Origin of the sequence: Niallia sp. Man26, from assembly GCF_022049065.2 — a bacterium.
In the GTDB taxonomy this organism is placed as follows: Bacteria; Bacillota; Bacilli; order Bacillales; family Cytobacillaceae; genus Niallia.
The window spans coordinates 1,514,461-2,437,206 of record NZ_CP095743.1; the positions used below are offsets into that span (position 1 = coordinate 1,514,461).

943 protein-coding genes, 14 tRNA genes, 1 other RNA gene, 12 pseudogenes, 10 riboswitches and 4 other annotated features (2 of these 984 cut by a window edge) are annotated in these 922,746 nt (G+C 38.4%); of the genes and pseudogenes, 477 read left to right on the forward strand and 493 right to left on the reverse strand.

What is annotated here, in order from left to right; all coding sequences use genetic code 11:
- Window positions 1-196: pseudogene (locus L8T27_RS07525) on the forward strand (IS3 family transposase) (its annotated part extends 158 nt beyond the left edge of the window); the annotation flags it as partial.
- A 63-nt stretch (window positions 197-259) separates the two neighbouring features.
- On the opposite strand, the gene L8T27_RS07530 reads toward L8T27_RS07525, so the two are convergent.
- From L8T27_RS07530 to L8T27_RS07545, 4 genes are all read right to left on the reverse strand, one after another.
- Entirely contained in the window at window positions 260-604 is a 345-nt protein-coding gene (locus L8T27_RS07530; protein WP_233314325.1) for a hypothetical protein, read from the reverse strand.
- 107 nt (window positions 605-711) lie between these two features.
- Window positions 712-981 carry a hypothetical protein gene (locus L8T27_RS07535; protein ID WP_185766892.1) on the reverse strand — a complete coding sequence of 90 codons (270 nt, stop codon included), beginning with the start codon at window positions 979-981 and terminating at the stop codon, window positions 712-714.
- A gap of 38 nt (window positions 982-1,019) precedes the next feature.
- A complete protein-coding gene (locus tag L8T27_RS07540; RefSeq protein ID WP_233314324.1) occupies window positions 1,020-1,400 on the reverse strand; it encodes a hypothetical protein in 381 nt (126 codons plus the stop codon).
- Window positions 1,401-1,462: 62 nt separating this feature from the next.
- The gene (locus L8T27_RS07545) at window positions 1,463-1,615 is read right to left on the reverse strand and encodes a hypothetical protein (RefSeq protein ID WP_248574476.1); all 153 of its coding nucleotides are present in this window, start codon (window positions 1,613-1,615) and stop codon (window positions 1,463-1,465) included.
- A gap of 425 nt (window positions 1,616-2,040) precedes the next feature.
- Here L8T27_RS07545 and L8T27_RS07550 point away from each other — a divergent pair, with 425 nt between their 5' ends.
- Window positions 2,041-2,565 carry an SRPBCC family protein gene (locus tag L8T27_RS07550; RefSeq protein WP_237941203.1) on the forward strand — a complete coding sequence of 175 codons (525 nt, stop codon included), beginning with the start codon at window positions 2,041-2,043 and terminating at the stop codon, window positions 2,563-2,565.
- Window positions 2,566-2,617: 52 nt separating this feature from the next.
- Here the strand turns inward: L8T27_RS07550 and L8T27_RS07555 are convergent, their stop codons facing one another.
- Window positions 2,618-3,391: a class I SAM-dependent methyltransferase gene (locus L8T27_RS07555; RefSeq protein ID WP_233314322.1), complete on the reverse strand. Its 774-nt coding sequence runs from the start codon at window positions 3,389-3,391 to the stop codon at window positions 2,618-2,620.
- 125 nt (window positions 3,392-3,516) lie between these two features.
- On the opposite strand from L8T27_RS07555, the gene L8T27_RS07560 reads away from it, so the two are divergent.
- Window positions 3,517-4,380: a LysR family transcriptional regulator gene (locus L8T27_RS07560; RefSeq protein ID WP_237941204.1), complete on the forward strand. Its 864-nt coding sequence runs from the start codon at window positions 3,517-3,519 to the stop codon at window positions 4,378-4,380.
- Window positions 4,381-4,388: 8 nt separating this feature from the next.
- Here L8T27_RS07560 and L8T27_RS07565 read toward each other — a convergent pair whose 3' ends face one another.
- Window positions 4,389-4,649 carry a hypothetical protein gene (locus tag L8T27_RS07565; protein WP_233314320.1) on the reverse strand — a complete coding sequence of 87 codons (261 nt, stop codon included), beginning with the start codon at window positions 4,647-4,649 and terminating at the stop codon, window positions 4,389-4,391.
- Window positions 4,650-4,811: 162 nt separating this feature from the next.
- Here L8T27_RS07565 and L8T27_RS07570 point away from each other — a divergent pair, with 162 nt between their 5' ends.
- Both L8T27_RS07570 and L8T27_RS07575 read left to right on the forward strand, forming a co-directional pair.
- Window positions 4,812-5,552 (forward strand): MurR/RpiR family transcriptional regulator, encoded by a 741-nt coding sequence (locus tag L8T27_RS07570; RefSeq protein ID WP_237941206.1) that lies wholly within the window; start codon window positions 4,812-4,814, stop codon window positions 5,550-5,552.
- Between the two features lie 179 nt (window positions 5,553-5,731).
- On the forward strand, window positions 5,732-7,186 hold the full coding sequence (locus L8T27_RS07575) for a glycoside hydrolase family 1 protein (RefSeq protein ID WP_237941207.1): 1,455 nt from the start codon (window positions 5,732-5,734) through the stop codon (window positions 7,184-7,186).
- A 33-nt stretch (window positions 7,187-7,219) separates the two neighbouring features.
- Here L8T27_RS07575 and L8T27_RS07580 read toward each other — a convergent pair whose 3' ends face one another.
- Window positions 7,220-8,338, reverse strand: coding sequence for a GerAB/ArcD/ProY family transporter (locus tag L8T27_RS07580; RefSeq protein WP_233314317.1), 1,119 nt, complete (start codon window positions 8,336-8,338; stop codon window positions 7,220-7,222).
- A gap of 330 nt (window positions 8,339-8,668) precedes the next feature.
- On the opposite strand from L8T27_RS07580, the gene L8T27_RS07585 reads away from it, so the two are divergent.
- From L8T27_RS07585 to L8T27_RS07750, 34 genes are all read left to right on the forward strand, one after another.
- Window positions 8,669-10,123: a diadenylate cyclase gene (locus L8T27_RS07585; protein WP_237941208.1), complete on the forward strand. Its 1,455-nt coding sequence runs from the start codon at window positions 8,669-8,671 to the stop codon at window positions 10,121-10,123.
- Window positions 10,124-10,201: 78 nt separating this feature from the next.
- Window positions 10,202-10,864 (forward strand): hypothetical protein, encoded by a 663-nt coding sequence (locus tag L8T27_RS07590; protein WP_237941209.1) that lies wholly within the window; start codon window positions 10,202-10,204, stop codon window positions 10,862-10,864.
- A gap of 203 nt (window positions 10,865-11,067) precedes the next feature.
- Complete coding sequence (locus tag L8T27_RS07595) at window positions 11,068-12,681, forward strand: DUF1593 domain-containing protein (RefSeq protein WP_237941210.1); 1,614 nt, start codon at window positions 11,068-11,070, stop codon at window positions 12,679-12,681.
- A 192-nt stretch (window positions 12,682-12,873) separates the two neighbouring features.
- A complete protein-coding gene (locus L8T27_RS07600; protein WP_233314313.1) occupies window positions 12,874-14,571 on the forward strand; it encodes a methyl-accepting chemotaxis protein in 1,698 nt (565 codons plus the stop codon).
- A 113-nt stretch (window positions 14,572-14,684) separates the two neighbouring features.
- Window positions 14,685-15,746 carry a C45 family autoproteolytic acyltransferase/hydrolase gene (locus tag L8T27_RS07605; RefSeq protein ID WP_233314312.1) on the forward strand — a complete coding sequence of 354 codons (1,062 nt, stop codon included), beginning with the start codon at window positions 14,685-14,687 and terminating at the stop codon, window positions 15,744-15,746.
- 87 nt (window positions 15,747-15,833) lie between these two features.
- Window positions 15,834-16,379: a Rossmann-fold NAD(P)-binding domain-containing protein gene (locus L8T27_RS07610; protein WP_237941211.1), complete on the forward strand. Its 546-nt coding sequence runs from the start codon at window positions 15,834-15,836 to the stop codon at window positions 16,377-16,379.
- 116 nt (window positions 16,380-16,495) lie between these two features.
- A complete protein-coding gene (locus L8T27_RS07615; protein WP_237941212.1) occupies window positions 16,496-17,491 on the forward strand; it encodes an AraC family transcriptional regulator in 996 nt (331 codons plus the stop codon).
- Between the two features lie 137 nt (window positions 17,492-17,628).
- Window positions 17,629-18,897, forward strand: coding sequence for a glycoside hydrolase family 1 protein (locus L8T27_RS07620; protein WP_237941213.1), 1,269 nt, complete (start codon window positions 17,629-17,631; stop codon window positions 18,895-18,897).
- Window positions 18,898-19,062: 165 nt separating this feature from the next.
- Window positions 19,063-20,361, forward strand: coding sequence for an MFS transporter (locus tag L8T27_RS07625; protein ID WP_237941214.1), 1,299 nt, complete (start codon window positions 19,063-19,065; stop codon window positions 20,359-20,361).
- 76 nt (window positions 20,362-20,437) lie between these two features.
- Entirely contained in the window at window positions 20,438-21,340 is a 903-nt protein-coding gene (locus tag L8T27_RS07630) for an alpha/beta hydrolase (RefSeq protein WP_237941215.1), read from the forward strand.
- A gap of 34 nt (window positions 21,341-21,374) precedes the next feature.
- Window positions 21,375-24,284 (forward strand): alpha-L-rhamnosidase, encoded by a 2,910-nt coding sequence (locus tag L8T27_RS07635; protein WP_237941216.1) that lies wholly within the window; start codon window positions 21,375-21,377, stop codon window positions 24,282-24,284.
- 251 nt (window positions 24,285-24,535) lie between these two features.
- Entirely contained in the window at window positions 24,536-24,964 is a 429-nt protein-coding gene (locus L8T27_RS07640; RefSeq protein ID WP_237941217.1) for a GNAT family N-acetyltransferase, read from the forward strand.
- Window positions 24,965-24,997: 33 nt separating this feature from the next.
- Complete coding sequence (locus L8T27_RS07645; protein ID WP_233314304.1) at window positions 24,998-25,309, forward strand: putative quinol monooxygenase; 312 nt, start codon at window positions 24,998-25,000, stop codon at window positions 25,307-25,309.
- Window positions 25,310-25,356: 47 nt separating this feature from the next.
- Window positions 25,357-25,917 carry a DEAD/DEAH box helicase family protein gene (locus L8T27_RS07650; RefSeq protein ID WP_233314303.1) on the forward strand — a complete coding sequence of 187 codons (561 nt, stop codon included), beginning with the start codon at window positions 25,357-25,359 and terminating at the stop codon, window positions 25,915-25,917.
- A 149-nt stretch (window positions 25,918-26,066) separates the two neighbouring features.
- The gene (locus L8T27_RS07655; RefSeq protein WP_233314777.1) at window positions 26,067-26,870 is read left to right on the forward strand and encodes a helix-turn-helix domain-containing protein; all 804 of its coding nucleotides are present in this window, start codon (window positions 26,067-26,069) and stop codon (window positions 26,868-26,870) included.
- A gap of 21 nt (window positions 26,871-26,891) precedes the next feature.
- Window positions 26,892-27,812 (forward strand): DMT family transporter, encoded by a 921-nt coding sequence (locus tag L8T27_RS07660; protein ID WP_237941218.1) that lies wholly within the window; start codon window positions 26,892-26,894, stop codon window positions 27,810-27,812.
- A 282-nt stretch (window positions 27,813-28,094) separates the two neighbouring features.
- Window positions 28,095-28,736 (forward strand): hypothetical protein, encoded by a 642-nt coding sequence (locus tag L8T27_RS07665; RefSeq protein WP_237941219.1) that lies wholly within the window; start codon window positions 28,095-28,097, stop codon window positions 28,734-28,736.
- Between the two features lies 1 nt (window position 28,737).
- Window positions 28,738-30,438, forward strand: a complete 1,701-nt coding sequence (locus L8T27_RS07670) for a GMC family oxidoreductase N-terminal domain-containing protein (RefSeq protein WP_237941220.1) — start codon at window positions 28,738-28,740, stop codon at window positions 30,436-30,438.
- 64 nt (window positions 30,439-30,502) lie between these two features.
- Window positions 30,503-31,030, forward strand: coding sequence for a DUF3231 family protein (locus tag L8T27_RS07675; RefSeq protein ID WP_233314299.1), 528 nt, complete (start codon window positions 30,503-30,505; stop codon window positions 31,028-31,030).
- Window positions 31,031-31,246: 216 nt separating this feature from the next.
- Window positions 31,247-31,321: transfer RNA gene (locus L8T27_RS07680), tRNA-Glu, on the forward strand.
- 7 nt (window positions 31,322-31,328) lie between these two features.
- Window positions 31,329-31,404: transfer RNA gene (locus tag L8T27_RS07685), tRNA-Val, on the forward strand.
- Between the two features lie 6 nt (window positions 31,405-31,410).
- Window positions 31,411-31,486, forward strand: a tRNA-Thr gene (locus L8T27_RS07690).
- Between the two features lie 9 nt (window positions 31,487-31,495).
- A tRNA-Leu gene (locus tag L8T27_RS07695) sits at window positions 31,496-31,580 on the forward strand.
- Window positions 31,581-31,599: 19 nt separating this feature from the next.
- A tRNA-Gly gene (locus L8T27_RS07700) sits at window positions 31,600-31,674 on the forward strand.
- Between the two features lie 7 nt (window positions 31,675-31,681).
- Window positions 31,682-31,758, forward strand: a tRNA-Arg gene (locus L8T27_RS07705).
- Window positions 31,759-31,776: 18 nt separating this feature from the next.
- Window positions 31,777-31,852: transfer RNA gene (locus L8T27_RS07710), tRNA-Ala, on the forward strand.
- A gap of 4 nt (window positions 31,853-31,856) precedes the next feature.
- Window positions 31,857-31,949 (forward strand) — tRNA-Ser (locus tag L8T27_RS07715).
- Window positions 31,950-31,964: 15 nt separating this feature from the next.
- Window positions 31,965-32,041, forward strand: a tRNA-Asp gene (locus L8T27_RS07720).
- A gap of 9 nt (window positions 32,042-32,050) precedes the next feature.
- A tRNA-Gly gene (locus L8T27_RS07725) sits at window positions 32,051-32,124 on the forward strand.
- Between the two features lie 5 nt (window positions 32,125-32,129).
- A tRNA-Leu gene (locus L8T27_RS07730) sits at window positions 32,130-32,210 on the forward strand.
- Window positions 32,211-32,338: 128 nt separating this feature from the next.
- Complete coding sequence (locus tag L8T27_RS07735) at window positions 32,339-33,316, forward strand: tRNA dihydrouridine synthase (RefSeq protein ID WP_233314776.1); 978 nt, start codon at window positions 32,339-32,341, stop codon at window positions 33,314-33,316.
- Window positions 33,317-33,491: 175 nt separating this feature from the next.
- On the forward strand, window positions 33,492-33,989 hold the full coding sequence (locus L8T27_RS07740) for a YehS family protein (protein ID WP_233314298.1): 498 nt from the start codon (window positions 33,492-33,494) through the stop codon (window positions 33,987-33,989).
- Window positions 33,990-33,999: 10 nt separating this feature from the next.
- Window positions 34,000-34,707 (forward strand): M48 family metallopeptidase, encoded by a 708-nt coding sequence (locus tag L8T27_RS07745; protein ID WP_233314297.1) that lies wholly within the window; start codon window positions 34,000-34,002, stop codon window positions 34,705-34,707.
- A gap of 160 nt (window positions 34,708-34,867) precedes the next feature.
- Window positions 34,868-35,314, forward strand: a complete 447-nt coding sequence (locus tag L8T27_RS07750) for a CBO0543 family protein (protein WP_237941221.1) — start codon at window positions 34,868-34,870, stop codon at window positions 35,312-35,314.
- A 51-nt stretch (window positions 35,315-35,365) separates the two neighbouring features.
- On the opposite strand, the gene L8T27_RS07755 is transcribed toward L8T27_RS07750, so the two are convergent.
- A complete protein-coding gene (locus L8T27_RS07755) occupies window positions 35,366-36,379 on the reverse strand; it encodes a helix-turn-helix transcriptional regulator (protein ID WP_237941222.1) in 1,014 nt (337 codons plus the stop codon).
- A 157-nt stretch (window positions 36,380-36,536) separates the two neighbouring features.
- Between L8T27_RS07755 and L8T27_RS07760 the strand changes: the two genes are divergently transcribed.
- Window positions 36,537-37,055 carry a class I SAM-dependent methyltransferase gene (locus L8T27_RS07760; RefSeq protein WP_237941223.1) on the forward strand — a complete coding sequence of 173 codons (519 nt, stop codon included), beginning with the start codon at window positions 36,537-36,539 and terminating at the stop codon, window positions 37,053-37,055.
- A complete protein-coding gene (locus tag L8T27_RS07765) occupies window positions 37,056-37,250 on the forward strand; it encodes a hypothetical protein (protein ID WP_237941224.1) in 195 nt (64 codons plus the stop codon). It abuts the gene before it with no gap.
- 19 nt (window positions 37,251-37,269) lie between these two features.
- Here the strand turns inward: L8T27_RS07765 and L8T27_RS07770 are convergent, their stop codons facing one another.
- Together L8T27_RS07770 and L8T27_RS07775 are read right to left on the reverse strand one after the other, a co-directional pair.
- Complete coding sequence (locus L8T27_RS07770; protein WP_237941225.1) at window positions 37,270-37,728, reverse strand: CBO0543 family protein; 459 nt, start codon at window positions 37,726-37,728, stop codon at window positions 37,270-37,272.
- A gap of 45 nt (window positions 37,729-37,773) precedes the next feature.
- Window positions 37,774-38,229 (reverse strand): hypothetical protein, encoded by a 456-nt coding sequence (locus tag L8T27_RS07775; protein ID WP_233314292.1) that lies wholly within the window; start codon window positions 38,227-38,229, stop codon window positions 37,774-37,776.
- Window positions 38,230-38,367: 138 nt separating this feature from the next.
- Between L8T27_RS07775 and lepB (L8T27_RS07780) the strand changes: the two genes are divergently transcribed.
- The 5 genes from lepB (L8T27_RS07780) (at window position 38,368) to L8T27_RS07800 (ending at window position 42,024) form a co-directional block, all read left to right on the forward strand.
- Window positions 38,368-38,925, forward strand: a complete 558-nt coding sequence (lepB, locus tag L8T27_RS07780; protein ID WP_237941226.1) for a signal peptidase I — start codon at window positions 38,368-38,370, stop codon at window positions 38,923-38,925.
- A 23-nt stretch (window positions 38,926-38,948) separates the two neighbouring features.
- Window positions 38,949-39,287 carry an HIT domain-containing protein gene (locus L8T27_RS07785; RefSeq protein ID WP_233314290.1) on the forward strand — a complete coding sequence of 113 codons (339 nt, stop codon included), beginning with the start codon at window positions 38,949-38,951 and terminating at the stop codon, window positions 39,285-39,287.
- A gap of 12 nt (window positions 39,288-39,299) precedes the next feature.
- Entirely contained in the window at window positions 39,300-39,959 is a 660-nt protein-coding gene (locus L8T27_RS07790; protein WP_237941227.1) for an HAD family hydrolase, read from the forward strand.
- 103 nt (window positions 39,960-40,062) lie between these two features.
- Complete coding sequence (locus L8T27_RS07795; protein WP_237941228.1) at window positions 40,063-41,064, forward strand: GerAB/ArcD/ProY family transporter; 1,002 nt, start codon at window positions 40,063-40,065, stop codon at window positions 41,062-41,064.
- Window positions 41,065-41,154: 90 nt separating this feature from the next.
- Complete coding sequence (locus L8T27_RS07800; RefSeq protein ID WP_233314286.1) at window positions 41,155-42,024, forward strand: cation diffusion facilitator family transporter; 870 nt, start codon at window positions 41,155-41,157, stop codon at window positions 42,022-42,024.
- Between the two features lie 13 nt (window positions 42,025-42,037).
- Here L8T27_RS07800 and L8T27_RS07805 read toward each other — a convergent pair whose 3' ends face one another.
- Window positions 42,038-42,787 carry a sulfotransferase family 2 domain-containing protein gene (locus L8T27_RS07805; RefSeq protein ID WP_237941229.1) on the reverse strand — a complete coding sequence of 250 codons (750 nt, stop codon included), beginning with the start codon at window positions 42,785-42,787 and terminating at the stop codon, window positions 42,038-42,040.
- A gap of 133 nt (window positions 42,788-42,920) precedes the next feature.
- Here L8T27_RS07805 and L8T27_RS07810 point away from each other — a divergent pair, with 133 nt between their 5' ends.
- The 8 genes from L8T27_RS07810 (at window position 42,921) to L8T27_RS07845 (ending at window position 48,924) form a co-directional block, all read left to right on the forward strand.
- A complete protein-coding gene (locus L8T27_RS07810; protein ID WP_233314284.1) occupies window positions 42,921-43,436 on the forward strand; it encodes a hypothetical protein in 516 nt (171 codons plus the stop codon).
- Window positions 43,433-43,936, forward strand: a complete 504-nt coding sequence (locus L8T27_RS07815; RefSeq protein WP_233314283.1) for a hypothetical protein — start codon at window positions 43,433-43,435, stop codon at window positions 43,934-43,936. Before L8T27_RS07810 ends, L8T27_RS07815 begins: the two co-directional genes overlap by 4 nt.
- A gap of 245 nt (window positions 43,937-44,181) precedes the next feature.
- The gene (locus L8T27_RS07820; RefSeq protein WP_237941230.1) at window positions 44,182-45,384 is read left to right on the forward strand and encodes a threonine synthase; all 1,203 of its coding nucleotides are present in this window, start codon (window positions 44,182-44,184) and stop codon (window positions 45,382-45,384) included.
- A gap of 76 nt (window positions 45,385-45,460) precedes the next feature.
- Complete coding sequence (locus tag L8T27_RS07825) at window positions 45,461-45,622, forward strand: Fur-regulated basic protein FbpA (RefSeq protein ID WP_233314281.1); 162 nt, start codon at window positions 45,461-45,463, stop codon at window positions 45,620-45,622.
- An 84-nt stretch (window positions 45,623-45,706) separates the two neighbouring features.
- Window positions 45,707-45,859 (forward strand): YezD family protein, encoded by a 153-nt coding sequence (locus L8T27_RS07830; protein WP_233314280.1) that lies wholly within the window; start codon window positions 45,707-45,709, stop codon window positions 45,857-45,859.
- A gap of 119 nt (window positions 45,860-45,978) precedes the next feature.
- Window positions 45,979-46,746 (forward strand): ABC transporter ATP-binding protein, encoded by a 768-nt coding sequence (locus L8T27_RS07835; protein ID WP_237941231.1) that lies wholly within the window; start codon window positions 45,979-45,981, stop codon window positions 46,744-46,746.
- On the forward strand, window positions 46,743-47,588 hold the full coding sequence (locus L8T27_RS07840) for an ABC transporter permease (RefSeq protein WP_245399858.1): 846 nt from the start codon (window positions 46,743-46,745) through the stop codon (window positions 47,586-47,588). The genes L8T27_RS07835 and L8T27_RS07840 overlap by 4 nt, the downstream gene beginning before the upstream one ends.
- Before the next feature lie 22 nt (window positions 47,589-47,610).
- Window positions 47,611-48,924, forward strand: a complete 1,314-nt coding sequence (locus L8T27_RS07845) for an LLM class flavin-dependent oxidoreductase (RefSeq protein ID WP_237941232.1) — start codon at window positions 47,611-47,613, stop codon at window positions 48,922-48,924.
- Window positions 48,925-49,009: 85 nt separating this feature from the next.
- Here L8T27_RS07845 and L8T27_RS07850 read toward each other — a convergent pair whose 3' ends face one another.
- Window positions 49,010-50,020: an aliphatic sulfonate ABC transporter substrate-binding protein gene (locus tag L8T27_RS07850; RefSeq protein ID WP_233314277.1), complete on the reverse strand. Its 1,011-nt coding sequence runs from the start codon at window positions 50,018-50,020 to the stop codon at window positions 49,010-49,012.
- A 211-nt stretch (window positions 50,021-50,231) separates the two neighbouring features.
- Complete coding sequence (locus tag L8T27_RS07855; RefSeq protein ID WP_233314276.1) at window positions 50,232-50,417, reverse strand: hypothetical protein; 186 nt, start codon at window positions 50,415-50,417, stop codon at window positions 50,232-50,234.
- Window positions 50,418-50,655: 238 nt separating this feature from the next.
- Here L8T27_RS07855 and L8T27_RS07860 point away from each other — a divergent pair, with 238 nt between their 5' ends.
- On the forward strand, window positions 50,656-51,141 hold the full coding sequence (locus tag L8T27_RS07860; RefSeq protein ID WP_233314275.1) for a tetratricopeptide repeat protein: 486 nt from the start codon (window positions 50,656-50,658) through the stop codon (window positions 51,139-51,141).
- 38 nt (window positions 51,142-51,179) lie between these two features.
- Window positions 51,180-51,926, forward strand: coding sequence for a phosphorylase family protein (locus L8T27_RS07865; protein ID WP_237941233.1), 747 nt, complete (start codon window positions 51,180-51,182; stop codon window positions 51,924-51,926).
- 18 nt (window positions 51,927-51,944) lie between these two features.
- Here L8T27_RS07865 and L8T27_RS07870 read toward each other — a convergent pair whose 3' ends face one another.
- From L8T27_RS07870 to L8T27_RS07880, 3 genes are read right to left on the reverse strand one after another with little or no spacing between them, the layout of a single operon-like run.
- Window positions 51,945-52,292 (reverse strand): DMT family transporter, encoded by a 348-nt coding sequence (locus L8T27_RS07870; RefSeq protein ID WP_282581426.1) that lies wholly within the window; start codon window positions 52,290-52,292, stop codon window positions 51,945-51,947.
- 19 nt (window positions 52,293-52,311) lie between these two features.
- The gene (locus L8T27_RS07875) at window positions 52,312-52,635 is read right to left on the reverse strand and encodes a DMT family transporter (RefSeq protein WP_233314273.1); all 324 of its coding nucleotides are present in this window, start codon (window positions 52,633-52,635) and stop codon (window positions 52,312-52,314) included.
- Window positions 52,635-53,186 (reverse strand): TetR/AcrR family transcriptional regulator, encoded by a 552-nt coding sequence (locus L8T27_RS07880; protein ID WP_233314272.1) that lies wholly within the window; start codon window positions 53,184-53,186, stop codon window positions 52,635-52,637. Before L8T27_RS07880 ends, L8T27_RS07875 begins: the two co-directional genes overlap by 1 nt.
- Window positions 53,187-53,321: 135 nt before the next feature.
- On the opposite strand from L8T27_RS07880, the gene L8T27_RS07885 reads away from it, so the two are divergent.
- The 7 genes from L8T27_RS07885 to L8T27_RS07915 all read left to right on the forward strand — a co-directional run bounded on the left by L8T27_RS07885 (window position 53,322) and on the right by L8T27_RS07915 (window position 59,805).
- Window positions 53,322-53,765 (forward strand): hypothetical protein, encoded by a 444-nt coding sequence (locus L8T27_RS07885; RefSeq protein WP_233314271.1) that lies wholly within the window; start codon window positions 53,322-53,324, stop codon window positions 53,763-53,765.
- Between the two features lie 85 nt (window positions 53,766-53,850).
- Complete coding sequence (locus tag L8T27_RS07890) at window positions 53,851-54,240, forward strand: hypothetical protein (protein WP_233314270.1); 390 nt, start codon at window positions 53,851-53,853, stop codon at window positions 54,238-54,240.
- Window positions 54,241-54,323: 83 nt separating this feature from the next.
- On the forward strand, window positions 54,324-54,665 hold the full coding sequence (locus L8T27_RS07895) for an ArsR/SmtB family transcription factor (protein WP_233314269.1): 342 nt from the start codon (window positions 54,324-54,326) through the stop codon (window positions 54,663-54,665).
- Window positions 54,666-54,760: 95 nt separating this feature from the next.
- Window positions 54,761-55,876: a DUF418 domain-containing protein gene (locus L8T27_RS07900; RefSeq protein WP_237941234.1), complete on the forward strand. Its 1,116-nt coding sequence runs from the start codon at window positions 54,761-54,763 to the stop codon at window positions 55,874-55,876.
- A 317-nt stretch (window positions 55,877-56,193) separates the two neighbouring features.
- Entirely contained in the window at window positions 56,194-57,132 is a 939-nt protein-coding gene (locus L8T27_RS07905) for a magnesium transporter CorA family protein (protein WP_233314267.1), read from the forward strand.
- A 318-nt stretch (window positions 57,133-57,450) separates the two neighbouring features.
- The gene (locus L8T27_RS07910) at window positions 57,451-58,761 is read left to right on the forward strand and encodes an MFS transporter (RefSeq protein ID WP_233314266.1); all 1,311 of its coding nucleotides are present in this window, start codon (window positions 57,451-57,453) and stop codon (window positions 58,759-58,761) included.
- A 57-nt stretch (window positions 58,762-58,818) separates the two neighbouring features.
- The gene (locus L8T27_RS07915; RefSeq protein WP_237941235.1) at window positions 58,819-59,805 is read left to right on the forward strand and encodes an ornithine cyclodeaminase family protein; all 987 of its coding nucleotides are present in this window, start codon (window positions 58,819-58,821) and stop codon (window positions 59,803-59,805) included.
- Between the two features lie 29 nt (window positions 59,806-59,834).
- Here L8T27_RS07915 and L8T27_RS07920 read toward each other — a convergent pair whose 3' ends face one another.
- Entirely contained in the window at window positions 59,835-60,377 is a 543-nt protein-coding gene (locus tag L8T27_RS07920; RefSeq protein WP_233314264.1) for a helix-turn-helix domain-containing protein, read from the reverse strand.
- A gap of 169 nt (window positions 60,378-60,546) precedes the next feature.
- Between L8T27_RS07920 and L8T27_RS07925 the strand changes: the two genes are divergently transcribed.
- From L8T27_RS07925 to L8T27_RS07955, 7 genes and pseudogenes are all read left to right on the forward strand, one after another.
- Window positions 60,547-61,533, forward strand: a complete 987-nt coding sequence (locus tag L8T27_RS07925) for a DUF3231 family protein (protein WP_237941236.1) — start codon at window positions 60,547-60,549, stop codon at window positions 61,531-61,533.
- Between the two features lie 145 nt (window positions 61,534-61,678).
- Entirely contained in the window at window positions 61,679-62,122 is a 444-nt protein-coding gene (locus L8T27_RS07930) for an SRPBCC domain-containing protein (RefSeq protein WP_237941237.1), read from the forward strand.
- Between the two features lie 135 nt (window positions 62,123-62,257).
- Window positions 62,258-62,875 (forward strand): annotated as a pseudogene (locus L8T27_RS07935) (HAD hydrolase-like protein); the annotation flags it as partial.
- Between the two features lie 57 nt (window positions 62,876-62,932).
- Complete coding sequence (locus L8T27_RS07940) at window positions 62,933-63,472, forward strand: GNAT family N-acetyltransferase (RefSeq protein WP_237942273.1); 540 nt, start codon at window positions 62,933-62,935, stop codon at window positions 63,470-63,472.
- Window positions 63,473-63,788: 316 nt separating this feature from the next.
- The gene (gene abc-f, locus L8T27_RS07945; protein ID WP_237941238.1) at window positions 63,789-65,417 is read left to right on the forward strand and encodes a ribosomal protection-like ABC-F family protein; all 1,629 of its coding nucleotides are present in this window, start codon (window positions 63,789-63,791) and stop codon (window positions 65,415-65,417) included.
- Window positions 65,418-65,519: 102 nt separating this feature from the next.
- A complete protein-coding gene (locus L8T27_RS07950) occupies window positions 65,520-65,825 on the forward strand; it encodes a YciI family protein (RefSeq protein WP_237941239.1) in 306 nt (101 codons plus the stop codon).
- A gap of 14 nt (window positions 65,826-65,839) precedes the next feature.
- Window positions 65,840-66,397 (forward strand): GNAT family N-acetyltransferase, encoded by a 558-nt coding sequence (locus tag L8T27_RS07955; protein WP_233314259.1) that lies wholly within the window; start codon window positions 65,840-65,842, stop codon window positions 66,395-66,397.
- Between the two features lie 167 nt (window positions 66,398-66,564).
- Here the strand turns inward: L8T27_RS07955 and L8T27_RS07960 are convergent, their stop codons facing one another.
- Window positions 66,565-66,684 (reverse strand): hypothetical protein, encoded by a 120-nt coding sequence (locus L8T27_RS07960; protein WP_233314258.1) that lies wholly within the window; start codon window positions 66,682-66,684, stop codon window positions 66,565-66,567.
- A 28-nt stretch (window positions 66,685-66,712) separates the two neighbouring features.
- A complete protein-coding gene (locus L8T27_RS07965) occupies window positions 66,713-67,726 on the reverse strand; it encodes a DUF3231 family protein (RefSeq protein ID WP_237941240.1) in 1,014 nt (337 codons plus the stop codon).
- Window positions 67,727-67,939: 213 nt separating this feature from the next.
- Between L8T27_RS07965 and L8T27_RS07970 the strand changes: the two genes are divergently transcribed.
- Both L8T27_RS07970 and L8T27_RS07975 read left to right on the forward strand, forming a co-directional pair.
- Entirely contained in the window at window positions 67,940-68,158 is a 219-nt protein-coding gene (locus L8T27_RS07970) for an RtcB family protein (protein WP_233314256.1), read from the forward strand.
- A 269-nt stretch (window positions 68,159-68,427) separates the two neighbouring features.
- Window positions 68,428-69,390: an RtcB family protein gene (locus L8T27_RS07975; RefSeq protein WP_233314255.1), complete on the forward strand. Its 963-nt coding sequence runs from the start codon at window positions 68,428-68,430 to the stop codon at window positions 69,388-69,390.
- Window positions 69,391-69,755: 365 nt separating this feature from the next.
- Here the strand turns inward: L8T27_RS07975 and L8T27_RS07980 are convergent, their stop codons facing one another.
- Entirely contained in the window at window positions 69,756-70,001 is a 246-nt protein-coding gene (locus L8T27_RS07980) for a YkuS family protein (protein ID WP_233314254.1), read from the reverse strand.
- Between the two features lie 158 nt (window positions 70,002-70,159).
- Here L8T27_RS07980 and L8T27_RS07985 point away from each other — a divergent pair, with 158 nt between their 5' ends.
- Window positions 70,160-70,663 (forward strand): GNAT family N-acetyltransferase, encoded by a 504-nt coding sequence (locus tag L8T27_RS07985; protein WP_233314253.1) that lies wholly within the window; start codon window positions 70,160-70,162, stop codon window positions 70,661-70,663.
- Between the two features lie 36 nt (window positions 70,664-70,699).
- Here L8T27_RS07985 and L8T27_RS07990 read toward each other — a convergent pair whose 3' ends face one another.
- Window positions 70,700-71,617, reverse strand: a complete 918-nt coding sequence (locus L8T27_RS07990) for a DMT family transporter (protein WP_233314772.1) — start codon at window positions 71,615-71,617, stop codon at window positions 70,700-70,702.
- A 96-nt stretch (window positions 71,618-71,713) separates the two neighbouring features.
- Between L8T27_RS07990 and L8T27_RS07995 the strand changes: the two genes are divergently transcribed.
- The 3 genes from L8T27_RS07995 to L8T27_RS08005 all read left to right on the forward strand — a co-directional run bounded on the left by L8T27_RS07995 (window position 71,714) and on the right by L8T27_RS08005 (window position 73,798).
- Complete coding sequence (locus L8T27_RS07995; RefSeq protein WP_233314252.1) at window positions 71,714-72,595, forward strand: AraC family transcriptional regulator; 882 nt, start codon at window positions 71,714-71,716, stop codon at window positions 72,593-72,595.
- Between the two features lie 66 nt (window positions 72,596-72,661).
- Window positions 72,662-73,000 carry a cupin domain-containing protein gene (locus tag L8T27_RS08000; RefSeq protein ID WP_233314251.1) on the forward strand — a complete coding sequence of 113 codons (339 nt, stop codon included), beginning with the start codon at window positions 72,662-72,664 and terminating at the stop codon, window positions 72,998-73,000.
- A 15-nt stretch (window positions 73,001-73,015) separates the two neighbouring features.
- Window positions 73,016-73,798 carry an arylamine N-acetyltransferase family protein gene (locus tag L8T27_RS08005; RefSeq protein WP_233314250.1) on the forward strand — a complete coding sequence of 261 codons (783 nt, stop codon included), beginning with the start codon at window positions 73,016-73,018 and terminating at the stop codon, window positions 73,796-73,798.
- Window positions 73,799-73,825: 27 nt separating this feature from the next.
- Here the strand turns inward: L8T27_RS08005 and L8T27_RS08010 are convergent, their stop codons facing one another.
- Complete coding sequence (locus tag L8T27_RS08010; protein ID WP_233314249.1) at window positions 73,826-74,038, reverse strand: hypothetical protein; 213 nt, start codon at window positions 74,036-74,038, stop codon at window positions 73,826-73,828.
- Window positions 74,039-74,273: 235 nt separating this feature from the next.
- Here L8T27_RS08010 and L8T27_RS08015 point away from each other — a divergent pair, with 235 nt between their 5' ends.
- Together L8T27_RS08015 and L8T27_RS08020 are read left to right on the forward strand one after the other, a co-directional pair.
- Window positions 74,274-75,056, forward strand: a complete 783-nt coding sequence (locus L8T27_RS08015) for a D-alanyl-D-alanine carboxypeptidase family protein (protein ID WP_233314248.1) — start codon at window positions 74,274-74,276, stop codon at window positions 75,054-75,056.
- Between the two features lie 157 nt (window positions 75,057-75,213).
- A pseudogene (locus L8T27_RS08020) lies at window positions 75,214-75,423 on the forward strand (RsfA family transcriptional regulator); the annotation flags it as partial.
- 74 nt (window positions 75,424-75,497) lie between these two features.
- Here L8T27_RS08020 and L8T27_RS08025 read toward each other — a convergent pair.
- From L8T27_RS08025 to brnQ, 3 genes are all read right to left on the reverse strand, one after another.
- Entirely contained in the window at window positions 75,498-75,635 is a 138-nt protein-coding gene (locus tag L8T27_RS08025) for a hypothetical protein (protein WP_237941242.1), read from the reverse strand.
- 103 nt (window positions 75,636-75,738) lie between these two features.
- Entirely contained in the window at window positions 75,739-75,984 is a 246-nt protein-coding gene (locus L8T27_RS08030; protein WP_237941243.1) for a DUF2164 domain-containing protein, read from the reverse strand.
- Window positions 75,985-76,132: 148 nt separating this feature from the next.
- Window positions 76,133-77,467 carry a branched-chain amino acid transport system II carrier protein gene (gene brnQ / locus L8T27_RS08035; RefSeq protein ID WP_233314245.1) on the reverse strand — a complete coding sequence of 445 codons (1,335 nt, stop codon included), beginning with the start codon at window positions 77,465-77,467 and terminating at the stop codon, window positions 76,133-76,135.
- Window positions 77,468-78,060: 593 nt separating this feature from the next.
- Here brnQ and L8T27_RS08040 point away from each other — a divergent pair.
- Window positions 78,061-78,393, forward strand: a complete 333-nt coding sequence (locus tag L8T27_RS08040) for a YisL family protein (protein ID WP_233314244.1) — start codon at window positions 78,061-78,063, stop codon at window positions 78,391-78,393.
- A gap of 51 nt (window positions 78,394-78,444) precedes the next feature.
- Here the strand turns inward: L8T27_RS08040 and L8T27_RS08045 are convergent, their stop codons facing one another.
- Entirely contained in the window at window positions 78,445-79,146 is a 702-nt protein-coding gene (locus L8T27_RS08045; RefSeq protein ID WP_233314243.1) for a YoaK family protein, read from the reverse strand.
- A gap of 407 nt (window positions 79,147-79,553) precedes the next feature.
- Here L8T27_RS08045 and L8T27_RS08050 point away from each other — a divergent pair, with 407 nt between their 5' ends.
- The 3 genes from L8T27_RS08050 (at window position 79,554) to L8T27_RS08060 (ending at window position 82,872) form a co-directional block, all read left to right on the forward strand.
- On the forward strand, window positions 79,554-80,840 hold the full coding sequence (locus L8T27_RS08050) for an MFS transporter (RefSeq protein WP_233314242.1): 1,287 nt from the start codon (window positions 79,554-79,556) through the stop codon (window positions 80,838-80,840).
- Window positions 80,841-80,984: 144 nt separating this feature from the next.
- On the forward strand, window positions 80,985-81,764 hold the full coding sequence (locus L8T27_RS08055; RefSeq protein ID WP_233314241.1) for a Cof-type HAD-IIB family hydrolase: 780 nt from the start codon (window positions 80,985-80,987) through the stop codon (window positions 81,762-81,764).
- 73 nt (window positions 81,765-81,837) lie between these two features.
- Entirely contained in the window at window positions 81,838-82,872 is a 1,035-nt protein-coding gene (locus tag L8T27_RS08060; RefSeq protein ID WP_233314240.1) for a DUF3231 family protein, read from the forward strand.
- Window positions 82,873-82,918: 46 nt separating this feature from the next.
- Here the strand turns inward: L8T27_RS08060 and L8T27_RS08065 are convergent, their stop codons facing one another.
- Window positions 82,919-83,281, reverse strand: a complete 363-nt coding sequence (locus tag L8T27_RS08065; protein WP_233314239.1) for a group I truncated hemoglobin — start codon at window positions 83,279-83,281, stop codon at window positions 82,919-82,921.
- A 176-nt stretch (window positions 83,282-83,457) separates the two neighbouring features.
- Between L8T27_RS08065 and L8T27_RS08070 the strand changes: the two genes are divergently transcribed.
- The 8 genes from L8T27_RS08070 to mutL all read left to right on the forward strand — a co-directional run bounded on the left by L8T27_RS08070 (window position 83,458) and on the right by mutL (window position 92,060).
- Window positions 83,458-83,754: a cupin domain-containing protein gene (locus tag L8T27_RS08070; RefSeq protein WP_237941244.1), complete on the forward strand. Its 297-nt coding sequence runs from the start codon at window positions 83,458-83,460 to the stop codon at window positions 83,752-83,754.
- Between the two features lie 68 nt (window positions 83,755-83,822).
- Complete coding sequence (locus tag L8T27_RS08075; protein WP_237941245.1) at window positions 83,823-84,392, forward strand: histidine phosphatase family protein; 570 nt, start codon at window positions 83,823-83,825, stop codon at window positions 84,390-84,392.
- A 132-nt stretch (window positions 84,393-84,524) separates the two neighbouring features.
- A riboswitch (cyclic di-GMP riboswitch) is annotated at window positions 84,525-84,615 on the forward strand.
- A gap of 71 nt (window positions 84,616-84,686) precedes the next feature.
- The gene (locus L8T27_RS08080) at window positions 84,687-85,682 is read left to right on the forward strand and encodes a ketoacyl-ACP synthase III (protein ID WP_237941246.1); all 996 of its coding nucleotides are present in this window, start codon (window positions 84,687-84,689) and stop codon (window positions 85,680-85,682) included.
- 12 nt (window positions 85,683-85,694) lie between these two features.
- Window positions 85,695-86,045: a hypothetical protein gene (locus L8T27_RS08085; protein WP_233314237.1), complete on the forward strand. Its 351-nt coding sequence runs from the start codon at window positions 85,695-85,697 to the stop codon at window positions 86,043-86,045.
- Between the two features lie 103 nt (window positions 86,046-86,148).
- Window positions 86,149-86,598, forward strand: a complete 450-nt coding sequence (locus L8T27_RS08090) for a GNAT family N-acetyltransferase (protein ID WP_237941247.1) — start codon at window positions 86,149-86,151, stop codon at window positions 86,596-86,598.
- 190 nt (window positions 86,599-86,788) lie between these two features.
- The gene (locus L8T27_RS08095) at window positions 86,789-87,337 is read left to right on the forward strand and encodes an outer spore coat protein CotE (RefSeq protein WP_233314235.1); all 549 of its coding nucleotides are present in this window, start codon (window positions 86,789-86,791) and stop codon (window positions 87,335-87,337) included.
- A 178-nt stretch (window positions 87,338-87,515) separates the two neighbouring features.
- Window positions 87,516-90,131 (forward strand): DNA mismatch repair protein MutS, encoded by a 2,616-nt coding sequence (mutS, locus tag L8T27_RS08100; protein ID WP_237941248.1) that lies wholly within the window; start codon window positions 87,516-87,518, stop codon window positions 90,129-90,131.
- Between the two features lie 27 nt (window positions 90,132-90,158).
- Complete coding sequence (gene mutL / locus L8T27_RS08105) at window positions 90,159-92,060, forward strand: DNA mismatch repair endonuclease MutL (protein WP_237941249.1); 1,902 nt, start codon at window positions 90,159-90,161, stop codon at window positions 92,058-92,060.
- Between the two features lie 671 nt (window positions 92,061-92,731).
- On the opposite strand, the gene L8T27_RS08110 is transcribed toward mutL, so the two are convergent.
- Window positions 92,732-94,090, reverse strand: a complete 1,359-nt coding sequence (locus L8T27_RS08110) for an MATE family efflux transporter (RefSeq protein ID WP_233314232.1) — start codon at window positions 94,088-94,090, stop codon at window positions 92,732-92,734.
- 203 nt (window positions 94,091-94,293) lie between these two features.
- Between L8T27_RS08110 and L8T27_RS08115 the strand changes: the two genes are divergently transcribed.
- Window positions 94,294-94,974, forward strand: a complete 681-nt coding sequence (locus tag L8T27_RS08115) for a TetR family transcriptional regulator (protein WP_233314770.1) — start codon at window positions 94,294-94,296, stop codon at window positions 94,972-94,974.
- A 130-nt stretch (window positions 94,975-95,104) separates the two neighbouring features.
- On the opposite strand, the gene L8T27_RS08120 is transcribed toward L8T27_RS08115, so the two are convergent.
- Window positions 95,105-96,316: an MFS transporter gene (locus L8T27_RS08120; RefSeq protein ID WP_237941250.1), complete on the reverse strand. Its 1,212-nt coding sequence runs from the start codon at window positions 96,314-96,316 to the stop codon at window positions 95,105-95,107.
- 62 nt (window positions 96,317-96,378) lie between these two features.
- Window positions 96,379-96,658, reverse strand: a binding site (T-box leader).
- A 192-nt stretch (window positions 96,659-96,850) separates the two neighbouring features.
- Entirely contained in the window at window positions 96,851-97,045 is a 195-nt protein-coding gene (locus tag L8T27_RS08125) for a CsbD family protein (protein ID WP_237941251.1), read from the reverse strand.
- Window positions 97,046-97,373: 328 nt separating this feature from the next.
- Here L8T27_RS08125 and L8T27_RS08130 point away from each other — a divergent pair, with 328 nt between their 5' ends.
- The 5 genes from L8T27_RS08130 (at window position 97,374) to L8T27_RS08150 (ending at window position 103,789) form a co-directional block, all read left to right on the forward strand.
- Window positions 97,374-97,829: a VOC family protein gene (locus tag L8T27_RS08130; RefSeq protein WP_233314229.1), complete on the forward strand. Its 456-nt coding sequence runs from the start codon at window positions 97,374-97,376 to the stop codon at window positions 97,827-97,829.
- A 472-nt stretch (window positions 97,830-98,301) separates the two neighbouring features.
- Window positions 98,302-99,117: a Cof-type HAD-IIB family hydrolase gene (locus L8T27_RS08135; RefSeq protein ID WP_233314228.1), complete on the forward strand. Its 816-nt coding sequence runs from the start codon at window positions 98,302-98,304 to the stop codon at window positions 99,115-99,117.
- A 409-nt stretch (window positions 99,118-99,526) separates the two neighbouring features.
- The gene (gene licT / locus L8T27_RS08140; RefSeq protein WP_237941252.1) at window positions 99,527-100,363 is read left to right on the forward strand and encodes a BglG family transcription antiterminator LicT; all 837 of its coding nucleotides are present in this window, start codon (window positions 99,527-99,529) and stop codon (window positions 100,361-100,363) included.
- 103 nt (window positions 100,364-100,466) lie between these two features.
- Window positions 100,467-102,347, forward strand: coding sequence for a beta-glucoside-specific PTS transporter subunit IIABC (locus L8T27_RS08145; protein ID WP_233314226.1), 1,881 nt, complete (start codon window positions 100,467-100,469; stop codon window positions 102,345-102,347).
- A gap of 11 nt (window positions 102,348-102,358) precedes the next feature.
- Window positions 102,359-103,789 (forward strand): 6-phospho-beta-glucosidase, encoded by a 1,431-nt coding sequence (locus L8T27_RS08150; RefSeq protein WP_237941253.1) that lies wholly within the window; start codon window positions 102,359-102,361, stop codon window positions 103,787-103,789.
- Window positions 103,790-103,915: 126 nt separating this feature from the next.
- On the opposite strand, the gene L8T27_RS28635 is transcribed toward L8T27_RS08150, so the two are convergent.
- Window positions 103,916-104,470, reverse strand: a complete 555-nt coding sequence (locus L8T27_RS28635; protein ID WP_282581427.1) for a TetR/AcrR family transcriptional regulator C-terminal domain-containing protein — start codon at window positions 104,468-104,470, stop codon at window positions 103,916-103,918.
- Window positions 104,471-104,602: 132 nt separating this feature from the next.
- Here L8T27_RS28635 and L8T27_RS08165 point away from each other — a divergent pair, with 132 nt between their 5' ends.
- Window positions 104,603-105,868: an acyl-CoA dehydrogenase family protein gene (locus L8T27_RS08165; RefSeq protein ID WP_248574477.1), complete on the forward strand. Its 1,266-nt coding sequence runs from the start codon at window positions 104,603-104,605 to the stop codon at window positions 105,866-105,868.
- Window positions 105,869-105,913: 45 nt separating this feature from the next.
- Window positions 105,914-106,384 carry a flavin reductase family protein gene (locus L8T27_RS08170; RefSeq protein ID WP_237941255.1) on the forward strand — a complete coding sequence of 157 codons (471 nt, stop codon included), beginning with the start codon at window positions 105,914-105,916 and terminating at the stop codon, window positions 106,382-106,384.
- A gap of 128 nt (window positions 106,385-106,512) precedes the next feature.
- Here L8T27_RS08170 and L8T27_RS08175 read toward each other — a convergent pair whose 3' ends face one another.
- Complete coding sequence (locus L8T27_RS08175) at window positions 106,513-107,211, reverse strand: DUF2711 family protein (protein WP_311315941.1); 699 nt, start codon at window positions 107,209-107,211, stop codon at window positions 106,513-106,515.
- Window positions 107,212-107,417: 206 nt separating this feature from the next.
- Between L8T27_RS08175 and vanR the strand changes: the two genes are divergently transcribed.
- The 5 genes from vanR (at window position 107,418) to L8T27_RS08200 (ending at window position 112,935) form a co-directional block, all read left to right on the forward strand.
- On the forward strand, window positions 107,418-108,113 hold the full coding sequence (gene vanR / locus L8T27_RS08180; RefSeq protein ID WP_237941257.1) for a VanR-ABDEGLN family response regulator transcription factor: 696 nt from the start codon (window positions 107,418-107,420) through the stop codon (window positions 108,111-108,113).
- Complete coding sequence (locus L8T27_RS08185) at window positions 108,106-109,182, forward strand: sensor histidine kinase (RefSeq protein WP_237941258.1); 1,077 nt, start codon at window positions 108,106-108,108, stop codon at window positions 109,180-109,182. The genes vanR and L8T27_RS08185 overlap by 8 nt, the downstream gene beginning before the upstream one ends.
- A 130-nt stretch (window positions 109,183-109,312) precedes the next feature.
- On the forward strand, window positions 109,313-110,074 hold the full coding sequence (locus L8T27_RS08190) for an ABC transporter ATP-binding protein (RefSeq protein ID WP_233314219.1): 762 nt from the start codon (window positions 109,313-109,315) through the stop codon (window positions 110,072-110,074).
- Window positions 110,071-111,990, forward strand: coding sequence for an FtsX-like permease family protein (locus tag L8T27_RS08195; protein WP_237941259.1), 1,920 nt, complete (start codon window positions 110,071-110,073; stop codon window positions 111,988-111,990). The genes L8T27_RS08190 and L8T27_RS08195 overlap by 4 nt, the downstream gene beginning before the upstream one ends.
- A 12-nt stretch (window positions 111,991-112,002) precedes the next feature.
- On the forward strand, window positions 112,003-112,935 hold the full coding sequence (locus L8T27_RS08200) for a metallophosphoesterase (RefSeq protein ID WP_233314217.1): 933 nt from the start codon (window positions 112,003-112,005) through the stop codon (window positions 112,933-112,935).
- A gap of 78 nt (window positions 112,936-113,013) precedes the next feature.
- On the opposite strand, the gene L8T27_RS08205 is transcribed toward L8T27_RS08200, so the two are convergent.
- Window positions 113,014-113,304: a hypothetical protein gene (locus tag L8T27_RS08205; RefSeq protein ID WP_248574478.1), complete on the reverse strand. Its 291-nt coding sequence runs from the start codon at window positions 113,302-113,304 to the stop codon at window positions 113,014-113,016.
- A 206-nt stretch (window positions 113,305-113,510) separates the two neighbouring features.
- Here L8T27_RS08205 and L8T27_RS08210 point away from each other — a divergent pair, with 206 nt between their 5' ends.
- Window positions 113,511-114,053 carry a GNAT family N-acetyltransferase gene (locus L8T27_RS08210; protein WP_237941260.1) on the forward strand — a complete coding sequence of 181 codons (543 nt, stop codon included), beginning with the start codon at window positions 113,511-113,513 and terminating at the stop codon, window positions 114,051-114,053.
- 49 nt (window positions 114,054-114,102) lie between these two features.
- On the forward strand, window positions 114,103-114,477 hold the full coding sequence (locus tag L8T27_RS08215) for a MurR/RpiR family transcriptional regulator (RefSeq protein ID WP_237941261.1): 375 nt from the start codon (window positions 114,103-114,105) through the stop codon (window positions 114,475-114,477).
- A 442-nt stretch (window positions 114,478-114,919) separates the two neighbouring features.
- Here L8T27_RS08215 and L8T27_RS08220 read toward each other — a convergent pair.
- Window positions 114,920-115,009, reverse strand: a tRNA-OTHER gene (locus L8T27_RS08220).
- Between the two features lie 76 nt (window positions 115,010-115,085).
- Window positions 115,086-115,274, reverse strand: a complete 189-nt coding sequence (sda, locus tag L8T27_RS08225; protein ID WP_248574479.1) for a sporulation histidine kinase inhibitor Sda — start codon at window positions 115,272-115,274, stop codon at window positions 115,086-115,088.
- Between the two features lie 428 nt (window positions 115,275-115,702).
- Here sda (L8T27_RS08225) and L8T27_RS08230 point away from each other — a divergent pair, with 428 nt between their 5' ends.
- Window positions 115,703-115,933 (forward strand): hypothetical protein, encoded by a 231-nt coding sequence (locus tag L8T27_RS08230; RefSeq protein WP_233314210.1) that lies wholly within the window; start codon window positions 115,703-115,705, stop codon window positions 115,931-115,933.
- Window positions 115,934-116,291: 358 nt separating this feature from the next.
- A riboswitch (cyclic di-GMP riboswitch) is annotated at window positions 116,292-116,374 on the reverse strand.
- Window positions 116,375-116,500: 126 nt separating this feature from the next.
- Here L8T27_RS08230 and L8T27_RS08235 read toward each other — a convergent pair.
- The 4 genes from L8T27_RS08235 to L8T27_RS08250 all read right to left on the reverse strand — a co-directional run bounded on the left by L8T27_RS08235 (window position 116,501) and on the right by L8T27_RS08250 (window position 119,476).
- A complete protein-coding gene (locus L8T27_RS08235; protein WP_237941263.1) occupies window positions 116,501-116,980 on the reverse strand; it encodes a hypothetical protein in 480 nt (159 codons plus the stop codon).
- Between the two features lie 77 nt (window positions 116,981-117,057).
- The gene (locus tag L8T27_RS08240; RefSeq protein WP_237942275.1) at window positions 117,058-117,795 is read right to left on the reverse strand and encodes an AAA family ATPase; all 738 of its coding nucleotides are present in this window, start codon (window positions 117,793-117,795) and stop codon (window positions 117,058-117,060) included.
- 67 nt (window positions 117,796-117,862) lie between these two features.
- Window positions 117,863-119,080: a Y-family DNA polymerase gene (locus L8T27_RS08245; protein WP_245399960.1), complete on the reverse strand. Its 1,218-nt coding sequence runs from the start codon at window positions 119,078-119,080 to the stop codon at window positions 117,863-117,865.
- A 66-nt stretch (window positions 119,081-119,146) separates the two neighbouring features.
- Window positions 119,147-119,476 carry a YolD-like family protein gene (locus L8T27_RS08250; RefSeq protein ID WP_233314206.1) on the reverse strand — a complete coding sequence of 110 codons (330 nt, stop codon included), beginning with the start codon at window positions 119,474-119,476 and terminating at the stop codon, window positions 119,147-119,149.
- A 452-nt stretch (window positions 119,477-119,928) separates the two neighbouring features.
- On the opposite strand from L8T27_RS08250, the gene L8T27_RS08255 reads away from it, so the two are divergent.
- The 8 genes from L8T27_RS08255 to L8T27_RS08290 all read left to right on the forward strand — a co-directional run bounded on the left by L8T27_RS08255 (window position 119,929) and on the right by L8T27_RS08290 (window position 128,552).
- On the forward strand, window positions 119,929-120,507 hold the full coding sequence (locus L8T27_RS08255) for a TetR/AcrR family transcriptional regulator (protein ID WP_233314205.1): 579 nt from the start codon (window positions 119,929-119,931) through the stop codon (window positions 120,505-120,507).
- 82 nt (window positions 120,508-120,589) lie between these two features.
- Window positions 120,590-121,525 carry an NAD(P)H-binding protein gene (locus L8T27_RS08260; protein WP_233314204.1) on the forward strand — a complete coding sequence of 312 codons (936 nt, stop codon included), beginning with the start codon at window positions 120,590-120,592 and terminating at the stop codon, window positions 121,523-121,525.
- Window positions 121,526-122,078: 553 nt separating this feature from the next.
- Window positions 122,079-123,686, forward strand: a complete 1,608-nt coding sequence (locus L8T27_RS08265; RefSeq protein WP_233314203.1) for an extracellular solute-binding protein — start codon at window positions 122,079-122,081, stop codon at window positions 123,684-123,686.
- A gap of 168 nt (window positions 123,687-123,854) precedes the next feature.
- On the forward strand, window positions 123,855-124,709 hold the full coding sequence (locus tag L8T27_RS08270) for an ABC transporter permease (RefSeq protein ID WP_233314768.1): 855 nt from the start codon (window positions 123,855-123,857) through the stop codon (window positions 124,707-124,709).
- Between the two features lie 10 nt (window positions 124,710-124,719).
- Window positions 124,720-125,622, forward strand: a complete 903-nt coding sequence (locus L8T27_RS08275) for a carbohydrate ABC transporter permease (protein ID WP_237941265.1) — start codon at window positions 124,720-124,722, stop codon at window positions 125,620-125,622.
- 170 nt (window positions 125,623-125,792) lie between these two features.
- Window positions 125,793-126,785: a LacI family DNA-binding transcriptional regulator gene (locus L8T27_RS08280; RefSeq protein ID WP_233314201.1), complete on the forward strand. Its 993-nt coding sequence runs from the start codon at window positions 125,793-125,795 to the stop codon at window positions 126,783-126,785.
- A 30-nt stretch (window positions 126,786-126,815) separates the two neighbouring features.
- Window positions 126,816-127,421: a YesL family protein gene (locus L8T27_RS08285; protein WP_233314200.1), complete on the forward strand. Its 606-nt coding sequence runs from the start codon at window positions 126,816-126,818 to the stop codon at window positions 127,419-127,421.
- Window positions 127,422-127,550: 129 nt separating this feature from the next.
- On the forward strand, window positions 127,551-128,552 hold the full coding sequence (locus L8T27_RS08290; RefSeq protein ID WP_233314199.1) for an LLM class flavin-dependent oxidoreductase: 1,002 nt from the start codon (window positions 127,551-127,553) through the stop codon (window positions 128,550-128,552).
- 42 nt (window positions 128,553-128,594) lie between these two features.
- Here L8T27_RS08290 and L8T27_RS08295 read toward each other — a convergent pair whose 3' ends face one another.
- Window positions 128,595-128,969 (reverse strand): SET domain-containing protein, encoded by a 375-nt coding sequence (locus L8T27_RS08295; protein ID WP_233314198.1) that lies wholly within the window; start codon window positions 128,967-128,969, stop codon window positions 128,595-128,597.
- Between the two features lie 287 nt (window positions 128,970-129,256).
- On the opposite strand from L8T27_RS08295, the gene L8T27_RS08300 reads away from it, so the two are divergent.
- A complete protein-coding gene (locus tag L8T27_RS08300; protein ID WP_237941266.1) occupies window positions 129,257-129,976 on the forward strand; it encodes a YebC/PmpR family DNA-binding transcriptional regulator in 720 nt (239 codons plus the stop codon).
- A gap of 157 nt (window positions 129,977-130,133) precedes the next feature.
- Window positions 130,134-130,790, forward strand: a complete 657-nt coding sequence (locus tag L8T27_RS08305) for a Type 1 glutamine amidotransferase-like domain-containing protein (RefSeq protein ID WP_233314192.1) — start codon at window positions 130,134-130,136, stop codon at window positions 130,788-130,790.
- A gap of 36 nt (window positions 130,791-130,826) precedes the next feature.
- On the opposite strand, the gene L8T27_RS08310 is transcribed toward L8T27_RS08305, so the two are convergent.
- The 6 genes from L8T27_RS08310 to L8T27_RS08335 all read right to left on the reverse strand — a co-directional run bounded on the left by L8T27_RS08310 (window position 130,827) and on the right by L8T27_RS08335 (window position 134,349).
- Window positions 130,827-131,516 carry a DsbA family protein gene (locus L8T27_RS08310; protein ID WP_237941267.1) on the reverse strand — a complete coding sequence of 230 codons (690 nt, stop codon included), beginning with the start codon at window positions 131,514-131,516 and terminating at the stop codon, window positions 130,827-130,829.
- A gap of 30 nt (window positions 131,517-131,546) precedes the next feature.
- Complete coding sequence (locus L8T27_RS08315; protein WP_233314190.1) at window positions 131,547-131,948, reverse strand: DoxX family protein; 402 nt, start codon at window positions 131,946-131,948, stop codon at window positions 131,547-131,549.
- 107 nt (window positions 131,949-132,055) lie between these two features.
- On the reverse strand, window positions 132,056-132,895 hold the full coding sequence (locus L8T27_RS08320) for a M56 family metallopeptidase (RefSeq protein WP_237941268.1): 840 nt from the start codon (window positions 132,893-132,895) through the stop codon (window positions 132,056-132,058).
- A 1-nt stretch (window position 132,896) separates the two neighbouring features.
- Window positions 132,897-133,313 carry a BlaI/MecI/CopY family transcriptional regulator gene (locus L8T27_RS08325; RefSeq protein WP_233314188.1) on the reverse strand — a complete coding sequence of 139 codons (417 nt, stop codon included), beginning with the start codon at window positions 133,311-133,313 and terminating at the stop codon, window positions 132,897-132,899.
- Between the two features lie 166 nt (window positions 133,314-133,479).
- Window positions 133,480-133,983, reverse strand: a complete 504-nt coding sequence (locus L8T27_RS08330; RefSeq protein ID WP_233314187.1) for a GNAT family N-acetyltransferase — start codon at window positions 133,981-133,983, stop codon at window positions 133,480-133,482.
- A 126-nt stretch (window positions 133,984-134,109) separates the two neighbouring features.
- Window positions 134,110-134,349, reverse strand: coding sequence for a YueH family protein (locus L8T27_RS08335; RefSeq protein WP_233314186.1), 240 nt, complete (start codon window positions 134,347-134,349; stop codon window positions 134,110-134,112).
- A gap of 327 nt (window positions 134,350-134,676) precedes the next feature.
- Here L8T27_RS08335 and L8T27_RS08340 point away from each other — a divergent pair, with 327 nt between their 5' ends.
- From L8T27_RS08340 to L8T27_RS08360, 5 genes are all read left to right on the forward strand, one after another.
- Window positions 134,677-135,282, forward strand: coding sequence for a TVP38/TMEM64 family protein (locus L8T27_RS08340; RefSeq protein ID WP_248574480.1), 606 nt, complete (start codon window positions 134,677-134,679; stop codon window positions 135,280-135,282).
- Between the two features lie 106 nt (window positions 135,283-135,388).
- On the forward strand, window positions 135,389-135,619 hold the full coding sequence (locus L8T27_RS08345; RefSeq protein WP_233314184.1) for a hypothetical protein: 231 nt from the start codon (window positions 135,389-135,391) through the stop codon (window positions 135,617-135,619).
- Window positions 135,620-135,806: 187 nt separating this feature from the next.
- On the forward strand, window positions 135,807-136,670 hold the full coding sequence (locus L8T27_RS08350) for an AraC family transcriptional regulator (protein WP_237941269.1): 864 nt from the start codon (window positions 135,807-135,809) through the stop codon (window positions 136,668-136,670).
- 27 nt (window positions 136,671-136,697) lie between these two features.
- Complete coding sequence (locus L8T27_RS08355) at window positions 136,698-137,159, forward strand: DinB family protein (protein ID WP_233314182.1); 462 nt, start codon at window positions 136,698-136,700, stop codon at window positions 137,157-137,159.
- 73 nt (window positions 137,160-137,232) lie between these two features.
- A complete protein-coding gene (locus L8T27_RS08360; RefSeq protein ID WP_233314181.1) occupies window positions 137,233-137,664 on the forward strand; it encodes a hypothetical protein in 432 nt (143 codons plus the stop codon).
- Between the two features lie 48 nt (window positions 137,665-137,712).
- Here L8T27_RS08360 and L8T27_RS08365 read toward each other — a convergent pair whose 3' ends face one another.
- Entirely contained in the window at window positions 137,713-137,949 is a 237-nt protein-coding gene (locus tag L8T27_RS08365; protein ID WP_233314180.1) for a hypothetical protein, read from the reverse strand.
- A 91-nt stretch (window positions 137,950-138,040) separates the two neighbouring features.
- Here L8T27_RS08365 and L8T27_RS08370 point away from each other — a divergent pair, with 91 nt between their 5' ends.
- Window positions 138,041-138,799, forward strand: coding sequence for a class I SAM-dependent DNA methyltransferase (locus L8T27_RS08370; RefSeq protein WP_237941270.1), 759 nt, complete (start codon window positions 138,041-138,043; stop codon window positions 138,797-138,799).
- Window positions 138,800-138,831: 32 nt separating this feature from the next.
- Here L8T27_RS08370 and L8T27_RS08375 read toward each other — a convergent pair whose 3' ends face one another.
- Entirely contained in the window at window positions 138,832-139,593 is a 762-nt protein-coding gene (locus L8T27_RS08375) for an SDR family oxidoreductase (RefSeq protein ID WP_237941271.1), read from the reverse strand.
- 547 nt (window positions 139,594-140,140) lie between these two features.
- On the opposite strand from L8T27_RS08375, the gene L8T27_RS08380 reads away from it, so the two are divergent.
- The gene (locus L8T27_RS08380; protein ID WP_233314177.1) at window positions 140,141-140,788 is read left to right on the forward strand and encodes a YcnI family copper-binding membrane protein; all 648 of its coding nucleotides are present in this window, start codon (window positions 140,141-140,143) and stop codon (window positions 140,786-140,788) included.
- A 43-nt stretch (window positions 140,789-140,831) separates the two neighbouring features.
- Here L8T27_RS08380 and L8T27_RS08385 read toward each other — a convergent pair whose 3' ends face one another.
- Window positions 140,832-142,091, reverse strand: coding sequence for an erythromycin esterase family protein (locus L8T27_RS08385; protein WP_237942277.1), 1,260 nt, complete (start codon window positions 142,089-142,091; stop codon window positions 140,832-140,834).
- A 247-nt stretch (window positions 142,092-142,338) separates the two neighbouring features.
- Here L8T27_RS08385 and abnA point away from each other — a divergent pair, with 247 nt between their 5' ends.
- The 4 genes from abnA (at window position 142,339) to L8T27_RS08405 (ending at window position 144,745) form a co-directional block, all read left to right on the forward strand.
- Window positions 142,339-143,301, forward strand: a complete 963-nt coding sequence (abnA, locus tag L8T27_RS08390) for an arabinan endo-1,5-alpha-L-arabinosidase AbnA (protein WP_237941272.1) — start codon at window positions 142,339-142,341, stop codon at window positions 143,299-143,301.
- A gap of 185 nt (window positions 143,302-143,486) precedes the next feature.
- Entirely contained in the window at window positions 143,487-143,828 is a 342-nt protein-coding gene (locus L8T27_RS08395) for a DMT family transporter (protein ID WP_233314175.1), read from the forward strand.
- Window positions 143,828-144,139, forward strand: coding sequence for a DMT family transporter (locus L8T27_RS08400; protein WP_245399861.1), 312 nt, complete (start codon window positions 143,828-143,830; stop codon window positions 144,137-144,139). The genes L8T27_RS08395 and L8T27_RS08400 overlap by 1 nt, the downstream gene beginning before the upstream one ends.
- A gap of 12 nt (window positions 144,140-144,151) precedes the next feature.
- On the forward strand, window positions 144,152-144,745 hold the full coding sequence (locus L8T27_RS08405; protein ID WP_237941273.1) for a TetR/AcrR family transcriptional regulator: 594 nt from the start codon (window positions 144,152-144,154) through the stop codon (window positions 144,743-144,745).
- A 19-nt stretch (window positions 144,746-144,764) separates the two neighbouring features.
- Here L8T27_RS08405 and L8T27_RS08410 read toward each other — a convergent pair whose 3' ends face one another.
- Complete coding sequence (locus tag L8T27_RS08410; protein WP_237941274.1) at window positions 144,765-145,883, reverse strand: IscS subfamily cysteine desulfurase; 1,119 nt, start codon at window positions 145,881-145,883, stop codon at window positions 144,765-144,767.
- A 101-nt stretch (window positions 145,884-145,984) separates the two neighbouring features.
- Between L8T27_RS08410 and nadB the strand changes: the two genes are divergently transcribed.
- The 11 genes from nadB (at window position 145,985) to glnA (ending at window position 158,398) form a co-directional block, all read left to right on the forward strand.
- Complete coding sequence (gene nadB / locus L8T27_RS08415; protein WP_237941275.1) at window positions 145,985-147,553, forward strand: L-aspartate oxidase; 1,569 nt, start codon at window positions 145,985-145,987, stop codon at window positions 147,551-147,553.
- Window positions 147,522-148,358 (forward strand): carboxylating nicotinate-nucleotide diphosphorylase, encoded by an 837-nt coding sequence (gene nadC / locus L8T27_RS08420; RefSeq protein ID WP_233314171.1) that lies wholly within the window; start codon window positions 147,522-147,524, stop codon window positions 148,356-148,358. Before nadB ends, nadC begins: the two co-directional genes overlap by 32 nt.
- A 27-nt stretch (window positions 148,359-148,385) precedes the next feature.
- Window positions 148,386-149,489: a quinolinate synthase NadA gene (gene nadA / locus L8T27_RS08425; RefSeq protein WP_233314170.1), complete on the forward strand. Its 1,104-nt coding sequence runs from the start codon at window positions 148,386-148,388 to the stop codon at window positions 149,487-149,489.
- Between the two features lie 174 nt (window positions 149,490-149,663).
- Window positions 149,664-151,094, forward strand: coding sequence for a hypothetical protein (locus tag L8T27_RS08430; RefSeq protein WP_248574481.1), 1,431 nt, complete (start codon window positions 149,664-149,666; stop codon window positions 151,092-151,094).
- A 134-nt stretch (window positions 151,095-151,228) separates the two neighbouring features.
- A complete protein-coding gene (gene miaA / locus L8T27_RS08435) occupies window positions 151,229-152,179 on the forward strand; it encodes a tRNA (adenosine(37)-N6)-dimethylallyltransferase MiaA (RefSeq protein WP_233314168.1) in 951 nt (316 codons plus the stop codon).
- Window positions 152,180-152,218: 39 nt separating this feature from the next.
- Window positions 152,219-152,455 carry an RNA chaperone Hfq gene (gene hfq, locus L8T27_RS08440; RefSeq protein ID WP_127742850.1) on the forward strand — a complete coding sequence of 79 codons (237 nt, stop codon included), beginning with the start codon at window positions 152,219-152,221 and terminating at the stop codon, window positions 152,453-152,455.
- A 256-nt stretch (window positions 152,456-152,711) separates the two neighbouring features.
- Window positions 152,712-153,701: a stage V sporulation protein K gene (spoVK, locus tag L8T27_RS08445; RefSeq protein ID WP_233314167.1), complete on the forward strand. Its 990-nt coding sequence runs from the start codon at window positions 152,712-152,714 to the stop codon at window positions 153,699-153,701.
- 262 nt (window positions 153,702-153,963) lie between these two features.
- Window positions 153,964-155,229 carry a GTPase HflX gene (gene hflX / locus L8T27_RS08450; protein ID WP_237941277.1) on the forward strand — a complete coding sequence of 422 codons (1,266 nt, stop codon included), beginning with the start codon at window positions 153,964-153,966 and terminating at the stop codon, window positions 155,227-155,229.
- A 10-nt stretch (window positions 155,230-155,239) separates the two neighbouring features.
- Entirely contained in the window at window positions 155,240-156,508 is a 1,269-nt protein-coding gene (locus tag L8T27_RS08455) for a methionine gamma-lyase family protein (RefSeq protein ID WP_233314165.1), read from the forward strand.
- Window positions 156,509-156,615: 107 nt separating this feature from the next.
- Window positions 156,616-157,029, forward strand: a complete 414-nt coding sequence (locus L8T27_RS08460; RefSeq protein WP_233314164.1) for a MerR family transcriptional regulator — start codon at window positions 156,616-156,618, stop codon at window positions 157,027-157,029.
- Window positions 157,030-157,060: 31 nt separating this feature from the next.
- Window positions 157,061-158,398, forward strand: a complete 1,338-nt coding sequence (gene glnA / locus L8T27_RS08465; protein ID WP_233314163.1) for a type I glutamate--ammonia ligase — start codon at window positions 157,061-157,063, stop codon at window positions 158,396-158,398.
- 152 nt (window positions 158,399-158,550) lie between these two features.
- On the opposite strand, the gene L8T27_RS08470 is transcribed toward glnA, so the two are convergent.
- The 3 genes from L8T27_RS08470 to L8T27_RS08480 form a co-directional block, all read right to left on the reverse strand.
- Window positions 158,551-159,621: a hypothetical protein gene (locus tag L8T27_RS08470; protein ID WP_237941278.1), complete on the reverse strand. Its 1,071-nt coding sequence runs from the start codon at window positions 159,619-159,621 to the stop codon at window positions 158,551-158,553.
- Window positions 159,622-159,680: 59 nt separating this feature from the next.
- Entirely contained in the window at window positions 159,681-160,250 is a 570-nt protein-coding gene (locus L8T27_RS08475) for a YiiX/YebB-like N1pC/P60 family cysteine hydrolase (RefSeq protein WP_349238810.1), read from the reverse strand.
- A 729-nt stretch (window positions 160,251-160,979) separates the two neighbouring features.
- A complete protein-coding gene (locus L8T27_RS08480) occupies window positions 160,980-161,372 on the reverse strand; it encodes a site-specific integrase (protein WP_237941279.1) in 393 nt (130 codons plus the stop codon).
- Window positions 161,373-161,559: 187 nt separating this feature from the next.
- Here L8T27_RS08480 and L8T27_RS08485 point away from each other — a divergent pair, with 187 nt between their 5' ends.
- From L8T27_RS08485 to L8T27_RS28910, 3 genes are all read left to right on the forward strand, one after another.
- Window positions 161,560-162,735 carry an SH3 domain-containing protein gene (locus L8T27_RS08485; RefSeq protein ID WP_237941280.1) on the forward strand — a complete coding sequence of 392 codons (1,176 nt, stop codon included), beginning with the start codon at window positions 161,560-161,562 and terminating at the stop codon, window positions 162,733-162,735.
- Between the two features lie 91 nt (window positions 162,736-162,826).
- Window positions 162,827-164,179 carry an SH3 domain-containing protein gene (locus L8T27_RS08490; protein WP_237941281.1) on the forward strand — a complete coding sequence of 451 codons (1,353 nt, stop codon included), beginning with the start codon at window positions 162,827-162,829 and terminating at the stop codon, window positions 164,177-164,179.
- 17 nt (window positions 164,180-164,196) lie between these two features.
- The gene (locus tag L8T27_RS28910) at window positions 164,197-164,334 is read left to right on the forward strand and encodes an SOS response-associated peptidase family protein (protein WP_350494198.1); all 138 of its coding nucleotides are present in this window, start codon (window positions 164,197-164,199) and stop codon (window positions 164,332-164,334) included.
- A gap of 226 nt (window positions 164,335-164,560) precedes the next feature.
- On the opposite strand, the gene L8T27_RS28640 is transcribed toward L8T27_RS28910, so the two are convergent.
- Window positions 164,561-164,686, reverse strand: a complete 126-nt coding sequence (locus tag L8T27_RS28640; RefSeq protein ID WP_282581428.1) for a hypothetical protein — start codon at window positions 164,684-164,686, stop codon at window positions 164,561-164,563.
- 1,147 nt (window positions 164,687-165,833) lie between these two features.
- Between L8T27_RS28640 and L8T27_RS08495 the strand changes: the two genes are divergently transcribed.
- The 5 genes and pseudogenes from L8T27_RS08495 to L8T27_RS08515 all read left to right on the forward strand — a co-directional run bounded on the left by L8T27_RS08495 (window position 165,834) and on the right by L8T27_RS08515 (window position 170,398).
- Window positions 165,834-166,984, forward strand: a protein-coding gene (locus tag L8T27_RS08495; protein ID WP_237941282.1) for an IS3 family transposase whose coding sequence is annotated in 2 segments (ribosomal slippage) — window positions 165,834-166,083 and window positions 166,083-166,984 — 1,152 coding nt in all. Because the reading frame shifts where the segments join, the coding sequence is not laid out codon by codon here.
- Between the two features lie 306 nt (window positions 166,985-167,290).
- On the forward strand, window positions 167,291-168,217 hold the full coding sequence (locus L8T27_RS08500) for a hypothetical protein (protein ID WP_237941283.1): 927 nt from the start codon (window positions 167,291-167,293) through the stop codon (window positions 168,215-168,217).
- Between the two features lie 243 nt (window positions 168,218-168,460).
- A pseudogene (locus L8T27_RS08505) lies at window positions 168,461-168,541 on the forward strand (M23 family metallopeptidase); the annotation flags it as partial.
- Window positions 168,542-168,900: 359 nt separating this feature from the next.
- The gene (locus L8T27_RS08510; RefSeq protein ID WP_237941284.1) at window positions 168,901-169,827 is read left to right on the forward strand and encodes a DNA/RNA non-specific endonuclease; all 927 of its coding nucleotides are present in this window, start codon (window positions 168,901-168,903) and stop codon (window positions 169,825-169,827) included.
- A gap of 289 nt (window positions 169,828-170,116) precedes the next feature.
- Window positions 170,117-170,398 (forward strand): hypothetical protein, encoded by a 282-nt coding sequence (locus tag L8T27_RS08515; RefSeq protein ID WP_237941285.1) that lies wholly within the window; start codon window positions 170,117-170,119, stop codon window positions 170,396-170,398.
- Window positions 170,399-170,605: 207 nt separating this feature from the next.
- Here the strand turns inward: L8T27_RS08515 and L8T27_RS08520 are convergent, their stop codons facing one another.
- Window positions 170,606-170,779, reverse strand: a complete 174-nt coding sequence (locus L8T27_RS08520; protein ID WP_233314103.1) for a YjfB family protein — start codon at window positions 170,777-170,779, stop codon at window positions 170,606-170,608.
- Between the two features lie 273 nt (window positions 170,780-171,052).
- Here L8T27_RS08520 and L8T27_RS08525 point away from each other — a divergent pair, with 273 nt between their 5' ends.
- A complete protein-coding gene (locus L8T27_RS08525; protein WP_237941286.1) occupies window positions 171,053-171,397 on the forward strand; it encodes a hypothetical protein in 345 nt (114 codons plus the stop codon).
- Between the two features lie 337 nt (window positions 171,398-171,734).
- On the opposite strand, the gene L8T27_RS08530 is transcribed toward L8T27_RS08525, so the two are convergent.
- A complete protein-coding gene (locus L8T27_RS08530; RefSeq protein WP_233314101.1) occupies window positions 171,735-173,096 on the reverse strand; it encodes an arsenic transporter in 1,362 nt (453 codons plus the stop codon).
- Window positions 173,097-173,954: 858 nt separating this feature from the next.
- On the opposite strand from L8T27_RS08530, the gene L8T27_RS08535 reads away from it, so the two are divergent.
- The 7 genes from L8T27_RS08535 to L8T27_RS08565 all read left to right on the forward strand — a co-directional run bounded on the left by L8T27_RS08535 (window position 173,955) and on the right by L8T27_RS08565 (window position 181,346).
- Window positions 173,955-174,275 carry a hypothetical protein gene (locus L8T27_RS08535; protein WP_233314100.1) on the forward strand — a complete coding sequence of 107 codons (321 nt, stop codon included), beginning with the start codon at window positions 173,955-173,957 and terminating at the stop codon, window positions 174,273-174,275.
- A gap of 278 nt (window positions 174,276-174,553) precedes the next feature.
- Window positions 174,554-174,823 (forward strand): hypothetical protein, encoded by a 270-nt coding sequence (locus tag L8T27_RS08540; RefSeq protein WP_237941287.1) that lies wholly within the window; start codon window positions 174,554-174,556, stop codon window positions 174,821-174,823.
- A gap of 147 nt (window positions 174,824-174,970) precedes the next feature.
- The gene (locus L8T27_RS08545) at window positions 174,971-175,888 is read left to right on the forward strand and encodes an ATP-binding cassette domain-containing protein (RefSeq protein WP_233314099.1); all 918 of its coding nucleotides are present in this window, start codon (window positions 174,971-174,973) and stop codon (window positions 175,886-175,888) included.
- Window positions 175,881-176,660, forward strand: a complete 780-nt coding sequence (locus L8T27_RS08550; protein ID WP_237941288.1) for an ABC transporter permease — start codon at window positions 175,881-175,883, stop codon at window positions 176,658-176,660. Before L8T27_RS08545 ends, L8T27_RS08550 begins: the two co-directional genes overlap by 8 nt.
- Window positions 176,661-176,670: 10 nt before the next feature.
- Window positions 176,671-177,342 carry a response regulator transcription factor gene (locus tag L8T27_RS08555; protein ID WP_237941289.1) on the forward strand — a complete coding sequence of 224 codons (672 nt, stop codon included), beginning with the start codon at window positions 176,671-176,673 and terminating at the stop codon, window positions 177,340-177,342.
- An 18-nt stretch (window positions 177,343-177,360) separates the two neighbouring features.
- Window positions 177,361-178,275: a sensor histidine kinase gene (locus L8T27_RS08560; RefSeq protein ID WP_237941290.1), complete on the forward strand. Its 915-nt coding sequence runs from the start codon at window positions 177,361-177,363 to the stop codon at window positions 178,273-178,275.
- 269 nt (window positions 178,276-178,544) lie between these two features.
- Entirely contained in the window at window positions 178,545-181,346 is a 2,802-nt protein-coding gene (locus L8T27_RS08565; protein WP_237941291.1) for an NTTRR-F1 domain, read from the forward strand.
- A 106-nt stretch (window positions 181,347-181,452) separates the two neighbouring features.
- Here the strand turns inward: L8T27_RS08565 and L8T27_RS08570 are convergent, their stop codons facing one another.
- A complete protein-coding gene (locus L8T27_RS08570; protein WP_237941292.1) occupies window positions 181,453-182,079 on the reverse strand; it encodes a DUF1796 family putative cysteine peptidase in 627 nt (208 codons plus the stop codon).
- Between the two features lie 192 nt (window positions 182,080-182,271).
- Between L8T27_RS08570 and L8T27_RS08575 the strand changes: the two genes are divergently transcribed.
- On the forward strand, window positions 182,272-182,496 hold the full coding sequence (locus tag L8T27_RS08575; RefSeq protein WP_237941293.1) for a hypothetical protein: 225 nt from the start codon (window positions 182,272-182,274) through the stop codon (window positions 182,494-182,496).
- Between the two features lie 98 nt (window positions 182,497-182,594).
- Here L8T27_RS08575 and L8T27_RS08580 read toward each other — a convergent pair whose 3' ends face one another.
- Window positions 182,595-183,737 carry a zinc-dependent alcohol dehydrogenase gene (locus L8T27_RS08580; protein ID WP_237941294.1) on the reverse strand — a complete coding sequence of 381 codons (1,143 nt, stop codon included), beginning with the start codon at window positions 183,735-183,737 and terminating at the stop codon, window positions 182,595-182,597.
- A gap of 133 nt (window positions 183,738-183,870) precedes the next feature.
- Window positions 183,871-184,782, reverse strand: coding sequence for a glutamate biosynthesis transcriptional regulator GltC (gene gltC, locus L8T27_RS08585; RefSeq protein WP_233314091.1), 912 nt, complete (start codon window positions 184,780-184,782; stop codon window positions 183,871-183,873).
- A 145-nt stretch (window positions 184,783-184,927) separates the two neighbouring features.
- Between gltC (L8T27_RS08585) and gdhA the strand changes: the two genes are divergently transcribed.
- The 7 genes from gdhA (at window position 184,928) to L8T27_RS08620 (ending at window position 191,727) form a co-directional block, all read left to right on the forward strand.
- Entirely contained in the window at window positions 184,928-186,319 is a 1,392-nt protein-coding gene (gene gdhA, locus L8T27_RS08590; protein ID WP_237941295.1) for an NADP-specific glutamate dehydrogenase, read from the forward strand.
- 595 nt (window positions 186,320-186,914) lie between these two features.
- Complete coding sequence (locus L8T27_RS08595; protein WP_233314089.1) at window positions 186,915-188,414, forward strand: malate:quinone oxidoreductase; 1,500 nt, start codon at window positions 186,915-186,917, stop codon at window positions 188,412-188,414.
- 171 nt (window positions 188,415-188,585) lie between these two features.
- Window positions 188,586-189,428 carry an alpha/beta fold hydrolase gene (locus tag L8T27_RS08600; RefSeq protein WP_233314088.1) on the forward strand — a complete coding sequence of 281 codons (843 nt, stop codon included), beginning with the start codon at window positions 188,586-188,588 and terminating at the stop codon, window positions 189,426-189,428.
- Between the two features lie 464 nt (window positions 189,429-189,892).
- Window positions 189,893-190,039 (forward strand): hypothetical protein, encoded by a 147-nt coding sequence (locus L8T27_RS08605; protein WP_233314087.1) that lies wholly within the window; start codon window positions 189,893-189,895, stop codon window positions 190,037-190,039.
- A gap of 212 nt (window positions 190,040-190,251) precedes the next feature.
- The gene (locus tag L8T27_RS08610) at window positions 190,252-190,500 is read left to right on the forward strand and encodes a hypothetical protein (protein ID WP_233314086.1); all 249 of its coding nucleotides are present in this window, start codon (window positions 190,252-190,254) and stop codon (window positions 190,498-190,500) included.
- An 88-nt stretch (window positions 190,501-190,588) separates the two neighbouring features.
- Window positions 190,589-190,963 carry a hypothetical protein gene (locus L8T27_RS08615; protein ID WP_233314085.1) on the forward strand — a complete coding sequence of 125 codons (375 nt, stop codon included), beginning with the start codon at window positions 190,589-190,591 and terminating at the stop codon, window positions 190,961-190,963.
- A 92-nt stretch (window positions 190,964-191,055) separates the two neighbouring features.
- Window positions 191,056-191,727, forward strand: a complete 672-nt coding sequence (locus L8T27_RS08620; protein ID WP_237941296.1) for a hypothetical protein — start codon at window positions 191,056-191,058, stop codon at window positions 191,725-191,727.
- Window positions 191,728-191,779: 52 nt separating this feature from the next.
- Here L8T27_RS08620 and L8T27_RS08625 read toward each other — a convergent pair whose 3' ends face one another.
- The gene (locus L8T27_RS08625; RefSeq protein ID WP_233314083.1) at window positions 191,780-191,887 is read right to left on the reverse strand and encodes a YjcZ family sporulation protein; all 108 of its coding nucleotides are present in this window, start codon (window positions 191,885-191,887) and stop codon (window positions 191,780-191,782) included.
- Between the two features lie 150 nt (window positions 191,888-192,037).
- Between L8T27_RS08625 and L8T27_RS08630 the strand changes: the two genes are divergently transcribed.
- A complete protein-coding gene (locus tag L8T27_RS08630) occupies window positions 192,038-192,469 on the forward strand; it encodes a DUF2383 domain-containing protein (RefSeq protein ID WP_233314082.1) in 432 nt (143 codons plus the stop codon).
- Window positions 192,470-192,507: 38 nt separating this feature from the next.
- Here the strand turns inward: L8T27_RS08630 and L8T27_RS08635 are convergent, their stop codons facing one another.
- Window positions 192,508-192,978, reverse strand: a complete 471-nt coding sequence (locus L8T27_RS08635) for a hypothetical protein (protein WP_237941298.1) — start codon at window positions 192,976-192,978, stop codon at window positions 192,508-192,510.
- Window positions 192,979-193,182: 204 nt separating this feature from the next.
- On the opposite strand from L8T27_RS08635, the gene L8T27_RS08640 reads away from it, so the two are divergent.
- Both L8T27_RS08640 and L8T27_RS08645 read left to right on the forward strand, forming a co-directional pair.
- Complete coding sequence (locus tag L8T27_RS08640; protein ID WP_233314763.1) at window positions 193,183-193,764, forward strand: LOG family protein; 582 nt, start codon at window positions 193,183-193,185, stop codon at window positions 193,762-193,764.
- A gap of 24 nt (window positions 193,765-193,788) precedes the next feature.
- On the forward strand, window positions 193,789-194,310 hold the full coding sequence (locus L8T27_RS08645) for a YfiT family bacillithiol transferase (protein WP_237941299.1): 522 nt from the start codon (window positions 193,789-193,791) through the stop codon (window positions 194,308-194,310).
- Window positions 194,311-194,361: 51 nt separating this feature from the next.
- Here the strand turns inward: L8T27_RS08645 and queF are convergent.
- Window positions 194,362-194,691, reverse strand: a pseudogene (gene queF, locus L8T27_RS08650) (preQ(1) synthase); the annotation flags it as partial.
- A 264-nt stretch (window positions 194,692-194,955) separates the two neighbouring features.
- Window positions 194,956-195,126 (reverse strand): annotated as a pseudogene (locus L8T27_RS08655) (preQ(1) synthase); the annotation flags it as partial.
- 345 nt (window positions 195,127-195,471) lie between these two features.
- On the opposite strand from L8T27_RS08655, the gene L8T27_RS08660 reads away from it, so the two are divergent.
- From L8T27_RS08660 to L8T27_RS08670, 3 genes are read left to right on the forward strand one after another with little or no spacing between them, the layout of a single operon-like run.
- Window positions 195,472-197,802, forward strand: coding sequence for a xanthine dehydrogenase family protein molybdopterin-binding subunit (locus L8T27_RS08660; RefSeq protein ID WP_237941300.1), 2,331 nt, complete (start codon window positions 195,472-195,474; stop codon window positions 197,800-197,802).
- Window positions 197,792-198,616: an FAD binding domain-containing protein gene (locus tag L8T27_RS08665; RefSeq protein ID WP_237941301.1), complete on the forward strand. Its 825-nt coding sequence runs from the start codon at window positions 197,792-197,794 to the stop codon at window positions 198,614-198,616. The genes L8T27_RS08660 and L8T27_RS08665 overlap by 11 nt, the downstream gene beginning before the upstream one ends.
- 1 nt (window position 198,617) lies before the next feature.
- A complete protein-coding gene (locus L8T27_RS08670) occupies window positions 198,618-199,094 on the forward strand; it encodes a (2Fe-2S)-binding protein (RefSeq protein WP_233314077.1) in 477 nt (158 codons plus the stop codon).
- 13 nt (window positions 199,095-199,107) lie between these two features.
- Here L8T27_RS08670 and lepB (L8T27_RS08675) read toward each other — a convergent pair whose 3' ends face one another.
- Window positions 199,108-199,650 carry a signal peptidase I gene (lepB, locus tag L8T27_RS08675; RefSeq protein ID WP_237941302.1) on the reverse strand — a complete coding sequence of 181 codons (543 nt, stop codon included), beginning with the start codon at window positions 199,648-199,650 and terminating at the stop codon, window positions 199,108-199,110.
- Between the two features lie 107 nt (window positions 199,651-199,757).
- On the opposite strand from lepB (L8T27_RS08675), the gene L8T27_RS08680 reads away from it, so the two are divergent.
- Window positions 199,758-200,378, forward strand: a complete 621-nt coding sequence (locus L8T27_RS08680; RefSeq protein ID WP_233314075.1) for an NUDIX hydrolase — start codon at window positions 199,758-199,760, stop codon at window positions 200,376-200,378.
- 37 nt (window positions 200,379-200,415) lie between these two features.
- Here L8T27_RS08680 and L8T27_RS08685 read toward each other — a convergent pair whose 3' ends face one another.
- The 3 genes from L8T27_RS08685 to L8T27_RS08695 form a co-directional block, all read right to left on the reverse strand.
- Complete coding sequence (locus L8T27_RS08685) at window positions 200,416-201,048, reverse strand: histidine phosphatase family protein (protein ID WP_233314074.1); 633 nt, start codon at window positions 201,046-201,048, stop codon at window positions 200,416-200,418.
- Between the two features lie 157 nt (window positions 201,049-201,205).
- Window positions 201,206-201,364: a DUF4021 domain-containing protein gene (locus L8T27_RS08690; protein ID WP_233314073.1), complete on the reverse strand. Its 159-nt coding sequence runs from the start codon at window positions 201,362-201,364 to the stop codon at window positions 201,206-201,208.
- A gap of 53 nt (window positions 201,365-201,417) precedes the next feature.
- Window positions 201,418-201,999 carry a CBO0543 family protein gene (locus L8T27_RS08695; protein WP_237941303.1) on the reverse strand — a complete coding sequence of 194 codons (582 nt, stop codon included), beginning with the start codon at window positions 201,997-201,999 and terminating at the stop codon, window positions 201,418-201,420.
- Between the two features lie 206 nt (window positions 202,000-202,205).
- Here L8T27_RS08695 and L8T27_RS28645 point away from each other — a divergent pair, with 206 nt between their 5' ends.
- From L8T27_RS28645 to L8T27_RS08705, 3 genes are all read left to right on the forward strand, one after another.
- Window positions 202,206-202,331, forward strand: coding sequence for a hypothetical protein (locus tag L8T27_RS28645; RefSeq protein ID WP_267913293.1), 126 nt, complete (start codon window positions 202,206-202,208; stop codon window positions 202,329-202,331).
- A gap of 301 nt (window positions 202,332-202,632) precedes the next feature.
- Window positions 202,633-203,109, forward strand: coding sequence for a YbaK/EbsC family protein (locus L8T27_RS08700; protein WP_237942282.1), 477 nt, complete (start codon window positions 202,633-202,635; stop codon window positions 203,107-203,109).
- The gene (locus L8T27_RS08705) at window positions 203,106-203,879 is read left to right on the forward strand and encodes a nucleotidyltransferase domain-containing protein (protein WP_237941304.1); all 774 of its coding nucleotides are present in this window, start codon (window positions 203,106-203,108) and stop codon (window positions 203,877-203,879) included. The genes L8T27_RS08700 and L8T27_RS08705 overlap by 4 nt, the downstream gene beginning before the upstream one ends.
- 165 nt (window positions 203,880-204,044) lie before the next feature.
- On the opposite strand, the gene L8T27_RS08710 is transcribed toward L8T27_RS08705, so the two are convergent.
- Both L8T27_RS08710 and lexA read right to left on the reverse strand, forming a co-directional pair.
- Window positions 204,045-204,188, reverse strand: coding sequence for a hypothetical protein (locus L8T27_RS08710; RefSeq protein ID WP_233314069.1), 144 nt, complete (start codon window positions 204,186-204,188; stop codon window positions 204,045-204,047).
- A 119-nt stretch (window positions 204,189-204,307) separates the two neighbouring features.
- Window positions 204,308-204,928: a transcriptional repressor LexA gene (gene lexA, locus L8T27_RS08715; RefSeq protein ID WP_233314068.1), complete on the reverse strand. Its 621-nt coding sequence runs from the start codon at window positions 204,926-204,928 to the stop codon at window positions 204,308-204,310.
- Window positions 204,929-205,084: 156 nt separating this feature from the next.
- Between lexA and yneA the strand changes: the two genes are divergently transcribed.
- The 11 genes from yneA to L8T27_RS08770 all read left to right on the forward strand — a co-directional run bounded on the left by yneA (window position 205,085) and on the right by L8T27_RS08770 (window position 213,169).
- Entirely contained in the window at window positions 205,085-205,399 is a 315-nt protein-coding gene (gene yneA / locus L8T27_RS08720) for a cell division suppressor protein YneA (protein ID WP_233314067.1), read from the forward strand.
- 104 nt (window positions 205,400-205,503) lie between these two features.
- Complete coding sequence (locus L8T27_RS08725) at window positions 205,504-206,160, forward strand: YneB family resolvase-like protein (protein ID WP_233314066.1); 657 nt, start codon at window positions 205,504-205,506, stop codon at window positions 206,158-206,160.
- Between the two features lie 122 nt (window positions 206,161-206,282).
- Window positions 206,283-206,516, forward strand: a complete 234-nt coding sequence (locus L8T27_RS08730; RefSeq protein WP_233314065.1) for a DUF896 domain-containing protein — start codon at window positions 206,283-206,285, stop codon at window positions 206,514-206,516.
- A 123-nt stretch (window positions 206,517-206,639) separates the two neighbouring features.
- A complete protein-coding gene (locus L8T27_RS08735; protein ID WP_233314064.1) occupies window positions 206,640-207,059 on the forward strand; it encodes a DUF4279 domain-containing protein in 420 nt (139 codons plus the stop codon).
- A 240-nt stretch (window positions 207,060-207,299) separates the two neighbouring features.
- On the forward strand, window positions 207,300-209,309 hold the full coding sequence (gene tkt / locus L8T27_RS08740) for a transketolase (protein ID WP_233314063.1): 2,010 nt from the start codon (window positions 207,300-207,302) through the stop codon (window positions 209,307-209,309).
- Between the two features lie 182 nt (window positions 209,310-209,491).
- The gene (sirA, locus tag L8T27_RS08745) at window positions 209,492-209,935 is read left to right on the forward strand and encodes a sporulation inhibitor of replication protein SirA (RefSeq protein ID WP_233314062.1); all 444 of its coding nucleotides are present in this window, start codon (window positions 209,492-209,494) and stop codon (window positions 209,933-209,935) included.
- A gap of 86 nt (window positions 209,936-210,021) precedes the next feature.
- The gene (locus L8T27_RS08750) at window positions 210,022-210,240 is read left to right on the forward strand and encodes a YneF family protein (protein WP_127741347.1); all 219 of its coding nucleotides are present in this window, start codon (window positions 210,022-210,024) and stop codon (window positions 210,238-210,240) included.
- A 265-nt stretch (window positions 210,241-210,505) separates the two neighbouring features.
- A complete protein-coding gene (locus L8T27_RS08755; RefSeq protein WP_237941306.1) occupies window positions 210,506-211,000 on the forward strand; it encodes a tyrosine-type recombinase/integrase in 495 nt (164 codons plus the stop codon).
- Window positions 211,001-211,431: 431 nt separating this feature from the next.
- Window positions 211,432-212,097, forward strand: coding sequence for a 3'-5' exonuclease (locus tag L8T27_RS08760; protein ID WP_237941307.1), 666 nt, complete (start codon window positions 211,432-211,434; stop codon window positions 212,095-212,097).
- 78 nt (window positions 212,098-212,175) lie between these two features.
- Window positions 212,176-212,388, forward strand: a complete 213-nt coding sequence (locus tag L8T27_RS08765) for a hypothetical protein (protein WP_237941308.1) — start codon at window positions 212,176-212,178, stop codon at window positions 212,386-212,388.
- Window positions 212,389-212,959: 571 nt separating this feature from the next.
- Window positions 212,960-213,169, forward strand: a complete 210-nt coding sequence (locus L8T27_RS08770; RefSeq protein ID WP_233314058.1) for a hypothetical protein — start codon at window positions 212,960-212,962, stop codon at window positions 213,167-213,169.
- 170 nt (window positions 213,170-213,339) lie between these two features.
- On the opposite strand, the gene L8T27_RS08775 is transcribed toward L8T27_RS08770, so the two are convergent.
- Window positions 213,340-213,513 (reverse strand): aspartyl-phosphate phosphatase Spo0E family protein, encoded by a 174-nt coding sequence (locus tag L8T27_RS08775; protein ID WP_233314057.1) that lies wholly within the window; start codon window positions 213,511-213,513, stop codon window positions 213,340-213,342.
- Window positions 213,514-213,757: 244 nt separating this feature from the next.
- On the opposite strand from L8T27_RS08775, the gene L8T27_RS08780 reads away from it, so the two are divergent.
- The 4 genes from L8T27_RS08780 (at window position 213,758) to L8T27_RS08795 (ending at window position 216,281) form a co-directional block, all read left to right on the forward strand.
- Entirely contained in the window at window positions 213,758-214,465 is a 708-nt protein-coding gene (locus tag L8T27_RS08780) for a cytochrome c biogenesis CcdA family protein (RefSeq protein WP_233314056.1), read from the forward strand.
- A 157-nt stretch (window positions 214,466-214,622) separates the two neighbouring features.
- Window positions 214,623-214,982 (forward strand): response regulator, encoded by a 360-nt coding sequence (locus L8T27_RS08785; RefSeq protein ID WP_233314055.1) that lies wholly within the window; start codon window positions 214,623-214,625, stop codon window positions 214,980-214,982.
- Between the two features lie 141 nt (window positions 214,983-215,123).
- Window positions 215,124-215,594 (forward strand): CcdC family protein, encoded by a 471-nt coding sequence (locus L8T27_RS08790; protein WP_233314054.1) that lies wholly within the window; start codon window positions 215,124-215,126, stop codon window positions 215,592-215,594.
- A 135-nt stretch (window positions 215,595-215,729) separates the two neighbouring features.
- Window positions 215,730-216,281, forward strand: coding sequence for a DUF2441 domain-containing protein (locus tag L8T27_RS08795; protein ID WP_237942284.1), 552 nt, complete (start codon window positions 215,730-215,732; stop codon window positions 216,279-216,281).
- A gap of 106 nt (window positions 216,282-216,387) precedes the next feature.
- Here L8T27_RS08795 and L8T27_RS08800 read toward each other — a convergent pair whose 3' ends face one another.
- The gene (locus L8T27_RS08800) at window positions 216,388-216,567 is read right to left on the reverse strand and encodes a hypothetical protein (RefSeq protein WP_233314053.1); all 180 of its coding nucleotides are present in this window, start codon (window positions 216,565-216,567) and stop codon (window positions 216,388-216,390) included.
- Between the two features lie 174 nt (window positions 216,568-216,741).
- Here L8T27_RS08800 and L8T27_RS08805 point away from each other — a divergent pair, with 174 nt between their 5' ends.
- Window positions 216,742-217,377, forward strand: coding sequence for a DUF1349 domain-containing protein (locus tag L8T27_RS08805; RefSeq protein WP_237941310.1), 636 nt, complete (start codon window positions 216,742-216,744; stop codon window positions 217,375-217,377).
- Window positions 217,378-217,505: 128 nt separating this feature from the next.
- Here L8T27_RS08805 and L8T27_RS08810 read toward each other — a convergent pair whose 3' ends face one another.
- On the reverse strand, window positions 217,506-217,814 hold the full coding sequence (locus L8T27_RS08810) for a hypothetical protein (protein ID WP_237941311.1): 309 nt from the start codon (window positions 217,812-217,814) through the stop codon (window positions 217,506-217,508).
- 129 nt (window positions 217,815-217,943) lie between these two features.
- Between L8T27_RS08810 and L8T27_RS08815 the strand changes: the two genes are divergently transcribed.
- The 9 genes from L8T27_RS08815 to L8T27_RS08850 all read left to right on the forward strand — a co-directional run bounded on the left by L8T27_RS08815 (window position 217,944) and on the right by L8T27_RS08850 (window position 223,217).
- Window positions 217,944-218,549, forward strand: coding sequence for a hypothetical protein (locus L8T27_RS08815; protein WP_237941312.1), 606 nt, complete (start codon window positions 217,944-217,946; stop codon window positions 218,547-218,549).
- A 228-nt stretch (window positions 218,550-218,777) separates the two neighbouring features.
- Entirely contained in the window at window positions 218,778-219,017 is a 240-nt protein-coding gene (locus L8T27_RS08820) for a hypothetical protein (protein WP_233314049.1), read from the forward strand.
- Between the two features lie 138 nt (window positions 219,018-219,155).
- Window positions 219,156-219,689, forward strand: coding sequence for a GrpB family protein (locus tag L8T27_RS08825; RefSeq protein WP_237941313.1), 534 nt, complete (start codon window positions 219,156-219,158; stop codon window positions 219,687-219,689).
- A 32-nt stretch (window positions 219,690-219,721) separates the two neighbouring features.
- A complete protein-coding gene (locus L8T27_RS08830) occupies window positions 219,722-220,264 on the forward strand; it encodes a GrpB family protein (RefSeq protein WP_237941314.1) in 543 nt (180 codons plus the stop codon).
- A gap of 119 nt (window positions 220,265-220,383) precedes the next feature.
- Window positions 220,384-221,265, forward strand: coding sequence for a M23 family metallopeptidase (locus L8T27_RS08835; protein ID WP_237941315.1), 882 nt, complete (start codon window positions 220,384-220,386; stop codon window positions 221,263-221,265).
- A gap of 77 nt (window positions 221,266-221,342) precedes the next feature.
- Window positions 221,343-222,098, forward strand: coding sequence for a phosphotransferase family protein (locus tag L8T27_RS08840; RefSeq protein ID WP_237941316.1), 756 nt, complete (start codon window positions 221,343-221,345; stop codon window positions 222,096-222,098).
- Window positions 222,099-222,152: 54 nt separating this feature from the next.
- Window positions 222,153-222,554, forward strand: a complete 402-nt coding sequence (locus tag L8T27_RS08845) for a VOC family protein (protein ID WP_237942286.1) — start codon at window positions 222,153-222,155, stop codon at window positions 222,552-222,554.
- A 128-nt stretch (window positions 222,555-222,682) separates the two neighbouring features.
- On the forward strand, window positions 222,683-222,955 hold the full coding sequence (locus tag L8T27_RS28915) for an HIT family protein (RefSeq protein WP_411411068.1): 273 nt from the start codon (window positions 222,683-222,685) through the stop codon (window positions 222,953-222,955).
- A 79-nt stretch (window positions 222,956-223,034) separates the two neighbouring features.
- On the forward strand, window positions 223,035-223,217 hold the full coding sequence (locus L8T27_RS08850) for a hypothetical protein (protein ID WP_237941317.1): 183 nt from the start codon (window positions 223,035-223,037) through the stop codon (window positions 223,215-223,217).
- Window positions 223,218-223,602: 385 nt separating this feature from the next.
- On the opposite strand, the gene L8T27_RS08855 is transcribed toward L8T27_RS08850, so the two are convergent.
- The gene (locus tag L8T27_RS08855) at window positions 223,603-223,860 is read right to left on the reverse strand and encodes a phage holin family protein (protein ID WP_233314042.1); all 258 of its coding nucleotides are present in this window, start codon (window positions 223,858-223,860) and stop codon (window positions 223,603-223,605) included.
- 168 nt (window positions 223,861-224,028) lie between these two features.
- Between L8T27_RS08855 and L8T27_RS08860 the strand changes: the two genes are divergently transcribed.
- The 9 genes from L8T27_RS08860 to L8T27_RS08900 all read left to right on the forward strand — a co-directional run bounded on the left by L8T27_RS08860 (window position 224,029) and on the right by L8T27_RS08900 (window position 232,725).
- The gene (locus L8T27_RS08860) at window positions 224,029-224,247 is read left to right on the forward strand and encodes a DUF1659 domain-containing protein (protein WP_233314041.1); all 219 of its coding nucleotides are present in this window, start codon (window positions 224,029-224,031) and stop codon (window positions 224,245-224,247) included.
- Between the two features lie 31 nt (window positions 224,248-224,278).
- The gene (locus L8T27_RS08865) at window positions 224,279-224,494 is read left to right on the forward strand and encodes a DUF2922 domain-containing protein (RefSeq protein WP_237941318.1); all 216 of its coding nucleotides are present in this window, start codon (window positions 224,279-224,281) and stop codon (window positions 224,492-224,494) included.
- A 58-nt stretch (window positions 224,495-224,552) separates the two neighbouring features.
- The gene (locus tag L8T27_RS08870; protein ID WP_233314039.1) at window positions 224,553-224,687 is read left to right on the forward strand and encodes a YvrJ family protein; all 135 of its coding nucleotides are present in this window, start codon (window positions 224,553-224,555) and stop codon (window positions 224,685-224,687) included.
- 216 nt (window positions 224,688-224,903) lie between these two features.
- Window positions 224,904-225,104 (forward strand): cold-shock protein, encoded by a 201-nt coding sequence (locus L8T27_RS08875; protein ID WP_233314038.1) that lies wholly within the window; start codon window positions 224,904-224,906, stop codon window positions 225,102-225,104.
- A gap of 173 nt (window positions 225,105-225,277) precedes the next feature.
- Window positions 225,278-226,423 carry an exonuclease SbcCD subunit D gene (locus tag L8T27_RS08880; protein ID WP_237941319.1) on the forward strand — a complete coding sequence of 382 codons (1,146 nt, stop codon included), beginning with the start codon at window positions 225,278-225,280 and terminating at the stop codon, window positions 226,421-226,423.
- On the forward strand, window positions 226,420-229,554 hold the full coding sequence (locus L8T27_RS08885) for an AAA family ATPase (RefSeq protein ID WP_237941320.1): 3,135 nt from the start codon (window positions 226,420-226,422) through the stop codon (window positions 229,552-229,554). The genes L8T27_RS08880 and L8T27_RS08885 overlap by 4 nt, the downstream gene beginning before the upstream one ends.
- Window positions 229,555-229,835: 281 nt before the next feature.
- The gene (locus tag L8T27_RS08890; RefSeq protein WP_237941321.1) at window positions 229,836-230,780 is read left to right on the forward strand and encodes a C40 family peptidase; all 945 of its coding nucleotides are present in this window, start codon (window positions 229,836-229,838) and stop codon (window positions 230,778-230,780) included.
- A gap of 389 nt (window positions 230,781-231,169) precedes the next feature.
- On the forward strand, window positions 231,170-232,108 hold the full coding sequence (locus tag L8T27_RS08895; protein WP_233314034.1) for a response regulator: 939 nt from the start codon (window positions 231,170-231,172) through the stop codon (window positions 232,106-232,108).
- Between the two features lie 65 nt (window positions 232,109-232,173).
- Window positions 232,174-232,725, forward strand: a complete 552-nt coding sequence (locus L8T27_RS08900; RefSeq protein ID WP_233314033.1) for a M15 family metallopeptidase — start codon at window positions 232,174-232,176, stop codon at window positions 232,723-232,725.
- Between the two features lie 52 nt (window positions 232,726-232,777).
- Here L8T27_RS08900 and L8T27_RS08905 read toward each other — a convergent pair whose 3' ends face one another.
- Complete coding sequence (locus L8T27_RS08905; protein WP_237941322.1) at window positions 232,778-233,827, reverse strand: M42 family metallopeptidase; 1,050 nt, start codon at window positions 233,825-233,827, stop codon at window positions 232,778-232,780.
- Window positions 233,828-234,302: 475 nt separating this feature from the next.
- On the opposite strand from L8T27_RS08905, the gene ltaS reads away from it, so the two are divergent.
- From ltaS to L8T27_RS08935, 6 genes are all read left to right on the forward strand, one after another.
- Window positions 234,303-236,264 (forward strand): lipoteichoic acid synthase, encoded by a 1,962-nt coding sequence (gene ltaS, locus L8T27_RS08910; RefSeq protein WP_233314760.1) that lies wholly within the window; start codon window positions 234,303-234,305, stop codon window positions 236,262-236,264.
- Window positions 236,265-236,479: 215 nt separating this feature from the next.
- Window positions 236,480-236,932 (forward strand): MFS transporter, encoded by a 453-nt coding sequence (locus L8T27_RS08915; protein ID WP_237941323.1) that lies wholly within the window; start codon window positions 236,480-236,482, stop codon window positions 236,930-236,932.
- On the forward strand, window positions 236,929-237,732 hold the full coding sequence (locus tag L8T27_RS08920) for an MFS transporter (RefSeq protein WP_237941324.1): 804 nt from the start codon (window positions 236,929-236,931) through the stop codon (window positions 237,730-237,732). Before L8T27_RS08915 ends, L8T27_RS08920 begins: the two co-directional genes overlap by 4 nt.
- Window positions 237,733-237,923: 191 nt before the next feature.
- A complete protein-coding gene (helD, locus tag L8T27_RS08925; protein ID WP_233314030.1) occupies window positions 237,924-240,248 on the forward strand; it encodes an RNA polymerase recycling motor HelD in 2,325 nt (774 codons plus the stop codon).
- Between the two features lie 128 nt (window positions 240,249-240,376).
- Window positions 240,377-243,727, forward strand: coding sequence for a hypothetical protein (locus L8T27_RS08930; RefSeq protein ID WP_237941325.1), 3,351 nt, complete (start codon window positions 240,377-240,379; stop codon window positions 243,725-243,727).
- Window positions 243,728-243,824: 97 nt separating this feature from the next.
- Window positions 243,825-244,532, forward strand: coding sequence for a class I SAM-dependent methyltransferase (locus tag L8T27_RS08935; RefSeq protein WP_237941326.1), 708 nt, complete (start codon window positions 243,825-243,827; stop codon window positions 244,530-244,532).
- Window positions 244,533-244,558: 26 nt separating this feature from the next.
- On the opposite strand, the gene L8T27_RS08940 is transcribed toward L8T27_RS08935, so the two are convergent.
- Together L8T27_RS08940 and L8T27_RS08945 are read right to left on the reverse strand one after the other, a co-directional pair.
- Window positions 244,559-245,137, reverse strand: coding sequence for a class D sortase (locus tag L8T27_RS08940; RefSeq protein WP_237941327.1), 579 nt, complete (start codon window positions 245,135-245,137; stop codon window positions 244,559-244,561).
- A complete protein-coding gene (locus L8T27_RS08945) occupies window positions 245,127-246,089 on the reverse strand; it encodes a processed acidic surface protein (protein WP_233314026.1) in 963 nt (320 codons plus the stop codon). Before L8T27_RS08945 ends, L8T27_RS08940 begins: the two co-directional genes overlap by 11 nt.
- Window positions 246,090-246,291: 202 nt before the next feature.
- Here L8T27_RS08945 and L8T27_RS08950 point away from each other — a divergent pair, with 202 nt between their 5' ends.
- Complete coding sequence (locus L8T27_RS08950) at window positions 246,292-246,627, forward strand: antibiotic biosynthesis monooxygenase (RefSeq protein ID WP_237941328.1); 336 nt, start codon at window positions 246,292-246,294, stop codon at window positions 246,625-246,627.
- Here the strand turns inward: L8T27_RS08950 and L8T27_RS08955 are convergent.
- The 3 genes from L8T27_RS08955 to L8T27_RS08965 form a co-directional block, all read right to left on the reverse strand.
- Window positions 246,583-247,701, reverse strand: a complete 1,119-nt coding sequence (locus tag L8T27_RS08955; protein WP_237941329.1) for a potassium channel family protein — start codon at window positions 247,699-247,701, stop codon at window positions 246,583-246,585. The genes L8T27_RS08950 and L8T27_RS08955 overlap by 45 nt on opposite strands.
- Window positions 247,702-247,814: 113 nt before the next feature.
- Window positions 247,815-249,362 carry an ABC-F family ATP-binding cassette domain-containing protein gene (locus L8T27_RS08960; protein ID WP_233314023.1) on the reverse strand — a complete coding sequence of 516 codons (1,548 nt, stop codon included), beginning with the start codon at window positions 249,360-249,362 and terminating at the stop codon, window positions 247,815-247,817.
- A gap of 143 nt (window positions 249,363-249,505) precedes the next feature.
- Window positions 249,506-250,054 (reverse strand): pyridoxamine 5'-phosphate oxidase family protein, encoded by a 549-nt coding sequence (locus L8T27_RS08965; protein WP_237941330.1) that lies wholly within the window; start codon window positions 250,052-250,054, stop codon window positions 249,506-249,508.
- A gap of 107 nt (window positions 250,055-250,161) precedes the next feature.
- Here L8T27_RS08965 and pdxR point away from each other — a divergent pair, with 107 nt between their 5' ends.
- Window positions 250,162-251,553, forward strand: coding sequence for a MocR-like pyridoxine biosynthesis transcription factor PdxR (gene pdxR / locus L8T27_RS08970; protein ID WP_248574482.1), 1,392 nt, complete (start codon window positions 250,162-250,164; stop codon window positions 251,551-251,553).
- A 21-nt stretch (window positions 251,554-251,574) separates the two neighbouring features.
- A complete protein-coding gene (locus L8T27_RS08975) occupies window positions 251,575-252,129 on the forward strand; it encodes a hypothetical protein (protein WP_237941332.1) in 555 nt (184 codons plus the stop codon).
- Here L8T27_RS08975 and L8T27_RS08980 read toward each other — a convergent pair.
- Together L8T27_RS08980 and L8T27_RS08985 are read right to left on the reverse strand one after the other, a co-directional pair.
- Window positions 252,126-252,434: an Hsp20/alpha crystallin family protein gene (locus tag L8T27_RS08980; RefSeq protein ID WP_237941333.1), complete on the reverse strand. Its 309-nt coding sequence runs from the start codon at window positions 252,432-252,434 to the stop codon at window positions 252,126-252,128. The two genes, L8T27_RS08975 and L8T27_RS08980, sit on opposite strands and share 4 nt — an antisense overlap.
- 109 nt (window positions 252,435-252,543) lie before the next feature.
- Window positions 252,544-252,687, reverse strand: a complete 144-nt coding sequence (locus L8T27_RS08985; RefSeq protein WP_442780416.1) for a small acid-soluble spore protein P — start codon at window positions 252,685-252,687, stop codon at window positions 252,544-252,546.
- Between the two features lie 174 nt (window positions 252,688-252,861).
- On the opposite strand from L8T27_RS08985, the gene L8T27_RS08990 reads away from it, so the two are divergent.
- The 3 genes from L8T27_RS08990 to L8T27_RS09000 all read left to right on the forward strand — a co-directional run bounded on the left by L8T27_RS08990 (window position 252,862) and on the right by L8T27_RS09000 (window position 256,567).
- Window positions 252,862-253,122: a hypothetical protein gene (locus L8T27_RS08990; RefSeq protein WP_233314018.1), complete on the forward strand. Its 261-nt coding sequence runs from the start codon at window positions 252,862-252,864 to the stop codon at window positions 253,120-253,122.
- Between the two features lie 213 nt (window positions 253,123-253,335).
- Entirely contained in the window at window positions 253,336-256,041 is a 2,706-nt protein-coding gene (gene acnA / locus L8T27_RS08995; RefSeq protein ID WP_233314017.1) for an aconitate hydratase AcnA, read from the forward strand.
- A gap of 136 nt (window positions 256,042-256,177) precedes the next feature.
- Window positions 256,178-256,567: a rhodanese-like domain-containing protein gene (locus tag L8T27_RS09000; protein WP_233314016.1), complete on the forward strand. Its 390-nt coding sequence runs from the start codon at window positions 256,178-256,180 to the stop codon at window positions 256,565-256,567.
- 46 nt (window positions 256,568-256,613) lie between these two features.
- Here L8T27_RS09000 and L8T27_RS09005 read toward each other — a convergent pair whose 3' ends face one another.
- Both L8T27_RS09005 and L8T27_RS09010 read right to left on the reverse strand, forming a co-directional pair.
- Window positions 256,614-257,591 (reverse strand): D-2-hydroxyacid dehydrogenase, encoded by a 978-nt coding sequence (locus L8T27_RS09005; RefSeq protein WP_237941334.1) that lies wholly within the window; start codon window positions 257,589-257,591, stop codon window positions 256,614-256,616.
- On the reverse strand, window positions 257,591-258,808 hold the full coding sequence (locus L8T27_RS09010; RefSeq protein ID WP_237941335.1) for an aminotransferase-like domain-containing protein: 1,218 nt from the start codon (window positions 258,806-258,808) through the stop codon (window positions 257,591-257,593). The genes L8T27_RS09005 and L8T27_RS09010 overlap by 1 nt, the downstream gene beginning before the upstream one ends.
- Window positions 258,809-259,408: 600 nt before the next feature.
- Here L8T27_RS09010 and L8T27_RS09015 point away from each other — a divergent pair.
- The 10 genes from L8T27_RS09015 (at window position 259,409) to L8T27_RS09060 (ending at window position 269,318) form a co-directional block, all read left to right on the forward strand.
- Window positions 259,409-260,743: a glutamine synthetase family protein gene (locus L8T27_RS09015; RefSeq protein WP_237941336.1), complete on the forward strand. Its 1,335-nt coding sequence runs from the start codon at window positions 259,409-259,411 to the stop codon at window positions 260,741-260,743.
- A gap of 228 nt (window positions 260,744-260,971) precedes the next feature.
- Entirely contained in the window at window positions 260,972-261,901 is a 930-nt protein-coding gene (locus L8T27_RS09020) for a manganese-dependent inorganic pyrophosphatase (protein WP_233314012.1), read from the forward strand.
- A 158-nt stretch (window positions 261,902-262,059) separates the two neighbouring features.
- Complete coding sequence (locus tag L8T27_RS09025; protein WP_237941337.1) at window positions 262,060-262,758, forward strand: response regulator transcription factor; 699 nt, start codon at window positions 262,060-262,062, stop codon at window positions 262,756-262,758.
- Window positions 262,755-264,119 carry a sensor histidine kinase gene (locus L8T27_RS09030; RefSeq protein WP_233314010.1) on the forward strand — a complete coding sequence of 455 codons (1,365 nt, stop codon included), beginning with the start codon at window positions 262,755-262,757 and terminating at the stop codon, window positions 264,117-264,119. The genes L8T27_RS09025 and L8T27_RS09030 overlap by 4 nt, the downstream gene beginning before the upstream one ends.
- The gene (locus tag L8T27_RS09035; RefSeq protein ID WP_237941338.1) at window positions 264,116-264,820 is read left to right on the forward strand and encodes a PepSY domain-containing protein; all 705 of its coding nucleotides are present in this window, start codon (window positions 264,116-264,118) and stop codon (window positions 264,818-264,820) included. Before L8T27_RS09030 ends, L8T27_RS09035 begins: the two co-directional genes overlap by 4 nt.
- 99 nt (window positions 264,821-264,919) lie before the next feature.
- Window positions 264,920-265,477, forward strand: coding sequence for a PepSY domain-containing protein (locus L8T27_RS09040; protein ID WP_237941339.1), 558 nt, complete (start codon window positions 264,920-264,922; stop codon window positions 265,475-265,477).
- Window positions 265,478-265,774: 297 nt separating this feature from the next.
- A complete protein-coding gene (locus tag L8T27_RS09045; RefSeq protein ID WP_233314007.1) occupies window positions 265,775-266,290 on the forward strand; it encodes a TlpA disulfide reductase family protein in 516 nt (171 codons plus the stop codon).
- A gap of 188 nt (window positions 266,291-266,478) precedes the next feature.
- Window positions 266,479-266,610 (forward strand): FbpB family small basic protein, encoded by a 132-nt coding sequence (locus L8T27_RS09050; protein ID WP_233314006.1) that lies wholly within the window; start codon window positions 266,479-266,481, stop codon window positions 266,608-266,610.
- Window positions 266,611-266,686: 76 nt separating this feature from the next.
- Window positions 266,687-266,830 carry an acid-soluble spore protein N gene (locus L8T27_RS09055; protein WP_127741263.1) on the forward strand — a complete coding sequence of 48 codons (144 nt, stop codon included), beginning with the start codon at window positions 266,687-266,689 and terminating at the stop codon, window positions 266,828-266,830.
- Window positions 266,831-266,975: 145 nt separating this feature from the next.
- Complete coding sequence (locus L8T27_RS09060) at window positions 266,976-269,318, forward strand: AAA family ATPase (RefSeq protein WP_237941340.1); 2,343 nt, start codon at window positions 266,976-266,978, stop codon at window positions 269,316-269,318.
- A gap of 282 nt (window positions 269,319-269,600) precedes the next feature.
- On the opposite strand, the gene L8T27_RS09065 is transcribed toward L8T27_RS09060, so the two are convergent.
- Window positions 269,601-269,747, reverse strand: a complete 147-nt coding sequence (locus tag L8T27_RS09065) for a hypothetical protein (RefSeq protein WP_233314004.1) — start codon at window positions 269,745-269,747, stop codon at window positions 269,601-269,603.
- Between the two features lie 122 nt (window positions 269,748-269,869).
- On the opposite strand from L8T27_RS09065, the gene L8T27_RS28650 reads away from it, so the two are divergent.
- The 5 genes from L8T27_RS28650 to L8T27_RS09085 all read left to right on the forward strand — a co-directional run bounded on the left by L8T27_RS28650 (window position 269,870) and on the right by L8T27_RS09085 (window position 272,109).
- Window positions 269,870-269,998, forward strand: coding sequence for a hypothetical protein (locus L8T27_RS28650; protein ID WP_267913291.1), 129 nt, complete (start codon window positions 269,870-269,872; stop codon window positions 269,996-269,998).
- 284 nt (window positions 269,999-270,282) lie between these two features.
- Window positions 270,283-271,020: a hypothetical protein gene (locus L8T27_RS09070; RefSeq protein WP_237941341.1), complete on the forward strand. Its 738-nt coding sequence runs from the start codon at window positions 270,283-270,285 to the stop codon at window positions 271,018-271,020.
- 92 nt (window positions 271,021-271,112) lie between these two features.
- Entirely contained in the window at window positions 271,113-271,283 is a 171-nt protein-coding gene (locus L8T27_RS09075) for a hypothetical protein (RefSeq protein WP_233314001.1), read from the forward strand.
- Window positions 271,284-271,371: 88 nt separating this feature from the next.
- Window positions 271,372-271,794 (forward strand): acyl-CoA thioesterase, encoded by a 423-nt coding sequence (locus tag L8T27_RS09080; RefSeq protein ID WP_267913290.1) that lies wholly within the window; start codon window positions 271,372-271,374, stop codon window positions 271,792-271,794.
- A 24-nt stretch (window positions 271,795-271,818) separates the two neighbouring features.
- Window positions 271,819-272,109 carry a hypothetical protein gene (locus L8T27_RS09085; RefSeq protein WP_233314000.1) on the forward strand — a complete coding sequence of 97 codons (291 nt, stop codon included), beginning with the start codon at window positions 271,819-271,821 and terminating at the stop codon, window positions 272,107-272,109.
- 12 nt (window positions 272,110-272,121) lie between these two features.
- Here L8T27_RS09085 and L8T27_RS09090 read toward each other — a convergent pair whose 3' ends face one another.
- From L8T27_RS09090 to plsY, 4 genes are all read right to left on the reverse strand, one after another.
- A complete protein-coding gene (locus tag L8T27_RS09090) occupies window positions 272,122-272,421 on the reverse strand; it encodes a HesB/YadR/YfhF family protein (protein ID WP_233313999.1) in 300 nt (99 codons plus the stop codon).
- A 92-nt stretch (window positions 272,422-272,513) separates the two neighbouring features.
- The gene (locus tag L8T27_RS09095; RefSeq protein ID WP_237941342.1) at window positions 272,514-273,665 is read right to left on the reverse strand and encodes a CapA family protein; all 1,152 of its coding nucleotides are present in this window, start codon (window positions 273,663-273,665) and stop codon (window positions 272,514-272,516) included.
- Between the two features lie 137 nt (window positions 273,666-273,802).
- Window positions 273,803-274,468 carry a two-component system sensor histidine kinase NtrB gene (locus L8T27_RS09100; protein WP_237941343.1) on the reverse strand — a complete coding sequence of 222 codons (666 nt, stop codon included), beginning with the start codon at window positions 274,466-274,468 and terminating at the stop codon, window positions 273,803-273,805.
- Window positions 274,469-274,572: 104 nt separating this feature from the next.
- Entirely contained in the window at window positions 274,573-275,175 is a 603-nt protein-coding gene (gene plsY / locus L8T27_RS09105; protein ID WP_233313996.1) for a glycerol-3-phosphate 1-O-acyltransferase PlsY, read from the reverse strand.
- 158 nt (window positions 275,176-275,333) lie between these two features.
- On the opposite strand from plsY, the gene L8T27_RS09110 reads away from it, so the two are divergent.
- The 7 genes from L8T27_RS09110 to L8T27_RS09140 all read left to right on the forward strand — a co-directional run bounded on the left by L8T27_RS09110 (window position 275,334) and on the right by L8T27_RS09140 (window position 282,606).
- Window positions 275,334-276,761, forward strand: coding sequence for a phospholipase D family protein (locus L8T27_RS09110; protein ID WP_237941344.1), 1,428 nt, complete (start codon window positions 275,334-275,336; stop codon window positions 276,759-276,761).
- A gap of 113 nt (window positions 276,762-276,874) precedes the next feature.
- Window positions 276,875-278,023, forward strand: a complete 1,149-nt coding sequence (locus tag L8T27_RS09115) for an acyl-CoA dehydrogenase family protein (RefSeq protein WP_237941345.1) — start codon at window positions 276,875-276,877, stop codon at window positions 278,021-278,023.
- Between the two features lie 501 nt (window positions 278,024-278,524).
- Complete coding sequence (locus L8T27_RS09120; RefSeq protein WP_233313994.1) at window positions 278,525-279,391, forward strand: carbon-nitrogen hydrolase family protein; 867 nt, start codon at window positions 278,525-278,527, stop codon at window positions 279,389-279,391.
- Window position 279,392: 1 nt separating this feature from the next.
- The gene (locus L8T27_RS09125; protein WP_237941346.1) at window positions 279,393-280,064 is read left to right on the forward strand and encodes a GNAT family N-acetyltransferase; all 672 of its coding nucleotides are present in this window, start codon (window positions 279,393-279,395) and stop codon (window positions 280,062-280,064) included.
- A gap of 142 nt (window positions 280,065-280,206) precedes the next feature.
- Window positions 280,207-281,031: an aldo/keto reductase gene (locus L8T27_RS09130; protein ID WP_237941347.1), complete on the forward strand. Its 825-nt coding sequence runs from the start codon at window positions 280,207-280,209 to the stop codon at window positions 281,029-281,031.
- Between the two features lie 179 nt (window positions 281,032-281,210).
- Window positions 281,211-281,909 (forward strand): SGNH/GDSL hydrolase family protein, encoded by a 699-nt coding sequence (locus tag L8T27_RS09135; RefSeq protein WP_237941348.1) that lies wholly within the window; start codon window positions 281,211-281,213, stop codon window positions 281,907-281,909.
- A 115-nt stretch (window positions 281,910-282,024) separates the two neighbouring features.
- Entirely contained in the window at window positions 282,025-282,606 is a 582-nt protein-coding gene (locus tag L8T27_RS09140) for a hypothetical protein (RefSeq protein ID WP_233313990.1), read from the forward strand.
- A 49-nt stretch (window positions 282,607-282,655) separates the two neighbouring features.
- Here L8T27_RS09140 and L8T27_RS09145 read toward each other — a convergent pair whose 3' ends face one another.
- The 4 genes from L8T27_RS09145 to L8T27_RS09160 form a co-directional block, all read right to left on the reverse strand.
- Window positions 282,656-283,441, reverse strand: coding sequence for a GNAT family N-acetyltransferase (locus L8T27_RS09145; RefSeq protein WP_237941349.1), 786 nt, complete (start codon window positions 283,439-283,441; stop codon window positions 282,656-282,658).
- A gap of 69 nt (window positions 283,442-283,510) precedes the next feature.
- Entirely contained in the window at window positions 283,511-284,680 is a 1,170-nt protein-coding gene (metC, locus tag L8T27_RS09150) for a cystathionine beta-lyase (protein ID WP_233313988.1), read from the reverse strand.
- Window positions 284,677-285,786 carry a methionine biosynthesis PLP-dependent protein gene (locus tag L8T27_RS09155; protein WP_233313987.1) on the reverse strand — a complete coding sequence of 370 codons (1,110 nt, stop codon included), beginning with the start codon at window positions 285,784-285,786 and terminating at the stop codon, window positions 284,677-284,679. The genes metC and L8T27_RS09155 overlap by 4 nt, the downstream gene beginning before the upstream one ends.
- A gap of 184 nt (window positions 285,787-285,970) precedes the next feature.
- A riboswitch (SAM riboswitch) is annotated at window positions 285,971-286,087 on the reverse strand.
- Window positions 286,088-286,180: 93 nt separating this feature from the next.
- A complete protein-coding gene (locus L8T27_RS09160; protein WP_233313986.1) occupies window positions 286,181-286,363 on the reverse strand; it encodes an H-type small acid-soluble spore protein in 183 nt (60 codons plus the stop codon).
- Between the two features lie 238 nt (window positions 286,364-286,601).
- On the opposite strand from L8T27_RS09160, the gene L8T27_RS28655 reads away from it, so the two are divergent.
- From L8T27_RS28655 to odhB, 5 genes are all read left to right on the forward strand, one after another.
- Window positions 286,602-286,724 carry a hypothetical protein gene (locus L8T27_RS28655; RefSeq protein WP_267913289.1) on the forward strand — a complete coding sequence of 41 codons (123 nt, stop codon included), beginning with the start codon at window positions 286,602-286,604 and terminating at the stop codon, window positions 286,722-286,724.
- Window positions 286,725-286,858: 134 nt separating this feature from the next.
- The gene (locus L8T27_RS09165; RefSeq protein WP_233313985.1) at window positions 286,859-287,551 is read left to right on the forward strand and encodes a response regulator transcription factor; all 693 of its coding nucleotides are present in this window, start codon (window positions 286,859-286,861) and stop codon (window positions 287,549-287,551) included.
- Window positions 287,548-288,975, forward strand: coding sequence for a HAMP domain-containing sensor histidine kinase (locus L8T27_RS09170; RefSeq protein WP_237941350.1), 1,428 nt, complete (start codon window positions 287,548-287,550; stop codon window positions 288,973-288,975). The genes L8T27_RS09165 and L8T27_RS09170 overlap by 4 nt, the downstream gene beginning before the upstream one ends.
- 370 nt (window positions 288,976-289,345) lie before the next feature.
- Window positions 289,346-292,168: a 2-oxoglutarate dehydrogenase E1 component gene (locus tag L8T27_RS09175; protein ID WP_237941351.1), complete on the forward strand. Its 2,823-nt coding sequence runs from the start codon at window positions 289,346-289,348 to the stop codon at window positions 292,166-292,168.
- 15 nt (window positions 292,169-292,183) lie between these two features.
- Window positions 292,184-293,434: a 2-oxoglutarate dehydrogenase complex dihydrolipoyllysine-residue succinyltransferase gene (gene odhB, locus L8T27_RS09180; RefSeq protein ID WP_237941352.1), complete on the forward strand. Its 1,251-nt coding sequence runs from the start codon at window positions 292,184-292,186 to the stop codon at window positions 293,432-293,434.
- 40 nt (window positions 293,435-293,474) lie between these two features.
- Here the strand turns inward: odhB and sda (L8T27_RS09185) are convergent, their stop codons facing one another.
- Window positions 293,475-293,612, reverse strand: a complete 138-nt coding sequence (sda, locus tag L8T27_RS09185; RefSeq protein ID WP_233313981.1) for a sporulation histidine kinase inhibitor Sda — start codon at window positions 293,610-293,612, stop codon at window positions 293,475-293,477.
- Between the two features lie 194 nt (window positions 293,613-293,806).
- Here sda (L8T27_RS09185) and L8T27_RS09190 point away from each other — a divergent pair, with 194 nt between their 5' ends.
- The 6 genes from L8T27_RS09190 (at window position 293,807) to crcB (L8T27_RS09215) (ending at window position 295,986) form a co-directional block, all read left to right on the forward strand.
- Complete coding sequence (locus L8T27_RS09190; RefSeq protein WP_237941353.1) at window positions 293,807-294,205, forward strand: secondary thiamine-phosphate synthase enzyme YjbQ; 399 nt, start codon at window positions 293,807-293,809, stop codon at window positions 294,203-294,205.
- A gap of 24 nt (window positions 294,206-294,229) precedes the next feature.
- A complete protein-coding gene (locus L8T27_RS09195) occupies window positions 294,230-294,622 on the forward strand; it encodes a gamma-glutamylcyclotransferase family protein (protein WP_237941354.1) in 393 nt (130 codons plus the stop codon).
- Window positions 294,623-294,703: 81 nt separating this feature from the next.
- Window positions 294,704-294,907 (forward strand): hypothetical protein, encoded by a 204-nt coding sequence (locus L8T27_RS09200; protein ID WP_233313978.1) that lies wholly within the window; start codon window positions 294,704-294,706, stop codon window positions 294,905-294,907.
- A gap of 75 nt (window positions 294,908-294,982) precedes the next feature.
- Window positions 294,983-295,186 (forward strand): DUF6501 family protein, encoded by a 204-nt coding sequence (locus tag L8T27_RS09205; RefSeq protein ID WP_233313977.1) that lies wholly within the window; start codon window positions 294,983-294,985, stop codon window positions 295,184-295,186.
- Window positions 295,187-295,250: 64 nt separating this feature from the next.
- The gene (crcB, locus tag L8T27_RS09210; protein ID WP_233313976.1) at window positions 295,251-295,631 is read left to right on the forward strand and encodes a fluoride efflux transporter CrcB; all 381 of its coding nucleotides are present in this window, start codon (window positions 295,251-295,253) and stop codon (window positions 295,629-295,631) included.
- Window positions 295,624-295,986 carry a fluoride efflux transporter CrcB gene (gene crcB, locus L8T27_RS09215; protein ID WP_237941356.1) on the forward strand — a complete coding sequence of 121 codons (363 nt, stop codon included), beginning with the start codon at window positions 295,624-295,626 and terminating at the stop codon, window positions 295,984-295,986. The genes crcB (L8T27_RS09210) and crcB (L8T27_RS09215) overlap by 8 nt, the downstream gene beginning before the upstream one ends.
- Window positions 295,987-296,027: 41 nt before the next feature.
- Here the strand turns inward: crcB (L8T27_RS09215) and yidC are convergent, their stop codons facing one another.
- Window positions 296,028-296,825 (reverse strand): membrane protein insertase YidC, encoded by a 798-nt coding sequence (yidC, locus tag L8T27_RS09220; protein WP_237941357.1) that lies wholly within the window; start codon window positions 296,823-296,825, stop codon window positions 296,028-296,030.
- Between the two features lie 34 nt (window positions 296,826-296,859).
- A complete protein-coding gene (locus L8T27_RS09225; RefSeq protein ID WP_233313973.1) occupies window positions 296,860-297,150 on the reverse strand; it encodes a hypothetical protein in 291 nt (96 codons plus the stop codon).
- A 323-nt stretch (window positions 297,151-297,473) separates the two neighbouring features.
- On the opposite strand from L8T27_RS09225, the gene L8T27_RS09230 reads away from it, so the two are divergent.
- From L8T27_RS09230 to L8T27_RS28660, 4 genes are all read left to right on the forward strand, one after another.
- The gene (locus tag L8T27_RS09230; RefSeq protein WP_233313972.1) at window positions 297,474-298,013 is read left to right on the forward strand and encodes a cysteine hydrolase family protein; all 540 of its coding nucleotides are present in this window, start codon (window positions 297,474-297,476) and stop codon (window positions 298,011-298,013) included.
- Window positions 298,014-298,044: 31 nt separating this feature from the next.
- Window positions 298,045-299,505, forward strand: a complete 1,461-nt coding sequence (locus tag L8T27_RS09235) for a nicotinate phosphoribosyltransferase (protein WP_233313971.1) — start codon at window positions 298,045-298,047, stop codon at window positions 299,503-299,505.
- Window positions 299,506-299,521: 16 nt separating this feature from the next.
- Entirely contained in the window at window positions 299,522-300,343 is an 822-nt protein-coding gene (gene nadE, locus L8T27_RS09240; protein WP_233313970.1) for an NAD(+) synthase, read from the forward strand.
- Between the two features lie 174 nt (window positions 300,344-300,517).
- On the forward strand, window positions 300,518-300,652 hold the full coding sequence (locus L8T27_RS28660; protein ID WP_267913287.1) for a hypothetical protein: 135 nt from the start codon (window positions 300,518-300,520) through the stop codon (window positions 300,650-300,652).
- 94 nt (window positions 300,653-300,746) lie between these two features.
- Here the strand turns inward: L8T27_RS28660 and pflA are convergent, their stop codons facing one another.
- Both pflA and pflB read right to left on the reverse strand, forming a co-directional pair.
- Window positions 300,747-301,487: a pyruvate formate-lyase-activating protein gene (gene pflA / locus L8T27_RS09245; RefSeq protein WP_237941358.1), complete on the reverse strand. Its 741-nt coding sequence runs from the start codon at window positions 301,485-301,487 to the stop codon at window positions 300,747-300,749.
- Window positions 301,488-301,633: 146 nt separating this feature from the next.
- Entirely contained in the window at window positions 301,634-303,874 is a 2,241-nt protein-coding gene (pflB, locus tag L8T27_RS09250) for a formate C-acetyltransferase (RefSeq protein WP_237941359.1), read from the reverse strand.
- Between the two features lie 539 nt (window positions 303,875-304,413).
- On the opposite strand from pflB, the gene mprF reads away from it, so the two are divergent.
- The 3 genes from mprF to L8T27_RS09265 all read left to right on the forward strand — a co-directional run bounded on the left by mprF (window position 304,414) and on the right by L8T27_RS09265 (window position 310,078).
- The gene (gene mprF / locus L8T27_RS09255) at window positions 304,414-306,948 is read left to right on the forward strand and encodes a bifunctional lysylphosphatidylglycerol flippase/synthetase MprF (protein WP_237941360.1); all 2,535 of its coding nucleotides are present in this window, start codon (window positions 304,414-304,416) and stop codon (window positions 306,946-306,948) included.
- 138 nt (window positions 306,949-307,086) lie between these two features.
- Window positions 307,087-308,715 carry a MutS-related protein gene (locus L8T27_RS09260; protein ID WP_237941361.1) on the forward strand — a complete coding sequence of 543 codons (1,629 nt, stop codon included), beginning with the start codon at window positions 307,087-307,089 and terminating at the stop codon, window positions 308,713-308,715.
- A gap of 196 nt (window positions 308,716-308,911) precedes the next feature.
- Entirely contained in the window at window positions 308,912-310,078 is a 1,167-nt protein-coding gene (locus L8T27_RS09265) for a D-alanyl-D-alanine carboxypeptidase family protein (RefSeq protein WP_237941362.1), read from the forward strand.
- A gap of 274 nt (window positions 310,079-310,352) precedes the next feature.
- On the opposite strand, the gene L8T27_RS09270 is transcribed toward L8T27_RS09265, so the two are convergent.
- A complete protein-coding gene (locus tag L8T27_RS09270) occupies window positions 310,353-311,972 on the reverse strand; it encodes an ABC-F family ATP-binding cassette domain-containing protein (protein WP_233313964.1) in 1,620 nt (539 codons plus the stop codon).
- Between the two features lie 314 nt (window positions 311,973-312,286).
- Between L8T27_RS09270 and L8T27_RS09275 the strand changes: the two genes are divergently transcribed.
- Window positions 312,287-312,424, forward strand: coding sequence for a hypothetical protein (locus L8T27_RS09275; RefSeq protein ID WP_233313963.1), 138 nt, complete (start codon window positions 312,287-312,289; stop codon window positions 312,422-312,424).
- A 192-nt stretch (window positions 312,425-312,616) separates the two neighbouring features.
- A complete protein-coding gene (locus tag L8T27_RS09280; RefSeq protein ID WP_237941363.1) occupies window positions 312,617-313,441 on the forward strand; it encodes a formate/nitrite transporter family protein in 825 nt (274 codons plus the stop codon).
- 12 nt (window positions 313,442-313,453) lie between these two features.
- Here the strand turns inward: L8T27_RS09280 and L8T27_RS09285 are convergent, their stop codons facing one another.
- Window positions 313,454-314,173 carry a ZIP family metal transporter gene (locus L8T27_RS09285; protein ID WP_233313961.1) on the reverse strand — a complete coding sequence of 240 codons (720 nt, stop codon included), beginning with the start codon at window positions 314,171-314,173 and terminating at the stop codon, window positions 313,454-313,456.
- A 94-nt stretch (window positions 314,174-314,267) separates the two neighbouring features.
- On the opposite strand from L8T27_RS09285, the gene L8T27_RS09290 reads away from it, so the two are divergent.
- From L8T27_RS09290 to L8T27_RS28920, 4 genes and pseudogenes are all read left to right on the forward strand, one after another.
- Complete coding sequence (locus L8T27_RS09290) at window positions 314,268-315,422, forward strand: MFS transporter (RefSeq protein ID WP_237941364.1); 1,155 nt, start codon at window positions 314,268-314,270, stop codon at window positions 315,420-315,422.
- 199 nt (window positions 315,423-315,621) lie between these two features.
- A complete protein-coding gene (locus tag L8T27_RS09295) occupies window positions 315,622-315,894 on the forward strand; it encodes a hypothetical protein (protein ID WP_233313959.1) in 273 nt (90 codons plus the stop codon).
- Window positions 315,895-316,050: 156 nt separating this feature from the next.
- Window positions 316,051-316,158: a YjcZ family sporulation protein gene (locus tag L8T27_RS09300; protein WP_233313958.1), complete on the forward strand. Its 108-nt coding sequence runs from the start codon at window positions 316,051-316,053 to the stop codon at window positions 316,156-316,158.
- A 100-nt stretch (window positions 316,159-316,258) separates the two neighbouring features.
- A pseudogene (locus tag L8T27_RS28920) lies at window positions 316,259-316,342 on the forward strand (YjcZ family sporulation protein); the annotation flags it as partial.
- A gap of 51 nt (window positions 316,343-316,393) precedes the next feature.
- Here L8T27_RS28920 and L8T27_RS09310 read toward each other — a convergent pair.
- On the reverse strand, window positions 316,394-317,239 hold the full coding sequence (locus tag L8T27_RS09310) for a P-loop NTPase family protein (RefSeq protein WP_237941365.1): 846 nt from the start codon (window positions 317,237-317,239) through the stop codon (window positions 316,394-316,396).
- Between the two features lie 258 nt (window positions 317,240-317,497).
- On the opposite strand from L8T27_RS09310, the gene recQ reads away from it, so the two are divergent.
- Window positions 317,498-319,645, forward strand: a complete 2,148-nt coding sequence (gene recQ / locus L8T27_RS09315) for a DNA helicase RecQ (RefSeq protein WP_237941366.1) — start codon at window positions 317,498-317,500, stop codon at window positions 319,643-319,645.
- 36 nt (window positions 319,646-319,681) lie between these two features.
- On the opposite strand, the gene L8T27_RS09320 is transcribed toward recQ, so the two are convergent.
- Window positions 319,682-320,851: an alanyl-tRNA editing protein gene (locus tag L8T27_RS09320; protein ID WP_237941367.1), complete on the reverse strand. Its 1,170-nt coding sequence runs from the start codon at window positions 320,849-320,851 to the stop codon at window positions 319,682-319,684.
- Window positions 320,852-321,043: 192 nt separating this feature from the next.
- Between L8T27_RS09320 and L8T27_RS09325 the strand changes: the two genes are divergently transcribed.
- Window positions 321,044-321,229: a cold-inducible protein YdjO-related protein gene (locus L8T27_RS09325; protein WP_233313953.1), complete on the forward strand. Its 186-nt coding sequence runs from the start codon at window positions 321,044-321,046 to the stop codon at window positions 321,227-321,229.
- A gap of 34 nt (window positions 321,230-321,263) precedes the next feature.
- Here L8T27_RS09325 and L8T27_RS09330 read toward each other — a convergent pair whose 3' ends face one another.
- From L8T27_RS09330 to pepF (L8T27_RS09340), 3 genes are all read right to left on the reverse strand, one after another.
- Entirely contained in the window at window positions 321,264-321,521 is a 258-nt protein-coding gene (locus L8T27_RS09330) for a transcriptional regulator SplA domain-containing protein (RefSeq protein ID WP_233313952.1), read from the reverse strand.
- A 19-nt stretch (window positions 321,522-321,540) separates the two neighbouring features.
- On the reverse strand, window positions 321,541-321,690 hold the full coding sequence (locus L8T27_RS09335; protein ID WP_233314797.1) for a hypothetical protein: 150 nt from the start codon (window positions 321,688-321,690) through the stop codon (window positions 321,541-321,543).
- A 98-nt stretch (window positions 321,691-321,788) separates the two neighbouring features.
- Window positions 321,789-323,603: an oligoendopeptidase F gene (gene pepF, locus L8T27_RS09340; protein WP_237941368.1), complete on the reverse strand. Its 1,815-nt coding sequence runs from the start codon at window positions 323,601-323,603 to the stop codon at window positions 321,789-321,791.
- Between the two features lie 256 nt (window positions 323,604-323,859).
- Here pepF (L8T27_RS09340) and L8T27_RS09345 point away from each other — a divergent pair, with 256 nt between their 5' ends.
- Window positions 323,860-326,001 carry a PAS domain S-box protein gene (locus L8T27_RS09345; protein WP_237941369.1) on the forward strand — a complete coding sequence of 714 codons (2,142 nt, stop codon included), beginning with the start codon at window positions 323,860-323,862 and terminating at the stop codon, window positions 325,999-326,001.
- A gap of 204 nt (window positions 326,002-326,205) precedes the next feature.
- Window positions 326,206-326,928, forward strand: a complete 723-nt coding sequence (locus L8T27_RS09350; RefSeq protein ID WP_233313949.1) for a LysM peptidoglycan-binding and 3D domain-containing protein — start codon at window positions 326,206-326,208, stop codon at window positions 326,926-326,928.
- A gap of 50 nt (window positions 326,929-326,978) precedes the next feature.
- Here L8T27_RS09350 and L8T27_RS09355 read toward each other — a convergent pair whose 3' ends face one another.
- Window positions 326,979-327,710 carry a hypothetical protein gene (locus tag L8T27_RS09355; RefSeq protein WP_233313948.1) on the reverse strand — a complete coding sequence of 244 codons (732 nt, stop codon included), beginning with the start codon at window positions 327,708-327,710 and terminating at the stop codon, window positions 326,979-326,981.
- Between the two features lie 152 nt (window positions 327,711-327,862).
- Here L8T27_RS09355 and L8T27_RS09360 point away from each other — a divergent pair, with 152 nt between their 5' ends.
- Window positions 327,863-329,917: a methyl-accepting chemotaxis protein gene (locus L8T27_RS09360; protein ID WP_237941370.1), complete on the forward strand. Its 2,055-nt coding sequence runs from the start codon at window positions 327,863-327,865 to the stop codon at window positions 329,915-329,917.
- Between the two features lie 262 nt (window positions 329,918-330,179).
- On the opposite strand, the gene L8T27_RS09365 is transcribed toward L8T27_RS09360, so the two are convergent.
- Window positions 330,180-330,416, reverse strand: coding sequence for a helix-turn-helix transcriptional regulator (locus L8T27_RS09365; protein WP_233313946.1), 237 nt, complete (start codon window positions 330,414-330,416; stop codon window positions 330,180-330,182).
- Between the two features lie 290 nt (window positions 330,417-330,706).
- Here L8T27_RS09365 and L8T27_RS09370 point away from each other — a divergent pair, with 290 nt between their 5' ends.
- From L8T27_RS09370 to L8T27_RS09430, 13 genes are all read left to right on the forward strand, one after another.
- A complete protein-coding gene (locus tag L8T27_RS09370) occupies window positions 330,707-331,276 on the forward strand; it encodes a glycerol-3-phosphate acyltransferase (protein ID WP_237941371.1) in 570 nt (189 codons plus the stop codon).
- A gap of 32 nt (window positions 331,277-331,308) precedes the next feature.
- The gene (locus L8T27_RS09375; protein ID WP_237941372.1) at window positions 331,309-332,925 is read left to right on the forward strand and encodes an aminotransferase class V-fold PLP-dependent enzyme; all 1,617 of its coding nucleotides are present in this window, start codon (window positions 331,309-331,311) and stop codon (window positions 332,923-332,925) included.
- A 222-nt stretch (window positions 332,926-333,147) separates the two neighbouring features.
- Window positions 333,148-334,173, forward strand: coding sequence for an XdhC family protein (locus L8T27_RS09380; RefSeq protein ID WP_237941373.1), 1,026 nt, complete (start codon window positions 333,148-333,150; stop codon window positions 334,171-334,173).
- Entirely contained in the window at window positions 334,170-334,811 is a 642-nt protein-coding gene (locus tag L8T27_RS09385; RefSeq protein ID WP_237941374.1) for an NTP transferase domain-containing protein, read from the forward strand. The genes L8T27_RS09380 and L8T27_RS09385 overlap by 4 nt, the downstream gene beginning before the upstream one ends.
- The gene (locus L8T27_RS09390) at window positions 334,786-335,670 is read left to right on the forward strand and encodes an FAD binding domain-containing protein (RefSeq protein ID WP_237941375.1); all 885 of its coding nucleotides are present in this window, start codon (window positions 334,786-334,788) and stop codon (window positions 335,668-335,670) included. The genes L8T27_RS09385 and L8T27_RS09390 overlap by 26 nt, the downstream gene beginning before the upstream one ends.
- Entirely contained in the window at window positions 335,661-337,967 is a 2,307-nt protein-coding gene (gene pucD / locus L8T27_RS09395; RefSeq protein ID WP_237941376.1) for a xanthine dehydrogenase subunit D, read from the forward strand. The genes L8T27_RS09390 and pucD overlap by 10 nt, the downstream gene beginning before the upstream one ends.
- The gene (locus tag L8T27_RS09400) at window positions 337,964-338,446 is read left to right on the forward strand and encodes a (2Fe-2S)-binding protein (protein WP_237941377.1); all 483 of its coding nucleotides are present in this window, start codon (window positions 337,964-337,966) and stop codon (window positions 338,444-338,446) included. Before pucD ends, L8T27_RS09400 begins: the two co-directional genes overlap by 4 nt.
- A 27-nt stretch (window positions 338,447-338,473) precedes the next feature.
- A complete protein-coding gene (uraD, locus tag L8T27_RS09405) occupies window positions 338,474-338,986 on the forward strand; it encodes a 2-oxo-4-hydroxy-4-carboxy-5-ureidoimidazoline decarboxylase (protein ID WP_233313938.1) in 513 nt (170 codons plus the stop codon).
- Between the two features lie 22 nt (window positions 338,987-339,008).
- Window positions 339,009-339,353 (forward strand): hydroxyisourate hydrolase, encoded by a 345-nt coding sequence (uraH, locus tag L8T27_RS09410; RefSeq protein WP_237941378.1) that lies wholly within the window; start codon window positions 339,009-339,011, stop codon window positions 339,351-339,353.
- A 26-nt stretch (window positions 339,354-339,379) separates the two neighbouring features.
- The gene (locus L8T27_RS09415; protein WP_237941379.1) at window positions 339,380-340,681 is read left to right on the forward strand and encodes an allantoinase; all 1,302 of its coding nucleotides are present in this window, start codon (window positions 339,380-339,382) and stop codon (window positions 340,679-340,681) included.
- A 247-nt stretch (window positions 340,682-340,928) separates the two neighbouring features.
- Entirely contained in the window at window positions 340,929-342,119 is a 1,191-nt protein-coding gene (gene purT / locus L8T27_RS09420) for a formate-dependent phosphoribosylglycinamide formyltransferase (protein WP_237941380.1), read from the forward strand.
- 49 nt (window positions 342,120-342,168) lie between these two features.
- Window positions 342,169-343,431 carry an L-lactate MFS transporter gene (locus L8T27_RS09425; protein ID WP_237941381.1) on the forward strand — a complete coding sequence of 421 codons (1,263 nt, stop codon included), beginning with the start codon at window positions 342,169-342,171 and terminating at the stop codon, window positions 343,429-343,431.
- Between the two features lie 63 nt (window positions 343,432-343,494).
- Window positions 343,495-344,406, forward strand: a complete 912-nt coding sequence (locus tag L8T27_RS09430; protein ID WP_237941382.1) for an AEC family transporter — start codon at window positions 343,495-343,497, stop codon at window positions 344,404-344,406.
- A gap of 38 nt (window positions 344,407-344,444) precedes the next feature.
- On the opposite strand, the gene L8T27_RS09435 is transcribed toward L8T27_RS09430, so the two are convergent.
- Entirely contained in the window at window positions 344,445-345,575 is a 1,131-nt protein-coding gene (locus tag L8T27_RS09435; RefSeq protein WP_237941383.1) for a CAP domain-containing protein, read from the reverse strand.
- Window positions 345,576-345,992: 417 nt separating this feature from the next.
- Between L8T27_RS09435 and L8T27_RS28665 the strand changes: the two genes are divergently transcribed.
- From L8T27_RS28665 to L8T27_RS09445, 3 genes are all read left to right on the forward strand, one after another.
- Window positions 345,993-346,124 (forward strand): hypothetical protein, encoded by a 132-nt coding sequence (locus L8T27_RS28665; RefSeq protein ID WP_267913281.1) that lies wholly within the window; start codon window positions 345,993-345,995, stop codon window positions 346,122-346,124.
- A gap of 187 nt (window positions 346,125-346,311) precedes the next feature.
- Complete coding sequence (locus L8T27_RS09440) at window positions 346,312-347,706, forward strand: M20/M25/M40 family metallo-hydrolase (protein WP_233314756.1); 1,395 nt, start codon at window positions 346,312-346,314, stop codon at window positions 347,704-347,706.
- A 190-nt stretch (window positions 347,707-347,896) separates the two neighbouring features.
- Window positions 347,897-348,967 (forward strand): branched-chain amino acid aminotransferase, encoded by a 1,071-nt coding sequence (locus L8T27_RS09445; RefSeq protein WP_233313931.1) that lies wholly within the window; start codon window positions 347,897-347,899, stop codon window positions 348,965-348,967.
- Between the two features lie 41 nt (window positions 348,968-349,008).
- Here the strand turns inward: L8T27_RS09445 and L8T27_RS09450 are convergent, their stop codons facing one another.
- Both L8T27_RS09450 and L8T27_RS09455 read right to left on the reverse strand, forming a co-directional pair.
- Window positions 349,009-349,866, reverse strand: a complete 858-nt coding sequence (locus L8T27_RS09450) for a dimethylarginine dimethylaminohydrolase family protein (protein WP_233313930.1) — start codon at window positions 349,864-349,866, stop codon at window positions 349,009-349,011.
- Between the two features lie 59 nt (window positions 349,867-349,925).
- The gene (locus L8T27_RS09455; RefSeq protein WP_233313929.1) at window positions 349,926-350,735 is read right to left on the reverse strand and encodes a Cof-type HAD-IIB family hydrolase; all 810 of its coding nucleotides are present in this window, start codon (window positions 350,733-350,735) and stop codon (window positions 349,926-349,928) included.
- Between the two features lie 177 nt (window positions 350,736-350,912).
- On the opposite strand from L8T27_RS09455, the gene L8T27_RS09460 reads away from it, so the two are divergent.
- From L8T27_RS09460 to pepF (L8T27_RS09475), 4 genes are all read left to right on the forward strand, one after another.
- Entirely contained in the window at window positions 350,913-351,113 is a 201-nt protein-coding gene (locus L8T27_RS09460; protein WP_233313928.1) for an IDEAL domain-containing protein, read from the forward strand.
- 336 nt (window positions 351,114-351,449) lie between these two features.
- Entirely contained in the window at window positions 351,450-352,265 is an 816-nt protein-coding gene (locus L8T27_RS09465) for an STAS domain-containing protein (RefSeq protein ID WP_237941384.1), read from the forward strand.
- Window positions 352,266-352,484: 219 nt separating this feature from the next.
- On the forward strand, window positions 352,485-353,600 hold the full coding sequence (locus L8T27_RS09470) for an NADH-dependent flavin oxidoreductase (RefSeq protein ID WP_233314755.1): 1,116 nt from the start codon (window positions 352,485-352,487) through the stop codon (window positions 353,598-353,600).
- A gap of 198 nt (window positions 353,601-353,798) precedes the next feature.
- Entirely contained in the window at window positions 353,799-355,592 is a 1,794-nt protein-coding gene (gene pepF, locus L8T27_RS09475) for an oligoendopeptidase F (protein ID WP_237941385.1), read from the forward strand.
- A gap of 89 nt (window positions 355,593-355,681) precedes the next feature.
- Here pepF (L8T27_RS09475) and gltC (L8T27_RS09480) read toward each other — a convergent pair whose 3' ends face one another.
- Entirely contained in the window at window positions 355,682-356,584 is a 903-nt protein-coding gene (gene gltC / locus L8T27_RS09480; protein WP_233313925.1) for a glutamate biosynthesis transcriptional regulator GltC, read from the reverse strand.
- A gap of 139 nt (window positions 356,585-356,723) precedes the next feature.
- Between gltC (L8T27_RS09480) and gltB the strand changes: the two genes are divergently transcribed.
- From gltB to L8T27_RS09520, 8 genes are all read left to right on the forward strand, one after another.
- Window positions 356,724-361,277 (forward strand): glutamate synthase large subunit, encoded by a 4,554-nt coding sequence (gltB, locus tag L8T27_RS09485; RefSeq protein WP_237941386.1) that lies wholly within the window; start codon window positions 356,724-356,726, stop codon window positions 361,275-361,277.
- Window positions 361,278-361,294: 17 nt separating this feature from the next.
- A complete protein-coding gene (gltD, locus tag L8T27_RS09490) occupies window positions 361,295-362,785 on the forward strand; it encodes a glutamate synthase small subunit (protein WP_233313923.1) in 1,491 nt (496 codons plus the stop codon).
- A gap of 220 nt (window positions 362,786-363,005) precedes the next feature.
- A complete protein-coding gene (locus tag L8T27_RS09495) occupies window positions 363,006-363,545 on the forward strand; it encodes an HD domain-containing protein (protein WP_233313922.1) in 540 nt (179 codons plus the stop codon).
- Window positions 363,546-363,642: 97 nt separating this feature from the next.
- A complete protein-coding gene (locus tag L8T27_RS09500) occupies window positions 363,643-364,107 on the forward strand; it encodes a hypothetical protein (RefSeq protein WP_237941387.1) in 465 nt (154 codons plus the stop codon).
- A 75-nt stretch (window positions 364,108-364,182) separates the two neighbouring features.
- The gene (locus L8T27_RS09505; protein ID WP_248574483.1) at window positions 364,183-366,417 is read left to right on the forward strand and encodes a DEAD/DEAH box helicase; all 2,235 of its coding nucleotides are present in this window, start codon (window positions 364,183-364,185) and stop codon (window positions 366,415-366,417) included.
- A gap of 84 nt (window positions 366,418-366,501) precedes the next feature.
- Window positions 366,502-366,708 carry a hypothetical protein gene (locus L8T27_RS09510; RefSeq protein ID WP_233313919.1) on the forward strand — a complete coding sequence of 69 codons (207 nt, stop codon included), beginning with the start codon at window positions 366,502-366,504 and terminating at the stop codon, window positions 366,706-366,708.
- A 79-nt stretch (window positions 366,709-366,787) separates the two neighbouring features.
- Window positions 366,788-367,447: a peptidylprolyl isomerase gene (locus L8T27_RS09515; RefSeq protein WP_233313918.1), complete on the forward strand. Its 660-nt coding sequence runs from the start codon at window positions 366,788-366,790 to the stop codon at window positions 367,445-367,447.
- Between the two features lie 117 nt (window positions 367,448-367,564).
- Entirely contained in the window at window positions 367,565-367,999 is a 435-nt protein-coding gene (locus L8T27_RS09520; protein WP_233313917.1) for a peptidylprolyl isomerase, read from the forward strand.
- Between the two features lie 111 nt (window positions 368,000-368,110).
- On the opposite strand, the gene L8T27_RS09525 is transcribed toward L8T27_RS09520, so the two are convergent.
- Window positions 368,111-368,833, reverse strand: coding sequence for a glycosyltransferase (locus L8T27_RS09525; RefSeq protein WP_233313916.1), 723 nt, complete (start codon window positions 368,831-368,833; stop codon window positions 368,111-368,113).
- A gap of 231 nt (window positions 368,834-369,064) precedes the next feature.
- On the opposite strand from L8T27_RS09525, the gene L8T27_RS09530 reads away from it, so the two are divergent.
- On the forward strand, window positions 369,065-370,147 hold the full coding sequence (locus L8T27_RS09530; RefSeq protein ID WP_233313915.1) for a glycosyltransferase family 4 protein: 1,083 nt from the start codon (window positions 369,065-369,067) through the stop codon (window positions 370,145-370,147).
- Between the two features lie 56 nt (window positions 370,148-370,203).
- Here the strand turns inward: L8T27_RS09530 and L8T27_RS09535 are convergent, their stop codons facing one another.
- From L8T27_RS09535 to L8T27_RS09560, 6 genes are all read right to left on the reverse strand, one after another.
- Window positions 370,204-371,094: an NAD-dependent epimerase/dehydratase family protein gene (locus L8T27_RS09535; RefSeq protein ID WP_237941389.1), complete on the reverse strand. Its 891-nt coding sequence runs from the start codon at window positions 371,092-371,094 to the stop codon at window positions 370,204-370,206.
- A complete protein-coding gene (locus tag L8T27_RS09540; RefSeq protein WP_233313913.1) occupies window positions 371,087-371,917 on the reverse strand; it encodes a dTDP-4-dehydrorhamnose reductase family protein in 831 nt (276 codons plus the stop codon). The genes L8T27_RS09535 and L8T27_RS09540 overlap by 8 nt, the downstream gene beginning before the upstream one ends.
- Window positions 371,918-372,904 carry a polysaccharide biosynthesis protein gene (locus L8T27_RS09545; RefSeq protein WP_233313912.1) on the reverse strand — a complete coding sequence of 329 codons (987 nt, stop codon included), beginning with the start codon at window positions 372,902-372,904 and terminating at the stop codon, window positions 371,918-371,920. It lies immediately after the preceding gene.
- Window positions 372,897-373,988, reverse strand: a complete 1,092-nt coding sequence (gene wecB, locus L8T27_RS09550) for a non-hydrolyzing UDP-N-acetylglucosamine 2-epimerase (RefSeq protein ID WP_233313911.1) — start codon at window positions 373,986-373,988, stop codon at window positions 372,897-372,899. The genes L8T27_RS09545 and wecB overlap by 8 nt, the downstream gene beginning before the upstream one ends.
- A gap of 170 nt (window positions 373,989-374,158) precedes the next feature.
- A complete protein-coding gene (locus L8T27_RS09555) occupies window positions 374,159-374,677 on the reverse strand; it encodes a hypothetical protein (protein ID WP_233313910.1) in 519 nt (172 codons plus the stop codon).
- A 60-nt stretch (window positions 374,678-374,737) separates the two neighbouring features.
- Window positions 374,738-375,256: a hypothetical protein gene (locus L8T27_RS09560; protein ID WP_237941390.1), complete on the reverse strand. Its 519-nt coding sequence runs from the start codon at window positions 375,254-375,256 to the stop codon at window positions 374,738-374,740.
- A 192-nt stretch (window positions 375,257-375,448) separates the two neighbouring features.
- Between L8T27_RS09560 and L8T27_RS09565 the strand changes: the two genes are divergently transcribed.
- The 9 genes from L8T27_RS09565 (at window position 375,449) to L8T27_RS09605 (ending at window position 384,673) form a co-directional block, all read left to right on the forward strand.
- A complete protein-coding gene (locus L8T27_RS09565; RefSeq protein WP_237941391.1) occupies window positions 375,449-376,663 on the forward strand; it encodes a glycosyltransferase family 4 protein in 1,215 nt (404 codons plus the stop codon).
- Window positions 376,664-376,700: 37 nt separating this feature from the next.
- The gene (locus tag L8T27_RS09570) at window positions 376,701-377,933 is read left to right on the forward strand and encodes a glycosyltransferase family 4 protein (protein WP_237941392.1); all 1,233 of its coding nucleotides are present in this window, start codon (window positions 376,701-376,703) and stop codon (window positions 377,931-377,933) included.
- Entirely contained in the window at window positions 377,933-379,090 is a 1,158-nt protein-coding gene (locus tag L8T27_RS09575) for a hypothetical protein (protein ID WP_237941393.1), read from the forward strand. The genes L8T27_RS09570 and L8T27_RS09575 overlap by 1 nt, the downstream gene beginning before the upstream one ends.
- 139 nt (window positions 379,091-379,229) lie before the next feature.
- Complete coding sequence (locus L8T27_RS09580) at window positions 379,230-380,141, forward strand: NAD-dependent epimerase/dehydratase family protein (RefSeq protein WP_237941394.1); 912 nt, start codon at window positions 379,230-379,232, stop codon at window positions 380,139-380,141.
- 146 nt (window positions 380,142-380,287) lie between these two features.
- Complete coding sequence (locus L8T27_RS09585) at window positions 380,288-380,917, forward strand: DUF1796 family putative cysteine peptidase (RefSeq protein ID WP_233313904.1); 630 nt, start codon at window positions 380,288-380,290, stop codon at window positions 380,915-380,917.
- Between the two features lie 28 nt (window positions 380,918-380,945).
- The gene (locus L8T27_RS09590; protein WP_233313903.1) at window positions 380,946-381,599 is read left to right on the forward strand and encodes a DUF1796 family putative cysteine peptidase; all 654 of its coding nucleotides are present in this window, start codon (window positions 380,946-380,948) and stop codon (window positions 381,597-381,599) included.
- A gap of 210 nt (window positions 381,600-381,809) precedes the next feature.
- Window positions 381,810-382,559 carry a glucose 1-dehydrogenase gene (locus L8T27_RS09595; RefSeq protein ID WP_237941395.1) on the forward strand — a complete coding sequence of 250 codons (750 nt, stop codon included), beginning with the start codon at window positions 381,810-381,812 and terminating at the stop codon, window positions 382,557-382,559.
- Between the two features lie 29 nt (window positions 382,560-382,588).
- Window positions 382,589-383,776, forward strand: a complete 1,188-nt coding sequence (locus L8T27_RS09600) for a MalY/PatB family protein (protein WP_237941396.1) — start codon at window positions 382,589-382,591, stop codon at window positions 383,774-383,776.
- A 126-nt stretch (window positions 383,777-383,902) separates the two neighbouring features.
- Window positions 383,903-384,673, forward strand: a complete 771-nt coding sequence (locus L8T27_RS09605; RefSeq protein ID WP_233313900.1) for a TerC family protein — start codon at window positions 383,903-383,905, stop codon at window positions 384,671-384,673.
- 49 nt (window positions 384,674-384,722) lie between these two features.
- Here the strand turns inward: L8T27_RS09605 and L8T27_RS09610 are convergent, their stop codons facing one another.
- A complete protein-coding gene (locus L8T27_RS09610; protein ID WP_233313899.1) occupies window positions 384,723-385,259 on the reverse strand; it encodes a ribonuclease H-like YkuK family protein in 537 nt (178 codons plus the stop codon).
- 392 nt (window positions 385,260-385,651) lie between these two features.
- Here L8T27_RS09610 and L8T27_RS09615 point away from each other — a divergent pair, with 392 nt between their 5' ends.
- The gene (locus L8T27_RS09615) at window positions 385,652-386,668 is read left to right on the forward strand and encodes an STAS domain-containing protein (protein ID WP_237942288.1); all 1,017 of its coding nucleotides are present in this window, start codon (window positions 385,652-385,654) and stop codon (window positions 386,666-386,668) included.
- Between the two features lie 15 nt (window positions 386,669-386,683).
- On the opposite strand, the gene L8T27_RS09620 is transcribed toward L8T27_RS09615, so the two are convergent.
- Window positions 386,684-386,950: a DUF2533 family protein gene (locus L8T27_RS09620; protein WP_237941397.1), complete on the reverse strand. Its 267-nt coding sequence runs from the start codon at window positions 386,948-386,950 to the stop codon at window positions 386,684-386,686.
- A 68-nt stretch (window positions 386,951-387,018) separates the two neighbouring features.
- A complete protein-coding gene (locus L8T27_RS09625; RefSeq protein WP_237941398.1) occupies window positions 387,019-387,339 on the reverse strand; it encodes a DUF5658 family protein in 321 nt (106 codons plus the stop codon).
- Window positions 387,340-387,561: 222 nt separating this feature from the next.
- Between L8T27_RS09625 and L8T27_RS09630 the strand changes: the two genes are divergently transcribed.
- The 3 genes from L8T27_RS09630 (at window position 387,562) to L8T27_RS09640 (ending at window position 390,240) form a co-directional block, all read left to right on the forward strand.
- Complete coding sequence (locus tag L8T27_RS09630) at window positions 387,562-388,518, forward strand: tyrosine-type recombinase/integrase (RefSeq protein ID WP_233313895.1); 957 nt, start codon at window positions 387,562-387,564, stop codon at window positions 388,516-388,518.
- 112 nt (window positions 388,519-388,630) lie between these two features.
- On the forward strand, window positions 388,631-389,071 hold the full coding sequence (locus L8T27_RS09635) for an SRPBCC family protein (RefSeq protein WP_237941399.1): 441 nt from the start codon (window positions 388,631-388,633) through the stop codon (window positions 389,069-389,071).
- Between the two features lie 159 nt (window positions 389,072-389,230).
- Window positions 389,231-389,319, forward strand: a riboswitch (cyclic di-GMP riboswitch).
- A 48-nt stretch (window positions 389,320-389,367) separates the two neighbouring features.
- Window positions 389,368-390,240, forward strand: coding sequence for an amidase (locus L8T27_RS09640; protein ID WP_237941400.1), 873 nt, complete (start codon window positions 389,368-389,370; stop codon window positions 390,238-390,240).
- A gap of 25 nt (window positions 390,241-390,265) precedes the next feature.
- Here L8T27_RS09640 and L8T27_RS09645 read toward each other — a convergent pair whose 3' ends face one another.
- Together L8T27_RS09645 and L8T27_RS09650 are read right to left on the reverse strand one after the other, a co-directional pair.
- Window positions 390,266-391,264, reverse strand: coding sequence for an NADPH:quinone oxidoreductase family protein (locus tag L8T27_RS09645; RefSeq protein WP_237941401.1), 999 nt, complete (start codon window positions 391,262-391,264; stop codon window positions 390,266-390,268).
- 102 nt (window positions 391,265-391,366) lie between these two features.
- Window positions 391,367-391,948, reverse strand: coding sequence for a CBO0543 family protein (locus tag L8T27_RS09650; protein ID WP_237941402.1), 582 nt, complete (start codon window positions 391,946-391,948; stop codon window positions 391,367-391,369).
- A gap of 138 nt (window positions 391,949-392,086) precedes the next feature.
- On the opposite strand from L8T27_RS09650, the gene L8T27_RS09655 reads away from it, so the two are divergent.
- The 10 genes from L8T27_RS09655 to dacB all read left to right on the forward strand — a co-directional run bounded on the left by L8T27_RS09655 (window position 392,087) and on the right by dacB (window position 401,969).
- On the forward strand, window positions 392,087-392,860 hold the full coding sequence (locus L8T27_RS09655) for an MBL fold metallo-hydrolase (protein WP_233313890.1): 774 nt from the start codon (window positions 392,087-392,089) through the stop codon (window positions 392,858-392,860).
- A gap of 146 nt (window positions 392,861-393,006) precedes the next feature.
- Window positions 393,007-393,762 carry an exodeoxyribonuclease III gene (locus tag L8T27_RS09660; RefSeq protein WP_237941403.1) on the forward strand — a complete coding sequence of 252 codons (756 nt, stop codon included), beginning with the start codon at window positions 393,007-393,009 and terminating at the stop codon, window positions 393,760-393,762.
- Between the two features lie 214 nt (window positions 393,763-393,976).
- Window positions 393,977-394,399, forward strand: coding sequence for a MarR family winged helix-turn-helix transcriptional regulator (locus L8T27_RS09665; protein ID WP_237941404.1), 423 nt, complete (start codon window positions 393,977-393,979; stop codon window positions 394,397-394,399).
- Between the two features lie 15 nt (window positions 394,400-394,414).
- Entirely contained in the window at window positions 394,415-395,401 is a 987-nt protein-coding gene (locus tag L8T27_RS09670; RefSeq protein WP_233313887.1) for a ring-cleaving dioxygenase, read from the forward strand.
- Between the two features lie 101 nt (window positions 395,402-395,502).
- The gene (locus L8T27_RS09675; protein ID WP_233313886.1) at window positions 395,503-396,303 is read left to right on the forward strand and encodes an HAD family hydrolase; all 801 of its coding nucleotides are present in this window, start codon (window positions 395,503-395,505) and stop codon (window positions 396,301-396,303) included.
- Between the two features lie 176 nt (window positions 396,304-396,479).
- Complete coding sequence (locus tag L8T27_RS09680) at window positions 396,480-397,844, forward strand: DEAD/DEAH box helicase (protein WP_237941405.1); 1,365 nt, start codon at window positions 396,480-396,482, stop codon at window positions 397,842-397,844.
- A 24-nt stretch (window positions 397,845-397,868) separates the two neighbouring features.
- The gene (locus L8T27_RS09685) at window positions 397,869-398,456 is read left to right on the forward strand and encodes a branched-chain amino acid aminotransferase (protein ID WP_248574484.1); all 588 of its coding nucleotides are present in this window, start codon (window positions 397,869-397,871) and stop codon (window positions 398,454-398,456) included.
- 18 nt (window positions 398,457-398,474) lie between these two features.
- Window positions 398,475-399,494 (forward strand): STAS domain-containing protein, encoded by a 1,020-nt coding sequence (locus L8T27_RS09690; protein WP_237941407.1) that lies wholly within the window; start codon window positions 398,475-398,477, stop codon window positions 399,492-399,494.
- A 108-nt stretch (window positions 399,495-399,602) separates the two neighbouring features.
- Window positions 399,603-400,412: an Fpg/Nei family DNA glycosylase gene (locus tag L8T27_RS09695; RefSeq protein ID WP_237941408.1), complete on the forward strand. Its 810-nt coding sequence runs from the start codon at window positions 399,603-399,605 to the stop codon at window positions 400,410-400,412.
- 69 nt (window positions 400,413-400,481) lie between these two features.
- Window positions 400,482-401,969: a D-alanyl-D-alanine carboxypeptidase/D-alanyl-D-alanine endopeptidase gene (dacB, locus tag L8T27_RS09700; RefSeq protein ID WP_237941409.1), complete on the forward strand. Its 1,488-nt coding sequence runs from the start codon at window positions 400,482-400,484 to the stop codon at window positions 401,967-401,969.
- Between the two features lie 60 nt (window positions 401,970-402,029).
- On the opposite strand, the gene L8T27_RS09705 is transcribed toward dacB, so the two are convergent.
- The 3 genes from L8T27_RS09705 to L8T27_RS09715 all read right to left on the reverse strand — a co-directional run bounded on the left by L8T27_RS09705 (window position 402,030) and on the right by L8T27_RS09715 (window position 404,759).
- The gene (locus tag L8T27_RS09705) at window positions 402,030-402,653 is read right to left on the reverse strand and encodes a ribonuclease H1 domain-containing protein (protein WP_237941410.1); all 624 of its coding nucleotides are present in this window, start codon (window positions 402,651-402,653) and stop codon (window positions 402,030-402,032) included.
- 100 nt (window positions 402,654-402,753) lie between these two features.
- Window positions 402,754-403,704, reverse strand: a complete 951-nt coding sequence (locus L8T27_RS09710; RefSeq protein WP_237941411.1) for an ATP-grasp domain-containing protein — start codon at window positions 403,702-403,704, stop codon at window positions 402,754-402,756.
- Window positions 403,704-404,759 (reverse strand): LLM class flavin-dependent oxidoreductase, encoded by a 1,056-nt coding sequence (locus tag L8T27_RS09715; protein WP_233313878.1) that lies wholly within the window; start codon window positions 404,757-404,759, stop codon window positions 403,704-403,706. The genes L8T27_RS09710 and L8T27_RS09715 overlap by 1 nt, the downstream gene beginning before the upstream one ends.
- 253 nt (window positions 404,760-405,012) lie before the next feature.
- Here L8T27_RS09715 and L8T27_RS09720 point away from each other — a divergent pair, with 253 nt between their 5' ends.
- The 5 genes from L8T27_RS09720 to L8T27_RS09740 all read left to right on the forward strand — a co-directional run bounded on the left by L8T27_RS09720 (window position 405,013) and on the right by L8T27_RS09740 (window position 411,166).
- Window positions 405,013-405,438, forward strand: coding sequence for an EamA family transporter (locus L8T27_RS09720; protein WP_233313877.1), 426 nt, complete (start codon window positions 405,013-405,015; stop codon window positions 405,436-405,438).
- Between the two features lie 140 nt (window positions 405,439-405,578).
- Window positions 405,579-407,738: a sensor domain-containing protein gene (locus L8T27_RS09725; protein WP_237941412.1), complete on the forward strand. Its 2,160-nt coding sequence runs from the start codon at window positions 405,579-405,581 to the stop codon at window positions 407,736-407,738.
- 257 nt (window positions 407,739-407,995) lie between these two features.
- Window positions 407,996-408,925 carry a glutaminase A gene (gene glsA, locus L8T27_RS09730; protein ID WP_237941413.1) on the forward strand — a complete coding sequence of 310 codons (930 nt, stop codon included), beginning with the start codon at window positions 407,996-407,998 and terminating at the stop codon, window positions 408,923-408,925.
- Between the two features lie 130 nt (window positions 408,926-409,055).
- Window positions 409,056-409,865: an adenosylmethionine decarboxylase gene (gene speD, locus L8T27_RS09735; protein WP_237941414.1), complete on the forward strand. Its 810-nt coding sequence runs from the start codon at window positions 409,056-409,058 to the stop codon at window positions 409,863-409,865.
- Window positions 409,866-409,999: 134 nt separating this feature from the next.
- Complete coding sequence (locus tag L8T27_RS09740; protein ID WP_233313873.1) at window positions 410,000-411,166, forward strand: M20 family metallopeptidase; 1,167 nt, start codon at window positions 410,000-410,002, stop codon at window positions 411,164-411,166.
- Window positions 411,167-411,202: 36 nt separating this feature from the next.
- Here L8T27_RS09740 and L8T27_RS09745 read toward each other — a convergent pair whose 3' ends face one another.
- Window positions 411,203-412,423 (reverse strand): MFS transporter, encoded by a 1,221-nt coding sequence (locus L8T27_RS09745; protein ID WP_237941415.1) that lies wholly within the window; start codon window positions 412,421-412,423, stop codon window positions 411,203-411,205.
- A 179-nt stretch (window positions 412,424-412,602) separates the two neighbouring features.
- On the opposite strand from L8T27_RS09745, the gene L8T27_RS09750 reads away from it, so the two are divergent.
- On the forward strand, window positions 412,603-414,057 hold the full coding sequence (locus L8T27_RS09750) for an alpha-amylase (RefSeq protein ID WP_237942290.1): 1,455 nt from the start codon (window positions 412,603-412,605) through the stop codon (window positions 414,055-414,057).
- Window positions 414,058-414,991: 934 nt separating this feature from the next.
- On the opposite strand, the gene L8T27_RS09755 is transcribed toward L8T27_RS09750, so the two are convergent.
- Entirely contained in the window at window positions 414,992-415,621 is a 630-nt protein-coding gene (locus L8T27_RS09755) for a LysE family transporter (protein WP_237941416.1), read from the reverse strand.
- A 176-nt stretch (window positions 415,622-415,797) separates the two neighbouring features.
- Between L8T27_RS09755 and L8T27_RS09760 the strand changes: the two genes are divergently transcribed.
- The 4 genes from L8T27_RS09760 (at window position 415,798) to L8T27_RS09775 (ending at window position 419,892) form a co-directional block, all read left to right on the forward strand.
- Entirely contained in the window at window positions 415,798-416,781 is a 984-nt protein-coding gene (locus L8T27_RS09760; protein WP_237941417.1) for a Gfo/Idh/MocA family protein, read from the forward strand.
- Window positions 416,782-416,799: 18 nt separating this feature from the next.
- The gene (locus L8T27_RS09765) at window positions 416,800-417,222 is read left to right on the forward strand and encodes a DUF1801 domain-containing protein (RefSeq protein WP_233313868.1); all 423 of its coding nucleotides are present in this window, start codon (window positions 416,800-416,802) and stop codon (window positions 417,220-417,222) included.
- Between the two features lie 121 nt (window positions 417,223-417,343).
- Window positions 417,344-418,087: a type I methionyl aminopeptidase gene (gene map / locus L8T27_RS09770; protein ID WP_233313867.1), complete on the forward strand. Its 744-nt coding sequence runs from the start codon at window positions 417,344-417,346 to the stop codon at window positions 418,085-418,087.
- Window positions 418,088-418,485: 398 nt separating this feature from the next.
- On the forward strand, window positions 418,486-419,892 hold the full coding sequence (locus L8T27_RS09775; protein ID WP_233313866.1) for an amino acid permease: 1,407 nt from the start codon (window positions 418,486-418,488) through the stop codon (window positions 419,890-419,892).
- Window positions 419,893-419,930: 38 nt separating this feature from the next.
- Here L8T27_RS09775 and L8T27_RS09780 read toward each other — a convergent pair whose 3' ends face one another.
- Window positions 419,931-420,437, reverse strand: a complete 507-nt coding sequence (locus L8T27_RS09780) for a hypothetical protein (RefSeq protein WP_233313865.1) — start codon at window positions 420,435-420,437, stop codon at window positions 419,931-419,933.
- Between the two features lie 195 nt (window positions 420,438-420,632).
- Between L8T27_RS09780 and L8T27_RS09785 the strand changes: the two genes are divergently transcribed.
- The 6 genes from L8T27_RS09785 to L8T27_RS09810 all read left to right on the forward strand — a co-directional run bounded on the left by L8T27_RS09785 (window position 420,633) and on the right by L8T27_RS09810 (window position 426,939).
- A complete protein-coding gene (locus L8T27_RS09785; protein WP_237941418.1) occupies window positions 420,633-420,953 on the forward strand; it encodes a PadR family transcriptional regulator in 321 nt (106 codons plus the stop codon).
- Between the two features lie 16 nt (window positions 420,954-420,969).
- A complete protein-coding gene (locus L8T27_RS09790; RefSeq protein ID WP_237941419.1) occupies window positions 420,970-421,731 on the forward strand; it encodes a DUF1129 family protein in 762 nt (253 codons plus the stop codon).
- Between the two features lie 225 nt (window positions 421,732-421,956).
- The gene (locus L8T27_RS09795) at window positions 421,957-422,370 is read left to right on the forward strand and encodes a GNAT family N-acetyltransferase (RefSeq protein ID WP_233313862.1); all 414 of its coding nucleotides are present in this window, start codon (window positions 421,957-421,959) and stop codon (window positions 422,368-422,370) included.
- A 95-nt stretch (window positions 422,371-422,465) separates the two neighbouring features.
- Entirely contained in the window at window positions 422,466-424,028 is a 1,563-nt protein-coding gene (locus L8T27_RS09800) for a catalase (RefSeq protein WP_237941420.1), read from the forward strand.
- A 160-nt stretch (window positions 424,029-424,188) separates the two neighbouring features.
- Window positions 424,189-426,066 carry a molecular chaperone HtpG gene (gene htpG, locus L8T27_RS09805; RefSeq protein WP_237941421.1) on the forward strand — a complete coding sequence of 626 codons (1,878 nt, stop codon included), beginning with the start codon at window positions 424,189-424,191 and terminating at the stop codon, window positions 426,064-426,066.
- A 159-nt stretch (window positions 426,067-426,225) separates the two neighbouring features.
- Complete coding sequence (locus L8T27_RS09810; protein ID WP_237941422.1) at window positions 426,226-426,939, forward strand: MBL fold metallo-hydrolase; 714 nt, start codon at window positions 426,226-426,228, stop codon at window positions 426,937-426,939.
- A 43-nt stretch (window positions 426,940-426,982) separates the two neighbouring features.
- Here L8T27_RS09810 and L8T27_RS09815 read toward each other — a convergent pair whose 3' ends face one another.
- Window positions 426,983-428,479, reverse strand: coding sequence for an FAD-dependent oxidoreductase (locus tag L8T27_RS09815; RefSeq protein WP_237941423.1), 1,497 nt, complete (start codon window positions 428,477-428,479; stop codon window positions 426,983-426,985).
- A gap of 215 nt (window positions 428,480-428,694) precedes the next feature.
- Between L8T27_RS09815 and L8T27_RS09820 the strand changes: the two genes are divergently transcribed.
- The 9 genes from L8T27_RS09820 (at window position 428,695) to L8T27_RS09860 (ending at window position 434,298) form a co-directional block, all read left to right on the forward strand.
- Window positions 428,695-429,768: an EAL domain-containing protein gene (locus tag L8T27_RS09820; protein ID WP_237941424.1), complete on the forward strand. Its 1,074-nt coding sequence runs from the start codon at window positions 428,695-428,697 to the stop codon at window positions 429,766-429,768.
- Window positions 429,769-429,802: 34 nt separating this feature from the next.
- Window positions 429,803-429,920: riboswitch (SAM riboswitch) on the forward strand.
- 124 nt (window positions 429,921-430,044) lie between these two features.
- Window positions 430,045-430,206 carry a Fur-regulated basic protein FbpA gene (locus L8T27_RS09825; protein ID WP_233313856.1) on the forward strand — a complete coding sequence of 54 codons (162 nt, stop codon included), beginning with the start codon at window positions 430,045-430,047 and terminating at the stop codon, window positions 430,204-430,206.
- Between the two features lie 82 nt (window positions 430,207-430,288).
- Entirely contained in the window at window positions 430,289-430,672 is a 384-nt protein-coding gene (locus tag L8T27_RS09830) for a ribosomal maturation YjgA family protein (RefSeq protein WP_237941425.1), read from the forward strand.
- Window positions 430,673-430,908: 236 nt separating this feature from the next.
- Window positions 430,909-431,577, forward strand: coding sequence for a 7-cyano-7-deazaguanine synthase QueC (gene queC, locus L8T27_RS09835; RefSeq protein WP_233313854.1), 669 nt, complete (start codon window positions 430,909-430,911; stop codon window positions 431,575-431,577).
- Window positions 431,577-432,059: a 6-carboxytetrahydropterin synthase QueD gene (gene queD / locus L8T27_RS09840; protein WP_233313853.1), complete on the forward strand. Its 483-nt coding sequence runs from the start codon at window positions 431,577-431,579 to the stop codon at window positions 432,057-432,059. The genes queC and queD overlap by 1 nt, the downstream gene beginning before the upstream one ends.
- The gene (gene queE, locus L8T27_RS09845; protein WP_237941426.1) at window positions 432,056-432,778 is read left to right on the forward strand and encodes a 7-carboxy-7-deazaguanine synthase QueE; all 723 of its coding nucleotides are present in this window, start codon (window positions 432,056-432,058) and stop codon (window positions 432,776-432,778) included. The genes queD and queE overlap by 4 nt, the downstream gene beginning before the upstream one ends.
- 194 nt (window positions 432,779-432,972) lie before the next feature.
- Entirely contained in the window at window positions 432,973-433,353 is a 381-nt protein-coding gene (locus L8T27_RS09850; protein WP_233313851.1) for a hypothetical protein, read from the forward strand.
- Window positions 433,343-433,870, forward strand: coding sequence for an endolytic transglycosylase MltG (locus L8T27_RS09855; RefSeq protein ID WP_233313850.1), 528 nt, complete (start codon window positions 433,343-433,345; stop codon window positions 433,868-433,870). The genes L8T27_RS09850 and L8T27_RS09855 overlap by 11 nt, the downstream gene beginning before the upstream one ends.
- Window positions 433,871-433,980: 110 nt before the next feature.
- Window positions 433,981-434,298, forward strand: a complete 318-nt coding sequence (locus tag L8T27_RS09860; protein ID WP_233313849.1) for a phospholipase A2 family protein — start codon at window positions 433,981-433,983, stop codon at window positions 434,296-434,298.
- 10 nt (window positions 434,299-434,308) lie between these two features.
- On the opposite strand, the gene L8T27_RS09865 is transcribed toward L8T27_RS09860, so the two are convergent.
- From L8T27_RS09865 to L8T27_RS09875, 3 genes are all read right to left on the reverse strand, one after another.
- The gene (locus L8T27_RS09865; RefSeq protein ID WP_237941427.1) at window positions 434,309-434,653 is read right to left on the reverse strand and encodes a hypothetical protein; all 345 of its coding nucleotides are present in this window, start codon (window positions 434,651-434,653) and stop codon (window positions 434,309-434,311) included.
- A gap of 115 nt (window positions 434,654-434,768) precedes the next feature.
- Window positions 434,769-435,053, reverse strand: a complete 285-nt coding sequence (locus L8T27_RS09870; protein WP_233313847.1) for a hypothetical protein — start codon at window positions 435,051-435,053, stop codon at window positions 434,769-434,771.
- Window positions 435,054-435,487: 434 nt separating this feature from the next.
- The gene (locus L8T27_RS09875) at window positions 435,488-436,747 is read right to left on the reverse strand and encodes a glycoside hydrolase domain-containing protein (protein ID WP_237941428.1); all 1,260 of its coding nucleotides are present in this window, start codon (window positions 436,745-436,747) and stop codon (window positions 435,488-435,490) included.
- A 160-nt stretch (window positions 436,748-436,907) separates the two neighbouring features.
- Here L8T27_RS09875 and L8T27_RS09880 point away from each other — a divergent pair, with 160 nt between their 5' ends.
- The 5 genes from L8T27_RS09880 (at window position 436,908) to L8T27_RS09900 (ending at window position 439,949) form a co-directional block, all read left to right on the forward strand.
- Window positions 436,908-437,381, forward strand: a complete 474-nt coding sequence (locus L8T27_RS09880) for a hypothetical protein (protein ID WP_248574436.1) — start codon at window positions 436,908-436,910, stop codon at window positions 437,379-437,381.
- Window positions 437,378-437,887, forward strand: a complete 510-nt coding sequence (locus L8T27_RS09885; RefSeq protein WP_233313844.1) for a hypothetical protein — start codon at window positions 437,378-437,380, stop codon at window positions 437,885-437,887. Before L8T27_RS09880 ends, L8T27_RS09885 begins: the two co-directional genes overlap by 4 nt.
- 287 nt (window positions 437,888-438,174) lie before the next feature.
- A complete protein-coding gene (locus L8T27_RS09890) occupies window positions 438,175-438,876 on the forward strand; it encodes an N-acetylmuramoyl-L-alanine amidase (RefSeq protein ID WP_233313843.1) in 702 nt (233 codons plus the stop codon).
- Window positions 438,877-438,992: 116 nt separating this feature from the next.
- The gene (locus tag L8T27_RS09895; RefSeq protein WP_282581433.1) at window positions 438,993-439,463 is read left to right on the forward strand and encodes a CBO0543 family protein; all 471 of its coding nucleotides are present in this window, start codon (window positions 438,993-438,995) and stop codon (window positions 439,461-439,463) included.
- Window positions 439,464-439,469: 6 nt separating this feature from the next.
- Window positions 439,470-439,949: a CBO0543 family protein gene (locus L8T27_RS09900; RefSeq protein ID WP_237941430.1), complete on the forward strand. Its 480-nt coding sequence runs from the start codon at window positions 439,470-439,472 to the stop codon at window positions 439,947-439,949.
- A 57-nt stretch (window positions 439,950-440,006) separates the two neighbouring features.
- On the opposite strand, the gene L8T27_RS09905 is transcribed toward L8T27_RS09900, so the two are convergent.
- The gene (locus L8T27_RS09905; protein ID WP_237941431.1) at window positions 440,007-440,696 is read right to left on the reverse strand and encodes a DUF1796 family putative cysteine peptidase; all 690 of its coding nucleotides are present in this window, start codon (window positions 440,694-440,696) and stop codon (window positions 440,007-440,009) included.
- 160 nt (window positions 440,697-440,856) lie between these two features.
- Here L8T27_RS09905 and L8T27_RS09910 point away from each other — a divergent pair, with 160 nt between their 5' ends.
- The 14 genes from L8T27_RS09910 to L8T27_RS09980 all read left to right on the forward strand — a co-directional run bounded on the left by L8T27_RS09910 (window position 440,857) and on the right by L8T27_RS09980 (window position 459,082).
- A complete protein-coding gene (locus L8T27_RS09910) occupies window positions 440,857-441,513 on the forward strand; it encodes a M50 family metallopeptidase (protein ID WP_233313839.1) in 657 nt (218 codons plus the stop codon).
- Between the two features lie 113 nt (window positions 441,514-441,626).
- Entirely contained in the window at window positions 441,627-442,583 is a 957-nt protein-coding gene (gene corA / locus L8T27_RS09915; protein WP_233313838.1) for a magnesium/cobalt transporter CorA, read from the forward strand.
- A 318-nt stretch (window positions 442,584-442,901) separates the two neighbouring features.
- On the forward strand, window positions 442,902-443,534 hold the full coding sequence (locus L8T27_RS09920) for a YesL family protein (protein WP_233313837.1): 633 nt from the start codon (window positions 442,902-442,904) through the stop codon (window positions 443,532-443,534).
- Between the two features lie 34 nt (window positions 443,535-443,568).
- A complete protein-coding gene (locus tag L8T27_RS09925) occupies window positions 443,569-445,335 on the forward strand; it encodes a sensor histidine kinase (RefSeq protein ID WP_237941433.1) in 1,767 nt (588 codons plus the stop codon).
- Window positions 445,332-446,882, forward strand: coding sequence for a response regulator (locus L8T27_RS28670; RefSeq protein WP_282581387.1), 1,551 nt, complete (start codon window positions 445,332-445,334; stop codon window positions 446,880-446,882). Before L8T27_RS09925 ends, L8T27_RS28670 begins: the two co-directional genes overlap by 4 nt.
- Before the next feature lie 115 nt (window positions 446,883-446,997).
- Window positions 446,998-448,287 carry an ABC transporter substrate-binding protein gene (locus L8T27_RS09940; protein ID WP_233313835.1) on the forward strand — a complete coding sequence of 430 codons (1,290 nt, stop codon included), beginning with the start codon at window positions 446,998-447,000 and terminating at the stop codon, window positions 448,285-448,287.
- A gap of 66 nt (window positions 448,288-448,353) precedes the next feature.
- Window positions 448,354-449,253: a carbohydrate ABC transporter permease gene (locus tag L8T27_RS09945; RefSeq protein WP_233313834.1), complete on the forward strand. Its 900-nt coding sequence runs from the start codon at window positions 448,354-448,356 to the stop codon at window positions 449,251-449,253.
- A 128-nt stretch (window positions 449,254-449,381) separates the two neighbouring features.
- Complete coding sequence (locus L8T27_RS09950) at window positions 449,382-450,155, forward strand: carbohydrate ABC transporter permease (protein WP_396953809.1); 774 nt, start codon at window positions 449,382-449,384, stop codon at window positions 450,153-450,155.
- Window positions 450,156-450,171: 16 nt separating this feature from the next.
- Window positions 450,172-451,209, forward strand: coding sequence for a glycoside hydrolase family 88/105 protein (locus L8T27_RS09955; RefSeq protein ID WP_237941434.1), 1,038 nt, complete (start codon window positions 450,172-450,174; stop codon window positions 451,207-451,209).
- A gap of 44 nt (window positions 451,210-451,253) precedes the next feature.
- Window positions 451,254-451,952 carry a rhamnogalacturonan acetylesterase gene (locus L8T27_RS09960; RefSeq protein WP_233313832.1) on the forward strand — a complete coding sequence of 233 codons (699 nt, stop codon included), beginning with the start codon at window positions 451,254-451,256 and terminating at the stop codon, window positions 451,950-451,952.
- 5 nt (window positions 451,953-451,957) lie between these two features.
- The gene (locus L8T27_RS09965; protein WP_237941435.1) at window positions 451,958-453,943 is read left to right on the forward strand and encodes a beta-galactosidase; all 1,986 of its coding nucleotides are present in this window, start codon (window positions 451,958-451,960) and stop codon (window positions 453,941-453,943) included.
- A 14-nt stretch (window positions 453,944-453,957) separates the two neighbouring features.
- A complete protein-coding gene (locus L8T27_RS09970; protein WP_282581388.1) occupies window positions 453,958-455,322 on the forward strand; it encodes a family 4 glycosyl hydrolase in 1,365 nt (454 codons plus the stop codon).
- 13 nt (window positions 455,323-455,335) lie between these two features.
- A complete protein-coding gene (bglB, locus tag L8T27_RS09975) occupies window positions 455,336-456,436 on the forward strand; it encodes a beta-galactosidase BglB (protein ID WP_233313830.1) in 1,101 nt (366 codons plus the stop codon).
- 93 nt (window positions 456,437-456,529) lie between these two features.
- On the forward strand, window positions 456,530-459,082 hold the full coding sequence (locus tag L8T27_RS09980; RefSeq protein WP_237941436.1) for a rhamnogalacturonan lyase: 2,553 nt from the start codon (window positions 456,530-456,532) through the stop codon (window positions 459,080-459,082).
- Between the two features lie 26 nt (window positions 459,083-459,108).
- On the opposite strand, the gene L8T27_RS09985 is transcribed toward L8T27_RS09980, so the two are convergent.
- The 8 genes from L8T27_RS09985 to L8T27_RS10020 form a co-directional block, all read right to left on the reverse strand.
- On the reverse strand, window positions 459,109-459,858 hold the full coding sequence (locus L8T27_RS09985) for a hypothetical protein (protein WP_237941437.1): 750 nt from the start codon (window positions 459,856-459,858) through the stop codon (window positions 459,109-459,111).
- Between the two features lie 476 nt (window positions 459,859-460,334).
- The gene (locus tag L8T27_RS09990) at window positions 460,335-461,396 is read right to left on the reverse strand and encodes an AbrB family transcriptional regulator (protein ID WP_237941438.1); all 1,062 of its coding nucleotides are present in this window, start codon (window positions 461,394-461,396) and stop codon (window positions 460,335-460,337) included.
- A gap of 137 nt (window positions 461,397-461,533) precedes the next feature.
- On the reverse strand, window positions 461,534-462,286 hold the full coding sequence (locus tag L8T27_RS09995; RefSeq protein ID WP_237941439.1) for a hypothetical protein: 753 nt from the start codon (window positions 462,284-462,286) through the stop codon (window positions 461,534-461,536).
- A gap of 111 nt (window positions 462,287-462,397) precedes the next feature.
- Window positions 462,398-464,833, reverse strand: coding sequence for a DNA topoisomerase IV subunit A (gene parC, locus L8T27_RS10000; RefSeq protein ID WP_237941440.1), 2,436 nt, complete (start codon window positions 464,831-464,833; stop codon window positions 462,398-462,400).
- Window positions 464,830-466,809, reverse strand: coding sequence for a DNA topoisomerase IV subunit B (gene parE, locus L8T27_RS10005; protein WP_237942292.1), 1,980 nt, complete (start codon window positions 466,807-466,809; stop codon window positions 464,830-464,832). The genes parC and parE overlap by 4 nt, the downstream gene beginning before the upstream one ends.
- Window positions 466,810-467,320: 511 nt before the next feature.
- A complete protein-coding gene (locus tag L8T27_RS10010) occupies window positions 467,321-467,734 on the reverse strand; it encodes a CoA-binding protein (RefSeq protein WP_233313823.1) in 414 nt (137 codons plus the stop codon).
- Between the two features lie 91 nt (window positions 467,735-467,825).
- The gene (locus L8T27_RS10015; RefSeq protein ID WP_233313822.1) at window positions 467,826-468,173 is read right to left on the reverse strand and encodes a hypothetical protein; all 348 of its coding nucleotides are present in this window, start codon (window positions 468,171-468,173) and stop codon (window positions 467,826-467,828) included.
- A gap of 109 nt (window positions 468,174-468,282) precedes the next feature.
- Entirely contained in the window at window positions 468,283-468,591 is a 309-nt protein-coding gene (locus tag L8T27_RS10020; protein ID WP_233313821.1) for a hypothetical protein, read from the reverse strand.
- 175 nt (window positions 468,592-468,766) lie between these two features.
- Between L8T27_RS10020 and L8T27_RS10025 the strand changes: the two genes are divergently transcribed.
- The gene (locus tag L8T27_RS10025) at window positions 468,767-469,261 is read left to right on the forward strand and encodes a L,D-transpeptidase family protein (protein ID WP_233313820.1); all 495 of its coding nucleotides are present in this window, start codon (window positions 468,767-468,769) and stop codon (window positions 469,259-469,261) included.
- A 6-nt stretch (window positions 469,262-469,267) separates the two neighbouring features.
- Here the strand turns inward: L8T27_RS10025 and L8T27_RS10030 are convergent, their stop codons facing one another.
- Both L8T27_RS10030 and solA read right to left on the reverse strand, forming a co-directional pair.
- Window positions 469,268-469,888 (reverse strand): nitroreductase family protein, encoded by a 621-nt coding sequence (locus L8T27_RS10030; protein WP_237941441.1) that lies wholly within the window; start codon window positions 469,886-469,888, stop codon window positions 469,268-469,270.
- A 131-nt stretch (window positions 469,889-470,019) separates the two neighbouring features.
- Window positions 470,020-471,153: an N-methyl-L-tryptophan oxidase gene (gene solA / locus L8T27_RS10035; protein WP_233313818.1), complete on the reverse strand. Its 1,134-nt coding sequence runs from the start codon at window positions 471,151-471,153 to the stop codon at window positions 470,020-470,022.
- A gap of 198 nt (window positions 471,154-471,351) precedes the next feature.
- Here solA and L8T27_RS10040 point away from each other — a divergent pair, with 198 nt between their 5' ends.
- Complete coding sequence (locus L8T27_RS10040; RefSeq protein ID WP_233313817.1) at window positions 471,352-471,663, forward strand: hypothetical protein; 312 nt, start codon at window positions 471,352-471,354, stop codon at window positions 471,661-471,663.
- 79 nt (window positions 471,664-471,742) lie between these two features.
- Entirely contained in the window at window positions 471,743-472,246 is a 504-nt protein-coding gene (locus tag L8T27_RS10045) for a spore coat protein (protein WP_282581389.1), read from the forward strand.
- 62 nt (window positions 472,247-472,308) lie between these two features.
- Here the strand turns inward: L8T27_RS10045 and L8T27_RS10050 are convergent, their stop codons facing one another.
- The 7 genes from L8T27_RS10050 to L8T27_RS10080 all read right to left on the reverse strand — a co-directional run bounded on the left by L8T27_RS10050 (window position 472,309) and on the right by L8T27_RS10080 (window position 481,469).
- On the reverse strand, window positions 472,309-473,781 hold the full coding sequence (locus L8T27_RS10050) for a sodium:solute symporter family protein (protein ID WP_233313815.1): 1,473 nt from the start codon (window positions 473,779-473,781) through the stop codon (window positions 472,309-472,311).
- Window positions 473,778-473,972: a DUF3311 domain-containing protein gene (locus L8T27_RS10055; protein ID WP_233313814.1), complete on the reverse strand. Its 195-nt coding sequence runs from the start codon at window positions 473,970-473,972 to the stop codon at window positions 473,778-473,780. The genes L8T27_RS10050 and L8T27_RS10055 overlap by 4 nt, the downstream gene beginning before the upstream one ends.
- Complete coding sequence (locus L8T27_RS10060) at window positions 473,965-475,173, reverse strand: M20 family metallopeptidase (protein WP_237941443.1); 1,209 nt, start codon at window positions 475,171-475,173, stop codon at window positions 473,965-473,967. Before L8T27_RS10060 ends, L8T27_RS10055 begins: the two co-directional genes overlap by 8 nt.
- A 15-nt stretch (window positions 475,174-475,188) precedes the next feature.
- Window positions 475,189-476,493, reverse strand: coding sequence for a Zn-dependent hydrolase (locus L8T27_RS10065; protein ID WP_237941444.1), 1,305 nt, complete (start codon window positions 476,491-476,493; stop codon window positions 475,189-475,191).
- Between the two features lie 152 nt (window positions 476,494-476,645).
- Window positions 476,646-478,415, reverse strand: a complete 1,770-nt coding sequence (locus L8T27_RS10070; protein ID WP_237941445.1) for a helix-turn-helix domain-containing protein — start codon at window positions 478,413-478,415, stop codon at window positions 476,646-476,648.
- A 142-nt stretch (window positions 478,416-478,557) separates the two neighbouring features.
- Complete coding sequence (locus L8T27_RS10075; protein ID WP_237941446.1) at window positions 478,558-480,207, reverse strand: alkyl sulfatase dimerization domain-containing protein; 1,650 nt, start codon at window positions 480,205-480,207, stop codon at window positions 478,558-478,560.
- A gap of 11 nt (window positions 480,208-480,218) precedes the next feature.
- Window positions 480,219-481,469, reverse strand: a complete 1,251-nt coding sequence (locus L8T27_RS10080; protein WP_237941447.1) for an MFS transporter — start codon at window positions 481,467-481,469, stop codon at window positions 480,219-480,221.
- Window positions 481,470-481,641: 172 nt separating this feature from the next.
- Between L8T27_RS10080 and L8T27_RS10085 the strand changes: the two genes are divergently transcribed.
- Window positions 481,642-482,547: a LysR family transcriptional regulator gene (locus L8T27_RS10085; RefSeq protein WP_233313808.1), complete on the forward strand. Its 906-nt coding sequence runs from the start codon at window positions 481,642-481,644 to the stop codon at window positions 482,545-482,547.
- Window positions 482,548-482,585: 38 nt separating this feature from the next.
- Here L8T27_RS10085 and L8T27_RS10090 read toward each other — a convergent pair whose 3' ends face one another.
- The 3 genes from L8T27_RS10090 to L8T27_RS10100 form a co-directional block, all read right to left on the reverse strand.
- Entirely contained in the window at window positions 482,586-483,179 is a 594-nt protein-coding gene (locus L8T27_RS10090; protein ID WP_233313807.1) for a cell wall hydrolase, read from the reverse strand.
- Between the two features lie 230 nt (window positions 483,180-483,409).
- Window positions 483,410-483,709 carry an antibiotic biosynthesis monooxygenase family protein gene (locus L8T27_RS10095; protein ID WP_233313806.1) on the reverse strand — a complete coding sequence of 100 codons (300 nt, stop codon included), beginning with the start codon at window positions 483,707-483,709 and terminating at the stop codon, window positions 483,410-483,412.
- A 169-nt stretch (window positions 483,710-483,878) separates the two neighbouring features.
- On the reverse strand, window positions 483,879-485,030 hold the full coding sequence (locus L8T27_RS10100) for a tetratricopeptide repeat-containing glycosyltransferase (RefSeq protein ID WP_233314751.1): 1,152 nt from the start codon (window positions 485,028-485,030) through the stop codon (window positions 483,879-483,881).
- Window positions 485,031-485,216: 186 nt separating this feature from the next.
- On the opposite strand from L8T27_RS10100, the gene L8T27_RS10105 reads away from it, so the two are divergent.
- On the forward strand, window positions 485,217-486,134 hold the full coding sequence (locus L8T27_RS10105; RefSeq protein ID WP_233313805.1) for an aldo/keto reductase: 918 nt from the start codon (window positions 485,217-485,219) through the stop codon (window positions 486,132-486,134).
- Between the two features lie 36 nt (window positions 486,135-486,170).
- Here the strand turns inward: L8T27_RS10105 and L8T27_RS10110 are convergent, their stop codons facing one another.
- From L8T27_RS10110 to L8T27_RS10125, 5 genes are all read right to left on the reverse strand, one after another.
- Window positions 486,171-486,497 carry a YnfA family protein gene (locus L8T27_RS10110; RefSeq protein WP_237941448.1) on the reverse strand — a complete coding sequence of 109 codons (327 nt, stop codon included), beginning with the start codon at window positions 486,495-486,497 and terminating at the stop codon, window positions 486,171-486,173.
- Between the two features lie 201 nt (window positions 486,498-486,698).
- Complete coding sequence (locus tag L8T27_RS28675; RefSeq protein WP_267913278.1) at window positions 486,699-486,833, reverse strand: hypothetical protein; 135 nt, start codon at window positions 486,831-486,833, stop codon at window positions 486,699-486,701.
- 233 nt (window positions 486,834-487,066) lie between these two features.
- Window positions 487,067-487,663 (reverse strand): dienelactone hydrolase family protein, encoded by a 597-nt coding sequence (locus L8T27_RS10115; protein WP_233313803.1) that lies wholly within the window; start codon window positions 487,661-487,663, stop codon window positions 487,067-487,069.
- Window positions 487,664-487,678: 15 nt separating this feature from the next.
- Entirely contained in the window at window positions 487,679-488,554 is an 876-nt protein-coding gene (locus L8T27_RS10120; RefSeq protein WP_233313802.1) for a DMT family transporter, read from the reverse strand.
- A gap of 177 nt (window positions 488,555-488,731) precedes the next feature.
- On the reverse strand, window positions 488,732-489,394 hold the full coding sequence (locus tag L8T27_RS10125) for a DUF4272 domain-containing protein (protein ID WP_233313801.1): 663 nt from the start codon (window positions 489,392-489,394) through the stop codon (window positions 488,732-488,734).
- A gap of 186 nt (window positions 489,395-489,580) precedes the next feature.
- Here L8T27_RS10125 and L8T27_RS10130 point away from each other — a divergent pair, with 186 nt between their 5' ends.
- Window positions 489,581-490,090, forward strand: coding sequence for a CBO0543 family protein (locus L8T27_RS10130; protein WP_233313800.1), 510 nt, complete (start codon window positions 489,581-489,583; stop codon window positions 490,088-490,090).
- Between the two features lie 91 nt (window positions 490,091-490,181).
- Window positions 490,182-490,406 (forward strand): alpha/beta-type small acid-soluble spore protein, encoded by a 225-nt coding sequence (locus L8T27_RS10135; RefSeq protein WP_233313799.1) that lies wholly within the window; start codon window positions 490,182-490,184, stop codon window positions 490,404-490,406.
- 67 nt (window positions 490,407-490,473) lie between these two features.
- On the opposite strand, the gene L8T27_RS10140 is transcribed toward L8T27_RS10135, so the two are convergent.
- The 4 genes from L8T27_RS10140 to L8T27_RS10155 form a co-directional block, all read right to left on the reverse strand.
- Window positions 490,474-491,454 carry a DUF3231 family protein gene (locus L8T27_RS10140; protein WP_233313798.1) on the reverse strand — a complete coding sequence of 327 codons (981 nt, stop codon included), beginning with the start codon at window positions 491,452-491,454 and terminating at the stop codon, window positions 490,474-490,476.
- Between the two features lie 111 nt (window positions 491,455-491,565).
- Window positions 491,566-492,024, reverse strand: coding sequence for an NUDIX domain-containing protein (locus L8T27_RS10145; RefSeq protein ID WP_233313797.1), 459 nt, complete (start codon window positions 492,022-492,024; stop codon window positions 491,566-491,568).
- Window positions 492,025-492,046: 22 nt separating this feature from the next.
- Entirely contained in the window at window positions 492,047-492,601 is a 555-nt protein-coding gene (locus L8T27_RS10150; protein WP_237941449.1) for a GNAT family N-acetyltransferase, read from the reverse strand.
- Between the two features lie 219 nt (window positions 492,602-492,820).
- Window positions 492,821-493,150 (reverse strand): hypothetical protein, encoded by a 330-nt coding sequence (locus tag L8T27_RS10155; protein ID WP_233313795.1) that lies wholly within the window; start codon window positions 493,148-493,150, stop codon window positions 492,821-492,823.
- A gap of 160 nt (window positions 493,151-493,310) precedes the next feature.
- Here L8T27_RS10155 and L8T27_RS10160 point away from each other — a divergent pair, with 160 nt between their 5' ends.
- The gene (locus L8T27_RS10160; protein ID WP_248574437.1) at window positions 493,311-494,327 is read left to right on the forward strand and encodes a Gfo/Idh/MocA family protein; all 1,017 of its coding nucleotides are present in this window, start codon (window positions 493,311-493,313) and stop codon (window positions 494,325-494,327) included.
- Window positions 494,328-494,357: 30 nt separating this feature from the next.
- On the opposite strand, the gene L8T27_RS10165 is transcribed toward L8T27_RS10160, so the two are convergent.
- Window positions 494,358-494,996 (reverse strand): C40 family peptidase, encoded by a 639-nt coding sequence (locus tag L8T27_RS10165; protein WP_237941451.1) that lies wholly within the window; start codon window positions 494,994-494,996, stop codon window positions 494,358-494,360.
- Window positions 494,997-495,073: 77 nt separating this feature from the next.
- Here L8T27_RS10165 and L8T27_RS10170 point away from each other — a divergent pair, with 77 nt between their 5' ends.
- Window positions 495,074-497,257, forward strand: a complete 2,184-nt coding sequence (locus tag L8T27_RS10170) for a diguanylate cyclase (protein ID WP_233313792.1) — start codon at window positions 495,074-495,076, stop codon at window positions 497,255-497,257.
- Between the two features lie 135 nt (window positions 497,258-497,392).
- Window positions 497,393-497,962 (forward strand): GNAT family N-acetyltransferase, encoded by a 570-nt coding sequence (locus L8T27_RS10175; protein ID WP_237941452.1) that lies wholly within the window; start codon window positions 497,393-497,395, stop codon window positions 497,960-497,962.
- Window positions 497,963-498,022: 60 nt separating this feature from the next.
- On the opposite strand, the gene L8T27_RS10180 is transcribed toward L8T27_RS10175, so the two are convergent.
- Both L8T27_RS10180 and L8T27_RS10185 read right to left on the reverse strand, forming a co-directional pair.
- On the reverse strand, window positions 498,023-498,304 hold the full coding sequence (locus L8T27_RS10180; protein ID WP_237941453.1) for a hypothetical protein: 282 nt from the start codon (window positions 498,302-498,304) through the stop codon (window positions 498,023-498,025).
- 739 nt (window positions 498,305-499,043) lie between these two features.
- A complete protein-coding gene (locus L8T27_RS10185; RefSeq protein WP_248574438.1) occupies window positions 499,044-500,495 on the reverse strand; it encodes an MFS transporter in 1,452 nt (483 codons plus the stop codon).
- A 103-nt stretch (window positions 500,496-500,598) separates the two neighbouring features.
- On the opposite strand from L8T27_RS10185, the gene L8T27_RS10190 reads away from it, so the two are divergent.
- From L8T27_RS10190 to wrbA, 3 genes are all read left to right on the forward strand, one after another.
- Complete coding sequence (locus L8T27_RS10190; protein WP_233313787.1) at window positions 500,599-501,015, forward strand: MarR family winged helix-turn-helix transcriptional regulator; 417 nt, start codon at window positions 500,599-500,601, stop codon at window positions 501,013-501,015.
- Between the two features lie 171 nt (window positions 501,016-501,186).
- Window positions 501,187-502,647, forward strand: a complete 1,461-nt coding sequence (locus L8T27_RS10195; protein WP_237941455.1) for an aldehyde dehydrogenase family protein — start codon at window positions 501,187-501,189, stop codon at window positions 502,645-502,647.
- Window positions 502,648-502,676: 29 nt separating this feature from the next.
- Window positions 502,677-503,294, forward strand: coding sequence for an NAD(P)H:quinone oxidoreductase (gene wrbA, locus L8T27_RS10200; protein ID WP_237941456.1), 618 nt, complete (start codon window positions 502,677-502,679; stop codon window positions 503,292-503,294).
- Window positions 503,295-503,334: 40 nt separating this feature from the next.
- On the opposite strand, the gene L8T27_RS10205 is transcribed toward wrbA, so the two are convergent.
- The 5 genes from L8T27_RS10205 to fni form a co-directional block, all read right to left on the reverse strand.
- Entirely contained in the window at window positions 503,335-504,012 is a 678-nt protein-coding gene (locus L8T27_RS10205) for a glycoside hydrolase family 25 protein (RefSeq protein ID WP_481858859.1), read from the reverse strand.
- Window positions 504,013-504,067: 55 nt separating this feature from the next.
- A complete protein-coding gene (locus L8T27_RS10210) occupies window positions 504,068-504,673 on the reverse strand; it encodes a GNAT family N-acetyltransferase (protein ID WP_282581390.1) in 606 nt (201 codons plus the stop codon).
- Between the two features lie 268 nt (window positions 504,674-504,941).
- The gene (locus L8T27_RS10215) at window positions 504,942-505,499 is read right to left on the reverse strand and encodes a DUF6434 domain-containing protein (RefSeq protein ID WP_237941458.1); all 558 of its coding nucleotides are present in this window, start codon (window positions 505,497-505,499) and stop codon (window positions 504,942-504,944) included.
- Between the two features lie 103 nt (window positions 505,500-505,602).
- Complete coding sequence (locus L8T27_RS10220; protein ID WP_233313783.1) at window positions 505,603-505,953, reverse strand: hypothetical protein; 351 nt, start codon at window positions 505,951-505,953, stop codon at window positions 505,603-505,605.
- A 140-nt stretch (window positions 505,954-506,093) separates the two neighbouring features.
- Window positions 506,094-507,164, reverse strand: a complete 1,071-nt coding sequence (gene fni, locus L8T27_RS10225) for a type 2 isopentenyl-diphosphate Delta-isomerase (protein WP_237941459.1) — start codon at window positions 507,162-507,164, stop codon at window positions 506,094-506,096.
- Window positions 507,165-507,363: 199 nt separating this feature from the next.
- On the opposite strand from fni, the gene L8T27_RS10230 reads away from it, so the two are divergent.
- Window positions 507,364-507,903, forward strand: coding sequence for a GNAT family N-acetyltransferase (locus tag L8T27_RS10230; protein WP_237941460.1), 540 nt, complete (start codon window positions 507,364-507,366; stop codon window positions 507,901-507,903).
- 37 nt (window positions 507,904-507,940) lie between these two features.
- On the opposite strand, the gene L8T27_RS10235 is transcribed toward L8T27_RS10230, so the two are convergent.
- The 4 genes from L8T27_RS10235 to L8T27_RS10250 form a co-directional block, all read right to left on the reverse strand.
- A complete protein-coding gene (locus tag L8T27_RS10235) occupies window positions 507,941-508,687 on the reverse strand; it encodes an MBL fold metallo-hydrolase (RefSeq protein WP_237941461.1) in 747 nt (248 codons plus the stop codon).
- A 329-nt stretch (window positions 508,688-509,016) separates the two neighbouring features.
- A complete protein-coding gene (locus L8T27_RS10240; RefSeq protein WP_237941462.1) occupies window positions 509,017-510,732 on the reverse strand; it encodes a glycosyl hydrolase family 18 protein in 1,716 nt (571 codons plus the stop codon).
- A 401-nt stretch (window positions 510,733-511,133) separates the two neighbouring features.
- Window positions 511,134-511,742, reverse strand: a complete 609-nt coding sequence (thiT, locus tag L8T27_RS10245; protein ID WP_233313778.1) for an energy-coupled thiamine transporter ThiT — start codon at window positions 511,740-511,742, stop codon at window positions 511,134-511,136.
- A gap of 104 nt (window positions 511,743-511,846) precedes the next feature.
- A riboswitch (TPP riboswitch) is annotated at window positions 511,847-511,949 on the reverse strand.
- Window positions 511,950-512,000: 51 nt separating this feature from the next.
- Window positions 512,001-513,497 carry an aminotransferase class V-fold PLP-dependent enzyme gene (locus L8T27_RS10250; RefSeq protein ID WP_237941463.1) on the reverse strand — a complete coding sequence of 499 codons (1,497 nt, stop codon included), beginning with the start codon at window positions 513,495-513,497 and terminating at the stop codon, window positions 512,001-512,003.
- 104 nt (window positions 513,498-513,601) lie between these two features.
- Between L8T27_RS10250 and L8T27_RS10255 the strand changes: the two genes are divergently transcribed.
- A complete protein-coding gene (locus L8T27_RS10255; protein WP_233313776.1) occupies window positions 513,602-514,561 on the forward strand; it encodes a tyrosine-type recombinase/integrase in 960 nt (319 codons plus the stop codon).
- A 135-nt stretch (window positions 514,562-514,696) separates the two neighbouring features.
- Here L8T27_RS10255 and L8T27_RS10260 read toward each other — a convergent pair.
- From L8T27_RS10260 to L8T27_RS10275, 4 genes and pseudogenes are all read right to left on the reverse strand, one after another.
- Window positions 514,697-514,954, reverse strand: a pseudogene (locus L8T27_RS10260) (hypothetical protein); the annotation flags it as partial.
- A gap of 122 nt (window positions 514,955-515,076) precedes the next feature.
- Window positions 515,077-516,033, reverse strand: coding sequence for a LacI family DNA-binding transcriptional regulator (locus L8T27_RS10265; protein ID WP_237941464.1), 957 nt, complete (start codon window positions 516,031-516,033; stop codon window positions 515,077-515,079).
- Window positions 516,034-516,239: 206 nt separating this feature from the next.
- Window positions 516,240-518,399, reverse strand: coding sequence for a beta-glucosidase BglX (bglX, locus tag L8T27_RS10270; protein WP_237941465.1), 2,160 nt, complete (start codon window positions 518,397-518,399; stop codon window positions 516,240-516,242).
- Window positions 518,400-518,511: 112 nt separating this feature from the next.
- Window positions 518,512-519,258, reverse strand: a complete 747-nt coding sequence (locus L8T27_RS10275) for a sugar phosphate isomerase/epimerase family protein (protein ID WP_237941466.1) — start codon at window positions 519,256-519,258, stop codon at window positions 518,512-518,514.
- Between the two features lie 212 nt (window positions 519,259-519,470).
- Here L8T27_RS10275 and L8T27_RS10280 point away from each other — a divergent pair, with 212 nt between their 5' ends.
- Window positions 519,471-519,668, forward strand: coding sequence for an aspartyl-phosphate phosphatase Spo0E family protein (locus L8T27_RS10280; protein ID WP_237941467.1), 198 nt, complete (start codon window positions 519,471-519,473; stop codon window positions 519,666-519,668).
- Between the two features lie 38 nt (window positions 519,669-519,706).
- Here the strand turns inward: L8T27_RS10280 and spoIIP are convergent, their stop codons facing one another.
- The 6 genes from spoIIP to L8T27_RS10310 all read right to left on the reverse strand — a co-directional run bounded on the left by spoIIP (window position 519,707) and on the right by L8T27_RS10310 (window position 525,960).
- A complete protein-coding gene (gene spoIIP / locus L8T27_RS10285; protein ID WP_233313771.1) occupies window positions 519,707-520,846 on the reverse strand; it encodes a stage II sporulation protein P in 1,140 nt (379 codons plus the stop codon).
- A gap of 176 nt (window positions 520,847-521,022) precedes the next feature.
- On the reverse strand, window positions 521,023-521,442 hold the full coding sequence (fabZ, locus tag L8T27_RS10290) for a 3-hydroxyacyl-ACP dehydratase FabZ (protein WP_233313770.1): 420 nt from the start codon (window positions 521,440-521,442) through the stop codon (window positions 521,023-521,025).
- Complete coding sequence (locus L8T27_RS10295) at window positions 521,439-522,044, reverse strand: lysophospholipid acyltransferase family protein (protein WP_233313769.1); 606 nt, start codon at window positions 522,042-522,044, stop codon at window positions 521,439-521,441. Before L8T27_RS10295 ends, fabZ begins: the two co-directional genes overlap by 4 nt.
- 170 nt (window positions 522,045-522,214) lie before the next feature.
- Window positions 522,215-523,255 (reverse strand): sugar ABC transporter substrate-binding protein, encoded by a 1,041-nt coding sequence (locus L8T27_RS10300; RefSeq protein WP_237941468.1) that lies wholly within the window; start codon window positions 523,253-523,255, stop codon window positions 522,215-522,217.
- A complete protein-coding gene (locus tag L8T27_RS10305) occupies window positions 523,248-524,981 on the reverse strand; it encodes a methyl-accepting chemotaxis protein (RefSeq protein ID WP_237941469.1) in 1,734 nt (577 codons plus the stop codon). The genes L8T27_RS10300 and L8T27_RS10305 overlap by 8 nt, the downstream gene beginning before the upstream one ends.
- Before the next feature lie 202 nt (window positions 524,982-525,183).
- The gene (locus L8T27_RS10310) at window positions 525,184-525,960 is read right to left on the reverse strand and encodes an alpha/beta hydrolase family protein (RefSeq protein ID WP_237941470.1); all 777 of its coding nucleotides are present in this window, start codon (window positions 525,958-525,960) and stop codon (window positions 525,184-525,186) included.
- 188 nt (window positions 525,961-526,148) lie between these two features.
- On the opposite strand from L8T27_RS10310, the gene L8T27_RS10315 reads away from it, so the two are divergent.
- Window positions 526,149-526,946 (forward strand): histidinol-phosphatase HisJ family protein, encoded by a 798-nt coding sequence (locus tag L8T27_RS10315; protein ID WP_233313765.1) that lies wholly within the window; start codon window positions 526,149-526,151, stop codon window positions 526,944-526,946.
- Between the two features lie 144 nt (window positions 526,947-527,090).
- Here the strand turns inward: L8T27_RS10315 and manA are convergent, their stop codons facing one another.
- The 26 genes from manA to L8T27_RS10445 form a co-directional block, all read right to left on the reverse strand.
- Window positions 527,091-528,038, reverse strand: a complete 948-nt coding sequence (gene manA / locus L8T27_RS10320) for a mannose-6-phosphate isomerase, class I (RefSeq protein ID WP_237941471.1) — start codon at window positions 528,036-528,038, stop codon at window positions 527,091-527,093.
- Window positions 528,039-528,141: 103 nt separating this feature from the next.
- Complete coding sequence (locus L8T27_RS10325; RefSeq protein ID WP_233313763.1) at window positions 528,142-528,477, reverse strand: hypothetical protein; 336 nt, start codon at window positions 528,475-528,477, stop codon at window positions 528,142-528,144.
- A gap of 28 nt (window positions 528,478-528,505) precedes the next feature.
- Complete coding sequence (locus tag L8T27_RS10330) at window positions 528,506-530,470, reverse strand: DUF6449 domain-containing protein (protein WP_237941472.1); 1,965 nt, start codon at window positions 530,468-530,470, stop codon at window positions 528,506-528,508.
- Window positions 530,442-531,347, reverse strand: coding sequence for an ABC transporter ATP-binding protein (locus tag L8T27_RS10335; RefSeq protein WP_237942295.1), 906 nt, complete (start codon window positions 531,345-531,347; stop codon window positions 530,442-530,444). Before L8T27_RS10335 ends, L8T27_RS10330 begins: the two co-directional genes overlap by 29 nt.
- Before the next feature lie 19 nt (window positions 531,348-531,366).
- A complete protein-coding gene (locus L8T27_RS10340) occupies window positions 531,367-531,729 on the reverse strand; it encodes a GntR family transcriptional regulator (protein WP_233313761.1) in 363 nt (120 codons plus the stop codon).
- A gap of 399 nt (window positions 531,730-532,128) precedes the next feature.
- Complete coding sequence (locus tag L8T27_RS10345; RefSeq protein WP_233313760.1) at window positions 532,129-532,464, reverse strand: bh protein; 336 nt, start codon at window positions 532,462-532,464, stop codon at window positions 532,129-532,131.
- Between the two features lie 127 nt (window positions 532,465-532,591).
- Window positions 532,592-533,497: a sugar-binding transcriptional regulator gene (locus tag L8T27_RS10350; RefSeq protein WP_245399977.1), complete on the reverse strand. Its 906-nt coding sequence runs from the start codon at window positions 533,495-533,497 to the stop codon at window positions 532,592-532,594.
- A 179-nt stretch (window positions 533,498-533,676) separates the two neighbouring features.
- The gene (locus L8T27_RS10355) at window positions 533,677-534,414 is read right to left on the reverse strand and encodes an SDR family NAD(P)-dependent oxidoreductase (RefSeq protein ID WP_237941473.1); all 738 of its coding nucleotides are present in this window, start codon (window positions 534,412-534,414) and stop codon (window positions 533,677-533,679) included.
- Between the two features lie 22 nt (window positions 534,415-534,436).
- Complete coding sequence (locus tag L8T27_RS10360) at window positions 534,437-535,090, reverse strand: SDR family NAD(P)-dependent oxidoreductase (RefSeq protein WP_237941474.1); 654 nt, start codon at window positions 535,088-535,090, stop codon at window positions 534,437-534,439.
- 14 nt (window positions 535,091-535,104) lie between these two features.
- Window positions 535,105-536,172 carry an alcohol dehydrogenase catalytic domain-containing protein gene (locus tag L8T27_RS10365; protein ID WP_237941475.1) on the reverse strand — a complete coding sequence of 356 codons (1,068 nt, stop codon included), beginning with the start codon at window positions 536,170-536,172 and terminating at the stop codon, window positions 535,105-535,107.
- Entirely contained in the window at window positions 536,144-536,602 is a 459-nt protein-coding gene (locus tag L8T27_RS10370) for a hypothetical protein (RefSeq protein ID WP_233313755.1), read from the reverse strand. Before L8T27_RS10370 ends, L8T27_RS10365 begins: the two co-directional genes overlap by 29 nt.
- A 59-nt stretch (window positions 536,603-536,661) precedes the next feature.
- Window positions 536,662-536,940, reverse strand: coding sequence for a PTS sugar transporter subunit IIB (locus tag L8T27_RS10375; protein ID WP_233313754.1), 279 nt, complete (start codon window positions 536,938-536,940; stop codon window positions 536,662-536,664).
- A 24-nt stretch (window positions 536,941-536,964) separates the two neighbouring features.
- The gene (locus L8T27_RS10380; protein ID WP_233313753.1) at window positions 536,965-538,380 is read right to left on the reverse strand and encodes a PTS galactitol transporter subunit IIC; all 1,416 of its coding nucleotides are present in this window, start codon (window positions 538,378-538,380) and stop codon (window positions 536,965-536,967) included.
- Between the two features lie 54 nt (window positions 538,381-538,434).
- A complete protein-coding gene (locus L8T27_RS10385; protein WP_237941476.1) occupies window positions 538,435-538,911 on the reverse strand; it encodes a PTS sugar transporter subunit IIA in 477 nt (158 codons plus the stop codon).
- A 198-nt stretch (window positions 538,912-539,109) separates the two neighbouring features.
- Complete coding sequence (gene lpdA / locus L8T27_RS10390; protein ID WP_237941477.1) at window positions 539,110-540,516, reverse strand: dihydrolipoyl dehydrogenase; 1,407 nt, start codon at window positions 540,514-540,516, stop codon at window positions 539,110-539,112.
- Between the two features lie 8 nt (window positions 540,517-540,524).
- The gene (locus L8T27_RS10395) at window positions 540,525-541,856 is read right to left on the reverse strand and encodes a dihydrolipoamide acetyltransferase family protein (protein WP_237941478.1); all 1,332 of its coding nucleotides are present in this window, start codon (window positions 541,854-541,856) and stop codon (window positions 540,525-540,527) included.
- A gap of 15 nt (window positions 541,857-541,871) precedes the next feature.
- The gene (locus L8T27_RS10400) at window positions 541,872-542,861 is read right to left on the reverse strand and encodes an alpha-ketoacid dehydrogenase subunit beta (protein WP_237941479.1); all 990 of its coding nucleotides are present in this window, start codon (window positions 542,859-542,861) and stop codon (window positions 541,872-541,874) included.
- A gap of 17 nt (window positions 542,862-542,878) precedes the next feature.
- Window positions 542,879-543,865 (reverse strand): thiamine pyrophosphate-dependent dehydrogenase E1 component subunit alpha, encoded by a 987-nt coding sequence (locus L8T27_RS10405; RefSeq protein WP_233313748.1) that lies wholly within the window; start codon window positions 543,863-543,865, stop codon window positions 542,879-542,881.
- Between the two features lie 191 nt (window positions 543,866-544,056).
- On the reverse strand, window positions 544,057-544,413 hold the full coding sequence (locus L8T27_RS10410) for a PTS glucitol/sorbitol transporter subunit IIA (protein ID WP_233313747.1): 357 nt from the start codon (window positions 544,411-544,413) through the stop codon (window positions 544,057-544,059).
- Window positions 544,414-544,439: 26 nt separating this feature from the next.
- Entirely contained in the window at window positions 544,440-545,717 is a 1,278-nt protein-coding gene (locus L8T27_RS10415; protein WP_237941480.1) for an NAD(P)H-dependent oxidoreductase, read from the reverse strand.
- Window positions 545,718-545,926: 209 nt separating this feature from the next.
- Window positions 545,927-546,865 (reverse strand): sugar-binding transcriptional regulator, encoded by a 939-nt coding sequence (locus L8T27_RS10420; protein ID WP_233313745.1) that lies wholly within the window; start codon window positions 546,863-546,865, stop codon window positions 545,927-545,929.
- Between the two features lie 23 nt (window positions 546,866-546,888).
- The gene (srlE, locus tag L8T27_RS10425; protein WP_237941482.1) at window positions 546,889-547,908 is read right to left on the reverse strand and encodes a PTS glucitol/sorbitol transporter subunit IIB; all 1,020 of its coding nucleotides are present in this window, start codon (window positions 547,906-547,908) and stop codon (window positions 546,889-546,891) included.
- A gap of 18 nt (window positions 547,909-547,926) precedes the next feature.
- The gene (gene srlA, locus L8T27_RS10430; RefSeq protein ID WP_233313743.1) at window positions 547,927-548,457 is read right to left on the reverse strand and encodes a PTS glucitol/sorbitol transporter subunit IIC; all 531 of its coding nucleotides are present in this window, start codon (window positions 548,455-548,457) and stop codon (window positions 547,927-547,929) included.
- Between the two features lie 16 nt (window positions 548,458-548,473).
- Entirely contained in the window at window positions 548,474-548,899 is a 426-nt protein-coding gene (locus L8T27_RS10435) for a transcriptional regulator GutM (RefSeq protein WP_233313742.1), read from the reverse strand.
- A 295-nt stretch (window positions 548,900-549,194) separates the two neighbouring features.
- Window positions 549,195-550,403 (reverse strand): MFS transporter, encoded by a 1,209-nt coding sequence (locus tag L8T27_RS10440; protein WP_233313741.1) that lies wholly within the window; start codon window positions 550,401-550,403, stop codon window positions 549,195-549,197.
- Window positions 550,396-550,833, reverse strand: a complete 438-nt coding sequence (locus L8T27_RS10445; protein WP_237941483.1) for a MarR family winged helix-turn-helix transcriptional regulator — start codon at window positions 550,831-550,833, stop codon at window positions 550,396-550,398. Before L8T27_RS10445 ends, L8T27_RS10440 begins: the two co-directional genes overlap by 8 nt.
- A 187-nt stretch (window positions 550,834-551,020) precedes the next feature.
- Between L8T27_RS10445 and L8T27_RS10450 the strand changes: the two genes are divergently transcribed.
- Entirely contained in the window at window positions 551,021-551,458 is a 438-nt protein-coding gene (locus L8T27_RS10450) for a VanZ family protein (RefSeq protein WP_233313739.1), read from the forward strand.
- Between the two features lie 289 nt (window positions 551,459-551,747).
- Here L8T27_RS10450 and L8T27_RS10455 read toward each other — a convergent pair whose 3' ends face one another.
- The 10 genes from L8T27_RS10455 to L8T27_RS10500 all read right to left on the reverse strand — a co-directional run bounded on the left by L8T27_RS10455 (window position 551,748) and on the right by L8T27_RS10500 (window position 564,675).
- Window positions 551,748-552,899 carry an iron-containing alcohol dehydrogenase gene (locus tag L8T27_RS10455; RefSeq protein WP_237941484.1) on the reverse strand — a complete coding sequence of 384 codons (1,152 nt, stop codon included), beginning with the start codon at window positions 552,897-552,899 and terminating at the stop codon, window positions 551,748-551,750.
- A 64-nt stretch (window positions 552,900-552,963) separates the two neighbouring features.
- Window positions 552,964-553,800, reverse strand: a complete 837-nt coding sequence (gene rhaD, locus L8T27_RS10460; protein WP_237941485.1) for a rhamnulose-1-phosphate aldolase — start codon at window positions 553,798-553,800, stop codon at window positions 552,964-552,966.
- Window positions 553,801-553,993: 193 nt separating this feature from the next.
- A complete protein-coding gene (locus tag L8T27_RS10465; protein ID WP_237941486.1) occupies window positions 553,994-554,755 on the reverse strand; it encodes a DeoR/GlpR family DNA-binding transcription regulator in 762 nt (253 codons plus the stop codon).
- Between the two features lie 165 nt (window positions 554,756-554,920).
- Window positions 554,921-556,243, reverse strand: a complete 1,323-nt coding sequence (locus tag L8T27_RS10470; protein ID WP_233313735.1) for an MFS transporter — start codon at window positions 556,241-556,243, stop codon at window positions 554,921-554,923.
- 41 nt (window positions 556,244-556,284) lie between these two features.
- Window positions 556,285-556,599: an L-rhamnose mutarotase gene (rhaM, locus tag L8T27_RS10475; protein ID WP_233313734.1), complete on the reverse strand. Its 315-nt coding sequence runs from the start codon at window positions 556,597-556,599 to the stop codon at window positions 556,285-556,287.
- A 79-nt stretch (window positions 556,600-556,678) separates the two neighbouring features.
- Window positions 556,679-557,932, reverse strand: coding sequence for an L-rhamnose isomerase (gene rhaA, locus L8T27_RS10480; RefSeq protein WP_233314748.1), 1,254 nt, complete (start codon window positions 557,930-557,932; stop codon window positions 556,679-556,681).
- A 12-nt stretch (window positions 557,933-557,944) separates the two neighbouring features.
- Window positions 557,945-559,357 carry a rhamnulokinase gene (gene rhaB, locus L8T27_RS10485; RefSeq protein ID WP_237941487.1) on the reverse strand — a complete coding sequence of 471 codons (1,413 nt, stop codon included), beginning with the start codon at window positions 559,355-559,357 and terminating at the stop codon, window positions 557,945-557,947.
- Between the two features lie 151 nt (window positions 559,358-559,508).
- Window positions 559,509-560,474, reverse strand: a complete 966-nt coding sequence (locus L8T27_RS10490) for an AraC family transcriptional regulator (RefSeq protein ID WP_233313732.1) — start codon at window positions 560,472-560,474, stop codon at window positions 559,509-559,511.
- A 144-nt stretch (window positions 560,475-560,618) separates the two neighbouring features.
- Complete coding sequence (locus tag L8T27_RS10495) at window positions 560,619-563,273, reverse strand: glycosylhydrolase-like jelly roll fold domain-containing protein (RefSeq protein ID WP_237941488.1); 2,655 nt, start codon at window positions 563,271-563,273, stop codon at window positions 560,619-560,621.
- Window positions 563,257-564,675, reverse strand: coding sequence for a PTS transporter subunit EIIC (locus L8T27_RS10500; RefSeq protein ID WP_237941489.1), 1,419 nt, complete (start codon window positions 564,673-564,675; stop codon window positions 563,257-563,259). The genes L8T27_RS10495 and L8T27_RS10500 overlap by 17 nt, the downstream gene beginning before the upstream one ends.
- 182 nt (window positions 564,676-564,857) lie before the next feature.
- Between L8T27_RS10500 and L8T27_RS10505 the strand changes: the two genes are divergently transcribed.
- Complete coding sequence (locus L8T27_RS10505) at window positions 564,858-565,892, forward strand: AraC family transcriptional regulator (protein ID WP_237941490.1); 1,035 nt, start codon at window positions 564,858-564,860, stop codon at window positions 565,890-565,892.
- A gap of 32 nt (window positions 565,893-565,924) precedes the next feature.
- On the opposite strand, the gene L8T27_RS10510 is transcribed toward L8T27_RS10505, so the two are convergent.
- From L8T27_RS10510 to L8T27_RS10550, 9 genes are all read right to left on the reverse strand, one after another.
- On the reverse strand, window positions 565,925-568,261 hold the full coding sequence (locus L8T27_RS10510) for a putative bifunctional diguanylate cyclase/phosphodiesterase (RefSeq protein WP_237941491.1): 2,337 nt from the start codon (window positions 568,259-568,261) through the stop codon (window positions 565,925-565,927).
- A gap of 14 nt (window positions 568,262-568,275) precedes the next feature.
- Window positions 568,276-568,842 (reverse strand): hypothetical protein, encoded by a 567-nt coding sequence (locus L8T27_RS10515; RefSeq protein ID WP_233313727.1) that lies wholly within the window; start codon window positions 568,840-568,842, stop codon window positions 568,276-568,278.
- 255 nt (window positions 568,843-569,097) lie between these two features.
- Window positions 569,098-569,457 (reverse strand): DUF4181 domain-containing protein, encoded by a 360-nt coding sequence (locus tag L8T27_RS10520; RefSeq protein ID WP_237941492.1) that lies wholly within the window; start codon window positions 569,455-569,457, stop codon window positions 569,098-569,100.
- A 447-nt stretch (window positions 569,458-569,904) separates the two neighbouring features.
- Complete coding sequence (locus L8T27_RS10525) at window positions 569,905-571,146, reverse strand: SH3 domain-containing protein (protein ID WP_237941493.1); 1,242 nt, start codon at window positions 571,144-571,146, stop codon at window positions 569,905-569,907.
- A 352-nt stretch (window positions 571,147-571,498) separates the two neighbouring features.
- Entirely contained in the window at window positions 571,499-573,589 is a 2,091-nt protein-coding gene (locus tag L8T27_RS10530) for a bifunctional aldolase/short-chain dehydrogenase (protein ID WP_282581434.1), read from the reverse strand.
- Window positions 573,590-573,678: 89 nt separating this feature from the next.
- Window positions 573,679-574,398, reverse strand: coding sequence for a LutC/YkgG family protein (locus L8T27_RS10535; protein WP_233314747.1), 720 nt, complete (start codon window positions 574,396-574,398; stop codon window positions 573,679-573,681).
- A complete protein-coding gene (locus L8T27_RS10540) occupies window positions 574,385-575,824 on the reverse strand; it encodes a LutB/LldF family L-lactate oxidation iron-sulfur protein (RefSeq protein WP_237941495.1) in 1,440 nt (479 codons plus the stop codon). Before L8T27_RS10540 ends, L8T27_RS10535 begins: the two co-directional genes overlap by 14 nt.
- Window position 575,825: 1 nt before the next feature.
- Entirely contained in the window at window positions 575,826-576,548 is a 723-nt protein-coding gene (locus L8T27_RS10545) for a (Fe-S)-binding protein (RefSeq protein ID WP_233314746.1), read from the reverse strand.
- A 270-nt stretch (window positions 576,549-576,818) separates the two neighbouring features.
- Complete coding sequence (locus L8T27_RS10550; RefSeq protein WP_237941496.1) at window positions 576,819-577,868, reverse strand: LLM class flavin-dependent oxidoreductase; 1,050 nt, start codon at window positions 577,866-577,868, stop codon at window positions 576,819-576,821.
- A gap of 240 nt (window positions 577,869-578,108) precedes the next feature.
- Between L8T27_RS10550 and L8T27_RS10555 the strand changes: the two genes are divergently transcribed.
- The 3 genes from L8T27_RS10555 (at window position 578,109) to L8T27_RS10565 (ending at window position 581,968) form a co-directional block, all read left to right on the forward strand.
- Window positions 578,109-578,909, forward strand: coding sequence for a MurR/RpiR family transcriptional regulator (locus tag L8T27_RS10555; RefSeq protein WP_233313721.1), 801 nt, complete (start codon window positions 578,109-578,111; stop codon window positions 578,907-578,909).
- Window positions 578,910-579,045: 136 nt separating this feature from the next.
- Window positions 579,046-580,611 carry a PTS transporter subunit EIIC gene (locus L8T27_RS10560; protein WP_237941497.1) on the forward strand — a complete coding sequence of 522 codons (1,566 nt, stop codon included), beginning with the start codon at window positions 579,046-579,048 and terminating at the stop codon, window positions 580,609-580,611.
- Window position 580,612: 1 nt separating this feature from the next.
- On the forward strand, window positions 580,613-581,968 hold the full coding sequence (locus L8T27_RS10565; RefSeq protein ID WP_233313719.1) for a 6-phospho-alpha-glucosidase: 1,356 nt from the start codon (window positions 580,613-580,615) through the stop codon (window positions 581,966-581,968).
- 56 nt (window positions 581,969-582,024) lie between these two features.
- Here L8T27_RS10565 and L8T27_RS10570 read toward each other — a convergent pair whose 3' ends face one another.
- A complete protein-coding gene (locus tag L8T27_RS10570) occupies window positions 582,025-582,354 on the reverse strand; it encodes a DUF3889 domain-containing protein (RefSeq protein ID WP_233313718.1) in 330 nt (109 codons plus the stop codon).
- A 173-nt stretch (window positions 582,355-582,527) separates the two neighbouring features.
- On the opposite strand from L8T27_RS10570, the gene L8T27_RS10575 reads away from it, so the two are divergent.
- Complete coding sequence (locus L8T27_RS10575) at window positions 582,528-583,100, forward strand: biotin transporter BioY (protein WP_237941498.1); 573 nt, start codon at window positions 582,528-582,530, stop codon at window positions 583,098-583,100.
- Window positions 583,101-583,255: 155 nt separating this feature from the next.
- Here L8T27_RS10575 and L8T27_RS10580 read toward each other — a convergent pair whose 3' ends face one another.
- Window positions 583,256-584,899, reverse strand: coding sequence for a copper resistance protein CopC (locus L8T27_RS10580; protein WP_237941499.1), 1,644 nt, complete (start codon window positions 584,897-584,899; stop codon window positions 583,256-583,258).
- Between the two features lie 249 nt (window positions 584,900-585,148).
- Between L8T27_RS10580 and L8T27_RS10585 the strand changes: the two genes are divergently transcribed.
- A complete protein-coding gene (locus L8T27_RS10585; RefSeq protein WP_233313715.1) occupies window positions 585,149-585,316 on the forward strand; it encodes a hypothetical protein in 168 nt (55 codons plus the stop codon).
- A gap of 228 nt (window positions 585,317-585,544) precedes the next feature.
- Complete coding sequence (locus L8T27_RS10590; RefSeq protein ID WP_233313714.1) at window positions 585,545-586,522, forward strand: cation diffusion facilitator family transporter; 978 nt, start codon at window positions 585,545-585,547, stop codon at window positions 586,520-586,522.
- Window positions 586,523-586,548: 26 nt separating this feature from the next.
- Here the strand turns inward: L8T27_RS10590 and L8T27_RS10595 are convergent, their stop codons facing one another.
- From L8T27_RS10595 to L8T27_RS10605, 3 genes are all read right to left on the reverse strand, one after another.
- Window positions 586,549-586,962, reverse strand: a complete 414-nt coding sequence (locus L8T27_RS10595; protein ID WP_233313713.1) for a hypothetical protein — start codon at window positions 586,960-586,962, stop codon at window positions 586,549-586,551.
- An 85-nt stretch (window positions 586,963-587,047) separates the two neighbouring features.
- On the reverse strand, window positions 587,048-588,052 hold the full coding sequence (locus L8T27_RS10600) for an LLM class flavin-dependent oxidoreductase (protein WP_237941500.1): 1,005 nt from the start codon (window positions 588,050-588,052) through the stop codon (window positions 587,048-587,050).
- Window positions 588,053-588,131: 79 nt separating this feature from the next.
- The gene (locus L8T27_RS10605) at window positions 588,132-589,259 is read right to left on the reverse strand and encodes a metallophosphoesterase (RefSeq protein ID WP_233313711.1); all 1,128 of its coding nucleotides are present in this window, start codon (window positions 589,257-589,259) and stop codon (window positions 588,132-588,134) included.
- A 244-nt stretch (window positions 589,260-589,503) separates the two neighbouring features.
- On the opposite strand from L8T27_RS10605, the gene L8T27_RS10610 reads away from it, so the two are divergent.
- Window positions 589,504-590,463, forward strand: a complete 960-nt coding sequence (locus L8T27_RS10610) for a MerR family transcriptional regulator (RefSeq protein ID WP_237941501.1) — start codon at window positions 589,504-589,506, stop codon at window positions 590,461-590,463.
- A gap of 112 nt (window positions 590,464-590,575) precedes the next feature.
- Window positions 590,576-591,367, forward strand: a complete 792-nt coding sequence (locus L8T27_RS10615; RefSeq protein WP_233313709.1) for an HAD family hydrolase — start codon at window positions 590,576-590,578, stop codon at window positions 591,365-591,367.
- Window positions 591,368-591,409: 42 nt separating this feature from the next.
- Here L8T27_RS10615 and L8T27_RS10620 read toward each other — a convergent pair whose 3' ends face one another.
- Window positions 591,410-591,844: a hypothetical protein gene (locus L8T27_RS10620; protein WP_237941502.1), complete on the reverse strand. Its 435-nt coding sequence runs from the start codon at window positions 591,842-591,844 to the stop codon at window positions 591,410-591,412.
- Between the two features lie 217 nt (window positions 591,845-592,061).
- Complete coding sequence (locus tag L8T27_RS10625) at window positions 592,062-592,844, reverse strand: CAP domain-containing protein (protein WP_233313707.1); 783 nt, start codon at window positions 592,842-592,844, stop codon at window positions 592,062-592,064.
- A 169-nt stretch (window positions 592,845-593,013) separates the two neighbouring features.
- Here L8T27_RS10625 and L8T27_RS10630 point away from each other — a divergent pair, with 169 nt between their 5' ends.
- The gene (locus L8T27_RS10630; RefSeq protein ID WP_233313706.1) at window positions 593,014-593,334 is read left to right on the forward strand and encodes a thioredoxin family protein; all 321 of its coding nucleotides are present in this window, start codon (window positions 593,014-593,016) and stop codon (window positions 593,332-593,334) included.
- A gap of 240 nt (window positions 593,335-593,574) precedes the next feature.
- Complete coding sequence (locus L8T27_RS10635; protein WP_233313705.1) at window positions 593,575-594,354, forward strand: alpha/beta fold hydrolase; 780 nt, start codon at window positions 593,575-593,577, stop codon at window positions 594,352-594,354.
- Between the two features lie 54 nt (window positions 594,355-594,408).
- Here L8T27_RS10635 and ppc read toward each other — a convergent pair whose 3' ends face one another.
- Window positions 594,409-597,168 carry a phosphoenolpyruvate carboxylase gene (gene ppc, locus L8T27_RS10640; protein ID WP_237941503.1) on the reverse strand — a complete coding sequence of 920 codons (2,760 nt, stop codon included), beginning with the start codon at window positions 597,166-597,168 and terminating at the stop codon, window positions 594,409-594,411.
- A 413-nt stretch (window positions 597,169-597,581) separates the two neighbouring features.
- Between ppc and L8T27_RS10645 the strand changes: the two genes are divergently transcribed.
- Entirely contained in the window at window positions 597,582-598,151 is a 570-nt protein-coding gene (locus tag L8T27_RS10645) for a thioredoxin family protein (RefSeq protein ID WP_237941504.1), read from the forward strand.
- 25 nt (window positions 598,152-598,176) lie between these two features.
- On the opposite strand, the gene L8T27_RS10650 is transcribed toward L8T27_RS10645, so the two are convergent.
- The 8 genes from L8T27_RS10650 to L8T27_RS10685 all read right to left on the reverse strand — a co-directional run bounded on the left by L8T27_RS10650 (window position 598,177) and on the right by L8T27_RS10685 (window position 606,401).
- Window positions 598,177-598,476 carry an iron-sulfur cluster assembly accessory protein gene (locus tag L8T27_RS10650; RefSeq protein WP_233313702.1) on the reverse strand — a complete coding sequence of 100 codons (300 nt, stop codon included), beginning with the start codon at window positions 598,474-598,476 and terminating at the stop codon, window positions 598,177-598,179.
- Between the two features lie 127 nt (window positions 598,477-598,603).
- Window positions 598,604-598,984: a hypothetical protein gene (locus L8T27_RS10655; protein WP_233313701.1), complete on the reverse strand. Its 381-nt coding sequence runs from the start codon at window positions 598,982-598,984 to the stop codon at window positions 598,604-598,606.
- A gap of 213 nt (window positions 598,985-599,197) precedes the next feature.
- Window positions 599,198-601,024, reverse strand: coding sequence for a glycoside hydrolase family 2 protein (locus L8T27_RS10660; RefSeq protein ID WP_237941505.1), 1,827 nt, complete (start codon window positions 601,022-601,024; stop codon window positions 599,198-599,200).
- A gap of 8 nt (window positions 601,025-601,032) precedes the next feature.
- Window positions 601,033-602,781, reverse strand: a complete 1,749-nt coding sequence (locus tag L8T27_RS10665; RefSeq protein ID WP_237941506.1) for a glycoside hydrolase family 2 protein — start codon at window positions 602,779-602,781, stop codon at window positions 601,033-601,035.
- Window positions 602,781-603,218, reverse strand: a complete 438-nt coding sequence (locus L8T27_RS10670) for a hypothetical protein (protein ID WP_233313698.1) — start codon at window positions 603,216-603,218, stop codon at window positions 602,781-602,783. Before L8T27_RS10670 ends, L8T27_RS10665 begins: the two co-directional genes overlap by 1 nt.
- Window positions 603,218-604,063, reverse strand: coding sequence for a carbohydrate ABC transporter permease (locus L8T27_RS10675; protein WP_237941507.1), 846 nt, complete (start codon window positions 604,061-604,063; stop codon window positions 603,218-603,220). Before L8T27_RS10675 ends, L8T27_RS10670 begins: the two co-directional genes overlap by 1 nt.
- Window positions 604,064-604,081: 18 nt before the next feature.
- Entirely contained in the window at window positions 604,082-605,005 is a 924-nt protein-coding gene (locus tag L8T27_RS10680; protein WP_237941508.1) for a carbohydrate ABC transporter permease, read from the reverse strand.
- Between the two features lie 127 nt (window positions 605,006-605,132).
- A complete protein-coding gene (locus L8T27_RS10685; RefSeq protein ID WP_233313695.1) occupies window positions 605,133-606,401 on the reverse strand; it encodes an extracellular solute-binding protein in 1,269 nt (422 codons plus the stop codon).
- Window positions 606,402-606,617: 216 nt separating this feature from the next.
- Between L8T27_RS10685 and L8T27_RS10690 the strand changes: the two genes are divergently transcribed.
- A complete protein-coding gene (locus L8T27_RS10690) occupies window positions 606,618-607,553 on the forward strand; it encodes an ArsR/SmtB family transcription factor (protein ID WP_233313694.1) in 936 nt (311 codons plus the stop codon).
- A 171-nt stretch (window positions 607,554-607,724) separates the two neighbouring features.
- Here the strand turns inward: L8T27_RS10690 and L8T27_RS10695 are convergent, their stop codons facing one another.
- Entirely contained in the window at window positions 607,725-608,354 is a 630-nt protein-coding gene (locus L8T27_RS10695) for a YitT family protein (RefSeq protein WP_233313693.1), read from the reverse strand.
- A gap of 217 nt (window positions 608,355-608,571) precedes the next feature.
- On the opposite strand from L8T27_RS10695, the gene L8T27_RS10700 reads away from it, so the two are divergent.
- Window positions 608,572-609,018 (forward strand): Lrp/AsnC family transcriptional regulator, encoded by a 447-nt coding sequence (locus tag L8T27_RS10700; RefSeq protein WP_233313692.1) that lies wholly within the window; start codon window positions 608,572-608,574, stop codon window positions 609,016-609,018.
- Window positions 609,019-609,062: 44 nt separating this feature from the next.
- On the opposite strand, the gene L8T27_RS10705 is transcribed toward L8T27_RS10700, so the two are convergent.
- The 4 genes from L8T27_RS10705 to L8T27_RS10720 all read right to left on the reverse strand — a co-directional run bounded on the left by L8T27_RS10705 (window position 609,063) and on the right by L8T27_RS10720 (window position 612,521).
- Window positions 609,063-609,845 carry an HAD family hydrolase gene (locus L8T27_RS10705; protein ID WP_233313691.1) on the reverse strand — a complete coding sequence of 261 codons (783 nt, stop codon included), beginning with the start codon at window positions 609,843-609,845 and terminating at the stop codon, window positions 609,063-609,065.
- 131 nt (window positions 609,846-609,976) lie between these two features.
- The gene (locus L8T27_RS10710) at window positions 609,977-611,170 is read right to left on the reverse strand and encodes a class I SAM-dependent rRNA methyltransferase (protein ID WP_396953802.1); all 1,194 of its coding nucleotides are present in this window, start codon (window positions 611,168-611,170) and stop codon (window positions 609,977-609,979) included.
- 119 nt (window positions 611,171-611,289) lie between these two features.
- Window positions 611,290-611,898, reverse strand: a complete 609-nt coding sequence (gene clpP, locus L8T27_RS10715) for an ATP-dependent Clp endopeptidase proteolytic subunit ClpP (protein WP_282581435.1) — start codon at window positions 611,896-611,898, stop codon at window positions 611,290-611,292.
- Window positions 611,895-612,521, reverse strand: a complete 627-nt coding sequence (locus tag L8T27_RS10720; protein WP_237941510.1) for a sigma-70 family RNA polymerase sigma factor — start codon at window positions 612,519-612,521, stop codon at window positions 611,895-611,897. Before L8T27_RS10720 ends, clpP begins: the two co-directional genes overlap by 4 nt.
- Before the next feature lie 210 nt (window positions 612,522-612,731).
- Between L8T27_RS10720 and L8T27_RS10725 the strand changes: the two genes are divergently transcribed.
- Window positions 612,732-613,391, forward strand: coding sequence for a DUF3885 domain-containing protein (locus L8T27_RS10725; RefSeq protein WP_237941511.1), 660 nt, complete (start codon window positions 612,732-612,734; stop codon window positions 613,389-613,391).
- A 36-nt stretch (window positions 613,392-613,427) separates the two neighbouring features.
- Here the strand turns inward: L8T27_RS10725 and L8T27_RS10730 are convergent, their stop codons facing one another.
- Together L8T27_RS10730 and L8T27_RS10735 are read right to left on the reverse strand one after the other, a co-directional pair.
- Complete coding sequence (locus tag L8T27_RS10730; protein WP_237941512.1) at window positions 613,428-614,069, reverse strand: HAAS signaling domain-containing protein; 642 nt, start codon at window positions 614,067-614,069, stop codon at window positions 613,428-613,430.
- Window positions 614,066-614,398, reverse strand: coding sequence for a PadR family transcriptional regulator (locus L8T27_RS10735; RefSeq protein WP_233313685.1), 333 nt, complete (start codon window positions 614,396-614,398; stop codon window positions 614,066-614,068). Before L8T27_RS10735 ends, L8T27_RS10730 begins: the two co-directional genes overlap by 4 nt.
- A 198-nt stretch (window positions 614,399-614,596) precedes the next feature.
- Here L8T27_RS10735 and L8T27_RS10740 point away from each other — a divergent pair, with 198 nt between their 5' ends.
- Window positions 614,597-615,460, forward strand: coding sequence for a YitT family protein (locus tag L8T27_RS10740; protein ID WP_237941513.1), 864 nt, complete (start codon window positions 614,597-614,599; stop codon window positions 615,458-615,460).
- 90 nt (window positions 615,461-615,550) lie between these two features.
- On the opposite strand, the gene L8T27_RS10745 is transcribed toward L8T27_RS10740, so the two are convergent.
- The 6 genes from L8T27_RS10745 to L8T27_RS10770 form a co-directional block, all read right to left on the reverse strand.
- Window positions 615,551-616,450 (reverse strand): AEC family transporter, encoded by a 900-nt coding sequence (locus L8T27_RS10745; RefSeq protein ID WP_237941514.1) that lies wholly within the window; start codon window positions 616,448-616,450, stop codon window positions 615,551-615,553.
- Window positions 616,451-616,484: 34 nt separating this feature from the next.
- A complete protein-coding gene (locus L8T27_RS10750) occupies window positions 616,485-617,732 on the reverse strand; it encodes a glutamate-5-semialdehyde dehydrogenase (RefSeq protein WP_237941515.1) in 1,248 nt (415 codons plus the stop codon).
- A gap of 14 nt (window positions 617,733-617,746) precedes the next feature.
- The gene (proB, locus tag L8T27_RS10755; protein ID WP_237941516.1) at window positions 617,747-618,835 is read right to left on the reverse strand and encodes a glutamate 5-kinase; all 1,089 of its coding nucleotides are present in this window, start codon (window positions 618,833-618,835) and stop codon (window positions 617,747-617,749) included.
- A 71-nt stretch (window positions 618,836-618,906) separates the two neighbouring features.
- Window positions 618,907-619,123 (reverse strand) — a binding site (T-box leader).
- A 57-nt stretch (window positions 619,124-619,180) separates the two neighbouring features.
- Window positions 619,181-619,957 (reverse strand): Cof-type HAD-IIB family hydrolase, encoded by a 777-nt coding sequence (locus L8T27_RS10760; protein WP_245399869.1) that lies wholly within the window; start codon window positions 619,955-619,957, stop codon window positions 619,181-619,183.
- A 154-nt stretch (window positions 619,958-620,111) separates the two neighbouring features.
- On the reverse strand, window positions 620,112-621,092 hold the full coding sequence (locus L8T27_RS10765) for a DMT family transporter (protein WP_233313680.1): 981 nt from the start codon (window positions 621,090-621,092) through the stop codon (window positions 620,112-620,114).
- A 117-nt stretch (window positions 621,093-621,209) separates the two neighbouring features.
- Entirely contained in the window at window positions 621,210-622,922 is a 1,713-nt protein-coding gene (locus L8T27_RS10770) for an ABC transporter ATP-binding protein (protein WP_233314744.1), read from the reverse strand.
- Between the two features lie 274 nt (window positions 622,923-623,196).
- On the opposite strand from L8T27_RS10770, the gene L8T27_RS10775 reads away from it, so the two are divergent.
- Entirely contained in the window at window positions 623,197-624,108 is a 912-nt protein-coding gene (locus tag L8T27_RS10775; protein WP_233313679.1) for a LysR family transcriptional regulator, read from the forward strand.
- A 44-nt stretch (window positions 624,109-624,152) separates the two neighbouring features.
- On the opposite strand, the gene L8T27_RS10780 is transcribed toward L8T27_RS10775, so the two are convergent.
- Complete coding sequence (locus L8T27_RS10780) at window positions 624,153-624,749, reverse strand: DJ-1/PfpI family protein (RefSeq protein ID WP_237941517.1); 597 nt, start codon at window positions 624,747-624,749, stop codon at window positions 624,153-624,155.
- Between the two features lie 19 nt (window positions 624,750-624,768).
- Window positions 624,769-625,278 (reverse strand): GNAT family N-acetyltransferase, encoded by a 510-nt coding sequence (locus tag L8T27_RS10785; RefSeq protein ID WP_237941518.1) that lies wholly within the window; start codon window positions 625,276-625,278, stop codon window positions 624,769-624,771.
- 173 nt (window positions 625,279-625,451) lie between these two features.
- Here L8T27_RS10785 and L8T27_RS10790 point away from each other — a divergent pair, with 173 nt between their 5' ends.
- Window positions 625,452-625,757, forward strand: coding sequence for an antibiotic biosynthesis monooxygenase family protein (locus L8T27_RS10790; protein ID WP_233313676.1), 306 nt, complete (start codon window positions 625,452-625,454; stop codon window positions 625,755-625,757).
- 52 nt (window positions 625,758-625,809) lie between these two features.
- Here L8T27_RS10790 and L8T27_RS10795 read toward each other — a convergent pair whose 3' ends face one another.
- The 3 genes from L8T27_RS10795 to L8T27_RS10805 are packed head-to-tail and all read right to left on the reverse strand — an operon-like array spanning window position 625,810 to window position 628,041.
- Complete coding sequence (locus tag L8T27_RS10795) at window positions 625,810-627,069, reverse strand: FtsW/RodA/SpoVE family cell cycle protein (RefSeq protein WP_237941519.1); 1,260 nt, start codon at window positions 627,067-627,069, stop codon at window positions 625,810-625,812.
- Between the two features lie 4 nt (window positions 627,070-627,073).
- On the reverse strand, window positions 627,074-627,481 hold the full coding sequence (locus L8T27_RS10800) for a PadR family transcriptional regulator (protein WP_237941520.1): 408 nt from the start codon (window positions 627,479-627,481) through the stop codon (window positions 627,074-627,076).
- 2 nt (window positions 627,482-627,483) lie between these two features.
- Window positions 627,484-628,041, reverse strand: a complete 558-nt coding sequence (locus L8T27_RS10805; RefSeq protein ID WP_396953799.1) for a sigma-70 family RNA polymerase sigma factor — start codon at window positions 628,039-628,041, stop codon at window positions 627,484-627,486.
- 183 nt (window positions 628,042-628,224) lie between these two features.
- On the opposite strand from L8T27_RS10805, the gene L8T27_RS10810 reads away from it, so the two are divergent.
- On the forward strand, window positions 628,225-628,479 hold the full coding sequence (locus L8T27_RS10810; RefSeq protein ID WP_233313675.1) for a type B 50S ribosomal protein L31: 255 nt from the start codon (window positions 628,225-628,227) through the stop codon (window positions 628,477-628,479).
- A 94-nt stretch (window positions 628,480-628,573) separates the two neighbouring features.
- Complete coding sequence (locus L8T27_RS10815) at window positions 628,574-628,933, forward strand: hypothetical protein (RefSeq protein WP_233313674.1); 360 nt, start codon at window positions 628,574-628,576, stop codon at window positions 628,931-628,933.
- 53 nt (window positions 628,934-628,986) lie between these two features.
- On the opposite strand, the gene L8T27_RS10820 is transcribed toward L8T27_RS10815, so the two are convergent.
- The 3 genes from L8T27_RS10820 to L8T27_RS10830 form a co-directional block, all read right to left on the reverse strand.
- Complete coding sequence (locus L8T27_RS10820; protein ID WP_237941522.1) at window positions 628,987-630,318, reverse strand: metal-dependent hydrolase family protein; 1,332 nt, start codon at window positions 630,316-630,318, stop codon at window positions 628,987-628,989.
- Window positions 630,319-630,419: 101 nt separating this feature from the next.
- The gene (locus L8T27_RS10825; RefSeq protein WP_237941523.1) at window positions 630,420-631,037 is read right to left on the reverse strand and encodes a TetR/AcrR family transcriptional regulator; all 618 of its coding nucleotides are present in this window, start codon (window positions 631,035-631,037) and stop codon (window positions 630,420-630,422) included.
- 83 nt (window positions 631,038-631,120) lie between these two features.
- Entirely contained in the window at window positions 631,121-631,561 is a 441-nt protein-coding gene (locus L8T27_RS10830) for an Lrp/AsnC family transcriptional regulator (RefSeq protein ID WP_237941524.1), read from the reverse strand.
- Between the two features lie 167 nt (window positions 631,562-631,728).
- On the opposite strand from L8T27_RS10830, the gene L8T27_RS10835 reads away from it, so the two are divergent.
- Together L8T27_RS10835 and L8T27_RS10840 are read left to right on the forward strand one after the other, a co-directional pair.
- On the forward strand, window positions 631,729-632,493 hold the full coding sequence (locus L8T27_RS10835) for an SDR family oxidoreductase (protein WP_233313670.1): 765 nt from the start codon (window positions 631,729-631,731) through the stop codon (window positions 632,491-632,493).
- Window positions 632,494-632,633: 140 nt separating this feature from the next.
- Window positions 632,634-633,347, forward strand: a complete 714-nt coding sequence (locus L8T27_RS10840; RefSeq protein ID WP_233313669.1) for a DUF554 domain-containing protein — start codon at window positions 632,634-632,636, stop codon at window positions 633,345-633,347.
- A 67-nt stretch (window positions 633,348-633,414) separates the two neighbouring features.
- Here the strand turns inward: L8T27_RS10840 and trpA are convergent, their stop codons facing one another.
- From trpA to L8T27_RS10880, 8 genes are all read right to left on the reverse strand, one after another.
- Entirely contained in the window at window positions 633,415-634,194 is a 780-nt protein-coding gene (gene trpA / locus L8T27_RS10845; protein WP_233313668.1) for a tryptophan synthase subunit alpha, read from the reverse strand.
- A gap of 1 nt (window position 634,195) precedes the next feature.
- Window positions 634,196-635,398, reverse strand: coding sequence for a tryptophan synthase subunit beta (trpB, locus tag L8T27_RS10850; protein ID WP_233313667.1), 1,203 nt, complete (start codon window positions 635,396-635,398; stop codon window positions 634,196-634,198).
- Between the two features lie 14 nt (window positions 635,399-635,412).
- On the reverse strand, window positions 635,413-636,027 hold the full coding sequence (locus L8T27_RS10855) for a phosphoribosylanthranilate isomerase (protein WP_237941525.1): 615 nt from the start codon (window positions 636,025-636,027) through the stop codon (window positions 635,413-635,415).
- A gap of 14 nt (window positions 636,028-636,041) precedes the next feature.
- Window positions 636,042-636,818, reverse strand: a complete 777-nt coding sequence (gene trpC / locus L8T27_RS10860; protein WP_237941526.1) for an indole-3-glycerol phosphate synthase TrpC — start codon at window positions 636,816-636,818, stop codon at window positions 636,042-636,044.
- 1 nt (window position 636,819) lies between these two features.
- Window positions 636,820-637,842: an anthranilate phosphoribosyltransferase gene (gene trpD / locus L8T27_RS10865; protein WP_233313664.1), complete on the reverse strand. Its 1,023-nt coding sequence runs from the start codon at window positions 637,840-637,842 to the stop codon at window positions 636,820-636,822.
- A complete protein-coding gene (locus L8T27_RS10870; RefSeq protein WP_237941527.1) occupies window positions 637,839-638,429 on the reverse strand; it encodes an anthranilate synthase component II in 591 nt (196 codons plus the stop codon). Before L8T27_RS10870 ends, trpD begins: the two co-directional genes overlap by 4 nt.
- Window positions 638,426-639,817: an anthranilate synthase component I gene (gene trpE / locus L8T27_RS10875; RefSeq protein WP_237941528.1), complete on the reverse strand. Its 1,392-nt coding sequence runs from the start codon at window positions 639,815-639,817 to the stop codon at window positions 638,426-638,428. The genes L8T27_RS10870 and trpE overlap by 4 nt, the downstream gene beginning before the upstream one ends.
- A 79-nt stretch (window positions 639,818-639,896) precedes the next feature.
- Window positions 639,897-640,131 (reverse strand) — a binding site (T-box leader).
- Between the two features lie 45 nt (window positions 640,132-640,176).
- Window positions 640,177-640,439: a binding site (T-box leader), on the reverse strand.
- 59 nt (window positions 640,440-640,498) lie between these two features.
- Entirely contained in the window at window positions 640,499-641,137 is a 639-nt protein-coding gene (locus L8T27_RS10880) for an MOSC domain-containing protein (protein WP_233313661.1), read from the reverse strand.
- Window positions 641,138-641,304: 167 nt separating this feature from the next.
- On the opposite strand from L8T27_RS10880, the gene L8T27_RS10885 reads away from it, so the two are divergent.
- Window positions 641,305-642,600, forward strand: a complete 1,296-nt coding sequence (locus tag L8T27_RS10885; protein ID WP_267913275.1) for an MFS transporter — start codon at window positions 641,305-641,307, stop codon at window positions 642,598-642,600.
- 82 nt (window positions 642,601-642,682) lie between these two features.
- Here L8T27_RS10885 and L8T27_RS10890 read toward each other — a convergent pair whose 3' ends face one another.
- The 3 genes from L8T27_RS10890 to L8T27_RS10900 form a co-directional block, all read right to left on the reverse strand.
- Entirely contained in the window at window positions 642,683-644,557 is a 1,875-nt protein-coding gene (locus L8T27_RS10890) for a PTS fructose transporter subunit IIABC (protein ID WP_237941529.1), read from the reverse strand.
- A 78-nt stretch (window positions 644,558-644,635) separates the two neighbouring features.
- Window positions 644,636-645,541 carry a 1-phosphofructokinase gene (gene pfkB / locus L8T27_RS10895; protein ID WP_237941530.1) on the reverse strand — a complete coding sequence of 302 codons (906 nt, stop codon included), beginning with the start codon at window positions 645,539-645,541 and terminating at the stop codon, window positions 644,636-644,638.
- A complete protein-coding gene (locus L8T27_RS10900) occupies window positions 645,538-646,290 on the reverse strand; it encodes a DeoR/GlpR family DNA-binding transcription regulator (RefSeq protein WP_233313658.1) in 753 nt (250 codons plus the stop codon). The genes pfkB and L8T27_RS10900 overlap by 4 nt, the downstream gene beginning before the upstream one ends.
- Before the next feature lie 273 nt (window positions 646,291-646,563).
- On the opposite strand from L8T27_RS10900, the gene L8T27_RS10905 reads away from it, so the two are divergent.
- Entirely contained in the window at window positions 646,564-646,914 is a 351-nt protein-coding gene (locus tag L8T27_RS10905; RefSeq protein ID WP_233313657.1) for a hypothetical protein, read from the forward strand.
- Window positions 646,915-647,081: 167 nt separating this feature from the next.
- Here the strand turns inward: L8T27_RS10905 and L8T27_RS10910 are convergent, their stop codons facing one another.
- The 13 genes and pseudogenes from L8T27_RS10910 to L8T27_RS10970 form a co-directional block, all read right to left on the reverse strand.
- Entirely contained in the window at window positions 647,082-647,633 is a 552-nt protein-coding gene (locus L8T27_RS10910; protein WP_237941531.1) for a GNAT family N-acetyltransferase, read from the reverse strand.
- Window positions 647,634-647,669: 36 nt separating this feature from the next.
- Window positions 647,670-648,398 carry an exonuclease domain-containing protein gene (locus tag L8T27_RS10915; protein WP_237942299.1) on the reverse strand — a complete coding sequence of 243 codons (729 nt, stop codon included), beginning with the start codon at window positions 648,396-648,398 and terminating at the stop codon, window positions 647,670-647,672.
- A gap of 4 nt (window positions 648,399-648,402) precedes the next feature.
- Window positions 648,403-649,383: a DUF294 nucleotidyltransferase-like domain-containing protein gene (locus L8T27_RS10920; RefSeq protein WP_237941532.1), complete on the reverse strand. Its 981-nt coding sequence runs from the start codon at window positions 649,381-649,383 to the stop codon at window positions 648,403-648,405.
- A 118-nt stretch (window positions 649,384-649,501) separates the two neighbouring features.
- Window positions 649,502-650,767 carry an ammonium transporter gene (locus L8T27_RS10925; protein WP_233313653.1) on the reverse strand — a complete coding sequence of 422 codons (1,266 nt, stop codon included), beginning with the start codon at window positions 650,765-650,767 and terminating at the stop codon, window positions 649,502-649,504.
- A 328-nt stretch (window positions 650,768-651,095) separates the two neighbouring features.
- Window positions 651,096-651,176 (reverse strand): annotated as a pseudogene (locus L8T27_RS28925) (YjcZ family sporulation protein); the annotation flags it as partial.
- A gap of 154 nt (window positions 651,177-651,330) precedes the next feature.
- Window positions 651,331-652,017, reverse strand: a complete 687-nt coding sequence (thiE, locus tag L8T27_RS10935) for a thiamine phosphate synthase (RefSeq protein ID WP_237941533.1) — start codon at window positions 652,015-652,017, stop codon at window positions 651,331-651,333.
- 17 nt (window positions 652,018-652,034) lie between these two features.
- Complete coding sequence (gene thiD / locus L8T27_RS10940) at window positions 652,035-652,847, reverse strand: bifunctional hydroxymethylpyrimidine kinase/phosphomethylpyrimidine kinase (RefSeq protein ID WP_237941534.1); 813 nt, start codon at window positions 652,845-652,847, stop codon at window positions 652,035-652,037.
- A 1-nt stretch (window position 652,848) separates the two neighbouring features.
- Complete coding sequence (thiM, locus tag L8T27_RS10945) at window positions 652,849-653,676, reverse strand: hydroxyethylthiazole kinase (protein ID WP_237941535.1); 828 nt, start codon at window positions 653,674-653,676, stop codon at window positions 652,849-652,851.
- A 138-nt stretch (window positions 653,677-653,814) separates the two neighbouring features.
- A riboswitch (TPP riboswitch) is annotated at window positions 653,815-653,924 on the reverse strand.
- 48 nt (window positions 653,925-653,972) lie between these two features.
- Window positions 653,973-654,761: a TIGR03943 family putative permease subunit gene (locus L8T27_RS10950; RefSeq protein WP_237941536.1), complete on the reverse strand. Its 789-nt coding sequence runs from the start codon at window positions 654,759-654,761 to the stop codon at window positions 653,973-653,975.
- Between the two features lie 40 nt (window positions 654,762-654,801).
- On the reverse strand, window positions 654,802-655,806 hold the full coding sequence (locus tag L8T27_RS10955; RefSeq protein ID WP_237941537.1) for a permease: 1,005 nt from the start codon (window positions 655,804-655,806) through the stop codon (window positions 654,802-654,804).
- A 132-nt stretch (window positions 655,807-655,938) separates the two neighbouring features.
- Window positions 655,939-656,859 carry a CobW family GTP-binding protein gene (locus tag L8T27_RS10960; protein WP_237941538.1) on the reverse strand — a complete coding sequence of 307 codons (921 nt, stop codon included), beginning with the start codon at window positions 656,857-656,859 and terminating at the stop codon, window positions 655,939-655,941.
- A gap of 130 nt (window positions 656,860-656,989) precedes the next feature.
- Entirely contained in the window at window positions 656,990-657,169 is a 180-nt protein-coding gene (locus L8T27_RS10965) for an H-type small acid-soluble spore protein (RefSeq protein WP_233313645.1), read from the reverse strand.
- A 133-nt stretch (window positions 657,170-657,302) separates the two neighbouring features.
- Window positions 657,303-657,959, reverse strand: a complete 657-nt coding sequence (locus L8T27_RS10970; RefSeq protein WP_237941539.1) for a hypothetical protein — start codon at window positions 657,957-657,959, stop codon at window positions 657,303-657,305.
- A gap of 209 nt (window positions 657,960-658,168) precedes the next feature.
- Between L8T27_RS10970 and L8T27_RS10975 the strand changes: the two genes are divergently transcribed.
- Both L8T27_RS10975 and L8T27_RS10980 read left to right on the forward strand, forming a co-directional pair.
- Window positions 658,169-659,041 carry an SH3 domain-containing protein gene (locus tag L8T27_RS10975; RefSeq protein ID WP_237941540.1) on the forward strand — a complete coding sequence of 291 codons (873 nt, stop codon included), beginning with the start codon at window positions 658,169-658,171 and terminating at the stop codon, window positions 659,039-659,041.
- Window positions 659,042-659,169: 128 nt separating this feature from the next.
- On the forward strand, window positions 659,170-659,403 hold the full coding sequence (locus L8T27_RS10980; RefSeq protein WP_233313642.1) for a DUF378 domain-containing protein: 234 nt from the start codon (window positions 659,170-659,172) through the stop codon (window positions 659,401-659,403).
- Window positions 659,404-659,435: 32 nt separating this feature from the next.
- On the opposite strand, the gene L8T27_RS10985 is transcribed toward L8T27_RS10980, so the two are convergent.
- The 3 genes from L8T27_RS10985 to L8T27_RS10995 all read right to left on the reverse strand — a co-directional run bounded on the left by L8T27_RS10985 (window position 659,436) and on the right by L8T27_RS10995 (window position 663,070).
- Entirely contained in the window at window positions 659,436-660,731 is a 1,296-nt protein-coding gene (locus L8T27_RS10985) for a globin-coupled sensor protein (protein ID WP_237941541.1), read from the reverse strand.
- A gap of 171 nt (window positions 660,732-660,902) precedes the next feature.
- Window positions 660,903-662,225 (reverse strand): sensor domain-containing diguanylate cyclase, encoded by a 1,323-nt coding sequence (locus L8T27_RS10990; protein ID WP_248574439.1) that lies wholly within the window; start codon window positions 662,223-662,225, stop codon window positions 660,903-660,905.
- Between the two features lie 167 nt (window positions 662,226-662,392).
- Complete coding sequence (locus tag L8T27_RS10995) at window positions 662,393-663,070, reverse strand: polysaccharide deacetylase family protein (protein ID WP_481858860.1); 678 nt, start codon at window positions 663,068-663,070, stop codon at window positions 662,393-662,395.
- 213 nt (window positions 663,071-663,283) lie between these two features.
- Here L8T27_RS10995 and L8T27_RS11000 point away from each other — a divergent pair, with 213 nt between their 5' ends.
- The 3 genes from L8T27_RS11000 (at window position 663,284) to L8T27_RS11010 (ending at window position 665,867) form a co-directional block, all read left to right on the forward strand.
- Window positions 663,284-664,045 (forward strand): YqcI/YcgG family protein, encoded by a 762-nt coding sequence (locus L8T27_RS11000; RefSeq protein ID WP_233314742.1) that lies wholly within the window; start codon window positions 663,284-663,286, stop codon window positions 664,043-664,045.
- Window positions 664,046-664,350: 305 nt separating this feature from the next.
- Window positions 664,351-665,535: an MFS transporter gene (locus tag L8T27_RS11005; RefSeq protein ID WP_237941544.1), complete on the forward strand. Its 1,185-nt coding sequence runs from the start codon at window positions 664,351-664,353 to the stop codon at window positions 665,533-665,535.
- Between the two features lie 89 nt (window positions 665,536-665,624).
- The gene (locus L8T27_RS11010; protein ID WP_237941545.1) at window positions 665,625-665,867 is read left to right on the forward strand and encodes a hypothetical protein; all 243 of its coding nucleotides are present in this window, start codon (window positions 665,625-665,627) and stop codon (window positions 665,865-665,867) included.
- A gap of 166 nt (window positions 665,868-666,033) precedes the next feature.
- Here the strand turns inward: L8T27_RS11010 and L8T27_RS11015 are convergent, their stop codons facing one another.
- The 10 genes from L8T27_RS11015 to L8T27_RS11060 form a co-directional block, all read right to left on the reverse strand.
- Entirely contained in the window at window positions 666,034-666,576 is a 543-nt protein-coding gene (locus L8T27_RS11015; RefSeq protein WP_237941546.1) for a DUF1697 domain-containing protein, read from the reverse strand.
- Between the two features lie 281 nt (window positions 666,577-666,857).
- Window positions 666,858-668,141 (reverse strand): SLC13 family permease, encoded by a 1,284-nt coding sequence (locus L8T27_RS11020; RefSeq protein WP_237941547.1) that lies wholly within the window; start codon window positions 668,139-668,141, stop codon window positions 666,858-666,860.
- A 520-nt stretch (window positions 668,142-668,661) separates the two neighbouring features.
- Window positions 668,662-669,828: a sialidase family protein gene (locus tag L8T27_RS11025; RefSeq protein WP_237941549.1), complete on the reverse strand. Its 1,167-nt coding sequence runs from the start codon at window positions 669,826-669,828 to the stop codon at window positions 668,662-668,664.
- A 279-nt stretch (window positions 669,829-670,107) separates the two neighbouring features.
- On the reverse strand, window positions 670,108-671,112 hold the full coding sequence (gene pdxA / locus L8T27_RS11030; RefSeq protein WP_233314741.1) for a 4-hydroxythreonine-4-phosphate dehydrogenase PdxA: 1,005 nt from the start codon (window positions 671,110-671,112) through the stop codon (window positions 670,108-670,110).
- Entirely contained in the window at window positions 671,060-672,394 is a 1,335-nt protein-coding gene (locus L8T27_RS11035; RefSeq protein ID WP_237941550.1) for a four-carbon acid sugar kinase family protein, read from the reverse strand. Before L8T27_RS11035 ends, pdxA begins: the two co-directional genes overlap by 53 nt.
- Before the next feature lie 9 nt (window positions 672,395-672,403).
- The gene (locus L8T27_RS11040) at window positions 672,404-673,567 is read right to left on the reverse strand and encodes an iron-containing alcohol dehydrogenase (RefSeq protein ID WP_237941551.1); all 1,164 of its coding nucleotides are present in this window, start codon (window positions 673,565-673,567) and stop codon (window positions 672,404-672,406) included.
- A gap of 45 nt (window positions 673,568-673,612) precedes the next feature.
- Window positions 673,613-674,512, reverse strand: a complete 900-nt coding sequence (gene dapA / locus L8T27_RS11045; RefSeq protein ID WP_233313631.1) for a 4-hydroxy-tetrahydrodipicolinate synthase — start codon at window positions 674,510-674,512, stop codon at window positions 673,613-673,615.
- 162 nt (window positions 674,513-674,674) lie between these two features.
- On the reverse strand, window positions 674,675-676,432 hold the full coding sequence (locus L8T27_RS11050) for a sigma-54-dependent Fis family transcriptional regulator (protein ID WP_237941552.1): 1,758 nt from the start codon (window positions 676,430-676,432) through the stop codon (window positions 674,675-674,677).
- Between the two features lie 255 nt (window positions 676,433-676,687).
- Complete coding sequence (locus L8T27_RS11055; protein WP_237941553.1) at window positions 676,688-678,076, reverse strand: MFS transporter; 1,389 nt, start codon at window positions 678,074-678,076, stop codon at window positions 676,688-676,690.
- A 75-nt stretch (window positions 678,077-678,151) separates the two neighbouring features.
- A complete protein-coding gene (locus L8T27_RS11060; RefSeq protein WP_233313628.1) occupies window positions 678,152-679,351 on the reverse strand; it encodes an FAD-dependent oxidoreductase in 1,200 nt (399 codons plus the stop codon).
- A gap of 185 nt (window positions 679,352-679,536) precedes the next feature.
- Between L8T27_RS11060 and L8T27_RS11065 the strand changes: the two genes are divergently transcribed.
- On the forward strand, window positions 679,537-680,136 hold the full coding sequence (locus tag L8T27_RS11065) for a TetR/AcrR family transcriptional regulator (protein WP_233313627.1): 600 nt from the start codon (window positions 679,537-679,539) through the stop codon (window positions 680,134-680,136).
- Window positions 680,137-680,290: 154 nt separating this feature from the next.
- Here L8T27_RS11065 and L8T27_RS11070 read toward each other — a convergent pair.
- From L8T27_RS11070 to L8T27_RS11080, 3 genes are all read right to left on the reverse strand, one after another.
- Window positions 680,291-680,362, reverse strand: a tRNA-Val gene (locus tag L8T27_RS11070).
- Between the two features lie 154 nt (window positions 680,363-680,516).
- Window positions 680,517-681,866, reverse strand: a complete 1,350-nt coding sequence (locus tag L8T27_RS11075; RefSeq protein WP_233313626.1) for an amino acid permease — start codon at window positions 681,864-681,866, stop codon at window positions 680,517-680,519.
- A gap of 272 nt (window positions 681,867-682,138) precedes the next feature.
- On the reverse strand, window positions 682,139-682,435 hold the full coding sequence (locus L8T27_RS11080) for a hypothetical protein (protein ID WP_233313625.1): 297 nt from the start codon (window positions 682,433-682,435) through the stop codon (window positions 682,139-682,141).
- 155 nt (window positions 682,436-682,590) lie between these two features.
- On the opposite strand from L8T27_RS11080, the gene L8T27_RS11085 reads away from it, so the two are divergent.
- Window positions 682,591-683,361 (forward strand): serine/threonine protein kinase, encoded by a 771-nt coding sequence (locus L8T27_RS11085; protein ID WP_237941554.1) that lies wholly within the window; start codon window positions 682,591-682,593, stop codon window positions 683,359-683,361.
- Window positions 683,362-683,375: 14 nt separating this feature from the next.
- On the opposite strand, the gene L8T27_RS11090 is transcribed toward L8T27_RS11085, so the two are convergent.
- The 7 genes from L8T27_RS11090 to L8T27_RS11120 form a co-directional block, all read right to left on the reverse strand.
- Window positions 683,376-683,516 carry a hypothetical protein gene (locus L8T27_RS11090; protein ID WP_233313623.1) on the reverse strand — a complete coding sequence of 47 codons (141 nt, stop codon included), beginning with the start codon at window positions 683,514-683,516 and terminating at the stop codon, window positions 683,376-683,378.
- Window positions 683,517-683,666: 150 nt separating this feature from the next.
- A complete protein-coding gene (locus L8T27_RS11095; protein ID WP_233313622.1) occupies window positions 683,667-684,326 on the reverse strand; it encodes an MtnX-like HAD-IB family phosphatase in 660 nt (219 codons plus the stop codon).
- Between the two features lie 202 nt (window positions 684,327-684,528).
- The gene (gene fosM / locus L8T27_RS11100) at window positions 684,529-684,951 is read right to left on the reverse strand and encodes a FosM family fosfomycin resistance protein (protein ID WP_233313621.1); all 423 of its coding nucleotides are present in this window, start codon (window positions 684,949-684,951) and stop codon (window positions 684,529-684,531) included.
- A 186-nt stretch (window positions 684,952-685,137) separates the two neighbouring features.
- Window positions 685,138-685,920: a 2-dehydro-3-deoxy-D-gluconate 5-dehydrogenase KduD gene (gene kduD / locus L8T27_RS11105; protein ID WP_233313620.1), complete on the reverse strand. Its 783-nt coding sequence runs from the start codon at window positions 685,918-685,920 to the stop codon at window positions 685,138-685,140.
- A gap of 38 nt (window positions 685,921-685,958) precedes the next feature.
- Window positions 685,959-686,798 carry a 5-dehydro-4-deoxy-D-glucuronate isomerase gene (gene kduI, locus L8T27_RS11110; RefSeq protein WP_233313619.1) on the reverse strand — a complete coding sequence of 280 codons (840 nt, stop codon included), beginning with the start codon at window positions 686,796-686,798 and terminating at the stop codon, window positions 685,959-685,961.
- Window positions 686,799-686,848: 50 nt separating this feature from the next.
- Entirely contained in the window at window positions 686,849-687,862 is a 1,014-nt protein-coding gene (locus tag L8T27_RS11115; RefSeq protein ID WP_237941555.1) for a sugar kinase, read from the reverse strand.
- Complete coding sequence (locus L8T27_RS11120) at window positions 687,859-688,512, reverse strand: bifunctional 4-hydroxy-2-oxoglutarate aldolase/2-dehydro-3-deoxy-phosphogluconate aldolase (RefSeq protein ID WP_233313617.1); 654 nt, start codon at window positions 688,510-688,512, stop codon at window positions 687,859-687,861. The genes L8T27_RS11115 and L8T27_RS11120 overlap by 4 nt, the downstream gene beginning before the upstream one ends.
- A 161-nt stretch (window positions 688,513-688,673) precedes the next feature.
- Here L8T27_RS11120 and L8T27_RS11125 point away from each other — a divergent pair, with 161 nt between their 5' ends.
- Window positions 688,674-689,516, forward strand: a complete 843-nt coding sequence (locus L8T27_RS11125; protein ID WP_349238801.1) for a sugar phosphate isomerase/epimerase family protein — start codon at window positions 688,674-688,676, stop codon at window positions 689,514-689,516.
- A gap of 66 nt (window positions 689,517-689,582) precedes the next feature.
- Window positions 689,583-690,347: an IclR family transcriptional regulator gene (locus L8T27_RS11130; protein ID WP_233313616.1), complete on the forward strand. Its 765-nt coding sequence runs from the start codon at window positions 689,583-689,585 to the stop codon at window positions 690,345-690,347.
- Between the two features lie 56 nt (window positions 690,348-690,403).
- On the opposite strand, the gene uxaC is transcribed toward L8T27_RS11130, so the two are convergent.
- From uxaC to L8T27_RS11160, 6 genes are all read right to left on the reverse strand, one after another.
- The gene (gene uxaC, locus L8T27_RS11135) at window positions 690,404-691,828 is read right to left on the reverse strand and encodes a glucuronate isomerase (RefSeq protein ID WP_233313615.1); all 1,425 of its coding nucleotides are present in this window, start codon (window positions 691,826-691,828) and stop codon (window positions 690,404-690,406) included.
- 9 nt (window positions 691,829-691,837) lie between these two features.
- On the reverse strand, window positions 691,838-692,974 hold the full coding sequence (locus L8T27_RS11140; protein WP_282581391.1) for a glycoside hydrolase family 88/105 protein: 1,137 nt from the start codon (window positions 692,972-692,974) through the stop codon (window positions 691,838-691,840).
- Between the two features lie 107 nt (window positions 692,975-693,081).
- Window positions 693,082-694,581, reverse strand: a complete 1,500-nt coding sequence (locus L8T27_RS11145; RefSeq protein ID WP_237941556.1) for an MFS transporter — start codon at window positions 694,579-694,581, stop codon at window positions 693,082-693,084.
- Window positions 694,582-694,737: 156 nt separating this feature from the next.
- On the reverse strand, window positions 694,738-696,228 hold the full coding sequence (locus tag L8T27_RS11150) for a UxaA family hydrolase (protein WP_237941557.1): 1,491 nt from the start codon (window positions 696,226-696,228) through the stop codon (window positions 694,738-694,740).
- 50 nt (window positions 696,229-696,278) lie between these two features.
- The gene (locus L8T27_RS11155; protein WP_233313612.1) at window positions 696,279-697,751 is read right to left on the reverse strand and encodes a tagaturonate reductase; all 1,473 of its coding nucleotides are present in this window, start codon (window positions 697,749-697,751) and stop codon (window positions 696,279-696,281) included.
- A 161-nt stretch (window positions 697,752-697,912) separates the two neighbouring features.
- A complete protein-coding gene (locus L8T27_RS11160; protein ID WP_233313611.1) occupies window positions 697,913-698,911 on the reverse strand; it encodes a LacI family DNA-binding transcriptional regulator in 999 nt (332 codons plus the stop codon).
- Window positions 698,912-699,135: 224 nt separating this feature from the next.
- Between L8T27_RS11160 and L8T27_RS11165 the strand changes: the two genes are divergently transcribed.
- Entirely contained in the window at window positions 699,136-700,446 is a 1,311-nt protein-coding gene (locus L8T27_RS11165) for a prolyl oligopeptidase family serine peptidase (protein ID WP_237941558.1), read from the forward strand.
- 50 nt (window positions 700,447-700,496) lie between these two features.
- Here the strand turns inward: L8T27_RS11165 and L8T27_RS11170 are convergent, their stop codons facing one another.
- The gene (locus tag L8T27_RS11170; RefSeq protein WP_237941559.1) at window positions 700,497-700,784 is read right to left on the reverse strand and encodes a hypothetical protein; all 288 of its coding nucleotides are present in this window, start codon (window positions 700,782-700,784) and stop codon (window positions 700,497-700,499) included.
- 350 nt (window positions 700,785-701,134) lie between these two features.
- On the opposite strand from L8T27_RS11170, the gene L8T27_RS11175 reads away from it, so the two are divergent.
- The 3 genes from L8T27_RS11175 to L8T27_RS28680 all read left to right on the forward strand — a co-directional run bounded on the left by L8T27_RS11175 (window position 701,135) and on the right by L8T27_RS28680 (window position 702,909).
- On the forward strand, window positions 701,135-701,479 hold the full coding sequence (locus L8T27_RS11175) for a hypothetical protein (RefSeq protein ID WP_233313608.1): 345 nt from the start codon (window positions 701,135-701,137) through the stop codon (window positions 701,477-701,479).
- A 78-nt stretch (window positions 701,480-701,557) separates the two neighbouring features.
- The gene (locus L8T27_RS11180; RefSeq protein ID WP_233313607.1) at window positions 701,558-702,496 is read left to right on the forward strand and encodes an acetamidase/formamidase family protein; all 939 of its coding nucleotides are present in this window, start codon (window positions 701,558-701,560) and stop codon (window positions 702,494-702,496) included.
- Window positions 702,497-702,780: 284 nt separating this feature from the next.
- Window positions 702,781-702,909, forward strand: coding sequence for a hypothetical protein (locus tag L8T27_RS28680; RefSeq protein WP_282581392.1), 129 nt, complete (start codon window positions 702,781-702,783; stop codon window positions 702,907-702,909).
- Between the two features lie 10 nt (window positions 702,910-702,919).
- Here L8T27_RS28680 and L8T27_RS11185 read toward each other — a convergent pair whose 3' ends face one another.
- Entirely contained in the window at window positions 702,920-703,234 is a 315-nt protein-coding gene (locus L8T27_RS11185; protein WP_233313606.1) for a CHY zinc finger protein, read from the reverse strand.
- Window positions 703,235-703,391: 157 nt separating this feature from the next.
- Here L8T27_RS11185 and L8T27_RS11190 point away from each other — a divergent pair, with 157 nt between their 5' ends.
- Window positions 703,392-704,162, forward strand: coding sequence for a YhfC family intramembrane metalloprotease (locus L8T27_RS11190; protein ID WP_237941560.1), 771 nt, complete (start codon window positions 703,392-703,394; stop codon window positions 704,160-704,162).
- A 47-nt stretch (window positions 704,163-704,209) separates the two neighbouring features.
- On the opposite strand, the gene L8T27_RS11195 is transcribed toward L8T27_RS11190, so the two are convergent.
- From L8T27_RS11195 to L8T27_RS11220, 6 genes are all read right to left on the reverse strand, one after another.
- A complete protein-coding gene (locus L8T27_RS11195) occupies window positions 704,210-704,800 on the reverse strand; it encodes a restriction endonuclease (protein WP_237941561.1) in 591 nt (196 codons plus the stop codon).
- A gap of 92 nt (window positions 704,801-704,892) precedes the next feature.
- The gene (locus tag L8T27_RS11200) at window positions 704,893-706,575 is read right to left on the reverse strand and encodes an ATP-binding protein (protein WP_233313603.1); all 1,683 of its coding nucleotides are present in this window, start codon (window positions 706,573-706,575) and stop codon (window positions 704,893-704,895) included.
- A 172-nt stretch (window positions 706,576-706,747) separates the two neighbouring features.
- Window positions 706,748-707,068 carry an ArsR/SmtB family transcription factor gene (locus L8T27_RS11205; protein WP_233313602.1) on the reverse strand — a complete coding sequence of 107 codons (321 nt, stop codon included), beginning with the start codon at window positions 707,066-707,068 and terminating at the stop codon, window positions 706,748-706,750.
- Complete coding sequence (locus tag L8T27_RS11210) at window positions 707,069-707,503, reverse strand: SRPBCC family protein (protein WP_237941562.1); 435 nt, start codon at window positions 707,501-707,503, stop codon at window positions 707,069-707,071.
- 120 nt (window positions 707,504-707,623) lie between these two features.
- Complete coding sequence (locus L8T27_RS11215; RefSeq protein ID WP_233313600.1) at window positions 707,624-707,932, reverse strand: antibiotic biosynthesis monooxygenase family protein; 309 nt, start codon at window positions 707,930-707,932, stop codon at window positions 707,624-707,626.
- Between the two features lie 98 nt (window positions 707,933-708,030).
- The gene (locus L8T27_RS11220; RefSeq protein ID WP_237942303.1) at window positions 708,031-708,276 is read right to left on the reverse strand and encodes a hypothetical protein; all 246 of its coding nucleotides are present in this window, start codon (window positions 708,274-708,276) and stop codon (window positions 708,031-708,033) included.
- A 161-nt stretch (window positions 708,277-708,437) separates the two neighbouring features.
- On the opposite strand from L8T27_RS11220, the gene L8T27_RS11225 reads away from it, so the two are divergent.
- From L8T27_RS11225 to L8T27_RS11235, 3 genes are all read left to right on the forward strand, one after another.
- The gene (locus L8T27_RS11225) at window positions 708,438-708,788 is read left to right on the forward strand and encodes a hypothetical protein (RefSeq protein ID WP_233313598.1); all 351 of its coding nucleotides are present in this window, start codon (window positions 708,438-708,440) and stop codon (window positions 708,786-708,788) included.
- A gap of 273 nt (window positions 708,789-709,061) precedes the next feature.
- Entirely contained in the window at window positions 709,062-710,033 is a 972-nt protein-coding gene (locus L8T27_RS11230; RefSeq protein WP_233313597.1) for a bile acid:sodium symporter family protein, read from the forward strand.
- Window positions 710,034-710,209: 176 nt separating this feature from the next.
- Complete coding sequence (locus L8T27_RS11235) at window positions 710,210-710,665, forward strand: GNAT family N-acetyltransferase (RefSeq protein ID WP_233313596.1); 456 nt, start codon at window positions 710,210-710,212, stop codon at window positions 710,663-710,665.
- 52 nt (window positions 710,666-710,717) lie between these two features.
- Here L8T27_RS11235 and L8T27_RS11240 read toward each other — a convergent pair whose 3' ends face one another.
- From L8T27_RS11240 to fumC, 3 genes are all read right to left on the reverse strand, one after another.
- Entirely contained in the window at window positions 710,718-711,275 is a 558-nt protein-coding gene (locus L8T27_RS11240; protein ID WP_233313595.1) for a nucleotidyltransferase family protein, read from the reverse strand.
- A gap of 117 nt (window positions 711,276-711,392) precedes the next feature.
- Window positions 711,393-713,756: a sensor domain-containing protein gene (locus tag L8T27_RS11245; protein WP_237941563.1), complete on the reverse strand. Its 2,364-nt coding sequence runs from the start codon at window positions 713,754-713,756 to the stop codon at window positions 711,393-711,395.
- A 186-nt stretch (window positions 713,757-713,942) separates the two neighbouring features.
- Window positions 713,943-715,328, reverse strand: coding sequence for a class II fumarate hydratase (fumC, locus tag L8T27_RS11250; RefSeq protein WP_233314738.1), 1,386 nt, complete (start codon window positions 715,326-715,328; stop codon window positions 713,943-713,945).
- A gap of 179 nt (window positions 715,329-715,507) precedes the next feature.
- On the opposite strand from fumC, the gene L8T27_RS11255 reads away from it, so the two are divergent.
- Window positions 715,508-715,927 (forward strand): hypothetical protein, encoded by a 420-nt coding sequence (locus L8T27_RS11255; protein WP_233313593.1) that lies wholly within the window; start codon window positions 715,508-715,510, stop codon window positions 715,925-715,927.
- 3 nt (window positions 715,928-715,930) lie between these two features.
- On the opposite strand, the gene L8T27_RS11260 is transcribed toward L8T27_RS11255, so the two are convergent.
- From L8T27_RS11260 to L8T27_RS11375, 24 genes are all read right to left on the reverse strand, one after another.
- A complete protein-coding gene (locus tag L8T27_RS11260; RefSeq protein WP_237941564.1) occupies window positions 715,931-716,704 on the reverse strand; it encodes a DUF4097 family beta strand repeat-containing protein in 774 nt (257 codons plus the stop codon).
- A 160-nt stretch (window positions 716,705-716,864) separates the two neighbouring features.
- On the reverse strand, window positions 716,865-717,284 hold the full coding sequence (locus L8T27_RS11265; protein ID WP_233313591.1) for a MarR family winged helix-turn-helix transcriptional regulator: 420 nt from the start codon (window positions 717,282-717,284) through the stop codon (window positions 716,865-716,867).
- A gap of 211 nt (window positions 717,285-717,495) precedes the next feature.
- Window positions 717,496-720,525: a beta-galactosidase, LacZ type gene (lacZ, locus tag L8T27_RS11270; RefSeq protein WP_237941565.1), complete on the reverse strand. Its 3,030-nt coding sequence runs from the start codon at window positions 720,523-720,525 to the stop codon at window positions 717,496-717,498.
- Between the two features lie 20 nt (window positions 720,526-720,545).
- Window positions 720,546-721,364 (reverse strand): carbohydrate ABC transporter permease, encoded by an 819-nt coding sequence (locus L8T27_RS11275; protein ID WP_233313589.1) that lies wholly within the window; start codon window positions 721,362-721,364, stop codon window positions 720,546-720,548.
- A complete protein-coding gene (locus L8T27_RS11280; protein WP_245399982.1) occupies window positions 721,357-722,226 on the reverse strand; it encodes a carbohydrate ABC transporter permease in 870 nt (289 codons plus the stop codon). The genes L8T27_RS11275 and L8T27_RS11280 overlap by 8 nt, the downstream gene beginning before the upstream one ends.
- A 135-nt stretch (window positions 722,227-722,361) precedes the next feature.
- On the reverse strand, window positions 722,362-723,651 hold the full coding sequence (locus L8T27_RS11285; protein WP_237941567.1) for an ABC transporter substrate-binding protein: 1,290 nt from the start codon (window positions 723,649-723,651) through the stop codon (window positions 722,362-722,364).
- A gap of 167 nt (window positions 723,652-723,818) precedes the next feature.
- Complete coding sequence (locus tag L8T27_RS11290; RefSeq protein ID WP_237941568.1) at window positions 723,819-725,582, reverse strand: cache domain-containing sensor histidine kinase; 1,764 nt, start codon at window positions 725,580-725,582, stop codon at window positions 723,819-723,821.
- Between the two features lie 7 nt (window positions 725,583-725,589).
- Complete coding sequence (locus L8T27_RS11295; protein ID WP_237941569.1) at window positions 725,590-727,104, reverse strand: response regulator transcription factor; 1,515 nt, start codon at window positions 727,102-727,104, stop codon at window positions 725,590-725,592.
- 355 nt (window positions 727,105-727,459) lie between these two features.
- Window positions 727,460-728,872, reverse strand: coding sequence for an MDR family MFS transporter (locus L8T27_RS11300; RefSeq protein WP_237941570.1), 1,413 nt, complete (start codon window positions 728,870-728,872; stop codon window positions 727,460-727,462).
- A 260-nt stretch (window positions 728,873-729,132) separates the two neighbouring features.
- Window positions 729,133-730,566 (reverse strand): MFS transporter, encoded by a 1,434-nt coding sequence (locus L8T27_RS11305; RefSeq protein WP_233313583.1) that lies wholly within the window; start codon window positions 730,564-730,566, stop codon window positions 729,133-729,135.
- Window positions 730,567-730,851: 285 nt separating this feature from the next.
- Window positions 730,852-731,829, reverse strand: a complete 978-nt coding sequence (locus L8T27_RS11310) for a sugar phosphate isomerase/epimerase family protein (RefSeq protein ID WP_237941571.1) — start codon at window positions 731,827-731,829, stop codon at window positions 730,852-730,854.
- The gene (locus tag L8T27_RS11315; RefSeq protein ID WP_237941572.1) at window positions 731,822-732,289 is read right to left on the reverse strand and encodes a C-glycoside deglycosidase beta subunit domain-containing protein; all 468 of its coding nucleotides are present in this window, start codon (window positions 732,287-732,289) and stop codon (window positions 731,822-731,824) included. Before L8T27_RS11315 ends, L8T27_RS11310 begins: the two co-directional genes overlap by 8 nt.
- A gap of 4 nt (window positions 732,290-732,293) precedes the next feature.
- A complete protein-coding gene (locus tag L8T27_RS11320) occupies window positions 732,294-733,406 on the reverse strand; it encodes a Gfo/Idh/MocA family protein (RefSeq protein WP_233313580.1) in 1,113 nt (370 codons plus the stop codon).
- Between the two features lie 302 nt (window positions 733,407-733,708).
- Window positions 733,709-736,216, reverse strand: coding sequence for a GH39 family glycosyl hydrolase (locus tag L8T27_RS11325; RefSeq protein ID WP_237941573.1), 2,508 nt, complete (start codon window positions 736,214-736,216; stop codon window positions 733,709-733,711).
- 103 nt (window positions 736,217-736,319) lie between these two features.
- Window positions 736,320-737,309 carry a sugar phosphate isomerase/epimerase family protein gene (locus L8T27_RS11330; RefSeq protein ID WP_237941574.1) on the reverse strand — a complete coding sequence of 330 codons (990 nt, stop codon included), beginning with the start codon at window positions 737,307-737,309 and terminating at the stop codon, window positions 736,320-736,322.
- A gap of 25 nt (window positions 737,310-737,334) precedes the next feature.
- The gene (locus L8T27_RS11335) at window positions 737,335-737,736 is read right to left on the reverse strand and encodes a C-glycoside deglycosidase beta subunit domain-containing protein (RefSeq protein ID WP_233313577.1); all 402 of its coding nucleotides are present in this window, start codon (window positions 737,734-737,736) and stop codon (window positions 737,335-737,337) included.
- Window positions 737,737-737,882: 146 nt separating this feature from the next.
- Window positions 737,883-738,788 (reverse strand): sugar phosphate isomerase/epimerase family protein, encoded by a 906-nt coding sequence (locus tag L8T27_RS11340; RefSeq protein ID WP_248574440.1) that lies wholly within the window; start codon window positions 738,786-738,788, stop codon window positions 737,883-737,885.
- Window positions 738,789-738,825: 37 nt separating this feature from the next.
- On the reverse strand, window positions 738,826-739,908 hold the full coding sequence (locus L8T27_RS11345) for a Gfo/Idh/MocA family protein (RefSeq protein ID WP_237941576.1): 1,083 nt from the start codon (window positions 739,906-739,908) through the stop codon (window positions 738,826-738,828).
- A gap of 17 nt (window positions 739,909-739,925) precedes the next feature.
- Window positions 739,926-740,711, reverse strand: a complete 786-nt coding sequence (locus tag L8T27_RS11350) for a sugar phosphate isomerase/epimerase family protein (protein ID WP_237941577.1) — start codon at window positions 740,709-740,711, stop codon at window positions 739,926-739,928.
- Window positions 740,712-740,912: 201 nt separating this feature from the next.
- On the reverse strand, window positions 740,913-741,458 hold the full coding sequence (locus tag L8T27_RS11355) for a hypothetical protein (RefSeq protein ID WP_233313573.1): 546 nt from the start codon (window positions 741,456-741,458) through the stop codon (window positions 740,913-740,915).
- A 116-nt stretch (window positions 741,459-741,574) separates the two neighbouring features.
- The gene (locus tag L8T27_RS11360; RefSeq protein ID WP_237941578.1) at window positions 741,575-743,140 is read right to left on the reverse strand and encodes an alpha-L-rhamnosidase-related protein; all 1,566 of its coding nucleotides are present in this window, start codon (window positions 743,138-743,140) and stop codon (window positions 741,575-741,577) included.
- Window positions 743,137-744,492, reverse strand: coding sequence for a glycoside-pentoside-hexuronide (GPH):cation symporter (locus L8T27_RS11365; RefSeq protein WP_237941579.1), 1,356 nt, complete (start codon window positions 744,490-744,492; stop codon window positions 743,137-743,139). The genes L8T27_RS11360 and L8T27_RS11365 overlap by 4 nt, the downstream gene beginning before the upstream one ends.
- 130 nt (window positions 744,493-744,622) lie before the next feature.
- Window positions 744,623-745,618, reverse strand: a complete 996-nt coding sequence (locus tag L8T27_RS11370) for an AraC family transcriptional regulator (RefSeq protein ID WP_233313570.1) — start codon at window positions 745,616-745,618, stop codon at window positions 744,623-744,625.
- A gap of 27 nt (window positions 745,619-745,645) precedes the next feature.
- Window positions 745,646-746,095 (reverse strand): GNAT family N-acetyltransferase, encoded by a 450-nt coding sequence (locus tag L8T27_RS11375; protein WP_237942304.1) that lies wholly within the window; start codon window positions 746,093-746,095, stop codon window positions 745,646-745,648.
- Window positions 746,096-746,383: 288 nt separating this feature from the next.
- A riboswitch (cyclic di-GMP riboswitch) is annotated at window positions 746,384-746,469 on the forward strand.
- Window positions 746,470-746,561: 92 nt separating this feature from the next.
- Between L8T27_RS11375 and L8T27_RS11380 the strand changes: the two genes are divergently transcribed.
- Window positions 746,562-748,211, forward strand: a complete 1,650-nt coding sequence (locus L8T27_RS11380) for a pyridoxal phosphate-dependent decarboxylase family protein (RefSeq protein ID WP_237941580.1) — start codon at window positions 746,562-746,564, stop codon at window positions 748,209-748,211.
- Window positions 748,195-749,889 carry a methyl-accepting chemotaxis protein gene (locus tag L8T27_RS11385; RefSeq protein WP_237941581.1) on the forward strand — a complete coding sequence of 565 codons (1,695 nt, stop codon included), beginning with the start codon at window positions 748,195-748,197 and terminating at the stop codon, window positions 749,887-749,889. Before L8T27_RS11380 ends, L8T27_RS11385 begins: the two co-directional genes overlap by 17 nt.
- A 110-nt stretch (window positions 749,890-749,999) precedes the next feature.
- Here L8T27_RS11385 and L8T27_RS11390 read toward each other — a convergent pair whose 3' ends face one another.
- The 7 genes from L8T27_RS11390 to L8T27_RS11420 all read right to left on the reverse strand — a co-directional run bounded on the left by L8T27_RS11390 (window position 750,000) and on the right by L8T27_RS11420 (window position 757,783).
- Window positions 750,000-751,547, reverse strand: coding sequence for a CehA/McbA family metallohydrolase (locus L8T27_RS11390; RefSeq protein ID WP_237941582.1), 1,548 nt, complete (start codon window positions 751,545-751,547; stop codon window positions 750,000-750,002).
- Window positions 751,548-751,567: 20 nt separating this feature from the next.
- Window positions 751,568-752,836 (reverse strand): hypothetical protein, encoded by a 1,269-nt coding sequence (locus L8T27_RS11395; protein ID WP_237941583.1) that lies wholly within the window; start codon window positions 752,834-752,836, stop codon window positions 751,568-751,570.
- A 24-nt stretch (window positions 752,837-752,860) separates the two neighbouring features.
- A complete protein-coding gene (locus L8T27_RS11400; RefSeq protein WP_248574441.1) occupies window positions 752,861-753,733 on the reverse strand; it encodes an ABC transporter permease in 873 nt (290 codons plus the stop codon).
- On the reverse strand, window positions 753,730-754,887 hold the full coding sequence (locus tag L8T27_RS11405) for an extracellular solute-binding protein (RefSeq protein ID WP_233313564.1): 1,158 nt from the start codon (window positions 754,885-754,887) through the stop codon (window positions 753,730-753,732). The genes L8T27_RS11400 and L8T27_RS11405 overlap by 4 nt, the downstream gene beginning before the upstream one ends.
- Window positions 754,874-755,977, reverse strand: coding sequence for an ABC transporter ATP-binding protein (locus tag L8T27_RS11410; RefSeq protein WP_237941585.1), 1,104 nt, complete (start codon window positions 755,975-755,977; stop codon window positions 754,874-754,876). The genes L8T27_RS11405 and L8T27_RS11410 overlap by 14 nt, the downstream gene beginning before the upstream one ends.
- A 39-nt stretch (window positions 755,978-756,016) precedes the next feature.
- Window positions 756,017-756,841, reverse strand: coding sequence for an ABC transporter permease (locus tag L8T27_RS11415; RefSeq protein WP_233314736.1), 825 nt, complete (start codon window positions 756,839-756,841; stop codon window positions 756,017-756,019).
- A gap of 228 nt (window positions 756,842-757,069) precedes the next feature.
- Window positions 757,070-757,783 (reverse strand): GntR family transcriptional regulator, encoded by a 714-nt coding sequence (locus L8T27_RS11420; protein ID WP_237941586.1) that lies wholly within the window; start codon window positions 757,781-757,783, stop codon window positions 757,070-757,072.
- Window positions 757,784-758,112: 329 nt separating this feature from the next.
- Here L8T27_RS11420 and L8T27_RS11425 point away from each other — a divergent pair.
- The 5 genes from L8T27_RS11425 (at window position 758,113) to L8T27_RS11445 (ending at window position 762,700) form a co-directional block, all read left to right on the forward strand.
- Window positions 758,113-758,186 (forward strand) — tRNA-Arg (locus tag L8T27_RS11425).
- Window positions 758,187-758,449: 263 nt separating this feature from the next.
- Window positions 758,450-759,460, forward strand: a complete 1,011-nt coding sequence (locus L8T27_RS11430) for an AraC family transcriptional regulator (RefSeq protein ID WP_248574442.1) — start codon at window positions 758,450-758,452, stop codon at window positions 759,458-759,460.
- A gap of 173 nt (window positions 759,461-759,633) precedes the next feature.
- Window positions 759,634-760,209 carry a TetR/AcrR family transcriptional regulator gene (locus L8T27_RS11435; RefSeq protein WP_233314735.1) on the forward strand — a complete coding sequence of 192 codons (576 nt, stop codon included), beginning with the start codon at window positions 759,634-759,636 and terminating at the stop codon, window positions 760,207-760,209.
- A gap of 68 nt (window positions 760,210-760,277) precedes the next feature.
- On the forward strand, window positions 760,278-761,291 hold the full coding sequence (locus L8T27_RS11440; RefSeq protein ID WP_237941588.1) for a quercetin 2,3-dioxygenase: 1,014 nt from the start codon (window positions 760,278-760,280) through the stop codon (window positions 761,289-761,291).
- A gap of 32 nt (window positions 761,292-761,323) precedes the next feature.
- On the forward strand, window positions 761,324-762,700 hold the full coding sequence (locus L8T27_RS11445) for an MFS transporter (protein WP_237941589.1): 1,377 nt from the start codon (window positions 761,324-761,326) through the stop codon (window positions 762,698-762,700).
- A 45-nt stretch (window positions 762,701-762,745) separates the two neighbouring features.
- On the opposite strand, the gene licT (L8T27_RS11450) is transcribed toward L8T27_RS11445, so the two are convergent.
- The 3 genes from licT (L8T27_RS11450) to L8T27_RS11460 form a co-directional block, all read right to left on the reverse strand.
- On the reverse strand, window positions 762,746-763,576 hold the full coding sequence (gene licT, locus L8T27_RS11450; protein WP_233313558.1) for a BglG family transcription antiterminator LicT: 831 nt from the start codon (window positions 763,574-763,576) through the stop codon (window positions 762,746-762,748).
- A 127-nt stretch (window positions 763,577-763,703) separates the two neighbouring features.
- Window positions 763,704-765,125 carry a 6-phospho-beta-glucosidase gene (locus L8T27_RS11455; protein WP_245399873.1) on the reverse strand — a complete coding sequence of 474 codons (1,422 nt, stop codon included), beginning with the start codon at window positions 765,123-765,125 and terminating at the stop codon, window positions 763,704-763,706.
- A 77-nt stretch (window positions 765,126-765,202) separates the two neighbouring features.
- On the reverse strand, window positions 765,203-767,119 hold the full coding sequence (locus tag L8T27_RS11460; RefSeq protein ID WP_237941590.1) for a beta-glucoside-specific PTS transporter subunit IIABC: 1,917 nt from the start codon (window positions 767,117-767,119) through the stop codon (window positions 765,203-765,205).
- A gap of 396 nt (window positions 767,120-767,515) precedes the next feature.
- Here L8T27_RS11460 and L8T27_RS11465 point away from each other — a divergent pair, with 396 nt between their 5' ends.
- Complete coding sequence (locus tag L8T27_RS11465) at window positions 767,516-768,205, forward strand: DUF421 domain-containing protein (RefSeq protein WP_233313556.1); 690 nt, start codon at window positions 767,516-767,518, stop codon at window positions 768,203-768,205.
- A gap of 23 nt (window positions 768,206-768,228) precedes the next feature.
- On the forward strand, window positions 768,229-768,657 hold the full coding sequence (locus L8T27_RS11470; RefSeq protein WP_233313555.1) for a hypothetical protein: 429 nt from the start codon (window positions 768,229-768,231) through the stop codon (window positions 768,655-768,657).
- Between the two features lie 27 nt (window positions 768,658-768,684).
- Here L8T27_RS11470 and L8T27_RS11475 read toward each other — a convergent pair whose 3' ends face one another.
- From L8T27_RS11475 to L8T27_RS11485, 3 genes are read right to left on the reverse strand one after another with little or no spacing between them, the layout of a single operon-like run.
- Window positions 768,685-769,263, reverse strand: a complete 579-nt coding sequence (locus L8T27_RS11475; RefSeq protein ID WP_237941591.1) for a helix-turn-helix domain-containing protein — start codon at window positions 769,261-769,263, stop codon at window positions 768,685-768,687.
- A gap of 22 nt (window positions 769,264-769,285) precedes the next feature.
- The gene (locus L8T27_RS11480; RefSeq protein ID WP_237941592.1) at window positions 769,286-771,004 is read right to left on the reverse strand and encodes a methyl-accepting chemotaxis protein; all 1,719 of its coding nucleotides are present in this window, start codon (window positions 771,002-771,004) and stop codon (window positions 769,286-769,288) included.
- Complete coding sequence (locus L8T27_RS11485; RefSeq protein ID WP_237941593.1) at window positions 771,001-771,525, reverse strand: hypothetical protein; 525 nt, start codon at window positions 771,523-771,525, stop codon at window positions 771,001-771,003. Before L8T27_RS11485 ends, L8T27_RS11480 begins: the two co-directional genes overlap by 4 nt.
- A 714-nt stretch (window positions 771,526-772,239) precedes the next feature.
- Here L8T27_RS11485 and L8T27_RS11490 point away from each other — a divergent pair.
- A complete protein-coding gene (locus L8T27_RS11490; RefSeq protein WP_237941594.1) occupies window positions 772,240-773,166 on the forward strand; it encodes a LysR family transcriptional regulator in 927 nt (308 codons plus the stop codon).
- Window positions 773,167-773,209: 43 nt separating this feature from the next.
- Here the strand turns inward: L8T27_RS11490 and L8T27_RS11495 are convergent, their stop codons facing one another.
- Window positions 773,210-774,607, reverse strand: a complete 1,398-nt coding sequence (locus L8T27_RS11495) for a PTS transporter subunit EIIC (protein WP_237941595.1) — start codon at window positions 774,605-774,607, stop codon at window positions 773,210-773,212.
- 309 nt (window positions 774,608-774,916) lie between these two features.
- Here L8T27_RS11495 and L8T27_RS11500 point away from each other — a divergent pair, with 309 nt between their 5' ends.
- Complete coding sequence (locus L8T27_RS11500; RefSeq protein WP_233313549.1) at window positions 774,917-776,116, forward strand: enolase C-terminal domain-like protein; 1,200 nt, start codon at window positions 774,917-774,919, stop codon at window positions 776,114-776,116.
- A 65-nt stretch (window positions 776,117-776,181) separates the two neighbouring features.
- Window positions 776,182-776,901, forward strand: a complete 720-nt coding sequence (locus L8T27_RS11505) for a GntR family transcriptional regulator (protein ID WP_233313548.1) — start codon at window positions 776,182-776,184, stop codon at window positions 776,899-776,901.
- Window positions 776,902-776,952: 51 nt separating this feature from the next.
- Here the strand turns inward: L8T27_RS11505 and L8T27_RS11510 are convergent, their stop codons facing one another.
- Window positions 776,953-777,567 (reverse strand): lysozyme family protein, encoded by a 615-nt coding sequence (locus tag L8T27_RS11510; RefSeq protein WP_282581393.1) that lies wholly within the window; start codon window positions 777,565-777,567, stop codon window positions 776,953-776,955.
- A gap of 340 nt (window positions 777,568-777,907) precedes the next feature.
- Window positions 777,908-778,444 carry a cysteine hydrolase family protein gene (locus L8T27_RS11515; protein ID WP_233313547.1) on the reverse strand — a complete coding sequence of 179 codons (537 nt, stop codon included), beginning with the start codon at window positions 778,442-778,444 and terminating at the stop codon, window positions 777,908-777,910.
- A gap of 413 nt (window positions 778,445-778,857) precedes the next feature.
- Between L8T27_RS11515 and L8T27_RS11520 the strand changes: the two genes are divergently transcribed.
- The gene (locus tag L8T27_RS11520; RefSeq protein ID WP_237941596.1) at window positions 778,858-779,445 is read left to right on the forward strand and encodes a nitroreductase family protein; all 588 of its coding nucleotides are present in this window, start codon (window positions 778,858-778,860) and stop codon (window positions 779,443-779,445) included.
- A 52-nt stretch (window positions 779,446-779,497) separates the two neighbouring features.
- Here the strand turns inward: L8T27_RS11520 and L8T27_RS11525 are convergent, their stop codons facing one another.
- The 7 genes from L8T27_RS11525 to L8T27_RS28685 all read right to left on the reverse strand — a co-directional run bounded on the left by L8T27_RS11525 (window position 779,498) and on the right by L8T27_RS28685 (window position 785,383).
- Complete coding sequence (locus L8T27_RS11525) at window positions 779,498-780,304, reverse strand: glycosyltransferase family 2 protein (RefSeq protein ID WP_237941597.1); 807 nt, start codon at window positions 780,302-780,304, stop codon at window positions 779,498-779,500.
- A gap of 352 nt (window positions 780,305-780,656) precedes the next feature.
- Window positions 780,657-781,142, reverse strand: coding sequence for a GNAT family N-acetyltransferase (locus tag L8T27_RS11530; RefSeq protein ID WP_233313544.1), 486 nt, complete (start codon window positions 781,140-781,142; stop codon window positions 780,657-780,659).
- A gap of 172 nt (window positions 781,143-781,314) precedes the next feature.
- Complete coding sequence (locus L8T27_RS11535; RefSeq protein ID WP_237941598.1) at window positions 781,315-782,304, reverse strand: ketoacyl-ACP synthase III; 990 nt, start codon at window positions 782,302-782,304, stop codon at window positions 781,315-781,317.
- Between the two features lie 248 nt (window positions 782,305-782,552).
- Complete coding sequence (locus L8T27_RS11540) at window positions 782,553-784,031, reverse strand: sugar porter family MFS transporter (RefSeq protein WP_233313542.1); 1,479 nt, start codon at window positions 784,029-784,031, stop codon at window positions 782,553-782,555.
- A 165-nt stretch (window positions 784,032-784,196) separates the two neighbouring features.
- Window positions 784,197-784,640 (reverse strand): disulfide oxidoreductase, encoded by a 444-nt coding sequence (locus tag L8T27_RS11545; protein WP_233313541.1) that lies wholly within the window; start codon window positions 784,638-784,640, stop codon window positions 784,197-784,199.
- 256 nt (window positions 784,641-784,896) lie between these two features.
- The gene (locus L8T27_RS11550) at window positions 784,897-785,079 is read right to left on the reverse strand and encodes a hypothetical protein (protein WP_233313540.1); all 183 of its coding nucleotides are present in this window, start codon (window positions 785,077-785,079) and stop codon (window positions 784,897-784,899) included.
- Between the two features lie 175 nt (window positions 785,080-785,254).
- Window positions 785,255-785,383: a hypothetical protein gene (locus L8T27_RS28685; protein ID WP_282581394.1), complete on the reverse strand. Its 129-nt coding sequence runs from the start codon at window positions 785,381-785,383 to the stop codon at window positions 785,255-785,257.
- A gap of 172 nt (window positions 785,384-785,555) precedes the next feature.
- Here L8T27_RS28685 and hpaB point away from each other — a divergent pair, with 172 nt between their 5' ends.
- On the forward strand, window positions 785,556-787,013 hold the full coding sequence (gene hpaB, locus L8T27_RS11555; protein WP_233313539.1) for a 4-hydroxyphenylacetate 3-monooxygenase, oxygenase component: 1,458 nt from the start codon (window positions 785,556-785,558) through the stop codon (window positions 787,011-787,013).
- 154 nt (window positions 787,014-787,167) lie between these two features.
- Entirely contained in the window at window positions 787,168-787,674 is a 507-nt protein-coding gene (locus tag L8T27_RS11560) for a YhcN/YlaJ family sporulation lipoprotein (RefSeq protein ID WP_233313538.1), read from the forward strand.
- Window positions 787,675-787,718: 44 nt separating this feature from the next.
- Here L8T27_RS11560 and L8T27_RS11565 read toward each other — a convergent pair whose 3' ends face one another.
- A complete protein-coding gene (locus L8T27_RS11565; protein ID WP_233313537.1) occupies window positions 787,719-787,964 on the reverse strand; it encodes a spore coat protein in 246 nt (81 codons plus the stop codon).
- 104 nt (window positions 787,965-788,068) lie between these two features.
- Entirely contained in the window at window positions 788,069-788,539 is a 471-nt protein-coding gene (locus tag L8T27_RS11570) for a hypothetical protein (protein ID WP_233313536.1), read from the reverse strand.
- A gap of 132 nt (window positions 788,540-788,671) precedes the next feature.
- Between L8T27_RS11570 and L8T27_RS11575 the strand changes: the two genes are divergently transcribed.
- Window positions 788,672-788,956 (forward strand): late competence development ComFB family protein, encoded by a 285-nt coding sequence (locus L8T27_RS11575; RefSeq protein ID WP_233313535.1) that lies wholly within the window; start codon window positions 788,672-788,674, stop codon window positions 788,954-788,956.
- Between the two features lie 64 nt (window positions 788,957-789,020).
- Here the strand turns inward: L8T27_RS11575 and L8T27_RS11580 are convergent, their stop codons facing one another.
- The 4 genes from L8T27_RS11580 to L8T27_RS11590 all read right to left on the reverse strand — a co-directional run bounded on the left by L8T27_RS11580 (window position 789,021) and on the right by L8T27_RS11590 (window position 792,129).
- Window positions 789,021-790,532: a DHA2 family efflux MFS transporter permease subunit gene (locus L8T27_RS11580; RefSeq protein WP_237941599.1), complete on the reverse strand. Its 1,512-nt coding sequence runs from the start codon at window positions 790,530-790,532 to the stop codon at window positions 789,021-789,023.
- A gap of 29 nt (window positions 790,533-790,561) precedes the next feature.
- Entirely contained in the window at window positions 790,562-790,696 is a 135-nt protein-coding gene (locus L8T27_RS28690; protein WP_267913270.1) for a hypothetical protein, read from the reverse strand.
- Window positions 790,693-791,313, reverse strand: a complete 621-nt coding sequence (locus L8T27_RS11585) for a TetR/AcrR family transcriptional regulator (protein WP_233313533.1) — start codon at window positions 791,311-791,313, stop codon at window positions 790,693-790,695. Before L8T27_RS11585 ends, L8T27_RS28690 begins: the two co-directional genes overlap by 4 nt.
- A gap of 285 nt (window positions 791,314-791,598) precedes the next feature.
- Window positions 791,599-792,129 carry a pyrophosphohydrolase domain-containing protein gene (locus tag L8T27_RS11590; protein ID WP_233313532.1) on the reverse strand — a complete coding sequence of 177 codons (531 nt, stop codon included), beginning with the start codon at window positions 792,127-792,129 and terminating at the stop codon, window positions 791,599-791,601.
- Window positions 792,130-792,358: 229 nt separating this feature from the next.
- On the opposite strand from L8T27_RS11590, the gene L8T27_RS11595 reads away from it, so the two are divergent.
- From L8T27_RS11595 to L8T27_RS11610, 4 genes are all read left to right on the forward strand, one after another.
- A complete protein-coding gene (locus L8T27_RS11595; RefSeq protein WP_233313531.1) occupies window positions 792,359-792,685 on the forward strand; it encodes a hypothetical protein in 327 nt (108 codons plus the stop codon).
- A 384-nt stretch (window positions 792,686-793,069) separates the two neighbouring features.
- A complete protein-coding gene (locus L8T27_RS11600) occupies window positions 793,070-793,945 on the forward strand; it encodes a LysR family transcriptional regulator (protein WP_233313530.1) in 876 nt (291 codons plus the stop codon).
- 184 nt (window positions 793,946-794,129) lie between these two features.
- On the forward strand, window positions 794,130-794,507 hold the full coding sequence (locus L8T27_RS11605) for a CidA/LrgA family protein (protein WP_233313529.1): 378 nt from the start codon (window positions 794,130-794,132) through the stop codon (window positions 794,505-794,507).
- Window positions 794,504-795,193 carry an LrgB family protein gene (locus L8T27_RS11610; protein ID WP_233313528.1) on the forward strand — a complete coding sequence of 230 codons (690 nt, stop codon included), beginning with the start codon at window positions 794,504-794,506 and terminating at the stop codon, window positions 795,191-795,193. Before L8T27_RS11605 ends, L8T27_RS11610 begins: the two co-directional genes overlap by 4 nt.
- A 31-nt stretch (window positions 795,194-795,224) precedes the next feature.
- Here the strand turns inward: L8T27_RS11610 and L8T27_RS11615 are convergent, their stop codons facing one another.
- The gene (locus L8T27_RS11615) at window positions 795,225-795,428 is read right to left on the reverse strand and encodes a cold-inducible protein YdjO-related protein (RefSeq protein WP_233314732.1); all 204 of its coding nucleotides are present in this window, start codon (window positions 795,426-795,428) and stop codon (window positions 795,225-795,227) included.
- 341 nt (window positions 795,429-795,769) lie between these two features.
- Here L8T27_RS11615 and L8T27_RS11620 point away from each other — a divergent pair, with 341 nt between their 5' ends.
- Entirely contained in the window at window positions 795,770-796,057 is a 288-nt protein-coding gene (locus L8T27_RS11620; protein ID WP_237941600.1) for a DUF6509 family protein, read from the forward strand.
- A gap of 42 nt (window positions 796,058-796,099) precedes the next feature.
- On the opposite strand, the gene L8T27_RS11625 is transcribed toward L8T27_RS11620, so the two are convergent.
- From L8T27_RS11625 to ku, 11 genes are all read right to left on the reverse strand, one after another.
- Window positions 796,100-796,498 carry a cytosolic protein gene (locus tag L8T27_RS11625; RefSeq protein WP_233313526.1) on the reverse strand — a complete coding sequence of 133 codons (399 nt, stop codon included), beginning with the start codon at window positions 796,496-796,498 and terminating at the stop codon, window positions 796,100-796,102.
- 127 nt (window positions 796,499-796,625) lie between these two features.
- On the reverse strand, window positions 796,626-796,826 hold the full coding sequence (locus L8T27_RS11630; protein ID WP_233313525.1) for a cold-shock protein: 201 nt from the start codon (window positions 796,824-796,826) through the stop codon (window positions 796,626-796,628).
- Between the two features lie 106 nt (window positions 796,827-796,932).
- Window positions 796,933-798,387: a degradosome RNA helicase CshA gene (gene cshA / locus L8T27_RS11635; RefSeq protein ID WP_233313524.1), complete on the reverse strand. Its 1,455-nt coding sequence runs from the start codon at window positions 798,385-798,387 to the stop codon at window positions 796,933-796,935.
- A 357-nt stretch (window positions 798,388-798,744) separates the two neighbouring features.
- Window positions 798,745-798,945: a cold-shock protein gene (locus L8T27_RS11640; RefSeq protein WP_233313523.1), complete on the reverse strand. Its 201-nt coding sequence runs from the start codon at window positions 798,943-798,945 to the stop codon at window positions 798,745-798,747.
- Between the two features lie 200 nt (window positions 798,946-799,145).
- Window positions 799,146-799,982, reverse strand: coding sequence for a bifunctional 5,10-methylenetetrahydrofolate dehydrogenase/5,10-methenyltetrahydrofolate cyclohydrolase (locus tag L8T27_RS11645; RefSeq protein WP_233313522.1), 837 nt, complete (start codon window positions 799,980-799,982; stop codon window positions 799,146-799,148).
- 38 nt (window positions 799,983-800,020) lie between these two features.
- Window positions 800,021-800,105: riboswitch (ZMP/ZTP riboswitch) on the reverse strand.
- 581 nt (window positions 800,106-800,686) lie between these two features.
- A complete protein-coding gene (locus tag L8T27_RS11650) occupies window positions 800,687-802,363 on the reverse strand; it encodes a glycerol-3-phosphate dehydrogenase/oxidase (protein ID WP_233313521.1) in 1,677 nt (558 codons plus the stop codon).
- Window positions 802,364-802,538: 175 nt separating this feature from the next.
- The gene (gene glpK / locus L8T27_RS11655) at window positions 802,539-804,032 is read right to left on the reverse strand and encodes a glycerol kinase GlpK (protein WP_233313520.1); all 1,494 of its coding nucleotides are present in this window, start codon (window positions 804,030-804,032) and stop codon (window positions 802,539-802,541) included.
- Window positions 804,033-804,085: 53 nt separating this feature from the next.
- Complete coding sequence (locus L8T27_RS11660; protein ID WP_233313519.1) at window positions 804,086-804,904, reverse strand: MIP/aquaporin family protein; 819 nt, start codon at window positions 804,902-804,904, stop codon at window positions 804,086-804,088.
- A gap of 211 nt (window positions 804,905-805,115) precedes the next feature.
- On the reverse strand, window positions 805,116-805,655 hold the full coding sequence (locus tag L8T27_RS11665; protein ID WP_233313518.1) for a glycerol-3-phosphate responsive antiterminator: 540 nt from the start codon (window positions 805,653-805,655) through the stop codon (window positions 805,116-805,118).
- A gap of 14 nt (window positions 805,656-805,669) precedes the next feature.
- On the reverse strand, window positions 805,670-806,323 hold the full coding sequence (locus L8T27_RS11670) for a phosphatase PAP2 family protein (protein ID WP_237941601.1): 654 nt from the start codon (window positions 806,321-806,323) through the stop codon (window positions 805,670-805,672).
- Between the two features lie 114 nt (window positions 806,324-806,437).
- Window positions 806,438-807,286, reverse strand: coding sequence for a non-homologous end joining protein Ku (gene ku / locus L8T27_RS11675; RefSeq protein WP_237941602.1), 849 nt, complete (start codon window positions 807,284-807,286; stop codon window positions 806,438-806,440).
- Window positions 807,287-807,449: 163 nt separating this feature from the next.
- Here ku and ligD point away from each other — a divergent pair, with 163 nt between their 5' ends.
- The gene (gene ligD / locus L8T27_RS11680; protein ID WP_233313515.1) at window positions 807,450-808,658 is read left to right on the forward strand and encodes a DNA ligase D; all 1,209 of its coding nucleotides are present in this window, start codon (window positions 807,450-807,452) and stop codon (window positions 808,656-808,658) included.
- Window positions 808,659-808,722: 64 nt separating this feature from the next.
- On the opposite strand, the gene L8T27_RS11685 is transcribed toward ligD, so the two are convergent.
- Both L8T27_RS11685 and L8T27_RS11690 read right to left on the reverse strand, forming a co-directional pair.
- The gene (locus tag L8T27_RS11685; RefSeq protein WP_237941603.1) at window positions 808,723-810,225 is read right to left on the reverse strand and encodes an AcpB/EbpR/MafR family transcriptional regulator; all 1,503 of its coding nucleotides are present in this window, start codon (window positions 810,223-810,225) and stop codon (window positions 808,723-808,725) included.
- A 112-nt stretch (window positions 810,226-810,337) separates the two neighbouring features.
- The gene (locus tag L8T27_RS11690; RefSeq protein ID WP_233313513.1) at window positions 810,338-810,988 is read right to left on the reverse strand and encodes a LuxR C-terminal-related transcriptional regulator; all 651 of its coding nucleotides are present in this window, start codon (window positions 810,986-810,988) and stop codon (window positions 810,338-810,340) included.
- Between the two features lie 466 nt (window positions 810,989-811,454).
- On the opposite strand from L8T27_RS11690, the gene L8T27_RS11695 reads away from it, so the two are divergent.
- Window positions 811,455-812,036, forward strand: coding sequence for an HD-GYP domain-containing protein (locus tag L8T27_RS11695; protein WP_233313512.1), 582 nt, complete (start codon window positions 811,455-811,457; stop codon window positions 812,034-812,036).
- A gap of 37 nt (window positions 812,037-812,073) precedes the next feature.
- On the opposite strand, the gene L8T27_RS11700 is transcribed toward L8T27_RS11695, so the two are convergent.
- The 10 genes and pseudogenes from L8T27_RS11700 to ribE form a co-directional block, all read right to left on the reverse strand.
- Window positions 812,074-813,006 (reverse strand): ATP-dependent DNA ligase, encoded by a 933-nt coding sequence (locus L8T27_RS11700; RefSeq protein WP_237941604.1) that lies wholly within the window; start codon window positions 813,004-813,006, stop codon window positions 812,074-812,076.
- A gap of 137 nt (window positions 813,007-813,143) precedes the next feature.
- Window positions 813,144-813,332 carry a hypothetical protein gene (locus L8T27_RS11705; protein ID WP_233313510.1) on the reverse strand — a complete coding sequence of 63 codons (189 nt, stop codon included), beginning with the start codon at window positions 813,330-813,332 and terminating at the stop codon, window positions 813,144-813,146.
- An 86-nt stretch (window positions 813,333-813,418) separates the two neighbouring features.
- Window positions 813,419-814,057 (reverse strand): FMN-dependent NADH-azoreductase, encoded by a 639-nt coding sequence (locus tag L8T27_RS11710; protein WP_233313509.1) that lies wholly within the window; start codon window positions 814,055-814,057, stop codon window positions 813,419-813,421.
- A 149-nt stretch (window positions 814,058-814,206) separates the two neighbouring features.
- Window positions 814,207-815,196 (reverse strand): diaminopimelate epimerase, encoded by a 990-nt coding sequence (dapF, locus tag L8T27_RS11715; RefSeq protein WP_233313508.1) that lies wholly within the window; start codon window positions 815,194-815,196, stop codon window positions 814,207-814,209.
- A gap of 146 nt (window positions 815,197-815,342) precedes the next feature.
- Window positions 815,343-816,221 carry an EAL and HDOD domain-containing protein gene (locus L8T27_RS11720; RefSeq protein ID WP_248574443.1) on the reverse strand — a complete coding sequence of 293 codons (879 nt, stop codon included), beginning with the start codon at window positions 816,219-816,221 and terminating at the stop codon, window positions 815,343-815,345.
- Window positions 816,166-816,579 carry an EAL and HDOD domain-containing protein gene (locus L8T27_RS11725; RefSeq protein ID WP_237941606.1) on the reverse strand — a complete coding sequence of 138 codons (414 nt, stop codon included), beginning with the start codon at window positions 816,577-816,579 and terminating at the stop codon, window positions 816,166-816,168. The genes L8T27_RS11720 and L8T27_RS11725 overlap by 56 nt, the downstream gene beginning before the upstream one ends.
- A gap of 227 nt (window positions 816,580-816,806) precedes the next feature.
- A complete protein-coding gene (locus L8T27_RS11730; RefSeq protein WP_233313506.1) occupies window positions 816,807-818,102 on the reverse strand; it encodes an NCS2 family permease in 1,296 nt (431 codons plus the stop codon).
- A gap of 234 nt (window positions 818,103-818,336) precedes the next feature.
- On the reverse strand, window positions 818,337-818,804 hold the full coding sequence (gene ribH, locus L8T27_RS11735; protein ID WP_233313505.1) for a 6,7-dimethyl-8-ribityllumazine synthase: 468 nt from the start codon (window positions 818,802-818,804) through the stop codon (window positions 818,337-818,339).
- Window positions 818,805-818,824: 20 nt separating this feature from the next.
- A pseudogene (gene ribB, locus L8T27_RS11740) lies at window positions 818,825-819,427 on the reverse strand (3,4-dihydroxy-2-butanone-4-phosphate synthase); the annotation flags it as partial.
- Between the two features lie 37 nt (window positions 819,428-819,464).
- A complete protein-coding gene (ribE, locus tag L8T27_RS11745; RefSeq protein ID WP_237942306.1) occupies window positions 819,465-820,118 on the reverse strand; it encodes a riboflavin synthase in 654 nt (217 codons plus the stop codon).
- Window positions 820,119-820,521: 403 nt separating this feature from the next.
- Window positions 820,522-820,669, reverse strand: a riboswitch (FMN riboswitch).
- Window positions 820,670-820,852: 183 nt separating this feature from the next.
- Between ribE and L8T27_RS11750 the strand changes: the two genes are divergently transcribed.
- Window positions 820,853-821,668 (forward strand): EcsC family protein, encoded by an 816-nt coding sequence (locus tag L8T27_RS11750; RefSeq protein WP_233313504.1) that lies wholly within the window; start codon window positions 820,853-820,855, stop codon window positions 821,666-821,668.
- Window positions 821,669-821,696: 28 nt separating this feature from the next.
- Here L8T27_RS11750 and L8T27_RS11755 read toward each other — a convergent pair whose 3' ends face one another.
- Both L8T27_RS11755 and L8T27_RS11760 read right to left on the reverse strand, forming a co-directional pair.
- Window positions 821,697-822,974 carry a sensor histidine kinase gene (locus L8T27_RS11755; RefSeq protein WP_233313503.1) on the reverse strand — a complete coding sequence of 426 codons (1,278 nt, stop codon included), beginning with the start codon at window positions 822,972-822,974 and terminating at the stop codon, window positions 821,697-821,699.
- A gap of 64 nt (window positions 822,975-823,038) precedes the next feature.
- Window positions 823,039-823,884: a helix-turn-helix transcriptional regulator gene (locus L8T27_RS11760; RefSeq protein ID WP_237941607.1), complete on the reverse strand. Its 846-nt coding sequence runs from the start codon at window positions 823,882-823,884 to the stop codon at window positions 823,039-823,041.
- A gap of 113 nt (window positions 823,885-823,997) precedes the next feature.
- Here L8T27_RS11760 and fabF point away from each other — a divergent pair, with 113 nt between their 5' ends.
- A complete protein-coding gene (gene fabF, locus L8T27_RS11765; RefSeq protein ID WP_237941608.1) occupies window positions 823,998-825,233 on the forward strand; it encodes a beta-ketoacyl-ACP synthase II in 1,236 nt (411 codons plus the stop codon).
- 84 nt (window positions 825,234-825,317) lie between these two features.
- Here the strand turns inward: fabF and L8T27_RS11770 are convergent, their stop codons facing one another.
- The gene (locus tag L8T27_RS11770) at window positions 825,318-826,106 is read right to left on the reverse strand and encodes a hypothetical protein (protein ID WP_237941609.1); all 789 of its coding nucleotides are present in this window, start codon (window positions 826,104-826,106) and stop codon (window positions 825,318-825,320) included.
- 103 nt (window positions 826,107-826,209) lie between these two features.
- Between L8T27_RS11770 and L8T27_RS11775 the strand changes: the two genes are divergently transcribed.
- Window positions 826,210-826,764 carry a YdcF family protein gene (locus L8T27_RS11775; RefSeq protein ID WP_233314730.1) on the forward strand — a complete coding sequence of 185 codons (555 nt, stop codon included), beginning with the start codon at window positions 826,210-826,212 and terminating at the stop codon, window positions 826,762-826,764.
- Between the two features lie 55 nt (window positions 826,765-826,819).
- Here the strand turns inward: L8T27_RS11775 and L8T27_RS11780 are convergent, their stop codons facing one another.
- Window positions 826,820-827,674: a patatin-like phospholipase family protein gene (locus tag L8T27_RS11780; RefSeq protein ID WP_237941610.1), complete on the reverse strand. Its 855-nt coding sequence runs from the start codon at window positions 827,672-827,674 to the stop codon at window positions 826,820-826,822.
- Between the two features lie 202 nt (window positions 827,675-827,876).
- A complete protein-coding gene (locus L8T27_RS11785) occupies window positions 827,877-828,212 on the reverse strand; it encodes a DUF4870 domain-containing protein (RefSeq protein WP_233313498.1) in 336 nt (111 codons plus the stop codon).
- Between the two features lie 265 nt (window positions 828,213-828,477).
- Between L8T27_RS11785 and uptA the strand changes: the two genes are divergently transcribed.
- Together uptA and L8T27_RS11795 are read left to right on the forward strand one after the other, a co-directional pair.
- On the forward strand, window positions 828,478-829,071 hold the full coding sequence (gene uptA / locus L8T27_RS11790; RefSeq protein WP_233313497.1) for an undecaprenyl phosphate transporter UptA: 594 nt from the start codon (window positions 828,478-828,480) through the stop codon (window positions 829,069-829,071).
- 262 nt (window positions 829,072-829,333) lie between these two features.
- A complete protein-coding gene (locus L8T27_RS11795; RefSeq protein WP_233313496.1) occupies window positions 829,334-829,891 on the forward strand; it encodes a GNAT family N-acetyltransferase in 558 nt (185 codons plus the stop codon).
- Between the two features lie 42 nt (window positions 829,892-829,933).
- Here the strand turns inward: L8T27_RS11795 and L8T27_RS11800 are convergent, their stop codons facing one another.
- Entirely contained in the window at window positions 829,934-830,341 is a 408-nt protein-coding gene (locus L8T27_RS11800) for a DUF4362 domain-containing protein (RefSeq protein ID WP_233313495.1), read from the reverse strand.
- A gap of 154 nt (window positions 830,342-830,495) precedes the next feature.
- On the opposite strand from L8T27_RS11800, the gene L8T27_RS11805 reads away from it, so the two are divergent.
- Together L8T27_RS11805 and L8T27_RS11810 are read left to right on the forward strand one after the other, a co-directional pair.
- The gene (locus L8T27_RS11805; protein WP_233313494.1) at window positions 830,496-831,578 is read left to right on the forward strand and encodes a mechanosensitive ion channel family protein; all 1,083 of its coding nucleotides are present in this window, start codon (window positions 830,496-830,498) and stop codon (window positions 831,576-831,578) included.
- Between the two features lie 91 nt (window positions 831,579-831,669).
- A complete protein-coding gene (locus tag L8T27_RS11810; protein ID WP_233314729.1) occupies window positions 831,670-833,025 on the forward strand; it encodes an MATE family efflux transporter in 1,356 nt (451 codons plus the stop codon).
- Between the two features lie 68 nt (window positions 833,026-833,093).
- On the opposite strand, the pseudogene L8T27_RS28930 reads toward L8T27_RS11810, so the two are convergent.
- The 4 genes and pseudogenes from L8T27_RS28930 to L8T27_RS11830 all read right to left on the reverse strand — a co-directional run bounded on the left by L8T27_RS28930 (window position 833,094) and on the right by L8T27_RS11830 (window position 834,099).
- A pseudogene (locus tag L8T27_RS28930) lies at window positions 833,094-833,319 on the reverse strand (HD-GYP domain-containing protein).
- 55 nt (window positions 833,320-833,374) lie between these two features.
- Window positions 833,375-833,518 carry an HD domain-containing protein gene (locus tag L8T27_RS11820; protein WP_349238811.1) on the reverse strand — a complete coding sequence of 48 codons (144 nt, stop codon included), beginning with the start codon at window positions 833,516-833,518 and terminating at the stop codon, window positions 833,375-833,377.
- Window positions 833,518-833,748: a hypothetical protein gene (locus L8T27_RS11825; protein WP_237941611.1), complete on the reverse strand. Its 231-nt coding sequence runs from the start codon at window positions 833,746-833,748 to the stop codon at window positions 833,518-833,520. Before L8T27_RS11825 ends, L8T27_RS11820 begins: the two co-directional genes overlap by 1 nt.
- A gap of 66 nt (window positions 833,749-833,814) precedes the next feature.
- Complete coding sequence (locus tag L8T27_RS11830) at window positions 833,815-834,099, reverse strand: hypothetical protein (RefSeq protein WP_237941612.1); 285 nt, start codon at window positions 834,097-834,099, stop codon at window positions 833,815-833,817.
- A gap of 202 nt (window positions 834,100-834,301) precedes the next feature.
- On the opposite strand from L8T27_RS11830, the gene L8T27_RS11835 reads away from it, so the two are divergent.
- Window positions 834,302-834,778, forward strand: a complete 477-nt coding sequence (locus L8T27_RS11835; RefSeq protein WP_233313491.1) for an Hsp20/alpha crystallin family protein — start codon at window positions 834,302-834,304, stop codon at window positions 834,776-834,778.
- A gap of 28 nt (window positions 834,779-834,806) precedes the next feature.
- Window positions 834,807-835,232, forward strand: a complete 426-nt coding sequence (locus tag L8T27_RS11840) for an Hsp20/alpha crystallin family protein (protein WP_233313490.1) — start codon at window positions 834,807-834,809, stop codon at window positions 835,230-835,232.
- 47 nt (window positions 835,233-835,279) lie between these two features.
- Here the strand turns inward: L8T27_RS11840 and L8T27_RS11845 are convergent, their stop codons facing one another.
- On the reverse strand, window positions 835,280-835,783 hold the full coding sequence (locus tag L8T27_RS11845) for a GNAT family N-acetyltransferase (protein ID WP_233313489.1): 504 nt from the start codon (window positions 835,781-835,783) through the stop codon (window positions 835,280-835,282).
- A gap of 223 nt (window positions 835,784-836,006) precedes the next feature.
- Complete coding sequence (locus L8T27_RS11850) at window positions 836,007-836,759, reverse strand: CAP domain-containing protein (RefSeq protein WP_237941614.1); 753 nt, start codon at window positions 836,757-836,759, stop codon at window positions 836,007-836,009.
- A 423-nt stretch (window positions 836,760-837,182) separates the two neighbouring features.
- Between L8T27_RS11850 and L8T27_RS11855 the strand changes: the two genes are divergently transcribed.
- Window positions 837,183-837,425: a DNA alkylation repair protein gene (locus L8T27_RS11855; RefSeq protein WP_233313487.1), complete on the forward strand. Its 243-nt coding sequence runs from the start codon at window positions 837,183-837,185 to the stop codon at window positions 837,423-837,425.
- Window positions 837,426-837,471: 46 nt separating this feature from the next.
- On the opposite strand, the gene L8T27_RS11860 is transcribed toward L8T27_RS11855, so the two are convergent.
- From L8T27_RS11860 to deoD, 5 genes are all read right to left on the reverse strand, one after another.
- On the reverse strand, window positions 837,472-838,299 hold the full coding sequence (locus L8T27_RS11860) for a hypothetical protein (RefSeq protein WP_233313486.1): 828 nt from the start codon (window positions 838,297-838,299) through the stop codon (window positions 837,472-837,474).
- Window positions 838,300-838,384: 85 nt separating this feature from the next.
- Window positions 838,385-839,290, reverse strand: coding sequence for a CobW family GTP-binding protein (locus L8T27_RS11865; protein WP_237941615.1), 906 nt, complete (start codon window positions 839,288-839,290; stop codon window positions 838,385-838,387).
- Window positions 839,291-839,364: 74 nt separating this feature from the next.
- A complete protein-coding gene (locus L8T27_RS11870) occupies window positions 839,365-840,855 on the reverse strand; it encodes a lmo1851 family serine protease (RefSeq protein WP_282581396.1) in 1,491 nt (496 codons plus the stop codon).
- A 108-nt stretch (window positions 840,856-840,963) separates the two neighbouring features.
- Window positions 840,964-841,830: a M15 family metallopeptidase gene (locus L8T27_RS11875; protein WP_233313484.1), complete on the reverse strand. Its 867-nt coding sequence runs from the start codon at window positions 841,828-841,830 to the stop codon at window positions 840,964-840,966.
- Between the two features lie 35 nt (window positions 841,831-841,865).
- Window positions 841,866-842,570: a purine-nucleoside phosphorylase gene (gene deoD, locus L8T27_RS11880; protein WP_233313483.1), complete on the reverse strand. Its 705-nt coding sequence runs from the start codon at window positions 842,568-842,570 to the stop codon at window positions 841,866-841,868.
- Between the two features lie 240 nt (window positions 842,571-842,810).
- Between deoD and L8T27_RS28700 the strand changes: the two genes are divergently transcribed.
- Window positions 842,811-842,936 (forward strand): hypothetical protein, encoded by a 126-nt coding sequence (locus tag L8T27_RS28700; RefSeq protein WP_282581397.1) that lies wholly within the window; start codon window positions 842,811-842,813, stop codon window positions 842,934-842,936.
- A 39-nt stretch (window positions 842,937-842,975) separates the two neighbouring features.
- Here the strand turns inward: L8T27_RS28700 and L8T27_RS11885 are convergent, their stop codons facing one another.
- The gene (locus L8T27_RS11885; protein WP_233313482.1) at window positions 842,976-843,749 is read right to left on the reverse strand and encodes a sporulation protein; all 774 of its coding nucleotides are present in this window, start codon (window positions 843,747-843,749) and stop codon (window positions 842,976-842,978) included.
- A 180-nt stretch (window positions 843,750-843,929) separates the two neighbouring features.
- Window positions 843,930-844,100: a YozD family protein gene (locus tag L8T27_RS11890; RefSeq protein ID WP_233313481.1), complete on the reverse strand. Its 171-nt coding sequence runs from the start codon at window positions 844,098-844,100 to the stop codon at window positions 843,930-843,932.
- A 186-nt stretch (window positions 844,101-844,286) separates the two neighbouring features.
- Here L8T27_RS11890 and L8T27_RS11895 point away from each other — a divergent pair, with 186 nt between their 5' ends.
- Window positions 844,287-844,439 carry a hypothetical protein gene (locus L8T27_RS11895; RefSeq protein WP_233313480.1) on the forward strand — a complete coding sequence of 51 codons (153 nt, stop codon included), beginning with the start codon at window positions 844,287-844,289 and terminating at the stop codon, window positions 844,437-844,439.
- A gap of 17 nt (window positions 844,440-844,456) precedes the next feature.
- On the opposite strand, the gene L8T27_RS11900 is transcribed toward L8T27_RS11895, so the two are convergent.
- Together L8T27_RS11900 and L8T27_RS11905 are read right to left on the reverse strand one after the other, a co-directional pair.
- A complete protein-coding gene (locus tag L8T27_RS11900) occupies window positions 844,457-845,152 on the reverse strand; it encodes a hypothetical protein (RefSeq protein ID WP_233313479.1) in 696 nt (231 codons plus the stop codon).
- A 390-nt stretch (window positions 845,153-845,542) separates the two neighbouring features.
- Window positions 845,543-845,779 (reverse strand): YozE family protein, encoded by a 237-nt coding sequence (locus tag L8T27_RS11905; RefSeq protein WP_237941616.1) that lies wholly within the window; start codon window positions 845,777-845,779, stop codon window positions 845,543-845,545.
- A gap of 203 nt (window positions 845,780-845,982) precedes the next feature.
- Here L8T27_RS11905 and L8T27_RS11910 point away from each other — a divergent pair, with 203 nt between their 5' ends.
- Window positions 845,983-847,071, forward strand: a complete 1,089-nt coding sequence (locus tag L8T27_RS11910) for an SGNH/GDSL hydrolase family protein (protein ID WP_237941617.1) — start codon at window positions 845,983-845,985, stop codon at window positions 847,069-847,071.
- Window positions 847,072-847,131: 60 nt separating this feature from the next.
- Here L8T27_RS11910 and msrB read toward each other — a convergent pair whose 3' ends face one another.
- From msrB to rsgA, 3 genes are all read right to left on the reverse strand, one after another.
- On the reverse strand, window positions 847,132-847,557 hold the full coding sequence (gene msrB / locus L8T27_RS11915; RefSeq protein ID WP_233313476.1) for a peptide-methionine (R)-S-oxide reductase MsrB: 426 nt from the start codon (window positions 847,555-847,557) through the stop codon (window positions 847,132-847,134).
- Entirely contained in the window at window positions 847,550-848,089 is a 540-nt protein-coding gene (msrA, locus tag L8T27_RS11920; protein WP_233313475.1) for a peptide-methionine (S)-S-oxide reductase MsrA, read from the reverse strand. Before msrA ends, msrB begins: the two co-directional genes overlap by 8 nt.
- A 161-nt stretch (window positions 848,090-848,250) precedes the next feature.
- The gene (gene rsgA / locus L8T27_RS11925; RefSeq protein ID WP_237941618.1) at window positions 848,251-849,309 is read right to left on the reverse strand and encodes a ribosome small subunit-dependent GTPase A; all 1,059 of its coding nucleotides are present in this window, start codon (window positions 849,307-849,309) and stop codon (window positions 848,251-848,253) included.
- A 316-nt stretch (window positions 849,310-849,625) separates the two neighbouring features.
- On the opposite strand from rsgA, the gene L8T27_RS11930 reads away from it, so the two are divergent.
- Complete coding sequence (locus L8T27_RS11930) at window positions 849,626-850,381, forward strand: DUF4397 domain-containing protein (protein WP_233313473.1); 756 nt, start codon at window positions 849,626-849,628, stop codon at window positions 850,379-850,381.
- A gap of 37 nt (window positions 850,382-850,418) precedes the next feature.
- On the opposite strand, the gene L8T27_RS11935 is transcribed toward L8T27_RS11930, so the two are convergent.
- The 7 genes from L8T27_RS11935 to L8T27_RS11965 form a co-directional block, all read right to left on the reverse strand.
- Window positions 850,419-850,997 carry a YpmS family protein gene (locus L8T27_RS11935; RefSeq protein WP_233313472.1) on the reverse strand — a complete coding sequence of 193 codons (579 nt, stop codon included), beginning with the start codon at window positions 850,995-850,997 and terminating at the stop codon, window positions 850,419-850,421.
- Window positions 850,998-850,999: 2 nt separating this feature from the next.
- Entirely contained in the window at window positions 851,000-851,830 is an 831-nt protein-coding gene (locus L8T27_RS11940; protein WP_233313471.1) for an SGNH/GDSL hydrolase family protein, read from the reverse strand.
- Between the two features lie 232 nt (window positions 851,831-852,062).
- Window positions 852,063-853,622 carry an ATP-binding protein gene (locus tag L8T27_RS11945; RefSeq protein WP_233313470.1) on the reverse strand — a complete coding sequence of 520 codons (1,560 nt, stop codon included), beginning with the start codon at window positions 853,620-853,622 and terminating at the stop codon, window positions 852,063-852,065.
- Between the two features lie 115 nt (window positions 853,623-853,737).
- Entirely contained in the window at window positions 853,738-853,896 is a 159-nt protein-coding gene (locus tag L8T27_RS11950; RefSeq protein ID WP_233313469.1) for a YflJ family protein, read from the reverse strand.
- A 117-nt stretch (window positions 853,897-854,013) separates the two neighbouring features.
- Complete coding sequence (locus L8T27_RS11955) at window positions 854,014-854,856, reverse strand: DegV family protein (protein ID WP_233313468.1); 843 nt, start codon at window positions 854,854-854,856, stop codon at window positions 854,014-854,016.
- A 186-nt stretch (window positions 854,857-855,042) separates the two neighbouring features.
- The gene (gene ilvA / locus L8T27_RS11960) at window positions 855,043-856,308 is read right to left on the reverse strand and encodes a threonine ammonia-lyase IlvA (protein ID WP_233313467.1); all 1,266 of its coding nucleotides are present in this window, start codon (window positions 856,306-856,308) and stop codon (window positions 855,043-855,045) included.
- Window positions 856,309-856,433: 125 nt separating this feature from the next.
- The gene (locus L8T27_RS11965) at window positions 856,434-857,135 is read right to left on the reverse strand and encodes a hypothetical protein (protein ID WP_237941620.1); all 702 of its coding nucleotides are present in this window, start codon (window positions 857,133-857,135) and stop codon (window positions 856,434-856,436) included.
- A gap of 121 nt (window positions 857,136-857,256) precedes the next feature.
- On the opposite strand from L8T27_RS11965, the gene trhA reads away from it, so the two are divergent.
- Window positions 857,257-857,880 (forward strand): PAQR family membrane homeostasis protein TrhA, encoded by a 624-nt coding sequence (gene trhA, locus L8T27_RS11970; RefSeq protein WP_233313465.1) that lies wholly within the window; start codon window positions 857,257-857,259, stop codon window positions 857,878-857,880.
- A gap of 34 nt (window positions 857,881-857,914) precedes the next feature.
- Here the strand turns inward: trhA and L8T27_RS11975 are convergent, their stop codons facing one another.
- The 7 genes from L8T27_RS11975 to L8T27_RS12005 all read right to left on the reverse strand — a co-directional run bounded on the left by L8T27_RS11975 (window position 857,915) and on the right by L8T27_RS12005 (window position 864,199).
- Entirely contained in the window at window positions 857,915-858,403 is a 489-nt protein-coding gene (locus L8T27_RS11975) for a dihydrofolate reductase (protein ID WP_237941621.1), read from the reverse strand.
- Complete coding sequence (locus L8T27_RS11980) at window positions 858,400-859,194, reverse strand: thymidylate synthase (RefSeq protein ID WP_237941622.1); 795 nt, start codon at window positions 859,192-859,194, stop codon at window positions 858,400-858,402. Before L8T27_RS11980 ends, L8T27_RS11975 begins: the two co-directional genes overlap by 4 nt.
- Before the next feature lie 78 nt (window positions 859,195-859,272).
- A complete protein-coding gene (locus L8T27_RS11985) occupies window positions 859,273-859,932 on the reverse strand; it encodes an anthrax toxin lethal factor-related metalloendopeptidase (RefSeq protein ID WP_237941623.1) in 660 nt (219 codons plus the stop codon).
- Between the two features lie 218 nt (window positions 859,933-860,150).
- Window positions 860,151-860,729: a TerD family protein gene (locus tag L8T27_RS11990; protein ID WP_233313461.1), complete on the reverse strand. Its 579-nt coding sequence runs from the start codon at window positions 860,727-860,729 to the stop codon at window positions 860,151-860,153.
- 42 nt (window positions 860,730-860,771) lie between these two features.
- The gene (locus tag L8T27_RS11995) at window positions 860,772-861,386 is read right to left on the reverse strand and encodes a TerD family protein (RefSeq protein WP_233313460.1); all 615 of its coding nucleotides are present in this window, start codon (window positions 861,384-861,386) and stop codon (window positions 860,772-860,774) included.
- 63 nt (window positions 861,387-861,449) lie between these two features.
- Window positions 861,450-862,547, reverse strand: a complete 1,098-nt coding sequence (locus L8T27_RS12000) for a toxic anion resistance protein (RefSeq protein ID WP_233314726.1) — start codon at window positions 862,545-862,547, stop codon at window positions 861,450-861,452.
- A gap of 8 nt (window positions 862,548-862,555) precedes the next feature.
- Window positions 862,556-864,199: a YceG family protein gene (locus L8T27_RS12005; RefSeq protein ID WP_237941624.1), complete on the reverse strand. Its 1,644-nt coding sequence runs from the start codon at window positions 864,197-864,199 to the stop codon at window positions 862,556-862,558.
- A 291-nt stretch (window positions 864,200-864,490) separates the two neighbouring features.
- Between L8T27_RS12005 and L8T27_RS12010 the strand changes: the two genes are divergently transcribed.
- On the forward strand, window positions 864,491-864,745 hold the full coding sequence (locus L8T27_RS12010; RefSeq protein ID WP_233313458.1) for a hypothetical protein: 255 nt from the start codon (window positions 864,491-864,493) through the stop codon (window positions 864,743-864,745).
- Here the strand turns inward: L8T27_RS12010 and L8T27_RS12015 are convergent.
- The 13 genes from L8T27_RS12015 to L8T27_RS12075 all read right to left on the reverse strand — a co-directional run bounded on the left by L8T27_RS12015 (window position 864,720) and on the right by L8T27_RS12075 (window position 877,154).
- Entirely contained in the window at window positions 864,720-865,544 is an 825-nt protein-coding gene (locus tag L8T27_RS12015) for an HAD family hydrolase (protein WP_237941625.1), read from the reverse strand. The genes L8T27_RS12010 and L8T27_RS12015 overlap by 26 nt on opposite strands.
- Window positions 865,541-866,653, reverse strand: coding sequence for a cysteine protease StiP family protein (locus tag L8T27_RS12020; protein ID WP_237941626.1), 1,113 nt, complete (start codon window positions 866,651-866,653; stop codon window positions 865,541-865,543). Before L8T27_RS12020 ends, L8T27_RS12015 begins: the two co-directional genes overlap by 4 nt.
- 5 nt (window positions 866,654-866,658) lie before the next feature.
- A complete protein-coding gene (locus L8T27_RS12025; RefSeq protein ID WP_237941627.1) occupies window positions 866,659-868,014 on the reverse strand; it encodes a phosphoribosyltransferase family protein in 1,356 nt (451 codons plus the stop codon).
- Complete coding sequence (locus L8T27_RS12030) at window positions 867,953-869,152, reverse strand: HpcH/HpaI aldolase/citrate lyase family protein (RefSeq protein WP_237941628.1); 1,200 nt, start codon at window positions 869,150-869,152, stop codon at window positions 867,953-867,955. The genes L8T27_RS12025 and L8T27_RS12030 overlap by 62 nt, the downstream gene beginning before the upstream one ends.
- Before the next feature lie 223 nt (window positions 869,153-869,375).
- Window positions 869,376-870,155 (reverse strand): TerC family protein, encoded by a 780-nt coding sequence (locus tag L8T27_RS12035; RefSeq protein WP_233313453.1) that lies wholly within the window; start codon window positions 870,153-870,155, stop codon window positions 869,376-869,378.
- 109 nt (window positions 870,156-870,264) lie between these two features.
- Window positions 870,265-870,846 carry a TerD family protein gene (locus L8T27_RS12040; RefSeq protein WP_233313452.1) on the reverse strand — a complete coding sequence of 194 codons (582 nt, stop codon included), beginning with the start codon at window positions 870,844-870,846 and terminating at the stop codon, window positions 870,265-870,267.
- A gap of 89 nt (window positions 870,847-870,935) precedes the next feature.
- Window positions 870,936-871,526 carry a YpjP family protein gene (locus L8T27_RS12045; protein WP_233313451.1) on the reverse strand — a complete coding sequence of 197 codons (591 nt, stop codon included), beginning with the start codon at window positions 871,524-871,526 and terminating at the stop codon, window positions 870,936-870,938.
- A gap of 177 nt (window positions 871,527-871,703) precedes the next feature.
- Window positions 871,704-872,474 carry a class I SAM-dependent methyltransferase gene (locus L8T27_RS12050; protein WP_233313450.1) on the reverse strand — a complete coding sequence of 257 codons (771 nt, stop codon included), beginning with the start codon at window positions 872,472-872,474 and terminating at the stop codon, window positions 871,704-871,706.
- Between the two features lie 100 nt (window positions 872,475-872,574).
- Window positions 872,575-873,009: a BrxA/BrxB family bacilliredoxin gene (locus tag L8T27_RS12055; protein WP_237941629.1), complete on the reverse strand. Its 435-nt coding sequence runs from the start codon at window positions 873,007-873,009 to the stop codon at window positions 872,575-872,577.
- A 79-nt stretch (window positions 873,010-873,088) separates the two neighbouring features.
- Window positions 873,089-873,373: a YrhK family protein gene (locus L8T27_RS12060; RefSeq protein ID WP_233313448.1), complete on the reverse strand. Its 285-nt coding sequence runs from the start codon at window positions 873,371-873,373 to the stop codon at window positions 873,089-873,091.
- A gap of 96 nt (window positions 873,374-873,469) precedes the next feature.
- Window positions 873,470-874,600 (reverse strand): conserved virulence factor C family protein, encoded by a 1,131-nt coding sequence (locus tag L8T27_RS12065; RefSeq protein WP_237942310.1) that lies wholly within the window; start codon window positions 874,598-874,600, stop codon window positions 873,470-873,472.
- Between the two features lie 33 nt (window positions 874,601-874,633).
- Complete coding sequence (locus tag L8T27_RS12070) at window positions 874,634-876,517, reverse strand: ABC-F family ATP-binding cassette domain-containing protein (RefSeq protein ID WP_237941630.1); 1,884 nt, start codon at window positions 876,515-876,517, stop codon at window positions 874,634-874,636.
- A complete protein-coding gene (locus tag L8T27_RS12075) occupies window positions 876,498-877,154 on the reverse strand; it encodes an HD domain-containing protein (protein WP_237941631.1) in 657 nt (218 codons plus the stop codon). Before L8T27_RS12075 ends, L8T27_RS12070 begins: the two co-directional genes overlap by 20 nt.
- 358 nt (window positions 877,155-877,512) lie before the next feature.
- On the opposite strand from L8T27_RS12075, the pseudogene L8T27_RS12080 reads away from it, so the two are divergent.
- Window positions 877,513-877,783, forward strand: a pseudogene (locus L8T27_RS12080) (IS1595-like element ISSpps1 family transposase); the annotation flags it as partial.
- 452 nt (window positions 877,784-878,235) lie between these two features.
- On the opposite strand, the gene L8T27_RS12085 reads toward L8T27_RS12080, so the two are convergent.
- From L8T27_RS12085 to L8T27_RS12095, 3 genes are all read right to left on the reverse strand, one after another.
- Window positions 878,236-878,826 (reverse strand): hypothetical protein, encoded by a 591-nt coding sequence (locus L8T27_RS12085; RefSeq protein ID WP_237941632.1) that lies wholly within the window; start codon window positions 878,824-878,826, stop codon window positions 878,236-878,238.
- Between the two features lie 107 nt (window positions 878,827-878,933).
- Window positions 878,934-879,791 carry an amidohydrolase family protein gene (locus tag L8T27_RS12090; RefSeq protein WP_237941633.1) on the reverse strand — a complete coding sequence of 286 codons (858 nt, stop codon included), beginning with the start codon at window positions 879,789-879,791 and terminating at the stop codon, window positions 878,934-878,936.
- Window positions 879,792-879,812: 21 nt separating this feature from the next.
- Complete coding sequence (locus tag L8T27_RS12095) at window positions 879,813-882,875, reverse strand: GNAT family N-acetyltransferase (RefSeq protein ID WP_237941634.1); 3,063 nt, start codon at window positions 882,873-882,875, stop codon at window positions 879,813-879,815.
- 280 nt (window positions 882,876-883,155) lie between these two features.
- On the opposite strand from L8T27_RS12095, the gene L8T27_RS12100 reads away from it, so the two are divergent.
- On the forward strand, window positions 883,156-883,740 hold the full coding sequence (locus L8T27_RS12100) for a MerR family transcriptional regulator (protein ID WP_233313436.1): 585 nt from the start codon (window positions 883,156-883,158) through the stop codon (window positions 883,738-883,740).
- A gap of 80 nt (window positions 883,741-883,820) precedes the next feature.
- Here the strand turns inward: L8T27_RS12100 and L8T27_RS12105 are convergent, their stop codons facing one another.
- The 4 genes from L8T27_RS12105 to L8T27_RS12120 form a co-directional block, all read right to left on the reverse strand.
- Window positions 883,821-884,615 carry an acetate and sugar kinases/Hsc70/actin family protein gene (locus tag L8T27_RS12105; RefSeq protein ID WP_237941635.1) on the reverse strand — a complete coding sequence of 265 codons (795 nt, stop codon included), beginning with the start codon at window positions 884,613-884,615 and terminating at the stop codon, window positions 883,821-883,823.
- Between the two features lie 63 nt (window positions 884,616-884,678).
- Window positions 884,679-885,155 (reverse strand): glutathione peroxidase, encoded by a 477-nt coding sequence (locus L8T27_RS12110; RefSeq protein ID WP_237941636.1) that lies wholly within the window; start codon window positions 885,153-885,155, stop codon window positions 884,679-884,681.
- Window positions 885,152-885,709, reverse strand: coding sequence for a hypothetical protein (locus tag L8T27_RS12115; RefSeq protein WP_237941637.1), 558 nt, complete (start codon window positions 885,707-885,709; stop codon window positions 885,152-885,154). The genes L8T27_RS12110 and L8T27_RS12115 overlap by 4 nt, the downstream gene beginning before the upstream one ends.
- Window positions 885,710-885,724: 15 nt before the next feature.
- Entirely contained in the window at window positions 885,725-887,395 is a 1,671-nt protein-coding gene (locus L8T27_RS12120) for a formate--tetrahydrofolate ligase (RefSeq protein ID WP_233313430.1), read from the reverse strand.
- Between the two features lie 424 nt (window positions 887,396-887,819).
- On the opposite strand from L8T27_RS12120, the gene metA reads away from it, so the two are divergent.
- Window positions 887,820-888,728: a homoserine O-acetyltransferase MetA gene (metA, locus tag L8T27_RS12125; RefSeq protein ID WP_237941638.1), complete on the forward strand. Its 909-nt coding sequence runs from the start codon at window positions 887,820-887,822 to the stop codon at window positions 888,726-888,728.
- Window positions 888,729-888,804: 76 nt separating this feature from the next.
- Here metA and L8T27_RS12130 read toward each other — a convergent pair whose 3' ends face one another.
- Window positions 888,805-889,500, reverse strand: a complete 696-nt coding sequence (locus tag L8T27_RS12130) for an AIM24 family protein (RefSeq protein ID WP_233313428.1) — start codon at window positions 889,498-889,500, stop codon at window positions 888,805-888,807.
- Window positions 889,501-889,643: 143 nt separating this feature from the next.
- On the opposite strand from L8T27_RS12130, the gene L8T27_RS12135 reads away from it, so the two are divergent.
- Window positions 889,644-889,850: a hypothetical protein gene (locus L8T27_RS12135; RefSeq protein ID WP_237941639.1), complete on the forward strand. Its 207-nt coding sequence runs from the start codon at window positions 889,644-889,646 to the stop codon at window positions 889,848-889,850.
- Window positions 889,851-889,934: 84 nt separating this feature from the next.
- Here the strand turns inward: L8T27_RS12135 and mntR are convergent, their stop codons facing one another.
- The 5 genes from mntR to L8T27_RS12160 all read right to left on the reverse strand — a co-directional run bounded on the left by mntR (window position 889,935) and on the right by L8T27_RS12160 (window position 894,807).
- Window positions 889,935-890,360: a transcriptional regulator MntR gene (gene mntR / locus L8T27_RS12140; protein ID WP_233313426.1), complete on the reverse strand. Its 426-nt coding sequence runs from the start codon at window positions 890,358-890,360 to the stop codon at window positions 889,935-889,937.
- A gap of 226 nt (window positions 890,361-890,586) precedes the next feature.
- Window positions 890,587-892,746: a type IA DNA topoisomerase gene (locus L8T27_RS12145; RefSeq protein WP_237941640.1), complete on the reverse strand. Its 2,160-nt coding sequence runs from the start codon at window positions 892,744-892,746 to the stop codon at window positions 890,587-890,589.
- Between the two features lie 126 nt (window positions 892,747-892,872).
- A complete protein-coding gene (locus L8T27_RS12150) occupies window positions 892,873-893,850 on the reverse strand; it encodes an aromatic acid exporter family protein (RefSeq protein WP_233313422.1) in 978 nt (325 codons plus the stop codon).
- Window positions 893,851-893,853: 3 nt separating this feature from the next.
- Window positions 893,854-894,153, reverse strand: coding sequence for a hypothetical protein (locus L8T27_RS12155; RefSeq protein ID WP_233313421.1), 300 nt, complete (start codon window positions 894,151-894,153; stop codon window positions 893,854-893,856).
- Between the two features lie 342 nt (window positions 894,154-894,495).
- A complete protein-coding gene (locus tag L8T27_RS12160; RefSeq protein WP_233313419.1) occupies window positions 894,496-894,807 on the reverse strand; it encodes a hypothetical protein in 312 nt (103 codons plus the stop codon).
- 383 nt (window positions 894,808-895,190) lie between these two features.
- Between L8T27_RS12160 and cspD the strand changes: the two genes are divergently transcribed.
- Entirely contained in the window at window positions 895,191-895,391 is a 201-nt protein-coding gene (cspD, locus tag L8T27_RS12165; RefSeq protein WP_009791749.1) for a cold-shock protein CspD, read from the forward strand.
- Between the two features lie 40 nt (window positions 895,392-895,431).
- On the opposite strand, the gene L8T27_RS12170 is transcribed toward cspD, so the two are convergent.
- Together L8T27_RS12170 and L8T27_RS12175 are read right to left on the reverse strand one after the other, a co-directional pair.
- Window positions 895,432-895,641 (reverse strand): zinc-finger domain-containing protein, encoded by a 210-nt coding sequence (locus tag L8T27_RS12170; protein ID WP_233313417.1) that lies wholly within the window; start codon window positions 895,639-895,641, stop codon window positions 895,432-895,434.
- Window positions 895,642-895,688: 47 nt separating this feature from the next.
- On the reverse strand, window positions 895,689-896,342 hold the full coding sequence (locus L8T27_RS12175) for a reverse transcriptase-like protein (RefSeq protein ID WP_233313415.1): 654 nt from the start codon (window positions 896,340-896,342) through the stop codon (window positions 895,689-895,691).
- Window positions 896,343-896,518: 176 nt separating this feature from the next.
- Between L8T27_RS12175 and L8T27_RS12180 the strand changes: the two genes are divergently transcribed.
- A complete protein-coding gene (locus tag L8T27_RS12180; RefSeq protein WP_233313414.1) occupies window positions 896,519-896,929 on the forward strand; it encodes a reverse transcriptase-like protein in 411 nt (136 codons plus the stop codon).
- An 89-nt stretch (window positions 896,930-897,018) separates the two neighbouring features.
- Here the strand turns inward: L8T27_RS12180 and L8T27_RS12185 are convergent, their stop codons facing one another.
- Window positions 897,019-897,288, reverse strand: coding sequence for a DUF6123 family protein (locus L8T27_RS12185; RefSeq protein WP_233313413.1), 270 nt, complete (start codon window positions 897,286-897,288; stop codon window positions 897,019-897,021).
- A 28-nt stretch (window positions 897,289-897,316) separates the two neighbouring features.
- Window positions 897,317-897,811, reverse strand: coding sequence for a divergent PAP2 family protein (locus L8T27_RS12190; RefSeq protein ID WP_233313412.1), 495 nt, complete (start codon window positions 897,809-897,811; stop codon window positions 897,317-897,319).
- A gap of 119 nt (window positions 897,812-897,930) precedes the next feature.
- Here L8T27_RS12190 and sspL point away from each other — a divergent pair, with 119 nt between their 5' ends.
- Window positions 897,931-898,062, forward strand: a complete 132-nt coding sequence (gene sspL, locus L8T27_RS12195; protein WP_233313411.1) for a small, acid-soluble spore protein L — start codon at window positions 897,931-897,933, stop codon at window positions 898,060-898,062.
- 38 nt (window positions 898,063-898,100) lie between these two features.
- Here the strand turns inward: sspL and L8T27_RS12200 are convergent, their stop codons facing one another.
- The 3 genes from L8T27_RS12200 to L8T27_RS12210 all read right to left on the reverse strand — a co-directional run bounded on the left by L8T27_RS12200 (window position 898,101) and on the right by L8T27_RS12210 (window position 903,594).
- Window positions 898,101-898,955 carry a 5'-3' exonuclease gene (locus L8T27_RS12200; protein ID WP_233314725.1) on the reverse strand — a complete coding sequence of 285 codons (855 nt, stop codon included), beginning with the start codon at window positions 898,953-898,955 and terminating at the stop codon, window positions 898,101-898,103.
- A 176-nt stretch (window positions 898,956-899,131) separates the two neighbouring features.
- The gene (locus L8T27_RS12205) at window positions 899,132-899,968 is read right to left on the reverse strand and encodes a sulfurtransferase (protein WP_233313409.1); all 837 of its coding nucleotides are present in this window, start codon (window positions 899,966-899,968) and stop codon (window positions 899,132-899,134) included.
- 14 nt (window positions 899,969-899,982) lie between these two features.
- Window positions 899,983-903,594, reverse strand: coding sequence for a dynamin family protein (locus tag L8T27_RS12210; protein WP_237941641.1), 3,612 nt, complete (start codon window positions 903,592-903,594; stop codon window positions 899,983-899,985).
- 615 nt (window positions 903,595-904,209) lie between these two features.
- Between L8T27_RS12210 and L8T27_RS12215 the strand changes: the two genes are divergently transcribed.
- Complete coding sequence (locus tag L8T27_RS12215) at window positions 904,210-904,662, forward strand: chemotaxis protein CheX (protein ID WP_237941642.1); 453 nt, start codon at window positions 904,210-904,212, stop codon at window positions 904,660-904,662.
- 307 nt (window positions 904,663-904,969) lie between these two features.
- Here L8T27_RS12215 and L8T27_RS12220 read toward each other — a convergent pair whose 3' ends face one another.
- From L8T27_RS12220 to L8T27_RS12230, 3 genes are all read right to left on the reverse strand, one after another.
- The gene (locus tag L8T27_RS12220; protein ID WP_237941643.1) at window positions 904,970-906,484 is read right to left on the reverse strand and encodes a carboxypeptidase M32; all 1,515 of its coding nucleotides are present in this window, start codon (window positions 906,482-906,484) and stop codon (window positions 904,970-904,972) included.
- Window positions 906,485-906,635: 151 nt separating this feature from the next.
- Window positions 906,636-908,555, reverse strand: coding sequence for an ATP-dependent DNA helicase (locus L8T27_RS12225; RefSeq protein WP_233313404.1), 1,920 nt, complete (start codon window positions 908,553-908,555; stop codon window positions 906,636-906,638).
- A 266-nt stretch (window positions 908,556-908,821) separates the two neighbouring features.
- Window positions 908,822-908,989 (reverse strand): hypothetical protein, encoded by a 168-nt coding sequence (locus L8T27_RS12230; protein WP_237941644.1) that lies wholly within the window; start codon window positions 908,987-908,989, stop codon window positions 908,822-908,824.
- Window positions 908,990-909,488: 499 nt separating this feature from the next.
- On the opposite strand from L8T27_RS12230, the gene L8T27_RS12235 reads away from it, so the two are divergent.
- Window positions 909,489-909,782: a hypothetical protein gene (locus L8T27_RS12235; RefSeq protein WP_233313402.1), complete on the forward strand. Its 294-nt coding sequence runs from the start codon at window positions 909,489-909,491 to the stop codon at window positions 909,780-909,782.
- A 338-nt stretch (window positions 909,783-910,120) separates the two neighbouring features.
- Here L8T27_RS12235 and L8T27_RS12240 read toward each other — a convergent pair whose 3' ends face one another.
- The 8 genes from L8T27_RS12240 to L8T27_RS12275 form a co-directional block, all read right to left on the reverse strand.
- A complete protein-coding gene (locus L8T27_RS12240; RefSeq protein ID WP_233313401.1) occupies window positions 910,121-911,254 on the reverse strand; it encodes a THUMP domain-containing class I SAM-dependent RNA methyltransferase in 1,134 nt (377 codons plus the stop codon).
- Between the two features lie 182 nt (window positions 911,255-911,436).
- Window positions 911,437-911,820, reverse strand: an RNA gene (gene rnpB, locus L8T27_RS12245) — RNase P RNA component class B.
- An 81-nt stretch (window positions 911,821-911,901) separates the two neighbouring features.
- Window positions 911,902-912,207 (reverse strand): cell division regulator GpsB, encoded by a 306-nt coding sequence (gpsB, locus tag L8T27_RS12250; RefSeq protein ID WP_233314724.1) that lies wholly within the window; start codon window positions 912,205-912,207, stop codon window positions 911,902-911,904.
- Between the two features lie 73 nt (window positions 912,208-912,280).
- Window positions 912,281-912,841 carry an SLOG family protein gene (locus L8T27_RS12255; protein WP_233313400.1) on the reverse strand — a complete coding sequence of 187 codons (561 nt, stop codon included), beginning with the start codon at window positions 912,839-912,841 and terminating at the stop codon, window positions 912,281-912,283.
- A 240-nt stretch (window positions 912,842-913,081) separates the two neighbouring features.
- A complete protein-coding gene (locus L8T27_RS28705; RefSeq protein ID WP_267913266.1) occupies window positions 913,082-913,465 on the reverse strand; it encodes a CotD family spore coat protein in 384 nt (127 codons plus the stop codon).
- Window positions 913,466-913,783: 318 nt separating this feature from the next.
- Complete coding sequence (locus L8T27_RS12265) at window positions 913,784-915,043, reverse strand: ribonuclease H-like domain-containing protein (protein ID WP_233313399.1); 1,260 nt, start codon at window positions 915,041-915,043, stop codon at window positions 913,784-913,786.
- 55 nt (window positions 915,044-915,098) lie between these two features.
- Entirely contained in the window at window positions 915,099-917,345 is a 2,247-nt protein-coding gene (locus L8T27_RS12270; protein ID WP_233314723.1) for a DEAD/DEAH box helicase, read from the reverse strand.
- Window positions 917,346-917,566: 221 nt separating this feature from the next.
- Entirely contained in the window at window positions 917,567-918,361 is a 795-nt protein-coding gene (locus L8T27_RS12275; protein ID WP_237941645.1) for an alpha/beta fold hydrolase, read from the reverse strand.
- 170 nt (window positions 918,362-918,531) lie between these two features.
- Here L8T27_RS12275 and L8T27_RS12280 point away from each other — a divergent pair, with 170 nt between their 5' ends.
- Together L8T27_RS12280 and L8T27_RS12285 are read left to right on the forward strand one after the other, a co-directional pair.
- Window positions 918,532-919,011, forward strand: coding sequence for an Hsp20/alpha crystallin family protein (locus tag L8T27_RS12280; RefSeq protein WP_237941646.1), 480 nt, complete (start codon window positions 918,532-918,534; stop codon window positions 919,009-919,011).
- A 116-nt stretch (window positions 919,012-919,127) separates the two neighbouring features.
- On the forward strand, window positions 919,128-919,280 hold the full coding sequence (locus tag L8T27_RS12285; protein WP_233313396.1) for a YpzG family protein: 153 nt from the start codon (window positions 919,128-919,130) through the stop codon (window positions 919,278-919,280).
- 60 nt (window positions 919,281-919,340) lie between these two features.
- On the opposite strand, the gene L8T27_RS12290 is transcribed toward L8T27_RS12285, so the two are convergent.
- From L8T27_RS12290 to L8T27_RS12305, 4 genes are all read right to left on the reverse strand, one after another.
- Window positions 919,341-919,868: a YppG family protein gene (locus L8T27_RS12290; protein WP_233313395.1), complete on the reverse strand. Its 528-nt coding sequence runs from the start codon at window positions 919,866-919,868 to the stop codon at window positions 919,341-919,343.
- A gap of 167 nt (window positions 919,869-920,035) precedes the next feature.
- A complete protein-coding gene (locus L8T27_RS12295; RefSeq protein WP_233313394.1) occupies window positions 920,036-920,392 on the reverse strand; it encodes a YppE family protein in 357 nt (118 codons plus the stop codon).
- 50 nt (window positions 920,393-920,442) lie between these two features.
- Window positions 920,443-920,703 (reverse strand): hypothetical protein, encoded by a 261-nt coding sequence (locus L8T27_RS12300; protein WP_233313393.1) that lies wholly within the window; start codon window positions 920,701-920,703, stop codon window positions 920,443-920,445.
- A 147-nt stretch (window positions 920,704-920,850) separates the two neighbouring features.
- Window positions 920,851-921,834 (reverse strand): DUF2515 family protein, encoded by a 984-nt coding sequence (locus L8T27_RS12305; RefSeq protein ID WP_237941647.1) that lies wholly within the window; start codon window positions 921,832-921,834, stop codon window positions 920,851-920,853.
- 92 nt (window positions 921,835-921,926) lie between these two features.
- Between L8T27_RS12305 and recU the strand changes: the two genes are divergently transcribed.
- Window positions 921,927-922,532, forward strand: coding sequence for a Holliday junction resolvase RecU (gene recU / locus L8T27_RS12310; protein WP_233313391.1), 606 nt, complete (start codon window positions 921,927-921,929; stop codon window positions 922,530-922,532).
- A 47-nt stretch (window positions 922,533-922,579) separates the two neighbouring features.
- Window positions 922,580-922,746 carry the start of a PBP1A family penicillin-binding protein gene (locus tag L8T27_RS12315; RefSeq protein WP_237941648.1) on the forward strand. Its footprint extends 2,557 nt past the window's final position, so only the first 167 of its 2,724 coding nucleotides appear in the window; its start codon is at window positions 922,580-922,582; its stop codon lies beyond the right edge, outside the window.

Here is a 922,746-nt window from a genome sequence, read left to right on the forward strand (position 1 = left end):
GTTACGATAGCTCAGTGATGGAGAATTTCTTCGGGATGATGAAATCAGAATTCCTTTAATATAAGGAATTCGAATATGTAGAACATCTTAAATAAGAACCTTGAAAAATATATGGAATATTATAATGCCAAACGGATAAGGCAAATTCAAAATGAGTCCGGTACAATACCGAACTCATTTTGAGCAAGCTGTCTGATGAAATAACCGTACATAACTTTTAGGGGTCACTTCCATGTTGTTGGCTTTTTATCTTTTACAGTTATTTATTATTAAGAATGTTGATTGCTTGCAGGAATGCTTTCCTGTATTCCTGCTGTTCCTTCATCGCAGTCTCGAGAGTAGTCAGCAAGGATTTGTTTAGCTGTCTTGTTTCTCTATCTCGATTGTTACTTTGCTGAATAGTATTTAAAAGAAAGGTGTAAACAAGCATTAAGCTCGAATAATTGTCCACATAGGTTAAACTGACTGCACTGCCGCCATTTCCTCCTTCTGCGTGTGTGTTGACAGAAGGTGCTCCTGATTCAAGGATTTTGTCAACAAGCTCCTCTGGCACGCCTAATTCCTGCAGCTTTTCCTTCGTTAAGCCAATGTTCTTTTCCGCCATGTTCCCACTTCCTTTCGTTTATGTAATATATATAAGATAAGAAGGGCAGTCATGCCCATAATTGACGAATCAATCACGGAAATGCTGCCCGGAAATTTTGATTAGTATTAAGCTTCGTTCACCTGTTCAGGGTTGTTCTCGTTGAAAGAAACAGCAGTAGCATCACCAGCACTGTTTGCATTTACAAGAATTCCGCCAATGAAGAAGTTCAACAAGTTTACACCTACAGCAGCTCCTCCAGCAGCACCAGCAGCAGAAAATTGGTTAGCTAGGTTACCGTTACCTTGAGTAGCGTTTGTAAATGCACGAAGTTCTGTACCGTTACCAGAGCCAGAACGGCTTCTTTTGTGAGAATCAGATGTGCATCCAGACAACATATGATTTCACCTCCTTTCAAGCAACATTTCTTTTTTTGTTATTTCTTTATGAAATTAGAAAGGTCTAATGAGAAAAGTGATTTTCCATTTACATTTACTTTTAAATTTCCTTCCTCATTTGAAGCGTCAATGACAGGTAGCTTTTCTTTCAGCTTGCTGAGGTTATCCTCATTCAGCAAGTCTTTAATGGAATTAATATTTAGTGTATTGACTGCTTTTTCCTTTATCGCATCCACACTTTTATTCGCAACAGTGTCTGTGACCTTGCTGCTGAGCTTTTTTGCCAAGCCGCCCATTTCTTCTGTCATCTTGTTCATGAACTGCTCGACATATGCTGCTCTTTCTTCATTTGAAACTTCTTTTCCATTTACATTAAACTTTAAATCGAATTGATCTTTTATATTGAATTTCCCTGCCAACTCCCTCACCCCCTTGCCGTATAGTACAGTATATAAAAACGAGACCAAGCTGTATCCGCGAATTAATCAGTGCAAACGCATATTTTTAAGACAACAATACAAATAAGCCTTGGAAAGCGTTCTTGAACCTTAAAAAACAACAAAAGGGTTAGAGTTTTCAGCATTTGCTGCTTAACATCACTGCTTTTTTCTTTATTTTTATTTTTATCATTCATTTTTATTGAGCCACTTGCCTTTGCAGTCAGACTGTCAGGTGCAAGTTGTTCGACAGGGAAGAGTATGAAGAAGGGCGAAGAGGAGCAGCAGTCATTTACTGCAAGCCTCATAAATAAAGCGCCGAATATAGAAGACACTTGAGTATGTGAAAAAGCAGGAACAAAGTGATGATCCATTTATCAGCAGAGAGGGGCACTCATCTATATGAAGAAGTTTGTAGTGTTCATCCTTGTGCCGAAGATGCCTTAACATAAAGAATCACAGTTGAATGGTTATCCGTACACAGCTCCTGTTCAACCCTCGTGCCGCATACTAAGTTCATCGTGTGACACAGCAGGATTTCAATGAGTATTGCTAGAATGTAAACGATAGGAAACTTATCTTTGCTGCTAGAAAAACAGGATCAAATATTTGGAGGTATGTTATGTCTGAAAAGCAAACTTTTGAGCATATAGTCTATTACACGGAAGGTAATAATCTTGTAATAGAGAGAAAGTTTAAGGCACCTAGAGCAGCGGTTTTTAAGGCCTATTCCGACTCAGCACTGATAGAGGCTTGGTGGGGACCAGAGGGCTGGAAAACTAAAAATACAAGCTTTGAATTCAAGCAAAATGGCGTATGGCATTATTGCATGACTTGTACAGATGAAAATCAGGGAGATTTTTTTGGGCAGGAATCTTGGGGACTTGCAGTGTATAAGAAAATGGTTGCACCAGAAGTCATACTCTATACAGATGCGTTCTCAGATAAGGACGGAAATGTTGCTCCTGACATGCCGGAAATGCAGATCAGCGTCTTTTTCAAGGAAGAAAGCCAGCAAACACTTCTTGAAATTAAGAGCGCCTTTGCTTCAGAGGAAGCGCTGATGCAAGTGTTGGAAATGGGTGTTGTCCAAGGCATGGAATCCCAATTCTGCCGTCTGGACGAATTGCTTGCTAATGGCTTATAAACTAAACAAACAGAATGCCTTTAATAACAGCATTCTGTTTTTTATTTATTGTTTATTCCTTCATACCGATGACTCGAATTCGTTTATAGTCGGCTATCCATGTGCCATCCACATATAAATCTGCTCTTAATTTAGCTTCTACACTTTTAATAATCTTATTTTTTGTGCTCTCTGCCATTCCTGCAAAAAATGCTCCACCAAACATCTCCAGCCAGTTATACAGACCGTTTTCACCAATAAAAGGTGTTGGCCTGTCAAAATGCTGTGCATAAATACAGCGGAATCCTATTTGCTCCATTTTGGTTGTATACTCAGCAATACTCGGGAAATACCAGGGATACTTATCCCAGTCAAAGGTCAACCCGCAAGCAGCGATTTCTGATAGAACTGCTTCTGAAATCTTTTGCACATTGCCTTTTCCACCGAATTCGGCAACAAACCTTCCTCCTTGCTTTAAACTTGTATAAATGGAAGCTAATGCTTGCTCAGGAGGCTTAACCCAATGAAGTGTCGCATTGGAAAAAACAGCATCAAATTCCTCGGTATATGGAAGGTTTGTCGCATCGCCTACAAGGAAGTTCAGATGAGGGTACTTCTTTTTTGCGGTAGCAATCATATTCGGCGAGTTATCCATGCCAAGAACTTCACAGTTGCTCGCAGATAACTTGTTTGCCAAATCTCCTGTGCCGCAGCCAAGATCCAATATTTTTTCCCCAGCTTTCGGAGCAAGGAGGCTGACTAAATCACCTCCGTAGTTTGATACGAATGAATGTTTTTCATCGTATAAGCCTGCATTCCACATGTCTTGCTTACTTATGCTGTTCATCGTCTTTCCCCTTTCTTTCGTATATGTATATTTCTGTAATTAGATTATAATGGGAATAACATTGTTTGGAAATTAACAAAAAACGAAGAAATTAATAACGGATAGTTATTAGAGAGTAGGTTAACATGGATATTAAATGGCTTAAAACGTTTATTGTTGCTGCAAAGCATGAGAATTTTCGCATCGCATCAGAGGAGCTGTTTTTGACACAGCCTGCTGTCACAAAGCATATTAAAAGATTGGAAGAAACATTGCATACAGAATTGTTTGATAGAATCGGCAAAAGTATTTCGCTCACATCAGCTGGTCATCATTTTCTGCCCCTTGCTATGGAAATGATGGATAAATATGAGCAAGGCTTGGAGAGTTTTGAATCGTGGAAGCAAGGTTATGTAAAAAAACTGACTATCGCAGCAGCACCGCAAATCGCTTCAAGCATTTTGCCGTCGATTTTACGCAGCTTTATGGACCAATACCCGGATATTGAGGTACTTGTCCGCGTGGTGAGCTCCTATGAAATGGGGGAAGAAATCAGCCTATTAAAAGCAGATATCGGATTATCACGTTTAAAGCCTATCCAAGCTAGTCTACATGTCGAAACCCTTCATGAAGATAAAGTAATGCTTATAGCGCCTCCTCAAAAGCAAAAGGAGGAAGGGGAGGTGCTAAAAAAATATAGGTTAATTACGCATAATCATCCAGAATATTGGGAGGATCTGCTACATGTCATTAAAAGAAATTATCCTGCTGTCAGGACGATGATGGTAAATCAAATGGAAATAACGAAGCGATTTATAGGAATTGGACTCGGTGTATCTTATCTGCCTTACACGACTGTTATGGAAGAAATAAAGGAAGCCAGGCTAATGGAAGTAAAGGCGGATAAAATATCGCCCCCAGCATCAACTACCTATTTATTGTCGAAGGTGATAACAAAGGAGGCAAATTTATTCATTTCGTTTTTAAAAAGACAGATTGCGACCATGTAGGAGAACTGCTATAAGTTCTCTGCTAGAATAATTTTTTCTAGTTCTCTATGAAAATGCAGCTTTTGAACATGGTCAGCTAGAATCTTGTTTACATCCGTTTCTTTTATGAATGCACGAACAGCACTATTCATTTGCAGCATTGTTCCATATTTGTTTAAAAGCTGCATATACATTGTCTCTTTTTGAAGCAGCTTGTATTTTTTATAAAGTGATCGAGAGGGCGAAGCGGAAAAAATACCTATTATCAGGCTGAACAATAAATCTAACAATTTCATGCAACTCCGTTTATATTAAAGTTTTTTGTCTTTGTTACTATCTACGTGCAAGCAGTCAAAGAAGTTTCTTTATTAAAAGAAAATAATAGTTTTGCTTACTCCAAAAGTTTCAGCAAGTGTGAATAGTATGGTAGAATTGCATTCGAGGTGGTAAAAATGGAGCAGCTGATTTATACGCTGTTGGCATATATCAACAATTCCTTGAACAAGGATATTAATTATCATGTAGCAAGAGGTCTTCTTGAACATATTCATGAGATTGAAAGCTTCTCACTCGAAAGCGCTGCAGATGCTTGTCATGTGGCACCATCTACGATTAACCGCTTTTGTAAGAGAATTGGATTCCGGAATTTTTCTAGCATGCGCAACAGTGTCAATATCCCAATTGATGCATCACTTAACGAAACGAATCATACTCCACTACATACACATGAACTGTTTCAGCAATTAAACGAAAATCTTGCCATGATTGATCAAATACCGCTAGAGCAGATTGATCGCATTGCAACACGTATCAAAAAATCAAAAAGAATCATCATACTAGGTTTTGAGAAATATCAAGTCCAAGCGATGGAACTGCAGAAGAAGTTGCTTCTTTTAGGTAAGCTGAGTGAGTGCGGCACCAATTTCTTTAAACAAATGGATGCATTAGCAGAGCTCGGCGAGGATGACCTCATTATTACGATTTCCATTCAAGGGAATATATTTTCTGCCTATTTTCCATTTATTGAAAAATTCAAGGCTGCACAAGGTCAAAAGCTCCTTATAACGTTTTCGGACGAGCTTGGTAAATTAGGCGTTTTCGATGAAATCATCCAATGTGGCAAAATAGAAAACTCAAGCGTGAGCAGTTATACACTTCTGAGGCTGTTTGATGTGCTCTTTTCCCGTTATTAACTGGTCTCATTCAGACCAGTTCCCCCCGTTGACAGCAGATAGGTGTTGGTCTATCAGCTTTAATTCTTAGTGACGTGAATAATAGTTTTTATAAAGCCAATAAGCTGGTCTTAATCAGACCAGTTTTTCTTGTGGAATACTAGTATCATAGATTTATAAACATACTAGGAGGCATTGATATGAAAAAAAGTCATTTTCCTGAAGGATTTTTATGGGGCGGAGCAACAGCAGCTAATCAGCTCGAAGGGGCTTATAATGAAGGCGGAAAAGGATTATCTATTTTCGATATGGTAGCATTCGTGCCGAAGGAAGAAAGAAATCATGAAATTGAAATGGATGTAAGAAGTGAAGAGGAATTAGAAGAGCTGCTTGCTGGAAAAGGCGGAGATAACTTCCCAAAACGCCGCGGCATTGATTTCTATCATCGTTATAAGGAAGATATTGCGCTTTTTGCGGAAATGGGCTTCAAAACATTCCGTATGTCGATTTCTTGGCCGCGTATTTTTCCAAATGGAGATGAAACGGTACCGAATGAAGAGGGCCTAGCATTTTATGACAGAGTGTTTGATGAACTGCAAAAATACGGAATTGAGCCATTAGTAACATTGTCTCATTATGAGCTTCCACTGAATCTTGTGCAGAAGTATAATGGCTGGACTGACCGCAGATTAGTAGACTATTTTGTGCATTATGCTGAAACCGTCTTCAACCGTTATAAAGATAAAGTGAAATACTGGCTGACATTTAATGAGATCAATGTTTCCACAATTTCACCGTATATCGGCAGCGGTATCCTCGTAGACCGTGTTGAAAACCGTGAACAGGCTGTTTACCAAGCACTTCACCATCAATTTGTGGCAAGTGCAAGAGCAGTTAAAGCTTGTCACGAAATCATTCCAGGTGCGCAGATAGGCTGTATGCTTGCCCGCATGGAAACATATGCTGAAACATGCAATCCAGATGATGTGCTTGCAGCATTGGATGAAGACCAAAAAAATCTTTTCTTCACAGACGTACAAGTGCGCGGTTATTATCCTAGCTATATGAACCGTTATTTCGAGGAAAATGATATCAAGATTGAAATGCTTCCAGGTGATGAAGAAATTCTGCTTCAGCATCCAGTTGATTTCTTGTCCTTCAGCTATTACATGACAATGGTATCAAGTGGTTCACCTGATAAAATGAAAGAAAAAGGTAACTTCTTTAGCGGCATTCCAAATCCTTATTTAGAAGCATCTGATTGGGGCTGGCAAATCGATCCGAAAGGATTGCGCATTACGTTGAAGAAAATGTATGACCGTTACCAAGTACCATTGTTCATTGTTGAGAATGGACTGGGTGCTTATGATAAAGTAGAGGAAGACGGCACTATTCAGGATGACTACCGAATTGATTACTTGCGTGCTCATATCGAACAAATGGGCGAAGCGATTAAAGATGGCGTAGATGTAATGGGCTACACTAGCTGGGGCTGTATTGATTTAATCAGTGCAGGTACGTCTGAAATGTCTAAGCGCTACGGCTTTATCTATGTAGATCAAGACGATTATGGCAATGGTACATTGGAAAGAAAGAAGAAAAAATCGTTTGACTGGTACAAAAATGTTATTTCCACAAACGGGGCAGAACTATAATTAAAATTAACGCCTTCTCACATGGAGAAGGCGTTAATTTTTGCTAGCAGGAATTTTATCCCTTTTGCTTGGTGCTTTTTTTACTAACAGGATGAACAATATAATTATGGGGATAAAAAATTGCAGCGGCAAGTTTAGAAAATAAGGAATAACCTGAAATCCCTCGAGGACATGATCCGCAATTCCCCGTGCAATAAATACCGTAAATAGCGTAATAATGCACATAATCGGCATAGTAAAATATCGATACGGAATTTTACATACATATTCTAGTCCCTTTAATCCAGCAAACATAAACACAGAGCTTTTCACCAATATGCCGAGCAAGATAATAAATGCTGTTATCGCATCAATTCTTTCGATAAATTCCCCAATTGCAACTAAGCGGGTTGCGCTTAACAGCGGAAAAGTCGCTCTTGATGCGATATTGCTTCCTAATGCAAGGGTAACGATTAATGTCGCCACAGTCAGAAAAAAGCCTGACATAATAACACCAAAGATTAACACATTATTGCTTTTTTTGAAGTTAGCAAGCAAAGGAAATATACAAGTAAATGCAATTATTTGACCGTATGGGCGCACAAGCTCATATGGAAATATTACTTTCAAAAGCGGCTTAACTCCACCTTCGAGTATAGGTGTTATGTTTTCAACAGAGAAATTTCTGCTTGCATACAGAAAAACGGCCAGTAAGATGAAAAAAATAATCGAATACGGCGTGAATATTTCAGTGGTTCTTCCAAGTACTTCAATTCCTGAATATAGGATATAGGCAATTGTCAGCATAAGTGCTAATGTCTGAACTTCGATAGGTGTGTTTGGCAGAATAACCGTCGATGTCATTTCAATAAAATCTCTGATGACACGGGCAGCCATATAAAAAAAATAAACGATGTATACAAAGCTAATCAAGACAGCAAGCGGTCTCTTAAAACAATACTCCATCAGTTCATATAAGTTCTTTTCTGGTAAAAACGAATGCATATAGTGATAGGCTAGTACAATCGCTATCCCAATAATGCAAGAGATTAATACAACAATCCAAGCGTCCTGCTTCCCTTTTAAACCGATACCAAGCACGACAGAGCTTCCCAAATTAAAGCAAATGACTAGGGCAAGCAGCTGATTTAATGAGATATTTTCCTTCATCATATGGGAAGTTTTCCCTCTTTCTTGGCCGATTTAGCCTTCTTGCACAAGAGTAGTATGTGTTAAAAATTTGTGATTATACTAATTGTTTCCATTCATCTATCTCGCTTATTAAAAGAGTAAAAAAGGCAGTAAAATCCTTCATTGTGAAAAGTATCAATATTTTTACTTTTCTGGTAAAATGAAATCATAAAAAATTTCCAAAAGAGAAAGCTCTAATGGTTGGCAAGTTTCCAATTACCGTTGTTGCAGCAAAAGTTTAACTTGTGTCTATTTTTAGTTTGAATCAAGTAATCTATCACTCACACAAAAACACTAATATCGGAGGCTTTTATGAGACAATACCAAACGCTCCAAGAGACTTATTCTTTTTCGGAAAGTTATCAAGAACAGTTAGCTGACACGATGCGAGAAACATTTGATATAGTATCGATTAAAGACAAACCGATTGTCAGTTTATTTAAATTAGATTATTCCCTTAATACTAAAAATAAAAAGCCGAGTTATAATACGCTGCAAGTAAATAACATAGCCATTATCTTCGACCCGGAGTATAACTATAAAATAGAGATGAATCAGAAGCATCGTTTTCCGCTTCGGTCCACTTCATATTATTCGGAGGATGTGTCCTCTGATAATAAAGTAAAAGAATTCTTTAAGGATTATATCGACGACACGCTTACTGCGTTGTTTGCGAAAAGAAAGTCGGAAATAATAGACATCTTCTGCAGTTTCATAGAAAGTGAGAATACGGTTGTTATAGAAGTAGTGGAAATGAAAACAGGAGAGTTTAAAAAGTACAGAAACAGTGGATTTTTTCATCAATTAGTTTCAGATTCTATCGTATATGCGAGCAAGCCTCTTATTCATGAAGGAATGGAACATTATATTAGCACAAATAACATCGTCCGAAATGTTGCTGAGAAATATATTAGCAATACATTTTTATCCATTCTTGAAGTATTTGATTTAGCAATCTATCAAAAGTTAAATGAGATTGCGACGAGTTACTACGAAGGAGCTGAATGCTGCGGCAAGATCCTCTTTTGCAAGGAGAATGATATAGTTAACAGTGCTGTAATGTTTGTTGATAGAATGCCGCTCACTAATTATAAAGGCGTTCGTAAATTACTAGAGATAGCCCAAGAAAATATATATCTCCTATCTAATGGCAAGGAAATAATCGGCTTCATTGAATGGACTAATGAGCTGAATAATCGCATAAACGGCTACTCTGTGACTTTTGTAAGTCATGCTAATTGGGATTTAGAAGAAACAGGAAATAGAAAGAAAAAGATATTTCATGTTAGTTATGGCATTCCCCAATTCCCAAAAGCGCCTTTAGAAGAAGCGGAATTTGCAGCATGCTTCAATCAAGCCTTTTCGAATCGGTATCATTACCGAGCGATTTGGGATTTGTGTACACAAGCTAAAAATCAACAAAAAGGTACGATGCTCGTTATTTCAGAACAAGCTGCAGCAGAGGCTAGCCGCCTGTCGAATCAATGCATACGCTTAGAATATAAAGCAGATAACAAAAATTTCTTCAGCTCTATCAAACATATTTCCGCTATTGATGGAGCGGTGCTGCTTCATCCAGATGGGAATTGTCATGCTATCGGTGTTATACTAGATGGCACTGCAGATACACGTTTCGGTGATCGATCAAGAGGTGCAAGATATAATTCTGCATATCGCTATTTACATAGTACTAAGTATAAAAATTGTCTTATTCTTGTAGTTTCAGAGGATGGAATGATTGATTTGATACATACGAACAAATTATAAGGAACAGCCTTGGGATAAGAACCCAAGGCTTTCCTTTTTAGGATGATAAATAGTATAGAACGAATAGGGAGGCAACAAATGGAAATAACTACATTGTTTGTTGGAATTGATACAAATATTTCCTTACAAAGAAATTTAGATAAAAGAAAAAAACGGCAAATTAAGAGGACAGATTTAATAGAACTAACTCCGAATGTTTCTTATGCCTCGTACAGAAAAGACGAGACGATAATCCGTACCTATTTTTTAAAAAAAGAAGTTATTTTATTTGTTGAAGTAACACCCTTTATAAAGGAAATGGAAGAAATCTTTGGAATATGCAGTTCTGACTTGGATGTGATCACTACAGATCTATCACATGAAGCCCTTATACCAAAATTTGAGCATGTGTTAAAAGAGTATGAAAACCAAACGAGGCACTTTCCTATACTTCATGCATACGGGCAAAAATCCTGGCATGATGAAGCCTTGATTGTTGCTAATAAGGAGGCATTAATAAAGCTGAAAAATGCCATTGATGTTGCCTTAAAGTATGGAGAAGGACGCCTCTCTGCATCAACAAGTGATGGTGAAGGATATGACCTATACGTAAAATGTCTTAATGGGGATGCAGAAACGAATGAAGTTTGGAGAAATTTGGAGCTGCCTTATCATGACAGAGAGATGTATGCTCCACAGGAGGAAGAAGTCGATCCATACTCTATAAATTCTGTTTACAGCCAACTTTTGAACAGGCAGTAAACCAGCAAAAATAGGCTAATAGTAAGATGAAAACGCTATATTGATAAGGTAGAATATCGTTGTAAACGCTTAAAATACATATGGACATTAGGAATGTTACCTAACGGGCATAACCTAAACAAATGCATGGCTAAATCCGTGTGTTTGTTTAGGTTTTTTGTTTTTCTCCCGTTAGGTAATCTTCTAAAATCCAAAAAGAGGGGATGAAAAGGATGAAAGGAAAAGGGTTAATTACTTTGTTGCTGATATTTGCTATCATTGCAGCGGGCTGTTCAAACAGCAAAGAGGAAACTAATTCATCTAACGAAACAAAAACAGAAAACAGCAGTGACAGCAAACCAGCTGAAAAGCAAAAAGCCAGAACGGTTATTACAACAGATGGCGAAGTGGATGATATGAACTCTGTACTCCGCTACTTAGTGTATGCCAATGAGATGGATTTAGAAGGAATTGTGCTGACAAGCTCTGTCTACCATTATGCAGGTGATAAAGCAAAAGGAATTGAACCTTTTAGATGGACAGGGACCCAATGGCTTACAGATATGATTAATGCGTACGAAGAGGGTTATCCTAATTTGGTGAAGCATGCTGACGGCTATCCTGAACCAGATTACTTACGCAGCATTACAAAAATCGGTAATATTTCTAATGTAGGGGAAATGGAAGAAGAGACAGAGGGATCTGAGTTCTTGAAGGAACTGTTCCTCCATGATGATGACAGTGATTTATATGTGCAAACATGGGGTGGAACAAATACAACGGCCCGTGCATTGAAATCGATTGAAGAAGAATATAGCAAAACAGATGATTGGGAGAAGATTAAATCGAAAGTAAGCGATAAGCTTGTTTTATATATCATTTTGGACCAGGATGACAGCTACAGTAAATATATTGCTAAAAACTGGCCAGATATCCGCATCATTAATGATACCTCGAATTTCTGGCATTTTGCATACGCGTGGAAATTACATTCTGAGGAATTAAACACAAAGCTTACTGGTGATTGGCATAAAGAAAATATTGTCGGTCATGGTCCGTTAATGGATATGTATGCATTAATGGGTGACGGCAAGATGATAGAGGGAGAGCTTTTCGAAGAGCAGCGCGGTACGGAAGAATACTTACAGAAAAATCCTCAATATCAAAAGTATGATTTTATTTCAGAAGGTGATTCTCCATCCTTCTTCTACTTAATCGACAATGGACTAAGAAGCTTGGAGGACCCGACATATGGAGGCTGGGGCGGCCGCTTTGACGCTGTGAGCAGCAAGGTGTATAAAAACACTGTTACAGACTTTAATGTGTACGCAAACCGCTATGAAGCAGAGTATTCTTTAACACGCTGGTTTGATGATATACAAAGCGATTTTGCAGCAAGGGCAGATTGGCTGACTGCAGAAAGCTATGAGGATGCAAACCATAATCCAACAGTTGAGGTAGAAGAAGGTTTGGATTTGGCGGTTGAAAAGGGAGAGGAAGTGACGTTGCATGCTAATGGCAGCGATCCAGACGGTGATGAAATCTCCTATAAATGGTGGAGATATTTTGAAGCAGATACGTACGAAGAGTCAAAGGTAGCTAAGAACGACACAGTTTCAGATGTAACAGATGGTCTTCAGCTTGGCCTTCATCGTGAATTGGCAGAAGGAGAAGCAACGGATACGATTGAATTAACAGGCAAGGACACAAAAACAGTGAGCTTCACTGTGCCAAAAGATGCGAAATCTGGAGATACACTTCATATTATCGTAGAGGTGCAGGATGACGGTGCACATAAGCTTAAATACTATCAGCGTGTTATTCTAACTGTAAAATAAACAATTGTCTAAAGGCGGTGGAAGCTATTCTGCCGTCTTTTTTCCTATTGTATAGAAGTTATGGAAACTCCTTCCTCTGTTGTACAACAATATTTTCAAATGAAGATGAAAAGTGATTAATTTTCACAAATTTGGACCGATACAACCATTAGCATCATTAAATTGCTAATTTTTTAAGGGATGGGAAAGTGTATGAAATTACAGCTTAAGATGAAATTAGGCACAAAGATTAACTTAATTGTTGTTGCCATTATTATTGTTTTATCCGTGGTAGTCGGGTATGTGGCAAATAGTGAGATTACAAGGGGAATAAAGGAGTTTGCAACAGAAAAAGCAAAAGGTGATCTTGCGCTTAGTTATAACTATGTAAATAGTGAATACCCTGGCGAGTGGAAAGCGGACGGAGATAAGCTTTTAAAAGGCGAGACAATAATCAATGATAATAATGAATTAGTCGACATAATTGGCAAGGACACGCACGATACAGTTACATTCTTCTTAGGTGATACAAGAATTGCGACGAATGTAATGACAGACGGCAAGCGGGCAACAGGTACACAAGCATCACAAGAAGTAATTGACACCGTTATTAATAATGGAGAAACATACTACGGCGAAGCAAATGTAGTCGGGAAAAACTATCAGACAGCCTATATGCCTCTGAAAAATGCAGCAGGGGAAGTTGTAGGTATCATGTATGTTGGTGCCTCAGAAGAAATGATTGATAATATCCTGTCTTCTTTCTTAACGAAATTTGTGATTGTATTAATCATTATGGTTGTTATTGCAGTGGCAGTCGTTCTTTTATTTACAAATTCAATAAGAAAAAGACTGAAAAAGCTTACTGCAGCCTTGGAGTTGGCAGGCAACGGCGATTTTACTTCAAAAGTGGAGGATAAATCGACTGATGAGCTGAGCCTATTATCTGTAAGCTATAATAAAATGACAGACAGTTTAAAATCGATGATGAATGAAGTTATCTCAACATCTGAACAGTTAGCTTCTTCTTCAGAACAGCTGACGGCAAGCTCAGAAGAAACAAGCAAAGCGACAGAAGTAATTACAGAATCAATCCAGCAGGTCGCAAATGGTGCAGACCAATCAGCATCAAATGTACAAGACAGTGCTGCTGCTCTTGTTGAAGTAACAGAAGGCATTCAATCAATTGCTGATAATGCTCAAGCAGTTTCCGATGTCGGCTTGAAGGCGACTGAAAAAGCGAAGAATGGCGGACTGTATGTGGATAAAACGGTTCAGAAAATCACTGAAATCAATCATTCTGTTGCCAAAACAGGGGAAGCGATTAAAAATTTGGACTCCCGTTCACAAGAAATCGAGAAAATTACTAATGTGATTACAGATATCGCTAATCAGACAAATTTACTAGCGTTGAATGCTGCAATTGAGGCTGCCAGAGCAGGGGAAAACGGAAAAGGCTTTGCTGTTGTTGCAGATGAAGTCAGAAAGCTTGCCGAACAGTCTCAAGCATCTTCTGCTCAAATATCAGCACTTATTAAGACAATCCAAGCAGATATGGTCCAATCTAATGCGTCAATGGAACAAGTGACATTGGATGTAAAAGAGGGCTTGGAAATCGTCGAGCAGACGAAAGCGAACTTTACAGAAATTATGGACTTTATGCAAAATCTTACAGAGCAAATTGAAGGAATGGCTCATACTTCGGAAATACTTGCTGCAGGCACACAAGAAGTGGCGACAACTGTTTCAGAGATACAAAATATTTCTGGACAAACATCGATGCATTCACAAAATGTTGCCGCCTCAGCAGAGGAGCAGCTAGCATCCATGGAAGAAATTGCTGCATCTGCTCAAGCTTTGTCTCATTTAGCAGAGGACTTAAAAGAAGTAATCAGCAAGTTCAAAGTATAATTGATTGCCAGTCTCCAATAATTGGGGACTGGTTTTTCAGGTTAAAAGTATATCTCTTCCATTTCCCTCCTTTTCCAAGTATGCTAAAGAATAGCAGAGATGGGGGATATGAGATGAAAAAAGTTTATGCAGATGTCATGCAATTTCGTGGAACACATTATGACTTTGGTTATAAGCAAGGAGAATATTTTAAAGAATCAATCCTTGTAAAGAACAGGGAAAGGCAATGGAAGGTAAGAAAGCCGAAATTCAAGATAGATATCGAGGAAACCCGACTTATCTTTGCTAAATTCGCCCCGTTAATCTGGGAGGAATTTGAAGGCTTTCGTGATGCATTAGGATGGCCGATGGACAAGGTGCTCCTTGAATTTTGCGGCTATCGTCTTGATATTGACAAGTCAGGCTGTTCAATTTATGTCGGCGGTGATTATTTAATCCGAAACTATGATTATCATCCAAAAACATATGATGGCCGCTATACCATTTTTAAGCCGACTGACGGAGGATATGCCATCATCGGTCCAAGCCAAAGAGGCACAGGCAGAATGGATGGCATGAATGAACAAGGCTTGACGATGGGCTATAATTTCATGAACAGGAAGAAACCGGGCACGGGCTTTGTGTGCAATATGATCGGCAGGCTCATCTTAGAGCTTTGCAGTACGGCAGAAGAGGCGGCCGCTTTGCTCAAAGAAATTCCCCACCGTCATTCCTTTAGCTATGTATTGTTTGACAGAAGCTGTGAAACACCATTTATAGTGGAAACCTCTCCAAGAAGAGTGGAAGTGAGAAGAGGCTTTTCTTGTACAAACCATTTTAATATTATGACAGAAGAAAACCGCCATGTTCTAGATGATTCGAAAAGACGCCTCGAAATTATCGAGACCCATCAAACCAGTTTGATAGGTGGAAAGGAAGCCTTCAGTTTGTTGAATGACTCCAATGCAGGCATATTCTCCAATTTGTATGGAGCTTGGGCTGGAACCATTCATACTTCTGCTTATTTCCCTAAGGAAGGAAAAGCTTGGTTTGCACTTGGCGGTGACCAAGACCCAATTGAATTCAATTTTTCAAACTGGCTTAAAGGAGAAGACTTGCCGATTGAAAAGGTCGAAGGCTTGATTGATACAGATATCCCATTTGTTCATATGGAGCAAGCTGACTGGTATAAATAAACATGTGCACCTGCAATTAAAAAGACCATGGTTCTTTTAATTTGCAGGTGCCTTTTTTACAAACAAAATAATAAGGAGCGGGAATGAATGAAGCATGCATTAGTAGTAGGCGGGAAAGGAATGCTTTCGGAAGTAACGATTTGGCTGGCAAAACAGGGTTATATCGTCTCTGTAATCGGAAGAAATAAACATAGAATGGACGAGATCAGAACCATTTGTCCAAATTCTATCATTCATCCAATTTTGGTTGATTACAGCAAGCTAGAAGATCTAGAGTCAGAATTGCGAAATACTATTCGTATTCATACCAATATTGAGTTAGTGGTTGCTTGGATTCATTCTTATGCAGAAGAAGCTGTTAACCTTATTATAGATACAGTTTCTAAGGATTCAAGCACTTGGCAGTTATTTCATGTGCTAGGAAGTAATGCAGATTTGCAAGTCTTGCAAAGCAGGCTTACAGACAAGCGAAATATGATATATCATCAAATTCAGCTAGGCTTTATGATGGATGATGGTCATTCACGCTGGCTGACGAATAAGGAGATAGCAAGTGGTGTAATCCAAGCTATGATAAACAAGAAGTCTATTCATATAGTTGGAGTAACAGAGCCAAGGGAGCAAAGGCCATAAAAATATTTTTATTTGTGAGTGTTTTAGAGGTTTATATGATATATTTGAAGGAAAAACAAAAGAAAATAAAAACAAACAAAGAAATATGTCTAAATCTACTAAAAAGGAGCCTGCCTGTGAATAGTGCTGAATTAAGAGCAAAGCTTGAAAGCTATAATAAGATGGACCCTCCAGACTGGAATTTTATCAAAACTACTTATCAGGTTGAACCGATTGCGACAATTAATGGCGAGCCGTTGTATGAATTTAATATGATATTTGATCCATCACATAATCCGATTGAAGATAATATCTTCCTGTCCCAATGTCCTGCAAATGCATATGTTCCCATGCATATTCATCAATATATTGAGCTGATATATGTGTATCAGGGCAAATGCAAAATCATTCTTCAAGATGATGCCATCGATATTCTGGAAGGAGGTATGATTATGATAGACAAAAATACTCCTCATACGGTACAGGCGACGACAAGCTATGATATTGTGATTGAAATTAAGCTGAAGCATGATTACTTGTCGACGAATTTCTTGAGCAGATTTACAAATAAAAGTATTATCTCACAGTTTTTAGTCGACTCTCTCATCGGCAGCAGAAGTGCTAATAAATATCTTTTTTTTCCGTTTGAAGCTAGCTCCAACTTTAATAACATTATGGAGCATATTATGTGTGAGTATTTTGATGAAGATGCTTTTACATCAGGCTTGATAGATGCCTATTTGTTTATTATGTTTACGGAGTTGATCCGGCACAGCAACAGCTATACAAGCATGAAGATGAACCATCGAACAGAAAGAGACGTAATTATTGTTGATTTTTTGAAGTATATCGAAAACCATTGGAAGGACTGCAGCCTTGCTTTAATGGCAGAGCAATTTAAATATCACCCTAACTATATTTCTGCTATTCTAAAAAAAGCTACTGGCAAGTCGTTCACTGATTTGCTGCAAATTCAGCGGATTAATAAGGCTGCGCTTTATTTGACGAATTCGGATATGCCGATTCCAGACATTGCCGAAGAGGTTGGTTATTCAAGCGTTTCTTTTTTTTATAAAAAATTCAACGAAATTTTCCTTCAGACACCAAAGGAGTACAGAGAGCAAAACCGTTAATGATAACTTAAGTCTCTTAACTACCTAATATCTTTGAATCGAGCAAACATTTCCTTTGTATTTGCCATTAAATCAATTGAAAACGCTTGCTACAATAAAAGACATAAGAGTAAGCAAAAGATATTAGGGGTGTATACATGATGAGTTTTTCATTTCCAAAGCAATTCCTCTGGGGCTCAGCAACGGCAGGCCATCAGGTGGAGGGCAATAACGATAACAGTGATTTTTGGGCAGAGGAGCAAGTCGAAGGCTCGCCGTATCAAGAAAAATCGGGGGATGCAATCGACCATTACAATCTTTATAAAGAAGATATCGCCCTAATGGCAAGCCTTGGCTTAAAAGTGTTCCGCTTTTCTATAGAATGGTCGAGAATTGAGCCAGAGCCAGGACAGTATTCACAAGCTGCCTTGGATCATTATCGGGACGTTCTTGAAACATGCTATGCCAATAATATGACACCTTTTGTCGCGATGCATCACTTTACATCACCAAAATGGCTGATGCAATTTGGCGGCTGGGCAAGCCCAGATGTACCTGAACGCTTTGCCAACTACTGTGAAACAGTATTCCGTGAGCTCGGTCATTTAATTCCGTATGTTTTGACGATGAATGAGGTGAATCTGCCTGTCATGCTTCGTGAGCTGTTTACGGGCATTGGGTTTATTCCGCCGGTCGGAATTGATCAAGATGCATGGACAGCGCCTAAATGGCGCGAGGCTGCAGCTGAACGTTGTGGTACGACAACAGACAAGTATTTTACTTTCCATATGATATCTGATGAGAAATCGATGAAGCTTCTCCACAAAGCTCATGTTAAAGCGCGCCAAGTGATCAAGGATATTTCTCCTGACACATTAGTTGGCTTTTCCATGGCGCTGTCTGATGTACAATCCATCACAGGGGGCGAGAAAATAGCTGCGGAAAAATGGCATAGCTATTTTGAACAATACTTGCCGATGATGGCAGGTGATGACTTTTTTGGTCTGCAAAACTACACGAGAGAAGTGTACGGTCCAAATGGTCAAGTGCTGACAGAGCATGCAGAACGAACACAAATGGGCTATGAATATTATCCGGAAGGCTTGGCAAATGTCATTCGCAAAGTATCAGCTGCCATCACCATTCCAATCATTATTACAGAGCATGGCATTGCTACAGACAATGATGAAAGACGTGTAGAATTTATCCGCAGAGGATTAGAGGGTGTTCAGGCTTGTATAGAGGATGGTATTGATATAAGAGGTTATTTGCATTGGTCCACTTTTGATAATTATGAGTGGAATTCAGGTTACTCCAAAAAATTCGGATTAATTGAGGTAGACCGCACTACACAAAAAAGGACGGTAAAAGAAAGCGCCAAATACCTTGGCCAAATCGCTCAAACCTGCTCCCTTGTTAACAATTGACCTTACCACTTGCTCCCAAGCTTTTAGGGAGCAAGCTTCTTATTATAGTTATTATTCGATAATCTTTGAATCAAGCAAAAATATTCTTTGATTATCTCATTCATTCGTTTGAAAGCGCTTGCTATAATGTGAAAAAACAATACTAAGGACAAAGTTGGAGGGAAAATGATGGAGACAGTTGGCTGGAAAAGGACACCGTTTAAGAGGTTGATAGTAGCGGCAATGCTTGGTGTCGGTACTGCTATCGCACCACTAGTATTATTAGGATTTGGTCTTTCTACTTTTATTGTAATAAGAATTGTAGGTTCAGAGGATGCGACTGCTGTTTATGGAACGGCATCAGGGATTACAGGAATTGCCATTGTTATTTTTGGATTGTTTGGAGGGGTGATTGCTGATAAGACAAGGCTCAAAATGGGGAGAAGAAGATTTTGGATGGTAGCAGGAAGCATTCTTGGTGCGATTTCCATGCTGATGCTTACCTTTGCATCATCCATTCCTATATTCATTATTTCTTTATGCTTGGTGAATTTCTTTTACGGCATGGTTTCCCTTTCCAGTTATGCAATAGTTCCAGAGCAGGTAGATCCGGATAAATTCGGCCGTGTGTCAGGTTTGATTGGAGCCGCTGGACCTGCGTTAGTTATGTCTGGTCAAATGCTGATGGGGGTGCTCGCCAATTCAACGATTGAACAAAAGATGATTGCATTGATTATTGTCCAGCTGATCGGCGGAATAACGGCGGCACTTTTAATTAAGGATAATTATTTGGCGAAAACAGCCACAATCAGCAAAAAAAACCTTGGTATTCGCGGCTTTTATCCGAGCTATAAACAGTATCCTGCATATACTTGGGCCCTTTTAACAAAGCTGTTCATCAATTTCTCCAATGCAGGATTGAATATGCTCACTTTGTTTTATATTGCCAGATTTCATTTAAGCGAAGCGGAAATTTTTCAAATTATGGGGCTGACTGCGCCTACGATTATCATGATGGTTGGAGCCGGCATTCTCGGCGGGTTTTTATCAGATAAAGTGAAAAAGCAAAAGCCGTTTGTAATGGGAGCGGCCCTAGTTACCGCACTGTGCCTTGTTGCCTTTGCATTCTCCACAAGCGTGGCATGGGTTATTATCGGTAATTTCATCTTTAACTTTGGGTTCGGTATGTACAATGCTGTCGATAATGCCCTTGTAAACCGCATCCTGCCTTCTAAGGAAAATGCGGCGAAAGATATTTCTATCATGAATACAACAACAAATATGGCCTCCACATTAGTCAGCTTTGCAGCTCCAGCTCTGATTGCTTTTGGTGCAAGTACATTTGGCGGTGATGGATACACGCTGTTTTTCCTAGTGCTCGCTGTGTTTTCCATTCTCTCTGCTATCGCTGTTCTTCCGATTCCAGAAATGGAAGGAAAAGGGGATGTTGATGACGAACCTATGGATGAAATCGTCGTTTCCTAAATGTTGATTGGGATGAATATCTATTCATCCCTTTAAGGAAAGTGACGCATAAAGCTGCCAAAGGGGAGAAGCATGTATGAAAATCGAAAAGATTCAGTTATGGGAAGATAATGCTCATGTTACCTTGACTGCCTATCTGCTAGAGAATTCTCAAGAATTTCAAACAGATAAAAAGCGTCCTGCTGTTATTATTTGCCCAGGAGGGGGTTATTTAAATACATCTGACAGAGAGGCAGAACCGATTGCTTTACGGTTTGCTTCAAAAGGCTACCATACATTTGTGTTGCGCTACAATACGTACTTTCGTGAGTGGGTGAAAGATTTCAAACAGCTACCGGAGGTAAATGAGCGCTCTCTCTATCCCAATCCATTACTTGATTTAGCGAAAGCGATATCTTTAGTAAGAAGAAATGCGAAAGAATGGCTTGTAAATCCAGATGCCATTGCTTTATGCGGCTTTTCTGCTGGTGGTCATTTGGCAGCAAGCATGGCTGTTCATTGGCAAGACAGCTTCCTCCAAGAGTCTATTAAAGCAAGCAGCGATTTATTTAAGCCAAATGCTGTTATATTAGGATATCCGCTCCTTGATTATGAATGGATGAAAGCAAAAGTAGAGCGTGATGCGGATGAGAATAAAAAAAGCTTTTGGGAAATATCAAGCAAGGCAGTTTTCGATACAACCACACCTACTGACCAACAGCTAAGAGAAGCAAGTCCTGCCCGTTATGTCACTATAAATACACCGCCTGTCTTCCTATGGCATACAGCCGATGATGATTTAGTTTACGCAGAAAATGCTTTAGTTTTTGCTGTAGAACTAACAAAGCATCATATTCCCTATGAATTACATGTATTTGAAAGTGGTGTACATGGATTGTCGCTAAGTGATGAAACGACAGCAGGCAACGCTGAACACATAAACGAAGCATGCCAGCCATGGTTTGATTTAGCGGCCGCATGGCTGAAAAGGCAGTTCTAATAATGACAGAAATTTTACTAGAAAGGAAGTTACTATGACACACTTAAAAGCAGCATCCTTAACAACTGAGTACCGAACAAATCCACTCGGCATTGATTGTAAAAAACCACGGTTAAGCTGGAAAATCATTTCCGATGAAAGAGGAACATTGCAGCAATCCTACCAAATTCAAGTTTCTGAACATCCTACTTTTGATACATTACTGTGGAATACAGGCATCATTCACTCACAAGCGTCCTTGCATCTTCCATATGAAGGTCCAGATCTAAAAGAAAGAACTAGATATTTTTACAGAGTGAAAGTCTGGGATAATAAAAGCCGCGAATCCGCTTGGAGTGAAACAGCTTGGTGGGAGACTGCTTTGTTTGCCGAATATGACTGGAAAGCACAATGGATTACACCAGATGAAGAAGTGATAGACCGTTTGAGTGAGCCGGCTTTTTGTCTAAGAAAAGAATTTCAGCTGCAAAACGACATTGTATCTGCCCGCATATATGGCACAGGCTTAGGTCTGTATGAGCTGTATGTAAATGGAGAGCGTGTCGGTGATGAGCTGTTTGCTCCCGGCTGGACCAGCTATCACAAACGTCTTCAATATCAGACATATGATATCACATCCCAACTTCAATCGGGACCGAACGCCTTTGGCATCATGCTTGCAGACGGCTGGTATAAAGGGAATATGACATGGGAAAACAAGCGTCATATATACGGCGACAGGCGAGCAGCATTTTTTGAGCTGCATGTAAGATACAATGATGGCACGGAAGATATTATTGTGACAGATCCATCATGGAAAGCAGCATTAGGGCCTGTTGTATATTCAGAGATTTATCAAGGAGAAAAATATGATGCAAGACTTGAGGAGGGTTTCAGTCTGCCTGACTTTGATGACAGCAGCTGGTCTTTAGTGCAAGAACAACAAATGCCTGTAGGTCAGCTGATTGCACAAGAAAATTGGCAGACAAAAGTGACCGAGGTTATTAAGCCTATTGCGGTATTTACGACTCCTTCAGGAGAGACGGTAATCGATATGGGGCAGAACATGGTCGGCAGAATTCGCTTTTTTGTTAAGGCTGATAAAGGAACGAAGATTATTTTAAAGCATGCAGAGGTGCTGGATAAGGACGGAAACATATACTTCGGCAATTTGCGCAAGGCAGACCAGCAAGTAGAATATATTGCAAAAGGAATCGGGCTGGAAAACTATGCTCCGCACTTTTCTTTCCAAGGTTTTCGATATGTGAGGGTGGAAGGGTATCCGAACCAGGAAAACGGGCTTTCTCTCGAGCACTTTGTAGGCGAAGTCATCCATACAGATATGGAGCCGACTGGAGAGTTTGAATGCTCCAACCCGCTTGTAAACAAGCTTCAGGAAAATATTAAATGGGGGCAAAGAGGCAATTTTCTTGATGTGCCGACAGACTGCCCGCAGCGTGACGAGCGCCTTGGCTGGACTGGTGATGCACAAGTATTTATACAGACGGCTTTGTTCAATTATCATGGAGGTCCTTTTTTCACAAAGTGGCTTCGTGACCTCAAGGCAGAGCAGCATCCAGATGGAGGAGTTCCCTTTGTTATTCCAGCTGTAGTCGGCGGTGCCAATGCGGCAGCCTGGGGTGATGCAGCAACAATTATTCCATGGGAGGTTTACAAAGCATACGGAGATAAGCGGTTGTTAGCAGAGCAATATGACAGCATGAAGGCATGGGTTGAGTATATGCGCAGACAAGGGGAAAATGAGTACCTCTGGATTGTCGGCTTCAATTTCGGTGATTGGCTTGCCCTTGATGCACCGTCAGGCAGCTACAGCGGTGCCACACCAAAGGACTTTATTGCAACAGCTTTTTATGCACACTCCACGAGAATTCTGCGTGATGCTGCTAAAGTGCTTGGCAAATGGGAAGATGCTAAAAGTTATGGTTTGCTGCTTGAAAATATAATAGAAGCATTCAATCATGAATTTGTCTCTAAATCTGGCAGGCTAGTGTCACCGACGCAAACCGCCCATGTTCTGGCATTGACTTTCGATCTCGTCGATGGAGGCGTAAAAAAGCGCACAGCACATGAATTAAACGAGCTCATTATTAACAATAATTATCATTTGACAACAGGGTTTGTCGGAACTCCGTATTTATGCTTTGCTCTTTCAAAAGCAGGTCATCACGAAACAGCTGTTAAACTATTGCTGCAAGAGGGCTATCCTTCCTGGCTTTATTCTGTCAAAAAAGGGGCTACAACCATATGGGAGCACTGGGATGGAATTAAAGAGGATGGTTCGTTTTGGAGCGATGATATGAATTCCTTTAATCATTATGCTTACGGCGCAATCGGGGATTGGATGTACAGAAAAGTTGCAGGCCTTGATATGGATGAAGAGCTGCCAGCCTACAAACGAATCCGCATACAGCCAGCATTTGCCGGAATTCACTTAACCTATGCAAAAGCTGCTTTTGAGTCGATGTATGGCAGAATCCAATCCGCTTGGAGCATAACAGCAGACAAGATTGAACTGAAAGTAGAGATCCCAGCAAATACAACAGCAGAAATTGTCTTGCCGTTTGCACAAACAGCGAATGTGTCAGAAGGCGGCAACCCGCTTGCACAAGCAAATGGAATTTATACGTATAAGGAAAAGGATGATACAGTCACGTTAACCATCGGATCTGGCAGCTATCATTTCCAATATGATAACAAGAACGGATTAATGGTTGAATTTACGAAGAACTCACGATTGATTGATGTGCTAGCACATCAATCATCAGCAGCTATTCTCGATAAGCATGCACCATGGATTGCTAAGCCGCCAGGCATTTTTGCGATGAGAACAAAAACATTGCAGGAATTAGCAGAGTTTCCAGAAGCGAACCTGACAAAAAATCAAGTGGATGCTTTAATAGAAGAGCTTAACACCATTGAGTGGAAAGCAGAGTTAGTGAAATAAAGCATTATAAGTCATTCATCAATTGATGAATGACTTATTTCTATTTTAGTAGAAGGGATATAGCCATCTGGTGGAGAATTATTCCAACAAAGACTATGGCCACTTGCAAAAATTACGAGCCTGTGAAGAAAGTAAGGGAAAAATTTTTTCGGATGATATGAATATATTTGGTAACAGCAATATGGATAGGATGCATGATGCACTGAAAACTTTGTCGGACAAATAGAAAGATCGATGGGGTGAAAAGGAGAATGAAAATTTGCAGAGAATCTTATCAAGAAAATAGTGATTTTCTCCGAAAGAGGGTAATAGAATACAATCTTTCCCGCTTGCCAGATGCGGTAAAGCATCCAGTTAACAAACTCTGCTTTACTGCCAGAGATGATAACGAAAAAATCGTTGGCGGTATTTCGGGAGTGATTTTTTGGCATCATTTGCAAATCGAATCATTATGGGTGGATGAGAAAAAAAGAGGGGAGGGATATGGCAGCAGCCTGCTCAAAACAATCGAGGAAAGTGCTATTGAATGCAAATGCACCCATATTCAACTGGATACCTTCAGCTTCCAAGCCCCAGAATTTTACCGGAAACATGGCTATGAGATTGCTGGACTCATTAGTGAACATCCTACAAAGGAAAGCAGCCAGTATATTTTAGTAAAACGTTTAAAAAGATCTTAAGCGAAAAAATAGCATAGAGAAGAGGGATAAACTATGGAGAATTTTGGATTATTAGGAAAGTTTACGGCTAGGGAAGAGAATCGTGATATGCTTGCAGCCATTCTAATTGAAGCCGCATCGCAAATGGAGGCAGTTGAAGGCTGTCAACTGTATACGATTAATCTGCCAGAAACTGAACTTGATAGTGTGTATGTTTATGAGGTATGGAGCAGTAAAGCCGCCCACGAAGCTTCTTTATCCCTTGAAGGAGTGCAAACGCTAATTAATCAGGCGAAACCATTGATTACAGGGATGGAGAGAATGGAAAGCTTTAAGCAGGTGTGGGGCAAGGGAACATTCCGGTGAGTCTGTCTTATTCCCGATAAGTATCAGGTAGGAAGGAAGAATACATCATGAAGTTTGTTCTTATATTTGGACCGCAGGCTGTTGGAAAGATGACGGTTGGCCAGGAGTTAGCCGCCATTACAGGTTTAAAGCTTTTTCACAATCATATGAGCATTGATTTAGTCAGTAATTTTTTCGGATATGGAACGAAAGAAGGAAGCAGGCTTGTAAATCTTTTTCGGCAGGAAATCTTTGAAACAGTCGCCAAAAGCGATTTACCTGGATTAATTTTCACCTATGTGTGGGCATTTAATTTGAAAGAAGATTGGAATTATGTTGAAAAAATCTCTAATATTTTTAAACAACAAGGCGGAACAGTCTATTACGTCGAATTAGAAGCAGATCTCGACGAACGGCTATACAGAAATAAAACTCCGAACAGATTAGAACATAAGCCAACAAAAAGAAATATTGAATGGTCGGAATCAGAGCTAAAAAGCTCTCTGGAAAAATATCGATTAAACTCCCGTGAAGGAGAGATACAAAAAGAAGAATATTTAAAAATAAACAATACAGATAAAAGCCCTAAAGACGTTGCTGCGTTGATTAAAGACAAATTCAAGCTGTAAATTCATTGCTTTGCTTCTTGAATCAGAAGCATGGCTTTTTTTTTTGGCTTTTAGTCAATATCATACAAGAGCAGCTATAAAGTCTTATGCTACACTAATTTTAAGAAAATGAACGAAAAAGGAGGCACGACTCATTGAAGGAAAAAAGAATGGTGAAATTTGATTCTCAGCTGCAGGTGGAAGCATACCATTTTGATGGGATCATGCAGAAATTCCCAAACCATTTCCATGAATATTATGTTATCGGCTTTATCGAAAATGGGCAAAGGAAACTCACTTGCAAAAATAAGGAATTTATTATTAACAAAGGAGATATGGTCATCTTTAATCCTCTTGATAATCATGCATGTGAACAAGTTGATCTTAATGCGTTAGATTACCGCTGCTTGAATATTAATGCTGATATTATGAAGAAAGTAGCTAAGGAAATTATGGGAGTAGATTATCTTCCTTACTTTACTTCACCTGTTCTGGTGCAAACAAGCTTTGCACCACTGTTAAAGGAAGTGCATGAGATGATTATGTCTACCAATGAAGAGCTGGAAAAGGAAGAAAGCTTTTATTTTTTAATGGAACATTTAATCAAAGAATGCAGCATTAAGTATGAAGAAAGTACATCAACAGATGAGCGTCTGCATGCAGTATGCCGCTATATGGAAAAAAACTATACAGAACATTTAACATTAACTGACTTAGCAGAGGTTTGTGATATGAACAAATATACGCTCTTGCGGTCGTTTACACGCAATTTTGGCATTACTCCATATAGATACTTACAAACTATTAGGATTAATGAGGCAAAAAAACTGCTTGAGAGCGGGCGTAAGCCAATAGATGTTTCAATGGAGACAGGGTTTGCAGACCAAAGCCACTTCAGCAATTTTTTCACTGAATTTATTGGTCTGACACCGGGCCAGTATCGGGAGATTTATCAACATAAGAAACAAGCATGACGAAAAGGGCGAGGACAAAAAATGAGAAATCAAACTACAAATGGTCATATAGCAGCACTAGTGACTATTTTTATCTGGGGCATTACCTTTATTTCGACTAAAGTTTTACTGACAGGTTTTACACCGACTGAAATTTTGTTTTTTCGGTTTGCTATTGGCTTTATCATGCTGCTGATTATATTTCCAGCGAGGATGAAAGTAGCAGACAGAAAGCATGAGCTGTTATTTATCTGTGCCGGGTTATGTGGCGTTACCTTATATTATTTGTTGGAAAATATCGCTTTAACGATGACAATGGCCTCTAATGTGGGAGTTATCAGCGGAATTGTCCCGTTTTCAACAGCAGTTCTGACGATGCTGTTTTTGAAAGATGAACGTTTAAAAGGAAACTTTTTTGTTGGTTTTGCAATGGCGATGATTGGCATCTTTTTAATCAGCTATAATGGAAAGGCCAATTTTCAGCTAAATCCACTTGGAGATATGCTGGCAGCTGTCGCAACATTTGCGTGGGCAGCCTACTCCGTGCTGACAAAAAAGATCTCAAGCTATGGCTATCATCCAATCCAGACAACAAAAAGAGTATTCTTTTACGGACTGCTTCTTATGGTGCCAACATTGTTTTTCTTTGATTTCAAGCTTGAGCTTGCCAGGTTTGCTAATCCAATCTATCTATTCAATATTCTATTTCTTGGAATAGGAGCTTCTGCCGTCTGCTTCGTAACATGGAATACAGCTGTCAACATTCTTGGGGCAATAAAAACGAGTGTTTATATTTATATGGTACCTGTCATTACAGTCGTAGTGTCTATGCTTGTGCTGCACGAACAGCTGACAAAGCTGTCAGCATTGGGAATACTACTTACATTAGCAGGACTGGTTGTTTCAGAGGTGAAAATTACGATTAAGAAAAAAAGAGCATTGGGAAGCAGTGCAGTGAAATAAGTTGCTTGTTTAAGGAAGTCTTGCTGATAAATAGCCAGACTTCCTTTTTATATATAAAGAAGGGTGAGATATTGATTACCGCTGGATTACGAGATTTCGGTAAAAGATTTATGGGAAGGAAAGGGGAAGTGCTTGTTTAAGAGATGATAAGAATGAACCTTATTGGCCGAAAACACAATTTTTCCTATCTTTTACTATTGGCAATGACATAGCCAAGCCTTGAGGTGAATAATATTAAGGATAGTAAACTATTTGATAAACATGAGAAACAGGGGTTAGCGAATGGTTAGTATAGAAATTAGTGATGCTCATACTAAATCCACTTTTCAAGCATTTGTACAGGCAGTTATTCCTCCTCAAGCATATTACCTTCCCAACAGCACTTCGTTTATCAAGCCAGGTGCCTTTGAACTGCAGGTTTACGAATATCTAATGCAGATACTAAATCAGTCCATGCCCCTAAAGGTCAAAAAACAGTTGATGATTGCATCAATGGCTAAGTCTACAGCAGAACTGCTAGATAGTGGAGCAGTTTATCTGGTCCAATCTCAGAAAAATATATATCCGCTCTGCTGTAATACATTCCCTGAAGGTGGTCCTTACACGTTATTAGCACCATTAGACAGGCTTAACGCAATCTTATATATAGAAAGGCTAGAAATAAATCCGGTAAATTTAAAACCGCCTTATGACAATAATCCAGGACTTATTCAAAATATCGTTGATGTGTTGCATCAGCTGACTTTTTTCGGGTTTTATTCCGAATGGACGGGATATGGCAGTACTGCTTTTTTGCCTCCGGAAAACCGGCAAATGGAATATTTCCCTATTGGCTGGCATCGGGCAGGCTATCCAGGACCAGCTTATGCTTATCGGGATTTTCGCGGTTTTTTAGCTCTTATGCCACATAAAAAGGAGGGATAGTATGAAGTTGCAGGATGTCATCGTAATTGGGTCTGGCGGAGGAGGGGCTGTCATGGCGAAAGAGCTTGGAGAAAAAGGATTAAAGGTGCTTGTTTTGGAGGCTGGTCCTTGGTATGGCAATAAAAAATGGCCACAACCCAATACGGAGTCGAACAGCGAAAGCAGTTCCTCTTTATCTGATCTCGACATTGATCTATACAAGCAGTTAATGGATAAGAAGGAAATGAACATGAATGATTTAGTGACAGGAAGGTATCGCTTTGGACCGGCAGACCGAAGCAAGGCGCAATGGTTCCGGAATATTAAACAAAAGGCAATGATATGGCAGTGTGCCGGCGTTGGCGGCACTACGCAAGTTTATACAGCCAACTGTCCGCGAGCTTATCCGCAATCAGTGGATGGTAAATGGCCGTTTTCGTATAAGGAGCTTATCCCGTATTATGAAAAGGTAGAGGAAACCTTACCAGTGAACTTTGCGCCAGTTACGGCAAAGGAAGAACTATTTTATTTCGGTGCCAAAAAACTCGGGCTGCATTTAAATCCATCGCTTGATATTTATTCGCCTGGATATCGACCGCAGCCTAATGCCATTCTTCCACCAAACGAAGCAATCATTAACCCCAATATTACTGATGTCGAGCTATCCTGGATGGAGGGCTGTACATTGTCAGGACATTGTATTAACGGTTGTGCTCATGGACCTTCCATTGAAAAAATGGCTAAACGCTCTACGAATGTAAGTTATATTCCACTCGCTTTAAGGACAGGTAATGTAAGCATAAGGCCAAATGCGTTCGCTGTGAAAATCCTAACCGAAAAGGAGGGTACTGAATTCCGTGCAATCGGTGTAAGAATAAGAGATACATGGACAGGACAAGAAGAAGAATTAACCGCATCCGTAGTTGTGTTAGCTTGCGGCAGTATAGAAACTCCGCGACTTTGGCTGAATTCATCCCTGCCAGAAAATGAGTTTGTTGGCAAAGGATTAGTCACACATTATATGGACTGGATTACAGGAATCTTTGAAAAGAAAGATTTATTGTCTGTTATAGGAGCAACGCAAATAAGACCATATGTAGGAAACACTTGTGGAGCAAGGCTAGACTATCCAGGACTTGGTGCACTACAGACAGCTGGAATGAGTCCAGGATTGACCGCTTCCTTTTATGGCTTGAGTACAGATGGGTATGCTGTTAGAAAAGAGCGAAGCAATCACAGACCATGGGATATGGAGGGACGGCCAGTTGGACAAACTTTACATTACTTGATGGATAATTATGCTCGATCTTTAAGTATATTGGTAACAACAGACGATGAAGTGGATGACAGAAACGGTGTCGCACTAGATCCGCGTATTTCCGATGAGAATGGTTTTGTGCCAGTTATCCGGTATAGAGCTACAAAAAAATCAGCCGAGCGGCGCAGAAAACTTGCTGTACTGGCTGCAGACCTATTACGCAAGGCGGGAGCGAAAAAAATTTTGCGCTCCAATTGGCCGGAGGGTATGATGATTCATATGGAAAGCACGATGAGAATCGGCTCTGTTGTGGATGAAAACTGTGAGGCCTATCAAGTAAAACGGCTTTATATTGCTGACAACAGCGTGCATGCTAATGGTCTCGGTGGTGCTAATCCAACCCTTACAACTCAAGCCTTAGCTGTTAGGACAGCAGAAAAGGTGATAGAGACTTATTTTTCTTAGTATGTTTTTAAAATTTATAGACAAACTAACTCAAAAACATACTTAAGAACGGTGGGATTTACTTATGAAATTGTTTGAAGTCATGTACGATGCGTTTGAGCCATTTTTGGACGGTGAAAAAAGACCATTAAATGTCTTAGAAGTCAGCAATCTGTGGTTTTATTTGTTGGCAACGGAAACAACCCTTCGTAATGAAGAGCTTGCTGTTAACATCGTTCAAGATCCAAAATTAAAAGCAATCATTAAGGATACTACCGATTCTGTGCATATTCCGATGCGTGATGAGTTAAAAGAATTTTTGACAAAAGAAGGAGTTCCGCTCCCACAGACTACCCCAGAAAAACCAGTCGGAGATTTTCGCGACATCCCGGAAGGAGCAAAACTGAATGATGAAGAGACCGCCAACCTCCTTTCTTATAATCTTGCAGCAGGAGTAAATTATGCAGCAAGAGGTCTTACAGAATCTATCCGTGCAGATGTCGGTTTGCTTTTTTCTAAATATATTATGAAGAAGACCATTGCCGGTCTAACTGTTAAGCAATACTTAGATGAGCATGGGTGGCTGCGGGTGCCGCCGTTTTACAACAAATAGTTATTCACTTTAAGTGAAAATATATATAAGTAGAAGGGAGAAGTTGAATGTAAGGAATTCAGCTTCTTTTTTTGGTATAATAATTTGTGCTAAAGACAGTCTGAGTCAAAAGTTGATACAAAAAAATAAAAAATATTAAAAAATGTATTGACGCTCATTTAAATACTAGATATAATAATCCTTGTCGCTGATACATGACAGCGAAGAAAATGAAACGGCCCATTGGTCAAGCGGTTAAGACACCGCCCTTTCACGGCGGTAACACGGGTTCGAATCCCGTATGGGTCACCAATATAATGGAGGATTAGCTCAGCTGGGAGAGCATCTGCCTTACAAGCAGAGGGTCGGCGGTTCGATCCCGTCATCCTCCACCATAATGCGCCGATGTAGCTCAATTGGTAGAGCAACTGACTTGTAATCAGTAGGTTGGGGGTTCAAGTCCTCTCGTCGGCACCATTAGATTTTGCGGGTGTGGCGGAATTGGCAGACGCACTAGACTTAGGATCTAGCGCCGCAAGGCGTGGGGGTTCGACTCCCTTCACCCGCACCATTTAATTTAAATACTCTAAGCGGAAGTAGTTCAGTGGTAGAACACCACCTTGCCAAGGTGGGGGTCGCGAGTTCGAACCTCGTCTTCCGCTCCAAAAATATGCGCCCGTAGCTCAATTGGATAGAGCGTCTGACTACGGATCAGAAGGTTATGGGTTCGACTCCTTTCGGGCGCGCCATATACATTTGCATTTTACGGGGCCTTAGCTCAGCTGGGAGAGCGCCTGCCTTGCACGCAGGAGGTCAGCGGTTCGATCCCGCTAGGCTCCACCAATACGGAGGAATACCCAAGTCCGGCTGAAGGGATCGGTCTTGAAAACCGACAGGCGGGTCAAACCGCGCAGGGGTTCGAATCCCCTTTCCTCCTCCATTAATTTAATAGTTTGGTCCGGTAGTTCAGTTGGTTAGAATGCCTGCCTGTCACGCAGGAGGTCGCGGGTTCGAGTCCCGTCCGGACCGCCATTATATTTCGCGGGTGTAGTTTAATGGTAAAACCTCAGCCTTCCAAGCTGATGTCGTGGGTTCGATTCCCATCACCCGCTCCAATTATGCCGGTGTGGCGGAATTGGCAGACGCGCACGACTCAAAATCGTGTTCCTTTGGAGTGCCGGTTCGACCCCGGCCACCGGTATTATGATGCTGCTTATGCAGTAAAATCAACGTTTCTTACACTCTGTAAGGGGCGTTTTTTATTTTAAAAAGAAAACCACCATTTGATCATAAAAAATTAATCCATAATGAGAGGATTTGATTGTAATGATGAAAGATAATTTCTGGCGTGAACTGCCACGACCGTTTTTTGTACTTGCACCAATGGAAGAGGTAACGGATGTAGTATTTCGCCATGTAGTGAGCAAAGCAGCAAGACCTGATGTGTTTTTTACAGAGTTTACGAACACAGAGAGCTACTGTCACCCAGATGGGAAGCAAAGTGTACGCGGGCGTTTGACTTTTACAGAAGATGAGCAGCCAATGGTTGCACATATATGGGGAGATAGACCTGAAAATTTCCGCCAAATGAGTATTGGAATGGCAGAACTCGGGTTTCGTGGCGTCGATATTAATATGGGCTGTCCTGTGCCTAATGTGGCATCTAAGGGGAAGGGGAGCGGCCTTATCCTCCGTCCAGATGTCGCTGCAGAGATAATCCAAGCAGCAAAAGCAGGCGGATTGCCTGTAAGTGTGAAAACAAGACTTGGCTACACAGAAGTAGAAGAGTGGAAGGAATGGCTAGCACATATATTGAAACAAGATATTGCTAACCTTTCAATTCATTTGCGTACACGTAAGGAAATGAGCCAAGTGGATGCTCACTGGGAGCTGATTCCAGAGATTAAGAAGCTCCGTGATGAAATAGCGCCAGATACATTGTTGACGATTAACGGAGATATTCCTGACTATCAAACTGGCTTGGAGCTTGCTGAAAAATATGGTATTGATGGGGTAATGATTGGGCGCGGTATTTTTAAAAACCCATTTGCATTTGAAAAAGAGCCAAAAGAACATAGCAGTAAAGAATTGCTTGATCTCTTGCGATTGCATCTTGATCTACATGACAAATATTCACAAGAATTAGAGACACGCTCATTCCGAGCTCTGCATCGCTTTTTCAAGATATATGTTAAAGGATTTAGAGGAGCAAGTGAACTAAGAAATCAATTGATGAGCACAAATTCATCGGATGAAGTGCGTGAAATGCTTGATCTCTTTGAGAAAAATGCTGACATAGTTGAGTAAGAATATGTGATTAATTGGCTGATGTGAGTACATTTACCTTGACTCCCATCAGCCAATTTTTTCTTTTATCAATTGTATATGGCTAGACTGTTGCGAAGTATTATTAGTTATACTAAAATTAAGTGCCTGTTGCTTTATAAAAAGGTACTATTATTTAATATAAGGAGTTACATAAATGGAAATTAAAGATATGCTTATTCGCTTGAGATATGCGCTAGAAATAAAAAATAAAGAAATGGTGGAGATTTTTAATCTTGGCGGTGTCGAGGTAACGGTACCTGAAGTGGTGCAAATCCTGAAAAAGACAGATGACGAAGAAGAGGAAAATGACGATCAAATTAAATGTACAACTAGTATGTTCGATTCCTTTTTAAATGGTCTCATTATTTATAAAAGGGGAGTACAAGAGCCTAAACCAGGGATGCCTAATGCTCCAGCTCAACCCTCTCAAAAAGGGGAACATATTAATAACCTCCTTCTAAAAAGAGTGAAGATAGCACTGTCTTTAACTACGGAGGATATGCTGGATATTTTTGCAAACGCAGGGTTAACAGTGACAAAAGGTGAGTTGGGTGCTTTATTGCGAAAAGAGGGACATAAAAATTATAAAGAGTGTGGAGATAAATTCGCCAGAAACTTCTTAAAAGGACTCGCAGTCCGATACAGAGGATAAGGTGATGTAAATGATTCATACGTACTCAGGTTCGACAATTAGCTATGAAGTAAAGTACAAAAATAGAACCTCCATCGGAATATCAATAAATAGCTATGGAGAAATTGAAGTACAAGCTCCGAAAAAGATAGCAGATGAAAAGGTGCTTCAGGCTTTAGAAGACAGATGGGAACTCATACAGGAAAAATTAGCAGAAATGAAGGATAGGTGGAATGGTCCACAAGAAAAGGTCTATGATAATGATGAAAGCTTTCTGTATTTAGGGAAAGCATATCCTATTAAAATATTCCAAGACCGTAAAATTAAGCAGGACTATGTTGTATTTGAAGAAGAAACACTGTATATATATGTGAAGCAGCTTGACGATGAAAAGAGTAAACAAGCATTAAGACGTTTTTATTATCAGCAGTGTAAGGACTTAGTACAAAAAAGTATCTCTGTTTATCAAGGCAACTTTAAAACAAAACCCCGTTCTGTACGGATATCAGATAGTAAAACGAACTGGGGTACATGTGATTCCAATTTGCAATTAACCTTCAATTGGAGACTGGCAATGGCACCACGTGAGGTCATTGACTATGTAGTTGTACATGAGATGTGTCACATGGTCCATTTAAACCACGACCGCTCGTTTTGGCGTCTTGTTGGGAAAATAATGCCTGATTATAAGGAAAAAGAAAATTGGCTAAGCTTTTCAAACTGGAAAATGACTGTTTAGAATACAGGGCTGGAAACAATTCATTGAGCTCTCACGATTGTGAGAGCTCTTTTTTACGTATTTTAGAATTGTTGTAAAGCAATTGCACCAAAAATGTATATAACTTGGTTAGCATTCAAACAATAATAGTTGCCATATTTAAGTTATAGGTGGGATTGATATGTATATCTTATGGAGTACAGTAGGTTTGCTTGTTATCATGCTCTTTTTTATGCCGAAGCAATTAACATGGCGAGAAAATGTCATTGTTGTGCCGATTGTAAGCTATTGTGCTTGGCTTGCTCATTTCTTCATTGCTGTGAAGCTTGATTATGTAGATTTTGGCCCATCCAAGGAGGTAGAATTTACGGATTTCGCTCTCGTTTCATTAGTTCCTCCGTTGCTAACAGTATTATATTTAAACTTTCAAAAAAATAATCATTATCTTCTCTATGTAATCATTTGGACAGCCATCTCTTTTTTGATTGAGTATCTTTTGCATAAAGCAGGATTCATGAAGCATTTCGAGTGGAAGCTTTGGTACTCTATCCCTGTATATTTTATATCTTATCTAGGTTTGTATTGGTTTTATCGGAAGGTGATCAAATGCCCTCCAGAAAACGGCTAAACTAAAGCAATCCCAAAACTCTCCCACCATCAGGAGAGTTTTGTTAATGCCTCAAGAAAAACTATATTTATTAAGCAGCACCCACACCAATTCTCCTCTCGTTGTACTGTTCGTTTTTGTGAAAATCGATTTTAAATGGTCCTGTACTGTATGTGGCGAAATATATAATGCTGCTGCAATCTCTTTAGTGGTATTTCCGAGAAATATATAGTTTACTAGCTGTTTTTCCCGGTCTGACAGTCTGTATAGGGAAGCTGTATTATGTAAAATTTCTTGTGGTGCTGTTTTTTGGCAGGTGACGGCAAAGTGCTGGTCCTGTGATTGCATTAAAGTCGCATGGATTGTGAAAAATTCTCCTGCAGAGGGGTGAATACAAATTTTTGCTTCTGTCTGCACTAGATCATTCGCCTTTGCTTTTGTACATACTGCCCTAACCGGCCGCGGTAAAATGGTGCTGTCTATCTGTTCTAGCTTACGCAGAAAGTCAAGCAAGCTCTGCCCGCCTTTATTGGCTGCGGTTATTTGCATATCTTCATTAAGCAGTATCACACTTTTATCCCAATCTGCTGTATTGCCTGGTGGCAATGGAGCAGCAAAAAAGTCATACAGCTTTATGGAGATCGGCTGCAACAACGAAATTATCTCGTCCATATCTTTTTGGGTAAACATCTGCTGTTTATTAGAACGAAACAATGTCAAAAATCCGCAGCATTTTCCTTTATACATAACAGCTGCACGCAGCTCATCTGAAAAACCAGCAGGCTGAAGAATTTCTTTACTGCGGGTACTCAACGCAAGATTTCCATTTGTAGAGTGACTTAAAACACCAACTGGAACAGGAAGCTTTATGAGATTTTCAAACCGGTTAAAGTCCTTCTGTAAATATTCATTTTCAAATAAAAGAGGATGTATTTTTTCAATCCGAGCATCCGTGAAGGCACCTGTTGATAGAAGTGTTAATGAGTCGACTGTCGTAAAACACCCTGCCTCATAACAAATAGACTTTTTTATATGTATTAAACAGTTATTCAAAAAATCAGTTATAAACGCTGTGTCTTTCTTCAATTTTTGTTCGCCTCTTTCCAGGGTGATAACTATCCCATAAATATGGGATTTTGCTTGTTGTAATTTTTAAATAGAATGATAATGATTATTAATATCATTAATTTAATGATAACAAATGGGAATTACAATTGCATTCATTAAAAAAGGAGGCATTCATATGCCGGAAAGCAAACGAGCGAAGAGCTGGGAGGATCCTAGTGTTAATTCCTATGCTACAACAATAAGGAAAAAGATTGCAGGTTACCCACTATTATATGAGCTGACAGGGAACTTGATGGAAGGTTTTTTAATTGGTGACAGTAATCATACAGTATTAATTGTCGGAGCTGGCGGCGGGCAAGAACTCGTCACATTCAGCAATAATTCGCTCTGGTCATATGTGGCTGTCGATTCCTCAAAGGAGATGCTTAAACTTGCGAAAAGCAGAACAAAGAATATAGCAGATCGAATCTGTTTTCACCACTCAGAATGGGATATGTTTTCTACCGAAAAACAATTTGATGGAGCTACATGCCTGCTTGTTCTTCATTTTATAAAAGGGTTAGAAAATAAACGGAAATTTCTGTTGAATATTGCTAAACACCTTAAACCAGGTGCACCGCTTTTACTTGCTGCCATTCAAGGAGAACAGGTCAGTGAATCTTTCGAAATGCAAATGGCGGGTTGGAGAAATTAAATGATCTCAAACGGCATATCACCTGAAGAGTTCGCAGAATTTGCTGCAACAATTGGGCAGGGGACAGAGGTTAATAGTGAAGAAGAATGGAAAGAATTATTGTATGACTGCGGCTTTACTAATGTCAGCTGTTATTTTGGATCATTTCTTATTAGAGGCTTCATCTGCACAAGAGATAAGGCTCAAGCTACTTAAGAACCAATAAGGGGGTATATTATTCGGCTTCCCCCCTCATTAATTTCCTAAAGATAGCAATATTGATTAGTTGAAAAATCAACAGCAGCGGATAAGCAGCGGCAGAATACCAATAGTTCCAGCCATTATGATAAAAGTAACCTGATTTAACGGAGGCAAACTCATAAATTATACAGAAAATACTCCAATAAATGACATATAAGGATTTATGAAGCACTGATTTTTTATATGGGAAAAAATTTACAAATAATATTCCGGATGCAGGAAAGAGAATGATGATTGGCAAGTACCCGGCAAATTGAATGCCTTGGGAAAAATAGCCATATAGATGGAGCTTAAGATCAAGCAGTACGTCAACAAAAAATCCAATAAACATGGAATATAGGATAACGGCATATTGCTCTGCTTGTGAAATTCTCTTCGGAATTATCCAAGCGATAACAATAAATAGGAGGCAGGAGATAATTAAAAAGGTCATAATACGCATCAGTTCCTTTAGTGTAATAATCCATAAAAAATATCGTTATCCTTTTCTTTCCTTTTCTACAACAAAACGATGAAAGAAATAGTTGCATCCTGCGACAGACAGACTTAAGCAGAAGAGCTGCAGCCTCTTAAGGTTGACCAGCTTATAGATTTTGAACTTTTCAGCGAGTGTACTTAATGGGTAGGCAAACAGAAAATCGGCAAAAATATTCGAGATAATATAAAGCCAAACTTTTTCATATGTAAGTTTAAAAATCCATAAATTTAAGGTGAAAAAAAGGCCGAATACAAAGGTGATGTCTGTAGAGAGTCCTGGAATAATCGGTTTTTTTACTTTCCACCATGTGTAGCTTTTAGAAAGCTCACTGATTAAAGTAATTAGAAGTGAACTAAAAATGCCTGTAGGTAAAAAGCGTCTAAAGGATTTCGCGCCAAATAGTAAAAAAGTGAACCATGGTCCAATCAGCAGCACATACATTTTCCAGTTTCTCATCTTTTTTCCTCCTAAAAATTATCAACATCAAATATAGTATTTCCGTCCTAACCGCATTTAATTAGTTCAAAATAATGCCATAAAATGGTACGATAATAGGGAGAAAAATGTCCGCAAACAAGAAAAGGTAGTGATAGCTTGAAAAATCTGCTGAACAATGAAAATTTTGAATGGCTGAAATCTGCCTTTATAGCGATTATTGCAGTGCTTGTCATTCGCCTATTTATTTTTGTCCCAATCATTGTGGACGGTGAATCAATGGAATCTTCGTTAGATAATGGCGACAGAATGATTGTTACAAAGGTAGGGAAGATTCAAAGATTTGATATTGTCGTGTTCCACGCTAATGAAAAGGAGGATTATATCAAGAGGGTAATCGGCTTGCCGGGCGACAAGATAGAATATAAGGATGATACACTCTACATAAATGGCGAGGCTTATGAAGAGCCTTACTTGGATAAAAACAAGCAAGAATTACGGCAATTATTCGGAAGCGGGGCATTGTTAACAGAAAACTTTACATTAAAGAGCCTGCTAGGGTTGGACCGAGTTCCGAAGGATTCCCTGTTTGTGCTCGGTGATAACAGAAGAAACAGCAAGGACAGCCGTTATATCGGAGTAATCCCGACAAGCAAAGTAGTTGGGACGACAAATATTATTTATTGGCCAATCAAGAATATTCATCTCGTAGACTAACAAAAAAGTGAAAAGGGGAATAAATGTTGGGAAACGATTTTTACTGTGAGGAAGTTCTGAGTAATAAGACAAAGGTGAAAAGAATAATCGAAACAGATAATGTTTTAGCTTATTATCACACTAAACCATTTTATCCGGTACATATCGTGGCCATACCAAAAAAGCATATTTCGTCGTTATTGACACTTGAGGAAAGTGATCAAAAACTGCTGCTTGAGCTTTTAGGTGTCATTCAAAAGCTTGCAGCGAGTGTGACGGAGGAATATGGTGCATGCCGTGTAATTACAAATTTAGGAAATTATCAGGATTCCAAACATCTTCATTGGCATATAGTATTTGGCAATCCTCTAACGAATCAGTAAAAGGAGCGCATAATGTTACGAGCAATCATTTTTGACATGGATGGTACGTTATTTCAAACAAATTCTATTTTAGAATTGGCCTTAGAAGATGCTTTTAAACGTTTAAGGGATCAGCAGTTATGGAATAGTGCCACACCAATTGAAAAATACAGAGAAATTATGGGGGTGCCGCTTCCGCAAGTATGGGAAACTTTACTGCCCTTACACAGCCAAGAGGTACGTGCGGCAATAGATGCTTATTTTTTAGAAAGATTAATAGAAAATATCAACAATGGCAAAGGGGCATTATATCCTCACACACAAGCAGTGCTTGCAGAATTAAAAAACAGGAACTTTGCAATTTTTATTGCCAGCAATGGCCTGCCTGCCTATTTAAAAGCAATTGTCGAGTATTACGAGTTAGATAAATGGGTAACCGAAACCTTTAGCATTGCTCAAATACATTCACTAAATAAAGCCGATTTAGTAAGAGCTGTCATCCAGAAATATGAGATAGTGTCTGGCGCTGTAGTCGGTGACCGCTTGTCAGATATTCAAGCAGCGAGTCGAAATGGCTTCCTTTCAGTCGGATGTAATTTTGATTTTGCTAAACTAGAGGAGTTATCCGAGGCAGATATAGTAATAGATGACTTGCGTGATTTGCCTGCAATTTTTACTAAGTCATTAAAGTGACTCTTTCAAACTATTTGAAAGGGTCTTTTTTTGTTTATACATATATGGAGAGGCTTATGGGAATTATAGGTACATCGGTAATGGGAAAGAGGCTGCTGCTGTTATGTTAACGGAAAAAGTTTCGCTCACACAATTATTTACATTAATATTAGGCTTTAATCTAGGAAGCTCCCTTGTTTTTGGTATAGGCCTTGAGGCGAGGGAAGACAGCTGGCTTGTTATTTTATTTTCTACATTTATCGGTGTTATTATTGCCTATTTATATTATCATATGATTATGTTACAGCCGAACAAGAACTTATATCAAATCCTGGAGTTCTGCTTTAACAGACCAGTTGCAATCATAATAGGTTTTATTTATGCTGTCTATTTTTTTTATATTGCAGCAAGGATTGTCAGAGACTTTAGTGTGTTGACTTCTGCTGCTATCTTGCCGTTAACATCGATAGAATTCATCGCGTTAACCTTTACGCTTCTGCTCGGTTATATTTTATATCTTGGAATAGAAGTGCTCGGTCGAACAACGGAGGTGCTGACACCATACTCTATCGTTTTTTTACTATTGCTGACGATTTTTTTGTATGGTAGCAGAAGTCTCAACCTTGAAAACATTCAGCCTGTATTAGGGAGAGGGATTGGACCATTTGTAAAAAGCATGTTTCCATACGAAGTAGCAAGGCCATATGGAGAAATGATTGTTTTTATGTGCATTCTGCCTTTAGTAGGGAATATACACAAAAGCAGAATCATCTACTTATTTTCCATTATTTTTTCAGGGCTGTTTTTAACATTAACTAGTTTGCTGATAACAGCATCCCTTGGAAGCAGGATTGCCTTAAGAGCAAACTTCCCCCTCTTATCTGCAACCCGTCTTGTATCAAATGGGGAAATTATTGAAAGAATGGATGTTATTACAGTGTTTATGATCATGCTTTTGAGTGTTGGTAAAAAGCTCGGTGTTTATATACGGAGGACTAAAAGGGCTGGTGCTTTCACTTTTTTTATATTTAATTATTTTGATAAAAACGGCAGTCAAACAACGAGGGATCGCGAAGTAAAAATATGGATAAGTTTTGCATGGCGGAAAAACAATTACGCAAAGTGAATTTTTTAATTTTTGTGCAAGAAGATTGCTCTAGACCCACCCGAAATATGCTTGTTATCATATGATTATTATTAAGTAGGGAGAGATTTCATGGAGGAGCAAAAATTTAAGGACTTAAAATTAGGAGAACGAGGAGCATTAATCAGTATTGCTGCCTATATTTTCCTTTCGATTATAAAGCTGTCGGTAGGTTTTATGACGGATTCACAAGCATTGCGGGCAGATGGTCTGAATAACGCAACAGATATTATTGCTTCGGTTGCAGTCCTAATAGGATTAAGACTATCACAAAAGCCTGCAGATAAGAATCATCGCTATGGTCATTGGAAAAGCGAAGGCATCTCTTCTATGGTAGCTTCATTCATTATGATGGTTGTCGGCATTGAGGTGTTAATTGATTCTGTTTCTTCCTTCATGCACAAGGATAGTCAGTCACCTGATATGATGGCAGGGTTTGTCGGTTTATTTGCTGCAGCAGTAATGTATGGTGTATATCGCTACAACAGCACTTTGGCTAAGAAAATTAACAGCAGTGCTGTTATGTCTGCGGCAAAGGATAATATTTCAGATGCGTGGGTAAGTATCGGTACGGCTGTCGGCATATTCGGGTCACAGTTGAATATGCCGTGGCTTGATTCTGTTACTGCACTGGTTGTCGGAATGCTGATCTGTAAAACAGCTATTGAGATATTCAGGCAAGCATCCCATGAGCTGTCAGACGGCTTTGATGTGGACAGGCTGCAAAAGTTAAAGAATGCTATTTTGATTATGGAAGGGGTAAAGGGCATTAAAGAAATAAAAGGGAGAAACTACGGCAATAACGAAGTGGTCGATGTTTCTATTCTCGTTGATTCTACATTGGATATTAAAAAAGCCCATGGGATAGCTGATGATGTGGAGGCAGAGCTGCAGCGTGAATACGGAGTTTACCAAGTGCATGTCCATGTAGAGCCCCAATAAAAAAGCAAGCTTTTTAAGGCTTTGCTTTTTTATTTTGTTTGTTTAAGGCTCTTTGGGCTTGAATAAATTTTTTCATTTCCTTTTTTTCCTTTTTTGACAAGCCATTCAATCGTTTTTGCAAAAGCTCTTTAGCAAACTGATACAGTTCCATATCAAGCTTATTATAGTCTTCTATCAGCTTGATCGTTTCCTTCGGGACATCTGCCCGTCTAAGCTTTTTCTTTGTAATATTGACCTTGTTATAATGAATGTCGTTCCAATTATACACAGATTTAAGTAAATATAAGGATTCATCGAATCTTTCCGTTATCCCCACAGCATCAAATGACTCTAATCTTTCTTTGGCTAAGTTAAGATCATACTGGACAGGATATCCGCATAAAAGCAGTGTCTGACAGTTATTAGCTTCTGGTTCTGTCCTCACAAACTCCTCTAACGTCATATCTTTTAATCTTTCATAGCCTGGATAGTTTCTCAAATAAGAATACAGGGATAAAACCCGATCGACAGGATGGCGAAGCATAGTGAAGTAGTGGTGCTGCTTTTGAAAATGCTCATGAACTCCATACAAATGATGGCCGGCAAATGCATTAATATCGTTTTTTTGCCGTTCTGTCAGCTGATCCAATGGAATAACTTCATTTTGAAAAAGCTCATGATCATAAATTTCCTCCACCGAAAATTGCCGTTTGAAAATAGTATTAAGAGTGGACCCGCCTGTTTTAGGTATGTGGAGAAAAATAATCAAGTCTTGTTCTGTCATTACAAACATCTCCTTTTTATTAGTAAATGAAATTTATAAAAAAAAGGGAATGGCGCAAGCATCATCAGCTAAAAAAGGGCGAAGCTTTTAACATGTATCTATTAGCAAACATTCATAATTCTTTGGAGTTCAGGTGACAATATGGAAAAAGCAGTTGGAGGTTATGATGGCATTTGCAATTTATTTTTTTATAGGGTGGCTGACCATTATTTGTTTTTTTGTTCAAAAGAAGAAGTACAGCATTGTAGAAAATACGGTTTTAATTTTAAGTGTTTTAATTATAAATCTTAATTGGACTTGGCTTGTTTATGAGGAGTTTGAGTTGATTACCTATTCTCGTGAACCGTGGGATTTTGTTGCTTATTTGATTAAGAGAAGCATTGTTATTCCGGTGATTGTGTTAATTTGTTTGAATTTTGGTCGCAAACAATCTTCCCTAGTGAAAAAGCTAATGCATATCCTCGTGTCATCATTAGTGATATTAGGTATAACAATTATCAGTCATTTATTAAAGGTCACTACAGTCAAACACTGGTCGATATTTTATGATTTGGTTTACTATCTTCTTCTCCATCTTGTAGTGTTAGGGATTCATAAATGGTATCAAACATATATGGTGGATAAAGAGAAAGAGGTGCTGACAAAATGATTTGGATTGGAAAATTTGATATTAATGAGATATCCTTATTGATTTTGACGGTTGCCGCCTATTTGTTCGTTATGTTCACACCGAAAAAGCTGAGCAGGGAAATAACCTGTATGAGTATATTATGGGGAATAACTACGGGAATATTATATGACTTTACAATAGGGGGAGGATTACTCGATTTATATCGTGAAAATGATACGAACCACTACGAGCTTTTTGACCTGTTTTATTATGCTTTATATGGACCTTTTGGCTATGCCTTTATATATTTTTACGAAGTATTAAAAATACGTAAAAAAACGTTTGCGTTTTATGTAGGAGGATGGGCTCTATTTGGGGTTATTGCACAATGGCTTTTCACCTTGTTGCATATCATCACCTATCAGAATAATTACAGCTTGCCTTATTCCTTCCCGATATTTTTGTTAACCCAGACGATTACTGGGTTGTTTTATCACTATGTTACAACAGTCTACCCTAGCGGAGATTCCGTCCAATAAGAGCGAATGTAGGAGGATTAATAGGACTAAACTATTATTCCAAGTAAATCAATCAGAATACCCTAAAAAATGATTGACAACGACTTTTAGATGCTGTTAACATAGGTTTAACAGATATTTGTAAATATTTTAAAGGAATCGACTAGATCACTAGAGATTCAGCGAAATACATGTCAAGACTTGTATTTTGTTGGTCTCTTTTTTTATCAACTTAAATTACATAATACTTATACAGGAGGATGGCCATGAGATTTAGCTACATACACCATCTGGAATGCCCAAAATGCAGTAAATATTATTCTGCCGAAGAAATACAGCAATTATGTAGCTGTGGTTCCCCACTACTCGCTCGATATGAATTGGATAAATTAAAACATGACTTATCGAAAGAGGATTTGCAAGGCAGGGAAAACACTTTATGGAGATATCATGAGGTGCTTCCAGTATTGAACCAAGAGAATGTAAAAACTTTAGGCGAAGGGATGACACCGCTGCTTCCATTAGAAAGGGCAGGAGCAGAGTTAGGCTTTCAGCATCTTTATTTAAAGGATGAAGGACTTGTTCCAACAGGTTCATTCAAAGCAAGAGGCGCTGCAGTCGGTGTTTCAAAAGCTTCAGAGCTTGGGGTGAGGGAGCTTGCGATGCCTACAAATGGGAATGCAGGTGCTGCATGGTCCCTTTATTCTGCAAAAGCGGGAATTCGCGCACATATCGTCATGCCTCTTGATGCTCCAGAAATTACGCGCAAAGAAGTGAGCGTTTCTGGAGGAGAGCTATATTTAGTTGACGGCGTTATAAGTGATGCAGGCAAAATCACGGCACAGCTGGTAAAGGATAATGGCTATTTTGATGCATCAACCTTGAAGGAACCATATCGGATTGAAGGGAAAAAGACGATGGGCTATGAAATTGCTGAGCAATTTGGCTGGGAACTACCAGATGTCATTCTCTATCCAACTGGAGGCGGTGTCGGTTTAATTGGTATTTACAAGGCATTTCTGGAAATGCAAGAGCTTGGCTGGATCAGCGGTCGACTTCCCCGTTTAGTCGCCGTACAAGCAGAAGGCTGTGCGCCTATTGTCAAAGCGTATTTAGAGGGGAAAGAAGAGTCTGATTTTTGGGAGAATTCAGAAACGAAAGCATTTGGAATTAATGTACCGAAAGCTTTAGGAGATTTTTTGGTTTTAAAGGCGATATATGAGACAAATGGCTGTGCAGTGGCAGTATCAGAAGAAGAATTAACGAAAGCTCAGCAGCTTGTCGCAAAGTCAGAAGGTCAGTTTATATGTCCAGAGGGTGCCGCAACAATTGCAGCAGCTGATAAACTTCGGGAAGCAGGCTGGCTTGGCAAGGAAGAAAAAGTCGTTTGTTTAAATACAGGAGTTGGTATTAAGTATCCAGATACAGTGGAATATACCGCAAAATATATAGAAAAAATTCGTCCATAATTTTTTTGTGATTTAATACCCAGTAAAGAGATTAAAATAATTAGTATTTAAAGAGATTACTAAGGAGCGATGAAAAATGTCTGGAAAATTAAGAGAGTTGGTAGACAGAAGAAAAAGTTATTTAATCCATTCCTTGATAGCTGCAGGCATTTATAAAAAAGAGGGACAGCATCTGTTTGAATGGACACTAACAGATCTGGAAAAGGAATATTCACGCATAAAGAATACAAAAGAATAAGCAAGGTGCTGATCAGACAACTGAAGGCCGCTTCCCAATATTGGAGTAAGCGGCTTTTTTAAATTTATATAGGGGGTTATTTAAATGGCCGAAGTAACTTACGAAAATGAAAAATATATCATCTCCATATTAAAGGAAATTGAGTATGGTTCTGTCACCATTACCCTTCATGCCGGGAGAATAGCACAAATTGAGAGAGAAGAAAAAATCCGTATACAAACAGACACAAAAAAATAAAAGATGCTCTTGCTACCGGACCACCGGAGAAGACACGGTTGCTGATTTTTTTGCTTCGTGTCTTTTTTTTATCCATATTCCAATCGTAAATAGGAAGATTGAAAGGAGAGGAGAAGTTTATGACATTATTAGCAATCAATCAATTAAATAAAAAATTCAGCTCGAAAAATGGTGATACACATGCATTAAAGGATATTGACTTAGCAGTAGAAAAAGGTGAACTGATTACCATTATCGGCCCGAGCGGCTGCGGGAAAAGCACCTTGCTGAAAATCATAGCAGGCCTTGATACGGAAGTGTCCGGCTCTGTATCGATTGAGGGGGTGGAAGTAACCGGGCCCAGCGCCGATAAGGGCTTTATTTTCCAAGAACCACGCCTCTTTCCTTGGCACACGGTAGAAAAAAATATCGCCGCAAACTTCTCCCTAAAAAACAAAAAAGTTCAAGAAAAGGTCGCAGAGCTGATTAAGCTCGTTAAGCTTGACGGCTTTGCAAAATCATACCCAAGGGAGCTATCAGGAGGAATGGCACAAAGAGCAGCAATTGCAAGAGCTCTGCTCCGCAATCCGAAAGTCTTGCTATTAGATGAACCATTCGGTGCGTTAGACGCATTCACAAGGACACATATGCAGGATGCTTTGTTGAATATCTGGCAAGTAAACAAAACGACCATGCTGCTAGTAACACATGATTTAGATGAAGCCATCTATTTAGGAGGCAAAGTTGTCATTATGAATGCAAGACCAGGATCGATACAAAAGGTTGTAGATATTCAACTTCCGTACCCGCGGAAGAAAGCGGATAATGCATTTCAAGCATACCGTCAAGCGATTTTGCAGGAGTTTGAGAAATCAGAGCATGCAGTGATGGGAGGGAGGTCACATTGAGTAATAATAGTGAACTGTTATACGGAGACTCAGTTGTAAAAGCTAAGCGTAAAAAAAAGATAAAAGGAAAACAGCTGCCTTCTAAAACGGTTATTTTTTTGCGGGGAATGATTTTCCCTGTTCTATTAATAGCAGTATGGGAAGCAGCGGGAATATATGGGTTTGTATCAGAGACACTGCTTCCAAGACCGAGTGAGATTTTCATGGCTTTCATTGATTTATGGACAACAGGGAATTTGCTCTACCATTTCCAAGTCAGTTTTCTTAGGGCAATCGGAGGGTTTATAATTGGAGGTTCTCTTGGTCTATTAGCTGGATTAGCTGTTGGATTTTCTAGCAAAATAGAGCATACCCTTGACCCGACTATGCAGATGCTACGCACAATTCCGACATTAGCTGTCATACCGCTATTTATCCTATGGTTTGGTTTTGGAGAGGTTTCAAAGGTTCTTTTGATTGCCAAAGGTGCTTTCTTTCCGCTATATGTGAATGCTTTTTTAGGCATACGCAGTGTTGATGGGAAAATGTATGAGGTTGCGAAAGTTTTACAGTACAGCAAATGGAAACAAATAACTAACTTAATTATCCCATCAGCACTTCCTAATATTCTGCTCGGCCTGCGTCTTGCCTTAGGAGCAGCCTGGCTTGCGTTAGTGGCAGCAGAGCTGATGGGATCATCTGAAGGTATCGGCTATTTAATTACAGATGCGCGGCAATTTTCACAAACAACAGTCGTTTTTGTAGGAATTATTATCTTTGCAGTGTTTGGGAAGGCTTCAGATTCGTTTATAAGGATATTTGAAAGAAGATTGTTGAAATGGCAGGACAGCTTTAAAGGCTAATGAACAAAGGGAGTGAAATCAAATGACATACCGTACAAAAGGGGAAAAAATGCGCTTAAACTTGTTTTTAACAAGCATGGGTCATCATGAAGGAGCTTGGAGGCATCCAGCCTCTGCAGTAGAAAGTGTGCAGGATTTCAGGCTTTATCAAGAAATTGCTGCTAAAGCAGAAAGGGCAAAATTTGATTCTATCTTTATGGCAAACAGGTACTCTGTTTCGACTAAAGCAGTTACATACGGAGAACTCGGTGGAGGGGGGATGGAACCGCTCATCCTCTTGTCCGCGCTGGCAGCTGTTACGAAGGAAATCGGCTTAATTGGAACAGTATCAACCTCCTTTACAGAGCCTTTCAATGTTGCCAGAAGTTTTTCCTCCCTTGATCATTTGAGTAAAGGAAGAGCAGGCTGGAATGTTATCACGTCTGGAACAGATGAAGAAGCGAAAAACTTTAATTTAGAAGAAATACCAGATCATGAACAGAGGTATGTGCGGGCACAGGAATTTTTAGAAGTGACCAATAAGCTTTGGGACAGCTGGGAAGCAGATGCACTTGTCAAGGATAAGGCAACAGGGGTTTATGCGTTAAGCGAAAAAGTCCATGAAATTAACCATAAAGGTAGCTATTTTTCTGTTAAAGGCCCATTAAACAGCCCAAGATCACCGCAAGGCAAGCCAGTAATTGTTCAAGCTGGCTCCTCTAAAGACGGCATTGACTTTGCGGCACAATATGCAGAAATTGTTTTTACAGCACAGCAAACACTGGAAGACGCACAAATCTTCTATAAAAAACTAAAGTCCAGAGTTCAAGATTTTGGACGTGATCCAAGCAAGGTCATTGTTCTTCCGGGAATTTGCCCTGTAATCGCAAATACGGATGAAGAAGCAAAAGCAAAAGAGACAGAGCTGCATAAGCTTACAAATCCAGCGTACAGTTTGCTTCAGCTGTCCAACAGAGTCGGGTTTGATTTGACTTCTTACCCGTTAGACGGTCCTTTCCCAGAACTGCCTGATATAAAAGAAATAAAGGGGCATCAGAGCAGAACAAAACTAATCAGCGACCTAGCTAAAAAAGAAAATCTCACATTAAGACAGCTGCTGCTCCGCTTAGCCGGCGGTCGCGGGCATTTCACTATTGCCGGAACACCAGAAAGAATTGCAGACGAACTGCAGGTCTGGTTTGAAAATGGTGCTGCTGACGGTTTTAACATCATGCCCCAGCAGATGAGTGAAGGCTTGACGGAGTTTATCGAGTCCGTTATCCCGGAACTACAAAACAGAGGCTTGTTTAAAACAGAATACACTGACGGCACGCTTCGAGATAAACTGGGCATATAAGAAGACACCTCTCATAAAAAGAGAGGTGTCTTTCATTAGCTTGATAGAATGTAAGAGACAAGCATTCAGAAGGAAATCTATTAGCTTATTCGTATTCTTTTAAAACTTTTTCAATGTAACGGTTATTAACAACCTCTGCCACATCCAATTTTTTTGTCAATCCACCTTGTTCCAAAAGCAAATCAGCAGTTATTTGTTGTTCCTTGATAATGTCAGCGCTAATAGGTGTGTTTTCAGGAACAGAATTTTCAAGGACTCTGCTGATTATTTCTTCGTCCGTATTCTTTAAGTCTGCATAAATTTTAATTGCTTCTTCTTTATGTTCATTTTGCCATCTAGTTGCTTTTTCCGTAACTTTTAAGTACAGCTCAACAAGTTCAGGGTGTTCTTTTGCAAATTCAGATCGAACAATTTGGAAGCCTGGGCTGTAGCTGCCGATATCTTTTCCTGTTGCGATTACTTTCGCCTTCTTGTTAATCACCTGAATGGACTGATAAGGTTCCCAGATGGCCCATGCATCAACAGAACCAGTTTCAAATGCAGGCTGAGCTTCATCTGGCTGAAGCTGGATAATTTCCAGTTCAGATGGTTTAATGCCTTCTTTTTCAAGCAGTCTGTATAAAAGACCATATGCACTGCTGCCTTTAGCAACAGCAATTTTTTTGCCTTTCAAATCATCTGCTGTTTTAATCGGGCTGTCTTTGGGAACGATAATGGCATCACCAAGCTCCCCGGTGCTTGCTGTTGCGATTTCCTCGAATTTTATTCCCCCGCCTTGGCCAGCTAAAACGGGGATATTGCCGACACGGCCAAAGTCAAGGCGGTTAGAAGCAATTGCTTCAAAGTAAGAAGGCCCGCTCTGAAATTCTACCCAGTTAACTTTAGCACCAGCCTTTTCAAACTCACTTTCAAACCAGCCTTTCTCTTTCGCAAGCAGAATTGGCCAAATGCTTTGCTGTACCCCGATATTTACAGTTATTTCGCCAGCCTTTTCGTCAGACGAACTGTTTGATGCAGAGGGCGCACCGCAGGCGGCACTCACAAAGATTAACAGTAAAACAGATAGTAAGAAACTTGCTTTCTTAAAATAAACCATTATGTATCCTCCCATACGATTTTTATAAACAAACAAATCAGAGCCTATACAGTTCTCACCACCTTTCAAGCTGAAAATAAAAAGGCCCTAAGTATAGCAAACACTATACATTAGGGCCTTCAGGCTGACTGATCGGCATATTCATTTAGATTAGCAGATTATATTTATATCCAATTATTCTTACTTGTTAGGTTGGTTTTCGAGTAAAAAATTATCTTTGCTTTTTCCACTTAATAGAGCCTGTTCCATCATGAGGATGCACTGCTGCCATACACTCATGGTATCTTTTATTCAGTTCAGGAAGAGAAAAGCTATTTAAGGCATCAAACGAGTAATTGCCATACACTGCTAATTTTTGAATCATTAATCTTCTTTTTGCATCATTAAGATTTACCATGGTATTCCCTCCTATGGATATTCTATATCAATATGTGTCTATTACTGTATAACTCTGATTTTGTTTGTTCGTATTATCATATATTCATTATACAACAAAAAAATACACTAATCCAAGTGGTTTAGATGGATTTTAATAAAAATAATAAAAAAATCTAAGTTCCTATATTAAAAACAAGCAGGGGAAGCGGGGGATTAAGCGAACTTAATAAGTTAATAGCAGTATTTAGGAGGGAAACATGAGAAACGAACTTGCAGCAGCATTAAAGTGGAGAGAGGACGGGGAGTATTATAAATCAAGCGGTGTGCTGATGGAATTAGTCCAAAGCTATCCGGAGGATTCGTTTATCCTTTATCAATACGCCTGGAGTCTAGATTTATTAGGAGAAGAAAGGAAGGCAGTGTTATTTTATGAAAAAGCTATTCAGTTAGGACTTCCCGAAGCGGAATTGGAAGGAGCCTTATTGGGGCTTGGCAGCACATACCGAACATTAGGAGATTATGAGAAGGCAAGCGACATTTTTTCACAGGCAATTCAGAAGTATCCGGCCAACAGAGCACTCCAAGTGTTTTACGCGATGACTTTATACAATCTGGAGAATCACGCAAAGGCGATGGAGTTCCTGCTTACTGCCTTAGTGGAGACAACAATGGATGAAAGTATATTACAGTACAAGAAAGCAATTACCTTTTATTCAGATAAATTGAACGAAACGTGGAAGTAGGGATTTATTAGCTAACTTTTAAGAGGTGTTACTAATATATGAAACTATATGGAGACTTTACGGAAGAAGATTGGCTTCATGCTGTTGGCATCCAAAAACACCATGTTCCTGATGCTTTAATTGTTCATGGGGAATGGAATCATGCAGATAATATCAATAAGTGGAAGGGAATCTTGAGCCAGGAAATGCTTTTGCCAAAGTGGAATACAGTCATTGGGAGAAATAAGGCTGTCTTAACAGGATTTGCTAATGTATACGGAGGAGCAATGGCTGCAGCAGTTTCCCACCAGTTCGCAGCAATGGGCACTGACATATTTATCCAAACAGGCTATTTTGGCGGTTTGTCAGCTAAAGTCAACTATGGTGATATTTTGATAGTGACTGAGGCAAAAATGGACGATGGAGTTTCAGCTGCTTATTTGCCAGGCTGTGAAACGGTAACATCCGATGAGGAACTGGCAATGAGGGCCATTGAATTTTGCCAGAAAAAAAACTACAAGTATGTTACAGGCAGTGTTTTGTCTGTGAGCACTCCGTATTTAGAGACAGAAAAGATGGTTCTAGCCTGGTCAACAGCTGGGCATTTAGGTGTTGATATGGAGTCAGCCGTTACACTTGCTGTTGCGAACAAATTTAACAAAAAAGCAGTCAGTTTATTAAATTTATCGGACCATTTGCTTAAAGGTGATACTTTTTATTCCTATAGTAAGGAAAGGGAAGCAAAAGAAGCGGAAATAGATGAAAGGATACGAGACATTGCCTTATATTTAGGGAGATCTTTTTAAGAAAAACGAAGAAGCTCATTAGTTAGCAGGCTTCTTCGCTGTTTCTGTCTTTTCTGACCCGTTCAGAAGAAAAACACCGCCAATAATAAGCACAATTCCGCACAGCATGACTGTGTTCATCAGCTCATCCCATAAAATGACGCCTATTATCGCAGTCGCAGCGGTCCCAACACCTGACCATATTGCATAGGCTAAGCTTAGCGGCAGTGTTTGGAGCGCTTTTGAAATGAAATAAAAGGCAAGTACATAGCCGATAATTACACCGACAGACGGGAGCATAACGGTAAAGCCTTCTGACAATTTAAGCATTGTTGTGGCAAATACTTCAGCTATAATCGAGATTGTTAAATAAATATATCCTTTCACAATGGAAGTCTCCTTTCAATTAATGAGCTCCGCCAAAATTCAATAAGATTACCCCGCCGATGACAAGTAAGAGGCCGATTACTTTTTTGCTGTTGAAGCTTTCTTTATAAAGTACGGCTCCAGCCACCGCCGTCAGTGCTGTGCCAACACCTGCCCAAATTGCATAGGCTGTTCCAATCGGCATGGTCTTTAATGTCAACGATAAAGCATAAAAGGCAATTCCATATCCTAAAGCGACACCAACAGACGGTAGCAGCCTTTTGAAGCCCTCTGTTGCTTTCAGCATCGAGCTTGCAAACACTTCACTTATAATGGAAACTACAAGTAGTAAATATGGATTCATTACACATCCTCCTTCCTTGTCATGAGTGTGAGCTGATCAAGCACTGCTGTTTGCATTTTTTTATCCAATGGAGCAACATGGAGCATTTGCGAGTAGTACAGTCCATCAAGGGCGAGACGGATAACTGAAGCTGTCACAGGAGAAATGCCGTCGTTTTCCAATTTTGTTAAAGCTCTTTGATAGCTGTTTGAAATACCTTCAGCTACATCCTTATCCAATAACGAGGAAGCCATCACTGCAACATTTAGCTCGGCACGGTTGTATAAATCATCCTTTGTCACTTCAATCATTGCCCTTGTCCACTTGCCTGTTTCAACGGGGTCTTTTTTTGCGTATTCCGTTAAAGCTGTATCCAAGTCTTCAAATATAGACAAAGCAATCCCCTTTATTAAAGCCTCTTTGCTCGAATAATGATACAAAAGACCGCCTTTGCTGATATTAGCTTGTTTGGCAACAGCATCCAGGGTTAAGGAGGTAATGCCACTCTCATGAATAATTTGTTTCGCTGTATCAATAATAAGCCGGCGTTTAACATCAGCTTTTGAATCCATTGTAATGTCTCCTTCCTGTTTTTTTATTATTGTACCGTCTGGACGGTTTTTTGGTCAATAAAAGAATTTGTTGACACTGCTAAGAAAACCTTTTATGTTTTTCCATATATATCTATTCTTATAGGAGGGAAGGATATGAAAATACGGACATATAATGGCTGGATATTGGAAATAGATGTGGAAAAAACAAATAAATTTTACAAAACAGATATAGAGGTGTGTGATTGTCTCTATTGCTGTAATTATGCAGAGGCGGTCAAAAGTGCCGATGCTTCTGTCACCTCATTTTTTGCTGAGCTTGGCATCATACCAGAAAAACCGGCAGAAGTTTCAGAGTTTGCAATGGAAAACGCAGAGCTGCATCATTATATAGGCTTTTATCATATTGTCGGCAAGGTTTTGAAGGGCAACACATGTACAATGTCTGATTGGCAGGATCATCATACATACCAGCTCGGCCCTTTTGAGTTTTGTCTAGCACAGGAAGCAGAACAGGTACAAGCAAATTTTCCTGAGCCCATTCTTCAGCTGAATTTTGAAGTTTTTCTTCCATGGGTGTTGGAGGAATATCCAGATTGACTGGAAAAATACAAAAAAGTTTACAAATAATGTATAGTTTGAGATAGTGGATTAGCAGTTTAATGAATGTTTTTGGTGGTGTACGATGGTAAAAAATTATGTTTGGTTTAACTGGCTCATGCTTGCAGTGTTCGGATTATCTACCGTTTTAGCTATTTTTATTGTTTATTTTCATAATGGTCTTGCCTTTGCAGAAAATTTTATTTATGGATATATAGTATTTATTTTGCTGTATGCTTTGTACCTCGGTGGTAGTGCTTTAAAATATTGGAGAAAGGCAAATCGGACAGAAATTAAAAAGAGAATGCTAAAATTCCTCTCTTGGTTTGTTGTGCTTGCCATTATTTCTTTTTTTATTAATAATGTTCTCAAGCAAGATAATAACGGTGCATACTCTTATTTATTTATCCCGTTGGGCTGCTCATTCGGTATAGTATTTTTGGATGTTCTATTTATGAAGAATAAAGCAAAATAGGTAATTAGAAGTAGCATATCCTTGCAGACATTAGAAAACGGCATTATTATATAATTATAATTTAATGGAAATGGATGATTATAATGTCTAATGAAGAGTTGGAAGAAACAGCAGCCATTTTAAAGTTATTAGGTGATAAGACTAGGTTGTCCATAATCGGGATGCTGAATATCCATGATTGCTGTGTATGTGAATTTGTTGACATTTTTCAAATGTCTCAACCGGCAGTCAGTCAGCATTTAAGAAAGTTAAAGGATGCAGGACTTGTGAAGGAACAAAGACGAGGGCAATGGATGATATACTCTCTTGAACGCAATACGAAGTATTTTCCGATGATTGAAGATGTGCTCCGGTATATCCCTGACCAAACGGAAAGATTTACTTGGCTAGAGGAAAATGGACTGAGAATTTCATGTGATGCATAACTTCATTAAAAAATATAGGTAGCGGGGCTCACCGCATATAGCAGAATTTGCAATTGTTATATGCGGTGAGTCTTTTTTATGAAAGAAGGGATGATATGAATAGCTTAGAGAGAATTCATGAAATAGATATAGTAAGAGGTTTTGCTGTTTTAGGGCTTGCTTTTGCGAATATTGTGCCGTTAAGCAGTCCCGTATTATATGACAGCTTTCCAAGCAGTCTTTGGACAGGACAAGTTGATTTATTAATACAACAATTATTATTTATTTTCGTACAAGGAAATTTTTATCCTTTATTTGCTCTTCTGTTCGGATTCAGTTTTATGCTGTTTATGGACAAGGCAGCGGCAAGGGGAAAAAATCCGTACATACTATTTTCCAGAAGGCAATTCGTTCTACTTTGCATTGGGGCAGTGCATGCTATTTTCATTTGGTACGGAGACATCCTAACCACCTATGCTCTGTTTGGCTTTTTGTTGCTGCCACTCTATAAGGCGTCTAGTAAGACAATTAGCATTCTGCTAATACTGTTATATTTGCCAAATATGTTGCTGCTTTTTTTATTTATTCATTTTCCGTATAATCCGGCTGAGTACTTTGATTACGATTACTTACTAACCGTTATTGAAAATTATCAGACAAGTGGAATCACAGCTTTTTTACAAAATTTTTATGATTGGCTGTCAACCTTTGAGTTTTTTTCTATTGTATATTTATTTCTAAGCATTTTTCCGATGTTTTTAATCGGGGTTTTACTAGCGAAAAATAAATCAACTATTATACATATAACGAAGAAGCATGTGTTTGTATGGATTTTGTTTGGAGGACTAGGGTTAGGCTTGAAAATATTGGCTGTGCTGCACCCTGATTCCTTGCTGTTTATTCAAGCATCTGATGCATTTGGTAATCCGCTTATGTCATTGTTTTATGGGTTAAGTATTTTACTGTTTTTGCAGCTAAGCAAAATGAGTCTAATCTATTTCCGTTATGTTGGCAGATTGGCGATTACTAATTATTTAATGCAAAACATTATTGGGTTACTCATTTTTAGAATTTTTTCTTTGTATGCAACAATACCGCCGTCAAAGTTAATACTCATCTCTTTTGTACTTGCTGTCTGCCAAATTGGCTTAAGCTATCTTTGGTTACAACGTTTTAAACAAGGCCCAGTTGAATTTTTGTGGAGAAAGTTAACCTACTTTAAAATTTATTAAAATCTATAGGAAATTCGAATTTGTAGCATTGAATTACACAATAGTCGAAAAGTTTGATTTTTTGGATTTTTATTTAATATTTTACTAGTTTAGTTGCAAAACCATAGGAAATAAGTACAATGAAGTAGTTGATAAAAATTAGATTATAAAAGGAGTTGAATTTTTATGAGTAGTCATTATTGCAGTGAACCAGAGCCCGAGTCGACCAAGGGGGAAGTCAATAAGGAGTCATTCCTTCAAATATTGAATGCAAGTAAAATTCAACTTGTTTATGGCTAAGTTTTGGCTTCCTCATAATTTTTAGAGGAGGTTTTATCATGTTAAACATTTATCTTTCTAACGAAGAAGGAGTACTTAAAGAAACGAATACGATTACGAGCGGGTGCTGGATCAACATGGTTGCCCCAACGGAACAAGAGATACAGTTTATTGCCCAGAAGCTTGAACTACCGAATGGATTTTTGAAAGACTCTTTGGATGAGGGGGAGCGTTCAAGAATTGAAAAAGACGGTGAAGATATTTTGATCATTGTCAACGTTCCAAATGTTACGATGAATGAAAAAAAGAAACCGGAGTATGATACGATTCCATTAGGAATTATCATTGCGAAAAACTGTTTCGTCACCATTTGTTTACAGGATAATCCGATTTTTCAAGCTTTTTCTCAAGGGAAAGTCAAGGATTTCTTTACATATAAAAGAACGAGATTCGCTTTTCAAATCCTGTATTCTATGTCTAATGCGTATTTAAAGTATTTAAAACAAATCAGCAAAAAGATAGATACGATTGAGGGTCAACTTCTGCAGTCGATGCGAAACAAGGAGTTATTTTCTCTGCTGCATCTTCAGAAGAGCCTTGTTTATTTTACAACATCACTCAAAACAAATGATATTGTTATGCATAAAATGATGAAAAGCAGATTTTTAAAAATGTATGAAGACGATCAGGATCTCCTTGAGGATGTTATTATAGAGAACCAGCAAGCGATTGAGATGGCTGAAACACATGCATCTATTTTAAGCAGCATGATGGATGCATTTGCTTCAATTATTTCTAACAATGTAAGCATGGTAATGAAGTTCTTAACTTCCTTTACGATTGTTCTTTCCTTTCCGACAATGGTTGCGAGCTTTTATGGAATGAATGTAGACATTCCTTATCAAGAATATAAATATGCCTTTTTTGTCGCTATTTTAATTTCAACAATCTTATCTAGTATTACAGCGGTTGTTTTTTGGCGAAAGAGGTTCTTTTAAAGTAGACAGAGTGCATAATAAGATGCACTCTTTTTTATTTTATCCAATAAATTCAAGTAGAGTTACGGATATTTTTAAGGAGAGATTTTCTTACAAAACACATTGACTGAAAAATCTGAATATAATATACTCCAATTATCGGAAAATTTTTTTTGCTTAAATATTTAAGTGTCACTTCAATTTTTTAAACGGATATGAAGTGGTAACAAAATATTTGATATTAGGTTAAAAGGGGAGTGGGGAGGAGAAAACATATGATTACCTCATCTAGGGCAGGCAGAGCAGATAAAAAAATGTGAAGATGGAGTGATATGGATAATGGAGACACAGCCAATACAAGTTCAGCCGGCAGTGACAAAAAAGATTGCCAGTAAAGCATTAATTGCTAGTTTAATAGGCAGTTCCATTGAATGGTTTGATTATTTTCTATATGGCACAGTTGCTTCCTTAGTATTTACAACCTTGTTTTTTCCAAATCATGATCCTGTTGTCGGATTGCTGTTATCTTATGTGTCCTTTGCATTGCCTTTTTTCATTCGACCTCTTGGAGGAATTATCTTTAGCCATATTGGTGATAGAGTCGGGCGAAAAACAACGCTAGTAATGACATTGTCGCTGATGGGCGGCGCAACAGTCTTAATCGGCTGTTTGCCAGATTATGATGCAATTGGTGTTTGGGCACCAATCCTGCTTATTACATTAAGATGTATTCAAGGCCTTGGCATTGGCGGGGAATGGGGCGGTGCTTTGCTGCTAGCAGTCGAGTATTCAAACAAAAACAGCCGCGGTTTTTTTGGAAGTATCCCGCAAATCGGCGTAACAATTGGGATGCTGTTAGGAACATTATCCATTACTATTTTGACTACTGTGTTAAGTGATGCTCAATTTATGTCATGGGGCTGGAGAATACCGTTTATTTTAAGCGCTTTATTAGTATTTCTAGGCCTTTGGATTAGAAAGGGGCTTGATGAAACACCTGCATTTAAAGAAGCTAAAGAAAGTGGAAACGTTGCAAAGGTGCCGATTATTGAGACAGTGCGCTATCACTGGAGAGCAGTGTTAATAGCTGTCGGCGCAAAAGTGGTGGAAACAGGACCATTTTATATTTTTGGAACCTTCATCATTGCCTATGCCACTGAATACCAAGGTTATGAGCGGACTGTTGCTTTGAATGCAGTTACAATCTCGGTCTTAGTTGCAACTGTCATGATTCCCTTGATGGGAAAATTATCAGACAAGGTAGGGAGAAAACCGCTCTACATTGGCGGAACGGTTGCGATTCTTCTTTATGCCTTTCCGTACTTCTATCTTGTATCCTTACAATCAGATTTCTTGCTGATTATAGCAACTGTTATTGGCCTTGGCATTCTGTGGGCACCAGTTACAGCTGTACTTGGCACGATGTTTACTGAAATATTCACTACAAATGTCCGTTATACAGGTGTCACACTAGGCTATCAGCTTGGAGCTGCACTTGCCGGCGGGACAGCACCGCTCATTGCAACAGCATTGTTAAGCGCATACAGTAATTCGTGGATTCCTGTTGCATTATATATTGTTGCTACAAGTGTCATATCTTTAATTGCCATTTACTTTGCGAAAGATAAAAGCAACGAAGAACTGGATTGATGGGGATGGGGGCTATAGATCTGCTCCCAGAAAAATTTTTTAAGGGGAGGTAAAAAGATGCTGATATTATCACAGAAGCAGATTCGCGCCATTTATCCTATGGAAGATTGTTTAGAAGATGTGCGCAAAGCCTTTTTATATGATGCACAAGGAGAGACAATTACTCCTGTCAGGACAGCAGTGGAGCATGAAAAGGCAGGTGGAACTTCCCTTATAATGCCTTCATATTTAAAGCCGCTCGACTATGCAGCGGTTAAGGTTATCACAATTTTTCCGAATAACGAACAAGGCAATCCTGCCTTAAAAAGCGTCATTTTGTTAACTGAAACACAAACCGGCAAGCAAACAGCCCTTATGGATGCCAGTTTCTTAACTGTATTACGAACAGGTGCGGCAAGTGGTGTCGCAACAGACCATCTCGCAAGGAAGAATGCTAGGAGTGCTGCCATACTGGGTTGCGGAGCTCAAGCTCTCGGACAAGTACAAGCTGTGATGGCAGTTCGTAATCTAGAACAGCTGGTTTTGTATAACCGGACGACGGAAAAAGCAGTCGAGTTTGCTGAAGTAATCTCCTCCCTCTATCCAGACTGGAATGGTGAGATAAAGATTGCAAAAACAGGCAATGATGCGGTGAAAGAAGCAGACATTATTGTCTGTAGCACTAAATCGACTGAGCCGCTTTTTGATGGCAGCCATATACGGCCTGGCACACATATTAATGCAATCGGCGCCTTTAAGCCGCAGATGAGGGAAGTTGATTTAGTGACATTAAAACGCTGCAGCAAGATTGTTGTCGATACAATCGAAGGTGCTCGTGATGAAGCAGGAGACTTACTCATACCAGAAAAAGCAGGGCAGTGGAGCTTTGACATGCTTTACGGGGAATTAGGAGAGCTTGTAGCTGGCAGAAAGGCCGGCCGTACTTCGGAGGATGAAATCACTCTATATAAATCTGTCGGTGTTGCTTATTTAGATACTGCCGTTGCAGCTGCAGTCTTTATGAAGGCAGTTGAAAATGGGGTGGGTTACGAAGTTGCATTATAAAAAAATCCCCATCTTATGATGGAGATACTTTAAGTTACGCTTGAGCGCACATATAGTATTTTAACTAATTTATCCGTTCTGTTATACCAGTTATGAGGATTGGTAGATTCTACATGAAAGCTGTCTCCAGGATGAAGCTCGTATTCATCCTCCTCATAGAGGACCGTAAGTATTCCTTCTAGTACATACAGAAACTCCTGTCCTGAATGAGTGAATGTTGTTACTTTTTGATTGCGCGGCAACAATGTGACAATCATCGGTTCAAACACAGGGTTGTTTACATCACCTGTGATGCTTTCATAAATGAATTGGGACGCTTGAATGGTTACCGCATCTTTAACACTGCGATGAACAAATTTTTTCTCTTTGTTTTTATCTGTGAAAAAATAGCTTGGGCTGACATTAAGAGCTTCAGCAATTTTTGTGAGCGACTCAATCGTAATGGAAGACTTAGATCGTTCCACCTGAGATATAAAACTGATAGATAAGCCAGTTTTTTCTGCAATCTGTTTCAATGTTTGTTTTTTGCCGCGCCGAAGCTCATAAATTAATCTGCCGATGTTTTGCTCCATAACTGCTCCTTTATAGACAAAAAGAATAATAATTTTTAAAGCTGTATGTACTGGTCATTTTATTATATACAAGTATTAGAATATTGCAAAAGGTTTGCGTTTTTAAGGAACATACATGAAATCCTCCGGTAATGGGCAAACTCATAAAAAAATACGTGGAGGACTTACTGTGTCAAAAAAAGACTCACATCTATTATCTTCAGCAGAAGTGTCCCAGCTATGGGGATCTTATATGGGAGAAAGCTCTCAAGTATGCATGTTCAGTTATTTTTTGAAAATTGCCGAAGATAAGCAAACAAAGGATATTGTGGAGTTTGCTTATCACACATCGGTTCGCCAGCTGGATGAAATAAAAAAGATCTTTAAGTCTGAGGGTAGGGCAATACCTCATGGTTTTCATGTAGAAGAGGATATATCTCCAACAGCAAAAAAGGTGTATACAGACGATTTTATACTGGAGTATATTCACCAGTTTGCCAGAATGGGTTTACGGGCGCATGGGATAAATTTATCTGTTGTTCAAAGACAAGATTGTATGGACTATTATAAGAAGTGTCTAACAGATGCTATGAAGCTTTATGAAATGCTGGTGGAACTTCTTACACTTAAAGGAAAATACCAGAGCTTACCGGAGGTTCCGCCAGCAAAGGAAGTCGATTATATCCAGCGCCAGAGCTTTCTGTCTGGATTCCTAGGAGATAAGAGACCGCTCACTGCTCCAGAGATTACAAATTTATATGCCAATTTCCACCGAAATGCTTTAGGTGCTGGATTAATGATTGGCTTCCTTCCATCAACACGTTCAGAGGAAGTAAAAAAATATTTAATTCGCGGAAAAGAAATTGCTGAGAAGCATTGCGAGATTTTCCAAGCATATTTGAAAGATAATGATTTGTACGCTAGCCTTCATTGGGATAAAGAGGTCATACCACAGGATTTGAAAGTATTCTCTGAAAAGCTGATGATGTTCATTGCAAGCGCACTTACATCAGCAGGCATAGGCTTTTACGGATTAGGGTTAGGCACAAGCTATCGTCGGGATTTAGGCGTCTCTTATAACCGTCTGTTAGGAGAAATTGAACTGTATGCAGAGGACGGAACTAATATTATGATTGATAAAGGCTGGCTGGAGTCACCACCGAAAATGAGAGTTTAGCTGTACAAGAAGGTGGATACTGATAGAACAGTATCCACCTTCTTTGTTAAAGATAAGCTAATTATGTAAACTATCGCATTGCTCCGTTTAGGTACCGTATCCTCCTATGATAGAATAGAATAATATAAAAAAGGGGGCATTATAGTTGGTAACAGAAGTAACTGTTAAACTGCAAATAAACAAGCCTGTTGAAAATGTATTCGCAGCGATTGTAGAGCGAGAAAAAATCGGCAATTTTTGGTTTTCATCCAGTTCAGAAAATTGGGCGCAAGGTCATACTGTCATCCTTAAATATAACGAGTATAAGGCAGAAGCAGCAATTCGTCTGCTGGAAATTCTGAATAACGAAAAAATTGTGTTTGCTTGGGGCGCTGAACGGGAGGAAACAATCGTTACCATTAAATTAAGGGAGCACGAACAAACAAATACAATAATGGAAGTGCGGGAATCGGGCTTCAAGCCCGAAGATCCCCTGCTTGTTGAAAAACTGCTCGGCCAAAAGGAAGGCTGGGTTTACACCCTTACCTGCTTAAAAGGTTACTTAGAACATAACATCTGTGATTTGAGGGCGGCGCTAGTGTTTGATTAAGAAGGTGCAATATTGTTTTTATTCAGGAAGACTGCTGCTTAACTAGCAGTTTTTTCTTTTTTAGGACAATGTGGGTATTCATTGAATTTGAATATGGTAAAATGAGGTAGTTTACAAGCAGAAAGGGATGTTGGAATGAAAACATATAAAGTCATACTATTTGATTTGGATGGAACACTTTCAGATCCTAAGGAAGGAATCACGAAATCTGTTCAACATGCTTTCGCAAAGCTTAATAAACAAGTACCAACATTGGATGAATTAGAATGCTATATCGGACCGCCATTGCATGTTTCTTTTGCAGAATATGCTGGATTTGATGAGGAAACAATTCCAAAGGCAATTGGATTTTATCGGGAGAGATTTAAAAAATACGGAATGTATGAAAATGAACTCTTTGAAGAGATACCAAAATTGTTAAGCCGGTTAAAAGCGAACGGCTGTATTTTGGCAATCGCAACCTCAAAACTGACGGTTTTTGCTGAAAAAATTGCCGAGCATTTTGCAATTGATTCTTATTTTGATATGATTGTCGGCAGCAATCTCGATGGAACTAGATCAGCGAAAACAGACATCATTCAATATTTGCTTGATTATTACAAAGAATATGAACCTAGTGATTTTATCATGATTGGGGATAGAAAATATGACTTAATTGGAGCAAATAATACTGGCATAGACTCTGTCGGTGTTACATATGGATATGGGTCCCGGGAAGAGCTGGCTTTATCCAAGCCTACCTATCTAGCAGACACTATTCAAGAGGTTGAGAATATTTTCTTTGGCGGACAAAGCTCGATTATTCCAAGCATGTATGCAGAAGATAACATCATCATTAGACCGTTGATAGAGGCTGATCTTTATCCGCTTTGGGAACAGGCATATAAAGAAGAGGCACCTGAATGGAAAAACTGGGATGCGCCTTATTATGAACATAAGGCTGTTCCGTGGGCCGAATTTATGAAGCGCAAGAATGAAATAATCGGTCAAGGCGATTATTGGGGGATTGAGGTAGACGGAAAGCTTATTGGTACGGTTAGCTACTACTGGGAGCATAAACCTTCCAATTGGTTGGAAATGGGTATCGTTATTTTCAATCCTCAGTATTGGAGCGGAGGATACGGAACAAAAGTACTAAAGCTGTGGACAAGTCATTTGTTTCAAACACTCCCGCTAGTAAGAGTTGGCTTTACAACATGGTCTGGCAATCATCGCATGATGAAGGTAGGAGAAAAGCTCGGGATGCAGCTAGAAGCACGGCTTAGGAAATGCCGTTATTATAATGGTGTTTATTATGATTCCATCCGCATGGGAATATTGCGGGAGGAATGGGAAACGAGCGCGATTTAGCATATAAGCCGATTCCTTTTTTTGTCATTTATAGTTTGTAAACCATTGCATTGAAAAAAGAGTTTTGTTACACTGTTAGTAACAAAGCAGAAAGGGATGATGGGTGGACGATGATTATCTAATCTTATTTTATTTAGCCTGAAATGCATATTTGCAAATCAAACTAAAATAGGATTAGTCTGCCCATTTTCTATCTATACGTATCAATAAGTCTTACAAGGCTTATTTGGTCATGCTTAAAATGTTCGGCTAATCCTTCCAAAATTACTTTTGGGAGGATTTTTTTGTCCTCCCTATTTAAGAGAGGGATTAATTAATGAAAGAATTATTGAAATTGCATCATATTAGTTATGAAATCAAGGACCATCTTGTATTCGAAGAAGTGACAGCATCGGTGCAGCAAGGGGATATAATCGGCATTATCGGTAATAATGGTGCTGGCAAATCGACACTTTTGCATCTGTTGAATGAAGACATAACTCCTTCTAACGGTGAGCTCCAATGGCTTGTTCCCTTAACTTCTTGGCTTGTTGTTCAGGAATCAGCGACGCATCTGTCTGCAGATAAATCAGTCGCTGAAGTAAAGCTATTAGAAAAATGGCAAGTGCCTGACTCTCCATATGAATACTTAAGCGGTGGCGAAAAACTAAAGGCCAGACTTGCTGAAGGATTCGCACAAGATGCTGATATGTTATTGCTGGATGAGCCGACAAATCATCTTGATGACAAGGGTCTACAGATGCTTCAAAAGCAGGTAAAGGAATATAAAGGCACCATTGTGTTAGTGTCACATGACCGCTATTTTCTTGATGAAGTGGCCACAAAAATTTGGGCTATTGAAGGCAAGAAGCTTGTGGAGCATAAGGGGAACTATACTGCTTATATGGAGGCTCGCAAACAAAAAAGACTTGTGCAGCAGAGGGAATATGAAAAACAGCAAAAGCTGACAGAACGAATAGAAGGTCAGATTAAGGAATTGAATTCCTGGTCAAAAAAAGCTCACGCCGAATCCACGAAAAAGGAAGGGGTAAAGGAGTACTACCGAGTTAAAGCAAAGCGCATGGATGCCCAAGTAAAATCAAAACAAAAGCGGCTTGAAAAGGAGCTGGAGAAGAATAAGGTGGAACCTGTTGAAGGCGAGCACTCCGTTTATTTTTCCCTTCAATCCAACAGTAAGGTCGGCAAACGGTTTCTCGAAGTGAAGGGTTTGGCGAAAGCATATGGAAAGCGGACATTGTTTAAGGATGTGCATTTTACCATTAAACACGGCGAAAGAGTAGCTCTAACAGGTCCAAATGGATCCGGCAAAACGACTCTTTTGAAAATGATTGTTGGTAGTGAGCAAGGAATTGGCGAGATATGGGTATCTCCTACAGCTAAGATTGGCTATTTATCGCAGGAGGTTTTTGATCTTCCCCTTGAACAGACACCCTCACAGCTTTTTCATCGCGAGACGTTTGCAGAACGAGGCAATGTACAAACTTTAATGAAGCAGTTAGGTTTTATTGCGTCTCAATGGAGGGAACCAATCGGCTCGATGAGTATGGGCGAGCGCGTTAAATGCAAGCTGATGGCATATATATTAGAGGATAAAGATGTGCTTTTACTAGATGAACCAACCAACCATCTGGACCTTGCATCCCGTGAGCAGCTGGAGGAAACACTGGCACAATATAATGGAACATTAATTGTTGTTTCACATGACCGCTATTTCCTGGAGAAAACGACAACAAGCTCGCTTTTAATCACGAATAATGGAGTTCGCAAACAATGGCAATCACCTGCTGCAGCTAGAGATGATGTGGAAGAACTGCGGCTGAAGCTTGAAACAGAAAGGCAGGAAATACTAGGAAGGTTAAGTTTCATGATGCCGCATGATAAGGAATATTCTAAGCTTGATGCGGAATTCAACGAGCTAACGAAAAAGCTGAAAGAGCTGTCATAAGGATTACAAGAATAAGCACTTTTCTGTGAAGGAAAAGTGCTGTTTGCTGTAGAAAGAATATTAATGGCAATGATATCTACAAATACAAAGGGGACATGATTAATGCAATTTGTTGTTACGGCATATGATGGTACGGATGAGCAGGCATTGGAACGGAGAATGTTTGCAAGAAAAGAGCATTTAAGTTCCGTAGAAATGCGGTTTAAGGAAGGAAAGCATTTATATGGTGCAGCCTTATTGGATGATCACGGAAAAATGATTGGTTCGATGATGGTCGTTGAATATCCGACAAGAGAAGCTGTTGACGAATGGTTAAAGGTAGAACCCTATGTAACAGGCAATGTGTGGCAAAAAATTGATGTTAAGCCATGTATGGTGGCAGGGACGTTTATGGAATTGTATAAATAAATGGAGGTAAATACATGTGCCTCAAGCATAAAGATTTCCCACTGCTTGCAACAGATCGCTTACATTTAAGAAAAATAACGAAGGAAGATGCAGCAGATATTTATCGTTATCTTTCTGACAAAGCTGTAATGAAATATTATGGAATGGAGCCTTTTCAGTCAGTGGAGGAAACAGTCGAGGAGATCGATTGGTATAGCAAAATCCACATGCAGCAGACTGGAATAAGATGGGGCATTACATTAAAAGGCGAAGACAAAGTAATTGGCAGCTGCGGTTTTTTAAATTGGGAGAAGCGCCATTTTCGCTCAGAAGTTGGCTTTGAGCTTCATCAACAGTATTGGGGACAAGGACTTGTCAGTGAGGCTCTTCACGCTGTCGTTGATTATGGCTTTGACCAAATGAAACTAGTGCGGATTCAAGCACTTGTAGAGCCTCCAAACCGCCAATCACAAAGAGTGCTGGAAAAGAATAACTTTTTACAGGAGGGACTGTTAAGAAGCTATGAATACAGCTGCGGAAAAATGGATGATCTTTATATGTATTCCCTATTAAAGACTGATTTTAAGAGCTAATACTATTTACTCCTATAAAAAATTTATTAAAATGGTAAAAAGCACGAGACATTCTCTATAAAGAACGTTACAATAGAAATGTAATGCTATCACCAATGCCTAGAGTAGTAGCACTTACATTTTTAAAAGCCATGAAAAATGGGGACTAACATTTTTCATGGCTATTTTTAACCTCTATTTTCTTCTTCATTACTGTCTTTTTTATCATCCCATCCATATATTTCATTAATTTCCTCGACGAGATGATCTAAAAATTCATCTGAGATAACTTCTTGCTCTTTTTTCATCTATCAAGGCTCCTTTAAGCAAAATATATTATTTTTGTTTTTTTGCAAGTAAATTACGGTCGATGTTATGCGGTGGCTTGTCCATCCAATTGTGCTCGATTAATAGATTTCCGCCGTCCTCTGCATAGTTTGAAGTTTCCACCATTAGCCGAAGATAGATAGAACCAAGGTCATGGCGCGGACTAACTGCAATAGAATCACCAAAATTTCGTAATTTTGCAGAAGACAGATTGCTGATATGAAAAAGCATCAGTTTTTCAGAGTAGGGCGCTGTTTGGGATGTGGTGATATTAAATTGACTTGGCATTGTCAATGGCAAGTCTTCTGACTTTAGTACATTGGAAAATACGGAATTTTGTTTAATATTTATATGCTTGCCTCTTATAAAATAGTTGCTGATATCCTCTGATTTTGCGACTTGGCTGAAACCGAGCAGCAGCACGGTTTTCATCGTGTTGAACTGGATATTAGCAAATAATTGTGAAATTTCAATACCTGTTAATGGCCTTTTATCACCAAAAAAGCCATTAAAAAAGCTTTGCCGTTGAACCATTTCAGCAGCATCCATCGCAGGTATATTCGGAGGCCGCACATGAATCCCCATTTCGTGCATTAACTCTGTCACCTGATTGGAAAGAGTAGCAGCGTCCCTCATGATTTCGACAATAAATTGACGTATATCTAATCTTGATGTATTAGGCAAGGTAATGCTGTAAAAGATAATTCCCAACTTATACATCATGTCTATGTACTCAAGATAAAACTCATCAGAAAACAGCCGTGGTGCGGAAAGATTTACATCTTTTTCTGCTGAAAAACCGACAGGAAGAGGGATATTATCTGCTTGGAATAAAATGGTAACACGATTAATGATTCTTTGGCTTAAAACATCACTGTCTTTAATAATTGCCTTGATTCTTTTATCCTCCACATTTGTTAAAAAAGGCTGGAACATACAGTGAGACATCGTGTTTGCTATATAAAAGTTCCATAAATTTCCCTGTTCAGCACTTGTTAGCGGTGGTTTGTTAAGTTTCGTCATATATGATTTGCTCCCATCAGAACGATAACGGTCTATATTGTCTAAAAAAAAGTTTTCCCATATGTCTGATTTTCATTCATTGCTGGCTGTAATTGTTTTCTATTATTTTACAAAATAAGCAGGATTATATACACTATTAAGCGAACTGGACTAAAAACGGCAGCACATTCCCAGTTGTGAAACTGCTGTTATAAGTGTAAGAGGAGGGATTTTATGATTGAAGTGCAAGGGAGATTTAACAGCGCCAAAGTTTTTACAGATAAAGTCGAAGAAACAGCATTGTCGCAAATTCAAGAGCTTTGCGATCAGGACTTTACAGAAGGAACCAAAATCCGGATTATGCCTGATACTCATGCAGGCGCAGGCTGTACAATCGGAACAACGATGACTATAACAGATAAAATTGTTCCAAACTTAGTCGGGGTTGCTTGATGTTGGCCCAGACGTTAAACCACTCGCTCAATTGCTGGAACCCCTATTAGGGCAATCAGCAGCCAGAGGCTGTGGCAACATAGTCAAATGGTTCAGAGACTTGCACGCTAGTGGCAGATTTACGTGCAGAATTATTACCAAACCTTATAAATGATGGGATAATTAATACGGCGAGCCTGCGATAGGAGCTGCCTAACTCCGATAACCGCAGAGAAGGTATAGTCCAAACTCTTAAGTAATTAGGAGAAAAATGTGATATCGGCTGCGGCATGGAAGTTGCCGTTATAAATAAAAATAAAACAGAAGTTAATTTCGATAAGCTCGATGAAATAATCCGCAAACATATTCCAAGCGGCTTTGCCACAAGGGAAAGCAGTCAATTCCATCCGTATTCCAAAAAAATTGATTTTCGTAATGTGGTCGCGCCTTTTAACTTGAAAAGAGCTAAATCATCAGTTGGAACTTTAGGTGGAGGTAACCATTTTGTTGAGTTGAACGAATTAGACGATAAAATTGTGATTGTCATCCACTCTGGTTCAAGAAATTTAGGCAAGGTAATTGCAGAGCATTATCAAAACTTAGCATATAATGAGCTGTTAAGTTTGCAGGAAGAACGCCAAACGCTGATTAATGAATTGAAAGCAGAAGGCAGGGAAAGGGAAATTGAAGAAGCGTTAAAAAGCCTTAAAAGTCCTTTCATTAAAAAGGATCTTGCTTATCTTCAAGGAAAAAGCTTTGATCATTATATGAATGATATGAAAATCGCGCAGCATTATGCACTTTTGAATCGTAAAGCAATGGCAGAAGAAATTGTCTCCCGTATGGGCTGGGAAATAGCGGACAGCTTTACAACGATTCACAATTATATTGATATGGAACAAATGATTCTCAGAAAAGGGGCAATCTCTGCCAAAAAAGGGGAAAAAGTAATCATTCCAATCAATATGCGTGATGGCAGCTTAATTGCAATCGGTAAAGGTAATGCAGAATGGAATGAATCGGCTCCTCATGGTGCAGGCAGATTAATGTCAAGAACGAAAGCAAAAGAGATGGTGTCATTGACAGAATTCCAGGATTCAATGAAGGAAGTATGGACGACTTCTGTTAATGAAAGCACATTAGATGAGAGCCCGATGGCATACAAGCCAATGGAGGATATTATTAGACATAGTGTTGATACCATTGAAATTATGAAGGTTATTAAGCCTTTGTATAATTTTAAGGCCAATTAAAACCAAAGAAAAAGAAGGATTGCGCTTGTAATCCTTCCTTTTCTTTGGAGAAGATGACCTTCAAAAAAACACATCTACAAGCAATATGCCTAACCCGATCAAAAAGATAATCATTTAATCAGCTCCCCTCTTTAAAAGGAATACTACATCATATGACAAAAGGGAAAAAACTAATGTAACGAGAGTGGAAATTTTACTAAAAATACATAATTCTTTTGATAAAAAAGCAAAGTGTCCCTTATGTTTATCGCCATGATTTAAGCTCTTCATACATAAGGGGAAGGAAAAAGGGGAGTCTAGCTGGATTCATAGGAGGTTACGCTTAAGCATGCACCCCAAAAAAGGTGCTTGCTTAAGCATGTTTTTTATTTGTTTGTTCTTTGTGCTACTTGCTGACATACTTCATCAGCAGAAAGGCCGTTTGCCTCAATAACAGAGCCTTGTATTTGTGTGTCCTGCATGCCCATTACGTTAGAATCAATTCCTGAGACAACACAGCAATCACAGTTTTGTGCATCAGACTCTTGCTTTAAATCAATCACCTCATGCCCTTGTTCACGGAGAGCCTCTGAAATATTTGTTAGTGATTGTTCTACACCAATTCTTGCCATATGTATCACCTCCTCCAAAAAGTAAGTTGTCCTAAAACAACAGAATTATTCTAAGTGAAACTAAACTGAAAAATCTGATATTTAAAAGGAGGAATTTAACAGGATAAACAGAATAAAGAGATATTGGCATGAAAAATAATTTTTGGTGGTGGCAATAGTTGAACAAACCAATTGTGGAACTATTTCGGCAAAAGCATCAAGCTGAAGTGGTTGACTTGATATTAACGATTCAGCAAACAGAATATAATATCCCTATTACAAAAGAAGACCAGCCTGATTTATTGATGATAGAAACATTTTATCAAAGAGGAAAAGGCAACTTTTGGGTTGCTCGTAGTGAGGAGAAGGTAGTTGGTACCATTGCTTTACTTGATATCGGCAACAGCCAAGCTGCCTTAAGAAAAATGTTCGTGCATAAAGATTATCGCGGCGCAGGCTATAATACAGCGAGACTTTTGTTGGAAAATGCCCTTGCTTGGGCAAAGGAAGTCGATATTTTAGAAGTTTACCTTGGCACTACGCCTCAGTTTTTAGCAGCTCATCGCTTTTATGAGAAAAACCAGTTTACAAGTATTGAGCTGGCCGAACTGCCTAAGGCCTTTCCGCTTATGGAGGTTGATAAGAAGTTTTATAAGTATAAGGTAGAAGAGCACGCAATATAAGAAGCTGCCGATTTTTTGACGGCAGCTTCTCTTTTTTTATAGTTGGACAGATTGAGCGTTCTGCCGTTTAAAAGCAGATAGAAGCAGAATGACACCGATAATGCAGGCTGCGCCAAGCCATTGAAATAAGCCAAATGGCATGTTGAGCCAAAAGACCGTCGTCAACACAGCCGCAAGCGGCTCAATGCTGCCTAACAAGCTGGATTCTTTCGGCAATAGTGACTCTAAACTTTTTATATAAAACCAAAAGGCTATCATTGTGCCAAACACAATCACAAACAATAAATAACCAATGGCTGCACTAGGCAGTTCAGCAGGTGCTGTCTTCCACACAGGTTCTAACGTATTTAAGCAAAGTCCCCCGATTATCATCGCCCAGCCGACAATTACCATAGAATCAAACTTTTCCAGCAAGCGTCCAGCACTTAAAGTATAAAAAGCAGCCGCTATTCCAGAAAGCACACCCCATACAACAGCTTGAACAGGAACAGAAAGCTCGGAAAAAGAACCATTTGTCAGCAGAAGAAAGCAGCCGCCTAATGCAAGTGCGGCAGAATATCCGTCTAGTTTAGACAGCCGCGCTTTTTTGGTTAAAAGATAATATATCATAATCATGATTGGTGCTAAATACTGCAGCAACGTAGCAACAGCTGCATTGCCATGATTGATGGCTGCCATATAAGTATACTGAACGGCCAGCATCCCAAAAAGGGAAAAGGCAATCAATCGGAAAGCGGATTGAGGACTCTTCCAAACAGCAATAATTTGACTGCGCTTTTTGCTAAAGGCTGTCAGCAAAAGCAGCATTAAGCCAGAAAGCAGCAGCCTTACGACAACTAGCCAATTTACATCGATTTGATAGGTTTGAAAGAGCTTCTGGGCAACTGTGCCGCCGACTCCCCAAAAAGCAGCACCTGTAATTACAAAAAACAAACCTCTATTTCTAGTCATTATGTCTCCGCCTTTTATAAAGATATTGTTATAATAAAGGAATAATCAGCGGAAAAATACGATAATAGACGGAAAAAATATAAATATATGGAGGTTGTTATGCAAAACCGTCCTTTTCCTATCGGTGATGATCTAAAAGAGCTGACAGAGCATTATACTGTATTATTGCCTGTAGCCTGCTACGAAACAACCATTAATAAAAACATGTATGGGCACATCCCGCTGCATTGGCATGATGAACTGCAGTTTGTGTACATGCATAAAGGAGAAGCGAATTTCTCGGTAAATGGAGACGATATTTTACTGAAAGAAGACAGCGGCCTATTTATAAACAGCGGTTTACTGCATATGGCAGCGGAGGTCACAAAGGACGCATCCTATATTTGCCTTAACGTCGCACCTTCCTTTATGCTCACACAAGAACTTTTTTCTCAGTATGTTTATCCATATATGCAAGCAAGCAATCTTCCATATGTTCCTCTTGATGGTCATAAAGAATGGGGCAGAATTATATTGGACGCTATCCTAGCCATTAACGAACTCCTTCAAAAAAAGGAGCCGTATTTTGAAATTGATATTAGCATACAGCTTTCCTTATTATGGAAAAGCTTTATGAAAAATGGACTTCCACCTGCCTTTAACAAAGCAGAGTCAGTTAAAAATGAAAGAATGAAACAGATGCTCGACTGGATTCATCATCATTATGAGGAGAAAATAAAGCTTGTCGATATTGCTGCAGCAGGCCATTTGAGTCGATCGGAATGCTGCCGCTATTTTCAAAGGATCTTAAACCGTTCGCCCTTTAATTATTTGGAGCATTATCGCATTCAGAAAAGCTTAATTTTGCTTCAAGAAGAGGATGCCAATATTACGGAGGTCGCTTATCGGGTTGGCTTCAGCAGCACAAGCTACTTTATTCAAAAGTTTCGTAAGGAAATGAAGATAACGCCTTTAGCCTACAAAAAACAGAAGCAGTTGTAACAGCTTTTCCTAGAGACCTTAAATAAATGTATGCGATAATAAGATGGCGAACAAGGAGGTATTTAAATGAAGGAAATAATGTCATTTAATAAGCTTACAGGCAAGGCCATCAGCAATTATAATTCCGTAGCTGCTTATTACACGAATTTAATGCGAACAAATGAACCTGTTAGTATCGGTATAATTCATGTCGAGCCTGGGGGAATGGTAGGTTATCATGATGCTCCGGTTAAACAGGCCTTCATCATAATGGAAGGGCAAGGCTGGATTAAAGGAGCGGACGGACAAATACAGACACTGCAAACAGGTGAGGGAGTGCTGTGGGACAAGGGAGAAGGCCATGAATCAGGCAGTGAGCAAGGCATGACAGTCCTTGTCCTTCAAGGAGAGAATCTTTTTATATAGTTAGGAGGATGACAAATGCATGAATTAAATGAACGCTTTCGGCAGCGAATTGGCTTCCCTCTTGCAGAAGCAATAACGTTGCAAAATCTAGAAATTGTATTGGAAAAGGTGGCAAAAACAGTCCCTTTTGAAAATATGGCTATAATCGGAGGGAAAACGGGCGAGATATCTCCCGCTTATTTACAAGATAAGATCATTGAGCGAAAAGAAGGCGGGCTTTGCTATGATATAAATTCCCTTCTTTACTTGTTTTTACGTGAAAACGGGTTAAATGTCGCCCTAATTAAGGGGATTACCTATGATCCTGCCAATCAAGCTTGGAGCAAGACAGGAGCTACCCACGCTTGTATATTGCTTGAGGATAATGGACGCCAATATGTGGTGGATTCAGGATATGGCGCCAATCTGCCATTAAAGCCTGTGCCCCTTGATGGAGAGCTAATAGTTTCAGATAATGGAGAATTTAAGATAGAGCAGAAGCCGAGTGAGTATGGAGATTATATGTTATATGTCAAGCTGAAGGATAAAGATGAGGACTGGAGGATTGGTTATGCCTTTTGCTCAACTAAAGTTTTCGATGATGTCAAAGAGTTAAATGAAATGCAAGGAATTATCGTTAATCATCCTGCGTCGCGTTTTAATAAAGATCCTCTGCTTAGCTTGTTAACAGATAAGGGAAGTATAGTTTTGACTAATCATTCATTTACAGAATGGTCGGACGGAACTAAACAAAAGGAAGACATAGATTCGCAAGAATTTATATTAAAGGCGAAAGAAAGATTTGGTATTAGGAGCTAAACAGGATGCTTTTGCATCCTGTTTTTTTTATTTAGGAAAGGCATTATCTATCGTATCGCTGAATTGCTGCATATCAGCATCTGCTTTCAGTGATTGAACATGGAAGGCATTTGCCTTTTTATGTCCAGCTTCTGTTCTAATCCCCATCTGATTACTGTTTCCACTTGGGATGACTCCTTCTCTTGGACCATCCTTATGAGATTCTGTTTCCACATGAATATTGTCTGCATCTCTAGGCATTTTGTGATTCCCTCCCATTGCTTGATGTATCTCTTCCTTATTGTTAGATGAAAAAGCGGTTTTTATGTTGCCATTCGTATTCGGAACGTAATAGATATTTTTTTGTTTTGTCATTTTTTTGTAATGGTATTGTCGACAAACACTTCTATAATGTTAATATTCCCTTATAATAATGAAGGTAGAAGGAAAGAAATACATAAAATGGACTACTGAGCAAGAGAAGAAAGGTGACAACATGAAAAAAATAATTACGACTGCAGCTATTGCTTTTATTTTGAGCGGCTGCAGTACGACACAACAAGAGAGTCAGCCAAAAGAGGAAAACACGAACCAAACTTCCCAGCAGCAGGCAGAAAATCAAGAAACAAAGGAATGGACCATACCAAGTGAAAATCTAAATAAAGTAAAGGAAGAAGACGGACATAATGTCATTTTGAATCCTGAAAATATATTAGCGTTAGTTAATAAAGAATATTATTTGCCAAGTGATTATGAACCAAAGGATCTTATCAGACCAGAAGTTTCCTTTTCCTTTGGGAATGAGGATATTGAGAAAAGCTATATGAGGAAGGAAGCAGGAGAAGCGCTTGCTGAAATGTTTAATGGAGCTAAATCAGAAGGTATGATTCTTTATGCCTCTTCAGGATACAGGTCATATGAACGACAATCTGCAGTTTTTGACCAAGAGGTTGCAAATGTAGGGGAAGAACAAGCAGAGCAGGCAGTAGCTATTCCCGGCTCTAGTGAACATCAAAGCGGGTTAGCAATGGATATCACTTCAGAGGGTCAGAATTTCTTATTAACGGAAGAGTTCGGAGAAGATAAAGAAGGCAAATGGTTAATGGACAATGCTTATAAATATGGATTTATTCTGCGCTATCCGAAAGATAAGGTTGACATAACCCAATATGAATATGAACCATGGCATTATCGCTATGTTGGCAAGGAAGCAGCTAAATTAATAAAAGAGAAGAATTGGACATTGGAAGAGTTTTTTGCCAATGTAGAGGATAATTAAGCGGGTTCCAACGCTGTTTTCATTCCTTCCTTTTGGGTATAAACGAAAAAGGGTACAACGATGATATAACAGATTTGCTAGAAATGTAAAATGGCACTAAAACTAAACTGTTTCGTGTCGATATTAAGGATAATCAAGACGAACAAAAGGTGATAAAATGCCACATACATTTACGAGAGAACAAGATGCTTTACTGGCAGAAACGGTATTGAATCATATTCGTGAGGGCAGTACAGCAATTGCTGCCTTTGAAGAGGTTGCCGTTGTATTAAATAAAACGGCGGCAACCTGCGGGTATCGCTGGAACAATACAGTCAGGCACAATTATCGCGGCGCTTTCAGGCTTGCAAAAAAAGAGAGATATGAACTGAAATACGCAAATAATGAGGATTGAGGAAAGCTTGAATTACTTTTTAGAAAGGCATCGAAAACTCGATGCCTTTATTCTTCGTCATTAATTTCATTATCGCCGATTTCATCTTCTCCTGGCTGGTCTGTGCCTGGATTAATTTCATCACAGCCAGTCATCGTTGAGCCAAGAAATACAGCGAGGAGCAGTGCAAGCATTGTTTTACGCATAGCTAGAAAACCTCCTATAAAAGAAATGAAGTCTAGTATAGCATGTTACTTTGGCAGCTCCTATATGTACATTGAATAATGGTATATGCAGGAAAAAGGGATTCTATTTTCTGATTGGTTTTTCCAATATTAAAATTTCATCTTCAATAGCAGAGAATTGCTCTTCCACTAAATTTTTGACATCCATAACGCCAGCATTATAAAAATGAGGAGCAATCGTGTCCTTAAAGAACTCAAGCACGCTTTCCGCTGCGAATTCTGATATTTCCTCGTCCCGTTCAGCTGCAAAAAACGTTTGTATTTCCGAAACCATTAGCTGCTGCTGTTCTTTTGTTAATTTATAAAACAAGTAAAACATTCCTTTCATAAGAAGATAGTTGTACTATACATGGAACTAGAACGATTTACCAGTCTTGCTTTTTTTATAAATTTTTGTCAAATAGCATGAAAAAAGGAGACTGACAATTGCGTCAGTCTCCTTTTTTCTTTAGTTTGATCTATTTATTTAAAGTAGCAACACTCTCTTTGTTAAGCTGCACTACATAGCCGATTATAGCGCCGACTATAGCAGGAAAAATCCATCCTAAACCAATGCCGTACATTGGCAGGAAACTTGCAAAGAACGAATCAAGTGCTGAAATTTTTAATACAGTTCCTTGCAAACTGTCCACTAGGCTGACGATAAATGTAAACAATAGGCTTATTTGATATACTGCTGGTCTTCCTTTAAAAAGTGGATGAAGGAAAGTCAGGAATATAAGCACAATCGCCAGTGGATAAATAATAGTCAACACAGGCACAGAAATCGTAATTAACTCAGTCAAACCGACATTGGCAATTACTGCACTAAATACGGATAAACTGATTGCAATTGCTTTATACGAAATAGACGGGAACAGCTTATGGAAGTAGGAAGAACAAGATGTGATTAGTCCGACGCTAGTTGTTAAACAAGCGACTGTAATCATCAAGCCAAGCAATACTCCGCCGTATGTTCCAAAATAGTAGTCAGAAACACGAGCTAAAACTTCTCCGCCATTGTCTAAATAACCGAGCTTTTCCACACTAGATGCACCCATAAAGGAAAGTGCTGAATAAATAGCAGCAAGGATGACAGCCGCAATTGCTGTTGCCATTAAACAAACCTTCATGATTTGGCCTCTAGTAGTAGCACCTTTTTCACGAATAGCATTGATAATAATTATTCCAAACACAAAGGACGCAAGTGTGTCCATTGTTAAATATCCTTCTTGGAACCCGTTGAAAAACGAGTTTGTCATATAATGCTCTGTTGGAGCTTGAAACTTACCAATAGGGAAAATGACGGAAACAACAACCAAAATCCCGATAAATGTTAACTTGATTGGCGTTAAGAATCTGCCGACTATGTCTACTATTTTAGCTGGGTTAAGAGACAAGAAACAAGTAATAGCAAAAAAGATAATAGTGAAAATAAGAAGGGCAATACCGGCAGAACTTTCTGTCACAAATGGCTTAACACCAATCTCAAAAGATACATTGCCTGTACGCGGTATAGCGAATAATGGGCCAATTGCTAAATAAAGAACCGTTGTAAAGATAATCCCGAAAAGTGGGTGTACACGGCTCGCTAATGACTGCAAGTCTTCTTTCCCGGAAAAGCCGAAAGCTAGTACACCGAGAAGTGGCAAGCCAACACCAGTAACAAGGAACCCAGCATTAGCTGACCAGATTTCACTGCCTGCTGATTGGCCAAGCATGGCCGGGAAAATAAGGTTTCCTGCACCAAAAAACAGTGCAAATAACATCAGGCCAATAATAATAATAAAGGAAAATGGTACTTTAGTTGACACGATAAAACCTCCAGAACTTAGATCAAATATAAAAGTTAACTACTTTTCGAAAATACTCTTCACGATTATTGAATGGCGAAATCGTAAAGATAGCAATTTTCAAAAAATAATAGCCAAATGAAAAAATCACCAGATGCTGCCACTTCGTAAGTCTCAATGCTGTTCATTAACAAATGTCTAACTTTTAAAGAATGATTTGTCTTTAGGGGCCTTGCCGGTCCTTATTAGTATTTCTAAAAATTTCTGAAAATAATCGGAGACATCAAATCTATAAATCATACATTAAGCAGTGGAACATCATGCTGACTAAGTAAGGCTAAAAAAGCCAAAGATTTTGTTTTTTCTGTTAACTATCTATTGTATTTTTTATAAACAACGTTCACTATGTTATAATATTAAAATTAAAATTTCAAGCATTTCTATAGAACTTTCGGTTCTCGGAAGAATCCAGTTAGAGGGGCTGAAAGCAGTTCTGCCCATATTGCAAGGCGTTTGGACAGTTATAAAATAAGTAGTTGGAAATTGATAGTTTTATTGGATATTTTTTTTTATTCTATGATAAGATTTGAGAGAGTGAAAGGAGGGGGAAAAGTTTGGGACATATACATATAACGGCATGGTCGGTTGCCTTGATTCTTTTTGTGGTATCTTTGCTTCTGCATAAGAGCGGCAAAGACAAAGGAAGTAAAATTGTGCATATGGTTTTAAGACTGATGTACTTAGCCATCATTGGCACAGGTGTGACGATGCTTACCTACACTGGCCTTGATGTTATGCATACATTAAAAACATTAGTAGGATTATGGGTAATTGCAATGCTTGAGATGATTGTAATTCGCACTAAAAAGGGAAGAAAAACATCTATTTTATGGATTCAGTTTGTTGTCGCCCTTATTATCGTACTATATTTAGGTTTTACGCTATAAGACAGAACAAAGCCTGCAGCAAAGATTTGCTGCAGGCTTTGTTCTGTCTTATTAATTTTGTGCCCCTTTCCTATAATATCCTTTATCACGGTGATACAAAATAATAGCAATCATTAATATGCCTGCAGCAATCCAAATCGAAGTTTTTCCAAAATAAGTTGTAGAAAACGTTCCAAGCAAAGCACCAGCAAAAAAAGATAGAATGATTACACCGAAATCAATAAACTGCCGCTTAGCTTCCTCATCGTGTCCGACAATAGCCGCATAGGCAGCCTGTGTTGCTGTTCGCAAGTTTCCTGTCGTAATAGTCGAGTTATAGGCCCATTTGTCCACTTTATTGAATGTGGAAATCTGTAAGGAAGAGACAAAAGCGATGCTGACAGTCACAAGCATGTTTGGCACACTTAATGGCAAAAAGCCGACAAACACAAGAACAAAAAACTCCAATATTAGAATAGAGCGTCGGTAGCTGTATAAAACATGCCGTACATGCGGTATTTTCACTATTTCAGAAACAAGTACACCTAATATAAAGGCAATGATTGGCGGGATATACAAAAGAGCCCCTTTCCATTCGCCGTTTGCTGCCTTAACAGCTAAAAGCACCATATTTCCTGTTTGGGCATTAGCAAACACTCCGTCTCTGCTGACAAAAGTATAAGCATCAAGAAAGCCCCCCACAATGGCGAGTATAAGACCCATATAAATAGAATTCGAAGAAAGGGAGGGAATGGTTTTTAGTTTTTCATGCATGTAAATTTCTCCTTCTCCATTAAAAATAATTTCTTGCCATAATAATAAAAAGCATGAATTGCAAATTATAGTTTATCATAATCAGTTTGTTACAACCGAAAAACATCCGAAAACTTTGTGTCTGTTTATTCTTTTTCTTTACAAAGCTTAGGCAGGAAAAGAGCAAACCATCAAGAATTTAATATTCTAGATGTGTTTAACTGATTCTAGGGAGAGTTGGTCATATTTTTAGGTGCTGACTAATATAAAAACATTATCTAAATTCAGCAAACAGGAGGGAAAAGGACAATAATCGAATTGGAATTAATCGATAAAACTTTGCTTTTTAGCATAGACCTCTAGTAGTTGACACAAGAGTTCTTTGCAAAATACATATTGAACAGAACCGACTAAAGAAAGGAAAGTCTATGGCTAATTTAAATTACAAACAAGACGATACAGCAAGCGCTGTGCTGCAAAAAAATCCGTTGGATCGTAAATGGAATCACTATCTGCTCATAAGTATAGTTTTCGGCGGTTTTTTGATTTTTGGTTTTTCGGAAAATATAAAAGGTCCGGCTATTCCGCTTATTCAACAAGACTTTCGTGCTAGTCAGACGCAGATTGGTTTGCTTTTAGCCTTAAACTCATTCGGCTATCTTCTTGCATGCTCCTATACATCCTGGATGTCTGACAGAATCGGAGTGAAATGGACAGGAATCTCTGCATTCCTACTTATGACCTTTTCAGGAGTATTCATTTATCTGTCAGCAAGTTTTCCTTCGCTGTCTGCTGCCTTTTTTGTTTTATATTTAGGGAATGGCATGCTAGAGATTGCCCTTGGCATTATGGCAGCCAGAATTTTTACAAAAAATACAGGTACCATGCTGAATATCTCTCATTTCTTTTATGGATTAAGCTCCACTGTCGCACCAATTTTCGCTGCCTCTGTGATGGATTGGCATTGGGGAGAAGGAGATGTCGGATGGCGCGGCATGTATTTTTTGTTTTTAGCTTTATCCTTACTGCCGATTCTACCGTCTCTTTTTAGTAAATTTCCGGCTGAAAGTAAAAGTGACGGCGACGGTGCTTCCTTTAAGTCTTTGATTAAGGACAGGGTTGCATGGCTGATTGTCGCTGTTCTTTCGTTAGGAGTCGTCTCAGAAATGGCAGTAGGCGGCTGGCTGATCAATTTCTTAGTGCAGGCATATAGCTGGGATATAAAGGAAGCATCCAATATGCTGTCATTATTCTTTCTGTTTTTTATGCTTGCACGGCTTTTGCTAGGTCCTGTAACAGACAAGATTGGCTTTGCTCGGTCCATCATGTACTTTTCGGCTTTTTCTGGTATTTGCACCATTGCAGGAATTCTTATCGGAGAAAAAGGCGCCATCTTCTTTTGCATTTCTGGCATAGGCATAGCCCTGGTATATCCAACGATTATGGCATTGCTCGCCAAAAGATACCCGATTGGAACGGGAGCTGCGATCACTTTTACCGTTACTTTAATGGGAATAGCGAGTGTGATCGGAAATTTCTTAATTGGCTTTATCATTGATACAGCTCGTATAGCTGCAAATAGCCTTGGTGCAGCGAACAGTGAAATCATTGGTTTGAAATTTGGTTATGGATTTATAGGACTGCTTGCTCTCTTATGCTCGGTATGCTGTTATTTTCTGTATAGGTCAACAGAAAAAAACAAAGAAATAATATGATTTAATGCGTTTACACAATTAATAATTGACCTGAAATGCGTTTCATACCGTAAACTAAATGAAAATTAAGCTGTTACTTCAAGTAATAGACATAACAGCGGAGTATTTTTACAGCAGGATTACTAATAGAAAGCAGGGAATGAAATGAACGAGAAAAGCATTATATTTTTTGATATAGATGGGACTTTGCTTACACATGAAAAGCAATTGCCTCAGTCTGCCAAAGAAGCAATTTTCCAATTAAAAGAAAAAGGCCATGAGGTAGCGATTGCTACAGGAAGAGCGCCGTTTATGTTCGAAGATTTACGCAAGGAGCTTGAAATCGATTCGTATGTCAGCTACAACGGACAGTATGTCGTGTTAAATGGCGAGGTTATATATAAGAACCCATTAAATATTCAATCATTGGAAAAGCTTGCCGAAGCCGCATTGCTAAATGACCATCCGGTAGTGTATATGGACCATGAGGATATGAGAGCAAATGTTCCGGAGCATATCTTTATACAAGAAAGCATCCAAACACTGAAAATAGCCCATTTTCCAACACATGATCCTCTTTATTATAAAGACAGAGACCTGTTCCAGTCGCTATTATTCTGCCAGGAGGGGGAAGAAAAGCAGTATGAACAAGTCTCTGAAGACTTCGACTTTGTCAGATGGCATCCTGTATCTGTCGATATTTTGCCTAAAGGCGGCTCAAAAGCTCGAGGTATTGCCAAAATGACCGAAAAGCTCGGCATTGCTAAAGAGAACCAATATGCCTTTGGCGATGGTGAAAACGATTTGGAAATGCTGACAGCTATTGTTAACAGTGTTGCAATGGGCAATGCAGAGGAGCATATAAAGGCTTGTGCCAAATATGTAACGAAATCGGTGGAAGAAGACGGAATTGTTCATGGTCTTCAGTTGGTAGGTCTGCTGTAAGAGTAACTAATCCTTTGTATAATCTGATTCCTTCACGGAAAAAATAAGCAAAACCGACGTGGAGGAATATGCCTTGAATACAATCAAACCGATTAAAATAGGCTCACATAAATCAAGTCCGAATGAACCACTTACTTCGGCAGAAGTGGCAAAGCTGTGGGCAACCTATATGGGAAACAGCATGTCGAGATGCATACTGAGCTATTATTTACAGCATGTGGAGGATGAGGATATTAAAGCATTATTAAAGAATGCTTTACACTTATCGGATGTTTTCCTGGAAACGACGAAGGAAATATTTAAAAAAGATAAGATTCCATTTCCTGTCGGCTTCACAGAAAAGGATGTTAATTTAAATGCTCCTAAGCTATTTGAAGATGAATTCTATGTTCATTATTTAAAATACGCAGCCAAAGCAGGTTTGAGCATCTATCAAATAGCCATTCCCCTCGTCTATCGTGAGGATGTTCGTGATTTTTTCGTTTATTGTATGGATGCAACGATGCAATTGATGGAGCAAATTAAAATGATTCTATTAAGGAAGGGCTTTATTAAGAAGCCGCCGCTTATTCCAGTGCAAGACAGGCCTGAATTTGCCAACGAAAATTTTCTGAATGGATATATTGGGAAAGTTCGCCCTCTTCATGCGATGGAGATTACCCATCTTTACGACAATATCGAAAACAATGTCACAAGCAAAGCGCTAATACTGGCTTTCGGTCAAGTTGCAAGACAGGAAAAAGTGAAAAGCTTATTTATAAGAGGGAAAGAGATGACGCATAAGAATGTGGAACGGTACAAGCTTTTACTTCATGAGGAAAACTTGCCGTCTCCCGAATACTTAGACCATTTAATAACAACTTCGACGTTTGCGCCCTTTTCTGATAAGCTGATGCTTTTTCATAAAGTTGACATGTTTTCCATGAAAATAAGAGCGTTCGGAAATTCTCTTGCTGTAAATGGCAGACATGATATCGGAGTTATGTATACGAAATCGCTTATGAATATTATGATGTTTGTGACAAACGGGGCAAAAATAATGATGGAAAACGGCTGGATGGAAGAACCGCCGCATGCAGTTAACCGGGATGATCTTGCCAAACCTTAAATAGTAAGTGGAAAGAGCAAAAGAAGGGTAAACCTTCTTTTGCTCTTTATTTGTACAAAATATCGTCCTTTAAGCCGCCAACCTTTTCTAAAGCGGTCTGGATATCGTTCTCCTCTACACCGTAATGAGCAAGTGCATCATGCAAATGCTTGACGATTGCATTAAAGTGTTCCGGCTGGATATTCATTCCTTCATGCGCTTTTGCCATTGCCTTTCCTGTATATTGCTTCGGTCCGCCTAATGCAAAACTGATAAATTTAGTCTGATGACTGCGTTGTTTTTCCATATTTGTATGCTCAAAAAAATGACTTACTGATTCATCCTTTAATACTAACTCATTATAGAAATAATCAACTACTTTAGAAATTGCTTCTTCTCCGCCAACTTTTTCATATAAAGATTGCTCCATAACTATTCCTCCTTTTATTCACTATGTATAGATTAACCATTCTTACTACTTTTATCCTTTTTATAAAAAAAACAGGAGATTAGAAATAAGCACAGAAATATTAAATGAAAATGAAAGGCAGGATGTGAGCAGGTTGGTTAAAAAGGGGACAGTTAGAGTTAATTCATTTATTAGAGTTGACAAAGGGTAAGGCAGAATACAGTAATTTTATAGTAAGTGAGGTAAATGATCACGCTCTTCGGATAGCTGTCATTGAAGGAGAATATCATTGGCATAAGCATGAGGATTGTGATGAGCTGTTTATTGTGATCGAAGGGGAGCTGTTTATTGATTTGGAAAATAACCAAACAGTAAGCTTAAAGCCAGGTGACATGTATACTGTGCCGGCAAATGTGATGCATCGAACCCGCTCATTAGAACGAACGGTTAATTTGTGCTTTGAAAAGGCAAGTAATGATATATCTGGCACATGAGCTGCATAGACATAGCTAAAAATGCTTTCCTAGTGGAAAGCATTTTTTATAGGAGGGAGAAAAACAAGATGAAACTGGGATTAATTCGCCATGGCAGTACAGCTTGGAATAGAGAGGGAAGGGCACAAGGGAGCAGCAATATTCCTTTAGATAAAGAGGGAGTAGATGGAGCTCGTTTGCTTGCAGACCGTCTTTGCCAAGATAATTGGGATGTAATCTACACAAGTGACTTAATGAGAGCGAAACAAACCGCTGAAATCATGGCAGAAAGACTGCAAATAAAGGTTATTTTTGATTCAAGGCTGCGCGAAACAGGCGGAGGAATGATAGAAGGAACAACAGAACGAGAAAGAATAGCAAGATGGGGCGAGGATTGGCGTGAGCTAGACTTAGGGATAGAGTCTGTTGAAAGTGTCAAAGCACGCACACAAGCCTTTAGAAGTGAAAGATTAGACAAAGCAATACATCAAAATATATTGATAGTCAGTCATGGTGCACTTCTAACTATGCTTATAGCTGAGCTTGACCCGCAAGTTAGTGTGGAACATCCGCTGAAAAATACATCCTTTACAAATTTTTCATTTATTGATAACAGCTGGAAATGCAGCTTGTATAATTGTACAACACATCTAACTTGATGAGGGTTTATAGGTATATAAAACTAGGTAAATACAAATAATTGGTTATATTTACCTTTCTTTAATAGTTCTAAAATACTAGACGGAGGGAAAAAAATATACTAAAATAATCTCGTACATGAGAAGATAAGCCTTCGATACTAGCAAACTTATTGAAAAATAAGGACGCAAAGCTATGGGTCTAAAGCAGTGGTTAAGCTGCAATGATTGCCAGGTTGCCGAAAAGGAGACAGATACCAATCCATCCTTTTTCGGGTGGATTTTTTTTATGAAATTTGGGGGAGTGTGAGCAAGTTGGCTAATCAAGTCAAAATTAAGGGTGTTAGCATTGCCCACCCAGAAACAAAATATGATAATCAGTTTTTTATAGACCATTTTCACGCATTAGGCCTAGAAGCAGAAGGATTGATGAACCATCTTGGCAGGAAAGAACGATATTTAGTTAATCCGGAGAAAGAAAACACCATTACGATGGCAAGCGAAGCAGCAGTAAAAGCACTTGATAGTACTAATACTAAAGCAGAAGAACTGGATATGATTGTTTTTGTCTCTGACACACCTGAATACACTTATCCAAGCAACGCACTTCTCCTTAATCGTATATTAGGGGCGAAAAATGCTCATATTGTCTATGATATGAATGCTAACTGTATTGGAATGCTGTCAGCTATTGATCAAGTGAATGCATTTTTGAAGAGCCGTGCAGACCTTCAGAGAGCACTTATTATCGGCAGTGTGTATGTAAGCAATATCGCCAGAAAAGATGATACTGTTATGTATCCTAACTTTGCAGACGGCGCATGTGCTGTAGTTCTGGAAAAAACAGAAGAGCCTATTGGACTTATAGCAAGCAATTATCACACAGATGCAAGTCTTGCAGACTTCGTCATGTATCCAGCTGTAGGATTTTCTCAACTGTTTAATGAGAACATCCCTGCTGCAAGTAAAAAACTTCGGTTTGATCCCCATGATGTCAGCTTTTTCTCTGACGAATGGAAAAAGCTGATTACTGCCATGCTCTCTCGGCATAATGTGCAGCCAGCGGAGATTGACCACTGGATTTTTTCTCAGTTTTCCAGACCAGAAGTGGAAGAAGCATTGCAGAAACTTAAGGTTGGTCTAGACAACTATACATTTGTAGGTGAAAAGTTTGGTTATACAGGCGTAACCAGCCCGATATTTGCGCTCCATGATGCTCTTGAACGAAAAAGAATAAAAGACGGAGATAAGGTAGTTTTTTGCTCTGTAGCTGTCGGCTATAGTATGTCATCACTTTTATATCAATTTTAGGAGGAAATTATTATGTTTACATTTGAAAAAAAGGAAGCAACAAAGGAATTATTTATTACTGTCAGCGGATTTATGAAAGAAGAAGATGGTCAGTCGTTTCTTGCTGAGTATAATAAGCATGTTAAATCAATCGTTCCAGCAACATATACATTAGTTATTGATTCAACCAATCTTGCTGCATCTAAGCCTGATATGCTCCCAGTTTTAGAAGGATGCTTCAAGCTGTATATGTCTAACGGCTTCAAAAAAATCATCATGATTAATCCATCATCTGCTATTTCCAAAATGCAAATGAAGAAGCTTGCAGCAAGCATCAACTATACAGGAATTTTTGTTGATAAATTAGAAGAAGCAGTAAGATAAATGAATGTAAGCCTGATAAGCCTTTGCTTATCAGGCTTTTTTTGTTAGGAAGGTTTTTTTAAAGTTTAGAAAGAATTATTTATGGATAAAGGAGAGATTTGAGATGAATATACGTAAACTGTCAGTAAATGAAACACCTCCGTTAACACTGCTGCTGTCTGCAGATCCTTCTTCTAGTCATATCCATGATTATTTAAGCAGAGGACAATGTTTTGTGGCAGACAGTAATAACACAATAGCAGGTGTATATGTTCTTCTGCCAACACGACCTAAAGTTGTGGAATTAGTGAATATTGCAGTCGCTGAAGCGATGCAAGGACGCGGTATCGGAAAGCTGCTTGTGCATGATGCCATTAATTGGGCAAGACAGCAAGGATTCAGGCAGATAGACGTTGGCACAGGCAACTCGAGTATCGGTCAGCTGGCATTTTATCAGAAATGCAGGTTCCGTATTGTTGGTATCGATTTTGATTTCTTTAAAGATTATGAGGAAGAAATCATTGAAAACGGGATTATATGCAGAGACATGATTCGGCTTTCGCTGGAACTGTAGCAAAAACATACTTGCAAGAAAATTAAGTTGTTCGTCTAGAAAATCTCCTGTTGTTCGGCACATTTGCCCTCCATTTTCATACAATGAATTAGGCTTAAGCTTTAATTTATCAGCTTCAAAAATTATCGCACACTAGTCTCCTATCCCGCATAGGATGAAATGAAAATGAATGAGGAGGTTTCGCTCGAAAATGGGAGAATATAGAGAGATTATTACAAAGGCAGTCGTTGCGAAAGGACGTAAATTTACAAAATCCAACCATACGATCTGCCCAGACAACAGCCCTTCCAGCATTTTAGGGTGCTGGATCATCAACCATACGTACGAAGCGGAAAAGAATGGCAAGACAGTAGAAATAAGCGGTTACTACGATATCAACGTTTGGTATTCCTATAACGACAACACACAAACAGAAGTCGTAACTGAACGGGTTGAATATACAGATATCGTGAAATTAAAATATCGTGATCCAGATTGCCTTGATGATCATGATGTGATTGCACGTGTGCTTCAGCAACCGAACTGCATTGAAGCAGTTATCTCACCAAACGGCAACAAAATCATCGTTCATGTGGAAAGAGAATTTTTAGTGGAAGTAATCGGGGAAACAAAAGTAGTTGTTGAAGTGTTCCCAGAGCATAAAGAACATGATGGCGATGATGTATGGGGCTTGGATGTTGAGGATGAAGAGTTTGAAGATTTGAACCCTGATTTCCTTGTAGGCTCAGAAGAAGAATAGAACTAGGAGGTTCTCCTAGTTCTTATTTTTTAAAAAACAGTCTGCTTTAAGCAATTGCTTAAAGCAGACTGCTTTTTTTCTGGCAGAAGGAACCACCTGAAACAAAGTGTCCCGATATGCTATAATGGTAGAATAATAAATTTGAATTAATGTGAGCAACATCTTTTTGGAGGATTTTATGACAACGTACACGCCCATGATACAACAATATTTACAAGTAAAGGCAGATTATCAGGATGCCTTTTTATTTTTCCGTTTAGGCGATTTTTACGAAATGTTTTTTGATGATGCAATTAAAGCATCACAAGAATTGGAAATCACGCTGACGAGCAGGGAAGGCGGGGGAAATGAACGGATTCCAATGTGCGGAGTTCCCCACCATTCAGCGAAGAACTATATCGAGCAGCTCGTTGAGCGCGGCTATAAGGTGGCAATATGCGAGCAGACAGAAGACCCGAAGCAGGCAAAGGGAGTTGTCCGCAGGGAAGTTGTTCAGCTGATTACACCTGGAACGATGATGGAAGGGCGAAACCTTTCCGATAAGGAAAATAACTATATTGCCACAATCACGGTATTGGATAACCATACATATGGTTTTGCCTATAGTGATCTGTCAACAGGTGAGTGTAAAGCGACTAAAACAACGGGTTTTGATGCAGCTTTAAATGAATTGTCCTTGTCAGGAGCAAAGGAGGTCATCATCAGCCCAGATTTTCCAGAAGACAGCAAAAAACGCATGCAGGAGCGTGCTCATTTAACTTTGTCCTATGAAAACGATGCTGCTGTTTTCGAGCAGTATGGTGTGTTGTTGGCTGAAGTCCATGATGAAGCACTGCAATCTACTGTGAGCCGATTGTTTGCTTATCTTTACCGTACACAAAAACGAAGCCTTGATCACTTGCAGCCCGTGTCTGTATATGTGATTGATGACTTTATGAAAATTGATTATTTCTCAAAACGCAATCTTGAACTGACAGAAACAATCCGCTCGAAAGGGAAAAAAGGCTCTTTGCTGTGGCTGTTGGATGAGACGAAAACAGCAATGGGAGGCAGGCTCTTAAAGCAATGGATTGACCGTCCGCTCTTGAACAGAGATAAAATCGCTGAAAGACAAAACATGGTAGAGGTCATGATCAGCCATTATTTCGAAAGAATGGACTTGCGCGAAAAGCTGAAGGAAGTGTACGACCTAGAAAGACTTGCCGGAAGAGTTGCTTTCGGGAATGTGAATGCACGGGATCTTGTGCAGTTGAAGAAATCGCTGCAGCAAATTCCGGCAATTCAAGAGCTTGTCGCTCAATTCGGCACTAATGAAGCAAACTTGCTTGCAAGTGAACTGGACCCTTGTGAAGAGGTTACAGATTTGCTGGAAACAGCGATTGTGGAAAATCCGCCGCTATCTGTCAAGGAAGGCAATATCATTCTTGATGGTTATAATGAAGAGCTTGACAAATACAGAGATGCGAGCCGCAACGGTAAAACCTGGATTGCCCAGCTAGAACGGCAAGAGCGGGAAAAAACAGGGATTAAGTCGTTAAAAATCGGTTATAACCGTGTGTTTGGCTACTATATAGAAGTGACGAGAGCAAATGTGCATTTGCTGCAGGAAGGCCAATACGAGCGAAAACAAACATTGGCAAATGCAGAACGTTATATAACACCAGAGCTGAAGGAAAAAGAGAGCCTGATTTTACAGGCAGAAGAAAAAATAGTAGAGCTGGAATACGACTTGTTCACAATCATCCGTGAAACGGTGAAAGACTATATTCCAAGACTGCAGATGTTAGCGAAAACCGTCAGCGCACTAGATGTGCTCCAATGCTTCGCAACCGTCAGCGAAGACCGCCGTTATGTGAAACCTGCTTTTTCTTCTGAAAGAGTGCTGCACATTCAAAATGGACGCCATCCTGTTGTCGAGAAGGTGATGAATTCACAAAGCTATGTGGCTAATGGCTGTTTAATGGATGCTGACAGAGAGCTGCTGCTCATTACAGGTCCGAATATGTCTGGTAAAAGCACGTATATGAGGCAAGTGGCTTTAACTAGCATTCTTGCACAAATCGGCTGCTTTGTCCCGGCAGAGGAAGCGACATTGCCAATCTTTGACCAAGTATTCACTAGAATCGGGGCAGCAGATGATTTGATTTCTGGACAAAGTACCTTTATGGTAGAAATGCTAGAAGCTCGCAATGCCTTGCTGCATGCAACAAAGGACAGTTTGATTTTATTTGATGAAATTGGCCGGGGGACAAGCACCTATGATGGCATGGCCCTTGCTCAAGCAATAATTGAGCATATTCATGATATAGTCGGTGCGAAAACATTATTCTCTACCCATTATCATGAGCTCACAGTGCTCGATCAAGAGCTTGCCCGCCTAAGCAATGTTCATGTAAGTGCCATGGAGCAAAACGGCAAAGTCGTCTTCCTTCATAAGATTAAAGAAGGAGCGGCAGACAAGAGCTACGGAATTCATGTCGCACAATTGGCAGAGCTTCCGCCAGAGCTGATTGACAGGGCACAGGAGCTTCTGTTGTCACTTGAGCAGAAAGAAGATGGCAAGCAAGCTGCTGCACAAGTGATTGTGAAGGAGGAAACTCCAGCAGTTGAGAGTAATGGAGATGCCCAGCTGTCATTCTTTGATGAAATGCAAAACCAAAAACCTGCTGCTAAATTGGCAGGAAAGGAAAAACAAATTCTTCAGAAAATCAAATCACTCGATATTTTAGATATGACACCAATGCAGGCATTAAACACATTATATGAACTGCATAAAAAGATAAAAAACGATTAAGTTCACATAAAAGAAGAGGTGAAGACAGTGGCAAAGATATTTCAACTCGATGATGCACTTTCCAATAAAATCGCTGCAGGAGAAGTAGTCGAAAGGCCAGCCTCTGTTGTTAAAGAATTAGTAGAGAACAGCATTGATGCAAACAGCACCAATATCGAAATCTTTATCGAGGAAGCAGGCCTGCAAAGCATCCGCATTCTCGATAATGGCGCAGGCATTGAGGAAGAGGATGTGCTGACTGCCTTCTCCCGTCATGCTACAAGTAAAATTAAGGATGAAAACGATCTTTTCCGCATCCGCACATTAGGTTTCAGAGGCGAGGCTTTGCCAAGTATCGCTTCTGTCTCCCATGTAGTACTGACAACATCAACTGGAGAAAAAGGTACAATGGTCGAGCTTGAAGGCGGTCATCTTAAGAAGCAAGAGAGCGCTCCAGGGCGAAAAGGCACGGAAATCACTGTTTCTAATCTGTTCTTTAATACACCGGCACGTTTGAAATACATGAAATCCATTCATACAGAGCTTGGCAATATCACAGATATCGTTAACAGGCTTGCATTATCGCACCCTGAGATCAGCTTCCGCCTTGTTCATAATGACAGGAAGCTGCTTCATACGAACGGAAACGGCGATGTTAGGCAAGTTTTGGCAAGTATTTATGGGTTAAATATAGCGAAAAAGATGATTCCGATAACAGGAAAGTCACTGGACTTTACCCTTTCAGGCTTTATGGCGCTCCCTGAAATAACGAGAGCCTCCCGCAATTATATTTCAACGATGATTAACGGCAGGTTTATTAAGAACTACTCCCTTGTGCGCAGTATTCAAGAAGGCTATCATACATTGCTGCCAATTGGCCGATTTCCAATCGTTCTTTTGAATGTGGAAATGGACCCGATGCTAGTCGATGTTAACGTCCATCCATCTAAAATGGAGGTTCGCTTCAGCAAGGAGCAAGAGCTCAATGAACTGGTGAGTGAGAGTATTAAAGCAGCGTTCAAGAAGAAGGAATTAATTCCAGCCGGCTTTATCCGTGAAAAAGCGAAAGCACCGAAGGACGAGCAAACAGCGTTCTCCTTTGACCAAGCCAGGGAAAATCGTCAGGAAATGCCGAAACAGCAGGCACAGCCATTTGCTTTCTCCAATACAAGCATTGATTATGCACCAGTAGACACAGCTCCGCTCCTAAATGCAGAGCTGCCAGAACTGTTTTCAATGAAAGAGCCTCCGGTTGAGGAGCCACTATACACAGAAGAAACTGCTTTTCCAAATGTTCCAGAACCAGTAGTGGATACCAGCGAAGACACGTGGGAAGAGGAAGTGCTCGAAGATGTGGCAGCGGAAAACCGCGTTCCGCCATTATACCCAATTGGGCAAATGCATGGCACCTATATTTTCGCTCAAAACGAAAGAGGCTTGTACATTATCGACCAGCATGCCGCCCAAGAGCGCATCAAATACGAATTTTACCGCGAAAAAGTCGGTGAAGTTCATAACGAGCTGCAAGAGCTGCTGATTCCACTTACATTGGAATACTCATTAGATGAATGGATGAAGATAGAGGAAAACAAAGCAGAACTAGAAAAAGTCGGCGTTTTCCTCGAGCCATTCGGCCAGCAAAGCTATCTCGTCCGCTCCCATCCGCAATGGTTTCCAAAGGACGAAGAAATAGAAACAATTGAAGAAATGATCGAACAAGTCCTTGCCATGAAAAAAGTCGACATCAAGCTGCTCCGGGAAGAAGCAGCCATCATGATGAGCTGCAAAGGCTCCATCAAAGCAAACCGCCATCTCCGCAATGACGAGATTGAAAGTTTGCTTGAAGAGCTCCGCCACACATCAGATCCTTTCACTTGCCCACATGGCAGGCCGATTATTGTTCATTATTCTTCTTATGAGATGGAGAAGATGTTTAAGAGGGTGATGTAGGAGAACCCCTTGTTAAATATTTAAAAAAAGCCTTTAGTAAAATTCTATTTATAGGTCTTTTTACTTGGAATTAGGAATTTTTTACTATATAATAAATATTGCTGATTAAGTTCAAGTATTATTGCAGACCTTATTCTTATGTAAACTTTACGGGTAAGGTCTTTTTTTTACTTAGTATGTTAAAAGCCCCTAATTAGAGGGGCTTTTTGCAATTACATATCCTATTGATTTAAGGGGAAATACTCAGGCGGAGTTGGCCGGGACTTCGTTATCAAGTGATGGCTAAACCTTGCTGTAAGTAGGGGGTTATATTTCTTTTTTATAAGGGGATATCTTTAAAAAGGAAAGCCAGTTATAGCTTTCTTTACTATTTAATAGAAATAATCTTTATGTGAGTAATAAGATATTAATTTCTGTGTGTTATTCTTCAGATTAGCAAAAAAATTGATGAGCTTTATAACCTTCATTTTCATCCTTCTTTATTCATCACTTATCTTCTTCAAATCTATCGGGACTTTTAGCATAGCGTGCTCCATTAAATTTAAATATCTTTAATGCAGTTACTTCAGTAATTTTCCGGTCATATTCCAGTACAGATAGTAAAAATAAACTCAAAGAAGAATCTATATAGATTCTTCTTTTGAATACAGCTGTTAATGAGATTACTTTGGTTATATGTTTTCTACTAAACTATCCAATTCCGGCTGCAATTTATTACGCAGAACATACAGCATAAAGGCACCAACAAGAAATGCGACGGCATCTGCAATGACAATCGACCAAACGACCCCTTCAAATCCATATAAATGATTGGCAATAAACAATACAGGAATCAGCGTAATTCCTTGAATAATGGACATAATAAATGCGGCAGTTCCTTGTGCTGTTGCTTGGAAGATGCCTGTAAATAGTGTGGTCATTCCTGTAATGAACAAGGATAGAAACGTTACATGTAAAATATAGCTGCCCATTTCAATTAATTGCGGGTCAGTTGTAAATAAACCGATTAAGTGGTCGGATACAAAGTAAACTGCGATGCCGAACACGACTGCTAACGTCACAATTGCTTTAATCGTAAATCCAATCGTAGTTTTCATACGTAATTTATTTGCTGTGAAAGCGAAGGCAATTAATGGCACGACTCCTTCACATAAGCCCATTACAATAAACTCAGGAAATTGCAATAAACGAGATGAAATTCCGTATGCCGCTACAGCCTGTTCCCCGTAATCGACAAGAAAATGGTTAAAGATAAGCGACATTGCACCTAAAAAGATGCTCATGATAAAGATTGGAATTCCAACTTTACTTACATTGCTCAAAATCTCTTTGGAGGCTTTAAACCATTTTAAAGAGATCGTTAAAAATGGGCTCTTTTTTCCTATATGGTAGGCGAAATAGGCACTCGCAGCCAAGTTAGAAATAACTGTAGCAGTTGCAACACCAATCACGTCCCAATGGAATACGAAGATGACTAAAGCATCAAGAATAATATTTAAAACAACACTGAGAATCATCCCAATCATCGATGTAATTGCTGCACCCTCTGAGCGTACGATATTCTCCAGTGTGAAAAACAATATAACGAATGGGGAACCAATAATCATAACTGTTACATATTCTTTTGTGAATATAAAGGAGTCTGACATTGCTCCCAAGCCATGAACAATTGAATCAATCAACGGAAGACCTACGACTATCATAATAAGACCGAGAATTAAACTGCTGTAAAAGGCAAATGAAGACACATGCAAGACATCATTATATTTTTTCTCTCCTAGCAAACGGGAAATAAATGTACCGCTGCCCATGCCCACTAAATTGCCAAATGCCATTATGATTGCGAATAACGGCAATGTTAATGCGAGTGCAGTTAACATGGCAGTATTATGGAGTGTTCCAAGGAAATAAGCATTAAGAAGGGAATATATAACATTCATTGATGAACCAATCATCATTGGTACTGCAAAGTGAGCTACAGCTTTTGCGACAGGTGCTTTTTCAAAATAATAGAGGTTTTCTGCATCCATGTTTAATCACTACTTTCTTTATAATTAATAAAAAAATTTAAATACTATACAATGACAACTTTTATCCAACAATTTAATAAACGCGTTTTAGTAGGGTTTCTATCTAACAGTGTAAGGTTGCCTCTTACAGTGTTAGATGATATCATCCTTTTATGAACCTGTAAAGCATAAACTTACACTGTTAGATAAAAGGGTGGATAATGATGAAAAAGCAGCAGCCTCAGATTTCAGAGGATAAAATTATAGAAACGTCGTGGGAGCTTCTTGGAGAGGATGGGATAGAAAAATTTAGTATGAGACGCTTGGCCAACCGGCTTGGGATACAGGCTCCATCACTGTATTGGTATTTTAAAAGCAAGCAGAAACTCTATCAACGGCTAGCAAACCATGTATCGAAGGTAATTATGGAAGAGTTCCACTCCGATGGAGACTGGAAGGAGCAACTGACAGCACTTGCGGTAACAACACGGAGCGTGCTCAGCAGATATCCATGTTCCACACAGATGATGATGATGACACTGCCCCATGAACCGGATATCATTCGCTTCACTAACCGCATGCTGCTCTGTGTTGAATCGACGCCACTTGAGCAAGGGCAGAAAATGCAAGTCGTTACGACGCTTGTAAACTATGTTTTTTACTTTGTCCTAGATGATTATCAGCATGAGCGGAATGTTTCCGTTGCCCTTAAGGAACAGGAAACACTTCCAGGTGATGAGCTGATACAACTTCTGGACAGTATGAGCGAAACAGACGCTGGATTGTTTAAGAGAATGTTCACTGGCGGGCTGTTCGAGTTGATGGGAACCGACGGAGCTTTTGAGTTCGGCGTGAAGGTGATAATATTGGGAATTGAGCAAGTAATAAAGGAACAGGAAAAATAATAGGCAAAACCCGCTCATCAGTTATCACGATGGGCGGGTTTAGTTAGGTTTACCATTTATGGGGGAGAAGAATAGCCTTGTTCTTTTCTGTCTAAGACAAGGACTTGCTTTGTCTTAAACTTTGTTGTTATTAATCTAACACTCGTTCATAATAATGTCTTTTTGACTTCACAGTTACAATAAAATGTATGATGATCCCCAATACTAAAAAACTGAAGGATCCTATTATATATACACCACGAAGTTCAAATATTTCAGCAAATAAGCCGATTGTTATCGTAAATAATAGGATTAAACCAGCTTCGAAAATCCTTAAGATACTAGAGAATCTTCCCATAATATCTACGGGTACATTGTTTTGATAGAAAGATAAAAATCCTATATTGGCGAATGATAAGAAAAAAGTTAATGTAAAGAACCCAATAGATGCCCATATGAAATTAGGTGAAAAAGCAAAGATTATGTAGCCAATAGGGGTAAAGATGGCACCAAGTCCAATTAGAATGTTTAGATTCAATTTGTTGGCAAATAACGCATTTACTAGTGAACCACCAATAATCCCAACTCCTGCAATACTGACTAGAAATCCATATTTGCTTTCAGATAGCGCTAATACTTCTGTGGCAAAAGCTGCTTCTAAGGAATCTAAGGCAGTCATAAACACTGTAATCATACTAAATAGAACATAAACTAGCGTCACATAAATATTTTTTCTACTGAAATTAATGATATTTTTCCAGTCATTTAAGATTAATGTTATATTAATCCGCTGAATTATGATTTCCTCATTCTTTATCTCCACATTTGGAAGTAGCAAAATGACGATTGCTGATAAGGCTAATGCAAAGGAATTCGCAAATATAGCTAGGTAAGGTGACCCAACAATAAAAAGGAACCCAGCAACAGATGGCCCGATTATAAATCCACATGAATGGATGAAGTTTCTCATTGCATTAAATTTCTGCCTACTTGTTTTAGGAATTAACTTTGTCATGTAAACCATTGAAGTAGGTTCAAAGATTGAACTGGCTATATTAATCATAAAGACTGCCACATAAATCAGAAAAAGAGAATCTACAAAAGGCAAGGTGAAAATTAATATGGCTCTAATTAAGTCTAAAATAATCATTAGATTCCTTTTGTTAAAGCGGTCAATGACAGTTCCAGACCAAAAATTTGTAACTAAGGTGGCAAGAGGTAGAAGTATATATAGTATTGATACGGCTAACGGTGACTTCGTCATATTTAAAATAATTAAGTTTAAAGCGATTAAATAAACCCATGCACCTATATTAGAAATTCCAATACCAAATAACAGTAAACTCGGGTTTTTCCATTTCATTTCAGTAACTCCTAAATATAAGATTAATAAATAAAAAAAATCTCACCTCCAAGGATAATATCCTTGGGGACGAGACTCCTTACAAGTTTAGAAGTTCGTGGTACCACCCCAGTTTATTTCTGTGTTACCACAGAAACCTTTCAAGTACAACACAGCCATTAAATGGAATGTTTATACTATTCTCTTTAACGGGAGAAAACCGGCACATAATCAATATCAGAACGAAATATCCTATATGCTGCTCTAAGGCTTGTTTCAGTGTACCATTACATCCTCCATTTCCAGCAACTGGAGTTCTCTGTTATGCTTTTGCACACTTACTCTTCTCTTCAATGCATTTATTAATGGAGATTATACATTAATTAACAGTATAAAAAAAGTAATTCTTGAAAACAATGGAATTTTTTTTGTTTGAATAAGGAAAGAGTATTTCTAGTAACAAACCGTGCTGGATAGCTAGCGGTAAAAACTTATTGGAGATCCTGCGGAGAGTTTGGCATAAAAATAGCTGCCAAAGGGCAGCCAAAATTGGTATTAATACTTACTGTCGTCATCTTCTTTTAATTTACCTGTTGTTTCCTGTAATTTACCTTTGACTTTATCTTTTTTACCATCAGCTTGCATACTCTTATCGCCTTTCGCGTTACCTATCTGATCCTTCGCTTCCCCTTTAACTTTAGATACACCACTTTTTACTTTATCTGCTATACTTTGTTTATTTTCTGCCATGATTATGCACTCCTTTTTAGTACTTTTTAGTTATATTATTTAGTACCCAGTTCATATTTTTGTTAAACGTTACTATAATCGAATGAGCTATAACGGGTAGTTTACATAGAATTTCTTACTATGTATAACTTATATTAAAATATTGATGCATTCTAATAAGGCGATGAAAGATAGTTTTACCGCTCTGGTACAATAGTAGTAGCTTTCATAGAATAGATTTAAAATAAATGGATAAGGAACAAATCGGGCAGGATTGTCCAAGAAGGTTTTTATCTAATTGGTGAAGAATTCTTTTATTCATATAGTGCAATATATGGGAGGACTAATCATGATTAAAGGAATATATGAAGCACATTTACCTGTCAGTAATTTAATAACATCTATTGAGTTTTATAAAAAATTAGACTTAGAAATAGCCTATCAAAAAGAAAAATTAGCATTTTTTTGGATTGAGAAGGGAAGAAGCTGGTTAGGATTATGGGAAACAGATATGGTAAATACACCTTACCATCCTTCTTTAAGGCATATTGCTTTCCAAATTGATAGAGATAATATGCAGGATATTAAAGAATGGTTAAAAGAAAGAAACATAGATGTCTCAACAAATTTTGGCTTTCCACCTGAAAAACAGCCATTAGTATTACCAAATAATCCACAAGCACATGCCGCAATCTATTTTAAAGATCCAGATGGAAATAGTATTGAATTGATTTCTCCGTTAAGATTGGATTATGAAGAAGAGTTTAAAATGATGACATTAGAAGAATGGTATAAATTCAAATAAATTATCCTTTTTTAATAGTCGAATCTAATAACAGAGATTAAAGCTGAGATTGAATAATAAATTGAGAAGATGTGGAATAATTCTAATAGATATAAACAGAAAGTTAGTAGGATAAACGATTTATGAATGAATACCTCGCTTTTAATAATGAAATACGCAGCAATACTTAATTTTCACTTAGTTATTGCTACGTATTTTTTTGAAGATTGAGGAGAAATTTATTTCTCAAATTCGCAAATAGCATTATTAACTTGTACTAAAAGACGTATAAGATTGTATGTGTTCTAGAATGTTTGAGCGAATAGAAAATAGGAATTTAAAATGATTATTACCCTCATCTGAAAAGATATGGTATATTAAGAACAAAACTTATTAAACATGTTTAATAAGTTTTGTTCTTAATAGAGAGATTTAACTTCTACAAGGACCCGTACTTTAATGGTGGAAGGATAAAACTACTGGAGGTCAAAGTATGACTATTAAGCTCATAGCAGTTGATATGGATGGTACTTTTCTAAATAATCAAATGGAATATGATAAAGAGCGATTTTTTAAGCAATATAAAAAGATGAAAGAGCTAGGAATACGATTTGTTGTTGCAAGTGGAAATCAATATTACCAGTTGAAATCATTTTTTGATGATATACAAGATGAAATTAGTTATGTTTCCGAAAATGGTGCTTTTATAGTCGATCAAGGTGAAGAAGTATTCTCTGTTGACATTCCAAAAAGCCACGTGAAGGTAATCCTAGAAGAATTGGGGTCACATAATAAATTTACAACTGTGTTATGTGGCAAAGAAAGTGCCTATGTTCTAGAAGAGGTTTCTGATACGTTTTTTAATACGATGAATAAGTATTATCACCGCTTGAAGAGGATTCCAAGTTTTGATAATGTAAATGATCAAATTTTAAAATTTGCCTTATCTTGTCCAGAGGATGAGACGCTTCCGTTAAGAGACTTGCTTCATAGTAGCATTGGGAATTTAGTATCACCTGTTTCTAGTGGGCATGGAAGCATTGACTTAATTGTGCCTGCTTTTCATAAAGCCTCTGGAATTCAATTGTTACAAGAAAAGTGGAATATAAAAGACAATGAAACGATGGCTTTTGGTGATGGTGGAAATGATATGGAAATGTTAAAGCATGTAGAGTATGGGTTTGCTATGGAAAACGGAAGCGCTGAGGTAAAACATATAGCAAAATATTTAGCGCCATCTAATAATAATAATGGGGTATTGGATATCATAGATCAATACTTCGCTAAGCAAGGGCCATTTACATCATAAATATTGTATCGACACTATAGTGGAGCACTTTCTTTAGAAGGAATGCTCTTTTTTGTCTCAACTGTAGTATATTCAGTTTCAATTATTCCATTTAACCATCCAATTTCATATAACGTGTCTTTTTCTGATAAGCCTGAAAGGATTTGTAGATTTGAAAATAAAACTAATCATCGTGAAGAATCGACGATTTTGATAGAATAATATCCAATTTTTATGGAATCTACTAGTACTAAGCTATACAATTTTAATAGGCAAGTAATACTGGTAAATATTAAATTGACAACAAGAAATTACCTATGCTAGACTTACCTCAAGGATTGTTACCGCTTTATTGTGGGCTATACCTAATGTTTGCTTTGATTAATGAATGGCTTTAATTAATGAATTTTAAGATGAATAGGGACTATCGATGAATGTTTATAAAGTAATTAATAATAATATCGTATTGTCAAGAAATCATGATAATCATGAAATTGTCGTAATGGGAAGCGGTATCGGCTTTAAGAAAAAAGTCGGCGACGGTATTGATGAAACTCGAATTGAGAATATCTATCTCAGTTCAAAGGAGTGGAGTGTCAATAAGTTAACCCAGTTGCTTTCTTCCATCCCACTCGAACATATTCAGGTTGCCAATGAAATCATTAGCTTTGCGAAGGTTTCACTTGGAAAAAAATTAAGTGAAAACATCTTCTTAACATTGACTGATCATATTAGTTATGCAATTGAGCGCTATGAGAATGGGATGGAAATTAAAAATGCTCTTCTTTGGGAGATTAAGAGGTTTTATAACCATGAGTTCTTAATTGGTAAAGAAGCGTTATCAATTGTAAGAAACCGGCTTGGGGTTGATTTACCGGAAGATGAAGCTGGATTTATTGCCTTACATATTGTAAATGCAGAACTGGATATGGGACAAATAAGTCGCGTTTCAGAAATAGCGAAGGTTATCCAAAATATTCTAAGTATTATAAAGTTTCACTTCAAAATTGAGTTGGACGAGTATTCCCTTTATTACGAACGATTTATCACGCACTTGAAATTTTTCTTTCAACGTTTGTATAGTGATGTGAAATTGGATGATGCAGGGACAACGAGTTTTATTTTTATGTTGAAGGAAAAATATACAAACGAGTATGCCTGTGCATTGAAAATTAGGGAATATATAAAAAAGGAACTTGGGAAAGATTTAGAAGAAGATGAGTTAATCTATTTAACGATACACATAAAAAGAATAACAAATGACTAGGATTGTTACTGTTTGCAGGCTATACCTAAATGGACCCTCTTGTTTTGAGGAATTCATTTAGGTATTTTTTTATTCATTTTTTCTAAAACGGAGGATGATAGAGATGAACTATCAAGAGTTAGCGAAATTAATCATCGACAAAGTTGGTGGTGAAGGAAATGTTAAAAGTTTGAATCACTGTGCTACACGCTTGCGTTTCAATTTAAAAGACGACACAAAAACGGATGAACAAGCGTTAAAAAACACATCCGGTATAATGGGAGTAGTAAACAAAGGTGGTCAGTACCAAGTTATTATTGGAAGCGATGTAGGAAATGTTTATAAAGAGATAACTAAGCAAACCAATATTTCAAATGAAGGGGAAGAGGCTAAAGGAGAAGATAAACGTTCTACTTTTGCAAAAGTGATTGATACAATTACAGGTATCTTCACACCGATTCTTCCAGCCATAACAGCGGCAGGGATGCTAAAAGCAGTTTTATCTGTTTTAGTTGTATTTAAGGTTTTAACAACGGAAAGCCAAAGTTATCAAGTTATTAATTTCATGGCAGATGCTGCATTCTACTTTTTGCCTATTTTGCTAGCAGCATCTTCTGCACAAAAATTTAAGACAAATATGTATTTAGCTATAATGGTTGGAGGAATCTTACTACATCCATCTTTTGTTACGATGGTAAATACAGTAAAAGAGTCTGGAGGTAGCATTCATCTTTTGGGACTGCCGATTTCAGCAGTATCTTATTCTTCTTCTGTAATACCAATTATTCTTTCTGTATGGTTTATGTCTTATATTGAACCTATTGCAGATAAACTTTCTCCAAAGGCAATTAAGTTTTTTAGTAAACCATTGATTACGATTTTTATTGTAGGAACAGTTAGTCTTGTGGTATTAGGACCTATTGGTTATTTGATTAGTGATGCTATATCAAATGGAATAACAGCTTTAGAATCTGTTAGTCCATGGATCGTGCCATTGTTGGTTGGTACATTCACTCCATTACTTGTAGCAACAGGTACTCATTATGGTCTAGTTCCAATTGGAATTAACAATCGGATGACAACAGGTTATGATACAGTGATTTATCCTGGAATGCTTGCTTCCAATGTAAGCCAAGGTGCTGCTGCTATTGGGGTTGGTATTAAATCGAAGGATACTAAGATTAAACAATTAGCTTATTCTGCTGGTTTGACTGGTCTATTTGGTATTACAGAACCTGCTTTATATGGTGTTAATTTACGCTTTAAAACACCACTTTACGCGGCAATGATTGGCGGTGGAGTAGGTGGGTTATTCATGGGGATTTTTAGAGTAAGAAACTTTTCTGGTGGCTCACCAGGTCTGCTAACATTACCTAGTTATATTGGAGACAACACATTAAGTTTCTTCTATTTTGCATGTATAGGGGCAGTTATCAGTATTGTAGTAACGTTTATTGCAACATTAATACTTTATAAAGATCCAGTAGAATCAGTAGTTGATGGAGCATCTGAACCAAAAAAACCGGCAGCAAAGGAGAAGCAGCATATAAATGGTGCAACAGTTTTATCTCCGATGCAAGGCACTTTACACGGTTTAAAGCACGTAGATGATGGCATGTTTTCAGAAGAAATATTAGGGCAAGGTGTTGCAATTGAACCATCAGAAGGTACGGTTGTTTCACCGATAAATGGTACAGTAAGCGCCGTGTTTGATTCAAAACATGCAATAGGTCTTACGAGTGAAGATGGTATAGAACTTTTAATCCATATTGGAATAGATACAGTTCAACTAAACGGCGAAGGATATGAGTATCTTATTCAGAAAGGACAAGAAGTTCGAATAGGAGATAAGTTGATTCAGTTTGACCTTGAGGGAATTAAATCAAAAGGATATAAGACAATTACTCCGATTGTGATTACAAATTCGGCAGAAGTTGGAGAAATACTAACAGCAAATGATAACGCAATTAAGTTTGGAGAAGAAATAATTAAAATAATGAAATAGGAGGAAGAATAATGGGATTTAGAAAAGATTTTTTATGGGGCGGAGCTACGGCTGCAAATCAATGTGAAGGCGGATTCGATCAAGGTGGAAGAGGTTTAGCAAATGTAGATGTTATTCCAACAGGTAGTGATCGTAGAAGTATTATTACAGGTAAAAAGAGAATGTTTGAATTTGAAGAAGGGTATTATTATCCTGCTAAAGAAGCGATTGATATGTACCATCATTTCAAAGAAGACATTAGGTTATTCGGTGAAATGGGCTTTAAAACGTATCGTTTATCGATTGCATGGAGTCGCATTTTTCCAAAGGGCGATGAACTGGAGCCAAATGAAGAAGGTTTAAAATTTTATGAAGACCTATTTAAAGAATGCCATAAATATGGAATTGAGCCTTTAGTGACAATCACCCACTTCGATTGTCCAATGCATTTGATTGAAAATTATGGTGGTTGGCGAAATCGGCAGTTGATAGAATTTTATAAACGCTTATGTACTGTATTGTTTACTCGATATAAGGGTCTAGTAAAATACTGGCTTACTTTCAATGAAATTAATATGATTCTACATGCACCATTTCTTGGAGCAGGAATCTGTTTTGAAGAAGGCGAAAATGAGGAGCAAGTAAAATATCAAGCAGCACATCATGAACTTGTTGCAAGTGCAGAAGCAACTAGAATTGCTCACGAGATTGATCCTGAAAATAAAGTAGGATGCATGTTAGCAGCTGCTAGTTATTATCCTTACAGCTGTCGACCAGAAGATGTGTGGGAAGCAAAGAAAAACGATCGAGGGAATTACTTTTTCATTGACGTGCAATCAAAAGGAGCCTATCCAGCGTATGCGCTAAAAGAATTAGCTAGGAACAATATATCCATTGATATGAAGCCTGAGGATCTTGAAATCCTAAAGAAACACACTGTGGACTTTATTTCGTTTTCTTATTATGCTTCCCGTGTAGCAGCAGCTGAAGATTCTAATGTTGAAAAAACGGCAGGTAATCTATTCCCTACTATAAAAAATCCGTACCTCCATGCAAGTGAATGGGGATGGCAGATTGATCCTTTAGGTTTACGTATTACTATGAATGATTTATATGATCGTTACGAAAAACCTTTATTTATCGTTGAAAATGGCCTTGGTGCTGTAGATATACCAGATGAATCGGGGTATGTAGAAGATGATTATCGAATCGAATATCTAGCGGCACATATTCAGGCTATGAAAGAAGCTGTAGACGAGGATGGAGTGGACCTTCTTGGTTATACTAGCTGGGGGTGCATTGATTTAGTGTCAGCAGGTACTGGTGAAATGAAAAAAAGATATGGTTTTATCTATGTAGACCGCGACAATAATGGTAATGGTACCTTAAACAGAACGAAGAAAAAGTCATTTAACTGGTATAAGAAGGTAATTCAAACAAATGGCGAAGACTTATCGAATTAAAAGTATGATTAAATGGTAAATGAGAATAGATAGTAATATTTGCAGAAGGAGCTACTTAAAAAGTACCTCCTTCTTTATGTTTCCATCAAAAATACTCCGAATTAATCCATACTAACAGCATATTTATTATCCAAAAAAATCCCACTCATTAACAATACCCAATTTGCTCATTAAAGTCTCTAAATCAATAGACATATTGTTTTCTAGCCACCAATTTAACACCCCGAGTATGGCTCCAATATAGGCTTCTGTTCTAATGTGAAGTTCAATCGAATTTTCTTCCATAGCATAGTTTTCAACCAAGTATTTTCTTATCCCTTCTCCCATATCTCTTCGTAAAATATTGCTTAGAGAATCCCTCTCTTTATTTAAAAGTTGCGAAAATAACTTATGATGTTTAGTTGCTACCGACAATATCTCTTGAAAGCTTTCAGATGGGGAAAGAGTTTTACCAGCAAGAGGTAACTCTTCTTCGGCAATCTGTCTTATAGTACTGGAAAGTAAATCATATTTATCCTGAAAATGAGTATAGAAAGTGGTTCGATGAACCATGGCTAAATCACATATCTGCTTAACTGAAATAGTTTCAAAGGCTTGTTTTTCCATAAGCTCTAATAAAGCATGGAACAGTAGCTTGCGGGTTCTTCTTATTCGGAGGTCATCTTGTTTCATTTTATCCATACAATTTCCTCTTTCTGTATAGTTATTCAACAGAACGATCATTTCATCGGTTGATGTCTTTAATTATACAACTTAACATATAAACTACAAACGGAAATTAAATATACATGTGTAGAAAAAGGGGAGATATTAATGGTCCATTTAATGACAAATAAAAAGCTCACAGCAATGGAACAGCAGCTATTGGAGAATGCAACGGAGTTAGTTCCGTATCTTCAGCAATTTGGCAGAAGAATCGATGAGGAGAGACATATTCCGGATGAGGTCATTAAAAAAGTATCAGATGCTGGATTATTTAAGCTAGGGACACTAAAAAAATACGGAGGTTATGAAGTTAGTATCCGTGCCATGGTGGAAATTATCTCTGAAGTGGCTAAGGGGAATGGTTCAGTCGGCTGGGTGGTTCAAATAATAAACGGAAATAATTATACAGCTTCTCTGTCTTTACCCACTGAAGTATTAAATACAGTCTTTAATCAAGAAGAGGAAGTGCGTTTTTGTTCTGTCTTGCAAGCAAGAAAGGCAGATGTAAAAAAAGTAGAGGGAGGCTATTTAGTAGAGAACGGATTTTGGGGATTTGGTTCAGGATCTAAGCATGCCACTCATGCATTATTAAATTTAAACGACATTAGGACCATACAGCAAGGCAAGGCAATGCAAATGAAGTTGGCAGTTGTTCCGATGAATGACATTAAAATAGTAGATGATTGGTATACGATGAGCCTAAAAGGTTCAGCAAGTAATAGTTTAGAGATGAAAAATGTATTCATACCTGAAAAATACGTCACCGTCCAGGATATGTCCCAAATTATTTCTATAGAAAACCTAGAAGGACGCGACAAATATAGACCTTATGTACAAGTTATCACTAGTATAACTACAGGAATCAGCGCAATCCTTGGACTTGCAAGAGGGGCTATTGAATATTTTGTTGAAAAAGCGCCTAATAAGCCAATTACCATGACAGTTCACACTTCTCAGGCAGAAGTAGGCCATATTCAGTATAAAGTAGGGCTTGCAGCTATGAAGGTTGAATCTGCTCATCTTCATATCAGTCGTACGATTGATAATTTAGAGAATAAAGTACAAACAGGAGAAAAATTCAGTATAAAAGAATTGGCACAACTTCAAACAGATATGACATATGCTTCGATGTTGTGCTGGGAGGCAGTGGATATGCTAATGGCAGAAAGCGGTGGTGGAGTCATAGCTGATTCGAATCGACTGTCGCAGATATTCCGAGATATCCGAGGCGGTTCTAATCATGCGCTTACTACTGCATCCACTGGTCTTGAACTTTACGGAAGGGTCCTTATGGGTTTACCTCCACAGCATATCATGACATTAGGTGCAGCATCCATTTTAAAAAAAGATGAATTGATTGGAAATCATTCGTAAAAGGTAGCAAGAATATATCATAAAAAAGAGGGAGCAATGTTTAAAATGGATGATAAACAATTTCGCACAGCAATGGGGAAATTTGCTACAGGGGTAACAGTTATTGCTACAGAAGTAGAGGGCGAAGTACACGGAATGACAGCTAATGCTTTTATGTCAGTATCTCTTGATCAAAAATTGATTGTTATTTCTGTACGGAAACAAGCAAGTATTCTAGCAAAATTGCAATCGAGTCAAACCTTTTCAGTGAATATTTTGGGCGAAGATCAGCAGGAAGTATCCATGATTTTTGCAGGACAACTAAAGGACAAACAAGTTGATTTTAACCGTCTTGATGGGAAACCAGTAATTCCAGGATCAATTGCGCAGATTGCCTGTGAAGTCAGTGGAGAGCATATCGAGGGAGATCATATATTATTCATTGGTAAAGTAACCGATATTTATGTAGAAGATAAGGCGCCGCTTATTTACTATAACGGGAAGTACGGTTCTTTGAAAGAAGAGATGATAGATTAACGGAAAATTGATATACGGATATCATTTAACTTTTTTATTCTAATCACATAAGAAATGCTCTCCCTCTATTAAAGGGAGAGCATTTCTTATGTGATGAACATGGCAGCTTTTTTATTCAAAAAGAATATTTAAAAATACCAGTTAATAAACGTTTTTTGGTCACATATAACAGCTTCACCATTCATCGTTTGAACAATTTGTTCGATATTTTTATCTTTCGTAAAGAACAAGGTTGTAAAGGATTCATACAAGCTCATAAAAGCGAAATCCATATTTTCATCCGTCACAATTAACTCTTTATCACATAGATTGCATATATCTAAAGGGGTAGCATCATTTATATTTAATATCCCCCTGTTTTCTAAGATTGGGTCTAAATAATATAGTTTGCTAGCACCTCTTGAGCCAAGAACTTTCAGTAAGCTATGTAACAAGAATACAGATGTACTATCATCTGTTGGAAAATAAAGATCTGATTTTAGGTTTGAATTTAACTTGTTAGATAAGTCCACTTCTTTATATTCTTTTTTAAGAGCATAAATAGAGGTTAACAAAGCTAAGGCTAAAGCATTATAAGAATCTAGCCCGCTATAAGACATAATTTCCCGCCAAGAAACAGGCTTTCCAATAGTAAGGGCGTCATTATTACTTGGATAGATGTGTTCGCAAGGGGTTTTTCTCATAGATTCCTCCCACCCTAAAGGCATTTGGACAAAAGGGTGTAGTAATATGGCAGCAGATTTAAAGTTGCTTGGAAGTTGTTTTAGAACAGGTGATTGGTCATCAAACCAAATATAATCTAACAAGTATTCTCCTCCTTTAAGCACTAAATTTAGACAAACATTGTCTTTTTACAGAATATATTTACACAGCTGCAGATGATGATAATAAAAGGTAGAATCAATCCTTACTTCAAGGATTTTCATAGAGTATATATAACTATTAGTTTAAAGTTAATGTATACTATTGGAAAGTAATTCATTCTAAAAAAACATTTTTAGAAATTACATAAACAGTAAAAGGGGATTTTGCAGTGAATCAAAAAGTATTGCTTGTTGAAGATGAAGAGGATATTTCTAATTTATTGGAAATTTATTTGAAGGATCAAGGATATGCAGTAGATACTTTTCATAATGGGCAGGATGCGTTAGAGCGTATAAAAACAACAGAATATGATTTAGCGATCTTGGATGTTATGTTACCGGGCATAAATGGATTTGAATTATGCAAAAAAATTCGGGAGCAATATTTTTATCCAATTATTATGGTAACAGCTAAGATTGAGGATATTGATAAAATTACTGGATTAACAATTGGAGCAGATGATTATATAACAAAGCCTTTTAATCCACTTGAGGTAGTGGCAAGAGTGAAAACTCAATTGCGCAGATATAAACGTTACAACGAACAGGCAGGAAGTGTAAAGGATGTAGAGGAGTACGATATTAGAGGATTAAAAATTAATAAATCCACACATCGCTGTTCCTTATTTGAGGAACCAATCGAGTTAACGCCGATCGAGTTCTCTATTTTATGGCACTTATCTGAAAACCAAGGAAAAGTTATTTCAGCTGAGGAGCTATTTGAGAAGGTATGGGGAGAAAAATATATTGAGAATAACAATACAGTGATGGCTCATATTGCTAGATTGCGTGAAAAGCTGAAGGAACCTGTGAAAAAGCCGAGGTTTATTAAAACTGTTTGGGGAGTGGGGTATAAGATTGAATAAGAAAGCTAAGCAAATCTCCAACTATTTAGCACTGCGCTTTTTCATCATGACCTTATCTTGTTTTGTTATTATTTTTCTTTTGTCTTTTATTCTAGTAAGTGTTAATGATTCACAAGCGTTATCGGGTGTTATAGGAGATGCTGTTAAATGGACAAGTAACCGTTTATTGTTGCTGGCACCAAGTGTATTTATTGCTTGCGTATTTATTATTTTAATCATTCAACGAAGACAGCTGATAACGTATTTAGCTGCATTATCAGCAAACCTAGAAACGATCACGATTGAAGAGAAACACGACTTACAGCTTCCGCCTATCTTAAAGGATGCAGAGGAGGGGATGGAAAGACTGCGGTATGAGCTGAAGGAAAAAGAGCGTGCAGCAAAGGAAGCGGAGCAGCGGAAAAATGATTTAATTGTGTATTTGGCACATGATTTGAAAACACCGATTTCCTCGATTATCGGTTACTTAACATTACTGCGAGATGAGAAAAATCTCTCAGACGAGATGTATCAAAAATTTATCCATGTAACAATGTCTAATGCAGAGCGCTTAGATGATTTAATTAATGAGTTTTTTGAGATAACGCGCTTTAATTTATCGGCCATCTCCTTACATTACAGCAAAGTGAATCTGTCATTTATGCTGGAGCAGCTCTTGTTTGAGTTTCAGCCCATATTAAAAGCTAAAAATTTAACATATCGTATCGAAGACTCGCAACATATCGAAATTGCTTGTGATGCAGAGAAAATTCAAAGAGTATTTGATAACTTAGTTAGCAATGCTGTGCATTATAGCTTTGAGGATAGTGAAATTGTTATTTCTATTACGCAGGATGAGGACAGTGCGGTGATTCAATTCAGTAATGAAGGATATCCGATTGAACGTGACAAGCTGGATCGCCTGTTTGAACAATTTTATCGCTTAGATGCAGCGAGATCGACTCGAAGCGGCGGTGCTGGAATTGGATTGGCTATTGCTAAGCAAATTATGGAACAGCATCATGGCACGATAACAGCGAGTTCAAATGGGCAAAAGATTAACTTTACTGTGAAGCTGCCGTTATCGTAAGAATTTCGTAAGATTTTACGCAGAAAAAAAGCAGATAATTGTTATAGAACGCAAATAAAGAAAGCTTTTGGTTTCAGTATGATTAAAGTACTGAAAGCAAAGGCTTTTTTTATTTTTCGGAGGGATAAGTATGGAAATTTTAAAGGTGCAAAATGTAAAAAAGGTTTATCAGTCTCACAAAGGTGCAAAGGTTGAGGCATTGGTTGATATTAACTTCACTGTAAATAAAGGAGAATATATTGCCATTATGGGAGAGTCAGGCTCAGGCAAATCAACACTCTTAAATATTTTAGCTTCTTTAGATGACGTTACAAGAGGGGAAGTACTGCTGGAGGGTGTGAACTACAAACAAATTCAAAATGATGAATTGGCAGCATTTCGCCGGCAGCATTTAGGGTTTGTGTTTCAGGATTTTAACTTATTAGATCAATTCACCTTAAAGGATAATATTTTTTTACCGCTAGTCCTTGCTGATCACTCTGTAAAAGAGATGAATGCAAAAATAAAGGATTTAGCAAGCATATTGGAAATTGATCATCTTTTAGAAAAATATCCGTACGAAGTTTCAGGAGGCCAGCAGCAGCGAGCTGCAGTTGCACGGGCGTTAATCACAGCCCCGAGCTTAATTTTAGCTGATGAACCGACTGGCGCACTCGATTCTCGTTCTGCACAGGAGCTGTTGAATTTGTTTGCAAGATTTCATCAAGCGGGCCAAACCATCATTATGGTGACACATAGTGTGTATGCAGCAAGTAAAGCAAGCCGTGTGCTGTTTATTAAAGACGGAAAAATCAACAGTGAGATCCATAAAAGAGATAAGAATGAAGATATAACCCAACAAATTTTTGACATGCAATCAGCAGCAATTGCACAAAGGAGCCGCAGCCTATGAATAAAAAATGGTATGTGAAATTAGCGGTAACGAACATCAAAACCAATGGCTTAATGTTTCGGCCCTATCTATTTACTTGCATGGTCATTATAGCCCTGTTTTATACCATTAACAGCCTGGTCAATGCTCATGCGCTGAAATCCATTTCAGGCGGGAACTTTACCATCGACGTGATGAAGTTTGGCAGTTTATTGTTTACCGTACTATCTCTGTTCTTTTTGATGTATGCCAACAGCTTTATATTTAAGAAACGAAAGAAGGAAATGGGTTTATATAATTTATTAGGTTTGGAGAAAAAGCATATTCGAAAAATATTAATACTAGAAACTGCGCTTATTGCACTATTCACAATGATAGGTGGTATTGCAGTTGGTCTAGTATTAAATCAAGCTGTCGGCATAGCTATGTCCGCCATGATGAAGGTCCCGTTAACAGTCAGTATGATTTCTATACCTGCCTTATTAAAAACGATTGGCATATTTATAATGGTCTTTTCCATTATCCTGGTCTTTAACTTAAAGCAGATTCACTCTGTTTCAGTGATTGAATTAATGAAAGGGGCCCAAATAGGGGAGCGGGAACCGAAGGCGAAGCTTGTGCTGGCAGTGCTTGGTGGTGTCCTCTTATTCTCAGGATATCTTCTATCATTTACTGTTAAAGACCCAAAATTAGATATAAGTGCGATGATTACAGCAATAGTCCTTGTTGTGGCAGCAACGTACTTGCTTTTTATTGCGGCAAGTATTGTTCTCCTTAAAATGCTGCGCAAAAAGAATAGCATTTATTATAACAAAAACAATTTTACCCTCATTTCAACCATGATTTTTCGGATGAAACAAAATGCGGTCGGATTAGCAAATATTGCTGTGTTAAGCACGGCGACCTTAATTGTTATGACAACTACCATTTCCTTATATTTAGGTGTTAATACGATGCTGAACAATAGCTTTCAGTTCGATGTATCCATTACAAATCCGGCAGAAAACATCCCTGAGCAGCAGCAGCTGCAAACATTTATCGATAACAATAAAAATCGTTATGATGTTGACACTACATCTGCTGCATCATACCGCGGAGGACAGTTTGCTGCTGATTTAACAGGAGATGGAAAGGAAGACTTCTTTCTTATTTTGCCGTTAGAAGATTTTAATACACTAACAAACGAGGATATTTCGCTAGCTGCAGATGAAGTAATGCTTTTAAAAGATAAAGAGACTGCAGGATTACAAAGCATCAACCTAAACGAAGAATCATTTAAAGTGAAAAGTATGGTTGAAGATTTGCCAATTGATACAGCCCTTGCTGACAGTGTTGATCGCAATTGGATTTACGTCATTGCTCCGTTAACTGGTGAATTTGCGCAAACACTAGATTTGGAAAACTCACTTACTATGTATCAAGACTTTAACTTACAGGGGGATGCAGACGCAGTGAATGATTTTTCCCATGCGATTGCAGAGGAGGCCGACAAAATTGGCTATTTGGATGTAGAAGCAAAGTCAATTTACAAAGAATCACTGTTAGTTCGTTTTGGCGGATTGCTGTTTTTAGGAATTTTTATTAGTGCGATTTTAGTTGCCGAGACAGCGTTAATGATTTTCTATAAGCAAATTTCAGAAGGCTATGACGATCGAAATCGCTTTGCCATTATGAAAAAAGTAGGCATGAGTGAAGCAGAAATTATGAAAACCATTAGAAAGCAAACACTGATTATGTTTTTTGCCCCACTCACCGTAGCACTACTTCATTTAGGAGCCGGTTTGCCGCTTGTAACAAAAATCATTGGTATCGCTGCAATGGATAATTGGCTTGTTGTGTTAGGCAGCGGATTATTTGCAGCAATCATTTTTACAGTCATTTATGGTGCAACCTATCTATTCACCGAAAAAAGCTATAAAAAAATCATTAAGCACTAAAGGAGAATGAAAGTGAAAAAAATAAAAACAGCTTGGATTATTATTGGTGTAATTATTCTATTCCTACTTGGCACTATCTGGAGCAATTCACATGTAACTGTAGACAAAGTGACAATTGCTCATAATCGTTTACCAGCAGCATTTGATAACTTTAAAATTTTGCAGATTTCTGATTTAAAAGGAAAGGAATTTGGAAACAATCAAAAAAAACTAGTGAATGTAATAAAAAAACAGCAATATGATGCAGTTGTTTTCACAGGAGACTATATTTCCGAAGAAGAAGAGAATTTGCAGCCGCTTGAAAGCTTATTAAAGGGAATGCCGAAAAATAACGACATGTATTATATTTTAGGTGATAAGGATGGAGATAACAGTACGGCTGCATTGAAAAAGGGTGACCGTTTTTATGATTTGTTTACAAAATATAATGTCAAGCCACTCTATCCAGGGATGGAGATTAAGAAGGGAGGAGACTCGATTTGGTTAAAAACAAATCCGTATGTTGGCATGAATGAAGTAGGAGCAGGTGATATTTCAAGTCAATTGTTAGAAGAAAAAGAAGCGTTTGAAGCTCGACTTAAGGAGCAGCAAGACCCCTTTACGGTTGAAATATCCCACCGTGCCACAGAAATTGATTATGAAGATCCGTATCTGCATGAATATCGGACAACAACATTAAATGATGCAGACAAAGAATGGAGACAATGGGATGTCAGTCTTAACGGTCATACGCTTGGAGGACAATTCAAATTGCCGATTATCGGTCCGCTGTATGCTCCGAATTTTGGCTTATTTCCTGGTAAAGTGAACGTAACAGGTGTGCATACGGTTGATAATCATACCCAATATATAAATAACGGATTAGGTGTAAGTGGACCTTGGTTTGCACAATTTCGTCTGTTTAATACACCGAGCATTGGGTTAATCACTTTAAAAGCAAAGTAACCTATAAAAGCTGGTAATTTGGAGTGCAAAGTCCATCTTTTCATTAAAAAAAATAAGAGGGAAACTCCTCTTATTTTTTTATTTTTTCCAGGGCTTAAATATGAGTGCCAGGATGATAATAAGCAAAATCAAAAAATACAGCAAGTTTGGCAGGAATTTTAACAGCCAAATACTAACCATTAATGTCGAAAATGTTAACAGCTCTAAGTACCGTTTTCTGCCTAATTTTTTCTTATTAGCCATTACAATGAAATAGGCAATTGGCGGTAATATAAAGCACAGCACAAACAATACTTTTTCTTTCAGATACCAAGGCAGTTTATTATCAGTCATCTTTGTATGATTAGTTTCTTTTCCATTTTTCCTCATAATGTGCCCAAGCACTCATCGCAATAGCTGCGATGATCTCCCCCACAAACCGAAACAAACTGAGTGCTAATTCCATTAATATCCACTCCTTTGATTTTAATATTACAAAAAATAGGAACTTATCACAAGTTATATTATTGTCCTATTTATATGCATGAAGAAAAGGATTACACTAGAAAAAACAGGCATAATGGGGAGGAATAAAGATGCATTTAATAGAAATAAGACGGCCGCTCGAGACAGACCGAAAAGAACTGCAGCATTTTTTTGATATCATGCTCAAAAGCACGTTTGATAAGAATGGTATTGCCAATCTTGTCGAGGACAGACAAATGGAGCTTCAGGAAAAGCAGGACCAGCTTAACGAAGATTTTGCGAGCGGCGGAAAGAAGCGATATTTTTTATTGGCAACTGATAAAGCTACTGGAGACTTGCTCGGCTGCATTGCATATGGCCCTGTAAGTGCATTAATAGTAAGAGAAACAAAGGGAGAATTCACTGATATGTTGGAGGTGGGCACAGCGTTTGTTCATCCAGACCATCAGAACAAAGGGATTGGCACACTGCTTTTGCAGGCAATCCTCGAAGTCTTAAAAAGCAAGGGAATAAAAGAATATTGCTTGGACAGCGGCTATCAGCTCGCTCAAAAAGTATGGACGAAAAAACTTGGCAGTCCATACTTATTGTTAGAAGATTATTGGGGAGAGGGAGCGCATCATATGATTTGGCGCAGGCAAATGGATAAGTGAATGGTCTTTTCTTTCTATTTACTAAAATTATCATTAGGTGTGAGTTTAGATGAACTTTGAAGAGCGAGTACATATGTTTGAGTATAAGCTTAATGATACGGATGACCAAATAATAGAGTATATTCTTCAGCATAAAAAAGATTTTATCCATCATTCAATTCAAACCTCTGCAGCTGCTTTGTACACTGTTCCTAATACGATTACACGGTTATCTAAAAAGCTTGGCTATGACAGCTTTTCTCATATGAAAAACAGCATGAAGGATGAGCTGCAAGCGGCACAGTCAGAGGAGCATCTTTCATTCGCTTTTATAAAAAAGACATATGATCTTCTTGATGCAGAGTTGCTTGGAAAACTGGCGCGGAATAGTTTCTCTCTCTCTATCCGTTCTAACCAAGCTAAAACTGTATTAATAGAAAAATAATCTGAAAAGTCTTGCAGATTTCCCGGGCAATGGCGCAATCGTAGGAAATACACAAAAAAAACGCCTCGTTTAGGAGGCGTTTTCTTTCCGTTCTTTCACCTTGCCATCTTTGGTAAAGATAAATTAGAACAGCGACTACAGTCGTCATGACATGTACACCAAATGAAAGAATATTCACCAATTGATAAAGTGTTCATACCTTTTGCTTAAAGCAAAAAAAGTCCAGCACCGACAATTAAGTTTGTCACTAAGTAAAGAGACAATTTTTATATGTAAAATAGAAGGTAAAAACTGTGCCGACAAGGATAGCCAGTCAAAATGGCGATATTTTCTTTAATTATCCACCACTGACAGCGCTTTGTTGTTTGGAAAATACTGGTTAGTACTAAGGAATAGACATTGTATCACCTATAGGAGTGTGGAGAGTATATTGGAGGGAAATAGGACTTGGCGGGATTTGAACCCGCAAAATACGCTAAGCTGTTCTCATGTTAGAACAACCTGGTCGCTCTATCCGTTGAGCTACAAGTCCTGTTTATAGTATGGGCTGATTTTCGTAATTTTATTCTTTTTTTAAAAGCTTGATTCATTTCACCAATTCCTGCTTCTTAGATTTTCCCTTTTTTAGGTTGCTCAGAGAGAAATTTCTCGTTTTCTTTATAGACGATACGGATAAGTCTTCGCCTTTTTATTTCCTGTTTAAGCATTATTGTAAATGCTGGATCAAGCTGTAAACGAAGGGCATGCCGATAGGCGAGAAGCAAGGATTGATTACTTAAGAGTCTCAAGGAAGACATATTAACACCTCTCATAAGTATCATTTATCCCATTTTTCCCTAGCGCCGGCCCCACTAAACATTGTTTTCTACTAATTTTTTGTAAAAAAAAAGAGCTTATAAAGGCTCTGTATTTTTAAGGATGCTTTCTAAGTTTTCCGCAAGTTTTGCATCTATCATTATAATAGTCGAATTTGTGATACCTGCGCATATAGCAAATAAAAGATTTAATCATAGAAATCCTCCTTAAAAATATTTTAAGCATGTCTATGTTTGTATTTTTATTGTAGCTCTTATGAAAGTAGTTGCTAAGGTATTTTTTTCCTGTATTACAAAAAAATGTTATGGGTTTAAAGTACTAAAAAATGATGGAAGAAAAAAAGATACTTTTGCGAAAAAAAAAGGAAATGAATAGCAAATGTCGAAGTGAATATATAGGAGGTGTTTAAATGTTAAAAGAAGACTCTTTTATCAACGAAATGAAGTTATTGGCTAAAGCCCAATTTGAAACAAAGGCCAAGTCGATTTTAATTATAAAACAGCTCCAGCATGATTCAACCAACAAGAGCCTGCAGCAAGAATTAGCCAAACTGAGATTGGAAAGTTATGAACTGCACAATGAGGAAAAGGATTTACGCGTTTTTTTTAGAGAGTATATAAGCGTTATGGGCATTCGTTAAGATGCTCTTTTTTTTTGCATAAATTAGGAAAAGGGAGCTGACATCAGCTCCCTTTTTACACTTAATGAGACATTCTTTTACAGCTAGGGCAAGAAATTTCATGCTCCTGCTTAAATTCAATCCGTTTAAAATCACGTTTTTCAAGTGTTGCATATGGATTATACTTAGAACCGCACATGCAATACTGCCTATCTTTCACGATATGTCGAAGGCTGGTTTTTTCATTAAGAACAGTTGGATAAAACATACTTCTCCTCTTTTCTAATTTATTAAGGCAAATTAGACAGGAAGTGTCGTTCTTTAATAGGCTGCGTAATCAGGGATTTCTATCCTTAATTTTCGCGGCCTCACATTCTTTATCTGCAACCCGGCTGCCATTGCTTTTGCTTTAGGCCCGTGGCTTTGCGTCTTTTACTTTCGTAAAATTTGCCCAAGTCGATTCTATCATTATACGAAGAAATGTCAAGGAAAACGCATGCAGCTCCTGGATTCCTAAGGGGTGACTTTTATCACATATTAATTTTTTGTAAATGTTTTTTTTCTTCAACTGAGAAATTATACTCATTTTTAAGTTGGTGCATGTTTTTCTGCTTTTGCTTCCAAACGGCAAATAAATTTGTAGTATTTGACTACGATGATGAGCAGAAAAGGATCTAACAAAATGGAGTACCATATCTTCCACCAGCCATAATGAAAATAGCCCCAAGGCTCTGGCAGCAATGTCATTAGTTCATACAAGACTATGGCACAAACCCAAACTGCAATGTAAACAGCTTTTGATTTTAGCTTTTTTTTGAATGGATAATAATTCAAAAAAATAATATTAACAGGAGGCACCAATAAAAATAGCTGGGGAATTGCCAGCCAGTCAATCCCTTTTGACAAATACCAATAGGCATGGTATTTCAAATCAATATATACATCAAAAATCAACTGGAACACGATGGTAAACATCCATATATGCAAAATTTGGTTCCAGGTTAAACGCTTTTTTATAAAATAGACGACAGCATTAAAAAGAATAATGGCAGCTAGCATACCAATCATAAATGACTCCTTGTGTAGATGAAGATATTCTTATATTTTCCTATTTCTAGAAGAATATCCATTAGAGGTTTTGATGATTATTCATCGTCTTTGAGCAGTTCACTTAGCATCCTTTCTCTGTGCTGTAAAAAATACTTTGTTAACTGGTAATGGTCTGTGTCTTCATACTGTATTTCTTTTATTTCGCCATCGTCGAAGCTTAGGATGGATGCGTTTGGGTATCCAAGCAGGATAGGGGAGTGTGTAGCAATGATAAACTGACAATCTTCATACTCAGCCAAATCATAAAGAATACGGATAAAGGCTAATTGTCTTTGCGGTGAAAGCGCAGCTTCGGGCTCATCGAGTAAATAGATGGCCTGCCCGTTAAAGCGGTTTTGAAAAAGAGCTAAAAAGGATTCGCCATGTGATTGCTCAAGCAAAGATTTGCCGCCGTAAGCCCGGTAGTTAGTACGCGTTAATTTGTCACTTTCCAGTTCATCTTGATATGTCGCGAAATGGTAAAAGGATTCAGCGCGCAGAAAAAAGCCGTTTGTAATTTTAGGCATCCAAGATAACCGAATATAGTCACCTAAATCAGAGTTAGCAGAATGCACTTCATAATAATTGTTTTTCCCGCCTCCTGCTGTATGAAAGCCGCATTTATCGGCGATCGCTTCGAGCAATGTCGATTTGCCTGAGCCATTCTCGCCGATAAAGAAGGTTACTTTATTGGTTAATTCCAATTCCCGTAAATTTTTAAGGGCTGGGATGGAAAAGGGATAGCTGCTTTTTGGCATGCTGTCTGCCAGAAGTGAGATTTTTTTTAGGAACATAGCAAGGGTACCTCCTTTTAAAGACTTTGCCATTTTGTTATTTTCGCTAAGCGAACAGGCAATTCCTTTATTTTATATGGCCGCCAAGAAGCTTGGCTCGATGTTTGGCAGTCCCGCCAGAGGTGTAGGAAACAGCACGCAGCAGGGAGGCAGGACCGTAACGGTTGCGGATACTGTCAACCACATAGCCGATTTTTCTCTTTTTCCAGCTGTTTGTATCAAATAAATCGAGCTGAACCTCTGTATCCTTCTCGAGCTTTCCGAGAGAAAGGGAGATTTGCCGCACAGTCTGGCCATTATAGTTCTCCCGCATCAGCTCCAAGCAGACACGGTATATATCCATCGTGATATTAGTCGGCTTGTCAATTGTCCGCGACCGATGGAATCCGCCGCCGAACTCCTCTTTGCTGTAGGCCAGGCTAAAGCTGATAGTTCTTCCTGCATGGTGGTGTGCCCTCGCTCTTTTTGCCACCTCTTCACATATTTCCAGAATGACCGATTTAATTTCGCTCTCATCCTTATAGTCGCGCAGCAGAACTTGGCTTTTTCCGTAGCTGATCTGGCCCTGCATAATCGGTGCACCGACTTCGGATAAATCAATTCCCCAAGCATGGTGGTAGAGCTGATTGCCCATTATGCCAAATTTTTTCTCCAACAAGGCCAAATCATAGCGGGCAAGCTGACCGACAGAAAATATCCCCATACTGTGCAGTGTTTTTTCCACACGGCTGCCAATGCCCCACATTTCCCGGAGCGGGGAAACAGGCCACAGCTTTTCTGGAATGTCTTCATACGTCCAGCTTGCAATGCCGTTCGCTGTCTTTTTTGCAGACAAATCAAGGCAAAGCTTTGCCATCAGCATGTTAGGGCCGATGCCAATCGTTGACGGCAAGCCGAAATCTAAAAGGATATCCTGCTGGATTTGCCTCGCTATTTCCTCTGGTGTGCCCCAAATTTTCTCAAGGCCGGTTACATCCAGAAAGCTTTCGTCCACAGAGTATGTATGAACGGCTGATGGCGGAACATATCGGAAGAACAGCTTCGTAATCTCTGTTGATACACGGACAAACAAGCCCATGCGCGGATTAAAAATTTTAATTTTTGGATCGTCAGGTATCTCGAAAAGCCTGGAGCCGGTTTTAATTTTGAAATCTCGTTTCATGGCAGGAGATGCTGCGAGGACGACACTGCCTGTGCGATCTGTATTGCCGACAACTGCAAGATGGCAGGTGAGGGGGTCCAAGCCTTCATGAACGGCGATAATGCTTGCGTAAAAGCTTTTCATATCCACGCACAGAATCGAGCGGTTTGGAAATTGAGTATAATCAAACACACGAAAGCATCTCCTTTTTTAATCTTTTTGAATGTTTACTAAGCTGCGGAAAGGAATCGGATGAATATTGTCTGAATCATCCTGTATGCGAATTTCCTGTTTCAGATGATCAATATATACGACATGGCCGCTGACATGCCGGATTTCACCATTTTTGAAAACCTCACAATGAAGGCTCCAGCCGTGTTCCATGCTTTCAAGGATAAGCAGCTCCATTTCGCGGATCTGGTCCTCGTCAAGGATAGGCTGGGTTAGTTTCTTATCTTCTGCCAGCGCTTCTTTAACGCTTTGGACATGCTCTGGCAGCATCATTGCTGTCCATTTAATCGCCCCTCTGTCTCGTATCATGAAAATCATCTCCTTATAGTGTTTAATATATCAGAACAAACGTTCGTAATCAAGAAGGCTTCTAAAAAAGTCTTACATGTAATATTAGGAAAGCAGCAGAAATCATGCTGGAAAAGGAAGGAAGCAGCTTGAAAATAATTTTACGCATTCAATGACTAATAAAAGACAGCATCAAAAAAGTTTGCAGCAAAGGTTTCAAAAAAGGAAGTTAACTTCTATAAATAAGCAATTGTTTGTCAAATGGAAAACGAAGGAATGGATAAGCCAGTAATTCACGCCAATTGCTATTAGAAAAGCTGAAGCGTGCTTTCCGTGCCGCTTCCGATGTTAAACAGGTGGAAATTCGTACAGCAGAGGTGAAAAGCCAGCAATATATTTTTTTACCGATTATTGTAAAAACAGGAAGATGTGTTATAATCTTATTAACCGATGGTCAATAAAAGGAGCAGCATATGTCGCCCAGAAAAGCAGGAACACAAGAATTAACGAGGGATATTATCGTGCAAAAGGCAAGGAGTCTGTTTGTGGAAAAAGGTTATCAAGAAGTTTCCATGCGCAGCATTGCAAAGGAGCTTGCCTGCAGTCACGGTGCTATCTACTATCATTTTAAAAATAAGGCAGCGCTTTTTTATGCAATAGTCGATGAAGGGTTTGCTGTATTAAATCAGCTTATTGAGGAAACGTTACATGGAAAGGAACAAGATATGAAAAAGCTGCACAAGCTGATGCTCAGATTTATTGAATTTGGCCTCGACAATCAAAGTCAATATGAAATGATGTTTATGCAGCGGGAGAGGGAAGTGGACAGTTTATCACGGGAAGCTGCCAATCTTTCTTATGAAAAGTTTGCTAAGGCTATTCAAGCTCTTTCAGCCAACAGGCTAAAGTTGAGCGGGATCTGGTCTGCATTTTTGTCACTTCATGGCTTTGTTTCCCATTATCACGGTGTTGTCGGTGGATTTGCAGAAGCAAAAACGGCTGCAGAATATCATGTGCAATTCCTTATACAAGGATTGGAAAGTCATGCATAGTTTTAGCTCTTCCATGAGCTAAAACAATTTTTTTACTTTTAATTGACCAGTGGTTAATAAAACGGTTAAGGGAGAGAAGGGCATGAAAAAAGCGTTAGTAGCAGGAGCAACAGGTGGAATGGGGTATGCACTCGTACAAGAGCTTAGACGCAGAAATATTGAAGTAATTGCCTTTGCCAGAGGCGAGCAAAAGCTTAAAGAACTATTTAACAATATGCCAGGTGTAGCGGTGCGAGCAGGGGATGCTTTATTGGAGAAAGATATCATTCATGCAGCAGACGGTGCTGATGTGTTGTTCCATGCTATTAGCTTCCCTTATCAAGAATGGGAGACGACACATCCGCTCGCACTAAAAAACATGCTGAGAGCAGCAAAAGGTCAAGAAGCTAAATTTGCACTTGTTGATAACATCTACGCTTACGGCAGGCAAACAGACAGTCCGATAGATGAGGCTGCGAAAAAAGAACCGCATACGAAAAAAGGCAGTATTCGTCTGGAGATGGAGAATGTAATCAAGACGAGCGGTGTGCCATATCTGATCGTTCATATGCCGGATTTCTACGGACCAAATGCGGGAAATACAGTGCTTAATGAAACATTAAAAAACGTTGCCTTAAATAAAACCGCCAATTTTATCGGCTCTCCTTCACTAGCAAAGGAATTTCTGTTTACAGAAGACGGGGCAAAGGCAATGATAGAGCTTGCCTTACGGGAGAATGCTTACAATCAGAATTGGAATATTCCCGGCGTGTCCCCAATAACAGGCAATGAAATGAAAGAACTCCTACAAACGGAATGGAATTACAGCAAAAATTTTAGAACTGTATCAAAAACAATGATTAAGTTCATGGCTTTGTTTAATCCGTTCATGAAGGAATTGATTGAAATGATGTATCTGTACGAACAGCCAGTACTATTAAGCGGTAAAAAATATGAAGAACAAATTGGCCCGCTTGCGAGAACCTCTTACAAACAGGGCATAAAAATAACGTTGGACTACATGAAAAGCAATCGTTAACAAGCTAGAAAGGGGCTAAAAAGAGTTTTTCGCACAGCTTTTTTTGCAGTCCCTTTTTTATAAGTTTAATACCACAAAAAATGGCTCTTTCTTTGAAACTTCGACAAGAAATAAAGGCAGAGCACCAGATAATTGTAAACATTTAGTAGCAAGTCAGTGTTTTTTTGCCAGATTTGCTGGGAAAATGGCGGAAAGATTGCGATAAAAGCATATTGACGCTCAAAAAAGAAAGCGTTATCATTAACTCAACATAAAGCCCTTACCCACAAGAAATTACTCATCTTAGTCTCATGTAAGTTCATGCCTCTTCTCTTTTTTCAATTCGTGTACGTTCACAATTTTAACCTTCACTTTATTCACGTTCTCTGTTACCTATCATTTTTTTTGAAAGTATGTTATTAGCACTGGTGATTGTATATGTAGAATGGACATGGTTTTTCGTGTACGTTCACATTTTACATATAAATATTAATCTTAAAAAAGGAGGTAAAACATAGAACCGCTTTAGCTGTTTGTTCAAACGCCAAAAAATTTATTAGTGGGGGAAAACAAGATGAAAAGATTAGGGTATGGTTTTCTTGCAGCATCACTTGCCGCTCTTGTTTTAGCAGGCTGTTCAAACAAAGAGGAAGAAGCAGCCGTCACAAAGGATGGGAAGCCGCAGCTTACAGCACTTATAACAAAGCATCCATTAACACAGGATGTGAATAAAATTGAATGGCTTCAAGATGTTGAAGAACGCCTCGGTATTGATATTAAATGGCAGGAAGTAACAGCAGATTGGGATCAGAAGAAGGGCGCACTGCTTGCCGGCGGTGATGTACCCGACTTGATCATCGGTCCTAATGCAATTACAGACGCTGATTATGTTCAATTTCCAGGATTGTTTGAGGACTTATCTGATGACGTTGACTCCAGTCTGCCGAACGTAAAGGCAATGTTTGATGCAAAGCCGGAAACAAAAGCGATAGCGACACAGCTTGACGGGCAAATTTACGGACTTCCAAAATATCAGCGATTCTGGCCGGGAACTGCGACAAGGCAATTCATCAACCAAGATTGGCTCGATAATCTCGGCTTGGAAATGCCGACAAATTGGGATGAATTATATATAGTCCTAAAAGCATTCAAAGATGAAGATGCGAACGGTAATGGCGACAAAAACGATGAAATCCCGTTAGACTTTTCACCTACAGGTACAACTGGATTTGGATTCTTTCAGCCGACAGTCCTCTTAGGAAGCTTTGGCATTACACTGACAGATGCCAGCGGTGCAGGCTACTATGCAGAAGACGGCAAAGTGAAGAACTTCCTGACAGACGAGCGCTATAGGGAGCTTGTTGAGTTTTTGCATAAATGCTATGCAGAAGGCTTAATCAACAAAGAAGTATTCACACAAGACTATACGAAATACCAATCTGTTGCCCGAGGCGATAAAGAGACAGCTAGAGTTGGATATACGTTTGGCTGGGAAGTGACAGACAGATTCGGAAATGAGCTGGCACCACAGTATGCTTCTATGGCGCCATTGCAGGTAACAGCAGATGCTAATGAGCAAGTGTCATGGGATTACGACTATAACGGTCTTAATTACGGTGTTAACATGATTACTTTATCTTCCCAGTCGAAGAATAAAGAAGCTGCATTGAAATTTATTAATGAGCTGTACGATCCTAAAGTGAGCATGCAGGTTCTGTTCGGTTCACTCGGAACTAATATTGAGGAAAATGCAGACGGAAGCTACAAAGTTTTGCCGCCTAAGGATGCGAACATGGATCCAGGCACTTGGAAATGGACAACAACATGGGCAGACAACGGACCAATGTATGTGGCAGATGATATTAAGCTGGAGCTTGGCACAGATATGCAGTCAGTCGGCAAGCAAACAGAGCCTCTGCAGCCGGCACTTGATGCTATTGATGTGGAAAATGATGTTCTTCCTAGCATGTTTATTAAATACAGCAAAGAAGACAACTCCAAGCTAAGTCTTAACAATACAAACCTAATGAATCTAGCGATGGCGAAATATTCGCAATGGATTACAAAAGGCGGAATTGAAAAAGAGTGGGACGCTTATTTAGAAAATGTGGAAAAAACAGGCTTGCCGGAAAATCTTGAAATCATGCAGAAATATTATGATGACTACAAAAAGAATCAATAATCACCTATAAAAGAGGAAGGATGCAGACTGCATCCTTCTATAAAGGAGGTACAGCTTGTGGCCGTAGTTAATCCGGAAGCAAAAAAAGCAGCGCCAGGCTTCCAATCGAAGCCGACAAAAAAACGGAATATCTTGCAGAGCTTGAAGCGAGATTACCAATTGTGGATTATGATTCTGCCTGCTATAGTCATCATTTTCATCTTTAATTATATCCCTATGTACGGCGTGCAATTGGCATTCAGAGAATATGACTTTACGAAGGGAATCACTGGCGGTGAGTGGGTCGGTCTTCATTACTTCAAGGAATTTATCAACAGTTACATGTTTGCTGACTTGATGAAAAACACTGTTGTAATCAGTCTTGCGACCATCATCCTTGGATTTCCTGCACCGATTATTCTTGCTCTTATTATCAATCAAGTAATTTGGAAAAGATGGAAGAAAGCAATTCAAACGACCGTTTATTTGCCTCACTTCATTTCCCTTGTAGTTATGGTCGGCCTGCTTAATGTGCTATTGTCGCCAAACTCTGGAGTGGTCGGCCATATTTTGGCGACCTTCGGCTGGGACATTAACCTCCTCGCTTCTGAAAAGGCGTTCGTGCCTGTATATGTTCTTTCTGATATTTGGCAGCATGCAGGCTGGAACAGCATCATTTACTTAGCAGCCCTGGCAAGTGTTGATCCGCAGCTCTATGATTCTGCTAAAATCGACGGAGCCAGCAGATGGCAGACAATCAGATATGTAGATTTGCCGGCGATTGTGCCAACCATGATTATCTTGTTCATCTTAAGTATGGGGAATATTCTTAACACCGGATTTGAGAAAATATTTTTAATGCAGAACCCTCTTAACCTCCCAGTCTCGGAAGTTATTGCGACATATGTATACAAAATCGGGATTATCTCGAATCAGTTCAGCTATTCAGCAGCGATTGGGCTTTTTAATACGCTCATCAATTTCGTATTCTTGATCGCCATGAACTATATCGCCAAGAGATTTTCCAATATAAGCTTATGGTAGGAGGGAAGTCATGAAGTTATTCAGCACAAAAGGCAAAACGAAGAGTGATATCGCTTTTGATACGATCATTTTGATTTTATGTGTATTTATCTTCTTACTTGTCGCTTATCCATTGTATTTTGTTGTCATCGCCTCTGTGAGTGATTCAACCTTAGTTGCCACAGGACAAGTGACTCTATATCCGAAAGGCTTCAGCTTATTCGGTTATCAAGAGATATTTAATGATTCAAGAATATGGATCGGCTATAAAAATACGATTATCTATACGGTTGTAGGAACATTTGTAAATCTCCTGTTTACATTGCCTGCAGCATACGTGCTCTCACGGCAGGATTTCAAGGCAAGACGTTTTTTAATGTTTGTGTTTGTTGTGACGATGTTCTTTAATGGCGGACTTATCCCAACATACTTATTGATGAAGGAGCTAAGTTTAATCAACAATATGTGGGTATTCATCCTGCCGTTTTCAGTCAATGTGTTCAACCTGATTATTACAAGAACCTTCTTTGAAAGCTCACTGCCGAAAGAACTGTTTGAAGCAGCACAAATGGATGGCTGTACACATTTTCAGTTTTTCGGGAAGATAGCGCTGCCGCTTTCAAAAGCAGTTATTTCTGTTGTAGGTCTTTACTATTTGGTTGGCCATTGGAATGATTTCTTCACAGGCTTAATTTATATAAGAGATTATAGTCTGCAGCCGCTCCAAATCGTCTTAAGAGATATTCTCCTATCAAATCAGGTCTTTGCCGAAGGAGCAGGCTCAGGCGGTGCTGCCGGCGGCTATGCACAGAAATATGCAGATCAGATTAAATATGGTGTCATAATCGTGTCCACACTGCCAATCTTAATTATCTACCCATTTATTCAAAAATATTTTGAAAAAGGGGTTATGATTGGTTCTGTGAAAGGCTGATAGAGGCAGTTGTTCATGACGATCACTAATAATAAAGATAAGGAGAAATGTAATGGAATTATATGTATAATAGAATGATATAAAAGACAATTATTTGCATAGTTTCCGAGTATGCCAGGCATTCCTTCTAACAGAATGCCTAGGCTGCAAGGAGATAAAATGGAGGCATTATGAGGGTTACTATCAAGGATATCGCCAAGCATTGCGGGGTGTCTTCAGGCACTGTGGACCGGGCATTAAACAATCGTCCGGGTATAAAAGAGAAAACAAAGCAAAAGGTGTTACAGGCAGCAAAGGAATTGAAATATCGTCCAGACTTCACGGCGCGAAGCCTTGTAAAGGGGCGGACAATGACACTTGGGATAGTGCTGTTTGATTTGTACAACCGCTCGTTTGCACAGCTGTTAAACGCAGTCGAACTGAGGGCAAGGCAATACGGTTATTTTTTATACATAGCACTCACAGATAAGGATATGGAAAATGAAAAGCAATGCATTGAGTATTTGGCCAATCATAAAGTCGACGGTATCATCCTTTTCTCGGTCAATAAAGGTAAGGAGTTCGAGGAGTATCTGCAGGGACTGTCGATTCCGATTGTTACGATTTTTAATTACCTGTCGGCAGATTGGGAATATATCGGCATACCAGAGCGGGCAGCGATGAGAAATGGTGTCAGTCACATTATCAGTAAAGGCTATAAGCAGTTTATGTATATCTCGCCTCCTTTAAAATACGCAGGGCTGACTAATATTTACACACAAGAAGAGCGCCTCCAAGGCTTCCTTGAGGCATTGTCTGCGGAAAATCTGACAGAAGCAGAAATTATTAGACATAATGATTATCTTGCAGACTTAGATACAATTGATTTTCGCAGTCAGGCCAAGACAGCGATCGTTTGCTCCTGTGATTTATACGCGCTAGAAGTGATGCGTTTCTTAAAAAAGAAAGGCTACCAGATTCCTGAAGATGTAGGAGTAATGGGCTTTGATAATATTGATGTGCTCAAATATATTACACCGTCGCTCACGACGATTGAATATCCTGTGGAGGATATCGGTTATAAAGCAGTCGAGAGCATTGTTCATAAAATCGAAAATGGCAGTTACATAGGCACAGAGACAACAGAGCTATCGTACAGATTTATCGCCGGAGAATCAACCTAAAGCAAAATTCAAAGAAAAGAGGCTGTTGCTATGAATATTATCGACAGTAAATTTTATGGTGTAATTGATAAACTATCGAATCTCTTCATCCTCAATCTTTTCTGGCTTTTGTCCTGCATCCCGATCATTACAATCGCACCGGCTACGAGCGCTATGTACAGTGTCGTCAGGCAGTGGAAAGTCAACGAAGATAATAGTGTTGTCCGCAATTATTTTCATTATTTTAAAGAGAACTTCAAGCAAAGCATCTCGATTGGTGCCATTATGGCCGTTTTGCTAAGCATTTTGTTTTTTAACTTCTTTTATTTAAACCAAGATGCTACCTTTATGAAAATAGTAATGACCGTTCCAGTATTATTGGTCAGCTTCCTCTTTTTAGCGACATTTTTCTATATCTTTCCGCTGATTTCTCATTATCGCTTGCCGATAAAGGCGGCTTTAAGAAATTCCTTGCTGCTGTCGATGATGAATATTCATATAACTGTCTTGATTCTGGCGATGTTCGGTTTATGCAGTGTTATTCTCTTTTATATTCCGTTTACAGGCATCATCCTCTTCAGCACCGCCGCACTCTTGCATTACAGCTTATGCCACAAAGTGTTTGCGAGGATGGATGAAACGAAAATATTATCATAACATAATGTTTATTTGGGGAGAGGTGACTCTCTCTTTTTTGCATTTTAAGCGTTATAAGCAAATAAGTTTTTTTCAGTTGGGGAAATTGTTACTATAATATAGAATCTATTGTCAGAAAGGATTATTACAATGTCTAACATAAATATACCAGTCTCTGTCTTGAACTTGGCGCCAATTCGCCTTGGGCAGGGAGAAAAAGAAGCAATTGACGCAATGGTTGATTTAGCACAAGCAACAGAAGAAATGGGCTATTCACGCTACTGGATCGCAGAGCATCATAACTCGCCAACATTAGTGAGCTCTGCCACGTCTCTTTTAATTAAACATACATTAGAACACACGAAGAAAATCAGAGTTGGGTCTGGGGGCATTATGCTACCAAACCATTCTCCGCTCGTTGTTGCAGAGCAGTTTGGCACAATGGCTGTTCTTTACCCAGACAGACTGGACTTAGGTCTTGGCCGGGCACCGGGCACTGATATGAAAACAGCCAGTGCATTAAGAAGGTCCGCTCATGATTCTGTCTATACCTTCCCAGATGATGTGCAGGCATTGCTGACATATTTTGGTCCTGAAGAAGAGCAAGGCTATGTGCGCGCATACCCAGGAGCAAATAAAAATATTCCAATTTACATTCTTGGTTCATCCACTGATTCTGCCTACCTTGCTGCACAATTAGGATTGCCATATGTATTTGCATCCCATTTTGCACCAAGACAGATGGAAGAAGCGATTTCCATTTACAGAAGAAGATTCCAGCCATCTGCCTATTTAGCTGAACCATATATGATGGTTTGTTTAAATGTTATTGCTGCAGAAACAGACGAGGAAGCAAAAAAAGAAGCAACAACGATGCAGCAATTTTTCTTAAATGTTGTCAGAGGAACACGGACACCGTTAAGCCCGCCTGTGGAAAGCATGGACGCAATCTGGAGCCAAATGGAAAGAGAAATGGCAACCTCCATGTCCAGCATGGCATTTATCGGCAGCAAAGAATCCGTCAAGGAACAGCTTGAAAGCTTCCAAGAGAAGTATAATGTTAATGAGATTATGGCCGTTTCTTACATGTATGATCTTAAAAAGCAAATCCGCTCCTACGAAATCTTTAAAGAAATCGTGGACGGACGCTAATAAAAAAAAGCAGACCTTCAAGTTAATGAAGGTTTGCTTTTTTTACTTGTTAAACCAAAGCGGTTCTTTATCATCCACATCGCCATTATAATTAATTAATATTTCTTCTCCTGCTGTAATATCCTTATAAGCAAAGAAATCAAATGTATGCTCGTCAAAATTAATTTCATAAATAGCATTTGGTTCATAAGAATGGTTAAACAGCATGCCATAGCCAAGTAATATCGCAGTATGATTTATTCCATATTCAAAGGCATAATCGGCAAGCAGTGTTTTTTCAATATGCTCATGCTGTTCATTCGGATAAGAAATGACGGGAGCCTTATGGATTAGCTCACCTTTTTTGATGTTTTCCGTAGCGAAAACACCTCTGTTGAATTCCCCATCACTTAATGGAGATACTTTTACTTCAATCATAATTGTCTATTGCTCCTTTACAGTTGTCACTTAACTGTACCATTTATTGCTGCTAAAAGAAATCAAGAACGCAAGTAGTGGAGTAATTTTATTCAAAAATGAACAATCCTAGTCCAGATAGATGAACAAATTCTATAATTGCGGTATAATATTATTCGTCTTAGCAATGATTTAGCATTGCTTGAAAGAAGAAATTTACTAAAAAAACGCTTATAGGCATTGATGTGCCGCCCAGAAGTTATCTATAATAGATAATGGATGGAAAAACCAGAAAGAGAGTGTTCAAAATGGGTCGTAAATGGAATAACATTAAAGAGAAAAAAGCATCAAAAGATGCAAATACTAGCCGTATATATGCAAAGTTCGGCCGTGAAATTTATGTAGCAGCAAAACAAGGCGAGCCAGATCCAGAATCAAACCAAGCGTTAAAGGTAGTTCTAGAGCGCGCAAAAACATATAGTGTACCAAAAAACATCATTGATCGTGCCATTGAAAAAGCGAAGGGCGGATCAGAAGAAACATATGATGAGCTTCGCTATGAAGGATTTGGTCCGAACGGATCGATGGTAATCGTTGATGCTCTTACAAACAATGTAAACAGAACAGCTTCAGATGTTCGTGCCGCATTCGGTAAAAACGGCGGAAACATGGGTGTGAGCGGATCTGTTGCTTATATGTTTGACGCAACAGCGGTTATTGGTGTTGAGGACAAAACAGAAGAAGAAGTATTAGAGTTATTGATGGAAGCTGATGTAGATGTTCGTGACATTATTGCAGAAGAAGACTCTGTTATCGTTTATGCAGAGCCAGACCAATTCCATGCTGTGCAAGAAGCATTTAAGACTGCAGGTGTAACAGAGTTTACTGTAGCAGAATTAACAATGCTTGCGCAAAGTGATGTAACGCTTGATGAAGAAGCACAGGCAAAATTTGAAAAAATGATAGATGCTCTAGAAGATTTAGAGGATGTTCGCCAAGTTTATCACAATGTTGACTTAGGAGAATAACAACTTAAGCCTTTCTCGTTATAAGAGAAAGGCTTTTTTATTGCTGCGGCATGCAGCAGTAGTGCATGTAACAATTTGAACTTTCTGGCATTATCGCTAAAGAGATACAAAAAATTTAAGACCATTAAGCAGGCTTTTAAGAGGGAGAGTGAAAATAGTGAACCGTCATTTTTTTGCTTTCGGAAGCGGACCGCCTTTTACAGACAAATTGGCTGAAAAGTATATCGAGCTGACTAGCGGGGGACCGATTGCTATTATTTTAGTAGAACGGGAAGATTGGCAATCTTTTATGCCTAACTATACGAAGCGACTAATAGCAAGTGGTCATGACAGATTTTCCTATATTCCGCTGCCAACTATTCAAGAGAAACAAGCAGTAGCAGAAATCAAAAAAAGCGGAGGTATCATTCTGTGCGGCGGAGAGACTGACCGTTATGCAGACTATATTGTCGATACAGCAATAGGTGCCGCTATTAAAGCAGTGTATGACCAAGGAGTACCAGTTGCGGGATTTTCAGCAGGAGCTTTAATCAGTCCACAACAAACAAGCATATCAGCTAAAGACAATAGAGAGAATGCCTTTGTCGAAAGAAAGGGCATCGGACTATTAGAAAATATTTTTTTAGCAGTTCATTTTTCAGAGTGGGATGAGGAAAGCCATTTACAGCAACTAGCAGCAAAGCATCCATCCTCTATTCATTACGGAATCGATGAAAACACAGGGGTGTATTTTCATAATGGCAGATTGGCGACAACCGAAGGCAGGGGAGTTTATCAAATGGTAGACGGCAAATGCAGGAAGCTGCCTGGATAAAAAAATAGAGAGTACGAATGTACTCTCTAACGATTCTTACTTTTCAGCTGCTTCATTGACCATTTCCAATAATTCATCATAGCTGTTGCCTTCAAATTTTACTCCATTAACATAAATGGATGGCGTGCCAGTAATGTTCAAGCTTTTCACATCATCCATATCATCTTGGAGAGAACTTTTGTATGTTTCATTTTGGAAGGCCTCTGTTACTTTCGTAGCGTCTTCATCAGATACACCAGCATCCTTCAAACGGTCTGTTAAGAATTCTTCCGTATACGTTTCGACTGTTTCATTGTCAGGCTGATTAGCGTAGACAGAATCATGGAATTTCCAGAATATCTCATCACCAAGTTCATTAAAAACAGTTTCGCCGTACAAGGCAGCAGTCGTAGAATCTGCATGAATAAACGGATAGTTCATGTAATAGAATTTAGCTTTTCCAGTGTCGATCAAGTTTTCCTTTAAAACTGGGAAAAAGGACTCGTTAAAGTTTTTGCAGACAGGACAGCGGTAGTCCCCAAATTCAACGATGCTCACGCTCGCTGATTCTTCACCTATAACAGGCTGATTGTCATAATCAAAATCAAAGCCTTCTTCAGGCAAATTTGCTAAGATGATAAGCCCTGCGATACATGCGACAACGATGCCGATGATCCAATAAATGAAACTAGAAGGCTTGTTTTTTTTAGATTGCATGTTATTTTGTTTTTTCTTCGTTTTTGCCACAATGACTTCTCCTTTTATTTACCAAGCTTTTTAAACATTCTGTTCTTTCCTCTTACTAGATAGTATAACATTTTCTACAGCATATGCCTGTTCTTTATTTAAAACTAATAGCAGAGACATTGCAAGCAAAGCCAAATCGAATTCATATCCGCCGACAAATCCATTTTGCAGATTAACTGTTGCAATTGCGACTACCATGATAGCAGCAAATAATGCAGCAATGATTCTTGTAGCAAGACCAAGAATAATAAGAGCACCGCCGATTAATTCTATACCAGCGACAATGTAAGCAGAGAAGCCTGGTAAACCTAAACTGCTGAAGAAGCCAGCTGTATTTTCCAGTCCTCCTTGGAATTTAGACAGTCCATGAGCGAAAAATATCGCACCTAAAACTACTCGAATAATAGCGATTCCGATATTTGCGTTTTTCATTTTTATTTGCCTCCTTATAATTATTGTATATAAAACACCACAACAGCAGTGTGTATATTAAATAGATTAGATACACTACATTGTGTAGTGTAATAACTTAAAAAAAATTAGTAGCGCAGCAATTGTGCGAAGATTGCATTAAGCAGGACGAAAATAGATAGGGATGCAGCAGCATTTAATAGCGGCCATTTAATTCGATTGCTAGTATTTGGCTCAATCATGTTTTGAATACGGTAGTTTACAGAGCCATCTGCAAAGGAAACAAAACTTGCCGGTTTTAGTTGAGTACTGTTAATCATTTTCAAAAGGGCGCTTGATATATGCAGGCGCTGTCCGCTTTTTTCAATAGCATAATTATCTGCGAGTACTTCTCGAACAATTGAAAATTGCTGTGCCAGCCATTTCAAGATAGGAAGGAACCAAAGCACCTTCGCAAAAAGCTCCATAATAAAGGTTTTTCCTGGGTCTAACTGATTTAAGTGATGAAATTCATGATAAATCACAGACTCAATCTCTTCATCAGATAGAATTTTCCATAAGCCGGTTGACAAGACAATCTTTGGCTTAAAAAACCCAATTGTAATCGCAAAAGGCTGTTCAGATTGGATGACTTGAATACGGTCTGTCTCATACCGATTATTCCATTTACGGCTTAACTCTTCTATTGCCAATCCACTCATTTTCTTTTTAAGGTTGTGCAGCTTTTTTATCTGTATGGTGCAGAACCACAGAGAATGCAGGATGGTAAATAAGACAAATGCAAGGAGAATATACTCTAGAAATGGAACGCCAAACATTTCAAACAGCGCTTGGCAAGCTTGGAACAAGTTAAAACCAACGTCAAAATTACTTGTGAGCGAATAAATATACCAAATCATCTGAATAAGAATACTGCTGCTAATCATTATGCTGATCAGCAGCAGGCCAATAGCATAATTTCTCGTCATCTTATCGATCCTTTTTTAAATCTTTTATTTTTTGTTCCAGTTTTGCTACTAAACCTTCATCGACATTTTGCAGTGCATCAAGCATATGGTTGACAACGACACTAGATCCGAACTCATCCATCAGCTCATGTGTAAGCTCCTTTGATTGCTTATTTAAGAAGTCATCTCTAGTGAGAATCGGCGAATAAAGGGATGTTCTCCCTTCATGGCGCTTTTGCAAAAATCCTTTGTCTGTTAAACGGTTCATGACCGTCATGACGGTATTAAAGCTTACAGTCTTGTCAGGTTCTAAGTATAATTGCACCTTTTTTATGGAAAGCTCATCTTTTTCCCAAAGCAATTCCATAATTTTGGCTTCTAAAGGGCCAAAAAAACGATTTAATCCTTTTTCATGCACTTTGAATTTATTAATTCTCATGATAGTTGCACCTCACACTACATATTGTAGTGCAGTAAATTATGCATAGTCAAGGAATCAGGTGCAGTGTAACAAAACAGTAAATAAATCGTAATAACTAAAAACCTTAAAAGAGCACACCATCAGCAGTGTTTAACAAGATGTGTGCTCATCCTATAGAAGTGATTTACAAAACAAGCTGGAAAAGTGCCTCATCTTGTTCGATGTCTTCTGAATAATTAATTCCTAAGTAAGAGAAGCCAATTCTGCCTAGAACATTTAAAGCATGTCTATTTTCAACACTTGCTTTGGCGATGATACTTTTTGGTTCATACACTTCTGCTGCATATTGAATACAAGCAACAGCTGCTTCAGCTCCGTATCCTTGCCCCCAAACATCTTTAATAAAATGGAAGATAAGCTCGATGTCCTCTGATTTTGCTTCTAAATCAAAACCTGCTGCACCGATGATTCGTCCTGTCGCTAATTCTTCTACAGCATATACAGAAACACCAAAATCCTGGTGTGTTTGTTCATAGAAATGAATAACTTGCGGCAGTAAGGCTGCCTCAATGCTTCCACCTGTATAAGCCATAACTTCTTCACTGCCCCAAAATGACTCGCATGCTTTTAGGTCCTCATCAGTCAAAAAGCGGAAGCCAAGCCTTTCACTTGTAAATAGATAACTCATATTTAATACTCCTTCAAACAATAAATGGGATATACATAGAGTAGCAGAAGTCGAACCATTCGTCCAAAGGAAAAGGGCAACCTTAAAGTCAGTAATTTTGGAGGTGGTGAAAAAGGAAAAAATATGTTAGCATTTTGCAGTATGCTCAAGTATCTTATCAGCCAATTCGGTTATGTCGCCTTCATACATGTGAAATTGAAGAGAGGCTTGAATATATTCATTTTGTTTCACTTCGTCATCGCTTAGCTGTAACTCTGCAGACCAATGGATGGTTGGAATTGCTACTATAACTCGTCCATCTTCCGTACGGGTTATATAAAGCTCCGTATCTTTCTGGCCTAAATTTGTGTCTAATACAATAGCCATAGGATTACCTCCTTTTGGGATTACAGACAATTATACGCTTCTTTAAATACCATATCTTGCATATTTGGCAAATTTAATCAAATTGTAAAGGAATTTGCCGAAATATAATAAAACCGATATATTATCCATGTTTATTTTTGCCTGTTTAACAGGTAAAGAGGGAGCAGACAATAAAGTGCTAAAAGATTTGGCCGAAACACCATAACCTAGGCGTTTAGCGGTATCCGGTTGGCGGAGCCGGCCATATAAATATGAAAAAGGTGATAGCTTATAAAAAATTTATGGAAGTTACTTTCTTTTGCCGGAACGGTGTTACTGGTCGGTTTCTTGTTATATGAACTCGAAATTTTTCATGCAATCAGAAACGGGAAGCTGGAGGAATTTACAGCTTATTATCGAAATAACGAGATTTATGCACTTATTTTAAGTTTAATTATCATGATTGTACAAAATAGCTTTACAATCATACCGTTAATTCTTGTCATTACCATTAATTACTATGCCTTTGGCTTTTTTTATGGATTTCTTTGGAGCTGGGTATCAAGTATTATTGCGGCAGTTGTTGTATTTATAGCTGTTCGCTATTGGTTTCAGGATTTTGTCCAAAAAAAAGCGCATGGCGAAGCACTTAAGAAGATCGAGGATAAAGGTGGTCATTATGTGTTTTATGCACGGATATTTCCGCTTTTCCCTACAAGCATATTAAATATATTGGCTGCAGTAACAACTATCTCTCTTAAAGGGTTTGTAACAGGAACAGCTATCGGTAACTTTTTGTACTTTTTTGTTTTGTCTTTAATACCATACGGCTTTTTGTCAACCGATATTAATCCGATTTTAATCGTACTGATCATCGTAGTAATTACAGCCGGCCTTTATTTCGTGCAAAAGCAAAGGAAAAATAAAGTAAAAACTTCATCTAATCCAAAATAAGTAAAAGCTGCCGGGAAATTTTCAGGCAGCTTTTGACATTTTTGGTGAAAAAGTTGAAACTATATGAACAGTTAATCCGTATAACAATAAAAGGAGGCTGAAAATTATGTATATTGTTATCTTGTTAGTCATTATTCTGTCAGTTATATCTCTATTTACGAACAGCTCAAAGGCATCCAAGCGTTCCCGATCTTCTCATGCAAGCTATACGCCTTGGGACTTACCTAATAATGGTTTCCATGATGGAGGACATAGCTTTCATTCTTCCAATGATTGTGGTCCATCTTTCGGAGATGGTGGCAGCTGTGGCGGTGACGGCGGCGGAGGAAGCTCGTAATTTACGAAAAAGTCCAGTTTTTACTGGGCTTTTTTTGTTTTTATAAATCCTGTTATTAAATAAGGGGAGGAAAAAGGAACAGCAATAAAGAAGTGTAGTAGGATTACAATCTGTTAGCGGAAAGCAAGAAAAAACAGGCAGGGAAATACCAGAAAAAGCTAATATAAAATAAAAGGATGTGATGTAAGTGACATGGCTGGAAGGATTGCAAAAGGCGCTTGATTATATCGAGGATCATCTTGATGAAGAGCTTTCGACAGCAGAAATTGCTAAGCAGGCTTGTCTGTCTTCATTCCACTTTCAGCGGACGTTCTCTGTACTGACAGACACAACTGTCGGAGAGTATATCCGGAGAAGGCGGTTGTCTGCTGCCGGGCAGGAGTTGATGAATAAAGATTTAAGAGTGATTGATGCAGCAATCAAATATGGTTATGAGTCTCCTGAGGCATTTACGAAGGCTTTTCGCAAGCAGCACGGAATAACACCAAGCGCTATCCGCAGCGGAAAGGGGAAGCTTACGATTTACAATCCTTTTGCTATACAAATCGTTTTGAAGGGAGCAGAACCAATGAATGTAAAGATTGTCCATATGGATGAGTTTCAAGCAATTGGGAAAAAGCAGTCCTATTCGTATAAAGAGGGAGAGAACCTAAAGGGAATTCCGCTTTTTTGGGAGGAAGCTAATCGTGATGGCACGATTGATTCCCTTGCAGAATGGAATGATGGTTGTGTTAAAGGGATACTGGGAATTTGTGCGGAGATTACTAGCTCAACTAAAGATATGGATTACTGGATTGCAGTAGCCACAACGAAAGACAAGGCAGAAGGATTTGAAACCATCACTATTCCACAATCAAAGTGGGCTGTGTTTGAGGTACATGGACCAATGCCTCATAGTATGCAAAACACGTGGAAGCAAATATATGCAGAGTGGTTCCCGAAAAGCGGCTATATCCAAACAAACTCCCCACAGCTTGAAGTGTATGGAGAAGGAAAGCCGGATAGTGAAGATTATTATTCAGAAATATGGATTCCAGTTGACAGATCATAAACTTTAGAGGAAAAGAAAGGAGAACAGATGTATTCATTATTCCAATATAATTGGCAAGTGCGAGATGAATGGCTGAAGTGGTGTGAAACCTTGCCGGAAGCAGAGCTCCTCCAGAAAAGAACGGGAGGAGTGCAAGGAATTCTCGTAACACTCGTTCATATTATCGATGTAGAATATAGCTGGATAGCAGCTCTTAGCGGCAAGAATGCAGATGAGTTTACGCTGGTTGACTATAACAGTCTTTTGAAGGTAAAGACATTATCGGATAGAATGAAGCAGGAGATAGAGGAGATACTGACAGCACAGCTTGCTAAAGACCTGCATGAGCATATTAAAGTACCATGGAATAAGGAGACATTTACAAGAGGCGAAATTATTAACCATTGTATCGCCCACGAGATTCATCATATCGGCCAGTTGTCTGTGTGGGCCCGTGAACTAGGAATAGCGCCAGTTAATCCTAATTTTATCGGCAGAGGATTATTCTAAAATAAAAAGTTAAGTAAAAGTTAAGACTCTTAACTCATAATGAACCTACATTATGAATTAGGAGAGAAAATAAATGAAAAAACTACAACATTTCGCCGTAATTGCCGCTATGCTATTATTGCTTGCACAATCAGTACTAGGAATCACATCTTACTTCAGCTCAGGATCTGTTCCAGATGGAGCACAGATGGGAGGACAAGCACCAAGTATGCAAATGAATGGAAGCAGTACCGACACGTCAAGTACTAATACAGTACAAAGCACAGATACAAGCACAACAGATACAGAAGCTTCTACTGACAGCACAACTTCTGGTTTTGATCCAAGTCAGGGAGGAAATATGCCTGCCATGAATGGCACAAATGGTCCTGGAGCAGCAGGTGAGAAGAATATCGGAGAATTAGTACTGAGTATTGCCGGAATAATCTTTTCTGTCGGCGGCTTAAGCATAACTGTGCTTGGGTGGAGAAAGCCGAAAAATACAGCACAAGCACCAATTGTCTAAACAAAAAAAGCATTTCGTTCTATATACGAAATGCTTTTTTGTTATGGATTAATGGCGATAATACGGTGGATAGTAAGGATAATAATGGTAAAATGGGTTTGGACTCATATAGGCAGGAAACTGCTTATATGGATAGATAATAGTTGGATTACCTGCACCGAAGCCTGAGGTTGGTGCCACAAAGCCAGTCAATGCTCCAGGCATGTGTGCGGCTACAGGTGCAACATGTACACCTGCTACTACAGGTGCGCCCCCATGCAATCTTGTTGTACGATACACTGTCATTTTCCCCTCCTTTACCGATACTTTATGAAGGTGGTGGATAATGGGTGATAGGTTATCAGATAGAAACTTATACTAAGGGAGGGGAAGCCGGATGAGCAATTTTGAAGAATATGAAAACCCTGAACGATACGACGCGGAAAATGAAGCATATAAACCAGAGCTGCCGTTATTATCGGAATATGCCAAGCTTGTCTGTGGCCCAATAACTGATCTTGCATGCGGAACAGGACGAACTGCCATTCCTCTGGCAGAATTAGGGTTTTCGGTGACAGGCATTGATATCCAAAAGAATATGCTAAACCGCGCCAAGGAGAAAGGCGCTCAGCGGAATGTATCAATTAATTGGCTGCATGCAGATTTAACGGACTTTAAACTAGCAGAAAAAAGCAAGCTTCTGTACATGGTCGGCAATTCCTTTCAGCATTTTTTGACAAATGAAGATCAGGATAACTTGCTCAAATGTGTCACAGCTTCCCTCCAAGAAGGAGGCTATTTCATCTTTGATACCAGATTTCCATGCAAAGAAGAATTGCTTCAGCCTGTTACAGAGGAATATTGGAAAACATATAAAGAACACAAAAGCGGTCTGTCCGTTCAGCTTTCTACCATCAGCCATTATGATGGTGTAAGACAAATTCAGCATTATGTAACAATCCGTAAATTTATCAAGGAAAACGGGGAAGTGCAAAAAGAAAGCAGAACGAATATTAAGCTACGCTATGTGTACCCGCAGGAGCTGAAACGACTGTTAGCTAGTCATCAGCTTGAAATGGTTGCTATATATGAGGATTGGAACAAAACCCCTTTAAAAAACGGCAGCCAGAACATGATTTGTATTTGCAGGAAATAACAAGAGGACAGCAACACTGCTGTCCGCCCCTTTTAAAAGTCAGGATTGTTTTGCTTAAAACCAGCCCAAACTTTCGCTGTTTGTTCATCATTTTCTTTAATGGTTGCATGAAGGCGATCAGCAGCTCCTCCGTAAGCAATTTCAGTTAAGCCCAATTCTAATCCTTCAAAAATTCCATTCGCAAAATCGTCAAGCGGAGCACCGAATGTATGAAGTCCCGCCCCTCCTAAAGCTGTATTGACAGCTGGCGGCAGCACTTCGATTACTTCAACACCAGCGTCTTCGAATTGAAGGCGCAACGACTTTGTGAAGGACCGTAAACCTGCTTTTGTAGCACTGTATATCGGCACCCATACACCTGGAGTAAGAGACAGTCCAGAAGTGACATTCATGATTGCTGCATTGTCTTTTCTGATTAAATGGTCTGCAAGCAGCAGTGTCAAATGAATCGGAGCGTTTAAATTAGAAGTGATTTCTTTTTCATAATAGCTCCATGACTCTGCTGCATTTTTTAAATTTACTCGCTGCTGGATACCCGCATTGTTCACTAAAACATTCAAAGACGGGTATTCTGTAAGAACCCATTGAGCCAAATCAATCCGGGACTGCTCATCCGTCAAGTCGCAGGATTTCGTTATAAGTCCTGGATACGCTTTTTTTGCTTCCTCTAATTTTGCTTCATTTCTGCCCACAATAATGACTGTATTGTCTCGCTTCAGAAAGCGCTCGGCAAAGGCAAGTCCTATACCTGAGCCTCCACCTGTAAGCAGGATTGTATTACCAGTCAGCTTCATATCCCCCAGACTCCTTTTACAAAAAAATGTTTTCAAAATATACTATACAGCTTTTCCTATATACAGCAAAAATAATTGCTTAGAAGAACTTTTATTTGATCCGATGAATGATAGCATCGCATGTTACAAGAATAATCGATTTTGTCACGATATCTTGTATTTCCCACAAGCCATTGCCGTGATCATAAAAAAAGTAATGAATTTTATGTTTGTATATTACTTTTTGCCCTAGTTGCATATCCATCACCTGATTCTAAAGAATGTAGTTACTACAAGCTTACTGCAAATATTGGCTATTTTTTAAGGGAGGAAATTACTAATTTGTGACAGTTATGTGACTGTTAATACAAAAAATAGATGTTATTTAAATCTGCGTTTTAAAAATAAACTTTTTGGCAAAAATGGTCATGATGAATTTTTCACAAAACAGACACATTTTTAATGTGAAGCGCTTTATAATTCTGTTAAGATAAAAAGGACTTATTACTATTCGCATAGTGTTTAGTTACCGGCACTTATGAAAAAAAGAACAAAAGGAGTTAAAAGCATGATACATACGAAAAGAAAGCTAACGGCGTTTTTAGTCGCGTTTGCGGCAGTTTTCTTCATTGCACTTCCAGCGAGCGCACATGTTACCGTAAAACCTACTTCTTCTACAACAGAGGCATGGGAAACGTATACGGTTAAAATACCTGTTGAAAAGGATATTAATACAAATAAAGTTGCTATCAAGATTCCTGAGACTGTAGATTTCAAAATGTATGAGCCTGTTGAGGGTTGGAATGTAACTACAGAGACTAATGATGATGATAAAGTAACTACTGTTACATGGGAAGCTGCAAATGATGATGCAGCGATTAAACCGGGCGAATACCGCCAATTCAGCTTTACTGCGCAAAACCCTGCTGAAGCAGGGGACGTTGCATGGGATGCATTCCAATACTATACAGATGGAAGCATCGTTGAATGGACTGGGGATGAGGATGCAGACCTACCGCACTCTGTGACAGAAATTGCTGCTTCAACAGCAACAACAGACAGCCACGGACACACACATGAAGATGAAGCTGAAACGGATGAAGCAGATGCAGGTGATGAGGACCAAGCTGGCTCTTCGACTAGCACAATCTTATCCATTGCTGCGATTGTTATATCAGTGATCGCCATTATCATGACATTTATGAGAAGAAAATAAGCCATCACTTTAAGGGAGCAGACAACTGCTCCCTTTTCTTTAGTTACTCTTCTTTTACTTCAACAGGCAAAGGGGAGAGAGCCTGCGTTTTATCTACATGAATAAAGCTGTCGTAACGTTCGGAAATGCTGGAGGGCACATAGTTGCCGTATTTTTCATATTCAGGATGATACACGACACCAACTGCTCGATGTCCTACTCGTTCTTCAAAAAGATGCTTGTTTTCATCTGTGAAAATTAGGAATTTATCATGCGCACCTGCCCGATGCAGCAGCTCTTCCCAGCTGCCGCGCATTGCTTTTGGCAACGGCATGATTTCAAAGGGCGCTCCCCATTTTTCGGCAGCAATCACCGTTCCAGTATATGTCCCAAACCCGACTGAAAAGATGTTTTCCTTGCCAAATTTTTCACGAGTGATTTGACCGACATTTTCTAAGCCTTCTAACTCCATGGTTGTTGCCCGGGCATCACCAATATGGGTATTATGCTCCCAGATGATTCCTTTTGCTTCACTGCCATGAAATTTGCTGATGTTTGATAATGCTTCAACCATATGATGATCTCGGATATTCCATGATTCCTGGTCATCTGTAATCATTGTTTTATAATAGTTTTCGGCATTTTTGGAAACTAATGAATTGATTTCAAGACTTAGCTGCTCCTCTGAATTTGACTCACTGTGCTTGCGGATGGATTGCAGCACGTCAAGCACTTCCTGTCGGCAGCTTTCCCCTAAAAGAGCAGCTGACATTCCGTATGTTTGTGGTTTCCGATTATACGGCTCAAAGCATTCAATCGCTTTTAAAGCTTTATCAATATGTGGCGAATTTGTTTTTTGCAGATATTGAATAATGGCCTCCATAGATTCCCACAGACTGTAGACATCCAAGCCATAAAAACCTGCCATTTTGTCTGAATCTTGCTTGCTATTGTAGTTTTTGAGCCATTCAAGGAGTGGGATGATTTCTTGATTGGCCCACATCCAAGTCGGCCAGCGGTTAAAATGGCCTAGCACATCTTCTGCCCGATCGGCTGTTGAACGATTCTTAATATAACTATTAGCCTCAAAGCAAGAGGGCCAGTCTCCTTCAACAGCAACAAAAGAAAAACCGTGGTCTTCAATCAGTTTTTTCGTAATTTCAGCTCGAAGGGAATAAAACTCTGACGTGCCGTGTGTTGCTTCCCCAAGCAAGACATATTTTGCTTTTCCTGCTTTTTTAATTAGTGGGGCGAGATCATCAATAGTGTGAAAAGGTTTACTATGCTTTTGAATATTTTCAATCTGCTTGTTGATTTTTATCAGCATTTCTAACTCCTCCGTATAAGTAATGGTATAGAAATAGCTTGTTCTTTCCTATCAGATGTATGCAATAGGATAGAAACCGAAAATAAAAATAGAAAAAACGAAAAAAAACTGCAAAATTCGCGAAAAAATGAAAGGGTTTTCACTGCGTGAAAGAGAATAATACCATTGTTTGGCATTAAAAAGGGAGGGAGGATGTCCGTACAGATTTACAACGCTTTTCATTTTGAGAAAAGAGGGGATAACGATGAAAAGGAAAGGGAAAAAATTTTTGTTTAAAATTGCTTTACTTGTCCTTGTTGCTTGCTTCTCTATCACTAGCTCAGCGTCAGCCAGCTTTTGGAATTTAACAGGAGATTTGCAAATACATGATCCGTCTATCATAAAAGAAGGCAACACATGGTATACATTTGGAACTGGAAGCCCAAATGGCATTAGAGTGCTTCGTTCAGATAACGGCACAAACTGGTATCAAGCGCCGACGATTTTCCCGACTGCTCCAGCATGGTGGGCTAATTATGTGCCTAACTATGAGAAAAACCAATGGGCACCAGATATCAGCTACTATAATGGAAGATACTGGCTGTATTATTCTGTATCTTCCTTTGGTTCTAACACATCGTTAATCGGATTGCTTTCCACACCAAGTATCTCGTCCGGACAATGGCGCGATGATGGTCTTGTTATCCGTTCCACTTCGTCGAATAATTATAACGCAATCGACGGCGATCTTGTCATTGACAAAGATGGAAATCCATGGATGTCATTCGGATCATTTTGGAGTGGCATCAAGCTGACTCGTCTTGACAAGACAACGATGAAGCCGACAGGCAGTTTGTATTCCATTGCATCAAGGCCGAATAATAATGGTGCAGTTGAAGCGCCAAATATCGTTTACCGTAACGGTTATTACTATTTATTTGTATCCTTTGACAGCTGCTGTCAAGGTGTGAACAGCACATATAAAATGGCGGTTGGCCGTTCTACATCAATTACTGGACCTTATGTAGATAAGAATGGTGTCAATATGTTAAATGGTGGCGGTACGATTTTTGATACAGGCAATGACCGTTGGAAAGGGCCGGGTCATTCTGATATTTTGAACAATAACATCATTGTCCGTCATTCCTATGATGCACTGAACAATGGTATGCCGACAATGCTGATCAATGATTTGTATTGGGATTCAAGCGGTTGGCCAACCTATTAGCGATAATATAACAATATAAAAAGCAGCGGGTTTTGGACAATTGTTTGAAAACCGCTGCTTTTTATAGTATGTTTCCTATTATTGTTGTTGTTTTTAGAGTGAGCATAAAGTATTGACTTATAATTATTGATGTGAAATAATACTAACGAACGGTCGGTAGGTGATTTTGTGAAGGAGGAACAGCAATGAATCGACATTGGATAATGGTGCTTGCCGCAGGCTTAATGGAGGTTGTGTGGGTGTCCGGCTTAAAGCATGCCAACAGCGTAATAGAGTGGGCAGGCACTATCGCTGCAATTATCATCAGCTTTGTCGTGCTAATATATGCGACAAGATATCTGCCAGTAGGAACGGTATATGCTGTATTTACAGGCCTAGGCACAATGGGGACGGTCATTGCGGAAATGGTCTTTTTCGGTGAACCATTCCGCATCATAAAGCTCGTGCTTGTTGTTGTATTACTTGTAGGAGTCGTCGGCTTAAAGCTAGTCACAGACGAAAACAGCACAGAAGGGGAAGGATCATAATGGCTTGGTTAGCATTGGTTGGAGCAGGATTATTTGAAGTGTTCGGTGTCGTGAACATGAAAAGGGCAGCCATGAAAAAATGGGATGCAGTGGTTTTGCTGATTATCGGTTTTGCATGCAGCTTTTCTCTGCTATCATATGCTATGAACACTATTCCGATGGGAACTGCCTACGGTGTTTGGACAGGAATCGGCACAGTCGGTTCAGCACTGCTCGGCATGTTCCTGTACGGAGAACCGCGCGAAGCAAAAAGGCTGTTATTCATCGGACTTATTTTAGCAGCGGCAATCGGCTTAAAGTTAATTGGCTAAAGGAGGAGTACGGTGAAAAAAGACGATTTAAAGGTAGCAGCCCTTAAGCATTTCACACAGTCTGGCTATGAAGGAGCTTCCCTTTCGAAAATTGCCGAAGAGGTCGGTATAAAAAAATCTTCCATTTATTCACACTTCAGCAGTAAAGACGCTTTGTTTCTTGAGGTACTTAGAGAGGCGAAAGCAGCTGAAATTGAGATGAAGCAAGCTTATTTCAGCGAGACGGAAAATAGTAGTCCGAAAACATTTTTATATAGCTATTTAGTAGCAGTTAAGCAAATGTTTGAAGAAAACCAAAGCTTGAAGTTTTGGCTGCGCATGAGCTTCTTTCCGCCAAGCCATCTATATGAAACGATTTTAGATGAGGTGCTTGAGGTAGAAGTACTCCAAGAAAACATGCTTGAGCAATCTTTCAGAAAATGGCTGGACGAAGATTTAATTACAGGACCTGACGCAAGGTCGTTGACTATTGCTTATACAGGTATTCTAATGAGTATTATGGTTGAGCTCGTTTATGACCATACAGAAAAAAAAGCAGAAGAAAAGCTCGAGGCTTGCTGGAAGATTTATTGGCAGGCATTGGACAAGAGAGAGGGAATCGCCTGAAAAAGCGACCCTCTCTTTTTTATTTTACTGCAAGTGCTTCAACTGTTTCCATAAAGGCTTCCACATGAGCAGGTTTTGTTTGTCTGCCGAATGAAATGCGAATAAATTCTTTTGCACTTCCATCACATAGCCCCATTGCCTTCATTGTTTTGGAAGGAGCTTGTTGTCCTGTTTGACATGCGCTTCCTGTTGAAATCGCAAATCCCCTCCTGTTGCATTCAAGCATTGTCCATTGGCCTTCTAATCCATGAATCCTCATCCCAATAATCGACGGAAGCTGGTGTTCACACTGAAATACAGTTAATGAAACATTGTGTTTTGCCCGTTTTTGCACCATCTCTCTTAATCCTTGATAATGCGCCCTTTCTGCTGCTAATGTACGTACAGATTTTTGTGCGGCTGTCGTCATTGCAGCAATCCCGGCAATGTTCACCGTTCCTGCCCTAAAGCCCTTTTCATGAGTAGAGCCAGGAAGAAAGCCAGTCCATGGAATCAAGGGGGAGACATACGCTAAACCAATTCCCTTTGGTCCGTAAAACTTATGGCTTGAAATCGACAAGGCATCCACTGTATTAGAAATGGAGCTTATATCTAATTTCCCAAAGCTTTGAACCATATCACTATGAAAATAGATATCTTTTTCTTTTAAGATTTTGCCGATTGCTGCGATCGGCTGAATTGCCCCAATCTCTGCATTAACATGCTGAATCGACACGAGCACTGTTTCCGGCTTAATAGCAGCTTGCAGCAAATCGGCATCAACCATCCCTTGAGGTGATAGTGGCAAATACGTAATCTCGTACCCTTGCTTTTCCAGCCATTTCATCGTTCCGTGAATAGAAGAATGTTCACTTTCTGTTGTAATAATATGATTGCCTGCCTTTTTTTTCACAGACAAAAGGGCATGGATTGCGAGAAAATTACTTTCTGTTCCGCCGCTTGTAAAGTATATGCCTACTCTTTCTACGCTAAGCAAGCGTGCCATTTCCTCCCGGCAGCTTTCCAATAAATCAGTTGCTTTTCCGCCGATAGAGTGGAGGCTGCTGCTGTTTCCAAAATAGTCGCTTGCTGCCTCGATATAGGTCTTGCCAGCATCTGCATCAAGGGGACATGTTGCTGCATAATCCAAGTAAATCATTTCCTCACCCTTCCAAGACTTTTCTAAAAAAACTCTTGTCAATAGTGTAAATCTATGTAAATATATGTGTCAAGACACCTGTTAAAACAGGAGGGTTAAAGATGAAGGTAAATGTATTAATAATTGGCAGTGGAATGGCTAGCTTACAGCTGGCACGGAAGCTTTCTCCACATTTAAATGTGATGATTCTCACAAAAGGCACCATTTTCAGCAGCAATTCTTACTTAGCGCAAGGTGGAATTGCCGCAAGCATAAGTGCTGACGATAGTTTTCAGCTGCACGCCCTTGACACCTTGGAAGCAGGCAGATTCCACAACCATGCCGATGCTGTCAAAAAGGTAACCAGCGCGGCACCAATTCTTCTCCATGATTTGGCGGCAGCGGGCTGTCAATTTGATCAAGATGTCATAGGGAGCTGGAATCTCGGCATGGAAGGAGCTCATTCGAAAAAACGAATTGTCCATAGCGGAGGAGATGAGACAGGGAAAAAGGTAATGGAGTTCCTCGCAGCAACGATGCCGCTGCATGTAAAGGTGACGGAAAACGTGTTAGTTCATGAGCTGATTCTGTCAGAATGCGGCAGCTGCATCGGTGCAAAAGGCATTCTGGATGATGGTACAGAGAAAAGCTTTTATGCAGACCAGACAATTATTGCCACGGGAGGCTGCGGCCAGGTTTATGAATATACCTCAAATGCCCAAACTATTACAGGCGACGGAATAGCGCTCGCTTATTTGGCAGGAGCGAATATCGCAGACATGGAGTTTATTCAATTCCATCCGACCTTGCTGTATTTGAATGGCAAAACCGCAGGGCTTGTCTCTGAAGCGGTCAGAGGAGAAGGTGCGGTGCTTGTAAATGAAAAGGGAGTACGGATTATGGAGGGAGTCCATCCTTTAGGCGACTTAGCTCCAAGACATATCGTTTCACAGGAGATTTATCGATACTTACAAGCAGGGAAATCTGTTTATTTAGATATTTCGACTGTACCAAACTTTACAGCCCGTTTCCCCGCCATCTCCTCTTTATGTCAGCAGCATGGCGTTGATTTGCGACGAAACAGAATTCCGGTTGCTCCAGGCTGCCATTTCCTAATGGGCGGAATTGAAACAGATTTAGGGGGCAGAACATCGATTAACGGCCTTTATGCAATTGGCGAAGCAGCCTGCACTGGCTTGCACGGTGCTAACCGTTTAGCCAGCAATTCTTTGCTTGAAGGACTGTATATGGGCAGCGAGCTGGCGAACCGGCTGAATGAACAGCCCTGTATAACTTCTGCCTGGAAGGAAGCGGCTTCCCGCCAGCACTATGTGACTAAGCTTCCCAGCAGAAAGGAACTGCAAAAAAGAACGATGGAAGCAGTCGGGATTGTGAGGACAGAGCAAAAACTGCAAGACCATTTATTTTGGTTAGAGTCTTTGCTGCGCGGGGAAAAAGGAGAAGAGCATACAACCAATTACACCAAGGAAGAGTATGAGACATACTTCATGGTGCTGACAGCACAGTTAATCACAAAGGCATCTTTGCAAAGGACAGAAAGCAGAGGCGGTCACTATCGCAGTGATTATCCACAAGAATCAGACAGCTGGAGAAAGAAAACAATCATTTTAAATCGATACGAAGAAAAGGGTGTGGCAAATGAATCAGCTAAAATTGCGACAGCAACTTGAACAATTTTTTATGGAGGATATTGGCGATCGGGACTTAACAACAGACATCATTTTTCCAAAGAAACAAACAGGAGAAATTATATTCCTGTCCAAAGCAAGTGGCATTTTTTGCGGAAAAGACATAATTGAACAAGGTTTTCTTATTCTTGATAACTCAATCAAGATCCAACTGCATGTAGAAGACGGTCAAAAACTGGAGCCTGGTCAGCCAATTGCAACCGTTAGTGGCGCTGTTGTCCATTTGCTGAAAGGAGAGCGAGTTATTCTTAATCTGATTCAGAGAATGAGCGGTATAGCTACCATTACAAACAAGGCAGTTGAAGCACTTAACAGCGGCTATACAAAAATATGCGATACAAGAAAAACGACACCAGGCCTAAGAATGCTTGAAAAATACGCCGTCACAGTCGGTGGCGGATTTAATCACCGGTTTGGTTTATACGATGCCGTCATGATAAAGGATAACCATATTGCTTTTGCTGGCAGTATTACGGAGGCCGTTCGGGCAGTCAAAAATTCTATTGGCCATATGGTTAAGGTGGAAGTAGAGACAGAATCATTTGCACAAATGACAGAGGCACTTGCAGCAGGAGCAGATGTAATCATGTTTGACAACCGCACACCTGCTGAAATAGCAGATTGGATTACACATGTTCCGGAAACAGTGACAACAGAAGCATCTGGCGGCATAACATTAGCCAATTTAGCTTCCTATAAAGATTGTGGTGTTGATTATATTTCACTAGGCTTTTTAACACATTCTGCACAAGCACTAGATATTAGCGTCCAAGTAAAACTGGACTAGAGAAGAAATAGGAGGGGGAGATAGCTTATGAACTTACTAGAGAGCCTTCAGGCAAACAAAAGACAAATACCAGAACATTATTTAACCATGAACGTGACAGAACTGGAAGAAAGAGCCTGGGCTGTAAAACGGAAGCTTGGTGACCGATTGTTTGTTCCAGGACATCATTATCAGAAAGATGAGGTTATCCAGTTTTCCGACGCAACAGGAGACAGTCTCCAACTAGCTCAAGTGGCTGCCGCAAACCGAAAGGCTGAGTTTATCGTCTTTTGCGGTGTCCACTTTATGGCAGAAACAGCCGATATTTTGACAACGAATGAGCAAAAGGTGTATTTGCCTGACATGAGAGCAGGCTGCTCAATGGCTGATATGGCAGACATCCATCAAACAAATCGGGCGTGGGAGGCGCTACAGGCCCAATTTGGCGATACGATTATCCCATTAACATACGTCAATTCAACAGCCGCCATTAAAGCATTTGTCGGAGAACACGGCGGTGCGACAGTAACCTCCTCCAATGCCGAAAAGATGGTAGAGTGGGCTCTAACCCAAAAGGAAAGGCTCTTGTTTTTGCCAGACCAGCATTTAGGCAGAAACACAGCATATAAGCTCGGCATCCCCCTTGATAGCATGGCTGTTTGGGACCCGATTCAAAGCAGCTTACAATATGAGGGCGACATAGAAAAAGTAAAGGTAATCCTGTGGAAAGGGCATTGCTCTGTGCATGAAAACTTCACGACAAAAAATATCGAGCAAGTAAGAAAACAGCATCCTGACATGAAAATAATTGTTCATCCAGAATGCAGCCGTGAAGTCGTTGCCCTTTCCGATATGGCAGGCTCAACCAATTACATTATCACCGAAATAGAAAAAGCTGCACCAGGCAGCTCCTTTGCGGTTGGCACAGAAATGAACCTAGTGAACAGAATCATGCACCAACATCCTGACAAGCATATTATCAGCTTAAATCCATATATGTGCGCATGCCTGACCATGAATCGTATTGACTTGCCGCATTTTGTGTGGTGTCTTGAGTCAGTTGAGGACGGATTTGAGAGCAATCGTATTGTTGTGGAAGAAGGGGTTGCAAAACTGGCAAAGCTAGCATTAGACAGAATGCTGAAAATCTAAAAATATCATTCTTCCTAACTGTTTTCCTTCATGCGCGAGGAAAACAGTTTTTTATTTAAAATGTCACAATTTAATGACTTTTCTTTAACCTCCCTATAAAATGGTAATGATGGAATTCTATACAAAACAATCGTTTTAAGAGTTGGAATTGTTTAATAGAAAGGGAGTAGTGGATTGGCGAGTATGAATAAAAAGCAGGCAGAGATCACTTTCCTATATCAAGAGCTTGAAATAATTGCAAGAATGGTGGCGGATGAGGAAGCGGAAGCTGCCTTTTTAATAGAAGAAACAAAAAAGGAAGCAAGAAACGCTCTTTTTCCCATCACGTCTGAACTAACACTGCTAAAACTGTTCTGCAAACAATTAGAAAATACACCATATAAACAGAAAGACCATGATAGGGAATATAGAAAAAACAAGCCTTTGTCCCTGAGTTTGCAGAAAGTGGACAAACCAGCAAGATTGCTGCTCGTGCTGTATTATTATAAAGGTTTTAATATCCGGCAACTTGCGAAAATTATGGGTTGCTCTGAAAAAGAAGGGAAGCAGCAACTAATGACTGTGCTGCCAATTTGGAAGTCTTCTTCGTTTGCAATTGAAAATTCTCAAAATTTGCAGCAGCAGTGGCGAAATGAATGGAGAGATATAGAGATATCCTCTTTAAATAATGACGAACAAAAGCATGCTTTCAAGAAAAAACGGCTGCTGTCAGTGGCTGCTGTGCTTTTGTTTCTGTTTCTTGGTGGGACAGTTAATGAGACGCTTAAAGCGGAAGCAGAGGTTAAGCCTGGTCTCGATTTAATGAAGTTATATAACGAGTCAAGCAGAATAACAGAAATAGAAAATGAAATTGCTGAGATAATTAGTGAAGCTGGTTATGAAAATGTGAGTTTTTACATAGATAGTCAGGTCGAATATGCTTATTTGGACATAGAAGGGAAAGAAAACGAAGCGAAGCAAAAGGATATTATCACAATGGTTGAAAATGAAATGAAAGAAAGAAACCTTTCCTATTATTTAGAACCACAATTTTACGTAATGGAGGAAGCGGACATAGAGGAGGTTGACGCAGAGGCAGACGAAGAAACAGACATTTCATCTGAAATAACGGACAAGCTATTAAATAAAATCGATGTAGAAATGGGGGGCTATGGTTCTTGGGTCTTTTGGACAGCTGACGCCTGGTATATCCATATTCCGACGGAACTAGAAGCAGACAAAAAACAAAAAGTTAAAAATATTGCTGAAACTGTGCTGGAGGAGTACGAAGATAAGCGGAAACTAATTTTCGAAGAATACAGCTATAAGGAACAAGAAAAACAAGGCCGCTGGAATAATGTCGGATACTTTATAAACACAGCTTTTCTTATGGAAGAAGAATACTTATTCCAAAATATCAACATATATTCTACTGGCGGAATAATGAAAATAGAAATAAATCTGCAATTGACTAATGCTGACAAGGACAGAGAGAAAATTGCCCGAGAAGTAAAAAGAAGTATTGCTATATTTTTGGAAAACAAAAAAATAAAAGAAGTCACTGGTGATGACCCTTATAAAATTGTTATTCTTGGAACAAATAATAAAGAAATTATCACAGATTAAGCCTCAAATCTTGGTATATTTCCGCAAAACCCAGGCAATAATGGTTAGATGTTAAACTATGGCAAGCATTTATGGTACAATAAACAAAGTCAAGATTACTTGTGCTAAAAAGTTAAAAAAGGCAGTTGAATGGTTTGACAGATAAGGAAAAAATAATCGTATTAATTGGTCCAACAGCTGTTGGGAAAACGAACTTAAGCATTGAATTGGCTAAAAGATTCAATGGAGAAATCATCAGCGGCGATTCGATGCAAATCTATAAAGGAATGGATATCGGAACAGCCAAGATTACAGAGGAAGAAATGGAAGGTATTCCTCACCATCTGATTGATATTGTCAATCCAGATGAAGCCTTTTCTGTAGCTGAGTTTCAAACACTAGTCCGCAGCAAGATTGAGGAAATTAAAAGCCGCGGAAAGCTTCCCTTTATTGTCGGCGGCACAGGCCTATATATTCAATCAGTGCTGTATGACTATCAATTTCAAGAAGCGCCTACAGATTTAGACTATCGGAAATCATTAGAAGCACTTGCCGAACAAAAAGGCACTTTAGAGGTACATAATATGCTCGAACAGGTCGATCCGGCAACAGCAGCAAGCATCCATCATCATAATGTCCGCAGGGTCATTAGAGCGCTGGAAGTTTATCATGTTACAGGCAAACCTGTCTCAGAGCTTCAAGAAAACCAAAGCCCGGAAATGCTTTATGATGCAGCCATTATTGGCTTAACGATGGACAGAGAGCTCCTATACGAAAGAATTAACAGCCGTGTTGATAAAATGATGGCTGAAGGGCTGCTCGCTGAGGTGAAGCATTTTTATGATGCAGGCCTTAAAGATTGCCAATCCATCCAAGCGATCGGGTATAAGGAAATATATAAGTACTTAGAAGATAGATCAACATTGGAAGATGCAATCGCTGAATTAAAGCAAAATTCGCGAAGATATGCCAAAAGGCAATTGACTTGGTTTCGCAATAAAATGAGTGTAAAATGGTTTGATATGACAGATAGTGTCATTTCAAATGACATTTCTAAAAAAATAATGGAAATTTCGCACTATGTAGAAGGAATGCTAAAAAAATAAGCGAATACATAATAACAGAGAGAAAAGAGGAGGATTTTCATGAAGCAATCAGTAAATATCCAAGATCAATTTTTAAATCAATTACGTAAAGATGGTACTAGTGTAACAGTATTCTTACTAAACGGTTTTCAAATTCGCGGACTTATAAAAGGCTTCGACAACTTCACTGTTTTATTTGAATCTGAAGGAAAGCAACAGTTAGTATACAAGCATGCTATTTCAACTTTTGCACCGCAAAAGAACGTCCAGATTGATTTGGAAGGCACACAAGCATAAGAAAATTCCAGGCGTAAAGCCTGGAATTTTTTTTTAAAAAAGCTTGCAGTAATTGTCTTCACGCTGTCTCATTTGTGTAAATAGGAGTCTCACTATCCCTTCCCTTCACTCGTCTTTTTCCCCTTAACTTTAGTAAATATCTAAAATTTCACTAATGAATGAGTCAACTCATGAATATATATTACTTATGGAGTAAAAGAAACAGGCGAACATGCCTTATGCCAATTAGGCATATCCACGTTAGGAGGTGTGGCTTTTGGAGCATCCGATCCGGATGAAGAATAATGGACAGATAAGTGTTGTGATCAATTCGCAGAAAAAGAAGGTTCTTCCAAAGGAATTGCCAGAAGCTGAATCGATACCGAAAAAAATGACTAGTGAGCATAGCGCACTTAAGGAAATAGAAGAAGAGTTAAGCAGTCTTGTCGGCATGGACGAAATGAAAAAAATGATTAAAGAAATATATGCCTGGATTTATGTAAATAAAAAAAGAGAGGAGCATGGTCTGAAGGCGGGCAAGCAAGCTCTTCATATGATGTTCAAAGGAAACCCCGGCACCGGCAAAACGACAGTCGCCCGCTTGATTGGCAAGTTGTTTCAAAAAATGAATGTTCTGTCTAAGGGACATTTAATTGAAGCAGAACGAGCCGATCTTGTCGGAGAATACATTGGTCATACCGCCCAAAAAACAAGAGATCTTGTAAAAAAGGCCCTTGGCGGCATCTTGTTTATTGATGAAGCGTACTCCTTAGGCAGGGGTGGGGAAAAAGATTTTGGCAAGGAAGCAATCGATACACTTGTTAAGCATATGGAAGATAAACAGCATGACTTTATTTTAATTCTGGCAGGATACTCACGGGAAATGGACTTCTTTTTATCATTGAACCCGGGACTTCACTCTCGTTTTCCTTTAGTCATCGATTTCCCAGATTACTCGACAGACCAGCTGATGGAAATCGGCAAAAGAATGCTGGTTGAGCGGGAGTATACATTGAGCCATGAAGCAGAAAAATCATTAAAAACACACTTGACCTATGTACGAACTGTGCAAAATGGACGGAGCTTCTCAAACGGCAGGTATATCCGCAATGTTTTAGAAAAGTCTATCCGTGCTCAAAGCATGCGCTTGCTTATGCAGGGCAACTATGACAAGCATGAGCTGATGACATTGAGAAGCAATGATCTTATTTACGAAGGAGCGGCCATTCAAAAAGAAGAGATGCCCTTCATGAATAACGGCTTCTAAACAAGGCTAAAAACAGGAACAGGAAACTTAATGTTCCTGTTTTTCTTATATATATTCGTATTTTTATGTCTGTTTTAATAGGAATAGTTAGGCTGTGAAAAAATGCTGTTTTTCTGACAAGTAATATGCTACTGTAAAGGAATGCGAGTGGCGAAGCGTGTTTATTAAAGGAGAAATAATCGCATACTACTAGTTGCAGGAACAGGAAAGTAAGCGTTATTTTTGCTATAATAATCTTAAAAGGTAGAAAGAGGGTTTTCTTTTGAACGAAACAAAAGAATCGACAGAAAAAGTTATTCTTGTTGGCTGTCAAACGACAGATGACACAGCAAGATTTGAATATTCAATGGAAGAACTCGCTTCCTTGACGGAAACCGCACACGGTGAAGTTGTCGCTTCCTTGACACAAAATCGAGACAGGATTCATCCTTCAACATACATAGGTAAAGGGAAAGTCGAAGAATTGGAGACATTGGCTGAAGAGTTGGATGCAGATATTATTATTTTTAATGATGAACTGTCCCCAAGCCAAGTCCGCAATCTTTCAAAAAACATTGAAGCACGTATCATAGACAGAACCCAATTAATTTTGGACATTTTCGCAGGCAGAGCCCGTTCAAAGGAAGGTAAGCTGCAAGTCGAGCTTGCGCAGCTGCAATATTTGCTGCCGCGCCTTGGCGGACAAGGACTCCAGCTTTCCAGACTCGGTGCCGGTATCGGTACGAGAGGTCCTGGTGAAACAAAACTCGAATCAGACAGACGGCATATCCGCCGCAGAATTGATGATATTAAAAGCCAATTAAATGTCATTGTTGAACATCGTGACAGATACCGGGAAAGAAGAAAACGCAACAGAACCTTCCAAATTGCGCTTGTCGGCTATACAAACGCTGGTAAATCAACACTGTTTAACCGCGTGGCAGAAGCTGATTCCTTTGAAGAGAATATTCTGTTTGCGACACTTGATCCAATGACAAGGAAGCTGATCTTGCCGAGCGGCTTCAGCGCGCTTATTACTGATACAGTTGGTTTTATTCAAGACTTGCCAACAACGCTTGTCGCTGCCTTCCGTTCCACATTAGAGGAAGTAAGAGAAGCAGATTTGCTACTGCATGTTGTAGACATGTCGAATGAAGAATATTATCAGCATGAAGAAACAGTGCATAAACTGCTTGCAGACTTGGAAATTCCGGCAATTCCGCAAATTACTGTTTACAACAAGCGTGATCTTGTTCATTCAGATTTCGTGCCAAGCTCTAAGCTCGACAGCATTGAAATCAGCGCTTTGAATGCTGACGACAGAATGAGTCTGAAACAGAGAATTGAAGACACGATGATCAAGAATATGGAATATTATGAAGTTGTCGTTCCAGCAAGCAACGGCAAGCTGCTGGCACAGCTGAAAAATGAGACTATCCTAAGAAGCCTTGCCTTTGAAGAAGAGGAGCAGCAATACTCATGTAAAGGCTATTGTTTACATGACAGCAGCTTGTCAGGACAGTTAAAAGCTTATAAAGCAACACGATAGGAGAACAGAAATGTACGATCAATTAACATTTGGCGATAAACTCCGAGTACTTGTCGGAGAGGTAGAGGAACAAGTTAAAGAGGTTCATAAAAAAATCGATGAGCGCATTGATGAAAATCAATTTAGAGTTCTGCAAAGCTTCCAAAATAACAGAGTGAGTGAATCTCATTTCATCCCGTCTACAGGCTACGGCTATGATGATCTTGGCAGAGACACACTTGAAAGAATCTATGCAGAAGTGTTCGGCGGTGAAGCAGGACTTGTCCGTCCTCAAATTATCTCGGGCACTCATGCAATCAGCATTGCCTTGTTCGGTGTGCTTCGTCCTGGGGATGAACTGCTTTATATTACAGGAAAACCTTATGATACTTTAGAGGAAATCGTCGGAATCAGAGGAAATGGCACAGGGTCATTAAAGGAATTCGGCATTTCGTATAACAGCGTTGACTTGAAAGAGGACGGCCGCCCGGATTTTGAGAGTATTGCAGCAAGCATTAAAAGCAATACGAAGATGATCGGCATCCAGCGTTCAAAAGGCTATGCAACAAGACCGTCATTCACGATTGCAGAAATTAAGGAAATGATTGCTTTTGTTAAAGAGCTTAAATCAGATGTAGTCGTATTCGTGGACAATTGCTACGGTGAATTCGTAGAAGCTCTTGAGCCTTGCCATGTTGGCGCTGATTTGATGGCAGGATCGTTAATTAAGAACCCAGGTGGCGGCATTGCCAAAACAGGCGGTTATATCGTCGGGAAAGAGAAGTTTGTAGAAGCCTGCTCTTACCGTATGACATCACCGGGAATCGGAGCGGAGGCAGGAGCCTCTCTATACAGCCTGCAGGAAATGTACCAAGGATTCTTCCTTGCGCCCCATGTTGTCGGCCAAAGCTTAAAGGGTGCCGTGTTTACAGCGGCAATCTTAGAAAAACTCGGCATGAATTCATCGCCGAAATGGAATGTACCGCGCACAGATTTAATTCAAGCTGTGCAATTTGATGATAAGGATAAAATGGTCGCATTCTGCCAGGCCGTGCAGTTCGCATCTCCTGTAAACTCCCATGTTACGCCATATCCTAACTATATGCCAGGATATGAAGACGATGTAATCATGGCAGCAGGAACATTCATTCAAGGTGCGAGCATTGAGCTTACTGCTGATGGTCCAATCAGACCACCATATGTTGCTTATGTGCAGGGTGGATTGACATATTCGCATGTGAAAATCGCTGTTTGTATGGCAGTAAACAGACTGCTTGAACAAAAGCTAATAACAATTTAAAAAAAGAGCTGCATCCAGAGGTTAGAAATTGTAACATTTGTTGACAATAAATCTCTCGAAAACTATAATGAAATTGGGTAAATTTAATCTAAAGGAGCCGAATCGCTATGTCTGGTAGTCAAATTCGTCGGTCGATGCCTCTATTCCCAATTAGTATTGTCATGCAGTTAACGGAGCTGTCCGCTCGACAAATTCGCTACTACGAAGAACACGAATTAATTGCTCCAGCAAGAACGGATGGCAACAGAAGACTTTTTTCCTTAACGGATATTGACAAACTATTGGAAATTAAGGATCTAATCGATCAAGGTGTTAACCTCGCTGGAATTAAACAAATATTCTCAGTGAAGGAAAAGCAAGTACTTACAGAAGATGTAAAGAAAGAAGCTGAAAAGGCTCGCAGAGAGCTTACAGATGAAGACTTGCGTAAACTTTTGCGCAAGGAGCTGTTGAATGCTGGACGTTTTAATAATGGCGGCAATTCAATGGGACAGGGAGGATCTCGATTTTTTCAGAGATAGATATTAAAGGGACTAAGAGGAGGAAATAGCCGTGGCAAAGAACTATACGAAAGAGGATATCAAACGTTTTGCACAAGAAAGCAATGTAAAATTCATTCGACTTCAATTTACGGATATTTTAGGAACTATCAAGAATGTTGAGATTCCAATCAGCCAGCTTGATAAAGCCCTTGATAACAAAATGATGTTTGATGGCTCTTCCATCGAAGGATTTGTAAGAATCGAAGAATCAGACATGTATCTGTATCCAGATTTGAACACATGGGTAGTTTTCCCATGGACAGCAGAAAAAGGAAAAGTTGCACGACTAATCTGTGATATTTACAATCCAGACGGTACACCATTCGAAGGGGACCCGCGCAACAACTTGCGCCGCGTACTTAAAGAAATGGAAGACCTCGGCTTTACTGATTTCAACTTAGGGCCTGAACCAGAATTCTTCCTGTTTAAATTGGATGAAAAAGGGCAACCATCCCTTGAATTAAACGATAACGGAGGCTATTTCGACCTTGCGCCAACAGACCTTGGTGAAAACTGCCGCCGCGATATCGTGCTTGAGCTTGAAGAAATGGGCTTCGAAATTGAAGCATCTCACCATGAAGTAGCTCCAGGACAACACGAAATCGATTTCAAATACGCGGATGCCATCACAGCATGTGACCAAATCCAAACATTTAAATTGGTTGTAAAAACAATCGCACGCAAACACGGATTGCATGCAACATTCATGCCAAAACCATTGTTCGGTGTAAACGGATCAGGAATGCACTGTAACCTTTCCCTATTCAAGAACGGTCAAAACGCATTCTACGATCCAAACACAGAATTAGAAATGAGCGAAACAGCTCTTCAATTCATCGCTGGAATCAATAAGCATGCAACAAGCTTCACAGCTATCACCAACCCCACAGTAAACTCTTACAAGCGTTTGGTGCCAGGCTACGAAGCACCATGCTATGTTGCATGGTCAGCACGCAACCGTTCACCATTAATGCGTATTCCAGCATCACGCGGTCTAAGCACACGCGTAGAAGTGCGCAGCGTAGACCCAGCAGCAAACCCATACCTAGCTATGGCAGCATTGCTGACAGCAGGCCTTGACGGAATCAAAAACGAATTGACTCCGCCAGCACCAGTAGACCGCAACATTTACATCATGAGCAAAGAAGAACGCCTTGCAGAAGGCATCGTTGATTTGCCATCAACACTTGCAGACGCATTAACAGAACTAAAGCAAAATCCAACAATGATTGACGCTTTAGGAGAGCATATTTTCGTACACTTTGTAGAAGCTAAAGAGATTGAGTGGGATATGTTCCGCACACAAGTGCATCCATGGGAGAGAGATCAATACATGGAAATGTATTAAAAGGAAGAAGCCTTGACACTGTTGGTGTCAGGGCTTTTCTTATTTATAAAGTTGTTTTTTGAGCAATTGCTAATATCCTAACCCTGAATATCCAATAAACTAGTGGTCATGAGATGAATACATTTTCAAATCTGTTGAATTTTATCACTTTATTATTCAATATTATCTACAAAATAAATTGGATCGTCACTTTCTAGTAGGATAGTTTTTATTACTTTCAGAGTAGTAATATCTCTTACTGTAATTATTGTTTTATCATTTACGTATGAACGTGTATATACTTCGGGTTTTGAGTCATCAACATTTAATATTTGTTCATCTGTATTACTAGAAATGATTTGCATCGTAGGTGTAGCTTTATCAAAGTTTAATTTAGCTAGATAGGACTTATCTTCATCATTTAGTTTAAAGTTTATTAGTATTGTGTTATTGTCTATGCTAACATTTTTATTATAAGTTATAATCTTAGGGTTACCAGAAAAGGGAGCGAAAGAATAGAATGGAAATTTTTTGATATTTAAGTCGCTGTCTATACTAACTATATCTCCATTGAACATAAATAAATAAAGTTTTTCATCTGGACTAGTATAAGTAAAATAATTAGGCATATTATCCAAGTGTATTTCTTCTAAAGGTTTAAAGTTACTATCCATTTTTTTAATTTGTAAGATACCTTTTTGATCATTAATTGCAGATTTGTTTATACCTACCGCAATTACATAATTTTCTAGTACGGTTATATCATGTGTTCTGAATGCTTCTGATAAGTAATTGCATTTTTTTAAAGTAATATCGCAATATTCATTCTGATTATTGGAATCAAGAATAGTTATTATATATTCAGAATTACTTTTTTTAAAATACTTTTCTATATATTTTTTTTGTTTTGTTTCTATCAAACTCATTTTCTTTGTTTGGGGATTATAATTAATAACTTTATTGTCATTTGAATATGCACCGCTGGCAAAATAAAAATTGTTATCAAATTTAAATACATCTGAAGGAGCGAAGAGTGAATCTTCTATATTGTACTTTTGAATTTCATTTCCATTTAAGTCAATCTGTTTTATATATCCATCTTGGGTAAAAGGTGTATGGAAATGAAATAGCAAATAACCGTTATTTTTTTCTAAAGAAAACTTTCTTATATCAGTTACAGGTTTTTCTAATTGGATACAACTACTTAGTGTAAATACAAGTGAAATTACTAGGAAAAACTTCATATCATTCTCCTTCCGTCAGGATAATATAGAAAAGCATTTAAACAGATAATCGTGTACAGTTATTGCACACGATTATCAAGGTTACTTAGTATGGATTTTTTTTTATATGAAACGGTGTCATAATCTGCAGCTATATCATAAGGTAAAACAGTTATTAATTTTGGTTTACCACCTCCAATACTGTATCCAGCAGACTTCCAAGCTTTATAAACTAATTTAGAGCAATACCACTGTGATTCATTACCTATCGTAGTTTTCAGTTTATAAGGGTCACCTACTTGTTTCATCGCATAATTTACAGCATTGATATATGCTTTATCAGGTGCATTTTTTACATAATATTGTTGTTCATCAGGAACAGTTGACCAATACTTTGAGGCAGATTGATGTACCACTCCTGGTTTAGGGAGAGCTTCAATTACTTTATCTTTCGTAGTACTTAAGATACCAGCATGTCCAAGAGCAAAACCACCTGTTTTAGCCCTAAAACTTATCAGGATATCTCCTTTCCCACTCCAACCGCTTATGGCTCTTGAAGCACCTACTTTAGATTCATTAACGAACTCAGTATTTCCTTTTTGGTTTGCAACATCATATAAAAGACTGTCAATTTCATTTAAACTATTAATTTAGAAGAGGTTTTGTCAGCAACCAAGTCTGGATCATTTGCTAAAAATTCTTCGACAATATCTGTCCCTTGCAAACTAAAGTGCTGTTTTTCGTCCTCTGTCATGTTTTTATCGTTCTTTATCTGCTCCTTAATTGAATTAAGTTGTAATATCACTTGATTATAGAATAGCTGCTTATTGAGTTAAAACTGACTCCAATTATAAAGACAGCTCAGGCAAAAGTAGATATTTTCTTAAACAAATTATTTCCCTTCCGACTTTTAAAACAGATTAATGAACCGGTACGTGATATATTATCATATTTTTCAGTCAATTTATTTAGTTTTAGAATTCTGTAATAAAGTATTAGAAAATAGTTTCATAATACTATTTACATAAAATTTTATTACAATTTAGTGAATTTAATAGTTTTATCTCCGCTAGAAAGACGAAGGGAAAGAGATCTAGGGATTATAGTAGAGTATTAGCAGTACTTCTGGGTTTGGAATTCGTTGCATATAAGTGGGTTTTGAGTTCTAATAATAGGGGGTTTTAAGAGTTGCTTTTTGCAGACGAACAAACGCCCCAAAAATGCCCCCCGAAATATCTAATGACCTAAAACATTACCCATATGGTTTTCATATTTTTCAAAGGTGTCTTTCTCGATTTTCTTAGAAATATGTATATATATCAACAGTGACTTGGTAGTTTTTATGACCAAGTCTTTTTTCTATATAGTTAATGCTTGCCTTAATCAGGTAGTAATAAAGCATGAGAAACGCGAAGTGCACGTATCGGTATTTGATCTAAGTCTCCCTTTTTTAAAATCCTTTCCATCGCATTAAATAAGCTTGATTTTGGCATGAAGTTTCCGTTATTTCTGCATAAGACTAAATCAAGTTCATGTATATAATTATCCTTTAATATTAATTTATTTTGATTTTGATATTCTCTATGGAATGTTAAATCCTTTATTAAGCCTTTTCTAATTGATATTGTACGGAAAGAGTGATAGGTTTTAGTATCTCCAAACAGCACTTCATTATTTTTAGCTTGGAAATCTAGAGTTTTAGTAATACTTATCGTTCCTTCTTCTAAGTCGATATCATCCCAAGTTAAAGCAGCTGCTTCGCCTTTTCTCATTCCAGTTTCTAAAAGTACCTTAAAGAAAATCCAGTATATATATCCATATCTTGCAAGGAAAGGAAGTGACACATGGTGAAAGATGGTGCTGTAAATCTTACAAATTTGCGAACATTGTAGAATTATGCATTTTTAGTGAGAAAAAGTTGTTAGAATGATAGAGACAAATAGAAAGGAAGTGAATTAATTGAAAAAATGGAAAAAGCCAATTGCGGTTTTGGTTACATCCATAGTAATAAGTTCGGGCTTTATTACAGGAGAGAGATTGTTTACAAAACCATTAACCGTTGAAGCAACGAGTACAACAACCTATACTGTAACTGCAAGCACGTTAAATGTCCGAAGCGGTAAAAGTACAAAAAACAAAGTAATTGGTACAGTGAAAAAAGGAACGAAGTTAAGTGTTCAAAAGAAAGAATCTAATGGCTGGTATAAGATTAAGTTTAAAAATAAAACAGGTTATGTCAGCGGAACGTATGTTAAAAAAACCACTTCAACTAGTAACTCTACTTCAAAAGCCTCAACCTCAAGTAAAACAACCTATACAGTGACAGCAAGTACCCTTAACGTCCGAAGTGGTAAAAGTACAAAGTTTAAGGTAATTGGTTCAATCAAGAAAAATACAAAACTAACTGTACAAAAGAAAGAATCTAATGGTTGGTACAAAATTACCTTTAAAGGTAAGACAGGTTATGTCAGTGGTTCTTACGTAAAGGTATCCTCATCAACAACAAAAACTCAAGCAAAAAAGTCTATAGTAGATCAAGTGAATAGTATGAAGACACTTGGGAAATCCCAACAAGTAATTTTAGTAACAGCTGCAAATTCTAGTACGAAATCAGCAACTATCCGTACATTTGAAAAAGCTAATGGAAAGTGGAAACAAGTGCATTCTATTTCTGGAGTGGTTGGCAAGGATGGAATGACAGATAAGATGTCAGAAAGCTCGAAAGCTTCTCCAACTGGTAAGTACACAATAGGAACAGCATTTGGGCGTGGAGCTAATCCCGGTACTAAACTACCTTATCGGAAAATAACCAGTGATGATGTATGGGTAGATGATCCGAAGTCTTCTCTTTATAACACTTGGCAGAAAGCTTCAAAAAACAAAGGAAGATGGAAGAGTGCGGAGAAAATGAATATCGCAGAATATGACCTGGGCTTTGTTATTAATTACAATACAAATAAACCAGTTGCGGGCAAAGGTAGTGCTATATTCTTTCATGTAGCAGGAAAGTCTGGATACACGCTTGGATGTACTGCTACATCCAAAACAAATGTATCAAATATATTAAAATGGCTAAAACCTGATAAGAACCCTGTTATTATTCAAACACCTGAATCTGGATTAGGAAAATATTAATTGAGGACATAAATAATGAGAAAAATAATTTGAATTAGATTATGTCCTTTTAATTGTAAAAATTACAAATTGAGAAAGGAAGTGAGATGTATTGAAAAAATGGAAAAAACCTATTGTAATTCTAGTAACAGTCTTGGTAATAAGTTCTGGGTTTGTTACAGGAGAGGAATTCATTGCAAAACCATTAACAGTTGAAGCAGCGAGTATAACAACCTATACTGTAACAGCAAGCACGTTAAATGTCCGTAGCGGAAAAAGTACGAAAAATAAAATAATTGGTTCAGTAAAAAAAGGAACAAAATTAAGTGTCCAAAAGAAAGAGTCTAATGGCTGGTATAAAATTAAATACAAAAATAAAACAGGTTATGTCAGCGGCTCATACGTTAAAAAAACCACTTCATCAAGTAGCTCTACTTCAAAAGCCTCAACCTCAAGCAAAACTACATATACGGTGACAGCAAGCACCCTAAATGTCCGAAGTGGTAAAAGTACGAAAAATAAAGTGATTGGTTCCGTTAAGAAAAATACGAAACTCACTGTACAGAAAAAGGAATCAAATGGTTGGTACAAAATCACTTATAAGGGTAAAACCGGATACGTTAGTGGTAGCTATGTAAAAGTAAACAAGCCTTCTAGCAATTCAACATCAAATAAATCTTCTGGATCAACATCAAGCAAAAGTTCCACATCAAGTAAAACTTCTTATATTGTAATGGCAAGCTCCTTAAATGTTAGAAATGGAGCGGGAACTAATTACAAATCTATTGGAACTGTAAAAAAGGGAACAAAAATTACAGTCATAAGTAAAACATCCGGCGGATGGTATAAGATTAATTTTAATAAGAAGACAGGATATGTAAGTAATAAATATGTTATGCAAAAATCAAATCAGAAAAGTTCAGAATTTACTAATGTGAAAAATTTAGATAAGAGTATTATAGTAGATTTAAAATATAATACGAAAAGTAACTTTACTGGTAAAAGAATATATAATTTCAATCAAGCAATTTTAAGAAAAAGTTCGGCAGAAAAATTAGCTAAAGCTAATGCAATATTAAAAAAGAAAGGTTATACAATCAAGATTTGGGATGCATATCGTCCTTATGCGGCACAAGAAACATTATGGAAAGCGTATCCTAATTCTAAGTTTGTGGCAAAGCCTGATCCAACAAATATTAGGGGGCATCAACTGGGTGCTACAATTGATATGACTATATGTTTCTTGAAAAATGGAAAAGAAGTACCTATGCAAAGTAAATTCGATGAATTTTCATCAAAAGCTTATAGAAATTATAAGCGTAATAGTGAGCAAGAAAAATATTATAAGATAATGGATAAGGCTATGAAAGAGGCGGGCTTTGTTGGCTATGATAAAGAATGGTGGGAATATCGAGATACAAAGCAGAATTTTAGCCTTTTAGAGATAAGTCCTTCTTTATATTAATTTAAAGAAAAGATAAAATACCTTTTACTTTTGCTAGTTTTTTATGGTGTGTGGAAGGAAGATGGGAATCCACTGCAACCTGCACGATTATAACGACAAAACTAAACGATGTTACATTAGATGTTCACGATAGAATGCCAGTGCCTAAACGTTGATACAGCTGAAGGGTTCACTTAAACCCTAGGAAGCAGCAGAAATAATGAGGTATAAGCTTTCTGCATTAGTTAATTCGCCGATTTATGAAGGGGAAGTTTTATTATACGCTTTTTAATAGTAAATAAGACAATACGTTGCGTTTTCGAAAGATAAAAGTGATTAGCTTTTTGTAATTCTTAGTTTAATATCAATTGATTATTGTTGCTAGTGGAAGTTAAGATTCTTCTATACTAATATATTTATCTTCGTGACTACCTTATAGTTGATGTCGCTATTTTTGCCTTTATCTTTTACCCATAGGCTAGCATCGAACTTGTCATCTTTATCAAATTTTTCTTTTAATTTTTCCATACTAGTTATATCACCTGTGAATTCTGTATTATGATCAATTAAAACCTCATAAGATTCATATGAAGCTTCAAGATTAACAAATAAACATAGACAAGCCTGATTAGTATCCGACAGAAAACGAAAGCCTTTTTGATAAATTTGAAAGTGAACAAACCGTTGATGCAATTCCAATGGAGTATGTAAAAGAGGAATGGCGCGAAAAAAAAGCGAAGCTTGATAGTAAAAGCACCTCTTCGAGTGAAAAGAAATATAAAACCGGTATGTAATATGTGCGGAAACAGCTGTGAGAATCAAAGCAGCTGTTTTTTTGTACTCATTTGGTAAAGAAATTATATCTATTATTAAGTAGAGAATTTTCCTTAATTACCATCTCAGCGAGATCTTTTACGGAAAATTAAGATTACTGCAACCAAAGCTGATAGTGGGCGGTACCTACTCAAAATATTATTAGTTTTAATAAAAGCTTCCGTTGTTTGTGCTAAATTAATTCTCTTTTAGCAAGAGACTGTAAAGCGAGGAATACATCGGTAAACTGAAGCAAGACATAGGATATTCTATTACAATTATACTATCGGAGCAATAATCGAAATGGTTACATTTAATTCTAATTTTCTGTGAGATATTACCCGTAAATTAAAGAGAGTATTGAGTATAGGTAATGTAATTGACTTAAATGTTTATGTATTTTTTGTGAACATACAGGATAAAAAGAGTTAAAAGAAGAAACAAATTGACATAGTGGAATTGTTGCTAAAAAAATGTGATTAATGTAATGGAGTGATAGAAATAAAGGTAATAATTATTAGGGTTGAGAACAACCTTACGTACAATAAGTATTTGGAAATTAAGATTTTTAGGAAGTGAGAATGGAGCTATTTATGCCCAAAAATTATGTGGGATACAAGAAGACGAAATGACCTATTTGGAAGGAGGATGGTCAAGTAGTCATTTGGTAAGAATATGAAAAGTATTGCTTAAAAGAGGTAGTTCGAATGCTTTGGATCATGGAGGTCTAACATTGGCACTCATTCGTTTAACAACCAATTACTATTAAATTAACTAGCTTATAGTACTTGTGGAGTTAGTATAGTTTCATGGACACAATTTAATTAAGTCCTTACAATTATTTTGAGAGGATGTGTCCGAATTGGAACGTAAACCTGCAGGCAAAAAATATAACGATGATTTTAAGAAAACGATTGTGGATTTGTATCATTCCGGCAGCCCGGTTAAAGAATTAAGCAGCGAATATGGCGTATCAGAAGTAACGATTTATAAATGGGTGAAAGACTTTACCCCTATTGGTTCAGAAAAAGAGGCGCTGACACCAAAAGAGTTAGCCGAGATTCAGAAAGAAAACCTTCGGTTAAAACAGGAGGTAGAAATCCTAAAAAAGGCTATGGCCATATTCGCGAAAAAGTAACCGAATCAGAGCTCATCGATTTTATCGAGGAACACAAGGATCAATATCCCGTCCAGAAAATGTGCGAAGTACTGGCCGTGCCAAGAAGCAGTTACTATGGCTCCCTTGAAAAAACGACGTCAAAACGTGAACTGGAAAACCAGGAACTCACGCAGGAAATCCAACGGATTCACCTGGAAAGTAAGGCGCGTTATGGCGCACCGAAAATCCATAAGACCTTATCAAACAACGGGGTTTGTTTAAGCCTGAAACGTGTCCAGCGCTTGATGAGAAAGGCAGGCATCCGTTCGATTACCAGGAAAAAATACCGTCCTTTCCCCTCAAAGGAAAAGGTTGTGCAGCTGGGTAATCTTTTAAAAAGAGACTTCTCTACCTGCACGATTAATGAGAAATGGGTGGCAGATATTACGTATATTCCTACGGTAAAAGACGGCTGGTGCTATCTGGCCTCTGTATTGGATCTGCATTCGAAAAAAATTGTTGGCTATTCTTTTTCTCGTTTTATGACTTCGGAATTAGTGATCGAAGCACTTCAAAACGCCTGTTTTTCTCAAAAGCCCCGAAAGGGCTTAATTCTTCATACCGATCTTGGCTCACAATATACCAGCAGTGAGTTTACTCAGCATGTCCAAAAATACGGAATCAGGCAGTCTTTCAGTCAGAAAGGCTGTCCTTATGACAATGCCTGTATAGAGTCATTTCACGCCATATTAAAGAAAGAAGAAGTCTATCATACCCAGTACACTGACTACCGGGCAGCGAAGCTGGCCATGTTTCAGTTTATAGAGGGCTGGTACAACAGAAAAAGAATTCACAGCAGCATCGACTATCAAACACCTCAAGCTATGGAGGATCAGATTAGAAGAACCGCTTAATACTTAACTTTTTTGTGTCCAAATTATTGACTCAAATCCACTTGGTTGTTTTCATTTATAGTGAATGTTAAAACTTAAATTATTTGAAGTAGGAGTGATAAAATGTTCAAAATTTCGAGATTCATTATCTTCCTATATATAAATTTAGTTTATTTCTCACTTGTCTTTTTATATCAATACAACGATGGTTTTCAAAATATTACTCTAAAAGCAATTATTGTAACATATGTTGTAACAATGATCTCATATTTCTTTATAGTAATCTGGTATGAATTCATATGTAATTTAGGAAGGTTTTTATACTGGATGAAAAATAAAAAACCACCTATTGCTCTAGTCTTTTACCCATTTCTTATAAATTTTAGTACGTCATTTAAATTAAACTTAATTTGGGATCCTTTTGATTGCTATAAAAGTTTTTTTCCCATGGATATATATTCTCGAATCCAAACAGAAAAACAACTAAAGGAATTTGATACGCAATTAATAGATTCTGAAAAAACAGGATTCATATTTAGAATAGTGTTTTCTGTTATTTTATGCATTATTCTGTTAATCTGCCATCAGCCTTATTATGCAATTTTTATTTGTCTCAATATGCTTAACCATTACATTCTTGAGAATATTAACGAAAATTATTATCACGGTACTTTAACAAGAATTAAATATATTAAGAAGGGTTACTCCATCTTTTATATTGCCAATCAAGCTATTCTCTATGAAGGGGATAAGTCATTTGTTTATAAAATATTTCAAAAGCAACTTCTCCATTTTGATAATCCTAAATTTGAGTTTTCCATTATTAAAACATTGAAACATATTTTTATGGAAAGAATTTTCGATAATAGTATTAAAATAATGCCAAATGCCAATGAGTTTATATTTACACAGATACTTGAACCAGAGGATTTTGTTTTTGGTTCAATGAATGGAGCTGAATCATGGGATTTTGTCAAGATATATATGAGTCATGCAATGTTGATGAAAGATGAAAATCAACTGGCAAAAATTATTTATACTATGCATTTAATTCGGGATTCTACCTATCCACGACTCCGTGATCTGGTAGATTGGTATATCAGTATAGGACAATACAACAGAATTCTTCCCCAAGAATCCCTTTATAAAAATAAAGTTATTCGAAAGGATGGATTCAATGTATTTTTTCCAGCTTATCGAAAGCAGTACGAATGGATAAAAAGGGAAGTGGAGTTACAGTGTACGAAATACTAGTAAAGACAGAAAGGTGTATTAATATATGGTTATTTTTAATGCCTTTAATCTGTACAAAAAGACTCAGACTATTAGTGAAGGTACCTCCAATTGTTAGACATATTCTAACAATTGGAGGTGCTTTTTTTATGGGAGATTAACAGCAGATTAAAGACTTAGGGAAATGCATGTGGAGAAAGATTTTGTAAAACGCTAAACAAAATATCCAGTTCCCTTTAACTAGAAGTATAAAAAGTTGGGCAGAAAGTTAAACAAGGAGAGGTTATAAGTGAGGTGGGGAATACAGGCGACAGTACAGGTCCTCACTTGCATTTTTTATATTAGTAAAAGGTACTAGGTGGACAAATACATCCTGCACCTTTTATGAGATATTGTAATGAATAACGAAGTTTTAAATATGAACATTAACATTAGAAAACGGATGGACATGTAGAACTATAGTATAAGCTAAAGAATATTATATTGTGATGTAATACTATTAATCTGTATAATAAAAAAGAAGAGCCATTTTTTCTTATTGTGATGGTGCAAATAGGATATAAATAAAGTTTATCGTAAATACATTATTATATCTCGATATTTAAATCATTTCGTTTCATGAAAAATTGAACGAAAACCCAGCATTAATCTCTGTTAACATCCCGAGTTTAATAGAATTATTATAGGAGAGTACTAAAATAAAAATGAACTATTTAATCTTACTTTTAACGACTATCTTTCTTGTTGGATGTACCAACGTAGAAGATGTGTCCATTACAGATGAAAAGACAGATTCACAAGAAGTAACCACAGTTAATACAGATAAAACTAGTGAAAAAGAAGAAGCTGATACTGCGTTGGTTAATGAATCAGTGGAAGAGGAAACACCAACCGAAACAAATAAGGAACTGTTCTCAGGGTACAAACTTATTGAAGTGGATGGTGGAGATTTGTCTGGATATCGTGAACCTAATGTCGTCGTTGACATTGGTTATGGGGACCGTAAATATTGGGCATTTACTAATGAATACGGGCAGCTAGTTCGTGTTATTGCTGGTGAAATCACTCTTCAAGATGACCAGAACGAACCTGTATTATCGTCTGGCAGATATTACTCTGATGAGGCAAAGGTTCCTGGTGTCGAAAGTGACGTTTTAGATGAAGGACATATCATTGCTGATTCTCTGGGAGGGGTATCGAATGCTTACAATATTACTCCACAAGATAGTACGCTTAACCGACATGGTGATCAAGCTTATATGGAAGACGCAATCCGTAGCGCAGGTGGAGCCACTAATTTTGAAGCAATAATCACATATCCGGATACGAAAACGCAGATTCCTTCAAGTTATCAGTATAGCTATACTTTAATGGGGAACGAGATTGTAGATACATTTGACAATGTGAACCCTGATGAAGTGAACGCATCTCTCGGTTTAACAGGAAGTAAGCCTTCTGATTCAACTAGTTCAAACACAGATGGTGATATTTCTAGTGTTGATACAGACGGTAATGGACAGGTGACGATTAAAGAAGCAAAAGCAGCAGGGTTCAGTATGCCAATAACGAGTGACCATTGGTTATACCCCTATATGCACGATGCTGATAAGGACGGTTTGGTAGGAGAGTAAGCCCTAGAATTATGAGGCAAAATAATATAGGAATGAGAGAACATTTAACTCGTTGGGAGTTTAATAACAATTTGCGAATGGATGTTTGTAAATGAACAACTGAAATCAATGGTTGTATCATCTAGATTTGTATGGTTATTATTTTTCGTTAACAAGAGCATCTATCCAAAAAGGATGAATGCTCTTGTTTCTTATGTCTAATATCTCAAAAATAGAAAATAAATGAAACGTTGTTTTGGAATTTATGGTAAAATGTGGATGTTGACTAATTTTGAGGATGGGTGACGTAATGGAATTAGCGGTTTTTAGACCTGTTTTTATTACCATGATTTCGGTTTTGTTATTGTTACTGATTTTAATTCTATTTAAAAAGAAATGGAAGCAACTCAATGGATTTACTGTTATAAGTATTTCATTAGTATGTCTAATAGTGGGTGCTATTAATATCTGGCAAGAAGGTATCGTTGTAGATGAATTTAATTTAGTAGGAGATGCTGTATCATTTGTAATGTTTCTTGTTATTGTAGTTCTATCTTTCCTTAATCCTGTATTGTTTAGTATTAAGAGATAATAATTTTTATTGCTGTTTCTAGATAAGGTGAAAACAGAGTTTAAAAAATCGAAACGAAAAAATCCAACTATTATATACAGAGGTGGATTTTCAACAGCATATAATTTACACCCAACAAAATACAGGTAAAAAGCGTAAAAAATTGTAAGGGTAGTTTTGAAGAAAGAAAAAAATGCATCCCATTAAGAATACATTTTTTATGTAGATTTATCCTTTTAGGTCAATAGAATTACCTAATGTTGGATGTGGAGCTTGAAGCATTTCCATCATTTGTGTTGCAGTTTGCTGAGTATTATCCATAGACATTTTAGTTAATGCTAAGCTTACACTTTGACTAAGTGAAGCTTGGTGCATGCTAACTGATAAAGCTGGAATATCCAAGAAACTCACCTCCCTTATTATTATCGGCAAAATATAAAAAATCTAAATTACTGTATAGAATGAAATGCAGATTGATGTGGAAGGGAAGAGCTAAAAAATGTAATGGATGATTAGCATTTGTCCAGTTAGACTTAAAAAATGCTACAGATTCACATCTCCTTTAAAGCTAAATTTCAGCGAAGGGAGGTGGAGATTTAGGTAGAGTAATGTGGACAATGAGTATGTTGAATGAGATACAATTCCTACAGATTTAAGCCATTTGCAGTAAAGTGAATGGCTTTAAATCAAGAAGAAAGGGTTTTGGTCAATGGGGCGGAAATTTCTGCAAATATACTAAATATGTTAAAATTGTTAAAAAAAGGTGGTGTTAAAGTGAAGAGATATTCTGCTGCACTTTCTATTGTCTTTACGTTAATAGGCATTAGCCCGTTATTTATCTATGACATTAGCGAATGGTTTTTACAAATATTAATCGTCTCCATGGCAATATCCTTAATATTTGCATTGTATGCTGAGAAAAATATCTGGAGAAAGATAGCTCTTTGGTTTCTTGGCTTAGTATTTCTTGTACTCGTACTATTTTTTCTTGCAATGACTATACTTTGGGATGAACCTTAATTTATATAGTAAGATATCTGTTTTAAACAGGTGTTTTTTTATTTTTGAGATATAAAGGAGTAGGAAAGGGGAATTGATTGTTAAACTAAATTAGCTTATTTAAACGATAATAAAATAGTAAGTACATAAACTGACTATTATAGAAGTATGTAAAAATTCTCCCCCAATGGTGAACATAACTTATTTTGTCTGTCTGCCTTAGGGGGGAATATACTATTAGTTGTTATTGGTATTTCGAGAGTAATCTAACCTTGGGGTAATCTTTATGGAGGATTACTCTTTTGTTTATCTGCATGTTTAAAGGATGGGTATTGTATGTGTCTCAATCGATATTTTTCTATTGTTGAAGTACACCAGCAAAAAGGGAAGAAACCCAGTAATATAGAATAATTAAGGTGAAAATTGTAGCAGGAGGAATTACTACGGCTGTTATTTTGATATAATCCCACCAACTAATGAAAACTTTACCTTTTCTGACGATATGCATCCACATTAAAGTGGCTAGTGTTCCCATCGGCAGCAGTAATGCTCCCATGTCGCTGCCTATTACGTTAGCCAAGTAAGCAACCTTCAATTCAAGCAAACTAAGATCCATATGTGTCAAGGTAAGGGTACCCACCATTAAGGCAGGGTGGTTATTGAAAATATTGGAAAGAACTGTTAGCAGTGTACCCATTAATACACTCGCTTGAAGCAGACTTCCTGAAACGACAGGCTCCATAAAACCAATCAGCCAGTTAGTCAAGCCAATATTATTGAGGCCGTAGATGATGGTATACATACTAAAGGCGAAGACGATGATATACCACGGGGTTTTCTTTAGCATATCAGCAGGGGATATTTTTAAATATATCCATCTCCAGGCTAAAAGAACGAGTGATCCGATGACAGCCATCACAGAAATCGGAATGTGAAGATAGGAGGCAAGAAACAAGCTACAGCGGACAGCAAGAACAAATAATAAAATATTTCTCATAAATTTTGAACGAGCTTTTTCTGATTCGTGTTGGATGACGGATTTTAATGGGTGATAGGAAGATCTAGACAGACCGGAAACTTGTACTGGAATTTTTTCGGGCAGGACTTTTTTAAACCGCAGAAACAGCAGGAAGGTCAAAAATAATAATCCAATACTTGATGGTACAAACATCATCGCTGTATGGAGCCATAAGTCCATATGGACAATTTTTAATGCAATTAGATTGACGATATTGCTTACACCAATTGGAGCACTTGAAGCAGTTGCAATTAGCGCCCCAGATAGTAAATAGGGGATTTTTTGATGATTTTTTAAGCGCATGTTGTTTAACAGCATGAGGAGAATCGGTGTTGTAATGAGTATGCTACCATCATTATTAAAAAATAGTGTCATTAGGAAACATAATAAATTGACATACCAGAATAAACGAATTCCTGATCCTTTTGCCATAGCTGCCAGTTTTTCTGCCACCCAATTAAAAAAACCAAAGCTTTCTAAAACAATTGCCATAACAATTGTTGCCATGATTGTAATAGCGGCGCCGCTGATTGTGTTCAATATGATGCCTAAATCGGAGAATGATACACTGCCGCAAAGCACAACAATAACTGCACCAACAGCTGCAGGCACTGCTTCATTCAATCCTTTAGGTCTCCAAAGTATTAACCCGAGGGTAACCAAAAAAGTGGCAATGGTTATCCAAACGGTGAAGTCGGCCATAAAAATACTCCTTTCATGTGATGAATAGTATGAATCTTTTTTGAAACGAAAGGGCATTTTCTCCGTTTGTAAGTAAATCCACTAATGTCTCTCCGTTTCATTTATCCCTCATGTGGTGCTGTACTATATCTATATGTATCACGATTAAGACAGGCCTTAGGTTTGTACCCTTTTTTCAATAAATCCACTAGAGTCTAAAAAATTCTACTCAATTACACAGAAGTTAACTGATACAAATGTAAAGGATGGAGTTGATGGGTGGTTTTGTCTGTGATTTCATTATGGAGAGATTTTTCTTAGATAAAGAAAAATCAGAAAGAGCATATATGATTGCTTCCTTCATGCTTTAATCTTTTATCTTGAAATTATAAAAGGTAGAATTGGCTCAATGAGTTGGACAGAAAGTATTAGGTCTTGGAAATGGTAAGTCTATCTTGTTGATATATAATTAAAATCTTATTGGATTTATCTATCACGGATTATATAAATAAGAGTTTCCTTATGTAGTAAATATAGGCTTACAAATAGCAATCTAAATAAGCATGTTAGATGAGAAGGCGAATGGAAGAAAGAATATTTTTTTATCACAACAAATATTGGCCGAGTACTAGTTTTAGCAAAAGGCAGTATTGATGCGATTAATTTATGGAGTGATTATAGAAAGAAGCAAGCTGAAGAGGAGGGAATTTTTTTGAAGATATCCAATAGTTGTTGGCTGATGAAATATGAACTTTTAAAACCAAATTAATGCAAACATTCGAATAATCTGGTGTTTTTGTTTTAGAAAAAATTTTCAGTCTCACCTTTTTTATGCTCCTGAATAATATGCCTTGAGTTTAAAAAAAGGGGAGATTGGGTATGGAAAACGTTAGAGATTTTGATGAGTCCTCAAGTCAACAGCACCATAAAATGAGTCATCATCATGAGCATCATAAACACAAGCATCATCAAAAATGCCATAAACTTTTATTTCAGTTTGTTCAAATTGAGACAAGAGACGATGAGATTCACCAAGGTATTCTTCACAGTTATGATGATGAGAATGTTTATATATTAGTATCAAACCAAAGTGGGAATGATAACAATCGCTTATTTATTCCATTTGGAGGGTTTGGTCTGTTTGGATTCCCGTTTTATGGTATCAGAAGATTTGGACCTTTTTATCCTATTTGGTGGTAAAAGCTTGCTCACATAGAATAGAGTGAAGCTAATACATTTAATGAAAAAGCCGGATATCTATTTTTAAGATAAAGCATGGCTATATAGAAATTGAAAAATCCCTGATGCAGAATCAGGGGTTTTTTCAATTTCTAGAAAGGTTTATGACCATAACTGAATTTACTTAAATTCAAATTTCCTATAAAAAATCTCCACCCCAATATCCTTTTGCAAATAGAAATGATATCATAAACAAATGGAAGAGAGGTGTCTATAGATTTGGTTAAATAGAAGTTAATATGGAATTGTGGGCATATATATACAGTATTTTTAACTTTTGCCAAGTCTATTTAGTTATGCAATTTATGGATAAATACTCTGACTTAGTGTTTTTCATTATAGCTGTTTTTTACTTTTATATGCGTGTTGTAAGAGATATAACATTTAACAGCTGGATACAAGTTTTTGTAGATGTAATTATGATTATTGGTGCTGTTATGTTTGCTATTTCTGTGTCTCTTACTATCCTCAGACGATTAAGGGAACGGAAAAACAATAAGGTAGGCTGAACAATTACTAGAAACTGAAGCATTCCACAACAACTGTGGATGCTTTTTCTTTTGCTGAATTCTTTATACTTTTTTTATACTTTTCTAGTCTAATTATTTATACCTCTCACTTATTCTAATAACATCTACAATGAAGGGATGAAATTTATGGCAGAAACAATTCTTAAAGCTGCAAATGTTTCGAAGGTATATGGCAAGCATAAAGCGCTTGATAAAGTATCAATTGAAATTAAGCGCGGGATGATCTATGGCTTGATTGGCGAAAATGGTGCAGGTAAATCGACTTTTATGCGGACGGTAATGGGATTGATATCTATTGATAGTGGGGAAATGGAACTATTTGGGCAATCAGGTGTAAAAGGCTTGCAGCGGGCACGAAGGAAGATGGGGCAATCTATTGAAACGCCGGCACTTTATCCTGAGTTAACCGCACGGGAGAACTTGCGTGTTCAAGCGGCAAATGGCGGTGTGAGTGAACGTGAAATGGATGCTTTGCTGCAGTTAATGAATTTAAGTAATACAGGCAAGAAAAGAGCAAAAAATTTCTCATTGGGAATGCGCCAGCGTTTGGCGATTGCGTCAACACTTATTACTAATCCTGAGTTTCTCATTTTAGATGAACCGACAAATGGATTAGATCCGTCAGGAATTGTGGAAATGCGTGAGATTATTCAACGGTTGGTAACAGAACGAGGGATTACTGTGTTGCTTTCTAGTCATTTGCTTGATGAGCTTTCCCAAGTTGCGACCCATTACGGTATCTTGCATGATGGCAAACTGATTAGTGAATTTTCGCGGGAAGAGCTTGCGAAAGAAACTCGTCAATATATTGAATTAGAAACAACAGAGGTCGAAAAAGCTATTGTCGTTTTAGATGAATTAGGAATAAAGGATTATACAGTTATGAATAGGACAGAGATTAATATTTATGAACAGCTCGATGAAGTTGCTACTATAAATCGTTCATTAGTGCTGGCAAATGTAAATGTTTCACGAATTGGCACAACGAGACAAAAGCTCGAAGATTATTTCTTGCAGTTAACGGGAGGAAATAAAAATGCTTAATCTCTTAACAGCAGAAAAGATAAAATTAGTACGCAGTAAAAAGCTATGGATTGTTCTAGGCATACTTTCCATACTTCCTGTCATGCAAGCTATAAATAGTAAAATGATGGTCCATTATGGTACTGAACTCGTTCAAGCGATTGATACTGTAGTAAATGGTGCATCCAGTGTTTTGATGATCGAGAAAAATGCTTTAACTATTTTGCTTGTTATGAGTGCCTTTATCAGCTTCTTTATCGGCGAAGAATTTCAAAATGGTACGATTCGAAATGCATTATCTTTAGGGCGCAGCCGGACGCATTATTATTTGTCTAAGTTAATTGTAGCAGCACTGCTAGGCGTTATTGGAGTGCTGGCAATGACTGGGTTTGGCATAATCAGCTTTTCAGCTGTATTTGGCTTTGGTGAGCTTGGAGGTATTAGCAATTACAGCGAATACGCCTTTAAGGCTTTTAGTATACTGTACTTATTAATTCTGGCTAATGTGTCTATTTATGTTATGATTACGTTTATGACAAAAAACAGTGGGATTTCCTTGATTTGGAGTTTCCTTTATACGATGGCTACAGGTTTTGGTGCAGGGATTTTTCAGCAAACAACGCACTTTAAACAAGTAACGTTTTGGTTTACAGAATCCTTTCTGTTTTATTCAGATTTCGCCAGCAAAACAGATATCGCAAAATTTCCTGAGATGATATTGGTGAGTCTTATTACAATCATGTTATCATCAGCTATAGGAATCCTTCTGTTTAATCGAACAGATATAAAGTAGGTAGATTAGTGTGGCAGTAATATTAATTATAGAAGATGACACCGCCGTTCATTCTTTGATAAAAGAAACGATGGAAATAAATGGATTTAATACACTAAGTGCTTATTCAGGCACAGAAGGTAAAATGTTAGTCGAAAATAACCAAGCAGATGTCATTCTTTTAGATTTGATGCTTCCTGGTATGAATGGTGAGGAATTTCTACAACATATTAGAAGTACTTCTAGCATTCCTGTCATTGTCATTTCTGCAAAGATTGACCAGCCTTCTAAGTTGCAATTGTTAACGAACGGTGCAGATGATTACATCACGAAGCCCTTTGATGTAAAAGAGCTGCTTGCCCGAATTGATATTCAACTGCGCCATGCAGCAAAGGTTACAGCTGAGCATCGGCAAGAAATTCATTATAAAAATATCAGCCTTAATTTAGATACCCGTGAAGTAAAGCTAAGTGATCGGGCACTCCACCTTACTGGTCGTGAATTTGCAATCCTTCAATTACTTATGGAGAATCCCCAAAAAGTTTTCAGTCGTGCTAATATATATGAAAGTGTCTGGAATGAACCTTTTTTCGATAATGATAAAACGATTAACATGCACATAAGTAATTTACGAAATAAGCTTAATAGTAATGGGACCAACTATATTAAAACTGTCTGGGGCATCGGCTTTAAATTTGATTAATGAAAGGGCGTGAATGTTATGTGGATATTGTTCTTCTTCTTAGCATTGGCGCTGCTTGTTTATATATTTTTCTTAAAACGAGAACTGCGAAAATTAACAAGGGAAGTAAAAGAACTATCAACCCGCGCGAGCTTCGGAAGCAGGCTGTATCTTGATTTCCGCGAGAAGGCATTAATTCAATTAGTTGATGAACTAAACCAAATGATAGATGAATTTGAGCATAGGAATCACCAAGCTAAACAGATGGAAGAGAATGTGAAGTTATCAATTGCCGGGCTTTCCCATGATTTGCGAACACCGCTTACTTCCATCAATGGCTATGTGCAACTCTTAAATGTAGCTGCAGATGAAGCTAAGAAAGCCCAATATATTAGTATTATCGAACATTCCGTTCAGCGTTTAATTGAAATGACAGATCAATTTTATGACTTAGCACGAATGGAAACAAACCAAAAAGACATAGAATTAACTTCGCTTTCGCTTGTCACTATAGTCGAGGACATCTTTTTGTCTTTTTATGAGCAGCTAGAAGAAAGGAAGATTGAACTTCAATTCTCTGAACATAAACAGGATAATAGAATAATTGCAGATAAATTAATGTTAATACGTGTCATTCAAAATATTGTGCAAAATATCCTTCGTTATGCCAGTAGTCATGCAGCGATTAGCTATCGAATGGAAAAGGAGTATTTTCTATTAACGGTGAAAAATGATATAAAACCAGATAGTAAAATAGCGATTGATAAAGTATTTTCGCGTTTTTATACTGAGGTCTCTAGTCGAACAAATACAGAATCAAGCGGGCTAGGTCTTTATTTTTCGAAAAAGCTCGTGGAAAAAATGAATGGGAAAATGGAGGCGGAGCTTAAAGGGAATTGGTTTATTCTTACCATACAGCTTCCAGTACATAGAACGAATATTAATACTGTTTAGTAGTTTATTATGGAAAAAAGCAAACGATTCTTCTTTTAGGAGAATCGTTTTTTGTATTCTATAATACCTAATTCTTATAATCGTTAACCAAACTTAGGGGTTGTGCCTTCTCATAGATTTAATAACTTGAGTTAGTAGACCTAAATATTATAGGTTTATCCATTATTTTGAAAATGTACTATCAAAGCAGAGGTATGCGCATAAACGGTTTTTTGATTGCTTCATACAATACCTTTGTATTCTAGTTTTTTACAGAAAGGAGAATGAGAATGAGTTTACTAAATTTAATTGGGAACAGTGGTTTTGAAACAGGCGATCTAAGCAGGTGGATTTCAGAGAATGCCTCTGTGACTACCCAGTATTCCCATTCAGGTGCATACTCAGCACTTCTTGAACAAGGAGAAGGATCGACTTATTTAGGGCAGTTTGTTTCAGCATCTGCAGGAGAAAATCTTGAGCTAATTATATCGTTAGCTAAGCTTGATGATCTTCCAGCACCAGCAATGCTGTTACAATTGTTCTTTTTTGATGAGAATTTCCAGCTTCTTAATACAGGATTGTCCAACTATATCCCTCCCGGTAGATTACCAGATGCGGGAGTCAGTATTTGGAAGGAAGTCTACTTGACTGCAAGCAGTGCACCGAGTGAAACACGCCAAGCATATTTATTAATCAGCGTTATTCCTTCGGAGGGAACTTCAAATGTGCTAGTAGATGATGTAGCGCTTCTAACAGCAACCGGCATTATAGGCCCAACCGGACCGACTGGACCGACTGGACCAGCGGGAGCAACAGGAGCAACAGGCCCAACAGGTCCAGTGGGAGCAACAGGAGCGACAGGCCCAATCGGTCCAGCGGGAGAAGTAGGTCCAACAGGCCCAGCCGGTCCAGCAGGAGAAGTAGGTCCGACAGGAGCAACGGGTCCAGCGGGAGAAGCCGGTCCAACAGGAGCAACAGGTCCAGCGGGAGAAGCCGGTCCGACAGGAGCAACGGGCCCAGCGGGAGAAGTAGGCCCGACAGGAGCAACAGGCCCAGCCGGTCCAGCAGGAGAAGTAGGTCCAACAGGCCCAGCTGGCCCAACAGGAGAAGTAGGCCCGACAGGAGCAACGGGCCCAACAGGAGAAGCCGGTCCAACAGGAGCAACAGGCCCAGCAGGAGAAGCCGGTCCAACAGGAGCAACAGGCCCAGCGGGAGAAGCCGGTCCAACAGGAGCAACAGGCCCAGCAGGAGAAGTAGGTCCAACAGGAGCAACAGGCCCAGCAGGAGAAGTAGGTCCAACAGGCCCAGCCGGTCCAGTGGGAGAAGCCGGTCCAACAGGAGCAACGGGCCCAGCGGGAGAAACAGGCCCAACAGGTCCAGCTGGCCCAGCGGGAGAAGTAGGTCCGACAGGAGCAACAGGCCCAGCCGGTCCAGCAGGAGAAGTAGGTCCAACAGGAGCAACAGGCCCAGCAGGAGAAGCCGGTCCAACAGGTCCAACAGGTCCAGCGGGAGAAATAGGCCCGACAGGAGCAACGGGTCCAGCAGGAGAAGTAGGCCCAACAGGTCCAACAGGTCCAGCTGGCCCAGCGGGAGAAGTAGGCCCAACAGGAGCAACGGGTCCAGCAGGAGAAGTAGGTCCGACAGGAGCAACAGGCCCAGCGGGAGAAGCGGGTCCAACGGGTCCAGCCGGTCCAGCAGGAGAAGTAGGCCCAACAGGAGCAACGGGTCCAGCGGGAGAAGTAGGCCCAACAGGAGCCACTGGCCCAGCGGGAGAAGCCGGTCCAACAGGTCCAGCTGGCCCAGCGGGAGAAGTAGGCCCAACAGGAGCAACAGGCCCAGCGGGAGAAGTAGGTCCAACAGGAGCAACAGGCCCAGCGGGAGCAACAGGCCCAACAGGTCCAGCTGGCCCAGCGGGAGAAGTAGGCCCAACAGGAGCAACGGGTCCAGCAGGAGAAGTAGGCCCAACAGGAGCAACGGGTCCAGCGGGAGAAGTAGGCCCAACAGGAGCAACAGGCCCAGCGGGAGAAGCCGGTCCAACAGGAGCAACAGGTCCAGCGGGAGAAGCCGGTCCAACAGGAGCAACAGGCCCAGCGGGAGAAACAGGCCCAACAGGTCCAGCTGGCCCAGCGGGAGAAGTAGGCCCAACAGGAGCAACGGGTCCAGCAGGAGAAGTAGGCCCAACAGGAGCAACGGGTCCAGCGGGAGAAGCCGGTCCAACAGGAGCAACAGGCCCAGCAGGAGAAGCCGGTCCAACAGGTCCAACAGGAGCAACAGGTCCAGCGGGAGAAATAGGCCCGACAGGAGCAACAGGCCCAGCGGGAGAAGTAGGCCCAACAGGAGCAACAGGTCCAGCGGGAGAAATAGGCCCGACAGGAGCAACGGGTCCAGCAGGAGAAGTAGGCCCAACAGGAGCAACGGGTCCAGCGGGAGAAGCTGGTCCAACAGGTCCAACAGGAGCAACAGGCCCAACAGGAGCAACAGGCCCGACAGGAGCAACAGGCCCAGCGGGAGAAGCCGGTCCGACAGGAGCAACAGGCCCAGCCGGTCCAGCAGGAGAAGTAGGTCCGACAGGAGCAACGGGTCCAGCCGGTCCAGCGGGAGAAGTAGGTCCGACAGGAGCAACAGGCCCAGCGGGAGAAGCGGGTCCAACGGGTCCAGCCGGTCCAACAGGACCGACAGGCCCAAGCGGTGATCCTTCTGTTTCTGCATTGTTCTTCGACCAAGCTGCCGCAGCATTGGCTTTACCTTTAGATGCGGCAACTGTTGTGAATACTGTTGCTGTTCCTGTCACTGCTGGTAATGAGGTGAAAATTGATACGTCACAGCAGCTGGATTTTGTTACTGCTGCGGATTGGGGTATAGATTTTAATGTAAACATCAGCAGAGATGGAACGGTGATTGATACGCAAGGAATTAGCCGGGACGGAGCAGCTGCCGGGACGCAGCGGTTTATTGCTTCTGTTACTGTTGTCGATGTTCCAGCGGAAACGGGGACAGCTACGTATACGGTAACGATTGAACCAATTACAGCTACAAATGTTACTGCAGCCACTTCGGAAAATCGAAAGACAAATATCATTCGCTTTGTATAAGGATATGTATTTGAAAAAGGAGTAGGTTCGCCTACTCCTTTTTTTATTTGGGCAAGAAAAAGGATGCACTGTTTTGGATTGCATCCTTAAAAGTCTTACTATACATTTATTTTACTAATGTGATGCCTTCAAATATTGACTGCCATAGATGATCGTTTCCGTCCCAAATTTCATCATTTGGTAATTCAAGTACACAGACATTGCTGATGCCCCAGTCCTGCTCGATGATTTCTTTTACTGGTGCATGGTTGACGATTAACAGGCGATAAGAGTTTTTAACTAGTTGGGATAATTCATTATTTAACTCAGTCGCTCCTTCTAATGTTGCTTCTGTTCTAATAAATAATAGGTTTGGGGATGCGGACAAAGCTTCCATGAAACGATTGATTCGTTTTTGATATTTTTCTTGAACTTGCGGCAAACTTCCCAGGTGCTCCAATGTGTTAACATCTTTTTTAAAATCATGATTAAAGCCAATATTATATAGTTTATCATGTACAAGTATGTCATCCTCATTAACATACTGCAGCGGCTCTAGGTTTTCTTCTTTAAGAAAATCGGCGAAATTTGATTGAAATAAGATGATAATCTTAAATAAATTCGGTGTGCCTACCCAATCGAATGGTCCAGCTTGTTGTCTCAAATTAAATTTCCTCAATTTCAAAGCAGGAATGCAGTTTTCTCCTAAACTAAAAATTTGATTATATTCTCCTTTAATATCAGCAAGTTTCATTCGTTTTTCCCCTACGTTCAAATTTTTATAGTTTGTAAACATTTACTTTATACTATATTAAATGGTTATTTTTACAAAAGGCTAAGCTATATGTGGATAATTTTTAAAAAGGGCAATCATCACTAACAACTGGATAAATATGGACAGTTTTTTCTTCTTAAATAGGGGAATGTTTATAAGGAGGTGATAGTGATGGATGAAAAGAAAAAGTCAGGCCTAAATAATGCTCATACAAATATGGACAACCCTGAACAATATCCTACCGAAAACGAAAGCCTATTTGATAAGTTTGAAAGTGAACAAACAGTGGATTCATTGCCGATGGAAGATATAAAAGAAGAATATCGGGAAGAAAAAGCAAAGCATGATACGAAGAATACATCTTCTAGTGAAAAGAAATATAAAACAGGAATGTAATGAAGATAGCAATAGCAGCTGTATGTTTTAACAGCTGTTTTTTTTATTAATAGGAATATAAAAAAGACTCGGCATAATATTGCCGAGTCTAAAGTACGTTATGGCTTAAGTATGACTTTAATTACTTCATCCTGATGATCATTAAACATTTGATAGGCATTGCTGGCGTCATCAAGGGAAATTCGATGTGTAATGATTTCTGTCGGGTCAATTTCTCCTGTTGTTATCTTATCAAACAGCATTGGCATATAGTGAATAACAGGGGCTTGACCAGTTTTTATGTTAATATTTCGTTCAAATATTTGTCCTAATGGGAACATATTGTATTTAGAGCCGTAAACACCTGTTAATTGCATCGTTCCGAATTTACGAACAGCATTTAGTCCGATTTCTATAGCGCTTAATGTCCCGCCCTGGATTTTCAATTTTTGTCCGATTGCTTCCATTGTTGATTTTTTTCCATCCATTCCAACACAGTCAATCACGACATCTGCTCCACCGGCGGTTATTTCTTTGATGAAATTTCCTGCATCCTCATGTTCGTCAAAATTAATTGTTTCGACTTTATTCATGTTTTTGGCATGGTTTAAGCGGTAGGGGATATTATCAACAGCAATGACGCGCTTTGCACCTTTCATCCAGGCGAATTTTTGGGTCATTAAGCCGATAGGTCCGCAACCTAATACGACCACTGTGTCTCCTTTTTTTACTCCAGAGTTTTCGATACTCCAGTACGCTGTTGGCAGTACGTCAGACATAAACAGCAATGCTTCGTCTTCCAATTCGCAGTTTTCAGGAATTACAAATGGCATAAAGTTTCCGTATGGCACACGCAATAATTCTGCTTGGCCGCCTTGATAATCGCCGTAACGTTCTGTGAAGCCAAAGTATGCACCAGTATCGGTAATTTGCTTGTTTGGGTTAGAGTTATCACATTGACTTTCCATATCATGTTCACAATAATAACAGTGGCCGCATGAAATATTAAATGGAAGTACAACGCGGTCTCCTTTTTTGACTTTTGTTACCTCAGATCCTACTTCTTCGACTATTCCCATTGGTTCATGCCCAATTACATAGTCCTTCTCAGCAGGAATAGCGCCTTGATAGATATGCAAATCAGATCCGCAAATCGCTGTCGAAGTAATTCTGACAATAATATCGTCCTTTTTATGAAGCTTCGGATCTGCGACCTGCTTTACTTGTACATCTTTTGTTCCTTGAAACGTCACTGCTTTCATGTCAAAGTATCCTCCTCTTTAGTAGGTGTTACTTACTACTTACCCAAACTTTTATATGGCAAACTATTTTACTATAGAAATAGTCTTTATCAAGGAGGACGAAAAAACTGTCCTGTATGCAGGACAGTTTAAATCATTGTTTAAATTCATTCAATCTTTCATATGTTTCCAGCAAAAAGTCATAAAATAATTCCTCTGTTGGCAAAAGCTTTCTTTGCGTCGGATAGATGACACCAACCGTTCTGGTCAGATTGCTGTCTGCAATCGGAATAATAACGGTAGAGCGGGGCGTATTGTCGACCAGCGTCATCTCAGGCATTAATGCAACCCCTAAACCAGCGGACACTAACCCTTTTAATGCATCAATATCCTTGCCTTCAAAGGCAATACTCGGTGAGAAGTGAGCGTCCTTGCATGCTTGTACGACTTGTTCTCGAAAGACGAAACCTTCTGGCAGCACACAAAAGGGCTCATCCTTTAAGTCACGAAGTCTTATAGAGGCTCTGTTTGCTAATGGATGATGGTTTGGAACTAATGCAACAATATTTTCCGTGAAGAGGGTAGCTCCTTTAATCTTCGGCTCTTTTTCCTGATTTGGCATTGGCGCCATCATGGCTAAATTGAAATCACCTTTGATAACACCGTCGATTAAATCATAATAAAGAGCATTGCTCATTTGAAATTTAGCCTCAGGGTATCTTGTCCTAAATGCATAGATGATCGATGGCAATGTGTGTGCTGCCATACTGATTGGAAAGGCAATTCTGACGGTTCCTTTTTCAGGGTCTAAATATTCCTTTACCTCTCTTTTGGCATCCTCCATCATGTTCCACACCTGTTTCATTCGTTCAAAAAAGATTTTTCCTAAAGGTGTCAGCTTTACACGGCGGCCTTCGCGGATGAACAACTCGATTCCTAATTCCTCTTCTAAATTGAATATTTGCCTGCTGACAGAGGATTGCGCAATATGCAAAGCATCTGCTGCTTCTGTTACATGTTCCCGTTTTGCGACTTCTAAAAAGTATTGAATTTGCCTTGTTTCCATGTTTTCAACTCTCCTAATGCGTTTAACGCATGAATCTCATCCGAAATTAGTATTGGAACTATCAATTATAAAATTATAAAATGAAACCACATTTAAGAAAAGGGAATTTTCTAAAACTTAAAACATCTTTAGGAGCTGAGTTCGAATGAAAGTGGTGGAATATATGGAAGTAGCACAAACAAATGAAATTGAAATCGCAAAAGACTATGTTAATCATTTATATAAACAGGTAGTGGAGCGTAATCCCCATGAAATAGAATTCCACCAAGCGGTAAAGGAAGTACTGGACTCTTTAATTCCTGTTCTTGCGAAAAACCCTGAATATATAAAAAAATCTGTGCTGGACAGAATCGCAGAACCTGAACGGATGATTAGCTTTAGAGTGCCGTGGGTTGATGATAATGGTAATATCATGGTGAACAGAGGATTCCGCGTACAGTTTAACAGTGCGATTGGTCCTTACAAAGGCGGACTGCGTTTCCATCCGTCTGTTAATGCAAGTATTATTAAATTTCTAGGGTTTGAGCAAATTTTCAAAAACTCTCTAACTGGCCAGCCAATCGGCGGGGGGAAGGGCGGCTCTGATTTTGATCCAAAAGGAAAATCAGATATGGAAATTATGCGCTTTTGCCAAAGCTTTATGACAGAGCTAGCAAGACATATTGGCCCAGATACAGATGTGCCTGCTGGAGATATTGGTGTCGGAGCAAGAGAAATTGGTTATATGTTCGGCCAATATAAAAAACTGAAAGGCAGCTTTGAAGCAGGAGTGCTGACAGGAAAAGGCATCGGTTATGGAGGAAGTCTTGGCAGGAAAGAAGCAACTGGTTACGGTCTAGTTTATTTTGTCGAAGAGATGCTTAACAATAAAGGCTTAGGTTTTAAAGACAGCACTGTAGTCGTATCTGGTTCTGGAAATGTAAGCATATATGCAATGGAAAAGGCCATGCAGCTAGGCGCAAAAGTTGTAGCTTGCAGTGATTCAAGCGGCTATATTTACGACCCAAACGGAATTGACTTAAATACAGTAAAGCAATTAAAAGAAGCAGAATCTAAACGGATTTCAGAATATGTTAACGAGCATCCAAGCGCTACCTATTCTGAAGGCTGTGCAGGAATTTGGCAAGTCCCTTGTGATATTGCTTTGCCAAGTGCTACGCAAAATGAGCTGGACAAGGAAGCTGCCAATATCTTACTAAGTAATGGAGTAAAGGCAGTCGGTGAAGGTGCCAATATGCCGTCCACACAAGAGGCAGTCGATCTTTTTATTGAAAACAATGTTTTATTTGGACCAGCAAAAGCAGCGAATGCTGGCGGAGTTGCTGTGTCAGCATTGGAAATGGCACAAAATAGTGCAAGGCTTTCTTGGACACAGGAAGAAGTCGATCAAAAGCTCCAAGTAATTATGAAAGATATCTATAGTAAGAGTATGCAAGCTTCTGAAGAATATGATGTACCAGGCAATCTTGTAGCAGGTGCTAATATTGCAGGCTTTAAAAAAGTGGCTGATGCTATGCTCGAACAAGGTGTTATTTAAGTAAAAGTACAGAGATAAAAAAAGCAGGTCACTTTAAAAATGACCTGCTTTTAGTTATAGGAGGAGAATAACCTGTTCATTGAATTACTGGGAAATTACGGTTCCTCATTAATGTGGAAGAGCAGCTTATAAAGCTTTATTTAAGTTAATAACAGGAGTTTAAATATTAAGATTGAATCAAATAATAACCTTTTAACTTACGAAAAATAATATATTAGAATAGTATTTTTTTAAAGGGTTATGTTTGTTTAGATAGGTTATGGTGTATGCGGTTTTAATAAAATATATTCTTTTTGCATAGAATGTAAGGAAGGAACGTACAAATTGCATTTTTTATGAACGAAGCATATTGACTGATAGAGGAAGGAAAGAGTGCTTTATATAGGGATTTTTTCTTAAATGGCAGGTAGAATTAGAACTTATCCTTTTTAAAATGATGTAAATAGTATATAATTATCAGATAAAAGAAGATATTTTTATCTGTAAATAATTATAATAGATAACAAGAGTGTCATAATGAAAGACAGAAATGGTGTGTTCATATCGAGCGCCAGCATCCTTTCTGCGAATACAATAATGTAAAGGGAAGGTTAATATGAGCGAAAGAGAAACTAACACAGATGTTTTCTTAATTGGTACTGGAATTATGAGCGCAACATTGGGGACACTTCTGAAAGAATTAGTACCTGACTGGAAGATTACAGTATTTGAGAAGCTTGCTAACACTGGAGAGGAAAGTTCAAACGAATGGAACAACGCGGGAACAGGGCATGCGGCACTTTGTGAGCTGAACTATACGGTTGAAAAGCCAGATGGCTCCATCGATATTAGCAAAGCAATTAACATTAACGAACAGTTCCAATTATCCATGCAGTTTTGGTCTTATTTAGTAAACAGTAAGCGCATACATAACCCGAAAGACTTTATTATGCCATTACCGCATATGAGCTTAGTGGAAGGGAAAGAGAATGTAGAATTCTTAAGGAAAAGATTTAAAGCGCTGTCAAACAATCCCTTATTTCAAGGCATGGAGTATTCTGAAGATCCGCAAAAACTGAAAGAGTGGATTCCCCTCATCATGCAGGGAAGGAATATAGAAGAACCGATAGCAGCAACTAAAATTGATTCTGGAACAGATGTTAACTTCGGGGCATTAACAAGGATGTTATTTGATCATTTAGGCAGCAATGGTGTAAAGATTAAATACAAACATAGTGTTAATGATATAAAAAGGACTCGTGATGGCTTATGGGAGCTAACAGTCAGAAATCTTGAGCGAGGAACGGTCGAACGCCATAAGGCTAAGTTTGTCTTTATCGGAGGCGGAGGCGGAAGCTTGCATCTTCTTCAAAAAACCGGTATCCCTGAAAGCAAGCATATTGGAGGATTCCCGGTAAGCGGAATTTTTATGGTGTGCAACAATCCAGCTATCGTTGAGCAGCATCATGCAAAAGTTTACGGCAAGGCAAAGGTTGGCGCACCGCCAATGTCTGTTCCTCATCTAGATACAAGATTTATTGATAATAAAAAATCGTTGTTATTCGGACCTTTTGCCGGCTTTTCACCAAAGTTTTTGAAAACTGGTTCTATGTTTGATTTAATCACCTCTGTGAAGCCAGACAACATTATCACAATGTTATCAGCAGGTGCAAAAAATATGGGATTGACTAAATACTTAATTCAGCAAGTTATGTTATCAAAAGAGCAGCGCATGGAAGAACTGCGAGAATTTATTCCGAATGCAAAACTAGAAGATTGGGATTTAGTAGTAGCAGGGCAGCGTGTTCAAGTGATTAAAGATACCGAGGATGGCGGCAAAGGAACACTGCAATTCGGCACAGAAGTTATCACAGCCTCCGATGGTTCGATTGCAGCATTGCTCGGTGCATCACCAGGTGCTTCAACAGCTGTTCATGTCATGCTTGAAGTAATCCAAAAATGCTTTCCGCAGCATTTTAACGAGTGGGAGTCAAAAATTAAGGAAATGATCCCATCCTACGGTCTATCCTTAATGGAAAACCCTATCCTTTTAGAAGAGGTACATCATGCAACAGCAGAGGCACTTCTATCGAGTGCAAAAGAACCTATTCTTTAGTTGAAAAGCTAGTAGAGATGCTTTCTATCAGGAAAGCATCTTTTTAGTGGAGTTAAGTACTATTCTGGTATATAATGGAATTCTGATATCAGAAAAGATTATGCCAAGGGAAGTTTGGGTAAAGGATTATAAGCTGCAAAGAAACAAAACATTTCATTGGAGGTTAGAGAGATGCCAAAACTTACAGTTGATACAGTCAATAATGCACCAGTTGTTTTAAATTATGAAGACCATGGAAGCGGAAAACCGATTATTTTAATCCATGGCTGGCCGCTGAGTCTCCGTTCATGGGAACTGCAAGTGCCTGCCCTGATTGAAGCAGGGTATCGTGTTATTGCATATGACCGCAGAGGTTTCGGAGGGTCATCTCAACCTTATGAAGGCTATGACTATGATACTTTTGCTAAAGATTTGCATAAATTAATTGAACATCTAGATCTTCAGGATGTTACACTTGTCGGCTTTTCAATGGGCGGCGGGGAAGTGGTCCGCTATATTAGTACATACGGCGTGGAACGTGTGAAAAAGGCTGTATTAGCAGGTGCGGTGCCTCCTTATCTGTATAAAACAGAAGGTAATCCAGAGGGTGCTCTTGATGATGCAACAATTGAAGAGTTTTTGAATGGTGTGCAAAAAGACCGTATCGCTTTCCTTGATAACTTTACACATAACTTCTTTTCTGCAGGAGAAAGAGATGGCCTTGTTAGTGAACCATTCCGTCTTTATAATCGTGATATTGCCGCGTTCGCATCACCGAAAGGTACGCTTGAATGCATTAAAGCATTCTCCTATACCGATTTCCGTGAGGATGTAGCAAAAATCAACATCCCGACTTTAATCATTCATGGCGATTCAGACAATGTCGTTCCATTCGAAGCAAGCGGAAAGCTGTCCCATGATATGATTGAAGGCTCTGAACTTGCCGTCATTGAAGGTGCCCCGCACGGTTTTAATGCGACACATGCAGAGCAGTTTAATAAAGAATTACTTCAGTTCCTTGCTAAATATAATTAATAGTTAAGACAGCAGATACGTTTATCTGCTGTCTTTTTTTTGCCGCTAGTTAGAAAGCATTCCTGAGCTTTAAGAAATAAACTACAGCAAAAATAAGCTGTGCAAAAGGAGTTTATATATAAAAATATCTAATCAAAAACAAAGATAAAGCGGCAATATCCTTTTAACAACCTACTACTTATCAAGGATATTCAAGAGCTGATAAAGATACAAACATCCTTAATAAAAAGCAGCTAAAATGTTCAGCAATCAGATTAGAGCAGATTATCACCAACTTTGCTAGTGAAAGAAGAATTGGATCATCAAATTAGCATCTTGCTAAAAGAAATGAAAAGTTAACTTACATAATATAAGACGAAAGAGAGGCATATACTTAAAAATCTGCCTCTCTTTCGTCTTGTTTACCAAATAATCTTGATTTTTTATGTAATTGGAAAAAGAGAATTCTTTCCTAGCAGGATGTAGTGTTTAATTTATTTGCTGTGATGTGTGGGGCAATTGTTAGAGCGGGCTGGTCAGTGATGCTGTTTTTCTTTTCCACATCTTACACATCTGTCGGAGTAATAGCTGTATTTATGGTTTCTTTTAAAAAAGCAAATAATGGACATTAGCTTCACATTAATCACCTGCCCTTTAGCTAGTTTAGTTTCATTCTATGCGGAGAATATGAACAACTTGTTAATGATTCGTTAATAAATTATAAAAAGACAAGAACTAAAAATAGAGCAATATATTGCAATAAGGTTGCTTTGTTCCTTTGTGCATATATCGAGGGTTTTGAGAGCATGTTAAAAGATAATATGTTTATCGGGAGGGACCATGGATGTTAAAGGGAGAGAAATGTGAAGGCCTTGCATGTAAAGTGCGTGGCGCTGATAAGCTTTTCCCCTTTACTTCATGGGATAAGCCAGATAAAGTTTATTGGTTTTGCAGTGAACATCTTAAAGCAGCTGCAGCATTTAGTAATAAAGAGAAACAGGCATTTATGCACTATTACTCCGATCCAGAAAAACGAAAATGGCTTCCGGAAAAGTCACGGCAGCTTTATGAAAAATATAGTAAAAATATGTAATCGTCGCGCCTTTTGTTCCTTAAAAATACTCAAAACTGTTTAGTACGATACTTTACGGGTATTTAATGAACAAAAAGGAGTTTTAAGGATGAAACTGAAAAGCAATCGTTCCTATTACGCAGTAGCTGGTATTTCTACGGCCATCGTTATAATAGCTGTATTAACTTTATCCTCTAACTCTACTCCAAAAACAACGGCAGAGTCAGTTTATAAAGAGCCGGAAATTATTACAGAAAATAATAGGAAAGTAATAGAAGATAATGATGAAGCAAAACAAACAATCTCTGCAACAATTATCAGCAAAACACAGGATGGGCAACATTTTTCAGCAGTAAATAATTATGATGAAAAGGATATTGTTCTTATTGATAAAACAGAAGCCTTCCAACAAGGTGATAAAGTATACATCACATTTAAGGAAGAGAAGGTGGATAATATAAAGCTCATTAAACGAGCACCTTAAAATCAGTTCAGCCGATGAGCTGATTTTTCTTTTTACTCTCAAACAAAAAGCATCTTGATATAATAGGAAATATCCACTTAAAGGAGATTAGTATGATGGAAAAGTCTATTATTATTGCAAGAGGCGGAGAACAGCAAAGCAGGCTGGAGACTTACTTTCAGAAGCTAGGAGCAAAGACAATGTCCTTCCCTATTTTGAAAAGCACGGAGCAAGAGTTACCTATTGAGCTATTTTCATTGATTGCGAAGAAACATCGGTTGATTTTTTTAAATCCAACAAGCATCCAAATCTTTTTCAGGCAATATACAAAGAGCGGCATAACAGCAAACCTTCCAGAGCAAATCGAATATTTATCAGAGAAATCAAGAAAGGTATTAGAGGCAAGAGGAATAAAAGCAAATCTTGCTTCCTATCAGAAGGAGCAACCCGCTGTTCTCCTTGGGCATGATTATCAGCACAGCAATGTATACTCCGAAGATGATTTACTTATACATACACATCATATCGGACTAGACTTCTCTTTTGAAAAAGAAATGAGTAAAACGCTGAACGAAACAGATTGGCAAACAGTCATTTTCCCTAATATGCTGTCTATTGATTTCTTTGTAAAATATTGTAAGACGGTAGCAGATTTTGATTATACGCAGCTTGCACTTGCTACAGTTGGGAAAAAGGTGCAGGAGTATGCTTTTGTGCACGGTTTTAGCAAAATTGATTCAGAAATACAGGCTGAACTCTTAAAAGGTGACTGGAAAAATCTATAACAAAAAATGCCCTAGTCTTAAATAGACCGGGGCATTTTTCGCTTACTTCTAATTAGCCTAGATAAGATACACCGATGATGATCAAAAGAATAAATAGAACAACGATTAGTGCAAAGCTGTTGTTATACCCTCCACCATTTTCTTCATAACCTCTTGACATGCCTCTCACCTCCGAACATCAGGTATACAACATCATATGAAGTTCTGTAAAAGAGGAAATGGACAAGAATACAGATTAGGATGAAAAGGAGAAAAATGAGCATTCTAACTAGTAGAACAAAGAGAAATGTGGAATAGAGGTGAACATACTTTGAATACGGAGCAATCGATAAAAACATTAAATAAGTTTCTACAAGGACAATTCATGGGAATTCATGCATATGAGCATTTTATTGAGAACTTAGAAGATACGTCCTTAAAGCAGTCCTTTTCAGACATATTAACAGAACATACGAAAAATGCCCATATCATTTCAGACAGAATTCACCAACTAGGAGGAGAACCAGTCACGAATGAAGGGGTAGTCGGCAAGGCAGAAAGCTTTATCGGCAATTTATTTGATCCAGACAATGGGGATGAAGTGATTATTAAACATGCCATTAAGGGTGAAAATTTGTACGGAATAAAAATGTCTGAACAGCTTGTTCGCAATAAACTTGATGAGGACAGCCTTCAAATAGTTCATCAAGTTTTAAATAAGGACCGTGAACATGTTGATTATTTAAAATCATTAATACATTAAGCTCTTAAAGAAACACTAGAAGGCAGCGAAACTGCATTTTAGTGTTTCTCCTGTTTTACAGTGAAATTTTTATCAAGGAATATTTGGAAGCCATAGTTCAGCATAGAATAAGCAAAGGCCGTATAAAACAAAAATATTGGTTTCACTTTTTTTAGTTTATATAATCCGATTTTATCCAGAAAATAATGTAAAGGAAAAGCAAACAGTAAATCAAACACTAAGTTGAAAATGGTATAGATCCAAAACCTTCCGTAAGTAAAATGAAACGTCCATAAATTTGCTGCGAAAAATGGACCGAGAATAAACGTCAAGGCATTGTTCGTTGCTGATTTTTTCCCGCCTTTTACCTTCCACAATTTATATGTTCGGCCAATCATGTCTTCAATTAACAGGACGGCAGTAGAAAAAATCGTTACTGGCAAAAATTTAAGAAAAGATTTTCTTGGCAAAAAAAAGATTGTTGACCATGACAAGAGTATCATGCCGCATCTTATAAATAGCGTGACCATATGAAAGACTCCTTTTTTCACAAAAAATGTATAATTAATTTGGTAAAAAATCCATCTTCTAAGCATTAGCTTTTGTCAGCACGTCCTTCTTTATGTAAATTATGAAGGTTTTTTGTAAAAATAGTGATAGCTGTTCCTAATCACCTCATAACATTTTATAATAAGAGAGGAAGAGTCCGTTTATTAAGTAAGGGGGAATTTATGATGAAAAGAGTAGCAGTGTTTTGTGGTTCAAGCAATGGCAGTTCTCCTATTTACGTACAAGCAGCAAAAGAATTAGGAATGGAGCTAGCCAAAAGAAAGATAGAGCTAGTTTATGGAGGTTCAAGCATCGGATTAATGGGCAGTGTTGCTGACGCTGTATTAGAAGCAGGAGGTACAGTGATTGGCGTGCTTCCTGAGTTTCTTGAAAACAGAGAAATTGCACATAAAGGATTAACCGAATTGATTACTGTGCAATCGATGCATGAGAGAAAAGCAAAAATGACCGAGCTGGCGGATGGATTTATCACATTGCCAGGCGGTGCTGGAACAATGGAGGAGTTTTTTGAAATTTTCACATGGGCACAGCTTGGATTGCACCAAAAACCATGCGGCATTTTGAATACGAATCATTATTATGATCCATTAGTCAAGCTTATTAACCATATGGCTGATGCGGAGTTTCTGCAGGAGAAATACAGAAGTATCACTATTGTCGAAGAGGACCCTGCTGTAATAATTGACAGGTTTCTTACATATAATCCCCCTAGTATTAAGACATATATTACGGAAAAACAAACTTGAATTCAGCAGTTAAGAGGTGAAATAATGACAGATTTACGATATCCAATTGGACAATTTACTTGGAATGATGAATACACAGAAGATGTGATTGCCTCCTGGCTTGATGATATCGAGCAGTTGCCTGCACAATTGCATCAAGCTGTAATTGACCTTACTGATGAGCAATTAAATACACCGTATCGTGAAGGAGGCTGGACAATACGGCAAGTTGTCCATCATGTTGCAGACAGTCATTTAAACGCATATACTCGCTTTAAGCTTGCTGTAACAGAGGATAGACCGGTCATTAAACCGTATGCCGAGGATAAATGGGCTGAAACGCCTGATTCATTTTTGCCGGTTGATGTTTCCTTACAATTACTAGCTTCCTTGCATTTGCGGTTAATACAATTACTTCGGTCTTTATCACAAGATCAGTTAGACAGAGCCTTTCTTCATCCAGAGTCTGGCGAAGTAACATTAAAAAGAATTATCGGAATTTATGCATGGCACGGTAAGCACCATCTTGCCCATATCACAAGCCTAAAGAAGCGGCTAGGCTGGTAAATGAAAAAAGGATGCAAAAGCCATGAGCTTTTGCATCCTTTCTATATTTTTTTATCTGTTGTCCACTTTTTCTGGATACAGATCGTGGTTCATAAGACGGTGTGTAGCCATTTCTTCAAACTTCGTGCCAGGCTTGCCGTAATTGCAGTATGGATCGATTGACAATCCACCTCTTGGTGTGAATTTGCCCCATACTTCGATATATCTAGGATCTAATAATTTAATTAGATCGTTCATAATAATATTAACACAGTCTTCGTGGAAGTCACCATGATTGCGGAAGCTGAACAAATACAGCTTCAATGATTTACTTTCCACGATTTTTTTGTCCGGAATATAGCTGATATACATTGTAGCGAAATCCGGCTGTCCAGTAATTGGCTCTGCGATAAAACGCAGGTGGACTATATCATATACATATATTCTTACGGTCGAATATAAGCATCCTCGCGCTTCCATCCTGATTGGATGTACTCTACTTCCTTCTTCAAGCAGTACTTTTACCCGATTCCTGTTTGAATGGTTTCGATAGTCTCTGCACCTTCCTCTAGTTTTTAGAGGCTTGGCTCAGGATTAGAATTTCCTTCCTTCCCTGAGTTCACGAGGTTTAAGCGACAGTGTTTCCACTGAAGTGTGCCCTTATTGACACAAGCTAGTAAATTCTGGACAGTTGAACTTAACGAAATAATCTCTGTTGACATGCAAGTTGTCTACAGACTCTAATATTTCTGGATTGTATTCGTAAAGATAGGTTGTTCCTTGGTTACCAAGTAAAGTTAAATCCTCAAGACCTTCTTCATGTTTTCTGCCTGACATTTTTCATCTCTCCATTTCATTTATGCGTTACACTCGAGAATAGCAATCTATAGATATGGCCGGTTTTTTAAGCAAAATAAAAGCCACATCCTTATGGACATGGCAAGCTCACCTGTATCCATAGTTTTTTATAGAGGGTATCTGCTATGAACCTCTTGGATTATCATGTACAGCCATATATTATAGCAAAATCACAATAACGTCAATATAACTGCCGAAACACTGCATGAAGCAAAATCAAACTCCATTTTATTAATTTTTTCAGTAAATTGTTCATATACATTAGTGACTAGATGGGTAGAGACGTACAAATTACTGCCTTTTCTTAAAGGAGGTATAAAATACTTGCATATAATTGGAAAGAGCATATTGCGTAAGGAATCGAAAAGCAAAGTCACCGGTTATGCCCACTATACTGCTGATACAACAACAGGAGAAGCGTTGTTCGTAAAGCTTGTCAAAAGTAAATATGCACATGCCAATATATTAAAAATAGATGAAACGAAAGCGCTGCAGCAAAAAGGAGTGCGTGCAATAGTCTTGGGAAAAGGCTTGCCTTATGTCGGAGAGGAAGTCCGAGACAGGCCGCCGCTTGCGTACAGCAAGGTTCGTTACGCTGGTGAAGTGGTTGCCCTAATTGTTGCTGATTCGTATGACGCAGCAAATAATGCTGAGGTGCTGCTTGATATTAAGTATGAGCCGCTTACAGTCGTAAATTCGCCGCTCACAGCCATTCAAGCAGATGCTCCGCTCATTCATGAGGGCATAGATAAATACGATAAAGATCCAGGAATATATCCAATTACAGGGACAAATATCATTAATAAAACGAAAATCCGCAAAGGCAATATGGAAAAAGGCTGGGCCGATTGTAGTGAAATAGTGGAAGCGTCTTTTTCTATCCCAATTTCAGACCATAGTGCGATGGAAACAAGAAGCGCCACTTGTGAAATTATGCCTGACGGAGACGTGCGGATTATGACGAGTTCCCAGGCACCGTATATGGTCAAAAAAATCCTCAGCAGAGACTTTCATATCCCAACAGGAAAAATTGTTGTGCAAACTCCATTTGTCGGGGGCGGCTATGGGGGCAAGGCCTCGGTGCAGCTTGAAATATTTGCTTATCTTGCAAGCAAAGCAGTTGGTGGCAGGCTCGTTAAGTTAGTTAATACAAGAGAAGATGATTTTCTTGTATCTCCTGTTCATATCGGTTTAGAAGCAAAAGTAAAACTTGGCTGTTCTGCAGACGGGAAGCTGCAAGCGGCCGAGCTTGAATATATTTTTGATGGCGGAGCTTACGGAGATAAATCTCCTCATTTGACAACGGCAGGGGCAGTTGACTGCACTGGGCCGTATAAAATAGACAATATATTTTGTGACAGCTTATGTGTGTACACAAACCATCCATATGCAGCACCATTTCGCGGTTTTTCACATGGTGAGGTTCATTTTGCCTTCGAGCGGGGAATGGAATTACTGGCGAAAAAGCTGAAGATGGACCCACTGATGTTCAGGCAGATTAATGCGATTCGCCCAGGAGATCAAACGCCAACAAGAGTGGTGTTAAACAGAAGTACTGTCGGCAATGTGGAAGCATGTATTAGTCGCTTGAGACCATTGATTGGCTGGGAAAAGGGGCAGGTTGAACGAATAGGGGAGCATGTGCTTAGAGTAAAAGGAATCAGCTGCAGCTGGAAAAACTCCACTATTGGTCCTGATGCAGCATCAGGTGTTGTGCTTACCTTTAACTCTGACGGCAGCATTAACCTTATGTCAGGTATAGTAGAGATTGGCACAGGCACGAAAACGGTGCTGGCACAAATACTGGCAGAAGTGATGAAGATGGATATAAATGATATATATGTGCGAATGACAATTGATACACAAACAGAACCTGAGCATTGGAAGACAGTGGCAAGCAGAGGAACATTGATGGCAGGCAGAGCAGTGCTAGCTGCTGCAAATGATGCTATTCAACAGTTGAAATCCATTGCTGCAACAGTAATGCGTGTGCCTGCAGATGATCTCGAGGTCGGTTATAAAAAGGTGTATCTGCGAGATAATCCTGATTCCTTCTTGGATTTCAAAGATATTGTGTACGGTTATGTTTATCCGAATGGCAATGCAATCGGCGGGCAAATTGTAGCAAGAGGAAAATATATTTTGAGAGGCTTAACAAATTTAGATCCAGAGACTGGGGCAGGAAACCCGGGCCCTGAATGGGCAGTTGCAGCTCATGGAGTCGAAGTGGATTTTAATACGAGAGAGTGTACATATCGAATTCGCAAGGCTGTAACTGTAATGGATATTGGTGAAGTTCTAAATTTCAAGGCCGCAGTCGGCCAAGTAAAGGGAGCCATGAGTATGGGGCTGTCATGGGCGGCCAGGGAGGCATTTTATTTTGACAAAAACGGCAGGATTCTTAATCCCCAATTGCGGACATATCGGCCCATCCGGTTTGGTGAACATCCAGAATATATCGCTGACTTTGTCAAAACTCCTCATTTAGAAGCACCATTTGGAGCAAGGGGAGCAGGCGAGCATGGACTTATTGGCATTCCTGCAGCTTTAGCTAATGCGCTGTCATTGGCTGCAGGAGTAGAGCTAGTTAGACTTCCGCTCATTCCTGAGGAAATTTGGAGAACAAAAAGGGAGACTGCCAAAAATGATCTTTGATTATTTCAGACCAGAGCGATTGCTGGAGGCGACGGAATATTTCACAGAAAGGCGGAAGGAAGGACGAATTCCGCTGTTTTTTGGGGGCGGCACAGAAATAATAACGATGCAGCGCCTGCATGAGATAACACTTGACACAGCGATAGATATTAAAGCTATAGATGCTGTCAACATCCATGATATAGTGGAAGGCTATGTTGCGATTGGGGCGGCAGTGACACTGACAGAAATTCAGAACAAAAACCTTTTCCCTCTGCTGACAGAGGTCAGCAAAGAGGTTGCAGACAGAACAGCACGCAATAAAATTACGCTCGGCGGCAATATTTGCGGCAATATCTTTTATCGGGAAGCTGTACTTCCCCTTCTTTTAGCAGACAGTCTGATTGTAACAGCAAAAGAGCGGGACATTAGGATGGAATATATTTCGGCAAAATTTAAGCAGAAAATGCTATTAGAGGAAGGGGAAGTCTTTGTCCAAGCCTTTGTGGAAGAAAAGTATCGAAAGCAGCCGTTTTATACTAGAAAGAAACGACAGCAATGGGAAACTGGTTATCCGCTGATTACAGCTGCAGCATTAAAGGTCGACCAAAAAATACGGGTTGCTTTCAGTGGATTATGTGCATTTCCATTTCGTTCAAATGAAATGGAGGCTGCACTAAATGAAGCAGAATTAAGTGCTGAGCAAAAAATAAATAAAGCAATTCAAACTGTGCCAGGCGAAATTCTCGATGATGTGGAAGGTTCTCGTGAATACCGGTTATTTGTGCTTAGAAATCTGCTCGAGGAAATCTTACAAAGCTTGGAGAGGATGTAGCATGCATATACCAGCAAAAAAAACATTAATAAAGCTGTTTGTTAATGGGGAGGAAAAACAGGTCGCTATTGTTCCAAATAAAACACTTTTGATGGTGATCAGAGAGGAGCTTCATTTAACAGGCAGCAAACCAGGCTGTTTAAATGGTGATTGTGGTGCATGTACGATGCTTGTCGACAATGAGCCTATGAAATCATGTCTTATGCTTGGAGTTGAAGCAATCGGCAAGGAAGTTGTAACAGTAGAGGGTCTGCATGAAGCTCCTATCCAAAAAACCTTTATGGAGCAATTCGCCTTTCAATGCGGTTATTGCACCACAGGGTTTATTATGAATGCCCATGCCCTGACACTTGTGCCTGATCCTTCAAAAGAGCAGATACGTGAATGGCTGTCATCCAATATTTGCCGTTGTACGAGCTACGAGGAAATAGAGCAGGCAGTTATTCAAGCGATGAACATAACAAGGGGAGGGCAGTAGCCCTCCCTTGCTTTTATGGAAGTCCGATCTCATTTAGCGGATATATGCGCAAAACAACCTTGCCAATAACAGATTTGTCACTTATAAAGCCGAAATCTCTGCTGTCTTTACTTTTAAGCCGGTTATCTCCGAGCACAAACAGACTGTTGTTCGGAACAGTTTTCTCACCAGTTTCCTCTTCAAGTGTAGGGTCGCCAGTCAGCTTTGCTGTGGTTGCTCCTAGCTTATTTTCCTTTAAATAGAATTTTGTGTATGCCTTGCCGTTAATGTATAAAACGTCGTCTTTCATTGACACCGTGTCTCCTGGAAGGCCGATAACCCTTTTGATGTAATTTGCATCCTGGTCAGGTGCATGAAATACTATCATATCAAAATGCTCAATATCACTGATTTTGCTCAGGATAACTTTATTGCCGTCCTCGAAAGTCGGAGACATGCTTTCACCATGAACTACACTTGGACTAAACAGAAAGTTCCTGCAAATTACTACAATAATAATGGCAAAAACAAAGCACTTTAGCAAAGAATAGAGTTCTTGCTGCCATCGTTTTTTCATCTGTATTCTCCTAATATTTGTTATATATATATTCTAACTAGAAAAGAATTGGAAATCAATGATATGATAAAGAGTAATGATAACAATAAAGATTGGACGAGCGTGTTATGACAGAAGAATGGTTGAAAGTATTTGACGAGAACTATGCAGCAAAGGGGGTAGCAACAAGAACAGATATTCATACGCAAGGACTTTGGCATGAAACGGTTCATTTCTGGCTGATGACGAAAATCAACAGCAAACATTATGTATTTCTGCAAAAGAGAAGCAAAAGCAAAAAGGATTATCCTAATCTTTATGATATTACAGCTGCTGGACATTTATTAGCAACAGAAAGCCCGGCAAATGGAGTGCGCGAGCTTCAAGAGGAATTAGGCTTTTTCAGTGTAAATAAGGATCAGTTACATAAGCTCGGAATTGTCAAGAATATCATTCATACAGACCGATTAACAGATAATGAATTTAGTCATATTTATGTATATTTCGTGAATGATAATATTTCTTTCCATTTACAAGAAGAGGAAGTTTCAGAAATGGTAATAACCGAGTTTGAATGCTTTTATAATTTTTGTACAGGTACAAGAGCAGAAATGGAAATTTACCCTTGGCAAGCTGGAGCAACTAAAAGCAAGGAGAGTTTAAAAATAGGGAAAGACAAGTTTGTTCCCCACCAAGATTCTTATTTTAAGGAAATTGCAGCATTGCTTAAGGGGTATTTACACAAATAAAAGGTCAGCTTACAAGCTGACCTAAAGGGAAGAATTGTTAAGATTGCAGCATTTCTCTACCTTTATCACGGAAGGAAGGATCTGCAGTATGTTCCACTGTAAACTTCCCATTTTCATAGGAAACTACAGACACACAGCAATTATCATGATGTGGGAAGGTTTCTAATTTTGCAACAGACATGATAAAGTAACCAATTGTCACACCATGAGAAAATAGCAGGATGTTACCGCCTGTGTCCTTATGTTTTGCAATGATTTCTTCTACCGCGGCTTTTGTTCTTGTTAATAAATCGGTAAATGATTCTCCTTTTGGTACTCTGAAGTCAATGTCAGACATAGAGAATATTCTCTCTAATATATTGCCGTGCTCTGAAATGATCTCTTCCTCTAACAATGATTCGAGAACACCGAAATTCATTTCCTTCAGACGTGCATCTGTTGATACAGAAAGCTCTCTTTCACCTAATGCAAATTTAGCTGTGTCAAGCACTCGCTGGCTTTCACTTGCATAGACCGCTTTAAAATCAATGGAAGCAAGACCGGCACCTACTGCTTTCGCCTGCTGTATACCTTTGTCGGTTAAAGGGGAATCACAAAACCCTTGCATTCTTTTTTCGATATTGTATTGTGTTTCTCCGTGACGTACGAAGTACAGAGTTAATTTAGTCATTTAGTATGTATTCTCCTATCATTATATTTCAAACATAATCTTACTGTTCATATATTCTTTATATCAGAGCAGAATACCTTCCATTACCGAAATATTTGCAGCAAAAAAACAAGAGTTCTATAAAAAATGGAGATAGAACTCTTGTTTTTAACAGGTCTTATTTGTCTTTTTTATGAAGCATATCCTCTTCTTTTGTTTCCAGCATACCCCATAAGCCATTTATTTCTTGCTCATCCATATCAACGCCTAATTCTGCTTGCTGTCTCGCCAGTTTTTGTTTTAATTCTTCATTTTGACTGTTATTGTTGTTTTCCAAAACAAATCACCTCGATTGTAGGATGCCAGCTTTTTATCATTTATATGCACTCGCTATGTGCTGTCTTTTAAGCTCTGGATTAGCTCCTTTTTTATCCCTAAAAATAATAGTCGTAAAAATATGCCGAGGAAGATAAAGCCGAAAAAAGAATAGCTATGTTTCCAGACAGGTCCAAGCATAAACATTTTCCAAGCAACAAATAACGGTTCAAATATGTATGAAAACAAGACAGCCCAAATGATGGTACCCGCAATAAACGTTTTCCATTTATTTGTATACTGATATACAAGCATAGCAGTAATCGGAATCATCACAAGATCCGCTGGTATTAATGGCGGTATCCATGGGAGTAGCTTGTCCGGATAGCTCCAAAGCATCATTTCAGTCCCAATAATATCTAAGACAATAGAAAAGCACCCGCATAAAAGCCCATATGTGAAAATCTCGTAAAAACGGTTTTTATTCACTAATTTCCACCAAATAAAATAGGGAAGTATGGTGGCACAAACAAGTATCCACCACTGAATAGAAAATAGATCATGGTGAAGCCAATGGTTTAATGTCATATCGGCGAGATTTTTTTTCGCCTCATTAATCTCTGTATGTGTCGGCATGTCATGAATAAGGAATATCATGTTCACTCACCACTCATATAGTTTAGTAAGCCAGCTTATCAGTTACCAGGAAAATTAAATTAGGCGTGTTAAGCCAATTTACAGCGTGAATATTTTTTTATTATTGCTCTTACCTCTGTAAATTATGATTCCAATTGGGAAAAACCTTTTTACTGCATATTAGAATATGTCATTGGAAAAGATATGCAAAAAAGGGAGTGAACGAAATGAAACTTGGAAAACAGATGAAGACCTATCTGCAAGGTGCATTTTTTCTAATGTTTATGGGCTCCATTGTTATTCTTAGCTACGTAATCGGTTTTAAAGATTTTAAGGAAGTGCTTGGTTTATAGACTAAGCACTGATATCTCTAGTCTGTAATGAGATAAGTCACCTGCTAATAGGATGGAATATAGGAGGTGAGAGTCATGGGTGTCATTAAAGCGACATCTGCAGATATTGATTTGCTTGCAAGACTTCTCAGGGCAAAAAGCAGAATGCGAAAATATCTACAATACTTTTGTTTGAAATAGAAAGAGCGGAGCCAATTGCCGGCTGCGCTTTTTTTATATAGAAGTTTGACGTTTGAAAAAAAGGGGCACAGAATGGTATATTTGAATTTATTGATAAATGAAAAAACTTTGGGGGATTTATATGTCATTAGAGAATGTTGTAACACACTTTGCAAAGTGGGAGAAAGAAAAGGAAATCATGGAATTTCAAACATCAAGCGCAACCGTGCAAGAGGCAGCAGATACTTTAAATGTAGAGCCTGCCAGAATTGCTAAAACACTTTCCTTTCGAAAAGGAGAAGAGGGTGTGCTTATTGTAGCTGCAGGTGACGCTAAAATTGATAATAAAAAATTCAAGGCTGCTTTTTTAGAAAAACCTCGCATGCTCACAGCTGATGAAGTGTTCCAAAAAACAGGCCATATGATTGGCGGTGTCTGTCCGTTTGGACTGACAACAAACATGGACGTTTACTTAGATGAATCATTACAGCGTTTCTCTTCCGTATTCCCTGCGTGTGGCAGCAGCAATTCGGCAATTGAACTGACATGTGATGAGTTGTTCCTGTATGGAAACGGGAAAGGCTGGGTAGATGTCTGCAAAGGTTGGAGAGAAGAATGAGAGAGACAATAATGAACAAGCTGAAAGAGCTCGAACAAGAGCATGCTATTAAAATTTTGTACGCCGTGGAAGCTGGCAGCAGAACACAGGGTTCATTTTCTTCTGACAGCGATTATGATGTTCGGTTTATCTATATGCACAAGAAGGAATGGTACTTGTCATTAGACAAAAAAAGGGACAGTCTGGAAGATAAGACTGGAAATTTGGATATAAGCGGCTGGGAGCTGGCTAAAACTTTAAGACTTTTGCGCAAATCAAATATATCACTTGCTGAGTGGCTTCAATCGGATATCGTGTATATAAGAGATAATCAATTTGAAAGCGAGCTGCTGGATCTATACAAAAAGGCATTTAATACAAAAACAGCCTTTTATCATTATCTCCAGCTCGCAAAGAATAACTGGAAAGACCTTGAACAAAAGCCGGGGATAATAAAGCTTTATTATTATTGCTTGAAATCAATTCTTGCATGCAAGTGGATTGACAGAAATAAAGAAATGCCTCCAAATGATATCCAGCAACTGCTCTTTGAGGTTAACGACAATGGCGTACTTCATTCTGAAATCACTAAGCTGATTAATAAGAAAGCCAGTGGAGATAAGCAAGAAGTTATTTATCCCATTCTTAATCATTTTATAGCAGAAGAATTAAAGCTTCTTCAATTAACAGCAGATACAATGCCTGTAAGCATCTATAATGAAAGAGAAATCACTTTAACACTGGACAGCTTCTTTCGAAAAATACTCAACATCCATGATTGGCATCAATAAAAATTAAAGGAGACTATTCATAAATTAGTAATTAGAAATAGTCTCCCAAATAATATCCTTGTGCCTGCTAAACAAGGCTCAGTATTACAGGCAGCTCTATTTTTACAGCCTTTTAACACACTATGGAAAAAAGATTGAGGGTCTTAACAGTCACTTTAGACTAGTTTATATAACAGCAGGCAGGACAGAAATCAACAAGAGGATATCGGACAGTATCAGCTTTTTGACTGTGGGGTTATTACAGACAAGATATTCGCGGTTCAAATGCTGCAGCTCTTTAACGAACATCCTAATCTCTAAATCATGCATTACATCACCTTTTATCATTTGATAGTAGAAATTTACCCCCATTTACAGAGAGTAAACACTAATCAGCGGGAACATATCCAATAAAAAGAGATGTCGACCACTAAGGACGACATCTCTTTTTATTGGATATGGCGGTATACGCCAATAACTTTTCCAAGGATGCTTACATGACGAAGGACAATTGGCTCCATCGTAGAGTTTTCCGGCTGAAGACGAATCGAATCTTTTTCTTTAAAGAAGCGCTTGACTGTCGCCTCGTCATCTTCTGTCATTGCGACAACAATTTCTCCGTTATTAGCGGAATTCTGTTGCCTTACAATTACATAGTCACCGTCAAGTATCCCTGCTTCAATCATACTTTCTCCCATAATTTCCAACATAAATACTTGTTCATCACTTGGAGCAAGTCTTTCAGGAAGAGGAAAATACTCTTCTACATTCTCAATCGCTGTGATTGGTAAACCTGCAGTTACCTTACCGACAACAGGAACATTGATAATGTTGTATTTTGGTATATTGTTTTCTTCCAAGTCTAGTATTTCAATTGCACGTGGCTTTGTAGGGTCTCTTCTGATTAGGCCTTTGCTTTCCAATCTTGCCAAGTGCCCGTGTACAGTTGAACTTGAAGCAAGTCCGACAGCTTCCGCAATTTCTCTTACGGATGGCGGATAGCCTTTGAGGCGGACTTCTTCTTTTATGTATTCCAATATATCTAGTTGTCTTTTAGATAGCTTTTGCATTGTATGCACCTCGACTATTATTTCTTACAGCTAGTATAACATGGAATAAATATCGATACAAACATAAGTTCTGATTTTTTTGTTGACACAAAACATCTGTTCGTATTAAAATGCAAATATAAGCGAACGTACATTCTAAATAAAGGGTGATTTACAATGGTCGAAAAAATTTGGAGAAAACATTCATACTCTATCATACTTATAATATTCAGCTTAGTGACATGCTTTATCATCGCATTAAAGTCCAGTCATGCAGATACAGATAAATACATAAAGGTAACGGTTAGCAAAGGGGATTCCCTATGGGAGATTTCTGATCAATATGAGGGTTTATACAGCATGCCAAAAAAACAGTTTATCAAATGGGTGGAAGACCATAATGACATTGCCAGTAATCAGATTCAAACAGGAGAAGAGCTGGTTATTCCAGTCCTGCTAGAAAAGCAGAACACAATGCTTGCAGCAGACTAAAGCAGTAATAAACAATATTATGTTAATATGGATTGCAGATGCCGCTTGCTTATAAATTGCAGGCGGCATCTGTGTATTAAAAACTTGTTAATGGTGGTTATAAAATGGACGTTGTAATATATTGCAGAGTATCTACAGACAAAGAGGAACAGGCAACCTCTTTAGTAAGACAGGAAGAAGAGCTCCTCCAGCTCGCCAAAGAAAAGAATTTTCGTGTCTGTCATATCATTAAAGAACAGGCAAGCGGTTTCGACCTCGAAAGAGATGGCCTGCTAGAGCTGCTTGAAATCATAAAGGAAGAGAATATCGCAGCCGTCTTGATACAGGATGAGACAAGACTGGGGAGGGGGAATGCAAAGATTGCTATACTGCACTGCATCTTGCGTGAAAAGGTAAAGCTTTACAGCATATCACATGCAGGTGAGCTGGTTTTATCTGATGCAGACTCCATGGTGCTGCAAATCGTTAGTCTTGTGGAAGAATACCAAAGAAAGATACATAATATTAAGATTAAAAGAGGTATGAACAGAGCGATTGAAAACGGCTATAAGCCAGCAGAAAACCTGAGGAATCAAGGTGTTCATTCAGGAAGAAGCCGCTTGGAAGTTCCAGTAGAAGAAGTGGTTAAGTTGAAGAAGAACGGACTAACCTTCGCAGAGATTGCGTCTACCCTTCGTGGTTTAGGCTATGAATTTTCGAAAGCGACGATTCATAGAAGATATCAAGAGTTTATGGATGAGAACAAAGACGCTGCCAAATAATGCTGATAAATGTAAAGCTGCACTTCTTTATGTTATAATGAATTTTTCATAAATAACTTAACTATGTTTCCATATATATTTCGGGGATTTCCGTAATGGAAGAAGGAAAGGAGAAAATGCAGATGATTTCAAATGAAAAGCTTAATCGCATAAACGAGTTGGCAAAAAAGAAAAAAGAACAAGGCTTAACTGAAGCAGAAGCAAAAGAACAAACTGCATTAAGAGCTGAATACTTAAAAACATTCCGTTCTAACATGCTTACAACACTAGAAGGTGTTAAAATCTATGACCCGAATGGTGATGATGTAACTCCTCAAAAAATTAAAGACATTCAAGAAAAGAAAAAATTGCACTAAAAAATCATGGCTTAGTTTGCCATGATTTTTTTTATTTCTGACGATTAACGGAATTTGTTAAAAAGTTGAAGATTTCACTTTCAATAAAAGATGGTTAATGGAATCACAAGAGGTGAGAATGGAATGGATCAAACAGAAATCAAGGTGTACTTTAAAATCTACGCAGATGATTTTCCATTGGAGCAGGTTACAAAACGCTTGGATATATACCCAACAAAAATTTATAAAAAAGGTGACTTCATTAGAAAGATAAATGAAACGAAAAACTTAACTAGAAGCTATACATCTTGGGAACTCAGTACCGGGTATCAAGAATCTCTTGATACAGGAGAACTGATATCGCAAATTATAAGACAATTACAGGGGAAAACTACTGTTATAAATGATCTTAGAGAGGAATTTGGCTTAGAATGCAGTTTCGTTATCGTGATAAAAATTAATGATGGATATTCACCAAGTTTGCATTTAGATAGCCATTTAGTAGAATTCGCTTCCAAAATTGAAGCAGATTTTGATATCGATTTATATGCCAATCCTTACTAGAAAACATAAAATTTCTTTGTATGAAATTCAAAAAAATTTTAGGATTTTTTGTGAATTTGGTTAAGATATAATGAAAGAATTGGTATACAGGGAGATTAAATAGTCATCATGGTATTTTTTTTTACCGAAATTGGGTTTATACTATAAAAGTCAGACATCTTATAATCTAATGAGTTGTGTTATAAAGCCGAGACATTTATTATAAGTATGTACGATTTATAAATGAGAGGATGTTAGTGAATGACAGAAACAATTGATAACTTAGCTATTAGTTCAATCCGCACATTAGCGATTGATAGTATTGAAAAAGCTAATTCCGGCCATCCTGGAATGCCAATGGGTGCAGCTCCGATGGCATATAAATTATGGACTTCTTTCATGAACCATAATCCAAAAAATCCAACTTGGTTTAACCGCGATCGCTTTGTTCTTTCTGCAGGCCACGGTTCTGCATTGCTATACAGCATGCTGCATTTATCCGGTTATGATTTATCAATCGAAGATTTAAAGCAATTCCGCCAATGGGGAAGCAAAACTCCTGGACATCCAGAATACAAGCACACAGCTGGTGTTGATGCAACAACAGGTCCACTAGGTCAAGGTATTGCAATGGCTGTTGGTATGGCAATGGCTGAAAGACATTTGGCTTCTGTTTATAACAGAGATTCATATCAAGTGGTAGATCACTTTACATACGGCATTTGCGGCGACGGCGACTTAATGGAAGGTGTTTCTGCAGAAGCAGCTTCACTTGCAGGTCACTTAAAGCTTGGAAGACTAGTTGTTCTTTATGATTCAAACGATATCTCATTGGACGGAGACTTGGACAAGTCCTTCTCTGAAAGTGTAGAACAACGCTTTAAGTCTTATGGATGGCAATACTTGCGTGTTGAAGATGGAAACGATCTTGCAGAATTGACAACTGCTTTGGAAGCAGCTAAATCAGATGAAAACCATCCAACATTGATTGAAGTGAAAACAGTTATCGGATTCGGTTCTCCAAACAAATCTGGTAAATCTGCTTCACATGGTGCTCCACTTGGTGCAGACGAAATCAAATTGACGAAAGAAGCATACAAATGGACTTTCGAAGAGGATTTCTATGTTCCTGAAGAGGTTTACGAGCATTTCAAAAAAACAATCGCTGAAAATGGTGCGAAAAAAGAGCAAGAGTGGACAGAACTTCTTAAACAATATGAAGGTGAATATCCGGAGCTTGCTAAACAATTCAAGCTTGCAATCGATGATAAATTGCCAGAAGGCTGGGATAAAGATATTCCTGTTTATGAAGAAGGCAAGAGCCTTGCAAGCCGTGCTTCTTCTGGAGAAGTGCTTAACGGTATCGCTAAAAACGTTCCTTCCTTCATTGGCGGTTCTGCTGACTTGGCAGGAAGCAACAACACAATGATTAAAGGAGAAAAAGATTTCACTCCTGAAAACTTTGCAGGCAGAAACATCTGGTTCGGAGTAAGGGAATTCGCAATGGGTGCTGCTATGAATGGTATCGCTCTTCACGGCGGATTAAGAATATTTGGAGGAACGTTCTTCGTATTCTCTGATTACCTTAAACCAGCAATCAGACTTGCAGCAATCATGGGCTTGCCTGTAACTTATGTCTTTACACATGACAGTATTGCAGTAGGTGAGGATGGTCCTACACATGAGCCGGTTGAACAGCTTGCTGGTTTGCGTGCATTGCCAAACCTTTCTGTAATTCGTCCAGCTGATGGTAATGAGACAGCAGCTGCTTGGAAGCTTTCTTTAGAATCAACGGACAAACCAACTGCTTTAGTATTGACTCGTCAAAACTTGCCGACTATTAAAGGGACGGATGTTAACGCATACGAAGGCGTTTCTAAAGGTGCATATGTCATTTCACCTGCAAGCAAAGAAACTCCAGATGCACTTCTAGTAGCAGCTGGTTCAGAGGTAGGACTTGCGGTTGAAGCACAAAAGGCATTAGAAACAGAAGGTATTTCTGTATCTGTTGTCAGCATGCCATCATGGGATCGCTTCGAACAGCAATCTGCTGAGTATAAAAACAGCGTTCTTCCAAAAACAGTGAAAAAACGTCTTGCAATTGAGATGGGAAGCTCACTAGGCTGGCATAGATATGCTGGAGACGAAGGCGAAGTATTGGCAATCGATACTTTCGGAGCTTCTGCACCAGGAAATAAAATTCTAGCAGAGTATGGCTTTACAGTAGAAAATGTTGTAGCACGTCTTAAAGCAGTGCTTGATAACAACTAATATATACAGAAAAAAGAAGAGCAGATTGCTCTTCTTTTTTTTGAACATAATCTCTCGAATATGCCAATAAATTTCGAATTCGACAAAACTAGTCTGTTTTTTTAACAGCTTGAGACACAACTTGTATATTTGCTTCCTTATAATAGAAGAAAAGAATGCAAATAGGCGGGTGTGCAAAGGGTATGAGAAAATATTATTTGTATTTGATTAAAGAGGATATAGCAACTGATTATCTTGGGAAAGAAAGAATGTTTTACAAATTATTTTCTGAGCATACTAAAACAGATGATTCCTTGCTTAAATTAGAGACGGCAAAGCAAATCGACTATATCACACTTCCTATATCTGTGTGGAGACTCCAGAAGCTATTGTTTGGCGATCTGCAAAAAAACAAAAGCTTCAAGCAGCAGGACAGCCATACATATTACATAGAAAACGGCAATTTAAGCAGTGCGCAGCTGAGGCTCACCAAACAATACATAGTTATTGAAGCAGAAGGATATTATGATGCTGAGTCGATTTTCTTTGAAATTTTGCGAAAAAATGAACCGTCCTTTTTGGCGATTGACGTGGAAAATGCCCGATTTGGCTGGTTAAAACCAATAAAAGAAAGAAATTTGATATGAACATGAGAAATTATTGGACAAATATTGTATAATATTCTTTGGTCTAGTACACTAAGTAATAGACAACATGAAGGAGGAAAAGATATATGCTATGGCTTTATATTCTAATTGGTGTTTTGGCACTGATTGCTGGACTAGCTATTGGGTTCTTCATCGCGCGTAGATACATGATGACTTACTTGAAGAACAACCCGCCAATTAACGAGCAAATGCTTAAAATGATGATGATGCAAATGGGAATGAAACCATCCCAAAAGAAAATCAATCAAATGATGGCTGCAATGAACAAACAACAAGGGAAATAAACCTTTGTGGTTGTAGGTTCTACGCTGTTACATAGCGTTTAATAGATAAAGGTTTCCCTAAAAATGCCTTGTAGAGTGAATCTTTCATCTAGAATTTACATCGCATTTGGTTTAACCTTCTGGTGTAACTTTCATCAAACTAATTTAAAACCACTTTTCCTGTGAAAACATAATCATAGGGAAGGTGGTTTTTTCATTGGAATTTGAAGATGTATTAAACGAGTATTTATATCATTGTGAAGCAATGGGTTTTACCCCATAGACCATGGTAAATAAACGTCAAGAGTACGAACAACTCAAACAGTACCTAAATGAAAAGCTTGGAATTGAACAATTAGAAAACATAACAATATTTGATTTAAAGTCCTATGTACGGCTAAAACAGAAGGATGGATTAAAGCCACAGAGTATAGTGTCTATGTTTAAGATGGTATCAGCTTTCTTTAGTTGGTGTGAGAAAGAAGGTTATATAAAGGAGAATATTGCGAAAAAAGTCGCTACTCCTAAAGTACCTAAAAAGTTAATACAAGGGTTTTCTGTAACTGAAGTACAAGCAATGATAGATGCTTTCAGTTATAATAACAATCTTGAGACGAGAAATAAGGCAATTGTGGCTATGCTTGCAGATTGTGGTTTGAGATCAATTGAGATACGTGGATTATTAAGTAAAAATGTAAATGGCGTTACTATCTTGGTCAATGGTAAAGGGAATAGAGAGGAATGTTTTCATATCCCCAGCACTGAAAAGGATATAAAATGACTTTTCAAATGTTGCACAATCAAAAATAGATAAATTTAATGTTGTTCCTAGTAAGTATCATATTCACCATGGAATTACAGAATTTATTGAGTATATCGATACGCTTCAGGCTAAAACTTTAGAAGAGTGCATTACTTTATATCATACTAATAGGAGACATAGAGAAAGAATAGAAGCAATGTTATGATGTACAAGATTCAGTTGCTGATATGCACGACGATATGAGATCAATGAGCAATGAAATGCGTGATATTGAAAGAAACTCCAGATATTAAATAAATACATAAAATACAACCTTCAATTTTAATTGGGTGTTTTATTGATAAATGCAGACTTTTTATTAGTAATAATATAAGTGAAATTGAACACTAATAATAGGAATGGTATAATTTTTACTTGTACAGCATTAAGAGGGAGATGTAATAACCATCATGGATGTCATAATTGTTGATCTAGAAAATCAAATTACTTTCAACAAAGGGGAAAAACAATACATTATAGAGATTGGAGCTGCAAAAGTTAGAAACTCCAAAGTCATTTCTACTTTCAGGCGCATTGTTTTACCAAAGACAGGACACATAAGAAAATCATCTAGAAAAATGATCGGTATTACAGAGGCTGAAATGCGCAAGGGAATCCCTTTGGCTATAGCGATGAAGGAGTTTGAAAAGTGGATAGGTGAAGATTATTACTATATATGTACGTGGAGTCCATCTGACCTCAATATATTAATTAATAATTATTCAATTGACGCATATCCTATTTCCTGGTTAAAAAACTACACTGACATACAAAAACCAATTTCTAAAGTATTAGGAAGTCATCATCCTGTTAGCTTAAAAAAGGCTTTAGAATTTGCAAATATTAATCATGAAGGAAAGTTACATTCTGGACTGGATGATTCTATAAATACTGCACACTTATTTATTAAGTATGAAAATAAGATTCACTTATTTGAAAATAATATCAATGAATTATTAGTAAGTAATCTATATAAGAAGTGTCGAGAATGTGGGGAAATCGTATACCATAACGAAATTGAAAAAGGCAAATGTAAGCAATGTAGTAGTAAAGTAAGAAAAAAGGTGACTTTATAAAACAGGGAATTTAAAATGAAATTAGCCCATTATAGGGCTTTTTATTTTATAATAATCTAAAAGTAAATGGGGATTATTATGATTACAGAAAAGTATAACTTAAATCAATCAACGTTGGATTTTTTAATGGAATACACTAAGTTGGTTAAATCAGGTGTAGTTATTAGTAATCAGGAACTTATAGATATATTCAAATTGTCTAAGTTTTATGTGAAGAAGTGGAAACATATTATCCAACTGCAATTAGTAAGTCATTATGGTATGCAATACATAGAAGTGACCAGTGGTTAAAGTTAGGGAAAGGTAAATACAAGCGAATGGAAGTACAGTAATGGGCTTTTTATTTTGGATAAGCGTATAAAATAAAAAGCCTTCACTTGTCCTTAGTGAAGGTTAGATCGGTGTATAACTTACTTCGCTTAATTATGTAAGTTACAGTAAAGTATATTATGAGATTTTATGGAATGTAAACGAAGAACAAACACTATTTTTATTAATTCTTTTGTAAATAAACAGAGATTTAAAAAAAGGGACATCGTTAGCTATTGAAACTGTTTATACATGACAGAAGGTGAGAAGTTTATCTACTATTGGTGGCTTTGGCTTTCTATTATTTTTGTTGGTGTGATTATAGTGGGAATATTTGAGTTTAAAAAAGAGAGACGATGAATAGTGAGTATGAATGAAATGGTTTGTGAACTATTGGCTAAAAAGATTTAAGCTTGTAATTGAAGATATAGCTAATCTACTTAATAAGGCGAGAATACCGCCAAGTTATAAAATTTTTAGTAAGGTGTTCGTTATTAAGAAGGAATTGTTTGTTATATCACCGAATACTAATAATAGTGGAGGTGTATTCAATATGAAAGAATATATTGTTTATTTTACTTATGGAAATGATGAAAAAAGAAGCTTGGTTATTCGGCACAATCATTTAAGCAATGCTACAGGCTTTATTTTAAAGAATCAGTGGATTCAGGATTCAGTTACAGGAGAATATTTTAATTTTGATAAAGTGTTAAGCTTCTCTGTTGAAGAAGCACCTAATGATTTTACGAGAGAGATGTATTGAGATAGAAAATTAGTACAAGGCATCCTGTTGGATGTCTTTTTTATATATAAGTCGATTATTAGCAATGGTGAAAAACCAATAAATTTGTCGTTTTTTGCGATTGCCGGGGGAATAATTGAATATATTATTCCTCAAGAAAATCCCCCTCTTTTCATAAAGTGGGGGATTTTTTATTTAGAAACTTTTTTGGGATTAGCGGTAGTTTCCATTAATTTATTTATAAGTATATCTAGTTCCTGACTGCAGCTGATTACAATGGGTGAAGCAAAACCATGTTCTTTTGCAGCTTCAACTAATTTTTGTCTTTTTATTTCTATTAAGTAAACCAATTGCTGATTTGACATGGTATTAGTCCTTTCTAGCTTTATGATTCGTCGAACATCCTTGTTACTTAAATCATGTACATGCCGCCGAAATCTTATGCATCAAAAGTGTTATCTATTTCTTAAGCTATTAAAAAACTTTTACTATGCATGTCTATATCTTGATTATAGCGATTTATGGAATTTAATGCAAAAAATCTGTAAATATCATATTAAGGAAAGCTTGTCATATAGTATATGGATGGACATAAACAGGAGGGATTTGATGAGTGATATTAATTTGTTTATATCCTTAGGAGCAGGCTTCTTAAGCTTTCTATCTCCATGCTGTCTTCCGCTTTATCCGGCATTTCTCTCCTATATTACAGGAATGTCTGTTGGCAGTATGAAAAATAATGCTGTACTTCTACAAAGAACAAGCATTTTGCATACAATCTTTTTCCTGATAGGGTTTTCTTCGATTTTTTTTGCTTTAGCATTTAGCACTACGTTAATAGGGACATTATTTGAAGAGCATATGGAGTTGTTGAGAAAGGCAGGATCGATTATTATCATTGTTTTTGGTTTGTTTATATTAGAAATAATCAGACCGAAATTTTTAATGAAGGAACGGAGAATCACATTCCGTGAAAGGCCAGCTGGTTTTTTTGGTTCCTTTTTAATCGGAATAAGTTTTGCAGCAGGCTGGACACCATGCTCTGGACCAATTATAGGTGCTGTTCTTTACTTAGCGAGCACAAATCCAGCCTCGAGCATTCTCTATATGTTTGCCTATATTTTAGGGTTTGCGATTCCCTTTTTGCTGCTTTCCTTTTTCATTGGGAGTATGCCTGTCATTCAACGATACAGCAGGTCTTTTATGAGAATAGGAGGAGTTTTTATGATAATTATGGGAATTATTTTGTATTTTAATGGGCTAAATGTCATAATTCGAGCTCTTTCGCCAATCTTTGGAGGCTTCAAAGGCTTTTAAATTTTTTACTTTCCTGTATAATAATAGGTAAGGGAAATGCCCGCAAACTTATCAAAAAATAGTGATTGAAAAGATCACAAAGATTCGATATATTGTTTAAGGTGCTAATTTATAGATGGAAAAGTATTTGTCCGTTTTTTGTTGAGGAGGAACAACTATGGCAAGAATATTAATAGTAGACGATGCAAAATTTATGAGATTGACACTCTTTAACATACTAACCAAAGCAAACCATGAAGTGGTTGGTGAAGGAGAAAACGGGAAAGATGCTATTCGCCTGTATAGGGAATTAGATCCAGATCTAGTCACTATGGACATTACAATGCCAGAAATGAGTGGACTTGAAGCAGTCAAAGAAATAAAAAAAGAATTCCCAAATGCTAAAGTTGTTATGTGTTCAGCAATGGGACAGCAAAAAATGGTAGTAGAAGCAATTGAAGCAGGAGCAAAGGATTTTATTGTTAAGCCGTTTGATGAAAACAGAGTTTTAGATGCTGTCAATAGAGTATTGAGCTAATGTATAATGGAGTTTTTAGGGTATGATGCAAATCATATCCGTTTTTTAATTCTTTTAAAAAAAGCTAAATTTTGTTACTATATAATAGGATTAAATGATAATAGCCAATCGGCTGGCTTAAATAAAAAGGAGAGATGAGCAATGACATCAGTCATTCTATCATCAATTGTAGCTATTTTCATGGGGACATTTTTTATGGTCGTCCGAATGAAAGCGGCAAAAAAACCAGTATCAGCAAAAAAAATTATCTTGCCTCCTGTCATGATGAGCACAGGCGCGCTCATGTTCGTTTTTCCGATGTTTGCGGTAACGACAACGGAGATATTGGAATCTTGTATTATAGGTATGCTTTTTTCTATCTTGTTGATTAAAACCTCAAGTTTTGAGATAAAGGAAAATGATATATACTTGAAAAAGTCGAAAGCCTTTATTTTTATTTTATTTGGACTTCTTGCTGTTCGGATTGTCGCTAAATTAATCTTAAGCAGCTCCATAGATGTGGGAGCACTAAGCGGAATGTTCTGGATTCTTGCTTTTTCGATGATTGTACCTTGGAGAATAGCGATGTTAGTTAACTATAAAAAACTAGAAGCACAGCTTAAAGCTAGTTAAAGCCTTATCCTTTCTGGATAAGGTTTTTTATTATAGCAGGCTTTTCAAAAAAAGACGAGAACTAATACTGGGAAAGGGAGGGCGATGCAGGTGGATGGAGTATATTATGTTTATCATCTAGTTACAAGAAAGAAAATGGCGCTTGGCCAGGTTCTGAACTTTGATAAGAATGAAGCTAATAATCTTTATCGATTCTTTTTCGAAAGAGACTGGAAAAATTCTCAAGGAGAAGACTTTATGAGAATTTTCTATAATAACTTTTCAGCAGATGAACTGAACTTAAAGGACGAAGATGCAAAAGTTGCCTTTGAATATGTTGGCCAAACCGTTCGCGCTATTAGAGAAGTAATTGTAGAAATGGTAAGGCTTCAAGAATTTTCCGAATATCCTTCACGATTGTCTTGTTTGTATGCTGCCAAAAGCTATGAAGATGCATTAAAGTGGAAAGTATTATTTGATTCTTTTAACCGCAATGTTTTGCAAATTGTTAAATTAAAGGTTATAGGCTGTTGTTTTGAAGGTGATGGCAGTCTTCTGCCAAAAGAAGATGGGGCAACATTTGCACATAAGATCAAGGAAGCAAGAGAGTATTGGAAAGAAAATATAGGAAATGAGCTTCCAGAACTTTTAATAAACGGCAGGATAGAAGTGGTAGAAATAGTAGATGATTATACATCTGAAGCTTAGCTGCATAAAAATTTTTATAGTAGCAAATTACATGTTTTCCTCTATGGTTTGTGTGTTAGTAAAAACACCTCCCATTTCTGCAAAACAGGAGGTGTATTAAATCCTTCTAGTGAGGATAGTTATTCCGATTTTTCCAATCTTCATAGAAATTCTTCAATGTGCCGTGGATGCCATGTAAAGCTAATAATATTAAGTACAGCATCATAACAGTAGCAATCTCTCTTGTGATAAATGCAATCGCAGCAATTAACAGAGTGGAAAAAGTAAATAGCAATTTGTTATTCATCGTTTACCTCAAAAAGTATATGTATTTGAACACTAAGCGTAATCTAATTCATTTTAACATAATATTTACCATATAAGTCTAAGATTCTCATGACTTTTTTATATCTTATAGAAGTAAGCTGAAGTATAATGAAAGCGTATACTTATAATTGGGAAAATAGGAGGTAAATGGAATATGGGTAATTTGCTTCTCGATGAAAAGTTTGAAAATACAAAGTTGAACAGCTTGCTTCAGTGGCGGTGTGAGCCGCGAAAATGGTACGTCGATGAAAAAAGCTCGCAATTAGTGTTAGAAACAGATCAGGAAACAGATTATTGGCAAAAAACACATTATGGCTTTCAAGCAGACAATGGGCACTTTCTGTTTATAGAAACAGATAAGAACTTCAGGATGACAACAAAGGTAAAAACATACCCAAAATCAAAGTATGATCATGCAGGTTTGATGATTCGCTATTCACAAGATGTCTGGGTTAAAACTTCTTTAGAATATATCACAGATGAGCTCAGTAAATTAGGAGCTGTCGTTACTAATCAAGGATACTCGGACTGGTCGACTCAAAAAGCGGAATCTAATGAGACAAATCTGTACTTCCGAATATCGAGAATAGCTCAAAACTGCTATGTTGACTTTTCGTGGAATGGTAATGACTGGTCGCAAATACGTTTAGCTCATTTGGATATTCCAAATGACGCACCAATTTCTGCTGGAGTATTCGCATGCAGTCCTCAAGGAAAGGAACAAATTGTGCAATTTGAATTTTTGACAATAGAAGAGCTTTCAGCAGATCCGAACGAAGCTTACCTTTAAAAGTTGCCAATAGGCAGCTCTTTTTTTTTACTTACATCCAGTCTGCTATTAGACTTTTACCTCCATCGCTTTTCTTTTTTCTATGAATCTTATTCCTTCATCTATTACAAAAAATAAAATAGAGCTGATTAATGAAAATAACGTAAAAAACCATAATAGAAAGAAGGGAAGGAAACCAAATAAAACATGTAATCCAAAGGTAAATGCCATCTTCCTTCAGGAAGTTTGTTAGCTATTTTTTCGATAAGGATGGAAACAGGGAGACCGTAAATCAATAATCCTAACCCTATATAAACGGAATACATAAATAAATCACCAATAAAGTCTGATTGCATTTCCATTTCAGAAAACCATAAATTTGCAGGCAATAATATTGTAATGAATGAAAGAGATAAAAGGAAGGTAAACATGCAAGCAAGTAATTTTCTTTTTAACATAGTTTCTGCTCCTTATATTTCTGAAAAGATATTTCTATTGTATTTGTTTTAGAAAATTATACCATATCCATATACACTTTATTCCACTTTCTGTTAAAGTAACAATAAATACAAAAGGAGGAGGTCTATATGAAACAAGTTCCCCGCTTTACAGATTATTATGATAATCAACTTCTCGAAATTGATGAACAAATTTGTTCTTTATTACAACAACGTAAAATCCTTTCCAACGATAATCCAGGTGTACCACCTGAAGAAATTCTTTCTAGCTGGGCAAATCAGTACGAACTTTATCCGAACTTTTTATATCAATTATTTGGAGCAATGAATTATGATCACATATTTAAATCGACAATAGAACCAGTTGGTTTCAGAAAACAGATTGCTGTGCAAAAAGTAAAGGAGATAGCTGGCCGTTTTTATTCCTTAACCGTTATTCGCCAGTATGAGAATACTAGTGTCATAAAGCTTCATGTTGACTGGGAAGAGTCTGAAGAGACGCCAATTATGACCAGAATCAAGAAACAAAATCCTACCTACGCTTTAAATATTACCGACAAGCAATATGAGTGCCGAAACAATCGATCAGGCGGTTCAACAGGACATTATACATATAGTTTTATTGTTTCTCCAGCCCTACCAGATGATGTTTCAGGCATTCGTTTAATATTTAAAGAATATAGAGATTTTTTAATGGATGAACCAACAGGGCTTGAAATAAAAATGAATCTATAGAACTGTGAAGGTGCTTATCAGCAGAGCCTTACTGTATCTTCGTTTATCAAAATTAGGAGAGGCAGAGCTTGTATCAAGTGTGATATGGAAATATCAGATAGCGGTAAGGCGATGAAATACTATAAGTTGTATTTCTTGCGTTTCACCATTAATGAACAAATAATAAGCTCACTAGTTCCTTTCTTCACCAATAACAAGAAAAAAGAAAACCAGTAAAGGGGTTTAATAATGGCTAATAATACGCTCATAATTTCCATGATTGTTAATTTATTTCTGCAATTAATACCTATTATCATTATAGGAGCTATCGCTTGGATTAGTCTTTCCCGAATAGCCAAAAGACTCGAACAAAAAGCGGAGGAAAGACTAATGCTAGAAAGGGAAAATTCAGCAAGAATAAACCAAAGATTAGATGAATTGAATCAAAGATTAGTAGTTATAGAGAAGATGCTTAAAGAAGTTGAATAACTTAAGAAATGATGACAAACAGCTTCCTAATCCTGGGAAGTTGTTTTTCATCATATTTTACAAGGTAAGAAGAGGGATTTATTGGATATATCCCGAATGGTTCTCCTATATACCATGATAGATTATTGAGGTGCGCTTATGAAACTCGGGTTGAGAAGAAATGAAGTGAAACTAAGTCAGTATTCGATGCAATGGGATAAAGAATACATAAAAATAAAGCAGTCTATTCTGCATGTGCTTCCACAATTAAGGAATAGAGTGGAGCATATTGGCAGTACAGCAATCAAAGGAATGACAGCTAAACCAGTACTGGATTTAGCAGTAGGAATAGATGATTTAACAAAAGTTGACCAAAAGTTTTTTTATGCATTAAAAAAATTAGGTTTTTTCAGGCTGCGTGTTGAAAGGCCGGAGGAAATCGTACTAGCAAAATTTACAGACGATACCTTTGAAGAAAAAACTCATTATCTCCATCTTGTTGAATATAATAAAGACCTTTGGAATAATTTCATCTTTTTTAGGGATTATTTAAATTCAAATAAAACAGCACGAGACATGTATACAAATCTTAAGACTAGTTTTATAGAGAAATATCCTACTGCCGGTATTGATAAATATACGGACTATAAGGCGCAATTTGTAGAAGATATTTATAAACGGAGAAAGGATTAATCGGTGCATGAACAATATTGTTGGAGGCGATTATGTCAAAAAATAATAAAGCTCAAAGCGGCATTGAAATTAAGGATTATGATGAAAAATGGGAAGAGAGTTTTGGTCTTATTAAGCAGGTTATAAAATCAGCTCTTGGTGACCTTATACTCTGTGTGGAGCATGTCGGAAGTACAGCAGTAAGAGGGCTTGGAGCGAAACCGATTTTAGATATTGATATCGTCATCGAAGATTATCGTATTCTTCCTGCTGTAGTCAAAGGACTGGAGGTAATAGGCTATTATCATCAGCAAGAATGGAGCTTTGAAGGCAGAGAAGCGTTTGGGAGAAGAGATTGTTTCGTTCCATGGGATAATCATTGTACAGATTGGCTGGAACATCATTTGTATGTATGTGATAAAGGAAGTGAAGAATTAGCTAGGCATCTTGCCTTTCGCAACTACCTTCGTAAGAATGCAGAAGCAGCAGCCGAATATACTAAATTAAAAAAAGACCTTGCAAGAACGGCAAAAGACAGGCAAGCATATACAAATGGCAAAACGGAATTTATCAGAGACATATTAAATAAAGAATGAAAATGGAAAGGACTGTAAAAAAGGTCTAGTAGTAGTTTTTACAGTAAATTAATTACGTTTTAGAAACTTTTCCCAAATGAGTCCGTAAAGATACATGTAATAATTCAGGAGGTGTCTATATGAAAGAAAATAGAAGGGTCACACCAGAAGAATTCGCACATAAATTTTTAAATGGAGATTTTTTAAGCATTTATTCTCAAACAACAGAAGAATTTAAACAGGAAGTATCATTTGAACAATTAAAGGAACTCGGAGAATCCTTCAATAGCGGAGTAGACTGCTTTTCCTTAGAAATGAAAACAAATTTGAATAGAGATTTAACACAATATTTGTGGTTAGACAGCAGCCGGGACAAGGCTATGGTGGTTTTCTTTGCCCCGGATAATGTCATACATGGAATAAGACTTGCCCCCTTTATTTCCTATCCAGAAAGTGACCGTCAATTTAGCCGAAATGCTTATATAATGCCAATTAAAGAAGAATGGTTTGTTTTTTGGGGCGGCACTAATCAATTTATTAACTATCATTATCCTTATGAAAATCAAAGATATGCATATGATTTAGTCATTATGAAGGATGGTCTATCCTACCATGATTCTAGAAACAATCTGAGTAATTATTATGCCTTTAATAAAGAAATAACTGCACCAGCAGATGGCAAGATTGTAAAAATTGTAGATGGTATGAAAGACAATGCTATAGGTGAATTGAATTCGGAATATCCTGAAGGAAATTGCGTAATCATGGAACACCGCAATAATGAGTTTAGTATGCTTGCCCATTTAAAACAGGATTCCATTGTTGTAAAAGAAGGAGATTCAATAACGAAAGGTCAATTAATTGCTTTATGCGGTAATTCAGGTAATTCAACAGAACCTCATTTGCATTTTCAAGTTATGAATTCATCAAACTACCGAGAGGGTTCATCCATTCGTATTCGGTTTGAGAAAGGGTTAGATCCTATCCAAGGAGATTTTATTAGTCCTGCTGTCTTTTCCTAAAATAGAAAATGTTAGTTGCTGCAATACAGCCATTTTTGTATTACGCCTAGTACGTTATTCGGTCGGAGGAGAAAATAATGAATTTAGGGAATCCAATAGCTACAGGCAATACAGCCAATCTATATTTATTGGACAGTAAAATAATGAAAGTTTTTAAAGATTTTTTACCGCAGGGTGAAGCTTATTATGAAGCTAAAAAACAACAGTATGCTTATTCTAAAGGGCTTAATGCTCCTAAAGTACTGGAAGTGAAAAATATAAATGACAGTCAGGCAATCGTTATGGAGTATATTTACGGGGAAACATTGGGGCAGCAATTATTAAATGATTTAGAGCATGCGGAGCGATACATGAAGCTTTTAATTAACGTACAAACATCCATTCATGCAGTTATAGTTGAAGCCGATGCATTAGAGCCTCTGCCAGAAAGACTCAAATCTAAGCTTCAAGCGGTTTCTTGTTTAAATGACATACAAAAGCAAGCCTTGCTTCTAAAATTGAAGAGTTTAAAGCATGAACACAGACTTTGTCATGGAGATCTTCATCCGTTTAATCTAATTGCAACAGACAAGGAAGTTTATATCATTGATTGGGTGGATGCTAGTGCTGGTGATAGGCAGGCAGATATATGCCGAACTTATTTATTGTTTTTGTCATTTTCTATAGAGTTAGCCGAGCTTTATATAGATATGTATTGTAAACATACAACCATTCTTAAAGGTGAAATACTCGAGTGGTTGCCAATAATCGCAGGCGCAAGGTTATATGAAAATGTATCTGCGGAAGAAAACAAACTATTGATGAAAATGGTAAACGAATACTGCAGCAGATAAAGCTGATTTTTACAGGATATACGTAAAAAATAAACTTAGAAATGGAGGATAATGGTGAGTGAAAAACTAATAAGAGTAGGCACAACTTATATCCCAGTTACTAATGTAGACCTTTCTGCAGAATGTTATGTACGGAATTTAGGTGCGGAGTTGAGTTATAAGGATGCTGATAAGGCTATCCTAAACCTGGCAAACCAAAGCTTATTTTTAGTTGCATCCCAACCTAACCAAACTGCAAACTTTTTGGATATATATGGTCAAGAACATTTCTCCATGACATTCGAAGTTAATGGATTACGCGAATTAGAAGCATTACATAACGAGTTTGTTTATAAAAAAATCCAAGTTGGTGACATAGAAGATAGAGGACACTCAGGACGTAACTTTGTATTTTCAGATATTGATGGCAATAAATTTGATGTTTGGAGTGAATGTAGTCCCAGTTTTAATATTTAGGTGAGTAGTTGAAATGTTAAGGCTGCAGTCTAGCAAATAAGAGATTAACAGCGCATATCGTTTATGATAATGAGTATATTTGTGGTCTATTAGATGATGGTCTTTTTAATGAAGGGCATGTTGAGGATATCGATGAGCTTAATACAAATACAGCAAATTCTGTCATACAAGCTTCTAGATTATTTGCACAAGCTCTTAAAAAGCTTTACCAGCCGGATTGTATAACGAGATGCCAAAATCGCGGCATCTTTAGCGAGTTATCTCATTTTCATATGCATGTTGTACCACGCTATAAGCATCAATCTTTTGCAGATTTTTACTTGGATACCTATCACAATAGCCATTTACAGAGAAGATTAGCAGAAACAAAGGAGAAACTAAAAGAAACCATTAAAAAATAGAGAAGGAAGATTTATGGCCCAATACTTTATAGATAGAAAATGCGAAGCAGAGAACTGTGATTCAAGGGGAAATCGTCCATTGAAAAATTGGGAAGGAACAGCATTAAACTGGTATTGTGAGGAGCACTTAAAAGTATATTGGCTGCGAAGAAACACTATGTTAGAAGCATTCATTCAATTAAATAGAGATATCGAGAAACGGAAAACGCTCAGTGAGAGGCATTTAAAACTATATAAATTATATACAGAGGAAAAGTCTTAAAAGTTGCTAGAAGGACAGATAATTAAATAGGTCGGTACCTTTCTATCCCAGTTGGATACTCCGATCAAAAATCAATAAATATTAGTCTAACTATATGAAGGGTGATTAACATAAAACGGATAGCTAAAAAGGGTCACTGGCTTTTGTTCATATATGTTTGTTTTTCTTTTTTGAAAGATATTACTTCTGCTGTAAACATATCGGTAAAAATACTTTCAGGTCTATGTTTATTGGCAGGATTATTTGTTGTATTAGTTATAGAAAAAAGGATAGTTAAGGAATAAAAAATTTGTTGTGCTTAAAACGCAAAATGAAAGGCAGGTGCGCAGCTCCCCTTAAGGGATGCTTTGCACCAGCCTTTTTTATATATAAAAGATGTTTAATATCATCTGAATGGGTTGTGTTGAATGATTTGATGTCCTAATACAGCTACACCTGTTACTAATACTCCATTTATGATGGCTGAAAGGTTAAATCCATAAGCAAAAGTTCCAAGAATGATGGAGAATGCTAGTAAAATCCAAATAATTAGCCAATTAGGGATTTTGGGTGTTTGTTTAAGTGCATATCCAATCACCCATAGAACTGGTATGAAAACATAATAATTTTCGTTTATAAATGCCTTTAGTAGCTCCAATTCCATGTAGGTTCCCTCCTTTAATCCTCTTATGCTTCCATTCTATGAAAAAATCCTTTCTTTCGTTTGTTTGCATACCTATGAATAAAATATTTATAAAAATAACGGTGCATTCCCCCTGTCCTTTTTAGCACCATATGTCTATATAGAAAGGGAAAGGAGGTGATGTTAATCATGGCACAAATTGTGTTGAAAGAAACTAGTATTAAGCTGCATTTTCAAAACGGTGTTAAGGAAAATGGTGACCCCCAGTTAATCAGCAAAACCTTTAATCTCGTCAAGCCAACTGCTTCTGCTGATCAGATTCTGCAGGCAGCCGACTCTATTGAAACGATTGTGAGTTTCCCTGTTTATTCTGTAACAAAGCATGAAAGCTATGATATTTCAAGATAAAGAATTCTTGCATAGAAAGGTGGTGAAAAGAATGGCGAAAACACTTGAATTGACCTTTAGCGCCGCAAATGGCAAACAGTCTAAACTAACTTTAGGTGAGCCGCAGGAGCCAATAGATTTGGAAGCTATGAAAACGGCAATGGACAGCATTATTGCAGCCGGCGTTTTTACTACAGCTAATGGTGATTTAATTTCCCCGAAAGGTGCACGGGTAATTGAACGAAATGTTACCGAGTATGAACTGTAGCAGAAGAAGGGGCAGTTTTTTTTCTGTCCCTTTTTAACTAAAAGTAGAGGTGAAGGCAATGACTGAATGGATGGCAGTAATCAGTGAAGCTGGCTTTCCGATCGCTGTCAGTATGTATTTACTGTACAGGATTGAAATAAGATTAGACTCGATGATTCAGTCAATTGATAGTCTGCCAGATAGGATGAAATAATAGTAATAAAATTTCTGGGGTAATTATCTGAAAAATGAAAGGGTTTTCTATTGACAATAATAACTAAAAATGTTAAATTTACATTAACCGTTAGTTAACGTATTTACGTGTTACAGCCTTTTTTTTCATAGTTTTAAAGATTGGCATTCGTAATAAAAATGCGGGATAAAATGGTAATTTTAAGGGAAGCTTTTTAGCTAATAGGAGGATATTTTCATGAACAACGGCAAAGTAAAATGGTTTAATGCAGAAAAAGGTTTCGGATTTATTGAACAAGAAAACGGAAACGACGTATTTGTACACTATTCTGCTATTCAAACAGAAGGCTTCAAGTCTTTAGAAGAAGGACAAGAAGTTGAATTTGAAGTAGTAGAAGGCGCACGTGGCCCTCAAGCTGCTAATGTTAATAAAAAATAATATACTAACATAAATATATTAGGGGATGCTTCCACAAGAAGCATCCCCTAATTTGTATTGTCAAAAAATCTCATAAACTGCAAAACTCAATTGTTTGCTATAATGAAGGATAGTCTCCATAGTAATACTAGATAACGAAATTTTAATATATATAGTTTTTTGAGGTGATAGATTTGAAATTCATTCATACTGCAGATTGGCATTTAGGAAAGCTTGTTCATGGTTTGTATATGACAGAGGACCAAAGGCATATGCTTAATCAATTTGTTGAGCTTGCGAAGGAAGAACAGCCGGATGGCATTATTATTGCCGGGGATTTATATGATCGCTCCATACCTCCTACAGAAGCAGTGAACCTGCTTGATGAGGTGTTATATACCATTAACGTTGAATTGAATATTCCGATTCTAGCTGTTTCTGGCAATCATGACAGTGCAGAACGATTGTCTTTCGGAAGCTCATGGTATAAACAAAACAAATTTTTCTTAAACGGCAAAATCGAAAATAGCCTTGCGCCAATTCATATGAAAGGCGTTAACTTTTATTTAGTGCCTTATTGTGAGCCGGTAACTGTAAGAGAATTTCTCGGAGATTCTTCCATCGTTAATCACCATGATGCAATGAAAGCAATCGTCGGCAAAATAGAAGCTCAATTGAATGCGAGCGAACCGAATATCCTTATAGGACATAGCTTCGTTCTAGGCGGGAAAACAACAGACTCAGAAAGAGTCCTGTCTGTTGGTGGTTCAGGCTGTGTCGGTGCAGAAGTGTTCGCGCCTTTTTCGTACACTGCTTTAGGCCATCTTCACAGTCCAGATGCTTTAAATCATCAATCAGTTAAATATTCAGGCAGTTTAATGAAGTATTCCTTTTCAGAAGCAAAACAGCGTAAATCTGTATCTATTATCGAAATGGATGATAAAGGCAACTTCACAGAGCGCTTCCATACCTTTACACCAAAAAAAGACATGCGAGAATTAGAGGGATATATGGAAGAATTGCTCGATCCAAGCTTTTATGGGCAGCAAAAAATAGATGATTATTTAAAAATAACGATTTTAGATGAAGGAGCCATTTTGGATCCTATTCAAAAGCTGAGACAGGTGTACCCAAACGTTCTTCATCTTGAACGTAAATTAGAAAATATTGATAAAAAGAAAAAGTCATCTTTAACAGAAAAAGACCAGAAGCGAAAAACAGAGCTTGATTTATTTATGTCCTTTTATGAAGAGATGACAACAGCTGAGTTTACAGAAGAAAAGCGCCAGATGATTAGTGATGTCATCAATCAGGTCAGAAGGGAGGAAGCGTTGAAATGAGGCCTCTAAAATTGACAATGCAGGCCTTTGGGCCGTATGCAAAAACAGAAGTAATCGATTTTACTAAGCTTGGAACTCGGACCATGTTCGTTATTTCAGGCAAAACAGGAGCAGGGAAAACGACGATTTTTGATGGCATAAGCTATGCTATCTATGGAAAAGCAAGCGGAGAAGACCGGAATGGCCCTGAATTGCGAAGCCAATTTGCAAGTGACTCTTTACCAACAGAAGTGAGCCTTGATTTTAAATTAAGGGATAAACGGTATCTTATCACAAGGTCACCACAGCAGGAGAAGAAGAAAGAAAGAGGCGACGGCTTCACAACAATTGGCGCAAAAGCAGAGTTATATGTGTATGACGAAAATGGGGAATTAAAGAATATTGCGTCTTCCATTCGTGATGTTGAGGAAAAAATTAAAGAGATAATGCAAATTGACAGCAATCAATTTCGCCAAATTCTTATGATACCACAAGGAGAGTTCAGAAAGCTTCTCACTTCAGACAGCAAGGAGAAGGAAGCGATTCTTCAGCGTCTCTTCCATACCGAAATATATAAATATATGGAGGAAAAGCTGAAGGAAAAATCCTCTCATCTAAAGAAGAATGTGGAGCAGCAGCTGTTAATGCGCGCATCTGCTCTTTCGAATATTACTAGCCTATTTGTAGATGAATTGAAAGAATTGCTTCTGCAAGGTAATGATAATGATGTTGTCCTAATGCCGCTTCTTCAAAAGGAATTACAAGCAATGGCGCAAACAGCAGTTCAGTTAAAAACAGAATTGGAAGCAAAGCATAAAGAACGGGATGACCTTAACAATAAAGTGTTTGAGGCAGAAGCTGTTTTAAAGCAAATGAAGCTAAGGGAAGAATTGAAAGAGCAAAAAGATAAGCTCGAACAACAGCGCGAAGCTGTCGAAACGAACGAAAAGACAGCATTATTGGCCCAAAAGGCTGCATTGCTTACCCAACAGGAGGAAATTTGCCATCATTTAAAAAGACAGCTGGACAGATGTGAGCAACAAAAAAATGATTTGACTGCTATTCTTGAAAAAATTTCCGAAAATATAATCCAAGCAGAAAAAGCTTTTCACCAGGAAGTGGATAAAGAGCCGGAACGAAAAAAGCTGTCTGAATATATTGCTTATCTAAAAACAATCCAGCATGATGTGGAGCAGTTTTCTAAATTAGAAGAAGCCGTAGTCAAGGCGTCTGCGCAAATAAGCCAGCAAGAAGCAAACAAGCAGTTTCTAGTAAAAGAAAAAGCCCAGCACGAAAAAGACGTTCAAGCATTAAAAGCAAACAAGCAAGAACTTGAAAAAAATAAACTTACCCTTTTGGAAAACAAAGGAATATTAGCAGATAAAAGATACTTATTGGAAAAGCTTGAAAAGCTTATATCCGTTGAAAATAAAATTGCAGAACGCACAGTAGAAGTCCAAAACAAAACGAAATTGGCAGCCCATAATACGGCCCGCTTCGAGGATGCTAAAGCGCTTGTTGAGAAACTAGAGGAGAACTGGCTTGCAGCACAAAGCTACCATTTAGCTCAAACACTTGAACAAGACAAGCCATGTCCTGTCTGTGGCAGCACGCATCACCCTAACCCTAAAAACAACCATGGAACAATGCCGACACAGGAAGATATTAAAAGTGCGAAAGCAGATTTAGCTGTCATTGAGAAGGAAAAGATTGCTGCAGAAAATGACTTGCTGCAGACAAATTCGCAAATTAGCTTCCTAGAAGAGCAGAAGACGGCAACAAGAGTGGAACTAGAAGAGGTTAGACAGGATGCTGTAAGTAAATCTGCTGCAGACATGAAGCAAATAGTACTACAGGAAACAGAAGAATTAGAGCGTGAGCAGCGCAAGTTAGAGCTTTCTGCAAGCAAGCTCGAAAAGCTTAATAGTACGATTACAGAGCTGGAAAAGGCAATGGATGTAAATACTGCTCGTATGGAAAAGACAACAGAGCAAATTCATCAGTTAACCTTAAAAAAGACAGAATCAGAATCAGCCCTTAATACAATGAGGAATGCAGTCCCAGAAAATCTTCGGAACAGTGCTAGCTTTAAACAGGAGCTCTCAGCCTCTGAGTCTAAGCTTGCTCTTCTGGAGGAAGCATACAGCAAATCACAGGCTGCCTTGCAGGAAATGAAAACGAAACAGCAAAAAGAACTTGGCATTATGGAAAGCTTGGACAAGCAGCATAAGGATATTGCTGCGAACCTGCAAACAGAACGGAAAATTTTCTTGGATAAGATGACAGGAGAAGGTTTTTCCACATACGGACAATTTCATCAAGCGAAGCTGCCTGCAAGTGAGATTGAAGCATTGCTGGCTAGCATACAGCAATATAAGGAACAATACCGTTCAATTAGGGATCGCTATCATGATTTGGACGAAATACTTCGGGATGTGAAAACACCTGATATGGAATCACTGTTGGCAAGACGGAAAGACTTGGATGAAGTCATCAGCCAGAAGCAGCAGGAGCATACAAATCTGCTCATAAAAGAAAATGATAATAAAGAAATTATGAGCAAGGTGGAGAAAATCAATCAAGAAATTAAAGAACTAGAAGAGAGCTATAAGCTTATCGGTCATTTATATGATATTACAAGAGGGCAGAACACATACAGAATGACGTTTGAGCGTTATGTATTGGCGGCATTCCTTGATGATATATTAAAAGAGGCCAACAGCAGGCTTGTGAAGATGACAAGCGGAAGATATCAGCTCATGAGAAAGAAGGACAGATCGAAAGGAAATGTTCAAAGTGGGCTTGAGCTGCTTGTCTTTGACCAATATACTGGACAAGAACGGCATGTTAAAACTTTATCAGGCGGAGAAAGCTTTAAAGCTGCCCTGTCGTTAGCATTGGGACTTGCAGATGTTGTTCAAGCATATGCTGGCGGTGTTTCTTTGGAAACCATGTTCATTGATGAAGGATTTGGAACATTAGATCCTGAATCATTAGATCAAGCAATTGAAACATTGATGGAAATTCAAAGCTCCGGCAGATTGGTTGGAATTATTTCTCATGTGCCTGAGTTAAAGGAAAGAATTGATGTACAATTAGAAGTTATTGCAGGACAAAGTGGAAGCACCACACAGTTCCATCATTTGTTTTAATAGACAGATAAAGTAGCAATACACTAGGGATATACTCCTAGTGTATTGCTTTTTTTGCTTTGCGCTTTCTTTCTTTTATATGGTAATACAGTAATCATCCGGAAAAATACTAGGCTTAATATACTGTTTTCTGTGAACGTTTATAGTATTTTTATACTTGCTGCTGCAAAAAAGGAAATGAACACCAAAACATCCAGCTTTTACGCATAGGAATCTAGCAGGTTAGTTATTAGAATAAAAGTCAGATAGACAACAACACACCAAAAGGAGAATGCTGCTACATGAAAAAACAGCTGCTAACTGTTTGTGCAACAGCGACTATATTTTTTGCCGGATTTCAAACAAATGCAAGTGCTCATGAAAAGAAGTATGTAGTAAAATCAGGAGATACATTATGGAAGATTTCTGCTGCCAATAATGTTTCTGTTGCGAATCTTACTGCTTATAATAATTTAAATGGTTCTATTATTAAGGTAGGACAAGAGCTGACATTGCTTCCGACTCATATTCATTACACGGTGAAAAGCGGTGATTCATTGTCTAAAATTGCTGTCACGTATAATACGACAGCAGCAAAGATTAAAGAATGGAACGGTTTGACAAGCGATATTATTAAAGTTGGTCAATCATTAATGATCGTCACGTCTCAAGGTACAGCTACGAATACTACTGAAACAGCTTCAACAGTGACAACGTACAAGGTTGCCAGCGGAGACTCGTTATGGTCGATCGCAACAAAGTTTAAGATTACAGTCGATCAATTAAAAACGTGGAATAAGTTAAGCACAGACACCATTTATGTTGGACAAGCCTTAAATGTTAAGGCACCTGCATCTGGCGAGTCAACTGCTCCCACTCAAAACACAGCTAGTAAAGCTGATGCATTAATTGCTGAAGCACAAAAATATATTGGTGTTCCGTACGTATGGGGCGGAAGTACACCATCTGGTTTTGACTGCAGCGGGTTCATTAATTATGTTTTCTCAAAAGTAGGTCTTTCTATTCCTAGAACAGTTGCAACAATTTGGAATGCTGGAACTCAAGTTTCAACACCTGAAGTAGGCGATATCGTGTTTTATGAGACAACTTCTGGTCCATCACATGCTGGTATTTATATGGGGAATAATAAATTTATTCATGCTGGATCTTCAACAGGTGTTACAATTACAGATATGAGCAATTCATACTGGAAACCACGTTATTTAGGCGTAAAATCATATTTCTAATAAATAGAGAACTCCTTTCTATATCAGTATTGCTCGGAAATCTCGAGGAGCTTTAATTGCTAATAAAGAAAGAGGCTTTCTAAGATAATTAGGGCATGGCTTTTTATCACAAAAGTGATTTTTAGCACATGTCCTTTTTGGTTGTCCTGCTATAATGGACGGTGAATAAGCGTCCTATATTTTTTTATTATTTGACTTCTGAATAATAAGAAAAATAAAAAAATACAACGAAATGGAAAATTTGTAGTACTATTTTGATAAAAAGCGACTTAAACATAGTTTCAAAATAGATTTTTAGTTAGTACACATGTTTAATTAGTATATAGGACAGTTGCGAATAGCTGCAAAATCTGGCCATTATTAGTAAAATGGAAAAAGGGGCATAATGCATGAGATTTTTTTTAGTAGATGATGATGGAGCAATCCGATCTGTAATGAGGCATATCATTGAGGGTGAAAAGCTTGGCTCTGTTATTGGAGAAGCGGAAACAGGCTGTAAAGTGACAAGCAATGTATTGCAATTTAATGATATCGACATTGTCATCATGGATTTACTGATGCCAGAGCGTGATGGTATTGAAACAATAAAGTCCTGGAACAGAGAGTTTAAAGGCAAAGTTATCATGCTTTCTCAAGTTGAAACAAAAGAATTAATCGGCGATGCCTATGCTGAAGGCGTTGATTATTATGTGACAAAACCAATTAACAAAAAGGAATTAGTTGCTGTTATAAATAAAGTGATTCAATCCATTCAGCTGGAGAAAACCGTTAATGATATTCGCTGTTCACTTAACAGTTTATTGACTTCAAATGGGAAAAACACCGCAGACGGTACAGCAGTTGCTCAAGCAAGTGTAAAAATTGTCGAATCAGCAGAGTTTTTGCTGTCAGAACTTGGTATCATCGGGGAAAACGGCAGCAAAGATTTACTGGAAATGGTTCAATATTTATATGAACATGAAATAAATGATGGGTTTGATCTTCATTTTCCTTCTTTAAAGGAGCTGTTTGAAAAGCTGTCATTTATGAGACTTGGCGAAGCAGCATCACCACTTGAGCTGAACAGAGAGACGAAAGCTAGTGAACAGCGAGTACGGAGGGCCATTTATCAATCGATTACCCATTGGGCGAACATTGGTTTAAGTGCGTCAACTAATGCAAAATTTGAAAATTACGCGACAAAGTTTTTTGATTTTTCAACTATAAGGTGTAAGATGACAGAACTCAGCAATGAACAGGAAGTTTCACCAAAGCAAGTGAAAATTCACACGAAAAAGTTTATTCAAGTGCTTTATTTTGAGGCGAAAAAGTTAAGCAGCAGCAGGTGATATAAATATGTGTTGCTATTTGTTAACTAAGCAATAATATTATAGAAGAAACAAGGAGAGAATTATTGAAAAAAACAAATAAAAGAAAGAGCAGGAATATTGCCAGCTTCCTTTTAGTTTGTCTGATTTTATGTCTATTTGTTGTTGTGTACTGGCAGGAAAAGCAGCCTGTAAAAAAAGAAAATGTTCCAATGCCGACAGAACTAAATGAGACCGTTGCTAAAAAAAGAGATGAGCTAATAAGCTTAGCAGCAGACAAAGGAATCAATGTGGTTATAACGGCAGATTTCAGAAGCGCAGAGGAACAGGATGAACTGTATGCCCAAGGCAGGACTGCAGATGGAGATATTGTGACAAATGCTAAGGGCGGCGAATCCTATCATAACTATGGATTGGCAATCGATTTTGCCTTAATGAATATAAATGGGGAAGTCATTTGGGATATGGAATATGACGGAAACGGCAATTCAAAAGATGACTGGTCGGAGGTTGTCGAAATAGCTAAATCCTTAGGATTTGAGTGGGGCGGCGATTGGATCAGCTTTAAGGATTATCCACATTTTCAAATGGACTTCGGTTTATCGATTGAAGACTTGCAAAATGGGGAACGTCCATAAAAAAACAGCAGCAAAATGACATTGCCGCTGTTTTTTTTATGAATAATTTAAGTTATTTAACCATTTCACTCCATACATAAGCATAAATTAAGCTTGCCGTTGCCTCAATCGAGGAAAAATGCGTTCTTTCATACGCATGAGATGAATCAATTCCAGGACCAATTAATCCATGTATAATATCATGTCCTGATCGGATGGCAGCAGAAGCATCGGAGCCGTAATAGGGGTAAATATCAAGCTGGTATGGAATACTGTTATCTTCTGCGAGCTTCACCAGCTTTTTACGGAGCCCTAAATGATAAGGACCGCTTGCATCTTTTACGCAAATGGAAACAGTATACTCATCTGTTGATTGGCCATCACCCATTGCACCCATATCAACAGCCAAATACTCAACCGTTTCTGCTGGTATATTGGAATTTCCGCCATAGCCAATTTCTTCGTTATTGGAAATAAGGAAATGAGTTGTATAGGGTAGAGTATCTGTTGCAGCTTGCAGTTTCTTTATAATATGCAAAAGAATTGCAACACTAGCTTTATCGTCTAAGTGACGAGATTTAATAAAGCCTGATTTAGTCATTTCTACCCTTGGATAAAACGATACAAAATCACCTACAGCAATTCCTAATTTTTTAACATCCTCTGCAGTAGAGACACGTTCGTCGATTCTGACTTCCATGTTTGCCTGGTTTCTTTCGGCCTTGGCTGCATCTTTATATACATGAACAGATGCTTGATGAAGCAGAATGGTTCCTGTGTATACATCGCCTGTTGCCGTTTCGATGCGGCAGTTTTCACCTTCAATGCTGTTGTAGGTGAAGCCGCCTATTAAGTCAAGACGAAGCCTTCCATTTGCTTTAATTTCCTTCACCATTGCTCCTAGTGTATCGACATGTGCAGTCAGCATCCTATGTTTGTCAGAGCTTTTACCACCAATGGTTGCAATCAAGCCGCCTTTATTATTTCTTTTCGTGCTGATTCCGTCAGCTTGCAGCTGATGTTCTATGTATTCAATAATGGTATCGGTATTGCCAGAAGGGCTGCTTATATTTAATAAGCCCTCTAGTGTCTCAAAGAACTCCTCTTTGTTCCAGTTATTCATGCTAAATTCCTCCTGCTAAAGTATCTATTTTATTATACTTGAAAAATTCTGGAAGATATAGTTTAAAGAAATCCCTGAAATAGGAGGGAAAAATTAATTTGATTAACGAAGTATTTTGATTCTTTTTACTTATAGTATTTCACTAGCATTTTTTTTGTAATTAATGTAAGATGGGTTTAATTTGAAGAATTTATATGCTTTTTGTAAACACTATGTGAAGGATATTAGTGGAAAAGAAGGCATATTTATTTATTTCTCTTTGAATCATCCTGTGTTATAATTTTAAACGGTATTTTGATGTAAAGGCAAAACACATCTCGATTAAGGCTGAACATAGGCTTTTACTAATTGTATTAGGATTAGACAATAAAATTTACAAAAAAAAGGCTAAGTAAGAAGCCGATGAAATCAGTATTGGATTTTTTGCTACAAACTTGAATTGAGGTGAATATGATTGAAAGGTACAGCGGAATTAATGAAGAAATTTTTCTCTAAACATTCTTCTTTCTTTTTAATCGCCATTATTTTATTTTGGATGAAAACGTATATTGCTTATAAGGTTGAGTTCAGCCTTGGAGTCGAAGGTGCACTGCAGCAATTCCTTCTGTTCTTAAACCCGTTAAGCTCTGCTTTATTCTTTATAGGACTTGCTTTGTTTATTAAAGGAAAAGCACAATCAATCATGATAGTTGTCATAAGTGGAATCATGTCTGCATTGCTTTATGCAAATATCGTGTACTACCGATTCTTTACAGACTTTATCACCGTTCCTGTTGTTATGCAGGTGAAGGTGAACGGTGGCCAGCTCAGCGACAGCATCAACTCGCTGATGAGCATATTTGATATCCTGTACTTCCTGGATGTGATTATACTAATAGTATTGCTGGCAACGAAAGTTTATAAACCTAAAGTTCAAAAAAATAGAAGAGCTGCCAAATCTGTGTTTGCTCTTGCAATCTTGGTGTTTATCATCAACTTAGGTCTTGCAGAAGCAGATCGTCCACAGCTTTTAAGCAGATCATTTGACCGAAACTATTTGGTGAAATATTTGGGCGCATATAACTTTACGATTTATGATGTCGTGCAGAATGCCCGCTCAGAAAGCCAAAGAGCTCTTGCTGACAGCAGTGATATAACGGAAGTGCAAAACTATATCAACGCTAACTTCGCAGAGCCGAATTCCGTTTATTATGGAAAAGCGGAAGGCAAAAACGTCGTTTATATTTCTCTTGAATCACTGCAAAGCTTTATTATTAACTACAAGCTTAACGGAGAAGAAGTTACGCCGTTCTTGAATTCTCTTGTTGGTAACCAAAACACATTCTATTTCGAAAACTTCTTCCATCAAACAGGCCAGGGGAAAACCTCTGACGCTGAGTTCATGATGGATAACTCTTTGTATGGAATGAGCCAAGGCTCAGTGTTCGTGAACAAAGCGCAAAACACATTGCAGTCTGCTCCAGCTATCCTGAAGACAAAAGGCTATGTTTCTGCGGCGTTCCACGGTAACTACAAGACTTTCTGGAACAGAAATGAAATGTACAAATCAATTGGTTATGATTATTTCTTTGATGCAGAATACTATGATATGTCCGAAGAAAATACAAAGAACTACGGTATGAAGGATATTCCTTTCTTTAAGGAAAGCATGCCGCTCTTAAAATCATTGCAACAGCCGTTCTATACAAAATTCATCACATTGTCTAACCACCATCCTTTTGAAATGGATGAAGGAGATACGGACTTCCCTGCTGGTGATTTTGGCGATTCTGTTGTAAACGACTATTTCCAATCTGCTCATTATCTTGATGAGTCGATTAAAGAATTCTTCAGCTACTTGAAAGAAGAAGGTTTATATGACGACACAATGGTTGTCATGTACGGAGACCATTATGGTATTTCTGAAAACCATAATACTGCAATGGCAAAGGTTATGGGTGTTGATGAAATTACACCGTTAATGAATGCGCAGCTGCAACGTGTCCCATTATTCATTCACGTTCCTGGTGCTGAAGGAAAAGTTGTCAGCGAGTATGGCGGCGACGTTGATGTTATGCCGACAGTGCTTCATTTATTAGGCGTAGACACAAAGGATTATCTGCAAATCGGATCTGATTTGCTGTCAAAAGATCATCGTGAAACAATACCGTTCCGTAACGGAGACTATGTGTCACCGACCGTAACAAAAATCGGAGACAATTGTTATGATACGAATAGCGGTGATTTATTAGACAGCAAAGAATGTGCACAGCAAGCAGAAAGTGCAGCAGCAGAGCTGCAAACATCTGATGCTATCGTAAATAAAGATCTGCTGCGTTTCTATACGCCAAAAGGGTTCACGCCAATTAATCGAGATGATTACAGCTATGTAAAAAATGGTGAAGATTCAACAGAGTCTGAAACAGAAACAAATGCAACAACAGATAGTGGCGAATAAAAGTAAAGCCGTTTATCCAATTGGATAAACGGCTTTTTTATTTGCAAACAACAGCTTTTATTCCTTTTATATAAGCTTTATAAAAATTGTACTTTTATTTCTCAAAAAGTACTTGTAACAGCGATAGGATGGGAGTATTATTACTAGTGGAAAAGTTCAGAATTCGAAATAAATTTTGATAGGAAAAACTATTCGATAAAAGGATGGATTCAATAATGGATGAGCATGAACAGGTGAATAGCGCTAATGAAAAATGGAGTATTAAAAACGGGATTTATACTACTCTCATTCTTAATATCTCTAATAATTATTTTCCTCTTTTCGCTATTAGTGTTCTTGGTGTTAGTAACTATGAGCTTGGACTGATCGGCTCATTGCCGCAATTTGTTGGAATGTTTGCGATGATTATAGGTTCCGTCATCATGAACAGGCTGCAAAGTAAAAAAATGTTTACAGTATATTCCTTTATGATGGCGCGTATCTTTCTAATTGGGATGGCATTAGTTGTTTTCCTGCCAGAGACAATGCAAAGCTGGACATTTATTCTCCTTGTCGCTTTGATGAATCTGCCTTTTTCCTTTGCTAATTTATCATGGCAGGCTTTAATTGCTGATATGTTTCAGAAACGAGGCGAAATATATTTTTTAGCACGCGCAATAAGGTTATGACAATTGTAGCAATGATATCAACTTTCCTTGTCGGTTTGTTTCTGCAGCTGTTTGATTCAAGCAATCCGTTGCCATACCAGCTGTTATTTATCGCTGCCTTCCTTTGCGGAATAGTTGAAATTATCTATTTAAAAAGACATGTCGAACCGATAAAAGAAAAACCAAAAACAGCTGTTAAAAAATCATTGTTTGGTTTAACAGTTTTTAAGCATAAACCTTTTTTATATTTTCTGCTATGCAGTTTGTTTTTTAATTTTGCATGGCAAATGTGCTGGTCATTATTCAGCATCTATCAAATAAAGTACGCTGGAGCTACTGGTTTATGGATCAGTTTGTTTGCTGTCGCCAACTCCATCGGACAAATTGTCAGCTTTAAATGGTGGGGCAGGATGGCTGAAAAGCATTCCCATTCTAAAATGCTTGTCCTTGTATCGTTAGGGATGGCAACAACTCCATTTATGACGGTGCTATCCACTAATTTACCTTATATAGTTGCTGTTAATCTCCTTGCTGGACTATTCGTGTCAGGAACGGTTCTGCTATTGTTTAATCAGCTGCTGGACAGCACCAATGAAGAAACAAGAAGTCAAAGTATATCAAATTATAATATCCTTTTGGCACTTGTTGCATTTGTAGCACCCCAAGCAGGTGTAGTGCTGCTGGAAATGACGAATATATACAGTGCGATGAATATATCATCTGTTTTGAGAGCGTTAAGCGGTGTATTTTTCTTTGCTTATTACGTATACTTAAAGAGAAAAGATACGCTTCTTTTGAAAAGAACCGCGGCGAAGATTTAAAAAATGAAAACGCAAAAAATCCCATGCTTCTTATTAGCATGGGATGATTTCTATAGATATGTAAAGAAAATTATGATATACTTGAAAAGTTATAAATAACAACATATAAAAATATTTATAACTATCTAATATTATATTATCATAAAAAATCCTGCTTGTCAAATAGTAAAGTACAAGGAGTGGTAGAAAAAATGAGCAAAAAGGATATAGAAGAAATCTCAACAGAGCAACAAAGAGCAGATATGGTAATACAGGAAATCGGCAAAAAAATAAATAAATTAGAAGCAAACAGAAAAGAAGTTGGCGGTGATGCAGGACACCTTCGTGAAACTTTTTGGGAAGATGTCACGGTTAACCTTGACGAGCCTGATGACGTCTTAGAGACGCATATCAGTCTTAGACAGCAGGCAGAACTGTTGGGTGAAAGAGAGCGAAGCATCGGCCAAATACATAAGCAGCTAAAGACATTAGAGAAACTGCAGTACTCACCATACTTTGGCCGAATTGATTTTAAGGAAGAAGGCGAAGAAGCAGAAGCCATTTATATTGGCATTACTTCCTTGATGGACCAAAACGAAGAAAATTTCTTAATATATGATTGGAGAGCGCCTATTTCCAGTGTCTATTATGATTATTCGCCAGGTGCGGCTGCATATATGACACCAGAAGGAGAAATTGGTGGAGAGCTTTTATTAAAAAGGCAATTTCTGATTCGTGATGGAAAAATTCTAAATCTTTTTGATACTGGCGTAACGATCGGTGACGAATTGCTCCTTGAGGTGCTCGGCACTAATGCAAGCTCGATGATGAAAAGCATTGTCGCCACCATTCAAAAGGAGCAGAACAAAATCATCCGCAATGAAACGAGCAAATATTTAATCGTTCAAGGCGTCGCAGGCAGCGGCAAAACTTCGGCTGCACTGCAGCGTGTCGCATTTCTCCTTTACAGGCACCGTAAGACACTTAAATCGGATAATATCATGCTGTTTTCACCCAATCCGTTATTTAACAGCTATGTCTCCACCGTTCTTCCTGAATTAGGAGAGGAGAATATGCAGCAGACAACTTGGCATGAGTATATTGTCAATCGTGTTGGAAAATCATTAGAAGTGGAAGATCCCTTTTCCCAGCTGGAAGCTCTTCTTTCCGATGAGGATGTGCAAAGCCATAAGCTCCGTCTTGCAGGGATTCAATATAAGAGCAGTCTTTCCTTTAAAAATGAGCTTGATAAATATGTAGAAGGATTAATGCAGGAAGGGATTGTTTTTAAAGATATCTCTTTCCGAAAGAAAGTCCTGATTTCTAAGGAAGAATTAGAACGGAAATTTTATGAGTCCGAAGAGCATATCACTATACCTAATAGAATGCAGCTTCTAAAGGACTGGGCACAAGCAGAAATGCGCAAGCATGCGAAAACAGAAAGAAAACAGAGCTGGGTCGATGAGGAAATGATGCTTCTGGATAAAGAAGATTATTTAAATGCCTTTAAAGAAGCACAGAAAAAAAATAATGACTTAGATGAGTTTACTTATTTTGACAAAGAAGAAGTTGTTCTTCGCAGGGTAATTGTGAACAAACGGTTTAAATCAATTTATAAAAGGATAAAAAATCTCCGGTTTATCGATTACAGCCAAATATACAAAAACGCATTAAGGGAGATTACGCCAACGCCAGCAGAGCTGTCAAACACAGACTGGGACAAAATTATCACTGATACATCGGAGAATCTAGAAAAGAGATTGCTTTGGAATGAAGATGGAACACCTTACTCCTATTTGAAGGATAAGCTTGAAGGGAAAAAAGCAAGCACAAGCATCAGGCAAGTGTTTATCGATGAGGCACAAGACTATTCCGCTTTCCAAATCAGCTATATAAAAGAGCTTTTCCCGTACAGTAAAATGACATTTTTAGGTGACTTAAACCAGGCTATCTTTGCACATGGAAATGATGAATTTATACGGGATGGCAATGAAGACGTCGAGAAAATTACTCTAACGAAAAGTTATCGTTCCACGAAAGAAATCATCGAGTTTACTAGAAGTTTAACTCATAATGGGGATGACATTGAGCCATTTAACCGTCATGGAAATAAGCCAGTCGTTAAGGAAGCTGCTGATAAAGCAGTAATCTTGGCTAATTTGCAAGGAGATTTGCAGACCTTAAAAGAGGCGGGTCATAAAACAATTGCAGTCATCTGTAAAACACAAAAGGAAAGTACAGAAGTATATGACTCCTTAAAAGGATTAGGCGGTGTCCGCTTATTAGAAAAGGGAACTATTTCTTACGAAAAGGGTATTTCTGTTGTTCCTGCCTACTTGGCAAAAGGAATTGAATTTGACGCTGTTATCCTTTATAACAGCTCAGCATATGTGAATGAGCTCGAAAAAGAACTTTTTTATACTGCCTGCACAAGAGCAATGCATGAATTGTATGTTTATAAAGAAAAAGATAAACCTAGTCCATTCCTAAATAATATTGCGGAAGATACTTACACATATATAAAAATTTCAAATTAATCTTAATCGCTGCTTAGACATAAACCTAAGCGGCTTTTTTATTACTTTTGTGCATAATATTGAAATTTCGTATTAAATAATGTAAAATTACACATTATGTACAAAATGATCATAAGGGGTTAATAGAAATGACAGAAAATCCATTTTTGACTAAGCTTGCACTGCTTAAATCGCGTGGATACATACGGGAACAAACGTATGATGAAGTGTTAGGCGGCTATACCAGCTATGTTGATGATGAAAAATTAGCAGCAGCAGAAAAGGCTAAAACGGCTGTTTCAACCTATACAGAGAAACAAGTAAACTCCAAGCCGGTTCAACCGAAAAAACCAAAAAAAATCCGCAGCAAAGAAGAAATACGCGAAAGAAATATTTCGTATCTTTTGTATATCGGCGTCTTTCTGCTTATAATTGGCGGGCTATTTGTTGCTACAAGCAATTGGAGCACAATGGCAGATTGGATGAAGGCTGCGAGCATCTTCTTTGTGTCTATTTTGTTTTTCGGCTTTGGCTATGTAGCCAAAGTATTTGTGAAGATTGAAAAAACTGCTTTTGCCTTTACTGTGCTAGGCGGTTTGTTTTTACCAATTGGATTTCTGTCAGTCAGCTATTTTCGCTTGGCAGGCCTGTATCTTTCAGTCCCCGGGGATGGCAAATATTTATTTGGTGTCATGGCAGGAATTATCCTTGTTCCTGTCTATCATAAATGTGCACAAATAACAGAATCGCTCATTTTTCGCATATTAGTATTAATCGCTGTCTCAGCAGCTTTTGCCTTTGCGTTTGCAGCATTGTATGTGCCGCTTGATGTATTTGTCTTGCTGATGGTTATTTTTAATTTAGCAGTCATTCTGTTTATGGGAATAAAGAAGAAATACAAATGGGCTTCAAGCTACTATCGTTTGCTTCCAGTATATTTGCTTGTTCATATGGCAGTTACAACCCTTTTTCTAAGCTTTTTCTATGAATCTGCTGTTTTTCAAGGTTGGAACTTTTTGTTAATGAGTGCAGTTTATTTCTTATTTTTATTACAAACGAAAAAAAAGGACTATCATTTTTTTGTTACAGTGACCGCTGTTGCCGGGACATATCAGCTTTTTTCAAATGATCTTATTTTCAATTTCCAGCCATTAGCCTTTGCTGCTTTAGGAGCTGTATTCCTTTTGCTCAAATTGGTGAGGAATGACTTGTACTTAGGGAAAACATGGGAATACACAAGTATTGCTGTCGGCTTGGCGTCACTGCTGTATAGTGCTGTTTTTCATTTAGAACTATTTTGGTATGGTTCTCTTATAGTTTCCTGTACGTTTTTACTGCTTGGAGCACAATTTGTTTATTTATCTCGATTCTATCATGGCATCATTGCCTATTTCCCAGCAGTACTTTGGGGAAGCAGTCTGTGGCAGCTTGCAGTAAAATGGGATTTTGTCACCAATTTAAACAGTTTTTTAGTGACTTGCTATGTCATTGCCTTTTTCCTTTTGCTAGTTTTAGGGATATTTAATAAGTTTTCCATGCTTCAGTTAATTAAAAGAAGTTCAACAAATATCTCCATTTGGGCACTTGCTGTTTGCGCATATGGAAGCGGGATGTTTTTCTTTGGAGGATGGGAAGTAGTATTTATGCTTATCCTTCTTGGAGTAATATTATTGTATATCCAATATAAAAAGGTAGATATGATTGGTTTTTCATTACTGGACATTGTTATTCCTATTGTCGGATATTTTGCGTTTGCAGCATTATACACAGCTGTCCCAGTCATTAGAGAGCTTGGGATAGCATGTCCAACTGCACTTGGCAGTATCACATTATTATCGGTGTGCAAATGGTATTCTAATAAAAATCAAAAACTAGGCATAAATGGTTTTTATATTAGCCAAATCATGTATATGGTCTCAATCTTGCTGACTGTTACATCACCATCTACTCATGATTTCGCACGAACAGCAGTATATGCTGCAGGCATCTTTGTCTTTTACCTGTTTTATAGGAAAAAACGGGAAAAACCATTGGCTTGGCTTGTATCAGCAGTAGCTTGTTTTACTTATTTTTCGGCCATTGACCTATTATTTGATTCATCTGACTGGTTATTTGAAAAAGCAGCACTATATGGCTGGATATTTCTAATGACTGCCGCCGTGCTTATAAAAAACAAAGACTTTAAAATGCCTTTAAGTTTTATTGGTCATTTGTATTTGCCATTTGCATTACTATTGGATGTTTGGTTTAACTATAGTGACGCAAGCATTCATTTTGTTTTTAGCTTTTTTGCTTATGCGGCAAGTGCTTATTTTGTTAAACAGAAGTATTTTAACGTGCTGCTGCAATATGGGGCTTATCTATCTTTCTTTTTATTTTTTACTTTAGAAAAGCTGCTTGTAATTGACAGTGTCCCTGCCGTATCACAAGCCTTTATATTTACAAGTATACTTTTGCTCCTGCACAGAGTTGTTTTAAGCGCGAGCAGCAGATCATTGCTCCTGTTTTTTATCCCATTTAGCATCATTGGAATCATTTCGTGGCAAGTGCTTACAGTATTTTCTTATTCAGTCTTTTTTGCCACACTGTTTTATCTGATTATATACTTAGTTATTACGCATCTGGACAGGAAGCATTTTCTTGTCGCACCTGCAATGCTGCTCCTGTTCATTAGTGCAGAACGGTTAATATACGCAAAAGGGTTTCTGCCAACAGACCGCTTTATTCTCTACACTTTAATTGGTGTCGCACTTGTCTGTATTGGTATGTATCTTTATAAAAAAATCCTTCTCATTGAAAATGGAAAAGTGTTATCCATTGATTTCTACACTATCAGTGGCTTTATAGCCTTCCTTTTCTTGGTGTTTTCGCACGTGGATGTATGGTGGATGAAGGCAGTGCCTGGATTGCTTATGGCATTAACTGCATACATCCAGAAGGGAAGAGTTAGCATTAAATTTACGTGGACAGTAAAAATGCTTGCTTTGCTGTTGTTGCTGCAGCCATATTATATATTGCTCCATGAATGGCAGATATCAGTTTATTATCGAATGGAGCTTCTGCTTTTCCCATGGTTTTTGCTATTTTGGGCAAGCAAAAAAATCATGGCGCCATTTAAGCAATTCATCATACGAGCAGAATGGGGCTTCCTGCTTATTGCTGCCGTAAGTTTATGTGTTGACGGATTGAGAACCTCTGCTATAACAGATGCTATCATTTTAGGGACACTTTCCTTACTGTCTGTTATCGGCGGATTTTATTTCCGGTATAAATCCTACTTTTTCATCGGCATAGGGGTGCTTCTATTAAATGTACTTCTGCAAACAAGACCATTTTGGGGTGTTATGCCATGGTGGGCGTACTTGCTTATCGCAGGCACAATCTTAATTGCGTCTGCCAGCCTGTATGAAATGCAAAAGCAAAAAAGCGGAAGAAATATTAGTTTATATTTAAAAGAATGGAAAAATAAACTAGCGGCCATTTTAACGAAATGGAATTAAAAACCATGCATTTGCATGGTTTTTTGCTTGGATAAAGGATATTTTGCTTATATCAAGAATATAAACAAAGGATAAAAAAGGTGAGGGAGGCTTAAGGATGAAAACAGAATTACGGAAGGTATTCGATGCTTTATCCACTATTTATGAAACACAAGTGGATAGTTCTAGTTATTATAATGCAGAATACGAAAGACCGGGAATGCTTGCTGAAATCGCGGAGAACCTAAGCGATAAGAGCATACTGGATGCCGGTTGTGCAGCAGGCTGGTATACAAATGAACTGCTTGTTAGAGGCGCTAGCGTAACTGCGATTGACATCAGCCCGCAAATGGTTGAAGTGGCACGAAGGAGAATTGGTGAAAGGGGTAAAATTTACTGTGTGGATTTAGAGCAAGCACTGCCATTTGCGGATGCTTCCTTTGATATCATTGTCAGCTCTTTAACCCTCCATTATATCCGAGATTGGAGCAGCACATTTAAAGAGTTTAACAGGATATTAAAAAAGGGTGGTGAGATAATCTATTCTGTTCATCATCCATTTATGGATATAAAGAATGCAGGCGAACAAGGCTATTTTGAAACGGAAGCTTATGTAGATTCTTGGCATAAAGACGGACAAAAATTTGAGGTTCCGATGTACCGCAGGCCGCTGCATGCTATTATTAATGAAACAACAAAAGCATTCAAGCTAAATGCAGTAAAAGAGCTAAAGCCTACAGAGCAGCTAAAAGAATTGGCTAGGGGAAGTTATGATTACTTGATGAGTCATCCGCATTTTCTTGTTGTAAAAGGAACGAAAGAATAGCCAAGATAGGTAGCATCTTGGCTTATTTATTTATTTATTTCCTGTTTTATTAAATCTGCCGTTAAAATATACCGATCAGGCGCATCGCCTATATAGGAAAAAGGGAAACAAGTCGTTAACGTTAAAATCGGTCTGCTTTTAGGTGTTAATATATTATCAGCCGAAGCAGAAACAATATCGGTTTTTCGGATACGGTAGGTGAAAATCCCTTTTTTTGTTTGGATAATAATTTTATCATTTTTTGATACATCCTTCAAAAAACGGAAGTACGTATCACGATGTCCTGATATAATCGTATTATCACTGTCTTCAGGAGAAGCGCTGGCTGAATAATGACCAGCCCCTTTCGATAAAATATCGCTGCTTGTGCCTTCATAAATGGGCACCTTTTTATTTTGGCTCGGTGCAATTAAAACACCGAACCATTCGCCTTCTTTTAATGGTAGATCCTTTTTATCGAAAGAGGGATTGTCTGTGCTGTCCTGTACAGGTATCTGCTCATGTGTTCTTAACAGAATAATGGAATTAAACACGATGAATGTCATTCCAATAATCACTAGGAAGTACGCAAGCAAAGATAGGCTATTGACAGCTTTACTTTTCATAAAGCTTTTTGCTCTTTTTACCAAGAAGGATAAAGCAGCCGATTAATACAAGCAAATAGCCGATAAATAAGTATAACGGGACTTTTGACGCTGTGTTTGGCAGCTGAGACTCATAAAGTGTTGTTAAGTTACCGCTTAATTCAGCAAGATTTACGACTTTGTCAGCAGCAGCAACAGCAAAGTTGCTTGTTAATTTCTCTGGAGAAATGACAGTATCGACAAGCAAGTCGTTATTGTTGTCGAATACTTCAAGTGCGACAGTGTCATACTGCGGTGCTTGGAGAAACTCATCTAAAACAATTTTTTCCCGCTTGCCATTGTCATCAACAGAGTAGAAAACAGGTGTCAATTCGAGCTGTTCACTGACACTTTTCCACATCGACAGCAATGTCTCTTTGCTAGAAGCAGATAATTGCTCTTCCTGATCCATCGCAGCGAATCCTTGCAGTAATTCCTTCCAGGCTGAAATATTTTCGGCAAGTGTTTGTTTATCCAGCTTTTTAAAATGGTGGTAAAGATTTGCCGTTTCTTCTTCCGTCATTCCTGCATTGAGAAGGAATACCTCTAGACTTTGCATTTGCTCTTCGTGATTCTGGTAAAAATCAATCGCAACGTCTAAATCCTCAATAAACCAGTAATCTTGAACATTTTCATTAAATCCTGTCAGAAGAATATCAAGTTCTTCCCTTGTCATATTATAGTTTTTTAATAAGGCATCTAAGTTATTTGGCGTAATTGGTGTGCCGAGATAATCCTTCAATTCCTTAATGGAATCAAACTCCTCTACAGAGAGCTCTTTATCGCTTAAGTAGTTTTCTAAATCATCAACTGTCCAGCCGAGGGAGTCGGCAAGCTGACTGACTTCTTCACCAGTAGGAGCAGCAAACGCATCGAGCGGGTACATAACAAACAAACAGCAGGCAAGCAGTGCAAGAGTATAACCTTTAAACATAGGAAAGACCTCCAATAAATCTAATTATTGGTATTATTTGTCGTTACGAGAAAAAAATACAGTCTTTCCAAAAAAAGTGCTTAAAGTTGATTTTTTCCTTGTATTTATTCAGACAGGAAGATGAAGAGAAGGGTTTTAATTGACAATGATAATCTTTATCAATAAAATATATGTATATATAATTTGGAAAGGGGATAGAGTTATGTTTGTTATTACACGAAATATGGTCGTAAAGGAAGGAACATCACATCTTGTTGTGGACAGGTTCAGTAAAGGGGGAATAATTGAGGAGCAGGAAGGCTTTGTCGACATTAGCGTATATGTAAAAAAAGTCCGCCGCGGTGACGAAGAAGTGCTGATATTAATCAGATGGGAATCAGAAGAAGCATGGAAAAATTGGGAAAAGAGCCCGGCACATATTGAAGGACACCGCAAAAATCTTGGTAAGCCAAAGCCGGATCATATAATCTCTGTGACTGTCGGCAAATATGAATTAAAAGCAGTTAAAAAAGGGAAGCAATCTACAGAAGCAAATTAATAAAAAATGGGGCTGATTGGTTTTAAACACACAAAGAGCCCAAATTATGTCCAGGTAAAAATTAGTGATAGAACTGTCGGTGCAAACAATCGTTAGTGTCGCATTTTTCGGGAGGGGCTCTGCTGCTCTCGTGGCGACATCAAGATCATTATTCACTGCTAGTAATGTTGCACCTAAAGAAAACACACCAAGTGCAGCGTCTTTATATGTAATCCATTCTGGCTTGGCTTTTATTTGATGCCAGTCAGAGCCTCTTTCATTTGACAGAAGATCATTAAACAGAGTCGCACTTCCAGAATGCAGACATTCTCTGGCAAATAGCAGCCCGACAGATTCATAGGAATAAATGAAACGTTCTACATTCGCATGTTTAAAACGCTCCTTATGTGCTGCTTTACGAATTTCAACAGTAGTATGCATATTTACATGATAAGCACTGGATAAATCCTCAACGCCTAATGCAATCAGCGCAGTTGTTCCATCCGCTGCTAAATCATCCTCTATCCTTTCATCTGAGAAGATAAACACCCGTTCAGCCACAGGCAAATTTGCTTTCAGTAATGTTTTATCTTCGGCTGGATTTCCACTTATAAAGAAAACATAATCATTATCATATGGGTTTTTGGCAAGCTTGCTGTCAATCAGCACAATTGCCATCTCAGGGCTGGCGTTTTTTATCTCTTTCAGCGCTATCATTGTCTTTTTTCCATAACCAATAAAAATAATATGACCTGATTTTTTGTAGTCCAGCTTTCCTTCCTCCTTTAATCTTTTATAGTCAGAAAGCATTTGCTGCATTTTTCCGATAAAAACAGTCAATGTCATAATACCGTATAAGAAAAAGACCATTGCAAATAAGCGGCCTGGCACACTTTGAGGATAATAGTCTCCATAACCAACGGTTGTAGAAGTGACCATTGTAAACCACAAGCTATCAAAATAGGTTGGGAATGTAGCAGGCTCTAAAAAGTGAAACACCCATGCAGCACTTATTAGAACAATAATGGTAACGAGCAGTATCGCTGAAAAGCTGAAGCTGATGATCACTTTCCAAATTCGGCCAAAGAAATACATGCAAAGCCTCCTTTCTTCAAATAAAAAACTATCAAATAATGAATATTCCCGCGAATGGACGTTTATCCATTCCTTGCGAAAAATATATCATTAATGATAGTTTTTTAAATTAATTAGTTTTGATTAGACCATTCTTCTACATTCCAAACCTTTGTAACCCAATCTTCATAGAAATCAGGTTCATGGCAAACAAGAACAACAGTGCCTTTATAAGCTTTCAGCGCTCGTTTTAATTCTTCTTTTGCCGTCACATCTAAGTGATTCGTAGGCTCGTCAAACAATAGCCAGTTGCTTTCTTCCATCAATAGCTTGCATAGGCGCACCTTTGCTTGCTCGCCTCCGCTCAGCTGGTTTAATGGTCTTGAGATATGCTCGTTTTTCAACCCGCAACGTGCAAGGGCAGCACGTACTTGGTGCTGATCCATGCTTGGAAATGCATTCCAAACATCCTCGATTGGTGTTAAGTTTCCTGCTTTAACCTCTTGTTCAAAGTAAGAAGGGTACAGGAAGTCACCTCGTTCAATTTTTCCGCTTAACGGCTGTATTTTACCAAGCATTGTTTTCAGCAACGTAGATTTTCCGACACCATTACAGCCGACTACAGCAATCTTTTCGCCGCGCTCAATTGTAATGGACATTTTCGGCAATAGCGGAGATCCATAGCCAATTTCAAAATCTGACCCTTCAAAAACATAACGGCTGCTGCCGCGTGATTCTTTAAAGTCAAATGTCGGCTTTAAGGCAGTTTCCGGACGGTCAATGCGCTCCATGCGGTCCAATTGCTTTTGACGGCTTTTTGCACGTCCTGTTGTTGAGTATCTCGCTTTGTTTTTCGCGATGAAATCCTCTTGTTTTTTAATAAATTCCTTTTGCTTTTCGTAAGCATTCAAATGCTGGTTTTTATTAATTTCAGCAAGCTCAAGGAATTTATCATAGCTTGCAGTATATCTCGTCAGCTTCGAGAATTCGAGATGGAAGATAACATTTGATACTTGGTTCATAAACTCTGTATCATGAGAAATCAAGATAAAAGCATATGGATATTCTTTTAAATAAGAAGCAAGCCATTTAATATGCTCTACATCCAGATAGTTCGTTGGCTCATCAAGCAATAGCACTTGCGGCTGTTCAAGGAGCAATTTTGCGAGTAAAACTTTTGTTCTCTGTCCACCGCTTAGTGCTGTTACGTCACGGTCTAGTCCGATTGCATCAAGACCAAGCCCGCGCGCTGCTTCTTCAATTTTTATATCAAGTGTATAAAAGCCGCCGGCATCAAGTTTATCTTGAATAACTCCCATTTCATCAAGCAGAGCTTCCAGCTCTTCTGGAGTGGCATCGCCCATTTTCGCCGTTACTTCATTCAGCTTCTCTTCTTCCTTAAATAGAGGAAGGAATGCGTCCTTTAATGCATCGCGAATTGTTTTTCCAGGTGTAAGAACTGTATGCTGATCTAAATAGCCGTAATGAACAGAAGGAATCCACTCTACTTTGCCTGAGTCATGAATCAGCTGTCCTGTAATAATATTCATCAGTGTTGATTTTCCAACCCCGTTTGCACCAACAAGACCGACATGATCTTCCGCTAATAAACGGAAAGACACATCTTTAAATAGGGTGCGGTCTCCAAATGTATGGCTTAAATTTTCCACATTCAATAACATATTTTTGTATCCTCACTTCATTATAAAGTACATGTAAGATGACAGTTTGCTATTTCTAAAATCAATAAATAGCAGTATCCATTTCTTCATAATACTAAAATAATGAACAGAAAACTAGACTAGTTCCTTCATTTCTATTATTTTCATCTTAAATCCATTGAAATCGTTCGTCCTAGCGAGAATTTTGTCTTTGCATCAAGTGGATTTTCCTTGCCCGTTATCGTTGTTGGGCAAAGTTTATAAATGGCTGTTTTGCTGCCTAAAGAAGACCGATATTTTTCTAAATGAGACGAAGCAAGAGGTTTGTTATAGTAATCTGGTACATATTTGTTCAGCATTTCCTGCATGATATTCCTAGCTTCCTTCATTTCACTTACCTTCCTTATTTCTCCGAATGCCATGATACTCCAATAAGCAGTATCCGTTTTTGCAGGAACAGGATTGCTCATTGTGCCAAGCTCTTCGCAAATGGTGAAGCAGCCTGCGGGGTTTACTTCGATAATGCGCACCTTTCTGCCTTCATCAGCACCGTGAAAGTAAATGGCCTTGTTATACCAAACATAATTAAGGGGAATAACATAAGGTTCAGTGCCATCACTCAAGCCAAGATAACCGGTGCGGCAACTTGTTAAACAGCTGTTGATTTGTTCATCATCGGTCCATTCCATTTTTTTCTGTCTCATTTGTTCCATCCTATCCATCTCCTTCAGTGTTATGTTAGAATCATTGTAAAAAAATAGTGTCATAGAAAAAAGTGCCAGTTTGCGAAAAAAACATTGGGACAGAATGGAGAGGGAAGATGGTTTCCTGTTTTATTGAAAAAGACAAAAAAACACCAATTTATAAACAGCTGTACGATTTCTACAAAGAAGAAATGCTCAATGGGAACATAAAAGAAGGCACAAAACTTCCTTCTGTCAGATCCCTTTCTCAAACGTTAAGCATAAGTAAAAATACAGTAAATGAAGCATATCAGCAGCTTTTGGCAGAAGGATTTATTGAAAGCAGAGTCAAAAAAGGGTATTGGGTTGTCCCTAATCTTGAATATTTACCTGATACAAAGCAGGAAGTACTTCAAGAGGAGAATAAAACTATTGCAGCGAAGGAATTTACCATTGACTTTCAATACGGAGATATTGATCTAGAGCATTTCCCAATGAAAACCTGGAAAAAATGCTTACAAGACAGCTTACAGGAAAATGATAAAGAAATCCTGCTATACGGAAATAAATTAGGCAGCATTTTATTGCGAAAACAGATAGCCACATATCTTTACAAATCGCGGGGAATTCATTGCACATATGAAGATATCGTAATATCAGCAGGAACAAATCAGCTTGTCAGAACAGTTATTTCCCTTCTTCAAAAGGATAAACTAGCTGTTGCCATGGAGAGCCCTGGCTATGATGGGGTAAAAAATACTTTCTTAACAGAAGGCTGTATGATTGTTGACATACCTGTTACAGCAGACGATGGGTACGATGTCCAAGTATTAAAAAGCAGTGGCTGCAATGCCGCGTATATCACACCATCCCATCAATTTCCCCTCGGATGTATCATGCCAGCTGCCAAAAGGTTGGAGCTGTTAAAATGGGCTGAAGAGACAAATGCTTATATTATTGAAGATGATTATGACAGTGAGTTTCGTTATGAAGGGGCACCGGTTGCAAGTTTAAAAGGCTTAGACCGGCAGGACAGAGTTATTTATGCAGGGACTTTCTCAAAATCATTTTTGCCTTCTGTTCGGATTAGCTATATGGTATTGCCAAAAAAATTATTGGAGAATCTGCATGAAGGGTTCATTGATTCCCAAAATGCTTCACCCATTTTTCAGCATGCATTAGCACTATTTATGGAAAGAGAACACTATGAGAGGCATCTAAGAAAAATGAGGAAAATCTATAAAGAAAAACATGAGATGCTGCTGTCATCCCTAAATGAGTATATGGGGGGATTTGTTAACATAATCGGTGAAAAGGCCGGATTGCATCTGCTTATAAATGTTGAAAATAAGCAGCATTCCCAATTGATTGAGGCAGCAGCACACCAGTCTATTGGCATATATTCTACTGCAAGCTATTATTCCAATAAATCAGTAGATGATTGTCCAATCATATTAGGGTTTGGAGGATTAACACTGCATAAAATAGACGAATACATAAAGCAGCTTGCGAAAGTTTGGTTTAATTAGAAGAGAAGAGGGTGGGTGCTTTTGACAGTTATATATGTAACAGCAATCATTATGCTTACAGCGATTCTATTTTTACGATTACTTGCTTATCATTTCGAAAAAAAATCACGGAGCAGCAAGTGGATAGAAACGTATTTGCGGCTTAGAAAACATAACCCGTATTATGGCTATATTTATGCCCTTGCTAATAAGGATGACAAAGCTGTTATTGCCAATTATCGCAGAGCTGTGAAACGCCCTAATCTCAGAAAGTATTATCCGCTTTTGACCATTCTATTTTGCTTTTATTTTCACAGTACGAAAGGAGTGAATGAAGAAATAGCAAAACTTAGCAGTGATAACAATAAAAAATTTTTTATGCAGTGGTTAAAAATCAGACAAAACAAAGATGAATTTAATGATTCAAGCTTAGCGTCCGATCATAAATGGATGGAATATACGATCGCTGCATTAGATTATCAAGAGCAGGGGAAATGTGATTCAGCAAATAAGCAGTTGATGAAGGCGTGCAACCATTCAAACGGAATCATATACTATATATTAGAGAAAGAACGATTAACACTGAAGTATTCCTAATTTTTAAAGATTTTTACTTCTAAAATATTGTCGGTAAAGGCGGAAGTAATAGCATTATTTTCAATCTTTTGAGGGAAATAAACTGTCCTTGATTTAATGTGATTGTCTAAAGTACGAACCCTTACAGTCAGGTAGTTGTCTTTTACAAAAATCTCCATACTATTAGGAGAGATGTATGGCAGAAGGCTTTCAGCTAAATAGTAAGAATCTGCTTCATATAAATCGACAGGAAATTCTGTTTCATCTAAATAGCTGCTAATAGAGTTATATCCTTCCATCAAGGGAAATAATTGCTCATCACTCATTGTGAATTGCTCCTTTTTGATGACAAGATATTCGCAGCTGCCGTAACCTGTGCATAGAAAATTTTTTAGCAGGCTGATGATATATCATCAGCCTGTGTTTAACTATTTATTAAAAGTCGTGTCCGCTGTTGTGCTTCTGTCTAGTATGGTTGCGGTTTTTCACTTTTTTGCTCCCGCTGAGAGGCTCAGGCTGTCCGCCGTGATGGCCTTTCGGTGAATTTTTGCGCATATCTTTACCGTCGTTTTTATTCAAGACCTTCATCTCCTTTGCCATTTGAAAAGCAGTTTGCTCTTCACTGTTTAGAATGGGAGAAATATCTCTTGTTTATACAGAATATTTTTTTGTGTCTTTGAGCAATTTAACTGTAGGATTTCTTTCCTGCTTACAACCACGATTCTTATGCAAAAATAGATAGGAGGAAATACAGTGTTTTATCACAGCAATAAACAAGAAGCTTTCCAAGCTGCCCAAAATAACATGCGTGAAACGCAGACATTATATGAAGATATTGTAAAGGATTCTGCAAGCTACGGTCATCAGCTGAAGCATCTGAAACAAGAAATTAACGAAACATATGAACAAATCGAAAATGCTTTAGAAACTGCGTCTGAACATCAGCGCAAACAGCTAGAGACATTCCAGCAAGATTTAAAAACGATTGTCAGTGAGGTAAATGATCTTTCGTAACTTTAATAGTTGCACCTTTTCTTTTGGAAAGGGTGCTTTTTTAATTAGGTCATAAGTAGCGCTTATTATAAATGATAACTTTCTTATTATTTACTTATCAAAGCTACTGTATTAAAATGAATGAGGAAATAAAAGACTAAAAAGATAGAAAGTACGAAATATTCGACTATTTTTCTATTTTTGGTATATGATTACATGGAGGGGGTAATACATATGGCAAAAGATACTTACAATGCACGTAAATCATTCGAGGTTGATGGGAAGCGTTATCATTATTATCAATTGGATGCATTGGAAAAAGCGGGAATCGGCAATGTTTCCAAATTGCCGTACTCTATCAAAGTTCTATTGGAATCTGTATTAAGACAAATGGATGGTTTTGTCATTAAAGACGAACATGTGGAAAACCTTGCAAAATGGGGAACAGATGAACTGAAAGAAATTGATGTGCCATTTAAGCCTTCAAGGGTTATCCTACAGGACTTCACAGGAGTTCCTGCAGTTGTTGACTTGGCTTCTTTAAGAAAAGCCATGGCTGATCTTGGCGGAGATCCAAGCAAAATTAACCCGGAAAAACCGGTCGATCTTGTTATTGACCACAGTGTGCAGGTTGACAAATATGGTACGCCAGATGCGTTGACTGCAAATATGGATCTTGAGTTTGAACGAAACGCAGAGCGTTACCAATTTTTGAGCTGGGCTCAAAAAGCTTTTGATAATTATCGTGCCGTTCCGCCTGCTACAGGAATCGTACACCAAGTAAATTTAGAATATTTAGCAAATGTTGTGCAAGTAGTCGAAAATGAAGATGGAGAGTTAGAAACTTTCCCTGATACATTAGTAGGAACAGACTCACATACGACGATGATCAACGGAATCGGCGTACTTGGATGGGGTGTCGGCGGTATCGAGGCAGAGGCTGGCATGCTTGGACAACCATCATATTTCCCAGTTCCAGAAGTTGTGGGTGTGAAGCTTATTGGTGATATGCCTAACGGTTCAACAGCAACAGACCTTGCTTTAAAAGTTACACAAGTGTTGAGAGGTGAAGGGGTAGTAGGCAAGTTCGTTGAATTCTTCGGACCTGGTATCTCCCAATTGCCGCTAGCTGACCGTGCGACAATCGCTAACATGGCTCCAGAATACGGAGCAACTTGCGGATTCTTCCCAGTTGATGAGGAATCATTGGCTTATATGAGATTAACAGGCAGATCAGAAGAGCAAATCAAAGTGGTAGAAGAATATTCTAAACTTAATGGACTGTTCTTTGATCCTAGTATTGAGCCAGTTTATACAAAAGTAATTGAAATTAATCTTTCAGATATTGAAGCAAACCTGTCTGGACCAAAACGTCCGCAAGACTTGATTCCATTATCGCAGCTGCAAAAAGCATTTGTTGATTCTGTGACTGCACCTGAAGGAAATCAAGGCTTCGGCTTGAAGAAAGATGAGTTTGATAAATCAGTAGATATCAAGTTTGCTAACGGGGACTCAACGACAATGAGGACAGGTTCTGTTGCAATCGCTGCTATCACTAGCTGTACAAATACATCCAACCCGTATGTGCTTGTTGGTGCTGGCCTTGTTGCCAAAAAAGCAGTGGAACTTGGCATGGAAGTGCCTAAATTCGTTAAAACTTCTTTGGCGCCAGGTTCAAAAGTAGTAACTGGTTATTTAAGAGATTCCGGCTTGCTGCCATACTTGGAACAAATCGGCTTTAACCTTGTTGGTTACGGCTGTACGACTTGTATCGGAAACTCTGGTCCATTGCGTGATGAAATCGAAATGGCAGTTGCTGATTCTGATTTGCTTGTTACTAGTGTGCTTTCCGGTAACAGAAACTTTGAAGGTCGTATTCATCCGCTTGTAAAAGCAAACTACTTGGCATCACCGCCGTTAGTTGTGGCTTATGCACTTGCGGGAACTGTTGATATTGACCTGCAAAACGAGTCAATCGGCAAAGATAAGGATGGCAACGATGTATTCTTCAAGGATATTTGGCCATCAACTGAAGAGGTTAATGAAGTGGTAAACCGCACTGTAACTCCTGAACTGTTTAAGAAGGAGTATGAGCGTGTGTTCGACGACAACGAGCGCTGGAATGAAATTCAGACTAGCAGCGATTCATTATACACATTCGATGATTCAAGCACTTATATTCAAAACCCTCCATTCTTTGAAGGGCTGAAGCCTGATCCTGAGAAGGTACTTCCGATTAAAGGGCTTAAAATTGTCGGCAAGTTTGGCGACTCTGTTACAACAGACCATATTTCACCAGCCGGAGCAATCGGTGTCAACACTCCTGCAGGTAAATATTTAAAAGCAAACGGAGTAGAGGTTCGCGATTTCAACTCTTACGGTTCTCGCCGCGGTAACCACGAGGTCATGATGAGAGGAACATTTGCGAATATCCGTATCCGTAATCAGATTGCTCCTGGTACAGAGGGCGGGTTTACGACATACTGGCCGACAGGTGAAGTGACATCCATTTATGATGCTTGTATGCAATATAAACAAGATGGAACTGGCCTAATGGTTCTTGCCGGCAAAGATTATGGCATGGGATCTTCTCGTGACTGGGCAGCAAAAGGTACGAATCTCCTTGGAATTAAAACAGTTCTTGCTGAAAGCTTTGAGAGAATCCACCGCTCTAACCTTGTGTTAATGGGTGTGCTTCCATTGCAATTCAAGGATGGAGACAGCGCAGAGTCTCTTGGTTTAACAGGTAAAGAGACGTTTAACATATATGTCGATGAAACAGTTAAACCTCGTGATTTCATTGAAGTTACTGCGACAGATGAGGATGGAAACAAGAAGACATTTGAAGTGCTTGTACGCTTTGATTCTGAAGTAGAGATAGACTACTACCGTCACGGTGGAATCTTACCGATGGTGCTTCGAGATAAATTGAAGAACTAATGATAGAAAGAGACTAATGAGTGACTAATGACTCATTAGTCTCTTTTTCTTTTAGTGGGCGTACATTCTGCTAGGTAATTAAGGAAAAGTTTGCTACTATAGATATGTAGGAAATTACCATGAAGGAGTGATTGGAATGGCGTTGACATTCGGAAAATTATTAGAAGAAGCAAGAAGCAATGTGAAAGGCATCTCATCAATTGAAGCAAAAAAACAAATGGAAGACAAACCTAATACATATGTAATTGATGTGCAGGATGCTGAGGATGCAGGAGCTTGCGGTTTAATTCCAAGCAGTGTAAACATTTCACTAGGCATGCTGCCGATTCGTGCTGATTTGGAGCTTCCTGAAGAGCTTCGCAATCCAGAATTAGCTGATCGCAACAGACCGATTCTAGTAACATGCGGTTTAGGCGGACAAGCTGCTCTTGGCGCTTATTTGCTTAAACAAATGGGATTTGCTGATGTAGCTTTCATTGAAGGCGGAACAACAGCTTGGAAACAAGAAGGCTACGAAACAGTTTAATACCGAAGGAAAAGAGGAGCGCTAAATGGTCGCTCCTCTTTATATTTTAATAGCCAAGCTCTTTATTAACCAAATTAAGTAGCTCTTTGCCTTCTTTAAATCTAGTGACATTCTCTAAAAATATATCCATATAACGATCCATGCTTTTCGGAGAATAATAGGCATTATGGGGAGATATTATGACATTCTCCAATGCCCAGAAGGGGGACTCGCTTGGTAACGGCTCCACCTCAAATACATCAAGAGCAGCACCTTTAATTCGCTGAGCTGTTAACACTTCCAGCAAATCAGCTTCTGCAATTGTATTGCCTCTGCCGATATTAATCAAGTAAGCAGATGGTTTCATAAGCTTTAGCTTCTCTTTATTTATGAATTGGTACGTTTCCTTTGTTGAAGGCAAAGCGAGAACAAGAAAATCAGCATTTTCAATGACATCATCGACTTGTTCAAGTCCAACCACCTCATCTGCAGGATCATTACTTGTTGTAATGGAAGGTCTCTTTCGGCAGCCGACTACATGCATGCCAAGAACTTTGCATCTTTTCGCAATCTCTTTGCCAATCTCTCCATATCCGATAATTCCTATAGTGGCGCCGTCTAAGTCTTGAATATCCGTATTGCTCCAGATTCGCTTGTTTTGATTACGCAGCATGGTTGGCAGCCCTCTTGCAAACCCAGAAATCATGGCAACAGTATGTTCGGCAATCGGTATAGAAGTGCAGCCCTTTGTATTAGTAATCAGTAGATTACTTTTAATTGTTTCCTCATGAAGCAGAGCATCCAGTCCAACACTTAATGATTGTACCCATTTAAGCTTTGGGGCGTTGTTCCTAATGGTAAGAGGGTCCATTAAACCTAAGGTAAGGATAATATCACACTCACTTAAATCGAAGTTCACTGCTGGTTCTTCTTTACCAAATTGCCAAGGATCAAACAAAACGGTTGCACCTAAGGCTTTTATTTTTTCGATATACTTTTTTGGTATATTGTACCTAACATAAATGACAGGGGATGATGAATCCATCAGTTAGCTTCCTCCATCGGCAAGGTGCGGATATATTGGAAGTAAGTTTCCGCAAGCCGTTTAATCGCCTCTTTAATTTTCTCCTCACTACAGTATGTGAAACAAAGTCTCATTGTGTTAAAGCCTTCGTCTTCAAGGAAGAAATGCTGTCCATCCAAATAGGAGACACCAGCAGTCATTGCAGCTTCCACAAAGTCGCTTGTATTTATGCCAGCAGGGAATGTGAGCCACAGAAAGAAGCCTCCTTCTGGTGAAACAAAGCTGACCTCGTCGCCGAAATGCTCGTTAATGGCTTCAACCATTGCCTCTTTTCTTGATTTATACGTATTGCTTAAATACTTGATATGTTCTTCGATATCCAGCTGGTCTAACACATTGTGAACAACTTCCTGTACATATACGCTAGTCAGCCCGTCTGTTTTCAAAATACGCATCTTAGTGATAATCTCACTTAATCCAATTGCCCAGCCTAAACGGATACCAGGTGCAATTACTTTAGAAAAGGTGCTTAAATAGATGACGCGCTCAGGACCGAAGGAGTGGATTGAAGGGAGATAAGTGCCTTCAAAGGAAAGCTCCACATAAGCATCATCTTCCAAAATGAAGAAATTATATTCATAAGCAAGCTCTGCGAGTTTCCTTCGTCTGTCTACAGAGAGATTGACACCGCCTGGATTATGGTAATTGGGCATGATGTACAGAAGCTTCGGAATTGGCTTTTGCTGAAGAGTGGCTTCTAATAACGCTTTTTCCACATAGTCAACCATTATTCCATTCTCATCAATCGGAAATGACCGTAATTTTACCTGCGCCAAATTAAATGTCCGAATTGCACCAAAAAAACAAGGAGCTTCAATCCAAATTTCGTCACCTGGGTCAGTGAGTGTTCGTGCCACTAAATCGATTGCCTGCATGCTCCCGGCAGTTACAAGGATTTGGTCCTCTTTTGCATGTACGTCACGGAGCTTTGATCGTTCGAGAATCCAGTTAACAATATGACTTGTGCCTGTTCCGCCGCTATAAGACATAGCACCAAACCCTTGCGTTTTCATGGCAGCTTGTGTTGCAGCAACCATCGTTTCTAATGGAAAAGACTCTGGAGCAGGAAAACCATAAGACAATGGAATAACATGGTCTAGTGAACCGGCGAAGGAGGAGCCGATAATCGGCATGTTCGGAAATCTTTTACTAAATGTAAATTGCTTTAATGAATTCATACTTTAAACACCATCCTCTTAAAAAATAATTTATTTTAAAAATTAACACTATTCAAATAATTTATAAAGTAATTTATTTCAAAAACTGCTTTTAGTAGAAAAGGATTGCTTGTTAAAGGCTAATCATAAATCCTTGATTCACTACCTCCATGTACTGTTTTGTAAATTCCTGATTTATCTTCCATGAATTGCTAATAAGCGAAGAAAATCTGACAAGATTAATGGTGCAGACATTCCTAATGGGAAAAGAAGCTGCCGATAGCAAAACTGCATGAAGCCAAGCCAGTTTGCTCCTTTCGTCAGTAAAACGTTTGGAGAATTACTGAATATAGAGCCAACTATATGCTATTTATTTCGAATATGGAAATATTAAAAGACGGCGAAAAAACGAGCATTCAAAAGAAAATAAGCAGTTAGTTTCATTTTTTGCAGAATTTTCGGATTTTTATAAAAAATAAATCAAACATAAAAACAAAAGAATGTAAACGCTATCTTATAAAATATTTAAAAAATTTTAAAAAAGATATTGTATAACTATAAATAATTTCTTATAATGAATTCAAGTTAGATAATAGAACATGAATTGTGAGGTAAATTGACATGGCTGAAATTACATTAGAACAGATTCAAAGTATCATTAAAGAAAAAAATGTAGAATTATTGCATATGCAATTTGTAGATATTGAAGGGATTTTGAAAAATATCACAATTACAGCAGCTCAATTAGATGATGCAGTAGAAGGGAAAATCATGATTGATGGTTCTTCCATCAAAGGTTTCTCACCTATCAATAAATCAGATTCTTATTTAGCCCCAGATTTAAACACATTTGTTGTGTTGCCTTGGACAGAAGAAGAAGGATATTCAGAAGCACGCTTCCTTTGCTCTGTAACAAATCCAGATGGTACATTATTTGAAGGTGACACACGTAATGTTCTTAAGAAGACAGTGGCACGTGCAGCAGAACAAGGATATACGATTTCTGTAGGTCCTGAATTGGAATTCTTCTTGTTTGAAACAGATGCACAAGGTTACCCAACGACAGTCCTAGGTGACAGAGGCGGATACTTTGAGCCATCTCCTAAAGACTTAGGTGAAAAGGTTCGTGTTGAAATCTTCAAAACTTTGCGAGCAATGGGCTTTACAATTGAAGCATTGCACCATGAAGTAGCAGAAGGCCAGCATGAAATTAACTTTAAATATGCAGATGCTCTAGGAGCTGCAGACCTTGCGACTACTTACAAATGGGTAGTTAAAACAATCGCAGCACAATATGGCTTGCATGCAACATTTATGCCAAAGCCAGTATTCGGCATCAACGGTTCAGGAATGCATGTTAACATGTCGTTCTTCAAGGATGGCGAAAACATTTTCTTCGATCCGTCTGATGAACTGCAGCTTTCAAGTGAAGCTTACTCTTTCATCGCTGGTATCCTTGATAATGTTAAGAGTTTCGTAGCTGTTACAAACCCGCTAGTAAACTCTTACAAACGTCTAGTACCTGGCTATGAAGCACCAGTATATCTTGCTTGGTCTGCTTCAAACCGTTCAGCTTTAATCCGTATTCCAGCTAAAAAAGGCATGGCAACTCGCGTAGAATTGCGTTGTCCAGATCCAGCATCAAATCCATATTTGACATTTGCAGTAATAGCATCTGCTGGTCTTGATGGAGTGGAAAAAGGATTGCAAGCTCCAGCACCTGTTAACGAAGATATCTTCCACATGACAGATGCACGCCGCGAAGAGTTGGGCATCGACAGCCTACCAGGTGGCCTAGAAGCAGCTATCGCTGAACTAGAAGCAGGAGAAATCGGTCTTAAAACACTTGGAGAGCACGTATTCTATGAGTATGTTGCAGCGAAAAAAGAAGAGTGGGATAACTACCGTACACAAATCCATGCTTGGGAAATTGAAAACTACCAATTTAAATTCTAATAGTTTGATAGATAAGAGAGGGCATCAGCCCTCTTTTTTTTGTTGTGCTATCTTAGTAGTTTATGTCAAATGCTTCTTCGCAAAAATACAATTCCGATAAAATAAGAAGGAGATTTTGTCTATCGATTATTTATTTTTGCTAGCGATATGATACAATAAATACATTGGATAACAAGTGCATCCTTGTTTATCTATGTCAATAATTTCAGTTACAAGGAGAATTAAAGAATGGGAAAAGTTTTAGTTTTTGGTCACAAAAATCCTGATACGGATACGATTTGTTCTGCTATCGCTTATGCAGAATTGAAAAAAGCTTTAGGTGTAGAAGCGGAAGCTGTACGCCTGGGAGAAATCAATGGCGAAACAAAGTTCGCTCTAGATTACTTCAAAGCTGAAGCTCCAAGATACATACAAAAGGCGTCAGAGGAAACAGATTCTGTAATTCTTGTAGATCACAACGAATTCCAGCAAAGTGTGGAAGATATTAAAGAGGTTTCTATCCTGGAAGTTATCGACCACCACCGTATTGCTAACTTTGAAACAAGCGATCCTTTATATTATCGCGCTGAGCCTGTTGGCTGTACTGCTACAATTCTTAACAAGCTTTACAAAGAGAACAATGTTGAAATCAAAAAAGACATTGCAGGTTTAATGGTTTCTGCAATTATTTCCGATTCATTATTGTTTAAATCTCCAACTTGCACAGATCAGGATGTTAAAGCAGCACAAGAGCTTGCTGAAATTGCTGGCATTAATTTGGACCAATATGGTTTGGACATGCTTAAAGCTGGTGCAGATTTAAGCGACAAAACAGTAGAGCAACTAATCAGCCTTGATGCAAAAGAATTTCCAATGGGGTCATATAAAGTGGAAGTTGCTCAAGTTAATGCAGTGGACACAAATGATGTACTTGCTAAACAAGGCGAACTGGAAGATGCATTAAATAAAGTGATTGCTGACAAAGGGCTTGATTTATTCTTGCTTGTTGTAACAGATATCTTAAACAATGATTCTGTTGCCCTCGCACTTGGAACGAAAACTAGTGCAGTGGAAGCGGCATTTGGCGTAAAACTTGAAAATAACACAGCCTTGCTTAAAGGTGTTGTATCACGCAAAAAACAAATCGTTCCTGTATTAACAGAGGAATTATCAAAATAATCCATAATAGTAAAAAGAACTTGCTTGTGTAAGTTGATCATAAAGATCACTTATTCAAAGGCAAGTTCTTTTTTTATGTGCGTGTTTACGATAATATCAAAGTAAAGATATGACTAAAAAACATTTCCCCCAGAGATGTAATAGGGAGCTGAGGAAGTTTGCCAAAGGATAAAATTCTTGTTATTGAAGATGAACAAAAAATCGCAAGAATCATTACGATGGAGCTCGAATACGAAGGTTATGAAGTTCACGCAGAGCATTCCGGTGTTAAAGGTTTAGAGAAAGTGCTTGAGGGAGGCTGGAGTCTTGTCTTGCTTGATGTAATGCTGCCAGAATTAAGCGGTTTAGAGGTCTTAAGAAGAATCCGCAATGCAGCTGTGCATGTTCCGGTTATTCTTTTGACTGCAAGAGATTCTATTCCAGACAAAGTAGCAGGCCTTGATTTAGGGGCAAACGACTATATGACAAAGCCATTCCAAATAGAGGAGCTGCTTGCCCGAATTCGGGCAAGCCTTCGCGTCAGCAAGATGCAATGGAAACAAGAGCAGGAAAAAGTGCTAGAAGTGGATGATTTAAAAGTATTTGTCAAATCTTATTCCGTAAAGCGTGCAGACATCGATATTGAACTGACACCAAGGGAATTTGAGCTGCTTCTTTATTTAATGGAAAATAAAAATATTGTGTTAAGCAGAGAACAAATTATGAATCATGTTTGGGGTTATGATTTTATGGCAGATACAAATGTGGTGGATGTTTATATAAGATATTTACGCAAGAAAATCGATTATCAATTTGATAGACAGCTGATTCAAACAATTCGCGGGGTTGGCTATGTCATTAAGGAATCTTCTATATGAGAGTCAGAACGCGCATCCAAGTTTTTTCAACATTGCTGCTAATCATAATGATGGTTTGTCTTAATACGACCATTTACTTCGTTTTTCAAAAGGAAATCCTTAAAAATGAAGTGAACGAAACAGCAGGCAAGTTGATGCAGGCAGCAGGAAATCTTGACAGTGCAACAACAGAAATGACGAGAAATTCCCTCCTGCGTGCCTTCGTCCCGGCAAATGGAATGATTCGTGCAATTGACGAAAATAATGCAGTGATTTTTACAAGCACGAAAGAATCAAGCTATGCTGATATAGACCATTCCTTTTCAGCTGGCCAATCGGAAAACGTTCTAAAACAAGATGGAAGCTCGTTTGCCGTTGCTTCACTGCCAGTCATCTGGAATGACGGCAGTGTAGTAAAGCTGGAGATGGCTGAAAATATCGACAGCTCACTGCGTATATTGGATGTATTAAGACTGATTCTGATAATCGGGACTGTTCTCGTTATATTGCCGACTTTTTTGGCTGGAAGATTGCTATCAAGTTTCATATTGACACCAATTCAGTCTCTTATAAAAACAATGGAGGAGATCCAGTCAAAGGGCAGTTTTCAAAAGCTTGAATTGCAAGACAGAAGTAAGGATGAATTGTATCAGCTTGGGAACACCTTTAACAAAATGATATCTATATTAGAATTGCAATATGATAAGCAAAAACAATTTGTCTATGATGCCTCGCATGAATTGAAAACTCCGCTTACTGTAATTGAAAGCTATGCCAGCATGCTGAAGCGCTGGGGAAAGAATAAGCCTGATGCTTTAGAGGAAGGAATAGATGCCATTTTATCAGAGGCGGTGCGTATGAAGGAAATGACAAATGAAATGCTTGAGCTGGCAAAAGCCGATGATCATCTTGTCTTGCATTTGGAAGACTTTGAGCTGAATAAGCTTTGCATCAAGACTGCGAAGAATATGGAAATGGCGACAGGACGGATCGTGTTAGTTGAAAAGGCAAGCACGCCAGTCATTCTGTATGGTGATAAGCAAAAAATAAAGCAGCTTCTTCTTATTCTCCTTGATAATGCCTTTAAGTATGGAGCAAATACAGTGAAATTGGCAGTGAACACTACACAAGAGAATATTATTTTAAAGGTTGAAGATGATGGCATCGGTATTGATAAAAAAAAGCAGCCGTTAATATTTGACCGCTTTTACCGTGCTGATATGTCGAGAAATCGGGAAAACGGCGGTGTTGGGCTAGGACTGTCGATCGCAAAACTTATCATGACTGCTCATGATGGTATGATTGAAGTGGAAAGTGAGTTAGATAAAGGAACAACGTTTACATGTATGTTCCCTGCAGGACAAAAGGCGGTGGACAAATGATGAACAAGAAGAAACTTCTCCTCATTAGCAGCTTCCTCCTGATTATTGTCCTATTGGTTTTAGGGTATTTTATCTTCTTCGCCGATGAAAGCAGTACTTTAACAGAGGATGCGGCAAAAGATTTTGTCTTGTCTAATTATGGAGGCACAGTAAGTAGTGTTTCACAAAGGGATGGAGAATCAGGACCTTCTTATCAAATCATTTTTGAAACAGACAGTGGTGTATACAATATAGTGCTTAACAAAAAGACAGGCAAAGTGGAGACCTTAATTCAACAATCTGTGAAGGATACTACCGACAAAGCTAGTCTCATCCAAGAAGAAGAGGCAAAAACGTTGATACAAGAGCAGATAAAAGGTGATTTATTGACAATTGAAGAAACAAACCAAGATAGTATTTCCTATTATTCTTTTATTATCAAAACAGAAGCTAAAGACACAGCCTATTTGCTAGACAGGGAAACTGGAGAAATTAAAGAAGATGCGGCAGACGGAACTACAGAATATATCTCAAAGGAAAAAGCAGAGGAAATAGCTTTACAGGAAATCGCAGGAACTGTTTCAGAAATCGATATGGAAGAGGATGAAGATTTCGGTCTCGTTTATGAATTGGAAATAGAAGCGGAAGGCGATAAAGAAGTAAAAATGTATATTAATGCCTATACAGGTGCCATTGAATCAATTAATTGGGACAATGATTAAAACGCTCCGATGAATTCTCATCAATTTCTCATATTTCTGCTAAAGTCTTATCATTTTCTCAGGATAGGATAGAAGTATAAGAAAAAGGAGGAATTTAAAATGAATACAATAAAAAAAGCGTGGAGCAAATTTATACAAACTAAATGGTTAAAATACGGTATCGGTGCAGCAATCATCGGTTTTGGCGGAGCAGCTGCATATGACCTGATTGATGACAGAGATGTCTATGCAAACGGTGGTATTGTAAAAAGCTTTACAGCAGAAACGGCGGCTGTATCAAAACAAGAGGCTGCTGAAATTGCTTCAAAAGAAAAGAATAGTGCTGTAGAAGAGGTAGAGCAAGAGTATACGGAAACTGGAGCGGGTGTATACCAAGTAGAATTCGCTGATGACCAAGATGATATATATGTCGATTCAGAAGACGGCACCATCATTACAAAGGAAATGCTTGCTGATAAAATTAAAGTAACAGAAGAGCAAGCGAAAGAAATAGCATTAAAAGAAGCAGATGGCACCATTACAGAATTTGAGTTAGATGATGATAACGCTCAATTCATTTATGACCTAGAAGTAACAGCAAAGGATGGCATGGAAACAGAGCTGAGCATTTCAGCAGAAACAGGAAAAATATTAAGTAAAGAGCAAGACAGGTTTTAATCTGACTATAAGAAGCAGCCTCATTTAGGCTGTTTTTTTATTTTAATCCTAATTTATGACAATATTCGCAACATTTATTATATCCTATATATTTTTCTGTCTATACCTGATAAGGTGTAAGGGACAGGAAACAAATGAGTTTTAAATGACGACGTGTCAGGCATGAAATATGCTGATTTTACTCATTCCTATAACCTTGTAATTTTACGCATTCAAAGTCCCTTCCAAAAATAAACATCGTAATTAAAATAAAAATGGAAAACTTAAATGTAAGAAATGATTATAGGAGTGGTCTTGATGAAAAAAATAATCGTATTTTTATGTATCCTTGTTAGTGTAAGCCTTTTACTGGTTGATATACAAAAAGCTTCTGCCGAAGGCACTGGAAAAAATATTGGAGTGAATATTGGAAATATCGCGCCTGACTTTATTTTGAAGGATATGAAAGGGCAAAAAGTGCGGCTTTCTGATTTAAAAGGTAAAAAAGTAATGATCAATTTCTGGGCAACATGGTGTCCGCCATGCAGGCAGGAAATGCCGGAAATCGAGAAGTTTTTTCAAGAACAAAAGGGAGATATAGAGATACTGGCAATAAATATTGATGGCGGAGCTCCCAAAAACGTTGCTGATTATATAAAAAAAATGAAGCTTACTTTTCCTGTCGTGCTGGATGAACAAGATAAGGTAAATGAAATGTATAAGGTAATCACTATTCCCACTACTTTTTTAATTGACGAGAAAGGAGTTATTGTCAATAAATACTATTCTGTCATGTCATTAGAGATAATGAGGGAGTTAATAAGGAAGAAATAATTTCTGAAAGCGCTTTACAACTATATGGACATCACGTATAATGAGAGCGTATCAAAAGTATACATATGAGCATTGTTTTCAGAAAACAATGACTTTTCAAACTTTTAAAAGAATTTCTTCAAATGCGTATTAAAAACAGGCAATTTTGGGAATTATGAAAATATAAAAGGATAAAGGAGATAAAAGAGATGAGAAAACCTCGTAAACGGTCATTTCAGGAACTAGTGTCAGAAAATAAACTGCAATTGCTTCGAGACAGAGAAGCAATTGAGAAAATTGAAGAGCGCATTGAAAAAAAACATTTGAAAAAAGCAAGATAATCAATTAGTGAAAAATTTTGCCACACATCATCCATTCCTTTATAGTGCAAACTTTATATAAAGGAGGGGATGAATGATGAGCAATCCAAAAAAAGACAGCAAGCATTTTGTGCCTAGCCATATTGGAACTAAATCGAGAGGTTTCGGCGGCAATAAAGGCAAAAAAATGCAGGATACTTCAGGTCAGCATGCCCAAGTGATCCAAACAAAAGGTGAATAAACTTTTTAGCTTCTGTACATATGTGCAGAAGCTTTTTGTATGTATAAACGAAGGAAAACAGCTTAAATCATTAACGAATATTCACGATTATGATACTATAAGAAGATGTAAATAAACTTATATGTAAGTGAAGTGAAAGTAGATAATGGAAAAGAAATTCGAAAATACAGTCAGTCAAACAATTGCTTCTCTTGAAGAGGAATTTAAGAATACAGGTACTATTAACAACGAAAAAGCAGTTTTGTCTGCGATACAATCATTAAATGAAGCCGAGAAGCCAGAGATTGTCTCCCGATTGCTAACAATGGCGGCAATCTCCCGATTAAAAGCAAATGAAAAGGATTCAATTGCAACAGCATGGCTTAAAAAGGCGAAAGATTTAGATTCAAGTAATAAAGAGGCAAATAAATACCTTTCCCAAAACGACTGGAAAAACTATGAAGGCCTGTTGGACATGCTTAATTTCCCTGCGATTAGAGAGACAGATAACCGGACAGCGAAAAGGAAAATTGCTGAACAGTATATTAATAACTGCCGGAAGTTTCTTGATATGATTGATGATGAAAACGATAAATTAACAGAAAACAGTGCAGCAGCATCTATTTTTAATAATACACTTGCTGTGACTAAGTACAAAGAAATTATTACATTGCTGGATGAAGTAACGCAAAAAACATCTCAGCTTCTGCAATCATCTGAAGAATATGAAGAATCCATAAGCGGTGTTTTTCATACATCTATTTATTATGACAGTGTTAAAAAGCTGATTGAAGAGCTTAATGAGTTAAAGGCTGCTTGGTTGAACATTTTTAAAGAGGAAGACTCAAGCGAGGCAAAAGCGGAAACAACCTCAGCCTTAGAACAGCTTCAACAAATGATTGGCTTAGAGAAAGTTAAAAATAGAGTAAAGGATTTTTATCAATTCTTAAAGTATCAAAACTCAAGGAAAAAGCTCGGTTTCACCATTCAGGATGAATTAAGTCTTAATATGATTTTTACAGGAAATCCTGGTACAGGAAAAACGACATTGGCACGGTTAATGGCTAAAATTTATTATGAATTAGGTGTGCTGCCTAGTCAGGAGGTTGTTGAAACAGACCGATCCCAGCTAGTCGGAGGCTATATGGGGCAGACAGAGGAAAATGTGCGCAATGTTGTAAAGCAATCTCTTGGCGGTGTGCTGTTTATTGATGAAGCCTACAGCTTAAACAGAGATGGACAAGGCAATGATTACGGACAAACAGCGATTGACACATTGGTTTCCTTAATGACTAGTTCTGAATTCGGCGGGAAGTTTGCTGTTATATTAGCAGGCTATCCGGAAGAGATGAGACAGTTCCTTGACGGCAATCATGGATTAAGCAGCCGTTTTCCATCATCTAACTTTATTCATTTACCTAATTATTCTGCAGAGGAACTTGTTGCTATCGGAGAAAAAATTGCCAATGACAATGATTATGTCATCAGTGAAGAAGGCAAACAGCAATTAGAGCTGCGCCTTGAAAAGGAACAGGTTGATGAAAGCTTCGGCAATGCCCGTGCAGTTAAAAATATTGTCCTAGATGCGATTTTTAACAAAGGTTCTCAAGCACAATCAAACAAGCAGTTCCTCACATATACCTTGCTTGACGGCAATGATTTTGCTGCGTCAGAGGAGGAGGCTTCAGAAAATCCAGCGGAAGAACTTGATTCTATGATTGGTCTGACAAAGGTAAAGGATGAAATGAAAAAAATTATTTCATTCGTTAAAGTTCAGCAAGTCAGACGAACGAATTCTAAAAAGAACTTGCCTATCCAGCTTCATGCAGTATTTACGGGAAATCCAGGTACAGGAAAAACGACAGTTGCTAAGCTTTATGCCCAGTTCTTAAAGGATTGCGGGATTTTAAAGCGTGGGCATCTCGTAGTAGCAAGCAGAGCGGATTTTATAGCAGGATTTGTGGGCCAAACGGCGATTAAAACGAAAAAGAAGATCAGAGAAGCATTAGGCGGCGTTCTATTCATTGATGAAGCATATTCTCTATTGTCAGGATCTAATCAAGATTTCGGCAAAGAAGCTATCGACACACTTGTGATGGAAATGACAAAGCATAATGAAAATCTTGTTGTCGTCTTGGCCGGTTATCCTGATGAAACAAAGGCATTGCTTGAAAGCAATCCAGGTTTAACATCACGCTTCAAAAAGTTTATCCATTTCGAGGATTATAATAGTGAAGAATTGATTCAAATAATGGAAGGTTATGCGGCAAAATATGACTATCAGTTAGAAAATAATGCGAAGCTTGCCCTTCAGACAAAGCTTGCGTCATTTAACTCAAATGGAAATGGGCGATTTGCGACTAATCTTGTAGATGAAGCTGTCCAGATGCAGGCATTGCGAATCATGGAAGCTAATGATGATAGCCTTGATTATTCTATTCTTACAGAAGCAGATATGCTTCATGCACTAGATTCCTTCAGCAACAGTGCAAATACAAAGCAATCATAATAGTAAACAAAAGCGGCTGTCTTTACAGCCGCTTTTTTATATAAAAAAGGACTATCCCATAAGGATAGTCAAAATCAGCAGTTTTTATCTCAGGTGTGTAGTTTATGTGAAAAACTGCAGACTTTATTGTACTTTTTTTAAAAGCAAATAACAAAGGTAATTTAAACCAACAACTGTTGGTGGTGTGGGGATTAGCGTTGTTTATATCATGTTTTGAGAGGTTAAAAATGCACTGTATGAGGTCTGACTAATAGTGAATGCTAACATTTTCACAAATTCAGCTTATTTTTGCTCCAATAGTTCACCGAAGAAATAAATCTCATCTGTTATTTTGCTTTTCATCTCGTAATCTTCACATTTTTTACACTCATTCACTAGAAAATATATATGTCTAATGAATAAAAGCATTTCATCATCTTTAATCATCATTCTAACTCCTTGTAGATAGATAGTACCAAAAATAACGATATAACCTATAAAATATTGTTTTTTATTTCCATTAAGTGGGTATTTATAATTATAACAAAATAAACTACTAGGAGTAAAGAATTATGGGTCTCATTGAAAAGCTGCAGAAGAAAATAGTAGAAACAGATTGGACAGAGCTAGTTGCAGAAGGGAAAGTGGAAGATGAGAAAAGAGAGGAAAACAGCAAAGAAAAAAGTGGAGAAGCTCCCTAATACTTAAAGCTTTACATAATAGTGCGAGCTAAGGTATATTCGGGAAATAAAAAACACCATTTTGGTGTTTTTTATTTCGAATTATTAAGGTAATATTAATAAGTAAAAATGTCAAACGTATCTACATAAAAATCGTATGAAGCTTATAAAAAAAATAGGTGAAAGAAATCATTACAGCTGTCTAAGAGAACTTAAAACTATCTAAGTTCGATGGACTTCTCTCCATTAAAATATGGTAAAATGGATAAATATAACATTTGTCCATGGGGAAAGAGTTCGTTTTTTTGAGAAAAAGATTGACGCTATGTATCGTATTTAGCTGTACATTATTATTATTATATGGAAACAGCGTAAAGGATAGTAATAGTAATGTCGAACGGCGAGAACTGGATACTGTTAATGTTTCTGACACTGAATTATTGTCTGTTGCTGAAATAAAAGATATTAGCGAGAAATCGTATAAGCTGGCAGAATTGGCCAAAGACTATGCAGAACAGAATCAGCACCTTAATATGGAACCCTTTAAACAGGCATTGCAGCCTTACTTTACGGAAGCTTTCATAAGTAAGCTTAATTCAGTAGAATTTACTGTCCCTACAGGTGGTAATTTCCCAGCAGATTTTGATTATCAGCAGCATTTCATCGTGAAAGATCATTCAAAAAATAAGATTATCGTGGAGACGGCACAAACGTCATACAATAATATGCCCCTAATCTATACAATAGAGGCAGAAAAAGAGCAAGGTCAATGGAAGATTAACAATCTTGACTATATGGAACATACAGATTCTTCTAGTAAGGCAATGAATACTGCAAAAATCACAGAGAAAGAAGCAGGTAAATTAGTTGGCGGTTATTTGCTGGGAGACGAATATATAATTGAATCAGTCAAGCGGGGAAAAGAGAATGTTTTTTACATTAATGCATTTGTAGAAGTAAGTTCTACACAAATGATTGGGGTTTCACTGAAAATGGATAGACTTACTGGAAAGATAACAAGCTTGATGGCAGTAAATTCATAACACGCTATGCTGTTTAAAACGCTTAACATGAATACATATTAATAACTGTAGAAACAAGGTAGATAGATTTGATTAGTTATATGGAGGGGAATATGACTGATTTAGATACAGAGTATAAGCTCTTGCAAATGGAGATTAAAAAGCTTTCCATTCAGATGGAGAACATGCCTGTAATGGCAAAAGGATATAAAGAGCTGTTGCGGAAAGAAGTAAATTTGACAAAAAAAATGCAAGAGCTCATTAATAGGATGGTTGCGGAGTAATGTTGAAGGTGGCACTTTCCTTGATTAGTTGCTGAATTAACCATAATATTAATAAGGAAGAAATAATACAAAGGAAGTGCAAGCAGATTTGGAATACGTACATAAACTAGATTTAAAGATCGATTATGCAGATACCGACATGATGGGTGTCGTGTATCATGCGAATTACTTAAAGTTTTTTGAGCGCGGCAGAACAGCGCTGATAGAAGATATTGGCTATAGCTATGTAGCGATGGAGGATGCTGGGTACTTCGCTCCTGTCTATGATGTACAGGCTACGTATAAGAAGCCGTTAAGATACGGAGAAAAAGCGTATGTGAAAACATGGATAGACTTAAATGATGGCATTAAAACGGTTTATGGATATCAGATTGTAAATGAGCAAGGAGATCTTTGTGTAGAGGGTACGACTACCCATATCATTGTCAGTAAAGATAGCTTCCGCCCTAAATCATTTAAAAAGACCTTTCCGGAATGGTTCCAAAAGTATGAGGAGCTAAAAAAGAAATAACCGTTTTTTAAGGAGACTAATACTATGGCGTTTGGCATCAACCGAAAGGAATTGGCAGACTGGAAAAGAAAAATAGATGAAGGCCAGATTGCTTTTTTGACTCATTATTGGCTTGATGACCGCTTTCCAGGCTGCAAGACAGTCACGAAGGTTGGCTGTTCGGATTTGAAAAGGCTCGAGCAATGGGGAGCGAAGTATGGATTAAAAAAAGAGTGGATACATAAAAGGAAAGATGGCTACTCTCATTTTGATCTTCTTGGCGATACCCAAAAAAATATTTTGGAGAAGGAAGGAATCGATATTCTTCTCAAGTAAAAAGCAGGCTAATTAAGCCTGCTTTTCTGTGTAATGATATTCCGGTTCCTGTGCAGCTTCATTGAAGTTTGCGTATAAATCATTGTTATCAAAATACCAAAGATCTTTTTCTTCAATATAATAACGGATGCCGTCTTTTTCTGTGCTAACTGCTGAGTTCACAGGCTTTTCGTTAGAAATTCCTAGTGAAAATCCCTGTTGGACAGTGCTGCATCCTCCGTATCGGGCGAAAAATCGTACATAATCTCCTTCGTTTAGAAGCATTTCATCTTTATACCATTCTGCTGCTTTATCGCTAACTACTATTTTCATTTCAAGCACCTCTTTTTTGAGATTAGATTAACCCTCACTTTTATTATAAAGGATAAACATATACTATGCACATAATTAAACTGTCTGTAAGTTTATTTAGGCTGCACATTTTTCAGCATATGTGTCATGATCTCCTTATAGCTTTCCTCACTGTCAGGCATTCCAAGACTACCAGCTTCTTCTAGAGGAACCATTTTATAGTCTTTATCATTTTTACTGTAGACATATGTTGGGTAAAAGGATGGAACCTCTATTTTTTTCGTCACTTTACCGCCCAGTTCAGTTTTTGTCACTTTGACAGTGGCCATTCCACCAATATCTCGATAATCATCTGCTTGTCCTGACAGGAAATTGCCGAGAGAATAGACGACTAAGGACTTTTCTCCGTTTTTGTCATACATCCATTCCATTGGCTGCAGAACATGTGGATGTCCTCCGAAAATAATGTCGACACCTTCATTAACGAGATATTGGGCGAGAGTTTTTTGTTCCACATTTGGCTTCCGTTCATATTCTGTGCCCCAATGTATGCCCATTACCACAAAGTCAGCTTGTTTTTTTGTCTGCGCTATCTCTTTTTGCATTTTTTCCTTATCAATAAGATTGACGATATAGTCGTCCTTTTTGGGAACAGTAATACCATTCAAACCATATGTGTAAGAAAGATAAGCAATTTTTATGCCGTCATGCTCCATTATGCGGAGCTTTTGTTGGTCTTCTTTATTTTCAAATGTACCAACATAAGGAAGCTTGATTTTTTTTAAGTACGCAAGAGACTGCTTTTGGGCATCAACACCTCTGTCTAAAGAATGATTATTAGCAGTTGTCACAATGTCGACACCTGCATCAATTAGCGCATCTGCGACTTCATGTGGACTATTGAAAGCAGGATAGCTGGATAAACCAATTTTCTCGCCTGCCACAATGGTTTCCTGATTAGCCAGAAGGATGTCCGGCTTTTGTAAGATTGGCTTCACTTCTTCAAGCATAGGCCTAAAGTCAAAACCGTCTTTTACTTTTGCTTCATTATATACCCTATCGTGAATTAGAATATCCCCGACAGCACCTAAAGTGACTTCTTTGCCAATGCTTTTTGTGCTGAGTTGTGTTTTTTTTGAGGGCTGATTGCTGCTTGTATTGCTGTTTTGCTTGATTAATGTTGCTTCATCAAGCTTAAAAATAAAAAAGGCTGTGATCGAAATACCGATAAAAGCAAGCAATAGATAGAGCTGGATTTTTTTCATTATTCATTCCTGCCTTTAATTGCGTTTTCCTAAAAAAGATAAGTTCCTTTATAGGATAACAAAAAAGCACGGTCGATTCGACTAATTTCGCAAAATGGAAAAATAATGAAATTTCTGATAAAGGATGACAGAATTGCTTAACAGATAGGCAGTTTTACAATAAATTCTGTTCCTGCGTCAAATTCGGAGTGAACAGTGATTTGACCGTTAGCTTCATGAATAATTGATTGACATATGCTCAAACCTAGTCCTGTTCCAGTCCGTTTTGTTGTGAAATAAGGTGTAAATAGCATGTCTAAAGCTTCTGGCGGAATACCAGGTCCATTATCCTTAATGGAAATAATGCCAAATTGTCTTTCTGTGTAGGCACTAATAGTAATCCTGCCTTTTGCTCTGCTTGCTTCAATGGCATTTTTTAAAATGTTTGCAAGCACCTGTGCCAGCTGCTGTTTTGGTATTTGTACATTAAAGTTGCCCGCAAAAAATGTTTCAAGCTGAAGGTTTTTAGATTGAATGGCTTGCTCAAAAAGAAGGGTAGTTTTCGTAATCGCTTCCTTCATATTAGTTGTTTCCTGCCTGTTAGCTGGTGGATTGTTGTGCACCATTTCATAGAGCAGACCATTTGCTCTGTCGAGTTCTTCTATGGCGATTTCTGTATATAGAGATCTTTTTAATGCAGGTAAATCTGGATTGGCAAGAAGCTGAAGAAGGCCGCGGACTGCGGTTATTGGATTTTTGATTTCATGAGCATAGCCAGCCGCTGTTTTGTGAGGATTGTTTAGAAGTTTGTGGTTATCTGACATAAAGTTCAACCGTCCTTTTCGCATTAGTTAGTAAACTTTATGACGAAATTAAGCTATATATGTCAAAAAAACAAAAAAACCATCGCAAGGATGGTTTTAATTATTTACAGCCAAGTAATTTTCGGCTCTGTCTTATTTATGATTCGTTTAATATTTGCCCGATGTCTATATACAACAAATATAGTTAGAATAGCAAGGATGGCAATCAGAAGCTTGTCATCCCAAAGGATAATTGAATAAACCAACCCGGCAGCTCCTGCAATCATGGATGACAGAGAAACATACTTTGATAAGTATAGTGCCAGGAAAAAGACAGCAATAATTATAATAAATAACAGCGGTTCATGCCCTAGCAGAATACCGGCAGATGTTGCGACTGCTTTACCGCCTTTAAAGCCTGCAAATATTGGATACATATGGCCGATTACCGCAACTACTCCGAAAATTAAGGGACTTACACTGACATCTATATCTGTGAACAGACCAAGCAAAACAGGCAGGCATGTTGCCAGCGTTCCTTTTAAAATATCAGAAAATGTCACGACAAAGCCCGCTTTTTTGCCAAGCACCCGAAACGAATTCGTTCCGCCTAAGTTTCCGCTTCCGTGTTCTCTTATATCTATTTTATAAAAAGCCTTACCAATAATTAACCCGGAAGGAATGGATCCTATCAGGTAGGCTAAAATAATTAAAATGGCAATGATCAATGCTAACTCTCCTTCGTTCTATGTATATGGATATTGTACCACGTATTTATAAATTCTCACTCTTTTTTCGAAAAAATCTTCTAGTCATTAAGTTTATCGCTTCCTGCATAAAGGGAAAAAGATTATTATTATTTTTTTGTAAACTTGGGGGAAATGAAATGAGAATAACAAAAAAGTTAGCAGCAAATATACTTGTCGTATATTTCGCCGTCTACATAAGCGTAATAGTATATCATACACTTAAACCATTGCCTCAAGGGCTGTCATATGAAGGTGAGATACATTTAGTAGAGGATAAAGATATTGAGTTTGTGGAGGATACAACCTATAAGGATAAGAAGGGCAACCAACATTTGAATCAGGAAATAATTGCCCGAATGCTTGATGAGGTAGACAAAGCAGAGCAATTTATTGTGATAGACATGTTTTTATTTAACAGCGATACGAACGATGATCAAACATATCCAAAAATTACAGAAAAGTTCTTGGACAAGCTTGTGAAGAAGAAACAAAAGAATCCTGATTTAAAGCTTATCTTTATAACAGATCCTGTAAATACCACGTATCATTCCTACCCGTCTCCTGAGCTCGAAAAACTTAAATCTATCGGCGCGCAAGTGGTGGAAACGAATATGGAAAGCCTGCGTGATTCGAACCCACTGTATTCTGCTTTCTGGAGGATGTCGATGAAATGGTTCGGACACGGTAAGGATGGTCATCTTCCTAATCTTTTAGCTGATAGCGGACCAGATGTGACATTGAGGTCTTATTTAGATTTGCTGAATGTTAAGGCAAATCATCGCAAGGTGTTAATTACGGAAAAATCAGCCATCGTTTCATCAGGTAATATTCATGATGCGAGCGGATATCATTCTAATATTGCCTATACAGTTAAAGGAAATATTATTAACGATTTGTTAGAAACGGAGGAGAGTGTTTATCAATTAATGGATAAGACTACTTTTCCTGTCGCCAAAAAAACAGAGGAAAAAGGCGATATTAAACTACAGCTTTTGACAGAAGGAAAAATAGCCAAACATGTTATACAAGAGATTCACAATACAGCTGCCGGTGATACTATTTGGATTGGTATGCTTTATCTTGCCGACAGACCAGTAATGGAAGAGCTGATAGCTGCATCAGCAAGGGATGTTAATATCCGGCTGATTCTTGACCCTAATCAAAACTCCTTCGGAAATAAGAAGGCAGGCCTTCCCAATGTTCCAACTTCTGCTGAGTTGATGAAAAAAGGCAATGGTCATATTGCGATAAGATGGTATAACACTGGGATGGAGCAGTACCATTCTAAGCTGATGCTTATAGAAAGAGATAAGGAAAATGTCATAATAGCAGGATCTGCCAACTATACGAGAAGAAATCTTCATGATTTAAATTTAGAAACAAATATAAAAATAGCAGCTGCTCCAGACAAAGATATAATGAAAGAAACAAAAAGTTATTTTGATAAACTTTGGTCTAATAAAGACGGAGAATATACAAAAAATTACAGCACAGAAGCGGAACTTCCTGCATTTCGTTATTTGCTGTACCGCCTGCAGCGCCTGCTTTGGTTTACAACTTATTGAAAGGTTCTTCGGTCGGGCAGTTTCATATACAAGTAACAAAGAGTCCTTTATAATAAAAAGGAGAGAGTCAGACAGTATATAACAAGAACTTTTAGTGCGGGAGATGAAAAAAGGTGACTGCGAATTTTTCACAGATGAAGGAACTTGGCGAAAGACTGGTAGCAATGGAAAGGTTGGCAGTTAAGTTTTCAGAAAGAGCAAGGGAAGTGGATGAAAATGGAACTTTCCCATATGAAAATATTAGCGAACTTCAAAAGAGCGGTTATACATATTTAACAGTGCCAAGTGAATATGGCGGCAAGGAGATATCTGTTTATGAAATGGTACGGCTGCAGGAGGCAATTGCCATCGGTGATGGCTCAACAGCCTTATCCATTGGCTGGCATATGGGCGTTATCCGCAATATGTACGAAAATAACTGGGAGCCGTCGCTTCTTGAAGAAATGTATACAGCAATTAAGGGTGGAGCACTTATTAATAGTGCTGCTACCGAGCCTCAGACTGGGAGTCCAACTAGGGGAGGGAAACCTCAAACGACAGCAGAGCAAAACGGAGATACTTGGGTAATTAATGGACGCAAATCCTTTACATCCATGTCACCGATGCTTGATTACTTCATTGTCAGTGCATCTATTAAGGATTCAGACGAGGTAGCCAACTTTTTAATTGCAAAGGATAACCCAGGCTTAAAAATTGAAGAAACTTGGGACAGCATCGCTTTAAGAGGAACAGGCAGTCATGATGTGTACTTCGAAAATGCAATCATAGAGAAGCGTTTTTTAGTGGAGAAACTAGGGGGAGCAAGAAAGATTAATCCATGGCTGCTTCATATCCCTGCTTGTTATTTAGGGATTGCTGGGGCAGCTCAAAAAGAAGCGGTCAGATTTGCAAAAAGCCACTCGCCCAACAGCATAACAGGAACAATCAGCGACCTTCCGAATGTGCGCACGAAAATCGGCGAAATGGAGTTGAAAATGCAGACTGCCAAGCATTTCCTTTATTCCGTCAGCAAAAAATGGGATGCTGCACCAAAGGAGGAGCAACAAGCTTTAGTTCCTGAAATGAGCGCTGCCAAGCATTTTGTAACAAACACAGCGATTGAAGTAGTCGACTTGGCTATGCGTATTGCAGGAGCACGAAGTCTGTCAGCAAGCAGCTCGCTGCAACGATATTACCGCGATGTGCGGGCAGGACTTCATAATCCTCCGATGGATGATATGACAATTTCTCAGCTAGCAGAGAAATCATTAAGAGAGATTTAACATAAAAAAAGACCCAAGATTTTCTTGGGTTTATTTGTATTAGACTTAGGCTGCATGGTTCTCTGGCCGTTTTTTTCTGCGTAGAAGAGACATTCTCTGTTTCAGAAACAACTCCCATCTTGCTGGTCCATGTAAATAGCGCTTTACACTAAAAATAATGGTTTCCTCCAATAAAAAGAAAAAAAGCAATCCCCAAAGCAAATATTTAATGATAAGCCCTCCCTTGTTGGCTACATAAATCACCTAAGCTTAGTAAATATGTTATTTATTTAATTATCTGTAATATATATCCATTGTATCATGAAATGGTAAATTTATGTTTAAAAGAACCTAAACCTAAATTTACCATTTCAATTATTTTAGGAACGATTTATGCTAAATTAGATAAAATATAAAAAACTGATGCAAAACTATTGAAAACAGACAAAAAATGACGCATAATCTATTCTTGTAACTTTCAATGAAGTACCAAAAAATTTTTTTGTTAAAGGGAGATGGAAGATGAAAATAAGAGTTTCTGCCGTGCAGTATATGCTGAAAAACATTAAGTCATTTGAAGATTTTGCAAAGCAATGTGAACACTATGTCCGAACGGCACAAGAATTTGGCGCTGAGTTTGTTTTGTTTCCTGAATTTTTTACAACACAATTATTGTCAATGGGCGATGGTCAAAATCCGTTAACCATTAATGAGTTGCCTGGGTTTACAGAACAGTACCAAAATCTGTTCCGCACATTTGCTGTACAAACTGGCATGCATATTATCGGTGGAACTCATGTTATCCGCAGGGATGACAAATTATTTAACGTCGCCCATTTATTTTATCCAGATGGAAAAATAGAGGAGCAGGCTAAGCTTCATATTACTCCAACAGAAATTGATGAGTGGAATATGGAAAAAGGCGACAGCTTCCGTATTTTTGAAACAGATAAAGGGAAAATTGCAATTTTGACATGCTATGATATAGAATTTCCGGAAATTGTCCGGATGGCAAAAGCAAAAGGTGCTGATGTTATCTTTTGTCCTTCTTGTACAGATGACCGTCACGGTTTTCATCGTGTTCGTTACACTTGCCATGCAAGAGCAATTGAAAACCAAGTGTATGTAGTCGTAACAGGAACGGTCGGCTCCTTAACTAATGTTGACTTCATGCGTGCGAATTTTGGCCAGGCGGCTGTCATTACTCCAAATGATATCCCATTTCCTCCAAAAGGGATCATGGCAGAAGGCGAGCTTAATGATGATATGATCATCACAGCAGATCTTGATCTATCTCTATTATACGAGGTGCGTGCTAAAGGTTCTGTGACAACTTGGAGAGACAGACGTACTGATATGTATACAGATTGGGAAACAATAGAGGGCTGATATGTATTACAGCAGCAGCTTTTATATATATGAAGGAAATAAATTAAAAAAATGCAAGGTCCGTAATTATCAGGAAGCAGATTTTGCTGAATTGATCAAAATTCAGGAAGAATGCTTCCCACCTCCGTTTCCGTCAGAGCTTTGGTGGACGAAGGAGCAATTGGCGAGTCATATAGCTATTTTTTCTGATGGAGCCATTTGTGTGGAAGTTGACGGAATATTAGCTGGTTCCATTACCTCTTTATGTGTGGATTATGACGAAAAGCATCCGCATCATACTTGGAGTGAACTGACAGATGACGGAAATATTACTACACATAATCCAAATGGGAATGCTATTTATATTGTGGATATAAGTATCAGGCCAGCTTTTCGCTCTCTAGGATTAGGGAAAATTATGATGCAAAGCATGTACCAGATAGTTATTGAAAAAAATCTCGATCGACTTCTTGGCGGCGGCAGAATGCCAGGTTATCGAAAATGGGCAGATCAGCTTACTCCTGAAGCTTATATAAAGGATGTTATTGCAGGTGAAAAGAAGGACCCTGTCATTTCCTTTTTGCTGAGATGTGAAAGGACTCCTGTAGCTGTATTGCAGGACTATTTGGAAGATGAGGATTCTTTAAACTATGCTTTGCTGATGGAATGGAGAAATCCGTTTAAACATAATTAGCTAAACCTCTGTTAAGTATACAGAGGTTTTTTTTTGGCATGATAACAAAGGGAAAATGCACTTGTATTTCGCAAAGCAAAATACTTTATTCCCAGGACATATTATGAGAAAATAGCAGCGTACATATTAGGAGGGATTAGGGATGAATTTACAGTCAACGGTAAAGTTAAATAATGGTGTGGAAATGCCTAGATTCGGTTTAGGTGTTTTTAAAGTGGAAGAAGGTCAAGAGGTTATCGATTCTGTAAAATCAGCCATTAAAGCAGGTTACATAAGCATTGATACAGCGGCTGTATATAAGAACGAAGAAGGTGTTGGCCAAGGCATTAAAGAGTCTGGCGCCAACAGAGAAGATTTGTTTATTACGACAAAAGTATGGAATGCAGACCAAGGCTATGAGTCTACATTAGCAGCATTTGAAACGAGTATTCAAAAGCTTGGCCTTGATTATATTGATTTATATCTTGTGCACTGGCCAGTAAAGGGCAAGTACAAGGAAACGTGGAAAGCACTTGAGAAATTATATAAAGATGGAAAAGTGAAAGCAATCGGTGTCAGCAACTTCCATCAACATCATTTAGAGGATCTGTTGGAAGAGGCAGAAATCGTGCCAATGGTGAACCAAATTGAGCTTCATCCATTGTTAAGCCAAGTAGAGCTACGTGATTTCTGTAAGGAAAAAGGCATTGTTGTAGAAGCATGGTCTCCGCTTGCACAAGGAAAGCTGCTTGATAATCCTGTTCTTGCTGAAATTGCTGGGAAATACAATAAGTCTACAGCGCAAATTATCTTAAGATGGGATCTGCAAAATGATATTGTGACAATACCGAAATCCATTAAAGAACACAGAATCATTGAAAATGCTGACATTTTTGATTTTGAATTAACGAATGAGGACATCGACAAGATCAATGCCCTTAACAAGAATGAACGAGTAGGTCCAGATCCTGATAACTTCAACTTTTAATTTTTAAAACAGGGAGTATTGCTCCCTGTTTTTTGCTGTTTGAAAGGATAAATGCATCATTTTACTAAAATTAGGCGAATGCATTTAGCTCTTTTAGTTGTACTTGCTATAATAAATAGTATACTTTTTAAAATTTAACCGCATCAGCAGCAGTGATGGACAGAAAGCAGGGGTAATAAATGAAAATCATCTGTTTTGGGGACAGTCTGACTAGAGGCGTGACCTTTGTAAAAGGAAGACCGCGCATACTCAAGGATAATTATCCTTCCATCCTCAACAGTCTCTTACAGGCAAATGGTCATACTGCAGAGGAGCTGCTTGTTCTTAATAAAGGGGTCTTTAATGACGACTCCACTTCTCTGATGAACCGTCTCGATAAAGATGTTCTTTATGAAAAACCGGACATTTGTATAATTGGAGTAGGCGGAAATGATTGCAACTTTAAATGGGAAGAGGTTGCTGAGTTTCCTGAACTCGAACATATACCAATTGTACCACTTCACGATTACACGGAAAATGTAAAAGCAATTGTCCTTAAAGTGAAAGAATACAATATCATACCTGTAATCTTGACATTGCCGCCATTGGAACCAGTTAAATACTATAAGTTTCTTGCAAGCAAATATGGAAACTCCATTGGCCATTGGATAAGCCTGTGCGGCGGAATTGAACATTGGCATGGACTGTATAACAATCAGCTTCAGAAACTGGCGAAGAAACTTGACGTTTTTACAATTGATGTCCGGACTAATTTAGAAAAGGCAGGGGATGTTTCTGATTTTATGAGTGACGACGGTATCCATTTGAACGCAGATGGCTATAAGGAGATGGCAGCCACTGTGTTCTTAGAGTTGAACAAGCTAATAAACGGTGAGTAGGCAGAGATAAATAAATGTATGAATTTTAATGTTGGCAACTACCATACTTTTGTTATACTAGAAAGAGAGTTTTCCCAGAAGGAATATGTCATAAAAATCTAGCGAGGAATTAGTAATGGGCAATATGTATGAAAAAATCATTGAGGTTTTGGAAGAGAATGGTCCAATACCAATCAGCACCATTTATGAAAAGATGGTGTCATCAACTAATATTTCAGCTGATAACAATAAGGAAATTCAACTTTCTTCTGTTAAATCAGTGATCAGCCGCAAAAAAGACTTATTTTCCGTCCATAATAATATTGTTTCCATCCATCCTGAGAAAGAAATAAGCCAAATTACATTGGATGTAAAAAAAGGAAATCATTTTTATCGGCTGAAGGTAGACTTTCTTTTTGAAATTTATCATATTCAGTCATGGACGTTATTTTCTGATAATCAAGGCTTTACTCCTAAGGATGTCTTATTTCCGTATTTCTCTTATTCAGATTTGAAAAAGGATCTCTATAAATTAAAAATTTGGGATTGGGAAAGCGACGAGGGAGCGTATGGCAGAGAGAGCCTCTATACGATTCAGCTTAAAACAACGAACAAAAGCTATGTATACAGTTTTATTGATATAAAGGCAAAAGAATGGAAGCAAATGACGAAGACTTTATCGAAATACATGGATCTAAGTAACATCTTTCTAGACTAAAAAGACGATCTCCTTATGCTTTACTGGAGGTCGTCTTTATTTATTGAAGTTACCGATGCATCGCCCATAAACCTATCTCATTAAACCCGATTTTTGTATAAATTCTGCCTGCATCAGGATTATCATAAAAAAGACAGACACTCTGCTTTTCCTGAAGTAAAATGTTAATCATTTCCGACAGCAATCCAGTAGCATAACCTTTGCCCCGATAATCCTTATGTGTGCAAACAGCAACAATCATAGCAGAATCAGAGGTTTCTGCTGTGGTAGAAGCCGAGCAGACGATTTCTCCAAAATTATTCTCGAGATAAAAGCTGCGGCCAGTATTTGTTGCGATCGCTTTATAAAGCATGTCACGGCTGTTCTTATTTTGCTTAAATTCGGATATGCCGTAACGCAAGTCCATAATTCTGTCTACGTCTGCTGTTGTTGCTTGTTTAATCGGCAATGTGTTTGTCTTCATCTTAACTGAGTTCGTACATTCTGCAAAAAATTGTACGTTTTTGGATGCAAGTCTGCCTCCAAGCTTGTCTTCAAGCTTAGCGACAATATTCGCCTTGCCAGACAGCTTGATGATGCTATCAGTGGATGTTAACAAGCTAGCAAAAGCATCCGCATCATAAGCTTCATCTTGAGCGGTGATTATATAGCTGTCATAGAACTTCAGTAGAATAGCTTTAAGGCTTGAATTAGTAAATTCGCCCCATAAAGATTGAAAGGAAGTCTCATATCCGAACCCTTCTATATCACCAATAATGAAAAGGTTTAGAGAAGGGTCTTGGTTTAAAAACTTCATCACTTGTTGGTGGTCTTTAACCGTAAGCTGCCGAAGCATCAGCATACCCTCCTTTACAGGTTTGTAGATGGCAAAAAATTCAGGACATGTAAGTCCTGAATTTTTTTATTAAATATAATGAAGTTCTGCTGTTTTCTTTAATGCAGCTTCAAAGTCTGCAATTAAATCCTGTGGATTTTCTAAGCCTACTGACAGGCGAAGTAAGGCGTCGCTTATTCCTCTTTCTTGACGGGCTACTGGATCCATTGCCGCATGCGACATTTTAGCAGGGTAGGAGAGGATGGACTCGACAGCTCCTAAGCTTACTGCAAACACTGGAAGCTCTACATTTTTTACAAAAGTTCGCATCGCTTCTTCACTGTGAAGCTCAAACGAGAATACCGCGCCAGGGCTTGTAGCCTGCTCTTGTTGGATATCATATTGCGGATGATCTGCAAACCCTGGATAATAGACTTTTTTAATGGCCGGATGATTGTTAAGATAGGTAGCAATCGTTTCGGCAGCCTCACTAGAATGCTTCATGCGCACATGTAGCGTTTTAAGTCCTCTCATTAACAGCCAGCAATCTTGAACTCCAAGTACTGCTCCAAAGGAATTTTGGATGGAGCCGAGCAGTTTGCCAAGCTCTTCATCTTTGACAACTGCAAGACCGGCAATAACATCACTATGGCCAGACAAGAATTTAGTGGCGCTGTGCAGAACAATATCTGCACCAAGATTTAACGGTTTTTGCAAAGCAGGTGTTAAGAAGGTATTATCAACAAACGTCCAAGCATCGTTTTGTTTTGCCAATGTGCTGACTGCCTTGATATCCGTAACCTTCATAAGCGGATTAGATGGAGTCTCGATATAAAAAACCTTCGTATTAGGCTTCACGGCATTTTGAACTGCAGCAAGATCGGTCATATCGACAAAAGTATGTTCAATACCGAATCTATTGAGCACTGTTGTTACCATGCGATAAGTTCCGCCATAGACATCCTCAGAAATTAACACATGATCTCCTTGGGAAAGGAGGAGGAAGGCGCTAGAGATAGCGGCCATTCCTGATGCAAATGCAAAGCCTTTTGTACCATCCTCTAAATCTGCAATAATCTCTTCCAGTGCTTCTCTTGTAGGATTAAGACTTCTTGCATAATCATATTTTCCAAAACTATCAATCTCCTGTTGATGGAAAGTGGAAGCATGCTGAATCGGCACACTTACTGCACCTGTGGCAGGATCGAATTTATGTTTGTTGTGAAGCAGTTTCGTTTCAAAGGAATATCGTTCGCTCATTTTATTACCTCCTTGGCAATCGTAAAGGCTTTATCCAAATCTTTAATTAAGTCTTCAATGTTTTCAATGCCGACAGAGAAGCGAAGCAGACGGTTGCAGACACCTGTTTCCAGTCTGATTTTTTCTGGAATATCTGCATGTGTTTGAGTAGCAGGGTATGTAATAAAGCTCTCAACACCGCCTAAGCTTTCAGCAAATGAAATTAATGTAAGGTTTTGCAAGAATGGATTTACCCATGCTTCATCATGGACTCTAAATGAAATCATTCCACCTCTGCCTGGATACAGGACATCAAGCACTGCATCATGACCTTGCAGGAATGTTTGAAGTGCTTTCGCATTTTCTTCATGCTTTTCCATTCTAAGGGCTAATGTTTTCATTCCACGCATTAACAGCCAAGAATCAAATGGGCTCAAGACAGCTCCTGCAGCATTATGATGCAGAGCAAGCTCCTGGCAGATTTCCGCGCCTTTCGCTACGATCAGCCCTGCAAGCACATCATTATGACCACCAAGATACTTAGTGGCACTATGAATGACAATGTCTGCGCCAAGGCGTATCGGCTGCTGGATAAGAGGAGTATAGAAAGTGTTATCCACAATCAGCAAAATATTATGCTTTTTAGCAAGCTCTGCTGCTTTGGCAATATCTGCTGTTTCCATTAGAGGATTAGTAGGTGTTTCGATGAAAATAGCTTTTGTGTTTTCCGTAATGGCTGCTTCAATGTCCTCAATGTTTGAAGTATTTACATAACAACATCGAAGGCCCCATTTTTTAAACCCTTGTTCAAGCAAACGATAAGTTCCGCCGTACAAATCTTTCGATATAATCCATTCATCGCCGCTTTGGAATAAAGCTAAAATCGTTTGAATAGCAGCCATACCTGAGCTGCAGGCAAAACCGCGGTCGCCCTCTTCCAAGTCAGCAATTGCCTGCTCAAGGATTTCTCTAGTCGGGTTGCCTGTGCGTGTATAATCATATCCAGTAGATTCGCCGATTCCTGTATGTCTGAAAGCCGTTGAAAAATATACGGGCGGGTTGACTGTTCCTGTTGTTTTTTCACTTCTGTTGCCGATTTGGGCTAATTTAGTTTCTACATCATACATATTGATACACTCCTTCTTGTTTCACGGACAATTTGAAATATATAGTCTATTTTTAATAGTTTGATATTGTCCGAGAGTATTATCTTTCAAGGAATAGAAGGAAGGCGAAGTGAATTTTTGCAATAAAAAAGTCCTCTTCCTAAAAATAAGAAGAAGACGTAATGTGTTATCATTATGGCCATTCTTCTTATCTTTCAAGCATTCATTGCTTGATGGAATTAGCACCTTTTCAGTCTTGGTATACAAGCTGAAGGTTGCTGAGGTTTCTTCGGGCCATTCCCTCTACCTCTCTTGATAAGAAAATACTTATGTAATTTGAATTTAATTTACTATACCTTTCCATAAATTGCAACAATTTTTTTGGTTTTTCACTATTTTTTGAATAAAAAGGTATTTATTGCTCTTCAATAAGTTGCAGCACATCTACTTCTAATTCTTGGTCTGGATTGTTCTTCGTATAAATTCTTGCTGTTCTTGCATCCTCATCGACATTTTGAATGAAAATCTGTTCTCCTTTATAGCTTACATGCACTATTTCACCAGCATTCATAATTTCAATAGCTCTTCCAACATTCATCTTATATCCTCCTAATCCTTGCTAGCTTATCCTTTTTTAGCTCACCCCAATTGGTTCGATTAGTAGCTTTCGTAGTTTTAAAAAAAATATTCAGCTGAAAACGCGTTCTAATGTTTTTTTAATGTTTCTCTCATTGGATTTTTTGAATAGGGGTGTAATTTAACATTAAGAAAAACAAATGCAACTTGGAAATAGGGTTAATCATTAACCTACACTACGGATTAAAGGAGGAAAAGTGATGGTATTTCGATATGCGATGATTATTTTTTCATCCTTAACTGCTGCTTCATTGTTCGGAGTTCAAATTGTGGGCATAACACACGCTATAAAAGACACATTTATGTATAGAAAAAACAAATGATAATATAATGAATGAGGCGGGGTGGGACACATCCCGCTCCTTCTTTTTGTATACAATAGATCTGCACACTTTTTGTCTTTATACATTGCATGATAAACTAGAAGTATGCTTAATTTGGGATGTGAGTGGTGTAAATGAAGAGAATTCTTATTATTGAAGATGAAAAAAATCTTGCTCGGTTTATTGAGCTGGAATTAAATTATGAAGGCTATCATACAGAAGTTTGTGCAGATGGAAGAAGCGGCTTGAATAAAGCGATCGCAGAGCAATGGGATGTTATTCTTCTTGACCTAATGCTGCCAGAACTGAACGGGATGGAAGTTTGCAGAAGAATTAGGCAAGTGAAAAATACGCCGATTTTAATGATTACAGCAAGAGATAATGTTCTTGACAGAGTATCAGGTTTGGATAGCGGAGCAGATGATTATTTGGTTAAACCGTTTGCAATTGAAGAGCTTTTGGCAAGATTGCGAGCATTGTTCAGAAGAATAGATACTATATCGAGTGAACAAGCAGAGCCGGCACCAAAAATGACTGTTCTTACATATAAGGACATAGTACTTGAGCTAGAATCACATATAGCCAAAAAAGGAAATGAGGTTATTGCTTTAACAAAAAGAGAATATGATCTTCTCAGCATGTTTATGAGCAATATCAATATTGTACTGACTAGGGATGTGCTCTTAAATAAAATTTGGGGTTATGAGTCAGAAGTCGAAACGAATGTTATTGACGTTTATGTTCGCTATTTACGCAATAAATTGGATCCGACGGGGCAGGAGCAATATATTGAAACAGTAAGAGGAATAGGGTATGTGATGAGATGAATATCGTAAAAAGACTATCTCTCCTTCCTTGGAAATGGAAGCTAACACTCGGGTTGTCAACCAGCATTTTTTTGACTTACAGTATTTTTACCTTTTTTGAATTCCATACTGTCTCTACTTGGCTGATGAACCAGGAGGAAAATGACGTCAGACAAACGATGGATGAGTTTGTTGCCTATTTGGAATCAGAAGATAAGTCAATTACGGAAAAGGATGTTAAAAACAGTCTTTCGACATTAGAAAAGCTGAACACGAAGAATCAGCTCATTCGTGTCGTTGACGATAACGGAAATGTGATTATATCTCATCTTAACGGCGATTTTCCCATACTTGAACCTGACATAATCGACAGTAAACAAGAGCTGAAATACATTTCCATTGGCGAGGAGCAATCATTAGTATACAGTTACCCGATAAAGGGAAAGGCATTTTCGGGAGAAATAGAAATTATCAGGCTGCTTGATTCCTATAAACTCGTAATGAAGCATCTGGCCTTTGCGATGATGCTTTTTGCAATTGCGGCCATCTTAATCAGCGCGATTATCGGCTACTTATTATCAAGAGAACTGTTAAAGCCACTGAGCATTATGACAAACACAATGAAGAAAATAAAAAGTGCAGGCTTTAAAGAAAGAATGCCTGTGTACCCGCAAAAGGACGAAATTTCCGAACTGTCGACGATATTTAATCATATGATGGATCGGATAGAGCTATCCTTTCAAGCACAAAAGCAATTTGTAGAGGATGCTTCTCATGAACTGCGCACCCCGATTTCTATATTGGAAGGTCATCTTTCCATGCTGAACAGATGGGGTAAGCATAACCCGGAAATATTAGAAGAATCTTTAAAGGCATCCCTTGATGAAACAGAAAAACTAAAAAAACTTGTTCTCAATTTGCTGGATTTGACAAGATTGGATCAGCAGCGGCTTGAAAATGATATGTCACCAGACAAGGTGGAGGAGATTATTAGCGGGGCCGTTAAGGACTTCCAAATGCTTCACCGTGAGTTTAAGTTTCATGTTAATCTGCAGTCTAATGAGCTTTACGGTGTAGCTGAACAGCATTTCCAACAAATACTGACAATATTAATAGACAATGCTATTAAATACTCAGGAGCTGTTAAAGAAATTTCCATTTCCACAGCAAAAAAGGACAAGCATTTCTGCTTAGAAATAAGTGATAAAGGGATAGGAATTCCCCATGATGAGCTCGATAAAGTTTTTGACCGCTTTTACAGAGTAGATAAAGCACGCAGCAGAGAGCGGGGCGGCACAGGACTCGGTTTGGCCATCGCTAAAAAAATCGTTGATTATTATTCTGGAACAATCGAAATTAAAAGCAAGCTTGGCGAGGGTACAAAAGTAATAATTACATTGCCTGATCCAAAGACTTTAATAGAAAAATCTGCTGCCCCCTTTTAAAAAGAGGAGTGGCAATGAATTAAGGAAAACCCAAAATATCATATGCATGATTACATTCTAAACTGCTTTTATAAGGCAGTTTTTTTTTATAATTTAATCCATTTTTCAATAATAAAATTAATGTACATTATCCGAAAATCCCTGGCATATTTATTAATATAAAAGGTTTTTAGCCCAATTAAAAACAATGTGAAAAAAATTTACAATATTTTTACTATTAAAACGGGGAAATCTTTTGTAACGAAGACAATACCATGTTAAAATAGAAATGTAAACGTTTTATTTTTTATCAGACAAGCGCCTAGAAAAGTGTAAAAGGCGAGCATATGGGGAATATAGTTGTTACTAATTATGGTGGAGGGAAATTTTCATGGGAAAGCCAGCTAGTGGTAAAAGCTCCTATCAGCCAGCATTTTATGGACCAAATCTCGGGGTCGCAATGGAGCTGTACGACAAATACTTAGAAAATCCTGATTCTGTTGATGAGGAAATGCGAGATTTTTTCGCAACATGGGGTTCACCAATAGAGCAGGAAGTCACAGAACGAAAACCAGCAGTAACCTCAACTAACCAAATGGACATTGAAAAAGTCATTGCAGCAGTCACATTAGTGAATAAAATCAGAGCTTATGGCCATTTAGCTGCAGATATTTACCCTTTGGGAGATGTACATAGGCAAGAGGAATTGTTCGATTTGTCCCGCTATCAGCTAACAAAAGAAGATCTAGAAAAAATGGATGCATCATTGCTTTGTCAAGATGCACCAAGCACAGTTAAAAACGCCTATGAAGTTGTTAATTACTTAAAGGATGTTTACATGAAGAAAATCGCTTTTGAATTTTATCATGTAAACGATATTAACGAAAAAAATTGGCTCCAAAAAAAGGTAGAATCAGGAAGCCTCAAACCTGCTTGCAATAAAGAGCTGAAAAAGAAGCTGTTAAAGCGAGTGGTTGAGGTTGAAGAGTTTGAAAATTACTTACATAAAACTTTTGTCGGCCAAAAGCGTTTCTCGATTGAAGGACTAGATACAATGGTGCCATTGCTTGATGAGATTATTTCCCAGTCTGTTGTTAATGGTGCAAAAAATGTACATATCGGGATGGCGCATAGAGGAAGGCTGAACGTATTGGCGCATGTCCTTGAAAAGCCATATGAGATGATTTTTGCTGAATTTCAGCATGCTCCAAATAAGAATCTTGTTCCATCAGAAGGATCAATCGGAATCAGCTTCGGCTGGACTGGTGATGTGAAATATCATTTAGGCTTGAACAGGCAAATAAAGAAAAGCAGCACGTCAAATGTACGATTGACACTAGCCAATAATCCAAGTCATCTTGAGTTTGTCGGCTCGGTTGTCGAAGGATTTACACGTGCATCTCAAGATGATAGAACGGCACCAGGCTTTCCAGAAGAAAACCATCAATCAGCACAGGCCATTCTCATCCATGGCGATGCAGCATTCCCAGGCCAAGGAATTGTTGCAGAAACACTTAATCTGACTGGGCTGAAAGGCTACCGGACAGGTGGAACAATTCATATCATTGCCAATAATACAATTGGCTTTACGACTGAATCAAGCGATTCTAGATCAACAAGATATGCAAGTGACCTGGCTAAAGGCTTTGAAATACCGATTATACATGTAAATGCAGATGATCCAGAGTCTGTCATCCAGGCTGCTAAGCTAGCTTGTGAATACAGAGCAGCTTTTAACAAGGATTTCTTGATTGATTTAATCGGCTATAGAAGATACGGTCATAATGAAATGGATGAGCCGATGACAACCAATCCATTAATGTATAAGAATATTAAAGAGCATCCTACGATTACAGCAAGCTATTTCCGCCAATTACAAGCAGAAGGAGTATTGTCTGAAATAGAATTCCATGGGTTCAAAAACGAAGTAGTTGCCAAGTTGAAGCAGGCGTATGAAAAGGTGCCAACAAAAGAGGAAATGGACGAAGAAGCACTGCCGCCAAACTCTGTGGAAAGAGATTTGCCATTGATTGATACAACTATTTCAGCTGAAAGACTGAAAGAAATCAATCATGAACTTATTTCGTTCCCAGACAACTTTCAAATTTTCGATAAACTCGGGAAAATTTTAAAACGGCGTGAAGCTGCAATTGAAGATGGCAAAATTGACTGGGGAATGGCAGAAACCTTAGCATTTGCCAGCATAATTCAAGATGGAACGCCAATTCGCTTGTCAGGACAGGATTCAGAACGAGGCACGTTTGCTCACAGAAATATTGTCCTTCATGATAGTGAAACAGGAAGGGTTTATTCACCGCTTCATTTGCTGTCAACTGCCCAAGCATCATTCGCTGTCCATAACAGCCCCCTTTCTGAAGGTGCCGTTCTTGGCTTTGAATACGGATATAATGTGTTTGCACCAGAAACACTCGTTCTGTGGGAGGCACAGTTTGGTGATTTCGCGAATGCTGCACAAGTAATTTTTGACCAATTCATCTCTGCTGGTAGAGCAAAATGGGGTCAAAAATCCGGTTTGGTTATGCTGTTGCCTCATGCATATGAGGGGCAAGGTCCAGAGCATTCCAGCGGCCGAATGGAGCGTTTCTTGTCTTCTGCTGCCGAGAACAACTGGACGGTTGCAAATCTTACGACATCTGCACAATATTTCCATATTCTGCGCAGGCAGGCAGCTATCCTGAATAAGGAAGAAGTCAGACCGTTAGTAATCATGACACCTAAGAGTCTACTGCGAAATGCTGATGTGGCATCTAGCACTACTGCATTTAGCAATGAAACATTTCAATCAGTGGTAGAGGATGAACTTACTGGCAAAAATCCGCAAGCCGTTAAAAGGATTGTTTTATCTACAGGTAAAATAGCGATTGACCTTCATCAAGGAATTAAGCAGCTCGAGGATTCTGATTGGGTGCATAGTGTGCGCATAGAAGAACTTTATCCTTTCCCTGCGAATAAATTGAAGGAAATCATAATAAAATATCCTAATTTAGAAGAAATCAGATGGGTGCAAGAAGAACCGCAAAATATGGGAGCATGGAGCTTTATGGAACCACGTGTGAAAAAGCTGCTCCAAGATTCTGTGTCCTTCGATTATATCGGACGCCGAAGAAGATCGAGTCCTGCAGAAGGGGATCCAATTGTTCACCGCAAAAATCAAGCAAAAATTATTAATAAAGCATTGACATGGACTGAATAGAGGGGGATTTTTAAGATGGGTGAGATTAAAATACCAGAACTAGCAGAATCAATCACAGAAGGAACCGTGGCACAGTGGCTTAAGAAAACAGGTGAATATGTAGAAAAAGGCGACTACATAGTAGAATTGGAAACAGATAAAGTAAATGTTGAAATCATCTCTGAAGAAAGCGGCATCCTGCAGGAACTCAAGGCAAATGAAGGCGATACAGTTCAGGTAGGGGAAACAATCGCAATCGTTTCTGAAAATGCTGCACCAAGCAGCAAACCAGCTGAAGGTCCAGCAGCTGTAATCGAAACAGAAGCAACAAAGGAAGCACCGCCTGTTAAAGAACAGCCGCAAGTAAAACCAGAAGCAAAAGGCTATCCAATTGCTTCACCATCTGCCAGAAAGCTGGCTAGAGAAAAAGGCATTGATTTGAATCAAGTTTCTTCCATTGATCCTTTAGGAAGATTGCGTGCACATGATGTTATCGAGCATGACCGTAAGAAAGACCAGCCTGTCCAAAAGGCTCCAATTGAAAAAGAAGCACCGCAGCAGGCTAAACAAGCAGCAGACCCAGGAAAACCGACTGAGCGCGTTAGAATGACGCGCAGACGGCAAACAATTGCTTCAAGGCTTGTTGAGGTACAGCAAAATACGGCAATGCTTACAACCTTTAATGAAGTGGATATGACTAATATTATGAACCTTCGCAAAAAACGGAAGGATCAATTCCAAAAAGAAAATGATGTAAAGCTTGGATTTATGTCCTTTTTCACAAAAGCAGTTGTAGCATGCTTAAAGAAATCACCGCTTTTAAATGCTGAAATCCAAGGGGATGAAATTGTCCTTAAGAAGTTTTATGACATTGGTATTGCGGTGTCAACAGATGAAGGGCTAGTTGTACCAGTTCTTCGCGATGCAGATCGCAAAAATTTTGCAGAGATCGAAAGTGATATTTTAACGTTCGCTGATAAAGCACGTAATAATAAACTGTCGTTATCAGACCTGCAAGGAGGCACATTTACAATAACTAATGGCGGTGTGTTTGGTTCGCTACTGTCAACACCTATCTTAAATGGACCTCAAGTCGGGATATTGGGAATGCATAAAATCCAAATGCGCCCTGTTGCGATCGATAATGAAAGAATGGAAAACAGGCCGATGATGTATTTAGCACTTTCTTATGATCACCGTATCATTGACGGCAAAGAAGCAGTAACCTTCCTAGCAAGAGTTAAGCAATTGCTGGAAGATCCAGAATCCTTACTGTTTGAAGCATAATAATTAAGGGGATGCTTAAAAATAAGCATCCCCTTTTTGTTTATTCAGACATTATATTTGGCTTAAGTCCTCGTTTGTCCATTTCTTCCTTTAAAATAAGAATCCATTCCTCTTCATTTCCGGCCTTTAATGCATCTCGATAAGAAAAAATCAGCTGTTCATTGCTCATAATCTTCATTTTGCATCCTCCTTAAATAAATGGATTGAATATTCTTACAATGTTTATACTAACGCAATGCTTGGACAATGAAAAGCGATAAGGTGGAGCTGGATAAATTTAACGATATAGGAGTGGTATGGAATGAGACATGTTATAGTTATGGATAAAAAGGATATAAGTTATATAAAGAATTAGGAGAGGAGTAGCAGGCTATGATTCACAAAAGATTGGAAACAAAAGAGCACACGATGTTGTATGAAATAACAAATGATATTCAACAAGCAGTCACTGAATATGGAATGAAGGAAGGAATAGTCATTGTGTACTGTCCGCATACGACTGCTGGAATTACCATAAATGAAAATGCAGATCCAGATGTAGTACGTGATATGATTCGTCGTTTTGACGAAGTATATCCTTGGACTGTCAACGAAGACAGGCATATGGAAGGGAATACAGCAGCACATATGAAAGCAAGTACTGTCGGAGCATCTGAGCTTGTTATAGTAGAAAGTGGGCGTTTATGCTTAGGAACATGGCAGGGGATTTATTTTTGTGAATTTGACGGACCAAGACACAGAAGCTATTCACTTAAATTTATGCCGAGCTAAAAGCTTTAAGGAGAAGAGATAAAAATGAAGATTTATCTATTTGTTTACGGCACTTTAAGGAAGCAGCAAATCAATCACAATATGATGAGAAATTATCCTTGTATTGCTGAAAATATGTGGATTTATGGCAAGCTGTATGATGCAGGGGTAGGCTATCCTTTTTTAAGTTTAGATAAAGGTAACGAAAGGGTGCGTGGTGAAGTATTTGAAGTCCCAGCTGCAGATTTGCATCTATTAGACGAGTTTGAAGATTATACACCAGGAGACCAAAACAGCCTCTATATAAGAGTTGAGGTAGAGGTTTATGGACAAGAAAAACCTTTAATGGCTTTTACATATGCTTGCAATAAAGAGGAAATGCTTTTGGAGGAAATTGAAGGCCATGATTGGACTGCTTTTTCAAGATTCAGCCAATAAAAAATAGGCTTAATCATGTTTAACGGACAATTTGCCAGTGGTATATATATTCTATACGACATCATAGAAAGAAGGTCATATATGATGAATATACAGGCAAATAACATATTATATTCGATTAAACAGGAAAATCAGACATATGAAGCAATGGAATTTAAAAGGATGGACTGGATAAATAAACAATGCTATATCACTTTTCAACAAGCTTCGACAGGAAAATGGTATACGTTCAACCGAAGCAGCATTAATTTTCTTTTCGATAATGAAAAGAATTTAGTGTCTTAAGCTAAGGATTTGTTGCGTTGAAGGGCTTACTGGCTATATACTAAAGTAGTATATAAGTGAAAGGGGCTTTATCAATTGATACATGAAATTTGGAATGACAAAAACACTGTCAAAAAAGTAAAGTGCATACATACAGATGCAAGCAAGTATATTGTTAATAGAGTATTGACTGTCGGTCAAACATATGAAGTTAAAAATGAAACAGAAGAGTTTTACTTCATTGTTGATAACTCAGGAAAAGTCGGCGGTTTTTATAAGGATTATTTTCAAGATTTATAAAAGCGGGAACGGGAGAAAGCAGCTGATGTTTTCTCCTTTTTGAATGGAAAGAAGGGATTACTTCATGATTTATTTGTATGTAGGAATAGGCGGCATAATTGGCAGTGTCGCCAGATTTTTATGCAGCATAGGGCAGGGAAGCTTTCCGTTACATACATTATGTATTAATATAGCAGGCTCTTTTCTTCTCGGTGCTTTAACAAAATATGCTGCTGGCCGAGTCAGCTTTCCGCCAGAACTTGCAACAGCGGTCGGCACAGGCATTCTCGGTTCATTCACGACCCTTTCGACCTTCAGTCTCGACACACTGAACCTTTTGCAATCAGGTAAAATACTGCAGGCATTTATGTATATGGCAGCAAGTGCATCTCTCGGCCTAGCAGCTGCCTATATCGGAATGAAGACAGGATCAAAGCTTGCAGAAAGAGGGCAGAACGATGGTTAACATGATTGGTGCAGTCGCCATCGGCGGATTTATCGGCGCAATCAGCCGATTTTGGTTAATACAATACATAAAGTCAAAAATCACTACTGTTTTGCCAGTTGCCACTCTGATAGTTAATTTAGTTGGTTCTTTTTTATTAGGATTACTTTCAGGACTGCATGTGAGTGAAATGGTACATTTGTTGTTTGCAGTCGGGTTTTTAGGGGCATTTACGACCTTTTCTACATTGGCTGTTGAGGCAGTTCAGTTGTGGAAGGAAAACAACAAAATAACCTTTTATAGGTATATAGTGCTCTCGTTTGGCGGAGGACTTGCTTTTGTGTGGTTTGGTTATTTAACTGCGAATATTGGGTAAATAAAAAAGCAGACGGACTAAGGTCCGTTCTGCTTTTTTCCTTATTGTTTAACTTCTTTCGTGCTTTCAGCCACTTTGGCAGGCGGATACAGCTTTCTTCCAAGCATAGACTGGAAGATAAGGAAGATTCCGCCGACTGTCCAATATAACGGCAGGGCAGCTGGAGCATTAAGAGAAACCATAACAATCATGATTGGGGAAATTAATCCCATAAATTTCATTTGTTTTTGTTGTTCAGCAGTCATCGTGTTTTGAGTAACACGGAATTGTAAATAATAAACAATACCAGCGATAGCTGTTAAAATAAGGTCTGAATGGCCAAGATTAAACCATAGGAATGAATGGCTGGCAATTTCCTGTGAGCCTCTTATCGCGTAATAGAAGCCCATGAGAATCGGCATCTGAATAAGCATAGGCAGACAGCCCATTGATAATGGATTGACACCGTGTGTCTTATAAAGATCCATCATTTCCCGTTGTAGGTTTTGCTGTTCTTTCTGGTCTTTCGTCGCTTTTATTTTCTTTTGGATTCTGTCCATTTCCGGCTTGATAATTTCCATCTTTTCTTTCATCTGCTGCTGCTTTTTGTATTGTCTTAACATAAGCGGCATCAATAGAAGGCGAATAATAAGGGTAATCAAGATGATGGCAAGACCGAAGTTGCCGTTAAACATCATTGCCATTCCATGTATTAAAGAAGCGAAAGGCTCTACGACCGTGTTATGGAACCAGCCACCGCTGTTCCCGCTTCCGTTTCCTGCTGTTGAACATGCGCTAAGCATAACGGCAGTTAATATTGTCATAAATACTAATAAAAGTTTTTTTGCTGATTTTGTCATTTCGACTCCTCCTAGTTCGTTGAAAAAATTTTGTTTAATTCAGGAGGAGAAGCGGTTTTTCCGGATCATCAGCGGAACTTTCCATTCTTTTGCGGATATTCTTGCATATCCATTGCAAAATAGGAGTATTGTATTTTTGAACATTAAAATTTACCGTCGTGACGACTCTTTGCAAGTAAAGGCCGTCTGATGCGATAAAATCATCATTAACAGTGATTTGCAGGTTGATATCCCAAAAATATTTAACCATTAATCCAATCATTACGGTAATGTAGATGGTTTGATAGCTTGGAATGTTTGTCAAATCTATTAAGAATTCGAACATTTATACACCTCAGGTTCGTTATCAACAAATAAATTATATCGAAAATAAGCCTAAATGGCAATCGTGTTCTATTACCAGTCATACTTTGTACATAATTTACTCAAATGATTGAAACGGTGATTGACAGGGGGAAATACCTAATTTTTATTAAAAATTTGTCTCAATCTAAAAACTTTCCTTAATAATTGTCATAATTAGGTGTATGATAGAGTTAAAAATACATCACTTACAAAATGGAACAAGTTTAGTTTATGGTAAAATGAAACGAAGTTCGGTATAATGTGTTCACATATTTTGGCGTAACCTTAGGAGGCTGCTCATAAGTGAAAGCACTAATAAATATAGATTATACTTTCGATTTTATTGAGGGAGCTCTGCCTTGCGGAGAATCTGGAATGAAAATAGAAAGCACTATTTCTGCTATTACCAAACAATTTATTGAAGAAGGTCATTTTACTGTTTTTGCTATTGATTTACATACGGAAAAGGATCAATATCATCCTGAGACAAAGCTGTTTCCGCCTCATAACATTAAAGGAACAAAAGGCAGAAACCTTTATGGTTCATTAAAGGAAGTGTATGAGAAAAACAAGGAACTGGAGCATGTATACTGGATGGACAAAACTAGATATAGTGCCTTTGCCGGTACTGATCTTGAATTAAAGCTGAATGAAAGAAACATAAAGGACGTGCATTTAGTAGGTGTCTGTACAGATATTTGTGTACTTCATACAGCTGTAGATTGTTACAATAAAGGATTCAACCTTTTCATTCATGAGAATGCGACCGCATCCTTTAATGAACCAGGTCATATTTGGGCCATTGATCATTTTAAAAGCACATTAGGTGCAGTCATTTTGTAAGGCGAATTGGTTAAACCGCAGGAGGAAAAGCATGAGTTTTAATTTTCGTGATGACAGCTTAATGCTGCATACAGATTTATATCAAATTAATATGGCAGAAACATACTGGGAGGATGGCGTTTCGGAAAGAAATGCTGTATTTGAGGTGTACTTTCGCAAGCTTCCTTTCAATAATGGATACGCTGTTTTTGCAGGATTAGAAAGAATAATTCAGTACATAAAAGAATTGCATTTCACAAGCAGTGATATTGAATATTTGAGAGAGAGCGGCTTTAAAGAGGACTTTCTGGAGTATTTAAAGGATTTTCGTTTTACCGGGAACTTGCGTTCAGTAGAGGAAGGAGAAATCGTTTTTGCTAATGAACCATTGTTAAGAGTGGAGGCTCCGCTTGCTCAAGCCCAAATAATTGAGACGGCATTGCTAAATATTGTGAATTACCAAACATTGATTGCGACAAAAGCATCTCGCATCAAGCATGCTATCGGTGAGGGAGTCGTAATGGAATTCGGCAGCAGACGCGCCCATGAACTGGATGCGGCACTTTGGGGTACAAGAGCAGCGTTTATCGGCGGATTTAGCTCCACGTCCAATGTTAGAGCAGGCAAGCTGTTTGGCATCCCTGTATCTGGAACGCATGCTCATAGTATGATTCAGGCTTACAGAGATGAATATACGGCATTTCATAAGTATGCACGACGTCATAAAGACTGTGTCTTTTTGGTTGATACGTATGATACTTTGCGTTCAGGAGTTCCCAATGCCATTAAAGTGGCAAAGGAACTTGGTGATGCTATTAATTTTGTCGGCATCAGATTAGACAGCGGCGACCTTGCTTATCTTTCCAAAGCTGCGCGAAAAATGCTTGATGAAGCAGGTTTTACAGATACGAAAATTGTAGCAAGCAATGATTTGGATGAATATACGATTATCAACTTGAAGGCTCAAGGAGCTCAGATTGATGTATGGGGCATTGGCACGAAGCTGATTACTGCTTTTGACCAGCCTGCTTTAGGCGGAGTATACAAGCTTGTTTCAATTGAGGATGAAGAGGGTAATATGCAAGATACAATCAAAATCAGCGGAAACCCAGAAAAGGTGACAACACCTGGCATTAAAAGGGTATACCGCATCATCAACAGCATCAACCATAAATCCGAAGGTGACTATATTTGTTTGGAAACGGAGCATCCAGAAGAAGAGGAGCGCTTAAAGATGTTTCATCCAACACATACTTATATCAGTAAATTTGTTACTAATTTCCATGCGAAGGATATTCATAAGGATATTTTCCAAAATGGAGAGCTTATCTATAAGTCACCGACAATTTTTGAATCACAAAAATATGCGGAGGATAACTTGGATGTGCTGTGGGATGAATACAAGCGTTCACTCAATCCGGAGGAATATCCAGTTGATTTAAGCCCGCTTTGTTGGGAAAACAAGATGAATCATTTAGAAAAAGTAAAAAGCAACATTAAAAATAAGGAATAACAGGAGGAATGCTGACATGAGCATACAAAATCAAATTATCGCTGAACTAAACGTGAAACCTGAAATTGATGCTAAAGAAGAAATAAGACTGCGCATTAACTTTCTGAAAGAATACTTGAAAAAGACAAAAGCAAAAGGATTTGTATTAGGAATAAGCGGGGGCCAGGATTCATCTCTTGCAGGCAGATTGGCTCAGCTTTCTGTGGAAGAGCTTCGCAGTGAAGGTTATGATGCTACATTTGTTGCAGTAAGATTGCCATATGGTGTGCAAGCAGATGAAGACGACGCTAACAAAGCACTGAAGTTTATTGCAGCAGATAAAGAGCTTGAATTCAATGTTCGTGGTCCTGTTGACGAATTTAAGAGAGTTTATGATGAAATGGCCGATACTCCACTAGCTGATTATCATAAAGGAAATATCAAGGCTAGAGCGAGAATGATTGCGCAGTATGCAATTGGCGGTCAGTTAAATTTACTAGTAATTGGTACAGATCATGCTGCAGAGGCAGTTACAGGCTTCTTCACAAAATATGGAGATGGCGGAGCAGATGTACTGCCGTTAACTGGTCTTACAAAGCGCCAAGGGAAACAGCTGTTAAAGGAACTTGGAGCAGAAGAAAGAATTTACTTAAAAGTACCGACTGCTGACTTGCTTGATGAGAAACCAGGTCAAGCAGATGAAACAGAGCTTGGAATTTCTTATGATCAGTTGGATGACTACTTAGAAGGTAAGGAAGTCCCACAAGAAGCAGCTGAAAAAATTGAAGCTCGTTACTTAATTACAGAACATAAACGACAAGTGCCTGCATCTATGTTTGATGATTGGTGGAAGAAATAAATGGATTAACCTCTCGTTATAAAACGGGAGGTTTTTTGGTGAGAATAACCAAAACTGGTTATTCACACAGGCATGTCCTAGATGTTTTACATAAGTTAGCAGTGTAAGTAAAAAAGATGCTCACTTTTTAAGTGAAGAAATAGGCAGGAAAAATAGTAAGAGGGAGGGAAAACTATGACACTATTTGGTGTGAACTTAAGCATGCTGCTGCTGAACGTACCAGTTAACTTTACATGGGGATTATCAGTAGGAAAAGGTAAAGTTGAAGATTCTAAAGAAGACGAAGAATATGGAGAAGACGAAGAATAATCACATTAGCTGTCTTTTGGCAGCTGTCATAAATATAAAGCCTCGAGCTAATGATTCTTTTTTGCTTGAGGCTTTTCTCTGTCAAAAAATCATCTTAATTATTTATTTGAGAGCCTGTAAGCATGTTATATGCGAACTGGACAGAGGCTTCACTTGGAGGTTCAATTCCTTTTAATGGGTATTCTAGACCAAGCGATTCCCATTTATAAACACCTAGTTTATGGTAAGGAAGGATTTCAACTTTTTCGATATTAGACAATGTCGCAATAAAATCTCCAAGCATACTCAAGTCTTCTCGACTGTCATTAATAGTTGGTACGAGAACATGCCGTATCCAAACAGGTATCTGTTTTTCAGACAGAAAGGTAGCAAAGGCAAGGATATGGTCATTTCCCATTCCTGTTAATTTAATATGTTTTTTACGGTTGATATGCTTTAAATCTAGTAAAATTAAATCTGTAAAGGAAAATAGCTCTAGTAGCTGTTCTTGAAAATGAGGTGCTGTTGAATAGCAGCCTCCTGATGTGTCAATTGCTGTATGAATACCTATTTTTTTACATTCTTTAAACAGTTCGATTAGAAAGGGGAGCTGCAGCAGCGGTTCACCTCCGCTTACTGTTATTCCTCCTCCTGATGCATGAATAAAAGGGAGGTAGGCTGTTAAATCGTCGATGATTTCCTTTACTTCAACTTCTTTGCCAACATTCATTTCCCAAGTATCTGCATTGTGGCAAAATTGGCAGCGCAACAAACAGCCTTGCATAAATAATACATATCGTATGCCTGGTCCATCAACGGTTCCAAATGTTTCAATGGAATGGATATTGCCTTGCATGATTATGCTCCTTTCTGTGTGTGGGGCAATTTATTAGGCATACAAGGGAAAGAAGGGGTCTCACTTTTCCTTGTATGCCGGTTTTTTATAAAAGCAATCTTCTCAGGCTAGCAGCAATTCTTACTGCAAGCCTGAGAGGGGATAAATTACATAGATTCGTGGAATGTTCTGTTAATGACATCCAATTGCTGTTCACGTGTCAGTTTAATAAAGTTGACGGCATAACCTGAGACACGAATAGTCAACTGCGGATATGATTCTGGATGCTTCATTGCATCTAGAAGTGTTTCTCTGTTAAATACGTTTACATTTAAATGATGACCGGCCTTTACTCCGTAACCGTCTAATATAGATACAAGATTGGATGCACGGTCTTCTTCCTCTTTGCCGAGTGCTTTAGGAACAATAGAGAAAGTATTAGATATACCGTCCAAAGATGAATCATAAGGAAGTTTAGCAACAGATGACAGAGAGGCTAATGTGCCTTTTGTATCCCGGCCATGCATTGGATTTGCTCCAGGTGCGAACGGTTCGCCGGCACGGCGCCCATCCGGTGTGTTTCCTGTCTTTTTACCATACACAACATTCGAAGTAATCGTCAGGATGGACATTGTGTGCATAGAGTTGCGGTAAGTCACATGTTTCCGCAGCTTTTTCATAAAACTTTCGACAATAGAAACGGCAATGCTGTCAACTTTATCATCGTTGTTTCCGTATTTCGGATAATCTCCTTCTGTGGCAAAATCAACGGCAATGCCGTTTTCATCCCTGATTGCTTTCACTTTTGCATATTTGATAGCGCTCAATGAGTCTGCCACTACGCTTAGTCCAGCAATTCCAGTTGCCATCGTCCGTAATATTTCTGTATCATGCAAGGCCATTTCTATTCTTTCATAGCTGTATTTGTCATGCATATAATGGATGACGTTTAATGTATTGATATAAAGACCTGCCAGCCATTCCATCATTTGATCGAATTTCTCCATCACTTCGTCATAATCCAAATACTCAGAAGCAACAGGGCTGTAGTCAGGGCCGACCTGTACTTTCAATTTTTCATCTTTGCCTCCGTTAATTGCATATAGAAGACATTTTGCAAGATTCGCACGAGCGCCGAAGAACTGCATTTGCTTGCCTATTTCCATCGCAGAAACACAGCAGGCAATTCCGTAATCATCACCCCAGTGAGGTTTCATAATGTCATCATTCTCATATTGAATCGAGCTTGTTTGAATGGACATTTGAGCACAGTACTTTTTAAAATTCTCCGGTAACTGGGTGGACCAAAGAACTGTTAAGTTCGGTTCAGGCGCAGGTCCGAGATTATCAAGTGTATGGAGAAAGCGGAATGAGTTCTTTGTCACAAGCGGCCGTCCGTCATTAGCCATACCCCCAATTGACTCAGTTACCCATGTAGGATCGCCGCTGAACAGTTCGTTATAGTCTGGCGTTCTGGCGAACTTAACAAGGCGCAGCTTCATGATGAAATGATCGACAATCTCTTGGACTTGTTTCTCTGTTAGTAATCCCAGCTCTAAATCTCGTTCAATATAAATATCAAGAAAAGTGGAAACACGTCCAAGACTCATTGCTGCCCCGTTTTGCTCTTTAATTGCTGCCAGATAAGCTAAATACAGCCATTGAAACGCTTCTTGTGTATTAGCAGCTGGTCTGGACAAATCGAAGCCGTAGCTTTCTCCCAGCTCCTTCAGTTCAGCTAAAGCACGGATTTGCTCTGAAACTTCCTCTCTAAGACGCATAACATCTTCTGTCATAATTGAGCTTGTTGCTTTTTTGTCTTTTTGTTTTTCTTTTATTAAGAAGTCAATACCGTATAAAGCTACACGGCGATAATCGCCGATAATCCGGCCCCGTCCATATGCATCAGGGAGCCCTGTGATAATTGCTGCTTTTCGTGCAAGGCGCATTTCATCTGTGTATGCATCAAAGACGCCGGCATTATGTGTTTTTCGGTGTTTAGTAAAGAACTCTTCTAATTTTTCGTCTGCTTTATAACCGTAAGACTCACACGCTTGCACTGCCATTCTGATGCCGCCGTTAGGCTGGAAGGATCTTTTGAATGGCTCATCTGTTTGAACACCGACAATCTTTTCCTTTGTTTTGTCCAAATAACCAGGACCATGCGATGTAATTGTAGAAGGGATGTCAGTGTCGAGATCATAAACACCGCCTCTGTCTCTTTCTTTCTTAGAAAGCTCAAGAACTTGTTCCCACAGCTGCGTTGTCCCCACAGTCGGACCGCTTAAAAAAGAAGAGTCGCCGTGATACGGTTTGAAATTCTTTAAGATAAAGTCGCGCACATTCACTTCCTTTTCCCAACCGCCGCTTTTAAATCCATTCCAATAATTTGTTTCCAGCTTTTCCATTACTAGTCACCTCTTTTTTTGTATAACAGATATTAAAAATATTTCTAAATTAAATATAACAGATAATAATGTGATGTATTTCACAAAATTATGTATAAGTTAAGGCAATTCTGTGACTAATCTGTGAACTGTTGATATGACAAGACTTGGGGAGGGGGGAGAAAAGTGAAATAGCATAAAATCTTTGTATTTTAAAGTGTATAACAAAATTGCTTTTTGTTAACTGTTATATAATAGAAAAGCAAAATAGTAAATCTGTTTTAATGGGATTTTAAATTACCAGTGAACTATAGGATTAGCAGTAATGTGACTTGTGCATAATTTTACTAATGGAAAATGCATGTAAAAAAGTTAATTTTTATTTTCCGCACAGCCGATTTAAGATATGATAGGGGAGTATGTATTTTTTTCTCCTGGTTTGTATTCTTATTTTTATCTGCCATTCATTGGTCTTTCATGTAAGTCAAAGGCAATGATGGACATGCTTTAATGATTACTAAATATCAATTGAAGCGCAAAAAATTTTTTGAGGTGTTTTAATGTCGTTTATAACAAAAGACCGAATAATGCTGCTGCTGAAAATACTATTTCCAGTAACCTTGCTGCTGCTTGTTTCATTGGAATTCAGGGATATGTTCCTTACCATCGATTTCGGGCTGTTAATGAAATATATTGATAAATTGGACTTTTTGGAGCTAGTCCTCATCGTTGTTTTTGGATTTATAGCGTTATCGCCAATGTATTTTTATGATCATTTTTTAAGCAAATATTTAAATGCACAAATATCAGTGAAACAGCTGACCAAGTATTCTCTTATCAGCAATTCCTTTTCTAATCTGCTTGGATTTGGCGGATTAATTGGTATCGCCTTAAGAACTTATTTTTATAAAGAATATGAGCAAGACAAGAAGAGGCTGATGAAGGGTATTGCTTTTATCACGATGTTTTACTTAACTGGAGTTAGTTTTTTAACTTGGGTGATTTTATTTGACAGCTGGAAGATGCCGCTCATACAGAATCATCATTGGCTGATGGTGACAACCTTAGTCGTTTCGGCCATACTGCCAATCCTTATCATCAGCTATTTCATAAAGAAAACCAATTTACATAAGATTATTAAATCCCGTACAATGGCAGCTTCGCTGCTCGGTGCATCTATTTTAGAGTGGAGCTTCATTTATTTCTACTTATATTGGCTCGCATGCCTTGTTGACCTCCCTGTAGGAGGCTGGGACTTTCTGAAGATTTTCCTTATTGCTGTCGGTGCTGGGATTGTCAGCATGATTCCTGGTGGAATCGGAGCATTTGACCTTGTATTTCTATGGGGCCTTGAATATATAGGTGTCTCTACAGAAAAACTGCTTGTTGTGCTTCTCCTGTACAGAATAGGCTATTATTTTATACCGTTCTTCACTGGTTTGATTTTGCTTATTCGCGATTTATGGAAAAAGTGGAATAAATATTGGAACAATATCCCGCGTGCAGTTGTGCAGAATATCAGTCATTTCTTTCTGACAATTCTTGTGTTTCTTTCAGGAATTTTGCTGTTAATCTCAGGTGCAGTACCAGGGATTTTAGAAAGACTGCGCCTTACAGAGCAATTTATCAGTTTGCCTGTCATGAACATTTCCCATCACGTATCCGTCGGAGCAGGTCTTGTCCTTTTAGGTCTTGCTAGAGGGATAGAATACAGGGAAAAGAGGACCTATCATCTCACTTTATTCGTTTTGGCAATTGCGGCTGTTACGACATTTTTAAAAGGGCTTGATTATGAAGAAGCAACAATCATCGTTGTTGTGTTAATCCTTCTGCTGCTCTCAAGGGGCAAGTTCTACCGGGAGAGCTTTGTCCTAACCTGGGGGAAAATTTGCTTTGACATAATTGTTATATCCTTTTTTTCATTTGGTTATTTGACGCTTGGTTATTTAAATTTGCCAACAAGCATTGCAAGTGTCCCTAAATTTGTGAAGCCCTATATTATTTCAGATGCAAAAAGTCTGTTTTGGAGTGCATTTGTTTCTTTATTTATTGCTCTTATCATCATCCTTGTAGGCTATTGGATTAAGAAGCCGAAGAGCTTAACAAAATTGCCATCTAGAGAAATGGAAGCAGAGATAATGGAACATTTGGAAAAGTATAATGGCACCACTTTAGCACATCTTATCTTTTTGCATGATAAATATATCTTTTGGAATAAAGAGCGGAATGTGCTGTTTGCATATGAAACATATGCAGACAAACTGATTGTTTTAGGAGACCCTATCGGTGAAGAGAAAGACTTTGTAAAAGCCGTGGAGGAGCTTTATGAAAAAGCTGATATTTATGGATTTACGCCCGTCTTTTACCAAACGAGCCGAAATATGCTGCCGATTCTACATGCTAACGGATATGATTTTTTTAAGCTTGGTGAAGAAGGGCATGTAGACTTGAACAGCTTTTCACTGACAGGTAAAAAAATGAAAAATTATCGAGCGATAAAAAATAAATTTGAAAGAGAAGGCTATACTGTGCAAGTTTCTTTGCCAGAACATGATCTAAAACTTTTAAATGAACTGGAGAATATAAGCTACAGATGGCTTGGAGGAAGAAGAGAAAAAGGCTTTTCATTAGGTTTTTTTGAAAGGGATTATATAAATACATGTAAAATAATCTACGTAAAAGATCCTGATGGTAAAATAATTTCATTTTTAACACTGATTCCTTCCTATCAACAAAAACAAATGTGGTCGATAGATTTAATGAGAAGTTTGCCTGGCGCTCCATCTGGATCGATGGATTTTCTGTATTTGCATACCTTTGAGTATTTGAAGGAAGCAGGGACGGAAAGCTGTAATTTAGGAATGGCTCCATTATCCAATCTTGGGATTTCTCGCTTTTCCTTCTTAAGTGAAAAGGTGGCCGCGCAAATCTTTAAGCACGGACATGTTTTTTATCATTTTCAAGGATTGCGGAATTTTAAAAACAAATATTGTGACATATGGGAGCCAAAGTATTTAGGGTATAGAAGGAAGTCATCCCTGCCGTTTACATCAGCACAAGTAACAATGCTTGTTGCTAAGGGTAAAAGGAGCTGAAATATTATTCAGCTCTTTTTTCTATTGTAAATTAAATAATTCTACGCATTCAAATAAGATATTAAAAAACAAATTTGGTAATAAATTGGATTTTAAGTTAAAATAAAGTATATTCAAATGCTAGAATAGGAGGAAATTATGTTTTATGTTTTTATAATCGTAATAGTAAGCGGAATAGCTGTACTTGTTAATATGTATTATTCGCGGAAAAGGAAAAAGCTTATTTTAAGTTTATGGGACAAGAATGAGAAATTAGATCATACAGAAAATTTCCATGAAACATTTACATATCTCTATGAAAATGTGAACTTAAATAAAGAAAAGAATGCTGTCGTCGATCATATTACCTGGCATGATCTAAATTTGACTAAAATTTTTAAGACGATTAATTTCACCTTTACATCAATCGGTGAGGAATTGCTGTACTATCGATTAAAAGCACCACATGAAACGCATTTGTTTGAAGAAAAAAAGATAGAAAAAATAAGTTTAAACAAAGAATACCGCACGAAGTTATCACTGATTTTATCAGCATTAGGAAAAGCACCGTATGCTAACTCTTCCAAATATATTTATGCAAAACCTGATAGTAGTTTCAATAAAATATATATATTGCTAGGTTTGCTTCCGATTATAGGATTAGCAATCATTGGATTATCCCTTCAAATTGGTTTAGGGTTATTTTTTATTAGCATATTAGTGAACAGTTTTTTATTCTACATAAACCGTTCTAAAAACGAAGCTGAATATGAAAGCTTGTTTTATTGCCTAACTATCCTGCTTACCTCCAGAAATATCGCGAAGCTAAATCAGGACACTGACTTTTTAAAAAAGACAAGTAAACTAAAAAGTGCTCCTTTTATCAGTGTTTTTTTATTGAAAGATGATCCGACGGGTACAAATTTAATACTGCAACTATTTACGATATTGAAATCAATTTTTCTTATAGATTATTTTGTTTTTCATTACATCGTATATCTTATAAACAATAACAGTCAAACATACGAGTTGGCATGGAGAAAAACAGCGGAAATTGATTTGTATTATTCGATTGCTTTGTGGAGAAAAACATTGCCATATTATTGTTTGCCAGAATACACTGATAATGATTCTTTGACAATTGTTAATGGCTATCATCCCTTAGTAAGCAACCCTGTTGGCAATGACTTTGAATTCACGCAAAATAGTTTGCTGACAGGTTCGAATGCTTCAGGAAAATCAACCTTCATCAAAACTATTGCTGTAAATATTATATTTTCACAAGCATTAAATACAAGTACTAGCCATAAAATCAGACTTACAAGAGGGGAGGTTTACTCCTCCATGGCAATGTCTGATGATATCGAAAAGGGACAAAGCTATTTTTTAAGTGAAATTAAGGCATTGAAAAGAATCTTTGACAGAAGAAACAATAGCAGTGATATGTTATTGTATGTATTTATGGATGAGATTTTTAAAGGCACTAATACAATGGAGAGGGTTGCTGCCGCCGAATCAGTACTGGAATATTTAAATCATTGCAGCAATACAAAAATCATGGCGGCAACTCATGATATAGAATTAACAGAGATGCTTAATGATAAATACAAAAATTATCATTTCAGAGAACAGATAGTAGACGATGAAATCATCTTTGATTTTTTAATAAAAGAAGGTGCGTCCAACACAAGAAACGCAATCGAACTGCTGAGGATTACGGGTTTTCCAGAGAAAGTGTATCTTCATGCCGTTAATAAAGCAAAGGAATTAAATAACAGCTTAATCTAATGACAGGAAACACCGCTGACTTGGTCAACGGTGTTTGCTGTCATTTAAACGTTAGTTTGAAAAAATTTTCTAATAAATTATCCAAATATAGAAAATGATAATGAATTGAAACATATGATCGCTGTGCAATCAAGAGTAAAATCTGGTAAAATAGTCATGGTAATTGAAAAGAGACGAAAAATTAGGTGATTTACAGATGAAGATTAGTATTGCCGCACTTGTTCTTTTGAGCTTTCTTTTTGCGTCAACTGCATCAGCTGCAGGAAAAGAGGAGAAAGAACTCGAGTTAAAGAGCGAGTCGGCACTTTTGCTTGATGAAAAAACAGGTGCAGTACTATTCCAAAAAAACGGCTATAAAAAAATGTATCCAGCGAGCTTGACGAAAATCGCTACGGCCATATACGCATTAGAAAAAGGTTCTATAGACGATATGGTAATGGTAAGCAAACATGCAGCAGAAGAAGAGGGAACCAGTGTTTATTTAGAGACTGGTGAAAAAGTCAGTCTGGAAAAACTGCTGAATGGTATGCTTGTCAATTCAGGCAATGATGCTGCAGATGCAGTTGCAGAATATCTAGATGGAAGTCCTGCGCAATTTGAACAAAACTTTAATGACTATTTGAAAACAGAAATAAAAGTAAAGTCGACTCATTTTACGAATCCAAGTGGTTTGTTCAATGAAAACCATTATACGACTGCTTATGATATGGCGCTTATCACAAAGTATGCGTTAAGAAATGAAGCCTTCCGAGCTATTTTCGGTACGAAAGAGTTGAACTGGGATGGATTATCTTGGGATACGACGCTTGTTACCCACCATCTTATGTTAAAGGGAGAACTGCCGTATGAAGGTGTCAACGGTGGGAAAACCGGCTATGTAGATCAATCCAAACAAACATTAGCAACGTCTGCTGCCAATGACGGGCTAAACTTAATTGCAATTGTCCTGAAAGGTGATTGGAAAGAGGATGTTTATGAAGATACAGAAGCAATGTTTGATTATGGCTTCAAAAATTTTATAAATGACACGTTTCCGCCAGGTATGCAATATCCAGTTGCAGGTAAAGTCTTTCAAACAGAAAAGACCGAGCTTGTCACTGTTCCGAAGGATAACAGCACACCAGTTATCACACCGACTGGAGAGCTGTTGATGCAGACAAAAGCTGGCGATACTATTCAATCACTTCAGCTGAAGGAAAAGGTGCCTCTCGATGTGCTTCAAGCTGGTGACACTTTAAGTAATAAGGAAGAAAGCGATAGTTCTTATCTTTCTATTAAGGTCATAGCTGGTGTCCTTGTTATTGGTATCATAGCAGCTGCTGTTATATACAAAAAGAAAAGATGGCAAAAGAAGACTGTTTGATAATAAGCTTGATAAATTTATTGGTAAACTAGGGATGTTGATTAGCACTGCTGTGGTTCGCTTTCCAGTGGGAGAAGGCTGGTTCGCTATTTTTGTAGGAGTCTCACCACTTCCGTTCATTTTTTGAATAAAGACTTCTATTACTCCTATAAACGTATTTTGGATATTTTGTATCACTTTAACAAATAAGTTAAAAATACCTACTACCCCATTATCAATATTATAGTGCAATAAAAAATGGGCCCTGCAACAAGCAGGGCCCATTTTTTTGTACTTATTTATACATTTCAGCTACTTGCTTTTGCAGCTGTGCATCTTCCAAGTACTCATCATAAGTTACTTGTTTGTCTACTAGGCCGCTTGGTGTAATCTCAAAGATTCTGTTTGCGATTGTAGAAACAAACTGATGGTCATGTGATGCGAACAGCAAGGAGCCTTTAAAGTTAATAAGGCCGTTGTTTAATGCTGTAATGGATTCAAGATCCAAGTGGTTTGTTGGTTCATCCATAAGCAGCACGTTGGAACCGCTAAGCATCATTTTGGAAAGCATGCAGCGGACTTTTTCTCCTCCGGAAAGAACGCTAGGTTTTTTCATTACTTCTTCACCAGAGAACAGCATTCTGCCAAGGAAACCTCTCAAGAAGCTTTCTGTCTGATCATTTGGTGAGTATTGGCGCAGCCAATCAACTAGGCTTTGCTCGTCACGTGCGAAGTATTCAGAGTTATCTGCAGGGAAGTAGCTTTGTGTTGTCGTAATTCCCCATTTGAAGGAACCGCTGTCTGGCTCAATTTCTCCCATTAAAATGCGGAATAGAGTAGTTTTTGCCAGTTCATTTTTTCCAACAAGAGCAATTTTGTCATCTTTGTTCATGATAAAGTTGATGTTATCTAGAACTTTAACGCCATCAATTGTTTTTGACAGATTCTCTACACGCAATAGGTCATTTCCTATTTCTCTTTCAGGTGTAAATGCAACATATGGATATTTTCTAGAAGATGGTTTAATATCGTCCAGAGAAATTTTATCAAGCAATTTTTTTCTTGATGTTGCCTGCTTGGATTTTGATGCATTTGCACTGAATCGTGCGATAAAGTTTTGCAGCTCTTTAATTTTTTCTTCTTTTTTCTTGTTTGCATCATTTGCCATTTTAGAAGCTAATTGGCTTGACTCATACCAGAAATCGTAGTTACCAACATAAATCTGAATTTTGCTGTAATCCAAATCAGCAATATGAGTACATACTTTGTTCAAGAAATGTCTGTCATGGGAAACAACAATAACAGTATTCTCGAAGTTGATTAAGAATTCTTCTAGCCACTGGATTGCGCCGATGTCAAGATGGTTTGTAGGCTCATCAAGCAAAAGAACGTCTGGCTGACCAAATAGTGCTTGTGCAAGAAGTACCTTAACTTTTTCTGATCCGCTGATGTCTGCCATTTTTTTATTGTGCAGATCTTCATTGATTCCTAATCCTTTTAATAGGATTGCCGCCTCTGATTCAGCTTCCCAACCATTTAATTCAGCAAATTCACCTTCAAGTTCAGCAGCTTTCATACCGTCCTCGTCAGAGAAGTTTTCTTTCATATAAATAGCATCTTTTTCCTTCATTACTTCATACAGTCTTGTATGACCCATGATGACTACTTGCAGCACTTCATGCTCCTCGTACTCAAAATGGTTCTGTTTCAGGATAGCAAGCCTTTCTCCAGGGCCTAATGAAACATGACCGGATTGAGCTTCCAGTTCACCGGAAAGAATTTTAAGGAAAGTTGATTTACCGGCACCATTTGCCCCGATTAAACCATAACAATTCCCAGGTGTGAATTTAATATTAACATCTTCAAATAATTTACGATCACCATATCGAAGACCAACATTGCTAACTGTTATCATTTATATTTTTTCCTCCAAAATACAATATCCATAAAATTATACCATCATTAACAGGGAAGAGCGAATTTTTCTTAGAAAAACTTACTCAATCTCCGCGTTTTCCTTATGTAAGATTTGAGATTTTTTATAAAAAAAGGAGGAATTGTTTAATCTTAAGCGAATATGATTTGTAAGCGTTAAAATGACTAAAACGAGTTTTAGGTGCTTGGATTGGGGAATACGTAAAATATCAATAAAATTTTATTAAATGTTCATATTTTTTTCATATATTTTCTGTACACTACATATAACAGGACATAAAGGAGTAGATATAAATGGCTAGAAAACAGCTTGTTGATTTAGTAAATAAGATGAAAAAATCAGGGATCAAAATAAGCTTCACTAAACCTAGATCACATTTAATCGTTCCCATCCGCCAACCTAATAAATTGACTTCCTCTACAACACATTAAATTACACTGCTAAAAACATGTTCCGTTGTACATTATATGCTGTTTCCATCGTATGAATAGGAAAAAAGGCAATAAATGCTACAATTTTGTGAAACATGTTTTTTCTTTGTCATTCTCTCAAAAAAATAAGATATAATGTCATTGATTGTTCAATAGTGAGCAAACTGTTGATTGAGAGAGGGTGAACACAAAATGGAACAGGAACCAATTAAGAAGGCGGTTGCCTATGCTTTAAAAAAGAAAGAGCTGATTGATTGCTCCTTTCTCCGGTATTTTACAAAAGCAATTTTAGCAGGTATGTATATTGGCTTTGCCCTTGTGATTTGTTATAAGCTGGCACAGCCTTTTTATGATGTACATTCGCCCGGAACTTATATGATGACAGCTATGTTTTTCGGCCTGGCACTAGTGCTTATCATGTTTGGGGGTGGGGAGCTTTTTACCGGAAATACAATGGCCTTTACAATGAGCACAATTGCCGGCAGAACAACCTGGAGTGATACGTTTTATAACTGGGTTACCGTATATTTAGGCAATTTTGCCGGCGCTGTACTTTTTGCGGTTCTTATTTACTATTCCGGGTTGTTTCATTTGGAGGAAAAAACAACTTGGCTGATGGAGGTCGCAAACAGCAAAATGAGCGCAACAACATTAGAGCTGTTTATACGGGCTATACTGTGTAACTGGCTTGTTTGTTTGGCAATTTGGATTCCAATGAATATGAAAGAAGATGTGGGAAAAGTATTAGCTACCATGCTTATTGTTTTCGGCTTTATGGTCTCAGGCTATGAACACAGTATTGCCAATATGGGACTGTTTTCCATTGCATTAATTGTTCCCCATCCTGAATTTATTACAATAGGAAACGCGCTTCATAATCTTATTCCGGTGACTATTGGCAATATTATTGGCGGAGGCTTGTTTGTCGGAGCAGTAAATATGTACATCCTTTCCGGAAAAAAAGGGAAGCTAAAAGACGTAAATGTAACTAGCAGTCAAAAGAAGATCGCTAAATAAGATAGCAGAATCTTAGGTCAGTCCAAGAGCAATCATTAAGCCGATACAGCTGATAAACCCAACAACCGGACCAGCCTTTTGGTAAGCTTCAGGCAGCATAGTGGAACAAACCATTGCAATTAGTCCTCCAGCACCAAAAGCTTCAATACTCGCAATAACTATTTCGGAGGCATTTGCCATAAATGAGTAGCCGATTAAGCTGCTTAGTGCGGATATACCTACAACACTTGCCCATAGAAATAAAATCTTTCTTTTTTTGTAGCCATCTTTTTTTAAGCCGACAGTAGAAGAAAGGGCCTCCGGAAAATTGCTGATTAAGATGGCGACAATAAACAGAATGTCGACATGGTTGGTTGCGATCAAGCTTAAACCGATAATTAACGATTCGGGAATAGCATCCATTAAAGTTCCGATGAATATGGCTATGCCGGAATGGGAAGCAATATTTCCGGTTGACCGTTTTCTGTTTGTACCGCCTTTCATATACAAGAAAACTTCAATTAAAGTAAACAGAAGGGCCCCTCCAAGAAAAGAGACAGAAGTCATCAAAAGCCCGCTCTTTTCCATTGATTCGACAAGCAGGTCAAAGGCAGAAGCACCGATAAGCACTCCTGTCCCCAGTGCCATCAAATAGGCATTCACTTTTGCAGGTACCTCAAAACAAAGGCCGATTATACTTCCGATAAACAAAGACAGACTAGCGATAGCTCCCCATATTGCAGCCTCCAGCATAAATATAAGCTCCTTATTGGTTTTTTTCTGTAAATTTATTTCATGTATTCAGATGCTGATATATAATGGTAAAAGCAAAGGAGACCGGACTTAAATGAAAACACAAAAACAACTTTTTATCCTGCAATGCTTTTATTTTTTTGCCTTTTTTGGCAGCGGCAGCATAGCTCCGCTGCTTAGTGTCTATTTAAACAATTCGATTGGTTTATCTGGTTTTGAAATTGGCATTATTATGTCGATTGGCCCTGTTGTCACCATATTTTTTCAACCCTTTTGGGGAATTCTTTCTGATAAGACAAATGCGCCCACATCTATCCTTAAATTATGCGCATTTTTTGCTGGATTATGTGGTCTAGGGTATTTGTTTATGGACCAGTTTATCTGGATTTTTGTGATTGCGACATTGATTGCCGTATTCCAAAGTGCAATCGTCCCGATTTCTGACAGCATCACGATAAAATACACGAGTGAACATAATCTTGATTACGGAAATGTGCGGATGTACGGAGCTTTAGGTTTTGGGATTGCTGTCTTTGTAATGGGCAGGATTTCAGAAGTTTCCCCGAGCATTATTTTTATTTCCTTTTTCGCTGCATTGCTGATTTGCTCGCTTACAACAGTTAAGATGCCCCGTGAAAAAGCTGCTGCAAACAGCAATCCCCTTAAAGGAGCAAGCAAGCTGTTAGCCCATAAAAAGTACATGCTGTTTTTAATCATCACGTTTATGATTTTTAGTCCGAATCTGGCTAACAACACTTTTTTTGGTTTGTTTGTGGAAGGAAGCGGAGGTACATATACCGGAATAGGGATAGCCTTTTTAATAGCGGTCCTGTCAGAAGTCCCTTTTATGCGAATTGCAGGGGCATGGATAAAAAAATTCGGCCTGTTAGAAATTACATTATTTTCGGGAATACTCTCCTTAATCAGATGGATTTTTTATTTTACAGAACCGAATTTAACACTCGTTTATGCCACTGCTTTTCTGCAAGGATTTGGTGTGGGGCTGTTCATTCCGGCAGGTCTACAATATATTAGAAGAATAGCGCCAGTCCATTTAATTGCAACATCAATCACCTTCTATTCGGCGATTGGCAATGGGCTTGGCAACTGGTTCAATACTTTTATCGGCGGCATTATTTTTGATCATTACAGCATCTTTCATGTGTATTTATTTTTCAGTGTCTTAACAGTGATTGGTCTAGGGCTGAATATATTCTTGCTTCGTCTGGAAAAACAGGAGGCTGTTTAAAAAAAACAATGGAATGAAAGTCCGTCATAACTCTATAAAGTCAGCACTTGCTAAAAATAAATTAACTTATAAGCAGGGCTGACTTTTTGCTGTTTTTAAGGGAGCTTTTTATTTTCCGCTAATGTCATAGGAAGGCTGTCCATACTTTTTTATAGCTTGGACATAAGATATAAGGAAATAAGTGGAGGTGGAAAGCGCGATGAACAATTATTATAATCAATGTTCGAAAGGTGTTGGAAAATGTGTCCGTATTCGTACACATAACGGCACAGTTCATACAGGAATCATTGATCGAGTTACTCCTAACAAAGTTTACATTAGGCCATTAGGCGGCGGCAGAAGAGGTTATGGCGGATTTGGATTTGGTTATTACCGCGGCTATGGTGGCTATGGCGGCTGGGGCTGGGGTGCAGCAGCAGTTGGTTTTTCTTTTGGCTTGATTGCAGCACTTGCATTCATTCCTTTTTTCTAGTTCGGACGATAGGCAATTTTCCTTTTCAAAGGAAGATTGCCTATTTTTATGATAATTAATAAAAATGGACAAAAATAAAAAAAAAATAAAAATGTGCCCATTCGAGACAACCTGTATCTACATATGATGCTTATGTGCATGAGGGAGGTGGATTAAATGGGTGGTGAACAAACAGCAGGATTCGGCGGAGGCTTTGCTCTGCTTGTAGTGCTATTCATTTTATTAATCATTGTAGGATCTAGCTACGTTGGTTATGGTTATTAATTAAATTAATATAAAAAGAGGGAGTGTTTTATAAATGGCATACGGTTATGGTGGTTACGGTTCTTGTGGTTGTGGAGGATACAGCTATGCAGCTCCAGTATCTGGTGGATATGGTAGTGGCGGATTCGTATTGATTGTTGTTCTATTCATTCTATTGATCATTGTTGGAGCAGCTTGGCTGTAAAAACAGCATCAAAGGCATAAGCGATATCGCTTATGCCTTTTTGTTATTGTTTTAGATTAGATGAAATGAAGCTAATGTGTCGGTAATTTGTGCACGTGCTGATGATTTATCATATAGAGAATTGTTTAGCATGTACTTCTTGATTGTCAGCTGTTCATAAATTTCCAATTCTAGTTCTTTCCTTCTTTTTAGAACTTCCACTGTACCATTTAGACCAGTATGATGATGTTTTTTTCCGTAGCCTTGCTTTGTATAATACTCAATAAATCCGTTTCTCCATTCCTCTTGTCTTTCGTTGTATGCTTTACGGAATGACTTTGGAAGATTATCTTGGTCTACATAAAGTAACACTGGGTTGAGCTTGCGAATTATTTTTTCTAAAGAAAGTACATGCTCTACCACGATTTCCTGCGGGATTCCCCATTTTATCATGCCGATTGTTAATGGATTTTGGAGGAAGCAGCATTCGAATATATAAAGCTTATCATCTTGCAGCGCTTTTTCTGTAAATTCAGCCCATTTTTCAGCAGCTAGCATAGCATGCTGTTCAAATGGCAATTCATAAATGTCATGCTTATAAATATCGTTCAGCTGTTCTTTAGAAAAAAACATGCTGTCTTGATTGATTATTTTTCTGTAAGGCAAAAGGATATTGTCTCCTTTTTGCTGACCATACGAAACTAATGCATCCCATTGTTGATTGGTGTTCAAAAGCTGTTCCCATTCAGAAAGAGAAAAGCTGGCGACACCGTCATAATCAGCTGGATGGTCAAGGTTACCCTCAAGATATAGCTCGCTATTTATGTTGTTATTTCTTACTATTTCGTGTAATGCAGAAGCGGTTGTCGTTTTGCCGCTTCCAGGCAAGCCTTCTACTATAACAAGTTTTGTTCGCATATCATCAAGCCTTTCCATAATAGGCTAAAATCTAAACCTTCTAGTTTACATTAATAGACTACTCCATCGTACTCACCCTAATATGTTGATAATAGGAAGTTCTCTAAAAGAATAGGTAATTCCTTCATAAGTTTTGGTTAGTGCAAAAAAAGAATCTCTGAAGGCTTGAAGTCCTATAAAATTGTCGACTTTTTACATGCAAAAAAAATGTTACAATGGAAAGGACTAAGTTTCGGTTTATTAGGAGGATTAATATAAATGTTTGACAAAGCTTTATCTATTTTAAAAGAATATTTTGGCTATGATACTTTCAGAAATGGTCAGGAGGAGGTAATCCGCCAAATCCTCCAAGGCGAAAACGTTGCGTGCATTATGCCAACAGGAGGAGGAAAATCAATTTGTTATCAAGTTCCGGCGATGATTTTTCCTGGTGTAACGCTTGTTGTCTCACCGCTGATTTCCTTAATGAAGGATCAGGTCGATGCTTTGACAGAAGCGGGCATACCGGCAACTTTTCTAAACAGCACGCTTGACTCTTATGAAGCTTCTAAAAGAATGGAAGACTTAAAATCAGGCAAATACAAGATTTTATATGTTGCACCTGAAAGACTTGATGGAGAGTTCTTTATTGACATGCTTAATGACTTGGAAATTCCGTTTATCGCAATCGACGAGGCTCATTGTATTTCCCAATGGGGACATGATTTCCGTCCGAGTTATTCGAGATTAGGCCAATTAATTAGACGGCTGGAGAAAAAGCCGATTGTTGCTGCCCTTACGGCTACAGCAACCCCAGTAGTTAAGGAGGATATTTGCGCTCAATTGGATATCTCTGTAGATAACACGGTTATTACCGGGTTTGAAAGAAGTAATCTGTCCTTTTCTGTCGTCAAAGGAGAGGACAGGCATCGGTATATTGAGAGATTTCTTAACAAAAATAAAGAAGAATCAGGAATTATCTATGCTGCCACAAGACAAGATGTGGAACGGCTATATGAACGATTAACAAACAGAGGCTATTCATTGGCAAAATATCACGGCGGCATGACAGACAAGGCAAGAGAAGAGGAGCAGCAGAAATTTATCACCGATGATTGTCAGCTTATGGTGGCAACAACTGCCTTTGGGATGGGTATTGATAAAAGCAATATAAGATTTGTGATTCATTACCAGCTCCCGAAAAACATGGAAGGTTATTATCAGGAAGCCGGCCGTGCTGGGAGAGATGGCCTGCCGAGTGAGTGCATCCTCTTATATTCTGCACAAGATATTCGGATTCAACGGTTTTTGATTGATCAGACTACACATGATCCTGATAAACAAGCACAGGATATATCAAAGCTGCAAGCAATGATTAATTATTGTCATACAGAGGATTGCCTTCAGAAATACATCCTTCATTACTTCGGGGAGGAAACAACGGAAACTTGTGAACGCTGCGGAAATTGTAAGGATGAAAGGCATGTTGTAGATGTAACGGTTGAAGCACAAAAGGTGCTTTCCTGCATGATGCGCATGGGAGAGCGGTTTGGAAAAACAATGGTTGCCCAAGTGTTGACTGGCTCTAAAAATAAGAAAATAATTGATTTTTCATTAGATAAGGTAAAAACATACGGAATTATGAAGGAGCAGTCAGCGAAGGCTGTAAGTGACTTCATTGAATTTCTAATCTCAGAAAATTATATAGCTGTCAGCAGCGGTTCCCTGCCTGTTTTGAAGGTCACAGCAACAGGAAAAGAAGTGTTGCTTCAGCGCAAACAGGTGCTGAGAAAAGAGCAGGTGCAAACAAAGGCACTTACAGAAGATAACGGATTGTTCCAGCGTTTAAGAGCAATGCGAAAAAGTCTGGCTGATAGTGAAGGTGTCCCTCCGTTTGTTATCTTCTCCGATCAAACGCTCAAATTAATTTCCAGTCATAAACCGGAAAACGTAGATGAGCTGTCGGCGATAAAAGGGATAGGAGAGCATAAGCTCAACAAATACGGCGGCATTATCCTGGAGACACTGATTTCTTATAAACAAGAAAATCCGCAGGACTGGGAAATAGAGCAAGAGGTAGGAGGAACAGAATCTAGTTCATTGCCAAAGAAAAAAGGCAAAACAGAAAACTCTCACTTAATTACACTCGAAATGTTGAATACTGGCTTAAATCTTAAAGAAATCGCAGAGAAAAGAGACATGACAACTATAACCATCGAAAACCATTTGCTTAAATGTGAGGAAGAGGGGCACTCCATTGATTGGAGCCAATTTTTATCACAGGAAGAGCAGCAAAAAATTGAGGCAGTAATCGAAAAGGTTGGGGGAGAGAAGCTAAAGCCAATTAAAGAAGAACTGGACCCCCATATCAGCTATTTTCAAATAAAGATTGCTCTTGCCCTGTATGTAAGAAAGCAGACAATATAACAAAGGAGAAGCTGTTTAGGCTTCTCCTTTCTTTTTTTATATTGAGCTGATTAAGCTGTCCATTGCTTTTTTCAGGTCTTGTTCACTGTCAAAGGTTGCTTGGGCTTGAGTGTTATTGCCGCCCCCTTTGCCGTTTATTTCGGCAAGCACTTCCTTCAGCAGTGCTCCACAGGAAATAGACTGACTGCCATTATGCTGAATTAATAATTTCTTATCTGATTCAGAAGCCAGGATTGCTATATAATCCTTTTCTTTAATAATGGTCTTAGCAAGAAGCTGTAAGTCCTTTAGTGGTTTATGTGCAAATGAAGCAGAAATGACAATGCTGTCCGTATTGCTTGTCAGCTTTTCAGCTAAAAAAGCGGCATTTTCTAATTTGGCTGCTTCCAGCTCACTATTTAATATTTTCTTTTCCTTCTCCAGCTTGTCAATTCTGTCTGCCAGCATTTCCTTATTAGTTCGGAATTTGTCGCTGAGCGCCGTTAAGATTGTTTGGGAAACTTGGTAATCCTTCATTGCCCTGTGACCGCATAAGAAGAACAGCCTGGTTTGATTGCGATGCTTTTCTGTTTTAAGCAGTTTAATAAAACCTAATTCACCAGTCCTGAAAACATGTGTGCCTGCACATGCTGAATAATCAATTTGATCAATTTCCACTATTCTAAGCTTGCCTGTAACACTTGGAAGCTTCCGCAAAGGCAATGCTGCAGCCTCTGCTTCTGTTACAAAATATGTTTTTATTTCTTTATTTGCAAATATGTATTTACTGCATAATGCTTCAATTTCCAGTAAATCTGATGCTGTAAGCTCTTCTATGTCTATATCTATTGTTGTGTAATCTGTTCCAAGGTGGAAGCTTACTGTTGCAATATCTTTCCACTCATGCAATACAGCTGACAGCAAATGCTGGCCAGTATGCTGCTGCATATGGTCATATCGTTTCTCCCAGTCAACTATGCACTCTGCAGTTTGCCCGGTTATCTCTTGCTCGACTAAGTGTAAAATGGTGCCGTCATCTTCCTTTTGAACATCCAATACAGTAATGCCGTTGATGGTACCTGTATCGCTTGGCTGTCCGCCTCCTTCAGGATAAAAAGCTGTTTCTGCTAATACAACATATTCTTTACCATCTTTATGAAGTGTTTTTACGATATTTGTTGTCCAAGAAGACATGTAGGGGGACGAGTAATACAATTGGTTTGTCATGTTTGATTTCTCCTAAGGATACGTATTTGTTAGACAATCATCATAGCATAATTTCAACCCTTATCGCGATTCAGTGAACTATAGAATAAGCATTTCATTTTATGTGACGGAAAGAAAATTCTAAAAAATCGTCAAAATACCTATAAAAACGAGTCTTTATGTTCATAATAAACAAAAAAGGGGGCTAACAGCATGTTTTTTAACAGAAAAGGAATGGATGATAAGCCTGAGGAAGTTTTATTGAATTTGGAAGTGTATGCTTGCAATTCCTGCAACGGTTGGATGAGGAAGGATTTTGCAACTGATGATTTGAAATGTCCGTTATGTGGAAATGAGACAACGATGGAAATGAGAGAATTGCCACAAATAAATAACTAATAAAACAAGACCCCATATTCGGGGTCTTGTTTTATTAAAAATAATTGTCTATTTCATCTTGATACATTTGGTTATAGGCATTTTCAGCATCTGATTCCGAGTGAAAGAGGGCATCATCATCTTCAATTGTATGGAATGTGTCGTTCAAAAAAAGTGCTAATGCATTTGGATCTTTTGGATGCTGAACGATTTCTGCCGGTTTTACATTAGATACAGATGGTGTATGGGGATTATGGTAAATGACATATACTTCATCACCTAATTGCAGATCTTTTGGATCAAGTGTGTCCATTGGGTTGTTCTCCTTTCTATTATAAATTTTCGTTCTGCTGACCAATTTCCTTTTCCGCTATCATGCTGTTGGCAGCTTCTAATTTTTGAAGCTGGTCGATAGAGTCTCCTCGGTCATCTGCTGAACGCTGCTTGTTGTTCATTTTAGTGTCTTTTGAGTTCTTCATCATACTCTCTCCTTTAAAAACAGTGTTTGCTTGTGCGCAAAAAAATATGATGGAAAATAAAGCAAAAAAGGCATCTATCAAAGGATAGATACCTTCTTTATTTAAGCAAAGCTGTCTGTTAATTCATCGACAAGTGTGCCGACATATGCGACGGCCTGTTTTATTGCATTTGGATTAGACATATCCACTCCTGCGTACTTCAATAACTCAAGCGGAGTTTTTGTTCCGCCAGCGCGAAGGACATCAAGCCATTTATCGACTGTTTCTTGACCATTTTCACGAATACTAGCCGCAACGGCTGTCGAAGCTGTTAACCCTGCTGAATAGGTGTAAGGATATAATCCCATATAGTAATGAGGCTGACGCATCCATGTCAGATAATCCTGTTCTGTAATCTCGACAGAATCTCCCCAAAATTCCTTCAATACGTTTCCTTTTACTTCATTAAAAACCCTGGCTGTTAAAGGTGTTCCTTCTTCAGCCAGCTTATAAACACGGCGTTGAAATTCTCCTTCAAGCAAATGTGTAACAAAATTATGATAGTAAGTGCCAAGGAGCTGAAGGATAGTCCAGCGTCTCATTCGGTTGTCATTTGTTTTGGCCAGCAAATAGTCAGCAAGCAGCATTTCATTCATTGTAGAAGGTGCCTCAATAAAATAGGTTGACGGTCTTGTATTGACAATACGTTGATTTTTATTTGCCAAATAGAAGTGACCGGCATGTCCTAGCTCATGTGCTAACATAAAGGCGCTTCGCATCGTATTACCCCAAGTAATTAAGATAAATGGATGAGAGCCATACGGACTAGAACAGAAAGCACCAGTTGATTTTCCAACATTATCAGCTATATCAACCCATCTTTCTGTTAAAGCTTTTTTCATGATTTCAGAGTATTCAGGTCCCATCACCTTTAATGCCTCTAAAATAATATCGCTTGCTTCTTCAAATGTTGTTTCAGGATTGAATTCATGATCAAGAGGTGCCTTTAAATCACAGAAAAGCATCTTTTCTAAACCTAACTGTTCTTTTTTCAAGCTTGCAAACTTTCTCATATGTGGGGCTAGTTCATTGAAAATAACGCTTAGCTGGTTATGATACATTTCGGTAGTTACTTCTTGTGACTCTAACAGCATGTCTGTAACAGAAGCATATCCGCGAATATTAGCTAAAGTTACTTGTTTTTTTACTTCGGTGCTGTAAGCTGCAGCAATTGTATTGTTGTAACTTGCTAAAGTGTCTGTAAACGATTTATAAGCATTTCTTCTTATTTCCGGATCTGGTGAAAACTCATAAACATCTTCAAATAATGCAAAAGATACAGGAAGTTCTGCTCCGTTATTATCTTCAATGGAAGCAAAGCTCATATCAGCCAGTTTGCTGCTTTGGTACACTAAATAAGGAGAAGCATGAATTTGGCCTAATGATGCCAGTACTTTTTCTGTTTCACTCGATAATGCATATTTTTTTGCAGCTAAGATTTTCTGAATGTTGCGGCTGTAAACGGCAAGCTTCTGTTCTTCTTTCAAGAACTGAGCAATCAGCTCCTCTGGCATTTCTAAAATTTCTGATTGAATAAAGGACATTGTGCCGGCTGCCTTAGCATTAAAAGCTGCAAACAGGGAAGAGTTTGCTTGGTTTTCAGGATTAGTGCCATCTTCAGACTGCTTTAAGGAGGCATATGTACTGATAAGTACGATACTCTCAAGCAACGCTTCCTGTGCTTGCAAGCATTCCAATAATACAGAACTGCTTGTAGCAAGTTTTCCTTTATATTGATCAAAAGCTGCCAAGCTGTTTTCTGCTTGTACTAATGCAGCTTTCCACGCATTGCTATCTGCAAACAGGTCTTCCACCTTCCATTTTAATTCTTCTGGCACCTCATGGCGGTAGGGCCTTGTTTGTTTAGTTATTTGCAATCTGATTCCTCCCCTTATTAAAGGTATTTAGTGATACGAAATGATTATATCATATTATTTTGAATAGTAAGTATATTTTTGCTTCAAAAATATATGACTAATAGAGGATAGCTTATTAATGAGAAAGAATCATTTCCATGACATAAATAAGAAAAATACTTTCATCTATATTACATTTCCATTACAATCATAAGTGTTGTTATTTTGTCATAAAATTTTCATTTTTGTTTTTTAAAATGGTATGGGAGGATCTATTTTGTATAACTCCATTCTAGTCATTATCAGTATTATTTTAATTTATATGGCCAGCTACACTTCTTTTGATTTATTTCAGCTTGTTAAAGCCTCTGAAAAGAACAGCCGCTTTTTATTTTTAGCTAGCACCTTCTCTCTTGGCTTTGGGTTTTGGGTAATGAGTTTTGTTGCATTAATGGCCGATAATATATACGCAACTTCGAGCTACGATATTCCCATTGCGACATTATCCATGCTGATCGGAATTTGCTTTGCCGGAATGGCGTTTTATTCTATGCTGGATAAGGAGAATAATAAGCATCGGATATATGTAAGCAGCTTGTTTTTCAGTTTTTCCATGCTGGCAGTATTCATATTAGGGCTTTATTCAATCGGTAATTCGGTGCAAGCTGAGAATATGCCTGCTCTATTTTTCAGCTTTCTGTTGCTGTTCAGCGGTTTTTCCTTTTCCGTGAAGCTGTCTTTTTATCCTGCTAAAAAGACAAGAATAGCTAAAGGCATCGTTAGACCGTTATGCAGCTTCATCATTACAGGTGTATGTTTTTTAAGTCATTTCATTCTTTTGCACAGCATGACACCGATTGAATATGAACCGAGCCACTATGATGACAGCTTTATTGTTTATGTCGTTTTATTCATTACTATATTAATCTTGGGCGGCCTTATTGGGACTAGTACATTGATAAGGGAGAAGCTTGCTGTCAATGATATAAATGTTCGCGATATGCAGTATGCGCTGGATGAGTCCTCGATTGTCGCCTTTACAGACAAAAATGGGATGATTACATATGTGAATGATAAATTTGTGGAAATATCGAAATACAGCCGTTCTGAATTAATTGGCCAAAATCACCGCATAATTAATTCCGGCTATCATTCGTCAGAGTTTTTTAAACAATTGTGGAAGACTATCAGTTCAGGGAATATATGGAAAGGTGAAATCCGCAATAAAGCAAAGGATGGTAGCTTCTACTGGGTGGATACGGTTATTGTTCCTTTCGTTAACAAAAAAGGAGAACCATATCAGTATGTTTCCATAAGAAGAGACATTACAGATCAGAAGCAAGACCAAATAAAGATGCAGGAAATGGTGCAAGAGGTGAGCGATATAAAGTTTGCCCTCGACCAGTCAAGCATTATTGCGTTTACAGATAAGCAAGGAGTCATCACCAATGTAAATGATAAGTTTTGCCGGATTTCAGGTTATTCGGAAGAAGAGTTAATCGGTCAGACACATCGAATCGTTAATTCCGGCTATCATTCGGCCGCCTTTTTTCAAGAATTATGGCATTCTATTGCCAACGGAGAGGTGTGGAAGGGAGAGATTCGCAACAAAGCGAAGAACGGATCGTACTATTGGGTAGATACCACTATTATTCCTTTCTTGGACAGTCAGAACAAACCATATAAATATTTAGCCATTAGAAATGATATAACGGAAAGAAAACGAACAGAAGAAATACTGCACAGACAGGACAAACTAGCGGCAGTTGGTCAGCTTGCTGCAGGTATAGCCCATGAAATTCGCAATCCGCTCACCTCTATAAAAGGATATACAGAATTCTTGAGTATGGATGAAACAGAAACAGACAGGCAGGAATTGTTTTCCATTGTATTAGAAGAGATTGAACGGGTTAATTCCATTGTCGAAGAGTTTATGCTATTGTCCAAGCCGACTTCTGCCAGCCTGGAGAAGAAGGAAATCATACCAATCATCGCAAATGTTCTTTCCATATTAGACTACCAGTTAAGAAAGAGCAAAGTGCAAGTAGACTTTACTTTTGATGACAGTGAGGCTCGTCTAGAATGTGATGAAAACAAGCTAAAGCAAGTCTTTCTTAATTTTATTAAAAATGCAGTAGAAGCAATGCCGAGTGGAGGCAGCTTAAAAATAGCAGTGAAAACTACTGCCAAGAGTATTGATGTGCTGCTTCAAGATACGGGGATTGGGATGGACAAGGACCAGCTTCAAAAACTGGGAGAGCCGTTTTTCACTACAAAAAAAGAAGGAACAGGGTTAGGATTATTGGTGAGTTTTAAGATTATTGAGAACTTTAAAGGGAAAGTATATATAGAAAGTGAAAAAAACAAAGGAACATCTTTCCATATAACTTTTCCGAAAGCAGGAAATGATTTAGGTTAAAAGACTTAGTTATTTCCAATATAGTCCTAAAATACTAAGAGCAAGGATATAACAATACGTACTATTCTGACAATTAGACTTTTAACTGTTAAAGGTTTGTCATATTAGTAACGGAATTGCTATCTCCTTGTTCTTTTTATTTGCGCTTTTCATGTTAAGATAATACCCGTTAGCTTGTTTAAGCTAGTTAGGAGGTAAAGATAAATGAAAAAACTATTATCATTTATTGCATGCGCAACAATTGCCACTTCCATAGGGACAGAAGCGAAGGCGGCAGAAGTCACTGTAAAAAAAGGAGACACACTTTGGAGCATTTCCCAAGACTATAATGTTTCCACAGGTGACATTAAAGATTGGAATGACCTTGATTCTGACATAATTAAAGTTAACGATACATTAGATCTCCAAGTGGAGAAAAAATATAAAGTCAAATCTGGCGACACTCTTTGGAGCATCGCAAGGGAAAATGACAATTCAGTAGAGGATTTAATGGAGTGGAATGATCTATCTTCAGAAAAAATCTATGCTGGTGAAAAAATAATCGTCGATAACGGAATCGACAAAAAAGATTCCGGTAAGAAGGAAAAAACAAAAGAGTCAGCTGCAAAAACAGTTAATAAGGATGATTCAGGAAATGCCGAGACATTGACTGTTTCTGCAACTGCCTACACAGCAGATTGTAAAGGCTGCTCTGGTGTTACTGCGACAGGGATTGATTTGAATGAAAATCCAAATCAAAAGGTCATCGCAGTTGATCCGAAAGTTATTCCGCTAGGCTCTACCGTTTATGTGGAAGGTTACGGTAAGGCTATTGCTGGAGATACAGGCGGAGCTATTAAAGGGAATAAAATAGACTTGTTTATGTCTTCAGAGAAGCAAGCACTGAAATGGGGAAGACAGCAAGTCGAGGTTAAAATCATTGATTAATCATGTCAGAGATGGAAGGATAGCATTTTGCTATCCTTTTTTTTGCTTTCTTATTTATTTTCCTTATCATTCGCCTTCACAAAAAATTGGTGTACAGGCATAACAAGTGATTTCATATTGTCCTCTAGCTTAGTTGCTAGAAATTGAATTCTTTCAAAAACGATGCCTTTAAGCTGATCCATTTGTCTTGTTAGTTTACCGACTTTCGCATCTGTATCTTCCATTTTCTCTAGGATTGTTTGCTGGAAAACCTCTTGAAGGTCTAATTTTTCTTCGATTTTTTGCTGCGTTTCTTCATTCGCACTTATTTTTGCTGTTAAGGAGTCAGAGCTCTGCTTAAATGTTTCTAATGTTTTAGTAAGTGTATGAAGCGCAGTTTCTTGGATGGTGAACTGATCGAGTATGGCTGTATGAACGAGCTGCTCTTCAATGAGCTTTTGTTCGGTGTCTGCAGCCAATCTTTCTGTTTGCTGGGTGGTCTGGAGAATCGTTTTTATGTCATCTTGGTTTCGTTTTGCTTCTTCAAGAATATCTTTAGACAAAGCTTCCTGCACAAAAAGTAATTCCTCCAAATGCTGTATTTTTTCTCCTTGCGCATTGCTGTTTCTATTTCCTTGAAGTAAAAGCTCCTCTAATTGCAATGCAAGCTGCTCGTTTTTTATCTGCTGGTTTGCTAAAACAGATTGCAGATAGTTATGATGATATACCGATTGGCACGTATCTGCGGTTATATTTGTCTCTGGCAAATACACAGATGTATTTCGATTATCATATTCAGGCAATTTACTTCCTCCTTTTTTATCTATTCCTTACAGCTTATGTGCTTCTTTGCAAAAAGGTTGCTATTGCTAAACAGCATTCTATCCGAGATAAAATTTAACATTTCTCGAGATTGTCCGATAAAAATATGTATTAATATTTTTGGAGGTTACTTATGTCATTAAAAAACAAAATGATTGGCATTACGAGCTTAATCATTATTGTGCTCATAGCAGCATCAAGTCTTGTGCAATTTGTGGAAACAAATCGCATGAAAAAGGATACAAAGGCAGTAATGGAAGAATTGGATGCCAACTCAACAAAAGATGTGGAAGAAAAGCTAACAGAATTATCAACGCAAATTTCACAGCATGTAGTAGTTTTAGAGGAGCAGTTAGACCAAGCAATGGCAAATGCTGCTTATACGCTTCAACAAATAGATGCGCAAAAAAATATCTCTAATCAAGATTTAAAGGAGATAGCAGAACAAACAGGGATGAATGATTTCTTAATTACGGATGAAAAAGGGGTTTTTACTCATTCAACAGATAAAGCATCCATTGGCTTTGATTTGCTTGCCATAGATCCAACCGTTAAGGGACTTCTGTCAGGTGAACTTAAAATCATGGAAGGTCCGCTGACAATAAAAAAAGAAAGTGGTGAGATCTTTAAATTTACCTCTATTCCAAGACTAGATGGAAAGGGGATAGTAGAGGTCGGTCAAAATGCCGAAGTTTTTGAAGAGTCTCTTTCTAAATTTATTCAAGATGGAAACGGTGTTCAGTCACTGTACTTAATTAGCAGCAGTGGTATTGTTTTGACGGAAACCTTGAGAGAAGGACAAGAGCAAGTGTTTGAAAAGGGTTCAACGATTAAGGATGAAACAATTCAATCAGTTATAGATTCAAAAAAACCGGCCTTATCCATAAAAGATGGAAAAGCTGAAACATATTATCCAGTTATCGTTAATGATGAAGCGAGATATGTGCTAATGGCGCAAGTGGATACAGCCTCTTATTTTGAGAATGCAAATATCGCAAGTGCGGCTTTGACGGATGTTCAAGACAGCTTGACAAAAACGAATATGACTTCCCTTATTTTGTCACTAATCCTGTCAATTGGCTTGATTGCCGCATTGGTTTATATTATTAGAAAAAGCTTACAGCCATTGGATCATATTAGATTGCATGCTCAAAAAATAGCAGAAGGCGACCTGCAAAGTGATGATGTGATTACGAACTCTAAGGACGAAATTGGCGAACTTGCCGCTTCCTTTCGTGTAATGACCGACAACCTTAGGGAGGTTATCCAAAAGGTGAGAATCAGCTCAGAACAAGTCGCAGCCTCAGCTGAAGAGCTGACAGCAGGCACAGAAGAAATGAATGCCGCATCAGAGCATATTTCAACAACTGTCCATGAAGTGAGTGCAGCAATGGATAACCAAGTTGTTGAATTGACAAAAACAGATCAGTCTGTAGCTAATATGCTTAATTATGTACAGAAAATTTCAGTCAGCTCTGATGGAGTTGCAAAACGGTCTGTGGATGCATCTGCAAAGGCAGCAGACGGAAACAAAGCAATTGATACTGTTGAAGCCCAGATGGATACGATTAACACTAGTGTTAGAGAGACATCAAAGGTTATTAAAGAGCTTGGCAGCTATTCAAGTGAAATTGGAGAGATATCGAAAGTTATTACTGGCATTGCTGACCAAACGAATCTTCTTGCCTTAAATGCAGCGATTGAAGCAGCAAGAGCTGGCGAACAGGGTAAAGGCTTTGCGGTTGTGGCAGAAGAAGTCCGCCAATTGGCAGAGCAATCCTCTGAATCAGCAGGCAAGATAAGTAATCTTATCGGCAGAATCCAAACAGAAACAATAAAAGCAGTTGAATCGATGAATAATGCGACTGCAGAGGTGGATGGCGGTATTAAAGTAGTCCATCAAACAGGAGAAATATTTGGTGAAATAAAATCTGCGGTAGATGAAGTCAGTGGTCAAATTACGCATGTTTCTCATTCTGTTAAAGAATTGAACAATGGCATGGAACAAATGGTTCTAGCAATCAATCTTGTCAAACAAATGGCAGAGCAAACAGATCAAGGAACACAGAATGTTTCGGCAGCTACAGAAGAACAAATTGCATCCATGCAGGAAATTTCTGCATCTGCACTCTCTTTAAGTAAAATGGCGGAAGAATTAATGACATTAATTAGCAGATTTAAGCTGTAAATAACAACAAAGCCCTCGAGCGTACTCGAGGGCTTTGTTTAGGAAATAATCAGATTTTTCGTAAGAAAATGAGAGAAAAGAGGGAGATATAAGATTTATTTTCACTAAAAAAACTTATGTAAATAATAAATAAGCATTTTGTTAACTGGAAATTAATAAAAGAATGGAGAAGGCATTTTTAATTAGCAATAGAAGGAAAAAAGAAGGGGAGAGCAAAGTTGATAAGAAGAGCAAATTATTTGCCCCTCTTGTTTTGCTCGTTTTACATGAATGGAGGGATGCCTTTACTAAATTCAGAGATAATAGTAGTGATGGACTGTATGTCTTGATCATCTATGTTAAATGCCGTCTTCACCTTGTTCTCAAGCTCCTTGCTGACATTTCTTTTACCTACTTCCACAAGTGCAATTAACGCAAAGCTGCAATTGACAACCTTAGCAAAGTCTCTCTGTGTCATCTCATAGTTTTTTCGAATAAATTTAATAATTTCTTTGTTCATTTCGTTCACCTCGGTTTTACAAGCAAATACATCTGAACCTGGACATAAATATCCCCAGATTCTAAACATTTCTTCTCAACTATCTATATATCGGATAGATTGCTACATTCATAATAAAAAAACTAAAGAAATTATTCAACAGGTATTTCGCATCTGTAAATAAAATATCTTCATTTTGGTCTTATCTTAAAGAAAAATTAATAATAATTGTGTAAATTTATTCTAATCATGTATAATTTACTTGGTTGAAAATTACAGTTAAATAGTAAAAACAGACAGAGGGTGTAAATTTGCTAGTTTTGTATTTCATTTCCGCTTATCTACTCGGAAATCTTTTATTTGGTGTCATCATTGGGAGAATTCTTTCAGGGACAGATATACGTTCAGAAGGCAGCCAAAATGCTGGGGCAAGGAATGCTGGCAGGCTGTATGGTAAAAAAGCTTTTGTACTTACGTTTTTAGGAGATGCCTTAAAAGGTGCGGCTGTTATTATAACAGGAAGATTACTTGGTTGCTCGACTGCAGTGTTGCTTGCCGGCTTGCTGTTTGTTTGTATCGGGCATATTAAGCCGCTTGTTTTTCGGTTTAAAGGCGGAAAAGGAATCTCCACATTAATCGGCGGACTAATCGCGATTCATTGGCTGTTTGTCCCGATCATCATTGTCAGCTTCTTTGTTTTTTATCTTCTATACCGAGGTTTTACTGTACCAGGTTTGCTGAGTTTAACTGTTTGTGCCTTCGCTTTTTTCTTAATGGAAAAGGACGTTTGGTCAGGCTGCCTTGCTCTGCTGCTGGTAGCTGTGATTATACTCGCCCATCGTGTCAGCTGGAGGGAGTTTCTAGTTAGAAAAACTAAATAATAAGCTTATATTTCTTGGAGAGGGGTATTTTAATGGCGAAAAAAACTTCCTATTTATTCAAAATTGCTTCACATCCACAGGAATTCGAACAGATTTTTCGGTTAAATCATGAAACCTTTGCTGAGGAAATTCCCCAGCATGACAGAAATGAGCAAGGAGTGCTAATTGATTCTTTTCATGACCAAAATACATATATCATTGCCTTAAAGGATCATCAAGTAATTGGCATGATTTCTCTGGCAGATAAGCGGCCTTTTTCCTTAGATAAAAAGCTGGGAGATATTGGTTTTTACTTGTCTGACATAGTGAATGTAAATAAGCTTTGCGAAATCAGGCTGCTCTCTATTAGGAAGGAGTACCGGAAAACAAAGGTTTTCGTTGGCTTATTGCGCATGCTTCACCATGTCTTTATCGAGAAAGGCTACGATGGAGCTGTTATTAGCGGCATTCTCCGTGAGGAAAAACTGTATAAGCATATCGGGTTTATTCCGTTTGCCCATCAAGTTGGCAGTCATGGAGCAATCTATCAGCCTATGTATCTGTTAAAGGATAGAATTTTGCTTTCAGAAAAAGTATTGCCGGCAACGGTTTCTTTTTTGCCAGGCCCTGTTTTAGTAACAGACAATGTCCTTGATGCGTTTTGTCGCCAAGGTTTCTCCCATCGTGACAACTTATTTATGGAGATGATGGAACGAGTGCAGACAAGGCTGACAGATCTTACGAAAGCTAAATATGTTCAAGTAATGCTCGGAACAGGAACGCTCGCAAACGACGCTGTCGCCGCCCAGCTGTCTCTATTAAACGGTAAAGGGCTAATCTTAAGCAACGGAGAATTTGGAGAGCGTTTGGCGCAAAGGGCAGCAAGATTCCAGCTTCATTGCCAAGTTTTAAAGAAAGAGTGGGGCGAGCCGTTCTCAGAGGAGGAATTGAGAACAGCACTCAATGGAGGAGTGGAATGGATATGGTATGTTCATTGTGAAACCTCTACGGGCACTGTCATTCCGATTGAACATATAACCAAGTTAATAGGTGACAAGCCGATTAAACAGGCAGTAGACTGTATCAGCACGATAGGAGCACTGCCAGTCAGCCTTAAAAATGTATATTTAGCAACAGCTGTGAGTGGAAAAGGAATTGAATCAGTCTCAGGATTAGCTCTCGTATTTCATAATCATGCTGTTAAGCCGAATGAACAGCTTCCACCGTATTTAGATTTAGGACTGTACCATTCCCATAACAGTGTCCCATATACCCATTCTTCCCCATTGCTTGCTGCATTAGAGCAAGCGCTCACAAAAGATTTTACAAAAAAGTTTAGCGATGTTGCCGACTGGTTTGCATACACATATAAAAGACTGACAGATGCTAAGTTTTATGTGTTGCCGGCAGCAAATTTGCACTGTTCCCCAATCCTGACAGTATGTCTTGATCCCGCTCTTTCCTCTGTTATGATTGGTGATTGGATGAAAAAGCAAGGTTTTCATCTCCATTATCAAAGCAGCTACTTGCAAGAGAGAAACTGGATTCAAATATCAATGTTAGCAAATGTGTCAATTGAAAATACCGAGGCAATGCTGCAAATATTTTTTAGCATTTGTTCTTATCTGCAACAATTACTAGACGACAACAGAGAAGCGCTGGCAAACTGATTTTTTACAATATATTAGCAGGTTAAATAGTTGTGCAATTTAGCTAATTCTAAATATTTTTATTATATAAATTCAACAATGACATTTTTTATGGAGAAAGATAATATTTTTTAATAACAAATGATGTTATATTTATTAACATGAGGGCGGTTATAAGCCCTCTTTCTTTAAATAGTTAGAGTTGTTTCTATCCCAGAATAGCCACCCATTTAGGAGGTTAACATGATGTCTTCAGATGAGTATGCTGTTATACACGCTGTTGCAGCTAGTTGCTCTGGCGGTTTTTTAACGACAATCATTGATGTAACAGGTTCTGCATACCGCAGAGAAGGAACGATGATGTTCTTTTCAGAGGATAACTGGGAAATGGGTTTGTTGAGCGGCGGCTGCGTCGAGCAAGATATTTTAGCAAGAATGGAAATCGAGGAGCATGATAGAAGATCATCCTTTTCCCTTATATATGATTTGCGTTCAGAGGATGATTTATCTTGGGGACAGGGCGCAGGATGCGACGGCAGCATAACTGTATTGATGGAATATGTGAGCAGTGAGCTTAAGAATAATCTCACCTTGGTGAGGCAATGGCTCGAAAATGGCGATACAGTAGAGCATATTAAGGTGCTTGATGATGATTTAAACGTCATTTCAAGTGTGTTTATCAGTGAAACAGGAGAGAATGCTGGCAATTTTGACACTCATTTTGTGCACTCTGTTCCAGTGAATAAGCTGTATGCTGACGAAAAGACAGGCAGATATTATTTTCGCCAAACCTTCTTACCACAGCCAAGATTGATTATATATGGTGCAGGAGCTGATGCACGGCCAGTTTGTGAAATAGCCAAACAGGCAGGTTTCCAAGTAATTGTTGCTGATTGGCGCCAAAGCTATTGCACAAAAGAGCATTTCCCCCATGCTGACCTGCTTGTTAATGGCAATCCTTTGTCTGTGCTGGAGGAAGTTCATGTTAGAAGCAGCGATTTTATTGTTATCATGACACATAACTTTACGAAGGATAAAGAGCTGATGAACTATTTACTTCGTGGAGAGTATGCTTTTGTCGGTATGCTCGGCTCGAAAAAACGAGCAGATCGGCTGTTGGGCAATAAAGGCAAACCAGACTGGTTTTATTCTCCTGTGGGCCTGAGCATAAATGCAGACGGTCCTGAACAAATAGCAATCAGCATTGCAGCACAATTAATTGCAGTCAAAAACAGCAATACGGAAAGCTCGAAAGTGGTGAAAAGTTGAAGGTAATTTACCTCGCTGCTGGGCAAAGCAAAAGGATGGGCTGTAAAAAAATGGCACTTCACTTTGGAGGAGAAGCGCTGGGAATGAGGGCGTTAAAAACAATCCTTCATAATCCAAAAACCTATGTGTATGTTGTCGTGCATCCACAAGATAACTTAGATTGGATTTCTGCAGATGTGCAGCAACAGCTATCAGCTGGAAGAGGGGAATTAGTTGTCTCTGAAAAAGCCCATTTAGGGCAATCCTGCTCCTTAATTGCAGGCGTAAAAAAAGCAGAAGAGCATAAGGTAGACAAAGTGCTGATTTGCTTGGCAGATCAGCCTTTCATCCCTAAATCTATGCTGCAAACCTTGCTGTGCCAGTCATTGGAGAAAGACGAAAAATATATTGCTTGCTTAAATAACGGAGTCATTAAACCGCCAGTAGTGTTATCCTCTTTATTGTTTGATCGAATTTATGAATTGACTGGAGACACAGGAGCAAGAACTATTCTAAAAGACTCAAGTTTAAAAGGGAAGTTGCTTGAATTTATTGATGATGACTTTTTCGCAGATATCGATACAATGGCTGACTATCGAAATTATTGCCGTGTTTTAGAAGATAGGGGGGCAGATGATGAAAAGTTCACTACAAAATGATGATACAGCTGTTGATGCACCTGCGGGCTTAGGAGAGGTTTTTTCATTAAGACAGGAAGGTTCTATGTTTATTGCCGGAGGCACTCTTTTACAATTGAACTGGGAAGCTGGTCAGCAAAAACCACATCATTTGATCAGCTCCCACCGGTTAGAAAGCTTACAAGGTATAGAAGAAGAAGCAAATTTTTTGCGAATCGGTGCATCAGCTTTATTGTCTGATTGTATCCTCGACTCAAATATTCAGAAAAGAGCGAAAATTTTAGCGGAGGCCTGTACAAAAATTGCTGCACCTGCTGTTCGGAACAGGGGTACATTAGGCGGAAATATTTGCAGCAGAGTAGGAGATTCTATCCCTGCTTTACTTGTTTTAGATGCACAGCTGCATTTTTTTAATGGCGTTTCAACGTATGTTGTTCCATTATCACAATGGATTAAAGCTGGTCCGCTAACAGAGCCTGATTTGCTGGTTTCGGTAAATATCCCGCTATCCACCGAAAGCCGGAGCATATCCTTTTTTCAGAAGATAGGACGCAGAGAAAGCTTCACTGCTGCCATTATTTCTTCAGCAGGCAGGATAGAGATGGAAAATGGCGTCATTACAGATGCAAAAATGGCCATCGGCGGCGGTGCTCACCAGCCGCAAAGACTGTCAGACGCGGAAAGCTATGTACTGCAGAAAAGCTTAAAAACGATGGAGTGGCAAGTGTTACGCTCTATGATTGAACATGGCTTCCATTCTTATTCTGACCCTTTTGTTACAGACAGCTACAGAAGAAAAGCGGCTGCCAATATTATTGTTGCCAATCTTTATAACCTGCTAAATTCGGAGTATGTAAAGGAGGATGAAGGATGCGATTGACTAGAGCAGGCTCTCGAAACAGGTGGAAGGCAAGAAGAGATGGGATTCAAAAAGTAACGGGTGAATTGAAGTATCTTTCGGATATGTCCTTCCCGAACATGCTTTATGGAACTGTGCTCCGCAGTGAATATGCCTTTGCAAAAATAAACAGTATTGATACTTCAGAAGCTGAAAAACTTCCAGGTGTTAGTGCGGTTCTGACATCAAAAGATATTCCTGGCTTAAATGGCTTTGGCATTGTTATTCAAGACCAGCCTGTTTTTTGTGAGGATACAGTCAGATATGTGGGAGATGCCATTGCTGCAGTTGCTGCAGAAACACAGGAAATTGCCGAAAAGGCGGCAGCGCTTATTAAGGTCGAATACACTCCTTTGCAGCCCATTACAGATCCGGAAGTCAGCCTGTTAGCAAAAACGCCTAAGCTCCATGAAAATGGCAATCTTCTGCATAATGCCTTTTACAAACAAGGAGCTGATGTAGAAGAAGCGTTTGCAAACTGTGCTTGTATCGTGGAAGAGGTCTACTATACACCAAGGCAAATGCATGCATATATGGAAACAGAAGGTGGAGTTGCTGTTCCTCATGAAGATGGCTTAACGTTATATGCTCCAACCCAGCATGGCTTTAAAGATCAGCTGCAGCTATCCAGAATACTAAATATGCCAGAGAGCGATATAAGAGTCATTTCAAGTCCGATTGGCGGATCTTTTGGCGGAAAAGATGAATTAAATATCCAGCCCTTTATTTGTTTGCTTGCAAGAGCAACTGGAAAACCAGTTAAAATCCATCAATCGAGAAGAACGTCTGTTAAAGCAGGCCTAAAAAGACATCCGATGAAAATAACCATGAAAACTGGCGCAGATAAGGATGGCAACCTGCTTGCACATAAGGTGAGGATATTGGCTGATACAGGTGCATATGCCACATTGGGACCTGCTGTACTTGACTTTGCTGTTGAGCATAGTACCGGACCTTATAGGATAAAGCATGTTGAGGTAGAAGGCTATTCTGTGTACACAAATAACGGTGTTGCTGGAGAATTTAGAGGTTTTGGCGGTAATCAAGTCACCTTTGCACTAGAAAGCCAAATCGAAAAGCTGGCTGAGATGTTAAACATAAGCAGCACAGCACTGCGCCGTAAGAACTTGCGGAAAACAGCAGATCCTGGGCCAGTGAATCAGCAAATCGTTCCAACCGCCGGAGCGGAGCAAGTATTAGATGAAATACTGAAATCACCGATTCTTCAAGACAAACCTCCTAACAATGAAAGTCAGCCATTTATTTTAAAAGGGAAAGGCTACAGCATAACCATGCATGGTGGAGGGCTTGGTTATGGCCGCTCCGATCCTTCAGGAGCTAGATTGTCCTTAAATGAAAAAGGTAAATTAGAGATTTCGTTTGGTTTTGAAGAATGTGGTCAAGGTCTGCTGTCAACGATTGAAATGATTATGACAGAGTCTTTTGCTTGTTCTGCAGATGATGTTGAAATAACAATCGGCGATACTGCAAAAGTACCTCACTCCGGTTCTTCGACTGCCTCTAGGGCTACAAATATGGTTTGGACCGGTATCAACAAAATGAAAGGTTCGTGGTGTGATAAGGTTTATTCTTTTGTTTCCCAACAGTCAGGAGTGCCCCTTGAAGTCTTAAAGACGGGACATGGAGGGATTTGGGAATATCAAGAAAATGGTAACTCAGCCCTCGTTATGACTTATAAAGAAGTAGCAGACAAAATTTCCGAGCTCCCAGTTGTTACGGCAAGCTATCACTTTCCGACAACTCCAGAAAGCATCGATGGCGGACATTTTTTATATTCCTTTGCTGGAGCAGCTGCAGAAGTAGAAATAGATGCACTGACAGGAAGAGTATATGTCAGTAAACTCGATCATGCCATTGCTGCCGGACCTGTCGTCAACCCGATGGGCTACTTAGGGCAGATTGAAGGTGGCGGGAGTATGGCACTCGGCTTTACATTGATGGAAGATGCCGTTATGGATAATGGCAAGTATATGACGGAAAACTTTGATTCTTACTTAATTCCAACCATTCTGGATATCCCCAAATCCACGAATGTGTCAGCTATCGAAGAGTTAGAGGACGGCGACGAGTATGGACCGCGCGGCGTTGGGGAAATTGGGACAGTAGCAGTAGCTCCTGCTATTGTTGCTGCCATTCATGATGCTACAGGCCACTGGGTTAACAAGCTGCCTATCTGTCCAGAAGAGATTATGGAGTTTGCCTTTACAAAAATCAGCAAAGAAAATCAAAACGGATGGTTAGGAGGGGACAAAGGATGAAGGAGCAGCTGCAAGCTGGAAAGACAATCCGCTTTAATGTGAATGGCAGCTCAGTAGATTTATCTGTCCCTGCCACTTATAGATTAGTAGATATCCTTCGCAAGGAATTAAACCTGACAGGCACAAAAATATCTTGTGAAGTCGGCAGATGCGGAGCATGTTCCGTTATCTTGAACGGAAAGCTTGTCAATTCCTGTTTAGTCATGGCCTACCAGCTGGAAGATGCAGTGGTGCAGACAATTGAGAGTGTTAGTGCAGATGCATTACATCCGATCCAGGAAGCCTTTTTGCAAGGAGGCGCCTTGCAATGCGGATATTGCACACCAGGGATGATTATGGCACTAAAAAGCTTATTGGAACGTGAAAGCCAGCCGACGAAAGAAGAAGTTCTGCAAGGACTTTCAGGGAACTTGTGCAGATGCACAGGATACGAAGGGATTTTACGGGCGGTGGACATCTTGGCAAATAAAGCAGAGTAACTAGCATAGTAAGGAAGGGTCGATGAAATGTATACAATAGCAGCAATAAATGCGATGTCAAAAAATGAGTTTATTGAAAAAATAGGCTGGGTTTTTGAACACAGTCCGTGGGTCGCAGACAGAACTTGGGAAAGACAGTCAACTTTTGAGTCCCTGCAAACATTGCACCACGAAATGGTCAAGGTCGTTAGAGAAGCGGCAAGAGAAGAGCAGCTAGATTTAATTCGGGCCCATCCTGATTTAGGAGGAAAAATAAAGATGACACAGTCCTCGGTGAATGAACAAAAGGGGGCAGGACTAGATACGTTATCGAAAGTGGAATATGAAAGCTTTCTCCAATTAAATAACGAATATCGCACTAAATTTCATTTCCCATTCATTCTGGCAGTGAAAGGACATACGAAGGATTCTATTTACGAGGCGATGAAAGGGCGTATCCATCATACAATGGAGGAAGAGTTCGAAACAGCATTATCTGAAATATTCACTATCACTTTTTTTAGACTGGAAGGAGTCGTCCAAAAAGTGCTCGAAGCATAATTGATAGAAAGGAGATTGTGAAATGAAGACAGGAATAACGACACATGTATTGGACCTGGTAAAGGGAGTGCCAGCAAGTAATATCCTTGTAGAACTGTGGAAATACAGCGGAGCGAATCAATCTGAGCTCATATCCAGCGGTTATACAAACGATGATGGCAGAGTTGAAACGCCGCTTTTGACGGAGCTTGTGCATGGAGAATATGAACTAGTTTTTTATGTAGAGGATTATTTTAAAAACGGAGAGATGCAAAACTTTTTTTTTCGAAGAATACCGATACGGTTTTTAGTGGCTGAAGGAGAGTCCCATTACCATGTGCCACTTCTTTTATCGGCATGGGGTTATCAGACATACCGAGGCAGTTAACGGTTTTTAATAAAGGAGGCAAGCGAATGGGTCAATATGATGTCGTCATAAAGGGTGGAATGATCGTATTAGAGACAGGTGAGATTCAAGCGGATATTGCCATTAAGGATGGTAAAATCGCAAATATCGCCACTGATATTGATATCGACAACGATGCTCAAATAATTTCCGCTTCTGGTTTGCATGTGTTTCCAGGTCTGATAGACACACATGTTCATTTCAATGAACCAGGACGAACAGAGTGGGAGGGGTTTGCAACAGGCAGTAAAAGCTTGGCAGCAGGAGGAGTGACGACATTTTTTGATATGCCATTAAACAGTCATCCACCTACTGTCAATAAATATGGATTCGAAGCAAAGGACATGTTGGCAAACGAAAAATCATTAGTTGATTATAAACTTTGGGGCGGACTTGTTCCGCAAAATCTTAGCGAGCTAGAAGAGCTGCATGCTTGCGGTGTCATTGGCTTTAAGGCATTTATGTCAAACAGCGGCATTGAAGATTTCGAAGCAGCAGATGACAAGACCTTATTTGCTGGTATGAAAAAGATAGCAGCCCTTGACAGTATTCTTGCTGTTCATGCTGAAAGTGATGTTATTACAGAAGAGCTAAGCAAGGTGCTCGGAGCAGAGGATGGCGGGGCATTTTCTGCATCAAGACCAATCTATTCTGAATTAGAAGCAGTAAATCGCATTCTTTCTTATGCTGAAGCTACAAATTGCAAAGTTCATATTGTACATATTAGCAGCAGTGAGGTGCTGCAGCCGATATTAGCTGCCAGAAGAAAAGGGATTAACGTATCTGTTGAGACATGCCCTCATTATTTATCATTGACTGTCGATGATTTGAATCAGCTAGGCGCTGTTGCCAAATGTGCGCCGCCATTACGAAATAACCAAGAAATAGAGGGGCTGTGGAAGGCGATTGAGGAAGGAGCAATTGATATAATCGGCTCCGACCATTCCCCATCTTTAGTGGAGATGAAGCAAGGAAGTCTTAAAGAGGCATGGGGAGGCATTTCTGGCTGTCAGTCGACATTGTCTATTCTGCTGGAGGAAGGTTATTGGAAACGAGGTATACCGCTCTCCGTGATTGCGAGGATAACAAGCACCAACCCTGCAAAGCGGTTTGGATTATATCCTAATAAAGGGAATATAACAGTTGGCAGTGCTGCAGACCTTTGTTTAGTTAATATAAGTGAGAAATATACATTAACAAAAGAAGATCTTTATTATCGAAATACTCAAAGTCCTTATATTGGAAAAACATTTCGTGGAAAGGTGAAGCAGACAATGCTAAGAGGAAGAACTGTTTTTCAAGATAAGTGAATGGTTAAGAAACACTTTTGAAGACTTCTATTTGATTGATTTGAAAGCAACTAAACTAATTAAATCGCTATCCTCCAAAGAGTGCCGATAAGCACTCTTTTTTATTTTTCTTCTAATCGGAAAAACCGAACTATATTTATATAACTTTATAAAATGTTCGTTATTTTTATAAAAAAACCTTGAAATTGATAGGTGAAGTACGTTATTATGCTCAATAAAGGAACGAACAATAGAGGGGGTTGTTTATATGTTCGGTGCAATAAATTCCAAACATACGAAAAAGATAATGCTTCTAGGAGCAGGAGAGTTAGGAAAAGAAGTGATTATTGAGGCACAGAGACTAGGAATTAACACGATTGCTGTTGACCGCTATGCAAATGCACCAGCAACGCAGGTAGCACATAAATCGTATGTGGTCGATATGCTTGATGGCCAAGCACTTAAAGAAATCATTATCAGAGAAAGGCCTGATTTCATTGTGCCTGAGATTGAAGCCATTGCAACTGAAATGCTCGTTGAATTAGAAGGAGAAGGCTTTAATATTATTCCGACTGCAAATGCTGTCCATTTGACGATGGACCGGGAAGGAATTAGACGACTTGCAAGTGAGAAACTGAATTTGCCTACAGCGAAGTATGAATGTGCAGACAGTTTAGCAGAATTGCAGAATGCCGTTGTTACTATCGGTGTACCGTGTGTAATTAAGCCAATAATGAGTTCTTCTGGTAAAGGGCAAAGCATCTGCCGCAGTCTTGATGATGTAAAGAAATCATGGGAAGAAGCGGTAGGGGGAGGCAGAGGGAAAAAAACACGAGTAATTGTAGAGGAATTCATCTCCTTTAATTCAGAAATAACATTGTTAACGGTCCGCTCTATCAGTGGCACGCACTTTTGTCCGCCGATTGGTCATATCCAAAAGGATGGGGATTATATCGAGTCATGGCAGCCTCATCAGATGACCGCCGAACAGCTTGAACAGTCAGAGCAAATTGCCGCACAAATAACAGACGCTTTAGGAGGCTACGGACTTTTTGGTGTAGAGCTTTTCCTAACAGATAATGGTGTGTATTTCAGTGAAGTGTCGCCAAGACCTCATGACACTGGAATGGTAACATTAGCAACACAGGATTTATCAGAATTTGCCTTGCACATCCGTGCTGTATTGGGCTTGCCTATACCGCAAATCAGGCTGAACTCGCCTGGTGCAAGTAAGACTTTAAAGGCATCACGAGAAAGTGCGGATTATGAAATCCATGGCGTTCAAGAAGCATTAGCATCTAAAGACAGCCAGATCCGAATTTTTGGAAAACCGAATGCAGTTGTCGGCAGACGCTTAGCTGTTCTTTTGCAAAGAGGAGAAACAGCAGAAGCAGCACTTGCTGATGCAAGAGAGGCTCACGCTAAGCTGTCGATTACTTATGGGAAGTCCGAACAATAGATTTTATTTAAGCCCAGAAAAACTAGACTAAGAAGCAAGGGAGACTGTTATGAAAACAAAAAATCGCTGGTTAATTGCCCTTTCAGCAGTTGGCATTCATATTTCTATTGGCTCTGTTTATGCGTGGAGTGTTTTTACAAAACCATTGGAAGAAACGTACAATTGGAGTTTAACAAGCATTTCCTGGACATTCAGTATCGCTATATTATTTTTAGGTCTCTCTGCAGCCTTTTTAGGACATTTCGTGGAGAAATTCGGTCCCCGTGCTGCTGGAACACTCTGCGCCACTCTATTTGGATTAGGAATGGCAGGGTCAGGGTTTGCGGTAAGTATTGAATCCTTGCCTCTTTTGTATATCACTTATGGAGTATTTGGCGGAATTGGTCTTGGAGTAGGCTATATTACGCCAGTATCAACATTGGTGAAATGGTTCCCTGATAAACGAGGGCTGGCAACAGGGCTGGCTATAATGGGGTTCGGCTTTGCTTCCATGATCAGCAGTCCGATTATGAATAAGTTGATTAGCTCTGTTGGTATACCTTCTACATTTTATATTTTGGCAATCATCTATTTTATAATAATACTAGCTTCAGCTCAATATTTGGCTCCGCCTCCAAAAGGCTATGTACCTGCTGGCTACAAGAAGGCATTGGAGACAGGGGCTGCTGCTCCGAAAGCTGATTTAGCTCAATCGACAGCCAATGAAGCAATAAAAACAAAAAGATTCTGGGCTTTATGGACAATGCTTTTCATTAATATTACGTGTGGAATTGCCATATTGGCTGTTGCATCTCCAATGGGACAAGAGCTTGCTGGAATGTCCGTTACAGGAGCCGCCGTATTAGTCGGTATTATGGGTGTATTTAACGGATTAGGAAGAATTGCATGGGCATCTGTTTCCGATTATATTGGTCGTCCTAATGTATACACATTGTTTTTTGCGATTCAAATTGCTGCCTTTTTTGTATTGCCTCATTTACAAGACGCTATTACTTTCTCTATAATAGTATGTATCATAATGTCTTGTTACGGGGGAGGATTTGCATCGATCCCTGCGTATATTGGAGATATGTTCGGAACGAAACAGCTTGGTGCCATTCATGGCTATATACTGACAGCGTGGTCTGCAGCAGGGATTGCTGGTCCTAGGTTTGTCTCATGGATCAGAGACACGACAGGAAGCTATCAGGAGACGTTGATTGTCTTTTCCTGTATGTTCATCGTTTCACTGACAATTTCCTTATTAATCCGTTTGGATATTAAAAAGATTAAGTTGATGAATAAAGAAATTAGTAGAGGCAACAGCATTTAATAGGTTGGGGGTAAACCCCTGACCTTTTTTTGAGTTTTCCTCTTATGATTGGAGATTAGCAATATGGAAAACTTTAATAATCAGTTTATCATTTCCTTCATTATAATTGCCCTAGGCTATTGTTTGAAGAAGTGGCAGATCCTCAAGGAAAAAGACGGGGAAGCGATGGCACGCCTTATTTTTAATGTTACGTTGCCAAGTTTAATCATCGTAACATTTCATCGTATAACAATCGATTCCTCCCTGATGATGCTGATGGTCCTAGGCTTTGTATATGGTATCATTGTCGCAATATTAGGCTTGTTTTTATTCAGGAAGGAAGAGCGGAGAGATAAAGGGATGCTTGGCATGCTGATCCCTGGGTTTAACATAGGCTTGTTTGCTTATCCTTTAGTTCAAGGTATCTGGGGAGAAGCAGGATTAAAGTATTTCGGCATGTTCGATATTGGTAATGCTATTATTACATTTGGAGTCAGTTATTTAATTGGAAGCTATTATGCAAAGGAAGGCGTTGTGCTGAACTTCAAGCATGTTGCCGGCAAAATGGGCAAATCAATCCCGTTAATGACATATGTGGTCATATTTATCATTAATATTACCGGCTTGCCACTGCCGACTGCTGTTATAGACATCAGTTCTGTCATCTCTCAGGCTAATATGCCTCTGTCTTTACTGCTTCTAGGAATCTATTTGAATTTTTCATTTGAAAAAAGCCACTGGAAGGGCATTGGAAGGGTATTGGGGTTGCGCTATGGTGTCGGTTTACTTGTTGGAACATTAGGGTTCTTCCTTCTGCCAGTCGATGATATGTTCCGCTATACAGTCCTGATTGGACTTATTCTGCCGATGGCCTCCTCTGTATTACCTTACAGTGTAGAGTTTAAGTATAATCAGAGATTTGTCGGCACAGCAGCAAACCTGTCTATCCTTATCAGCTTTGTCTTGTTATGGGTAATAGGAAATATGATTGTGTAAACAAACAAGGCTATTCCTTTTGCAGGATAGCCTTGTTTTTATTTTGTAATAAAGTTTTCCGTATAATACGGCTGTGATTTTTCATTGAAAGCAACACCGACACCTAGGTAAGTAAAGCCTTCCTGCAGAATATTCTCCCGATGTCCTAAAGAGTTCATTAAACCTTCATGTGCAAAAATACTGCTGTATTGCCCGTAAGCAAGATTTTCACCAGCCATTGTATACTTAATGCCGTCAGAGAGCATCCGGTCAAATGGGGACTCACCATCGAGGTTTGTATGGTCGAAATAGTTGTTTTTCGCCATATCCTCACTGTGCTTCCTTGCGGTTACCTTTACATTATCTTCCCATGTCAATACGCCAAGACCGTTGTTAACCCTGCTGGCGTTCGTTAAATCAAACAGCTGGAATTCAAAGCCCTCTTCCAGTTGGGCGCTTCCGTCTGTATAGAAATCACTTCTGTCCTCTTCAAGCTCAGTTGTCACAATCTGCATTGCCGTTACTGTATTGTTTTCATGCTTATCAAAAAATACGGTGACATAACTGCCGTCCATCTCAAAAACTTCATAATCTCTGTCTTCTGGAAATTTATAACGGACAAAGCCTTTTGTCAGTTCATCGAGGGGATTTCCTAACGTCTTCAAGACACTGTCTTTACTGCTGCCTTTTTTCACTCCGTTTGTAGAGGAAATCAAATCTTGATTTGTATACAGCGCTGCTACCTTTTTATTGGAATCAAATCCTACCATAACAAAATTTTGATAGTTTTCGTGGTACGTATTCCATGATATGCCGTACTCATTCATAGATGTACGCTGCGGTTTACCTAATTCCTGCTCAACTGCTTCCTCCGAATCACCCATTTGAATATTATAAATGGAAAAGGTCTGATGAGCTGGTGTCTCTAATTCCGGTTTTTCTGCCTGCTTCGTCTGTTCCGTTTCCGCACCAGTATCCCAGTCTGGAAGGATATCTTGTGTATCTTGGAAAATCTGTTTACTTTGCTCAATAAATTTTTCAATAAAATTAGCAGCTTCCTGCTCGTTCACTTCGGCTTTTGCATAATCAATCGCATTCGGTATCGTTTCCGTGCCAAATTTATGCTGTATATATTGCACTCCGACGTAGACAATTAAAATGAGCAACGCCAGTTTTATAAGCCTTCTCAAAATTAAATCCCTCCATTTCCTCTCCATGATTGCCTGAATCAGGAAAAAACATAAGCAAATGATAAATTTTTGCTAGAAATTAACGAATATAGACAGACGTTTGAAGGGAATATATAGTTTCAAGTATACCATCTTCCAATAAGTGAAACATCTTTTGAGTAAGAGGAAAAACTTGCTAATCTATTGGCGAAAGACAGTATTACAGGCTGTAATGTTCATGTAATTTGGGCGTAATGGGCTAATTGATAAAAACATGCTATAATGAGCATGTAAAACAACAGCATGGATATAGTTTCCAAGCTATAAAGTGCTACATACTTGTAATGCAGCAATTGTAATAACTAGAGAAATAGTCGTTTAAGAATTGTTTCAAGGGGGCATTACTAAGCATGATTAGGCACTAAAGGAGGCTACAAAATGCAATTAATTAGAGCCGATATAGACCAGCTTCTGCAAGACACGCTGGATCTGGCTAGCTGTGTCAGTGAATGGAACATCAAAACTATTGAGATTGATGATCTGCTCGAAGATACGAAAAACTGGAATTAAACTTATCTAATAAAGTCTAAATCACTTTTGAAAAGACGATCTTTCTTTTCCGAACTGATTTAGATTTTTTTTGTGACTAAAATTATTTTTTTAATTTATAAAATATTTTGAAAAATAGCAGGTTTTTTTCTTCGGTTGGCGAAACAATAGAGTATCTAAATATAAAGGAGCTGGCAATATGGAAAAAATGGATTTACAAGCAATTGAAACGAAGACAAAGGAAAATTTAGAACAATCCTTTGCTATTTTAGAACAATATTTACAGTTAGAAACAGTATCTGCGCAAAACAAGTTCATTCCAGAAACAGTGGAGTATATTTCTGGTGTGATAAAGGATTTCGGCGGTGACGTTCAGGTGCTAGATGATCTTGGTGGAAACCCAGTTGTTTATGGATTTTTCCCAGCAGGAGAGAAGGGGGATTCGACTAGTACGCTTCTTTATTATAACCATTATGATGTGCAGCCTGCCGATCCTCTTGATGAATGGGTGACTGAACCGTTTGTACCTACCGTGCGCGACGGAAAACTGTTTGCAAGGGGAGTTTCTGATAATAAAGGGGACACAATCGCGAGACTTACAGCCATTAAAGTGCTACAGGAAACAGAAGGCGGTCTTCCCTGTAATATTAAGTTCCTTATTGAAGGAGAAGAAGAGATAGGAAGCCCTAACTTGACTCCTTATTTAGAAAAGTATGCTGAATTGTTTCAAGCTGATGCCTGTATTTGGGAATTTGGCGGAAAGGATGAACAAGAGCGGATCAGCATGGTAGCAGGCATTAAAGGGATGGCTTATATGGAGCTAACAGCAGTAGGTGCTGACATCGATATGCACTCCTCGGTAGGAGCGTATGTCGACAATGCAGCGTGGAGACTTGTTCATGCCTTAGCCTCTATGCGCAATGAACACAATGAAATTATTGTCGAAGGTTTTTATGATGGAATAACACCACCAACTCCTGCAGAGGAGGAGGTCGTTCAGTCATTGCCGTTCAATGAAGAAGCAGTTCAGGAGCTGTATGGGTTAAAAAGGCCTTTAATAACAGAGGCTTTAGGAAAGGACCCTCGTTATGCAATGGTTTTTGAACCGACAATGACAATTTGCGGGATCGAAAGCGGCTATACAGGGGAAGGAGCAAAAACAGTTCTGCCAAAAAGCGCAAAAATGAAGCTGGATTGCCGCCTTGTGCCTGGTCAAGATCCGAACCATATTTTTGAATGTGTTGTGAATCATTTGAAAAAGCATGGTTTCGATGATGTGTCTGTAAAGTTGATTAACGGTCAGAAAGCGTACCGCTCGGATTTCAGTCATCCGTTTATCAGTCATGTACAGCAGTCAGCTAAAGAGGTTTACAATAGTGATGTTGTGCTCGCACCAAACTCGGCAGGAACAGGACCGATGTTTGATTTTGGCAGAATTTTGAATTTGCCGATTGTCAGCACAGGAGTTGGCTGGGTCGGCAGCAAGGCTCACGCACCGAATGAGAGCATCCGCACATCAGATTATGAACAAGGAATTGTTTATATGGCCCATATGCTTAAAGGTTTTCCGGCAGCACTAAAGCAAGAGAAAATAGAACTGTAAGCAAATATTTTTTGGAAAGAAATATAGCGCCAGTCCATTTTGTGGCGCGTATTTCTTTTTATTTGTGCTATAACAATAAGATGGTTAAGCAAAAAAAGTTTTTAAAAAAATATATATTCCTCTTTTCCTCCAGAAAAGTTACGTTATAATAGATAGAAATAATAATTTACATATGAAGGAGTTTTTCAACGTGAGTGAACAAACAATCACAGTAACATTAGCTGCAGAAAAGAAACCGAAGCCAGATCCGTCTAAATTGGAATTCGGTAAAGTATTTACGGATCATATGTTCATGATGGACTATACAGTAGAGAACGGCTGGCATAATGCTCAAATTCTACCATATCAGCCAATCACGTTAGATCCTGCTTCAGTTATTTTCCACTACGGGCAAGCAGTTTTTGAAGGTATGAAAGCATATTTGACAAAAGAAGAAAAAGTATTGCTTTTCAGACCGGAAAAAAATATGGAACGTCTGAACAAATCAAATGAGCGTCTTTGCATTCCAGAAATTGATGAGGATTTCGCTCTTGATGCTTTAAAGCAGCTGATTAATATTGATAAAGATTGGATTCCATCAGGAGAAGGAACTTCCCTGTATATCCGTCCTTTCGTTATTTCTACACAACCATTTTTAGGTGTTGCGGCTTCTATCAGCTATAAATTCATGATCATCTTGTCACCGGTTGGTTCATACTACAAAGAAGGTGTTAAACCTGTAAAAATCTTTGTTGAAAATGAGTATGTCCGTGCCGTTGCTGGCGGAACTGGCTCTGCAAAAACAGCTGGTAACTACGCAGCAAGCTTAAAAGCGCAGCAAATCGCTACACAAAAAGGCTATTCTCAAGTATTATGGCTTGATGGAGTCGAAAAGAAATATGTAGAAGAAGTAGGCGCGATGAACGTATTCTTCAAGATTGGTGATGAAGTTATTACACCAGCATTAAACGGAAGCATCCTTGAAGGTGTGACAAGAAGAAGCGTCATGGATCTTCTTAAACATTGGGACATCCCTGTAGTTGAACGCAGAATTTCTGTTGAAGAGATTTTTGAAGCTCATAAAAATGGTGAGTTGAAAGAAGCATTCGGTACAGGAACAGCAGCGGTTATTTCTCCAATTGGTGAGTTCTTATGGAATGAAACATCCATTACTCTTAATAACGGAGAAACTGGCGAGCTTGCGAAAAAAGTCTATGATACATTGACAGACATCCAAAACGGAAGAGCAGAAGATCCGTTTGGCTGGACAGTCGAAGTATAAAATAAAAGAGCCGCTGTCAATCATGGCAGCGGCTCTTTTAATTATGTTGTCTGTGTTTCCCTGTACAAAGGAAGTGTGCAGCAGCGGAAGGCTCCGCCTGACTTAATGATTTCCGTTATATCAACCTCAATCACTGTAAAACCGCGTTTGCGCAGCTCACTATTTACACCTTTATTAATGGGAAGACTGATGACTTTTTTATGACCGATAGATAGTACATTTGTTCCGAGTGTTGCTTGCTCTTCCTTTGTCACCTCAATGAGAGAATACCGCTTCTTTAACAATTCCAATTTATCTTTATCAATTTCCCCAGGATAAATCAGCGCATCATGCGGCGAAAGAATATTGAATACACAATCAAGATGTAAAAAGCTGTCTGTGAATGGAACAGCAATCACTTCATAGTTAGGCAGCAAGCTTTGAAGATGATTAATGGCTTGTTCATTTGTGCGATTGCTGACACCGACATAAATGGTCGAGCCGTCAATCAGCACATCACCGCCTTCAATCTTGTCACTGTTTAATTTCGTAAAAGAAATTTCCTGCTCGTTCAGCCAGTTTAACAGAACATGCTCTTCTCCTTTACGGACATCATGCCCCATTTTCGCAACGAACATTTGATCACCAAGTGTAAAGCCGATATCCCTAGTAAATACCTGTTCAGGGAATTGCTTCTCAGCAGGAAGGAGCACAACTTCAATGCCTTCAGCTTTCAAAGCTTCAACAAAGCCTTGATGCTGTTTAACAGCTAATTCTGTATCAATATTTTCTTTCATATACTGCTTTTGGATCGCATTTATTGGTTCTTTAATAGTCATATATAATGGAGATGTTAAAATCACTTTTTTTAATGGGGCATATTCGCTGTGGCTCCCAATCAACAATTGATCATTCTTCATATTAATCCTCCATTTTTTAAGTTTTGGGCAATCCATTCACAAGCTGACAAAATAAGCTTTTAAGCGTTTAAAATAAATTTTTCGACCGCTTTGGCAACTCCGTCATTATTGTTTGTATCTGTTACATAATCGGCTATAAGCTTAATGTCGTCAGGAGCGTTGCCCATTGCAATGCCAAGACCTGCAAATTCAATCATTGCGGCATCATTATAGCTGTCTCCCATTGCGATAACTTCTTCTCTTGTGATGCCAAGGCGATCAATCAATAATGATAGGCTTGTGCCTTTAGTAACACCTTTCTCCGTGAATTCAAGGAAAAACGGTTTGGAGCGCATAACACTCAGTTGCTCTGAAAGTTCTGTCTGTAATACTTTCTCCACATTTTTCAGAATATCCTCTTCTTTAACCATTAATACCTTTACAACAGGGTCTTTTATGTAATCAACAAAGTTAGGCACAGCTTTGATTGGCAGCCCAGTTATTTGTGCTTCAATCTCCGTAAATGGATTGTTTTCTTCTGTCACAATAGTATCGCCAACATATGTATGAAGCCAAACCTTTTCTCTTTTACTCAATTCAAACAGCTGGTGTACAACCTCTGGTAAAAGCGTACTGCTGAAAATCTCTTCATTTGTTCGGCAATTGGTGATTTTTGCGCCGTTAAATGAAAGGATATAGCTGCCATAATCAGACAGATGTAGTTCTCTTGCAGTATCCCACATCGCAAACGTAGGTCTGCCTGAAGCAAGAACTACCTTAACCCCTTGTTCCTGTGCTTTAATCAATGCTGCCTTTGTCGCTTCTGAGACCGTATGGTCATCCTGAAGCAATGTGTCATCCATGTCTAGTACAATCATTTTATATTTCATTTGTATCTCCTTAAAAAAATTTATTCTACATCTTAAGAATACATGAATATCAGTTGAGATTATAGCGGAAAGGGAGATTTTTTTCTTATTAGAAAAAGGGAGAAATTACCTCGAAAAAGTATTTGAATTATCAGAAAATTGTTGCTATAATATAAAAAAGCAAAGGGGTTGATTCAAATGGAAAAGTATTTATTAAATGCACCACAACAGTCTGAAGGAAATGTAGTTGATTCTTTATTAGCTGAAATGGTCTTGGAGAAAGCCCTTTATAATTTCAAGAAACAGAGTCTAAAAAAGCAGATTGATGCAACATTAATCGCTGGTGATAAGCCTGAGTTTCTTCGTTTAACAGAAGAACTAAACAAGTTGATCTCCTAAATAGTTTTTAATAATAGTCGTTATATATCAAAGCATGGAGATGCAAATCTTCATGCTTTTTGTTGTTCGTTTGAAAAAAATGAAAAAGGACACCAAAAATGGTGTCCTTACGTTATTGAGGCAATAAACTGTGCTCCACATAGCACATTAGCGTTTATTGACTTATTCAATAGAGCTCATCGCAGAAATAAATATACCATATCTATTAATTTGTTGCAAGCTATTATTTTTTTATAGTCAAATTAGCTGCAATAAAGACGGAATATTTCTCCCAAAACCGCCCTTTTTTGCGTTATAATCTAGTTATACTATTGGGGTAAAGGGTGGGAATGATATATGACAACAATGTGTAAAGTGGCTGAGTACATAGAGGAAAATACAGAAGTCCTTGCTCATAGAATAGTAGAGGGAGTTCTCAGCAGTTTAGATTTAAGCATCCCTGATGACGAGAGAAATAACGCATTTCTCATGTATAAAGAGTTTTTAGGGTTTTTAGGCAAGTCACTTAATACAGGAGTGTCAGGAGTGCCAGCGGATTTAATTGCTTGGAGTAAGCACAATGCTGAACAGCAATTGAACGCAGGTGGAAGAATTTCAGAAATCGTTATCCGCTACCAGCCGACAAGGAAGATTTTTAATGAGCTGCTGACAGAGTTAAGCATTAAGTTTGGACTAGCTCTTAGTGAGAATGCTTTTTTAATAAAAATGGTTGACGATATACTCGACACTAGCTTAAGTGAAACAGTCTCCACTTATGAATGTTTATCAGAAAGTTACCGAAAGAAAGCCCAGCAGGAATTGGCGGAGCTGTCTGCCCCAGTTGTGCTTGTAAAAGAAGGTGTAGCTGTTCTGCCGCTTGTTGGCTTAATCGATGCCTACAGAGCTTCGTATATAATGGAAAAAGTTGTCCCCCATATAGCTGGGCTTCAGCTTGAATATCTTATTACAGATTACTCTGGCATTAAAAATATAGATTCGGAAATCGCTTCTTATCTGTACCAATTAGGCGAGGTGCTTCAGCTCCTTGGCATCAAGGTCATTGTAACCGGCTTGCGCCCGCAGCTTGCTCAAACAGTTGTGGAAACAAGATTAAATATGGCGGCAATCAAGGTTTATGCTAATCTTAAGCAGGCACTGGAGTCTTTGAAGTAACCGATTTAAAGTTATTTTTATATAAGTACAGCACCGCTTGGTAACACCAAGGGTGCTTTTTTGTTTTTTGCCGAGTTCAATCGTTTGACTATTTAAGTGCGAGAATATTAAGATGACATTACTTCAATAATTCACCCTGATAAAGGCATACTACAGGAGTGAAGCAGAAGTTCATTTAATCAAGAAACATTATGTAAATATAATTTAAAAGGAGTGTTAATTTTGAGCAATCAATCCGAAAAGCTTTTCCAACCATTGAACTTGGCAAATAAGCTGGAACTGAGAAATCGTTTAGTAATGGCGCCAATGACTAATTTCTCATCAAACGAGGACGGCACAGTTACCAAAGCTGAGGTTGACTATTATGCTAGACGTTCTAAAGGTGTCAGCATGGTTATTACTGCATGTACATATGTAACAGAAAACGGCAAAGGCTTCCCGGGAGAATTTGCTGCATATTCTGATGAATTCATTCCGTCTTTAAGAGAACTTGCATCTGCAATAAAAAAAGAAGGGGCGAAAGCAATTCTGCAAATCTTCCATGGCGGCAGATCTTGTCCTCCAAATCTAGTGCCTAATGGTGAGCTTGTAAGTGCCAGCGATGTTGCACAAGACAATAATCCAGCTCCTAGACCTTTAAAAGAAGAAGAGATTCTTGAGATTATCACAGCATTCGGTGAAACAACAAGACGTGCTGTGGAAGCAGGGTTTGATGGTGTTGAAATCCATGGCGCAAACGGATATTTGCTTCAGCAGTTTTATTCACCGCACACAAATAGACGCAACGACAAATGGGGCGGTACTCTAGAGAATAGAATGGCATTCCCGCTTGCTGTTGTTGATGCTGTGAAAAAAGAAGCAGAAAAAGCAACAGAGCCATTTATTGTTGGTTATCGTTTCTCTCCAGAAGAACCGGAAACTCCAGGTTTAACGATGGAGGAAACATTTGCCTTGATTGATGCACTTGCAGACAAAAACCTAGATTATTTGCATGCTTCCTTACAAGAGTTCTGGTCAGCACCAAGACGTGGCGCTGATGATAGCAAATCCAGAATTGAATGGATTATCGAGCGTGTCAATGGACGTGTGCCAGTGATTGGTGTCGGCAGCGTGTATACAGCAGATGATGCAAAAAAAGCCTTTGAAACAGATATTGATCTTTTAGCTATTGGCCGTGAGCTCATTATCGATCCTGATTTTGTTCAAAAAATCGAGGAAGGCAGAGAAAGTGAAATTGTTTCTGTATTAGATAAAAGCAAGCAGAAGGAACTGGTAGTGCCAGATCCGCTTTGGAATGCAATTATCAACTCTCCTGGCTGGTTCCCGGGAGTATAAGCAATTCTTGCCCCCCGGCGATTATCTCCGGGGGCCTTTCTTTAACAGCGCAAAAGATTCATGACATATTAGTTTCCTGCATAAACTAATCATCTAAAGCAGAAAATTTTTCTGCTAAAACAATAGTGTTAATTTTTGGACAGGAGTAAATGCTATCCATTATGATGGAATAAACTTAATCAAATGAGGAGGCTGCAGATGATTTCTTATAAAGACAGAAATGAAGTAAAAGACATAGAGAAATGGAATCTTAGTGATCTGTACGAAACAGAGCAAGCTTGGAAAGCAGATTTGGACATAGTCAGTGAAAAGGTTGGCGAGATTGCTACCTACAATGATAATATAAACGATGCCAAAAGCTTGCTTGCCTATCTAAAGCTATCTGAAGAAATCGGTTACATATATAGGAAGGTTTTCGCTTACAGCATGCTGCTGCTTGATACAGATACCAGAAATAACAGCGCTCAAAGCCTTGTAGACCAAGCGAGAAGTGCAGGACAAAAATGGAGCAGCGCAAGCTCGTTTTTTATGCCGTATCTTTTAAGCCTGGAAGAGAGCCAATTAAAAGCATATATTGCGCAAGAAGAAGGCTTGAAATATTTTGAAAAGGATTTGCTGGAGTCGTTTGCCTATAAAAAGCATGTTTTAAGCAAAGAAAAGGAAGAAATCTTATCAGAATTAGGGGAGTCCCTGTCTGTTCCAAGCCAAGTGTTCGGGATGATTAATAATGCAGATATTAAGTTTGGTGAGGTGACAGATGAGAACGGAAACAAAGTAGAGCTGACAAGAGGTATGTATTCAAAGCTGATGGAAAGCGATGATAGAGAAAAAAGAATCGAGGCCTACAAGGCATACTATCAACCTTATCTCGGACTCAAGAATACAATTGCAGCAACTTTTTCATCTGCAGTCAAAAATAATGTTAAAACATCCAAACTGCGCAATTATCCTTCAGCCCTTGAAAAAAGTTTGTTTGGTGATCGGGTTCCAAAGAAAGTTTACGAGAACCTGATAGAATCAACTAGAAATAATTTAAAATATATGGATGAATATATGCAATATCGCAAGCAAAAATTAGGTGTCGATGAGCTGCGTGCATATGACTTAAGTGTTCCCCTTGCAGGCGAGGCAGCGAAGCAGGAAATCTCATTTGATGAAGCCTATGATATTATGCTGAAAAGCTTAGAGCCGCTTGGGTCTGAGTATATTGATGTTTTGAAAAGCTTTAAGGAAAAACGTTATTTTGATGTGAGAGAGACACCGGGGAAAAGGTCGGGAGCTTATAATCTAGGAGTATACGGGGTACACCCATTCATCCTGTTGAATCACCGAGATGACCTTGACAGTCTTTTTACATTGGCGCATGAGTGCGGCCATGGGATGCATTCTTATCTCAGCAATAAGCATCAGCCGGCAATCAGTGCAGGATACAGCATCTTTGTAGCTGAAGTTGCATCAACAGTCAATGAAGTCTTGCTGATTCGGTATCTGTTAAAAACAGAAACAGATCCGAAAAAACGGGAGCATTTATTGAACCACTTTATCGACAGCTTTAAAGGGACTTTCTTCACGCAAGTAATGTTTAGCGAGTTCGAAAAAGAGGTACATGAGAAAGCAGAAAAGGGAGAACCGCTAACACTTGATTTTTTCAATGAGACTTATGAGACTCTTTTTAAAGCTTACAATGGCAGCGAGCTAGTCCTTGATGATGAAGTGAAGCACGGGTGGTCAAGAATTCCGCATTTTTATCGTCCGTTCTATGTTTATAAGTATGCAACAGGCTTTGCTTCTGCTATTACAATTGCTGATAAGCTTTTGGAAGGCAAACAGGAAGACTTGGATAGCTATTTAGAATTCTTAAAGAGCGGCAGCTCAGATTTCCCATTAGAATTGCTGAAAAAAACTGGTGTTGACTTAACTACTCCAGAACCAATAGAACATGCAATGTCTATTTTCCACTCTCTTGTAGAAGAGATGACAAAAAAGGGTTAAAAATTGGTTAAAGCCGTATACTTTGTATACGGCTTTCTTGAACCGTTAGGAACAAGTTGCATAAAAATTAATTATTTTGCATAAAATTTTTATTGGTATTTTTCTAGAATGGAGAAAAACTCAATCACGTAATGATAGAAAGTTTGTACAGACGGCGGCAGCTCTCGGTTTTTGGGAATGATAATACCGACCGTACGGCTGATTGCAGGATTCTCAATTGGCACCCTTGCTGTGAATTTTGGAACATTATCATAAAAGGTGCTTTCAGGAAGCAATGTCACTCCCATTCCAGCTGAAACTAACCCTTTAATAGCATCTAAATCCTCTCCCTCAGAACTTATATTCGGCAAAAAACCTTCTTGTTTACAAGCATCATAAGCTATTTTTTGCAAAATATAACCTTTCGGAAACAATACAAATGATTCATTTCGTAAATCCCTTAGCCGAAGTGTACGTCTTTCGGACAACGGATGATTGCTTGGGAGAAGGGCAAAGATTTTTTCTGTAAATAATATATTCCCTTTTAAATCAAAATCATCTGTCGGTACAGGGCCTAATAACGCTAAATCCAGATCTCGATTTTTTACCGCATCGATTAAGAAACTGTATGAGCCTTGTCGCAATTGAAAGGCTATGTTTGGATGCCTTTCTTTAAATGCGGAAATTATCGTCGGCAGCAAATGACTGGCAAGGCTTGTCGGAAACCCGATTTTAATGGAGCCTCTTTCTGGATCTAAATAAGCATCAATTTGTTCTTTAGCACGATCTACTGCTTTCATAATCGCAAGGGAATGAGTTAAAAATATTTTACCAATTGATGTCAATTTGACATTTCGTCCTTCTCTTTCAAATAGAGGGACACCTAGCTCATCTTCCAAATTAGCAATTTGTCTGCTTATAGCGGATTGCGCAACATGTAGGCGTTCAGCAGCTTCTGATACATGTTCTCTTTCTGCAACTTCGATGAAATATTTCAGTTGTCTTAATTCCATTTTTTAGGTTAATCCTCCTATTCATCTCAATATTAGATTACTTCTATCCAAATAATATATTGTATATATGAATTTGCATAGTATAATTGGGTTATCTGAACAAAAAAAAGTGTTAGAAAATCTGACAGGGGTGGTTGAAATGACGTACAACCAATTAGCTAAAGCACAAGGTCTATACCGACCTGAATTTGAACATGATGCGTGTGGAATCGGGTTATTTGCTCATATTAAGGGGATGGCAACTCACGACATCGTTTCAAAGGGACTAAGCATGCTATGTAAATTGGATCATCGCGGTGGTCAAGGCAGCGATCCGTTGACAGGAGATGGATCCGGATTAATGGTTCAAATTCCAGATGCATTTTTCCGCAAGGAGATTACGGATTTTGAATTGCCAGAGCGCGGACAATATGGTGTCGGAATGGTTTTCTTTTCAAAGGACGATCCAAACAGACATGAAATCGAAAATAAGATAAATGAATATATCGAGCTTGAGGGCCAAGAGCTACTCGGCTGGCGTACTGTACCTACAGATGTCAGAAAAATCGGAAAAGTCGCTCAAAAGAGCTGTCCTGTAATTCGACAAGTGTTTATTAAAAATAATAATGGTTTAGAGAAGCTTGGTTTCGAACGCAAGCTTTATATTATCCGTAAATTATCTGAAAATTGGGGCAAGGCAGAAGAAAGAGAATTTTACTTTGCGAGTCTGTCTACGAGCACCATTGTATATAAAGGGCTGTTAACTTCCGATCAAGTAGAAACATTCTATCTTGATGTGCAAGACCCAGAATTCGTGTCCGCATTTTCTATTGTGCATTCACGTTTCAGCACAAATACTTTTCCAAGCTGGGAAAGAGCCCATCCAAACCGTTATTTGATCCATAACGGAGAAATTAACACATTGCGCGGAAACTTCAATTGGATGAAGGCAAGAGAACAGCAATTTGTGTCAGAAGCTTTCGGTGATGACCTGCAAAAGGTTCTGCCAATTCTTGATGCAAATGGAAGTGATTCATCTGTTTTCGATAACGCCTTGGAATTCTTCATTCTTGCAGGCCGTAAGCCGGCTCATGCAGCAATGATGCTTATCCCGGAGCCTTGGACAGAGAACCCTCACGTGACTGGCGAGAAAAGAGCATTTTATGAGTTTCATAGTGCAATGATGGAGCCATGGGATGGTCCGATGGCCATCACATTTACAGATGGTAAGCAAATCGGGGCAATATTAGACCGAAACGGTTTACGTCCTGCTCGTTATTATGTGACAAAAGATGATTATATTGTGTTCTCCTCCGAAGTAGGTGTTGTACCGGTAGAAGAAGAAAACATTCTATATAAAGACCGTTTAAGCCCAGGAAAAATGCTGTTAATAGACTTAGAGGAAGGCAGAATCGTTTCTGACGATGAGCTGAAAAGCGAAATTTCATCACAAGAGCCGTATGCAGAATGGCTGGAGGAAGTTGTTAAGCTAGAGCAATCGGAAAACGATGAAGCAGAGTCTTTCCAAGATTTACTGACACGCCAGCGTGCTTTTGGATACACGTATGAAGATATCCAAAAAAACTTGCTGCCTGTTGTAACAGAAGGCAAGGATCCAATCGGTTCAATGGGGAATGACACGCCGCTTGCTGTATTGTCTGAAAAGTCCCAATCATTATTCAACTACTTCAAGCAGCTGTTCGCCCAAGTAACCAATCCTCCTATTGATGCAATCAGGGAGCATGTGGTCACATCAACATTGACTTGGTTAGGAGCTGAAAGCAACCTGCTTCACCCGACAGCTGAGAATTGTCGCCGCATTCAGTTGGAAGGTCCAATCCTTTCTAATGCTGAAATCAATCAGCTGAAAGCAAATGAGCTGTACGGATTTACAGCACAAAGCTTTGCAGCGACTTTCACAGATAACTTGGAGATGAGTCTTCAAAGCCTGTTGAAGCAAGCAGAAAATGCCATTGCTGAAGGTGTTAGCCTGTTAATTGTAACGGATAGAGGAATGAATCAAGAACAAAAAGCTATACCTGTCCTGTTAGCAGTCAGCGCACTGCACCAGCATTTAATTGAAAAAGGACTTCGATCAAAGGTTAGTATCATCGTAGAATCAGGTGAAACAAGAGAGGTTCATCATTTCGCGAGCTTAATCGGTTTTGGTGCAGATGCTATCAACCCGTATTTAGTGTATGCGACTTATCAGAAGACAATTGAAGATGAATTGCTGAACATTTCCTATGAGGAAGCTGTAGCACGCTATAATCTTGTAATTACTGAAGGTGTCGTTAAAGTAATGTCCAAAATGGGTATCTCTACCGTGCAAAGTTACCGCGGAGCCCAAATCTTTGAAGCAGTCGGCATTGGCCAAGAGGTTATCGATAAATACTTCGCTGGAACTGTATCACAATTAGGCGGAATAGGTATAGAAACGATTGCAAAAGAAGCTGCTGACAGACATGATGCAGCATATGCAAATATTCTGGATGAGACTTTAGATTCTGGAAGTGAGTTCCAATGGAGAAAAGGCGGAGAACATCACGCGTTCAATCCAAAGACAATTCATACATTGCAATGGGCATGCCGAAAAGCTGATTACAGCTTATTTAAGCAATATTCAGATGCAGCCAATGAAGAGAGATTAAACTTCTTGAGAAATTTGTTTGCCTTTAATGCTAACCAGAATCCAATTGATCTAGAAGAAGTCGAATCAGTTGAATCCATTGTAAAAAGGTTTAAAACAGGAGCTATGTCCTTTGGATCGCTTAGTAAGGAAGCGCATGAAACATTGGCAATTGCAATGAACCGTCTAGGCGGCAGCTCAAACAGCGGGGAAGGCGGAGAGGATCCAGCCCGTTACGAGCTTGATGTGAATGGCGACAATCGAATCAGCGCCATTAAACAGATTGCATCAGGACGTTTTGGTGTAAAAAGTCATTATTTAATAAATGCCCGCGAATTGCAAATCAAGATGGCGCAGGGTGCAAAGCCTGGGGAAGGTGGACAGCTGCCAGGAAACAAAGTATATCCTTGGGTTGCAGACGTAAGGGGCTCTACTCCGGGAGTTGGCTTAATTTCACCTCCGCCGCATCATGATATTTATTCTATTGAAGATTTGGCACAGCTTATTCACGATTTGAAAAATGCGAACCGTGATGCTCGAATCAGTGTGAAGCTTGTTTCAAAAGGCGGAATCGGCACGATTGCTGCAGGTGTGGCAAAAGGTGCGGCAGATGTTATTGTTGTTAGCGGCTATGATGGCGGTACGGGTGCATCACCAAAAACAAGTATTAAACATACTGGTCTTCCGTGGGAGCTTGGATTAGCTGAAGCACATCAAACATTAATGCTTAACGGTTTGAGAAGCAGAGTTGTCCTAGAAACAGACGGAAAGCTGATGACAGGTAAAGATGTTGTGCTGGCAGCATTGCTTGGCGCAGAAGAATTTGGCTTCGCAACAGCACCGCTCATCGTCTTAGGATGTGTAATGATGCGTGCTTGCCACTTGGACACATGTCCAGTCGGGATTGCCACACAAAATCCAGATCTTCGTTATAAATTTGCTGGAGATCCAGATCATGTTGTCAACTTCATGCGTTTTGTCGCAGAAGAAGTAAGAGAGATTATGGCACAATTAGGCTTCCGCACTGTTGATGAGATGATTGGAAGAACAGATGTATTAACTGTCGGTGAGAATGCTAAAAACCACTGGAAAGCAAAAGACCTTGATTTAACTAAGCTTCTTTACCAAGTGGATGGAATTAGAACATTCCAAACGCCGCAAAACCATAAAATTGCAGAAAGCATTGATATGAGAAAAATCCTGCCTGCAGTAGAAAAAGCGATTCAAAATGGCGAAAACATTGACCTGCACTACCATGTACGCAATACAGATCGTGTTATCGGTACAATTGTCGGCAGTGAAATTTCTAAAAAGTATGGAGAGCAGGGATTGCCTGAAGATACAATCAATCTGCATTTATCAGGATCTGCAGGCCAAAGCTTAGGTGCATTTATTCCAAAAGGATTGACAATCCGCTTGAACGGCGATGTGAATGACTATGTTGGAAAAGGTTTATCCGGCGGTAAAATCGTCATTAAGACTCCATCAGTTGAATCGTTTTCTGCTCAAGATAATGTTATTGCAGGAAATGTTGCATTCTATGGTGCAACTAGCGGTGAAGCCTTCATTAACGGTAAAGCAGGAGAGCGTTTTGCAGTCCGAAACAGCGGAGCTAGCATTGTAGTTGAGGGTATTGGTGATCATGGTCTGGAATATATGACAGGCGGGGAAGTAGTCATCCTTGGTGAAGTCGGCAAAAACTTCGGTGCAGGTATGTCTGGAGGAATTGCTTATGTATTGCCAAGCGACAAGGACAGCTTTAAGGATCTTTGCAATATGGAAATGATTCTGCTTGAAGAATTGACAGATAAGGCAGAGTTGGAGAGAGTAAGGACTTTAATCAGTAAACATGCGGAACAAACAGACAGCTTCTCAGCACAGCAAGTGTTAAACAGCTGGGAGAAAAATGCTGCTAAATTCGTAAAAATAATCCCTAAAGATTACAAACGGATGATCAGCCAAATCCAAGAAGGCATTGACCATGGATTAACGCAAGAAGAAGCGGAAATGAAAGCTTTTGAGAGCAACTCAAACCAAGGCAAAAAAAAACAGCAAACTACTAAGATGACTTTAGCAGTTCGGTAAGAAAGGAGAGAAAACAATTGGGCAAAGCGACGGGTTTCATGGAATATAAAAGAGAGGAAGCGGAAGAAAGGTCTCCCCTCTCCCGCATTAACGATTTTAAGAAGTATTCTGCTCCTTTCTCTGACGAGGTGCTAAGCAGACAAGGTGCACGATGTATGGATTGCGCCACACCATTTTGCCATATCGGGATGGAAATCGGAGGAAGCACCTCCGGTTGCCCGATTCATAACTTGATTCCTGAATGGAATGATTTAGTTTATAAAGGAAGATGGAAGGATGCACTTGAAAGATTGCTGAAAACAAACAACTTCCCTGAATTTACAGGAGCAGCATGTCCTGCCCCTTGTGAAGGGTCTTGTGTCCTTGGCATTTCCGATCCAGCTGTAGCGATTAAGAATATTGAGAAAACTATTATCGATAAAGGGTTTGAAAACGGCTGGATTTCACCAAGAATACCATCACACCGTACAGGCAAGAAAGTAGCGATTGTCGGTAGCGGTCCTGCTGGCCTTGCCAGCGCTGATCAGCTTAACCAGGCGGGGCACTCTGTCACTGTATTTGAGCGCTCTGATCGTCCTGGCGGGCTGTTGATGTACGGTATCCCTAACATGAAGCTGGAGAAAAAGGATGTTGAAAGAAGAGTTAACCTCCTGACACAGGAAGGAATTGATTTTGTCACAAATACGGAAATCGGTAAAGACATTACGGCTGAAGAGCTAAAAGCTCAGTTTGATGCAGTTATCCTTTGTACTGGAGCGCAAAAGCAAAGAGATTTAAATATCGAAGGCAGAGAAGCAAATGGCGTTCATTTTGCAATGGATTATTTGACACAATCAACGAAGAGCCTGCTTGATCCAAGTCTAGGTAAACCGAGCATTGATGCAGAGGGCAAGGATGTTATCGTGATCGGCGGCGGTGATACTGGGGCAGACTGTGTTGCAACAGCACTTCGTCAAAAATGCAAAACAGTTGTTCAGTTCGGAAAACACCCACAGCTAGGATTAGCTCGTGCTACTGATAATATGTGGCCTGCTTTCCCTCATGTTTTCACACTTGATTATGCGTATGAAGAAGCACAAAAGCAATTTGGTAAAGATCCTCGTGAGTACAGCATCCAAACAACGAAAATGGTGCATGACGAAGAGGGGAACCTGAAGGAGCTTCATACAGTGCAAATGGAGAAAATCAGACAAGAGGACGGCAGATTTTTATTTAAAGAGATTCCTGGCTCAGAAAAGGTTTGGCCTGCTCAGCTAGTGTTTATTGCAATTGGATTTGAAGGTCCAGAACAATCTGTTCTTTCTCAGTTTGGTGTAGATACACGCAATAACAAAATTGCCGCTAAATATGGCGAATTTGAAACAAATGTAGATGGCGTTTTTGCAGCAGGTGATGCAAGAAGAGGCCAAAGCTTAATTGTATGGGCAATAAATGAAGGCCGAGAAGTTGCGTATAAAGTAGATCAATATTTGATGGGTGTAACTTGTTTGCCAACCGTTAATGCATAATTATTTTCTGGTATCCTAAAGGATGCCAGTTTTTTTTATGGAAGAAGAATAAATCATACATAAAATGGGTAAAAAAATGAAAATGTGTTTACCCTTTTTATTATCTTTTTTCATCTAATAGTATATAATGGGTAAAAATCAAGGGCTGTCCTCGTAATAGAGCAATTAATATTTAAGTTTTTTGGACATTGCCTGCAACAATTCAAGGGGAGTGTCGGAGATGAGAGATGTAAGACTGACAGATATTTTTAAACACCATATTGCGCAGAAGTATATTACTCGATCAGGATTAGCTCATGCTCTGGCCGTAGCTTATCATGCTTTTGAGTTGGCTAAAGAAAGAAATATAGATGTGGATAATGCCGCTAAAGCAGGATTTCTTCATGATATGGGACATTATACGTGGTATAAGGACGGTAAATGGGATTATCAGCTGTATAAAAAAAATGATATTCATCCTATTAAAGGGGCAGAAAGAGCACATAAACTCCTTATCAGACTCGGTGAAAATCCGGTTAAAGCAAAAGAAATTGCATTAGCTGTTTTGTTTCATACAGACAGTTTCATTCCTGGAGGAAATGTCATCCTAACACCGCTGCAGGAAATTGTTAAAGCAGCAGACGAAAAGGATGAGGAGCCAGGCGGGCATCACCATTACCGGACGATAAGTATTAAAAGAGCAATAGAGAGCTTGGAAAGACTAGACGAAAAAATTGATAAATATATCACCCAAGACGAAGATAAAACGGAAGGAAAGTAGGCAATTATGCCCCTTTTCCTTCCGTTTTTTTGCATTATTGCATAATTGCAAAGAGCGGAAAAATAATAAAGGGAAATTAACGAATAGGAGTATTATCATGACAGCTAAAATGATACTTTATATAAGTTTGCTTCTCCCGTGGTTTTCCTTGCTGTTTGCTAATAAGAAGCGCATTAAAAAGTATATACCTGTAATAATTTTAACGGTTTTTTTAATGACAATCATTTTTCAAATAGCGTTTCATTATAAATGGTGGATTATTCATACATATATTGTTCCATGGGGATATATGATTGATGTTAGCTTCGCATATGGGCTATTTCCGGTAGGAACGTTTTGGATATTTTATTTCACAAGCAGCCGCTTTATTATTTTTACGATTACGAACATCATCATGGATACATTAATGGCATTTGCAGTGCTGCCAGGCTTAAGTAAGCTTCATATTGCTGAATATAAAGGGATTGCTCCATGGCAGTATTTTTTAATCATGTACGGACTTTCGTTTATCATATATGGTTATTATGTTTGGCAGCAGAGGATATACAAGGAAGACCCTTGAGTCTTCCTTTTTTCATTCATGATGACAATTTGGTGCTATAATAAAAAAATCATTAAGAAGTTAGAAGGGAATACAATGATAAGCACCTCTAGATATATAAAAGAATGGCAGCTTGCTCTTCAGCAGGAAATAAATCATTTAAAAAGGTTCTCCGGTACGAAAATAGCGTTATTTAATGGCCAACATCTTCAAACAGAGGAGAACTATACATATTATTTTGAAAGCATTTCTTTCGTTAAAATACCTATCGGTTCATCGGTTGTCCTTACTTGGGGGAAAGCCAAGATTAACGGCCGCATTCTGTCTTCAGATGGTAAAAGCTTAATCCTCCAGATTGACAAATCAATCGGCGATTATGTGTCAGAAGCTTTTGTCAGCCACGATCCTTGGGAGCTTTTGGAGCAGCTGATGATCCGGTTTGATGCGATTAAGGAAAATAAGACGAAAAGAATGCGAATTAAAAGGCTGATGAATCCTTCCATGCCTGCGAAGCATCCCCAGGATATGATTAAAAACCATGTTCATAATCTTTCCTTGAGAAGCAAGTATAATCCCATCACCTTTGTATGGGGACCGCCGGGAACAGGTAAAACATATACATTAGCAAGAGTTGCCCTCCAAAAATATTGGAAGGGAAAAAGGATTCTTCTCCTGTCTCAAAGCAACCAAGCAGTAGATGTGCTCATGAAGGAAATAACGAAAACAGCACAAAGCAAAGAAAGATTTAAAATTGGCGATATTCTCCGGTATGGAGGCAATGCAGCAGAAATGGATATGCACGATGAAAAAATAACAACAAGTGCACTTCTTGACGAGAAGGACAAAGCTTTAGCTGTTCAAAAACAAGAATTGTTAGATGAAAAGATTAAATTAAAAAGAGATTTAGCGAGATCCTTCAGTAGCAGAGATTCACAAGCTCTACTTAAAATGGAGGAACAGATTGCAAGAGTATTAGAAAAAATACGAAAAAAAGAATTGCAGTTTATTAAAAAGGCGATGGTAGTTGGCACTACACTTGCTAAAGCTGCGACAGACCCAGCTATTTATGAGGATGAATATGATCTTATTCTCCTTGATGAAGCAAGTATGGCCTATGTGCCGCAAACAGCCTTTGCAGCTTCACTTGGAAAGCGATTGATCGTATGCGGCGACTTTAAACAATTGCCTCCGATTGCAGCAAGCAGAAGCGAAGCAGTGAATAAATGGCTGAAAGAGGATATTTTCCATGCGTCAGGCGTTGCCGACAGTGTAGCATCCGGGTCCCTTCATCAGCATTTGCTGTTACTGAATGAACAGAGAAGGATGCATCCAAGCATATCGTCTTTTACTAATAAGCATATATATCACTCACTTGTTTCCGATCATCCAACCGTTTCATCATCGCGAAAAGCGATCACAGAAAAAGGTCCTTTTCCGAAAGAAGCCAATATCCTCTTGGATACAAGTAATTTTGGCTATTATGGCGGCTTTGAAAAAGGCACAAAATCACGTATTAATCTCATGCATATGCTGCTCTCCTTACAGCTGATTGTAGAAGCATGGAAAAGCGGAATAAGAAGCATTGGCTATGTGACGCCATATAGAGCTCAAAGTGAACTGATGGACGCTGTTACCGCTGAACTGTTCCCTAAGCAGCTTGCTGATAGCAGTATTCAGATAGCGACAGTCCATCGTTTCCAAGGCAGTGAAAAGGATATGATTATATTTGACAGCACAGAAGGGTACCCTCATGAGCGGCCGGGAATGCTGCTGCTTGGAAAAGACAGTGACAGATTATTGAACGTGGCAATTACGAGGTCTAAGGGTAAGTTTATTCATATTGCTAACTGTGATTTCATCAAAAGAAGAGTAGGCAGAGATAAGGCTGTAAGAAAGCTTGTGGAGCATCAATGGAGTGAGAATTTACTAGTTGAACAGCAGAAAATCGGCACATGGATTAATTCCAGCCACCCGTATCTTAAATGGCAGCATGCAAAAAACACGAAAGATATATGGGAAGATATGAAGAATGGAAAAACCGTTGTTGCTGCAATGCCGGATATAGTTCAAGTTCCACAAGACTGGCTGCAGCTTTTAGAAGCAATTGCTGCAAACACAATATGCAAAGTATATGGTCCATTAAAGAGTTTTAAAAATAAACGTGTCGATAGTATGGAATATGACGCTCCCTTTCCGTTTGTCATTGTAGATGAACACATCGTATGGATTGGTCATCCACTGCAGCTCGTGCCAGGAGCAAAGCCACCTTCCATAGCAGTCAGAATAGAATCGAAACAGCTTGCCGCCTATTTGCTTAAACAGCTGTCGTAAAATTTACGATGGTTGTTTACAGCCTTAAAGGAAACAGGGTATCATTTAATAGTAGTTTGTAAATTTTTCTGGAGGGATTGCTAAATGACTTTAAAAGAAACGGTTGGGCAAGTGCTCACAACAGAAGATGCTGTAAATAAAGCACTCGAAACATACGATAGTGAAGGGTATATTACTGTCACTGACAAGGAAGCACAAGAGCAAATCCTTGCTAAGCTTGAAGATAATGGATTTTATGTGTATGATGAACAATTTATTGATGGAGTTTACCGTATCTATATTGAACTGTAAGTACATTTGACTGTTTTAGATTTGTTTATTTTTATCTCTTTATGTACAATTAATTCGTCAAGTATATAGGGGGTGTAATATGGAACAGAAGAAGAAATTCCGACAAAACAGATTATTGCTTGCATGTTTGTTGTTGCTAACGATGGGACTTGCAGCATGCGGCAGTACGAATGAAGCGGAGGATTCAAAAAGCTCTACATCTAATTCTCCAACTATTGAGGTAAATCCAATTGTGACCATTACCATGGAAGATGATTCAAAGATTGAAATCGAATTATATCCGAAAAAAGCGCCGAATACTGTCAACAACTTTGTTACACTTGTAGAAAAGGGTTACTATGATGGATTAACATTTCATCGAGTTATTCCTGACTTCATGATCCAAGGCGGAGATCCGGCGGGGAATGGCACAGGTGGTCCTGGCTATGCGATAAATGGGGAGTTCTCAGACAATGGATTTGACAATGATCTGAAGCATGAACGAGGCGTAATCAGCATGGCAAGATCAGGCGATCCAGATTCAGCAGGCTCTCAGTTTTTCATTATGACTAAAACGACAGAAAGCTTGGATGGCCAATATGCAGCATTTGGTAAAGTCATTAGCGGCATGGAAGTAGTCGACAAAATCGTTGCCGTTGACAGAGATGCTAATGATAAACCGAAGGAAGATGTTATCATGAAGAAAGTAAGTGTGGATACGAAGGGCGTTAATTTTCCAGAGCCGCAAAAGGTAGAATAGCACTAGCTTTTTTTAAGGACAAGCAATACATTTTATTTCTTGATAGAATGTATGGTATGATAAGTTGAAACATTTGTCCCAACAAAATAGGGACAAAGATTAAAGGAGATGTAAATAATGGCAGAAAATGGATACATACTAATGCAAAACGGTGAAAAGATCGAATTCGAACTTTATCCGAACGAAGCACCAGGAACAGTAGAAAACTTCACAAAACTTGCTAAAGAAGGCTTTTATGATGGATTGACTTTCCATCGCGTTATCCCAGGCTTCGTAAGCCAAGGTGGAGACCCTAACGGCAACGGTACAGGCGGTCCTGGTTACACAATCAAATGTGAAACACAAGGCAATCCTCATACACACCAAGAAGGCTCATTATCAATGGCTCATGCTGGTAAAGACACTGGCGGTAGCCAATTCTTTATCGTACATGATCCTCAACCGCATTTAAACGGAGTACATACAGTATTCGGTAAAGTAACATCTGGAATCTCTGCTGTTAAAGCAATGAGAAACGGCGATGTTATGGAGAAAGTTGTAATCGGAGAATAATTATAGCAATACTTAGACAAACCCCTATCGAACAAAAGCATCGATGGGGGTTTGTCCTATTCTAACTGTAATTATAGATTTTACGCATCCAAAAAACCACTTTTTTATTACTTAAAGAAGTAAATAATGATCAACAATATACTGAACTATAAGCGGTCTGTACATTGCCTCAATGACCTGCATTTCTGCAAGCATCTGCTGTTGGTATTTAGTTGTACCAGATTCAGAATGGGAGCGGAACTGTGTCAATGACTCTTCCAAGTAAACAATATGCACCCCTTTAGACAGTAAACGAAACCACATTTCATAATCATGTGTATATACCATTGCAGGGTTAAAGTCTCCATATTTTTCAAAAATGGTTTTTTTGATTAAAATAGTACATCCGTTTATTGGGTTAGAGTATAAATAACCTTCATATACTGCCTTCATAGTTGAATAGTTGGCACCATTAGATGGGATTCGTACATTATTGTTACTGTCGATAATATCATAGTTTGTAAAGCTTGCGTCTAATCCTCTTTCCAACATAAATTCCATTTGCCGCTTAAGTTTTTCGGGCTTGAAAAGATCATCTGAGCTAAGCCATGCTATATACTCACCGGTCGCTTCTGCAATGCCCCTGTTCAAAGCTGTTGCAGTACCACCATTTTCTTTTCGAATATACTTTATTCGTGACCTATATGGCATAATTTTTTCTCTGTATTTAACGGAGCCATCGTCAACTAGAACTATTTCTACATTCGGATAGGTTTGATTCAAGGCACTCCTGATGGCTTGATCTACATAAGCGCAATTATAAAAAGGGATGATGATTGATATTTTCGGATACAACTTACTTCCTCCTTCTTTTTATTCCTCTGTTTGTGTAGAAATTCTTTTCAGTAATAGTAATATATGTATATCTCCTGCTTGCTGTATAGGTATGTGCTTGACTGAATTACATCATTCATCAAAGTTTTTTCTCCTTAATAGACAAAAAAGAGGTCAAATTGGAGCACTTTTCCATATCCTATTAGAAGCATGTTAAAAAATAATGATATGAAGGGATGCTGGAAAACAACAATGAATATTCTATTTGTCTATTATGTGCCGAGCGGCGGGGTGGAAACATTAAATCGCCAACGTTCAGCTGCCCTTAAACAGGCTGGTATTAACAGCCATTTCCTATATTTCCGCAAAGCAAGAGATTTAGTTAATGACCATGAAGGACCAACATTTATCACAGATGATGATACAGAAATTAAAGCAATTTTAGATAAAGGCAATTATCAATGGATGGTAATCATTTCAGACTATAAATCGATTCCGCGCTTTCGGAATTTCGGATACACTGGCCCTATTATTTTGGAAATACAAGGGTATGGACCAAAGCATGTGGCCAAAACCGAAATGACGAACGCAGTACCATATGTGACAACACCAAAAGTTGGGTTACTCAATCCTAAGACACCCCATATTTCTCAAATTTTCAGTGAATTATTTCCGTCCCTACCAACCTACCAATTTAATAATTGTTTCGACAGCAAAAAATTCGCATATAAGCGCCTGCCAAAATCGGAGAAACCGATTGTAGCTTGGATTGGACGATTGGAGGACAATAAAAACTGGAGAGAGTTTCTGCAGATAGGAAAACAGCTCTTAAATGGTGTTAATAATGGTATTCAGCTTTATATGTTTGAGGATCCTACATTATCGACACAAGAGGAGAGAGCAGCCTTTCAACTTTTAGTGGAACAGCTCCAGCTAGCTGAACATTTGACAGTATTGCCGAATATCCCGAATGAACAAATGGCAGATTATTATTCGGTGATTGGAGATTCGGGCGGTTTTCTATGCTCTACATCTAAAGTGGAAGGTGCACCTTATTCTGTGCTCGAAGCATTCAGCTGCAAATGTCCTGTACTTACAACAGACTCTGATGGGGTGAGAAGTTCTATTATCCATAATGTAACTGGAAAGTATTATCCGCTAGGAGATATTGAAGCCGCGTGTAAGGAAGCGAAGGAGTTGATGTTCTCCGTACCCTTGAGGGAACATATCCGAACAAGTGCTTACTTGCATTTGAGACGTGAATTCAGTCCAGAGCAGTACTGCCAGAACTTTGTTTCCATGATGAGTGATTTTGGTGTAAAACCACAGAACTAGAGAAATCAACTGGTAACTACTAAAGAGAGTCGCGCATTTCATGCACGACTCATTTTTTATCCTTGATAATAATTGATCATATCAACTAAAGAAGATGTCAGTGACCTTTCCTGCTGCCAGCCTAACCCTTTCAGTTTAACAGGGTATATCACAGGAGCAGTATCGGAAGCATCAGAACAAACTGATTTTATATCAATAGTTCTTCCTGTTAATTGTTCCAGATGCGCTAAAACATTTCCTAACGACTGGCTAACACCTGTTGTAATATCATACACTTCGTTTTTGCTTCCTTTAAGCAAGATATATTCATATGCAGACACAACATCGCGAACGTCGATAAAATCCCTTGTTGCATTTATATTTTGAACCTTGATAACTGGTGTTTTTCCATCTTTTGAAGCCTCGAGAATTTTTTTAATAAAAATTGCACAAACGCCGTTAGAATTACCAGGGCCAATCAAGTTTGTTGGTTTTGCGACTCTAATGTCCATATCATACAGATTAGCCCAAGATAGAGCAATCATTGTTTGGATTGTTTTGCTTAAACTGTAAGGGTGCGGGATAGCGGATATATCCTGTGGATTGGTCTGCAAGGCTGAACCGACAATTAGAATTTTACAGTCTGGCCTGTGATTAGCTGCTGCCTGAAGCAAATAGGCTGTTGATAGCGCATTTATTTCCAGTGTTTTAACAGGATTATCCCAGGAGTCTCCGACATGATTTTGTCCTGCAAGATGCAGCAAGTAATCCGGCTTGCATGTTTCAATTAATTTATCCACATCCTGTTCGTTAGCTAAATCACATAGTAGGAGCTGTTTAATGCCAGGAATGAGGGAATTTGGATTTTTAGCTGCTCCATAAACATGGTAGCCTTTTTCTGCAAAAAATCTGCAAGCGTGGATTCCTGTAAAGCCGCTAGCACCGGTAATTAAGATTGTTTTATTCATTTGCTTTCATCCAAGTTTTCATTTCCTTTAGCATATCCAAGTATGAGGGGGGAGTGTAGACATAATCTGTCCTCGTATTTACGATTGTCCTGTCAAGTTTATTTTCCTTATCAGGAAGGATTTTCACATCCTTTTTGTCAAACACTGTTTGGAACAGCTTTAGCAATTCGTACTTTGAAATTTTTTCTTTTACACATAAATGATAAAGACCTGTTACATTATTTTCAATCATCTTTTCAGTTGCTTTCGCCAGCTCTATGGTTGTTACACCATTCCAGTATACGTGCTCATATCCATTAATTTCACCAGTCTGCTTCATAAACCACAAGAAGAGGCCAATTCCGTGTTCTTTTTGTTCAGGGCCAATTATCGAAGTTCGAATAGTCAGGTTTTCATCATCTTTAATTTCCCCGTATTGCTTTGTTTTGGAATATTGGGTAGTACCATCTGGAATACTGTCCTCTGTATAATCTCCTTCATCGCCGGAAAACACACAATCTGTACTAATATGAATCAATTTTCCGCCGTTTCTTTTCGCTAGTTTGACGAGCTGATGCGGTAAAAAGCTGTTTACTTGCATGGCAATAAAAGGATTTTTCTCGGCATCTTCGTTTAAGATGCCGATACAGTTAATGATTATATCTGGTTTTATAGATTCAATGATTTTCTCCAAAGAAATCAGATCGGTCACGTCCAGATAAATACTATCTTTATCCTGCTTATCCCTTGATGTGTAATAGACTTTAAATTTCGGATTTTTTCTGAAATAAGCTACCATTACATGTCCTGCCATCCCTTTGCCACCAAGGACTAAGAGCTTCATTTAGATAAGACCGCCTTTCGATAGCATCTCCTTGATTTCCTCTTTGCTGATTAAGCCGATGCCAGAATTATACTCATCCAGGTCAACAGGAGAGCAATTTTCATAATGCTCTTTTAACCCATCAATATGAATGGATGGCAAGATAACATAATATTCCTCATCATAAATGCATGTTGTAGTACACTCATATTTGGACAGCAGCAGCTCATGAATTTTCTCACCTGGGCGGATTCCGAGTATTTCGGTTTTTACATTTTCTACTTGTGAAAGTTCGACTATTACATCAGCTAAGTCTATAATTCGGCATGCAGGCATTTTCATGACAAAAATCTCGCCGCCAAAGCTTTCAAATGTTGCTTTAAATACTAGTTTGATTGCCTCTTGTACGGTCAAAAAGAATCTTGTCATTTTTAAATCTGTGATGCCGACCGTTTGCTTATCACGAATTTGCTTTTTGAAGACATGGATAACACTTCCGTTTGTTCCGAGAACATTACCACCGCGAATGCAGACGAATTTCGTATCTGTATTAAGTGTGTTCGCATGAATGATTAATTTTTCTCCCATCGCTTTTGATAAACCATAGAAATTAGACGGATCAGAGGCTTTGTCTGTTGAAATATAGACGACCTTGTGGACATTTTGTGCAATCGCAGCATCTATGACATTCTGGGTGCCGATGACGTTTGTTTTTAATGCTTCAAGAGGCTGGTGTTCACAAATTGGCACGTGCTTTAAGGCTGCTAAATGGAATAAATAATCGATATTTTGGCATGCATCCATCAAGGTTTCTTTTTCTTTAATGTCACCAATAATAAAATGCAGCTTAGGATGATTGTCAAACTCTTGTTTCATCATGAATTGCACAGATTCATTTCTGGAAAAAATGCGAATTTCCTCTGGATTTTCATTGAGCAGCTGCTTCACCAGCTCATGTCCCCATGAACCAGTTCCACCAGTAATTAAAATCTTTTTATTTTCAAACAACTTTCATTCCTCCCAATACAATTTTTACTATTTTATCTGATACATTCACATGATCATAGCCTTCAGGAAAAGACCATTTTCTTGATTGATTAACCATTGCCTGCACACAGCTTGTGATGTGTTTGCCATTCAGCCCGGACAGGATATTACTTCCGCATTCAATTGTTTCCATCCGTTCTGTAGTCTTGCGGATTGTTACAGTCGGAACATGGAATAAGCAGCATTCCTCCTGGACAGTTCCACTGTCAGTAAGCACACATAGGGCGTTTTGTTCTAGCTTCACAAAATCAAAAAATCCAAATGGCTCATAAAATTCAATTAAAGGATCAATCTTCAGCTCTTTGTTTTGTTCTATACGAGCTCTTGTGCGGGGATGTATGCTGCAAATAATCCTTTTTTTATACAATTTTGCTATCGAATTGATGCCAGTAATGATTTCCTTTAACCGATCTTTATAATCGACATTTTCTGCTCTATGTGTGGTAACAAGGAAATAATCTTGTTCTTTAAGGGAAAGTTTTTCTAATATCCGACTAGAATCAATTTGTTCGCCATAATGAAGCAGTACCTCGTAAATGGGGTTTCCAGTCACAAGTATTCTGCTCGATGGGAATCCTTCCTGCATAAGATTCTGCTTGCTTTGTGGTGTGTATGGGAGATTAAAGCTAGAGACACTGTCAATTAGCTTTCTATTTTTTTCTTCTGGAACTTCCAAATCAAAGCATCGGTTTCCAGCTTCCATATGATAGACTGGAATGCCCATTCTTTCTGCTAAAATGGAGCTTAAACCACTGTTTGTATCACCAAGTACCAACACTTTATCCGGCTTTTCTCTATTTAATATCAATTCTAATTCTTTGAATATGACGGCAAGCTGTTCTCCCAACGACTGATGCTTTTCACTAAGCACATAATCTGGCTTTCTTATTCCCATTTCCTGAAAAAATATTTCACTTAATGACGAAGTGAAGTTTTGTCCTGTATGCACAAGGATATGTTTATCTGCCAATTGATCGAGTTTGCCAATTATCAAACTAAGACGTATAATCTCTGGCCTTGTCCCCAATATTGTCAATACTTTCATTTCTCACCTCTCGTAAAGCCTTTAATGAAGAATCTCTATAACATATGCATGTCCGTACCGCATGTTCTAGGCAGCAAACCTTTTTTAATAGAAAATTATGTTAATAAATGCTCTTAAGTAACAAAAAAACTCCCCGCTAATAAAGTGGGAAGCATAAACAGTTATTTTAGTTAAAGTGCAATTACTTCGTTAACCGTAACCTGTCCTAAATAATTTCCAGTGCCTGCTGCGCCTGATGTTACTGTTGAAGTAATAGTCAAAACTGCGTTAGTGCCGAGAAGCTGCAATGCAAGAAGGGCATCGCCGGATGCGATTTCTACACTTAAAGGTCCACCTGCATTCACAACATTCGTAAATACCGGTATTGTCGCAATAACAATGCCTAATAGGTTGACGACTTCTAATATTCCGCTAACGATGACTGTTTCCGTTCCAGAAAAGGCATAGTTGACACTGACTGGCAAAGCAACATTTAAAAGACCTAACGGAAAAGTGAATCTGCTTACGAAGGTTACTGTTTGGTTCGTTGCACTATTAGGGGCCCAAATATAAGCATTGCTCCCGTCAATGAATGGGGCAGTGGCAGATGGTGTTACCACAACTGGTATTTGTGGAAATGTTCCGCCAGCAGTATTTGCGACAATAGTTGTATTGGCCGGAGTAGTATAACTTTGTAAAACGATTGGCATTTTTTCACCTCCTAGTTTTAATCTATCAGTTAGTTTTAATCTATCAGTTAGTTTTTAGGTTTAGACAATTGTTTGAACAGTGATTTCTCCTAGATAACGGCCAGTGTTGACTGGTTCGTAAGGAGTCGTGATAGGTGCAGTCACAACAGCATCAATGGTAATGTTTATCGTGCCGCCTAGTATACTAGCCGCCAATAGAGTATCAGCTGCAATTGTGCTTACGTTTAACGGATTTCCTAAATTCGTATCACCTGAGAATAAAGGAACTGTAAGAACAATGATTCCTAATACATCCAGTACCTGTAATGTTCCTGTAACAGACACAGTTTGATTTCCAGCATATGCATAAAATACTGTTAATGGCAAAGCTAGACCCAACAGCGGAGCACCTAATGAAAAGACACTGCGGAATGTTACTGTTTGGCCAGAAACACTGACTGGAGACCAAATGTAGGAGCTGTTTCCATCAATTAACGGAGTTTGTGGGCCTACAGTAACAACAGGACCAGGTGCTGTAGCAGAGTCTGCAATTCGGACAGTGTTTGTTGGATTTGTAAAGGCTTGTAATGCAACAGGCATTTATTTCACCTCCTTTCAATTTCTCGGAAGTTACAAAATAGCTTATGTGCAAAATACTAAGAAGCTTGGACAAATATTATGGGTAAAATATGGATTTTTTTAGAAAGTCCACCCGTTTTACAGGCAACAGCCTATACTAGTTTTATTTATTTAAATATGAATAAAGAGACAAAGCGGAAAGGGGCTGTATATATGAAAATCCTGCTTGCGACATACTGGATCGTTCCACATGTCGGAGGAGTATGGAATTATATGAACCAATTAAAAAAACGACTTGAGGTATTAGGTCATGAAGTAGATTTATTAGGGTACGGAGAATTGCATAAGTACACATATTTTGTATCAGAAGAAAAAAAGATTTTTAATGATGATTTACAAGTAGAAATAAACAGCCGTTTAGCAAGCATCCAGCATAAACCGTATATGGCAGATCCAGTTGTCACTTATTGTGAAAAACACCGGATTGGATATGAAATTGCCATTTCCAGTCTCGATTTGCTTAAGTACGATATCATTCATACACAGGATGTGTTTTCAACAACTAGCTTTGGGAAGCTGCAGTTGAATGGACCTAAGTTAATTGCAACCTTGCATGGTTCAGTTGCACACGAAATGAAAGATCATCTTCTCTATGAACATGTTACAGCAACATCCCAAATAGGCTGTACGTATTTCGATGAATTGGAGTATTTAGGAGCAACTTCTGCTGATGTAACAATTGTTGCAAACAATTGGCTTAAGGATATTCTCATCAATGAATTTCATGTACCAGCAGAGCAAATGACTGTCCTTCATTATGGATTTGATATAGAAGATTTTTTGAACAGAATCGATCCGCAGGATAGGAGCATAACAAAACCAATTGGGAAACAAGTAATTCTTTTTACTGGAAGACTAGTTGCATTGAAAGGTGTGCACGTATTAATTGAAGCATTAAAACAGCTCAGAGGTTCTTTATCGAATTGGGTATGCTGGATTGTAGGAGAAGGTGAAAAGCTGAATGAACTTAAGCTTCAAGCAGCAGAAGCTGGTTTGGGAGATATGATTGTATTCTTTGGAAAACGAGAAGACATCCCGCAGTTTCTATCTAGGGCAGATGTCTATGTTTTGCCAAGCATGATCGAAAACCAGCCATTATCTGTTATTGAAGCACAGATTGTCGGCAAAGCATGTATTGTGAGCGATGCAGGGGGACTCCCTGAAATGATTACACATGGGTTAACAGGATTGATTGTTCCAAAAGGGAATGTCGAAGAGCTTCGGAACAGTCTTTATATGCTTTTAGTAAATAAGCAATACCAAACGTTTCTTGGAGCTAACGCCAAGCAATGGGGACTAAAGCATTGGTCCTTAGAAACTGGAGTGGAGAATATTATGGCGATTTATCGCCAAGCAACCACCCCTTAAGACTTAGAAATATTACAGTAAAGGAGAATCGAAAAATATGAAAATACTATTAGCAACCTATTGGCCCATTCCCCATGTCGGAGGAGTCTGGCATTATATGGAACAACAAAAAAGAGAATTAGAAAAACTCGGGCATGAAGTAGACCTGCTCGGGTTTAATGAAGATACAAGTGTTGTATATATCTACAATAAAGATATCTCCATTGAGAAAGAAAAAATCATGCCATTGCTCGAAGCGAAGCTGACAGAAGAAGCATATCCAGAGATCCATGCTAATGCACTAGTGAAATACACTGAATTTCAGCGCTATGTTTTTGAACTTTCAGCGGCTTATCTTGGACTTGCAGAATACGATGTCATCCACACACAGGATGTCATTGCAACTGCAAGCCTTGCAAGAGTGTTGCCAGAGGGAACCGTGTTAGTTGCGACACTCCATGGTTCAGTGGCGCATGAAATTAGACACCAGCTGAAAGGAATGCATAAATCATCTACCGGTTATATGGCTCGAGCCTATTATGATGAAATGGAAAAGGTTGGTGCTACTGCTGCGGCGTATACAATTGTAGCAAACAACTGGATGAAAAAAATTCTAACAGAGGAGTTCCAAGTGCCAGAAGAGCAAATAAAGGTGCTGCACTATGGTTTTGACACTGATACATTCCTTTTGGAAACACAAAAGGTAAATGAATCACTGTTACTTCCTGAAGATAAAACAATTATTACCTATACGGGGCGCCTTATTGAAATGAAAGGTGTACATCATTTAATTGCTGCCTTAGGTAAGCTTAAGGAAGACAGAGACGATTGGGTTTGTTGGATTATTGGGGAAGGCGATAAACAGAAGGAATTGGAAAAACAAGTAATAGAACTAGGATTGGAGGATGATGTATTTTTCTTTGGGAATCGGAGTGATGTCCCGTATCTAGTTTCCCAGTCCGATATTTATGTATTTCCTAGTCTATTGGAAAATCAGCCACTGTCACTGGTAGAAGCACAAATTGCCGGAAAGCCTGCCATTGTAAGTGATGCAGGAGGACTTCCTGAAATGGTTGAGGACGGGGTGACAGGTTTGATCTATCCGGCTGAAGATGTAGATGCATTATACGGTTTGTTGCAGCTGCTGTTAAGTACGCCTGAATTTCAATCCATTATTGGAAATAATGCAAGAGTATGGGGACTAGAGCATTGGTCATTATCTAAAGGAGCTAAAAGTATTCTGGAAGTGTATGAGCTTGCGTTAGCAAAAGGGAGGGAGGAAGGAAGGTAATGAAGTTTCCTTGGAAACAGAACATCCATAAAATTCTCCCCTTTTCTGTAAAAAAGGAAGATGTGGACAAGACGAATGATCTTAATAAAGAAGAAAACACAAATAATCATACAGATGAAAAGAAGGCTAAAAAAACACAAAGACCGCTGCAATGGCGTCAACATCAACAGTGGCAGAATTATCAAAAATGGTTCGAACAGCAGCGAGAGCAGGAAAAGCAACGAAAATTAGAACAGCAAAAAAGATTAGAACAGTACCAGAGAGTAGTAGAGCAACAAAGACTTGAAACACAACAAAGATTAGAGGCACAACAAAGTCGTAAGAACCAGCAGAAGCTCGAAACACAACAAAAGCTTGAAACACAGCAGAAGCTCGAAACACAACAAAGGCTTGAGGCACAGCAGAAGCTGGATACACAACAAAAGCTTGAGAAACAGCATATGCTCGAAACACAGCAGAAGCTTGAGGCACAGCGGAAGCTGGAAACACAACAAAAGCTCGAGACACAGCAAAGACTCGAAGCGCAGAAAAAGCTTGAAGAGCAGCAAAAACTCGAAGCGCAGAAAAAGCTAGAGGAGCAGAAAAGGCAGGAAGAACGGCAAAGAGTGTGGGAAAAAATCAATTCTGTTCTTCCTTCGGATTACAACATGCCAAACGAAAAATCGATATCTGTTTTTCAGCCGATGAAGGCAGATGCGTATCAACATTTATTTATTAGGAACTCCCCTGCTAATACCGCAGCAAAGCCGTTATTTATTGATAATCATATTATGGACCGACTTGGTGAAGTGCTACCTCAAGACTATCTTCTTCCTAATATCGGAACATTAGAGGTTTTCTCTAAGATGTCAAGTGACGTCTATAAATCTCTTTTTGTTAAAAAGCCGGGAGCAAAGCCGTTCTTTGTGGACCGGACAATATTTGATAAAATCGTAGCAGCTTTACCAGCTGATTATCACCTTCCTAACTCCCGCATGATAAAAATATTTGATGAGATGTCTAGTGACAACTATGATGATTTGTTTGAAAAAAGGGGACATACAAAAAAAGCCTTCGTGGATAGACGTTATGTAGATGAAATAACTTCGGCATTACCAATTAATTATAGAATCCCTGACACAACGGCAATCAACAAGATACCATCAGAAAAATTATGAGTTTTTTAGCGGATGGTTTGTCGCCATTCGCTTTTTTCTTATAAGGAGATGTCCATTTTTGGCTCAGTATGGTCACCCGCCATATACACGGAACACTCGAATATCATAAGCTATTAAAAATGAGTAGAGGAGCAGAAGGATGAAAGTAGCAGTTACTGGTGGAGCAGGTTTTATCGGCTCTCATTTAACAGATTATTTATTAAAAGAGGGATATGAAGTTCATATACTGGATAATTATTCGTCAGGCCATTATTTCCCTGAACATCCCAATGTGGTATTGCATGAAGTGGATATCCGCAGTGAAAGGGCGCAAGCAATAATCGAAGCCGAAAAACCTGCATTCGTATTCCATCTAGCAGCACAGGCAGATGTTACAAGATCGATTAACAATCCATGTGAAGATGCAGATATCAATATCAACGGCACTATTAATATATTGGAAGGATGCCGGAAAGCAAATGTGAAAAAAATTATTTTTTCCTCTACATCTGCAGTGTATGGCAATCTTCAAAAAGAAACGATTGAAGAACACGATCGTACATCACCAATTTCCTATTATGGATTATCTAAATTATCTGCTGAACAGTATATTCAACTTTACCAAGTATTATATGGACTGGATTTCACCATCCTGCGCTATGGAAATGTATACGGTCCAAGACAAACTGCCAAAGGAGAAGGCGGTGTTATTGCCGTTTTTATGGACAGGATTAAAGAAGGAAGCTGTTTAAAAATCCATGGAGATGGAAAACAGACACGAGATTTCGTATTTGTTGAGGATGTTGTGAAAGCAAACATCGCAGCAATGACAAGCGGCAGCAATAATATTTTTCATGTAAGTACAAATAAGCCAACAAGCATTAATCAACTTGCTGAGATTCTATTAGAACTTCATCCAGACAGTCTAGAAACCATTCATGTTACCAGCCGGACAGGTGATATTAAACACAGCTGTCTTTTAAATGAAAAATGCTGTGAACAGCTTGGATGGAAACCGGAGTACAGCATAAGTGAAGGTTTACAAAAAACCTATCATTATTATAATAATTAATAACCATTCTCCATATTGTGTTTCCTTTTCCTTGTAAAATTCAGTTTATAGTCGTATGCTGCTAGCCCCCTCTTCCATCACCTGTTTGCCTCTATGAGTTTTCATTTTGATAATGGCACACTAGTGTTATTAAAAGGAGTATGTACATGAAGCTTCATGAAATTAAAGGTGAATATGATGCTATTTATAGTTTAGGTGAAAACTGCCTGCCAGCCATGAAAATGAGACAGTTTCATCTCAGGCCATTTGCCGGTCCGCTAGATTGGGTAGGGATAAGGTATGTGCACAATGTAGCCAAGCTGATTCGCACTTATTTTACCGGTTTTCTTGCAGAAGAGAACCTAGTCACTACTGGATATGCTTCAGACTCCGATTTGCTTGTATATGATATTGATAATATCATCAGCTTTAACCATGATTTTAAAACAGACAGGAATACGATTGATAATCTGATGGATTTGCCGTTTGTTAAGGAGAAGTACTACAGAAGAATCACCAGATTCATTCAGAGTGTACAGACTGATAAACGTATCTTATTCATTCGGTCAGTAGCATCCATTGAAGAAATTATTGAACTCCAATCCGCACTTCGTGAGGTTGTCAAAGGTGACTTTACACTATTAGTCGTTAATCACTATCCAGTTTCTGATCTTATTGTGCAAGAATGCAATATTGATAATGTTTGTTCTATATGGCTGCCAAATGAAGATATATGGGATGGAAATAATCATCACTGGCAACAAATTTTCGATGGAATTTCTATTCGTCCGAAATGAAGGCATGTATAAAGGAGACTTAGAGTATATGAGTGTACAAGATATGAAAGGAACATATGACGCTATTTTCAGTTTAGGAGATTTGTGCTTGGCAAGCATCCAATTGCGTAAATTTAATTTGCGTCCATTTGCAGGGCCGCTGGACTGGATGGCTTCAAATAACCTGCCAGATGTTACTAGACTGCTGGCTAACAGATTTTCAGGATATATGGAACTTCATAACCTAAAAGCAACTGGAGAGTACTCGACAGGCATCAACTCTACAGATCCACATTTAGTCATTACAGATACCGCTTACAATATTGTTTCCAGCCATGATTTTCGAGCAGACAGCAATACATTTACAAACTTTCCGGAATATTCAAAGGTAAAACAGAAGGTAGATAGACGTGTGGAAAGAATGTTAAAATTCTTTGATGAAGGAGAACGCTTGTTATTTGTTAGGACAGAAGCATCATTTTCAGATACACTTCAGCTGCAAGCTGTCTTGTCTGATATTGTGAAAAATCAGTTTCATATACTGGTCGTCAATCATAATGACAGAGAGGATATGGAAGTGAAAAGCTGGCCAATCAAAAATGTTACAGTAGTGGAAATGCCTGTATACGAAAAGTGGACAAACAATGATGATTATTGGGAAGCTTTGTTTGAAAACATTAGTGTTAAAGAACTAGATGAATAAAAAACGCTCCATTAAATGGAGCGTTTTTGCTTACTTTTTTTAATCTCTTGCAGGTAATTGCCCTTATTAGTACGATAAATCTAAGTATCTAATCGCAGGTAATTTAATTTTAAAGTGTTAATTTTTGAAATGTCTGGATTCCTTTATTACAATAATAATGAAATGTAAAAACTAAAATGGATGGGAACAAAAAGGATAAAGGAGACAGCGATGAAATTTTCAAATCAAGTCGTCATCGTAACAGGCGCAAGCAACGGAATCGGTCAAAGCATTGCAGAGCACTATTTAAAGGAAGGTGCTAAGGTTGTTTTTGCAGATGTGGATGAAGCTGCGTCTAATAAAATAATTGAAGCGTCAGCTTATTCTGAAAATGCAGCTTTCATTAAAACAGACGTAAGGCAGGAACAGGATATTATTCGGCTGATGGAAGAAACGAAACAGAGGTTTGGCAGGATTGATATTTTAGTCAATAATGCAGGCAAGTCTCTGTTTAAATCTTTTTATGATCTAACTGTGGAGGAATGGGATGACATTATAAATACAAATTTGCGGAGTGTATTTTTATGCTCCCGCGAGGCAGCTAAGATAATGAGGCACAATACAAACGGCGGCGCAATTGTGAACATGTCATCGACAAGGGCATATATGTCTGAACCGAATACAGAAAGCTATAGTGCAAGCAAAGGCGGAATTATGGCAATTACCCATGCTTTGGCGAACAGTCTTGCAGATGACCGGATTGCTGTTAACAGCATTGCTCCTGGCTGGATTGAAACGAAGCATTATAATTCATTAAGGGATGTGGATCATGAGCAGCATTTATCCAAAAGAGTTGGTAAACCTTCTGATATCGCTAGAGCATGTCTATTTTTGACAGACAGAGAGAATAATTTCATCACAGGAACAAATCTTACAATAGACGGCGGGATGACGGTTAAGATGATTTATGAAGAAGATTGATTTCTAAAAAAAGCAAGGAGGGTGCAATAATGCTTAATAATTTTGATGAAGTAGTAAACAGGCGCAATACATATTCGGTTAAATGGGATGGCGGCAAGCTCATTAAGGAGATGGGTCTCACTGAGCGCTATGATGAAGAGACGATTCCCTTATTCACTGCTGACATGGACTTGCCAGTACCACAGGCTCTTGTTGATGCCTTGCATAAGACAGTTGAAAACAGAATTTACGGCTACTCCATTTTTCCAGATGAATATTATAAAGCCATCCAGCATTGGTTCAAAAAAAGACATGATTGGGACATCGATAAAGATCATATTGTGTATAGCCCTGGCACTGTTCATGCAATTAATATGGCAATCCGTGCCTATACAGAGCCTAACGACGGCATTATTATTCAGCGTCCTGCTTATCCGCCCTTCACAACAGCAATTGAGGGGAACGGCAGAACAGTTTTGAACAACGCTCTTCTATATGATGAGCAGAGCTATTATACGATTGATTTTGCAGATTTTGAGGAAAAGGCAAGTCAAGACAGCACAAAAATGTTTATATTATGCAACCCTCATAATCCAACAGGCAGGATTTTCCGCGAAGATGAACTGAAAAGATTAGCGGAGATTTGCAAAAAGCATCAAGTATTGATCGTTGCTGATGAAATTCACGGTGATTTGATCAGAAAAAATGAAAAGTTCATTCCAATGGCGAAAATCGCTGATAATGAGATGTTAATTACTTGTACAGCCATCAACAAGACCTTCAATGTTGCTGGTCTTCATTGCACAAATATGGTCATTCCGAATTTAAAGCTGCGCAAACAATTTATAAAAACAATGGGTCACCAAATGGCATCACCGTTTACCATATCTGCGCTTATTGCTGTTTATAACGATGGAGAAGAATGGCTCGAAGATTTGAAAACATATATTGACGGCACGATGGAAATGGTGAAAGAATTTATCGACAAAAAAATGCCGAAGGTGAAAGTGGTCATACCAGAAGGCACATATATTATGTGGATGGATTTTTCCGCCTATAATATTACACCTGAAGAAGTCCATGATCGCATCTATAACAGAGCGAATGTCCTGTTAGAGGATGGAAGTATGTTCGGAGAAGAAGGCACAGCCTTTCAGAGAATTTGTATTCCATCACCGCGTTCACTCATTCAAACAGCGTTAGATCGAATAGCAAAGGAATTCGAAGATTTACAATAGTATACACCGGCATCATTACAAGGGCTAAGCTTCCAAATACTGTTTAAAGGTTTGCAGTTGTGTATTTTTAGGAGTATAATATTTTCATTATCGAAATTACATTACTTATATTTGGGGGCTTTTTCATTGGACATACTACATCAAATACTTTCCACTTATGCTTCCTTTTTTGATTGGGACATGTGGGTAGAAGTATTATCAGATCCAGTTTCGTGGGGATTGATTGGTTCATTAATCATCCTTGAAGGACTACTTTCTGCAGATAACGCGTTAGTACTTGCCATTATGGTCAAGGATTTACCGAAGGACAAGCAAAAAAAAGCACTCACTTACGGATTGTTTGGAGCGTATTTCTTCCGCTTTCTATTTATCGGACTTGGGGTATATTTAATTAAGTTCACATGGATTAAAGTCCTTGGTGCCGCTTATCTTGCGTGGATTGTTATTAAACATTTCTGGCTTGACAACAAGGATGAGGACGCTAAGGGAATTAAAAAAGACAGCTGGACTGTCCGGATGTTTGGTTCATTTTGGGCTACGGTCATTTCTGTTGAATTGTTGGACTTAGCATTTTCAGTTGACAGTATTCTCGCATCATTAGCTGTTTCTGAAGAAATTTGGATTCTGCTTCTCGGTGGAATGCTTGGAATCTTAATGATGAGAACAGTAGCGAAGCTATTCCTTGTATTAATTGATAAAGTGCCTGAATTGGAAAACACTGCATTTGTGCTAATTGGCATTATTGCTCTTAAAATGTTTGCAAGTATCTTTGGCTTTGAATTAGATCATTATATCTTCTTTGCTATATTGATTCTTGCGTTCATTATTACGTTTATCATCCACTTCATCAACAAAAACAAAAAGATGTCAGAAGAAGTGGCATCAACAAAAGAATAACAAATTAAGCCTTGTTCCAGTTTGGGACAGGCTTTTTTTATGTAAAAAATTATTTCGTATATTTATTAGCATAACTAGAGGCTACAAACGAATCAGGCTTAATCTTCGGTTCAACTCCAATTGATTCAATTCTTGCAACCATTTCATTAACAAACTCACTCGTTTTATTTCTTGAGCCGCTGCCAATATCTATATGTCCTTCCATTGAAAATGTCGCTCCACTATATATAAATGGCAGAACAATATCAATCAGTTCGTTTTTCCGTTCTTCTGTAAACAGAGACACCACTTCCTCTGTTAAGGTTGTTTCATAAGAAATTTTTTCGTGCAACGCCAGCATTTTGCGGGGAACGATTATTTTTCTAATGCATGCCCAAGCTCCTTTACCCTTGTTCTGGATTACAATGCCCGTTATAAAGGTAGTATGCTTAGGGTGAACCTGAGAATCAGTGCCAATCATCAAGCGATAATTTCCCCGTGGATTTCTTCTCATAAAATTGGAAATGCGCTGAAAAACAACATCAAATGTCATCGACTTTTCTTGAAGATTCTGAAATGCCATCTCTGACCATCTTTTCGCCGCCATTCATTAGCTCCTCCTTCAAACGTCTAAACACAAGCAATGAAGTACTTACCATTAACTATTGTATGAGCACCCCTGAAAAATAGCACCAAGCATAACCATGTCATATTGTATGCAATGCTTTACATTTGGAGTTGGCGGAGGCCTAGTAAAACTAAGAGGAAAGGAAAAATAAATGAATGGAGTGTTAATAACAGCTATTTTAAAAATAATCAACTAGAGAAGTAATATAAGTAGATAAAGCACCGTTCCTAAACGAAGGAGATTAATAAACTATTATTTCCACTTAAAAATTTTCACGAAACAGGTTTAAAAAAATGAAAAACAGTGTATATAAGCTAGGTGAATATAACAATAATAGAGAAAAGAAAACTGAACGGAAAAAGGGGATTTACATGAGCAATAATTCTATTCATATTGGTGGTTTACACTTTGAGTGGGAATTAGAAAAGGGCAGGTTTTTGTTTGAAGAGCAAGATGCTGTTCTTTTTTGGATTTCTAGTGCGATGAAAACTTTTTTTGATACGATTGAAGAAATATCTGGTGAAGAGGCTTCAAACTTAGTGTTTGAGGCAACCGGTTATCGTCAAGGTCTAGTCGTTGGCGAGTATTTTGAAAAAATGAAGGATGTAGATGTGAAGGAGGCGGCGAATCTTATTACCGCTACATATGCATCGGCAGGCTGGGGTGTGGCTGAAATTTTTGATTTGAATTATCAAACGAAAACTTTAACCGCTCATATTAAAGACAGCTGGGAATATAAAATAAATGTAGAGCAAGGAAAAAAGAAGGGCGGATGTTATTTAGCTGCCCATTATGCTGGTATATTTACCAGATTACTCGGCACAAATATTTGGTACAAAATTATTCAAGAGCAGCTTGAAGGCAATGAGTGCAGCATTATTGAATACTTCCCATCAGAAATTACTGTTACGAATAATATCCATGAGCTCGCGAGGAAAAAAGAATCCGAACAGATTGCTCGATTAGAACAGGTTGTTGAGGAAAAAACGAAAGAGCTGAAGGAATTAGTCAAAAGAATTTCTTCTCCGATTATTCCCGTTCATGATGACATCGTAATTGTTCCGCTCCTTGGAAAGTATGATGAAGACCGTTCTGAACTGCTTGTTACTAATACACTAAATAATTTACCTCAATATAAGGCAAGCTATTTAGTATTAGACTTAACTGGTTTGGACCGGGATATCAGTCAGCATACTGCAAGTCTTTTGGAGAAAATCGGTTCGGCTGCAAATCTTATTGGCATTCAAACGATTTTAGTAGGAATTTCCCCAGAACTGAGTATTGTCGTATCACAGGCAAATATTAATTTATCTCAATTTGATTGTTTCCAAACGTTAAAGCATGGCATTCATTATGCATTGGGACAGCTAGGCAGGAAAATAATATAAGAAAACTCCTTATCGTTAAGATAAGGAGTTTTCTTTCTTTACAAAATCCTGAACCATTTTAATTGTAACGATTTTTCGTGTTGGAATAGTTCCTTGTTTTGCTAATTCATTAATTTGCTCTGTGACTGCATTAATATTATCGACAGTGAAGGGATATTCGTTTTTGCAGAGAGCAATTGCTTCTTCAATAATGAATTCTCGCTGCTGATCTAATGCTTGGAACTTTATTACACGAACATTCACTTTATTAACATGTTTGGTAATGGCTTTATGTACATTCATGATTAAAACACCTTTAACAGTAATTTAGTTTTTTTTATATACTCAGATAAAGAGTGAAAAATACTAGTTTACATAATATTATTATCTTCTACTTTAATTACGTATGAAATCCAAGTTAGATGGACAGCGAAAATACTTGCATATAATAACAGGGGAACAATGAGAATAATCGTCCATGTTTTTACATGTTTTGTTGAAAAAGTATAAGCGAAAATAAAGAGTAAGATTGATAAGAAGAATTTCAAAGCTAAAAACAAAAAAGGAGATATCTCCCAGACAGAACTCATTAACGGGTTTGCTTCATCTATTAGCTCAAGCTGTATCCCAATATAGGTTAATAACCCATCTGCTAAATTTAAAAAACTGATTATTAAAAAGAGTATTTTCACAAAAAAACACCTCTAGTTCTAGTAGTTAACAGCTAGTTATTCTTACTAATTATCCCAATAAATAGCAACAAATTAAATAGGTCATAACACGGAGAAGATAATTTCATTCTTTTGTAGCAGTTTTGACTGCATTACCGCGCATAATATCTCTTATGTGCGGTTTATTAAGGAATATAGTATAATAAATAATAGATAAAAGTCGAAGATTGGTGGAATATAGAGATGGATAATAATTTATTAGCAAGTTGGTATGAGGATGAAATTACTATCTTTCAAACAGAGATGGACAATAAAGATTACAGCAAATTTACAATAGAAAACTACATACGTGATATTTTCTTATTTTTAGAATTTATAACAAGAAAAAAGGCAGCAAAAGTAGAATTAGGGGATGTAAAAAAACTTCATATAACTCTATTTATGAATGAGCTTAAAACGAAAAGAGGCAACAGTGCTGCATCAAGAAATAGACGGCTGACAGCATTGCGCTCTTTCTTCAAATGTTTAATGGACTATGAACTTCTCGATAAAAACATTGCTGCTGAACTGGTAAGTGCAAAAGAACAAAAAGGAAAGCTGCCGAGTTATTTAGAAAAAGATGAGTTGAAAGCATATTTTGAAATGGTCGGCATTGTTTCCCAAAAGCAGCATCAGCGCAGAAATAAAATCATGATGGGCTTGATGGCTTTTGCTGGTTTGCGGGTTTCTGAGATTCATATTCTGAACATATCCTCGATTCAATCTGGCAAAAGAGGGTTGCACGTCTTAGGTAAAGGTAATAAAAATAGATATATTCCTTTGCCAGCAAAGCTTTATGATGAGCTGGCGGCCTATATTAAGGAAGATAGAATTCTGCCAATGAAAGGCTATGAAGATGCATTATTCATTTCCAGAAGAGGGAAAAGGATCTCAAGAAGAAGGATTCAGGAAATAACAGAGCGTATATGTGCTTCGATTGAAAGCGAATATCCAGAATATAACTGGAAACAAAAATCTATCTCCAGCCATAAGCTTCGCCACAGCTTTGCAACACATCTTGTCAGGGACGGCAGAGATATCAGAACAATTCAAGAGTTGTTAGGACATACAAATTTAAATACAACTCAAAAATATACACATGTCTCTGATGCGCAAAAAGAAAAAGCGATGGAGATGGAGCTGTCAGATTACTTTAATTAATTTTACGATAATAATATTATGTAAACTAATAAAATTATTGTCAGTATACATACTTTCTTCCTATATGAATATGCATAATAATAGACATATGGAGAAGGAAGTGTTCATGTAAATGCCAAGCAGAAAACATAGCGTTATAGTAAAAGCACCAATGGAGAAAGTATGGGATTTTGTTCGCTCAATGGATAATTGGGCTCCGCTTGTGCCAGGGTATATACAGCATCAACTTATCTCAGAAATGGTGTCAACATGGGAATTCAAGACAGATCTAGGCATTCTAAAGAAGAAGATCTCGTTAAGAGTTGATATTCTTAAATGGGAAGAACCTTCTGAGGTTTCTTTTAAATTAACTGGTATAAATGAAAAGTTTATGGGAAACGGGTATTTTTCAGCCGAGCAAAGCGGAGTGAATGAGACGAGGATGACTGGCTACTTGGAAATCAATGCGTTTGGAACGTTTGCACCAATGGTAAATAGTGTTCTCCAGCCGAAGCTCGATGAAATCACTCAAGAATTAACGATTGAAGTGTGTAAGGCAATTGAAAATGGTTAAATATAATATTATTATGTTAACTAGATAAAGATGTGTTGTAACTAAACACATCTTTTTTTGTTGTTTCTTCCTTTATAACCATATTTTACATTTAACAACTATGATAATAGTAGTAGGAAAATAGATTGAGAAAAGCTATAATATAGGTAACTAAATTACATCTGAAAAGGGCAAACTTGTTGAAAAGCAAGGACGCAAAGCTATGGGCCTAACCGTTAGTAAAAACGAATGGCTGCCAGGCTGCCAGACTTCTCCTTTGGATTAGTCTAGGCTTTTCTAAAAGGAGAAGTATATATATGAAGAAACTAGTCATTCTTTTTCTGGTGGTGGGATTAATGCTGCCTGCTATTAATGCAAATGCTGCAGAAAGCAGTAAAACAAATGCTACTTGGATTTGGAATCCATGGTCATTAACATCAGCAGCTGGTCAAAATAAAATCATTAGTTTCCTAGTGAAAAATCAGGTAACGGATGTTTATTTGCAGGTTGACCAAGATGTTGCACGGAAGGTATATCAACAATTTATTACTAAAGCGACTAATAATAAAATCAGTGTTCATGCATTAGATGGTGCACCGAAATGGGCGTTGGACGGCGGTCAAAGTTATGCTGACAGCTTGTTTCAATGGGTGAAAAGCTATCAAAAAAACAGTACGGAAAATCAACGTTTTACAGGTGTTCATCTAGATGTAGAACCATATATTTTGAAAGAATGGAATACAGACAGAGCTGACGTTGTATTAGCATATCAAAAATTAATCAAACGCAGCGGACAACTAAGCAATAACTTAAACCTTGAGTTTAGTATAGACATTCCTTTTTGGTTTGATGAAATAACATTTGCCAATACGTATGGGAAAAGCAATCTTGCAAAATGGGCTATTAAAAACAGTGATTTTGCCACAATTATGGCATACAGAAATGCAGCAGCAGGAATCAATGGTATTAATGCTCTTGTAAAAACAGAAGTGCAATATGCGAAAGACTTTGGCAAAGCAATCAATATTGGTGTTGAAACAGGAGAGTCTTCTGAGGGAGCAAATATAAGCTTTTATGAAAAGAGTAAGTCTTATATGAAAGGTGAGCTTGCGAAGGTAGCTAAAGCGTATCCACAAGAAAATATAAACTTTGCAGTCCATTATATTGAAACATGGATGCAAATGAAATGAGAAAAGGACCTTGAAGGTCCTTTTTTTATCCTTTAATGTTAACAATTATTCTTCCGCGTACAGAGCCTTCCAAGATGGTTGGCAAGACAGAAGGAAGCTCTTCGAGCGTTACTTCACTTGAAATAAATTGGGTTAAATCAGCTGGTTTTAAGTCTGTAGCGATTCGGTTCCAAACCTTTTTTCTTGTTTCCATCGGGCAGTAGACAGAATCTATCCCCAGTATATTAACACCTCTTAAAATAAAAGGATATACTGTTGCCGGGACATCACCGCCGCCTGTTAAGCCGCTCACAGCTACCGAGCCGTTATAAAGAAGCTTGCTTGTGATCGCAGCTAATGTGCTTCCACCAACAGGGTCGATGGCAGCAGCCCACTGTTGTTTATCAAGGGCTTTCAACTTGCCGTCATAAATATCTGTGCGGGAAATGATGCTGTCAGCACCTATAGTTTGTAAATATGTATGCTCCGATTGCTTGCCTGTACTTGCATCGACCTTATAGCCCAGCTTTGCAAGCATTGCCAGACCAAAGCTTCCGACACCACCTGTTGCACCTGTTACGAGTACTTTGCCATTTTCAGGAGTCAAGCCGTTTTCTTCAAGTCGTTGAATGCTTAAGCCTGCAGTGAAGCCTGCTGTCCCAACAATCATTGCTTCTTTTAATGTAAGGCCATCTGGAAGGGGCACAATCCAATCTGCAGGGATATTTGCATATTGACTGTATCCGCCGCTGTGCGATACGCCAATCTCATAGCTTGTGGCAATAACTTTATCGCCTTTTTGATAGCGTTCATCATCAGATGAGACTACAATGCCTGCTAGATCAATGCCTGGAATATGTGGAAAGGAACGGACGATTTTGCCGTTTGGTACACTTGCAAGTCCATCTTTATAGTTTATTCCAGAATAATGAACCTCAATAAGAACATTTCCTTCTGATAAGTTATCTAGGCTGACTTGGTCCACTTTTAAAGAAAAATCCTCGTCTTTTTTATCTACAACTACTGCTTTAAATGAATCTATCATTGTCGTTTCACCTCGTTGCCATCTTAACACTTTTTCTCCAGATTGGTCAAAACATCCATTTTGAATAAGTGAACCTGTGCTAGAATAGCTTGGTTTGATTAATTAGGAATGCTGAACTTTGGCTTTTTTTTCAAAATACAAGAACAGATTTGTCATCCATTTTGCTGTTAAGGCAACAATAACATAGCCAATAAATAGATGAAGGTAATTTGCACCTTTGCCAAACTCGAACATGCCAATAGCAACAAACAAAGGTTTTAAAACAAATGCGAAAACAGCAGATAATATTATTGACCATACATAATAATTCTTTTGTTTTGCTTGAGACCACTGATATATGAAGCTAAAAAACACCGGTACAAATGAGACGTCCAATGCAAAGCTGGATGGAAGGATTGGCAGCACCTTATATGGATAAAACCAATAACCATTATTAGCGCCATATAAATCGATATAGGTAAAGAACACATGAACATTGTATCCATAGAAGCCGAGCTGGAGGGCATTACGCTTATTTATCAATAGAAAAAAAGCAATTAACGGCACTATTAAAAGAGCAAGTCCAATCCAAAACTGCCAGTGATCTGGTCCTGAATAGCCGAGCCAATATTCAAACCACTCTTTAGAGTGACTCCATTCATCTTTTTTTAATTCTTCAAGCAGACTTTTTTGCTGTGTATTCATTTAAAGCATCTCCATTAAGTGTTTAAGTTTAGTGTTCGCTTTAACGGAAAATTACATGTATCCCTGAAAAAAATAAATCGAATTACAGTGTCAGAACAAAAATATTGGCAACAATAATAGGAAAAAGGAGAATCGAACATGAAAATAGCCACAGATGTATATGGATACAGAACAGCTATCGCAAATATCGCATTCATTTCTGGACTGGGCAAAAATAAAGATGAATGGGTACTGGTTGATGCAGGGGTGCCGTATTCTGCTAAATTTATCTTGAAATATGCTTCCACGTTATTTGGCAGCAAGAAGCCAAAAGCAATCGTATTAACACATGGCCACTTTGATCATATCGGGGCATTGCCGGTTTTGCTTAAAGAGTGGGATGTACCAATATATGCCCATCACGAGGAGATGCCATATTTAACAGGAGAGAAGGAGTATCCAAGACCAACACCATTTATTGTTAAAGGACTAATGTCGTTTTTATCGCCGTTTTATCCCCGTGATGGTATTGGGCTTCACTCTAATTTACGTGAAATAGAAACTGGCACAGAGTTAGAATTCATGCAGGGCTGGGAGGGCATTCATACACCAGGGCATACGAAAGGACATATATCGTTATACAGAAAAGAAGATGGACTGATGCTGGCAGGAGATGCTTTTGTTACCGTTAAACAAGAGTCATTACTTGCTGTATTAACGCAAAAAGAAGAGATACATGGACCTCCTGCTTACTTTACACCAAACCGTGCAGAAAGCAGAGAATCAATCATTAAACTGGCAAAACTAGAGCCAAGCACCATTTATACAGGTCATGGAAAACCGCTATACGGTAAAGAGCAAATTGCTAAAGGTCTTTATCAGCTTATTCGCCATTATGATGTTGGTTTTGCTGAATCGCCAACCGTTGTATAAACGGCAATCTTATCCCATGCTCATATCAGCAACAGGGATAAGATTTTTTTGTGTTTAAATTGGAAAAAGGATATTACTTTATTGATTGCTAGTTTCATGGTAATCTATTAATTTAGAATGATTATTATTAATAAGGAGCATTACAGATGAAATTAGTAACATGGAATGTGAACGGCATAAGAGCATGTGTAAAAAAGGGCTTCTTAGACTTTTTTCATGAAATAGATGCAGATATATTTTGTATACAAGAATCAAAGCTGCAGGAAGGCCAAATACAGTTAGACTTAGAAGGCTATCATCAGTTTTGGAATTATGCGGAGCGAAAAGGCTACTCCGGCACAGCTGTATTTACAAAACAGGAGCCAATCAGTGTCACTTACGGCATTGGGGAAGACTTTGAGGAATTAGAAGGAAGAGCTATTACACTAGAATTCCCTGAATTTTTTTTGCTGAACGTGTATACACCCAACTCGAAAAGAGACTTAAGCCGACTTGGATATAGAATCGAATGGGAAAAACAGCTAAAAACCTATATAAAAGAACTTGATGCCGTTAAACCGGTTATCTACTGTGGGGACTTAAATGTGGCCCATCAGGCCATCGATTTAAAAAACCCAAAATCAAATCTCGGCAATTCCGGCTTCACAGTGGAGGAGCGGGGAGAAATGACGAGCCTGCTTGATTCAGGCTATATTGACAGCTTCCGCTATCTGTATCCAGACAGAGGTGATGTTTATACTTGGTGGTCTTATATGGCAAAAGTGAGAGAGCGGAATATCGGCTGGAGAATCGATTATTTTATCCTGTCTGAACGTTTAAAAGATAGACTGATAGATACAGAAATTCATTGTGATGTCATGGGCAGTGATCATTGTCCGGTAATGTTGCAAATAAATATTTGATGAAAGCCCAAGCTGAATGCTTGGGCTTTTCGCTGGCCATTTTTCCTGCTCGAATATATGTATGTCTGCAGAAATCGAGAAGATAATAGTTTAAGACATACAATAAATTCATAAATAATCCAATTTTTAAGGTAAAAGTATTTGACGAAATATCAGTTTAGTTATAAACTAAGATTATAAGTTTACCGCTAAACTCATAATTAGGTGAATAAAAATGACGAATACAAACAGAAATGTAAAGCTAGGCGTATTGTTATGGTTCCGGCTTTCCCGGTTTTATAACAAAAGCAACAGAAAAAGCAACCAGCACTTGAAAGAATTCGGACTGAACGTTGCACAGCTGGATTTGCTGGCGCAAATTGGTCATAATAAATCTATTTCCCAGCAAGAGCTTGCAGATAAATTACTTGTTTCAAAAGGGAATATTGCTCAGCTTTTAAAGAAGATGGAGGAGCAGAACCTGATTGAAAGAAAACAGGAATGGAAAACGAAATACGTATCGCTCACAGAAAAAGGAACTAAGCTGTACAGCGAAGTGATTCCTCAACAAGAGATGTTTCAAGCGGCTCAATTTGATGCATTAACAGATACGGAAAAAAAGCAGCTGCTTCATCTGTTAAAAAAAATTCAGAAATAGAAAGAAGGAGTTAAGATGAACTTTAAAGGCATTCATCACGTGTCAGCCATGACAGCAAAAGCAGCGCAGAACTATGATTTTTACACAAAAACTTTAGGCATGCGCCTTATTAAAAAAACAGTAAATCAAGATGATCCATCTGTTTATCATCTTTTTTATGGTGATGAAAAGGGCAATCCAGGGACAGAGCTTACCTTCTTTGAAATTCCAAATCTTGCTCCGAACAAAGAAGGTGTCAGCAGTATCTCTGCACTTTCTTTACGTGTGCCGAGTGATGCATCCTTACAATATTGGGTGAACCGTTTTGATGAGTTGCAAGTCACTCATGGGGACATTCTCGAAAGAGCGGGACGGAAAACACTTGAGTTCAGAGATTATGAAAACCAGCGTTTCTTCCTTGTTTCTGATGAACAAAACAGTGGGGTAGCAGGAGGAATACCATGGAAGAACGGACCAATTCCGCTAGAGCATGCAATTATCGGCCTTGGACCAGTTCAGCTGACCGTCCGCCGAACAGAATCAACCGTACGTGTGCTTACAGAGCTAATGGGGTTCCGTTTAAAAGGACAATTTCCTTCCACTATTAAAGATCAGCCTGATGTATTAGTGTTTGAAACGGGAGAAGGGGGAACTGGCGCAGAAGTTCATATTGAGGAAAGAACCGATTTGCCTGTGCAGCGGCTAGGCAGAGGCGGAGTCCATCATGTTGCCTTCCGTGTCGATGATGAAGAAGAGCTGTATGCATGGATCAATAAAGTCAATGAATCAAGATTCCAAAACTCAGGCTTCGTAGACCGTTTCTATTTCAAATCTCTCTATTTCAGAGAACCAAACGGTATCTTGTTTGAACTGGCAACAGATGGTCCTGGCTTTGATACAGATGAGCATATTGATCATCTTGGAGAGTCATTGGCACTTCCGCCGTTTTTAGAGCCGCAGCGTGAACAGATTGAAGCAAGATTAAAACCCCTTGATACAAAGCTAGATGCAAATAAGGAGTGAGCTTTAGCTCTCTCCTTATTTTTTGTGAGGCAAAAAGGCTGTCTATTAGAGAAACGAAAAGTTATAATACTAAGAGTATAGTACTTAAGGGGGCAAACAGAATGAAATGTGTATCCATTGATCTAGACGGAACTCTGTTAGATGACCAGCATCTGATTTCCGAGAATAATAGAAATGTTATTAAACAAATGAAGGACAATAATATAGAAGTAATTCTAAATACAGGCAGACAGTATGCAGACGTTATTAAAGTTGCTGGTGTCGCTGAATTGGAGCTGCCAATTTTCTGTTTGAACGGAAGTATGATGTATTCAGAAACAGGGGAGCTGCTTTATGAAACTACTCTTTCCAAAGAATTGTACTTTGAACTTTTAGAAAAACTAAAGCCGTTAAACGTCGGTATTCTTGTTTATACAAATAGAGGAGGATTCCCAGGTACTTTACCTTCCTTAAGAGGGAAATCATGGGACCAAATTGAAGAAATGTTCAGCAGCCAGGATTATGAAGGCATTGTTGACATGGAAGATATTAAGATATATAAATTGATAGCTGTAGTAAATGAAACGGAAATTGAGCGAATTGATACAGTTAAAAATAGTTTAAAAGAGATTTCCAGCGTATCCTTTTCATCCTCTTTCCCAAATAACTGTGAAATCACTTCAAGTGCTGCTCAAAAAGGCAAAGCAATTAGAAGATATGAAAACATGAAGAAAATGGTATTCGATGAAATTTACTCATTTGGAGATGGCGGCAATGATTTAACACAGTTCGAAGTGTCTACAAGATCATTTGCAATGGAAAATGCTCCTGATGAAATAAAAAGAAGAGCAAGTGATATAACTAAGAGCAACAATGATGATGGTGTAGCTTATGCAGTCACCGAAATTCTAAAGTTGGTCTAAGCAATGCCAGGAGCATAGACTAAGGTCTATTGCTCCTTTTCTTTTGAGAAGTTTACAAAGAAACAGAGGTTTTCAGTCAAGAATTCTTCACATATACTTGCTATTTTCATCATAAAAAGCCAAAATAAAGAATGGTTGGCTACATTAAGTCAGCCAGTAGAAAGTAGGGATATGAATTGACAGATTTTAAAAGCTTAGGAATCAATGATAATGCAATAAACCTTTTGCGAAATAGAGGTATAATAGAACCTTCTCCTATTCAAAAAATGGTTATTCCATCCATTTTAGAAGGAAAAGATGTGATAGCACAAGCCCAGACTGGTACAGGTAAAACATATGCATTTGCTTTGCCAATCGTACAAAAGCTAAAAAAAGACGCAGACTATATTCAAGCATTGATTGTCAGCCCAACAAGAGAGCTAGCGATCCAAATTGCTGCCGAAATAGAGAAAGTGAAACCAGATTATGCAGAGGTGCTCACTGCTTACGGCGGGCAGGATGTAGAGAAGCAGCTGCATCGGATGAAGGATAATATCTCCATTGTTGTTGCAACACCAGGCAGATTAATCGATTATATGAAACGCGGCCACATTAAGCTCGACCGCTTGAAAGTGCTAGTGTTAGATGAGGCAGACCAGATGCTTCATATCGGCTTCTTAGAGGAAGTCAAATACATAATGCGTAAATCAGCAGCAAACAGACAAACTTTAATGTTCTCTGCAACGATATCAGATAATATTAAAATGCTTGCCAAGAAATATATGAAAGAAGCTGAATATATAACAGCAGAGAAAAAACAAGGTCCTGCTGTAACGGTAAAACAGTTTTCGATGCACTCAACAGACAGAGCGAAACAAGGAACATTAATGAGTCTAATTACATCCTTTAATCCTTATATGGCTGTTGTCTTTTGCCGTACGAAACGACGTGTAAGCAAATTGTATGAAGTTCTCCGAAACAATGGCTTTGAGTGCCGTGAATTACACGGTGACCTTTCCCAAGCGAAACGTGAACAAGTGATGAAAGATTTCCGTAATGTAAAGTTTCCAATTTTAATTGCTACAGATGTTGCAGCAAGAGGGTTGGATATTGACGGGATTTCACATGTATTCAATTATGACATCCCAGCAGATGCAGAAAGCTATGTGCACAGAATCGGACGTACAGGAAGAGCTGGCTTAGAAGGATTTGCGATTACTTTATATACTTCTGATGACAGACAAACATTGGATATGATAGAAGATGAGCTTGGCATTCGCATTGAAAAAATGCAGCAATTAAAAAAGACGGATGATAAAAAAGTTCAGGAGAAAAAGGCCCCAGACAGTAAACGGAAAACTGGCTTCCGTGCTGCGCAAAAAGCAAAAGCTGTTCAAGGAAGAAAAAAACAGTCTTCGAATGAAGATAATAAAAAGCAAGATAGTGGAAAAAGAAACAGCAATAGTGGAACAAGACAGGAAAAAGGGCGTACGAATGGTTCAAATGCAAGCAGGCATACAGGCAGTGCTGTCTATAAACCAAAAAGATCTAAAAAGAAATAATAAGGTAAAGGAGCTATCAGGAACGTGATTAAAGCAAATATGATGAAATACATTGAAAAAAATGCAACTAACAGTAAAATCTCCGTTCTTCCATTAGAAAGAGCATACGTACTTGAAAATGAATTGGCAAAGGAAGAAAATATCGCTGTAAGCGAGTTAACTGACCGACTTGGTCAAACTTATATGGAGCTTGCCAATAAAGAGAGTGATGAAGTTGTTAAGGACAACTTGCCTGCCTCTTTTTTGAATGACAAGATTTCACTATTAAAAGCAAATCTTGAGGAATACTTATACATCGAGTCTGATTTATTTGACATTATTCAAGTGGAAGGACTGACATTGGAAGTAGATTCTGTATTTCGCAAGTATGATGCATTGTTCGGCTTCAAGGCACCTAAAAAACAGGAAGCCGTAATCCGTGCCTATTTTGCTGAACAGCTGGGAGAAGAGAATTCTTACAGCTTGATGTTTAACGGACAGGACGGACTTTGGGATGTAAACCTTCCGATTGAAAATGTAGCTGGTTTTACAGAGGATTTAACAATCGCACAAGCGTTAGAGCTGTTTTACCAATTCATGTTTGGGTTAGGAAAAAAGCTGGAAGAGAAATAAAAAGGGGAGAGAGTAGCGATGGGTGACTCTATTATACGTACACAGGTTGATTCAACTGTGTTTACTTGGGATAAAGAAAAAGGTGTATTTACATTTGACGGAGCCCCATCTATGCTGTTTTGGGACTCCGCGATAGAATTATTCATCAGCACGATCATTGAGATATCAGGGGAAGATGTGTCTAATACCGTTTTAGAGGCAACTGGATTCCGAATGGGCGAGCTGGTGAGCAGTTATTACAAAGATAGAATTGATACACGAAATGTACTTACGCAATATATCGATATTTATCGGAATGCAGGCTGGGGGAAAATTAATGTCCGCCATTTTTGTCTGGAGGAGAAACGAATGATCCTGCAGCTTGAAAACAGCTGGGAGCATCGCATCTATCAATCTCTCAAAAAAGAGCAGGCGCTCGTTCTTTTACCAAGCCATTGGGCCGGAGTGTTTACAGGCTTATTGAAGGAAAACATGTGGTATAAAGTCAATAAATCGCAGCTGTCTGGCAGTGAATATGATGAGATTGAAATTTTCCCATCCTCTATTACACCTAATGATAATATCCATGAGCTTGCACGACAAAAAGAACAAGCATATATCAGTGAGCTGGAACAAAAAGTAGCGGACAGAACGCATGAGCTGACAGATCTTGTCAAACATTTGTCTACACCGATTATGCCTGTGTTAAAAGGGATATTAGCAGTCTCCCTTGTCGGGAAATTTAATGATGAGCGATTTGAAGGACTGCTCCAAACAACCTTATTTGAGTTTTCCAAAAAAAGAGCTAGTTATTTGTTGCTGGATATGACGGCAATCAGTGAATTTGACGAGTATATTGTTTTTCGCCTGCAGGGCTTAGTAAAGGCAGTGTCCCTTTTAGGCGGGGAATGTATCCTTGTTGGCATCAGTCCGACATTAGGTGTGCAAATTGTTAACTCAGGAGTAGATTTAAGTACTATTCCAACCTTCTCAACATTAGAACAAGGTATTGAGCATGCAGTCGACTTGCTTGGCTATGAAATCGTAAAAAAACGGTAAGCATTCTGCTCCATCTTTGCAAAGTCAAAGATGGAGCTTTTTTTGTGCATGAAAAGAGCAGCAGAGTCAGATGATAACAAGCAAATACTAATTTAGGAGGCTCCATAAATGCCTGAATTACCAGAAATGGAAAACTATAAGCGCAATCTAAATCAGTTGATTCAAGGTAAAGTCATATCTAATGTAATAGTTAACAGAGAAAAATCTATTAACGTTGATCCGCAAAATTTCATACAAGCAGTTCAGGGAAATACTGTTAGTCTTGTTCAGAGAAGAGCTAAGCATCTGCTGTTTCGGTTAAGCAACGGTAAAGTACTGCTGCTGCATTTAATGCTGGGAGGCTGGATGTTTTATTCAGAGGAAAAAGACAAGCCAAAGCGAACGGTTCAAATCCAGCTTTCATTCGGAAATATGCATCTGTATATTATTGGACTTCGGTTAGGCTATCTTCACCTATATACAAACGCTGAAGCAGAAGCCGAGCTTGCTGATTTAGGACCGGAACCACTTGACTTAAGCTTTACTAAAGAGGATTTTCTGGCATATATAGAAAAAAAGCGCGGCACATTAAAGCTCAAGCTAGTCGATCAGCATTTCTTATCAGGCATCGGAAACTGCTATTCAGACGAAATCTGTTATCATGCAAAGCTGCTTCCTGAAAGAAAGCTGGAGGACTTAACTTCTGAAGAAAAAACAGCATTATATACGGCTATTCAGACTGTACTTAAAGAAGCGACTGATATTGGTGGCTATATGGAACATCCTCTATTCATTAACGATAACAAAACAGGCGCATATAATGACCTTTGCTGTGTTTATGATTGCGAAGGCCAACCATGCCAAAGATGCGGTACAAAGATTGTTCAAACAGAGATTTCCTCTAAAAAAACCTTCTATTGCCCTAACTGTCAGCACTAAGTGTCTAAACAGCTGCTCTTGTGGTCATAATAGTCTTTTATAAATGCATCTGCCAAGGAGTGAAGTTGGATGTTGAAAAGACGTAAATTCGTACTGCTTCCTGTTATGATTGGAATGATTGTGTTACAACTGAGCGGAACCATTTCCTTTCATGTGGAAGCAAATGCTAAAGGAAATGAGGGCGAGCTGAACAGTCAAATGAACAGCTTGCTCAACACCATCCCTGAATTAAAGGGAAGTCTCACTGGTATCAGCATTCGTGATCAAAACAGCGGCCAAGTGTTGTTTGAACAAATGGCTGTAACGAGATTAGCTCCTGCTTCGAATTTAAAGCTGTTAACAGCAGCTGCTGCTCTTTCGGTTTTAGGTCCTGACTACCGTTTTCAGACAGAGATTTACACAGACGGAAAGCTGGAAGATGGGGTGTTGAGTGGGAATGTCTATCTGAAAGGAAAAGGAGATACAACATTACTGGCAAGTGATTTAGATAAAATTGCTGAACATTTGCATGCTAAAGGGATTAATCAAATTAATGGCAGTATTATTGGAGATGCGAGCTGGTATGATGATGTGCCGTACTCAGTTGATTTAGCCTGGAGTGATGAATCCACCTATTATGGAGCACCAGTTTCTGCTTTGACTATGTCACCAGATAAAGAATATGATGCAGGCACTATAATGATGAAGGTGAAACCTGGGGCAAAAGCTGGAAGCAGGGCACTCGTCAGTGTTTTGCCTTCTTCACTTAAGCTTGAAATAAACAATAAAACCACAACTGCCGCACAAGGAGCAAAAGAGGATATAGAGGCAGAAAGGGAGCATGGCGGGGAATCTATCAGCTTAAAGGGAAATATCCCAAAAGGTGCAGAGGAAACAAAGGTTTGGGTAGCAGTAGAAAGTCCTCCGGATATGGTGCTGGATGTCTTTACGCAAGCATTGGCAAAACAGAACATTACTTGGACAGGTCAAGTTAAGGAAGGGAAAACTCCAGATTTGTCCACTCCAATTATTGTGCATAAATCCATGCCGCTGTCAGAACTGCTTATTCCATTTATGAAGCTCAGTAATAATACGATAGGAGAAACACTCTTAAAGGAAATGGGCAGAGTGGAAAAAGGGGAAGGCAGCTTTGATGAGGGAATTGCTGTTTTGCGGGACCAATTGACACAATTTGGTCTAGATAAAAACAAAATACTTCTGCGCGATGGTTCTGGCATTTCGCCAATTGATTTAATAACAGCAAACGATTTGTCAACATTGCTTTTCAACGTGCAAAAGCATGCTTGGTTTCCGATTTATGAAAAGGCACTGCCTGTCTCCGGCAATAAAGATAGAATGATTGGCGGCACACTGCGCAACCGTCTTTTTTCTGAAAATACAAAAGGGGCAGTTAAAGCAAAAACAGGTACATTATCTGCAGTCAGCTCCCTGTCAGGCTATGTTAGAAGTAAAAGCGGCAAAACATACATATTCTCGATTTTGTTGAATCACTTAATGGATGAAAAGCAGGGCAAGGCCATAGAAGATCAAATTGTGGAATTGTTAGCATCCCAATAAAAAGAAGCCAGGAAGGGGAAGCCTTCCTGGCAATTCATGTTTACGTAAATACTATCCCATCTATTTCCGGCCAAAATCAGCTTTAATCTCGCCGTGAAAATGGGTTTCCCACTTGATAATTTTGTTTTCATAGCTGTTTTCCTTCAGCCATGCTTCTGCACGTTCAATCATTTGCCAAAGCTGTTCTGTACGGCTGTCTCGAGTGAGACTTGTATTGGCTTTTTTATTGCGCACCCATGACAGTGCAGTCATGCTGTCACTGTATATGGTTGTGTTTTTTCCTTGTTTTTTAAGCATCACAAGGGCATGGACAATTCCTAGAAATTCGCCAATATTATTTGTGCCAAACACAGGACCGTAATGGAAGATTCTTTCACCAGTTTTTGTGTCGACACCTTGATACTCCATCATGCCAGGATTTCCGCTGCATGCTGCATCTACTGAAATGCTGTTTTCGTCAATCGGCAGAGAAGAACTGCTACTAGCTGCATTGCTGCTTTTTCCTGCTGCGGAAGACGAACTGAATCCGCCTTGCTTATATGCTTGCTCTGCTTCTGCCAATGTCGGAAACGATTTAAAGGACGCACCTTGAAAGCCCTTTGTCTGCCTTTCGCATTCAGCCCAGGTTTTATAAATCCCCGGCTTACGACCTTTCCACACGACATAATATTTTTGTTTTGCCATAAAGAAGTTGCCTCCTCAAACTAAAGTCATTTCCTAATCATAACACAGCTTGTCACAAAAAGAACTTGCTAAAAGTATTAGCAAGTCCTAAAATAAAGCTTTAGTTTGGAACTCCGTATTGTTTTTGCAGTAACCCCTGCAAATATTCAGCAAGCTGCAGCATCCCGAATATACCAGCTTCTTTTTCAGCATCCGCATTATAATTAGTGTTTGTGTTGATATCGTACGTATACAAGTTTCCATCTTTATCTTTCATAAATTCAATTCCTGCTACTTTAATGTTTTGTGCTTGCAGAAACTGTTCATACTTTTCAATGATAGGCTCATTAAACTCTGTTTGGATGGTGAAGCTTGGCTTGTCTTCCACCCGTTCGCCGACAGGGCAGAAGAGATCATTGATCTGGCACGCATCTGCCGGGCACAGTTCAAAGCCGCCTGCTGTGTCAACCTTCACTGCATACACAAACTTGCCGCCGACAAACTCGCAGCGTGTAATGCTTTGGTCAGGTGTTTCAATATATTGTTGAATGAGCGTGATTCCATCAACAGGCTCTTCAAATTCAGGGCCATACACATATCTTTCCAGCTCTTCGATTGAATGGAACAGGCGGACACCTAAGCCTTTTCCTGCTCTGTTATGTTTCGTAATAAAAGAAGGATCGCCTAGTTTTCTAGCAGCTTGGATAATTTGCTCACTTCCTGTAGCCACAAGCGTTCTAGGTGTTTTAATACCATGTTTGAACAAGGCCGCGTATTGGGCCGCTTTGCTCACTTCAAGTCGAAGTGCGCCCGTTCCATTTATCACAGTTCTGCCGTATGATTCCAGCCATTCGAGCACAGCAGAAGTATATTCTGCCGCATAGCGGTGGCCTCGCGTATGGGAGGAAGCGCTCATACGGCTGTAGAAAATTCCTTCAGGCGGTTCTTCAGTTAAGTCAAAATTGCCTTCTGACAAATCCCATTCCTCAAATGGAATATTAAGCTCCTCCAAACGTCTCGTTAAATGAACAGTCCATTCACTGTTTTCATGGATAACATAAACTTTACTCATCACTTCGTCACTTCTCTTTCTTTTTTTAATGATGCGACAAGGGGCATAACTTGTTCTGAAAATCGTTGCATTTCTTCGAGCTGAGGAGAGAATTGCAGCAAGAGCAGCGTAATGCCGGCATCTTCATATTCAACAATTTTTTTAGCAATTTGCTCTGGAGTGCCGATAAGTCCTGGTCTCAAGCCTCTGTTAGAAACAGAATAATCTTGCAATTTAATTTGCTGTTCTAGCTGTGATTTATTTACAAAATCATCAAAGCCTGCATAGGCAGAGGATTCTTTCACATCTGTAATTCTAGCAAGCTCTTCTTGTGCTTCTTCCTCTGTATCACGGCAAATAACATAGGCAGCCATTCCAAAGGACGTAAACAAATCTTTTCCAAACTCTTTCCTTTTCTTCTGCATATCTTGAATTTTTAGAGAAATCTCATCGACTGTACCGCCATGCATCACATAAGCATCGCAGGTTTCAGCAATGACTGCTTTGCCTTTCGGGCTTTCTCCGCCTGCATAAAGGATTGGATTAGGCTTCTGCACAGGTTTAGGAGAAAGCTTTGCTTCTTTAATGTCGTAGAATTTCCCTTTATAACTGAATGTTTCTTCTGTCCATAATCCTTTTAAAACAGCTAAGAATTCCTCTGTACGCTCATATCTCTCATCGTGCTCTGTGAAGATCCCGCCATACTGCCTAGCTTCTTCCTCCCACCATGCAGACACAACGTTTAAGGTGAATCGGCCGTTGCTAATATGATCGATATTGGCGGCCATCTTAGCAGCAACTGCAGGATTGTGAAACCCAGGACGGATCGCTGTCATAATTTCTATTTTATCGGTAACTGCTGCAAGTGCAGCGGCAGTTGACCAGGCTTCTAATGAATCTCTTTCAGGGCCTTTAATATCATTTAAGTATAGTTCTGCAATCAACGTTGTATCAAAGCCCCAACTTTCTGCACTTTGAATGACCTTTTTTGCATAATCGAATGTAGGCGGCATGTTTTCATTTTCTACATTTCTAAGCCATCCGCCAAAAATAGGCAGCCAAAATCCATATTTCATGTTGATTCTCCTTTTTATGTAATCTGATATTTTAGGACGCTAAAGTTTTTAGAATATTTATAATGTTATTATAGAGATATACTAACTGTCAATAGAGTGGACACTTTAAATCCTATATAAATACTCAGATTGCTTTGAAACTCGTATAAATCCACAAAAAAAGCATTTTCTTATGCATGGAAATACAGATATTTTCAGGAAGGAAGAGTAAATCAAGATTAAACAACCAAACTATAAAAAAGGGGGAATTTGTTTGTCTTGGTTAATTTATGCTATTCTTTCAGCCGTTTGTGCAGCATTAGTTGGTATCTTTGGGAAAATTGGCTTGCAAAATGTTGATGCTAATACAGCAACAGCTGTCAGAGCAATGATTATGACAGTTTTTCTCTTCATCATTGTAGCGATAGAAGGCAACCTGCATAAAATTCCGAGCATTATTTCTGATAAAAAGAATTTCATGTTTATTGTATTGAGCGGCATCGCAGGGGCTACTTCGTGGCTGTTCTACTTTCTAGCATTAAAAACAGGAAAGGTCACACAAGTAGCGCCAATTGATAAATTGAGTGTCGTTTTGGCTGCACTTATCGCTATCATTTTCTTAGGAGAAAAGATTAGTCTTCTGAACGGTGTAGGGATTGGATTAATTACAATAGGTGTTATTTTAGCAGCACTTCATTAATTTATTTTCAGGAAGGATATCCTTCCTGATTTTTTTATTGTTATCGTAGTGAAATCCTCTCAACAAAATACGGAATTGTACCGATATAAGAGTGTAAATAGGGTGCAAAATCCTTATTTTCCTTCTTATTAAGGAGGTACATGAGACGATTGGAGAGAGCAACAATGATCTATAAAAACAGTCAAACGAAATGGATCATTACCCTTTGTTTATGTGTTGTTCTATCAATGCTTGTAAATATCTTTTATCACTTTCTAAATCATGTTGTATTCATTTTACTGCATCTTCTTTTCAGCCTTATTTCCATCTTTTCCTTGATGGTGCTGTTAAAGAACATTTCTGCCCTTATAATGGAGCTGAAAAACAGCAGCACTAAATTGCAGACTATTTTTGAAACGATGGATATGGCAATTTGGTTTCACGATTATAAGATAGGAACATTATTTATCACTTCGGGAATGGAAAGAATTTATGGTCGATCAACAGCAGAATTTTACCAAAATATTGATTTATGGAAAGAAGTAGTTCATGAAGACGACCGAGGTCTGATAACGGAAAGACTGGAAGCATTAAAGACCGAAAAAGAAGTCACAAGCATATACCGAATTATACGGCCAGACGGTCAAATCCGCTGGATTAAAGACAAGGGCATTCCCTTATATGACGGTAATGGCAAAATGATAGAATTCACTAGCATTTTTTTTGATATAACGGAAAGCAAAGAAAATGAAGACCGTTTTAGTACACTTGTGGAAATGTCGCCTGACATAATTGCTGTTGTCAGTAACTACGAAATGCTTTATATCAACTTTGCAGGCAGTAAGCTCATTGGTGCATCCAATCCATTAGAGCTCGTTGGCAACACCGTGTATGAGTTGCTGTCAACGGAAGACTATGAAAAGATTAATCACGAGTTTTCCATTAACGGCGCTAAAAATTTGAGAGTAGAAGTGCAAATTAAAACATTACAGCAAAAAGTAATGGATGTTGAGTTGTCCTGCATGCCAATTTTATTCGCGGGAAGTCATGCCGTGCTTGTTGTTGGGCGAGACATTACAGAACGAAAGAAATCTGATACTTTAATTAAGCGTTTGGCATATAATGACACGTTAACCGATTTGCCGAATAGAAACAGCTGTATGGTCTATTTGCATGATCGTATCCACTGTCTTGCTGTTGAAAGCTTGTATGTGCTGTTTTTGGATCTTGACCAATTTAAGCGGATAAATGACACGAGGGGACATTCAACAGGAGATATGATTCTAAAGGAGGTAGCTAATCGCTTGAAATCTTCTCTTGAAGAAGGTGATTTCGTTGCAAGGCTTGGCGGAGATGAATTTGTCATAATCCTCGAAAATGCAGACTTACAGGAAATAAAAAGTAAAGCAGACAAAATTCTGGAGGCTTTCACGCAGCCGCTTTTCATTAAGATGGAAGAGTTTTTCGTCACACCAAGCATAGGCATCAGCCATTATCCATCTGATGGTAAAGACCAGGAAACATTAATTAAAAATGCAGATGCGGCAATGTATCTGGCTAAGGATAATGGCAAAAACAATTATCAGTTTTATTCCCACGCACTGGAGGAAAGCAGTTCGAGAAAAATGGTGCTGGAAATGGCTTTAAGAAAAGCGATTAAGCTTAATGAGCTTTCTTTAGTTTATCAGCCTCAATTTAACATTATTACAGGTGAGATTTTTGGGGTGGAAGCATTATTGCGCTGGAAGCATCCCCAATTTGGATTTGTTTCTCCAGCCGAATTTATTCCAATCGCTGAGGAAACAAACTTAATTATTCCAATTGGAGACTGGGTTATAAAAGAAGCATCCAGGCAGATGATGGAATGGAACAAGCAAGGCTTAAATGATATTAAAATGTCGATTAATATATCGCCAAGACAATTTCATTGTCAAGATTTTGCAGAGATTATCAGTAATTTTGCAGAAGAGTACAGCTTGAACACAAAAATGTTTGAATTAGAAATTACAGAAAGCACGCTGCAAAATATTGATTTATCTTTGAATATCCTGCATAAGCTGAAAAGTTTAGGTTTTAATATTTCAATTGATGATTTTGGCAAAGGCTATTCTTCTTTAAGCTATTTAAAGTATTTGCCGATTGATACGATTAAAATAGACAAAACATTTGTCGATGATATAACAGATCCAGTTCATAAAGGGTCGTTAGTAAAAGCAATTATTGATATGGGTCATAATATGAATTTTTCTGTTATTGCCGAGGGGATAGAGAACGAAGAACAGCTAGATTTCTTAAAAGTTAATCATTGTGTACTTGGATAAGGCTTTTATTACAGCAAGCCGTTGCCGAGACAGGAAATAGAACAACTGCTGTTTGCGCAGGCTTCAGCAGGAAAATCAGAAAGGACTTGAATAAACTCAAGTCCTTTTTGTTAGGATAATAACCAAACTTGGCGATTGTTTCCATTCATATTGTATAGTATAAGTATATAGAAGTCCGCTATATTTAAGTGGAAGTTTATTTCTTTTCGATAAGGAAATAAATAAGGAAATGAAATGAAAGAAGTTGGTGATGATGTATGCCATGTAAAACAGTAGATGAATTGAAAGCAGTTCTAGAGGAAGCAAGGGTATATACGAAAGATGGAAAAGTCGCTGACTACATACCAGCATTGAGCCGAGCAAATGGCGATGATTTGTCGATTGCGGTCTATTATCCGAACGGTACATGTTATTCAGCAGGGTGTATTAAGGAAAAAATCACCTTGCAAAGTATCTCAAAGGTGCTTACTTTAGCACTTGCATTAATGGAGTCCGGAGAAGACACTGTTTTCCAAAAGGTAGGCTATGAACCGACAGGAGACCCCTTTAATTCCATTGTTAAATTGGAAATGAGCAATCCGTCGAAGCCGCTTAACCCTATGATAAATGCAGGTGCATTAGCGGTCACAAGCATGATTAAAGGAAATTCTGTCGAGGAGCGTTTAACACGTATTGTAGATTTTGTGAAAAAACTGGCAGGCAATGATGACATCAGCTATTCAGAAGAGGTTGCCCGCTCTGAGTTTGAAACATCTCATCTAAACAGAGCTTTATGCCACTTTATGAAACAGCACGGCATCATCAATGAAGATGTGGAAGAACTGCTGGACCTTTACACGAAGCAATGTGCCATTGAGGTTAATTGCCTGGATCTTGCAAGAATAGGGATTATTTTTGCAATGGATGGTGTAGAGCCAGTAACGAATAACCGGATAATGCCAGCGCATGTGGCCCGAATCTGCAAAACCTTTATGGTAACATGCGGAATGTATAATGCATCTGGGGAGTTTGCAGTTCGTGTCGGCATTCCGGCAAAAAGTGGTGTTTCCGGCGGAATTCTAGGCGCTGTTCCTAATCGTTTTGGTATCGGCATTTCCGGTCCTGCCCTTGATGACAAAGGAAATAGTGTGGCAGGAGTCAAGCTGCTTGAAATCTTAGCGAAGAAATATTCTTTAAGTATGTTTTGAGTGAGTTGTCGCCATCTGACTAAATGAGATGATCCATTCTATTTCTGCTTTTGGTTATTTTCAAATAGATAGGGGTAACATAAAACTATTTGAGAGACTAGTTTAAAGCAGAAATAGGGGGAATACAAACATGAGCTTAACACCTGAGCAGCGTATAGAATTGCATGGCTTTAATAACCTGACAAAATCGCTGAGCTTTAATATGTATGATATTTGTTATACAAGAACAAAGGAAGAACGAGAAAGCTATCTGCAATACATTGATGAGCAATATAATGCCGATAGGTTAACGAGTATTTTAAAAAATGTCTCCGATATTATTGGGGCATATGTTCTAAATGTCGCAAAGCAGGATTATGAACCGCAAGGAGCAAGTGTCACCTTATTAGTTTCAGAAGGCCCTGTGGCGGAAGCTCCTAAAGAGGTATTTGAAGAATCACCAGGGCCGCTGCCTGGTTCTGTTGTAATGCATCTTGATAAAAGCCATATAACTGTTCATACTTATCCTGAATACCATCCTGATGAAGGAATCAGCACATTCCGCGCTGATATAGATGTCTCCACCTGTGGAGAAATCTCTCCATTGAAGGCACTCAACTATTTACTTCATTCTTTTGATACAGATATCATGATTATTGATTACCGCGTCAGAGGCTTCACCCGTGATATTCATGGACATAAGCTGTTTATAGATCATGACATTAACTCAATTCAGAATTATATTCCCGATGAAGCGAAAAAAACCTTTGATATGATTGATGTGAATATTTACCAAGAAAATATTTTTCATACAAAATGTAAGCTGAAGCAGTTTGATTTAAACAATTACTTGTTTGGATATACAGCTGATGAATTAAGTGAAAAAGAGCAGGCAGACATAACAGAAAAGCTGACAGTAGAAATGAACGAGATTTTCTATGGAAAAAATATCAACAACTAATACAGGGACAGGCGTTTAGCCTGTTCTTTTTTTGTATAAATATGCTTGAAATATAATTTTTAATCATTTTATAATGTTAATAGCCAAAAATTTTGGTAAGATAGTATCATAATAGGGAGAAGGGAAAGGTTTACTTGAAACAAACAATCATCGATGCAATTGATCAGCATAAAAAAACATTTGAAGAAATCAGCATATATATCGGCGAAAACCCTGAGCTTGGCCATGAGGAATTCAAGGCAAGTGCAGTCTTAATAAAAACATTATTAGAACATGATTTCAAAGTAGAAAGAGATTTTTGCGGACTGCCAACTGCGTTCCGTGCCGTTTTTGACAGCGGGAAGGAAGGTCCAGTCATTGGCTTTATGTCAGAATATGATGCATTGCCAGAAGTTGGCCATGCATGCGGCCATAATTTAATCGGCACGATGGGAATTGCGGCAGGTATTGGCCTGAGCAAAGTCCTGGCTGAGACTGGCGGTAAAGTTATCGTTTATGGAACGCCTGCAGAGGAAACAAAGGGCGGCAAGGTTACCATGGCAGAACAAGATATCTTTTCTGAACTGGATGTAGCCATGATGGTCCATCCTCTTGATAATAATATGAAAAGCGGATCTTCCTTAGCGATGGATGCGATCCAATTTGAGTTCTTCGGGAAAGCAGCCCACGCTGCTGCAAGCCCTCATATGGGAATTAACGCATTAGATGCAGTACTGCAAACATTTAACAGCATCAATGCCCTTCGCCAGCATGTTACTTCAGATGCACGCATTCATGGCATCATTCCAGAAGGCGGCAAGGCAGCCAATGTTGTCCCTGATTATGCAGTTGCCCAATTCTATGTACGTGCAGCCAGACGAGACTATGTGAACGAGCTTGTTGAGAAGGTGAAAAAATGCGCAGAAGGTGCTGCATTGCAGACTGGTGCAACATTAACAGTGTCTAACTATGAATTCTCTTATGATGATATGATTACAAACGATACGCTTTCTGAAGCATTTAATAAGGAATTAGTTTCACTTGGCATACCTGCACAGGAAATCTATGAGCAAAGAGACGGATCTGGTTCCCTTGATATGGGTAATGTCAGCCAAGCTGTGCCTTCAATTCACCCATATATTAAAATTTGCAATGAAGCATATGCATGCCACACACATGAATTTAGAGAGGCTGCAATGACAGATCAGGCGAGAGAAGCAATGATTGTTGGGGCAAAATCGATGGCGTTAACAGGCTATGAAGTATTAACAAACAAAGAGCTGCTTCAACAAATTAAAGATGAATTTAACCGCAATAAATAACAGAAACCTCCTGGTGCGCTTGCCAGGAGGTTTTTTTTAAGAAACGCTTTTCCATAGTTTTCGTTTTTTGCTTGTGTTTAAGGCTATAAAAATAATACACACTGTTGAAGCAATCAATGACCCATGAAATATCCAAACCATCTGCTTTAGTGAGGTTGCTTTGAGGATGAGTGGAGCTATAACGAAACCTAATGCAAATCCAAGAGATTTGAGGAGCATGCCAACACCAAAGATTCTTCCTCTAATATGATTGTCTGTTTTTTGAAGCAATACAGCATGCAGAGTAGTAAAGGTTGCATCAAAAATTCCTGTGACAAATGCAAATATTAAGATAATCCAGCTGTTTGTGTTAGAAAAGAATGTAATAAAACCTGCTGACATCAACATAGCAGACACGAAACAGGCATAATAAATGCTTCTTTCCGTCTGGAATTTAATTTTCGGCATAATCATTGTTGCAAAAACAGAACCAATTCCCCAAGCACCCCAAATCAACCCATAATAAAGACTTTGTTTTTCTCCATTAATCACCTCAGCAAGCAAGGGAATTCCTAAATTATGAGAAGCACCTGCAAAGGAGCCGATTAAGAAAACAAGATTAACTAAAAGCAGCATTGGTGCTAATAAAATGAACGCATTGACTTCTCTCAGGTCATTGCCAAGACTTGTTAATACGCTTTTCATACTGCTAGCAGCAAGAGGAGTTTTCGTTTGTGCGGAAGTTTGCCACTTCATCCGCATTAAGATAAAGGCAGACAATATATACGTTGCCCCATCAATAATTAGTGTGGCTTGATAACCGATAAGCTCCGTGATTATACCTGCGCCAATAAATCCAAACACAAGACTTACAGAAGTAAGCCGTGCGATTAAGGCGTTTGTATTAATCACTTTATCCTCCCCGAAAATTTGCGGGATTTCCGCACTGTAGCTGACAGCAAACAGGCTGGTCGTTAATCCGATCAGAAAGCATACAGTCACAATCATAACTGGATTTGGGTAAATCAACAGCAAAAGAATAATAGCTGCCCGCAAAACATCTGCTGTTATCATGATTTTCCGCCTGTCAAAACGGTCAGCAAGTACCCCTGAAAATAGGCTCGAAAGCACGCCGCCGAGTGTGCGGAACGCCATTGTCGCTGCTAGCCAACCAGTAGATCCTGTAGCAGCATACATTAAGACATTTATAGCGATTAAATCCATAAAGGTCCCTAAGTCGGAGAATGCCTTCACATATAAAAAAACTTTCTTATTCATCGCTGCTCCTTTAATATCAGTTATTTTAGACTATTCAGTTTTATTGTATAAGCAATACACTTATTTCGCAATGCGAAATTCATTCGCGAAAAAAATTTTCTTAATAACCTGCTAAGTGCTTTAAAAAAACAAAAATTGGGGTACTTATTACTCATAATCTTAAACTTTAAAGGAGTGTTATTATGGAAAATAAAACGATTATGCAGTTTTTTGAATGGCATTTAGAAGCAGATGGGAACCATTGGAAAAGATTAAAGGAAAGAGCTGGTGAACTTAAGGAAGCAGGAATTGATGCTGTCTGGATTCCTCCAGTAACAAAAGGAATCACTGGTGATGATAACGGATATGGAATTTATGATTTGTATGACCTTGGTGAATTCGACCAAAAAGGAAGTGTCCGGACAAAATACGGAACTAAAGACGAATTAGTGGAGGCTATCCAGGCATGTCATAATGTTGGAATCGCTGTTTATGTTGATATAGTAATGAACCATAAGGCAGGCGCTGATGAAGCGGAAACCTTTAAAGTGGTTGAAGTGAATCCAGAGAACAGAGAAGAAGATATTTCTGAACCATATGATATCGAAGGCTGGACAAAGTTCACCTTCCCAGGAAGAAATGGTAAATACTCTGATTTCCAGTGGAATTACAACCACTTTAATGGAACAGATTATGATGCGAAAGAAGAGAAGGAAGGCGTCTTCCGCATTCTTGGTGAGAATAAATATTGGAATAAGAATGTCGATAAGGAACTAGGAAACTATGATTTCTTAATGTTTTCTAATATAGATTTTAATAATGAGACTGTCAGGGAAGAGATGTTTAAGTGGGGGAAATGGATCAGTGAAACATTATCGTGCAACGGCTTCCGTCTTGATGCGATAAAACATATAAATCATGAATTTATTAAAGATTTCGCCCTTGAGTTAAAGAAAGAACGAGGCGACGAATTTTATTTTGTCGGTGAGTTTTGGAAAGGTGATATTGAAGAGTGTCAGCAGTTTTTAGAAGAAATGGATTTCACTATTGATTTATTTGATGTTCCGCTTCACTATAAATTACATACTGCTTCCATCCAAGGCAGTGAGTTTGATCTATCCACCATTTTTGAGGATACTCTTGTAAACCTCCATCCAACACATAGTGTTACATTTGTCGATAATCACGACACACAACCGAATGAATCGCTAGAATCATGGGTAGAGGATTGGTTTAAACAGATTGCATACAGCTTAATTTTGCTTCGTAAAGATGGGTATCCATGTGTGTTCTACGGCGATTATTACGGTATCAACGGTCCAGTGCCTGTTGATGGCAAAAAAATAGCAATTGATCCACTGTTATATGCTAGAAAAAGAAAAGCATACGGAAAACAAGACGATTATTTTGATGATAAAAATGTCATCGGTTGGGTTCGCCATGGCGATGAGAACATCGAAAAATCCGGCTGTGCTGTAGTTATATCCAATAATGTAGAAGGCAGCAAAAGAATGTTTGTCGGTCAAGAGCGTGCTGGAGAAACTTGGATAGACTTAACGAATACAAGAGAAGAGCAAATTGTCATTGAAGAGGATGGTTTTGCCGATTTCCCTGTTAATGGGCAAAGCGTGTCTGTTTGGGGATTGGCGGATTAAGTTTAAATTGATAAGTCGATGGATAATCGGATTCAACTGTTGATTTATAAGATTACTAAAAATTTTCTAGCTGTTGTGTAGGAAGGAGGCGAACTTGTTTAGTTCGTCTTCTTCTATTTTCAGTGATATTCAAATAGTACCTGCGGTTGTTTTTATTGTTTTGTGTCTAATTGTGGCTGGAGTAGTTTCCTAAGTAATGAAAAGATAATAACCTCTTCATTTTGCTTAACACGAACATTTTTTTATGTATGTGACAAGTTTTGCTCAGTATTATTGCCCGCTTAAATGTAAGCGCTCTATAATAAAAGTATACAGTTGAATCTTTTGCAAACTATTGGAGTCCTATTAGTAAAGAGGGTTAGTACTACGGTTTGTGGGTGAAAGGTGCTTCAAATACAAAATGATATAGATTCAAGCCTACTTATTAACAATACTTAAAGATATTGAGGTGGCTTTAAGTATGAAAAGTTTTCCTGTATGCGGAGTTTTAATTTTATGTTGTACCATTTTACTAACCTCTTACTCAAGTGATGATAGTACTATCGATAATTTTAATAAAATAGATGAAGCGGAATACTCAGTATCTTTTTCAAATTTATTTTAGACTGAAGGGTATTTGGCAACATTTAATAAAATAGCTAGAATTTACTCAATACAGGAGTCAAGTAAGTTTTTAAGTAAACTAGAAAGTTCAGAAGGCTTATTGGTGATATCCAAATTGAACAAAATAAAATATATTATCTTTATCAATATCAAGTAGGTAAAAAAAATCAAGGAGAAATTCAAAGCTAAGCATTAGAAGATGGTGAAAAATAGGGGAGACAGTTCTAGAAATAGATAAGGATTGGGAGGATATGACGTTTGTTCTAGTGGATGGAGATGGAATGCTACTAGTAAGAAAGGAATGGCTTCATACGCCATTCCTTTTTATCGTTTAAAAAAGACTGTCAATTCCTTGATAAGCAAAGTAGGCACCGAATAATAATAAGGTGATGCCAGAAATGATAGAAATCATTCTTAATGTTGTGAGATTTAGGAATCTCCTAAAACTTGAGGTTAGTGCAGCGACAATAACATCCCAAATTATCAGCCCTAAAAATATCATACTGCTGTACACTAGCAGCATACCTGTACCGTTTTCACTTGCTGTTTTCGCTAAAATAGACCCATAAATTCCAAGCCAAAACAATATAGATAACGGGCTAGTCGCAGACATAATGAAGCCAGTAATAAAGCATTTGAACAAGGAATCTCTTCCTCTTAACGAATCAAGGGTAATGGAATTGGAGCCTTTAATACTTTCTATGCCTGTATAAATGAGGATAAATCCGCCGAAGAGCCAAAGAAATACTTGAATGAATGGTATTTCCAGAAAATTGACCATGCCAATATAGACCATTAACATAAAAAGCCCATCAGCAACCATTGATCCAAAACCAACAATATAGGCATGCCAAAACCCATTTTTAATACCTTTATCAAGACGAGCAGAATTAACTGGTCCTATTGGGGCAGCTAATGTTAACCCTAAAAGAATATAGCTGAATAAAATACTTAGGCTCAATCCTTTTCCTCCCATCACAACTGCTTGTACATCCATTATTATGTTTTATTGGAGACAAATATGTTTCATGCGAGCATTTATCTGAATCTGCTTTTTTACAGAAAAGTTTAATCAGCATATGCTTTTGTCTGGCAGTCTGCTATTCTATAAATAATAAAATAGAAAGCGGTGACAAAATGATACGTTTTGGAATTGTTGGGTCTAATTGGATAACGGAGAGATTCATTAAAGCAGGTAGACAGCATGCAGATTTTACAGTAACGGCTGTTTACTCACGGACAGAAAAAAAAGCAAAAGAGTTTGCTTGGAAGCATCAAATAGAAAATGCATTCAATAGTTTAGAGGAGATGGCGCAATCTAGTGAGATTGACGCAGTATATATTGCAACACCGAACAGCCTTCATTGTGAGCAAGCAGTGCTGTTTATGAACAACAGCAAGCATGTGCTTTGCGAAAAACCATTTGCTGCAAATAAGCTGGAAGCAGAAATAATGATTACAGCTGCAAAGGATAATGGGGTTACGCTAATGGAAGCAATGAAATCAACGCTCATGCCAAATTTTCTTGCGGTGAAGGAAAATTTACATAAAATCGGTAAGATTCAATCGTATTTCTCAACGAATTGCAGATTATCGCCTTTTTATGAGCAATATAAACAGGGAGAGCTGCCGAATCTTTTCAACCCTAAGCTTGCTGGCGGATCTCTAATGGATTTAGGTGTATACACAATAGCCCCAATCGTAGATTTATTTGGTGTTCCAAAAGCGGTGGATGCAAGCGGTAACGTGCTAGATTCGGGTGTGGACGGAAATGGGCAAATTACCCTTCACTACAGTAATTTTAAAGCGAATGTTATGTTTTCTTGTATTTCAGAATCTACGTTGCCGACAGAAATTCAAGGCGAGGACGGAACAATCCTTGTTCATCATATTTCTAGTCCTAAAAAAGCAGAAATCCTTTTTTCAAGTGGGGTAGCAGAGGATATAAGCGAACAGGAGCAACTTGATCCAATGTACTATGAAATCGAGGAGTTTATTGATCTAATCAAGTCTGAGTGTCTCGAATCACCACGCAATACATGGACGAACACGATGGCTGTGATGGAAATTCTAGATGATGCAAGAAGACAAATGGGTGTCGATACGGTAACGACTGACTAGAAAGGAGCTTCTTAAAAAGTGTATGAATTGAAGACAAAAGAAACAGATAACAGTGTTATTGAATTTATTGAAACTGTGGAAAATCCGAAGAAAAAAGAGGATGCCTATAAATTGCTGGATATCTTTACTGAAACAACTGGTTTTCCAGCCAAGATGTGGGGACCAAGCATCATTGGCTTTGGATCGTATCATTATAAATACGCTTCAGGTCACGAAGGGGATGCACCGTTAGTAGGATTCTCACCTCGCAAGGCCAAAACGAGCCTTTATTTTGCGCCTGGAGAATCAAAGCGGGCTGAAATGTTAGAACGGTTTGGCAAACATACAACTGGCAAGGCATGTGTCTACATAAACAAAATTGCAGACATTGATATAGCTGTTTTACAAGAGCTGATTATTGCTTCTGTTGATTTTTTGAAAGAAACGTATCCAGAGAAGTAACAGCAGGATAGAAACCTAATCCTTATTAGGGGATATATTTTACTAAAAAAATTTGTTAAACTATAATAATAACGTTTAAATGGAATAAAATGCGTTAGAAGAAACAAAGAGGAGTAAGTATATGATTGTTAAAAATGAACAAGACATCAATGGTCTAAAGGAAATTGGAAAAATAGTAAGCTTAATTAGGGAAGAATTATATAGAAAAACTGTTCCTGGCATTACAACAAAGGAACTGGATGAGCTTGCAGGAAAGCTATTTGCTGAACATGGTGCTGTATCTGCACCACAGGATATGTATGATTTTCCAGGATATACATGCATTTCTGTAAATGATGAAGTAGCTCACGGCATTCCAGGCAGCCGCATTATTCAAGAAGGCGACTTAGTAAATATTGACGTTTCTGCCAGCAAAAACGGCTATTTTGCTGATACAGGCAAATCTTTTGTTGTCGGCAATGGTGATCCAAACTTAGTGAAGCTGTGTGAAGTTGCGAAGGAAGCTTTTGAAGAAGGACTAAAATGCTTTAAACCAGGCGGCAAAAAGAACAGAATCGGAAAATTTGTTTATAATACCGCTAAAAAACATGGATTTACAGTAATCAAAAACCTTACTGGCCATGGAATCGGTACATCTCTGCATGAGGAGCCTGAGCATATTCTCAACTATTTTGATGCATGGGATAATGACCTTTTGAAAGAAGGAATGGTTATTGCATTTGAACCATTTATTTCGACAAGTGCTGAAGAAGTATATGAAAAATCCGATGGCTGGACTTTCTCAACGAAAAACAAAAGCTTCGTAGCACAGTATGAGCATACAGTAATCATTACAAAAGATAAGCCAATTATTACAACACTATAAATAGTACAGCCAGCAGATTTTCCATTTCTGCTGGCTGTATTTTTTTGTGTGTAAACAACTTTTTTTAACTGTTTTTTTCAGAATATTTTAGTACTTTAGCAGAGTAAACTTTATGGTTGACATCACTAGTAACCTTCCCGTATTGTATATATATACCGCCCGACGTATTTTGATTTATGGGGGAAATGGCTGTCGTATTAATACAGCCATTAGTGCTGCTTTTCGGATATTACTATTGAATCGGCTGGTTTTTAAATTAGTCTACACCAAACTATAACAGGTGTTTTTTTTATGCGTTTATCGTCAAACATCAGCTGTATTCACAGCTTATACAAGCTATAAGTAATCTCCCAACTTCAACTAGACAATTAACTTTTAAAGGAGAGAACACTTACATCATGAGCAATGGTAATAAGCTCGGACTAGCCATATTGACATCACTTGTTGTCGGCAATATGGTCGGTTCTGGAATTTTTATGCTTCCTCGCACATTAGCAGAGGTAGCAAGCCCTGCTGGGGTTATACTTGCATGGGTTTTAACTGGTTTAGGAGTATTAGTCACAGCCCTTGTCTTTGGGAATTTAGCAATCAGGAAGCCAGAGCTGACTGGCGGGCCGCAAATATATGCAAAGCAGCTGTTTAAAGAAGGATCAAATCTATCCTTGCTTTCCGGTTTTATGTCGTCATGGGGATACTGGATTGGTAATCTTGCAGGAAATGTTGCAATCATCACGACATTTGCTGGTTATTTATCCACGTTTTTCCCTATTTTAACGAGTGAAGCTGTTCTCTTTACAGCAGGATCCTTTACGTTAAAAGTCGGCAATGCATTTACATTCGCAGTTTGTACGCTTTTATTATGGGGAACACATTTTATTATTTTGCGTGGGCTTGAAAATGCAGGGAAACTGAATTTCCTTGCGACTGCAGCGAAAGTGGTCGGTTTCTTGCTGTTCATTATTATTGCACTGTTTGCTTTTGAATCAAGCAATATATTGCCATTTGCAGAAGCAAAAACAGATGCTGCCGGCAATTCAGTAGGTCTACTTGGGCAAGTTAATAATGCAGCTGTAACTACACTGTGGGCATTTCTCGGTGTTGAATCTGCGGTCGTGTTTGCAGGCAGAGCGAAAAGGAAAATAGATGTGAAGCGTGCTACGATTTTAGGATTGTTGCTTGCACTTGCGATTTACATTGGGATAAGCACATTGGTTATGGGACTGTTAAATCAGGAAGCACTTATTTCCTCGCAGAAACCATTGATTGATGCTATCGAGGTCGTGCTTGGACCAATTGGCGGAAAAGTTCTAGCAGCTATTGGATTGATCAGCTTGTTCGGTTCAACAATCGGTTGGGTCATGCTAAGTGCAGAGATACCATACCAAGCTGCAAAGCAAGGTATCTTCCTGACACCTTTTAAGAAAGAAAACAAACAGGGCATTCCTGTGTTTTCCTTAGTGCTGACAAATATCCTTGGACAGCTATTTATATTTTCAACCGTGTCTAACAGCATTTCACAAGCATTTGATTTTGTCATTTACATTGCGACACTAGCATATCTTGTTCCATATTTAATTGCCTCGTTGTTCCAAGTGAAACTTACTTTCACTGGAGAAACATATGGTCAAAGAAAAGGACGAGTTACAGACATGATCATCGGTTTGCTTGCCTCTGTTTACTCTATTTGGGTAATAATTGCCGGGACAGCAGATATTAAGACATTTATGTTCGGAATCATTCTCCTTGCTAGCGGAATCTTGTTTTATGCAAAAGTACCCCGCAATCAGAGTTTGTCTGATAAATAAAAAGAGCGAAGCAGCTATTAAGCTGCTTCGCCTTTTTTTTATAAAGAAGAAGAGGGATTATCCTTTTCCTCCCACTCGACATTATGTTCCTCTGCAAGTTTATCAATTTCATTTTGATATTCACGAAGTAAAGACCGAGCTTCCTCCAGCATACCATTCGCTTCTTCTATTAATAATGGGTCTTGGGTTTCAAGGGCCCTTACAATTTTCACGAACGCATTATACTGAAGATCTGCTCCTTCTATATATTTTTCATGAACAGCTCGTAACTCCTCTGTATCAATCGGAACGGAATTCAATTCTTTAATGAATTCATTATAAGTGGGGATGACAGTAATCACTAACGCATCATACATTGTCACGTCATCCGTATAGTTAATGCCAGATACTTGGTCATATGCACTAACAGCTGTTGCTTCAAGCTCAAATGCTGTTGTCATTTCACTGTTCACATAATTCATTAGATCATCTTGAATTGGATCATTAAAGCATGCAGATAAAACGAAGATAATGGGTAAAATGGTGCAAAAAATAACTTTTTTCACTTAATAACCTCCTTTACCTCAATTTATGAAAGAGTGGAAGTCCACTATGTATAGCAGAAAAGCCCATTTATTCTAATTCAGGAAAATAATTACCAGAACTATCTTGTAAAGCAAAATAGTGTATGATATCCTCTAAATATAAGCTATATTGCAATGCAAAATAGCGATTAAGGTTACGTGAAGGGAAAGAAACAAATGTCTTCAAGTCAAATGCTTAAAGGAGTGCTGGAAGGGTGCTTATTGGCAGTCATTTCAAAAGGAGAAGTATACGGATATGAAATGATTGAAAAGCTCGAAGCGTATGGCTTTACTATGATAAGCGAAGGCAGTATTTATCCAGTACTGTTGCGTATGAAAAAAGAAAAGCTCGTCCATGTAGAAACAAAAGCATCCCCATCAGGTCCTAAACGAAAGTATTATACATTGACAGAGGAAGGACACCACCAATTACAGCAATTTGAAGAAAGGTGGCTGCTGCTTTCCAACAGTGTCAACGAACTATTAAAAAAAACATAAAGGAGGACATAAAAAAGTGGAACTGTCGGCAAAAAGTCAGGAATTCATTGATAACCTTCATTTATACCTTATGACAAGCGGTAAAAAGGATGAGGAAATAAAAGAAATAGTAGAGGAACTGACAGATCATTTATTAGAAGCAGAAAAGGATGGCAAAGACATATCTGAAATCACAGGTGCTTCCCCGAAAAGCTATATGGAAAGCCTTGCACAGGAGATGAAAACAGATTATGGGGAGTGGCTTAAGTATATTCCGTTGCTTTTTTTAAGCATCATCTCCTACCAGGTTATTGGTGATGCCTTATTAGGTGAGTTAAGTTATACGTTAACAGTCATTATCGGTCAGCCAATTGTCGTTGCTTTTATGCTTCTGTTATATGTTTTAACCTTTAAAACCTTTGCATCCCGTACGAAAGCATTGTCAAAAAGAATGGCCATTGTTATATTCGTACTCAATGTACTGTCTACCGCAGCGTTTTTCTTCATATTGTATTTCGGTAATAAAGGCACACCTGTCCTTATCATCGACAGTTTACTTGGGAAGCTGGGAATAGCTGCAATTGCGTTCGTTTTTCTGGCATCGTTTGCATGGTGGTCTAAATCATGGGCACCATTCATCCCATTAGTCGTCTATGTTCCAACATTTGCTGTCAATTTTTTACCCCTTTCCATGGAGGAAAAAGCATTATATTCATCCATTATATTCGTTTTGCTTGCTGTAACGTATTTTCTGATTGTCTTTCTAAAAAGCAGAAAAGAAAAAGCAAAGACAGCATAAATTTAAACTGTAAAATGAGATGGATAGGTAAGACGATCTAGCAGTGAAGCGACTTGACACTGCTTCCGCCATTAAAGCGGATAGTAATAATATTCCTTTTTTATCCCGAGAAAAAATTAAACTGTAAACACCTTTAAAAAGGTGTTTTTTTAAAAACAACAATTGAATATTTATTAATAATATTGTATAAATATTATATAAAGAAACGTACTAAGGAGAATAACGATGGAATTCCATATATCCAATGAACTTCCGACATTTGAACAGTTTGCACAGCTCCATGAAGACAGCGGACTGCTTCAAAATAAAAAAGGAAATTATACACGAGAACAATTATTTGAAGCAGCGAAAGGCAGCTGGTTTTATACAGCGATTTATCATAATAATACATTGACAGCTTTCGGCAGAATGATTTCAGACGGAGTATATCAGGCACTTATATGTGATGTGATGGTAAGTCCTGATATGCAAGGACAAGGTTTGGGCAAAAAAGTCATAGAAGAGCTTTTACAAAAATGTAAGGACAGCGGGATTCAAACTGTTCAGCTTTTTTCGGCAAAAGGCAAGCATTCTTTTTATAAAAAATTAGGCTTTCAAGAACGAGATACAGATGCGCCTGGAATGACGATGTTAATTTAAAATCATATGAAAATATTGTAAAGTTTAACTAAATTATGCATATCAATCCTTAAATTGGTAACGATAGGGTTATACATATTAAGGAGTTGAAATGGATGGAAGAGAAGATGAATGAACCGACTGGCGAAGACTTGTTAACAAATCGCCAAGGTCATCCTGTAACAGACAACCAAAATGTAAGAACCGTTGGCAACCGAGGGCCAACCACATTGGAGAACTATGATTTTTTAGAAAAGATTACGCATTTTGACCGCGAAAAAATCCCTGAAAGGGTTGTTCATGCAAGAGGTGCTGGTGCACATGGTTATTTTGAGTCATACGGCACTGTTGGTGATGAACCTATTTCTAAATACACACGTGCAAAGATTTTCCAAGAAAAAGGCAAGCAGACACCGCTGTTTATCCGTTTTTCCACTGTAGTTCATGGAGTCCATTCTCCAGAGACATTGAGAGATCCACGTGGGTTTGCCATTAAGTTTTATACAGAAGATGGCAACTGGGATTTAGTCGGGAATAATTTAAAGATTTTCTTTATCCGCGATCCGCTTAAATTCCCAGATATGGTTCATTCCTTCCGACCAGATCCTGTTTCAGGATTGTCTGATCCTGAAAGAATGTTTGACTTCCTTGCATTGACACCAGAATCGATGCATATGATTACCTTTGTATTTTCACCATGGGGCATTCCTGCCAATTACCGGCAAATGCAAGGCTCTGGAGTGCATGCTTATAAATGGGTGAATGCAGAAGGCAAAGCTGTGCTTGTAAAATATCATTGGGAGCCTAAACAAGGTATCAGAAACTTAACGCAAAAAGAAGCAGATGAAGTTCAAGCGAAAAATTACAGCCATGCAACACAGGATTTATATGAAGCAATTGAAAAAGGCGATTATCCTGAATGGGAGCTTTATGTGCAAATCATGGAGGATGGAGAGCACCCAGAATTGGATTTTGATCCGCTTGATCCTACAAAGCTTTGGTATAAAGAGGACTACCCTTGGCTTCCAGTCGGCAAAATGGTCTTGAACAAAAATCCAGAGAACTACTTCACAGAAGTGGAACAGGCGGCTTTTGGAACAGGCGTAATCGTCGACGGAATGGACTTTTCCGATGATAAGCTCCTGCAAGGCAGAACTTTCTCTTACTCCGATACACAGCGACACAGAGTGGGAACAAATTATCTGCAATTACCTATCAAGAGACCGAAAAAACATGTTGCTACTAATCAAGAAGGCGGACAAATGGACTTCCGAACAGAATTCGGCAAACACCAAAATCCGCATATTAATTATGAGCCTTCTGTAATCGGCGGCTTAAAAGAAGCAGAAAATCCAGGCAAAGAGCATGAACCATATGTGGAAGGCAATGTAAAAAGGGAAAAAATCTCTCGTGAAAATAACTTTGGACAAGCTGGCGAAACTTACCGAAGATTTACGGATTTTGAAAGAGATGAGCTTATAAGCAACTTATCCTCCGCACTTGCAGCTTGCCGTACAGAAATTCAAGAGAAAATGATCGACATGTGTACAAAGTGTGATGAAGATTACGGAAAACGGATTGCAGAAGCAATCCAAAAAATAACAGAAACAAGAGTTGATCAAATGGAAGATGCTGTGCAAACAGCAGAAGATGTGTCACATCCTTCTGATCCTTATTAATATCATTGCCTGCTGTGTTTATGACAGCAGGCTTTTTCAATGTGTTGTTTTGTTGACATAATTCCAAATATATGGTATTAAATAATCGTTAGCACTCTGAAGCTTAAAGTGCTAAACTGGACTACATATTATTCTTACTTTTGAAAGGAGCTATTATTTAATGGTCGAAACAAAAGAATTTAAAGCCGAATCGAAAAGGCTGCTCGAAATGATGATTAACTCTATCTACTCACAAAGAGAGGTTTTCTTAAGAGAGCTGATTTCCAATGCCAGTGATGCAATTGATAAAATCTATTACAGAGCATTGTCAGATGAAGCCATTACCTTCCATAAAGAAGATTATTATATAAAGATAAAAGCAGATAAGCAAAATCGGACATTGACGATTACGGATACAGGCATCGGGATGACGAAGGAAGAATTGGAGAATAACTTAGGAACAATTGCTAAAAGCGGTTCTCTGGCCTTTAAAAATGCAAATGAGCTGAAAGACGGCCATGATATTATCGGCCAATTTGGAGTAGGTTTTTATGCGGCGTTTATGGTAGCAGATGTTGTCACAGTTACATCAAAATCCCTTGACAGTGACACTGCCTACAAGTGGCAATCAAAGGGAGCGGATGGCTACACAATCGAGGAAACGGCAAAAGAACAGGTTGGAACGGAAATTGTCTTATCATTGAAGGAAAACAGTGAAGATGACCAATACGACGAATTTTTAGAAGATTACCGTTTAAAGCAAATCATCAAAAAATATTCAGACTTTATCCGCTATCCAATAAAAATGGATGTGACTACATCTGCTCCAAAAGAAGGAACAGAGGATGAGTTCGATGAGTTTGTCGAAGAGCAAACTATCAACAGCATGGTGCCAATTTGGAGAAAAAACAAAAGTGAGCTTACAGACGAGGATTACCAGCGTTTCTATGAGGACAAACGTTATGGTTTTGACGAGCCTTTGTCACATCTGCATGTAAGTGTAGATGGATCGATTCGCTATAATGCTATTTTGTATATTCCAGAAAAGACTCCGTTTGACTATTACTCTAAAGAGTACGAAAAAGGACTTGAACTATATTCCAATGGCGTCTTAATCATGGAGAAGTGTGCCGATCTGCTCCCTGATTATTTCAGCTTTGTGAAAGGACTCGTAGATTCTGAGGATTTATCCTTGAATATATCACGAGAAATGCTGCAGCATGACAGACAGCTGAAAAAAATCGAAAAAAATATTACTAAAAAAATTAAAAGTCAATTAAAAGCGCTGCTAAAGGATGAGAGAGAACAATACGAAGCATTTTTCGAATCATTCGGAAGACAGCTTAAATATGGCGTGTACAGTGACTTTGGTGCCAACAAAGAAATGCTGCAGGATTTACTGCTGTTCTATTCTTCCACAGAGAAGAAGCTCGTATCCTTAGATGAATATCTATCGAGAATGCCAGAGGAGCAAAAATACATTTACTATGCAACGGGAGATTCTATCGACAGAATAAGCAAGCTTCCACAAACAGAAGCAGTAGCGGAAAAAGGCTATGAAATACTTTACTTCACAGATGATATTGATGAATTTTCCATCAAGATGCTGCGTGTTTTTAATGACAAAGAATTTAAATCCGTTTCTGCAAGTGATCTTGGGATTGATGAGGATAATAAAGACACAGCAGATGCTGAGGAAGAAAACAAACCATTGTTAGACTTTATGAAGGAAGCTCTTAGCGGCAAGGTCAAGGATGTTAAAATATCTACACGCCTTAAGTCTCATCCAGTCTGTTTATCAACAAGCGGCGAATTGACGATTGAAATGGAAAAGGTTCTTAACTTGATGCCTGACAGCCAAGGCGTCCAGGCAGAAAAGGTGCTTGAAATTAACAAGAACCACACTGTCTTTCAATCATTAAAAACAGCGTTAGAAGCAGATAAAGAGAAGCTTAGCCTTTATACGAATCTGCTGTATAATCAAGCATTGCTGATTGAAGGACTTCCAATTGAAGACCCAGTTGACTTCACTAATAATATTTGCAAAATCATGGATTAATATAAAGTTAAAAGCAGCCTGTCTTGCAGGCTGTTTTTAACTGCATTAAATATTGACAAAATATTATTTTTGTGATATGATTAAATATTTTATATTTGACTGAATTCCCTGAATATACCATAATGAAATAGTAAAATAACGGTAAAGGGGAGAAAACAAGTGACTGTAAATTGGAATTTAAGAGCATTAGAGATTAATCTTGGCGGCTTTACTATTTTTCCTACACTGATTTGGAATGAAAAGACGGCGATATTAGTCGATACTGGGATGCCAGGCTTGCTTCCTGTATTTAAAAATGAAATGTCAAAACTAGATGTTCCTTTTGAAAGGCTGTCAGCAATTATCCTAACACATCAAGACCTAGACCATATCGGCAGTCTGCCTGAATTGACAACAGTAAACCCTAATTTGTCTGTATTTGCTCATGAAGTGGAAAAACCTTATATAGAAGGAGAACTCCCCCTTATTAAGATGAACGGTGAAAATATGACAGCAGAAAAATGGGCGGCTATTCCAGATGCTTTGAAGCCGCTTTATGAAAACCCGCCATCAGCGAAAGTGACAAATACTCTTGAAGACGGTGCTGAGGTAGAGGGATTTCCTGGCATTGAAGTCATTGCTACACCTGGTCATACACCTGGCCATGTGAGCCTTTATGTTAAACAAACAAAAACATTGATTGCTGGTGATGCACTGACTTGTTCGGACGGCAACTTACTAGGACCAGCACCTCAGCATACATTGAATATGGATGAAGCACTAGCATCTGTTGCAAAACTTTTAAACTATGATATTGAAACAGTCATCTGCTATCATGGCGGTATCGTATCAGGAAAAATACTGCAACAATTAACAGAAATTATAGGTAAGTAAAAAAACAGGACAGGAAAACATGTTTTCCTGTCCTGTTTTTATGTTATTGATATTTTTGCAGCGGTTTATCGGCAGGGCCTTCCAGCACTTCGCCATCATAAGAGAATCTCGAGCCGTGACACGGGCAATCCCATGATTTTTCCCCATTATTCCAAGCGACCTCACAGCCAAGATGGGTGCAGGTTGTATCAACCATATGAACATTGCCATCAGTGTCTTTATAACAGCCAATTTTTTTTCCGTTTATGCGGAGAATGGATGCTTCATCTGGAGACAATTCCTCCTCATCGCTGGCAGGTTTCAGCTTTCCGCCAATAAGATGCTTTGCAACATCTAAATTTATGCTGATGAATTTTCGCAAAGATGGGTCAGAATAAAAACGGGAAGGAGCATACAACTCCTCGTATGGATTTTGTTTACCTTCAACCATATCAACAAGCAACAAAGCTGCTGCTATCCCGTTTGTAATGCCCCATTTCCGATAGCCTGTGGCTACATAAATCGAGTCATGCCCCTTTTTAATAAGTCCTACATATGGGATCTTATCAAGTGTAATCAAGTCTTGTGCCGACCATTCATAATATACCTTTTCACTGTTAAGAACCTCTCGTCCAAACGCTTTAAGTGCTTCATAATGCTTAGTAGTATCTTCATCCTGTCCCGTTTTATGGCTGTCTCCGCTAATTAAAATTAATCTTTTGCCGTCATGTGAAACCGGACGGAGCGATCTTGAAGGAGTATCAGCACTGTAGTACATACCGCCAGGATATTTATCTGCTTCCTCCACAGCAACGACATAAGATCTTTTTGGATACATACGGGCAAAATAAAAGCCATTTGCATCATAAAAAGGAAAGTGAGAGGCGCTGATTACCTTATCTGCATGTACCTTGTAGCCGTCCCTAGTAACTACTGCTTTTTTCTCCTGTTGTTCCTCCACATCTGTTGCTGTTGTCTGTTCAAATATTGTTACATTATCCATTTTATCTAGTAATTCTTTGAAAAACAGAAGTGGGTGGAATTGATACTGATTTTTCATTACTAATGCGGCCTTCACTTCAATTGGAAAAGGTATGGACTCACGCAGTTCACAATCTATGCCAATTTCTTTGTAGGCAGCATGCTCTTTCATTACCTTATTTTCATATTCATCAGATACTGCATAAAGGATAGCATCATGTTTCTCTAGTCCACAGTCGATATTTAATTGTTCAGCTGCTGTTTTTATAAATTCCATGGCGTTATGATTTGCTTCATAATAGAGCTTCGCTTTTTTTAATCCCATGTTTTGCTTCAATTCATCATAAATAAGTCCATGCTGCGCCGTAATTTTTGCTGTCGTGTATCCTGTTGTTCCACTCATCAAGCTATCAGCTTCCAGCAGTGTGACACGACGTCCTTTTTTTCCAAGTAAATAGGCGGCAGTTAAACCAGTAATACCTCCGCCGACAATACAAATCTCTGTTTCATGATCGTTAGTGAGCTTAGGAAAGGAAGGAAGTTTAATTGTATCCCTCCATAATGATTCATGCTTGTCCATAACCATCCATCTCCTTACTATGTCTTTTCCTTCTATGTTTCCCAAAACAGGAAATAAAAAACATTAATATCCTACCAGGAAATAAGTCGTATTCCTTGAAAGCTATACTGCTCCAAGTTATAGTAAAATAGCACTATTTTAGATTTATTATTTAAAGTTGATTAAATTAGAACGATAAACGACTAGACAAAGAGATGAACAGGAGGAAATGAATCGTGGTTTGTGATGTTTGTAAACCGAGTACTAAAGGCTATAGTGTCTTCTTTCCAGATGCTCACTCAATGAACGTGCTCCTTAAATATTTAAAGGGCAGCTCGCCTGATGCATTCAAAATCGTGAATACTTGCACAGTCTGGCTACTAGAACCAGTCTTTTTTTCTTTTGTCGATTACGCAGCTGTACACCTCGGCGAATACGGAATAACAGCTGCAGAAGCTGATATATGGAATCCGGATAAAAATAAGAGCAGAAAAAAACCAATTCATCTATTCACAGAAGAAAGGGAGGCTGCTTGGATAGATCAGGTTATAGAAGAAAACAGGATTATCACACATTATCAGCCAATTGTCCGGATAGAAGACAGCAAACCGATAATTTATGGACATGAGCTGTTATCAAGAGGACTTGATGAATACGGGGCAATAATCCCTCCTAATAAACTGTTTGAGGCAGCGAGCTTGCGCAACCGCGTATTTTCATTAGATCGAGCTTGCCGTCTCCAATCTGTCCGCAATGCAGGCGTTGTAAAAGATAAGCTTGTTTTTATTAACTTTATCCCGACAGCTATTTATGTACCGGAGCACTGTCTTGCAAGTACATTTGCTTTAATTAAGGAACTTGGTGTGAAGCCATCACAAGTAGTATTTGAAGTAGTTGAAACAGATGACGTGCAAAATCTCGATCATTTAAAGTCTATTCTTGCTTATTATCGAAAACATGGTTTTAAGTATGCACTTGACGATGTGGGAACAGGCTATAACCAGATAGACAAATTGGAAAAAATGGAACCTGACGTTGTGAAGCTTGCGATTGAATATGTAAATGGTGTGAGCAAAGATTCACAGAAGCAACAGTTAGCACAAGAGGTGCTAATTCGCAGCAAAAGAATTGGTGCGCTCGCGCTCGCTGAAGGTGTTGAGCATATGGAAGACTTTCACTTTCTACAGGAAATGGGTTATGATCTGTTTCAAGGTTATTTATTTTCAAAACCTGCACAAAAACCGATGAGTGACACAGAGCTGATAGAAACGTTAAAGGAACATGAGAATATATTGACATTAACTTCATAATATGATTAAATAAAATCCAAATATTATATTTCAAAACTTATCCAGAGAGGTGGAGGGAACTGGCCCTATGAAACCTCGGCAGCGGGTTCATCTTACGAGATGAATACTGTGCCAATTCCAAGGACGCGATTATTCGGTCTTACAGATAAGAGGAAGAAATGCATGGTTGCACGAACTAAGTGTATGAATGATACAGTCCTCTTCTGTCAAGAAGAGGACTTTTTTATTTCCTTCCTATAAAAGACGAAAATCGAATAGTAACAGGAGGCAGAAATAATGGGGTTTGACAACGCTCAATATAGTGACGAAAAAGACTTGCTGATTGAAAAGCTGATTGCACTCGGTATATATAAGAAGGAATCACTGCACCTTTTTGAATTATCGGTCTCAGAGCTAGAAGAAGTGTATGAGAAAGCAGCTTGTGACAATCAGTGTTAAATATGCCAGGCATATCTGTTTCAACTTGTGCCTATAAAATAGTAGAATGGAACAGGATTAATAAAAAGGCTGGTGCCCAAAAATGAACAGGCTGGCAAAATATATAACAGCAATCCTAATATGCATATTGATCGGATTATCTTCCAGATATACAGCCTTTTATCCGCAAGTGATTCAATCCCATCTTGGTGATGTAATCTGGGCTAGTATGATTTATTTTGGTTTAAGGCTCTTTGTTAAGAAAAATCATTATCTATTTTCCATCCTGCTCGCACTGTTATTTTGCTGGCTGATTGAATTTAGTCAATTATATCAAGGAGATTGGCTGGTTGAAATCCGTAATACATTGCTTGGTGGACTTATCCTTGGCAAGGGTTTTCTGTGGATTGATTTACTTCGTTACACAGTCGGAGTAGCACTGGCATATTGGGTAGATCGGAATCTTTTGCATAAGCAAGCTGCCTAGTTGATCTTTTAAAAATTTGGCAGTTATTTTCTGATTTGTGTTTTCATTATTTTACGATATAATAGTGATTGAGTTTTTTAACAGTCAAAGGCATTATGCCGCTTAATATTAGATCGGAGAGGTTGTAGCCCCCCTCTTAAAAAAAACTAAGAAGAAGCAGCACTTCTATCTTGGAGTGCTGTTTTTTTTTGTAATTGGGCATTAGTTGTAATGGTAGAAAGGGAGTATTTTTATTTATGTTAAGAGATGAAAAAGCAGTTGTTGTATTCAGCGGAGGCCAGGACAGCACTACATGCCTGTTTTGGGCTTTGGAAACATTCAAAGAGGTAGAAGCTGTTACCTTTAATTATAATCAAAGACACAAAGCAGAAATTCAATGTGCAATTGATATTGCTGCAGAGGTTGGTGTGAAACATCATATTCTAGATATGGAATTATTAAATCAGCTGGCACCGAACGCATTGACTCGAAGTGATATTGAAGTGAAAGAAGGCGAAAATGGGGAGCTTCCTTCTACATTTGTTCCAGGCAGAAATCTTGTCTTCTTGTCTTTTGCGGCTATTTTAGCAAGCCAAATTGGTGCAAAGCATATCATTACAGGCGTTTGTGAAACAGATTTCAGCGGATATCCTGATTGCCGTGATTCCTTCATTAAATCCCTTAATGTAACACTTAATCTTTCCATGGACACATCCTTTGTCATTCATACACCTTTAATGTGGCTGGATAAGGCGGAAACGTGGAAGCTTGCAGACGATTTAGGCAGACTGGACTATGTGAGAGAAAAGACGTTGACATGCTATGAAGGAGTAATCGGCGACGGCTGTGGAGAATGTCCTTCATGCTTGCTTAGAAAAGCAGGACTAGATAAATATCTTGAAGGAAAGAAAGAGGCACATGTATAATGGACACTAATTTCTTCGGCTTTCGAATTGTGGAGAACCTGCAGAAAATCGGCCAGGACATAAAAAAAGAAGAGTTGAATTATCATCAGAAAAGAGTGCTAATCTCCAAGGAATTTACTTTCGATGCTGCACACCATCTTCACTGTTATGAAGGAAAATGCAAAAATCTACATGGGCACACATATAAAGTTATTCTAGCAGTGAGCGGTTTAACAAATGATATCGGACTTGTCATTGACTTTGGTGATCTGAAAAACATTTGGAAGGAAAAAATAGAAGTATATCTCGACCACCGCTATCTAAATGAAACACTGCCGCATATGAATACAACTGCAGAAAACATGGTTGTGTGGATGTATGAAAAATTAAATGAAGAATTAAAACAATACAATAATGACAGCCAAAAGCTGAGAGTAGAGTATATCAAGCTATATGAGACACCTACGAGTTTTGCAGAAGCAAGAAGGGAATGGATGGGATGAGCAAAATACCGGTGCTAGAGATTTTCGGGCCGACAATCCAAGGAGAAGGGATGGTTGTGGGCAGGAAAACAATGTTTATCCGCACTGCCGGGTGCGATTATCGCTGTTCGTGGTGCGATTCTGCTTTCACATGGGATGGCACAGGAAAAGATGATATTATCCAAATGACAGCAGAGGAAATTTGGGAACGATTATCTGAATTAGGCGGAGATCGCTTCGACCATGTCACTATTTCAGGGGGAAATCCAGCCCTGCTGACAAACCTTCGCCATTTCATTGAGCTGGCAAAGCAAAAAAATATCCAGTTGGCTTTAGAAACACAGGGAAGCAAATGGCAAGACTGGTTTGAGCAAATTGATGATCTGACCATTTCGCCTAAGCCGCCAAGCTCTGGAATGAAAACAAATTTTTCCATTTTAGATGACATCATCACGAAATTGTCAGATGCAAACAGCTTGTTCAGTTTGAAGGTGGTTGTTTTTGATGAAGCAGACTATGAATATGCTATTCATGTTCATCAACGCTACCCAAATGTGCCTTTTTATTTGCAAGTAGGCAATGATGACATTACAAATGGCAATAATGAAGAATTGCTGCAAAAGCTGTTAACGAAATATGAATGGCTGATTGACCTCACTATGAACACGAGTGAAATGAATGACGTTCGCGTTCTTCCGCAGCTTCATGCATTGGTTTGGGGAAATAAAAGAGGCGTTTAGACTATAAATATCTAGTTTTACTGATAAATATAAGGTTCAATATAACTATTAATATGGACAAATTTCCTTTTTTGGACACAATATTATCTTACTATCGGAGGAATTTGTAGAATATAATCGAAAAAAAGCGGGAAACGATGTATAATAAATTATTAGAATAGTAGATTCTAACAAGAGGGAGGATCTGATAAGTAATGGAATGGACTTTAGCCATTTTATTTATTGCTGCAGTGGTGCTGTTATTTGCTTCCACAATCAGAAGCCGTAAAACAGCAAAAGCAGAACAAAGGGAAATCGATATGATTCACCTTTCTGTTACGGAAGAGCTGACACAGCTGCAGACACAAGTTCGCAATCTAGAGCTCGATATAGAGATCATTGAAAAAGAATCTGGCGTTCGATTAGCATTAGCTGATCGCGTTAAATTAAGAGAAGTTTTAGACTTGCACCGTCGCAAATATTCCATTGAAACAATTGCCGGCCAAAAAAAGCTGTCAGTTGAACAAGTGGAAAAAATGCTTGCTCCTTATATTATGGAGAAAGAAGAAAGGAGATCTGTTGTAAATGAAGCCTAGTACCATAAGCAGTTTTGCAGCAGGTTTACTTTTAGCGGCAGCCATTAGCAGTGTTGCCTATTATGTGACTAAGGAAGATACACCAAAAGCAGCAGAACCTGCAACAACTGCTGTGACAGAGGATACAAATACAGAAGCGGTTAAAACACCGACTGTTGAAGAGATGGAAGAACTACTCGCTTCTTCCGGCTATGTTGTACAAACAAAAGAAGAAGCTGAAAAGACAGAAACGCAATGGCAGGAAAAAGTCGATGCTGCTAAAAAATCAGCAAGTGAAGATACAGAGAGCAATGGTGATGTTGTCTATCGCACTAGCATTTATGTATCAAACGGGATGACAAGTATTGATGTTGGAAACGCCTTGAAAGATGCTGATATCATTAAAATGAGCGGCTTCGAATTTTCTAAAGAAGTAGAAAAAAAAGGTGTCGAAAAATACTTGAAGCCTGGCTCATATAAAATCGACAGCTCCATGTCTACAAATAAAATTATATCTACTATTTTCCAAAAACAATAAAAGCAAAAAAATCACTTATGCATACAGCATAAGTGATTTTTTTATTGCCATAGGTGGGAAGCCAAACCGTTTTCGTTCCATTCCATAAAATGCTAGGAGGAAGCTTTATTATGGAAGGTGAAAAGATGAAAAGAAATAAAAGGAGCAGGGGATTTTGCCTGCCAGGCGGTTATCGATACTGTGGCCCAGGCTGCAGCGGCCCAGGAGCGCCAATCAACTACGTAGATTCATGCTGTAAAAAACATGATGATTGTGTAGCAAGATACGGCTCAAGCTGCAGATGTGACGAGCTGTTAATTGAATGCGTGCAAAGAAAAACGAATGAAAGAACACACGAAGGAAGCACTGCCAGACTTATCTCCGGCTTCATGAAACTGCGCACTGATTTGAATTGTGCAAAGCCAAGACGGACACAACGCCGAAGATAACGGCGTTGTGTTATTTTTGGATTGGAAAAGAAAACATTTCCTGTAAATGCTGCTTATCCCGGTAAGAGCGATAAGCAACAAGGATTTGGTCATCCATCGAAGCATCCAACTGAAGAATATAGTCACTTTTTTTCTCTAAATAATAATGTATTCCCTCTGCCTCTAAAACATAGAAATGATAAAAATCTCCTAATAAGAATTGAGTGGCTTTTTTTGTATCTTGATGTGTTTCAATATAGTCTGCTAAGCCGATGACAGATATAGTTGCACCTTCTTTGTTTGCAAGCATGCTGTTGCGTACCGTTCCTGCTGTCTGCGTCAATGTATTTTTAGCTTTAGCTAAAATATTACTCATTGTCTGCCTCCAAAAATAATAGTAGTAAGGATAGTATGCACGCTATAAATTACTGTTATCCTTGCAGCAAGCAGTTTAAAGCGGAAACAAAAAAAGGGCCTTACATAGCCCTTTTTTAAGAAAAATTAAATGTAAATAAAACGAAAGCAAATGCTGCGACCCAAATAATAGGAATTAAGTTAATAATAATGGCAGTTTTTTTTCGTTTGTTTCTGAATATCCACGAAAGAATCGTACAGACAATAAAGGCAACTGGATACAAGCTGACAATTAAGACAAATAGAATATTATAAAAGCTGAATCCTCCATCAAAGCTCATAAAAGAAAGTCCCCATATCGGCAGCCAAGGTATGAGACATAGTAAATAAATAACTTGTAAAATGACCAAATAAATTTTCATATTTCCCCCTGTGTTTTTATGTCTATTACTCCTCATTATAGGAAGGAGCGCGGTGTTTCACATCATTCAAAAGGCTCGTGTTTCAAACAGCCCTAACATGCCTTAAGACTCTAGTATGATTACGATTTGTTGATAGGCTTGATGGGTGGAACGCACACCTTCTGAGAAGACTTTTTATTTTTTTCATCTAGTGCAACATACTGCTTGAGCTGCATTTGTTTTGCGTGCTCGTTTTAGATGGATCAAGATATCCTCTTGAGTGCCTTTTTTTAGAAATGGCCAAAAATTTTTAGCAGCTAAAGCTAGCTGTTGGAAGTACTCACTATATGCTGTATCTATCGTAGCTTATAATAATTAGGTAAAATAGTCTATATAATTCCATGAAAAATTGGTATGTTACAGGTAAGTAAGTCCTGTAACATACCAGTATTTGATTATGCGCTCCACAATACTTCTGTTAATTTGCTGTCAAACAGGTTTGTGTCAATATTACAGGTTTCAGCATTTATTCCATACTGCCAGCCGTATGCCAACGATCCTTCAGGTGCGTCGACATCAAAATCAGGTGCTTCTTGTTCTGTGGTGATACCGATGCTTGGCGATGCTGACCAAATAAAGGTATCATCCTTTACTTCTTGTTTATTTTGAGCAGCTTCGTTGAAGGAATCTACTAAATCACTGCCATTGTCAAACACGCCATATATGGCTGGCTCGAAATTAGAAGCAGTTATTTCATCATACCACCCTTCAATAAAGGCAGCATCGACTGGGTAAGTCGGTTCAATATCTGCAAATATTGCTACTCCATCTGGTGTTCCTAATTCATTTGCAAGATCAATCGCTTCCTTCGCTTCATTGACTCCATTATCATATCCTGTTGCATCAGTAAAGCCGTTGTGTATAAGCAAAACGTCTGCATCCTTTTCATGAATTAAGTCGATTTGCTCATTTGTTAAACCAGCAGAAACACCTTCATTGTGGCCCAAATAGCGGGCTACCACTTTAGGATTACCGAAGTTCTCATTCACACAAGCATAGAATTCATCTGTAGATGCACTGGCAGAGTCTATGCCCCAAATATAGGCAGGTTTTTCCTTTGAAGAACTTGCATTATTATTAGCTGATTCTTCCTCGCTTCCTGCATTTTCGTTATCGTTATTCTCCTTGCTGTCGTTTTCTGCGTTTGTCTCTTTGCCTGATGTTGTAATACCATTTGTAACTTCGACATTAACATGAAGCTGAATATTGTTTATCAGATTATTTTCAATGGTTGTTGGCCCAGTACTGTTTACCTCATTGTTGATTGTATTATTTAAAGTACCTGTTAAACTGCCGTTTAAGAGACTCTCCAGTTTATTTGTCAGTTTCACTTCTGCTTCATCGCTGATAGAGTTAGTTATATTGTTTTTAATATTTGCGTCTTTATTTTCCACTTCATTCTGAATCGAACTCTCAATTTCCGCTTTAGCTTGGCCGCTTACATTGTTTTCAATATTATTAGAAACTGAAAGACTAGAGCTGCTTTCTGCTTCGTTTTGTTGCTCTGACTCAGTTGCAGAGCTATTATTAGCCTTTGTTTCAGAGCTATCAGCCACTGCAGCACTATTAGAATTTTCATATATAAATGCACCGATGCCCATTAACAAAATCAATAAAGCTGAAGCTGTAATGATTAAATATCTTTTCCAATTCATCGTATCACACCTTCCTTTATCCCTCTTAACTACAATATGTTGAATTACAACCATTTGTTCGGGCTTGTCCAGGAAGAAAGTTATCGATTATTCACAAAGCCTCTCGTATAGGATAAAGCGAAAGGGGGAAGCTAAAAAAAATATCTAGTAGGTGAAAAAAATGCTGTTTTCTATTTTTTTCTTTTTTGCATGGCTAATCACGGCCATCTTTTATCTGCAAAAAAAGGTGATATCAAAAGGGGAAAATATGATTATTTTTCTAATCATGCTTGTTGTCAGCATCCATTGGAATTGGATTATTTACGAGGAGCTTGTTTTAGTGAAAATTGCGGATACAACACAAGCATATACGGCTTTTTTGTTGTTTCGGACGATAATTACACCAGTAGCGGCAATTATTTATATAAACATCATCCTGACAAAAACGACTAGATTAAAAACCATTTTCGTTACATTAGGAGGAGCGCTGTGTTTATTCGCTTTTATTTTGTTGGCACTCGCAGGTAATTTGATTGAAACAAAGCAGTGGAATCTAAGTCTTGATTATATTTATTTTGTCCTTTATTTTTGCGGTGCTTTAGTAATTCATTATTTCTACCAGTCCATTATTCAAAAAGAAGGTAAAACGGTATGAAATTAATCGGAACATTTGATATGAATGAAATTGCTTTGCTGATTTTCGTCGGAGTCACATACGCGATTATGGTTATCTTGCCAAAGGTGCTGTCAACAGAACTGACTATATTAAGTATTGTTTGGGGGTTCACAATCGGGGTGGTGTTCGATTTCACCATCGGTGGCGGCCGGCTTGATTATTATAGAGTGAATGATATTAATCATTATGAGCTGTTTGACTTTGTGTACTATATGCTGTTTGTACCGTTCGGTTATTGCTTTAATTACTTCTATGAAGTGCTGCGGATACGGGGTCTATTTAGCATTTTGTATATTGTCGTTTGGGCAGGTATTGGTATTGGAGCACAATTTGTATTTAGCCTGCTGCATATTATCACCTTGCAAAATGGCTATAAACTTGTCCATTCTCTTCCCGTTTTTCTGATTATCCAAACTGTCACCGCATTTATTTATGCTTATATAAAAAAGGAAGAGCAGAAAAGCAAAAGCAAGGAAAATGAATAGGGGGTAGTTTGTTAAACTTTTCGAAGATATCCAATTGGATATCTTTTTTTTTATAAAAACAATAATTTAAACAGTAAATATGCCGTTAGCAACTGTTCTTTTCTTGTCTAGAAGCCCTTCATCACTAATTTTCACAAAAATTTCAAATAATCATATATTAATATTAGTCGATCGGTAAAAGAAAAGAGTCGTTATAACTATATTACTTATTTTATTATTTGGAAACATGAATGCCTTTTCTTCTGTGCTGATCCATACTCGCTAATTCTAAAAAGGAGATGGTTAGTATGACAAAAATATTTATTGATCCAGGGCATGGCGGATCTGATCCTGGTGCCGTCGGTAATGGGCTGCAGGAAAAGGACTTAACGTTAAAGATTGCTAAAAAGATACAAGCTTTGTTGAAGGACTACGAAGATGTTGAGGTGAAAATGAGCCGCACAACAGACAAATTTTTGAGTCTTGATCAGCGGACAGATGCTGCTAACAGCTGGAATGCTGACTTTTTTCTGTCTGTGCATATCAATGCGGGCGGCGGAACAGGCTATGAAGATTACCGCTACAACACACTTGCAATCTCAAGCAGAACCGGTAAGGTTCATGCAGCCATTCATAATGCAATCATGGATGAACTTGAATCTTATAATGTAGTCGACAGGGGGACAAAAGCATCCGATCTGCATGTATTGAGAGAATCTGATATGGCTGCAATTTTGACAGAAAGCTTATTCATCGACACTCGCAAGGATGCTAACCTTTTAAAGAATGATGACTTCCTTGATGCAGTTGCATTAGGACATGTTAAAGGGCTTGAGCGAGCCTTTAACTTAAAGAAAAAAGCCGCTTCCACAACGTATAAAATTAAAGCAGGAGACACGTTTTGGGATATAGAAGAACGTTTAAATATCAAGCATGGAACATTAAAAAATCTTAATCCTAATGTTAATGCGACTGAACTGAAGGTTGGTCAAAGTATCCGTATTAAATAAAAAAGGAAAACCCTGCTGTTAAGCAGGGTTTCTTAATAAAAAGCAATCACATAGTATGTTATCAACTGGGTATAATATGGGAATACCTAACCCTTTTGAGGTGATTGTTTTTGGTGATGGAACGCTTGATTTTAGCAGGCATACTTATTATCAGCTTTGTGATTGCATGGCGATTCATCCCAGCTGAGAAAGCAAGGGATGCTTTTATTCTTTTTTTGTCTATTCAATTCTTTTCATGGCCGATTGGATTATTTGTCGTAGAAATGAAGTGGATTGAATATCCGGTGCAATTGTTTCCTAATGATAATAATGATTACAGATCAAGTTTATATTTTGAATTCTTCTTGTTTCCAATAACAGCTATTTTGTTTAATTTGTATTATCCATCATCAAGAAGAGTTATTCCTAAGTTGTTCTATTATTTGTTGATTGCCGGCTTTTTTACCTGCATAGAGTTCATACTCGAAAGATTTACAAAGTTGGTGGATTATCATAAATGGCAATGGTATTGGAGTTATTTTAGTGTCATGCTCATATTATATTTGAGCCATAAGTATTATAAATGGTTTAAAAGAGGATTAAGGTGAGACACCATGCATAAAGAATTTTGGATATTAATGATTATATGGGCTGCTGTACCGATTATTATATTTCTGAACATACGTAATAGCAATAAACGGGTGGCACAAATCACATTCTTGTTTTCCCAGTCCATTGCATGGCTTTATGAATTTGTACAAATAAAAATGCAATTAGTCGCATTTCCGTATCGTGAATTTCCGTACGCGACGAAATTAAGCTTTACCCTTCATTACTTGCTTTTTCCAACGATCGGGATGCTGTTTATCTTGTATTATCCAAAAAAGGGCCGGTATGTAAAAACTCTGTTTTATTTTCTTCTGTTTGGAACGATTGCCCCAACTTACAGTGTTATTGTAGAAAGAACTACTTCTCTTGTCGAGTACCATCATTGGAATTGGGCACTTGGATTTGTATCAAGCATCATCATGCTCTCACTCTTAAAAGTATTTGTATTTTGGTTCGAAAAGGGAATGCTGATGCGAGAAGAATAAGCAGCTATATGAGATAAAAAAGCCATTCAGCACGGAGTGCTGTATGGCTTTTAGTGCTTATGGCCAAAAATTTGTCAATGACAGTCCGTTATAGACCTCGTCCCAAATAGAATCATTATTCGGCTCTTCAATTGGCACCTGAACAGCGCATATTCCCGGATATGGCCAGTACATTTCCTGCATTCCTTTTATTCCGTTTACTGGCAGCATGAGCAGTAAATTGAAATCCCCTTTTACTAATGTTGAGAGGGCAGCATGAAGGGCGAGCGCTTCTTCTTGGGTAGCAAAACCCCATCTCACAAATAAAATTTTCGGGCTGTATTCTAGCTTTTCAAACAGATTAGCAATCCGTTTTTGCAGCTTTTCCTTGTAAGCAGGATACGTTACAGTCCAATCTTGTCCAGGGACGATTGGGAAATCATGCACAGATGTTATATTATATACTGTATCGTAAATGAAATGGGCATTAACTGGTTCTGTTCCGCCTTGTGCTGGCATGACAGCTACTCCATCATCAAGGGAACTGGAGGTTCCTTCTGTAAGTACGAGATTTGGAAAATCCATAAATCCTTGAAAGCGGTTGTTGATTAATCTTGTCACATCAGCAACGGAGTTGGAAACCATCCAATCAAGGGGAAAGGCAAATCTGCGCAAATTATGTCTTCTTAAATTCAAGGAAGGACCACACCAGCTGCCGATTCCGAGCATTAAATCATAAGGGCCTTTTATTTCTTGTAAATTCACCATAATCATTCCTTTGCTCTGGCATTATAGTATATTGAATGATGAGTGACAGGTAATTGCTTGGACAAACGGCATTTTTTTTAACATAGTTGCATGTAATGTTTAGGCTTTTTTAAGATTTCTCCCTTAATATATAAGCATCAAATGACAGGAGGACACGACTTTGACTTTAACGAGCTTTTTATTATATCTAATTGTGGCGGTAATTTTTCTGCATATTCCCGTGCTCGGAAGATATGTTGCTGTTATTCAAACATTAATTCATGAAGTCGGCCATGGGCTTGCGGCGATAATATGTGGCGGAAAGGTAAGAAAAATTCATTTATTCGCAAATACTGAAGGACTGGCTTTCACCGCACATGCCAACTGGTTCAGCAGGTTTGTAACAACACTGTCTGGCTATCTATTTGCTTCTGCCTTTTCCTTCTTTTCAATCTGGCTGATAACAATTGGGGCATTTGAGCTCTTGCTGTACATTTATGCAGGTATTTGTTTAACAGCACTTGTATTGTGGATACGCAATTTATATGGTATCTTGTGGATTATTTGTGCGAGCAGCTTTTTTCTTTGGCTGACCGTTTACGGCAGCATGTTACTGAAAGTACATACATTACAGCTGTTAACATGTATTATTTTTGTACAGTCAATAAAAAGCGCCTTTATTGTGCTTCATTTAAGCTTTAAAAAACCGATGACTGCAGGAGATGCTACAAGTCTTGCCAAGATGACAAAAATCATTCCCGCCTTTATCTGGGGCATTTTATTTTTCGGTCAGGCCCTTTATTTCGGCTATTTAGGTGTAAGTTTTGTCATCCAGTAAAACAGGCTACCGGCCTGTTTTTTTATGTAGTAAAGGGGGAATGTTATAGTAAGAAAAGGGATGGTTGGGAAAGATACGCAAAAGGAAGCTAGACTAAAAGGGGCTGTTTTTAGGTGATTCAAATCATTGGCGTTACTGAAGATAATCGATTGGATCTGAATGTTTCTATCAATGACTTAAATATATCCGCATATAAATGGTATTGGGTCGACTTTAACGGTCCGACAGAAGAGGAAATTACCAAACTGATTGATGTCTTTCATTTTCACCCACTGGCAGTCGAGGACTGTGTCCACCGGCTCCAGCGTCCGAAGCTTGACTATTATGACAATCATGCCTTCTATGTAACACATATTCTTCGCAAAGAAGAGGGTGAACTCATGAAGGAGGAATTAGATTTTTTTGTGGGAGATAATTTTATCGTCACCTTTCATTCTTCACCTGCAATCGAAGTATCTCAAGTGTGGACAATCCTTCTTTCTCACAAGAAAATAGAAAAATGGGACACCTATTATGTGTTTTATCAAATCCTTGATAAAATAGTCGATAACTATTTTCCTCTCCTCTATAGTTTAGAGGATGACTTAGACAAAATAGAAGATAATACCCAGAATAAATCAATGAATGCCTTAATGGAAGAGCTTTTTGATGCAAGATATTCCCTCTTAAACTTACGGCATACTGTCCATCCCATGCGTGATTTGCTGTATCGCATGCTCAACTCCCATCATCTGAAGGGAATCAATGCGAGAAGGGAGTATTTCTCCGATATATATGACCATCTGCTTAAGCTGTCGGAAATGGTTATGTCCAACCGTGAAATCACAGCAGATATTAGAGACAGCTATTTATCTCTTAATTCCCATCAGACGAATAATGTCATGAAAGTGCTGACAATCATCACTTCGATTTTTTCGCCGCTTACTTTTATCGCTGGGATATACGGCATGAATTTTGAACATATGCCTGAGCTGTCTTGGCGCTATGGCTATTTGTTTTCCCTAACTTTTATGATTGTTTTAGGGGTCATCATGATCCTTTGGTTTAAGCGAAAAGGATGGTTCAAATAAAAAACGATGCACTGCATAGATGATGCAGGCATCTTTTTTTATAAACAAATGTTTGCTTCTAGTCTTCTAGTTTTTAAAAGGATAACTATTTTATGGTAGAATTTCCTTATTATTTGCTAGTATCTTTCAAATACTGGGAGAAGTGCTTTATAATAATAGCAGACAGCAAAGTAAATCGGCCAGGCTTTCTGTTAGCAAAACACTGATTATTAAACATGAATGTCTGTTTTTTTGCACTTCTTGGCGGTCATAATTCATTAAACTAAAAGGAGGAATGAAAGCGCTTAAATAAATAAGATGGATGATGGAGGGATTACTATGTATCATTTCGTCACAAATGGTATCTATCGTTTTTGTGAATGGGTGACAAGGCTTGCCTATCTAAATTTATTATGGGCATTCTTTACTGCTGTCGGGTTCATTGTATTTGGAATTGGACCATCAACGGTTGCTATGTATACGGTCACGCGAAAATGGCTGCAAGGGCACACGGATATACCTGTTTATCGCACATTTATGCATGCATATAAGCGGGAATTCTGGCGCGCCAATAAATTAAGCTGGATTTTATTAACGGTAATGGCTGTTTTTTATGTTGATTTTGTTATATTCGGCTGGATGGGCCAAGAAACATCCGTTTTTGCGTTAATTTTTATGATTCTGCTGCTCATTTTTACCATTGTGTTCTTAATGGTGTTTCCCGTGTACGTACACTATGATATTCCGTTATCAAAAACATTTAAGTATGCAGTTCTAATTGGCTTTTCTAGACCATTTTACACGATTGGAATGTTGGCAGGAGCAGTTGGTGCCATTTTAATCAGTCTTATCCACGTAACGGTGATTATATTTTTCAGTGGAAGCTTATTTGCATTGGTTGTCACTGCTTTTGCTATGAAGGCATTTAGCAGCATGGACAAAGGTACAGCTAAGGAACAAGTCTTGCAGTAAAGGAGATAAGACAATAAAGGAGTACTTTCGTTCTATGAGAAAAACATGGGCATCAATCATCACAATCTATCAAAATACGAAACTGAATGGAAAGCTCTTTATTCGCATCACACTTCTTATGGTCGTTACTCTTGCGCTCGTATTAATTTGTCTCCAATATGCTTTCAGCCTATATGATGAACAAATATATGCAAAATCATCACAGGTATTAATGATGTCATCCAATACCATTGAAGAAGAGCTGGAACGCATCGAGGAGGTAAGCTTTAATATTGCCGTTGATCCGCAAATACAATCAGCTTTGCTGGAGCTGCAGGGAGAGGTTACTGGCTATGATATTTACCGGCTCGAGCAAAAGCTGGAGGAGGAGTTAGCCAATTACGTCGGCTCGGAAAGGTATATCCATTCTATCTATCTTTATGATTCTTCAGGGAGAGAATTCTTAGCGGGCTCAAGCTCTAAACCGCTTGGCGAAAAGGAAAAGCGCATTGCTATGTACAGCGCTGACAGGTATGAAGGCAAAAATTATTGGATGGAAATAGACGGTGTGGATGAATTTTTGACTTCTGTACGCCTGCTGCGCTCGTATGAGAATTTAAACTTTGACAGAATCGGCAAGCTGATGATTCGGGTCAACCTTGATAAAATCGTTGCCGGTCTGCCGCTTACACAAGGAGAGGTCGGCGGTAATATCGTTATCTCTAACAGCAGCCAAGTTTTTTACTCACAAAAGGGTACCCATGATTTAGGTGATTTTGATTTCATCACAAAGAAGGGGCAAGGCTATGGTATTGAGAAAATAAACGGCGAAAGATATTTCGTAAATCATATTGCCACAAATTTTGAGGACTGGACATATTGGAATATCATCCCCTTTCATGCGATGTTTTCCAAAATTACAGCAGTCAAATACTCGATGGTGCTATTATTCACGTTTTTATTTATCCTGCTGATTTCAATTGGTTTTGGATTTTTAAAGAGAATTACCAATCCGATCGAGGAGCTGGCCTCCACCATGCAGGAGGTGCAAAAAGGTAACTTTTTAGCTGTGCAATCACTTAAGGTAGATGAAATGCCAGAGGATGAGGTTGGAACGCTATATCGAAATTTTAAGACAATGGTTCAGCGTATTGATGAATTGATCAAGGAAAATTTCTCTAAACAGCTGTTAGTCAAAGAAACCGAGTTCAAAGCACTGCAAGCACAAATTAATCCGCATTTTCTATACAATACGTTAGAATCGGTCAACTGGCTGGCGAAAACGAATAAGCAGCAGCAAATCTCCAGCATGGTGGAAGCACTTGGCCATCTCATGCGTAATTCTATTAATTTTAATGAAGATATTATTACAGTGGAAAAGGAGCTGGACATTGTCCAAAGCTATTTGACGATTCAAAACTATCGGTTTGCCGATCGGCTTGATTTTCAAATGGATATACCTGCTTCTGTGCTGCACCATCATATCCCGAAACTGACACTTCAGCCGCTTTTAGAAAATTCTTTTCAGCACGCAGTGGAGCCTGCTCTTGATGTCTCTACTATTAAACTATCAGCAGTAGAGACTGAACAATTACTGTATATCCGAGTGGAGGATAACGGACCTGGTATTGATCCAAATACACTACTATACATAAAAAAAGGCATTATTAAACCAAAAGGAACCGGGATTGGCCTAAATAATATTGATCAGCGCATAAAGCTCGGTTTTGGTGAGCAATATGGTTTGGAAATTGAGAATCTCGCTGGAAAAGGCACAGCTGTAACAGTCATTTTACCAATTCAAAGGGGTGGTATCAGATGACCTATAAAGTATTGCTGGCTGATGATGAAAGAATTATCGTGGAAGGAATTTCAAGCGTCATCAACTGGAGCATGCTCCATACAGAGCTTGTGGCTACGGCGCGAAATGGCGTCGATGCGTATGAAAAAATTGTCTTACATCAACCGGATATCGTAATCAGTGATATAAAGATGCCAGGAATGGATGGTATTGCCTTAGCTAAAAAAGTGTATGAAGAGTTTCCTGCTACAAGCTTTATTCTCTTGTCAGGCTTTGGAGAATTTGAATATGCAAGACAGGCAATGCAATATGGTGTCAAAAACTACTTGCTCAAACCTTGCAATGAAGAGAAAATCACTGCTGCCTTGCAAGACATCATTAAGGAATTGGAGGCAAAAAAACAGCAGAATAAAAAATTCCTCCTTCTCGAAGAGAATTTAGAGAAAATTCAGCCATATATGAAGGCACAGCTGTTAACAGAGCTTTTTGCAGGCAAAGAGATTAATCGTGATTTTACGCGGTATGAACACTTATTTGACATAAAAGACAGACATAAGCAAGTCATGCTTGCTCTTTTGGAAGTGGAGGGCGAGGATTCTAATGAATATTTAACCTACCTTGCAGAAATGGCTGCAGAGCTTGTGCCTGAACTTGTGCTGTCAACAGTTATCGGGAAACAGGCCATCATTGTAGTGGAATCAAGGCAGGATGTTATACATCTTGTGACAGACATACAGTCCCAGTTTTCTTCGAAATACAATGTGCAAACAACTGCTGCATTAAGCGAATCTGGCGCTCTCAAAGAAATAAAGAAACTGTATAAGCAAACTTGTGAATTTATCGGACATAAATTCTATATCGGCACAGGCAAGCTGATTACAGCTGCCAATATTACACCTGTTAGAAATCAAACATGTAGCGAACCGTTTTCCTTGGATGAGCAGGAAATAACTTTAAGAATCAAGTCTGGAAACAAAGAGGAGGCACTAGGTGTGCTTGACAGTCTGTTTGCCACTATGGCGAATCAACGGCTTGGCATCCACCGGACAAAATCTCATTGTATTCAGCTTTATAAGGAAATAATTAAAGCCGATAAAGACGAAGAGCTAGACTTGCATACTGGTACAACAGAATTGCTGGCAATGGAGACTGTTCAGCAGATGAAGGATTATCTGAAGGATTGTGCAGCACAGCTGTCGGAAATATATAGTGCGCGGCTTGTGACAAAGCAATCATCTGTAATCAGCAAGGTGATTGATATAATTGAAACCCATTTTTCCAATCCAGATCTATCCTTAAAGCTGGTCGCAAATGAGATGCTGTATATGAACCCTGACTATCTTGGAAAATTATTTAAACAAGAAACAGGGGAGCGCTTTTCTGCTTATTTGACGAAATGGAGAATTGAAAAAGCAATCGCTTATATAACGGAAAATGATGATGTCAAAATGGTGACATTGGCAGATATGATAGGGTTTGGGGATAATCCGCAATATTTCAGCCAAGTGTTTAAAAAGTATACCGGTTATACACCGTCAGATTATCGCAAAGCTCAAAACCTTGTTTGAAAGCGTTTTATTTATATCTGTTTTTTGCACATTCATATCTGTTTTTTCCATTACAGAGAAAGTAAAAATGCATTAAATTAAGGATGTAAGCACTTTCAATAAAGGAGGGCAATATATGAAAAAGCTAGGCCTTATCACTTTAAGTTTTCTTTTACTTTTTTCTTTAGCAGCCTGCAGTTCTAGCGGCAAAGAGACTTCAGGAGGCAAAGATGAAAAAATTACTTTGCGTGTAGCATGGTGGGGCGGACAGCCAAGGCATGATTACACAATGAAGGTAATTGAAATGTATGAGAAGGCGAATCCGAATGTTGAAATTGAAGCAGAGTTCGCCAACTTTGATGATTATTGGAAGAAGCTAGCACCTATGGCAGCTGCCAACCAGCTTCCTGACATTATTCAGATGGATACAGCCTATCTTTCCCAATACGGGGAAAAAGGCCAGCTGGAAGACTTAACAAAATATACGGAGGATGGAAGCATTGATGTGAGCTCGATTGATGAAAATACTTTATCAGGCGGTAAAATCGGCGATAGCATGTACGGTTTTAATTTAGGCTCCAATGTTCTGTCTGTTATTACAAATGATGACATGCTTAAAAGCTCTGGTGTTGACCTGAATGATGAAAATTGGACTTGGGAAGACTTCGTGCAGATGGCAACAGATGTTCAAAAATCAACAGACAAGTACGGTACGAACGGGATGAACCCGGCAGACGTATTTTTCCCTTACTATTTAAGAACACAGGGAGAGCGCTTCTATAACCAAGAAGGCAACGGATTAGCTTATACAGATGACAAGTTATTTGTAGATTACTTTAACTTACAGCTTGAGCTCCTTGCTAATAACGCATTCCCAACACCTGATGTTCAAGCACAGGTTAAAGGACTTGAGGATGACTTTATCGTAAAAGGCAATGCTGCGATGACTTGGAACTGGTCTAACCAATATTTAGGGTTTGCTCAATTGACAGACTCTCCGCTTACTCTTAATCTTCCGCCAGAGCAATCAGCAGAAACAGCTTTATTCTTAAAGCCAAGTATGTATTTCTCTGTTCCAAAAAGCTCTGAGCATAAAAAAGAAGCTGCGAAATTCATTGATTTCTTTGTAAACGATGTAGAGGCAAACAAATTGATTAAAGGCGACAGAGGTGTTCCAGTTTCTTCTAAGGTTATTGAAGCCATCAAGCCTGAATTAACAGAAGAAGAAACGAAAATCTTCGAATATGTGGAAAGAGCTTCACAGAATGCAAGCCAGGCAGATCCTCCTGATCCACTTGGAAGTGCGGAAGTAATGAAAGCATTGAAGGATGTTTCAGAACAAATTCTGTTTAAGAAAATTACACCAGAAGAAGGCGCAAAAACGTTCCGAGCACAAGCTGAAGAAATTTTGGGCAGAAACAAGTAAAACTAGAAAGGAGGAAAGCTTTTCCTCCTTTTAGTTTCTTAAAGGCCCGCAGAGGAGTTGAACGGCATGAAAAAGCGGCAGTTAAGTGAAAATTTAGCAGGCTATGCATTTATATCCCCATTCATCATCGGTTTTATGGCATTTACCATCATCCCAATGGCCGTTTCCTTGTACTTATCCTTTACAAGCTACGATTTATTTTCCACCCCTGTGTGGGTTGGTCTCGATAATTTCAAGGAAATGTTCACAGGTGATGATAAGTTTTGGCAATCGTTGAAGGTAACCTTTACGTATGTGTTTGCAGGAGTACCGCTCAGACTGATATTCGCGTTAATTGTGGCAATGCTTTTGAATAAAGCATCCAGAGCAGTCGGTCTGTACCGAACATTGTTCTACTTGCCTTCCATCATTGGCGGAAGCGTTGCTGTAGCAATCATGTGGAGAAATATTTTCGGCAATGAAGGTACATTGAATGCCTTGTTGTTTTTCTTTGGAATCGATAAAAAAATCCTTTGGTATCAAGATCCGACTAAAGCGTTATGGACATTGATTTTTCTTGCGATCTGGCAATTCGGCTCATCCATGCTGATATTTTTGGCAGGCTTGAAAAATATACCGCCTTCCTACCATGAAGCAGCGAATGTTGACGGCGCCAACAGATTTCAAGTTTTCTTTAAAATCACCTTGCCGCTGTTAAGTCCGATAATATTCTTTAACCTAGTAATGCAGACTATTTCAGCCTTTATGACATTCACCCCAGCGTATATTATCACAAAAGGGGAAGGCGGACCGCTTGATGGCACGCTTCTGTATTCCCTGTATATATTCCAAAAAGCGTTCAATTTCTTCCAGATGGGCTATGCCTCTGCCATGGCATGGGTGCTTCTCGTTATTGTCGGTATTTTGACGCTGATCTTATTCAAAACGTCTAAATTTTGGGTTCATTACGAATCGAAGGAGGATTGATTTACATGAAAACCGCCACTAAAGATACAGGCCCGCTAATGCCAAATACGGGTGTATCATATAAAAATCCTCGTTTGAAGGCAAAAAAGTGGATTTACCATCTTGTAACAGGCGGATTCGCCTTGGTGATGCTATATCCGATTATCTGGCTGTTAATGAGCTCCTTTAAAGAAAGCTCACAAGTGTTCATCACCGCCCATTCTCTGATACCAAAACCGTTTATTTTAAGCAATTACGCAGCAGGTTGGGAAGGGATTGCCGGACAGTCTTTTGGCGTATTTATTAAAAACTCCCTTGTGATTGTTGTATTATCTACAATCGGAGCGGTTGCATCATCCGCATTGATAGCCTACGGTTTTGCCAGAATTCAATTTAAATGGAAGGCATTTTGGTTTGCTTGCATGATGGTAACGATGATGCTTCCACACGAAATTATCATGATTCCGCAATATATTATTTTTGCGAAGTTAGGCTGGCTCAATTCTATTAAGCCGATTGTTGTTCCTCAGTATTTCGGGCATGCATTCTTTATCTTCTTAATGGTGCAGTTTATCCGCAATATCCCGATGGAGCTTGATGAAGCTGCAAGAATCGATGGCTGCGGAAGATTCAGCATTTTCTACCGCATTATTTTGCCGTTAATCACACCAGCTCTGGCGACTGCAGGTATCTTCTCTTTTTACTGGAAATGGGAAGACTTAATCAATCCTGTTCTGTATTTAAACAGTCCAGAGAAATATCCTGTGTCACTTGCCTTAAAGCTTTTCCTAGATTCGGAAACAGCCTCCAACTGGGGCGGAATGTTTGCTATGAGTGTTGTGTCCCTGCTGCCTGTAGTACTTATTTTCTTCTTGTTCCAAAAGTATATTGTTGAAGGTATCAGCACAAGCGGATTGAAATAATGGAAGGAGTGAAATTATGCCAGCACTTGTTTTTGATGAAAGCAGCATTCTTGATGCGATAGATGCTGTAGTGAATAAGACGTTTCAAATGGACTTTAATTGGGATTGGCCTGGAGGAGTTGCCTTTTATGGAGTGGCCGAAGCATATGAGGTAACTGGCAAGGAGGAATATCTTCATTTATTGAAAAACTGGATGGACGAAAGATTAGAGGATGGATTACCTAGGCTGTCTGTTAACGGTGTTTCCATGGGTCATGCTCTGCTGAGCTTATATGCCGGCACAAATGATCAACGCTATTTAGACACAGCGATCCAACTAGCAGAATACTTGAGGAATGACGCGGAGCGCTTCGGTGACGGAATTCTCCAGCATACTGTGAATTCGACTACGTATGTGTTCCATGAACAAGCATGGGTCGATACGATGATGATGGCTGGACTTTTCCTGCTGCGGATTGGCAAGCTAACAGAAAACAAGGAATATTTCGAGGATGGCCTTAAGCAGTTTCATGGTCATGAAGAACTGCTTCAAGATCCAGTTACTGATCTTTATTACCATGGTTGGGATAATATGGCGAAAAACCATATGTCCAGTATTTATTGGGGCCGAGGTAATGGCTGGGCCGCTCTGACGATGGCTAGAGCGCTTGAACTAATTGATGTGACACATCCATCCTTTATGATCATTGACGGCTCTTTAAGGGATCAGCTGAGTGCGTTAGCAAGACTGCAGGATGATCAATCAGGTTTGTGGCACACCGTTTTGACAGACAGCACCTCTTATTTAGAAGTGTCAGGCAGCTGTGGTATTGCAGCAGCGCTTTTGTCACGAGGGTCTCTTTATAACAAATACACACAGAAATCAATTGCATCCATCCTAGAACACATAACAGAAGACGGAAAGGTAATGAATGTCTCTGCAGGAACTGCTGTTATGGATGATATAGACGGCTACAAAGGAGTACCGTTCAAACGGATCCATGGCTGGGGACAAGGCCTTGCACTTGTGTACCTTTCCCAGTTAATAAGAAGCACGAATCGTGTTTACGCATAAAATCGGAGTAGTTTGAATCTCTTAAAAATAGGAGGCAGCAAAGCGTGAAGGATAAGAGTATCCGCTTGTTTATAGCAGGTGACTCAACAGCAGCCACCTGTCCAGCATTTGAAGCCCCGATGGCAGGCTGGGGACAAATGCTGCAGGATTTTTTTACAGAGGAAATCGAAGTCTGCAATGAAGCGATGGGTGGCAGAAGCTCTAACAGCTTCATAGAGGAAGGCAGGCTTCTTTCGATTCAAGACAGAATCCAGCCTGGTGATTACTTATTTATTCAGTTCGGCCATAATGATCAAAAGTCATATGGAACCGAGCCATATACCTCTTATCAGGCTTGTCTGGCCGAATATGCGGCCTTGGCACATACGAAGAACGCGTTTCCGGTGTTTTTAACATCTGTAAACAGACGGAAGTTCAGCGAAGATGGAACACTGCTTGATACGCTGGGGGATTATCCAGACGCTATGCGGCAATTGGCGAAAAGATTAGCGGTTCCTTTGATTGATATGCATGTTAAAACGAAAGGACTGTATGAATCTCTCGGTCCAGAAGCGTCAAAGGAACTATTTGTCTGGCTGACTGCAGGCGAGCATCCAAATTATCCAAGCGGGTTGCAAGATGACACGCATTTTCACTCGTCAGGTGCTGTGGAAATATGCAGACTCCTTATAGAGGGTATCATGGAATTACCGCTGGAGCTAAAAAACTTCATTAAAAAGACGGAGATTAGATTGGAGAGATAGCTAAGATGGCGAAAAAACTGTATCATGGCGCGGCTTATTACCCAGAGCTTTGGGATGAAAAGACGATAGCAGAAGATATTGTGCTTATGAAAGAAGCTGGCATCAATGTCGTTCGAATCGGTGAATTTGCTTGGTCAAAAATGGAGCCGACCGAAGGAGCAATTGACTTGAGTTTCTTTCAAAACATCATTGCACGTCTGTATGACAATGGTATTGAGACGGTAATGTGTACACCGACTGCAACACCGCCGATTTGGATGTCTTATGAACACCCTGAGCGCATGTATGTCGAGCAAAATGGGCAAACAATGATTCATGGCTCTCGCCAGCATTTTTGCACCAATAATCCATACTTCAGACAACGAGCAGCAATTCTCACAAAGAAAATCGCAGAAGCACTTGGCGGGATGCCTGGGCTGATCGGCTGGCAGCTTGATAATGAGTTTAAATGCCATGTAGCAGAATGTATGTGTGACAGTTGCAGACAGCTTTGGCATCAGTGGCTTGAGCAGCGCTATGGTTCGATTGAGTGCTTAAATCACGATTGGGGAACACATGTTTGGAGTGAGTATTATCACAGCTTTGACCAAGTTCCGCAGCCTGGACCCGTGCCATTTTTGCATAATTCATCATTAAAGACGATGTATCAAATCTTCTCAACGGAAGCAATTGCCGAATTTGCAGAAGAACAAGCAGCAATTATCCGCGAGCATTCACAAGCACCAATCACCCATAACAGCACCGTCATGTTCGCTGTCGACAATGAACGCCTCTTTCAAAACCTTGATTTTGCTTCCTTTGACACATATGCGCCAGCCAATTCGTATTACTCATATTTGTTCAATTGTGATCTATGGCGAAACCTGAAAAAAGGCAAGGAGTTTTGGATTATGGAAACAAGTCCCTCCTACAGTGCATCGCTTGAAAGCTATGCGAAGCCCCACCCAAAAGGTTATTTAAAAGCAGAAGCAGTGGCTGCCTACGCATTAGGCGGAGAAGCTTTCTGCTATTGGTTGTGGCGTCAGCAAAGAGCAGGCTGCGAACAGCCCCATGGTTCTGTCATCAGCGCCTGGGGGAAACCAACGGTCGGGTATGAAGAAGTTTTAGAAACAGAAACGGCAAGGCGCACCATTGAACCAATCTTGACAGAAACATCCCCAATGCAGGCAGAAATTGCGCTTACTTATTCCGATAAAGCCAAGATATTCTTCAACACAGAACCGCATAAAGGCTTGCACTATAAGGAATTAATCACGGATTTCTACAAGTATATTTTAGCATCAGGCCTCCACCGCGACCTTTTGCCGGAAGGAGCTGAGCTGGACGGCTATAAACTGTTGGTTACTCCTTTTGTTCATCATCTCTCAGATGAATTTATTAAGAAAGCACAAGCATTTGTTGAAGCGGGAGGTATATGGATTGTCGGCCCGTTGAGCGGCGGCAGAACAGAGCATCATACGATACATACAGATGCAGCTTTAGGAAGTCTTGAGAAGCTGGCAGGAGTAGAGACAGCCTTCACCTTCCCGATTGAAGATACTGGTTCTGTTGGAGAAGCCTTCGGTCATACTGCGCCACTAGGGCTGTGGAGCTCTGTTTTTGATGTACAGGAAGCAAAGGCTGTCGGTGTTATAAAGGGCGGGCTAGTTTCAGGGAAAGCTTTTTTGACAGAAAGACAACTCGGCAAAGGCATGATAGTGATGCTCGGTTCCTTGCCGCTCGGTGATGCGGGGAGTAGGATGCTGACAGAAATCATCACAACATATGCACGCCTCGCTGGAGTACAGCAAGAGATAACCGCTTCAGAAGGAACAATTATCGCTCCAAGAGACCAGAATGGCAAAAAATATTGGGTTATTGTCAATATGGACGGCAACGGAGGGACTGTCAGCATTCCTCAAAAAGCAGTCGACTGCCTTACACAAGAGGAAATACTTGCAGGTGAATGGAAGCTCGGAAACTATGAATATCGAATTCTGCAATTGTATTAAAGGAGGAATTACAAATGGATAAACTACAGGCCGAGGATATTAAAATAGCCTATATTGGAGGAGGCTCGCAAGGCTGGGCCAGAAGATTGATGTATGATCTTGCCCTCGAGTCAAGAATATCAGGAACAGTGGCCCTTTATGATCTTAATCTCGAAGCTGCAAAAACAAATGAAAAAATCGGCACCTATATAACGAATCATCCTGATGCAACTGGCAAATGGAAGTACGAAGCAGTACCTGCAATCGAGGAAGCTCTTACGGGAGCAGATTTCGTGATTATCTCAATCCTGCCAGGGACTTTTGAAGATATGGCAAAGGATGTTCACCTTCCAGAGAAGTACGGAATATACCAGTCTGTTGGGGACACGGTTGGACCAGGCGGTATTAGACGCGCTGTCAGAACGATTCCAATGTTTGTGGAAATCGCTGCCGAAATACGTAAGCATTGTCCGGATGCTTGGGTAATCAATTATACAAACCCGATGAGCTTATGCACCCGCACTTTATATGAGGTGTTTCCAGCAATTAAAGCGATCGGCTGCTGCCATGAAGTGTTTGAAACACAGCATTTGCTAGCAGATATGGTTGGTGAAATGCTAAATGTTAACGTGAAAAACCGCAAAGACATCCAAGTGAGTGTAACAGGCATCAATCACTTTACATGGCTTAATGAGGCCGCTTATCAAAATATTGACTTATTCCCCCTATATAAGCAGTTTGCTGAGAAGTATGCCGAAACAGGATACGAAAAAGAACAAGGAAAATGGGAGGAAAGTGTATTCAGCTCAAGCAATCGTGTGAAATTTGACTTATTTAAAAAATACGGACTTATTGCAGCAGCAGGCGATCGTCATCTTGCCGAATTTATGCCGCCTGTTTATTTAAAGAATCCTGAAACAGTTCATGACTGGAAGTTCCATTTAACGTCTGTCGATTTTCGCGTAAAAGACCAAGCACGGAAAATAACCGAAAATGAACAAGCTTTTACTGGTGATACAAAAGTCGTCCTAGAGCCGTCTGGTGAAGAAGGGGTGGAAATTCTCCTTGCTTTGCTTGGATTGGAGGAACTAGTGACAAACGTCAACTTTCCGAATCTAGGTCAAATTCCAAATCTGCCTAATCATGCTATCGTCGAAACAAATGCTCTAATCCGCAGAAACAGCGTCCAGCCTGTTTTAACAAAAGACCTGCCACTTGATGTTGCCAATATGGTTAACAGGCATGTTCATAACCAAGAAGGAGTCCTAAAGGCGGTGTTAACAATGGACAATCAGCTCCTCTTTAATGCCTTTATTCAAGATCCATTGGTTGCAGCCATTCCTTATGAACAGGCAGCAGCATTATTTGAGGAAATGGGCATTTTGCAGCAAAATCAGTAAAGGAGATGGTCAAATGGCAAATATTACAGCAGCAGATAAAAAACAGGTGACAGAAACAATCCAGCTGTTAATGAACAATTTAACGAAAATACAGGATGATACTGGTGAATATTTACTTAATTTCGATGGATTAATCGTTGATGATAAAAGCTGGCATGTTTGGAATTGGCCGCAGGGAGTCGGCTTATATGGTATCTATCAATATTGGAAGCTGACTAGTGACGAAAAAGCATTGCAGATTATTCATGACTGGTTTACTGCAAGATTCACAGAGGGAGTCCCGCCGAAAAACGTCAATACGATGGCACCACTATTAACACTTGCTTGTTTATATGAAGATACGAAAAATCAAGACTACTTGCCTCATTTGCAAGAATGGGCTGATTGGGTCATGAAGGAGATGCCGCGGACGAAGGAAGATGGACTGCAGCATATGACATACGGGCCTGAAAACAAAAATCAGCTTTGGGATGATACGCTGATGATGACCGTGCTGCCCCTTGCGAAAATCGGCATGCTCTTAAACAGACAAGATTATATCGAGGAAGCAAAAAAGCAATTTCTCATTCATATTAAATACTTAGCAGACAGACGAACTGGTCTTTGGTTTCACGGATGGACGTTTGAGGGCAATCATCATTATGCAGAAGCGCTGTGGGGAAGGGGAAACTGCTGGATCACCATTGCTATCCCAGAATTAATTGATATTCTCGGGCTGCAGGAAGATGACTTTTTCTCATCCTTTCTTCTAGAGACTTTACAAAGACAAATTGAAGCATTGCACCATTGGCAAAATGAGGGTGGGCTGTGGCATACGTTAATTAATGACAACAGCTCTTATCTAGAAGCGTCTGCTTCTGCAGGGTTTGCCTATGGCATTTTAAAGGCTGTTCATAAGGGCTATGTGTCTGAAATGTACAGAGAAACTGCTTATAAGGCGATTGAAGCACTCAGAGGAGAAATAAACAGCGAGGGAGTGCTGCAAAAAGTTTCTGTCGGCACTGGAATGGGAGATACGCTCCAGTTTTATAAGGATATTCGAATTACCGCGATGCCGTATGGTCAATCTTTAGCTATTCTTTGTCTCGCAGAATTTTTGCAAGATTGTCAGTAATAGATTTTAATAGGGGGCCTTGTTCGTATGCAAGGTTCTTCCTTTAAAATAAAATGAAAAGGTTTACAAAAAAATTAAAAAGAGGTGTAGCTTATGTCTTGGAAAGGTTCTTCTTATATGAGAAAGGCACTTTGTGCTGCAGCGGTGCTGCCGCTGCTTTTTGTTGATACAAGCAGTGTTTTTGCTCACAAATCTACAGATACTTCTTCTAAAGTGCAATTAGAATACTTAGACAGAGGCTTAACAGCAGCCCAAACTTCTGAAGGCAACTTCCTCAGCTGGAGACTTTTAGGAACAGAGGTGACAGGCTACACAAAAAATGGGATGAAGGGAGCATCCTTCCATGTATACCGCGATAACAAAAAAATCGCAACGGTTAGTGACAGCACCAATTTTCTCGACAAAACTGGTAGTGCTTCGTCTGCTTATGAGGTAAGGGCAGTCGTGAACGGGAAAGAAGTCGATGAAAGTGCTTCAGTCCGTCCATGGGCTGACCAGTTTTATGATATTCCCTTGCAAAAACCAGCGGACGGGGTAACGCCTGCAGGCGAAACATACACATATTCTGCCAATGATATGAGTGTGGGTGATGTCGATGGCGACGGGCAATATGAATATTTCGTAAAATGGGATCCGTCTAATTCTAAAGATGTCTCTCAAAAAGGGTATACAGGCAATGTGTATATCGACTCTTATACGATGGATGGCACGCTGCTGTACAGAATTGACCTTGGTGTGAACATAAGAGCAGGAGCGCATTATACACAAATGTCGGTGTATGATTTTGATGGCGACGGCAAAGCAGAGTTAATGTTTAAGACTGCTCCGGGAACGAAAGTCATTCGTTATGATAAAAAAGGCAATATTACATCAGAAAAATACATTACGATGCCTAAAAGCGATATAAGGGCAGGCTACAGCAATAAAGATGATTATCGCATGAGTGCTGCAGATTATTATGATCATTTAGTAAAAATGTTTAGAAACTGGCATCAGCATGAAGAAGTTGTTAATGGCAATTGGCCTAAAAGCTTAGAAGAGGCCTTTGGCATCGAAAAGAAATACAGTTATCCACTATCAAGACAGGACGCAGAAAGTCTTGTTGATTATTTCATGGATGTTTACGCACCAAGCAGAAGCACACGTAATGATTTAAGGACTTTTGAAGGGTTCATTCTTGAAGGCCCTGAATATTTGTCTGTATTTGAAGGAGCTACAGGGAAGGAATTGGAAACCATCCATTATGAAACAGACCGCCATGATGACGGCTTAATGTGGGGCGATTATGCGATGGCGCGCATTGAGCCTGGCAACCGTGTGGACCGCTTTCTTGCTGGAGTAGCTTATCTTGACGGTAAAAAGCCATATGCTGTGTTTGCTAGAGGCTATTATACAAGAACAACGCTTGTTTCCTACAGCTGGGATGGGAAGCATTTGAAGAAGAAATGGGATGTCGACTCCGGCTGGACACCAATGTCTAACCCGTTCAATGACAGTCCTCATGGCAAGGATGGCACCAATAAAGAATTCGGCACATTAACAACACAAGGGGCCCATTCTCTGGAAATGGCTGATGTGGACTCAGACGGCAAGCAGGAAATTGTCTATGGGGGAGCAACGATTGACGATAACGGCTCTTTACTGTACAGCTCTACAGATGTAATGCCTGAAGGAAGTGCTTCACCTGGAACAACGGCAAGACTCGGACACGGTGACGCTCTTCATGTCACCGATATCGATCCTGGGCGTCCTGGTTTGGAAATATACATGGTGCATGAAGGGGCAACGAGTGCACCGTACGGTTACACTTTAAGGGATGCTAAGACAGGTGAAGTTATTTATGGCGGTTATACAGGTAAAGATACAGGCAGAGGGATGATTGGTGATATCGACCCAACAAAGCCTGGGCTTGAGACATGGGCCAATACAGGTGTCGGCTTATATACGGCAAAAGGAGAAAAAATCGGAGATGCTGGACCAGGTACGAATATGAGTATTAAATGGGCAGGCAATATGACAACTCAAATAGTCGACGGAGCTCTTGAAGTGACACCGACCATTGAAGACTGGAAGAATGGCAGACTTCTGACACTAGAAGGAACGAGAACGAATAATGGCACAAAGGGGAATCCATCGCTTGTAGCTGACATATTTGGCGACTGGCGTGAGGAATTGCTAGTCCGCACAACAGACAGCTCTGCGATCAGAATCTATCAAAGCACAGAAGTGACTGACAGAAAGCTTTATACACTAATGCATGATGTTCAATACCGCACAGGTGTAGCTAGACAAAGCACAACCTATAATCAGCCTACTTATACTAGCTTCTATTTTGCAAGTGATACAGATTGGTCACAAGTGCCAGTGCCAACGTTCACAACACCTGGTTTAGAAGCTTTGCTTAGTCAGTTAATGAAGGATTATAAAGATAAGGGAGAACTATCAGGCAAGCTGTACGGACAGTTAGAAAGCAGCTATAAGCAGGCTATAAAACACGAGGAAAAAAGCAATAAGAAGCAAGCAGTTAAAGCATTGGAGAAATATAAGGACCAGATAGAGAAGGGCGTAAAAGCTAAATATATTTCAGATGAGGCAGCAAAAAATTTAACGAAGCATGCTGACTTACTGATCAATTCGTGGAAATAGTAAACATAGGACAACAGCCGCTAGCATTAGTAGCGGCTGTTGTCTTTTTTTAAAGTCTCAGACCAGCCAGCAAGCTCTTCCATGAGTCTAGCTTTTTCCTGTATAAGCTGCTTTAAACGGTGACCATTTGCACCAGAAGGGTGAGGGAAGCCGGAAAGATACGGCTGCTTAATCTTATTAGCTGACACTAGCTTCTTCATCATCTCCTCAACCTTTTTTCCTAACGGAATGATTAAAGAGCTCTGAGGCAGCTGCTGTAATTCCTCCGGAAACACAGTGTTAATATAAGGATGAAGGAGCTTAGCATGTGTCATTGATGGATTATGGCCAGTATAATTTTGCTCTTTATAAAATACTGGATATTTAAGAAGGGAGGTAGTATGAAGCAAATTCCGTTTTTCTGCAAACAGCTCAGCAGTACTGCTTAAGCCTAGTTCCGTTTGCAGTCCGATTTCATCGAGCATATTAATTAAATTGATGCGCATCGATCCACTAAAGCTTGCATATACCTTCGTCAGCTTTAGTTGTTCCGTTAAGCTCATTTGTTCGTACGAAAGGAAAACTTCATAAGCGTTTTTCATTTGCAGCCAGCCAGGAGTAATTCCGACAATAATAATAATCGCTTGCTTGTTTACATAATCATTATGTGGTGCATAATACATGACAAGATCATTTTCAGCACCAATTTGGAATGAAGCTGTCAATAAATCTTGTTTTGTAAGTGATTGATGAACAGAAAGCCTTTTGATGGCAGGTAGAAATTTATGTATTAGCATGTATAAACTCCTTGGTGAAAGTTGTATTGTTATTAGTATGCCAGAAGAGAAGATATAAAAGCATCTTAAAATAATGAAAAGCCAGTTTTCTTTTTTTATTTTTTCTAGTTTACATAATATATATTATAACAAGCAAGTACAATTATGAAAAATTCTGTCTCAAATTAAAGTATACTTTAGATAGTGAGACAGAATAAAAATTTTTACTTGTAGTTTCTTAAATTATTTCTACTGTTTTTATATATAATTGTTTGTTCGTGCTAAAATTTAATTTAATTTTAGCTGAACATTTATTTTTATTTTAATTGTTTCTATAATATTGTCTTTAGCATAGATTCATTGCATCATTTATTTCATTTTTCTAGTTAAATTACATGTTTAAACGCAATCTTATTGGTTCACTTTTTTATATAATGAAAGCGCTTTTCATAAACAAAAAAAACTAGACATAAATTTTAATGTCTAGTTGCTGTTAACTATTTTATAACTACTTTTGCTGCCTGCCTTCTTTCCACAAACAGGAAAACTTTCCTCATAATAAGCGGGACTATAAATAATATAAACAAAAGCCTGAACAATTGATATGTGGTAATAATCGTCAAATCGGCTTTAACTGCCTGCCCGAGCAAGGCCATTTCCGCCATTCCTCCTGGAGCAAGGCCGATAAATGCGGTTAATAGCGATATATTCTCTTCTATCCCCAGTAAAATGGCGGACAGAACGAAGGAAAAACCAACAAGTACGATCGAAGAAATAATTGAAACGGCTAAGAATCGCGGTTTATTCTCGATTTCGCCGAATTTCATCTGCATGCCTAAATCAATGCCCATCATTACCTGTGCTGCAGCAATGACTGGCACTGGAATTGCCGGTACATCCATGCCAATAAGCAAAAGACCAGCAATGATGATAAGCGGTCCTAGCATATAGGGAGTTGGAAATTTGCATTTTTTTGCAACTGCCCCAGCTGCATATGAAATGACTAGAAAGAACAGAAACAGCCAGTTTACGCCTTCTGCATTTGCACTTGCTACTGCTGTGCTTCCTGCATGGAAAATCGGACTATAAACGATAAAAGGAACTAGCATAACCACTGTCATGATACGGCTGACTTGAATGATAGTTACGACAGTAAGATCTATGCCCTTAATTTCTGAGCTGATCGCCACCATTTGTGTTAATCCTCCAGGGATACTGCCTGCAATCGTTGATTTCAGGTTGCTGTGTGTGAGTTTATTCGTCACAACTGCAAGCAGCAGACTGAACAGAATTAAACATATGGTCAATACCAGCATAGATGGCAGATGTGTAACCATATCCATAAGTGTTTGTTTATTGAAATTTTCTCCGATTGTATAACCGATTGGAATCAGTGCATAAGTGCGAAAGGAGAAAGGAAGTTTTGGAGTTTGCTTGGTGAGTTTAATAAAGGCTATTGTGCCGATCATCGCTCCGAGAAGCCATGCTAACGGCAGATGAAGCAATTGAAAAAGTGTTCCGCCAATAATAGCTGACACTAACATTTGATAAAATGACATTCTATATCCCTTCTTGCTAATTTATTAGATGTATATATAATATACTATCATAAAAATTAGTTTGGGTTTCGAAAGATTATTTTTTGCGTATAAAAAACTGTTCATCCACCCTCCCTTTTCGGATGAACAGCTCTCTGTTATTTTTTGCTGATTTCTTTTACTTTTATTTTTTCTAATTTCCAAGTGTTATCTTTGTTCGTCCACACTGTCTCCAAATATGCTATTTTATCGACAGGTGCTATGCCGCTAATCATTTGCTTGCCTTCTAGTGTTAATTTTTGTTTATAGCTCGAAGGCTTTAATTGGGAGAACGGACTGATAATCAGCTCTGTAGACTCATTCAAATGCCCATTTTGATATAAGCCTAATTGTTCATATGTATTTTTTCGCTCATATAAATCAAAATTATAGGTTTTTATCCCTTCAATCACTAGCTCTGCTTTATAATCTTCCTTAAAGCTGCTTGTCATCACAGGTAATTCTGGAATGGAAGCTTCCTTTATCTTCGTACCGTCGTAATCATAAATCGCAAATCTCTTTTTGCTGCCTCGTTCATTTTCAGCTAGTGTTAAGAACATTTCATCCGTTCCATCACCATCCAAATCGATCAGTTCTAACTGTGGGTTGAATCCGCCATCTACCTCCTGTACTGACTTTTGCTCCTTGCTGTCAGTTATTTGAATCGTTAGTCTTGTATAAAAGTCATTCTCTTCCTCTGAAAGAATTCCGTTTAAGCCAATAGTTTCCTGTTTTCCATCACCATTTATGTCTTTTTGTTCTTGAAGCACATTCTTTTCCTGCTCTTCATTTTCCAATGCGTAGGCCCCTGTGATCGCACTTAGTGACATGAAAAAAAATGCGGTGAAGGCGAACAATAGTTCTTTTCTCAATTTAATCCCTCCTGGCGTAATCCTGTTAGTAAATATCATCTCCAATAATGGAAAAAAGATGTAAAGGAGGAAGAAAAAAATCCTTCACCATTTTGGTGAAGGATTATCTTTTTAAGATTCTACTGGTTTTGTTAACCAAGCTAATATAACTTTGCCTGCATTAGATTCATCAATGACAAATGATCCGTTTGAATAACGGTCATTGAATCGGATTGATTCCACCTGCACTTCTTCGACTAGTCCTTTTTCTGTTTGCAGATGAACGGTATCTGCTTTACCTGCAATAAACATGCTGACAATGCGATGTGGATTAGCTTTAAGCTCTCTCAGCATCACAACGCCGCGTTTCGCTCTACCGCCATTCTCAAATTCTGCTAACTTCATTTTCTTCACAGAACCACGCTGTGTCATAATAACAACCGATTCATTGGCTTCATCCGTAATGATTTGACCGGAGACAACATAGTCATCTTCTTTTAAGCTTATGCCTTTCACACCAGCTGCCCTTGCTCCGACAATATTGACTTCTTCTTCATGGAAGCGAAGTGCATAGCCGAAATGAGTGGCGATGATAACACCTTTATTGCCGTCTGTCACTACGACATCGACTACCTCGTCTTCCCCTTTCAGATTTAGTGCAACAAGAGGCTTGCTGTAGCGCTGTGCTTTATAGCTTGTCAATTCGGTCTTTTTCGCCATGCCATTTTTCGTGAAGAACAGCAAATACTTGCCTTCCTCAAAGCTCTTAACTGGTATTGCATGAATAATGCTTTCATTTCTATCGATTGGAATAATGTTAGAAATATGCTGTCCAAGATCCTTCCAGCGGATATCTGGGAGCTCATGGACTGGGCAATATAAATAATTTCCTTTATTCGTAAACAGCAATACAACTTCAGTTGTATTAACATCCAATTTAGCTAAGATACGGTCTGAATCCTTCATGCCGAAGTCCTGACCATTACTTGCCGCATAGGAGCGCTGGCTAGTCCGCTTCACATAGCCTTCTTTTGTTACTGTTACGATAACATCCTCACTGCCGACAAGAACTTCGAGATTGATTTTGATTTCCTCAATTTCAGCCTGAATCGCCGTTCTTCTGTCAGAAATAAAGCGTTTTTTAACATCTTTCAGCTCTTTTTTGATAACAGCAAGAAGTTTTTTCTCACTGGAAAGAATCGCTGTCCATTCTTCGATTTTCTTCGCCAGTTCTTCTGCTTCTGCAGTAAGCGCCGTGATATCCGTATTTGTAAGTCTGTATAGCTGCAAGGACACAATCGCTTCCGCTTGAGCTTCAGAGAATTGGAAGGATGCAATTAAATTATCCTTCGCATCTCGTTTATCCTTAGACGCACGGATTGTGGAGATAACTTCATCTAAAATAGACAGTGCCTTTATCAGACCATCAACGATATGCTGTCTTTCTTTCGCTTTTTGCAGATCATATTGCGACCTTTTTGTCACAACATCCTTCTGATGCTCAATATAAGCATCCAATAGCTCAATAATGCCCATCAGCTTCGGACGTTTATTATGAATGGCAACCATATTGAAGCTGTAAGTAATTTGCAGATCTGTATTCTTGTATAAATAATGGAGAATACCAGACGCGTCTGCATCTTTCTTCAGCTCTATGACAATGCGCAAGCCTGTCCGGTCTGTTTCATCACGGACCTCAGAAATTCCTTCGACTTTTCGATCAAGCCTGATTTCATCCATTTTCTTCACTAGATTGCTTTTATTTATTTCATAAGGTATTTCTGTTACGACAATTTGCTGTCTCCCACCGCGAATATCTTCAATATCCGCTTTGCCTCTGACAATAATTTTGCCTTTGCCTGTTTCGTAGGCTTTTTTAATACCGTCTACCCCTTGAATAATGCCCCCTGTTGGGAAATCAGGGCCCTTGATATGCTTCATGATATCTTCTACGGTTGCTTTTGGGTTATCCATTCTTTCGATAACACCATCAATCACCTCACCTAAGTGATGGGGTGGAATGTCTGTTGCATAACCAGCCGAAATCCCTGTTGAACCGTTCACAAGCAAGTTCGGGAACTTTGCCGGCAGAACAGTCGGTTCTGTTGATGTGTCATCAAAGTTCGGAATGAAATCGACCGTTTTTTTATCAATATCCTTCAGCAGTTCTGATGATATTGCAGAAAGTCTTGCTTCTGTATAACGCATTGCCGCAGGAGGGTCACCATCAATACTTCCGTTATTACCGTGCATTTCAATTAGCAGATTTCTGACCTTCCATTCCTGGCTCATCCGCACCATCGCTTCGTACACAGAGCTGTCTCCGTGAGGATGGTAGTTACCGATAACGTTACCGACTGTCTTCGCAGATTTTCTGAAGTTCTTGTCATGAACATTACCATCAACATGCATCGCATATAAAATCCGACGCTGAACCGGCTTCAAGCCGTCGCGGGCATCTGGCAGCGCCCGCTCTTGAATGATGTATTTACTATAACGTCCAAAGCGATCACCGAGAACGTCCTCTAAAGGCAAATCACGAAATTGTTCCGTTGAACTTGAACTCATGATTCATCCCCCTCCTCTGCAACCACAATATTTTCATTTTCTAATATATTGCCTTCCTCTTCGAGTCCGAACGCAACATTTGACTCAATCCATTTCCGTCTAGGTTCTACCTTATCACCCATCAGTGTTGTGATGCGGCGTTCCGCTCGTGCGATATCATCGATCTTAACACGGATTAATGTTCTTGTTTCAGGATTCATCGTTGTATCCCAAAGCTGATCTGCATTCATCTCGCCTAATCCTTTATAACGCTGTAGCACATAGCCCTTACCGACCTTTTTGATAGCGTCCTGCAAGTCATCGTCGCTCCATGAATACTCAATAACCTCTTTTTTTCCTGAGCCTCTGCTTACCTTGTATAACGGCGGTAGTGCGATATACACTTTTCCTGCTTCCACAAGCGGCTTCATATAACGATAGAAGAATGTGAGCAGCAGCACTTGAATATGCGCGCCATCCGTATCAGCATCTGTCATGATGATAACTTTGTCATAATTGGAATCATCGATATTGAAATCCGCTCCGACACCTGCTCCAACCGCATGAATAATAGTGTTGATTTCTTCATTTTTAAAGATATCAGACAGCTTTGCTTTTTCTGTGTTGATAACCTTACCTCTTAATGGCAGAACGGCTTGGAAGCGTCTGTCTCTTCCTTGTTTAGCAGAGCCGCCTGCAGAATCACCTTCAACTAGATACAATTCGTTTTTCTGCGGGTTTTTTGACTGTGCCGGTGTCAGCTTGCCTGATAGCACTGTTTCGCCGCGCTTTCTTTTTTTGCCGCTTCTGGCCTCTTCCCGAGCCTTTCGCGCCGCTTCCCTTGCTTGGTATGCTTTAATGGCTTTTTTGATTAGCAGTGTGCTCGTATCAGGATTTTCCTCAAAGAAGTAGGAAATATGCTCGGAAACGACTGCATCGACAGCGCTTCTTGCTTCACTTGTACCAAGCTTGCCTTTCGTTTGTCCTTCAAATTGCAGAAGGCTTTCCGGTACGCGGACAGAAACAATCGCAGACAAACCTTCTCGTATGTCTGATCCGTCTAAGTTCTTATCTTTATCCTTAAGCAGGCCGACCTTGCGGGCATATTCATTAAACATTCTCGTCATTGCTGTCTTGCTGCCCGCTTCATGTGTTCCGCCGTCCTTTGTGCGGACGTTGTTAACGAAGGAGAGAACATTTTCTGAATAGCCGTCATTAAATTGGAAAGCGAATTCTACTTCAATCCCGTTGCTTTCCCCTTCTAGGCTAACAACCGGGTGCAGAGTATCCTTCTCTTCATTCAAGTACTCAACGAAAGCTTCAATTCCGTTGTCATAATGAAAGACAGCATGGACATCATTGCGCTCATCTATTAATTCGATTTTAAGTCCTTTTAATAAAAAGGCTGACTCTCTCAGCCTCTCTGAAAGCGTTTCAAAATTATAAGTAGTTGTAGAGAAGATGGAAGGATCCGGCTTAAAGTGAATAGTCGTGCCAGTTTGATTTGTTTTGCCTAGCTTTTCAAGCGTAGTAACTGGCTTTCCTCCATCTTCAAAACGCTGTTCATAGATAAAACCGTCTCTTTTTATTTTAACGACAACCCACTCGCTCAAGGCGTTGACAACTGACGCACCTACACCATGCAGACCGCCGCTCGTCTTGTATCCGCCTTGTCCGAACTTTCCGCCTGCGTGCAGGATCGTAAAGATTACTTCAGGTGTCGGCTTGCCGATTTTGTGCATCCCTGTCGGAAGTCCTCTTCCTTTATCCTGTACACTGATAGAATTATCTTTATGGATTTTTACAATGATTTCTTCACCGAATCCGGCTAATGCTTCATCGACAGCATTATCTACTATTTCATATACAAGATGATGCAACCCTCTTGAATCTGTGCTGCCTATATACATACCGGGACGCTTTCTTACAGCTTCCAGTCCTTCCAGCACCTGTATGGCATCATCGTTATAGTCAAATGGTTGTTGATTTTTCGCCACAGACATACCCCTTTCACCTCAAAAACACGACATATTATCTTTTTATGTAGCATGTCGAACAATTGTTTATGTATTCGTCTATAATTTCATTTATCCTCTTTGTTTGCAGGATTATTTTTTCTTTATCTTTTTGCCATCTATAGTGGACGAAGCACACTATTTTATGCATTTGATAAAAAAACACTAAAATTAGAACGTTTGTTCTTATCATATAATAGCAGCATTTTTTCTACAAGCATATTGATATATCGAGTTACTCACAAAATAATCGATTAAATTCAATATTAAACCAAGAAAGCTAAAAGAGAAAAGCTTTTTTTAATAGGTTTCGTTTATGCATCTTAATTATGTTAACACATATTTCTTATAAAAAAAACGCTAACTACCGTTTCTCTGACGGGCTATCCTCATAATAGCGCAGGGAGAAAATAAAAAAACGGATGCAAATAAGGTGCTTTTAAGACCGCTTCTTATGAGGGTCAAGTTACCTTATTGCATCCATATTTTATAGTTATTTCGTTAGAGCATGTTCTACTTTAATACAGCGGTCCATGATAACCGTATAGCCTTTTTCTTTTAAAGAGTGAAAAGTTTCTTCATGAACAAGTCCTTGCTGTGCCCAAAAAACATCAGCATCGATTTTTTCAAATTCCGCCGCAACTTCTGGAAGAAATTCAGATCTTCTAAATACATTGACAATATCAACATGTTCTTTAATATCTGTCAGGCTTTTATATGCTTTCATTCCTAAAACTTCATCTACTGTAGGATTGACGGGGATGATGCTATAGCCTGCTTTCATCATGGCTTCTGCAATCATATAAGAAGTTCTTTCTGGATTGTCACTTAAACCGACAACTGCGATTTTTTTTGCCTTTTTTAATAGTTTGCCGATTTCTTCCCTGCTTGGGTTTTCGATTGCCATAGTATTGTTCCTCCTTTAATTAACCTTTATTTCTACTTTTATACTAGTGGACGTGTATCTGTTGATGCAACTAATATGAACTAGGCTTTGCTTACTCTGATTCCTTATCCTTGTCCTTTTTTTCCTTCTTTTCAGGCATTGCTCTGTAGATTTGCGTATGCATGCTGTTTTGTTCTATATTTTGCAAAAAGAACTCACCAATCAGCTTTTGATAGTCTTCATCCTCATTCATCTTTTTGCCTTGCAATTCCATTTCAGCCAATCCTTCGTACTCCGTTAAAAGGGCATATGTATGATCATTGCCTGAGATAGGCGTCAATATTTCTACTTTGTGTGAGTAATTTTCATTACTAAACTTTTTCAGCTCACGCAAATTTTCCAATCCTTCTTTGAATTTATCTTGCTTGAGTGAAAATGTTTGATATACATAAACGGTCATTTTTAAATTACCTCCAAAAAGTCAATTATGATATATTAACATTCCCTAAACAGCAAAAAAAAATTCTAATCAATAACTAAGGAGCAACTGCTGTGCTCCTTAGTTATATTTATCTTTCCAATGCATTTAAGCGCTGATTAACTCTTTGCAAACTGCGCTCAAGCTGGTCAATATCTCTTTGCTGCTGGTTATTCTCCCGCTCTAGCTGATTTATTCTCCGTTCCAGCTGATCAATACGGCGATCCTGAGCTTCAATCCGTCTTTCTAACTGATTAAGCCTCCGCTCAAACTGTCTCCACTGTGGCTGTTGAAAAAGCTGTGACAGCTGGATTTGTCTGTTCGGATCTTCGTAATATCCTTGCGGGTATTGGTAATCATATTGAGTTTGTGGATAAGCGTAATTTACATAAGGGTACATATAGGCAACTCTCCTTTTTTTATGTCACCCATAAAGTATGCAAACTTCTTTTTTAGTGATATAGGCAAATGCCTAAATTGCCGTTTGTTAACTTGGCTTTTTTCATGGGACTATATATTTTTTCCTGACGATAGTCATATAGTACCTTAAAAGACGTAAAAACGGAGGCAAATCGATGAACCATATTGTTAAGCCCGGGGAGACTTTAACCCAAATCTCAAAAGACTATCGCATTCCATTAGCCAGTATATTAACAGCAAACCCAACAATCCAGCCAAACAGCATCTTCCCCGGACAAATAATCATCATACCCGGCTTACCGTCCCCTGAGAGTATTCCTTATCGAATAGATGTTTCGATAGGTAATAAAATATTGCGCTTGTTTAGAGGCGGTGTTTTGCAAAAGCAGTATCCGATTGCAGTAGGCAGAATGCTGTTTAGCACACCTGTAGGCAATTTTGTTATCATCAATAAAGCGCCGAATCCTGGAGGTCCATTCGGTACAATGTGGATGAGTCTTTCTAAAGAGCATTATGGTATCCATGGTACAAATGATCCTAGCTCCATTGGCAAAGCTGTATCAAGAGGATGTATTAGAATGCAAAACAAGGATGTGGAGGAATTAGCAAGCATTGCTCCTATTGGCACAGCTGTAGCCATTCATCCATAAACCTTATTAAATATAGTCTACAAATTCACGGACTGGCTTTCGGTATCCGCGCGGCTGTCTGCTGTCTGTTTTCTCCTTGCCAATGGTAATCATCAGCACCACCTCTTCCTGATCGGGAATCTGCAGTATTTCACGAACCTGCTTGTCATCAAATCCAATCATCGGGCAAGTGTCCCAGCCTTGATTCTTTGCTGCGAGCATAAACAGCATGGCAGAAAGTGAAGCATTACGAATTGCTTCTTCTTTTTGGAAGGTGTCACCTCTGTCTTCATAAAAGGAAGTTGTATCCTGAACTAAATGGTCATATTCCTGCTTGTTTACAATTCCGAGCATCTGCAGACCTTCATAGATTTCTGGTGCTTGTTTATAAGCAAGTTTGTTCCCAACTACCAATATAACAGCAGCCGCGCTTTTTACTTTGTATTGACCGTTTGCGGCATTTCTTATTTCAGCTTTTTTCTCATCATCTATAACGGCAATATACCTTGTATGCTGTAAATTAAAAGCAGATGGTGCTAGCTTAACCGTTTCAAAAATACTATTTAACTCTTCTGTTGAAATCGGGTTTCCTTCCAAAAAGTTGCTCGCAGAGCGTCGTGATTTAACTAGATCTAAAAATTCAGCCATGATTTGTTTCTCCTTCGATTTTATCTTTATTTAATATATCTCGAATTAAAGATATATTAAATAAAGTCCTTTGTAAAGCTTTTTACTTCCTGTTTTGCCAATAAAAAAACTGCCATTAGAGGCAGCTTTTTTTATGAGAAGCGTTTAATAGAAAAAGGTGAGATATTATATTCTGTCTTCCCCTTTGTTGCTAAGTCACTTAAAATTTTACCGACCACACTGCTGAATTTAAAGCCATGCCCTGAAAAACCTGCCGCAATGGCGACATTGGCGTAATCAGGATGAAGATCAATTATAAAGTCTTCATCAGGTGTCAATGTATATGTGCAAGTTTTGCCAAACTTCAGCTCATCTGTTAATGGCATATAAGTGGAAAGAAACTGCCCTACATCTCCCTCATCCTCGGCAAGCTCACCAAACGGGCTGATTGACTGGCCTGGTTGTATTTCAACACCGCCGCCGTCATGTCTGCCTATTTTCAAACCAGCTTGTTCGATGCTTGGAAAGCCGTAATACATGCCTTTTTCCGTTTCAAAGGAAAAGGCCGGAAAGTTTTCACTAGAATAAATGGTTTCATCAGCATGGAACCAAGCAAACGTCTTCCTTGTCGGTTTTAATGGCAGCGTTAAACCTAGAGTAGCTAACAGCTTGCCTGCTGATGCGCCGCCGCAAATGATAAGAGCGTCTCCATAATAGTTATTGGTTGCCGTTTTTACGATTGCCTTCCCATTATCCATCTGCAATTCTAGTACTTCTGTATATGTAAGAAGATCTGCTCCCTTTTTAATAGCCTGCTCTTTATATGCTTCTATACAAGTTTCACTTTTAAGCACTCCTGACGATTTTTCAAAGCAGCCGATATAATCAGCCGGTAGCTTAATGCCAGACCACCGCTCCATTACTTCACTTGCTTGCAGCACTTCCACTGGCAGGTTATATGTTTTCGCGCTATATATTATGTTTTTCATAAATGGTGAATCTGCTTTGCCGACATTTAATACACCTGTCTGCAAAAACAGCTGCTTGCCTGATACCTCTTCAAGCTCGCCCCAAAGCTCCTGTGCTTTTAACGCCAAAGGAACATACTCAGCACCTTCCCCGTATGCATGACGGATAATTCTTGTTTCGCCATGGTGGCTTCCATGTGCATGAGGAGGGTCATAGGCATCAATTAACAATGTCTTTTTTCCTTGTTCCGCTAAATAATAGCCTGCTGCCATCCCCATGGAACCGGCACCGATGATAATCGCATCATATTTTGTCAAAATATTTCCTCCTTCTCTTCCCCTAAACGTTAACTCTCTTTTTTTATATAGCCAATCATACCATTGTTGCACAGCTTGAAAAATAAAAATTTTCTAATAAGAGTTAATAATTGGGCTTCTTCTTAAAAAAAGTAGATAAGCTCATTAACAGCAAGCCGACATACCCTATACAGAAAACTCGCAACGGAAGGTGATTACATGCAATTTGGACCATATCAACCTAATTTCCCTTGGGGGCAAGGTCAACAAAGCTATCCATACGGCGGCTGGCAGCAAGGTCAGCAGAACTATCCGTTTGGTGGCTGGCAGCAACAAGGCTATCCATACGGCGGTTATCATCAATATCCTGGAGGGTATCATCAAGGTTTTCATGACGATTATCCATACGGATGGCATAAACCCCACCAAGATTGGCATAAGCCATACTACCCGCAAGATTCATGGAAAAAAGGCTACCATCATCCACAAGGTCATTGGGATGACTGGCATAAGCAATATCCACAAAGATAGTCACGATAAAAGAGGTGAGTGATCTCCTCTTTTTTCTATCTCACACTAAAAAAAGAGGAAGCGTCATTTAAGGAGGATCATGAGAATGGAACATAACGAACGTCCGCAGCATTTAGCATGGCATGAAACATTAGAAATACATGAATTAACAGCAGCACAATCAGTAGCATTAATGAAATTGAAACTCGCACTTCCAACGGTGACAGACCCAGAACTAAAAAGGCTGTACACAAAGGCTATTGAAGGTTTAACAGCTAATATAAAAGACTTGCTTGAATTCTATCCGTTAGCACCGAGAGAGGAAGACGAGGAAGAGGACTTGCGCAATCAAGCATTAACACCTTTTCTGGCAGGAGATTTACTTGGTCTATTTAAAGCAAGTGTCAAAAATTATGCGGTTGCCATTACTGAAACAGCTACACCTGAATTAAGAAAGGTGTTAAAAACACATATAAACAAAGCGATTGATTCACATGAGGAAGTATTCCACTATATGTATAAAAAGGGGTATTACCCAGCTTATGATTTAAAGAGTCTGCTGCAAAATGACGTTAATCTTGCCAAAAAAGCGCTTAGTAAATAGTCATTCGTTTTAGATGTGAAAACAGTAAACACCCCTCTTATTAGGATAAGAGGGGTCTGTTATTATGCTTGATTAGATTTCGTTTTTAATACTGCCACTGGTCTTGTTGCCAATGATACAACCGTAAGGACAACTAAGTTAATAATCAAGGCAATAATACCAACGTTGAAGTCCTTAATTGCTTGCGGCAAAAATGGGAACAATGTTCCGACAGTCGTGCCTGAAACTGTCACATAAGTAACCGTGGCAACACCTGCGATAATACCAGCAAACGCTCCTTGTTTCGTAACAAAATTATGTTTCATTAAGCTGAACAATAAGGTCGGAAACAATTGTGTTACAAGGCTGTATCCCATTAACAGCAAAGCAACAAGCGTTCCGCCGCCATTAAATGTAACGATTACGGAAATGAGCGCCACAACAGGTACAAGATAACGGGCCATGCTTGTGACTTGCTTGTCTGTTGCACTTGGTCGTAACACTTTATAAACGTTTTTCGCAAGCAAGGTTGCTGCTGCCATTAGAATCATCGAGCCAGGAACAAGAGCAGTCAAAATACCTGCCGCACCGATAATTCCTACCACCCATGGATCAAATGTCTGGATAGACAAACGAAGCAGTGCTAAATCCGTATCTGCTCCAGTTAATGTTGGCACTTGCAGAATCGCTGCAAAGCCTACGAAGAATACGAATAAAAGGACTAATTGATATAATGGCATGAAAATAGCATTTTTTCGGAAGGCTTTCTCTCCTTGAGAGGAATAAATGGAACCGAATGTATGCGGCCACATATAAAAGCCTAATGCTGTAAGTAAAACAGTTGTTACAAACCAAGAAGAGCTTTGTCCTGAATCAGGCAATGATAAAAAGCCTGCCTTCGCTGTGTCAATTGCTTCAAACATTGGCTGAATCCCGCCATAATAATGGTGCGGAAGATAAATTCCCAAAAATAAGACCACAACAAGAATAAGAATATCCTTCGCAACAGCAGTCCATGCAGAGCCGTGAATACCTGAGACCATTACATAGACGGTTACAACGATAATGCCGATCCAAATCGCCACAGTTGGTGAAATATGGCCATAAGAAGCCTCTGATACAATAATTCCAAGCCCTTTCAGCTGCAGAACAAAATAAGGAATCATCGCAACAAACCCTACAAGCGAAACAAGAATTCCTAAATACGGGCTGTTGTATTTGCTGACGAAAAAGTCTGATTGAGACACAAGCTTGTTGTCTTTTGCGTAGCGCCAGATTTTCGGCAGCAAAAAGTATGACATAATATAAGCAAGAGCACCGTATGAAATAATATAATAGGTTGGGCCGCCTTTACTATATGCCCAGCCGCTTCCTCCAAGGAAGGTGAAGGTTGTATAAATTTCCCCTGCCATCAGCACGAATACTAAAACGGAACCGAATCCTCTTCCTCCTACAGACCATTGTTCTAAATCCATGTCTTTTCCTTTTTTTGCCCGAATACCTAAAAAGATAGATAGTAGCATCGTAGCAAAAATAATTACTAATGCAGCATTCATTCTGTTTCACCTTCTTTATTTTTTGGATCGATTTTATAGATAATTGCCATAATGACAGATGTCAGGACTGTCCATAATACACACCAAAACAGCAGAAATGGCATTCCTAGTACGTATGGTGTCACTTGATTGAATACATAGGCTCCGCCCAGCATGAAAACGAACGGAATCAGCGCCAATACTTTAATCATTTGCTTCCCTTCCTTCTGCTGCTTCTAACAGCTTTAATGCACTGTAAACAAATAAGTTTACGCCCTTTTCAAGGGAGTCTTCATCGATTTCAAAGCGGGCATGGTGATGAGGAAAGTCAGCCCCTTTTTGCGGATTTCCGGCACCTATATAGAAGAATGATCCTTCTGCTACTTGCTGGAATGCAGAAAAATCTTCTCCGCCCATATTTGGCTTCATTCTGTCGATCGCATCGTTGCCATACACTTCTAACACTGTTGCTTCTAACACCTCTGTAACGCGGGCATCATTGATGACAGGTCTGTAGCCGAACTCATATTTAAAGTCGTAAGTCGCTCCATGTGCGTCCGTAATACCTTTGATGACTCTTTCCATTAGCTTTGGAACTTCCTTGCGCAAGTCTGGATCAAAGCTGCGAACTGTTCCGCATATCTCAACAGAACCTGGAATTACATTATGCGTTGTGCCTCCGACGAACTTTGTCACAGACAAAACGAGATTATCAAGAGGATCTGTGTTTCGTGAAACGATATGCTGCAGGTTTGTGACCACTTGAGAAGCAATCGCAATCGAATCAACTGTTTGATGAGGAAGAGCAGCATGTCCTCCTTTGCCGTTGACATTAAGATAGAAGGTATCAGGTGATGCCATCATCGGTCCATAAACGATTCCGATTTTGCCGATTTCAAGTGGAGACCACAAATGGGCGCCAATTACTGTATCAACCTCGTCCATTACTCCTGCTTGGACCATTTCCTCTGCTCCACCTGGGAACAATTCTTCTGCATGCTGGAATAACAAACGGATTTCTCCTTCGATATGGCTTTTAAGGGAGGATAATACCTTTGCTGCACCTAAAAGCATGGCTGTATGTCCATCATGACCGCAAGCATGCATCACGCCAGGATTTTGGGAAGCATATTCACTTTCGTTTTCTTCTTGTATCGGAAGTGCATCCATATCAGCGCGAATGGCAATAACTTTGCCAGGTAGAGCTCCTATAATTCGGCCAACTACACTGGTTTTTGTCGGGCGGGTTAGTTCAATATTGCCAAATGATTTTAATTGGTCATATATATATTGAGACGTTTTTTCCTCTTCAAAGCTTAATTCTGGATGTTGGTGAAGATGGCGGCGCCATGTGACAACCTCTTCCTTCACTGCATCTATGCTTGCTTGTATAAAAGATTTTGTTGCTTCCATTATGTATCACTCCTTTTAGTTTTCATCCAGGCTTTCAATCATGTTTTTCAATACATGCACAGATTGAACACAATCACTAAGTGTTGTCCATTCCTCGGGATTATGGCTAATCCCTTTTCTGCTGCGAGCAAAAATCATCGCAGATGGTACATGCCTTCCTAGAACCATCGCATCATGACCAGCACCGCTTGGTAAAAAGTACGGCTTAATGGCCATTTTTTGCAGTGATTGCTCAAGCAGTTCTTTCATGTCATCTTGTACGAGCATCGGTGAAACTTTCAATGTTTGTTCAAACATAGTCTTGATTCCATGGCTTTCGGAAATAGCTGCAGCTTTTTCAATTGTAAGAGCAACAAGCGCATCTACTTTGTCTTCATAAATGTCACGAATATCAACAAACAACTCAACTCTGCCGGGAATAACATTGACTCCATTCGGATGAACATGCAGCTTCCCAACTGTCGCAACCGCGGTGGAGCTTACCATTTTAGGCAAGGCAGGAATTGCCGCAAGAAGTTCACCTGCTGCTACTAACGCATCCTTTCTGTCATCCATCGGAGTGTTTCCTGCATGGCCGGCTTCTCCTGATAAAGTGATTTTCAGCCAGCTTGGACCTGCTATTCCCGAAACAATTCCGACTGGAAGATTCTCTTTTTCGAGCCGTTTTCCTTGCTCAATATGGACCTCCACATATGCTTTGATTTTAGATAAGTCCCGTTTCGCTTGAAAGAATGTATCAAGTGACAAGCCGTTATTTTCAATAACTGTTTGAAAATTGGCTCCCTCGCTGTCAACTAAGCTGAGTTGATTTTCAACATCTATGTCACCAGTCATTGCTCTGCTTCCAGTCAGACCGCCATTAAATCTTGCTCCCTCTTCATCTGAGAAGATAATCACTTCGTATGGATGAGTCGGTTTGAACCCAGTTTCCCGCCATGCTTCCACTACCTCTAACGCCGCAAGAACACCTAACGGCCCATCAAAATGCCCCCCGTTTGGAACACTGTCAACATGGGAACCAGATAGAATTGCTGGAAGCTCCTCGCCATTACCTGCCAATCTGCCGATGACATTGCCAGCTTCGTCTTGTTTGACAGATAAACCTGCCTCTGTCATCCAGTTAGCAACAAGCTGTTTTGCTAACTTTTCCTCTGCAGAGAAACCGATTCGGTAAGAACCGTTTTCGTCTGTCAAACCAATCTTTGATAATTCATACAGCCTTTGCGCTATTCTTTTACCTGATATGCCCCCATGATCAAGTGTGTGATCATAGTCAGATAACAGAAGTTCGTCCAGCCTGCTTGCTGCTGTTGTATCCATGCTGTACCCCCTCATAATATGTATCATTATTTAGAAATTGTAGAATAGTTTGACAATTATTAATATATCTAAAGCAGACAAATTAATCGTAAGCTTTTTGTCTGTTTTAGATAATGCATCTTAAAAAATAGCGAATTTTTACAACTTTTAGACTAGTGTTTGCCGATGCCTTTCTTTAAATAGTCAAACAAATAAATAGCAAGCTGCAGTTCAAACATTTCCTTGCCTTCAAGGTGTATGCCTAAAATCTCTTTCACGTTTTGCAGTCTGTACTTAATCGTATTTAAATGCACAAAGCACTGCTTCGCTGTTAACGTCATATTTTGTTTATTCTCCATATATACCGCTAATGTAGACAACAAGTCAGTTCCATTTGTTTTATCATAATCAATTAGCGGACCAATCGTGCTTTTTACATATTCACGAATCTCTTCTGGCTCCTGTTTAATAAACAAGCGATAGATGCCAAGCGATTTATAGGAAAGCACTAGTAAATCCTTACTGTTCGTTTTAATATAGTCGGAACAAATTTTTGCTTCTCTGTAGGAGCTTTGAATCTCCTTAATTTTTAAGAATAGCCTGCCGATGCCGACATGGAAGTCAAAGGATATACTTTCAACAAGTTTATCCTTTAACCCATTAAAGAATAGGCTAAACAGTTCTGTTATTTCCTCTTCTGTTTTTCGGTCATGAATCATAACTAACACATCATATTCCATGTTCTTTTCCGAAACTAATACTTTGTAGGGCAGCTTTTTGATTTCCCGAAACAATAAGCGATGAAAATGCTGCTTCTTTCGATTTAATTCCTCAAACTCAAGGAGCTGGTTAGGAATTTGGATATTAATGCATATATATCGATAGTTGTCAGACAGGCCGACAATGCTTTTTTGCGGTCCGGAAAATGAATCCAGCTTCTGACTTAAAAGCTGATCTAATAAGTACCCCTCATATTTATAATAATCAGAGAGCAATCTTTCCTGGCCGATAATTTCCCGCGCGAAAATATTATTGGCAAGGTCAATAGCAAGCAAGTCTAGTGTATCAAGAGAAGCTCGTTCGACGTTAAAGATTGCCAGAATGCCAATAACAATTCTGGCATCTGTTTTAATGGGAATCAGCTTTATTCTCTCTTCTTTACAATATAAACTCCCCTCATTTTGCACCTCATCATTATAAACAGTCATAATCACGTTTCTTTTAGCCGTCCCCATTGCCTCAGCCTGTGTCGAGGAAGAAGAAATAATCTCAAAAAACTCATTATAAACACAAACCTCTTCTTTAATAAGCTGTGTGAGCGTGCCTGTAATTTCTTCTAGACCTTTTTGGTTGATTGAAGCGGTAGCCAATTCAGCATGAATTTTCTTCGATCGCTCTGTATCAGCAAAAAATTTTGCATTTTCAATCGCAATACTGGCCTGTGCGGCGAATGTTTCGAGCAGGAGAAGATGATGGTTTGTGAAATGCACGTTTTCAGAAAAACTGTCAATCGTCAATACACCAATACATTCCTCTTTAGATAAAAGGGGAGCACAAATGGTACTGACAGGATGATAGCGGAATGCGCCAACAGCCTTTTGAAACAGACTTTTATTATCACCTCTAATATTCTCCATCCCTCTCTCTGTTTCTTTTACATGACTGAATATTTGTCCTTTTTTGCTCAAGAATGTTTTGCCTGTCATGCCTTCCCCAGGATGAAGTTTAATTTCCTGCAAGTATGCTAGTTCAACTCCGACACCATTTTTGGCTATAAGCCTGCCTGTCCGTTTATCATATACAAACAGCAATATAGCATCTGCACCATCTATTACATTTAACGTTTCTTTAATCAGCTGCTGGAGCACCTTGTCCAAATCTAATGTAGATGTTAAGACTTGCGCAGCATTTATTAAGCTCAGTAATTGTTTGTCTTTATTCATGATGATGTATCCTCCAACCATAGCGCTAACTTTGTAAAGCACTAGTTCCTTCTATTATTTTAGAATACATATAGGTTTTCTTACAATATGCTGTTAAAGTAAAAACCGCCTTTTATCTGCCAAGACGGTTTTTACAAACTAATTATTTCTGAAAGAAGCCAACAAACTGACTAAAGGATACTGCATCCCCAGTAAGCTGAAAACCTGCATTATTTGCCGCATCATTTGGATTTAGAATACCTAATATAATCTCCTTCCAAATAGATGAACTTGTTGCTACCGTTATATCCGGGTTTGTTAAACATCCTTCCTGAATATCGATAATGCCATTGCGGATGACTAAAATATGCTGCTTCTGATCGTCTGTAATGGTAAGGCTTAGGGAAAGCGCTCGATGCTCGCATTTTTCAGGCTGTAGAAGAATCGTCATTTGCTGAAAGAACGCGCGAATGGGCATTTTTTCAGCATAAGCATAAGCGGAGTGGTTGCTTCGATTGTTTAAAAATGGTACACCGTTTTGCAGCTCTTTCGCTTGAGATAGATAATAAGAGCGATTATTCGAGTTATAAGATCTTAGTCCAAGCTCTGTTAACGCACGAATCTTAACTTGCAACGCTTGATCATTTTCAGGCAATAAAGACAGCAGCATGTCCGCTAATTGTGCTGCCCACTGAAATTCACCATTTTCAACAGCATTTGTTGCTTCCTTCAGCAGCCTGTTATTTCCTCCGGCAAGATCCGCCATTTTTTGGGCAAAAGCACGGGAACTTAATTGTTCCAAATTAGAAGCATTGCCGTCAAACCATCCTAAATAACCGCTGTAAATCGCGCGAACGGATTGGGATATGCTGCCATACAGCTCACGCAGTTCTTCGTATGAAGCTAGAGATTCTGGCAAAGAAATTTCCTCCACTAATTCATCAACCGTTTTTCCTGCATTCATCCCGCGTACCGTGCTGTCATGAATATATTGAATCCCATCTCGGTAAATCGTTAATAATTCAGCGATTTTTTCTTTGCCATATACAGGTTCAGTATGACCAAGCACTAAGTATTCGGCTTGCAGCGCGCGCATTTTATCGAGAGAGTATACCCATTGCAGTACTGGCCGTGGGCTTGTTCCTCTGATCGTATACAGATTCGGAAAAGCTGGATAGTAGTTATCCGCACCAAGCAATACCTTTTCCTCTGGTAGCCAAATAAAGATTTGGTCTTCTGTTTCACCAGGAGCGGAAACTAGCTGTATAACAGTGGAGCCAAACTGCAATTTCACCGCATCTTCAAACACTGTGGTTGGCACCATTATTTTTTTTGTGCCGCTTAGTTTTAAAGCAGGTCCTAAACCACTGTATGGATAATGCTCCGGCTGAAGAAAAACGCCAAATTGTCTTGCCCCCCTTATTTCAAGTATACTATTTAACTGGTTATACTGTGTTTGAATAAAATCGAGCGTAAGCTTGTTGGCATAAATTTCTGTTTTATCGTCTGCAAAAACGGAAGCTCCGTTAATATGATCAGGATGACCATGTGTATAAATAACAGCTATGGTTGGCAATGGCGATATTTTATCAAACTCTTTTTTTACTTCAGCAGCCGTTTCTATTCCTTCGGTTGTATCAACAATAATATTTCCTGCATCTGTTACTATTAAAGTCGAATTCGCCAGTCCATATCCAACTGCGCAATAAATATTTTCAGTAACCTTTTCCACTCTTTTCGTAAACCGTTTTGTATGTTCCTGCAAATACATTAATGCTAGTTCTTTCTCATCCTTGCTTACACTATATTTCATCTTATTTCCTCCTATTTTAAATGAATTCCCATATTATGTTGACCTGGGATTATTTCTTTCTGAGCCGGCCTTGCAAACAATGCAAACAGGACTGCACTAATTATCAGCAGGATTGCCATCGCCTGTATATTTCCGTTAAATCCGGTAAGCGAATCACCAGATGCATCAATCACTTTGCCAAAAATTATTGGCGCAATAATACCTGAGGTTGTCGCTAATCCCATCATAATACCTGACATCAGCCCTTTTCTCTCAGGCATCAAGCTGTTTACAACTTGCGGACCGAGTGTGAAAATAAGCATAATCAGCCCGTTTTCTAAAATTAAAATAAGCGTCATAAGTGCTACAGACTCTGTTATGGTAAAAAAGAAAAATACTATCCCCGCTAACGCAGCACAAATGGATGTAAATAAAACACGGGACAGCCATATATTTTTGCTTCTTTTGAAGATAAAGTCAGAATAAGCGGAGAGTCCGACAGACAAAATTGCTCCTGTCGCACCAGCGGTCGCTTTCATATAGCCCATTACACTTGGTGAGATTCCCTTTACTTCGGTTATGTAAGTTGGACTAAAGACAAGACTGAAGGTGATAACACTATAACCAATAAAGGCAATCATTGTTGTAAATACAAAGGTGGGTGAAAAAATGGTCTTCCTTACATCAGTCCAGACTATTTTGGTTTTTGCAGAAGTTTGTTCTACAGTGTGAGGAGCCTGGAGTCGTCCTAGCCATAACCAGATAAAAACAAACAGCAGGCTCACACCACCTAAAAATAAAAACGTCATTTTCCAGCCTGTTTGAGTGATAAGCCAGATTAAAATCGGAACAGAGACAGCTTTTCCGACTGTATTTCCTAAATTTAGAATCGAAATAGCAAACCCTCTTGATTCTGGAGCAAACCATTTGCTAAGATGGCTGACAGCTGTTGCAAAAAACGGCCCTTCACCAGCACCTAGTAACACACGAGTCATAATTAAAAACGGTAATCCTGCGGCAAACACAGTGATGGACTGGGCAATAGTCCAAATAATTGCCATAATCAGCAGCATCTTTTCTGTTCCAAACCGATCAGACAGAGCCGCTCCGACAATACCAGCGACAGAAAACAGCCAAAAGAATGAACTGCCCACAATGCCCCACTGCTCATAATTGAGCTGCAAATCATTCATGATAGGAACGGCTGATAAGCCAATCACTGTTTTGTCTGCGAAATTAATGACAGCCAGTAAAAACACAGCCCCTAAAATCAACCAACGCATAACTCCTTCCTCCTTTGAAGCATAATCGACAGCAATTTATGGAATCTCCCTTCTACCAATTCCGAGTAAACCATTAAGAAAAGATTGAATAAATTATATAATGTAGTTTATGATTAATAAAATTAAACTTTTTGAAGGTAAGGTAAGGAAAACTTATAGAAGGTGGGAGTCTATGAAGATTGAACAGCTTGAATATGTACTCGAAGTTGCAAAATCAGGAGCAATTTCCAAAGCATCAGAAAACCTGCATGTCACACAATCAGCTGTGAGCCAATCAATCACTGCTCTTGAAAAAGAACTGGGTGTTGTTTTGTTTCACCGTGCCAGAACAGGAACATTGCCTACCATACAAGGCAAAAAAGTAATTCAAAAGGCAGTGGAAATTTTATTAAAAGTAGAGGAATTACGCGAAGAAATAAAAGAGGACTCAAAAGATGTTCAAGGGAAGCTAACATTTGCTTCCATCCCAATCTATATGCCCTATTTACTGGAGCCGCTCGCAGCCTTTAAAGCGGATTATCCAAATGTAGAGATTGAGATTATGGAGCAGGAAACACATGAAATAATCAACGATATTACCCGTTTTGAACTGGACATTGGACTGATAACACTACATGATGGTCTAAAGGATAAAATGGAAAATCTTGATTTTCAGCTTCTAAATAAAGGGGAAATGAAGGTATTCGCACATAAAGATTCGGCCATTTCTGTTAATGATAGCATTGAGCCACAAGCACTCATTAATGAAACGATTGTTATGTATGACGGAGATTATGTAAAATGGTTTGTTCAAAACTTTATTGCTGAATTTGGAAGCTTACAAATATTGTTTACATCGAATAATACGGATGTCATTAAAAAGGCCGTCATTCAAAACATGGCTATCACCTTCTCACCAGAGCTTTACAAGGAAGGAGATACTCTCCTTGTTAATCAAAACGCTATAAAAAAAATGAACATTCTGAATCACCAGCCTGTACATATCGCTTTTGGTTTTGTATATCCTAAGAAGAAGACTCCATCATTGCTTGGTAGAAAATTCATGAAATATATAGAATCAGCAATGTCTCCTAACTAAAAAAACACCACTCCAAAATGGAGTGATGCAGGATTCAATTATTTTGCAAACGTATGGTTACCAATTTTGATTGTCACTTGACGTGAGAAAATCCAATCACTTGTAGATGTTTTTGGGTTATAGAAAAACAGAGAACCTTGTCCGTAGCCTCTTGAAGCAATTGCTTCTGTTACTGCCTTTTTCGACTCTGCATCTGCAGACTCATTTATTGCTCCATTTTGCACAGGTGTGAAGGCATAATAGCCATTGTCTTTTTGGTAGATTACATCTTTAATAGTATCAGGGAAATCTTTGTTATCCAATCTGTTTAAAATAACCGTTGCCACAGCGACTTTCCCTGCATATGGCTCACCTTTAGCTTCTGCAGATACAAGACGTGCCATTAGATCTTTATCAGCTGCTGAGATAGTAGAGTTAGGAATAGTCAGCGATTGACCAGGAATAAGCATGTTGCTTGTAGCATCGTTTGCGCTTTTTATGCTGTTTGCTGAAACACCAAATTTATTTGCAAGAATCCAATAAGTTTCGCCACTTTGGACAACATGATTGGTGGCGGCTTTAGACTGCGTATTAAACCCAAATAAGGAAAGGGCTACTGTTGAAACAATAAGTAGTTTCTTTAAGTTTTTCATAGATTGTTAACCTCCTAGAATCATTCTTTAATACTCTAGTAGGTTAACAGATGTCATATATATATTCATGTGCCAAAATATTACACATGAAAAGAAAAATGCTCGATATCTTGCTGGATAAGTGGTCCGCTCTTTTAAAAAGGCAGGCATTACCAGAAATAATAGCTTCTCTTTCTCTTCTAAGCTCTATTATTACACTATTATTTCGAAATTGTTGCATCGTTTATTCGTTATTTGCTTATATAAACAGATTTAAAATGCTCTACCGTTGGAAAAGGATCATAATAATGGTGAAGCAGCTTTTTCCAGTTCTCATACTCTGCTGATTGCCTAAACCCGATTGTGTGATCTTCAAGCGTCTGCCACCTGACCAACAGCAAGTATTTGCCCACATCTTCCATACAGCGCTGCAATTCATGCTCTATATAGCCTTTTTTGCTTGCAATAATGCTCGATGCTTCAGCAAATGCTTGTTCAAACTCCGACTCCATTCCTTCTTTCACGTTAAGCATGGCTGCTTCCAATATCATTCTTACTGCCCCCAAATTTATTTTAAGTAATTGTGTACTATTCTCTGTGCCTTTCAAGAATCCCTGCACTGATGAGGGGGAAAATATTAAAAGGAAGAGACCCTGTTTTGATATGGTTATAAAAAAGCAGATTTAATAGAAAAAAACACTGAAGTAATATTCAGTGCTTTTAGTGATAATACTGGCTAGTCTGCTCAAGCCATGGATGTAAATGTCTTGGCAATTCTTCCTTCCTTGCTAGCAAGCGTTCAAGTGCTTGTTTACCAGACAGTTTGTTTTTTTCTATATAGAAGCCTGCAATGGCCAGTTCACAGTCAAATCTATAATCATGAACCGTATAATCGACAAACAGCAGATCGTTTGCTGGGAACGGAATTGATTTCCCTTCTGCTGCAAATAAATAGGCAAGCTGATAATTTTTTAATTCTCGATGAATCCGAGCGAGGTGATAAATGGCTTCACCTCTTGATGGTCTATACATCCATGCTTGCTGCAATCGAAATAAAGATAATGCCAGCAATTCTTCCCGCTTAAGATTTACAGAGGAGCGGTTCGCGAGTTGTTCATAAGCAAGACCAATTTTCAGCATGCTGTAATACACTTCCTCCTGCCAGCCGCCTTCTGCTATTCGCTTTTTATACCATTCAATTGCGTTGGAGTAATCCTGCAAATCATAATAAGTTTGTGCTAAATAGAACATATATCTTTGCCAAAGCGGCTTTTGGTTCTCGTCTTGTACAGCCTCTTCGAGCAACCTTTTGTCTCTTTCAAACTTATCTTGTTTGCTTCCGCCATCTTCCTTATCAAGAATGAAAATATTCTCAAGCTTTCCAACAGTTCCTGTGGCAGGAGATTCTTTCAGCTCCCAGTACTCATGTGTCACACCGACGCATTCCCATGAACGTTTTGCATGGATAAGCCGCGTGTTCCAATACTTTAAATCTTGATTCATCTGCATGATTAAATATTGGTCACTTTTTAAGTTATTTACATGAAATGCAAGGGAATTCTGCAGGATCATATCTGCATCCAATAATAAAAGATAATCAGAGTCTGGATAGGCACCTTGTGCCAGATTCACAGACAGTGTTCGGTTATATCCGAAGTTTTGAAATGGAGTATGATGAATCGTACATTCTTTGCCATTATCTTTTGCCCAGTTTTTGATAATTTTAACCGTGTCGTCTGTCGAACCTGTATCACAGATGGAGAGAGAATCAATAATCGCTTCAGCTGAATCTAGGCATCTTGTGATTATTTTAGACTCATTTTTAACAATCATACAAAGTGTAATGCTTTTCGTGAATGCTTCCAATCCCATTTCCTCCTTCAAAGTATCCGCTCCTTTGTCGCTTATATTAAAATATGAACGTTACCTTTTTTCGGAAGTGCTATTATCCTAGCTGTGCTCTAAAGTTGACGGTGAAATCGCTCTCATTTATAATTCAACTTAGGCTCATGGGACATTCTGTAATGTACGTGAACTAACCATAAAGGGGGAAAAATCATGAGAACAATGAAGCTTGGATCAAGCAATTTAGAGGTGCCAGTTGTCTCTGTCGGCTGTATGCGCATCAATTCGCTTGAAGCAAAAGAAGCGGAGCATTTTATTCAAACTGCATTAGAGCAAGGAGCTAATTTTTTTGATCATGCAGATATATATGGCGGCGGAAGCTGTGAGGAGATTTTCGCTGACGCTATACATATGAGTCCTACTGTTCGAGAAAATATTATTTTGCAATCCAAATGCGGAATTCGCAAGGGAATGTTTGATTTTTCCAAAGACCATATCCTCCAATCTGTTGATGGCATCTTACAACGATTAAACACAGAATATCTTGATATTCTTCTTTTACATCGTCCTGATACACTTGTTGAACCAGAAGAAGTAGCAGAAGCTTTTGATATCCTGGAAAGCTCAGGAAAAGTCCGTCATTTTGGTGTATCCAATCAAAATCCAATGCAAATTCAACTATTGCAAAAGTATGTAAAACAACCGATTGTTGCGAATCAGCTTCAATTAAGCATCACAAATTCGACCATGATTTCGAGCGGTTTTAACGTCAATATGGAAAACGAATCGGCCATTAACAGAGACGGCGGAATTCTCGATTTTTGCCGTCTTCATGATATTACTATTCAGCCTTGGTCACCATTCCAATATGGATTTTTTGAAGGCGTATTTTTGGACAATGAAAAATTCCCAGAATTAAATCAAAAAATTAATGAAATTGCAAAAAAATACAATGTCAGCAATACTACTATTGCAATTGCATGGCTGTTACGTCATCCAGCGAAAATGCAGCCAGTGATTGGAACAATGAATCAATCAAGATTGCAGGACTGTATAAAAGCGAGCGATATCACTTTAACTCGTGAAGAATGGTATGAAATTTTCCGCGCAGCAGGAAACATACTTCCATAAATAAAAAATGCAGCTTCCAATCGGAAGCTGCATTTTTTAGGAACGTGGTGCAAACAAAATGATACCAGCACCTAGCAGACAGATACCGGCACCAATCCAATCATAAAAATCGGGTGTTTTATTATCGACACCCCATCCCCAGAGCACAGACAGAATAATAAACACTCCGCCGTAAGCCGCATAAACCTTGCCGAAGGACGGAAATGTTTGAAAGGTGGCAATAACGCCGTAAAGTATAAGTGCTATCGCTCCAATCAAGCCGAAGGAAAGGGGCTTGCCTTCCCTTAACCATAGCCAAATGAGATAGCCGCCGCCAATTTCTGCCAAGCCTGCAATAATAAACATCAGCATGGAATAGAACATAAATGAATAACTCCTAATAAATAATGGTACTTACTCCTTGCCAAATCGTACCATAGCTGCTGCAAAACCTCTATAAAAAACCATAATTTTATGTAATAAGAGACAGATTAATTAACTATCTTATAAACACCATCTTTTTTATATTCCGTGCAAATAAAACAAAACCACATCCCAGTCGGAATGCAGCAGCAGCGATACAAGTTATTCGGGATTAGAATTCTCCTCTTCGTTGGAGTCTGCGAGAATTTTTTTAATTTCTCCAATATCACCTTTAGCATTGATAATTTCAAAAATTTGATTCAATCCTTCGCTCGTTGTATCCTCGTTTTTGCTCATATTCACCCTCCTTTTTACCGATATTGTTCGCTTGCAGCCACCAATTTATGTAATCATAATATTATTTTAATATATTACGTCAAAAAACCTTAAAAGAAACGTTAGTCCCCGTTCTTTTAAGGCAAAAACACAATAGTGATAACAATAGTTCAAGGCATTGTTCTTATGTTATCTATATTTATATCGTCTAAAATGAAGTTTTTTACACTAGGAAAAATTATCCTTATACAATTTTAGTTAGAACGAAAAAAGGCAAGCATATGACTCCAAGCAGTTTTCGCACTATCTATATTGAAACTTTTAGAAAACGGATCACAAAAACCGTGCTTTCCAGCCAACTTAACCTGCTTTACTTCTTTTTTTACTAAAATATCCATCAAGCTAGTAACATCAAACGACTGTTCTTCTTCCGGAAAAACAAGCAAAACAGGACATTTAGGCACAAGTTCTGTATAGTCTCTAATTCTCGATCCATAAAGGCACACCGCTCCATCAATGTCTGCAGTGCTCGAGGAGGCTAACCATGCAGCTGTCGCACCAACACTAAAGCCGACGATAAAAATCTGCTTATATTCCCTTCTATTTTCTGAAGCAAGTTTACATAAACTTGCTCTACTATCTAAAAAGCTGCAGTTAGTATGGAAATGGTGATATGCTTCCTTTTCCTCCGAATAAGAAAAAGCTAGCGGTTCTTTCAACAGATTAGGACATACGACATCAAATCCTGCTTGTGCTACCTGCTCACAAAACGATTTTATATGCTCATTTATTCCATAAATCTCATGTGCAACTATGATTAGATTAGGTTGATTTTGGATGATTTTTATCATTTGGTTCTCCTCGGATTATTCCACTAAACTTTTGAGTCTGCGTTTTTTATAGTCTGTAATACCAATAAGAATGATGGAAGCTAAAAGAATGACCGCTCCTAATATATTTAGTGAAGTTAAAGGAACAGGAAAGAATGGATAAGAAACGATTGCGAGAATAACTGGACTGGCAGCTCTCATGATGTTTGCAATGGAAAAACGGATTCGCTTCAATGCCTCATATAAAAACAAGGTTCCTAAAAACCCTGTCATCAGAGAAGCGGCAGCGGTAAGAGAAACACTTTGAGCAGACACTTGCCAGCTTACAGGAAAAATCAGCAGATAGAGTGCAAGAAGAAAAAATGTCCACAGGCTGTTTGTAAACAGAATCGAGTTAGAATTCCTGCCTTTCTCCATTCGCCATTTTATGAGGACATTGCATAAAGCAAAGAAGAACGTATACAGGAGAGCGCAAATGACTCCTGCAACTGACAGACTTCCGCTGTCTTTAGGTGTAATAAACAGGAAGGTTCCGGCAACAGCAAGGAGAACGAGCATCCATTCTGTTTTTGAGATTTTTTCTCTTAACAAAACAAATGAAAGTAAAACAGCAAATACTGTGTAAAATCGGCCCAGAAAACCGACTTGTACAGGTGAAAGCAAACTTAAGCTCACATACATAAATAAGACACCGAGCACATTGCAGACAGACAACAAGGTCATATCTTTTGAAACATAAAACTTAACTGGTTCTTTACGAAGCATTCCCCAAATAAAACTCGCAATTACAATTGTGCATGCATTAATAAATGCAGCAGCACTGGCTGAAATGGTTTGCAAGCCAAACTTTGCAATTAAAGGCCCAACCCCCATCATTAATATAGAAGCTATATTATAACCATATCCTTTCACACATTTTTTCCTCCTCTGCTAAAAATAGACGAGCTGTTTACGTACAAGTCCTTTAAAAAATAGTATTCAATTAAGAAAAAAACGTTCGAGAAAACGCTATCATTTATACCTATTCTAACGCCTTAAGTCTCAGGAGTGGCAGCGGAAAAATCCAGCTGTCATTTAGACAGCTGGATTTTATGTATCTGTGCTTATCTCATCCCATGTTTGATCCATGTAATGAACAAGCCAGTTTAAGGCATAATGCCTTTCATAAACAACTCCCTCATCAAAGACAGCAGGAATTTCGGTTCCGTTTAGCTGTGCATCACGGACTGCCCAATGAGCACGATAAATAAAATCAAGCTCATCCAATATCATACTCTTTGGTTTAAGTTCGGCCTTATGAAGAAGCTCTGTCCGCGAGCTTTCCAGGATCATTTCCAACAACAGATCTACATCACATGTTTGATCAGGCATTCCTAATTCCGGAACGAGATCAATGGACCACATCAAAATCCAAATACATTCAAGCTTCCAAGAAAAATTAATTTTAGCTTGCTCTGGCAAGATCGCTGCCATCATAAACTGACGTTCTTCGTTTGTAAACAAAGCAGCAGCCTGAAATTCTTCCGTTGTTTCCTCCAAAAAATCATCAGGTGCTCCCAGTGCCTTAGCAGCGGCTATAGTCAAAGGAATTATGCGGTCTACAATCTCTTCTTTAGTACGAACTTCTGTATATTGCTCTGCCTCGACATAGGGCAGGTGCTTATTAACAGGCACAGATAATCTTTGCAATTGCTCTTCTGATTTTCTTTTGCGGAGCATATGGCTGGTCATCATCCACCAACTTTCTTTCATCAAAAAATTTATTCTATGTACATTACGTACCCAATAAATAATTCGACAGTAACATACCATTTCCTTTTTTTACTTGAATCAAATATAGATAACTGACTTATGAATAATTAGTGCTGATTAATGAAAATATATTCAAGTAGATAAAAGATTAAGACCTGATTTTTTATAGGTGATGGGAGTTTTCATATGCATCTTCTGCTATCCATTATTCTTATATCAATCTGCTTTTTCAGAAAAGATTGGAAGAAAATCCACCACTATCATCTTACCATCCTGTATGTTATCATCTGTGACTTATTATATAATCTACTTTGCGCAGACAAGCTCCTATGGAAATACAATCCTGATTTCTTTCATGATTATCCTGTTCTTGTTGACATCTTGCACAGTTTTATAAATCTGCCGTCCATAACGCTTTTATTCTTGGCTAATTACCCTAATAAAAGAGGATACTTCAGACAAATTAAATATATTTTACAATGGATTGCTGGTTCATTAGTAATTGAATCACTTTTTCTATATTTTAATCGTATTGAATTAATAAACGGCTATAAGGCGTGGATGGAAATACTTTTTTACACGGTTATGTATGTAATGCTTCGTCTCCATCATCTACGGCCGTTGGTAAGCTATCTTCTCTCAGCTGTTATTATTATCTTTTTGATATTGTTTTTTAAGATTCCTTTAACATCATAAAAACAGTCTTTATAGCTAATATTCTTCCAGAATTTATTATACATGCTTCCTTCAAAAACCGTACATGATATAGTCAAGGAGGTGAATCACAATGGCAAATCGCAGTAATGGTAATAGCAGCAACAATCTTCTTGTACCTGGTGCTGAGTCCGCACTAGAACAAATGAAGTATGAGATTGCACAAGAGTTTGGTGTTCAACTTGGCGCTGAAACAGTAGCTCGTGCCAATGGTTCTGTTGGTGGAGAAATTACAAAACGTCTTGTTGCAACAGCTCAATCACAATTGGCTGGTCAATCTGGCAACGTAATTCGCTAACAACTTCATATAATGGAATAAGGCTATCTTCTAATATGGAAGATAGCCTTTTTTATATTCAACTTTATTAAAGCTCCATTTTAGGAGGTTCTTCCATCCATCCTTTTTCCATCATCAGTTTGGCACCCTCCATCGTATACTCAAATGCATCCTTTGCAAAGATTGCAGACTTGGCAATAACGTCATTTCGCAGGATAAATGCAGAGCTGAAACCTTGCCCGCCAATGCTGAACCCGCCTAATAAATATGTACAATATAGCATCAGTCTTTCAGAAAACGGTGCTTCTGTTGAAGAAGTTAGTAGCCCGCCAGGTAATGTTGGAGAAGGGATATTGTTTTCCACTAATATTTTTTCTGTTCCTTGCAGAATTTCTTCTGATAACTGCTGACCTTTAGTAAAATATTGTTTTGCTTCTCTATCTGTAGAACATTGAGCAAATGCTTTCATCAGCTGCATACCAAACAGATTTGTTTCAACAGAATGATGCAGCAGTCCATACTCCACTGTGTTTAACTGTCTTTTTTGGCCGAGAAGATTCGTTCCTTTCATATAGGACGTATCACTGATGAAATCAACGGAATTTGGCATTTTAATTGTAGTTGGCAGCTGCAAAAACTCCTTGGCCAGCAAGTAATCAGTGAAATGCCGGTAATACATATGCGTTAATTCCGTCAACTCTCTGTAAAAGTTGATTATTTCATCTCGATAGGAAATGGTTGTATGAAGAACATACATCCCCATGCTAATCTCCTTTAATATCCGGCAAAACATTACATCAAAACCATTCGTGAAAAGAGCAGGTGCATGTTCATTGATATCTTCTTTAGTAAAGCCGCTTGGTAGAGCAGCACCGCCGTCTTTAATCATGATTTCCATTTCTTCTACTTTCTTTTCCAGCTTTTCGTATAACCCGGACATCAAGCTTTTCGCCTTATTGTCTTCAGCATGCTGGATAAGATGCTCTAAAATCCGTAAAATCATTGTTTTCTTATGGTAGGTTGTCCATAATGCTCCAAGTTCGACAGAGGTCAATAGATCATTTTTCATCTGTTTTATGCTCCTTCAAAACACTTGAGAAATTTAGTTCGGTAGCATTAGTATTTGCTGGGAAACCAATTCTATACCATAATATTCATATATAACCAGAAAATATTTAATCTAAAAGCAGCTTTTATTTCCATTCGCTTTAAAACCATTTCCAAACTTTTTAACAGCCCACACATGATGGGCATGATGCAGATATTTCTCACAATCTTCGATATCAAGCCATTTAGTAGTATAATCCTGTTCAAGTGGTTTTTTCTTTTGTGCAGTCAGAGCAGCATAATAAAAGTGCCCGTCATTATGGATAGGAGCACCACTTGGAGAAAGAAAATACATATCAGCACGTCCGATGTATTGAGCATTTGCTATTGTAAAGCCAGTTTCCTCCAGCAGCTCTCTTTCTAAACACTGCAGATTCGTTTCACCCTCTCTTGTTCCCCCACCAGGCAGGAAATAATGACCGCGAGGATTTATAACTGTAAGCAAGCTTCCATCTTTAATTATGACTGCATATACAGCTTTACGGTACCGATACTTTAATGTTGAGTTGCGAGCACCAAATATTACTCCCATTTAACATCACTCCTTATATCATTTAACTTTCTATATTGTGATGTCTGCCCATGACAATTGTGCTGTAAAAACGTCCATCAGCTAATCGTTTATCATTCTTTAATATTCCTTCTACTTCAAAGCCGTGCTTCGTATACATGCTGATCGCTTTCTGATTTGTCTCAAGTACAGACAATGATAGCTTTTTTAATGGGATGCTATCAGCCCACTCGATTGTGCTCTTCAATAAAAGTGTGCCAATTCCGCAACCCCAAAATTCCTTTAACACACAGATCCCAAATTCAGCACGATGGGTTGTTCTTTTAAGCGCGCCGCCCTCGCATCTTGAAAAACCGACAAGCCTACCAGCCGTCTCAGCAACCAAAAACAAGCTGTTATTCGCAATAGTATCCTCATTTATCACTTTCTTAAATGCTGCTTCATCCAAAAAGGCCTCTCCCTTTTCTCTATCCATATTTTCCGTTTCTCCGTCAATCTGCAGCCGCAAATTTGATAAGCTTGCTGCATCCTTTTCTTCTGCTGTTCTAATCGAAAAAGCTAGATTATTTCGTTCATATTGCTTTTCAGCTAGTTTCATTTGTACAAACACCCCTCTATAAAAATAGGAACATGAAAAAAAGGCTCCTGAAGTCTGAGCCTACGTTAATAATTTTTAGTTTTTAGTTGAGTTTACTACCCTGTTACCATTTATAATGAGATTGTATTCCACTTTTACCAATCCGAGAAACGCAGTACAATTATATTTTCTAAAAATTGTAAAGTTCAGCATAGAAAAAAGCTCCCGCATTCGGAAGCTTTACTCATTTTTTTCCTTTATTTGTTCACGAATCTGCTCCAATTCCTTCAATGATAGCTTATTGAGGGACTTTTTGATTTCTTCTTCCACGACTTTTCTGTTGCTTTCCTTATATTCATCCCACCACTCTTTTAAGCCTTTTGTATTATCAAGTAAATAAGACACATCGATTTCTTCTACTTCATCATCGGAGATGTAGGTCATCACTGCCGCTAGTAATCGATTAAGCTCCGCTATTTTATCCTTATGCTCCTCTTTATGCAGTGCTACTACTTTCGATTCTGTTTCAGCCGCTGCGTCTTCCTTGTCAGCTTCATGTTTCTTCGGCATCGTAAAGCCCCCTTGAATCATTTTGCCGTTAGTATAGCCAACTTTAAAAAATCTTATTGAACTATCCCTGGTCTTAAATGAATTCTATTTAATGATGAAGAAGAATACATTATAATAACTATATATGAAAACGCTTAACAAACTGATAGAGGTGATACATTTGGCTACTCATAAAATCATTATTGCCGGCTGCGGCAGCATGTCCCATACTTGGTTAGAATATGCTTTGCAGCGCGAGAATGCAGTAATAGCAGGACTTGTTGATTTACATGCAGAAACGGCGTTAACTTTAGCAGAAAAATTCGATTTAGAAGTACCAGTTTTTACGGATATTAATGAGGCAATCAAAAACACTGGAGCAAACCTTGTATTTGATGTTACCATTCCAGCAGCTCACCCCTTTATTGTTTCGGCTGCATTAAAGGCGGGCTGTCATGTATTTGGTGAAAAACCAATGGCAGAAACCGTTGAGGATGCGCAACGGTTAGTTGATTGTGCTATGGAGACTGGAAAGAGCTACAGTGTTATGCAAAACCGTCGTTATAACCGGCAAATCCGCGCCTTTGGCGAGCTCCTTGCTTCTGGTATGATTGGTGACATAGGTTCTTTGCATGCGAACTTTTTCCTTGGACCTCATTTTGGCGGTTTCCGAGAAATCATGGATAGCCCTCTCATTGTGGATATGGCTATCCATACATTCGATCAAGCACGCTTCCTTCTGCAGGCAGACCCTGTTTCTGTGTATTGTCATGAATACAATCCGAAGGGCTCTTGGTATAAAGGAAACGCATCTGCTGTCTGCATTTTTGAAATGAATGACGGCTCTGTATTCACTTATAATGGCTCTTGGTGTGCAGAGGGACTTAACACCTCCTGGGAATCTGACTGGCGGGCTACTGGTAGCAGCGGCAGTGCAGCATGGGACGGAACAACCAGTCTCTATGCAGAAATAAAAAACACCTCAAACGAAGACAGCTTCATTTATCCAGTAGAAAGAAAGAATTATGAAGGCAGCTGGACAGCTCGTGAAGGGCATTGGGGCTGTCTTGATGAAATGTTTGCTTCCATTGAGAACGGCAGAAATGCAGAAACAGATTGCCGAGATAACATAAAAAGCATGAAGATGGTCTTTGGTGCAGTGGAGAGTGCAAAAAAAGGGGTGAAAATACATTTTTAAAGCTGGCGGTTAACGCCAGCTTTTTTGGATTTAGCCGACAGCCTCTTCTTTTTCAAGTTCGATGTAGATTTCCTCTTCCCATAGAGCGGAAAGCTGTTTAATATGACTATCAGTAGAAAAATCCATCGGCATAAGGCCGTTCAGCGGCATTTTTGGTTTAGAAAGACCGAGAACCTCCAGCGTTTCCCCAATCAGCTTGCTGCAAGTATAATCTTTGCTTCTACTATGGATAGAGAAGATTCTTCCTTCGATTACTTCTTCAATCATCTTCCATTCAGATGGGTTCGGTATGCCGTGCACTTCCTTTATGTACGTATATAATTTGTCCATGTTAACAGCACTATGTTTTTTTAGAGAACGAACTGCATAAACCGGTGGTACATAAGGGACTAGATCCGCTCCGTATGTCTTCAGGCGATCAATCAGCTTAACTAGCTTAGGACCGGTTTTATGATCATGCTCAAGAACATCTTCTAAGTTTGTTAATGCAGTAGATTCAAAGAAATACACCTCTCCCTCAGGATCGGGCCTTACAACCATGCCTACATGGGACCACTTGCTATGCTCTAATTCTTCCACTAGCTTGCTGATAGGATATTTGCCATTAAACAAAATGATATCACCTGTTTGGAAGTCTTTTACAAGTTTACTATATAATTTACTTTTCATTTTTTTCCTCCACTGGTAGAGAGTTTAGAAAATCATGGTATAATTATACTACTAATTTACATTAGAGGAGTTATTTTATGAAAGTATTCTTTCAGAGTCGTCTTCTGTTCCTGCTGTTATTTATTGCTGTATGGACGGCATCTGCACACCTTGTATCAGCTGCTGAGATTAAGATAGGGAACAGCCTGAACGAACTAAATGCAACAAACAAGACTAGCATTTATATTGATTATTCCGATAAAATCGCTCCTAATAGTATAGTAGATAAACAGGATGAGTTCCGTCCATTTTCCGAAGCCAACCCTTCCGGTAACATCAGCTCAGCAAGCTACTGGATAAAGCTTCCTCTGACTAATATGTCTTCAAGTGAAAAGGAACTTCTTCTTGAAATTAAAAAACCACATCTCAGCTCTGTTACTTTGTACAGAGAAGTAGCAGGCAAGCTGATAGAAGAAGACACAATTGGCTACAGTCTACCTTTCAATGATCGGAAAATTAAGCATAAAAATTTGTTATTTCCTATCACTTTGGAGAAAGATGGTGAACAAGTTTATTTTCTGAAAATAAAGACAGACACTTTCTTTCAAGCACCGATTATCTTATGGGACCCTATCTCTTTTTCAACTGATAATTATTTTACCCAAACCGCAAACGGCATTTATTTTGGAGTAATGATCGCAATGATCATTTATAATACTTTTCTATTCTTTTCATTAAAAGAAAAAACGTACTTATATTATATTTTCTTTGTCATTGGCTTTACGGTTATGCAGTTGATTTGGGATGGTTATGCATATCAATTCTTGTGGGGAGATTCCCCATGGTGGGCATTGAGGTCTAATTCCTTTTTTATCATATTCACGTCATTATTTGCCCTGCAATTCACCAAACATTTCCTGCAGGTGAAAACAGCTGCTCTTTGGCTGTATAAGCTGACCAATTGGATTCTTGCTGTTTTCTGTTTGTCACTGCTTGCTCCGCTAATGTTTGCTCCATCGCTATCAACGATGATTAGCACGGTTGTGGCGACGATTTTTGTCTTTTATATTATTGCTGTTGCAATAATCGTGAGGGCTCATTCAAGAGAAGCTAAATATTATTTTGCAGCATGGGGTCTGCTCGTTTTAGGGGTTGTCCTAAACCTGCTGGCTGCCTATAAAATCCTGCCGCTCAATCATTTTACACTTATTGCTCCAAAAATTGGCGCACTAGTAGAGGTGTTTATTCTTTCTCTTGGTCTTGCTGACAAAATCAAAAGAATCAGCCTTGAAAAAGAACAAGAAACAAAAAAATACTATATTCAGTCGATGCTCCACAACTCTTATAAAAATATGGAAGCGATGGAAGAAACACCAGCCCTTATTGAGAGCGGGCTGACCGTATTGCAAGATGTGACAAAATACGAAAATGCTTTATTTTTAGAACGGGAAGAAGAAGGCTGGAGTGTTTATGCACATAAGGGAAATGCCATACAAACAGACAAATGGACTGTTTCAGAAGAGTTTATGGATAATCCTCAATTTATGACAAATATCCGTAATAACCCTTTTGGCATTCAAAATGATATTCACTCCTTAATCTCGATTCCGATAAAGGCTGCTAAAAAGGAAGGATTATTTGTTGTATTTAACGAGCAAGAAGGAGAACTTCAGAAATTCGAAGCTAACATCATTACCGAATCGTTCGCCGATCATTTTCAGCATATTCTTACAAAGCTAGAAAACTATCAGAATTTGAAAGTTTCCGCCATGTTTGATCATCTGACTAATCTTTATAATCGGAAGTATTTCTTTGAGCAAATAACAGACCTTTATCAAATAACAGCAAGCCTGAATGACAGCTCTTCCCTGTTCTTAATTGATATTGATCATTTTAAAAATGTTAATGACACATATGGTCATATGACTGGCGATAAAGCAATTATTTTTGTAGCCAACATTATCCATAATATATGTCATAACAGTGGAATTATCGGCCGCTATGGCGGTGAAGAATTCATTGTTTTTCTGCCAAATACGTCCCATAACCAAGCTAAAACGATTGCAGAACAGCTTGTTCTTGCAATGCAAGACCAAGCAATGGAGCTTGAATTTGGCGGCAGTCTTCCGCTGACAATCAGTATCGGTATCAGCTCCGGTGAAACAAGCAAAACAAGTCTGCACCAGCTAATCTTAAATGCAGATGCCGCATTGTATCAAGCAAAAGCACAAGGAAGAAATCAGGCAGTTGTATTTATGAAAGAAGCGAAAAAACCAGTTTAATCGCATCAAGAGACACCAGTCATTAAATCGGTGTCTTTTTTTTATAAAAATTACCTAAGTATTCGAACAATAATTACATTTTTTATGCGTCATGCTATGATAATGATATATTATTCTTGAAGGGCGGTAACATACTTGGAAAAAACGCAAATTACTGTGAAGCCATTTCAGCGAGAACATATAAGCATCATAAATAAAACAAATGAACCATTCTCCATCATCGGTCGGCTGATTCCCTCATTTAATAATGGTAAATGGACTTATGAAGAAGAGCTGTATGAACATACGTCATATACAAAATTTCCTGATGATAACCTTGAATGGGATGATTATATAAACAAAGAGAATAAAATAATCTTTCTTGCCTTTATAGGTGATGAATATATCGGGCAAATCCGTCTAATTAAAGATTGGAATAAGTTCTGCTATATTGAGAATATTGCAGTGTGCAAAGATTATCGAAAAAATGGGGTTGGTAAAACATTGTTTGCAACAGCAGAACAATGGGCAATACAAATGAGCTTACGGGGAATTTCTCTTGAGGCACAGGATGATAACCTGCTAGCCTGTAAATTTTACATAAAACAAGGAATGGAACTTGGCGGTGTTGATACTTTAAAGCATGTCTTTCATCCAAATATTGATAAAACATTGTATTGGTATAAAGTCTTTCCCGAATATAAAGTTCCTGTAATTAATCGTTAAACTGACTTAAGATGCTTCCCTAACAGAGAGTAATTAGCTTTTATTAGGGAGCTTCTTTTATTAAGGCTCCGAAATTCCATAGGCAAGTGCTAGGAAGAAGGTAACTACTCCTAACCCTAAAAACAGAACAGTGTTCGCTATTAAACTAAAAACCTTAAAAGATTTTTTACTTAATAAACCAAAAATAAACGATACAACAAATCCGACCAATATCAAAAGATATAAAAGGACTACTGTTCCTAACTCAAAAACTCGAGGCAGGATAAATATTACAAAGGCTGCTGCAACTAAGATAGCCGTTAATATAACGGATCTCATGCCCCAAATATCTTTCTCATTCATTTTTGTTCACCTCCATTCACATTAAAAAATTCCCGTTTGTTTATTATTGCATATATGTAATTATTTATCATTTTTTTGCATTATAGGTTTATTTCATTATAAAATTCTTTTTATAGTAATTTGCTTTATTCTCTGTACTCGCCTATAAAAAAAGAGCCTGTTTGCAAGGCTCTTGACACTCTTTAACTATTTCTGTAAACACCCCATGATATTTGTCTTGCTTGAGGTGCTGTGTTCCCACAAGAAGGGCATCTTGGGCTGTTTCCTCTTGATAAGTCAGAGCAATTCCAGCAATACCAATGGCCGCATTTGCTGCAAGTGCCTCCGTTTGCCTTATCATGCCCTGTACAAAAATGACATGCCATTTATTCTCTCCCCTTATGTCGTTTTATCTAATTAATCTCTACACTACTAATATATAAAATTGGCATGTAGTTTGTTCACCTAAATTGGAATTTAAAATCAGTGTGTTTATTAGCTTTTTTATTTTTTTATAAAGACGAATACACGTCAGAAGTTAAAATTTAGGTGTTAAGGGTTAAGTTATTAAAACATACGGTGCCATCTTAGGCAGGATAGCTGTATTGCTAAAGACACATGGCAGTATCGTTTAACAACTGAAGATGGCGCAATTGGTATGCAAGAAATTGTCCAAATCTTTTAGGACTGTCCATTACATAATCAAAACTTCACCATCCAATAAAAAGCACTTGATTCGGATAACGAATCAAGTGCTTTTTTATGCGGTATTTTCCCTTTTATTCATCCCTTTTCTGGATGAATAAAATCGAAGTCCTGTAAGGATTGCCCCTATGAAGCACAGAATACTTGACCCGATAAACACGACATGCATGCCTGCTAGAAATATGTCAGGCCTGTCAGGAATCAATGCTGTCACTCGGTAGCCTGCATGCAAGCTCATCACAGAAAACAAAGTGCTTGTTGCGACAGAAATACCGACGACCATTCCTAAATTTCTCACGAGCGAATTTATACTGCCAGCAATTCCGAGCTGTTTTCGATCAACTGTAGACATGACTAATGAATTGTTAGGAGATTGAAATAAGCCTGTGCTTGCTCCAAGCAAAACAATTAGTATCGATAATGTGAGAATACTGCTGCCTTCATGAAGAAATGTTAACCCTATCTGGGCGATTATCATTAAAATCAACCCAGCAAAGGTTATTATTTGCCCGCCAATCTTATCAGAAAGAGCTCCGCTAAACGGTGCAACAACTGCCATTGCAATCGGAAACAGCATTAAAATATAGCCTGCATGCAATGGTGATAGTCCTAAAATATCTTGTGTATAAAATGGTGCAAGTATATTGAAGCAAAAATTAGCAACAAACACGAGAAATCCACAAACGATGCTGATCGTAAACAGAGAATTCTTAAATAGGGAAAAGGACAGCATGGGGTTTTCCGTCCTTCTTTCAACGAGAACAAACAGGATAAACAAAATAATCCCTATCAAAACAGATAAAATAATAAAAATATTAGCATAACCATATTGCTGACCTAACAGAAGACTTGAAAACAGAAATAATATCGCAAAGGCAAACAAGAGGCTTCCAGGAACATCGATCTTCACTTTTGTAGTCGTCACGTCCTTTGGCAGGAGCTTCCAGGCAATCATAATCGCAATAATGCCAATCGGCACATTAAGCCAAAAAATATATTCCCAGCCTAAACTAGATAATATAATGCCGCCAAGGCTTGGTCCTGCAATGCTTCCCAATGACACAAAGGTCCCTATTAAGCCTAACGCTTTGCCCCTTTCTCTTGGAGGAAACACTTCTGTGACTATCCCCTGATTATTCGCCATCGTCATCGCAGCGCCAATGGCCTGTACTACACGGGAAAAAATCAAAAATCCTAAAGAATGACTAAATCCACAAAGAAATGACCCGATAATGAAAATAATTGACCCGATTCGAAAGATTTTTATTTTGCCAAATATATCCCCCAGCTTTCCAAAGAACAATATCGCCGTACAAATCATCATTAAATAACTGCTGACAATCCATTGAGATTGCGCAAGGGGCAAGGAAAGCTCTTTTGAAACAGTTGGAAGAGCAATATTTACGATACTGCCATCCAATGTTGCCATAAAGGTAAACAAATTTAAAATAATTAATATCGTCCAGCGTTTTTCATGACCATTTGCGCCAGCTTGAACTGTTGCCAACATCATCACCTCTATTCATTAGTTGCGCACGCAACAATTTTATTGTAATCTAATCAAAAAGCTTAAGCAATTGACTTGATAAAATATAAGCGAGTTGACGAAAATGAAGGAAGCACCTTTAGGAAGATTAATATCTGTCATTCACAGACAAAACCAAAAATATTTGCTCAAAGCATTTAAACAATATCAAATCGGCAATGGCGGACAATATGCGTTCTTGAAATGGATCATTCAAAAACCTGGGATAAACCAAGACGAACTTACATCTAAGCTGAAATTCGATAAAGCGACGACCGCTCGTTCTGTCCACCAATTAGAAAAAGCTGGCTACATTATTAAGGAAACGGCCAGAAAAGACCGGCGTGCAAATGAACTTTACCCCACAAAAAAAGCTATTGATGTATATCCACATATACAATTTGTTTTAGACCAGCTAAATAAGGAATTAACTAAAAACTTAACAGATGAGGAAAGAAATCAGTTAATGTATTTATTAAAAAAAATAGATAACGGCCTGTAATGAACTGCTCCCAGCTTAAGTCTGGGGCTTTTTTATTTACCATGCCTTATTATCATGTCTGTTATACAAAACCCGTTAACGTTTGCCGGAAATTTCATCGGGTAGAATAATATGGATGAAACTCAGCAAGACTACTAGGACAAGACTATATTTTAATCAGAGGTGTATATCTTGGAACATTTTGAAGAGCTAAACAAAAGTTTTATTGATGGCGTATGGACAGAAGGAAAAACAGGCCGAACATTCGAGGATAAAAACCCATATGATCAATCGCTTATCACTTCGTTTAGTTTGGCAACTGCCGACCAGCTCCATACTGCATTTACTTCAAGCGTTAAAGCGCAAAAAGACTGGGGCAATAGAACACCTGAAGAAAGACTTGCCGTCCTTAAAAAGGCAAGTGAATTTTTGCGTGATAACAGAGAAGAAATTGTCTCCATTATTTCAAAGGAGACAGGCGGAAGTTCGATTAAAGCAAATGTAGAATTTGACTTGAGTCTTAACTACTTAGAGGCTTCGTTTGATCTTGTAGACAAGATTCATCAAAAACGAGAGATGGCAGAAACAACCGAAGGGAAAAAAAACTATGTGTACAGGCTGCCATTAGGTGTTATTACCTCTATTTCGCCGTTTAACTTTCCGATGAATTTATCGATGCGAACAATCGCACCAGCTTTAGCCCTCGGAAATGCTGTTGTTCATAAGCCAGATGTGCAGACAGGCCTTGCCGGAGGCTCTATCATCGCTCGCGCTTTTGAGATTGCCGGACTGCCAAAGGGCGTACTGCAGGTCATCCAGTCAGACTTAGAAGAGCTGGGCGATGAGATGCTGACAAGTAAAGATTCTGGTTTAATCAGCTTTACGGGATCAACACCTGTCGGCAAACATATTGGTAAAATAGCAGGCAGTATGTTAAAACGAGTTGCTTTAGAGCTTGGCGGAAACAATCCATTTATCGTTTTAGCAGATGCAGATATCGATAGAGCTGTTGATGCAGCTATTTTCGGTAAATTCATTCATCAAGGACAAATATGCATGATTATAAATCGGTTAATCATTCATAAGGATCTTTATGAAGAGTTCGTGCAAAAGTATATAGACCGAGTTAAGCAGATTCCATATGGTGACCCACAGGACCCAAAAACCATCATTGGACCGCTCATCAATGAAAAGCAAGCAGATAAAGCGATGGCTATTATTGAAGAAGCTAAAAACGAAGGCTGCCAATTGGCTCTGGAAGGTGAAAGAATCGGTAATCTTTTAACACCATTTGTGTTTATTGATGTCGATAACAGAAGCAAATTGGCACAATCAGAATTATTTGCACCGATTTCGACGATAATTAAGGCAGATTCAGATGAACACGCCATTGAACTAGCGAATGACACAGAATACGGACTAAGCTCAGCCATCTTTACAAATGATCTTGAACGTGGCAGAGAACTTGGCTTGGCAATTGAAAGCGGCATGACTCATATAAATGACCAAACCGTAAACGATAGTCCTACTGTGCCATTCGGCGGTACAAAAGCAAGCGGTATGGGACGCTTCGGAAATGAATGGATTGCGGAAGAATTTACGGTGACGAAATGGATCTCTGTGCAGACGAAATTCCGCAAGTATCCATTTTGAACATAAATAATGAATAGGAGGAATTTTCAATGACAGTTAAACTTGCTATTGTTTACTACAGCTCAACAGGTACAAATTATCAGCTTGCACTATGGGCTGCTGAAGGCGGCAAAGAAAGCGGTGCGGAAGTAACGATTTACCGTGTTGAAGAGCTTGCTCCCCAAAGTGTGATCGAAGGAAATCCAGCTTGGAAAGCACATATTGAAGAAACTAAGGATATTCCTGTTGTCACACCTGAGGTAATTGAAAAGTCTGATGCTATTATCTTCAGCACGCCAACACGCTTTGGCAATATGGCAGCACAAATGAAACAGTTTTTAGATACAACAGGAGGAATTTGGTTCCACGGCAAGACGGTAAATAAAGTGGTCAGCGGGATGACTTCAGCCCAAAATCCACATGGTGGACAGGAAGCTACCATTCTTAGTCTGTATACAACTATGTATCATTGGGGTGCAATTGTCGCCACACCAGGATACACAGACCAATCCTTGTATGCAGCAGGCGGCAATCCGTATGGAACAAGCGTTACTGTAGACCAGAACAACCAGATTGTCGGTGACAAAGAAGTGTTTAAAAAAGCGGCAAAAGTACAAGCACAGCGTGTCGTTCATATAGCTGAATTGATTAAGAACGGTAAGCAATAACAAAACAGAGCATTCTTGACTTCAAGAATGCTCTGTTTCGTTATTTTCCGTATGCTTCAAACTCAAGGCTACTGCCATGAAATACATTCATATCAATAAATTTTTCTTCACCGTTATAGCCAGCCAGTTTTTCTTTATCTGTATATTGCCAAAAAATCCAATGACGATGATCTGCCAAAGAGGGATTTGTAAAAACATCGCGAATCCAAATATCTGTATCTTTAAAACCATTTTTTATATAAAGATTATATGCTTTTTGAGTCGCATACAGAATGACTCGTTGGCCGTAATGCTCTTCAAGCAATTCAATCATCGTACGCAATTCTTGTTCCACATAACTGCGCTTTGGAGGATTTTTGTAATTATTTCCATAAAACTCCACATCAATCACTGGCGGCAATGCAGCATTCTTTTTTGGGACTGTGTTAATAAAATTTTCTGCCTGTGTTTTGCCACTGCTGTCATAGCTGAAAAAATGGTATGCCCCAACTCGCAGGCTTGTTTTATTTGCTTCTAGCCAATTGTCAGAGAATTCTTCATCCACGAAAGAGCTGCCTTCTGTCGCTTTTATAAACGCAAAATCGATTGCTTGCTCCTCTATTACAGGCCAGTTGATATCCCCTTGGTAAGCCGAAACATCAATTCCCTTTACTGAATAATTATTTGCCTGAAATTCATTTGGGATAAAAATTCTCTGCCGCCATAAAATGGCAAGCATAAGAATGAAGGCAATAATGATATATAAAAACACTAAAATCACTTTATGTTTTCTTTTAAGTCCACTCATGTTCTAGAATACTGAAAAGCAATGAATCACGCCAACCATCACGTATCAGCATATCCTCCCTTAGTCTTCCCTCCTCCGTCATGCCTGATTTCTTTAAAACCTTTGCTGATCCAATATTTCTTGGATCACATGTGGCGTAAATTCGGTGAAGGTTTTTTGTTGAAAAACCAATCTCAATTAGCTTTTTGGCGAGTTCTGTTCCATATCCTTTGCCCCAATAATCAGGATGAATAATATAGGAAATTTCACCAGTTTGATGATAAATATCTCTGATGTTTAATTCTCCGGCACCGATTACTTTGAGGCTATCCGGAAGAAAAATACTGTAAACAAATCTCGTACGCGAATGATGCTGTGCATCTATCAGTACTTGATCAACAAATGCAGCCGATTCTGCTTCTGTATTAGGACCCCAAGGCTGATATTTGCATACGATATGTTGTGATGCATATTCATGAACAGCTTGCCAGTCTTTTCGCTCCATTTCCCGCAAAAGAATTTTCTCTGCTGCCACTTTTTTTCCCTCCTTCACTTGGATGCTCGTTAAAGATGAAATTCTCCATACTGTTTCCATATTGTTTTGATTCGGCACTTATACATGAAACTCCTTTGGAGTTTACATCTATCTTTCTATATGCTAAGTTTTTATTTCAAGCTGCACCTAAAGGAGGATGCAACATCAAATTTGGCCAGAAAGTTATTTATAAAAGCAAAATTCATATTGTCTTCTTTGATTATGGAAACGGGCTCGCCGAAATTCAAAACCCCTACACGAAAGCTATAATTCTAGCAAAATACGAAGATTTAATTGTGAGATTGAAATAAATGCCATCCCATTAGGATGGTTTTTTACTTGTGTTTTAACGTTTATATGCATTGCTGCCTGGCAGTTTCTTAATCGTATTCCATGCCTGAATCGCTTCATCGCGGCTTTTCCCTCTGTTGTTAGGATCTGCAAAAAAATCACGTATAAACCGATTATATTCAAATGGAGGAGCAATTTCTCTCTTATAATTTGGATCCTTTTTCCGTTCCTCCTCCTCATGCCATGCGGCGACAGCATCTCGATATGTTTTCCCTGCATTATTGCGAAAATAGTTTTGCATAAAAGTAGAAAAATGAAATTTTTTCCCTATTGCAGATACGAAAAATGCTCTTACCTGTTGACTGCAGCGATGGTTTTCGGTTATTACAGTATTTAATGATAAACTTTCCCGTTGCGTTTTTGGCGATTTTGTTCTTGCAGGCTTCCTGATTTCTCCTGTTTGTAGAAACACCTCTATTCTTTCTGTCAACTCAAGCTTAGACCCAGCTGCACTCAACCCATTTGTCCGGCAAAACTGCTGCAATTCCGTTTTCAGCCAGTAATACTCTTGGAAAGAAGCAACCGTAATTTCTGATGACAATTCCGGTCTCATTCCCCTCACCTCCATAGTTAATTATTTCCATTATAGAACATTAGTTCCTTTTTTACCATAAAAAAGAGAGCTGCCAATGCAACTCTCTCTAAAATTTTCCATATTAAAATGCGTAGCTGTATAACCCATAATATAACGGGCCAACAAATATAATAAAAAAAATGATGACAATAATAAACGGTACATCTTCCTCCGGCTCTTCGCCATAATGGTCGTTTAGAAAAACCCCATATAAGATTTCCCATGCCAGCCCTACAAAAAACACAATCTTCCAAATTAATGGTGTCCATATTTGTGTGTCTGTCACAAAGCCAAATAAGCCTATCCATGTTATGACAGAAAGGGCAAAGTCTATTTTTGACAAGGTTGTCTTATATTTTCCCTTTATTAAAAATCCAATTGCTGCTGTTCCCAGCAAGCCTATGTAAATAGTCCAAAATATAGTTGCAAACATGCTGTTCCTCTTTCTCCAAATTAACAAAAAACTAGTGCTTGAATATTGATAATATCATATTTACATAGCAGGAAAAAGAAAGGGCTATTAAAAAAAGTAAAAAAAGATATATTACTGAGCTAATATTTGGATTAGCCCAGTCATTTTGGTCGTCTTCTAGCTAACCCTTGCCAATCATGCCCTCTTGCTTCACTCCATTCTTTTACCCTTCCAGTTGCGACAATGGGGCAGCTGTGCAGGCTGGCAATAGATTTTGCTCCTTGCAGAACTAGAAGTGTCTTTAAGTGCTCTTTCCACTCTTCCAGTTCGTCTATCAATCCTACCACACCTTCATTATGAAGAATCTTTAAAAACGGGCCGGCGATTCCAGCTGCAGCTGCTCCTAAAGAGAAGCATTTGACTGCGTCAAGGGGGTTGCGTATTCCTCCTGAAGCAATTATAGTCAGCTTACCTAATACTGGCTGTGCTTCCAGCAAAGATACAGCAGCCGATTGGCCCCATTCCTTTAAATAAGCAAAATCACGTTTGCTTCTCCGCTCATTTTCAATATGGACAAAGTTTGTGCCACCCCTGCCCCCTATATCGACATACTGAATTCCCGCATCACTCAATTGCAACAATGTATCAGTGCACATGCCAAATCCTGTCTCCTTCACGATTACGGGCACATCCAATTTTGCCGCCATTTTTTCCAACCGCAGAAGTATATTAGTGAAATCCCGTTCTCCTTCTGGCATGACAAGCTCTTGCGGCACATTCACATGAACCTGCAGTGCATCTGCTTCAAGCATGTCTATTGCCTTAAGTGCGTAATCAATGGGAACATCTCCACCAACATTGGCAAACACAATTCCCTTTGGATTTTTCTTTCTCACAATTTTATAGGTATGTGCTAATGCTTCATTTCTGATGCCTGCATGCTGAGAACCAACTGCCATCGCAATCCCTGTTTCCATGCAAGCTTCAGCAAGAGCTCCATTAATCTCGCCTGACTTTTCACTGCCGCCTGTCATCGCATTAATAAAGATTGGATATGGGAGGGATAGTGGACCTATCTTGGTCTGCAGCTTTATATCTTCTATTCCAGTCTCCGGCAAGGAGCGGTGAATCAAGAATAAATCATCAAAATCAGCGTATGGCAAGTAGTTCTGTTGTAAAGCAAGCTCAATATGTTCTTCTTTTCGTTTTTGTCGTATTGTTTTCTCATCCATAAAAAACAGCCTCAAATCTTTCCAACTTTATCCTTTACTCTCCCCCATTTGACTAACTCGTATTCTAGGCTGATTTTACTTTCATAAAGTTCTTTTTTGTGGTTTAGCTATCACTGTACAATAAGGTGAGAAACTTTAGATAATAATCCCCCTTTCTATATGATTTTTGCGTTATATTAGTAGTAAGGTGGTGGAAAGGATGTTATCTAGTACACATATACATATAAGACGATTTTCCTTAGAGGATGCAGAAAGTCTTTTAACGTATCAGAATGAGAATAAAGCTTTTTTTGAGAGATTTTCAATGGAGCGGGATCAGCACTATTATTCTCTTTTAAGACAGCAGCAATTAATTGCTGATTGGGAACAAAAATGGAAGGCAGACACTCACTATCAATTCGGCATATTTGAAAATGAAAATCAGAGACTCGTTGGAACAATCAGCTTGTTTCAAGTTGTAAGAGGCTCACTGCAAAGTGCATTTATCGGGTATTTTATCGATTACGCTCATAACGGCAAAGGTTATGGAACAGAAGCAGTTAAGCTTGTTGTAGAATATTCCTTTACAAGACTTAAGCTTCATAGAATCGAAGCAGGGGTAATGCCACATAATATCGGCTCAATCCGAGTATTAGAGAAGGCAGGATTTCATAAAGAAGGTATTGCCAGAAAAAATGTAAAAATTAATGGCAACTGGGAGGATCATCAAGTTCTCGCTATCATAAACCCTGCTGATTAGATAAGCAGACATGTATGAACATGTCTGCTTGAAAATTTTATGGAAACACAAGGGGCTCCTGTATCTTCACCATTTGTATTCCGTATTTTTTCTCTATTTCTACTGCATCAATGTCATCAGCATAATGCATACCGTATAAAGATGGAAGCGCAAGCTTGTCAGAATAATAAGCTATCACATCATCTATATAGGAATGGACCGGTGTTTGAATAAAGGAAATATCATGAAATAGTGCTTTCGTGTTTTCATCAAAATGTTTATCAAATAAAGCTTCCTCATGCTTGCCAATATCACTTGTATAAATGATATTAACATTATCATTCTTGTCAGACAGTTTAAAGCCCATTGAGAGCATATCTTTCGCATGTAAATTATCTGTTTTAATAAACTCTATTTCATAGTCATTGCCTAATTGAAAACCATCCTTTTCGTAATGCACGTGGAAATAATCGCTGAGCTGCAAACCGTCTGTAAATAATCCAGCTTTCAGCACATCCTCTATCCCTTCAGCTAGCTCTGCACGAATCCACAAGTTTGGCTTATAACTATACAGCCACATGCAGCGCTGCGCAAACTCCTCCAAGCCCCCGACATGATCTGCATGCAAATGGGTAATCACAATATCTGTTACATCCGTTTCTTTATAGCCAGCCGCAGGCAGACTGAAGCGCAACGTTGTACCGGCATCAACCAAAAGCTTTCTGTCGCCTAGTTCAAATATATAATTATTATGATAATGCTTTGTAAAAGCACCACCTGTTCCTAATGGATACACTTTAATCATGTAGGAGCCTCCTTAAATTGCTATTATGTACTAGTTTAGCTTATGTTTTTCTATATGCAAAGCGGCAAGGGTGAAAGATTCTTTATTTTAAAAAGCCATACAGAGACACTAATTCTTTACAATCTTACTCTATTAGCTTTTGAACCCTCCTTATCTTGAACGTCTCCTAAAACTGTGTCCTTTCATTAACATTAAGCAACGGACTAATCTTGACTGCATCCACTTGAAAATGAAAAGACAAAAGCACACCCTTTCATGATAAACCGAATCCAAAAGTTTTTGTCAGCATACTAAAAAGCCCTTCTTGCATAACCAAGAAGGGCTTTTCTTTATTTGCTGTTGTCTTCTTCTAAATCCATGGCTACCCATGCTGACTCGTCTGCAAAGTAGCGGGACCAGCTCGCAATTCCTGCCAAATCATACTCTTCTACAAGCTTTGCACGCTTAGATAAAGACAATTCATCTTCCAGCCAAATTTTATAGGTGGATTTTGTTTTTGAATCATAGTATTCGCCGTAGTTTTGGCCGCTTTCTTCATCATACGTTGGATTTACTTTATACGTATCTAACCATTCCTGCACCTTTTCCATGGAGAGACTCTCAGATGAGATTTCCCCGTTTTCCTTCTCTTCCCATAAACGTGCATATAATGGCACACCTAACACTAGCTTTTTATTCGGCACTTCCTCAAGCAAAGTCTTCAGGTTGTTCTCCACCCATGGAAGACTTGCAACACTGCCGGCTGTTGGTGAGGTTGCCCAATGCTCGTCATATGCCATAACAACTAAATAGTCGACAATCTCAGATAGATGATCTCTTTCAAAGAAAGCAGAGTAATTTCCGCCGGCAATGAATGTGATATCCATCGAGACTGTTAAACCTGCATCATGGAAGTAAGGCGTTGCTTCTCTTACGAACTGCGTCACATATTTGCCGTCCTCTTCATTTACATTCTCAATATCAATATTGATGCCGTCAAGGTTGTACATTTCACTGTATACAAGGAGCTGCCTGATTACTTTTTGTCTCGTCTTGAAGTCTTTAAAAACATCATGAGTCTTTTGAGGGTCAAAATCATTGGAGAATAACCCCCATACTTGATAGCCTTGCTTATGCGCCCATTTTACGTAATCCGCTGAGCCGAGATTGCTGACATTTCCTTTGTTGCCAGACAGCTTAAACCATGTAGGTGACACAACATTAACACCATCCATTTTAGGAATTTTTGAAGTGTCTGGATTCTGAGAATAAACAGCTTCCCATGTAAGGTTGACTGGACCGTCTATTTTTTTCAGCGCAGGCGTTTTTTCCTCTACTTCAGCTTTAACTGTTATCGTATCCTCTGTATTAACAAGGTCTTTTTTAATATAACCTGCAACCCCATTGCTCTTACGCACAAAATAGTAGTCGCCCTCTTCCTTCTCAATCGTTACAGCTTCCTTTTGCTCAAGCTCACCAGTATAAGCAGAAAAAAGAGTCGGTTCTGTACGAAGCCTAGCAAAATCATCACGCACTTGTTTAGTGCTGAAAGTTGCCGCTGTTTTTTCCGTACCATCTTTCTCCAATAAAATGGCATTTGTGTCCTCACTAAGTTGGGTAAACTGGTACGGATAAAACTCGATTAACGGTTCAACTGCTACATAAACTTTCCCATTATCATCCTTTATTGGATGAAACTGCAGATCCACCGTTTCATCATTTACAAAATACGAAACAGATTCAGATGGAAACTGAACCACTTTATCTTTTGTTGTCGCTATTACCGAATTGCTTTCAGAATCATATGTGATGCTCTCATCTATATTTTCTTGCCAGAAGCTCAAAGGCAAGTAAGCAGTCCCATTGTCTATTAATGCATTGCCAGCCTGTTTTCCATCTAAAATAATCGGGTTTTCTCCATTAAAGTATTCAGCCGTTTTAGAGCTTGCAAATGGATAGAATATAAAGAAGATGCTCGTCACTACCAATAGAACAGCAAATGCTAGTCCCAGCAAGAATTTATACTTGTTAGGCCTTTTTGGTGCTTGAAAAGATATTTCTGCCATTACCTTCCTCCTGTGATGCATATCAAATGATGCCATATTTTTTCTATTTTAATAGAAAGATATTTTTATTCTAACATGAAAAAAGAGCAGACAAAAGGAAGAGCCTTTTCCATTTTTCTGTAAGTGTTATTCTGAAGGTTTGACAAGCAGGCTGCCAAACATTAAGTCAGCGTCTGTTTGAATCGGAAAGGATCTTTTTAACGAAAAGTCTTCTAAATCATAGATATTATCATTTCCTTCGATAATATATAGATAATCTTTATAGATTTCCCTTTATTCTTATATAAGCTAATTTTATATATTTGTTAACGTTTTCAAAATGACCAAATTAGTGTACTTTGTGAATATTTAATGAATATTACATCCAAAAAGGAGCCCTCTTTAGGACTCCTCTCCAACCACTATTTAGCTTCTGTATTTCCGGCATGATACCCTGTGCGCCCAGCAGGACGATTGAGCACTAATCGCGGTGCTGCTCCAAGCAGAATAACAACGACAATGGCACATAGTATGGATGCACCGATGAATGGAACTCCATTGTAAAAGAGTGAATAGGCAAAGGCTGACTGACCTTTTGGTGCGTATTGAGCCCAGATTGTTACGCCAGCAAGAAAGTGCCAAAAATAACGGACAAAGCTTCCAAAAAGGATGCCGGCAACCATTAATAGTGACGCGGCGCCTTTTTCACCATTTTTTAATTTATTTTGAATAGCTGGCATGAACAGCCCGGCAAGCCCGATGCAGGCAAAGGCAAGGAAGTACTCAAGAATAACTTGCCAAAAAGCCAGTGCTTGTAAATCTCCTGTGACGATTTGCAGCAGCCCCCATAAAAAGCCGGCTGCAACGCTTGCTTTAAAACCCCAGCGGAAAGCAATGATAAAGATTGGCACCATTGCGATGGAAATAGAGCCGCTTGCGCCAAGATGTATCGATGGCAGCAAATCCAGTACTAGTGCAAAGGCTGCGAAGATGGCGATTTCAATTAAAACAACTAACCCCATTTTTTTCATAAAAAATCCCCCTTGTTATATATGCATACCAAAGGGGAGATGAAGTAAGATTAATGTGTTTTTTCCGCATAAAAAAGTTAAGAATAAACTTATCTACTTAGCTAATTGTCTTTTAGCCACGATCCCTACGCTAGTATTAACTAACAGGTTCTAAGGGTCTGATCATTTAAGATCACTCTCAGCATACATGCTCCCCCTGTGGTTTGCTTTTTATTCAATTGTATATATTTTAGCATACACTTATTTAAAAAGCAGTTTCTATTTTAAGGAGGATTTAAAAATATCCGTATGATTATCATTACTTCGTAATGCACAAACATATTCATTGCTTCGAGGCATATAGCAGTAATCCTTCTGCCATTCTTCTTTATACATGATTATCTTTTTAAAAGCATGGATAATAGAATAAACTTCCTTATTGGTCATTGTCGGGTGAAGCGAGATTCTTATCCACCCTGGTTTATTTGTGAAGATGCCCTTTTGAATCTCTGCACTTATTTGCTTAGATTGCGCTTTACTCATACCAAGCAAATAGTGACCGTATGGGCCGGCACATGAGCAGCCGCCTCTTACTTGAATGCCGAATCGGTCATTCAAAAGCTTTGCTCCAAGATCAAAATGCAGCCCTTCACAAATTACGGAAATAATACCATGGCGGTTTTTATTTTCACCGTCCAGTATCGTTATTCCTGGTATTTTACTTAATTCTGTCATTGTCAAAGCGACAAGCTCCTGTTCACGCTGCTGCATTTTCTGGACATTCATTTCTTCCTTTAACTGAATAGCGAGAGCAGTCCTAATTGCTTGAAGAAAGCCTGGTGTTCCGCCGTCTTCCCGCTCTTCCAAATCCTTTTTATAAAGAACGTCTCCCCATCCGTTCGTAAAGTCAACTGTTCCTCCACCTGGATGATCAGGAATTTTTGCATGAATGAGCTTTTTATTCATTATAAGAACGCCGCTTGTACCTGGTCCACCTAAGAACTTATGAGGCGAAAAGCAGATGACATCTAGGAATGCTTCCTTATCCTCGGGATGCATATTCATGGTTTCATATGGGGCGGATGCAGAAAAATCAACAAGACAAATCCCGCCATATTGATGCATTAGTTTTGCTAGCTGATGATAATCAGTTTTTCTGCCCGTTACATTGGAGCAAGCAGTAAACGCTCCTATTTTCATATGCCTTTGCTTATGCAATAGAAGCAGCTCCTCTAAGTGACTGTAATCCACATCGCCATTGGCATCTGGCCGGATTGTGATTACTTCTGCCGCAGTTTCAAGCCACGACAGATAATTGGAGTGATGCTCCATATGTGTTACAAAAACAATTGGTCTTTCCTTAATAGTCAGCGTTCGTTTGTCCATATGTTTAATGCCGATTAATCTTTGAAATTTATTGATAACACCTGTCATGCCAAAACCATCAAAGATTAGAATGTCATCATCATTTGCATGCACGTGATTTTTAATGATGCTTTTTGCCTCATGGTAGGCATTTGTTATATAGGTGCCAGTTATGTTGGACTCTGTATGTGTATTTGCTACATAAGGACCAATTATGTCAACAAGGTTATCTTCAATTTTCCGATACAATCTTCCGCTCGCTGTCCAATCAGCATATAATAATTTTTGGGTACCATAAACAGTAGGGTAGGCAAAATCATCTCCGATAATATGTTTCTTGAATGAGCTAAAGTGTGATTCTAGCTCCGTCCCAATCACATATGTCGATTCTCCAATTTTAGCTCTTATCAACCTAAATCCTCCCTCTCTCTCACTTACTAACCTATGTTAAAATAAAGAAAGAAGTTAATCTAAATCCAGAAAAATTTTTTAAAAAAGAAAGGGGCTGAAAGCTTATGGCTATATTACCCGATTTTGCTCATGCTTTCCTAGAGGATTTGCACGAAGCCGGACGCTCTAAATTGACGCTAAAACAATACGAATCAGACTTGAAGAAGTTTTTTTCTTGGCTTGAAGCAGAACAGAAAAAAACGGATATGGATACGTTAAAGGCATTAAGAAAAGACGATATTCAAAAATACTTCGTCTACCTGCATAATAAAAAACTTTCCCATGCGACGATTCGCCGGTTAGCGACAGTGCTGAGCCGTTTCCTGAAATATTATCAATGTATTGCAGCCCATGATATTCATAAATTATCACACACAGCACCGCTCCGTTCCTTAACAAACAATGATTTTATTGAGAGTGAGGAGTTCACTAAACTGATCTATACTATGAAACTTCGATACTCGGAAGCAACAGGAAAAAAAGCAGCACGAAATTTTTTAGTGGAGCGTAATGCTGCCATTGCATCCCTTATCAGAGCATTCGGGTTAACACCGACAGAAGTGTATGCCATAACGATGGAGCAAATGAATCTTTCGCAAGGAGAGCTTTCGATACCTTTTGGGACAACGATGAAAAAGTTTGCTGTTGAAAATCAGATTATGGAAGATATCAGGACATATTTTTATTCTATTCCGAAGCTGTTTCGCCCGAAATATCACTCTAAGGATCCGCTTTTCGTTGCTTTTAATAATGTGTCTCTATCCTTTCAATATGATTATGACAGACAGAAGCCAAAAGCTTTATCCGTTCGTGCCATCCAGGAAATGATAAAGGATGAAGTCAAGCGGGCAGGCTTGCGAAAAATATCAGCAGTGACCTTACGGAATACAGCAATTTTAGAGGAAATTCAGCAAGGCAAATCTGATGAATATATTATGGAACGCTTCTCTCTTACAAGTGAAGCAGCATTGAGAAGATATAAACAATACTTGCTTGCGATGGATGAAGAAGTCTCCTCCAAGTAAATAAGAGCAGATGGATAATTCCATCTGCTCTTTTTAATCAGGCAAAGTGGTCAACTTCTTTTTTATTAAAAATACCTTTTCTAAAAACAGTCTAATCCGCGGGTATTTATCCTTCTTCTCCCACTTGCTTATCATCGTTAATACACTTGTTTTCGTAGACGCATAAGAGCCTATTGCAGAATAACCATAAAACCATCCCATAAACAGACCTGCTGTTAAACTATGTCTATGGCTGAAAAAGACAGAAATTATTAGTCCTAAAATAAGAGCGGTTGTTGGTCTGAATTTTTTAGGAATAGGAAAAAGCCACTTTATAAGCTGTGTAAGTACCATCACAATCGGCACTGCCGCCACGGCATCCCAGAAATTCGTCTGTATTGTCGGAAAGTCCATCATAGCCCCCCTTAAGATAGAAAAGCTCCATGCTCTTATTTTGCTGTTGTTATAAGGAAATATGCGGGTTTAGTAAATATAAAAAAAGCCTCAAGTTCAAAAACTTAAGACTGTAATAACCATTACGAAGAACCGCCAACCGTTATCGTAACCTCAATTTGTTCATTTTCAACTGCTTCGTTTGATAGCAGCTTTAATAAATTATTAGCAGCGATACAACCCCATTCATAGCTGGAATAGCTGATGGTGCTTAATCTTGGCACCATATATTGTGCTAATTCAATATTATCAAAACCTACAAGGAACACATCTTTGCCTATTTTATATTCCTTATCCTGAAGATAATTATAAATCCCAACAGCCATTTCATCATTTAAGCAAAATATTGCAATCGGCTCCCTGCAGTCTGCAAAAATTTGTCTTGCTGCCTCTTCGCCAGAATCTTTTAGGAAATTACCTTGTATTTCAATCAGCTCCACATTTGGGAACGAAAGTAATTCCTCCCTGACACCTTCCAGCCGTTTTTTGGAATCATAAGAACCAGCAGGACCTGTAACTGCATACAGCTTGTTCACCTTATGATGAAGAAGCTTCCTTACAGCTATTCTTGCACCAGCTTTATTATCCAAAAGCACTCCTTTAATATTTTCATGATTAAGCTCCCTGTCGAGCACTACGATTTTATAGCTTTTGTCAGCATAATTAAGCAGCTCTTCGTCAGTAAATGCCTGATCTAAAATAATACCGCCATCTATAACCTTTTCGAGTAAAAGGCGATGAGATTGAACACCAGAGCACGCAATTAATTCATACCCCTTCTCATTTAAAGCCTCACGCATCCCCCGAAGCAGCGGACCATAGAAATATCCTCCATAATCAGCCAAGAAGACACCGATTATCTTTGTTTGCTTCACCTTTAGCATTCTTGCCGCAGCATTAGGAACATATCCTAACCGATCAGCAATTGCCAATATCCGGCTTCGTGTCTCTGCCGTTACTTTTGGGCTCCCATTAAGCGCATACGAAACGGTTGAAATCGATACACCTGCCTCTTTTGCGATATCCTTAATTCCTGCCAATACGAATCCCTCCAATCTTGTAAAAGTTGCTATGTAAAATAAATCAATAATACTATTTTATCAAAATTACTAGGATAGTTCTTGTTGTGTGCAAGTTATTTTTTATGTAAGGAAGGGAGCCAGGAAATCGTCTGGATTTCCTGGCTCCGCTTATAAACGTTTTATTTTCCAAATAATCCACTGCAAAAACTTAGATGCCCATTAAATTAACTTTCTTTTGTTATCAACGCAAATCTCCCAGACAATACATCCTCACTGCTGCTGCCCACATACAATTCAAACAAGCCTGCATCACTAGTAAAGCTCATATCAGAATGGTAGTAGCGCAGCTGTTCTTCTGTAATTTGAAATTGGATGTCCTTTGTTTCCTTTGAGTTTAAGGTTACTCTTTGGAAGTCTTTTAGTTCTTTGACGGGACGGACTACTTCGCCTGACAAATCACGAATATAGAGCTGAACAATTTCTTCTCCGGAGTATTCTCCGGTATTTGTAATGGTTAGTGTGACTTGAACGGGTTTATCTGCGCTCATCTTATCGGAGGACAATCGCAGATTAGTGTATGTGAAGTTTGTATAGCTTAAGCCAAAGCCAAATGGGAGCAGCGGCTTATTTGGAATATCTAAATATTTGGATACATAATGATCACGGCTTACTCCGTCATAGGGACGGCCTGTATTATAAGCATTATAGTAAACTGGAATTTGCCCTGCTGAATAGGGAAAAGACATAGCCAGTTTTCCTGAAGGGTTCACTTTTCCATATAGAATATTAGCTATTGCAGCGGCTCCTTCTGTTCCAGGATACCATGCATCGAGCACAGCATCAGCTTCATCTAGGACACCGTGTAAATCAAGGGGACGGCCGTTGAACAGGATGACAGCTATTGGTTTATTTAATGTTTTCATCTGTTTAATTAGCTGCAGCTGCGCCTCCGGTAAAGTGATATCACCACGGCTGCAGGCTTCACCGCTCATGGAAGCATTTTCGCCGACTGCAAGAATTAGTATATCCGCGGCCGTCGCTGCTTCTATTGCCTCAGCAACTTGTTCTTCTGTTATAGTTTCAACATTACAACCTTGTGCGACGGACAGATTTTCTGTCATTGTTTTTAGTGCTTCATGGAGGTTTACTGTCTTTTCGATTTCTCCTTTCCAAGACCATGCTCCTAAGATGTCCGATGATTGTGCGAAAGGACCAATGAGGGCGATTTTCTGCTGTTTGTCCAAGGGCAACACGTTCTCATTTTTTAAAAGAACACATGATTTCTCTGCCAGTTTACGGGCAACTTCTCGATTGCTCTTAGAAAGGATCACTTCTTGTTCCTTTGCAGCATCTGCAGCTCTGTAAGGATTTTGGAATAACCCGAGCTTATCTTTCAGCTTTAGAATGCGCATCACTGCCTCGTCTAATAATGCCTCTTCCACTTTCCCTGTTTCTATCAGACTTTGCAGGCTGCTGATATAGCAAGGGGTCATCATTTCAATATCAACACCAGCAGTGATTGCCATACGGGCTGCTTCTGCTTCGTCATCAGCGACTCCGTGGGGAATTAACTCTTTGACTGCGCCCCAATCTGATATCAACACACCATTAAAACCCCATTCCTCGCGAAGAATTTCTCGCATGAGCCACTTGTTGCCGCTAGCTGGAATCCCATCAACGGTGTTAAAGGATGTCATGACCATTTCACAGCCTTCATCTAGTGCTGCTTTATAGGCAGGCAGATAGGATTCTCGCATTTGGCGTTCAGACATGTTGACAGTGTTATAGTCACGGCCTCCTTCTGAGGCACCATAGGCAGCAAAATGCTTCACACATGCAGCCACTTTGCTGTAATCTTCCGCCAGATTACTGCCTTGAAAGCCTCTCACAAATGCTTTGGCAAAAGCACTGTTTAAAAAAGAGTCTTCCCCTGTCGATTCAAGCACTCGGCCCCATCTCGGATCACGGACGAGGTCAACCATTGGTGCAAAGGTGACATGTACACCAGCAACTGCTGCTTCACTAGCCGCGACCGCTGCACTTTTTTCTGCCAGCTCCATATCCCAAGAACAGCCAATCGCTAAAGGAATCGGAAAGATTGTTTTATAGCCATGAACGATGTCTGACATGAATAGGAGTGGAATTCCATGACGATTGTTTTTTAAATGCTCCTCTTGTATTTTTCGCACCGTTTCTGCTCCAGAAACACCTAAAACAGAACCGCTGTTTTTAACAACAAAGCCGCTGATGTTCATCTCTTCAAATGGACCAGTTATTTCACCTGCCAAGCCGTAATAAAAATTTCCGGCGAGCTGGATTAATTGTGCGACCTTTTCTTCTAATGTCATGTTATGAATTATTGACTTCAGATTGAGCTCAACCATCTTTCTGCCTCCCCTTATCCCTTTATCGAAACGTTTCACTAACGATTACAATTTGAATTATAAGCGTTTTCATTTCTGAGGTCAACTTAAAAACCAAGGGGAGGACTTAATACTATAAACTTGCTACTATTGTTTGTAAATTTTGCAAACCGATTTCGACACTCGCTAATGGTGGCTGAGTAAATGCTTCTTGTTCAACGATCAGCCACTCTGTACCATTCTCGTAAGCTTTTTCAACAATACCCTTTATATTTAAACTGCCATTGCCGACTTCTGTACTTTCCCGTTTACTAGCATCCAAGTCCTTCACATGGATTAGCGGAGTTCTATCCTTCCATTTGTCCAAATAGTCAATAGCATTAATCCCTGCGTATTCTAGCCAGTATGTGTCAAGCTCTGCATTTAAATAGCCGGCTGGCACTGCCTTAAACAGCCTATCAAGAATAAATTCATCATCATTGCGGGCAAATTCATGGTTATGATTATGATATAAAAGGGATAATCCTGCAGCTGCAATCTTAACACCTGTTTTCTGCATCTTTTCTGCAAAATCATTCCACTCCTCGATTGTAGGAAAGTTTGCCCAAGGACACACAATATATTTATTTCCAAGCTCTTGCTCAAATTCTATTACCTTGTCTGTGTTTTGCAAAATATCCTCCATGCTGATATGAGAACCGGCAATTTTCAACCCTAGCTCCTTTAATTTTGCTTTTATTTCTTGTGCACTTTTCCCGTAATAACCTGCAAATTCCACACCGTCATAGCCCATGCTTGCTACCTTTTCCAACGTCCCGAAAAAGTCTTGCTCAGCCTCCTCTTTTACACTCCATAACTGCAATGCGATTGGCATTTTCATAGAATCTCTCCTTTTCATGGTTTGTATAAAATACTCAAGTACTTCTTTATATATTCGAGCGTACTTTTCCTCCTCTTCTGTCTAAATAATCGATTATTTTTAAAGTGAGTTGCAAAAGTTTAAAAAACATTCATTATTTGTTCATAATTTGACAGTATGATAGGTTATAAGGCTCATTTTTGTAAGGAATAATGAATAAGGGAGAATACATCTTGCTGAAGGAAAGGGATTGCAAAGAGGAAAAGCTTAATAAGTTGCTTATTAAAATCAATCATCTTCGCTGTGAGTTGTTGCTAATTGCGTCACAGGAAGGTTTAGAGAGTCTTGCTGTTTTGAATATCAGCCAAGAACTTGATGTGTATATCGTCAAATACCAGCAAGTTCTCAGCAGCATAAAAATAAACAAGTAACAGCCTCCTTTCCAAAATGAAAAGGAGGCTAAGGTAGTTTACTGTTCTGTTGCACCGTTTTCTTCCCAATATATTTCGGAGAAGACGTCGGCAAAAGCTTCGATTGTCCTATTCAGTTCTTCTTGGTTATTGTCGACACCGCCTACTTCAAGAAGGATAGCTTTATCTGAGTAGTTTTGATTGTATATACCATTGCCTGAATCCTGACTTTTTCCAAATACGCCTCTGCTGATACCAGGATACTTAGCAGCAAGTTCTTCATGCATTTTTTTGGCAAAAGCCTGGTTTTTTTCATAGCCTTCATAACCTTCACCGACAACAAAAACTATCTTTGCATATGACTTGCCATTAATAGTAGCAGTTGTTTTATCTTTCCGCAATGAATCTCTGTGTATATCAATTAAATACGTAAGATCTTTGTTTTCTGCCATGGCTGTTTCTACAATTTCACTTGAAGCATTATAAGAAGCAGTATACTTCCACTTCCGGTCTAACAGTCTTTGATTCATATTTGTTTTATCATGCTGAACCCCTATCCCTTCGTTTTGCAGAAGGCTAGTTAATTTAGTACCAAGACTGACTACATTAACCCGTTCATCCGCACTGATTGCATCATCTGGGTCTTTAGCATTCTTCAACAGCGGCAAATAAGATTCTAAATTATGTGTTTGATAGATAAGAACCCGTTTTTCTGAGGAAGTTTGATTTGAATTGTTGTCTTCTGATTTTGGGGTATCTTCGGTAATTTTTTCTTCGTCTGCTTCCTTCGGATTTTTTAGTATTTCATCAGAAGGTGTTGATTCATACGGCAATTGGGCGATGGTTGTCCCTTCTTCAGCAACAATGATTTTTGTATGATAAAAGCTTAGCTGGGGCAGCTCTCGTCCTAATAGTGTTCTTGTATCATCAAGGCTGATATTTGTGGCAACCTGAAAGAATAGGTTTGATAAGGAAATAGCGCTTCCTTCCTTTGGAAAATAGTGATTTTCAAAGTTAAAGAGCTGGGAGTATAAATTGGTGGCATCGACCTTGTCGAGGGCCTCTCTTATATAATCAGAGGAGAATTTTTGTGAAACTAGTGAAGTCGTTGCACCAGAAATTAAGATAAAAACAAGGATGACTCCTAAAACAGTAGTGTAAATGTATTGGAAATAGTATTTTAATTTTGATATATGCATAGGTCGTCTCCTTTCTCTCTAAATTTATATTCAATTGTAAGAGATTTAGAAGAACGAATTTATTTAACTTTTAGTTGCTTTGGTTTATTATTTTTATTTATAAATTGAGTGCGTAAAATTTATTATAAATTTGTTAAAAAAGCGTATGTAGTAGCTCCCTTACATACGCGAAAATTTTATTTAAAGGAAAACAGCAGCTCTGTTTCACAGATTAATTCACCGCGAACGGTTGCGATTCCTTTTGCTTTGGCAATCGTTTTTTTGACCTTTGTGACGAAAACCTCCATACAAAGCTCGTCACCTGGAAAGACTGGTCTTCTTATTTTACAGTCATTTATTTTTGCTAATAACGCCCATTTGCCTTCATGTTTTTTTTCACTGTGAATGGCTACTGCTGTTACTTGAGCAATTGCTTCAATGATTAACACTCCCGGCAAAATAGGGCTTTTTGGGTTTTGACCTGTAGCAAATGTGTCTTCTTTACTGATTTGCTTAACACCTACAGCCATTTTGCCAGCCTTCAATTCCAAGATTTCATCTACGAGGGGCAGCGGATAGCGGTTTAAAATATCTTTTACAATGGCTAAATCAATCATTGCTTTTTCCCTCTTGCATCCAGCTGCAGCTGCAGACTTGCCATAACATCAGTCATTTCTTGCGTCAGCTCCGCAACATCTTTTCTCGAGCCGTCTTCCTTTTGCAGTAAAATCGGATCGCCGAACATTACTCTAATTTTATTTCCTTTTAGCAATCCCTTAAGATCTGTCGGACCGCTGTAAGCTGCTGGCACAATCGGCACTTTAGCAAGATTGGCGATTGTTGCTGCTCCTCTTTTCAGCGGAACATCCTCGGACGTTCTTGTCCCGCTTGGAAAGATGCCGACGATTTTCTTCTCTTTCAACAGTTTAACAGGCGTCTTAATACTGCTAGGCCCAGGATTTTCCCGGTCTACTGGAAAGGCGTTAATGCTGTTAAGAAACTTGGCAGCATTAGGCTTTGTGAACAGCTCTTTTTTTGCCATGAAGTGAATCTGTTTCGGCAATAGTGATGTTCCAAGTGCCACAACATCGATCCAGCCAATATGAGAGCAGGCAACAACATAACCTGTATCCTTTGGCAGTTTATCCTTGTTTATCGCCTCACTGCGCCCAAATATTTTTAAAACAATATTGGCAAAATTACTTGTGAATGTATACATGTTAAATCTCCTTTATGTAAAAATACAACGAATTATTTATGATTAGTATAACATCTGCTCTTAGTACTAGATACTATATTTTTCTATACCTTTAATTATATACTATCCAACTGAAAAAGAGTAGTCTCATCTACACACAAAAGGAGCTCATTCCTAAGCTCCTTAAGTGATTATTCTAAGTCATCCTTGTTAATAAAATTATCCTTGATTACTGTATCCTCTATATTGCCTTTAGTGACTGCTACTGGATCGAGGAGGATTGCTGGAACGTCGATTTTGCCGTTGTTCACTGTTGTTGTTGTTTCGATTTTTTCCTGATTCCCCGCCTTCATCGCGATATTTGCAGCATTTTCTGCAATTGCTTGAATCGGTTTATAGACTGTCATTGTTTGTGTTCCTGCAAGGATGCGTTTAATTCCGTCAACCTCTGCATCTTGGCCGGATACTGGAATCTTTAAGCCGCTTGCGTTTAAGGCATTAATAACACCGCCGGCAGTGCCGTCATTTGCTGCGATAACTGCCTGAATGTCATTTTTATTAGCTTTTAAAGCTTGCTTCATGTTGCTCTCGGCTGTTTCTGGCTTCCATTCAGCTGTATATTGATCATATACAAGCTTAATTTGTCCTTTATCTATATACGGCTTCAGCACGTCCATAGCTCCTTCTCTGAAGAGGATGGCGTTATTGTCTGTCTCAGCACCGCCGATATAAGCAAAATTCCCTTTATTTTGTTTTTTCAAAATTTCTTGTGCCTGCAGCTGGCCGACTTTTTTATTATCATAAGAAATATAATAATCAACATCAGCATTTTTAATTAATCGGTCATAAGATATTACTTTAACATCTGCCTTATGAGCTATTTCCACTATCTCAGCAGATACTTCGGCATTATGAGGTACAACGACTAAAACATCAACACCTTCTGCAATCAACAATTCAGCCTGTTTAATCTGCACACTGTCAACCCCGTTGGCAGCAAGTGTTTTCACCTCACCGCCAAGCTCCTTAACAGTCGTTTCAAAAGCATCTTTATCTTTATACCAGCGTTCTTCTGCGAGAGTATCGAGAGAGAAGCCGACATAAACTTTACTATCATCTTGTGAAAGCTTTATTTTAGCTGTTTCCTTAACTGTATCTTGAGAGCAGGCGGACAGAAGGGAAATGCTTAGTACCATTGCTCCTGCTGCTAGTTGTTTATGCAGTTTACGCATGTCCCTTTTCCTCCTTCTCTAGTTCAAATTTTTGAATCATATTGTTCATATCATCTACCATTTGCGTAATTTCTTTAAAGTTTGCCGTAATGCTTGTCATCATATCATTTTGCTGCATCATCGAAGCAGAAACTTCTTCAAAGGACGCTGCTGATTCTTCCGACACAGCTGCAATCTGCTCAACAGATGTACTTATGCCTGTGCTCGTTTTGCTGAATTCTTTAATGATTTCAGAAATGTTCATCGTTTTATCTGTCAGATTAGCAATGCCTGCCAGGATTTCATTAAAGGAGCTTTCCGTTAATTTAATTTGTTCTGCTCCTTTGTTTACTTCCTCATACCCTTTTTCAAGCTGAGTCAGAGATTCAATACTGTTTTCCCGAATGGCTGTTACTAATCCTGTAATATCATTAATAGAATCAGAAGTTTGCACAGCCAACTTACGCACTTCCTCTGCCACTACAGAAAAACCTTTGCCAGCTTCCCCTGCTCTTGCTGCTTCAATCGAGGCATTTAAGGACAGCAAGTTTGTTTGCTCTGCAATTGATTTAATAAATGTGACAAGTTCAGTAATATTAGCTGTATTGCTTTCAAGCTCTTTCATTTTCTTAACGCTGCTTGTTACAACTGTATTAATCGTATGCATCTGTTCTAAGGACAAATGCATCAGTCTGCTTCCCTCTTTGCTTGACGTTGTAACAGCCGCGGATGTTTTTACTAATTCATTTGCATTTTCATCTGCTTCGGCAATTTGATGATTGAAATCTTGCATATTTGCGGCAATCGTTGAGGCTGCATCTGCCTGGACATTGACCCCTTCTACTAGCTCCATTACTGTCGTTGTCATCATATCAATTGTTTCGCTTACCTCAACAGCTGCTTCTGATACTTCCATACTTCTTGAATCAAGATTTGTCGACATCCCAGAAATACCATGTATTGTCTCTTTTAAACTTGAGCCCATTTTATTAATAGATTTGGATAATTGACCAATTTCATCACTGGAATCTTCCGCAAGTGGTGCAATAGCGAGCTTTCCATTTGCGATGGAATCGCTTACCTCAATGACATGTTTTAACTGACTTTGTACTCTTCTTGAGATGATGATTAAAATAGCACTGGAAACTACAATTGTCACAACAGTCAATACGCCGACAAGCAAGCTAGTTCTGCTTACAAGGGCTTTTAATGCAGTTATTGACTGATTATTTTCTGCAGCGACAAGCTTGTTCAACTGCTCCCCTTCATCTGTTACCTTTACTTTTAACTCTGTGATTTCTTTTTCCAATTCTTTATATGCTGTTGTATTAAAGTCCTTCACGTTCGGAACAACAGAGTTGAAAAATATTTCATCAATTTTTTGGTTATTTTCAATCAGCTGTAAATATATTTTTTTCGCTTCTTCGCCTTCTATACTACTCTCGACTTTAAGTGCAGTCGCTGTAAACTTTTTACTTAATTCTAAGTATTCATCAAGTTTTTGATCGTTTGCATCAAGAAAATAAAGCGGTATTTGCGTATTTTTCTCTTGAAATAACGCCACTAACTCCATTGTGTTAATACTTAGCTCGTTTTTGCTGCTTACTTCATCGTTGTTTTTGGACATCTTATTTAAGGATACAAAGGTTATTGATATAGAAGTGATAAATAATACAAGTGTCAACAAAAACACAATTCCATATTTATAGCCTATTCTAAGATTTTTGAATTTAAATTTTTCTGTCAAAAAGAGTCCCTCCTATCTCTACCGGTAATATCGACAGCCGCAAACAAATGTTGAATAGGTTATGAAAAAAATTTTTCCTCCCAAAAAACATGATAAAAAAACAGCAATAAAAAAAGGATTCTGTCTGCAGAATCCTTCGCACTACTAAGTTTTCGTTATCCTAATCTCTCAGTTTAGTATGTTTTTAGAGTAAACGAACAAATCACAACATTTGTTTATTAAGCCATTGAACTGTCTTCTCTATCAGTTGTTCATAATGACTGGCACAAGAAAAAGTATGCTCTCCGTTTTCTATGATAAAAGCTTCTGCTGTGCCATTTGCACGTTGTTCGTAATTCCGTTTATATTCTTGGAGGTAATCATGGGGAATATCTGAATCACCATTGCCATGCAAAAGCAGGACATCACCATTAAAGCTGGTGCATTCTTGCAAAGGCTGATACTTTTTCATCGACTGAAAGAAATAGCCTGAAAGTGGATAGCCGTAAAAATCGATTGTCTCGGTTTCTGTTAAAGCGGAAACCTCATCCGCTCCGACTATTTTCGCTAAATCTTCATACGGGTTTCCAACGGCTGCCCACTGGATTAGCTTGCTTACTCTGTCATCTCTGTTCGCTTGAAGCAGTGTTACAGCGCCTCCTAAACTGTGACCAAGAAGAATAATTTCGTCTGTTTCCTCTTGTCGGCATGCATAGTCTATCACTGTTTTCGTTTGAGCAATCAGGTCACTCAAACCAAATTTGCCGTACTCGCCTGTGCTTTCACCGCAGCCTGCATAATCAAATCGATACACAGTATAACCGTTATTTACAAGCTCTGCTGCTGATTTCACAAAGAGACGATCCACTCCAATTCGGCTGCCAATTAAGCCATGGCAAATCAGGATAACATGATTATTTTTATTAGCTCTGTTTCTTGGATAGTCGATGGAAAGGGCAAGTTCTTCTTGCTTCCACATTAGCCTTTGATGAATTGTCATTCGTTTACCTCCCATAATCCCCTTAAATAAACTTTTCTTACAGGTTTACTTGGTTTTAATATACGCTTTTTTCTTATCTTTATATTATAGAGTGAAAACTGTTTTTTTGTCAAAAAGAATTAAATAAACTGACATGTAATTTATACTATGAAATAATAGATAGAGAGTCTTTTCATTTAGGAGGAATTATGCAATATTATACCGATTATCATCATCACTCCAATCATTCCTTTGATTCCAAAGCCGATATGGAGGAAATTTGCCAAAGCGCAATCCATAATGGCGTTCATGAAATCTGTTTTACAGAACATTTTTCTGTCAACCCGAACGCGCCTACCTTTGGGCACATGGAGTGGGAAAAGTATTTAAACGATATTAATAAATGCAAGGAACTGTTTAAAGGAAAACTCACGATAAAGCTCGGGATTGAATTATGTGAACCTCATCAAATGATGGACAGCTATCATCGTGTGCTGTCACCAATACCTTTTGATTTCATATTAGGATCTGTCCATAATTTAGGTGGCACAACCCTTAGAAAGTTTATGAATGCACATCCTGAAAAGGATATATACGAAGACTATTTCCTTGAACTAAAGGAAATGGTTAAAAATGCGGATATTGATGTTATCGCCCATTTTGACTTAATGAAACGCTATGCTTTTTCTACAAGAGGTTTATATGACTTTACTAAGCATAAAGACTTAATCGCTGACATTTTGACAATCGCCATCAACAGGGAAATCGGTCTTGAAATTAATACATCCGGCTTAAGAACAAGCCTTGAGCTCTCTATGCCACATGATGACATCTTAAAGCTGTATAAAGAATTAGGCGGACAGCTTCTGACAATCGGTTCTGATTCCCATCATGCCGCAACAGCAGGCGCGGGTTTTAAAGAAGGAATCGAGCTTGCAAAGGCATGTGGATTTACCCACTTCTACACATATTCTTTGCGTAAGCCGACCGCTGTTAAAATTGGCTGATTGAAAGCTTTCCTTACGAGGTGATTTATGCACCTCGTTTTTGTATATATAATCAGATTATTGGTAATGACTCCATCTTAAATAGCCACTTTTTCTGGTGATTTTCAACAAAAAAAGAGGTGCCCTATGCACCTCTTTTCGACATTATAGATAAGAAACTATCAATTCACTGCTTCCTTCCAGTTCAAAGCTGCCAAAATCGCTAGGCAGTAGGAAGTGATCGCCTGTTTTAAACGGATAAACAGCAGAATCTTTTTTAATGCTGCCTTCCCCTTCAATGACACTGCATAGAAGAAATAGTTTTGTCTGATTGTTTATGCTCGAACCTTGTAGTTCCCATTTCTCAACAGAAAAGTAAGGGCACTCAATAAAGGTGGTTGCTGTTAAGTCACCATTTGTTTTTACCTTCACATCATACTCGTCCGCTTTATGAGGAACTGTTGTAACAGCAACTGACTGTTCAACATGCAGCTCTCTAGTATTGCCGTTTGCATCCTTCCTGTCATAATCATAAACACGGTAGGTTGTATCGGAATTTTGCTGTGTTTCCAGTATAATTATGCCTTCGCCAATTGCGTGAATAGTCCCACTTGGCACGAAGAAGAAATCACCTTTTTTAACTGGCACTTTATTCAGCAGCTCAGTCCATTTATTTTCAGTAATCATGCTGGCTAATTCTTCTTTTGTTTGAGCATGGTGGCCAAAAATAATTTCAGCACCTTCCTTGCAGTCTACAATATACCAGCATTCTGTTTTTCCTAGCTCTCCATTTTCATGAACTTTTGCATATTCATCATTCGGGTGCACTTGGACAGATAAATCTTGATTGGCATCCAAAATTTTTGTCAGTAAAGGAAAACGGTCTCCTTCGGCATTTCCAAATAGCTCACGGTTGTATTCCCATAATTCACCTAGAGTCTTACCAGCAAACTGGCCGTTTTTAACAACGCTCTGTCCATTTGGATGAGCAGAAAAAGCCCAGCATTCACCTGTAGTTTCTGTCGGTATATCGTAGCCGAAGCTGCGAAGCTCCGTTCCTCCCCAAATACGGTCCATAAAGATCGGATTAAAAAATAGCGGTTCAAAATTCATATAGTTTTAGTGCTCCTTTAAATGTTTGTTTTCCAAATTTATTCTACCATATAATGGGGCAATTTCTATCTATTTTCAAAATAAGAAAACAAAAATGGCAGGATTAACATCCTACCATGCTTCCGAGCTTTTTTTCTGCTTTGCTTTCTTTTTTAGTTGAGCTTAACGAGCTAGCTTCACTCTCCTTCATACGGCGCAGGAGCTTCTCCTTTTGCTCAACTGTTGAATTTTTACAATTGATTGCCGTGCGAACTGCGAGCTTCTGCACATATTTCTCCCATTCTGCTTGAGCCATACTTGTTTTATCAAGACTGGAAGTTACCGCCTTCTGCACGACAAGCTCCGCTAATTGCTGCTGCTTAATAATACAGAAGACAGAGCGGAAAAGCTTCTGGGCAAGGACTGCAATATATGCTTCGTTTATGTAATTGTCAGTCATTTGCACCTCCGCCTTTCCTATCATTCACTTATTTTTCCAGACTATTTTTAATACTTTCTGGTAAGTTTTCTTCCGTAATGTAATTTACTTCTAATCCATATTGATCTCTTGTCTTTACATATACGGCATATTTTTCTTTCCCATAAGAATAGGTTGAAATAATCTCTTTTTGTAAGCTTTCTGTATTTACTTCTACTTTATTTGAAAGCTTATCTAGTTCTTCTTCAATATTTTCAGGAACATAATCATAATCACGGTTAATATCAATCCCTAAATCACGAGCTTTAAACACAACAACTTTTTCAACAAATTCCGGTTTGATGGTCAGTTCATTATGATATCCATGCTTTTTTAACCATGCAATCGTTTGTTTATCTTTTAAGGTTATAAAACTATCATAATAATTGTAATTATTTTCATCATTCTCTTTTAGGATAGAAATACTTGCAGAAGAAATATATCTGGTTTTCATATCTTCATATGACTCTTTCTGCTTGTCAGCAGTTAACGCAGACAAAAAGCCTTTAAGTTCTTCGGGATTAGTTATGGTAATAGCTCCGCCTTCATAAGAAAATTCGAGCGTTACCTCTGTAATATTCGTTTGTGACTCAAAATCATACACTTGCTGCTTATATTCCTTTGATTCATAAATCGGCTTAAGCCATTTACTATAATCATCTTGATTAATTGTGTATGTTCTTGTCACTTTCTTATTATTGTTGAGCTTATATTCTATTGTCAGCGGTATTACACTTTCCCCATATATTTCTACTGTGTTTTGTGTTTTAATCAATTCACGTTGCATCTCTATAACTTTTTCCATGTTTTCTGAAGAAGACAGTTTCTTCATTGCCTCATCTGTATACGTCATACTGTCATTTATAGCTACGCTTTTAATGTCATTCACTTCTGGAATGTATTGTTCATATTTGTTAATTAAGAATGGTGAAACTCCTGCCACAATTACTACTGCAATAAAGAAATAAGCATATCCTTTTAGGCGGTTGAATACTCGCCATGATTTTTGGATAAACATTTCACCAATCAAATAGCCAATTAATGAGCCGATTAAAAGACCAAACAGATGAAAACCGATGCCGTTATTCATCACTTGAAAATACAAACCAGCCAAAAGCATAAAGCAAATCGTGACTGTGTACTTAAACAATCCTCTCAAGTTACGGAATGTCAAGGTCTGATATACAGTTTCAGCATTGCGTCTTTTGTAAAGAAGCATTGCAGCCACATAAAAAATGACTGATACGACAATATAAGCTATACAAACCTTTAAGTCTGAATAATTGCTGTAGATGATGGCTGGTGCCAGTATCGGTGACAAATATATTAATTTGTCAGAGATATATTTTTCGAGAGGAAAACCATACACATAGGTGCTGAAGTTATAAAAAACCATAAAGATAACTCCTGCTGGAAATAGCAGAAAAAGAGCTGTAAACAATCCTTGAGTAATGGATAAACCTGTAAGCATGCCGACAAAGATACAAGCAAAATATATTACCGATGTATAAACAGTAAAAATGCCAATCCAGCTCCAAATACTTTTAATAGAAATAAATATTCCTAGATCAAAAATTGAATAAGCTGCCATTAGAATTAAACCATTTAAAACTACTGGTAAAACTAACACAATAAAGCCGTTCCAAGTAAAAAAATGAAACAGGAACTTTCTGCTGACAGGCAAGCTGTGCATTAAATCGCTAAATGCTTTATTTTGTATATAACGAAACAGAAAAATGCCAAGCAAGATAGGAGTCAACAATAAGACACCCATTTGAATCTCTGGAATGACATCGAAAATCTGTTCAAATACTATGTTATTTCCCCATTCTTTGTATTCCTTTTTGTCTAAGAGAACTAGATGCATTGGTATCGCAAAAAACAAGACTAAAAAAGAAAGAATACCAATCCAGCCGACATTGCGGAAGATTAATAGATATAATTGCTTATAATATAAAGGTTTCTTTGATGGCATAATCTAATTCCTCCATTTGATAAATAAAAATCTCTTCTAATGTAAGAGGCAAGATATCCAGCAATAAGGGCGATAATAGCTCAATCTGTTTGACAATTGCTTCTCTATCTCCTTTAATGATAAGCATGCTGACACTTCCGCGCTGTTCAAAATGAACAATGTCTAAAGAATCTTTCAATAATTCTTTTGCACCTTGTTCGGAAAAAGCGACTTGGATTTTGTGGAAATCAAGCTTTATATCATCAATATCATTTTCAATCAAACATTTTCCTTTATGAATAATGCTGATATGGTCACATAAATCTTCCACTTCTGAGAGATTATGAGAAGAAATGATAACCGTCATTTCATTTTCTGCGACTTGGTTTACGATTAGTTTCTTTACTTTCGAACGTATAACAGGATCCAAGCCGTCAAAAGGCTCATCTAATATTAAAATTTCCGGCTGTGTGGAGAAAGCAAGCCAAAAAGCGATCTGTCTTTGTACACCTTTGGAAAAATGATGGATTTTTTTATTTTTGTCTATAGCTAGCTGATCTCCCATTTTATTGAATAATTCATCATTCCAATTGGAGAACTGTTCCTTGTAAAAAGAAGCCATTTGTTTTGTTGTATAATGCGGTAAAAAAGAAGGATAGTCTGCAATAAAGAACATCTTCTGTTTCAGGGAAGTATTTTCAAATACCATCTCTCCATCTACTGTTACCGTTCCTTCTTCCTGCTTATAAATTCCCGCTATCATTTTTAAGATTGTTGTTTTTCCTGCCCCGTTGGAGCCAAGCAGTCCATAAATGCTACCTTTTCGTATATTCAAACTCATATGGTCGAGAATGATATCCTTATCAATGCGCTTTACGACTTGTTTTAATTCAATCATCGGCATTATTCCCTCTCCCTTAATTAATCAATTTCCTGATATGCATAAGCAAATCCTCAGGCTGAATGCCTAAGTACAATGCTTCTTTCACCGCTTTTTCCAACCTCTCTAGCGCCTCTTTTATTTTGCTGTCATCTTGAACGAACTCAGAAGCCTTCACAAAGCTGCCCTTTCCTTGAACGGAATAGATGTAGCCTCTTACTTCGAGCTCACGATAAGCCTTTTGGATGGTATTCGGATTAATCGTCAGCTGTGTCGCCATCGTTCGAACAGATGGAAGCTGTTCATCAGCCTTCAGCACTCCTGTCACAATCAGCTCGATCAACTTTTCCACCAGTTGTTCATAGATAGGTGTCCTGCTTCTTATATCCAGTTCAAACATATTCAGCCCCCCATCTGTACTAAGTGTACTATTATTCGTAATACAGTTATTATATTATATAAAAAGCTCTAAAAAAAGAACTAAAATGAATTTTTTTCCTTTATTTCCATTTTCATTTCTTGTCAGTTTGCCATTTCACAGAGCAAATATACCTCTTATTAGCAAGAATACCATGTAATATATTGCTGAGATTTCCCATACAGGAATGGTGCGTTTCACTTTTGACATACATCTTTGTTCATTTTTTGTTTTAACTGCAGATTATTTAAATTAAATTAATATTTTTATTGCTTGTCCCTAGTTTCTGCAAAGATCAATATTCCAATTTAGAAAAGCAGTATTTTTTTCTTCATAAAAAAACAGGATAGATAACTATCCTGCTGCGGTATTTTAAGCTATTTAGTTGCCGTCTTTAAATTTCTTTAATGCCGTTCTTGTTTCATCCATATATCTTTTAAGTCGATATGGTTTGCTTAGCGCACGTTTTGGAAATTCTCCAAGAAATTTATTTAAATCATCTCTGTATTCTTGGGTTAGTCTAGTAGGTTTTGTAACAATTCGTTTATATATTTCTTTATATAGCTCTCTTTTCGGATTCAAATGCATATCAAGTTTACGGTGGCAATTTGTACACTCTGTACTAGAGATTTTATGGTTTAAATATTGAACACTGTGCAGAGTTTCATCTTGACAATGTGAACAATATAGGAAGACATCTAATTTTGTGATTTCCATCGTAATCTCTCCTTATCCTTAATGAGGAAAATTGATTCCGTATTATGATGCATCGTAAATACCACTAATTAACATTATTATATTCGATTTTTTCTGGATTAGGTACAAGATATACAGAAAAATTTACTCACGTTATGTTTTTTATAATAGCATTTGCAGTTAATTCATCGGTAATCAATACATCAATAAACTTGCCCTGTAATGCCCCTAATATACTTGCAACTTTATGTTCCCCTTCCACAACTGCAATTACATTTTTGATTCCTTTAAACTCTTCCAACGTAATGCCGATTACTTTTGTATTTAACGAATCATTGATAGGCTTCCCGTTTTGATCGAAAAAGCGGAAGCCGATATCGCCGATTGCACCTACGTCTCGAAGTTGGGCAAGGTCATTTTCTTGTAAATATCCTAGTCTCAATAATGTTGAATCATCAAAAGGATTTCCGATTCCGATGAGAGCAACATCTACATTCCTGCCTATTTCTAAAACTGTTTGAATATCCTCCATCCCCATCAGCCGCTGTTTTAGTTCTTCTGTTTCGACAATGGCGGGTGCATACAAATAGGCACATGTACTTTGGAGTTTTTTCGCTAATTCGTTTGCCAGTTGGTTTGCATGGATTTGTACTTGTTTAACTCCCATCCCTCCTTCTAATGGAACAACGGTAATATCTTCTTTTCGCTCAAAAGGATACTCCTGTACGAGATTAGCTAACGTTTCTCCCCAAGAGATTCCAATACTTTTAACGTCTTTCATATTGTTAGAAATATAGCTGGCCCCCGCTTGACCTACTTCCCGTTTTGCTCTTTCTGCCGATAGCCCATTATTAGGAACAACCACTGCATCTGCTAGGTCAAAATATTGCTCCAGCTTTCTTTCTAATTCTACAGTGTGCACACTTTCATCCTTTATATATATCTTAACGATTCCTTCATCCTTTGCCCTTTGCAATAACTTTGAAATAACTGGTCTTGAAACACCTAGTTTTTGGGCAATTTGTGCTTGTGTCCAGCCGTCATTATAGTACATGCTGGAAACCTTCACTAATTGTCGTTTTTCTTGCCATTCCACGCTTCATCATCTCCTCTTTCTACAGCCAATCCGTAATTACAAATGTTATGTATAAGAACATATTACAGCATATTTTTAGGAAAATCATTACGTCTTATCATAAAAAAACCGAGAATTATGATTCTCGGGGAAACTGTTTATAAGACACTTTTATATGTTCTTCCGCCATCTAACAGCAAGATTTGGCCATGCACATATTTGCCTTCCTCACTGCTTAAATATTTTACCGCCTGACAAACATCAATTGGTGTACCAAGCCGTCCAATTGGAATGGCTTTTTTCAGCTCAGCCTTTGATTGTTCTGTCGGATATAAAATATCGAGCATATCTGATTCAATTACCCTTGGTGCGACAACATTTATATTTATATGGTTATTTCCCAATTCTTGAACAAGGGATCTCATTAACCCAAATGCCCCGCCCTTTGAGGCCGTATATTGGATTCCGCCGCCAGTGCCAGTAATAGCAGAGCCTGATCCAATAATAACAATGCTTCCGCCGCTCTCGATCAACGGATATATGAATTTAATGCTGTAAAAAAGACCGTGCAGGTTTACAGCCAATGTTTTTTGCCAAACAGCCCAATCCATCTCAAGTAAGCTGATTGATTTTGTAATACCTGCTGAGTAAACAAGTGTGTGAATGGTGCCAAACCTCTTTTTTATTTGTTCTGCAAGGAGTTCGATACTTTCCCAAGAACTAGCGTCTGCTTCCAATGGAATAAGAGTACTTTGGCCGTTTTCTAGAACTAACTGTTCCAAGGATTGTTTATTAATATCTGCAACAGCAACCTGATGTTTATCTGCTGCATAATGTAACGCAATTTCCTTGCCGATGCCACTTGCTCCGCCTATAATAAGAATATTTTTTTTCATATACAGCACCTCAAATCATAAACTATTCTTCATCCAAATAAGCTGAACATGCTAGTAACGTCTTATTTGCTACTGCTTCGATCATGTGTCTTCTACTCTTTAAAGGGAGTGACTGATCATGTAGCTTAACAGGAACACAAACTTCCTTCACCTTTATGCCCTTTTCTTTAAACTCTTTTGCCAAGCCCTTTGTAAATGAGTTTAATGCACTTTTGGATGCCGCATAATGAGGACCAATATCTCCTGTAAATGCCGCTTGTGAAGTTATATTAATAATGGTTCCGCTGCCATGCTCTATCATGGCTGGGAGAATTTCCTGACAGCATAGAAAAGGTGTATCCAGATTTCTTTGAAAAGCAGCTAACCATGTCTGTGGTGTCAGCTGATCAATTGTAAAGCTATCCTTCTTTTCTGCCAGATTGATGAGAATATCTATTTTTTTATCTTCTGCGATGATTTTATTGACTACCGTTCGAACCTCTTCACGTGAGTCCAATTTACTTATAATAGTGGTTGTATTCACATAATGCTGATTGGAACCTGCTGTATTTTCGCTAAATTGATGACTCCAAACCTTAGCGCCATTCTTTACAAGCTTTTCGCAAATAACGGTACCAAGACTATCATCCGCTCCTGTTACAAGTACTATTTTTTCATTTAACCTTAAATCAACCATTGCTCCCCCTCTTTCTATGGTGTTATTAGCACTTTCAAAACACTTGCAGTAGGATTATGTGCCGTTGCGATTGCTTTATCTAACTCTGCTAACGGAAAGCGGTGGGTAATCATCCTTTCTACATCAAACACTTTATTTTTCAACATATACACAGCTTTTTCATAATTATATGGATTGGAAGAGTAGGAGCCGATTACTTTAATTTCATCCTTAAAAAATTTTGCTGCAGGTATGGCTACCTCTGTGTCTTTAAATGGTGCAAAAACTAATACGGTCCCGCCTCTTGCAACACATTCCAATGCTTCAGGTAAAAGAGAGGAAATGCTGGCGGAAATGATGATGATATCTGCTCCCCTTCCATTTGTCAGCTCTAATACTTTTTCTGCTACATTTTCCTTTTGACTGTTAATAGCCTCATCAGCACCGAACTCTAGTGCTTTATCCAAACGAAAAGGATTAATATCACTGACAATAATGTTGGAAGCATATAAGGCTCTGGCAATTTGTACTTGCAGGAGGCCAATTTGGCCAGCGCCCATAATAAAAATCGTATCTCCTGGGTGTGTATCTATTAATTCAAAGCCATGAAGACAGCAGGCGATTGGTTCGACAAGCGCTCCTTGTTCATAGCTCATTCCGTTTGGAAGTAGCCCCATCGTATGTTTTACATGCAATGCTGGCACACGGATATATTCAGAAAATCCTCCTGGATCTAGATTGGTTTGTTTAAATTGCGCACATAAGCTGAACGAACCTCTCTTGCAATAATGGCAGGTGAAGCATGGAACATGGTGAGCGACAAATACTCTATCACCCACTTTGTAATCCTTTACTTTAGCACCTGTTTTCACTATTTCCCCTGAAACTTCATGGCCAAGAACAGTTTCAGGCGGCACTGTTTCGTCGATTACTTTATGAATATCTGTGCCGCATAGTCCGCAATACTCCATGCGAATTAACACTTCCTCGTCACCGATAGTAGGAATATGCCGGTCTTCATAGTTTATTTGTTCCTTGTTATAGTAAGCAGCAACTTTCATCGGCAGTGCTCTGTCATTTTGACTGTACGGTTTCACCTTCATGCTTTTCACGTCCTTCTGCTTGTGCTTTTATTATGGTTAATAATTCTTGATACCCTTCGAGCTTATTAGAAATCCAATAGCGGCCTCCTAACAGACGGAAATTGCCAATTCTGATAAAGGATTTTCCTACATATCCATAATCTTTAACGGTAAATTCTGTGACCTCTTGCCATTTATACTCATGCTTTCGCCAAAACCCAATAAATGCGATTGCCTCAGAAGTGACAGTAATTTGCGAAGGGTTATTTAAACCAATAACAGAGGAAACAAATAATAGAGGCATCACGATTAAAACAAGCAAATAAATACCCTCTGAACCATTATTTATTAGGCTGTTTATAGCCCAAATAAACATGCCAATCATTAAAATCACAGGAAAAATAATAGAAAACCAAAATACTGTTGTACTGTAGCGATAGTGCTTCATCATCTCTCCTCCATTTTAAAAAAGCAAAAAAACACAACATCGTTTTTTTGCTTTTTTATCGCTTATTCTAAATGGCTAATAATCTTTTCCATATCTGCATCAATTCCAACCCCTGTCAAAAAAGAGATTGTTTGTATAACTGGTGTTCCGCCTGTATTACTTACTGGTGTTGTTGTGACAATTAAATCTGCACCTGCCGCTTTAGACGGCACCTCCGATACTTTACATTGCTCCACAATAACATTCAATCCTTTGTTTTTTAATATTTCTTCTATTTTTTTCGCTACGACTGTGGATGTGGCAACTGCTGTACCACAGGAAACCAAGATTTTTTTTGCCATTGTAATTCCTCCTATAATAAATAATTAAGCTTTAAAAGCAGTTTCATCTTCCTCTAGTTGAACAGGCTTTAATGTCTTCGCATCTAATCCCATTTCTTTCGCATATTGTTTTTTAATGTCATTTCTGACCCAATACCAGAGCGAGGCGTACAATATCGCAGCTATAATCGCACCGATAAAGTATGGATTGCTTGGGTCAAGCAATCGGACGATAATCCATGGAATGACGTGTGATCCTAAATCTATACCAGAAATTTGTGTAGCTCCCTCTGGGAAATCAAAGCCGACTGCTCTTCCCATCGTTGTTGCTAAATCTGCAAGATTAGTAGCAATAAAGAAGACGATCATCAAGGTGACGATACTGTTAATAATGCCGCGGATAATATTGCCGCGTGCTGCTGCGACTGCCCAAACGACTGTAAAGGGAAGTACTGCAAAATCCGCAAAAGGCAGCATACCGTTATATGGTAAAATTACAGCTAATAATAAGGTAATAGGAACCATGATTAGTGCAACCGCCATATTTGATGCTGTTCCGATAACAATCGCTGTATCAAGCCCAATATAAACATTCTTACCAGGGAACTTTTTATTGATTAAGTCGCGGGCTCCTTCTGAAATAGGGATTAGTCCTTCCATTAATAGAGCTACCATTCTTGGCATCAAAATTAATACTGCAGACATCTGAATCCCTAATGTTAGAATTCCTTTAGCATCGTATCCGCCCAGAAAACCAATCAGCAATCCAAGCACTAATCCCATTACGAGGGGCTCTCCAAAAATCCCAAATCTTTTCTTTAATGTTTCAGGATCTGCCTCGATTTTATTAATTCCTGGTATTTTATCCACAATCCGGTTGCTAGCATATGTGATGGGAGCAAAGTTAACTGTTTCCGAGTGAGCCATTGAGACTCCTTTTAACCCAAAGTGGTGTTCTACAGCTGGAGCAGTCCAGTCCGCCAATTTGAGGGTTATCGCAGAAACAATTAAGCCAACAGCAATTGCTAAAATCATGTTATCGTAGGCATAATAAGTGACCGAGGCAGCGAAGATTAAATGCCAGAAGTTCCAAATATCAACATTTAGTGTTTTTGTTAAATTCGTTGACAGCATGATTACATTTAAAACCAGTACTAATGGAATCATTAATGGTGCTACAGGCGTTCCAAAGGAAATAGCAGCACCGATTGGCCATCCCACATCAAGAATATCTAAATTTAATCCTAATTTCTCTACCATCGCTTGGGCAGCTGGTCCGATTGCCCCCGATAAAAGCCCGATAACAAGATTTACACCTATGAAACCAATCCCAATGGTTATACCTGCTGTAAATGACTTTTTAAAGCCTTGCTTTAACAGTAAGCCAAATACTGTCATAATGATCGGCAGCATAATAGATGGACCTAAATCTAATACAAAATCTACAGCTTGCTTAATCATAAAAAGACCCCCTCACAATAGATAGCGCTTACATTTCTGGTGAAAAAAAAAGTGCTAAACACTTATCTGATTTATTTCCCTGTCTAATACAGAAAGCAGTTCTTTAGCAGATGCTGCATTTTTCAACTGGGACATGGCAGCTTCATTTTGAAAGACACCCATTAACCGTTCGAGCATCACAAGCTGTTTAGTAGGTTCAGATATTGCTAACATCAAGACAATCTCCACATTCACTGGTGTATCTGTACTGCCCATTACGATAAATTCTACTGGGTGCTCTAATACTGCCACAGCAATCATCGGGGTGACTACATGTTCTGGATCAGTATGGGGAATTGCCACGCCCATCGAAGCTAGAGGCAAGCCTGTTGGAAAAATGCTTTCCCTTTCTAAAATAGAAGCTAAAAAAGTATCTTTAACATAATTGTATTTCTTTAGCTTTTCATAAAGCCTCGTCATTACCTCCTCCCTATTTGCAGCTTTAACATGCAATTGAATTACCTTTTCATCTAATTGAATTAACTTTTCCATTGTTGTCTCCCTCCTTTCGTTTGTAGTGATTTTTACTTTTGTTCAATAGCGTTACATTTGTAATCATCATAAAATACAGAACCTGTTCAGTCAAGACATTTTAAGAAAATTCTTATTATTTAATTTCGTCTATTCCTCTTATTATTTTAACTGCACAAAAAAGCCTATTATTACTAGGCTTTTTTGTTGCGAATATGATTAGATAGCCGAATGTATTTCTTTATTCGCTTTTGATTTGTAGACTGCATTCAGCGCTGCTTCATAGAAGGTTTCTGAAATTGTCGGATGTGGATGAATCATGGAAGCTGCCTCTTCTATTGTTCCTTCTAGGTACATAAAAGCTGAGGCGTTTGCGATCAATTCTGTTACATTTCCACCTGCCATAACGACACCGATAATCTCGCCAAACCTTGCTTCATAAATGATTTTAGTAAATCCTTCTGGCTGACCGGCACTTATTGCTTTCCCGCTCCCGCCAAAATTAAATGTCTCTATTTTCACGTCCATTCCTTGCGCTTTTGCGGCTGCTTCTGACAAACCGACAGATGCAATCTCAGGAAGGGTATAAATGCAGCGCGGCATTACTTTATAGTCAATAAGGTCTTTTCTTCCTGAAGCATTATTTACAGCAACTATTCCTTCTGCACTTGCAGCATGTGCTAGCTGCCATCCGCCAATGACGTCTCCGATAGCATACACATTTGTCATGCTTGTTTCCATTTGGCTGTTAACTTGAAGAAAAGGTCCGTTCGTTTCTAATGGAAGCCCTGTAACTGCTGATAGATTCGGCCGGCGCCCAGTACATACGATTAATATATCTGTGTGAAGCTTTTGCTCATTCCCCTTTTCATCCTCACAGGCTACTAGTTTCGTCCCTTCAGTTTCCTCTACTCTCTGCACTTTAGCATTTGTATGGATGGTAATCCCTTTTTTCTTGAGACTACTAGTTAAGAACTTGGAAGCTTCGATATCCTCTGTCGGGATAATCTTGTCAGAAGCTTCGATAATGCTTACTTCTGCTTGTAAGGCAGCAAAGATAGTTGCAAATTCTACTCCAATTACGCCACCGCCGATAATGACGACCGATTTAGGTATCTCTTCCAAATCGAAAACTGTATCACTAGTTTCATAGGAAACAGTTTCTAATCCTGAAATCGGCGGCACCGCAGGGACAGAGCCAGTTGCAATAATGATTTTATTGCCCTTAATAGTCTCTTCCTTACTAGCGGATTGAATCATTACTTTTCCATCAGGCAGTACTGTTCCATAGCCGTTATAAGCATCCACCTTTCCTTTTTTTAAAAGGAAAGCAATGCCGTTGCGAAGGCGTTTAACGACGTCATCTTTTCGGTTCTTCATTTTACTTAAAGATAACTGAAGCGGTCCTGAGTCAATTCCCCACTCTTTCCCTTTTTCGATTTGTTCAATAATTTCAGCATGCTTTAAATATGTTTTGGAGGGAATACAGCCTCGATTCAAGCATGTTCCACCGAGAAAGTCTGCCTCAATAAGGGCTGTCTTTTGTCCAAGCTCTGCTGCATGCAGAGCCGCTGTATATCCACCCGGTCCTCCGCCGATAACAACAATATCATAGGTTTTCACCATTATACCTCCTATGCTAATAACTCATATGGGTTTTCCAATATTTGCTTTAATTCTGTTAAAAACGCTGCGGCCGGGGCTCCATCGATTGCTCGATGATCAAAGGAGAGACTTAATGTCATCATTGGCCGAATTTCCAGACTGTTATTTATAGCTACAGGTTTATCCTGAATGCGGCCGACTCCTAATATGGCACTTTCAGGCTGATTAATGATCGGCGTAAAAGCATCAACTGCATACATTCCAAGGTTGGAGATCGTAAAGGTAGAGCCTTTTAGTTGTTCTGGGAGCAGCTTATTTTCACGCGCTCTCTGTCCGATATCTTTTGCCGCCATTGTAACTGCAGTGAGTCCTTTTGAAGAAACGTCTTTAATGACTGGAACCATTAAACCGTCAGGAACCGCTACTGCCAAACCGATGTTAATTTCTCTGTACTGAACAATTTCGTCTCCTACTACAGATGCATTCACATGAGGATGACGACTTAATGCGGTCCCTGCCGCTTTTATGATAATATCTGTAAACGATAAACGAAGGCCTGTTTGTTTTTCGACAACTGGTAAGAGGGATGTTCGCAGTTCTTTTACTTTGATCATGTCTGCTTCTGTGGTTAATGTAACATGTGGTGCGGTATAAGCGCTTTGTGCCATCCTTTCGGCAATAACTTTTCGAATCCCAGACATTTTCTTCCGTATTTCCATTGATTCTAGCACTGGTTCTGATTCCATTGATTTTGCTGGCAGCGCTGATAATATGTCTGCTTTCACAATCTTGCCCTGTGCTCCGCTTCCAGCAACAGTATTTAAGTCCACTTGTGCTGCTGCTGCTATTTTTTTCGCAAGTGGTGTTGCCTTTGTATTATCTTCTAGTTGTAGCAACACATCTTTTTTATGAATGCGGCCGTTTGGTCCGCTTCCGTTAATGAAAACTAAATCTAGTTTGTTTGTGCGGGCCATTTGCCGAGCAGCTGGAGTTGCCCGAGGTTTTTCTTCCGTTTGTATGTGATTATGGGAGAGTTCTTGTTGAATAGAAACTGATTCTGCTTGTTCTCTCACGTCTGTTTCACCGCCAGCAATGCCTGGCGAATTGGCAGGCACTGCTTCACCCTTTGCACCGATATAGCCAACAATATGGTTAACTGGTACCTCCGTGTCAACATCGACATATTTTTTTAACAACACACCATCATCATAGGCTTCTACTTCAATGTTAATTTTATCTGTCATTATTTCAAACAGCGGTTCACCGATTTCGACAGTCTCTCCTTCTTCTTTAAACCACTGCAGAAGTGTCCCGACTGCCATCGTGCTGCTTAACTTAGGCATAAATATTTCTTTTGCCATATTGGCTTTCCCTCCTTACCTGTTCTTCACTGTTTCTTTCACTGCCTCAACAATATCGGGAACTTGGGGAATGGCGGCTTTTTCTAATTTCGGGTTGTATGGAATCGGGACATCCTTTCCTCCTAACCGTTTAATTGGGGCATCTAAATAGTCAAATGCTTCGCTCTCTGCAATAACACTGACAATTTCTCCACCAAAACCGCCTCGCTTTACTGCTTCATGAACTACAATTAATCGTCCAGTCTTTTTGACAGATTGTATAATCGTGTCTGTATCTAGTGGAACAAGCGTACGCGGATCAATGACTTCCACACTTATGCCGTCTTTTTCCAGTTCAGCCGCTGCCTCGAGTGCTTTATGAACCATGATAGCGGTTGCAACAATTGTCACATCTGTGCCGCTCCGTTTAATATCTGCCTTACCTAACTCGATTTTGTATGATTCTTCTGGCACGTCTCCTGTTGTTTTATACAAAAGCTTATGCTCGTAAAAAATAACGGGGTTATCATCATCCATTGCCGCTTTTAGCAATCCTTTAACATCATAAGCTGTCGCAGGCTGGACTACCTTTAAGCCGGGGATGTGGGCCATCCATGCTTCTAAGCTTTGTGAATGTTGAGCAGCTGCTCCTGTTCCTGAACCAGCAGGTGTGCGCAGCACCATTGGCACCTTGCCTTTACCTCCAAACATATAGCGTGTTTTCGCCGCTTGATTCACCATTTGGTCCATAGCTATTGTAATAAAATCAGAGAATTGAAGCTCCAATATTGGACGCATTCCTGTTAAAGCTGCACCAATGGCAGCACCTGCAATCGCTGCCTCTGAGATTGGCGTATTACGAACGCGCTCCGGTCCAAACTCCTCAATCATACCCCGAGTAACGCCAAAGGCTCCTCCGTATACACCGATGTCTTCACCGAGGATAAACACATCCTCGTTTTCTCGCATTTCTAAACTCATTGCTTCCCTGACTGCCTCTAAATAGGTTATTTGTCTAGTAGCCATTTTTTAGCTCCTCTCTTTTAGGCATATACATCTTCTAGTAATCTATCAAGGGATGGTTCTGGACTGTTTTCAGCGAATGTTACAGCCTTTTCAATCTCTTCATAGGCTTCTTCCTGAAGCTGTTTAGCTGTTTCTTCTGTTAAGACACCACTATTGATTAACGTGTCTTTAAAGCGTTTAATTCCGTCCTTTTCGCGCCATTCCTTCTCTTCTTCCCGAGTCCGGTATTTTTTTGCATCGCTTTTAGAGTGGCCTTTCCAGCGGTATGTTTTCATTTCAATTAAGGATGGTCCTTTAGAATTGCGTGCATGCTCAACCGCTTCGTGAACGGAATTCATTATCTCAATCATGTCAAGACCGTCCACTACTTTGCCAGGTATGCCGTAACTGCCGGCTCTGTCGGCAATATTTTCAATCCTTGTCATATCTTTGACTGGGCCGGACATCCCATACTGATTATTTTCGCAAATAAAAACTACCGGCAAATCCCAAATCGCTGCTAAGTTCAGCGATTCATGGAAGCTGCCTTCATTTGATGCACCATCTCCAAAGAAGCAAAGCACCACATAATTCTCATTTTTTATTTTGGAGGTAAGAGCTGCTCCGACTGCTAACGGAAGCCCGCCGCCGACAATCCCATTGGCGCCCAGATTGCCTTTTTCTAAATCTGCAATATGCATCGATCCGCCTTTTCCTTTACAGTAGCCTGTTTCTCTGCCAAAGAGCTCTGCCATCATCTTGTTCACATCGCCTTCTTTCGAAATACAGTGGCCGTGCCCGCGATGGGTGCTGATAATCTTATCTTTTCTGCTAATCACTGCAATGGATCCAGCAGCAGACGGCTCTTGGCCAACACATAAATGTGTTGTTCCATGGATCATTCCTTTCGCAAAAAACTGGTCAACTTTTTCATCGAAATACCGAATTAGCCACAGTTCTTTATACAGCTCTTTTAATTTCTGTTCTGTAATCATTTCAGGAAGCTTTAATGTTTTAATCTTCATTATTGTTCCTCCCTTTACATTTGTTCAATACTGTTACATTTGTAAAAATCATATAATGTATTGCTCTTCTAGTCAAGGGAAAAGCGTGTATTTTCTGATATTTTTTACTAATCAAAAATCAATTTAAAAGAGGATAAAAAAAGGGAAAAAGAGCTCAAGTTTATATACTTGATTCTCCCTTTCCCGCTTGTTTATTTTACTGAAATTACTGTTCCTTCATTAATAGAATTTGGGAAGGAATATGGTGCAGCAAACACAGCTCCAGGCAACACTTCATCTACTGGTTCTTGAAAATAGATAGATATATGCCCTAATTCCTTGAAATTCTTATTTGCATGATCTCCTAACGCTGTAATAGTAAAAGTCTCGTCTCCAAATGCAATCGTGCCGCCATGCTTTAATGGCTCACTATCCAACAGCTCAAATTCATGAATAACTGCCATTTCTCGAAGTTCCTTCGGTGCCTGTGGCCCGAATAATATTAAGATTTTATCTTCTTTAAATGCGGAAACTAATACACCTATTTCTTTTACGACTGATGTTGTCATCCTTAATCCTCCTATTGGTTCATTACTTATAGTGTCACAAGCGGCCGTTGTTCTAAATTAGATGGAAAAAGCTGATCTTGTAATGCTCTTAATTTCCAAACCGTTGTATTTGTATCTAACTCTATATCATCAAAAGTCAGGAACGTTCCTGTTTTTATATCCCGTTTTGCTATTACTTTTCCACTAATTAAACCAATTGGAATATGACCATTTTTCTTCATATCAGAATGCGTTTCCAGAACACCGCGAACACTGTATCCACCAATGCCGTCTAATGTTTCTCCAGCTTTTATATCTCTTTTAGCGACCGTTACTGTTTCAGATATAGGCGCCCCGAGTGGGTGAATGGAAGAGTCATGCTCTAATACTGCTTTTGCAATAGTGATCGGCGTTTCTAAACTAGCCAAATGATAAGGGCGGTAAAATACATAATGAGGACCTTTGCCAACTTTTAAGTAGCGCAGCTCTTCATCAACTGGTTCAAGCTCACTTTTGACAATGACAAAAACCCCTGGTGCTAATCCGTTTACATACTCTACAACCCCAAAGCTGTTTAATACCCCGCCATTTTCCTTTAAGTCCAATTTATCAGCAACATCCTGCACTGTTGCTGATACACCGTGCATGCCGACCTTATCTGGAATTAACCCAATCGCATTACTTAACAGGTTCATTTCTGCCATTGTTTTTGTCCCATCTTGAAAGGCCGCTAGCATATGGGCACTCATGTTTTTACTTTTTGCTTCAGCAGCTGCTGTATCAGGGTTTGATAACGGGTTAAATGGATTGTTTTTCCCTTTGCCGGCAACAAGCACTTCCAATCCCATCGTTTTAGCAAATTCATATAATTCTAGTGTAGCAGCAGGCTCATCACCGGCTGAGCCTGTATAAATTAGTCCGGCATTGCTGAACATTTGATACATGATGGAGCCAATTGTTATATCCACTTCTACATTGAGCAGAACGATATGTTTTTTAGACCTTAACGCTTCTAATGAAACATTTGCGCCTACTTCTGGAACACCAGTGGCATCTACGATTACTTCCACATTGTTTGACTGAATGACTTTACGATAATCGTTTGTAACTACGATAGAATCCTTGCGGGCAGATTGAGAGGAATAGAAATCAGCAGCTCTTTGTGCTGCCTGAACATTTACATCACATATACCTGTTACGATCATACCGGGAATTTTGGAGATTTGCGCAATCATTCCAAAACCCATCTGGCCTGCACCGATAACTCCGACTTTAATGGGTGCATTTTCACGTTCTCTTTGTAAAAGCTTTGTGTAAATTGACATTAATAATTCCTCCCTCGTATTTGTAATGCGCTTACAATTTAATATTTTAGAAATACAAATGTTATATAGTCTAACAATATAGTGAACTTTATTACATTTGTTCCAACCCTTATCATTTGTTCCGCATTTTCAGTTTAAGGTGTTAAATAATACCTGTCAATGGTAATTTTCGAATAAATCAGAGTTCATATGCACGACTTCAACTCTTGCTAGCCTTCTACAAGGGCAGTTCCAGTTGCTTCATCTGTAATCAGCACATGAATTAAACTACCCTCCAAGGCAGCTTTTATGGCTTGAACCTTTTCCAGACCGGAAGCTACACCAATAACGAGCGGTATTGCTTTTAATTTTTCCAGTTCCATTGCTATCACTCTGTCATTCCAAGCATTTTGAACAGGCTTGCCAAACTTATTAATAAAGTTATAACAAATATCGCCGACAATTTCTGAGTCATTCGTGATTTGCAGATGATCAGAGCCCATGTACGATTTTACCATCGTCGAATCCTCTGGCCGGCCGCCTATACCTACAATGGCAATATGTGATTGTTCTGCTAAATGAAAAATAGACCGGATAGAAGGCTGGCGTATTAATACTTCTCTCGCTTCCTTTGTGTCTACCATTACTGGAACATGCAGTAACTCATACTTCGATTGAAGGGCATTGCCGACCTTTGAGACAATACTGTTCGAATGAATGTCTACTCGCTCGTTCCCCATCCCTCCGACTAATGGAACAACGGTTGCTGTTGGATAGTGCTGCACAGAACTGATAGCCTTTGCCACTTCATTTAATGTCGTGCCAGAGGACATGCCAATAATCTGGCCATCTCTGATAACACGATGTAAATACTCACTGGCCGCTTCGCCTAATTGCTTTTTTGACGTCTCCTTGCCAACACTCTCTATGCATACTACTTCCCTTAATGCATAAAGACGCTCTATTTTCCGTTCAATATTTCTAAATTGATGAATATGGTCATCATGAATGATAATTTCGACAATACCATCTTCCCTCGCTTTCGTTAACAGCTTAGAAACGAGGGACCTGCTGATTCCAATTCTGTCGGCAATTTCCGATTGGGTGGCACCTTCCTCATAATACATTTGGGCAATTTTAACGAGCATCCTTCTATCCTGTTTAAACACATCGACCCTATCCTTCCACGTATTTAATACATGCCAAAACTAGCAAAATAAGCAATGACTACAGCAACAACACCTGTGATCAAACGACTGTAAAGAATCGCAGGTACTCCGTAGCGAACTGTTTCTGGCTTAGCTTCGCCAAGAGACAAACCAACAGGAATAAAATCACAGCCAACTTGCCCATTAATGGCAAATAGGGCAGGAAGAGCATATTGGGGCGGAATATTGCCTAACGCTATTTGCGAACCGATTAATACGCCAATAACTTGGGCGATTACGGCGCCAGGTCCTAACACTGGAGATAAGAAGGGCAATGTACAGACAACCGCTATGACAAGCAGCCCCCAAAGGGAACCAGCAAGAGGAGTAAGTGCCTGTGCAATCCAATCGCCCACACCTGTATAATTAATAATTCCCATGAGCATACTTACAAACGCCATAAAAGGCAGAATATTCTTTAGCAAAATATCCATTGTGTCCCGGCCAGCTTGATAAAATGTGCCTGTGACATTGCCAATTCCTTTTGAGAAACGCAGCAAGATATTTTCTTTTTGTTTTGCTGCAATGTTTTGTTTTAATTGTTTATAGTTCTCCTGGAATTTGTCTTTATCTTTAGTATCAAATTTAGGACGCTCTGCTGCTTCTTCGGCACTTGCAGATTGATTATAGCTTTCTGAAATCGCCACATCTTTCGTTGTTACACCTGAAACAAAAATATCATCGGTTATATATTTGGACAGCGGACCTGATGGAGAGGAAGGAAGAACATCGACTGTCAAAATTCGTTTCATTGGGTAAACGCCAATCCGTGCAGTTCCGCCACAGTCAATAACAACACAGGCCATTTCTTCTTCTGGATAGGAGCCTTTAAAGCCATCTACTGCCTCAGCACCAGTTAACTCTGCTATTTTTGCGGCAACTGGATGAATCCCTCCGCCTGTAATCGAAACAATTTTGCTCTTTTTAGAATCTGGTTCCACATACAGACCAACACCCCAGCCGCCTGAGCCTTTGGATACGAAAACACCGCGATAAGCTGTCATATACAATCTCCCCCTTTTCTACGCTATATCAGCGCCATCCTTTTTCGCTAAATATTTTGTGATTATTTCAGTTACGATTCCACGAATCAAAATAATAACGACACCAACGATAAAGTAACGGACAGCTAAGTCTGCTATCGGCAGCCCTAATTCTTGGATGCCGTTAGCAATTCCTAAATAGACAAAGAGCTCTCCTGCATTTGCATAAGGAAATAAACCTGTGACTGGATGAACGAATGATACGGCTGAATCGTAGAAGGCGGGCTTTTGCTTTTCTGGTAAAAAACGGCCAAAAGTATATGCCATTGGGTTTGTTAACATAAGAAGTGATAGAATTGGCATGAGTGTATAGCGAAGGATTGTGTATTTAGCAGCAAACTGAATGATTCGTGTAACTCTTTCTTCTCCAACAAATTTCATCATTGCATACGTGAATGTTAATAGAACTACGAGAGTAGGAACAATGCCTGTTACCAGCCCCATAAAGGTTTCCCCGCCTGCCTGAAACATCCCAATAAAATGCTCTCCTAACCATTTGATCCATTCCATTGTTTGACCCCCTTATTTATACTCCTAATGACACCTTTTTCTTAGCGATTGTTAATAATGCATTTTCACTTGCCTGTAACAATGCCTTTCTTGAGGAAGGAAGTTTATTTTTGCCCTTATTAGGAATCTCATCATGGATGTAGCTGACAATTTCCCCAACATGCTTGCCTTTATAGATTTCCATCGCCTTAAATTTAGTTAAGACTGACATCCCTTTTAACAAGTGACATTCATGAATGATATAGTTACTATCAACAATTAAGACAGCAATTGCTCCGTGCTTAAGCTTTCCGCGTGTCATTCCTGAGAACATAAAAAAACCATCCTGACCTTTGTAACCGCTGACAATTTTATCGATATTCTTTTTGTATTGCTTAATCTGAAACAGCGATAAAAGATATTGCACAATAAGTATCAAACAAAGTATAAAAGCTAACTGCATATAAGCCCCCTTCTCCTCCCCTTATTTGCTTGTTATTGAGCCTCCTCACCCTAAATAATAGCGCTTTCATTTTTAAGTTAAAAAAACTGTAACATCTGTCACAGATAAACACTTTAAGGTTCTTCATGTCACATTTGTTACAGCACTTAACATTTGTTATACCCTTAGGATAATAAAAAGTTCACACATTTGTCAATAATCAAAAAAATATTTTTTAATTTTTCTGCAAATGGTTAAAAGCTCTTTGTTTCCATAAAAAAACCTGAGCAAATTAATTTGCTCAGGCATTCAAGATTTATCCAGCTTTCGATACATTGCTCATTAACTTAGCCTGTTTTGCCGCTTTTCCATGTAGGAAATAATAAACGACAAGTGCTAATAAGATATAGAAAGTACTGTAGAAATATAGCGAACCGAAGCCAATCATGTCTCCGACAAAACCTACTATAAAGGACCCGATTCCGATACCGCTGTCGAATAATGACAGGAAAGTTGCTGTTGCTAAGCCGCGCTTTTCTGGAGCAGCTTTTTGAATGGCGATTGTTTGGAAGCTTGGAAAGAGCGTTCCATAACCTAAGCCAATTAACGCTGCTGCAAACAAGAAGAAAAAGGCTGTGTTTACATTGCTCAATGTCAGCATTCCTATAGCAAATAGCAGAATGCATGGATAAACAATCACATTTGCACCATAACGGTCAAACCAGCGTCCTGCAAATGGTCTGCCGATCAGCATGATTATAGCATATACGACAAAGAAGTAGCCTGACACACTCTGCAAGCCTTTGCCGTCTGCATATACAGACACAAAGGACAAAATAGATGAATAAACGATTCCAAACAGTGCAGCAACAATGCTGATCGGAATAGCAGACGGTTCGAGAATGCCGCCGAATTTAGATGGAGTCTTTTCTGCCGGTGCTTCGCTTGCGGGAACTGTATTTTTCGGCAGTTTAATAAATAAACCTGTTAGGATTGCAAAAACCGCAAATATTACAGCCAGCAAAAATAGTGTATCTGCTCCCCATGAATTAATGGCCATCAAACCAAGGAACGGCCCTGCAACCATCGCAAGGTTCATCGACATTGAATAATAGCCCATTCCTTCGCCTCTTCTGGAGTTGGGAATAATATCTGCAACAATCGTTCCTGTTGCAGTAGTTGCCATCCCGAATCCGATGCCATGAAAGGCACGGACAATCAGTAGGCTTCCGACAGATTCAGGCAAGAAATAGAATAGCGCCACAAGAAAGAAGATCGCCAATGACAGTACAAGCAGTGTCTTCTTCCCGTATTTTTGCATCAGCTTGCCTGCGAACGGTCTGATGACAATGGCTGTCAGCAAGAACATTGTCGTGATCAGACCTGCGCTTGATTGTTTCCCATGCAGTTCATTGATGGCATAAACGGGCAGAGACACCATTAAAAAATAAAATGTTAAAAATAAAAAAAAGTTGCTAACCCAAATATTAATAAAACTTTTCGTCCAAAGTGTTTCCTTACTCAAATTCCTTCCCCCTAGTTGATAAATCCTGATTCCAATCTGAAATCAATGTCAGTAATTGCTGTTGAGATGCGGGATTTAATGGCTGAATCAGCTCCTCGTTCATTTGCAGGACTGCTTTTTCCCATTCTGGGTACTTCTCCAACGCTTTTTCGGTAAGCTCAATCCTTTTTGTGCGTTTGTCGATTCCCTTTACTTGTCTCACATAATCATTTGCTACTAATTTTTGCACCGTTCTTGTAATCGGCGGTGCCTCAATTGCTAAATAATCGGAAATTTCCTTCTGTGTCATAGAACCCTTTGTTTTAAGCAAAAAGAGAACAGTCCACTGTGAACTGTAAATATCGAACGGCTGAAGTGCATCATTCAATGATTTTGTCATTTGTCTGGCAAGCTGGTTTATCGAGTGAAATAATTCATGAACATCATTCATAGCAGCAGGTGCTCCTAACTTATAAGGTTAAATTAAAATTAGTTACCTAAGTAACTATATCAAGAAGAAAACAATTCATCAATAGGTTAAATGCATTTTTTTAGCTAATTTCTGTACAAATCTTTCATTTTTCTTATATAATGTTCGGAAACTGCTGTGAATTTTTTCATTATAAGGAGCAAGAGTAATGGAATGTAGACGAAAGATTTTCAGAGGAATGTGCTTCTGTTTATTTGCTGTATATATAGTAATTTTATTTTATTTATTGTTTTTTTCAGGGTACAGACAAGCAGTCAAAGGAACTGTTGCTTATAATTTCATTCCATTTAGAAGTATTCTTGCAGACATAGGCGGATTGTCTTCCTTTAATCTGGGGTTATGGACGAATAATTTATTCGGAAACATCCTCGCTTTTATGCCGTTCGGGTTCTTTATTCCCCTTCTTTTTGCTAATGTCCGCAAGCTTTCCTCGGTTATTGGCTGCGCTTTTGCCTTGTCTGTTTCTGTCGAACTGCTTCAGCTTGTAACAAGGATAGGTGCTTGTGATGTGGATGATGTTATCCTTAATACACTTGGGGGATTTTGCGGATATTGGCTGTGGAAAGTAATGAAACGTGCTTTTTAATCAGCAAATGAGGATGCTACAAAACAAAATATAACCTATCTAAACAGGAATATTTTAAAAAATAAAGCTTGGGATTATAAATAGTAGATAACTTTATCATTCGTTCAGTTCATTGCGCTTTTTGCGGGGAGGAAGCTAAAGCCTCCTCGTCTTCGCCTGCGGTGTCTCATCCACCTCTATTTCCCACAGGAGTCGAGTGCCCTCCGCCCCACAAAAAAACCAAACTATTTATTAGTTTGGTTTTTTTGTATACTTACATACTTTTGTAGCAGCCTCTTTTTATATTACTTTATAAAATCTCCTTATACATGGCGATTACTTCTTCTTTTGTAGGCTGAAATGGATTCCCTGGGGCACAAGCATCCACAAGCGCAAACTGAGCAAGCTTATCTAAGTCTGCTTCAAATACGCCTAATTCTGACAGAGTTGCAGGAATACCCACACTAACGCTTAATTGTTCAATTGCATTTATCACTTCCTCTGCACATTGCAAAGCTGATTTGCCTTCTGTTTGAATTCCAATAGCCTTAGCAATTGCCGGAAACTTACTTGGGTCTCGTTTAGCATTTTCCCTCTCAACGATTGGCAGAAGCATCGCATTACACACACCATGAGGTAAATCGTAAACGCCGCCTAACTGGTGGGCCATTGCATGGACAAATCCAAGTCCTGCATTATTAAATGCTACACCAGCAAGGAACATGGCGAATACCATCTGCTCTCTTGCTTTGAGATCCTCCCCATTTTTGACTGCTTTTGGCAAATATTCAAAGATAATTTCAACTGCAGCCAAAGCTTGAGCATCTGTAATCCTGTATGCTCCTTTTGACACAATCGCTTCAATCGCATGTGTTAAAGCATCCATCCCTGTAGCAGCTGTCAATGCTTCAGGTTTTGCCGTCATCAGCTCAGGATCATTAATGGAAATTGCTGCAAGACTGTTTTTATCAACCATCACCATCTTCACTTGCCGTTCTTCATCTGTAATAACATAGTTAATCGTATACTCGCTTGAAGTGCCGGCAGTTGTGTTAACTGCTGCAATCGGGACAGATTTATGCGCTGTTTTTCCCACACCTTCGTATGTTCTTAAATCTCCGCCGTTAGCTGCCATAAGGCCAATAGCCTTTGCTGCATCCTGCGGTGAACCTCCACCGACAGAAACGATACAATCACATTGATTTTCTTGAAATACTTGCAAGCCATTCATTACATTAGCAATTGTCGGATTAGGCTTTACTTCGTCGTAAATAATATAATCGATAGCATTGTTTTTCAGTATATTTATCACTTTTTCTGCAATACCATTGTTTACTAATACTTTATCAGTTACAAGCAGTGCTTTCGTAAACTTCAGCTGATGTAAATATTCGCCTGCTTCATTTAGGCAGCCTCTTCCGATTAAGTTCGTACTTGGTATATATAAAACATGTGAAGACATGATGTTTATCCTCCTTTATATGTTCAATATTTCACAAATAAAACGAAAAAGATTCGGTAATCTATTAAGCAATAATAATGCCAGGACGGGGGGTAACATGAAATGCTTTTGCTAAGTCAGCTAATTCTCTGTCTGTTATGGTTTGTTTTATGCGCGCTGGGTCTCCGATTGCTGTGTAAATTTGCGCTGCTTTTTCAGCAGTTTCAATTAGACCGAATGTCTCATCAATTGTTGTACCTGCACCGAATATACCATGATGGGGCCATATGACGAGGCGATGCTCCTTCATCTTTTGTGCTGTTTGCAGTCCGATTTCTGCCGTACCAGGAATCATCCATGGCACAATGCCAATTCCGTCCGGAAATACAACGATGCATTCTGTGCACATTTGCCAGAGGGTTTTCGTAAACATTGCTTCATCCAGTTCATGAGTAAAAGTCATGGCAATAATATTTGTCGCATGATTATGCATGATAACACGATGTTCGCTGTCCACCTTTAGTCTTTCTGTGTGACTTTTGAAATGGGCAGGAAGCTCACTTGTCGGAAGTGTTCCATCCTCCAATCCCCACAACAGATCAATGCTTTGCCCTCTCTCTCCTACCTTAATAATTCCAAACGTGTTGCAAGGGTCTTCCTTCGCATTTTTAAAGTATTTGCCTGATCCAGTTACGATAAAAAATTTGCCTTCGAGTTCTTCTACAGACGTCGGAATCGGTATTGTGCGTACCACCTTACTCGCATCTAAGTATTCTTTCACCTCTTCTTCCTTCAGCAAATAACTGATATTGCCGCCATTTCGTTCATCCCATCCAAGCCTCCACATATTAAAAGCAGCATTATACATTTCCTTCAGGAAGGGGGCGTCTTCTAGGTTTTTCTTCTGAACCTTTGTTGGCATTCTCATGCACTCCTTTGTTTTCTCTTAATCTGCTATTTTTGCTTTTTTCGTATGTTGTCTTTTTACATCTTTATCATAAAAGGATAACAAATATAAGTCAACATAAACAAAAACAAACAAAAGAAAAAATAATGAATTTATGAACATTTTATGTCTGTTTTCCCTTATAAAAAAAGAAACCCATGATTGGGTTTCAAATCTTTACAATAGAATAAGGAATTGTTTTTTCCTGCAGCTCCTTCTGATAGTCAGCAGGGATGTTCACATCGGAAATGACATGATGAACATTTTTCAAATCACAAATATGAGCGAAGGTTTTTACTCCGAATTTAGAAGAATCGGCAAGCAAGATAACTTGGGAAGAAATATCGATCATCTTCTTCTTTAATATAGCCTGCCACTCATTGGAGTCACTTAAGCCTGACAAATGCACACCCTTGCATGATAGAAACAGCTTGTTGACATAATAGCTGTCTAAAGATCGTTCTGACAGGGGTCCAACATAGGACAGCGAGTTGGCAAGGAGCATTCCGCCTGTGGAAATAACTTTAATTTGTTCCTTTTTGCTAAGCTCTAGGGCTACCTTAATAGAATTCGTGATAACCGTCAAAGGCATATCAGGCAATTCCTGAGCCATATACCATGCTGTTGTGCTTCCGTCCAATAAGATTTGCTCACTTGGCTCAATCAGCTTCACAGCTTCGGCAGCAATCGCCTTTTTTTCAGCAGAATTGGTAATTTCCCGCACAATAAACGGAATATCGGTTGCTTCTTTTTCAATGCTGACAGCTCCGCCGTGGCTTCTGCTTAACAGCTGCTCTTGTTCTAACTTTTCTAAGTCTCTTCTGATTGTTTCTTCTGTAACAGAAAAGATTTCACTCAGCTCTGATACGCGAATGCTTAATCTTTCGTTTACTAATTCAACAATTTTTCTGCGCCTTTCTGCAACAAGCAACTAATATCTCCCTTTCTTTACAGTCCCTAATTTTTGTTTATTTGGTTTTATGTTTGATTTTGTATTTTTACTATACCATAATTAGCTACTATTTTATATAATACAAGCTACAAAAAAAGGGGCATCAGTATCATAACCTTTGCCCCCATTCGTATTAGCTAAACTTTATACCGTTTTATGAACAGATTTATGCTCAAGCACATCACCGTAACGCTCTTTTTCAATTTGCTGCAATGTTTTTCCTCTTGTGTCAGGTGCAAGAATTATACCGATAATCATATGAATCGCAAGGAAGGCAATCATTACTATACCTGCAACAGTAAACCCTAACGTATCCATCAATAGCGGCAGGATAAACGACCAGACTGCAATACCAGTTCGTACGATAAAATACATAAGTCCTTGTGCACTCGCACGATATTTTGTCGGGAAAAGCTCACTTGTCCATAGAGCATAAAACGCTTGTGCACCAATTCCAGCTGCAGCTCCCCACAGAATAACAAAGGCAATCAGTGTCGGCCATGTCATTGGCATGAATGTCAGGATAATCCAAGCAACAAGTCCCATGCCTGCTCCAATTCCAAACAATGTTTTCCGGCTGACCTTATCTCCAAGCTTCATAAACAGGAAGTATGTTGTCAGCACGGTGAACAGCCACAAAAATGCTTGCAGCATATTAGCCTGCCCTGTGCTTAACCCGCCGACATTTTCATAAATATACGGCATGAAATACCCCATTGCACCTGCTGTTAAATTCCAGAATAAATAAATTCCGATTAACAAAACCAATGCCTGACGATTAGCTTTTAGTGTAAATAATTCCTTCAATACATTCGTTTTTGCTTTGCCTTGTAATGCTTCTGCTTTTTCTTTCGCTTGTTGTTCTTCCCAAATTTTCGATTCATCCAAGCCTCGTCTTATATACCATGTCACAAACGCGATAACCAGCAAGTGTAGAAAAATAATTCTTGAACCAGCAAGCCCTAGTGGAGCCAAAATAACTGCAAACACAAAGGTTAACGTTGGACCAATTGACCATGCCAACTGGGCGGTTCCGACATGGGCTGCCCGTTTATGCTGCGGAGATTCTTCTGCGATATACGTCCATGAAACAGGAACACCGGCACCAACTGCCAACCCTGTAATAATCGTTCCGATTAGCAGCATCGGGAAATTGACAGAGGCTGCAATCAATGCAACACCAATCATATAGACGAGCAAATCATAGCTAAAAATAAATTTCCGTCCAAATTTATCTGTTAATGGCCCACCAATCAATGCACCTATCGCCGCACCGAAAGCGTTTGCACTTAATGCACTTAACAACCCTACACCCATGCTGTCAATATTCAAGTATGCTTGCCACATTGTTAAACTGCTTGCAGCGGCGATAATAGAGCCTGCTTCAATATAGTTTGCCATTGCTACAGCAATCGTTGCTTTCCAGCCTGTTACGTTTTTTGCCGCAAATTTTTTGTCTTTCGCCATGTTCTCTCTCTCCTTTAGTCATCATGCACACCTTTAAATCGTTAATCCATATGGAAAACTTCTGCTAATGAAATAGTAACAGGACTGTTATCAGCATTGGTTTCCATTAAAGGCTCCATGAATTCCCACCATTTCTGGTTGATGGCAGTGCTTGCCATCTTGCTCCATTTTTCCTCATCTTTTATTTCAACATAGCCAAACAGCTTGCTTGACTCTTTATCAAGAAATATCGTGTAGTTTTTTGCACCATGATCATGAAGTGCTGCTACCATTTCCGGCCATATTTCATTATGGCGTTTTTCATATTCAGCATGCTTATCTGGATAAACATTCATAATAAAGCCTTTGCGTATCATACTCTCCATCCCCTTTTTTGTAAAGGTTTTCATTTTTGTTGTTTTTTCTCCTCCCTAATATTAGTGAGGAGTTAACAAACTAGCGCTGAGCTAAAACATCCTGTTCATATGCTTTCACATTTTCCAGCCATGTTTCTCTTACAGGCACATTCATTGTTTCACAATAATAATCCCAAACCGCTCCGAAAGGATATGTCTTAAATTCTTCCATTAATGCTAATCTTTCTGTGAAATTGCCACTTTCTTGCAGCTGTTTTAATTTCTCATTCGGCATCAATAGGGCATTAAGCAATGCCTTAATCATATTTCTTGTGCCGATTGTCCATGCTGCCACACGATTGATGCTTGCGTCAAAGAAATCCAAGCCAATAAGCACCTTGTCAATGGCATTATTGCGGACAATCTCAAGACCAATTTCTTTTAGTTCATCATCAAGTATAACGACATGGTCACTATCCCATCTGACAGGTCTTGATACATGAAGTGCTAATTTATCGGAAAACAGCAGCATCGATGAAATCTTATTGGATACTGTTTCAGTCGGGTGATAATGGCCTGTATCCATCAAGCAGAGCTTATTATTTTTTAAGGCATAGCCCATATAAAACTCATGAGAGCCGACAACATATGATTCAGATCCGATGCCAAAGACTTTGCTTTCTACTGCATCTAAATTGTAGCGTTCATCCGTTTTTTCAGCATAGATTTTATCTAATGATTCCTTTAAGCGGATACGAGGTGTGAGTCTGTCACTTGGAATGTCTTTATATCCGTCTGGTATCCAAATATTTGTTAATGCAGGCGTTCCTAATTCCTTGCCAAAGTACTCTGCAATTTGTCTGCTTTTAATACAGTGTCTGATCCAAAACTCACGGATGTCTTCGTCTGGATGAGAAAGTGTCAGTCCGTCTTCTGCTTTTTTATGAGAAAATAAAGTCGGGTTAAAATCAAGGCCTAATCCTTGCTCTTTAGCCCAAGCTACCCAATTTTCGAAATGCTTCGGTTCAATTTCATCCCTTTCGACCGCTTCTCCGTTTGTTTCTGCATAAATGGCATGCAAGTTTACGCGATGTTTGCCGGGAATGAGCGATAAAGCTACTTCTAAATCACTGCGCAGCTGTTCAGGTGTAGTTGCTTTGCCAGGATAATTGCCTGTTACATCAATCCCGCCTGACAATTCACTTGGATTGGCCTCAAATCCGCCAATATCATCACCTTGCCAACAATGTATGGAAATAGGAATCTCTTGTAACTTTTTCAAGGCTGCCTCTACATCCACGCCCCATTGTTCGTATTGTTTTTTTGCTGCTTCAAAGTTTTCTTTTACTGACATCATTGCGCCTCCTCATATTGTTTGTGCTGCTTCATATCCTTTTACATCAAAAGAATGCTTTATTAACTTCCTCGCTTCATGTATATCCTTTATTTCTCCTAAAGCAATTAATTGCGAAACGATATTGCCGATTGCTGTTGCCTCAACAGGCCCTGCAAACACTTGCTTTTTTGTGGCATCAGCTATGAGCTGGTTCAGCAGTTCGTTTTGACAGCCCCCGCCGATAATATTAATCTTTGTAAATTTCTTCTCGAAGATTTCTTCAATTTCACCAATTGCTGCAACATAGCACTCTACTAGAGAGTCATATACACATTTGGCGATCTCACCTGGTGTTGAAGGAATAGCTTGATTTGTTTCTGCACAGTATTTTTGTATTTCTTCTATCATATTTTCTGGATTTAAAAAACGGTCATCGTTAACATTGACAATCGATGTGAAGTGGCTTGCCGCTTTTGCAAGCTCCACAAATTCAGCAAATGAATATTGATTATCATAATTTCTGCGCACTTCTTGAATCATCCATAATCCCATGATGTTCTTCAAAAACCGGAAGCGGTAGTCAATGCCTCCTTCATTTGTGAAGTTGTAATCCAATGCCTTCGTCACACATATCGGGAACCTGTTTTCTACTCCAATTAAAGACCATGTGCCTGAACTGATATAAATAGTCTCCTCATGTTCCGGCACTGCAATTACGGCAGAAGCAGTGTCATGTGTCGCAGGCAGCACAACCTTTAAGCTGAACCCGAATTCCTCTGCCAACTCTTCTTTTATTTCTCCTAATACGGTGCCTGGTGTTTTGATTTCCTGAAAGATTTCTGGTTTGATAGAAATCGCTTCAAGCAATTGTTTATCCCACTTTTTCGTAAAGGCATTAACGAGCTGTGTGGACGTGGCATTAGTATATTCATTAACCGCTTTACCTGTCAGCAAGTAATGGAAGTAATCTGGAATCATTAAAAATGTAGCTGCTTTATCCAAACTTTCTTGATCTGTTTTCTGAAGGGCGCGGAGCTGATACATCGTATTGAATTTTTGAAACTGAATGCCGGTTTCCAAGTAAATCCTTTCCTTGATGATATGCTCGAAAACCTCCTCCATCATGCCGTCAGTCCGGTCATCCCTGTAAGACACTGCCTCTGTCAGCAGCTCACCGTTATCATCGAGCAGTACAAAGTCGACTGCCCATGTATCAATGCCGATACTTTCCGGCTTTACATTTAAATCACTGCATTTTTTTATTCCTTGTTTTATTTCGACAAAGAGCTGCTCTAAATCCCAGCAATAGTATTGTCCTTTTTTGACAATGCTGTTCGAAAAGCGGTGCACTTCTTCCAAAAACAGTCTCCCCTGTTTTAAAGAACCGAGCATCAGTCGCCCGCTTGAGGCTCCAATATCAACGGCCAAGACAGATTTGTTCATATAATACCTCTCCTTGTTCCCCTTTTGAAAACGTTTCCTAATTAGTATTTTACTGAATGAAAACGCATAATAAAATAACGTTATTTTTCTTATTTGTTGTCCTTAAATTCCTAAATAGTAAAATTAACCACAAAAAAACCGGCAAGTTTCGCTACCTTGCCAGTGCTTTTCTCAGTTCTTTTGGTGTTTTCTTATATTTTTCTTTAAAGATTCGGTAAAAATAACTGATATTATCATAGCCTACTTCTTCCACTACGGTCCGGACAGGAAAATCGGTCGTTTCCAGTAGTTCTTTCGCTTTCGTTAAGCGCTTTTCCTGTATTAAATCTTTAAATGTAAAGCCAGTCGCTTTTTTAATATTTTTACTTAAGCTTGAGCTAGATTGCATTAAGTGATTGGCAAGCTCCTGAAGAGTGCCGCTTTTATAGTGCTCTTCAATATATTTTAATGATTCAACAATAAGGAAATGCTGAGAAGAGGATGAAAGGTTTTTCGTGATTTTATCCGTATTTTTCACAAGCTCAATTAAAAGCAGACCCATATACAGCTTCATTTTTGATTCTGCTAGCAGGGAGTTTGCGTTCTCCTCCTTAATGAGATTTTCAACCAGTACTTGAATTTCCGCCACATCTGCTACAGCATAATATAAATATTGTCCATTTTGCGTGTGATTAAATAAGCTGTTAATTAAAAACTCGGTAATGATATTCTCACCGTTTAAGTATTGAAAGATAAATTGAAAAAACAATGGCTGAATAATGAAATTAAGGACAAGATCATCTTCCCCGCATGCCTCAATCTCATGCTCGATATGCTGATTAAGAAAAAGCAGCTCCCCTTTTTTCAAAATAATGGCGTTATTATCTACCTTTTGCCGCAGTTCTCCCTTCACAACATAATTAATTTCAATATAGTTATGTTTGTGCTTTGGAAAATCAATAAATCTAGTATGTTTCCTAACGGTTATCATTTTGTTTTTATCCAGAAATTTTTCACTTTCAATAATGAAATGATTTTGACTTGTATATAGGTCTTTCCTGACCTTTTTCTCTTGAGATAATATCTCGGCCTCTTCTTCTGTCAGTTCCATTAATTGCTTTAAAAGAAGTGCATCCATATAAATTCCCCCTGACTTCTCAGTTAGAAGCTTCATTACTATATTACTAACAATCTCAAAGTTTAGGCAATCAAAAAATGAAACCGTTTTACTAAAAAAAAAAAAAACAGGATTGATATAAAACCAGTCCTGTTTTAGCTGCGACTATTTTTGAAATGTTTTTAGTTTCACACTTCCAAGCAGCCCAGTTGGCTGCAAGATTCTGTATTGAGAAAGATAGTCTTTTTGGGCAGTTCCAAGTGTATTCGTCACTTCCACTGTCAACAAATTCCGGCCTTTTTGAACAAAGGGAGAAATATCATAAACGTATGGCTTACTTACCTTTACTCCTGCAGAAGAGCCATTTATAAACACTTCGGCAATTTCATAAGCTTCGCCTAAATCAAGCTGATAATCAGTTGAACAATCATTTATGAATAACTCTTTTTGGTATCGAACACTACCAGAAAATGCTGGATACAAAGAAGGTTTAGCGATGTTTGTTAATTCCTCCAACACAAAGCTTTTATGGAAGCTCGGATACTCAGCTGCTGTTGCTAATGCAACCTCCCACGGGCCAGTTATTTCACATTCTCCCGTTTGCTTGCTGGCAGGAACTTGTTGAGCGTCGAGCTGACAATCGGACACAATCCATATTGCTGCTTCCTGCGGTGCCAAGAATAATGGAATTTCATTTTGAATTGTCTCCACCCAACGAAGGCAATTGTTTTCCCATGGATCATATTTATATAGATAACCTGATTCCTTGAGTGTCACTTTATTGATAATCTCACTATCTGGTGATTCATTAAAAAACATATACACGGTGTTTTCTAAATGATGATATTGGTAATATCGCAGGTCAGCTGCTGCCTTTTCTAACATAATTTCATAGGCCCCTTCTGCTCTCATCATGCTTGCAAGCTTTTCTAAAGGCACTATCTTGACTTGTTCTGATTCTTCTAGCCATTTTATTTCGTCACTTACTAAATCATCCTCACTTGCTCCAACAGGGAGAGCATTAATAAATATCAGCATTGCTCCGGCGCGAATCAGCTGTGCTGCTTTTTCAAAGAATGCTTTCGGCAGCCGTTCTGCATATGGAATGACTAGGTTATGAAACTCCTCCTGATGTAAGAGGATTTTATTATTTTTCACCTCAGCATTCATAAGCAAGTCTAGTGATACTATATCAAAATCGATTTGATTCTGTGTTAATACCTTTGCTGGTTTTTGGAAAAGCATTGCATTCCCTGACCACTCTGCTTCTGCATGATAAAGAATTAGTGATGTGGCGACATGCTGTCCGTCACTTAACAGCTCTGACACCCGATTTGTATAATTCATTAATAAATGCAAATAGCGATGCTGCGGATTGATGCCATGTGCATAAAAATGGGGCGGACAGTCTGCATCTGGAAATGGTGCCATGTCAAAAGAATGGGGCACAAAGTGATTGATTCCTCTAACAAGCATATGGTCTGTCATCCATTTCATCAGATTTAATCCTTCAGACCAGCCGTAGGCTCCGTATATTTCACACATTGTTCTGCCTTTTTTCTGGGAGTCCAAATGACCAAGCGATGCCCCAAGTTTACCTAAGCCATAATGAAAGAATTCTCCGTCCCATCCTGTTGAAGTGAATGTTTTGAAATAGCCTTCATCCATTCCAGGAAGGAGCTGATGCAAGACTACATCAATGCCTGACATACTTTGGCCGCCAAGTGCGCGGAAGAAATGTCCGGCACCATAGCCTAATCTTCCATGTGCATTATTATCCTCTATTAAATGACCAACATATTCTACCCCATGCTCAGTACACCAGTGAGCTAGTTTATTTGTAAAATTTTCTGCATACATTTTTGAAACGAGATTCATATAAGCATGCCTTATTTGATGCTGTTTTTTTGTACCATCTGTAAGGAGCAGAGGCAATAGTTCCTTGGCTGATTTTCCGAATGTCTCCTCCAACATAGCAACGATGTTTGCATGCCACGGCAGCACCATTTCCGTTTTTCCGATAATAGCATCCGGGCCTTTTATATTGCCGAATCTAGGTTCATCTGTAAAAAAACCAGCAATCGTTGTCCCGAAATACGATGAGAATTTGTCAAAATGAGGCTGATAAACTGTATCTATTAATACTTGGGTGGCATTTGGATCAATTGGATTTAAATAACCTTCTGTTGATCTTTCTCCACCGCTGAAAGTTTCTACTAAAATAAAAATTCGCCAATTGCCTTCTGGAACATCCCAATAAACAACACCATTTTCTAAATGCTTCGTAATATCAACAAGTGTATCGGTATCGACTGTATTGTAATCTATGATTTTTGCAGCTATTATGCCAATAATCTGGTCAGCTGTGTCCTTTTGTCCGTTTATTTCCGCAGTTCCGTCTGTTCCTACAGACAGAATTGAATTTCGGTCCCCACTTGCATGTCTAACGATAATGCCAGCATTTCTTTGCGGGCCATGAAAATCAAGCTGTGTTATTTTTAAAAATTTCTTTCTTAATTCTGGATGATGCTTTATTATTGCCCCGTTTGCATAGCCTGTTGGAAAATGTGCATCATCAAACAACCATACCTTCATGTTCTTTTCCTTAGCCACTTCTAATACGATCTGTAAATCTTTCCACCATCTTTCACCGACAAAATCAGGATGGGGCCGGGGCTCGACGCAAACCGCTCTTATCCCGCTTTTATAAATTTCGTGCATATATTCCTCAATTACTTCCTCAGACTCTCCATGCATCCATAGAAAAGGAAATATATAATTATTTTCTTGCTGCGTTAATAATTTAGTTAATTTTTCCATTATATCTCCCTGCCCTATTTTTTTTAACCATTAATTTAGCTGTTTGCTTTCCAGTCAGAATATAAGTAATAGCTAATGTTACGAAAAATGCTACAAGCGCTGAAATTATATAAGCTGTAAAGCTAGAATCAATCCCTTTTGGATTGATGAACAGTGGTGCAGCGAAAAGTGCATTGCCGCCAAATCCATACATTTTTGCATTCATAAAGGCTGTTATGCCCCCGGCAATTCCTCCACCTATAAAGGCAGCGACAAATGGCTTTTTGTAGGGAATCGCAATACTGTAAATAATCGGCTCCGTTACTCCAAAGAGCCCTGTCATGCCTGTCGAAAATCCTAGTGAGCGATTCGCTTTATCTTTTTGCTTTAAAGCAAAACCAATGGCTGCTCCTGCCAAGGCAAATACAGTTACATTTAAAATGGCATTGATCGGGTCTTCTCCCATTGTTGTAATATTGTTCATTAGAATCGGGATAAACGCATAATGCAGACCAAAGATAACGACCAATTGCCAAAATGCTCCAAGGATTATTCCTGTTATTACTGGGCTTATCCCATAAACTGCTTGTGTACCAGATGCAAGAATATCACTTAAATAAGTCATCAGCGGTCCAATTAATAAAAAGGTTGTAGGTACTGTAATGATGAGAACAAGGAGCGGAGTCAGGAAGAACTTCACCGCATCCGGCACTTTATCTTTTATTCTTTTTTCTATAAATGCTGCCAAGGCAACTGCTGCAATAATCGGAAACACCGAATTTCCATAACTCGCCAGCACAACCGGTATTTGCAGGAACGTAATATGAGCTCCTTCATTGTAAAGAGCAGTAATATTAGGGTAAACAAGCCCTGCTCCAATCGTTGCTGCCACAAATGGATTGGAGTTCAGTTTCATCGCAGCAGAAACGCCAAGAATAATCGGCATAAAATAGAAGAATCCATCTGAAAAAGCGTACAATATTTGATAGGTGCCACTTTCAGTTGATAGCAGCTGAAAGGAAGTAAAACCTGCAAGCAAGCCCTTTATGATACCGGCGGCTGTCATGACACCCATTACTGGGAAGAGAATGCCAGATATGAGTTTAAAAAAGCGATTAAATGCCCCTTCTTTGACTTGACTAGAACGTTCGGTATTTTGTGCAGACTGCTCATGCTCTATCGATAGCAGTTTTATAACCTGATCATATGCTTTCGACACTCCTGTTCCAACAATTATCTGATATTGTCCGCCAGATACAGCTGTTCCTAATACACCTTGTATTTTTTTTATGGCTTCTGTGTTTGCTTTGCTTTCATCCTTCAGCACGAATCGCAGCCTTGTCATACAATGTGTAATGCTTGAAACATTTTCCTTGCCTCCAATTTCAGAAACAACACTTTCTGCCAACTTTGTATAATCCATTTACGCCACTCCTCTATCGGTATATGACCAACTAATTTACCTGCCTTTGCATTACGTTAATTCAGTAATATCGTTATTGGAACCGCTAACAATTTTTATTGTAATGTAAATATATTTATATTAAAATTGCTGAATATAACTACTTACTTTACCAAACTTAACTTTTTAGAAAGAGGTGGAGCATGCAAAAAACTGAATTAATGGAGCTCTTGTTTACTATGTCTGACAGAGAGCTCTATTATAAAACCAATCCAGATTACTATAATTCCTTGTTTGATAGCTGTGACAGCATAGAGCTTAATAACCAAAAAGTATATGTCTTCAAGTTCAACGATCAAAAAAAGGAGAATGCCTATTCTCCGCCTAACCCAACTCTTGAAATTGTTAAGCATTCCAGGTATTCTACTATTCCTTTCCATATTCATGACTATATAGAAATGAACTATGTATATGCAGGGACCTGCACGGCTATCGTCCAGGATAAAGTTATCCCGTTACAGTGCGGAGATGTTTGTATCATGGATACAAACGTGCCTCATACAATCTGTGATGCAGAGGAAAAGGATATTATCATCAATATTCTCATGGATAAAAGCTACTTTACTGCTTCCATGCTCGGACAGCTGTCAAGCAATAGCATTATTTCCGACTTTATATTAGAGGCTATATCACATGATCGCCTGCATAACCGCTTTCTTTTATTTCACTGTCAGAACAGTGATAAGCTAGGCTCACACGTCGAGAATCTGTTATGTGAATTCTACGAACCTAGCTTTTGCTCAAAAGATATTATCAACGCTTATATGGTATTAATCTTTGCAGAAATGCTTCGACATTTTCAAACAGACAATAACAGCAAATCGGCTAATGGGAAACAGAATCCGATATTGGATATCCTTCTATACATGGAGGAAAATTTTCAAAGCTGTACCTTACAAGAGGTAGCACAGCATTTCAGCTTCCATCCCAACTATTTAAGCAGGCTTATTAAAAAAAGTACTGGGAAAAGCTTCAAACAGCTACTTCAGGAACAAAAGCTTAACAAAGCTTCCTATTTGCTAAATCACACATCCATGACAATTGCCGAAATTTTAAATGAAATAGGATATCAAAATCATGGCTTCTTTAATAGAATCTTTAAAGAGAGATATAATGTGACACCTAAAGAGTATCAAAGGAATATTCACCTTGGACAAAAAAGCACGCCCATTTCTTAAATGTGGGCGTGCTTTTTGATTCCATTATTCTGTCACAATGCATTGTTCACAAGAAACTTCTCACAGTCTTCCACATTTAGCGGCCGGCTGAACAAGTAACCTTGCAATTCATCACATTGGACTTCTTCTAGAAATGCTCTTTGATGTTCGTCTTCTACACCTTCCGCAATAACTTTTACGTTTAATGCCTTTGACATCATTACAATCATTCGGACAATCGCTGTATCTTTCTCGCTTTTTTCCAACGAGGTGATGAAAGACCGGTCAATTTTTAATCTGTCAATCTGAAATTTGCTTAAATAATGCAAAGAGGAATAGCCTGTTCCAAAATCATCAATGGCAATATTAAAGCCCATTTCCTTTAGACAAGCAAGCTTGGACATATTTTGTTCAATTGGTCCCATCGCAATACTCTCCGTTATTTCTAGCTCAATGTTTTTTGGATTTGCACCAGTTTCGTTCATAATCGTCTTTACTAGGTTAACGAAATTCTCTTGCTGAAACTGCAGAGATGAAATATTGACAGCAATTCGTAAATCAGGGAATCCCTTTTTACACCATAGCACAGACTGCCTGCAAGCCTGCCATAAAACACTTTCTCCGATTGGCAAAATGAGGCCTGTTTCCTCAGCTATGGGAATAAACTCACCTGGCGGAACAAGACCGATTCCTGGTCGCTCCCAGCGCACCAATGCTTCCACGCCAACAATTTGACGAGTGTGTAAGGATATTTGCGGCTGGTAATGCAAGATGAATTCATTTCGTTCAAGCCCTTTTCTTATCGAGCGCTCTAATTCCATTATAGACTTCATACTCATGGAGCCATTATATACTTTAAAATGATCTTTACCATTTTCTTTCACATTGTACATGGCCGTATCTGCCTTCATCAATAAAGCATCTAGGTCGCTGCCGTGATCAGGATACATAGCAATGCCAATACTTGGTGTAATATTCAATTCAACATTATTTATAAAATAGGACTCTCGCAAGCTCTTAAGTATTAATTGCGCAAGTTCTTCGATTTTACAGATCTCTGCATTTTCAATCAGGAGCGCATACTCATCACCGCCAATTCTGCAGACAACCCCATTTGGGGAAACGTTGGCTGACAATCTTTCCCCCACTTCCTTCAAAAGCAAGTCACCATAGGAATGGCCAAGACTGTCATTTATATGCTTGAATCGGTCTAAATCTAGAAGGATAAAGGCAAGCTTTTTACTTGAGCAGTTATTCTCTAAAGCCTGTGCAAGCCGCTTTTCCATATACCTGCGATTTGGCAGTCCTGTAACAACATCATGAAAGGCAAGGTATTCCATCGAATTGATAATTTCGACGAGCTTGTCTGTCCTTTCTTTTACCTTCTGCTCTAAACCTTCATTTAATCTGTTTAAATCATCGACTAATCTGTCGTTTTCAAGCAATGTAAAGATTTGCCTTATTATCAGCAGGATAATGCTGATGGATAATCCAAGAAAAACCGGATGTGTGCCATACAGCAAATACGTAAAATAGAAGGTCAATATCAATACACCAAAATAGGGAATAATATGCTTTATGTAAATATTTTCATTTTCCTGTGTGTTATTGCGCGATAATGCAAAAGCAGGCGCTGGTTGATGATAGATACCTGAGAGCCCAATTAAAAGGGCAGATAATATCCACATTGGTTCATTAATACTGCCGACAGAATAAGCATCGATCACTTTAAGATAAGTAAAAATCGTGTCTGCGACTATTTGTGTAAGTAAACCAGCAACAAGCAGAAAGGTAGTTTTCTTAGCCAAAACTCTTTTCGATGTATTAAAAAGACTAATTACCCCTACTAGGACAATAAGATCTAATATGGGATAAATCAATTCTGTTAACGAAAAGCTAATATTAGCAGATTGACTGAATAAAGGTCTAATTAAAAACAACCAGCTAAAGGTTACTGCTGCCGACATCGCAATTAAGATATCCAGCAAAAATCTAATGGTTAAAAGCGAACTTTTAATCTGGTTAATCAGGACAAGCAAGGACAAAAAATATAAAATGTTCTGTACGATAAAAAATTTCTCTGCTAATTTACCATAGCCGCTATTATTATTTAAAATAAATTGGTTATAGCTCCAAAGCATTGTGCCGACAAGATAGAACAGCACCCCTAATGCAAGCAAAAGCCAAAAGCTTTTAGCTGAAGTTTTATCTTTTAAAAATGTGGATAGGATCCAATAGATAGATGCACTGCAGGCAATCAACTGGAAGCTTACACCGCCCCAGTCCAGCAGCTGTTGATTGCTGCTGAAGATGATATTCCAAAGGACGTTTGCCACAATAAAAAAAACGATAAAGGAATAGGCAAACCGTTTTGTACTTAGACTAGACATCTATATCTCCATTCTTATTTAAATATCGTTTTTCTTTTTATATCTTTTGGCTGAATCAGCCAAGAAAATTTATCTTTATGTTCATATATCTCTTGTGGATATAGGATAGCAGGAATGACATAATCTCCTTTATAGTATATTTTTTCGCCGGCAGTTTCCAGTGGTATTTTGTAAACAGTTTTTAATGCTCGAAAAAAAACTCTTTCCAACAGAACGACACAATGGGTGATTTGGCGGGATTGTGCGTAATCCACATACAAAGTTAACAGCCTTTCTAAATTTTTGCCGCGATGGTTCTTTAAAATTGCTACCTTATCAATCTCCATAATTTGCTCTAGTTTCAACGATTTAATTTTCTCCAGCTCGTGAAAGGGGAAAACACTGTTAATATTATTAGTCGGATGGAGAGAATATGGCTTAAATTCAATAGTTCCTACTTTTTGTTCATTTGGATCAATTATTAAAAAACGGTCTGCATCCATCTCAGACATTTCAAAGCCATATCCCTTTTCAACCCAGCACTCCATCCAGATTTGATTAAACTCATTAAGCAATGCAAACGAATCAACTTTCATATACACATTACTTCCCTCCCATAAATTACAAGCTTTATGCCTTTCTAGTATGTATGCAAGGTTATTATACTTATTTTTTCTTAAGCTAGTAACGAAAAAAGTGAAAAAAATCTAATAAAATGAAAACGTTTTCCAGTAGGTTCCACAACTGTCAAAAAAGCGGATAATTTTATTGCTGATTTAGACATTTCTTACTTTATTTGGATACGTAAAATTTATTTACAAGAGAATAAAAAAGCTAAGCGGGTATCCGCTTAGCAATTAGACTTTAAGTATCCATTCAAAATATATGGCGAGATAAAATGCTACTCCAAAGATAATCATGAAAATAATGGTGCCAATATATTGTTTTGATCCTTTTATGTATTTCCATTCCATGAATGCTTCGTATCCGAATATGACAAGCAAATATGCCGGCCAGATAAAGGAGCTATCGGCATCCAATATAAACGGCGAGGTACAAACGATTAATATGGCGATGATTACCCTTCCGAATATGTCTGCCTTCTTTCCCTCTGTTTTAGATACCTTCTTTTTTTGAACACCTAGCAATTTAAATAGGAGTTTTTCAATTAAGTATACACCTGCCCATACTATGGCAAATAAGATGATATATTTCATGCTGCTTATTATTTCCTCTCTATTTTCTATTGTTTAGCTTAGTCAGCTACAGGTGAATCTTGCTTCTCCCAGTCTGTCGGTCCTTTTAGACGGCACAAATTTTTGCCAATACTCACCGGTTTCTTTATTGAATAAAAGAATATTATTATCGTTTACTGGGAATTACCTCATAGTTTCCTTCTGATTTTAAAGAGCTGGCAATGCCCCATCAGCCTGCTGCTACGCAAAGTCCTAGAAAAATTATGGAATAGGCCAAAAGATTTTTATGCATCTAACAACTCCTTCCTTATTTATCCATTATAACCTTTACAGTTATTAACAGATAGACTTTTTTCTGAGCATGTTTATGAAAAATAAAAAAAGCTGCCAAGCGGCAGCTTATAAAATCATCCTTTTCATATACAGAAGCACTTATTTAATAGGAAGGAATTGCTGCATTCTTTTAGATTACTTAACCGCCGTAATAACCATCTGCTGCCCTCTTTTTGCCTTTACAGTTAAAGTAGCCTTTTGCCCTTGCTTTTCATAAAGGCTGTTGAGGATTCCATCTGTTTCCGGCTTTGCAGCATAAGTAACGCCGTCATTTGTAATAAAACGCACGGTGCCGTCTGGACTAATTCCGCCAATTGTCGCCTCCACCTTCAGGAGACTGTCAGAAGATGTAATCGCAGGTATGTTAATAACTTGGCCGACTCGAAGTTTAGTTGGATCAACATTCGGATTTGCTTCTTGTAATAGGGAAACAGAGATTCCATAACTTTTGCTGATTTTATAAAAAGTGTCACCCTTTTTAATAGTATATGTTTTTGTATCCTTTGCAGTTTCCGTATTTTTGACAGCTTCACTCGCTGATGTCTTATTTGCTAAGTAAGCACTGCTTACATAGGCTTTTTTCCCTTTGTAATCGATTGAGGACCAGCCATTTTTGTCTGCTTTCACTGTAACTTTCGCTCCTTCTTTCAATGAGCCAAGTACAGCATCTTTTGTAGACGGGCCGCTCCTCACCCTTAAAGAGTCTGCTGTCACGTATTTAGTCACTGTCTTGATTGTTGTTTCCGATGTCTTAACAGCCGAATCTGCTAAATAAGCAGCGCTTACATAGGCAAGACGGCCATCAATAAGAATGCCGGCCCAGCCGTTTTTAATAAATGAAACTTTGACCATATTCCCCTGTTTCAGCTTGCCGATAATGCTGCTGTCTGTTGTTGCCTTTGCACGAATATTAAGCACGGTTGCTGTTACTTTTTTGTCTTGCACCTTTGGCAACAAAATTTTATCCCCTTGGGACACAGTGCCATTCACATTTGTAATCGCTTCTGCCGTTACACCATGAGTAGCTGCAATCTCTGTAATTGTTTCATTCTTTTTCACTTCATATGTATATTCCTGGATGCATGCAGAAGCAGTACTTGCGCCTAATGAAAAGAGAACCGTAAAAATCCCTGTAACTACAAGCCGTTTTGCCGGACTTGCTTGCACCATTTTCCTAACCTTTGCCACATGCTCCATAAAGCTTTCTTTAATGCTTTCCAGAACGGATTTGATATTCCAAGCGTCTCTTATATCTAAGCTTGGAAGATTTCTCTCTAATTCACGCTTTTCCATTCTAGTAGTATAGACAGGTTTGTCTGTATGTCTGTTTCTCCTTAAGACTTTAAGCTCGCCGTCAGCTCCTACTAAACTTGTCATGAATAAAACGACCCCCAATAACTCTTTGTAAGATAATATTAAGACATCTAGGAAAAAGAATATATGCGATAAATGGAGGATTCCAACCTATAACTATTTGCCCAAAGATTACCAACCCGTTGTCAATTTACCCGAGGTTTTGCCGAAAAAAACATTATTCTCCCAATCTCCTTCCATAATTAGTGAAAAAACAGTTAAAATGTAATACTTTTGTCATAGTATTATCCTTGATTTTTAATCTTTAATATTTTTTGTCTATGACAAGGTTATTTTCTATATTCGCATAAAATCCCTCTGCTTTTTCCTTATAAAATAGAAAACAGGAGGACAAATTTTGTCCTCCTTCTCTTATTTATCTTGTAAATGCTGCTGGAACTCCACCGTCGACTGTAATCATGCAGCCTGTTGTTTTCTCTGCTTTTGATGATGCAAAATAGCTGATAGCTTCTGCAATATCTTTCGGATAAATGTTAACGAGTAAAGTGGTGCGTTTACGGTAATGCTCATCAAGCTGATCTGGTTCAATTCCGTAGGCTGCCGCTCTTTCTTCACGCCAGCTAGATCCCCAAATAGCAGAACCTTGCAAGACTGCATCAGGCAGTACTGAATTGACGCGGATGCCATATTCTCCTCCTTCGGCAGCGATGCAGCGGGCAAGATGTGTTTCCATTGCCTTGACTGCACTGTATGCAGCTGCGTTTTTGCCTGCATAAACGGAGTTTTTCGAACCGATGAATACCATGCTTCCGCCTAGAGCCTGTTCCTTCATTTGTTTAAATGCTTCTCTTGCAACAAGGAAATACCCTGTGCCAAGCACATTCATATTTAAATTCCACTCTTTTAACGATGTTTCATCAAACGGGCTAGAAGTTGCCAAGCCTGCATTATTAACGATAATATCAACACCGCCAAAAGCAAGAGCTGTCCGCTTGTAGGCAGCTTGTACTGCTTCCTCACTTGTAACATCCATTTTCACTGCAATAGCACGCTCTTCTCCATATGTCTCATTGATTTCTGCGGCTACCTTTTCTGCACCTTCTAAGTTCAAGTCTGCCAGAACAACATGCGCGCCTTGTGATGCGAGCAGCCTGCATGTTTCACTGCCGATTCCGCCAGCTCCGCCTGTGACGAATGCCACTTTACGTGAAAATTCTGCTTCCTTAGGTGCTAGTGATAATTTATATAGCTCTAATGGCCAATATTCCACATTGAAGGATTCATTTTCATTCAAGGACACAAAGTTTCCTAGTGCTGTTGCACCTTTCATAACAGAAATTGCTCTGTGATACAAGGCACCGCTTACTTTAGACATAGCAACGTTTTTGCCTGTGTTAACCATGCCGATTCCTGGTATTAAAATAACGCGGGGTGCTGTTTCAAATATTTGATCTCCTTCATTCTTATTTCTATCAAAATAAGCTGTATAGGATTCTTTAAATGCTGCTATTCCCTCTTTCACTGCTTCCTTCAATGCAGCGATATCCTTTGTTGCTGGGTCCCATTCTACATATAATGGCACCATTTTTGTATGAACTAAATGATCTGGACAAGCTGCTCCGACTTGTGACAATGTTTTTGCATCATGGCTGTTCACAAACTCAAGGACGTCTTCTCCTCTGTCATAAGTTAACAGCATCTTCTTTTCTTCACTAACAGCTCCGCGGATAACTGGCATAACAGCAGCCAAAATCTCTTCAGCATCTTCCACGCGTAGTGAATCATATTTAGCGCCGCCGAATGTTTGTGATTCGTTTATTTTACTATTAATATAGGATTCTGCTTCATTAATGATAGAAATTGTTTTTTCATAGCTTTCCGAAGCTGTATCTCCCCACACAACTAAACCATGCTTTTCCATTAGTACTAGCTCAGCATTGGGATTGTTTTTTACCCCTTCTGCTATCATTTTAGATAAAGTGAATCCAGGGCGAATGTATGGAACCCAAACAAAGCGGTTGCCGTAAATTTCTTCAGCAATTTGCTTGCCGTTATCTGCACAGCAAAGGCTAATGATTGCATCAGGGTGCGTATGGTCTACATGCTTGAATGGCAAAAATGCATGCAATAATGTTTCAATAGATGCACGAGGATGTTTGCTGTCGATCATGCAGTGTGACAAATATTCAACCATCTCTTCATCTGGCATTTCTTCTTTTTCAATAAGCGGGGTGATGTCGTCTAGTTTCAAACCTGTAAAATTATGCGCTTTCATTGTTGCTAAGTCAGAGCCGCTTCCTTTTACCCACATCACTTCAACTTCACGGCCTCTGAAATCTGTTACGGTTGTTTTCATGGAAGTATTTCCGCCGCCCCAGTTGCAGACAGCCCGGTCTGTCCCGATTAAATTGGAGCGATAAACTAACTCATCAAGTCCACTAGCTAATTGTGCTGCCTTTTCTTCTTGCCATAAGCTTTTTACCATTTTTGTTCTCCTCCGCTTTATCTTTATTTATGTTTGTTTTATCTGTTTTTATTATAACTCACTTTTGTTTATTTTGTATATACTTTTGTTTTATTTTTATTTATTTTTGTTTATTTGTCTTTTACAAGTATATAGGTAGCTTTTATCGGTCCATGGACGCCAACAATAAGATTAAGCTCAATGTCAGCACTGTTGCTTGGTCCTGTGATAAAGTCAATGCAGCTTGCAATATCCTCGCCATCCGCTACAAGCTTGGCAATCGCTGTTGCTGCCTGTGTCATTCGCGGCACAACCGTGCTTTTTGGCACGATTGCGATAAAGGTTTTGGGCAGAAGGCTGACAGATCTGCCTTTATTACGGTTGGAAAATAACAGTACTGTGCCTGATTCAGCCAATGTCATGTCGCTGATTGTAATACCAACATCCGCTGTTTCAGCAGCGTTTATATTTTCTTGCTTTTTGGTGTTATCCCAAATATAAGTGCTAATTCCGTTTACTTTCCATTCATTCTGTTTGATTTCATTAAGGCCGTACTCATTAAAGCGGGGGTCATCATATGTAATTACTGAACGCAATTGATTAGTTTTTAAGATCTTTTCCATTGTTTCAGCAACCTCATCAGCAGATGCCTCTATATAGTCTGTATGGATGACTTCGCATTGCTTTTTCAGCACTTCAGCCAAGTCATCCTGATTGGCGTTTTGCAGGACATTCAGCTGGGGCTTATAGTTCCAGTCAGGTTTTTTAATAGCTTGCCCTCTCGGCCGGTTCAGCTTTTGGGCGATATGGTCCAAAAATGATTCCTTATTTGTGACATTACCCTCCATTATGCTGATCCTCCTGTTTTCTTTTTTGTTTATACCAATCTCGGAATCTTTGTTTGCTTGGTGCCGGCAAGTCGCGGGTATCTGTCCAAAGCTTAACTGGACCAGGCCCACTTTTAATGCTGTTATCCTTAGTGAATGGTTTGAGAGCAACTGGAGCTGATTTTGTGCCAGCCTGGTAAATGCTCGGATGTTTAACAGCAAACTCATAGCCTTTCATCGCCAGCTTTTCTGCCATCGGGGCCTTCCCTTCATCCTCCACTATTTTGCGGCGATGCTTAATCAGCAATTCATGAAGGGGTATTTTCACTGGACAAGCATCTGTACAAGCAGCACAAAGGGACGAGGCGTAAGGCAGTTCTTTATATTCTTCATAGCCTCCAAGCAAGGGTGTCAAAACAGCTCCAATTGGACCGGGATAAATGGAACCATACGAATGGCCGCCAATATGACGATAAACAGGGCAGACATTAATACATGCAGCACATCTAATACAATGGAGCGCACTTTGGAATTCTGTTCCAAGAATATTGGATCTGCCATTATCAACGATAACTAAGTGAAATTCCTCTGGTCCGTCTACATCGCCTTCTTCCTTCGGCCCAGTTAGACCTGTGATATAGCTTGTTAGTTTTTGGCCGACAGAGCTGCGGCACAGTAAGGAAACAAGGATATCAAGCTCCTCCCATGTCGGGACAATTCTTTCCATTCCCATGACAGTGATTTGTGTTTTTGGAAGTGCAGTCACTAGTCCTGCATTCCCTTCATTAGTGACGAGACAGACTGTGCCAGCATCAGCAACAGCGAAATTACAGCCTGTTATCCCTAAATCTGCTGTCAAAAATTCCTGGCGCAGCTGTTCTCTCGCAAACAATGCCAATTCTTCTGGTATTTCTGTTTTTTGGTAGCCTTTCTTTTCCTTAAACGTATCTCTGATTTGTTCTTTATTTTTATGCAGTGCTGGCACGACAATATGGGATGGCGGATCATGGTCATCCAGCTGGAGGATATATTCTCCCAAATCGGTTTCTATCACTTCACATCCGGCAGCCTCTAGTGTTTCGTTTAAATTGATTTCTTCTGTTACCATCGATTTAGACTTCACGATTTTTTTTGCTTGTTTTTTTTCAACAACGCTTTTAATATAATCGTTTGCTTCTTCCTTTGTTTTAGCAAAAAACACATGGCCGCCTCTTTTAGCTGTATTTTCACTGAGTTTTTCTAAATAGTAGTCCAGATTCTCCAGCGTATGTGTGCGGATTTCCTCTCCAAGCTTGCGCCATTCCTCCCAGTCTCCAAGCTCCTCCACTGCTGCAAGCCGCTTGCCTTGCATTCTCTCTTGTGCGGAAGTAACAGCAGAGCGCATAAAGCTGTCTTCCAAACCATCCTTTACTCTTCCGAAAAATGGCTGATCTCCTATTTTCATCGGCATATTATTTCACCTCACTATTTAGAACTTCTGCTATATGCATCACTTTTATTTGTTTACCTTGTCTGTTGATATAACCGCCAATATTCATTAAACAGCCGCAATCAGCACCAATCAGCACATCTGCATTGGCTGCTTCAACCGATTCAACTTTTTCCTGCACCATTTGTTCGGAAATTGGCCCCATCTTAACAGAGAACGTTCCGCCAAAGCCGCAGCAATTTTCACTGTTTGGAAGAGGATTAACTGTTAAGCCGTCAACCTGTGAAAGCAGCTTGCTTGGTGCATCCTTTACTCCGAGCAGCCTCGTCATATGGCATGATTTATGATAAGTAGCACACGCCGGCAGGCTTGCCTTGACATCCTCAACTTTTAAAACCTCTACAATGAATTGTGTCAGCTCATAGGATTTGGCTGCGAGTTTATCTGCTCTTTCCTTCCATTCTTTTTCGTCTTTTAATAAGTGCGGGTATTCATGAAGCATGGCCACACAGGAGCCAGATGGAGCGACAACATACTCTGAAGCTTCAAATACCTTAATCATATGCTTGGCGACTTCCTTTGTTTCTTTGTGATAACCGCTGTTAAAGGAAACTTGGCCGCAGCATGTCTGCTGCTCAGGAAAATCGACTTCACAACCAAGCTTCTCCAATAATTCCACCGTGCTTTTTCCGACATTGGAATAAAACATGTCTGCTAAACAAGTTATAAATATTGAGACTTTCATCATATCTCCAAACCCTTTCTTGTAAGCCTTTTCTTTTTATTATGTTTCTATTATACTACCAACATCTTGTTTTTTCATCTGTTTTTATTTGTTTTTTTGTATTTTTACAAAATAATATGTTTGTATTGTTGTTTTTAGTTTGTTTTATTTGGATTTCAAACACTATCGCTATATGCACTCGTTAATTATTATGATAGCTGCAGAAAAATCAGCCATAAAAAAACCTGCAAACAGTTTGTTTCCAAACTTGTTTGCAGGTTTGCATATTTCTTATAGTGTTTTTTCCCAATCCGCTACTTCTTTGCGGACAATTGGTGCAACTTCCTTGCCAAGCAGCTCAATTGCTTTCATAACGTCTTCATGTGGCATACTGCCGACAGGTACATGAAGCATAAATCTAGTTACACCGACATGTTTGCGAAGATGGATGATTTTATCTGCAACTGTGCGAGGATCGCCGACATATAGTGCGCCCTCAAAGCTTCTAGCCGCATCAAAGCTTGCCCTGCTGTATGGCCCCCAGCCTCTTTCCTTACCAAGGACATTCATTGCCTGAGCTGTAGACGGGAAGAATTTATCAGCTGCTGTTTCCGTTGTTTCCGCTACGAACCCATGCGAATGGGATGCAACTGGAAGCCGAGCTGGATCATGACCAGCCTGTGCTGCTGCTCGCTTATACAGCTGCACTAATGGTGCAAATTGCACTGGGCTCCCACCAATTATTGCTAAACATAACGGCAGACCCAAAATACCGGCCCTTACAGCGGATTCCGCATTACCGCCGCTTCCTATCCAAATCGGCAGCGGATCTTGAACAGGTCTTGGATATACGCCTCTATTATTAATAGCAGGTCGATACTTGCCGCTCCATGTTACCATTTCAGACGATTGAAGCTTTAACAGTAAATCAAGCTTCTCGGCAAAAAGCTCATCATAATCCTGCAAATCGTTGCCAAACAGCGGGAATGATTCAATGAACGAACCTCTTCCAGCCATTATTTCTGCTCTTCCGTTTGAAATTCCGTCAAGTGTGGCAAAATCCTGATATACTCTCACAGGATCTGCCGAAGACAACACAGTTACCGCACTTGTCAGCCTAATATTATTTGTTTGTGCTGCTGCAGCTGCAAGAATAACAGCTGGTGATGATGCCGCATAGTCTTTTCTGTGATGCTCTCCTACACCAAAAATATCTAATCCTACCTTGTCAGCAAGAACGATTTCTTCCACAACTTCTCTGATCCGCTCTGCATGCGAGATTGTTTTGCCAGTGTTCGTATCTGGTGTTGTTTCTACGAACGTACTTATTCCAATTTCCATGTAATTGCCCCCAAAAATTTCACTTGTTTTTCCTACAAATTCTTTTCTTTCTTATTAAATCAATATACATATGCTTATTCAACTATTTTGACCTATTCATGTGGAGATAAACGTATACAAAATATCTGCTGTATTGGTGAACAATAAACAGAAGCGCATTTTGCAGATTTAGACTATTTTATTTAGTACAGCTATTGATAAGATACATATATAAAACTTTATATGAGGAATGATTTATTCGTGAAAAATATTGATCATCTTTACTTTGATTATGCTAATGAAAGACATTTAACAGAAGCAGAGAATGAAATCCTTCTGTTTTTAATCCGAAAAAAATTAGAGAACGAAACACTGAGCATCCGCGCTGCAGCACTTGAATTATTTGTGTCGACTACAACGATTATCAGGCTTTGTAAAAAACTGGGGTTTAGCGGCTATAGCGAATTTATTTATCATTTGAATTTAAAGGCAGCAAAGCTTGTAGACATTGATGCTGAATACATAGAAGACATTCATCAGCCTTTAACAGAAGCAGTAAATACATTTAAACAGCATTTTGAACAAACGTTTGATTCATTAAATGAAAAGAGCATTGAGCGATTTTTATCTGTCATCAACGAAAATAACATGATTTATTTCTATGGAGCAGGCTTTTCAACATTATTCGCCAATTACTTAGCAAAAAAACTGGAGCTGTTCGGTTATTATGTATCGAATTCATCAACTAGTGACAGCAGGGCGATATTTCTCAACAATATTGAAAAATACAGGCTGCTTATTATCTTTTCCCGCTCTGGAAACACGGCGAAAGTCGTCGAGAAGGTGGAGATTGCTAAAGAAAGAGGATTAACAACGATTCTATTTACTGGGAACAGCAAAAGTGCTACTGCTAATATTGCCGATATCGTTTTTACTGTTCTTGATCCGACGATAGAATCACAGCAGGAATTTGAAGTTACTTCCTATGAGTCGAATATGTTCATGCTCATTGACCTGCTTTTAGCACTTGCTGTTAAAAAAGGCATTATCACTGAATATTAAAATACTTAAGAATGTAACATGTTACATGATTGAAAGACAAAGTACAGATGGCTTGAATACCCTTTCAAAGGATACGGCATGCCGCTATACTTTAATTATAATTTGATAACGCTTTCGCACATAAGGAGGATCATATATGAAAAGAATGGTGAATGGTCTCCAAGCCTTTGGAAAATCATTATTTGCACCAATATTGTTACTGCCGATTATCGGACTTTTTATCGCTTTTGGCAATGTGTTTGGAAATGGAAATCTTGCACAATACATTCCATTTTTAGAGATACCTATTATTCAAAATACAGGCAAGTTTATTTCTGCTTCTGCTGTTTCTATCCTGCAGAACTTGGCATTAATATTTGCTGTCGGTATTCCGATCGGGCTGGCAAAAAAGGATAAAGGCTATGCTGCCTTAACAGGACTAGTTACTTTCGTCATCTTTATTAATGCCATGCATCAAGTCTTAAATCTCACGGGACGGCTTGTGCCGCTAGAATCCATGCAATCAGCTGGACAAGCAATGGTGCTGAATGTGCAAGTGCTTGAAATGGGTGTTTTCTCCGGCATTATGCTTGGGGCCCTTGTCGGAATATTGCATAACAAATATTGTGACATCGAATTTAAAGGTGTATTTGCTATCTACTCCGGCCACCGCTTTGTTGCAATTCTCGCCATTCCTAGTGCGATGATACTAGGTGCGCTGGCTGCAGAGTTTTGGCCATTCGCACAAAGTGCAATCACAACACTTGCTAGCGGCATCAAAAATCTTGGTGTTTTCGGTCTCCTTGTATATGGTTTTCTGGAAAGAATTCTTATCCCGACAGGACTGCATCACCTTGTTTATACACCGTTCCTTTATACAGAGCTTGGCGATATTGCCCATATCGGCTCAGAGATCATCTATGGTGCGCGAAACATTTATTTTGCCGAAATGGCTGATCCCACTATTGAAGTATTAAGCAGTACAGTTAACTGGGATGCTCGTGGTCTTAGTAAAATGTTTGGCCTAATGGGTGCAGCCCTTGCGATGTATATGACTGCAGATAAAAAGAAAAAGAAAACGGCAAAAGCGATTCTCTTCCCTGCAGCATTCACATCCTTCTTATTAGGTGTGACAGAGCCGCTTGAATTCGCATTCCTGTTCACAGCACCTATCCTGTTCGTTGTTCATGCAGTATTAACAGGTACAGGCATGATGCTGCTTAGCCTATTCGGTGTCCATGCAATTGGTGCAAACGGATTCATTGACTTCCTGCTGTACAATCTTCCGTTAGGAACTACGAAGTCAAACTGGCCAATGTTCATCTTAACAGGCTTACTGATGGCTGCTTTATATTTCATCATCTTCCGCTTCCTAATCCTGAAATTAAATTTAAAAACACCTGGACGTGAAGAAGAAGAAGCTGCTTCAGAAAACATAAAACAAGCAGAAACATTGCAAACACCTGGACAAAACAGCTCCCCTACTGCACTAGGTGCTACTATTATTGGAGCGCTTGGAGGCAGTGAAAATATAGAAAATGTAGATAATTGCTATACGAGGCTGCGCTTGATTTTAAAAGACCCAGATGCAGTCAATGAACAAGTTCTAAAGGAAACAGGCTCAAAAGGAATTATTAAATCTGGCAACAATGTGCAAGTTGTATATGGATTGAATGTGAAGAGTGTACGTGACCAAGTAGACCAACAATTAGGAGGATTATAACATGAAAAAATATATCTTAGCAGTTGCAGGCGGAGGAAGCACTTATACACCAGGCATTATTAGAAGTTTAATGGACAGACTGGAAGATTTGCCTCTATCAGAAATACGCTTCTATGACATTGATGGCCAAAGACAAGCAAAAGTGGTGGTTGCTGCAAAGGCTGTTATTGCAGAGTATACGGACTCTATCGTTGTTACAGAAACGACAGATCCGAAAACAGCATTCGAAAATGCAGACTTTGTTTTTGCTCAAATGAGGGTCGGAAAATATGCGATGCGTGAGCTCGATGAAAAAATCCCACTTTCTCACAATGTAGTCGGTCAAGAAACATGCGGACCTGGAGGTTTAGCATACGGTTTAAGAACCATTTCTCCAATGATTGAGCTTATTGATTATGTAGAGCAGTACGCGAAAGAAACAGCATGGATTGTTAACTATTCGAATCCTGCTTCCATTGTGGCAGAAGGTGTTCGCAAGCTTCGCCCGAAAGCAAGAGTCCTAAATATTTGTGACATGCCAGTTGCTACAATGCGCAATATAGCAGCAATCCTTGGTGTGGAACGGGAAGAGCTTGTTGTCGACTACTTCGGCTTAAACCATTTCGGCTGGTTCACTTCTATTAAAGTGGACGGTGTGGAGCGACTGAATGAAGTGAGAGAGCATGTTTATAAACATGGATTATTAACGGAGGATGTTTCTAAAATTGACTACCGTCATGCTGATTCATCTTGGATTAAAACATTTAAGAATATTAAATTGATAATGGATCATTTCCCTGAATATTTGCCAAACCCATACTTGCAATACTATTTGTTCCCGGATCATATTGTAGAAACATCCAACAAAGACTACACAAGGGCTAATGAAGTAATGGACGGCAGAGAAAAAACATTATTTGAAACAGTTGATAAATTTCAGGAAACTGGCATTTTAGAGGATTCCTTTGCAGTTGGTGTACATGGGACATTCATTGTGGATGTGACCGTATCAATCGCTCAAGATCTTGGTAAACGCTATTTAGTTATGACAGAAAATAATGGCACCATTCCAAACCTGCCACAAGATGCAATGATAGAAGTACCTGCATTCATTACAGCAGACGGACCTAAGCCGGAATTTGTCGGGGACATACCATACTTCTATAAAGCGATGATTGAACAGCAGCTCGCTTCTGAGAAGATTCTTGTAGAAGCAATAATCGAAGGGTCATACGAAAAAGCCCTTCAAGCGTTTACGCTAAATAAAACACTTCCGTCTGCCCAAACAGCTAAAGCAGTACTGGACGATTTAATTGAGGCAAATAAAGACTTTTGGCCAACATTAAAAAAAGAATATAAAGAAGGCTTACTAGTGTAAAATCTTCTTTCCATAAACTCCACTAGAGACCTAGTGGAGTTTATTAGTTTATTAACTTATGGAGCCTCTTCTTTCAAGTCCACATTGATCAATCTTTCTGTTCTTGTGTCAAACGTCAAATTAACCATGACTCCTACTTTCTTATCTTGCTGCTTTACAATTAACTTGAACTTTTCAATTGAAGTGCTTTTTTGCGTATCTTTTCCGATATGTTTATAGTCAATAATCTCACTGTTCGGATACTTTTCCTTTGTCTTTGTCATCGCTATCTGGCCCCATTTCACATAAGATGGGAGCTCTTTTTCTGCTGGGGCTGCCTGCGTATGAAATGAAAATAAACAACTGAGTAATGTTATACCAATAATGCTTTTGATCATTTTTTGCATGGGTATTCTCCTTTCTGCTTTTGTTTATTAGTAGTATGAAACAATCCAGCAAGCTTTATGTATGTTCATCTAATTAAATAGGTTAACTAAAAAATAAAATAGGTTGACATATATACAATCTCCCTTTATAGTAAATTTTAGTCAATATACATAATTTATAAAGGATGATTCTTATGAAAAAATGGAGAGCGATTGATATTACAATGGTAGCTTTGTTTGTGGCATTGATGGCAATTGGTGCAAATGTAACGAGCTTCCTAGTAATCGGAGGCGTACCTATCACCTTGCAAACATTCTTTGCGATTATGGCCGGTTTATTATTAGGCAAAAGACTCGGAGCTGTCGCCATGCTATGCTATATGCTGATTGGTCTTGCCGGATTTCCGATATTTTCCGGGCTTTCAGGCGGCTTAAGAATCCTTATTAGTCCAACATTCGGCTTCATTCTCAGCTATATCTTACTTGCCTTTACAGTTGGCTGGATTCGCGAGAAAAACAGCTCATTAGCTGGATTCATTATTAGCAGCTTTGTCGGGTTAATCCTTAACTATCTTTTCGGCACGAACTGGATGTATTTTTCCTATAAATGGTGGGCGCAAGCGCCTGACAGCTTCTCCTATGCTCTTGCTTGGAGCTGGATGCTCATACCGCTAATAAAAGATATTATCTTTACCGCAGTGGCAGGAATCATTGCTTACCGGTTAAACAACGCTTATTTCAAAAGAAGCAGCTTAAAAATCCATTAAATAGAAAAGCCATGCCTTTCAGTTTACTAAAGGCACGGCTTTTCTTCTTTACAAACATATGTTTCTCTTTCGACAGAAACTCTGCAAAAGCGACTTAACATGAGAATTCTGTCATTTCTTGCGCTTTCCCAAGAAATAATTATTTCTCTAACAAGCTATCTAACATTAAATTCAAACGGAATGTCATAGCTGTCCAAGTTTTTAAACAACAGATGAACGGTCACTTCCCATTTCCCAGGTTTATTGAGCTGAAGATTATTAGATGTGTATTTCCCGTCTTCTGCCTTTTCAAGAGCGAAGGAAGTTTCCTGGTCTCCCTGCTTTAATTCGATTGTAATCTGTTCAGGATCCTCTAACGGATCTCTGTCATTATCAAATAGAGTTACTTCATACTGATTTTGGATTCCTGTTTTCTTTGGGGAGACAGTCAGACTCAAGTTCTCATTATAATCGATTTCTGCTTCTCCATAAAAAGGTTGATCAATCGGCAGTGTCGGTGTTTGCAATTGTGTAAAGACGCTTGTGATAACAAGCAGGAGCACACCAAGGACCATTTCTATTATGATTGTCTTTTTATAAAATTTCTGGCGGGAAAGCAAGGTTCTGCTGACAAGATGATAAGCCCCGAATCCGATCATTAATACAAAAATGCCAATTTTCACTAGCAAGGTGATTCCGTATGTCGTGCTTACTAGTGAATGAAAATCTGGGATGAGCAAGGAGCCGTTAACAGCCCCTGAAATAGCAAGAACTGCTACTGTGAACAAGGCCCACAGAGAATAGGACTGAAGTGTATTCCAGTACACATCATGCTGCTGCCCTTCTTTTGCAAAAATCCCTTCCTTCAAGAGAAAGATGGTGACGATAATCCCACCAAGCCAAATCGAAGCTGCTGTAAGATGGAAAAAGTCCATCAGAACCGCGACAGTTTCATATGGAGAACTCGATGGGTGTCCAATAAAAGCTTTGCAGACAACAATTCCTATAAAACTGATTAACGGCAAAATCCATAGCCTTCTTTTTAATAACTCGCCTTTTTTAAACACATAGATTACAGCAAGCAGCAGCACTATGTACAGAAGCATTTGAATAGCCCAAATAGTTCCTTCTTTTGTGCTTTTCAGTGTCTCAATCAGCAAGGACGGACTCCATGCCCGGAAGAAGGATACACCTGCATTTACTTGTGTCTGAATGATAATAAAGGACAGTAAGCTAATTCCAATCAGAGTCAAAGCAGCTGCAGCAACTCGTTTTGATCTGATTCTGACCTTTTGTTCAAGTGCATCAGGTCTGAACCAAACAAGATAAAATAGAACAAGTCCCATAAAGACAGACAATCCAGTGTATAAAAATACTTTATTAATCGAAACACTCACCATACTGCTTGTATCTGCTGTATATTGCTGTTTTGGAAGCTCAACACCTTCAGGCAGCTCACCGATACTGAATGGAACGAGCCCGGAGATGGAATGTCCATCTGCCGATACGACACGCCATTCCATTGTATAGACATCATCTTTTAAATTTTCCTGTAAATCTACAGACAAGGTTTTATTGTTTACTTCCACATTTCCTTTATCGACTTTTTCACCAGCTGAATTCGTAACATTAAACACAGCAAAACCCGACTGTATTTTTTCATTGTATTCAATAGAAGCTTTCTTCGGTGCCTCGTCCAAGCTTTCATTTTCACTTGGATTTGAATTGACGATATAGGCATGTGCAGAAGCATTTGACACATTTATCATAAACAGAAGCATAAATGCTAGAAATACTCCAGAAAAATATTTAATTCTCATATTAGTCCCTACACTCCCTTTTAAATTGAAACGGCCTAACTTGTGCAGTTTTGCACTTAACCCCTATTATTATATAGTTTGCTAAACGTTGCGACAAACAAAAAGCAGCTAAATTTTTAAACAGCCTGTGTCAAACGGTAGTCTAAAATGACATATCATGCGGTTTCCAAGGAAATAAAATAAACTTGCCTTGTTTAAATAAAATAAAAGGGGCAATAATGTAGATAATCTACTGAAGGAGGCAAGTTAATGGAAGTGACAATGAGTCTTGATGAAGTAATCACTGCAATTCAAGGTTTGCGTTCTAACGGAGAGCAATTGAACAAAAAGAAAATAAAAACAAGCCATCCAGATTTAATGAGGCATGCCCTTCATTATTTTCCTGATTGGAATGCTGCAGTAGAAAAAGCGATCTAATGTGCTGTTCCATCCTTTTTGTTTCATGTTCTTGTAGAGAAGCATAATATAACTTTCAAGAATTAACTTACATAATATTACAGTCTGTCGTCTTATTAGGCAGACTTCTTTTTAGTTTACATCCCATAACTAATGGATTGCATTGTATGTAGATTATTGGGAATCATGTATTTATAAAACAACTGCAGCTGTATACTGTTTTGGAACAATCAAGGAGAGGGTTAAAAAATGAAAGATTTTATTGGGTTGCTAAGGAACGGAAATAAATCGGCACTTTACGCAACAGTCATTAATACAGTGATTGCTGCTATTAAGGGGACAGCTTTCGGGCTGACAGGAAACGTTGCTATGTTTGCAGAAACCATGCATTCACTCGGAGATGCAGCAAACCAATTTTTTGTGTTTATCGGTTCCGCCTTAAGCAAAAAAGCACCGACCAAACGCTTTCCAGGAGGTTTCGGCAGATTGGTCAATCTCGTGTTGTTATTTGCCGTCCTGATTGTAGGCATCATGAGCTATGAAACCATTCGTGAAGGAATTGATCATCTTTTCCATCCAACAGAATCAACGGGTTTTTATCTCAACATTTCCGTACTTGCTCTAGCTGTTGTACTTGAGTTCTTTGTGTTAATGAAAGCTATGAAAGAAATAGTCGCCGAAGAAGGACTCTCTTCTAGAGGTTTAAGGCTATTTAAAGACAGCTTTCTATATTTAAAAAAAGCAAAACCAGCAACAAAACTCGTGTTTTTAGAAGATTTAGTAGCAACAGGCGGCGGTCTACTTGCGATGGCTGCTGTTATTATCGCACAAATCACTCCATTCTATCAGGCAGAAGGGCTTGCCTCTATCATTATCGGGATTTTCATGTTTTTTGTAGTTGGCCGAGTATTTCTTGATAACGCAGCTGGGGCAATTGGCGAAAGTGATGCTGAAATGGAAGGCAGAATCGGCATTATTGCAATGGCTGATCCAGATGTGCGTGACATTCAAGGTGTTTCTGTTTATAAAGAAGGCGAGAATTTCCATGTGGAGCTAAGCATTGAGCTCGATAGCAAATTAACCGTTGAACAAGCTGATTTAATCCGACACCGGATTGAAGATCAGATTATTAAAGAAAAAGGGGTATCAGACGTCATTATTGAGTACGATAAAGATGATGGCATTCTAAAATGGAAAGAACCTGACAATGAACAAAAAACTACATAAAAAAGAGGAAGGAACTCCTTCCTCTTTTACTTATCCTCTTTTACGGCCTCTTCAAATGGAGCGTAAAAAATCCCTTTCGGAGCTAATATATCCGTTTCTGTTTCCTCTTCTTGACCATTCACAGTATAAGTTCCTGCTGGAAAATAGTCATAAAAGCCAGATTCAATATGAAGCTGCACATAATATTCATCAAGCTCTTTCATTAATGCAATAAACTGGTCATTATCGAGCACCTCACCGAACTCATCAAGCTCGAAGTTCTCTTTAATCGCATCGAGGAGTTCTTCGTGGGAGTCCACTGTCACAAATAGATCAACGTCACAGCATTCCATACACAGCAAGACCTCTTCCCCTTCAATTTCTTTAAAAGAGTCACTAACTATATCTTTTAATATTTGATTAATTTTATCAGCATTTTTTAGAACCATTGTCGTTTTCAAAAAAAAACCTCCATGTATAGCACATGTAAGAAAGATAAATCATATCCGGGTATATAGTCAAGCAATAACCTAAAGACAGCAAATGCTACATGACAATTTCCTTCAATAGTCGGAAGGATTCTAGTCTTTCTTGATGATCAAACACGGCCGTATTGACGATAATTTCGTTTGCTTGTGTTTCATTTAGAAATGCCTCAAGCTTTTGGGCAACCGTTTCTTGAGTCCCTATAATAGAGGATTTTAATTGCTGCTGAACGACATTTCTTTCATAAGGACTCCAAACTTCATCCATGTTATCAACTGGCGGCTTCAGCTGTGTCGGTCTGCCTCTAATTAAGCTTAAAAATTGCTGCTGAGAGGAGGTAGATAAATATTTTGCTCTCTCTTCCGTTTCTGAAATGATCACATTCGCTCCAACCATGACATAAGGTTTTTCTAAGTCTTTCGATGGTCTGAAATGTTGGTGGTATATTTGTAGTGCAGGAATGGTATAATCTGGTGAAAAATGGCTTGCAAAAGCAAAAGGCAAACCTAGTTCCCCTGCCAATTTTGCACTGAATCCGCTTGAGCCGAGGAGCCAAATCGGAATATTCAATCCCTCACCAGGAATCGCCCGTACAGGCAGGCCTGTCTGTTCGTAAGGCTTTAAATAGTTCCTTAAATCCTCTAACATTTCCGGAAAATCACTGCCATCACCTTTCCCGCCTCGACGTAATGCATTTGCTGTTAGCTGGTCACTCCCTGGTGCACGTCCAAGCCCTAAATCAATTCTGTTTGGATATAATGATTCTAATGTCCCAAACTGCTCGGCAATTACTAGTGGTGCATGGTTTGGCAGCATGATGCCTCCGCTTCCAACGCGAATTTTGCTGGTGCCTCCAGCAAGATATCCGATCAAGACAGATGTGGCACTGCTGGCAATACCTGGCATACTGTGATGCTCGGCAACCCAATATCTGTTATATCCCCAATTTTCTGCATGCTGAGCCAAGTCTAAAGAGTTTCGAAAGGCATCGGCTGCTGTATTGCCTTCTGTTATCGGCGATAAATCAAGGACAGAAAATTTAGCATCTTTTAATGTTTTCATCATCGTTTCTGACCTCCTTTTACGTTCTATTTCACTATAGTATGTTTGCCTACCGAGAAGCAATTTTCCTGCTTACAGTATCTTACTTTAAGGTTTTAACATACTCCAATGTTTCTTGATGGTAAGGCTCCATTAAATATTCAATTGGTTGATACGGTGAAACAACGGGTACCTTTTTGCCGTTTATGATGCGAATAATCGGCTTCGCCTGTGATTTCGATGCTGCAATTTTCCAAACGCTGTCCCGTTTTTCCAATGATAAATCAATAATGCCTAAATGATTTCCCCAAAAACCAGCTTGCACCGCTGGCTTTTTATTAATCGTTCCAGCTTGGTGATTAATACCCTCTATATTTTTTTCGCCCTTTTTCGGAAACAGACTGTGAGAATGCCCGTACAACAAAACATCAATTCCTTCTACCTTGCTGACATCCACCACATTATTGCCTCGTTTATCCTTTAAGGCATCATCTGATTGAAGACCTGCATGAACAAGGGCAATGATAATATCAGCTCCCGCTTTTTTCATTATTGGTACAATCTCTGCAGCTGTTTCGCTCATATTCTTAATGATGAGATTATCTTTGAAGTATTCCTTGTCCCATTCGGCTGCAATGGGCGTAAGTAAGCCTATGACACCAACATTGATTGTTTCGACTGTTCCAGCCTCTGTCTTGATGGGATATGGCATGATTGTATAAGGATTAAAAAAATGCAGGTCATCCTCTGCCATTTGATTATGATCGTCAATATAAATATTCGCATTCACTACTGGGAAATCAGCTCCTGAAACAGTCTTTAATAAAAAATCCAGTCCATAGTTAAACTCATGGTTTCCCACTGTTGCTGCGTCATACTGTAATAAATTCATTGTTTTGTAAGCAGGGTGAATGTCTGTAACAGGAAGAAATGGACTTTTGGCGATAAAGTCTGCTAAAGCATTTCCTTTTATCATATCGCCTACATCAAATAACAAGGTATTTTCGTTTTGTGACCTGATTTTTTGAATAAGAGAAGCTGTTCTGCTTAAACCATACTCAATTGTCCTGTTATTATTTTTATAATCATAATCTAGAATATTTGCATGGATGTCGGTTGTTTGTAGTATTTTCAATTTAGCTTTAATTGGATTATGTAGTTCCTCTGCCTCTGAATGGTGAAATGGCAATAGCATGAACACCAGAGTCAAAAGAATAAATCGTCTTCTCACAGGCTGACCACCTCGGATGCTCCCATTTTAAGGGTATTTCCCTTATTCTTCTCCAAAACGCCCAAAACTACCCATACACTTTTATGAGCAGGTTTGAAGCTTGCTGAAATATGTCTACTATTAAGAGGTTTTGATAGCTTTTGTCTTCTTGCAGGAAATTAGCACTGCACTATGTAATTGGTAAGCATAGCCATTTATAAATTTATCTTTTTTTCTATTCAACCTACCTTAAGGAGTGTATAATATGAACATTTATTCTATTCATGAAGCATCTCAAAAGCTGACGACAAGTCCGAAAACATTAAAGCAATGGGAAAATAAATTTAAAGAGCTGCTAGTTATTCCTCGTACAAAAAACGGAGCACGTTTTTATACAGACAAAGAGCTTTCCCTACTGCTGGAAGTAAAGAATCTTTATGCTGAAAAGCGAAATACGACAGAAGTTAAAAAAACACTAAGTATGATTCTTCAGCCTAAGGAAGCAAAGCAAGAACAAGACGTGGCGACTAAAGAAATGACACCACCTGTCTTAGAAGAAGCTGCTGCTAATGAGATTCAAATCATTCATAATGATGATTTAATAACGAAAATAGACAGAAATACAGAGGATGATAATCAGCTTCAAGTATTGCTCTCGTCTTTAGAAACATATAAACAGGATTTTCTTCATGAAGTGAAGCAAGAAATACGCAACGGCATTAAACAAGAGGTGCTTGAAACAATCTCAACAGAAATACAAGCAGGCAAAACAGAAACGATTGAAAAACTGTCAAGTGCACTTGCTGACCACAAGGATGCTGCCAAAGAAGAGATGGAGCATATCGCAGAAATCGTACATACAAGCACACAAAAAACAACGGACGACTATGAATCCATTAAAACTAATATTAGAAAGCTGTCGCAAATTTCAAAAGCAGAAAGAAAAACCTATTCAAAGCAATGGACAGCAGCAACTACCTCTACTAAAGAAATTAAAGCAATGATGGATCATCTGTCTAAATCAAACAGTGAAATCAACAAAACGGTAGAGCAGCTTCATAAAAATGATCGGATGCTGATGGAGGCTATCCAAGTAGAGCGTGAGCAAATGTCTAAGGATATTAAAGACAGAGAAAAAAGCTTTCAGGAGCTTGTCCAGTCATTCAGACAAACGGCTGTAGCCGAACCTCCTAAAAAAACATGGTGGAAAATTTGGCATAAATAATGTTCTCTGTAACTTTTAGATCAGGAGCCCTCCTGGTCTTTTTCTATTTCTTGCCTTTATGTTAGAATGTTCTCATATGAGCATTTTCTAAAATTGACAACTGGAGGACATAATGGCAAATTTCCAAGCATTATTTCTAGATATTGATGGCACTATTCTGCAGCCTGATGACACGATGCAAGAGTCAACTAAAACCGCAGTCAAACTGATGAAGGAAAAAGGACTTGAAATATTCTTGGCAACAGGCAGACCGCTTCATGAAATAGCAGATATAGGAGAAATATTAAAAATTAATTCTTTCATCGGCTATAATGGCGCTTTAGCTATTTACGACGGGCAAGACATTGTGAAAAGCCCAATGGATCCAAATTTAGTGGACTTATACATAAAAATCGCTGCTGAAAAAAACAATGAGCTTGTGCTTTACACAAGCAGCCATAATCTCCTCTCTAATCCAGACAGTGAAGTAACAAAGCAATTCTGCAAGAAATTCCATTTAAGAAGCAATAAGCAGTACACGGAAGATGAAAAAGCAAATATATTAGGCATTACGGTCATGAACTTGAACGAAGAGGATATTCATCTGTATGAAGGTTTCCCTGAGATTCATTTATCCCAAGTGAATATCGAAGGTTTTCGCCACTCCTATGATGTAATCAGTGACAAAGTAAATAAAGGAATGGCCATTAGTACCGTATTAAAAAGGCTGAATATCGATGCGAAGAACGCGATTGCTTTTGGTGATGGCATGAACGATAAAGAAATGCTGTCTGTTGTTGGCGAAGGCTTTGCCATGGGTAATGCTCATGAAAAGCTGTTTGCTTATGCAAAACATACCACTACCTCTGTAAGTGATTCTGGTATTTATAATGGCTTAAAAACGCTTGGTCTCATAGAAGAATAAGCAAAAAAGAGCGATACCCGAAATACAAGGTATCGCTCTTTTTTAGTCAACTTGCTCTGTTTCCGTTTCATTTTCAGCCATTACACTCGTTACCTTTTTATCGTAATAGCTTTCATTCATTTTATAGGAAAGTTCAAATGCAGGAGATGCTGCATTTTCTGTTTTAATCCAATAGAATCCTTCATTATGCGCAATTGAATCAAGTTCAAGCATAACGGTAAGTTCAACTGTAATTAAATTTTTTGTTTTCGTGATGGCTACTGATGGATTCGACGTTCTAGAAGGCTTATTCATCATTTTTTTGGCAAATAACACGGAAAAATACAATTCATTTCCGCTCTTGCTCTTCTTGTTCATTTTCAGCAAAAAGGAATCTCCCAAATCTACTAGCTTTTCCTTATCCATATCCGAAACGGACATGTTTAGTTTTATGTATTTGTTCTCTACTGGTGCAATATTAATTTTCGTAGCAGCCATTTGTATCCTCCTCTTTACAATCAACTGACACATTGCCATTTTACACATACTTTTTATTATATTACACTTAGGCAACATTTATGACAAAAAATTATCGTCACGTCATATTTTTATACTATAGTATAGCTGACAGTATTAATTCAAGTGGAAGATATCAAAAATATTGATTATAAAGGACATCTCCCAATGAAGATGTCCCTTTTTTAATTCATTGCACTTATTTTTTTACAAACATTTGAACCCATTCATGACCAGTTTCTTCAAAACCTACACCTATATGACTGAAATCTTTGCTGAGAATATTAGCACGGTGTCCCTCACTGTTCATCCATGCGTTAACGACTTCTTCTGGTGTTCTTTGTCCTTGGGCAATGTTTTCACCAGCTGACTTATACTTGATGCCAAAATCTCTCATCATGTCGAATGGTGATCCATATGTCGGACTTGTATGAGAAAAATAGCCTTTTTCATTCATATCTTGTGCTTTTACATTGGCTACATCATTTAATTCCGGATACGCTGTTAGCGCAGATAGTCCAGCTTTTTGTCTTTCTTTATTTGTTAAGCTAATAACAGCGTCCACGTATTCACTAGAGCCTTTATTTTCACCGGCAATTTCAGCTGCCTTTTTAGCTGACGGTTGTGCTGGTGCAGGCTGGGCAGGCGCTGGCTGTGATTGTTGGATGTTATTTGTAGTCGGATTTTGAGTCTTTTGATTCGCAGTTGCATTATTTGTATTAGCATTTGTGTTTCCATTTGCATTTCCATTCGGCACGGCACCGCGATTCACTATTCTGAACTCATATTTCGCATCCTGAATCTTAATCGGTTGTGTATGTGGATAACGGTTGCTGTTTGTGTCCGTTTTCAGGTTCGAAATCTGGCCTGTTTCGTTAATATTGTTGGTAGTATCCATATCATCAGGGTCTGGACTACAAGCTGCAAGCATACCTACAGCCATACTCATTGTTAAAACTGTTTTTAAAGTATTTTTTAGCATTGGAATTCTCCTTTCTTTTTATTTTTAGTTTCTCAATTTACAGGAGAAATACAGATGGTATTTTTGTGTAAATAATTTCAGTTCTGCAAACAGGAAATATTTAATATTTAGTGTATAATGGCGTTAGTAGCTTTTGTGGCTAGTATAAAATATTGCTAAGAGGTGTATCATGAAACAAATCAGTACAACAGAGGAATTCAACGAGATTATCAATAATGGCGAAACAAATATTGTTAAATTTTTCACGACTTGGTGCCCTGACTGCACAAGAATGGATATGTTCATTGGGGAGATCATCGAGGAAAATGCAGACAAAAAATGGTTCAGCCTCAATAAAGACGAACTGCCTGAACTAGCAGAAAAGTATGATGTTATGGGTATTCCAAGTCTGCTTGTCTTCAAAGACGGTGAAAAAATCGGCCATTTGCACAGCGCTAACGCAAAAACACCAGAGCAAGTGGAAGAGTTTTTAGCTCCATTTAAAAAATAAGTTAAATTAAGAAACAGCAAAGTGCAAACGAGTTTGCTACTAAATAACAGCATAATTGGAGACACACATTCAAACAGTGATTGGTGTCTCCTTTTTGTTGTCTTTTAAACTTTAGCCAATTATAAAAGAAAAGAATTGTTTTTTTTTTCTAAAATATAGTTAATAATGATGGAACTGTTTTTCAACGAGGCAACACCGTTTACTTAATAGGATCAAACAGAAAAAAGTGAGGTGAGTTTTTTGTGTTTACGTTACCAAGAGTATGGGGATAAGAACGCTTCATTGATGGTATTTTTGCACGGAGGTGGAGTAAGTAGCTGGATGTGGGATAAACAAACTCCATATTTCAGTCATTATCATTGCCTGACAATTGACTTGCCAGAACATGGGGAGAACGATTGTGAGTTGAATTTTTCCATTCAAACAAGTGCAGAAAAAATAAATGACTTGATAGAAAAAATCGCGAATGGTAAAAAAATAATCGTGATTGGATTTTCCCTAGGTGCACAGGTAACGATACAAATGTTAAGTATGAAACCTAATTTAATTCATTATGCGGTCATAAACAGTGCATTAGTAAGACCTAATTCTTTTGTTAAAAGGATGATTAAACCTACGATAAAATTAACCTTTCCTTTAGTTAGAAATCAATCTTTTGCAAAGCTTCAAGCGAAAGCACTTTACATTGATAAAGAGTACTTTGCAACCTATTATAAGGAAATTTCTCAAATGAAATCAGATGCTCTTGTTAGAATATTAGAAGAAAATATGTCATTTGAAATCCCTGAAAATTTCAAAAAAGCAAAGAGCAAAATATTAGTTTCTGTTGGTGAAAGAGAAAAGGCAGTAATGAAAAAATCAGCAACAGATATAGTATTAAATAATTCAAATTGTACTGGGATCATTATCCGAGACGTCGGTCACGGAGTATCCCTGTTATATCCTACTTTCTTTAATCAAATGATTGAAAAATGGATACAGGAGGATGCTTTGCCGCAAGACGTAATACCAATAAAGTAACAGCTTTGATATACACAAAAAAACGCTCAGAAAAATCTGAGCGTTTTTATTATATCAGCCTGTATTACGCAAGCCAGCAGCAATTCCATTGATTGTAAGCAGCACTTGATTCAGCAGCTCTGGATCTGGTGTTTCTTGATCACGCAGCTGTTTAATTAGCTCTACTTGGAAGAAATTCAGTGGGTCTACATACGGGTTTCTTCTATAGACAGATTCCTGAATCGTTGGTGTATGATCCAACAGCTCTTCCTCTCCAGAAATTTCAAGTAAAATGGCTTTTGTCTTATTATATTCTTCTTTAATGTTTTCATAAATTCTTGTGCCAATTGACTCATCTTCAACAAGTGATGAATATTCTCTTGCTGTTGTTAAGTCTGCTTTCATTAATGCCATTTGCAAATTATCGATTGTGGAACGGAAGAATGGCCATTTTTGGTACATTTCTTTTAAGATACCGATGTTGCTTGTGTTTCTATCTGCGAATTCATGAAGACCAGTTCCCGCTGCATACCATGCCGGCAATAGCTGGCGGCTTTGCGTCCAAGCAAATACCCATGGAATGGCGCGTAAATCTTCAAATGTTTGCTTGCTTTTTCGACTCATCGGTCTTGACCCTATTTTCAAGTTGCCAATCTCATTCAAAGGTGTTGCTTCTTTAAAATATGTCATAAAATCATCATCAAAGAACACTAATGACTGATATTTTTTCAACGAGATCGCAGAAATGTCTTCCATCGCTGTTTCCCATTTGTCTTTTTCCGTTTGATCTAGCTCATTATTAGAGATATGCGCAAAAGCTTTCAGCAAGGTCGAAATAGCTTGCTCGAGACTGCGGAAGGCAATGTCTTCCAACAAGTAGCGAGAAGATAATACTTCCCCTTGTTCTGTAATTTTCACACCATCTCCAAGTGTCTCAGCCGGCTGGGACAAGATACTCTTGTTCAGCGGACCGCCACCCCTGCCGAGAGAACCACCGCGACCATGGAAGAACTTAAGGCCTATTTTATATCTGCTTGCCATTTCATGAATTTCTCTTTGGGCTTTATACAGCTTCCAGTTGGCAGTCAATGTTCCGCCGTCTTTACTTCCGTCAGAATAACCAAGCATAATTTCCTGCTGGTTCTCATGCTGGATTAAATGATTTTTGTAAACAGGCAGTTCAAACAGTGTTTGCATAATATCAGGACCTGCCACTAAATCATCGATTGTTTCAAGAAGCGGTGCCACATTTAAATGGCTTTCCACTGTACCATCTGCATGAAGACGGTAGATTCCTGCTTCTTTTGCAAGAACAAGCACTTCAAGCAAATCGCTGGCAGATTGAGTCATACTGATAAGATAGACTGTGATTGACCGCTTGCCGAATTTTTTGTGAGCATTGCGAATCATCTGGAAAGTTTTAATCATTTCCTGTGTTTGTGCAGAATAATCCTCATTTAATAACAAAATCGGTCTCGGGTCCTTCAAAACAGACTCAAGGATATTCATTTTGCTCTCTTCATCAAGGCTGCTGTAATCCTCGGCAATTCCTACCTTTTTCAGAATTTCCGAAATAGCTGCTTCATGCTCACCACTGTGATTGCGAATATCTAATGTCGCAAGGTGGAAGCCGAATAAACGCACTTGGCGAATTAATTTCTGTAAGTCTTTTTGTTCATGATCCTTCGGCTGGTGGATCACAAAGCTGTCCTGAATTAAGATTAAATCTTTCAGCAGTTCTTCAGAGTCAGTGTAGCCTTTCTCTGATTTCCCAGTAGCTTTCAGTCGCTCAATAATGACTGCAAACTTTCTTCGATATACTTCTGTTTCAACAGCCCATTTAGTGTCTTCATCTAAGTACAGCTGTTCCTCTTCCACGATTGATTGAATCAGCTTCGAGCTTACTTTGATTCTGTTCGTAGAATGGCTGAATCTTTTCATTAACTCAATGACTGCATCTGTATATTTTTTAAGAACAAGCTTATTTTGCTTATGAAGTGTTTGCCATGTCACTTCTGGAGTTACGTTTGGATTTCCATCTCGGTCTCCGCCGATCCATGAACCGAATGTCAGGAAGTTCGGCACATTCCAGTTGTACGTAGGATAATTCTCATGAAGAGCATCCTGTACTTCTTGATGAATCTCTGGCAATACATCAAACAATGTCTGATCGAAATAATATAAACCATTTCGAACCTCATCCATTACTGTCGGTCTCGTTAAACGGAGCTCATCTGTTTGCCACATAATCGTAATTTCCTCAAACAGCTCCTGATCAATTTGCTTACGCTCTTTTCTTGTAAGCATTGGATTATCAAGCTGTTTCAGAAGGTTTGCGATTCTCTTCTGAATTTCAAGAATAGACCGCTTTGTCGACTCCGTCGGATGCGCTGTAATAATCAGCTCCAATGATAAAGTATCAAGGACATTTTGAATAGCATCCTCAGTCAGGTTTTTACTCTTAAATGCCTGAATGGCACTTTCAATTGATGCAGGCTGAACAAGATTATTTTCCTGCAGCTGATATTCTCTTCTTCTTCTGATACGGTGATTAAGCTCTGCCACGTTCACTAAGTGGAAGTATTTAGAGAATGCACGGATAACCTGCCTTCTCATCGGTCTTTCTAAGTTTTCCATTTCTTTTTTCAGTTCTTGATATGTACCATCATTATAATTGTTGCGCAGTTCCTTCGCTAATTTACGGATTGTTTCGACTTTTTGCAAAAGTTCTTGCCCGCCATGATGCACAAGCACTTCACCAAGTATGATTCCTAGTCGCTTAACATCCCTGCGTAAGGATGAACTGCTTTCGTTAACTTTTAGTCTTGTTGTCATTAGATTACCATCCCTTAATCTAAATAATATTTATCGATTCGATATCTTAATCCTATCACTATTCTTTCAAAAATTCATTAAGAATTCGCAAGTATTAATAGATAGAAAAGATTAGTTTAATAAAATTAATCTAATTTTTGTATAGATCACACGGAAAATGGGAATAATTTCTTAGTTAACCGTTTTCAAACTTCACCATTTTTTGTATTATACCTTTCATTACATTATTTGCACATCAATTTGTCTTATACCAATAATTCTTGTTCGGGGAGTGTTTTTCCTTCTTTAAAGGAATCTTTTTCATTAGTAAATAAGTTTCGTACAGATGCAATGCTAATAATTACTATCTTGGTCTTATTTTTAGTAAAATTAACTTATGCTCAGCCAATATAATTAGAACAGGAAGTGTTAAATTGAGTAATCTTAAAGTTTGGTTTGATAAAGGAATGTCTTCTCATCAGTACATATCCAGCATGCAGGTGAATAAAGAGAATCTTTTAAAGGTTTATAATGAATTCTCTGTACCAGCACAAGATATGAAAAATCTGCAGGGTCTGCAATCAAAAGGAATGAAGGCTATAATTCTTAGTGCAGATTGGTGCGGGGATGCCATGGTCAATGTGCCTATCTTTTTGCGCTTAGCTAATGAAGCGTTAATCGAGACAAGATTTTTAATCAGAGATGATAATCTGGAATTAATGGATCAATTTTTGACAAATGGAACTGCACGCTCGATTCCAATTATCATCTTCCTCGATGAAAATGATGAGTTAATCGGCAGATGGGGACCTAGAGCAGAAATTATTCAAAAAGAAGTGGATGTCCTGAAAAAAGACGTGCCTGCTAAAGACTCTCCAGACTATGACGCTGCTTTTAAAGCATTCATAAAGGAAATGGTTCAGCAATTTATCAACAATCGTGAGTGGTGGACGATCATTAAAGATGACCTGATTCAAAGCCTATCATCCTTAGATAAGAAATAAAAAAACGGGGATTCCCCCGTTTTTTTTAATGGCTATGCATTTCTTTGTTTGGATTGTAAATAACAAATCCTGGCTCTGGCATATGGAAGTATTGAATCCAGATACCGTCTAAGAACTCACTGTCTCGTGTATCTAAAAGGACCGCAACTTCTTTATCTGATTCTACCACTTCATCATTTTCTGTCTGCTTGTCCAGCTTAAGATCATAATGAGCATGGTTTCCATGATGTTCTGTTATGTATACACGCAGCATTTCACCTTCATCCGCTTTGCTCAGCATTTGTTTCATGACTTTCGCTGCATGTCTGTTTACTTTAACTTTCATTGTATTGCCTCCATCTTTCGAATGTTTTGTACGCCTCTATTGTAGTCCTCTAAACAGCTGTTTGCAAACAATCGGTACTGACATATAAAAAAACAGCCTGGCATACTGCCAGACCATTTTCTGTCTATTATGATAATGCACCGATTTCGGTCATTTCCTTTATCTTAGCCAAGTCTTTAGCATATAGCTCAAAACTTTCTTTATCCATTTTATCCAATGATTCATTTACCTTAAACTGAAGATAGTTGCGTTTTAATTCCATATCGATAATGGAAACGATTTTTTCTTCGTTAATGAAATCCTCCAGCTCCTGGACAAACATATATACAGTATAATCATTGATCATTACAAGCATCAGCCAACCTAGAGAATCAACATATTTCTTCTCATCTGTAACAGTAATAATATCCCCTTTATGTAAATCAATAAAAAATGTATGGTCAGGTCTAGGACAAGTACATTCTACCATATATTGAAACGGCTTAGTTACCAAGAATTGATTTTGCATATAATTACACCTTCCTAGCTCTTATTTATTATCTGTTTTTTTGGTTATTCTCATTGTAAATGAAAATGATTATCAGTGTCAATTTATTTAAACAAAAAAATTCTCCTTTTAAAAAGGCGACAAAAAATTAGCAGTGAAGATATAAAAAACCTGAGTCTGATTTATAATCAAACTCAGGAGGTAGTCAAGATAATGGATAGATAACTAAGCTAATCAATCTTTTCGCTGTTTTAATACTACAGGAAGTCTATTTGGGTAAAATTGATTATTAATTTCCCTTAAAATAGAAAGATCACATTTAGGTTTGCGGTTATACGTAAGTATCCCATTTATTTCTTGTTCCACATCTGTTAACTGTGTATAACAGTAACCCCATAACCCTTTCGATTGGTAGACAGCCTCCATAATGCGCCGATAATCCCGGATATATTCTTCTACCGTTTCAACCGAAGTATAGCCCCAGCCTTTTTGATCATCCACTTTAAAGCCTATTCCTCCAAACTCTGTCAGCATAATTGGTTCGCCTTGATGAGAATATCCATTTGCATAAACTTGCCACTTACCGTGTGCATATGATAATAGATTTTCAACAGAAGAGAGTGCTTCTTTAAAATAACGATACTTATCCTTTTCATCATGATTTCCATGATTATAATTGTGAATAGCACATATATCTGTAGTAGTAGCTTCCCAGCCATCATTAGAGATGACAAGCCTCGTACCATCAATAGCATGCAGCATATGATACATTGTTTTGGAGAATTGTTGCTGCTTTTTGTCAGCGTGAATATTAGGAACTCCCCAACTTTCATTTAACGGAACCCAGGTGACAATGGACGGGTGATTATAATCTCGTTCTACAATTTCCACCCATTCCTTCATAAGCCTCGTAGCCGCTTTTTCTGTATACACAGGAGCAGAAGCACACTCACCCCATACTAAGAACCCTAAAGTATCCGCATAATATAAGAACAAGGGATCTTCTGTTTTTTGGTGCTTACGACAACCATTAAATCCTATCTCTTTCGCTAATTCAATATCTCTTTTAAAATCACTTGCTGAAGGTGCTGTCAATAATCCTTCTGGCCAATAACCTTGGTCCAGGACTAACTTTTGATAGTATGGCTTATTATTTAAAAACACCATCCCATTTTCACTATGTACTTTTCTATATCCGAAATAAGATTTTATAGTATCAAGTACGTGACCAGCATCATTAACCAATTCTAGTTTTACATCAAAAAGGTTTGGATTTTCAGGTGTCCACGCAAAACCTGCATCATGGAAATTGGATCGAAATATTTTATTCTGCATGATATCAATTGCTCTTTTCACATTATGACTGTTTAACTTAATCTGATCCTCTGCAATCATGATATCTTTATAACTAATAGTGTAGTTTAAGAATCTATTTTCTTCTATTAAGTTCGTAAAATCACTGATAAGAAGATCTATCGATACCATGCCATGATCAAAATCAGAGGTGAACTTTACACTTTCAATATGTTCTTTATCAAGCTGCTCTATCCAGACTGTTTGCCAAATACCAGTAGAATTGGTGTACCAAATCCCCCTCGATTCCTTTTCCCAAAACTGTTTCCCACGAGGAATGGTTTCATCATCAAATGGATCATGCACAAAAACCGTGATTGTTTGTTTTCCCTTAACTAGCTTATCTGATATGTTAAAATGAAAGGACGTATGTCCCCCTTCGTGCTCTCCAACAAATTGCCCGTTCACATAAACTTTACAATAGTAATCCACTGCACCAAAGTGTAATAACGTCTCCTTATCATGTGGATGATCTAGTTCTATTTCTTTTTTATACCATATATATTCGTGAATTGTGCGGTCATTTATGCCGCTTAACTCCGATTGATAAACAAAAGGAACGTTTATTTCTCTAGTTAGTTTCTCCTGATTAGCATACTTTTCTTTCCAGCCTTCGTTCTTATCATCAAACTCGAATTGCCATTTGCCGTTTAAATTTATCCATTCAGATCGTACAAATTGAGGTCTTGGATACTCTGCTCTACTCATATTGCCTCCTACGGTTTCAGTCTTCTTGTATTTACTTCGCTTACTCTGCTGACAGATACTTTTGGCTTTCGATCAATAGTAAGCAGCCCATTTAGTTCCTGTTGTACATCTGTGAGCTGTGTATAACAATAGCCAACCACATAGTCTAAATCCTGAATCGCATAATGAATTTCTTCAAATCGTTTGAAAAACGCTTCCTCATCCTTCACTTGATTTCCATAACCCCAGCCTTCTTCTGTTTGGAAAGCAATCCCGCCAAATTCAGAAATAATGATCGGCTGACCTTTATAGGCATAATTTTCAGCAAACGGATAGAAATCTTTGTTGAATTGCATCTTATTTGATAAAACATGTTCTTTATTTTCATAGCGTTTCGTAAATGCTTTGCCGAATTCTTCATAATCATGAAGCGTAATAATATCAGAAATGGTATGCTCCCAGCCATCGTTCGTTATCACAGGGCGCATTTGATCATAAGTTTTCGTCATATAATAAATACTTTCGGTAAATGCTTGTTGTTTCCTATTTACATGAATATCGTGAACTCCCCAAGATTCATTGAAAGGAACCCATGTAATAACACTAGGATGATTGTAGTTTTGCTTCACAATTTCCATCCATTCTTGTGAGAAGTTCTTAACTGCTACATCATTAAATGCATATGTAGAGCCCACTTCTACCCATACTAGCAACCCATATTTATCTGCTAAATATAAAAAGCGAGAATCCTCTACCTTTTGATGTTTTCTAACTCCGTTATATCCAAGCTCTAACACTTTTTGTATGTCTTCCTCTAAAGCTTCTGTACTCGGCGGCGTCATATCAGAATCCTGCCAGTAGCCTTGATCTAGAATAAGGCGTTGATATAATTCTCTATTATTAAGCAGTATCTTATTTCCTTCTATTGATATCTTTCTCATGCCAAAATAAGAATGCACTGTATCAAGTAATTCGTTGCCTTTATATAAATGAAGCTGAAGATCATACAAATGAGGGTTCTCTGGACTCCAAGGTTTCATGGTCCAAGGATCTTTTCTTTCCAGCACACTTCCCCGCAGTGAAGCAGAACCATCTATTATATTTGCAGTAAAAGAATTAATAAACCTTCCATCAAAAAGAATCTTTGCTTCTACAGTATATCCATCTGATTCAATCGGAAGATTTTTTGTATCTATTTCAATCTGAATTTCTTGTTCATCAAATAAAGGAGTGATTTTTGCATGCTCTATATAAATAGGAGAAACATATTCAAGCCAAACTGATTTCCATATCCCTGTTGTTTGTACATACCAGCATCCAAAGTTCTCCTCTCGCCACCTCTGCTTTCCTCTTGGCTGAGAACAGTCCTTTGAATCATACACTTTAACACTCAATTTATTTTCACCGATATGAACTTTCCCCTGTAAATTTACTGAAAATGCATGATAACCGCCTTGATGCTGTGCAGCAAGCTTACCATTTACATATATAAACGCCTCATAGTCTACTCCTTCAAAATGAAGAATAGGGTGTTTCTCTAAATCCTTTATATTAAATGTTCTTTCATACCAAACTATTTCATGATGTTCTGTTTGATGAATGCCACTTGCCTTTGTTTCATAAGTGAAAGGCACTTCAATCACCGTTCCCTTAGGAAACTTTTCATACCACTTATTTTTTTCGCCTTCTTTCTCATCGTCAAAGGCGAAATCCCATTTGCCATCTAAGGAAAACCATTCCTCTCTTCTAAACTGAGGATTAGGATGTAATTCATTCATTAGTTTATACCTCCAATATGTTGATTACTTTTCATCATTAACTTCTTGATAGACTTGTTTTTAGCCAACAGTATCATCCCAGCAGACATGTATAAGACAACACTGATGATATCCATAATGATGTAGCTCATAGCTCCACATACTAAAAACCACACTGCCACTTTTACATGAACTTGATCATCTTTAATATATTTTTTTGCACAGACCAAGTTAAACATGCCGACTCCGATAAGAATGGATCCAAATATTGCGATAAATATATAGATACTTCCAACAACTGATTCCAATGCTTTCATATAAGCAAAGCTCGTGTTTTCAATTAGATTTGCACCTTCTACTTTTTTCAAAGTTCCATACACTAAGATCGTAAATAAACCATCAATTATCTGCCAAATCCCAGCTATTCTCACTAAGTTTCTTTCCAATCTTCTGTTCATTAACCTTTCACTCCAGCAGATAGAGACATAGAATCTAAGAAATACTTTTGAGCAAATAAGTAAAGAATGAAGGTTGGAACAATCGCAACAATCGCTCCTGCCATTAATAAAGTAGGCTGCGCCTGATACATCCCTTGAAGCAATTGAAGCCCTGGTGTAATCGGCATTTTTTCCACATCATTAAACACGATTGATGGCCATAAAAAATCATTCCAAGAACCAGTAAAAGAGAATAAGGAAACGACTAACAGCACTGGTTTAATTAAAGGGAGAATTACCCTTGATAATATTTGAAAATCATTCGCACCATCCATTCTTGCTGCTTCATCAAACTCTGTTGGTATATTATTCATAAATTGTCTCACTAGGAAAATATTAAAAACGCCAGCAGCTCCAGGAACGATCATGGCGATTGGAGAATTAACCCACCCTAATAGATCAATAATTTTATAAAGGGGAATTAAATTTACTACTGCCGGAAACATCATCGTTGCCATTAAAAAAGCAAACAATCCATGCTTTCCTCTAAAATTTAATCTACTAAAAGCAAAGGCAGAAAGTGTAACAACAAGTAATACTAATAAAGTGTGAGAAATGGAGATAAATAAGGAATTCGTAAACCAGCGCACTAACGGCGTACTTGCATTATCTACTAAAAGAGAGGTGTAATTGGATAGCACCCATTCGATTGGTAGAAATTTAAACCCAACAGATTGTAGTTCAATTTCCGATTTAAAAGAAGTTACGATTCCCCATACTAAAGGTATAACCCAAATAACTGACATCGCGAGCAAAAAGATAAATGCAATGATTTTTGGAAATGGATTAACTCTCTTTCCACTCATTTCAAACCCTCCTTCACTTTAATTCTTCCTTTCTCTTAAGAAAAAGAACTGCAAGGATGCAACAACCATTATGCACACGCCTAGAATAACTGCCATTGCTGATGAAATTCCTGCGATAGATTGGCCTGAACCAAATGCATTTTGCTGAATATCCATTAAGAGAACCCTTGTCGAGTCAGTCGGCCCTCCACCTGTAAGCATTAGCGGCTGTCCATATACATTAAAGTGTGCAATAGTAGTAATTACTACGGTATAAAGAATTTGTCCTCTTATACTAGGAAGTGTGATTTTAATGAATTTCTGAAATGGTGATGCTCCATCAATATCTGCAGCTTCATATAAATCTTTAGCAATGCCATTTAATGCTGCTTGATAAATAATCATATTGCCGCCGATAGACCACCAAACAGTTAAAATTACTAATGCAATCCATGCATAGGGTTGTGTTCCTGTCCATACCGTTTCTAAATTCAGGATATTATTTATTGGGCCATATGTGACGTTGAACATTAAAGTCCAAATAATCACGACCGCAGAAATCGCGAATAAAGATGGTAAATAAAAAAGTGATTGAAAGAACTTCCAAAAAGCAGGTTTAGTATTTAAAGCTGCTGCAAGGCATAATGGCACAAGGATACAAAACGGTACAACAAAAAGCACGAATAAAAACGTATTCTTCAAGCCTGTATGTAGCTGTTCATAAAAGATAGAATCAGATTGCAGTAATATTTCCTTATAATTATCAAGGCCAATAAACGTAGGGGAACTTATTAAATCCCATTCTGTAAAAGATATATAGATACCAAAGAAAACAGGAATCAAGAAAAAGACAGCAAATATTAGCAAATGAGGTGTTAAGAAAATCCATGGTGTAACAGACACTTTTTTGGACCTCTTATTTTTGACTTGCTTCACTTGTTTTGTAGCAGGAACAGTTTCCATCGCTCCACTCCCCCTTTTTTTCTATGTTTGAATAGAAAAAATATACTAAACTCGCAAAATATCAATGGTTAAAGCTTACCTTCTGCTGTATACAAAAGGTAAGCTTCTACCTTCTATTTTCTCCAAATCATTTATTCGATTTATCTTTTTCAACCTTCGCAGATACTTCTTTTTGCATTTGCGTAAGCGCTTTATCAACATCCAGCTTTCCAAAAACTACATCGCCTGCTTGAGCATCAAGCGCTTCTGAAACATAGCCATTGTACTTATAATCAAAAATTTTCAAAGTTGCTTGTTGCTCTGGTGTAGATAAGAAAAATGCTTGCGGCATCTGTTTATACTCTTCCTCTTCTAACAGTGATAACGTGGCAGGATTTTGCCCGGACTTCGCCCATTCCATTGAATTGTCTCTAACCCAATTTAAGAACTCCATTACACCTTTTGCTTTTTCATCACTGCGTGATTCATCTTTAAACATGACAAATTGATGGGAGGAAGACCAGTTAACTGTTTTTGACAAGTCATCAGATACCTGCGGTGCATTAGTTAGTCCCCAATTTATCTTGCTTTGCTTCACTTGGTTTTGCATCCAAATTCCTTCAGGCAAAAAGACTACTTTTCCTGTTAAAAACATTTGCGTAGGATCTTCCCCATCCTTTGTTGTATATCCTGTCTTCACTAATTCCTTCCACAAGTTAAACGTATCTTGAGCTGCTTGATTATCTAACGTCGGTTGTATGCCATCCTCTGTTAGAACCCCACCGTTTTGTGCATACAGGGATAAAAAGTTCGGTTTTAACCAAGAGACACCGATAGATGCAATCTTATCTTTTTTTGAAACTTCGCCTACTTGCTCTATTTCAGCAAATGTCACAATATTGTCGTCTAACGCTGTCGGCAAATACTTATTCACTAGGTCTTTATTGTAATAAAGTCCAAACGTATGTATATCTAGCGGTATACTATATCGTTCAGATTCGATTTCTCCAATATTCCAAGCTTCTTGCACATAATTTTCTGCTTTAATCTCTGGGTAATCTGTTAATAAATCATTATAAGAGGTTAACATATCATTGTCTTTAAACTGCTTAATACGCTCTGCATGAACAATTGTTAAATCAGGTATATTCTTTTCGGAGTTCACAATAGTTGGAATTTTTGTATACATATCTGTTTCTTTAAGAGAGATATTCTTAATCTTATACTCTGGATTTGTCTTGTTGTATTCATCTACCATTGCTTGCATGTTTTTCCCATCAGGCCCTGTAAACGGATTCCAAAAGGTGATTTCATTTTTAGCGCTACTACTTGCACCTGAACTACTACAACCTGCCATAAGTCCAATTGCTAAACCTAACACACCTAAAAGCTTCCACCGTTTTTTTGAAGTACCCATCCGATTTCCTCCCCATTTGATTAATTTATATATTTAACCGAATAGTTAAATATATAAATATGTTCGTCTTACATTTTTAATTTAACAACAAAAGAAAGCGTTGTCAACGTTATTTTATCAGGTGTTATAGAGTTTTCTGTTGAGGTTAAACATGTGTAATGTTACAATAAAAGTACAAGCAACTATTTAATCTTTTGGTTAAGGAGATGAGCATTTATGCAAATTCAGGTTTCTAAAGATTACTTCCATGTTTATCAAGCTCTCGCTAGTGAAACGCGCATCGAGATTATCGAACTATTAGCGGTTAACCAAGCTAATATTTCAGATTTAGCTAAACAATTAAATATAAGTCCAGCTATCGTTACACGCCATGTGCAGAAGCTAGAAGAAGCTGGGATTGTAAAATCAATTAGAACTGCTGGTAAGTCAGGGTTACAAAAAATAGTGGAGCTCGCAGTAGATAATATTGACATACATTTTCCTAAGAAAATATTTAAAGAATATTCCCTGCATTTAACCGATTTAAAGATTGGCCATTATACGGATTTCCAAGCAAAACCAACATGTGGAATTGCATCAGAAACGGAAATAATCGGCAAGCCAGATGACCCTAAATATTTTATGGATACAAAAAGGGTTGATACACAGCTCCTATGGTTGTCAGAAGGATTTGTAGAATATAAAATCCCAAATCTCCTAGGTCCTAACCAAATACCAGAAATGGTAGAAATCAGCATGGAATTAGCTTCCGAATTCCCTTTATCTAACAATGTTTGGCCAAGTGATATTACTTTTTATTTAAACGGTGTAAAACTTGGTACTTATACAGTCCCAGGAAACTTTTCAGATGTGCGAGGTCGATATACCCCAAGTTGGTGGAATGATAAATTCAGTCAGTATGGCCTGCTGAAAACAATTCGCATCAATAAAATCGATACAGGTATTGATGGAGAGGCTTTATCTAGTGTAACTATCGATGACATCCAATTAGATCAATCACCATTTTTAACACTTAAAGTTGCAGTCGAACAAGATTCAGAAAAAGTAGGAGGGCTCACTCTTTTCGGGGAGCACTTCGGAAACCATAAGCAAAATATTCGAGTGGGAATCTATTATTTAGAAAAAGAAGTACAAACTTTAAAAATCCCTTAAGCGTAAATGTGTAGACTGTTTTAATAAGAGGTCTAATCCTTAGTAAGGAGAAAGAATGATTTTTAGAGGCGTGTCACAGTGATGTTACACTTCTAAAACTGCCTTGAAACAAAAAAAAGCACCTTTAGGTAGACTTTTTCAAGAGCCTGCTAAAGGTGCTTTTTCCCTTTATTACATAGTACTTGTTTCCAATATCGGTTCCTTTTTTGATACTTTTACAGTAGTCTTATTATTGCGTTTTGCTATTTGTTCCTTAAAGAAGCTCATCATAGTAGACACAATTAGCACAGATAATATACTGTATAAGCCTCTCACAACCCCAATACTGTACATGCCAATAAGAATAACTACCGTGTCAAAAATAAAGTTTGTTTTTCCCATATTCCAGTTAAACTGCTTCTGCAGTGTAATGGAGAGAATTTGTGCTCCTCCTAGGGATGAGCCATTCATAAATAGAACAACAACACCTGCTCCAATAATGATTCCTCCGACAACTGAACCGATGAGCGGATGAAAAGTTAGAGGCGGGAAATACGCAGAAATCAGGGATGATAATACAGTGACTGTTGTTACTGCCAAAATCGTTGAAAATGTAAATTGTTTGCCCATTTTTTTATAGGACAACACATAAAACGGAATATTTATGACCGTGAACAAAACCGCAAACGAAATGGGCATTAAATAAGAGGCACTTAAGCTTAAGCCTGCCGTTCCGCCCGTCACAAGGGAAGAGCTTTTGAGCACATACAAGCCTAATGATGTAAAGAAACAGCCGGCAATCATGATTAATATTTTTTTCAAACAAAACACTCCTAATATGATAAAATATTGAGTTGGGTATGAGAGAGGATGGCGAAATCGCCAAAATTCACAGGTAAATTTGGTGGTTATGTTACATATTTAATGATAGAATAAGAAGGAGCATTTTTACATATCAAAAAGCATATATTAAACAAAATTAACCTTAAAAATGAAGCGAATAATCTATATATAATTTCAATTTGCAAAGGAGTTAAAAATGGATAAGGTAGACGTGCAATTATTAAAATTATTGCAGGAGGATGGAAGAATAACGGTAAGCGATCTTTCTAAACAGCTTTCTTTAAGCCGGCCAAGCGTATCAGAACGCCTCCTCCGCCTGCAAGAAAGAGGAATTATTCTTGAATTCACAGCAAGAGTCTCTCCTGCAAAGCTTGGCAGGGAAACACTTCTGTTCATTCAAATAAGTGAACTGAAGGAAGATCCCCATAAGTTTGAGGAGTTTATTAAGACAGAAGCGGATATATTGGAATGTCACCGTGTGACTGGACCGATTAGTTATACAATAAAGGCTGCTGTATCTGGAATTGATGGCATGCGGATATTGGTCGACCGGTTAATACCGTTTGGCACCATCAATACTTCGGTTGTACTGGCATCACCTGTTCCATACAGACATCTGCTGCCAAAGGATGACAAGGAATAAAAAAAGAAGCTCATGTTAGGCAAATGCCTTCATGAGCTTCTTTTTTAGCCAATCTCTTTAAGAAGAGGAATCAGCTCCAGCAAATCTTGAATTTCATATGTTGGATGAACCGTTTCTGGCGTTTTCTCTTCTCTGTTAATCCAAACCGACTTCATTCCAACCCTTGATGCGCCAAGAATATCTGTATTAAGATTATCCCCGACCATAATGCAGTCACTGACATCTAGACCAAGCAAGGAAACGGCATGCTCAAAAATAGCAGGATCTGGTTTACCTTTACCGAAATCACCTGAAATAACAATTTCGTCAAAATATGGTGCAATTTCAGGCGTAATTGTTAATTTCGTGTTTTGCAGCCCTGGCGAACCATTTGTTAAAAGCAGCAGCTTGTACTTTCCTTTAAGCTCATCGAGCACTGCAAATGTTTCTTCGTATACGAAAGGAGATTCTTTGCGAAAAGCAGGAAATTGTTCTGCTAAATATGCTCCGAATTCCTTATCATCAATTCCCATCGCCAAAAGTCCATTCGTCCAAGCGTCTTTACGATACATCGGAACAATAGCCTTCATTTTTTGGAATGATTCATGCTGATCCGCAAACTCTCCCCATAGTCCTTCAAACGGATTGATGCCAATCATCTGTGTAAACGCATATGTTTCATATGCTTGATATAAGCTTTGCGCTTCTTTTCGGACTGCTTCTTCTAGGCTGGAAGCTGCAATTTGGTATTTGTCTTCAGCAAGCTTGCATGTTTTTTCAAATGCTTCTTTAACACTGCGTTTATCCCAAAGGAGTGTATCATCTAAATCAAACAATATTGCTTTCACTTTTTCCAATCCCCATTCCATATGTACTAATAATCAATGCTAAATATTAGATTACTAGGTAAAGACATTTAAGTAAACAGTGATTTGATAAAGAAATTTTGCTTTTGTTAGTCAATAACTATTTTGAAAAACTATTTAAGCTTTTTAATAAACACAACTTTTAAATAATTGCTTTCCTTTAAATGACGAATATTCGCAAAGTCCTCCGGTAAGCCAAATTCCTCTAGAATCGTATAACGATCTTTTTGTTTTCCGAAAGCTTCGTGGATAAATTGTTTAAACTTCTTCATATCAAAGGTGCTGCAGTTTGTCGAAGCAACGATAACACCTGATTGTTTCGTAATACTGATTGCCTCTTTCAAAAGATTAGCATAATCCTTCGCTGCACTGAAAGTATGCTTTTTGCTTCGCGCAAAGCTTGGCGGGTCAAGGATGACCATATCAAATGCGAGCTGCTTCTTTACGGCATACTTGAAATAGTGAAAAACATCTTCTACTACAATCTTCTGGTCTGTTAGACTGATATCATTGTATTCAAAGTTCAGTGAGGTTTTGGCTCTGCTTCTATTTGCTAAGTCAACACTTGTTGTGGATTTGCTTCCACCAATGGCTGCTGCCACAGAAAACGCACCTGTATAGGAGAACGTGTTCAGCACATCCTTGCCTTGTGCATACTTGTCGCGAATTGTTTTCCGAACTTCACGCTGGTCAAGAAAAATCCCCGTCATTGCCCCTTCATTTAGGTCTACAGCAAAGTTCATGCCGCTTTCTTTCACCATAATCGGGAACTCTCCTGGTTCTCCGAATGTAAAATCATCGCCTTCAACATATGTACCGTTCGTATCAAACCGTTTCTTCTCATAAATGCCTTTAAACTCAACATGCGTATCGAGTGCTTTAATAATCCACTCCTTATATTCGTAAATCCCTTTGCTGTACCATTGAATCAGCAAGTATTGATCATATTTGTCGACAGTAAAACCGCCGATGCCGTCTCCTTCCCCATTAAACAGGCGAAAAGCAGTCGTTTCATTATCATGATATAATGCTGCTCTTCGATTATTTGCTGCTTTAATTTTCCCTTCAAAAAAAGAATAATCAATCGCTTCCTGAGGATTAGTTGTGAGGATCCAGCCGATCCCTTTATTTTGAATGGCATAATAGCCTCTGCCAATAAATTTTCCTGCATTATTTTTCACATCGATAACTTGGCCCTCATGTAATCCTTTTATTCCACGAAGAGAATCTTTGTACAAGAGCGGGCTGCCATTGCGAATGCTTTTTTCAAATGCTTCTTCTATTGTTACTTGCTTTACTGTCATGATTTTCACCTTTTATCTTCCTGCAAAATAGTCAATCCTTATTATAGCGTATCGTTTGGGAAAAAACGAATCAGCCAATAAGAAAAGCTGCCTGTTGTTCACAGGCAGCTTGTTAGTCAAATTTATTTAGGCAGGATAATCTCATCAATAATCCCATACTCTTTCGCTTCAAGTGCAGACATGAAATAGTCCCGCTCTGTGTCATGAGCTATTTTTTGGACATCTTGCCCTGTTCTGTCTGCCATGATCGTATTTATTTGCTCGCGCAGTTTCAGAATCCTTTTCGCTGTAATTTCAATTTCTGTCGCTTGCCCGCGCGCACCACCCAAAGGCTGATGAATCATAATTTCACTGTTCGGCAATGCATATCTTTTCCCTTTCGTACCTGCAAGCAGCAGCAATGCACCAAACGAAGCAGCCATACCTGTGCAGATGGTACGCACATCTGGCTTAATATATTGCATCGTATCGAATATAGCAAAGCCTGCTGTAGTGGAACCGCCTGGTGAGTTAATATAGAGGGAAATGTCTTTATCAGGGTCTTCTGCAGCTAAAAACAAGAGCTGTGCGACAATATTATTGGCAACATGGTCATTAATTTCATCTCCGAGCATGATGATGCGGTCCTTCAAAAGTCTTGAATATATGTCATAGGAGCGTTCTCCCCCGCTTGACTGTTCAATCACATATGGAATAGCGTTCATTTTTTTGCCCCTTTCTTCATTTGCTATGCTGCCATTTGCAGAATCGGCCCAGCATTATGCCGTTTTGAACTCGAATGATGAAGCTTTTGAGCTGTCAAAATTTCTTTAATCAAAATATCGGGATTTTGCCGTTTTAGCGCTTCATAATAAAGGCTGCTCGCATCTTTAACGTCATTACCTTCTCCGCTATGCTGCTTGTGCATTTGGTTTCTGGCTCGAAACAAGATCGACTTTATTGCCGTTTCTGTCATTTGCAATACTTCTGCTGCTTCTTTAATACGATAGCCAAAGCCTTCAATCAGCAAAAAAACCGCTGCTTGCTTATTAGTAAGCTTTTCAGCTACATGCTCAGCAAGCATCATCTTTTCAGCAGCAGATTCATTCTGCACTGCTTCCGTTTTCATGGCGTGGTTTTGCTCCAGCTTTCTTTTCCGAAGTGTATCAATCCAGTGATTTTGAACAATTTTCTTTAATAATGCTGGCGTTATATCACGATCACTGTATGATTCAATTGCCTTTATGAAGGCATCATGAATAATATCTTCCTTTTCCCATTTATTCATCGAAAGGTATTGGCAATACTTATTTAAGCTGTCGTAATGCTTTTGCAGATTGCTGTTTTGCCATTTTTTTAAGTCTTGCTTGCTCAAACTTAATCCCCCCTTTTTTCAGGTGTCATACTTTGAACGATTAAGCAGGCAAAAAAGATACGGGGCAAAAAAATTCTTTTTTGCAAAGCTTATTTCTTCTATATATTATACCGATGTATAACGATTCTTGCTAAAACAGGGTATTTTTAACAGCATGAAACATTGTATGATAATAAAAAACAATTGCAATTTTGAAAGTGAGAAAAAGACATGCAACTTATTGACTATCTCCAGGAAAGATTTCATACTCTCGCATTAGTACCTAGTATTTATCATCAATGGGATATTGGCATTCACTTTACCCTTGGAGAAAATATCTATCCATTAAAAGAAAATGGTGACATGAATCTGGAAGGATTTCAGGTTATCTATCAGCGGATCTTTGCTATTTTTAATGACTTATTCGAGCAGGACGATGATTTATTTCTTGTCACAAATATCTATAAACGAACAAAAGAAAAAGCTACAAATAAATTGAAGGTATATCAACCATACGTTAAAGACAAGGATGCTTTATACCGCATCCATGTAAAAACATTTCCATATCCATTTGAACTAGAGGAAGCTGAACAATTTGAGATGCAACAGTTTTCACTATACTGTAAACAGAGCGACTTACATTTAGCTGGATTGCTAAAGGGAGCTTGTAATGAGGATTTTCCGCTGCAGCCTAGATTCGGAGGATACGACACTGGTTATCCAGATGTCTTCTTTGTGAATATCACAAAAGATATTATATTCTTTATCTATGATGATCGTGGCTGTGAAGTAATAGCACTGGATGCCGAACGGCTTCGTCCGCTGTATGAAAAGTATGATGATTGGATTGAAGATGCTGATAGAAGTAAGATGGAGCAAACATTTACATAAAAAAATTCTCCTTTCCTTTATAGGAAAGCAGAATTTTCAAATCGATTTTGTTGTTCCGTAGCGAAATCCTAAAATCGATACTGGATAGAACAGAATCGTGAAAACAATACAAACGGCTGTAAATTCATTTGTCAGCAGCGGGGCAAAAACAGCTGGTGGAATGATGCGCAAGACGACCATCATCATCAGGAATAGATTATGCATAAGCGCTATGTAAAAGGTTCGTTTAAACAGTTTTTTTCCACCAAGACCAAACTCTTTCCCAACTTCAAACCTTAGTAACAGCCAATAAAATAAATACAAAAATATTATTAAAAACGGAATGCTTGTCAGGAAAAACCACAGCTGTTTCACGGTTGGGCTTGGAATAGAATGATAAAAAACGGTTAAAATTAAGCCTGCTGCAAAAAAGATAAAGTTGCCGAAAAAGAAAATCCACTTTGTTCTGGAAGCAGTTATCGTTCTCTCCTCACTAAACAATGCTGCCATATCTTTTGGCTTGCCGATTCTTGCGATAACTTGCTCCATCGCTTCTGCTTCACTGATTCCAAGACTAGAAATCTCTGCGATTAAGTCTGTTAAATGCTGTTCATATTCAAGCAGGATGTCCTCCACTCGTTCATGATTTTCTAAGCATGCACGGAGGATATCCAAATACTCCTGTTTGGAAGAAATCATACCCCTCTTCTCCCAATTACCTTATCAATTGTCTGCACAAAGCTTTTCCATTCCTTCGTTTTTTGCTCGAGTATTTCTAGGCCTGTCTCTGTTATGCGATAATATTTCCGGGCAGGTCCCTTTTCAGAGTCCTTCCAGAAAGATTCCACATATGCCTGCTTTTCCAGCTTATGAAGCGCTGGATATAATGTACCTTCTTTCACCTGTAAGGAATAATCACTGCGGCTTTCCATTTCCTTCACAAGCTCATAGCCGTACATTTCTTTTTCCGCTAATAACTGCAGCAGAATCAACGACGTACTTCCCTTCACCAGCTCCCGGTTGAACATTTCTTTCACCTACCTAGAATAATAATGTACTGTATATTCTATATCTTTCCATAAAAACTTGCAATGAATTTTATGTAAAAAACCCGTAAATTAGCGGTTTTCAAAAGAAATTATTATATAACCAAAACTGGAATATTTTTTCACTTTCTTGGCATTATAAATATGTTACTTCCTTAACTTCGGGAGGGTTCAAGACAAATGGGAAAAACACATAAAAAAGAAGGAAAATTACATTTAATTATCCGGTATATCATGCTAATGATCGGTGCGAGCCTCGCTGCGGCAGCGATTGAATTATTTCTTATCCCAAATACAATTATCGATGGGGGTATTATCGGCATCTCCCTAATCATTAATTATATGACCAATTTCAGCTTTGGAATCTTGGTGCTAATTATCAATATTCCATTCTTGTTCGCCGGCTATAAATATATTGGCAAGAACTTTTGCATCTCCTCGTTGTTCGCTATTATCATGCTAGCTGTAGTCGAATCAGCGTTGCATCATGTTCAGCCATTTACAACAGAGCCCCTTCTTGCCACGGTTTTTGGGGGACTGCTGCTCGGCACAGGAGTTGGACTCGTGATTCGCAATTCCGGCGCCTTAGACGGCACAGAAATACTCGGCATTCTTTTATCCAAAAAGATGCCCTTTTCTGTCGGCGAGTTCGTCATGTTCCTAAACGTGTTTGTGTTCATATGGGCCGGCTTCGTGCTTGAATGGGAACAAGCCATGTTTTCCATCCTTACCTACTATATCGCCAGCAAAGCAATTGATGCTGTCATTCAAGGATTTGACGACACGAAAGCAGCAATGGTCATCACAAACGAATACGAAGAAATAGCCGCAGCATTGTCAGACCGCCTTGGCAGAGGTGTGACAAAACTAAAAGGCAAAGGCGGCTATCTCGATCAAGAAAAAGAAGTGCTCTATGTCGTGTTCACCCGCCTTGAAATTGCCAAATTTAAAAGCATCGTTTTGGAAATTGATTCAAATGCCTTTATTACGATTATGGATACACAGGAGGCGCATGGAGGGAAATTTAAGAACGCGATACATTAAGACAGCCTTGTTGGTGGATTAGGCTGTCTAAAAAAACAAAACCTTGATGAAATAAATATTCAATCAAGGTTTTGTTCATCTATAAAACTACTAAACAATAAACAACACAATCGGCAGTGTGACAATACTAGCTAATGTACTAAACAGCGTTGCTGTTGACACAAAATCCGGTTCTGTTCCATATTGGAGAGCATACATCGTTGTATTGGCGGCTGACGGCATTGCAGCTAATACAATCATCACTTGTTTAAGCATATCATCAACTGGGAGTACTAATGTCATGCCCCATGCAATCAATGGTGATACGATAAGCCTTAAGATTAAGGCAAAGGATAATGGCTTGACTTGGATTTTTTTGACGGATATTTTTGCTAGTGTCATCCCTAAAACGAGCATGACTGTTGGGATAGCTGCATCTCCTACCATCTTAATGGCATCAAGCATGGTTGCAGATAGTGGGATATTTAGAAAATGAAAAATCACACCGAGGAGTGCGCCATACATAATCGGCACTTTCAGGACTTTCTTCCATGTATCATTTGCGCCTTCATTGTCTGCTGATCCTTTTGCGGCATAATAAACGCCGATTGTTGCCATAATCAGCTGCTGAATTACCATCAGGATAACGGCGTAATGAAGGGCTGGCTCTCCAAATGCGAACAAGACAAGTGGAGTGCCATAGTTTCCATTATTCATGAAGGCAGATGACAGTATCATCCCGCATGTTTTTTTAACGTCATACCCTCTTAGCTTTGCGACAATATAAATGATGCCAATGATGCCGAATACGAGTGCTAATGCGTAAATGGCCATCATAAGATAGTCTAAATTAAAGGTTGTTTCGTAAAAAACGCTAAATGACAATAACGGTGTCATTAAGTAGACCGTCATTGTTGTAATCGACTTTGTATTTATATGAAGAATTTTTTCACCGACAAAGCCGACAGCAAAAATAAAAAATATTGGCAACAGGACTGTTACAAACTGCATTGGTATTCGCTTCCTATCTTATGAAATAAACGTATTAGTTTCTGATTTGGCCGTTTCCATATATATAGTATTTCGACGAGGTCAAAGCTTTTAGTCCCATTGGTCCTCTTGCATGGAGCTTTTGTGTGCTAATGCCGATTTCTGCACCATATCCAAATTCAAATCCGTCTGTAAAGCGTGTGCTTGCATTATGATAAACAGCAGCTGCATCTACACTGGATAAGAAAACTTCTGCATTTTCACTCTTTTCGGTCAGAATTGCCTCCGAGTGCCTCGTGCCATACTTATTGATATGTGTGATTGCTTCTGTTACATCATCAACAATTTTCACACTGATTTTCAAGGCGGAATATTCCGTATACCAATCCTCTTCCGTTGCTAAAATGGCATCAGCCCAGTCATTTGTAACCGTACTGTCTCCGTAGATTTCCACACCATGGTCTACTAATGTTTGCAGCAATTCTTGGCCGTATTGCTTATACCAGTTTTGGTGAATTAAGATTGTTTCCAAAGCATTGCAAACAGATGGACGCTGTGTTTTGCCGTTAAGACTGATGGAAAGTGCCATTTGTTTATCAGCGCTATCGTCGATAAATAAATGACAGTTTCCAGCGCCTGTCTCAATGACAGGTACAGATGCCTCTTTAACTACTGTATCAATCAGGTTTTTCCCGCCTCTTGGAATAAGAACATCCAAGTATTCTGTTAAATGGAACAGTTCTTTTGCTGTTTCTCTGCTAGTATCTTCAATAAGCAGGACTGCATTTTCAGGAAGAGCTGACTTCTTTAACGCATCATGAATAGAACGCACTAAAGCAATATTGGAGCTCGCTGCAGAAGAACTTCCTCTAAGCAGGATGGCATTGCCTGTCTTAATTGACAGTGTTGCTGCATCTACGGTCACATTGGGTCTTGCTTCATAAATCATGCCCATCACACCGATTGGCACTGTTTTTTTGTGGATCAGCAAGCCATTTTCTTTTTGGATTTCTTCCAGTGTTGCCCCAATTGGATCTTCAAGTTCAATGAGCTGTCTTATCGCCAGCGCCATGTCTTCTATCCTTTTTCCATTAAGCATAATTCTGTCCAAAACAGATGCTGACAATCCTGCCTTTTCTCCGTTGATTAAGTCTGTTTTGTTTTGCTCAATAATATAGGCTTGATCTGCCAAAAGCTGATCTGCAATAAGCGCAAGCGCCTCATTTTTATCCTTTGTCGTAAATTTCCACAGCTCCCTGCTTGCCTGCTGCGCTAATTTTCCTTTTGTTTGCACTTCTCCCATTCGTACGACCCCCTTTAGATTTTCACCCAGCTATTGCGGTGGATAACTTCTTGCAGCTGTCCCTCTTGTTTAGGTAGATTTCCTGCCAGTATTTCATGGAGTTCTTGTGAGCCGTAAAGAACTTCCCCTTTACCGATCAATCCTGATGTGCCAATCACTTCGACAACATCACCTTTTTCGAATAATCCTTCAATTTCATAAATGCCTGCCGGAAGCAAGCTGCTTCCCTTTTGCAGCAAAGCTAGTTCTGCCCCTTCATCCACATATACTTTTCCTTCTACTTTGGAATGGAGGGCAATCCATTGTCTATTGCTGGTAATGGCACTTAATCCTTCCGAACCAATATAGGTCCCATCTCCGTTGCCTTCAAGGATGGTTAAAAGCTTATCTTCTCCGCTCCCGCTGCCGATGAACACTTGTACGCCTAGACTAAGAGCTGTCTCTGCAGCAATCAGCTTCGATTTCATCCCGCCAGTTCCTACTTTTGAGCCGCTGCCTTTCGCTCCTTCTAAAAATTCTGGTGTTACTTTTTCAATATAATCAAGACGTTTAGCATTTGGATTGTCTTTCGGATTGCTGTCGTAGAGCCCATTAATATCTGTCAAAATTATCAGCTGTTCTGCGTGGATTAACCCGCTTACAAGTGCTGAGAGCATATCATTGTCACCGAATGTAAGCTCTTCAACTGACACTGTATCATTTTCATTGATAATCGGCAGGATACCTCTTTCCAAAAGCTCTGACAAGGTGGAGTAAGCATTGCGGTAACGCTCCTTCTTGCTGAAATCATTTCTTGTCAGCAAGATTTGAGCAGGTACGATTCCGTATTCTTTTAAGCTCTCTGTGTAGTGCTGAATCAGCAGACCTTGACCGACTGCAGCAGCAGCTTGTTTTCCTTTTAGCGTCACTGGACGCGACGGGTATCCTAGCTGCTTGAATCCAGCTGCAACTGCACCAGAGGAAACAAGTATTACTTCCTTGCCTACTTTTTTTAACGCTGCAATACTTGCGATATGATCCTTTAGTTTAAGCTGATCAATTTCTCCCTTTGAGTTGGTGAGCGAACTGCTGCCGATTTTCACCACTATTCTTTTTCTGTCCAAAACGATTACCTCCAACATCCCGTATCATTTATCTGTTTGACTGTAATAAAAAAAAGCCCTTTTCATCCTATAAAAAGGACGAAAAGGGCTTTTCCGTGGTACCACCTTAATTGGACAAAAGACAATGCTCTTATCCCACTTTGTCTGATAACGCCAGATAACACGCCTAGTTTTCTAGGACTCGAAAGGCAGGTTCTGCGGCATGTCGTCATGGAGCCTTTCAGCTTATAAGCTCCACTCTCTTTTACGAATGGTTATCGCATACTATTCCTTTCTCTTCGTTCGCTTCTTCTTTTTTATTTATTATAGCAGTTATTTTTTTTGTTTCAACATAATTTCTGCAGTTTATTTTTCTAATACTGGCTCTTGCTCAGCCTGTAATGCCCATTTGCGAATAGCATACGCCACGCCATTTTCGTCATTTGTTTTTGTTGTAGCATTAGCCGTTTCTTTCACGATATCTTGTGCATTGCCCATCGCCACACCAATGCCTGCCTCTTTAATCATGCTGATGTCGTTCAAGCTGTCTCCGACTGCCATCACTTCATCCATTGTAATGTCAAGTCGTTCACAAACCGTTTTTAGCCCTTTGGCCTTGTTGATGCCTAAAGCGTTCACTTCAATATTAACAAGCGATGAATTGCTTATTTCAAAAATATTTCTTGCCTGCAGTTCTTTCAACACTTCATTTCTAATGGCATCATCGTCAATATGGTAGCCGAACTTCAGCCATTCGATTGCGTCAATATCCTCAGGCATTTCGTTATTCCAAAGCTTGCCGCAGCTGATGGCCCAAGTTTTCGCACCATGTTTTTGCGCAAGCTCCCAAAGCCAGCGCATTTGCTCTGCTTCAACTAAATTCCGTTCAATTAAATTGCCTTGCCAATCCCATATTTCACTGCCGTTTACTGTAACTAAATATGTTTTAAGAAACAGACTTTCCGCATGATCTTTGCATGTTGCGATTGATCTGCCTGTGCTTAAGACAACATGAATGCCGGCATCTTGTGCCTCTTTGATTGCTTTGCGGTTTTCCTCAGGTATTTCGCCGTTGCTGTTCAATAATGTGCCGTCCATATCAAGGGCGATCAGCTTTATTGCTTTGTTTTGTTCATTGGTCATTTTTGTTGGTCCTCCAAATCTAGTTTCTTAGAAGTGATAGCCAAAATCATGACTGTCATTCATTACGATCATTGTTGTTACCATTCCATACAATAGTATACATATACCTGCCTAATAAGTAAAAAAATTTCAATAATTAACAAAACTTTAATAATCAATTGAAATGATGCGCTTCTTTAGCTAATTTTAGTTTTTTAATATTGCGGGAAAATATACTATGCAATACCATGCCAATAATCACAATTCCAATTCCAAGCAGGGAAACTGGACTCGGCAAACCTGCAGAAAGAAACACCATTTCTCCAATTAATGCAAATAGCACTTCAAATGACTGTGTTGCTTCAACAGCACCAAGCTTCTGCATATTATCCTTTGCTAAATCTGTAGCTGCAAAAAAGAGAATCGTCGCAACAACACCAGAAAATAAAGCTACAATTCCGGATTGGTATACTTGCATAACAGACGGTAAACCTGCAGTCATCCATCCATAAACAGACAGAATAAGCCAAAACGGCAGGCTAGCAATCGTCATGCCAAGCACTCGCTGAAAAACATCAAAGCGGCCACCTGCAACCTCCATCATTTTCCGATTGCCAAGGGGGTATGCAAAGGATGCAATGAGTATTGGTATGAGACAAAGCAGTGCTTGGGACAGGGATAAGCTCCTTGCAAACTCAACCTGCATAAATACGATTCCAACAATTATTAAAAGGGAAAAGCCTAAGCTTTTAATGGGGATTTTTCTTCTTGCATGGACAATAGTTCCGTCACTTGCGGCTATTTGCTCCATAAACAACGGTGCAAGCAGTGTTCCTGAAATAATCGTCAGCTGCCATGTTCCTGCAATTAACCAGCCTGGCCCATAGGCGGATGCAAAACAAATAAACGAATAGAAAATCCCAAATCCGACAGAACTCCACAATATCCATTTGAGAGCATTATTACGAAGCTCCAGCAAAATCGGCTTTAAATTCCCTCTAATTAATACAATAATCACTAAAAAGGGAACCATAAAAAAGTAGCGCAGGGATGCACTCCATACCCAGCTTCCCCCATTCATCTCCATCGCTTTATTCAAAACAAACGTAAAAGCAAAAAAGAAGGCAGACGCAATGCCTAACATTATCGGTCGCATAAAACAGGCACCTCCATAAAAAATTACTTATAACCAATATATCGCATATTAAATACTAACTTCAATTGCTATTTTTGCAAAAAAAAGAAGATGCCTTCTAAAAAGGCATCTAAAAAGTTAACGCTGGTATTGAACACGATGAAGATTAGCGAAAATACCGCCTTTTTCAATCAGTTCATCATGTCCTCCTTCCTCTTCAATCCCGTTTTCGGTAACAACAACAATGCGGTCAGCATTGCGGATTGTTGCGAGTCTGTGGGCAATCACTAATGTTGTACGGTTTTTCGCAAGTTCATTTAATGATGCTTGAATAATTTGCTCTGTTTCTGTATCAAGGGCAGAGGTGGCTTCATCGAGAATAAGTATTGGCGGATTTTTCAAGAACATTCTCGCAATCGCCAGCCTTTGCTTTTGTCCTCCCGACAGCTTCAAGCCCCGCTCTCCTATTTGTGTGTCATAGCCGTCTGGAAGCTTGCGGATTAAATCTTCCAAGTGAGCTCTTTTTACTGCTTCATGTATTTCTTCGTCTGTTGCATCTAGTTTTCCGTATGCGATATTTTCTTTTAATGTACCTGTGAACAGGAACACATCCTGCTGAACGATCCCAATTTGAGAACGCAAGGAATGCTTTGTCATATCACGGATATCCATGCCGTCAATTTTAATGGCTCCGCCGTTCACATCATAAAACCTTGGCACTAATGAACAAATTGTCGTTTTCCCTGCACCGGACGGACCAACAAATGCAACTGTTTCGCCCGCTTTAATGTTCAGACTGATTTGGTCTAAAACAGTTCTGTTATCATAGCCGAATGTCACATTATTAAATTGAATGTCCCCACGCAATGCAGGCACTTCCACTGCATCTTTGCGGTCTTGAATTTCAGGCTCTGAATCAAGCAGATCCAAGAAACGTCTAAATCCAGCCATACCTTTCGGATACAGCTCCAGCAATGCACTGATTTTATCTATTGGCTTTTGCAAAATGTTAACATACAGAATAAATGCAACTAGCTCACCGTTTGTCAGCTGGCCATTAAATGTCAGCCATGCTCCATAAACCAATACTACTAACGTGAAAAAGCGCATTAGCATGTAAACAGAAGATGAAGTTAAAGACATTACTTTGTATGCAACGATTTTCGCTTTTCTGAAACGTTTATTATTAACAGAAAAACGCTCCATTTCATAGTCTTCGTTCGTGAAGGATTGGACAACACGCACACCAGATACACTGTCTTCAACGCGGGCATTAACATCGGCAATATCGCCGTACATATGCCTCCATGCTTTATTCATGCTCTTATTGCAGTATGTGATCAGCCAGACGAGCACAGGCACGATGAAAATGACGATTAACGCAAGCTTCACATTAATGGTCAGCATAATCCAGAAGGCGCCGACAAATGTCATGATTGCTATAAACAAATCTTCAGGACCATGGTGGGCAAGCTCGCCGATATCAAACAAGTCATTTGTAATTCGGCTCATAACATGACCTGTTTTTGTATTGTCAAAGAATTTAAAGCTTTGCTTTTGGACATGATTGAACAGCTGTGCACGCATATCTGTTTCAATATTAATTCCAAGCTTATGTCCCCAGTAGTTAACAATATATTGCAAATAAGTGCTTATTAAATATAATGCCAGCAAGCCGCAGCTTACAGAGACGATGGTACTCCAATTTCCCTCAGGAAGGAGCTTATCGATAAACCAAGTAACAGCCATTGGGAAGGCAAGTTCCAAAATTGCCACAATGACAGCGCTCGAGAAATCAAGAATGAATAATTTCTTATGCGGTAAATAATAAGTGAAAAAACGCTTTATCATCATATGCTCCTTTTATATAATTTTAACAGTTCTATTTGAGAATCATTATTGATTATAGATGTTTACTCCTATTTATTCAAGGAAAATATTTTCATTATCGAAATAGTCACAATTTATTTTCAAAAAGCTGGAATCGGTATAAAAATAGTAAATTTTCAGTATTTTTTGAATTGTTAAAGGATTTATCATTTATTTAAGCGAACTAAGTATATACTAAAAAAATGAAGATGCGAAACGAAGACTTCAAATCTGGCAGAAGGAGAGTGTGAAAGGATTGGATTATCATTTATTGACATTTGTCACAGTTGCTGAAAAGAAGAACTTTACTCGAGCTGCCGAAGAGCTCCATATTACACAATCTGCTGTAACGCTTTCCATAAAAGCTTTGGAAAAGAAGTATGAAGTGAAATTCTTCGATCGTACGAACAAATACGTTCGGCTTACTCGTGCTGGTGAAATATTGTATTATCATGCCAAGCGTATCCTAAAAGAGTATGAACAGGCGGAAGGTCTTATTGATGACATAACGAAGGTTGTGAGCGGTCCTCTCTTAATTGGGTCTAGTTATACATTCGGTGAGTATTTACTGCCCAGATATATTTCTGATTTTATGAAAGTACACCAATTAATTGAACCGAAAGTCTCCATCAGCAATTCTAGCAGCATCATGAAGCAAGTTCTTGATGGCAGTCTTGATATTGGCATAATTGATGGGGAAGTCAAAAGTCACCCTCACCTGCATATCACTCCCTTTGAACAGGATGAACTGGTAATTATCGTAGGCACTGATCATCCTTTAGCAAGCTTTCGCACGATTGATCTGGAAAGCCTGTACGGTGAAACATGGATCTTACGGGAAGAAGGTTCCGGAACGAGAGAGGTTATTGACAAACTGTTTGAAAAGCATGCCTTTTCTCCCCTTATTTTGAGATCGTTTGGCAGCACGCAAATTATTAAAGAGTCTGTTGAAGCAGGGATTGGCATTTCGATTGTTTCTAAGTTTTCGATTCAAAAAGAACTTCATATGAAAACAATCCATTCCATCCGGCTTAAAAATGAACAGATTAACCGAAACTTCTCCTATGTCATCCCAAAAACAGATATCCACACTCGCTCTGTTGAATTGTTTACCCAATTCTTAAAATCCAAAAATGGGTTCTCACTTGAAGCAATTTCTTATAAATAACAAGGGAAAAGAAGGCTTCTGCAGTAGAAGCCTTCTTTTTTAGCTTATTCTGGCAAATCATACTCCATTCTTTTTGCTGTTATGGCTTTTTCATCTGCTCCTACTAATCTTTCTACAAGATGGAATGCCATCGTTATCCCTGCAGAAATGCCGCCTGAAGAGACAATTCTGCCTTCATCAACAAATTTAACGCCTCTAACCACTTCCACTTTGGGGAAGGTTTCTGCGAAATTATCATAGGAAGCCCAATGTGTCGTCGCCTTTTTCCCATCCAAAAGCCCTGCTTTTGCAAGCAGCAAGGCACCTGTACAAACAGAAGCCACAAGCTCTGCCGTTTTATTTTGCTGTTTTATCCATTCCATCAATTTCTCATTATGTATTTCTGTCAGCCTTGCTCCCGGTCCGCCAGGGATGATGATTATATCAAATGCTGGGGCATTTTCGAAGGAATAGCTAGGCAACACTTGCAATCCGTTCCTCGCAGCAATCAGCTCTCCTGTTTCTGAAACTGTTTCTACCTTAAATGGTTTCCTATCATCACGATCCTTAAAGGAGGCTACTGACAGCACTTCAAAAGGTCCTGCAAAATCAAGCACTTCCACATCATCAAATAACAGTATTCCTACACTTCTTGTTTTCATCCCTGCAACTCCTTTTCTCTCAACTACTCGAAAGATAGAAAATCATATGCTGTTCATCAAAGTATTGTCCATCCACCTTTAATGCGTTCTTTTCCAATCCAAAAACAGTGAAGCCGAATGATTCGTATAAGGCAATTGCACCTGCATTTGTAGAAACGACAGCCAGCAGCAATTGCTCAATTTCATACCTTTTTGCTAGAGTAATTACCTCTGTCAAAAGCCGTTTGCCAATCCCCTTGTTCCGAAAATCATCTTCTATAAAAAATGACAGCACACTTGCCTTATGCTTAATTTTTTTATAGGTTTCCTTTTGAAGGGTGATGCTGCCAACAAGTCGTTCATCCATAAATGCACCTATAGTAACCCTTGTTGGGTCCTTTAAGAGAGCTGTAATCCTCTTAATGGGATAGAGGCGTTTTTGTTCTTCTTCCACGGTTAATAAAAAGGCATCTGGATGCTGCTTTAATGTTGTTAACCGCAAATTCCAGTAATCTTTTGCGTCCTTTGGTTTAAGCACCCTTACCTGCAAAACGAATCCCCCCTTTCTTATGTTGTCATATGATTTTTGTTCAGGAAAAAATTTTTGCTAGGTTTCTAACTTAATAATTCCATATTTCTTATATGCTTTCCTTCTATACGATGAATTTTCTGATAAATTTATGGTACGATAGTAAAAAATTAATTTCAGAGGAGTTTTGCTTCATGTTTATTGTTCAGTCAACCTTTCCAGTCCCAGATGAAAAGGCGCTTGAAGTCATTGAAATCTATAAAAACCGTTCCCGATTAGTAGACAAAAACCATGGATTTATCCGCTTCCTTCTGCTCCAAAATGAAAAAAACAAAGGAGAAATTACCGTACATATGGAATGGGAAACGAAGGAGGATTACTTAAAATGGGTCAGGAGCACAGAGTTTAAGGATATTCACGAGCTTGAGAAAAAATACCCAGATAAGGAATTAGCCTCGGTTATTCCTACTGTTAAACAATTTGCAGTCGTTGCTGAATAAACTTCTGCATTAGAACACAAAAAACCGGCTGACATAATGGCAGCCGGTTTTTTTAACTAGTTAAGACTAGATTCTTCCTGCGATATACGCTTAATACGATTCCAATTAATAGAGAATTTAAAACGGTTGGTGTTAATCCATAGCTAATAAAGGGCAGTGACATGTAAATAACCGGGACTAATCCTAATATCATGCCAATATTATAGATAAATTGTACAGATAGCAAGGAACATACACCCAAAATTAACAGTTTGCCAAATTTATCTTTTATTTGGGTAGACAGAACAATCATTCTCCACACCAACAGCAATATTATCACAAATACAAGACTAGAAACGATCCAGCCATAATAATAGGTGATATTGGCTAAAACCAAGTCTGTGGACATTTCAACTTGATTAAACTGTGCACTTGAATTTCCAAACCAGCCACCTGATGAACGGATATCTTTTAGCAATAAGTATATATAGCCTTCATTCTCTGCGTAGTTCTCAGGGTGTAAAAATGACAGTATTCGTCTTTTTAGGTCAGCACCAGCGCTAACAAAAAATATAATGATAAAGGTAAGCAGTAGACCTAAAGAAACACCAATGGATGGATATAATGTTTTGTTATTAACTGAACTAGCAACTATTAAAGTAAGCACCAACAAGGAATATAGAAAGATATCTGTTAAGTTAGCCAGTCCTACGAATAATAAAAATGACAGCAAATAAATACTTATTACAACCATTCTCTTCGGTTTATCTTTAGATAGATAGATTGCCCAAAACACTAAGAATACAGGCAAAAGACTTGCACCGCTTATTGTAAAAGACAGGAAGCGGATAACGAAAAGTCCGTTAACCGTCGTACTTGGGAAAAAGTTTAAAGCGAGCAGTAACACGAAACCTGTAATAAGAATCAGCCACCCAAAATTCTTTATCTTGCGGTAATCAAACAGCATTACCGAAAGCGCAATGAAAATTCCTAATATAATAAACATTATTTGATTGCTAACTACTGAAAAATCAGCTTGTATATGAAGTAACGGTAGGATTCCTATTAGAATAATAGTGGTAAATAAACAAAATAGTTTCCAATCAAATAAAGGTCGATAAAGCTTATTAAAGTATGAACCAAGTTCAATCGGGCTGCCCATCTGCTTGATAGCTTGTTGTTCCGCTTCTTTTTCAGTTGCCCCCTTTCCTATTAATTCTGATTGGGACATTTTCAAATGATAACTCAGCTCTTTGCGGACAGCTTCTTTCGCATCTTTTGATTTTATATATTGCATTACTTCTAATAAAAAAGATTCCTTAAGATTAGTCATCTTATTACCACTCCAATATTTCTTTTAAGCAGTAAGCTTTACTACTTTCTTTTTCGAGGTTTTTTAGCAGCTTTAAGCCTTTTGTGTTAAGTTGATAATATTTAACATCAGGTTCATTCCAATAAGTACGCAAGTAACCTTTATGCTCAAATTTATGTAAAAACATGTAGAGATAGCCCTCTTCTGTTTCAAACTTTCCCATTCCTCTTGCACGGAGAAGTCTGCTTAATGCAAAACCAGTTCGTTTTTCTTTTAATAATTGAAATATTGCTAAAATGACCTCTTCTTCTGAATTGGTTGAAAGCTGATTTACTTTTCGTCTAATACTTCCTTTATGCTGTTCTGTAAACTGAATATCTCGTAACACTGTTTTTTTCATCGCATTTCTTAAATTCTTTAATCGATCATCCATTTTCATCCCTCCAAGCTTATCTTTAACAGTTCTTTAGCTCGTTTTAACCTTGTCTTAATCGTATTTTGATTCACATCTATGAGGCCAGAGATTTCTTTAATCGATAATTCCTCAAAATAATATAAATAAATTACTTCCCTATATTTGTCCGGCAAATGAAACACTGCTTTAACTAACTCTTGATCTTCATCTTTCTGGATAACTTGGTTTTCCACCTCTTTCTCAGCGCTTGGAATATGCCGTACTTCTTCTTCTGAAAAAACAATATGCTTATGATGCCAACTCCTTAAATAATCTTTACAATGATTAATAGCAATTCTCCAAATCCATGATTTTAAGGAGGATCTTTTTTGATATTGATCTAACTTTTGATAACATTTCACAAATATTTCTTGCGTTAAATCTTCTGCAATCTCCCTCCTGCCTACATATGAATAGGCAAGATGCAATAATGACTGGCCATATTCATCCATAAGTTGATTCAATAGCTTTTCTCTATTTTGGATACTCAAATCTCCATTGATACTTTCTTCCAATGCACACTGCTCCCTTCCACCCATTAGACGATTCTCACTTAAAGGAAGTTTTTGTTTAGTATAAAAAAATGCGATACTCTAAAAAAACTATGTTACCAATGGTTTGGTCGATTTAATTCATGGTATAGGATATATAATGCACATCACTTGCAAAACGTAATGATTTCGATTATCATGAGTAAGTAGTAAAAAATATGAGGTGATAATATGAAAGCAAATATACATCCAAATTATGAAAAAGTCGTATTTATGGATACGAACAGCGGCTTCAAATTTCTGACAGGTTCGACGAAAAAATCCAATGAGACTATTAAATGGGAGGATGGCAATACTTATCCTCTTATTAAAGTAGAGACTAGTTCAGATTCACATCCATTTTACACAGGTAAGCAGAAATTTGCAGATAAAGGCGGAAGAGTGGATCGCTTCCTGAAAAAGTACAATATGAAAGAAAACAATTAATGGAAATTGTTAATGGCTCTTTGGTAAATCGTAATAGTTACGATAATTCTTTACTACTGATTAGTATCTGCTTAAATAGCAAAGGTTGCCTATAATGAGAAATGAAAAGTGGATGGAGATACTTGAAAGGAATTTCGTCAACACACTGCCACCGTTTAAGAAAGCAGTTTACCAATATATTGTAGATAAGGAAGAGTCTTTAGCACAGAAAGCTGATTCAAAAACACAGTTTCTATCACTTCTTAAAGAGCAGCTGCCGCATCAAGAGGCAGCCGCTCACTTTAAGATGACATTAACGGAAGTAATCAGCTTAATGCACGAAACGGAAGATGAGATTAGTGAGGTTTTAGAAAGCAAAGCAAAAAAATATCAGTGGATTGACTGTACAGATGAAGTGAACGGCAATGGATTCAAGAAAACGGGCAATAGCCAATATTTTCTTTGTCTCTCTTAGAGCCCTCACTTATATTAGTAAGCTGAAACCAGAAATTTATATTTCTGGTTTTTTTATTCGTTGCTCCATACTAAATCTAGCAAATCATCCACTTCCTTCATTTTATTTACGTTTGGATTTTTTATAAGTTGACCATTTACCATTACCATCGTTATATTTGATAAAGTTTTGATATTTTCTAATGGATTATGGTCCATTACAATTAAATCTGCTCGTTTTCCCATTTCAATCGTTCCAGTTAGATGATCTATGCCGAGAATTTCTGCATTTGTTTTTGTTGCCTTTTCAATTACCTGCAGTGAATCGAGCGACGTTTTTCGCATAAGATGGTCCAGCTCGCGCCACATATCATAGTGTGTCACAAATGGCATTGCTGCATCTGTACCAATCCCCATTTTTATCCCATGTTCTACCGCCTGCCTTACACTTGCTAGCATCGAATCGTAAACAAGCCGAGAGTTTTCTTGCACTGTTTCGCTCACTTTCGTCAGACTCAAATCCAATTTTGCGCTAGGATAACCAGCCTGCAAAGTAGGAATTAACGCTGTGTAACCCTTTAAGGCTCTAGGATTACATTTATACAGACTGATAATTTCCTCATCCATCTCCGCTCCATGTTCTATCGTATCAACCCCTCCCTTTAGTGCAACTCTTACTCCTTCCGTACTTTCCACATGTGCGGCAACACGTATGCCGATTTTATGAGCTTCCTCACATATGGCGGCAACTTCGTCCTCTGTCATTTGTAACCGGCCAGCTTCCCCGACCATTTTTGCATCTGTAACACCGCCGGTGACACAGATTTTAATTAAATCCACCCCATGTTTAACATTTATTCTCACATTTCTTCTCGCCTCCCACGGAGAATCGCCGACTAAGGCTAAATAAGGTGCGCCGTGACCGCCTGTTACACTTAGGAAGTAGCCTGCTGTAAGTAGGTTCGGACCTACGAACTTGTGCGCATGAATCTCCTCCCTCAGCTCCACATCTTTATAAAAGAATTCACCTACGCTGCGCATCGTCGTTACACCAGAATGCAAGGCGGTTATGGCATTTTTTTTCATCCGTTTTTTTAAGATTCTTCTTCCTATCGATGTATCCAAAAGATGGTGAAACGCAAAATTTAAAAGCTTTTCACTTACTGACAATGTAAAAGGCTTTCCGTCTGCAAACAGATGTACATGGGCGTTGATGAGGCCAGGCATTACATAGTTCCCTGTTAAGTCTATGCTCTCATAATGACTTGGAACAACGAGATTGCTTGTCTTTTCGATTTGATGAATTCTCCCTTGTTCGTTTACTAATATGGTCATATTTGTATCTGCAAATTTTTTCCCATCACCATAGATTATATGGCAATTATGTAAGGCATATCCTGTCTTCATGAGTGCTTCCTCCCATTTTTCAAAAATGAATAGTTTATTCATTTTTAGTTTTTAAAATAGTGATTCACCTTAAACTAAGTGAATCACTTTAGTGTACAGTATTATTCATTTAAGCTTTTGAGTCCATGCAGCCTGTATATGCTAAGCACCTCAAATATCTGCTGTCTGCTTTCTATGCTCATCTCTCTCTTTAATAAGTCTAAAATCATGTTGACGAAACTATTAGCGAGAATATTCAATAAAATAAAATTATCCTCACTGTTTATTTCATATCTTTTGTACGTACTCTTAACGTACGGCATTTTAGTTTCCATCATTAAATCAATCAGCTCGTTTTTGGCATTGCTGTATTCCGTTCCTTGATTTTTTTCAAAAATAATCACAATCTGCTGATGATATTGGGTTAATAGATTAATCTGCTTTTGAAAAATATCTGTCCTTTTCTCCGTCCTCGCCTCATCAAACAATGTCTGGTTATCAAAATGAATGCTTTCAACTAACACCTTTTGCAAATAATCGACTAAGGATGGTGGAACGACCGAATAAAACAAATCGTTTTTATTTTTGAAATACGTATAAATATTTCCGACTGAAATTTGAATTTCTTCAGCGATATCGCTCATTTTTGCATTCAAAAATCCTTTGTTAAAAAACACTTTCAAGGCGGCAGCTTCGATTTGTTTTTTTACTTCCTCTTTTTTTGACTGGATAATAACCACCTCTTAATAATGAATGGTGTATTCACTATTAATTTAGTTTAATTCTTGGTTGCTGTCAAATAATTGTAACTGGATGTAGAAAATCAAAAAGAGATCTTTTCCTCAAACTCACTTTTCATAACGATTATGGGTTGTGATAATCCAAATCTCATTAAAGAATCTAAAAATGAAGCAAGAGAATCAAGTGAATCGGTCCTTACTTTTAGTAAATAGTTGGCTTCCCCACTGACACGATATAAATCTACTACTTCAGGCGCCACTTCACAGTATGTGATAAAATCAGCGCACTTGCTCGTTTTAAACATGATGAACGTTAAGATATTTTTATTAATTTTAGAAGGTTCAAACTTTGCTTTATAACCAGCTATTACCCCTTGCTCTTCAAGCTTATTAATTCTTTCTTTGACAGCTGGCTGCGTCATGGATATAACTCTGCCGATTTCAGAGACAGGTATCCTTGCGTTTTCAAATAATAAATTCATAATTTTATAATCTGTTTCATCCAGTTTTACTGTATTTTTCATGGTTAGTTCCCCTTCTTTATTTTATAAAGTAATTACGGCAATATGTCTTTAAAATCACAAGCCAAATGAGTTTTCTTTTTATAATTATATATTTAGTTTTCTGATAATTCCAATAAAATATAAGTATGCTTTAAATAATAATTCACATTAATGGGGCGTGATTATATATGAAGAATTTACAAGACAAAATAGCTTTAGTAACAGGTGCCAGCCGTGGAATTGGCCGTGCAATCGCCAAAAGGTTAGCAGATGACGGGGCCATCGTTGCTGTTCATTATGGAAGCAATCAAAAGGCTGCTGATGCTACGGTTAAGGAAATTATCGCTGCAGGCGGTGATGCTTTCTCCATTCCAGCTGATTTACAGTCTTTGCACGGAGTAAAAAAACTGCTGCAGCAATTAGATGAAAAGCTGTTAGAAAAAACTAGCTCCGTCTCATTTGATATATTAGTAAATAATGCAGGTATTGGAACGCAAGGAACCATTGAAAATACAACAGAAGAAATCTTCGATGAAATCATAGATATTAATATTAAAGCACCTTTTTTCCTCATACAGAATGCCATACCAAGACTAAGAGAAAAGGGACGCATCATTAACATTTCATCTGCAGAAGTACGGATTGGTTTAACAGGGTCGATTGCCTATGGTTTGAGTAAAGGAGCGCTTAACACGATGACACTTCCATTAGCAAAACACCTTGGTGAACGTGATATAACAGTTAATACTATTATGCCTGGGTATACAAAGACAGATATCAATTCCAAGCTGCTGGATAATCCGGAGATTAAAAAGTTCGCCACTGAATCCTCCGTATTCCACCGCTTAGGTAAAGTGGAAGATATTGCAGACGTTGTTTCATTTCTTGCTTCCTCTGACAGCCGTTGGATAACTGGCCAAATTATAGATGCTTCTGGAGGATTTAGTCTATAATTCCCCCCTACCTCTAGTTAACTGTTTGTTATATCGGTATATCTATTCCGATTAACTAGTAAAACTTCGACTTTATTTATCGGAATTTTCCTCCTATAATCTATAGAGACACAACTAAATAGATAGATAGGATGAACATAATGATTTTACTGGGAGCAATAGTTAATGGAGTAGGTATCATGATTGGTGCACTACTTGGCAGTGTCCTTCGCCGTATACCTAACAATATGAAGGACGCTGTTATGAATATAATGGGTTTGTCTATTGTCGTATTAGGAATTCAAATGGCACTTAAAACGGCGAATTTTACGATTGTGATTTTGAGCCTTTCGTTAGGTGCAATTATTGGTGAATTATTAGCGATAGAAGATAAAATAAGCAAGCTTGGACAATGGATAGAAGCAAAGGTTGGTTCTGACAAGCAGGGAAGCATCTCACAAGGCTTTGTTACAGGTACGTTAATATTTGCAATTGGAGCAATGGGGATTATTGGAGCTCTCGACAGCGGGATTCGCGGCAATCATGATGTTTTATTTACAAAATCGATTATTGATTCATTTATCGCACTTATATTGACTTCCACTTTAGGAATCGGCGTTCTTTTTTCAGCTGTTCCTGTTATTATTTATGAAGGGCTAATTGCTGTTTTTGCAACCCAGATTGATCGTGTGATTCCGCAGCAATTAATGGATCAATTTATTTTGGAAATGTCAGCTACCGGCGGGGTTATGATTATGACGATTGGCTTAAATTTAATAGGGCTGACCAAATTTAAAGTGGCAAATCTTCTGCCTGGAATTCTCGTAGTTTTATTGCTTGTTTCCATTATGTATGGTTATAATATTTATTTTTAATCGCTTTTGAAATCAAACAGGCAGAAAGTATTTTCTGCCTGTTTTTCATATGGATGAATTTTGCTTCTTAAACAGAAACCCTCTTGCTGGCTGCTATTAAGCTTCTAATTCCTTCTAAATCATTTTTCTCAAATAACTCAATAATTTTGCTGCCGACAATAACGCCGTCACAATATTGCGTCATGTCTTTCACATGCTGTGGGGTGGAGATGCCAAAGCCTGCCAACACTGGAATAGGGCTGACTTCTTTCACTTTAAGCAGATGCTCTCCTAGCTGTTCTTGAAAGACTGTTCTTGCCCCAGTGATTCCTGTTACGGTGACTGCATATAAAAAGCCATTGCCTTTTTTGGCTATCTGTGCAATTCTATCTAATGAACTTGTTAATGTTACAAGTCGGATGATTTCGATGTGATGCTTGTCAGCAGCAGCTTGCACTAGGCCTTCTTCTTCAATTGGCATATCTGGCACGATTATGCCGTTAACGCCTGACTCTTCGCATGATTGAAAGAAATCCTCAATGCCATAGGCAATGATTGGATTTAAATACGTCATAAAAACAATCGGGATGGTTGTCGTTTCCCGGAAGGAAGTTAATGTTTGAAACACTTTCTTCAATGTTGTTCCTGCTTGAAGTGCCCGAATTCCGGCAGCTTGAATGATCGGTCCGTCTGCAACAGGGTCGGAAAACGGAATCCCAAGCTCGATTGCTGTTGCTCCGCTGCTTTCAAGAAATTTAATTTTTTCCTCTAATGTGTCTAGGCCGCCATCGCCTGCCATAATATATGGAACAAAGGCTTTGTCGCCATTCTTTTCAACTTGTGCAAAACGCTCTGCAATTGTCACCATCTTATTGATTCACTCCCATTCTGTCCATTACTGTATTAACATCTTTATCGCCTCTGCCAGATAAGCAAACGACTATCGCTTCCTCTTCGTTCATTTTAGGTGCATGCTTCAAGCAATAAGCAATTGCATGAGAGCTTTCTAATGCAGGAATAATTCCTTCTAGTCTGCACAGCAGCTGCAATGCTTCAAACGCTTCATCATCTGTGACCGATTCATAATTCACTCTGCCGATATCATTTAAATAGCTGTGTTCTGGTCCAACGCCAGGATAATCAAGTCCTGCCGAAATGCTGTGCGCTTCTTGAATTTGTCCATCCTCGTCCTGCAATAAATACATATAAGAACCGTGAAGCACTCCGGGTTTGCCTTTCGTTAAGGATGCAGCGTGTTTATCTGTATCTAGTCCGTGTCCTGATGCTTCTACACCATAAAGAGCAACATCTTCATCCTCAATAAATGGATAGAACATGCCCATCGCATTGCTGCCGCCGCCGATACATGCAATCACTGCTTCTGGGAGTCTTCCTTCCTTTTCCAAAAACTGTGCCTTCGTCTCTGTTCCGATGACGCTTTGGAAATCACGGACCATCATTGGAAATGGATGTGGTCCCATAACAGATCCAAGTATATAGTGGGTGTCCATTACATTAGTAACCCAATATCTTAGTGCCTCATTACATGCATCCTTCAATGTCGCACTTCCAGAGGTAACACTTTCGACCTTTGCTCCAAGAAGCTCCATCCGGAATACATTCAGTTTCTGTCTTCTAATATCCTCTTCGCCCATAAATATCGTACATTCTAAACCGAGCAGCGCACAGGCAGTAGCTGTTGCAACACCATGCTGGCCTGCTCCAGTTTCGGCAACGACCTTTGTTTTACCCATGCGTTTTGCCAAAAGCGCCTGGCCGATAGCATTATTGATTTTATGTGCTCCTGTGTGGTTCAAATCTTCTCTTTTTAAGTAAATTTTCGCTCCGTTTAAATGCTTTGTAAGTCTTTCAGCATAATAAAGGGGTGTTTCTCTGCCAACATAATCCTTCAGCAAATAATTTAATTCCTCTTGGAATGCCGGGTCTTTTTTTGCCTCGATATAAGCATTTTCCAATTCAACAACTGCTGTCATTAATGTTTCTGGAACATATCTTCCTCCATAAATACCGAAATGTCCTGTGCTGTCTGGATATGAATAGTTAACTGTCATGATTGTCGCTCCTCCTATTTGTTTACTGCTTGAAGTGCTTCCTGTAAAAATCCTTCAATCTTCTGCAAATCCTTTTTCCCATCTGTTTCTACACCGCTTGATACATCGAGCATAAAGGGATCGACCATTGTCTTCGCCTGGTTTACATTGTCTTTATGTAAGCCTCCTGCAAGAATGACTTTTTTGCCTTTAAAGTCATAGTTTTTTACGATATTCCAATCAAACGCTTTGCCATTTCCGCCAAAGTACCTCTCCCGCGCACTATCCAACAGGATATAATCAGACTGAAAATCCGCAATTATTTCCAAATCGCTTTCTTCCTTTATGCTGAACGCCTTTATTACTGGCAATTCAAAGGAAGATGCATATTCACTCGATTCATCTCCATGAAGCTGAATGACATTAATGCCTGAAATCCGGACAATTTCATCGATTCTTTCTCTTGTTTCATTGACGAACACCCCAACTTTCCAGATGTCATCAGGAAGCTTATCGATAATCGTTCTGGCTGTTTCCGGCTCGATTTTCCGTTTGCTGTCTGCAAAGACAAATCCGATAGCTTTCGCTCCATTTTGAACGGCGCAAAGTGCTTCTTCTTCTGCTCTTATCCCGCATATTTTGACATTCATACATGGTCACTTCCTTATATTTGGACTTTCATGCTTGCTAATGTTTCTTTTAGATTAGCAGCTTTCATAAAGGTTTCCCCGACTAGTATTGCATTTGCACCTGCAGCAACAACTCTGTTTATATCCTCCTGTGAGGCAATTCCGCTTTCGCTCACTAAGTATCTGCCAGATTCCTTAATAGTTGGCGCCAAACGTTCCGTAACTTCTAAGGAGACGTGGAATGTTTTTAAGTCTCTGTTATTAACACCGATCAGCTGACAGTCCGTTTGAAGGGCACGCTCAAGCTCCTCTTCATTATGAACCTCCATCAGCACCTCCAAGCCGCTTGCAACTGCATACTTGGAAAGGCGGTTCAGCTTCTCATCATCAAGGGCTGCTGCAATTAACAACACAAGACTTGCGCCCTTTGCTTTAGCAAAATCTATTTGAATTTCATCAATGATAAAGTCTTTGCATAAGACAGGGATAGGAACTGCAGAGCTGACACGCTCCAAGTCCTCATAGCTGCCTTTGAAGAACGGACCGTCTGTTAAAACAGACATACAATCAGCACCGTATTGCGCATATTTTAAGCCTTGCTCTTTTGGATCAACACCAATATTGATATCTCCTTTTGAAGGGGAAGCTCTTTTAAACTCAGCAATAATCGCAAGCTGATCCGTGTTTGCCAGTCTTTCCATAAATGATTTTCTCGCCATTGTAGGATTTTTTTGTATTACAGCTTTTTGCTGCTTAAGCTCCTCAACAACTGCTAGCTTTTTGGCGATGATTTTATCTAGAATGGTTTCCATTTTATATCCCTGCTTTCTCATATAATGAACTGTTCGTTACTAACTGTTCGAGTTTTGAAAGAGCTGCCCCACTGTCAATACTGTGTCTGGCAAGCTCGATTCCCTCTTCGATGCTCATTGCCTTTCCTGCAGCGAAAATACCTATTCCTGCGTTTAACAAAACAGTGTCTTTATATGCACCTTTTTCCCCGTTGAGCACTTTAAGCAAGATCTCTGCATTTTCCTTTGCGTCTCCGCCGCGGATTGCTTCATTGTTGTACACAGGCAGATTCACTTCCTCCGGTCGCAGAATTACCTTTCGAATCTTTCCTTCTTCTAAAATAACGAGTTCATTGTCTCCTTGCAGGGATGCTTCATCCATTCCGCCAGCCCCGTTAAGGACAACGGCTCTTTTCCGTCCTAATCTTTTCAAGCTTTCAGCAAAAACCTCTGTGTAATCTCTTCTGTATATGCCAAGCACCTGTGTTTCCAGCTCAATAGGATTCGTTAAAGGACCAATTAAGTTGAAAATTGTCGGAATGCCCAACTCTCTTCTCACTTTCATGATTCTGCCCATTTTCGGCTGTACATGCTGTGCAAATAAGAAGGTAATGCCGATATTTTTTAGCTGCTGTTCATTCTGCTCTGGTGTGACATTTAAATGGATGCCTAAATGCTCCAAAACATCTGCACTGCCAGTCTTGCTTGAAACACTTCTATTGCCATGCTTTGCAACTGGAATGCCTGCTCCTGCTAACACGAAGGCAGATGTGCTGCTGATGTTAAAGCTATGAGAGCCATCGCCACCTGTTCCGCAATTATCGATACAGCCACCTACATTTTCGAATTTTAATGTCTGTTCTCTGACTGCTCTAACTAAACCAACGATTTCGTCAACCGTTTCGCCTTTTAGCTTTAATGCCGTTATAAATGCTGCCAATTGACTGTCTGTAACGCTATCTGTAAAAAAGGTTCTCGAGACGTCAAGCATTTCCGCTTCTGTCAGTGATTCATGATTCATTAATCTTTGTAAATAACTCTTCATCTCAATACTCCCTTTCTTGTTTCTGTAATAAAGTTGGCAAGAAGCTGCTTGCCTGTGTCTGTTCCAACTGATTCTGGATGAAACTGAAATCCGTATACTGGGTAGTGCTTATGTTTAATTGCCATTATTTCTTGATCGTCATGAGATACTGCTAACACTTCAAAGTTTCTTGGCAATGTGTCTTTTTGTATAACAAGTGAATGATAACGCATCACTTCAATCGGGCTAATTAATCCGGCAAACAGCGGGTCATTATTTACATCTGCCAAATAAGAGGTTTTCCCATGCATAATATTTTCTGCTCTTACGACCTTAGCCCCAAAAGCTGAGCCAATTCCTTGATGACCGAGGCAAATTCCTAAAATCGGAAACTGTTGATGTAATTTCTGTATTACTTCAATCATAATGCCGGCATTTTCAGGGCGGCCTGGACCTGGAGAGAGTACAATACTAGCAGGGTTCAGCTTCTGTATATCCTCCACTGTCAGCTCATCATTGCGAACAACCTTCACTTCTTCGCCTAATTCTCCTAGATATTGATACAGGTTATACGTAAATGAATCATAATTATCGATTAATAAAATCATGATAGTCCCTCCAAAAACACCTTTAATTTATGGATTGTCTCTTCGTACTCTTTTTCAGGGACGGAGTCATATACGATGCCAGCACCTGCTTGTATATAGGCTTTATCATCCTTAATAATCATCGTCCTTATAGCCAGTGCAAAATCCATGTTGCCATTTTGGGAGAAATAGCCGACTGCCCCAGAATAAATTCCTCTTTTGACCCCTTCAAGCTCATTGATAATTTGCATTGCTCTAATCTTCGGGGCACCAGAAACTGTCCCTGCAGGCAAGCATGATATGAGTGCATCTACGCTTGACTGATTATCCTTGATTTGGCCGCTTACCTCTGAAACGATATGCATCACATGCTTGTATTTTTCAACCTTCATATATTTCTCTACTTTAATGCTTCCGAAATGACTGACCTTGCCGACATCATTTCTTGCTAAGTCTACAAGCATTTTATGTTCAGCCAATTCCTTCTCGTCTTGCAGTAAATCTGCTTCAAGCTCTATATCCTCCTCCGGTGTAGCTCCTCTAGGTCTTGTTCCGGCGATTGGGTTTGTAATAACTGTTCCATCGCTCGCCTTTATCAAACTTTCAGGTGAGCTGCCGACGATAGCATAATCAACAAAATCGAGATAGTACATATAAGGTGATTGATTTTTCACTCGCAGCTTTCTGTAATAAGAAAAGCTCGAACCTTTAATATCTGCTGACATCCGCTGAGAAGGTACGACTTGAAAGATGTCTCCTTCTGCAATATATTGCTTCGCCTTGTTTACTTTTTCTACAAATTCCTCTTTAGTGACAGTTGCTTTAAAAGCAGACAGCTGAACATCTTCTGTACTTTCTGTATACTGTGACTGAATTTCCTGCTTTCTTGTTTCGAGCCTGTTCTTCAACTGCTCTTCTGTCGTTTCGTCTGTTAAAGGAGATGCAACCAAATAAACAGTTTGTTCTAAATGGTCAAAAATTATGAAATCTTCAAAAAACATTAAATGCACGTCTGGCAGCTTTAGCTCATCCTTCGCCTCCGGACCAATATTTTCGTACTGCCTAATATTGTCGTAGCCGACATAGCCGACCGCTCCAGCATTTATCGGCAGTCCATATGGCAATTGAAGGTCTTGAACTGGAAGGAGTTTTTTGACAAGATCCAAGGCTTTTTCATCCACTGTTTCTACGCTGTCTTTTCGTTTCACTGTTGTAACTGGCCCATTGCCAATAAGTTCAAAAACAGGATCGCTGCCTATAATCGAAAACCGGCCTGATGCTTCATGCTTTAAGGAACTTTCTAACAGGAACTTTTTTTCTCCAGTTAATTTTTGATAAATACTGATTGGTGTGAGCGTATCGCCTTCCAATTTTTCGATAATCACCATTTGGCTGCCTGTCGTTTTCATTTCTTTACCTCCGTCTATGTGTCCTCTAAAAAATCCAATAAAAAAGTCCCCTATTATTACAGACATAAAAGCTGCAATAATAGAGGACGATTAGTTAAACCGCGGTACCACCTCAGTTAGAGTGAAAAACACTCTCTCTTTTCGAATACAAATAATATTCTATCCTGTTAACGGTGGAAACCGGCAAGCCCTACTAATTTGTTCAAACCCGCACTCTTAAGTCCATTCAGCTAACTGTTTGGATCGGTTTTCACCAAACCACCGACTCTCTTTACCAGACATATTAGCTTACTACTCTTAATCATTGATTTTAGTATGAAATTATTTTTTTGAACGCAAAAAGGGTCTCTCTCCTGTAAAAAAAGGACGAGAGACCCGTGGTGCCACCTTCATTAGCTTTGTTAAAAAGCTCACTCTAAGAAATCATGCACTCAAAGATTCTTTGGCGCATATTTCGGTCTCTTGTAACGATGAGACATTTCGCTAAAGCCTACCTCTTGAATATCAAGTTTCGGTTTAGAAGCTCAGAAGTCCATTCACTATTGTGTAACACTGATTCTCACCAACCATCAGCTCTCTTAAGTTCCAGTCAATAGTTACTACTCTTCGTCATCACTCAAATTTATGTTAAACCAATCATAAAATACGCCGATCTTTATGTCAAGGAATTTTACATAATTTTTATTTCTGCAGTGCTTTTTGGAAACGGTTCGTCCAGTCAGCGGCAAGATCTTCAAGCTGCAGCATCCGCTCTACTTCTTTTTTATTATTCCGGTCAAGGAGCATTACTTTCGTAGCATCCCATACAGAAATTTCCTCTTGTTTACGTTCAAGCAATATTAGAGGCGAAGACGATGAAACGGTTCCTTCTTTTAGAACCTTCAGAAAATAGCCTGTGTAGCATGTTTCTACTATCTGACCTAAAAATGTCGGAATGTCATTGTACTTGGATATCGTACTGCACGGAATTCTTCCTTGCGTGACTTGGATAACAGCATCGCCAACTGAAAAAACATCACCAATATATGTATTCTTTTCAAGCATGCCTGTGCCGCAAATATTTTCCCCGAAAACTGGCGGTTTTAATACAGTGTTAAACTTTTTTTCCCAATTTTGATAATGCTCATATGAATAAAAGCATACAGCCCTGTCTCTGCCACCGTGAAATTCTTCGTTAGCAACACCATCGCCGTCAAAGCCGTCGAATGATAAAAAACATTCTTCTAAAACCGTTTTACCAATGGCAGTTGAGACATCTCTGCCGTTCCAATCATAATTCTTTGGCTTGCCCACACTTAAACAGATTATTTCTCCCTTCATCTTATCCTCCCAAGTGTTTTTTAATTATTATAACGCTAATCCTTTTATGCGAACAGAGCTTTACATAACTTGCGTTCACAGTATTTCCTAAAAATCTCAAGTGTAAATAAAATCGTACAAGTACATATTATTAGTAGTCAGCACTATTTAAATCAAGGAGAATTTAAATGGATCACATAAATGAGGAAAAAGGCTTTTTCAGTTTTAGTGATGAACATAAAAAAAAGGATAAAGCAAACAAAGATACAGCTAATAAGGGTAAAGATGTAAAAGTTACAAAAATGTCTGTTTTGTCTATTTCTTCCATACCATTAGTAATGACGCTTGGAAATAGTATGCTGATACCAGTATTGCCAAATATCGAGAGTCAACTTGGCATCTCGTCTTTTCAGGTGAGCATGATTATTACTGTTTATAGTATTTTGGCGATATTGCTCATTCCTGTAGCCGGTTATTTATCCGACCATATCGGCAGAAAGAAAGTCATTATTCCAAGCCTAATCATTGCCGGAATTGGAGGAGCGATTTGCGGCTTTGCAGCATGGAAAATAGAGAACTCTTATTGGATTATTCTTGCAGGCAGGGCATTGCAAGGCATAGGAGCCGCAGGAGCATTCCCGATTGTATTGCCTCTTGTTGGTGACATGTTTAAAAAAGAAGAGGAAATAAGCAGCACATTAGGTGTGATTGAAACAGCCAATACTCTAGGTAAGGTGCTGAGCCCTGTGCTTGGTGCAATCATAGCCGGAATTGTCTGGTTTATGCCATTTTGGGCCATACCTGTATTTTGTCTCATTTCCATCCTTCTCATCATGATTTTTGTTAAAGTGCCTGGAGGTCCAAGTGAACCGCCGCCTTTCAGGGTGTTTATCCAACATACGAGAAAAGTAATGAAAAAAGACAAAAAATGGCTTTATGCTATTTTTTTAATTGGTGTTATCATCATGTTCGTCCTTTTTGCGGAACAGTTTTACCTATCAGACATACTTGAAAAAAAATATCATATAAAAAACATAAAAAAAGGGATGTACTTGGCGATTCCACTTGGAGCACTTTGTCTGACTTCATTCATTACAGGAAAGAAAATTAAAAAAGACCAAAATTTGATGAAGTGGATTACTTTCACAGGCATCGTGTTCATTATTATTGGGACAGTTGCCCTCAGCTTTAATGATAATTTATGGTATATCATCTCCGTACTAACTATTTCAGGAATTGGAATTGGCGCAAGTCTTCCCCCATTAGATGCCCTCATTACAGAAGGGATTGAAAAGGAAGAACGCGGCACCATCACAAGCCTGTACAGCTCGATGCGCTTTATTGGTGTCGCAGCAGGGCCTCCGATTATGGCATTGTTAAGCAAGGAAATGGAAAGTCTTCAATTTTATATTTTAGCAGGCGTTGCCTTAATCGCTGCACTTGCTGTGTTATTCCGAATAAAAGCAAAAGGAAATGCCCATTAAACGGCACTTCTTTTGCTTTTAATATCGTTTTGCTACAAAAAAGGAACCTGCTAAAACTGCAGGTTCCTCCCTAAATTAATTATTATTTTTTCTCTGCGACTGGCTTCTTCAAAATACCTAGAAGGATTGCTCCTACAACAGCACCGATAATTACTGCCAACAAGTATAGCAGCCAGCTGCCATCCACAAGACCGAATACGAAAATACCGCCGTGTGGTGCTCGTAAACCGATGTTGAACAGCATTGATAATCCACCTGTGATTGCTGCACCGATTGCAACAGATGGGATTACACGCAGCGGATCAGCTGCTGCAAATGGAATTGCACCTTCTGTGATAAAGGAAAGACCCATAATGTAGTTCGTTGTACCAGCATCTTTTTCTTGCTTTGTAAACTTATTTTTGAAAATAGTTGATGCTAATGCAATTGCAAGCGGCGGAACCATTCCACCAGCCATTATTGCTGCCATCGGCTCATAAACACCGTTAGCAATTAGACCTGTTCCGAATACATATGCAGACTTATTGATAGGACCACCCATGTCAATAGCCATCATTGCACCAAGGATAATACCAAGCAGTACAGCGTTAGCTGTGCCTAGTCCTGATAACCAGTTTGTAATAGCCGTGTTTAGATCGCCAACTGGACCGATTACAACATAATGCATGATTAAACCTGTAATTAAAATACCAAGCAGTGGGAATAATAGAATTGTTTTAATACCTTCAAGAGATCTTGGCAATACTTCCAGTGCCTTCTTAATTCCGATAACTACATAACCTGCAAGGAAGCCTGCGATCAAGCCGCCTAAGAAGCCTGCACCGCCATTTGCTGCCATAAGACCAGCAACCATACCTGGAGCGAAACCTGGGCGATCAGCAATGCTCATTGCAATAAAGCCTGCTAGAACTGGAACTAGTAAGGAGAATGCATTGTCTCCGCCGATAAGCTTCAAGACTGCTGCAAAAGCATTATAGCTTGGGTCGGTTTCAACTGATGAGTTATAGCCAAACATAAAGCTGATAGCGATTAAGATACCGCCGCCGACTACGAATGGAAGCATGTTAGAAACACCATTCATCAAGTGTTTGTAAATACCTGCACCGCCTTTTTTGCTGCTTTCTTCAGCTTCTTTAGCACCAGAACCACCTTGATAAACAGGAGCTTCCTGCTTTAGCGCCTTGTCGATAAGCTCTGCCGGTCTTCTAATACCATCAGCAACTGGTGTTTCAATGACATGCTTGCCTTTAAAGCGCTCCATTTGCACCTTCGTGTCTGCTGCAACAATGACTGCTGTAGCGTTTTCAATTTCTTCTGCCGTGAGGACATTTTTCGCACCGCCTGAGCCGTTTGTTTCAACTTTAATATCAACACCTAGCTCTGCTGCTTTTGATTTCAAAGAATCAGCTGCCATATACGTATGTGCAATTCCTGTTGGACATGCTGTAACAGCAACGATAAAGTTCTTTTTATCAGCAATGTTTTGCTCCTCTTGTTCCTCTTCCTCATCATAGCTGTCGATGATGTCCACTACATCTTGTTCTGTTGCAGCAGCAAGCAGCTTAGCTCTGACTTCTTCCTTCAATAGAATGGTAGAAAGTCTTGATAATGCTTCGAGATGGGTATTGTTTGCACCATCTGGAGCGGCAATCATAAAGAATAAATGTGCCGGCTGACCATCTAAAGATTCATAATCCAGTCCACTTACAGAACGGCCAAATGCAATCGCTGGGTTTTTAACAGCACTCGTTTTCGCATGAGGAATCGCGATTCCTTCACCGATACCTGTTGTGCTTTGCTCTTCTCTTTTTAAGATTGCTGCTTTATATTCTTCTTTATTTGCTAACTTTCCTGCTGTGTCTAATTTTGCCACCAATTGATCGATAGCTTCTATTTTTTGTGTTCCTTCTATATTTAAAAGGATAGTATCACGCGTCAGCAATTCTGTTATTCTCATCTGTAACGCTCCTTTTCGCTGATAATGTTAATTGAGCTTACAGCTTATGCATCCTTCTGGATACACAAGCTGTAATCATTACTTCAGTATTACTTGCTCAAGCAAGCTTTCGACTTTCTCTTTCGTGCATAAACCGATAGAGAAGGCTGTAGCGCTGCCCGAAGCAATACTGTATCGGAATGATTCTTTTAAATCTTGTGTCTCATTGTATTTAGCAAGGAAACCGGCAACCATGCTGTCTCCTGCTCCGACTGAGCTTTTGACTTCGCCTTTTGGCACAGTGCTAATAATTGTTTCGTGCTGGTTAATCAATACTGCACCATCTCCGGCAAGGGAAACAATAACATTTTGTGCGCCATGCTCTAGCAGTTTCTTCCCATATGGGATAACATCCTCTGCTGTTGTAATGGTTGTATTAAATAAATCTCCAAGCTCATGATGGTTCGGCTTGATTAAGAATGGATTATACGGAAGCACCTTCTTCAAAAGGTCTCCTTCTGCATCCACTACAAAAGATACATCGTTCTCAGAGCAGATTTTCACGAGCTCTTCATATGTGTTTGCTGGAAGTGTAGACGGTATGCTGCCTGCTAGCACTAACATATCTTCCGATGTCAGCTTGCTGATTTTTTCTTTCAGTTCTGCTAATTTCTCTTCAGAAATTGCCGGGCCTGCTGCATTCAATTCTGTTTCATCTGCAGCCTTCACCTTCACATTAATTCTCGTATCTTCTTCTACTTCCACAAAGTCAGTGTCAATCGCTTCTTGTTTAAGCTGATCTTTTATATAGCTGCCAGTGAATCCGCCGACAAAACCAAGTGCTTTGCTTTGTACACCCATCCTTTGCAGTACTTTGGAAACATTGATGCCTTTTCCTCCTGCAAACTTGCTCGTGCGCTCTGTTCTGTTCAATTCTCCTAAATTCACTTCGCTAAGTTCAATGATATAGTCAACAGATGGGTTCAATGTCAACGTATAAATCATGCTGTCACAACCTTTATACTAGTTTTTTTGCTGTACATCTCTAAAATCTCGCCATCATTACCGTTTGTAATGATAGATGCTTCATGGATGTCGGCAATCTTTGAAAAATACACTTCAGAAAATTTTGTGTCATCTGCTAGGAAAAACGCTTCTCTTGAAAGCTCAATCGCCTTGCTCTTAACCATTGCTTCCTCTTGATCAGGAGTAGTATATCCAAATTCAGGATGAATACCGTTTGTTCCCATGAAGCATTTATCAAAGCGGTACTGGTTTAAGCTTAATAGTGCACCTCTGCCTACAAGTGCGTTTGTTCTTTCCTTTACATATCCTCCGATTAGATAGGTTTGGATTCCTGAGGAAAGAAGTTCCTTCATATGCATCAGACCATTTGTCACCACGACTATTTTCTTTGTTTGCAAAAAAGGAATCATCTCCGTAACAGTGGAACCAGCATCCAAATAGATACTTTCGCCTTCTTCGACAAGATTTGCAGCATATGCTGCAATCATTTTCTTTTCTTGAAGGTTTTTGGCTGATTTTTCATCCATGCTCGGTTCGTTCATTTTTCCTTGCAGTCGTGCTGCGCCACCATGAACTCTTTTTAAAAATCCTTCTTGCTCTAATTGTGTCAAGTCTCTTCTGATTGTGCTTTCAGAAGTTTCCGTCGCGTCTACTAAATCCTGTATTTTAACAATGTTTTGTTGTTTTAATAATTGCAAAATCAGTGAATGTCTTTCTGGTGTTAACAACTGCCCACATCCTTTCTTTTAATGAACTGGGTTTGTTGTCGATAGACTAATAATACTGTAACCGATTTCAGATTTCAAGCATTTTCTTTCAAAAACATTCAAAAAAAATCATATCTTGATAGTTTTTGAACGTTTTATTATTTTTTATAATATTTGCAGATTTCCGATTATACGCTCGAACGGTGTCGAAACTTGTAATCTCATTGCAACATTCTACAGTTTCTCCTATAATTAATAACAAGATTCACCAAATTTCTTAAAGAGGAAAACTATATGAAAAAACTTTCTTATTATTATCTGGAGTTCATTAAAATCTTAGCGACAATCGTTATCCTGTTTGCATTATTTGGAACGATAAATGATGTCATCATTCAACTGATTAGTGGAACGTCTTTTCCTGACACATCCATGTTCCAAGGAAAAAGCTATTTACTGCTACTTTTCATAGCACAGTTTATTGGTTTTGCGATTATTACAGTTGTCCTATATGTAAATATCATTTCATTTGTTGGATTTAACCAACAAAAGGGACGTAGAAAATTTCCGAAAACTTGGGTACAAAAACTGATTATCATTGCACTCCTTTTAATTTTCGCTTTTTATATTGTGCTTCTGTTCCATTAAGAAGTAAATATTTGCGCTAAATTGCTGAATATGATACTATCAAATCAAGATATAGGTAATTCTATTAAAAAATTATCTATATATAGTGATATCCTTCTTAATTATCCAATCTTTCCGCTTCCGATGAAGCGGTCTTTTTTTGTAAAAAAAAAGGACCGAGTCTTCTTTTACAAAGATTCGGTCCTTTTTCTTTCCTTATATTCTGCTTTCGTTATCGCGTAATAAAGACTCGTAACAGTCATCTCTTCAAAAGCCTTCAGTTGTTCCATTTTTTTATACCTGTAAGTAAAACCGCATTTTTCCTGAACCCGCCCAGACCTGTCATTGAAATCAAACCGGCCGCACCAAATCACATCTGCATCCAACTGATTAAAGCCATGCTCAAGGATTAATTGAACCGCCTCCGGCATAATTCCTAATCCCCAATAATCAGGGTGGAGCGCAAACCCAATTTCCAGCTCTTTCAATCCGGAGCTCTTCTCTCCTTTATATGAATGCAAACCAATACTGCCAATCACCTTGTTTAAGTCAGGCAACAAAATCGCATAAACTTCTGCTTTCATTAAAAACAACCGAATAATCTGCTTGCTTTCTTCTTCTGTTCTATGGGGCTTCCAGCCAGCGTTTGGGCCAACTTCTTCTCTTTGCGCATATTCGAAAAGATCGCTTGCATCCGCCAGACTCCAGCTCCGCAACAGCAGTCTGCTGCTTTTTAGCATGTGTTCCCACTCTTTTCTTGTATGTTGTTTAAAAATTTATCTTCTAGCTAGCATTTCATAAATATCCTGCAATGTAACACAGCCTAAGTCCTGCGCTTTTTTTAAATAGCGCGACCAAAGCTGCGCAGTCAATCTCGCATCCCCAAGAGCATGATGCCGGTTATTTGCCGGGATGCCATTTAAAGAGCACCAATCCTCCAGACTGACAATTGTTTTATTTGGTTCAACAATTTTAAACAAAAAAGCAGTATCAACAACACGGTGTTTAAATGGTGTCTTGAATTGCTTCCAGCACGCAGACTGCATAAAGTTCTTTTCATGTGACGAATGATGAGCGACAAGTGTATCATTTTCAGCAAACGCAAAAAACTTTACGAGCGCCTCTGATAACAAGGGCGCTTCTTTTGTGTCCTCATTTCGTATTCCTGTTAGTAACGAAATTTCTTCAGGAATAGGACCATTCGTATTTACCAATGTGTAAAATTCTTCCTCTGTCACTGTACAGCCCTTTACTTTAACAGCACCAATCGAAATAATCTGGTCGCCCTTATCTGGGAAAAAACCGGTTGTTTCTATATCAAAAACTACTGTCTCAATGTCCTTCAACGCCAACTGGGAAGCAATTTCGATTTTCAATTCCTTTTGAAGCTGTCTCATAAATGCATGCTGCTGGGAATTTAATGCCCCTGTTCCTTGATTAAACACATTAGAATTCATCTTGCCATATAAGTCTCTCATATATTGAAAAAAAGATTCCACACCCACATTTTCACCCTTTTTCAATTAGCCTTTTCACTTGCTGATATAGCTTGATTCCTTTTCTCAGCAAATGCTTTACCTCTGTTCTTTCTTCCTTTGTCAATTGGTTAATATTTAAGAAATGGACATCACTGTAGTCCTTATCATCCTGAAATGAAGCTGTGCGATAGGTGAGAATCCGCCGAAAATAGCGCTCATATTCTACCATTAACGGTTCATAGACACCGATCTTCTTCAAATCTGCCATCCTGCCTAATGTAGAGGTAGCGATAACTCCCTCTTTTATCGCAAGCAGCCTAACTGAATTAACATAAGGCAAATACAGCGTATTCTTCATATGCAGTGAGCCGCGATGCACTCCTGTCCGCTCCACAAAAAACTGGCCAAAAATGCCGACTCCTTTTTTAATTCTCATCACATTATTTAAAAATCTGACAAGCAAGGCAGGATGCTGTTCCCTGTACGCATGGATAACGGATCTTAGCTCGTTTACAAACTCTTTGTTGCCGATAAGTTCTCTGCTGTCATAAAAAATCTGCAAATAACGAATTGATTCCCAATTCTCCATTTCCATCCATTTGTTCAGCTGTTCTTGCCATTCTGCAAAGGATTTACACCAAATAGGATTGCTGCTCATAACATTGCCTTCACAATAAGGATAGCCGACCGTGTTTAGTGCATCACTCACCATCTTACCGAGAGCTAAAAAGTATTCTTGCACAAAAGGAGCATCCTTTTGAAAAATCATCCCATGATCTTGATCACTAATGACACCTTGCTCCTTCCTGCCTGCACTTCCTGTTACAAACCAGGCAAAATCACAAGGCGGTTTTCCATGCTCTTTTATAAACTCCTCATAAACAGCACCAAATGTTTCTGTTAAGATTAAATCATGCTGGTTGTTAAGGGTTTCATTCGTTAAACGTTGAAGTTTCTTAAAACCTTCCTTCTCTCTCTTTAACTCTAATAATCTTCCATTATATGAGCACATCCACGCACTTCCTTGCACATATATAGTTAATAATATTTTAGCATATTTTTTAAAAAATGAAGCTTATAAGAAAGGAGAAGCCTCACTTTTAAAAGTGAGGCTTGCTTTATGTCATGTATTAGACGCTTTTTGACTCATCCTTTGGCAAGAACACTTCTGGATAACCGTATGTTCCATGCTCACTGATGTCTAGACCCATAATCTCCTCTTCTTCTGTTACGCGCAGTCCACTGATCTTTTTAATTACAAACAAGATAGCAAAGCTGACAACGAATGCGAATAATGCACATGTTACAACACCTAACGCCTGAACACCTAACTGATGGAAGCCGCCGCCGTAGAATAAACCTGGCTGCCCAACAGTAGCTAACTCTTTCGTTGCGAACAACCCAGTTGACAATGTTCCCCACACCCCTGCAGTACCATGAACAGATAGTGCAAAAATCGGATCATCAATTCTTCTGTTCTCAAAGAATCGAACACTGTAGAAAACAAGAATTCCAGCAATTAAACCAATTACAACCGCGCCCCAAGTATCAACGAACGCACATGATGCAGTGATTGCAACAAGCCCAGCTAATGCTCCATTAAGCGTTGTTGTAATATCTGATTTTCCTAGGACAATCCAAGAGATTAACAATGCAGAAACCGCTCCGGCAGCTGCAGCTAAGTTTGTATTCAAAGCAACAAACCCGAAGAATCCATCTGCAACAGAAACTGTGCTTCCAGCGTTAAACCCGAACCAGCCGACCCAGAGAATAAGTACACTCAATGCCGTATACACTTGGTTATGACCGAAAATCGGATTAGCAGAACCATCAGCATTGTATTTACCGATACGAGGCTTTAAGAGAATAGTAGCAGCAAATGCAGCCATCGCACCTGTTAAATGCACAACCGTTGATCCAGCGAAATCCTGCTTCCCGTGTTCAGCAAGCCAGCCGCCGCCCCAAATCCAGTGCGCAATGACCGGATATACAATGGCAGAGAATAGAACGGAGAAAATCAAGTAAACTGATAATTTAGCACGTTCTGCAAAACCGCCAAGTGCAATTGTTAAGGAGATTCCGGCAAATGCAAGCTGGAATACGAAGAATACTGAAGTCTGCAGCGCAGCATCCGGAATTTGTTCACCAGAATAGAAGAACTCTGACATTCCAACAAAAAAGTTTGCATTTCCTCCAAAAATAAAGCCATAACCGACAGCCCAGAAAACTAATGAAGAAATTCCGAATGTGAAGATTGTTTTGCCGGCAATATGACCAGCATTTTTCATTCTTGTGGAACCCGCTTCCAATAATATAAATCCGCCAATCATAAAAATAACTAAAATTGCACCAACCATCGTCCACAAGCTGTTCATCAAAAATTCTAAATTATCCATTAAGTCATTTTCCCCCTTTTTGTAATTTAGTTTACATGAAGTGTCATATAATCTAACACTTGATAAACCTTATTTTACCGATATAAAAAATTCTGTCAATATTTTTTATAAATTTAATTTTCTAAAAACTTAAATTATTTTAACTAAGCTTCTCTTTCCCTATCTCTAATACGCTTTCCAGATATTTATGTATAAAACTTACTGCATAGATGAAGATTCAACAAACTGTTAACAGATGGTATTCCATGCTATCCCAATCACCAACTTACGTAACAAAAGTTGACATAAACAAAAAAAGCCAGCCTTTTCAGGCCAGCTTTAAAAATTATTAGCAAATCAATGTTGCACCAACAATGATTAATAGTATAAACAATACAACGATCAACGCAAAGCCGCCACCATAACCGCCGCAGCCTCCGCCGTAACCATATCCGCCATATCCGTAACCGTACATAGAACATCTCCCTTTCTGATTTCGTATTTGCAGCTTTTTTCGTGTTTCCTTTGCTGCTTGCTACAAAATCATCTTATGCGGTAAATGTCTATTTGGCTGGGTGTTTGCCTTAATTTTCGCTAAAAACCTTGTTTTTTTCAGAGTGATTCGATACTGCTGCCAATACACGCTCTGTTTGGAGCTGTGGATTGTTTGATGCGCTGATTTCGGAAATAAGTGCGACACCGTCGCCGCCTGCTTCCATTACTGGTGTGGCATTAGCCGCGGTTATCCCGCCAATTCCAACAATGGGTATGTCGGTATTTTGTCTCCTTACATCCTTAATTAATATTGTACCACGCACTTCTTTTGCATCTTTTTTTGTATTCGTTGGGTAAATGGGGCCAATCCCTATATAATCAGCACCTGCTAATATTGCTGCCTCTACTTCCGCGAGACTGTGTGCAGACACACCAAGAATTTTATCACCGATTTTTTCTCTGACTGAATGTGCCGTTTCATCATCCTGACCAATATGCACACCGTCTGCATTTAGTTCTACTGCTAAATCTACATCATCATTAACAATGAATGGAACTTTATAAGATTTACAAAGCTGCTGAAGCTTTTTGGCAAGCTCCTTTTTAGCAGAACCAACGAGGGCATTCTCTCCTTTTTCACGGAACTGGAACATAGTGATGCCCCCTTTCAGCGCTTGTGTAAGCACTTCTTCCGGAGGCAGCTTGCTGTTATTACTGCCCATAATAAAATAAAGCTTCATCAGCTGCTTCATTTCCTGCACTGTGTATTTCTCCATGACCTTTCTCCCTTTCCCTACTGTAATGATGATGCACGCATCTTTGCATAAGCCCAATGATTAGTTGGGCCATGCCCTTGGCCTATGTTCAAATCATGCTTTATTGCTAAATAAACAAATTCCTTGGCCGTCTCAAATGATTGGCGAACAGACAGCCCGTTTGCCAGAGATGCTGCCATTGCTGCTGCAAAGGTGCAGCCTGTTCCGTGCGTGTTCTTCGTATTCAGTCTTTTTGAGTCAAGAGTAAAAAAGACACTGCCATCATAAAGCAAATCAACAAGGTTATCCCCATCACCGTGACCGCCCTTTATTACAACATACTTAGCACCCATGCTATGCAGCAAAACAGCAGCTTCCTTCCTTTCGTCCATACTGCGAATCGACAAGCCTGTCAGAACTTCGGCCTCTGGGATATTCGGTGTAATGACTGTTGCTAATGGGATAAGATGCTCCTTCAAGGCGGTAACTGCAGCATTTTGCAGCAAGCTCGCTCCCCCCTTTGCAATCATAACAGGATCTACTACAATGTTCTTCCATTCATATTGCCTGATTTTTGCTGCAACAAGCTCGATAATACCACTGTCAAAGAGCATACCCGTCTTAATAGCATCTGTGCCGATATCTGTGGCGACTGCGTCAATCTGTTTTTCAATTGATTCCAAAGACATAGGATAAACAGCAGCTACTCCTAAAGTGTTTTGTGCTGTTACTGCTGTAATGGCTGACATGCCGTACACACCGAGCTCCTGAAATGTCTTTAAATCTGCCTGAATACCTGCACCGCCTCCAGAATCTGAGCCGGCAATTGTCAAGGCTATTCTTTGCTTCATATCACTCACCTGCTTGCATTGTTATTTTTTTATAGTTCCTAACATCCTCTTCAGCAATGCTGTATAACGCATCTAAAAACGCTGTCTGAAAGCTGCCCGGGCCAATTTCCGGCTTATTATCTACAACTTTTTCAGCGGCAATCCCATAAACAGCCAGACCGCTAGCTGCTGCAAGGAGCACGTCTTGTTCCACAGCGATAAACGCAGCCAGAACAGACGATAGCAGGCAGCCTGCGCCAGTCACTTTTGTCATGATAGGATGACCATTGCCAACATAATAAATTTCCTGCCCGTTTGTCACAACATCCTTCTCTCCTGTAATACATACAGGTGCACCGATTTTTTGCGAGGCTTTAACAGCGATTTCTGCATGATCATCTAAGGAAGAAACAGAATCCACTCCTCTTATTTCTGCTGCCATTCCGGCAACATTTGCAACCTCGGCAGCATTCCCCCTCAATAACGTTATATTAACCTCTTGCAAAATACGCTGAATGGAAGTGGTGCGAAAAGCCGTTGCACCAGCTCCAACTGGATCTAGAATTACTGGTGTATTAGCAGCGTTCGCTGCTTTTCCGGCAATAATCATGCTTGTTACATTGTCAGCATTTAATGTACCGATATTTAACACGAGAGCATCTGCTATTGATGCCATATCTGCAACCTCTTCTTTCGCATAAGCCATCACAGGAGAAGCGCCAATTGCCAGCAATCCATTTGCAGTGAAATTGGTGACAACTACATTCGTGATATTATGGATAAGCGGCGTTTTCTCTCTTAATCTGGTAAGAAGCTCTTCTGCTGTTGGGTTGTGTTTTACTGATGTCATTTTTTCATCCCTGCCTTCTAGTATTATTTCCAAACAAAAAAGCTTATGTTTAAAGTAACTCGGAAAATGTCGTTAGACCTTCGGGAGTTTACAAAAACATAAGCTTAAAAACGAAAAAACACTTTGCCTAAACAAAGTGTCTATTATTATGTACACTCCCTGCGCTGGCATTATCCAACAGGTTCATACGGTCGATGACAGTTAGTCATCCTCTCAGCCTGATTCCACAAGCTCCCGTTAAATATTTTATTACTATTATCTTATAAGAACAGTGGAAATTTTGCAAGATTATCAAACTAGAAGAGATATAAATACTCATCCTTTGGCGCCTCAGCAGCTTTGATGCTGTCCACTTTAATGGTCGGCATGGCACCGCCGTCGATTTCTTGTTTTACAACCGTTCCTTTTATTTCATACCAGCCATTTGTTTCTGCGGATTTAAGATTGCCATTAAGCATATAGCCATACACTGACAAATCGACAATACAATGTGTCATGACATATCTTGCAATCACTGCCTCATTTTCTGCAAATCCATCTTCTCTGTAAATAAAACCTTTCATCACAATCTGTGTTCCTTCCACATCATCCAGCTGATTATTTAGCACATCCATTACTTGGAAATAATTCTCATCATCGACCTCAATATACTTCTTGTCATTTAGAACAGCTGCAAGCTCTATCGCTGAATCCGTTCCTTCTGCAAGCTTCGTTGTATTTCCTTCATGAGCTGTAAGCTTGGCCAAGGCATCATCATGCAAGGAATAGTCGCTTAACGAAAAAAACAGTACAAGAGGACATAAGAAAAAGAGATACGATAAAGTGAGCTTCCACGGCGGAACATTTTCATCACATACATCACAGTCACAATCTGCTCCTTTTAAGTTACTGTTTAACAGGCGAAAAAAGCCGAGCAAAAACAATAGGACCATCGATATAAGCAAAAAGGGAAGCATCTTAGGTGCAACAAAGGCAGTAAGCATATTTTTCACATACAGCTTAAATATAATGAGACTAAACCCGATCATAATAATTCCTTGCATTTCATTTGAAAGCTGCCACATCGGACTCCAACGTAATCTCATTTTTCATTCCTCCTTTATGACAGTTTTTGGACAATACAACTCACATAAAATGACCTGCGATAATGGACAATGCAAAAACAATAACGGAAACGACTAAAATAAAGACTGCCACAAATTTAAATTTAAAGGATGCAAGCATAACAAGCGTGTTTTTAAAATCAAGGATTGGTCCAAATACAAGGAAGCCAAGAATCGCCTCTGGTTGGAATGTCTTCGTAAAGGAGACCGCCACAAACGCATCTGCTTCCGAGCATAATGACAGAATATAAGCTAAAGCCATCATAACAGCTGTTCCTTTAAAAACATTTTCCCCAGCCAGTCCATATAAAGTCTCTTGCAAGTATACTTGGGCTATGGCAGCAAACAACGCACCAATAATAAAATATTTAGCGACCGCAAAAAACTCAAAGCATGTGTGATGAAGAATTCCCTTCCATCTAGAATCTCCTTTATTCACATTTACAGGTACATTGCCGACTAAATCTTCCTTATGCATTTTTAAAACATTCTTTTTGGAGAAATAGGCATGCATGATAAAACCGACAATAACAGCGGCAACAATACAAACAATAAACCTGCCATAGACAATCGGCATATTTAAACGGAAAGCATAAAAGGTGCTTCCAAATACGATAAAGTTTAAAATCGGCGCACACATCAGTAAAACGACACCTACATGGACCGGGACGCCTTTTTGAATAAGTCTCCGAACTACAGGAATGATGGCACATTCACAAACAGGAGTAATACATGCTGCAAGTACACCTACAAAAATTGCAGCAATTGGATTTTTAGGAATAATTTTGGCTATCATCGCTTCTGAAACATAAATATTGATAACCGAGGAAGCAATAGCACCAAGCAGGAGAAAAGGCAGGGCTTCTAGGAAAATCGCCAGAAAAACGATAAATATAGACTGAACATCATCCGTTAGCAATTGTTGGACAACTGGTAGAGTTGAGACATCTCCGAAGAAAAATAAATACATCAGGAACAGGAATAAGGCAAAGACAATAAAATCTTTTATACTAGTAGGAATGGACATATCTATCTCCTTTAAAAAATTGATATACCTGCTTGTCTATCTTTCTATCATCTACTCTATGCTTATCCTTCTTCTATTATGTCTTTCCTTCCCAAAAAGAAATGTCTGCAAGGAACCCTTGCAGACATTTCTTTATATATGAATTTCTTCTTTTTGCAAATCATTGCCTATCAGCACAATTTCTCCTGCAGCTGCAGGCCGCCTTTTGCCAAGATTTTCCCATTCCATTAAACCTGAAGCATATTGGAAATGATACCATTGATTATCTTCCTTGTTTTGCACAATTCCTTTTGCTCTGTAAAGACGCTCTTTATTCTGCTCTAACAGTTCCGCAATTTCTTTTTTGGATGCCCGCTGTTTATACGTCAGTTTGACTGCCTTTATATGATGATGATGGTGATGTCCTCCCAAATCCTCTGCAGGAAGCGGAATGGCTGTATCGCTTCCATCTAAATAGAGAGTAACACCATCTCCGTATGCTGTATGGATAATTGGTGCATGCTTATTGTATTTCCTGATAATTTTTTCTGCTTTTTCAACTGCTGTTTTTTCATTAACCTGATCCATTTTATTTAAAACTATTAAACTTCCTCTTTCAATCTGTTCCTTCTGCAGCTGTCTTACTTCCTTGGAACTCGAGAAGATGCTTGTATACTCTGCGACATGCATGCTGTCTACAACACAGATGCTTTCCTTTAACTTGAAATCGGCAGCAAACCGCTCCTCTTTAAAGGTGTCGATTATCTCTGACGGATTGGCCACGCCAGTCCCCTCAAGGAGAACGACCTCGATTTGCTGATCACGTGCCATTACGGCAACCTCATCTAAAGTCGTGCGCAAATCATCCTTAACAGAGCAGCATACACAGCCATTTAGCAGTTCAAACAGCGACTCACTTTCAAACAAATGCTTTTCTAAATTGGCATTTCCTAATTCATTAAGGATGATTGCATATTTTTTATTTATATTCTTGAAATGCTGCATACACTTCAAAAGAGTGCTCGTCTTCCCGCTGCCTAAAAAGCCATTAATTAAATAGACATCTGTTTTCATAAATTCCTCCTATAAGCACAAATCTTTTTCAAAATGTATGCAGCAGCAATCATTTTTAGTACTGGAGTTTTTTTACACAAAAAAAGCCCGACAATGGGCTTTCCTCTAGTAATTGTGTATACTAAAGCCTTTACATTTCTTTTAAGCTTTCAATATCTACTTCTGTTCTTTCTTCTATGCCGCCCACTAAGTGTACAATGGCCGTCTGATCTTCCTCTTTAATCTCATCAATCCAGATGGATACTCCGTTATATTGGACTTCGATTTCTGCAGGAGAAGATAAGATCTGTTTCGCTCTATTGATGTCCACTTTTTCCACCTACTTTCTTCATCAGAGATTGCCTGCTTAGCTAATTTTATGAACAAATGGTCCATTTGGTTCCAAAAATGGTCATATGCTCCTTTAACATTATGTGATTATTCGTTTTTTTCTATTCAATATTTCAATCACTAATTTCTTTATAAACGGTGCCATCGGTATCTGTAATCAGAATTTCAGATTCTATTTTATCTATGCCAATCACAATAAAAGGATTCTTTTCAAGCGAATTATTATAATTGGTGCGAATTTTTATTTCTGTTCGTCCATTACTGTTTTCCACATCCAATAATTCTATCGTGTTTCCTCTCATTTGCTCACCAAGTGTTAAAAATATCCCTTTGCTTCCTTCAAGGATATTAAACATCTTATAACCTCTTATAGATGGATTTCCCTCGATATTATGCAAATGTGTAAGCAGACCTTGACTCTCCACATTCCCTTTGTCGACAACCCAGTAGTTCACTTTATCAAAATAAGTGTACGCCGAAAATACGACTGCGTATAACAGTACAATTAAACAAAGAGTTTTTTTCCAAAAGGAACTCTTTACTACAATAAAAAAAATAATCGCCATGGAAATGACCCCTATGCTCACTATTCCAAACGGCATTCCTTCAAATCCACCTATAAGAAGGATAGAAACAAGTAACAAGATAATCCCCCCACATAAAACGGACAAACTTCTTTTGACGTTAGGGATACCTTTTCCATACACATATGTAACCAAATAAATGATAATGCCAATAATAAAACCGATTAGTAATAAAGTTGATAACACATTTTCCCCTCCTAGTATAATAACGAACAGATATTTACATATTACACTTCCACTACGCTAAAATCCATAATTTGGACAAAATGTAATAATTAAGTTTACGCTACTGCGGAGAAAATATTTAGCATAACTTGGAATAAAACATATACTTTTTTCCTAGTTTTTATGATAAAATCTTTTTGGAAAAGAGAGAAAAACTAGGGGGAAGAATATTGAAGAAACTTTTCAAAAAGATTTCATTTCTTATTGTATTAGCATTAGCAGCAAATCTTTTATTCCAGACTGACTTTACAAAAACAGCAAGTGCTGCCTCATCTTACACTTATTACATAAAGTCAACTGCAAATCTATACAGCAGTACAAAAAGCAACGCAAAAAAGCTGAAGTCTATCCCAGTTAACACGAAGCTGACTACAACCAGCGCGAAAAAAGACAAAATGTATAAAGTGAAATTCGACGGTAAAACAGGTTATGTGTATGCATCCAAGCTTTCAACAAAACTTACAAGTGTGACGCTTTACACAAAAGATAACGCCAATTTATATGACAATACATCTAAAAAACAGAAAAAGCTAATATCCATTCCTGTAAACGCTAAACTTGTCACACAATCGGTGATTGGCAGTAAAATGTATAAGGTAACGTATGAAGGAAAAACTGGTTATATTTATTCTTCTAAGCTTGCAGCAAAAAAAGTTAGCAAGGTGCCTTTCGGTAAAACTGTACGTGTTGGCAATTTTACAGTGAAGATAGACAAGCCGATTAACGAATATGGGGAGAGCTATCTATTCGATGGAAATAACAGTTATATCGCATTGCCTGTAACTATTACTAATTATGGAGCAAGGGATTATATTGGCTGGCTTTCTGAAGGTTATGTCAACAACAAATACTATGATGTATTTGATAATTGGTACTTTGCAGTTGATTATGAAGATGAAGAACTAGAAGGTTCCGAGATGCTTTCAAAAGGAAAAAGCTTAAGTGGTTATATCACTTTAAAAATGGCTAAAGGTAAAAATTTAGAGTTTATATATGCAGACAATTATTACGAAAATTTTATTACCTTCTATGGTAAAAACTAATTTTATCCCCCCTTCCTTTATGAGGAGGGTCTTTTTGGATACATTTACCTTTTCACAATATGTTTCACTTTCCTCCATACAGTGTAAATACAAACTAAGAACGAAATACACTAAAAGGAGGAATAGTCATGACAGCATTACAGAAAACAGCATTAGTTCTAACTATTATCGGAGCAATTAACTGGGGATTAATAGGATTCTTCCAATGGGATCTTGTAGCAGCTATTTTCGGCGGACAAGATGCAGCATTATCAAGAATTGTTTATGGACTTGTCGGAATCGCTGGTCTGATTAATATCGGTATGCTTTTCATGTCACCAAAGGAAAAGACATCTGATCAACATGTAAGAACAAACCACTAAAAAATGAGGCTGGCGCTGCCAGCCTTTTTTGTTTATTCCATCTCTTTAGCAATCCATGTTAATTTGTCTGCAGATACAGCCACCTCTTTAAAATCGCTGCCCATTTCATTGATGAGCTGTATGAAAGAAGCAAGTTTTTCATCTATCCTGTTGTTTTGCCCTTTTGTTTCACACATTGCTTCTAAAATATGCTGGAAGTGCTCAGCTGTTTCCTGCATACTTTTATTCCCTTTTGAGATTTCTTCCATGATTTTATCTAAAGAGCTTGTCAGTTTTTCTGTTTGTCCATTTGTATTTTGAATCAAGGTGGCCACATTGGCGACAGATTTCTTCGTATCATCAGAAAGTTTTCTCACTTCTCCAGCAACGACAGAAAAACCTAATCCATGTTCTCCGGCCTTTGCTGCTTCAATAGCTGCATTTAAAGACAAGAGATTGGTTTGTTCCGCAATTCCTTTCACAATATTAATAATTTCAGCCATTTGATTGGTGATAGACAGCAAGACATGCACATCTCCTGTAATTTCATTGACTTTATGGTGAATATTTTCCATTGTGGCTGCTTGCATGTTAATTTGCTGTTTGCCTTGTAATGCTCGCTCCTCTGCCAAATTGGATAAGTCTGCACCTTTTTTTGCGAATATAATCATGTCGTTAGACTGACCAACAAGGTCCTGAAACGATTGATTTGTTTCCTCAGAGATAGCAGCAAGATTTTCTGAAGCCTCTGCTACACTTTGGCGAATAAGCAGCTTTTCCTGTTCCCCTTCCGCTTTAATTCGGTCTGATTCTGCATCATAAGCCTCAAGAACTAATTGCTGTTCCAAGTTTAAAATTTTTGACACAGCCCTAATTAACGGCATATGCTCCTCTTTATTTGGGAAATTATCTTCAATCAACCCAAGCAAGGACAGCAGCAAATCTTGAAATGCACACATATACCATTTCGTCTGCAGTCCAATTTTGACATGAACATGAGCAATTCGTATCCGTTTCTCCAAAAACTCACGATTGATTTCACCGGCAAACATTTCACCTATATGTGTTCGCAGTGTTTTTTTTAAGCGCTCTATAGAGCTGTTATCTTGAATGATTCCAAGCAAAGACGGCTCATTTTCTAAATTTTTATAAAATCTGTCTACAATTCCCCCGATATTATTCAGCACATAGATATGCATCCTTTTAAGCTGGATTAAATCCTCTGCTGTTAAACCTATCATCTGAACTTGTTTGTATACCTCACTGTTTCTAGCAACCTTTAACTCCACATCCCCTAATGTGAATTGTTCAGCTGTTTCTCTTTTCGCTCTTTTTTTCGTTAAAAACAAAGACCCCACCCCTACTTTTTTCCTATATTACACTTAGAATACCATATGATTTCCAGAAGATAAATATCCGGTTATTAACAACTAATAGGTACAAATGTTCATTTTGTTCCTGTTTAAAATTCAAATCTACAAAAATAAACCAGCTTCAAAAAAAGGAAGCTGGTTATATTTTCATACTAAAGCGGATTCTGAATAAAACTGGTATTGACCTCTGCCGTTTTTCTTTGCTTCATATAGTGCTGTATCGGCCATATTCAACAGTGTTTCAATCGTTGACCCGTCATTAGGGTAAAGAGCAACACCCATGGAGGACGATGTTTTTAATACATGGTTCTCATCAATTGCCCAAGGCTCTTTTAAGCTTTCACATAATCTGGAAATGATTTTTTCTGCCTCTTCTTTACTATTCAGCCCTTCAATAGTAATAACAAATTCATCTCGGCCTACTCTAGCAATACTGTCTGTTAACCGCAAATTTTTCTCTATTCTTCTGACATACAGAGCAAGCAGCTTGTCTCCAATTTCATGACCGTATGTGTCATTAATTTGCTTAAAGAAATCAAGGTCAAGAAAGGCAAGGGCAAGCATTTTATTCGTTTGCTCGGACTCTGAAATAAGCCTTGGCAAGTTTTTCATTAAAGAGCGCCTGTTCGGAATTTTGGTGAGGTAGTCCTGATAAGCCATTTCCTCGAGCCTGTGTTCATACTCTTTTCGTTCCGAAATTTCTCTGGAAGCTAAAATGATATAATCAAGTTCCCCGTCGTCTCCTCTTACACAAGAGCCATTTGCTTCAAACCATCTGTATTGACTGGCGGCATCTATTAGTCTAAATTCAAATTTATAATCAACATGTCTCTTTTCCACTACACGATCAAGCCGTTCTTGCATTTGTTTTGCATCAAGTTTGTGGAGAAATGTAAATAAGCTTTCTCCCTTTAAAGGACAGCTGTCAAAGCCGAGAATTCTCTTAAAGGAAGGAGAAACATACTGAATGGAGCCTGCACTATCAACAAGCAAAATAATATCCTTCATCTTTTCCGTAATAACCCGAAATTTCCGTTCACTTGCATGCAGTAATTGCTCTGATTTCTTCCGGTCTGTAATATTGCGAGATACGATAATTAGGTGACTGCGCTGTCCTTCACCATCAAAAACAGGGGTTTTAATGACTTCCCACGTATTTTCCACACCATTTTGATCAACTAATGATTTTTCCATTTTAAGAGAGCTGCCTTTCTCCCAAGCCAATTCATCTGTTGCGTGATTACGAATAAATTTATCTCCCATGTCTGGTATAAGCTCGGCAAGCTCTACATCTGTTTTGCCTTGATAACAGACACCAGCTAGCCGGTATGATTCAATGACCTTCTTATTTGTGAGAATCCATTTGCCGGCACCGTCCTTTACGACAATAAATTCCTCTATTAAATCAATTAACAATCGAAGCTGGGGCTCTTGCAGTTTTAAAAAAGACAGATGCTGTGTGAAGTCCATAAAAATTTCCCCTTCTGTATCTCTACCAAATAGTTCTTTAGTACTAAACATTATATATTTGTCTATTATATGAGCGGAAAAACTGGATAGCAATCTTTATTTCCTTTGTAAATTAATCCAATTTAATACTGCTAGTGTATCCTGTTTCTTCTTATATTTATTATCGTCTAACTGCCTGCTTCTTGAAGCTCATTTACTGTTACGAATATATATCCATCCTTTGATAATGCATCAAGTATCCCTTCTGTTGTATTCCATTCCTCTCCAGTCTTGTCATACATCGGATGAAGAAGAATAATCGATCCTGGTGTGATATTTTCCTTCACATATTGTATCTTGTCTTTTGCTGACTGATAAAACTTGTCAGGCTCTAAATTCCAGGTGATCGTTTCCCTGTTATTTTTTTCAAGAAATATAGGTAACCCAATTAGTTTTTTTCCGTATGGAGGGCGAAAATCAATTTCCCCTTCAAAGCCTGTATCTCGAATTAAGCTATCTGTGCTTTCTATTTCTTCCTTTATATAGGAAGGCAACTTAAAAACCATCCTCTTGTGAGAGTATGTATGATTTCCAATTTGATGGCCTGCATCTGCAATCGCTTCTCCTAATTCCATGTTCTGTTCTAGTTCACTTCCTATTAAAAAAAAAGTCGCCTTCGCATCATATTCCTCTAATAGCGGCAGAAGTGCTTCGACATTGTTTGTCGGTCCGTCATCAAATGTCAATGCCACTAGCTTTTCCTCCGTATCGATGTGATTTACGATACTCCCAACCAATTGAACAGTGCGTGAATTCATCAGTTTGTAGGCTCCATACACAACTAACAGAACTATTAGTACTAGAATTAAAACAAACGCAAGCTGATTTTTCCGCAATTCAATCACTCCTAATCGCCTAAATGACAAGCAATACTATACATTACCTATTCTTGACCAGCTCTTATAAATCCTCCAACCGAAAGGTCAAATTTATACACGAAATGTACAGACCTAAGTGGACATATTTCCCTTTTGTTCCCAGTTGAATAGAGTATTAGTACCGATTGTGAGGTGATAATGATTAACATTCTATATAATAAAGACTCCTTGCCGATAAACAGCTTAACTAAATGTCAAGAGAAGGCATTAGAAGCTTTTGAAGCGAAGATGACGGATGTGGATAAACCCTTCCCTTGCATACCTGCGGTTATTGGATTTAGAAAAAATCAATTGCGATACGGATTTATCGGCGATCCACGGGTAGAGAGCAGCAGTGTGGAGCTCGGAGAACTGCTGCTCTCTTATACAGAACAGTCCAGGTCATTCGGAAATTATACCTCTCTGATCATTTTCTTCGAAACACCTGATGAGTTAAAAACCGATTGCGGTGTAGAACAATATGAGGAGCTTTTTTGGCAGCAATTAAGCACGCTTGCTGCACTCGATAAAATGGAATGGCCAGAACATATTCCTAAGGACCCGCATCATTCGTTATGGGAGTTTTGCTTTCATGGCGAGCAGTACTTCATGTATTGCGCCACACCTGCCCACAAAAATCGGCAAAGCAGATATTTTCCAACTATGATGTTTGCGATTACGCCAAGGTGGGTCTTGAAGGAATTCACTAAAAAACCAACTTTCGCTGAGCGGGTGAAAACAAAAATTCGGCAAAGACTTAAAAACTATGATAAAATCGGCATCCACCCTTCCTTAAACACATATGGAGAGACGGATAATCTAGAATGGAAGCAATACTTTCTCCGCGATGATGAAACAGCCCCCATGAAATGTCCCTACCATCGAATTTTAAAAGTATTACGGATAGAAGAAAAAGATAAGTAAAATTTATAACAGGTCTCTTCCTCTATGGAAAGTGACCTATTTCTGGTTAGCTGGATAGATTATTCCTACCTAAAGCCCTGTCCATTTTGCACTGAACTCTCTAACTAATTTTCAAAGCGAAATTATTGAACATTCATTTTCTTTTGTATACTCTGATATATATATAGATAGTCTCTACATAGAAGGTATAAATACGAAAGGTGAAGTTGTCTTACTCTTTAAAACTTAACGTTAACCAATGCGGTGCAAACTTTGTATTTCAATCTACTGACTAGACAGATAATTCGGAAAGGAGATTTTCATCCATGCAAACTATACAAAGGAACCAAGCATCGCTTATTTTATGGATTGTGGTGTTTTTTTGGTTCGCTCAATATGTATATATCCCTTATCAAACTACCTATCTACTGCTAGCCCATATTTCGAGTAATGTAGTAGGTGCTATTATCGGTGCATATGGAATTTCACAACTTGCCCTACGATTGCCAGTAGGTATTCTTGCTGATCTTAGCAGTAATCATAAGCTTTTTATTATTTTGGGAACATTTTTTGCTGGTACTGCTTCCTTTTTTCGAATTTTGTTACCAGATGAAACGGGCTTTTTAATTGCAAATATATTATCAGGGACAGCAAGTGCAACTTGGATTTCCTTTATGGTATTGTATATGAGCTTTTTTAATAAAGAAGCTCAGACTCGCGCAACGAGCAAGATCATTATGGCTAATAACACTGGGATATTACTAGCATTTGTCACTAGCACCTTCTTGTATGATACTGTCGGCATGATGGTGATTTGCGCCTTTAGCTTAGGAGCTGGCCTTATCGCATGTCTGCTTGCCTTTTTCCTTCGTACAACAAAACCGACCAATCAACCTAAAGTTTCTGTAATGGAGTTATTACAGGTATTAAAAGATAAGAACCTTTTACTTTATTCCTGTTTAGCATTAGTACAGCAAGGTGTGCAAATGGCTACAACCATGTCCTTTACAAATCAAGTTATCCAGGAATTGGGCGCCAAAAATATGGAAATTGGTTTTTCCTCTATCATCTATATGATTTCTGCTGTTTTTTTTGCTAAGCTTGCTTCAACGAAATTCCTTGAGCTGCTCACAAAAAAACAGTGGATCTATTCCAGTTTTTTATTACTTGGCATTTACTGTTTGTTAGTGCCGCAATCTAGTTCCGTTTTAATGGTTTGTTTTTTACAATTAATCCCTGGCATGGGTACGGGTATCTTATTTTCGCTGTTAACTTCTGAGGCGCTCCAATCTATTCCTCAGCAAAAACGCTCAACTGCAATGGGCTTCTTCCAGGCTGTCTATGCCGTTGGGATGACAACTTTCCCAATTATCAGCGGCAGTGTTTATGAGCATGTCTCTATGAAAGCAGCGTTTATATTTCTAGCTGGTACTTGTTTTATTGCCTTTATCATCTCCTTGGTTTTCTCTCGTAAGAAAGCTAGAAAATCACATAAGAGAAATGTGTCTTAGAAGGATAAAAGCTGTTGTTATTATGTATGAATACGTTAAGGTTTAGATAGCATAATCAAATAAGAAAGATTGAAAAAAGGAGGAAAAGGATGAATTTATATGATTATTTAGCAAGCATATTTGGCGAGAAATGGGATAAAAACCGACTAGTGGATTATGTTGGTCAAGGACAGCATGAAGAAGTTAAAGATGTCTTAGACAAAGTTAAAACCTTAGAAGAATGGGGTCAATTTGCAGCACATGTTGCCACTGACAGAGGAATAAATATCACTGAAATGGAGTCTTATGATGCTGCTATTATTTTTATAGAGGAATTGCTGCAAGAAGATTAACTAAGTATAATCTATGAAAAATCTCTGCATAACTACTTAAACAGCAATGAATAGGCAGGAAAGAAGCGGTTCATCTTTTTTTGAACCGTTTCTTTGTTCGTATCCAAGATATGTCTTTTCCAACATAAAAATCTTGAATAATCAATGTAACTTGATCATCTGCTAACTAACTGTTTTGTTGCAATAGTTCATATATCTTCCGAGCGGTGTTGACATTTCTAACAGTAACCTGTTTATATAACTTTGAACCAACGATCTTTACCATTCCGCTTTTACTTATATTTTTCTTTTCTGCGGACCATAAAATGGCACCGGGAACATATACCACTCTGTCAATATCTGGTTTGATGACTAGGTTTTTTAGTACAGATTCATCATCGATTTCATCCCATAAAAACAATACATCACTTTTCATGTCTTTGTCATTTCTCCAAGTGTCTGGAATAGAATGAATGATTGCTTTGAAGTCATCAAAGCTGCATATTAATACATTAATTTTCAATCCGAAATCAGAGTGAATCGCTTCCTCCAAAATGCGTGATAAATCCGTTTTTGAAGTACTTATCGATGAAAAAATGATATTTCCTGTATTGATATATGTGACCACATCATTCATCCCTGCTTGTTCAAAAGTCTGTTTAAGCTGCTTCATGTCCATTTTATTTTTCCCACCAACATTTATCCCGCGAAGAAGAGCGATATATATCATAGTCATCTTCCTTTCGAATTTTTACTTATTAACTCATTATATCTAAATGACTATACCGGTTAAACTTCTCTTTTGTTGTAAAAGCGAAAGTTTCTTTTGTAGAAGAAAGCCGAAATGCTCCTTTTCTATATAATAAAAAATGTCTAATCCCATATGCATCCTAGGTTTAGACATTTTCACAAATATGTTGAATCCGCTTTCAAACAATGGCGCTCTTTAACATTCACAATTTAAATATAATTCTATCGCTTCTTTTCTTCTCTATTCCAACTTACGCCTTATCAGTTTACAGGGAACATAAGAATAGCACCGACACATAGTGCAAAGATACGAATTAGATACATAGGTACTGTAAATAACCAGAACTGGGGAAGCTTATATTTACCCATTCCTAAGATCATCGCAGGCATACCATCGACTGGCATATATCCGCCGTTCCATCCAGATACTACAACTGCAATTGCGGCGGCAGCAGGATTAAGTCCCAAACTAATGCTCGTTGCAATAGCGATAGGTGCAAAGATGTATACAGCACCCATATTTGAACCAGTAAAAGTAGCACAAGTACTAGTTAGAAGTGCGAAAATAAAGATAAGAAGGAATGGATGAATATCTGTACCCAATGAATTCGCCACAATGTCACCAATCATTGCTGTAAATCCAGAGTTAGCCAAAGCGTCAGCAACGCCGATAACGCCAGCCATCATAAGAATTACAGGTGCACCCATATTATCGCGGACTTCCTTGAAGTCAAGCACGTTAATTATTAGTAAAAATGCTCCTGCAAGGCCAGGAATTACATAGGCGGCATTGCCCAACACGTTCATAAGCATCATACCAATTACACTTAGGATAAATGCTGCGATGGTACTGTATTCTTTCCATGAAGGCATCGTGACAATTTCTGTCGTAACCGCGACTTCACTATATCCAGAATCTTCTGTAATCGGATGATCTGGTAAAAGACGATAAGCAATCAAACTCCATGCTAAGAAACCAATAGCCAAAATAAAATTCACTACAGCAAATTTTGACATAGAAATCCCGCCAGTATAACCTGCTGTTTCCAGTACGCTTACCGTAACACCATATAAGAGAGCTACATTGAAAGGGAGTAAAGGATGGTTAGTAGCAAATCCTAAAGGCATCATCAGTTTGGACGTAGGCATTTTTTTATTATAAGGGATTGTAGCTATCAACGATAGAATTAGTACATAGTAACCAGTAGAACCAGTACCTGCTAAACTAGCCCCAAGCATAACTACTACTAGTAAAAAAGCATAGCTTTTATAACCGCCCTTATTAACTAATTTGAGCATAGAAGATTGAACCTTACTAATCAAGCTAGTCTTCATTAGTCCTGCCATAACAACCATAAAACCAGCAACCATGATAACGCTTGGATTTACGAAGCCGGCGAAAGCCTCCTGAACAGTAGACAAACCGGTGACTACTAGCAGAAGGGAGGCCAGGATTGGTGGTGCGCCGAAGGCAAATTTATCTGACATGATCATGACAATCATCAGAATCAAAATACCAAGGGCAAGAATCATTTCCATTGTCATTTTTTGTTTCTCCTCTCTTAAATAATGACAGTATGCTTATATTTCAAACTATCAAGGTCTCTAAGTCTGCCTTAAACAGCTGCTTATTTCTGCACACCAAATTCTGCTCGGTAATGCGAACATATTTCTCAAGGTTAAGATAGCTAGGCAGATGAAATGCACCATCAAATGTTTGCATCAAGTAATGCCATTCATACTGGCGGTTATTCTCTGTCCTTATCAGCATAAAGAGCTTAAACGTCAACCTCAAATAGTCTGATTAGAGCAGTCTTGACCAAGTACCTTTTCCTATATTGGAAAAACAATAGCATGTAGAAACCTGCTAAGATGTTTAACAATCTTAGTCGGCGTTAAAGTCTTAAGCTCCTGTCAGGGAGTTACAGCGGTATTGATACTAACCTATTATGTTTACGCTTACAAACAAACAGAAAAAGCATTCTCCTTTTATATCAGTCCCCTACTCTGTTCACTTATTAGGTAAGGGACTAATTTAAGCCTGTATAGAAAGGAAACTACCAATCTAACTTATTTCTCCCGATGTAGGATTGTAAACTCCTTCATTTTCCCGTTTTTCACCATAGATATCTTGAATTGAAAAACTGTTATATTTGACACATATTCTATTTTTATAAGCGTAGACTAAATGTAAAATCCCTTTTGCATCTTGATAAATCGTAGGATATTCAAATTGTGAATTATTCGTTTTATTCTCTGCTCCGATGAAACCTTCTGCGTGTTCAATAATTCGACCGATAGGCCAAGTATTTCCGCCATCTTCAGACACAGACACGACTACTGGGTTTCTTAATCCAGGCCATGCTACTTTGCCTTTTTCAGGGTTTTGAGCTGAGTTTGCATTATAGGCAATTGCGATGGCATTGTTATCAAGTTTGATTGCACTTATACTTGAATTATTATTTGGTAAGATGGTTGGCTCAGGCACTGTCCAAGAATCTCCATAATCTGTTGATTCACTTCTATAAATATAATCAGCAAATCTACTTCTCATAAATGCCACTAAATGGCCATCTGCTAATTCTATAACATTAGCATGTACTCGTCCGTTACTGTCAGGCATGCGTACTTCTTTCCATGTTAATCCTTCATCATCTGATACTTGAAATACTGTAGGATCGTTTGTAAGTCCTAATTCTGAATCCTCACAAACCCATGTGCTGAATATCCATCTACCATTACTTAATACTTGAATAGCTTGTCGAGCAAATGTCCCTTGCTGGCTGAACAATACTTCTGGTTTTGTCCAATTTTCACCATTGTCGTATGTTTTCTGATATTTAATAATGGATGTAAACTGCATATTATCTTTATCTGGTTGGCGACCTTCCTGAGATGTATAGATTAACCATACTGATGAATCAGGTGCTTGGAAGAATGATGGGTTTTGCTCACTGCGAGTATCATCTTGCGAAATAATTTTCGGTTCCTTCCACTCTAGCGTATCATGATTAAATTTCGATAATACTATGGAAATATCAGGACTGCCTTCAAACGAACCTGCAAACCATGCACATAATAAATCTCCATTGTCTATCTTAATAATAGTTGGTGCATGTGCTGTTGAAAAAGGCCCTGATGGAATGAGAGAAAAATCAATATTTGTATAAGCATCATGATATAATTTACCATTTGGAATGGACTCATTTATTACTAATTTATTATTACCCATACTAATCACCTTATCTTTTTAATTAAATTTCTATTTTAATATCCGCTCTTCTAGGATAAACAGTATTTGCTATGCAGGTACCCTTTAAAAGTTCTCTACCAGACTATTATCCACCATAAGTAAGGGGTTACATATTTACATGCACTGTTCTATTGAATTTTGTATCGATACCATATGGGGAACTTAAAATTTCCTAGTTGCTAAAAATTAAAATAAAGCCATTTACTTGAGGAAATTACACTTTAAGTCCCCTTGTACTAATTAATAGGTATCAAATTCTTATTTGCAAACTTCTTTTGGCGACAATTCAGCGGCAGATTGGATGGCTGCGAGCATACTTCTTTCATCAGCTATATTTTTTCCAGCAATATCAAATGCAGTACCATGATCTACAGAGGTACGAATAACTCCGCCATTTAAACCAACCGTTATATTAACACCCTCTTCTAATCCTAATACTTTTATTGGCACATGGCCTTGATCATGATAACAGGCGACGACCAAATCAAAATCACCACGAACTGCACGGAAAAACACGGTATCAGCAGGGTGTGGACCGCTTACATTTATTCCCTCAGCACTTGCTTGCTCAATTCCCGGAACTAGTTTTTCTTCCTCTTCCCCTTCACCAAACAAGCCATTTTCACCTGCATGTGGATTGATACCGCAAACCGCAATTCTTGGATTTGTATAACCTGCACGTGTTAATGTTTCATGAGCAAGCTTTACTACTTTATACGTTCGTTCTGGTGTAATCGACTGAACTGCTTTAATCAGACCAACATGTGTGGTCAAATGAATCACTTTCAATTTAGGTGAAGATAACATCATCGAATAATCCACCGTTTCCGTTAATTCTGCAAGAATTTCGGTATGTCCTGGATATAGATGTCCTCCCTTGTGAAGCGCTTCTTTATTTAATGGTGCGGTACAGATTGATTGTATCTCTTTATTCTTTGCCAATTCAACAGCTGTCTTTAAATATTGAAAGGCTGCATCTCCTGCTTGTGGCGACAATTCTCCAAAAGGCAAGTCAGCAGGTAGTAAATCCAGATCCATACAGTCAATTGTACCGAATTCAAATTTGCTATCAGTGACAGATGCAACTGCTGCTACAGTTAATGGTGCTTGAGTAATACGAATGGCTCTTTCAATCATTTTCGCGTCCCCAATCACAACTGGTCTGCATATTTCGTACACAGCTGGATGGCCTAATGCTTTCACGATAATCTCAGATCCCACTCCTGCGGCGTCGCCCATGGTAATCCCTATAATCGGCTTCATCATAATCCCTCCCATGAAGTTTATAAAGTGCTTTTAACATGACTTCCTTTGAGCCAAAGTTCCCAGCCTTTGTAACTATAAAAAATTCTTTATCAGTGGATACCCGGCCAAGCGGGATACCAGATTCTACTTCATCCAGTAATATAAATTCTTTTGCATTTAATTGTAGGAAAACTTGCTGAGCAGTATCTCCACCAGTTAAAAATAAATATTTTAAATCATGAATAGAGATGATTTCTGCTGCTAATTCACCTAATCTCATGGAAATAATATTGCTAATTTTAACAGCATCATATCCCAGTTGCTCGCCAATGTTACGGGTTTCATTCACATTATTCGAAGAGTATAAAACTACATTTTTCCCTTGAAATAAAGCCTCTTTAGCCTCAGACAGAATTCGCATTAATTCCATTGCCTTTAATTCTTCGTCCTGTAAGACTTTAACCGAATTCATTTCCAGTCCAACCGTTTCCGAATTGTTCAAAAGATGCTGCAGCTGGATTCTGCCTGTTTCACTAACACTGCCAACAACTAAGAGAACAGGTTCAGTATGGATAGGCAGAGGAAGCGTTTTTTCGACTTGTTTCATCCCGTAAATCTCCGGTAAATAATTCATTAGACCAGCAGAACCAACCCAAACGACGGAGAAATCAGTCTGGTGAATCAATTCGACAAGTTTTTCCAAATCAGACTCTTGCGCAGAATCAACTGTAATATAAGAGATCTGATTGTTCTTACAGGAAACCAATTTTTCCATGATAGTGTCATGCCCTTGATGAATCTCTTGAAAGGTAATATGCTCTACCTTCCGCTTTGATTGATTTTCTATCAATCTTTTAATCTCTGAATCCCGGACAGGTGTTTTTGGATCCTTTGCCACCTCGGTATTCTCCAATTTAACAGAATTTAGATAATGAATCCCATTGATGACTTTACGCCCATTCACTGGAAAGGCAGGAGCAATGATCACGAAATCCGGGGAAAAAGAATCAAAGATGGCATTGATTTCCTCCCCAATATTCCCTCTCATGGTCGAATCAATCTTTTTATAGATTACGTCTACTGGATCTGATTTTATCGTGTCACATACCTTTTTCACGCTTTCATAAGCCTCATGCCCGGTAACAGAGCGGCTGTCTGTATTGTAAATAACTGCGTCATAGTCACTCATTTTTTCAGAATGTTCCTGCACCATTACGGACACCTTTAAACCGAAACGAATAAGCTGCCCTCCACAATCACTTGCTCCCGTTAAATCATCCGAAATAACTGATATTCTCATAATCTAGCATTATAGCAGCTGGCGATAAATCGCTTCAATATCTGCTACACTTAATTTTTTTGGATTATTATTTAACAAACGGGTGACTTGTGAAGCTGATACAGAAATTTCCGGCAATTCTTCCTCTTTAACACCATAGCTTTTAAGATCTTGAGGGATTTCTAACACATTGGTCCACTCAACGATTTTTTCGACAACTTTTTCTGCCACTTGGCTATTAGAAAGACCTTCAGTACTGATTCCCATAGGTTCAGCAACTAAAGCCAATCGGTCCGTTATTGCATCCATATTGTATTTCATGACATGTGGAAGGAGCATAGAATTTGCCACACCATGAGGAATTTTATATTTTCCGCCTAAAGGATAGGCCAAAGCATGTACGGCTGCTGTTCCTGCACTTGTTAAAGCCATCCCGCCATACATAGACCCTACCAGCATTTTTTCTCTTGCATCTATTGATTCTCCATTTTGATAAGCTTCCACAATGCTGGAAGAGATTAAACGGATTGACTCTAATGCAAACATATCACTGATTGGATTTGCCTTTGTTGAAATAAAGGATTCTAAAGAATGAGTAAAAGCATCCATTCCTGTTGCAGCCGTGATTGGCTTAGGTAATTTTAAAGTGAGCACAGGATCAAGGATAACTAGTGTCGGAAGTAAATACTTACTTACAATACCAACCTTTAATTCTTGGTCAGGTAGGGTAACGATTGCATTTGGTGTAACTTCAGCACCAGTTCCGGAAGTGGTTGGAATTAAAATTGTCGGAACTCCTGGATTCGCCACAAGGTCAGTCCCCAATAGCTGCTCAACAGATGCATCATTTGTTTTTAACACAGAGAGAATTTTTGTTGTATCAAGAACACTTCCCCCGCCAATACCAATTAATACATCATAATTATTACTTGCCGTTGCTTCAAAAACTTGTTCAATATTTTCTAATGTTGGTTCAGGTAAAATATTTGTATTAGTATCAACAGATATTCCTTTCTCTTTTAACGGATTGGCTATTTGTTCAACAAAACCTAAATCCACCATCGGCGGCTGTGTAATAATCAGTGCTGATTTCACCTCTACTCCTAGTAGGTTTAATTTTTCTCCAAGCAACTGAAGTGAGTTTGGACCTGCGACAATATTTTGCGCAGTTTGAAATTGATAAATCGTTTGCATTTCCATCCACCTTTCTAATTTCATTATGATTGTGTTTTACTATCGTTATTTAACAATCGATTCTTTTCGTTGTTTATACCATTCCACCATTTCAGTGACTATTTCTAGCGCATCTCCTGATACTTCAGATACAGGCATTTTTGGTGGACCTACTGGAACACTGTAAAGTTCTACCGCTTTCTTTAATACAGAAGGCAAGGTACCATGTTTAAAGGTGTCACGAAGAGGCTGTAGCTTTTCTTGATTTTCCTTCGCCGCTTCTATATTTCCTTCTAACCATTTGTCGTAAATTGCAACTACTACATCCGGAACCATATTGGCTGTCGCAGCAACTGCTCCTTTTCCACCAGCTTGTAAGGTTTGGAGAATTAAAGAATCTGTACCAGCAAAAACCGAAAAATCTTCATCCTTTGTTGCATTAATGTAATTCTCAATGTTGGCAAAGTTGCCGCTGCTATCTTTGATTCCGACAATATTCGGTACTTTAGCTAGTCGTGAAACAGTTTCTGGCTCAAGATTAACCCCTGTTCTAGCCGGGATATTGTACAGTAGAATCGGCAAGGAAGTACTCTTTGCTACCTTTTCAAAGTGAACAGCCATTTCCGCTTGTGATGGCGATATAAAGAACGGAGTAATCACGGACAAAGCATCAGCGCCCAACTGCTCCATTTTTTGTGATAAATCAATCGTTTCCTCTGTACTATTACCGCCTGTACCAACGATTACAGGTACTCTTCCATTTGCTTCCTCAATGACAATTTTGGCAAATGTTAATTTTTCTTCCTTATTCAGCAGGTGAAATTCCCCGTTTGTCCCAAGAATGAAAAGCCCATGTACACCTGAATCAAGCAAATGGTTTGTTAATTGTCTTGTAACAGAATCGTTGACTTTTTGTTCTATCGTTAATGGAGTCAACATAGCTGGAATAATCCCTTTTAGCTCCATATCCTTCCACCTTCCAATTCAATTGTTTATTTTTTAAACAGTTATAAGAACGCTTACATGTTGAATTATAGATTATATTGTTTATTTTCACAATATTTATCTTAAATAAAATAATAAAAACATCAAAACTGTTTAATTTTGAAACAGTATTGATGTTTTTATTTACAATTCCTTCAATTTTCGCCATAAAGTTGTTCGGTTAATGCCCAGCCTCTCAGCTGTTTTAGTTTGGTTCATACCTTCTTCCTGCCAAACCTGCCTGATAATTCTCTGTTCTATTTCCTCTAACGTACCTATTAGGTTTAGCTGAGCCATTTCCGTTTCTTTTAACTTTGTATTTAAAATATGACTTATATCTTCTTTTTCAATAAAAGGTCCATTTGCTAACAGCACCGTTTCATTTATCACTTGTTTCAATTGAGTTATGTTTCCTGGCCAGCTATAATTCTCTAATTCCTTAATAGCTTCATTCCGAATCCCTGCAATTTGTTTGCCGTATTTTGTATTCGTTTCATTAATAAAAATACGAGCGAGATGATCAATATCTTCTTTTCGCTTTGATAACGGCGGAAGAGTTAATGTCAGTCGGGCCAGCAAAAAATATAAATCACTTGAGAACGCACCAGTTTCAATCATGGTCAAAATACTCTCTCTTGATGATGCAATAATAGGCGACTTCAGGTTATGCTTTATAAGAAAAGACAATAGATCCTTTTGAATCGATAAAGAAATGGTATCGATATTTTTGAGAAAAATAGTTCCCTTCTCATTGGAGGCAAGCAGACCTTCATCCTCCAACAACCATTTCCATTGTTCTTCATTTACAAGAGAACAATTTATTGTCAGCAGGGGTAAAGTATGTTTGGAACGATGGAAATGGATATAATGAGCTAATTTCCCCTTCCCTGTCCCTTTTTCACCGCTGATCCAGATCGATTCCTTTTTATCACTAAATTTTTCAGCTGATTGAATAATCTTTTTCATCTGGTTATTTTTTATAAAAGAAGATTTAATCGGGCTGGAATTCATCACTGTAGAAATAATGGTTATACCATCAGAAAGCTTTTTTTGAGTAGATGTCACTCTTTGTAACCGGAACAAAACTAGCGGAAGTTCAAATCCTTCCACTTCGGTCCCCTTTACCTTCCAAAAGACATTATCACTTTCAATTAGAGAGGAATATTCACCTTTTGAAATAACTTCTGTCACTGCCTCCTCGATATCGACAGAAGCTTTAAAGGTTTTTTTAAATTGTTCAGTGAAACATGTATTAGAGTAGACACTATTAAACTTTGCATCAAACACAACAAAGCCATCTTCTTCTTGAAGAATTTGTTCGGCAATCGATAATTTTCTTCTTAGTATGGAAAAATAATGGTGTATTTTTTTTGCATTTTGAAAAGCCTTTAAGATGCTTTCTTTTCCAGACGTAATTAATACTCCATTTAATCCAAGATTTTCTGCTTCCTTCACAGTAATGGCATCACCAATAATGACTTCATATCCTTTTTTCAGCAACCGCTTTAACGTTGGCTGTACTTCCTCCTCCTTAGAAATAACAAACGGGGAAATATCCATTTCAAGTAGTTGGCAAACTGTTGCTGCTCCTTCCGATATCGGCGGAAAGCCAACAATTGCAGCCTTACCAGGATAGTCTTTTACAAGGGTTAACACTCGGAGCATGTCATATCCGGAAACTTCAATTTCAATAACAGGAATGGATACTTTCTTTTGGATGAGTTCTGCTGTCCCCCCGCGGCTAATAATAATATCAAACCCTTGTTCAGCTGCGCGGCTGGCAAGCTTAACTCCTTTCTCTAAATCTCCAACCTCTACATGTATCTCAAAATCTTGATTACGTCCTAATTCTATGATTAATTCTTTTAACCCCTCATAGGGGGCAATCGCCAAAACCTTCATTTAACATCACCTTCTGTTGCATTATTAAACAACCTTTATCTTTACTATACCAAAAATCAAGTTGAATTGTTTATTTATTAAATAATTTCTTAGAAATTTGCGTTGATTACTAGAAATTTTGCTCATAAAAAAAATAGGCACTTTCTTGAGATATATTATCTCCAAAGAAAGTGCCTATTGTTAGTATCTAGTTATATTCAAGTTAACAAAGAATTTACATCTAAGTTTACTCTCTCCTTATTTATTTTAAAAAACTTATACATTTTCTTTTAGATTTCTACTATAAGTTTTCTTACCAACAGTAAAAACAAAGATACAAAACATCACAACTACAATCACTGTAAGCATGAGATAAATATCACTATAAACAGCTGCCTGTTTTGCCAAGTTAAACATATTTAAGCTAAGAAAGCTGGTGCCTCTAGTAATAGACGTTCCCATTAAAGTCGTTGCAATGGAGCTTGCGATAAAGTTTGTCAGCATAAACAGTCCCATACCTACTCCAGTTTCCGCTTTTGGCAATACATGTGACACCATATTTGCAAGGGTCATTTGGAAGAATGACTGCGCAATATAGCCAAACACGAGAATTACCATAATGAAATAGGGAGATTTTCCGACAAGCCATATTAAATTAATAAAACAAACAAAATAGGCGGTTACTGCTATATATCCTAAAAAGGCTGCGCCCCTTTTATCGGCAAGCGATCCCCCTCTTTTGGATAACAGTGCTGTTAATGCGGCACCTGGAAACATTATAAGACCACTTGTAAAAGCATTAATATGATAAACATCTGAAAGAAATAGCGGCGTTAAGTACGGTAAAGCAAATCCAATACCAGAGCTTAGTGCAAATAAGACAAGAATTATTGTGTACTTTTTATTTTTAAATAATTCTCCTCTTATAAAAGGGTCCTTTGCTTTCCTAATTCTCCACATTAATAAAATAACGAATAGGATAACAAATAAGAAGTAAAACATTTGGTTTGACGAAATTCCTAGTAAAAGTAAAGTAACCATTCCCCCCAGAAGGATAGCTCCTACCCAATCTAATTTAATATCACTTCCTGATTGATTATCAAGCGTACTCCTAAATAAAGGGATAAAGACGATTGGCAGAATACATAAAGCAAACAGATAATGCCAATGGAAACCAGTTGTTAAAACCCCTGAAATAATCGGGCCAATCGCAACCCCAAAAGATAAACCAGCTGATGTCATCCCTAACGCTCTGCCGCGTGTTTCTGGTGAAAAATAACGAGCTGGAATAATCATCGCAGACGCAGGAAACACAGATGCACCCATAGCTTGCATAACTCTTGAAATAATAATCAAGGGAAAGCTACTAGAGAGAAATCCTAATAAAGATCCTAGCGAAAAAAGTAATATCCCTATTGTTATCAAGTTCTTTAACTTATATTTATCAGCTAGTTTTCCGTAAGATACAGAGCCAAGGGCATAAACAATCATATAGCTTGTGACAATCCAACTTGATTGTGAGGAAGTCAGGAAAAGCTCCTTTGTTATTGCTGGCAAGGCAACATTAAACATAGTGGCACTCATGGATGAAAACACGAGCGAACATGCTAAAATAATCAGCAATTTCTTCTTTGCTTCTTCTGAAATTAATTGATAGGTATCCATTATCCACTCCTACTTTTCGATTCCTATCCTATTGCTCTTTTTTTAAGAAAACAACAGGATAGGAATGATGATTAATTATTTATACACAGGATTAAATTTTCTTGCTAAGTCTATATTTGAGGACATCTCAAAGATTGGGTAATCGTGTAAACGCATCTCTTCTTCGTAGTGAGATATCGCATTTTTCCATTCTTTATTCTGTTTTTCCATTTCTGCTATTTGCTCTGCTAGTATACTGGCATCTCTTAAAGCTAGGTTACAACCAGCTCCAAAGCTTGGCGGCATAGCGTGAATAGCATCACCGAGTAAAGTGACGCGGCTTGTTGGCCAAGGGTCTATCGGATTAATAGACCTAACAGATAAGAGGGAAACTGTCTCTGGTTGTATTCGTTCAACTAAGCCTTTTAAAACGGGATGCCAATTCTTCGTAAAATTCAGCATGATTTCATGATAAACCTTAGAATTAGACTGTCGAAGCTCTTCGTCCGTTAAGCTCAAGTGCCTTGCTGAAACATTTAAAGTTATCATTATGTAATCATCTACAGGTTCAAAGATTGAATGAGGTGCCAGTTCTTTGGCAGCCTCTATTACTGGTCGTCTGGCTTCATATGGACCAATTGCCATAAATATTCCCTTATCATCCATTACACTTGTAAAACCATCAAATAAAACCTCTGGCAGAATCTCCCTTAGCTCACTAGTTAAAGGTGACTTCGAGTAAAATGCTCTTGCACCAGTATCCACCGGTGAAACTCCAGGCAGCAATTGAGTTCGGACAGCTGAATTTATGCCATCAGCAGCAACAAGGATGTCTCCCCGCACCACTGTCCCATCTTCTAAATAGGCCCGCACTTCCTCTTCATCTTGATCAAACCCTACTATTCTCTTGTTAAAATAAACATCTTCTTCCAGACCACTAAGTAATATTTGACATAAAGTTTTTCTATTTACAGCAGTGTGCGGAAAATCTTTATCATTGGGAGCGCCAATATGAGGGCGAACTCCTACTTCATTTAACTGCTCATCAATCAAGACAGCCATTTCACGACGAGGATTTTTTCTAGATGTTTGTATATATAGTTGGTATAGATTTTCTGGCAAGCATTTTTTTAATGCTTCACCACCATCCATATTCATATGCAAGCGGTAACCAGATTTTGCTACATCATCTTCTCGTTCAAATACTGAAAATCGTATTCCAGCCTTCTTTAGCGCTTGGGCTAAACATAATCCCCCGATACCCCCACCAGCAATTAAAACATGTAATTTACTCAATCCATTTCCCTCCTTGTTTAAACACCTATCCAACACACTGTATGTTATAATTCAATGTGTATATTAATTTTACAAACTACTTCATCCAAATAAAACCATTAAAATGGGTAAAAATGTATTTTAAGCAACATATTTTTGCATACCGTTTTATAAATAGGGAAAATAATTCGAAAGTAGGAGTACGAATGGAAAAGGTAGATAGAAGAATTACAAAAACGAAGAAAGCTATTATTTGTGCATATCTTACCCTATTGCAAACAAAGGGAGCTGACTCTATTTCTGTAAGTGATATCACAAAAAAGGCGGATATTAATCGCGCCACATTTTATGCTCATTATAAAGATAAATTCGATTTACTAGAACAAAGTATAAAAGAGGTACTGGATGATCTAGAAAAGGCAATTGAAATACATAATGAAGCTAAAGAATCATTTAGTCTCAAAACATTAGAAGAGATATTCAAAGGAATCTTAACAAATATTTATAAACATAAAGATTTTTATACTGTTATGCTTGGAAAAAATGGTCCATTGATTTTTTCCGAAAAACTCCAAGAAATATTCTATGAAAAAACAGTAAAAGGTTTAACAACCGTTCATCCCGAGGGAGACATTGACTTATTAGTACCTCAACAAATCTATCTTAGTTATGTTACTTCTGCACAATTTGGTGTGACTAAGTATTGGATAAAAAATGATTATATGGAGACTCCTGTTTTTATGGCCCAACAACTTCTGTTGTTATATAAACTCGGCGGCGCTAGGATAGCAGAATATTCGGAGTAAATGGTAATATCATTGGCTGGGCAGAACATGCAATACTAAAAGCTTGATTACAAGACAGCAAACGTCTAATCAAAAATAGCGAAGGATTAGACGTTTATTACTAAAAAAACGCAAAAAAAGACCACTTCCTCTATGGAAAGTGATCTCTTCTTGATGATCCGAGAGGGATTCGAACCCCCGACCCCATCCCTGTCAAGGATGTATTCTCCCGCTGAACTATCGGATCTTAATATGTATGAATCTACTAATTTATCAGCTCTACTTGCTTGATGTATTTATAATAATGGAAGTTTGTCCGAACGTCAAGATAAACTTTATTTTATTGTAAAGTTTCCGTAAAAATTAGAAAAGGCAGCGATCCGCTGCCTTTTCTCCTTCTTTTACTTAGCTGCTTTTTTACGGAATTGATAAATGACAATCAATAGAATAAACCATACTGGTGTCACAAATAATGCGATTCTAGTATCCTCTGCAAAACCTAGGACAACTAAAATAAATGCCAAAAATGCTAGAATAACATAGTTAGCTGCTGGGTAAAGGGGCATTTTAAATGGGTTCCCTTTCGCCAATTCCGGCTTTCTTTTTCGATACAACATATGGCAAATGACGATGATTGCCCATATGAATAGGAAGCAAACAGTTGAAATACTCGTAATCAATGTAAATACATCTTCAGGCATAACATAGTTTAAGACAACAGCCACTAATATAACGACTAATGAAAAGTATAGTGCATTTGCTGGCACACGTCTTTTTGTCAGCTTAGTCATTGGTGCAGGTGCGTTTTCATTTTTTGCTAATGAGAATACCATTCTGCTTGTACTAAAGATGGCACTGTTACATGCTGAAGCTGCAGATGTAAGGACAACAAAGTTGACTACTCCGGCTGCTGCTGCAATTCCAACTGTCAAGAACACTTGAACAAACGGGCTTTCTGCTGGATTAATGGCATTCCAAGGATAAATCCCCATGATAACAAGCAATGCCCCAACATAGAATATCAAGATCCTGATTGGAATACTGTTGATTGCTTTCGGTAGAACTTCTTCTGGCTTTTCCGTTTCTCCAGCAGTCAATCCGACAAGCTCAATTCCAACAAAGGCAAATACAACCATTTGGAAGGATAGAATAAATCCATTCATACCGTTCGGGAACATGCCGCCATGACTCCATAAGTTAGAGAAACCTGATGGGCCGGCATCTGTTGTGATTCCTTTAAAGATCATAAATAAACCGACAACAATTAATGCGAGTATGGCAATTACCTTAACTAGCGCAAACCAAAACTCCATTTCTCCGAAAAGCTTAACTGTTGCTAAGTTCATACATAGAAGAATTACAAGCAATATTAAACCTGGCACCCATTGCGGTACAGTGGGAAACCAGTATTGTGTGTACAATCCGACTGCTGTTAAGTCTGCCATCGCGATTGTAATCCAGCAAAACCAATAGGTCCAGCCCGTTATAAATGCAGCCATGCTGCCAAGATAATCTTGTACAAAATCAACAAACGAATGATACTCCAAATTAGAAAGAAGCAATTCTCCTAAAGCTCTCATAATTAAAAAACAGATGATGCCTGTAATGATGTAGGCAAATAAAATAGATGGTCCTGCTAGGTGGATAGACTTCCCTGAACCAAGAAATAATCCTGTTCCGATTGCACCACCGATGGCAATCAGCTGAACATGTCTGTTCTTTAATCCTCTCGCTAATTTTTGTTCCTCCATGATTATTCTTCACACTCTCTTTCTCTGATGTTAGCAAACAACCACTTCTATATTACATGATTGTTTATACAAAACCATGTCCTATATATTCTATATGAACAGGAAAAAAACATTCTTTTTTGAAAATTTTTTTATGTATTATGCATAAAAGAAAAAGTATAGCATATAAATTTTAGGTTGCCTATTTCTTTTTCGGTAATTTTTTGCATGAAAAAGCATTGCCATATCGTGACAATGCTTTTTCATTTTGTTGGCAGCCTGGTAAAAAGAACTCAACCCTTTTGACTGCTCTTTTTATAGAGTAAAAGACTAATAACGAGTACATTTCCTGCTGCAATGGCCAAACTATAAATAAACAGGATAATCCCCTTGCCGATTAAATCTGGTACAATTTGATGCCAAATTGCCCCGCAAATGGTTAAAATAATGGTGCTTGCCAAGATTGATGCGGTGATTGCAGCTATAATCCCCTTCTTTTTAAGCATATTCTTGCCAATTCTCCAGGAGAAAAAAAATGCTGCAAAGATGAGCCCGTAAAATAGAAAATGTGAAATCAAATAACTGTCCAATGTATCACCTTCTTATCTCCTTTAATGTATCTTATTAGAGTTTAAAGCTTGCTATTCCTAAAAAAATCCAATAACCTGCTAATTACTTTCTAATATCATCACTGTGAGTAATTTGCTACAATAATCTTAAATATTAGCTCTTAGGATGTGTAGGAATGAATTGGAAGTTTCTATTGAAATGGATATATGACCGCCCGTTAGAGAAAGGTGCTTTTCTTGGCGATACTTATAAAATTGATAAATGTGTTGGTATGGGTGGATATGGAATCATTTACAAATGCACAAATATAAAAACTGGCCAACAATATGTAGCAAAACAATTGCGTCCAAGTAAAGCTTTGAAGTTAAAGGAGCGGCAGCGCTTCCTCTCTGAGATAGATTTACTAGCTAGTCTTTACCATAAGCAAATTCCCCGTTTGGTTGATACCATTCACTCAGACAAGGAAGCTTTTTATATAATGGAGTATGTAGAAGGCTTAAATATAGAAGATTTGCTTTTTTATCAAAAGCAGGCCTTTTCCGAATTAGAAGCATTGAAGCTTATTGACAAGCTGTTAACAGCTGTTGATTATTTGCATAAGGAACATATATTTCATGATGATATCCGTCCACCTAATATTCTATTAAAAGGAGATAATCTGTATTTAATAGACTTTGGGCTTGCAAAAAAAGTCAGCGATTCAAAAGCAGCGCTTGAGCGAAAACAGGATGACTTTTACGATATTGGAGAATGCCTTCTTTTTTTACTGTACTCTACCTATACGGGTAAGCGGAAAAGAAAGGGAAGCTGGCTTGATGAGCTTGTCCTAAATGATGCCACTGTAGAGCTTTTAAAAAAGCTGCTTGGCATAGATGAGGGCTTTCCGGATGTACCAAGTATACGGGAGGATCTTGACCGGACAATAAAGAAACTCTTGCTCCTTTAATAGAGCAAGAGTTTTTAGTTAGCTGCTGCTATAGCTTTTACGCTTGTAACGGTGGCTGCCGCCGTATCTGTCGTATTTTCTTCTGCCAGAACTGCTGCTGCTGCGATTGTATCTGCGGCGACTGCTGCTGTATCTTCTGTGTCTGTGACGATCACTGTGGCTTCCCGAAAATTCTTGGATTTTACGAATAAACTTTTTAAACAAAAGCTCACCCCTTTCTACACTTTAGTAACACCATCATATTGTATTTACATCATAAATACATGATATTAACAATATCTTTACATTACCTTAACTTTTAATTATTATTTCACTTTGATATCACCAGTTTTTACAAGTTCTGCTTCAATTTCCTTAAAAGAATCAAACGGGATAAAGTTTATTCCTCTTTCTGTAAGCAGGTCCTTCAGCACATCCCTTGCGAAAGTAATATCAGCAAATGCAGCCGGATGGGAATCTGGCTCACTGTCTCCAGCAAAGTAAACTTTGTCATATTGTCTTTTAAGCTTTTGAATAACAATGGACTTGTCAATTCCGTACCGTTCGGAATACTTCCAATCCTCTTTATTAATATTCAAGTGTATATTTCTATCCTTAAACACACCTTCATTAGAAAGAATAATCACCTGCTCTAATCTATACTTCTCCACAATATGCTTTATGTAATAATCTGTTCCCGCACTCAATATATAAAAGTCCCCTCCGCTTTGCTGGACGGCTTTCACAAATGCTGGCACATGCTCATCAATCGGGATACCGTGAACATCGCGAATGATTTGGTCCTCATCCTGGTGAATAGCGGAAAAAACAGTGCTTAAGAAATCAATATCCTTGATAGCCCCGTTTTTCCATTCCTTATAAAGTTCCTTACCCTCAGGAAAATACTGATCAATAACAATCCAATAAAAATCCTTTTTTGATATAGTTCCATCGAAATCAGATACAAAAGCCCATTTTTTTGTCATATTATATCCTACCCCTCTTATATCAGTGTGTTAGTCTCGATATATCCCAAAACCAATAGGTATTGGAATGTAATTTATTGAACTCCATGACTATCATTCTCCCATTTGTTTCAGCTCTTCTAAGTAAAAAACTGTTGCGGCTTTTTTCGGCACCTGACTGTTTCCTTTTTAAATCCGGCAACTTTGCATATGCTTCTCTTCCTTAATCATAAAATTTCATATGCTGTTTATGCTCTTTATAATAATTTAATCTCTCCTGTAATGTACCTGTATGAAATTCAAACTTATGACCATCTGGATCAATAAAATAGATGGAGTTTTTATCTTTTTCATCCCGCGGTCGACCAGACAGAATTGTTACATTTAACTCTGTTAGCTTTTTATACATCGTGTCCAATTCATCTTCTTCGATAGAAAAAGCGATATGGGTATAAGATGCTTCGATTTCTGTTCGGGGAATATCTTTTTCTACATTTAAAGCAATCCACATACCATTCAAGTCAAAATAGGCTGTCGTTCTGCCTTTGACGAGCAGTTTTGCATCAAACACATCTTGGTAAAAAGCAATTGACTTCTCTAAATCAGAGACAGAAAACAATAGATGATTAAGACTTTTTATAGCCATTTGTTAAATATATACCTCTTTCTTATGCCAATTATTTTGTCCAAGTCATTTTATTACGTGTTCTGCAGGTAAAACCCACTTAACATGTATTCTTTATCACTGTATCGAATACCTTTTTTTACGAATTCTATACAAAACAAAAAAGACATTTTTCAAAGCACAGATTGAAAAATGTCTTTTTTTTTGTTATCTTGCTAACCAGCCGCCATCAACTGCTAAAATATGGCCGTTCATATAGTCGGAAGCTTTGCTTGCCAAGAAAACGATAACGCCCATCAAATCTGCTGGATCTGCCCAGCGATTAGCAGGTATGCGCGATAAGATTTCCGCATTTCGCTTTTCATCAGCCCGAATTGGTGCTGTATTGGCTGTTTTGATATAGCCTGGAGCGATAGCATTAATCTGGATATTATATTCAGCCAGTTCATTAGCAAATGCTTTTGTAATACCAGCGACTCCATGCTTGCTTGCTGTGTAAGGCGGAACGAACTTTCCTCCTTGGAATGACAGCATGGACGCAACATTGATAATTTTTCCGCCGCCTTGCTCCTTCATGATTTTTGCTGCAGCCTGACTCAAGAAGTAGACAGCGTTCAAGTTAATGTCCATAACTGCATCCCAATCTTCTTCAGAATACTCAAGCAGCGGGGCACGTCTTATTGTTCCTGCATTATTGACTAAGATATCAATTTTACCAAACGCTTCTTGACATGCTTCAATGGATGCCTTTGCTTGTGCTCTGTCAGTCAAGTCAGCTTTATGAAAAACTGCCTTTCTGCCTTCCTTCTCAAGCAGTTCCTTTGTTTCGTCCCAGTCATCGTTATGGGTAACAATGAATACATCAGCTCCTGCTTTTGCAAGAGCAACTGCATAGCCCTGTCCTAAACCTGTATTTCCGCCTGTTACAATAGCCACTTTTCCGTCCAGCTTAAAATAATCTAAAGAAAATTGATCAAATTGCGTCGTCATTATCATTTCCTCCTATTTTTCGCATCGTTTTGGTTTTATCAGCGCAAATCTTCCATTTTTACATGGTCCATATCCGTATACGTGATGTTTTCCCCGCACATTCCCCAAATAAATGTATAATTGTTTGTTGCTGTTCCAGTATGGATGGACCAGCTTGGCGAAATAGCTGCTTGCTCATTACTCATAACCAAATGTCTAGTTTCTGAAGGCTGCCCCATAAAATGGAACACACGAGTTTGCGGCTCCATATCGAAATACAGGTATACTTCCATTCTTCTTTCATGTGTATGGCATGGCATCGTGTTCCAGACACTTCCAGGTGACAACATCGTCAAGCCCATTTGCAGCTGGCAGCTTTCGCAAACATTAGGATGCACATATTGATAGATTCGACGTTCGTTAAGTGTTCCAGGCTCTCCCGCTTGCAGAGGCTCAATTTTATTAATATCAATTTTAACAGTTGGATATTGATGATGAGCAGGTGTTGAATTGATATAAAATTTTGCTGGATTTTCCGGATCATCTGAACGGAAAATTACTTCTCTAGTTCCTTTTCCGACATACAGACCATCTCTTTTTTGCATGTCATATACTTCTCCATCTAACGTGACAGAACCATTACCGCCAATATTAATGATACCAAGCTCACGGCGCTCTAAGAAATATTCGACTCCTAGTTCTTTATCGAGGGTTATAGTCAATTCTGATTGCGCTGGAGTTACCCCGCCAAAAATCATGCGGTCATTATGAGTATACGTTAGGCAAACTTGACCTGGTGTGAAGATAGTCTCAACGAGAAAATGGTTTCTCAAATCTTCCGTCGTATATTTTTTCATGTCCTCAGGGTGGATAGCATAACGAGTATCTAATTCTGTCATTTTCAATCGCTCCTTAAAATGTTTTTATGAATCAATACAAAAAAATGATATTAGCGGGAAATTCTTCCTGAGCCTGATTCTATGAATCTCTGAACTTCCTCTTTCGTAAATTGGCTGCAGTCGCCATGAACTGTGTGTTTTAAGGCAGATGCCGCAGCTGCGAATGTTACTGTCTTTTCATAATCCATTTTTTCTAGCAGTCCGTTTAAAATCCCTGCTGCAAATGCATCCCCGCCACCAACCCTGTCCACTATCGGCTGAATATCATGGACTTTCGACTGATATAGCGTCCCATTTGCATAAAGATTTCCTTGCAGTTCATTACTAGAGGCTGAAATATTGTTTCGGAAAGTGGACACCATTACCTCCAAATTCGGAAAAATTTCATTGATTTTCCGGTAATAATACACAAGTCTTTCCTCTTTTGACAGAGTATGATCAGCTTCCTTGATGCCGAGAAGAAAAACTGCGTCTAATTCTCCGCATGAACAAATATCCACATAAGGCAAGATTTGCAGAATGGCTGTTGCGGCCTCTTCTTGACTCCATAGTGTTGCTCTGTAATTAAAATCGAAGCTGGTTTTAATTCCTTTCCTTTTGGCCGTTTTTAAAGCTTCCAAAGTTAATTCTCTTAAATCTTGTGACAGCGCCAATGTTATGCCAGAAACATGGAATAATGATGCACCGTCAAGGATTTCCTCGAAGTTTAACTCACTAGCAGAAAGATTGGCAAAACTAGAATGCTTCCTGTCATAAGTTACCCGCGGACTTCGTTCGCCAATGCCTGCTTCCAAATAATATGTGCCTAACCGTTCACCGCCTTGCAGCAAATATGCTGTTGACACACCATTTGCCAAAAGATGCCGCTGAACTCCTCGTCCTAATGCATTGTCTGGAACTTTGCTGACGAAATATGTATCATGCCCGTAGCCTGAGAGAGCAATAGCGACATTCGCTTCCCCGCCTCCATAATGCATCTGAAGTGTATCTGCAGAAGTTAAAAGTTCACCTGGACTTGTGGAAAGCCGCAGCATGATTTCTCCTAACGTGACAACCTTCGTCATTGTGCTTTTCCTCTTGCTTCTTTAACCTTTTCGACATACTGCCTTGCATAGGCGGTAACTTGCTCGAAATTGCCCTCTTTAGCTGGTGCTACCAAGTTGCCGCCTACACCAACAGCAGCACAGCCGTTTTCAATCCACTCATGAATATTTTCCAAGCTTACACCGCCTGTCGGCATAATATTCACATGCGGAAGGGGAGCTTTTACTGCCTTTACATAATCCGGTCCAAAAGCGCTGCCTGGAAACAGCTTGATGATGTCAGCACCATATTCAAGGGCCTGCTTCATTTCTGTTACTGTCATGCAGCCTGGCATATAAGGGATTTGATACAAGTTGCATAGTTTAGCAGTTTCCTTGTCAAAGCAAGGACTGACTATAAATTGCGCGCCAGCCATTATCGCTAATCTTGCCGTATGGCCATCCAAAACTGTTCCTGCACCAATCACTACGTCCTGGTTATTTCGGTAGCTTTCCACAAGCTCTCTAATCGCTTTTTCCGCATCCTTGACAGTAAATGTCACTTCTATTCCAGTAATTCCGCCGTCCACACATGCAATGGATGTCTGCACCGCTTCTTCAGGGGTATCAGCTCGGATAACAGCGACAACCCCACAATCTGTCAAAACACTTAAAGTATTCGCTTTATTCATCTTGCACCTCCGTCAATAATCTTGTATAATTTCTTATAAGGAAATCCGATTTATTATTTGGAAACACAAGTTCATTATAGCTGTATTTGAAAACGAATTCAAGAAAAAAGAAAACTTTGCCTGTTGAAATCTATTTATCCAATTGAGGGAGGAAAAGGAAAATGATGAATTTAGGTATTAGGGCTCATGATTTGAGCAGCCATTCATTGGAAGGGCTTGCAAAGGAAGCTTCAGCAAAAGGATTTTCTGCTGTGCAATTAGCATTAGCAAAATCATTTCCAGATTTACATATACAAAGAGGCAGCCTCTCATCTGGTCTTGGATCTCATATTAGCCGTGCTTTCTCACAATTTGGCATCCAAATTGCTGTTCTCGGATGCTATATTAATATGATTCATCCACTCCATGAAATTAGACACCAGGAATTAACAAGATTTAAAGAGCATCTCCGTTATGCAAGAGACTTTGGCTGCAGCATCGTCGGCACGGAAACAGGTAATGTTAACGAAGTGATAGAATACACAGAGGAAAACTTCACAGAAGAAGCGTTCCAAAAGGTTGCTGTCAGCGTTAAGGAACTTGTTGCTGAAGCCGAAAAATTCGGCGTAATTGTCGGCATAGAAGGTGGTATCAACCATCCCATTCATACCCCAAACTGCATGAGAAGATTGCTTGATATTATTTATTCCAATAATTTGCAGGTTATTTATGATCCAGTCAACTTCATCACTTTGGATAACTACAAAACCCAAGAAAAATTGTTCCAGGAATCAATAGAGCTATTCGGAGACCAAATTGCCATTGTCCACCTTAAGGATTTTATGATAGAAGACGGAAAAATAACCACCGTTCCTGTTGGAAAAGGGATGCTGGATTACGAAAAGCTGTTTTCGGTACTGAAGAAAAACAAGCCATATATGTATTATTTAATGGAGTCGACAGCTGATCCTCATATCGAGGAAAGTGCGAAATTCATCCGAAACGTGTACAATAGTATCAACTAATGCTTGGATAAGGGAAAAAACAGTCTTGTCTTTTTCCCTTCCAGCTTTGAAAAAGGAAGGAAGACAATGGAAAAACAACTTTATGGAACGGTTTTGCTGAAAGCAGACAAAATTTTGTCCTACTTAGCCGGCTGCCAAGAAGCACAAGCTTTATACACAATTGCAAAAGAAACAGAACTGACTAACTCGACTGCCTTAAAAATACTCGAAACACTTAATTATATTGGCTATGTATATAAAGACAGCGAAACGAAGAAATTCTCTCTTGGCCCAACTATTATAAAGTATGCAAACAAGGCGATTGAGCAGCTGGACATAAAAGAAATTGCCCAGCACCATTTAGAAGTCTTGCAGGAGGAGACGACTGAAACAGTCCATCTAGGCATACAGGATAAAGCCAATATCGTATATATTGCTAAAATTGAAAGTAAAAATCCAATCTGCCTCTATTCCAAAGTAGGTAAAAGCATTCCAATGTATTGTTCTGCAATGGGCAAAGCAGTGCTTGCCGATAAAGGCGATGAGGTGGTGGACTCATATCTCGAAGACAACGAGCTTGTCAAAATGACAGAAAACACGATTACTACGAAGGAAGGCTTTCACAACGAAATTGCTAAAATAAGGGATATTGGCTATGCCTTTGATAACTGCGAACATGAAGAGGAAGTATTTTGTGTCGGTGCATCTGTCACAATTGACGGAAAAAACTATGGAGCAATCAGTGTGAGCACACCTAAATACAGGGTTACCGAGCAATTTGAACAGCAAGTTATTGAAGCTGTGCAAAAATGCCAAGCAAATATCATTAAGGATATAAAAGCCTCCTTATAAAAGGAAGTTATATTAAAATAAAGGCTCTTGCTGCCCTAAACAGCAAGAGCCTTTATTTATGGTCTTCTTTCTACTCTATCCCTTAGGCTGAAAAAATTAACGGCATTATTATAAGAAATATCCTGAACAATTTTACCGAGTAGCTTCCTATCATTAGGCGCTTCTCCTAGTTCTACCCAATTGCCGATAAGATTGCATAATATACGCCTGAAATAATCATGGCGTGGATAGGACATAAAAGAGCGGGAATCTGTCAGCATGCCGATAAAGGTACTTAACAGACCAAAATTAGATAAAGAGGAAAGCTGCTTTTCCATCCCATCTTTTTGATCATTAAACCACCAAGCAGTTCCAAACTGAATCTTCCCTTTTATGCCGCCCTCCTGAAAAGAGCCGGCCAATGTTGCCAGTACATCATTATGTACAGCATTCAAATTGTACAAAATGGTTTTCGGCAAAGCATCCTCTGACTCTAGTTCATTTAACAGCCTAGAAAGCTTCTCTCCATAATTCCAATCACCGATAAAATCAAAGCCGGAATCCGAGCCAAGTCTTCTTACCATTTTCGTATTAGGGTCCCTTGCCGCACCAATATGCAGCTGCATTGTCCATCCAAGCTCCGCATATTTTCTTCCTAATATAAGCATAAGCTCTGTTTCATATTGCTCCACTTCAAAATCTGACAGCTGTCCGCCATTCAGTCTTTTCGCAAATATGGCCTCCATTTCACTTTCCGTTGCTTTGGCAAACGGAATGGTTGTAAAGGCGTGATCTGAAATAAAGCAGCCATTTTCATTAAAATGCATAATCCGAGCCATGATTGCATCGACAAACTGGTGAAAGCTATTTATGGATAAGCGGGCGGACTTTTCCAAAGTTTGCACATATTCATGAAAGTCCTCTCTGCCAATTCTCAATAGTCTGTCAGGTCTGAATGTCGGGGTAACGTTTGTACTAAAAGCACTGTTTGATAATGCCTGATGATGCTCCAAAGTATCAGCAGGATCATCTGTCGTACAAATCCACTCCACATTAGATCCTGTAATAAGACTTTGTGCGGAGAATGCCTCACTGCTTATTTGTCTGTTGCAAGCATCATAAATTTCTTGCCAATTCTCTCCTGACAGCTGCTCTTCTATCTGAAAGTATTTTTTCATTTCCATCGCAGACCAATGGAGCAGAGGATTGCCGATTGTATAGGGAAGTGTTTCTGCCCACGCCTTAAATTTTTCACTGTCTGAACGGCTTCCTGTGATTAACTCTTCATTAATCCCAAATGTGCGCATCGCCCGCCATTTATAATGGTCGCCGCCAAGCCATATTTCCGTTATATTCTTGAAGCGTTTGTTCTCTGCGATTGCTTTCGGGTCTAAATGGCAATGATAATCAATGATAGGCAGATCCTTCGCATAGTCATGGTACAGCACTTTAGCACACTTGTTATTAAGCAAAAAAGTCTCCTCATCCATAAATCGCTTCATAATATCCCCCTATTTCCGTTTTTGATTAAGCCATTCCATCTCAGCACTTGCTAAAATAAATGGTCCGACTCCTTTATGGTCATTTGTAACAATCGGTTCACTGATATAATAAGCGAAAGACCCATCCCTCTTATCAGCACCGCCAAGCCCGCCGACATAACAGATTTTATTAACATTAATATAGCCTTCTTTTGTTTCTGTAATAAATTCGTCGAGAATGCCTTCATAAACTTTTTCTGCAACTGCAAACCATTCGTCACCGAGATAGCCTTGGCGCACACCTTTGGCGATAGAATAGAGAAACATGCAGCTGCAAGAGGATTCTAAATAATTACCTTTTCTAGTGCCTTGATCCATAATCTGATACCAAAGCGAAGTTTCTTTATCTTGCACCTTCATAACAGCTGCAAGAACTTCCTCAAGCATTTCTATTAATCTCTGCTTTTGCGGATGGCTGCTTGGCAAAAAGTCCAGAACATCCACAAGCGCCATCGCAAACCAGCCGATTGAACGGCCCCAGTAATGCTTTGACAGTCCTGTTTGTTTATCTGCCCATGGCTGTGCTCTCATTTCATCATAGGCATGATGCAGTAATCCTGATTTTTCATCCTTCGTGTTCTTTTCACACAGCAGAAATTGATTGATGACATCCTCCCAATCTTCTTCTTTCCCGAAGAAATGGACATGTTTACCGTAAAATACAGATCCCATATATAAACCGTCAAGCCACACTTGGTAAGGATATATTTGTTTATGCCAGAAAGATCCTTCCTTCGTACGGGGATGGCGGCGCAGCTGTTCTCTTAACAGGTCAGCGGCCTTTTTGTATCTTTCATCCCTTGTTTCTTTATACAAATCTAGAAGAATTTTTCCGTTATTAACATGATCAATATTGAATTCCTTTAAGCTGTATTTTGGAATATTGCCGACCCCGTCGACAAACAAATCAAGATTTCGTTGAATATAGTCTAAATATTCTCTGTCACCCGTCTGCTTCCATAGCAGGTACATTCCTTCCAGAACGACGCCGTCTTCGTATTCCCACTTCATCTTCGGGTTAATTTCCGGCTTTCTTTTCATCACGCTTTTCGCAGCTTTTGCTCCCCAGCCGTTATAAGTTTTCTTCTTTTCAAACGTTTTCTCCACCTTTACTCACCTCTTGTTCATTTTATGTTCACGTTAACATTTATATTTATAGTGTAAGAGTTTTCAAGAATTTTTTCAACAATAAACTTTTCTGCCTGTCGTTATTTCTAAACCGTTTTCCTGCTTTGATAGCCGAGCGAATTGTTTCCAAAGCACTGTTCATACTTAAAGCCTGTTAAATATTCCACTATTTCTTTCGTTTCCTTGTCTACTTCCTGTTTGGAACCGCCATTGTTGATTCTTTCTATTTCTTTTATAATCATCGCATGTGTTTTGCTGTCCAGTTTCATCTTGTATGTGACTAAAATAGCGATTATGGCAAGCGTGATGACTCCAACGGCAAACACCCATACAATGGCATTGACAGCAGATTCAGGCTGTGCCGCATTGCCGGAAACAAAGCCGAATTTCTCCAAAATCCATCCTAACAAAAAGACGATAACAGCGCGAACAAGCTTTCCTGCAAATGTCATTGTGCCCGCATATATTCCTTCCCTTCGTCTTCCAGTCACGAGCTCATCAACGTCAGCTAAGAATGTGTATACTGTCCATGGAATATAGTAAACACCGCCAGTACCAAATCCGAAAATAGCTGTAATAACAATGATCAAAATGACAAGATTAGAAGATCCAGTTAAAAAAAGCGCCGTATAGCCTATTACACTAAGAACAACAATCGCTAACGCCATTCTATACGGCTTGGCAAAGCCCATCTTCAAACATATCCCGATAAAGATTGCTGTTGAAATCAATTGCAGAATAGAGTTCATGCTGTTTAGATTGGATACAACCTCAGAGCTTTGTCCTAATCCAAAAATAATAAAATAAGTAAACGCAGAAGCGAACAGCCACTCTGCACCAAAACCAAACAAATACATTCCTAAATGATGCCTGAAGGTTCTGATTTTGAAAGTAGACAGCATATCAACCACAAGCTTTTTCAAAGATTCAAAGAGATTGCCGGCGCTTTCCTCATTCTTAATACTCTCAAGCGGTCTCTCCCACGAGAATAGATATAGCGCAAGCATGGCTAGCATCATAATGACTCCATACACGATGCCTGTGTAAAAAAATGGCTTCGCCACATCTTGTCCATATTCTGCGATAAAACGTCCTGGTATGAATGCTGCTAAAAAGCCCGCGATTTTACCGAAGATAGCCTTATAGCCTGTCAGCTTTGTCCGCATAGAGAAGCTGTCTGTCATCTCTGTAGCAATCGTTTCATAAGGAACCATGATTCCTGTATAGATCAATTCAAACAGTATATATGCAGATAAATAATACCAGTATCCGAACCCTTCCATCCAAATCATTGGATACACTAGCATAAGGGGGATTCCGAGTAAAATAAAGAATCGCCGTCTGCCAAATTTGCGGCCGAGCTTTGTCTTATGGAAATTATCTGTTATAAATCCCATGATTGGATTGCTGATCGCATCCACTATACTTGCGATTGAAAAGATGGAGGCTGCCTGAACTGCAGACAAACCGCAAAAAGTAGTTAAAAAATACATCAGCCACGCTCCGCTGATAGCGAGTGCTCCACTTCCCAATAAGTTACCGCTTCCATAAGCAAGCTGATGTGTCAGACCTATCTTTCTAGCCATATTGCCTTCTCTCCCTACATGTATTAATAATTCTTGTTCAAAAAATGTTAACGTTAACATTTTTTATTATAGTAGATTGTTCACCGTTGAGCAATCGATGTCATCTTATTGTCACAAAATATTTTGGAAGGTGTGAAAATTTCCACACCTTCCATCCTATAACGTTACACCATCTTTAAAAATAGCAATTTCTCTAAAGTTATTTTTCTCGTGATTTACCTGCATCCCGCTGGCAACATCAATAATATAGTTAATAAACTCCTCAAGGACGGCCTCTTCCTCTACATCCTCAAGCAGGCTGCCCGCATTAAAGTCAATCCAGTGTGATTTTTCTTGATAAAGAGGTGTATTTGTCGACACTTTAATCGTTGGTACAAAGCTGCCAAATGGCGTTCCTCTCCCTGTTGTAAATAAAACAAGCTGGCAGCCAGATGCACCTAACGCAGATGTTGCCACAAGATCATTCCCTGGAGCACTTAGCAGATTTAGACCGTGTTTAGCGAGCTTCTCTCCATATTTCAGCACATCTACGACTTTCGCTGACCCTGCCTTTTGGGTGCATCCAAGTGATTTGTCTTCAAGTGTTGTAATTCCGCCTGCTTTGTTCCCTGGAGAAGGATTTTCGTAAACTGGCTGGTTGTAACGCATGAAATACTGCTTAAAATCATTGATCAAAGCTACTGTTTTTTCAAACACCTCTTTTGTATCAGCCCGCTCCATTAAAATCTTCTCTGCACCAAACATTTCTGGCACTTCCGTTAACACAGTTGTTCCGCCTTGCGCTATTAAAAAATCAGAAAAGCGTCCAAGCAAAGGATTTGCGGTAATACCAGAAAAGCCATCTGAACCGCCGCATTTCAGCCCAACTTTTAATTCGGATAAAGGAACATCCTCCCGCACGTCGCTTTTTGCATTTGTATAAATCTCTTTTAACAGCAAGACGCCAGCATCTATTTCATTGGACACAGATTGGGAGGACAAAAATTTCACTCTGCTCTCATCGAACTCTCCAAGGGAGTCTTTAAAATCTTCAATAATATTATTCTCACAGCCTAGTCCTAGCACTAATACACCGCCAGCATTCGGATGGGTTGCTGCATTTCCGAGAATTGTCTTAGTATACTCATGGTCATCTCCAAGCTGAGAACAGCCATAATTATGCTTGATTACTTGAATGTTTTCAAAAGGGGAAATATCGCCGACTTCACGGGTGAATTCCTTTACAATTAAGTCAGCTATCCCGTTAACACAGCCGACTGTGGGCACAATAAATAGTTCATTGCGAATACCGACAGTGCCATTTTTTCTCCTGTATCCTTTAAATGTTTTATTTACCTTTGTATACGGGTTATCTCTGATTTGCCGAGAATAGCTATATTCCTCGATGCCAGACAGATTTGTTTTGGTGTTATGTGTGTGCACCCAACTGCCTGCCAGCAAATCTGTTGTTGCATGGCCAATTGGAAAGCCGTATTTGATAATATCACTGTTAGCAGCAACTTTTTCAATAGTGATTTTGTGCCCATATCCAATATCCTCTGTTAATGTCAGTTCCTTGCCGTCTACAACCAGCTTAGTGCCTGCTTTTAAGTTTTTTAGGGCAACTATACAATTGTCCCTTTCGTTGATTTTAATAAAATCCCGCATGTCTACTCCTCCATTTATTTAAGTATTTAGACTACTTTCCAGACAGCTATTTACAGTGATTTTTTATTTTCCATGCATGCTTGAAGGGCATTTCTTATTCCGGAAGTTTCCATCATCATAAGATAGTCTGTAACAGTGTCAGCTAGGCTTTCGATTGCACTTAAGTCCTGCCCCCACAACGCTTTCTCTCCTAAAACGGAGGTGACAAAGCTGTAAAGAGAGGTGCGGGTTTCGTCCACTGTACTCCATTGTTTATCAAAAAATGAGATAATTTCCTTATCGTCACGAAGGATAATTATATCTTGACCCCGTTTGCCTTTGTAAAAGGAGAGGAGAGCGCAGAACGAAAAAACTAACTTCTGTGGAAGCTCGCCCTTTCGTTCTGCATACTCCAATAATGTCGGCAAATCTCTTGTTCTAAACTTTGAAATAGAATTTAAGGAAATATCCATAACATAGTGGGTAATATATGGGTTTAAGAAGCGGTCGATAATGTCGTTCGCATACATGATTAGCTCCTCTTCAGGAAGGTCAATTGTCGGGATAATTTCTTCGAAGATCAGGCTCCTGACAAACCCGCCGATCTGCTCATCAAGCATCGCTTCGCCCACCGTTTCTTGTCCGCATAAATAAGAAACCGGTGTTAGCGCTGTATGTGCTCCATTTAAAATCCGCACCTTTCTCGTTCGGTATGGTGTCATATCATTTACGATGAATCCATTAAGTCCTGCCTCCTCTAAAGGTAATTCTTTCTTCAGCCAATCAGGTCCCTCAATAACCCATAAGTGATATTGCTCTCCTACTACGATAAGGCTATCCTCATACCCTAATTCTTCGGTAATTTCCTTAATGGAATCCTTCGGATAGCCTGGAACAATCCTGTCTACTAAACTCGAGCAAAAAATTGTAGGTTCTGTTAACCATTCAACAAAATCACTTTCCAATTTCCATAATTCCGCATATTGAAGGACGATTTTTTTTAATTCTTCTCCATTCCTGTCAATTAATTCACATGGAATAATGACAACTCCCTTATCCTTGCTTCCTTTAAAATGCATGTAACGATGATACAATAATGCTGTCAGCTTCCCTGGAAAGCTGCTTGGAGGTGTATCTGTATACTTGTCTTCAGGATTATAAGCTATGCCTGCTTCTGTCGTATTGGAAATGATAAAGCGCAGCTCTGGATTTTCTGCGAGTTTTAAAAATTCATCGTATTGCTGATACGGATCAATCCCTCTTGAAACTGCTTCAATTACTGTATGCTCTCTGACGGCCTCGCCATCTTTAATGCCTTGAAGAAATAAAGTATAAAGTCCGTCTTGGTCGTTCAGCTTGTAGACTGTTCCGTTTGCACGAGGCTGCACAACTGCTACACTGCTTTTAAAATCTGCTTTTTTATTCATCTTATCTACTTGCCAATCTACAAAGCCCCGCAGAAAATTACCTTCGCCAAATTGAATGATTTTCTCAGGGTATCTCCCAGACTTTTTCGTCCAACAATCTTTTATGCTGTTATTCAACTAAAACGCCTCCTTTTTATGCACACGTTAACATTTTGAGTGAAGCCAAATAAAACGTATACAAAATTAATATACATTCGATTTCCATTTCTATCAACCTTTTACTAATAAAATATGAGCATAATCATCCGATTATGCTCACGTGAACATTTTGATTTATATTATATATTGAGTACAGAATCTCGGACAATCAGTTCTGTTTTAACGAAAACACTTTCACCAGTCTCATTTGGATCATTAATAAGTTCAAGCAGTTTTTTCGCTCCTTTTCTGCTGATCTGCTCAATCGGTCTCTGAACAGTTGTCAGCTTTGGTGTTACATATTGGGAGAATGGGCTGTTGTCAAAGCCTACAATCGAAATATCGTCAGGCACATGCAACCCCTTTGCAAATACTGCATTAATCGCTCCGATAGCCATATCATCATTGGAACAAAAAACAGCGCTTGGTGGATTGTTTAATCCTAAAAGTTTTTCCATTGCTTGATAGCCGCTTTCCATATCATAGCTGCCTTTAACCATATACCGTTTGTTTATGGCCAAGCCGCTTTGCAGCAATGCTTGCATATAGCCATTTTTTCTTTTTACTGCTGTTTTAAAGCTTTCTTTCCCTTCAATAATCCCAATCCGTTCATGCCCCTGCTGTACTAAGTAACTAGTTGCCTCCATTGCACCAGATTCATCATTGGATAGAATATTCGTAATGAAAGGATCATCAATTTCCCGATTTAGAACAACTATCGGTATATTTTGGTTTTGCACATGCTGGATGAATGCATCATCGTCATCGCTTTGGCTCATCAAGACAATACCGTCAAACCTTTGGCTGTTGATTGCCGCTAAATCTTTAAAGTCATCTATTCCTCTGACAAACAAATTATAATTCTCATCTATCTCCCCATTTACTCCTTTTATTACATTGGCAAGAAAGCTTGCCGAAGTCCCATTTGATATGCTCGTAAAGAACAAGCCGATCGTATAGGATTTCTTCAGGACAAGACTTTTGGCACTATAATTAGGCACATACTGAAGCTGTTCTGCCAGCTCCAAGATTTTTTTTCTTGTATCTGGTTTTATTAGAGGGCTTCCATTTAGCGCTCTAGAAACAGTCGTATGTGACACGTTTGCTAATTTAGCAATATCCTTTATCGTTACACCCATTGGTATCACTCACTTTTTCATGGTTTCTCTATTAGTTTACTTGAATATTTCAGCAATGGTCAAGACAAGCAAAAAACAAAATAATGCTTCCGTACGATGACTTTTTACTATATTAATGGGTTAACTTGCTAAAATAGGCTTTTTATCCCTTATCACAAGTCTGCCAACATGATAGCATTATTTTTGTAAGCGTTTCATAAACATAAGAGAGGAGCTGCTAAAACATGAACAAGTACATAAAATCTGCATTATTGTTTACTTTAGGCTTCATCTTAGTTTTCTCTTACAGCACTGGTGCAAGTGCTGCACAAAAAGGGAAGAATAATACTTCTTATCGCACAGTTATCGAAGTGAAGGATTGGGGTCCAGCAGTAACAAAGCTAATTGTAGATATTGGAAAAACTATTCCCCAAAACAGCGTAGATAAAGACACTTTTAAAGTACATGTCACAAGGAGTGACAGCAGGCTTGCCAATCCCCTGTTAGAGGAAGGTTATAATAATGTTACAAATGCCTTTGTTTCCGACAAAAATGGAAACGCTGCCAAAAACGGCAAATATGTAGTTATTGAACTCGAGCACGGCCCAACTGTGACAATAGGTGCGGCGATGAACTATGACTTTGCAACAGGCTTAAACGAATGGGTCGATTTTAGTTATGAAATTCAACAAGCAAAGGATATTAAAACTAAAGGTAAGTCGATTTCCGGCCTTCTTGTCACTTCATACAAGGGGACAGAAAATGGCCTGGTAGGTGAATTTTCTTTAGGAAAACATTCAGCTGATGGCACTACATTGACATATGCTGATTTCGCCCCTGCAAAGGATAAACAGAAAAACCCGTTAATTATCTGGCTGCATGGCGGCGGTGAAGGCGGGACGGATGCCACCATCCCTATTTCTGGAAACAAAGCAGTGAATTTTGCTTCTGACGACATGCAATCCATTTTTGGTGGTGCATACGTATTGGCACCTCAAGCTCCAACTTATTGGATGGATGGGCAGACAGGCAGAGCAGATGGCACTTCCAAATATTCAGAAGCATTGATGTCTCTCATTGAAGAATATGTTAACAAGAATCGTGACATTGACAAAAATCGTATTTATATCGGCGGAGCTTCAAATGGTGGCTATATGACACTGCTTATGACTCGTGATCACCCTGGCTATTTCGCAGCAGCCTTTCCTGTGTGCGAAGGTTTAAATGATAAATATGTAACAGATGAAGATATTACAGCTCTAAAAGAAACACCAACCTGGTTTGTAACAGCCAAAAATGATACAACGTTGCTTCCAGAATTAAACACATTGCCAACATACGAAAGGCTTATTGCCGCAAATGCACAAGATGTCCATTTAAGCTTATATAACGACGTCCATGACACATCCGGATTATACCGCAATGCAGATGGAAGTGCTTATCAATATGATGGTCACTGGTCTTGGATTTATGTTTTTAACAACGACCCTGTAACGGCTATTAACGGTAAAAACATGACGATTATGGAATGGCTTTCTTCCAAAACATTGCAATAAATAAAAGAAAGCGGCTGTTGCCCAGCCGCTTTCGATACCAATTTAAGTATTTAAGAAATCACTTTATATTTTTTATTTATCTTAAATGCTAAAATCCGCAAAAATTCAGATACAGTCATTCCTTCTACATGCCTTGAATACCATGAAAGCTTTACACCCATATCTTCTCCATCATGTCTCACACCGATCGGTTTATAGCCCTTCTTCCCTGATGTGTCTGTATAATCGAACTCTATGATTAGCTCTTTTCCCCCTGGTGTCTCTAATTTCACTTTATATCTCGGATGATTATACTCTGGCTTATACTTTACACCTTTGATTTTTGCTTTTGTATTCATATAGTCTCCTTTATGAAAAATTATTTTTCCATTCCCTTTAGATTCAGGAATGAATGGCCAACCTTCATAAAAATAAACTCTGTAATGAAATGGAATGGCTGGTCTAAACTGCATAATCGTCTCTTAAGCAACAGCAAAAATTTTTAAGAGAATAATAGCGGTGTTACAGAGCCAAAGAAATAAAAGAAAAGGATAAAGACCATAACACCCTTTAAGCCGTACTATTTATATATATGACTCTCCCTTACTTATATGCCTGCTTTTTCCAATCATAACGTTTTACTGTTTCCTCTTATCATCTTCTGTTAAAATGGTATAATCATTATTAGTCTATTTTTTTGGAGGAAACAATGATTAATGCAATTGGTATAGTAGACTTTAACTATAAGCCGACACAAACTTCTAACTATAAACTGCATGTGTCGAAAAAGATTAACGGAGTAAAAAATAAGTTTTCTGATAAATACGAGGTGCTTTCCGTTTCTGAACCCTTTGATTTAGATGGAGATATTCACGTTCGTGTGTCCTGTTCTTTTGAAATATATTTGTCTGAAATAGCTTATTGCCGAACGATAGATGATTATGTCAGCCATATATTTCCTACATTAAAGCAGCGTCTATCTTCTAAATTAATTTCGACAAAAGTGCATACTCTTACAAAAATTCATACTCCTGATGAAAAAAATTATTATTAAAAAACCCTTTTTCAGTTCCTGAAAAAGGGTTTTTTTATTCGGATATAGAAATAAAAGGCAAAAGAAAGGAGTGTTTGCTTGAAACATATATTAACTTTAAAGCAAGAAAATTTTCATGGTTCGTTCAGCAAGGACTACCGCCCTGTACTGACAGTTGAATCAGGAGACAGTATTCAATTACAAACTTTAGATATTGAGTGGGGCTTTTCTGAATCAGAAACTGCTGAATACAAAACATTCATTTCCAGTCAGCAGGAAAAAAAGCCCGGCCATCCAATGATTGGACCAATTGCTGTTAAAAATGCGCAGCCAGGTATGGTGTTGGAAATTAAAATAAATGAGATTGTCCCAGGCTGGTACGGCAGAAATTGGAGCGGCGGTATTAAAAATTGGCAGAATCTCACACTTGGGATTGCAGACGAAGAAAGGATTCAGCTTGACTGGAAGCTTGACTCACAGCAAATGACAGGCAGCACAAATATAAATGGAAAAACATTTACAGTTGCTCTTAAACCATTTATGGGAGTAATGGGAGTGGCGCCAATGGAAGAAGGCGTGCACGCAACACCTCCTCCCCGTTATTGTGGCGGAAATATCGATTGTAAGGAATTGGTGAAAGGCAGCAGCCTGTTTTTGCCTGTTGCTGTTGAGCATGCCCTTTTCTCTATAGGCGACGGACATGCGCTGCAAGGGGACGGAGAAATTTCTGGTACTGCAATTGAGTGTCCGATGGAACTTGTTGACATTACGCTTATTGTTAGGAATGATATGAAGCTGAAAGCACCCATTGCAAAAACACCCTCAGGCTGGATAACACTAGGATTTAATGAAGACTTAAATATCGCAGCAGCAGATGCCTTAAATGAAATGATTTCTTTCATGCAAAATACATACCAAATCAACAGAACAGAAGCTGCTGCCTTAGCAAGTGCCGCTGTTGATCTGCGGATTACGCAAGTTGTCAATGGCGTAAAGGGAGTGCATGCCGTATTGCCTTTCGGCGCAATAAGATCATGACTGGAAAAACATGCTGGAACATACGTATGTAAATCTAATTCAAAACCAAACTATTTATACCTTTATTGATTAATAGTTTGGTTTTTTGTATTTTCGGTTTTAATACATTATTTATTAACTTAGGGGATTGAAGTGAAGGACACTGATTTACATAGGTTATATTTGTTTTGTCTCTTCTTTTCCATATTTTGAAACTTTTTAAAAATCAGCGCGTATTACTTGTATAAATAGTTAATATACAAGTAATACAAATATAACGAAATCACAGGAGGCAGGTTAAAGAAATGAAACTAAAAAAGAAAAAGGAAAAAAAGGATCGTACTGACGCGGCAGAATTAGCAATGGAATTAGCTGAACCCCTTTATCTTCTCGTGCGGTTTCTGTTTCGGGCTATCGGCAAGTGGCTGAATTGAATTAATATTATTATTCCGCTGCAAAGTATAGATGATGATGTAAGGAACATCTGTCATTATACTTCGCACCACAAACAGTACAAGAGCTCATTTCCTTGTACGAAGCAATGGAATGCTCTGTATTGCACACACCACAAAGAATAGCCTTCTCCGCAAATTTATATTTCGGCCAAACTTGAATTTTGTGATCTGCTGCCTCTTCATGACATTTATAACAAGGATAGTATGTATTACAGCAATAGAATTTAATGGCGATAACATCAATAGCACTGTGATAGTGCTTGCATCTCGTCTCATTATCTATCGTAAATCCGTGAACTTGCATAGTCTTTCCTCCTAAAGCAGAACTGATTATATTATACAATGATTTTTTAGAATACTTCCATTCCAATCTCTTTAAGAAATACCCATTAGTAATTGACACCCTTTTCTTTCTGTTATACATTATATATAACAGATAAATGGAAAGGAGAGGAAAAGTTATGTCTACGATTCTTACAGGAGTCTTGCTACAAATTGTGCTAACTGTCATTATTCCCATCATCCTCTTAATTGTGCTGCGTGTTAAAAACATGTTTACCTGGAAAGCTTTCGGAGCCGGAGTACTCATCTTTATTTTGTTTTCACAAATACTAGAAAAGCTTTTGCATATAGCTGTCCTTGCCCCATCAGGAATTGCATTGAAATGGACAGACAATCCTTATATTTTTGCAGTATATGGGGCATTTGCGGCGGGAATATTTGAGGAAGTCGGCAGATATTTTGCGTTTCAAGTAATGTTAAAAAACAACCGGTCTTACAGAGACGGACTTTCCTATGGGCTCGGGCATGGCGGAACAGAATCGGTTTTAATCGGAGCTTTTTCTGCTGTAAATACGTTAGTCATTTATTTTCTTATCCAATCTGGAAGTCTTGAGCAAACGCTTGGTGCTTCTCTCCCTGAGGGACAGCTGAATCTCATCAAGGAACAGCTTGCCAACGCAAGCATATGGCTGTTTGCTGCAGGCGGAATGGAAAGAATATGTGCCATCGCCCTTCATATTGCCTTGTCTATCCTCGTTTTACTTTCAATAAGGGAAAAACAATGGAAGTATTTAATGTATGCGATTCTGTTTCATGCTGCTGCTAACTTCCTGCCAGGCTTATACCAAGCGGGAGTCATCAAAAGCCTGCTGGCTGTAGAAGCAATTCTTTTCAGCATTGCAGTAATCTCTGTCATTTTCACTTACCGAATAAAAAACAGATTTCATTAACTAAAAAAAAGAAAATTCTCTTTAGTACGCAGAGAATTTTCCTTTTTTTATGTCAGCTGCGGCCTAATACTACTCATTTCCTTTTCCGCATTCCTTAAGCTTACTAGCCATAGATCAGCAAGTGCCATGCCGTCCATTAGTTCTATATTCAGCCCCTTAGCATAAGTGATTGCCTTAGGCGTAAAGGTGCCAGCTGTTATCACATAACCGCCTGCTGCACGTTTTTTTATGATGTTTGAATGAATCAAGGCAATTTGTTCAACCCCGACTTCATGCTGATTGCTATTAATTTGTCCTAAGTACAGCCCATCTTTTGTTTGGTGCTCCAAGTTTACACCCGTTTCATCTGTATCATTCAGCACCCAAGCTGTGCCACCTCTTGTTCTTTCCAGCAGGTTTGCAGCAAATAACTCTAAGGTTACTTCCTCTTTCACCCAGACCGGACTGCTTGTAATTTGCTTATCAGCTGGAAAAAAACGCAGAAACAAACCCATTGCTAACGTTTTTCTTATTTCCTGACTTGTATGGAGATGCTGTAGTATCAGACTGTCCTTATAATTCTCCTGCTTTTTTGTCCAGAAAAAATGAATGAAAGCAAGGACAATCAGTATACCTGCAATTACTTCGAAAAATAGCAAAACTGTTCCCTCCTTATTCATAAGGATAGACAGAGAGAATATAATTATACAAAAAATCACAAAAGGTTGTAAAAAGCTGCTGCCTGAAGCTTTTATGAATCCAATGGAATGCTCACCGTAAAGGTTGTTCCTACTCCTTTTGCGGAATGAAATCGAATATGTCCGTTATGCTGTTCAATAATGTTATAGCAAACCATTAAACCGAGACCAGTTCCCTTTTCCTTTGTTGTATAAAATGGCTCCCCTAGCCTGTCTTGAATATCTTCAGGAATGCCCACACCATTATCGATTATCTCAAACAAAGCATGTCCATCCGCTTCCTTGGCATAGACCATAATTTTACCGCCGTGAGGCACTGCCTCAATCGCATTTTTTATGATATTCATAAATACTTGCTTCACTTGATCTCCATTACATCTGCAAAATAACGGCTTGTCCATTATTTCAAAATGAAGCATCACATTCTCCATATTTGCCTGTGATTGCATAAAGGTACAGATATCATATAAAAGCTTGGACAAATCCATCACTTTAATTTCTGTCGACACTGGCTTTCCTAGCAATAATAATTCACTGGAAATTGTCTCAATCCGATTAATTTCAGCATCTAAGATTGGATACACATCTTTAATGTTTAAGGACCCTTGTTCTGCCAGCTTCATAAACCCTTTAATAGCTGTAAGCGGATTTCTGATTTCATGGGCAATGCTTGCAGCAAGCTGACCTGCAATTTCCAGCTTCTCATTCCTTATCATCAGCTCATGATTTTCTTTACGTTCCTTTATGTTTCTCGCAATATGAATAATCGTTTCCTTATCCTCAAAAACGAAGGGAAACGACAATACTTCTACATCGACTTTTTTGCCAGTCATTGCTATTAATTTAACTTCACATGTAGAAAATCGATCCTTATTAAGAACATTTGCAGCCTTTTGCTTAATCTCTTCATGATAGGCTGGGTCAATGATATCCCATACTACTTTATGTTGAAGATTCTCCGTGTTTGCTTTCATTAACTTTAAAGCCGATTTGTTTGTATATGCTATATTGCCACGTGAAGTGATAAAAACGGCGTCAGGCATTTCTTCTATAATTCTTGCATAATGTGATTGTGCAATTCTCAAGGAAGATATAGCAGTCTCATAAATCATTTCCTTCCGAATGGAAGGATGCAGATTCTCTTTGTCATAAAAGCTTGATACTACAAACTCATTATCAGACATAATGTATTGATTAAATTTCATGATCTCCATTTGTACGGTTGCTGGCAGCTTCATCCCATCAAATGCACAGATGCCAAAGCTGTTGACTTTTTTGATAAACTGTTGGGCACAACCTTCATATTTCGTTAGCTTTTCGAGCAAGTTAACCTGTCCGTCAAGCCAAATCACCTTTCCCCAATGCCTAATTGGTTTTCCAGTTTTTAAAAGGGGACCTATCGTTTCTGAGAATTTCCGAAACATTCTGTCAGGATTAAGCGGCCTACTCGGTTCATAGAAGTCCTCATTATCTACAAAAAGTATAGATTCCAATTGTGATTTAGTAATACCTTGGATTTGGAGTTTAGCAACAACGATGGAGCGGACTTTGTTGCTGTCTATAAAAAGAATCCCTTGATTTAATTCAATTCCGGCAGTTAAAAAAGACAGCGCATTATCTATGTATTTTTCAAACTCTGCAGATACATATAAAATATGGGTACCATTTCTGATTTTTGTATTTTTGCTAAGAGCTGTTTCAGGAGGAATATTATGTCTAAAGCTGTTAATTGCCATCCAAGTCCCCACTTTCTTATGTAGCGTGTTTATAAACGTAAAGATGAATTTTTGATATCGCTTACTTTTCCTTTTCTATCATACATATTTTTTGGTAATTTTCCTAGTACATTCTGCTTGCAGTGAAGAATTTCACCAAAAGGAAAAAGGCGCCTTTTAAGCGCCTTTTTTGTTATTCTTCCTCTATTAAATGCTTAAGCACAGACAGTTTATTGTGCCAGAACTGTTCGTAATAAGAAATCCATTCTTGAACCTCCGCAAGGGGTTCCGGCTGAAGAGAGTAAATTTTTTCTCTGCCTGCCTTTTTTGCTGTGACAAGTCTTGCATCTGCCAGCACTTGCAAATGCTTGACAATTGCTGTCCTGCTTACTGGAAACTGGCTTGAGATTTCAGAGATTGGCATATCCTTTTCAGACAATAGCTTCAGCACATGTCTTCTCGTTGGGTCGGCAATTGCTTGAAAAACATCTTGTTTTACAGCAGAAGCTGTCATTTACGCTTCTGCTTCCTTTTTCAGCTTTTGAACAATGCCGCCCCAGCCTTGGTTCATTCTATCGCGGATTATAGCTGACTTTTCATTTGCCTTGCCAATTAATTCGTCATTAGCCTTCCATCCACCATGCACAATAGTAAATTCTGTTTTTCCATTTACCTCTTGCAGGGAGAATGTGACAAACCATCCTTCCGTATCCCAATCAAATGCAAGCTTATGAGGAGGATTTAATTCTGTCACCTTACAAGGTGACGGTCCGAATGGAGATTGCAGATGAAATTCATGGCCAAGCTTTGCCTCAAAATTATTTGGCATAAACCATGCAGCAATTCCATCTGAAGTGGAAACAAAGTTCCAGACTTTCTGTATGTCCGCATCAATAGTAATAGTTTGGACAATATCCTGCACCTTGTCCTGATTTTGACTAATTGTCATAAAGGCATGCTCCTTTAAGTTTAATTTAAATAACACCTTTTGGTTACACTTTTATCTTATAACACCTTTTGGTTATATGTCAACCTGCCTTCCCCTATTATGACTATTGTTTATTTTTTCTTATTCGTTCATTCCATAATCTCTTTCCACTTTGCAAATACGGACAAAGTAATCTTCATACCAGCTTGATTTACCTAGCTTTTGGGCTGTTTGATGCGCAGAATTCTCCTTCCAGTGTTTAATCGCTTCAAGAGATTCCCAGTAGGACACGGTTATCCCTAAGTTTGCATCCCTTGCACTTTCTATTCCAATAAAGCCAGGCTGTTGTCCAGCAAGTTCTTCCATTCTCTCAGCCATTTTCCCATAGCCATTTTCTCCATCTGTTCTTTTTGATGTAAAAATAACTGCATAATACTCTTTCCGTTCCAAAACATTCTCCCCTATCTGCTTAATCTCTGTTTTTTTATTTCGCGTCTATAAAGATAAACTCCTTTTTTAGCTTATAATAAAAAACACTGGCAAAAGCTTCATTTCGCCAGTGTTCGTCCTTTGCGCTGCAGATAAAATTCCAGTGTTCCCATTTCCTCATTTGCAAGTATTTCCATTTCTTCGAGATCTTTTGTTGTAACATATGGGTCTGATGCATTCCATTTTATAAATTTAATAAAATAATAGTTTTTAATTGGGTATAGTATTACTTTGGAATGAGCAAATTTATCATATTTAAATTCCATGCTGCCTTTTTTTCTGTAAGCGTAGGAAATCACATTCATGTTCCCACCTGCTTTCTCATTAATATCCATTTATTTCACTATTCCCTGTCCTTATGAAGAAAAACCACATGCAGAAACAGAAATTTATCCTATTTTACTTATCTCTATGCTATAATTACAAAAAATTCATACAGAAGTACTATTTAAGGAGATATAATCTTATGGAAAAAAAAGGATGTTTTGACATTAAGGTGAATCACTTCTCCAAAACGATTGATATGTTAATAGAAGGTACCTTTGATCCCTCTAAAGTTTTCGAGTTTGTCACTGATTACAAAAATAAAATGATAGGAGTGCCTGTCAAAGAGTACAGATTAATCATCGATTGTAAAAACATGGATGTTCTAACCCAAGAGATGATTCCATACATGGAAAACTCATTTCGTTTATATAAAGAATTCGGCGTAGAAAGAATGATTATTATCATTCAAAAAAGTCCTGTGCTGAGAATGCAGCTGAAACGTATCGCAACGAGAACAGGATTATTATTTCCTGTGATTGTTGAAATATAGTTTACGAGGGGAAATAGAGTCTATTTTATTTATAGCAAGTATAGTTAGAAAAGCAATACTTCACAAACAAATGTAGAAAAATAGACATATTTCCCATTCTCCTCCTAACAACTTACCCACTCCCACATTTTCTACAATAATTTAATTCTTTGCCTTCAAAATGTAAGCAGATTTATTTAAATAGTCAAACATTGATTTTTCTTAATATTTAATCTAATATAGTTAGTGTTTTTATTACAAAAATCTGAATTATCATACTTTGGAGGTTTCGTTATGGGAGTCATCGAGAAAATCAGCAGCTTTGCCGGAAAAACATTTACATTATGGGTGTTAATTTTTGCCGCTGTTGCCTACATTATGCCCAATCATTTCGTTTGGATTGGCAGCTATATTGTTCCTTTATTAGGGATTGTTATGTTCGGCATGGGGCTTACTTTAGAATTATCCGATTTTAAAGAAGTATTCACACGTCCTAAGGATGTTGCTCTTGGAGTAATTGGTCATTTCATCATTATGCCGTTGCTTGCATTTTTGCTCGCAGTTGGGTTGGACTTGCCAAGTGAAATTGCTGTTGGCGTCATTTTAGTAGGCTGCTGCCCAAGCGGTACAGCATCTAATGTTATGGTATTTTTGGCGAGAGGAAATGTTGCCCTTGCAGTTGCCATTGCATCCGTTTCGACGATATTAGCACCAATTGTGACACCATTGCTGATTTTGCTGTTTGCAAGTAAATGGATACATATCAGTGTAGGTTCCTTGTTTCTTTCAATTGTACAAGTTGTCATCATTCCATTAGTTCTTGGTTTTATCGTTAAACGCTTTTTTGGAAAGCAGGCTAAAGCTGGTGCTAAAGCGATGCCGCTTGTTTCGGTAATTGCGATTGTTTTAATTGTGTCTGCCGTTGTTGCTGGCAGTGCTGAAAGATTGGCTGAAACTGGGCTGATTATTTTTGGAGTCGTTATCCTTCATAACGTCCTTGGCTTTATCATCGGCTTTTTCTTTGCACGTCTTTGTGGTATGGACTTGGCCAAGCAAAAGGCTGTGGCAATGGAAGTAGGCATGCAAAATTCAGGATTGGGAGTTGCGATTGCTACAGCTCATTTTTCACCGCTGGCAGCAGTTCCTAGCGCCATTTTCAGCGTTTGGCATAACTTGTCTGGTTCGCTTCTTGCCAATCTGTTCAGCAGAATGAAAGATAAAAACAACAGTGAAGATCCAGAAATTAACAATAACCTTCATGCTTAAATGTTCAACATATATTTGCAAATCATCACCATTTAGCTGTGAAGTGAGTCTATTTCTCTTTCAAACTGACTAAAATAGTAATATTCTAAATAATAATGCTATTCAAATAACCTTATGGTAGGATAATACTATTAGATTGTCATTTCAATTAGTTTAAAGAGAGGAGAACACATACATTGATCATTAAAGTTGATGATTTACAAGGACCTGAAATTGCAGGCTTATTAGAGGATCACCTTCATAGCATGACACTTCATTCACCGCCTGAAAGCATCCACGCCCTTGATTTAGAGGGATTACGCAAGCCGGAAATAACGTTTTGGAGCGCCTGGGAGGATGGTGCGCTGTTAGGATGCGGCGCATTAAAGGAATTGGATAAAAATCATGCAGAGGTAAAATCGGTAAAGACTGCTCCTGCCCACTTGCGAAAAGGTGTTGCTAAACAAATTATGTTACATATTTTAGAAGCCGCACAATTCCGCGGCTATGAACGCTTAAGCCTTGAAACAGGCTCAATGGATGCTTTTTTGCCTGCAAGAAAGCTATATGAAACATTAGGATTTACTTATTGTGGTCCATTTGCAGATTATAAACATGATGAGAACAGCATGTTTATGACAAAGCTGCTGTAATTTTTCAAAGAAAACGGCTTTAGGAAACATACATCCTAAAACCGTTTTTTCTTTATTCTGTGATACGCAGTTTATCCCATACAGAATGCCATTTTTTTTGCTTTATTCTTGCCTCGTAAATATGTCTGTTGTTTGCCTTAAAGGGCGGGGTTGGTTTAACCTCAAGGAAAACAGCATCTTTTATCCCCCATGGAGCACAAAGAACGATGCTGTCATCTTTATGAAGCTTTACTCCAAGCGCTGTAGCCGTTTCAGGAAAATGTGCTATCCCATCAGCAGAAGATTCATATGGCGGGAAGTTATTTAAAACATGCATGCGAGCTTGATTTTTTACAGACCATGGCAGATTCGGATTGTATTGTTCTAATTTTTTCTCTAGCTGCTTTTCCTTCTCTTCTGATATTTCGGTTGAGTCAAAATAAATCACATCAATATCAGCAAGAGGTGTTCTATGTGAAAAACCATGGATTTTATCCCAGATTTTTGTTCGGACAAACCCTGCACAAATCCACCAATCAGGCAAGTTGAGCTTACGGACCGTTCGTAAAATGTCCATCATCCATTCATCGTCATGAATCCACTCTTTAATGTCTAATTCTGTTTGTATCATGATTACACCCTCTTTTTTTATTGCTTCCCTTTTAATAGTAACAGAGAGCAAAAGTGAATTGTAAATATCTACTATAGGAAATCAATAAAAAAAATGCACCTTCAGCTGAAGATACACTTAAAGGATGGCCTCAAAGCTTTCCATTGTGATTGGTTTGGAGAAATAAAAACCTTGAGCCTGCTCACAGCCAAGCTGTATAAGCTTTTGTACTTGTGCTTCAGTTTCAACACCTTCTGCGATAATTTCCAGCTTAAGATTATGTGCCATAGAGATTATGGCAGAAACTACTTCAATATTGCCTTCTATTTGATCAATAAAAGACTTATCTATTTTTATGCAATCGACCTGAAGCTTATGAAGATAGGACAACGAACTATAGCCTGTACCAAAATCATCCATGCTGATGCTGATGCCCAGCTCACTTATTTTCTTTAATGTCTCATTGACAACAAGCTCATTCTTCATGACAATTCTTTCGGTTATTTCCAATTCAATAATGCTGCCGTCTATTTTGTACTTTTGCAAGAGTCCCGCAATAAATGAGACGAAGTCCTCTCTTAATAATGTGACAATTGAAATATTAATAGAAATCCTGCCGAATGTTTTCCTTGATGTTGCCCATCTATGAATATGCTTGCACACTTGAGCAAACACATATTTTTCCAACTTTACGATTAGACCGCTTTCTTCTGCCAGCGGAATAAATTCATTGGGCGGTATAAAGCCTTTTTTATTATGTTTCCATCTAAGTAAAGCTTCAGCTCCAATAATCTTGCCGCTTTTTATATGATACTTAGGCTGATAGTAAACGGACAGCTCCTGATAATCCATGGCTTTTTGCAAATCACTCTCTAAACCGACTTTATGGTCTGCATGTAAGGACATTTCCTTGTTAAATTCCTTGAACCCATTAGCCCCTGCTTCTTTCATCTGGTACATCGCGATATCTGCGTACTTTACAAGGTCATCCACATCTGTTGTATGCTCGGGGAATCTGCTGATGCCAACACTTGCTGTCAAAATAATCTCATAACCGTCTATAAGGATTGGCTGTCTAAAAACATGATTAATAGATTTAGCAATTGATTTATACATATCCTTGTCACTACTGCCATCTGGAATGATAATCAAAAATTCATCTCCGCCAAATCTTGCCACTTTGCCGTTCTCTTCTACTAAATTATTAAGCCGTTTTGCTATTCTTTGCAGCAGACTATCCCCGAATGAATGCCCCAGAGTATCATTAATGCTTTTAAAGCGGTCAAAATCGAGGAGCATTAATGTAAACGGAGTGTTGTTTTCCACATATTGATTCATCGTAATCTTTGCAAGCCGTCTATTTGAAAGCTGTGTAAGATCATCATGAAAGGCTAGATGTTTTATTTGCTCTTCTGATTTTTTCTTTTCGGTAATATCCTCAACCAGTACAAAGGTGCCGATGAACTTTTCCTTTGTGATAATCCGGACTGCCGTAACAAAAACATCTTTTCGAGTATTATTCTTTAAAACTATTTCTGTCTCAAATTTATGAACCTTCCCTTTAAAATGACCTAATAGATAGTGTTTAATCTTCTCCTTATCCACCTTCATGAAGATTTCAGAAATGCTCTTTCCAACCAATTCCTCTTCCTCATATTCTAGTAGTTTAATTCCTTCAGAATTCACACTATTGATTACTCCAGCTAAATCGATGCCAATAACGGCAACGGGGTTATGCTCAAACAGGGATGTATAAAAGTTTGCCTTTTTATTTAAAATAGTATCTCCTAAAAAATATGGCAGCAGCATTAATAATAAATTCGCTGCGATTGTTAAGGTGAACGGAATAAAAATCTCGTAATCACTATACATATAGCCTAAATTAAATTTCAAAATAGAAACTAATACAATATAGGGGATATTTGCAAGAGACACACCTGCAAGGACAATTCCGATATATTCCAGCCTTTTTGATGTTGCTTGAAAGACATCATCAGTGGTTATCAAAATCACAAACCGGAACACAGAAAAAGCAGATCCTATTGTTAGCAAAGAAGTAGTAATATACAGGATGATATTGAAATGGAGATGATTTTTAAACATCAGGGCAAAACCAATCGTATCAGCGGCGAGAATACATACTGCTAAAAATAAACTCCCCCAAAAATATTGGCTTTCCTTCACTTCCTTGGTTTGTGCCAATGCCAGAATTACTAAGGAACCGATAAAACAAAACAAATAGATGCTGATTAAATAGAGCAGATAATTACTAGGCGAATATGGTAATGGCACCATTTGCATAATGAGATAAAGGGTTATCCAAAAAGTAAAGCCTAAGAGCAATGAACCAAAAATAAGAATTCCATTTCTATTTTTCTCATTTTCGTTCTTCCTTACTTTCTTGCTGATCCACAGCCCTAAAGCACAGCTTATGATAGACAGGATAGGAATTACGATCATATATTGTGTATGAAAATGGTCTAAGATGTGATGAAAAGGCAATGATATGACCTCCTGAAGTTTTAGCATGTTCCTATATTTCATTTATTAATCTATGAAGATTTATTATACACTACTTTTGTCATACGACTATACTACTATTTTTTCTTTTAGTTAACAAATATTATCTTTTTAATGCACTAAAAACTGCACCTCTTTTATTAAAAGGTGCAGTTATAAAAAGATTGCTTATTTCGGATATGTCATTTCTTTCGGTTGGATATAGCTATCAAACTCTTCTTCTGTTAATAATTCTAGTTCTAATGCTGCCTGCTTTAAAGTGGAGTTATCCGCGTATGCTTTTTTCGCTATTTTTGCCGCATTTTCATAGCCGATATGCGGATTTAAGGCTGTTACAAGCATTAAGGACTCATTTAAATTTCTGTCGATTTTCTCTAGGTTTGGCTCAATTCCAACCGCACAACGATCATTAAAGGAAATAATGCTGTCACTAAGCAAGCGGGCGGACTGAAGGAAGTTATAGGCAATGACTGGCTTAAAGACGTTCAGTTCAAAATTCCCCTGACTTGCCGCAAAGCCGATTGCAGCATCATTTCCCATAACTTGAACAGCTACCATTGTCACGGCTTCACTTTGGGTTGGATTCACTTTTCCTGGCATAATAGAGCTGCCTGGTTCATTTTCTGGAATCATGATTTCTCCAATGCCGCAACGAGGCCCACTCGCAAGCCAGCGCACATCATTCGCTATTTTCATCATGTCTGCAGCCAATCCTTTTAACGCTCCATGTGCGAATGTTATCTCATCATGGCTTGTCAGTGCATGAAACTTATTTTTTGCAGATAAAAACTCTTTGTTTGTGAATAAGGAGATTTTTTCGGAAACTCTTTCAGAAAACTCTGGATGGGCATTTAAGCCTGTACCGACTGCTGTGCCGCCAATTGCCAGCTCACGCAAGTACGGCAAACTCGCTGCTATCATGCTTTCGGACTTTTCAAGCATGCGGTGCCAGCCGCTGATTTCCTGCCCTAATGTCAATGGGGTCGCATCTTGTAAATGAGTTCGCCCAATTTTAACAATTTCAGAAAACGCAGCTGCTTTTTCCTTAAAAGTCTCTTTTAGTTTGGCTATCGCCGGCAAGACCGTATCTTCCAGCTGAACAACTGCAGCCACATGAAGTGCTGTCGGATATGTATCATTTGAGCTTTGCGATTTGTTTACATCATCATTCGGATGCAGCCTGATGTCTAATCCTTTTTCAGCAAGCCATTTGTTGCCTGCAAAAGCAATCACTTCGTTAACATTCATGTTGGACTGTGTGCCGCTTCCCGTTTGCCAAACCACAAGGGGAAAATGCTCTTCAAGACTGCCATTTAAGATTTGGTCAGCACCGTAGCCAATCGCTTCCGCTTTTTCTTTTGCTAATAAGCCTAGTTCTTGGTTTACAATAGCAGCGCTTTTCTTTAAAATAGCAAAGGCGTGAATAATCTCCATCGGCATTCTTTCTGTTCCAATTGGAAAATTCTCTTTGCTTCGCTGTGTTTGTGCTCCCCAGTAACTTTCTGCCGGCACTTTAATTTCTCCGATTGTATCTCTTTCAAGACGGTACTCCATTGACATTCCTTCCTCTCTATAAAAAATGTTTTCGTTTCTATATCCTATTATATACGGTGCTGCCTGAATTTTCATATTTTTATCCTTGTAGAGAAGGTGATAATTCATTTTACATATTTTGTATATCTTAAGCAGTAACAGGAGAAACTGACATTAAGTTAACTTTAAGAGGTATTTATATGAGAATTATTGCTGCATTGATTTCCATGATCATGCCAGGATTTGGCCAAATTTATAATCGTGAGCTGTTAAAGGGCGTAATTTTTATTATTTTTGAGCATTTCGATAATATGCTTGGCAGAATTAATGAAGCTATCGCACTTGATTTTAACGGTTACCATCAGCAAGCAGTAGAAACAGCCTCATTTGACGTTCTGCTCTTTTATCCTGGATTTTATGTTTATGCAGTCTGGGATGCTTGGTTTTATGCTAAGGAAGGTGCAGATAAAACAAGGTCTGCAATTCCCTTTGTTGCTGCAGGATTTTTAGGGGAAATGGGTACGATTTTTGCTGAAAAGCTTCCCTTCCCTACACTGACTATCGGATTGTTAATGATTGTGCCAATGGGTATTGGAATGGTTATATTTCGGAATCACTGACCATTATTTTATGTTGATATTGCCGACAGAAACGGATATGGTCAATTTGTCTTTAGCACTGAAGGCTTCTTTCACCAACTCTTTGCCCGGCCCAATTTTTTTCACAGTTAAAAGGGAGTTATTTGCTGTTATCGCTCCGTTTTTAGTGATGGCATGTATGGCTGTATTAGTTGTATAAAGTTCTTTCGGGAGCTGTATATGAACATTGCCATTAGAGACTTTTAGATAATTTTCTCCTTGAACACGCAGCAGCTCAAGACTTTTTATTCCGCCTACTTTGTTATCAATATTCACTTGGGCACTTACTTTCCCTAAAGAGACACTGCCATTGTTTGATTTAATGGCAAGCTTTCCTCCTTGAAAACTACTTAACTGAATACTTCCTACTTCGGAATTTATGGAAAGTAGCCTTAAATCCGTAATTTGACCGATTTCTGTCTTTCCGTTCTGATTAGTTATTTCTAATGTATCTATCATTCCAGAAGGGATATTTAGTGTTAACTTCGCTCTCATTTTTCGACCAGGCAAGTATTTCTTCCAGCCTTTATTTAATATATTTATAGATATATAGGCTTTATCACCTTCCTCCTTTACTTGAACAGACGGTGTAGACAGCAATGATTTTTTTCCGTTTAATTCAAGGGATAAATCCGGCTTGTCGGTAACTACTTTAAGATCGGAAAAATCTGATTGTAGAATTAGATGACTAGATTTTTTTAAACTGATGCGTTGTTCAAATTTCGTAGACATAATTCCTGCTATTGAAAATAATGCCATTATTAATACCCCTCCTAAAATAAGTCTCTTTATGGACATAGTATATCCTCCCCCCACCCTTAATATTTTAATAACTAAAATATTTAATAATTATAATATATTCTAAATTCGATAAAATATCCATTTAATTCAAAGAAAAAAACAGATCGTTGCGACCTGTTTAAGTTATATCCTCAATATGTTTAAAGAGCTTATTAATCTCTGCCAGTGTGTTGGTAATACTCAGGAGCTGTTCATCTGTAAATTTTGAAAAGATGGCGTTGACTCTGTCTTCCCCTTTTTTCGTTAAAGCAACACGGACAATACGCCTGTCATCCTGCAAGCGAATTCTTTCCGCATAGCCCATTCTTTCCAGCTTATCACACATATTAGTAGCAGCACCTGGTGTCAGTAGGAAAACCTCTGCTATTTGCGTGATTTTCAGAAATCCAAACAGTTTCAAACGAAGCATGAGGAGCACGAGATTTTCAGATAAGTCCTCATCAAAGGTTAGCAGCCGCATAAAGTTATTGGACTTAACTTGAATATGAAACATCTCCTCCATTAAATTTCGAACTGTATCATCGTTTTGTTTTATCACGTTTAACATCCTTTGTTAATTATTTCAATAACTAAAATATATAGTGACTATTATAACTGCAAAATCTGTTTGATTGAAATCAGGAAGTATCATTTGAATTTTGCAAAAATTATCACCTTCATAATTTTAGCAAAATAAAGCCTTATCATCCAACATTAAGGATAATAAGGCTATTGTAACAAAATTTTTAAGCGGAACCGCTCTAACTAATTTACTTTCTCTGGATGAGGAATTCAAATTCTATCGTTTCATTAGCATGAATTAAATGCTCCTCATGAACCGGCGCACCCCAGCTGTCATCACCGCCAACGCCCATCTGCCTGCCCGCCACAGTCACAACTGTATAATGGATAGGCGGCAGCTCATAAACATGCTGCGCATTCTCAAGCTCAAAGGCAGTATATGGCGAGATATTACATTCAAGTGGTGTATTTACAGAAGATATTAAAATACCACGGCCATTTTTTGATGTGGCAGATACATGTCTGACACCTGTTCGATTTCCTGATTCTTGCGGCATAACATACCCTGATAGACTCTCTTCCACCTCTTGCTGAAAATGGCATAGTTTTGCGCCCATGTTCCTGTCAGAATAGTTCTCTTCTGGTCCGAGAGCATACCAATCTAGCTTTCTGTAATCTGCTGGAAGCTTAAACGTAAGCGCAAAAATCGGCAGCTGAGGCAGACTGTCAGCTCCTTTATACGCTGACTTCACATGCACACTTCCATCTGAATAAACGGTGTAGGTGACTGTTACCTCTATGTCTTGATGCACAGAGAATTCATATGTGAAAGCAACACTTGTTTGACTGTTGCTTTCCTCCACTTGAATGTCCTTACACCTACGCGCAAGACTTGCCGCATACCAGATTCCCGAATGATAGCTTTGTGAAAACCCACGGTCATTGTCTGTTGTCGCTCTCCAAAACAGTGGGGCAGGAGGTGATGAGATCATTTCTCTGCCAGCATAGCTCAAAGAAACGAGACTGCCAGATGCTTTAGAAAATAGCACAGAAAAATCTTTACCATGAACACCAATATTAACATCACCATGGACAGTTCGCAGTTCTCCAACAGGCGGACTAAATTGTTTGCTGCCCTTTTCATAAACATACTGTCCGAATGCAATCTCAAAGCCTGCTTCTGCCCAAAGGGTATTTTCCTTCAGTGTAAGTGATGCTTGAATACTATATTCACCTAAAGCTGCATCCAGATTTTCAGGCAGATTGAACTTGAAATATTGAGAGCTTTGCGGTTCAACTCCTGCCAAAGTACTTTTTCTGTACAGTTCCTTTCCTTCCAAAAACAGCTTATATTCTAATTGATAGCTGTCTGTATTTGTGAAGAGACTCTCATTTCTTATCGTGACACCATTTTCGTCTAATAAGAGCTTATAATCTTGGTAAAGATATTTAACTTCCTGCATTTTGGGTGACAGTTGGCGGTTTGCGTATACAATTCCATTTGTACAAAAACCGTAATCTGTCGGCCTGTCGTCAAAATCGCCGCCATATGCTAAGTATTCCTTGCCAAACCGGTCTTTTTTATAAAGGGACTGATCGATATAATCCCAGATGAATCCGCCTTGGTACATAGGATATTTTTGTTCTAACTCTGTATATTTGTACATGCCTCCAAGTGAATTTCCCATCGCATGCATATATTCACAGCTTATATATGGCTTCTCTGGATTTTCAGACAAGTATTTTTCAATAACAGCCGGTTTTGCATACATACGGCTTTCCATATCACTTGAATCATTATAAGCACGGTTGTGAAACACTCCCTCATAATGGACGAGTCTGCTTGGGTCTGTCTCTCTGAAATAGTTGGCAACGTTCAAGATAACTTCACCAGCATAGGATTCATTCCCGCACGACCAAATTAAGATGGAAGGATGATTTTTATCGCGCTCCACCATTGAAATGGCTCTGTCCATAACAATATCTTGCCATTCCGGTTTATTTCCAGGAATATTCCACGACGGCTCAACAGCCCCCATTTTTTGCCATGACCCATGTGTTTCCAAGTTCATTTCATCAATAACGTAAACACCATATTCGTCACAGAGCTCATACCAATAGCTTTGGTTTGGATAGTGAGAAGTACGGACAGCGTTGATGTTATGCTGCTTTAATGTTTTGATATCCCACAGCATGTCTTCTTTCGAAATTGCTCTGCCTTGTCTTGGATTAAATTCATGTCGGTTCACACCTTTAAACACAATTCGTTCACCATTGAGGCGCATAATTTTATCTGATAGCTCAAATCGCCTGAAGCCGAGCCTTTGTGGCACCACTTCTGTCAGGTTGCCAGATTCGTCATAAACACTAATGAATAATGTATACAAATATGGACTTTCTGCGCTCCAAAGGGACGGCTGGTCTACATTGATTGTTAAGGACCAATTGCTTGCCTCTTCCACTCCCATTGCTGCAGCTGTTGTTTTGCCCGTTTTGTCTCTCAGCTCTGCGCTTAGTTTAGACGCAGGTTTTCCTGTCAGCTTAACGGTTGCTGTTAATTTACCTTTTGTAAAAGTTTCATCCAGTTCAGGACGAACATGAAGATCTGTGATGTGAGTGGTAGGCACTGTGTAAAGATAGACATCGCGGAAAATCCCGGAGAACCTCCAAAAGTCTTGATCTTCAAGCCAGCTGCCAGTACTGCGCTGATACACTTCAACTGCAAGCTTGTTTTCCCCTTCTGCCAAATAGGGCGTGAGCTCAAATTCAGCAGGTGTGAAGGAGTCTTCACTATAGCCGACAAATTCCCCATTCAGCCATACGTAGAAAGCTGATTCTACCCCTTGAAAAGACACATTAACAGCACGCCCCTTCATATTTTCTGGAACAGAAAAATATTTGACATAACTGCCTACAGGATTATGATCGGAAGGAATTTCAGGGGGACGGATATCATTGTGGCCGTCCCACGGATACATCGTATTCACATATTGAGGCGTGCCATATCCTTGCAGCTGTATATGACCCGGAACGGTGATGTATTCCCAGCCTTCACAATCAAAATCTTTTTCATAAAACTGTTGTGGCCTGCTGTGCGGATTTTCTGCATACTGGAATTTCCAATCTCCGTTCAGACTGTGCCTGAGCTTCATCGGCACTCGAAGATTTGCCTCTTCAAATGTTTCATAATAATTATGGTCTGAATGAGCCAAAAGACGGTTAACAGCAAATACCTTCACATCTTCAAGCCAATCTAATGTTGGAATAATTTTCGTCATTGATTACACTCCCCTTGCTTCTATTTAACTGATCCCATCATGCCGGCAACGAAATGCTTCTGCATGATGAAGAAAATGAATGCTGCTGGTAATGTCGCGATAACAATCGCAGTCATAATTACGCCGAAATCGGGAGAATAGCTCGACCCAAGAACAGAAATCAATAATGGCACTGTTTGGTTTTCTGGAGACTGTAACACAACCAATGGCCATAAATAGCTGTTCCAGCTCGCCATAAACGTGATGATGGCTGCTGCTGCATAAGTCGTTTTCATTGTCGGCACATAAATCCTGAAAAAACAGCCTAGCTCTGTCAAACCATCAATTCTGCCTGCTTCCAAAATATCTTTTGGAAACATCTTTGTGCTCTGACGAAAGAAGAAAATTAAAAATGCAGTTGTAACTGTCGGCAAAATAACAGCTGCAATCGTGTCAATACCTATATATGGCGCAGATTGTGAAATCATGCCAAACATTCTGAACAAAGGCACCATTAACGCTGCAAACGGTATCATCATCGACAGCAGAAGAATGTTAAAAACCATGTCTTTCGCTTTGCTTTTGTAAACTTCAAAGCCATAGCCTGCCAGTGATGCAATCAGCAGTGATAAAACAGTAGTAATGATTGATATTTTCGCGGAATTTATCAACGCTGGAATGATCTCTACTGTTTCAAGCAGGTTTTTGAAATTTTCAACAAAATGCCCACCTGGCAATAGACGCCCCTTTGTAACATCAACTGATTTATTCGTTGCACTGACAATCATCCATAAAAAAGGGAAAATCGAAACGATTGAAACAATCGTTAAAAAACTGTAACTAAATACTTTCTTAATCATTATTGTCACCTGCCACTTTAAACTGGATGATAGAGAAAATAACAATCATAATAACAATGGCATAAGAAACCGTTGCCGCATACCCAAAGTCTGGGGTGTATTTAAAGGAGAGATTATAAATGTACTGGGATATCGTCATCGTGGCGTTCCCTGGCCCTCCCTGGGTTATATTCATAACTTCATCAAACAGTTGGAGTGTGCCAATTGTAGAAGTAATCGATGTAAATAAAATGATCGGCTTCAGCATTGGAATTGTAATCTTAAAAAAGGTTTGAATGCTAGATGCACCGTCCATTTTAGCTGCTTCATAAATAGACTGGTCGACATTTTGTAATGCAGATAAATAGAAAATCATGTTATAGCCAGTCCAGCGCCAAGTGATTGCTGCAATAATGGCGATTTTGGCCCAAAAAGGATCTGTCAGCCACTGAATGGGCTCGGAGATAATAGAAACCTTTAATAAGAACATATTGATAATGCCATCATTACCGAATAAATATTTAAAAATAACCGAGTAAGCTACCAATGAAGTTACACATGGCAAAAAGATAGCCGTCCGGAATACACCTTTAAACTTTAACGTCTTATCATTTAACAGAACGGAGATAAATAATGCCAGCAGTATCATTACTGGAACTTGGATAATGAGATAGATAACCGTGTTTTTCACTGTTGTCAGAAAAGTCGGGTCCTTAAATAACCGGACATAATTATCAAAACCGACAAAGGTCAGGTTAGTGCCTGTTCCTGATTGAAGGGACAAGATAAAAGCTTGCACCATTGGATAAAAATAAAATAAACAAATCATGGCCGCGGCAATAGTTATAAAAGACCAACCGATCGCATTATTTTTTGTGCGCAGGCTTCTGGAAGTTCTTGCTGTCTGAAGATCCTGATTCGTTCTAGCTGGAATCACAACTCAACACTCCTTGCATTCTGTAATAAAAGAGAGCCTTGGTATTTAGTAAGAAAATCCAAGGCTCTAAAGTTTACTCGATTATTTAATCTGCGCCTCTGCCTGCTTTTGGGCATCCTCTAGGGCAGTATCAAGAGCTTTACCTTTTAAGTAGTTTTGAGCCTCTACGACAAGCAGATCTTCAATGGCATATGTGTGCAGTCCATAGTTAATTTGCGGGATTTGCTCTGTCCAGTTCGCAAAATCCGCGATGACTTGCTGACCATTAAAGAAATCATCTGCTTCTTGATATGCTTCACCTTCCACTGCTGGAGAATAAGTGCCGATAGCACCTACTTCTTTATTCAATGTTTGGTAAAAATCAACATTAGAGCCAAACGTTTTCGCTAGGAATTCAGCTGCTTTTTCTTTTCCAGGAACATTTAGAACATACCAAGAGCTTCCGCCTAAGTTAGTAGCATTAATGGAGCTTTCCACATCTGGCAAGCGCGGCATAGAAACAACTGCCCATTTACCAGCTTGAGAGCTTTCTGCTTTAACAGATGGAGTAATCCAGTTTCCTGATGGAACTGTGGCTACTTCACCGCTATTGAAACCTGCTAAAAATTGACTCCAGTCCGAAACAGGTGAAACAATATCTGCATCCAATAGTGCTTTATATGTTTCAAACGCTGTCTTTAAAGCTGTATTTCCCGATAAGTCAGGCGTCACACCATCTTCCTTTGTATACCATGATCCAGCAGACTGAATCATCATACGAATCAAACCAAGATCATTAGGGTCTTGTGTAAGCATGTTTTTGCCTGTTGCTTCCTTCACCTTTTTGCCGATTTCAATATACTCATTCCAATCAATATCCTTTAAGTCATCCACTGTATAGCCAGCTTGCTCTAAATAATCTGTTCTGACATACAAACCTGCTACCCCTGTATCAAATGGGAGACCATAGTTTTTGCCGTCTACACTTGTAGGTGCAATTTTATATTGAGCGAAATCCTCTTGCTTAAAAGAATCACTCAACTCATAGAACATGTCTGGATATGCTTGAAGAAAGCTTTGTGCACGATAATCCTCAATTAGGACTATATTTGGCAGCCCCTTCGTCGTTCCTGAGCTTAAAGACGTATTAAGCTTTTGAATGATATCATCTTGAGCGTTTTCCATTACTTCAATATCAAGGTCAGCATTTTCAGCGGCATAGGAATCTACTGCCAAGTTCATCGCCTTAATGTTGAAGTTAGGATCCCAAGCCCATACCGTAATTTTATTTGTATCCTTAGAGTCTCCTGAAGCATTCTCTGTATTGGAGCCAGATGAACAGGCTGCCAAAAGTAGAACGCTGGCTAGTATTAGTGCAAGAATCTTTTTCATCGATTTCCCCCCAAGTATGAATATTATTTGTAAGCGTTATCACTTACAACTATTATGTTATCATCCTATTGGGGTGCATCGTTAGGAAGATATTTTTGTGTTTTTGTAGTATTTTCACAAAAATGAATCCGCTTCCAATGTTCAAATAGGACTTTTTTTAGATTTTATTATTTTCTTTGAACAGGAAGGGTGATTCGTACCTTTGTTCCTTCGCCAACCTCACTGGAAATTTCCACGCCGTATGATTCGCCATAGATGAGCTGAATCCGCTCATGCACATTTCTTATGCCAATGCCAGAAAACTGCTGCTTCCGTTTTGTTTGCGGAAGATGCTCATCAGCTATTACCATCCCATCCCCATTATCAACAATTTCACAAATCAAACAGTCGCCCTCATGCCATACAAGAACATGAATATACCCTTGCGGTTTATGGATAAAGCCATGAAAAAAGGAATTTTCCATAAACGGCTGCAAAATTAGCTTTGGGATCAGAATGTCGTGACAGTTCGGTGCAACAAAATAATTCACCTTAACGGAATCGCCATAGCGCTTCTGATTAATAAGCACATAATTGCGCAAATTATTTATTTCCTGATCTACGGTAATCGTCTCATTTACATCACCAATTGTATTTTGCAATAAGGATATGAGCGAATTAATCATTGCTTCTGTTTCGGCAATATTGCCTTTACTTGCAATAAATTTAATGGATGCGAGTGTATTGTACAAAAAGTGGGGATTAATTTGCTGCTGTAAGGCAGCAAGCTCAGCATTCCGCCGTTGTTTCTGTGACAGTACGAGCTGATCGACATACTCATGTAATTCATCAAGCATGGAATTAAAGGCAATACCAATCTTTCGAGTTTCATATGTTCCTGAAACAGCAACATATTCATCAAAGTCATAATCTGATGCACTCTCAATTTGTTTGACAAGACTGGACAAAGAATTCGTCAGCCTTCTTGAAACAAGGAGAACGATAAACAGCGCTGCGATAACAATGCTTAATGAAATAAGCATAATTTTTTTCTTATCAATTAAATCACCAAAAGCTGTATGCTTATCAATGATATTGAACATGTACATATCAAAGGCTGGTACATATTCCATCATCATTATTTGCTCCTTACCCATAAACTCCCCTATCAGATAATCATCATGATCACTATTGCCAAGCTCTGAGGCATACTCTTTTAGCTCTTTAGAGGTGCTGCCGACTTTTTCTGACAAGCTGCTTGAGACAATGACGCCTTCTTTATCAACTAAAAAAACATCATTGCCTGGACTTGTATAACTAGAGTAAAATTTCCGAAATTCGTTTTCTCGTATAGATATATAAGCCGCTCCGTAAGTATATCCAGACCTATTCACAAGTCCCCGTGAAGCAACAATATAGCTGCCGCTCTCATCATCATTTAGCCGCTTGTCATATTGATAGATTAATCTGTTCGGGTTTTCAGCCGTTTTCTCCGCTAAACTGCTTTCCTTTAACTCTGTATCAGTAATTGGCCAAAACGTTCTGTCGTTTGTCGCATAGCTCAGACCATTTGCACCAACTACAATAATGCCAACCTCATATGCTGCCATATTGGGTTCAACCCGTTTAATTAATTGGCTCATCTGATAGATGGACTGAAACTGTACTGCATTTGTTTCCCTTTTTTCTGTCAATATGTCCTTTATGGCAATGCTTTGCTGTATGCTGTTAGTTGCAAGAACGACTGAATAATGATATTTCTCGTAACTTTCTTTCACTTGATTCATCACCTTCGCATTCGTAATACTGAATTTATCGAAAAAGAATTGTTCACTCATGCGAATTGTTGTCCATGTGATGGTGATGGATACGATGATGATAATCATTACAGTAATCAAGGACATCGTAATAAATAAATTGCTGTGTCTAAAACGTTCAGGAATTAGCTTCATAGTATGCTCAACTCTTTTCCACCCATTGCCTGCGCCTGAACTGGCTCGGTGATAATCCTGTCATCTTTTTGAAAACTTTACAGAAATAGCTGTGGTCTGAATAGCCGACAATTCCGCTGATTTCTGAAATTGGTGCAGTGCCTGCAACAAGAAGCTTAGATGCCTCTTCTATTCTAACTCTGTTAAGGTACTCGCTGAAGCCTTCTTTCATATGTGTTGAAAAATAGCTGGATAAATAGGATGGATTAAAATGAAAATGCTGCGCTACATTAGTAAGTGTCAAAGGCTCACGATAATGCTCATTCATATATGCAATGATGTTTTTGATATTGACATTTTCCGGCTTCGTTTTTACTGTATTAATTACCGTTTTTGTATCACGCAAAAAACACTCCAGCTTTTTAACAACTTCTTCTGCACTATTTGCCTCTTCTATTCCTTTCAAGTAAACATATTTCGACTGTTCCAAGCTATGAATCTCATATTCCATATTGCTAAGCAGGATGGTGATATTAAAAATAATATTGCTAAAAAAAGACTTATACTCATACACATCCAATGTATACATAGAAGAAATAGCTGCAACATGATCCTCCAAATAAGCAAAAGCAGAATCAAAGCGTTTACATTTAAATTCATTAATAAACCAGTCTAAATGAAATTTCTCCAGGTCTGTCACAGTGATATGCAAATGTTGTACAGTGAGAACCGGAATATCTGGAAAGTAAAAGCTGCATTTTATTAATTTTAGAATTTCTTCTTTATATATCTTTCCTATTTGCATAAAATCCTCAAATTCTCCACTTACTATCAATTGAAGATTGTATTTTATGGCCACTGTGTTTTCCAAAAAAGAGTGCAGTGCTTTAAAATTGTCCCCGTTAATAAGGAGGATGTTGTCTGTAATAAAGCAGATATAGCCTTGTTCGCTTAAACCACTGTTAATCCATGTTTTAACAGCAGAAGACAGTTCTCCTGTTCCGTCTCTCTGCTCAACTGAAACGAGACAATACTTCCTATGCAAAAAGCGATCTGTTAGTTTAAGAGAATGTTCCACTTCATAGCCTGACAGCATTTTTCGGACAGCATTCGCAACAAAGGTATTCAAAGCCTCCTCTTCATCTATTTTGCGAGCAGGCAGCCTTTTTTTCATCTTTCTCAACACAGCTAACAAACTTTCTGCATCTAGCTTTGGCTTTAGAATATAATCTAGAACCCCATTTTGAAAAGTTGAGCGCACATAATCAAAATCGCCAAAGCTGCTTAACACTACCACTTCAATATGAGGATATTTCTCCTTCACAATTCTCGTTAATTCTTCTCCATCCATTATTGGCATAACAATATCAGTAATGATAAAATCCGGCTTTACAACCTCTATTAAATCAAGAGCTTCCTGCCCATGCGCTGCCTCGCCGACAATTTCAAAGCCTTCTTGTTCCCAATTGACGTAATGCTTAATCCCCTGCCTTATCAGAATTTCATCATCAACAATAAGCAATCGGCCTCGTTCTAATGCCATTGGTTTCCCCCCTGACGGTGAGTATGTGTTAACAAAAAGCAGACATTCCCGGCTTATCAATGAAGCCTTTCCTTTAGCTCATTCACTCTAAAAATAGTGTGCTAATTCATCCTATGTAGATTGATCCTTTTATAGGTTTCCTTATATTAGCATCGTTGCAAATTGGTTTAATTGCCCCCTTCCGCCGCTTTCCATTAAGTATATCACGTGTTTTATACGGTATTAACTAAAAAAATGAGAGAACGCATCGGAAAGTTATCGTATTTATCAGCAACAAAAAAAGCATAGTCTTAAGTAAACTACGCTTTTCTTAAACACTTCTGTATTATTATGGACCGCTTGTTTATCTATGCTATTAAGAATTAACAGATACTTCCTTGACCTTCGCTGCTGATTTATCTTTTGGCAGCTTAAGTGATAACAGAAATCCTAACCCGCTAACTACTGTAATAACCAAAAAAGTTATTCCTAACGCCATTTGTTCCGAACTTAAATGGTTGTCAAGGCTTGTGTAAAAAGAGACTAATATCGATATTCCAACAGAACCTGCTATCGAGGTCAAGGTACTATACACAGCTACCCCATGTCTGAATAGGTGTTGAGGCAATATATTCATAGCACCTGTTTGAACTGGCGTCATCAGCATACCAATCCCAACCATTCTTATCGTATATAAGATAACAAGGAGCAGAATTGACTTTTCTATATTTAAGATACTTAAAGGGATTGTACATAGTGTAATAACCCCGAATCCAAGAACGACAAGCAATTTCACCCCAACTTTATCAGTGATTCGTCCAACAAATGGTGATATCAGCCCCATTAATGCCGCACCTGGCAGCAAAATAAGTCCTGAAGTAAGGGCAGAAACTCCCTCCACATTTTGCGTATATAACGGGACAATAGTTTCTGTACCAAACATTGTTCCAAATGCAATCGCAATCAGTATGCTAGAAACTGTAAATGTTTTGTATTTAAATACTCTAAATTCAAGCATTGGCTGAGCAAGCTTTAATTGTCTTTTCACTAACAATATTAGTGCAACAATTCCGATACTGACCCATGCATAAGTAATCAGGCTTCCCCAGCCTATCGATCCTGCAAGACTGAGTCCATATAGAATTCCTCCGAAAGCAAGGCTTGATAATATAATGGAAAGACTATCAATACGCTCATCTTTATTTGTTTCTGTCACATTCTTTAGTGTTACAAGCGAAAAAATTAACACTATTAAAAGCATTGGGAGAGTACCGTAAAACAGATAGCGCCATGATAAAACATCTACAACTCCTCCAGCTAAGGAGGGACCGATTGCAGGGGCAAAACAGATTACTAGAACAAGCAAGCCCATGGCACTTCCCCGCTTCTCTTTTGGAGTTATTGTTAAGATGATATTGGAGACTAACGGCATCATAATGCCCGCACCGATAGCTTGAATAAATCTTGCCATTAGCAGCATCGAAAAGGAAAAGGACAAAGCTCCTAATATAGTGCCTATTAAAAAAATGATTACAGCAGAAAAGAATAATTGCCTTGTTGTAAACCTGGCAATTAAAAATGCTGAGATAGGAACGACAATTCCATTTGTTAGCATAAAGGATGTGATAAGCCATTGTGCATTATTGGCATCTGTATGAAACTCCTCCATAATTTGCGGCAATGCTGTAATTAATAATGTTTGATTTAAGACTGCAATAAAAGTACCGACTAATAATAAGGTCATTAATATTTTTCTGTTGTGTATCGTTATAGTGGTTGATTCGTTCATCTTGTGCCCTCATTTCTGATTACATATAATTTACAACTCTCTTTCATTTTAGCGATTATCTTTTAAAAGGACTTTCTCATCCTTTTTCACAAAGTATTAAATTTTTATCCTTCCTTTACTGCTCCCTTATTTAGATTAAAAATTTATGGTCATTTTTTAATCTCTCGTACAAAGACATAAAAAAACACGCATTTATTTATCCCCTTTGCTTGCTAAAAGAAGGTTCAAAAAGAACTGCGTGTTATGATAACCCTTACATTTTATTTATTGTCTTTATTGAGATGTTTTTCATCTAAGCTTTCTCTAATTTTCGCTGCCTTTTCTTCTGTTAAGCCATACAATTTAACTGGAATAATAGCTAACAAGAACAAGATGGCTGGAGCAATATTAACTACTAGATTGATGCCGTTCATCGCTTCTGCGGTTTGTTCTGCATTGGCAACATACCCAAAAAATCCTAGTAACGAAACAGTTGCTGCACCGCCAATAGCACTGGCAAATTTCGTAGCAATACTCGTTGCAGCGTAAGCGGTACCATCTGCACGCACCCCTTTTTTATCCTCCATTTCATCAATCGCATCAGGCACCATCGCAATTACAAGTGGAATACCGAATTGCGTTAGTCCAAAAATGAATGTCCCTATTAATAGTAACGGTATATTATTAAAATCTACAAAATATAAAAGAAGAAGTGAAAGAGATGCTAAACTGTAAGAGATGTATAACATATTTTTTTTGCCAATGTTTTTAGCAAATCTTGCAAATACGATAATCCCGATAGCTGCGCCTATGGCTGGTAAAGGCATGAATAGCGCAATTAAATCCATCCTTTTTATAACATATAGGTAGTAATAAATCTGCACTCCCATTCTGCCAAAAAAGGCGGTTAAGGAAACTAACAATATAAAGAATATACATATTAAGGATTTACTCGTAACAATAGCTGCAAGGGAATCTTTAATAGATATTTTATTTTTATTTATCGGCTGAACCACTTCCTTACATTTGAAAAATACCATATAAAACAGCGGGATAGCAATTACTGAGAGAACAAGCGCTGTCATGGTATATCCTTTTGCCGTTATTTGCTCTCCTGTGCCTCCACTAAAAAACAAGATTAATGGCATAGAGATAACAGCAAGCAACACACTGCCTAGGTTTGTGAAAAGCATCCTGAAGGAGCTTAATGCTGTGCGTTCACCAGAATCTTTTGACATTACTGCAGCTAAAGATCCATAAGGTAAATTAACAACTGTATATAACAGCCCTAAACCGATATACGTAAACAAAGCCCAGGCAATTTTAGCTTCCGTATTTCCGCCAAAACCAGGAGCTGTGAAGGCAAGTACACTGAATAAAGCGAGAAATGGTGTCCCATATAATATATATGGTCTGAATCTGCCATATTTTGATTTTGTACGATCTGCTAAAACACCAATCATCGGATCTTTAACTCCATCTAAGATTCGAGCAACTAACATAATCATCGCAACAATTGCTGGTGTAAACCCAACTACGTCCGTATAAAAAATCGTAAGATAGGAACCGCTGAAGCTCCAAAATAGCTGACTTGCAAAATCTCCTAAACCATAGCTAATTTTGGTTGAGAAAGACAGTCTTTCCTTATCCTTCACGATTATGCTCTGTGAACTTATACTCTCTGTAACAGCATTACCATCCAAGCCTTTGCTCATTTATACTTACCCCCTTATATTATATAAATCTTCCAAATCAGTTCACTATTATAATCTCTTCCTCTCTGCCTTGTATTTACAATAAGTTAAGCGCTTACTTAATCATATTGTATATACATCACCCTCCTGCAGATATCCTTTTTTTACACTGTTAGCACATGATATTTAATCTAATAAATATCTGTTTTTACAATGGGTTAAAAATTGCATACTGCTTTTACCTAACGTTTTGTCAGCAAAAAAAAGCCCATACTTTTAGTATGGGAGCTTACCGAGCAATCAATATTATACTGTTTGTAGATTTTGTAATATTTTACGTTCCATTTGTAAGTGGCGTTTTGTCATCTCAACAGCATTTTCTGATGCTTCATATTCTGACATAATATAGCCTGTAAATTTAGAATGCTTGATAACTGGCAATATATCTTCATACGGAATACTCGCTTCTTCTAAATGATCATACATATAATGAAACTTCCCATGAAAATATAAGACATGTGGCATTATTTTCGCTAGTCCTGTTAAATCAGGTTCGCGGGTAAACGTTACAAAGCCATACATTCCCTGAAAAGCTCCCATTACCGCCTCATTCGCTCCAGCATTGATTAAACGTTGTCTAGCTTCATTTTGTGGGATGCTGTCATAGCGAAGATTAGCAGCCATTTCTAACAGCTCTAATGGCGCCCCTTTTTCTAATGCTTCATCCCAGTAAACTTTATTTGGCTTTGTTGCAAAACAGCCGAAGTCTGGAACAAAGCCAATATATTTGGATCCTGTTTGCTCAAATATTTCCACATACTCCTGAACCTTTGGAGAAGATGGTGTTTGCGGATTATGAATCTCAACACCTATTTGCACTCCGTAATTCTCAGCATAAGGAATTAATTTCGAAACTGCCGCTGGTGATAAGTGTGGTTGTACCCTCATTAATTTACATCCCAATTTGCTTGCTGTTTTTATATCTAAAATTGTCGACTGCACTAATTCATCATCTGTTAAATCTCTTCCAGTTATGACACCTCGATCAGCACTAGCTCCGTAAGAGACAAAATCAATTCCATAATGATCGGTCATGCTTTTCATTTCATTCACGACTTTTTCACTTGCATATGGGTAAGAAGGCAGCATGGTTGCCCCAACTAGCTCAAAGCCTTCCGCCCCTATTTCTGCCGCTGAACGGATACAATCTTCTAATGATAGCTTGCCTTTTACAAAATCTGTTGAAAAACTAAATAGGGAAACTCCTAATTTTATCTCAGACATCTAATTTAGTTCTCCCTTCCCTCGTATTTAGTGCCAGCGTCTTGCTGCCGCAAGAATCTAATACTGCGTAATTGTGGTTTTCTGTATTTCCAGGAACATACATATATGCATTTCGAAGCAAGAGGGTTACATCAATCTTATAATCCCCCTCTTTTATTCCTCCTGGAGAATAAACTTTAATAGTAGCTGGCTTATCTACATTCCAAAATTCTGAAACTAAATTAGGCAATTGACCTATTGTGAATTCCTTTCCATTAAGACAGAAATTAATATCATTTGAATCAATTATTTTATCGTTTACAGCAATTGATAACTCTTCAATGCAAGATAAGTAATGACCGCGATAATAGCTTAATCTTATTTGAAATTCATAGCCAATCTTTTTTCCATTTATTGTTGTGTTAATTAAACTATTATCTACGACAGTATCAACAAAAGGCAATTTCATTATGAACGTCATCTTGTTACTCCTTTTCAAAAATAATTTCTTTCCCTGTTTCTGCTGACTGGTAAATAGCGTCTAAAATTTTCGTTACGACAAACGCTTCCTCTGGTTTAACAAGGGGTTCTTTATCTTCTCGGACAGCCTCTAGCCATTGCTTTGCTTCGAGCACTTCTGGTGAGTTATTGCTGCCATCGAAATAGGCAATGTTTCCAACCGGTGATCTTCGCTCTTCCACTAATCGTCCATTATGTGTTGTGTTATAAACTAATTCTTTATCCTTATAACCCATGCCCGAAATGATTTCTGCTCCTCCTTTTGTGCCACAAAGAGTAGTTGCCGCTTCTTTTGCGTTTAATATGTTTAGTGCCCAGGAGGATTCAAGGAAAATAGTGGCTCCGTTGTCCATTTTGATATATCCAAATGCTGAGTCTTCTACTTCAAATGTTTCAGGATCCCACGGACCAAATAAATTTCCTTCTGTAGCTTCTGCTAAGCTGCCAAGCTTATTAAATACAGAGCCTGAAACAGAAACCGGCTTATAATTATTCATCAGCCATAAAGTAATATCTAGAGCATGTGTACCAATATCAATTAGTGGCCCACCGCCTTGTTGTGATTTATCAGGAAACACTCCCCAAGTTGGAACAGCACGACGGCGGACAGCATGTGCTTTTGCAAAATAGATATCTCCAAGCTCTTCTTTTTCACAGGATTTATATAAAGCTTGTACTTCCTCTCGAAATCGGTTTTGATAGGCTACGGTGAACTTCTTCCCAGACTTTTTCCAAGCCTCCATCATTTTCGCAGCAGCCTCTGTATTATGAGCCATCGGCTTTTCACACATAACATGTTTTCCTGCCTCAAATGCTGCAACAGTAATCGGACTGTGCATAACATTAGGTGTTAAAACGTGTACAATATCAATAGATTCATCTTTTAATAGTTCCAGATAATTCTCATAAACCTTTGCATCGGTTGATCCAAATTCCGCAGCTGCTTTTTCTGCACGTTCGATATGAATATCACAAAAAGCTACCATCTCACACATCTCTTTAAATTGCGATAATGCTGGAAAATGTTTTTGATTAGCTATTCCGCCACAACCGATAATTCCGATTCGAAGTTTACTCATTTTAAGTCTCCTTTATTTTTCAGGTATATTGGTTCCGCTTACAAAGATAATTTTACCTTTTATTTCAGCATATTCCTTTTCAATTCTTAACATCTCAAACGCAAATTTTGGACTTTTTCTAGGCTCTGTTTCAAATGTAAAACATAAGAGGTTAAAAGTTACGGTGACATTTTTAACCTCTTATGTTTATAACTATTTTTCAGGCAAAGGTTTTTTACACAGCTTGCTCCTATCTTTAAGAACCAATAAAAAAAGAGGATGAAAAATAATGATCATTTTTCATCCTCTTTTCTGGCATCTGCTCATTCTCGATATAATAAATTCAATTCATACAATCTGATTTCATGCGGCTTGAGCTCTGCAGTTATTTTGATTGCATTGTTTTCGACATAAATATGATCAACTTTCATGGAAGGTACACATCTGCGCTTTAAATATCCAACCTCGTCTGGCTTCATATCATAAACAGAACCAAAATTTAACCACTCATCAAGCACACTGCCTTGTTCTCTGTTTAGGATTTGTTCTTTCATTCTGTATTCACCCTTGGTGACACCTTGTATCTCCAATGAAATAGTAAGCTTGTCATTATTTTCAAAAATATCATATTGTTCCTTTATATCCGTGCTTCCTTCTGGATGTAAATAATAGGAATAGTCAAAGTGTTTATAATTAAAGCAGATGATTTGATATCTATCCCCTGATTTTTTGGTGATAATATAGTTCGGTCCCTTGGCAACAAGGATTTCCCCTAAATGTTTTAATAATACAAAGGCATGATAACCAGGTTTTCTGATTCCATTTTTCGTAACGAGCCCTGCTCCTCCATGGAGAAGATTTTTAGCATCTCTAAAATCACTAAAAATATCGGAAAACATCCAATAGCCCATCATATTAACATTTTGTTTAATATTATCTACAATATTCTTCACTATATATGCCGCTTTAAAGCAGCTGTCATTAAGATAATCTCTGTTAGATATGGAAATATTCCACTCTGTTACATTAAGCTCCATATTGTCAAAACCAGCGTTCAGCATAGATTCTCTTACCTGCTTAAGCTTCATCTTCATATAATCAGGATTGGTAGAGAGCATATTCTTTTTAGGAACATTTCTATCTGAATCGACTTCAATGGAGTACAAATAGATCGACAAAAAATCCGGCATTACTCCGTTCAATTTCCACTGTCGAAAGAACTTATCTAATTTTTCCCTTTCTAAATCCATAGGCAATCCACATCCACCAACTTTAGCAGATGAAACAATTTCATTTACCGTCTGTTTTAAGCAGCTGAAAATATTAAAATATCCCTCAAACTGCCCCGGGTCATGCCGGATGTTTTTAACAAAATTATTACTAGGATTCTTTAAATTATGTATAGGATCAATTTCATTGCTCCAAATTTCAAAGTACCATGTTTCCACTTCTTCAATACTATATCGTTCAATACAATGTAATAAAAACGCTCTTAATAATTTCTTCCATTCTTCAAGTGATCTTTTACTGTTTGTTTGAAATGTGATGGTATGCTCAAAAGACTTGGACACTATTTTCGGCTTGGGTCCAAGTTCAATAAACGGTTTTAATCTATTTTTTATTAAAAAATCCAATAACTTATTTATATTTGTAAAGTTGTAAGTGGAATTATCTTTAGAATAGTCGTCCACATGCATTTCATCACTAAATAACCCCCAAAACCTCGCATAAGTAAATCCTATTTCGTTTTGCATAAAAGTGATTTGTTCCTGCATATCTGAGCTTAATATATCGGTTGCATATCCTATATTAATTGTTTTGTTCCAATATTTTGTATAAGCATCCATCTTGCCTAATTTAACTATAATATCCTTTTCTTCAGAAATCTTCTTGGTTGAATCGTCTGCTGTAATTACATCTTCTAAATATGTACGTAATGCTCTAAAAGCCTCTTTTTTTTCAGCTGTTTTATCTTCTTTTAAGATTTCATGTTGTTCCTTTGGTTCTATATGCTGTTTTCTATATTCTATTGGTTTCACCTGAAATCTTTCATTAAAGACTCTATTAAAAGCTGCTAAATTAGGGAAACCATTGTCTAATGCAATTCGGGTAATCGATTTATTTGTGTATATTAACTCATTAACTGCATGTGCTACTCTAACTTTGTTTACATATTCGGAGAAGGTTTTTCCTGTTTGCTTTTTAAAGAACTTCGATAAATACGGCACTGTTATATATTGAATACTTGCAACCTCTTCAAGGGATAATGGCTCTCTAAAGTTATTCTCAATATATTCAAGTATTTCTACTAATCTTTCATTTTGACCATTTTCTGTTGTATAACTTCTTTTTTCAAGCGGCCTGCTATCCTTTAAATACTCTAGCTGAAGGCTAGAAATTACGTTAAACACTTTCTCTAAAAAAAATACCATCGAGGAATTGCGTTGATTTAAGTAAACAGCCAACAGCTCATCTAGGCTGCTTCGCAGTTTTTGATGTGATAAAGCTATCTGTTCTATTGAATTACATTGAAATAATGGATTTTCCTGACCAAGAAGAGAGCAAGTTTGCAAATAATTCAAATGAAAAACGATAAATAAGTTATCAGAATCAGAATGAAAAGAATGCAGCTCGTTTGAATTAACAAGTAGAAAATCAGATTTATTCAGTTCGGTCGTTTTATTGTTCGCTTTTACCTGTAAATTTCCCTTTATGACATAGATTATTTCTATATCCTTATGGACGTGATCAAGGGTACTATTGCCATGCATGACGGAAATAGCTATAATTTTTGAATCTATTGAAGTTTGGACAGTTTGTGTATTAAACATCCTTTAGCCTCCATAGTTATTCTATTTTTTCTTAAAAACTGCCGCTATAATCTTGTTAAAAAAAGGGGAGGACCTGTACTTACTAAACACAAGCCCAAACTTACTATTTATCTAATAAATTACTTAATAAGGTTTGATGATAACTTACCTTTTTAATACTATCGACCTCCATAAAATCTTGTATATGCCGATTCCCTTCATATTCACTATTAATATATCCTTCGTAACCAGCCTCCGCTAATATGTCAATAATCTCCTTATACGGGATACTAGGCTCTTGATAATCCTCTGTCACATCATAAAATTTACCATGGACATGTATGATATAAGGTATATAATTCTTCAAAATATGCGGATCTGTGTATATTAAATGCTTTGCCAATTCAGCATAAGCCAGGTCCACTTTATTGGAATTTTCCATACTAGCAACAATTTCTAATGTTTTATCTTTTTCCACACCGTTAGCATAGTTTTCACTTATAAATTGGATTATTTCCGGTGTGCCACCGTCACGAATATATCTTTGTTCCATAACTGGTGGTATACGTTTAACAAAAATCCCTAAATCCGGCATTATTCCAAACCACTGGGTACCACTGCTAATGATATATTCCATTCTTTCCTCAAACCAAGGAGTTCCGAACGTAAAAGGAGAATGTACTTCCAACGCAATTTTTACTCCGTACTCTTCGGCATAAGGAATACTTGCCTGTACAACTTCTAGAGGTGTTGATACTAAAGTTCTGAGAATCTTAAATCCTAGTTTCTTTGCAAGCTTTAGATCTCTTACCATCATATCTACATTTTCTTCCAATGTTAAAAGTCGATTCGCATACAATTTATTATCTAAAAAGGCATCATACGCAACAGGCTCTACACCATATTGTTCCATCCAGCCAAACCATTGCTCAACAAATTCATCGGAAGCTTTCGGGTATCCAAAAAGCATTTGCTCTGGTAAAAGTTCAATCCCTTTTGCACCAGTTTTGGCAACTTCAGCAATACACTGTTCGAGATTTAATTTTCCTGTATAAAACTCTTCCTGATAACTATATAGTGATACCCCTCTTTTAATATTCGCTTTCTGTGTCATTTTTCCCACCCCCGTCATTAAATAATTAACTAATATTCTCTTCCAGTGTCAGTATCTTTTGATTTTCTCCTATATTTGGCCATGGTAGATAGGAGATTCGCAAACTAACAAATACGCGAACCTGATGCTCTCCTGGGTTTAATCCGCCTTGTTTTCGAACAAATAGTGTTGCTTTTTCGCCAAATTCCCAACGATTATTTATAACGGTTGCTAATTCTTTATAAGGGAAACTGCCGGAATTAACGGTGAACACCATATCATCCTGTAAAAAGGCTGTTCCGTTAACTTCTAGTTCTATATGATTAATTAAAGACAATGCAATACCTCGGTAGTAGGGAATCCGGATTTTCAGCTCAAAACCTATTATTTCACCATTATCTTCTACATTCCTAAAACCTTCCTCACACACTAAATATTGTTCAAACACAGCTTTATACCTCCCTCTAATTTTAGGATGAACCGTTTCACTTAATTTTGTAAGCGCTTTAGTAAATATTTTCTATACTATATCACTTGCTATTTTTTTATACAATTTAATTTCCCATGTTTAAGACTTAGCAGCCAGATATCTGCTTACACAAAATATTGACTTAAATAATTTTTGCTAATGATAATAGAGTCTTTTCTTGATTTTAATGAATCCTCAAATGCTTTATCCTCCACTTCAATCACGGCATTGCCTGTATAGCCGATATCTGTTAGTGCAGATATATAAGTACCCCAATTAACATCACCAAGCCCAGGTAATTTGGGAGATAGATATTCAAGGGGCGCAGCCATAACTCCTACATCATGCAAACGATCTTTATATATTTTCACATCTTTAAAATGCACATGAAAGATTCGATCTTTAAATTCATACACTGGTTTAATATAGTCCATTAGCTGCCAGACAAAATGGGATGGATCAAAATTAAGCCCAAAATTTTTACTTGGAATCAACTCAAATACTTTTCGAAAGATAGCTGGAGTTGTCATAAGGTTTTGGCCCCCTGGCCATTCGTCATTTGTAAAAAGCATTGGGCAATTCTCAATGGCAATTTTCACCCCTAAGTTTTCCGCGTATTCCACAATAGGCTGCCAAACAGCACTTACCATTTTAAGATTTTCAGCTACAGACAGATGCTGATTTCTGCCAATAAAAGTGTTTACGAGATTCACATTGAGTTGTTTAGCAGCCTCTAAACATTTTTTAAGATGAGCAATATAATACTCGCTCTTTTCCTTATCCCTATCAAGAGGATTCGGATAGTAGCAAATAGCAGAGATTTTCACATTTTTAGCTTCCAGATAATTACGGATATAGTCAACATCTACATGTTCCACATCAATATGTGTTACACCAGCATATTTTCGGAACGCTTTTCCCCTTGGCCAAGCACATAATTCCACACATGCAAATCCGTTTTCTGATGCAAAATCTATGACTTCTTCAAATGTACAACCATCTAAAATAGCACTATTAAATCCCAGCTTCATTCCAACTTCTCTCCTTTTTTCAATCATGGTTTTTAACTTAGTTTATTATTCTTACTCTTTTCTCTTTATTTTTAAAAAACACAGGTTCGCCCATACTTGCAGATACATAAATGCGATCGATAATATCCATCATATATACACCATGTTCTGCAGGAGCAGATAATTCTTCAGCAAAAACAATGCTGTTTACAAAGTGTTCAAACTCATTCTTTAGCTTTATGTTAGGATTAAGAATTGGAGTAATATCAACAGTTGTGTCAAGTAATTCAGAAAAAACCTTCAGCTCCCCGTTAATAATGCTTGCTCCTCCATTTGTTCCTAATATTTCAAGGTATGTTTGATCATGTTCAATATTAGAAGCCCAAGCAAATTCAAAATGCACAATAGCACCGGATTGAAGGCTTAGTAAGCCAGCAGCACTATCTTCTACATTAAAAACACCTGCTGGATTTCCACTGTAGCCATTTCTATTTCGAGTAGCTGTTTGGTGGAAATTTTGATAGGTTGCCCCTGTAACATATTTCGGCTCAGGCAGTCCCATTAAATAAAGAGCTAAGTCGAGAAAATGAACACCTAAATCAATCATAACCCCGCCTCCAGCAACCTCCTTATTTGTAAACCAAGTTCCTCTTCCTGGTATGCCGCTTCTTCTAATCCAACCAGTTTTCGCCTTGTATATTTCTCCTAAATAGCCGGCATCAATAAGCCTTTTTAAAAAAACCGCTTCATTTGTAAACCGATTATTTAGGCCAATCATTAACTGTTTACCTGATTTGTTTTTAGCATCGACTATTTTTTGCGCCTCTATAGCATTTAGTGCTAACGGCTTTTCACAATGTACATGGACACCGTGCAGCAAAGCATAAATAGCGATCGGAGTATGAAAGGAATTAGGTGTACAAATGCTAACAATATCTAAATTTTCTTTATCAATCATGTCAGAATAGCTAGTATAGATGTTTTTAACATGATACTTTTTTGCTATCTTATTAGCATGTTCCTGATTGACATCACAAATGGAAACTAGTTCAATATTAGGCAAACTTAAATAATTGCTTAAGTGTTTTTTTTCTGCATTACTGCCGGCTCCAATTAAGCCATATCTTAGTTTCTTAGTCATATTAATCCTCCTGCTCTTTAAAAAATGAGTTTTTTCATAAATTCAATTGTATAATTCACACCACTCTTTCCAAGTTCCCCCGTCCAGATGGGTGAATGCGGTTCAATACTTAATCCCCCTGTATAGCCTTTTGCTCTTAATAAAGAAATAAATGATTTCCAATCAGTTTGGTCCAGTCCAGCCGGAGGATCATCTACTCTTGTTCCATTAACTATTAATGAACCCTTTAAATGAATATGATTAAAACGGTCACCCCAATCTAAAGTCTCCTGTAAATAGTCTCCACCAAAATACCTGCTGTGTGACGGATCGAATTTAATCCCTAAATCTTTTAAATGACCATGAATGATTTTCCAGACTTCCGGATTATGAACAAAATTCACTTTTCTGCAATTATAGGAAGAGATTCTGACTCCCTTTGGCTTTGCATAATCAATGAGAGCAGAAAAAAACGCGATTGCTGAAGAGCAATTATCATAGTAAGATAACTCATCCACATAGTTACAACCGCTTACAAAATTTCCACATTCTAATTCACTTGCAACATCAATTAATTGAAAACACTTCTCTAACTCAGCTTGTATGACATGCCCTTGCTTATCTAAGCGAATGGATTTCCATCTGCCTATGGAAGCAACTTCTATCCCATACTGCTTTTTCCACTTTACTAATTGGTTTCGGTTCTTATGGAACTCAGCAACATCCTGGCCTTCGTTCACGCATAGTTCGATAAAATCTAATTGGCTTTGATTAGCATCCTTAAAGCTTTCTCGGGTGGGTTTCGCGATGATTCCCAGCTTCATCCTTTTCACCTTCTTGAATTAAATTCACTTACATCATTATTTAGCTCTTCCATTAAAATTTTAGACTTTCTTTCGTCCTATTTCTTTCAATCTATTAACCAAAATGTTTCGTTCCTTTATTCAAACTTTTTTAGAATAATGGGCAAAATAAAAAGAGGTTAAAAATTAACAAGGAATTTTTAACCTCTTTCTGTAATAAGCTCAGTCTGTGACAACCTCCACCTTATCAGCTACTCTGTTGTCATCCAAATGAATGACCAACCACTCACTGTCTATAGAAACTAATCCGCGCTCCATCCCAAGATGATAAACAATATTATCATCCTCTTTAAAGTAGTTCATCTCGATATTGCTGCCTAACAAGGCAATAATCTCCTGTTCCTGTTTGCCCTTTAATGGATGGTTTGCTAATAAATCATCAATCATATAGGTTCTTTCTGTCTCATATTGAAGCCATTTATCGGTTGTGAATGTTGATTTGTATTCATTTTGGCCTAACAAATATAAACAAATGATTGGAGGAATGGTAAATAGCAGCAATGATATGCTGTTTGTAAGCGTTAGTTTACCTTTTCTCCTCATTAAGCCTGTAATCCAAATCAGCAATATGGGCACCAAAACAGCAGGAACACTTATGATGCTAAAGGAAGATTGACCAATATTAATGATAAATATACACGCAAAATAAAACAGTACGTAAAATGCTATTCCTAAAAAACGCCATATTAGCTGCCAATCTTGTTGCATTCTTTTCCTCACCTTCTATATTTTTACATCTATACTAAAATAACATAAGAATAAACAATCGGAAACACTCCTTTACAAAAAAAGAGACAATCATGTTGCGATTGCCTCTTACTTTCTTATAAATTGTATTTTCGAATCAAATATGTTGGCGTACAGCTCCATGCATGGCAATAGCTGTTGATAAGATAGCTTCCGTACGGGGAAAATTTCTTGTCATGAGGATTATAAAGCTCCCAGAAGGTATCTGCTCCGTCCTTAATCATGCCTCCCCAATATGCTTTCATTTCCAGAATGGCTCTGTCTTTGTCCCCCGCATGCAGCAATGCTTCGACTAAATGGTGGTACATATACGGTGTTGCAATGCCGATATCTGGGTTTTCTTGAAACAAACGATTTAACAGCTGTCGATTTTCTTGCTGTGGGAGAACACCTGCCAGCACCATCCAAATTTGGCTGGCCCATGAAACTTGGCGGTCTTGCCCACTCACAAAAAATTGCTTCTCTTCATCCCATAGATGCTCTTTTGTTGCTGCCATAATTTCCTTTAGCCGCAGCTTTAAATATTCCGTTTGCTCTGTTTGAAGGATACTTGAAAGCTCTATTGCCTGTTTCATTACATAGATTAAAACCCCTTGTGAAGGTGCTTGCTTGTTCAACCCATCCTGCCAGTCGATGAACGACCACCAGTCAGGAGAGTCTCTAAGAATATCATTTTCATCCAAACGTTCTAAGGCAAGCTCCAGCTGTCTGTATGCAGTCGGCCACAGTTCTTTCAAGGTTTCTAAATCGTTTGTAGCAGCATAATAATCACGTAGTGTTGACAAGAAAAATAACGAATAATCAAATAAATACGTGTCATCAGCAATCAGCTGTGGGGCAACGAATACATTTGCAGCAACTCGGCCGCCTTTATCAGGAACTGCTGCAAACAAATACAGACAGCGTTTCACAAGATCATTTGTTTGAAAAGTTTCATAGTTTGCGAGTGCCTGTAACCGCAGATCTCCCAGCCAGAGGCGGCGGTCGCGTTTTGGACCATCCTCAAATATATCTTGCATGCAATCAGCTAGTGTCTTTATGCTGATTGCATCTAAGCTTTGTAACAGTTGATCTTCATGTAACGTTGCCACCCCTATTTGATTAGCAGAAGTAACGGCCCTGCATTCTACATTTTCAAATGCGACACGGTATTTTAGTGATGTAGCCAAAACTTCTAACTTAACGTACCGAAAGCTGTATCTTCGCGGCAGTGTGATAGCACCTGGGAGCACATCGACATAAACCGTTTCTTCCTGCAGCCATGAACTGCTTAGCCAGCCATCATAATCTGTGAACGGCTCTGCCATTTCAACTGGCATTTCACCGATTGTTAAACGCAGCTTTAGCGGAGCATCGGGAGGGCTTCCGACAGGACGAACATCAAACGAAAGATATCCTACATAGTGGTCGCCAAAATCTAGAATGAAGGAATCGTTTTTACCATAGTCATTTTGCGATAATGCGCTGATTGGTGCGATAAATTCTGTTTTCCATCCATGGATTACAGCTTCATCCGCTTTGACTTTAACCAAAGCTTTAGGACTAACAGCTGTTTCGTGAAGAACAGGCTTTAGCTTTTCTGCGGTTTCTTCGAACCCTTCGTTTCGGACAATCACTTGCTCGTCGATTTTTTGAAAGTTCATATGGCTTCCTCCTTTGTTTCCGTCTTGATGCGGGCATCAATTTCGGCTCTGATTTGCGGATAGATTTTGTCGAGATTATAAAAACGCATAATAATCATCGAAATAATCACACAAATTGCCGGAATAATAAGGTAGCCCATTTTAATTGCCAGCAATGCTTCTTTCGTTTGCACTTCATTCGGCACATAATTCCCCCATGTCAGCATCATGCCAAAAAGGGCGCCGGCAACTGCCATCGTTACCTTTCCGATAAAGCCATTCAACGCACTCAAAATCCCAGCAGCATTGATACCTGTTTTCCACTCCCCATAATCAACAGGGTCTGCCTGCATGGAAAAGTAGATGCTTTGCCGTGCTCCATGGCCAATCGCTGACACAATAGCACCTGTAATAAGAATCGCAATATTGCCGCCTGCCGCCAGCATAATGAAAAGTCCTACTAAATTAACGGCGCTTGAAATCATAAATAGTGTGCGCTTATACATTCTTTTTGCAATAACCGGTGTTAACACCGTGCCGACAATAGGAACGAATGACCCGATACCTGCAATCAGGGCAACAAGGTCTGCTCGGTCTAGATTATAAGTAAAATAATAGATAAGCGCTCCTTGCTGAAAGAAGTAGGCTCCCCACATAAACAAAATATTCACTGCAAAAACATAGTAAGGCTTATTGCCTTTCAATGTAGATAATGCTTGTTTTACAGTTGTTTTTTCTGCTTGTACAACAACCTTCTCGCGCACATTGCGGAATGTGTAGAAGAATAAAAAGCAAGCGATTACAGAAAAGATAACCATTGTCCAAAAGAAGCCTTGAGATTGGGACCCGTTACCTAATGTATTTACCATCGGCATTGTCAGTACACTGACAGCTGTCGAGCCGAACAAGGCAAAGATAATCCGAACAGTTGCAAGCATTGTCCGCTCCTGCGGATCACTTGTCAAGTTCGGCAATATGGACGCCAGCGGGATATTAACCATCGTATAAGCAATCGACAGACCTGTATACGTAATATATGCATAAAGCAGCTTAGAAGCAGGACCCACATCCGGTACATAAAAGGCCAGTATACCAAGCAAAGCAAACGGGATGGCTCCGTATAGGAAATACGGCCGTGATTTGCCCCATTTTGTGTTAGTCTTGTCAATGATGATTCCCATCAATACATCAGCAACACCATCAATTATTCTTGTCAGCAAAAACAATAAGCTTACTTGGGCGGCTGCAATGCCGACAACATCTGTATAATAAAACATTAAATATAATCCAATCATCTGCCAAACGAGATTACATGAAAAATCAGCGGCGCCATAGCCAATGCGCTGACGCCATACACTTACTGCTCCGTTCATTCTCATTACCTCCTGTGATTCAAAAAGTCGAACTAGTTCTTACATTTATTAAAACGCTTTCTGAATACGGATACAATAAACGGTTTACAGATAAAATATGCTCTTTTTACAGATGAGGTCTTAAGCTGTGTCAATTCCCCTTTTTCCGATATTGATATGGTGTGCAATGATAATGCTCCTTAAATTTGCGATGAAAGAAGCTGCTGCTCTCATAACCAATTTCATAGGCAATGTCAGCGATGCTTTTAGAGGTGTTTTTCAAGAGAACAGCTGCTCTAACCATTCTTTGTGACTGTAGCAGTTCAATAAACGTCTTGCCGGTGCGCGTTTTTAGCATATTGCCTAAGTAATTTGGATTAAAGTTAAATACCTTTGCAAGTGAGGTTAATGTACAGTCCTTATAGTTATTTTCAATATAATGAAGAATTTCCATCATATTCGTGCGGCCGATTTTTTCGTAAGTTTCGAAGTTTTTATCAAGCTGATAAATTCGCATCAGTTCAAAAAACAAAACAGGCAGCAAGGCATTAATAATATCTGTCGAATAGTCTGTCGGAAAAAAGAACTCACACAGCAATTTTTTGATAGTATGCTGCAGTTCGTCATGCTGCTCTGAATGAAACAGAATATATCTGTCATGAAGCTGATTCTCTGTTATAGCATTCAGTAAAAATTCAGAAACGACACCTTTCCCTGTAAATTGCGACCAAAAAGCAGTGGAGAAGGTGTCTTTCTTCATAATGATATTGACGAGGATATCATCCTTCCCCAGTGCAGGAATACTGTGTGGAACATCTGTATCAAGAATACATACTTGTCCTTTCGTTAATAGTATTTCCTCACCATTTATAATTTGGCGGCATGTGCCTGAATACACATAATTGATTTCTATAAAGGAATGCATATGCAAAGGCATGTCTGCATAGCGATGATGTTTATTTATAAATATTGGTCCTCTATGAAAAAAATACTCTTCCCGCATTCTAGGGATTGCATCCCCATTTTCTATATGTAATTCATGACCATCAAAGTCATTCACATTTTCTCCTGTCTTAATTTGAAGTTCTTCAATATAATCAAGACTTCGCAATAATTCATCAAGCTGCTGGAGATTCAACTTAGCCACTCTCCCTTTCCCAATATAACCTCCCTCTTACTCTGAAAAAGTGAGCAGCATATCGATATGAGGAATATTATCCTCTAAGTAACTACTAGAAATAGACTTAAACCCAAATGAAGCGTAAAATTTCTCTAAATGACTCTGAGCCTGAATCTTGATTGCTGTCTCGTTTAGGTCATCTTGGATAAACATAATTGCTTTTTTCAGTAAATCATAGGCGAGGCCCTGTCCTCTGTATGCTTTTTTAACGAGCACTCTGCCGATTGACGCTTCTTTGTAAGACACCCCTGCTGGCAATATTCTTGCATAGGCAGCAATTTCTCCGTCTAATTGGGCGAACAAATGATAGGATTCAATATCCTTTCCATCCACCTCTAAATAAGGACAATTTTGCTCGACAACAAACACAGCTGTTCTTTCTTGTAAAAACGTATACATTTCAACAGTATTTAGCTCATTAAATGCTTTCAAATTCCATTCCATCATAAATCTCCTCGATAAGTGTATTTTATCCGTTTATTATATATGAATTTGTACAAATTTCTAACAAAAAAAGTTAAAATAGGACTCTTTCATAAATCATGTGCTTTGGCGGCAAGCTTACCTGTTTTCCTTAAGGATCGCATCTTCCACATGAACAATGCACATCCAACTTCTTTAGGTAGGAATAATCTCTTTAGATTTAATATTTAGAATTTATGAACTTTAATATTTTCCTAAAAAAATAGGAAATTTGGACGATAGAAAATACGTTCATTACATACATACTTTTTGTTTTTCTGGCAAACTCATTGAAAGATGAGGACGCAAAGCTTCAGGTCTAAGGCGTATAAAGCTACGACGGCTGGGTTGCAGGATGTTTCCATATTCTTTGCAGCCCTTGATTCTTTAAGGGCTTTTTTTGTTAGAACACATAAAGGCATCCAATACATATCATAAGGAGGAAATTATGGATTTACAGAAAGTACAGCAGTTATTTCCAAGTGAGGATGGAGATCGCGGGCAGCAATTAAGGCTATTAGGTTATATTGAACAACTAATTGCCGGTATTGACAGCAAAAAAGATCCAAACAAAGCTACATTAGGTCCAATGCAAGAAAAAAGTGATGATTTCTACAAAGAAATCGTGGAGTCTGCGGCAGCTCCCGAATCAGGAATGGATATGGAGGAAATAGTCAAAAAACTAGTTGATCTATCAAACGGACATCCTTACCATACAAGAAATTTCGTAACGAATGTATTACCAATGGCAAGCATACCTGGGATTATTGGACTATTAACCACATCGATTCTAAATGGAAATAACTTATGGGATGTATATGGTCCGGCAGCTTCTGAAGCAGAGGTAAAAGTTATTTCCATGATGTCCAAGCTGGTTGGTTATGATTACAAAAAAAGCTGGGGTTATACAACTTGGGGTGGCCAGGGAGCTGTTTTCAGCGGTCTCCGTTTAGCAATTGCCAAGCAATTCCCGCATGCTAAAGAAGAAGGAATCCCTAATAACCTATACTGCTTTGCTTCTGAAAATGCTCACTACAGCTTGTTAAAATCTGTTGAAGCAACTGGAATTGGAAGCAACCATTTAATTCGTGTGAAAGCAGGCAATGACTTTGCGATGGATATGACAGATTTCAGAAGTAAACTGGAAGAAGTCATTCAAAAAGGCGGTATCCCTGTATATGTTGTCGCAACTACTGGAACAACAGATAGTTTCGGCATTGATGATGTAAAGCAAATCAAAGAAATTACAACAGAAATAGAGAAAAAGCATCAGTTAAAACCAATACATATTCATGCCGATTCTGCTTTAGGCGGTTTTTATTCCCTATTTTCAACCTATGATTTCACCCAAAATCCTCTTGGGTTTGAAAAAGAGGTTTTAGAGGGACTGCGTCATATTAATGAAAGAATGCAGCATATCTCCTTGGCAGACAGCTTATGCTTTGATTTCCAAAAGCTTGGTCAAACACCATATTTAACAAGCCTTTTCTTAATTAAAAATGGCGAAGATCTTGGTCTGCTTGATCTGGAAGAATTCGAAACACCTTATGTCGGTAATCGTGGGTATGGAAGCTACCATACAGGTTATACGTTAGAGTGTTCAAGAATGGGAAGTGCCATCGCAATATATGCTGCTTTATTGGCATTCGGCGTGGAAGGTTACCAGCAAATACTCGCAAATTATGTACGCGTAAATCTTGAGTTTAGAAAAAAATTAACAGCAAGAATTCCTAATATGGGTATCACAAACTATCAAAATATCGGTCCTATTACTACATTCCGACTCTATCAAGATACAGTTCATTGGGATTTAGAACAAAATGGCCAAGCAACGACAGAACAAATCTTACATACAAACGAATTAAACAATGAATTATTTGAAATACTTGGTCAACAGCGGGAAGATGTGTTTTTTGGAGATACGAAAAAACAATGCTTAGTGAATGCTAGTGATTCAAAAGAGCGCCTGCCGATTTATGTAGCAAAATTATTCTCCATTTCTCCATATACGGAAGTAGAACATATCGATCATTTTATTAACGCGATTGAAAATTCTATTAAAAAGATGGAGGGACTAAAAATTGAAGTTACCATCTAGAAATAAATCGATCTTATTTAAAAATATTCTAGATTTTGTTATACCGATTGCTATATTTTCTGTTATTTTTAGTGCTACTCTTTATACTTTTTCGATGAATATTATCAATAATTATGTTATTGATCAATTTGAGAATCGCTTAGAAACTGTTTTAAATGACATGGTAGAAAATATTGATCCAGCTATAGTTCAAAGCGCCGACAGCGGAAGCAGCACAAGCTATCATGAGCTAATAACTACAGTAAATCAATACCAAGTAAAACATGAGGTTGAAAATACTTATGTTCTAGCGAAAAAGGATAATAAAGAATACATTGTTGCCTTAAGCAACACAGATGCGCAGGGTTCAGACTATACTTTCTCAGATGAAATGAAAAAAACTCTTTCTGAGGGAACAACTCATTTCAGCGACATTTATAAGGATGAATTCGGCATTCACAAATCGATATTTGCACCTATTAAAGGAACAGATATGATTGCTGGAGTTGATATGGATGCTTCTTTTATCAATAGCTTAAAATCTTCAGCCCTTTATACGTCATTAGCTTTAACACTGATATTTATTATCTTAGGAATAGTCATTGCCTACTTTGTCAGCAAAAGAATTACTAAACCGATTATTTCATTAAAGGACTACGTAAATGAGGTTGCTGATGGCAACTTGGCTATAAAAGATTTAAATATAAACAGAAAAGACGAAATCGGACAGCTTGCAAGTGGAGTTCAGCATATGGTCACAGACCTTAACACGCTTATCCATAAAATTGCTAAGAACGCCCAAGAAGTTTCGACAACCGCTGAAGAACTAAGCTCAAGTGCAGAGCAAACAAATCTTTCTGTTGTTCAAGTAACTGAATCTATTCAGGAAGTTTCAAATGGTGTCGAAAATCAGACGCAAAATATTGATAAAATGAACAAAGGAATATTTAATGTTTCTAAAGGAATGGAACTCATTTTTGATAATGCAAAAGAAGTTTCCATAAACTCAAATCAAACTGCTGATATTGCCACGAATGGATCAATGGTTATTGACTCAGCGATTGAGCAAATGAATGTTATTCATCAATCGATGAAGCATACTTCTGAAGTTGTTAATAGATTAAGTACACAAACGAATGAAATCAGTGAAATTATTTCATTAATCACTGCAATTGCAGACCAAACTAACCTATTGGCATTAAATGCTTCGATTGAAGCTGCAAGAGCTGGTGAGCACGGTAAAGGATTTGCAGTCGTAGCGGAGGAAGTACGAAAATTAGCCGAAGAATCTAGAACTGCTGCAAATGACATTACAAATAAAATAGAAACGATAAAAGTAGAATCTTCCAACGCTGTAGAAGCAATGAACACCGGCTATAGCAAATTAGAAGATGGAGTTGCAACGTTTGACCAGGCTAGAGGTGCTTTTGTAAACATCCAAAAGTCAGTTGAAGGAGTTAACAAGCAAATCACAGAAGTTAATGTTGCGATTGAGGATATGAATAATGGTGTGCAGCAAGTTTCCAAATCAATGGAGGAGCTTAGCGGAATATCTGTTGAAACAACAAGTAATGTTCAACAAATTGCAGCAACCTCAGAAGAACAAACGGCCATATTTGAAGAAATTGCAAATTCAGCTTCCACTATGTCGACAATGGCTGAAAGTTTGCGCGACAGTGTTAAGAAGTTTAAATTGTAATCTACAAGAATTGCAATGTTTGGAATAACTAAACATGTAATAAGTATGAAAGAAGAAGGGTCCGATTATACCGAACTCTTCTTCTTTCATTCAGTATAGCTGACATATTATTACTTCATATAGATAGGATTGGTGAATGCCACCAACTCTGGGTCTCCATTATCAATCGACGCATATAACTCTGCGCGAATCCATTTTAAGTCTTTGTTAGCTATCTCTGTTTCGAGTTGAAACTGCCCTATGCTTCCAGTAAAATGTTCTCCCTCGTTTGTTACTATCACCATAAATGCGCCTTTCCTATCAATGCGGTCATTAAAATCCCACTCCTCTGAAGAAACTTGCACAATGAATGGCTGATTTTCATCTTTATTTATTACATCTCCAACTCTATAAGTCTTTTCCTCTTGCATCACTATAAGCTCAAGTGGTTTGTCATAGGAAATACTGATTCGTCCAGCACGGATGGATTGTAAAAAAGCTGTTCTGAAAATATTTTTATCTTCACTGACTTGTGACATTTGGACATATGTAATGGCTGGCAAAGGATTTATTTCTTCATTATGGTGCCAATCCCTTCCTGCTGTTGCAGTTATTCTATAGCCTTTATTTAACAAGTCTGTCCAATAGTGAAAGGCACGCTGATTATAAGCTTTTGACCCTGGCCTTGTGGAATTCCAAACCTCTATAAAATCAAATATACTAAGTGATTCGACGGGAAATTCCCAGTGACAACCTGTTCCAATCGGGTTTCCTATCCGGAACGGATGGGCAATTCCTACTAGGGCATCATGCTGACGAATTTCCTTAATCCCCTTTTCAATATCTAAAGGTCCTATTACTCGCCAATCAGTATAAGTTGGCGAATCATAACCTAGCGTTAGTAGGTGTCCGTAAAAGGTCGTCCATTCCAAACCATAAAGGATATGCAGACCAGAAAGAACTTCTGCTTGTTCCATTTCTTCAAAAGGACTGATTGTATTATGGTCTGTCATTACGACTGCTTTAAGGCCCATTTCTTTCGCAACCCCTGCCATCTCAATCAGCGACTGTTTACCATCACTATGAAATGTATGTGTATGCAATTCAGATGGCACCCATTTCACCGGACCTTCTATTGATGGATAACTTGGAAAACTAATAACATTTTCTTTAATTGGTTGACATAAAGGCTTATCTCTCCATGGAATCAAGGTTTTGTTTGCTGAATGAGGCTTTTTATATACACGCAGCTTAAATTGACAGCTTTCCGTTACCAATGCATGAATACTTACCGTTACAGACCACAACCCAGCTGGATTTCTTTTATTAAGAAATCCAGGAGATGAATGAAAATCACTAATCATTACATGTTGGGTAGGCGAATGATAATGGCGTGCCCCTCTAAAACCATCATGGTCATCAATCGATAATGTTAATAAGTTTCTAATCAATTCTTCACCATTCTGTGGTAACTTTGATTCATAATACATCGATGCTTCTTCCATTAGTCGTTTATTCTCATTTACATCTGTTTGATGTGGTGGATCAAAAGAAAAATCCACATAAATTACGTCCGTATCTTCCGGGACAAAAAAGGTGTGTTGTATGTGTGATTGCATACTTTTATTCGTAATGGTTGAATTGATTTCAAATAATATATGTGCCTCTTCTTCTCTCATCGTGTTGTTTTACACCTTCCTTACCGTTCTTTTCGCCAGATTGTCTTTGCCGATTCTATATTGTTTAGCTCTTCGTCAAAGCTTTCTTCCATATATTTCTGCAAGTGGTCATTTCCATCGTAAGCATATATCTTCAAATTTTTCACGTTGATTGTATGTAACTTTTCATTAATAAGAGCAATCTTTATTTCTACTATATCTTCCATAGATTTCCCTTCCGGTAGACAAATAGCTGTTCCAAAGTGATTGTACGGGCCAGTATAAGCTGCAGAGAATACACCTATCTTTTTATTATGGAGAGAACTTGAGTACCACTCGTTTTCTCCATTAAGCCTACATAGAAAGTCTATACTCGGGATACCATGCTCAATCCCCCATACAGAGGATTGAAGGAAAATATATTGACTAACATTTTGAATTCTATTGTAAGGCAATGGAGCGTTTTTTAACTGGCGCTCAGCTTCCCATTTCATAACATGATTGATATATGGAAAACGCTCCATGACTGTTTCTCGAGCCTCATTTTCTATTTTCCATTCGTAACTTGGAATGAAGGAAAAATGATAGGAACTTGTAATTTCATCCGTAAAGTTCCCATTGCATGTAGCAGTTTGAAGAATAATTTGGTTATCATCGATTTTATAAGATTTAACCTGATGTTCTGCCCCTTGATATTCAACATGGTCCATTTCGTTATGTTCATTCAAATAAACTCTTGCCATATATTCAATATCTAATAAGCGCCCCCACTTTGACATTAACAAAACCGCAGGTGTACCCTCATCTTCATGACTAAATACCATATGATATTCAATTACCGACCCTTTTTCCCACTGATCAAAAAAATAAATCATTTCTAAAGGGGTATCTGTATATAAATTATCAAACTGGCTATATACTGCCCGACCATAAAGTTTAGGAGCATACTGAACCGCAAGTGCTTCTCGGTCAGATAAATCTAATTTTTCTATCGTACAGCTCTCAATCTGAGCAACCGCTTCCCTGTTCCGGGGTGATTCACAAACATATTCTATTTCATACGTTCCAGGCTCCATCATGCCAAGCAGACGCTTATAGGTGAAGTCCCGTCTTCCATAGAATAATACAATGTCTTGGTGATGCACGTTATTCACATACAGTCTCAACATGAGTGATTCATTGTTTTCTTCCTGCCAAGAGGTAGACGCATATGCGCGAAGATTAATTGCATAATATCCTTTTTCCTCAATAATAATGCTAGATTGCTCACGTTCTAAATGCTTCATTTTTACAGGGTTTAATACCGTCATCCTATCCAACTCCCCAGTCTAAAATTAAAACAGATCTTTCTTTGACTTTTTCATGTTGTTTTGAATATATACATAGCCTACTATCGAACATAGTACAAACATAAAGACTGCAAGGGCGCTTGATTGACCAATTTCATTGTATACAGAAAAATGTTGCTGCATGGATACACCTAACATTTGCGGCGCATTTCGATCGATGAGAAAAGGTGCTGTAAAACTGCCAATTAAACCCATAAACAGAAACGTCAAAGCAACTAGCATTGTCTTATAAGAAAGAGGAAATATAAAATGAATAAACAATCTTAACTTTGATGCACCCGTATCTTTTGCACTTTCAATGACTGAACGGGGAATGGCTTGTAAAGCAGATAATAACAGCATGGTAGTAAAGGGAATATTAAACCACACATTAATCATTAATAATCCTTTCATGTCATATATAATGGAAGGCATATTGCCTTCACCGATGATTCTTGCAACCCAGCCATTATCTCGATAAAAATTTAAAAATCCATAAATGGCGATGACTCCAGGAATAAACAACGGGATAAAATACAGCTTGTTGATTATTTTAGAAAAAATACTGTTACTAAAGTTAAGATAAATGGCTAATATATAGCTCAATCCTAAAGTCAAAAAACAAGAAATGAACGTAATTACTAACGTATGTTGAATACTTTGCAAGATTAATGGTTCTGTAAAAATATATTGGTAGTTTTCAAGTGAAAAGGCATCCTCTTCATTTTGAAAGCTCTCCATTATAGCAAGTGCCACTGGGTAGATGACCAAAATTAGCAAAGTTAGGAAAGAGGGCATCACAAGCCCTATTCCTAACACTGCTAATTTTGTTTTTTTCTTCATCACATAACTCTCTCTTAAGGCAACTTCCCTACTCATTGACTTGCTACCTCTTTTTGCCAAACCTTCATTAATTCACTCGATAGATCGCCACCGTTAAAAGTTCGATAACCGCCACTTACTGCTTCAAATTTCTTTTGATCCTCAGCTGATAACAGGTCCCACTTAATACCTGGATAGCCGTACATTGTATCAATAACTAACTTTTGAACATCTTGAGTAAGCACATAATCAAGGAACGTTTCTGTGGCTTCTCTCCGCTTTTCATCCCCATTATCTACAGCCATTAAATAGGCTGGTCCGCCAGTAAATGCTGGATCAATTTGTTTTAGTTCAGTAGTATCAGGCAATAATTTTGAATTTATTTGTTCTAGAGCCATATCAGACCATGCTGGGACCATATCAACCTCTCCGTTTGCAAGCAGGTCAAGTGTTCCTTGATTCTTTTTAGGATAAACTCCTTCTTTATATAGGTTTGGTGCCATGTCCTTCAGTATTTGAATTCCCTTGTCCCACTCTTTTATAATACTTTCATCCTGAACATTCATAGCATTGTCATCAAGTTCGTTATATACAGTCGAGAGGACAAAGGAGCTTCCTGCTCCACCTGTATTTGGATCATTATAAGCAAAGCGACCAGGATTTTTTTCTATCCAAGTATTCAATTCTTCTGCTGTGTTCGGTACATCTTTTACTTTGTCCGAATTGTACGCAAGAACTACGGATGATGCACGGTAAGGAACTGCTAGATTTTGAGTACCCTCCAAATTTTCTTCTTGAACATTCTCTAGATTTTCAATCGAATCTGTTGAAAGTTCATAAAAAAGTCCACCTTCATCTTCACTGCGGATAATATCAGCTAGTGCTCCTTCATAAACATCAATCTCTGAATCTTTATTTGCTTTTTTAGCTGCAACGATTCGATCAATTGTAGCCTGTCCACCAGTCCCAGACGGAACGAACACGAAGTCAACATCGATATCCTTATGTGCTTCTTCAAATTTAGGAATAACCGTTTCCCAGAAAGTCTCAACATTTTGAGAGCCTGAACTGTATAGTGATATTTTTGTTACATCATCTCCTCCACTTGCCGCACTGTTTGTCTCGCTAGAATTACAAGCAACTAATGAAAAGGTACTGACAGCTAATATTGTTCCTGTTAACATTCTTTTTAATGATTTAGACTTTCTCATATACTTCAATCTCCTCTTTAGTTAGATTTTGTATTTTTGAATAACCAATAGTATGTAAGTCGTTTTCATCTGTAAAGGTTTGAATGGTTGCGAAAGTTATGCGGATATTTTGAAGCATTTTAAATTGACTTATTTCACTGCGATCAACAAACATTTTTAGCTTTCCAAACTCTGTTTTCAAGCTGACCTCTGCATAATGACCTAACATCATCACTTTTTCAATCATGGCATCAAGGCCATTTTCTACCTCACTTGCAAGAACAACATCTTCTGGTCTGACTGCAACAGTAACTGTTTTGTTATAACGATTCATGTTAGGAAAGTTAAGTGAACCGATATGAATTTTGTTTCCTTCCGCATAACCTGTAAGAAAATTCATCTTTCCTATAAATTGAGCAACAAACAGGGATGCAGGATAATTATAAATATTTTGCGGAGAATCAATTTGCTCTATTTCTCCTTTGTTCATAACGACAATACGATCGGAAATGGAAAGTGCTTCTTCTTGGTCATGTGTTACAAACAGCATGGTAAGCTGCTGTTTTGCTTGAATTTCTCTTAACTCCTCACGTAATTCATGCCTTAACTTAGCATCAAGAGCCGAAAATGGTTCATCCAGCAAAAGTACTTTCGGTTCAAGAAGCAATGCTCGTGCCAGTGCAACCCGTTGTTGTTGACCTCCTGATAACTCACTTGGATACTTTTTCTCATATCCTTGAAGCTGTACTAAATTCAAAGCCCATTTCACTTTTTCCATGATTTGAGCTTTTTTGGTTTTCTTAAGCTTTAAACTAAATGCTAGATTATTAAATACATTCATATGCGGCCAAAGATTATAGCTTTGAAAAACCATAGCACTAGGTCTCTTTTCAGGAGGGAGATGATTCACTTGCTTTCCAGCAATTATTATGGACCCTTCATCAGGCTCAATAAATCCGCCAACACTGCGCAGAACAGTGGATTTGCCACATCCTGAGGGTCCAAGTAACGTAACCATTTCCCCATTTTGAATGTCCAAGGAAAAACTCTTAACACCTTCCCCTGTAGGATAGATCTTGCTTAAGTTAGTTATTGATAAGCTAATTGACACTCTTGGTTACCTTCCTCTCTCTTCGTTCGATTGAAATCATTATTTAAGGCGCATTCCATTTGCAAATGAATCAGCTCCGACAAATTTTCTAGCTGCAAATAACAGGATGATAGTTGGGAGTGTCAATATCACAGAAAACACCGCACCTGCTGTACTTGGATAATCTGCTATTATGGAATACATAATAACTGGCATCGTTTTATAATCTGGTATCCCTACTAGTAAAGTTCCTTGTGCTTCATCTAAAGAAGATAAGAAGGTAAAAACAGAAGCTACAATAATTCCCGGCTTAGCCATCGGCAACGTAATATACCAAAATACCTTTAAAGGAGATGCGCCTGCATCGCGTGCCGATTCTTCTTGAGAACGATGAACATTCTCAAATGCAGCAGAAGGAATCCATGTCATTAACATAAGCGTATTGATTAGATGTATTAAAATAATTCCAATGAATGTATTCATAAGGTTGTATTGATAAAACAAAACGGCAATTGCAACATATAAACCCATTTTTGGAAATGCATTAGTCAGTAAAAAGGAGAAAAGAAAAAACCTCCTTAATGGAAAACTAATTCGGGCAAAAGCATATGCTGCAGGAATACAAATAATAAGGGAAATCAATGTAACAATACTTGCTATAAGAAAAGATAACCACATCGATCTCACAATTGACTCATCTGCTAAAACGAAGCTCCACCATTCCAATGACCAAGACTTAGGCAAAATATCAGGGTATTGCCATTCTCCTGAAAACGCTAGTAACAATAAATTTAATAAAGGTCCAAAAAAGAACAGCAGGAAAATCGCAAGTAGAATAAATTCAATTACTTTCCCCTTACCAAGTGTTTTAAAATACCACAATATCTCTTCTCCTCTCCATTTTAAATAATGCTTTAAAAACATTAGAAGTCTATACCTCTTAGTTTTTAATTTAGCAAACAAATATTAATAGTCTTTATTCTATTTGTAGTATTCTTGTAAAAATTCATAACTTTCATTATTCTTTCATTAAGTTGTCTAGACCTCTAATGAAAATAAAAAAATCGACCAATTAAATTTGATCGATTTTCTCAACAGATTGAATCTATTTATTTATCTAGTTCTATTAACGGTAAATGTAAAAACATCATTTCTAAAATAATCTAATGAATAAAGAACAGGACGATTTTGATAATCATAATGAAGTTGCTTTAACAATAAGACAGTCGTTTCAGGATGAATAAGAAGCTTATGACAATTGCGATCTGTATGTAATGGAACAACAATTTCTGTTGTAGCTCTACTGATATCAATATTACTCTCTTTTTTTAAGTAGTCGAATAAAGAACCGATTGAGCCTTCATTAATCATATTCTTCTTCACTAGTGATTCTGCTAAAATATTCTGAGAAAACACAACTGGTTCTTCATTTGCCGTTCGTATTCTTTCATGAATGATTACCTCTTCTCCTTCTCTAAGCTGAAGAAGCTCCTTCCATTCATCTGTAGGTTCTACAATCTTGATTCTCTCTCGTTTTTCTCCATCCTCTAAACCTGCATACTTTATCATCGAAGTGACACTCATTAGTTTTTCTAAACTATTTGGCGTCTTAGGCAAAGGGTTAACAACAAAAGTTCCTACCCCATGCTTAACATACACTTTTCCCTTTTCTTCTAGTAACCGAATTGCCGATCGAACTGTCTCACGACTCACTTTAAACTCTGCTGCAAGATTTACTTCAGAAGGCAAACGATCTCCTGACTTTAATTTGCCTGAATGTATGTCCGCCTCAATCTTTTCTTTAATGAACATGTAAAGAGGTTGCACTATATTCCTCCCTCTAATTTAGTAGAGATATTATCTAGTTTATGTAGGGTAAATCACCCTCTGATATTGGTATTATATGTGTTAATTGTTATCCTAGGCAATAATATAGTAGAAATGATTATCATCATTTCTACTATACATAAAAATACAATTCTAAAATATAATGGAGCTGTTATAGATAATACTCTTTTTCATGGGAATCTTCCCCCTTTCTTACAACTTTTATTTAATAACAGTTTTAGATAACATCATCTAAAGAATGGTTTCCAGAGCTAATTACTTTACAGAATTCGCCCGATGTTGTATCCTCTTAAGGTAGCATATTTCATGTCTCTGTAGCTCAGTAGGATAGAGCGGCAGCCTCCTAAGCTGTGTGTCGTGGGTTCGATTCCCTCCAGGGACGTCATCATAAAAGCTGGCACTTTGCTGCCGGCTTTTTTCTGTCTGCGTCTTAAATTCTCTGCAAAAAACTGCTTATATTTATTGCTTCTCCCCCTAATTGTTTACAGCCATTTTAAAAAAATAGTAATTATTAAATAAAACGCTTGCTAAAAACTTGTAAGCGGTGTCATAATCATTTTATATCATTATCATAGTGTTAGTTTTACTTATTTAAATCATTATCCTAAAAAAGCAGTTATTTAAAGACAAGGGTATGGTGAGGCTATGTTGGTTAATAATTTGAGGGAAAAATTGCTTTCAGAAAATGAAATTGAGGCATTTGCCTTGGCATCTGGAACGGATGATCTGCATGAGATTTTATCCAGTCTAAATTCAGCTTCACAGAGTGCTGAGGATGCAGTTCTGTCAGCAGATTCTTTAATGAACAAGACAGACAAGATTACCATCATGAAACATCCCCGTTATGTCGATATTAAAGTACATAAGCATGACTTTCTAGAAATAAGCTATGCCTATATTGGCGGATTTACACAATGGATTAATGGAGAGACAGTTGTGATGAAGGAAGGCGACTTGACGATTTTGGATACAGATGTCATGCATACCATCCAAAAGGCAGATAAAGACACCGTCATTATTAATATTCTCCTCCGCAAAACTTATTTCAATCATAATATTCTTGCCCGTTTGACTGAGAATGATCTCATTTCTAAATTTGTGATTGATGCCATCTACAAACCGAAAATGAAAGGCCGTTACCTTTACTTTCCTTCATCAGGAAATGAAAAAATTAGAAATTGTGTGGATGCTGGATTATTAGAATATTACAATCCTGATATTGGCGGCCAAGAGGTACTCAGCTGCCATATCGTCTTATTGTTTACAGAACTTATGAGAATGTCTAAACAACAACCGAAGACGTTGGCAGAAGATGTCTCAAGTATTGCCATTGTTGATATACTCCAATATATTGAAGAGTATTATTTAACAACAAGCTTAAAGGAGGTTGCGAAGCATTTTCACTTCCATCCTAATTATTTGAGCAGGCTGCTGAAAGAAAATATCGGTAAAACATTCAGTGAAATGGTGCAAGAGCTTCGCCTCCGTCAAGCAAAGCTTCTCCTCGAAAACACACAAATGCAAATAAATCGGATTGCTGACGAAGCAGGCTACACTAATTTCAATCATTTTTATAAAAAATTTAAAGAGTATTATCATACAACTCCTGCTGATTACCGTAAACGTGTGATTTTAGAAAAAAATATTCTTGAATAACTAACATGTTTATGTACCTTAAGGCGACTGAAATAACCAGCGGTTTAGGTACATTTTTTTTTTATAAAACTCAGAAATAGCTTTAAATGGAGAATTGCTTCTTTGACAATAGCTTATCTATTTTCTATAGTTAGGTAGGACTATTCTCACAATTGAAGGAGAGGAAAATAATGATGGAGACGAAATTAAATTCCCGTGACAAAATACTGCAAACAGCTTCTCGGCTTTTTCAGCTGCAAGGTTACCACGCGACAGGCATGAATCAAATTATCAGTGAAAGCGGACTGCCAAAAGGTTCTATTTACCACCACTTTCCTCAAGGAAAGGAATCATTGGCAATCGAAGCCGTTCACTATACAAGCAGTTACATTGAAAGAAAGCTGCAAACGATTATGGATGAAATAAATGACCCTATTGAAGCAATTCAAGCGTTTATTGCCGATACTTCAAGTCAATTTGAATCACCTGAACATATTGAAGGAATTCCGATCGGATTGCTGGCAAGTGAAACGGCACTTATTAGTGAGCCGTTGCGTCTTGCATGCGTTGAGGCATTTGCAAAATGGGAAAGAATTATTGCTGCTAAACTAGTGCAAAACGGATACAACCAAGATTATGCATTAAAGATGGGCATGCTGATTAATTCCATGATCGGCGGGGGGATTATGCAGTCGATAACCCGTAAGGACAAAGCACCATTGCTGGCCATCAGTGAAATTATTCCACAAATTTTTAACAACAAAGGGTAGAATTTTTTATCCCTTTGTATTATGATACTAGACAGACCGGTCTAGTCAATTACAAAGGAGATAAAAGCATGAACTTATTAAAAGAAACAGGACTACCAACAGAAAAAAAACCTTATTTACTAAGAAGCGGTGCTGGGGAACATCGTCTCTTCGGCAGACAAGTTGCCACCATAATGGCAGATTCACCTAGTACAGATAATATTTTTGGAATGGTGATGATTACTGGAGGTAAAGAGGATTCCTTTCCTTCTCATATCCATGAAAACACACATGAAGGAATATTGATTTTAAGCGGCAGACTGGAAATAAAGCTTGATGGCATCAAGTATTTGCTTACAGTTGGCGACTATGCCCACATACCTGCTGGAACTGTGCACAGCTATGTTATGAAAGCCCACAGAACAAGATTTGTCTCTTATACTGCCAATGGTGAAATCGCAGAGCTTTACCGAATTATTGGTAAACCCTACAACCAACCTGAATATCCGCCAAATGTTAATAGTGACATCCCAACTGAAGTTTTGCTGGATGCTACTTTACATACAGATATACAGTTAAAAAAACAGCCTGAGATAACTTCAGAAGTAGCAAGTGTCACGAGCCTGCCTGACAGCGCAATTCCCTATGTTATCTACTCAGGTGAAGGAGACCGTCTTTTGACAGGAGATCAGCTTCATCGCATTATAACATCACAAAAAAATACAGATGGCCAATTTATTATTGTTGCTTCAGACGGGCCTGCTGGTGACAGGATTGTTGAACATTATCATGAACATCATACGGAAACATTCTTCTGCCTTGAAGGGAAGATGACGATGTGGGCTGACGGCCAAGAGATTGAGATGCTTCCAGGAGATTTCCTTCATGTTCCAGCAGGCACCGTTCACTCCTATCGCCTAGACTCTCACTATACTAAGATGGTCGGCTTGCTCGCTTCTGGTTTATTTGAACCATTTTTCCGCATTCTTGGCGACGATTTTGAGCATTACACCTTCCCAAGTGAGGCGATGCCGCTTCGTTTCGACCGGGTTATCGAAAACTTAGATGTTCTTGATCTAAAAGTGGTCAACAAACCAAAATAAATAGCTAATAAACGATTAAAAGGAGAAGAAAAATGGTTGTCGCTGCAAATAAAGAAAAACAAGGTATAGACAGGCTGGTAACAGTTCTTGTTTTTGCATTAGTTATTTCTGTCATGAATTCCACTATGTTCAACATGGCCATTCCTTCTATTACTAGAGAGTTCAATCTGCTGCCAACAGAGGCAGGCTGGATTGTGACAGCTTACATTATTATTTATGCAATCGGGTCTGTCATTTATGGAAAGCTGGCTGACAAATATATGCTAAAAACATTGCTAACCTTTGGTTTATGCACTTTTGCAGCAGGGAGCATTCTCGGTTTTGCAGCAAGCAGCTTTCCTTTGCTTGTTGCAGGCCGCTGTCTGCAAGCGATGGGAGCATCTGTCATGCCAACTGTGTCAATGATTATTCCCACTCGCTACTTCAATAGTGAAAATCGAGGACGAGTATTAGGTTTAACATCTGCTGGCATGGCGTTAGGAACGGCGATCGGTCCAATTGTAGCTGGCTGTGTGACTAGCTTCTTTAATTGGCATTATTTATTTATTGTCTCCTTGCTGTCTCTTGTTACCTTGCCGTTTTTCCGCAAATACTTACAAGAAGAACAACAGCAGAGATATGGAAAAATAGATATGGTCGGTGCTGCCTTCCTTGCTGGAACACTCGCTTTTCTGCTGCTGGCTATAACACAAAGCTCCATTTGGTATGCTGCTTTATGTGGTTTATTTTTTATGCTGTTTCTATGGCGGATTCAATCAGCAAGAGACCCATTTGTACAGCTTTCTTTATTCAAAAATAAACAGTTCTCCTTAGGAATTGTCATTTCTGGACTTTGTTCAGGAATCGGCTTCGGAATTCCCTACTTGACACCGTTGCTGCTGCAGGATGTTAATGGACTGTCACCGATTTTGAGCGGCTTGTATATGTTTCCAAGTGCCTTACTTGCAGCAAGTTTAGGGCGAAGCGGCGGAAAACTTGCTGATTTAAAAGGGAATCATGTTCTTACTTATATCGCTCTGCTCGGTTTCTTTGTCGGCTACAGCATCCTTTCCATTGTGGCAGGCTTGTCACCGTATATTATTATGTTTGTACTAATGTTTGCTTGTATCGGGCAAACCTTTATGCAAATTGCCTTGTCCAATACTGTATCAGGCACACTCGTAAAAGCAGACGTTGGTGTCGGAATGGGGATTTTAATGATGACGAATTTTATCTCTGGTGCTCTTTTCACTACATTAATGAGCAAAGCGCTCGAAAAAGGCAGCTTTTCAGTTCAGCTGAATCCGCTCCTTCAAGCACAAGACAGTTTAAACTACAGTAATATTTATACAGTGCTTACTGTTTTAATTATTATCGTCACATTCACTTACCATTTCCGCTTTAAAAGATATAGTGCGGTGCGTGGATAAATAAGAGTATACAAAAAAGGAAGGCTAAAAAAAGCCTTCCTTTTGCTATCGACTAACTAGCCTTTGAACATGAATAGCTAAATACAGCTTTTCATTGTTTGTAATATCGTAGTCGAACTGTTTCTTTATATATTCTGAGATTTTTTCTGTACATTCAACACTTCCTGGATGTTTCTGTTTAAAAGCATCATATAAAAATGAATCATCATCCGCCAAGTATGTTTTACTGTACAGCCGTTGTGCAAAAAACTTCAAATGGGTGAGAAACCGGAAATAGTTCAGCGATTCTTCATCAAATTCCATTTTATAATGATATTTAACAATATTCATAATATCCTGAATGACCTTTGTTATGTTAGCAATATTAGGCATTTCCTCACTTAAACCAGCATTGACAATATGCATTGCAATAAAGCCAGCTTCATCTTCCGGCAAATCTACTCCCAGCTTTTGTTTTACGAGCTGCAAAGCTTCCTTACCAATTGTGAACTCATCTTTGTAAAATCGTTTGATTTCCCATAATAAAGCATTAGTAATGATATGTCCTTTTTCTATTCTATCAACAGCGAAGTGAATATGATCTGTTAAGGAAATATAAAAACTGTCAGTAAAGCTTCTGCCGAGCCTGTCTTTAGCAAGCTTAATGATTTCTTCTGTCACTTCCATATATTCAATGGGGACTTCATAAAGAAGGGTCTTGAACTTTTGCGATATATCTTTATTCTTCAGCTCAAAAATCTTTTCAATTTTTTCTTCATCCACGATATCTCCTGGCTTCTTTTGCCAAGCGAGCCCCTTTCCAATAATGATGAGCTCTTCCTGCTTGTCATCAAGTACACTAATGACATTATTATTAAATACTCTGGTTATTTTCATGTAACCACCTATTCGTTTAATATCGTATGTTTCTCTTTATTATAATAGAAAAAGTGATCTAAAAGGACTATTTTTCGAAAATTCAAAAGAAGGAAAGCAACCTTCTGCTTTCCTAAAATGCTGCTGATTATAGATTTTCACCGTTTGCAGCGATAACCTCTTTATACCAGTCAAAACTCTTTTTCCGTGATCTGGCAAGCGTGCCGTTTCCGTCATTATCCTTGTCCACATAAATATAGCCATAACGCTTTTTCATTTCTCCTGTTGATGCACTTACAAGGTCGATTGGTCCCCAGCTAGTATAGCCAAGCACTTCCACACCTTCATCTATTGCTTGAGACAGCTCTTTTAAATGCTGACTTAAATAATCGATGCGGTGGTCATCCGAAACTTCCCCATTATCTGTGGGTACATCAATAGCTCCTAAGCCATTTTCCACAACAAACAACGGTTTTTGGTAGCGGTCATATAATTGATTAGCTGTAATGCGGAAGCCTTTTGGATCAATTGTCCAGCCCCATTCTGATTTTTGGAGAAACGGATTTTCAATGGAACCGAACACATTTCCTGAAGTAGTCTTATTGATTTCCGGGTCTGTGCTTGTTGTTCTGCTCGCATAATAGCTGAAACCGATATAATCTACTGTATTGTTAAGCAGAATCTCTTCATCTTCTGCTTCCATTTCAATCGTAATATTATTGTCTTTAATGAATTTTTTCGCATAGCCTGGATATTTACCGCGGGACTGAATATCAATAAAGAAGAACGAATCACGGTCTTTCTCCATTGCGTCAAGAACATCGTCTGGGTTGCAGCTGTAAGGATATGTCTGTCCTGCAGCAAGCATACAGCCGATTTTTGCATCTGGAATAATGTCATGGCAAGCTTTCACAGCAAGTGCACTTGCCACAAGCTGATGATGTGCTGCCTGGTATTTCACCTGCAACTTATCCTCACCCTCTTTAAACACAAGGCCAGCTCCAACAAACGGCAAGTGAAGTAGCATGTTGATTTCATTAAAGGTCATCCAGTACTTTACTTTATCTTTATAGCGGTTGAACAAAGTTGTTGCATATTTTTCAAAGAACCCGACAAGCTTGCGGTTTCTCCAGCTGCCGTAATTCTCCACCAAGTTAACAGGTACATCGAAATGAGCGATTGTCACAACTGGTTCAATGCCATGCTTGTTCAACTCATCAAACAAATCATCATAAAATTTCAAGCCAGCCTCATTCGGTTCGGCATCGTCACCATTTGGGAAAATCCTTGCCCAAGAAATCGATAAACGCAATGCCTTGAAGCCCATTTCGGCAAATAAGGCAATATCCTCTTTATAACGGTTATAAAAGTCAATTGCTTCATGTGATGGATAGAACTCACCCTCAATTGGTTCATAAGAAGTCAGATTACCCATCATAATGTCAAATCTTTTTTGACCCGTCGGCAAAAGATCAACTGTTGTTAATCCCTTTCCATCAGCAAGATATGCTCCTTCAGCTTGGTTTGCAGCGATCGCGCCGCCCCATAAAAATCCTTTTTGAAATGCCAAAATACTTCTCCTCCTTCATATTTAACGCTGGTTAAGTAAGGAGCTGATTCCTTCCTTACTTAACCAGTCTTTTCCTTTTATTTTACATCTAGTTTCAATAACTCATCCACTGTAGTGACTTGTTTTTTATTCGTCAGCTCCATGTTGAAATCCTTGTAGTTCGTCACAACAACAGGAGTTGTTAACAGCTTGCCAGCTTTACGGATTTCTTCCATGTCAAACTCAATCAACAGCTGACCTTTCTCGACATATTCCCCTTGTACTGTATGTGCTCTGAAATGCTTTCCTTCAAACTGAACAGTATCCATTCCGATATGAATTAAAATGTCAGCACCAGAATCTGTTGTAATTCCTATTGCATGATTTGTCGGGAAAAGAGCTGAAACTGTACCAGATACTGGTGCATACAGCTTTCCTTCAGTCGGTTCAATTGCTAAGCCATGACCTAATACACCAGTTGAAAATGCTGCATCTTCTACTTCAGATAATGATTTCACTTCTCCGTTTAAAGGACTTGTAATTACTTCATGCTGTACAACCGCAGCTGCTACTTCATTAGAAGCTGCTTTCACTTCTGAATTTGAGCTGTTTTTCTGTTCTTTACCGATTCCGCCAAACAAGTATGTTAAAATGAAAGCAACTACGAATGCCACAACAATTGCGATTAATGCACCCCATAGATCCATACCAAGCCCATCAGGACTGATGTAAGTTGGTATTCCGAATATCCCAAGACCGCCAATAATGTAACCCTTTACATTAGCAAATCCTAGAACAGCTCCACCTGCAGCAGCACCAATACAGCTGATGATAAATGGTTTTTTCAATGGCAATGTAATACCATAAATAGCAGGCTCTGTTACACCGAATACGCCGGAAATAAATGCTGGAATGCTCAATGATTTCAATTTTTTATCTTTCGTTTTAATTAAGATGGCAAGAACTGCACCTATTTGTGCAAAGGATGCTGCAAATACTGTTGCAAGAATTGTATCGAAGCCCATTGTCGCCACATTGTTGATCGCAATTGGCACTAAGCCCCAGTGAAGACCGAAAATAACGATTACTTGCCATAGTCCGCCAAGCAAAATCCCTGCAATTAATGGACTTAAGTTATAAATGAATAATGAACCTGCACCGATCAAACTGCTTGCCCATGTTGCAATTGGGCCGATAACCATAAATGTTATTGGAATGACAATTAATAATGTTAATAATGGCACTACGAATGTTTTAATAACATCTGGAATAAAGGAACGAAGCCATTTTTCCACTTTTGCTGCAAAGAATGTAGACAAAATAATTGGTATAACCGATGATGAATAAGACATTAAAATCACTGGAATTCCTAAAAATGTTACATAAATTGGTGATTCAAACATGGTTCCTGCAAATACTGTGTAAAGCGGGTCACCTGTAGTTAGAGTTGAAAGGGTCGGATACACTAATGCGGCTCCGATTGCCATACCGATGAATGGTGTACCGCCGAACTTTTTGATTGCTGTATAACCTAAGAAGATTGGCAAGAAATAAAACAGAGCATCACCAGCTGCATTTAAAATTTGATACGTGCCGGATGTGTTTGTCAGCCAACCAAGTGCGACAAATAGTGCATTAAAGCCTTTGATCATCCCTGATGCAGCTAAAACGCCAAGGACTGGTGTAAAGATGCTTGAAATCATATCAATAAAGCGGCTGAATAGGGAACCTTTTGGTCCTTCCTCTTCATCAACTTGCTCTTGACCTTGAAATCCACCTACTGTGACTACAGCTTTGTATACATCTGGTACATGGTTTCCGATAACTACTTGATATTGCCCGCCGCTTTTCATCACTGTGACAACATCATCCATATTTTTTAGAACCTCTGTATTTGCCTTGCCTTCATCCTTCAGCTTAAAGCGAAGGCGTGTAATACAATGGACTACATTGGAAACGTTTTCTTTTCCACCCACATTAGCAATAATATCTTTTGCCAGCTGCTCATATTTCATTTTTGACCCTTCCTTCTTTTATCTATTTTTATATTTTGCCAAATAAAAAACCTGAGCCCACTAAATCACACTATTAACAGCGTGTTCTAGTCAGTTCAGGTTATGCCCACTTAAGGTAACATTCCATCTAGGAACTTTTATTAAGTTGTTATTTGATAGGTTAAATTTATCATGAGAACGATTACATGTCAACGCTTTCAATAAAAATATTTTTGTAACTTTACAGATTAGTTGCATTATTGAGAATAGATTTATTTGTATTATCATTTTTCAAGTTATTTTATGTATATTTTTAAAATTGGGTCGCAATCTATTTGTAGGGATAAATAGGCATATTTCTTGAGCATTCCTTGTATGCTGGACTTGATTAGAACATATTGAATAATAGGTGAGAACATGTTTAAGGATATAGCAATCGAATTGAGTGTCGGCTTCATTACACTGCTGCTTATGCTAAAAGTACTCGGTAAAATACAATTTTCCCAAATAACACCTTTCGATTTCATTACAGGAATGGTATTAGGAAATTTTGTAGGTGATTCGATATTCGATGAAAGAACAACTGTTTTGGAAATTATTTTTAGCATTTTGCTCTGGGGACTGCTTATTTACATAGTTGAGTTTTTAACACAGAAATCATTTGTTTTACGCAGCTTTTTTGAAGGCAAGCCGTCCATATTGATTAATAAAGGTCATATAGACTATAAAAAGTTAAAAAAAAATCATCTCGATCTCAATCAACTGCAGCATCTGTTAAGAAAACAAGGATATTTTTCTTTATATGAGGCGGAGTATGTCATCTTAGAGCAGGATGGTAATATAAGTGTGGCACCTAAGCATCGTTACGCCACACCCACAAAAGAGGATTTACATATTGATGAACAAAAAGTCCAGCTTTCTTATGCACTCATACTTGATGGAAAAGTGGACAAGCAAAATTTACAGGAGCTGGGCTTTGATGAAAACTGGCTTAAGCTGCAATTATCTCAGCTGCAAATAAAAGATTATAAAGAGGTCCTTTATGCAGAATGGCAGGAAGACAGCGGATTACAACTATCGAAATATGAATATTCATCAAGTACTTAATTTTATTTAGGAAGGTGATTATATTGAAAAAAATGTTCATGTTGCTGCTTTTAACAATACTCCTTTATAATGGTGACCTTGTGTCTGCAAAAACAGAAGAGAAATCTGAAAAAGTAGATGGGTATTTTACAGCGGAGGATATCTTATTTTCTATTATTGAACCAAAATTAATCAGAATCGTACATAATCAATACGACAAAGACATGATCGTTAATCCAGTTAAGGTTGAAGATGTTGCCATGATGCAAAAACAGATAGAAAAAGGCAAATATAACGGCTGGTTTGAGGTTAAGCTGTCCGTATTAGTTGGCGAACCTGATGGCGAAACGAATATGGACACCGTCATTTTAGAAATTGATGCACCTAATATTGGCGGAACAGCTCCTCGGCTCGAAAAAGATGGGGTAAGCGGCATTGAGATCAAGCTTGTTAAATATTATAAAGGAAACTAAAAAAGGGCTGCCTCGCTGGCAGCCCTTTTAACCACTTTTTCTAATGCCCTTAATTAGACGTGAATATCTCTTTTCTACACTAGATTCAGATCTGTTTAATAGCTTGCTAATCTGTTTATAGGTTAATCCCTTTTCAATCAGCACATGCAGCTTTTTTAGCTCGCTTGTTGTCCAATGACGGTAGCGGACACTTGTTCTCGCTGCTTTTATGTTGCCAGACACCCATTCAGGCAGGGTTGAAAAATCTTTTTTTGACAGCTTCGTAAAGTCAATTAAGCTTTTATTCTGTTCGGCCCATTCCCAAAAATTCTTCATTTTAATGAGAATAAATTGCTTTTTATATCTCGTTACCCTCGTAACTGTCTTAAGTCCATATGCTTCCCAGCTTACAACCGTTTTCGTCGTTACGCCAAGCTTGTCTGCGAGTTCTCTTGCCGTTAACATGCCTGTCTGCTTCCTTGTTGCACCAAGACCAAGGCGGCTCAGTTTGTTGGAAACTGCTCCTGGTGTCCGCCCGAGCTCTTTTGCAATTGCAGTCACTGACCTTTGTCCAACTAATGCTTGTAGAAGCTTAATTTCTTCCGCTCTCCATGGTTTTTTGCTCATACATTCTCACCAAACTTTAGTTTTAGATTTTAAATTGCTTAATAAGATTGTTTAATTCTTCTGCAAGCTGAGCCAGACTAGTGGAGGAAGAAGCAATTTCCTGCATGGATGCGAGCTGTTCTTCTGTCGCGGCAGTAACATTTTGCGTGCCAGTCGCAGTTGTATCCGCAAGTGATTTAACTTCATCAACAGATGTGTGCACTTGTTCGTTTGATGCAAGCAACTTATGGACTAGCTGCTTTTCTTCCTCTATTTGCGGCGTCACATCAGAAATAATTGTTTCAATATTAGTAAAATTAACACCAACTTCTTGAACGACCACTAAACCTTCTTGTACTTCCTTTGTAGCCTGATTGACCATGTACATTGTTGAATCTGTATCCTTTTGAATTTGGCTGACAAGCCTGGAGATTTGCTGCGCTGAAGCCGCGGATTCGTCTGCCAGCTTTTTTACTTCCTCGGCGACTACACCAAATCCCTTGCCAGACTCCCCTGCCCGTGCTGCTTCAATCGCAGCATTAAGCGCTAGAAGGTTCGTTTGGCCAGCAATACTAGTAATCACATCGTTAATATTGCCGATTTCCTTTGATCTTTCTGTAAATTCCTTGAACGATTCAGCCACAGAATGAACGGTATGATTAATTTGTGTCATTTGACCGCTGACTTTATTAATCACTTTTCTTCCATCAGCTGAAACCTCTGCAGCATTTTGGACGTTTTCTGTGATAACCTCTGTATTGGCAAGAACTTGCTTTGACATGACTGCATTATCGTCGATGATAACAGAAACATGATTCATATTGCTCGCTTGTACTCCGCTTGCTTCCGAGACATCTACAATTGTAGCGGTAATGAACTCACTCGCCTTCGTATTCTCCTCTGCGCTGGCACTTAATTGTTCTGCTGCCGCAGCCACCTGCTCAGACGTAACTTTTACCTTCATCATTATGTTATTTACATTTTGAATCATGTTATTAAATGACTTGCTTAAAAAGCCTAATTCATCCTTTGCCTCATACGTTCCTTTCACCGTGAAATCACCTTTTTCGACTTCTCCTAGAAGCTTGACAATTTCTCTAATCGGCACATTTATTGCTTTAACGATGAACAGACCAATCACAAAGCTGGTAATTGCTGATACGCTAATGGTGATGATGAGAAGGATGGTTACCTTTTTTTGCATATTTATGGAATCATGATATGCCTGTTCTGACTCTGCTTCTAATAAGCTGGTAATTTCGTGCAACAGACCGTTTACTTTCTTTCTAATTGATTCTGCCTCTTGTAAAAAAATAGCATAAGCTTCCTTGTTTTTATTTTTAACTGCCAGTTCTATAATCTTGTTATTTGTTTCAATTAAGTCCCCTCTTGCTTTCATATAATCAGCAAATAGAAGATTCACTTCTTTCGTATGATTATATTCGGTTGAAGGAAATTGTTTTGTTAACTGCTCCTGGTCTATTTTCAATAAATTTAAGTTATCTATATATTGTTCATTCAAGCTATCATCACTCGCAAGCATCAGCTTAAAAATTTCCATATTAATCATTAAGCTTTTAGTTTCCATATCGTGTATTAACTTAATCGGCCCAAGGTTTTCTTTAAAAATAATCTCAGAACTTTCTGATATCTTATTTATAGTGACAATACTGAATACTCCGAGTGCTATTAATGGCACAAAAAAAGTGACAAACAGTGTCAACAATTTGTTTTTAACTTTTATATTTTTGAAAATTTTCATTTTCCACACCTTCCATTATTATTCATACTATTAAAAATATTTCCTTCACTAATGGTCTGATAGTAATCTATCAAATTAATAATCGTAAACAGATTCTGATTGAATTCTATTGTTCCTTCGCAGAACGCTCCATAAGGCATGTCGAAAGCCGTTTTCTTAATACCATTTTCCTTTAAATACTCAATATAAATAGCATCGTCGATTACAAATGAAAGATATTGATCGCCAACATCATACACAACAAGTTTTGAAGAGGAAGATAAATCAGATTTCTTTTGGAACAAAAGTTCACTTGTATCAATGATTCCTGTAAACAGCTCTTCTGCTTCTTGATTAGGATTAATTGTTAATAGCGGCGTGTATTTAAGCTTGGTAAAACCAATAAACCTGGAAGAATCCTTTATCGTTCTATTAAAAAACTCAGAGTCTTGAATGGAATCTGTCAAACACAATGTTTTCATATTTTTCAGTGACAAGGCGAAAAAGTCCTCTCCTATAAGAGTCAATAAATAACCAGTCATTCGTAACCTCCTATAATTTTTAAAATAATGAATGAAAGCTTAATAATATCCTTTTCAAATGTCGGCTCCTAACTGCTTGGCCAGCAGATAAGCTTCATGTGTTTCCACACCTTCGTGAATGAAATAGATGGATATATACTGATAAATAGATAACGTTTTCAATAGTGTATGGATGCTTTTAGATAACTTGTTCTAAAAGTCACTCAAGACTTATTTGGGCTGCATAGCTGCATATAGTTCTGACTGACAGCAATAAATTGGTTGAAATTGATGTGTAATCATGGTGATTTGTTCTTCCAAGCAGTTCTTTTTCACCAACCGGTCTCCTGTCCTCCTTTAAGTTTGAATAGGTAAATGCAAGCACAACTTTTTACTAGTGCCTGCAAACTGAAGTCTAATATAGAAAAACCGAAGCGTAAATGTAAGAAAACTAAACACAGTGTAAAGAAAAACTTACTCTCAAAGCTAGTTTAGGAAGGAAAACAGAGGCTTAATGCTCTAACAAAGCCAATCATTAGTTTCTAGTTCTACTCTCAAATATTCCATCATCTTCTATATTTCTGTCAGTTATCTCTAACATGAAACTTCCCGTTCTAAAATTGAGACAACGAGAAAAAATTTTTTTAGTACTATTGAGATAGTGCAAATGTTATATATCCATCACTTCAGTAGTAAGCCTTAAATCCATTGTCTATTACAAGCAGGAGGACCAAGATGAATTTGGAACAAATTGATTATTTATTAGAAGTAGCAAAAGAAAAATCTATCCGTAAAGCAGCAGACAAATTGCATATAACCCCTTCGGCAATCAGCCAATCCATCCTTCAAATAGAGGCAACACTTGGAGTGACTATTTTTCGACGTTCTAATAAAGGAACCATTCCTACATCAGAAGGGAGTATTGTTTTAAAGCAGGCATTTGAGCTCCAGTGCAAATTTAAAGAGCTGTATGAGGGAGTAAAAGGCATTGCCCAAGGAAGCTTAAGTGTTCCATTGCGAATTGCCTTCACACCAACCTTTGGAAATGTAGGCTACAATGCCTTCATGGCTTTGAAGGCAGAACATAAAGAGCTGAAGGTTGAAATACAAGAGGGAATGCATGAGGAGATTATGGAAACAATTATTAAAAATAATGGCGCATTCGACATTGCCTTTATTGTAGAAAACAGAAATCTGTATGCTTATGATGACTTGTTCCATATAGAGCCCCTTTACAGCAGCTATGTCTGTGTTGCAGTTGGCAAAAACTCCTCCTTACAATCAAAGAAGTTTCTGACCACAGCTGATTTAACAAATGAAAGCATCGCTATATTTGAAACGGCAACACATCGAGAACTAGTGAAAAAGACAGGACTAGAAGACAATTCTGTGTTTGTAACATCCAATAACAGTTTCCTAATCAGAAAGGTTGTAAAAGATGGTCATGCTATTTGTGTACTTGACGATTTTTCCTTAATGAATCATCCAGACACACTGAATGGCGAAATTATCGTGTTGCCTTTTAGAAATCCACATTATATTTATCGCGAAATGTGGGCGGTATATCCTAAAGAAAGTGCTAAAAATGAGAATGTCATGAACTACTTAAACACAGTCAAAAACTTAATACGGCAAGGATGCCCATTAGAAGCATTAGGATGACATTTGTTAGGAGGGTCCATAATGGAGGCCCTCCTATCCCGCTTCATCCTTCTATTTTTATGGCAGCATTATCTCTTTGGACCACTCCATATGAATTCTTTTTAACTGTAATAAACGCAATAGTAAATGCAGTTCCGATGGCGAGGATAATGCCTATAATCGCGTATGGAAAATATGGACCAACATAGGCAACAAGGCTGACAATGCTTGAGAGAATATATCCATAAATTCTAACTCCCATTGCTGCAAAAAATGTTGCTGCAACAGTACTTCCAATTGTACAAGCAATAAATGCCTTACGGTTTTTTATCAGCACTCCGAACAAGGCCGGCTCTGTTATTCCTAAAATGGCAGAGATTGTCGCAGATAATATAATAGACTTTTCTGTCTTATTATTCGCTTTAAAAAACATCGCGAAGGTTGCTCCGGCTATGGCCATATTTGTCATAAACATCATTGGCATCAGCATATCATAGCCCTTATCTGCAAAGTTCTGCAAGGCAATCGGAGTAATGGCATGATGCACTCCGAACACAATTTCAATTGGTCTTGCTCCTCCCATTACAACCCCTGCTAATACTGGAGAGATGTCAAACAGCAGTTCTACCATATAAGCCAGCCCTTTTCCTACATAACTGCCCAGGGGACCTGATGCGATAAGTGTAAATGGAATAGTTAAAAATAATGTCAGTGTTGGTGTAAAAACTGTGCGCAAAACAGACGGCATAAACTTATCTACCCATCTATAAATATAACTTAACGCCCAAACAGAAAGAATAATAGGAATAACAGTGCCTGAGTAATTAATTACCGGAATAGGCAAGCCTATAAATTGAAATTGACTTACCTCGCCAAGCTTTGCTGCATCAAGCAAGGATGGGTACATAAAACCGCCTGCTACTGCTATAGCTAAGTATTGATTTGTTTTAAATATTTTGGCTGCAGATGCTGCTAAAAAGAACGGCAGAAAATAAAAGACACCGCTGGCAATTAAATCGAGAATGACTACTGTTTCGCTTTCCTTTGGCAATATATTGAGTGCCAGTAAGCCTGCCAAAATTCCTTTAATCATACCTGCACCTGCTATAGCAGGAACAATAGGTCCAAAAACACCAGAAACTACGTCCAGCAGTCTCCCGAATAAGCCTTTTTGCGTTTTATCTTCCTTCAATTGGCTCCCTTCATCATTCTCATTCATCTCCAGTTCCTCCATTAAAGAAGAATAGTAGGATTGTACATTTGTTCCGATTATGACTTGATACTGATCACTCTTTAATTGCTCTCCGATTACTCCGTCTATCTTTTTCATATTTTCATGATCTATCATAGACTGGTCTATTAAATCAAAGCGAAGTCTCGTCATACAATGCCAGGCCTTCTTTATATTTTCTTTTCCGCCAACATAGGCTATGATTTTTTTAACAGCTTCTTTTTCCTTCATATTCAGCATCCTTTCATAATTCAGGTAACGAACAAAGTAAAACTTGCTAAATGGAGCCTTGATTTGACAAGCAAATAATAGCACAGCATCAGCATTTATGAAAACGGTTTAAAAATAACCAAAAAAAGAGAGAATCCCTTTATTCACTTGGGTTTCAACCTTCCTGTCTCCGCAAATTGGTATGGTAAATGAACTTATACTGATTACTTACCTGACCAAATTGACTTCTAGATTGGCTCTGTGCTTAAATGAAATCACTAAATGACTTGATTTGACACGAATGAAATGAAGAGAGAAGGAGATTAATAGTTGGAACCGACAATCATTACTGACATTGCATCATTTGTCACTAACCCGCATCGCCATAATCTTATTGTGGTGAAAGTAGTAACAAATAAAGGAATTTATGGATATGGATGTGCGACTTTTCAACAGCGCCCATTAGCAGTTCAAACAATTATTGAGGAATATTTAAAACCATTGCTCCTTGGCCGGGATGCCAATCATATTGAAGACATTTGGCAAGTAATGATGGTCAATGCGTATTGGCGCAACGGACCTGTCATCAATAATGCGATTGCAGGTATTGATATGGCGTTATGGGATATTAAAGGAAAGCTTGCTAATATGCCACTTTATCAGTTATTTGGAGGTAAGTCTAAGGATGCCATTGCTGCCTACACACATGCGGACGGCCTTACGATAGAAGCGCTATTCAGTGAAGTCGACAAGCTGATTGAAAAAGGCTATCGTCATATTCGCTGCCAGCTCGGCAAATATGGCGGGAAGAACCATAAGATGCATTTGCCTACGCAAATTAGCGGAGGGGAATTTTTTGATCAGGACATCTATCGCAGGGATGTTGTCGCAATGTTTAGCGCCTTGCGGGAAAAATACGGATTCTCCATTCATTTCCTGCACGATGTGCATGAAAGGCTTTTTCCTAATGATGCCCTGCAGCTTGCGAAGGACTTAGAGGCATATAAACCTTACTTCCTGGAGGATATCCTTCCGCCTGATCAAAATGAATGGCTTGCACGATTGAGAAGTCAATGCAGCACTCCGATTGCCACAGGAGAATTGTTCAACAACCCACTTGAGTGGCGCAATCTGATTGTCAACAGACACATCGATTTTATCCGTTGTCATGTCTCCCAAATTGGTGGCATCACACCTGCATTAAAGCTTGCTGCCTTATGCGAAAATTTTGGTGTGCGAATAGCTTGGCATGGACCTTCGGATATGACTCCAATAGGTGTTGCTGTTAATACACACTTAAATATTCATTTACATAATGCGGCGATCCAGGAAGTACAGGAACCTGATGAAGAAACGAAAAAAATGTTCCCAGGAAATGTTGAAGTAGTGGATGGCTATATCTATCCTATCGAGAGAAATGGGATTGGCGTTGAATTTAATGAGGATTTGGCACGCAAATATCCTGTCATCTACCGTAAGCATGAGTGGACAGAATCACGTATTCCAAACGGCAGCATTCACACACCGTAACAGCTACATCTATTGCTTAGCCTCCTGCATGAATATGAGGAAACTAATCTTATCATAGAGGTATAATGATGAAAAAACGAGATTTCATTGCAGAAGATATTCTTAGTAAAATATATCAAAATAAATACAAGGCTGGACAAAAGCTCCCTACAGAACGGGAGCTTTCTAGTATATATGCTGTTTCAAGATATACCATTAGAGAAGCGTTAAAAAAACTTGTCAATATTGGGTGTGTATCCATTATTCAAGGTTCCGGTATCTTTGTTTCAGACACTAAATATAAAAGCCCCTTGATTTATAATTCATTAACTGAAAAAAAGTTCAACGAAATCACTTCTGAAATAATCTATTTCAAAAAAATTAAGCCTAATCAAGAATTAGAAAAGATATTTGATTTGCGCCAATTGCCTCATGCACGATTATGGGAATATAAACGAGTCAGGATTGTCGACTATCAAAAAATGCAGATTGAAACGTCGGTTCTTCCTTTTACCTATTTTCCAGATCTTAATGAAGAAAAGATAAAAAGCTCTGTTCATGATTATGTTCAGCAATGCGGTTATCACATATCCCACTTTATCACAACATATCATGCGATCAATATTACGAAAGAAGATGCAGAACTGCTTAACTGTAAAAAAGGAAGCGCAGCTATGCGGATTATTAATAGAGGAATTTTAGAAAATGGTAAAGTGTTTGAATACAGTGAAATCATTAATTTGGATTACTCTGTATCTTATTTCACTCCGTTCAACAAACACAGTCATGAATATAGAAAAAATTAAAAAGACCAGGTGCAATTTATGCCACTGGTCTGTATTTTCTTATTCCATAGTTTAAGAGTGATGCTCTACAATCTTATTCATATCTTCAAGCTTTGCCGTAACCTTCCCGGCATATGTATAATCACCGTAGCAATAAGGGTACCGGAAGTTTAGTTTATCGTTATTGCAAGTATACAGCTCAGGCGATTTTTCTACCATGTATTCAGAGTAGGATTTGGCTATTTCCTCACTGTGATTTGTCTCCTTGCTGACAACGTAATCAATATAGCCTGGTCCCATATTATAACTTTGAATAATCGTATCAATGTCTACCCCGTTTGCCTCTCCATATTTGTACATTTCAGAAAAATGGAAGACTCCTTGTTTAATACTTTCAGTCGGATCGGTGATTTCATTTCGGCTCAGGCCCGCAGATTCTGATGACTGCATCGGGTCAGTGCCTTTCCCATGACTTTCCTGATCCATAATCGCAAGCAAAACAGGTGCAAACTCATCAGGTTCGAGGTCATTTCTTTCTAATTCATTGATGATATCAGGCAAATAATTCACTAATCTAGTTTGTTCCGTATGTTTAATGGTTTTAGCGGTCACTAAGTATCCAATATACACAATCATTATTAACAGAATAAGAATCGGCAGCTTCCTTACTTTTCTTCTTTTCTTCAATTTAACCCCTCATTAAAGCAATATAATAATTTTTCGTCGTTATTTACGTTTTCCATTATACAGGATATAAGCAGAAATTTCTTTCTTCAACAGAAAGGTCAGAATATTTTTACCTTTTCGTTCTTCTGAGAGGAGATTATTAAAAAAGGAGATTGATTGGAGCGTAAAGGAAAGACTGCTACTTAGGATGAATGGGACAGGCAAGAGCCTAACACAAATCTCTTCGGTACATATTATCCTTTGCAGATCCTTGAAGAATAAAAAAGAGCAGCTATCCTTTAAGTTACATGGTGTAGAGTGAGAAAGCTGCTTTTACTAGGCTGTACTATTAAACTAACAATCATCTTCTTGCTAATAGTTCGACTGCTTCTTTCACTGGAACAACTTTCGCAAACCGCTTATTCCAAATTTTGTAGTTATAAAATTGATAGGTTTTTTCCCCTGATAAAAACTCATTATCATATGTACTGTTCGTTTCTTCTGGTATGATTACTTCGAATCCTAGCTCGAAAGCGCTTTTGCAGGTCGAATCAATACAATATTCTGTTTGCAGGCCAACTAAAACAATCGTGCTCGTTTCATTGTCTTGTAAATACTGTGTCAATCCGGTTTTTAGAAAAGCACTATTATAACGTTTTCCAAATCTCTTCTCATTATTTATGGGAGCAATGGCAGAAAAGACTCTCCACCCATCTGTGTTTCGTTCAAGTTCCTCGCCTGGATCGTCTTCATGCTGCACATAGATTACTTCTTGATTATTATCCCTTGCAGCACTTATCAGCAGCTTTATATTCTCCACCAATTTTTGCTCATTATATGGATGTTCTGCCATCAATGCCTCTTGAACGTCAACTACCAGCAAGACTGTTTTGCCCATTGTATTCCCTCTCCTTTAACACGATAATAAGCTTTATTTGATAAATAAGGATAAATTTGAAAGGTTTGCTGCTTATACGCACCAAACCTTTTTTAAGTTCCATATGAGATTAACGTTTCGCTTTTTTGTATCTATATGTTAAAAATTTGTATAATCCATAAACTAAAGCAAGCAGCACTAGTAAGTTTAATAGCTGCCAAGCACCAGTTAAAAATGACATAGTTTTCCTCCGACAATTTCCTCGCAGATAATCTTACCATGTTTTTCAATTTGTTAATAGGGGCTATGGAAGAATTTCTTCCTAGATTATCTAGTTCTTGCGGAATGATTTCTGATAATTACAACAGATTACTTCTTATTAAACTTTTTATATGGTATATTTTAGCTATTAAAATTAGCTAGGAGGAATAGGAATGACAGTAAACGATTTTCGCAAGCCTGATTTTGAGATATCTCCCCAATTTATTAATCGCTGGTCGCCGAGGTCTTTTGTAGAGAAGGACATTTCCGAAGAGGTTTTATTCAGTGTCTTTGAAGCAGCACGTTGGGCTCCTTCAGCTTCAAATATGCAGCCTTGGAGATTTGTTATTGCTCGTACACAGGAAGATTTAGAAAAGTTTCATTCCTTTATTGTGCCAGGAAATCTTACTTGGGCCAAGCATGCTTCTGCTTTAGCTGTTATTATTTCAGAAACAAAGACGGAAAGAGGAGAAAATGCGTGGCATGCATTTGACGCTGGTACTGCATGGAGTCATCTTGCGCTAGAAGCTGCCAATAAAGGCTTGGTTACCCATGCTATGGGCGGCTTTGATAAAGAAAAAGCTCGTCAAGTTTTGAATGTGCCAGAGGAGTATGCACTTCATGCAGTAATTGCAATCGGCTTTCAAGGCGAAAAAGATGCCTTGCCGGAAAATTTGCAAGAACGGGAAATACCAAGTGGCAGACGCCCATTAAAAGAATCTCTTTTCGAGGGAACCTTTGGTAAAGAAGCTCTTAAATAACGACTAAATACATAAGAAAAGGGAAGATAGAGCAATATTCCCTTTTCTTCCTTTAAGCATTATCATCCGCATTTTCTTGTGTCGGTTCTAACCCATCCAAAATCATATAGCCTTCTTCATATTTAAAAATTGGCCTATAAACATCTCCCCAGCTTTTTAATGTTTCTTCAATGAGCATACGCAAGGAAGAAGCCGTTTCGTCTTTCTCGTTCGTATTATTCGTTTTATGTCTGCGATGATAAAGCATAAGCTCGTCAATCCAATAAAAACGGTGTGAGACAATAAGCTTTAGCAATATTCTAATATCCTCGACATACCTTCCGCCATATGGATCATCTACAGGCCAGCCGCCGACCTCTCTTACTGCAGAGGTTCTGTAGCATCTTGGCCATATAGACGTGTTTGCAAGTAAAAAATCATATGGATTAGTATAATGTCTGCCTTGTTTGATTCGCGACATATAAACCTGTCCATTTTCATCTTCAAAGCTAATATTGATATTGCCGCTGATCACAGCAACATCTTCCGGCTGCTGTTTCGCTTCATTAGCCATGCTTTGCAATGTGTTCGGATAAAGCCAATCATCAGGATCGAGCTGTACAAAAAAAGGTGTATCTATATGGCTCAGCCCTGTATTCAAGCTAGCCGATTGCCCTAAATTCTCTGGATGTCTTACATATGAAATTCTAGGATCGACAAGAAACTGTTTTACTAACTCTGGACTTTCATCGGTAGAACCATCATCAACCAACAAGATTTTCCAAGAGAAATAAGGCTGTGCGTAGATGCTGCTGATTGCATCAAGTATATATCTCCCGGGGTTATAAAACGGAATCAGGACTGTAATAATATTATCCATCTTTATTCCCTCCAACCTTTCATATTAAATACATATTTATTCTATGAGAGGAAGTATAAAAATGTATGTTCAAACATCTTCCTTTCGCAATTTTGGCATTCGCGTAGTAGATTTCAATATTTATATGTCTATTTAATATAAGCAAAAGGCCTTTTACTTTAAAAGAAAAGACCTACTTAAAACCTATTCTGTTATATGTACTATAAAAATATAAATATTTAATTCTTATAATTAAATGTCCATATTGTTTATAAGGTATTAATAATGAGCTTCAATCGCTAAAATCCCTTCAGTATTAAAAGTATTTTATGCAAATCAATAAGGAATATTTCTTTGCACTATCCATCCTTGTCTATATTTTATAAATGAGGTTATACCAAGCTGTCCCTGCATGCTGGGACTCTGATAGACCATGGTTTTTAAATCCTAATTTCTCATAAAAAGGAATCAATTCTTCCTTGCACGTTAATGTAATTCCTAGTCTGTTATTTTTAATTACAAGCTCTTTTAATTTGTTCATCAAAAGCAGGGCAACCCCTTTGTAACGGGCCTCTTTTGCTACCGCTAATCCAAGAATACTTTGAAATCCGCCTGCAGACGGATTTTGCTGAATACTTTCAAACAGATCATCTGTTATATATGGATAAGGAATGATTGGACCATTAATATAGCCAATGATTTTCCCCTCTTTTTCCGCAACAAGAAACGTATCCTTTATTAAAGCAATTCTTTCTAAAAAGGCTTCCTTTGTTGCTGCTTCTTCTTTTGTAAACCCTTCATTTTCAATGGTTAGCAATCTTTCCAAATCCGTTTCTTTCACATTCCTTATTTGAATCATTTTTCCTATCAACCTTCCGTTTATCTATTATCCGTTCAAGCTTATTATGTATTTTTTCTAGTAACATACCTTCTAACAATTATTCTATTTTTCCACCTACTTCTTGTAAAGAGAGAATTACTTCTTACATAAAAAAACAGGAAAAAGCCTGTTAACTCTTTCCTGACATCATTCAATATGAAGGTAAATTCCATTTGATAATAAGACCTAGATGTGTGAGTCCCCCTCCGAAACCATACAAAAGCAGGCTGTCTCCCTCTTTAATTTTTTGGTCATATAATCCTAGTTGAATCGCCAGTGGGATAGAACTGGAGGATGTATTCCCATATGGTACCATGCTTGTTAAAGTCTTTTCGATTGCCGCACCTGATTTATCACAAATAGACTCAATCATTCGCAGATTCGCACTATGGGGAACGAACCAATCCAGTTCCTCTATCGTCATATCTGCCTTTTTTAAAAGCTCTGCCATTGCTCCAGGCACCGTTCTTGTCGCCCATTTATAAACCTCGCGGCCATTTTGAACCATCTTCCCGTTTGTCTTTAAAGGCTCACCATTCATTTGCTCCGACATGGCAGTTCGGTACACATGAATTCCTCCCTCTCCGTTTGTACCCATATGGGATGCCAGAAAGCTAGGATTTTCCTCATCATATTCAACGAGCATGGCACCAGCACCGTCTCCAAATAAAATACATGTCGTCCGATCTGTATAATCAGTCACCTTAGACAGCGTTTCTGCAGCTACGACGAGCACTTTTCGATGCATTCCTGAAGTAATCAGACTATTCGCGAGATGCAAGCCATATGTGAAGCCCGCACATGCAGCACTTAAATCGAATACTCCAGTAGAGCTCATGTGAAAATGTTTTTGAATTTGGGCAGCTACACTTGGGAAGCTGAAATCAGCTGTAGTTGTCGCAACAATAATAAAGTCTACGTCTTCAAGTGACTTTTTTGAGTTTGCAGCCAAATGTTCAATCGCCTTGATTGCTAATGTGGAAGAAAACTCGTCTTCTGCTGCTATCCTTCTTTCTTTTATGCCGGTTCTTTGCACAATCCATTCGTCATTTGTCTCTACCATTTGGGCCAAATCATCATTTGTCAGCCTTTTATCAGGCACGTATGTCCCGATTGCCGTTATTCTTGCTTTAGATATCATGATTGTCTCTCCCTTTGTTAATTTATAACCAGTTTATATATCCAACTATTAGTATCAGGTACTAAATTTATAATATTATTTTCTCGCTTCATTTGTCAACATACTAGTATTGGAAAAGGCACTGTCCTTTAAATAAGAAAAAGCTATTTTATATAAAATGTTTAAAGCCTTGCATCTGCGACTCAGCTCTTCAAAAACGGGCCATTACCATAAAAAAGACGCTCCTCTAAATAGGAACGTCTTCATTCTTATCCTTGTTTTGCTGCAAGTTTTTTCTTGGAACTGCGGAAGGCATGCTCAATTTCTTCAAGTGAGCGTCCTTTCGTTTCAGGAACAAATCGTTTTATAAAAATTAGACTCAATATTCCTAATCCTACAAACAGGAAGAAGGTAGTCGATAATCCGAATGCATCAAATAAAACAGGGAATAGCAATCCTACAAGGAAATTCATCATAAACAGACAGAATATTGATATTCCCATCGCTAACCCGCGCATATGAAGGGGAAAGATTTCAGATTGCATCAACCATGTGACAGGTGAAACGGCACCTTGCTGGAATGCTAAAAATAACACCGTCAAACTGAGAATAATAAATGGCAGCATGGCAGATCCTTTCATTACAATCGAAATGATACCGATAAGCAGCAGAGATGTGCTTGTCCCTGCCATGCCGACAAATAGCATTGGGCGTCTGCCCACCTTGTCAAGCAAGGCTATTCCTACGAAAGTCGCCAATACGGAAATGACTCCATTGGCAATATTGCCGATAAGGGCAGCTTCCGTTGAAAATCCTGCATCCTTTAATATTTCTGTTCCATAATACATAATGGAGTTTACTCCTGTTAACTGCTGTATCATGGCGATTCCAATTCCTATAAGTATAATTCTGCGAACATGCGGAAGTTTTAAATCCTTAAAAGTAGCTTTTTTAAGCTTTCCTTCTTCTTTGATTGTATTTTCAATTTCCTTCAGCTCTCTTCGTGCTTGAACTCTTTCTCTTATCTTTTCAAGCACTGCCTGTGCTCCTTTTATATTACCTTTCGAAGCTAACCAGCGCGGACTTTCCGGAACGATTAGCATTCCTATCCACAACAGCACTGCTGGAAGTGTTGCGATAACTAACATATATCTCCAAACATTACCCATTTCTCCGAAAGAATTTGCAAGGATTGCATTAAATATGTAAGCGAGCAGTTGCCCTGTAACAATCATTAATTCATTTTGTGTAACAAGTCTTCCCCTTTTCTCTGCAGGAGCCATTTCTGCTAGGAAAGCAGGAACTGTCACCGATGTAGCTCCGACGGCAAGACCTAAAACAAATCTGCTTAACACCATGATTTCCATATTAGGTGCAAATGTACAGCCTATTGTTGCGATAAGAAATATAAATGCGACGCTGATGATTGTTTTCCGTCTTCCCTTCCTGTCAGCCAGCCTGCCTCCGAAAATAGCACCAAAAGCTGCCCCGAACAAAAGAGAACTAGTGACTAGCCCTTGTGTAAAAGGAGTCAAATTCAACTGGTCTTCTCTTGACATATAGGGAAGAGCACCATTTACTACGCCGGTGTCATAACCATATAAAAGACCTCCAAAAGTTGAAATGAATGTAATGAGTTTTAAGTATGCCTTTTGTGAAAGCTTCTGTTTTTTCTGCACATTTCCTGTCTTACTTGTGCGGTCTGTAGAAGATGTTCTCACAAAACCAGGTTCTTCGCTTGTTTTCATGTACTACTATCTCCCTTATAAGAAAAAATTGTGAGTTATACTTCCATTATTCTAAGAAGTGTATACAAGTTAATTACCTTTTCAGGAGATTGTTTAAACATAGAGACAGAAAATACAAGGTAAATGAAAAAAAGCTGCCATTTTGGCAGCTTAGTGTCGGACGACTTATTCTTGCTCATTTTCGACAATGAATTTTGCTTGCTTGTCCATTTTTAAACCAGCAACACATAAAACAATAATAAGAAGAAAGGCAATCAATGCCATCAGAGGAATCGTAATGAACCCAAATAAGTTAAAATAATCGGTCGTACATGATACTCTTCCACATGAGCCTAATTCCGGTGGAAACAGCATAATATAATTATGGTAAAGAGAAATGATAAACCCTATACTCGCTAATGATAAAAAGCTCCAGATTTGATTATAATCTTTCCTTATAAGAGCTAATCCAACAATGACCGGCAGAGGATACATAAATATACGCTGTAACCAGCAAAGCTTACATGGTTCATATTTCATAATCTCTGAAAAAAACAGGCTGCCGAATGTGGCAATAGTCGAGACTAGCCATACAGCCATCAAAAGTCTCTCTTTATTTTTATTTTTCACCTAACATATCCTCCTTGCTGCAGACGAAAAGTTATTGTTTTATAACTGTCATCCATGTCTTCACATTCTTAATACGATAACATAATTTTCTCCTATTAAACATGGCTTGTCTATCCAATTATGGGTATTAAGACAACCATAGGAATTAACTCTTTGTTTGCCAAACATATTTTACTCACTTATTATAGTTTATTTGCGGCAATTAATGTAGGTATGAAAACAAGGTATTGACTTTTGCCAATACCTTTTATTTATTTCACTCTGCTTGTGCAATCACTTCCAGACTGCTATCCTCTGCATAATGAATGATATTAGTGATTTTGTAAAATTTTTTGTCGATTTTAATGGTTTCTCCTATGGATGGAGATGTCTGAAAGATGATCTGTTTGGATTGCCAGCCTCTCTCTTTGTCTTGATACAGTGTATTTAATCTTACCAAAAGGATCACCTCCTATCAGTGTGCTCCCCATAACATATAATTTTTTTTGTTATTTATGACAATTTTTTCTGTTACAGCTATATCTCGTCAGCAAGCTAAATGGAAAAAACAGGACATTGCTGTCCTGCTTTTTTCTAATCTTTTTGGTTATGTACTATGCTGTTTTTATAAATTCTTATTTTGTATCTTCCAATACATCTCGGATAAATAACCCTAAATTTCCGCTCGAATCAAAAAAGATTGACAATAAAAACAAAATTGGAATAGCTACTGTTAAATAACAGTATTTGAATACTTTTTTCATATCTTTTCAAACCATCCTCTCACTAAACATTACTATATTTTACCATAAAAATTTCTTTATTTCGAATAATCTCACTTTTCCGTCGTTGTATTGGAACAGAATCAAAACTTTATAATAAAATAATTTAAATAAGTCTGGTTCACTAAATAACAAATAAAGGGAAGGATTTTTTATGGGTGTAATCAGTGGCAAAGCTTTAATTGAACGTATTGACAGAATGAATACAGAAATTTGGCTGGACGGCTCCAAGCTAGTGGAAAAGCCTTCCAACCATCCAGCATTTAAAGGAATTCTTCAAGCAAAGGCTGCTTTATATGATATGCAGACAAATCCGAACAGATTAAAGGACATGACCTTTCCCTCTCCTCTTACAGGCAATCCTGTCGGTTTATCCTATTTGCAGCCAAAAACGATGGAGGATTTACGGAAAAGACGTACAATGATGGAAGCCTGGGCTAAAGCGACTTATGGAATGATGGGCAGAAGCCCTGATTATTTAAATACGGTGATAATGAGTCTGGCTTCATCTGCTGGACTGCTCGCTGGTGAAGAAAATTGTTTTCCAGAAAATATTAAAAATTTATTTGAAGAAGCACGTGAAAAAGATTTGACTTTTACACATACATTTATCACCCCACAGGTTAATCGGTCCCAGGTATTTTTGGAAGACAGCAAGGAACCAATTTCCGCAAAAGTTGTAGCAAGAACCAAGGACGGCTTAATAATTAAAGGGGCACGGCTGTTGGCCACTCAAGGCGGTATTACAGACGAGGTACTCGTTTTCGGAGCACCTAAATTTGATAAAAATGAAGCGTTCGCCTTCAGTATTGCATCAGATACACCAGGGCTTAAGTTTATATGCAGAGAATCCTTTGCAGGCGGCGATTCACTCGTTGACTACCCTTTAAGCGCAAGATATGAGGAGATGGATTGTATTCTCGTCTTTGACAATGTTCTTGTTCCGTGGAATCGGGTGTTCTACTATGACAATCTTAAAGCAGCCAATGACTTTTTGAATAGGAGCTCCTTTCACCACTACGCATTGCATCAAGTGCTGATAAGACAAATAAAGAAAACAGAATTCATATTAGGCATAGCCGAATCTATAATTGACACCATTGACATTAGAGAATATTCACATATACAGGAAAAAATGGCAGAGATTATCATCGCATTAGAGACTATGAAAGCTTTATTAGAAAAGTCTGAGCATGATGCACAGCCTGATCAATGTGGGCATCTCGTACCAAATATCCTTCCTCTTCAAGTTGCAAGCAATATTTTCTCGAAAAGTTATCCCCGTTTTAGTGAAATTATTCAGTTGATTGGTGCAAGCGGACTTGTGACATTGCCGCAAGAGAAGTCTTTTCATTCTGCTATTCGCAATGATTTACTTCAATACATGCAAGGTGCAAGTAAAAAAGCGGAAGATCGCAATAAAATATTTCGGTTAGGCTGGGATTTGACGATGAGCGCTTTTGGCACAAGACAGACTCAATACGAACGATTCTTTTTCGGTGACCCAATACGCTCAGCAACCAGTTTATACAAACATTATTCATTGCAGCAGCATGTACAACAAGTAAGCGAGTTTTTAAACTTGCAGCAACCAGATGAGCACAGTTCATAAGAGCCTGTATCTTTTGATAATAGGCTTTTTTGTTTTTTATTATCTCATTGCTTTGCCCTTCTATACAATAAATGGCACAAATCTTCCTCATACATATTCAAGTTTGTTATAGGGAAAACTGAATTTGAAACTTATTAAGGAGGGTTCTAGCGCCATGAAAAAAGTAAAACATTTGCTTGCAGTCGCAGCCTTGACAGCAGTTATGACAGGGTGCGGCAATGATGATGATAATAACGGCACTGCCATGAATGATAATAATAATAACAATACCGAAAACAACTTGAACGCTGACAATATCGGCAATAACTCAGACGAACGCAATAAAGCGGACCTTGACGTAGCTGATAAAGCGGCTGAAAAGATAAAAGATATGAAAGAAGTGAAACGTGCAGTTGTCATGAAGACAGATGAAAATGCCTTTGTTGCTGTACAGCTTGAAGGAAATCAAGAAGATGGTGTAACAAATAAACTAGAAGATAAAATCGCTGACAGAGTGAAGGATACGGATAGTGAAATTGATAATGTGTATGTATCTTCAAATCCAGATTTTTATGATCGCTTCACTAATTATGCTGATGATATTGAAAATGGCAAACCAATCAGCGGTTTATATGATGAATTTGTTGAGACAGTAACAAGGATTTTCCCTAATTCCCGCTAGAAAAGTAAAACACCCAAACCAGTGGTTTGGGCGTTTTTAGTTTATTAATAAGGATAGTATGGGTATGAGTAAGGGTATGGGTATGGCGGATATGGATAATACGGATATCCTCCATAATACGGGCCGCCAATAAGAGCACCAGCAGCTAGACCCCCTAGCAGTCCCGCAGCGAAAGGTGCACCAAAGCCAGGCCGAAAACCCCATGGACGATAAAATGGGCGTCTGCCAAAGCCAATTGGTCTTCTTAAATCATTTTGGTAAAATCCATAATTTGCAGCTATCTCATTCATCTGTAGTTTACCTCCTCTTTATAATCCCTAATAAGATATTCACCCACCCAGCGTCTTGCTTAGGTAAAAGCACTAGTCATTACGGAAAAAAATCGGAGACAAAATCAGAGGCATTCAAGAATAGCGATTTTCTTTAAATCCTTATTATTGTTTTTTGTTTTCCTGTAGCTGTCTTTTGATGATTTCCGGTAAACGGCTAAGAAGTCTTTAACAGACAACACCTTAAATCTCGCTTCTGCTTCCACCTTCATTTCTAACAGGTTATAAGCAACTCCTGCAAAGTGAGGCAGGTCTTCTTCATAGGCGAACCCTATTTCAAACCCATTTTTCTCAAACTTATGCTCGTGTAAATCTGTCAGTTCATACGACAGCTTTTCCATCATTTCCTTTAAAAGGGGCCATTTCTCCTCTATATAAGATATTGGCACAAGAATATCAATATCCTGTGGATTAAAGTTAATACCCGTTACGACTTCAAGCCCTAATGACCCATATAAAACAGGAGTTATACCAAGGTTTTTATTTAAGGCCTTTCCTATATAGAGGAACTCTTGATAAAGTTCGTCACTTGTCACTTGACCATCTCCCTCCTTTACACCTAACTTCAGTATAAAATACCTTTAAGGATGAATAAATCATTATCTCATTTAAACAAATCAACAAAATAGCCGATATAAATATATAGTAAGACAAAAGGGGTAATAGATATGGAAAGAAAATATTTAAATGTGATGGAAGAAATTGTAGAGTCTCTTGTTACCTATTTATTACTAAGTCCAGATTTTCAGCTTTTTTGCAAGTGCGAAAAGTGTAAAATGGATATAATTGCATACAGCCTAAACAACCTGCCTCACCATTATGTAACAACAGAAAAAGGCAGACAACATGTGTTTGACCACTTAAACACAGAAGAAAACAGAAAATGGATAAATAAACGACTTATTAGCGCCATCTATCTTGTAGGAAACTACCCAAAGCATGAGCAGCAGTAACTAGCTGTTATAGAAAAATAAAAAAGGAATGAACTGGACTCACCAGATCATTCCTTTTTTGCTGTTAGTTTGTTGCTGGTTTTCTATTTGGGCTTCCTTGCTTCTCAAGCTCTTTAACTGCTTCTTGACTTGTATCGACTCGTTTAACAAACAGTGCCAGAATTAAAGCAATAGCATTAATAGCAAGTGTCACGTAGAAGGAATATTGAATTCCCTCAAGCAGCGCTTTTTGTGTAAGCAGTGCAGCTGAAGCTTCTGTCACAGAAGCTGGATCTACTCCAGCCATCATACTTTCCGCTTCGTTTTTTGTGACTGTATTCATAATTGTAACAAGTATCGCTGTCCCGATTGATCCTGAAACTTGCTGAGCTGTATTATTAACAGCCGTTCCATGAGGATTCAAACGTGTTGGCAATTGGTTTAAGCCGTTTGTCATGATTGGCATCATTACCATTGACATTCCGAACATACGCAATGTATAGACAAGAATAATGTAGGCATGTGTTGAATCTATTTGCAAATGTGCCAGCATATAAGTCGATACACCTGTAATAGCCAGACCTATAACGGCAAGAACACGGGGACCGAATTTATCGAACAGCCTTCCTGTGACCGGCGACATAATCCCCATAATAACTGCACCAGGAAGCATCATTAAACCAGAATCAAGTGGCGATATCCCTCTGACGTTTTGTACATATGCTGGTGTCAAAATCATCCCGGAAAACATCGCAACCGCATTAACTATCGCAATAACAGAGCCTAGCGCAAACATTGGATATTTATAAACACGCAAATCAAGCAGCGGTTCTTCCATTTTTAATTGTCGCATGATGAATACCGCCAATGCTATAGCACCGGCAATCAATGATATTAATACAACTGGATCAGACCAGCCGTCGGAGCTTGCGGAGCTGAAACCATATAACAATCCGCCGAAACCGATGGAAGATAATACAACCGATGTATAATCTAGTGTTGCATTTTTATTTTGTGTCATAACATTCTCAAGCTTCCATGCTGCCAGCAGCAAGCTGATTACAGCAAGCGGAAGAATCATTTCAAATAAAAGTCTCCAGTCATAAAATTCAACAATATAACCAGATAATGTTGGTCCGATTGCAGGAGCTGTAATCATAACCAATCCGAAAATCCCCATAGCAGCACCACGTTTTTCACGGGAGAAGCTAATTAGCATGATATTCATTAACAGCGGGCCCATAACCGAAGACCCTGCCGCTTGGATCATTCGTCCTGCAAGCAATGTGCCAAAGTTAGGAGCAAATGCTGCCAATGCAGTACCTGCTGTAAAAATGGCCATGGAGGTAATGAATAGGCTTCTGTTCGAAAATCTAGTTAACAGGAAGGCTGAAGCTGGTATTAATACACCACTGACAAGCATATAGCCTGTTGACAGCCACTGTACCGTCGAATAATCGTCAATTTTTAGGTCAACCATAATTGATGGTAATGCAACATTCAAAAGTGAGTTGTTTAGAAATGATACAAATGCACCTACAAATAGAATGGCAATCATCAAATATGGAGGTTTCTTTTGTTGTAAACTGGAATCCATATAGTTTTTGTCTCCTTACCCTTAGTAAATTAATTTATCTTTTTATTATCTGCACATGCTAATTGGAGTATGTCAGGACGTTTGATAATTTGCGCAGAAATGTTTTGCTTCTGAAGTGTGTCGACAAGCTTTTTTAATTGCATGTTGATTAAATCCTTCATCATACTTCTTCCCTGCCGAATCCCCTTTTAAGAAGATCCATTTGCTTCAGATAACTGTCAGTCGCCTCTGCAACGGTTAAATCCTTCACATACATTTGAACAATATTATGGAAGGTAACGGCTGTCATAACTCTTACCATGTGATGCAATTCACTTTCATCCTTTAGGTTCAGGTTGCTTTTGTTAATCGATTGGGAGATATTTAAGAAAAGGCTTTTTTGCTTTTCTTCGTATACATTATTAGCTAATGTGTTCTCCAATTTATAGTTCATATTCAAAAAGGCGTTTTTAAAAAAGTTTTCATGATTTTGTTCTTTATGATTTGTCACCATAAATTGAAAGGACTTAATAAAGGTTGCGAATAAATCTCCGTCATTTTCCTCTAATATGGAAAGGAATCGCTTCGTATTTTTCTTGGAGATTTCACTTAATAAATAAAAATACAAATCCTCTTTGTCATCGAAATACTGATAAAAACTTCCTCTCGGAATACCTGCGCTTTTAATAATATTGGCAATAGATGCCTCATGTAGCGGAACTCTTGAAAATTCTTCTTTTGCAGCATGAATCAACGTATCTTGCTTATCTGCTGCTAAATGGAAAAATGTTTGTTTTGGCATAAGACAACTCCTACTTCCTATACATGACACAGTGTCACATCTGATAACAAAATTTATTATATGTGACAGCGTGTCATCTTGTCAATATATTAAGATGACATCATGTCACTTTTTTCGGAAAAAATCTTAAACAGATACAAGTTAGCATTTTCCTATTATTTCAAATCGATTATAGGTCTAAAAGATTACACAGTGGCACAAAAGCCCTGCAAGAGAAAAACAAAAAAAACCAGAACAAGACTCTTTCTAAAAAGGTCTTGTTCTGGCTATCTTTGAATGAGCCTGTTATTTGTTTCCTTTTTGTCTGTCTATTTCCTGCTTAAGACGACCTTCCGGTGCGAAGTCCTTTTCCCAGTTCGGCGGCTTAATGATTTTTCCGTCTTCTTCTCTAAATCTTGGTTTACCGTCTTCAAACAGCTTGCCCATATTTGCTTCTTGAACAATCTTAAACAGATTAAATGGCTCTACGCCTGCAATGACAAAGCTTCCCTGGTTAAAATACTCCACATCTGTCAATGCGTCCATTTGTGCAACAAGCACATCATCGACAGGCTTTTTCTCTGTCGTAATTTTAGCAGCGGCTTTATGAAGGCCAGCAAGAAATGCTTGAAACAGCTCCTGAAATTTTTCTTCTTTTCCGTCAGCTGTTGCATAAAGAAATTCTACAAGCTCTTCTCCTGTCCATACAGCTCTGTTTACAGCTGTTTTTTCTTCAATCGGTGCAGGTGTTTCTCCGACTTGATGTCCGAATGCTTGGTGAAAATCTTTCACCATATTATACATAATATTAAGGTCTTTATTTTGTTCGTTTCCCATAATGACTCCCTTTAAAAAAATTCTTCCATGAGTATTTTACCATTAATGCTACCAATATGGGACTTCCATTCTGTTTTTTTTGTAATCCTTGTAAGAGAATATGCGATTTCCTTTTATATAACAACGTTTTGGCCACCGCGGCCTGAACCAACAAAGCAATGTGAAAAAACATTAATTTACTAGTATTTAAACCCCTGTTATAATACTAGAGGAAAGAGGTGTTGAATCAGTGGATATATTCAGTGTTAAAGAATTGTCAGAGGTTGTACGTCATGTAGAAGTCGAAGGTCAAGGGGGTATTTTTACAGAAGAAACTGGAAAACTGCCAAAGGATTATCCAAAAGAATTTCTGAGTAGAATTGTCAACTATATATCCGATCAAGTGTTGATTAATAAGATTGATGCTTTAACCGAGGATGAAGCACTTCATATGTTTGTTAAATCCGTTTATATTGTACGAATCAAACATTTGGAAAGCCCTAATAATTTCGAGGAAAATGCACTTATAGAAAAAGTTTTTGAAGATTATATAATGGAACCTTCCGCGCTTAATTAACCTGCGCTCTTTAGATAAATGTTTTCAGGCTGTTGAGGGCATACCCAACGGCCTGAACTCTCCATATATTTAAGTCCTTATCGAGTCCGTTTGTTGCGATTTAGATTACTTACGATTATTTCCACCGTATTTTTCTTTGCAAGTAAATTCTCATATTTTCTTTGAGACATTAAGTTATATTTCCAATCTGCTTGCCATTTTTTTGTTTTCAACTCATAAGTATTCACAGGTTTCCACACCTTTCCAATCATTCTAACAAAGTTTTACCCGCCTACATCATTCTGTAAACATCTTTTTTTATTTCAAAATAATAAATATTCGCTGTCTCTTTTTCAGCTGTTGGAGTACAATAATAAACAGTGAAAATAGGAATGGAGCAGTTAAATGGAAATTAGACAATTAATGTACTTTGTTGAAGTAGTAAAGCAGAAAAGCATGACGAAAGCATCTGAAAAACTGCATGTTTCCCAGCCTGCCCTTAGTAAAGGTGTCAAAAGTTTGGAAGAAGAAATCGGCATCACGCTAATTAATCGATCAAATAAAACACATGAACTAACAGATGCTGGCCAGATCGTTTACGATTACGCGCAAAAGATAATGGCTCAAATGGATGAGATGGCAACTACCCTCCACGATATGACTAATCTTGCTCGCGGGAACATTAACATCGGTATTCCGCCAATGATCGGCAGCCTCTTTTTCCCTAAAGTTATATCTGCATTTCACAAGGCGTATCCGAATATTCAAATCAATATTAAAGAGTATGGAGCGGCTAAAGTAGTCAAGAGTGTCGAAGAAGGAGAAATTGAAATTGGTATTGCCGTATTGCCAATAATGGATGAGTCTTCGTTCCACGTCTTCCACCTTGTGAGTGAAGAAATTAAATTAATTGTCCACAAACAGCATCCTCTTTCCAATCGAAAAAAAGTCCATATGAAAGAACTTATAGATGAAGAGTTTATTTTTTACAGTGAGGATTTCGCCTTATATGAAATGATGAAACGTGGATTCATCAACGCAGGATTTGAGCCGAACATCATCTTTAAAAGCTCACAATGGGACTTCATGATTGAAATTGTTGCTGCGAATTTAGGGATTTCCATGCTTCCAGAATCGATTTGCAACCGCACAACAAACAATCAAGTAAGATTTATTGATTTAGAACCAGTAACTAATTGGCAGCTTGCTGTCATAACAAAAAAAGACCGTTATTTATCTGTCGCCGGGAGAAGATTTATTGATTTTATTCTTCAGCAATAAATGATCATCTCCCCTGCTCCTCCCCCATTTACGCATCACCTTCTGCACGCACCCATTATAACTATTGGTTATTATAATTATAATAATTATGTATTTTACGAATAGCAACATTCAGCGTATGATAACTTATATAGTTAATCTAAGGTTTAAGGGCGAGCATTTATTCCATTGATTGACAGGGAAGGTGATCGTATTGAAATTTCTAATCATTATCGGGCAAATTGCTTTTATACATCTTTTTCTTTTTCTTGGAATGGGAGTAAAAATGGTTGTGTCAGTTCCGCTGCCAGCATCCATGATTGGTCTCATTTTTTTATTTATAGGTTTACAGCTTAAGTGGATTAAACTGAAGTGGGTAGAAACTGGTGCAGCCTGGCTGCTGGCTGAACTGCTGCTGTTTTTCATTCCATCTGCTGTTGGTATCGTTAACTATGAAGAAATCCTTAATATGAAAGGAATTGAAACGGTTCTTCTCATTGCTGTCAGCACCTTTATCGTGATGGGAGCAACCGGATTTACAGCAGAAAAAATCTATAATAGAAAGAGAAGTTTAAATAAATGAACATTATAATGTTTACTGTATTAACGTATATATTTTACAGAGTGACAAAATGGAGTTATAAAAAATGGAAAAATCCATTGCTGCATCCGCTCCTGCTGTCACCACTGCTTTTAATTCTGTTTATCAGCTGTCTCCATATTCCAGCAGGAAGCTATTTAGAATCATCGCGGTTGTTGACACACCTGCTCGGCCCTGCAACAATCGCCTTTGCGGTGCCGATATATAAACATAAGCATCTGTTGAAAAAATATTTCGGTGTTATGCTAATAAGTGTCACAACCGGTACTGTAGTAGCTATCACGTCATCTTTTTTTCTATCACAATTAATTAATTTGCGAGCAGATTTCATTATAAGCATATTGCCGCGATCCATCACAACGCCAATCGCAATTGAAGTATCGCAGGAAATTGGCGGACTTCCGACATTAACAACCGTGTTTGTCATCATTACTGGAATCATCGGCGGGATAATTGGACCATATGCAATAAAACTTTTATCCTTGAAATCGCCTATTGCTAAAGGATTAGCTTTAGGAATGGGTGCACACGGTGTCGGAACAACAAAAGCGATGGAATTTGGCGAACAGGAAGCAACCTTTTCGACCTTGGCAATGATATTAGCTGCTTGGATTACGGTGATTTGGGGCAGTTCGCTCATTCCTTTGTTAATGAATATTACAAGCTAAAAAAAAACTAAAATCCAAAGGATTTTAGTTTTTATTTTGAGTAAATGCTATTATTATTGACGACTTGCAACTCTCTAGTCGTTTTTTCCATATCACTGCCGCATATTGGGCATTTTGGTGTTTCAGTGCTTTTAAAATTGTCCCGAATCCAGCATTTGCATGTTTCAGATACACAATCCCAAACTACAACTTCTTCTTTTACAATTTCCTCGTTATTCTTTCGGCCAAATCCCATTGCCAAATGAAACACCTCCATGAAGCTTTTGTTTGATTAGAGCCCACTATCAAAAAAAAAGAGCCCGTAAAACATAAAAAATCACTTGCAAACGTAAGAAATCTACAGACTAGACCTTAAAAACAAGTGACCAAACATATCTATCTTTCTTTTAACCTATCTTCCTATTATAACATACATATATAAAAAGTCAAATAATTAATATTCCATCTTATCATATTCCATTTCAATTGAAAAGCATTAGCTATCCTGTAAGCAATATGATATTATTTTCGAGTATGCAATAAATTCACCCATACTTTGAAATACTATGCAGTGATAGATATAGGAGGTCATCAATAATGAATATAACAGAGTATACAGTGGAAAAGATCGAAGATCCAACTGGCATTTTATCAGGAGAACGATATGAATTCTTTTTAACTCTGGAAGAGGATGAGGAGGACGAGCTGTTTGAGGACGGCACCATTCAATTAAAGGTATTGTTCTTCGTTGAGGAGTCAGAAATGAAAGTGTTAAATTATGACTTTTATAACAGCAGCCAAGACAAGTACTTGGATTTTGCTTTAGAAGAGGACGAGCTTCAAGAAGTATTTAATTTTTGCAGCAGTCATTACAAAGAGGCTTAAATTACATAAAAAGAGCAGGAGACATGTCTCCTGCTCTTTTTATTATACTTCGACCGACTTGCCATCTTCCACAATATGATGCATTAAATGCGCAAGATAGTGGATTGGACCAAAAGCGTCCTCTGCTTCTTCCTCTTCATCCTCATCAATTTGCAAATCATTTAAATGAAGTGCTATAAATTGGTAGAAGTCCTTTAATTCAAAGGAAAAACAAGCAGATGGTGTTTCACTTTCTTCCAGATATTGAAGAACTAAATACGATTCTTTTCCACTTTCATCAACTGCATCAAAATAGATGAAGTAGCCGATATTCGTATCCAACTCAAACAGCTGTCTAGTTCCACCGCTAGTTACTCGGTTAAAATCTTCTTCACTCAATTTTTGGACTGTAATGTTTTCCATTCCATCTTCTTTATGAAATTCAACAGTAAATTCTTTCATTATGTAGCACCTCTTTCTTTATCAGCCTTTATTGTAACAGACTTTGTCCAATTAACAAAAATATTGCTTCTAAAAAATTATGCTAAAAAGAACCCTGTCATTAGCAGGGTTCTTTATCATCAGCATATTAAAGTTTCGTTACGTTAACAGCTTGCGGGCCACGTGCGCCTTCTTCTATATCGAAGTTAACTTCTTGGCCTTCATCCAAAGTTTTGAATCCGTCTGTTTGAATAGCAGAAAAATGAACAAATACGTCATCTCCACCTTCTACTTCAATAAATCCAAAACCTTTTTCTGAGTTAAACCATTTTACTTTACCTGTTGCCATTTTATTGCCTCCTAGATTTAAATAACCAGGATATACATTTATATCCTTCATTTGTTTATATTAACCAATTGGAAGAGAAATTAAACATAAAAGAGAAATATTTTTATTAATCTCTATTTCTGTTTCTGTTTCTGCTTCTTCTTTCTCCGCCGCCGCTGCCGCCGCCACGGTTACGGTCATATCCACGTCCGCCTCTGTCATTACGACGACGTCCGCCAGAACGGTCACCTTTCGGCTTCTTAGAACGAAGCGGTTCAACTGCAGTCAATTTAACTGGCGTTGCATCTGGCTCTTTTGTAAGAAGCTTCAATGCACTTGCAAGCAATGTCACAGAATCAGTTTCTTCCAATAATGTTTCAGCAAGACGCTTATATTCTGCAAATTGATTTTCTTCAACTGTTTTTTGGATTTTGTTAATTGTTGCCTGTTGGTTTCCAGCCAATACATCTGTAGTAGAAGGTATCGGGTTTTTCACCATTTTTTTCTTCGTAACATTTTCAATGATGCGAAGATGATCCAATTCTCTTGGAGATACAAATGTTACAGCATAACCTTTTTTACCTGCACGGCCAGTACGTCCGATACGGTGTACATAGCTTTCAGGGTCTTGCGGAATATCAAAGTTGTAAACATGTGTCACACCGCTGATATCCAATCCGCGGGCAGCTACATCTGTCGCTACCATGATGTCAATTGTTTGTTCCTTAAAGCGACGGATTACTTGATCCCTTTTGCCTTGCGGAATATCACCATGAATTCCTTCTGCAGAATATCCACGCTTGATTAAGCCTTCAACCACTTCATCAACACGTTTTTTTGTTCTACCGAATACAATTGCAAGTTCTGGTGATTGGATGTCAAGAAGACTGCACAACACATCAAACTTTTGGCGCTCTTGTAATTCGATAAAGTTTTGCTCAATATTTGTAACCGTCATTTCTTTTGCTTTAATTTTAACAAGCTCTGGTTCAACCATGAAGCGTTCTGCTAATGATTGAATTCTTTTTGGCATTGTTGCAGAGAAAAGCAATGTTTGACGTGTTTTTGGTGTTTCACTTAGAATTCTTTCGATATCTTCAATGAAGCCCATGTTTAACATTTCATCTGCTTCGTCCAAGACGATCATTTTTGTATCTTGCAGACGAATTGTTTTACGTTCGATATGATCGATTAGACGACCAGGAGTCGCTGCAATAATTTCTGGTTTTTTCTTCAATCCGCGAATTTGGCGGTTAATGTCTTGCCCACCGTAAATTGGTAATGTACGGATGCCTTTCACTGCACCGATACGGTTAAGTTCTTCTGCAACCTGTACAGCCAACTCCCTAGTAGGTGCGATTACAAGACCTTGAACTGGTTTACCCACTTCAATTTTTTCTAAAAGAGGCACACCGAACGCTGTAGTTTTACCAGTACCTGTTTGTGCTTGTCCAATCATATCCTTGCCAGCAAGACCGATTGGAATCGCCTGTGCCTGGATTGGTGTTGGCTCTTCAAAGCCCATATTGGATAATGCTTTTTCTAAACTGCTGCTTAAATTAAAATCTGAAAAAGTGGTCAATACTTTTTCCTCCTTCATTATTGCTCATTGCATTTAATACTTATAAAGAATGGACGATATCTGTTATGATTGTCCATTTTGGATACCCTAGCCTATTTTACCCAAATTAGTAGGCATTTAAATAATCTTATCTTGAAAAATATTGGAGCAAGAGCGCTTTATAAATAATAATAAATATATACTCTCCACTTCCATTCACTTTTTTTCATGTTCTAAAACATTCTGGAAAAAAATATTAGGGGATTTAAATTCCTGATGAAAATGATTGGGTTTATGGAGAATGGCGAAGCACTTTTTGTACTACACTAAAAAAAGGTGATGCATTAAGGAAAGGCATCACCTTTAATCTAAAAATTATTAAGCTTTAGTAACGTTAGCTGCTTGAGGTCCACGGTTACCTTCAACGATTTCGAAAGTTACGTCTTGACCTTCTTCTAAAGTTTTGAAACCTTCTGATTGGATAGCGGAGAAGTGAACAAATACGTCTTGTCCTTCAGTAGACTCGATGAAACCGAAACCTTTTTCTGCATTAAACCATTTTACTTTACCTGTGTTCATTGTAAAACCTCCAAAATTGTGTTACACCTTTAAGAACTTATATAAATCTTTAGGAATCAGTGAAGCATCGCTACCTTTTCGGACATAAGCTATATTTGCAACTATGACCATCTATCCTTAAAAAACATATACCGAACTTACAAGCGTTAAATACATCATATATTCAATAGTGACTTTTGTCAAACATATTTTTTTCTTAATTAAATTCCTTCAGCAGAATCCACTGTGTGCTTCAGCAGCATACTTATTGTAACAGGACCTACTCCGCCTGGTACTGGAGTTATTGCAGATGCGTTTTCCAGGCATGCCTCATAATCGACATCACCGATATTGCCTTTATTATAGCCTGCGTCTAATATTACCGCGCCTGGCTTAATCCAGTCTCCTTGGATGAAGTTCGGCTTGCCGACTGCTGCCACTACGATATCAGCCTGTTTTACGTGGTCTGCTAAATTTGTTGTGCGGGAATGGCATGTAGTTACTGTTGCATCTTCATTTAACAGCAATGCAGATACCGGTTTACCTAAAATCGGGCTTCTGCCGACAACAACAGCATGTTTTCCGCTCGCTTTAATACCGTAATGCTCCATTATCTTCATAATGGCTGCAGGTGTACAAGATGGGAATTTGCCAAATCCAAGAGCCGTTTGCCCATAACCGAAGCTTGTTACCCCATCAACATCTTTTTCGATTGCAATCGTTTCAAATGCCTTTCTTTCGTCAATATGACCAGGAACAGGATGCTGCAGCAAAATTCCATGGACATTATTGTCGTCATTTAAGGCTTGTATCGTTTCAAGTAATTGTTCTGTTGTTGTCTCTTTATCAAGATGGATTCTTTTACTGTCTATTCCTAGCTTTGCACACGCATTTCCTTTCATGCGCACATATGTCTCGGAAGATGGATCGTCTCCAACGAGAATTGTCGCCAGACAAGGTGTTACGCCTTTTGTCTTTAACGCTTCAATTCGGCCTTTCAGTTCTTCCTTAACAGCATTCGCTACCACGTTTCCATCCAGTATTACTTTTTCAGACATGTATATCCCTCCAGGTATTGTGTTAGAAAGGTTAATTTACCTTTTGCCCAGACGACCGGCTATACACTTTTCACAGCTCCCATATGGTTCATTCCATTATTGTCGTCAGTCACTGCGAAACGAATCGTTTTTACTACGTAATCATAACATAGCTTTAATTTCATGAAAACATGTTTCGACAATAAAAAAGGCATCTCCGCATATTTGGGAGATGCCTGCTGTTTCGTGCTTGTGATAGATCTTTACTCATTTATTATTCGAAAATAATTAGACCTATGTAAAAACCGCACTTCTTGGCATATACTTAAGGGTCATGCACCGTGAAACGTGCCATACCTAAAACAATGAAAGCCCTGCCTCTCTTTCATCCTTACGGCTCCGAGGCCGTGCCAGTGTGAATTAGTTCTATGAATTAGAACGGTGGCAAAAATAACATTAACTAGAATAATTTTTTGGAAGGGTTAATCCGCATTTAGGAGATTATTTTAATGTGATTTTTGGAGAAGATTGTTAAAGTGGTGTTTGTTCTATATATCAACTGTTCCTTGTTGTCTTGCTTCTACATAACTTTACACAAGTTCTTTATGATCAATTCCGTTCTTACCTCAAATACATACAAGCAATATCATATCCTATTATTTACAGTTTGTCAATTCTATTTAAACCAAAAGATTAGTCACGGGATTGCCCGTGACTTAATTTTTTTACATTATATGATCCAATAGCTCTTCTGACTGTAAATCAGCTGGCACTGTAGCATGGAGGATTTCCTTTTCAAGCTGTTTTTTATAAAACAGCTGTTCTGCTTGATCCCATCCATAGTAGCTCGCCATATATGCCAATACCTCTTCCTTATATTGAACTGCTTCTTTGATGCCAAACAGCAGCAAGCCTGTTCTGCGCAGGAGCACATCGACTGGAGTCATCGCAAGCTCGTGTTCCAATGCATAATGCACTTTTGCCCATAAAAGCACAGGCATATTATTTTCAGCAGATGCTTTCTGTTCTTTAACAATGCGGTAAACAACCGGAGCATTGCTTCCATACATTCTCGCAACAGCTTCTGCATCTTCCTTCGTCAAGCCAGCATCCATTCCATCTGGAACAATTCCGGCAACATAGCTGTCAAACTTGCTCGATCCCCCCACTTTCCCGCCAGATATTGGCAAATGCTTTGTCTGACATTCTGAAAAGCTTTTATTTGCTTTTGCAAATTTCCCACTGACTAAATTGACAACTGTTTCCGCCATTTTACGGTAGCCAGTCAGCTTTCCGCCAGCAATTGTCACAAGTCCAGACTCCGATTCCCAAATCTCGTCTTTTCTTGAGATTTCAGACGGATCCTTACCGTCTTCTAAAATCAACGGTCTAACTCCAGCCCAGCTTGATTCCACATCATCCTCTGTCACATTGACAGAAGGAAACATATATTTAATTGCATTTAAGATATATGTTCTGTCCTCCACTGTCATAGCTGGGTTAACAGGGTCTTCTTTATAGAAAGTATCTGTTGTTCCTACATAAGCTTTCCCATCTCTCGGAATGGCAAAAACCATTCTGCCGTCTGGTGTATCAAAATAAATGGCTTGCTTTAAAGGAAAAACCGATTGGTCGATAACAAGATGGACTCCTTTTGTAAGCTGCAATGTTTTCCCTTTTCTGCTGCCATCTTTTTCCCGAATGCTGTCAACCCAAGGACCGGCAGCATTAACGATAACTTCTGCGAAAACAGAATACTTCTCGCCAGTTAAAACATCTGTTACCGCTACTCCATTGATTTTCCCTTCTGTATCGTAAAGGAGATTTTCTACCTTTGTATAGTTTAATGCTGCCGCCCCTTTGTCTATCGCTTCCTTCATTACTTCTATTGTTAATCTGCTGTCATCTGTTCTGTATTCCACATAATAACCGCCGCCTTTTAATCCATCCTGTTTAACTAGCGGTTCATATGCCAAGGTTTGTTCTTTCGAAAACATTTTCCGTCTTTCCTTTTTTTTCACTCCTGCAAGAAAATCATACACCCTTAATCCAATGCTTGTCGTAAACTTGCCGAAAGTGCCGCCTGTATGAAAAGGCAACAGCATCCATTCTGGTGTTGTAACATGAGGTCCATTTTCGTAAACAACAGCCCTTTCCTTTCCGACCTCTGCTACCATTTTCACTTCAAACTGTTTCAAATATCGGAGTCCGCCATGAACAAGCTTTGTAGACCGGCTAGATGTTCCTGCCGAGAAGTCCTGCATTTCAACTAAAGCAGTTTTCATGCCTCTTGTAGAAGCATCCAGGGCAATACCAGCACCAGTAATTCCCCCTCCGATTACAAGCACGTCAAATTTGTTTTCTTTAAGTTGTTTTTTCAGTAAGTTGCGGTTTGTTTTCATTTTGGAAGTCCTCCTAAGGAATAATGTCCAACAAAAAAGAGACCACAAAGCATCATTACCATTACTTGATAACGACTTTGTGGTCTCTCCTAATCTCCGGACATTTTATTAACTTGTTTTTAGTATAACATACTTTTTTATATATTCACAGTATTTTGAATTAAATGATGTAATTTTAGTTTTTGAATGCCATTGTAGCGTTGACTGCTTTTTTCCAGCCAGCATATAGCTCTTCTCGCTTTTCTTCCTCCATGGCAGGATCGAACGATTTTTCTAACTTCCATTGTTCAGCGATTTCAGCTTGGTCCTTCCAGAAGCCGACAGCCAATCCCGCTAAATAGGCCGCACCAAGAGCGGTTGTTTCATTGATGACAGGTCTTTGAACAGGTACATTTAAGATATCTCCTTGGAATTGCATCAAGAAATTGTTCTTAACTGCTCCTCCATCTGCTCGTAATGTTTTTACGCTAATGTTCGAATCCGCTTCCATTGCAGATAAAACATCTCTCGTCTGATATGCAAGTGATTCAAGTGTAGCTCTGACGAAATGCTCTTTTGTTGTTCCTCTTGTTACTCCGAACATAGCTCCCCGCACATCACTGTCCCAATACGGAGTTCCAAGCCCAACAAATGCTGGCACTAAGTAGACACCATCTGTTGACTCCACTTTTGTCGCATATGCTTCACTGTCTTTTGCATCCTTCAGCATTCTTAAGCCGTCACGAAGCCATTGAATAGCAGATCCTGCTACAAAGATACTACCTTCTAGGGCATACTCCACTTTTCCATTCAATCCCCATGCAATTGTTGTCAGCAAACCATGATTGGAACGGACAGCTTTTTCTCCTGTGTTCATCAACATGAAACAGCCTGTTCCATACGTATTTTTTGCCATACCTTCCTCAAAGCATGCCTGACCAAATAATGCTGCCTGCTGGTCGCCAGCCACACCAGCAATTGGAATATTCTTTCCGAAGAAATGATAGTCTACTGTATGAGCATAAACTTCAGATGACGGCTTTACTTCTGGAAGCATTGACTTTGGAACAGTTAAAATTTCAAGCAGTTCCTCATCCCATTTAAGGTCATAAATATTAAACATTAATGTGCGAGATGCATTCGTATAGTCTGTTACATGCGCCTTTCCGCCAGACAGCTTCCAAATAAGCCAAGTGTCAATCGTCCCGAACAGCAATTGACCGTTTTCCGCTTTCTCTCTTGTACCTTCGACATTATCTAGAATCCACTTAACTTTTGTGCCTGCGAAGTACGCGTCAATTAACAAACCCGTTTTATCTCTGAACAATTGGTTGTATCCTTGTGCTTTCAATTCTTCACATATTCCGTTCGTTTGTCTCGATTGCCACACAATCGCATTATAGACAGGCACACCAGTCTCTTTATCCCATACTACTGCTGTTTCCCGTTGGTTCGTAATACCGATGCCTTCAATTTGATCTGCCTTAATATCTGATTCTGATAAAACTGTTGCGATTACAGAGAGAATCGAACCCCAAATTTCACTAGCATTATGTTCCACCCAGCCTGGCTTAGGAAAAATTTGTGTAAACTCCTTTTGTGCTGTATGAACGATTTCCCCTTTTTTGTTAAAAATAATCGCTCTTGAACTTGTTGTCCCTTGATCTAAAGATAAAATATATTTCTCCACAAAAATACCCCCTAATTAGTTTTAAAAATTAATCTAGTATGTGAAAACTAGTATTATGCTGCTTTTTTCATTTTAATAGAATTGTTGCTTTTTGTGCCAAAAAATGCAAGCACTAACACCACTATACTTACGATGATAACTAGCCAAAAATAAGTAGATACTGTTCCTTTATAGAAATATTGATAAAATACAGAAGCTAATCCGCCTCCAAGAATTGGACCTACTACAGGAATCCATGCGTACTTCCAGTTTGAATCTCCCTTGCCTGCTATCGGAAGCAATGCATGAGCGATACGGGGCCCTAGATCTCTTGCCGGGTTAATGGCATAACCAGTTGTTCCGCCAAGAGACATACCGATTACAACAATTAATAGTCCAACTGCGATTGGGTTTAAACCTTCTGCAAACGAATTAGCTCCAATGTAAAGCAAGCCTAAAACTAACATGAATGTCCCAATTAATTCTCCAAGCAAGTTAGAAAATGTGTGCGGGATTGCCGGGCCTGTAGAAAATACAGCTAATTTCGCGCCTGGATCGTCTGTTGCCTTCCAGTGAGGTAAATAATGTAAGTATACGATGACTGCTCCGATAAATGCTCCAAGCATTTGAGCTATGATATATTCAGGCACTAGGCTCCATGCAAAATCACCATTAAGAGCAAGTGCTATTGTTACGGCAGGATTTAAATGGGCACCGCTGATACTGCCGACAGCAAAAGCACCCATCGCAACAGCTAATCCCCAGGCAACCGTTATCACAATCCACCCGCTATTATTAGAAAACGTTTTCTTTAAGTTGCTGCCCGCAACTACTCCTCCCCCAAAAACGATTAAGATCATTGTACCAATAATTTCACCTAAAAATGCAGACATTCAAAATCTCCCCCTTTACACCGAATGAAAAACAAAGTTAAAAAACAGCAAAAAAGGAGAGCACAACAGAAAAATATCACATCAAAATGTGAAAATCTGTGTGCATCTCCTTATCTCCGACACGTTTTATTAACTTGTAGGTTCATCATAACCTACTATGAAAACGCTGTCAACACATTTACAATATTTTCTCTAGAAAAATAGTAAGAACCTATTTATCCCATAATGTCCGTCTGGAAGTAGTTATGCCAGCTGCTCCAGCTTTAATCGCATTATTGACATCCGCTTCCGACCGTATTAGTCCGCCTGCTAATATCGGAACATCCAGCCGTTGTTTAATTTCTTCAATCATCCATGGCATCGTCCCTGGGAGAAGTTCAATATAATCAGGTCTTGTCCTTTGAACCAGTTTAATGCTTTTTTCAATGGCGTGGCTATCAAGAAGGAAGACTCGCTGTATGGCAATTACATTCTTTTGCTTAGCTTTTAGAATGACAGATGATTTTGTCGAAATCAGTCCATACGGCTTAAATTCCTGGCAAATAAATTCTGTAGCAAAGTCATCGCTCTTTAACCCTTGGATTAAATCCACATGATAAATCATTTTCTTGCCTGCACTTCTTGCAAGCTTGCTGATATTTTTCAATTGAGAAATATGTATTTCCAAGAAGACTCCTACTTCATAATCGCTTTCCAAAAAGGCTTCGAATTCCTTTAAATTTGATGATGCAGGTATTATTTTTTGGTCCATCTTTTACCCTCTAGTCATTTATTTTTTCTCTCTTCATAATAGCGGAAAACAAGGATGCATACTAGCAAAAATGCAAACCCAACTGCAAAGCCGCCAACAACATCTGTCGGGTAATGAACACCTAAATAAATCCTGCTTATGCCAATCATCAGAATGACCAAGCATGCAATAATAATCGTTGCTGCTTTTTTTCCTGCTGTCTTCCAGATATGCAAGAATACATATGCGGCACTTCCATAAAAAATTAAGGAACCCATGCTATGTCCACTCGGAAAACTGTAACCATGCTCTGTAATCAGCGGCAAAATATCCGGCCGCTCCCGTTTGAATATCCATTTCAAAAACTTATTAAGCAAGCCTCCAAGAGCCGGTGCACAAATCAGAAAAGCGGCAAGAGAAAATTTCCTGTAAAGGCATAAAAGCACTGCGCCAACCACGACTGCCACCGCGATAAACTTAATTGAGCCTAAATCGGTCAATATCACTGTCCATTCGGTTGTAGCATCACTTTCAAAAGACTGAATGTAATCAATAATAACTTGATCAAATGCGATTATTTCCGCTCCCTGTATTCTCGAGGCAACAAAAATAAACATGACGATAAACAATACGACTATGGTTAATATGGTAGTTACATATTTTAATGTCATTTGCTCTGTTTTATTCAATAATTCTCACCTTTCTTATAATGGATTGCCCATTTACATAGAACTGTAGACATAATTACCTAAAAAGGAAAATTTGTCAAACAAAAGCATGCAAAGGGGCAATCCCCCCTTGCATTATGCTTCTTTCGCGACTTTTTTTCTTGTTTTTGTTTTTGTCTTTACCTTTTTTTCTTCTGCTGCTGGCTGTTCCGGTTTAGTGTTGTCTATTGATGCTTGCAATGCTGCCATTAGGTCCATGACATTGGAAGTTTGCACCTTTTCTTTACTTGTAACAATTTCTTGGCCAGTTTTCTTGGCTTCAATCAATTCAAGGAGGGCTGTACGGTACTCATCCGTATACTTTGTCGGATCAAAAGCTGTCGTAAGCTGATCAATTAGCAGGATCGCTGTTTCCAGCTCTTTTTTGGCGATAGTTGCTTCTGCAGGGACATTAGGGACATCTTCAGCTTTCCTGACTTCATCAGGAAAATGAATAGTTTCCATTACTAGTGTATTTTCATACACCCTAATGACTGCAAGCTGCTCCTTCGAGCGAATGATTATTTTGGCGATACCGACCTTGCCTGATTCTATTAATGCCTCACGGAGTAGTCCGTAAGCTTTGTTACCTCCATCACCAGAAGACATATAATAACATTTATCATAATAAATAGGATCTATCTCTTCCATCTTAACAAAGTCGATAATTTCTACTGCCTTATCTTCATTTTCTTTTTGGAGCTTTTCCAAATCCTCTTTATCAAGAACAACATATTTACCTTTTGCATATTCATATGCTTTTACAATATCCTCAGGTGCCACTTCTTGTTCACATGCAGAGCATTTTTTTTCATATTTAATCGGCGCATGACATGTTTTATGCAATGTCCGCAGCTTTATATCTTTATCCTCTGTTGCTGTGTGCAGTTTTATCGGGATGTTAACTAATCCGAAGCTGATGCTTCCTTTCCACATTGTGTGCATACCATCTATTCTCCAATCCTAAATATTTCTTAGTTAGTGTGTTTCTTATTAATAAGTTGGCTATTCCGCATGTCTTTCATGCAATGAAATCTTGGAAATGAATGAATTAGTCTCACTAGCGTACACTATTTCGTAAATAAACATTGTTAGGAGTACTGGTTTTATGAAATATACTGCTTCCTTTACAATAACAGAGTACCGCAAAGCTGATATGCTCTTTTCAGTAGGTGTTTCTGACAATGGAAACATCAAAAATGTCGGACAATTCAGTGAAGGATTAACAGCAAAAGAGTTAACCGCCTTATCAGGCATCTTAGAAAAGAATAAACAGTCTGAAGAAAAAGGCGTAATGACAGTCACACCTGGAATTTGTGTAGATTTAGAATTTACTTCCTTTGCCAATGGGCAAATTGAAAATCCAGTATTTCTCCAATTTGTTTTTGAAAAGTCTTGGCAGGAATGCACCTATGAAAAATTACTACAACAAATTGGCATAGAGCAACAAATTACCCACCCAGATAAGCCATTATTTCCGGGTAATGAGTTGCGCAAAATCGACTTTATTGAATATTTAACAGAAGTGAAAGATGTGATGCTTCCATTTTTACATAACCGCTTGCTAACTGTTATTCGTTTCCCGCATGGATTGTTTGGCGATTCCTTTTACCAGAAGCAATGTCCAGAGTATGCGCCTCCCTTTGTCCAGACAAGCTGGAAGGAGGATATTAATTACATTGTTTGCAATAATGAGCAGACACTTATGTGGCTTGGCAACCAGCTTGCATTTGAGTTCCATATTCCATTTGAAACGATTCTGTCAGATAGCATGCCGTCTGAAATTGTATTTGATCTCGACCCGCCATCAAGAGATCATTTTTCACTTGCCATTAAAGCGGCCCAAATATTAAAGACCATTCTGGACGGCTTAAAATTAATCGCCTTTATAAAGATATCTGGCAATAAAGGTATCCAAGTTTATATCCCGCTTCCAGAAAAAACGTACACATATGAAGAGGCGAGAGTCTTTACTGAATTTATCGCTAATTATATGGTAACTATGGAACCAAAGTTATTTACGATTGAGCGCTTGAAAAAAAATCGCCATAACCGCCTGTATATTGATTATATCCAGCATAGTGAAGGAAAAACGATTGTTGCTCCGTATTCTATAAGAGGAAATGAAGGCGGATATGTTGCCTGCCCAATTCATTGGGAAGAGCTGACAGACAGCTTGACACCGCAGTCATACTCAATGAAATCCGTACAAAAGCGGATAAAAAACAACATAAACCCGTTTGCAGATTATTTTGAGGCGAAAAAAAAGCAGTCCTTAAAAGCTGTACTGCAGTTCATTCAGTCAAATAACTCATGAAATGAAACGGCATACAAAGAAAAGAGAACCAGCGAGTTCTCCTTTTTTTGTTTATATAATAATTTTACATAAGCGTTTCATTAAATGGATAAATCATTTCCTTTGTAATTCCTAAATTCTCAAAAAAATGCTGCTCAATAAAGTAACTTATTTCTCTCAATTCAGAAGAAGTCGGAAAAGATGAAATATTGATTTTGGGTATATGCTCAATACATGTATTTACAGGATTTAATTCACCGGCCGATATAAGTAAATCAAACTCCTCATACATATACAGCAGATTTAAACTGGAAGGGTCCAAGCTGGATATTTTTAGCTTACTGTCAAAATGATAGGCTAATATTTCACGAATATAATCTTTTTCACTGTATGTTCTACACACAACAGCTACTTGGATTTTGTGATGGTTCCATCTCCTTATTACAGCTGCTTGTACTAAGGAGAAAATCTCAAGTGTATCAAGCTTTTTAAATAGGAGTGAGTATGGAGTCAGGCATTCCTCAGCAAGCTTTTCTATTGCTTGAAAAAGCTCGTTCTCTTCAAAAAAATCTAAGTATTGCAGAGCAGAATTTTTCACTGTTTCTGTCTCAAATTCCGTTTCAACAGATATTCGCTTTAGTGACTGATACAAGTGGAACAAGAAAATATCATCCTGTGAAATCGGAAAACCAATAAACCGATCAAGCTTTGCCAAATATTGAGCCATTGGATAGCCTCTTTCCGTTTTCATCGAGCTATGAATATATTTTAGATGCTTTGTTCGGTTAAGTGGCCTTTCCTCGCTCATTATAAATATGGAAAAATAAAGGATTTCCTGGAGCTGAACCTCTCTGCGCGGACATTTGACCATATATGGCGACAGCAGTTTAGTTAATTCGAAGTATTTGCTTCCAGCATGTGTATTCAACACTTTATCAGGATAAGAAATATAATGACCCATTGAAGCCCGATGATTGGCTATAAACAGAATAATAGTCAGTCTGTGCAGCGCCCCGGTTCTGTATGACATGGAAAAGTTGGAAAACAGCCTGACTAAATGCTCTTGGAACTTAACGGCATCAAGCCCTTCCTTCACAATATTTGTTTCAAAGGACATGAAGTCCAAATATTGCATAATGAAACGACGAATCTTCTTCTCGTCCCCGACCAAACGGAAGGGACTCGCAGTCAGCATTACTTCTGCCTGTTCGACAACTTCCTGCAGCTTTTCAAGATGCCTATAAGCGGTTGATCTGCTGATATGGACTTCCTGACATATTTGCGAAACATCAACTCCATCATTTAATAAAATGATCTTCAATGTGTGCAAATACGTGTTTTTTTCTCTGATTTGTCCCAATAGATTTTCCAGCGTTCCATTCTCCGGCTTGATAAGCCTTACTCCAAATGTTTCATTCTTTTCAAAAACCCAATCCTCCGGCAGGATACTTTCCAAAAACTCTAAATCACGCCAAATGGTCGTTTTTGAAAAACCTGTTTTATCCGAAAGAACCGCGAGGCTGTTCCACTTATCTTCACTAAGCAGCTGAAAAATTAAGTCAGAATAACGTTTATAAAATCGATTCATCCACATCACCTTTATGCCAAAGATATATTCTATTTTGTTTAATTTAATGAAATTAATGCAGAATAGACCAGTTTTTGAATGTAGTTACTAAGATTTTTTATTAAACGCCTTATCAAAGATTGACCCATCTGTACTTAATTGCTTTGACAACAGCCCTAGTCCGGCTTTTTGTCCTAGACTTTTTTAATATACTGCTAATATGGTTTTTAACCGTCTTATCACTGATTTGAAGATCGTCCGCTATATCAAAATTGCTTTTTCCCTTTGCGAGAAGCTGAAGAACAGTAAGCTCTCGTTTTGAAAAGATATGAAGACCAGCCGAATTATTATCATTCCGCTGTGTTATATGACGGTATTGCTGCAGCACCTTGCTTGTAATAAACGGGTCCATATAGTTTTTCTCAGCTAGCAGACTTCTAACTGCCTCCTTCAGCCAAATCTCTATTTTCTCCATTTTGACAAACCCCATTACACCAATTCTTAATGAGGCATTAAAGTCTTTTTCCTCATCTTCCTGAAACAGCATAATAATCTTCGCTGCTGGATCTTCATCCAATAGCTCTTTCGCTGCTTCTATGCCATCAACATTAGGCATTAAGCTTGAAATAATAAAGACATCCGGGTTATGAGCCTTCTTAATTGGCAGAGCAAATCTGCCATCTTGTCCTTCTGCAATAATTTGAAAGGACTGGTCTTCTCTCAGCATTTGTCGCATTTTCTCTCTTGCACGCGGATTATTGTCTAAAAGTGCTATTGTAGCCATCAATTATTGACTCCCCTTTGAAATACTTGTTGCTTATTTCCAAACACAGCCAAAAATTCGTAACCAAATCCCAACTTTTTGAACAATAAGCAAATGTTGAAAAAGCTAGAAATTTTGATGAAAGAGGGTGCTTATTGATTAAAAAATAAGGAATTGAATGTGAATGAAATTAATAACAATCTACATTTTACAATGAGGATTAAGTTAGCTTCATCCCAATAATGAAATGCAGCTTTTCATTATCTATCATTAATTCTTTAATACTTGTTTTTATCGTATAAAAATTGAAAAATTTCTGTTAAAGCAATACATTCTTAGATTTTTATATATTAAAAATAAATCCCGGCAAAGAATTATCTCAAATGTAAAACGATTCGTTCCGTTTGAGAGCATCAACTTATGCCATTTACATGCTATTCTTGCATAGAAGACTTGTTAACCTTTCTTATGAAGGAGGAATCATGCTTTGAATAACCATATTCAGGATTTAACATGCAAATTATTGAAACATTGCCGCAGGACATTAGGACACTCCATGCGCGTTGCTGACGAACTGCATCAGTTTAGTGCTTTTATTGGTATGGGTTCATCTGCGAAGATTTTTTATATGGGGGCTTTACATGACATAGGGAAGCTGAAAATCGACCCTTCCTTGCTTAACAAGAAGGAAAAGCTGACTGAAATGGAAATGCGGGAGCTTAAGCGTCACACTCTGTATGGTAGACAGCTGTTGGAGGACAGACAAATCTTTTCCGATGAATTTTTAAATACTATTTTATATCATCATGAGAATATAGATGGGAGCGGTTATTACGGATTAAAAGGCAAAGAAATACCTCTTTTTGCGAGGATGATTCGCATCATTGACACATATGATGCTATGGCTTACGGACGAGTCTATCAAGATCCGTTATGTGAAGACCAGGTAAAACTAAAAATGGAAAAGCTTATAAGAACTGTATTTGATGATATGCTTCTTTACTCTTATTTTAGTTATCTGGAAACAAAAAAGCTTCGCTTGCTCAAGGGCGCATTGCAACACTCCTAATAAAGCGTTGCATGAGACTCGCAACGCTTTAAAAAAACTAATTTTCCATTCTGCACTCCAGGGGATCTGCTGTTACGAATGCTTCAATTATAGGATGTCTTAATGTATGATTCTCAATCCATTCTAGAAAACTGACCTTCACTGTAAGCAGCGGCTTTAACCAAACCATATTGCTTTTGTTTGTCATACTCGCAAAAGGGCAGTTGCCAGTTTCAATGGTTTTAAGAATTTTTGTGAGTTCTGCCCAATCCTTATTTGTTAATTTGCCATTGCCGACACTGCCGATATAAACCAAATGATCTGTTTGATCATAAAGACCAAGATGCAGGGAATTGGCTACACCATTTTTATATGTTACTCCGCCTATAACAGCAATCAAGTCATGTTGTTTTTTTCTTTTCAGCCAGCGCTTATCCTTGCCTCCAATGGAGTAGCTGCTTGTCAAATCCTTAAAAACTACCCCTTCTAAATCATTGCTAAGGCAGGCTTGCAGCAGCCCCTCCTTGTCGTGAAAGCTTTCGACAAGCTGCACATGCTCATTCGGTATAAAGTACTTCTTTAAAAGCTCCTGCCTTTCTGCAAGACTATGACCTGTCAGCAACTCGCCATCTAGCTGTATTATGTCAAATACCATATAGGTTATTGGCACTTGTTCTAGCATTCCTCCATTAACGCCGACACTTTTTAGCCGATCCCGTCTCATTACTTCGTAAAAAGATGGCTTCCCTTCCTTTAAAGCAATCAATTCTCCGTCCAAAATAAAAGAAGCTGCTGAAAAGTAAGCAGTTGTATCGATCAGTTCTGGATACTGTTTAGTCCGCTCATTTAATTTACGATTAAAGAGCTTTGTTTCACCAAATTCATGGTATGTTAGTATTCTTGTGCCATCCCATTTCACTTGGGCGATCCAGTTATCACCTGTAGGTATAGTTTCCGTTACGATTGGTTCGAAAGGGACAATTGGTTTCATTGTTTCAGTCCTTTTTTTCTTTAAGATTCCTCAAATCGCCTGTTTTTATGCTTTGGCGAACCAAGAAATCACCAGGACTAATTAAAGTATGAATATGTAAGTAAATGAACTAGGAAGCCCTTTCAAATCTAAACAACTTATATATACTTTACACTTAACCCAAAATACACGACAACAGAGGATAGTAAAATAACAGCAAAAAACAAAATTTTTCCTTTGCTAGACCATTTATCCATCCAGCCCCATCTTTTACGATTTCTATCCAATAAGAAGAAATCCCCTGCAACTGCTAATATGATAATAAGGTACACAAAAAAAGAATTCAAAGCTGTTTACCTCCTTCATTTTCCTAGCTGTTTATTACAAATTATACCATAAAAAAAGAGCTGCATTAAAATGCAGCTCCATTAAATTAAAAAGTTTTTGCCAGATCCTTTGCTCGTGCTATGCCGTTTTCCTTGATTTCCTGCGCCTTATCCGGCATTGCTGCATGGCCTTCAATAAACAGACCTTCAAATGTCGGCACCCCAAAGAAGTGCTTAATAATAGCGTTTAAATAGCGGTGACCCATTTCTAAATCGGCTGTTGGACCTTCTGAATAGATGCCTCCGCGAGCTTGAATATGAAGGGCCTTTTTGTCTGTCAGCAATCCGACAGAACCTTGATCTGTATACTTAAAGGTCTTCCCTGCAACAGCAACAGAATCAATATATGCTTTCATAACAGGTGGGAAAGAAAAGTTCCACATCGGTGTGACGAAAACATATTTATCGCCGCCCACAAATTGATCACTTAATTCAGCCAGTCTGCTTACTTTAGACTTTTCTTCATTAGAAAGCTCATCAAACCCTTTTCCTGATTGAAGCTTGCCCCATCCACTGAACACATCACTGTCGATTTCAGGAATGTTTTCCTTATACAAATCGATATGAACAATTTCATCATTTGGATTCTGCTCTTTGTATGATTCAATAAATGCCTGTCCTGCAGCCATGCTGAAGGATTGGGAATGGTCGTGCGGATGTGCTGTAATATATAGTAATTTTGCCATTGTTTATTGCCTTCTTTCCATTAGTTTAGGCACTTATTTTTTGATGAAAGGAAGAAAAAAATACTGCTGTTGCTGTTTTAGATTCTTCCAATCGATAAACATTATTACCAATTAAAAAACCCGGAAGGCAAGTCCTTCCAGGCAAAATTTTATACAAGCTTTTCTTTTAAGTATGTTTGTGCTGCTTCCTGCAGTTTACTGTACTGAGACTCTTCCTGTTCATTGACAACTTTATCATGAAGAATAAAATCACTTAGATTGTTAAGATCCGCTTCCACACCTGCTTCATAAACATATGTTGCATTGCCGATAAGATCAATACGATACTTGCCATCATTTTCATGAACGTAACAGCGGACTTTTCCGCCATTATTGTAGACCTCGATAAATTCACCTGTGTTATTGAAGCCGTTTAAGATGGACACAAGTGATGATGCTGACATAGCTGTTCCGCATGCATTTGTAAATCCAACGCCACGCTCATATGTGCGAACATAAATATTGCCTTTGTCTAATATAGAAACGAAGCTGACATTCACTCCATCAGGGAAAAGTTCATTAGGTCCATTTACATAGCTGCTTATCTCTTCTTGCACCGAAGATTCGATTGTCTCTTTGTCGACAATTGCAATCAGATGAGGATTTGGCACAGCTAAGGCAGTAAATGTAAGCTCCGGATGAAGGCTTTCAATCTTTTCATTTAAAAGCGTCTTCTGCTCGATACGTAATGGCAAATCTGTTGTTTGGAAGGAAACGGGGGAAATCTCCACCAAATATGTTGGAATCTCTGGGAAAATGTCTGCTTCGTTGTTCACTTCAAGATTCGCTTTCATTGTTTCTATAACCGCTTCTTTCACATCAAGAAGTTCACAAACATAGCGGGCAACACAGCGTATCCCATTGCCGCACATAGATGCTTCTGACCCATCTGCATTAAAAACTCTCATGCGGGCATCTGCTTTATCACTCGGCATCACATACAATATTCCGTCTGCTCCTAATTGGGAGCTGCGGTCGCAAAAGGCAATGGCCAAATTTGCGCGGTCTTCTTCTGAGAAGGAATAGCTAGGATTGGAAATCTCGTCGATTATCAAGAAATCATTCCCGCTTCCGTGGCATTTAGTAAGTTTAATATTCATCTGTAATTTCCTCCAACGTTAACTTATATGTTACATTGTACTTCTGCAGTTGCCATTATTGCAATCATAAAACCATTGTTTTATGGACATTCGCTAAATAAATAAGCCTATGTCCTTTTGTTTAGCTTTAGGACACAGGCTCTTCATTACATTTTTTTGTCTTCCATTAATTCTTTTGCCCAATTAAGGGATTCTGCATATACTTTGAACAAGTCTTTTTCCTCAATCCCAAGCTTTCTGCAGCCTTTGCTAATTTGAACCCAGTCTGCTTTTTCGACTGCAAGCACTAGATCAAGCACATCCCTTTGTGTATTGCTTTTTCCAGAGAGCGCATCCATGATTGCTTCATCAAGGGGAACTTGAACTAATATCTCTTCCATATCAAGATTCAAGATTGAATCCATTAATGAAAACATTCCTGTCAAGAAATGTCCGGAGGTATTGATTTTCCCTGGTATGAGTTTTGCAACAGACTCACACATTCTCGCCCTTATAAGACAGTTAGACATAATCTCATACGAAATTCCATTATTCCAGTCTTTTTCTCTTACAGCCAGAACGTACAGCCATTTTTGCAGTTCCATCAGCCCGATAAGAACAATCGCTTGCCTGATGCTTGTAACCTTATGCTTAAGGCCAAAACCTAGTGTATTAATTAATTTAAGGAGCTTGTACGATAAAGAAATATCCTGTTCAATCAAATTAGAAATCATATCAATGTCTGGATCAATGGAACGAATATGTTTGGAGATACCATAATATGTATGAATATAAGCAGGTACATCATGTGTAGACATGATAGAAGGCTTTGAGAAATAATAACCTTGAAAATAATGATAGCCGGCAGTCCTTGCTGTCTCATAATCTTCCCTAGTCTCAAGCTTTTCAGCAACCATCTCTTTGCCAAGCTGTTTGGCGAGGGTCTCAATTTCAATCCTTGCAGCTTCATCCGTATTCATGAAATCAACTTTAATGATATCTGCCCGTGATAAGCAATTCATAGGCATATGGATTTGTATTGTCAAAAATATAATCATCCAGCGCAATTTTATATCCTAACGCCTTTAACTCTTTGCATATATTGATTATTTTTCTGCTTGGCTCGACAGTTTCTAATATCTCTATCACGATTTCTCTCGGTTGAAAATATGTAGGCAGCCCTAGATCCAAAAGATTTTCTGTAAAGTTAATAAAACAAGGTTTTCCATCCGATAACTTTTCTATGCCTATATTTAAAAAACTATTTATGATAACATCTGCTGTCGCATGGTCTCCGTCAATATTTGGAAACATATTAACTTCGTTATTTCGATATAACAATTCATAACCGTACACTTCTTCCATTCTGTTGAACAGCGGCTGCCTAGCCACAAAAACTTCCATTGAAATACCTCCGAACTTCTTTTCTACTCATTTCAAAATATTTAGTATTATTCTAATAAACAAGGCCTTCAAAGGCTGTCGAACTCTGTAGCATTTCTAAAAAGTGACTATATGCTCTATTATAATGGGTAATTTAGCTCAGCCCAAATTTATGTGGCAGATTTTCCCCAATATCTTCAATAAAAACTGGCCGCCATAGGCATAAAACCTATAGAAGCCAGTTATTATCAGTGTGTATATTGAAGGACAAAATTTATTAGGAACAAGGAAGAAATGAAGTATAAAGGTAAAGATACTTCTTTTGCTTTTCCGAGCGCTATTTTCAAGATTGGATATAAAATAAATCCAATTGCCATTCCATCTGCAATGCTGTAAGTGAAAGGAATCATCGCAATGATAAAAAAGCTTGGAAAACTTTCACTTAAATCCTTAAGATCTAGATTACGAATATTTTGCAGCATCAGCCCGCCGATAATAATAAGAATCGGTGCAACAGCACTATTCGGAATCAGCTTTATCACAGGGATAAAGAAAGCAGAGCAAATGAAAAGCACCGCTGTCGTAACAGATGTCAGGCCTGTTTTCCCACCTGCAGCCATGCTAGCAGTGCTTTCAACCGTAGATACAGTTGGGCTGCTGCCGAAAAAGCCGGACAGAAAAACAGATACAGCATTTGCTTGAAAAGCTCGTTTAAAACGTTCCGGTTTTCCGATATATTGAACATGATTGGAAACGAGTCCAATATTTTCGAAAACTAATACCATTGATAAAGAGAACACCGCTACCCAAAATGGTATCGTAATAATCTTATCAAAGGACATATGACCAAATACACTCCAATAATCCTTTAACTGTACTGAATCGCCAGCAGCTCCTGTGTCTATCAAACCGAACATCCATGAAATCAATGTTCCAACTAAGATAGTAATCAGGAAGTTTCCTTTTACATTTCTTAAAAATAAGATAATGCTGATGATTAATGTAATGACTGTTGCCAATACATGCAAATCACTAAAGGAACCAAGTGCAATAATAGAATTACTGCCTTTTTGGACAATTCCGCCCTTTTCGAGGCCAATTAGCATCAAAAATAAGCCAAGTCCAACTGTAAGCGATTCTTTAAGGGAAGATGGTATGGACTGACTAACAATGCTTGCCAGCTTTGTAAACGCAATCAGCATGAACAAAAGCCCTGAAACAAACACGACAGCAAGCGCTTCCTGCCAGCTCAATCCCATTGACTGAACGATTGTATACGAGAAAAGCGCATTAATGCCCATTCCTGGTACAAGCAATACCGGTACATTCCCTAGAAACCCCATCAACAAACAGCCGAAAACAGATGTCAAGATGGTCGCGATAATAGCAGCTTCAAGTGGAATTCCAGCCTCTGATAAAATAAGCGAGTTGACAGCGACAATATAGACAACTGTAAAAAACCCAATCAGACCTGCAAAAAATTCCCCTTTGAAAGTAGCTTCGCTTTCTTTCATTTTAAAGAATTCTGTTATATAGTTTTTCATTTATTAAACCTGTTTAAATATAGCCCTCTCCCTACCCGCATCACTCTATAGAAGTTTTACTTCTTTGAACATAAATTTCAGTCCAAAAACTACTTACCACTTTAGGTGAGCCACAATTGAATATGATAGCAGATTTCCATTACTTTGCCAATCCTTTTACAATAAAATTGGCCAAATCCCTTTCCGCTTCCAGAAAAGAATTTGGCCAATAACTAAGATTATATCCTTTATATGTTAAACCATTTCTTTATATAGATTCGCCATTTCAATAGCGTTAGTTGCAGCTTCCCAGCCTTTGTTTCCAGCCTTTGTACCTGCGCGCTCAATCGCTTGTTCAATCGATTCCGTTGTTAATACGCCAAAGATAATTGGTACTCCTGTTGCAAGAGACGTGCTTGCAACCCCTTTAGCTACTTCATTGCTGACAAAATCGAAATGTGGAGTCGCTCCGCGAATAACTGTACCTAAAGTTATAATTGCATCGTATTTATTTGTTTCAGCTAGCTTTTTCGCAGCAAGAGGAATCTCAAATACTCCTGGCACCCATGCAACATTAATATTCTCTGCTTCCACACCATGACGCTTCAAAGCATCTTCAGCACCTGATAATAGTCGTGTTGTGATGAACTCATTAAATCTTGAAACGATGATTCCTACCTTTAAGCCGCTTCCAATTAAATTACCTTCGAATATTCTAGTCATTTTACTGTCTCCTTTTCATCTTCTCTTTTTTGTCTGTATTCTGCTAAGTCTTTTATTGTAATCATTTTCAAATCGAACTTTTGAGCTATTAATTTTAAGTCATCTACTCTAGCCATCGTCCCATCCTCTTTTAAAATCTCACAGATAATACCAGACGGGAAACTGCCAGCCAATTTTGCCAAGTCAACCGCTGCTTCTGTATGGCCATTTCTTGAAAGAACTCCACCGCTGTGTGCAATTAGAGGAAAGATATGACCTGGTCTAGTAAAATCAGCAGCTTTGGCATCTTTTTCTACCATTTTTTCAATTGTCAGTGCCCGTTCAAAAGCGCTGATTCCTGTCGTTGTGTCTTTATGGTCTATACTGATTGTGAAAGCTGTCCCACGAGGATCATTGTTGTTGCTTACCATCGGCGACAGTTCAAGATGGTCTGCAAGCTCCTTTTCTATCGGAACACAGATAAGCCCTCTGCCTTCTTTTGCCATAAAGTTAATCATATCAGGTGTCACTAACTCCGACAGACCGACTAAATCCCCTTCGTTTTCCCGGTCTTCATCATCTGTTACGATGATCAGTTTACCTGCTTTTAAATCTTCTAACGCTTCTTCAATGGAATGAAACATATTATTTCCCCCTTTTTTTGAGTTTAAATGTTTTGCCTTAATAGAAGCCGTTTTCCTTCAAAAAGTCAGGGGTAATGTTGCTGGCACGGCTGCTGTTTGCCTTGTCTCTGTTCATAAACGAATAAAAATATTTTGCCATCATATCAAATTCAAGATTTACGATATCTCCGACCTGCTTCTTACCGACAACCGACTCGGAAGAAGTATGGGGAATGATGCTTACACCTACAGAATGGTCTTTCGTCTCGAAAATGGTCAGGCTCGTTCCGTCCACTGCAATAGATCCCTTCTCTAAAATAAGATGAGAGAATTGTTCTGGGACTTCTATTTCCACGCTGATGCTGTTTTCGATAGTTTTTCTCTCCAATATTCTGCCAACACAATCTATATGGCCTGTTACAAAATGACCACCAAACCTGCCATTTGCTGCCATAGCCCTTTCTAGGTTGACAAACGAACCATTTGTCAGGCGGGATAGAGATGTATCCTTAAAGGTTTCGGGCATTACATCTGCTGTGAATTCATGTTGTTTGAAGCTAGTAACAGTAAGGCAAACTCCGTTTACAGAAATACTGTCCCCTAATTTCATATCTTCCATGATGACTTTCGCTTGTATGGCAAGGACAAGGGTTTTGCCAGTTTTTGAAATATTTTTTACCACACCCGTTTCCTCGACAATACCAGTAAACAATAAGCTTCCTCCTCTAGTTAATATTGCAGGATTTTTATTAAATAGCTGCCTTAACACCATAATTGGGGCGTTTAAAAGCAAATCTAGTTTAGTTATTAATGAGAACAAAATATAAACCGCTGCTGTATGTAATCCAGTTTTTTTCATTTTGACCATTCCTTCATAAAATCATGCAATGCCTGCCTACAGTTGATAAATCAAATAAAAATAAAAAATCCCGTATAAATATTTATACGGGAGATTGTACAACAAATAAGCGGCTTCATATTTTAAAGGTTACGCCAAAAAAGAGCAGCTTTTTTTGATTTTTAACTAAAAAGTCATCGTCAAAAAAGCGTACCTGAAAATACACCTGTTCATACTAAACACACTTTCATTCCATTTTAGAATGATAGCAGCTTCTGTTTGCCTTCTCCCATCCAGACTATACTGTCGGCTTTGGTTTCTCACCAAATCCACCGTCTTATTATTCATAAGCCGGGTCACGGGCTTAGAGTATTTATACACTCATCACCGCCGGTTGGGAATTTCACCCTACCCCGAAGGCGACCACAACGTCGTGGTCCTTTACTATTTAATTGTTGCTAGTTTACACTAGATATACGCATAATGCAACTACTCTGCTTCAATTTTTTTAGTGCATTTATTTGAGAAAATAAATGTAACTTATTGATAGTATTAGACGTATTAACAATAAACAAACGAAAAATATTTAGTAAGAATGGAGCTAATGTATGACAGAAAATGAAGCTTTTTTATTAAAAGAATTGGATGAAGTGAAGAAATGGGAGAAGGATCAAAGCGGTCTTTGGTTTTGGGAAAAGCTAAGCCGGCTGCCCTTCAAGTTGATTGATAAATTAACACCTGCTTTCATTCAAAATAAAATCGGCCAATTGCTTGATGAAATGGGAAATTACATTCAAAGCGGCGGAAAATTGCTGAGCGACATCTCTTCTTCCAAAAAATATTATAAGCATCTTAACGTTGAAAATTTTGAAGAAGTAAAGGATCTCCCCCTCGTTGAAATGAAAGCAGCCGTCGGAAAGCTCACAAAAAGCCGAAAAACAATAGCAACATTACAAGGTGCAAGTACAGGGATTGGCGGCTTATTTACTTTAGGCATCGATATTCCCTTGCTGCTGTCGATGCAAATAAAAATTCTTCAAGACATCGCCATTTGTTATGGCTATAATCCAAATGAAAAAAAAGAAAGAATCTTTATTATTAAATGCCTACAATATGTTTCTGCAGACGTTATGGGCAAAAACACCATTCTGGACCAGCTATCCCATTTTGATGATAATTCTGAGAAGGTTCAAAGAGAGGTTGTCCTTGAAATGCAAGGCTGGAAAGAGGTTGTATTCGCCTATCGGGATGCTTTCGGCTGGAAAAAGCTATTTCAGATGGTGCCGGTCTTCGGGATTGTATTCGGCGCCTTTTCCAACCGCTCGATGATTCACGACATAGCCGAAACAGGCGAGATGTTTTACAGAAAACGTAAAGTTATCGAGAGGCTAAGCAAGCCAACAAATAATGTTGCCGGTGATTAAAAGAGCTGCATACAAAAAAAGAAACGGATCAAGAAGCTTGATCCGTTTTTTCTAGTTTTGCAGGATATAATATCGGGAGCCGAATTACAAATTTAGTGCCGTTTCCTTTTTCACTTTCAACTTGAATGCTCCCTCCCATTTCTTTTATACAATTGTATACAAACATCATACCAAGACCAGTGCCATTTTTTCCTTTTGTAGAATAATATGGTTCTCCCAATCTTGACACTTCCTCCTTACTCATGCCAATACCTGTATCACTTATGGATATCACGGCTTCTTGTTTTTGTTTTATTGTTTTTATCACAAGAATGCCGCTGGAGTGCTCCTCCATTGCCTCGATTGCATTTTTGCATATGTTCACAAGGCATTGGCTGAAATATTGCTGGTTGCCCATAATATGTATGGTGCTTGTCTCCACTTCCATACGTATGGAGCTCTTATTCGCCAGAGGATGAAGCACCTGAGTGATTCGCTGTATTTCTTCTTCCACGTTTAATGCTTCTATTCCATCCATTGGGTTGGGATTAGCAAATGCCAGATAGTCCTCAATTACCTTAACTGCCTTGTCAAGCTCACTTAACGATATGTCTAAATAATTTTTTTGATTATCATTTAAAGCCGTTTCCTGCAAAAGCTGCATAAAACCCTTTACAGATGTCAACGGATTTCGTACTTCATGGGAAATGGAAGCTGCCAGTTGACTGACTGTTTCCATCTTTTGAGCTTGAAATATTTTATTTTGAACGTTCCACAGTTTTTGAATGACCTCTACTACATAAATAATTAAGCATAATACGATAGATTGGATTAGCGCATATTGCAATGCGAGCTTAATAGGAATACCAATACCAGACACCCATCTGACTGCCGCTAAAGTAATTATCGTAGAAAAAATCCCGATTAAAAAGCTGTAAAAGACTTTCTGCTTAATAGATCTCTGCAAGAACCACCTTCGCACAAATAACAGTCCAATCAAATGAATGGGAGCAACAACAAGAGTATTGATTACACCTATTCCATCAAACAAGCTTCTGTATAATATATTTACTAAAGCTAAAACGAGAGCAGCAATGGGACCTCCATACAAGGAACCAAAAATCTGAGCGACCAATCGCAAATCAAAAAGAATACCATTACCAACCTTAATAGGAAAACTTATGCATGCTATAATTGCAGCAGAAGATGATAAGATGAGGAGTGATTTCTTATTTTCCATTTGGCCATTCCTTAAAACAAATAACAGCGGAATAAAGCAGCAAAATAAAAAAAGAAAGAAACCGTTTACTAAAAAGTCGTCAAGCATGATGTATTCACCTTTCTTATCCTTTTTCTTTCATTTTATATGAAGGGAAATTGTTTCACAATGGCTATTTGCTCTCCCTTTTAAGCAGCTGCTTCAGCTTTTCCTCTGTTCCTGATCCATCTACTGGTGTGTAGATGCTGCATCTTAAATCATTCATCCCATGAACCTGAAGCGAAGTGAGATTGTACAGCATTTTCCCAGCCTTTGAATGGCGAAATTCAATCATCACCTCTGGAGCTGAGCTGACTTCACTTTCATTCCACATCACTTCAAAATCAGGGTATTTATCAATCATTGTTTCGATAAACTCAGAGTACCAATCATCTGCCATATACTGCCCTAAGTACGTGCGAAAAATAGAGAGAAAACCTTTAGCGAAATGTTCCCAATTTACAGCTAGGGCTCTTAATTCTTTTCTAGCAAATAACAGCTCAATTAAGTTTCTATTTTCAAGGGAAAGCATATTAAAATCCAAAAAAACTTGTGCAGCTGCTTCGTTCCAGCCGACGATATAGCTTCGCCTGTCTGTAATGATGGTCGGACAGTAGTGAAGTTCGCTCAATATTCTCCTTATAGAAGGTGTAATCAGTTCCCCTTCCTCCATTGGAATACCAGCATTTTTTGTCTCCTCCAATGCCAGTCCAAATAAATACCGCTTTTCATCCTTGTTCAATCGTAATGCATCTGAAACGGCTTCTAATACAGAAATGGACACTTTTATGTCTCTGCCCTGCTCAAGCCATGTATACCATGTGGTGCTTACACCGGCAAGCTGGGCTACTTCTTCCCTGCGAAGCCCTGTTGTTCTTCGCCTCCCGCCTAAAGGCAGTCCGACCATCGCCGGCTGAAGCTTTGCCCGTTTCATCTTTAGAAACTCAGATAATGCTCGCAATCGAATCTCGTCATTCATTCTTTTCACTCCTTTTTAAGATAGTACTATTTATACTAGGATAAACTACAACTTGTAATAGGATAAGTAAACGATAAAATAAAGAAAAAAACAAGCTTTTGGAGGAATGTATAATGAAAAGAGTCGTTGTGACTGGAATGGGTGTTATCTCACCAATCGGAAATAATGTAGAGCAGTTTTGGGAAAATCTCTCTAAAGGAATATCTGGCATTCGCAAAATTGACCAGTTTGATGTATCTAATTCCAAAACAACTATTGCAGGAATGATTGCAGATTTTGATGCAGTCGGCAGATGGGGAGCAAAGGAAGCAAAAAAACTGGACCGCTTCGCACAATTTGCATTAGCGGCAGCAGAAGAAGCTTTAAATAGTTCAGAACTTGATTTGGAAGTAGTCGACAAAGAAAGGCTTGGAGTATACGTCGGTTCAGGAATCGGCGGCTTGAACACACTCATTGATAATGTAAATATATTAAATGACAGAGGTCCAAACAGGGTTAGTCCAAATCTAGTTCCGATGATGATTTCTAATGCAGCTGCGGCGCAAATCAGCATAAGGCTAGGCGCATTAGGTCCTTCCCTCTCCCCTGTTACGGCATGTTCCATTGGAAATACGTCAATAGGTGAAGCTTTTAACGCGATTCGCAATGATGATGCAGATATTATGTTTGCTGGTGGTGCAGAAGCTGCCATATCCCCATTATCTCTCGCAAGTTTCGGAAATGCACGAGCTCTATCGACACGAAACGAGGAACCTGAGCTCGCAAGCCGTCCATTTGAGGAAGAACGAGATGGGTTTGTGATGAGTGAAGGTGCAGGGATTTTAGTGCTAGAATCATTAGAACATGCAGTTAAACGAAATGCGCCTATCCTCTGTGAAGTAATTGGATACGGAGCAAGCTCTGATGCTTATCATATGGTTGCTTCCCACCCTGAAGGCACAGGTGCTTATTCAGCCATGCGAAATGCATTGAGAAAAGCCAACATTTCACCTGCAGATGTTGACGTAATCAGTGCCCATGCAACAAGCACAAAGGTTGGTGATTTATCAGAAACGCTTGCGATCAAAAAACTGTTTGGCCAAGATGCCTATCGCATACCTGTAACAGCAAATAAATCAATGCTTGGCCATATGTTGGGCGCAGCAGGCGGTGCAGAAGCAGTCGCTCTTATTAAAAGTCTTTTGCATCAGCTTATTCCGCCAACTATCAACTTGAAAAAGAATGACGCTGACTGTGATTTGGACTATGTGCCAAACGAAGCGAGAAAAGCGCCAATAACAATTGGATTATCTAATTCCTTCGGTTTTGGCGGCCATAACTCGGCAATTGTATTGAAAAGCTATCAATAAAGTTAAGGCTGGCAATCACTTTGCCAGCCTTAACTTTATTCCATATGTGTTTGAAAGGAGCAATTCACCAATCAAGTATTTTTATTAATGATCCTTATAAGCAAATATTTTTGCCAATATGGCATAAATATGAATAATATCCTTATTAGAAGCAGAATGATGGATGGAAACAACAGGATGGTTCGGATCTAGAAATCGCTTTTGCCAATCTTTTGGCATCCATCCCTTTTTGACATTTACAATGGCAATGCCTCGTTCATCTTCTAAACAATAATCGGTAAAAGCAAGCGATCTTTTCAAGCACAGCTCTTTTTTTTCATATTTATAAACAGTTTTCGTTGCTTTGTCTGTCCGCTTCTCTTCCAACTTGCTGATAAGCTGTTTTTTTCTGTTTCTAATTTCAACACATTGTTTTTTGACTGTAAACTGATATTGCAGCATGTTTTCCCCATTATAGAACCCATACGTTTTTGCTGTGAATATATCGAAAAACGGCGGCAAATACCATCGAAATAACGTAAATTTGTCATCCCTAATCTCGCCGAGCACTGTGCCCTCACTATCAAAGATAAGCATTCTTAAAGAAGGTGCAGGTAAAAAGGATAACAAGACCGTCTTCGATTGGAGAATAGAGGTAACCTTCTGCGCCTCCAATGTATCTGTAAGCCTCTCACAGCGCCTTCTTTGAATTAAATAAGAGGCAAACGCTGTAATGCTGTATAAGCAAAATGGTATGATTAGAAGAAGAAATAGACGATTCAGCTTAACGCTAATGAACAGTGCAATAAAGAAGATGACTGGAATACAGCTAATAAGGCTCGCGTTTAAGAAGGCAGTGGCTGATTGTCTGTAGTACTTTTCTATATTCATCACAAACATGGCTCCTTACTGATATTTTCCGTTATAATCTAGTATTCTATATTCTATTAACAGCCTCTATCATCTATGATTGATTGGAGTGATATTTTTGAAAAAAATGAAATTCGTTATTATTTTTTGTGCTGTTCTATTGCTTGCTTCTACGTCTTATTATTATGTGAAGATGAAAAGAACTGCTTCTGCTGTTCCCCCTGAAGGTATTCCTTATATTATTATTCTCGGAGCAAAGGTGGATGGTGACGAGTTGTCCAAAGTATTAAAAAACCGGGCTGATGCTGCTATTTCCTACTGGAATAATAATAAACAGGCAAAAATCGTTGTTACAGGAGGCAAAGGAAATGGCGAAAATATAACAGAGGCTGCGGCTCTCAAAAACTATCTGCTCGCAAATAATATTGCAGAAGATAAAATCCTTTTAGAAGATCAGTCTACATCGACGTATGAAAACCTGCAAAACAGCATGGATTTATATAATATTACAGAAGCGGTTATCGCAAGCAGCGACTTCCACCTATACAGGGCTGTCACTATAGCCGAGAAAAAAGGGATGAAGGCCTATCCTCTTGCAGCTAAAACACCCGCTTCTGTTATTATCCCGCTTACTATTCGTGAATTTTTGGCAATTGGCAAAATGAAGATACTAGGTTTTTGACTCTTCTACTAATCGAAAAACCCCAATGGGAATATTACCATTGGGGTTTCTAACTTTAAATAAATTGTTGCTCTTTCCATTTTCCCAGAGCTGCCTTGGCATCGCGATAGCCTTGCATGTATAGATTTTCCAGCTTTTGCGGATTTCTCTCCATGCGTCCAACGACCAGCTTTTCCTGCGGTCTTACTACCATGATATTTCCTTTTTTCTCTTCCTGTTCCACATATTCCAGTGTTTCATTATATAATTTGTATCTTGCTTCCATTGCTTGCTGCAATCCTTTGAATTGGGGATACTTTCGTCTCACAAAAAAAGCAAAACGTGATTTAGATTTACGATAACCGAGATTCCTTGTTAAAATGACAACATTTCTTTTAAAGCCATCCTCTTGCGCCCTTTTTAAGGGAATCGGATCGGAAATGCCGCCATCTAGCAGTTTCCTCCCTTTGAAATCAACAACGGGTGCTAAAAATGGCAGAGAGCTAGAGGCTTCCAAAGCTTTTAGGAGCTCCTCTTTATAATCTTGTTTGCCATAAAATACACTTTCGCCTGTTTGAATATCTGTTGCACCAATTTTAAATTCTGCTTCATTGCCATAAAACGCTTCATAATCAAACGGAACCATCGTGTTAGGAATCTGATTGTAAATGAAGTCCATCCCGAAGAATTGACCTGTTTGTCGAAAATTTCGCCATGACATATATCTTGGATCTGTAACATAATCCAAGCTTACCTTTTTGTTTCTGCCAGCTTGCTGAGACATATAAGAGGCCCCATAGCTTGCCCCTGCTGAAACTCCGATTACATATGGGAAATAGACATTATGCTCCAGAAAGCACTCAAGCGCACCGGCAGTATAAACCCCGCGCATGCCTCCCCCTTCCAGCACTAAACCGATATTTTCCTTCATTTCTATCCTTCTTTCTCTTACCTTCATTCTTAACTATCATAATCGATTAAGCTCATGAAAGGAAAAAAAAAAGACTTTCTTCGTTAAGAAGAAGTCTTAAAAACGCATCAGAATATATAGTTGCTCCCAAACCGAGCATTTTTAACGGCAACTAATCTTAAAAGAAAATTCCTTAGTTAAAAAATTGTCTCTTTTTCTCCAGTTACCTAATAAAACGAATGGTAAGAGGTATACGATAATCAGAACCTTCATATGACTTAATAGCAGCTATAATCGTAAAGATGAAGCCAAGAAGTGCAACGATTGGCATTAGAACAAAGCCGACAAGCACAAAAATCAGCAACCAGCTAATAAAACTGTAAATGGCGTACGAGATAAGGAAATTAAAATACTCTTTACCATGATATTTTACAAATTCTGAATCACTTTTTATTAAATAAATAACTAATGGACCAAGAAATGCTGTAAAAAAACTGGAAACATAAATAAGCATGGCAAATATTCTTTCATCATGAGTTACTTCTTTGTGGAAATTCATTTTGTCCTCCCTTTTGGGTTTCAATAATATGTTGTCTTATTATATACGAGCATAGTGTTAATATGTTTCAGTTTTTTTGCCCTTTTTTCTTAATTGGGATGTTAAGATAATTTTAAGGTAAATGGACTATTATTCCTTTAGGTATTCACCTATTAATCTTTCATCCTAAATTCTTATTTCATTTTTTCTTACACGTCATGTATACTAATGATTGTCTATTCTACAAATAAAATACAAATATTTTCAATAAGCGGGAGAGATGTAAGTGTCTGAACTAGTACATACAATCTTTGACTTTTTATCATCCTTAGGCTATATGGGTATAGCTTTAGGTTTAATGGTCGAAGTAATACCAAGTGAAATTGTTTTAAGCTATGGAGGCTATTTAATCCATTCTGGCCATATTAATTTTTTCGGTGCTCTCATTGCCGGTGTTATCGGCGGAACGATTGCCCAACTGTTTTTATATTGGATTGCGCTGTATGGCGGAAGACCATTTATCGACAGATACGGGAAGTATATTTTAATCAAAAGCTCTCATGTGGATGCTTCTGAAAAATGGTTTCTTAAATATGGGACGGGCATGATTTTTCTGGCTCGGTTTATCCCTGTTGTCAGACATGCTATTTCGATTCCAGCCGGGCTTGCAAGAATGCCAATTGGCCAATTCACCCTTTATACGACTGCAGCGATTATTCCATGGACCGTCTTATTTCTGTTGCTGGGAATGCGTTTAGGTGATCATTGGGAAAATATTGAAACATATGCAAAACCTTATATTACACCAATTATTATTGGAGCTGTTGTGCTGCTGGCTGCATACGTACTTCTGCAATTCCGCAAGAAAAAAAATAAATAAAGTATTTACAAAAACATTACAATTACCTATATTATTTTCAAGACTTTTTTTGTAAAATAGAAGCAGTACGATATTATTGCAGGAAAACAATAAATAAAATATAGGGAAGGCAAATGGTGCGCCACCTAATTAGGTTCTAGTGGGTTCGATTCCCACCCCGAAATTTTTTACAAGCTACAAGTTGATAAAAAATTTCGAGGGCGGAGGCACTTTTTGTTTTTCCTTTGCACACACTGCCCTCATGTATAAGGAGGGTATTTTTATGCTGAAAAAACGTGAATTGGAAGATTGCGCTGTCCTATTTGAAATGATGAAGCATCCGGATGTATTTCCCTTTGTCCGCCAAAAAGCGGCATCTTATGAAGAATATTTATTTATCACAAAACAGACGATAGAAGCAGAAGAAAAAGGTGAACTGATCTCTCGTACCATTCTTGATGAATGGCATAATCCGATAGGAACCATTAATCTTTATGATATTCAAGACGGCATCGGGTTTTTAGGAACTTGGATAGGCAAACCTTATCATGGAAAAGGATATAATAAAATAGCCAAGGAACTGTTTTTTTCAGAAGCCTTCTTTGAGCTGAATATTAACAGTATTTTAATGCGCATAAGAGAGCATAATCTCCGTTCCGTTAAAGCAGCAGAAAAACTCCCTTATGCCGTACATGCTAATGAGACAAGAAAATCGATTGTAGAAAAACTCAAGGAAGAAACAGGAGTAAGCTACGAATTATTTGAAGTCCCTAAAGATGTTTTTACACTATATACAATGCGCTCCAACCAGGAACAGACAGACGATCTGATGGAGGCATAATTATAAAGGTCAAAAAAATGCTCAGGATTTATTCCTGGGCATTTACTCGTTTGGTACAGTCAATATTTCCTTCCCATCACTTTCACCTGAACTTCCAGTACATTCGCTTAGTATGTACTTTTTTTCCGTTTCTTCCACTTTCATAAAAATATCCTTACACATGTATTCCTCAAGAGAATCACCATCAACACTTGCAGAAATATTGATTTGCTTTCCGTTAAAGATTAATCTTTCAACCATACGCTGTCCTTCTATCCCGTATGAAACAAAGTTCACTTTTGCTTCTTTTCCCTTCTTTACCTTATCTATAAATCTATTTAATCCATCTAAATTTTCAATTTGATTATGATTGTCAACAACCTGTTCTACACCTATATTTTTTATCCCATATTGCTGACAACCAGACATCATGTAAAGAAGCAACAGCAGACCGATAGTAGCTCGTCTCATAAACCTATCTCCTTGTAATTTTATACAGATAATACCATAAATAGTTATTACTTACACTTATTTAGCATACAAGCTTACTTCGTGAGTCATACTTACCTTCCCTTCCTAATATAGTACACATAGGACAACTTTCTATATAGGAGTGTATTTTTTTATGATTGAATTTTTGAATACTCATATTTGGGCAAGTATATTGCTTGCAGCAATCGTATTTGGAGCAAGCCTCCTGCTGCGCAAATGGTTTACTAACTATTTTTTCAAGTTAATTCTCAGCTACACAAAAAAGAAAAAAATTCATGCTGCAAGCACTGTTCTTGTTGCTTTTGAAAAGCCTGTACGCTGGGTGTTCGTTGTCATTGGCATACAGTTAGCCTTCCTGTTCCTCCCTATTCAGACTGTAAGTTTTGAATCTAGTCTCGTCCGCTCCTGTTTTATCGGGCTGTTAACGTGGGGATTGTTTAACTTGAGCAGTGTGACCACCCTATTGTTTCCTAAGCTTATGACAAAGCTGGATATTAATGTAGATAAGATTATCGTGCCTTTTATAACAAAAATGTTAAAAACACTTGTTCTTATGCTCGGTTTTAGCATTATTGCTCAGGAATGGGGTTTTAATATAAATGGATTTATCGCAGGACTTGGGCTTGGGGGACTTGCGATTGCTCTTGCAGCAAAGGAAACGGTCAGCAACCTTTTTGGCGGAGTAGTCCTGGTGACAGAAAAGCCATTTACGATTGGGGACTGGATTAAAACGCCGAGTGTAGAAGGTACAATTGAAGATATTACGTTTAGAAGCACCAAAGTACGGACTTTCGCACAAGCACTTGTAACGGTTCCAAATTCAACGCTTGCCAATGAACCAATTATTAATTGGTCTAAAATGGGAAAACGGCAAGTTTCGTTTTACTTAAAGGTTGATATTCACACGAAAAAAGAAAGATTACAAGCTACCATTGCCAATATGAAAGCAGTGCTCGAGCGTCATCCTGGTGTTCACCCTGAAACCATTCTTGTTTCTCTTGAGTCCTTAAATGACAGCAGTGCTGATATATTAATTTACTTTTTCACAAAAGCTACCGATTATAATGGGTATTTACAAACAAAAGAAGATATTAATTTTCAAATTATCGAAATTATCGAGAAAAAAGATGTAGCATTTGCTGTTCCGAAAAGCACTGTCCATGTAGAGATGCCAGCTGAATTAAACACCGCAGACAGATTATTCTCTCATGGCTAAATTAACAACAGAAAAGTCATGCTGTTTTGCCATATTTTCCTTTTATCTGTGATATAATCGAAACGTTATTGAACAAAAGTGAGGAAATATGATGAATCAAACCTTTACAACAAAGCAAAAACTCAAGCAAATGTTAGTTATTTTACTGCCTGTTCTAGTCACACAGGTGGGCATGTTCGGTCTTACTTTTTTTGATACAACGATGGCTGGTCATTACAGTCCGATTGATCTTGCTGGAGTTGCTGTCGGAAGTTCTTTATGGACCCCTATTTATACTGGCTTAAGCGGTATATTGCTTGCTGTCCCTCCGATTGTCGCTCAAGCAGTCGGCAGAAAAGAGGAATCGAAGGTCAGTTTCTCCGTCGTTCAAGCAATCTATCTGTCATTATCAATGGCAGTTCTATTAATCATTCTAGGAGCCGTTTTCCTAAAACCTATCTTGCAGAGTATGGGTCTTGAACAAGAGGTTCAAGACATTGCCTTCCATTACTTAGCTGCATTGAGCACAGGCATTATTCCGATTTTCTTTTATTTTGTGCTGCGGTCCTTCATCGATGCCCTTGGCCAAACACAAGTAACAATGTTTATTACGCTTTCTGCACTGCCGGTCAATATTGGGCTGAATTACGTATTCATTAACGGTATTTGGATATTCCCAGAGATGGGCGGTGTCGGCACAGGCTACGCTACAAGTATTACATATTGGTACATGCTGTTAACTGCACTCCATATTGTTTATCATAATCAGCCATTTGCTGGATTTAAATTGCTTAGTAAATTCCATGCTGTCTCTTGGGAAAAATGGAAGGAAATCTTGAAGATTGGTGTGCCAATCGGATTCTCGATCTTTTTTGAAACAAGCATTTTCAGTGCGGTGACATTGTTAATGAGCAATTATGACACGAATACCATTGCTGCTCATCAATCAGCTATTAATTTCGCTTCCCTTCTGTATATGGTTCCGCTGAGCATTTCAACGGCGCTGACAATATTGGTTGGTTTCGAAGTTGGTGCAGGCAGGCTGAAGGATGCAAAACAATACAGCTGGATGGGTGTTTTCACTGCCATCAGCATTGCTTTTGTGAGCGGCATCATCCTGATGGCTTTCAGAGGTCCGATAGCAGGCATTTATACAAATGATGCTGAGGTGTTAAAGCTGACAGCAAGCTTCCTTATATATGCGATATTCTTCCAGCTTTCAGATGCCATCCAGGCACCTGTTCAAGGAGCATTACGAGGTTATAAGGATGTTAATATTACCTTGATTATGACACTTGTCAGCTATTGGGTGATTGGACTTCCTTGCGGTTATCTGCTTGCCAATTATTCAAGTCTCGGTCCTTTCGGCTATTGGATCGGCTTAATTGCCGGTTTGGCAACAGGTGCTGTTTTTTTAAGCAGCAGACTGTATTCCGTTCAGAAAAAACAGGCCTTGGCACATAAATAAAGGAGGAATCAAGACGATTCCTCCTTTTTTCTTTCACACTATTTATTTTATTGGCTCATTTTTAGCCATCATTTCAATAAATGCATCCACCATTGTGTGCCTCTGCCTTCATGCAAGATGGACAGGGCCTTAGAAACTGGCATCCCCTTTCTGTATGTCCTGTCTGACGTCATTGCATCAAACGCATCAGCCACTGCCAAAGAAGGATATTTCTTCGCCTTTTAGTCCGTCAGGATAGCCTTTTCCATCAAATCTTTCATGATGACTTCGCACATCTTCAAGAATGGTGGCCATTTCTTTTTGCGGCTGTACTTGTTTAAGGATGTTTTCACCAATGACTGGATGTGTTTTATGTGCATGAATCTTCCTCTGTCAGCTTCCCTTCCTTTAACAAAACATTATCAGGAATACCTATTTTGCCAATATCATGCAATATCGCTGATTTATACAATAACTCCAACTCACTTGTAGGCAGCTTTAAGTTTTGCCCAATTAACTGGGTATAGCCGGCAACCCTATTTGAATGGCCTGCGGTGTATTGATCTCGGCATTAAGGGTGGTACTGAGCACCATCATAAAACTGTCTAAGAGCTGTTTATTAATCTTTTCACGCTGAATGATTGTTTCATTCATTTCATGAAAGCCTTTGAACAATTCAGCAAACTCGTCTGTATATACCATGCTGTTTGGCTCGGAATACTTGCTTGTGCCAACACTCTCCATTAAATTTTTCAGCTGATAGATAGGTGTGATTATACCCTTAGAGAGGAATCTTGCCGTTAAAACGGATTAAACAATCGTTATAAAAAGGATTACAATGGCCCAATTCCAAAACGGAAAATCTTGAATATCACCACTGTCAATCATCTTGACTCTTGTGGACAGCAAGATAATTACTAATGGAAGAACACTGATGCTGACTACCGTAGTTAAAAACTTCTGAAATAACCATAATAAAACAGAGTATTCGCATATCTTTGTCCTAATATTTAAACTGGTGAACATAAAGGCACCGCCAACCCCAAAAACGGCTAAAAAAAATCCAATCATGTAGTTATATAACAAACTGTTCATCAGTTTTTATAAGTATCCAAATCCATGCACCTAATTTTCGTAAAATAATATTATTATCTTATCATCAATAGGATAAAAACAACTGTTCCTTTTACCCGTCAACAGAGTGGAAAATTAATACAAGCGATAATAACACGAATTGGGTGCAAATGAATATGATATAAAAAAATCGAGCACTTCTGAAAGAAAGGATGAATTTCCAATGTTCCCATGGAATTTATTCCCTTTTAATAAAGACACGAAAAACAAAATGCAGCAAATGAGACCTGCCGAGATTCAAAAGTATGTACATGATATGATGGATAAGCTGATGCCAGAATCTCTGCAGAAAATGAACACTGATGAAATGTTCCAAAACATGTCACAAATGACGAATCGACAAACAGGAGCTGAGCCGAACAAATTTGATTATCTAGTATTTGAAACACACCATCACGTCTATGTACGAATTCCTATTAAGGAAGAAATTTGGCTGGAAAGAGTAAAGGTATACTACACCTCCAGTCAATTGATTATTCAACATATACCAGATGAAGAAAGCAAACATACAATTAATCTTCCTTCCCTTGTCAGAAGAAAGGGATCAACAGCCAATTATAAAGATGGTGTATTAGAAATCATGATTCAAAAAAACACACAGGTGCAATATTCTGAGATCGAAGTGTCGGATCTACATTAATCTTCCGAGAAAGGGTGTGCCGAAAATTATGTCGTTTGAAAACCTGGAAAAAATTTATCAGTTTCATGAAAATCCAACTAATGATATGCTCTGGAATAACTTATTTCAAGACTCGCCAAGCCAGCAGCATTTTTTTAATGGTAGGAATGCCATTAAAAGCAATAATCAGTTTCCCCCTTGTGATTTTTATACAAAGAATGGAGTTTGTTATATTGAAGTAGAGCTTCCGGGCATGACCCCGGAAAATGTTGCCGTTAAGTGTGAAGATCATACGCTTCATATTGCTGGGCATTTTAAGACACTTTGTGAAGAGTATGCCTATTATTTAAAAGAAAGGCAAAACCGGAGTTTCCATAAAGTGATTACATTGCCATATGCCATTAGGAAGGAAGAGCTTTCTTTCCAATTTAAAAACGGAATACTAATCATCCAAATACCGCCTGCATCGAAATAAAAAATCAACTCGGTTGCTTTGAGTTGATTTTTCTTGTTTGTTACCCATTATTTAAAGCTTTTATCGAAGCAGTAGAAAGGTCGTTCTTTTCCAGGAAAATGTAATTCTCCTACTTTGTTAAAGCCATTTTTCAGAAACAGATTTTGTGCTTTTTCATTGATGGCATATGTGTCTGTTTTTAAATAGAATGTGTCATTTTCAATAGCAAAAATTTCAGCGAAAGCAAGGAGCTTGCTTGCTATTCCCCCGCCGCGTATTTCAGGATCAACCATTAGCCTGTGAATAACATAAAAGTTTTTTTCCGTTAATGTCCATTCAATTAAATCATAGTTTTTACCGCCGATACGGTCAATCGCAATAGAGCCGACTACTTCTTCATCCATGATTGCAACAAATGCAGAACTGTTTTCAATATCTGTTTTAAAATCCTTTTCAGCAGGATATTTATCAGACCATTGGTCATTTCCTTCTTCATTCATTATTTTTATTGTTTTTGCTGCTATATTCATAATTGCATCTAAGTCATTTATCGTTGCTAGTCTAATTTCCACGCTCAATTCTCCTATTATAGTATTTCTTTATTATTCCCCGTTTACTTGAGACTATTTCATTTTTTCTAAAATGAACTATATGAAAAACCATTATATAAATTTCTCATCAAAAAAACCACTAAAGTACACAGCTACAGAAAATAAAATAAAATTCAAAAACGCGGAAATTTTCACATAAAGAAAAAAACCAAAGGAACTATTCCTTTGGTTTTTTCAACAACTATTATTTACCTATAAATTGCTGTGTCCAGTAATTCCCGTCAGCTACATAGCCTACCCCAATATGAGTGAAATTGCTGCTTAAAATATTAGCGCGATGGCCTTCACTGTTCATCCATGCTTTCACCACTTGCTCTGGTGTTGTTTGACCTTTAGCAATGTTTTCGCCAGCTGCTTTATAGGAAACACCAAATTGCTTCATCATATCAAATGGGCTGCCATATGTCGGGCTTGTATGATCAAAATAATTGTTCTTGCTCATATCCTCAGACTTAGCTCTTGCAACTTTGCTTAACTCTGTATCTAGAGTTAAAGCAGGAAGACCTTGTTTAGCTCTCTCTGCATTTGTCAATTCAACAACCTCTTTTTCAAATGCACTCACACTTGAAGAAGTTTGTGTGGCTTCCGTCTTCTGTTGGTTTGCCGTTGTATCCTGTGCATTAGCAGTGTTTGCTGTTGTAGTTGTTTTATTGTCAGTTGCTGTTGTGTTTGTAGGTGCTTTTGTTGTTGCTGTCTCCTTGTTTACAGTGTTGCTTGTGCTGCCATAATAGTTTTTAAGCAACTTATTTATATCAATATTACCTGAAAACTGCTTCATTAAGGCATTGATTTGCTCTTCATTAAGATTATATGATTGATACGTTACTTTCACCGCTTCTCTCTCTTGATTAGAAGCTGCATCTGCCTGATGCATAACCGGATTTGACATGAATAGAGCTGCAGCTGCTGCTGTTGAAAAGATTAACTTTTTCTTCATCTAAAAAATCCTCCTAAAATATGAATTTCTTAATATCGTATTAAAGGCTTGCTTACAGAAAAATCATATCATACGATTTTTGTCATATTTGTGGATAAAATATCCAACAAGTAAAAGCTAATTAGCTGCAGCAGCTTTTATTTCGCTTAAACCACTTATCGCCCAAAGCATGGTGAAAACTTTTCTAATTCATTAGAAGTTCAAATTATTTTACTTAATTATCCAGCAGATACATATTAAGTATGAAATTAAGTATTGACAAGTTTTGAAGCACAGTCTGTTCATAACAAATATGACAATAACTTGACTTACATAACAGGAAATCAATAATTGTTACTACTGAAAAAAGGGCTGTATATATCCAAAAAAAGGTGGAATAGTAAAAAGGAAGAAGAAGATATAAAGATGGAAGGAAGTATAGTTATGAGTACACCTTATGCTTGCCCAAATTGCCGGACAAATAGAAGCAGATTCAATATTATCCGCCAAGTGCCCCAATCTGTAAAGTTAGACCCTCAAACTGGAAATATTGTAGAAGAGTATACAGCAGATAATCTTTCCCCATTTCATATTGGCTATAACGGTCCTGACAATCGTATCCAATGTGCAGCTTGCGGACTGGTAGATGAAGAAAGAACTTTTGCTAAATTTGGAGAGATGCGCTAATAAACAAACAAGATAAGCCGTATGCATCTGCATACGGCTTTTGTTTCTATAATGGAAAAAACTCGTCATCAATTAAAACTTTCCACGGCTCAATAGGTGAAGTTCTGACTAACGTCAGCCTTTTCATTTCACTTTTTCTTTTCTCATTTTGAATATAAAGCTGCCACTCCAAGTTTATGTGTAAAACAGTTTCAAATTGATAGTCCTTTGTCTCCTCCACTTTAAACAGCTTTACATTTTCCAGTTCTTCCAAAGCAGCTCGCCAATCCAGTTTTTCTGTACTTAAGTGGTTTAAGATTGTATTATCCTGCTCTTTCATTCCTGCAACAAAGGAGCGCACAGTATCATTTGGATCTTGCTTGTCTAGCTCCATTTTTAAAATACCAGCTGCTTTATATACCATGAGCTTATGTGATAAATCCATATTGTCGGTCTTATGGGTAGTGCTTCCTAAAAAATGAATACAAAAATGGCCTGGAAACTTATTCTGTAATGCTCCTGCTCCATGTGGCATCCCATGCATCGATGCAGCTAGCACTTGGTCATCCTTCAAAACAAGAATCGATCTTCTTTTCCAGCTCCATTTTCCGCCGTAGATTTCTTTCATAATCTTTGTATCAGCTGTTGTAAGTGGCTGGACATCAGCATGCTGTGACCCTGCTCTCCGCTGTGCATGAAATAACTTGCCTGTTTCCATATCATAAATGGAAAACTTGCTGTAACGTGGAATGACCTTATCTGCTTCCTTCCATTCGAGCAGCTGAATGCCGTATGTGATTGGAGCATTCTCCTTTGTTTCAGCATGGACGTTTGACACCATAAAAAGACTTGCGGCAACAGCAACAAAAAGAATGAACTTTCGCTTTTTGAACAAAATTACCCTCCTCTACACTTTAGCTAAAGAAAGTTTGCCCGTTTTATTGATAGTTCATTCTAAGTTATTGCGGCAACTTGTCAGATTACAGATTGTCTAACTGTTCTTTGATATGCTGCCAATCAATATTTTCACCGATAAAGACTAGATTTAATGGCATCTTCATATCTTCTCTCATCATTAAGGGCATTCCGTAGGAATACTGAAATAAATCAGGGTAGTTATTTTGATGGAATTGCACATAGCCTTTAATGCGATATATAGTGTCAGGAAGCTCCTTAAGAAATGCTTCAAATTTATCTGAAGCAATTGTATGTTTAAAATGATAGACAAACGAACTAAGCTGTAACGTTTGAATTGTTGTTTTGACTGTTTCTTTCGCGAATTGCATCGTCATATCTTTCAATTTTTGTACTGGAAGCTTTGAATAACTTGTTAATATAGCGAATGCTTTCGGATTGATGCTTTGAAGCTCAAACGTGACTTTTGATTTTTCCGCCTCTGTTAACTGGTCCTGTTTATTTATTAATATCATGTTGGCATGACGTATTTGCTCAATTAGAAGCTGCCCAACTGCTGGACTCATTTTGGAACGCTCTAGCCAGAGCTTCCCATCCATAACCGTTATAATTCCTTTAAGCAATAGTTTATCAGCAAAAATGGGCGAAAGGATGCTGTCCATCGTTTCAACAGGATGTGCCGCACCAGTAGTCTCTAGGTAAATTACATCTGGCTTTTCCTCTATCAGCAGTGATTGCAGCTGGCCTTCAAGCTTATCTTGAATCGTGCAGCACACACATCCTCCTAACAGCTCCTTAAGCGGTACATCTGCTTCGACTTCATTTGAATCAATCGATATATCACCAAATTCATTCATTAAGACTGCAACTTTTCTGCCTTCTTCCTTTTCATGAGTGAGCAGTCGCTTCAACAAAGTTGTTTTCCCGCTCCCTAAAAACCCTGATAATATAAATACTTCCGTTTTTTTCATCGTTATCCTCCTTAACTATAAAAGCATAACAATGGAAAAAGGAGGGCAAGTAGAAAATGCCGCTCCTTTCCATATTACTTTTTCAGTTCTTTATTTAGTATTTCGATTGCTTTTTTCATTTGCGTATCATTCTTTTGGATTTTTTCACTTAACTTTTCCATGAGCTTAAGCGTTGTATCTCCAGTAATGACGCCATCTACCTTTAATTTTTCTTTTTCTTGGAATTCCTTCACTGCTTCCTCTGTACTTTCATCGAAATAGCCGTTCGCATTTTCAACTTTATAGCCAAGTGCATTCAGCATTTCCTGTGCAGTTTTCACTTCATTGGAATTCGAATCCAGTTTTAACTTCGTATCTGGATTAATAATCGTCAATTTTGCATAGCTTGGAAGTTCTACTTTATAGGTCGGTTCAATTCCTTTTTCATGAATCCAGCTGCCATCTGGTGTCAACCATTTATCAGTGGTGAATTTAATATTGCTTCCATCTGATAATTCAATAGCACTTTGAACAGTACCCTTACCGAAAGACTTCACTCCGACTAACGGAACGTCTGCAGACTGATTTACAGCAGCAGCAAGGATTTCAGAAGCGCTGGCGCTTCCCTCATCAATCAATACTACTAATGGCAGCTTGTTTGCATTCGTGTTTTCTGAAGCAACTTGTTCAATTTTACCATTTTTATGCTCCACTTGGAAAATAAGCTCTCCTTCAGGAATAAACAGGTTGGCTATTTCTTGAACTTGTGTCAGCAATCCGCCTGGATTTTGTCTTAAATCAAGAACAATCCCCTTCATGCCTTTCTCTTTGAACTCATTCAGTTTATCAACAAGTTCTTGGGCTGTGTCTGACGAGAAGCTTGTGATTTGAATTTCAGCTATGCCGTCATCACGAAGTTCTCCATAAACCGTCTCAATTGGAATGGTGTCCCTGACAATATCAATTTTTAACGTATCTTCACTGCCAGCTCTCTCTATTTCAAGGCTTACAGTTGTCCCTTTTTTGCCTCTTATGAGTGTGACAGCTTCAGATGAGCTCATGCCTTGCAGGCTTTTGCCATCTACAGTCAAAATATTGTCATTCGGTTTCACTCCGGCTTTTTCTGCAGGAGACCCTTTTATTGGAGACACAACAATAATGCTGTCATCCTTTTCTTGTATTTCGGCTCCAATTCCTTCAAATGAAGAAGAAATACTTTCATTAAAGCTAGATGCCTCCTCCTGGTTCATATAATCAGAATAAGGATCATCTAATGCTGTGAACATGCCGTCAATGGCTCCATTCACCAAGTCTTCTGTGTCGACATCTTGATAAAATTTATCCTTTATCGTATCGTACGCAGAGTAAAGCTTAGAAAATTCGCTTCTGTCTGTACCAACCGTAACAGCTGGCTCTTCGCCAAACGCGAGTGCAACGGTTGTAATCCCTGCAGCTAATATAACCGTAAAGAAAATAAGCATGACAAAGTGAAATTTCTTTATGCGGATAAAACTGTGATCTTTATCTCCCGCTTCGTTTTCCTCATTTATGTTCTTTTCATTCTCCAAATAATTCACCACTTTCATTTGCCCTTTTGGCACCGCGATACATGCCTTTTATAATCAACAGTATCAAAAAAATTGGGTTAATTTATGACATAATTATGAATAAATTTTGAACAAAATATCTTTTCTTTAGATTTTTCTAACTTGTTCAAAATATTCCTCTAATGTCCAATTGTTTTCAAAGATATCTTTTGCTGATTTTTTGCCGACATACCGGTAATGCCATGGCTCAAATTTATATTTGGTGATATCCTCTTTTCCTTTCGGATAGCGAAGAATAAACCCGTAAAGATGGGCTTTATCATGGAGCCATTTTCCTTCTTTCGTGTCTTCAAACTCTTCGGTGAGCAGGAAATCGGCACTTTCAGCAGAGATATCCATTGCAAGCCCTGTCTGATGCTCACTGTTTCCTGGATATGCGACTGCTTCTTCTGCTTTTTTCTCTCCGACCTTATCAACTTCTGCCTTAAACAGAACGGACTGACGGTCGTAGGATCGGTAACCTGACACTGCATACAGGATGACACCGTCTTTTTTTGCAGCATTGAACATTTCTTCCAAGGCAGATGCTGCTTCTTTTCTCAAATAGCTTTTTTCGATGTCTTGATCTCCAAAGGAAAACAGCACATCAGGCCTTACCATATCTTCCGGTGCATAACCATCAGGTAAACCGAAATCCTTGTTGACAAGAGAGACAGTATTCGTCGGATTTTGAATAATGTTCCGGCCGTCCACCACTTTAATGTCATTGAAAAATGCTGCTTCAAGAGTCCAAGGGATTTCCTCCTCAGAACCTTCGCTTTCTGAGTCATTTTCCTGTGTGCTGTCTGCAGTTCCTTCTTCATTTGATTGCTCTGTGTCTTTATCTCCATTCCCCGTTGTTTCTTCTGAAGCCTTATCCTTATTTAAAAAGGGAATGTGTTCTGTAATGCCATCCAGTTTACTGCACCCTGTCAAAAGGGCAGTAAGCAACAGCAGCAGCGCTAGTTTTTTCATTCTCCACCCCATATTACACTTGTACAAAAGTACGCTTATTCTTTAATTGCAGCTTCGAGTGACACCTCAATCATTTCATTGAAAGTTGTCTGTCTTTCTGAAGCTGTCGTTTCCTCTCCTGTCAAAACATGGTCACTTACAGTTAATACAGACAACGCTTTGCGGTTAAATTTAGCTGCTAATGTATAAAGTGCTGCTGATTCCATTTCAATCGCTAGAATTTGGTATTTAGCCCATTTTTCCAGCTCAGAATTATCGTTATAGAACATATCTGCCGTAAATACATTCCCGACTTTAAGAGAAAGGCCCTTTTCAATGCCTGCATCATATGCCTTTTTAAGCAGATCAAAGTTTGCTGTCGGTGCATAGTCTACGCCACCGAAAGTAATGCGGTTCATTTGCGAGTCAGTTGAAGCGCTCATTGCTAAAATGACATCGCGAACTTTAACATCCTGCTGGATAGCACCGCAAGTTCCGACTCTGATTAGATTTTGAACGTTATAGCTTGTCATTAATTCATTCACGTAAATTGCGATTGAAGGAGCTCCCATGCCTGTTCCTTGAACAGAAATTCTTTTTCCTTTATATGTACCTGTATATCCAAACATATTTCTCACTTCGTTATAGCATACCGCATTCTCCAAAAAATTCTCCGCGATATACTTTGCTCTCAAAGGATCTCCAGGAAGGAGTACCGTTTCTGCAATTTCGTTTTCTTTTGCGCCAATATGTACACTCATTTTTAAGTACCTCCATTGATAAGAACATTTCAATAAAAAAATATATTAGGAATCATTTCCATATCCTAAACATTCACTATTTGTACTATATCATATTCTAGATTTGGGATAAATACAATTAATAGCAGGATAACAAAACTTTAATCGGCAATACTAATTTTAGCTTTTCCTTTGGGTTAGGAAAACATGCTAATACACACAAGTAACTTTTAAAATTTAAATGTTGAAGGAGATATTATTATGGGAAAAAAGCATCGCAATCGAATTAACTCTCCTAAAAAAAATAATCATATACCGAAAGAAGCCATTATTGCTGAACACGAAGCACATGGCAAAGAAATGTCTGCTAGAGAAAGAAAGAACTAAAAAAAGCAGGTGTGACCAAAAACAGTCACACCTGCTTTTTTAACCTGCATATTTGTTGATTAAATGATAGAGATTCCCCTTTAAGTCTGCCAGCTCCTGCTTATGAATACGCAAGGAGACATAGCTTTCATCCATATCAAGAGCCTCTGCGAATAATCCAGACAGCCCCCTTTGTTTTCTGTCAATCTGAAGCATAACATCGAGCTCATTTTCTGTAGCTGTTAGAATGACTAATTCAACCTCATCCAGCTTACCCCTAAAAGAACCGGAGACCGGAACGAATTCAAACTCCTGCACGAATGGAAGTCGCATTCGATGTGCCCGGCCTGCCTCTTTACAGCCGCCGCTTTTCATATGAAAACCCAGCTCCTCAAAAGCGTGGAACACTCCTCTAGTGAATGGAGATGGAACGATATTAATATGGTCCACATCATTCGGGTCAATAGCTTGTTTAATATCAAGGCCTGTTGAGATCCATACTTTTGTTCTGCCTATCGTAAAGGGAATATCATATGGAAGCACACTCGAAAATGGGATAACCTTTTTCTCTTTTGCCTCAATAGTAAAGGCTCCTGCAGCAAGGAATTCTCCAATCAAGGCCGTTTGTGATTCCTTTTTGTCGTCTCTTTCTATTTCGTATTGTGTATACAGTCTGACATATATGGCGTCAATATTTTGAGCAACATTGCCTCCTGTAATATTTATTTCTCCCTCTATCTGTTCACCTGGTAAATAATCGGATTTTTTCAGCACCGTATCAAGTTTTGCTGCGCCGACGCCTACACTTGCCAAGGCTTTTTTAAATATAGACATAATAATTTTTTCCTCCCGCTATTTGCAAAATGATTTTGTTGTAATCATTTACGGAAGGGATGTTATAAAAGTTTCAATTAAACTAAAAAAAAACAATAAAAAATGGCAAGAGCATTCTCCTGCCATATGAACGAAATAACCTGCTTTTATATTAAACTGTTTTTTCCAAACTTACATTCACTATTCATCCAATTCCTCATCAATAATGCATTTCTCAAGAAGATATTCAAAAGTTATGTCAGCTAATTCTTCCATTTCATCTTCTGTGGGAACGTATCCCCTTTTTAATAGCTCACGAAAGAAAAACTCAGCAATTTCCTCCGTATCTATTATTACGTCAATCTCTTTCAAGCATATCGCCCCCTTTTGTAAGAATATATGTGACATAAGGTAAAACATGCAAAGCTTTTGTACAAATTATCGGATAAATTAAAATATTTTTCAAGAAAAAAGAGACATGTTTAGAGGGCCAGGTTCATATTTATTACTATTGACACTGCAAAACCTAAAATATCGTGAATAATGGGGGAAAATACTGTGAATAAGTTCCAGCATTTAGTCGAAGCTTTTAAAGAAGATGTGAATGAAGATAACAGCAGTATTTTAGGAATATTTGACAAAGGACTCAAAGCATTGTTTTCATTAGTATTGTTCGGCTGTATTCCTTACTTCCTATACCTTATTCTCTAATCTAGTGTAGGACAAGCTTAGAGCTTTTGCTTATCATCCTTGCTGCTTAACTGTTTTAGCTTTCTAATGGTCAGTCTCATTGCATGCTCATACTCTAAATCTTCGAACATCTCATACAATAATTGATAGTCATTATATATATCAAGCAAACCATCAATCAATTCTTGCTTTTCCTTCGTGCTTTCAAGCAGCTCTTTTTCCGACTTACGGTAAGAGCTGTTAGTTTTTTGCAAGTTTACCGGTTTCTTTTTCTTATCCATTATATATAAGAGACCCAGCTTTTGAATAAAGCTGTCAGCATTTTCTGCATCTGCCACTAAAGTGAGTTCTTCTTCCCCTGCCTCAAGCCATTCTCCATCACTAACTCTTGACAGTTCATAAATAATATCTTCCCATGCATCTGATTTGTAACGCCAAATTTCTGTGCGGAAACCCATGATTTTAAAAAGATTGGATCCATAGCCTTTTACTTTGACAAGGTCACCTATAAAATAGCGATATTCAATGTCTATTTTTTCCGTATCCATCAGCTCTCCTTCGAATTCTGACAGCATCTGCAGACTGGATTCCAAATATAATCCTTCACTTTTATTCACTTCGTAGACATGCATGTCATCAAGCCACTTCACGTCTGTGATTTTGCCAACGGTTCCATAGATAGTGATGACAACAGTATCGCCAATTTTAAACTTCGGTTTTTTTCGGTTTCCCATAGTAAAAAGTCCTCTCTAAACAGATTGTGCGATATTCGGTCCGCAAAAAGCAGCACCCTTGCCCCCACAGTCATGCTTAAAGACTTAACAACTAAAGTGGGGGATTTTAATAAGAAACTACCCTTTCATAAATCCACATCTCATCTTCATCCTTTTTTTGTTCGCTGTTTTTCTTATCTGAGATAATATATGCATCATCCTTGCTAATCGCCAATACTCATGTTCTATTTCATTTCGTTTTTTTCTAAATCAGCCATTATACAGGGAATGGACGTTTTGTTAATCCAATATATGTAGCTGACAAACTATTTTAGAATACACTTTAACCAAAACACGGGTTTCATTAAAAAATGGGCAAATAAAAAAGCATTTCGCAAAAAATGCAAAATGCTAATAACGGATTTCCTTTTCTTCTTGAAACAGATACGTTTCCCAAGCTTCATCAAAGATTCTCATACTATCCAAATAATGACCATTTAGCTCTAAATAATTGCTTATTTCATCATAATCAAAGCTGTTTTTTGGGAAGCTGTGATCTAAATAAGCATGATTGGCAAAGTGACTTATGTTATCTTTTGGCTGGGGATGGCGGAATTTCATTAAAAAATGATAAAAAGATTTAGTCATCGTTCCTCTTCCTTATCCGAAATAATATACCGTATACTATACATAACAAGAAATAATGGTGCAAGCATTATTCACTTTTTATAAGACTTCCAATCTATGCCTATTTAACGCTCCTCTTGGTTCCTATTATGTTTAATTCAGAAAAGGCAGGATATAATATAGCATGGCAATATTTAAGAAAGCGGGGAAATACAGTAACTTCTATGAAAAACAAAACTTTTATTCTAGTAATTACCAGTGTATTTGGGATAGCCTTATTTTTGCTGTATTGCCTCTATCATCCCGGCAAAACAAGCTCCAGTACTAAAAACGTCTACGACAAAATAAAGGCAAGTGAACCAGTATCCTATCTTGTAATCGGAGACAGTATCGGAAGAGGTTCTGGTGCGAGCAAGGATCAGACTAAATGGTTTTATTTGCTTGAAGATAAATTATATGACAATTATGGTTCTCCATTAAAACGGAACATGATTGTTCAAAGTGGAGCCACAGCTTTTGAAGGCTTATATAAATTCAAGAATTCCAGTATCCAGAATATTGATCTAATCTTTATCGTCTTTGGAGAAAATGACCGTAAATACATGAATAATGACGTTTTTTATTATTTATACAGCCAGCTTCTTCTCCAAGTAAAAGAAAAATATCCTGCAGCTGAAATCATTACCCTTACAGAAAGCAGTTTAGATAATGAAAATTTTGCAGACGTCATCTCTAAAGTGTCTGGGGAATACCAGGCAACAAATCTTGACATGAGAATTCCATTTCGTAAATCAGGAAAAAGAGCAGAAGAATTAACGAAGGATTTGGTTCATCCAAATGATAATGGCTATCAGCTTTATGCTGAATATATTTACAAGCATTTCAACAAACAGATACAGAACAAGGAAAAGAGTACAGAACTGCCCTTGAATGACTATGCGGCTAAAGCAATCAATATGGTAACCAACAACGATTATACATTTAAAGACAGCTCTTATGTGAAAAAGCAAGGATATTATACTACTGATGATAAGGGTGCCGAACTTGGCTTTACCTTTAAGGGCACCTATCTTGGCGCAAATGTAATAAGAGGTCCGCTGGGCGGCTTAGTTGATGTCTATATCGACGATGAATTTGTAACAAGTATTTCGACATGGTGGCCATTTGAAAAACCAAGGTCTGAGTTTATTGCCGGCGGACTGCCAGATGAAACACATAAGGTAATCTTTCGCTCAGCAGGTAAAGCTTCCTCCCATAACACTTCAGGGTATCACAGAGTGCAGATTTCGTCTGTGATTGTTCAAGACAAATAGTTAACATAAAAAAGGCAATCCTCTAAAACGGATTGCCCTTTTCTTTGTATTGATTAATCTTCAATCAAACAACACTTTGTATTTGCCGTAGCCTTCTTGCTCCAGATCTTCCTTTCTGATGAAACGAAGAGAGGCTGAGTTCATGCAGTATCTTAAGCCTGTTGGATCAGGGCCATCATTGAATACATGGCCAAGATGGGAATCAGATTCTTTCGTCCTAACCTCTGTCCTAACCATAAAGTGACTAGTATCTGTTTTTTCTACAAGATCTTCCTCACTAATAGGCTTAGTAAAACTCGGCCAGCCGCAGCCTGCATCATATTTGTCATTTGAACTGAACAAAGGCTTGCCAGAAATGATGTCGACATAAATACCATCAGCAAATTCGTTCCAATATTCATTATGGAAAGGAGGCTCTGTTCCATTGTTTTGAGTTACTTCATATTGAATTGGTGTCAGTTTGTCTTTTAATTCTTTTTTATTCATGCTTTTCCCCCCAGTTGTTTTTAATAAAAGCAGCTCTTCCTGAGCCTACATGATAGGCGTTATAATGCAGCGAATTTTTTTTGTAGTAATCTTGGTGATAATCCTCTGCGTCATAAAAAACAGATGCCGGAAGTATCTTCGTTGCAATCGGCTTGTTAAATTTGCCGCTTTCTCCTAATGCTTTCTTTGAAAGTTCAGCAAGTCGTTTCTGTTCTTGATTATGATAAAAAATAGCTGTTTGGTAGGATTGTCCTCGATCAAAAAACTGGCCGCCTGGGTCTGTCGGGTCAATCTGCTGCCAATATATATCAAGCAGTTTTTCGTAAGGGAACAATTCGGGATCGAATGTAATCTGGACTGCCTCATAATGACCTGTCGTTTCAGAGCAGACTTCCTTATAAGTAGGATTTTCCTTATGGCCGCCCGTATAGCCGGAAACAACAGAAATAATTCCAGGCTCCTGATCAAACGGCTTCACCATACACCAGAAACAGCCGCCGGCAAATGTTGCTTTTTCATATTGTTTTTCCATACGATACACCTCTATTCCATTTAGTATGTATACTATCTTTTCCCTATAGGGAGTGTAACAACACTTCTTTTATTAGCTTAAACAAAATCGCCTGAGAAAGCAAAAAAGAGGCTTGCTGAATAATAAGAAGGAGTGCATGCCTGCACTCCCCATTCTCATTATTATTTTCGCTTTGCTTTTATCGTTTTTTTGATACTCTTCCATTTCTTCTTCTCATCTGACTGAGCTTTTTTATTCTGCTTTCTGTCAAGATAAGCAAGTTCTCGCTTCATTTTGAAATAGCTGTTCAGGCGGCCTGACTCCAGCTCTCCGTCCTCTATTGCCTGTTTGACAGCACAATTAGCTTCCCCCATATGACCGCAGTCTCTAAACCGGCAATTTTCAGCCAATTCCTCGATATCAGTGAAACTCTCTAAGATACCGGCACTGCTGTTCCACAGCTGCAATTCTCTCATCCCTGGTGTATCAATTAAAACACAGCCATTAGGCAGCACGAGCATCTCCCGGTAAGTTGTCGTATGACGGCCTTTGTCATCGTCTTCCCTAATTGTTTGCACCGCTTGCTTCTCATAACCTAATAAATAGTTCGTTAATGTAGATTTGCCTACACCGGAAGATCCTAAGAGGGCAATTGTTTTTTGCGGCTGCAAGTAGTCGTTCAAAAGATCAAGCCCCCGATTCTCATGGACACTTACCGCGATTACCGGCACACCGAATGCGACTGCTTCAACTAAAGCGACTGAATCCTCTACATTGTTAGAAAGCTCTGATTTAGTAAGGAGAATCACTGGATTAGCGCCGCTTTCCCATGTCAGTGTCAAATATCTTTCGATTCTGCGCAAGTTTAAATCCTCATTCAGAGAATTAACTAAGAATATCGTATCCACATTTGCTGCTACGATTTGCTCTTCTGTAGTCTGGCCAGCTGTTTTTCTTGAAAATTTACTTTTTCTCGGAAGAACTGCCATTATTGTGCCTTTTCCTTCATTAAGCCGCGGCAGCACAGCGACCCAATCTCCTACTGCAGGATAGTCCTCTCTTCCGACAGCTTCAAAGGAAAGTTTTCCTGACACCTCACACAATAGCTCGCCGAATTCCGTAAAAATCCGGTAAATCCTCTTATGCTCTAATGCAACCCGACCTGCAATAATACCCTCTTTATTTAAGTGCGCTAATGCGCTTTTTAGCTCTTCATTGAACCCGATTTTATTTAAATCCATTTTAATCCTCCATTTTTATGCATAATAAAAAACCATAAGCACGTACAGCCCATGGTTTTCACATGCATTCAAATGCAGAATGTAATTCACTTACTTCATAAAGTAAGCGTAGGGCTGTACGATATATGCAATTGCCTTATTTACACAGATTAACTTTTTCATCGTACATCACCCTTTCCGTTATAATTAGTTATAGTATATACCATTTTTTTCTTTTTGTACATATAATTTCCGATTAGAAGATTATTTTTTAGATAGGCACTGTATCATTCGCTTTGCATAAGATGAAGCAAATTGAGCAAATAGGAGTGATACTATGAATAAACAAGGAGACAGCTTTCCCATTCATGAAGCGGGCATGTACAATCTGTTAAGCGATTATTATAAGTATACAAATCCAGAACTTCATATTTACTATTACCAAAAACATCTTCAAAGCCTGAAAATGGCACTTCCGCAAAACATAACAGCAGATACGGAAAGGCAAGCAGAATACGGCAAAATCCGCTTTATCCATGCATCTGTTCAAAAGCCAGCTGTCGATATTTTCATCAATGGAGTAAAAATATTTAAAGAGGTACCCTTTAAAAGCACTACAAATGATATGACCCTGCCAGTAGGCCGCTATCAAATAGACATTTATGAAACAGGGAAGATGGTTGATTCGCTCTGCAGCCAAAAAATCCTTGTAGAAAGTAACATCTATCATACTATTACCTTTTTAGAATCTGCCAATCAATATTTAAAGCTTTACTCCTACCGGGAAGATCCTTTTGTGCATGCAGCTGAAACAAAACTGCGTTTCATTCATCTTCATCCAAAATTACCAGCATTAAATATTGCTGTCCAAAAAGGAGATGTTGTTTTTCCTGGTTTACACTTGAAGGCATCTACTTCTTACTTAGGGCTATACCCGATGACTGTCTATTTAGAAGCGCGAGATGCAGACACAAATAGACAAATTGCAACTCTTCCTCCTTTAACATTAAAGGAAAACAAAGCGTATTCTGCTTTGATTCTTGAAGGTTCCTCAGAGGAAGCTCCCACAGATATCTTGCTTATATCTATATAAAAAAGGCAGAATATCCATTCTGCCTTTTTACAATTGATTATTCCGTTGGCAGGAGCAAGTTGAAGCGAATTCGATTGTTTTCCAAATCAAATTCCTCTACTTCCGCCGCCATACCGTCGCCGATTTTCATATTAGTAAGATGCACATCAATAGTCTCATCATCGGGATTAATATTAACCCATGATGGAAGCTTATACTGATTCTCAATAAATTTCATTACATAGGAAACGGGAAGAGACAGCTGTCCGATACTGATCGATTTCTGTCTTAATGTAAGGTCCCCATTGTCCAATGGAATTGGTTCAAATGTAAGCTTCATTTCTATATCACTGCTAAAGATCGGCAAATAGCCAAAAAGCTCTACTTCGTCATTAAGATTTACTTCATAATGAACAGGCCCATTTAAGCCTTCTTTTTCCAAATAATTGTTGATAAGCAAAGTTAAGTCTTCTTTATTTGTTGTCACTTGAAACGGAATAACATCTTCGTTCTGTGAATCCACCCTGTCTGCCGATTTGTCAGCAGGTAAAAACACAAGGGTGACAAGGACTAACAGGATAATTATATTGATGGTTGCTAATATTAAAAAAGCTGTTTTCCATTTTTTCTTAAACAAACTCATTCTCCTCTGTTTTCTCTATTCAAGCGCTTCATTGCTAATATTTCCCCAATCGCCTCTTCTTTTACTGTCTGATAAATTTCGTCAGCAATCAATTTATAGCCTTTATCGTTCGGATGAAAATAGTCTGTATAAAGAAGGTTTTCAGATGAATCAGCAAAAATGTGTTCAATGGGCACAAAATAAGTATTGTTATATAGAGTAAGAATATTTTCTCCCGACATATTCCATTCTGTCACAATATCATTCATTTCATCCACGTCAGAAAACCATTTTGTAAAGGGATTATAAACACCAACGAGGACTATCGCAGCTTCTTGATTATCTTTGCGAATTTCCTTCAGTATATTATAAAGATTCGTCTCAAATGTCTTCATTTGCCCTGTAAAATCATCGAGCTGCAAATTTGAGATATGATCGCGAACAACTTTCATAATATCATTGCCGCCTATTGTTAAAACAACCATATCTGCATCTCTGATGGAATTCTTGACTTCATCAGATTTAATTTTTTTGAGCAGCTGGTCTGTCCGATTGCCTTTAACACCAAAGTTGCTGATAGTGACGTTCCCTACTCCCTCTTCCTGCTTAAATAGTTGCTGCAGATAAGGGACATAGCCGCCTTTGCCAGTACTGTCACCAACACCCTGTGTCAAGGAATCACCGGCTGCGACAACATTCAAGTCCTCCGATATAAAGCTTTCTGGGACTTCCTGCTTCATGGCTACAACCGTTTCTTTCGAATCATTCCTATGAAAGGAAGTGTTGGTTGTACAAGAAGTAAGCAAAAAAAGCGTTATAATTGAAATCAGTAAGGTAAATGGTCTCATTGGCTAACACCTACCTTTATTGCATTTTTAATCATTATAACATATGGATAAAAGAATGGTTTTTACATTTTTATCCTTCTACCATTAGGCCAAAACTATGCAAATACTTTTTGCCTTTATTGAAAAAAGACCTATTCATTAGGCCTTATATTGTTTTACAGAATGAATGATAGGTAAAAAATAGCTAAAACATTTAGTATGTATGATTGAATAGGCATTTGAAAACAAGCACTTAACTATATAGTGGGATATAAACCTTAAAAGTTGTACCCTTGCCTTTTTCACTTTCGACTTCAATCTTGCCTTTCATTTGTTCAATCATTTGATAGCTGACCATCAATCCCATGCCAGTACCCTTTTCTTTTAAGGAATAAAAAGCTGTTCCTAGTCTGCCTAATTCCTCTTCTGTCATTCCAATACCCGTGTCCTTAATTTCAAAAACCCCAAAACCAGCTTTTTTGTATAAACACACGCTTAACACACCTCCGTTAAGCATGGATTCTATTCCATTTTTAAGAATATTGATCAGCACTTGCTTCAATTCACTGCTGTTTGCGCGTATATAAACCTGCTGGATGTCACGTTCAAAAGTAATGCTTTTCGACATCAATGCATAAGAATGCATTAAGTCAATTACCTTCATGATTAAATCTTCTCCATCGACTTTTTCACTTTGTTCAATTCCAGGCTTCGCTAAAGATAAGTAATCATTAATAATTGTCTCTGCTCTGTTCATTTCTTCAATCATAAGCTTTATGTACATTCGTTCCTCTTCACTAATATGTTCTTTAGCAAGAAATATCTGCAGGAAACCTTTAACAACAGTCATTGGATTTCTTATTTCATGGGCTACAGAGGCTGCTAATTGGCCAATCGCATTCATTTTTTCCGCACGCTGCAGCTCCCGGTGGATTTTCGTGTAGTTCATAATATTGTCCATCTCGTTTAAAGCTTCTTCTACTGAATTCAGCTCAATATCCCGAGACAATGTCCCTAATTCTTTCGAGGTTTTAGAAAGTCTTGTAAAAAGCATAGCAAGCTTTCTAACCATTTCGTTAAGACTGTCGCTGATTGCCCTTATATCGGATGCATGATGGCTGTTTAGCTCCACTTCCAAATTGCCGCTGCTAATCTCCTTAAGTCCCCATATTACCTCTTTTAAAGGCAATAGAAGCTTGCTGATTGCTCTTTTCGTATAGATAAACAGAAGTGCAGCCAAAAACAAGAATAGAACCACAAGCCACAATGACAGCTTGTGAATGCTGCTAAACAAACTATCTGCTGAAATATCCATTCCTATCGCGCCGATAACATTCATGCGCTCGTCTGTTATAGGTATGAATGCAGTATAAATATGGCTGCCATTCTCCTTGCGGAAGCCGCTGTAATCCGGAATTTTTATTAGAGGAATTTTGCTCGTTAACGCTGCACTGCTTGATGTGAAATAGGCTCCATCTTGTTGAAGGACTGACCATTCCTTGCAGGAGGAAGCTTCGTCATATATACAAATATATGTTTGAAGCACTTTTTCTTGTTGGAATGTATAGCTCGATAAGAGGTGTTCCTTATCATCATCACTCATAGAGCCGCTGGCGTAAAACTCCCCATCCGTTAAATGGTGCGCTGCAAAGTTTAACAGACTGTCCGTGTGTTCAGAGACTGCTTTCTTCCACTCATGAGAAGTGATGACATAGATGGATATTATTGCAGCAATTAACAGGAAAAAAGGCATACAAAAAGAGAATAATTGAATTTTATTTAAAAGAGGAAATTGCTTCACTTTTTTCATCATGTTACCCACCAAATCCTTTTAATTCCTTTTTCTAGAAATATAACTAAAAGAATTCGACAGAATTAAACGAAATTCCTCTTATTCCGCTAACTTTTTTTATGAAAGAAGGAGACGTTTAATTGTCCCCTTTCATTTTAGCGAGTTGCTCCTCATATAAATTTCTTAATATATAGACTTTATATAACTCTAATTTTCTTTGTTCTTGTGGATGCCGGTTCAACCCTAACTCTTTTAATCGGGCAACATACCAGCCTTTTGAACCATAATATGCCATTATTCTCTCCCCCTAAAAAAAAGATCCCCTTTACACTATATGTTAATAGGTTATTTCCTATGACCTAAAGCTGTGTACAAAAAAAAGAGATTGATTAATATCAATCTCTAAAAAAAGCTATTCCGCATAATAGCTAAAACCTAAAGCTCCTTGACCTGTGTGTGTGCTAATAACAGGTGTTGTGAAATCAATTTCTATTTTATTAAACCCTGAAACTTTTTCGATTGCATCTGAAAGCATTTTCGCATAATCAAGGCTGTCGGCATGAGTTATGCCTACTCTTTTAATCGTTTTCCCAAAGCATTCCTCCGCGAACGCATTTGCTAAGAACTTTACTGCCTGTGCTCTGCTTCGCACTTTTGTAACGGGTGTGTATACTCCGTCTTCCAAGGAGGCGATCGGCTTAATGTTTAAGAGTGAACCTATAAAGGCTTTTCCTTTACCAATCCTTCCACCTTTAATTAGGTTTTCAAGGGTATCGACGACAACAAATAATTTAGTATGCTTTTTGACATGCTGAATTTTTGCTAATATGTCCTCTTTATCGACACCGTTTTGTGCCATCATAGCAGCCTCAATAACTTGGAAGGATAAGGCTTTAGAAATATACTCAGAATCAATTACGGTAACATCTGCCTCTGTTAGTGCTGCAGCGCTTCTTGCAGAGTCAACTGTTCCGCTCATTCCTCCAGTCATATGGATGGAAATAACCGTATATCCTTCGTCTGCCAATTTATTATACGTTTCAAGAAAAACTCCCACTGGAGGTTGGGATGTTTTCGGAAGGTTTTCTGCTTCCTTCATTTTTTGAATAAATTCTGCTGGGTTTATATCTACTCTATCTAAAAAGGTTTCTCCGTTTATTGATATTGATAACGGGATTACTTCAATGTCATATTTTTCAATTAATTCTGATGCCAAATCTGCCGTTGAGTCTGTAACAATTTTAATCTTTTTCATTTCACACTTCCCTTAGTAAAAATCTTGCCTTTTGTAAAGCGTTTTCTTAAACTAAAATTATACATCATTAGTCCTATAAATGGCAAGCAGAATCCTAAACTGGCAATCTGGCAATAAAACACCGTCTACAACTATATAAAAAACCCCTAATGGAATCAGGGGTTTCTCTAAAAACTGTTAACGCCTTTATACAAGCAAGTTAAACAGGTTTGAATCCTTATTCAGCTCTGTATACGGAAAGCCTTTCAGATCCATTCTTTCAATAAGTCCTTTATAGTCTTCTCTGTGCTTCAGCTCCAAGCCGACTAATGCTGGACCATTTTCTTTATTGTTCTTTTTGATATATTCAAATCTTGTTATATCATCATCAGGACCGAGAACCTCATCAAGAAATTCCCTAAGTGCTCCTGCTCTTTGCGGGAAGTTAACGATGAAATGGTACAACAGCCCTTCATATAATAATGATCTTTCCTTAATGTCCTGCATTCTGTCAATATCATTATTTCCGCCGCTTATAACAACAACAACATTCTTGCCTTTAATCTTGTCCTTATATAAGTCCAACGCTGCGACAGGAAGCGCTCCGGCTGGCTCTGCTACGATTGCGTGCTCATTATAAAGAGAAAGAATCGAAGTACATACCTTTCCTTCCGGAACGAGCAGGATATCCTCGAGCAGCTGTTTACATACATCATAGCTTTTCTCCCCAACACGCTTAACAGCAGCACCGTCAACAAACTTATTAATTTTATCTAGTGTAATAACTTTGCGCTGCAGAACCGATTCTTTCATCGAAGGTGCTCCGGCAGGTTCGACACCGATCATTTTTGTCCCAGGTGAAACACCTTTAATATAAGTGCTTAACCCTGCCATCAGCCCGCCACCGCCGATGCTTGCAAACACATAATCGACAGGCTCCTCGATGTCATTCATGATTTCAATGCCTACCGTTCCTTGACCTGCAATGACATGCTCATCATTGAACGGATGGATGAACGCTCTTTCTTCCTGTGTTGCACATGCGACTGCTTCTTCATAGGAGTCATCAAACGTATCACCTACAAGAACGACCTCTACATTACTTTTCCCGAACATCTTCACCTGCGTTACTTTTTGTTTCGGTGTTGTTGCAGGCATAAAGATTTTCCCGTGCACACCTAAATATCTGCAGGCATATGCCACTCCTTGTGCATGGTTGCCAGCACTCGCACAGACTACTCCATTTTTCATCTTTTCTTTTTCCTGCATGACCATAGAATAAAAGGCCCCTCTTAATTTAAAGGAACGCACATGTTGTAAGTCTTCTCTTTTCAGATAGATATTACAATCATATTTTTCTGACAATCTATGATTTTTTTGTAAAGGAGTATGGGCCACTATGTCTTTAATTCGCTGGTACGCAATCAGAATATCCTCCAACTGCACCGTTTTTTTCATTACATTTTGTTCCATATCCACACCCTCATTTCACAGCTTTTAATTTGTACATTATAACATGACAGAGAAGGAAATCCATCATAATAATTCTAAATTTTTTGTTTTTTCTCTACAAATCAATCGTTGGAATCAGAAAATTTTTATGATTTAAAATACATGTCAAATAGCAATAATGCTAAAATATAGACATCCTGATCGTCATTAACCGTTATTGTATGAACACCACTGACTAGATTGTTTCTTTTGATGCTGCCGACAACTTTATTGTCACACATCATTTTAGCTTCTCCATTGATTGTTCTTGAAGTGATGGTGAATCCTTCCTCACCTAACGTTCCTCTCATGGATTCCTTCAGATGAACAGCATTTTTCAAGTTAAAAACAGTCGCTGCTTTTCCGAACAATTCTCCATTTTTAAGCCAGCTTTCATTGTTTGCCAGTAATTTCTCCCGCTCCCATTCTACGCTATACACATTGTCACCAATCGAAAGTCTAAAGGATAAATACCATGGCGCTTTTCCTTCTATACAGCTGTCTACTACTCTGTGCCAGCGCTTTGTAAATAGGCGCTGATAGACACCCTTTTGCTCTTTTCCTTTAAATAGAGGTTTTGGTGTGTGCAGAAATTTTTGCAGCACATAAATAGACCAGTTCTCTGTGTTAGCCGGTATATAAGCCTGTTCCTTTTTGGAAAGAATGTTCGCAACGATATACAGCACAACAGCAGCAACTAAGGAGAGCGATGCTATCATAATTGTTGTCACATCAATCTGTCCGATGATAAAATACCTGACGACAGTACCAGAGAGTATTAGGAAAAACAGAATATATAAATGCAGCAAAGCATTTCCCCTCCTTTTCTCTTCTTTATGTACGAGTCAAGTAAGCTTTTAGTTTCCATTTTATTGCTTCATTTGTTTTAATTGCTTCAATCCAGTAAAATAAACAAGAAGGAGGGATCGAATGAAATTCTCTGTAAAAGAAGAAATTGCTAACAGCATCACCCATGGAATCGGCTTACTATTAAGTATTCCAGCGCTTGTTTTTTTAATTGTTAATGCAGCTGAAACAGAAAATCCGTGGAGGATTGTCAGCTTTTCGATTTTCGGTACGACCATGCTGCTCCTGTATCTATGCTCGACTCTTCTTCACAGCACAACATATGAAAAACTGAAGGATTTTTTTGAAATCCTGGACCATTCTGCCATCTATTTGCTCATCGCAGGGACATACACACCCTTTTTGCTTGTAGCTATTAGAGGACCCCTTGGCTGGACATTGTTCGGAATTGTTTGGGGACTTGCTGTTGCCGGAATTGTCTTTAAATGTTACTTTGTGAAAAAGTTTATTGTCGCATCCACCATCTTGTATGTTATTATGGGCTGGCTGATTGTTTCAGCGATAGTTCCTTTATTTCAGGCTATCGGAACACAAGGTGCGGTGCTGCTCGTAATTGGCGGTATCCTTTACACAATCGGCAGCATCTTTTATGTACTGCAAAAGACACCTTACTTCCATGCGATCTGGCATGTTTTCGTCTTAGCTGGAAGCTCGTTCATGTATTTTTGTATCTTATTTTATGTATAAAAAAACCAAATCAGCAGCTGATTTGGTTTTTTTCTTAGCTTTTTCGTTCATAAACAAGGAAGCGGTAATCATAATCATTCTGTTCATTTCTAATCCCTTTTTCTTCACTGATAACACGCCATTCATTCCAGTCAATTTCGGGGAAATAAGTATCTGCCTCAAATTCACCACTGATTTCCGTTATGTACATTCTGTCTGTAATTTCAAGCGTTTCTTTAAATATTTCTGAGCCGCCAATAATAAAGATTTCCTCATCCTTCGTTGCCTGCCAACTATTGAATTCAGCAATGGAATACAGAACGGTACAGCCTTCACAAGAATAGTGCCTGTCTCTTGTCAGTATAACGTTTTCGCGATTAGGCAGATTCCGCCCGATAGAATCCCGCGTTTTTCTACCCATGACTATAGGATGTCCTGTTGTTACTTTCTTGAAGTACTTTAAATCTTCCGGCAGATGCCAAGGCAATTGGTTATTAAACCCTATTGCCTGCTTGTCATCCATCGCTACGATCATGGAAATCATACACTTACCACTCCTTTAATATGAGGATGTGCTTCATAGTTAACTATTTCAAAATCTTCATATTTGAATGAGAATATATCTTTCACATCTTTATTCATCACAAGCTGCGGCAGCGGCTTTGGTTCTCTAGTAAGCTGAAGCTCAACTTGCTCGATATGATTATTGTAAATATGAACATCACCGAACGTATGAATAAACTCTCCAACCTCAAGGTCACATACTTGGGCAATCATATAAGTCAAAAGTGCATAGGACGCAATATTAAACGGCACCCCTAAAAAGACGTCAGCAGAACGCTGATACAGCTGACATGAAAGCTTTCCGTCAGCTACATAAAATTGAAACAGACAATGACATGGCGGCAATGCCATATCAGGTATGTCGCCGACATTCCATGCACTGACTATCATCCTGCGAGAATCAGGATTGTTCTTAATTGTGTGAATTAATTCAGCTATCTGATCTATTGTGCTGCCGTCGCGTGCGGTCCATGATCTCCACTGATGTCCATACACAGGGCCAAGATTTCCGTTCTCATCTGCCCACTCATTCCAAATTCGCACATTATTGTCCTGTAAATATTTAATATTTGTATCTCCATTTAAGAACCACAACAGCTCATGAATAATCGAACGCAAGTGGAGCTTCTTTGTCGTAATCAGCGGAAATCCTTCTGCCAAATCGAAACGCATTTGATATCCAAATGTACTGACTGTGCCAGTTCCCGTGCGGTCCTCTTTCTTTGTTCCCGTCGTCAAGACATGCCTGCATAGATCTAAATATTGCTTCATTTATTCAACATCCTTTTCCTGCTAAAATTTCTTAGTTAATGCTGGCAATCTGTTTGTAAGTTAAAGGTGCCAGCTCCTTTAATGTTTCCTTCGTTGAACCCCCAAATAATACATGGCAAAGGTTTCGGCAAAATATTCCTCTGGATAGTTCAAAAAATATTGGCTGTACGGAAACAGCGTTGCTTTCTCCTTATTCCAAGCAGCGGTAAAAGCTTCCGTTTTACTATAATAATTCAAAACCTTATAGTCAATGGAATGGGCAAGCTCATGAAACTCCAAATTAACGGAGCCATGCCCGCTGCCCTTTGGGCTCGCTCCAATTTTTACAAGCACTGTTTGGCCGCCGCCGATTCCTGGGACATCATCCCACGTTTTTTCGGACCGATAGCCTCTTGGTACAATTCCGGCAAACTGTTGTGCAGTTGGATTATCTGTCAGCTTCCCCGTAAACAGCTTCACTTTTATGCCTTTTTTCTCGATTTTCTGCAGAAGTGACTGCGGCAGTCTATTTATACGTTTCGCAATTGCTGCTGCTTCTTTCTGGTCAAAGGCTGGTTTTGGCAGCAAAATAATATTTTGCAGGTTCGTTTGTTCAGATTGAGTCAGCTCTCCCTTAATAATGGACTGAACTGGAAAATCCTTTAGAAATATGCCATCTATGTCTTGTTGAGAATTCCCCATAAGGAAGGAGACTATGCCAATCATAAAAAACGGCATAAATCTTCTTATATGCTTCATCCTTTTCTCCCCATCTTTCTTGCGATGTCTATACATTATGTTTGAGGTTCAAGCAGATTCCTAAATTAATAATCTACTAGATTATAGCATATATTAAATCGTAAGAGAGCAGTAAAGGATATTGGAAATACCTTCAAAAAAAACCTTTCAAACAGAACCAATGAAGGCTTCTATTCTGAAAGGCTAACTTGTCGTTATTAACTTACCATAACTTTTCTTTAAACGTCGAGTCCATAGTTGCGGCATAATGCAGCAAGTCCGCCTGAGAAGCCGCTTCCGATAGCATTAAACTTCCAGTCACCATTATGTTTGTACAATTCACAAATAACGACTGCTGTTTCCACAGAGAAATCCTCTCCCAAGTCAAAGCGAAGAATTTCCACATTTGTTTCTTCATTAACGACTCTGACAAACGCATTGGAAACTTGGCCGAAATTTTGGTTTCTTGAATCGGCATCATGAATTGTTACAGCAATGCCTACTTTTTCTACATGTGCAGGCATCTTAGAAAAATCGATGACAATTTGCTCATCATCTCCGTCTCCTGCGCCTGTCCGGTTGTCGCCTGTATGCTCGACACCACCGCTCGGATGTGCAAGGTTATTATAGAAAATGAAGTCCACATCATTTACTACCTTGCCGTTTGCATCTGCCAAAAAAGCAGATGCATCTAAGTCAAAATCAACTCCGCCGTCATAGCGGTTCGTATCCCAGCCTAATCCGATTACCGCTCTAGTTAAGCCCGGGTTTGTTTTTGTTAAGTCGATTCTTTGTCCTTTAGATAGATTAATGGACATCCTTTTCTCCTCCTTTTTTCTTCTGGTTAAAGCTACTATTCCTTAAGAATAAGATTTTACGACTTCACCAAGACTGCCAGCAGATGTGCCAGATCCGATAGCGCCAAACTTCCATTCTTGGCCGTGTCTGTAAAGTTCACCAACAATCAAGCTTGTCATCCCATTATAATTATCTGTCAAGTTATAGTGAAGCATAGTATCGTTTGAGCTTGGATTAACAATGCGGATAAAGGCATTTTGAATCATGCCGAAATGCTGTTTTCGTTTGATTGCATCATAAATATTAACAACAAATACAAGCCTATGAACAGATGCAGGCACTCGGCTCAACTCTACGAAAACTTGCTCGTCATCCCCTGCACCGTCTCCAGTCAAGTTGTCGCCGGAGTGCTGCACACTGCCATCTCTGCTCTTTAAGTTGCCAAAGTAAATAACATCACTGTTGCCCTTTACTTTCCCGTTCTCATCAAGCATAAGCACAGATGCATCACAGTCGACATTTCCGCCAGAACCGCCGCCGCCGAACAAGGAGCCAAATAAGCCGCCGCCACCCTTTTGCTGAACAGGATCCCAGCCTAGTCCTACCATAATTTTTGATAAACCTGGATTGCCTTTAGTCAAATCAACTTTTTGTCCTTTTTGCAGATTGATTGCCATATTGTCCACCCCTATGTATTTGTTTTTTTTATATAGTAGGGCAGAAATGTTCTGCCCTTATATTTAGCCTTTTAATTTCATTTGCTTGAAATTGTTTTGCAGCTGCTCGAGTTTTTTTGTGCCTTCTTCACGAAGTCGCTTATTCTCTTCCTCGATAGACTTTGTCTCCTGCATACCCTTCATTATGATATTCCAAGACTCTTCGATTGTCTCAATCTTAATGCTCGGCGCACCTGCCAGCCTTGCGATATCAACACTTTGCTGAGATATGTTCTGCGCATTTCGGACAAGCATCTCATTTGTACGGCGGTCAAGCTCGCTCATACTGTCTGCTACAAGCTTCTGTCTTTTAGCGGCAACAGCTTGAATCAAACCATTTTTGAAGATTGGAATTGTCGTTACAAATGCAGAGTTTATTTTACCTATCAGCTTCGTATTTCCCCGCTGCAGCAATCTGATTTGCGGTGCTGTCTGCAGGGCAACCATTTTAGCCATTTCCAAGTCATACACGCGTTGGTCGATAAGCTCGATTGCATTGCGCAATGTATCGAGCTGCATGGCTGCAAGCTGATCGCCTTGAATTGCTTTTGCTTCAATTGGAGGTAGCACTTCCTCTTTCAGCTGGTCAGATTTCATAGCACCTGCAACAGCATACTTCTCGAGTGTTAAGTAATACTGATAGTTTTGCTCATACATATTATCGAGCATATTTGTCGACTCGACCATCTCATTTTGGTACTTAGAGATTTCGACATATACTTTATCAATTTCCTGCCCCATAGACTGGTACTTGCCGAATAGCTTCTCCATTAATTTTTCGCTTTTCTTAAATAGCTTCCCGAAAAGTCCTTTTGAGGATTGTTCAAAATCCTTCTTATCAAATTTATCCATGATTCTGCCGAGCTGTTTCAAAAGTTCACCCGAGTCTTCAACTTTTGTCATTCTCATATTCCCTAATATTTGATCAGAGAATTTCGAAATTTGGACAGCAGGCTCTTTTCCAAACTCCAATATTTGAATTTGGTCTCTTTCGTCAATCGATCTTGCCAATTGCTGCACTTCAGGCTCATTTCTTAACGAAAGCTTGATTTCAGAAACCTTATTTTCCGTTAACACATCTATCACTTGATGTTCATTACTTGAAGAATTAGATGATTGCATATTCACTGCTAATCTCCCCTTCTATTTTTTTTGAAGCCGTTTAGAATCATTTTCTTAAAGAATGATTCTTCCTTATATTCCATATCGAAAACAACATCCTCCAGCCAGTGAGCATCATAGGAGCCTTCTTGAATGAATGTCTCCATATCTGAATGACCTGGCGGATTATAAACGATAATATCTACACCGAATGAATTCAGTAAAAGCAATATAGCCGCATCTTCCCTTGTGAACAGACCGTTAAGCTCTGTTTTGTAGAGAATGACACTCGGCACATCCTGTGAATAGTCAAACTTCTGAAGCAGCTTCAGGATATCTGCAGGAATAATCAGCCCTTGTGTAAACAGAAATATAGCTGCTTCCTCTTCTGTCTCATTCGGCAAAAGCTTCAGCTGCGGCTTATCGCATATTGTGCGTATGCTTGAGGCAATTCCCTTTTGCAGCCCTAGCGGCAAGCGGCTATAGTTCCAGTAATTGGCTGTCATCATTTTGTTAATATCTAATTTCCCTTCTCTGTCGAGGGCACTTCGGTAGTGGAAACGGTAATCGCTGACAACAGCTCTTGTAAACGGGAAATTCTTGATTAAAAGAGCATGGTCGACATTTACAAGACTATGCATCCGATCCCAGTATTCCTTTCTATTGCTGCTTACACCAAATACTTTAGCAAAAATAGTTGGAATTTTCACTACTCCATTGCTGACTTCAAAGTTAGGGCGAATCATTGCTTTTTCTTTCTCCAACAAAAAAAGCTCATCATATGTCGTTTTTAAGGTGACAGAAGTAGGAGTATAATCCCTTAGTTGCCATGGTTTATATAGGCCAGAACCTTCATGATTAAGAATGCTTTCAATTTCTTTGGACGCTCTGTACGCAACCGTTGCCGTTCTCCGCCGTTTTTCAGTTGGAAACTCTTCTGCCTCTTTTGCTTGCGGATATATATGTGTAAAAGCCGGCTGTCCTTCACCGGATATTTGTGTGAGGATGTCATCACCATTTGGACTGACGACCACTAAATCACAGCCTATTGTAGCCAAGTATGTCAAAAAATAAGCCTGGCTTTTGCTGCCTGTCCCGTACCACAAAAATTGCGGCAGCCGATCTTCCTCTCTGCACGCTTCAAGACTCGGTTCAAGATGATTGATGGACCATTTAATGACATCGACAAGAATTCTTCGCAATTCGCTGCTTTTTAAGCCACTCGGCTCTGCTTCTGCAAATCGCTCCAAAACCTTAATCATCCCTTCCCTTAATTTCCTATGAATGGACGGGACTTGAGATTTCAACAGCAAATTCTCTCCATCTAAAAAAGCGACAAAGCGATTGACCGAAAGATTTTGTTCTTGCAGCAAATTCAGCACTCTTTGAATCGCCTGAAAATGCTTGTTGTCAAGCACCCTATTCAAGTGATGGTTGCTGATAAGCACAAGCCTGCTGTCATCTTGACTGACCCAATCATACAGCTGGTTGTAGTATTCGTCTTCATCCATCGGAACGCCAAGCAGCTTTACAAGCACTTGTCCGAATGTGATGACACCATTTTCTTCTTTATAGAGCGGCCTGCTTTTTGGCGGCTGCTGCAATGTTGTATACCAGTTTTCCATTGATACAGGAAGTATCTGCCCATTCAGCGTGTGTAAATTAACATTCATTTTCCCACTTCCCTAAACGAACTGCTCTGTTAAATATGGCCTTGTGATTTGAAAAGGCTTTATATGTATCATAGCAAAAGTATATAGATATTGCTAAATATTTACCGTATATAAATTAGTACGTTTACTAGTCTAAAAAGTTTCATATTTTTTAAGCACTGCTTAACTTTCTAGCCTTCCAAGCAATATCTTTTGGGCTTTATATACCTATGTTCAATCCTTTTTAACGTCTCACCATTTTGAAGCAATTGCATATTATACAGTAAATCTAGGCTAAGCAGGTGTTATAATATGAGATCATTATATCGAAAAAAGTCTTATCATGAACTCGAGTCAGAACTGGAACAATTGGAGCAAGTTATAAGTTCCAAAACCTATCTTTTCTTTGATTTGTTTTTTATCAGTTTAATAATCAGTTTTGCCATAAGTGTGACCTTCAAGTCTCTTTTGCTAGGAATATTCACCTTTTTTATTTTTTATTCTGTTTTTATTGGCATCTATCGCTTGCTTTCCAAATGGTTTAAAGATTCTCCAACAGAGGAGTAGCATTCCTCTTATAAAGCCGGTGCACCGTTTCGATGATTTCTTCACCAGCATCAGCACCAGAGAAATTAGTAAGATTATAACGATTAGCATCTCGCACTTCGTCTGCTAATTCACCATGCTTTGGCATCCAAGCATGAGTACAAGCATCCAGTAAAGGAAAATCAAGGAGAGAGTCTCCTGCCCCTGCTGTAATTTTGATGCCTTCTCTTTTTTGGATAAATTTTACGGCTTCTCCTTTACACACAGGTGCTGGCATAAAATACAGCTTTCGCCCTTGCAGGGAAACCTTCCAGCCATTTTCTGATGCTATCCTTCCAATCAGTTTTTTCGTCTCAGAAGTTATTTGCTGTTCTAATATATAATAAAAGAAGAGATCATCTGCTATTTTCATAGAACCAGGTAAGGCTTGCCCGTTGACTAATTCCATCAGTTTTTCTTTTTCAATACATTGCTCTGCAAGCTTTACCTGAACTTCTTTCGTCCAATCTGACAATATTTCTCCTTTATAATGGATATTCGCACCATTGGAGGTCACACTGTAGGTGATTGGAATGTTCTCTTCGAAAATAAAGATACGCTTATATTGCTCATACGTTCTTGTCGTCACAGGCACAAATTGCAGCTGAGATGCAAGCTCCTTTAATTTTCTTAGTGCATCTGTCTTCATATAGGAGATATAGTTTCCCTTTAATCTTTCAACAGGTACCATGCTTTCATTTAATGGAGTTCCCATTTCAGACAGAGCGCGTTCTGAATAAATCAAGGTTCTGTCTAAGTCTGACGCGAACATCATCATCATTTAGCACCAACCTTTTTAATAAGACCGCAGCATGTATAGCTCATTTGAGGATATGGAATGATTTCCACATTTCGTTCTTTTGCAAGCAAAACAATATGGCGCACATATGGGCTACTTGGGTCTTTCATGAGAATTTTCCACGGAACTCTCCTTAAAAGCACCCTAGTCGTCTCTCCGACTCCTGGCTTTACGTAATTAACTGTTTCAATTCCGAAAGATTCTTTCATTTCGAGGACTTCCTTCATTCCCTTGAAAGAAACTTCCTCTTCTTTTATAACATCCGAAATTGCCTGCTCCAATTTTTCTGTATCAATATGATGAAACTCAGAAGTGATTTCTTCCAAATACTTCTCTGAGACGTCATATTCTGTTAGTTCTTCGTAAAATTTTGCACCATGGAAATCTGACTCACCTATATAGGCATCATTCAGCACGGTTCTGCTGATAAGACCAGAGACTGTTGAATTTAAACATGCGCTTGGAATTAGAAAGTCCTCTCTTGTTCCATATAAATTTGTGCAATGCCCAGGGTCTGCCACTACAGCGAGTGCATCATCAAGCTCATATCCGTTGCTGTCTTTGAATTCAGCTAGAGATTTAGTTAATTCGATGGAAATGGCTCCTTTGCCTGTCCAGCCATCGATAAATTGAATATTGCCCTCAGGATGTGTTTTTAGGATGTACAGAAGAGCATTTTCGTCAATCCCTCTGTCTCTGATGATGGAAATGCTATAATGCGGGAAGCTCATGCTGTATTTCTGCTCTAAGTAACGTTTAATCAATATACCGATCGGTGTTCCTGCCCTAGCTAAAGAGACAAGCACCGTATTATTGCCCTTTTTTCTGTAAATCTGCTCAGCAACAACAGCAGTGCAAAAGGCAACCTTCTCCTTATATTCATCCAGAGTTTCCCAAAAAACTTGGAGATATTTTTCTGGAGGATTATATTCCTTCGGCAGCGTTTCACTGTAATGCTGTCCACCCTGAATGCGGCGCTCCCGCTCCTCTGTATCGCCTTCTAAATTTAAGCTGCTTAAATCCTTTAACAGAAAAACAACATCTTCCTCTTTATAAGAGCCAAACTTTTTTAGATCGGTCTTTTCCATCATATACACTACCTCCCACTGCAATGCACCACATTTATTTTTTTTACTCCCGTTTCTTTAAGCTTTGCAAGCAAGAGCTGAAGCTTATCTTCTTCCACTTTTCTCTCAAAGAATATAAAAATATCATCGTATGCATAAGACGGAATATTGTATAAATAATGGTCTATATGCTCATCTTCAGGGTTTAGAAAATGGATGGCTGTTTTGGCTCCATAATGGTTTTCATTATGAGGATAAATCGGGCTTCTCGTGCTGGATTGGTAGGAAACACCCTGTCCCATTAGACTTGCAATTTTCATTGGAATATACATAAACTCGCCAGTTCCAATACAGAGTGTTTGGGTGCCAAGTCTCTTTTTAGCCAAGTAATCAGCTGCTTTATCCATCCAGTGATTTTCACTTGAAAGAAGTCCGAATCTTCCAGTATCCCCTAAGTAATAGCCAGGATTTTCCTTGCCTGCTAATGTTCGTGAGTAATAAGGAAGCTGGCTGTTTTTCGTAAAATCATCAAGCGAAATAAACTCCGTCTCCACATTATCCGTGATTAAAGGATTTGTTTCCTGTTGAATATCTTCGATTTGCAGCGCTCCTTCAAGACTGAATTCTCCCTTTAATAGACTCACAATGCGAATATTAATCTTGAGCTCCTGCTCTAACTGTTTTAGCTTTTGGTCATTTTCTTTGCTGCGCCAATCCAGAATGGAGACAATTGTATACTCTTTCCGCGGGAATTTCCCCTGAATATCCTTAATAATATTAATGGCAGTCTTTCCTGTCGTCAGTTCATCATCAACAAGAATGACTTCGCGAGTATTATCAAGCATGGAAACATCTATATAGCAGCGATGAGACGTAGCATGGGAGTGCTCCTCCTCAAAAGAAATTATCGATTCCATGCCTTCTACTAACTCCCGAGTCGTGTGAAAAAAGGACGCATGTTGAAATGCTTTATAGAAACTGTGGCCCAGTGCAGTTGCTGTTTCGGCAAACCCGATAATAACAGGATCAGCCGTCTCCTTCCTGATGAAAGGGGCATCCTGAAAATTCGCAATGGAATGATGATAGCAGTCAAGCAATTCCTCTCTTTTTGCAGATAGACTATCTATCTTTAATTCTTCATATCTGGCAGCAAGCGCGAAACCCGTCCATAATCCAAGCTGTGGCTTAATCGGAATATGTTTTCCTAATAGCCTGCTGACAAACAAAAACGACCTTTTTTTATTGATTCTTGCCGCCATTTGAAATAGTTCTTCTGCATGCAGCTCAAATGGATTTTCCTTTATTTCAATATGCATCTTTAAATCATTTAGAATTGGCAATAAAATTTTCTTGTTTGAGTAAGTCAATGTATGTAAATTCTTCATGGAACACCCCATAAACTCTAGATTTTAGCATGATTTTCTGAGCCCAATAGAAATGGGGCTTTATTTCATTCATTTTATTGGAGAAGGAGCTTTTCATTACTCCAATCTCTCCATTACTGCTTGCAATTATATTTGCCGCGTCCAAATATTCCTCATAGCTGACAACATTTAACGCTTGTACAGGCTTAATATGGGTTGGGTGAATGATTGTTTTTCCTGTCAGGCCATTCGTAATGTCCATCAGTACTTCTCTAATCAAGCCATCCATATGCTTATCAATAAGCTGTGTTCTCATCTGCATGCCTGCCTTGCCGTATCTTTTTCTAAATGGCGTTTCCCGCAGCTGTGGTATCAGCATTCTCTCTTTGGAAGAAAAGTACTCCCAAACTGGTCCTGAAACAACATATGGACTGTCAGCGCGTAAAAATACATTGATGATATCTGTGATGCAATCGCGGATAATGGCCACATCATACACCGTTGTATCACTGTTTCTCCGAATGCCATAAAGACCGCAAAAATCAGTCGCTCCAATGCGGACATTTAAAATAAGATGTTTATATGTATCAAGAACTTTTTTAATCGATAACAGTTCTTCGAGCCTAGTCTCTTTTTCTATTATTTTCTTCGTTTCTAGTATCGGCATTGCATACAGCAAAATCCCCTTCGTATTATAGGAATCCAATTCTTGTAAAATGATGCTGCCAATTTGGGCATCAAACTTAGGAATCACAATACCTGTCAGCAAATGCATACAATCTTTAAGAGCGTTCATCAGCCGTAAAAACTGGTCAACAGAGCGAATTCTAATAAAAATCATTGGCATTTTGCTTTTCACTAATATTCCCTGCTCTATACTTGCCTTTATGTTAAGCAGCTCTTCTTTTAATTTCGCTTCTGCAAGCTCTACTTCATGATCACCGATAGAATCTTCTAAGCATATAACCATTGATGTTAAGCCGGGATGCTTGTTTATCAGAAGATCATGATAAATATTTGGTCTAGTTGCAGGCATATACAGGGTGGAGGCAAGGGCATAGGATAAAATCTCCTTATCAGAAGTTATCGACAATTCCTCAGGCTCCTTATAAAAAAGCTTTTCAACAAGCTGATTATTTAAATCGGAAAATAATTTCATTTCAGTAACTCCATTCCACTATAAAGCCTTTTGTGATTAGACTATTCTGATAATTATTATATAAAAAAAATTAGAAATTACCTTTTATTTTAATATAATATCGGTTTTCTTGCATTAATATTTTCTTGTTATGGGTAAATTTGTAATAACATGAGGATTATGTCTTTAGATGGAAAAAAGAAGGGATGACAACTTGTCATACCCCTTCTCTCTCGTTACTTTATTAAGCTTCGCCTTGCTCTGCTTTTTTCTTATTACGATTATGAACAACAAATGTTGCTGCGAAAGCGATAATTAATATGCCAAAGAATACAATATGGTGTACATGAACACCAAACACACCTAAGAACATCTTTACAGAAATAATTAAAATCAAAATATATGCTGTGCTTTCCAATTCTGGCACACGGTCAATCAATTTCAGGAATACACCTGCAACTCCGCGCATCATCAGAACGCCGAGCATACCGCCGACAAGCAGCACCCATACTTCGTTGCTGACACCGAAAGCGGCAAGAACGCTGTCTACTGAAAAGGCAATATCCATTAGCTCAACAGCGACAACTGTTCCCCAAAATGTACCGAACAAGCGGATTAACAAACCATTTTGGTTAATGCCATGCGATTCTTCTTCGTTTTCTGCTGCTTCCTTCTCTTTTCGTTTATCGATAAAGTACTTGATTGCTAAATACGCCAAGTACGCTGCACCGAGTACCTTTACCCACCACAATTTAATTAGTAATACACCGACTCCAATTGCGATGAAGCGGAATATGTATGCTCCAAGCAAACCGTAGAAAAGAGCTTTTTTACGTTTTTCAGGCGGAAGATGCTTAACCATAACAGCAAGCACAAGTGCGTTATCAGCTGATAGCAGTCCTTCCAAAATTATAAGTGTTCCAATATATCCCCAGCTCACTGGGTCTGACAGTACTCTTCCCCACGCTTCCCAATCAAAAAACATAGAATATGTTTCGATAAAGGATTGAATAATAGCATCCATTCGTGTAAGTTCCTCCTCATTGATCGCTGTATCAGTTTTGTATTTTTTTATCTGCAATCAAATGGAAAGGCAATTGAAAAGGTTATCCCCTCTAAAAGCAACTAACAGATTAGCCGACTTGCAGTCCGAAATCTGTTGCTAATGCTGCCAAGCCGCCTTGGTAGCCGCTTCCGATTGCACTGAATTTCCATTCGTTGTTATGGCGATAAAGTTCTCCGACAACAAGCGCTGTCTCAATAGAGAAATCTTCTCCTAAGTCATAGCGGATAAGCTCTTCATTATTTTGTTCATTCAGAATACGCGCATATGAGTTAGAAACTTGTCCGAAGTTTTGGTTTCGTGCGTCACCGTCATGAATTGTAATAGTAAAAGCAATCTTTTGAACACTTGCAGGCACTGCTTGAAGGTCAATAATAATTTGCTCATCATCACCGTCTCCTGCTCCAGTTCGGTTGTCACCAGAGTGAACGACAGATCCGTTTCCGCCAGATGTGTTGTTGTAGAATACAAAATCAGCTTCAGATGTTACTTTACCGTTGTCACCAAGCAAAAATACAGAAGTATCCAAGTCGAAGTCATTTCCGCCGTCATACTTGTTTACATCCCAGCCAAGTCCTACGATAACTTTCGTTAATCCTGGGTTTCCTTTTGTTAAGTCTACTTTTTGTCCTTTTGATAAACTGATTGCCATGATTAATTCCTCCATTTTTTTCATTTTTATTATCTACGTTTCAAATGCTTCAATAGTTTCGCATTTTTATTATTTGTCGGGATTTTTTTTTAACTCATCCATTTAGGCGGAGTATTTTTATCCCAGTAGATATTGCCTAGTGCATAATGATTTTGGAAATTATCCTGAAACGTGTGATAATGAAAATTGAACCAATAGCCATCTTGCGGGGGGCGATCCCTTCTTACATGAAAGCGAATCACGTCTTGATTTTCTTTCACTATGTGGAAAATCCGCTCGCTCGTCCCAGGGCTCGGCATTTCTGTAACCGTAAGCTGGCTCAAATCTTCATCAGGGAAGCTTGAAGTCACATTGTTAATCGCTTTTTCAATATTCGGTAAAATCGCAATTCTGAATTCATCCTCAATCACCGGTTTAATCTTGCTCCCGAATTTCGTATAGCTTTGCACTTCTGCTTCTTCCATCAGCTTGCCCACGACCTTATCCCTTTCCGAACGCTCATCCAGAATCCCCGTATCAAGGGTTAATTCTTCTGAAGAGACTGGCAGCTTGCTTTCATCAGCAGGCTTTTTTTCATCACCATTGCTGGTATTGTAAAAAGCGGAAGGGGACGGAGTTACCAGTCCAAATGTTAAGATCGACACAAAGACAACAAGACTTTTTCGAATCCAATTAGGCATTGTAAACACCTCACTTTCAAAAATCCTGTTAATCCTATGTAAAGCCAGTTTTTTTCTTTGTTTAATGGTGCTCTAATATATATACAGTACTATTCAAGTATATAATAAAGTACAATTATTCAGCCACTATTTATACAGTATTATTTAAAAATTATAGCCTGTTATCCTTAATTTTTCCTATAATTCAATGATGCCATAGTGAAATTTGGCTGTTTTCCGCTGTATTCGCTGAAAACCAAAGGCTTCAAAGCGCGTGCTTTTATAATGGTCCTTCAGTACAACCCTTTCTTTGGCGACACGGCGTGCTTCTTCTATCATCGTGGTTGTCCAGTCTTCATAAACAGCTAAATGCTTTAATGGTTTAATTCCATCTGAATCAATGCTTTCCTCAAACATTGGATCTAAATACACACAATCGATACTGTTTGTCTCTTTTTTTCTCAGCTCATCAAGTGCATGTCCGCTCGTCACCTTCACCCTTCGCATAGCTTCATCCATTTGCTCATCATGGGACTGCCAGACAGCAAGACCTTCTTTGACAATAAAGGCAATGACCGGACTTGCTTCCACTCCTTCAACTGCTCCTGATTTTCCGACTGCAAAGCTTGCGATAATGCTGTCAGATGCTAAGCCGAGCGTACAGTCAAAAAGAGACTTTCCCTCTGTTAGATTGCAAGCATCAACGAAAGGATCATGCTCCTCCTTTTGCAGTCTTTTAATTCGGAACATTGCAGAGCTAGGATGAAAGAAAAAAGGCTCGCTCGCATTTGCTGCAAACAGTTCATATCTTTCCTTGCCCGCCACTAACACATCTTCTTGATACTTAGTGATCAGAGATTTGACTGTCCTTTTATTTCTGTCCACATAGCTGCACTGCAGCAAGGCTGCTGCCGTTTTCGCTTTGTCTATCATTTCTTGATTTGTTCTTCCTGCAGTTGTAACTATCATTTTCATTCACCTTTCTTAACACTTAAAAGGAATTGCCTTTATAAGAAAAAAAGAGGGGCTGCTAGTGTGCCCCTCTTTGCTTGTTCTATTGCTTTTATTATTAGCAGTTTTGTTCGAAAGCAGACATCAAATTTTCCATAATCGCTTCCATGGAGTTGCCTTCTATATCATAACGAGGGATAAAATGGACAACATGATTGTCTTTAATTAAAGCCATAGAAGGAGATGATGGCTCGATATCTCCAAAGAACTCCCTCATTCTTGCAGTCGCTTCTTTATCTTGACCTGCAAATACTGTAATAAGATTATCCGGTTTTTTCTTTGCTTGTAATACGGCCTGTGTTGCAGCAGGTCTTGCAAGACCTGCAGCACACCCACATACAGAATTAACAACAACCAGTGAAGTTCCTTTATTGCTGCTGATAAACTCCTCTACCTCTTCTTCTGTTGTTAATTCCTGAAAACCTGCGTGCACAAGCTCTGCTCGCATCGGCTTTACCATTTGTCTCATATATTCTTCATATGCCATCGACATTACTATTTTCCTCCTTTATTTATGCATGTGCTATAAGCATACAATAATGAAATGCATACATGCAACGAAATGAATCTGATTAGGCGTGTTTCTTTCTTTTTTCTTTTCCCACTCTTTTTACCTGTAAAAGATGACATGTTCGGATAACTGGACGAATAAGAAGCAAGACACTTCCTGAGATATAAAGAACGGCACCTGTTATCTTCCAGCTCAACAGCATGTTGAAAATCGTTCCTAACAGGAATAACAGTCCAATCAGGATATCATTGATTGTATATATCGCCTGATATTTATCCTTTAAAATGATAGCTAAAGAACCGATAGAGATAACATGATTTTCTTCTTCTTCTGACTGTTTATTCATGTTTTTTAACACCTCGCTAAAAGAAATACTAGTGAATGTATTCCTTTTAACGGGGAGTCTAAACACAATTAGTCCAACAAGAAATATTTTCTAAAGTCAATCCTGCTTGCGTGCTTCAGTCATCTGTTTCCAGACAGAACCTTTCGCCTCTTCTCCAAGCTCAATTCTTTCGATAGCCATTTTAATTTGCAGACTTACTTCAAATTCAGGATCATCTTCATGAGCCTTTAATGATGGCAAAGCCCTTTCATCTCCCACTTCATACAAGAACATTGCAGCACGCCATCTTACAAGCTTGCTTTTGTCATCTAAAGCTTTCATCATTTCTTCCATTGCTTCAGAGAAGCCTAAATCTGACAAGCAGTCACCTGCAGTACGTCTTACTGTTACCGTTTTATCTTGAAGTGCTTTATAAAGGGACGGCAGCACGATTACATCTTCAATCATTCCGAGATATACTGTTGCCAACCTGCGAATGGACGGCTTTTCATCATCAAGTGCTGCCGTTAACACTGGTATATCATCAACCGTCGGATCCTCACTTTGTTCTAATCTCTGATATCTAATCTTCCAATCTTCATGCTCTAAATCTTGAAAGGTCAGTTTGATTTTTTCCCGCTTGTTCAAAGTTGCTTCTGCTGTTTCTGGGTTCTTTGCAGCTTCTGCTAGGCTTGCAATTCTTTCATCAGGATATGCAGCCATCAATTCCTCTTGGACAGCTTGACCAATTTCGTCAAACTCACCGTAGCGCACTCCGAATTCCTGCCATTTTCTGCTTGCTACAACATTATCTTGCGGCATTCTTACCTCTGAAACGGCCTTCATGAATTGCTCTGGCAAGCCGTAACGCTTTTCTTCCGTTCCATCCGTCAGCTTTATTTGCATAGGTATCCCTTTGTACATTTGCACAAGCACTTTTATTTCACCGAAATGCTCGTTCACTTCCGGCTCTTTTTCTAAACTTTCTGCTTCTTCCCCAAAAGCATTTCGTACTTGGGCAAGAAGTTCCTTCCAGTCATATTTGGCATTTCGTTCAACTGCCAAGAAATCAGCAACATGGTAAACCCCTCTAATACCTTCAATTGACAGAATGTCCTGGATTACCTTCGGTGCTTCTTCGGCATTGTCCTTTTTATAGTTATTGCTTGTTCCCATCGGCAGCTCTTCATTTAAATTGATTTTCATCGTATTCGGGCTAGGAGTAGGTTCAATCGCCATAATTTTCATCAAAAAATCCCCCTCAAAATCATTTTTTAACGGTTAACTTTCAGCAATCTCAGACAGATAGCTCCACCGTCCTATTAAAAATTCCAATTTCTCATTTAATTCTTCTTGTTCTTTAAGCAGAGCGTTGGCTTTTTCAAAGTCACTTCCTGTGTTTTCCATCTCTGTTTCAATCGCTTCAAGGCGGCTTTCGCAGTTTTCTATATCACTGTCGATTGTCGCCCATTCTCGTTGTTCATTATAGCTTAGTTTAACCTTCTTCTGTTTCGGCTGTTCTTGCTGCTTCGGCTTTTCCTTCACCGCTTTTTCTGCCTGCTCTTTTTGTTTTTCGGATTGGAGATATTCGGTGTAATTGCCGTAGTAGCTCTCTATATTACCGCCGCCTCTGAGCACTAACAGCTCTTGCGCTACTTTATCTAGGAAATAGCGGTCATGGGATACTGTTATAACAACACCTTTGAACTCATCTAAATAATCCTCCAACACCATCAGTGTTTGTGTATCAAGATCATTTGTCGGCTCGTCTAAAAGCAGGACGTTCGGCTCGCCCATTAGTATTTTCAGCAAGTATAATCTTCGTCTTTCCCCGCCAGACAGCTTGCCGATAATGGTTCCATGCGTATGGGGCGGAAACAAGAATCTTTCGAGCATTTGTGCAGCAGAGATCGTTTTCCCGTCTGTTGTCTCAATGATTTCAGCCGTCTCCTTTAAATACTCAATCATGCGCTTTGATTGGTCCATTTCTTCGTTTTCCTGCGTATAGTAAGCAATTTTCACTGTTTGTCCAATAATATAGTCACCATGGTCTAGCGGAATCTTGCCAGCAAGAATGTTAAGCAGCGTTGATTTTCCTGTACCATTATGTCCGATAATGCCAATTCTGTCTCCAGGCTTTACAAGGAGATTAAAGTCCTTCAGAATCGTTTTGTTTTCAAAAGATTTGGAAGCAGACACAAGCTCAAAAACCTGTTTACCTAGCCTGCTGCCTTTTAAGGAAATATCAAGCTTGCCTTTATCCTGAACGGATGCAAGTTTGTCATCTAATTCTTCAAAGCGCTGAATTCTTGCTTTTTGTTTAGTTGAACGGGCTTTAGCACCTCTGCGAATCCATTCCAGCTCTCGTCTGAACAAATTCTTTTGTTTATCAATAGTTGCTGCCTCGTTTTCTTCTCTGATTGCCTTTGCTTGCAGAAACTCTGCATAATTGCCTTTATAGCTGTATAAATTGCCTCCCTCTAGCTCAAACATCCGGTTGGTAACCTTGTCTAAGAAGTAACGGTCATGTGTGACAAGCAGCAGGGCACCATTAAATTTACCTAAATAGTCTTCCAGCCATTTAACCGCATCAAAGTCAAGATGGTTTGTAGGCTCATCCAAAATGAGCAAATCCGGCTCTTGAATAAGGACTTGCGCAAGAGAAACACGCTTTTTCTGGCCGCCTGACAGCTCACCAATCTTTTTGTCATAAAAGCTGACGCCAAGCTTTGTTAATACAGTCTTCGTATTCGTATGAACATCCCAGCCGTTTTGGGCATCCATTCTTTTTTGGATCTCGAACAGCTCGCCGTGCAGCTTATTATTTTCCGGGTCCTTTTCTAACTTAAGCAATATTTCCTCATAATTCCGGACCACTTTCCATACTGGTGCATCACCTGTATACACATAATCTAAAACAGTCATTTCGGGATGGATTTCCGGACTTTGGGAGGAGTATGCGATTCGGTAATCTTTCGGGGCGATAATCTCGCCTTCATCAGGCAAATCGATACCTGCCACTATCTTCAGCAGCGATGACTTGCCTGTGCCATTAATACCAATCAGTCCAACTCTTTCTTTTTCACTTATAGAAAAGGAAATGGAATGAAATAATTCTTTTTCCCCGTAAGTTTTTGTTAAATTTTCAATTGAAATACTCTTCATAACTACCATTCCATTCTTTATAGAATTCTTTTAAGTAATTTTCCATCAATTGATGCCTTTTTGCTGCAATCGTTCTGGCTGTATTCGTATGAAGCAAGTCCTTTAATTTCAGGAGTTTTTCATAGAAATGCTGGATGGTGCTAGACTGGCCGCTCCGATATACTTCTTCTGTCATGTTTTCTCTAGCACCGACAGAAGGATCGTATATGACATGTCCCTTTTTTCCGCCATATGCAAAGGTTCTAGCGATACCGATTGCGCCAATCGCATCCAGTCTGTCCGCATCTTGAACAATTTTCGCTTCAATCGACTCTGGCTCCGCGTTGTTTCCGCCGCTGTATGAAACCGTTGCAATTGCCCTCACTATATGATTTCGATCATTCTGTTCAAGCGGGAGACTTTCTAAAAACTGCTCAAGCAGCCGAGTACCTTCCTCTTTAGATTCGTTCAGTTTTGCATCTGCCACATCATGTAAAATAGCGGCAAGCTCTATAATAAATGGATTTCCGCTTGATTCTTTTTCACAGATGAAAAGCGCAGTATTTCGCACTCTGTCAATATGATGCCAATCATGGCCTGTCACATCATCTTTTAATTTATCTTTCACAAAATTCTCTGTTAGTTGAATGATATCCATTATTTGAATGAACTCCTATCTATATCCTACCGAAATATTGTAACACGAATGAAAAAAATCAACTACAAAACCGTTTGAAGCACCGATACTCTTTTCCTATCCCGTTTAAAGTTTGCAAAAGAGGAAAAAGATAACTAAACAATAGGAAGCGGAAGATAAAAAGATGTCTAACTCAATGCCAAAAGAAGCAGGAATAGATCACAGCTTAGACGTGCTATAGGAAGGCTATCAATTTGTATCAAACAGATGTCAAGCTTATCAGTCTGATATATTTGAAACACATCTTTTAGGGGAACGGGCCATTTGTATGAGAGGGAGTGATGCGGCAGAGCTTTTTTACGACAACAGTAAATTCAGCATTATAAATGGCAGCAAGAAAGAATATGTAAAGAAAGGAATCTACCATTTAAACAATATTAATAGTTACCATTCCCGTTTAAAGAAATGGATACGTCGGGTTTAATGGAGTTTCTACAAATTTACTATTATATTTCGTATGGTTTCAGTTCCTTGTCAATAGGAATACAGAGAGTGAATTAAGTAAGAAAAAACAAATGCTTATCCTAGCAAGTGTTAACGGAACTTGGGAAACAGCAGAAACTTTACGACTTAGAGATACGGCATTTTAGGAAGAGAAAAAAACTTGGTAACTGCATTTCCAAGTTCTAAGTAGGTATAGGGAGCATAGACTCCTAACTTTATTTGATTATTGTTTCAGCTGGTGTAACTCCTTCATATTGTTTATACAATGTAACGATTTTCGTGATATACCAAGTTCTTTTGCTTGTAACCGGATTTTTCTCTAAAGTAATTAACTTATGTCCTGTTCCAAAGCTCTTGTAAGAACTTTTTAAATCATAAGCAATGCTATATATTACATTTTCATCGTTAATTTTTTCATCCTTCTAAACTATTCTATTCTTATACTTTAGACATACGAACGTGATTATATGAGCATATGTGTATACTTTAACATAGCCAATCTAAATAACAATTTCTTCTTAGTATTTTTTTAATAACAATATTCGAAAAAGAGCATTAATCGTAATTGGGTTAATGCTCTCGTTAATAGAGGCATAAGTTATTTATTTTCTTTTGTAAGTCCTAAGTATTCGCCGGTTTTAGGATTAAATAAAACCTCTGCATTTAGACCATTTATTTTTCCATCTACACCAAGAAAAATGTAATTTTCATCTCGCATTAATCTAAAATGATATCCGTGTGAGAAAGGGGCATCTTTTGGGCTTGGTTGCAAATGATATTTTTCAACGGCAATTTTAATAATTTGACTACTATCAATATTAATTTCTAAATGTGGAATAGTTAGTTCATCGGAATTGCCAATTATTCTGTGACTTTTATGTTTGCCTTTTTCAATAACAAATACCATCTGGCGTTTAACTGATGGTAAAGCAAACACGCCTTGCCAATTTCCTTTTTTTCCATTATAGCCACTTAAAGTTTCATCATCAACACTGTTCATAAATAAAAGAATTGCTTCTTTATCGAATTTTCCCCCTAGTTCTAATCCTAAATTATACGCTTCTTTAAGAGTTAATTCTTTCTCTGGTAAATCTACTTCATAACTCCCATAGTCTATTGTTTCTTTAGCAAAACAGGAGATAGAACCCATGAGTATTAAGATAAAAAAACAAGCTAAAATAGTTTTCATTTTATACACCTGCTACCTATTGTGTAGGTAGTAGTTTTTCCATTTTCCAAATTAATAATGCTTATAGGACTATCTTTTTAAGATAGTCCCTAATGTTTTTTTAAAAATCAACCATAAAGAAACTTCTTGATTTTTGGAAAAACCTTCAAGGCTGTGTTATAAAACACATCTTCATGATACTCACTCGGAATAAGGTTTTGAATAAATTCAATATATGGTTGGAATGGAGCTAACGGCCAATCTGTCCCGAACAAAAGCTTATCATAGGAGTTGGCATATACGAGCGCATGCCTTAAATGCTGTAAAAATATTCCTTCTTGCGCCTTCTCTAACTCCGCTCTTGCCCCAACAACCAGCCCGGAAAGGTCAGCATAAACATTTCGGTTTTTATATAAAATCTCTGCACCAGTCAATGTCCATGGATCGCCAAAATGGGCCATCATAAAACGAATATTGCGATATTTCACCGCAACTTCATCAATTGCAAGCGGATGGGAATATTTCAACAACCCTCTTTCGGAGTATGTATCTCCAGTATGAAACACAACTGGCAAGTTATACTTTTCCGCTAGTTCATACACAGGATTGTATACTTTATCATAGGCATAGAACGGATAATAGCCTAAATAAATCTTTATGCCGACTACATGATCCTTGTGGATTTCCCGTTCCAGTTCTCTGATAGAAAAAGAATCTAGCTTGTATGGATTAACTCCGGCACAATAGACGATATTAGGCGGCAGTATATCTCCAAGATCAAGCCCCATCGGTGTTTGGGCCTTATAGTCGGGAAAGCCCATATGCGGCGTTTCTGTCACTCCCATGCCAATTGCTAAGACAATATTCGCATCTTTCATTTCTGATTGAACTCCGTCCGTGCTGTAATCAACTTTAGACAATGATTTTGCTGTTTCTTTAAATGATTCGATATTAGACAAATGGATGTGAGCATCAATAATTTTCATTGGTTCTCCTTTTCTATCACTCTATAATTTAGTAAACCGAAGGGATTTAAGTATGTCTAACTGTGATGATGTGACATTCATCTTATCAAAATAAAGGAAGCTCGGCAGTGTAAATACTCTGTTCTGATTGTCTCTTTCACAATTTGTCATGGAAACAAGCTGAATGATTTCATTATTTGTGTAATATTGTGTACTGATTCTGTTTCTGTCTGTGAGTAAATGCAGCTTATCCTCTGTACCTTGTAGTTTAACATGAAAGTCTTCCTTTAAAGTAATATCCTGCTCCATAGCTCCTGAAGTATAGACTCGGTTATGCAATTTATGATCAGCTAGCTGCAAAGTACAATTGTTATGCAAAAAGAGATTTGTATGCCATTGCTCCTTCTCCATTTTTCTGCCTGCCGTTTTATGCACAGACACAAACACAGCAAGAAGAGGCAATCCTGGCATTGTGACAAAGTATTGAGAAAATGAAAGCCCTCTCCATTGTGAGTGCTGGTTAATATCTGTATCGATTCTGATACCAGACCATTTGTTTGCGAAATTATCCCACACATCGACAAACGCAAGCTTAGTCGATTCTTTCATCATAGAATAATCATTCAAATCAGGCGGACCTGCCTTCATCCCGCCGGCCCAAGGGTTCCACCAGCTTTTTGCAATCAGCTCTGGAAATGCCTGATCAAGCCATTCTGTTTCGTTTACTTGTAAAGAAAAGATACCTGGATAATAATCGGCTGCAGCGGAAATTTCCAGGATGCCGTTATGAAGACGATATGTTTCAAATCCTTTTTCGTTTATGATGTTTTTTGTTATCCTTCCTTGCGGATAAAACAGGATGTTATCAAAATAAGATTCTCTTATTTCCGTCTTCATTACTGTCGTCATTTTATTGACTGCCTGCCACGCAGCTGCTTCAAACGGTAAATGGAGCGGAGTATTGACTTTTAGATCTTGCAGATGGGCAGAAGCATTATTAATAATCAAATCCATATCAAATTTAAGCGCATTGTTGCGGTAACTGGCAAACTGATAGGATAAAGATGTATTTGCTTCAAGCATCGGGTTGCCGCCATTCCAGATTAACTCGAGACCTTTATGGATTTCCTTCTTAGAAGCTTGAATACCTGCCGCTGCTGATTCTACTTCTCTCCAATTCCTATAAGCGCCGATAGACATATACAGAGGCGGGAAAGAATAGACATTACCTTGCCTGCTTTTTTGTGACTCGAGATGCATTTTCCACCCTTCCATCCTTATTTTACTGCCTTGCGTCCAATATACACCGACAGGGCTCGACTGATCTTGAGAAAAATACCAGTTGCTGCTCATGTCTTTTGACGCAATGTCTCGCGGCTCCACCATATCGGCTTCCTTGAATACAACAACCTCCCCTTTTAAAGGTAAGTATACCTCTGCCCAATCATGATAAAAGGTCTCCTGCAGATGGATATCTAAAGAAGTCTGTTTGTTTTCAAGGAGAACCCATCTTTTCACAAGTCCTTCTGCAAATAGCTGGATGTTAAGCTTTATACTATTGTCTGGATGTTCAGTAGATTGATAATGAAGAGTGAGAATAATAGATGTCTTTTCGTAGGAGGTTTCGACTTTTTCTGGCTTCTTTTTTGACAGCTCATTGGAGTAGGGCTTGCCAAGCATCGGGGCAAACATGGCGAACGGTAAGTTCCCTGTCTGATTGGTGCCTGCTGTCATTACATTATCTGCCTTTCTGACATTCACTTGATAAATCCCATTAAAAACATGATAGTAATCTTTTGCTTCACCGAAAAATCTCTCACCAATTCCCTTTAATGCCAGTGCAATTGGTTTATTTACCGTAAGCTCACCACCTTGCCATTTCACTTGAACAAGGATGTCTTCATTCGTAAAGCCTAAAGCTAATATAGAAGCAGGTATTGATACGAACCGCTTTTCTTTGCCTTTTAGCAAAAGGCTGAATGTGGAATTTTTAAAAGACAAATATTCACTTTCAGGAAGCATAATGGTTGCCTGTACAGATTCAGTAAGATTATTTTCTAATTCCAAATCAAGAGCAATCTCGAAGCCTTCCTGCAATGCATAGTGAATCGGTTTTGCCATGATAGTTACTGGCGTTTTTGGACAGATTCCTAGTTTAAATGTCGTCATAGTGCCACCTGCTGCTATATTGACCGCAATGGTTGGAAATGTTTTGCCCTTTTCTGCCTCAGGTCCCTCGGTTAAAAAGAATGTATCTGTTATCGTCATTTCTTCTTCAACAAAGAGGCGGTGGTTAAAATCACAAATAACTCTTTCATTTGGACAGGATGATAACTCAATTAAAAGAGGAGTGGTGGACTTGTTCTTAATAAAACATGTAACTTCATGTTCTTGTCCTACGAGCAATTCATGATTTTTTAGAGATAATTCAATCGAGAAATCATCTGTTTCTAGTGCACATAAACCTCTGCCCGTTTTTTCAAAGCTTGCTTTAAGTGCGGTCTCTTTATTTACCCATTCATAGTCATAATAAGTAAACCCATCTACATTCCTTCCATCTGGCTTTAATTCCATCGTGCGCAGCATGTCCTTGTACCAGTCAATTTTAGCCATATAAGGAGCGAGCAGCTTGTCATTTAATATGGTTGGAATAAAGTTCATTAAGTGAGTATAGCTGTCTTCATCTTCCCAGAAAAAACCGCAGCGCTTATAAAGGGGGACCGCTTTCGTATTACCTGCCCATGTGTATAAGTCGAGCCGTGGCCATTTTTTATTAATAACTGCTTGTAATGCATGAAGAAGCAGCAGTTTACCGACCTTTTTCCCATGGAAATCGGGTCGAACATTTAGCAGCGGGATATATAACGAACCAACATCTTCTTTATACACAGACAGCCCGCAGTATCCTACCACCTCATCGTTATGTACTGCTAAAAAAGTATGCAGATTATCTGTGCTGCGATGCTGATCAATTATTTGTTCTTCTGTTTTTACACTGCCGCCCCAAGCCGCCTTGCTTTTGTTCCACATCTTCGCAACTTCAGCAGCAAACCGATCCTCGTACTCCACAATCTGTATATCAGCAATCGTTTGATGGATTGTCATTTAGCGAATCACCTTTTTCTTCATATTGTATGGATGGAAAACATAATCCTTCCTTTCATTTTATTTAGTAATAACCCTTTCCAATCCTATTTTCTATCGTATTATGCTTGGAAATTATTGTAAAGATATTATCATAAAATAACAGAAACTATTAATCAACAAAACTAGACAAACCTCGCTAAAGGAGATTTTTTTAAAATAGCGAACTAGTATTTAAAGTCGAAAAACTTATTTGTTCTTCGTTCATTTATTCTATCAAAACGAAAGGTGATGAAGCATAATGATGGAACAAGAGAGAGTCGCTTCTGCTACGGAGGAAATTTTATTAAGCGTTAAGGAGGCAGCTGTTGCAATTGAAGAAAGTCCTGGTGTTGTGCGCAACTGGCTTAGAGAGCTGAAAGGAGTTATTCCGGCGATTGTCGGCGAACACGGTTACCGCTATTTCGATGATAACGCAATGGAAGTATTGGAAAAGATTAAAAAGCTGCGTAATGAAGATAAATTATCTTTGCGAGAAATTGAAGATGTGCTGACCGACACGGAGCCGCAAGTCTTGCAGCAGCAAGTAGCGAAGCCGTCAGAAGAGATGCTTCAAGAGCTGAAAACAGTAAAAGAACAGCTTGAGCTGCAAATCAACTTCAATTCAGTGCTTGTTCAACAATTGAAAAAGCAACAGGAGCAAATGGATCAGCAGCATGAATTTATTGAGACACAAAAAGAACAGATTGCTGCCCTTACCGCTGCTGCTAATCAGCCTTACGTACACACATATGGTACAAGGAAAAGCAAAGACGAAGAGGATAAAGCGACGAAGGAAGCACCAGTCAGAAGAGGAGCGATATTCCGCTTGTTTTCGTATCGCTAATTTGTCATGTTAGATGATGGCATTTGTATGGACTGTTGTTAAGTCTTTTTCTATACAAATGCCATCATCCTTGATTTCTTTTAGACAGAAAGTAGTGCACCACAAGCACCGCAAAACTGGCCATCCTGCAGAAACAGCTGACTCTTTGGAAATAAATAATCAAAGGAAGAAATGCTTTTTTGCAAAGGCATATTCATTGAAACGGCTCCACCCGCATAGATAATCTGGTCTATTTGATGAATAGTGCCAGCCTGCTGTGACAGTAGAACAATCGTTTCGGCTGTCATTTGAAAAAGAGAAGATAATTTATCTTCCTTGCTACCATCCCATGTATTTCCATAGCCAAAATTACTCGCAGTCAAGCTTCCGTTGATACCAATATCCTCTTCATATAAATCCTTCACAAGAACATCGATCTTATTCTTGCTGCCTTTAGAAGCAAGCTCTGTAATTTTTGCAAAATCCTGAACTCCAGTTAATAATTCTGCAAGTCCCATGATTGTTCCCCCGCCAATTCCGCTTCCTAAAACCCGCGAATGACTCTTCTTGCTAACCTTAAACCAGGAAGTACCAGTTCCGATATTAACAAGCAGGAATTCGTCATTAACATGAGGATAATCCCTATCCTTCAGCCATCTTGCTCCAGTACAGACAGCATCAAATTCAGGAAGAATGGAGGCATCAGGAAAAAACGCTTGTTTTAAATAAGCAGCCTTGCTTCCAGTAAGGGCTATATCATTCCATTCAAAAAGCTTCGACCACTTTAGTGCAGTATCTGTTTGAGCATTAGGATATTTTCTAAAATGAATTCGTCCGTTCTGCTCAAATGCAAGCTTAATCATGGAACCGCCAGCATCTATCCCGATTTTAGCCAAACTGCTCCCTCCTTTTGTTATAAAAAAGGAAGAACAGAGTAATCCATTCTTCCCGTTTTCTTCTTATAATAACTTTTCAATATCCTCTTTCATTTCATACGGAGAAGCATTTGGAGAATACCGTTTAACTACTTTACCAGAACGGTCTACTAAAAATTTAGTAAAATTCCATTTAATCGCCTTCAGCCCCATTGCACCAGGCGCCTCATTACTTAAATGCTTGTAAAGAGGATCGGCATTTTTGCCATTCACTTCAACTTTTGCAAACATCGGGAAGGTAACGCCATAATTCAATTCGCAGAATTCAAGAATTTCATCCTCAGCCCCAGGCTCTTGATTCATAAACTGATTACAAGGAAATCCTAACACAGCAAAGCCTTTATCATTGTACTCCTCAAAAATCGATTGAAGCTCTTTGAACTGCGGAGTAAATCCGCACTTGCTCGCAGTATTGACGATAACAAGCACTTTCCCTTTATAATCATTCAGTGAAACTTCTTCGCCATTAATTTTTTTGACCTCAAAATCATAAACAGTCATCCTATCATTCCCTTCCTGTCCAAATCAATCAGCACCTTCTGCCTCTGCAAGCCAGCCAATGTTGCGAGCATATAATCAGTCATGCTGACTAAATCATCCATATCGCCTTCTGTAACTAATCTGCTGAAATCAATGGAGATATGATTATTTACTATATTATCAGAACGGAAGGGATCAACACGAATTTCCTGCTTAATAACATGTTCCGCTCCCCATACTCTTTGCAGCAAGTCCTGCAGCATCCAAACTGTTTCTTGATTATTCTTATGTCTGACATGTATCGTCAAACGAATTTTCGCTCCTATTAAATGCATTTTCTCCTCAAGCTCTAAAAGCTCTGCTGCTAAGTTTTTCAGGGAAGCATACATCGACAAAGTAATTTGAGCATTTTGTTGCCCTCTTAAGGCAAACACAAGATGAAACTCCCTGGACATTGTACTGGTATCTAAAATGTCTTTGCGATTTACGATGTCGATTGTACCTTCAAGATCCCTATCATAAAGCTGTCCTTCTACAACCGTTTTTAAATTATCATAAGCAGTTGGGTCAAACATATATTAATCTCCTTTTTAAAAGAGGCCGATTGCTTTTCCGTCCTCATTCACATCCATTTTTAAAGCAGCTGGCTGCTTCGGCAAGCCTGGCATTGTCATTACATCTCCTGTCAAGGCAACTAGGAAACCTGCTCCGATGCTAGGTTTTAGTTCTCTTACTGTGATTGCAAAGTTACTCGGTCTCCCAAGTAGACTTGGGTCATCTGAAAGAGAGTATTGCGTTTTCGCCATACAAACAGGGAGATTACCCCAGCCGAACGCTTGGAAATCCTTGATTTGCTTTTTTGCTTTTGTGCTGAACTCGACATGGCTCGCACCGTATATTTTCGTGGCAATAGTGTCGATTTTCTCCTCAATAGAAGCATCTAAGCTGTATAAGTGTTTAAATTCATTCTTTTCTTGTTCCATAATTTCTAAAACCTTGCGAGCAAGCTCCAGTCCGCCTTCGGAACCCTTCTCCCAAACTTCTGTTAAAGCAACGGGGATACTCTGACTTGCACACAGCTCTTCTAGCACTTCGATTTCACGCTCTGTATCTGTATAGAAACGGTTAATCGCCACAACAAATGGTAGTCCAAACTGATTAATGTTATCCACATGCTTTTGCAGGTTGGCAAATCCCTTTTTTAAAGCTTCTGTATTTTCCGCTGCCAAATCACTCTTCGCCACACCGCCATGCATTTTCAATGCTCGGATGGTTGCGACAATCACAACGATTTCCGGATTAATTTGTTCATTGCGGGCTTTAATGTTCAAGAATTTTTCGGCACCAAGATCTGCGCCAAAGCCAGCTTCTGTTACAACATAATCAGCAAGCTTGCTTGCGGCAGCTGTGGCAATCACACTGTTGCACCCATGGGCGATATTGGCAAACGGACCACCGTGGATGATAGCAGGTGTATGTTCAATTGTCTGCACAAGATTCGGCTTAATGGCATCTTTTAACAACAGTGTTAGTGCGCCTTCCACACCAAGCTCGCCGACTGTTACAGGTTGTTTGTCCATATTATAGGCAATGACCATTTGGGACAGTCTTTTCTTTAAATCATTTAAATCATGTGCCAGACAAAGCACTGCCATTATTTCTGATGCAACCGTAATATCAAAACCGTCCTCTCTTGGCACACCTTGAAGAGGACCGCCCAACCCGATAACCACTTTTCTTAAAGCACGATCATTTAAGTCAACAGCTCGTTTCCAGACAATCCGTCTTTGGTCAATTCTCAGCTCATTTCCTTGGTGAATATGATTGTCTAGTATTGCGGCTAATGCATTGTTGGCTGTTGTAATGGCGTGAAGGTCACCAGTGAAATGAAGATTGATATCCTCCATCGGCAAAACTTGAGCATAGCCACCTCCTGCAGCGCCCCCTTTTATTCCCATCGTTGGCCCAAGGGACGGCTCTCTCATTGCAATAGCTGTTTTTTTATTAAGTTTTTGCAAGGCATCACCTAAGCCTACTGTAACTGTTGATTTCCCTTCTCCTGCAGGTGTCGGGTTAATTGCCGTGACAAGAATGAGTTTGCCTGACTGTTTATCTTTTAATTCCTCCAGCTTATCAAAAGAGATTTTCGCTTTATATTTTCCATACAGTTCTAAGTCATCCTCTGTTAAACCTAACCTCTTCGCAATATCGAGAACAGGATGAATGGTTGCTTGCTGTGCAATTTCTATATCTGTTTTCATTATTTTCCCGCCTTTATAAAATTTAATTTTCATTTCGTATGAATATATTCATCTTAAAAAATCTATGTACAGCATTATTTTGCCAATAATCTTATTTTACAGATGAACGAATAAAATTAAAAGGAAATATCTGAAATGTTCGTTTTTACCTTTGCCAGCATAGAAAAACAGCAAGAACACCCAAGGGGAAATATGCTGAAAAAAACTTATTTTCATACATTTCAGCAATTATATTGCGGCAAACCGAAAGGATATTTATAATAGGCTATATGTTTATACATTATTTAACTAATCTAAGTTTATGAAATACTCGGAATACAACGATAGCTTTGCTTATTGTTCTATTAATTATTCCAGCTTGGAAAATAAGGCATAACAATTGTACAACATGAAGAAAAAAGGAAAAAACAGGAGGCGAACCATTATGCCTATTAAAATTCCTCAGCTGCTGCCAGCAAGGGAAATTCTCGAAGAAGAAAATATCTTTATAATGGATGAAACAAGAGCAAAGGCTCAAGATATTAGACCATTGAATATATTAATTCTTAATCTAATGCCTGAGAAAGAAAAAACAGAAGTACAAATTCTTAGACTTCTAGGTAATACATCGCTGCAAGTCAATATCTCGCTGCTGCGCACAGCATCCTATCACTCTAAGAATACAAGTCCGAACCATTTAGAACAATTCTACACTGATTTCCAAGCCATTAAAGGTAATAAATATGATGGCATGATTATTACGGGAGCACCAGTTGAACTGATGAATTTTGAGGATGTTCAGTATTGGGAAGAGCTGACAGAAATAATGGACTGGACGAAAACAAATGTAACGTCCACATTGCATATTTGCTGGGGCGCCCAAGCTGCTTTATACCATCATTTCGGCATTAATAAATATGAACTTGATCAAAAATGCTACGGTATCTATTCCCATGAAGTCCTTAGACCGTCTGAAAAGCTGCTGCGCGGATTTGACGACAGCTTCGTTGCACCGCATTCAAGACACACTAATGTCCAAATCCGTGAAATTGATGAACATCCATCACTCCAGCTGCTCGCTGCATCTGATGAAGCCGGTGCATTAATTATCAGCGGAAATAATGGCAAACAGATTATGATAACCGGCCATTTAGAGTATGATTCATCAACACTTGCTGAAGAGTATAAACGGGATAAAGAGAAGGGACTAGATATACATCTGCCGCTTCATTATTTTCCAAACAATGACCCAAACAGAAGACCGCTTAATATATGGCGTTCTCATGCACATTTGCTGTTTTCTAATTGGCTCAATTACTATGTATACCAAGAAACACCGTATGAGTGGAAATGAAAGGCTCGTGTTACATAAAAGAGGATTTGGCTTCCAAACAATTGTTGGAAAGCCAAATCCTCTTTTGTTATGTAAATCAGCCGTTGCTGTCAGAAAAATAAACTTCTTCAAATGGCTGGATTACGACAAATCCTTCACCGCTGAATTTCATTTGGATGGATTCACCGCTTCCTCTTCCGAAAAAGGTTTTTAACGAAACGTCTGTCACAAATTCGGGCTGCAGGTTACCAGACCATGCAACAGTTGCATTCGGGTCTGTGAAAACAGGTTTTGCTGGTGTCACTTTCAATGTGAGAGGTTCATAATGAGAAGTGATGGCAATCATCCCTCTTCCAGACAAATGAATGTTGAAAAGACCTCCGGACAGCATTCCGGCAACTTTTCTCATGAGCTTAATATCCCACTTTACAGTTGGCTCAAATGCAAGAAGATCATTGCCATTAACAAAAATCGATTCACCATTCAGATGAAGAATCGTGATTTTTTTACCTTGATCTGCAAGATATAATTTCCCTTGTCCTTCTGCTTTCATAAGAGAAGCTCCTTCTCCTGTTAAAGCTTTTTTGAACATTTTGCCTAAGCCGTGTTCGAGAATGCCTTCTCTTGTAAATTTAATGTTTCCCATGTAGGAAACCATGCTGCCAGCTTTTGCCCAAACCATTTCCTCTAAATTCACTTCCAGCATCCGCTGTGTTTCCAGTTCAAACAGTCCTTCACCTTTATCCTGCTGTTCGGTTTTTTCTACAAAGTCCTCCAAGGAATATCTGCTCATAAGTTTAATCCCTCTCTTTTCATCTATTAGGCTTACTTTTTACTAATACGATTACATTTGGTAAAAGTTTCATGATTATTTTTTCTGTTTTCGCACATACTAATCGATGATTTTGATTTTTAGAGAAAGGATGGATAAAAAACGTGGAAACAATCGTTGCTGTCGAAAGAAATTACTTAGGTGAGATTATAAGCTTTAAAACATCAAATGAACGGATTATTTCTTACAGAAAAGCACTGCTTGAAGCAGAAGAAGGCTTGCTCGATGGTGTAAGGCTTTGTGAGGCAAGCTATGAAGATGGACAAGCGCTTATTATTGAGGATACCTTTGCGGAATACCCGCTGATTTAATCGTTATTATGTAAGAGGGGCTAGACATAGAGACACACCTTATTGACAAAGGGGGTTTTCAATAAAAAATGTCTCTCGCCTTAATTAATCCAGTTCCTCGTTTTTTCGCTGGATAATTTTAAGCTCCTCTATTCTTTTATTATCTTCCTGAAAATATTGGACTAAATCTCCAACACGATCTATTGCGTCCCAGCTTAAATGATGTTCAATGCCTTCCACATCTTCATAAATATTTTCTTCTTTTACGCCGATGATACGTAGAAGGTCTTCTAGCAGCTCATGCCGATAAACTAGCCTTTGTCCGATTTTTTTGCCTTTCGGGGTTAGTATCAGCCCTCTATATTTTTCGTATACAAGATATTCATCCTTATCTAGCTTTTGAACCATCTTTGTAACAGAGGAGGGATGCACGGACAAGGCTTCTGCAATGTCGGAAACTCTTGCATATCCTTTGTCTTCTATTAATTTATAAATTTGTTCGATATAGTCTTCCATGCTGGGTGTTGGCATATATGACCCTCCTAATTTTGCATATACTCTCAAACACTTGCCATGTTTGGCAAAACTAGAGCAGTTTCACAACTGCTCTTGTCCTTCGCTTTGGCTTATTGCCAAACACGCAAGAACGAAAATATCCTTTATGCATTTTACTATATAAGAATTAAGGAAACAAGCACTTACCCTATTGGTTCGAACATAAAACAACATGTTCTTAACTAGGCAGGAGATCGCTTGCTTATTTCTTGCTGGAAAAATCCATTTGCCAGCTGAAATAATCATTATCCTCATTTTTGACATACTTTAATACAGCGTCAAATTTATTTCCTTTTTTGCTTGTCAGTCCTTTAACTTCTGCTTCCCCTTTTTTAAGCAGTGACTTCACCATTGTTTTTGTCGGTTTTTTCTTTAATGCTGCCAAAAACTTGTCATTCTTCCAGATTACAAACTTACAGCCTTGTTTCCAATTGCTGCAGCCGTAGCCTTTTTGCCCCTCGATTACTTTATGACCGCAAACAGGACACGTGCCAAGATTCTCTATGGTTTTTTTTGTATACGAAACCTCTTGAATGGTAACAGCTTGTTCCCCTTTAATCTTTTCAACGGAATTTCTAGTGAATTCACCAATAAGCTGCAAAAATGCGCTTTTCGTGTATTTACCTTTTTCAATATCATACAGAGACTTCTCTAGCCGACCTGTGAAATCGAGGTTAAACAATTCCTTGATTGGGAATGTTTCAACAAGTGTCTTGCCTAAGTCGGTGCAGTTAAGGTTCTTCCCTTTTGCCTCTATATAGCCGATATCCTTTAGCTTCTTAATGGTCTCTGCACGGGTGGCAGGTGTTCCGATACTGAACCCGCTTAAAATGGAAACGACATCTTCTTCCGTATCGCCTGAAGTATCGAAGTTTTTTCCGCATGTTTCCATTAAGCGCAACAGTGTTTTTTCGGTATGCTCCTTTGGTGCCTGTGTCGTATGAGTAGTTGTTTCCATCTTTTTAATGTCCACTTCTTCTCCTTTGCTTACAAATGGAAGAAGGACATCCTTTGACTTGATGTTCTCCGCTTTTTTCCATCCTTCAACAAGCTGCACTTTGCCTTTTGTATGAAACACACCGTTTAAATTTGCATCTAACACTTTTGTGACAATTCTCGTTTCTTCATATTCAGCAACAGGCATGAATTGCATCAACAGCCTTGTTCTAATTGCTTCATATACTTGCTCCTCATCCTTAGTCAGCTTCTTTGGAATAAGATAAGTTGGTATGATGGCACTATGGCTTTCGACTTTTTTATTATCAAAAACTCTTTTGGATGCATAAAATTTAATATCGTCTTTATACGGTAAGTTCGCTGAAATGGCGCTGACTACCTTTGCAGTTTTGCCGATCAAGCTTTCCTCTAGTGCCATACTTGCCGTCCTTGGATAGGTTATATACTTCTTTTCATAAAGACCTTGGGCCACCTTCAATACTTTATCTGCAGTCCAGCCTTTATATTTGCTCGTAATATACCCTTGCAGATTAGACAAGTTGAACAACAACGGAGGATACTCTTTCTTTTTCTGGACGGTTTTGTCTGCCACAACAGCCTTCTTTCCTACTATTTCCTGTTGTATTTGCTCGAGTTCTGCCTTTGTTTTAAACTTGTCCTCTTTGCCGACAGTATAAATGCCTGTGTATTTTCCTTCAGCAGCTAAGAATGTGCCTTGAAGCTTAAAATAATCCTCTGGCACAAATTCGCGAATTTCTTTATCTCGATCATAGATTATTTTTAAGGTTGGAAGGAGGACGCGGCCAATATTAAGGGCTTTTCCTTTCCCCTTCTGATATTTCAATGTTGTAACAGAGGTAAGATTAATGCCAATGAGCCAATCCGCCCATTGTCTGCTCACACCAGCATCCTGCAATGGCCTCATTTCACTGTTTGACCTGATTTGCTGTAAACCGTTCAACACTTCATCCGGTGTCCATTCATTCAGAAGCAGTCGGTAAACTTCCTTGTCTGTCCGAAGATTATAAATTATACTGTCTCCGATAATCTGCCCTTCCCGATCATAGTCGCAAGCCGATATAATCGCGGTGACATCTTTTCTTCTCATAAGCTGATGGATAATCCGCAGCTGTTTTTGCGCACCACTATCAGGCTTATCTCGGTTACGAGGGTCACTTTTTACTTTATATTTAAAGTTCTCCGGTATAAACGGGAAGTTTTCCATCTTCCATGTTGCCATCTTTTCATCATAATCTTTTGCATCATTCAGCTGCAGTAAATGTCCGAATGCCCATGTAATAATATAGCCATTTCCTTCAAAATAACCGTCCTGCTTGGTTTTTATTTTTAATGCATCTGCAATATTTTTTGACACAGATGGTTTTTCAGCAAGTATTAACTTCATGTTATCACCTTTTTTATATGCTTAGCCTTGAGCTTTTTGCTATCAAAACAAAAGATTCTCCTAAACATCTCATTTTCTCTAAAGAGACATGCATGTTCAGGTAGAATCTTTTTCATTTCTATTATATCAATTATAAGCTACTTTGAGTGATTTTTTCACTTTCAAATACTGTTCAAGCTCTTTCAGCACATTATAGAGCTGAGCCTGTTCTACAAACAAATCCCAATCCTGCGGCAATGCTTGCATCCTTATTTCTTCCTCTAGCTTTTCAAGCTTGCTCAAGAAAAGCTGTGCTGTATTACCAGGATGTATGCAAAGACTCAGTTCTTCCAAAAAATTAGCAATCGAATGGCGCTGTTCCGGAAGCCTGTTTACTGTCGTTACCTTCGCGAAAAGTCCTTCTATTATTTCTAGCTGTTTTTCCCTAATTGTAAAATACTTATAATAATAGTTTTCTTTTCGGGTAAAATGATTTTCAACATCCCTGTATGCAAGCGACTTGGCAATCTGTACTTCCTTCGCTGTTTGCATCAGCTTCAATTTATAATCGAAAGCTGACTCATTAGAACGCAGGAACTCAACCATCCCTTGAAGCATTTCCTGAAAATCCTTTTCAATCTTCTGCTGGTATACCTTCATTTCCTTGTCGAGGCTCGGCATATAGCTGTTGACTAACAGCGCTGCGCCAATTCCGATTACAATGAGCATGAACTCATTTTGAATGACATCCCAGTTCATATGGCCATTTGAATAGATATGAAGGATGATGACAGTGCTTGTTACGACGCCTTCATTTACTCTCAGCAAAACAGTTGCAGGGATAAATAACAGGAGTAACAGTCCAATCGCATACGGTTTATAACCAATCAGCTCAAAAAACACGTAGGAAAACGGAATCGCAAGCATGCATGCTATGAATCTCGCAAAAGCGCTGTGCAATGATTTCTTTTTAGAATTTTGCACACAAAGAATCGTAATGATAGCAGAAGATACGAAAAAATCAAGGCTGCATAATTGAGCAACGGTAATTCCCAAACTTACAGCAACAGCAGTCTTGAAAGTACGGTAGCCTATTTTATATTTTTTTAGAGATTTTATTAGCATTGGTCAATCACAACCTGTAACTAATAGATCATCCTGTAAAGAAACCAACTTCCCATTAATTGAAATTTCATCTCCAGTTTTCACAAACAATGATACTACACAACCGCTGAATGGAACTCCGATCTCCTTCAAATCTCCTTGATCGGTTTCGATTGTCAAAATTGTTTCCCACTCATAAAAGTATGCTTTTTCCTGAACAAAAACCTTCTTGACTGTTCCAGCAAACGGACTCAATATCACTTGATCTTCCTTAGAAATTTCATAATACGGACTTTGACTGTTCTTTACAATCGTTTCAATCATTTTTTAAAATCTTCCCTTGTAAATTTTTTGCTCCATTGGTTTGATGGACGAGCATCTAATCCAGAAAAAATAAGTCTTTTTATCATGTTAATAAAAACACATTTTCACCGACATTTCAATGGTTTCCCTCCTATTTCCACATGTTTTTTTTATGATAAGCCTTTCATTTTTATCCATAAAAAAAACCGGCCTTTTACCGGGGGGTGACTGATGAAAAACTTTGTTATAAAAGCAGCTTTTTCTTTGTGCAATAAAGGGAGCTATAGTGTCTTCGGAATTCCTCACAAATTTGAGTAGGAGTCTCCAATCAATCTTCATTCACGAACAGGAATTTTGTTCCTTCTAGAAAGATTCCTCTTTGCCTGGTTCAAAGCCGTATTTTTTGATTTGCTTTTCTGTTTGTACATACCATTTATCCCTTTCAACAATATTGGAGACCGTCAATATAAGCGAAGGGATTTTTTCTACCATAAATACAATTAATCCGATATTTTTGTTCATAATAACAAAGGATTCACCGTGAGAAAAGGTGGTCAGCTCCTTGCCTAATTGAAGGATGCTTTTGACAATAGCCTGCTTGCTTTCATCTTCCAATACAATATTAGGCGAAAAACGCAAAATCCAGTTAGCATTTTCAATCGAAAATCGATACATACTTGTCACCTTCTTTTATTGTCTTCGCAAAAAAGCATAAAAGCAGACAACTGTCTACAGCTGTCCTATTATAAACAAATCCTTTTTACTTATCATTATATGGATATGTTGTAAAAGATGATTTATGTACTTAAAAATATTCTTTTACACAATATTCACAAGAAAACAAGCACTGTCGTGTATCCGTTTTCTTTTGTTTCGAGCTCAAAAATACTTTTTATGAAAAAACTCTATGAAACCTTGACTCTACTGGGTTAATCGTGTATATTATAGACATCATTTAACAAAATTCTGAAAAATTACTTTCTATTATTATTTTGTTCTATGAGAATATTTATTTTTCAGCACTAATGTGTCTTGAAAGGCTTAGGAGGAAACTTAACATGCAAAACGGTAAAGTAAAATGGTTCAACAACGAAAAAGGCTTTGGATTCATCGAAGTTGAAGGTGGAGACGATGTATTCGTACACTTCACAGCTATCCAAGGTGACGGTTTCAAATCACTAGAAGAAGGTCAAGAAGTTTCTTTCGAAATCGTTGAAGGAAATCGTGGACCTCAAGCTGCTAACGTAGTTAAACTATAATAAAAACTTAGAGCAACAATATCCAAGAGCTGGCATTTTGTCAGCTCTTTTTATCTTCCTCTTTATAATTTCCTGCCAGCATATCTCCGAATTTTTTTATTTCTAAGCCGACAGTACATTCTGAAATACAAAAACGGTGTGCCTGCCTTTTACCTTTTTCTATTTTGTTATGCTCATATAAAAAACAGCCTTTACAATAATCATTTATAAGCTCTTCTGCTTGCAGCAGCCATTTTTTTCTATCCGTCACAAGGCATTCTCTCCTCTTTCTAACATGATTGGCATGCAACATGTACGTTAAATTATTTGCATTTTGCTATAAATCCGCTTCTCTTCAAGAGCTTGGGTAGCCAATTTATCCGCCTCTTTATTTTCATTGCGGCCAATCGGTGTATATTTAGCATTTATTTTCATATCAGAAAGCTTTTTTTCAATGCGGTCAAGCCACTTGTTTAGAGCTTCTTCGTAGCATGGCCACTCTCCTGACAGCTGATTTAAAACTACTTGTGAATCACCTTTAAATTCACATGTTGCTCCTTTGACTTCTAATTCTTCCAACAGATTCAAGGCGTGATAAAAAGCAGCGTATTCTGCTTCATTATTGTTTTCCATATCATGAAATAATTCGTTAGCCCGAATGCGATATTTTTTTTTGCCTTGGTTGAAATAAAGGATAACTCCAAGCCCAGCTGTGTTTGTTTGCTTTCGATACCCGCCGTCAAAATAAATGACAAAATCATGGGGCTCCTCTTCCACTTCAGCATTCAGCTTAATAAGCTCCTTCAAGCTCCATTCCGTTCCATTTTCATCATAGTAAGTCAAATCCACGCCTTTTTTGTTTTTCTCCATATCTTCCCCAATTAAAATGGCTGTGCTTTGCGCCATCCAGTCAGAGGTGAAATAAACCTCTTCTTTTTTTAAGCGGTATTTGTATTCAAGCTTATATTTCATCTAAAAAGCGCCCCTTCTATATTAGATTCTATTCATTAGAAATGTTAAACGGTATAATAAAATGGTTACTAAGTTAAAATCCATATAAAATAATGTTATGTAATTTGGCTAACTTTTATAGCTTAAAGCTCAAGTCCACTGTGAATAATAATACCAGATAATTTGGAGGTTTAGAAATGATAGAAGTCTACATCGATGGTGCAAGTGCTGGAAATCCTGGTCCGAGCGGTGCTGGCATCTTCATTAAAGGGCATGGGAGCGCCGAAAAATACTCTGTGCCGCTTGGGTCTATGAGCAATCATGAGGCAGAATACTATGCGCTGATTCACGGTCTTAAGATCTGTTTAGAAAAGAACTATCGGACAGTCAGCTTTCGGACAGACTCTGAGCTTGTCGACAGAGCTGTAGAAAAAAGGTTTGCTAAAAACAAAAAATTCTCTCCCCTTCTCGAAGAAGCACTTCTTATGGCAGATGAGCTAGACTTATTTTTTATGAAATGGATTCCAAGTGCGGAAAATAAAACAGCGGATGAATTAGCCCGACTGGCAATACGCAAAAATAATCCGAATGATATGCAAAACTCATGAGGTTAAGATTCTTTTCTTGCTGTCGCTAATATTGCAACTCCCTATAGCTAATCCTTTTGAGTAGAATAATCTAAGTAAAAAACCCCCTATTATAGGGGGAATAGCTGTTCATCCTTCAAGTATGTTAATGCTTCTTTTCTTGTTGTCACCTGCGCTTTTACAAAGCGTTCAAGAAGTGACATATAAAAGCTGCCATCAAAATGCTTCTGGATTTTAAGGGTGCATTCAATAGCTGTGTTAATTAACTCATCTGCTGCATTTGTATAAGCTTTTCCGAAGTAAATAAAGCCAACCGCATCTTCCCCGAACGAAAAGCCTTTGCTTTCTAAAAACAGCAAATACTCTTCAACTGTCTTCACCTTTCGCCCAATCCTCCCGAATTTCATCTTATTTCCATGTTACTTTATTCTTCGACATATTTCTATCTTTTTTTAGTACTATATGCCCTAATGTTCCCATCAAAACGCCCAGTAGAGCGCCTCCAACCACTTCCTCTGGCTGATGGCCAAGCATTTCTTTTAAGCGTTGCGGCTGCTTTTCCTCAAATGGAACCTTTTCATCTGTTTTCAGCTTTTCCATCAAGTCTCCCAAGTCATTGACTTTCAGTGTCAGCTCTCCAGTCTGGCGCCTGATTCCTTGTGCGTCATACATAACAATTAGCCCGTATACAAGTGATAAGGCAAAATCAATGGTCGGCACGCCTCGTCTTAATGCAATAAACGTCGTTAAGGATGATACTCCAGCAGAATGGGAGCTCGGCATTCCGCCAGTTTGGAAAAACAGGCGGTTATCCCATTTTTTTGTTTTTACATAATGAATGGGAATTTTCAAAAACTGAGCCAATCCGATGCTTGTTAAAGCAATGTAAACACCTTTGTTCATATCGTCACCTCAAGATTAGTTTTCATGAAATATGTTTAGATTATTCCATCCTGCAAATACTACAAATGATTATTTATTACCAAATGGTCGATTCCAACATAAGCAGGGGGTGAAATTTCATGAGCAAGGATAGAAACAGAGGCACAGCAGCAGGCGGCGTAAATCCGCAAGGCTATGGACAAGATGCTGATCAGACGCCTGCACCGAAAAGCAAGCTGGAAAACGCGGCAAAAAAGAAAAACACAAAATAAAAAACAGGACCGTACATACGGTCCTGCTACTATTCTCCTTATGCGAGAGCCTCGTCTTTTTTCTGAACGAGACGATCAAAATGCTTGAATTCTAATTCTCTGAACTTGGCAATTGCTTTATCTGGAGTGATTTGATACAGACTTTCCTCAAGAAGACAGTCCACTGGCACATCACATTTAATTTCTGCCAATGTTCTGCTGAGATGGAGCATGTCCAAATCTGCTTCAATTTTGGCACGCTGACCTTTTGTCAGTGAAACAAGATTCTCTAATATTCCTTCTATGCTTGCATGACTCTGAAGCAGTTTCAAAGCTGTTTTTTCTCCAATCCCTTTTACTCCCGGATAATTATCGCTCGTATCACCCATCAAGGCCTTCAAGTCAATCATCTGCTTAGGCTGAATCCCTTTTTCCTCATAAAAACTATCTGGTGTATGCACTAAATAATTGCCATATCCTTTTTTTACAAGAGCTACTGAAATATGATCATCAAGCAGCTGCAGAATATCTTGGTCACCTGTTAATATCGTTACATGAGCTGACCCCTTCATTTTTTTGGCAATTGTACCGATGCAATCATCTGCTTCAAAACCGACAACACCTATATTGGGAATATCAAAGCTTTCCACCACTTCTTTAACAATATTAAATTGCGGCATCAATTCTACTGGTGCTTCCGATCTGTTCGCTTTATAGTCAGGATACATTTCCGTCCGAAATGTTTTGCTTCCCATATCCCAGCAAACTGCAACATGTGTTGGATTAAAATGGTCTACCGCTGTAAAAAAATGTTTAACAAACCCGTGGATTGCATTTGTTGGTAACCCCTTTGAATTTATCATAAATTGCCCTGTAACAGCTGTTGCAAAGTAAGCCCGGAACAATAGGGCCATTCCATCAACTAGCAGCAGGGATGGCTGTTTTTCTGTATTCAAATAGATCGCTCCTATTCATTTAGTCTACTCTATTATAACAGAATTCCAATCAAATTTAAGCTAGTGCGTTTTTCCATTGACAAGTGAGCACAAAAAAGGATAATCCTGCGACTATCCTTTTTTGTGGTCTTTTTTTATTTTAAAACGTCAACCTTGTTATCATCATAGGAAATCCAATCACTGAAGCTGCCCGGATATAGGGACACATTTTTAAATCCAGCTGATTTCATCGCAAGATAGTTAGGAATTGCGGTTATGCCTGATCCACAATACACAATATACTGCTTTTTTTCGTCCAATTCAGTGAAGCGCAGCTTTTGCTGCTGTGCATCTTTAAATCTTCCATTCACTAAACCATCTGTCCATACTTTATTGATTGCACCCGGGATATGCCCGCTTTTTTTGTCAATCGGCTCTATCTCACCTGTAAATCTTTTATGCTCTCTTGAATCAATTAATACTGTCGCATCACTTGGCTCACGAACGAAAGCTTTAACCTCTTCATAAGTTGCTGCCATACTCCTATTCACATCAGGAACAAAATGTGATAATTCATAAGCAGGAATCTCTGCTGTAATGGGGCCGCCAATCTCGAGCCATGCCTGCATTCCCCCGTTTAATATATATACATTTTTATGTCCCATATAGTTTAAAAGCCACCACAGTCTTCCTGCAAATGCACCTTCTTTGTTGTCATAGGCGATAACAGTTGTATTATTACTAATACCTGCCTGTGCAAGTTTTTCTGTGAACAGCTCCACATCTGGAAGCGGGTGTCTGCCCCCATGCTCTTTGACTGGTCCTGACAAATCTTTTTCCAAGTCGAAATACAGACTGCCAGGAATATGATCAGACTCATACAGTTTCTGTCCTTCATCAGGATTTGCCAGACTAAAGCGGCAATCAATAATTCTTAAATTTGGACTGGACAAATTTTGCACAAGCCAATCTGCCTCCACTACAAACTCCATCTGGTCTTTCCTCCTTACCTACTGTTAGCATATGTTAATACATTTCTGTCTTTAATTGCTTGCAGTGCATTTTTCATGTTAATACGGGTTGCTTCGTTTTGGAACAGCTCTGCTTTCCCACTGTAATATTCCTCCATTTGTCTGTGGAGGGTTTGAACCATTGCTTGTTTTTCTTCTTCCAAACAGTCATTAAAATAATTAAATAGCCGCTCTTTTTCTGTTTCAAAAAAAGTATAGCCTTCGCTTTCGATTACGGTTTTTATTTCTTCGGCAAGGTATTTTCTGTCTCCTTTTTCAAAGAAAGCTTTCGGGTTTTTATAATAAGATAATGCTTTTTTAAAAAGCGCTCTGTCAAATGTTCTAAATGGAGCCAGATGGGTTAAAACATCTTCCAATCTTTTTGTATCATCAAGCTGCAGGATGATTTCTTTATTTTTTTGGCGAATGCTTTTAATCGACTGTTCAAAAAGTTCTTTTCTTTGCGCATAAAAGTAATTCTCACTTCGTAAATTGACTGCCCTCAGCTCTTGCTCCACTTCATGGCTAAGCTGCATAAGGAAATCATCCAACGCTTTTTCTCCTTCCTGTTTTCGGCTTTCGCCTTTAAGCAGGCCAGGGTGGAACGCTTCTTTCAGCCAATCATTGAACTGCAGGAATATTCTCTGTTTTAAGTAATGAACCTGCTCATCTATTTCTGCTTTCAGCTTTTTATTTAAATAAGAATGCTTCTGTTGAACAAGGAGGGAGCGAAGTTCTTGTTCTTCCCTTTTCCACCGCTCCATTTGCTCCTTTTGCTTCTCATGCTCTGTTTCAGATGTCAGGATAAAGTCCTCCAACATATGTATGCCAGCTAAACAGTCTGCTTCTGCTGCTTTCAGCATAAACGGAAGCCATTCATCCTCAATGAATTGGAGCAGACTCGCTTTAAAATGTTCCATTTGACCTTTATATGGTTCATCACCGCTAAAGAGACTGGAAACTGGGAAAATACGCGGATTTCTAATTCCATAATGCTCGAGCTGTTCATAAAGATAATCAAAGACAAGATCTAATTCCTCTTGATCCTTAGCCAAGTCAATAGCGTTCATAATAAAAAACATCTTATCCTTCTCAAAAGAATCTTTCATTCTTCCTAATTGAAGCAAAAAGGACCGATCTGCTTTAGCAAACGCGTGATTATAATAAGATAAGTACAGGATAGAATCAGCTGCCTTCATGTATTCAAAGCTTAGCTCACTATGCCTTGTATTAATGGAATCTCCGCCAGGCGTATCGACTAATACGATGCCTTTTCTTGTCAAACTGCAGTCAAAGTACACATCAATCTTCGCAATGAAGCAAGATACAGCTTCAACCGATACATAGTGCTCCAGTTTCTTCATATCCTCTGTTGTGACCGTACCTAGTGATTCTTTACGTGCTTTATACCCTTCAGAAAAAGCATCTAAATAGCGAAAGTGACTCGCCGAAGACGGGGATTTTGCTTTTTTGATATTTCCGATGGCAAGCAAAGCTGCTTGCAAAGACTCGGCTTTTTCATGAAACACTTGCAAATAATCTTGAAGCTCACCTAATATCTCACTCTCACTTTTCCAAAAGACAACCATTTTACCATGCTGATTGTTTCTATCAACAGGGAGGATGCGGTTAATGGCTGCTGTCATCGGATTAGGCGACACTGGCAGTAAAGGATGTCCAAGCAAGGCATTAGCAAATGACGATTTCCCTGCAGAGAAAGCACCGAATAAGCAGATGGTATATTGTTTATTACGAATGGTATCTGCTCTTCGCTCTAGATTGCGGACAACCTCCTTAAAACCTGTTAATCCTGTTAATGCTTCAGAAACAAATGCAAGCTGTTCTATCATTTCCTCCGGCTTCGTTAATACTGTTTCTGTTTTAGGCCGGACTTCCGCCTGTCTTTTTCTTTGAGTCGGTTGTGCTGCATTGACAGGATTTATTTGCTGGACAATCGGCTCTGCTGGCTTTTCAATCAGCTGCAAATAATGAGGCTCTTTATCTTCTCGCCGCTCCTCCATCAGTTCTGTTAAGCGGTTTTTCCATGTATCCCAGCTTGTGTTTATTTCAGCAATTTTCTGTTTTGCTTCTAGTAAGGTTTCGAGGTTTTGCTGTTGTTCTGCCAAGGCAAGCTCCTCTTGTTTTGTGAGCTCATCCTGCTCGCTTACTAAGATAGAAAACAGCTTAATCGCTTCTTTTTTTACATTGCTTTTTATGTAATCTTCGACCTCTTCACAATAGCGGAGCAAATATGTTTCTGACATTTGTGCATTTGGGTTCACAAGTGATTGCAGAGCTGTCATTTCCAAAATAAACATAGATTCTGTCATATATTGCTCTTTAAATGCACCTGCATCACCGCCCACTTTTCCGGCAATAGAACTAAAAAATTCTGTCATTGGGCCGAGCAGCTGTAACTGGACTGTTTTAACCAAAACTCCATGAAATTCTGATAATCTTTTTTCCTGTTCGTTTTTGATTTTTTGTTTGCTGGAGAAAAGTCCAAGCTTAAATTTCTTATCTTTGGAATTCAAGTAGCTTTCTGCAAGCTCTCTATTTGCATAAGGCATAATATACGCATTTTTTATAATAGAAAGAAACTCAGCTTCCCACTCTGCCTGCTGCTCCTTACGACTGACTAGACGTTGAAGCTTCAGGTTAAGATTCTCCATTTCAAGCTCTAATTTTTCTATTTGCTCCTCGCTTATTGCCGCAAGAGGCAGGCTTGCTGCTTCCAGGTTTTTCTTTTTCCGTCTTGTCATTGTATTGCTGTGGTCTGTTTTTATTTTTAAAAACGATTGATCTGCAGAGGCTTCTGCTAAGGAATGTTTATTTGCTATTTTCTCTGCTATATATTGTTTCAGCATGCTTATTTCATTTTTATTTTTGTCCATGTCTTTGATGGAAGTGTAGAATATCTTCTCAGGCACTGCCCCACTAGATATAAAAGCATGCTCTACACTTTGCTTAAATGCTTCAAAAGAGATTTCTTCTTCTCGGTGCTTATCAATCTGATTGATAATTAAAACAAAACTTTTCCCGCTGTCTACAAGCTGTTTCGTAAATTCGATATTAATTTCAGACTGAACATGATTATATTCTACGACATAAAAGAGAACATCTGACAGATGGATGCTTGATTCTGCTGCAAGCATATGAGCTTTATCAATACTGTCAATTCCCGGTGTGTCGACAAAGACGATATTGGCTGATAATTCGATATCGCTTACATTTAAGGCAACACCATTAATTAACTCCTTGTTATTCAATTGGCTGTCCACTAATTTTAAGTCTGTGCAATTGGGAAATAACAGAGGCGAGCCTTCTGTGAAATCAACTCTAACAGAGTCTGCTCCATGTTTTACCCTGATTTTATGAGCTGTAGTGGGAATAGGACTGCTCGGTAAAAGACTCTTGCCCATAAGTTCATTTATTAAACTTGATTTGCCGGCAGAATAATGGCCGCAAAAGGTAAAAATAAAATCTCCTTCATGGATCTTATTAATTAAATCCTTTACCTTTTTGCCAGCTGCAGGATCATTATAACTAGCAAGAAATTGATAAAATTCAGTGAGGTGGTTTAGTTGAAAAATGGTTGTAGGAAGCATGATTAACTCCTTTTACTTTGGTGATTAGTTTCATTTTAACCATTTTCAACATTGGAATAAAGAAAATATTTTGAATTTTACACATAAACCGAGAAAATTTGAGGAAATTTGCGAATAAAACTAGCATATCGGAGAAAAAATAACTGCAAAGCAAATATGTATTTATTTTGAGTGAGCAGATGGGGATACGTTTTTCAGAACATATTTCATAACAGATAAGTAACCGACTGCTGCAGCAGCAATAAGAACTGCGATCATAGTTGAACACCTCTTTTCTAAATGAGAGCGATTTTCAAATTCAGTTACATTTTAACATTAATGATAATCATTTTCAATATGGAGGACATTGTTTTTTTTACAATATAAAAAAATTCCTCTAAAAAGAGGAATGAAATGTTTTGAAGGATGTTGCTGTGCATCTTTATTATAAAATGCCTGCTTTGAAATTTCATTGTAAATAGTATCCAGTACTCGTGAAAACAAGCAGGAGTATAAGCCTATATTAGTTAGGAAAATATAACCACGCTATTTTTTCCGTAAATTCCAAATTTACTTATCCAAATTTTATTTAAACTATGATAAGATGTTGTTAACTACAGTATGGGGGAATGAATTGTGACAATCACGCGAAGTGCAACAGAAATATTAAACGGGACTATTGAATCAGTTAAAAACGTAATCCCCTTTGAATTAAGTATTGATAAACCTACTTTAATCACGGCACCTTACCAGCAAAAATCATTAGGTGTTTTAATCGGTTTAACAGGTGATTTCCGTGGAAGAGTCATTATAGATGGAAACCAGGAAGTATTCGGAAAGATTGGCGAAGCGATGTTTGGAATGGTGCTGGAAGGAGAAATGCTTGATTCTTTCTCTGGAGAGCTTGGCAATATGATCGCTGGAAATCTTACTACATTTGTTTCTAAAAATGGGATTGCTATGGATATAACTCCTCCGACCGTGTTGGTGGGAGAAACGAAAATGTATGGCTTTGAAAAGGCCCTTAGTTTAAAAGTGACACTTGCTGACACAGGCACTATTCACATCATTTTAATGCTTGAAGTGTAAGTTTTCGATAACAAAGAGATGGCAATTACTAGTCAACTCTTTGTTATTACAGTAATTCACTCATTTTCCTTCTGGCTTTGCACCTCTATCTTAATCTTGTTCTCAACCTTCATTCCGCAATGAGGGCATATAGTGCTCTCTTTATAAAGAATGAGGCAGTGCTTGCAATAATAATGTTCCATCAATTATCACATCCAGTTTATTATCTCTAACAGTATATTTATAAACAGCGCTTTTCGTGCATGCAAGCATACTTTCCCTTTAAAATAGAGGAAAGAGCAAGGAAATATTCCTTGCTCTTTTTTGTTTACAGCTTATAAACATTTGAGTACTTGTCATAAAGATATTGTATTAAATACTGTGCGTTTAGCCCTTCGCCTGTTACATCATTTAAAATTTCAAGCGGTTTTTTTGTTTTTCCGAACTGATGAACTTTTTCTTTGAACCATTGCTTAATCGGCTCAAGCTCGCCTCTTTCTAAAAGCTCGTCAAAGTTAGGAAGATCTTGGAGAAGTGTTTCTTTAAATTGAGCTGCATACATATAACCTAAGGCATACGATGGAAAATATCCGAAGCTTCCGCCTGCCCAATGGACATCCTGCAGCACTCCTTCCCCGTCATTTTTTGGCTCAATTCCTAAATATGACTTGTATTTCTCATTCCACACTTTCGGAAGATCTGCTACTTTCAGTTCACCGTTAAACAAGGCCTTCTCTATCTCGTAGCGAATGATAATATGCAGTGGATATGTTAATTCATCTGCTTCAATCCGAATAAGTGATGGCTTCGATTCATTGATTGCACGATAATAGTCTTCTACATCAACTTGATCAAACTGGCCGTCTGCATATTCCTTCAGCAAGGAATAATTTTTCTTCCAAAACGAAGCGTTTCGTCCGACAAAGTTTTCATAGAATAAAGATTGTGACTCATGGATACCCATCGAAGTTCCTGTACTAAGCGGTGTTCCGACAAGTTCCTCCGAAATATTTTGCTCATACAGTGCATGCCCAACTTCGTGCACAGTTCCAAACACAGCTACCCGAAAATCTGATTCCACATATTTAGTCGTTATGCGCACATCTCCTGGGTTTATGCCTGTAGCAAAAGGATGAACCGTTTCATCCAGGCGGCCTGCATCAAAATCATAGCCAATTTGCTTTAACAGCTCAAGGCTAAACCCATGCTGTTTGTCTTTTGGAAAGTGAGCGAACAAAAAGCTTGTTTCTGGTTTGTGCTGTGACTTGGCAATTTTTTGTACGAGAGGCACAATTTTTTCTCTTAACTCAGCGAAAACTTCGTCTAATATATGTACTGTAATACCCGGCTCATACATATCAAGAAGAACATCATATGGCGTGCTGTCATAGCCCCAATAATCGATGAATTTTTTAGTTGTTGCTACTAATTTTTCCAAGTAAGGCTCAAATAAAGAAAAATCTGACTTTTCTTTCGCCTCTTCCCAAACGCTTTCTGCTTTCGATTGAAGCATCACATATTCTTTAAATTCACTCGGAGGAATCTTTTTGTTCCGGTCAAATTCCTTCTTCATTTCTTCCACTGTTTTTATCGTGACATAAGATAACTCATCTTGAACACTTGCATCAGATAATTGATTTAAATATTGTTCTAGCTCTTGCGAAACAGACAAATTAAATGCTTCTGCAGACAATGTGCCGACTACCTCTGTGCGCTGATCAACACCCTTTTTAGGTGCGCCTGTGCGCAAATCCCAATAAATGAGGGCCAAGGCCTCGTTGTATGCACCAATTTTTTTTATATAGGCTAAAAAATCCTGTTCTATTTCTTTAATATTGCTCAAATTTACTTCTCCTCCTTATCTGAAGCCCTCTGATTTTATTCAAAGCGTTTTCTGAAAACTATCTTACCATATTTTTCTTTCGAGGAATATAAGGGATGCTTATGTATAAATATAAAAAAGCAGTTCTTTTTTCAAGAACTGCTTAAAGTATTTATATATATGCAGGTTCTACCGGCAACGCTGCAACTACTGCATCTTTCACTTGCTTCTGCTCTTCTTTGTCCATAAGGATATGGATATGACCGCTGTCCTCATTTGTACGGATTAATCGTCCAATTCCCTGTCTTAAGCGAAGAATCATATATGGCAAATCTACTTCTGTAAATGGATCTGCTGCATTTTCACGCTTTGATTTATAAACAGGGTCATTTGGAGGGAATGGTAAGGAGTAAACAAATACATTCTCTAATGAACTTCCTGGCACATCCAGACCTTCCCATAAGTTAACAGCACATAATATAGACTCTTCTTCATTTTGGAATTTAGAAACAAGGCCGCTGATTTCTCCTTCTCCTTCAAAATAAATCGGAAGGGTGAAATCCTTTGGCAAGGCTGTCTTAAACTTCGCTAAGTCTTCCTTGCTGTTAAACAGCACAAGCGATCTTCCGCCAGCGGCAACTAGCTTCTCGATTACATAATCTTTCTTCAAATCTGTATCATCATGATTATATTCTGTCATGATTACATTCATGTTTTCGTCATAATCAAATGGAGACTCCACAGAGAAGGATAAGAACTCTTTAGCTCCTAAGCTGTTTGCCATATATTCAAATGACTTGTTATCCGATAATGTTGCAGACGAGAAGATAATCGGCTTGTTTTGGCTGAAAACATCTTCCTTCATAATATCTTGTACAAGTCTTGGCATAATTACAAGTGTCCGCTCTCCGTCATGCTCTTCAAACCAAATAATACCGTTCATTTCTCTTAAGAATAAGTGCAGGGAATGAGAGATTTGCTCCAAGTATTCTTCTACTACTTTCAAATCATACTCGTTAATAACATACATCTCACTTTCAAAGACTAGTTCTTCCTCCAAATCAGAGATTAGACCTGCAAGTCTTCGGCCTTCTTTCATAACAGTATCAGTCTTTTTGATTTCCTGCTTGTCCGAACCTTCTGTTTCAAAAGAAGCATTCGTTAATGCAGCAAAAAATTGCTCGTTTTGATAGATTGTATCTTCTATAATATTTAATGTTTTTTCTCTGACATCATTGGCAAGCAGCTTAGTAAGTAGCTTTTCCAAATTTTGTTCTGTCAAGCGGTATGTCAATGCTTTTTGGGCTGCATATTCCAACAGATGACCCTCGTCAAATACGACACAGGCGCTATCTGGCAACAGTGGCAATTGACCTTCTCTTTTTCTTGATTCCTTTGTCCAAATATGCTCCATGTAAAAATCATGAGAGCAGATGATTAAATCCTTGGCATTACGATAGTAATCTCTATGCAAAGTTTGGCCACAACGGTGGCGCTTATCGCATGTGAAGCAATCCTGCATGGAATCCCATGCCACACCGCCCCAATCTTCATCTGTCAAGTCAGGGTAATCCTTTCTGTCCCCGTATGGCGCAAATGACTGGAGTGAACCACTGCCGTGAACAAAGTCAGGTAATGTATCATAAATAGAATTATACGTGTCCTCAAACGTTATTTTTTGATCTAGCTTGTTCAAGCAAAGATATTGGTTTCTTGACTTCGCCAGACGGACATCAATTTTCAGTCCTAATGCCTGCTCCAGTTTGGCGATATCGCCTTCCTTTTTAACAAGCTGTTCGATTAACGTTTCATCAGAGCATGCGATGATAGCAGGCTTGTTCACATATCGAGCATAGCAAATGCTGTACAGTAAATACACAAAGGTTTTGCCTGTGCCAACGCCAGCCTCTGCAAATATTGTCTTTTTCTCCTTGAACGCCTTTTCAAGCTGATAAGCCATAAACACTTGCTCATCGCGAAGCTCATAGCCGGCCTCTGGAAGGATGTCATAAAAAACATCCCCAATCCATTCCCCTAATTTATCGTAAAATGATTCTGTTTTTGAAACCTCAAATGGCATGCTGTTTTGCATGATACCCCTCCATAAAATGAAATACGAGACACTCCTCACTTGACTAAAAGGAAATTTCTAAAATTATTATGCCAAGGCTTGAAGAAGTTTGCCTCTATTAAAAACTTACGCTTATCGAAATGAATGCATTTATTTATAATAGGCAATTCCAAATAAACATGCAAGAGAAAAGAGGGCCGCCAACCGCAAGCTAGGCCCCCTCTTAACATATTGCTCTAGTATGAAAAGAGCCTCACAAAAAAAGAAAAGACAGCATCAAGTTATTCCTACTTGATGCTGTTTGATAACGAAAAATTCATTGCCTGCTTAACGGATTGCTGTGCATCTATATAAGTTTGAAGCAAATCTTCTCCGATATCTTCATTTTTAACAATGTCTAATGACTGGTTAATGGCATGCAAAATTTTTTCATAATCGATCGTATTGTCCATCATTATAAATCCCTCCACACAAAACTATATAGACATATATATACACATGTTGAAGGGATTTTATACGCTTTTGGTTTGTCTCTTTTATGCTGATTATCGTTTTCTTCTGCCCCAGTACTACTTGATGAAGCCGTTGACTGCTCTTTGTTACTTTTTGATCGAAATGTGGGCTTTTTACCAGTTCAACCCGATTATCTGCTTCCCAATTCCTTCATATTATATTATGGTTTTATAGAGGTGTAAACAAATACTATTAAAATCTAATTTTTCAGGTTTAATACCTGCAACAAAGAAGTTATGTTAATAGACATTTCTAATAATGGTTTAGGATGCTTAAAGGGCTTCCTATTATCTTTACCATAATAACCATGTTTCACCTTAAATGTACTTATTTAACTTAATGTGGTATGCTTATCCGTAAGCACTTTAAATAATTTTAGTAAATTACTTGTATCTCTACTATTACTTGTGGTAGGTGTTAATACCGAAAAAGGAGATCAAAATGAAAACTAAAGCTAAAATTATAGGGACAAAGTACAATACGGACTATATACGTCCTAGATATGGTGTTAAACTTGAAACACTTGAAGGTAAGTTTTTAATTATCGATTTTGATTACACGGAAACACCTAAGCTGAAAAGCTATACGCCACGCAGTGTGTATTATGATGGGAAAGACTATGGTTCCAAGCTATCTTGGTACACAAAAGCAGTGGAAAATATGACAGTTCAGAAGTTCTTAGCTAATATTGCGGATAAACTGGATAAAAAATATTTACCTACGTTAAGTAAATAATATAAATATTAAAGACTATGCCTATTATAAAGTGTAGTTATGAACGGCTATCATTAGCCGTTTTTTTTATTGATTTATTAATAAGAAGGGAATGAAAAATACCAAATACGCTAATAAAACTACTCTTTAATATTTATTTTTACGAACAAGGCTTATTCCCTTCTTCACTGTACGAATACATATCATTTTATTTAACAGTTTAATGTCTGCCACATTTAAAATATGTTGTATAGTACAGCAAGTCAAGAATAAGCCCAAATTCCTCCTATATATGGTTAATTCATGCAGAAAATTCCCACACTAATTAATAACTCTTTAGGACCCTTAATATATAAAGGTTAATCCCGTTTTCTTCTGCCCCAGTACTGATAATAATCTGTTTTGATGAAGCCGTTGAAGAGCTTGCGCTTCTTCGTTGCTTTTTTGCCGTATTGTTCTTCAAATTCTTCATCTGATGTCAGCATGTAAATGGACCATGTTTCAAGCGGTTCGAATGCTTGTCCCATTTCACGGTACATCCTTTGCACTGATGGCTTGTCGCCTAAACGCTCTCCATACGGAGGGTTGCCAACAATTACACCATTTTCCTTAGGTGTTGTAAAGTCTCTTACTTGCATTTGCTTGAATTGGACTAAATCACCAAGTCCAGCCTCAAAAGCATTTTCCTCGGCGATTTTGACCATTTTATGGTCAATGTCAGTGCCTGTTATGTCAAGAGGCTGATCATAGTTTGCCAAGTCTTCTGCTTCCATTCTCACTTCATCCCATAGCTTTGCGCTCATCCAATCCCATTCCTCGGATAAGAACTCACGGTTAAAGCCAGGAGCGATATTCTGCCCGATTAAGGCTGCTTCTATCGGAATCGTGCCAGATCCGCAGAATGGATCGACAAATGGACGGTCTGGTGTCCAGTTTGTTAGCTGTATCAAGGCTGCTGCAAGTGTTTCTTTAATCGGCGCTTCTCCTTGTCCAGTCCGGTAGCCTCTGCGGTGTAGTCCGTGCCCAGATGTATCTATTGTTAATGTAGCTACATCTTTTAATATACTGACTTCTAGTTTGAACAGTGGGCCATTTTCTTCAAGCCAGCCTGTTTTTTTATAATGTGTACTCAAAGATTGAACAATCGCTTTTTTGACGATTGCCTGACAGTCTGAAACACTGAAAAGTTTTGATTTTACTGATTTTCCTGCTACTGGAAATTGAGCGTTTACAGGAAGATAGTCATGCCAGTTCAATGCCTTTGTCTTTTCAAACAATTCATCAAAGGTAGTTGCCTTAAACTCGCCGACAACAATTTTAACTCGGTCTGCTGTCCGCAGCCACATATTGCTTCTTGCGATTGCTTTTTCATCACCTTTGAAATGCACTTTGCCGTTATCTACCGTACACTCGTAGCCAAGATCTCTAACCTCTTTCGCTACAATTGCCTCCAGCCCCATTGCAGCTGTTGCAACCAATGAATATTTTTTCATACTTTCACCTATTTTCTAAAAAATAACTAATTATGTATATCACTTATTATGTCCATTTGGCATCTGCCATTATCATTTATCTTCAAATAAAAAGATGACCTTATGTTTACCTGATTGAAACAGAGTAAACATCAGAGTCACCTTGTGCTATTTTTATCATCATAATGTAATCAACATTAACGCTTTATAAGCCATGTTCTGTTCCTTTGTACTGTAACGACCTTAAAGGCCTCGTATAAAGGCGGTAATCATCTATCTACAGATTATAAATCTGTCCTTCTCCTCGTTTAGTTCCTCAGAGAAAGTTCCCCTACCAAAATTTGGGTTTCTCGCTCGCGGGGTTTACCTCGTTCCACCCTTTTCATTTCTGAAAAGGCTCCGTCACTGTGGCACTTTCAAGGTATTCATGCCATATCCTATAAGGACTTAGGCATTTTCCCTGCCGTCAGCATAAAATATGCTGCCCTAGCTTATTTTTTGGCTAGGCACGAACACTACAGGCATCTCAGCCTGTGCGAGCATGGACTTTCCTCTACAAACAATGTTTGCAGCGATTACCAAAGCGTTGTTATTGATACATTTGCTATTATAGTATGTCCAGCTGATAATAGCAATAGCAGATTCTGGATTTTCTAATTCATTTCAAATCAATCATATAGCTTGCTTCCAAATACATGCTTTTCCAGATTGGAAAGTCTTTTTAAAATATCAAAGTTAGTTGTGCCCGCAGTAGTTGTTGGCGCCTGCGGTCTTTTGGAACTTTCGTCAACCTGTCTTTTTAAGCGCATATTCTCCTGCTGCAGCTCTTCAATTTCTTGATGTAATGTTTCATAATCCTTTATAACCAAGTCTAAAAATTGGTCTACTTCTTCTGGTTTATATCCTCGCATTGCCGTTTTAAATTCCTTCTCGAGAATATCTTTTGCCGTTAACTTAATCTTATCTGATAGCATCATATTCCGCTCACCTCAGTCAATTGCCGTATTAAATTAATTTTTCCAGACATTTAGCGATTTGTCAATTTTTCTAGAAGAAGTCTTTATTAAATTCTTCTTCCTCCACAATTGCCTGCAGATCATAAAAACTGATTAATCGAATGTCGTAATCATTTCTTTCCTTATATTGTACTGCAAGTTCGTATAAATATTTAGGGTTTCCCGTTTTTTCTGTATCATAAAACAGTAGTAATGCATCGCTTTTTTGCAAAAGAAATACATTTTTCATCCGAAACTGGTTCGGACTTTCGTATTCTTTTTTTGATACAGAGTCGACATAGTCTGCCTGCATCAATATTTCTTCATACCATTCTTTATTTTCTTCCTTCCAGCTTTGCTCCTGATTTAAAAATGGGGTGACTACTCCAAGCTTTAGTTCAGGATGACCATTTAACTGCAAATCATAGACGACCTCCGCCGCCCAAAGCTCTGTTCCCAACTGACCGCTGATGAGCACCCATTCAAGGCCCTCCTCAAGCAATTGTTCCAGTTCTTTTCTTATCGCTTTTTTTATGTATTCTACAGCAGGGTCATTTTTTTTAAACAGACCAATTTCGAATGGCTTATATCCTGAAATAGCAGCTACTTTCATTTTGTCCATTCCCTTGTCTATAAACTTCTTATTTTTTCAGTTCATGTTTAACCTTAACTAATCTATTTCTGTTCCTTTTAAAAAATGACCTTTTCATTTGCAAAATATTGTAAAAAATAACCTTAACCTTCCTTAAGAAACATTATAAGCATTTTTGGCAAAAAGAGAAATTTTTTTCCCTCACTTCATATCAAATGGCTGCCGAGTAAGGAATCGGCAGCCACGGATTATTAATAATTATTATCTTCTAGGAAAACCGCCTGGGAAACCACCTGGTCCTCCTGGAAAACCGCCTTGGCCACCTGGGAATCCACCTGGTCCTCCTGGCGCTGCTCCAGGATAAGCTAATCCAGTAGCTGTAAATGGTACGCCACCAGGTTGTGCAGGTTGTTGAGGCACCGGAAACGGAACTGGCGCTGGCCCCATATTTGCTTGCGTATTTGTCACCACATTCTGAACAGATTGTGTGTGCGGGAAATAATGCTGATGCTCATAATTCACGTGATTTACCGTCGTTGTATGGGATGGGTGAATATGAGGAACAATATTGTTTTGGAACGTGTTATTTACACAGCATTTCGTTGGGTGTACAACAGCAGGCAGTACATTAGGTTTGCAATGCATATTAAAATCTCCTCTCCATTCTTTAAGTTTTATTATCTTACAGTAACAACTTATGTTGGGAGAGGTAATCTTGTACTAATACAAACACCTAAATTTCCACTCTTTTTAAAGCTTATAATAATGCGTATAAATTTTCTTTTAAAGATGAAAATAAAATGGCTGTCAGGCAAACGACGACAAAAAACATGAACATTACAACTTTATACAACATGCACACTCCAATAACTCATAAAATAGGATAAACTTTAATCTTATCTTATTTTAATAGGAATGGGGCTGCTAGACAACAAGGTAAATAGTGGCTTTTTCAATTTCTAATTAGGCTAATATACCCATTTTCTTGCACAAACGGTTTTTCCTCTTATAAACATCTGTCATAATTCGTGTATTTTCAGCAATTTTCGTGCCTTCTATCAATTTATGGGCACGGGTTGTATATTCTAATGCCTTTTTATATTCTTTTAATTTATGTTCATAAAGCTTTGCAGCCTCTATATAAGACTCATAAACTACTTTTTCATCTATTTTGCCTTCTGCTTTAATAATATTTTCCCAGAGGGTTTGTGCTGCATCATCATTTTTGTCTTTTTTGTATTGCTTTGCCAGCACAAATTGAGCCAGCAGATTCTCTTCCTCATTGCCATCCATAATCGTTTTCAGACTTTCAACTGCCTGTGTGCTTTCTCCAAGAGAAGCGTACCATCTGCCTACCTCATATGTTTCTCTTGCTGACATAGACTCATCCTTTTGCAATAACTGAAAGCTTAAATGCGTATAGAGGGTAATAAGGGAAAGAATGTCGATTTCATTATGCTTTAAAATTCCAAGCATCCCTTCTGGGTTTTTTCTTTCCACAAAATCAAAGTAAATCATCGGCGCGAGAAATCCAGGGATATCATCTTGCCTTTCGACACCGAGTACATCCTGCTCCACAATGGATAGCTTCGCTCTTTCCAAACGGTGCTTCCACATTCTTCTAGCAGCATGATATAAATCAAAGTGGCCAAATTCCGGAAGCTTCGGCACATGCTCTCTTACAAATACATGTCTTGTCTTCACCTGCGGCCAATCAAAGGCTTTGCCATTATAAGTAACTAGTGTTGTATAATCAACATTTTCCAGAAAGCTTTTAAACAGCGGCACTTCAGAACCTGGATTTGGCAAAATATGCTGCTTAAGGACAATTTCATCCCCTTGCACTCTGGCATAACCGAGAATAAAGATGGTATTGCCAGTACCTCCCCCTAAACCAGTTGTTTCTGTATCAAAGAAGAACAAGTCTTCGGCCTGATGACCTTTTGCAGATAAGGGATGAGCATTATTTGTGTTATTCCATTCACTGACAGCTCCTAAAAAATCACGAAAGGCATAATTACCATGTTTATACTCAAGCGGATATCGAACCTCGCGAATAAGGCAGTAATTATCATCGACCCAATACGGCGCAACATTTTCATTAGTCCATACATCCATGAACGGTATTTCAGCTTGGCTTTTTGTTTCAGGGAGCCTTTTTTCACTGCTTGTTCCGCTAGTTAAATGTGGTTTTAAACGTTGCAATTTATTTTTTATAGACATGAGCAATCTCCTAATTTAAAAGCATAATGAAACATAAAAAAAGTAAACGGACAGATTAAAACAAATCGAGAATCCTGATGCTGTTTTCCTTTGCAGCAATCCCTTCTATTTCTGTTCCAATACAAGCCGGACAGCCGTCTTTGCAAGGGCATCTTTGAATTAAGTTTTTCGCTGCGGCCTTTACTTGGTCAAAACGCTTATAAACGTCTTCTGCAAGCCCGATTCCGCCAGGATAGTGATCATAAAGAAAAATGGTCGGCAATCCTGTATGATTTGCTTTTATTTGAGAAACAACATGGATATCATTTCGGTCACACATAACATGGACTGGAACAACATGCTGAAGCACATTGGAGATTCCTAACAACACTTGCTCTAATGTCTTCTCACCAAGATTTTCATCAATTTCTTTCAACTCAAGCCAAGCGGCACTTGTATGAAGCTCTTCCTCTGGCAGATGAATCGGTCCTGAGCCGATATTTTCAAATGTTGTCAACCGGATTTTCTTAAAGATAGAAGGAAGGATATTAATGGAAACATCACCATAATGGATAGCTGTCTTCTTTCTCGTTTCGGTTTTATCAATTTCCAACACCTTTAGCTGAACGGCTAAATTAGCATCTGTATAGTATTCGACGTCCACTTCGCGGACATATGCCTTTTTATGCTCCCAATCGAGCTTTTCAACTTGAAATTGAACACCTTCATGAAGATATATTGCCTCATCATGCAATAAGGTCATGGCACTAAACCGATCCATTTCGCCAATAATCTTATGACTGGCAGTCTCAGACTGATCAATTATGACGACATTCTCTTGAGAAGCAGAACGCAAACTGATATTTCCCGCTGGAAATGACTGATTTGCCCAGTAAAAAGCATCACCATTTTGATGTATTACTCGTTCTTCTACTAAATATTCCAAAATATCTTTCACATCAAGCGGCCCGAATTCTTCATTGTCTTTGAAGGGCAACTCATAAGCTGCACATTTTAAATGGTCCACTAAAATGATTAGATTCTCTGGATTGATTCGTGCTGACTCTGGTGATCTGTCAAAAAAGTATTCTGGATTTTGAACAATATACTGATCAATCGGCGTTGAGCTGGCAACCATTAATATTAAGGCCTCGCCATGTCTTCTGCCAGCACGTCCTGCCTGCTGCCATGTGCTGGCAACACTGCCTGGGTATCCGGTCATGATGCAAACCTGCAGCTGTCCGATATCAACGCCCAGCTCGAGTGCATTCGTACTTACTACCCCTAAAATCTCACCGTTTCTTAAACCTCTCTCAATTTCACGGCGCTGTTTCGGAAGATAGCCTCCCCGATACCCTCTAATGGACCTTGATCCGATTTTGTCTTTAACAAGCTCCTGAATATGACTCAATATAATTTCGACCCTAACCCTGCTGCGTGCGAACACGATTGTTTGAATTTTATTCTTTAAAAACTTTCTTGCCAGCTGATTGACTTCGACTGTGGCGCTTTTGCGAATATTCAACGGTTTATTTACAATCGGCGGATTGTAAAAAACAAAGTGCTTTCTTCCGCGCGGTGCTCCGTTATTGTCAATTAGACGCATAGGATTGCCTGTTAACTGCTCAGCGAGTTCCTTTGGATTTGCTATCGTTGCAGATGTGCAAATAAAAATAGGATCACTGCCGTAAAATTTACAAATTCGTTTAAGCCGGCGAATAACATTGGCAACATGACTGCCAAACACGCCTCTATATGTATGAAGTTCATCTATAACCACATACTTAAGGTTTTCAAATAAGCTGACCCACTTTGTATGATGAGGCAAGATTGCAGAGTGAAGCATATCAGGATTTGTTATTACAATATGGCCGGCTTTCCTGACAGCCTGGCGTATGCTTGGGGATGTATCGCCATCATACGTATAGCTTTTAATATCAATGCCCATCTCCTCAATTATCTCATTTAATTCGCTCTTTTGGTCCTGTGCTAACGCCTTAGTCGGAAAGATGTAAAGAGCACGGTTTGCGTCATTTTCAGCAATTGATTGGAGAACAGGAAGATTGTAGCATAATGTTTTCCCTGAGGCTGTCGGTGTTACAGCCACAATATTCTCTCCTTTTTTTAAGGTTACATATGCTGAGTATTGGTGGCTGTAGAGCTCGCCAATCCCTCTTTTTTGAAGGGCAAGTTTAATTCTATGATCAACACTGTCAGGCATTGGCCGCACGGAAGCTTCCTTGGGCTCAATCTCCTGCCAGTTAATAATGTTTTCATTCTTCTTTAGTTCCTCTATTAATTCAGAAAGGGATTTTTTCCTTATCATGAGTCTTCATTCACCTCTTGTACATAATATACCGAATAAACGTTTGGTTTTCCAGCATATAAATGCAAAGAAAAAGGGCCTGACGTAAGTTAGGCCCTGCTTCTTGTTACGGTCTTATGAATGATAATCCTTAACATAGTATGACGTTTATGCATTTATACAATTTTTCTTTCAAGCGAATCTTTTTCAATCTATCCAGAAATTACCTGCAGAGTAAATTAGCTTGTACTGCTATCAATAAAATCGGTCAAGAGTGAATGCAGTTCTTCTGGATTTTCCAACATGCCCATATGGCCTGCATCTAGTACTTTTACTGTTACATATGGTGCAGAGGAACGAACAGCACGGTCAGCTGGAACCACCTTATCAAATTTCCCTTGTACGAGTAAAAACCTGAAAGACTGCTGGTCGATGACAGCATTGCGATCTGGACGTTTTCTCATTGCTGCTAATGTTTCCATTGCTGCAAGAGGATCTGTTTTATAGCCGATTTCTTTCACTTCCAAAACTTCCTCTTTGTTTACGAGTTTATAATCTGCTGCAAACAGGTTCGGAATAAGACCGTCGATAAACGCATGTATTCCTAAGTCCTGAATCTTTTCAATCGCTTTAAGCCTGCCTGCTTTGCCCTCATCTGTATCCGGATAAGCAGTGGAATGAATCAGGCCATAGCTTTTAAGTCTATTGGGATAATTTTCAGCAAAAGCCAATGTAACATATCCGCCGAGGGAGTGGCCGAATAAATGGACAGTGTCAATTTCAAGGGTATTTAGAAGCACTTGAACATCACGGGCTAAGTCCTCCATTTCGAATGCTTCGCCGTCAAAGCTTGATTTGCCATGACCGCGTAAATCCATGGCGATTACATGATATTTACTTGAAAGTGGCGCCATCATTTTTTTCCAATATTCTGTACTTCCGCAAAAGCCGTGAAGCAGGACAACTGTTTGTTGATTGCCTCTGCCTTGCTCCACAAAGTTAAGCTCACGGTTATCTATCGATATTGTTCCCATAACTGTTAACTCCTTTTTTAAACGTCTTACGTATATTTTAAGCTATTTTTCCTGTATTTAAAAACATGTATTTTAAGATTTGCCAACCTTTCGTCTAGATAGTTAAGCACCCACAAATGTTTGATGCATAAACTATTCACAAAAACCTATATAAAGGAGGATGTGCTAGCATGTCATCACAATTCCCTTTTGAACCGAGAAAAAACAATCCTGAAAAGCAAGCGCCGTTTCAGTTAATAAAAAAATCCATGAATCAATTTTTCCAAGAAAGACCTGTTAAGAATTTCCTGCAGTCAATGGATGAATTCTTTAGCAATCCCTTTCCCAATATGTCCTTCCCCGTTTCTGTCAACGAAACAGCAGATGAACATATAATAAAAGCGGAGCTTGCAGGTATTAATAAAGAGCAAATTCATCTTGATGTATTTGATTATCGTTTAACAATCAGTGTCACCCATTTAGAATTAGTGCAAGAGGAGAATGAAAACCAGCAACTCGTTCATAAAAGCCAAACTTACAAAAAAAGCTCCCGAACAATCGCTCTTCCCTATATTATTGATGAAAAGAAAGTGAAAGCTTCCTATCAGAACGGTCTTTTAACAATACGAGTCAAAAAACAAAAAGGTAAAAAAATAAATATCCTTTCATAATAGATAACTGTTTTAGAGTAAAAATTTGAATTAGACGCATACTAAAGAATGTTCCATAAAGGATCATTCCTTTTTGGGCATTCCTTTTTCTTTAAATCCTGCTAAGAGGTGATTTGATGAGTTACAAAGATAATTTGGATCCTCATTCTGAGCTATTTCATCATAATTGGACTAGACCTAAACGTTCCAAGTCGCAAGTAAACGGGCATACGGAAATGTCTAGGAATAATCTTATCCTACGTCGAAATGCAAAAGCTAATCGCTGGTAAGGTGAAAAGAAAAAGCAAAAACTTGCTGCAAATCTGCAGCAAGTTTTTTTTCACAGATGACTATACTTTAAATATTCCTCCAACACCTTTGACAACTCCTGTTACTTGGTTCATGGCGTTCATCATCATTCCAGCTGTATCTAGCATCTTATTGAAGTCTAAGGACCCGTCCTGTGATTTAAATGAGTTCATAAAGCCTTTGAAATTGCCTTGTTTTTTCTGGTTAAACGATTGTTTCGGATATGGATTCATATACTGCTGGTGCATGCTTTGCTGCATCATCGGCTGATACATTTCTTCTTGCTGGTGAAGCGGGTTTTGAAACACATTTTGGGTATTTGGCTTATAAGCATTTTGCGGATGAAAATAGCTTTGCTCATAACCGCCAAAAGCTTGATGCTGCTGGTTCACATCATTACCGTAATACCCTGGATAATGCTGATTCATCATTGGGTTCCATCCTTGATTCATATATGGATTAAATGTACGGTCAAACGTTTGGACGTTTTGGGGGTGAGAAGCATAGCCGTTCATATAAGCACGCCCACTGTTTGTTAAATGTCCATGCATATTTATGTTTTGATGCATATATATCCCCTCCTATTCATGCAGCCCTCTTTTATCTTATGTATAAAATGCCTAGATGGTGCCTAACTGCTAAAAGGGAAAAGGAAGCAAAAAAAAATAATGCTCCTTATTTTGAGGCTGGTTTTATACAGCTTCATAAACGGCAGAAACATTATGGTTATCTTTTTTTACAGTCTGTCTAAAACAGTCTGTAAAATAAATTGCACTGATTTTGCTGAATCTAAAAATCTTTTTTTACTCGTCTCCTTGAAAAAGGCTTGTATCGAGATAACCTCCAGATGATCAGAAGCTGTGCTTATTTGGCTTGGATGCAGATAAAGGGGTTTTTCTGTTTTCACCCACTCTTCAGCAAGATCCTTCCACTCGGCATTCCATTCTGCCACTTTATTGGCATATGGTCTGACAACCTCGTAAAAATCTTCGCTTTCTCCTGTCGATTTTACTTTTTGAAAGATGTCCACCAAGTAATTAGCACTTTCTTGTAATTCTTCTGTAAGCTCTTTTAAACGCTGAAAATTTGTCATAGCTGCACTCCAATATAACGTAAAACATGTTTTTCTTTATTTTAGTGAATTTATGATCCTAGTTCAAGTTTTAATGAAAGGCTGCTCATATACGGTTGGTGTTGATTATAATCTGATTCGTTTTGGGAAGTTAAGCATCTGTCTTCAAAGGAGGCCAACGCTCCTTCCAAGTGGTCGAGCGTTTGTTCATGCAGCATGATGTCGTTAGTCAAGGCAGTATTCCTATCCTGTAATAACTGGTCGAGTTCTACTAAGTCTTCCTGTATTCCTTCCAGTAAATTCATCAATTCCTCTTTATTATAAACAGACATCTAATCCCCTCCATGCTTATTGTGTATACTGATTTCTCTGTTTCCCTGTTAAGTCCTGCATGCCTGACAAAACTAGAAGGGATTCGTCAAAGAAAGCGGGAATTCTCCAATCGACCTTCTTCATTTCGACAGCAAAGCTTCTCTAGTTTAAAAAATGCCAGCAAGAAAAGTTTCTAGCTTTATCATCCTGTGAAGCTTTTCCTGTTTTCTTTTGTACCACTCTGTCATAGGCGCTAGTTCCACTTGGACACTGTCTTTTTTCCATTTGGCCTTCACTCTTGTATGAATACTCCAATCATTTCCGCTCGTTTCCTTTTGTATAAAAACAGGATAGCTCGTCCTAAGCATGGGCGTGTTTTTGCGGTGCCGAGGGTAAACATATTTTTCATAATCAGCCCGTGAACCTGTATGTGGTATATTTAGTGCAAATTGCAGAAAAGACTCATTTAGCCTTGTATTAAACAAAATGGCATATAATTCTTTGCCAAGCTGAATGCGGCGATCCAATGAGCTGAATGATGAGACACTCCTTCCATATATGTCTCCATTAAGTGTTGGGAAAAACACGGAACTGAAATGCCAGAAATCTTGAAACCTATAGGCGAATGTATGAAAAACCTCTTTTTGGAACAGCTTATTTTTAATGATTGGTTTTTCAATGACATTCTGTTCATTGATGATCAGGCTGAAGACAAGCCTTTTTTTATTCCCATACTGCCAATAATGCTGCCATTCCTTTTCCATAAAAGTGGAAACAGAAAAATATTTAAGTAAATGAAACATTGGCGCTCTTCTTTTCGTCGAATACTCATAGAGAAGCAGCTGTGGGTATGCATCTTGAAAAATCATCCAGTTTGCCCGTTCATACGTAGCAAATAAATTGAGGCGAGTTTTCTCGTTTAAAGACAAGGGAAACCAGCTTCCAGCCAAGTCGCACATATTCCAGCCCGCATTCCTTGACACGAGGCTTGCAAGGAGTGACCATTGGATTTCTTTATTCATGGTATAATATTCGAGATAACTGTCTGTTCTCGTAATATTATCTAAGTTATTTTTTTCTGTTAAACAGCGTATGTCTTTTATTAGCTCCTTCTCTTCAGTTGATAAGAAATGCTCATTTATACCTACCACAAAAGACACCTCTTTTTCAGAAATTATGTTATATTGTTTGTTGTTATCATGAAGTTATTCTTTCTTAGGGTTAAAAGCTGCGAGGTGAAAATGTGAAACTTCATTATCCAAACGGAAAAAAGTATATACCTAAATTAAAAACGAACAGCTCCGCCAGCAAAAAGCACAGCTACAGCAACCGGGGCATGACACTTGAAGAAGATATCAACATAACAAACCAATACTACTTAGAACTGGGCAAAGCAGTCATCCACAAAAAGCCAACTCCATTACAAATCGTAAAGGTTGACTACCCGAAAAGAAGCGCGGCAGTCATAAAAGAGGCTTACTTTAAACAGGCATCTACAACAGACTATAATGGGGTATATAAAGGCAAATACATTGATTTTGAGGCTAAGGAAACAAAGCACGGGACCTCTTTTCCCCTGAATAACTTCCATGACCACCAAATCAAACATATGCGGTCTGTTTGTGACCAAAATGGAATCTGTTTTGTAATTATTCGATTTTCTTCATCAGATGAGATATTCTATTTAGAGGCAGAAAAGCTCTTCATTTATTGGGATAGAATGCTAGATGGAGGAAGAAAGTCCATAACGAAGGAAGAGCTAATAAACACTGCCCATCCGATAGCACTTGGCTTTCAGGCGAGGATTGACTATATTAGAGTAATAGATTATCTTTATAGCTTCGATTAAGCGATATCTTTGTTGTTTGTTTTTGGAAAAGAAAGGTAGGAACTAGTATGACAGATAAATACCAAACGAGAGAGGAGCGGCGCAGGCAGCTCCAATCGGCGAATACTAAAAAAACGAAGGAGAAAAAGCCTAAAGATAAAAAGCAAAAGAACAAAAAAGGCGCCAAGCAGATCTTTAAACGGATTTTCCTTGTGCTGATCAGCCTTGGTATAGT

Bases quoted from the DNA above. Each gene is read 5' to 3' on its own strand.
- L8T27_RS09440 (WP_233314756.1), top strand. From the start codon at position 346,312: ATGGATTTACAAGCAATTGAAACGAAGACAAAGGAAAATTTAGAACAA.
- purT (WP_237941380.1), top strand. From the start codon at position 340,929: ATGTTCGGTGCAATAAATTCCAAACATACGAAAAAGATAATGCTTCTA.
- L8T27_RS08265 (WP_233314203.1), top strand. From the start codon at position 122,079: ATGAAAAGATTAGGGTATGGTTTTCTTGCAGCATCACTTGCCGCTCTT.
- L8T27_RS08600 (WP_233314088.1), top strand. From the start codon at position 188,586: ATGCCAAAACTTACAGTTGATACAGTCAATAATGCACCAGTTGTTTTA.
- L8T27_RS11850 (WP_237941614.1), bottom strand. From the start codon at position 836,759: ATGAAGAAAAAGTTAATCTTTTCAACAGCAGCAGCTGCAGCTCTATTC.
- L8T27_RS12155 (WP_233313421.1), bottom strand. From the start codon at position 894,153: ATGATTGAAACGATTGTAAAGAACAGTCAAAGTCCGTATTATGAAATT.
- L8T27_RS28645 (WP_267913293.1), top strand. From the start codon at position 202,206: ATGAAACTTGGAAAACAGATGAAGACCTATCTGCAAGGTGCATTTTTT.
- L8T27_RS09665 (WP_237941404.1), top strand. From the start codon at position 393,977: ATGACGAATACAAACAGAAATGTAAAGCTAGGCGTATTGTTATGGTTC.
- pdxR (WP_248574482.1), top strand. From the start codon at position 250,162: ATGGTTTCCTGTTTTATTGAAAAAGACAAAAAAACACCAATTTATAAA.
- kduI (WP_233313619.1), bottom strand. From the start codon at position 686,798: ATGACAGAATTAGATACTCGTTATGCTATCCACCCTGAGGACATGAAA.
- L8T27_RS10255 (WP_233313776.1), top strand. From the start codon at position 513,602: ATGGCTATATTACCCGATTTTGCTCATGCTTTCCTAGAGGATTTGCAC.
- rsgA (WP_237941618.1), bottom strand. From the start codon at position 849,309: ATGGATTTAAATAAAATCGGGTTCAATGAAGAGCTAAAAAGCGCATTA.
- L8T27_RS11690 (WP_233313513.1), bottom strand. From the start codon at position 810,988: ATGGCTACAATAGCACTTTTAGACAATAATCCGCGTGCAAGAGAGAAA.
- L8T27_RS10730 (WP_237941512.1), bottom strand. From the start codon at position 614,069: ATGATTTCTTCCAAACAGGAGTATTTGGATATCCTCCGTGCATGCTTA.
- L8T27_RS07580 (WP_233314317.1), bottom strand. From the start codon at position 8,338: ATGATGAAGGAAAATATCTCATTAAATCAGCTGCTTGCCCTAGTCATT.
- L8T27_RS28685 (WP_282581394.1), bottom strand. From the start codon at position 785,383: ATGAAAAAAGTATTCAAATACTGTTATTTAACAGTAGCTATTCCAATT.
- L8T27_RS09520 (WP_233313917.1), top strand. From the start codon at position 367,565: ATGGCAGAAAATGGATACATACTAATGCAAAACGGTGAAAAGATCGAA.
- L8T27_RS10840 (WP_233313669.1), top strand. From the start codon at position 632,634: ATGATTTTACTGGGAGCAATAGTTAATGGAGTAGGTATCATGATTGGT.
- L8T27_RS07640 (WP_237941217.1), top strand. From the start codon at position 24,536: ATGAAAATTTGCAGAGAATCTTATCAAGAAAATAGTGATTTTCTCCGA.
- L8T27_RS09590 (WP_233313903.1), top strand. From the start codon at position 380,946: ATGAGTGTACAAGATATGAAAGGAACATATGACGCTATTTTCAGTTTA.
- L8T27_RS10525 (WP_237941493.1), bottom strand. From the start codon at position 571,146: ATGACAAGTTTAGTAGGAGCTGACGGCGAGCTTAAAGTCTTAAGGAGA.
- L8T27_RS09020 (WP_233314012.1), top strand. From the start codon at position 260,972: ATGGGAAAAGTTTTAGTTTTTGGTCACAAAAATCCTGATACGGATACG.
- L8T27_RS08595 (WP_233314089.1), top strand. From the start codon at position 186,915: ATGAGCGAAAGAGAAACTAACACAGATGTTTTCTTAATTGGTACTGGA.
- L8T27_RS10910 (WP_237941531.1), bottom strand. From the start codon at position 647,633: ATGCTAAAAAGCAGCAGACTGCTGTTGCGGAGCTGGAGTCTGGCGGAT.
- L8T27_RS08365 (WP_233314180.1), bottom strand. From the start codon at position 137,949: ATGACAGTGTATCGTACAACAAGATTGCATGGGGGCGCACCTGTAGTA.
- L8T27_RS08695 (WP_237941303.1), bottom strand. From the start codon at position 201,999: ATGATATTCCTTATTCATGACATGCCGACACATACAGAGATTAATGAG.
- L8T27_RS10025 (WP_233313820.1), top strand. From the start codon at position 468,767: ATGAACCATATTGTTAAGCCCGGGGAGACTTTAACCCAAATCTCAAAA.
- pfkB (WP_237941530.1), bottom strand. From the start codon at position 645,541: ATGATTTATACGTTGACATTGAACCCATCTGTTGACTATATCATTGAA.
- mprF (WP_237941360.1), top strand. From the start codon at position 304,414: ATGTCGTTTATAACAAAAGACCGAATAATGCTGCTGCTGAAAATACTA.
- L8T27_RS12000 (WP_233314726.1), bottom strand. From the start codon at position 862,547: ATGCAATCATCTAATTCTTCAAGTAATGAACATCAAGTGATAGATGTG.
- L8T27_RS08835 (WP_237941315.1), top strand. From the start codon at position 220,384: ATGAAAGAAAATAGAAGGGTCACACCAGAAGAATTCGCACATAAATTT.
- wecB (WP_233313911.1), bottom strand. From the start codon at position 373,988: ATGAAAGTATTGACAATATTGGGGACAAGGCCAGAGATTATACGTCTT.
- L8T27_RS09555 (WP_233313910.1), bottom strand. From the start codon at position 374,677: ATGCCAATCGTTTTACAAAGTTATACTACTCCGGCCAATACAACTATT.
- L8T27_RS07800 (WP_233314286.1), top strand. From the start codon at position 41,155: ATGGAGGAGCAAAAATTTAAGGACTTAAAATTAGGAGAACGAGGAGCA.
- L8T27_RS10800 (WP_237941520.1), bottom strand. From the start codon at position 627,481: ATGGATGATCGATTAAAGAATTTAAGAAATGCGATGAAAAAAACAGTG.
- L8T27_RS11095 (WP_233313622.1), bottom strand. From the start codon at position 684,326: ATGACAAAAAAATGGGCTTTTGTATCTGATTTCGATGGAACTATATCA.
- L8T27_RS11330 (WP_237941574.1), bottom strand. From the start codon at position 737,309: ATGACACAGAAAGCGAATATTAAAAGAGGGGTATCACTATATAGTTAT.
- L8T27_RS09500 (WP_237941387.1), top strand. From the start codon at position 363,643: ATGACAGCTAAAATGATACTTTATATAAGTTTGCTTCTCCCGTGGTTT.
- L8T27_RS09360 (WP_237941370.1), top strand. From the start codon at position 327,863: ATGTCATTAAAAAACAAAATGATTGGCATTACGAGCTTAATCATTATT.
- L8T27_RS10155 (WP_233313795.1), bottom strand. From the start codon at position 493,150: ATGCCGAAGAAACATGAAGCTGACAAGGAAGACGCAGCGGCTGAAACA.
- L8T27_RS11020 (WP_237941547.1), bottom strand. From the start codon at position 668,141: ATGACAATGGAAATGATTCTTGCCCTTGGTATTTTGATTCTGATGATT.
- yidC (WP_237941357.1), bottom strand. From the start codon at position 296,825: ATGACAAAATCAGCAAAAAAACTTTTATTAGTATTTATGACAATATTA.
- L8T27_RS11490 (WP_237941594.1), top strand. From the start codon at position 772,240: ATGAATTTGGAACAAATTGATTATTTATTAGAAGTAGCAAAAGAAAAA.
- fabZ (WP_233313770.1), bottom strand. From the start codon at position 521,442: ATGATTGATTTAGCCATTGTAAAAGATATTTTAAACCGCTATCCGCTG.
- pucD (WP_237941376.1), top strand. From the start codon at position 335,661: ATGCGATTGACTAGAGCAGGCTCTCGAAACAGGTGGAAGGCAAGAAGA.
- L8T27_RS11345 (WP_237941576.1), bottom strand. From the start codon at position 739,908: ATGACTAAGAAACTAAGATATGGCTTAATTGGAGCCGGCAGTAATGCA.
- L8T27_RS12130 (WP_233313428.1), bottom strand. From the start codon at position 889,500: ATGAGCAGATATTCCTTGGAGGACTTTGTAGAAAAAACCGAACAGCAG.
- L8T27_RS11560 (WP_233313538.1), top strand. From the start codon at position 787,168: ATGAAAAAAGTAAAACATTTGCTTGCAGTCGCAGCCTTGACAGCAGTT.
- L8T27_RS10630 (WP_233313706.1), top strand. From the start codon at position 593,014: ATGAAACAAATCAGTACAACAGAGGAATTCAACGAGATTATCAATAAT.
- L8T27_RS10490 (WP_233313732.1), bottom strand. From the start codon at position 560,474: ATGGATGCACTTCTTTTAAAGCAATTAATGGAACTGACAGAAGAAGAG.
- L8T27_RS08685 (WP_233314074.1), bottom strand. From the start codon at position 201,048: ATGACTAAATTAACTCTGTACTTCGTACGTCACGGAGAAACACAATAC.
- L8T27_RS10675 (WP_237941507.1), bottom strand. From the start codon at position 604,063: ATGAGTGGAAAGAGAGTTAATCCATTTCCAAAAATCATTGCATTTATC.
- L8T27_RS10690 (WP_233313694.1), top strand. From the start codon at position 606,618: ATGCAAATTCAGGTTTCTAAAGATTACTTCCATGTTTATCAAGCTCTC.
- cspD (WP_009791749.1), top strand. From the start codon at position 895,191: ATGCAAAACGGTAAAGTAAAATGGTTCAACAACGAAAAAGGCTTTGGA.
- L8T27_RS08980 (WP_237941333.1), bottom strand. From the start codon at position 252,434: ATGAGTGATGAGCAATTATTTCCCTTGATGGAAGGATATAACTCTATT.
- L8T27_RS11585 (WP_233313533.1), bottom strand. From the start codon at position 791,313: ATGCCAAAACAAACATTTTTCCATTTAGCAGCAGATAAGCAAGATACG.
- L8T27_RS10150 (WP_237941449.1), bottom strand. From the start codon at position 492,601: ATGAAACTAGCTGAAAAGCAATATGAACGAAATAATCTAGCTTTTTCG.
- L8T27_RS08345 (WP_233314184.1), top strand. From the start codon at position 135,389: ATGTATATTGTTATCTTGTTAGTCATTATTCTGTCAGTTATATCTCTA.
- L8T27_RS08165 (WP_248574477.1), top strand. From the start codon at position 104,603: ATGGTCCATTTAATGACAAATAAAAAGCTCACAGCAATGGAACAGCAG.
- L8T27_RS08855 (WP_233314042.1), bottom strand. From the start codon at position 223,860: ATGGAATTGGAGCTACTAAAGGCATTTATAAACGAAAATTATTATGTT.
- L8T27_RS08580 (WP_237941294.1), bottom strand. From the start codon at position 183,737: ATGAAAGCAGTGACGTTTCAAGGAACAAAAGATGTACAAGTAAAGCAG.
- L8T27_RS11565 (WP_233313537.1), bottom strand. From the start codon at position 787,964: ATGAATGAGATAGCTGCAAATTATGGATTTTACCAAAATGATTTAAGA.
- L8T27_RS10215 (WP_237941458.1), bottom strand. From the start codon at position 505,499: ATGAGACCGGAATTGTCATCAGAAATTACGGTTGCTTCTTTCCAAGAG.
- L8T27_RS08275 (WP_237941265.1), top strand. From the start codon at position 124,720: ATGAAGTTATTCAGCACAAAAGGCAAAACGAAGAGTGATATCGCTTTT.
- L8T27_RS11580 (WP_237941599.1), bottom strand. From the start codon at position 790,532: ATGGATTCCAGTTTACAACAAAAGAAACCTCCATATTTGATGATTGCC.
- L8T27_RS07940 (WP_237942273.1), top strand. From the start codon at position 62,933: ATGTATGCAGAAGATAACATCATCATTAGACCGTTGATAGAGGCTGAT.
- L8T27_RS07570 (WP_237941206.1), top strand. From the start codon at position 4,812: ATGGAGCAGCTGATTTATACGCTGTTGGCATATATCAACAATTCCTTG.
- hpaB (WP_233313539.1), top strand. From the start codon at position 785,556: ATGGGTGTAATCAGTGGCAAAGCTTTAATTGAACGTATTGACAGAATG.
- L8T27_RS08455 (WP_233314165.1), top strand. From the start codon at position 155,240: ATGTACGATCAATTAACATTTGGCGATAAACTCCGAGTACTTGTCGGA.
- L8T27_RS11835 (WP_233313491.1), top strand. From the start codon at position 834,302: ATGTTCCCATGGAATTTATTCCCTTTTAATAAAGACACGAAAAACAAA.
- L8T27_RS10395 (WP_237941478.1), bottom strand. From the start codon at position 541,856: ATGGCAAAAGAAATATTTATGCCTAAGTTAAGCAGCACGATGGCAGTC.
- L8T27_RS12180 (WP_233313414.1), top strand. From the start codon at position 896,519: ATGATAGAAGTCTACATCGATGGTGCAAGTGCTGGAAATCCTGGTCCG.
- hfq (WP_127742850.1), top strand. From the start codon at position 152,219: ATGAAGCAATCAGTAAATATCCAAGATCAATTTTTAAATCAATTACGT.
- L8T27_RS10030 (WP_237941441.1), bottom strand. From the start codon at position 469,888: ATGGCTGAATTTTTAGATCTAGTTAAATCACGACGCTCTGCGAGCAAC.
- uraH (WP_237941378.1), top strand. From the start codon at position 339,009: ATGAAGACAGGAATAACGACACATGTATTGGACCTGGTAAAGGGAGTG.
- L8T27_RS08915 (WP_237941323.1), top strand. From the start codon at position 236,480: ATGGATGAGCATGAACAGGTGAATAGCGCTAATGAAAAATGGAGTATT.
- L8T27_RS07775 (WP_233314292.1), bottom strand. From the start codon at position 38,229: ATGAGAAACTGGAAAATGTATGTGCTGCTGATTGGACCATGGTTCACT.
- L8T27_RS11975 (WP_237941621.1), bottom strand. From the start codon at position 858,403: ATGATTTCCATGATCGTAGCGATGGATGACAAGCAGGCAATAGGGTTT.
- gdhA (WP_237941295.1), top strand. From the start codon at position 184,928: ATGAAAGTGGTGGAATATATGGAAGTAGCACAAACAAATGAAATTGAA.
- fosM (WP_233313621.1), bottom strand. From the start codon at position 684,951: ATGGCTATAAAAAGTCTTAATCATCTATTGTTTTCTGTCTCTGATTTA.
- L8T27_RS28640 (WP_282581428.1), bottom strand. From the start codon at position 164,686: ATGGAAAAATTAAAAGAAAAATTTGATAAAGATGACAAGTTCGATGCT.
- L8T27_RS09265 (WP_237941362.1), top strand. From the start codon at position 308,912: ATGAAGATTAGTATTGCCGCACTTGTTCTTTTGAGCTTTCTTTTTGCG.
- L8T27_RS10385 (WP_237941476.1), bottom strand. From the start codon at position 538,911: ATGGAAAAGTTAATTCAATTAGATGAAAAGGTAATTCAATTGCATGTT.
- L8T27_RS10655 (WP_233313701.1), bottom strand. From the start codon at position 598,984: ATGCAAAATCAATTCTTGGTAACTAAGCCGTTTCAATATATGGTAGAA.
- rhaD (WP_237941485.1), bottom strand. From the start codon at position 553,800: ATGCCAACAAAGGTTCAGAAGAAAAACCTAGAAGACGCCCCCTTCCTG.
- L8T27_RS08565 (WP_237941291.1), top strand. From the start codon at position 178,545: ATGAGTTTACTAAATTTAATTGGGAACAGTGGTTTTGAAACAGGCGAT.
- L8T27_RS10045 (WP_282581389.1), top strand. From the start codon at position 471,743: ATGAGAATGGAACATAACGAACGTCCGCAGCATTTAGCATGGCATGAA.
- L8T27_RS07905 (WP_233314267.1), top strand. From the start codon at position 56,194: ATGTTAAACATTTATCTTTCTAACGAAGAAGGAGTACTTAAAGAAACG.
- L8T27_RS09925 (WP_237941433.1), top strand. From the start codon at position 443,569: ATGAGAAAAACATGGGCATCAATCATCACAATCTATCAAAATACGAAA.
- L8T27_RS08090 (WP_237941247.1), top strand. From the start codon at position 86,149: ATGAATATACGTAAACTGTCAGTAAATGAAACACCTCCGTTAACACTG.
- metA (WP_237941638.1), top strand. From the start codon at position 887,820: ATGCCTATTAAAATTCCTCAGCTGCTGCCAGCAAGGGAAATTCTCGAA.
- L8T27_RS08075 (WP_237941245.1), top strand. From the start codon at position 83,823: ATGAAACTGGGATTAATTCGCCATGGCAGTACAGCTTGGAATAGAGAG.
- L8T27_RS11615 (WP_233314732.1), bottom strand. From the start codon at position 795,428: ATGGGATTTGGCCGAAAGAATAACGAGGAAATTGTAAAAGAAGAAGTT.
- L8T27_RS07835 (WP_237941231.1), top strand. From the start codon at position 45,979: ATGACATTATTAGCAATCAATCAATTAAATAAAAAATTCAGCTCGAAA.
- L8T27_RS09000 (WP_233314016.1), top strand. From the start codon at position 256,178: ATGGCGTTGACATTCGGAAAATTATTAGAAGAAGCAAGAAGCAATGTG.
- L8T27_RS09075 (WP_233314001.1), top strand. From the start codon at position 271,113: ATGACTGATTTAGATACAGAGTATAAGCTCTTGCAAATGGAGATTAAA.
- L8T27_RS28650 (WP_267913291.1), top strand. From the start codon at position 269,870: ATGGGTCTCATTGAAAAGCTGCAGAAGAAAATAGTAGAAACAGATTGG.
- L8T27_RS07675 (WP_233314299.1), top strand. From the start codon at position 30,503: ATGAAATTGTTTGAAGTCATGTACGATGCGTTTGAGCCATTTTTGGAC.
- L8T27_RS10780 (WP_237941517.1), bottom strand. From the start codon at position 624,749: ATGAAAACAAGAAGTGTAGGAATACTGTTATTTGATGATGTGGAAGTG.
- L8T27_RS09830 (WP_237941425.1), top strand. From the start codon at position 430,289: ATGAACAGGCTGGCAAAATATATAACAGCAATCCTAATATGCATATTG.
- L8T27_RS10805 (WP_396953799.1), bottom strand. From the start codon at position 628,041: ATGGGTGGAAGGGAGCAGTGTGCATTGGAAGAAAGTATCAATGGAGAT.
- L8T27_RS12235 (WP_233313402.1), top strand. From the start codon at position 909,489: ATGAAAACTAAAGCTAAAATTATAGGGACAAAGTACAATACGGACTAT.
- L8T27_RS08055 (WP_233314241.1), top strand. From the start codon at position 80,985: ATGAACGAGAAAAGCATTATATTTTTTGATATAGATGGGACTTTGCTT.
- L8T27_RS09610 (WP_233313899.1), bottom strand. From the start codon at position 385,259: ATGGCGGCGAAAAGATGGTCAGAGATGGCATTTCAGAATCTTCAAGAA.
- L8T27_RS09135 (WP_237941348.1), top strand. From the start codon at position 281,211: ATGAAAATCATCTGTTTTGGGGACAGTCTGACTAGAGGCGTGACCTTT.
- L8T27_RS09310 (WP_237941365.1), bottom strand. From the start codon at position 317,239: ATGCGAACAAAACTTGTTATAGTAGAAGGCTTGCCTGGAAGCGGCAAA.
- L8T27_RS08710 (WP_233314069.1), bottom strand. From the start codon at position 204,188: ATGCATGATTTAGAGATTAGGATGTTCGTTAAAGAGCTGCAGCATTTG.
- L8T27_RS10060 (WP_237941443.1), bottom strand. From the start codon at position 475,173: ATGGAAGCAACAAAATCTTTTATACAAGCAAGCATAGATGCAGTGAAG.
- L8T27_RS12005 (WP_237941624.1), bottom strand. From the start codon at position 864,199: ATGAATGTTAATTTACACACGCTGAATGGGCAGATACTTCCTGTATCA.
- L8T27_RS11660 (WP_233313519.1), bottom strand. From the start codon at position 804,904: ATGTCTGCATTTTTAGGTGAAATTATTGGTACAATGATCTTAATCGTT.
- L8T27_RS09290 (WP_237941364.1), top strand. From the start codon at position 314,268: ATGAAAACACAAAAACAACTTTTTATCCTGCAATGCTTTTATTTTTTT.
- crcB (WP_233313976.1), top strand. From the start codon at position 295,251: ATGATTTATTTGTATGTAGGAATAGGCGGCATAATTGGCAGTGTCGCC.
- L8T27_RS07650 (WP_233314303.1), top strand. From the start codon at position 25,357: ATGAAGTTTGTTCTTATATTTGGACCGCAGGCTGTTGGAAAGATGACG.
- L8T27_RS11200 (WP_233313603.1), bottom strand. From the start codon at position 706,575: ATGGCAATTAACAGCTTTAGACATAATATTCCTCCTGAAACAGCTCTT.
- L8T27_RS09140 (WP_233313990.1), top strand. From the start codon at position 282,025: ATGGGCAATATGTATGAAAAAATCATTGAGGTTTTGGAAGAGAATGGT.
- L8T27_RS12100 (WP_233313436.1), top strand. From the start codon at position 883,156: ATGATGGAACAAGAGAGAGTCGCTTCTGCTACGGAGGAAATTTTATTA.
- L8T27_RS09725 (WP_237941412.1), top strand. From the start codon at position 405,579: ATGAGACGATTGGAGAGAGCAACAATGATCTATAAAAACAGTCAAACG.
- L8T27_RS07545 (WP_248574476.1), bottom strand. From the start codon at position 1,615: ATGAATGATAAAAATAAAAATAAAGAAAAAAGCAGTGATGTTAAGCAG.
- L8T27_RS11065 (WP_233313627.1), top strand. From the start codon at position 679,537: ATGGAAAAGGTAGATAGAAGAATTACAAAAACGAAGAAAGCTATTATT.
- acnA (WP_233314017.1), top strand. From the start codon at position 253,336: ATGGCAAAAGATACTTACAATGCACGTAAATCATTCGAGGTTGATGGG.
- gltC (WP_233314091.1), bottom strand. From the start codon at position 184,782: ATGGAAACAAGGCAAATTCAATACTTTTTAGAAGTCGCAAAACGGGAA.
- L8T27_RS08515 (WP_237941285.1), top strand. From the start codon at position 170,117: ATGGAATTAGCGGTTTTTAGACCTGTTTTTATTACCATGATTTCGGTT.
- L8T27_RS10810 (WP_233313675.1), top strand. From the start codon at position 628,225: ATGAAAGCAAATATACATCCAAATTATGAAAAAGTCGTATTTATGGAT.
- L8T27_RS10105 (WP_233313805.1), top strand. From the start codon at position 485,217: ATGAGAACAATGAAGCTTGGATCAAGCAATTTAGAGGTGCCAGTTGTC.
- helD (WP_233314030.1), top strand. From the start codon at position 237,924: ATGAGCAAAAAGGATATAGAAGAAATCTCAACAGAGCAACAAAGAGCA.
- L8T27_RS09375 (WP_237941372.1), top strand. From the start codon at position 331,309: ATGGCGAAAAAAACTTCCTATTTATTCAAAATTGCTTCACATCCACAG.
- L8T27_RS09200 (WP_233313978.1), top strand. From the start codon at position 294,704: ATGATGAATATACAGGCAAATAACATATTATATTCGATTAAACAGGAA.
- L8T27_RS10370 (WP_233313755.1), bottom strand. From the start codon at position 536,602: ATGATGAAGCACTATCGCTACAGTACAACAGTATTTTGGTTTTCTATT.
- L8T27_RS10880 (WP_233313661.1), bottom strand. From the start codon at position 641,137: ATGAAGGGAGAAATAATCTGTTTAAGTGTGGGCAAGCCAAAGAATTAT.
- L8T27_RS08635 (WP_237941298.1), bottom strand. From the start codon at position 192,978: ATGGTCACGCTATTTATAAGATGCGGCATGATACTCTTGTCATGGTCA.
- L8T27_RS07660 (WP_237941218.1), top strand. From the start codon at position 26,892: ATGAGAAATCAAACTACAAATGGTCATATAGCAGCACTAGTGACTATT.
- L8T27_RS08335 (WP_233314186.1), bottom strand. From the start codon at position 134,349: ATGGCTATTGTATTAGACACAAATTTAGGCCAGAAAGATACGGAGCTT.
- L8T27_RS11340 (WP_248574440.1), bottom strand. From the start codon at position 738,788: ATGAAGCTGGGATTTAATAGTGCTATTTTAGATGGTTGTACATTTGAA.
- L8T27_RS07830 (WP_233314280.1), top strand. From the start codon at position 45,707: ATGGCCGAAGTAACTTACGAAAATGAAAAATATATCATCTCCATATTA.
- L8T27_RS11785 (WP_233313498.1), bottom strand. From the start codon at position 828,212: ATGAATTTCCACAAAGAAGTAACTCATGATGAAAGAATATTTGCCATG.
- pflB (WP_237941359.1), bottom strand. From the start codon at position 303,874: ATGGAAAAGCTGGAAACAAATTATTGGAATGGATTTAAAAGCGGCGGT.
- L8T27_RS08380 (WP_233314177.1), top strand. From the start codon at position 140,141: ATGATACATACGAAAAGAAAGCTAACGGCGTTTTTAGTCGCGTTTGCG.
- L8T27_RS12070 (WP_237941630.1), bottom strand. From the start codon at position 876,517: ATGAAGAGTATTTCAATTGAAAATTTAACAAAAACTTACGGGGAAAAA.
- L8T27_RS07585 (WP_237941208.1), top strand. From the start codon at position 8,669: ATGAGACAATACCAAACGCTCCAAGAGACTTATTCTTTTTCGGAAAGT.
- L8T27_RS11800 (WP_233313495.1), bottom strand. From the start codon at position 830,341: ATGAGACGAGCTACTATCGGTCTGCTGTTGCTTCTTTACATGATGTCT.
- L8T27_RS08755 (WP_237941306.1), top strand. From the start codon at position 210,506: ATGGTAAATAAACGTCAAGAGTACGAACAACTCAAACAGTACCTAAAT.
- trpC (WP_237941526.1), bottom strand. From the start codon at position 636,818: ATGGAAACCATTCTAGATAAAATCATCGCCAAAAAGCTAGCAGTTGTT.
- L8T27_RS11220 (WP_237942303.1), bottom strand. From the start codon at position 708,276: ATGAATGTGATTTCCTACGCTTACAGAAAAAAAGGCAGCATGGAATTT.
- ligD (WP_233313515.1), top strand. From the start codon at position 807,450: ATGAAATATACTGCTTCCTTTACAATAACAGAGTACCGCAAAGCTGAT.
- L8T27_RS07735 (WP_233314776.1), top strand. From the start codon at position 32,339: ATGAAAGATAATTTCTGGCGTGAACTGCCACGACCGTTTTTTGTACTT.
- L8T27_RS10920 (WP_237941532.1), bottom strand. From the start codon at position 649,383: ATGTGCTCATATAATGGAAGATTATTAGAGTTAAAGAGAGAGAAGGAA.
- L8T27_RS11900 (WP_233313479.1), bottom strand. From the start codon at position 845,152: ATGGGAAACCGAAAAAAACCGAAGTTTAAAATTGGCGATACTGTTGTC.
- L8T27_RS11380 (WP_237941580.1), top strand. From the start codon at position 746,562: ATGGATTTACAGAAAGTACAGCAGTTATTTCCAAGTGAGGATGGAGAT.
- L8T27_RS08575 (WP_237941293.1), top strand. From the start codon at position 182,272: ATGGATGAAAAGAAAAAGTCAGGCCTAAATAATGCTCATACAAATATG.
- L8T27_RS09870 (WP_233313847.1), bottom strand. From the start codon at position 435,053: ATGAAAATTTATTTGGTCATTTTACAAGTTATTTATTTACTATGTCTC.
- L8T27_RS08680 (WP_233314075.1), top strand. From the start codon at position 199,758: ATGACAGAAGAATGGTTGAAAGTATTTGACGAGAACTATGCAGCAAAG.
- L8T27_RS10580 (WP_237941499.1), bottom strand. From the start codon at position 584,899: ATGAGAATTAAATATTTTTCTGGAGTATTTCTAGCATTTATGCTTCTG.
- L8T27_RS09895 (WP_282581433.1), top strand. From the start codon at position 438,993: ATGGAACGCTTGATTTTAGCAGGCATACTTATTATCAGCTTTGTGATT.
- L8T27_RS08315 (WP_233314190.1), bottom strand. From the start codon at position 131,948: ATGAAAAACGCAAATATCGGAATCGCTATTATTCGAGTAGTTTTAGGT.
- L8T27_RS28660 (WP_267913287.1), top strand. From the start codon at position 300,518: ATGACACTATTTGGTGTGAACTTAAGCATGCTGCTGCTGAACGTACCA.
- L8T27_RS10415 (WP_237941480.1), bottom strand. From the start codon at position 545,717: ATGTCAATTTACACAAAGCTTTTACAAAGAGAACGTGAAAATGCACCC.
- L8T27_RS11940 (WP_233313471.1), bottom strand. From the start codon at position 851,830: ATGAGACCATTTACCTTACTGATTTCAATTATAACGCTTTTTTTGCTT.
- L8T27_RS10765 (WP_233313680.1), bottom strand. From the start codon at position 621,092: ATGCGACCGATAATGTTAGGCATTGCGTCTGCCTTCTTTTTTGCTTTT.
- L8T27_RS12015 (WP_237941625.1), bottom strand. From the start codon at position 865,544: ATGATGATGATGTTCGCGTCAGACTTAGACAGAACCTTGATTTATTCA.
- L8T27_RS11120 (WP_233313617.1), bottom strand. From the start codon at position 688,512: ATGAATAAAGCGAATACTTTAAGTGTTTTGACAGATTGTGGGGTTGTC.
- L8T27_RS07750 (WP_237941221.1), top strand. From the start codon at position 34,868: ATGTATATCTTATGGAGTACAGTAGGTTTGCTTGTTATCATGCTCTTT.
- L8T27_RS10230 (WP_237941460.1), top strand. From the start codon at position 507,364: ATGTTATCTAGTACACATATACATATAAGACGATTTTCCTTAGAGGAT.
- L8T27_RS10125 (WP_233313801.1), bottom strand. From the start codon at position 489,394: ATGAAAGAAAGTTGGTGGATGATGACCAGCCATATGCTCCGCAAAAGA.
- L8T27_RS09875 (WP_237941428.1), bottom strand. From the start codon at position 436,747: ATGAATTGGAAAAGATATTTAATCATTACAGCTTCAGCTTTATTGATT.
- L8T27_RS12275 (WP_237941645.1), bottom strand. From the start codon at position 918,361: ATGGGAACAATATCGATAGATAACCGTGAGCTTAACTTTGTGGAGCAA.
- fni (WP_237941459.1), bottom strand. From the start codon at position 507,164: ATGGATGAGAAAACAATACGACAAAAACGAAAAGAAGAACATATTGAG.
- L8T27_RS08550 (WP_237941288.1), top strand. From the start codon at position 175,881: ATGCTTAATCTCTTAACAGCAGAAAAGATAAAATTAGTACGCAGTAAA.
- L8T27_RS10625 (WP_233313707.1), bottom strand. From the start codon at position 592,844: ATGCTAAAAAATACTTTAAAAACAGTTTTAACAATGAGTATGGCTGTA.
- lacZ (WP_237941565.1), bottom strand. From the start codon at position 720,525: ATGACGAAAATTATTCCAACATTAGATTGGCTTGAAGATGTGAAGGTA.
- L8T27_RS11780 (WP_237941610.1), bottom strand. From the start codon at position 827,674: ATGAAGGAAAATATCGGTTTAGTGCTGGAAGGGGGAGGCATGCGCGGG.
- L8T27_RS09660 (WP_237941403.1), top strand. From the start codon at position 393,007: ATGAAATTAGTAACATGGAATGTGAACGGCATAAGAGCATGTGTAAAA.
- L8T27_RS11950 (WP_233313469.1), bottom strand. From the start codon at position 853,896: ATGGCATATTATGGTTCAAAAGGCTGGTATGTTGCCCGATTAAAAGAG.
- L8T27_RS09095 (WP_237941342.1), bottom strand. From the start codon at position 273,665: ATGAAAAAAATCCAGCTCTATCTATTGCTTGCTTTTATCGGTATTTCG.
- pdxA (WP_233314741.1), bottom strand. From the start codon at position 671,112: ATGAAGCCGATTATAGGGATTACCATGGGCGACGCCGCAGGAGTGGGA.
- recQ (WP_237941366.1), top strand. From the start codon at position 317,498: ATGTTTGACAAAGCTTTATCTATTTTAAAAGAATATTTTGGCTATGAT.
- L8T27_RS09860 (WP_233313849.1), top strand. From the start codon at position 433,981: ATGGAAGGTGAAAAGATGAAAAGAAATAAAAGGAGCAGGGGATTTTGC.
- L8T27_RS10085 (WP_233313808.1), top strand. From the start codon at position 481,642: ATGAAGATTGAACAGCTTGAATATGTACTCGAAGTTGCAAAATCAGGA.
- L8T27_RS09600 (WP_237941396.1), top strand. From the start codon at position 382,589: ATGCTTAATAATTTTGATGAAGTAGTAAACAGGCGCAATACATATTCG.
- L8T27_RS11985 (WP_237941623.1), bottom strand. From the start codon at position 859,932: ATGAAGCATATAAGAAGATTTATGCCGTTTTTTATGATTGGCATAGTC.
- gltC (WP_233313925.1), bottom strand. From the start codon at position 356,584: ATGGAATTAAGACAACTGAAATATTTCATCGAAGTTGCAGAAAGAGAA.
- L8T27_RS11295 (WP_237941569.1), bottom strand. From the start codon at position 727,104: ATGGCATTAGAACGAGGCCGATTGCTTATTGTTGATGATGAAATTCTG.
- L8T27_RS10080 (WP_237941447.1), bottom strand. From the start codon at position 481,469: ATGCGTTGGTTGATTTTAGGGGCTGTGTTTTTACTGGCTGTCATTAAT.
- L8T27_RS09030 (WP_233314010.1), top strand. From the start codon at position 262,755: ATGAGAGTCAGAACGCGCATCCAAGTTTTTTCAACATTGCTGCTAATC.
- L8T27_RS11290 (WP_237941568.1), bottom strand. From the start codon at position 725,582: ATGAAGCTAATTCCTGAACGTTTTAGACACAGCAATTTATTTATTACG.
- L8T27_RS08400 (WP_245399861.1), top strand. From the start codon at position 143,828: ATGGCTTGGTTAGCATTGGTTGGAGCAGGATTATTTGAAGTGTTCGGT.
- L8T27_RS10220 (WP_233313783.1), bottom strand. From the start codon at position 505,953: ATGTTTGCAACTATATTTTGGACTATTTACATAGGCTTGCTGGGAACA.
- L8T27_RS09460 (WP_233313928.1), top strand. From the start codon at position 350,913: ATGGAAAAGTATTTATTAAATGCACCACAACAGTCTGAAGGAAATGTA.
- L8T27_RS10610 (WP_237941501.1), top strand. From the start codon at position 589,504: ATGAACATTTATTCTATTCATGAAGCATCTCAAAAGCTGACGACAAGT.
- L8T27_RS09085 (WP_233314000.1), top strand. From the start codon at position 271,819: ATGGCGTTTGGCATCAACCGAAAGGAATTGGCAGACTGGAAAAGAAAA.
- L8T27_RS08295 (WP_233314198.1), bottom strand. From the start codon at position 128,969: ATGATTGAAGTAAAAGTATCTCCATTAAGTGATGGGGAATTCAACAGA.
- L8T27_RS08290 (WP_233314199.1), top strand. From the start codon at position 127,551: ATGTCTAACATAAATATACCAGTCTCTGTCTTGAACTTGGCGCCAATT.
- L8T27_RS09005 (WP_237941334.1), bottom strand. From the start codon at position 257,591: ATGGATTCATCATCCCCTGTCATTTATGTTAGGTACAATATACCAAAA.
- ltaS (WP_233314760.1), top strand. From the start codon at position 234,303: ATGAAGAAATTTTTCTCTAAACATTCTTCTTTCTTTTTAATCGCCATT.
- trpD (WP_233313664.1), bottom strand. From the start codon at position 637,842: ATGAAGAGTTATTTACAAAGATTAATGAATCATGAATCACTGACAGAA.
- L8T27_RS11710 (WP_233313509.1), bottom strand. From the start codon at position 814,057: ATGGCAAAATTACTATATATTACAGCACATCCGCACGACCATTCCCAA.
- L8T27_RS10735 (WP_233313685.1), bottom strand. From the start codon at position 614,398: ATGTTCAACCGGGAGCTGGTGAAGGGAAGTACGTCGTTGATTCTGCTG.
- L8T27_RS09365 (WP_233313946.1), bottom strand. From the start codon at position 330,416: ATGAACAAAGAAATTATTAAATTTATTCGAAAAAACTATGAGATGACA.
- L8T27_RS12115 (WP_237941637.1), bottom strand. From the start codon at position 885,709: ATGTTTGACCCAACTGCTTATGATAATTTAAAAACGGTTGTAGAAGGA.
- abc-f (WP_237941238.1), top strand. From the start codon at position 63,789: ATGAAAGAATTATTGAAATTGCATCATATTAGTTATGAAATCAAGGAC.
- queE (WP_237941426.1), top strand. From the start codon at position 432,056: ATGAGCAAAATACCGGTGCTAGAGATTTTCGGGCCGACAATCCAAGGA.
- L8T27_RS07785 (WP_233314290.1), top strand. From the start codon at position 38,949: ATGTTGGGAAACGATTTTTACTGTGAGGAAGTTCTGAGTAATAAGACA.
- L8T27_RS09535 (WP_237941389.1), bottom strand. From the start codon at position 371,094: ATGAATAAAACAATCTTAATTACCGGTGCTAGCGGCTTTACAGGAATC.
- L8T27_RS09505 (WP_248574483.1), top strand. From the start codon at position 364,183: ATGATAAGCACCTCTAGATATATAAAAGAATGGCAGCTTGCTCTTCAG.
- L8T27_RS08620 (WP_237941296.1), top strand. From the start codon at position 191,056: ATGATGGAAAAGTCTATTATTATTGCAAGAGGCGGAGAACAGCAAAGC.
- L8T27_RS11995 (WP_233313460.1), bottom strand. From the start codon at position 861,386: ATGGCAATCAATCTGCAAAAAGGACAAAAAGTTGATTTGACTAAAGGC.
- L8T27_RS10470 (WP_233313735.1), bottom strand. From the start codon at position 556,243: ATGGCGAAAGACAAAAAATTTGCGGCAAAAAACGTAACAGGCTGGAAA.
- L8T27_RS09465 (WP_237941384.1), top strand. From the start codon at position 351,450: ATGACAACAATGTGTAAAGTGGCTGAGTACATAGAGGAAAATACAGAA.
- L8T27_RS08950 (WP_237941328.1), top strand. From the start codon at position 246,292: ATGTTTGTTATTACACGAAATATGGTCGTAAAGGAAGGAACATCACAT.
- L8T27_RS08870 (WP_233314039.1), top strand. From the start codon at position 224,553: ATGACTGAATGGATGGCAGTAATCAGTGAAGCTGGCTTTCCGATCGCT.
- L8T27_RS10190 (WP_233313787.1), top strand. From the start codon at position 500,599: ATGAAGGAAGCACCTTTAGGAAGATTAATATCTGTCATTCACAGACAA.
- L8T27_RS10750 (WP_237941515.1), bottom strand. From the start codon at position 617,732: ATGGGAGAAGTGCAAACAAAAGGAAAATTAGCGCAGCAGGCAAGCAGG.
- parC (WP_237941440.1), bottom strand. From the start codon at position 464,833: ATGAGTTCAAGTTCAACGGAACAATTTCGTGATTTGCCTTTAGAGGAC.
- L8T27_RS08205 (WP_248574478.1), bottom strand. From the start codon at position 113,304: ATGAGGAAAAATGGAAAAGAAACTAATCATACAAAGATGACTGATAAT.
- L8T27_RS08240 (WP_237942275.1), bottom strand. From the start codon at position 117,795: ATGTTCCTAAAAAAAATCTCACTTCTGGCAGACAGCATGCCAAAAAGC.
- L8T27_RS08150 (WP_237941253.1), top strand. From the start codon at position 102,359: ATGGGATTTAGAAAAGATTTTTTATGGGGCGGAGCTACGGCTGCAAAT.
- L8T27_RS11750 (WP_233313504.1), top strand. From the start codon at position 820,853: ATGACAGAAAATGAAGCTTTTTTATTAAAAGAATTGGATGAAGTGAAG.
- L8T27_RS11905 (WP_237941616.1), bottom strand. From the start codon at position 845,779: ATGACTAAATCTTTTTATCATTTTTTAATGAAATTCCGCCATCCCCAG.
- L8T27_RS08770 (WP_233314058.1), top strand. From the start codon at position 212,960: ATGAAAGAATATATTGTTTATTTTACTTATGGAAATGATGAAAAAAGA.
- L8T27_RS10665 (WP_237941506.1), bottom strand. From the start codon at position 602,781: ATGAATGAATTACATCCTAATCCTCAGTTTAGAAGAGAGGAATGGTTT.
- L8T27_RS10090 (WP_233313807.1), bottom strand. From the start codon at position 483,179: ATGAAAAACTTAAAGAAACTACTTATTGTTTCAACAGTAGCCCTTTCC.
- L8T27_RS09045 (WP_233314007.1), top strand. From the start codon at position 265,775: ATGAAAAAAATAATCGTATTTTTATGTATCCTTGTTAGTGTAAGCCTT.
- L8T27_RS09325 (WP_233313953.1), top strand. From the start codon at position 321,044: ATGTTTTTTAACAGAAAAGGAATGGATGATAAGCCTGAGGAAGTTTTA.
- L8T27_RS09955 (WP_237941434.1), top strand. From the start codon at position 450,172: ATGCCAGCACTTGTTTTTGATGAAAGCAGCATTCTTGATGCGATAGAT.
- L8T27_RS12280 (WP_237941646.1), top strand. From the start codon at position 918,532: ATGTCATCACAATTCCCTTTTGAACCGAGAAAAAACAATCCTGAAAAG.
- L8T27_RS07745 (WP_233314297.1), top strand. From the start codon at position 34,000: ATGATTCATACGTACTCAGGTTCGACAATTAGCTATGAAGTAAAGTAC.
- L8T27_RS09815 (WP_237941423.1), bottom strand. From the start codon at position 428,479: ATGGACAAGCATGAATCATTATGGAGGGATACAATTAAACTTCCTTCC.
- L8T27_RS10770 (WP_233314744.1), bottom strand. From the start codon at position 622,922: ATGATAAAGCGTTTTTTCACTTATTATTTACCGCATAAGAAATTATTC.
- L8T27_RS07770 (WP_237941225.1), bottom strand. From the start codon at position 37,728: ATGACCTTTTTAATTATCTCCTGCCTCCTATTTATTGTTATCGCTTGG.
- bglB (WP_233313830.1), top strand. From the start codon at position 455,336: ATGGCAAATATTACAGCAGCAGATAAAAAACAGGTGACAGAAACAATC.
- L8T27_RS28690 (WP_267913270.1), bottom strand. From the start codon at position 790,696: ATGATGAAGGATTTAATCAACATGCAATTAAAAAAGCTTGTCGACACA.
- L8T27_RS11700 (WP_237941604.1), bottom strand. From the start codon at position 813,006: ATGAAACCAATTGTCCCTTTCGAACCAATCGTAACGGAAACTATACCT.
- L8T27_RS08135 (WP_233314228.1), top strand. From the start codon at position 98,302: ATGACTATTAAGCTCATAGCAGTTGATATGGATGGTACTTTTCTAAAT.
- L8T27_RS09950 (WP_396953809.1), top strand. From the start codon at position 449,382: ATGCTATATCCGATTATCTGGCTGTTAATGAGCTCCTTTAAAGAAAGC.
- L8T27_RS08375 (WP_237941271.1), bottom strand. From the start codon at position 139,593: ATGAAGCTGACTGGTAATACAATCCTGCTTACAGGTGGAGGCTCAGGT.
- L8T27_RS10585 (WP_233313715.1), top strand. From the start codon at position 585,149: ATGGAAGTGACAATGAGTCTTGATGAAGTAATCACTGCAATTCAAGGT.
- L8T27_RS08940 (WP_237941327.1), bottom strand. From the start codon at position 245,137: ATGAAAAGTAAAGCTGTCAATAGCCTATCTTTGCTTGCGTACTTCCTA.
- L8T27_RS08095 (WP_233314235.1), top strand. From the start codon at position 86,789: ATGGGAGAATATAGAGAGATTATTACAAAGGCAGTCGTTGCGAAAGGA.
- L8T27_RS09270 (WP_233313964.1), bottom strand. From the start codon at position 311,972: ATGATAACAGTTAGCAATGTTGGTCTTCGATATGGTGATCGTAAATTA.
- sspL (WP_233313411.1), top strand. From the start codon at position 897,931: ATGAGCAAGGATAGAAACAGAGGCACAGCAGCAGGCGGCGTAAATCCG.
- L8T27_RS07885 (WP_233314271.1), top strand. From the start codon at position 53,322: ATGAAAATACGGACATATAATGGCTGGATATTGGAAATAGATGTGGAA.
- L8T27_RS10140 (WP_233313798.1), bottom strand. From the start codon at position 491,454: ATGAAAAATGATCTATTGACCTCTGTCGAACTTGGAGCATTATGGACA.
- L8T27_RS11225 (WP_233313598.1), top strand. From the start codon at position 708,438: ATGGAAAAAAAAGGATGTTTTGACATTAAGGTGAATCACTTCTCCAAA.
- L8T27_RS12225 (WP_233313404.1), bottom strand. From the start codon at position 908,555: ATGCAAAACAGCATGCCATTTGAGGTTTCAAAAACAGAATCATTTTAC.
- L8T27_RS10520 (WP_237941492.1), bottom strand. From the start codon at position 569,457: ATGAAATATATCATCTTATTTGCCATAGTATGGGCAGGTGTATACTTA.
- L8T27_RS09655 (WP_233313890.1), top strand. From the start codon at position 392,087: ATGAAAATAGCCACAGATGTATATGGATACAGAACAGCTATCGCAAAT.
- L8T27_RS09985 (WP_237941437.1), bottom strand. From the start codon at position 459,858: ATGCTAATACATAAATTTCTACCTGCCATCAAAAGGCTTTCTGTTCAT.
- L8T27_RS10620 (WP_237941502.1), bottom strand. From the start codon at position 591,844: ATGGCTGCTACGAAAATTAATATTGCACCAGTAGAGAACAAATACATA.
- L8T27_RS07915 (WP_237941235.1), top strand. From the start codon at position 58,819: ATGCTGATATTATCACAGAAGCAGATTCGCGCCATTTATCCTATGGAA.
- L8T27_RS09415 (WP_237941379.1), top strand. From the start codon at position 339,380: ATGGGTCAATATGATGTCGTCATAAAGGGTGGAATGATCGTATTAGAG.
- L8T27_RS07795 (WP_237941228.1), top strand. From the start codon at position 40,063: ATGTTAACGGAAAAAGTTTCGCTCACACAATTATTTACATTAATATTA.
- L8T27_RS11825 (WP_237941611.1), bottom strand. From the start codon at position 833,748: ATGGAGAGTGTTGGCACAAGCAAGTATTCCGAGCCAAACAGCATGGTA.
- L8T27_RS11485 (WP_237941593.1), bottom strand. From the start codon at position 771,525: ATGACTGGTTATTTATTGACTCTTATAGGAGAGGACTTTTTCGCCTTG.
- L8T27_RS08540 (WP_237941287.1), top strand. From the start codon at position 174,554: ATGGAATTGTGGGCATATATATACAGTATTTTTAACTTTTGCCAAGTC.
- L8T27_RS09235 (WP_233313971.1), top strand. From the start codon at position 298,045: ATGAGTTTTAATTTTCGTGATGACAGCTTAATGCTGCATACAGATTTA.
- L8T27_RS09945 (WP_233313834.1), top strand. From the start codon at position 448,354: ATGAAAAAGCGGCAGTTAAGTGAAAATTTAGCAGGCTATGCATTTATA.
- L8T27_RS11365 (WP_237941579.1), bottom strand. From the start codon at position 744,492: ATGAACGGAGCAGTAAGTGTATGGCGTCAGCGCATTGGCTATGGCGCC.
- L8T27_RS09580 (WP_237941394.1), top strand. From the start codon at position 379,230: ATGAAAGTAGCAGTTACTGGTGGAGCAGGTTTTATCGGCTCTCATTTA.
- L8T27_RS09745 (WP_237941415.1), bottom strand. From the start codon at position 412,423: ATGAATAAGAAAGTTTTTTTATATGTGAAGGCATTCTCCGACTTAGGG.
- L8T27_RS10590 (WP_233313714.1), top strand. From the start codon at position 585,545: ATGAAAGATTTTATTGGGTTGCTAAGGAACGGAAATAAATCGGCACTT.
- L8T27_RS10505 (WP_237941490.1), top strand. From the start codon at position 564,858: ATGCAAAAAACTGAATTAATGGAGCTCTTGTTTACTATGTCTGACAGA.
- L8T27_RS08610 (WP_233314086.1), top strand. From the start codon at position 190,252: ATGTTAAAGGGAGAGAAATGTGAAGGCCTTGCATGTAAAGTGCGTGGC.
- L8T27_RS09715 (WP_233313878.1), bottom strand. From the start codon at position 404,759: ATGAAATATGGATTTTGGCTGCCTATTTTTGGCGGATGGCTTAGAAAT.
- L8T27_RS09885 (WP_233313844.1), top strand. From the start codon at position 437,378: ATGAAATTAATCGGAACATTTGATATGAATGAAATTGCTTTGCTGATT.
- L8T27_RS08510 (WP_237941284.1), top strand. From the start codon at position 168,901: ATGAACTATTTAATCTTACTTTTAACGACTATCTTTCTTGTTGGATGT.
- L8T27_RS10545 (WP_233314746.1), bottom strand. From the start codon at position 576,548: ATGAAAGTCTCAATATTTATAACTTGTTTAGCAGACATGTTTTATTCC.
- L8T27_RS10410 (WP_233313747.1), bottom strand. From the start codon at position 544,413: ATGACAACATCAGTCGTAAAAGAAATAGGTGTATTAGTTTCCGCATTT.
- L8T27_RS10960 (WP_237941538.1), bottom strand. From the start codon at position 656,859: ATGAAAACAGATGTCTATTTAATTAATGGCTTTTTAGGCAGCGGGAAG.
- L8T27_RS08000 (WP_233314251.1), top strand. From the start codon at position 72,662: ATGAAGGAAATAATGTCATTTAATAAGCTTACAGGCAAGGCCATCAGC.
- L8T27_RS09175 (WP_237941351.1), top strand. From the start codon at position 289,346: ATGGGAAAGCCAGCTAGTGGTAAAAGCTCCTATCAGCCAGCATTTTAT.
- L8T27_RS10345 (WP_233313760.1), bottom strand. From the start codon at position 532,464: ATGGAAATCACAAAATTAGATGTCTTCCTATATTGTTCACATTGTCAA.
- L8T27_RS07890 (WP_233314270.1), top strand. From the start codon at position 53,851: ATGGTAAAAAATTATGTTTGGTTTAACTGGCTCATGCTTGCAGTGTTC.
- L8T27_RS10790 (WP_233313676.1), top strand. From the start codon at position 625,452: ATGTTTATTGTTCAGTCAACCTTTCCAGTCCCAGATGAAAAGGCGCTT.
- L8T27_RS07815 (WP_233314283.1), top strand. From the start codon at position 43,433: ATGATTTGGATTGGAAAATTTGATATTAATGAGATATCCTTATTGATT.
- L8T27_RS10660 (WP_237941505.1), bottom strand. From the start codon at position 601,024: ATGAGTAGAGCAGAGTATCCAAGACCTCAATTTGTACGATCTGAATGG.
- L8T27_RS11810 (WP_233314729.1), top strand. From the start codon at position 831,670: ATGAATCAAACCTTTACAACAAAGCAAAAACTCAAGCAAATGTTAGTT.
- L8T27_RS09455 (WP_233313929.1), bottom strand. From the start codon at position 350,735: ATGAAATATAAAATGATTGTACTAGACATGGATGACACATTGCTTCAG.
- fumC (WP_233314738.1), bottom strand. From the start codon at position 715,328: ATGGAGTACCGTCTTGAAAGAGATACAATCGGAGAAATTAAAGTGCCG.
- L8T27_RS10040 (WP_233313817.1), top strand. From the start codon at position 471,352: ATGCAATTTGGACCATATCAACCTAATTTCCCTTGGGGGCAAGGTCAA.
- L8T27_RS11505 (WP_233313548.1), top strand. From the start codon at position 776,182: ATGATGAAAAAACGAGATTTCATTGCAGAAGATATTCTTAGTAAAATA.
- L8T27_RS10740 (WP_237941513.1), top strand. From the start codon at position 614,597: ATGGGAAAAACACATAAAAAAGAAGGAAAATTACATTTAATTATCCGG.
- L8T27_RS07805 (WP_237941229.1), bottom strand. From the start codon at position 42,787: ATGACAGAACAAGACTTGATTATTTTTCTCCACATACCTAAAACAGGC.
- L8T27_RS09295 (WP_233313959.1), top strand. From the start codon at position 315,622: ATGAACAATTATTATAATCAATGTTCGAAAGGTGTTGGAAAATGTGTC.
- L8T27_RS10130 (WP_233313800.1), top strand. From the start codon at position 489,581: ATGCATCTTCTGCTATCCATTATTCTTATATCAATCTGCTTTTTCAGA.
- L8T27_RS07740 (WP_233314298.1), top strand. From the start codon at position 33,492: ATGGAAATTAAAGATATGCTTATTCGCTTGAGATATGCGCTAGAAATA.
- L8T27_RS08875 (WP_233314038.1), top strand. From the start codon at position 224,904: ATGAACAACGGCAAAGTAAAATGGTTTAATGCAGAAAAAGGTTTCGGA.
- L8T27_RS09035 (WP_237941338.1), top strand. From the start codon at position 264,116: ATGATGAACAAGAAGAAACTTCTCCTCATTAGCAGCTTCCTCCTGATT.
- L8T27_RS08355 (WP_233314182.1), top strand. From the start codon at position 136,698: ATGTATTCATTATTCCAATATAATTGGCAAGTGCGAGATGAATGGCTG.
- L8T27_RS10450 (WP_233313739.1), top strand. From the start codon at position 551,021: ATGGAATGTAGACGAAAGATTTTCAGAGGAATGTGCTTCTGTTTATTT.
- L8T27_RS09615 (WP_237942288.1), top strand. From the start codon at position 385,652: ATGAGCAATAATTCTATTCATATTGGTGGTTTACACTTTGAGTGGGAA.
- L8T27_RS09495 (WP_233313922.1), top strand. From the start codon at position 363,006: ATGAGAGATGTAAGACTGACAGATATTTTTAAACACCATATTGCGCAG.
- L8T27_RS12055 (WP_237941629.1), bottom strand. From the start codon at position 873,009: ATGTCGATGGCATATGAAGAATATATGAGACAAATGGTAAAGCCGATG.
- L8T27_RS11830 (WP_237941612.1), bottom strand. From the start codon at position 834,099: ATGAACAGTTTGTTATATAACTACATGATTGGATTTTTTTTAGCCGTT.
- L8T27_RS11350 (WP_237941577.1), bottom strand. From the start codon at position 740,711: ATGAAGCTGGGAATCATCGCGAAACCCACCCGAGAAAGCTTTAAGGAT.
- L8T27_RS10065 (WP_237941444.1), bottom strand. From the start codon at position 476,493: ATGGATACAACAGCAGCAAGCAGGCTGGACGAACTTCTGTTATCTGAC.
- L8T27_RS09585 (WP_233313904.1), top strand. From the start codon at position 380,288: ATGAAGCTTCATGAAATTAAAGGTGAATATGATGCTATTTATAGTTTA.
- L8T27_RS11430 (WP_248574442.1), top strand. From the start codon at position 758,450: ATGTTGGTTAATAATTTGAGGGAAAAATTGCTTTCAGAAAATGAAATT.
- L8T27_RS11285 (WP_237941567.1), bottom strand. From the start codon at position 723,651: ATGAAAAAGATTCTTGCACTAATACTAGCCAGCGTTCTACTTTTGGCA.
- L8T27_RS11865 (WP_237941615.1), bottom strand. From the start codon at position 839,290: ATGAAAAAAACGGAAGTATTTATATTATCAGGGTTTTTAGGGAGCGGG.
- L8T27_RS11015 (WP_237941546.1), bottom strand. From the start codon at position 666,576: ATGATATATATCGCTCTTCTTCGCGGGATAAATGTTGGTGGGAAAAAT.
- L8T27_RS09120 (WP_233313994.1), top strand. From the start codon at position 278,525: ATGAAAATAAGAGTTTCTGCCGTGCAGTATATGCTGAAAAACATTAAG.
- mutS (WP_237941248.1), top strand. From the start codon at position 87,516: ATGACAACGTACACGCCCATGATACAACAATATTTACAAGTAAAGGCA.
- trpE (WP_237941528.1), bottom strand. From the start codon at position 639,817: ATGAAAACGACAGGCAGCCAAATGGTGATTATCGAAAAATTGGAAGGC.
- L8T27_RS11795 (WP_233313496.1), top strand. From the start codon at position 829,334: ATGCTGAAAAAACGTGAATTGGAAGATTGCGCTGTCCTATTTGAAATG.
- L8T27_RS12300 (WP_233313393.1), bottom strand. From the start codon at position 920,703: ATGTCTGTTTATAATAAAGAGGAATTGATGAATTTACTGGAAGGAATA.
- L8T27_RS08045 (WP_233314243.1), bottom strand. From the start codon at position 79,146: ATGCATGAAAAACTAAAAACCATTCCCTCCCTTTCTTCGAATTCTATT.
- sda (WP_248574479.1), bottom strand. From the start codon at position 115,274: ATGTCTTCCTTGAGACTCTTAAGTAATCAATCCTTGCTTCTCGCCTAT.
- L8T27_RS12160 (WP_233313419.1), bottom strand. From the start codon at position 894,807: ATGTATCGATTTTCGATTGAAAATGCTAACTGGATTTTGCGTTTTTCG.
- gltB (WP_237941386.1), top strand. From the start codon at position 356,724: ATGACGTACAACCAATTAGCTAAAGCACAAGGTCTATACCGACCTGAA.
- L8T27_RS11445 (WP_237941589.1), top strand. From the start codon at position 761,324: ATGGTTGTCGCTGCAAATAAAGAAAAACAAGGTATAGACAGGCTGGTA.
- L8T27_RS09300 (WP_233313958.1), top strand. From the start codon at position 316,051: ATGGGTGGTGAACAAACAGCAGGATTCGGCGGAGGCTTTGCTCTGCTT.
- L8T27_RS09670 (WP_233313887.1), top strand. From the start codon at position 394,415: ATGAACTTTAAAGGCATTCATCACGTGTCAGCCATGACAGCAAAAGCA.
- L8T27_RS08050 (WP_233314242.1), top strand. From the start codon at position 79,554: ATGGCTAATTTAAATTACAAACAAGACGATACAGCAAGCGCTGTGCTG.
- L8T27_RS07595 (WP_237941210.1), top strand. From the start codon at position 11,068: ATGAAAAGGATGAAAGGAAAAGGGTTAATTACTTTGTTGCTGATATTT.
- L8T27_RS09040 (WP_237941339.1), top strand. From the start codon at position 264,920: ATGAATACAATAAAAAAAGCGTGGAGCAAATTTATACAAACTAAATGG.
- msrA (WP_233313475.1), bottom strand. From the start codon at position 848,089: ATGGAAAAACAATATGAAAAAGCAACATTTGCCGGCGGCTGTTTCTGG.
- L8T27_RS11575 (WP_233313535.1), top strand. From the start codon at position 788,672: ATGGAAAGAAAATATTTAAATGTGATGGAAGAAATTGTAGAGTCTCTT.
- L8T27_RS07625 (WP_237941214.1), top strand. From the start codon at position 19,063: ATGATGGAGACAGTTGGCTGGAAAAGGACACCGTTTAAGAGGTTGATA.
- L8T27_RS08665 (WP_237941301.1), top strand. From the start codon at position 197,792: ATGATCTTTGATTATTTCAGACCAGAGCGATTGCTGGAGGCGACGGAA.
- L8T27_RS09630 (WP_233313895.1), top strand. From the start codon at position 387,562: ATGGATAATAATTTATTAGCAAGTTGGTATGAGGATGAAATTACTATC.
- L8T27_RS08725 (WP_233314066.1), top strand. From the start codon at position 205,504: ATGGACGTTGTAATATATTGCAGAGTATCTACAGACAAAGAGGAACAG.
- L8T27_RS11480 (WP_237941592.1), bottom strand. From the start codon at position 771,004: ATGAAAATTTTCAAAAATATAAAAGTTAAAAACAAATTGTTGACACTG.
- srlA (WP_233313743.1), bottom strand. From the start codon at position 548,457: ATGGAATGGATCAAATGGTTAGGAGAGCATTTTATTGGGATGTTTCAG.
- L8T27_RS09060 (WP_237941340.1), top strand. From the start codon at position 266,976: ATGGAAAAGAAATTCGAAAATACAGTCAGTCAAACAATTGCTTCTCTT.
- L8T27_RS11465 (WP_233313556.1), top strand. From the start codon at position 767,516: ATGTTTAAGGATATAGCAATCGAATTGAGTGTCGGCTTCATTACACTG.
- L8T27_RS10170 (WP_233313792.1), top strand. From the start codon at position 495,074: ATGAAAGTATTCTTTCAGAGTCGTCTTCTGTTCCTGCTGTTATTTATT.
- L8T27_RS08905 (WP_237941322.1), bottom strand. From the start codon at position 233,827: ATGAATAACTGGAACAAAGAGGAGTTCTTTGAGACACTAGAGGGCTTA.
- L8T27_RS08760 (WP_237941307.1), top strand. From the start codon at position 211,432: ATGGATGTCATAATTGTTGATCTAGAAAATCAAATTACTTTCAACAAA.
- L8T27_RS12175 (WP_233313415.1), bottom strand. From the start codon at position 896,342: ATGAAATATAAGCTTGAATACAAATACCGCTTAAAAAAAGAAGAGGTT.
- L8T27_RS11315 (WP_237941572.1), bottom strand. From the start codon at position 732,289: ATGACGTTCATAATGAAATTGCCTTTTGTTGATACTGTCGTAGATAAT.
- L8T27_RS07955 (WP_233314259.1), top strand. From the start codon at position 65,840: ATGTGCCTCAAGCATAAAGATTTCCCACTGCTTGCAACAGATCGCTTA.
- L8T27_RS10670 (WP_233313698.1), bottom strand. From the start codon at position 603,218: ATGAACAGAAGATTGGAAAGAAACTTAGTGAGAATAGCTGGGATTTGG.
- L8T27_RS28635 (WP_282581427.1), bottom strand. From the start codon at position 104,470: ATGGATAAAATGAAACAAGATGACCTCCGAATAAGAAGAACCCGCAAG.
- L8T27_RS09170 (WP_237941350.1), top strand. From the start codon at position 287,548: ATGAATATCGTAAAAAGACTATCTCTCCTTCCTTGGAAATGGAAGCTA.
- L8T27_RS08560 (WP_237941290.1), top strand. From the start codon at position 177,361: ATGTGGATATTGTTCTTCTTCTTAGCATTGGCGCTGCTTGTTTATATA.
- L8T27_RS10650 (WP_233313702.1), bottom strand. From the start codon at position 598,476: ATGAAAGTTAAAGTAAACAGACATGCAGCGAAAGTCATGAAACAAATG.
- L8T27_RS10095 (WP_233313806.1), bottom strand. From the start codon at position 483,709: ATGATATTGGAAGCAGCCATGCTTAACGTGAAAGAAGGAATGGAGTCG.
- L8T27_RS08885 (WP_237941320.1), top strand. From the start codon at position 226,420: ATGAGGCCTCTAAAATTGACAATGCAGGCCTTTGGGCCGTATGCAAAA.
- L8T27_RS08370 (WP_237941270.1), top strand. From the start codon at position 138,041: ATGAGCAATTTTGAAGAATATGAAAACCCTGAACGATACGACGCGGAA.
- L8T27_RS08280 (WP_233314201.1), top strand. From the start codon at position 125,793: ATGAGGGTTACTATCAAGGATATCGCCAAGCATTGCGGGGTGTCTTCA.
- L8T27_RS08735 (WP_233314064.1), top strand. From the start codon at position 206,640: ATGGATCAAACAGAAATCAAGGTGTACTTTAAAATCTACGCAGATGAT.
- L8T27_RS11395 (WP_237941583.1), bottom strand. From the start codon at position 752,836: ATGACGGTATTAAACCCTGTAAAAATGAAGCATTTAGAACGTGAGCAA.
- L8T27_RS07600 (WP_233314313.1), top strand. From the start codon at position 12,874: ATGAAATTACAGCTTAAGATGAAATTAGGCACAAAGATTAACTTAATT.
- L8T27_RS08170 (WP_237941255.1), top strand. From the start codon at position 105,914: ATGGATGATAAACAATTTCGCACAGCAATGGGGAAATTTGCTACAGGG.
- L8T27_RS07975 (WP_233314255.1), top strand. From the start codon at position 68,428: ATGGAAGTTGCCGTTATAAATAAAAATAAAACAGAAGTTAATTTCGAT.
- L8T27_RS10950 (WP_237941536.1), bottom strand. From the start codon at position 654,761: ATGAGATTACGTTGGAGTCCGATGTGGCAGCTTTCAAATGAAATGCAA.
- L8T27_RS10510 (WP_237941491.1), bottom strand. From the start codon at position 568,261: ATGTCTAGTCTAAGTACAAAACGGTTTGCCTATTCCTTTATCGTTTTT.
- L8T27_RS08115 (WP_233314770.1), top strand. From the start codon at position 94,294: ATGAAAAAGCAGCAGCCTCAGATTTCAGAGGATAAAATTATAGAAACG.
- L8T27_RS08920 (WP_237941324.1), top strand. From the start codon at position 236,929: ATGACAATTGTAGCAATGATATCAACTTTCCTTGTCGGTTTGTTTCTG.
- ku (WP_237941602.1), bottom strand. From the start codon at position 807,286: ATGCACACAATGTGGAAAGGAAGCATCAGCTTCGGATTAGTTAACATC.
- L8T27_RS08330 (WP_233314187.1), bottom strand. From the start codon at position 133,983: ATGAGTTATCTATTTACAAGTGAAAGGCTTGGCTTCCGCTTTTTGACT.
- L8T27_RS07655 (WP_233314777.1), top strand. From the start codon at position 26,067: ATGGTGAAATTTGATTCTCAGCTGCAGGTGGAAGCATACCATTTTGAT.
- L8T27_RS11620 (WP_237941600.1), top strand. From the start codon at position 795,770: ATGAATATAACAGAGTATACAGTGGAAAAGATCGAAGATCCAACTGGC.
- L8T27_RS11240 (WP_233313595.1), bottom strand. From the start codon at position 711,275: ATGATACAAACAGAATTAGACATTAAAGAGTGGATTCATGACGATGAA.
- L8T27_RS11170 (WP_237941559.1), bottom strand. From the start codon at position 700,784: ATGAATACAAAAGCAAAAATCAAAGGTGTAAAGTATAAGCCAGAGTAT.
- L8T27_RS11875 (WP_233313484.1), bottom strand. From the start codon at position 841,830: ATGAAAAAACTAGCGCTGCTGCTGTTGCTTACTGCCCTTTTGACAGGG.
- L8T27_RS09775 (WP_233313866.1), top strand. From the start codon at position 418,486: ATGAGCAATGGTAATAAGCTCGGACTAGCCATATTGACATCACTTGTT.
- L8T27_RS10055 (WP_233313814.1), bottom strand. From the start codon at position 473,972: ATGATTAAAGTATTGGCGCTGATTCCGTTCGTTTTCATGCTGGGCGGA.
- wrbA (WP_237941456.1), top strand. From the start codon at position 502,677: ATGACAGTTAAACTTGCTATTGTTTACTACAGCTCAACAGGTACAAAT.
- L8T27_RS10075 (WP_237941446.1), bottom strand. From the start codon at position 480,207: ATGAAATATAGTGTAAGCAAGGATGAGAAAGAACTAGCATTAATGTAT.
- L8T27_RS11175 (WP_233313608.1), top strand. From the start codon at position 701,135: ATGATTAATGCAATTGGTATAGTAGACTTTAACTATAAGCCGACACAA.
- L8T27_RS07550 (WP_237941203.1), top strand. From the start codon at position 2,041: ATGTCTGAAAAGCAAACTTTTGAGCATATAGTCTATTACACGGAAGGT.
- L8T27_RS11840 (WP_233313490.1), top strand. From the start codon at position 834,807: ATGTCGTTTGAAAACCTGGAAAAAATTTATCAGTTTCATGAAAATCCA.
- L8T27_RS09900 (WP_237941430.1), top strand. From the start codon at position 439,470: ATGCATAAAGAATTTTGGATATTAATGATTATATGGGCTGCTGTACCG.
- L8T27_RS09380 (WP_237941373.1), top strand. From the start codon at position 333,148: ATGATGTCTTCAGATGAGTATGCTGTTATACACGCTGTTGCAGCTAGT.
- L8T27_RS09335 (WP_233314797.1), bottom strand. From the start codon at position 321,690: ATGATGAAGAACTCAAAAGACACTAAAATGAACAACAAGCAGCGTTCA.
- L8T27_RS10495 (WP_237941488.1), bottom strand. From the start codon at position 563,273: ATGGAAAAATTAACTAAATTATTAACGCAGCAAGAAAATAATTATATA.
- L8T27_RS10295 (WP_233313769.1), bottom strand. From the start codon at position 522,044: ATGTATACATTCACAAGTAATTTTGCCAATATTGTTTTAAAAATATTT.
- L8T27_RS10830 (WP_237941524.1), bottom strand. From the start codon at position 631,561: ATGAAAAATACAGTAAAACTGGATGAAACAGATTATAAAATTATGAAT.
- L8T27_RS12040 (WP_233313452.1), bottom strand. From the start codon at position 870,846: ATGGCAATCAGTTTATCAAAAGGACAAAAAGTAGACTTAACAAAAGGA.
- L8T27_RS08210 (WP_237941260.1), top strand. From the start codon at position 113,511: ATGCATTTAATAGAAATAAGACGGCCGCTCGAGACAGACCGAAAAGAA.
- L8T27_RS11435 (WP_233314735.1), top strand. From the start codon at position 759,634: ATGGAGACGAAATTAAATTCCCGTGACAAAATACTGCAAACAGCTTCT.
- L8T27_RS10925 (WP_233313653.1), bottom strand. From the start codon at position 650,767: ATGGATAATTTAGAATTTTTGATGAACAGCTTGTGGACGATGGTTGGT.
- L8T27_RS08255 (WP_233314205.1), top strand. From the start codon at position 119,929: ATGTCGCCCAGAAAAGCAGGAACACAAGAATTAACGAGGGATATTATC.
- sda (WP_233313981.1), bottom strand. From the start codon at position 293,612: ATGAAGATTATGAGCAATGAACAGCTGATTTTTTCTTATCGAGATGCA.
- L8T27_RS08795 (WP_237942284.1), top strand. From the start codon at position 215,730: ATGGCGCTTGGCCAGGTTCTGAACTTTGATAAGAATGAAGCTAATAAT.
- L8T27_RS08235 (WP_237941263.1), bottom strand. From the start codon at position 116,980: ATGATTGGTATGCTAGCTGCCATTATTCTTTTTAATGCTGTCGTCTAT.
- L8T27_RS11460 (WP_237941590.1), bottom strand. From the start codon at position 767,119: ATGAAATATGAGCAGCTGGCAAAAGATATTATTGCTAATGTGGGTGGA.
- L8T27_RS09015 (WP_237941336.1), top strand. From the start codon at position 259,409: ATGGCTGAAATTACATTAGAACAGATTCAAAGTATCATTAAAGAAAAA.
- L8T27_RS09050 (WP_233314006.1), top strand. From the start codon at position 266,479: ATGAGAAAACCTCGTAAACGGTCATTTCAGGAACTAGTGTCAGAAAAT.
- L8T27_RS10855 (WP_237941525.1), bottom strand. From the start codon at position 636,027: ATGAATGTCAAAATATGCGGGATAAGAGCAGAAGAAGAAGCACTTTGC.
- thiT (WP_233313778.1), bottom strand. From the start codon at position 511,742: ATGAAAAAAATGGGGTTAGTTGTTTTAATTGAAATCGCCATCTTCGCA.
- thiE (WP_237941533.1), bottom strand. From the start codon at position 652,017: ATGGAGAAATACACAGTGCAGGAAATGAAGCAGCTGATGAAGCTTTAT.
- L8T27_RS12205 (WP_233313409.1), bottom strand. From the start codon at position 899,968: ATGGAGTTTGTAGTGGAGGCAGATTGGCTTGTGCAAAATTTGTCCAGT.
- L8T27_RS10165 (WP_237941451.1), bottom strand. From the start codon at position 494,996: ATGAAAAGTAAATTATATAGTAAACTTGTAAAAGACTTCCAAACAGGT.
- L8T27_RS08325 (WP_233314188.1), bottom strand. From the start codon at position 133,313: ATGAGAATTAATAAATTCAAAGTGCATGAAAAAGGATTAAATCGTTTT.
- L8T27_RS11040 (WP_237941551.1), bottom strand. From the start codon at position 673,567: ATGCAAACGATTTATCAATTTCAAACTGCGCAAAATATTGTCGCAGGT.
- L8T27_RS09430 (WP_237941382.1), top strand. From the start codon at position 343,495: ATGGAAAACTTTAATAATCAGTTTATCATTTCCTTCATTATAATTGCC.
- L8T27_RS10110 (WP_237941448.1), bottom strand. From the start codon at position 486,497: ATGTTCTATTCCATGCTGATGTTTATTATTGCAGGCTTGGCAGAAATT.
- L8T27_RS11375 (WP_237942304.1), bottom strand. From the start codon at position 746,095: ATGGAATGGAATTTGAAAGCATTTAATGAGCTAAATACTGTTGAAATG.
- L8T27_RS10355 (WP_237941473.1), bottom strand. From the start codon at position 534,414: ATGAAAAAAAATATTCTTATTATAGGCGGAGCAAGTGGCATCGGCAAG.
- L8T27_RS12060 (WP_233313448.1), bottom strand. From the start codon at position 873,373: ATGAATAAACAGTCAGAAGAAGAAGAAAATCATGTTATCTCTATCGGT.
- L8T27_RS08285 (WP_233314200.1), top strand. From the start codon at position 126,816: ATGAATATTATCGACAGTAAATTTTATGGTGTAATTGATAAACTATCG.
- L8T27_RS08010 (WP_233314249.1), bottom strand. From the start codon at position 74,038: ATGCCTAGAGATGCAGACAATATTCATGTGGAAACAGAATCTCATAAG.
- L8T27_RS11870 (WP_282581396.1), bottom strand. From the start codon at position 840,855: ATGAAAGTGGTGAATTATTTGGAGAATGAAAAGAACATAAATGAGGAA.
- deoD (WP_233313483.1), bottom strand. From the start codon at position 842,570: ATGAGTGTACATATTGGCGCAAAAGAAAACGAAATTGCAGAAACGGTA.
- L8T27_RS07950 (WP_237941239.1), top strand. From the start codon at position 65,520: ATGCAATTTGTTGTTACGGCATATGATGGTACGGATGAGCAGGCATTG.
- L8T27_RS28655 (WP_267913289.1), top strand. From the start codon at position 286,602: ATGGTATTTCGATATGCGATGATTATTTTTTCATCCTTAACTGCTGCT.
- L8T27_RS11805 (WP_233313494.1), top strand. From the start codon at position 830,496: ATGATTGAATTTTTGAATACTCATATTTGGGCAAGTATATTGCTTGCA.
- L8T27_RS08730 (WP_233314065.1), top strand. From the start codon at position 206,283: ATGATTTCAAATGAAAAGCTTAATCGCATAAACGAGTTGGCAAAAAAG.
- L8T27_RS10745 (WP_237941514.1), bottom strand. From the start codon at position 616,450: ATGCAGTTTGTAACAGTCCTGTTGCCAATATTTTTTATTTTTGCTGTC.
- L8T27_RS07910 (WP_233314266.1), top strand. From the start codon at position 57,451: ATGGAGACACAGCCAATACAAGTTCAGCCGGCAGTGACAAAAAAGATT.
- L8T27_RS10310 (WP_237941470.1), bottom strand. From the start codon at position 525,960: ATGACAATTCATCAAAGGCTAATGTGGAAGCAAGAAGAACTTGCCCTT.
- L8T27_RS11355 (WP_233313573.1), bottom strand. From the start codon at position 741,458: ATGCAACAAGATTGGCAGCTAATATGGCGTTTTTTAGGAATAGCATTT.
- L8T27_RS11590 (WP_233313532.1), bottom strand. From the start codon at position 792,129: ATGGGAAACGAACAAAATAAAGACCTTAATATTATGTATAATATGGTG.
- L8T27_RS11075 (WP_233313626.1), bottom strand. From the start codon at position 681,866: ATGGAGGAACAAAAATTAGCGAGAGGATTAAAGAACAGACATGTTCAG.
- L8T27_RS11205 (WP_233313602.1), bottom strand. From the start codon at position 707,068: ATGACAGCTTCTGCTGTAAAACAAGATGTTTTTCAAGCAATTGCCGAC.
- L8T27_RS09855 (WP_233313850.1), top strand. From the start codon at position 433,343: ATGAAGCCTAGTACCATAAGCAGTTTTGCAGCAGGTTTACTTTTAGCG.
- rhaM (WP_233313734.1), bottom strand. From the start codon at position 556,599: ATGATACGCAAAGGCTTTATTATGAATGTTTATCCAGATAAGCATGCT.
- L8T27_RS11725 (WP_237941606.1), bottom strand. From the start codon at position 816,579: ATGGAAGTTTTTGTGGCTAGGCAGCCGCTGTTCAACAGAATGGAAGAA.
- L8T27_RS11730 (WP_233313506.1), bottom strand. From the start codon at position 818,102: ATGAAAAACTATATAACAGAATTCTTTAAAATGAAAGAAAGCGAAGCT.
- L8T27_RS11130 (WP_233313616.1), top strand. From the start codon at position 689,583: ATGGAAAAACAACTTTATGGAACGGTTTTGCTGAAAGCAGACAAAATT.
- L8T27_RS07530 (WP_233314325.1), bottom strand. From the start codon at position 604: ATGGCGGAAAAGAACATTGGCTTAACGAAGGAAAAGCTGCAGGAATTA.
- L8T27_RS08615 (WP_233314085.1), top strand. From the start codon at position 190,589: ATGAAACTGAAAAGCAATCGTTCCTATTACGCAGTAGCTGGTATTTCT.
- L8T27_RS11855 (WP_233313487.1), top strand. From the start codon at position 837,183: ATGAGTACACCTTATGCTTGCCCAAATTGCCGGACAAATAGAAGCAGA.
- L8T27_RS07875 (WP_233314273.1), bottom strand. From the start codon at position 52,635: ATGAATCCATATTTACTACTTGTAGTTTCCATTATAAGTGAAGTGTTT.
- L8T27_RS08480 (WP_237941279.1), bottom strand. From the start codon at position 161,372: ATGAGAAAAGGCGAAGCAGCTGCTTTAACTTGGGATGATATCGACTTA.
- L8T27_RS12240 (WP_233313401.1), bottom strand. From the start codon at position 911,254: ATGAAAAAATATTCATTGGTTGCAACAGCTGCAATGGGGCTGGAGGCA.
- L8T27_RS09980 (WP_237941436.1), top strand. From the start codon at position 456,530: ATGTCTTGGAAAGGTTCTTCTTATATGAGAAAGGCACTTTGTGCTGCA.
- L8T27_RS10315 (WP_233313765.1), top strand. From the start codon at position 526,149: ATGCAATATTATACCGATTATCATCATCACTCCAATCATTCCTTTGAT.
- trhA (WP_233313465.1), top strand. From the start codon at position 857,257: ATGAAATTCTCTGTAAAAGAAGAAATTGCTAACAGCATCACCCATGGA.
- L8T27_RS09350 (WP_233313949.1), top strand. From the start codon at position 326,206: ATGAAAAAACTATTATCATTTATTGCATGCGCAACAATTGCCACTTCC.
- L8T27_RS12120 (WP_233313430.1), bottom strand. From the start codon at position 887,395: ATGAAAACAGATATAGAAATTGCACAGCAAGCAACCATTCATCCTGTT.
- L8T27_RS08670 (WP_233314077.1), top strand. From the start codon at position 198,618: ATGCATATACCAGCAAAAAAAACATTAATAAAGCTGTTTGTTAATGGG.
- L8T27_RS28665 (WP_267913281.1), top strand. From the start codon at position 345,993: ATGCAATTAATTAGAGCCGATATAGACCAGCTTCTGCAAGACACGCTG.
- L8T27_RS08865 (WP_237941318.1), top strand. From the start codon at position 224,279: ATGGCGAAAACACTTGAATTGACCTTTAGCGCCGCAAATGGCAAACAG.
- L8T27_RS11145 (WP_237941556.1), bottom strand. From the start codon at position 694,581: ATGGCTAGAAAGATAGGTCTGACACATCAGCTTGCTTATGGAAGCGGT.
- L8T27_RS08700 (WP_237942282.1), top strand. From the start codon at position 202,633: ATGTCATTAGAGAATGTTGTAACACACTTTGCAAAGTGGGAGAAAGAA.
- L8T27_RS11010 (WP_237941545.1), top strand. From the start codon at position 665,625: ATGAATTTATATGATTATTTAGCAAGCATATTTGGCGAGAAATGGGAT.
- L8T27_RS11775 (WP_233314730.1), top strand. From the start codon at position 826,210: ATGAAATTCGTTATTATTTTTTGTGCTGTTCTATTGCTTGCTTCTACG.
- L8T27_RS10340 (WP_233313761.1), bottom strand. From the start codon at position 531,729: ATGTTTGAACTGGATATAAGAAGCAGGACACCTATCTATGAACAACTG.
- L8T27_RS09695 (WP_237941408.1), top strand. From the start codon at position 399,603: ATGCCTGAATTACCAGAAATGGAAAACTATAAGCGCAATCTAAATCAG.
- L8T27_RS09260 (WP_237941361.1), top strand. From the start codon at position 307,087: ATGTTTTATGTTTTTATAATCGTAATAGTAAGCGGAATAGCTGTACTT.
- L8T27_RS09510 (WP_233313919.1), top strand. From the start codon at position 366,502: ATGACTTTAAAAGAAACGGTTGGGCAAGTGCTCACAACAGAAGATGCT.
- msrB (WP_233313476.1), bottom strand. From the start codon at position 847,557: ATGAATAAAAAAGAATTAAAAGACAAACTGACACCAATTCAATATGAA.
- L8T27_RS08780 (WP_233314056.1), top strand. From the start codon at position 213,758: ATGAGTGATATTAATTTGTTTATATCCTTAGGAGCAGGCTTCTTAAGC.
- trpB (WP_233313667.1), bottom strand. From the start codon at position 635,398: ATGACAGTTAACTATTCATATCCAGACAGCACAGGACATTTCGGTATT.
- L8T27_RS10455 (WP_237941484.1), bottom strand. From the start codon at position 552,899: ATGTCTTCACATGTTTTATATATACCAAGTACGAACTTAATCGGAAGA.
- pflA (WP_237941358.1), bottom strand. From the start codon at position 301,487: ATGCAAGGCAATATCCATTCCATTGAAACATTTGGAACCGTTGATGGA.
- L8T27_RS10700 (WP_233313692.1), top strand. From the start codon at position 608,572: ATGGATAAGGTAGACGTGCAATTATTAAAATTATTGCAGGAGGATGGA.
- L8T27_RS09280 (WP_237941363.1), top strand. From the start codon at position 312,617: ATGGAACAGGAACCAATTAAGAAGGCGGTTGCCTATGCTTTAAAAAAG.
- L8T27_RS08320 (WP_237941268.1), bottom strand. From the start codon at position 132,895: ATGACGAGAAATTATGCTATTGGCCTGCTGCTGATCAGCATAATGATT.
- L8T27_RS28705 (WP_267913266.1), bottom strand. From the start codon at position 913,465: ATGCATTGCAAACCTAATGTACTGCCTGCTGTTGTACACCCAACGAAA.
- L8T27_RS10325 (WP_233313763.1), bottom strand. From the start codon at position 528,477: ATGACTGACAATTACATAAACGAAGCATATATTGCAGTCCTTGCCCAG.
- L8T27_RS11125 (WP_349238801.1), top strand. From the start codon at position 688,674: ATGATGAATTTAGGTATTAGGGCTCATGATTTGAGCAGCCATTCATTG.
- L8T27_RS10760 (WP_245399869.1), bottom strand. From the start codon at position 619,957: ATGACCAATGAACAAAACAAAGCAATAAAGCTGATCGCCCTTGATATG.
- glsA (WP_237941413.1), top strand. From the start codon at position 407,996: ATGCCATGTAAAACAGTAGATGAATTGAAAGCAGTTCTAGAGGAAGCA.
- L8T27_RS08815 (WP_237941312.1), top strand. From the start codon at position 217,944: ATGAAACAAGTTCCCCGCTTTACAGATTATTATGATAATCAACTTCTC.
- L8T27_RS11535 (WP_237941598.1), bottom strand. From the start codon at position 782,304: ATGATATCTAAAGCAAGAATAACGGCAATCGGGACATACGTGCCTGAT.
- L8T27_RS07665 (WP_237941219.1), top strand. From the start codon at position 28,095: ATGGTTAGTATAGAAATTAGTGATGCTCATACTAAATCCACTTTTCAA.
- L8T27_RS09620 (WP_237941397.1), bottom strand. From the start codon at position 386,950: ATGAATGTACATAAAGCCATTACCAAACATGTTAATAAAGTGAATGTT.
- L8T27_RS11650 (WP_233313521.1), bottom strand. From the start codon at position 802,363: ATGAAAACAAACCGCAACTTACTGAAAAAACAACTTAAAGAAAACAAA.
- L8T27_RS11035 (WP_237941550.1), bottom strand. From the start codon at position 672,394: ATGAGAATATCAGTTATTTCGGATGATTTAACGGGAGCAAGTGATTGT.
- L8T27_RS08125 (WP_237941251.1), bottom strand. From the start codon at position 97,045: ATGGCAGAAAATAAACAAAGTATAGCAGATAAAGTAAAAAGTGGTGTA.
- speD (WP_237941414.1), top strand. From the start codon at position 409,056: ATGAGCTTAACACCTGAGCAGCGTATAGAATTGCATGGCTTTAATAAC.
- L8T27_RS07845 (WP_237941232.1), top strand. From the start codon at position 47,611: ATGACATACCGTACAAAAGGGGAAAAAATGCGCTTAAACTTGTTTTTA.
- srlE (WP_237941482.1), bottom strand. From the start codon at position 547,908: ATGACAGCTTATCGCGGTGTTTTCGTATCCAAAGGCTCAGGCGGCTGG.
- L8T27_RS09785 (WP_237941418.1), top strand. From the start codon at position 420,633: ATGTCTTCAAGTCAAATGCTTAAAGGAGTGCTGGAAGGGTGCTTATTG.
- pepF (WP_237941385.1), top strand. From the start codon at position 353,799: ATGATTTCTTATAAAGACAGAAATGAAGTAAAAGACATAGAGAAATGG.
- L8T27_RS07610 (WP_237941211.1), top strand. From the start codon at position 15,834: ATGAAGCATGCATTAGTAGTAGGCGGGAAAGGAATGCTTTCGGAAGTA.
- L8T27_RS11990 (WP_233313461.1), bottom strand. From the start codon at position 860,729: ATGTCCATTAATCTATCTAAAGGACAAAGAATCGACTTAACAAAAACA.
- L8T27_RS08860 (WP_233314041.1), top strand. From the start codon at position 224,029: ATGGCACAAATTGTGTTGAAAGAAACTAGTATTAAGCTGCATTTTCAA.
- L8T27_RS11610 (WP_233313528.1), top strand. From the start codon at position 794,504: ATGAACATTATAATGTTTACTGTATTAACGTATATATTTTACAGAGTG.
- L8T27_RS09285 (WP_233313961.1), bottom strand. From the start codon at position 314,173: ATGCTGGAGGCTGCAATATGGGGAGCTATCGCTAGTCTGTCTTTGTTT.
- L8T27_RS12295 (WP_233313394.1), bottom strand. From the start codon at position 920,392: ATGACAAATTTTCAGCGTTTAAAAGAGCTTACAGAAGAATTACAAGAA.
- L8T27_RS09570 (WP_237941392.1), top strand. From the start codon at position 376,701: ATGAAAATACTATTAGCAACCTATTGGCCCATTCCCCATGTCGGAGGA.
- L8T27_RS11050 (WP_237941552.1), bottom strand. From the start codon at position 676,432: ATGAAGGTTTTGGCGATTGCCCCCTATGAGGGGTTAAAAGAATTAATC.
- L8T27_RS09800 (WP_237941420.1), top strand. From the start codon at position 422,466: ATGGAAGAGAAGATGAATGAACCGACTGGCGAAGACTTGTTAACAAAT.
- L8T27_RS12050 (WP_233313450.1), bottom strand. From the start codon at position 872,474: ATGATAGTTACAACTGCAGGAAGAACAAATCAAGAAATGATAGACAAA.
- L8T27_RS09690 (WP_237941407.1), top strand. From the start codon at position 398,475: ATGGGTGACTCTATTATACGTACACAGGTTGATTCAACTGTGTTTACT.
- L8T27_RS11515 (WP_233313547.1), bottom strand. From the start codon at position 778,444: ATGGGCAAAACAGTCTTGCTGGTAGTTGACGTTCAAGAGGCATTGATG.
- L8T27_RS07760 (WP_237941223.1), top strand. From the start codon at position 36,537: ATGCCGGAAAGCAAACGAGCGAAGAGCTGGGAGGATCCTAGTGTTAAT.
- L8T27_RS10990 (WP_248574439.1), bottom strand. From the start codon at position 662,225: ATGGACTTCACACAGCATCTGTCTTTTTTAAAACTGCAAGAGCCCCAG.
- L8T27_RS09940 (WP_233313835.1), top strand. From the start codon at position 446,998: ATGAAAAAGCTAGGCCTTATCACTTTAAGTTTTCTTTTACTTTTTTCT.
- L8T27_RS10955 (WP_237941537.1), bottom strand. From the start codon at position 655,806: ATGTCCATTCCTACTAGTATAAAAGATTTTATTGTCTTTGCCTTATTC.
- L8T27_RS11945 (WP_233313470.1), bottom strand. From the start codon at position 853,622: ATGATGAAAAAAGTGAAGCAATTTCCTCTTTTAAATAAAATTCAATTA.
- L8T27_RS11320 (WP_233313580.1), bottom strand. From the start codon at position 733,406: ATGAGTAAACTTCGAATCGGAATTATCGGTTGTGGCGGAATAGCTAAT.
- L8T27_RS10815 (WP_233313674.1), top strand. From the start codon at position 628,574: ATGAGAAATGAAAAGTGGATGGAGATACTTGAAAGGAATTTCGTCAAC.
- L8T27_RS08960 (WP_233314023.1), bottom strand. From the start codon at position 249,362: ATGTTATTGAATGTGGAAAATTTAAGCCATACATTTGGAGACCGCACC.
- L8T27_RS08245 (WP_245399960.1), bottom strand. From the start codon at position 119,080: ATGAAAAGCTTTTACGCAAGCATTATCGCCGTTCATGAAGGCTTGGAC.
- L8T27_RS08230 (WP_233314210.1), top strand. From the start codon at position 115,703: ATGTTAAAAGAAGACTCTTTTATCAACGAAATGAAGTTATTGGCTAAA.
- L8T27_RS10570 (WP_233313718.1), bottom strand. From the start codon at position 582,354: ATGCAAAAAATGATCAAAAGCATTATTGGTATAACATTACTCAGTTGT.
- L8T27_RS11760 (WP_237941607.1), bottom strand. From the start codon at position 823,884: ATGAATGACGAGATTCGATTGCGAGCATTATCTGAGTTTCTAAAGATG.
- L8T27_RS12145 (WP_237941640.1), bottom strand. From the start codon at position 892,746: ATGAAGTTAATACTTGCTGAAAAACCATCTGTGTCAAAAAATATTGCA.
- L8T27_RS09965 (WP_237941435.1), top strand. From the start codon at position 451,958: ATGGCGAAAAAACTGTATCATGGCGCGGCTTATTACCCAGAGCTTTGG.
- licT (WP_237941252.1), top strand. From the start codon at position 99,527: ATGAATGTTTATAAAGTAATTAATAATAATATCGTATTGTCAAGAAAT.
- L8T27_RS09390 (WP_237941375.1), top strand. From the start codon at position 334,786: ATGATGAAAAGTTCACTACAAAATGATGATACAGCTGTTGATGCACCT.
- L8T27_RS09760 (WP_237941417.1), top strand. From the start codon at position 415,798: ATGATACGTTTTGGAATTGTTGGGTCTAATTGGATAACGGAGAGATTC.
- L8T27_RS10275 (WP_237941466.1), bottom strand. From the start codon at position 519,258: ATGAAAATGCCAATCGCATTGCAGTTATGGAGTGTAAAAGAGGAGGCT.
- L8T27_RS11255 (WP_233313593.1), top strand. From the start codon at position 715,508: ATGAGAATTATTGCTGCATTGATTTCCATGATCATGCCAGGATTTGGC.
- L8T27_RS12025 (WP_237941627.1), bottom strand. From the start codon at position 868,014: ATGAAGAATTTACATACATTGACTTACTCAAACAAGAAAATTTTATTG.
- L8T27_RS11495 (WP_237941595.1), bottom strand. From the start codon at position 774,607: ATGAAGGAAAAAGAAGCTGTTAAAAAAATCATAGCCTATGTTGGCGGA.
- L8T27_RS07850 (WP_233314277.1), bottom strand. From the start codon at position 50,020: ATGGTTTATTTTAAGAAAGCAAGTTTCTTACTATCTGTTTTACTGTTA.
- L8T27_RS28670 (WP_282581387.1), top strand. From the start codon at position 445,332: ATGACCTATAAAGTATTGCTGGCTGATGATGAAAGAATTATCGTGGAA.
- L8T27_RS08110 (WP_233314232.1), bottom strand. From the start codon at position 94,090: ATGGATGCAGAAAACCTCTATTATTTTGAAAAAGCACCTGTCGCAAAA.
- L8T27_RS07670 (WP_237941220.1), top strand. From the start codon at position 28,738: ATGAAGTTGCAGGATGTCATCGTAATTGGGTCTGGCGGAGGAGGGGCT.
- dacB (WP_237941409.1), top strand. From the start codon at position 400,482: ATGTTGAAAAGACGTAAATTCGTACTGCTTCCTGTTATGATTGGAATG.
- L8T27_RS09225 (WP_233313973.1), bottom strand. From the start codon at position 297,150: ATGTTCGAATTCTTAATAGATTTGACAAACATTCCAAGCTATCAAACC.
- ilvA (WP_233313467.1), bottom strand. From the start codon at position 856,308: ATGGAACAAAATGTAATGAAAAAAACGGTGCAGTTGGAGGATATTCTG.
- L8T27_RS08395 (WP_233314175.1), top strand. From the start codon at position 143,487: ATGAATCGACATTGGATAATGGTGCTTGCCGCAGGCTTAATGGAGGTT.
- L8T27_RS11150 (WP_237941557.1), bottom strand. From the start codon at position 696,228: ATGCGGGATTTTATTAAAATCAACGAAAGGGACAATTGTATAGTTGCC.
- L8T27_RS11005 (WP_237941544.1), top strand. From the start codon at position 664,351: ATGCAAACTATACAAAGGAACCAAGCATCGCTTATTTTATGGATTGTG.
- L8T27_RS08130 (WP_233314229.1), top strand. From the start codon at position 97,374: ATGATTAAAGGAATATATGAAGCACATTTACCTGTCAGTAATTTAATA.
- L8T27_RS09130 (WP_237941347.1), top strand. From the start codon at position 280,207: ATGAATTTACAGTCAACGGTAAAGTTAAATAATGGTGTGGAAATGCCT.
- L8T27_RS11360 (WP_237941578.1), bottom strand. From the start codon at position 743,140: ATGAACTTTCAAAAAATCGACGAGCAAGTGATTGTCCGAAACGAAGGG.
- L8T27_RS12065 (WP_237942310.1), bottom strand. From the start codon at position 874,600: ATGAAAATTATGGCGATTGAACCTACTCCTAGCCCGAATACGATGAAA.
- L8T27_RS11230 (WP_233313597.1), top strand. From the start codon at position 709,062: ATGGGAGTCATCGAGAAAATCAGCAGCTTTGCCGGAAAAACATTTACA.
- L8T27_RS11025 (WP_237941549.1), bottom strand. From the start codon at position 669,828: ATGGGTAATAATAAATTAGTAATAAATGAGTCCATTCCAAATGGTAAA.
- L8T27_RS09880 (WP_248574436.1), top strand. From the start codon at position 436,908: ATGCTGTTTTCTATTTTTTTCTTTTTTGCATGGCTAATCACGGCCATC.
- thiD (WP_237941534.1), bottom strand. From the start codon at position 652,847: ATGAAGCAAAGAATAGCCTTGACAATTGCCGGCTCAGATTCTGGAGGC.
- L8T27_RS11640 (WP_233313523.1), bottom strand. From the start codon at position 798,945: ATGAACACAGGTAAAGTAAAATGGTTTAATGCAGAAAAAGGTTTCGGT.
- L8T27_RS09425 (WP_237941381.1), top strand. From the start codon at position 342,169: ATGAAAACAAAAAATCGCTGGTTAATTGCCCTTTCAGCAGTTGGCATT.
- fabF (WP_237941608.1), top strand. From the start codon at position 823,998: ATGAAAAGAGTCGTTGTGACTGGAATGGGTGTTATCTCACCAATCGGA.
- L8T27_RS11390 (WP_237941582.1), bottom strand. From the start codon at position 751,547: ATGAGAGAAGAAGAGGCACATATATTATTTGAAATCAATTCAACCATT.
- nadA (WP_233314170.1), top strand. From the start codon at position 148,386: ATGAACTTACTAGAGAGCCTTCAGGCAAACAAAAGACAAATACCAGAA.
- L8T27_RS12095 (WP_237941634.1), bottom strand. From the start codon at position 882,875: ATGACAATCCATCAAACGATTGCTGATATACAGATTGTGGAGTACGAG.
- L8T27_RS10100 (WP_233314751.1), bottom strand. From the start codon at position 485,030: ATGGGATTGGAAGCATTCACGAAAAGCATTACACTTTGTATGATTGTT.
- L8T27_RS28700 (WP_282581397.1), top strand. From the start codon at position 842,811: ATGGGAAAAAAGCATCGCAATCGAATTAACTCTCCTAAAAAAAATAAT.
- L8T27_RS09065 (WP_233314004.1), bottom strand. From the start codon at position 269,747: ATGATGATTAAAGATGATGAAATGCTTTTATTCATTAGACATATATAT.
- L8T27_RS11955 (WP_233313468.1), bottom strand. From the start codon at position 854,856: ATGAAAAAGATTAAAATTGTTACAGACTCAACGGCAGATTTGGCATCA.
- thiM (WP_237941535.1), bottom strand. From the start codon at position 653,676: ATGACATCAGTAAAACACAACCCAACAGCAGAAGAGCTTCTTACCAGA.
- L8T27_RS12085 (WP_237941632.1), bottom strand. From the start codon at position 878,826: ATGAAAACTATTTTAGCTTGTTTTTTTATCTTAATACTCATGGGTTCT.
- L8T27_RS09905 (WP_237941431.1), bottom strand. From the start codon at position 440,696: ATGGTGAATTTACAAGAAATAAAAGGCCCTTATGATTTAATGCTCGGA.
- L8T27_RS09125 (WP_237941346.1), top strand. From the start codon at position 279,393: ATGTATTACAGCAGCAGCTTTTATATATATGAAGGAAATAAATTAAAA.
- L8T27_RS09560 (WP_237941390.1), bottom strand. From the start codon at position 375,256: ATGCCTGTTGCATTACAAGCCTTTACAAATCCAACAAACACTGTCCGA.
- L8T27_RS10560 (WP_237941497.1), top strand. From the start codon at position 579,046: ATGAAAAGAATGGTGAATGGTCTCCAAGCCTTTGGAAAATCATTATTT.
- L8T27_RS11525 (WP_237941597.1), bottom strand. From the start codon at position 780,304: ATGGATAATATTATTACAGTCCTGATTCCGTTTTATAACCCCGGGAGA.
- spoIIP (WP_233313771.1), bottom strand. From the start codon at position 520,846: ATGCATATATCAAAATTAAAATACTATTTCCAATACATTTACACTACT.
- abnA (WP_237941272.1), top strand. From the start codon at position 142,339: ATGAAAAGGAAAGGGAAAAAATTTTTGTTTAAAATTGCTTTACTTGTC.
- L8T27_RS09090 (WP_233313999.1), bottom strand. From the start codon at position 272,421: ATGAAAATAGTAGTTAGCGATAAAGCAGCAGAATGGTATAAAGATGAA.
- L8T27_RS12110 (WP_237941636.1), bottom strand. From the start codon at position 885,155: ATGACTGTTTATGATTTTGAGGTCAAAAAAATTAATGGCGAAGAAGTT.
- crcB (WP_237941356.1), top strand. From the start codon at position 295,624: ATGGTTAACATGATTGGTGCAGTCGCCATCGGCGGATTTATCGGCGCA.
- L8T27_RS09055 (WP_127741263.1), top strand. From the start codon at position 266,687: ATGAGCAATCCAAAAAAAGACAGCAAGCATTTTGTGCCTAGCCATATT.
- L8T27_RS07825 (WP_233314281.1), top strand. From the start codon at position 45,461: ATGTCTGGAAAATTAAGAGAGTTGGTAGACAGAAGAAAAAGTTATTTA.
- L8T27_RS08775 (WP_233314057.1), bottom strand. From the start codon at position 213,513: ATGTCAAATCAGCAATTGGTTTACTTAATAGAAATAAAAAGACAAAAA.
- L8T27_RS10980 (WP_233313642.1), top strand. From the start codon at position 659,170: ATGACAGCATTACAGAAAACAGCATTAGTTCTAACTATTATCGGAGCA.
- L8T27_RS11405 (WP_233313564.1), bottom strand. From the start codon at position 754,887: ATGAGAAAGTCTAAATCATTAAAAAGAATGTTAACAGGAACAATATTA.
- L8T27_RS08810 (WP_237941311.1), bottom strand. From the start codon at position 217,814: ATGTTAAAAAGAAAATTACTTGCTTGCATGTTTACCTTCCTTTTATCT.
- L8T27_RS12210 (WP_237941641.1), bottom strand. From the start codon at position 903,594: ATGCTTCCTACAACCATTTTTCAACTAAACCACCTCACTGAATTTTAT.
- L8T27_RS10350 (WP_245399977.1), bottom strand. From the start codon at position 533,497: ATGTACTATAATGACGGCTGGACACAAGCACAAATTGCCCAAAAACTA.
- lexA (WP_233314068.1), bottom strand. From the start codon at position 204,928: ATGCAAAAGCTATCTAAAAGACAACTAGATATATTGGAATACATAAAA.
- L8T27_RS12200 (WP_233314725.1), bottom strand. From the start codon at position 898,955: ATGGCCCTATTGTTCCGGGCTTACTTTGCAACAGCTGTTACAGGGCAA.
- uxaC (WP_233313615.1), bottom strand. From the start codon at position 691,828: ATGAAGCGATTTATGGATGAGGAGACTTTTTTGCTTAATAACAAGTGT.
- yneA (WP_233314067.1), top strand. From the start codon at position 205,085: ATGGTCGAAAAAATTTGGAGAAAACATTCATACTCTATCATACTTATA.
- dapF (WP_233313508.1), bottom strand. From the start codon at position 815,196: ATGAATATTAAACTTACTAAATGCCACGGAAGCGGGAATGATTTCTTG.
- L8T27_RS08800 (WP_233314053.1), bottom strand. From the start codon at position 216,567: ATGAATAACAAATTGCTATTTACTTTTTCCACTCTGTTAATTGCTGCG.
- L8T27_RS09195 (WP_237941354.1), top strand. From the start codon at position 294,230: ATGAAGATTTATCTATTTGTTTACGGCACTTTAAGGAAGCAGCAAATC.
- L8T27_RS08195 (WP_237941259.1), top strand. From the start codon at position 110,071: ATGAATAAAAAATGGTATGTGAAATTAGCGGTAACGAACATCAAAACC.
- map (WP_233313867.1), top strand. From the start codon at position 417,344: ATGATTGTTAAAAATGAACAAGACATCAATGGTCTAAAGGAAATTGGA.
- L8T27_RS09540 (WP_233313913.1), bottom strand. From the start codon at position 371,917: ATGAAGCTCTTAGTCCTTGGTGGCAAAGGGATGGCAGGACATGTAATG.
- L8T27_RS10180 (WP_237941453.1), bottom strand. From the start codon at position 498,304: ATGAATGAGAAAGATATTTGGGGCATGAGATCCGTTATATTAACGGCT.
- L8T27_RS28680 (WP_282581392.1), top strand. From the start codon at position 702,781: ATGAAACTAAAAAAGAAAAAGGAAAAAAAGGATCGTACTGACGCGGCA.
- L8T27_RS10835 (WP_233313670.1), top strand. From the start codon at position 631,729: ATGAAGAATTTACAAGACAAAATAGCTTTAGTAACAGGTGCCAGCCGT.
- L8T27_RS12285 (WP_233313396.1), top strand. From the start codon at position 919,128: ATGAGTTACAAAGATAATTTGGATCCTCATTCTGAGCTATTTCATCAT.
- htpG (WP_237941421.1), top strand. From the start codon at position 424,189: ATGGTCGAAACAAAAGAATTTAAAGCCGAATCGAAAAGGCTGCTCGAA.
- L8T27_RS09795 (WP_233313862.1), top strand. From the start codon at position 421,957: ATGGAATTCCATATATCCAATGAACTTCCGACATTTGAACAGTTTGCA.
- L8T27_RS11185 (WP_233313606.1), bottom strand. From the start codon at position 703,234: ATGCAAGTTCACGGATTTACGATAGATAATGAGACGAGATGCAAGCAC.
- L8T27_RS07765 (WP_237941224.1), top strand. From the start codon at position 37,056: ATGATCTCAAACGGCATATCACCTGAAGAGTTCGCAGAATTTGCTGCA.
- L8T27_RS10725 (WP_237941511.1), top strand. From the start codon at position 612,732: ATGCAACTTATTGACTATCTCCAGGAAAGATTTCATACTCTCGCATTA.
- L8T27_RS10680 (WP_237941508.1), bottom strand. From the start codon at position 605,005: ATGGAAACTGTTCCTGCTACAAAACAAGTGAAGCAAGTCAAAAATAAG.
- L8T27_RS09890 (WP_233313843.1), top strand. From the start codon at position 438,175: ATGACAAAAATATTTATTGATCCAGGGCATGGCGGATCTGATCCTGGT.
- L8T27_RS12090 (WP_237941633.1), bottom strand. From the start codon at position 879,791: ATGAAAATTATTGATGCTCACATCCATTTGTCTAATATCGAATCATTT.
- L8T27_RS08270 (WP_233314768.1), top strand. From the start codon at position 123,855: ATGATTCTGCCTGCTATAGTCATCATTTTCATCTTTAATTATATCCCT.
- L8T27_RS09865 (WP_237941427.1), bottom strand. From the start codon at position 434,653: ATGAGTAATATTTTAGCTAAAGCTAAAAATACATTGACGCAGACAGCA.
- L8T27_RS08300 (WP_237941266.1), top strand. From the start codon at position 129,257: ATGGGTCGTAAATGGAATAACATTAAAGAGAAAAAAGCATCAAAAGAT.
- L8T27_RS09970 (WP_282581388.1), top strand. From the start codon at position 453,958: ATGGATAAACTACAGGCCGAGGATATTAAAATAGCCTATATTGGAGGA.
- L8T27_RS12030 (WP_237941628.1), bottom strand. From the start codon at position 869,152: ATGAAATTATTTTCCGATTTAAATAATCAGCTTGTTGAAAAGCTTTTT.
- L8T27_RS12150 (WP_233313422.1), bottom strand. From the start codon at position 893,850: ATGCTAATAAAATCTCTAAAAAAATATAAAATAGGCTACCGTACTTTC.
- L8T27_RS12190 (WP_233313412.1), bottom strand. From the start codon at position 897,811: ATGAACAAAGGTGTTTACATTGCTTTAACAAGCATCGGATTGGCTCAG.
- L8T27_RS08145 (WP_233314226.1), top strand. From the start codon at position 100,467: ATGAACTATCAAGAGTTAGCGAAATTAATCATCGACAAAGTTGGTGGT.
- L8T27_RS08250 (WP_233314206.1), bottom strand. From the start codon at position 119,476: ATGATACGAGACAGAGGGGCGATTAAATGGACAGCAATGATGCTGCCA.
- L8T27_RS11310 (WP_237941571.1), bottom strand. From the start codon at position 731,829: ATGTCTGAGATAAAATTAGGAGTTTCCCTATTTAGTTTTTCAACAGAT.
- L8T27_RS09920 (WP_233313837.1), top strand. From the start codon at position 442,902: ATGTATCATTTCGTCACAAATGGTATCTATCGTTTTTGTGAATGGGTG.
- ribH (WP_233313505.1), bottom strand. From the start codon at position 818,804: ATGACTAGAATATTCGAAGGTAATTTAATTGGAAGCGGCTTAAAGGTA.
- L8T27_RS11665 (WP_233313518.1), bottom strand. From the start codon at position 805,655: ATGGACCAAAAAATAATACCTGCATCATCAAATTTAAAGGAATTCGAA.
- L8T27_RS10885 (WP_267913275.1), top strand. From the start codon at position 641,305: ATGGATCACATAAATGAGGAAAAAGGCTTTTTCAGTTTTAGTGATGAA.
- L8T27_RS07630 (WP_237941215.1), top strand. From the start codon at position 20,438: ATGAAAATCGAAAAGATTCAGTTATGGGAAGATAATGCTCATGTTACC.
- rhaB (WP_237941487.1), bottom strand. From the start codon at position 559,357: ATGAACAAATCTGTCTTGGCCGTTGATATTGGAGCCTCAAGCGGGCGA.
- dapA (WP_233313631.1), bottom strand. From the start codon at position 674,512: ATGGAGCTAAAAGGGATTATTCCAGCTATGTTGACTCCATTAACGATA.
- L8T27_RS09635 (WP_237941399.1), top strand. From the start codon at position 388,631: ATGCCAAGCAGAAAACATAGCGTTATAGTAAAAGCACCAATGGAGAAA.
- L8T27_RS11645 (WP_233313522.1), bottom strand. From the start codon at position 799,982: ATGTCTGAAAAAGTAATACTGGATGGAAACGTGGTAGCGAATGCTGTT.
- nadE (WP_233313970.1), top strand. From the start codon at position 299,522: ATGAGCATACAAAATCAAATTATCGCTGAACTAAACGTGAAACCTGAA.
- L8T27_RS08190 (WP_233314219.1), top strand. From the start codon at position 109,313: ATGGAAATTTTAAAGGTGCAAAATGTAAAAAAGGTTTATCAGTCTCAC.
- L8T27_RS10550 (WP_237941496.1), bottom strand. From the start codon at position 577,868: ATGGAAATTGGAATAAGTACGTTCGTAGAAACAACACCAGATACGAAC.
- L8T27_RS09330 (WP_233313952.1), bottom strand. From the start codon at position 321,521: ATGGACACACTTGATCCAAAAGATCTGCAATTAGGTGATGAAGTATAT.
- L8T27_RS07605 (WP_233314312.1), top strand. From the start codon at position 14,685: ATGAAAAAAGTTTATGCAGATGTCATGCAATTTCGTGGAACACATTAT.
- L8T27_RS07575 (WP_237941207.1), top strand. From the start codon at position 5,732: ATGAAAAAAAGTCATTTTCCTGAAGGATTTTTATGGGGCGGAGCAACA.
- L8T27_RS10205 (WP_481858859.1), bottom strand. From the start codon at position 504,012: ATGCTTGCCATTTTATGGCGGCAGAGAATTTTTATCCCAAATGAATTT.
- L8T27_RS07555 (WP_233314322.1), bottom strand. From the start codon at position 3,391: ATGAACAGCATAAGTAAGCAAGACATGTGGAATGCAGGCTTATACGAT.
- L8T27_RS08085 (WP_233314237.1), top strand. From the start codon at position 85,695: ATGTTTACATTTGAAAAAAAGGAAGCAACAAAGGAATTATTTATTACT.
- L8T27_RS08805 (WP_237941310.1), top strand. From the start codon at position 216,742: ATGGGTAATTTGCTTCTCGATGAAAAGTTTGAAAATACAAAGTTGAAC.
- L8T27_RS11210 (WP_237941562.1), bottom strand. From the start codon at position 707,503: ATGACAATTAGTCAAAATCAGGACAAGGTGCAGGATATTGTCCAAACT.
- gpsB (WP_233314724.1), bottom strand. From the start codon at position 912,207: ATGCTATCAGATAAGATTAAGTTAACGGCAAAAGATATTCTCGAGAAG.
- L8T27_RS09400 (WP_237941377.1), top strand. From the start codon at position 337,964: ATGAAGGAGCAGCTGCAAGCTGGAAAGACAATCCGCTTTAATGTGAAT.
- manA (WP_237941471.1), bottom strand. From the start codon at position 528,038: ATGAATTTTGAACCGCTATTTTTTAATCCGATCTTTATGGACCGTATT.
- L8T27_RS10540 (WP_237941495.1), bottom strand. From the start codon at position 575,824: ATGCCGATGAAAATAGGAGATCAGCCATTTTTCGGAAGAGTAAAGGAT.
- L8T27_RS08025 (WP_237941242.1), bottom strand. From the start codon at position 75,635: ATGCGTAAAACAATGCTTGCACTGCTCCTCGCTGTATTTCTTGGCTCA.
- lpdA (WP_237941477.1), bottom strand. From the start codon at position 540,516: ATGGTGAAAACCTATGATATTGTTGTTATCGGCGGAGGACCGGGTGGA.
- L8T27_RS07790 (WP_237941227.1), top strand. From the start codon at position 39,300: ATGTTACGAGCAATCATTTTTGACATGGATGGTACGTTATTTCAAACA.
- L8T27_RS08785 (WP_233314055.1), top strand. From the start codon at position 214,623: ATGGCAAGAATATTAATAGTAGACGATGCAAAATTTATGAGATTGACA.
- L8T27_RS10575 (WP_237941498.1), top strand. From the start codon at position 582,528: ATGAAAAAATGGAGAGCGATTGATATTACAATGGTAGCTTTGTTTGTG.
- L8T27_RS08470 (WP_237941278.1), bottom strand. From the start codon at position 159,621: ATGAAGTTTTTCCTAGTAATTTCACTTGTATTTACACTAAGTAGTTGT.
- L8T27_RS09010 (WP_237941335.1), bottom strand. From the start codon at position 258,808: ATGAATTCATTAAAGCAATTTACATTTAGTAAAAGATTTCCGAACATG.
- L8T27_RS07620 (WP_237941213.1), top strand. From the start codon at position 17,629: ATGATGAGTTTTTCATTTCCAAAGCAATTCCTCTGGGGCTCAGCAACG.
- L8T27_RS10300 (WP_237941468.1), bottom strand. From the start codon at position 523,255: ATGCGTAAACTGCATAAACAACTAGCAGCAGGAGCAATGGTACTAAGC.
- L8T27_RS12020 (WP_237941626.1), bottom strand. From the start codon at position 866,653: ATGATGGAAAAGACCGATCTAAAAAAGTTTGGCTCTTATAAAGAGGAA.
- L8T27_RS11325 (WP_237941573.1), bottom strand. From the start codon at position 736,216: ATGTTTAATACACAAACTGTCCAAACTTCAATAGATTCAAAAATTATA.
- L8T27_RS09100 (WP_237941343.1), bottom strand. From the start codon at position 274,468: ATGTCAGATAACCACAAACTTCTAAACAATCCTCACAAAACAGCGGCT.
- L8T27_RS09645 (WP_237941401.1), bottom strand. From the start codon at position 391,264: ATGATAGATTCATTTAAAGCAGTAGTTGTAGATAAAAAAGACGAGGAT.
- L8T27_RS11630 (WP_233313525.1), bottom strand. From the start codon at position 796,826: ATGGCAACAGGTAAAGTAAAATGGTTTAACTCAGAAAAAGGTTTTGGA.
- L8T27_RS11400 (WP_248574441.1), bottom strand. From the start codon at position 753,733: ATGAGTAGGGAAGTTGCCTTAAGAGAGAGTTATGTGATGAAGAAAAAA.
- bglX (WP_237941465.1), bottom strand. From the start codon at position 518,399: ATGGTTGAGCTCAATCTGAAGTCAATAATTCATAACATGACATTAGAA.
- L8T27_RS08645 (WP_237941299.1), top strand. From the start codon at position 193,789: ATGACAGATTTACGATATCCAATTGGACAATTTACTTGGAATGATGAA.
- L8T27_RS12230 (WP_237941644.1), bottom strand. From the start codon at position 908,989: ATGATGGACAATACGATCGATTATGAAAAAATTTTGCATGCCATTAAC.
- lepB (WP_237941302.1), bottom strand. From the start codon at position 199,650: ATGAAAAAACGATGGCAGCAAGAACTCTATTCTTTGCTAAAGTGCTTT.
- L8T27_RS08705 (WP_237941304.1), top strand. From the start codon at position 203,106: ATGAGAGAGACAATAATGAACAAGCTGAAAGAGCTCGAACAAGAGCAT.
- L8T27_RS07590 (WP_237941209.1), top strand. From the start codon at position 10,202: ATGGAAATAACTACATTGTTTGTTGGAATTGATACAAATATTTCCTTA.
- L8T27_RS10235 (WP_237941461.1), bottom strand. From the start codon at position 508,687: ATGATTAAAGTGTATCCATTAGGAACAGGTGGTGCTTTTACAAAGCAT.
- L8T27_RS11160 (WP_233313611.1), bottom strand. From the start codon at position 698,911: ATGGGTGTAACGATAAAGGATATTGCTAAATTAGCAAACGTGTCACAT.
- L8T27_RS08765 (WP_237941308.1), top strand. From the start codon at position 212,176: ATGATTACAGAAAAGTATAACTTAAATCAATCAACGTTGGATTTTTTA.
- L8T27_RS11530 (WP_233313544.1), bottom strand. From the start codon at position 781,142: ATGATTCAAATAAGGAATGTGAAAGAAACGGATTTGGAAAGATTGCTA.
- L8T27_RS07880 (WP_233314272.1), bottom strand. From the start codon at position 53,186: ATGGATTCAAAAGCTGATGTTAAACGCCGGCTTATTATTGATACAGCG.
- L8T27_RS07535 (WP_185766892.1), bottom strand. From the start codon at position 981: ATGTTGTCTGGATGCACATCTGATTCTCACAAAAGAAGCCGTTCTGGC.
- odhB (WP_237941352.1), top strand. From the start codon at position 292,184: ATGGGTGAGATTAAAATACCAGAACTAGCAGAATCAATCACAGAAGGA.
- L8T27_RS09990 (WP_237941438.1), bottom strand. From the start codon at position 461,396: ATGTCATTTTATCAAATGTTAGTGTCAGCTATTATTGGCGGAACACTT.
- L8T27_RS08825 (WP_237941313.1), top strand. From the start codon at position 219,156: ATGAAACTCGGGTTGAGAAGAAATGAAGTGAAACTAAGTCAGTATTCG.
- L8T27_RS08535 (WP_233314100.1), top strand. From the start codon at position 173,955: ATGGAAAACGTTAGAGATTTTGATGAGTCCTCAAGTCAACAGCACCAT.
- L8T27_RS08640 (WP_233314763.1), top strand. From the start codon at position 193,183: ATGAAAAGAGTAGCAGTGTTTTGTGGTTCAAGCAATGGCAGTTCTCCT.
- L8T27_RS11755 (WP_233313503.1), bottom strand. From the start codon at position 822,974: ATGCTTGACGACTTTTTAGTAAACGGTTTCTTTCTTTTTTTATTTTGC.
- L8T27_RS28675 (WP_267913278.1), bottom strand. From the start codon at position 486,833: ATGAGCAAAAACGAGGATACAACGAGCGAAGGATTGAATCAAATTTTT.
- L8T27_RS10070 (WP_237941445.1), bottom strand. From the start codon at position 478,415: ATGAATAAAGACAAACAATTACTGAGCTTAATAAATGCTGCGCAAGTC.
- L8T27_RS09190 (WP_237941353.1), top strand. From the start codon at position 293,807: ATGATTCACAAAAGATTGGAAACAAAAGAGCACACGATGTTGTATGAA.
- L8T27_RS07965 (WP_237941240.1), bottom strand. From the start codon at position 67,726: ATGACGAAACTTAACAAACCACCGCTAACAAGTGCTGAACAGGGAAAT.
- L8T27_RS07820 (WP_237941230.1), top strand. From the start codon at position 44,182: ATGAGATTTAGCTACATACACCATCTGGAATGCCCAAAATGCAGTAAA.
- L8T27_RS11305 (WP_233313583.1), bottom strand. From the start codon at position 730,566: ATGAGCAAAGGCTTGGATGGTAATGCTGTTACAGAGAGTATAAGTTCA.
- L8T27_RS09160 (WP_233313986.1), bottom strand. From the start codon at position 286,363: ATGAATGTTGGAAGAGCTATTGAAATTATGAATGCTGGTGAAATAGTG.
- L8T27_RS08460 (WP_233314164.1), top strand. From the start codon at position 156,616: ATGTCTGGTAGTCAAATTCGTCGGTCGATGCCTCTATTCCCAATTAGT.
- L8T27_RS09575 (WP_237941393.1), top strand. From the start codon at position 377,933: ATGAAGTTTCCTTGGAAACAGAACATCCATAAAATTCTCCCCTTTTCT.
- L8T27_RS11930 (WP_233313473.1), top strand. From the start codon at position 849,626: ATGAATAAACAAGGAGACAGCTTTCCCATTCATGAAGCGGGCATGTAC.
- L8T27_RS08965 (WP_237941330.1), bottom strand. From the start codon at position 250,054: ATGGAACAAATGAGACAGAAAAAAATGGAATGGACCGATGATGAACAA.
- L8T27_RS07645 (WP_233314304.1), top strand. From the start codon at position 24,998: ATGGAGAATTTTGGATTATTAGGAAAGTTTACGGCTAGGGAAGAGAAT.
- L8T27_RS09320 (WP_237941367.1), bottom strand. From the start codon at position 320,851: ATGACAAACCAATTGTATTACTCGTCCCCCTACATGTCTTCTTGGACA.
- L8T27_RS09565 (WP_237941391.1), top strand. From the start codon at position 375,449: ATGAAAATCCTGCTTGCGACATACTGGATCGTTCCACATGTCGGAGGA.
- L8T27_RS11275 (WP_233313589.1), bottom strand. From the start codon at position 721,364: ATGATTAAGAAAGTATTTAGTTACAGTTTTTTAACGATTGTTTCAATC.
- L8T27_RS08015 (WP_233314248.1), top strand. From the start codon at position 74,274: ATGAAAAAAATAATTACGACTGCAGCTATTGCTTTTATTTTGAGCGGC.
- L8T27_RS07920 (WP_233314264.1), bottom strand. From the start codon at position 60,377: ATGGAGCAAAACATCGGCAGATTAATTTATGAGCTTCGGCGCGGCAAA.
- licT (WP_233313558.1), bottom strand. From the start codon at position 763,576: ATGAAAATAACCAGAGTATTTAATAATAATGTCATTAGTGTACTTGAT.
- L8T27_RS10795 (WP_237941519.1), bottom strand. From the start codon at position 627,069: ATGACTAATCTTAAGGAATCTTTTTTATTAGAAGTAATGCAATATATA.
- L8T27_RS08895 (WP_233314034.1), top strand. From the start codon at position 231,170: ATGAGATTTTTTTTAGTAGATGATGATGGAGCAATCCGATCTGTAATG.
- nadB (WP_237941275.1), top strand. From the start codon at position 145,985: ATGAAGGTAAATGTATTAATAATTGGCAGTGGAATGGCTAGCTTACAG.
- L8T27_RS10240 (WP_237941462.1), bottom strand. From the start codon at position 510,732: ATGGCAGAAATATCTTTTCAAGCACCAAAAAGGCCTAACAAGTATAAA.
- L8T27_RS10015 (WP_233313822.1), bottom strand. From the start codon at position 468,173: ATGACCGTTTATGTATATCAAACATTTTCACTCAAGCAAGATAAATTC.
- L8T27_RS09705 (WP_237941410.1), bottom strand. From the start codon at position 402,653: ATGGCAAAACAAAAATATTATGTCGTGTGGAAAGGTCGTAAGCCGGGG.
- L8T27_RS10135 (WP_233313799.1), top strand. From the start codon at position 490,182: ATGGCAAATCGCAGTAATGGTAATAGCAGCAACAATCTTCTTGTACCT.
- L8T27_RS09710 (WP_237941411.1), bottom strand. From the start codon at position 403,704: ATGAGTAAAGTTTATGTTATCCATGAAAACAGTGAATGGACTGTTCAT.
- L8T27_RS10500 (WP_237941489.1), bottom strand. From the start codon at position 564,675: ATGGATTATACAAAGTTGGCAGAAAGTGTTGTTTCTGAAATTGGAGGC.
- L8T27_RS10360 (WP_237941474.1), bottom strand. From the start codon at position 535,090: ATGGTTGATTTAAGGTTAAATGAAAAAATAGTACTTGTAACAGGAGCG.
- L8T27_RS08935 (WP_237941326.1), top strand. From the start codon at position 243,825: ATGAAAACAGAATTACGGAAGGTATTCGATGCTTTATCCACTATTTAT.
- L8T27_RS11085 (WP_237941554.1), top strand. From the start codon at position 682,591: ATGAATTGGAAGTTTCTATTGAAATGGATATATGACCGCCCGTTAGAG.
- L8T27_RS10145 (WP_233313797.1), bottom strand. From the start codon at position 492,024: ATGGGAGTAATATTTGGTGCTCGCAACTCAACATTAAAGTATCGGTAC.
- L8T27_RS11520 (WP_237941596.1), top strand. From the start codon at position 778,858: ATGACAGTAAACGATTTTCGCAAGCCTGATTTTGAGATATCTCCCCAA.
- L8T27_RS08890 (WP_237941321.1), top strand. From the start codon at position 229,836: ATGAAAAAACAGCTGCTAACTGTTTGTGCAACAGCGACTATATTTTTT.
- L8T27_RS11600 (WP_233313530.1), top strand. From the start codon at position 793,070: ATGGAAATTAGACAATTAATGTACTTTGTTGAAGTAGTAAAGCAGAAA.
- L8T27_RS09530 (WP_233313915.1), top strand. From the start codon at position 369,065: ATGAATATTCTATTTGTCTATTATGTGCCGAGCGGCGGGGTGGAAACA.
- L8T27_RS08005 (WP_233314250.1), top strand. From the start codon at position 73,016: ATGCATGAATTAAATGAACGCTTTCGGCAGCGAATTGGCTTCCCTCTT.
- L8T27_RS09165 (WP_233313985.1), top strand. From the start codon at position 286,859: ATGAAGAGAATTCTTATTATTGAAGATGAAAAAAATCTTGCTCGGTTT.
- L8T27_RS07970 (WP_233314256.1), top strand. From the start codon at position 67,940: ATGATTGAAGTGCAAGGGAGATTTAACAGCGCCAAAGTTTTTACAGAT.
- L8T27_RS10820 (WP_237941522.1), bottom strand. From the start codon at position 630,318: ATGAAGACAGGATATGCCTTACATAATTGCCATATAATCTATGGTGAT.
- L8T27_RS08410 (WP_237941274.1), bottom strand. From the start codon at position 145,883: ATGATTTACTTGGATTATGCAGCAACATGTCCCCTTGATGCAGATGCT.
- L8T27_RS09450 (WP_233313930.1), bottom strand. From the start codon at position 349,866: ATGAAGAATGATCAATTGTTGATTGGGAGCCACAGCGAATATGCCCCA.
- L8T27_RS11475 (WP_237941591.1), bottom strand. From the start codon at position 769,263: ATGAGCAAAAAACCATGGAGAGCGGAAGAAATTAAGCTTCTACAAGCA.
- L8T27_RS10050 (WP_233313815.1), bottom strand. From the start codon at position 473,781: ATGAATGCTGCATTAGTAATTATTTTTGCTACGATGCTACTATCTATC.
- rhaA (WP_233314748.1), bottom strand. From the start codon at position 557,932: ATGTCAGTAAAAGAAAACTTTGAAGCAGCAAAAAAACAATACGAACAA.
- L8T27_RS09825 (WP_233313856.1), top strand. From the start codon at position 430,045: ATGGGGTTTGACAACGCTCAATATAGTGACGAAAAAGACTTGCTGATT.
- L8T27_RS07895 (WP_233314269.1), top strand. From the start codon at position 54,324: ATGTCTAATGAAGAGTTGGAAGAAACAGCAGCCATTTTAAAGTTATTA.
- L8T27_RS07960 (WP_233314258.1), bottom strand. From the start codon at position 66,684: ATGAAAAAAGAGCAAGAAGTTATCTCAGATGAATTTTTAGATCATCTC.
- L8T27_RS07865 (WP_237941233.1), top strand. From the start codon at position 51,180: ATGAAACTATATGGAGACTTTACGGAAGAAGATTGGCTTCATGCTGTT.
- L8T27_RS10615 (WP_233313709.1), top strand. From the start codon at position 590,576: ATGGCAAATTTCCAAGCATTATTTCTAGATATTGATGGCACTATTCTG.
- L8T27_RS10365 (WP_237941475.1), bottom strand. From the start codon at position 536,172: ATGAAGGTGAAACCGTACAGTCAAAATGACAGAGCACTGCCGATGAAA.
- L8T27_RS08930 (WP_237941325.1), top strand. From the start codon at position 240,377: ATGACAGAAAATCCATTTTTGACTAAGCTTGCACTGCTTAAATCGCGT.
- L8T27_RS11300 (WP_237941570.1), bottom strand. From the start codon at position 728,872: ATGAACGAATCAACCACTATAACGATACACAACAGAAAAATATTAATG.
- L8T27_RS12010 (WP_233313458.1), top strand. From the start codon at position 864,491: ATGAGATCATTATATCGAAAAAAGTCTTATCATGAACTCGAGTCAGAA.
- L8T27_RS08260 (WP_233314204.1), top strand. From the start codon at position 120,590: ATGAAAAAAGCGTTAGTAGCAGGAGCAACAGGTGGAATGGGGTATGCA.
- L8T27_RS09850 (WP_233313851.1), top strand. From the start codon at position 432,973: ATGGAATGGACTTTAGCCATTTTATTTATTGCTGCAGTGGTGCTGTTA.
- L8T27_RS10685 (WP_233313695.1), bottom strand. From the start codon at position 606,401: ATGGGTACTTCAAAAAAACGGTGGAAGCTTTTAGGTGTGTTAGGTTTA.
- L8T27_RS11980 (WP_237941622.1), bottom strand. From the start codon at position 859,194: ATGAAGCAATATTTAGATCTATGCAGGCATGTCTTGACGACGGGAACA.
- L8T27_RS12290 (WP_233313395.1), bottom strand. From the start codon at position 919,868: ATGCATCAAAACATAAATATGCATGGACATTTAACAAACAGTGGGCGT.
- queD (WP_233313853.1), top strand. From the start codon at position 431,577: ATGGACACTAATTTCTTCGGCTTTCGAATTGTGGAGAACCTGCAGAAA.
- L8T27_RS09110 (WP_237941344.1), top strand. From the start codon at position 275,334: ATGAGAATAACAAAAAAGTTAGCAGCAAATATACTTGTCGTATATTTC.
- queC (WP_233313854.1), top strand. From the start codon at position 430,909: ATGTTAAGAGATGAAAAAGCAGTTGTTGTATTCAGCGGAGGCCAGGAC.
- L8T27_RS08545 (WP_233314099.1), top strand. From the start codon at position 174,971: ATGGCAGAAACAATTCTTAAAGCTGCAAATGTTTCGAAGGTATATGGC.
- L8T27_RS11260 (WP_237941564.1), bottom strand. From the start codon at position 716,704: ATGGCATTATTTTCAATAGCAGGAATTATGTCTACGAAATTTGAACAA.
- L8T27_RS10600 (WP_237941500.1), bottom strand. From the start codon at position 588,052: ATGATGAAAACATTAAAAGATGCTAAATTTTCTGTCCTTGATTTATCG.
- L8T27_RS08955 (WP_237941329.1), bottom strand. From the start codon at position 247,701: ATGTATTTCTTTGGCCGAATTTGGAAAGTGATCATCAGCTTCAGCTTT.
- L8T27_RS10435 (WP_233313742.1), bottom strand. From the start codon at position 548,899: ATGCAGTTAGCTTTTATACTTTGTTTGATACTTATTGTGCAATATCTT.
- L8T27_RS12255 (WP_233313400.1), bottom strand. From the start codon at position 912,841: ATGAAAGTAGCTGCTATTTCAGGATATAAGCCATTCGAAATTGGTCTG.
- L8T27_RS10330 (WP_237941472.1), bottom strand. From the start codon at position 530,470: ATGCCATCAAAGAAACCTTTATATTATAAGCAATTATATCTATTAATC.
- L8T27_RS09155 (WP_233313987.1), bottom strand. From the start codon at position 285,786: ATGTATGATGTAGAAACTAAATTAGCCCAAATCGGCAACAGAAGTGAA.
- L8T27_RS08360 (WP_233314181.1), top strand. From the start codon at position 137,233: ATGAAAAAACTACAACATTTCGCCGTAATTGCCGCTATGCTATTATTG.
- L8T27_RS10890 (WP_237941529.1), bottom strand. From the start codon at position 644,557: ATGAGAATAACAGAATTGCTGACGCGTGATACTATCCTTTTAAATATA.
- L8T27_RS11625 (WP_233313526.1), bottom strand. From the start codon at position 796,498: ATGAAAGAATTTACTGTTGAATTTCATAAAGAAGATGGAATGGAAAAC.
- L8T27_RS07635 (WP_237941216.1), top strand. From the start codon at position 21,375: ATGACACACTTAAAAGCAGCATCCTTAACAACTGAGTACCGAACAAAT.
- L8T27_RS11115 (WP_237941555.1), bottom strand. From the start codon at position 687,862: ATGACGAAGGTTGTCACGTTAGGAGAAATCATGCTGCGGCTTTCCACA.
- L8T27_RS11055 (WP_237941553.1), bottom strand. From the start codon at position 678,076: ATGGATACCTATCAATTAATTTCAGAAGAAGCAAAGAAGAAATTGCTG.
- sirA (WP_233314062.1), top strand. From the start codon at position 209,492: ATGAGAAAATATTATTTGTATTTGATTAAAGAGGATATAGCAACTGAT.
- L8T27_RS08525 (WP_237941286.1), top strand. From the start codon at position 171,053: ATGGCTTTAAATCAAGAAGAAAGGGTTTTGGTCAATGGGGCGGAAATT.
- L8T27_RS09515 (WP_233313918.1), top strand. From the start codon at position 366,788: ATGGAACAGAAGAAGAAATTCCGACAAAACAGATTATTGCTTGCATGT.
- trpA (WP_233313668.1), bottom strand. From the start codon at position 634,194: ATGGTGACAATTGCAGAGCGTTTTGCACAAGTTGAAAAGAATGGCGAC.
- L8T27_RS08750 (WP_127741347.1), top strand. From the start codon at position 210,022: ATGCTATGGCTTTATATTCTAATTGGTGTTTTGGCACTGATTGCTGGA.
- L8T27_RS10445 (WP_237941483.1), bottom strand. From the start codon at position 550,833: ATGAATGATGTTCATGAATTATTTCACTCGATAAACCAGCTTGCCAGA.
- L8T27_RS08790 (WP_233314054.1), top strand. From the start codon at position 215,124: ATGACATCAGTCATTCTATCATCAATTGTAGCTATTTTCATGGGGACA.
- L8T27_RS08120 (WP_237941250.1), bottom strand. From the start codon at position 96,316: ATGAAATGGAAAAACCCGAGTTTACTGTTATTTGGTATTGGAATTTCT.
- L8T27_RS10375 (WP_233313754.1), bottom strand. From the start codon at position 536,940: ATGGCAAAAAAAATCTTGGTTTCCTGTGGTACAGCAGTTGCCACATCC.
- L8T27_RS08625 (WP_233314083.1), bottom strand. From the start codon at position 191,887: ATGTCAAGAGGTTATGAAGAAAATGGTGGAGGGTATAACAACAGCTTT.
- L8T27_RS10905 (WP_233313657.1), top strand. From the start codon at position 646,564: ATGAAAAAACTTTCTTATTATTATCTGGAGTTCATTAAAATCTTAGCG.
- L8T27_RS08570 (WP_237941292.1), bottom strand. From the start codon at position 182,079: ATGAAACTTGCTGATATTAAAGGAGAATATAATCAAATTTTTAGTTTA.
- L8T27_RS08065 (WP_233314239.1), bottom strand. From the start codon at position 83,281: ATGGAGCAATCTTTATATGAAAAAGTTGGCGGAGAAGAAGCAATTTCT.
- L8T27_RS12075 (WP_237941631.1), bottom strand. From the start codon at position 877,154: ATGGATATCATTCAACTAACAGAGAATTTTGTGAAAGATAAATTAAAA.
- L8T27_RS09650 (WP_237941402.1), bottom strand. From the start codon at position 391,948: ATGAATACACAGCAAAAAAGTCTGCTTGAAGAATTAAAAAAAGATGAA.
- ppc (WP_237941503.1), bottom strand. From the start codon at position 597,168: ATGACAACAAGACTAAAAGTTAACGAAAGCAGTTCATCCTTACGCAGG.
- L8T27_RS07860 (WP_233314275.1), top strand. From the start codon at position 50,656: ATGAGAAACGAACTTGCAGCAGCATTAAAGTGGAGAGAGGACGGGGAG.
- L8T27_RS07900 (WP_237941234.1), top strand. From the start codon at position 54,761: ATGAATAGCTTAGAGAGAATTCATGAAATAGATATAGTAAGAGGTTTT.
- nadC (WP_233314171.1), top strand. From the start codon at position 147,522: ATGAATCAGCTAAAATTGCGACAGCAACTTGAACAATTTTTTATGGAG.
- L8T27_RS10380 (WP_233313753.1), bottom strand. From the start codon at position 538,380: ATGATTAAGCAAGCTGTAGATTTTGTATTAGATTTAGGTCCATCTATT.
- L8T27_RS08840 (WP_237941316.1), top strand. From the start codon at position 221,343: ATGAATTTAGGGAATCCAATAGCTACAGGCAATACAGCCAATCTATAT.
- L8T27_RS12035 (WP_233313453.1), bottom strand. From the start codon at position 870,155: ATGGATGCTATTATTCAATCCTTTATCGAAACATATTCTATGTTTTTT.
- L8T27_RS11685 (WP_237941603.1), bottom strand. From the start codon at position 810,225: ATGAATCGATTTTATAAACGTTATTCTGACTTAATTTTTCAGCTGCTT.
- L8T27_RS08830 (WP_237941314.1), top strand. From the start codon at position 219,722: ATGTCAAAAAATAATAAAGCTCAAAGCGGCATTGAAATTAAGGATTAT.
- L8T27_RS07855 (WP_233314276.1), bottom strand. From the start codon at position 50,417: ATGGTAAATCTTAATGATGCAAAAAGAAGATTAATGATTCAAAAATTA.
- tkt (WP_233314063.1), top strand. From the start codon at position 207,300: ATGACAGAAACAATTGATAACTTAGCTATTAGTTCAATCCGCACATTA.
- L8T27_RS11885 (WP_233313482.1), bottom strand. From the start codon at position 843,749: ATGTCTATATTTAAAAAAGCCTTGGCAAGTGTAGGCGTCGGCGCAGCA.
- L8T27_RS09145 (WP_237941349.1), bottom strand. From the start codon at position 283,441: ATGCTTCGGCAGCTTACGGTTAAAGACCACCAACAAGTGATGAAGTTT.
- mntR (WP_233313426.1), bottom strand. From the start codon at position 890,360: ATGCCAACACCCAGCATGGAAGACTATATCGAACAAATTTATAAATTA.
- L8T27_RS11190 (WP_237941560.1), top strand. From the start codon at position 703,392: ATGTCTACGATTCTTACAGGAGTCTTGCTACAAATTGTGCTAACTGTC.
- L8T27_RS09595 (WP_237941395.1), top strand. From the start codon at position 381,810: ATGAAATTTTCAAATCAAGTCGTCATCGTAACAGGCGCAAGCAACGGA.
- L8T27_RS12265 (WP_233313399.1), bottom strand. From the start codon at position 915,043: ATGTCTATAAAAAATAAATTGCAACGTTTAAAACCACATTTAACTAGC.
- uraD (WP_233313938.1), top strand. From the start codon at position 338,474: ATGTATACAATAGCAGCAATAAATGCGATGTCAAAAAATGAGTTTATT.
- L8T27_RS10400 (WP_237941479.1), bottom strand. From the start codon at position 542,861: ATGGCTACTAGACAAATAACCTATTTAGAGGCAGTCAGGGAAGCAATG.
- L8T27_RS10565 (WP_233313719.1), top strand. From the start codon at position 580,613: ATGAAAAAATATATCTTAGCAGTTGCAGGCGGAGGAAGCACTTATACA.
- L8T27_RS10870 (WP_237941527.1), bottom strand. From the start codon at position 638,429: ATGATTTTATTAATCGATAATTATGATTCATTTACGTATAACCTGTAT.
- L8T27_RS08215 (WP_237941261.1), top strand. From the start codon at position 114,103: ATGAACTTTGAAGAGCGAGTACATATGTTTGAGTATAAGCTTAATGAT.
- L8T27_RS11910 (WP_237941617.1), top strand. From the start codon at position 845,983: ATGAAAAACAAAACTTTTATTCTAGTAATTACCAGTGTATTTGGGATA.
- L8T27_RS12045 (WP_233313451.1), bottom strand. From the start codon at position 871,526: ATGCCTAATTGGATTCGAAAAAGTCTTGTTGTCTTTGTGTCGATCTTA.
- L8T27_RS08945 (WP_233314026.1), bottom strand. From the start codon at position 246,089: ATGTTTAAAGGTTATACTCTTGCACTGCTTGCCTGCTGTTTGTTTGTT.
- L8T27_RS07560 (WP_237941204.1), top strand. From the start codon at position 3,517: ATGGATATTAAATGGCTTAAAACGTTTATTGTTGCTGCAAAGCATGAG.
- L8T27_RS07995 (WP_233314252.1), top strand. From the start codon at position 71,714: ATGCAAAACCGTCCTTTTCCTATCGGTGATGATCTAAAAGAGCTGACA.
- L8T27_RS10010 (WP_233313823.1), bottom strand. From the start codon at position 467,734: ATGGCAATCGAAAACCCAAGCAGGGAAGAAATCGGCAAACTATTAAAA.
- L8T27_RS09675 (WP_233313886.1), top strand. From the start codon at position 395,503: ATGAAATGTGTATCCATTGATCTAGACGGAACTCTGTTAGATGACCAG.
- L8T27_RS07980 (WP_233314254.1), bottom strand. From the start codon at position 70,001: ATGGCAAGAATTGGTGTAGAACAATCACTAACAAATATTTCAGAGGCT.
- L8T27_RS10115 (WP_233313803.1), bottom strand. From the start codon at position 487,663: ATGATAAAAATCATCCAAAATCAACCTAATCTAATCATAGTTGCACAT.
- L8T27_RS10020 (WP_233313821.1), bottom strand. From the start codon at position 468,591: ATGTACCCTTATGTAAATTACGCTTATCCACAAACTCAATATGATTAC.
- L8T27_RS08530 (WP_233314101.1), bottom strand. From the start codon at position 173,096: ATGGCCGACTTCACCGTTTGGATAACCATTGCCACTTTTTTGGTTACC.
- L8T27_RS11165 (WP_237941558.1), top strand. From the start codon at position 699,136: ATGAACAAGTACATAAAATCTGCATTATTGTTTACTTTAGGCTTCATC.
- metC (WP_233313988.1), bottom strand. From the start codon at position 284,680: ATGAGCGAACGATATTCCTTTGAAACGAAACTGCTTCACAACAAACAT.
- L8T27_RS10335 (WP_237942295.1), bottom strand. From the start codon at position 531,347: ATGATTGAATTAAAACAAGTCGTAAAGCGCATTGATAAGGATATCATT.
- L8T27_RS10405 (WP_233313748.1), bottom strand. From the start codon at position 543,865: ATGAAGATTAAAACATTAAAGCTTCCTGAAATGATTACAGAACAGAAA.
- L8T27_RS08500 (WP_237941283.1), top strand. From the start codon at position 167,291: ATGAAAAATAAAAAACCACCTATTGCTCTAGTCTTTTACCCATTTCTT.
- L8T27_RS11440 (WP_237941588.1), top strand. From the start codon at position 760,278: ATGAACTTATTAAAAGAAACAGGACTACCAACAGAAAAAAAACCTTAT.
- L8T27_RS09275 (WP_233313963.1), top strand. From the start codon at position 312,287: ATGGCTAGAAAACAGCTTGTTGATTTAGTAAATAAGATGAAAAAATCA.
- L8T27_RS08820 (WP_233314049.1), top strand. From the start codon at position 218,778: ATGGCTAATAATACGCTCATAATTTCCATGATTGTTAATTTATTTCTG.
- L8T27_RS09640 (WP_237941400.1), top strand. From the start codon at position 389,368: ATGAAGAAACTAGTCATTCTTTTTCTGGTGGTGGGATTAATGCTGCCT.
- kduD (WP_233313620.1), bottom strand. From the start codon at position 685,920: ATGACGACGCAATTTGATCAATTTTCTTTAGATTATTTTAAGCTGGAC.
- L8T27_RS11540 (WP_233313542.1), bottom strand. From the start codon at position 784,031: ATGAAAACAAGCGAAGAACCTGGTTTTGTGAGAACATCTTCTACAGAC.